Annotated in this window: 742 protein-coding genes, 4 pseudogenes, 4 riboswitches and 1 other annotated feature (1 of these 751 running past the window's edge); of the genes and pseudogenes, 577 read left to right on the top strand and 169 right to left on the bottom strand. The window is 45.5% G+C overall.

Features of this window, described 5'->3' with window-relative positions:
- Together BLS14_RS02690 and BLS14_RS02695 are read right to left on the bottom strand one after the other, a co-directional pair.
- Positions 1-417, bottom strand: partial view of a cache domain-containing sensor histidine kinase gene (locus BLS14_RS02690; protein ID WP_090949340.1) — the beginning only. Its footprint begins 1,401 nt before the window's first position; the window shows 417 of its 1,818 coding nt (coding positions 1-417); its start codon is at positions 415-417; its stop codon lies beyond the left edge, outside the window.
- Between the two features lie 108 nt (positions 418-525).
- Positions 526-1,815 (bottom strand): Gfo/Idh/MocA family oxidoreductase, encoded by a 1,290-nt coding sequence (locus BLS14_RS02695; protein WP_090949342.1) that lies wholly within the window; start codon positions 1,813-1,815, stop codon positions 526-528.
- A gap of 125 nt (positions 1,816-1,940) precedes the next feature.
- Between BLS14_RS02695 and BLS14_RS02700 the strand changes: the two genes are divergently transcribed.
- Positions 1,941-2,825, top strand: a complete 885-nt coding sequence (locus tag BLS14_RS02700) for an AraC family transcriptional regulator (protein ID WP_090949346.1) — start codon at positions 1,941-1,943, stop codon at positions 2,823-2,825.
- Between the two features lie 7 nt (positions 2,826-2,832).
- Here BLS14_RS02700 and BLS14_RS02705 read toward each other — a convergent pair whose 3' ends face one another.
- The gene (locus BLS14_RS02705) at positions 2,833-3,267 is read right to left on the bottom strand and encodes a hypothetical protein (RefSeq protein WP_090949349.1); all 435 of its coding nucleotides are present in this window, start codon (positions 3,265-3,267) and stop codon (positions 2,833-2,835) included.
- A 270-nt stretch (positions 3,268-3,537) separates the two neighbouring features.
- Here BLS14_RS02705 and BLS14_RS02710 point away from each other — a divergent pair, with 270 nt between their 5' ends.
- The 3 genes from BLS14_RS02710 (at position 3,538) to BLS14_RS02720 (ending at position 5,158) form a co-directional block, all read left to right on the top strand.
- The gene (locus BLS14_RS02710; protein WP_254790071.1) at positions 3,538-3,963 is read left to right on the top strand and encodes a GNAT family N-acetyltransferase; all 426 of its coding nucleotides are present in this window, start codon (positions 3,538-3,540) and stop codon (positions 3,961-3,963) included.
- 152 nt (positions 3,964-4,115) lie between these two features.
- Positions 4,116-4,562 (top strand): RidA family protein, encoded by a 447-nt coding sequence (locus tag BLS14_RS02715; protein ID WP_090949351.1) that lies wholly within the window; start codon positions 4,116-4,118, stop codon positions 4,560-4,562.
- Between the two features lie 5 nt (positions 4,563-4,567).
- The gene (locus BLS14_RS02720; RefSeq protein ID WP_176854284.1) at positions 4,568-5,158 is read left to right on the top strand and encodes a GNAT family N-acetyltransferase; all 591 of its coding nucleotides are present in this window, start codon (positions 4,568-4,570) and stop codon (positions 5,156-5,158) included.
- 177 nt (positions 5,159-5,335) lie between these two features.
- Here BLS14_RS02720 and BLS14_RS02725 read toward each other — a convergent pair whose 3' ends face one another.
- Together BLS14_RS02725 and BLS14_RS02730 are read right to left on the bottom strand one after the other, a co-directional pair.
- Positions 5,336-7,180, bottom strand: a complete 1,845-nt coding sequence (locus BLS14_RS02725; protein ID WP_090949353.1) for an IucA/IucC family protein — start codon at positions 7,178-7,180, stop codon at positions 5,336-5,338.
- 24 nt (positions 7,181-7,204) lie between these two features.
- Positions 7,205-8,494 (bottom strand): MFS transporter, encoded by a 1,290-nt coding sequence (locus BLS14_RS02730; RefSeq protein ID WP_176854286.1) that lies wholly within the window; start codon positions 8,492-8,494, stop codon positions 7,205-7,207.
- 244 nt (positions 8,495-8,738) lie between these two features.
- On the opposite strand from BLS14_RS02730, the gene sbnA reads away from it, so the two are divergent.
- From sbnA to BLS14_RS02810, 16 genes are all read left to right on the top strand, one after another.
- Positions 8,739-9,746 (top strand): 2,3-diaminopropionate biosynthesis protein SbnA, encoded by a 1,008-nt coding sequence (gene sbnA / locus BLS14_RS02735; protein ID WP_090949357.1) that lies wholly within the window; start codon positions 8,739-8,741, stop codon positions 9,744-9,746.
- 27 nt (positions 9,747-9,773) lie between these two features.
- Positions 9,774-10,793 carry a 2,3-diaminopropionate biosynthesis protein SbnB gene (gene sbnB, locus BLS14_RS02740; RefSeq protein ID WP_063563353.1) on the top strand — a complete coding sequence of 340 codons (1,020 nt, stop codon included), beginning with the start codon at positions 9,774-9,776 and terminating at the stop codon, positions 10,791-10,793.
- Positions 10,784-12,007, top strand: coding sequence for a type III PLP-dependent enzyme (locus BLS14_RS02745; protein WP_256336128.1), 1,224 nt, complete (start codon positions 10,784-10,786; stop codon positions 12,005-12,007). Before sbnB ends, BLS14_RS02745 begins: the two co-directional genes overlap by 10 nt.
- 42 nt (positions 12,008-12,049) lie before the next feature.
- Positions 12,050-13,924: an IucA/IucC family protein gene (locus tag BLS14_RS02750; protein WP_090949359.1), complete on the top strand. Its 1,875-nt coding sequence runs from the start codon at positions 12,050-12,052 to the stop codon at positions 13,922-13,924.
- Between the two features lie 23 nt (positions 13,925-13,947).
- Positions 13,948-16,020 carry an IucA/IucC family protein gene (locus BLS14_RS02755; RefSeq protein ID WP_176854288.1) on the top strand — a complete coding sequence of 691 codons (2,073 nt, stop codon included), beginning with the start codon at positions 13,948-13,950 and terminating at the stop codon, positions 16,018-16,020.
- A 134-nt stretch (positions 16,021-16,154) separates the two neighbouring features.
- Positions 16,155-17,126 carry an ABC transporter substrate-binding protein gene (locus tag BLS14_RS02760; protein WP_176854290.1) on the top strand — a complete coding sequence of 324 codons (972 nt, stop codon included), beginning with the start codon at positions 16,155-16,157 and terminating at the stop codon, positions 17,124-17,126.
- A gap of 290 nt (positions 17,127-17,416) precedes the next feature.
- Positions 17,417-18,418: a FecCD family ABC transporter permease gene (locus BLS14_RS02765; RefSeq protein ID WP_090805688.1), complete on the top strand. Its 1,002-nt coding sequence runs from the start codon at positions 17,417-17,419 to the stop codon at positions 18,416-18,418.
- A complete protein-coding gene (locus BLS14_RS02770; protein ID WP_090949367.1) occupies positions 18,415-19,422 on the top strand; it encodes a FecCD family ABC transporter permease in 1,008 nt (335 codons plus the stop codon). The genes BLS14_RS02765 and BLS14_RS02770 overlap by 4 nt, the downstream gene beginning before the upstream one ends.
- Positions 19,423-19,467: 45 nt before the next feature.
- The gene (locus BLS14_RS02775; protein ID WP_176854292.1) at positions 19,468-21,066 is read left to right on the top strand and encodes a helix-turn-helix domain-containing protein; all 1,599 of its coding nucleotides are present in this window, start codon (positions 19,468-19,470) and stop codon (positions 21,064-21,066) included.
- 76 nt (positions 21,067-21,142) lie between these two features.
- Positions 21,143-21,955, top strand: a complete 813-nt coding sequence (locus BLS14_RS02780; RefSeq protein WP_090949371.1) for a phosphotransferase family protein — start codon at positions 21,143-21,145, stop codon at positions 21,953-21,955.
- A gap of 43 nt (positions 21,956-21,998) precedes the next feature.
- A complete protein-coding gene (locus BLS14_RS02785) occupies positions 21,999-24,296 on the top strand; it encodes a class I SAM-dependent methyltransferase (RefSeq protein WP_090949374.1) in 2,298 nt (765 codons plus the stop codon).
- Positions 24,293-24,880 (top strand): histidine phosphatase family protein, encoded by a 588-nt coding sequence (locus tag BLS14_RS02790; RefSeq protein WP_090949377.1) that lies wholly within the window; start codon positions 24,293-24,295, stop codon positions 24,878-24,880. The genes BLS14_RS02785 and BLS14_RS02790 overlap by 4 nt, the downstream gene beginning before the upstream one ends.
- 44 nt (positions 24,881-24,924) lie before the next feature.
- Positions 24,925-25,617: a 3'-5' exonuclease gene (locus BLS14_RS02795; protein WP_176854295.1), complete on the top strand. Its 693-nt coding sequence runs from the start codon at positions 24,925-24,927 to the stop codon at positions 25,615-25,617.
- Positions 25,610-25,981 carry a hypothetical protein gene (locus tag BLS14_RS02800; RefSeq protein WP_090949382.1) on the top strand — a complete coding sequence of 124 codons (372 nt, stop codon included), beginning with the start codon at positions 25,610-25,612 and terminating at the stop codon, positions 25,979-25,981. The genes BLS14_RS02795 and BLS14_RS02800 overlap by 8 nt, the downstream gene beginning before the upstream one ends.
- Positions 25,982-26,161: 180 nt before the next feature.
- On the top strand, positions 26,162-27,163 hold the full coding sequence (locus BLS14_RS02805; RefSeq protein WP_090949385.1) for an ABC transporter substrate-binding protein: 1,002 nt from the start codon (positions 26,162-26,164) through the stop codon (positions 27,161-27,163).
- Positions 27,164-27,431: 268 nt separating this feature from the next.
- Positions 27,432-28,919, top strand: a complete 1,488-nt coding sequence (locus tag BLS14_RS02810) for an AraC family transcriptional regulator (protein WP_256336129.1) — start codon at positions 27,432-27,434, stop codon at positions 28,917-28,919.
- Between the two features lie 298 nt (positions 28,920-29,217).
- On the opposite strand, the gene BLS14_RS02815 is transcribed toward BLS14_RS02810, so the two are convergent.
- Positions 29,218-29,886 (bottom strand): SOS response-associated peptidase, encoded by a 669-nt coding sequence (locus BLS14_RS02815; RefSeq protein ID WP_090949387.1) that lies wholly within the window; start codon positions 29,884-29,886, stop codon positions 29,218-29,220.
- Between the two features lie 209 nt (positions 29,887-30,095).
- The gene (locus tag BLS14_RS02820; protein WP_053779906.1) at positions 30,096-30,473 is read right to left on the bottom strand and encodes a VOC family protein; all 378 of its coding nucleotides are present in this window, start codon (positions 30,471-30,473) and stop codon (positions 30,096-30,098) included.
- 251 nt (positions 30,474-30,724) lie between these two features.
- Between BLS14_RS02820 and BLS14_RS02825 the strand changes: the two genes are divergently transcribed.
- The 7 genes from BLS14_RS02825 to infC all read left to right on the top strand — a co-directional run bounded on the left by BLS14_RS02825 (position 30,725) and on the right by infC (position 40,280).
- Entirely contained in the window at positions 30,725-32,995 is a 2,271-nt protein-coding gene (locus tag BLS14_RS02825; protein ID WP_090949391.1) for a putative PEP-binding protein, read from the top strand.
- A gap of 221 nt (positions 32,996-33,216) precedes the next feature.
- Positions 33,217-34,302 carry an HAD-IIIA family hydrolase gene (locus BLS14_RS33515; RefSeq protein WP_176854297.1) on the top strand — a complete coding sequence of 362 codons (1,086 nt, stop codon included), beginning with the start codon at positions 33,217-33,219 and terminating at the stop codon, positions 34,300-34,302.
- Positions 34,303-34,452: 150 nt separating this feature from the next.
- Positions 34,453-36,390, top strand: a complete 1,938-nt coding sequence (locus tag BLS14_RS02835; RefSeq protein WP_090949393.1) for an LTA synthase family protein — start codon at positions 34,453-34,455, stop codon at positions 36,388-36,390.
- A gap of 181 nt (positions 36,391-36,571) precedes the next feature.
- Positions 36,572-37,579, top strand: a complete 1,008-nt coding sequence (locus BLS14_RS02840) for an LLM class flavin-dependent oxidoreductase (protein ID WP_090949395.1) — start codon at positions 36,572-36,574, stop codon at positions 37,577-37,579.
- A 113-nt stretch (positions 37,580-37,692) separates the two neighbouring features.
- Positions 37,693-38,424: a metallophosphoesterase family protein gene (locus tag BLS14_RS02845; RefSeq protein ID WP_371121412.1), complete on the top strand. Its 732-nt coding sequence runs from the start codon at positions 37,693-37,695 to the stop codon at positions 38,422-38,424.
- A 306-nt stretch (positions 38,425-38,730) separates the two neighbouring features.
- Positions 38,731-39,663, top strand: a complete 933-nt coding sequence (locus BLS14_RS02855) for a manganese-dependent inorganic pyrophosphatase (protein ID WP_063563370.1) — start codon at positions 38,731-38,733, stop codon at positions 39,661-39,663.
- 125 nt (positions 39,664-39,788) lie between these two features.
- Positions 39,789-40,280: a translation initiation factor IF-3 gene (gene infC, locus BLS14_RS02860; RefSeq protein WP_090949404.1), complete on the top strand. Its 492-nt coding sequence runs from the start codon at positions 39,789-39,791 to the stop codon at positions 40,278-40,280.
- A gap of 187 nt (positions 40,281-40,467) precedes the next feature.
- Here the strand turns inward: infC and BLS14_RS02865 are convergent, their stop codons facing one another.
- On the bottom strand, positions 40,468-41,295 hold the full coding sequence (locus BLS14_RS02865; RefSeq protein ID WP_090949406.1) for a protein-glutamine gamma-glutamyltransferase: 828 nt from the start codon (positions 41,293-41,295) through the stop codon (positions 40,468-40,470).
- Between the two features lie 274 nt (positions 41,296-41,569).
- Between BLS14_RS02865 and BLS14_RS02870 the strand changes: the two genes are divergently transcribed.
- Positions 41,570-44,317: a hybrid sensor histidine kinase/response regulator gene (locus BLS14_RS02870; RefSeq protein ID WP_176854306.1), complete on the top strand. Its 2,748-nt coding sequence runs from the start codon at positions 41,570-41,572 to the stop codon at positions 44,315-44,317.
- Positions 44,318-44,419: 102 nt separating this feature from the next.
- Here the strand turns inward: BLS14_RS02870 and BLS14_RS02875 are convergent, their stop codons facing one another.
- Together BLS14_RS02875 and BLS14_RS02880 are read right to left on the bottom strand one after the other, a co-directional pair.
- Positions 44,420-44,632: a cation:proton antiporter regulatory subunit gene (locus tag BLS14_RS02875; RefSeq protein WP_053779896.1), complete on the bottom strand. Its 213-nt coding sequence runs from the start codon at positions 44,630-44,632 to the stop codon at positions 44,420-44,422.
- 142 nt (positions 44,633-44,774) lie between these two features.
- Positions 44,775-45,515, bottom strand: a complete 741-nt coding sequence (locus tag BLS14_RS02880; RefSeq protein WP_090949412.1) for a hypothetical protein — start codon at positions 45,513-45,515, stop codon at positions 44,775-44,777.
- A gap of 688 nt (positions 45,516-46,203) precedes the next feature.
- Here BLS14_RS02880 and BLS14_RS02890 point away from each other — a divergent pair.
- From BLS14_RS02890 to BLS14_RS02955, 14 genes are all read left to right on the top strand, one after another.
- Positions 46,204-47,010: a glycoside hydrolase family 12 protein gene (locus BLS14_RS02890; RefSeq protein WP_231952556.1), complete on the top strand. Its 807-nt coding sequence runs from the start codon at positions 46,204-46,206 to the stop codon at positions 47,008-47,010.
- Between the two features lie 261 nt (positions 47,011-47,271).
- A complete protein-coding gene (locus BLS14_RS02895) occupies positions 47,272-48,966 on the top strand; it encodes a M3 family oligoendopeptidase (protein WP_090949414.1) in 1,695 nt (564 codons plus the stop codon).
- A gap of 131 nt (positions 48,967-49,097) precedes the next feature.
- Positions 49,098-49,955, top strand: coding sequence for a GNAT family N-acetyltransferase (locus BLS14_RS02900; protein WP_176854308.1), 858 nt, complete (start codon positions 49,098-49,100; stop codon positions 49,953-49,955).
- Between the two features lie 282 nt (positions 49,956-50,237).
- Complete coding sequence (locus BLS14_RS02905) at positions 50,238-51,389, top strand: iron-containing alcohol dehydrogenase (RefSeq protein ID WP_063563376.1); 1,152 nt, start codon at positions 50,238-50,240, stop codon at positions 51,387-51,389.
- 211 nt (positions 51,390-51,600) lie between these two features.
- Positions 51,601-53,220, top strand: coding sequence for an ABC transporter substrate-binding protein (locus BLS14_RS02910; protein WP_072732546.1), 1,620 nt, complete (start codon positions 51,601-51,603; stop codon positions 53,218-53,220).
- Positions 53,217-54,161, top strand: a complete 945-nt coding sequence (locus BLS14_RS02915) for an ABC transporter permease (RefSeq protein WP_256336130.1) — start codon at positions 53,217-53,219, stop codon at positions 54,159-54,161. The genes BLS14_RS02910 and BLS14_RS02915 overlap by 4 nt, the downstream gene beginning before the upstream one ends.
- Positions 54,158-55,024 carry an ABC transporter permease gene (locus BLS14_RS02920; protein ID WP_090805739.1) on the top strand — a complete coding sequence of 289 codons (867 nt, stop codon included), beginning with the start codon at positions 54,158-54,160 and terminating at the stop codon, positions 55,022-55,024. The genes BLS14_RS02915 and BLS14_RS02920 overlap by 4 nt, the downstream gene beginning before the upstream one ends.
- Positions 55,024-55,776, top strand: a complete 753-nt coding sequence (locus tag BLS14_RS02925) for an ATP-binding cassette domain-containing protein (RefSeq protein WP_090949422.1) — start codon at positions 55,024-55,026, stop codon at positions 55,774-55,776. Before BLS14_RS02920 ends, BLS14_RS02925 begins: the two co-directional genes overlap by 1 nt.
- 2 nt (positions 55,777-55,778) lie before the next feature.
- Positions 55,779-56,564: an ABC transporter ATP-binding protein gene (locus BLS14_RS02930; protein WP_063563380.1), complete on the top strand. Its 786-nt coding sequence runs from the start codon at positions 55,779-55,781 to the stop codon at positions 56,562-56,564.
- Complete coding sequence (locus BLS14_RS02935; protein ID WP_090949425.1) at positions 56,548-57,606, top strand: pyridoxal-phosphate-dependent aminotransferase family protein; 1,059 nt, start codon at positions 56,548-56,550, stop codon at positions 57,604-57,606. The genes BLS14_RS02930 and BLS14_RS02935 overlap by 17 nt, the downstream gene beginning before the upstream one ends.
- A gap of 2 nt (positions 57,607-57,608) precedes the next feature.
- Positions 57,609-58,751, top strand: a complete 1,143-nt coding sequence (locus BLS14_RS02940; RefSeq protein ID WP_090949427.1) for an amidohydrolase family protein — start codon at positions 57,609-57,611, stop codon at positions 58,749-58,751.
- A gap of 508 nt (positions 58,752-59,259) precedes the next feature.
- Positions 59,260-60,429: a glucose-1-phosphate adenylyltransferase gene (locus BLS14_RS02945; protein ID WP_090805747.1), complete on the top strand. Its 1,170-nt coding sequence runs from the start codon at positions 59,260-59,262 to the stop codon at positions 60,427-60,429.
- 27 nt (positions 60,430-60,456) lie between these two features.
- On the top strand, positions 60,457-61,560 hold the full coding sequence (gene glgD / locus BLS14_RS02950) for a glucose-1-phosphate adenylyltransferase subunit GlgD (protein ID WP_090949430.1): 1,104 nt from the start codon (positions 60,457-60,459) through the stop codon (positions 61,558-61,560).
- Between the two features lie 332 nt (positions 61,561-61,892).
- Positions 61,893-64,325, top strand: a complete 2,433-nt coding sequence (locus tag BLS14_RS02955; RefSeq protein WP_090949433.1) for a glycogen/starch/alpha-glucan phosphorylase — start codon at positions 61,893-61,895, stop codon at positions 64,323-64,325.
- Positions 64,326-64,436: 111 nt separating this feature from the next.
- Here BLS14_RS02955 and BLS14_RS02960 read toward each other — a convergent pair whose 3' ends face one another.
- On the bottom strand, positions 64,437-65,246 hold the full coding sequence (locus BLS14_RS02960; protein WP_090949435.1) for a CPBP family intramembrane glutamic endopeptidase: 810 nt from the start codon (positions 65,244-65,246) through the stop codon (positions 64,437-64,439).
- 311 nt (positions 65,247-65,557) lie between these two features.
- Here BLS14_RS02960 and BLS14_RS33000 point away from each other — a divergent pair, with 311 nt between their 5' ends.
- The 10 genes from BLS14_RS33000 to BLS14_RS03005 all read left to right on the top strand — a co-directional run bounded on the left by BLS14_RS33000 (position 65,558) and on the right by BLS14_RS03005 (position 76,158).
- On the top strand, positions 65,558-65,692 hold the full coding sequence (locus BLS14_RS33000) for a hypothetical protein (protein ID WP_256336131.1): 135 nt from the start codon (positions 65,558-65,560) through the stop codon (positions 65,690-65,692).
- Between the two features lie 43 nt (positions 65,693-65,735).
- Positions 65,736-66,194 (top strand): VanZ family protein, encoded by a 459-nt coding sequence (locus BLS14_RS02965; RefSeq protein WP_090949437.1) that lies wholly within the window; start codon positions 65,736-65,738, stop codon positions 66,192-66,194.
- Between the two features lie 120 nt (positions 66,195-66,314).
- Positions 66,315-68,006, top strand: coding sequence for a glycoside hydrolase family 13 protein (locus BLS14_RS02970; RefSeq protein ID WP_063563388.1), 1,692 nt, complete (start codon positions 66,315-66,317; stop codon positions 68,004-68,006).
- 89 nt (positions 68,007-68,095) lie between these two features.
- Complete coding sequence (locus BLS14_RS02975; protein WP_063563389.1) at positions 68,096-68,788, top strand: metal-dependent hydrolase; 693 nt, start codon at positions 68,096-68,098, stop codon at positions 68,786-68,788.
- Between the two features lie 239 nt (positions 68,789-69,027).
- Positions 69,028-70,380: a C4-dicarboxylate transporter DctA gene (gene dctA / locus BLS14_RS02980; RefSeq protein ID WP_072732559.1), complete on the top strand. Its 1,353-nt coding sequence runs from the start codon at positions 69,028-69,030 to the stop codon at positions 70,378-70,380.
- 312 nt (positions 70,381-70,692) lie between these two features.
- Entirely contained in the window at positions 70,693-72,414 is a 1,722-nt protein-coding gene (treC, locus tag BLS14_RS02985; RefSeq protein ID WP_090949440.1) for an alpha,alpha-phosphotrehalase, read from the top strand.
- Positions 72,415-72,443: 29 nt separating this feature from the next.
- Entirely contained in the window at positions 72,444-74,456 is a 2,013-nt protein-coding gene (gene treP, locus BLS14_RS02990) for a PTS system trehalose-specific EIIBC component (protein WP_090805761.1), read from the top strand.
- Between the two features lie 274 nt (positions 74,457-74,730).
- On the top strand, positions 74,731-75,585 hold the full coding sequence (locus tag BLS14_RS02995) for a chemotaxis protein (RefSeq protein ID WP_072732562.1): 855 nt from the start codon (positions 74,731-74,733) through the stop codon (positions 75,583-75,585).
- 29 nt (positions 75,586-75,614) lie between these two features.
- On the top strand, positions 75,615-75,878 hold the full coding sequence (locus tag BLS14_RS03000) for a YkgJ family cysteine cluster protein (RefSeq protein WP_090949443.1): 264 nt from the start codon (positions 75,615-75,617) through the stop codon (positions 75,876-75,878).
- Positions 75,879-75,954: 76 nt separating this feature from the next.
- Positions 75,955-76,158, top strand: a complete 204-nt coding sequence (locus tag BLS14_RS03005; protein ID WP_064638863.1) for a hypothetical protein — start codon at positions 75,955-75,957, stop codon at positions 76,156-76,158.
- Positions 76,159-76,232: 74 nt separating this feature from the next.
- Here the strand turns inward: BLS14_RS03005 and BLS14_RS03010 are convergent, their stop codons facing one another.
- From BLS14_RS03010 to BLS14_RS03020, 3 genes are all read right to left on the bottom strand, one after another.
- Positions 76,233-76,568 carry an AbrB family transcriptional regulator gene (locus tag BLS14_RS03010; protein ID WP_090949446.1) on the bottom strand — a complete coding sequence of 112 codons (336 nt, stop codon included), beginning with the start codon at positions 76,566-76,568 and terminating at the stop codon, positions 76,233-76,235.
- Between the two features lie 26 nt (positions 76,569-76,594).
- Positions 76,595-77,926, bottom strand: coding sequence for an MFS transporter (locus tag BLS14_RS03015; RefSeq protein ID WP_090949449.1), 1,332 nt, complete (start codon positions 77,924-77,926; stop codon positions 76,595-76,597).
- A gap of 77 nt (positions 77,927-78,003) precedes the next feature.
- Positions 78,004-78,708 carry an O-methyltransferase gene (locus BLS14_RS03020; protein WP_090949451.1) on the bottom strand — a complete coding sequence of 235 codons (705 nt, stop codon included), beginning with the start codon at positions 78,706-78,708 and terminating at the stop codon, positions 78,004-78,006.
- A gap of 138 nt (positions 78,709-78,846) precedes the next feature.
- Here BLS14_RS03020 and BLS14_RS03025 point away from each other — a divergent pair, with 138 nt between their 5' ends.
- Positions 78,847-79,743: a LysR family transcriptional regulator gene (locus tag BLS14_RS03025; protein WP_090949453.1), complete on the top strand. Its 897-nt coding sequence runs from the start codon at positions 78,847-78,849 to the stop codon at positions 79,741-79,743.
- 29 nt (positions 79,744-79,772) lie between these two features.
- Here the strand turns inward: BLS14_RS03025 and BLS14_RS03030 are convergent, their stop codons facing one another.
- Positions 79,773-80,498 carry a YoaK family protein gene (locus tag BLS14_RS03030; protein ID WP_072733459.1) on the bottom strand — a complete coding sequence of 242 codons (726 nt, stop codon included), beginning with the start codon at positions 80,496-80,498 and terminating at the stop codon, positions 79,773-79,775.
- Positions 80,499-80,631: 133 nt separating this feature from the next.
- The gene (locus BLS14_RS03035; protein WP_090949455.1) at positions 80,632-81,501 is read right to left on the bottom strand and encodes an alpha/beta hydrolase family protein; all 870 of its coding nucleotides are present in this window, start codon (positions 81,499-81,501) and stop codon (positions 80,632-80,634) included.
- Positions 81,502-81,744: 243 nt separating this feature from the next.
- Here BLS14_RS03035 and BLS14_RS03040 point away from each other — a divergent pair, with 243 nt between their 5' ends.
- Both BLS14_RS03040 and BLS14_RS03045 read left to right on the top strand, forming a co-directional pair.
- Positions 81,745-82,491 carry a GTP pyrophosphokinase gene (locus BLS14_RS03040; RefSeq protein ID WP_063563616.1) on the top strand — a complete coding sequence of 249 codons (747 nt, stop codon included), beginning with the start codon at positions 81,745-81,747 and terminating at the stop codon, positions 82,489-82,491.
- Positions 82,492-82,532: 41 nt separating this feature from the next.
- Entirely contained in the window at positions 82,533-83,768 is a 1,236-nt protein-coding gene (locus BLS14_RS03045; protein WP_090949457.1) for a multidrug effflux MFS transporter, read from the top strand.
- Between the two features lie 131 nt (positions 83,769-83,899).
- Here the strand turns inward: BLS14_RS03045 and BLS14_RS03050 are convergent, their stop codons facing one another.
- Positions 83,900-84,493, bottom strand: a complete 594-nt coding sequence (locus tag BLS14_RS03050; protein WP_063563402.1) for a hypothetical protein — start codon at positions 84,491-84,493, stop codon at positions 83,900-83,902.
- Between the two features lie 259 nt (positions 84,494-84,752).
- Between BLS14_RS03050 and BLS14_RS03055 the strand changes: the two genes are divergently transcribed.
- From BLS14_RS03055 to BLS14_RS03080, 6 genes are all read left to right on the top strand, one after another.
- Positions 84,753-85,748, top strand: coding sequence for an iron-hydroxamate ABC transporter substrate-binding protein (locus BLS14_RS03055; RefSeq protein WP_256336132.1), 996 nt, complete (start codon positions 84,753-84,755; stop codon positions 85,746-85,748).
- 151 nt (positions 85,749-85,899) lie between these two features.
- Positions 85,900-86,520, top strand: a complete 621-nt coding sequence (locus BLS14_RS03060; RefSeq protein ID WP_090949460.1) for a flavin reductase family protein — start codon at positions 85,900-85,902, stop codon at positions 86,518-86,520.
- A 212-nt stretch (positions 86,521-86,732) separates the two neighbouring features.
- Positions 86,733-87,887, top strand: coding sequence for a type III polyketide synthase (locus BLS14_RS03065; protein WP_090805783.1), 1,155 nt, complete (start codon positions 86,733-86,735; stop codon positions 87,885-87,887).
- Positions 87,888-87,928: 41 nt separating this feature from the next.
- Complete coding sequence (locus tag BLS14_RS03070; protein WP_090949461.1) at positions 87,929-90,190, top strand: MMPL family transporter; 2,262 nt, start codon at positions 87,929-87,931, stop codon at positions 90,188-90,190.
- Between the two features lie 210 nt (positions 90,191-90,400).
- Complete coding sequence (locus BLS14_RS03075; RefSeq protein ID WP_090949463.1) at positions 90,401-91,420, top strand: alpha/beta hydrolase family protein; 1,020 nt, start codon at positions 90,401-90,403, stop codon at positions 91,418-91,420.
- A 40-nt stretch (positions 91,421-91,460) separates the two neighbouring features.
- Positions 91,461-92,633, top strand: coding sequence for a rhamnogalacturonan acetylesterase (locus BLS14_RS03080; protein ID WP_090949465.1), 1,173 nt, complete (start codon positions 91,461-91,463; stop codon positions 92,631-92,633).
- 138 nt (positions 92,634-92,771) lie between these two features.
- On the opposite strand, the gene mnhG is transcribed toward BLS14_RS03080, so the two are convergent.
- Genes mnhG through BLS14_RS03110 form a run of 6 tightly spaced genes read right to left on the bottom strand, consistent with a single transcriptional unit; the run spans position 92,772 to position 98,680 of the window.
- Positions 92,772-93,164: a monovalent cation/H(+) antiporter subunit G gene (mnhG, locus tag BLS14_RS03085; RefSeq protein WP_062324636.1), complete on the bottom strand. Its 393-nt coding sequence runs from the start codon at positions 93,162-93,164 to the stop codon at positions 92,772-92,774.
- Positions 93,148-93,432, bottom strand: a complete 285-nt coding sequence (locus BLS14_RS03090; protein ID WP_063563408.1) for a Na(+)/H(+) antiporter subunit F1 — start codon at positions 93,430-93,432, stop codon at positions 93,148-93,150. Before BLS14_RS03090 ends, mnhG begins: the two co-directional genes overlap by 17 nt.
- Entirely contained in the window at positions 93,432-93,908 is a 477-nt protein-coding gene (locus BLS14_RS03095; protein WP_090949467.1) for a Na+/H+ antiporter subunit E, read from the bottom strand. The genes BLS14_RS03090 and BLS14_RS03095 overlap by 1 nt, the downstream gene beginning before the upstream one ends.
- 6 nt (positions 93,909-93,914) lie before the next feature.
- Complete coding sequence (locus BLS14_RS03100; protein WP_063563410.1) at positions 93,915-95,393, bottom strand: Na+/H+ antiporter subunit D; 1,479 nt, start codon at positions 95,391-95,393, stop codon at positions 93,915-93,917.
- Positions 95,386-95,724, bottom strand: a complete 339-nt coding sequence (locus BLS14_RS03105; RefSeq protein WP_024631879.1) for a Na(+)/H(+) antiporter subunit C — start codon at positions 95,722-95,724, stop codon at positions 95,386-95,388. Before BLS14_RS03105 ends, BLS14_RS03100 begins: the two co-directional genes overlap by 8 nt.
- Before the next feature lies 1 nt (position 95,725).
- Positions 95,726-98,680 (bottom strand): Na+/H+ antiporter subunit A, encoded by a 2,955-nt coding sequence (locus BLS14_RS03110; protein WP_090950186.1) that lies wholly within the window; start codon positions 98,678-98,680, stop codon positions 95,726-95,728.
- Positions 98,681-98,935: 255 nt separating this feature from the next.
- Between BLS14_RS03110 and BLS14_RS03115 the strand changes: the two genes are divergently transcribed.
- Both BLS14_RS03115 and BLS14_RS03120 read left to right on the top strand, forming a co-directional pair.
- The gene (locus BLS14_RS03115) at positions 98,936-100,630 is read left to right on the top strand and encodes a sensor domain-containing diguanylate cyclase (RefSeq protein WP_256336133.1); all 1,695 of its coding nucleotides are present in this window, start codon (positions 98,936-98,938) and stop codon (positions 100,628-100,630) included.
- 52 nt (positions 100,631-100,682) lie between these two features.
- Entirely contained in the window at positions 100,683-101,204 is a 522-nt protein-coding gene (locus tag BLS14_RS03120; RefSeq protein ID WP_090949470.1) for a hypothetical protein, read from the top strand.
- Between the two features lie 98 nt (positions 101,205-101,302).
- Here BLS14_RS03120 and BLS14_RS03125 read toward each other — a convergent pair whose 3' ends face one another.
- Positions 101,303-102,421: a GGDEF domain-containing protein gene (locus tag BLS14_RS03125; RefSeq protein ID WP_090949472.1), complete on the bottom strand. Its 1,119-nt coding sequence runs from the start codon at positions 102,419-102,421 to the stop codon at positions 101,303-101,305.
- Positions 102,422-102,692: 271 nt separating this feature from the next.
- On the opposite strand from BLS14_RS03125, the gene BLS14_RS03130 reads away from it, so the two are divergent.
- Positions 102,693-102,950, top strand: coding sequence for a YolD-like family protein (locus tag BLS14_RS03130; RefSeq protein ID WP_063563416.1), 258 nt, complete (start codon positions 102,693-102,695; stop codon positions 102,948-102,950).
- Between the two features lie 99 nt (positions 102,951-103,049).
- Positions 103,050-103,172, top strand: coding sequence for a dihydroorotate dehydrogenase (locus BLS14_RS03135; RefSeq protein ID WP_090805800.1), 123 nt, complete (start codon positions 103,050-103,052; stop codon positions 103,170-103,172).
- A gap of 55 nt (positions 103,173-103,227) precedes the next feature.
- Here BLS14_RS03135 and BLS14_RS03140 read toward each other — a convergent pair whose 3' ends face one another.
- On the bottom strand, positions 103,228-104,490 hold the full coding sequence (locus tag BLS14_RS03140; RefSeq protein ID WP_063563418.1) for an amino acid permease: 1,263 nt from the start codon (positions 104,488-104,490) through the stop codon (positions 103,228-103,230).
- Positions 104,491-104,664: 174 nt separating this feature from the next.
- Between BLS14_RS03140 and BLS14_RS03145 the strand changes: the two genes are divergently transcribed.
- From BLS14_RS03145 to BLS14_RS03155, 3 genes are all read left to right on the top strand, one after another.
- Positions 104,665-105,168, top strand: coding sequence for a ferritin (locus tag BLS14_RS03145; RefSeq protein ID WP_063563419.1), 504 nt, complete (start codon positions 104,665-104,667; stop codon positions 105,166-105,168).
- 395 nt (positions 105,169-105,563) lie between these two features.
- Complete coding sequence (locus BLS14_RS03150; RefSeq protein ID WP_063563420.1) at positions 105,564-106,304, top strand: polysaccharide deacetylase family protein; 741 nt, start codon at positions 105,564-105,566, stop codon at positions 106,302-106,304.
- Between the two features lie 60 nt (positions 106,305-106,364).
- The gene (locus BLS14_RS03155; RefSeq protein ID WP_090949474.1) at positions 106,365-107,273 is read left to right on the top strand and encodes a hypothetical protein; all 909 of its coding nucleotides are present in this window, start codon (positions 106,365-106,367) and stop codon (positions 107,271-107,273) included.
- A 147-nt stretch (positions 107,274-107,420) separates the two neighbouring features.
- On the opposite strand, the gene BLS14_RS03160 is transcribed toward BLS14_RS03155, so the two are convergent.
- The 3 genes from BLS14_RS03160 to BLS14_RS03170 all read right to left on the bottom strand — a co-directional run bounded on the left by BLS14_RS03160 (position 107,421) and on the right by BLS14_RS03170 (position 110,317).
- Positions 107,421-108,020 carry a response regulator transcription factor gene (locus BLS14_RS03160; protein WP_063563422.1) on the bottom strand — a complete coding sequence of 200 codons (600 nt, stop codon included), beginning with the start codon at positions 108,018-108,020 and terminating at the stop codon, positions 107,421-107,423.
- A complete protein-coding gene (locus tag BLS14_RS03165) occupies positions 108,017-109,165 on the bottom strand; it encodes a sensor histidine kinase (protein WP_063563423.1) in 1,149 nt (382 codons plus the stop codon). Before BLS14_RS03165 ends, BLS14_RS03160 begins: the two co-directional genes overlap by 4 nt.
- A gap of 93 nt (positions 109,166-109,258) precedes the next feature.
- A complete protein-coding gene (locus tag BLS14_RS03170) occupies positions 109,259-110,317 on the bottom strand; it encodes a Delta(5) desaturase DesA (RefSeq protein ID WP_079694478.1) in 1,059 nt (352 codons plus the stop codon).
- Between the two features lie 375 nt (positions 110,318-110,692).
- Between BLS14_RS03170 and BLS14_RS03175 the strand changes: the two genes are divergently transcribed.
- From BLS14_RS03175 to BLS14_RS03190, 4 genes are all read left to right on the top strand, one after another.
- Positions 110,693-111,532 carry a YitT family protein gene (locus BLS14_RS03175; protein ID WP_064640909.1) on the top strand — a complete coding sequence of 280 codons (840 nt, stop codon included), beginning with the start codon at positions 110,693-110,695 and terminating at the stop codon, positions 111,530-111,532.
- 224 nt (positions 111,533-111,756) lie between these two features.
- Positions 111,757-112,953, top strand: a complete 1,197-nt coding sequence (locus BLS14_RS03180) for an ROK family transcriptional regulator (RefSeq protein ID WP_090949476.1) — start codon at positions 111,757-111,759, stop codon at positions 112,951-112,953.
- Between the two features lie 108 nt (positions 112,954-113,061).
- Positions 113,062-114,027, top strand: coding sequence for a sugar phosphate isomerase/epimerase family protein (locus BLS14_RS03185; protein WP_090949478.1), 966 nt, complete (start codon positions 113,062-113,064; stop codon positions 114,025-114,027).
- Positions 114,028-114,337: 310 nt separating this feature from the next.
- Positions 114,338-116,500 carry a hypothetical protein gene (locus BLS14_RS03190; protein WP_090949480.1) on the top strand — a complete coding sequence of 721 codons (2,163 nt, stop codon included), beginning with the start codon at positions 114,338-114,340 and terminating at the stop codon, positions 116,498-116,500.
- Positions 116,501-116,676: 176 nt separating this feature from the next.
- Here BLS14_RS03190 and BLS14_RS03195 read toward each other — a convergent pair whose 3' ends face one another.
- Positions 116,677-117,261 (bottom strand): P-loop nucleotide/nucleoside kinase family protein, encoded by a 585-nt coding sequence (locus BLS14_RS03195; RefSeq protein WP_090949484.1) that lies wholly within the window; start codon positions 117,259-117,261, stop codon positions 116,677-116,679.
- Between the two features lie 299 nt (positions 117,262-117,560).
- On the opposite strand from BLS14_RS03195, the gene BLS14_RS03200 reads away from it, so the two are divergent.
- A complete protein-coding gene (locus BLS14_RS03200; RefSeq protein ID WP_024631897.1) occupies positions 117,561-117,896 on the top strand; it encodes a PadR family transcriptional regulator in 336 nt (111 codons plus the stop codon).
- Positions 117,893-119,242, top strand: a complete 1,350-nt coding sequence (locus tag BLS14_RS03205) for an FtsW/RodA/SpoVE family cell cycle protein (RefSeq protein WP_090949487.1) — start codon at positions 117,893-117,895, stop codon at positions 119,240-119,242. The genes BLS14_RS03200 and BLS14_RS03205 overlap by 4 nt, the downstream gene beginning before the upstream one ends.
- Before the next feature lie 61 nt (positions 119,243-119,303).
- Here BLS14_RS03205 and BLS14_RS03210 read toward each other — a convergent pair whose 3' ends face one another.
- Positions 119,304-121,082 (bottom strand): ABC transporter substrate-binding protein, encoded by a 1,779-nt coding sequence (locus tag BLS14_RS03210; protein ID WP_063563430.1) that lies wholly within the window; start codon positions 121,080-121,082, stop codon positions 119,304-119,306.
- A gap of 134 nt (positions 121,083-121,216) precedes the next feature.
- Here BLS14_RS03210 and BLS14_RS03215 point away from each other — a divergent pair, with 134 nt between their 5' ends.
- The 3 genes from BLS14_RS03215 (at position 121,217) to yidC (ending at position 124,109) form a co-directional block, all read left to right on the top strand.
- Complete coding sequence (locus BLS14_RS03215; RefSeq protein WP_176854313.1) at positions 121,217-122,863, top strand: DUF4153 domain-containing protein; 1,647 nt, start codon at positions 121,217-121,219, stop codon at positions 122,861-122,863.
- Between the two features lie 92 nt (positions 122,864-122,955).
- On the top strand, positions 122,956-123,306 hold the full coding sequence (locus BLS14_RS03220; RefSeq protein WP_176854315.1) for a hypothetical protein: 351 nt from the start codon (positions 122,956-122,958) through the stop codon (positions 123,304-123,306).
- On the top strand, positions 123,243-124,109 hold the full coding sequence (gene yidC / locus BLS14_RS03225) for a membrane protein insertase YidC (protein WP_063563432.1): 867 nt from the start codon (positions 123,243-123,245) through the stop codon (positions 124,107-124,109). Before BLS14_RS03220 ends, yidC begins: the two co-directional genes overlap by 64 nt.
- 145 nt (positions 124,110-124,254) lie before the next feature.
- On the opposite strand, the gene BLS14_RS03230 is transcribed toward yidC, so the two are convergent.
- On the bottom strand, positions 124,255-125,370 hold the full coding sequence (locus BLS14_RS03230) for a helix-turn-helix transcriptional regulator (RefSeq protein ID WP_090949492.1): 1,116 nt from the start codon (positions 125,368-125,370) through the stop codon (positions 124,255-124,257).
- Positions 125,371-125,499: 129 nt separating this feature from the next.
- On the opposite strand from BLS14_RS03230, the gene BLS14_RS03235 reads away from it, so the two are divergent.
- The 13 genes and pseudogenes from BLS14_RS03235 (at position 125,500) to BLS14_RS32445 (ending at position 139,167) form a co-directional block, all read left to right on the top strand.
- The gene (locus tag BLS14_RS03235) at positions 125,500-126,207 is read left to right on the top strand and encodes a class I SAM-dependent methyltransferase (protein WP_090949495.1); all 708 of its coding nucleotides are present in this window, start codon (positions 125,500-125,502) and stop codon (positions 126,205-126,207) included.
- The gene (locus tag BLS14_RS03240; protein ID WP_090949497.1) at positions 126,191-127,288 is read left to right on the top strand and encodes a saccharopine dehydrogenase family protein; all 1,098 of its coding nucleotides are present in this window, start codon (positions 126,191-126,193) and stop codon (positions 127,286-127,288) included. Before BLS14_RS03235 ends, BLS14_RS03240 begins: the two co-directional genes overlap by 17 nt.
- Before the next feature lie 88 nt (positions 127,289-127,376).
- On the top strand, positions 127,377-127,670 hold the full coding sequence (locus tag BLS14_RS03245) for a hypothetical protein (RefSeq protein ID WP_090949499.1): 294 nt from the start codon (positions 127,377-127,379) through the stop codon (positions 127,668-127,670).
- 80 nt (positions 127,671-127,750) lie between these two features.
- Entirely contained in the window at positions 127,751-129,043 is a 1,293-nt protein-coding gene (locus BLS14_RS03250; RefSeq protein WP_090949503.1) for an amidohydrolase, read from the top strand.
- Positions 129,044-129,246: 203 nt separating this feature from the next.
- Complete coding sequence (locus tag BLS14_RS03255) at positions 129,247-131,211, top strand: ABC transporter ATP-binding protein/permease (protein ID WP_090949504.1); 1,965 nt, start codon at positions 129,247-129,249, stop codon at positions 131,209-131,211.
- A gap of 45 nt (positions 131,212-131,256) precedes the next feature.
- Positions 131,257-131,925: a response regulator transcription factor gene (locus BLS14_RS03260; protein ID WP_063563439.1), complete on the top strand. Its 669-nt coding sequence runs from the start codon at positions 131,257-131,259 to the stop codon at positions 131,923-131,925.
- On the top strand, positions 131,922-133,259 hold the full coding sequence (locus tag BLS14_RS03265) for a sensor histidine kinase (RefSeq protein ID WP_090949506.1): 1,338 nt from the start codon (positions 131,922-131,924) through the stop codon (positions 133,257-133,259). Before BLS14_RS03260 ends, BLS14_RS03265 begins: the two co-directional genes overlap by 4 nt.
- A 277-nt stretch (positions 133,260-133,536) precedes the next feature.
- Positions 133,537-135,372 carry a UbiD family decarboxylase gene (locus tag BLS14_RS03270; protein ID WP_063563440.1) on the top strand — a complete coding sequence of 612 codons (1,836 nt, stop codon included), beginning with the start codon at positions 133,537-133,539 and terminating at the stop codon, positions 135,370-135,372.
- 277 nt (positions 135,373-135,649) lie between these two features.
- Positions 135,650-136,747, top strand: a complete 1,098-nt coding sequence (locus tag BLS14_RS03275) for an HD-GYP domain-containing protein (protein WP_090805833.1) — start codon at positions 135,650-135,652, stop codon at positions 136,745-136,747.
- Positions 136,748-137,077: 330 nt separating this feature from the next.
- Positions 137,078-137,237 (top strand): annotated as a pseudogene (locus tag BLS14_RS33005) (IS1595 family transposase); the annotation flags it as partial.
- 107 nt (positions 137,238-137,344) lie between these two features.
- Positions 137,345-138,259, top strand: coding sequence for a phosphotransferase (locus tag BLS14_RS03285; RefSeq protein WP_072732593.1), 915 nt, complete (start codon positions 137,345-137,347; stop codon positions 138,257-138,259).
- Positions 138,260-138,528: 269 nt separating this feature from the next.
- Positions 138,529-138,978 (top strand): SRPBCC family protein, encoded by a 450-nt coding sequence (locus BLS14_RS03290; protein WP_371121415.1) that lies wholly within the window; start codon positions 138,529-138,531, stop codon positions 138,976-138,978.
- A 27-nt stretch (positions 138,979-139,005) separates the two neighbouring features.
- Positions 139,006-139,167 carry a hypothetical protein gene (locus BLS14_RS32445; protein ID WP_176854261.1) on the top strand — a complete coding sequence of 54 codons (162 nt, stop codon included), beginning with the start codon at positions 139,006-139,008 and terminating at the stop codon, positions 139,165-139,167.
- A gap of 6 nt (positions 139,168-139,173) precedes the next feature.
- On the opposite strand, the gene BLS14_RS03295 is transcribed toward BLS14_RS32445, so the two are convergent.
- Positions 139,174-140,394, bottom strand: coding sequence for an MFS transporter (locus BLS14_RS03295; RefSeq protein ID WP_063563445.1), 1,221 nt, complete (start codon positions 140,392-140,394; stop codon positions 139,174-139,176).
- Positions 140,395-140,639: 245 nt separating this feature from the next.
- Here BLS14_RS03295 and BLS14_RS03300 point away from each other — a divergent pair, with 245 nt between their 5' ends.
- The 3 genes from BLS14_RS03300 to BLS14_RS03310 all read left to right on the top strand — a co-directional run bounded on the left by BLS14_RS03300 (position 140,640) and on the right by BLS14_RS03310 (position 142,674).
- Positions 140,640-141,224: a TetR/AcrR family transcriptional regulator gene (locus tag BLS14_RS03300; protein WP_090949510.1), complete on the top strand. Its 585-nt coding sequence runs from the start codon at positions 140,640-140,642 to the stop codon at positions 141,222-141,224.
- 33 nt (positions 141,225-141,257) lie between these two features.
- The gene (locus BLS14_RS03305; RefSeq protein ID WP_090949513.1) at positions 141,258-141,509 is read left to right on the top strand and encodes a hypothetical protein; all 252 of its coding nucleotides are present in this window, start codon (positions 141,258-141,260) and stop codon (positions 141,507-141,509) included.
- A gap of 190 nt (positions 141,510-141,699) precedes the next feature.
- Positions 141,700-142,674: a D-2-hydroxyacid dehydrogenase family protein gene (locus BLS14_RS03310; RefSeq protein ID WP_090949515.1), complete on the top strand. Its 975-nt coding sequence runs from the start codon at positions 141,700-141,702 to the stop codon at positions 142,672-142,674.
- 147 nt (positions 142,675-142,821) lie between these two features.
- Here BLS14_RS03310 and BLS14_RS03315 read toward each other — a convergent pair whose 3' ends face one another.
- Entirely contained in the window at positions 142,822-143,859 is a 1,038-nt protein-coding gene (locus BLS14_RS03315; protein ID WP_063563449.1) for a LacI family DNA-binding transcriptional regulator, read from the bottom strand.
- 418 nt (positions 143,860-144,277) lie between these two features.
- On the opposite strand from BLS14_RS03315, the gene BLS14_RS03320 reads away from it, so the two are divergent.
- From BLS14_RS03320 to BLS14_RS03380, 13 genes are all read left to right on the top strand, one after another.
- Positions 144,278-145,327, top strand: coding sequence for a 2,3-butanediol dehydrogenase (locus BLS14_RS03320; protein WP_063563450.1), 1,050 nt, complete (start codon positions 144,278-144,280; stop codon positions 145,325-145,327).
- Positions 145,328-145,609: 282 nt separating this feature from the next.
- On the top strand, positions 145,610-146,923 hold the full coding sequence (locus tag BLS14_RS03325; protein WP_090949517.1) for a hypothetical protein: 1,314 nt from the start codon (positions 145,610-145,612) through the stop codon (positions 146,921-146,923).
- A gap of 323 nt (positions 146,924-147,246) precedes the next feature.
- Positions 147,247-148,347, top strand: coding sequence for an NADH:flavin oxidoreductase (locus BLS14_RS03330; RefSeq protein ID WP_090949519.1), 1,101 nt, complete (start codon positions 147,247-147,249; stop codon positions 148,345-148,347).
- Between the two features lie 329 nt (positions 148,348-148,676).
- Complete coding sequence (gene nagZ / locus BLS14_RS03335; RefSeq protein ID WP_256336134.1) at positions 148,677-150,014, top strand: beta-N-acetylhexosaminidase; 1,338 nt, start codon at positions 148,677-148,679, stop codon at positions 150,012-150,014.
- A 73-nt stretch (positions 150,015-150,087) separates the two neighbouring features.
- Complete coding sequence (locus BLS14_RS03340) at positions 150,088-150,792, top strand: response regulator transcription factor (protein WP_072732600.1); 705 nt, start codon at positions 150,088-150,090, stop codon at positions 150,790-150,792.
- Entirely contained in the window at positions 150,789-151,775 is a 987-nt protein-coding gene (locus BLS14_RS03345; protein ID WP_090949522.1) for a sensor histidine kinase, read from the top strand. The genes BLS14_RS03340 and BLS14_RS03345 overlap by 4 nt, the downstream gene beginning before the upstream one ends.
- A 276-nt stretch (positions 151,776-152,051) precedes the next feature.
- Positions 152,052-152,822 (top strand): ABC transporter ATP-binding protein, encoded by a 771-nt coding sequence (locus tag BLS14_RS03350; RefSeq protein ID WP_072732602.1) that lies wholly within the window; start codon positions 152,052-152,054, stop codon positions 152,820-152,822.
- Complete coding sequence (locus BLS14_RS03355) at positions 152,797-154,749, top strand: ABC transporter permease (RefSeq protein ID WP_090949524.1); 1,953 nt, start codon at positions 152,797-152,799, stop codon at positions 154,747-154,749. The genes BLS14_RS03350 and BLS14_RS03355 overlap by 26 nt, the downstream gene beginning before the upstream one ends.
- Positions 154,750-154,943: 194 nt before the next feature.
- On the top strand, positions 154,944-156,371 hold the full coding sequence (locus tag BLS14_RS03360; protein WP_090949527.1) for a 4-hydroxyphenylacetate 3-hydroxylase family protein: 1,428 nt from the start codon (positions 154,944-154,946) through the stop codon (positions 156,369-156,371).
- Positions 156,372-156,591: 220 nt separating this feature from the next.
- The gene (locus BLS14_RS03365) at positions 156,592-157,299 is read left to right on the top strand and encodes a response regulator transcription factor (RefSeq protein WP_064638805.1); all 708 of its coding nucleotides are present in this window, start codon (positions 156,592-156,594) and stop codon (positions 157,297-157,299) included.
- Complete coding sequence (locus tag BLS14_RS03370; protein WP_090949530.1) at positions 157,277-158,728, top strand: sensor histidine kinase; 1,452 nt, start codon at positions 157,277-157,279, stop codon at positions 158,726-158,728. Before BLS14_RS03365 ends, BLS14_RS03370 begins: the two co-directional genes overlap by 23 nt.
- A 99-nt stretch (positions 158,729-158,827) precedes the next feature.
- Positions 158,828-159,907 (top strand): AI-2E family transporter, encoded by a 1,080-nt coding sequence (locus BLS14_RS03375; protein ID WP_063563459.1) that lies wholly within the window; start codon positions 158,828-158,830, stop codon positions 159,905-159,907.
- A 33-nt stretch (positions 159,908-159,940) separates the two neighbouring features.
- The gene (locus BLS14_RS03380; RefSeq protein WP_053782092.1) at positions 159,941-160,339 is read left to right on the top strand and encodes an Asp23/Gls24 family envelope stress response protein; all 399 of its coding nucleotides are present in this window, start codon (positions 159,941-159,943) and stop codon (positions 160,337-160,339) included.
- 86 nt (positions 160,340-160,425) lie between these two features.
- Here BLS14_RS03380 and BLS14_RS03385 read toward each other — a convergent pair whose 3' ends face one another.
- Positions 160,426-161,271, bottom strand: a complete 846-nt coding sequence (locus BLS14_RS03385) for an AraC family transcriptional regulator (protein WP_090949532.1) — start codon at positions 161,269-161,271, stop codon at positions 160,426-160,428.
- Between the two features lie 203 nt (positions 161,272-161,474).
- Between BLS14_RS03385 and BLS14_RS03390 the strand changes: the two genes are divergently transcribed.
- From BLS14_RS03390 to BLS14_RS03400, 3 genes are all read left to right on the top strand, one after another.
- Complete coding sequence (locus BLS14_RS03390) at positions 161,475-162,479, top strand: aldo/keto reductase (protein ID WP_090949534.1); 1,005 nt, start codon at positions 161,475-161,477, stop codon at positions 162,477-162,479.
- Between the two features lie 346 nt (positions 162,480-162,825).
- Entirely contained in the window at positions 162,826-164,367 is a 1,542-nt protein-coding gene (locus BLS14_RS03395; RefSeq protein ID WP_244552112.1) for an acetate--CoA ligase, read from the top strand.
- A gap of 50 nt (positions 164,368-164,417) precedes the next feature.
- Entirely contained in the window at positions 164,418-165,662 is a 1,245-nt protein-coding gene (locus BLS14_RS03400; protein ID WP_090949535.1) for an aminopeptidase, read from the top strand.
- Positions 165,663-165,753: 91 nt separating this feature from the next.
- Here BLS14_RS03400 and BLS14_RS03405 read toward each other — a convergent pair whose 3' ends face one another.
- A complete protein-coding gene (locus tag BLS14_RS03405; protein WP_072732608.1) occupies positions 165,754-166,218 on the bottom strand; it encodes an AraC family transcriptional regulator in 465 nt (154 codons plus the stop codon).
- Positions 166,219-166,429: 211 nt separating this feature from the next.
- Entirely contained in the window at positions 166,430-167,062 is a 633-nt protein-coding gene (locus tag BLS14_RS03410) for a nitroreductase family protein (RefSeq protein ID WP_063563466.1), read from the bottom strand.
- Positions 167,063-167,192: 130 nt separating this feature from the next.
- Here BLS14_RS03410 and BLS14_RS03415 point away from each other — a divergent pair, with 130 nt between their 5' ends.
- Entirely contained in the window at positions 167,193-167,468 is a 276-nt protein-coding gene (locus tag BLS14_RS03415; protein ID WP_072732609.1) for a hypothetical protein, read from the top strand.
- Between the two features lie 255 nt (positions 167,469-167,723).
- On the opposite strand, the gene BLS14_RS03420 is transcribed toward BLS14_RS03415, so the two are convergent.
- A complete protein-coding gene (locus BLS14_RS03420) occupies positions 167,724-168,338 on the bottom strand; it encodes a TetR/AcrR family transcriptional regulator (RefSeq protein ID WP_256336135.1) in 615 nt (204 codons plus the stop codon).
- Between the two features lie 154 nt (positions 168,339-168,492).
- Between BLS14_RS03420 and BLS14_RS03425 the strand changes: the two genes are divergently transcribed.
- Positions 168,493-169,263 (top strand): alpha/beta fold hydrolase, encoded by a 771-nt coding sequence (locus BLS14_RS03425; RefSeq protein WP_063563469.1) that lies wholly within the window; start codon positions 168,493-168,495, stop codon positions 169,261-169,263.
- 204 nt (positions 169,264-169,467) lie between these two features.
- Here BLS14_RS03425 and BLS14_RS03430 read toward each other — a convergent pair whose 3' ends face one another.
- Together BLS14_RS03430 and BLS14_RS03435 are read right to left on the bottom strand one after the other, a co-directional pair.
- Positions 169,468-170,244: a M15 family metallopeptidase gene (locus BLS14_RS03430; protein ID WP_064638795.1), complete on the bottom strand. Its 777-nt coding sequence runs from the start codon at positions 170,242-170,244 to the stop codon at positions 169,468-169,470.
- Between the two features lie 246 nt (positions 170,245-170,490).
- The gene (locus BLS14_RS03435) at positions 170,491-170,853 is read right to left on the bottom strand and encodes an iron-sulfur cluster biosynthesis family protein (RefSeq protein ID WP_072732612.1); all 363 of its coding nucleotides are present in this window, start codon (positions 170,851-170,853) and stop codon (positions 170,491-170,493) included.
- A 130-nt stretch (positions 170,854-170,983) separates the two neighbouring features.
- Here BLS14_RS03435 and BLS14_RS03440 point away from each other — a divergent pair, with 130 nt between their 5' ends.
- The 5 genes from BLS14_RS03440 (at position 170,984) to BLS14_RS03460 (ending at position 176,354) form a co-directional block, all read left to right on the top strand.
- Positions 170,984-171,583 carry an NmrA family NAD(P)-binding protein gene (locus BLS14_RS03440; protein ID WP_176854319.1) on the top strand — a complete coding sequence of 200 codons (600 nt, stop codon included), beginning with the start codon at positions 170,984-170,986 and terminating at the stop codon, positions 171,581-171,583.
- A 199-nt stretch (positions 171,584-171,782) separates the two neighbouring features.
- Positions 171,783-172,826 carry an ABC transporter ATP-binding protein gene (locus BLS14_RS03445; RefSeq protein ID WP_063563472.1) on the top strand — a complete coding sequence of 348 codons (1,044 nt, stop codon included), beginning with the start codon at positions 171,783-171,785 and terminating at the stop codon, positions 172,824-172,826.
- Positions 172,819-174,333: an osmoprotectant update ABC transporter permease/substrate-binding subunit OpuFB gene (gene opuFB / locus BLS14_RS03450; RefSeq protein WP_090949539.1), complete on the top strand. Its 1,515-nt coding sequence runs from the start codon at positions 172,819-172,821 to the stop codon at positions 174,331-174,333. Before BLS14_RS03445 ends, opuFB begins: the two co-directional genes overlap by 8 nt.
- A gap of 39 nt (positions 174,334-174,372) precedes the next feature.
- The gene (locus BLS14_RS03455) at positions 174,373-175,716 is read left to right on the top strand and encodes a dihydrolipoyl dehydrogenase family protein (protein ID WP_090949541.1); all 1,344 of its coding nucleotides are present in this window, start codon (positions 174,373-174,375) and stop codon (positions 175,714-175,716) included.
- Between the two features lie 29 nt (positions 175,717-175,745).
- Positions 175,746-176,354, top strand: coding sequence for a DUF1349 domain-containing protein (locus tag BLS14_RS03460; protein ID WP_064638788.1), 609 nt, complete (start codon positions 175,746-175,748; stop codon positions 176,352-176,354).
- A gap of 199 nt (positions 176,355-176,553) precedes the next feature.
- Here BLS14_RS03460 and BLS14_RS03465 read toward each other — a convergent pair whose 3' ends face one another.
- On the bottom strand, positions 176,554-177,027 hold the full coding sequence (locus BLS14_RS03465; protein WP_063563624.1) for an SET domain-containing protein: 474 nt from the start codon (positions 177,025-177,027) through the stop codon (positions 176,554-176,556).
- A 245-nt stretch (positions 177,028-177,272) separates the two neighbouring features.
- Here BLS14_RS03465 and BLS14_RS03470 point away from each other — a divergent pair, with 245 nt between their 5' ends.
- A complete protein-coding gene (locus BLS14_RS03470; protein WP_063563476.1) occupies positions 177,273-178,829 on the top strand; it encodes an ABC-F family ATP-binding cassette domain-containing protein in 1,557 nt (518 codons plus the stop codon).
- An 89-nt stretch (positions 178,830-178,918) separates the two neighbouring features.
- On the opposite strand, the gene BLS14_RS03475 is transcribed toward BLS14_RS03470, so the two are convergent.
- Complete coding sequence (locus tag BLS14_RS03475; RefSeq protein ID WP_090949543.1) at positions 178,919-179,479, bottom strand: NAD(P)H oxidoreductase; 561 nt, start codon at positions 179,477-179,479, stop codon at positions 178,919-178,921.
- Positions 179,480-179,655: 176 nt separating this feature from the next.
- Here BLS14_RS03475 and BLS14_RS03480 point away from each other — a divergent pair, with 176 nt between their 5' ends.
- The 4 genes from BLS14_RS03480 (at position 179,656) to BLS14_RS03500 (ending at position 184,800) form a co-directional block, all read left to right on the top strand.
- Complete coding sequence (locus BLS14_RS03480; RefSeq protein ID WP_090949545.1) at positions 179,656-180,045, top strand: winged helix-turn-helix transcriptional regulator; 390 nt, start codon at positions 179,656-179,658, stop codon at positions 180,043-180,045.
- Positions 180,046-180,256: 211 nt separating this feature from the next.
- The gene (locus BLS14_RS03490; RefSeq protein WP_090949547.1) at positions 180,257-182,098 is read left to right on the top strand and encodes an assimilatory sulfite reductase (NADPH) flavoprotein subunit; all 1,842 of its coding nucleotides are present in this window, start codon (positions 180,257-180,259) and stop codon (positions 182,096-182,098) included.
- 54 nt (positions 182,099-182,152) lie between these two features.
- The gene (gene cysI, locus BLS14_RS03495) at positions 182,153-183,874 is read left to right on the top strand and encodes an assimilatory sulfite reductase (NADPH) hemoprotein subunit (RefSeq protein ID WP_090949550.1); all 1,722 of its coding nucleotides are present in this window, start codon (positions 182,153-182,155) and stop codon (positions 183,872-183,874) included.
- Positions 183,875-184,083: 209 nt separating this feature from the next.
- Positions 184,084-184,800 (top strand): YebC/PmpR family DNA-binding transcriptional regulator, encoded by a 717-nt coding sequence (locus BLS14_RS03500; RefSeq protein ID WP_064640900.1) that lies wholly within the window; start codon positions 184,084-184,086, stop codon positions 184,798-184,800.
- Positions 184,801-184,885: 85 nt separating this feature from the next.
- Here the strand turns inward: BLS14_RS03500 and BLS14_RS03505 are convergent, their stop codons facing one another.
- From BLS14_RS03505 to BLS14_RS03520, 4 genes are all read right to left on the bottom strand, one after another.
- Positions 184,886-185,371, bottom strand: coding sequence for a DMT family transporter (locus BLS14_RS03505; RefSeq protein WP_063563626.1), 486 nt, complete (start codon positions 185,369-185,371; stop codon positions 184,886-184,888).
- Between the two features lie 18 nt (positions 185,372-185,389).
- Positions 185,390-186,088: a Crp/Fnr family transcriptional regulator gene (locus BLS14_RS03510; RefSeq protein WP_090805885.1), complete on the bottom strand. Its 699-nt coding sequence runs from the start codon at positions 186,086-186,088 to the stop codon at positions 185,390-185,392.
- 34 nt (positions 186,089-186,122) lie between these two features.
- A complete protein-coding gene (locus tag BLS14_RS03515; RefSeq protein ID WP_024633836.1) occupies positions 186,123-186,548 on the bottom strand; it encodes a DMT family transporter in 426 nt (141 codons plus the stop codon).
- A 168-nt stretch (positions 186,549-186,716) separates the two neighbouring features.
- The gene (locus tag BLS14_RS03520; protein ID WP_090949552.1) at positions 186,717-187,514 is read right to left on the bottom strand and encodes a Nif3-like dinuclear metal center hexameric protein; all 798 of its coding nucleotides are present in this window, start codon (positions 187,512-187,514) and stop codon (positions 186,717-186,719) included.
- A gap of 157 nt (positions 187,515-187,671) precedes the next feature.
- On the opposite strand from BLS14_RS03520, the gene BLS14_RS03525 reads away from it, so the two are divergent.
- The 17 genes from BLS14_RS03525 to BLS14_RS03605 all read left to right on the top strand — a co-directional run bounded on the left by BLS14_RS03525 (position 187,672) and on the right by BLS14_RS03605 (position 219,364).
- Positions 187,672-188,244 (top strand): TetR/AcrR family transcriptional regulator, encoded by a 573-nt coding sequence (locus tag BLS14_RS03525; protein WP_090949555.1) that lies wholly within the window; start codon positions 187,672-187,674, stop codon positions 188,242-188,244.
- 78 nt (positions 188,245-188,322) lie between these two features.
- Positions 188,323-191,442, top strand: a complete 3,120-nt coding sequence (locus BLS14_RS03530) for an MMPL family transporter (protein ID WP_090949557.1) — start codon at positions 188,323-188,325, stop codon at positions 191,440-191,442.
- Positions 191,443-191,737: 295 nt separating this feature from the next.
- Positions 191,738-192,343, top strand: a complete 606-nt coding sequence (locus tag BLS14_RS03535) for a biliverdin-producing heme oxygenase (protein WP_063563486.1) — start codon at positions 191,738-191,740, stop codon at positions 192,341-192,343.
- A gap of 45 nt (positions 192,344-192,388) precedes the next feature.
- Positions 192,389-194,929, top strand: a complete 2,541-nt coding sequence (locus BLS14_RS03540) for a diguanylate cyclase domain-containing protein (protein ID WP_079694437.1) — start codon at positions 192,389-192,391, stop codon at positions 194,927-194,929.
- 151 nt (positions 194,930-195,080) lie between these two features.
- Complete coding sequence (locus BLS14_RS03545; protein ID WP_072732622.1) at positions 195,081-196,724, top strand: TerB N-terminal domain-containing protein; 1,644 nt, start codon at positions 195,081-195,083, stop codon at positions 196,722-196,724.
- A gap of 7 nt (positions 196,725-196,731) precedes the next feature.
- Positions 196,732-198,075 carry an ATP-binding protein gene (locus tag BLS14_RS03550; protein ID WP_090949559.1) on the top strand — a complete coding sequence of 448 codons (1,344 nt, stop codon included), beginning with the start codon at positions 196,732-196,734 and terminating at the stop codon, positions 198,073-198,075.
- The gene (locus BLS14_RS03555; protein ID WP_072732624.1) at positions 198,072-200,285 is read left to right on the top strand and encodes a DEAD/DEAH box helicase; all 2,214 of its coding nucleotides are present in this window, start codon (positions 198,072-198,074) and stop codon (positions 200,283-200,285) included. Before BLS14_RS03550 ends, BLS14_RS03555 begins: the two co-directional genes overlap by 4 nt.
- Before the next feature lie 335 nt (positions 200,286-200,620).
- Positions 200,621-201,574, top strand: a complete 954-nt coding sequence (locus BLS14_RS03560) for an EamA family transporter (protein ID WP_064638771.1) — start codon at positions 200,621-200,623, stop codon at positions 201,572-201,574.
- 203 nt (positions 201,575-201,777) lie between these two features.
- Positions 201,778-202,203: a cupredoxin domain-containing protein gene (locus BLS14_RS03565; protein WP_063563492.1), complete on the top strand. Its 426-nt coding sequence runs from the start codon at positions 201,778-201,780 to the stop codon at positions 202,201-202,203.
- A gap of 97 nt (positions 202,204-202,300) precedes the next feature.
- Positions 202,301-203,323, top strand: coding sequence for an SDR family oxidoreductase (locus BLS14_RS03570; RefSeq protein WP_090949561.1), 1,023 nt, complete (start codon positions 202,301-202,303; stop codon positions 203,321-203,323).
- A 9-nt stretch (positions 203,324-203,332) separates the two neighbouring features.
- Positions 203,333-203,989: a carboxylesterase family protein gene (locus BLS14_RS03575; protein WP_063563494.1), complete on the top strand. Its 657-nt coding sequence runs from the start codon at positions 203,333-203,335 to the stop codon at positions 203,987-203,989.
- A gap of 174 nt (positions 203,990-204,163) precedes the next feature.
- Positions 204,164-211,708 (top strand): fibronectin type III domain-containing protein, encoded by a 7,545-nt coding sequence (locus tag BLS14_RS03580; protein WP_090949563.1) that lies wholly within the window; start codon positions 204,164-204,166, stop codon positions 211,706-211,708.
- A gap of 137 nt (positions 211,709-211,845) precedes the next feature.
- A complete protein-coding gene (gene treR / locus BLS14_RS03585) occupies positions 211,846-212,556 on the top strand; it encodes a trehalose operon repressor (protein ID WP_079694432.1) in 711 nt (236 codons plus the stop codon).
- Positions 212,557-212,986: 430 nt separating this feature from the next.
- Positions 212,987-213,919 carry a glycoside hydrolase family 5 protein gene (locus BLS14_RS03590; RefSeq protein WP_371121417.1) on the top strand — a complete coding sequence of 311 codons (933 nt, stop codon included), beginning with the start codon at positions 212,987-212,989 and terminating at the stop codon, positions 213,917-213,919.
- Positions 213,920-214,170: 251 nt separating this feature from the next.
- Entirely contained in the window at positions 214,171-216,240 is a 2,070-nt protein-coding gene (locus BLS14_RS03595; RefSeq protein WP_090949565.1) for a bifunctional aldolase/short-chain dehydrogenase, read from the top strand.
- Between the two features lie 18 nt (positions 216,241-216,258).
- On the top strand, positions 216,259-217,530 hold the full coding sequence (gene rhaA, locus BLS14_RS03600) for an L-rhamnose isomerase (protein WP_064638766.1): 1,272 nt from the start codon (positions 216,259-216,261) through the stop codon (positions 217,528-217,530).
- A 160-nt stretch (positions 217,531-217,690) separates the two neighbouring features.
- On the top strand, positions 217,691-219,364 hold the full coding sequence (locus BLS14_RS03605; RefSeq protein WP_090949566.1) for a ribonuclease J: 1,674 nt from the start codon (positions 217,691-217,693) through the stop codon (positions 219,362-219,364).
- 142 nt (positions 219,365-219,506) lie between these two features.
- Here the strand turns inward: BLS14_RS03605 and BLS14_RS03610 are convergent, their stop codons facing one another.
- The gene (locus BLS14_RS03610; RefSeq protein WP_371121271.1) at positions 219,507-220,577 is read right to left on the bottom strand and encodes a bifunctional 3-deoxy-7-phosphoheptulonate synthase/chorismate mutase; all 1,071 of its coding nucleotides are present in this window, start codon (positions 220,575-220,577) and stop codon (positions 219,507-219,509) included.
- Positions 220,578-221,168: 591 nt separating this feature from the next.
- On the opposite strand from BLS14_RS03610, the gene BLS14_RS03615 reads away from it, so the two are divergent.
- The 3 genes from BLS14_RS03615 (at position 221,169) to BLS14_RS03625 (ending at position 225,791) form a co-directional block, all read left to right on the top strand.
- Positions 221,169-222,152, top strand: coding sequence for a LacI family DNA-binding transcriptional regulator (locus BLS14_RS03615; protein WP_090949568.1), 984 nt, complete (start codon positions 221,169-221,171; stop codon positions 222,150-222,152).
- A gap of 169 nt (positions 222,153-222,321) precedes the next feature.
- The gene (locus tag BLS14_RS03620; RefSeq protein WP_090949570.1) at positions 222,322-223,797 is read left to right on the top strand and encodes a glycoside hydrolase family 32 protein; all 1,476 of its coding nucleotides are present in this window, start codon (positions 222,322-222,324) and stop codon (positions 223,795-223,797) included.
- 26 nt (positions 223,798-223,823) lie between these two features.
- The gene (locus BLS14_RS03625; RefSeq protein ID WP_072732632.1) at positions 223,824-225,791 is read left to right on the top strand and encodes a sucrose-specific PTS transporter subunit IIBC; all 1,968 of its coding nucleotides are present in this window, start codon (positions 223,824-223,826) and stop codon (positions 225,789-225,791) included.
- A gap of 105 nt (positions 225,792-225,896) precedes the next feature.
- On the opposite strand, the gene BLS14_RS03630 is transcribed toward BLS14_RS03625, so the two are convergent.
- The gene (locus tag BLS14_RS03630) at positions 225,897-226,343 is read right to left on the bottom strand and encodes a hypothetical protein (RefSeq protein ID WP_063563505.1); all 447 of its coding nucleotides are present in this window, start codon (positions 226,341-226,343) and stop codon (positions 225,897-225,899) included.
- Positions 226,344-226,722: 379 nt separating this feature from the next.
- Between BLS14_RS03630 and BLS14_RS03635 the strand changes: the two genes are divergently transcribed.
- A complete protein-coding gene (locus BLS14_RS03635; protein WP_090949571.1) occupies positions 226,723-227,160 on the top strand; it encodes a hypothetical protein in 438 nt (145 codons plus the stop codon).
- Positions 227,161-227,296: 136 nt separating this feature from the next.
- Here the strand turns inward: BLS14_RS03635 and BLS14_RS03640 are convergent, their stop codons facing one another.
- Positions 227,297-229,021, bottom strand: a complete 1,725-nt coding sequence (locus BLS14_RS03640) for a cellulase family glycosylhydrolase (RefSeq protein ID WP_079694422.1) — start codon at positions 229,019-229,021, stop codon at positions 227,297-227,299.
- 848 nt (positions 229,022-229,869) lie between these two features.
- On the opposite strand from BLS14_RS03640, the gene BLS14_RS03645 reads away from it, so the two are divergent.
- The 3 genes from BLS14_RS03645 to BLS14_RS03655 all read left to right on the top strand — a co-directional run bounded on the left by BLS14_RS03645 (position 229,870) and on the right by BLS14_RS03655 (position 234,534).
- A complete protein-coding gene (locus tag BLS14_RS03645; protein WP_090949573.1) occupies positions 229,870-231,312 on the top strand; it encodes a 6-phospho-beta-glucosidase in 1,443 nt (480 codons plus the stop codon).
- A 286-nt stretch (positions 231,313-231,598) separates the two neighbouring features.
- Complete coding sequence (gene licT / locus BLS14_RS03650; protein ID WP_090950194.1) at positions 231,599-232,429, top strand: BglG family transcription antiterminator LicT; 831 nt, start codon at positions 231,599-231,601, stop codon at positions 232,427-232,429.
- Between the two features lie 215 nt (positions 232,430-232,644).
- Positions 232,645-234,534, top strand: a complete 1,890-nt coding sequence (locus BLS14_RS03655) for a beta-glucoside-specific PTS transporter subunit IIABC (RefSeq protein WP_090949576.1) — start codon at positions 232,645-232,647, stop codon at positions 234,532-234,534.
- 103 nt (positions 234,535-234,637) lie between these two features.
- Here BLS14_RS03655 and BLS14_RS03660 read toward each other — a convergent pair whose 3' ends face one another.
- A complete protein-coding gene (locus BLS14_RS03660; RefSeq protein WP_090949578.1) occupies positions 234,638-235,228 on the bottom strand; it encodes a biotin transporter BioY in 591 nt (196 codons plus the stop codon).
- 130 nt (positions 235,229-235,358) lie between these two features.
- On the opposite strand from BLS14_RS03660, the gene BLS14_RS03665 reads away from it, so the two are divergent.
- The 7 genes from BLS14_RS03665 to BLS14_RS03695 all read left to right on the top strand — a co-directional run bounded on the left by BLS14_RS03665 (position 235,359) and on the right by BLS14_RS03695 (position 240,998).
- Complete coding sequence (locus BLS14_RS03665) at positions 235,359-236,204, top strand: ATP-binding cassette domain-containing protein (RefSeq protein WP_176854321.1); 846 nt, start codon at positions 235,359-235,361, stop codon at positions 236,202-236,204.
- Positions 236,189-237,940, top strand: a complete 1,752-nt coding sequence (locus BLS14_RS03670; RefSeq protein WP_090949583.1) for an ATP-binding cassette domain-containing protein — start codon at positions 236,189-236,191, stop codon at positions 237,938-237,940. Before BLS14_RS03665 ends, BLS14_RS03670 begins: the two co-directional genes overlap by 16 nt.
- Positions 237,941-238,037: 97 nt before the next feature.
- Positions 238,038-238,343 (top strand): hypothetical protein, encoded by a 306-nt coding sequence (locus tag BLS14_RS03675; protein WP_064638752.1) that lies wholly within the window; start codon positions 238,038-238,040, stop codon positions 238,341-238,343.
- 173 nt (positions 238,344-238,516) lie between these two features.
- Positions 238,517-239,092 (top strand): GNAT family N-acetyltransferase, encoded by a 576-nt coding sequence (locus BLS14_RS03680; protein WP_090949585.1) that lies wholly within the window; start codon positions 238,517-238,519, stop codon positions 239,090-239,092.
- An 82-nt stretch (positions 239,093-239,174) separates the two neighbouring features.
- Positions 239,175-239,723, top strand: a complete 549-nt coding sequence (locus BLS14_RS03685; RefSeq protein ID WP_090949587.1) for a hypothetical protein — start codon at positions 239,175-239,177, stop codon at positions 239,721-239,723.
- Between the two features lie 65 nt (positions 239,724-239,788).
- A complete protein-coding gene (locus tag BLS14_RS03690; RefSeq protein WP_090805941.1) occupies positions 239,789-240,364 on the top strand; it encodes a GNAT family N-acetyltransferase in 576 nt (191 codons plus the stop codon).
- A gap of 43 nt (positions 240,365-240,407) precedes the next feature.
- On the top strand, positions 240,408-240,998 hold the full coding sequence (locus BLS14_RS03695) for an HAD-IA family hydrolase (protein ID WP_090949589.1): 591 nt from the start codon (positions 240,408-240,410) through the stop codon (positions 240,996-240,998).
- A 150-nt stretch (positions 240,999-241,148) separates the two neighbouring features.
- On the opposite strand, the gene BLS14_RS03700 is transcribed toward BLS14_RS03695, so the two are convergent.
- Together BLS14_RS03700 and BLS14_RS03705 are read right to left on the bottom strand one after the other, a co-directional pair.
- Entirely contained in the window at positions 241,149-242,675 is a 1,527-nt protein-coding gene (locus BLS14_RS03700) for a sensor histidine kinase (RefSeq protein ID WP_090949591.1), read from the bottom strand.
- Complete coding sequence (locus BLS14_RS03705; RefSeq protein ID WP_063563521.1) at positions 242,675-243,358, bottom strand: response regulator transcription factor; 684 nt, start codon at positions 243,356-243,358, stop codon at positions 242,675-242,677. The genes BLS14_RS03700 and BLS14_RS03705 overlap by 1 nt, the downstream gene beginning before the upstream one ends.
- 203 nt (positions 243,359-243,561) lie before the next feature.
- Between BLS14_RS03705 and BLS14_RS03710 the strand changes: the two genes are divergently transcribed.
- The 12 genes from BLS14_RS03710 (at position 243,562) to BLS14_RS03765 (ending at position 256,350) form a co-directional block, all read left to right on the top strand.
- Complete coding sequence (locus tag BLS14_RS03710; RefSeq protein WP_090949594.1) at positions 243,562-245,811, top strand: glycosyltransferase family 39 protein; 2,250 nt, start codon at positions 243,562-243,564, stop codon at positions 245,809-245,811.
- Positions 245,812-245,844: 33 nt separating this feature from the next.
- A complete protein-coding gene (locus BLS14_RS03715) occupies positions 245,845-246,831 on the top strand; it encodes a glycosyltransferase family 2 protein (protein WP_090949597.1) in 987 nt (328 codons plus the stop codon).
- A complete protein-coding gene (locus tag BLS14_RS03720) occupies positions 246,824-247,261 on the top strand; it encodes a GtrA family protein (protein WP_079694407.1) in 438 nt (145 codons plus the stop codon). The genes BLS14_RS03715 and BLS14_RS03720 overlap by 8 nt, the downstream gene beginning before the upstream one ends.
- 1 nt (position 247,262) lies before the next feature.
- A complete protein-coding gene (gene galU / locus BLS14_RS03725; protein ID WP_072732648.1) occupies positions 247,263-248,135 on the top strand; it encodes a UTP--glucose-1-phosphate uridylyltransferase GalU in 873 nt (290 codons plus the stop codon).
- Positions 248,136-248,284: 149 nt separating this feature from the next.
- The gene (locus BLS14_RS03730; RefSeq protein ID WP_063563526.1) at positions 248,285-249,130 is read left to right on the top strand and encodes a class I SAM-dependent methyltransferase; all 846 of its coding nucleotides are present in this window, start codon (positions 248,285-248,287) and stop codon (positions 249,128-249,130) included.
- A 191-nt stretch (positions 249,131-249,321) separates the two neighbouring features.
- Positions 249,322-249,599 (top strand) — a binding site (T-box leader).
- A gap of 117 nt (positions 249,600-249,716) precedes the next feature.
- Positions 249,717-250,802, top strand: a complete 1,086-nt coding sequence (asd, locus tag BLS14_RS03735; protein ID WP_063563527.1) for an aspartate-semialdehyde dehydrogenase — start codon at positions 249,717-249,719, stop codon at positions 250,800-250,802.
- A 187-nt stretch (positions 250,803-250,989) separates the two neighbouring features.
- On the top strand, positions 250,990-252,090 hold the full coding sequence (locus tag BLS14_RS03740) for an amidohydrolase/deacetylase family metallohydrolase (RefSeq protein WP_090950197.1): 1,101 nt from the start codon (positions 250,990-250,992) through the stop codon (positions 252,088-252,090).
- The gene (locus tag BLS14_RS03745) at positions 252,068-253,180 is read left to right on the top strand and encodes a DgaE family pyridoxal phosphate-dependent ammonia lyase (RefSeq protein WP_090949599.1); all 1,113 of its coding nucleotides are present in this window, start codon (positions 252,068-252,070) and stop codon (positions 253,178-253,180) included. Before BLS14_RS03740 ends, BLS14_RS03745 begins: the two co-directional genes overlap by 23 nt.
- Entirely contained in the window at positions 253,173-253,925 is a 753-nt protein-coding gene (locus BLS14_RS03750; RefSeq protein WP_090949601.1) for a 2-dehydro-3-deoxy-phosphogluconate aldolase, read from the top strand. The genes BLS14_RS03745 and BLS14_RS03750 overlap by 8 nt, the downstream gene beginning before the upstream one ends.
- On the top strand, positions 253,918-254,934 hold the full coding sequence (locus BLS14_RS03755; RefSeq protein ID WP_090949603.1) for a sugar kinase: 1,017 nt from the start codon (positions 253,918-253,920) through the stop codon (positions 254,932-254,934). Before BLS14_RS03750 ends, BLS14_RS03755 begins: the two co-directional genes overlap by 8 nt.
- A 203-nt stretch (positions 254,935-255,137) precedes the next feature.
- Complete coding sequence (locus BLS14_RS03760; protein WP_063563530.1) at positions 255,138-255,809, top strand: SGNH/GDSL hydrolase family protein; 672 nt, start codon at positions 255,138-255,140, stop codon at positions 255,807-255,809.
- A 280-nt stretch (positions 255,810-256,089) separates the two neighbouring features.
- Complete coding sequence (locus BLS14_RS03765) at positions 256,090-256,350, top strand: hypothetical protein (RefSeq protein ID WP_256336136.1); 261 nt, start codon at positions 256,090-256,092, stop codon at positions 256,348-256,350.
- Positions 256,351-256,432: 82 nt separating this feature from the next.
- On the opposite strand, the gene BLS14_RS03770 is transcribed toward BLS14_RS03765, so the two are convergent.
- Positions 256,433-257,401, bottom strand: coding sequence for a bile acid:sodium symporter family protein (locus tag BLS14_RS03770; RefSeq protein ID WP_063563531.1), 969 nt, complete (start codon positions 257,399-257,401; stop codon positions 256,433-256,435).
- 141 nt (positions 257,402-257,542) lie between these two features.
- Here BLS14_RS03770 and BLS14_RS03775 point away from each other — a divergent pair, with 141 nt between their 5' ends.
- The gene (locus tag BLS14_RS03775; RefSeq protein ID WP_072732655.1) at positions 257,543-258,019 is read left to right on the top strand and encodes a DUF6376 family protein; all 477 of its coding nucleotides are present in this window, start codon (positions 257,543-257,545) and stop codon (positions 258,017-258,019) included.
- A gap of 144 nt (positions 258,020-258,163) precedes the next feature.
- Here BLS14_RS03775 and BLS14_RS03780 read toward each other — a convergent pair whose 3' ends face one another.
- Positions 258,164-258,601 (bottom strand): MarR family winged helix-turn-helix transcriptional regulator, encoded by a 438-nt coding sequence (locus tag BLS14_RS03780; protein WP_170867822.1) that lies wholly within the window; start codon positions 258,599-258,601, stop codon positions 258,164-258,166.
- Between the two features lie 221 nt (positions 258,602-258,822).
- Between BLS14_RS03780 and uvrA the strand changes: the two genes are divergently transcribed.
- From uvrA to BLS14_RS03810, 6 genes are all read left to right on the top strand, one after another.
- Entirely contained in the window at positions 258,823-261,315 is a 2,493-nt protein-coding gene (gene uvrA, locus BLS14_RS03785; protein WP_371121283.1) for an excinuclease ABC subunit UvrA, read from the top strand.
- Positions 261,316-261,342: 27 nt separating this feature from the next.
- On the top strand, positions 261,343-262,872 hold the full coding sequence (locus tag BLS14_RS03790) for an MDR family MFS transporter (RefSeq protein WP_063563535.1): 1,530 nt from the start codon (positions 261,343-261,345) through the stop codon (positions 262,870-262,872).
- A 66-nt stretch (positions 262,873-262,938) separates the two neighbouring features.
- Positions 262,939-263,694, top strand: coding sequence for an SDR family NAD(P)-dependent oxidoreductase (locus BLS14_RS03795; RefSeq protein ID WP_063563536.1), 756 nt, complete (start codon positions 262,939-262,941; stop codon positions 263,692-263,694).
- A 474-nt stretch (positions 263,695-264,168) separates the two neighbouring features.
- Positions 264,169-264,966, top strand: coding sequence for a sulfite exporter TauE/SafE family protein (locus BLS14_RS03800; RefSeq protein ID WP_072732657.1), 798 nt, complete (start codon positions 264,169-264,171; stop codon positions 264,964-264,966).
- A gap of 189 nt (positions 264,967-265,155) precedes the next feature.
- Complete coding sequence (locus tag BLS14_RS03805; protein ID WP_072732658.1) at positions 265,156-267,540, top strand: polyprenyl synthetase family protein; 2,385 nt, start codon at positions 265,156-265,158, stop codon at positions 267,538-267,540.
- A gap of 200 nt (positions 267,541-267,740) precedes the next feature.
- The gene (locus BLS14_RS03810) at positions 267,741-270,380 is read left to right on the top strand and encodes a PAS domain S-box protein (RefSeq protein WP_072732659.1); all 2,640 of its coding nucleotides are present in this window, start codon (positions 267,741-267,743) and stop codon (positions 270,378-270,380) included.
- 108 nt (positions 270,381-270,488) lie between these two features.
- Here the strand turns inward: BLS14_RS03810 and BLS14_RS03815 are convergent, their stop codons facing one another.
- Positions 270,489-272,255, bottom strand: a complete 1,767-nt coding sequence (locus BLS14_RS03815) for an ABC transporter substrate-binding protein (RefSeq protein ID WP_072732660.1) — start codon at positions 272,253-272,255, stop codon at positions 270,489-270,491.
- 147 nt (positions 272,256-272,402) lie between these two features.
- Here BLS14_RS03815 and BLS14_RS03820 point away from each other — a divergent pair, with 147 nt between their 5' ends.
- From BLS14_RS03820 to BLS14_RS03835, 4 genes are all read left to right on the top strand, one after another.
- A complete protein-coding gene (locus BLS14_RS03820) occupies positions 272,403-273,623 on the top strand; it encodes an MDR family MFS transporter (protein WP_063563541.1) in 1,221 nt (406 codons plus the stop codon).
- Between the two features lie 484 nt (positions 273,624-274,107).
- Positions 274,108-274,839: a Stf0 family sulfotransferase gene (locus tag BLS14_RS03825; RefSeq protein ID WP_090949609.1), complete on the top strand. Its 732-nt coding sequence runs from the start codon at positions 274,108-274,110 to the stop codon at positions 274,837-274,839.
- 136 nt (positions 274,840-274,975) lie between these two features.
- A complete protein-coding gene (locus tag BLS14_RS03830) occupies positions 274,976-276,721 on the top strand; it encodes an ABC transporter ATP-binding protein (RefSeq protein WP_090949612.1) in 1,746 nt (581 codons plus the stop codon).
- Positions 276,718-278,487 (top strand): ABC transporter ATP-binding protein, encoded by a 1,770-nt coding sequence (locus BLS14_RS03835; protein WP_063563544.1) that lies wholly within the window; start codon positions 276,718-276,720, stop codon positions 278,485-278,487. The genes BLS14_RS03830 and BLS14_RS03835 overlap by 4 nt, the downstream gene beginning before the upstream one ends.
- A gap of 102 nt (positions 278,488-278,589) precedes the next feature.
- On the opposite strand, the gene cyoE is transcribed toward BLS14_RS03835, so the two are convergent.
- On the bottom strand, positions 278,590-279,513 hold the full coding sequence (cyoE, locus tag BLS14_RS03840; protein WP_371121420.1) for a heme o synthase: 924 nt from the start codon (positions 279,511-279,513) through the stop codon (positions 278,590-278,592).
- A gap of 397 nt (positions 279,514-279,910) precedes the next feature.
- Here cyoE and BLS14_RS03845 point away from each other — a divergent pair, with 397 nt between their 5' ends.
- The 4 genes from BLS14_RS03845 to BLS14_RS03860 all read left to right on the top strand — a co-directional run bounded on the left by BLS14_RS03845 (position 279,911) and on the right by BLS14_RS03860 (position 286,336).
- Positions 279,911-280,840, top strand: coding sequence for an NAD(P)/FAD-dependent oxidoreductase (locus BLS14_RS03845; RefSeq protein ID WP_072732665.1), 930 nt, complete (start codon positions 279,911-279,913; stop codon positions 280,838-280,840).
- A gap of 263 nt (positions 280,841-281,103) precedes the next feature.
- On the top strand, positions 281,104-284,346 hold the full coding sequence (locus BLS14_RS03850) for a bifunctional cytochrome P450/NADPH--P450 reductase (RefSeq protein ID WP_090949614.1): 3,243 nt from the start codon (positions 281,104-281,106) through the stop codon (positions 284,344-284,346).
- 230 nt (positions 284,347-284,576) lie between these two features.
- Positions 284,577-284,891, top strand: coding sequence for a hypothetical protein (locus BLS14_RS03855; protein WP_063563548.1), 315 nt, complete (start codon positions 284,577-284,579; stop codon positions 284,889-284,891).
- Positions 284,892-285,118: 227 nt separating this feature from the next.
- Entirely contained in the window at positions 285,119-286,336 is a 1,218-nt protein-coding gene (locus BLS14_RS03860) for an MFS transporter (RefSeq protein WP_072732667.1), read from the top strand.
- A 106-nt stretch (positions 286,337-286,442) separates the two neighbouring features.
- Here the strand turns inward: BLS14_RS03860 and BLS14_RS03865 are convergent, their stop codons facing one another.
- Positions 286,443-287,945, bottom strand: a complete 1,503-nt coding sequence (locus BLS14_RS03865; protein ID WP_176854323.1) for a carboxypeptidase M32 — start codon at positions 287,943-287,945, stop codon at positions 286,443-286,445.
- 255 nt (positions 287,946-288,200) lie between these two features.
- Here BLS14_RS03865 and BLS14_RS03870 point away from each other — a divergent pair, with 255 nt between their 5' ends.
- The 8 genes from BLS14_RS03870 (at position 288,201) to BLS14_RS03905 (ending at position 297,542) form a co-directional block, all read left to right on the top strand.
- A complete protein-coding gene (locus BLS14_RS03870; RefSeq protein WP_072732669.1) occupies positions 288,201-289,808 on the top strand; it encodes an ABC transporter substrate-binding protein in 1,608 nt (535 codons plus the stop codon).
- Between the two features lie 91 nt (positions 289,809-289,899).
- A complete protein-coding gene (locus BLS14_RS03875) occupies positions 289,900-290,850 on the top strand; it encodes an ABC transporter permease (protein ID WP_072732670.1) in 951 nt (316 codons plus the stop codon).
- A gap of 16 nt (positions 290,851-290,866) precedes the next feature.
- Positions 290,867-291,790, top strand: coding sequence for an ABC transporter permease (locus tag BLS14_RS03880; RefSeq protein WP_371121291.1), 924 nt, complete (start codon positions 290,867-290,869; stop codon positions 291,788-291,790).
- Positions 291,768-292,784 (top strand): ABC transporter ATP-binding protein, encoded by a 1,017-nt coding sequence (locus BLS14_RS03885; protein ID WP_072732671.1) that lies wholly within the window; start codon positions 291,768-291,770, stop codon positions 292,782-292,784. The genes BLS14_RS03880 and BLS14_RS03885 overlap by 23 nt, the downstream gene beginning before the upstream one ends.
- The gene (locus BLS14_RS03890; RefSeq protein WP_063563553.1) at positions 292,762-293,751 is read left to right on the top strand and encodes an ABC transporter ATP-binding protein; all 990 of its coding nucleotides are present in this window, start codon (positions 292,762-292,764) and stop codon (positions 293,749-293,751) included. The genes BLS14_RS03885 and BLS14_RS03890 overlap by 23 nt, the downstream gene beginning before the upstream one ends.
- A 15-nt stretch (positions 293,752-293,766) precedes the next feature.
- Complete coding sequence (locus BLS14_RS03895; protein WP_090949619.1) at positions 293,767-295,020, top strand: M20 metallopeptidase family protein; 1,254 nt, start codon at positions 293,767-293,769, stop codon at positions 295,018-295,020.
- Positions 295,013-296,719, top strand: coding sequence for a M28 family peptidase (locus BLS14_RS03900; RefSeq protein ID WP_090949621.1), 1,707 nt, complete (start codon positions 295,013-295,015; stop codon positions 296,717-296,719). Before BLS14_RS03895 ends, BLS14_RS03900 begins: the two co-directional genes overlap by 8 nt.
- A 58-nt stretch (positions 296,720-296,777) precedes the next feature.
- Entirely contained in the window at positions 296,778-297,542 is a 765-nt protein-coding gene (locus tag BLS14_RS03905) for an SDR family NAD(P)-dependent oxidoreductase (protein ID WP_090949623.1), read from the top strand.
- A gap of 49 nt (positions 297,543-297,591) precedes the next feature.
- Here the strand turns inward: BLS14_RS03905 and BLS14_RS03910 are convergent, their stop codons facing one another.
- Entirely contained in the window at positions 297,592-298,542 is a 951-nt protein-coding gene (locus tag BLS14_RS03910) for a LysR family transcriptional regulator (protein ID WP_090949625.1), read from the bottom strand.
- Between the two features lie 219 nt (positions 298,543-298,761).
- Between BLS14_RS03910 and BLS14_RS03915 the strand changes: the two genes are divergently transcribed.
- The 3 genes from BLS14_RS03915 (at position 298,762) to BLS14_RS03925 (ending at position 301,825) form a co-directional block, all read left to right on the top strand.
- Positions 298,762-299,349: a TetR/AcrR family transcriptional regulator gene (locus BLS14_RS03915; protein ID WP_063563558.1), complete on the top strand. Its 588-nt coding sequence runs from the start codon at positions 298,762-298,764 to the stop codon at positions 299,347-299,349.
- Between the two features lie 63 nt (positions 299,350-299,412).
- Positions 299,413-300,894 carry a DHA2 family efflux MFS transporter permease subunit gene (locus BLS14_RS03920; RefSeq protein WP_090807450.1) on the top strand — a complete coding sequence of 494 codons (1,482 nt, stop codon included), beginning with the start codon at positions 299,413-299,415 and terminating at the stop codon, positions 300,892-300,894.
- A gap of 277 nt (positions 300,895-301,171) precedes the next feature.
- Positions 301,172-301,825 (top strand): protein kinase family protein, encoded by a 654-nt coding sequence (locus BLS14_RS03925; RefSeq protein WP_090949628.1) that lies wholly within the window; start codon positions 301,172-301,174, stop codon positions 301,823-301,825.
- A 97-nt stretch (positions 301,826-301,922) separates the two neighbouring features.
- On the opposite strand, the gene BLS14_RS03930 is transcribed toward BLS14_RS03925, so the two are convergent.
- Positions 301,923-302,903: an alpha/beta fold hydrolase gene (locus BLS14_RS03930; RefSeq protein WP_240321308.1), complete on the bottom strand. Its 981-nt coding sequence runs from the start codon at positions 302,901-302,903 to the stop codon at positions 301,923-301,925.
- 266 nt (positions 302,904-303,169) lie between these two features.
- Between BLS14_RS03930 and BLS14_RS03935 the strand changes: the two genes are divergently transcribed.
- On the top strand, positions 303,170-304,141 hold the full coding sequence (locus BLS14_RS03935) for an MBL fold metallo-hydrolase (RefSeq protein WP_090949630.1): 972 nt from the start codon (positions 303,170-303,172) through the stop codon (positions 304,139-304,141).
- A gap of 64 nt (positions 304,142-304,205) precedes the next feature.
- Here BLS14_RS03935 and BLS14_RS03940 read toward each other — a convergent pair whose 3' ends face one another.
- Positions 304,206-304,787 carry a LysE family transporter gene (locus BLS14_RS03940; RefSeq protein WP_063563562.1) on the bottom strand — a complete coding sequence of 194 codons (582 nt, stop codon included), beginning with the start codon at positions 304,785-304,787 and terminating at the stop codon, positions 304,206-304,208.
- 134 nt (positions 304,788-304,921) lie between these two features.
- On the opposite strand from BLS14_RS03940, the gene BLS14_RS03945 reads away from it, so the two are divergent.
- The 5 genes from BLS14_RS03945 to BLS14_RS03965 all read left to right on the top strand — a co-directional run bounded on the left by BLS14_RS03945 (position 304,922) and on the right by BLS14_RS03965 (position 309,443).
- Entirely contained in the window at positions 304,922-305,476 is a 555-nt protein-coding gene (locus tag BLS14_RS03945) for a helix-turn-helix domain-containing protein (RefSeq protein ID WP_063563563.1), read from the top strand.
- 90 nt (positions 305,477-305,566) lie between these two features.
- A complete protein-coding gene (locus BLS14_RS03950; protein WP_063563564.1) occupies positions 305,567-306,244 on the top strand; it encodes a response regulator transcription factor in 678 nt (225 codons plus the stop codon).
- On the top strand, positions 306,241-307,332 hold the full coding sequence (locus BLS14_RS03955; RefSeq protein ID WP_218133128.1) for a sensor histidine kinase: 1,092 nt from the start codon (positions 306,241-306,243) through the stop codon (positions 307,330-307,332). The genes BLS14_RS03950 and BLS14_RS03955 overlap by 4 nt, the downstream gene beginning before the upstream one ends.
- Before the next feature lie 230 nt (positions 307,333-307,562).
- Positions 307,563-308,720 (top strand): FAD-dependent oxidoreductase, encoded by a 1,158-nt coding sequence (locus tag BLS14_RS03960; protein WP_090949632.1) that lies wholly within the window; start codon positions 307,563-307,565, stop codon positions 308,718-308,720.
- A 15-nt stretch (positions 308,721-308,735) separates the two neighbouring features.
- Entirely contained in the window at positions 308,736-309,443 is a 708-nt protein-coding gene (locus tag BLS14_RS03965) for an MBL fold metallo-hydrolase (protein ID WP_256336137.1), read from the top strand.
- A 102-nt stretch (positions 309,444-309,545) separates the two neighbouring features.
- Here the strand turns inward: BLS14_RS03965 and BLS14_RS03970 are convergent, their stop codons facing one another.
- Positions 309,546-311,960, bottom strand: a complete 2,415-nt coding sequence (locus BLS14_RS03970; protein WP_090949634.1) for an arabinan endo-1,5-alpha-L-arabinosidase AbnB — start codon at positions 311,958-311,960, stop codon at positions 309,546-309,548.
- A 388-nt stretch (positions 311,961-312,348) separates the two neighbouring features.
- On the opposite strand from BLS14_RS03970, the gene BLS14_RS03975 reads away from it, so the two are divergent.
- The 6 genes from BLS14_RS03975 to BLS14_RS04000 all read left to right on the top strand — a co-directional run bounded on the left by BLS14_RS03975 (position 312,349) and on the right by BLS14_RS04000 (position 323,619).
- Positions 312,349-316,200 (top strand): alpha-L-arabinofuranosidase C-terminal domain-containing protein, encoded by a 3,852-nt coding sequence (locus tag BLS14_RS03975; protein ID WP_090949636.1) that lies wholly within the window; start codon positions 312,349-312,351, stop codon positions 316,198-316,200.
- 167 nt (positions 316,201-316,367) lie between these two features.
- Positions 316,368-317,273 (top strand): ABC transporter permease, encoded by a 906-nt coding sequence (locus BLS14_RS03980; RefSeq protein ID WP_063563569.1) that lies wholly within the window; start codon positions 316,368-316,370, stop codon positions 317,271-317,273.
- Positions 317,274-317,288: 15 nt separating this feature from the next.
- Complete coding sequence (locus BLS14_RS03985; RefSeq protein WP_090949638.1) at positions 317,289-318,179, top strand: carbohydrate ABC transporter permease; 891 nt, start codon at positions 317,289-317,291, stop codon at positions 318,177-318,179.
- A 75-nt stretch (positions 318,180-318,254) separates the two neighbouring features.
- A complete protein-coding gene (locus BLS14_RS03990) occupies positions 318,255-320,006 on the top strand; it encodes a sensor histidine kinase (protein ID WP_090949639.1) in 1,752 nt (583 codons plus the stop codon).
- Between the two features lie 4 nt (positions 320,007-320,010).
- Positions 320,011-321,669: a response regulator transcription factor gene (locus BLS14_RS03995; protein WP_090949641.1), complete on the top strand. Its 1,659-nt coding sequence runs from the start codon at positions 320,011-320,013 to the stop codon at positions 321,667-321,669.
- A gap of 306 nt (positions 321,670-321,975) precedes the next feature.
- Positions 321,976-323,619, top strand: a complete 1,644-nt coding sequence (locus BLS14_RS04000; protein WP_090949644.1) for an extracellular solute-binding protein — start codon at positions 321,976-321,978, stop codon at positions 323,617-323,619.
- Positions 323,620-323,690: 71 nt separating this feature from the next.
- Here the strand turns inward: BLS14_RS04000 and BLS14_RS04005 are convergent, their stop codons facing one another.
- A complete protein-coding gene (locus tag BLS14_RS04005) occupies positions 323,691-325,301 on the bottom strand; it encodes a response regulator (protein ID WP_090949646.1) in 1,611 nt (536 codons plus the stop codon).
- Positions 325,282-327,033: a sensor histidine kinase gene (locus BLS14_RS04010; RefSeq protein WP_064638688.1), complete on the bottom strand. Its 1,752-nt coding sequence runs from the start codon at positions 327,031-327,033 to the stop codon at positions 325,282-325,284. The genes BLS14_RS04005 and BLS14_RS04010 overlap by 20 nt, the downstream gene beginning before the upstream one ends.
- Before the next feature lie 335 nt (positions 327,034-327,368).
- Between BLS14_RS04010 and BLS14_RS04015 the strand changes: the two genes are divergently transcribed.
- From BLS14_RS04015 to BLS14_RS04025, 3 genes are read left to right on the top strand one after another with little or no spacing between them, the layout of a single operon-like run.
- On the top strand, positions 327,369-328,292 hold the full coding sequence (locus BLS14_RS04015) for an ABC transporter permease (protein ID WP_063563576.1): 924 nt from the start codon (positions 327,369-327,371) through the stop codon (positions 328,290-328,292).
- A 40-nt stretch (positions 328,293-328,332) separates the two neighbouring features.
- Complete coding sequence (locus tag BLS14_RS04020) at positions 328,333-329,229, top strand: carbohydrate ABC transporter permease (RefSeq protein WP_063563637.1); 897 nt, start codon at positions 328,333-328,335, stop codon at positions 329,227-329,229.
- A gap of 39 nt (positions 329,230-329,268) precedes the next feature.
- A complete protein-coding gene (locus BLS14_RS04025; protein WP_090949649.1) occupies positions 329,269-330,882 on the top strand; it encodes a type 2 periplasmic-binding domain-containing protein in 1,614 nt (537 codons plus the stop codon).
- A gap of 81 nt (positions 330,883-330,963) precedes the next feature.
- Here BLS14_RS04025 and BLS14_RS04030 read toward each other — a convergent pair whose 3' ends face one another.
- Positions 330,964-331,227 carry a hypothetical protein gene (locus tag BLS14_RS04030; protein WP_063563578.1) on the bottom strand — a complete coding sequence of 88 codons (264 nt, stop codon included), beginning with the start codon at positions 331,225-331,227 and terminating at the stop codon, positions 330,964-330,966.
- A 233-nt stretch (positions 331,228-331,460) separates the two neighbouring features.
- Between BLS14_RS04030 and BLS14_RS04035 the strand changes: the two genes are divergently transcribed.
- The 6 genes from BLS14_RS04035 to BLS14_RS04060 all read left to right on the top strand — a co-directional run bounded on the left by BLS14_RS04035 (position 331,461) and on the right by BLS14_RS04060 (position 338,176).
- Positions 331,461-333,497 carry a catalase gene (locus tag BLS14_RS04035; RefSeq protein WP_371121303.1) on the top strand — a complete coding sequence of 679 codons (2,037 nt, stop codon included), beginning with the start codon at positions 331,461-331,463 and terminating at the stop codon, positions 333,495-333,497.
- Positions 333,498-333,581: 84 nt separating this feature from the next.
- Positions 333,582-334,340 carry a TrmB family transcriptional regulator gene (locus tag BLS14_RS04040; protein ID WP_064638684.1) on the top strand — a complete coding sequence of 253 codons (759 nt, stop codon included), beginning with the start codon at positions 333,582-333,584 and terminating at the stop codon, positions 334,338-334,340.
- A gap of 105 nt (positions 334,341-334,445) precedes the next feature.
- Positions 334,446-335,609, top strand: coding sequence for an MFS transporter (locus tag BLS14_RS04045; RefSeq protein WP_090806041.1), 1,164 nt, complete (start codon positions 334,446-334,448; stop codon positions 335,607-335,609).
- A 240-nt stretch (positions 335,610-335,849) separates the two neighbouring features.
- Complete coding sequence (locus BLS14_RS04050) at positions 335,850-336,425, top strand: sugar O-acetyltransferase (RefSeq protein WP_176854325.1); 576 nt, start codon at positions 335,850-335,852, stop codon at positions 336,423-336,425.
- A 41-nt stretch (positions 336,426-336,466) separates the two neighbouring features.
- Positions 336,467-337,054, top strand: coding sequence for a sugar O-acetyltransferase (locus tag BLS14_RS04055; protein WP_072732690.1), 588 nt, complete (start codon positions 336,467-336,469; stop codon positions 337,052-337,054).
- Between the two features lie 117 nt (positions 337,055-337,171).
- Positions 337,172-338,176, top strand: coding sequence for an ROK family protein (locus BLS14_RS04060; RefSeq protein WP_090949651.1), 1,005 nt, complete (start codon positions 337,172-337,174; stop codon positions 338,174-338,176).
- 129 nt (positions 338,177-338,305) lie between these two features.
- On the opposite strand, the gene BLS14_RS04065 is transcribed toward BLS14_RS04060, so the two are convergent.
- A complete protein-coding gene (locus BLS14_RS04065; protein ID WP_063563583.1) occupies positions 338,306-339,739 on the bottom strand; it encodes a glycoside hydrolase family 1 protein in 1,434 nt (477 codons plus the stop codon).
- A gap of 166 nt (positions 339,740-339,905) precedes the next feature.
- Between BLS14_RS04065 and BLS14_RS04070 the strand changes: the two genes are divergently transcribed.
- From BLS14_RS04070 to BLS14_RS04080, 3 genes are all read left to right on the top strand, one after another.
- Complete coding sequence (locus BLS14_RS04070; protein ID WP_063563584.1) at positions 339,906-340,874, top strand: LacI family DNA-binding transcriptional regulator; 969 nt, start codon at positions 339,906-339,908, stop codon at positions 340,872-340,874.
- Between the two features lie 81 nt (positions 340,875-340,955).
- Positions 340,956-342,164, top strand: coding sequence for a macrolide family glycosyltransferase (locus tag BLS14_RS04075; RefSeq protein WP_090949654.1), 1,209 nt, complete (start codon positions 340,956-340,958; stop codon positions 342,162-342,164).
- Between the two features lie 176 nt (positions 342,165-342,340).
- Entirely contained in the window at positions 342,341-342,634 is a 294-nt protein-coding gene (locus BLS14_RS04080; RefSeq protein ID WP_090806051.1) for a DUF3817 domain-containing protein, read from the top strand.
- A gap of 113 nt (positions 342,635-342,747) precedes the next feature.
- On the opposite strand, the gene BLS14_RS32450 is transcribed toward BLS14_RS04080, so the two are convergent.
- Positions 342,748-342,891, bottom strand: a complete 144-nt coding sequence (locus BLS14_RS32450; RefSeq protein WP_176854328.1) for a hypothetical protein — start codon at positions 342,889-342,891, stop codon at positions 342,748-342,750.
- A 211-nt stretch (positions 342,892-343,102) separates the two neighbouring features.
- Between BLS14_RS32450 and BLS14_RS04085 the strand changes: the two genes are divergently transcribed.
- Positions 343,103-343,411 carry a thioredoxin family protein gene (locus BLS14_RS04085; RefSeq protein WP_306454171.1) on the top strand — a complete coding sequence of 103 codons (309 nt, stop codon included), beginning with the start codon at positions 343,103-343,105 and terminating at the stop codon, positions 343,409-343,411.
- Between the two features lie 121 nt (positions 343,412-343,532).
- Positions 343,533-344,381 carry a methyltransferase domain-containing protein gene (locus tag BLS14_RS04090; RefSeq protein WP_176854330.1) on the top strand — a complete coding sequence of 283 codons (849 nt, stop codon included), beginning with the start codon at positions 343,533-343,535 and terminating at the stop codon, positions 344,379-344,381.
- Between the two features lie 3 nt (positions 344,382-344,384).
- Here BLS14_RS04090 and BLS14_RS04095 read toward each other — a convergent pair whose 3' ends face one another.
- The gene (locus tag BLS14_RS04095) at positions 344,385-349,469 is read right to left on the bottom strand and encodes a DUF11 domain-containing protein (RefSeq protein WP_090949656.1); all 5,085 of its coding nucleotides are present in this window, start codon (positions 349,467-349,469) and stop codon (positions 344,385-344,387) included.
- Between the two features lie 181 nt (positions 349,470-349,650).
- Here BLS14_RS04095 and BLS14_RS04100 point away from each other — a divergent pair, with 181 nt between their 5' ends.
- The 5 genes from BLS14_RS04100 (at position 349,651) to BLS14_RS04120 (ending at position 355,775) form a co-directional block, all read left to right on the top strand.
- The gene (locus BLS14_RS04100) at positions 349,651-350,673 is read left to right on the top strand and encodes a LacI family DNA-binding transcriptional regulator (protein WP_063563590.1); all 1,023 of its coding nucleotides are present in this window, start codon (positions 349,651-349,653) and stop codon (positions 350,671-350,673) included.
- A 198-nt stretch (positions 350,674-350,871) separates the two neighbouring features.
- Positions 350,872-351,783 (top strand): ABC transporter permease, encoded by a 912-nt coding sequence (locus BLS14_RS04105; RefSeq protein WP_052016450.1) that lies wholly within the window; start codon positions 350,872-350,874, stop codon positions 351,781-351,783.
- Positions 351,784-351,798: 15 nt separating this feature from the next.
- Entirely contained in the window at positions 351,799-352,686 is an 888-nt protein-coding gene (locus BLS14_RS04110) for a carbohydrate ABC transporter permease (RefSeq protein WP_063563591.1), read from the top strand.
- A gap of 70 nt (positions 352,687-352,756) precedes the next feature.
- A complete protein-coding gene (locus tag BLS14_RS04115; RefSeq protein ID WP_072732697.1) occupies positions 352,757-354,400 on the top strand; it encodes a type 2 periplasmic-binding domain-containing protein in 1,644 nt (547 codons plus the stop codon).
- Positions 354,401-354,422: 22 nt separating this feature from the next.
- Entirely contained in the window at positions 354,423-355,775 is a 1,353-nt protein-coding gene (locus tag BLS14_RS04120; protein WP_090949658.1) for a glycoside hydrolase family 30 protein, read from the top strand.
- 106 nt (positions 355,776-355,881) lie between these two features.
- On the opposite strand, the gene BLS14_RS04125 is transcribed toward BLS14_RS04120, so the two are convergent.
- Positions 355,882-356,706, bottom strand: a complete 825-nt coding sequence (locus BLS14_RS04125) for an AraC family transcriptional regulator (RefSeq protein WP_090949661.1) — start codon at positions 356,704-356,706, stop codon at positions 355,882-355,884.
- Positions 356,707-356,836: 130 nt separating this feature from the next.
- Here BLS14_RS04125 and BLS14_RS04130 point away from each other — a divergent pair, with 130 nt between their 5' ends.
- Positions 356,837-358,297 carry an alpha-L-fucosidase gene (locus BLS14_RS04130; RefSeq protein ID WP_371121422.1) on the top strand — a complete coding sequence of 487 codons (1,461 nt, stop codon included), beginning with the start codon at positions 356,837-356,839 and terminating at the stop codon, positions 358,295-358,297.
- A gap of 78 nt (positions 358,298-358,375) precedes the next feature.
- Here BLS14_RS04130 and BLS14_RS04135 read toward each other — a convergent pair whose 3' ends face one another.
- On the bottom strand, positions 358,376-359,308 hold the full coding sequence (locus tag BLS14_RS04135; RefSeq protein ID WP_176854332.1) for a carbohydrate deacetylase: 933 nt from the start codon (positions 359,306-359,308) through the stop codon (positions 358,376-358,378).
- A gap of 258 nt (positions 359,309-359,566) precedes the next feature.
- On the opposite strand from BLS14_RS04135, the gene BLS14_RS04140 reads away from it, so the two are divergent.
- The 5 genes from BLS14_RS04140 to BLS14_RS04160 all read left to right on the top strand — a co-directional run bounded on the left by BLS14_RS04140 (position 359,567) and on the right by BLS14_RS04160 (position 365,607).
- Positions 359,567-360,805 carry an RICIN domain-containing protein gene (locus BLS14_RS04140; RefSeq protein WP_063563599.1) on the top strand — a complete coding sequence of 413 codons (1,239 nt, stop codon included), beginning with the start codon at positions 359,567-359,569 and terminating at the stop codon, positions 360,803-360,805.
- A 130-nt stretch (positions 360,806-360,935) separates the two neighbouring features.
- Complete coding sequence (locus BLS14_RS04145) at positions 360,936-362,660, top strand: exosporium glycoprotein BclB-related protein (RefSeq protein ID WP_090949664.1); 1,725 nt, start codon at positions 360,936-360,938, stop codon at positions 362,658-362,660.
- 329 nt (positions 362,661-362,989) lie between these two features.
- Complete coding sequence (locus BLS14_RS04150; RefSeq protein WP_256336139.1) at positions 362,990-363,736, top strand: helix-turn-helix transcriptional regulator; 747 nt, start codon at positions 362,990-362,992, stop codon at positions 363,734-363,736.
- Between the two features lie 76 nt (positions 363,737-363,812).
- Positions 363,813-365,042 (top strand): multidrug efflux MFS transporter, encoded by a 1,230-nt coding sequence (locus tag BLS14_RS04155; RefSeq protein WP_090949667.1) that lies wholly within the window; start codon positions 363,813-363,815, stop codon positions 365,040-365,042.
- Positions 365,014-365,607, top strand: coding sequence for a hydrolase (locus tag BLS14_RS04160; protein WP_063565215.1), 594 nt, complete (start codon positions 365,014-365,016; stop codon positions 365,605-365,607). The genes BLS14_RS04155 and BLS14_RS04160 overlap by 29 nt, the downstream gene beginning before the upstream one ends.
- A 120-nt stretch (positions 365,608-365,727) precedes the next feature.
- Here BLS14_RS04160 and ytaF read toward each other — a convergent pair whose 3' ends face one another.
- A complete protein-coding gene (gene ytaF, locus BLS14_RS04165) occupies positions 365,728-366,351 on the bottom strand; it encodes a sporulation membrane protein YtaF (RefSeq protein ID WP_079694350.1) in 624 nt (207 codons plus the stop codon).
- 165 nt (positions 366,352-366,516) lie between these two features.
- Here ytaF and BLS14_RS04170 point away from each other — a divergent pair, with 165 nt between their 5' ends.
- The 25 genes from BLS14_RS04170 (at position 366,517) to BLS14_RS04290 (ending at position 398,901) form a co-directional block, all read left to right on the top strand.
- Positions 366,517-367,176: a DUF1232 domain-containing protein gene (locus tag BLS14_RS04170; protein ID WP_090949669.1), complete on the top strand. Its 660-nt coding sequence runs from the start codon at positions 366,517-366,519 to the stop codon at positions 367,174-367,176.
- A gap of 653 nt (positions 367,177-367,829) precedes the next feature.
- Positions 367,830-373,028: a S8 family peptidase gene (locus BLS14_RS04175; protein ID WP_090949671.1), complete on the top strand. Its 5,199-nt coding sequence runs from the start codon at positions 367,830-367,832 to the stop codon at positions 373,026-373,028.
- Positions 373,029-373,254: 226 nt separating this feature from the next.
- Positions 373,255-374,013 (top strand): YheC/YheD family protein, encoded by a 759-nt coding sequence (locus tag BLS14_RS04180; RefSeq protein WP_063565212.1) that lies wholly within the window; start codon positions 373,255-373,257, stop codon positions 374,011-374,013.
- Between the two features lie 239 nt (positions 374,014-374,252).
- Positions 374,253-375,257 (top strand): Gfo/Idh/MocA family protein, encoded by a 1,005-nt coding sequence (locus BLS14_RS04185; RefSeq protein WP_231952525.1) that lies wholly within the window; start codon positions 374,253-374,255, stop codon positions 375,255-375,257.
- An 18-nt stretch (positions 375,258-375,275) separates the two neighbouring features.
- Positions 375,276-376,199 carry an AraC family transcriptional regulator gene (locus BLS14_RS04190; protein WP_024634223.1) on the top strand — a complete coding sequence of 308 codons (924 nt, stop codon included), beginning with the start codon at positions 375,276-375,278 and terminating at the stop codon, positions 376,197-376,199.
- A gap of 12 nt (positions 376,200-376,211) precedes the next feature.
- Positions 376,212-377,303, top strand: a complete 1,092-nt coding sequence (locus tag BLS14_RS04195; protein ID WP_090949673.1) for a Gfo/Idh/MocA family protein — start codon at positions 376,212-376,214, stop codon at positions 377,301-377,303.
- 290 nt (positions 377,304-377,593) lie between these two features.
- Positions 377,594-378,343 carry a FadR/GntR family transcriptional regulator gene (locus BLS14_RS04200; RefSeq protein WP_079694345.1) on the top strand — a complete coding sequence of 250 codons (750 nt, stop codon included), beginning with the start codon at positions 377,594-377,596 and terminating at the stop codon, positions 378,341-378,343.
- Entirely contained in the window at positions 378,343-379,536 is a 1,194-nt protein-coding gene (locus tag BLS14_RS04205) for a M20 metallopeptidase family protein (RefSeq protein ID WP_090949676.1), read from the top strand. Before BLS14_RS04200 ends, BLS14_RS04205 begins: the two co-directional genes overlap by 1 nt.
- A 14-nt stretch (positions 379,537-379,550) precedes the next feature.
- The gene (locus tag BLS14_RS04210) at positions 379,551-381,110 is read left to right on the top strand and encodes an ABC transporter substrate-binding protein (RefSeq protein WP_090949678.1); all 1,560 of its coding nucleotides are present in this window, start codon (positions 379,551-379,553) and stop codon (positions 381,108-381,110) included.
- A gap of 98 nt (positions 381,111-381,208) precedes the next feature.
- Complete coding sequence (locus tag BLS14_RS04215) at positions 381,209-382,126, top strand: ABC transporter permease (protein ID WP_063565206.1); 918 nt, start codon at positions 381,209-381,211, stop codon at positions 382,124-382,126.
- Positions 382,127-382,165: 39 nt separating this feature from the next.
- Positions 382,166-383,071, top strand: a complete 906-nt coding sequence (locus BLS14_RS04220; protein ID WP_371121424.1) for an ABC transporter permease — start codon at positions 382,166-382,168, stop codon at positions 383,069-383,071.
- A gap of 26 nt (positions 383,072-383,097) precedes the next feature.
- Positions 383,098-385,122: an alpha/beta hydrolase family protein gene (locus BLS14_RS04225; RefSeq protein ID WP_090950209.1), complete on the top strand. Its 2,025-nt coding sequence runs from the start codon at positions 383,098-383,100 to the stop codon at positions 385,120-385,122.
- A complete protein-coding gene (locus tag BLS14_RS04230) occupies positions 385,119-385,589 on the top strand; it encodes a hypothetical protein (RefSeq protein ID WP_090949680.1) in 471 nt (156 codons plus the stop codon). The genes BLS14_RS04225 and BLS14_RS04230 overlap by 4 nt, the downstream gene beginning before the upstream one ends.
- A 189-nt stretch (positions 385,590-385,778) precedes the next feature.
- Positions 385,779-386,384, top strand: coding sequence for a pentapeptide repeat-containing protein (locus BLS14_RS04235; protein ID WP_090949682.1), 606 nt, complete (start codon positions 385,779-385,781; stop codon positions 386,382-386,384).
- 194 nt (positions 386,385-386,578) lie between these two features.
- Complete coding sequence (locus BLS14_RS04240; protein WP_063565202.1) at positions 386,579-386,962, top strand: hypothetical protein; 384 nt, start codon at positions 386,579-386,581, stop codon at positions 386,960-386,962.
- A gap of 158 nt (positions 386,963-387,120) precedes the next feature.
- Complete coding sequence (locus BLS14_RS04245; protein ID WP_063565201.1) at positions 387,121-387,516, top strand: VOC family protein; 396 nt, start codon at positions 387,121-387,123, stop codon at positions 387,514-387,516.
- 281 nt (positions 387,517-387,797) lie between these two features.
- On the top strand, positions 387,798-389,498 hold the full coding sequence (locus BLS14_RS04250) for an NAD-dependent malic enzyme (protein ID WP_090949684.1): 1,701 nt from the start codon (positions 387,798-387,800) through the stop codon (positions 389,496-389,498).
- 541 nt (positions 389,499-390,039) lie between these two features.
- Positions 390,040-391,518: an Lsa family ABC-F type ribosomal protection protein gene (locus BLS14_RS04255; RefSeq protein WP_090949687.1), complete on the top strand. Its 1,479-nt coding sequence runs from the start codon at positions 390,040-390,042 to the stop codon at positions 391,516-391,518.
- A gap of 224 nt (positions 391,519-391,742) precedes the next feature.
- A complete protein-coding gene (locus tag BLS14_RS04260; RefSeq protein WP_090949689.1) occupies positions 391,743-392,309 on the top strand; it encodes a TetR/AcrR family transcriptional regulator in 567 nt (188 codons plus the stop codon).
- Between the two features lie 353 nt (positions 392,310-392,662).
- Positions 392,663-393,817: a glycosyltransferase family 2 protein gene (locus tag BLS14_RS04265; protein ID WP_090949691.1), complete on the top strand. Its 1,155-nt coding sequence runs from the start codon at positions 392,663-392,665 to the stop codon at positions 393,815-393,817.
- Positions 393,818-393,850: 33 nt separating this feature from the next.
- Positions 393,851-395,131: an aminotransferase class III-fold pyridoxal phosphate-dependent enzyme gene (locus tag BLS14_RS04270; RefSeq protein WP_072732716.1), complete on the top strand. Its 1,281-nt coding sequence runs from the start codon at positions 393,851-393,853 to the stop codon at positions 395,129-395,131.
- 60 nt (positions 395,132-395,191) lie between these two features.
- Entirely contained in the window at positions 395,192-396,223 is a 1,032-nt protein-coding gene (locus tag BLS14_RS04275; RefSeq protein ID WP_063565196.1) for a zinc-dependent alcohol dehydrogenase, read from the top strand.
- A gap of 85 nt (positions 396,224-396,308) precedes the next feature.
- Entirely contained in the window at positions 396,309-397,553 is a 1,245-nt protein-coding gene (locus BLS14_RS04280; protein WP_072732718.1) for an MFS transporter, read from the top strand.
- A 65-nt stretch (positions 397,554-397,618) separates the two neighbouring features.
- Positions 397,619-398,212 (top strand): DUF1349 domain-containing protein, encoded by a 594-nt coding sequence (locus BLS14_RS04285; protein WP_072732719.1) that lies wholly within the window; start codon positions 397,619-397,621, stop codon positions 398,210-398,212.
- 47 nt (positions 398,213-398,259) lie between these two features.
- A complete protein-coding gene (locus tag BLS14_RS04290; protein WP_063565193.1) occupies positions 398,260-398,901 on the top strand; it encodes an HAD family hydrolase in 642 nt (213 codons plus the stop codon).
- On the opposite strand, the gene BLS14_RS04295 is transcribed toward BLS14_RS04290, so the two are convergent.
- The gene (locus tag BLS14_RS04295; RefSeq protein ID WP_176854335.1) at positions 398,898-399,713 is read right to left on the bottom strand and encodes an AraC family transcriptional regulator; all 816 of its coding nucleotides are present in this window, start codon (positions 399,711-399,713) and stop codon (positions 398,898-398,900) included. The genes BLS14_RS04290 and BLS14_RS04295 overlap by 4 nt on opposite strands.
- A 242-nt stretch (positions 399,714-399,955) precedes the next feature.
- Between BLS14_RS04295 and BLS14_RS04300 the strand changes: the two genes are divergently transcribed.
- The 5 genes from BLS14_RS04300 to BLS14_RS04320 all read left to right on the top strand — a co-directional run bounded on the left by BLS14_RS04300 (position 399,956) and on the right by BLS14_RS04320 (position 403,846).
- The gene (locus BLS14_RS04300) at positions 399,956-401,086 is read left to right on the top strand and encodes an NAD(P)/FAD-dependent oxidoreductase (RefSeq protein ID WP_090949696.1); all 1,131 of its coding nucleotides are present in this window, start codon (positions 399,956-399,958) and stop codon (positions 401,084-401,086) included.
- A gap of 8 nt (positions 401,087-401,094) precedes the next feature.
- A complete protein-coding gene (locus BLS14_RS04305; protein ID WP_090949699.1) occupies positions 401,095-401,385 on the top strand; it encodes a hypothetical protein in 291 nt (96 codons plus the stop codon).
- A gap of 46 nt (positions 401,386-401,431) precedes the next feature.
- Positions 401,432-401,530: riboswitch (TPP riboswitch) on the top strand.
- 121 nt (positions 401,531-401,651) lie between these two features.
- On the top strand, positions 401,652-402,320 hold the full coding sequence (gene tenA, locus BLS14_RS04310; RefSeq protein WP_090949701.1) for a thiaminase II: 669 nt from the start codon (positions 401,652-401,654) through the stop codon (positions 402,318-402,320).
- 31 nt (positions 402,321-402,351) lie between these two features.
- Positions 402,352-402,897 carry a GNAT family N-acetyltransferase gene (locus BLS14_RS04315; protein WP_256336140.1) on the top strand — a complete coding sequence of 182 codons (546 nt, stop codon included), beginning with the start codon at positions 402,352-402,354 and terminating at the stop codon, positions 402,895-402,897.
- 49 nt (positions 402,898-402,946) lie between these two features.
- Positions 402,947-403,846: a TetR/AcrR family transcriptional regulator gene (locus BLS14_RS04320; protein WP_090949707.1), complete on the top strand. Its 900-nt coding sequence runs from the start codon at positions 402,947-402,949 to the stop codon at positions 403,844-403,846.
- A gap of 163 nt (positions 403,847-404,009) precedes the next feature.
- On the opposite strand, the gene BLS14_RS04325 is transcribed toward BLS14_RS04320, so the two are convergent.
- The gene (locus BLS14_RS04325; RefSeq protein ID WP_063565244.1) at positions 404,010-405,449 is read right to left on the bottom strand and encodes a DHA2 family efflux MFS transporter permease subunit; all 1,440 of its coding nucleotides are present in this window, start codon (positions 405,447-405,449) and stop codon (positions 404,010-404,012) included.
- A 281-nt stretch (positions 405,450-405,730) separates the two neighbouring features.
- Between BLS14_RS04325 and BLS14_RS04330 the strand changes: the two genes are divergently transcribed.
- Entirely contained in the window at positions 405,731-406,336 is a 606-nt protein-coding gene (locus BLS14_RS04330) for a TetR/AcrR family transcriptional regulator (protein ID WP_064638644.1), read from the top strand.
- Positions 406,337-406,404: 68 nt separating this feature from the next.
- Here BLS14_RS04330 and BLS14_RS04335 read toward each other — a convergent pair whose 3' ends face one another.
- Positions 406,405-407,064, bottom strand: a complete 660-nt coding sequence (locus BLS14_RS04335; protein ID WP_063565185.1) for a hypothetical protein — start codon at positions 407,062-407,064, stop codon at positions 406,405-406,407.
- Between the two features lie 450 nt (positions 407,065-407,514).
- Here BLS14_RS04335 and BLS14_RS04340 point away from each other — a divergent pair, with 450 nt between their 5' ends.
- Positions 407,515-408,747: a cytochrome P450 gene (locus tag BLS14_RS04340; RefSeq protein WP_090949710.1), complete on the top strand. Its 1,233-nt coding sequence runs from the start codon at positions 407,515-407,517 to the stop codon at positions 408,745-408,747.
- Between the two features lie 227 nt (positions 408,748-408,974).
- Here the strand turns inward: BLS14_RS04340 and BLS14_RS04345 are convergent, their stop codons facing one another.
- The gene (locus BLS14_RS04345; RefSeq protein ID WP_063565183.1) at positions 408,975-409,250 is read right to left on the bottom strand and encodes a hypothetical protein; all 276 of its coding nucleotides are present in this window, start codon (positions 409,248-409,250) and stop codon (positions 408,975-408,977) included.
- A gap of 188 nt (positions 409,251-409,438) precedes the next feature.
- On the opposite strand from BLS14_RS04345, the gene BLS14_RS04350 reads away from it, so the two are divergent.
- From BLS14_RS04350 to BLS14_RS04435, 19 genes and pseudogenes are all read left to right on the top strand, one after another.
- Complete coding sequence (locus tag BLS14_RS04350) at positions 409,439-410,398, top strand: ArsR/SmtB family transcription factor (RefSeq protein ID WP_063565182.1); 960 nt, start codon at positions 409,439-409,441, stop codon at positions 410,396-410,398.
- Positions 410,388-410,879 carry a helix-turn-helix transcriptional regulator gene (locus tag BLS14_RS04355; protein ID WP_143021513.1) on the top strand — a complete coding sequence of 164 codons (492 nt, stop codon included), beginning with the start codon at positions 410,388-410,390 and terminating at the stop codon, positions 410,877-410,879. Before BLS14_RS04350 ends, BLS14_RS04355 begins: the two co-directional genes overlap by 11 nt.
- Positions 410,880-411,043: 164 nt before the next feature.
- A complete protein-coding gene (locus BLS14_RS32455) occupies positions 411,044-411,244 on the top strand; it encodes a hypothetical protein (RefSeq protein WP_079694325.1) in 201 nt (66 codons plus the stop codon).
- Positions 411,245-411,560: 316 nt separating this feature from the next.
- Positions 411,561-411,665: pseudogene (locus tag BLS14_RS33010) on the top strand (carbohydrate ABC transporter permease); the annotation flags it as partial.
- A 16-nt stretch (positions 411,666-411,681) separates the two neighbouring features.
- On the top strand, positions 411,682-413,436 hold the full coding sequence (locus tag BLS14_RS04365; RefSeq protein ID WP_305367631.1) for a glycoside hydrolase family 2 protein: 1,755 nt from the start codon (positions 411,682-411,684) through the stop codon (positions 413,434-413,436).
- A 56-nt stretch (positions 413,437-413,492) separates the two neighbouring features.
- Positions 413,493-414,893, top strand: coding sequence for a family 43 glycosylhydrolase (locus BLS14_RS04370; protein WP_090949715.1), 1,401 nt, complete (start codon positions 413,493-413,495; stop codon positions 414,891-414,893).
- 160 nt (positions 414,894-415,053) lie between these two features.
- Positions 415,054-416,076, top strand: a complete 1,023-nt coding sequence (locus BLS14_RS04375) for an ATP-binding cassette domain-containing protein (RefSeq protein ID WP_090950213.1) — start codon at positions 415,054-415,056, stop codon at positions 416,074-416,076.
- On the top strand, positions 416,073-416,888 hold the full coding sequence (locus tag BLS14_RS04380; protein ID WP_063565177.1) for an ABC transporter permease: 816 nt from the start codon (positions 416,073-416,075) through the stop codon (positions 416,886-416,888). Before BLS14_RS04375 ends, BLS14_RS04380 begins: the two co-directional genes overlap by 4 nt.
- A 132-nt stretch (positions 416,889-417,020) precedes the next feature.
- Positions 417,021-417,695 (top strand): response regulator transcription factor, encoded by a 675-nt coding sequence (locus BLS14_RS04385; RefSeq protein WP_090806109.1) that lies wholly within the window; start codon positions 417,021-417,023, stop codon positions 417,693-417,695.
- Complete coding sequence (locus BLS14_RS04390; RefSeq protein ID WP_079694323.1) at positions 417,692-418,765, top strand: sensor histidine kinase; 1,074 nt, start codon at positions 417,692-417,694, stop codon at positions 418,763-418,765. Before BLS14_RS04385 ends, BLS14_RS04390 begins: the two co-directional genes overlap by 4 nt.
- A 277-nt stretch (positions 418,766-419,042) precedes the next feature.
- Entirely contained in the window at positions 419,043-419,657 is a 615-nt protein-coding gene (locus BLS14_RS04395) for a hypothetical protein (protein ID WP_090949717.1), read from the top strand.
- 82 nt (positions 419,658-419,739) lie between these two features.
- The gene (locus tag BLS14_RS04400) at positions 419,740-420,414 is read left to right on the top strand and encodes a response regulator transcription factor (protein ID WP_063565174.1); all 675 of its coding nucleotides are present in this window, start codon (positions 419,740-419,742) and stop codon (positions 420,412-420,414) included.
- Positions 420,411-421,778, top strand: a complete 1,368-nt coding sequence (locus tag BLS14_RS04405) for a sensor histidine kinase (RefSeq protein ID WP_063565173.1) — start codon at positions 420,411-420,413, stop codon at positions 421,776-421,778. Before BLS14_RS04400 ends, BLS14_RS04405 begins: the two co-directional genes overlap by 4 nt.
- A 226-nt stretch (positions 421,779-422,004) precedes the next feature.
- A complete protein-coding gene (locus tag BLS14_RS04410; protein WP_063565172.1) occupies positions 422,005-422,235 on the top strand; it encodes a hypothetical protein in 231 nt (76 codons plus the stop codon).
- Between the two features lie 130 nt (positions 422,236-422,365).
- Positions 422,366-423,346 carry an alpha/beta fold hydrolase gene (locus tag BLS14_RS04415; RefSeq protein WP_063565171.1) on the top strand — a complete coding sequence of 327 codons (981 nt, stop codon included), beginning with the start codon at positions 422,366-422,368 and terminating at the stop codon, positions 423,344-423,346.
- 130 nt (positions 423,347-423,476) lie between these two features.
- Positions 423,477-424,931, top strand: a complete 1,455-nt coding sequence (locus BLS14_RS04420; protein ID WP_090949720.1) for an alpha/beta hydrolase family protein — start codon at positions 423,477-423,479, stop codon at positions 424,929-424,931.
- A 34-nt stretch (positions 424,932-424,965) separates the two neighbouring features.
- Positions 424,966-427,056, top strand: a complete 2,091-nt coding sequence (locus tag BLS14_RS04425; RefSeq protein ID WP_090949722.1) for a serine hydrolase domain-containing protein — start codon at positions 424,966-424,968, stop codon at positions 427,054-427,056.
- 221 nt (positions 427,057-427,277) lie between these two features.
- A complete protein-coding gene (locus BLS14_RS04430; RefSeq protein WP_090949724.1) occupies positions 427,278-429,398 on the top strand; it encodes a serine hydrolase domain-containing protein in 2,121 nt (706 codons plus the stop codon).
- Between the two features lie 56 nt (positions 429,399-429,454).
- The gene (locus tag BLS14_RS04435) at positions 429,455-430,396 is read left to right on the top strand and encodes an alpha/beta hydrolase (RefSeq protein WP_090949726.1); all 942 of its coding nucleotides are present in this window, start codon (positions 429,455-429,457) and stop codon (positions 430,394-430,396) included.
- 103 nt (positions 430,397-430,499) lie between these two features.
- Here the strand turns inward: BLS14_RS04435 and BLS14_RS04440 are convergent, their stop codons facing one another.
- Complete coding sequence (locus BLS14_RS04440) at positions 430,500-432,599, bottom strand: serine hydrolase domain-containing protein (RefSeq protein WP_176854337.1); 2,100 nt, start codon at positions 432,597-432,599, stop codon at positions 430,500-430,502.
- 218 nt (positions 432,600-432,817) lie between these two features.
- Here BLS14_RS04440 and BLS14_RS04445 point away from each other — a divergent pair, with 218 nt between their 5' ends.
- The 4 genes from BLS14_RS04445 (at position 432,818) to BLS14_RS04460 (ending at position 436,576) form a co-directional block, all read left to right on the top strand.
- Positions 432,818-433,165 (top strand): hypothetical protein, encoded by a 348-nt coding sequence (locus tag BLS14_RS04445; protein ID WP_063565241.1) that lies wholly within the window; start codon positions 432,818-432,820, stop codon positions 433,163-433,165.
- Between the two features lie 2 nt (positions 433,166-433,167).
- The gene (locus BLS14_RS04450; protein WP_063565166.1) at positions 433,168-434,886 is read left to right on the top strand and encodes an ABC transporter ATP-binding protein; all 1,719 of its coding nucleotides are present in this window, start codon (positions 433,168-433,170) and stop codon (positions 434,884-434,886) included.
- A 200-nt stretch (positions 434,887-435,086) separates the two neighbouring features.
- Positions 435,087-435,521, top strand: a complete 435-nt coding sequence (locus BLS14_RS04455) for a MarR family winged helix-turn-helix transcriptional regulator (protein WP_231952523.1) — start codon at positions 435,087-435,089, stop codon at positions 435,519-435,521.
- A complete protein-coding gene (locus BLS14_RS04460) occupies positions 435,518-436,576 on the top strand; it encodes a threonine aldolase family protein (protein ID WP_072732737.1) in 1,059 nt (352 codons plus the stop codon). The genes BLS14_RS04455 and BLS14_RS04460 overlap by 4 nt, the downstream gene beginning before the upstream one ends.
- Positions 436,577-436,688: 112 nt before the next feature.
- Here the strand turns inward: BLS14_RS04460 and BLS14_RS04465 are convergent, their stop codons facing one another.
- Positions 436,689-438,665: an alpha-amylase family protein gene (locus tag BLS14_RS04465; protein WP_090949727.1), complete on the bottom strand. Its 1,977-nt coding sequence runs from the start codon at positions 438,663-438,665 to the stop codon at positions 436,689-436,691.
- Positions 438,666-438,800: 135 nt separating this feature from the next.
- Here BLS14_RS04465 and BLS14_RS04470 point away from each other — a divergent pair, with 135 nt between their 5' ends.
- Positions 438,801-439,679: a helix-turn-helix transcriptional regulator gene (locus tag BLS14_RS04470; protein WP_090949729.1), complete on the top strand. Its 879-nt coding sequence runs from the start codon at positions 438,801-438,803 to the stop codon at positions 439,677-439,679.
- Positions 439,680-439,752: 73 nt separating this feature from the next.
- Here the strand turns inward: BLS14_RS04470 and BLS14_RS04475 are convergent, their stop codons facing one another.
- On the bottom strand, positions 439,753-440,409 hold the full coding sequence (locus tag BLS14_RS04475) for an NADPH-dependent F420 reductase (protein WP_090949731.1): 657 nt from the start codon (positions 440,407-440,409) through the stop codon (positions 439,753-439,755).
- A 145-nt stretch (positions 440,410-440,554) separates the two neighbouring features.
- Here BLS14_RS04475 and BLS14_RS04480 point away from each other — a divergent pair, with 145 nt between their 5' ends.
- Positions 440,555-441,145, top strand: a complete 591-nt coding sequence (locus BLS14_RS04480; RefSeq protein ID WP_072732740.1) for a TetR/AcrR family transcriptional regulator — start codon at positions 440,555-440,557, stop codon at positions 441,143-441,145.
- A gap of 91 nt (positions 441,146-441,236) precedes the next feature.
- Entirely contained in the window at positions 441,237-442,406 is a 1,170-nt protein-coding gene (locus tag BLS14_RS04485) for an MFS transporter (protein ID WP_090806129.1), read from the top strand.
- Positions 442,407-442,575: 169 nt separating this feature from the next.
- On the opposite strand, the gene BLS14_RS04490 is transcribed toward BLS14_RS04485, so the two are convergent.
- From BLS14_RS04490 to BLS14_RS04500, 3 genes are all read right to left on the bottom strand, one after another.
- On the bottom strand, positions 442,576-443,757 hold the full coding sequence (locus BLS14_RS04490) for a multidrug effflux MFS transporter (RefSeq protein ID WP_090949735.1): 1,182 nt from the start codon (positions 443,755-443,757) through the stop codon (positions 442,576-442,578).
- Positions 443,758-443,981: 224 nt separating this feature from the next.
- Positions 443,982-444,467 carry a CcdC protein domain-containing protein gene (locus BLS14_RS04495; RefSeq protein ID WP_063565158.1) on the bottom strand — a complete coding sequence of 162 codons (486 nt, stop codon included), beginning with the start codon at positions 444,465-444,467 and terminating at the stop codon, positions 443,982-443,984.
- Between the two features lie 395 nt (positions 444,468-444,862).
- Positions 444,863-446,389 (bottom strand): multicopper oxidase family protein, encoded by a 1,527-nt coding sequence (locus tag BLS14_RS04500; protein ID WP_090949737.1) that lies wholly within the window; start codon positions 446,387-446,389, stop codon positions 444,863-444,865.
- A gap of 185 nt (positions 446,390-446,574) precedes the next feature.
- Here BLS14_RS04500 and BLS14_RS04505 point away from each other — a divergent pair, with 185 nt between their 5' ends.
- The 18 genes from BLS14_RS04505 (at position 446,575) to BLS14_RS04590 (ending at position 468,841) form a co-directional block, all read left to right on the top strand.
- Complete coding sequence (locus tag BLS14_RS04505) at positions 446,575-447,339, top strand: IclR family transcriptional regulator (protein WP_063565157.1); 765 nt, start codon at positions 446,575-446,577, stop codon at positions 447,337-447,339.
- Between the two features lie 298 nt (positions 447,340-447,637).
- The gene (locus tag BLS14_RS04510; protein WP_063565156.1) at positions 447,638-448,777 is read left to right on the top strand and encodes an ABC transporter ATP-binding protein; all 1,140 of its coding nucleotides are present in this window, start codon (positions 447,638-447,640) and stop codon (positions 448,775-448,777) included.
- Positions 448,774-449,424 carry an ABC transporter permease gene (locus tag BLS14_RS04515; RefSeq protein WP_063565155.1) on the top strand — a complete coding sequence of 217 codons (651 nt, stop codon included), beginning with the start codon at positions 448,774-448,776 and terminating at the stop codon, positions 449,422-449,424. Before BLS14_RS04510 ends, BLS14_RS04515 begins: the two co-directional genes overlap by 4 nt.
- 29 nt (positions 449,425-449,453) lie before the next feature.
- Complete coding sequence (locus tag BLS14_RS04520) at positions 449,454-450,392, top strand: ABC transporter substrate-binding protein (RefSeq protein WP_090949738.1); 939 nt, start codon at positions 449,454-449,456, stop codon at positions 450,390-450,392.
- 76 nt (positions 450,393-450,468) lie between these two features.
- Positions 450,469-451,830 carry an LLM class flavin-dependent oxidoreductase gene (locus BLS14_RS04525; protein WP_063565153.1) on the top strand — a complete coding sequence of 454 codons (1,362 nt, stop codon included), beginning with the start codon at positions 450,469-450,471 and terminating at the stop codon, positions 451,828-451,830.
- Between the two features lie 61 nt (positions 451,831-451,891).
- The gene (locus BLS14_RS04530; protein ID WP_090949741.1) at positions 451,892-453,568 is read left to right on the top strand and encodes a urocanate hydratase; all 1,677 of its coding nucleotides are present in this window, start codon (positions 451,892-451,894) and stop codon (positions 453,566-453,568) included.
- 45 nt (positions 453,569-453,613) lie between these two features.
- The gene (locus BLS14_RS04535; RefSeq protein ID WP_063565151.1) at positions 453,614-454,720 is read left to right on the top strand and encodes a DUF917 domain-containing protein; all 1,107 of its coding nucleotides are present in this window, start codon (positions 453,614-453,616) and stop codon (positions 454,718-454,720) included.
- The gene (gene hutH / locus BLS14_RS04540) at positions 454,713-456,257 is read left to right on the top strand and encodes an HAL/PAL/TAL family ammonia-lyase (RefSeq protein ID WP_090949744.1); all 1,545 of its coding nucleotides are present in this window, start codon (positions 454,713-454,715) and stop codon (positions 456,255-456,257) included. Before BLS14_RS04535 ends, hutH begins: the two co-directional genes overlap by 8 nt.
- 36 nt (positions 456,258-456,293) lie before the next feature.
- Positions 456,294-457,121: a DUF427 domain-containing protein gene (locus tag BLS14_RS04545; RefSeq protein ID WP_090949746.1), complete on the top strand. Its 828-nt coding sequence runs from the start codon at positions 456,294-456,296 to the stop codon at positions 457,119-457,121.
- 1 nt (position 457,122) lies between these two features.
- A complete protein-coding gene (locus BLS14_RS04550; protein WP_063565148.1) occupies positions 457,123-457,965 on the top strand; it encodes a DUF427 domain-containing protein in 843 nt (280 codons plus the stop codon).
- A 133-nt stretch (positions 457,966-458,098) separates the two neighbouring features.
- Positions 458,099-458,221 carry a sporulation protein YjcZ gene (locus BLS14_RS04555; protein ID WP_079697598.1) on the top strand — a complete coding sequence of 41 codons (123 nt, stop codon included), beginning with the start codon at positions 458,099-458,101 and terminating at the stop codon, positions 458,219-458,221.
- Positions 458,222-458,379: 158 nt separating this feature from the next.
- On the top strand, positions 458,380-460,092 hold the full coding sequence (locus BLS14_RS04560; RefSeq protein WP_063565147.1) for a sensor histidine kinase: 1,713 nt from the start codon (positions 458,380-458,382) through the stop codon (positions 460,090-460,092).
- Positions 460,089-461,495, top strand: coding sequence for a response regulator transcription factor (locus BLS14_RS04565; RefSeq protein WP_072732748.1), 1,407 nt, complete (start codon positions 460,089-460,091; stop codon positions 461,493-461,495). Before BLS14_RS04560 ends, BLS14_RS04565 begins: the two co-directional genes overlap by 4 nt.
- A gap of 48 nt (positions 461,496-461,543) precedes the next feature.
- Positions 461,544-463,202, top strand: a complete 1,659-nt coding sequence (locus tag BLS14_RS04570) for an extracellular solute-binding protein (RefSeq protein ID WP_256336142.1) — start codon at positions 461,544-461,546, stop codon at positions 463,200-463,202.
- 337 nt (positions 463,203-463,539) lie between these two features.
- Positions 463,540-465,276 (top strand): extracellular solute-binding protein, encoded by a 1,737-nt coding sequence (locus BLS14_RS04575; RefSeq protein WP_090949748.1) that lies wholly within the window; start codon positions 463,540-463,542, stop codon positions 465,274-465,276.
- 61 nt (positions 465,277-465,337) lie between these two features.
- Complete coding sequence (locus tag BLS14_RS04580; RefSeq protein WP_063565144.1) at positions 465,338-466,252, top strand: ABC transporter permease; 915 nt, start codon at positions 465,338-465,340, stop codon at positions 466,250-466,252.
- 13 nt (positions 466,253-466,265) lie between these two features.
- Positions 466,266-467,159, top strand: coding sequence for a carbohydrate ABC transporter permease (locus BLS14_RS04585; protein WP_079697595.1), 894 nt, complete (start codon positions 466,266-466,268; stop codon positions 467,157-467,159).
- Positions 467,160-467,218: 59 nt separating this feature from the next.
- On the top strand, positions 467,219-468,841 hold the full coding sequence (locus tag BLS14_RS04590) for a glycoside hydrolase family 13 protein (RefSeq protein ID WP_090949751.1): 1,623 nt from the start codon (positions 467,219-467,221) through the stop codon (positions 468,839-468,841).
- 30 nt (positions 468,842-468,871) lie between these two features.
- Here BLS14_RS04590 and BLS14_RS04595 read toward each other — a convergent pair whose 3' ends face one another.
- Complete coding sequence (locus tag BLS14_RS04595) at positions 468,872-469,765, bottom strand: LysR family transcriptional regulator (RefSeq protein ID WP_090949753.1); 894 nt, start codon at positions 469,763-469,765, stop codon at positions 468,872-468,874.
- A 182-nt stretch (positions 469,766-469,947) separates the two neighbouring features.
- Here BLS14_RS04595 and BLS14_RS04600 point away from each other — a divergent pair, with 182 nt between their 5' ends.
- Together BLS14_RS04600 and BLS14_RS04605 are read left to right on the top strand one after the other, a co-directional pair.
- Complete coding sequence (locus tag BLS14_RS04600) at positions 469,948-471,003, top strand: YeiH family protein (protein WP_090949757.1); 1,056 nt, start codon at positions 469,948-469,950, stop codon at positions 471,001-471,003.
- A gap of 579 nt (positions 471,004-471,582) precedes the next feature.
- The gene (locus tag BLS14_RS04605) at positions 471,583-474,966 is read left to right on the top strand and encodes a galactose-binding domain-containing protein (RefSeq protein WP_090949759.1); all 3,384 of its coding nucleotides are present in this window, start codon (positions 471,583-471,585) and stop codon (positions 474,964-474,966) included.
- Between the two features lie 126 nt (positions 474,967-475,092).
- Here BLS14_RS04605 and shc read toward each other — a convergent pair whose 3' ends face one another.
- Positions 475,093-476,988: a squalene--hopene cyclase gene (shc, locus tag BLS14_RS04610; protein WP_090949762.1), complete on the bottom strand. Its 1,896-nt coding sequence runs from the start codon at positions 476,986-476,988 to the stop codon at positions 475,093-475,095.
- Between the two features lie 354 nt (positions 476,989-477,342).
- On the opposite strand from shc, the gene BLS14_RS04615 reads away from it, so the two are divergent.
- Positions 477,343-478,854: a glycoside hydrolase family 30 protein gene (locus tag BLS14_RS04615; protein ID WP_079697589.1), complete on the top strand. Its 1,512-nt coding sequence runs from the start codon at positions 477,343-477,345 to the stop codon at positions 478,852-478,854.
- Positions 478,855-479,083: 229 nt separating this feature from the next.
- Positions 479,084-483,151, top strand: a complete 4,068-nt coding sequence (locus tag BLS14_RS04620) for an S-layer homology domain-containing protein (RefSeq protein WP_176854341.1) — start codon at positions 479,084-479,086, stop codon at positions 483,149-483,151.
- A gap of 120 nt (positions 483,152-483,271) precedes the next feature.
- Here the strand turns inward: BLS14_RS04620 and BLS14_RS04625 are convergent, their stop codons facing one another.
- Together BLS14_RS04625 and BLS14_RS04630 are read right to left on the bottom strand one after the other, a co-directional pair.
- Positions 483,272-483,730 carry an OsmC family protein gene (locus BLS14_RS04625; RefSeq protein ID WP_063565136.1) on the bottom strand — a complete coding sequence of 153 codons (459 nt, stop codon included), beginning with the start codon at positions 483,728-483,730 and terminating at the stop codon, positions 483,272-483,274.
- 181 nt (positions 483,731-483,911) lie between these two features.
- Positions 483,912-484,829 carry an AraC family transcriptional regulator gene (locus BLS14_RS04630; protein ID WP_063565135.1) on the bottom strand — a complete coding sequence of 306 codons (918 nt, stop codon included), beginning with the start codon at positions 484,827-484,829 and terminating at the stop codon, positions 483,912-483,914.
- Positions 484,830-485,073: 244 nt separating this feature from the next.
- Here BLS14_RS04630 and BLS14_RS04635 point away from each other — a divergent pair, with 244 nt between their 5' ends.
- The 8 genes from BLS14_RS04635 to BLS14_RS04670 all read left to right on the top strand — a co-directional run bounded on the left by BLS14_RS04635 (position 485,074) and on the right by BLS14_RS04670 (position 491,457).
- Complete coding sequence (locus BLS14_RS04635) at positions 485,074-485,661, top strand: NAD(P)H-binding protein (RefSeq protein WP_090949766.1); 588 nt, start codon at positions 485,074-485,076, stop codon at positions 485,659-485,661.
- An 85-nt stretch (positions 485,662-485,746) separates the two neighbouring features.
- Positions 485,747-486,733: an aldo/keto reductase gene (locus BLS14_RS04640; protein WP_176854343.1), complete on the top strand. Its 987-nt coding sequence runs from the start codon at positions 485,747-485,749 to the stop codon at positions 486,731-486,733.
- 178 nt (positions 486,734-486,911) lie between these two features.
- Positions 486,912-487,889 carry an aldo/keto reductase gene (locus BLS14_RS04645; protein ID WP_090806169.1) on the top strand — a complete coding sequence of 326 codons (978 nt, stop codon included), beginning with the start codon at positions 486,912-486,914 and terminating at the stop codon, positions 487,887-487,889.
- 76 nt (positions 487,890-487,965) lie between these two features.
- Positions 487,966-488,066: riboswitch (guanidine-I (ykkC/yxkD leader) on the top strand.
- Positions 488,067-488,162: 96 nt separating this feature from the next.
- Complete coding sequence (locus tag BLS14_RS04650; RefSeq protein WP_063565132.1) at positions 488,163-488,504, top strand: DMT family transporter; 342 nt, start codon at positions 488,163-488,165, stop codon at positions 488,502-488,504.
- On the top strand, positions 488,501-488,815 hold the full coding sequence (locus BLS14_RS04655; RefSeq protein ID WP_064638568.1) for a DMT family transporter: 315 nt from the start codon (positions 488,501-488,503) through the stop codon (positions 488,813-488,815). Before BLS14_RS04650 ends, BLS14_RS04655 begins: the two co-directional genes overlap by 4 nt.
- A gap of 177 nt (positions 488,816-488,992) precedes the next feature.
- Complete coding sequence (locus tag BLS14_RS04660) at positions 488,993-490,372, top strand: DEAD/DEAH box helicase (RefSeq protein WP_090949771.1); 1,380 nt, start codon at positions 488,993-488,995, stop codon at positions 490,370-490,372.
- A 174-nt stretch (positions 490,373-490,546) separates the two neighbouring features.
- Positions 490,547-490,876, top strand: a complete 330-nt coding sequence (locus tag BLS14_RS04665; RefSeq protein ID WP_090806173.1) for an antibiotic biosynthesis monooxygenase — start codon at positions 490,547-490,549, stop codon at positions 490,874-490,876.
- Between the two features lie 230 nt (positions 490,877-491,106).
- A complete protein-coding gene (locus tag BLS14_RS04670) occupies positions 491,107-491,457 on the top strand; it encodes an MmcQ/YjbR family DNA-binding protein (RefSeq protein ID WP_090949774.1) in 351 nt (116 codons plus the stop codon).
- A gap of 150 nt (positions 491,458-491,607) precedes the next feature.
- Here the strand turns inward: BLS14_RS04670 and BLS14_RS04675 are convergent, their stop codons facing one another.
- Entirely contained in the window at positions 491,608-492,156 is a 549-nt protein-coding gene (locus tag BLS14_RS04675) for a TetR/AcrR family transcriptional regulator (protein WP_063565127.1), read from the bottom strand.
- A gap of 202 nt (positions 492,157-492,358) precedes the next feature.
- Between BLS14_RS04675 and BLS14_RS04680 the strand changes: the two genes are divergently transcribed.
- Together BLS14_RS04680 and BLS14_RS04685 are read left to right on the top strand one after the other, a co-directional pair.
- Positions 492,359-493,534 (top strand): MFS transporter, encoded by a 1,176-nt coding sequence (locus BLS14_RS04680; protein WP_090949777.1) that lies wholly within the window; start codon positions 492,359-492,361, stop codon positions 493,532-493,534.
- Positions 493,535-493,620: 86 nt separating this feature from the next.
- Complete coding sequence (locus tag BLS14_RS04685) at positions 493,621-494,091, top strand: GNAT family N-acetyltransferase (protein ID WP_072732766.1); 471 nt, start codon at positions 493,621-493,623, stop codon at positions 494,089-494,091.
- A gap of 91 nt (positions 494,092-494,182) precedes the next feature.
- On the opposite strand, the gene BLS14_RS04690 is transcribed toward BLS14_RS04685, so the two are convergent.
- A complete protein-coding gene (locus BLS14_RS04690) occupies positions 494,183-494,779 on the bottom strand; it encodes a TetR/AcrR family transcriptional regulator (RefSeq protein WP_064638562.1) in 597 nt (198 codons plus the stop codon).
- A 129-nt stretch (positions 494,780-494,908) separates the two neighbouring features.
- Here BLS14_RS04690 and BLS14_RS04695 point away from each other — a divergent pair, with 129 nt between their 5' ends.
- Together BLS14_RS04695 and BLS14_RS04700 are read left to right on the top strand one after the other, a co-directional pair.
- On the top strand, positions 494,909-495,490 hold the full coding sequence (locus BLS14_RS04695; protein ID WP_090949779.1) for a cysteine hydrolase family protein: 582 nt from the start codon (positions 494,909-494,911) through the stop codon (positions 495,488-495,490).
- Between the two features lie 35 nt (positions 495,491-495,525).
- Positions 495,526-496,788 (top strand): cytochrome P450 family protein, encoded by a 1,263-nt coding sequence (locus BLS14_RS04700; protein ID WP_090949782.1) that lies wholly within the window; start codon positions 495,526-495,528, stop codon positions 496,786-496,788.
- A 138-nt stretch (positions 496,789-496,926) separates the two neighbouring features.
- On the opposite strand, the gene BLS14_RS04705 is transcribed toward BLS14_RS04700, so the two are convergent.
- Complete coding sequence (locus BLS14_RS04705) at positions 496,927-497,946, bottom strand: zinc-dependent alcohol dehydrogenase (RefSeq protein WP_244552067.1); 1,020 nt, start codon at positions 497,944-497,946, stop codon at positions 496,927-496,929.
- A 232-nt stretch (positions 497,947-498,178) separates the two neighbouring features.
- Here BLS14_RS04705 and BLS14_RS04710 point away from each other — a divergent pair, with 232 nt between their 5' ends.
- The 13 genes from BLS14_RS04710 (at position 498,179) to BLS14_RS04770 (ending at position 512,922) form a co-directional block, all read left to right on the top strand.
- Positions 498,179-498,850 carry a response regulator transcription factor gene (locus BLS14_RS04710; protein ID WP_090949785.1) on the top strand — a complete coding sequence of 224 codons (672 nt, stop codon included), beginning with the start codon at positions 498,179-498,181 and terminating at the stop codon, positions 498,848-498,850.
- Positions 498,847-499,914, top strand: a complete 1,068-nt coding sequence (locus BLS14_RS04715) for a HAMP domain-containing sensor histidine kinase (protein ID WP_072732771.1) — start codon at positions 498,847-498,849, stop codon at positions 499,912-499,914. Before BLS14_RS04710 ends, BLS14_RS04715 begins: the two co-directional genes overlap by 4 nt.
- A 164-nt stretch (positions 499,915-500,078) precedes the next feature.
- Positions 500,079-500,612 (top strand): hypothetical protein, encoded by a 534-nt coding sequence (locus tag BLS14_RS04720; RefSeq protein ID WP_090949788.1) that lies wholly within the window; start codon positions 500,079-500,081, stop codon positions 500,610-500,612.
- A gap of 5 nt (positions 500,613-500,617) precedes the next feature.
- Complete coding sequence (locus BLS14_RS04725; protein WP_090949790.1) at positions 500,618-501,292, top strand: hypothetical protein; 675 nt, start codon at positions 500,618-500,620, stop codon at positions 501,290-501,292.
- A gap of 96 nt (positions 501,293-501,388) precedes the next feature.
- Positions 501,389-502,849 carry a methyl-accepting chemotaxis protein gene (locus tag BLS14_RS04730; RefSeq protein WP_256336143.1) on the top strand — a complete coding sequence of 487 codons (1,461 nt, stop codon included), beginning with the start codon at positions 501,389-501,391 and terminating at the stop codon, positions 502,847-502,849.
- A gap of 52 nt (positions 502,850-502,901) precedes the next feature.
- A complete protein-coding gene (locus BLS14_RS04735; RefSeq protein WP_090949792.1) occupies positions 502,902-503,798 on the top strand; it encodes an alpha/beta hydrolase in 897 nt (298 codons plus the stop codon).
- 277 nt (positions 503,799-504,075) lie between these two features.
- On the top strand, positions 504,076-505,005 hold the full coding sequence (locus tag BLS14_RS04740) for an ArsR/SmtB family transcription factor (RefSeq protein WP_090949794.1): 930 nt from the start codon (positions 504,076-504,078) through the stop codon (positions 505,003-505,005).
- Positions 505,006-505,203: 198 nt separating this feature from the next.
- A complete protein-coding gene (locus tag BLS14_RS04745; RefSeq protein WP_090949796.1) occupies positions 505,204-506,496 on the top strand; it encodes an ABC transporter substrate-binding protein in 1,293 nt (430 codons plus the stop codon).
- Between the two features lie 87 nt (positions 506,497-506,583).
- A complete protein-coding gene (locus tag BLS14_RS04750; protein WP_076288454.1) occupies positions 506,584-507,474 on the top strand; it encodes a carbohydrate ABC transporter permease in 891 nt (296 codons plus the stop codon).
- Positions 507,474-508,280, top strand: a complete 807-nt coding sequence (locus BLS14_RS04755) for a carbohydrate ABC transporter permease (RefSeq protein WP_062318999.1) — start codon at positions 507,474-507,476, stop codon at positions 508,278-508,280. Before BLS14_RS04750 ends, BLS14_RS04755 begins: the two co-directional genes overlap by 1 nt.
- A 50-nt stretch (positions 508,281-508,330) precedes the next feature.
- Positions 508,331-510,097, top strand: a complete 1,767-nt coding sequence (locus BLS14_RS04760; protein ID WP_063565118.1) for a glycoside hydrolase family 2 protein — start codon at positions 508,331-508,333, stop codon at positions 510,095-510,097.
- A 17-nt stretch (positions 510,098-510,114) separates the two neighbouring features.
- Complete coding sequence (locus BLS14_RS04765; RefSeq protein WP_090949798.1) at positions 510,115-511,899, top strand: glycoside hydrolase family 2 protein; 1,785 nt, start codon at positions 510,115-510,117, stop codon at positions 511,897-511,899.
- A 12-nt stretch (positions 511,900-511,911) separates the two neighbouring features.
- Positions 511,912-512,922 (top strand): aldose 1-epimerase, encoded by a 1,011-nt coding sequence (locus BLS14_RS04770; protein WP_256336147.1) that lies wholly within the window; start codon positions 511,912-511,914, stop codon positions 512,920-512,922.
- 104 nt (positions 512,923-513,026) lie between these two features.
- On the opposite strand, the gene BLS14_RS04775 is transcribed toward BLS14_RS04770, so the two are convergent.
- From BLS14_RS04775 to BLS14_RS04785, 3 genes are read right to left on the bottom strand one after another with little or no spacing between them, the layout of a single operon-like run.
- Positions 513,027-513,557: a chromate transporter gene (locus tag BLS14_RS04775; protein WP_090949801.1), complete on the bottom strand. Its 531-nt coding sequence runs from the start codon at positions 513,555-513,557 to the stop codon at positions 513,027-513,029.
- 24 nt (positions 513,558-513,581) lie between these two features.
- Entirely contained in the window at positions 513,582-514,184 is a 603-nt protein-coding gene (locus BLS14_RS04780; protein WP_256336148.1) for a chromate transporter, read from the bottom strand.
- Positions 514,185-514,227: 43 nt separating this feature from the next.
- Positions 514,228-515,766 (bottom strand): sulfatase family protein, encoded by a 1,539-nt coding sequence (locus tag BLS14_RS04785; RefSeq protein WP_090949806.1) that lies wholly within the window; start codon positions 515,764-515,766, stop codon positions 514,228-514,230.
- A 123-nt stretch (positions 515,767-515,889) separates the two neighbouring features.
- Here BLS14_RS04785 and BLS14_RS04790 point away from each other — a divergent pair, with 123 nt between their 5' ends.
- From BLS14_RS04790 to BLS14_RS04820, 7 genes are all read left to right on the top strand, one after another.
- Positions 515,890-516,744 carry an AraC family transcriptional regulator gene (locus BLS14_RS04790; RefSeq protein WP_090949808.1) on the top strand — a complete coding sequence of 285 codons (855 nt, stop codon included), beginning with the start codon at positions 515,890-515,892 and terminating at the stop codon, positions 516,742-516,744.
- Positions 516,745-516,817: 73 nt separating this feature from the next.
- Complete coding sequence (locus tag BLS14_RS04795; protein ID WP_090949809.1) at positions 516,818-518,617, top strand: sensor histidine kinase; 1,800 nt, start codon at positions 516,818-516,820, stop codon at positions 518,615-518,617.
- Positions 518,618-518,620: 3 nt separating this feature from the next.
- On the top strand, positions 518,621-520,312 hold the full coding sequence (locus BLS14_RS04800) for a response regulator (protein WP_090949811.1): 1,692 nt from the start codon (positions 518,621-518,623) through the stop codon (positions 520,310-520,312).
- Positions 520,313-520,470: 158 nt separating this feature from the next.
- The gene (locus BLS14_RS04805) at positions 520,471-522,039 is read left to right on the top strand and encodes an extracellular solute-binding protein (protein WP_090949812.1); all 1,569 of its coding nucleotides are present in this window, start codon (positions 520,471-520,473) and stop codon (positions 522,037-522,039) included.
- 33 nt (positions 522,040-522,072) lie between these two features.
- Entirely contained in the window at positions 522,073-523,035 is a 963-nt protein-coding gene (locus BLS14_RS04810; protein ID WP_090949814.1) for an ABC transporter permease, read from the top strand.
- Positions 523,036-523,051: 16 nt separating this feature from the next.
- Positions 523,052-523,945, top strand: coding sequence for a carbohydrate ABC transporter permease (locus BLS14_RS04815; RefSeq protein WP_072732783.1), 894 nt, complete (start codon positions 523,052-523,054; stop codon positions 523,943-523,945).
- A 33-nt stretch (positions 523,946-523,978) separates the two neighbouring features.
- Positions 523,979-526,018, top strand: a complete 2,040-nt coding sequence (locus BLS14_RS04820) for an alpha-L-arabinofuranosidase C-terminal domain-containing protein (protein WP_090950228.1) — start codon at positions 523,979-523,981, stop codon at positions 526,016-526,018.
- 107 nt (positions 526,019-526,125) lie between these two features.
- Here BLS14_RS04820 and BLS14_RS04825 read toward each other — a convergent pair whose 3' ends face one another.
- Together BLS14_RS04825 and BLS14_RS04830 are read right to left on the bottom strand one after the other, a co-directional pair.
- Positions 526,126-527,361, bottom strand: coding sequence for an MFS transporter (locus tag BLS14_RS04825; protein ID WP_090949816.1), 1,236 nt, complete (start codon positions 527,359-527,361; stop codon positions 526,126-526,128).
- Positions 527,362-527,517: 156 nt separating this feature from the next.
- A complete protein-coding gene (locus BLS14_RS04830; RefSeq protein ID WP_063565106.1) occupies positions 527,518-527,991 on the bottom strand; it encodes a MarR family winged helix-turn-helix transcriptional regulator in 474 nt (157 codons plus the stop codon).
- Between the two features lie 205 nt (positions 527,992-528,196).
- Here BLS14_RS04830 and BLS14_RS04835 point away from each other — a divergent pair, with 205 nt between their 5' ends.
- The 3 genes from BLS14_RS04835 to BLS14_RS04845 are packed head-to-tail and all read left to right on the top strand — an operon-like array spanning position 528,197 to position 531,697.
- On the top strand, positions 528,197-529,543 hold the full coding sequence (locus BLS14_RS04835) for a spore germination protein (RefSeq protein WP_063565105.1): 1,347 nt from the start codon (positions 528,197-528,199) through the stop codon (positions 529,541-529,543).
- Positions 529,536-530,606, top strand: a complete 1,071-nt coding sequence (locus BLS14_RS04840; protein WP_063565104.1) for a GerAB/ArcD/ProY family transporter — start codon at positions 529,536-529,538, stop codon at positions 530,604-530,606. The genes BLS14_RS04835 and BLS14_RS04840 overlap by 8 nt, the downstream gene beginning before the upstream one ends.
- The gene (locus BLS14_RS04845) at positions 530,603-531,697 is read left to right on the top strand and encodes a Ger(x)C family spore germination protein (RefSeq protein WP_063565103.1); all 1,095 of its coding nucleotides are present in this window, start codon (positions 530,603-530,605) and stop codon (positions 531,695-531,697) included. The genes BLS14_RS04840 and BLS14_RS04845 overlap by 4 nt, the downstream gene beginning before the upstream one ends.
- Positions 531,698-531,806: 109 nt before the next feature.
- On the opposite strand, the gene BLS14_RS04850 is transcribed toward BLS14_RS04845, so the two are convergent.
- Complete coding sequence (locus BLS14_RS04850) at positions 531,807-532,355, bottom strand: TetR/AcrR family transcriptional regulator (RefSeq protein WP_063565102.1); 549 nt, start codon at positions 532,353-532,355, stop codon at positions 531,807-531,809.
- A 210-nt stretch (positions 532,356-532,565) separates the two neighbouring features.
- On the opposite strand from BLS14_RS04850, the gene BLS14_RS04855 reads away from it, so the two are divergent.
- The 7 genes from BLS14_RS04855 to BLS14_RS04885 all read left to right on the top strand — a co-directional run bounded on the left by BLS14_RS04855 (position 532,566) and on the right by BLS14_RS04885 (position 539,594).
- Complete coding sequence (locus BLS14_RS04855) at positions 532,566-533,738, top strand: MFS transporter (protein WP_090949819.1); 1,173 nt, start codon at positions 532,566-532,568, stop codon at positions 533,736-533,738.
- Positions 533,739-533,982: 244 nt separating this feature from the next.
- Positions 533,983-534,963, top strand: coding sequence for an aldo/keto reductase (locus tag BLS14_RS04860; protein WP_090949821.1), 981 nt, complete (start codon positions 533,983-533,985; stop codon positions 534,961-534,963).
- 279 nt (positions 534,964-535,242) lie between these two features.
- Positions 535,243-535,968, top strand: coding sequence for an SAM-dependent methyltransferase (locus BLS14_RS04865; RefSeq protein WP_063565099.1), 726 nt, complete (start codon positions 535,243-535,245; stop codon positions 535,966-535,968).
- 58 nt (positions 535,969-536,026) lie between these two features.
- The gene (locus BLS14_RS04870) at positions 536,027-537,181 is read left to right on the top strand and encodes an NAD(P)/FAD-dependent oxidoreductase (RefSeq protein WP_256336149.1); all 1,155 of its coding nucleotides are present in this window, start codon (positions 536,027-536,029) and stop codon (positions 537,179-537,181) included.
- A 191-nt stretch (positions 537,182-537,372) separates the two neighbouring features.
- Positions 537,373-538,557 (top strand): aminotransferase-like domain-containing protein, encoded by a 1,185-nt coding sequence (locus BLS14_RS04875; protein WP_063565097.1) that lies wholly within the window; start codon positions 537,373-537,375, stop codon positions 538,555-538,557.
- A 15-nt stretch (positions 538,558-538,572) separates the two neighbouring features.
- Entirely contained in the window at positions 538,573-538,881 is a 309-nt protein-coding gene (locus BLS14_RS04880; RefSeq protein WP_090949825.1) for a hypothetical protein, read from the top strand.
- A 212-nt stretch (positions 538,882-539,093) separates the two neighbouring features.
- The gene (locus tag BLS14_RS04885) at positions 539,094-539,594 is read left to right on the top strand and encodes a GNAT family N-acetyltransferase (RefSeq protein WP_090949827.1); all 501 of its coding nucleotides are present in this window, start codon (positions 539,094-539,096) and stop codon (positions 539,592-539,594) included.
- Between the two features lie 105 nt (positions 539,595-539,699).
- Here BLS14_RS04885 and BLS14_RS04890 read toward each other — a convergent pair whose 3' ends face one another.
- Together BLS14_RS04890 and BLS14_RS32460 are read right to left on the bottom strand one after the other, a co-directional pair.
- Positions 539,700-540,974, bottom strand: coding sequence for a stalk domain-containing protein (locus tag BLS14_RS04890; RefSeq protein ID WP_090949829.1), 1,275 nt, complete (start codon positions 540,972-540,974; stop codon positions 539,700-539,702).
- 232 nt (positions 540,975-541,206) lie between these two features.
- Positions 541,207-541,347 carry a hypothetical protein gene (locus tag BLS14_RS32460; protein WP_157258453.1) on the bottom strand — a complete coding sequence of 47 codons (141 nt, stop codon included), beginning with the start codon at positions 541,345-541,347 and terminating at the stop codon, positions 541,207-541,209.
- 305 nt (positions 541,348-541,652) lie between these two features.
- On the opposite strand from BLS14_RS32460, the gene BLS14_RS04900 reads away from it, so the two are divergent.
- From BLS14_RS04900 to BLS14_RS04965, 14 genes are all read left to right on the top strand, one after another.
- Positions 541,653-542,882, top strand: a complete 1,230-nt coding sequence (locus tag BLS14_RS04900) for an aminopeptidase (RefSeq protein WP_371121426.1) — start codon at positions 541,653-541,655, stop codon at positions 542,880-542,882.
- A gap of 50 nt (positions 542,883-542,932) precedes the next feature.
- Entirely contained in the window at positions 542,933-543,607 is a 675-nt protein-coding gene (locus tag BLS14_RS04905) for a TetR/AcrR family transcriptional regulator (RefSeq protein WP_064638507.1), read from the top strand.
- A 182-nt stretch (positions 543,608-543,789) separates the two neighbouring features.
- Positions 543,790-544,566 carry an ABC transporter ATP-binding protein gene (locus BLS14_RS04910; RefSeq protein WP_079696121.1) on the top strand — a complete coding sequence of 259 codons (777 nt, stop codon included), beginning with the start codon at positions 543,790-543,792 and terminating at the stop codon, positions 544,564-544,566.
- A 54-nt stretch (positions 544,567-544,620) separates the two neighbouring features.
- Complete coding sequence (locus BLS14_RS04915; RefSeq protein WP_090949835.1) at positions 544,621-545,631, top strand: aliphatic sulfonate ABC transporter substrate-binding protein; 1,011 nt, start codon at positions 544,621-544,623, stop codon at positions 545,629-545,631.
- Positions 545,632-545,672: 41 nt separating this feature from the next.
- Entirely contained in the window at positions 545,673-546,518 is an 846-nt protein-coding gene (locus BLS14_RS04920; RefSeq protein ID WP_072733481.1) for an ABC transporter permease, read from the top strand.
- Positions 546,515-547,327, top strand: a complete 813-nt coding sequence (locus tag BLS14_RS04925; protein WP_090949837.1) for an ABC transporter permease — start codon at positions 546,515-546,517, stop codon at positions 547,325-547,327. Before BLS14_RS04920 ends, BLS14_RS04925 begins: the two co-directional genes overlap by 4 nt.
- Positions 547,328-547,359: 32 nt before the next feature.
- Positions 547,360-548,721, top strand: coding sequence for an LLM class flavin-dependent oxidoreductase (locus tag BLS14_RS04930; RefSeq protein ID WP_090949839.1), 1,362 nt, complete (start codon positions 547,360-547,362; stop codon positions 548,719-548,721).
- Positions 548,722-548,957: 236 nt separating this feature from the next.
- Positions 548,958-549,482 (top strand): sigma-70 family RNA polymerase sigma factor, encoded by a 525-nt coding sequence (locus tag BLS14_RS04935; protein WP_090806217.1) that lies wholly within the window; start codon positions 548,958-548,960, stop codon positions 549,480-549,482.
- The gene (locus BLS14_RS04940) at positions 549,479-550,330 is read left to right on the top strand and encodes a hypothetical protein (protein ID WP_090949841.1); all 852 of its coding nucleotides are present in this window, start codon (positions 549,479-549,481) and stop codon (positions 550,328-550,330) included. The genes BLS14_RS04935 and BLS14_RS04940 overlap by 4 nt, the downstream gene beginning before the upstream one ends.
- 248 nt (positions 550,331-550,578) lie before the next feature.
- Positions 550,579-551,733 carry an alanine racemase gene (alr, locus tag BLS14_RS04945; protein ID WP_090949843.1) on the top strand — a complete coding sequence of 385 codons (1,155 nt, stop codon included), beginning with the start codon at positions 550,579-550,581 and terminating at the stop codon, positions 551,731-551,733.
- Positions 551,699-552,505 (top strand): D-alanyl-D-alanine carboxypeptidase family protein, encoded by an 807-nt coding sequence (locus BLS14_RS04950; protein WP_090949845.1) that lies wholly within the window; start codon positions 551,699-551,701, stop codon positions 552,503-552,505. The genes alr and BLS14_RS04950 overlap by 35 nt, the downstream gene beginning before the upstream one ends.
- A gap of 54 nt (positions 552,506-552,559) precedes the next feature.
- Positions 552,560-553,612, top strand: coding sequence for a D-alanine--D-serine ligase VanG (gene vanG / locus BLS14_RS04955; protein ID WP_090949847.1), 1,053 nt, complete (start codon positions 552,560-552,562; stop codon positions 553,610-553,612).
- A gap of 137 nt (positions 553,613-553,749) precedes the next feature.
- Entirely contained in the window at positions 553,750-554,364 is a 615-nt protein-coding gene (locus BLS14_RS04960) for a TetR/AcrR family transcriptional regulator (protein WP_090949850.1), read from the top strand.
- Between the two features lie 24 nt (positions 554,365-554,388).
- A complete protein-coding gene (locus BLS14_RS04965; protein ID WP_256336150.1) occupies positions 554,389-555,372 on the top strand; it encodes an alpha/beta hydrolase in 984 nt (327 codons plus the stop codon).
- 81 nt (positions 555,373-555,453) lie between these two features.
- On the opposite strand, the gene metE is transcribed toward BLS14_RS04965, so the two are convergent.
- A complete protein-coding gene (metE, locus tag BLS14_RS04970; RefSeq protein ID WP_072732800.1) occupies positions 555,454-557,745 on the bottom strand; it encodes a 5-methyltetrahydropteroyltriglutamate--homocysteine S-methyltransferase in 2,292 nt (763 codons plus the stop codon).
- A 199-nt stretch (positions 557,746-557,944) separates the two neighbouring features.
- Here metE and BLS14_RS04975 point away from each other — a divergent pair, with 199 nt between their 5' ends.
- The 11 genes from BLS14_RS04975 (at position 557,945) to BLS14_RS05025 (ending at position 570,993) form a co-directional block, all read left to right on the top strand.
- Positions 557,945-558,910 (top strand): MBL fold metallo-hydrolase, encoded by a 966-nt coding sequence (locus tag BLS14_RS04975; RefSeq protein WP_090949855.1) that lies wholly within the window; start codon positions 557,945-557,947, stop codon positions 558,908-558,910.
- A gap of 315 nt (positions 558,911-559,225) precedes the next feature.
- Positions 559,226-560,071 carry an AraC family transcriptional regulator gene (locus BLS14_RS04980; protein WP_161490583.1) on the top strand — a complete coding sequence of 282 codons (846 nt, stop codon included), beginning with the start codon at positions 559,226-559,228 and terminating at the stop codon, positions 560,069-560,071.
- An 85-nt stretch (positions 560,072-560,156) separates the two neighbouring features.
- Positions 560,157-561,431: an ABC transporter substrate-binding protein gene (locus BLS14_RS04985; RefSeq protein WP_256336151.1), complete on the top strand. Its 1,275-nt coding sequence runs from the start codon at positions 560,157-560,159 to the stop codon at positions 561,429-561,431.
- Between the two features lie 52 nt (positions 561,432-561,483).
- Entirely contained in the window at positions 561,484-562,374 is an 891-nt protein-coding gene (locus BLS14_RS04990; protein ID WP_090949857.1) for a carbohydrate ABC transporter permease, read from the top strand.
- Between the two features lie 15 nt (positions 562,375-562,389).
- Positions 562,390-563,271, top strand: a complete 882-nt coding sequence (locus tag BLS14_RS04995; protein ID WP_090949859.1) for a carbohydrate ABC transporter permease — start codon at positions 562,390-562,392, stop codon at positions 563,269-563,271.
- A 230-nt stretch (positions 563,272-563,501) separates the two neighbouring features.
- Positions 563,502-564,254 (top strand): response regulator transcription factor, encoded by a 753-nt coding sequence (locus BLS14_RS05000; RefSeq protein ID WP_064638482.1) that lies wholly within the window; start codon positions 563,502-563,504, stop codon positions 564,252-564,254.
- A complete protein-coding gene (locus BLS14_RS05005; RefSeq protein ID WP_090806237.1) occupies positions 564,223-565,875 on the top strand; it encodes a sensor histidine kinase in 1,653 nt (550 codons plus the stop codon). Before BLS14_RS05000 ends, BLS14_RS05005 begins: the two co-directional genes overlap by 32 nt.
- A gap of 218 nt (positions 565,876-566,093) precedes the next feature.
- Entirely contained in the window at positions 566,094-567,731 is a 1,638-nt protein-coding gene (locus BLS14_RS05010; RefSeq protein WP_090949861.1) for an extracellular solute-binding protein, read from the top strand.
- A gap of 112 nt (positions 567,732-567,843) precedes the next feature.
- The gene (locus tag BLS14_RS05015; RefSeq protein WP_082935277.1) at positions 567,844-568,785 is read left to right on the top strand and encodes an ABC transporter permease; all 942 of its coding nucleotides are present in this window, start codon (positions 567,844-567,846) and stop codon (positions 568,783-568,785) included.
- A gap of 10 nt (positions 568,786-568,795) precedes the next feature.
- Complete coding sequence (locus BLS14_RS05020; protein WP_063565073.1) at positions 568,796-569,683, top strand: carbohydrate ABC transporter permease; 888 nt, start codon at positions 568,796-568,798, stop codon at positions 569,681-569,683.
- Positions 569,684-569,844: 161 nt separating this feature from the next.
- Positions 569,845-570,993, top strand: a complete 1,149-nt coding sequence (locus tag BLS14_RS05025; protein ID WP_090949863.1) for a glycoside hydrolase family 76 protein — start codon at positions 569,845-569,847, stop codon at positions 570,991-570,993.
- Between the two features lie 216 nt (positions 570,994-571,209).
- Here the strand turns inward: BLS14_RS05025 and BLS14_RS05030 are convergent, their stop codons facing one another.
- Entirely contained in the window at positions 571,210-573,264 is a 2,055-nt protein-coding gene (locus tag BLS14_RS05030) for a GxGYxYP domain-containing protein (RefSeq protein ID WP_090949865.1), read from the bottom strand.
- Between the two features lie 304 nt (positions 573,265-573,568).
- Here BLS14_RS05030 and BLS14_RS05035 point away from each other — a divergent pair, with 304 nt between their 5' ends.
- The 10 genes from BLS14_RS05035 (at position 573,569) to BLS14_RS05080 (ending at position 591,766) form a co-directional block, all read left to right on the top strand.
- Positions 573,569-574,717 (top strand): GntR family transcriptional regulator, encoded by a 1,149-nt coding sequence (locus BLS14_RS05035; RefSeq protein ID WP_090949868.1) that lies wholly within the window; start codon positions 573,569-573,571, stop codon positions 574,715-574,717.
- 168 nt (positions 574,718-574,885) lie between these two features.
- Positions 574,886-577,090 carry a hypothetical protein gene (locus BLS14_RS05040; protein WP_090949870.1) on the top strand — a complete coding sequence of 735 codons (2,205 nt, stop codon included), beginning with the start codon at positions 574,886-574,888 and terminating at the stop codon, positions 577,088-577,090.
- Positions 577,091-577,136: 46 nt separating this feature from the next.
- A complete protein-coding gene (locus BLS14_RS05045; RefSeq protein ID WP_090949873.1) occupies positions 577,137-580,214 on the top strand; it encodes an alpha-mannosidase in 3,078 nt (1,025 codons plus the stop codon).
- Between the two features lie 50 nt (positions 580,215-580,264).
- Complete coding sequence (locus BLS14_RS05050) at positions 580,265-581,191, top strand: ABC transporter permease (RefSeq protein WP_082935088.1); 927 nt, start codon at positions 580,265-580,267, stop codon at positions 581,189-581,191.
- Positions 581,192-581,203: 12 nt separating this feature from the next.
- On the top strand, positions 581,204-582,100 hold the full coding sequence (locus BLS14_RS05055; RefSeq protein WP_063565068.1) for a carbohydrate ABC transporter permease: 897 nt from the start codon (positions 581,204-581,206) through the stop codon (positions 582,098-582,100).
- 62 nt (positions 582,101-582,162) lie between these two features.
- The gene (locus BLS14_RS05060) at positions 582,163-583,815 is read left to right on the top strand and encodes an extracellular solute-binding protein (RefSeq protein ID WP_079696098.1); all 1,653 of its coding nucleotides are present in this window, start codon (positions 582,163-582,165) and stop codon (positions 583,813-583,815) included.
- Positions 583,816-583,957: 142 nt separating this feature from the next.
- Positions 583,958-585,967 carry a glutaminase family protein gene (locus tag BLS14_RS05065; RefSeq protein WP_090949875.1) on the top strand — a complete coding sequence of 670 codons (2,010 nt, stop codon included), beginning with the start codon at positions 583,958-583,960 and terminating at the stop codon, positions 585,965-585,967.
- A complete protein-coding gene (locus BLS14_RS05070; RefSeq protein WP_090949877.1) occupies positions 585,964-589,212 on the top strand; it encodes a glycosyl hydrolase in 3,249 nt (1,082 codons plus the stop codon). The genes BLS14_RS05065 and BLS14_RS05070 overlap by 4 nt, the downstream gene beginning before the upstream one ends.
- A 302-nt stretch (positions 589,213-589,514) precedes the next feature.
- Positions 589,515-591,044, top strand: coding sequence for a maltose/glucose-specific PTS transporter subunit IIC (locus BLS14_RS05075; protein WP_371121428.1), 1,530 nt, complete (start codon positions 589,515-589,517; stop codon positions 591,042-591,044).
- 5 nt (positions 591,045-591,049) lie between these two features.
- Positions 591,050-591,766, top strand: a complete 717-nt coding sequence (locus BLS14_RS05080; RefSeq protein ID WP_090806253.1) for an N-acetylmannosamine-6-phosphate 2-epimerase — start codon at positions 591,050-591,052, stop codon at positions 591,764-591,766.
- A gap of 49 nt (positions 591,767-591,815) precedes the next feature.
- Here the strand turns inward: BLS14_RS05080 and BLS14_RS05085 are convergent, their stop codons facing one another.
- Complete coding sequence (locus BLS14_RS05085; protein ID WP_176854346.1) at positions 591,816-592,598, bottom strand: MurR/RpiR family transcriptional regulator; 783 nt, start codon at positions 592,596-592,598, stop codon at positions 591,816-591,818.
- A gap of 318 nt (positions 592,599-592,916) precedes the next feature.
- Here BLS14_RS05085 and BLS14_RS05090 point away from each other — a divergent pair, with 318 nt between their 5' ends.
- From BLS14_RS05090 to BLS14_RS05100, 3 genes are all read left to right on the top strand, one after another.
- Positions 592,917-596,981, top strand: a complete 4,065-nt coding sequence (locus BLS14_RS05090; RefSeq protein WP_090949882.1) for an S-layer homology domain-containing protein — start codon at positions 592,917-592,919, stop codon at positions 596,979-596,981.
- Positions 596,982-597,142: 161 nt separating this feature from the next.
- Positions 597,143-598,189: an AraC family transcriptional regulator gene (locus tag BLS14_RS05095; RefSeq protein WP_090949883.1), complete on the top strand. Its 1,047-nt coding sequence runs from the start codon at positions 597,143-597,145 to the stop codon at positions 598,187-598,189.
- A 168-nt stretch (positions 598,190-598,357) separates the two neighbouring features.
- Positions 598,358-599,152 carry an SDR family NAD(P)-dependent oxidoreductase gene (locus BLS14_RS05100; RefSeq protein WP_090949885.1) on the top strand — a complete coding sequence of 265 codons (795 nt, stop codon included), beginning with the start codon at positions 598,358-598,360 and terminating at the stop codon, positions 599,150-599,152.
- 83 nt (positions 599,153-599,235) lie between these two features.
- Here BLS14_RS05100 and BLS14_RS05105 read toward each other — a convergent pair whose 3' ends face one another.
- A complete protein-coding gene (locus BLS14_RS05105; protein WP_090949887.1) occupies positions 599,236-600,144 on the bottom strand; it encodes a LysR family transcriptional regulator in 909 nt (302 codons plus the stop codon).
- 134 nt (positions 600,145-600,278) lie between these two features.
- On the opposite strand from BLS14_RS05105, the gene BLS14_RS05110 reads away from it, so the two are divergent.
- On the top strand, positions 600,279-600,857 hold the full coding sequence (locus tag BLS14_RS05110; RefSeq protein ID WP_076288507.1) for a LysE family translocator: 579 nt from the start codon (positions 600,279-600,281) through the stop codon (positions 600,855-600,857).
- 25 nt (positions 600,858-600,882) lie between these two features.
- Positions 600,883-602,028 carry an epoxide hydrolase family protein gene (locus BLS14_RS05115; protein WP_218133129.1) on the top strand — a complete coding sequence of 382 codons (1,146 nt, stop codon included), beginning with the start codon at positions 600,883-600,885 and terminating at the stop codon, positions 602,026-602,028.
- A 102-nt stretch (positions 602,029-602,130) separates the two neighbouring features.
- On the opposite strand, the gene BLS14_RS05120 is transcribed toward BLS14_RS05115, so the two are convergent.
- A complete protein-coding gene (locus BLS14_RS05120) occupies positions 602,131-602,790 on the bottom strand; it encodes a helix-turn-helix transcriptional regulator (protein WP_090949891.1) in 660 nt (219 codons plus the stop codon).
- A 165-nt stretch (positions 602,791-602,955) separates the two neighbouring features.
- Between BLS14_RS05120 and BLS14_RS05125 the strand changes: the two genes are divergently transcribed.
- The 10 genes from BLS14_RS05125 to BLS14_RS05170 all read left to right on the top strand — a co-directional run bounded on the left by BLS14_RS05125 (position 602,956) and on the right by BLS14_RS05170 (position 611,293).
- The gene (locus tag BLS14_RS05125) at positions 602,956-604,359 is read left to right on the top strand and encodes an MFS transporter (protein ID WP_090949893.1); all 1,404 of its coding nucleotides are present in this window, start codon (positions 602,956-602,958) and stop codon (positions 604,357-604,359) included.
- Positions 604,360-604,392: 33 nt separating this feature from the next.
- Positions 604,393-604,698 carry a winged helix-turn-helix transcriptional regulator gene (locus BLS14_RS05130; protein ID WP_063565056.1) on the top strand — a complete coding sequence of 102 codons (306 nt, stop codon included), beginning with the start codon at positions 604,393-604,395 and terminating at the stop codon, positions 604,696-604,698.
- A 50-nt stretch (positions 604,699-604,748) separates the two neighbouring features.
- Entirely contained in the window at positions 604,749-605,090 is a 342-nt protein-coding gene (locus BLS14_RS05135; RefSeq protein WP_063565055.1) for a hypothetical protein, read from the top strand.
- A gap of 45 nt (positions 605,091-605,135) precedes the next feature.
- On the top strand, positions 605,136-605,492 hold the full coding sequence (locus BLS14_RS05140; protein ID WP_063565054.1) for a HesB/IscA family protein: 357 nt from the start codon (positions 605,136-605,138) through the stop codon (positions 605,490-605,492).
- A 113-nt stretch (positions 605,493-605,605) separates the two neighbouring features.
- A complete protein-coding gene (murB, locus tag BLS14_RS05145) occupies positions 605,606-606,496 on the top strand; it encodes a UDP-N-acetylmuramate dehydrogenase (protein WP_090949896.1) in 891 nt (296 codons plus the stop codon).
- 6 nt (positions 606,497-606,502) lie between these two features.
- Positions 606,503-606,931, top strand: coding sequence for an Rrf2 family transcriptional regulator (locus BLS14_RS05150; protein ID WP_090949899.1), 429 nt, complete (start codon positions 606,503-606,505; stop codon positions 606,929-606,931).
- Positions 606,932-606,968: 37 nt separating this feature from the next.
- On the top strand, positions 606,969-607,517 hold the full coding sequence (locus tag BLS14_RS05155; protein ID WP_063565051.1) for an NADPH-dependent FMN reductase: 549 nt from the start codon (positions 606,969-606,971) through the stop codon (positions 607,515-607,517).
- Positions 607,518-607,722: 205 nt separating this feature from the next.
- A complete protein-coding gene (locus tag BLS14_RS05160) occupies positions 607,723-608,946 on the top strand; it encodes an RNA polymerase sigma factor (RefSeq protein WP_090949901.1) in 1,224 nt (407 codons plus the stop codon).
- A 166-nt stretch (positions 608,947-609,112) separates the two neighbouring features.
- Complete coding sequence (locus BLS14_RS05165) at positions 609,113-610,093, top strand: SDR family NAD(P)-dependent oxidoreductase (protein WP_072732820.1); 981 nt, start codon at positions 609,113-609,115, stop codon at positions 610,091-610,093.
- 159 nt (positions 610,094-610,252) lie between these two features.
- Positions 610,253-611,293: a phosphotransferase enzyme family protein gene (locus BLS14_RS05170; protein ID WP_256336153.1), complete on the top strand. Its 1,041-nt coding sequence runs from the start codon at positions 610,253-610,255 to the stop codon at positions 611,291-611,293.
- Positions 611,294-611,444: 151 nt separating this feature from the next.
- Here BLS14_RS05170 and BLS14_RS05175 read toward each other — a convergent pair whose 3' ends face one another.
- Together BLS14_RS05175 and BLS14_RS05180 are read right to left on the bottom strand one after the other, a co-directional pair.
- Positions 611,445-612,089, bottom strand: a complete 645-nt coding sequence (locus BLS14_RS05175; protein ID WP_090949904.1) for an HXXEE domain-containing protein — start codon at positions 612,087-612,089, stop codon at positions 611,445-611,447.
- 24 nt (positions 612,090-612,113) lie between these two features.
- Positions 612,114-612,695, bottom strand: a complete 582-nt coding sequence (locus tag BLS14_RS05180; RefSeq protein ID WP_090949906.1) for a TetR/AcrR family transcriptional regulator — start codon at positions 612,693-612,695, stop codon at positions 612,114-612,116.
- Between the two features lie 281 nt (positions 612,696-612,976).
- On the opposite strand from BLS14_RS05180, the gene BLS14_RS05185 reads away from it, so the two are divergent.
- Complete coding sequence (locus BLS14_RS05185) at positions 612,977-613,891, top strand: poly(ethylene terephthalate) hydrolase family protein (protein ID WP_176854348.1); 915 nt, start codon at positions 612,977-612,979, stop codon at positions 613,889-613,891.
- 150 nt (positions 613,892-614,041) lie between these two features.
- On the opposite strand, the gene BLS14_RS05190 is transcribed toward BLS14_RS05185, so the two are convergent.
- Positions 614,042-615,136, bottom strand: a complete 1,095-nt coding sequence (locus BLS14_RS05190) for a GntR family transcriptional regulator (RefSeq protein ID WP_176854350.1) — start codon at positions 615,134-615,136, stop codon at positions 614,042-614,044.
- 429 nt (positions 615,137-615,565) lie between these two features.
- Between BLS14_RS05190 and BLS14_RS05195 the strand changes: the two genes are divergently transcribed.
- The 16 genes and pseudogenes from BLS14_RS05195 to BLS14_RS05265 all read left to right on the top strand — a co-directional run bounded on the left by BLS14_RS05195 (position 615,566) and on the right by BLS14_RS05265 (position 639,113).
- Positions 615,566-616,945: an ABC transporter substrate-binding protein gene (locus BLS14_RS05195; RefSeq protein ID WP_063565043.1), complete on the top strand. Its 1,380-nt coding sequence runs from the start codon at positions 615,566-615,568 to the stop codon at positions 616,943-616,945.
- A gap of 71 nt (positions 616,946-617,016) precedes the next feature.
- Complete coding sequence (locus tag BLS14_RS05200) at positions 617,017-617,910, top strand: carbohydrate ABC transporter permease (protein WP_024631712.1); 894 nt, start codon at positions 617,017-617,019, stop codon at positions 617,908-617,910.
- Positions 617,911-617,922: 12 nt separating this feature from the next.
- Positions 617,923-618,741, top strand: a complete 819-nt coding sequence (locus BLS14_RS05205; RefSeq protein ID WP_062319098.1) for a carbohydrate ABC transporter permease — start codon at positions 617,923-617,925, stop codon at positions 618,739-618,741.
- A 40-nt stretch (positions 618,742-618,781) separates the two neighbouring features.
- Positions 618,782-621,541 carry an alpha-mannosidase gene (locus BLS14_RS05210; protein WP_072732824.1) on the top strand — a complete coding sequence of 920 codons (2,760 nt, stop codon included), beginning with the start codon at positions 618,782-618,784 and terminating at the stop codon, positions 621,539-621,541.
- A gap of 123 nt (positions 621,542-621,664) precedes the next feature.
- Positions 621,665-627,220 carry a glycosyl hydrolase family 28-related protein gene (locus BLS14_RS05215; RefSeq protein ID WP_176854352.1) on the top strand — a complete coding sequence of 1,852 codons (5,556 nt, stop codon included), beginning with the start codon at positions 621,665-621,667 and terminating at the stop codon, positions 627,218-627,220.
- 45 nt (positions 627,221-627,265) lie between these two features.
- Complete coding sequence (locus BLS14_RS05220) at positions 627,266-628,489, top strand: enolase C-terminal domain-like protein (RefSeq protein WP_072732826.1); 1,224 nt, start codon at positions 627,266-627,268, stop codon at positions 628,487-628,489.
- 34 nt (positions 628,490-628,523) lie between these two features.
- The gene (locus BLS14_RS05225) at positions 628,524-629,366 is read left to right on the top strand and encodes an NAD-dependent epimerase/dehydratase family protein (protein WP_072732827.1); all 843 of its coding nucleotides are present in this window, start codon (positions 628,524-628,526) and stop codon (positions 629,364-629,366) included.
- 45 nt (positions 629,367-629,411) lie between these two features.
- Positions 629,412-631,091, top strand: coding sequence for a carbohydrate-binding protein (locus tag BLS14_RS05230; protein ID WP_256336154.1), 1,680 nt, complete (start codon positions 629,412-629,414; stop codon positions 631,089-631,091).
- Positions 631,092-631,194: 103 nt separating this feature from the next.
- A pseudogene (locus BLS14_RS33015) lies at positions 631,195-632,007 on the top strand (family 43 glycosylhydrolase); the annotation flags it as partial.
- A 156-nt stretch (positions 632,008-632,163) separates the two neighbouring features.
- Positions 632,164-632,472: a carbohydrate-binding domain-containing protein gene (locus tag BLS14_RS33020; RefSeq protein ID WP_256336198.1), complete on the top strand. Its 309-nt coding sequence runs from the start codon at positions 632,164-632,166 to the stop codon at positions 632,470-632,472.
- Positions 632,473-632,808: 336 nt separating this feature from the next.
- Positions 632,809-635,280 carry a family 43 glycosylhydrolase gene (locus BLS14_RS05240; protein ID WP_244552074.1) on the top strand — a complete coding sequence of 824 codons (2,472 nt, stop codon included), beginning with the start codon at positions 632,809-632,811 and terminating at the stop codon, positions 635,278-635,280.
- A gap of 217 nt (positions 635,281-635,497) precedes the next feature.
- Positions 635,498-636,418, top strand: coding sequence for a deoxyribonuclease IV (locus BLS14_RS05245; RefSeq protein WP_244552075.1), 921 nt, complete (start codon positions 635,498-635,500; stop codon positions 636,416-636,418).
- A 101-nt stretch (positions 636,419-636,519) separates the two neighbouring features.
- On the top strand, positions 636,520-636,864 hold the full coding sequence (locus BLS14_RS05250) for a YojF family protein (RefSeq protein WP_024631702.1): 345 nt from the start codon (positions 636,520-636,522) through the stop codon (positions 636,862-636,864).
- 23 nt (positions 636,865-636,887) lie between these two features.
- Positions 636,888-637,562, top strand: coding sequence for a bacillithiol biosynthesis deacetylase BshB2 (gene bshB2 / locus BLS14_RS05255; RefSeq protein ID WP_072733489.1), 675 nt, complete (start codon positions 636,888-636,890; stop codon positions 637,560-637,562).
- Positions 637,563-637,732: 170 nt separating this feature from the next.
- Entirely contained in the window at positions 637,733-638,374 is a 642-nt protein-coding gene (locus tag BLS14_RS05260) for a hypothetical protein (RefSeq protein ID WP_371121351.1), read from the top strand.
- Positions 638,375-638,399: 25 nt separating this feature from the next.
- Positions 638,400-639,113, top strand: a complete 714-nt coding sequence (locus BLS14_RS05265) for a hypothetical protein (RefSeq protein ID WP_083584587.1) — start codon at positions 638,400-638,402, stop codon at positions 639,111-639,113.
- 117 nt (positions 639,114-639,230) lie between these two features.
- On the opposite strand, the gene BLS14_RS05270 is transcribed toward BLS14_RS05265, so the two are convergent.
- From BLS14_RS05270 to BLS14_RS05285, 4 genes are all read right to left on the bottom strand, one after another.
- Positions 639,231-640,043 carry an undecaprenyl-diphosphate phosphatase gene (locus BLS14_RS05270; RefSeq protein WP_063565034.1) on the bottom strand — a complete coding sequence of 271 codons (813 nt, stop codon included), beginning with the start codon at positions 640,041-640,043 and terminating at the stop codon, positions 639,231-639,233.
- A gap of 16 nt (positions 640,044-640,059) precedes the next feature.
- Positions 640,060-640,824: a DUF817 domain-containing protein gene (locus tag BLS14_RS05275; protein ID WP_072732831.1), complete on the bottom strand. Its 765-nt coding sequence runs from the start codon at positions 640,822-640,824 to the stop codon at positions 640,060-640,062.
- 167 nt (positions 640,825-640,991) lie between these two features.
- The gene (locus BLS14_RS05280; RefSeq protein WP_072732832.1) at positions 640,992-641,843 is read right to left on the bottom strand and encodes a bifunctional 5,10-methylenetetrahydrofolate dehydrogenase/5,10-methenyltetrahydrofolate cyclohydrolase; all 852 of its coding nucleotides are present in this window, start codon (positions 641,841-641,843) and stop codon (positions 640,992-640,994) included.
- 51 nt (positions 641,844-641,894) lie between these two features.
- Positions 641,895-641,977, bottom strand: a riboswitch (ZMP/ZTP riboswitch).
- 81 nt (positions 641,978-642,058) lie between these two features.
- Complete coding sequence (locus BLS14_RS05285) at positions 642,059-642,871, bottom strand: stalk domain-containing protein (protein WP_072732833.1); 813 nt, start codon at positions 642,869-642,871, stop codon at positions 642,059-642,061.
- A gap of 267 nt (positions 642,872-643,138) precedes the next feature.
- On the opposite strand from BLS14_RS05285, the gene BLS14_RS05290 reads away from it, so the two are divergent.
- From BLS14_RS05290 to BLS14_RS05300, 3 genes are read left to right on the top strand one after another with little or no spacing between them, the layout of a single operon-like run.
- The gene (locus tag BLS14_RS05290) at positions 643,139-643,621 is read left to right on the top strand and encodes a MarR family transcriptional regulator (RefSeq protein ID WP_063565031.1); all 483 of its coding nucleotides are present in this window, start codon (positions 643,139-643,141) and stop codon (positions 643,619-643,621) included.
- Between the two features lie 11 nt (positions 643,622-643,632).
- Entirely contained in the window at positions 643,633-644,217 is a 585-nt protein-coding gene (locus tag BLS14_RS05295) for a nitroreductase family protein (RefSeq protein WP_256336156.1), read from the top strand.
- A 16-nt stretch (positions 644,218-644,233) separates the two neighbouring features.
- Positions 644,234-644,719, top strand: a complete 486-nt coding sequence (locus tag BLS14_RS05300) for a nitroreductase family protein (RefSeq protein ID WP_063565029.1) — start codon at positions 644,234-644,236, stop codon at positions 644,717-644,719.
- A 169-nt stretch (positions 644,720-644,888) separates the two neighbouring features.
- On the opposite strand, the gene BLS14_RS05305 is transcribed toward BLS14_RS05300, so the two are convergent.
- The 3 genes from BLS14_RS05305 to BLS14_RS05315 form a co-directional block, all read right to left on the bottom strand.
- Positions 644,889-646,151, bottom strand: coding sequence for an MFS transporter (locus BLS14_RS05305; protein ID WP_090949915.1), 1,263 nt, complete (start codon positions 646,149-646,151; stop codon positions 644,889-644,891).
- 39 nt (positions 646,152-646,190) lie between these two features.
- Positions 646,191-647,030, bottom strand: a complete 840-nt coding sequence (locus BLS14_RS05310; protein WP_176854354.1) for an ArsR/SmtB family transcription factor — start codon at positions 647,028-647,030, stop codon at positions 646,191-646,193.
- Positions 647,031-647,346: 316 nt separating this feature from the next.
- Positions 647,347-648,009, bottom strand: coding sequence for an MBL fold metallo-hydrolase (locus BLS14_RS05315; protein ID WP_072732837.1), 663 nt, complete (start codon positions 648,007-648,009; stop codon positions 647,347-647,349).
- Positions 648,010-648,327: 318 nt separating this feature from the next.
- Between BLS14_RS05315 and BLS14_RS05320 the strand changes: the two genes are divergently transcribed.
- The 4 genes from BLS14_RS05320 (at position 648,328) to BLS14_RS05335 (ending at position 652,995) form a co-directional block, all read left to right on the top strand.
- Positions 648,328-649,227 carry a hypothetical protein gene (locus BLS14_RS05320; RefSeq protein ID WP_176854356.1) on the top strand — a complete coding sequence of 300 codons (900 nt, stop codon included), beginning with the start codon at positions 648,328-648,330 and terminating at the stop codon, positions 649,225-649,227.
- A gap of 294 nt (positions 649,228-649,521) precedes the next feature.
- The gene (locus BLS14_RS05325) at positions 649,522-650,157 is read left to right on the top strand and encodes a glycoside hydrolase family 11 protein (protein ID WP_072732839.1); all 636 of its coding nucleotides are present in this window, start codon (positions 649,522-649,524) and stop codon (positions 650,155-650,157) included.
- A 209-nt stretch (positions 650,158-650,366) separates the two neighbouring features.
- On the top strand, positions 650,367-651,206 hold the full coding sequence (locus BLS14_RS05330) for a formylglycine-generating enzyme family protein (RefSeq protein ID WP_072732840.1): 840 nt from the start codon (positions 650,367-650,369) through the stop codon (positions 651,204-651,206).
- Positions 651,207-651,552: 346 nt separating this feature from the next.
- Positions 651,553-652,995 (top strand): hypothetical protein, encoded by a 1,443-nt coding sequence (locus BLS14_RS05335; RefSeq protein ID WP_072732841.1) that lies wholly within the window; start codon positions 651,553-651,555, stop codon positions 652,993-652,995.
- Between the two features lie 80 nt (positions 652,996-653,075).
- Here the strand turns inward: BLS14_RS05335 and BLS14_RS05340 are convergent, their stop codons facing one another.
- Together BLS14_RS05340 and BLS14_RS05345 are read right to left on the bottom strand one after the other, a co-directional pair.
- Positions 653,076-653,459, bottom strand: a complete 384-nt coding sequence (locus BLS14_RS05340; protein WP_063565020.1) for a winged helix-turn-helix transcriptional regulator — start codon at positions 653,457-653,459, stop codon at positions 653,076-653,078.
- Complete coding sequence (locus BLS14_RS05345; RefSeq protein WP_063565019.1) at positions 653,452-653,814, bottom strand: winged helix-turn-helix transcriptional regulator; 363 nt, start codon at positions 653,812-653,814, stop codon at positions 653,452-653,454. Before BLS14_RS05345 ends, BLS14_RS05340 begins: the two co-directional genes overlap by 8 nt.
- A gap of 105 nt (positions 653,815-653,919) precedes the next feature.
- Here BLS14_RS05345 and BLS14_RS05350 point away from each other — a divergent pair, with 105 nt between their 5' ends.
- The gene (locus BLS14_RS05350) at positions 653,920-654,834 is read left to right on the top strand and encodes an arginase family protein (RefSeq protein WP_072732842.1); all 915 of its coding nucleotides are present in this window, start codon (positions 653,920-653,922) and stop codon (positions 654,832-654,834) included.
- 265 nt (positions 654,835-655,099) lie between these two features.
- Entirely contained in the window at positions 655,100-655,555 is a 456-nt protein-coding gene (locus BLS14_RS05355; protein WP_329959852.1) for a hypothetical protein, read from the top strand.
- A 69-nt stretch (positions 655,556-655,624) separates the two neighbouring features.
- On the opposite strand, the gene BLS14_RS05360 is transcribed toward BLS14_RS05355, so the two are convergent.
- Entirely contained in the window at positions 655,625-656,476 is an 852-nt protein-coding gene (locus BLS14_RS05360; RefSeq protein WP_063565018.1) for an aldo/keto reductase, read from the bottom strand.
- 222 nt (positions 656,477-656,698) lie between these two features.
- Complete coding sequence (locus BLS14_RS05365; RefSeq protein ID WP_072732843.1) at positions 656,699-657,742, bottom strand: SIS domain-containing protein; 1,044 nt, start codon at positions 657,740-657,742, stop codon at positions 656,699-656,701.
- A gap of 284 nt (positions 657,743-658,026) precedes the next feature.
- Between BLS14_RS05365 and fba the strand changes: the two genes are divergently transcribed.
- From fba to BLS14_RS05430, 13 genes are all read left to right on the top strand, one after another.
- The gene (fba, locus tag BLS14_RS05370) at positions 658,027-658,893 is read left to right on the top strand and encodes a class II fructose-1,6-bisphosphate aldolase (RefSeq protein WP_072732844.1); all 867 of its coding nucleotides are present in this window, start codon (positions 658,027-658,029) and stop codon (positions 658,891-658,893) included.
- The gene (locus BLS14_RS05375; RefSeq protein WP_083584588.1) at positions 658,857-659,819 is read left to right on the top strand and encodes a 1-phosphofructokinase family hexose kinase; all 963 of its coding nucleotides are present in this window, start codon (positions 658,857-658,859) and stop codon (positions 659,817-659,819) included. Before fba ends, BLS14_RS05375 begins: the two co-directional genes overlap by 37 nt.
- 184 nt (positions 659,820-660,003) lie before the next feature.
- Positions 660,004-660,804, top strand: coding sequence for a DeoR/GlpR family DNA-binding transcription regulator (locus tag BLS14_RS05380; protein ID WP_072732846.1), 801 nt, complete (start codon positions 660,004-660,006; stop codon positions 660,802-660,804).
- A gap of 70 nt (positions 660,805-660,874) precedes the next feature.
- Positions 660,875-662,167, top strand: a complete 1,293-nt coding sequence (locus tag BLS14_RS05385; RefSeq protein WP_072732847.1) for an ABC transporter substrate-binding protein — start codon at positions 660,875-660,877, stop codon at positions 662,165-662,167.
- 15 nt (positions 662,168-662,182) lie between these two features.
- Positions 662,183-663,118 carry a carbohydrate ABC transporter permease gene (locus BLS14_RS05390; protein ID WP_063565013.1) on the top strand — a complete coding sequence of 312 codons (936 nt, stop codon included), beginning with the start codon at positions 662,183-662,185 and terminating at the stop codon, positions 663,116-663,118.
- A gap of 22 nt (positions 663,119-663,140) precedes the next feature.
- Positions 663,141-663,965, top strand: coding sequence for a carbohydrate ABC transporter permease (locus BLS14_RS05395; protein ID WP_063565012.1), 825 nt, complete (start codon positions 663,141-663,143; stop codon positions 663,963-663,965).
- Between the two features lie 18 nt (positions 663,966-663,983).
- Positions 663,984-665,285, top strand: coding sequence for an alpha-galactosidase (gene melA / locus BLS14_RS05400; RefSeq protein WP_072732848.1), 1,302 nt, complete (start codon positions 663,984-663,986; stop codon positions 665,283-665,285).
- The gene (locus BLS14_RS05405) at positions 665,285-666,238 is read left to right on the top strand and encodes a carbohydrate kinase family protein (RefSeq protein WP_170867791.1); all 954 of its coding nucleotides are present in this window, start codon (positions 665,285-665,287) and stop codon (positions 666,236-666,238) included. The genes melA and BLS14_RS05405 overlap by 1 nt, the downstream gene beginning before the upstream one ends.
- 50 nt (positions 666,239-666,288) lie before the next feature.
- A complete protein-coding gene (locus tag BLS14_RS05410; protein ID WP_072732850.1) occupies positions 666,289-667,836 on the top strand; it encodes a right-handed parallel beta-helix repeat-containing protein in 1,548 nt (515 codons plus the stop codon).
- A 254-nt stretch (positions 667,837-668,090) separates the two neighbouring features.
- Positions 668,091-669,752: an extracellular solute-binding protein gene (locus BLS14_RS05415; RefSeq protein ID WP_072732851.1), complete on the top strand. Its 1,662-nt coding sequence runs from the start codon at positions 668,091-668,093 to the stop codon at positions 669,750-669,752.
- 96 nt (positions 669,753-669,848) lie between these two features.
- Positions 669,849-671,663: a sensor histidine kinase gene (locus tag BLS14_RS05420; RefSeq protein ID WP_072732852.1), complete on the top strand. Its 1,815-nt coding sequence runs from the start codon at positions 669,849-669,851 to the stop codon at positions 671,661-671,663.
- Positions 671,664-671,665: 2 nt separating this feature from the next.
- Complete coding sequence (locus tag BLS14_RS05425; protein ID WP_072732853.1) at positions 671,666-673,237, top strand: response regulator; 1,572 nt, start codon at positions 671,666-671,668, stop codon at positions 673,235-673,237.
- Positions 673,238-673,395: 158 nt separating this feature from the next.
- The gene (locus tag BLS14_RS05430) at positions 673,396-675,444 is read left to right on the top strand and encodes a glycoside hydrolase family 16 protein (RefSeq protein WP_064638366.1); all 2,049 of its coding nucleotides are present in this window, start codon (positions 673,396-673,398) and stop codon (positions 675,442-675,444) included.
- Positions 675,445-675,711: 267 nt separating this feature from the next.
- On the opposite strand, the gene BLS14_RS05435 is transcribed toward BLS14_RS05430, so the two are convergent.
- On the bottom strand, positions 675,712-677,103 hold the full coding sequence (locus BLS14_RS05435) for a M56 family metallopeptidase (RefSeq protein WP_090949918.1): 1,392 nt from the start codon (positions 677,101-677,103) through the stop codon (positions 675,712-675,714).
- A gap of 9 nt (positions 677,104-677,112) precedes the next feature.
- Complete coding sequence (locus tag BLS14_RS05440) at positions 677,113-677,487, bottom strand: BlaI/MecI/CopY family transcriptional regulator (RefSeq protein WP_063565003.1); 375 nt, start codon at positions 677,485-677,487, stop codon at positions 677,113-677,115.
- Positions 677,488-677,915: 428 nt separating this feature from the next.
- On the opposite strand from BLS14_RS05440, the gene BLS14_RS05445 reads away from it, so the two are divergent.
- From BLS14_RS05445 to BLS14_RS05455, 3 genes are all read left to right on the top strand, one after another.
- Positions 677,916-678,542: a hypothetical protein gene (locus tag BLS14_RS05445; RefSeq protein ID WP_063565002.1), complete on the top strand. Its 627-nt coding sequence runs from the start codon at positions 677,916-677,918 to the stop codon at positions 678,540-678,542.
- Between the two features lie 237 nt (positions 678,543-678,779).
- Entirely contained in the window at positions 678,780-679,373 is a 594-nt protein-coding gene (locus BLS14_RS05450) for a YdeI/OmpD-associated family protein (protein ID WP_090949920.1), read from the top strand.
- Between the two features lie 184 nt (positions 679,374-679,557).
- Positions 679,558-680,586, top strand: a complete 1,029-nt coding sequence (locus BLS14_RS05455) for an ABC transporter substrate-binding protein (protein ID WP_090949922.1) — start codon at positions 679,558-679,560, stop codon at positions 680,584-680,586.
- Positions 680,587-680,640: 54 nt separating this feature from the next.
- Here BLS14_RS05455 and BLS14_RS05460 read toward each other — a convergent pair whose 3' ends face one another.
- Positions 680,641-681,687 (bottom strand): ketopantoate reductase family protein, encoded by a 1,047-nt coding sequence (locus BLS14_RS05460; protein ID WP_090949925.1) that lies wholly within the window; start codon positions 681,685-681,687, stop codon positions 680,641-680,643.
- Positions 681,688-681,880: 193 nt separating this feature from the next.
- Between BLS14_RS05460 and BLS14_RS05465 the strand changes: the two genes are divergently transcribed.
- Entirely contained in the window at positions 681,881-682,432 is a 552-nt protein-coding gene (locus tag BLS14_RS05465; RefSeq protein ID WP_090949927.1) for a TetR/AcrR family transcriptional regulator, read from the top strand.
- A gap of 75 nt (positions 682,433-682,507) precedes the next feature.
- Here BLS14_RS05465 and BLS14_RS05470 read toward each other — a convergent pair whose 3' ends face one another.
- The gene (locus BLS14_RS05470; RefSeq protein WP_090949929.1) at positions 682,508-683,884 is read right to left on the bottom strand and encodes an aminotransferase-like domain-containing protein; all 1,377 of its coding nucleotides are present in this window, start codon (positions 683,882-683,884) and stop codon (positions 682,508-682,510) included.
- Between the two features lie 185 nt (positions 683,885-684,069).
- Between BLS14_RS05470 and BLS14_RS05475 the strand changes: the two genes are divergently transcribed.
- Together BLS14_RS05475 and BLS14_RS05480 are read left to right on the top strand one after the other, a co-directional pair.
- Positions 684,070-684,930 carry a DMT family transporter gene (locus BLS14_RS05475; RefSeq protein ID WP_090949931.1) on the top strand — a complete coding sequence of 287 codons (861 nt, stop codon included), beginning with the start codon at positions 684,070-684,072 and terminating at the stop codon, positions 684,928-684,930.
- A 185-nt stretch (positions 684,931-685,115) separates the two neighbouring features.
- Positions 685,116-685,487: an iron chaperone gene (locus BLS14_RS05480; RefSeq protein ID WP_090949933.1), complete on the top strand. Its 372-nt coding sequence runs from the start codon at positions 685,116-685,118 to the stop codon at positions 685,485-685,487.
- 70 nt (positions 685,488-685,557) lie between these two features.
- On the opposite strand, the gene BLS14_RS05485 is transcribed toward BLS14_RS05480, so the two are convergent.
- Complete coding sequence (locus BLS14_RS05485; RefSeq protein WP_090949935.1) at positions 685,558-686,448, bottom strand: LysR family transcriptional regulator; 891 nt, start codon at positions 686,446-686,448, stop codon at positions 685,558-685,560.
- 111 nt (positions 686,449-686,559) lie between these two features.
- Between BLS14_RS05485 and BLS14_RS05490 the strand changes: the two genes are divergently transcribed.
- The 4 genes from BLS14_RS05490 (at position 686,560) to BLS14_RS05505 (ending at position 692,863) form a co-directional block, all read left to right on the top strand.
- Complete coding sequence (locus tag BLS14_RS05490) at positions 686,560-687,945, top strand: MFS transporter (protein ID WP_090949936.1); 1,386 nt, start codon at positions 686,560-686,562, stop codon at positions 687,943-687,945.
- Between the two features lie 264 nt (positions 687,946-688,209).
- Entirely contained in the window at positions 688,210-690,351 is a 2,142-nt protein-coding gene (locus BLS14_RS05495) for a M1 family metallopeptidase (RefSeq protein WP_090949938.1), read from the top strand.
- A gap of 345 nt (positions 690,352-690,696) precedes the next feature.
- Positions 690,697-692,142, top strand: a complete 1,446-nt coding sequence (locus BLS14_RS05500) for an amino acid ABC transporter substrate-binding protein/permease (protein ID WP_072732860.1) — start codon at positions 690,697-690,699, stop codon at positions 692,140-692,142.
- Positions 692,135-692,863 (top strand): amino acid ABC transporter ATP-binding protein, encoded by a 729-nt coding sequence (locus BLS14_RS05505; protein ID WP_072732861.1) that lies wholly within the window; start codon positions 692,135-692,137, stop codon positions 692,861-692,863. Before BLS14_RS05500 ends, BLS14_RS05505 begins: the two co-directional genes overlap by 8 nt.
- A gap of 87 nt (positions 692,864-692,950) precedes the next feature.
- Here BLS14_RS05505 and BLS14_RS05510 read toward each other — a convergent pair whose 3' ends face one another.
- Positions 692,951-693,802 (bottom strand): MurR/RpiR family transcriptional regulator, encoded by an 852-nt coding sequence (locus tag BLS14_RS05510; RefSeq protein ID WP_072732862.1) that lies wholly within the window; start codon positions 693,800-693,802, stop codon positions 692,951-692,953.
- Between the two features lie 180 nt (positions 693,803-693,982).
- On the opposite strand from BLS14_RS05510, the gene BLS14_RS05515 reads away from it, so the two are divergent.
- From BLS14_RS05515 to BLS14_RS05535, 5 genes are all read left to right on the top strand, one after another.
- Complete coding sequence (locus BLS14_RS05515; RefSeq protein WP_072732863.1) at positions 693,983-695,002, top strand: Gfo/Idh/MocA family oxidoreductase; 1,020 nt, start codon at positions 693,983-693,985, stop codon at positions 695,000-695,002.
- Position 695,003: 1 nt separating this feature from the next.
- Positions 695,004-695,990 carry a Gfo/Idh/MocA family protein gene (locus BLS14_RS05520; RefSeq protein WP_072732864.1) on the top strand — a complete coding sequence of 329 codons (987 nt, stop codon included), beginning with the start codon at positions 695,004-695,006 and terminating at the stop codon, positions 695,988-695,990.
- 134 nt (positions 695,991-696,124) lie between these two features.
- Positions 696,125-697,126, top strand: coding sequence for a LacI family DNA-binding transcriptional regulator (locus BLS14_RS05525; RefSeq protein WP_063564991.1), 1,002 nt, complete (start codon positions 696,125-696,127; stop codon positions 697,124-697,126).
- Between the two features lie 195 nt (positions 697,127-697,321).
- The gene (locus tag BLS14_RS05530; protein ID WP_090949939.1) at positions 697,322-698,230 is read left to right on the top strand and encodes a helix-turn-helix domain-containing protein; all 909 of its coding nucleotides are present in this window, start codon (positions 697,322-697,324) and stop codon (positions 698,228-698,230) included.
- 228 nt (positions 698,231-698,458) lie between these two features.
- On the top strand, positions 698,459-699,451 hold the full coding sequence (locus BLS14_RS05535) for an aldo/keto reductase (protein ID WP_090949941.1): 993 nt from the start codon (positions 698,459-698,461) through the stop codon (positions 699,449-699,451).
- A gap of 66 nt (positions 699,452-699,517) precedes the next feature.
- Here BLS14_RS05535 and BLS14_RS05540 read toward each other — a convergent pair whose 3' ends face one another.
- The gene (locus BLS14_RS05540) at positions 699,518-700,423 is read right to left on the bottom strand and encodes an AraC family transcriptional regulator (RefSeq protein ID WP_090949943.1); all 906 of its coding nucleotides are present in this window, start codon (positions 700,421-700,423) and stop codon (positions 699,518-699,520) included.
- A 161-nt stretch (positions 700,424-700,584) separates the two neighbouring features.
- Here BLS14_RS05540 and BLS14_RS05545 point away from each other — a divergent pair, with 161 nt between their 5' ends.
- The 4 genes from BLS14_RS05545 to BLS14_RS05560 all read left to right on the top strand — a co-directional run bounded on the left by BLS14_RS05545 (position 700,585) and on the right by BLS14_RS05560 (position 704,117).
- Positions 700,585-701,496, top strand: a complete 912-nt coding sequence (locus tag BLS14_RS05545; protein ID WP_090949945.1) for a DMT family transporter — start codon at positions 700,585-700,587, stop codon at positions 701,494-701,496.
- A 57-nt stretch (positions 701,497-701,553) separates the two neighbouring features.
- Positions 701,554-701,886 carry a chaperone CsaA gene (gene csaA, locus BLS14_RS05550; protein ID WP_063564985.1) on the top strand — a complete coding sequence of 111 codons (333 nt, stop codon included), beginning with the start codon at positions 701,554-701,556 and terminating at the stop codon, positions 701,884-701,886.
- Between the two features lie 192 nt (positions 701,887-702,078).
- Positions 702,079-703,269, top strand: coding sequence for a glycoside hydrolase family 5 protein (locus tag BLS14_RS05555; RefSeq protein ID WP_090949947.1), 1,191 nt, complete (start codon positions 702,079-702,081; stop codon positions 703,267-703,269).
- Positions 703,266-704,117: a metallophosphoesterase gene (locus BLS14_RS05560; RefSeq protein WP_090949949.1), complete on the top strand. Its 852-nt coding sequence runs from the start codon at positions 703,266-703,268 to the stop codon at positions 704,115-704,117. The genes BLS14_RS05555 and BLS14_RS05560 overlap by 4 nt, the downstream gene beginning before the upstream one ends.
- A 65-nt stretch (positions 704,118-704,182) precedes the next feature.
- On the opposite strand, the gene BLS14_RS05565 is transcribed toward BLS14_RS05560, so the two are convergent.
- Both BLS14_RS05565 and BLS14_RS05570 read right to left on the bottom strand, forming a co-directional pair.
- Positions 704,183-704,824 (bottom strand): DUF2306 domain-containing protein, encoded by a 642-nt coding sequence (locus BLS14_RS05565; RefSeq protein ID WP_063564982.1) that lies wholly within the window; start codon positions 704,822-704,824, stop codon positions 704,183-704,185.
- Positions 704,825-704,873: 49 nt separating this feature from the next.
- Positions 704,874-705,908 carry a DJ-1/PfpI family protein gene (locus BLS14_RS05570; protein ID WP_090949951.1) on the bottom strand — a complete coding sequence of 345 codons (1,035 nt, stop codon included), beginning with the start codon at positions 705,906-705,908 and terminating at the stop codon, positions 704,874-704,876.
- A gap of 177 nt (positions 705,909-706,085) precedes the next feature.
- On the opposite strand from BLS14_RS05570, the gene BLS14_RS05575 reads away from it, so the two are divergent.
- The 3 genes from BLS14_RS05575 (at position 706,086) to BLS14_RS05585 (ending at position 709,310) form a co-directional block, all read left to right on the top strand.
- Positions 706,086-706,772, top strand: a complete 687-nt coding sequence (locus BLS14_RS05575) for a response regulator transcription factor (protein ID WP_090949953.1) — start codon at positions 706,086-706,088, stop codon at positions 706,770-706,772.
- A 1-nt stretch (position 706,773) separates the two neighbouring features.
- On the top strand, positions 706,774-708,105 hold the full coding sequence (locus BLS14_RS05580) for a sensor histidine kinase (protein ID WP_090949956.1): 1,332 nt from the start codon (positions 706,774-706,776) through the stop codon (positions 708,103-708,105).
- 203 nt (positions 708,106-708,308) lie between these two features.
- Positions 708,309-709,310, top strand: a complete 1,002-nt coding sequence (locus BLS14_RS05585; protein ID WP_090949958.1) for an NADP-dependent oxidoreductase — start codon at positions 708,309-708,311, stop codon at positions 709,308-709,310.
- Between the two features lie 73 nt (positions 709,311-709,383).
- Here BLS14_RS05585 and BLS14_RS05590 read toward each other — a convergent pair whose 3' ends face one another.
- On the bottom strand, positions 709,384-710,229 hold the full coding sequence (locus BLS14_RS05590) for an AraC family transcriptional regulator (protein ID WP_090949959.1): 846 nt from the start codon (positions 710,227-710,229) through the stop codon (positions 709,384-709,386).
- A 331-nt stretch (positions 710,230-710,560) separates the two neighbouring features.
- Between BLS14_RS05590 and helD the strand changes: the two genes are divergently transcribed.
- From helD to BLS14_RS05605, 3 genes are all read left to right on the top strand, one after another.
- The gene (helD, locus tag BLS14_RS05595; RefSeq protein WP_090949961.1) at positions 710,561-712,990 is read left to right on the top strand and encodes an RNA polymerase recycling motor HelD; all 2,430 of its coding nucleotides are present in this window, start codon (positions 710,561-710,563) and stop codon (positions 712,988-712,990) included.
- Between the two features lie 261 nt (positions 712,991-713,251).
- Positions 713,252-716,101, top strand: a complete 2,850-nt coding sequence (locus tag BLS14_RS05600; RefSeq protein ID WP_090949963.1) for a glycoside hydrolase family 2 TIM barrel-domain containing protein — start codon at positions 713,252-713,254, stop codon at positions 716,099-716,101.
- A 124-nt stretch (positions 716,102-716,225) separates the two neighbouring features.
- Positions 716,226-717,572: an amino acid permease gene (locus tag BLS14_RS05605; RefSeq protein WP_090806358.1), complete on the top strand. Its 1,347-nt coding sequence runs from the start codon at positions 716,226-716,228 to the stop codon at positions 717,570-717,572.
- A 20-nt stretch (positions 717,573-717,592) separates the two neighbouring features.
- Here the strand turns inward: BLS14_RS05605 and BLS14_RS05610 are convergent, their stop codons facing one another.
- The 6 genes from BLS14_RS05610 to BLS14_RS05635 form a co-directional block, all read right to left on the bottom strand.
- On the bottom strand, positions 717,593-718,354 hold the full coding sequence (locus BLS14_RS05610; RefSeq protein ID WP_090949966.1) for a YqcI/YcgG family protein: 762 nt from the start codon (positions 718,352-718,354) through the stop codon (positions 717,593-717,595).
- A gap of 83 nt (positions 718,355-718,437) precedes the next feature.
- Positions 718,438-719,064, bottom strand: a complete 627-nt coding sequence (locus tag BLS14_RS05615) for a LysE family transporter (protein WP_063564972.1) — start codon at positions 719,062-719,064, stop codon at positions 718,438-718,440.
- A 112-nt stretch (positions 719,065-719,176) separates the two neighbouring features.
- Entirely contained in the window at positions 719,177-719,800 is a 624-nt protein-coding gene (locus tag BLS14_RS05620; RefSeq protein WP_256336163.1) for a DUF1989 domain-containing protein, read from the bottom strand.
- A gap of 112 nt (positions 719,801-719,912) precedes the next feature.
- Positions 719,913-721,418, bottom strand: a complete 1,506-nt coding sequence (locus BLS14_RS05625; RefSeq protein WP_090949969.1) for an amidase — start codon at positions 721,416-721,418, stop codon at positions 719,913-719,915.
- Positions 721,419-721,554: 136 nt separating this feature from the next.
- Positions 721,555-722,535, bottom strand: coding sequence for a DMT family transporter (locus tag BLS14_RS05630; protein WP_063564970.1), 981 nt, complete (start codon positions 722,533-722,535; stop codon positions 721,555-721,557).
- A gap of 144 nt (positions 722,536-722,679) precedes the next feature.
- Positions 722,680-722,831: riboswitch (FMN riboswitch) on the bottom strand.
- A gap of 83 nt (positions 722,832-722,914) precedes the next feature.
- Positions 722,915-723,412, bottom strand: a complete 498-nt coding sequence (locus tag BLS14_RS05635) for a DinB family protein (protein ID WP_090949972.1) — start codon at positions 723,410-723,412, stop codon at positions 722,915-722,917.
- 136 nt (positions 723,413-723,548) lie between these two features.
- On the opposite strand from BLS14_RS05635, the gene BLS14_RS05640 reads away from it, so the two are divergent.
- From BLS14_RS05640 to BLS14_RS05660, 5 genes are all read left to right on the top strand, one after another.
- Positions 723,549-724,109, top strand: a complete 561-nt coding sequence (locus BLS14_RS05640) for a CGNR zinc finger domain-containing protein (RefSeq protein ID WP_090949974.1) — start codon at positions 723,549-723,551, stop codon at positions 724,107-724,109.
- A 212-nt stretch (positions 724,110-724,321) separates the two neighbouring features.
- Complete coding sequence (locus BLS14_RS05645; RefSeq protein ID WP_090949976.1) at positions 724,322-725,698, top strand: amidohydrolase family protein; 1,377 nt, start codon at positions 724,322-724,324, stop codon at positions 725,696-725,698.
- 543 nt (positions 725,699-726,241) lie between these two features.
- Positions 726,242-727,681, top strand: a complete 1,440-nt coding sequence (locus BLS14_RS05650) for a branched-chain amino acid transporter BcaP (protein WP_090949978.1) — start codon at positions 726,242-726,244, stop codon at positions 727,679-727,681.
- A gap of 312 nt (positions 727,682-727,993) precedes the next feature.
- Positions 727,994-729,067 carry a hypothetical protein gene (locus tag BLS14_RS05655; protein ID WP_090949980.1) on the top strand — a complete coding sequence of 358 codons (1,074 nt, stop codon included), beginning with the start codon at positions 727,994-727,996 and terminating at the stop codon, positions 729,065-729,067.
- A gap of 27 nt (positions 729,068-729,094) precedes the next feature.
- Positions 729,095-730,027 (top strand): tyrosine-type recombinase/integrase, encoded by a 933-nt coding sequence (locus tag BLS14_RS05660; RefSeq protein ID WP_090949982.1) that lies wholly within the window; start codon positions 729,095-729,097, stop codon positions 730,025-730,027.
- Between the two features lie 415 nt (positions 730,028-730,442).
- Here the strand turns inward: BLS14_RS05660 and BLS14_RS05665 are convergent, their stop codons facing one another.
- Positions 730,443-731,372 (bottom strand): L-lactate dehydrogenase, encoded by a 930-nt coding sequence (locus BLS14_RS05665; RefSeq protein WP_063564963.1) that lies wholly within the window; start codon positions 731,370-731,372, stop codon positions 730,443-730,445.
- A 312-nt stretch (positions 731,373-731,684) separates the two neighbouring features.
- On the opposite strand from BLS14_RS05665, the gene BLS14_RS05670 reads away from it, so the two are divergent.
- The 9 genes from BLS14_RS05670 (at position 731,685) to BLS14_RS05710 (ending at position 741,141) form a co-directional block, all read left to right on the top strand.
- Positions 731,685-732,962 carry a VPS10 domain-containing protein gene (locus BLS14_RS05670; RefSeq protein WP_063564962.1) on the top strand — a complete coding sequence of 426 codons (1,278 nt, stop codon included), beginning with the start codon at positions 731,685-731,687 and terminating at the stop codon, positions 732,960-732,962.
- A gap of 135 nt (positions 732,963-733,097) precedes the next feature.
- Positions 733,098-733,307 carry a hypothetical protein gene (locus BLS14_RS05675; protein WP_090950246.1) on the top strand — a complete coding sequence of 70 codons (210 nt, stop codon included), beginning with the start codon at positions 733,098-733,100 and terminating at the stop codon, positions 733,305-733,307.
- Between the two features lie 447 nt (positions 733,308-733,754).
- Positions 733,755-734,831: a collagen-like domain-containing protein gene (locus tag BLS14_RS33450; RefSeq protein WP_305367632.1), complete on the top strand. Its 1,077-nt coding sequence runs from the start codon at positions 733,755-733,757 to the stop codon at positions 734,829-734,831.
- A 214-nt stretch (positions 734,832-735,045) separates the two neighbouring features.
- Positions 735,046-735,438 carry a DUF2500 domain-containing protein gene (locus tag BLS14_RS05685; RefSeq protein ID WP_062319566.1) on the top strand — a complete coding sequence of 131 codons (393 nt, stop codon included), beginning with the start codon at positions 735,046-735,048 and terminating at the stop codon, positions 735,436-735,438.
- A 183-nt stretch (positions 735,439-735,621) separates the two neighbouring features.
- Complete coding sequence (locus BLS14_RS05690; RefSeq protein ID WP_063563954.1) at positions 735,622-736,371, top strand: SDR family NAD(P)-dependent oxidoreductase; 750 nt, start codon at positions 735,622-735,624, stop codon at positions 736,369-736,371.
- A 204-nt stretch (positions 736,372-736,575) separates the two neighbouring features.
- On the top strand, positions 736,576-738,261 hold the full coding sequence (locus BLS14_RS05695; protein WP_256336166.1) for a hypothetical protein: 1,686 nt from the start codon (positions 736,576-736,578) through the stop codon (positions 738,259-738,261).
- Between the two features lie 160 nt (positions 738,262-738,421).
- Positions 738,422-738,844, top strand: coding sequence for a cell wall hydrolase (locus BLS14_RS05700; protein WP_063563952.1), 423 nt, complete (start codon positions 738,422-738,424; stop codon positions 738,842-738,844).
- Between the two features lie 18 nt (positions 738,845-738,862).
- Positions 738,863-739,354, top strand: a complete 492-nt coding sequence (gene gerQ / locus BLS14_RS05705; RefSeq protein ID WP_063563951.1) for a spore coat protein GerQ — start codon at positions 738,863-738,865, stop codon at positions 739,352-739,354.
- 215 nt (positions 739,355-739,569) lie between these two features.
- On the top strand, positions 739,570-741,141 hold the full coding sequence (locus BLS14_RS05710) for a sigma-70 family RNA polymerase sigma factor (RefSeq protein ID WP_090949988.1): 1,572 nt from the start codon (positions 739,570-739,572) through the stop codon (positions 741,139-741,141).
- Between the two features lie 164 nt (positions 741,142-741,305).
- Here the strand turns inward: BLS14_RS05710 and BLS14_RS05715 are convergent, their stop codons facing one another.
- Entirely contained in the window at positions 741,306-743,162 is a 1,857-nt protein-coding gene (locus BLS14_RS05715) for an alkaline phosphatase (RefSeq protein ID WP_205411994.1), read from the bottom strand.
- Positions 743,163-743,543: 381 nt separating this feature from the next.
- On the opposite strand from BLS14_RS05715, the gene BLS14_RS05720 reads away from it, so the two are divergent.
- From BLS14_RS05720 to BLS14_RS05755, 8 genes are all read left to right on the top strand, one after another.
- Positions 743,544-744,860, top strand: coding sequence for a hemolysin family protein (locus BLS14_RS05720; protein ID WP_063563949.1), 1,317 nt, complete (start codon positions 743,544-743,546; stop codon positions 744,858-744,860).
- Positions 744,861-745,018: 158 nt separating this feature from the next.
- Positions 745,019-745,927, top strand: coding sequence for an ArsR/SmtB family transcription factor (locus tag BLS14_RS05725; RefSeq protein ID WP_244552079.1), 909 nt, complete (start codon positions 745,019-745,021; stop codon positions 745,925-745,927).
- Positions 745,928-746,249: 322 nt separating this feature from the next.
- Positions 746,250-747,974, top strand: coding sequence for an ABC transporter substrate-binding protein (locus BLS14_RS05730; RefSeq protein ID WP_090949990.1), 1,725 nt, complete (start codon positions 746,250-746,252; stop codon positions 747,972-747,974).
- Positions 747,975-748,075: 101 nt separating this feature from the next.
- Positions 748,076-749,032 carry an ABC transporter permease gene (locus BLS14_RS05735; protein ID WP_063563946.1) on the top strand — a complete coding sequence of 319 codons (957 nt, stop codon included), beginning with the start codon at positions 748,076-748,078 and terminating at the stop codon, positions 749,030-749,032.
- Positions 749,033-749,044: 12 nt separating this feature from the next.
- Positions 749,045-749,986, top strand: coding sequence for an oligopeptide ABC transporter permease (opp4C, locus tag BLS14_RS05740; protein ID WP_063563945.1), 942 nt, complete (start codon positions 749,045-749,047; stop codon positions 749,984-749,986).
- 9 nt (positions 749,987-749,995) lie between these two features.
- Positions 749,996-750,979, top strand: a complete 984-nt coding sequence (locus tag BLS14_RS05745; protein WP_063563944.1) for an ABC transporter ATP-binding protein — start codon at positions 749,996-749,998, stop codon at positions 750,977-750,979.
- A complete protein-coding gene (locus tag BLS14_RS05750; protein ID WP_072732894.1) occupies positions 750,972-751,937 on the top strand; it encodes an ABC transporter ATP-binding protein in 966 nt (321 codons plus the stop codon). The genes BLS14_RS05745 and BLS14_RS05750 overlap by 8 nt, the downstream gene beginning before the upstream one ends.
- A gap of 248 nt (positions 751,938-752,185) precedes the next feature.
- The gene (locus tag BLS14_RS05755; RefSeq protein ID WP_176854359.1) at positions 752,186-752,653 is read left to right on the top strand and encodes a hypothetical protein; all 468 of its coding nucleotides are present in this window, start codon (positions 752,186-752,188) and stop codon (positions 752,651-752,653) included.
- 1 nt (position 752,654) lies between these two features.
- On the opposite strand, the gene BLS14_RS05760 is transcribed toward BLS14_RS05755, so the two are convergent.
- The 4 genes from BLS14_RS05760 to BLS14_RS05775 all read right to left on the bottom strand — a co-directional run bounded on the left by BLS14_RS05760 (position 752,655) and on the right by BLS14_RS05775 (position 756,952).
- On the bottom strand, positions 752,655-753,623 hold the full coding sequence (locus BLS14_RS05760; protein WP_090949993.1) for a hypothetical protein: 969 nt from the start codon (positions 753,621-753,623) through the stop codon (positions 752,655-752,657).
- On the bottom strand, positions 753,601-754,191 hold the full coding sequence (locus BLS14_RS05765) for an RNA polymerase sigma factor (protein ID WP_063563940.1): 591 nt from the start codon (positions 754,189-754,191) through the stop codon (positions 753,601-753,603). Before BLS14_RS05765 ends, BLS14_RS05760 begins: the two co-directional genes overlap by 23 nt.
- 213 nt (positions 754,192-754,404) lie before the next feature.
- On the bottom strand, positions 754,405-755,637 hold the full coding sequence (locus tag BLS14_RS05770; protein WP_090949995.1) for an aminopeptidase: 1,233 nt from the start codon (positions 755,635-755,637) through the stop codon (positions 754,405-754,407).
- Between the two features lie 82 nt (positions 755,638-755,719).
- Positions 755,720-756,952 (bottom strand): aminopeptidase, encoded by a 1,233-nt coding sequence (locus BLS14_RS05775; RefSeq protein WP_090949997.1) that lies wholly within the window; start codon positions 756,950-756,952, stop codon positions 755,720-755,722.
- Positions 756,953-757,166: 214 nt separating this feature from the next.
- Between BLS14_RS05775 and BLS14_RS05780 the strand changes: the two genes are divergently transcribed.
- The 19 genes from BLS14_RS05780 (at position 757,167) to BLS14_RS05870 (ending at position 781,309) form a co-directional block, all read left to right on the top strand.
- Complete coding sequence (locus tag BLS14_RS05780) at positions 757,167-757,433, top strand: hypothetical protein (protein ID WP_079696002.1); 267 nt, start codon at positions 757,167-757,169, stop codon at positions 757,431-757,433.
- A 184-nt stretch (positions 757,434-757,617) separates the two neighbouring features.
- Complete coding sequence (locus BLS14_RS05785) at positions 757,618-758,427, top strand: MBL fold metallo-hydrolase (RefSeq protein ID WP_090949999.1); 810 nt, start codon at positions 757,618-757,620, stop codon at positions 758,425-758,427.
- Between the two features lie 214 nt (positions 758,428-758,641).
- Positions 758,642-759,655 carry an aldose 1-epimerase gene (locus tag BLS14_RS05790; RefSeq protein WP_090950001.1) on the top strand — a complete coding sequence of 338 codons (1,014 nt, stop codon included), beginning with the start codon at positions 758,642-758,644 and terminating at the stop codon, positions 759,653-759,655.
- 224 nt (positions 759,656-759,879) lie between these two features.
- Positions 759,880-761,268, top strand: a complete 1,389-nt coding sequence (gene fumC, locus BLS14_RS05795) for a class II fumarate hydratase (RefSeq protein ID WP_079695999.1) — start codon at positions 759,880-759,882, stop codon at positions 761,266-761,268.
- A gap of 179 nt (positions 761,269-761,447) precedes the next feature.
- The gene (locus BLS14_RS05800; RefSeq protein ID WP_090950003.1) at positions 761,448-764,192 is read left to right on the top strand and encodes a CHASE3 domain-containing protein; all 2,745 of its coding nucleotides are present in this window, start codon (positions 761,448-761,450) and stop codon (positions 764,190-764,192) included.
- 255 nt (positions 764,193-764,447) lie between these two features.
- On the top strand, positions 764,448-766,070 hold the full coding sequence (locus tag BLS14_RS05805) for a PucR family transcriptional regulator (RefSeq protein ID WP_090950005.1): 1,623 nt from the start codon (positions 764,448-764,450) through the stop codon (positions 766,068-766,070).
- A gap of 253 nt (positions 766,071-766,323) precedes the next feature.
- Positions 766,324-767,868, top strand: coding sequence for a factor-independent urate hydroxylase (pucL, locus tag BLS14_RS05810; protein WP_256336167.1), 1,545 nt, complete (start codon positions 766,324-766,326; stop codon positions 767,866-767,868).
- Positions 767,865-768,245 carry a hydroxyisourate hydrolase gene (uraH, locus tag BLS14_RS05815; protein WP_348537060.1) on the top strand — a complete coding sequence of 127 codons (381 nt, stop codon included), beginning with the start codon at positions 767,865-767,867 and terminating at the stop codon, positions 768,243-768,245. The genes pucL and uraH overlap by 4 nt, the downstream gene beginning before the upstream one ends.
- A 40-nt stretch (positions 768,246-768,285) precedes the next feature.
- Entirely contained in the window at positions 768,286-769,695 is a 1,410-nt protein-coding gene (gene allB / locus BLS14_RS05820) for an allantoinase AllB (protein ID WP_090950008.1), read from the top strand.
- Positions 769,688-770,989: a Zn-dependent hydrolase gene (locus BLS14_RS05825; RefSeq protein ID WP_090950009.1), complete on the top strand. Its 1,302-nt coding sequence runs from the start codon at positions 769,688-769,690 to the stop codon at positions 770,987-770,989. Before allB ends, BLS14_RS05825 begins: the two co-directional genes overlap by 8 nt.
- Before the next feature lie 6 nt (positions 770,990-770,995).
- A complete protein-coding gene (locus tag BLS14_RS05830; RefSeq protein ID WP_072732905.1) occupies positions 770,996-772,237 on the top strand; it encodes a pyridoxal-phosphate-dependent aminotransferase family protein in 1,242 nt (413 codons plus the stop codon).
- Positions 772,231-773,829 (top strand): gamma-glutamyltransferase, encoded by a 1,599-nt coding sequence (gene ggt, locus BLS14_RS05835; protein WP_090950012.1) that lies wholly within the window; start codon positions 772,231-772,233, stop codon positions 773,827-773,829. Before BLS14_RS05830 ends, ggt begins: the two co-directional genes overlap by 7 nt.
- A gap of 107 nt (positions 773,830-773,936) precedes the next feature.
- Complete coding sequence (locus BLS14_RS05840; protein ID WP_090806403.1) at positions 773,937-775,259, top strand: 5'-deoxyadenosine deaminase; 1,323 nt, start codon at positions 773,937-773,939, stop codon at positions 775,257-775,259.
- 129 nt (positions 775,260-775,388) lie between these two features.
- Positions 775,389-776,051, top strand: coding sequence for an XdhC family protein (locus tag BLS14_RS05845; protein ID WP_090950014.1), 663 nt, complete (start codon positions 775,389-775,391; stop codon positions 776,049-776,051).
- Positions 776,033-776,548, top strand: coding sequence for an XdhC family protein (locus BLS14_RS05850; protein ID WP_090950016.1), 516 nt, complete (start codon positions 776,033-776,035; stop codon positions 776,546-776,548). The genes BLS14_RS05845 and BLS14_RS05850 overlap by 19 nt, the downstream gene beginning before the upstream one ends.
- Positions 776,514-777,158, top strand: a complete 645-nt coding sequence (locus tag BLS14_RS05855; RefSeq protein WP_176854361.1) for a nucleotidyltransferase family protein — start codon at positions 776,514-776,516, stop codon at positions 777,156-777,158. The genes BLS14_RS05850 and BLS14_RS05855 overlap by 35 nt, the downstream gene beginning before the upstream one ends.
- Before the next feature lie 308 nt (positions 777,159-777,466).
- Entirely contained in the window at positions 777,467-778,381 is a 915-nt protein-coding gene (locus BLS14_RS05860) for an FAD binding domain-containing protein (RefSeq protein ID WP_090950019.1), read from the top strand.
- A 67-nt stretch (positions 778,382-778,448) separates the two neighbouring features.
- Positions 778,449-780,782 carry a xanthine dehydrogenase subunit D gene (pucD, locus tag BLS14_RS05865; RefSeq protein ID WP_090950020.1) on the top strand — a complete coding sequence of 778 codons (2,334 nt, stop codon included), beginning with the start codon at positions 778,449-778,451 and terminating at the stop codon, positions 780,780-780,782.
- Positions 780,779-781,309 (top strand): (2Fe-2S)-binding protein, encoded by a 531-nt coding sequence (locus BLS14_RS05870; protein ID WP_090950022.1) that lies wholly within the window; start codon positions 780,779-780,781, stop codon positions 781,307-781,309. The genes pucD and BLS14_RS05870 overlap by 4 nt, the downstream gene beginning before the upstream one ends.
- A 74-nt stretch (positions 781,310-781,383) precedes the next feature.
- Here the strand turns inward: BLS14_RS05870 and BLS14_RS05875 are convergent, their stop codons facing one another.
- Positions 781,384-782,298 (bottom strand): hypothetical protein, encoded by a 915-nt coding sequence (locus tag BLS14_RS05875; protein ID WP_090950024.1) that lies wholly within the window; start codon positions 782,296-782,298, stop codon positions 781,384-781,386.
- 210 nt (positions 782,299-782,508) lie between these two features.
- Between BLS14_RS05875 and BLS14_RS05880 the strand changes: the two genes are divergently transcribed.
- The 10 genes from BLS14_RS05880 to BLS14_RS05925 all read left to right on the top strand — a co-directional run bounded on the left by BLS14_RS05880 (position 782,509) and on the right by BLS14_RS05925 (position 791,927).
- Positions 782,509-782,865: a hypothetical protein gene (locus tag BLS14_RS05880; RefSeq protein ID WP_072732914.1), complete on the top strand. Its 357-nt coding sequence runs from the start codon at positions 782,509-782,511 to the stop codon at positions 782,863-782,865.
- 124 nt (positions 782,866-782,989) lie between these two features.
- Positions 782,990-783,181, top strand: coding sequence for a 2Fe-2S iron-sulfur cluster-binding protein (locus BLS14_RS05885; RefSeq protein WP_072732915.1), 192 nt, complete (start codon positions 782,990-782,992; stop codon positions 783,179-783,181).
- Between the two features lie 238 nt (positions 783,182-783,419).
- Complete coding sequence (locus BLS14_RS05890; protein WP_090950026.1) at positions 783,420-784,367, top strand: helix-turn-helix transcriptional regulator; 948 nt, start codon at positions 783,420-783,422, stop codon at positions 784,365-784,367.
- 66 nt (positions 784,368-784,433) lie between these two features.
- Positions 784,434-785,000 (top strand): DinB family protein, encoded by a 567-nt coding sequence (locus BLS14_RS05895; protein ID WP_090950027.1) that lies wholly within the window; start codon positions 784,434-784,436, stop codon positions 784,998-785,000.
- The gene (locus BLS14_RS05900) at positions 784,997-785,548 is read left to right on the top strand and encodes an EVE domain-containing protein (protein WP_371121375.1); all 552 of its coding nucleotides are present in this window, start codon (positions 784,997-784,999) and stop codon (positions 785,546-785,548) included. Before BLS14_RS05895 ends, BLS14_RS05900 begins: the two co-directional genes overlap by 4 nt.
- A gap of 675 nt (positions 785,549-786,223) precedes the next feature.
- Positions 786,224-787,300, top strand: coding sequence for a class II fructose-bisphosphatase (gene glpX / locus BLS14_RS05905; RefSeq protein WP_090950029.1), 1,077 nt, complete (start codon positions 786,224-786,226; stop codon positions 787,298-787,300).
- A gap of 260 nt (positions 787,301-787,560) precedes the next feature.
- Entirely contained in the window at positions 787,561-788,607 is a 1,047-nt protein-coding gene (locus BLS14_RS05910; protein WP_176854364.1) for a LacI family DNA-binding transcriptional regulator, read from the top strand.
- 36 nt (positions 788,608-788,643) lie between these two features.
- The gene (locus tag BLS14_RS05915) at positions 788,644-789,816 is read left to right on the top strand and encodes a Gfo/Idh/MocA family protein (RefSeq protein ID WP_090950032.1); all 1,173 of its coding nucleotides are present in this window, start codon (positions 788,644-788,646) and stop codon (positions 789,814-789,816) included.
- Positions 789,817-789,978: 162 nt separating this feature from the next.
- Positions 789,979-790,707: a ThuA domain-containing protein gene (locus BLS14_RS05920; protein ID WP_063563915.1), complete on the top strand. Its 729-nt coding sequence runs from the start codon at positions 789,979-789,981 to the stop codon at positions 790,705-790,707.
- A 113-nt stretch (positions 790,708-790,820) separates the two neighbouring features.
- Positions 790,821-791,927 carry a Gfo/Idh/MocA family protein gene (locus BLS14_RS05925; protein WP_090950034.1) on the top strand — a complete coding sequence of 369 codons (1,107 nt, stop codon included), beginning with the start codon at positions 790,821-790,823 and terminating at the stop codon, positions 791,925-791,927.
- A 76-nt stretch (positions 791,928-792,003) separates the two neighbouring features.
- Here BLS14_RS05925 and BLS14_RS05930 read toward each other — a convergent pair whose 3' ends face one another.
- Together BLS14_RS05930 and BLS14_RS05935 are read right to left on the bottom strand one after the other, a co-directional pair.
- On the bottom strand, positions 792,004-792,822 hold the full coding sequence (locus BLS14_RS05930) for an SPL family radical SAM protein (protein WP_090950036.1): 819 nt from the start codon (positions 792,820-792,822) through the stop codon (positions 792,004-792,006).
- Entirely contained in the window at positions 792,819-793,415 is a 597-nt protein-coding gene (locus tag BLS14_RS05935) for a bifunctional transcriptional activator/DNA repair enzyme AdaA (protein WP_306291816.1), read from the bottom strand. The genes BLS14_RS05930 and BLS14_RS05935 overlap by 4 nt, the downstream gene beginning before the upstream one ends.
- Positions 793,416-793,589: 174 nt before the next feature.
- On the opposite strand from BLS14_RS05935, the gene BLS14_RS05940 reads away from it, so the two are divergent.
- The 3 genes from BLS14_RS05940 to BLS14_RS05950 all read left to right on the top strand — a co-directional run bounded on the left by BLS14_RS05940 (position 793,590) and on the right by BLS14_RS05950 (position 796,300).
- Complete coding sequence (locus BLS14_RS05940) at positions 793,590-794,570, top strand: Gfo/Idh/MocA family protein (protein WP_090950038.1); 981 nt, start codon at positions 793,590-793,592, stop codon at positions 794,568-794,570.
- 24 nt (positions 794,571-794,594) lie between these two features.
- Complete coding sequence (locus BLS14_RS05945; protein WP_090950040.1) at positions 794,595-795,311, top strand: class I SAM-dependent methyltransferase; 717 nt, start codon at positions 794,595-794,597, stop codon at positions 795,309-795,311.
- Between the two features lie 95 nt (positions 795,312-795,406).
- The gene (locus tag BLS14_RS05950) at positions 795,407-796,300 is read left to right on the top strand and encodes an NAD-dependent epimerase/dehydratase family protein (RefSeq protein WP_064638142.1); all 894 of its coding nucleotides are present in this window, start codon (positions 795,407-795,409) and stop codon (positions 796,298-796,300) included.
- Between the two features lie 137 nt (positions 796,301-796,437).
- Here BLS14_RS05950 and BLS14_RS05955 read toward each other — a convergent pair whose 3' ends face one another.
- Complete coding sequence (locus BLS14_RS05955; RefSeq protein ID WP_090950043.1) at positions 796,438-797,448, bottom strand: LacI family DNA-binding transcriptional regulator; 1,011 nt, start codon at positions 797,446-797,448, stop codon at positions 796,438-796,440.
- 409 nt (positions 797,449-797,857) lie between these two features.
- Between BLS14_RS05955 and BLS14_RS05960 the strand changes: the two genes are divergently transcribed.
- From BLS14_RS05960 to BLS14_RS06020, 13 genes are all read left to right on the top strand, one after another.
- Positions 797,858-799,648, top strand: a complete 1,791-nt coding sequence (locus BLS14_RS05960) for an L-fucose isomerase (RefSeq protein ID WP_090950046.1) — start codon at positions 797,858-797,860, stop codon at positions 799,646-799,648.
- Complete coding sequence (locus BLS14_RS05965) at positions 799,618-801,192, top strand: rhamnulokinase (protein WP_256336169.1); 1,575 nt, start codon at positions 799,618-799,620, stop codon at positions 801,190-801,192. The genes BLS14_RS05960 and BLS14_RS05965 overlap by 31 nt, the downstream gene beginning before the upstream one ends.
- A gap of 53 nt (positions 801,193-801,245) precedes the next feature.
- Positions 801,246-801,908, top strand: coding sequence for a class II aldolase/adducin family protein (locus BLS14_RS05970; protein WP_090806437.1), 663 nt, complete (start codon positions 801,246-801,248; stop codon positions 801,906-801,908).
- Between the two features lie 263 nt (positions 801,909-802,171).
- Complete coding sequence (locus BLS14_RS05975; protein ID WP_090950051.1) at positions 802,172-802,924, top strand: FadR/GntR family transcriptional regulator; 753 nt, start codon at positions 802,172-802,174, stop codon at positions 802,922-802,924.
- Positions 802,925-802,940: 16 nt separating this feature from the next.
- Entirely contained in the window at positions 802,941-804,986 is a 2,046-nt protein-coding gene (locus BLS14_RS05980) for a hydantoinase/oxoprolinase family protein (RefSeq protein ID WP_090950053.1), read from the top strand.
- A complete protein-coding gene (locus BLS14_RS05985) occupies positions 804,983-806,956 on the top strand; it encodes a hydantoinase B/oxoprolinase family protein (RefSeq protein ID WP_072732930.1) in 1,974 nt (657 codons plus the stop codon). The genes BLS14_RS05980 and BLS14_RS05985 overlap by 4 nt, the downstream gene beginning before the upstream one ends.
- A 75-nt stretch (positions 806,957-807,031) precedes the next feature.
- Positions 807,032-808,168: an ABC transporter substrate-binding protein gene (locus tag BLS14_RS05990; RefSeq protein ID WP_090950055.1), complete on the top strand. Its 1,137-nt coding sequence runs from the start codon at positions 807,032-807,034 to the stop codon at positions 808,166-808,168.
- A 71-nt stretch (positions 808,169-808,239) separates the two neighbouring features.
- Positions 808,240-809,373: an ABC transporter ATP-binding protein gene (locus tag BLS14_RS05995; protein ID WP_090950057.1), complete on the top strand. Its 1,134-nt coding sequence runs from the start codon at positions 808,240-808,242 to the stop codon at positions 809,371-809,373.
- On the top strand, positions 809,370-810,287 hold the full coding sequence (locus BLS14_RS06000) for an ABC transporter permease (RefSeq protein WP_090950060.1): 918 nt from the start codon (positions 809,370-809,372) through the stop codon (positions 810,285-810,287). The genes BLS14_RS05995 and BLS14_RS06000 overlap by 4 nt, the downstream gene beginning before the upstream one ends.
- Positions 810,280-811,119, top strand: coding sequence for an ABC transporter permease (locus BLS14_RS06005; RefSeq protein ID WP_090950062.1), 840 nt, complete (start codon positions 810,280-810,282; stop codon positions 811,117-811,119). The genes BLS14_RS06000 and BLS14_RS06005 overlap by 8 nt, the downstream gene beginning before the upstream one ends.
- Positions 811,116-812,333, top strand: a complete 1,218-nt coding sequence (locus BLS14_RS06010) for a M24 family metallopeptidase (RefSeq protein ID WP_063563898.1) — start codon at positions 811,116-811,118, stop codon at positions 812,331-812,333. The genes BLS14_RS06005 and BLS14_RS06010 overlap by 4 nt, the downstream gene beginning before the upstream one ends.
- A 78-nt stretch (positions 812,334-812,411) precedes the next feature.
- Complete coding sequence (locus BLS14_RS06015) at positions 812,412-813,605, top strand: MFS transporter (protein WP_063563982.1); 1,194 nt, start codon at positions 812,412-812,414, stop codon at positions 813,603-813,605.
- A gap of 162 nt (positions 813,606-813,767) precedes the next feature.
- Positions 813,768-814,118: a hypothetical protein gene (locus tag BLS14_RS06020; protein WP_063563897.1), complete on the top strand. Its 351-nt coding sequence runs from the start codon at positions 813,768-813,770 to the stop codon at positions 814,116-814,118.
- A gap of 113 nt (positions 814,119-814,231) precedes the next feature.
- Here BLS14_RS06020 and BLS14_RS06025 read toward each other — a convergent pair whose 3' ends face one another.
- Entirely contained in the window at positions 814,232-814,858 is a 627-nt protein-coding gene (locus tag BLS14_RS06025; RefSeq protein ID WP_063563896.1) for an FMN-dependent NADH-azoreductase, read from the bottom strand.
- Positions 814,859-815,042: 184 nt separating this feature from the next.
- On the opposite strand from BLS14_RS06025, the gene BLS14_RS06030 reads away from it, so the two are divergent.
- From BLS14_RS06030 to BLS14_RS06055, 6 genes are all read left to right on the top strand, one after another.
- Complete coding sequence (locus tag BLS14_RS06030) at positions 815,043-815,981, top strand: sugar-binding transcriptional regulator (RefSeq protein ID WP_063563981.1); 939 nt, start codon at positions 815,043-815,045, stop codon at positions 815,979-815,981.
- 253 nt (positions 815,982-816,234) lie between these two features.
- The gene (gene deoC / locus BLS14_RS06035) at positions 816,235-816,885 is read left to right on the top strand and encodes a deoxyribose-phosphate aldolase (protein WP_072733500.1); all 651 of its coding nucleotides are present in this window, start codon (positions 816,235-816,237) and stop codon (positions 816,883-816,885) included.
- Between the two features lie 273 nt (positions 816,886-817,158).
- Positions 817,159-818,349, top strand: coding sequence for a NupC/NupG family nucleoside CNT transporter (locus BLS14_RS06040; RefSeq protein WP_053780590.1), 1,191 nt, complete (start codon positions 817,159-817,161; stop codon positions 818,347-818,349).
- 31 nt (positions 818,350-818,380) lie between these two features.
- Positions 818,381-819,559, top strand: a complete 1,179-nt coding sequence (gene deoB / locus BLS14_RS06045; RefSeq protein ID WP_072732935.1) for a phosphopentomutase — start codon at positions 818,381-818,383, stop codon at positions 819,557-819,559.
- A 146-nt stretch (positions 819,560-819,705) separates the two neighbouring features.
- A complete protein-coding gene (gene deoD, locus BLS14_RS06050; protein WP_076288673.1) occupies positions 819,706-820,413 on the top strand; it encodes a purine-nucleoside phosphorylase in 708 nt (235 codons plus the stop codon).
- 242 nt (positions 820,414-820,655) lie between these two features.
- Positions 820,656-821,957, top strand: a complete 1,302-nt coding sequence (locus BLS14_RS06055) for a pyrimidine-nucleoside phosphorylase (protein ID WP_090950065.1) — start codon at positions 820,656-820,658, stop codon at positions 821,955-821,957.
- An 84-nt stretch (positions 821,958-822,041) separates the two neighbouring features.
- Here the strand turns inward: BLS14_RS06055 and BLS14_RS06060 are convergent, their stop codons facing one another.
- Together BLS14_RS06060 and BLS14_RS06065 are read right to left on the bottom strand one after the other, a co-directional pair.
- Entirely contained in the window at positions 822,042-823,025 is a 984-nt protein-coding gene (locus BLS14_RS06060; RefSeq protein WP_090950068.1) for a TIGR03943 family putative permease subunit, read from the bottom strand.
- 40 nt (positions 823,026-823,065) lie between these two features.
- Positions 823,066-824,100: a permease gene (locus BLS14_RS06065; protein WP_090950070.1), complete on the bottom strand. Its 1,035-nt coding sequence runs from the start codon at positions 824,098-824,100 to the stop codon at positions 823,066-823,068.
- 120 nt (positions 824,101-824,220) lie between these two features.
- On the opposite strand from BLS14_RS06065, the pseudogene BLS14_RS06070 reads away from it, so the two are divergent.
- Positions 824,221-825,120: pseudogene (locus BLS14_RS06070) on the top strand (GTP-binding protein); the annotation flags it as partial.
- A gap of 70 nt (positions 825,121-825,190) precedes the next feature.
- On the opposite strand, the gene BLS14_RS06075 reads toward BLS14_RS06070, so the two are convergent.
- Positions 825,191-826,039, bottom strand: coding sequence for a stalk domain-containing protein (locus BLS14_RS06075; protein WP_072732938.1), 849 nt, complete (start codon positions 826,037-826,039; stop codon positions 825,191-825,193).
- 173 nt (positions 826,040-826,212) lie between these two features.
- Here BLS14_RS06075 and rpmG point away from each other — a divergent pair, with 173 nt between their 5' ends.
- From rpmG to BLS14_RS06105, 6 genes are all read left to right on the top strand, one after another.
- Positions 826,213-826,362: a 50S ribosomal protein L33 gene (gene rpmG / locus BLS14_RS06080; protein WP_024631975.1), complete on the top strand. Its 150-nt coding sequence runs from the start codon at positions 826,213-826,215 to the stop codon at positions 826,360-826,362.
- Between the two features lie 49 nt (positions 826,363-826,411).
- On the top strand, positions 826,412-827,119 hold the full coding sequence (locus tag BLS14_RS06085; protein ID WP_063563890.1) for a metal ABC transporter ATP-binding protein: 708 nt from the start codon (positions 826,412-826,414) through the stop codon (positions 827,117-827,119).
- Entirely contained in the window at positions 827,065-827,958 is an 894-nt protein-coding gene (locus tag BLS14_RS06090; RefSeq protein WP_090950074.1) for a metal ABC transporter permease, read from the top strand. The genes BLS14_RS06085 and BLS14_RS06090 overlap by 55 nt, the downstream gene beginning before the upstream one ends.
- Positions 827,945-829,024 (top strand): metal ABC transporter substrate-binding protein, encoded by a 1,080-nt coding sequence (locus BLS14_RS06095; RefSeq protein WP_090950076.1) that lies wholly within the window; start codon positions 827,945-827,947, stop codon positions 829,022-829,024. The genes BLS14_RS06090 and BLS14_RS06095 overlap by 14 nt, the downstream gene beginning before the upstream one ends.
- A gap of 202 nt (positions 829,025-829,226) precedes the next feature.
- Positions 829,227-829,703, top strand: coding sequence for a hypothetical protein (locus BLS14_RS06100; protein ID WP_090950078.1), 477 nt, complete (start codon positions 829,227-829,229; stop codon positions 829,701-829,703).
- A gap of 47 nt (positions 829,704-829,750) precedes the next feature.
- Positions 829,751-830,458 carry a M50 family metallopeptidase gene (locus BLS14_RS06105; RefSeq protein WP_090950080.1) on the top strand — a complete coding sequence of 236 codons (708 nt, stop codon included), beginning with the start codon at positions 829,751-829,753 and terminating at the stop codon, positions 830,456-830,458.
- 60 nt (positions 830,459-830,518) lie between these two features.
- Here BLS14_RS06105 and BLS14_RS06110 read toward each other — a convergent pair whose 3' ends face one another.
- The 5 genes from BLS14_RS06110 to BLS14_RS06130 form a co-directional block, all read right to left on the bottom strand.
- A complete protein-coding gene (locus tag BLS14_RS06110; protein ID WP_090950082.1) occupies positions 830,519-830,890 on the bottom strand; it encodes a DUF4363 family protein in 372 nt (123 codons plus the stop codon).
- 23 nt (positions 830,891-830,913) lie between these two features.
- A complete protein-coding gene (locus BLS14_RS06115; protein WP_079695960.1) occupies positions 830,914-831,642 on the bottom strand; it encodes a DUF421 domain-containing protein in 729 nt (242 codons plus the stop codon).
- A gap of 232 nt (positions 831,643-831,874) precedes the next feature.
- Positions 831,875-832,738, bottom strand: coding sequence for an SDR family oxidoreductase (locus tag BLS14_RS06120; RefSeq protein WP_090950084.1), 864 nt, complete (start codon positions 832,736-832,738; stop codon positions 831,875-831,877).
- Positions 832,735-833,802 carry a mannonate dehydratase gene (gene uxuA, locus BLS14_RS06125; RefSeq protein WP_090950086.1) on the bottom strand — a complete coding sequence of 356 codons (1,068 nt, stop codon included), beginning with the start codon at positions 833,800-833,802 and terminating at the stop codon, positions 832,735-832,737. Before uxuA ends, BLS14_RS06120 begins: the two co-directional genes overlap by 4 nt.
- Before the next feature lie 47 nt (positions 833,803-833,849).
- A complete protein-coding gene (locus BLS14_RS06130; protein WP_082935071.1) occupies positions 833,850-834,581 on the bottom strand; it encodes a GntR family transcriptional regulator in 732 nt (243 codons plus the stop codon).
- 199 nt (positions 834,582-834,780) lie between these two features.
- On the opposite strand from BLS14_RS06130, the gene BLS14_RS06135 reads away from it, so the two are divergent.
- Positions 834,781-835,083, top strand: a complete 303-nt coding sequence (locus BLS14_RS06135) for an ArsR/SmtB family transcription factor (protein WP_063563882.1) — start codon at positions 834,781-834,783, stop codon at positions 835,081-835,083.
- A 97-nt stretch (positions 835,084-835,180) separates the two neighbouring features.
- Positions 835,181-836,572, top strand: a complete 1,392-nt coding sequence (locus BLS14_RS06140; protein WP_090950253.1) for an aldehyde dehydrogenase — start codon at positions 835,181-835,183, stop codon at positions 836,570-836,572.
- 64 nt (positions 836,573-836,636) lie between these two features.
- Here BLS14_RS06140 and BLS14_RS06145 read toward each other — a convergent pair whose 3' ends face one another.
- Positions 836,637-837,548 (bottom strand): helix-turn-helix domain-containing protein, encoded by a 912-nt coding sequence (locus BLS14_RS06145; protein WP_090950088.1) that lies wholly within the window; start codon positions 837,546-837,548, stop codon positions 836,637-836,639.
- A 179-nt stretch (positions 837,549-837,727) separates the two neighbouring features.
- Here BLS14_RS06145 and BLS14_RS06150 point away from each other — a divergent pair, with 179 nt between their 5' ends.
- The 9 genes from BLS14_RS06150 (at position 837,728) to BLS14_RS06190 (ending at position 848,572) form a co-directional block, all read left to right on the top strand.
- On the top strand, positions 837,728-839,953 hold the full coding sequence (locus tag BLS14_RS06150) for a glycoside hydrolase family 52 protein (protein WP_090950091.1): 2,226 nt from the start codon (positions 837,728-837,730) through the stop codon (positions 839,951-839,953).
- Entirely contained in the window at positions 839,950-842,100 is a 2,151-nt protein-coding gene (locus BLS14_RS06155; RefSeq protein ID WP_090950093.1) for an alpha-glucuronidase family glycosyl hydrolase, read from the top strand. The genes BLS14_RS06150 and BLS14_RS06155 overlap by 4 nt, the downstream gene beginning before the upstream one ends.
- Before the next feature lie 79 nt (positions 842,101-842,179).
- Entirely contained in the window at positions 842,180-843,247 is a 1,068-nt protein-coding gene (locus tag BLS14_RS06160; protein WP_090950096.1) for an NAD(P)-dependent alcohol dehydrogenase, read from the top strand.
- 167 nt (positions 843,248-843,414) lie between these two features.
- Positions 843,415-843,681: an HPr family phosphocarrier protein gene (locus tag BLS14_RS06165; protein ID WP_063563877.1), complete on the top strand. Its 267-nt coding sequence runs from the start codon at positions 843,415-843,417 to the stop codon at positions 843,679-843,681.
- Between the two features lie 144 nt (positions 843,682-843,825).
- A complete protein-coding gene (locus tag BLS14_RS06170) occupies positions 843,826-844,074 on the top strand; it encodes a type B 50S ribosomal protein L31 (protein WP_063563876.1) in 249 nt (82 codons plus the stop codon).
- Between the two features lie 216 nt (positions 844,075-844,290).
- Positions 844,291-844,596 carry a Dabb family protein gene (locus tag BLS14_RS06175; protein ID WP_063563875.1) on the top strand — a complete coding sequence of 102 codons (306 nt, stop codon included), beginning with the start codon at positions 844,291-844,293 and terminating at the stop codon, positions 844,594-844,596.
- Between the two features lie 167 nt (positions 844,597-844,763).
- The gene (locus BLS14_RS06180; protein ID WP_090950098.1) at positions 844,764-845,525 is read left to right on the top strand and encodes an SDR family NAD(P)-dependent oxidoreductase; all 762 of its coding nucleotides are present in this window, start codon (positions 844,764-844,766) and stop codon (positions 845,523-845,525) included.
- Positions 845,526-845,750: 225 nt separating this feature from the next.
- Positions 845,751-847,478, top strand: coding sequence for a ubiquinone-dependent pyruvate dehydrogenase (poxB, locus tag BLS14_RS06185; protein WP_090950100.1), 1,728 nt, complete (start codon positions 845,751-845,753; stop codon positions 847,476-847,478).
- 338 nt (positions 847,479-847,816) lie between these two features.
- Positions 847,817-848,572: an SDR family NAD(P)-dependent oxidoreductase gene (locus BLS14_RS06190; protein WP_063563872.1), complete on the top strand. Its 756-nt coding sequence runs from the start codon at positions 847,817-847,819 to the stop codon at positions 848,570-848,572.
- Positions 848,573-848,670: 98 nt separating this feature from the next.
- Here BLS14_RS06190 and BLS14_RS06195 read toward each other — a convergent pair whose 3' ends face one another.
- The 4 genes from BLS14_RS06195 to BLS14_RS06210 all read right to left on the bottom strand — a co-directional run bounded on the left by BLS14_RS06195 (position 848,671) and on the right by BLS14_RS06210 (position 852,130).
- On the bottom strand, positions 848,671-849,852 hold the full coding sequence (locus BLS14_RS06195; RefSeq protein ID WP_090950102.1) for an MFS transporter: 1,182 nt from the start codon (positions 849,850-849,852) through the stop codon (positions 848,671-848,673).
- 246 nt (positions 849,853-850,098) lie between these two features.
- Entirely contained in the window at positions 850,099-850,383 is a 285-nt protein-coding gene (locus BLS14_RS06200) for an ArsR/SmtB family transcription factor (protein ID WP_063563870.1), read from the bottom strand.
- 172 nt (positions 850,384-850,555) lie between these two features.
- Positions 850,556-850,900: a ribosomal L7/L12 family protein gene (locus BLS14_RS06205; RefSeq protein ID WP_063563869.1), complete on the bottom strand. Its 345-nt coding sequence runs from the start codon at positions 850,898-850,900 to the stop codon at positions 850,556-850,558.
- 39 nt (positions 850,901-850,939) lie between these two features.
- Complete coding sequence (locus tag BLS14_RS06210; protein ID WP_063563868.1) at positions 850,940-852,130, bottom strand: cytochrome P450 family protein; 1,191 nt, start codon at positions 852,128-852,130, stop codon at positions 850,940-850,942.
- A gap of 572 nt (positions 852,131-852,702) precedes the next feature.
- On the opposite strand from BLS14_RS06210, the gene BLS14_RS06215 reads away from it, so the two are divergent.
- From BLS14_RS06215 to BLS14_RS06305, 19 genes are all read left to right on the top strand, one after another.
- The gene (locus BLS14_RS06215; protein WP_090950104.1) at positions 852,703-853,803 is read left to right on the top strand and encodes an ATP-binding protein; all 1,101 of its coding nucleotides are present in this window, start codon (positions 852,703-852,705) and stop codon (positions 853,801-853,803) included.
- Positions 853,791-856,193 (top strand): DUF5682 family protein, encoded by a 2,403-nt coding sequence (locus BLS14_RS06220; RefSeq protein ID WP_090950106.1) that lies wholly within the window; start codon positions 853,791-853,793, stop codon positions 856,191-856,193. Before BLS14_RS06215 ends, BLS14_RS06220 begins: the two co-directional genes overlap by 13 nt.
- A 23-nt stretch (positions 856,194-856,216) precedes the next feature.
- Positions 856,217-857,368: a VWA domain-containing protein gene (locus tag BLS14_RS06225; protein WP_063563975.1), complete on the top strand. Its 1,152-nt coding sequence runs from the start codon at positions 856,217-856,219 to the stop codon at positions 857,366-857,368.
- Between the two features lie 48 nt (positions 857,369-857,416).
- Positions 857,417-860,932, top strand: coding sequence for a DUF4132 domain-containing protein (locus tag BLS14_RS06230; protein ID WP_090950110.1), 3,516 nt, complete (start codon positions 857,417-857,419; stop codon positions 860,930-860,932).
- A gap of 4 nt (positions 860,933-860,936) precedes the next feature.
- On the top strand, positions 860,937-862,664 hold the full coding sequence (locus BLS14_RS06235) for a hypothetical protein (RefSeq protein ID WP_090950112.1): 1,728 nt from the start codon (positions 860,937-860,939) through the stop codon (positions 862,662-862,664).
- The gene (locus tag BLS14_RS06240; protein ID WP_090950114.1) at positions 862,651-862,929 is read left to right on the top strand and encodes a hypothetical protein; all 279 of its coding nucleotides are present in this window, start codon (positions 862,651-862,653) and stop codon (positions 862,927-862,929) included. Before BLS14_RS06235 ends, BLS14_RS06240 begins: the two co-directional genes overlap by 14 nt.
- 180 nt (positions 862,930-863,109) lie before the next feature.
- A complete protein-coding gene (locus tag BLS14_RS06245; RefSeq protein ID WP_090950117.1) occupies positions 863,110-865,620 on the top strand; it encodes a WG repeat-containing protein in 2,511 nt (836 codons plus the stop codon).
- Positions 865,621-865,685: 65 nt separating this feature from the next.
- Positions 865,686-866,024, top strand: a complete 339-nt coding sequence (locus BLS14_RS06250) for a hypothetical protein (protein ID WP_090950118.1) — start codon at positions 865,686-865,688, stop codon at positions 866,022-866,024.
- 303 nt (positions 866,025-866,327) lie between these two features.
- Positions 866,328-868,127, top strand: coding sequence for an ABC transporter ATP-binding protein (locus BLS14_RS06255; protein ID WP_090950120.1), 1,800 nt, complete (start codon positions 866,328-866,330; stop codon positions 868,125-868,127).
- Positions 868,124-869,866, top strand: coding sequence for an ABC transporter ATP-binding protein (locus BLS14_RS06260; protein WP_090950122.1), 1,743 nt, complete (start codon positions 868,124-868,126; stop codon positions 869,864-869,866). The genes BLS14_RS06255 and BLS14_RS06260 overlap by 4 nt, the downstream gene beginning before the upstream one ends.
- A 59-nt stretch (positions 869,867-869,925) precedes the next feature.
- Complete coding sequence (locus BLS14_RS06265) at positions 869,926-870,888, top strand: ABC transporter substrate-binding protein (protein ID WP_256336173.1); 963 nt, start codon at positions 869,926-869,928, stop codon at positions 870,886-870,888.
- A 177-nt stretch (positions 870,889-871,065) separates the two neighbouring features.
- Positions 871,066-871,482, top strand: coding sequence for an RDD family protein (locus BLS14_RS06270; protein ID WP_090950124.1), 417 nt, complete (start codon positions 871,066-871,068; stop codon positions 871,480-871,482).
- A gap of 319 nt (positions 871,483-871,801) precedes the next feature.
- Positions 871,802-873,427 carry an extracellular solute-binding protein gene (locus tag BLS14_RS06275; protein WP_090950126.1) on the top strand — a complete coding sequence of 542 codons (1,626 nt, stop codon included), beginning with the start codon at positions 871,802-871,804 and terminating at the stop codon, positions 873,425-873,427.
- A gap of 56 nt (positions 873,428-873,483) precedes the next feature.
- Entirely contained in the window at positions 873,484-874,407 is a 924-nt protein-coding gene (locus BLS14_RS06280; protein WP_063563856.1) for an ABC transporter permease, read from the top strand.
- A 10-nt stretch (positions 874,408-874,417) separates the two neighbouring features.
- The gene (locus BLS14_RS06285; protein ID WP_063563855.1) at positions 874,418-875,299 is read left to right on the top strand and encodes a carbohydrate ABC transporter permease; all 882 of its coding nucleotides are present in this window, start codon (positions 874,418-874,420) and stop codon (positions 875,297-875,299) included.
- A gap of 102 nt (positions 875,300-875,401) precedes the next feature.
- Positions 875,402-876,460, top strand: a complete 1,059-nt coding sequence (locus tag BLS14_RS06290) for a glycoside hydrolase family 88 protein (RefSeq protein WP_371121431.1) — start codon at positions 875,402-875,404, stop codon at positions 876,458-876,460.
- 260 nt (positions 876,461-876,720) lie between these two features.
- On the top strand, positions 876,721-879,048 hold the full coding sequence (locus BLS14_RS06295) for a helix-turn-helix domain-containing protein (protein WP_256336174.1): 2,328 nt from the start codon (positions 876,721-876,723) through the stop codon (positions 879,046-879,048).
- Positions 879,049-879,071: 23 nt separating this feature from the next.
- A complete protein-coding gene (locus BLS14_RS06300) occupies positions 879,072-880,721 on the top strand; it encodes an extracellular solute-binding protein (protein WP_176854367.1) in 1,650 nt (549 codons plus the stop codon).
- A 195-nt stretch (positions 880,722-880,916) separates the two neighbouring features.
- Positions 880,917-883,559 carry a discoidin domain-containing protein gene (locus tag BLS14_RS06305; protein WP_256336175.1) on the top strand — a complete coding sequence of 881 codons (2,643 nt, stop codon included), beginning with the start codon at positions 880,917-880,919 and terminating at the stop codon, positions 883,557-883,559.
- A 725-nt stretch (positions 883,560-884,284) separates the two neighbouring features.
- Here BLS14_RS06305 and BLS14_RS06310 read toward each other — a convergent pair.
- From BLS14_RS06310 to BLS14_RS06330, 3 genes are all read right to left on the bottom strand, one after another.
- Positions 884,285-885,226, bottom strand: coding sequence for a tetratricopeptide repeat protein (locus BLS14_RS06310; RefSeq protein ID WP_063563818.1), 942 nt, complete (start codon positions 885,224-885,226; stop codon positions 884,285-884,287).
- Between the two features lie 82 nt (positions 885,227-885,308).
- Positions 885,309-889,901: a DNRLRE domain-containing protein gene (locus BLS14_RS06315; RefSeq protein ID WP_090950133.1), complete on the bottom strand. Its 4,593-nt coding sequence runs from the start codon at positions 889,899-889,901 to the stop codon at positions 885,309-885,311.
- A gap of 1,992 nt (positions 889,902-891,893) precedes the next feature.
- Positions 891,894-893,423, bottom strand: a complete 1,530-nt coding sequence (locus BLS14_RS06330) for an MFS transporter (RefSeq protein WP_090950135.1) — start codon at positions 893,421-893,423, stop codon at positions 891,894-891,896.
- 237 nt (positions 893,424-893,660) lie between these two features.
- Here BLS14_RS06330 and BLS14_RS06335 point away from each other — a divergent pair, with 237 nt between their 5' ends.
- Complete coding sequence (locus tag BLS14_RS06335) at positions 893,661-894,113, top strand: Lrp/AsnC family transcriptional regulator (RefSeq protein ID WP_063563815.1); 453 nt, start codon at positions 893,661-893,663, stop codon at positions 894,111-894,113.
- A 592-nt stretch (positions 894,114-894,705) separates the two neighbouring features.
- Here BLS14_RS06335 and BLS14_RS06340 read toward each other — a convergent pair.
- The 6 genes from BLS14_RS06340 to BLS14_RS06365 form a co-directional block, all read right to left on the bottom strand.
- Positions 894,706-895,458, bottom strand: a complete 753-nt coding sequence (locus BLS14_RS06340) for an SDR family NAD(P)-dependent oxidoreductase (RefSeq protein ID WP_072733506.1) — start codon at positions 895,456-895,458, stop codon at positions 894,706-894,708.
- A 395-nt stretch (positions 895,459-895,853) separates the two neighbouring features.
- Entirely contained in the window at positions 895,854-896,843 is a 990-nt protein-coding gene (locus tag BLS14_RS06345) for an alpha/beta hydrolase (RefSeq protein WP_090950137.1), read from the bottom strand.
- 46 nt (positions 896,844-896,889) lie between these two features.
- The gene (locus BLS14_RS06350) at positions 896,890-898,305 is read right to left on the bottom strand and encodes an MFS transporter (protein ID WP_090950139.1); all 1,416 of its coding nucleotides are present in this window, start codon (positions 898,303-898,305) and stop codon (positions 896,890-896,892) included.
- A gap of 221 nt (positions 898,306-898,526) precedes the next feature.
- Positions 898,527-899,753 (bottom strand): cytochrome P450 family protein, encoded by a 1,227-nt coding sequence (locus BLS14_RS06355; protein WP_063563813.1) that lies wholly within the window; start codon positions 899,751-899,753, stop codon positions 898,527-898,529.
- Positions 899,754-899,859: 106 nt separating this feature from the next.
- Positions 899,860-902,703 carry an alpha-L-rhamnosidase gene (locus BLS14_RS06360; protein WP_090950141.1) on the bottom strand — a complete coding sequence of 948 codons (2,844 nt, stop codon included), beginning with the start codon at positions 902,701-902,703 and terminating at the stop codon, positions 899,860-899,862.
- Between the two features lie 50 nt (positions 902,704-902,753).
- Positions 902,754-904,397, bottom strand: a complete 1,644-nt coding sequence (locus BLS14_RS06365) for a type 2 periplasmic-binding domain-containing protein (RefSeq protein WP_063563811.1) — start codon at positions 904,395-904,397, stop codon at positions 902,754-902,756.
- A gap of 190 nt (positions 904,398-904,587) precedes the next feature.
- Between BLS14_RS06365 and BLS14_RS06370 the strand changes: the two genes are divergently transcribed.
- Both BLS14_RS06370 and BLS14_RS06375 read left to right on the top strand, forming a co-directional pair.
- Positions 904,588-906,267, top strand: coding sequence for a sensor histidine kinase (locus BLS14_RS06370; protein WP_176854369.1), 1,680 nt, complete (start codon positions 904,588-904,590; stop codon positions 906,265-906,267).
- A gap of 176 nt (positions 906,268-906,443) precedes the next feature.
- Positions 906,444-907,049, top strand: coding sequence for a TetR/AcrR family transcriptional regulator (locus tag BLS14_RS06375; protein ID WP_063563809.1), 606 nt, complete (start codon positions 906,444-906,446; stop codon positions 907,047-907,049).
- Here the strand turns inward: BLS14_RS06375 and BLS14_RS06380 are convergent.
- The 5 genes from BLS14_RS06380 to BLS14_RS06400 all read right to left on the bottom strand — a co-directional run bounded on the left by BLS14_RS06380 (position 907,034) and on the right by BLS14_RS06400 (position 914,696).
- Positions 907,034-907,909 (bottom strand): DegV family protein, encoded by an 876-nt coding sequence (locus tag BLS14_RS06380; protein ID WP_079697500.1) that lies wholly within the window; start codon positions 907,907-907,909, stop codon positions 907,034-907,036. The two genes, BLS14_RS06375 and BLS14_RS06380, sit on opposite strands and share 16 nt — an antisense overlap.
- Positions 907,910-907,922: 13 nt before the next feature.
- Positions 907,923-910,163 carry an MMPL family transporter gene (locus BLS14_RS06385; protein WP_090950146.1) on the bottom strand — a complete coding sequence of 747 codons (2,241 nt, stop codon included), beginning with the start codon at positions 910,161-910,163 and terminating at the stop codon, positions 907,923-907,925.
- A gap of 203 nt (positions 910,164-910,366) precedes the next feature.
- Positions 910,367-911,017, bottom strand: a complete 651-nt coding sequence (locus tag BLS14_RS06390) for a response regulator (RefSeq protein ID WP_090950150.1) — start codon at positions 911,015-911,017, stop codon at positions 910,367-910,369.
- Complete coding sequence (locus tag BLS14_RS06395; RefSeq protein ID WP_090950153.1) at positions 911,007-912,236, bottom strand: sensor histidine kinase; 1,230 nt, start codon at positions 912,234-912,236, stop codon at positions 911,007-911,009. The genes BLS14_RS06390 and BLS14_RS06395 overlap by 11 nt, the downstream gene beginning before the upstream one ends.
- Positions 912,237-912,413: 177 nt before the next feature.
- Entirely contained in the window at positions 912,414-914,696 is a 2,283-nt protein-coding gene (locus tag BLS14_RS06400) for a beta-glucosidase family protein (RefSeq protein WP_090950156.1), read from the bottom strand.
- A gap of 286 nt (positions 914,697-914,982) precedes the next feature.
- Between BLS14_RS06400 and BLS14_RS06405 the strand changes: the two genes are divergently transcribed.
- A complete protein-coding gene (locus BLS14_RS06405; protein ID WP_063563803.1) occupies positions 914,983-916,584 on the top strand; it encodes a response regulator in 1,602 nt (533 codons plus the stop codon).
- Positions 916,585-916,620: 36 nt separating this feature from the next.
- Here the strand turns inward: BLS14_RS06405 and BLS14_RS06410 are convergent, their stop codons facing one another.
- Together BLS14_RS06410 and BLS14_RS06415 are read right to left on the bottom strand one after the other, a co-directional pair.
- Positions 916,621-916,938 carry a hypothetical protein gene (locus BLS14_RS06410; RefSeq protein WP_072732975.1) on the bottom strand — a complete coding sequence of 106 codons (318 nt, stop codon included), beginning with the start codon at positions 916,936-916,938 and terminating at the stop codon, positions 916,621-916,623.
- Between the two features lie 450 nt (positions 916,939-917,388).
- Entirely contained in the window at positions 917,389-917,625 is a 237-nt protein-coding gene (locus BLS14_RS06415) for a hypothetical protein (RefSeq protein WP_072732976.1), read from the bottom strand.
- Between the last annotated feature and the right edge of the window lie 581 nt (positions 917,626-918,206).

Here is a 918,206-nt window from a genome sequence, read left to right on the forward strand (position 1 = left end):
CAAGAAGAGAGGGTCGGTCGTTACTTGATTTTCACTGCCAATCCTCAGCCCGTTTCGTCGATAGATGGATACATCGGAGATACTGGTGTAGCTGTTCGTAGCCTGGGTCAGAAAACGGCTTATCGCCAGATTGACAAGCATCTTTTCCCCTTCAGGAAGGTTGGGGTCACTCATCGCGTTATCCCAGTTCTTGGCGGTATCGCTGTTGAAAACAAGAGAAGCTACATCATAGATCTGCATTTGAACCATATCGACATAGGAGCCGTATTCCTCCATCTTCTCAAGAGCAGAGGATTCAATGTAAGAGCGGATCACGGTACGTGATTCCTTAAAGAGTAGGAAGGAGAGTGTGCCAAAACAAAGAACGAAGAGCACAACGATAAAGGCGATCAGGCGGCTTTTTAATGAGAAAAACATGGGTTCCTCCTTAAGCGAATAGACTTCAAGACCGTCGTCAAAATGGGAAAAAGACTGCGTATCATACGCAGTCTTTGAATTAAATGTGGTTGGAGCTGCCTTGCGTTCCTAGAAACGAACCAGATTGTTGATGCGAACAGGTAAACCAGTTGCGATAGCGCGATTGGCTGCAATTCCGGTGAGGATGGATCTTGCTCCGTCGAATTGGTTGGCAGCGCGGTGGTAGGGATCTTCCGCTGGCTCTCCAAACAGATCATTCAGAAGTACAGGATCACCTCCGCCATGGCCGCCTTCTTTTTCCTCGACCTGAACCTCGTATGGGGCATCGAACATGGGAAGGACACGCAGTGTTTTGCCAATCAATGCACCTTCAAGATTTTTGTCACCCAGCGAGTTAACATAGGATTGTTCCACAATGTTCATTTCGATCCGGCCTTTGGTGCCGTTAATGGCGATGCGATAACCTTCCCACGGCTGGTATGCAACCAGTGAATAGGTCAATATGGCTTTATTCTGATACTGGACAAGAACGCCCATCGTATCCTCGATGTTGATGCCATCTCCGAATACGCTTTGATCCCGCTGGTAGCCGTCTTCCGGCTCAGCATCCAGATACATGGCTTTGAGATGTGCATCCGAATCCAGGTGCAGGGCAAAAGGATCTTCTTGCGCAAGCGGGTTGCCTGTTGCACGAGTGTAAAACTGGGTCACGCCTCGTTCCTCTGCGTTCTCTCTACCATAATACATGAGATCGCCGAATGCGAAGACGGTCTCAGGCTGCGAACCGATCCAAAAATTGACCAAGTCGAAGTGATGCGTGGATTTGTGTACGAGCAGTCCGCCACTATTACGCTTGTCCCGGTGCCAGCGGCGGAAGTAATCTGCGCCATGGCGCGTATTCAACAGCCATTCGAAGTGGACCGAAGTCACTTTTCCGATCGTGTCATTCTGAATCAATTCCCGTATCTTGGTATGGTGCGGCGCATAGCGGTAGTTAAAGGTGACGCGTATGTTTTGTCCAGTCCGTTTGACGGCATCAAGAATATCCTGACATTTATGCTCATCGATGGTCATGGGCTTCTCAGTCACAACATCACAGCCAAGCTCCATTGCTCGAATGATGTATTTGTGGTGGGTGCGGTCGATACTGGTTACAATGACGAAGTCCGGCTTCTCGTTCTCAATCATCTGATCGAACTGATCTGCAGTATAGGTTGGCACCTCATTGTATTTATATTTTTCCCTCAGCAGCTGATTGGCGTAATTCATGCGTGTCTGGTTAATATCGCAAAAAGCTGCAAGTTCGGATGTTTCCCTGAAATTTTGGGCTAATGCTCCATAGAAAAATTCAGCACGGCCGCCTGTTCCGACCAATACATAGCGTTTTTTGTTACTCATGTCTATCGCCTCCTTGAATATAGCTCTAGACTATAACAAGGAAGCACTTCTTTCGCCGCTTTTTGTGCGTAATCGCTTTCAAATGCCGCTTATTTTGCTATAATTCAACTAAAGGGGGCAGCTGCATGATACAGACATTTCGAGCGGATTACAATGATCCCACCGGATATTTGAATATCGAATATGATCGCCGCATTGGATATTTTTCCATGACGGATGACCATCTGCATGACCATTATGAGCTGTACTACCTGCTATCGGGTGAGCGCATATACTTCATCAAGGATCGAACTTACCGGGTCCAAGCCGGAGATTTCGTATTCATTAACCGGAATACCGTTCATAAAACGATGGAGAGTGGAAGGCCAGATCATGATCGAATTGTTCTGTATATCAAGCCAGAGCTGTTCACCGAATTAGCCATTGTACCTGAGCTGGTAGAGGGGCTTAAGGAGCCATTCGGCTGGAATATTCCCATTCTGAGGCTTCCTTCACAGGTAAGTGAAACAGCGGAACGAATGGTCAGTGAAATGATTGATGAGATGGTCCATAACAGAGCTGGAAGCAGCCTGCTGCTGCGTCACCGATCCGTTGAACTCCTGTTGTTTGCTTACCGCAATAAACATTTGGGCACCGTGCACTCGGCCGATAGTGAGCCGGTTCTGCATCCCAAGGCACAGGCAGTGGTGCGTTATCTCAACGATAACTATCATCAGGATTTAGCGCTGCCGGAGGTTGCTGAATTATTTCGAATTAGTCCCCATTACCTCAGCCGTCTGTTCAAACAGACCACAGGTTTCACGTTCAGCGATTACCTCAATCTGCTTCGGGTGAAGGAGGCACAGCGGTTGCTGCGTGAAAGCGAGGATTCCATAACGGAGATCGCTCTGCGATCGGGATTCAGCAATTTTTCACATTTCGGGAAGATGTTCAAGCGCACGGTTCAGGTGTCTCCGAGGACATATCGTCAGGAGTTTAGAGAAGTAGGTTCGACGAGAGTGCAGAGATAGGATGGGTTTATTTCAATCGTTGGAGTCCCTTAATAATGATGTTTGTTTTGTCACTTACCTTTTGTAATTCTTTCAAAGAAAGCTTCGCATAGTCTGGGGGAAACAAGTGCCAGTACTGATGGAAAAGATCACTTCGCTCAGTATATAACCTTTGGGCTGTTCCATCGACGATATTCGTAATGAGCCCATAATAATCGAAAGCGTTCTTCATATTGTTCGTATAGATGCTCAGGTTTGTTTCATCTGTTGTTTTGTTGCTTTTGATGTATCGATCCAGCTCTTTTTTATAATGTATACTTTCCAAAATAACACTGCGGTAAGCGGAGTCTGCAGAAGACTCGACACGATGTTTGAGTTCACGATACTTATGAAAAAAGATGGATGCAATAATCAGAATGATAGTGAATAAAATCAGAATAATATGTCGTGTTTTTGTACTCATAAATACGTCCTTGTTTATGTATTTAGTATGTTCCCATTTTGAAAATGGAGTTCTACATAATAACATGTAATGACACTTAAACCTATAGGTAAATACAGGAAGGGAATTCTTGCGACTCGCGATCCGAAGCTGAATATGTAAAAAACGAACCTGAGCTATCCTGCGTGCGCAGATAAAGCATGGGTGAATTTCTCCTTTTAGTGTAACGGAAATATGATAGAATGTGGAAAAATACTGCAAGTAATTCCTGATAAGATGGGAGTCGGAACGATGTATACATATAATGAAATGACAATTGATCATTATGATCAGGCCATTAAGTTGTGGGAACGAACGCCAGGAATGGGACTTAGTGAAGAAGTTGATTCAAGGAAAGCTATTTCGGCATATTTGCAGCGCAACCCGGGGCTAAGTTATGTATGTCTTGATGAGAATAAGAATCTTATTGGTACTGTATTATGTGGAAATGACGGCAGAAGAGGATTTATGTACCATGTAGCCGTAGATCCTGCTCATAGGGGGCGCTCCATTGCCAAAACGCTCATTCGGTTTAGTCTGGAGCAATTGAGACATGCCGGCATTATGAAATGTCATTTGATGGTGCTAGATGATAATGAAATCGGTAATCGTTTTTGGGCAAGCCAGGGGTGGCAGCGGAGAGACCATATTTTGTTGTACTCTTCGAGCACGCTGTAATTAATGACTTATATAGAAGGGAAATATCCATTCAGTCCATTTTCCATCTTGCGGTTCAAGAGCAACGGGAGTATATTGAGATTTAACTAAATTAGGAATAAATTGAAAGATTGATAGCTTGTAATGACATTTTGTACATAAAGGAGAAGCCGATGATACAGACCAGATTGGACGAATTGGGCATTGTATTGCCCAAAGCAAGTACGCCGGCAGCAAAGTATACCAATGCGGTGATTGTAAATGGAATCATGTATGTGTCCGGTAAAGGGCCGGATACGCAAGAGCGTGGCAAACTGGGGGAGCAGTTTACGACGGAGCAGGGATATGAATTTGCTCGAAATGCTGCCATCGAGGTGTTGGCTGTCGTTCAGGAAGTGCTTGGTTCGCTGGATCGGGTGAAACGGGTGGTTAAAGTGCAGGGGTTCATCAATGCCACTGCCTCCTACGAGGAGCACCATAAAGTGTTAAACGGGTTCTCGGATCTCATGCTGGATGTGTTCGGAGAACAGGGAGTACACGCCCGTTCCGTATTTGGTGCTGTATCCGTAAGGGATAACTTGCCGCTGATCATTGACTCGATATTCCAGGTGGAGGAGTAGAATTCATGACCAATCCAGCTTCGATTAATCCGTTAATGCTGTCTTTTCCCGAAAGTTTTGAAACACCGCGTTTGACTATTCGTGCCCCGAGGTGGGGAGATGGAGCGGCAGTAAATGAGGCAATTCGTGAAAGTGCGGAGCAATTACGTTTGTGGCTGCCTTTTGCCGAGAACATACCTTCATTGGAGGAATCGGAAGCGAATGCTCGCAAAGCCAGACTGCAATTTCTGGAGCGTACCGACATGATGCTTCATTTACGTGACCGATTTACGGATGAATTCGTGGGCAGCAGTGGACTGCATCGAATCGACTGGAATGCCCGTTGTTTCGAGATCGGTTACTGGATTAGAACTTCGCGTGCAGGTGAGGGTCTCATGACGGAAGCAGTCAGGGGTATAGAACAGTTCGCAATATCTTATCTGGAGGCGAATCGGCTGGAAATCCGCTGTGATGCCCGCAATGTGCGAAGTGCCAAAGTGGCTGAGCGCGCAGGTTATACGCTTGAAGGTGTACTGCGCAAGATGCGGCGTGACAGTACAGGTACGTTAGTAGATATGATGGTGTATGCCAAAGTAAGAGGCGATGAGTTCGAATAGAATGTTTGAATTGAGATAAGAAATGAATCGGAAAATGATTTGAAAGAAAGAAAGAAACGGCTCCTGGAAGAACATGTTGTGTTGTTCTCCAGGGCCGTTTTTTGGTGTGCAAATATTGGAGGCTGGGAGGTACTTAATAGACTGCTGAATGAATTGGAGCAGATAAAAGGAACCTCCTTACCTCATTGGATTGGGAATGTTGACGTATAGCGGCGTCTCACCACGCTGATGGAACCGGCTGAGCAGATTGGCTTTGGCCGGTAAGGTCTCGGTGGTCAACAGATCACGAATGACGTCGTTGATGTGCGAGGACTCGGCTGTCTTTTTCCGAAGCTCCTCTAACGTATTTCTCACCACCCTCCAGTATGGCTGCTCCTGTTGACCAGTATAGTATGCCAGACGCTGCACCACATGACTGAGGTGATTGACAAAGAAATAATATTTCAATCGATGCCGTGATTCTTCCTCCGTATACAGGACAGGACTGTTGGCGTTGACTACCTGATAGATCCAACCGTGCTGTTCCGCTAAAGCTCGATTGACACTGATGCCCTCCAGATCCCTAACCATAAATGTGGCAGGCATGCCGTCTTCAAGACGCAGCATGGAATTCTGTACATGAGCTTCCAGACTAATGCCTGTCTCGGCATACAGTTCCACAAGTGGAACCATGGACAACTCCAGATATTGACGAAGCCATTCATACCAGTCTGTCTGCACCCTCGTATCATTTACACGATCCGGCGACGAAGATGATTGGAGACTTTCCCGGACAGCCCGGAACAACAGCGGTTCAGTTTCTCCGGGAAGCACCTCCATGAGAGAGGCCACAACATAAGGCGCCCCTGAAGCAGAGCGGCAAGACTCTGGTGCTTCACGCAGGATCATGGAGAATCCCGAGATCAGCGCATCCTGAGTAGACGAAGGTATCTCTGGAACCTTCAAGCTACGGTAGCCTTTTTCCAGCAAAATTTGAAATTTCTCTGACGTCCAGCGATCCTGAATCTGCTGTACTATTCTGGATGCATCCAGTGTGCGCAGCAACTGCTCTTCATTGTTCTCGCGAATAAAGTTTGTAATTCGAATATGAAGAGACAGCTTGTAGAAACAACCTTCCTTCGGATTCCAGACCGTGCGCACCGATGAGGTAGGATACACCGAAGGCCCGGTAGTGCCTAGATCAATCAAAGTGCCTTGTCGTAATAAGGACTTTACAGGTTCAAGTGTCCGCAAATAGGCGGCCTGCCAAGGATGACAAGGGAGCAGGACATAATGTTTGCTTTCCAGAGAGAGGTGCTTCCAAGCGGCCTCGGCCATTTCCGTAGGAACCCAGGGTGCTTCACTGCCATAGTCCACGGTATCCAGCCAATCCTCGAACACAAGTTCAGGTGCTGCGGCAAAACAACTGAGAGGAAAGCTAACGCCAAATTCTGGCGAATAGGCATGTGAATCCGAAGAACTGAAGCCCTCCAGACTTTTCGGAGTTGGATGAAATGGATGACCACATAGCAGTGCCTGTTCCAGATAGCGAAAATCCAATGTTACAGGAGAGGTTGTGTTCAGCGCGTGCTCCAAATAGGAGGTCATATGCTCCAAACTGTTGTAAACCATCTGCTCCAGCTCTACTCTTTTCAACATTCGGGCTTCTAGATTGGGTTCTACAGATGATATTTCATCGAGCAACAGCGTCGTTATTTGTTCAAAAGAAACTTCTCTCCAACCATCGGGCTGTGCCCCGCCTGATTCTGCAATGTGAAACTTGTCGCCATAGACATGATGTCCAGCGGCGGAACGATGAAGCAGATTTCCATATATCCTCTGACCAGTACGCGGAAGCTCAATAACAAGCGAAAGGTCTGGCCGCGTGGCAATTCGAACATAAGGATCATGCTGCTCGGTTTCTCGAAGATAGGCGTTCAATATACGGCTTAGCATCTCCTGACGGGCAATTCCGCTCGGCGATACTAAAGAGGGATGAACTGTCTGCTGGAATGGATCGATGGTGACGTTATCCTTGGTCATGATTGATTATCATCCTTTCACATATTATTGGAGTGGCAGTTGTACGGGAGCTTTTGGCTCATGAACCGCTGGGCGGCGTACAGCAAGCGAAGCGGCGAGCATGACTGTCCCCATGACAAGAAATACAGCTGGAATTCCCCAGATACCTCCGATTAGAACCCCAATGGACGGACCGGCAATCTGACCAGCCATTAACATGCTGTTGGTAGCTCCGATGCGCACGCCCCGATCCTGATCGGTTGAGGATTTCAGCACGTTGAGCATGACCGTCTGCAATAGGGCACTGTAGAAGAATCCTTGCAGAAAACGTACAACCAGCAGCCAGGCCACCCCGAGTGGAAGTGTATGTGCAAGCAGGCACAAGCCGCATAACAAACTAGCCAGCCGGAGATTGCGTTCGGGTAAGTAACGATCATTTCGCTTACCCCACCACGATGCGCCAACCAATTCACCAACCGAAGACATCGCGAGCAGAACCCCGACGGTAAGCGCAGCTGCACCTGAGGAAGGGACGATTTCACGAATAAACGGAGTAAACATCGTAAATGTTGCAAAATCTGCGAGCTTGAAAATGATGCCTGCGATAACGAGTCTTCGGGCAATCGGATGTGTAATCAGCGAAACGAAGGCATGGATAATTCCGCTCTTGTTTTTGTTTTTGCTATGGTTGTTCAACATAGCGACCGAAGGCTGGTGCTGTTCCACAGGAGATACTTGAGTATTGTTCTTGGCTGGACGAGTCCGATGCGTCGTCGCCCCCGTTAATACGATTGCGGCAAGCACAGCAAAGCTCAATGTCAACGAGGCCGTAATGAACAATAGCGGACGACTTCCCCATGTGTTTACACATATGCTTCCTAGCAGTGGTCCCACGAGAAGACCTGCTGCCGATGCCCGCTCCAACTGTCCGAGCGCAGAACCCTGCTTTTGGCCAGGGGCATGGGTTCCCACAAACGCACTGCTCGCATCGGATATGCCACCGAAAGCCCCCTGGCAGAGACGGAACAAAAAGAATTGAAAGGGCGTCTGAGCAATGCCCATCAGAAACATGCTAAGGGCCAGTCCGACCAGCGCTCTGACAACCATCCATTTTCGACTCCAACGATCTCCGATCTTACCCCAAAAAGGGGTTAGCAGTGCGTAGGATAGAGCAGGTGCAGATATGGACAGACCTGTCCACATCAGCACTTCTTCCGGCGTTCCCGCGTTCAGATGCTCCATGTAGTACGGTATAAAAGGGCTGATTCCAGTCAGCCCGGCACTGGAAAGAAAGCGCCCACCCCACAAAATGCGGACGCTCTGTTTCCATGCCATTTGAGACATCATGTGTCCACTTCACCACCTTGATTTTGGCAATTTGAAACCAATTGCTGATCAGATTATCAAGAATGATTCTCAATGTCAATCTTATTTTTTTCAAAAACTTTCCAAAAATTTTAGTGTTGACAGGAAAAAAAAGGATATGCATAATAGGCCCTGTGTCCAAATTTGAAAATGATAATCATTATCAATAAAGCGATTTTGGACAACAATATGCCCAGAAAGCTGGTGTAAACACATGGAACAAAGTACCCTGCAAATCAAGGATCGCTCGCTTAAAGTTGCGGATTCCATTATCGATTGTATTGGTCAAACACCACTGGTTCGCTTGAATTCCCTGTTCGGATCTTCAGGAGCATCGGTGTATGCCAAGCTGGAAATGATGAACCCCGGCGGCAGCATGAAAGACCGACCTGCAAGATACATTATCGAGCAGGGTCTGCGAGACGGAACGATCAAACCGGATACGCATCTCATCGAGAGTACTTCAGGAAACTTGGGAATCGGTCTCGCATTAACCGCCAAACGATATGGCCTGAAATTCACCTGTGTGGTTGATCCAAAAATCACATCAACGAATCTGAGAATGATAACCTACCTCGGGGCACAGGTTGACATGGTGACTGAACCGGACGAACACGGAAGTTATTTGCAATCCCGTATTCGCAGGGTCAAGGAGTTAGCCAGTCAGGAACCGGCAGGTTACTGGATCAACCAGTATGCCAACCCTTTGAACTGGCAAGCTCACTATCATGGTGCAGGTCAGGAGATTGTGGAGCAGATGGATGGACAGATAGACGTACTAGTGTGTGCAGTGAGTACGACTGGAAGCATTCTGGGCATATCCCGCCGTGTGAAAGAGGCAAATCCGCATGCGCGGATCGTAGCCGTTGATGCAGTTGGCTCGATCATTTTTGGCACACCATCACGTCGGCGTGAATTGCCGGGTATCGGCGCCAACCGTGTCCCTGAGTTATTCAGCCCGAACGAGATTGACCAAGTTATTCATGTGGACGATCGGGAATCTGTGCTGGGCTGCCAGAAGCTGTTGGAACGGGAAGGCATTTTTGCAGGAGGTTCGTCCGGATCACTGGTTGCTGCACTGGAAAAACTGGTTCCAACCTTGCGGTCTTCAGCCAAGGTGGTTACTGTTTTCGCAGATCGTGGAGAACGTTATCTGGACAGTGTGTATGACGAGCAATGGGTTAATCAATTACCGCCAAGCCAAACGATCAAGAGTATATAAAAAATTATCTCGGAGGAGAGATCAGATATGAGTACCGTTCAGGATCATAGCCTTTTGTATATGAGTAAACAGGATATTATAGATCTGGGAGGGCTGTATTCAGAGCCATATGTCAAAGCAGTAACCCGTGCACTGGAGCTTCATGCCAAGCGGGATATCGTGCAACCGTTGAAGCCTTATCTGCGGGTTAACGAGGAGAGCGGTCATATTGCCGATCGCATTATTGCGATGCCTGCGTATGTGGGTGGCGATGTAGCGATCAGTGGTCTCAAGTGGATTGGGAGCAAACATGATAATCCGGCCAAGCGTCATAAGGAACGTGCAAGCGCTCTTATTATCCTCAATGATCCGGAAAGCAACTATCCGGTGGCGGTGATGGAAGGCAGCGTGATCAGCGGGATGCGTACGGCGGCAGTTACAGCTATCGGGGCAAGGTATTTAGCCAGAGAAGGTTTCCGCACAGTGAGCGTGATTGGCTGCGGGGTGATCGCCAGAATGCAGATCACCTCGCTGCTTGAACAATTTGACTCCATTCGGACCATCCATTTGTATGACCTGAATGCCGATACGGCCCGCCAGCTTGCCGATGAAATTGGTTCGCGTTTTGATCAGGTTGAAGTACGGGTGGAAGATTCGTCAGAACAAGCGGTACGACAAGCGGAAGTACTCGTAACAGCTACGGTAGCCTCATCGCCGCATATTCCGTATGAATGGATTGCCAAAGGTACATTTGTCAGCAACATCTCGATTATGGATTTGCACAAGGATGTATTTACGCAGGCAGACAAAGTAGTCGTGGACGATTGGGATCAATCCAACCGGGAGAAAAAGATTATTAATCAGCTGGTGCTGGAGGGCAAATTCTCCCGTGAGCAGCTTCACGCTGAACTCGGCGAGATCCTGATAGGGGAAAAGCCAGGACGCGAACATGAGGATGAGATTATTGTGCTGAACCCGATGGGGATGGCGATTGAGGATATTTCCAGTGCGGCAGAGATGTATGCAAGAGCCGTTGAACAAGGAAAGGGCACACGTTTATGGCTATAGAGCTGAATACAGGGCGTATGCCTCAGGTTGCAAGAGTCCGTGAGCATTTATTGGCACTGAAAGAACAACAGACCGAACCGGTATGTGCCTACATCCGGGATGTAACAGCACTCGTCGCTCATGTGCATCAGCGTGTACAATCCATGCCGGAATCTAGTCAGCTGTTCTATGCCATCAAAGCCAACTCGGAAGAAGAGGTGCTTCGAGCGCTGGCCCCTGTAGTTCATGGCTTTGAAGTGGCATCTTTGGGCGAGATCGTGAAGGTGAGACAAGTCTCAGCGGATATTCCGATTCTGTTTGGTGGACCAGGCAAGACAGAAGCAGAGCTTCGGGGAGCGATAGATCATAAAGTGCAGCTTATTCATGTGGAAAGTATGCATGAGATAAACAAGCTGAACGAGATTGCGAGTCAAAATGACGTTCGGGTATCCGTATTGCTGCGGATTAACCTGAAAGGTCCACTGCCTCAGGCGACACTGGCGATGGGCGGTCGTCCGACCCAGTTCGGAATCGACGAGGTCATGCTGCCACAAGTCATGAACCAGCTCCGACACTTGCCACATATTCAGGTGGAAGGGTTTCATTTTCACTCCCTTTCGAACAATCTAGATGCGGAGCAGCATGTGAAACTGATTGAGTATTACTGCACCATCGCGCGGGATTGGGCGAGGCAATATGGTTTCACGCTTCGGTATTTGAATGCCGGGGGTGGAATTGGTGTGAACTATGCGCATCTGGAGCAACAGTTCGACTGGAACACATTTGTGAATGGTATTGCACCGGTATTGCAAAAGGAACTGCCTTCGGAAACGACTTTGTTGTTCGAATGTGGGCGTTACCTTACGGCATCGAGTGGGTATTATGCAACCGAGGTGCTGGACGTTAAAGTCAACCACGGCAAAACATATGTCATCGTGCGTGGCGGTACACATCATTTTCGCCTACCCGTTTCTTGGCAGCACAGTCATCCGTTCGAGGTGATTGAGGTGGAGAACTGGACGCATCCGTATGACAGACCCGAGGTGAAGCAAAACGCTTTTACAGTGGCAGGCCAGCTATGTACTCCGAAAGATATTTTGGCAAGTGATATTACGTCAAGCGGGGTTCGGGCAGGAGATATTTTGCTGTTCCAATATGCGGGTGCTTATGGCTGGGCGATCTCGCATCATGACTTTTTGAGTCATCCACATCCGCAGCACATTTATTTGCATTAACACGTAAACGGTTTGAGGCAGTGCAATCATGGGAGGTGTCATATGAACGGTCTAACAGCAGCATTGGTCAGGTCCGATGAGTGGATAATGGTGCGGCGACGTATTTTCAGGCAATTGGTGGAGTCGTTTCTGTATGAGCAAATCTTGAATGAACCGGTGATCGGGCCTTATGCGGAGGCAGAGTATACACTGCGAGGGGAGACGGAGACAGGAGAGAAGGTGGAATACACCTTTTGGGCTGTACGAAAAGAGAGCTTTAACCGCATTCGGTTGTCAGATAAACCAATTATGCGGGTAACATCGAAAGATCGAGCGGAAGCAGATTCCATTCCTCGTTTTTTACTGGAGATGGCTGCGCATATTGCCACATCCGAAGCTCAGCTGGGGCAATTCATGGATGAGCTTCAGCAAACCCATCTGAAGGACACGCTGTCTGTGCGATGTCGTGCTGGTCAGCCCGAACCTCGGGTATCGGAATATGACGAGTGGGAATCTGCCCTGATTGAAGGGCATCCGTATCATCCTTGTTACAAATCCAGAGTTGGATTCACGCTCTCTGACAATGAAGCCTATGGACCGGAGTTCGGACCGGAATTCAAGCTGGTCTGGATTGCGATTAAACAGGATGCAGCCCAAATATCTATTTCGTCTTCACTGGACATGTATGCTGAGTTTATCCATAACGAGCTGGGGCAGGAGCTACAGACATTCAAGTTGATTTTGCAGGAAGTTATATCATCTGCGAACTTGAAATTGAACTCGGTTGCTGATGCCGAGGTGAAGTTGAATACGGATGGGGATGCAAGTGTGGACGAATATGTATTTGTTCCTGTGCATCCCTGGCAGTGGGAGCGAATCATATCGGTGGCGTGTGCGGAGCAACTTCGAACAGGGGAGATTGTGTATCTGGGTCAAGCAGGTGACACCTACCGTCCTCAACAATCCATTCGCACATTGACGAATGTGAGTCATCGTGATAAACCGTATGTCAAACTGCCACTGAATATGGTGAATACGTCATCCGGTCGAATTCTCGCACAGCACACAATTATGAATGCGGCCCGTATCTCTGATTGGCTTGGTCGTGTGGTGGCAGAAGATTCGTTTTTACAGGATGAGCTTGGTCTGATTGTGCTGAAGGAGATTGCGGGGGTATCGTACCATCACCAGAAACTGCCCAATATGCTGGAGCAAAAAATATACGGATCACTCGGGGCTATCTGGCGGGAAAGTCTGCATCCGCGCTTAATGGCAGGAGAAGAGGCTTTGCCATTCAATGCTCTGTGTCATCTCGATCAGCAGGGCACTCCGGTCATTAAACCGTGGATAAATGAATATGGCCTGGATCGCTGGACCCGGCAATTGCTAAATATTGCGGTGGTACCGCTGATACATCTGCTGTACGCACATGGGGCGGCGCTGGAATCACATGCGCAAAATATGATCATCGTGCTGAAAGAAGGATGGCCCAGCCGGATTGCGCTTAAGGATTTCCATGACGGTATCCGTTACTGCCCATCCATTCCTCACCCGTTTGGATACCCGGAAATTGAATATCCGCCTGCCAACCATCAGCGGGTGAATCGCAATTCGTTTGTGGAGAAAGAAGACCCTTCTGAGGTGAAGGACTTTATGTTGGACGCGTTGTTTTTTATTAATCTGACCGAAGTGGCATTTTTTCTGGAGAAGCACTTTGATCTGAGCGAAAAGCAATGGTGGCGCATGGCTACCGAAGTGATTTTGAATTACCAGGAGCGGTTCCCGGAGTTACAGGCGCGATTTGAACAGTTTGACGTTTTTGCATCCGAGATCGAAGTGGAACAGCTGACTAGACGGCGAATTCATGAAGGGCCGGGGGATTGTGTGCATCGGGTAAGTAATCCACTGCATGTCTACAGGCCAGTTCGGCAGAATTAATCAGGGGGGAGGAGAGCATGCGCATGGAAAGTACGAGAATATCTGAATATCAGAGCCATGATGAGGATCAGGAGAGGCAACCGTTTTGCAAAGAGGACTCCTTTAGCCATCCAGAAAATGTTGTTGCAAGTTCTAGACTTGGAGTGGAGAAGGAGCATTGGCAAAATCAACAAAGAAAACTGTACACCGCAGCGCTGTCTTCATACCACTATACCGATGCACGCAGACGCATATTCAGACAGTTGGTTGAATCCTTGATGTACGAAGGTGTTATGGAATATACCTCAAGGGAGGAGCAGGGGTTCAACGTTTGGGAAATGGAGGGTACAGGGCTGAATGGTGAACGGGTCATCTACGCATGCAAGGGAACAGGGCATCTTACCTTTGGTCGTTTGCGGTTGAACCATGAACCGATTACAAGACGTGTCTGTGTGGATGAGGCTCCGGCTTGGGTTTCGGAAAGTAACAGCATTCAAAAGGGAGAACCTATTCTGCCTGGAACTACAGCCGGCCAAGAAGCGGAGTCGATTTCTCTATTTTTGCTGGAAGTTGGACCAGCGATAGGCGCCGATGAAGGGAAGCTGCTGCATTTTGTTAAAGAACTGGAGCAGACGCTGATCAATGACACACTGGCGCGATATGTACGGGCTGAGCGGCAGACTGATCTACATGCTCTTCCCGATGAAGACTGGGAAAGTGGAATCATCGAGGGTCATCCATATCATCCAAGTTATAAATCCCGTATCGGCTTCCGAATTGAAGATCAGCTTGAATATGGACCCGAGTTCGGTGGATGCATTAAACCGATATGGGTGGGAATTCATAAGCAAAACGCACGGATAAGTCATGGCACGAATGAACATGGACCGGCTACAAGGGAATGGCTTCAGGATCAACTTGGCGAACAAGTGTTGGAACGCTTCCTCATGGCACTACAGGAAATGGGTGCTGATCCGGCAGAGTATGTGATGATGCCAGTCCATCCGTGGCAATGGCGAACAACGATCAGTTCTGTTCTTGCAGAAGACATTCGTAACGGGAGCATCGTACCGCTTGGCAGCAGCGAAGACCGATATACTGCTCAACAGTCGATCCGCACGCTAGCTAACCGATCACGTCCCCATTCACCGTACTTGAAGCTGTCGCTGAGTATGATCAACACATCAACTGGTAGGGTGATCGCCCCACATACGGTTGAGAATGGACCTCGCATTACCGACTGGCTGCAGGGAATTAGCAAGCAAGATCCCTACTTGAGGGATGAACTGCGTGTCATTCTTTTGGGAGAGATTGCTGGCGTTGCATACGACAATCATCAGATACCGGATGTTTTGAAGCCACTCTCGTATGGTGTACTGTCCTGCATTTGGAGGGAAAGTGTATATTCCCGGCTGGAACCAGGTGAATCAGCGATTCCGTTTAATGCATTGTCTACACTGGACTATGCAGGGCGCCCGGTGATTGATCCTTGGGTGAAAAAGTTGGGTGCTGATGAATGGTTGTCCGAGCTGTTACTGACTTCGGTACGACCGCTCATTCACTGGTTATTCGCTCATGGGATTGCGCTGGAGTCTCATGCACAGAATATGCTGCTAATTCACCGGGAAGGCAGACCCTCACGCGTTGCGCTGAAGGATTTTCACGATGGAATTCGATTTACAAGAGAGGCACTTGCCGATCCAAAGCTCTGTCCAGCGCTTGTCGAGGTGCCGGAATATCATCGTCGTGTGAACCGTAATTCATTCCTGGAGACGGAAGAACCGACAGAAGTTCGGGATTTCATACATGATGCCTTTTTCTTTATCAATCTTGGAGAGCTGGCTTTGTTCATGCAGGAGCATTACCAGATCAGAGAGCAGACCTTCTGGAACAGTGTTCGTAAGATCATTACCGACTATCAACAGCGTTTCCCTGAATTTCATGAACGGTACGAATTGTATTCCTTGTTTGATCCTGAGATCGGAGTAGAGCAATTGACGAAGCGGCGCTTGTTTCCAGATCATGAATTGCGTATTCATCAAGTTCCGAATCCACTGGAGCACACGATTATGGATAAATATGGGTCTAAGGAGGATGAATTAAAAAATAGTATATGAGATCAAAAGAATATTGCATGGACAGAAACTGGAATTGTGGGATATTGTTTTAATAATGATAATCATTATTGATTAGGTTATTAAATAGGATCAGGGGGTTGGATGGGATGCAAGTAGAGAGAAAGAGGATTGGAATGAAATCATGGGTACATTTTGCTATGCTGGCGGTACTGATGCTGGTGCTAGCGGGTTGTGGAAATTCGGGATCGGGTGCAGCCAATGGTTCAGCAGCGGAAACCGCTCCAACCGAACCAAAGCAAGAAGAAACCGTAGCCAATACTGGCGATACACGTACCGTCAAAGATGCATATGGTGAGGTACAGGTTCCAACCAATGCAAGTCGAATTGTGGTACTGGACATTGGGGCCTTGGATAATTTGCTCGAGTTGGGCATTAAACCTGTAGGCGCACCTTCCATCCTGGCAGCAGGCGATCCGTATCCGGCTTATCTAAAAGGCACAGAAGGCATTGAGAATATCGGATCGGTGAATGAACCAAGCCTGGAGGCTATCGATGCACTGAAGCCGGACTTGATCATTGGTAATAAAGATACACATGATGCTATCCATGATCAGTTAAAACAAATCGCGCCTACGGTGTTTGTAGAAACACTTGGGGTTACCTGGAAAGAAAATCTGCAGCTTCATGCCGATACTGTAAACAAGCTGGAAGATGGCAAGAAGCTGTTGGATACATATCAGCAGCGCATTGAGGAATTGAAATCTACGCTTGCAGGCAAAGATGCCAAGGAAGTATCGCTGTTCCGTCCCCGTGAAGACAAAATTCAGGTCTATCTGAAAGAAACATTTGCAGGTACGATTATAGAAGATTCCGGAATTGTTCGTCCCGCAGCACAGCAGGATGCAGGCTTCTCCAAGGATATTACGGAAGAACAGATTGCTGATCTCGATGGTGACGTAATCTTCTGGTTTAACCGTGAGCCGGATGCATTCGCCAAACTGGAGAAAAGTAAATTGTGGGCAACGTTGAAAGGAGTCCAAAACGAAGCTGTGCACCCGGTTGACTGGGAGTACTGGATGAGTGGCCTGGGCATTCAGGCTGTAAACAAGGTCGTGGATGACCTGAACACCTATGTAGCCAACTAAACGCAAAACATGCTGGACCTTTTCTAGCGGCAATGGATTGGGATTCAGCACTTATCAATTGCAATTATGCTTCCAAGTGGTCATAGCTTAACTGTAAAATTGGGTCGTCGAATGTGACGATCCAATTTTTCTGATTTTTCTGCATAGGGCTCGTTCCATGTTATATTCGTGCTCTATATTTGTTCTTATATAATAGAAGGATAAATTTTGACAGTTCGTTTTTTCAAGTGATTTATACAACATATTGAAGTACATAAATCAAGCAGCATGCAGGTTGGAGGCGTAGAAAAATGAACACAAACACCAGGTTTAAAATCACTGGTTTAGCAACGATCATCGTGTTGACACTTCTCGCGTTTCTATTCAGCATCATGTATGGCATTGTACAGATTCCATTGCGTTCTGTTGTGGATACGTTCTATGCCTTTGACGGATCGCGTGAACACCTAATCATTCAAACCGTTAGGCTGCCAAGAGCGGTTATTGCCGCAGTGGTTGGCAGCTCACTGGCTGTGGCCGGGTGCCTAATGCAGGCGATTAGCCGCAATGCTCTGGCAGGCCCTGAACTGTTCGGTATTAATTATGGCGCGGCACTTACCGCGGTGCTTGCTTCCTTTTGGCTGGGAACGACGTCTCTACAATTATTTGCATGGTCTGCGCTGTTGGGGGCCGCGGTTGCAGGCGTGATGGTTTTCCTTCTCAGTTCCACGGGCAGACAACCCTTATCTTCCGTAAAACTAGTTCTGGCAGGGGCTACATTAAATTTGTTATTTGCTTCATTGACACAAGGCATTCTTATCCTGAATGAGCAGTCCCTGGATACGATGCGTTTCTGGTTGGCGGGTTCATTAACAGGCAGAGATCTTGATCTGTTTATTCAAATTCTGCCTTATCTGATCATTGGCATCATCTGTGCGTTTGCATTAAGCAGTCAATTGAACATTTTTGGCTTAGGAGATGAAGTGGCTCAAGGATTAGGACAGCGAATGAAGATGATTAGGATCATCTGTATTATCGCCATTGTTCTGCTGGCTGGCAGTGCCGTCGCACTTGCCGGACCCATCGGGTTTATCGGGTTGGCCGTTCCGCATATTGCAAGATCGATAACAGGCAGTGATTATCGCTGGGTAGTTCCTTACTCTGCTGTTCTCGGGGCACTACTGCTGCTCACAGCAGATATTGGGGCGAGATTTGTGTTGCCGGGGCAGGAAATTCCTGTTGGGGTGGTTACAGCCTTCTTCGGTGCTCCTTTCCTCATCTATCTGGCCCAAAGAAAGGAGAGATCGATATGATTTCTTCTATTATAAAGAGACGTGCAATCACCCTTATTCTGATCCTGTTGTTATTGAATGTGGGAGCGCTTGTGCTTAATGTGATGTCGGGAGATCGCTCCATCCCTCCGGGAGAAGTATTGCGTAGCTTGATAGGCAGAGGAGATCAGGAATATCACTTCACCATTCATCAGTTAAGGCTGCCCAGGGTACTGACCGGTTTTCTGGTTGGATGCGGTCTGGCATTGGCGGGTACAATCCTACAGGTCATTACGAGGAATCCTCTGGCATCACCTGGCGTGATTGGGCTGAATTCGGGTGCGGCTGCGGCGGTGGTTGCCGTCATGGTGCTGGTTCCTACTTTTCCAATGCGTCATATGCCGTGGATTGCATTCATTGGAGCCTTTCTCGCGGCCGCGGTAATCTATGGATTGTCATGGAGAAAAGGAGAGGCGAGTTCCACGGTTCGCATGCTGCTGATTGGTGTGGGCATCTCTTCAATGGCAGGTGCGTTAATCACGTATTTGCTAACGGTAGGCAAAATATTCCGGGTCTCCCAGGCTTCCGTGTGGATGGCAGGTAGTCTATACGGACGAACGTGGGAACACTTTTGGCCTTTAATGCCGTGGCTGCTGATCCTGTTTCTTCTATTAATATGGATGTCCAGATGGCTGGATATGTTTCTGCTGGATGTCCAGTCGGCTGCTGGACTCGGTCTGCGGGTGGAGACGATGCGGGTGTTGTTCCTTCTGATGAGCGTAGGGCTCGCCGGGTCTGCGGTGTCGATGGCAGGAACGATTGGATTTGTCGGCTTAATGGCCCCTCACATGGCAAAACATCTGGCAGGCAGCCGGAGTCTGGTTCGCTTGCCGATTGCGGCGTTGCTTGGAGGACTGATCGTCATGCTCGCAGATCTCGCCGGACGGACATGGTTCGCTCCGTATGAGATTCCAGCCGGATTAATTACGGCGATTATTGGGGCTCCGTATATGATGTATTTGCTGTTACGACGCAGAGGGATATAATGAAGAAAAGGATTCAGAATGCAAGAAAGGCTGGTGCATTTTTTCATGCCATCATATGTGAACGAAGCCAATCTAATCTATCTTTTATCTTCAGTACGTAAACGAAAGTTTCCCATGACCCGACAAGCCAAACATGTTCGGGTTCCTGTATACATATTATGCTTTATTACAGAGGGCGAAGGGGTTGTTGTACTGGATGGTGCGCTACAGAAGGTTCGTCCTCTCCAGTTATATTTGCTTGTACCCGGCATGATTGTGGAATTCCCGGAACAAGGTAGTACGTTCGAATATTATGGTGTATGGTTTGAACCGATTCGGCTAACCAAGACCAGAGGTAGATATGAAACATTGCCTTCCCTATCCTTATCCGGTGCACTCTCACCAGGGCATATTCCCGTTCATCATCCACAACAGATCCTCCAACAGATCGTGCAGTTGTATCATCACAGTCGGCAAGAACGAAATCGGGATTCATTGAATTTGAGAATTCAGTTAGAGCAATTGATCCAGAATATTATGAAGAATGAACCGGAACAGCTGGATACCGTAGTGGATGAACGGGTTGAACGGAGCATCCTTTATATGGAGCAGCACTATACGGACAAAGTAAGCATTGAACAGCTGGCTGAAGCAGCAGGTGGCATGCCGCCGGTTGCTTTTTCACGTTTGTTCCGAAGTGAAACAGGTCTGCCACCAGTCGAGTACCTGAGCAATGTGCGCATGACCCATGCAAAACAGATGCTGAATACAAAGAACAGTCGAGTGAAGGAAGTGGCAGCTGCAGTCGGGTTTCGAAGTGAATTTTACTTTAGTCGCATGTTTCAGCGCATGGTGGGTGTATCCCCTACATTATATATGAAGCGAGGCAAGTTAAAGGTGGCTGTAGCATCCTCACTCGGATTCGGAGACCATCTGAAATCAGTTGGAATCGAGCCGGTCTGTGTGGTGGATTTATTCCAATATCCAGGACAGAGCAATGAACAGTATGCGGAACAATTGCACAGCCAACTGCTGGAATTGGAGCAGTCCAATCCGGATATGATCATCGCCGATCATTATCATACAGAGTTCAGAGAGCAGTTTAAACAAACGGCTGCGCCTGTATTTCTGGATTTCTCTGTGTGGGACTGGAAAGGAAACTTTGAGAAAATTGCCGAGTTGGTGAACCGGGAACGCGAGGCTGCGGAGATGCTGACTCGTCTGGATGTGCAGACTGAGACAACAGGCCAGACATTGCGCCGGATACTGGGCCAGGAACGGATCACTATCATGCAAGTGAGCCACCGGACGATTGGCATTCAGGGCAGGGTGAATCATCCGCTCAATGAATTGGTATACGGCGAGCTTGGTCTGCGCCCGGGTAATCAGGCTCCAGCAGAACTGTGGCGTATGGAGCTGCAACCGGAGGCCATGCCTGTATTGGAGACGGAACATTTGTTAATTCATCATCATCATATTCTCGCCGGTAGTGACAAAATGTATGACCAGTTGACCAGAACGGCAGCATGGCCCCAGATTCCGGCGGTGAAGGATGGAAAAGTTAAGCGCATTCCCAATTGGTTTGTGATGAGCTGGACTCCACTGGGGAGACAACGAATCATGAATGAATTGATGGCAGCCGTGGGTGAACATCAACAGCGATAAACAGCACTGAACTGGTAGCGTTACAACAGGGATCGTACTGCAATAGGTAGTCTACTCATGTTAGGGAGAGTGAAGAATGAGACGTATTGGGCAAGGACGAACGGCTGAGATCTATGAGTACCCATCAAATCAGATTATGAAATTATACCATGCGGATTTTCCTGCCGAAGCCGTCCAGAATGAGTTTCGAATTACCGAGGCAGTATTCCAAAAGGGCCTACCTGTGCCACAGGCAAGATTGTATATGGATGATGAATCGCGTAAAGGGATTATATTTGAACGGATTGAAGGCAACACGATGTTATCCCTCATGATTCAGGAGCCCGTGTTGATCGAAGAACTATCGCGTCAAATGGCAGTCTGTCATCATAGCCTTCACGCCCAACAGGATGATGAAGGAGCACTCCCCACACAAAAGCAGATTCTTACTGGGGCCATTCGCAATACCTCTCTATTGTCGGAAGAAGAAAAGGTGCAGGTTATTAATTATATGTCGTCGCTTCCAGAGCGAAAGCAAATTTGTCATGGCGACTTTCATCCCGATAATGTCATGTTAAATGAAATGAGAGATCAATATTGGGTTATAGACTGGATGACAGGCATGTCGGGTGATCCAGCGGGTGATGTGGCACGAAGCTGGGTAATATTAATGAGCGGTACGTTGCCGGAGGATACAGACCCGGCTGTTCATAAGGGATTTGAATTGGCTCGCAATGTAATGCTGGATCATTATATCCAACATTACATCCAGATTTCCGGGATATCTCGCCAGGAGCTGGATGCCTGGATTTTGCCTGTCGCGGCTGCACGTCTAGACGAGAGGTTACCTGCAGTGGAAGCGGATCAGTTAATTAAGCTTGTGCAGGATCGTATTCGTCTGCTGAAATGACATATTTAGTGTAACTAACAAGGATAACGAGGTGAAGAAATTCATGCTGAACGCATTAAAGGCCATACAATCTTACAAGTCAGGCCATCTCCCGGAGGGGGAGCAGCCACTGTGGCTGCAGCTGCTGGCAGCGGCAGAGCAGCCGAATATTAACCTGGAACGCATTCATTCTATAGCTGAGCTGGAAGGCACGAATCCGGTACTGGATTACGTAGAACGCACACTCCAGGTGCTGGAGCAGCTTCAAGTTTCTTTTTGGATGCGAGAAATTCTGGAGGATGTGCTGGTCTGGTCGGAAACGGCAAAGGCAGGATCACCGAAACAGCGGCGAAAATGGCAGAAACAGGGGGTTAACCTGTTCGTGCACAATGTGGGTTCAGCACAGGTATATGACATGTACGGAAGTATTGGACATTTGCATGGCAAGCAAGGCCATCGTGAGGAGGAAAATTCATCTCGATCGGAATCCCCGAGTGGATTATCAAATCATGATCCAAGTGTTAGTGCTCAAATTGCGCAAACTGCATATGGTTCACCCACACCACGGCATGAGATCATTCGTACCCTTATTGCCACACACGGACTTATTGGTCAGTACATAAGAGGAGAAATCCCATTTGCCGAAAATGCCCCACTGCACTCGATCATAACGCAAGGGTGGCTGACCGCAGATGAATTGCAGGCCATCCTGATCGCATTAAATGAATGTATCATTGCTGGCGTTGACCCAGCGTTGTGGAATCAAGTTCAGGCTGAAGTGCAGCGTATCGTAGGCTGGATCATTACAGAGCCGCATCATACGGACTGGAATGTGAAGGAGCGGCTGTCACGCTTACGGAGCTCGTCTATACGTCAGGGAGAAGCGATGGATGAAGCATATGCCACACTTCAAGCCCAGCTTGAGATAGAGAAACTTCTTGCTCCTCTGGCTCATCGGACCTTATGGTATGTGGAGTCAGCGATGCATGATTTTTCGTTGCAGGAGATGGTTAAGATCTTCCTTTTGACGCTGCACAGTGAAGCTATTTTGTTATCTGTAGATGATTTGATTATGAACAACACAGGCAGAGTAACCGAAGAAGCAGACTTGAATTCGACTTCGCAGGAGCAACAATGGGATGTGGTAAGGCATATCAGCTTCGAACCATTAATGAACACGATGTATTACGATTATAAAGGTGTCAAGAAACTGAATGTTTACAAGAAACGAATGATTGAAAAGTATTTGGAGCAATATTCGTGGGAGCAGATTGAAGCAGGTGAGACGATTACTTACCCCCATCTGACACATCGGATTGAGCGGCACCCGGATTTGAGGGATACGGTATTTGTGACATTTGAATTTTCCCCGGCGGCCGAGAAGCTAATTGCTTTTTGTATTGAAGCAGAAAAGTCTCCGTTATACGAAAAGGCTGTGCTGTTGTTATTTGACCTGTTTGGACTCCGTCGGGATGCGTATGATCGGTTCCATAATGAAGAGACGTATCTGGCCGACATGAACAGCTCAGGTGATTACAAGAAAGTACTGCTGGATTACATGGTTGGCAAACGTGTGCTCGATATCGGTCCCGGCGGTGGAATATTGCTCGATCTGATTGAGCAGGAACGACCTGAGATGGAACCAATCGGCATTGATATTTCAGCGAATGTCATTGAGGCGTTGGAGCGCAAAAAGCAGCGGGAGGCACATCGCTGGCAAGTATTGAAGGGAGATGCTCTTCAACTGGATCAATACGTACAGTCAGGCACGGTGGATACGGTTATTTTTTCATCCATTCTGCATGAACTGTATTCGTATATTGAACGTGACGGACGAAGCTTTAACAGCGATACGGTCGTTGCTGCGCTGAGAAGTTCATTTAACGTGTTGTCACCCGGGGGCCGGATTCTGATTAGGGATGGTATCATGACTGAACCCGAAGCGCAGAAGCGTCGAATTCGTTTCCTCGAACCGGATGGGATGCGATGGCTGGAGCGGTATGCGCAGGATTTCCAGGGACGCAGCATTGAATTTGAGCAGATGTCTGAGGACGAGGCGGTGCTGGATATTAACGATGCTATGGAATTTCTGTACACCTATACATGGGGCGAAGAAGCATATGTCCATGAGATTCAGGAGCAATTTGGCATATTTACCCCATCGGCATATGAGCACTGTATTCGCGAAGCGCTGGGTGAGCAAGCCGAGATTATTACATTCAGGCACTTTCTTCAGGAAGGATATACGGAAGCGCTTGGAGAACGAATTATATTTATGGATGAACAGGGTCAACCTGCACCTTTGCCAGACAGCACTTGCCTAATTGTGATTGAAAAGAAGAAAGGAATGGCGGACAGATGACGAATGAAGCCAACACGGCTTTATATTTTGTAAGGCACGCGCAGTCTGAATATATGGAAGGGCAGGAACGCGAGCGAGGTCTGACGGAACAAGGAAAAAGGGATGCGGCGACCGTCGCGGGTCTGCTCCACCGGGAGCAGATACAATCGTTTTATTCCAGCCCGTATAGACGGGCCGTGGATACGATTCAGGGGTTGGCTGAAGTGTCAGGTGGCATTGTGGTCACCGAAGAGGATTTGCGTGAGCGTGAGCTGTCAGGTCCTGAAGTGAAGCATGAACATTTTCGTGAAGCCAAACAAAGGCTCTATGATGATCCTGCATTTGCTTATTCAGGTGGAGAATCCGGCGAAGTCGCTGGGGCGCGGGCAATCGCTGTTATACAGCGTATCCTGGATAGGCATCCGGGACAAAAAATAGTGATTGGCACCCATGGGGACATCATGACCCTGATTTTCAATTATTATGATCCGTCCTATGGTTATGACTTCTGGGCAAACACAACGATGCCGGACATCTACAAACTGGAGTTTGATCGTGAAGGTAGGTTGGTTCAGGTAACACGATTGTGGGAAGAACAGGTTTAGTCCTTTGAAATATGCGTTCTATAGATGAAAAAGGGGAGAGCCAAATGAAGATTACATTTATGCCGGATACGTACACTGTTGAAGAGCTAAAAGTCCCTCACTTGCAAGATAGGATGTACTGCATATTTGATCTAGAGGGCACAGGGATTAATCCGGGAGAGGAGAGTGTGACCCAATTTGGTGCAATGAACTACAAAAAAGGAGAATCATTAGATTCATCGTTCACTTCACTTGCATGTGCCTTTAAACCGATTCCGGAAGCGGTCTCGAAGTTAACGGGTATTTCAAATGAGGATATGATCCAGGCTCCCTCATTTGCAGAAGCATACCAGGCTTTTCTGGAATTCATCGGGGATAAGGTGTTAGTAACGCAGGCGGGTTATGAGTATGATTTGCCCATATTGAAACGACATTGTGATATGAATGGGCTGCCGATGTTTACCAATCCGGTGTTGGATACAAAAGCGATGTTTACATATATTCATCCTGAAATCTCCGAGGTCATCTCTACCGATTTCCTGATCCAGTATTATGACCTGAATACAGACGGAATTCACAGGCACAATGCCTTAGCTGATTGTAGTGTGATTGCTCGTATTTTTGAGCATGTCCTGAATGAATATCAGGCTCTTGCATTGGATCATTTTACTGCGGATGGGGAACGTGAGATGAAGCGTTTTGTGATTCCCGAGATGTATTTAACAGCACCGAATGGAGGAGGGAAGCCGGATGAGTAGAGTGGATGTGGATAAATTGCTGGCTGATATGAATGAGGGGCGGCTTCTTAGTCAGCAGACATTCGAAGGACTGGATGTGGAAGCCTATCTGGATCAACGGGATGCTTCCGAATTTGCCGATGAGTGGATGCAGGCATTTGAACGGTTTGCTCAGTCTGACGTCGTGGAAGAAGAAGTGCTTCGTGCAAGCAGGGAACTGGCTTTCAAACGAACGATCGCTCTTGCGGGCGATCCTGAACTGGCCGGATATGTCAGTGATTATATTGGTTTGATTGGTGCTGCTCTATTACAGGATGAAATGCAGAATTTATTTGTTAAGCAATTACTTGAACGTTATCAACAAGGTACATTACCCCTGCGTTAAGCGGGGGTGACGGTTGTATATTCTTTTCGTTTGTATAAAAAAATAGCTTCGAATGTGTATTGTGAGTTTTGCACAGCATAAGGTACAATTCATCTAAGCATTGAGTGAGAATGATAATCATTATTTATAAAACATGTTCTCACCGATACAACAACAGATTACATAGGGGTGAAGGGTATCATGGTAAGGTTCAGTAAAGGCTTCAAAGGGTTGACGATCATACTGCTACTCATGGTTGTAGTTATATCGGGCTGTAGTGCAAATTCTGAGTCAAAAGCAGAACAGGCTCCTGCATCTGGGACCGCAGTATCAGATGGCAGTACATCTGAAACAACAGAAAAAGAAGCTGAGACACGTGTCGTTCAGGATGAATTCGGCGATGTGACGATTCCGGTGCATCCGCAGCGGATTGCTGGTATCTATGTGGAGGATTATCTGAAAGCACTAGATATTACACCTGTAGTTCAATGGTATCACCCGTTGTGGGGAGTGCAGGAATATCTGGATCTGGATGTGCCTCAATTTGATACTACAGGAAGCATTGAGGCTTTGTTGCAATATGATCCAGATCTCATCATTGTGGATGGCGGAGTGGACATGGAGAAATATGAGATGTATTCAAAGGTGGCACCGACGTATCGCCTGCCTGAAGATATTCTACAGGATTCCAATAAAATTTTAACGACCATTGCGGATGTTGTCGGTAAACCGGACAAGGGTAAAGAAGTTGTGGCGGCATTTGAAGCCAAGATTGCAGACGCTAAGGCGAAGCTTCAGGAAGCCGTTGGGGATGAGACCGTAGCGGTTGTCCGACTGAATATCAGCAATAATACATTGGCATTGTTCGGTGTGAAAAATCGATTTACCGGATTTATTTATTCGGAGCTTGGTCTAACACCTCATCCTCTGGTCGCCAAGATGGAAGAATATCAGGAAATTCTGTCCGAAGAGGCTTTTCCAGAGCTTGATGCGGATCATATTATTGTATTTCCATCCAATGGAGAGTGGTCATCTCCAGAGAACAAGGAAGCATTGAAGGTGCTGGATAGCAAGTTGTGGAAATCTCTCCCGGCAGTCAAAAACAACCATGTGTACATGATGGAAAGATCGTATTGGCAATCAGGTGCGATTACGGCAAACACAATGAAGATTGATGATCTCTTGCAAAAAATGACGCCATAAGCCTTCTCCATAAGAAAGTTCTTCCCTCAGGGTTGAAGAGCTTTCTTTTTTCGTTTACACTGTTGTAAATGATAACAATTCTCAATTAAGGAAGATGAATATGTGTCCCACGATTGTACAACTGATTCCCAAGCCCTGGTTATGCATGCTTCAACATATGAAATACATGGATTATAGCCAAGTCGATATCGCCAATAGGCAGACATATAACATGACATCATCACACGCCCTTTTCGTAGTGACGGGTGGGCATGGCTCAATAGATTCTTTGGATAATAGGGACACTCGCCTGGAAAAAGGGATGATTCTGTTTGTTCCGGCAGGACGTACCATTGTGATTGAAGGCTCCAGTGAGTTGCAATATTACAGACTTGAACTGATGGTAGCTGAGGTAAAAGAAGATACGTCCAGTAGGTTGAGTATAAGAGACGAAACGGCGCAACAAGGGCTTCCAGTCTTGATTTCAGATCCAGATCGGTTGCCTCTTATTGAGCTGAATTATAGTCCATGGAGTTCCTGTCTGAAATCGGTAGAACAGATATCGCGTGGGCAGACTGCTCATGATTGGCTGGATCAATGGGAGATGCAACTGCGTTTCCAGGAGTGGTTCCGAGTGCTGCTTCGGCAAAATGATCCCGAGATTGAATCGCCGGATGACCGTGCCCGGCTTCAAAGCTCGATTCGTTATATTCGCGAACACTACGATCAGCCCATAACAGTTGATGATCTGGCAGCAGAGATCCGGCTTACCAGATCCAGTTATACCCGACGATTCAAGGAGATCACAGGCAAGCTTCCGCTTGATTATGTAAATGCTGTACGATTGGAGCATTCCAAACTGCTGTTACAGATGACCGATGATCGCTTGCATGATATTGCACAGAATGTGGGATTTAATAACGAGTATTATTTCGGCCGCCGATTCAAGCAATATGCAGGTGTTTCACCAGGGGTATATCGGCGCCATTACCGTCAAGAAGTACGTGTGTTTGCACCGTATCTAGAGGATTTTGTACTGGCTCTTGGAATAAAACCCGTGTTGCAGTGCTCCCATCGCTCATGGGGCAGGCAGCATTATTTGGGAATGGAAGATATCCCTGAATTCGATGTTACTCGGATAGATGCAGGTTTTAATGAAACGAATGTGCCTGAATTTATTATGTTGAACGACGGGTATAAACGCTGGAATCTGGATCGGTTTGAGCAAGTAGCACCGACGTTTTATATGGAGCACGAGGGTGAGGACTGGCGTTCCATTTTGAAATCCACAGCGGATGTGCTGGGAAAGGTAAGTCGGGTGCAGGATGTAATAGGTGATTATGAGGAAAAGGCGCAGGAAGCCAAGAAACGTTTGACACGTCATATGCGTGGCCAAACCGTCGCTTTTTTGCGTATTTCTGCATCGGAAATTACACTCTATGGAAATCAATACGGTTATGTAGGACCTGTGCTGTATCATGATCTCGGATTAACCCCGCATGTTCGTGTTCAGCAATGGGCGAGTCAAAGTAGAAGAATCGGTATTGGGCTTGAGCAGCTATGTCAGCTTGAGGCAGATCATCTCTTTATCACATTTGATAATATGGATTCTGCCTACCCCGGAGAGGAACGGAAGCTCCTGGAGAGAGAGGAGTGGAAACGGCTGCCTGCCGTAAAAAGTGGTCACGTATATGAGGTGGATTTTATGACCTGGATGAATTATGGTGTTATATCCCATGGCAAGAAGATCGATGATATATTGCGATTTATGGCCTGAATTAGACTTGAGTGATGTAAAATCTCCTGAACCACTATACTTCCAAGGTAGTTGCATTCCCAATCCTTTTATTTCATTTTTTTCTTTTTCTTGCTCTTAACGGCATTTAGCGTATTGACGAAGGCAGTTGTCTTGTTTTCGATCGCACATAATCGCTGACATGGCTGAGAATAAATCAAAGGCGTGGTCGCCTGACAACCTGAATAAGATTATGGAAGCATTAGAGCTTAATGATATATCTCAATTAATTCATTATGAAAAGGAGCAGAGGGGATAATCTCGCTGCTTCTTTTTGTTCTTAACTGACCTCATTGATCAATTCCACGTTATTATTTCGCACATTACCTACTGCAGAATCCACCTTGTATGCTATCATTTCATCGGCATCATGCGGGCTGAGAAGCCTCAGAACGCTTTCCTTGTCTGATTCCTTGTTTAGCCAATCCGCTTCATCTTGCGGCCGGAGAATGACTGGCATACGATCGTGGATGTCCGCCATAAGACTGTTAGGTTCCGTAGTAATGATAGTGCAAGTTGAAAGCTTGTTACCTTCTGGATCAATCCAAGTATCGTATAGGCCAGCAAGCGAGAAGATGGAGTCATCTTTCATTAAAATTCGCATTGGTTGCTTTACGGATCCATCCTTTTTCCATTCATAAAATCCCGAGCATGGGATAATACAACGCTTGGAACTGATGAGGCGTTTAAAGGCTGGTTTCTCTGTGAGTGTCTCTGCACGGGCGTTAATCATCTTATTGCCTATTTTTTCATCCTTGGCCCAATTAGGAACTAGACCCCATCGGAGCGACCCCAATCGATTACCGTCTTTGCTACCGATAATTGTCGGGATGAATTGCATAGGCGCAGCGTTGTAATTAGGTTTGTACTCAAATCCTTCAGCAATAGAAGCATAGTACCTCTCCATAATTTCTTCAATTGGATCTGTAATCGTGAATCTTCCGCACATATCGAAGCCTCCTTTAAAACGCTATAGTATGTAATTTAACTCAAATCTTTAACGTTAGAAACGGGTAATATGTGGAGTTTATGCGAAACAACATGGGAAAACAGCAACGTATGCAGGCAGGTTTGCATATGAGCAAAATATATAGAAAAAAGCCTGTTCACTACTGAACGGGCTTTTTGGTGTGGTATTACTCAGGTGATCCAGGAGATTTAGTTTTTCTCCATAACAGCAAAGTAATTGTTTTCATCATCTGCAAAGTTGAATACTCTTCCACCAGGCATCGTTACAATCTCGCCAACCGTAACTTGTTTATTGGATAAGTGAGTGTAAAGTTGATCCAGGTTATCTGTGAAAAGCATAAGAGATGGTGTGCCAAGGTTTAATTCAGGGGACATTTTGGCAACGAATTCTTTGTCGTGCAGGATAATGGTGGTTTGAGCATCCTTCACAGGAGCAATCTCGATCCAGCGCATTCCATTCCCATTGACTTCGTTAACGATATGGAAACCTGCTTTTTCTGTCCAAAATTGAAGAGCCTTATCCTGATCATTTACATACAACATAATTTGTCCGACTTGAGTAAACATTGATTTACACTCCTTATATACGTAGTTGATCATGGTTGAAGCAGGTATGCCTTTGGATGTAGCTTTTTAGTTTGAGTCAAGCTTTATATTACCATATATGAGCACCTGTCATACAACTTCAATTCAAGCACAAAAAGAGGAAGCATATGTCCTTGACTGCCGCATTGCGACATACCATTAGATAAAGGACAATTCGAGCCACCGAATTGCCTTTTAAGCACAGCCATGTAATGGCAGATGGGAGCGCTGTAATGACGAAACGGGTAGTTCTATTGGAAGAAGGTACGGCAGAGATGAAAGGGCTAATGGGTATTAAAGGGGCTGAACTTGCGGCGTTGCTCCAGGCAAGTTGGCCCGTTCCGGCCGGATTCATTGTAACAAAGGAAGGCTGTCGCGCATTCTGTACCCGTCTTGCACATCTTTCAGCTGAAGGAACCCAAGAGATTGGCAGCGCAATTCAGCATCTTGAGCAGCAATCCGGCAAATTCTTCGGCGATTCCTTAACACCGCTGCTGCTTGCCGTCCGGTCAAGTGAATCGAGTTCCCGTAATACGGCATCCCATGCTTTGCTTCATGTAGGACTGAATGATGTGACGGTGGAGGGGCTCGCTAAGCAAACGAATGATCGTCAGTATGCCCTTAATTGTTATCGAATTTTATTACAAGATTATGGTCAACTGGTGTACGACATTCCGTATGATCTATTTGAAGAAAAATTGGAAGACATCTCGATACTCGATGAAGCGAATCTAGAATTCACCATCGCGGAATATAAACGTTTAATAGAAGAGAGAGGACGTCATCCGTTCCCTCAGGATGTGCAGTTACAGTTAAAACAAGTGATGCGTGCAGTTTCTGATTCACAACGTGTTATAAGGCCCAACTCCCAACAAGAACTTCTTCGTAATCCTTCTCATTTCTCCGATGAAACTCAAGGAGCAGCTGTTCTTATACAGGTGATGGTCAATGGCGAGCGTGGTGACCGCAGCGGGTTCGGAACGGTATATTCTCGTCATCCAGGTACCGGGGAACGAGGTATGACAGGGGATTACATTTCAACTGATGCTTCTCGGCGTTCGAATGAAGGACTGGATCAACTGCGGAATGAAGAGTCTGAACTGTATGGTCTTTTGCAGGATGCTTGCGGTTATCTGGAGTCCCACACGAGAGAAGTACAGGAGATTCAATTTGTTGTGGATTCTGGGACCTTGTATCTTGTGGAAATTAGTGAAGCAAGGTTAACCTCACAGGCGACGTTGAGGAGTACTGTAGATCTTGTGGATGAAGAGGTAATCACCAAAGAGGATGCCATATTACGTATCCAGCCTTGGCATGTGACGGAATTGCTGAAAGCATCTTCAAATTTATCATCCGAGTTACAGCTCCTACTTGAATGGGCAAATGAAATGAAGGGGCTTACAATACTTTCGAATGTGGATCATCCAAAGGACGCCGTGAAGGCCCGCTCGTTAGGGGCTGAGGGCATTGGATTGTGTCGGACAGAACAACTGTTGTTGTCTGCTTCGAGATTTCCTTTTGTACAGAAAATGATTCTGGCAGACAGCGAAGCAGAGCGCAAACGTGGACTGGAACGTCTGTTGCCGATGCAACAGGCTGATTTTGAACAACTCTTCGAAGCGATGGATGGTTATCCGGTAACCATTCGATTGCTTGATCCGCCGCTGCATGAGCTGCTGCCTGATATTGAAAGGTTAAAAGAACGACGTGAGCAGTTGGCTCTCAGGAAATTAGAGGAAAATAACACCGAAGTGCAGGAGCTTGAGCATGTCATTCGCAGGGTGCTGGAATTGCATGAACAATATCCGTTGCTAGGACAGCAGGACTGTCGACTGGGAACTGTGTTCCCGGAAATCTACGATATGCAGCTTGAAGCCATTTTTCGTGCAGCGGTGAAGGGCATCCGCCAAGGGTTATGGGTGCGGCCTGAGATTATGATTCCTTTGGTGGGCCATGCCAATGAACTTCAAGTCATGAGAGATCTGGTGGATCATGTAGCGGACCAGGTGCTTGGAGAGGAGAAGCGTCACTGTCTTTACAGAGTGGGAGCACGAATTGAAGTTCCTCGAGCGGCATTGACTGCAGCTCCTATCGCGCGTCATGCGGACTTCTTCTCGTTTGGCACCGATGAGCTGACACAGATGACGTTTGGTTACAGTCGTCATAATACGGAGAAGCCTTTCCTTCATTTTATTGAGTCACAACGCTCACTGCCCAGCAATCCATTTCAGGTATTGGATATTGACGGAGTGGGGCAGTTGGTGGAGATGGCTCTCGTTCAGGGCCGAATTCGGAAACCTCATCTAAAAGCAGGCATCTGTGGTGAGAATGCAGCTGATCCGGCATCCATTGCTTTTTGTCACCGGATTGGTCTGGATTATGTAAGCTGTCTGCCAGAACAGGTACCGCTTGCTCGTATTGCTGCCGCTCAGGCGGCACTCCTTGCTCAGAAGCAGGACCCAAACGAAAACAGGCAGGATGGCGATATATCGACGATTGCGTAATGTTTCTGGTAAGCGATTAATGAGGTAATTGGATCGGCAGATGGTATAATACGGAAATGATAGAGAGACAAAAGCTTTCGTGGACATAACTTGTTTATGTTGTTCACTTGTCTGCTGTCAACGTATGACTACTACCTCGCGGATTCGTTACCTCTTTTTAATTTGAAATAAAAAAACGGAATCCAGTTCGTCCACAATGAGTACAAGGAGAGACATCCAATATGACTACTTATGATTATCCCCCTATACAGGCTATCTTTATCGACCGGGATGGCACCATTGGAGGAACAGATGAAATACGATACCCTGGTGAACTGGAGCTATATCATGGAGTTGAAGAATCCATCCGGAAACTATCTGGACAGGGTATCCAATTGTTTGGATTCACGAATCAACCGGGCATTACAAACGGTAAGTCAACGATCAAAGCTTTTCAGCAGGAGATGAGGCTTTTTGGCATTGAGCACACTTATGTTTGTCCTCACCCTGCTGAGGCTCAGTGTGAATGCCGTAAACCACGACCAACGATGCTCAAACAGGCAGCACTAGAACATGATTTGAATCTTGAACGATGCATTGTTATTGGAGATCGGTGGTCTGACATGACTGCTGCGCGTGCAGCTGGCTGTTTATGCATATTGGTGTTGACCGGAGCAGGCATAGAGTCGCTTGAGGAGAACCGTACCCGATGGGAAGCGCTGGAAGCAGACTTTTTGGCTACTGATTTTAACGCTGCGGTACAGTGGATTTTACAAATTAGGGAGAAGCCAATCGAGGATATTATTATTCGCCAAGCCTGTGCCGAAGATGCGCCTCGTCTGCTGGAACTACATCGGGCACTGGATCGTGAAAGTACTTATATGCTCTATAATCCGGGAGAGCGCAAGACCACGTTGGGCGGGCAGGCTCGTTTTATAGATCAGTTGAAAGCTACTTCGAATAGTTCAATCTGGATCGCGGAGCATCGGGGCAAGATCATTGGCCATCTTACGGTCATTGGGGGCACAGCAGAACGTATCCGACATCGGGCGAGTATTGTTATTGGAATAAGACAGGCTCATACCGGCCAAGGCATTGGCAAAAATCTAATGTCAGCAATGGAAGAATGGAGATCTACTGCGGACATTACTCGCCTTGAGCTGACTGTTATGAGCCATGATTTTAATGCGATAGCTTTATATCATAAGGTTGGTTTTAAACAGGAAGGAATCAAGCCTAAGTCTTTATTGGTAAATGGTACATATGTGGATGAATTTATTATGGGTAAGCTTTATGAGGACAATAACAAGAGTAGCTTAACTCTTTAGAAAAGAGAGGTTTTCAAAAAAACGTAGTTTGTTTAAACTTTTTCTAGTCTGCTGCATCCCCTCATGGAATACCAACCCTAAAACTGTTATACTGAAATATGCGTTTTGTAAAAGGAACGTAAAAATTTCAGATAAGGGTTGAAAGCGACCATGTTTAATTCCAAAAATGAGCGGACCTCATCACGGACTTTATTTGCCGTGTTATTTATTCTTATGCTGCTGAAGCTGTCGCTTTTGCGGTATTTCTTTTTCCAGGGTCTGTCCGGCATCGGTTTCGTTACTGACGCATTGGGGGCCCTGACAGTGGTATGCATCCTCGATCTGATCGTGCCCAAAGGGTGGAAGCGTTCAGTGTACGCAGGTTTTAATGTGTTGTTCTCGCTGGTATTGTTCGCGGCGACACTTTATAACGTACATTTCAGTTCGGTTCCCACATATACGGCACTCAGCGAACTGGGCCAAGTCGCCCAAGTGAGGGGCAGTATCGGGCCTTTGGTGCGACCTGAGCACTTCCTGTTTTTTGTGGATATCGTACTCGCTCTGCCCGTATGGTTTATCTTGCGCAGTCGTCGTGCCTCAGCTCGTAACAGCAGCTATCGCGACAGTGGACTCCATTTCGGCAGAAGCCGGAGAAGGTATTGGGGCAAGTTGGGTGTAGCCCTTACTGCTGCATTTTGCATCGTGCTGTCCGGCAGCTTCATTGTCAAAGGGGAAACCATTGATAATGAATTGGTTCGTGCCGAAAATCTGGGCTTTCTGAATTACCAGGTGTCATCGGCGATTCTGACGAGCAAAGAGAATGAAGCCATTGCGAATGGCAACATTAACGAAACCATCGACAAGATTAATCAACTGGTTAGCAAGTATCCGTATCAGGATAAGTCTAGTCAAGGCACGGCTATTAAAACCAAATATTTTGGTCAGGCCAAAGGAAGCAACCTGATTGTCCTCCAACTGGAGTCATTTCAAAACTTCCCGATTAATGCTTCTCTCGACGGTCAAGTACTAACCCCGATTCTGAATGATTTGGCCAAAGAAAGCTATTATTTCTCTCATTTTTTCCAACAGATCGGACAGGGAAATACATCGGATGCAGAGTTCATGTCGAACACATCCATCTATCCAACCGGAGTTGTACCTATGTCAGCAGGGTATAGTGACCGTGATCTGCCAAGTCTTCCGAAACTGCTTGGGAAAGAAGGATATGAATCTGAAACGTTCCACGTTAATGACGTCACCTTCTGGAACCGGAACAAAATGTATCCGGCGCTTGGATTCAATCGGTACTTCGACAAACCCAGCTTCAAGAATGATAAGTTTAATGATTTTGGACCATCGGATGAGGAGCTATATCGTGTAGGTGTGGAAAAAATGGCTGCGCATCAGGCTGCTAATCAGCCGTTCTATGCTCAGTTCATTACAGCATCCAGCCACTCGCCGTTTACGGTTCCGGCGGACCGGGCGAGAATTACCATCCCGGCCACTATCACAAATACGTTACTGCGTGACTACCTGCAGGCGATCAATTATACGGATTATGCAGTAGGTCAGTTGATCGATGAACTCAAGGCAAATGGGTTGTGGGATAACACAACACTCGTTATATATGGCGACCATTTCGGTCTGCCGGCAAACGATGAGATTACTCAGCAGATCCAGACCAATCTGGGCGTGCCCTATGACGGTAAAGTTAGTCGTTTCAACATCCCGCTCTTGATCCACACGCCGAAACAGGCGAAAGGTCAAGTTATAGAACAGCCTGGTGGTCAATTGGATATATTGCCAACGGTGATGAACCTGATGGGTGTCTCTTTGAAGGAAGAGAAATTCACAGCCTTTGGACACGATCTGCTTAACATGGACCATAATGCGTTCGGTATCCGGTATTACTTGCCGACAGGTTCATTTGTGAACAATGACATTATGTTTATTCCGGGTGCGGGCTTTGATGATGGAACAGCCTACTCGTTAAAAACGTATGAACCCGTCACGGATCTCGAGCCGTATCGTTCTGACTATGAGCACGTGCTCAGCTTGATGAAGCTGTCTGACGAGTATGTGAAGCTGTTACCCAAACGTGCACCGTAATTGAATTTTTAAATGTATGAAATACTATAACGTCACTGGCTCACGAGCTGGTGGCGTTATTTGTTTATTCATCGTAAATCGAAACGTGTAATGAAAAGGAGATAACCTTTGAAACTGTAATCAATAATGTTACAATGGAAGATGCAGCCACTAACGCAGATGACGAAAGGAATGAATATAGATGAAACTTAGTGTACTTGAACATGGACATATTAATGAAGGACGGACGGTACAGGATACCCTTCGGGAGACGGTAACTCTTGCCAAACATGCGGATGAACTGGGCTTCTCCCGCTTCTGGATGTCGGAGCATCATGGCAGCGGGGCACTGTCATTTTCCAGTCCGGAAGTTATGATTGCACACGTTGCAGCACATACCGATCGAATTCGCGTAGGTTCAGGAGGCATTATGCTGCCCCATTACAGTGCATATAAAGTTGCCGAGAACTTTCGTTTGCTGGAAGCACTACACCCTGGCCGAATCGATCTTGGTATTGGTAGAGCCCCAGGAGGCATGCCGATTGCCAGCAGAGCTCTGAATGAAGGAAAGTCATCGAATGTGCAATTCTTCCCGCAGCAGATTTCCGATCTGGGTGGATATTTTCATGAACAGCTGCCGGAGGATCACCGTTTTGCTTCTCTAGTAGCTGGGCCATCTGTAACCACTGTTCCCGAAGTATGGTTGCTCGGCTCCAGTTCCGAAGGTGCACGAATTGCTGCAGCACAAGGGACCGCTTACGCGTTTGCCCAATTTTTCGGAACGCCGGGTGGAGAGGAAGCGATGAAGCATTATCGCAGACATTTCAAGCCTTCTATCCTGAATGACAAACCACATTCCATGATTGCGGTGTCGGCATTCTGTGCAGAGACTGAAGAAGCGGCCGCTGAACTGGCTCGCAGCAATGAATTATTCTTCCTGCGGCTTGGCCGGGGTCTGGAGCAGAACTCATTCCCATCCCTGGAAACGGTGAACAACTATCCATTTACGGCCATGGAGATGGAACAGATCCGTCAACGCCGTTCTTTTTCCATTGTAGGTACACCGGATCAGGTAAAAGACAAAATTACGGCAATGGCTGAACGTTATGAAGCGGATGAAGTTATTATTGCATCAGCGATTCACTCATTCGAGGATCGTTTGCGTTCATTCAGCCTGATAGCGGAAGCCTTTGGTATAAAGCAGGATTAATCGGTACTGAACGGGAATTAGTATTCTGAAATGGCTGGAGCCTTGCTTAGCAAGGTTCCGGTTATACTCTTGCGTGATCAGGGAGAGGAGAGATTCACATTCGCAGATGTGTCATTAGTGATATTCATGGCTGTTACGACGAATTCAATGCTCTGCTTGAGCAGGCAGCCTACGATCCGGAGCAGGACGAGCTGATTTTGTTAGGTGATTATGTCGACCGCGGACCGAAGAGTAAAGAGGTCGTGGAACAGATTATGCAGATGCACGAGCAGTACAACATTATTGCGATCAAAGGAAATCATGATGCGATGATGGTCAAGGCGCTGAACCATGATGTCGAGGACTATGACAAACACTGGATTCGTAATGGGGGCTTACAGACGCTGGCCAGCTATGTTGAGGTTTCTTTGGATGATGAGCAGTTGGACTGGGATGTTTATACTGAAGCCAAACAGTGGCTCCGTACACACTATGAGCATCATCTTCGTTTTTTGGAACAGCTTCCCCTTGTATACGAAATTCCTGGTTATATCTTTGTACATGCCGGGATTAATCCGGATGTGGAGGATTGGCGGACTCAGTCAGAGCGTGACTTCATTTGGATTCGGGAGCCGTTCTATTCAAGACCAACATCGCTCAAGGAGACGGTGGTATTCGGTCATACTCCAGTCAAAAATTTGCATAACGAGCCAGGTGTCTGGTTTGACCCCAGTGGAGACAAGATTGGCATTGATGGCGGATGTGCTTATGGTGCTCGATTGAACTTGCTGGAGATCAGCGAAGACGGGAGTCTACAGACTCTTTTTGTGAAAAGAGGAGAGACCCGTGAGGGTCCCGAGGTTTAATCCACGCGGCGAATTTCAAATAAATCTCTTTAAACAAAAGTATAAATTAAATCCCGTTGAAGCTCTAACCTTTTACTTTCTTGAGAATGTGGATTGGTATACATACCGACAATGGATCGAAGCTGGCGGAACGGCAGAGTTGTGCATTCGTTTACGGAGTATAAAGGCAAGACCCTGACATGATTTTGTAATTAATTCGCTGTAAAGGGATTGGAATTAAGCCTTATTAACGCTATAATCAGTAAGGGTATGCTTGAATTATTACATTTTATTAATCTAAATCAGAATTGACGGAGGGCTATTAATATGGAAAAAGCATTAATCTTCGGTCACAAAAATCCCGATACGGATACGATCTGCTCGGCCATTGCCTATGCAGACTTGAAAACAAAATTGGGTCAGGACGTTGAAGCTGTTCGTCTAGGCGAAGTAAACGGCGAAACTCAATTTGCATTGGACCAATTCAAAGTGGCAGCGCCACGTCTGATCAAAACAGCAGCTAACGAAGTGAACAAGGTCATCCTGGTTGACCACAATGAGCGTCAACAAAGTGTCAGCGATATTGAGGAAGTGACTGTTGTTGAAGTTATCGACCATCACCGGATCGCAAACTTTGAGACAAGCCAGCCTCTGTATTTCCGTGCAGAACCTGTAGGTTGTACAGCAACCATTTTGAATAAATTGTACAAAGAAAACGGCGTGGAAATCAGCGCACCGATTGCTGGTCTGATGCTGTCCGCGATCATTTCCGACTCCCTGTTGTTCAAATCCCCAACATGCACAGAGCAAGATGTAGCAGCAGCACGTGAACTGGCTGCCATTGCTGGTGTGGATGCAGACAGCTATGGTCTGGAGATGCTGAAAGCGGGCGCGGACCTGAGTCAGAAAACGATTGCTGAACTGATTTCCCTGGATGCGAAAGAATTCGCTATGGGCCAAGCAAAAGTGGAAATTGCACAAGTGAACGCGATTGACGTGAATGATGTGCTTGTGAAACAACCTGAGCTTGAAGCAGCGATTGAAGCGATTATTTCCAGCAAAGGTCTCGACCTGTTCGTATTTGTCGTAACCGACATCCTGAACAACGATTCCGTTGCATTGGCTTATGGTGCTTCCACCAAAGCTGTAGAAAAAGCGTACAATGTAACATTGTCGGATAGCAGAGCGCTGCTCAAAGGCGTAGTATCCCGCAAATCGCAAATCGTTCCAGTTCTGACCGAAGCGTTCAACTCGTTGTAAGATGCACAAAACCGACGTATAACCATTACGTCCAGATATATGATGAATATTCAGTTACAACATCCAAGCCTGCTCTTGATCTGTCATAGGTCAGGACAGGCTTTTGTTGTAGAGGAGGATGTACCATGATCAAAAATGAAAAAATTAAAGCGACTGAAGTCCAGCTGACCGGCCTGAACGGTGAAGATCTCGGCATCATGTCTACTCGTGATGCACTTGCACTTGCGAAGCAGCATAAGGTGGATCTGATTTGTATGTCTCTAATGACCAGCCCGCCGCCATGCAAACTGATGGGCGCTGGAGCAGCGAGACAGGAAAAGCAGCAAGAGAAGAAGAAGGCGGTAAAATCCCTGGATAAACGTAAAGTGAAGGAGATCCGACTGAACCTGCAGATGGAAGACCACGATCGGGAGACCAAGCAATCTCAGGCAGAGCGTATCCTGACGAAGGGGGACTCGGTGAAGCTCGTCATCCAGGTGCATGGAGCCAAGGAAGGAACAGCAGGCAAGGAATGGGCAGAACAGCTGTGCAAATCTCTGGCTGAGTATGGCAGTAAAACGACAGGTATTCAGGTGAGCGGCAAACAGGTCGTTGTACAGTTAGACCCCATTGGATAACAAAGATGAACGAATTCAGCTAAATAACAAGGAACTGTGGGACAATCCGGTTGTTATTAGGTTGGCTTTTCCTAATGTTCTAAAAACCCCGTAGAGCAACAGTTGACCTGCTGCTCTACGGGGTTTTCAGCATGAAATATCGTTATAGCAATTCTGTACTCCTAATGATAATTACGCTTCAAGTTGTTTAGACTCGCAAGTAACGGCTGCCGCCGATGCGTACATACAACTGTCCCGGCAAGACCGGAGTAGATGAGGCTGTTTGTGAATTCGAGTTACTGCTCTTGGCGTAGCGGGATAGATATAGAAAGTCCGGATAAATTACCGTATCCATCAAATAGGCTGACACTGTACTTCCAGGAATGCGGTTTTGATTCAGTGAACGAATGATTTCTTCCCCGCTTGCAATCCCGATTCCATGACCATAATATACGTCTTCACGAAGCATAATGGTATTCTCTCCCTGCCACTCTGGTGTTTCAGGGGAAACGTCCGGATTTTTGAAGTACAATACGTCTCCAGGAAGCGCAGAGTCGCTGCCGTTCTTCTCCGTTAATCGCAGATCGCTGTCATAGTGCCAGTCGTAGAGCAGCAGGTTGCGGAACAGTGAATTGAAATCATCTTCCCGAATGCTGTTCAATACTCCGCCATAAAGGACAATCACAGTCGCTGTTGCACATTCAAAGGCATACAAATGACCATTCTTCCATATGTCCCGGATTCCTTCCGCAGGCGTTACCTCAGATCTTAGTTCAAAGCCACCTTCAGCATTTCGGTTCCAATAGGCAGGATTACATCTGGATTTCTCGAACGAGGCAAAGCTGACCCCGCTTCGATCGAGCGCTTCTGCTGCATCCACCAGAGACTCGCGCAACGTCCATTCAAAATGAAGATGATCCATGGATTGATATGTGTATACTGTTGGACTGTTCTGTAGTTGCTGTAACCAATGCCATGCAAAAGCAGACCAATCCGAACGTACCAGCTCAATCGGTTGATTCGCAACAATGATCATAATCATAACCTCCAGTATCATTTGGATGTTCAGCCTTGTACAAACGGGTATGCACGCGTATTCTGTAGTATATGACGACACTTATGCGATTTTGTATGTCTACAAGTACAGACAGCATGAACACACGATAAGAATGTCGATTATTGCCTGGAATTTTTGTTGATCTCGTTTATAAATCATGATATTTGGGGTACTACTCTTATAGATGAAGTTATGTTCAGGTCGATCTGTTCATACGGAATATATTCAGATTCCCCATAAAGGAGGATATGTGGTGTCGAATCCAATTGCAGAGAATCGCTCTCTGTTCGAGCAGTTATATACACATGCACCGATCGGCATTGCTGTTGCTTCGCATGTGAACGGACGTTGGCTTCAGCTTAATCCGGCATTTTGTGAAATGCTGGGATACAGTGAAGATGAATTGATTGACTCACCAATTGTACATATGATCTATGAGGAAGACTTAGAGATGGAGGAGTTCAGATCCCATTTCTGGGATATGACCAATGGATTAAGTCTGATGTATGAAACTGAGTTACGGCTTAAGCGTAAGGATGATTCTCTTCTCTGGGCGACGGTAAGAGCCTGCATCGTCAGGGATGAAGTGAGCGGCGAGCCGCTTTATTTGCTTGTTCAGGCAGCGGATATTTCGAAGCAGAAGGACGCGGAGAATCGATTGATTATACAGCGCAAGCAGTTGGAGGAGAGCAGTCGAATCTCAAGATTGCTGGCCGAGTCCTCGCTTGACCTGATTGCCATACACCATGCCGATCCGGAGCGGACGTTCAAGTACGTATCTCCAGCCAGCAAAAGTATGTTGGGATATGATCCAGAAGAAGTTGTTGGTCAACCTGGCCTGTTCTGCATTCACCCCGACGATGTGCGTCTAGTTGAAGCTTTCGTGGCTGGTCAAATCCAGGGCCTTGCACCTGATCGAATTAGCTATCGGCTCCAACATAAGGATGGTTCTGTTATATGGGCGGATACCATCACTCATTATGTATATGACATACAGGGAAATCTGCAGGAAATGATCGGAGTGACCCGTGATATTACAGCGAGCAAGCAGCAGCAATTAAGTCTTCAGGAGTACCAATCATTGTTCGACAGTAACCCTCTTGGAGTAGCTTCATTGGATTTGGACGGAAACCTGCTTAAGGCCAATGCAGGTCAAGAGCAATTGACAGGCCATACCAAGGAGGAACTTCTTAGTTCATCCTTTGATCATCTCATTGACCCGGTGGACCTGGATAAGACGAGGTATCATTTTGAAGAGACTGTAAAAGGAATCGCACAGAGCTATGAAGTGGGGTTGATTCACAAAGACGGACAGCGCATTGAAACAAGTGTGATTAATGTTCCCATTTTGCTCGAGGATCGTGTCGTGGGCGTCTATGGAATAACTAGTGATATTACGGAGTCTAAAAGGTATGTAGAGGAAATTGAAAATCTCAGTTACGAAAGAGCATTGATTCTCAATGCCATGTCTGAGGGAGTCATTGGCCTCGATCAGAATGGTAACCTGATATTTGCCAATCCGATTGCAACGGAGATGATGGATTTCTGTCCGTCTGAGATGAATGGCAAGCCACTTGAAGAGATCATGTTACAAATGCAAAGTGAGGGTATACCTTATCCGTCCAATAGCACTCCTATTCTTCAAGCTGTACGTGAAGGGCGAAGCCTGCCGCGATCTGAGTCTGTATTTTGGAAGCAGGATGGCTCCAGCTTCCTGGCGGAGTTCCAACTGAAACCGATAATGGAGCAGGGGGAGAATCGTGGAGCTGTACTGGTTTTCCGCGATATGACATCGGTGAAGGACATCATTCGTGCCAAGGAAGTGGCAGAACATGCGGACCGAGCCAAGTCCGAGTTCCTGGCGATTATGAGTCATGAGCTTCGTACACCTCTGAATGGAATTATGGGCATGGCCCATCTGTTAAAAGAAACAGAGTTGGATGAGGAGCAGAACGGCTTCGCCGATATCATCATCGACAGTGGTGAATCACTGCTGCACATTCTGAATGAGATCTTGGATTTCAGTAAGATTGAAGCAGGGAAAATGGATCTTGAACGCCAGCCAGTGGATATTAAATCTGTTCTTGGCGGGGTCATGGAACTATTTGCGCTTAGAGCTTCCGAAAAGAATATTGAACTATACTGTGAAATGTCAGAGCAGATTCCCGAACGCGTACGAGGCGATGAAACTCGCATTCGTCAGATTCTGATTAATCTAGTAGGCAATGCCATCAAATTCACGGAGAAGGGAAGCATTCAGGTTCACGTGAACGTTAAGCCAGCGGAATTTTACAATGAGAATCATCTGATCTTGTCCGTTTCGGTCAAAGATACGGGGATTGGCATTCCGTTCAATAAGCAGCATCAACTGTTCCAGTCTTTCTCACAGCTCGATCCGGCTATCAATCGCAAATATGGAGGCACAGGTCTGGGGCTGGCCATCAGCAAGAAGCTGGTGGAACTGATGGGCGGCGCCATTGGTGTACAGAGTGAGACAGGTGAGGGGGCGGATTTCCACTTCACCCTGTTACTTGAACGATGGCAAGATGAGTCCACGGATCAGATTGAAGAGGTGGCTGATCACAACCTGAAGCTGGATCGAACAAGTCTGGCAGCGGGGATCAAAATTCTTATAGCTGAGGATCAGTCATTGAACAGCCATTTGCTGGAGGAAATGCTTCGTAAGCACGGCGGTCTATGTGATATCGTGGAGAACGGTGCAGAAGCGGTGAAAGCATTGGAAAGGGAAACATACGACCTTCTCTTTATGGATATCCAAATGCCTGTTATGGATGGGATTGAAGCGACCTGCCGGATTAGGCAAACCCACCCTGAAATTCCGGTCATTGCTGCCATCACGGCATTTGCAGGAGCGAACGACCGTGAAGCTTGTCTGAAATGCGGTATGCAGGACTTTATCAGCAAACCGTTCAGCTCTACGGAAATAAGTCGTGTGCTAAACACATGGGTTCCGTACATACGCTCCCAGCATGAGCGCTAATGGGCTGCTTGTGTCAAGTTATCGAAAAAAATAACCTGCCTCTGAAATTCAAGGGCAGGTTATTTTGGTCTTCCGGGGGTGTTGGTAGTAGCCTGACAGATGTCAGGACCATCCTCCAATTAATCCCGAAAGGGTTACACACTCGTCATCTTCCAGTTCTGCAATTAGGGTAAGTTCTTCGTTGTCATTGGGGTCCACCGAGAATAATTCACGGCGTCCGTCTTCGTGGACAATAATGACCAACTTATTACCGCTTTTTGTATCAAACTGGTACTTCACTCCGATACCAGGCAATGGGCATTCCCGGATATTCATGAAACCTGTCACCTCTTTAGCTTTTCCATAGTTAAGTTAACCGTTCACACAGTACGGATGTATTCTACTATCCATAACATCATTTGGCAAGTCAGAAATGAAATAGTAGTCATCTCCTCCAAGCTTATTGCGCTGTGGTTAGTTATACATTCCGACTCTGTCGGGTTCGTCTGCGACGGACCATGAACCAGATAAGTAATGCAATGATCAGCACCAAGGCAATGCCCCCCGTAATTATAATGTTCCGAATATTCGGGACCTGTACGGTCAAATCTAGCTTATTCGTATTCAGTGGTGAGACGTGCCAAATTAGGGTTTTTCCGTGATCTTCAACCAGATCTGCATTGGAATCCTGCGCTTTGATTGGCAGCGTCAGCTTGAAATCAAAATTAACATCTTTCAGCAGCAGGTTTTTGAGAAATCCGGGGACCTTATTAATTTGGTCTTTGACCTCACCATCGGGTATGGTCTGCATCAGGTCTGCTTCCGCAGCAATATGCAATTTGGAAGTGAAAAATCCAGGTGTAGTGGATTGCTCCATTTTGATTCCATCAGGCAGATCCGACGTGCTGAAGGTAGAGACGGTATTACTTTTCTCATAATGGGTCGTCGCTTTGAGTTGTGTCCGATCTCCCTGGTCCGAAACTTCGGCCTGGAAATTATTCTGCTTCAACGTATTTGCGAGCATTGTCATGAGATTGTCTTGTCCCATCATTCCCAGGGCTGAGTCGGTTACGCTGAGCTTCAGGGCCAGATCGGATGAACCGTCCATATTAACCGTGACATGAGCTTCACCATCAGCACAAGCGGATAGTATAAACAGCATAAGAGTTAGTAAAAAAGCGAGTAATAGCTGACGATAATAGGGTATGCGAGTCGACATTCAGTTCAAACCTTTCTGCGTATAATCCAATTCCAATTCATAGAAGTATAGTATACACCGTAAGGATGGCGGATGAAACTTTGTTCACTATAAGAGCAAGGTAAATCGTACGCTATGATATGATATATCTATAAAATTAGAGTGAAAAAGTAGGCTCCGAAGCATTAAAGGAGAGATTGGATAATGACAGCAAGTGAACATTTGGATGCAGATCCGGTGATGTGGAATAATCGAATGAATGACATACCGGTTGGAATTACAATGAAAAAGGACACGATATATGGAGTGGAAATGAAGATTTCGTATTTTTGTCAATGTTCAGTCAATTCAAAATGGGTTTCACCGTGTAAACTGATAGTAGTGTGAAGAAATACGGAGCAGGGGGGTTACATTCATGACATATATCATTATTATGGGTATCATTATGGTTGTGGGAATGGTCGGAATGGGCTGGTTCTACAAGATTATGGACAACGATCAACACTAGGGTATATTGAAAAGAAATGTGAAAAGACAAGCCTATAAGCTGGCTTCGCAATGGATGCGAGGCGGGCTTATTTGTATATAATGCCAAAAAGTCTAAATATAGCATGAAATAATGTCTGATTTAAGTGGTATGCTTGTACATGGAAATGTTTTACACTTACATCTGTAAGCGTTTACATAAAATTTACGGGAGGCTAACATTATGGGTTTGAAGATGAAAAAAAGATCAGGCAAGAAAGCATGGATGCTGCTGGTCATGTCATTACTGATTGCGGCCGTTCCAATTACAGCCAGCGCAGCATCGGATTCCACAGCGTATGCCAAACTTAATTTCAGCAACAACAAGTATTATATATTCAACAATAGCTGGGGTAGCTCAAGTGTCAGTGGCTGGTCCCAGTCCGTGTATGTGAACAGTAATACTGATCTGGGTTACGTTTGGAACTGGCCAACGACTGCCGGTGGAGTCAAAGCTTATCCTTCTCTTGTCAGCGGCTGGCACTGGACTGAGGGTTTCACGCCAGGCAGTGGGCTGCCAACGCGATTGTCTGCGAACAAAAGTATCAATACCGGAGTAAGTTATTCTAAGGCGTCCAACACTACAGGGGAATATAATAATGCGTATGATATCTGGCTGCATGACATCGGCAATGCGACCTGGTCAAGCACACCCACCGAGGAGATTATGATCTGGAACGATTGGACTTCCGGTGTAGGTCCTATTGGTTCCAAAGTGTTCTCGGATGTATCCATTGGTGGACAAACCTATGATCTGTATCGCGGCGAGATTACCGACAACGGAGTGCATCAATGGTGGGTATACTCGTTCCTGAAGAAGTCAAAATCCCCTAACAACTTTAGCATCAACGTCAAAAACTTCACTGATTATCTGATCTCCAAAAGTTACTTTACCAACAGCAAATATGTAAGCAGTGTTGAGTATGGAACCGAAATTACGAAAGGCAGCGGCCAGATCAATTACTCTAACTGGTATGTGAACGTGCAGTAACGGCTCTGTTTATACGCTTATTCCTGATTTAATGAGATGCTGCTCGGAGGAAAACCCATTTCCTGCTGACGCAGCATCTTTTACTTGTGTATTGGACCTAAAATTCATGCGTAACATATGTAACGAGTGATGTAGCTGCATTTGACCGATGGACAAATATTTTTCGTAAAGTTGGGATTTTTAGGCTGCTCTTTTGTATAATAGGGTTTAGTTCAACTCGGGGAATCCCGAAATATGCCTAACAGGAAAGGGTGTACATAAATGAAATTTAGTGAGTATACGTATACACGTCCCGATCTGGAACAAATCAAAACGTCATTCCGTGAGCTTCTGAGTGGTTTTGAAGCCGCGACTACGGTTGAAGAGCAGAGTGGATATATGGACAAGATTAACGCTTTGCGAAGTGACTTTGAGACTCAGGCACAATTGGTCTACATCCGTCATTCGATTGATACCAATGATACATTTTACAAAGAAGAAAATGAATTTCTGGATGAAAGCTCTCCAATCATTCAAGAATACATCACCGATTATTATCGGGCATTGGTAAACTCCAAATTTCGTGGTGAACTGGAACAAAAATGGGGTTCACAGCTGTTCCAGCTGGCGGATCAGTCTCTGAAAACATTTAGCCCGGAAATTATCGAGGACCTTCAGAAAGAGAACAAACTTTCCACGGAATACAACCAGCTGATTGCTTCGGCCAAAATTCCGTTTGAAGGTGAAGAACGCACATTGCCGCAGCTGCATCCGTTTGAGTTGTCCACGGATCGCTCCATGCGGGAACGTGCATCCGAAGCAAGATATACGTTTATGGCTGAACATGAGGCTGAATTCGATCGCATTTACGACGAATTGGTGAAAGTGCGTACACAGATCGCGAAGAAGCTAGGATACCCATCTTATGTTGAACTCGGCTATGACCGTATGAACCGTACGGATTACAACGCGGAGATGGTGTCCAATTTCAGAGCACAAGTCCGTGATTATATCGTGCCTGTAGCGACGAAGCTCAGAGAACGTCAGCGCAGCCGGATTGATGTGGATACCCTCTACTTTTATGATCAGGGCTTCAGCTTTAAGACAGGGAACCCGACACCTAAAGGCGATGCAGACTGGATCATTGACAATGGTAAGAAAATGTACGCTGAATTGTCACCGGAAACGGATACGTTTTTCCAGATGATGACCGACAATGAATTGATGGATTTGGTGAGCAAAAAAGGCAAGCAGGGCGGGGGCTATTGCACCTTCCTGAACGATTACAAAGTGCCGTTTATTTTCTCCAACTTTAACGGTACATCAGGCGATATCGACGTATTGACACACGAAGCGGGTCACGCGTTCCAGGTATATGAGAGTCGTCACTTCGAAGTACCTGAGTACAACTGGCCAACGTATGAATCGGCAGAGATCCATTCCATGAGCATGGAGTTCTTCACATGGCCGTGGATGGAATTGTTCTTCAAGGAAGATACGGACAAATACAAATTTGATCACCTGTCTTCCGGACTGCTCTTCATTCCTTACGGCGTAGCAGTCGATGAATTCCAGCATTTTGTATATGCAAATCCGGATGCAACACCAGCGGAGCGCAAGCAGGCTTGGCGCAATATTGAGAAGACCTATCTGCCGCACATCAATTACAAAGATAACGCCTATTTGGAACAAGGCGGATTCTGGCACAAACAGGGTCATATCTTCTCGTCGCCGTTCTATTACATTGACTACACACTGGCACAAATCTGTGCATTCCAGTTCTGGAAACGCAGTAACCAGGATATGAAGTCCGCATGGGCTGACTATCTGACATTATGTAAAGCCGGAGGAAGCCTGTCCTTCACAGGATTGGTAGAACTGGCAGGTTTGAATTCTCCGTTTGAAGACGGCTGCGTATCCTCCGTCATCGGCGATATCGAAGCCTGGTTGGATGCAGTAGACGATAAAGCGTTGTAAGCGAAAAATAAAAATAAAGGTCGAAGAGGTGAAAGGGAACGAGGAAAAAACCTGACGTTACAGCATTCTGAGGCAGGGCGGATTTAAATGTATTCATTTCCCTACCTATACAAAGAATGCGAGGTTATACCATGTTGGTTTTACTGGATCAACCGTCCCAAAGGAAGCAATTAGCGCCCTTCATCTCGGGAACGAACGGGCATGTGGTTATGGGTGGAGTGCTTACGAGACTTCAACGGGGGCGTGTCTATGCAGACCAGCTTCATGCGCCGAAAAGCGCCCTGATTTGGGCCGAAAACGAAATGTTTTACCTGATCGGAAGATCGGATAATGAACAATTCATTAGCCTTGTTAGGGAGGTACTTGTTCAGGAGCTATTACCTGAAGCGTTAGATGCTGGCGAAGACATGCTGAATCTTGAAGTTTACCCCGAGCCCGGCTCAGATTGGTCTCCCGTCCTGGATCACATGTTCAATGGGCGTTTGCGAGAAGGATTGCGAGTTCCTTTTCAATTCAATCTTGCGAAGTATGAACAGTGGCTGGAACGCAGTTCCAGCTCCTTGTTCGTTCCTCCGGGATATAAGCTTCAAATTATCGATCGAGCTGTAATGCTGGAGGACAAAAGCTGTATCATTGAACAGGAAATTTTGAAATTCTGGCATTCGCTGGAGGACTTCTTCCGATACGGAGAAGGCACATGCACGGTATATGAAGGGCAGGTTGTAGGTACATGTATCTCTGTGTTTGTCAGTGGAATTCACCATGAAACAGGCATCAACACCTACGATCCGATACACCGTGGCAAGGGCCTGGCTACGGCCATGGCAAGCGCTTATGTGCAATCCGTTCTGGAACGGAATTGTGTTCCACACTGGACGACAGAGGAATTCCGTCATGATTCCATCGCGATAGCGGGTAAGCTTGGTTTTGATCAAGGCAGAGCTTATCCCGTCTATTACATGCCGATTCAGGAGCTTCTAAATTACTGAATATCTGTAGGGGCTGTCCCGAAGTCATGAAAATGACCAGGGATAGCCCCTGTTTTTTGATTCGAGCGGTGAAACTTGTGAATCCAAGATCAAGTTACCCTTTTTAATTCAAGCACAGATAAGCAAGTTACTGAAGAGCATTCATGATTATTGGATAATTCTTAGATAATTCCGTGCAAATGAAACATTTATCAACTCGGTTGTGATTTATTTCACTATATCTGAAAACGGATTCAGTTACAATAAAGATAGTAAATCAGGGGTAACAGGAGGCTGGTTCAGATGGCAACACACGCTTATTATGTTCCGCCCGTGAACTTGATGGGCAGAGGATGTTTACACGAAGCAGGCAAGATGATTGAGAATATGGGTATTCGCAAAGCGCTTGTCGTAACTGATCGTCGATTGATTTCTTCCGGCGTTGCTGAACAAGTGCTGTCTATACTAAGAAAATCAGGGTTAGACTATGTGGTATATGATGAGGTTCAGCCCAATCCCACCTGTCAGAATGTACATGACGGACTTCAGGTATTTCAGGATCATGGCTGTGACGCCATTATATCGATAGGCGGAGGTTCACCTCAGGATGCTGCCAAAGGAATTGGCATTGTTGCAACCAACGGTGGACATATCCGTGATTATGAAGGTTTGCATCAATCGAAACACAAGTCCGTGCCGCTTGTTGCCATTAACACAACGGCTGGCACGTCGAGTGAGGTGACCATGAACTACGTGATTACAGATGAGGAACGTAAGGTGAAAATGGTGATGGTGGATCGAAACAGTCTCGTTGACTTGTCGGTGAATGACCCGGAACTGATGCTGAGCAAGCCAGCCAGTCTTACAGCGGCCACGGGCATGGATGCATTGACCCATGCGGTGGAAGCCATGGTGACGCCTGGCGGGTTCACGGTGACGAGTGCTACAGCGGCTGCTGCCGTTGAGCTGATCTTTGAATATTTGCCCAGAGCGGTCAGGGATGGTAGTGATCTGGAAGCAAGAGAGCATATGACGTATGCGTGTTTTCTTGGCGGGATTGCTTTTAACAATGCAGGCTTGGGCTATGTACATGCGATGGCCCATCAACTTGGTGGAGTCTATGACCTTCCGCATGGGGTATGTAACGCGATGTTGCTCCCTTATGTAGAGGAATTGAATGCAAAGCATGTGCCAGGTAAATTCCGTCATATTGCCAAAGCAATCGGTATGGATGTAAAAGGAAAACGGGATGAGGAGTGCTCGGAGTACGTGATCGAAGCCATTCGTCAGCTCTCCAAGGAGGTAGGCATTCCTGAGAAACTGTCAGAATTGGGTGTGAAAGATCCTGATGTTGAATTGCTGGCGGATAATGCCATGAAAGATGCCTGTGCACCGGGCAATCCGTATCAACCTTCCAGGGATGAAGTGATGGAGCTATTCCGCAAAATCATATAAAGTTAAGAACAAAGAGAGAGCCAGAATATATTCTGGCTTTTTTGGTGTGACACGTGCTTCTGAGCCTTATAAATACGGATTCATTTCCTTCATTGGATAAAATAGTTTTATCTCGCAATAGTCATTATTTTTTGTTTGACAGAGGGGGTGCTTTAATCCATAATCAATCCATACTAAACACATAAGCTTTATTGGAAGGGGAGAGTCAGTCATGTCACAGTTTAAATCATCAACGAGAAAGTCATTATGGGTAGGAGCGTTAGCCGTTCTATTATTGGTAATCGTTAGCGGTTGCTCCGGATCGACCAATGATCCTGCTCCCAATGCAGCAGCCCAGCCAGGCACGAGCCAAGGTACGGATGAAAATTCAAAGACGGACGAGACTGCAACGGGGGGGACTTTTGTATATGGTCGGCCGGCTTCCGTAACCTCGTTTGATTTGCATAATCAGATTACATCGAACAATGCTTTTGCCATTGATAAAGTATTTGAACCTTTGGTTGCTTTTGACAACAAAGGCGAGATTGTGGACTGGCTTGCCAAGTCGCATAACATCAGTGATGACGGTTTGACGTATACGTTTGTGTTGCGTGATGGCTTGAAGTTCTCCAACGGCACAGATGTTACGGCAGAGGATGCCGTATTCTCGCTGGAGCGGCACTTGAAGGTTGGTGGCCCATTGGCAATATCGGCCAAGGTAGACACTGTCAAAGCAACGGATAGCCATACATTGGTGATTACGCTTAAAGAGCCGTATACGCCATTTATCTCTGAGCTTTCCAACTTCTCGAACGGTATTATTCCGAACAATTTTGGCGGAGTTACCGAGGAAGAATTTTTCAAGAAGCCGGTAGGTACAGGACCGTTCGTGGTTGAACAGTGGGACCCTGCAGGCGATGTGACCTTTACGAAGAACACTCACTACTGGCAAGAAGGAAAGCCATCGGTTGATAAGCTGGTTTACAAGCTGATAGAAGATGACAGCCAAGCAATCAACCAGTTGAAGGCGGGAGAAGTAGATGCGATTGAGTCGCTGGCTCTGCAAAATGCTGATGAAATCAAAAATGGCGCGGATACAACCGTTGTAACCAACGGCAGCTGGGTGACAGAGCAATTGTTCTTTAATACGTTGGATAAGCATTTTTCCGATGTGCATGTTCGCCGGGCATTGGCTCTGGCACTTGATCGTGACGGTCTGACTAAGGCGCTTACCTTTGGTTACGCACAGACTGCTAATTCATTGCTGCCTACAACGATTCCTTACAATTCGAATGATACTCTCAAGGCATTAAATTTTGATGTAAATGCAGCCAAAGCGGAACTGGCCAAATCGGCCTTCCCTGATGGATTCACTACAAAACTGCTTGTAGCTTCCGGCAACAGCACCAGAGCGCAAGAAGCGCAAATCATTCAGGCAGCGGGAAAACAAATTGGCATTAATATCGAGATTGAATCGATTGAACTGGCTACCTTCCGTGAACGATTCTTTGCTTATGATTTCGCAGCGATGCTGAACAGTGGGCAAGCCGATTCTCCGGAAGCGAACTCAATCGTTGCGTTCCAGACTGACCCTGATGGCTTCAGCAAATCTTACTGGACGCATTACACCAATGATGAAGTAACCAAGCTTCTGTATAAAGGTCAACAAACACCGGACGGCGATGGCCGTGCCGAAATATACTCCAAATTGCTTCAAACGCTTGCCGATGAAGTGCCTTACATTCCGCTTTATTATCCGGATATTCTGATTGGCGTTCGTTCTTCAGTAGATGGCATTGTTGTTTTGCCTAATGGCAGTGTGCGTTTTGAAGACGTTCGTATTCAGAAATGAATAAGTTCTGGTTGATCAGTACTGTGGGAAGAGCGTTGGCAGTGATCCTTTGTGTGATGACAGCAGTCTTTTTTCTCATCAGAATGGTACCAGGAGATCCTGCTAAAATGATTCTTGGCGAGTACAGCACCCCCGAGGCCGTGGAGAGCATGCACCATGCTCTCGGGTTGGATCTGCCGCTGGGGGAACAATTTATACGGTTTGTGAAGACACTGTTCACTCAGGGGGATACCGGCAATTCCATTATTAACCGAACCTCGACTAGAGAGTTGATTGCTGATCGGGCACCCGTTACCTTGCTGCTCATTGGCATGGCATGTGCATTGTCAATTGTCATTGCACTCGTGCTTGCTACATTGGCCGCTACACACAAGGATAAGCTGCTGGATCATTTGATACGTATTTTTCCTACGGTAACGCTAGGTATGCCAATCTTCTGGGTTGGCATCCTTTTGATTCTGCTGCTGAGTGTTCATCTTCACTGGTTTCCCGTTGGTGGAGTTGGGGAAGGGTGGTGGGGCACCTTATACAGTTTGACACTTCCCGCCATAACCGTGGCTTTTTCACAGATTCCGACATTGGTCCGTTCATTGAGAGCCCAGATGCTTGAAGTACTGGAATCTGATTTTGTAGTTACATTGAAGGCTGCGAGATTACCGAGCCGGGTCATTCTATTCAAACATGTCCTGCGCAATGCGGCGCTTCCGACGCTGATTCTTCTTGGCGTTAATATCTCTTATCTCATTGGCGGCACATTGGTCGTTGAACAGGTATTTGGTATCAAAGGAATTGGCAGTCTTTTGTTTAGTTCCATTTCCAAACGGGATTTCCCGGTCATTCAAGGCATAGCCCTTTACTGTGCTGTATCTGTCGTGATCATCAGTCTCCTGATAGAGCTTCTTTCCAGGTGGCTTGATCCCAGAACGAAAGGAAAACCATGAAAACGATACAAATAGAACCTCAGTTATATGAAGACAGCCAAAACACCAGTCTCATGAATCGTATATTGAAAACTCCTTCCCTGCTTGTGGGAAGTGTGATGTTTGCCGTGCTGATCATCTTGACTGTAATCATACCGTGGATTAGTCCTTATGACCCTTCGGAGCAAAATTTGAGTGCCTTTTTGCAACCTCCGTCTGCTGAACATTGGTTGGGCACAGACCAACTGGGACGCGATTTGTTCACTAGACTGATCTATGCCGCGCGTACCGATTTGAGCATTATGGTGCTGGCGGAAATTGTTCCTTTTTGCATGGGCGTATTTCTAGGGATGCTCGCAGGGTATTACGGAAAATGGACTGATAAGATCATATCGTTGGTCACCGATACATTTATCGCTTTCCCTTTTTATCTCATCGTCATTATCGTGGCTTTTGCCAGTGGAGCAGGTGAGCGGGGGATTTATATTACGTTTATGCTCGTTGGCTGGATTGTCTTTGCCCGTGTCGTCAGGGGGCTGAGTGCATCGTACCGCAAGCAGGAATGGATCGCATCCGCACAGACGTTGGGCTTGCCGGGAATACGGATTATCCTTCGTCATCTCCTGCCCAATGTATTACCTCAGGCGATCGTTGTCCTCATGACGGATATGGTGGGGCTGCTGGTGGCGATTGTTACGCTTGGATACCTGGGCATTGGCATCGCACCACCGACCCCGGATTGGGGCACGATGATCTCGGATGGACAATCCTTTATCACGACAGCCTGGTGGCTCTCGGCAGTTCCGGGATTTGCAGTCGTTTACACAGGAATTGCTTTGTCGCTTGTCGGTGATGGATTGGCCGATGTATGGAGGAAAAAATAATGTCCACTGAACCGATTCTTGAAGTCAAGGCACTATCTCTGTCAACCAAGTCAAATCAAAAATTAGTTCAAGATGTACATTTCTCGCTTGGGCGAGGGGAGAGCCTGGGATTAGTAGGTGAATCCGGCTCCGGTAAATCATTAACTCTTCGTTCCATTCTGGGACTGTTACCAAGCGGTGTGGAGCAGACGGGTGGAACCATTCGGAGTGGTGTGAACAGCGCCATGGTGTTTCAAGACCCGAGAGGTGCGCTCGATCCGCTCTGTCCCGTTGTTAAACAGCTGGCGGAAGTTGTCTATTACAGGCAAAAGTTAAGCAGGAAGGCCTCCAGGGTAGCAGCGCTGGAATTACTTGAACTGTTGGGGCTTCCCGACTCATTGAGGCGTGAGGATCGATACCCTAGCCAGCTGTCAGGTGGGCAGTGTCAGCGGGTAGTCATTGCATTGGCTCTGGCGTGCAAGCCAGGCATTCTGCTCTGTGATGAGCCAACAACGGCACTGGACGTTACTGTGCAGCGTCAAATTATAGAAACGATCCAACGTTTGCAGCGTGAACTGGGATTCGCCATGGTGTTTGTAACACATAATCTGGCGATTGCAGCGACGCTGTGCTCGAAGCTGTGCGTGATGAAGCAAGGGCGGATCGTGGAGCACGGGGATTCGCTTGGCCTTTTGCAAAACCCGCAAGATCCTTACACCGAGATGCTTATTAACTCGGTGCTTCCTTTACCGAAGCTAGAAGGGAGCGAATAACTATGGAACTAGCTTTGCAGGTTCAGAATGTAACGGTTCAATATGGTGACTTTACTGCGCTGGATAACATCACACTAAATCTTCAGAGGCATACCACGCTTGGTCTTGTTGGTGAGTCCGGTTCGGGCAAATCTACCCTTGCGAGAGTCATTGCCGGATTAATTACGCCAGATGAGGGGCAGATTTTGCTGGGAGATCAGCAATTAAAGAAGAAGAGAAGTCGTGAGCAGTATAAAAGCATACAGATGATTTTCCAAAATCCGGATGCTTCACTGAATCCCAAACATTCCATTCGGCAGATTCTTGCTGAAGCGCTGTTGTTTCATCGCATTGTAGACCGTTCACAGGTGGAGAAAAGATCGAGAGATCTCTTGGCCCGTGTTCAGTTGGAAAGCAGGGCACTGGACAAGTATCCGCATGAATTCTCCGGCGGTCAGCGCCAACGTATCGCCATTGCACGCGCTTTAAGCGTAGAGCCGAGTCTGCTAATTGCGGATGAGCCGACAAGTGCACTGGATGTTTCTGTGCAGCGGAGTGTGCTCGATTTGTTCAATTCACTTAAGAGGGAACTTAATCTTACGTTTCTGTTCATTTCTCATGATCTTGGAGTTATCCATGCCATTAGCGATACGGTAGCAGTCATGCGGCAGGGTCAGCTGGTGGAGATTAGTCCCAAAGATCAATTCTTCACACGACCTGAAACGGCATACAGCCGAGAGCTGCTGTCCGCAGTTCCAAAGATGCCGAAATCAAGTTCTATAGGAGGTTTATATGAGCCAACAATATAAAGGAAACATACCCCTTACCCTGTCGGAATACGATAAACTTACGCAATTGCTCTCCAACCTTTTGAATACAAAGTATCCTCCGGTGATCATCCCGGGTGAGGCCATCTTGGGCATAGAGGCCGTGGCAGCTGGAATATCTGCACCGGGTCGTACGATAGTTAATGTCGTAACAGGGCCTTATGGCAGTTTGTTTGGTCAGTGGCTTGAACGTGGAGGGGCAACGGTTATTGAAGTCAAAGTTCCTTTTGATGAAGTTGTACCTGTGGAGAAGGTAGCTGCTGCGATTGAAAAGTATCAACCGTCCGCACTATCCTTTGTTCAAGCAGAGGTGGTTACAGGCGGGTCGAATCCCGCAGAAAAAATTATAAAGATTGCGCGTGCCCAAAACCTGATTACGGTGAGTGACTCTGTATCAGCGATTGGGGGAGAGCCTCTGCTGGTCGATGAATGGGGCGTTGATTTTGTAGCTGTGGGTGCACAAAAAGCCCTGGCCGGGCCTAACGGCATCAGCGCAGTAAGCATTTCGCCGCGTGGATGGGAATTTCTCGAATCCAATGCACATGCACCGCGCAACTCCATCCTGTCTTTGCTTGATCTGAAGCCACCCGGCGATGGGGCTGCACCCGTCCGCGTTCCTCCCAACATTCCAACGCTGGAAGCCAGAGCACTGATTTTGGCTTTGACAGCTATTGAGTCTGAAGGCTTGGAGCAGGTGATCAAGCGTCATGAACAGGCTGCGTTATCTGCTATAGCGGGAATTCAGGCCCTGGGTCTGGAGCCTTGGCAAAAAGATAACAGAACATATTCGACTCTCACAACCACGGTTCGAATTTCCGGGGAGGAGAAGTTGCATATCGATCAGCCGATCGGCATCGTTGCTCCGGGGGATGGAGAACTTTTTGGTCAGCTTCTGCGAATTAATCATTTTGGAGTTAATGCGTCCTTGGCAGGAGTGGAGGAAGCTGTTGCGACCATTGCGGCATTATTAAATGAGGACCATGAGCAAGCAGTCCAGGCTGTTCGCCTCGTTTGGGGGAAATGAATATGACCCAGGTAAAATCGGAAGAGCAAAGCTTCAAACATATCTTTATAGCAGGCATTGAAGGCAAACGGTTCGATATCTCGATTCAGAATGGCCGGTTTGCATCTGTTACAGAATCCGTGCCGCAGAATGATAACGCATCGCTTCCGGGTACAGATATATGGATAAGTCCCGGAGTTATTGATCTTCATACACATCTGGCCTGGACAGACTTTGACCATGCGGATCAATTAAAGCGTGACAGCCATGAGATCGAAGTGATGCAGGCGCAAGCTTTTGCAGCCACCCTCCGGACGGGAGTAACTACGGCTCGTGATGCAGGTGGAATGCTGCCAAGCACCGCTCGGCATCTCGCTCAGCACTATCAACACCCCTTAAGAGTTGAAACCAGCAGTGAAATGCTGGGAGCGGCAGATGCCCGTGGTGTGAAGCATCTGGAACAACGGCTGAACGGAATTTTTGATACAGGCGCAGGATGGGTTAAAATCATGGCGACAGGTGGACTGGGAGCCCCTACGGAACAAGTGCTCGATCCTGTATTTTCGGAGGAAGAGTTCGCGTTCATCGTTCGACATGCCCATGCCAACCATAAAAAGGTGCTGGTTCATACCTGGGGTGGAGTGACGATAGACTGGTCTATTCAGGCCGGGGTGGAATCGGTGGAACATGGAATGTTCTTATCAGAGGATCAGGCGGGCAGGCTTGCGCAGTCCCGAACGGCATTTGTGCCCACCACATCGATATATCGTATTGCCGCAGATCCAAAAGGCGTGCTGGCGTTGCCTACTGTTATCAGTGATCGTGCTGCGCGCGCTGCGGAAGCTCATTCTACAGCCATCGGATATGCCAAAAGAGCAGGAGTCCGTTTCGGTTTCGGTACCGATTACGCCACACCTTCACTGCATGGCTATAATCTGCAAGAGCTGGATACGCTGATCGATTATGGCCTGACCCGGGCAGAGGCGTGGCAATCTGCGACGTCAAACGCTGCTGATATTCTGGGTCGTGGCAACGAATTGGGACAGATTGCAGAAGGCTATATTGCGGATGCTATTATTTTCAATGCCGATCCGTATCAAACGAAAAATGCAGATCAGTTGCGAAAGAGCATCGTGTCCGTAATTATTGGAGCGCAGAAACCATAACTTGGTTTCTGCGTTTTTTTCTTTACATGTGAGTGCAATGAGCGCTATGTTGCTTTCGAAGGAGCAGGTTGTCGGGCGAATGTTAAGCGATAATTAAATCCCCAAAAGTTTTCCAAAAGGATTTTGCAGACCCATCAGCGAATACAATATTTAATAACAGCGGCATAAAGGAAGGAGTGATATCCACTTAAACTTTTGTCGAAGTTTTCCAGCAAGATTCCTCAGCCCGTTTCGTGTTTAATGTTATATAGGAGTAGTGTATTGCATTTTACACGGGGTACACCTTGATTTTTACATCCACCTATCACCTCTACACAACAAGTACAGGCAATTCTGCATGTATCATCTACTTTCAGACATTACAAAGAATAACGTTTGGCTGGAATTTCCGAGCAACATAGTCTGTACAGCATGCTCCTAATCATGACAAAAGTGTCCACACAACAGCATATCGGATTATGGGCTCTGAAATGATTTAGAACGAATGCACATGGAGGAGGCTGTAATGATGGCAAAAAAAGAAGTTGTAGCGATGCTGCTCGCTGGAGGGCAAGGCAAAAGATTAAAGGGACTGACCAAATCACTGGCCAAGCCTGCTGTTTATTTTGGCGGAACCTACCGCATCATTGATTTTCCTCTAAGTAATTGCTCCAATTCTGGCATCGACACGGTCGGTGTATTGACCCAATACGAACCACTGGTGCTGCACTCTTATATCGGCATTGGCAGTGATTGGGATCTGGACCGCAAAAATGGCGGGGTATATGTACTTCCTCCTCATGAACGTGAAGACGGCAGTAGCTGGTACCGCGGTACGGCGGATGCGATATACCGTAACCTGAATTTTATCGAACAATTCGATCCTGAGCATGTGCTCATCTTGTCAGGGGATCATATCTATAAAATGGATTACGAGAAAATGCTTCAATACCATAAAGAAAAGGATGCAGATTGCACCATATCGGTCATTGACGTTCCGTTGGAAGAAGCCAGCCGGTTTGGGTTGCTCAACACCCACGATGATTATCGCATCTATGAATTCGAAGAAAAACCTCCTGAACCAAAGAGCACGCTTGCTTCCATGGGTATCTATCTCTTCAAGTGGGATGTACTGAAACGCTTCCTGATCCAGGACGAACAGCAGGCATCCACCTCCTATGATTTTGGCAAAGATATCATTCCCTTGCTGCTTGAAAATGAAAAATCACTATACGCTTATCCATTTGAAGGGTATTGGAAGGACGTCGGTACAATCCACAGTCTGTGGGAATCCAATATGGACCTGCTGGATGAGGAAACGCCGTTTAACCTGAACGATCCGGATTGGCGTATCTATACTCGTAATCCGAATCAGCCTGCGCAATATATTTCACCATCGGCGAAGGTACGGAATTGCATCATCAGTGAAGGTAGTGTGGTACATGGTGAGGTTAAACACTCGGTATTGTTCTACGGTATTGAGGTGGGAGAGAACAGTTCCGTAACCGATTCAGTGATCATGCCAAAAGTGAAGATCGGTCAAAATGTACGCATTCACAAAGCTATTATTGCCGAAGGATTGGTGATCCCGGATGGAGTACATCTGTCACCCGCCCCTGAGGATGAGAGTGATATATTACTGGTCGATCAGGAAGAGCTGGAACGTCAGCTTCTCGAGGGAATGACAAGTAAAGCCTAATCTAAACCCCAAAGGACGGTGCATGCGATGAAACCATTGATCGGAGTTATTAACCTTGACCATGAGCTTGAGGAATTGAAGGAATTGACGTACTTTCGCTGCGGAGCCGCGGTGCCTTATGCCGGGCGTTACCGTCTGATTGATTTTGTATTATCCAATATGATGAATGCTGGCATTGAGAGTATCGGTGTATTTGTGCGTCGCAAGTACCGTTCACTCATGGATCATCTGGGAGACGGTAAGCCGTGGGATTTGGATCGCAAGCATGGCGGCATGTTTATTTTGCCACCGGACTGGAACGATCCGACCGATACGTCACAAGGGGATTTGCAGCATTTTCACAATAATCTCGATTTTTTCCGCCGGGGTTCAGGGCAATATGTTGTCCATGCAGGTAGTCGGCACGTAACCAAAGCAGATCTGCAGGATGTGTACAGGTACCATATGAGCAAGGGCGCGGATGTAACGCTGGTCTGCAAAAAAGTGGATAAACTGCTGCCTGAACATGACGCCTGTGTCAAAGTTGAAGATGACGGGAACGGTAATGTGGTGGACATTCACCAAAGCGCCGATCACCCGAATATATATACAGAAATTTTCATTATGGAAAAAGAACTGTTCCTGCGCCAGGTGCAGCGCTGCATCGCTCATGGCGAAAGCCATTTCTTCCGTGATGTGATTCAGAAAAATCCGGATGGCTTGAACATTGCTGCATATGCCTATGATGGCTATCACGCCGTGATCAATTCGATTGATAGCTATTACCGCAACAGTCTGGAATTGTTGAATAGCGGATTGTATGAGCAGCTGTTCAAGGAACAGCCTGTTCAAACCAAGATTAAATATGAGGCACCTGCCAAATACCTGGACTCTGCTGAGGTTAAACATTCCTTGCTCGCGAACGGCTGTATTGTGGGTGGGGAAGTGGAGGACAGCATCCTGTTCCGTGGGGTACATGTGGCGAAAGGTGCCAAAATTAAAGGCTCCATTATTATGCAAAAATGCTACATCGGAGAAGGTGCCGTTCTGGAGAACGTCATTCTCGACAAAGATGTGAAGCTAAGCGGCGGCCAGACGCTGATCGGCGATCCGTCGAACCCGTATATTCTGGCGAAGAGTACTATTATCTAATACCAACACTTAACCGATATCATCTATAAATATATATAAAATAAAAATCCTGTAGGATGGATTTAAGGTTCATGAGCGAAAGTTGAAATGCAACTTCGATTGTGCTTGCCAACGTGCAAACGTAGTGGAGGGAACGAAATCGATTCTGAAGAAGCGTAGCGTTCGCCTTTATCACTGTATTTTCACATCTGAATAATAGAATAAAGAAAATACAGGGATAACAGCGATCGAAAGAACGATTCGTACCCGTAACGGCCACTTTGCAGAACATTGAGCACTTGAGTGTATGAACCGCCACCACCCTACAGGATTTCACCGGGAGGAACCTTCTTTTGTTTGACAACAAGGAAACGTTCAAGAGTATTTTTAGACGCAATCTGGTCAGCAAATTGGGCAAACCATTAGCAGAAGCAACGCAGGAGGATGTCTATCACGTACTTGGAAGCATGATCCGCGAATATGCGGGTCAAGATTGGGCGGCGTCGAATCAGGGGTTTAAGCAGCGCCAGGATAAACAGGTCTATTACTTCTCGCTGGAATTCCTGATTGGACGTCTGCTCGGCAACAACCTGTTAAATGTAAATGAATTGGAACTCGTTCGTGACAGTCTGGCTGAATTGGGTTTCTCTTTGGAAGAAGTGGAAGAACAGGAAGCGGACGCAGGGCTCGGCAACGGAGGTCTGGGAAGACTCGCGGCCTGTTTTCTGGATTCACTGGCTTCCCTTGGCTATGCAGGACATGGATGCGGAATCCGATATAAATATGGCTTGTTTGAGCAAAAAATTATTAACGGCAATCAGGTGGAATTACCCGATAATTGGCTTGAGAAGGGCAATGAATGGGAAGTGCGCCGCCCGGACAAAAAGGTGGAAGTGCAGTTCTGGGGCCGTGTGGAGGCTTATGAACAGGATGGGCATTATCAATTTGTCACGAAGGATGCCGAATCAGTTGTAGCTGTACCATATGATGTGCCTGTGATTGGTTATGGCCAGCCCCATGTAAACACCTTGCGATTGTGGAGTGCGGAGCCCAAGCGGGAGACTTCGCTCGATACCCCTTCGAACTATTACGGATATCTGGATTATAGCCGTTCGGTAGAATCGATCTCGGAGTTCTTGTACCCGGATGATTCCCAATACGAGGGCAAGCTGCTCCGTCTGAAACAGCAATATTTCATGTGCTCGGCAGGCGTACAGAGTGCTTTGCGTACATTTAATAAGCTGGAGCTTTCGTATGATCGATTGCCGGATAAAGTGGCGTTCCATATCAACGATACGCATCCAACACTCGTGATTCCCGAACTGATGCGCATTCTGATCGATGTCAAAGGCTACGGATGGGATGAAGCATGGGATATTACGACCCGCACCGTATCATATACCAACCATACAACGCTAAGTGAGGCGCTTGAAAAGTGGCCTGTAGCCATGATCAGCAAGCTGCTGCCGCGCATTTACATGATTATTGAAGAGATAAACAAACGCTTCTGTGGCATGCTGCTCGAACGTTATCCCGGAGACCAGGATCGTATCCAGCATTTGGCGATTGTTGCGAATGATCAGGTGCGGATGGCTCATCTGGCGATTGTGGGCAGTCATAGCGTCAACGGTGTCGCGGCATTGCATACCGAAATATTGAAGGAACGGGAGATGGCTCCGTTCTATGCACTATATCCCGAGCGCTTCAATAACAAAACCAATGGCATTACCCATCGCCGCTGGCTGATGCATGCCAATCCGAAGCTGTCGAATCTGATCACAGATACGATTGGAAGTGAGTGGATTAGGGAGCCGGGCAGACTGAATGAGCTGGTAGGCGTTGCAGAGGATGCTTCATTCCAGCAGCAGTTCCATTCCATTAAACGTAACAATAAGGAGCGATTGGCCACGTACATCCTGGATCATACCGGAAAGGCGGTCAATCCGGATTCTATCTTTGACGTACAGGTGAAAAGGCTGCATGGGTACAAACGGCAGCTGCTGAACATTCTGCATGTTATGCATTTGTATAACCGTCTCAAGAGCGATGCTTCGTTTGATATCGTGCCACGTACGTTCATTTTTGGAGCAAAGGCAGCGCCGAGTTATTATTTTGCCAAAAAAATTATCAAATTGATTAACACGGTGGCAGATACGGTTAATCGCGATGCGGCCGTGAAAGATCGCCTGCAGGTATTTTTCCTGGAAAACTACTCGGTTTCTCTTGCCGAGAAAATCATTCCTGCCGCGGACGTCAGCGAACAGATTTCAACCGCAGGTAAGGAAGCCTCCGGTACGGGGAACATGAAGTTTATGATGAACGGTGCGTTAACTATTGGTACCATGGACGGCGCGAATGTCGAGATGGCAGAGCAGGTTGGTCAAGACAATATGTTTATCTTTGGTTTGAGTGCAGACGAGGTGCTTGAATATTACCGATCCGGCAGTTATCGGCCGAATGAGATTGTACAGCAGGATGAGCGAATTCGTGAGGTCGTGGAGCAGCTGGTACACCCGGGAGTGTTCTGTGAGCGTGATGGTGAATTCTGGGATATCTATGACTCCTTGCTGGCCCATGGTGACGAGTACTTTGTGTTACGTGACTTTGCTGCCTATGCCGATGCGCATGCTGCCATTGATTCGGCCTACCGCGATGTAACGGGTTGGACACGCAAGTCGGTCCTGAATACGGCTCAATCCGGCATTTTCTCCAGTGATCGGACCATTAGTGAATATGCGACTGATATCTGGGGCATTCATCCGGTGTCCGGACACTGGAAAGGGTAAATAAGTATTGATTAAAAATGAAAGCCCCTTGTACACTAGGTGGATATCTGTTGGGTTCATATACCTTGATCAGAGATCACTCCTTATTGCACAAGGGGATTTTTGTATGAATCAGCCGACTGGTCGTGACACACTTTGTGCGTTATCGCGCCGCTTTTCACGACGAAGGATGATCGGAACCATGATCACTGCAGCGATCACCAACAACGGAGCTAGTAAACCAGCGATGGGTAACGCCGATGCGCCATTCGCTGAGAAGACGCTCAAGTCCCAGAACCCGTGCAGGAATATGGAGGCCACGAGTGATCCGGTAGACCGCCGAGCAAGATAGAAGATCGAACCAAGGCCGAAAGCGATGACTACCTGGAACAAGGCACCCGCTCCGATGCCCCAGAACATGTTTGGCAGGTGGAAGACTGCGAACAACGCTGTTGAGAGCAGCCAGACCCCGGTTTCGCCGAATCGGCTGCGCAGAGCAACGACTAACTGACCTCGGTTGATCATCTCCTCATTGAAGCCAACCATGATACTGCCGAAAATGAGATACAGCCACATGAGGGGGGTGACACGGCTGAAATCGCCGGTCAGCATGTTCACGATCGCGATGACCATCATGATGATCGGCAGAGTCATTGTCCATCGAGAAAGACGCCGCCTTTCAACCAGGCTAGGACGCCACCAACCGTAGATCGTGACCATTGTGATGGTCAGCACCGCACCGCCGGACAGCGGTGCTATATACCAGAGAAGAAGGGTCCGCTCACTCTCACCCACTCGCGTGTAGTCGATGCCGTTGAGCAAAAAGATCGCGTAGAAAACTGCGCTGTAGAGGAAATATGTGAGAACTGCCCATCCAACGCGGGGACGAACCCGAAGGGCAGGGTCCAAAGTTTCTTGCAGCTTGTCCCTATTAATTGACATGATAAACACTCCCACTATACATTAATATTTTTTCATTTGCTCTTGTTTTTTTAAGATTTTAACTTCGATTGAGTCAAGATATAGTCCCGCTAAGTCTTTGGAAACAGTGCCGACAGCTGCCTCATTTACAATTCTAGTTGCCCAAGTTAAATAGAAGCTAACGAAATGGATAAAAACCAGCTAAATTTTCACTGCTGTAGTTTAGGTTCTGTTTAGGTAACGATGTGGTATAAAGGATGAGGCAGACAGTTGAAGAGCTTGCTCTAGTAAAAAACATATTATATTTCCTCTCTTGACGAACAGCATGGAAAATGACAAAAAATGTACTGAAGCCTAGCTATTTTCCCATTGAAATTCCTGGCGGTTTATATGCCGGGTTCACGGTGGATGTATGGAACTCCACGCCTGAGCAGCTGGACATGAAGATCTATATCCCTTTAAAATAGACCTTACCGCTCCGCGGGAAAAAAGGTCGGAGGAATTCAGACAATGAACGAACGTTCGTGGCTCCACTCCAGGTGGATGCTCACAATCGTCGCATGTATGGCATTGTTATATGTGTTGATTATGGGTAACTTGCTCTTTGTCAGCGGGAGAACGCCTGGCGTGAATTATCAATATAATCTGGTACCATTAGAGACAATCAAGCCTCTTCTTTTTCAGAAGAACAGATACCATACGGAAGCCTGGGTGAAGAATCTGTTCGGGAACATTGTTTTGTTCATCCCGCTTGGGATATGGATTCCCTGGTTATTCCGCAGGTGCCGAAAGTTTTTACCATTTACAGGTATTGTCGTCTTACTTTTGTTAGCTGTTGAGATTATGCAATTGATTACCCGTGTTGGTTCGTTTGATGTCGATGACATTATTTTGAATACAGTGGGTGCCTGGATTGGATACATAGGGTTTGCCTTATTCATCTTCTCACAGAGAAGGACTCGAAAATGAACTGCGAATAGCAGTTAATGATTGGGTCTTTTTGTGTTCATGGATCTTTTCTGTTTATAAGAGGGACATTTCGGATAAAACATACTAACGGGTTATATAGTAAAGAGTGATGAAAGCGAGGTGGTCTATATCGTTTGGTGGAAAGAGAGTGTGGTGTACCAGATCTATCCCAACAGCTTCAAAGATTCGGATGGGGACGGTCAGGGTGACTTGCAGGGGATATATGACAAGCTCGATTATTTGACTGATCTGGGCGTGGATGTAATTTGGATTTGTCCAATCTACGATTCACCTGGTCATGATAACGGATACGATATCCGTGATTATTACTCCATTTTACGTAAGTATGGCACGATGGAGGATTTTGACCGTTTGCTGGCTGAGGCGCACAAACGCGGTCTCAAGATCATGATGGATCTGGTGCTGAATCATACGTCGGATGAACATGCGTGGTTTGCCGAGTCACGTTCATCGAAAGTGAACCCGAAACGGGACTATTATATTTGGCGTTCAGGCAAAAATGGTCAGGTTCCAAACAACTGGGAGTCCTACTTTGGGGGTTCTGTGTGGAAGCTTGATCCGGAGACGAATGAATATTATTTGCATCTCTATACAGAACACCAGCCTGACCTGAATTGGAACAATCCACAGATGGCAGAAGAGATGTATGAGATGGTGCATTGGTGGTTGCAAAAGGGTGTGGATGGTTTCCGTTTCGATGCGGTGGCGCATATCGGCAAGGCGGAGGGGTTACCCAGCGCACATAATCCGGATAATCTGCCGGTCGTTCCTGCGTACCAGCTTTTTTCCAACCTCGAGCAGGTGCATTCGATTCTGAATAAACTTAATGACATGATCCTGAAGCCGTATGGTCCAATGACTGTTGGAGAGACTTCCGGGCTTGGACCGGAACAGGCGCTGGCCTATGTTGGGACAGATCGGAATGAGCTCAATATGGTGTTCCAGTTTGAGCATATGTTTGTGGACGCTCAATCATCTGGAATCGGCAAATGGAACTATCGAGAGTGGAAGCTGCCCGAGCTGAAAGAAATTATGAGCCGCTGGCAAACCGTGCTGCATGACAGAGGCTGGAATGCCAATTATATGGGCAATCATGACCAGCCGCGTCCGGTATCCCGTTTCGGTGATGATGGAAAGTACAGGGTGCGCTCTGCCCAGATGCTGGCTACTTGGATGCTCACCCTTGAGGGTACGCCTTACATTTATCAAGGGGAAGAAATCGGCATGACCAATGTTGCTTTCCCTAATATTGAGGATTATCGGGATATTGAAACGATGAATTATTATCGGCAGCATATTGGACAAGGGCGAGCGAAACATGAAGTCATGCAAGCGATCTGGCGCAAGAGTCGTGATAATGCCCGTACACCGATGCAGTGGGATGATACGAAACATGCCGGATTTACCGATGGTGAGCCATGGATTCAGGTGAATGCGAATTATCCTGAGATTAATGTGGAGGATGCCGAACGTGATCCCCAGTCCATTTTGCATTATTACCGTAAACTAATCGCTCTTCGCAAACAACATAAAGTACTTATCTATGGGGAATACGAGCTGCTTTTGCCCAATGATCCCGATATTTATGCCTATACCCGGACGCTGGATGATGAGCAGATGCTTGTTATTCTGAATTTCCGTGAACATGAGCCTGAGATGCAATGGCCTGAGGGTTGGAACGATGAAAATGCCAAGACGGTCATTAGCAATGTCAGCAGACGATATTCCACCGATAAGGGTGCGATACTTCTTCAGCCATATGAAGCACGGGTTTATCGAATGCAGAGATGAGACATCATTTTGCTTTGGCGAAGAGTTTTGAATTATAATATGGGTTGAAAATCAAACCAAACGAACGCATATGTCAGGAGGATACCAAGTTGTTGAATATTACTTACCACGGACACTCCAGTGTACAACTGGGCACAGAAGAGAAGTCGTTGATCATTGATCCTTTCCTGCGTGGCAATGAACTTGCTGTCACCAAACCGGAAGACATCAAGACCGATGCCGTTTTACTGACACATGCACATATGGATCACATTTTGGATGCTGAACCCATCGCCAAGGCTAACAATGCTAAGGTGGTTGCGATTGTGGAACTGGCTACATATATGTCATGGAAAGGCCTGGACACCCTTGGCATGAACATGGGTGGAACGGTGGATCTTGGCTTTGCGCAAGCCAAAATGATTCAGGCTTTCCATACGTCCGGTATCGTACTGGAAGAGGAACAACGGATTATGTACGCAGGATTGCCTGCAGGATATATTATTAACATTGGTGGCAAAACCATTTTGCATGCCGGAGATACTAGTCTGTTCGGTGATATGAAAATGATTGGTGACCGCCATGATATCGACGTAGCACTATTGCCTATTGGTGGACATTTCACCATGGGACCGGAAGATGCTCTGCAGGCCGCTGAATGGTTCAATGCCAAGCTGACAATTCCAGTGCATTATGATACGTTCCCGGTGATTCGTCAGGATGCCGAGAAGTTTGTGGAGCAGCTTGCTTCCAAAGGTCTGGAAGGCCGTGTGCTGGCACCGGGGCAATCCCTTACCCTGTAATGCTCTATTAATCACTGTTCAGTCATAAAAGGTATACAAAGCTAAAGACGAATATCACGTCAAGATAACTGACGTGATATTCGTCTTTTTCGGTTTCAAGTTCAATTTAGTACTCCATAGTTGGTCTGAATGACAAAAACCGTGAAATTCCATTGTTGAAGTTCATGCTCAAATGTTATAAAAAATTACACGGAAACCAAATGGAAATCCGAATTGACCTAAAAACAGGGGGAGCGTTCATGTCATTCGTGAAATCATTGTTTTTTCAAATTATTGTAGCGGTTATCATCGGGATTGGTGTAGGCATTCTGTGGCCTGATCTGGGTAGTCTGCTGCAGCCGCTCGGAACAGGTTTTATCAAGTTGATCAAAATGATCATTGCTCCATTAATCTTTATGGTTATCGTGACAGGCATTGCCAAAATCGGTGATCTGAAATCGGTTGGACGCATTGGATTCAAAGCCATTCTGTGGTTTGAAATCGCAACGACGGTTGCCCTCGTCCTTGGACTTGGCACAGCCAATCTGCTTCGTCCGGGTGCAAGCATGAATGTGGACCCCTCGACCCTTGATGCAAGTGGCATCGAAGCCAAAACCAATGGCTCTGAACTGCCGCATGTGGTCGACTTTATTATGAATATTATTCCAACAAGTGTTGTAGATGCTTTTGCACAAAATGCATTGTTGCAAGTGCTGCTCGTTGCCTGTTTGTTTGGGGTAGCCTTGGCAGCAACGGAAAGTAAGGCGAAGGAGAATGTGCTGACGTTGATTGAAAATGTATTGGGAATCTTGTTCCGCATTATTGGGTACATTATGAAACTGGCACCAATCGGAGCATTCGGCGCCATGGCGTACACGGTTGGAGCGTATGGGGCATCCACACTCTCCTCCTTCGGTTTGCTGATTATTGCCTGTTACGGAGCAGCGTTACTGTTTCTGGTGATGCTTGCACTGGCTGCCTGGTGGATCACAGGGCTGAACTTTCTGCAATTTGTAAAATATACACGTTCCGAAGTGATGCTTGCGATTGGTACAGGTTCCTCGGAAGTCGTTATGCCCCGCATGATGGACAAGTTGACCAAGGCAGGATGTGACCGTGCTGTCGTCGGTCTCGTTGTCCCGACAGGGTACTCGTTCAATCTGGACGGAGCCTCGATCTACCTATCGCTAGCGACGGTTTTTCTGGCTCAGGCGGTTGGCATTGATCTGACACTGGGACAAGAGATTACGATTTTACTGGTGTTAATGCTTAGCTCCAAAGGTATGGCGGGTGTACCTGGCTCCGCATTCCTTGCTCTGTCTGCTACAGCTGCAGCCCTGAATGCATTCCCAGTAGCGGCTGTTGCCTTACTGCTAGGTGCAGACCGCTTCATGGATACCATGAGAGTATTCACGAATTTGATGGGCAACTGTGTTGCGGCATTTGTCGTGGCGAAATGGGAAGGGCTGTTGGACCAAAAACGTATGCGGGCGGTGCTTTCCGGGGAGATTAGTGCAGAAGAGCTGGAGAGAGAAGAACAAGCATCCTTGTCCTCGGTGAAGTTGAACAAAAGGGAACAGGGAAAAGGAATGGTTTCAACGGACATACTGTAAGAAACAGGAATTAAACGAGATCCGTATGAATTTTTAACTCATCATATCTTTGAATATGAACCGTCTGTTTACCCGCATGAAATCATGGGATAACAGACGGTTTTTTCGTTTAAGATACAGATATCATGGAGTTCTCGAACGCAAGCTTCAAAATAATTGTTACAGAGGAATCATTAATGGGGAATGTGTAGAAGAGGAAAAAGATAGCATATTGAAGTTTCAACTTGTATATACATGTTTAGTTATGTAATATATAAATGGAGTTAGGCCAAGAGAACCACATAAGCAATACAATTTATTGGAGGCGTTAACATGAGTTCAACCAACACAACTTCATCATCGTGGTGGAAGACTTCCACGGTGTATCAGGTATATCCCAAGAGTTTCAACGATACAACTGGATCGGGTACCGGAGACATTCGGGGATTGACCGAAAAGCTGGATTACTTGCAACATCTCGGTATTGATATCGTGTGGCTGCAGCCCGTATATGTCTCTCCACAGCATGATAACGGTTATGACGTAGCGGACTATTATCGGATTAATCCTGATTTTGGTACGATGGAAGATTTTGACGAACTGCTTAAAGGTCTGAAGGCACGTGACATGAAGCTGATGATTGATATCGTGGTGAATCACTCTTCTACGGATCATGAGTGGTTCCAGCAATCACGTTCTTCCAAGGATAACCCATATCGCGATTATTATATTTGGAAAGACCCTGCTCCGGATGGTGGTGTGCCGAATAACTGGCAATCCAAGTTCGGCGGACCTGCATGGCAGTATGATGAGCAGACAGGACAATATTTCCTAACGTTGTTTGACAAAACACAGGCTGATTTGAATTGGGAGAACGAGCAGGTACGTAAGGCAGTACGGGACATGATCAAGTTCTGGGCGGAGAAGGGTGTAGATGGTTTCCGTATGGACGTCATCAATCTGATCTCCAAGGACCAGCGTTTCCCCGACGATGATGGTAGCGTTTCCCCAGGCGACGGACGTAAGTTCTACACCGACGGACCACGTGTGCATGAGTACATTACAGAGATGTATGAAGAGGTGTTTGGACCACACAATATGGTAACGGTTGGGGAGATGTCCTCCACTACGCTGGAGCATTGCATCAAATATTCGAACCCTGCTTCCCGGGAATTCTCCATGACGTTTAACTTCCACCATCTGAAAGTGGATTATCCGAATGGACAGAAGTGGGAACTGATGCCTTACGATTTTGAAGCGATGAAACAACTGTTTAGTGAGTGGCAGACAGGTATGCAGGCAGGTGGGGGATGGAATGCGTTGTTCTTGAACAACCATGATCAACCGCGGGCGTTGTCTCGTTTCGCTGATGATGGAAATTATCGTGCTGAGAGTGCCAAAATGCTCGCTACGACCATTCATGGCATGCAGGGAACACCTTACGTATACCAAGGTGAAGAGATCGGGATGCCGAATCCAGTCTGGAATGACGTTAGCGAGTTCCGTGATATTGAATCGACCAATATGTACCGACTGCTTCAGGAAGAACGGGGCAAATCCGCCGAGGAAGCATTCCAAATTGTGAAAGAGCGTTCACGGGATAATTCCCGTACACCGATGCAATGGGATGGAAGCGAAAATGCCGGATTTACAACGGGTACACCGTGGATCAAAGTGGACGAACGATATCCGTCGATTCATGTGGCCCAGCAGATGGCTGACCCGAATTCGATCTATTATCATTATCGCAAGCTGATTGCTCTGCGCAAACAGGTTGGTGTGCTGACCGACGGTCTGTATGAACGTTTGGACGATGCACACCCAGACGTATTCGCATATGCGCGGACCAATGGAAGCGAGACGCTGCTTGTGGTATCCAACTTCAGCAAGCGGGACGTAAAATTTGCTTTCTCTGAAGCCGTCTGGAATGACCACATTGCGGGTAAATCCGCAGAGCTGCTGATTGGCAATACGGAAGTATCGCCTGCACTTGAGCAAGAAATCTCCCTGAGCCCGTATTCATCCTATATGTGGCTTGTACCGCAACAGGACTAATTCACATTATATAAATGGGAAGTGACAATATGGCAATTGATAAAAAACAGGTTGAGGAGATCGTTCGCGCGGTCGGCGGCAAAGATAATATTGAAGCTGCAACGCATTGTGTCACACGCCTCCGGTTCGCCCTATACGACGAAAGTAAAGTAGATACGGAAAGTCTGGAACAGAACGATCTGGTCAAAGGCCAGTTCTCCTCACAAGGACAATTCCAGGTGGTCATCGGACCTGGGCTTGTGGATAAAGTGTATGATGAAATGATTCAGATTACCGGGGGCGAACGTGCTTCCAAGGATGACGTGAAGGCTGTTGCGGGTAAAAAGCAAAACCCGATTCAGCGTGCGATCAAAACGCTATCGGACATTTTCATCCCGATCCTGCCAGCCATCATCACGGCCGGTCTCTTGCTCGGTATTAATAACATTCTGACAGGACCAGGCATATTCTTTGATGGAAAATCACTGGTGGATGTATATCCGGCATGGAAGGATCTTGCATCTATTATTAATACCATTGCGAGCACAGCCTTTACCTTCCTGCCTGCGTTAATTGGTTGGTCCGCTGTAACAAGGTTCGGCGGCAGTCCGTTGCTCGGGATTGTACTTGGTCTGATCCTGGTTCATCCCGATCTGCTGAGTGCTTATGGCTACGCCAATGCAGTCAACGAAGGCACCGTGCCTACGTGGAATCTGTTCGGCTGGCATATTGAGAAGATCGGTTATCAGGGGCAGGTTCTGCCGGTATTGGTATCCGCATATCTGCTTGCTAAGCTGGAGATTTTCCTGAACAAAAGGGTGCATGATTCGATCAAACTGCTTGTAGTTGCACCTGTCACTTTATTGATTACCGGATTCCTAGCATTTACAATCATTGGTCCAGTTACATTTGCCATTGCGAATGGAATTACATCCGGCTTGATCTATATTTACGATTCATATGCGGCTCTGGGCGGTCTGATCTACGGTGGACTGTACGCATTGCTCGTTATTACAGGAATGCACCATACGTTCCTAGCGGTAGACGTACAGCTGATTGGTAGCCAAGGCGGAACGTTCCTGTGGCCGATGCTGGCACTGTCCAATATCGCGCAAGGTTCTGCCGCACTTGCTATGATGCTCGTGCTTCGTGAGAAGAAAATGAGAGGACTTGCGGCAACTTCATCCGTTTCAGCCTTCCTCGGGGTAACCGAGCCGGCGATCTTTGGGGTGAATATCCGTTATCGTTATCCGTTTATCTTCGGTATGGTCGGTTCTGCGATCGGCGGTGTACTGCTTACGATGAATAATGTTCAGGCAACCTCTATCGGTGTAGGTGGCGTACCTGGATTCTTGTCCATTTTCCCGAACAAATGGGGAGTATTCTTCATCGGTATGGCGATTGTACTGGTTGTTCCGTTCGTACTGACTGTTATTTTCGGAAGAGCGAAGTTGAGAAAAGAAGACCGCAACGCAGATCAAGCTACTGTAGCTGGTGGTCAAACAACTTCAGCGAAATCAGCTTCTAGCACAACTACAACAAATGCAGTTGCAGAGCCACGCACACGCAGTGCTGCTCAGGTGGCGGATGAGCCTGTGAATACACTGGAAATCATGGCACCATTAACAGGTAAAGCTGTTCCGCTTGAACAAGTACCTGACCCGGCGTTTGCAGAGAAGCAAATGGGTGAAGGGGTTGCCATTGAACCTTCTGGCAATCAGGTTGTTGCCCCGTTTGATGCTCAGGTTGCCCATGTCATCAAGAGCAAACATGCTGTCATTCTTGAGCACGCGAGTGGCTTGCAGATTCTGATTCATGTCGGGATTAATACGGTATCGCTCAAAGGCGAAGGTTTTAACATGCATGTTGAAACTGGAGAGAAGGTAAGAGCCGGGCAAACGTTGCTTGAATTCGACCGTAAAGTGATTGAAGCTGCGGGATATCCGCTCATAACGCCAATCATTATTCCAGATGGTCAGGACATGGTTGATCGGGTGGAGGTCACTACAGGTGATGTTACATCCAATCAGAACGGTGTGCTTAAGGTTCATTTGAAAGGTTAAGTTTACGAACAAATGGGGAGCTGCGATATTCGCAGCTTCTTTTTTCATCTTGATACCGAGATCAAGCTGAACGCATACCAATTTGTATGGGTTTACTCTTTATGGATTTCGTTTTTTTTATTGGTTACGTGGTAAACTGTATCTAGGATACATGTGGCAAAATCTCATGTTTGCAACGATCGGAAAGCTTGTTCATTAGGACTATGCATGTTCAGGTTGAAAAGTTCATATGGTTCAAAGAGAGTGGCTAGTCAATGGACGGAGGAGGAGAGCCATGACTCGTGTTGCGGTAATGGTCATTCATGGTCTGGGTATGCAAAAGGAAAATTATGCGGATACACTGATTTCGCGATTGCATAAGGAATTGGATCAGGTTATGGTGTTGCCGGGAGCAGCCAAACAGATGCTGGATATTGAGCCCGTATTTTGGGCTGACGTATTTGAGGATCGGGAAGAGGCGCTGTTTCAGCAGCTTGTCAGCTCTCAGGGATTGAACTATCAAGTGTTGCGTCGATTTGTTATACATTATCTGGCTGATGCCGTCGCGTATCAACCTGTGGAAAATCAAGGGCATAATTATGATGCGGTACATTATACGCTGAATCGGGCGATGCACGCACTTGCACAACGAAATGGGCCAGAAGCTCCACTCTGTATCATTGCACATAGTTTGGGAGCTGTGATTGCAAGTAATTTCTTCTATGATCTGCAATATCCGTCTAGTCGCACGCCCTCCATCGTGGATGTTACTTCCGCATTGGAACGGGGAGATACCTTAACGAGCTTTTATTCCTTTGGAACGACATTGCCATTATGGAGCTTACGGTATCATGATTTTAGCCGGCCGATTCAGGTACCTTCACCGTTGGCAGGGCAGTACTTTCCTGGGCTTGAAGGGGAATGGATTAACTTTTATGATCGGGATGATATTCTGGGTTACCCACTGCGACCTATTGATCCTGCCTATGAGGCAGCGGTCAACGAAGACGTGGAAATTAACTCTGGCGGTGTAATTGGGAGCTGGAATCCGTTGAGTCATGGTGGATATTTCTCGAATGGAACCATGAATCGGAGAATTGCACAGGGTTTGGCTCGAACCTGGACGTGGGTGAATCGTGGATCACGTTAAATGTCAGATATGGAGGGAGGATAATAATTATGGAATGCAGGACAGGCTGTGCCGCATGCTGTATCGCGATTTCTATCTCATCGCCGATACCCGGGATGGCTGACGGCAAGCCCGCAGGTGTGCGCTGTGTACAACTGACGAAGGACAATCGCTGCGGAATCTTTGGTCAGAAAGAGCGCCCCGATGTATGCAGCGGATTACAGGCTTCGGAAGAGATGTGTGGCAGCACAGATCAGGAGGCGTTTGAACGATTGAGCTGGCTGGAACAGGAAACTGCCCCGAGTTCAGCGTGACAGAGTTGTTTTGAGGGAAAAGGATAATTATACTTAATATGGAAGGGGTTTGAGAAAAGAAAGGGGTATGGGATGAATGGGACTTGCCAAACGGTTTGTAATGGTCGTTGTGAATATGATTGGAGAACTGTGGATGGGATTCTACAGGCGAAACTCAGACTTCTATGACAAGCAGACTTCAGAGTCAAAAAGCAAACTTGGCTATTATGCATTTATTATTGGGGCGGCCGCTGTAACTGTGGGCATTGTGAGTTGGATGTATAGTCGGGTTTATTCATAAAATGAGCAAACAAATAAAAGAGAGTATCCGCAGTCTGGAAATCAGTCGGATACTCTCTTTGGTGTGTCCACTTCCTATTTACTTGACCGAAGAATGGTTCTCGCCCCTTTTTTCCTCAACATATGCATGAGAATCATCTTAAGGAGCGAAGAGACGATAAAGAATATAAATAAGATGCGAAACAACTGATATCCGGACACCACCGATAGGTTGGCATTGACTTCATGGGCCATGATGCTCATCTGATCCATTCCGCCAGGTGCCATGCTCAACAATGACGTAGCGGCCGAGAGAGAGAACATCCTCATTAATATATAGCTCAAGCCAAGCGAACCTGCAATGAGGAGAACACTGCTTGATCCTTGGACGGGGATTGGCTCATTACGAAGCAGGACAGGGAGCTGATTCATCCACTGTCCTGTTGAATGGTTATCATTTATCTGTTCGCGGCAAGAACACGGGCAGATGTCTTCGGTTCTTTGAACATCATATAGTACATCAGCGATGAAATTACGTATAAACTGCCTGTAATGCTGAACGTGATCGCGTAACCCCAATACGTGCCATAAGTCGTCACGAGGTAGGATTGCACGGGTCCCATGGTGGCCCATCCAATCATAAAGGCGGTCTGCATCAGTGAATTGGCGATTCCACGGCGTTTGTCCGATACTCTGTCTACCAGAATGGCGGATTGAATCGGATTAGCTGCATTCATCAGCGCTTGTCTGAATAAGAAACTCACTGAAGCGATGAGCAGTAGATTCGTAAATCCAGTCAGCAGCAGGAAGGGCAGTGACATAACCTGGAAGATGACGACAGCTCGAACACTTCCCACCTTGGCCGCAAGTGTAGGTCCAATCAGCATCGATACAATGGTCATGATCTGACCCAATGAAATGAGCAGACTCATAGCACTTAAGGATACCGAAAAACGGTTGGTGAAATACAGATTCAAATAAGGCACAACCAGTCCAGAACCAAACCCGATTAATAATTGGGTTATGACAAATTGACCGATCAAACGGGAATCTTTCTTTTGGCTAAGAGTAACGTTCTTGCTGCCTTGTACTGCGGAATGAACGACATCCTGTTTGCCATCCGTTGCAGATGTTGCAGATTCAATGACAGGTTGCGCCGGAGTATCCGCTTGTGGTGCCTTCTTATCCTCGGATACAAACAACATCGGAATAAACGCAACCAGTGTAGCTGCCCCACCTACGAACAATACCGTTTGCAAACCAGTGACTTTGGCAAGGCCAGCCGTATGAAGCAGGTCTGCAAATATGCCACCACCCAAGCTGCCGAGTACCTGAGAAGCGAGTACGAGGCAGGAGTAATAGCTGAACATCTTCAGTCGTTGACTTTTTTTCACATTCTCAGCGAGGAAGGGAATGGCCAGTACCTGAAATACGCCAGCGAAAAGTCCTGAAAATACAGCAAACCAGATCAGTCCGCTGGCAGAATAATCGAAGGAACGGCCAATCAGAAATATTCCGCTGAACAAGGCGCCGGTAATCAGCAGCCGCTTACGGCTGAAGAAATCGCCGCATAGTCCGATGGGAACAAACATAATCGCTGTCGCAAGTGATTGAATACTTACAATCTGGCCGTTCATTGTATCATTGTAGCCGAGACCCTGAATGTACAGATTGTACAAGACAGAGAACATGCCATTTCCGATCTGATACAAGATGCTTGCCAGAAAAAACAATTGAATATTGCGGGACCAGCCCCGAATTTCAGCATGAATCTGTTGTAGAAGTCTCAAGTGGTTTCCCCCAGTCTGCCTGTGCAGTGATTTTAGTTTAACAGGAATGGGGGATTTGCGGAAGAATTGACCACTGTTTATTTTGCAGTAGGGGATTCCAGCACTCGGGCAATCACGAATCCATCGTAGCCTTTAGTGCCTACAGTCTGCAGTGCGGTAGCTTCAAGACGTGGATTATCTGCAATTAATTTCAGGAAAGACTGAACGCCCTGAACTCTGTTGTCCGTACTGTCTGCATTGATAACTTCACCGTCCCTGACGATGTTGTCACCAATAATCAGACTTCCCGGACGAGCCAGACGCAGCGCCCATCGCAAATAGTCGGGATTACTCGGTTTGTCAGCATCGATGAAGATGAAATCAAAGGGTTCTCTGTACTCTTCCTGAACGTCGGGAAGAGTAGTCAGGGCAGGACCTACTCGAAGATCAACCTTGTGCATAAGTCCTGCACGCGTGATGTTGGTTCGTGCCATCTCTGCATGGCGTGGATCTGCTTCCAGTGTGACGATACGTCCGTGTTCGGGAAGGGCTCTAGCCATCCAGATCGTACTGTATCCGCCAAGCGTCCCGATTTCCAACACACGAGTTGCGCCTTGTATTTGAAGCAGGAGCTGAAGCAATTTCCCTTGATTAGGTGCTACATCATGAGCGGGCAAGCCGGCTTCCGCATTGGTAAGTAGTGCCTGCTCCAGCAGGAGATCCGAGGGGATTAATAAGGTGTTCAAATAGTTGTCGACTTGACTCCAGGTTTGCTGTTGAGTAGAACCATTCACATTGTTCATCGTTACATGTTCCTTTCCGATTGCATGTATTGGATTTCATACTTCAACTATAAAGGGAACAAATACATAAATAAAATATATATTATGTATGTTAATATAACTTTAGATTATATACTTCAAGTGAAGAAGGTGTTGCGGTTGAATTTGCACGGATTACGATTGTTTCATGCCATCGTGAGATATGGAGGAGTCACGCGTGCGGCGGAAGAACTCAACATTAGCCAGCCAGCGGTATCCTCTCAGGTGAAGAAGTTTGAGCGGGAATTGGGCATTCAACTATTTGCTTCGGAGGGGAGAAGACTGGTTCTTACCGATGCTGGAATGCAATTAACAGGCTACGCGGAACGTCTGTTCATGCTGGAGCAGGATGTCGAGAACTTTGTGCAGGATTTTCGTGCAGGCAAGAAAGGGCTGATTCGCCTTACCGCAACCTATTTGCCCTCGAATTTTCTGCTGCCGGGCTGGATTGCCCGTTTCAAGCAAATGCACGAGGATGTGGAGCTGGTTGTGAGCACAACCAATACTCGGATGGCTTTTGACCAACTGCTGCGTTATGAGGCCGAGATTGCGGTTTATGGTGGAAGTGGCATTACACATTCAGGTGTTCATTGGGACGAATTGTTTGAAGATGAAATGTGGTTTGTGGTACATCCCGATCATCCCTATGCGGGAAAGGAAATTGAGCTTCGGGAGATGGTGGCAGAGCCTTTCATTATGCGTGAAGAAGGCAGCGCTACACGGGAGCGTCTGGTCTCTCTCTGCACAACAAATAACCTGGCCGCTCCCCGCATTGCGCTTCAGTTCAATGGGTTGAACGAAACGATTAGTGCGGTGAAGGCAGGTTATGGAGCCAACTTTATTTCTTCTCTGGTCGTAAAGGAAGATGTACAACAGGGCAGGTTGGCACGTGTATTCGTTCGAGGTGTACAGTTGAAAAACACCGTAGCCGTCTGTACACGAGCAGGGGAAGTGTTATCTCCTGCTGCACAGCATCTGGTTGAACTCATCAGACAGGAAGCATCATTAATGAAATGAATCGTTCAATAATGGCATGAGAGCTAACGTTAAATGTCATCCGTCGACGTTGCTTTGGTCGTTCCTCTGGAGTATAACCGTGCGTACAGGGTGACTCCTCCAACGATCAGAACAGGTATCCAGACTGCCATCATGGGTACGTGGTGGAACAACATCGCAGCTAGAATAACGCCGCCCAAATAGATCACAACGGCACCTGCGCGAAGGTATGCATCTGCTGATAGCGCTTTGACCAGCGAGCGGATATTGGCGTGTCGCAGTCGCTGAAGGATGCTTACCGCATCCTCAACCACGGCGGCCAGATTATTGGTAAGCACGGTCGTTGAGATACCGGCAATCCCAATGCGGCGTGCCGCAGTCGTTTGCATCCCCATGGCGGTGGCCAGCATAGCAATCAGCAAATAGGATACTTGTTCCGAATAAGGACTGATCATAGCGATGGCAAAGAGCAGAAGCAATATACTTTCTACAGTGAACACAGCTGTGACCCTGGAAGACCAGCCATTTTTCGTCTGCACATGTCCGATCATGTATGCCGCAATGGCATTACCAGCAATAAAACCAATGAGGGCAAGGAGTGCACGCAGCACAACCAATTCCTGAGCACGGGCAATCGCGATCCCCAGCAGCACAATATTACCCGTCATATTGGCTGTAAGCACATGCCCTAGTCCCAGGTATCCGATCACATCAACCATTCCAGCAGACATGCATAACAGCAGCATTGCGTACTTTTGGAGGGTATTTTGATTCATAATCATCCGTCCTTTCAAAAAAACGTAACCCCTCCAGTATACATCCACAACGCATGATCCTTCAAAATGAAGTTTATGATGAAGCCCAATTTCCCATAGCAGCAAACTTGTTTAAATCATGCCTACTCTGTAGCTAAGGTGCTGCAAGCCAGTCAAACATATTGTTCACTGCCGCCTCATGCATCCTCTCCTGAAAACGATGATCCTGTCCCCCATAAGCATGAAATGTAACGTTGGCACCTCTACGTTTCAGCCAATGATACATCCGGGTTCCATGACTGTAATTCACCTGCGTATCAGACGTGCCATGCATGATGAGCACAGGACAATGGAGTTTGTGTGCCTTCGACAAGGGAGAACGGGCGAGATAAGCTTCCGGAACTGAACGTGGCGAACCGCCAAGCACCCTTTTCAAAGTACGTCTCAAGTCGGTTCGTTCATGATAGGTGCGTTCCACATCGGCGACACCGCTCCAAAGCACCAGTTTATGTACCTGCTGAGGTCCTTCATTGTAGGTTGTTGCTGTATGTACGGCATTAATCGCTCCACGCGAAAATCCCATCATTGAAATTCGCTTCGTATCGGCAAAGGGCCACTCTTGCACAAGTCGGTAAGCGGCATGTACATCTTCGGCATCTCGTCCGCCATACTCGTCACGTCCTTCGCCACCTTCGTTACCACGATATGATGGAGCGAACACGATATAACCTTTATGGACAAATTGCTCCAGCCAAGCGGTATTTACCCCACCATAGTTGCCCAACCCACCGCGGCAATAGATCAGAACCGGCCAACGTGCATCAATACCGTCCATGGTGTGTTGTTCTACAGGAGGGTAGCGGCTTGCGAGCTGTTGCATTTGCATGGATTCTTGCGTTACGGTGAAGCCTTGGAAGGCAGGGCTGCTATGAGTGTTTTCTAACGGCGAGAAGGCGTGTAAGAAGCAGCCGTCAGGCAGGCATAAATAGCCTTTTACCCGAAGCGCATCGGACGAATACGTCACATGATAGAGCAGGGGGATCGACCTCTTTCATCGGAAATGGCGTGCCAATTGACCATGATTCTTCTTTAGGATGCGCCTAAACGAGGTTCCCATACCTTTCCTCCAGCAGCAGCCGTTCGGTGCGAGAAATTCGTTTATTGGCTCCATATGATTTATAATGGTTCAGGAGACATGTGAATTGACCTCTGTCCTCGTATTTATAAAACTAACTTTAGTGTGCACGAAGAAAGGAAGAAAACCATGATGAACGCTCCACATCCGATTGATCAATTCAAGAAATTTAAATATGAAATTACGAGATTTATGATGATTTATAAATTTGCTTTGGATCAAATGGAGACCAAAATCGAGGTGCTGAAGGAAGAATTTCAGTCCCTGCATGATTACAGCCCGATCGAACATACGAAATCCAGATTAAAGTCACCTGAGAGCATTATGAACAAGATGTTCCGCAAAAATCACGAGTTAACCTTTGAAAGCATCAAGGAAAATATTAAGGATATCGCGGGTGTGCGAATTACCTGCTCCTTTATCTCCGATATCTACCGGATTAAGGATATGCTGTGCAATCAAAGTGACCTGCGTGTGCTAGAAGTGAAAGATTATATCCAGAATCCGAAGCCAAACGGTTACCAGAGCCTTCATCTTCTGGTTGAAGTGCCTGTTTACATGTCTAATGGACAGGAGCGGGCGTGTGTGGAAATCCAGATTCGTACGATTGCGATGGATTTCTGGGCGAGCCTGGAGCATAAAATCTTTTATAAATACAATAAAGATGTTCCCGAGCGTTTAACGAAAGAACTGAAAAGTGCAGCAGACTCTGCCAACGCACTGGATCAACAAATGGAGAGACTGCACCGGGAGATTCAGGAGATCAAGGACGCCGAGAATGAGCGGGATGAAGAAGAACTACGCCGTATTATCATTAACAATCAACAGTTCACGCTACCTTCCAACCTGCTCAAGCTGTTAGGAAACGGGGAACAATAAGGAAACGTGAACTACCGCAGGGAAAGGAATATGTTATTCATATGAAAAGTACACCAGCTTCATTAAGCACCAATTCTACATCCCGTGTACGTATGGCATTGATTCTGGGGACACTGTCGGCCTTTGGGCCGCTGTCCCTGGATATGTATTTGCCAGCACTGCCTACACTGGCCGATGAATTCCAGTCATCCACTTCTTATGCCCAGCTCAGTCTAACGGCATGTATGGTCGGACTGGCCGCAGGGCAGCTGCTGGCTGGACCTCTAAGTGATGTACGTGGTCGTCGTGCGCCGCTTATTGCAGGTCTTATTCTCTATACGATCGCCTCCATACTCTGTCTGGTCAGCCCAACGATGGGCTCTTTTGTTGTGCTGCGTTTCATTCAGGGTGCAGCGGGAGCTGCGGGAATTGTCATCTCGCGTGCAGTGGTGAGGGATGTGTATTCCGGGCCGGAGCTAACACGTTTCTTCTCACTCTTAATGCTGATTAATGGGGTCGCACCCATTGCTGCACCAATTATCGGCGGGCAATTGCTTGCGTATACGTCGTGGCGTGGCGTATTTATTTTGCTGAGTATCATCGGGATTTTGACTTTAGTTGCTGTCGTGGTTGGTCTTGGAGAGACACTGCCTGCAGAGCGACGATCTAGCGGAGGACTGAAGCAGACGCTGATTACATTCCGCAAAATTGCAGGGGATCGCCTGTTCATGGGATATGCTTTAACCCAAGGGTTTGTATCTGCTGGTATGTTTGCCTACATATCGGGTTCGCCGTTCGTGCTTCAAAAAATATATGGCATTTCCCCGCAAATGTTCAGTATCTGCTTCGCCATTAACGGTCTGGGCATCATATTGGCAAGTCAGATTGCCGGAAGACTTGCAGGTAAAGTATCAGAAACTCGTCTGTTGATCGCAGGACTGATAACTGCTGCTCTGGGAGGAACATCGCTGCTCATCGCCATTCTAGCAGGAGGTAATCTGATTTCGGTCCTGATCCCGTTATTTCTCGTGGTATCCAGTGTGGGGCTGGTTAATACGGCTTCCTTCTCACTGGCGATGGCTAATCAAGAGAAATCAGCAGGCAGTGCATCAGCACTTATTGGGGTTATGACGTTCCTATTTGGTGGTATTGTCGCTCCGCTTGTAGGTCTTGGAGGAGAAGGCACAGCTGTGCCAATGGGCATTGTAATCGCTTGTGCGGATCTTGGTGCATTGATGATTTACTTTGTTATGGTAGGCAAGAACGGTAAACGTCAGGGTGAAAAACGCCTGGCGTGAAATGTATTGCATTGTTGCTATGATTAGATAAATGCTTGCTGATAATAAGAAATAATGTAGCCATAAAAAAGCGCTCCAATTGGAAGGTTTTGTCCTCCAACTGGGGCGCTTGTTCTATGTGTGAACGTGATCTAGCAGAGAGCAAACAAAATCTGTGTATTGAGCAGGATACCTGGAGTCAGGAACGGATAGAAGTAACCAATGACAAAACCGAACAGATTGGTGGATGGCCACATTAAGTAAACGTCATTGTATGTGAATACGAGAGACCAGCGGTTATAACAGAAATTTTGCAGTACACGTTGCTCAGGATCACGAGGTGTTGCTACTCCTGATTGAGCAAATTGCACAGCCTGGGTCAGATTCTGTGGTTGTTGCTGGATAAATAGCGGTAGAAGACCAGGGCTGCTTTTGATCAGGTTATACAGAAAAACCATCTCAGCCGGGGGCTGACCTACCGGGCGTGGATAAGCGCTTAGAAGGGTAGGCAGATTGCCTTGTGATAGCTGAGCGGGCACACCCGGTGCCGTACCGGGTACGCCTCCAGGAAAGTAAGGAGGTTGACCGCCACTACCTCCACCGGGAATGAATGGGGGATAGGAACCTGGTGATCCCGGAAAACCTGGCACAGGCTGACCTCCTGGAGCGCCTCCTGGGAATAGTGGGGGCAATTGAAACGAACGATCCTCATCATATCCTGAATAGGTGTTATAAACGTAATCCATGTACGAACATCCTTCCTGTCATCGTATTCTTGAATTAGCTTATGGCGGCATCAGCCTAAATGTGAATTGTTCGAATGAAGGGCTTTCGATCTTAAAAGGCAAAAGCTGCATTGACAACTTCGTTGATAACAATTATCATTGTCAATGGAATTGGACAAAAGTACATACCAGTATTATATGCATGAATAATGTATAAACGTCTAAGTCTGTCATAACAACTCATTCCATTGAGGTGTTCATATTGAAAGGGGATAGTCACTTGTTTAAGAAAAATAAAAAAATGGTCATGCTTCTGATCACTGTAATGGTCATGTCCATCTGGCTGGCAGCATGCGGATCGAAACCAGTAGACAACGGTACAGCAGCAGGAGAGAACAATACAGCAACGGAGACAGAGACACAGACAGAAGCTCCGACAGAACGTACATTGACAGATGCAATGGGTCACGAAGTGAAAATCCCTGCAAATCCGGAGCGTATCATCGCTTCGTATCTGGAAGATAATCTGGTTACACTTGGCGTTAAGCCAGTTGCCCAATGGTCCGTAGCCAACGGAATCCAGGAGTATCTGCAAAAAGATCTGGACGGCATTCCAACGATTGCCTTCGATCTTCCTTTCGAAGCGGTAACAAGCTTCAACCCGGATCTGATTATCATCGGTTCCGAAAGTGTGGTTGAAGGCGAGAAATACGCACAATACAGCAAGATCGCGCCTACTTATGTACTTGGCGACGAGGTCAACAGCGACTGGCGCAAAGCGCTGCTGAAAATCGGCGAAATTCTGAATAAAGGCGATGAAGCACAAAAAGCGCTGGATGATTACGAAGTGAAAGCCACAGAAATCAAGGAGAAAATCAATACCGTTACAGGTGGAACGAAATCGGCAGCGGCCATTTGGTTGGTTAGCGGCAAATTCTTCATCGTAAGTGACAATGTATCCAGTGGTGAAGTGATGTACAAGGAACTGGGTCTTGCTGAGCCTGAAGTTGTGAAAGAAATCTCTGCTAATGCGACAGGTAACTGGTCTTCCATCTCGCTGGAAAAATTGGCAGAAATGGATGTAGACTATTTGTTCTTTGTGAATAGTGATGAAGGTACTGGTTCAGAAGCACTGAAAGATCCGGTATGGCAAAGCATCCCAGCAGTGAAAAATGGTAACTTATTCGAATTTACCCGTTCGAGCAGCTGGTTGTATAGTGGAGTTCAAGCGAACCTTCAAATTATGGAAGACATTCAGAACAGTATTGTAAAATAATAGATATCAAATACGAATCCGAATGTGTATACTCCTTGGTGCGATGAGCACCAGGGAGTTTTTTGTGATTTCAACATTTTACGATATATAATAACTAATGAAGTGAAGCTCGTGAGTATCGTTTTACAATTACGGAAGGGGATAGCTAATGATGCATACTTTGGATCCGCGAGAATTGACGGGCAGAGATAACTATAAACTGATGAGTGGTTCGGTGGTACCGCGCCCAATCGCATTTGTGACAACACTTTCTCATGATGGTAGCGTCATTAATGCAGCGCCCTTTAGTTTTTTTAATATAGTCAGCTCTGACCCGCCGATATTATCCATATCCATCGGTCGCAAGGATGGCGTTATGAAAGATACGGCTCGCAATGTGCTTTCCTTGCAAGAACTGGTAGTACATATCTGTGATGAATCGATTGCTCTTGACATGAACGAGACTGCTGCCATGCTGGAGCCCCACGAAAGTGAGCTGGAACGGACAAATCTAACGACTGTACCAAGTACGGTGGTCTCCGTACCAGCAATACAGGAAGCACTCATTCGGATGGAGTGTAAGTTGTATCAGCATATACTGATATCGAACGATGAGGGAAAACCTGTGAGTGATTTGCTTCTGGTTCGCATTGTACAATACCATTTCAGTGAGAACGTGTATGATCCTGCCACCAAATATATATTGATGGATCAGCTGAAACCGATTAGCAGACTGGCTGGAAATGACTATGCCAAACTTGGCGAGAGATTTACGGTGGTAAGGCCGGAGTAGCAGCGGAGCAGGCTGAACGATCTATTGAAGCATGGGTCCGGATAAGATAATAATAATCGTCGTTTAATAAGGCGGACAACATGTGCGGAATTCGCATATGTTGTCCGCCTTTGCTTGTTTCGTGAACATAAAGGGGGCAAGCCCTGAATAGACTTGTACTATATCCTGCACATGTGACAAGAACCCATTTATATATAAGGAGGTTGGAGCCGATGAACCAACTTGATGGAACCGTAGCCGCAAGTATCATAGGAATTGGAACGGCATTGCCTATTCACCGCATTGAGCAAAAGGATGTGTCTGCTCGGCTCGCACAAGCGCTGGAGCATGAACCGGATTCCAGACGATGGGCCAAGCGAATATTCAACCAGTGCGGTGTCGAGACGCGTTATTCATGTGAGCCGAACCTGCTGGAGCCAGTAGAGTCTTGCCGTTATCTGCCCTTTACCCAGGCGGAGAACGTTCCGACCACAGCCGAACGTATGGCCAAATATAAGGAAGCAGCCGTTCCGCTTGGAATCCAGGCAGCGCGTCAGGCACTCGAGGATGCCATCGTTTCGACTTCAGAGATTACACATCTCATTACCGTCAGTTGCACAGGGCAATTCCTGCCCGGTCTCGATGTTCGGCTGATTCAGCAGCTTGAACTATCGCCGCGTATTAACCGGATTCCGCTTGTGTTCCAGGGATGCGCCGCTGGTCTGAAAGCTGTACAGTTAGCAAATTCAATTGTGACGAGTGAGAAAGACGCTACAGTTCTTATCGTATGTGTGGAGCTGTGCACCCTTCATTTTCAGCCTTCCGCTAAGCGGGATGACCTGTTCGCAGCCTCCTTCTTCGGTGATGGCGCATCTGCCTGTGTTGTGGGCCTGTCCGGAACAGGACGCAAAGAACTGTTCAGATTGGGTAGCGGGCATTCCGTGTTGCTGCCAGACTGTTCTGAAGAGATGATCTGGGAAGTGGGCAATACCGGCTTCGATCTGTATCTCTCGCCACAGATTCCGAAGCTGCTGGGTTTACATCTTGGTCCAGAGGTTGAACGATTACTAAACGGCAGCGATCTACCAGAAATCTGGGCGATCCACCCCGGAGGCAGAGGTATTGTGGATGCGGTGCAGAAGCTGTACCAGCTGTCAGATGAACAGGTCGCTTACAGCCGAAACATTTTACGGGATTATGGAAATCTATCCTCTGTGACGATTTTGTTTGTTTTACAAGCCATCCGCGATGATTATCGTAAAAATGAAGAAGCTTCCAGCGGAATTGCACTTGCATTTGGACCGGGTTTAACAGCCGAATTGCTTCCTTTTACTTATGTTCCTGCATCCGTTGAAGAAAGAGAAACAGTGAATCAAGGCGCAATTTAAAAGAATCGGAATTACCAATCTGATAGCAGAGGAGCTTGGGTATGGGTTATCGCAGCCTTGCTGTCCTCATTAGCCGATATCCGCGGTTCATCATTCTCTGCTGGGTGTTTGTCATCGGGATGTCAGCCATCTGGGCATGGAAATTGCCTGGTATTGTTCAGGATCATGGATTGAACTTGAACCAGGGAGATGCTCATGCTGTAGAGCTTATTCTGGAGAAAGAGTTCCATGTTCCTGCTGATCCGGTTATTCTTCTATTTGAAAAAAAGACAGGCACTACCCCCGTCGAATTCCGGGGCTGGATTAAAAATCGTCTGCAACAGGTGAGTACACTGTCAAGTGTAACGTCCATAATCTCTCCGCTTGAATCACGTGGAAGCCGGATGCTGCGGGGGGATGTGGCCTATGCTTTGCTGGCGTTTGATGTACCGCCTCACAAGATGGGTCCGCCGCTTGAACAGCTGCGTTCCGTGCTTACAACAGACGGTACGGGAACGATCCAAATAACAGGGAAATCCGTTGTACAGCAGGATGTAAATCGTCTCAGTTTTCGCGATTTGGAACGGGCAGAGATTGTGGGATTGCCGCTTGCCTTCGTCATTTTGTGTTTTGCATTCAGAGGTCTTTATGCAGCGCTAATTGCAGTCATTATGGGAGTGTCCGGCGTCATAACGGCAATGGGAGTTACATCCCTAATGGGTTACCATCTGGCGCTCTCCAACTTTGTGATCAATGTTATTCCGATGGTGGGAATGGCGCTCAGCATAGACTTTGCTCTGATAATTCTCAGCAGATACCGTGAGGAACTCCAGCGAGGTCAGAATAGCGAAGAAACAGGTTCGAGGGCCGAGGAAGTTCTCCAGAGAATGCTGCGAACAGCAGGCAGAGCCGTATTCTTTTCTGCTGCTTGTGTGCTGTTAGGGCTGCTCGGTCTGCTCTGGATTAGACTGCCGATGTTTCTGAGTGTATCCCTGGGAGCCATTGTCGTGCTCGTCATATCGGTCCTGCTGAATATAACACTGCTGCCAGCCATTCTATCCCTCTATTCTGTGCGAATCTTTAGACAACATTCCGGGCATTCCATCTCTTCAAAGCAGGGCCAGCATCAACAATCATTGCCTTTACGTTCGATCTGGTCATTCTGGTCAGGCATGATTATGAAACGGCCGGTTCGGATGGCCTTGCTTGGAACGGGTGCGCTGCTTCTCTTTGTTCTACCGGTTGCCCGGTTAGAGATCGCCATTCCGGATGCTTCTTCCTTGCCTGGCAGAATGGAGTCTCGTCAAGCGACTGAGCAGATCCAGAGTATTTTTGGACAAAAGAATGTATCTGCTGTAGAGATTGTAATTGGTGGAACGGGAGAGCCGTTGACCACATTTCATTGGCGAATGGCGTTGAGTAAAATGCAAGAGCTTCAGCAGGATTCGAATGTGGTGGCTGTTGAGTCCGCGTGGGGGATCATGCTGCCGGACAAGCTCTCAGGCCAATCTCAATCTTATATTCAATCTCAAATGAACATCTTATCATCATCTTTGCGTGAGGCACTGAAAGAAACCACATCTCAGCCGCCTGCATGGCTGCGTTCATATGTGTCCGACTACTCTATTCGTATTGTGGCTACCATTCACGGAGCACCGGGTTCCGATGAGGCTGCATCCTGGCTCGAACAGATGAGGGCCAAGGACAGCGCTAACTCCATTCCCTTCATACCTCTGCGTTATGGGGGAGAAGCAGTCATGCAACATGAAATCATGCAAGAAGTTTCAGGTCAACTGCCCAAAGTGCTGGTGTTTGTTGTGGTATCGAATTATCTCGTATTACTCGCAGCATTCCGGTCACTGCTCATTCCAATCAAAGCCATTCTGATGAATCTGCTCAGCTTGGCTGCTTCATTCGGCGTGCTCGTACTGGTCTTTAATCAGGGCCATTTTGGCATGGAGCCATCTGCCATTGCCATTATGATTCCCGTGTTCATTGCTGGGCTTGTCTTTGGTATTTCGATGGACTATGGCGTATTTATGCTGACCCGCATCCAGGAGGTATACAGACGAACAGGGGATAGTGATCTGGCCGTACAGCAAGGACTGGCTTCAACCGGACGTCTGATTACATCGGCGGCGGCGATTCTACTGGCAGTGACTGTGCCTTTTGCGTTTGCTGACGTGGCGGGTGTCAAACAGCTGGGAATCGGAATTACAGCGGCGGTGTTCATTGATGTAACCATTATCCGCCTGGTGCTGGTACCTGCACTTATGAAACTGATGGGCAGATGGAACTGGTGGCTACCAGGGCACAGGGAATAAAAGGCCGGATTAAGAAGGATGTTCTCGGAGCCTGAAGATCAGGTATGCGAGGATATCCTTTTTTTCATCAAAATAGTGTGAATTCAGCCCAAAACAGGCAATAATGTTCAATTCACCGACTGTACCGTGATTTATAATAGACTGGACAAGTCCAACATATACTTTCTTACATACGTCTATCATTTGAATCCACAGGAGGGATGAACGGTAATGTCGGATATTGAATCTTATCTGCAAAAACAAACACGCCCGCGTGGACGCTCTGCGTACCAGACGGGTCAATCTCTTGAGCAATGGCGCAGCCAGTTGCGAGCACGGATTATAGATCGGCTGGGCGGCTTCCCATCCGTGGTGTCGGAGCTGAATCCCGTATTGCTCGAACGCACCTCATGTGATGGCTACATTCGTGAGCGGGTTGAGATTACGACCTACGCAGGGTTGCGCATGCCTATCTATATGCTGATACCGAATTTAGTAAGCGTTACCAAAGAATCACGCCCCGCCATTATAGCCTGCCATGGACACGGGTATGGCAGCCGGGAGATCTCCGGCTTGGAACCCGACGGTTCACCGCGTAAAGGAGAGCCTGGCTTGCATAAAGACTTCGCCGTCGCCCTTGTACAGCGTGGATATGTGGTTGCCGCTCCTGAATTGCTTGGATTTGGTGACCGAAGGCTGGAGGAGGATCGGGATGCACCACCCGGCGCTAGCTCCTGTACCAAAATTGCCGCCCATCTGCTCATGACTGGGCAGACCCTGGCCGGGCACCGAATCTATGAAACGATGCGTGTGATGGATTACGTAACCACCCGCCCTGAAGCTGATCCAGTGCGGATCGGCAGCATGGGCATCTCGGGTGGTGGACTCGTGACAGCATTCACTGCTGCGTTGGATGAACGGTGCCGTGCGGCTGTGGTGAGCGGGTACGCTAGTACTTTCCAGGGCAGCATATTGGACAGAAATCATTGCCTCGACAATTATATTCCAGGAATTCTGCGGGAAGCAGAGCTGCCGGATATCATAGGTCTGATCGCACCCAGGCCGCTATTTATTGAAGCTGGAAGTGAAGATCAGGTATTTCCGCTGCCAACAGCAAAAGAAGCCTATGCACGTTTGACAGAGATCTATGAACAGGCGGGAGCACAGAAATGGCTCGATGCAGACTTTTTTACAGGAGGCCATGAGATCAGCGGAGCGAAAGCCTATGACTGGCTTGATAACGTTCTGTAAGGCAATCATACAAATGAACCTTTGAGAGGAGATTTTAGTTATGAAATGGTCAAAATCCGTGCGGTATTTGCTCTGTCTTACCCTGTTTACTAGTCTGATTGGAGGTGCTCTGGCAGCTAATGGCGGACAGGTCGCCCAAGCTGCGGCGAATGAGTACAAATTTGATTTTGGTGCTGGTTCAGTTGAGAACGGTTACACTGGTGTATCAGCAACGGAGGCCTACAATTCAGCAACAGGTTATGGATTCAATACACCTGCTAATATGCGTAATGTATCTGCATCTGGAACGGGCGTTGCAAGTGATGCCGTTCAGTTTGTCACCTTTGGCACGAAGAGTACGAATACGTTTAATGTGGATCTGTCCAATGGTCTCTATGAGGTCAAAGTGGTCCTGGGTAATACTGCAAGATCGAGTGTGGCGGCAGAAGGCGTATACCAGATCATTAATATGACGGGGAATGGGGCGACCGATCAATTTCAAATTCCGGTGACGGATGGACAGTTAAATCTACTGGTAACAGAAGGGAAGGAAGGCACGGCATTTACACTCAGCGCACTTGAAATCCGGAAAATATCGAATCAGACGGTGACGAACCGTACGATCTATATTGGTGGCGATTCGACGGTCTGCAATTACTATCCACTCAGCAGCAGTATACAGGGTGGCTGGGGACAGCTTTTTCCTTCCTACGTGAATACCAGTACATTTCAAGTTCGCAATATGGCCTCTAGTGGTCAATTTGCAAGAGGTTTCCGCGATGATGGACAGATGGAAGCAATTTTGAAGTATATTAAGCCAGGAGACTACTTTATTTTGCAATTAGGGATTAACGATACCAATGCCAAGAACAATACAACCGAAGCAGAGTTCAAGGAGATCATGCGTGACATGGTCCGTCAGGTCAAAAATAAAGGAGCCACCGTCATTCTATCGACACCTCAGGGTCGGGCAACTGATTTCAATTCAGCCAATGTGCATACTGCGGAGAATCGCTGGTACAATGCATCTACACGTGCACTGGCTCAGGAAGAGGGCGTGACGCTTGTAGAACTGAACAAACTCAGTTCGGCTTATTTCACTTCCATTGGACCGGCTGCAACACTGGCCTTGTATATGACAGGAGACACGCTGCATCCGAATCGTGATGGTGCTGCTCAGCTTGCACGAATCGTTGCTGCTGATCTGAGAAGACAGGGACTGAATGGATTTTGATCCGGTTAAAATATAGCTTCGTCCCGCTACTCCACGAACATAGATTGTACTAAGCTGTATCGTATAGCCAAAAATACCCCCGGGACGGCCACGTAATGTGAGGCATGTCCCGGGGGTATTTGCTTGTTAACCAAGTGACTATTCCATCATATCCTTGGCCTCGTGGTTGACCTTTTTACCTTTTAAAAGTGGCTCAAGTTCATCCTGTACACTTTGTTCCCATAGGGGTACGTCTGTGCGATAGGCAGCCCGTCCGTTCAGATGTCCGGCTACCGGTGCTGTGATAAATACAAACACAATGCCAAGCAATACCCGAGCACTGATATAGTTATCGAAATACCAGAAGAAGAGAAACGTTCCGCTCAGTACACAAAGTACGCCGAGTGTAGTACTTTTGGTGGCGGCATGTGCTCGTAAATATACATCTGGCAGTCGGATCAGTCCGAACGCGCTAAATGCGCTCAGTAGTGCTCCCAGCAAGACAATGAGCCCAATGACAATTCCGGCGGTTCCATCAACGATCTCCTTCATTTTTGAATACCGCCCCCCGTTCAATATATCGTGCAAATGCAACTGTGCTTAGAAAAGCGAGAATGCCGATCAACAGAATGATATCCAGATAAGCTTGGGTATGAAGCATCATGGACAGAACAGCAACGATGGCAATGACGTTAATACCAATCGTATCCAGTGCCGTAATCCGGTCGGCCATGGATGGTCCCCGTAGCACCCGGTACAGACAACCCAGGATTGCGAGGGAGAGAATAAGCAAGGATATGAACAACATTGAGGATAACATTATCGTGTCACCTCCATAATGGCTTTTTCGAACGTATTTTTGATATCATCACTCATTTTCTGTTCGTCTTTGATATCCAGCGCGTGTATAAATAATTTGCGTTGATTCCCTGAAATTTCAAGTGGGAGGGAGCCTGGCGTCAGTGAGATGAGCAGACACAGGAGTGTAACTTCCCAGTCAGAGGACAGCTGTGTCTGATAGGTAAATATGCCGGGCCGAATATCAAGCTTCGGCTTCACGATCTGGCGAATAACTTCAATACTGGCCCGTACCAGTTCCTTGAACAGCAGGGCATTCAGCTTGATGATCGCCCAGACACGAACAATATAGAAGCGTTGCGGAAAGAATCGCCGCATGCTCCCAATCAATAGCAGACCCAGCAGATAACCCGTGAGAAAGCCAACCCCATTCCACTCATTATTCAGAAACATCCATACAAAGGCAATGATCAGATTTAGTACAATCTGAAAGGCCATACGCATCTACTCCTTCAACACTGCATCAATATATACATTGGGATGCAGCAGAATGTCGCCTGCGCGGGAGGTCAGTTGGAACATACCCTCAGCCCCCACACCCATCGCGATGATGAACACAAACAGAATTCCGGCAGGGATGAGCAGGCCGTTCACGGCATAAGGTCTTCTCACTGCGCCTGCCGGCGGTTCACCCCAGAACGCCTGGATGAAGATGCGAAGAACCGAATACAACATCAGCAGGCTGGAAAGGACGGCAATGCCTGTCAGTCCGTACAGACCAGCCTGCAACCCGCCTTCGAACAGCAACAATTTCCCAGGAAATCCACTGAACGGTGGAATGCCTGCCAGGGCAAGTGCGCTGATAAAAAACATCCAGCCAAGCAGTGGGTAGCGGTGGATCAGCCCGCCCATATTGTCGAGTTTAGAGGTGCCTGCGACCGCGATCAGAGCGCCTCCGAGCAGGAATAGCAGTGTTTTGATGAGCATATCATGCAGCATGTAGAAGAGTAGACCTTCCAGTGCAGGACGGCTGGCAGCAGCCATCCCGAAGGCTACAAATCCCACCCCTGCGATCACGTTGTAGATCAGTATTTTATTGACGTCACGATAGGAAATTGCCCCGATTACTCCGAGTACCATGGTCGCTCCAGCCATCCAGCCGATAAGGGCATGGAAGAAATCCGGGTCATGATAGAAAATCAGTGTGAATGTTCGCACAATGGCGTACAGGCCAACTTTGGTCAGCAAACCGGCGAATAGGGCGGTGACCACTGCCGGAGGGGCTGCGTAAGAGCCGGATAACCAGAAGAACAGGAACAGTCCGGCTTTGATACTGAATACGATCAGGAACAAGACAGCGATCAGGGTGATGACTCCACTCTGTCCAACTTCGGCGATCCGATTGGACAAGTCGGCCATGTTTAATGTGCCTGTAATAGAGTAGAGAAAGCCGATAGAGGCAACAAATAGTGCAGAAGAGACAATGTTAATCAACACATACTTGATCGTTTCTCGTAATTGTCTTTCCGTACCTCCCAATACAATTAGTGCATAAGAAGAGATGAGCATCAGTTCAAAGCAGACAAACAGGTTAAACAGGTCTCCGGTAAGAAACGAACCGTTCACGCCCGCAATCAGGAAATGAAAGAACGGGTAAAAATGATGTTCTTCCCGTTCCTTATTTACACTGCGGAAGGCATAGAGCAGACACGCCAGTGCAATAATCGAAGCGGCCACGACAAGCAAGGCCGATACCATATCTGCAACAAGTACAATACCGTAGGGTGGTTCCCAGCCTCCCATATTGAGCGTCTGTATGCCGGACTGTGTCACTTGGGTAATCAGGACAGTTGAAGCGGCTGCGGTCAGCAAAAGGCCAATAACACTCACAACCCGCTGGATGTTTACCCGCCGGAAGAATAGAAGGGCTATAACCCCTGTAATCAGTGGCAGTAGAATGGGCAGAACAACGAGATTATTCATAAGGACGCCCCCTTACTTCTTCCATATCGTCTGTTTTCAGCTTCAGATAGGAACGATAGGAAAGTACAAAGAAAAAGGCGGTAAGTCCGAAATTAATAACAATGGATGTCAATATCAGCGCCTGGGGAAGTGGATCAACGTAGCGTTCAGCCTGCTCCCCAAGCAGCGGTGGTGCTCCAGTTTTGAGGCGGGACATCGTAATCAGCAGTAGATGCACCCCGTGAGTGAGTATGGACATGCCAAGCACGATCCGGAGCAGGCTCCGCGATAAGATTAAAAAGACGGCGACTGCAAACAAAATGCCAACGGCCACACACATCAATATTTCCATATCAGCGATCCTCCCCGATCTGTAGAATGATATTCATGGTGACTCCCAGGACGGCGAGATATACGCCGAGGTCAAACAGCATCGCGGTTGCAAGTTCTGTTTCTCCGAGTATTGGAAGATCGAAATAACCAAAGGTCTGACTCAGGAAGGGTACGCCAAACAAAAACGAGCCTGCTCCAGTCAATAAGGCAATGCCCAGCCCGATGGCTGTCAAGGTGCGAAAATCGATAGGTAACGCTTTACGTACAGTATCTGTACTGAACGCCAGCGCAATTAACACGAGACCAGCGGCGGTCACCAGACCGCCAATGAACCCGCCACCCGGGTTATGATGTCCTGCGAAGAACAGATGCAGCGCGAAGGTCAGAATGATAAAGACAACAACCTTGGTCGTTGTTTGCAACAACACATCGTTGCTTTGCAGTGGTACGGTATCCCAGGTTGATGAGCTACGTTCACGGTTGCCATACTTTTTCGTATTGTCCGCTTTGTCATCCGTATCTTCATCGGTTTCTTCAGTCTGTTCTTTCTTGCGGAATTTCAGTCTTGCGCCAAGGTCCCTCGCTTCAAGATTCAGATTAATCATGGAGTAGATGGACAACGAAGCTACCCCAAGTACCATAATCTCCAGTAAGGTATCAAAACCACGGAAGTCCACCAGCAACACGTTGACGACATTTTTGCCGCCAGCCAGATTGTAACTTTCCTGAATGAAAAAGTCCGAAATGCTCTCGAGTGACGCGGTTCCGCTCGCAGCTAATGCAACAAAGGTCATGACCACGCCTACGGCAATGGCAACAATCATATTTACACTAAGATAGCTGCGGCTTGATTTGCCTCGTTGCAGTTCAGGCAGATGATAGAAGCAGAGCAGAAACAGTGCAACGGATACCGTTTCGACAATCATCTGGGTCAATGCCAGATCCGGCGCTCGGAACAGCACGAACAGTAATGTGACGAGGTAACCCACTGCGCCTGTCATAATGACTGCGGATAGTCTGTTCTTGGCAAAAGGGATCGAAACCGCTGATGCAATCAGTGCGACGAGCAGTACTGCTTCATAGAAAGAAAAAGGGGCGTTGCCCTTGAAATTCCAGGTGATATTTTCCCCTGAGCGGAAAAAAGCATAAACCAGCAATGCAACGGTGAACGAGAAAATGTATACCAGGTAGTTACGAACCGAGCCATTCATATAGGCTTCCGTCCATTTGCGTGCATAATGCTGAAGGTTATCGAGTACGACATGGTACATATTGTTTATCGTTAACCCTTGTGGGTAATGCTCATAAATCGTTCTCCAGCGCGGCAGCAGTCTGTACAATGTAATACCGAGGGCGATTACACCAATGGTCATGATTAATTCTGGTGTGATGCCATGCCATAGAGAGAAGTGAACATCAAAGTGTTCATTTCCGTTCAACAGTGATGGAAGTACAGCAGCCATCGCCGGTTCAATTAATGATCCAGCCAGCAGATTCGGGAATAGACCGAATATGATCACGAGTATCCCGAGAATAACCGGAGGAATTAACATGCCAACGGGAGCTTCATGCAGCTTCTCGGCAGGAATCTCGCTGCGGGTGCGACCAAGGAACGTTTTGAACACAATAATAAGCGCATAGATCAGAGTGAACACACTTGCGAGCCAGGCGAACACAGGCAAGAGTATGCTCCATGATCCGAGTCCAAAGATGCGGAGGTGTGTTACTTCCACCATAGCCTGGAAGAACAGCTCCTTGCTCAGAAATCCGTTAAACGGCGGAATTCCGGCCATGGCGAGTGCTCCGACGAGCGCTACCGTAAAGGTCACAGGCATAAATGAAGCAAGTCCGCCGAGTTTCCTTATATCCCGCGTGCCTGTCTCATGATCCACAATGCCTACGACCATGAACAGTGCCGCCTTGAAGGTAGCGTGATTGAACAGATGAAGCAGTGCTGCCGTAATGGCAACCGTGTACATCGCGGAGGATTCGCCATATCCGAAATAGATGGCCGCCGAGCCAACGCCGAGCAGGGACATGATTAAACCAAGCTGTGAGATGGTAGAGTAGGCCAGGATCGCCTTAAGGTCATTTTTTTTCACGGCAAGGAATGATCCATAACACAGGGTGAGCAGTCCAACCCCGGTGACAAGCCAGAACCATAATCCCTGTCCACCAAAGATGGGTGTAAACCGGGCGACGACATACAGTCCCGCCTTGACCATGGTTGCCGAATGCAGATAGGCGCTAACCGGTGTTGGAGCTTCCATGGCGTCAGGCAGCCATATGTGGAACGGGAACTGCGCCGATTTCGTAAAAGCACCGATCAGAATCAGCACAAGAGCGGGCAAGAATAGTGCACTGTCCTGAATCTGTCCCCATTCCGTAATGGTTGCACGAATGCTGAACGTGCCTGTCATTAGATACATCAGCATGAATCCGGCAAGCATGGCGAATCCGCCAAATACAGTAATGAGGAACGATTTCTGTGCGCCTGAGGTGGATTCTTTACGTTTGTAGTGAAAAGCGATCAGGAGAAAGGACGTAATACTGGTCAACTCCCAGAATCCATACAACACAATCATATTGTCTGACAGCACCACGCCAAGCATGGCTCCCATAAACATCAGTAGATACAAATAAAAGCGGTTTAAGGCTTCTTTGGTATCCATGTAGAAAATGGAGTAGAGCACCACCAGTGTTCCTACACCGGTGATTAACAATGTCAGCAGCAAACTTAGACCATCAAGATATAGATTAAATCCAATGTCCAGTGACGGAATCCAGGGGATATACCCGGATACCGTATTGCGCTGAGACACGGCGGGTACGAGGCTCGCAAAATAAACAAATAATAGGGCCGGGACAAGTAAAACCAGCCATCCCATATGTATTTTACGGAAGAAACGATGCAGCATGGCAAGTACAATACCAGCGGCAAAAGGCAGAATCACAGCAACATGAAGCAGGCTCAACATTACACCCCCAATGACTGAATTTCTAATGCTCTTTGTTGTGGCAAACCGTGCTCATATGGCTCTGTGAGCATGCTTGCTCTCTATATTCATAACCCAAGTATGTATATACAGAATCGTGACTATTCTTTGAATGGAAGAAACACGGTGCGAATAGCGTTCCCATATTGTATGGAAATGTATAATGAAAAAAGACATTATTTCCGATAAAGATGAAAACGAATAGGTGACATCCCGTAGTTCTTAACAGCATGAATGATGTTGAAAAAAGCAAGCTGGTTTCACCGTTTATTGGAGGAAGTTATGTCATTCAAGCTTAAAACTGTTCTCACCATGACCTTTGCTGTGTTATCCCTGTTGGTTACACTCACGATTGGTTATATTCTAAGTCAAAAATCATCCATAGCTATCGAAACGGAGATTGGTCATGCCCTCATCAGCACGGCTTCTCAGACTTCAGACAAGCTGGATCGCTTCATGTGGTCGCGTTCAGGAGAATTGGATCTTCTGGGCCGAATGATTGCTCTAGAGGACCGCTTCGAGCCTGCCGAAATGCAGATGCTGCTGAATCAGCTTCAAGATAGCTTTCCCACATTCTCATGGGTTGGATTCATGAATCCCGAAGGAAAAGTGCTGGCTTCCACAGAAGGCATATTGCGTGGTGAAAATTTATCGGAACGACCTGTGTATCAGGAGGGAATCAAGGGTAAATTTATCGGAGATGTCCATGATGCAGTCCTTCTGGCGAAGCTGCTTCCGAACCCAACCGGCGAACCACTGCAATTTGTTGATATCAGCTTTCCGGTGAAATACAAGAACGGAGAGATTGCTGGCGTGCTTGCCGCACATTTGAGCTGGGCCTGGGCGAAGGAAATGGAGGAAAGTGTCCTGGAGCCGCTGAAACATGAGGAAAAGGACATCGAGATGTTTATTGTCAGTCAAAAGGAAAATACGGTGCTGCTTGGTCCAAAAGAATGGATTGGTCGTCCTTTAAAGCTATCGGGCATTGAAGGGGCAAGAATGAACAAAAGCAGCTGGTCCATAGAAGAATGGCCGGATGGAAAAGAATATGTAACAGGATTTGCTACTAGCCAAGGGCATTTGGACTACCCGGGTCTGGGGTGGACGGTGGTTATTCGTCAGCTCAAGTCAGCGGCGTTTGCTTCCGTGACCGACATGCTTTGGTTCAATGTGTGGGCAGGGCTCTCGGTTACGGTGCTATTTGCACTGATTGGCTGGCTGATCTCCCGCCAGATCTCGGCCCCGATTGCACGGCTAACTCAAGTGGCGAATCGGCTTGGTGCTGGAGAGCAAGTACAGATTCCAGAAAATCGAGGCTTTAGGGAAATCGAAGTACTGTCACGTTCACTGGGAGATATGTTGACTTCGCTAACGAATAAAGATTCGGAACTGATTGTTATGCAGAATCTGGCCCATTACGACCAATTGACCGGACTGCCAAACCGAACAGCACTCGAATTCTATCTGGAAGAATCCTTGGAGATGGAAAGTGAGAATCACACGTTAACGTTCCTTTACCTTGATCTGGATGGATTCAAAAGTGTGAATGATACGCTTGGGCATCAGACCGGAGATATTCTGCTGAAGAAAGTGGCTCAGCGTTTGACCAGTCTCAGTCATGAAAAGGGCATCACGGTAAGGCTTGGTGGAGATGAGTTCCTCATTGTGCTCCGCTCTGTGGGAAGCAATCCAAGAGAAGAAGCTCGTACCTATGCAGAAGATATCATCCAGAGCCTGAATAAGCCGTTTATTATTGAATATGAGCGAATTCATATTGGCTGCAGCATTGGAGGAGCTGAGTATCCTACGAACAGTGGCAATCCGAGTGAAATTATCCGCATGGCAGATGAGGCGTTGTATGAATCGAAACGTGCGGGCAAAAATAGAATGACATTCTATCCAGAATTGAAGAACACAGTTAGAGAATAATATAATATAAAGTAAGAGTTAACTGATCCGCATACAGGCAAGGAGCGATGAGATGTCTGGAAAATATACCAATGTACCCTATGGTTATGAACCGCCCCCGGCTACCCGGAAAGGCACGCTGATTTTCTATGATTCATTTGAACACGTAACGGATCAACAGCTTGAACGCGCCGCTGCTATTGCGGACACACGTTCTTTTGTGCAACTTGTGCTCTATCCGCTGCATGAGAATACAGTGAAGCGAATGAGCAAGGATGGTGTGCAGCCTTTTTACAAAAGGGAAGACCGTCTTCATGACTGGAGAAGGGAGTATGCATCCTCCCGCATACGGGTGGAAGGCTGGGAAGGCAAGAGAAAGAAGTATACGCCGATCGAAGCAGCCCTGCGTCATATGGCAGAAGAGTATCCCGCTCCCCATTTCCTATACCTCACGGTAGAGATGGCAAATCAGTTCGCATCATTTGATTCGTTCAAAGATTGGATTAAGGAAGTACGTCTGATTATTGATGGAGATGCCGTTAAGCTCCACCCGAAGCTGGAGCAAAATGCACATCGCTGGGAATGGGCAGAGTGAACCAATATATTCGGAGTGACGATTAGCGTTAAAAAAAGTAGTGCTGTACAGCCGGATTCCCGGTGAACAGCACTACTTTTTTGCGTTTTTTTGGAGGATTAAACCAGATCAAGGGACGTCATCGTTTTATTTTTCCCCGTTCGTTTGGCGGCATAGAGACATGCATCCACTTCCTCAAACAGCTTGTCCTTGGACAGATGAGCGCTGTAGCTTTTAAGTCCGACACTTACCGTAATATATTGCCCTTCAAGCTCCAGATGAACGAGACGAGCAATTTTCTTGCGGATCTGCTCCACTAAGGCATAAGCTTGCTCGAAGGGTTGCTCAAACATTAAGAGTGCAAATTCTTCTCCACCATAACGCGCCGCGATATCGCTTGATGTGATGTTCTCCTGAATGATCAGAGAGACTCTCTCCAGAATGGTATCTCCCACCCGATGCCCATATGTATCATTAATTGACTTGAAGTTGTCAATATCAATCAGAGCTAAATGTAGACTCATGCCATTATTGGCATACTCAAACGCTTTTTCATAGTAGTCCTTAAAGGAGCTTTGATTATACAGATTGGTTAACCCGTCTGTCTTGGACTGTTTGGTCATAATGGCGTTTCGCACAATCAGATCCTGCTTGGCAAGCATACTGGCCTGTAGATCATCCAGTACCTCCACACCGCTCGTAACAATTAACTGTGCAACATATGTACCTACAATGAGAAAAGCCGGAATGGAAACCATGTCAAACGAAGATAAGTACAGCCGATAGGCTGGGTCGCAGAGTACGATGACATAACCAATCATCTGCATGAGGCATACCGTCCATACTCTTTTTTTGCTGAAGAACAGAACCGAAGCAAAGATTGGCAACAGACAAATGGCCAGAATGATTCGAATATCGTAATTGACATGAATGATAGTCCAGGCAATGACTGTGCTGGCCATGGACATGGAATAGAAGGAAAATGAACTGAAACGGCGTTCTACCCAACTGGCGATCAGAATAGCGAAAGCGCTGGCTAACGTAGGCCAAAATAAAACGTAGATCATGAAATCTTCTGGAGTGCGATCATAATCGAGAAACAGAAAGCAGCCTATTTGAATGACAACATGCGTTAATACGACGACCCAGTAAGCGCGAAGCATTTTTTTGATCCATTTGGAATGCTTGAATTCGTACTCGGTTGGGATATGGTTGCTATGTAAGTTGGGACTCTTCAATATATCACCGCTGACTGCATCATAATGATACGACAGGCATTGCTCTCGTATGTTTTAATTATAAAACACATTGCACGAAACGCAAATCATTTAATTTTAATATGAAAACTTATCTAACATGTAATAACGTGTTATCAACGATGAATTCTTTGCTTGATTTCTGTGACATGGCATTACACGAAGGTGAATGAATGGTATACTAATTAAATATGACCTCGGCAAATAACCCGTGGATTCGGGTGTCGGATTAGCTATAGAGGAGGCCGCTACATTGGCAAAAGCAAAAGTTGCAAAAAGACCTACCCGGGATGAGTTTGAACTGGAAGAGCTGGGGAACCAACTGGTTGAGGCGTATCAAGAACGTTCGGAAGTGTTGCTGACCGTATGGGGCAAGGAAGATCAGGTTCATGGGGTGATTGTGAAGTTGGACTCACGTACCCGGCTAGTGCATGTGGAGTATACAGAGGAAGAATTTACGGCCAAAGTGCCGTTCCTGGATATTATGCGCATTGATTCTCCACGGTTTTGAAAAAGATGATAAACAGGATCTGAATCAGGGCATCCGCCCTGTCAAATCCATTCTCCCTGCATAAGATAACCCATACCTGTTGCAGAGGAGGTACGGTCAATGAGCGAAGTATTAGGTGGAGAAGCAAGAGGAGGCTACGGATACGGAGGTTTTACTTCTGTAGGTGCCATTCTGGTTTTGTTTATCCTGTTGGTTATCATCTCCAAAGCATTCCTGGTATAATTATTATTCCAGATGAATAAAGGAAGCTCTGCCATCGCGGCAGAGCTTTTTTTGTTTATATTTTGTGTTGTCGTTTGCGGCTGAGAAGTCCGTACAGAACGACGATCACCACAGGGTAGAGAACGGCCCACCCGGCAAAAGGGAACACAATGGCTGTCGCCACAAAGGAAATCCAACTGATGGTTACCCCAGTACGACTTCCCTTGAGTAAGCGTATTCCGGCTGCGCATCCACCAAGATAGGTGAGAATGAACGTTGCATTAGGCAACTGAATAAGTGTGGTGAGTGACACCAGACCTGATCCGTATATGCCTAACACGAGAGTGAAGCAGATGGCCAGGAAGCCGATTGCAGCAATTGGTGTATGGTACCGACTGGATAAGCGGGACATCCATTGCGGGGCGGATCCTTGTCTTGCCAGTGCATAGGCGACACGGGATGCGGCACCAGCATACGCAATGACCGTAGCGGTGCAAATGAATATGCCAGTTAGCCCAGCAAGTAATCCACCCCAGGAACCGAGAGCCTGACTAATGATCCATACGAGAGAGACATCAGCTCCGCCATGAAGATAGCTTTGGGTTCCGACTGTCGCCAGTGCAGTCAGGAAATAGAGCACACCTACAATGATGGCAGCAATGGTTACGCCTTTGATAGCTGCCTTGCGTGGATCAGTAAATTCTTCAGACAGGTGAGATACAGCTTCCCAACCGATAAAACACCAGAACAGAATGGCCCCAGCCTGACCCACGCTGACCCAACCACTTGGCATAAATGGTGTGAAATGTATGGATTGCATATTCGGAATAGCAAATACAAATGCCATGACTAGCACGATAATAATCGCTAGCACAACGCCAATCTGTACCTTTCCGGCAACCTGCATGCCCACGATGTTAATGATCAGTCCAGCCGCCAGCATGAGGGCGGCAATCGCTGTTCTATATCCTTCCCCGAGTCCCAGCGCAGCCGTCATGTAGCCTGCACCTGTAAGGGCAGCCACGGGAGCACCGATGGGAACGGACATTAGAAAGAACCAGCCAACCACGGCTCCTGCCCGTTGTCCGAAAGCGAGGGTGACGAAATGGGATACACCGCCTGCGTCCGGGTATCGGGCTGAGAGTAATCCCATGGATAGGGCGAGTGGGAGAATCAGCAGCACCATGCCTCCCCAGGCGAGAAGTGAAGCTGGTCCTGCCAGTTCGGCAGCAAGTCCGGGTACAATCAGGACACCTGAACCGAGAACTGCACTTATATAAAGCGCAACAGCTTGCGGCATACCTATCGTTTTTTTGAGCTGCGAAGAAGATGTGTTCATGAAATAAAATGGCCTGCCTTCCAGAAAGAAATGATTTTAGAGCGAGAACTATGTAATTATATAGGAAGAGAGGCAATCAGTCATTGGCGAATTTTGTAGAAATTTCGATATCGGTCGTGCGGACGTTATGATAAAATAAAACTATCCCTAGAGAAAGATTGAGGTGTATCCCTAATGAGTAAAGAGTTGACAGAAGCTTTGAACGAACAGATGAACTTCGAATTTTATTCGGCTCACGTATATCAGGCGATGGCCGCATACTGTTCCAGCGAAAGCTTGGACGGATTTGCCAACTTCTTCATCGTACAAGCAGAGGAAGAGCGGTTCCACGCCATGAAAATATACAAATTCCTGAATGACCGCGGACAACGCGCTACTCTTGCTGCATTGCCAGAGCCGAAGAATGAATATTCTTCAATGCTGGATGTGTTTGAACACGGATATGCACACGAGCAGCAAAACACGAAGAAATTCTACAATCTGGCTGACATTGCCCTGAATGAGCGTGAACATGCCACGATGTATTTCTTGAAGTGGTTCATCGATGAGCAAGTCGAAGAGGAAGCTCTGTTTGATAATATCATCCAGAAGTTGCGCCGTATCGAAAAAGATAGCAATGCTTTCTACATGCTGGACGCCGAATTTGGTAAACGTTCATTCACAGCTCCTGCGGAGTAAGAGGGGACTAAGCAAAGCAACAGGATTGATCCGAACGACAAGTAAATCGATCTACATATGAAAAGTCTGCTCTCGGGCAGGCTTTTTTGTTGTACCATTTTAAGCTTCTTTGTTCTCTTCATATAAATTCCAGAAATGAATCTATCAGAAACCACAATTTGGGTTAATAGAATATATGTCAACATTGATCTATCCCGACGGATGTTCTTTTTCGAGCAAATCTATCAAATTCGTTTTATTTTTTTGGGTAATCTGACAAAAGTGTAACTCGAACGTAGCATTTGAAGCGAGAATGGGACGCACTCTTTTTGATAGTATTAGGATTATCGCCAAGGGCTGCACTGAGAGAAACATAGACACCCGGGGAAATACAAGACATAAGGGAGACTTTTATTATGCTACATATTCGTAAAACATTCATCACCGCACTTGCTATTCTATTGATCATTCCATTGCTATTGCCGCAGTCGGCTTCAGCTACATCATCCGCATCCAAGAATGCTGGAAATAAAGCGAGCTCCAAGATCATATATCTAACTTTCGATGATGGGCCGACCGCCCACACGGGACAATTACTGGATATTCTGGATCAGTACAATGCCAAGGCGACATTCTTCATGCTTGGACCTCAGATGGAGAAGTTTCAGAAGGCCACCAAGCGTATTGTTGCAGATGGACATGGACTGGGCTTACACGGCGTAACGCATGTTCCCGGTAAATTTTATAAATCCGCATACAGCGGCTTGAAAGAAATGCAGCAAGCCAATGAAAGCTTGAATAAAGTGGCAGGTGTCAAAACCAGTCTCGTTCGTACTCCATACGGCAGCAAACCGTATCTCAAACCGGCATATCGCAATGTTCTACTGGGTCAGGGTGGATTCCATCTGTGGGATTGGAATGTTGACTCCGAAGATTGGAAATACAAGAAGGATCACCAGAAAGTCTACAACAGTGTGATGAAGCAGATTCATAATGTGCAAAAGAGCGGAACCACCCCTGTGGTCCTGATGCATGACCAGGAAGCGACATTGAAAGTACTTCCGCAAGTGTTAAAAACACTGAAAGCAGAAGGCTACCAGTTTGAAGTGCTGACCAAGAAAGTGCAGCCCGTGAATTTCTGGAATGACAAACGTTAAAATTCAGGCGAGACAACAATGTAAGCTGATTCCAATAACGGCTTCAAGGAGGACAACAACATGAGCAAACCTAAATTATGGATGACGATTCCTGTGACAACAGCAGTGCTGCTTGCTCTTGCGGGGTGTGGTGGTCAGGATACCAAACCATCATCAGTGGACAACACGTCCCCCGCGGCTGGTGAACAGGCTCAGTCAGGCAGTGGAGGAGCCGATTTCTCCAATGGAACGAAAGATAGCGGAACAGATACAACGGAAACAACGGGGACGGAAGGTTCTGCGGGAAGCGGGACATCAAATTCGGAAACGGGCAGTAACGATCAAACCCAGCAAAGTGCGAACGATGTCATTAAGGACATTCGCAGTCAGCTGAAGATGAAGAACGCTTCGTTACCTACTTCATTTCCCTTGGAAAAGGGAAAACATCTGACTGCAGCGATCACATCGAATACTTCAGATGCGTTCCACATTAACTTTTATTCCACTGACCAGTCTGTTGCGGTTAACGATGCTTCGTTGACGGCCTCTGGCAGCAAGGTACCTGTTCTGGCATCCTATGAAGTGAAGACGTATAAAGACCCGAACAGTACGGATATTTTCCCTGAGACAGATTTGAAAGACATTCCTGAGGACATGACGGTGGATCTGGGACATGACATCAAGGGTGTAGCTGAAGGCGCGGCGGGCAGTCAGTATCTGACATGGACAGAAGGTAGATGGACGCTTCAAATTCGATCCGTTTCCCAAGATAACATGAATAATCCGGGGATTGCGAAGAGAATGGTGGAATACTTGGAATCCCATACACTGCCTGCACCAAAGGATAAAGGATTCGTGAACGTGCAGTACCCAAGCGGTGGTAAAAGCGTTAATGTAACGATCTCCTGGCAAGATGGCAAGCAGATTCATCAGCTCCAGACCGAGCAGGTGCCACTGGAAGCTTTGGGCATGGTTGTTTCTGTGAAATAGTATAGTATGGAACTAAAATAGGTTCCAAAAGGAAATAGGCTGGACCGGAGTGAGTACTCCAGGCCAGCCTATCCTTGTATAAGCAATGTGCACCGATGGGAAGGTGTACCTTGCTTATTTATGTTTCATTGGGTTAAAGCGGTACTTTCATTTAAACCACCCTTTTTCTTTGGAACGGGTAATGGCTTCAATGCGGTTACTTGCATTTAACTTGTTGAGGATAATAGAGATGTAATTTCGCACCGTACCGGTAGTAATAAATAAATGTCCGGCTATTTCCTTTGTATTTTTACCGTCTGCCATCAGGCCGAGAACGGCATTTTCACGTTCGGTCAGCGGGTTCTCCTGTACATAAGCCTCGTCCACCAGATCGGGTGCAAAAATACGTCTCCCATTCATGACCTGACGGATTGATTCGGCCAGTTCCTCGATCGGGCTATCCTTTAACAGATAACCGCGTACACCGCCTTTCAAAGCACGTTCAAAATATCCGGTCCGGGCAAAGGTTGTCAAAATAATGACTTTACAGCTCATACCTTTCAGTTCCTCAGCGGCCTCCAGGCCACTTTTGACGGGCATTTCAATGTCCATCAGACAGATGTCTGGTGTAAGCTCCCTGACGAGAGAAAGAGCTTCCTGTCCATTGCTTGCACGACCTACCACTTCCATATCCTCTTCCAGATTGAGTAGGGAAGACAAGGCCCCCAGCATCATACGCTGGTCTTCGGCGATTACGATCCTGATCATTGTTCAACCTCCTTTATCGGTTTGCGGACCAGCTTGGGAACATGGATGACGATGCCTGTACCTTCCATGTTTGCTCCGGAACGAATATCCAGACAACCGTTCACAAATTCAAGTCGTTCTTTCATTCCCAAGATTCCGGTACCGCGCCGTTCTTGCTTGCGGGTACGTTCGATTCCAACTCCGTTATCCTGAACCGTTACTATATTATCGGACAGTGTTTCCTCGATTCGGATGGTGCATACCGTTGCCTGACTGTGTTTTACGACATTCGTAACGGCTTCTTTCAGACACATGCCGAGTACATTTTCATTTAGTTGTGACGTATCCTGCAACTTCGGATTGCCTTCCAGTACAAATTCAATGGAAGCGGCCTTCAAAATCTGTTCGGCACGGAACAGTTCATCCACCAGCTGTGTACCACGCATGGTCGTTACCATTTCCCGGACTTCCTTCAGGGCCGTACTTGCCGTCTGTCTCAGATCGTTCAGCTCAATCTCGGCTTGATCAGGATTCATGCGGAGCAGACGCTTCGCTAGATCGGTTTTCAGACCGATGAGAGAGAGCTTTTGTCCAAGTGTATCGTGCAGATCGCGTGCGATACGTTGCCGCTCTTCCATTTTCACCAGATCATCCAGCCGTTTGTTGGCATTCTCCAGCTGGCCTTCCAACTGTTCACGCTTATTTTTGTTATACGTACTGATCGGAAGCAGAATGGATGCCATGAGACTAATGAATACAAACGGAAACTGACTGAGCAGCAGGGTGCTCTGCTTGATGAAGCTATAATTAATGGTTAGAAAACTGGCTGCCAGGTTCACCGAATAGAGGGTGAAAAAGCCGGCTTTATTTTTAATATTCCCAATAAAAAAAGCAAGAAACAATGAGAAATAGGCATAATCATAAGCGATGGTCATCGTAATTGATATGGCGATCAGCAGCCCAATCCACATATACACCTGCCAGCCCTTTGTGATGAAGGCAAGCAGATAGCAAACAAAGAAGAACAGAATGATGAAGATTCCCGCAACCATGGGCCACAATTTGGAATATTGTGAAATATAATAGAAGGGCAGGATGAAAAAGACGAGCCATACATATGGATTTAAACCTGTATTTTTATAAAAGAGCTGCATCCACTTTTGAATGAAAATTCTCCTCCTCGGACTTGCATTGTACTCAAACTTAGCCTGACTGTAGCATGACTTTAGCCTGAATACAAGAAAACGAATCCGACAGAGTTAAGGCTTCTCTGTCAGACCCGCTTGGTTGTTTACTCGAATAGGCGGTTGAACGTAAGGCTTGCGGGATAACGTTTTGATCTCGCCGAAGCTAATAAAACGCTTGGATTCTTCGTCCCATAGACGGAAGCGCAAGGCAGCCAGACTGGAACGTAGCGTAATCGTTGTTGCATTCTGCAAAGGTGGTGTCGCATTATGTGCTTCTTCCAAGTAATAGTTAGGTACACGTGGGCTCAAGTGATGCACATGGTGGAACCCGATATTGCCGCTGATCCACTGCAACAGTTTAGGCAATTTGTAATATGAACTACCTTCTACAGCAGCCTTCACATAACTCCATTCATCTTCATTCTCAAAGTACGTATCTTCAAATTGATGCTGTACGTAGAACAGCCAGATGCCGAAGAAGCCAGAGAAGAAAAAGACGGGTGCCTGCACCAGGACAAAAGCCTGCCAGCCGATTAACCAGCACATGGAGGCATAAAGAGCTACGATCAACACTGTAGTCAGGTGAGTATTCATGCGTTCTTTGCGTCTTGCACCTTTACGGTTAAAACGGTAGGCGAACAGGAATACATAAATGGGTCCAATACCGAACATGACAAACGGATTACGATAAATACGGTAGAAGAGACGGCCCCAAGGGGAAGCGGCTTTATATTCCTCAACCGTCATCACCCAGATATCGCCAACTCCACGTTTATCCAGATTGCCGCTGGTGGCGTGATGAATGGAATGCTCATTTTTCCATTGCAGGTAAGGCGTCAGGGTTAATACACCTGTAATCGTACCGAGAATGTCGTTGGCACGTTTGCTTTTGAAGAATGAACCATGACAGCAGTCGTGGAAGATGATAAACGTTCTAAGTACAAACCCCGAGGCTACGAGGGCAATCGGAAATGTCAGCCAGTAGGACACGGACAGGCTATAGTACGCTGCGGCCCATAATAATAATAGTGGTAGTATGGAATTCACTAATTGTTGGATACTCAGGCGAAGATTATTTTTCTCATAAGGGGTCACTTCTTTTTTAAGGGCCATTTCTTTGGTTCTGCTCATAGACTTACGTCCTCCTTCAATGGTCAATAACTGTAATCAGTTCTAACCTAACGCTTCCTGGGAAGATGTCTCCAAGTGAGGCGTTTTTATCATTGTATAAGAATGCGTCCAGTGCAGTAAGTCATAAACGTCAGTACACTGTAATGATGAATATCAATGATGACCCATGACATTTGTCATGGGTGGATGAAGCAAACCTGCTTTGTAGAGCCTGAAAAACAGTATTTTAAGATTCCTTTGTACAATTTGCGCAACAATTTGTATTATGTATACAAATTTTGTGCCGGGCATGGTAGAATCTATCATTGAGTGGTTATGACAACTTATGAAATTGGTTGATAGGTTGATTTTCTGATGGATTGGATGGAGTGCATGATGAAGAAAAGAATAACGGATATTCTATTTATTATGGCGGGTGCATTTCTGTTTGCACTTGCAGTAAACCTGTTCGTCATCCCGAATGATCTGGCTGAAGGCGGCGTTACAGGGATTACAATTATTTTGTATTACCTCTTTGAATGGTCTCCTGGACTGATGAACTTGCTCCTGAATGGTATTTTGCTACTTGTGGGGTACAAATTTCTGGACAGAACGACAACGGTGTATACCATTATTGCGGTGGTATTTAACTCGCTGTTCCTGCACCTAACCGAGAGCTGGACGATCGCATCGGACGAGCTCTGGATCAATACTATTTTTGGTGGATTATTTGCCGGTCTGGGTATCGGCATGATTGTTAGAGTAGGTGGCACAACGGCGGGCACCGTTATTCTGGCCCGGCTTGCCAATAAATATCTGGATTGGAACATCAGTTATGGACTGTTATTCTTCGATCTAATCGTGGCGTTCTCGTCTTTCTTCATTATAGGGCCGCAAGGTTTGATGTGTACGATTGTCATGTTGTTCGTCGGAACCAAAACGATGGAGTTTATTATTGAAGGGCTCAATCCGAAAAAAGCAGTTACGATTATATCTACCAAACAGGATGCCATTGCTCAACAGGTCATTGAGAAGATGGATCGGGGAGTTACCGTCTTGTCTGGTCATGGCTACTATACGAAGAACCCGAAAGAGATCTTATATATTGTCATTAGCAAACAAGAAGTTCCGATGCTGAAGAAGATTGTGCGAGCGGAGGACGAAATTGCTTTCATAACGATCCATGATGTGCGTGACGTCTTTGGTGAAGGATTCATTGAATTGTCCAAATCGTAACGAAACGTATATATAACGAAGTAAGGAGCTGCGGTGTTTATCACTGCGGCTTTTTTTGATTTACATAATGTAAAGTCGAAATTGAATGATTACGATGAGATCAGGCCTTGATTTCGAAATCATATCATCCGATACAGACCAAAAGCTGTACACGTTTTAAAGCCGATGATATATTAAATTTAATTCGTTAAGAAACTTAACTAACTATAAAAGGAGGCGATAAAATGGCTGGCACACCGCAGTATATCCGCAATCTGAACGAGAATTTGATTATGGATGCGCTGATCGCAACTGGTGCGATGTCCAGGGCAGATATCAGTCGTCAGACCGGACTCAGCAAACCTACGGTGTCGTCGGCGATTGAACATCTGATTGAACGAAATCTGGTGCTGGAAACCGGCAGAGCCGACAATGCCCAGGGTCGCAAAGCAACACTCATTCGATTCAATGAAACAGCTTATTATGTCTGTGGCATCGATATTGGGGCAACCCGAATTCGGATTGCACTCTCTGATCTGAATGGTGAGATTATGGATTACAGAACGTATCCAACATTATCGGTCCAAAGCGGTGATCGAGCAGGGACGGCAATCCTTGATGTGCTTCGAAGCCATATGGATGAATTACTGACGGAAAATCAATTGAATTGGGATCAAATCCAATGTATTGGTTTTGGCATTCCAGGTGTTGTACTGCCGGACTCTGGTGATATTGATCGAATCGTTGCCCCGTTAGAGGGATTGGAAAAGTTGCTCTCGCTTGAATCATTGTCGGGAGCCTTCCCGTGTGAAGTGATCCTGGAGAACGATGTGAACCTGGCTGCACTGGGGGAGTACAGAGGTGGAGCAGCAGCAGATTCCAATCTATTTGTGTTTTTCTCCATCGGTACTGGAACGGGTGCAGGCATCATGGTGAACGGGCAATTGCTACGAGGCATGGGCGGTTTGACAGGCGAGCTCGCGGAGATGTTGTTGGAAGAGGGGCGTCGATTGGAGGATGTTTTGTCAGCGGAAGGTCTGATGGAACTGGCCAAGCGTCAGTTGGATGCCAGTCTTCTTGAGGGTCCTGATTCTGGTATAGAATACCTTCGTGAACACCTGACTCCTGAGAAACTGTTTGAAGCTACCCGAGGTGGAGAATCGCAGGCTGTGAAGATTCTGAAACAATACAGCCAAAAGATTGCTTCGGCTCTGCGGAATATCTGTGTCGTGCTTGCTCCCCATCTCATTGTACTTGGCGGAGGTATCGGGGGGAATGGGGATGTGTTATTGCCGTTTCTCAGACAGATCGTATCTGATCAATTCCCGGCGAAGCCTGAACTGATCTGTTCAGAGCTGGGCGAGCGGGCTGTAGTGACTGGAGCAGTGCAGGTAGCCTTGCAACAGACGATGTTGAATCTTCAGCATGAGGCATTGGAATAAAAGCGTCAAAATGAGATTTGAATTAAACATCAGCTAGGCTGATTTAAAAATAGAGAAGATTCATCAGACATTGAACGGGTTGAACATCGCATATAGGAGGACAAAGCTATGTTTACCGACAAAAAGGAATATTCATTTTCAACTTGCTGGAACATCAAACGTCACACTACGGGTCAGGGCATGATTGAGGAGATCAAATCCCTAGGCTTCAGACAGGTGGAGCTAAACTATAACGTGACGGACGAATTGCTTCAAACGATTGAACCAATGATTGAACGGGGAGAAATCGGCATATCCAGTGTGCACAATACATTTCCACATGTAGCTGATCCAGATTATGGAACCGACTCGGTTCTGCTCGGTTTCGACGATGAGCCTCGTCGAAAGCGCGCCATTGAACTGCTGCTCCGTTCAGCTGAATATGCACACCGGTATGGTGCGAAGGCAGTCGTCGTGCATCCAGGCGAGGTGCCGTTTGAATATAATATTGATGAAGCATTGAAAAAGATATATCACGATCAAGGGCCGGACTCCTCGGACTATCAATCGTTGTGGCAAGAAATGTTGGAGAAGCGTGAGGCGAGTAGCGCACATTACCTGATGCGGATTCAGGAGAGTCTGGAAGAAGTGTGTGATTTGTCAGAGCAGCGCGGATACGGGGTGAATTTCGGCATTGAGACTCGATCACGCTGTTACCAAATGCCGACGCTGCAGGAGGCGGGCGCACTTATCCGTGGAATGAAAGGGGCACCACTCGGCTTATGGTACGACATCGGTCACGGCATGATGATGGACCGAATGGGGCTTTATGATAATGTACGCGAAGCAAATGAATTGATCGACCATGTCGTCGGGGTCCATATTCATGAGACGGTAGGCTTATCGGATCATTGGTGTCCTTATATCCATAGTAAGGACATGGCATTTTTTGATTCATTCCTGGATATCATTGATCGTTCTCCGGTCAAAGTATATGAGTTGAAAGCAGCCTGCACACCGGAAGAGATTGATGAGAGTCACCAGTTAATTACAGCTCGTATCGCCGGACGTCAAGCGGCACGGCAGCACGGATAATCTGGCAAGAGAACAGCGGTGAAAAATAAACGTAAAGAGAGCGGTCAGAATAATCTTACCTTTTGGGTTAAGTGGTATTCTGCCGCTCTCTTTCCGATGTGATATTTTCTAATCTGTAATTATAAGATATAATATGCATTAATCAGGCTATGGTATCCCTTCCTTCTGAACTCTTACAATGGTATTAGGGGTGCCGCTTCCCTGATTTTTTTAGTTTTTTGGACTGTGTTATACATATGAAGAACCGCCACGAGCTAGGCCAAGTATACCAATGCTGAATATATTATCGTCATATGGGAGAGTACAAGTGATGGACTTATTCTCAATCTATTTCAGCAGGAATTTGAAAGTGATCATTGCAGAGCGCGAGGGCAAGCTGCCTGTGCGTATATTGGCGACTGCACTGAGAAATTTGGAATCGCTGGGATATACGTTTTCGACGAAACTGATAGATGTGCTGAATACCTGGGAACGTGACAGATTCGTTTTCTGGTTTGAGCAATTGATAGATGAGCTTCGAAAGATGAAAGGAATCAATTTAAAGGAAATCCTCGTGTATCCGAAATTTCCTAAGCGGAAAATGAATATTCAGGAAAGTAAATTTTATTTAAATGCTTTGATGCATTCCTGGAGACAGCAGCTTCTTGAAAAGGAGCAAGAACAGGAGCAGCGCATATTACTGCTGAACAAGCTGCGACTGCGTGTGATTCATCTCGGCAGTGAAGCAGATTTTTACCAAGTAGGAATGGACCTGCTTACAGCAAAATCTTCGTTAATGCCAGTTGCAAGAGAGCAGTTGACCTGGTTTGCAACAAAGTACGAAGGCTGGGCCACATTTGAACCAGAGGCAGGGCAAATACCTGTGAGGGAAAATGCAGCCGTTTATTGCGCGGCTTTATTAAAGGCGGGGCGTGCTTCGGTGAAGCAACTCCAGCGACATTTGCGCACGGCAACAGATATATTGCGGCTGGCGGTAGCGTGTTCCGATGGAGATGTCAGTCTGAAGGAGAACACCCGCTTCCGTTCATTTACTCGATCTGAACGTCGGGTAATACTTGCTTTATTGGAGGGTGCTTCGAACCCGCTGGAAGATTTGTTTCGATATAAAGGGCGCTGGCAGAGATTGGCCGAGCGACTGCATCCAGGTGAATATCGTCACCGTTATCCAGGGGCAATAGCGGCGCTGGACCAGTTGCGACGTGGGGAACGACCGCTTACCTTTCATGGCCGAGTGGAGCGGGCATTTGAACAGAAGGATAACCAGCTTATTCTGGAGACGCTTGCGGAACGTCCGGGAGAGATGGTCGGTCAGCTCGACCGAATGATACGTTCCGGTGTTCCGGTGCAGCAAGTGATCGGCAAAATGGAAACTGTGGAAGAGATGGTTTCGACAAGGGCGCTGCTTGGAGTGTTGGCCCACTTCAGCACACGGACGGAGTTTCAGGTCAGGAGGAGCTTTTTCCGCCAAGGCAACACGGCAAATCTGTATGTCTCCACTCAACCGCTACCGTCCCTCAACGTTGAGGATGTTCATGCGGTGATATCGGCGGTAGAGCATACACTGTTGAAACGGTTTGCCGTGCTTCCACCACTCGGTAATGTCTATATTGATGAAAGACTTCAAGAGTTTTCAGTTCCATGGGGAAAACGCCGGGCAAGCGAATCTCTTCGAGCTCTATCGCGTGCGTCATGGATATCGTTACCCACAGGAGATACCGTTCGTTTTTTTCTGTGGTGGAGAGAAGGCCTGAGTGGTGATGAGCGAATCGAACGTGTGGATACCGATCTGTCGGGTGTACTGTATGATGAGGATTGGCGTTATATGGACCAAACATCCCGGACCCCTCTGAAATCGAATGAATATATAGCTGCAAATAGTGGGTTTATGGTGACTGCACCGGATGGAGCGGCGAAGTATATGGATCTGCATTTGCCGTCCGTTTCTAGGTTAGGGGCACGTTATATTGTAATCATGGTTAACGCATTCAGGGATAATGCTATCAAGGATTTATCGGAGTGTTATGCTGGCTGGATGATGCGTCAGGCCCCACAGTCGGATGAGATGTTCGAACCCTCAACGGTGCAGGAGCGAATTGATCTGACGGCAGATTCCCATATTTGTATTCCGGCCATTATTGATATACAGGAGCGGCGCATTTTGTGGTGCGATCTTGGTTTAAAGAGACAGCCTAAAGTGTATCATCCGATGGGAGACAACATAGCCGAGTTGGCTTTGATCGCCCGGGCAATGACGGAGATGAAACGACCAGATTTATATACCTTATTCATGCTTCACGCTAAAGCGCGGGGAACATTGGTTGAGACATTAGGGATGGCCAATCTCGTATTTACAGCGGAATTGGAATCCAATCGTGTGGCTGAAGTGGCAGAGTATCTGACAGAAGGCCCACCCGTGGAGCGCACTGTGATTACACCTCTGAAGCAGGAGTATATTATGAAGCAGTTTTTGTAACGATGTAGGTTCGGATGTTTAGTCATAGATTATTGTAAAAGGGGTATTTGTCACGTTCGACCTGCGCGGGTCACCATGACAAATACCCCTTTTGGTGTGGATTATATATTTCTGAGCCTATAGGTAGCATGAAATTGAATGGAGAAAATGAAGGTCGTTCCATTCCATTACACATTTTATTCGTACATTCGTTGTTCGACTTCAGCAAAAGCGATATCAGGGCTCTCATTTGAATTATCAATGTAAGCCACGGCTGAGGCGGGCAAGGGCCAGGCTACTTGTTTACGGGCAAGTGAAGCTGTGAAGGCATCCCAGTTCGCCAGCTTCCACTCATCCAGCGGGGATTTTCTGGCTGTAATCCGCTCTCGATACAACGCTTCATTTGCAAGATAAATATAGGCCACACGTACATCTGTATCATCCAGGGAACGTCCAATCCGTGCGAGTTCCTGCTCGATCCAGTCCGGAGTTCCGATTTCTTTGGTAAAGGGTCCTACAACCACGGTATCGATACCCAATTGCACGTTGTCCAGTGCAGCATCCATCGTAATACGATATCCCAAATCACGGCACAGCCGTTTGTATTCCGGTGAATCCCGATCGGATGGATCGAGTCCTTGTAGGGTCATTATTGCTTCAGCAGCTGGACGCAGCAGGATATCCATATCCAAAAAAGCAGCTTTATGTTTACGCGAGAGGGCTTTGGCAAGGGTTGTTTTGCCGCTCCCGGCCCCGCCAAGAAAGAAAATCAGTTTGCTCATGGTTTGAATTGCCTCCTCATAATCGGTAGAAAGAATATGTAATGTCTAAGTAAGAATAAGAGATTCGTGATGACACCTCAGGTGTGAAATGACTTATTTATTTTATCACAAACGTCTTCAATTGATAGCTAGACAGAAAAGGAAGGATCAGGTAATATTATACCTAGTTTTACTATGCATAGATTTCCGATGTATGTAGCCAAGTGGATTTATTAGGTACATGTTGAAGTTTTAAGAAGTGTGGTAAAAGTGGATGTAGTTATTGGACGTGGAAGCATGAACCAAAGGGAGTGACAGCTTTGCAGGTAAACAAACAAATGATTAAAGGCAGCACGGAGACATTGATTCTTACGCTACTGAAGGAACAGCCGCTTTACGGTTATGAATTGATCAAGGAACTCCATCGTCAATCCGAAGGTGTGTTTAATTTGAAGGAAGGTACGTTATATCCCATTCTGCACGCGATGGAGCTTGAGGGATGGGTGGAGTCTTACTGGATGGAGGTTGAAGGTAGGAAACGTAAATATTATTCCATTTGTGACAAGGGTGTGGAGGCGTTACAGCATAAAAAAGCCGAGTGGCTTTTATTCCGCGGTGCCGTGGATCGGGTGCTTGGGGAAGGAGGCTTAACATGACGGATCGACATGAGAAGATTAAACATTATCTTGATCAACTGTGTAGTCAGGTTAAGGCACGTGAAGTACATACTGATCTGCGTGATGAGCTTGGCAACCACATGGAAGAAATGATGTTGGACAAGGAGCAAGAGGGACTGAGCCAGGAAGAGGCAGCTGCATACGCCATTGATCAGATGGGTGATCCCGCAGTGGTGGGCAAAAGTATGCACAGATTGCATCGTCATCGTATGCATTGGGGGCTGTTAGTTGGATTAATTGGTTTGTCTATAACTAGCCTGTTACTGATATGGATTTTTACGACGAATGTCGCAGATGAAAAGTATCAGTCCTTATATCGGGGGCATGTGGTGTATACCGTTATAGGTGTAATGATGATGTTGTTCTTTATTTACTTTGATTATCGTAAGTTGAAAAGAGCTGCCTGGTGGATCTATATTCTACTTAATGTCATGTTATGGATCAGTCCAATGATAACAACGGATATTCATGGTAATAGCAGGTACTGGGGCTTATTTGGATTAACGATAGACCTTACCACAGCTTCAGTGTGGATTTTGCCACTTGCTATAGGTGCCATTATGTTGGACAAGCTTCGTTCCAATTGTAATATGCAATCCATCTTGACCTACATTGCAATGATAATGTTCCCCGCAGTACTATTGTTTCAAACGTTGGACTGGGTTCGGTTGTTTCTGTTTGGCATAATGAGCATTATTATATTTGGCTGGCTCACGAAAAAATGGCTTTATACAGTCATAGGTGCTGTTATAACAGGAAGTATTTTTGTACTGCTATTGTTTTTTGCAGATCAATACGGACGCCTGGAGAGGTTCTCTGTCGTTTTGAATCTTCAGGATGACCCTTACGGGAGTGGCTATAGCAACAATTCCATTATTGAAGTTATTCAATCATCCGGCTGGTGGGGGAATGGGATTGATACAACGTTCGATAAGTTTAAAACGAGTTATTATAATTACCCAGGTGTTCTGCTCATTGATGTGTTTGGTTGGTCAGCCGGGATCCTGTTATTGGTGGGGATCATCTGGTTTGTTATCAGTATGATGAAGATGCTTCCTCGTATCCGGGATGATTTTGGTCGTATGATTATTGTCAGTATCACCGCCGTTTTTGCATTGCAAATCATCTATTCGTTGGCGATGACCACTGGGAAGGCTCCGATTCTTAGTATTTCTTTTCCTTTTATTGGATACGGTAATCATCTGATGTTTGATTATGCCATGCTCGGTTTACTCCTCGGTGTGTACCGTCGGAAGGATACCATTTCGAAGAGAAATGAAAAAATACGGCACAAGGTGGATGCCGACCCAATGACCAGTTTATAAGCATGCAACATCATTACCGCATCTAGAAACGAATGGATTGTTATGCTCATTTAACGAGCATTCATGGGAACCAGATATGTCTGAGGTTTACCCATCCCTGGCTGTTAAAGGAGAGGCCACGAACGGAAGGCAGGTAGGCAGTCTCCACATGTTTTTCAGTTAAATGGAATAATAAACTCTGCTGCACCAGAAATTGTTCGATCCGATCCAGTTCGGCAGTTCGGTCTGCTACTATTTGCGAAGCAACAACAGTTTGCAGCATCTCTTGAACACTCTTCTTGGAAGATTCCTCCAGATGTTCGGATAAAGTGAGATAGAGATCGTACCTGCGTAATTCTTCGTCCCGGTCCCGAATCAGGGAGAAGAGAATCAGATCGGATTCCAGTCTCAGGTTCCCTTTGAATTGCTCCATCGTGCCTATTCGGACAGTACATGTGAAGCCGTACATTTCCAATGACGATGCCAAACGTCTAGCATCCATCCGATACTGAGGAATGGTTGTGATGTGTAAGGGGATAGGTAGATCAAAAGTAGAGTGCTGAGACAAATAAGTCAATTCTTCTGCATTCATCAACACTTTATCAGCATCTCCTGGATCACCTTCATTACTTTCATTCATGCCATTCCCATACAATTTAGTAATACACGCCTGAACATGTGCTCTTACATCCGGATCGCTTAGGGGTCCGGTTTTTTGTGTATTACAAGTGAGTAATTTGCGTACCATCACGCCTGCACTAATCTGTGTCCAGTCTCTACCCTCAGACGAGGATGGATTATGAACAAGGTGGAAGAAAGGAGATTCGATATCTTGTTTTTCATCCAAATGTGCAGGATCACTCCACGGGATTTGTAGAATATCTACACGGTCCAGATGGGCTCTGCCTTGAAAATACATCGGAAAAGCTTCAAGTCTGCACAAGTGATCATCCCAGGTTGTAACCTTGAAAGGCCCGGTTCCTATAGGCTTTTGCATGGTATTCGATACATCTGTTTCCTTGTCTCCATCTTTATGTTGCCCGTAAGTGGCTTGTGAAACAATCGCTGCACGGCTCGTAGAAAGAAAGGGCAAAAACAATTCGTGAGAGGCTTTGAGCTTGAAACAAACGGTCAAGGGATCTGTTGCTTCAAGCGATAGAATTTGTTTGCTCACATCGCGGTATAATGTCCGCCGTTCTGTGGATTGCAGTCGTTCAAATGTATACACCACATCCGCGGCTGTCAGCAGGTGTCCATTGTGAAAAGTAATCCCTTTACGCAAATAAAAAAACCATGTTTTCCGATCTGAACTGACATCCCAGGTATGAGACAGACAGGGAATAATCTCTCCGTGTTCATTACGTTGAACCAGCCCATCGAACACATGACTAGTGACAAAAGATTCTGCCAGCAAATTGATAAAAAGGGGATCAAGGGCGTGCAGTTGTTGGCGGATCGGTAACCTGAGCGTATCAATTCGCTCATTATGGCTACCAGCTTCCGTATGGTGTCCAGAATAACCAAGCAGCCACTGGTTTAGGTGATCCTGCATTGTCGTAGAACTAGAGAAAGCACCAACCTGTTCGGCGGCTTGCTGCAACTCGCGGCGATTCATGGCCTGCATCATGTATTCTGCTGCAATTTGATCAGCCGGAACAAGTAGGGTCAGCGTAGAACGCCGTCCACGTCCGCGCTGGGACACCCACCGAATCCAGTCTTGGGCAACCATTTTTTTGACGATTGTTAATGTGTTACGGTGTGTACACTCGAGCAGTTCCGCAAGGTCAGAGAGCGTTACTTCATGTTCTAATAGTTGACCAAACCGGCTATGAAGCAGCAAATATTGCTGATGTAATTTCAAGGTTTTGATTCCTCCTGGAGGTTGTAGCTGATGCAATATAATAAAATAAGAAGTTTTATCGTTTTTAATTTCTATTTATATTCTTATTTTATCATCTAGAATTAAACCTAGAAAGTTTAATGGAGGTTTTTCCCATGATTGATAAAATAATGGCTTCACCCAACCGCGCTTTAATTACGCTACTATCCGCATTAATGTTAGCTATCATTCATCAGTATTTGTTCTATGGCAAGGATATTGGTGTTTCTTATCCCATCTTTGTTATCCTCTTTTATGGCTTTATGTTCTTGTTTGCCAGGGACCGCATGCGGCGATTGACCATGATTGATGCTTTTATGGCTGGGGTGGTGCTGATGCTGGCGCTAACGTTTCTGTTATACGACAATGAACCGCTGCGTATCCTTAATTTCCTGATCGTACCGGGGCTTATTATCTTACATATGACTTATCTGGTCGGCAGAAAACAGAGACAATGGTGGGACATTGGATTGATCGGTACCGCGATGGACCATTTGCTGCCACAATCCATCCGTCATTGGGGAACGGTCGCAAGCATTGTTGTGAAAACAGGAGGACGTAGGCTAGGTAAAACGCAGAAAACGGCTGCTTTCAAAGTATTCATTGGCCTTATAGCATCCGTTCCCATCGTCATCGTGGTTGTAGCACTGCTGACCTCAGCAGATGGGATTTTTAATGAGTATTTATCCGGTTTTCCGGAATGGTTAAATCAAATGACACTGACACCAGGATTTCCGAGAGTGATCTGGATTCTCATCGCGGGCGTTTTATTGTTCAGTTATGTATGGGGTTTCGTGCAGCCGATGCAATATGAAGCAGATAAGAGAGAAAATGCACATTGGAAAAATGGAAAAGCAATTACGGTTACTTCAGAAATCGAAAAGCGAGAAGATGTTTCCGTGAATTCCATACAGGAGAGTCCTTCCTTGAACTCAATCATAGAGGATCAGCCAGCAAATAAGCCCGCACCTGAGGCAATTTCTACTCAAGCTCATCGTGAACCTTTAAGATTGGACCCCATCATTGTGGGCACGATGCTGTTGGTCATCAACTGTGTGTATGTTCTGTTTGTGCTTGTACAATTTTCTTATCTTTTTGGGGCGGGTGAGGGACATCTTCCGTCAGAATTGTCCTACGCAGAGTATGCAAGAAGTGGATTTGTGGAGCTGATACTGGTAACAGGCTTTAATTTTTTCATCCTGATTATCGCTCTTCAGTTCACGCGTTCAAGCGGCAAAATAGGTTCTGTTGTGCATCAGGTGCTGCTCTTTGTCCTGGTGGGTTGTTCCGCAATCATGCTGTACTCGGCGTTTATACGCCTCAACCTGTATGAACAGGCTTATGGATATACCTACATTCGATTTCTCGTACATGCATTCATGATTTTTCTGGCGCTACTGCTGCTTATTGCAGCTCTTCGAATCCGTTATACCTCCATACCGTTGATCCGCTGGTATATTGTATTGTCCCTAGCAGCCTATGTGGCAGTCAACTATGTGGGCATGGATAATCGGATTGCAGAGCTTAATATTACACGATATCATCAGACAGGCATTATTGATGCATCCTACTTGACGAGTTTATCTGCAGATGCCGTTCCGATACTGCGAGAGTTTGCCCAGAGGGAGTACCCGGAATTGAAAGGGGAAATGCTGGAGCATCAAGCTAACTTTGACCTGGAAGAAACAGACAGTTCCTGGGCTTCTTTTAATATGGCAAGACATAGAGCTAAGCTAGAATTGTCCAAATTGAGAATGAAATGAATTCATCTACCTGTTTTCCAGCAATGAATTTATGCAAAATCCATATGTAAGTGTTATACTATAAAAACTAACCTATAAAGGGGGTGAATCCCTTGTTTGAACTTCAGGAATTGATACCGTATATATTTTCACTCGGACTCATTTTCACAGTCAGTTACGCTTATATTGCCCATCTGCATTGCGGCATTACAGAGTACTGGATGGAAGGTGGGGCCGGAGGTGGTCTGGAACCTGGATTGCCAACCTTGTCCTTGGACGGACAACACAGACCTGAAGCTTTAAGTCGAATCGTCAGACGAAGAGAATCCCCGGATGAAGATGAACCAGATTGCCATTCCTCGTTGTATGTACTTTCTACAAAACAACGAGGAGGATATATATGGAACATAAGACAAGCAAGGGGTTCACTTTTACATCTGGCAAGGGACGGATCTATGGCCTGATTGCAATTCTTTTTGCAGTGATGCTACTGGCTGGATGCAGTAACAACGTCTCAGAGATTAATTCATCAACACCGGGGTTCTTTAACCATTATGTTGTATTTCCACTGTCGTATCTCATTCAGCACATCGCAACGATATTTAATGGAAGTTATGGGGTAGCCATTATTGTGATCACCCTCGTTATCCGTCTTGCGTTGTTGCCATTGATGATGCGACAAGCAAAATCTCAGCAAGGTACCCGAGTGATCATGAATGCTATGAAGCCGGAGATGGATGCGCTCAAGAAAAAGTATGAGGGCAAAAACGACCCAGCCGATAAGCAGAAGCTTTCGCAGGAAACGATGGAGCTGTATAAGAAGCACAAGTTCAATCCGCTGAATATCGGATGCTTGCCACTGCTGATTCAGTTGCCCATTCTGTCAGGTATCTACACGGCTATTCGGCTTACGCCGGAGTTGTCATCTCACTCCTTTCTGTGGTTCAAATTAGGAGCGCCTGACTATGTGCTTGCAGTCGTTGTAGCTATTATTTATCTGATCCAAGCCAAGGTTTCGCAAGCCAATATGGCGCCAGAACAACGAAAACAATTCGCAATCATGGGATACATCTCTCCTTTGATGATGGCCTTTTTCTCGCTGTCGGCACCTGCAGCGATGCCGCTGTATTGGACGATCGGCGGTTCATTCCTGGTCTTGCAGACGTTATTGTTCCGCAAATTGTATCCGGTTGAACACCCGAAAGAGCCCGTGGCTGTGCAGGTAAAGAACAAAAACATCAAACCTGCGAAGCCCGCTAAGTCCTAAGTTTTCACTCATGAGATTGGTGCACTAGAATCATATAAATTTAACGTATGTGTTGATATAACGGATGTTCTGCACCATCATGTAGCGCAAAGATGCCTTGTCCCATGGGACAAGGCATCTTTTTTTGTATGTCCAGTTATAACATTCAAATAGCTGGTTCATCGGACAACTGGAAACGGGATACGAAATACCAAATTAACTCACGGCGGGAGGATACGTCTGTTTTGGCAAAAATGGATTTTAAATGATCCTGTACCGTGTAAGCTGATATATGCATCGCTTCCGCAATTTCTCTGGAAGAATAACTGCGCAGCACGTAACCCAATAGTTCTCGTTCCCGAATGGACAACCGATGACTCTCTGCAAGTAATGGCAGTAAGTCCTGCGGCATAGCCTGTTCAAGCCTGATCGCAATCTGATCCGGACCTGAAAACTGTTGCATGCGGCTGGCATGAAGCACAAGGTAACGGCCATCCAGGAGTTGAATGCAAACTTTGGAAGGCGAATGAAGGATAGGTTCTTGCGCAACCATCAAATCGGAATCTGTACGAATCTGACGCTGTAAATGCGAACTGACTGCACGGACTGGGCGCGGCAATACATCTGGTCCCACATGCTCTAGTAAACGTAATTGTGATAGCCAATATTGAGCGGGAGCGTTCACGGATAACAGCTCGAAAGAGTCCGATGTGATCATAATACCAGGGTCCGAGGGACTTCCGCTCTTAATCTCGTCCATAAGAGTCAGACTTGTGGATCGTAACATCAATGCAATAGAAGGTGTCCAGGCCTGAATGCTTAGTCGCTCCTCTTCCGTGAATACGGGTTGTTCCGTCTTGCGATATAGGGTTAGATACCCCCAACAGGCTCCGCCACTGACCAGTACAGCCCGAAGTTCATCACTGAAACCTGCGGGTTGAAGGATGTTATGATACCGAGCGCTTGCAATAGGGTTTTCGCTTATCGATGCATGAAGGATCGCTGTATAGTCGCCGCTGTGAATCAAATCAGCATACTTATGTATATCTTCTTCCATGTATTCATTAACGAACAGCCGGTCATGAATGGCTTCAATGCCGTCTTCCGTCACGGCACCTGTTGAGAGAAGAGTCTGTGGATCAACTGTTGTGAAGCAATACGCGTCATAGGGAACGATGTTCTGAATTTGTTTCAGGACAGCTTCCCGGTAGGTGCGCGAGGTCCAGGTTCCTTTTTCGAGAGAAGTAATGAGTCGCTGGTTCGGTTCCATGCGTGATGTCATAAAGCTTTCTCCTCTCCACATGCAGATATCCCATTGTTCTGGGATTGTACGCTCTGCGTATCATTCTATAATGAAATTAGACGAACGAAGAGTCAAGTCTAACTTGAATCCATGAGGAGTGTAGTATCGATGGACCACAATCAACCATCTTTGAACTGGGATACGGCGGATGAAAACCGTTACGAACAATCGATAGCCCTGAAAATTCCGGGTTATTCTCATATGCATGATCTGATGGAGCAACTGCTTGCCGCTTCTATCACGGATAACAACGAAGTTGAGATACTAATTGTCGGAGCAGGTGGAGGTAAGGAATTAGCTCTGCTTGGTTCTCGCCATGCGGGATGGACGTTTACTGGAGTAGATCCTTCCCAGCCGATGCTTCAGTTAGCAGAGAGAAGAGTCCGGGAGGCGGGGATCGAAGCCAGAGTGCAACTTAAATCCATGACGCTTGAAGCGTTACCGGAAGGTGAGGTCTACGACGGGGCAACAAGTATGCTAATGCTGCATTTTATTCAGGGGATCGAGTCCAAAAGACGGTTCCTGTCCAATCTAGCGGCCAGACTCAAGCCTGGGGCGCCACTCATTATTGCAGCAGTGAATGCCGATCTTCATTCGCCTGTATATCCAACCATGATGCAAGGCTGGCAGGATCACATGTTAAGTAATGGTATTCAGCAGGAAGAATGGGAGCGGTTTGCAGCTTCCCTTGGACGAGAATCGGATCCTATCTCATCTGAACAAATGATTGGGCTGATGAAAGAATGCGGATTTTCGCACATTACACGTTATTTCGGAGCATTCTGGGTGGAGGGGTATTATGCGAAACGAGACTAAAACAGATTCTGTGAAAGACCAGATTTGGATTGTTGGCGGATATGGTCAGGTGGGGCAAATGATATGTACGCAACTGGGACGATTGTTTCCCGGCAAGGTATGGGCGGCAGGTACGCGGATGAATCGGGCTGAGGAATTCAGCCGATCTACGGGTGGTATAGTCCAGCCGCTTCAATTGGATGTACGAAAAGCGATTGACCCTGTTGTGCTTCAATCGGTCAAGTTGGTGATCATGTGTGTGGACCAGGCGGATACCCAATTTGTCGAGGCTTGTGCGAAAGCAGGGACAGATTATATTGATATTTCAGCCAATTATGACTTTCTGGGTCAGGTCGAACAGCTGCATTCCAAAATGCAGCGTTCCAAAGCAACAGCCATGCTTAGTGTGGGACTGTCGCCTGGGGTGACCAATCTGCTTGTGCGTGAAGCAGGTGCCCATATGGAGCAAGTAGACGAAGCGGACATTACTGTCATGCTGGGGCTGGGTGAAAAACACGGAAAAGCCGCGGTGGAGTGGACTGTGGATCAGATGAATGCTACCTATCAGGTCATGAAAAAAGGTAAGCCAGCGGAAGTGCAAAGTTTTCACGATGGTAAATGGATTGATTTTGGCGCAGACTTGGGCCGCAGGAAAGCATATCGGTTTAACTTTTCGGATCAACACGTCGTTGCTCGTACACTTGATATTCCAACGGTTTCCACTCGGTTATGTCTCGATTCCCGTTGGATGACTAGATCCATGGCAATTTCGAAACGTATGGGGCTGTTCACACTACTGCGTATTCCCTCCCTTCGTAATGGTACGGTCAAGGCTTTTGGGGTTATTCCCGGAGGGGAGCCGATGTTTGCAGTCAAGGTAGATGCAGTGGGATGGAAAAAGGGCAAACAAGTCCATTTCGAGCAGCTGCTGGTTGGCGAGCGTGAAGCAGATGCAACAGCAGCAGTTGCGGCGGCGGTAGCGGAGAGAATGTATCGGACGGAACTACCGCATGGCGTTTTTCACATTGAACAATGCCTTTCCTTGCAGCATATTCAGGAAGCACTTCGTTTTCCATTGAAAGTAACAACGAAGATTACGTAAATCATATATGTTGTTGGATCATTTTTTTGCTCAGGCTCTCCGATCTGCTATGATGGAACAAATAATCATGGTAGAACGGAGGGAGATCATGAACTGCATTGCTGTATTGCCTTATTACAAAGTACAGAGAGAAGTGACGGGTCTCGCACAGGAAGTACTGTATAGTGATCGGTCCATGATCCTGTACTCGGACAAGATTGTAACGAAATACCGCGAGTTTAATATTACGGAAGTGTTCGACATGTCCTTTCGGAGAATGGGGAATGAAGGTGGTTTTTTCTATCTACATACCAGCACCGGAGTCTATCCTTATATGGTCAACATAGATCCCAAACCTTTTATCCAAACTTTCAGAACGATGACGACTCAAAAATTAACTTAGTCTTGACCTTGCCGTTACGTGAAGGCTTATCCTCGGATTTGGAAGTAAGGCAATCCAAACCTAGAGGAGTTGTGAAACGAATGAGTATATTAATCCAGCAAGCCACAATCTTAACGATGAAAGACACCGATTCCCCCTTTAAGGGGGATATTCGCATTGTAGGCGACCGTATCGCAGAGATTGCTCCCCACATTCAGGCTCAACCTGGTGATGACATTATGGATGGTCAATATAAACTGGCAATGCCAGGTCTGATCAATGCTCACCAGCATACACCGATGAGTCTGTTACGAGCATTCTCGGATGATCTGAAGCTGATGGACTGGCTTGACCGTAAGATGCTGCCTGCAGAAGCCCGGATGACACCCGAAGATATATACTGGGGAGCACGATTATCCATCGCCGAGATGATCCGTTCAGGAACTACAGCTTACGCTGATATGTACATTCACATGAATGAAATCGCAGAAGCGGTGACGGAAACCGGCATTCGGGCATCTCTCACACGCGGAATGGTATTTGTGGAGGATGACGGAGGGCGCAGATTACAGGAAGCGGTCGATTTGGTACAACGTTGGTCGGGTAAGGCTGAGGGTCGAATTACGACGATGTATGGCCCGCATTCTCCCTATACTTGCCCAGTAGAACCTTTGCGGGAAGTCATTGCGATGGCGGAACAGGAGAATGTGCCTATCCACATTCATCTGGCTGAGACGAAAGAGGAAGTTGTGAAAATTCGTGAACGCTATGGCATGACGCCAACGGAGTATTTGGAAGAGGCAGGTATGTTCGAAAAAGCACACGTACTGCTTGCCCATGGTGTACACCTGAATCGCAGAGATATTGGCAGACTGAAAGGCATGCGTGGTGGAGTAGCGCACAATCCGGTCAGCAATCTGAAGCTGGGCTGCGGAATTGCCCCAATTACCGAGATGATTGCACAGGGAATTAATGTGGGTCTTGGAACTGACGGGGCAGGCAGTGCGACAACCATCGATATGTTTGAAGAGATCAAGGCTGCGACCTGGCTGCAAAAGCTGGATTATGGTGATCCTACCCGGTTGTCGGCAAGAGAGGTACTACACATGTCTACACGGGGAAGTGCAGGTCTGTTGAACCTTCAGGATGAAGTAGGTGTGCTGGAAGTTGGGCGCAAGGCCGACCTGATTCTGATTGATCTGAAGAAACCGCATTTGCAGCCGGTTCACCAGTTGGAATCATTGCTTGCATACAGCGTGAATGGCGCCGATGTAGATACCACCATTGTGAATGGTCGTGTGCTCATGAGAGGCAGGCAGCTGCTAACGATAGATGAGGAAGAACTTTTCCGTCAAGTAGAGGTTCGTTCGAAGCATATTGTGGAAGGGATTTAATGTGCCAAGCGGAACTAAGCAAACGGAGTCCTAATGAAAGTAGGGCTCCGTTTGCTTTTCCTTACATATTGATTTTTGACAGCGACAATTCTTTTACCAGGCAGACGCGAATTGTCCAGTTCATTATCAGTTCACACAAATTTGTTAGAATGTGAAATGGCCAATATAGATAGGGTGTATGACTTGGAGAGGAAGAGATCAAGATGACTATATTAGAAGTAAAACATGTGAAGAAATCATACACGCTGTATGGTAAGGAAAAGGTTCCTGTGCTCCATGATGTGAATTTGAGCTTTGAGACAGGAGAATTCGTCTCGATCCTTGGTGAATCGGGTTGCGGAAAGTCAACCCTTATGAATATTATTGGTGGAATGGACTCCGATTTTGAAGGGGAGATCCTTGTTCGTGGAAAGAACTTAAGTGCTATGACTGAAAAGGAAATGGATGATTATCGGAAGAATAATATCGGCTTTGTGTTTCAAAATTTCAATCTGATCCCGCATCTGTCTGTGCTGGAGAACGTTACGATTGCCATGCAAATGACGGACACAAGTGAAAAGGAACGCAATAAGCGCGCTATAGATATTTTGACCGAGGTCGGGCTGAAGAATCATCTGAACAAACGGCCTAACCAGCTGTCGGGTGGACAGAAGCAAAGGGTTTCCATTGCTCGTGCACTATCGAACAATCCAGACATTATTTTGGCGGATGAACCAACAGGTGCTTTGGATAAGGAAAACGGGGATCAAATCTTGGCTCTGCTGGACAGTATTGCGCAAAAAGGGATGCTGGTCATTGCGGTAACTCACTCGCAGAAAGTAGCTGATTCCGGTACGCGTATTGTGAAGGTTGAGGAGGGACGGATTAAGGATGATATCCATCTAAAAGATCGTTCCTTGACCACTTATGAAGGCAGTCGTGGTGCTTCCAGAAACTTGGGCTTACTGGCTTCTTTCAAAATGGCTCTCAAAAATATGAAACTCAACGGCAAGCGTAATGTACTGGTTGCATTGGGTGGGTCGATCGGGATTTTAAGCGTACTCCTGATGCTCTCCTTGGGTAATGGAATAACGACATATATGAACGACGAAATCAATTCAAGTATGGACCCTTTGCTTGTGGATATAACGAAGCCCAGTGCAGATGCCAAAGATATGCAAGGCCCGCAAGCCTTGATGGCAGCAGGCGAACCTTTTACAACAGCCGACATTGAGACTATTCGCAAATTCCCTAATGTGGATCATGTAGAGACCATCACTACCATTACAGGCAAATCGACTATGGTTAATTCAAAGCAAAGTGTGGCACTTACGCAGTTAACGACGTTAACGGATGCTTTTGATCCAGCAACGCTAACAACGGGTAAGCTTCCGGTAGAAAATGAGATGTTGTTACCCCTCGATACGGCGAATAAATTAAGTGGAAATGACCAAGCTGAATCCATGATCGGCAAGTCTGTGTTTCTATATATCAATGAGATGGATGGCAATAATAAACCGGTAACTTTGGAGAAAGAAATAACCATATCGGGTATTTATGAAGCGTCAGATCAAAGATCACCAATGCAGCAATCACCGGGTTACATTTCATCACAGACGTTGGAGCAAATGTATGCGGACAAAGGAATAACGATTGGGCCAATTCAGGTTAACGCTTATGCAACCGATATGAAATATGTCAATGATATTAATGCAGCAGCTGTTGATGCGGGCTTCTCAGGCTCCCAGTCGGCAAAAATCATGGAAAATATCACGACATACGTGAACATGGCCACGATCGTTCTGTCTGGTATTGCAGGCATTTCGTTAATCGTATCCGGTATTATGATATTGGTTGTGCTTTACATTAGTGTCGTGGAACGAACGAAGGAAATCGGAATCCTTCGTGCGATTGGAGCAAGAAAGAAGGACATCAAGCGAATTTTCTTTTCTGAATCTGCTCTATTGGGGGTATTCAGTGGAATCATTGCGGTAGTATTTGCGATAATTATTAGTTATGTGTTGAATATTCTCTTGGACAACGCTTTTGGAGCTAAGCTAATAAATTTATCGGGATACTACATTGTGTTCGGAATCGTTGTAAGTACAGTGATTAGTATCATCGCTGGTTTGATGCCATCATCGAAGGCTGCCAAGCTGGACCCGATGGAATCCTTACGATACGAATAAATTTAAGTTGTGAATAATGAAAATTGCGGAAAGGATAATGGATACATGAACACGATTCTTGTGGTGGATGATGATTCCCATATCCGCAAATTAATCCGAATTTATCTCGAAAAAAATCAGTTTTCCGTCGTGGAAGCGCCGGATGGCCAAGAAGCACTGAACATCCTCTCTCATACCAAAATTGATTTAGCGATTGTAGATGTGATGATGCCAAGAGTAGATGGTATTGAACTGACCGAAGACATTCGATCTTATCTGGATATTCCGATTCTAATGGTGACTGCCAAAGGAGAATCCAAGGATAAAGTCAGAGGATTCAATGCAGGGTCAGACGATTATTTAGTAAAACCTTTTGATCCTGTGGAGTTAATTTTGCGTGTGAAATCTTTAATGAAGAGATACAACAAGATTTCATCGAATGTTATTCATATAGGCGGTGCAACGATTGATCTGAGCAATTTGACAGTGGAGGCAGGAGCTCAAACGGTTGAATTGAAAAAGAAGGAATGTGAATTGTTGTTTGCTCTGGCGAGTTTGCCAGGGCAAATATTCACACGTACACAGCTTATAGAAGATATATGGGGAATCGATTATGAAGGTGATGAGCGTACCGTTGATGTGCATATCAAAAGGTTACGAGAACGGCTTGAACCGATCCCTGAGTTGATCATTTCGACGATAAGAGGACTTGGATATCGTTTGGAGAGTGTATGAAAATCGTGAGGAAAAGCCTGCGTCTACGAATCGTAGTTACCTTTTTTGGTATTGTGATCGTCAGTTTAATTCTCTCCTTTATATTAAATATGCGGTCTCAGGAAAACACACCAAATCATTCTATGGTTACGATTGCCGAAGACATAGCTACGATGATAAATCTGATTGATGATCCGGAAAAAGTGAAAACAAGCTTGGATATCTTTGCACGATACGGCTTGGACATAAACTCCGTGAATGAACAAAGTGAAGTGCTTGCTTCACTACCAGATGATAAAGTTCATGAATTATTCGATGAAAATACCACGGAAGCGTTTATTCTATCCAATAAAGATGAGACAGCGATTGTTGGTGTTCCCAGGATGAATGAAGAAAAAGATGCGCTCCTGATCAAAATTAATTTTTCATCGATTTTTCATAATGTGAAACGTACATTATTTATATCGCTATTAACTGTCTTAGTCATAGGAAGCTTATTAATCATGTTCATGTCTGGGTACATTGTGAAACCGATCAAAAGGCTAACTGCTGCAGCTAAGAAAATGGCTTCAGGCGATCTGTCTGTCCGGTTGAAACATAATAATCCAGATGAGTTTGGTGAGCTGATGGAGAGCTTTAATCATATGGCCCGTGAGTTGCAAAAAATAGACTCGGTGCGTGATGATTTTGTCAGTAATGTCTCTCATGAAATGCAGTCCCCACTAACATCGATTAGAGGATTCACAAGAGCGCTGCAAGATGGTGTCATCCCTTTGGAAGAGCAGAAAGAGCATCTGGATATCATATACGAGGAAACATTACGCCTTTCCAGGCTTAGTGATAATTTACTTCGGTTAGCCTCGCTGGACTCGGAGCACCATCCGTTTAATCTCAGTACGTTCCAATTAGATGAACAATTAAGAAGAGCGATCGTATTAGCGGAGCCCCAGTGGGCGCACAAAAATATCAAAATTGAATTGGATTTATTGCCTTGCGAGATCACGGTCGATAAAGATTTGTTTGAGCAGGTCTGGCAGAATTTAATCAACAATGCGATAAAATATACGGGTACCGATGGGTCCATTCACATCGAAATCGAGATGTCCACGTCATTCGTGAAGGTATCGATTAGAGACTCAGGACAAGGAATACCCGAGGAGGCCCTTCCGTATATTTTCGATCGATTTTATATGGTGGACAAAGCACGGAGCAGTGCTCTTAGAGGTAATGGATTAGGGCTTTCCATCGTGATTAAAATTTTGAAATTGCATGATTGTACAATTGATGTGGAGAGCAGGGTTGAAGAAGGAACGCAGTTTACGGTTACGATCCCCAGACCTTCGACTACATCTTAAGTAAGCTCAATTAGCAATATTGAAGCAATCTTGGTCCTTAGAATACAAGACCCTGTTGCTTAAATATTGCTTTTTGGTGAGCACTGCGTGAAAGATCTGATATATTGTTTTGTTTAGTGGCAGATGATTTGATAAGATAGAAGAGATGTGAGTATCAATCCATTTATATGGTGACGAGAGTAAATTAGATTCAACGTTTTATTCTATCCGCTACCCCTGCACATCTATGTGAATATATGAACATAACAATTTATTATATACAGAATGGAGCCATCCAATGAAATATCGCAATATGGAAGATTGCATTAATGATCTGGAGCAGCATGGACATTTGATTCGAGTGAAGGAAGAAGTGGACCCTCATTTGGAGATGGCAGCGATACATATGAAAGTGCATGAGGCGAAAGGCCCAGCTCTGCTTTTCGAAAATGTGAAAGGCTCCAAGTTCCAGGCTGTTTCGAACCTGTTCGGTACACTGGAACGAAGCAAATTCATGTTCCGTGGAACGCTTGAAGGTGTACAACGTGTCATGGCTGTCCGGGATGATCCAATGAAGGCACTCAAGACGCCTTTTCAGCATATCAGCACCGGTCTTGCCGCGTGGCAGGCTCTACCTAAGCAGAAGTCCATCAGTTTGCCTGTAACCGCGCAAGAGATTCAAATCTCGGATCTGCCGTTGATCAAGCATTGGCCTATGGATGGTGGAGCATTCGTTACGCTGCCTCAAGTCTATTCGGAAGACCCAGACAAGCCAGGCATCATGAACTCCAATCTGGGCATGTATCGGGTACAGCTAAGTGGTAATGATTATGAACTGAATAAGGAAATTGGACTTCATTATCAGATCCATCGCGGAATTGGTATTCATCAGGCCAAAGCAGTCAAAAAGGGAGAACCCCTGAAAGTGAGTATATTCATTGGGGGTCCGCCGGCACATACACTTTCTGCAGTGATGCCTTTGCCTGAAGGACTCAGTGAGATGACTTTCGCGGGGCTACTTGCCGGCCGGCGTTTCCGTTACAGCTATAAGGATGGGTATTGCATCAGCAATGACGCCGATTTTGTCATCACGGGTGATATTTACCCGGACGAGACGAAGCCTGAAGGACCGTTTGGTGATCATCTTGGATATTACAGTCTGACCCATCCGTTCCCACTAATGAGAGTGCATAAAGTGTACGCCAAGCCGAATGCGATCTGGCCATTTACCGTGGTGGGTCGTCCTCCGCAAGAGGATACTGCATTTGGGGATCTGATTCACGAAATTACGGGTGATGCCATTAAACAGGAAGTTCCCGGTGTGAAAGAAGTCCATGCTGTCGATGCAGCAGGAGTGCATCCGCTTCTGTTCGCGATCGGAAGTGAGCGGTATACGCCCTATCAGACGGTAAAACAGCCAACAGAGCTGCTGACGATTGCGAGTCGTATTCTGGGTACAGGCCAGCTCAGTCTGGCGAAGTATTTGTTTATCACAGCAGAAGATCAGCAACCGCTGGATACGCACCGAGAAGTGGAGTTCCTGACGTATATCCTGGAACGAATGGATCTGCAACGGGACATTCATTTCCATACCAACACAACGATCGATACGCTGGATTACTCGGGAACCGGGTTGAACAGCGGCAGTAAGGTTGTATTTGCAGCCTATGGGGACAAGAAACGGGAATTGTGCCGTGAAGTACCGGAGACATTGAAGGATATCCGAGGTTATAGTAATCCGCAGCTGGTGATGCCAGGAATTGTAGCTATTCAGGGTGCGCCATTCAATAGTTATGCGGATACAGAACAAGAAATGAAGGCATTTACGGACATGCTGAAGGAAAAAGGAGACCTGTCTTCTTGTCCAATGATTGTATTATGTGACGATAGTTCTTTCCTGAGTGCGAATCTCAGCAACTTCTTGTGGGCGACATTTACCCGCAGTAATCCGTCCCATGATATGTACGGTGTGAACAGCAGTTACAACTATAAACATTGGGGCTGTGACCAGATCATTATCGATGCCAGAGTGAAGCCGCATCAGGCACCACCATTAATTCCAGACCCATCTGTTGAGAAAGGGATTGAACGCTTTTTCGTACAGGGAGCGAGCCTGAGTTCAATCAAAATTTAGTTGAATTCAATAAAAGCCCAAAGATTTTTTTGGGCTTTTTGGTTATATATGTGTAAAGCGATATGCCAGATATCTAAATACAAATTCAAACCGGGACTTTTTTGGAAATGGGACTGAGAATAAAGTCTTATACGTTCGTATTTCCTTTTACGATTAAGGTCGTTTGGACTATGGAGAAAAAGAATGTATTTATCGATATAAAGTAGTATAGGGATTTTTGGGACCCGATCTAACGGGTACTGTTGACTATAAATGATTGTTCAGGGGGAATACCGATTTGAGAATCCATATTATGAACCTGCAAGATGGAGACCGTCTAACTGCGGATACATTCAGCGAAGCGGGATTACACGTTCTGGGTCAGGGTACTGTGATCAAAAGTGAAGATATCACCTTGCTGATGCAGCACCGCGTAGACTATGTGGATATTGAACCACGCGAGGAAGAGATCACGGAAGCGGAATTCTTTGCTGCTGCAGCAAAATTTGCATCTGGAGCAAGCACAAGCACAAGCACCAAGGAAGAACCGCCTGAAGAAGAAATGAAATCCCAATTTATACAAACTGTACATAATTATCAATCCGCGTTTCTCGAAGCGCTGACTGTGGGCAAGTTCAACGCAACAATGGTGGACGATGCGCTTCAACCGATGGTGGAGGGATTGGACGAGCAAAAGGATGTCGTGCATCTCCTGATGATGCTGGAACGGGATGATGTCAATAACTACACACATTCCATTCAGGTTGGACTGTTGTCATTTTACCTAGCTAACTGGCTTGGTTATTCCCAAAAAGAAAGTTATCAGATCAGTCGTGGTGGCTATCTTCACGATATTGGCAAATGCAAGGTATCTCATCGGATACGCAACAAGGTGGAACCGTTAACCGCAGATGAACAGCTCGAATTGCAGCGTCACACGATCTATGGACATGATATTATCAAAAGTTCCATGACCGATGAGGCTACAGCGCTGGTAGCTCTTCAGCATCATGAACTGGAGGATGGTACCGGATATCCGATGCAACTGAAGAAAGACGAAATTCATCCATATACACAGATCGTATCAGTCGCTGACATATACATCGGGATGAGATCCGGCAGTCACGGAAGCAGCAATCCGAACCTGATCAATAACTTGCGCGATATTTATGCGATGGGATTCGGCAAACTGAATGAGAAGCCGGTTCAAGCCTTGATGCAGCATCTGCTTCCTAATTTTATTGGTAAACAAGTACTGCTGAGCAACGGCGAGCGGGGTGTTATTGTCATGAACAATACATCCGATATTTTTAAACCACTGATCAAGGTGGAATCGGAACAATATCGTGATCTGTCCAAAGAACGCACTCTTGCCATTAATGAATTAATTATCTAAGTTTGAATAACAAATGAATTCATACAGAAAACGGGCCTCCTATAAGATAACAGGGGACCCGTTTTTAATTTAGATCATGCACTGAATTGTTCTTCATGGTGACCAGGAGTATACTTTGCAAAGACCTTAATCTTCCTTTTTAGGCAAGAGTATGTTAAACTTTGTTGTTGATATTTGAAAAATACGAACAAGTGTTCTTTAATAAGGGCAATATAACTGTTCGGAGATGATTTGCCCATGGATTTAAACGAACTGAAAAAGCTTGCTGATACGTTGGACGATAATGGTAAGCGAGAACTTATCTACTTTTTGCAGTCCCGAACCAGCAGCTACCACAGCCGCTTGAAGGAATGGATGGATCGCATCAATGGTGTTGCAACAAAGTATTTGCAGAATTACTTGGCGTGGTTTCGTTACTTAGACAGCAAGTATGAGAATACCGCGTCGAATAAGAAAAATATGTTGGTCAAATTGTGTCTGTTTACTGTGACCGACTCGGCTTTCTACTTATTCTTGTTAAGCTAACGGGCAGTTATGCGTAAATTCCAGGGAATGTAAACATCTAAATAACGTAAGGAACGAGGAGGCAGACAATTCATGGGAGGAACGAATGTATGGGATGCGGAGTGGGAGGTTAACGAAGAGCAGGCGCGGACGCTGATCGGCAGACAATTCCCTCAGCTGTCATCGAAGCAAGTAAAGCGATTGGGCTGGGGCTGGGACAATACGGTTTTTCTCATCGGTGACGAGTATGTGTTCCGGTTTCCAAGAAGAAAGATTGCAGTTGGCTCTATTCGTATGGAAGGGAAGCTGCTGCCGAAGCTGGAGGCATATATGACCATCCCCTATCCGAAACCGTTGTTTTATGGCGAAGCAAGTGGCGAATACCCGGCACCATTTCTTGGCTATGCCTACGTGTCAGGAGATTTCCCAATCGGTTTGACGGAAGAACGCCGGGCTTTATCGGCAGAGACGTTGGCGAAATTTTTGCGGAAATTGCATGAGTTTCCGGTGCAGGCGGCGCTGAAGTGCGGAGTTCAGCAAGATCATCGAAACTTGACGGACATAGCATCGCGCAAAGTGAAATTGGAGGGCTTTCTATCGAAGGTGGTTGAACACTTGTCGCCGGAGGAGTCCGGTGTGATCGAAGCGTATATTAGCAGGCTGCAAAAGGACCGTGTCGAGGCGGTGAATGCACTGCTACATGGCGATCTTCATTTCAAAAATATGCTTGTAAATGAGAACGGGATCGTTTCCGGCATCATTGATTGGGGCGATCTGAGCGTAGGCCATCCGGCTTGCGATTTGAGCGTTGCTTATAGCTTTTTACCACCTTACGCTCGCGGCGTGTTTTTTGAAACGTACGGAGGAGCGGACGAGGAAACGAAGCTGCTGGCACGGCTGATCGCGGTATACATCCCCATACTGGTCTTAATGCAAGCGGTCGATGATGGGAATGAAGCGATTGCGGTAGAGGCGAAATCCAACATCATGCGGGCACTGTCGGATTAGACTCATTATTTCGTTTCGGCTGTGGGGCTAGGCTATCGGCACCATTTTGTCGTTTAAAGGCCGCGATAAGGTACGATCCGCCTTCTCTGATGCCGCTTTATGTTGAGGAACACGAAATTCAACAGAGTAAGTCCTTGCGCTAACGGGACACGATAGCAATAAACCGCCTTTTCAACGAATGCGGTTTTCTTATGGTCAAATATCAACATTAGAATTTAACATAGCCTTAGGCAAAGGAAGCGGAAAAGGAGTGATCGTCCTTGATTGAAGTGGTAACCGAGATTACAATACATGCGCCCATTGAGCGATGCTTTGACTATGCGCGGGACATTGATATTCATACCCGGACCGTCTGGGAACATACCCGTGAGCAGGCTGTAGCGGGTGTTACAACGGGCAGAATTGGTGAAGGCGATACGGTAACTTTCGAAGCGAGCCATTTCGGGATAAGACAGAAGCTGACTTCCCGGATCGCCGAGTACAATCCGCCGTATCTCTTTGTGGATCAGATGGAGAAAGGTGCTTTCAAGAGCATGAGACATGAACACAGCTTCAACAAGCTTGGAGAGCAGACCACTTCTATGAGGGACACACTGAGATTTGAAGCTCCCCTTGGTGTTCTGGGTTGGGTTGCAGAGCGGATTGTACTCAAGAGGTATATGCAGGCTTTCCTGGAGAGCCGTAATTTGAAGCTAAAGGCGTTACTAGAGAATAGATAGGGCCGATCTGTAAGGAGGAAATGATAGTTGATGGAAAACGAATATTTTGTAGGTTGGGGCACACTTGCCCTTATTAATGCCGGACTTGCTCAGGGAAAAAACAGAAGTGGCCGTAACTGGTTTCTGATTTCCCTGTTATTTGGTCCGTTAGCCACGCTGTTTATCGTGGTATGGAATAAGCTGGAATAAGTTCTTTTATTGATCCGAATTTCGATGGATATATCGATCAATGGTCCAGAACAGAAGCGCAGCGGCACTCACGCCTGCACCCAGCCAGCAAACGCCAGTCCAACCTGCCCATGCGTACACTTGAGTAGAAGCAATGGAGCCGGTAGCACTTCCTATTGAATAAAAGATCATGTAGGCGCCCGTCAAACGGCTCTGCGCCTCTGGTCGAACTTCATAGATCAGACTCTGGTTGGTGACATGTACGGCCTGCACGGCAAGGTCCAGCATAATTACCCCAGCTACAAGCAGCCATAAAGAGTGGTGAACATAGCCAATGGGCAGCCAGGATAGAAGCAATATGACCAGAGCGACGCCCGTCGTCTTTTGTCCCAATCCCCGATCAGCCAGTTTTCCAGCACGTGCAGCAGCCAGGGCACCAGCAGCTCCCGCGAGACCAAAGGCTCCAATAGCAGTATGTGACAGGGAAAGTGGCGGAGCACTAAGTGGCAACACCATGGAAGTCCATAACGTGCTAAAGGCTGTGAAAATTAACATGGCGAGAACGCCGCGTGTTCGCAGAATAGGCAACTCACGGTACAGTTGCATGACTGAAACAATTAATTGGGTGTAGCTGAGTTTCTCTCGCTTGGGTTCGTGTTTTGGGAGTACAAGAAACAGTGCGATAATCCCGAGTAATGTCAGACTGGCAGAGAAGAGATAGACTGATCTCCAGCCGATCCAATCGTTTAAGGTGCCTGCTATGGTTCGCGCCAGTAATATGCCTATGACGATTCCGCTTGTGACCAGACCGACGATACGCCCTCGTTCTGAAGGTACAGCCAGGGAGGCGGCAAAGGCAACGAGTGTTTGTGTAATCACGGCAAGCAGCCCGATGGCGGCCATTCCAATGAATAGAACCTGGCTGGATGATGAGGTACCGACAGTAACCAGGGCGATTACGGATAAAAGCATCTGGATCATGATCAGCTTGCGCCGGTTCAATAGATCACCAAGTGGGACCAGTAATAACAATCCGAGGGCGTAACAAATCTGGGTTACGGTAATAACGATTCCAATAGAGGAATGAGAGATTCTAAACTCGTCAGCAATGGAGTCGAGCAAAGGCTGGGCATAATAAATGTTGGCTACCGCCAGTCCGCTGCACAGGGCAAATAACAGCGCGACAAGTCGGGACATGCCTGGACGTCCTTCGCTGAAGGGATGTGCTTGATGAGATGGATTTTGCATGGATGATTCACCTTTCTGTATTCGAATGTGGTAAGTTAGGGGGAGCGGTAAGAACACGGTTGAATTTAAATATACCGATCAGTACATTATGATTCCGAATAAACATACTTCACGCTTTGACACGATGTCAAGAAATAAAATGGAATGGTTGATTTTTCTTTTATAAATAAAGATAGGTTTGACATGGAAATTGGATCTAGATTAAAATAGATGTATACTGATCGATACATAAAGAGGGTGAATACATGGTTAGACAACGGGAATTTGATACGGATCAGGCACTGGAAGCAGCGATGCAGATTTTTTGGGATAAGGGATTTGAGACGACGTCCCTAAGTGATTTGACAACAGCCATGGGAATTCAACGTCCCAGTCTTTATGCGGCTTTTGGTGACAAAAAGGAATTGTTTGAAACGGCACTTCGCAGATATACAACTTTGCATGCCGCGCAGGTCAGATTCAGGCTTCAACATACATGCTCTGTAAAAGAAGCCTTCCGTGCCTTATTTGAACATATTGGAGCAGAAGGGGATGTGACAGATACTCGTCACGGCTGTTTTTGCATCAATACGATGGTTGAACTGGCTCCGCATGACCCCAAATTCGCTGTTCTGACACGCGAGCACCAGATGTATCTGGTAGCGATTTTCAAGGAGACGATTGAACGGGGGCAGGAAACAGGGGAATTGTCTAATGATCTCGATGCAAGTGCGTTGTCCAAGTCTCTGGTTGTATCGATGATTGGATTGACCGTGATGATGAAATCGGAGCCGGATCGCTCATTTGTGCAGCAGAGTATTAAGGTTACGTTATCGTTGCTTGAGGAATGAGGGAAGGATTTCATTTTTAGAAAGGGTGTTCATATGGAGCGTTATTTTCATAGGATCTACCTTGTCGTTTTATACATTATAGGTGTGCTGCTGACAACATACGGCGGGATGGGGATCATCAAGTTCAGTTTGATTGTGATTGGCATACTTGCTTTTATTGCTATTGTGGGTTCGCTGACAGAGAATGATCAATCAAAATTAGATACGATTTTTCTAAAAATACGGTCCTTGCTTCAAGTGGCGATGGCCATACTGATCACGGCGCTGCTTTTCAAGGTGTTCTGAAGTGAGAGCGACAAGCGGGAATCTGTTCCTGCTCTTTTTGTGTCTGAGGACATTGGGCAGATGAGGGCTTGAGTTGATACAATACAGATAGGGTATAGATTAAATTAGGGTGTATACTATGATTTACATATTCGGGTAACATGTTCAAAGAATGTTTGATGATGCACATATATGAGGAGGAGATTCAACCATGCAGACGAAGTTGCGTTGTGCCATATTGGATGATTATCAGAATGTAGCCCTTTCTTCAGCGGATTGGACTCCTATCCTGGATCGGGTTGAGGTTCAGACGTTCAATAACTATTTGGGATCAGAAGAGAAGGTCGTTCAGGAACTGCAGGATTTTGAAATTATTGTCTTGATGCGTGAGCGTACACCATTTCCTGAATCCGTGATTACACAATTGCCCAAACTCAAGCTTCTGATTACAAGCGGCATGCGCAATGCCTCCATTGATCTCCGGGCCGCGGAAGAAAGTGGAGTAATCGTCTGTGGCACGGAAGGCAGCTCGAACCCGCCGACGGAACTGACATGGGCGCTGATACTGGGTCTGTCTAGACAGCTGGTAACTGAAAATAACGCACTGCGTTCCAATCGGAATTGGCAGAGTACAGTTGGCATGGATTTGTACGGAAAGACACTGGGACTGCTCGGTTTAGGCAAGATTGGCAACCGGATGGCAGAGATTGCACAAGCCTTTGGCATGAACGTGATCGCCTGGAGTAAGAATTTGACACAGACAAGAGCAGAGGAGCAGGGAGTCCAGTGGGCAGAGACGAAGGAACAGCTGCTGGAACAAAGCGATATTGTTTCCATTCATCTGGTGCTCAGTGATCGCACTCGTAATCTGATCGGACGAGCCGAGCTGCAACGGATGAAAAATACTGCTTTATTGATCAATACGTCCCGTGCAGGCATTGTGGATCAAGAGGCGATGGTCGAAGCTTTACAGAATGAGTGGATTGCCGGGGCCGGTCTAGACGTATATGAACAGGAACCTCTTCCTGTGAATCATATGTTGCGTACACTGCCCAATCTTCTGGCAACACCGCATCTGGGTTATGTGACTCAAGGAAACTATGCCATTTATTTTAACCATACCGTAGAGGATATTGAGATGTTTATGAAAGGAACACCGATTAGACAATTGCTTTCGAAGAAGTAATTGCTCGGAGGTGGGTTTGAGATAAAAGGGTGTGAATGAAGATAAAAAAAGGTGTTTCTCAGGACAAAATTCATTCCTGGTGAACACCTTTTTGTGTTTATCAAAGGTTTGGACAGTCCATTGAATCCGGTGTCTTCGCAATCATTCTTATGCGCGTGGTCCTTGTGAAGATGAGCGGATCATGGCAACGCTGGACTCGCGCACAATTAACCGTGGCTCAAATTGAATATGCTCGTAATCCGTGGTGCTCATCTCTCGAATCCGTTTTAACAGCAATTCCGTAGCAAGTCGGGCCACTTCTTCGCCCATAATCGAGACTGAACTGATCTGCGGAGACGTAACGGTAGTCCATTGGTTATTATCAACGCCCACAACTGCGATATCTTCAGGGACACGAACGCCTAGTTCTTTAAACCGATTTACCAGTCCGATGGCGACCATATCGTTAATCGCGTATACGGCATCTGGCATGTGAGTCAGTCCATAGAAATAATCCGCTGCATTAGCTCCTGTATTCAATGAAAAATCTTCTCCGAAGTAAACAAGCGAGATATCTACATGTCCGAGTGCTTGCTCATAAGCCCGATAACGCTCTTCAATAATGTCTTTGGGAGCACCGGCATATGCAATGCGGGTCCGTCCAATCTTAATCAGATGTTCCATCACCAATTTCCCTTCAGGCTGTGAAAGAGAAACGACATCAGCTTTCATACCAGGGTCCAGCTTTTTACCGTAATTGATCATGGAAATGGGAAGGGGAGCTTTATCAATTAAACCAGGCAATGTTTTGGGATATGCCAAAGGCATGAAAATAAGCCCGTCCACGTGCAATTTTTTGATCGTACGAATGGTTTCCAGTTCCGTTCGTGCATTACCCGCCGTATTGATTTGAACCACATGATACCCATGCTGCTTAGCCGTTTGTTCAACAGACCAAGAGATCTCGGGAATGATAGCATTGCGTATGTCGGGAACAACCAGTGCGATCTGATGTGTCTGGCGTATTTTCAAACTCTGGGCAGAGGTATTGGGGACAAATCCAAGCTCCTCAATGGCCTGCAAGACTTTATCCCGTGTTTTGTTGCTGATGCCATCGGAATTGTTAATGGCTCGGGAGACGGTAGCGATACCTACACCTGCAAGTTCTGCAACATCCTTGATCGTAATCTTCTGATCTTTACTCACGTTTAGTTAACCTCACTTCATCGGAAACGATTCCGAATTTTGAAAATATGTACGAATGGAAAGACAATCCTATACCTTGATTATAACATTTGAGCCAATAACTATCCCGTGAATACGATTGAAAGGACAGAGATGTCTGTTGGTTTTCCAAAAGAACCGAACGGATAAATAGAGATAAATCGCGCATTCTATATCCATTGAATTAAACATATACACGAGAACGGACAGAAAGCCACAGAGCAAAAAATGATCGATATATTAAAAACGCTGTTATTACACCAGGATTATCGACGTAAAATTCATAAGATAGACATATGTGTGACAAATTATGTTTGACAGCCTATTTAAAATGTGACATATTTAACTTACGGAAACGTTTCCGATTATATCAAAACTTATGATCTGGGAGATGAAACAAATGAAAGCATTGCGTTGGCATGGAGTAAAAGATTTGCGTCTCGAAAATATTGATGAACCCCGCCCTGAACAGGGAAAGGTTAAAATAAAAGTGGAGTGGTGTGGTATCTGTGGCAGTGACTTGCACGAGTACACTGCTGGCCCGATCTTCATTCCGGCTCAAGCACCGCATCCGCTAACAGGGGAACAAGCACCTGTTGTGATGGGGCATGAATTTTCAGGACAAGTTGTTGAAGTAGGAGAAGGCGTGACACGTTATAAGGCAGGTGACCGCGTTGTGGTGGAACCGATCTATGCATGTGGTCATTGTGAAGCCTGTAAACAAGGGAAATATAATTTGTGCGATCAGATGGGTTTCTTGGGTCTGGCTGGGGGAGGCGGAGGTTTCTCGGAGTATGTAACGGCTGAGGAATATATGGTTCATGCCATTCCTGATTCCATCTCGTACGAGCAAGGAGCGTTGGTGGAGCCTTCCGCAGTAGCTCTTCATGCTGTTCGTCAAAGCAAACTGAAAGTTGGCGACACTGCGGCTGTTTTTGGTGCAGGTCCAATCGGGTTGCTGGTTATTGAAGCGTTGAAAGCTTCTGGTGCATCGGATATTTATGTTGTGGAATTATCCGAAGAACGTAAAGCCAAAGCGGAAGAACTTGGCGCTATTGTTATTGATCCTACACAATACAAAGTAGTGGAAGAAATTCATGCACGCACCCAAGGTGGCGTAAATGTAGCTTATGAAGTAACCGGTGTTCCACGGGTGCTGCAACAAGCGATTGATTCAACACGTATTGGCGGTGAATTGATGATCGTCAGCATTTTTGAACAGGAAGCACCGATCCTGCCAAACTCCATTGTCATGAAGGAGCGTACGGTCAATGGCATTATCGGTTACCGTGACGTATTCCCGGCTGTGATTAGCTTGATGGCTAAAGGTTTCTTCCCGGCAGACAAGCTGGTAACCAAACGAATCAGCCTGGACGAAGTGGTAGAGCATGGATTTGAAGCACTGCTGAAAGAGAAAAACCAGGTTAAAATTCTGGTGAAAGCAGAGTAACTTTACCGAGCGAATCACAAGCCAAGTAATAGAGTGGAAGTCAGCGGATGGAAACAGGCACCCAGTTGGAGCTCAATTGGAACTGATCCGCAATCGGTAGGCAACCACCAATGAATTATGAAAAATAGACAACGCATCTTCGGATGCGATTGTCTATTTTTTTTGCACTAAACGGGCGGAATTTGTTGCAAGTAGGTTTCGTTTTACATAATATGAAAAGATACAATTTGTATCATTTTGATATAAAGGTGTTATTTCATAAAAATGAAGGAGGAAGCGGACATGCAGAGCAATACAAAATGGGCAGCCGTGATTTTGACGATTGTTGCAGGCATGGGCTGGCTGCTTATGGGTAATTCGAAACCCAAAAACAATGTTTCAACCAATCATCAGCCAACTGCCGAACGGGCACTTGCCAAGGTGTCCAGTGCGCCTATCACATCCGCTGATGTGACGTCCAAGATTGAGTTGCTTGGAAAACCTTTTAAGAAAGCACCGTATGCCAATAATGTTTGGGACTTGCAGCTGTACAGAGGGAAAATATATATGGGTCATGGGAACAGCAGTAATTTAGGTGTTTCACCTAATGCGGGTCCTATTCCAGTCATTTATTACGATACAGCCAATCCCAGATTTATAACGCAGTCCGTCACCAATAGCAATCCGAGCATCGTTCCTTCGACCAAATTATTCGTAGATGAGGAACAGATTGATATTTATAAAGTGCTGAACGACAAATTGTATATTCCCGGAAATGATTCGGATGGTGAACAGTGGGATATGGGAAACTTCTACCGGTTAGATGGAGATGTATGGACAAAGTATCGCAATCTGCCGCTAGGTGTACACGTATACGATTTGGCGTCCTATCAGGGCAAACTGTTTGCAGCGCTGGGTACCGAGCAGAAACCGACCGTATTAATCTCTCATGATCAAGGCGAAAGTTGGCAAAAATTCGCCACCATCAATACGTTTGGCTTCAGGGCATATACGTTATTTGAGATCAAGGGCAAATTATATGCATCAGGCATGATGTATCCTGCCAATAAAATTTGGGGCGATAAAACCAATGTATTAGAGATTAATGAGAAGCTTGAAAAGAAAGACGTGGTCATTTATGGTAGCAAAATGCTCCCAGGATTATCCTATCAAACGGGCACAGTTCCGTATAATAAAATAGGGAAAAATATTAATTTTAACAATAAGCTGCTTTATATTGCCGGAGGGGTATTCAATGATGGGCAACTGTTACCCAAATCCTTGAATGTGATGACCGACATTAATCAGGCAACACGCGTCATTTTGCCAGATACTCAAGCGCTTCCTACGGATATACTGCTTCGGGAAGGGAAAGTCTATGTGCTTACCTACACTCGCAAAAGTGCAAATCTCTATATAAACCGGGTATATCAATCCACAGATTTGAACACATGGAATGAAATTCTCCGTTTTAACCAGGACACGTACGCCAAGTCTTTTGAAGAACACGAAGGTGATTTCTACTTTGGACTGGGCACAGACCCCGATGTTCTATCAACTTCATCAGGAAAACTGCTGAGAGTTAATCGTAATGACATCCCTGTTAATTCTAATTAAACGAAAGGAAGATTATGGATTATATACTATGCTTCATCCACATTTTTGGTTACAGAGAGAGCCGTTTAGGTTAATTGTACAGAGCAGGACGAGATCGTAGAACTTCTTAGATGAAGCTACATCGAGCTTGCTCTATTTTTGTGTTCAAGAGAGTAGTAATCCTTTTAAATCGAAAATTTGAAAATAAAAATCAGAAACTATAAAATAGAAAGGTGATATATCTTAACCAACTCACGGATTAACATCTGTGGTAGTTATACAATAGCATGTGCAAGAAAGTGTACATCTTTTCTTCCAATCTAATCGTAAAGGAGCAATACACAATGAATGTACCGTCAGCTTTGTTTAAACCATTTACCTCGGACAAGCTTACCCTGTCCAACCGGATCGTCATGGCACCCATGACTCGTGGATTTTCACCCGAAGGAGTACCCGGACCAGAGGTCGTGGAATATTATCGTCGCAGAGCAGCCGGAGGTGTAGGGCTGATTGTTACGGAAGGAACGGGTATTAACCACCCTTCATCCATTAGTGGCGCGAGCATTCCGCTGTTCCATGGCGAAGAATCATTGCAGGGTTGGGCGAATGTAGTCAAAGCAGTCCATGAGGCAGGTGGCAAAATCATGCCACAATTGTGGCATGTGGGTACAGCCCGCCGTTCAGGGGACCTGCCTAATGCAGAAGCTGAGCCGGTAGGCCCATCGGGAATAAGCATGGCAGGTGAACCTGAGAGAGAACCATTGTCAGAGGACGAGATCAAGGGTCTTATCCAGGCGTTTGCCCAAGCAGCAGCAGATGCGCAGCGCATCGGTTTTGATGGTATTGAGCTTCACGGGGCTCATGGCTACCTGATTGATCAATTCTTCTGGGAGCAGACCAATCGTCGTACGGATAAATATGGAGGCGATCTGGCACAGCGCACGCGTTTTGCTGTTGAGGTTATTGAAGCATGTCGCGCTGCAGTAGGTCCTGACTTCCCGATCGTACTTCGTTTCTCCCAATGGAAAATGGGGAACTACGACGCACGGCTGGTGGAAACACCAGAACAACTGGAGCAATTCCTTGCACCCCTCACGGCTGCAGGTGTAGATATTTTCCACTGCTCTACCCGTCGATTCTGGCTGCCGGAATTTGATGGCTCAGAGCTGAATCTTGCAGGCTGGACACAGAAAATAAGTGGCAAGCCGGCGATCTCCGTTGGATCGGTAGGTCTCGAAGCGGAATTCGTGGACAGAGCGAACGAAAACCAGGGAACAGGTGACGCTCATCTGGATCAGTTGAACGAGAAAATGGAAAATAATGAATTTGACTTGATCGCGTTGGGACGTGTACTGCTGAGTGATCCGGAATGGCCAAACAAAGTTCGCGAAGGGCGCCTGTCCGAAATTGTTCCTTTTACAGCAGAAGCATTGAAAACACTCTAAACTGAAAACAAACCTGATGCCGCCGAAAGGCGGCTTTTTCACCTCCCTATAATAATAATTTCAACATATGAAAAATTCACAATAGAAAACCCTTTTTCGCACCGCTGACACCTTTTCTCATCCCCTCCAATCACACACGCCCTAAGGAACAACACCATGAAGTACCACACTTTAAGCCCAAAAAGGGAAATTTTTTTGCGTTTTTAGGCTGCATCATAAGAATATATACTGGAGCCGTCTAATTTTGAAAATGAACCACCTTATGATAAGGTTATGCCTGAACCGCATTCAGCCTGAATGACAACAACGTTTAAGGAGGATGACCATCCTTGCATATCCATAGTCGCAAGTTAAAAAACAAACACATAAACACGCTTCAAATGTTGTGCCTGCTATTCGGAATAATGCTGCTCTTATCCGCATGTGGGCAGTCACAGAAGCCTTCCTCGTCAGAGCAAAATAACAATAATGCCGGAACGGAGACCAATGCGAATTCAAACACAGGTGCAAACAATCAGAATGATCAGGATGATCAACAGAATACAGTGCCTCCACAGGAAGAGAAGGATCCGGTAGAAGAGCAGCTCGACCAATTGTCTTTGGATGAGAAGATCGGACAAATGATTCTGGCGGGTGTTCAGGGAACCACTTTGGATGCTCAAGCGAAACAGATGATCACGGATCAGAAGGTGGGAGGGATTATTTTCTATGCAAATAATGTCTCGACCGTGCCAGGAACAGCAAAGTTCGTACAATCCATTAAGGATGCCAATCGTTCCAATCCGGTTCCTATCTTCATGAGTGTGGATCAGGAGGGTGGCAAAGTTAGTCGAATGCCAGAAACGGTAGAGTCTATACCTTCCAATGGGAAAGTGGGCAAGACGAAGGATGCTGAATTGGCTCAAACGATGGGCAAATTGTTAGCAAGACAAATTCAGCTGTTAGGTTTTAACGTCGATTTTGCTCCAGTACTGGATGTAAACAGTAATCCGAATAACCCGGTAATTGGGGATCGTTCATTTGGGAGTTCAGCCAGTCTGGTCTCCCAAATGGGTATAGCCGAGATGAAGGGATTGCGCAACGAAGGGATTATTCCGGTGGTGAAGCATTTTCCCGGTCATGGAGACACGTCAGTGGACTCCCACTTGGATCTGCCTGTCGTGAACAAAACAGAAAAGCAACTTGCCCAGCTGGAGTGGATTCCGTTTGAGGCAGCGGTGAAGGAACAGGTGGAAGCGGTTATGGTAGCCCATATTTTGTTTCCAAAGCTTGATCCCGACCATCCCGCCTCTTTGTCGAACGTCATTATTGGTCAGCAGTTGCGTGGCAAATTCAAGTATGACGGTGTGGTCATCACAGATGATCTGAGCATGGGCGCGATCGCGAAAAATTATAAGCTGAACGATGCCGCCTTGGCGACGGTTCAGGCAGGGAGCGATATTCTGCTGGTAGCTCACAGTTATGAAAGTGCCAAGACTATTTTTGATACACTGAAAAGTGCCGTGAAGTCAGGGAAGATTTCAGAATCTCGAATTAATGAAAGTGTATATCGAATTCTGGCTTTGAAACAGAAGTATAACTTGTCCGATGAGCAGCAGCCGTCTGGCGATTTGAAGCAGCTGAACGCTGACATTGTGGATTGGCGCAAGCAGGTCGATGCCCGATAGTACCAACCTGTGTTATGATTTTGGAAAGAGAATTGCATATTCCATTACGACAGGTTAGAGGTGAGACCTTTTTATGTATACGATAATGATTATTGAAGATGATCCGAAGATTGCGGGTCTTCTTCAATCCCATATCGAGCGATATGGTGACAGGGCCGTTGCGGTTGAGGATTTTGAGCAAGTCGTTCAGCAGTTTGAACAAGTTAAGCCGCATGTCGTGCTGCTGGATATCAACTTGCCGAGTTACGATGGGTTCTATTGGTGTCGCCAAATTCGTTCCATTTCCACATGTCCGATTATTTTCATCTCGGCCCGAAGTGGCAAGATGGATCAGGTCATGGCGCTTGAGAACGGTGCGGACGATTATATTACGAAGCCGTTTGAGCATGAGATTGTCATGGCCAAAATTCGAAGTCAGCTGCGCCGGGTGTATGGCGATTACGCTACGCGTCATGAAGAGCGCAAGGTGGAACTGGATGGACTAACTGTTTATCTGGAAAGATTGGAGATGGAGCTCGGTGACCGCAAGATACAACTGACCAAGAAAGAAACCATTTTGCTGGAGACGTTGCTGCGTCGCAGTCCCAAACTGGTTAGTCGTGAAACCATCTTGGAAAAGCTGTGGGACGATTCGTTTGTGGATGATAATACACTTAGCGTGAATGTGACCCGCGTTCGTAAACGATTGACTGAGCTGGGAATTACAGATGCGCTGGAGACGGTAAGAGGTTCAGGTTATCGACTCAACAGTAATTGGAAGGCATCGTCGCCTTCATGAAGTTGTTTATCAAAGAACATATTGTACTGACTTGTTGGGTAATCGTTGTGCTGCTCACCGTGGTTGCGGTCTTCTGGTACGACGGCTATGACCACTGGTTAACGGCCACGTATGCGGTATCTCTGGGGTTAGTCCTATACGCAGCCTATCTCATTTATCGGTATCTGTCCCATCGCATGTTTTATTCCCGGATGTCCCATCGAATGAATGATCTAAAAGAATTTGTTCCATTGAATGAGCCTGCTCCCTTGCCACAGGCATTGTCAGAACTGCTGGACTCACAGTACGGTCATTATTATGCACATCTGCATCGTCTGGAACAGCGTCAACAGGAATATCTGACTTTTATGAATCAATGGGTTCATCAGATGAAGACACCTTTGTCCGTCATTGAACTGACGGTTGAGGATCAGGAGGATGAGGACCCCCGTTTCATCAGCATTCGAGAGGAAGCAGACCAGATGAGACGAGGACTGGAAACGGTGTTGTACATGGCGCGGCTGGAGACATTTGAACAGGATTTCAGTGTGGAGCCCGTATCCCTCAAGACGGCCGGAGAAGAAGCCATCCATGAACTGAAACGATTCTTCATTCGCAATCACGTATATCCCGAGATGAAAATTGATTCTGCGTTAGTGGTTCAGTCGGATGCAAAGTGGGTTCGGTTTGTCCTCGTACAGCTGTTATCCAATGCCATCAAGTACTCTTCCGGGGGGAACGGGCAAAAGGTAACCATCCAGGCTTATGAAGCCACACGGTCCATCATTCTTGAAGTGAAGGATCAAGGAGTGGGTATTCCCAAGTCGGATCTCAACCGAGTGTACCAGCCTTTTTTCACCGGAGAGAATGGGCGACATTTTAAAGAATCCACGGGGATGGGACTGTATATTGTTAAAGATGTCCTGACACGAATGAACCATCGGATTGATCTTACATCCATTCAGGGAGAAGGGACAACGGTAACCATTACATTTGAAATTTAAATATAAAGCGCATAATGTGGAACGAATTGAGAAGACGTCTGGTGCCCTGACAGGGATCGGCGTCTTTCTCATTTTCTACATAGAAGAAACACGCCAAAGGGCGACGAGACATATAACCTTACAATAATGTCATGAAGATGAAAGGTTAATCCATAGGAGAATGGTCGAAACTTCGATAGACTGAAGTCAGAAAGTAGAGAACGACCTCGAATTGCGATGAAGTTCAGTTCAACTTTGTTTAATTCAAATCCGAAATCTAAAAGGAGCCATTAACCTATGGAAATATGTTCAGTGAAACAGATTAGCAAAATTTATAAAGGGATCGTGTCATACGAAGCCTTGTCAGGAATTGATCTCAGTATTCAGGAGGGGGAATTCGTTGGCATCATGGGTCCATCAGGCAGCGGCAAAACAACGTTGCTGAACATGATTTCAACCATTGACCACCCTACTTCAGGGGAACTGAAGATTGCAGGTAAGAACCCGTTTGAACTGAATCACGATGAACTGGCTCTGTTCAGACGCCGAGAGCTGGGGTTCGTATTTCAGTCGTTTAACCTACTCAACACACTCACGGTAAAAGAAAATATTGTCCTGCCCCTTACGCTGGACGGAGTACCGGTTGAGGAGATGAATGAACGTGTTGATCGACTCGCAGAGAAGCTCGGCATCGCATCTCTTCTGAACAAACGCACGTATGAAATTTCCGGAGGTCAAGCCCAGCGGACAGCAATCGCACGAGCCCTGATTCATTCTCCCAAGCTGGTGCTGGCCGATGAGCCTACAGGAAATCTCGATTCGAAGGCAGCGCGTGATGTAATGGAGATGCTGGAACGTCGCAACCAGGAAGATCGAGCCACCATGCTGCTGGTCACGCATGACGCTGTTGCGGCAAGTTATTGCAGCCGGGTTGTATTTATTAAGGATGGACGACTGTACAACGAGATTCATTACGGAGATAACCGATCGACGTTCTATCAACGAATTATCAACGTATTATCCCTGATGGGAGGCTCCGGACATGAATTTTCGCCAGTTCGCCATTAATAATGTTGTTCGGAACAAACGAATTTACCTGGCCCATTTTCTGAGCAGTACGTTTTCCGTCATGATCTTTTTTACGTATGCACTTCTTTTGTTTCACCCGGATCTGAAGGATGGACTGAAGGGTTCAAGTGGGACAGTGACCATGCTTGCGAATCAGGGGTTTTTGATTGCTGAGATCATTATTTTCATCTTTTCGTTTCTGTTTCTGCTCTATTCCGTAGGTTCATTTCTCAAGACGCGTAAAAAAGAATTCGGCATATTTCAAATCATTGGCATGACACGTAAACAGATGAACCGACTGTTATTTATGGAAAACTTGTGCATTGGACTCGCCGCCATTGTGGCAGGCGTTGGATTAGGAATGATCTTTGCCAAGCTGATCCTGTTGATCTGCGGTTCGATGCTGGCGGTGGAAGAAAGTCTCCGATTCTATTTTCCATTAAAAGCAATCGCACTTACTGTCGGAGCATTTCTGCTGCTGTTTGTTGTGATTGCGCTGAGCTCATCGCTGCTGATGCGAAAAGGGTCATTGATTGATCTTGTAAAATCAGAGGAAAAACCAAAACCCGAGCCAAAGGCTTCTCGTCTTTTAGCACTTCTCTCCGTCATACTCATTGGGGGTGGATATGTGGGTGTATTTGCCTTTGTATGGATCACATACTCTTTCCCTTTGCTGCTTGGTAGTGTTGTTTTGGTTATTGCAGGCACGTATTTGTTATTCACCCAACTTAGTGTGTATGCCATTCGGGCGCTCAAAGGCAATAAGCGTTTGTTTTTCCGCAAAACGAATTTGCTATTTCTGTCCGAACTTACCTATCGAATGAAAGATAATGCGGTCATGTTTTTTATGGTGAGTGTGATCTCGGCTTCCGCCTTTACAGGCATTGGTACGATGCTGGCGATCGCTGATCCGGGATTGTCATCGATGTCAAATCCATATGCGTTTACCTACCAAAATTCATGGGATACACCTGGCGCAGAACGGCACATCAGGAAGATCGAAGAGACTTTAATTGATAATGAAGTTCCGTATCAGAAAGGAAGTTATATTCCGCTATTTGATGACGAGGGCAACTATATTATCAAACTCAGTGAATATAATCATCTTGCCAAGGCACTTGGTTACAAAGAGCGAACTTTGGAGAATGTCAACGATGCCTTTATGACTCCGGGCAATCTTACGAGTCGCAAGACATTACGAGCAGAAGCCGGGCAGGGTTCATCTCAGAAAAATATCAGTATGTGGGAAGTTCAGGAAAAGGTCAGATTAACAACACCTGCAACCGATATCGTCATCCCTGTTGAATTCAAAAGGGAAGTTTATGTGGTATCCAATGAGCTGTACGACAAGATGAATAAGGAATTTAATATTCAAATCGAGGCTGATGAAAATTATTATCCCGATAAAAAAACTCAATTTGTTGTGACAGATTGGATGGGAACGCGGAAGTTTGCTCCTGATCTGATTGAATCCATTCAAAATGACTCAGATGGTCAGGGATACTTCGAGATCAGCGCTCTCGTGCTGGATTGGCTTAATTCCAAACAAACTAATGGTATTATCCTAATTCTAAGTGGATTGATTGGCATTGTCTTTTTCACCTTTGCTGCAAGTTTTACCTACTTCCGGTTATATGCTGATCTGGAACGGGATGAAGAGCAGTACCGCATGATTGGTAAGATGGGACTGAGTCGCCCGGAGCTTCGCAACATCGTAACCAGACAACTGGTATTGATGTTTTTCCTGCCAATAGCCTTGGCCATTATCCACAGCTCTGTTGCATTTGTTGCATTACAGCAGTTGGTTGATTTCTCTGTTATGGGTTATACTTTGCGCATTTTCCTCGTATTTGCATCCATGCAGATTCTGTTCTTCCTTCTGGTACGCTGGCGCTATCTGCGTCATATGTATGCCAAATTGATCTAATATAAATCTAATAGAACAGACACCGGACCTTAGGTTTGGTGTCTGTTGACTTTTTCCTCCAAAGCAAAGTACTATTTCAATAGATACAATATGTATCATTTTAGTTAACTTGAGTCTCGAAATGATTAAAACATTATCACCATTGAGTTTCCTAGCCTTTCTAACTGAGAAGGAGGATTACATTGAGCATAACAATGTCCCGTGGACAAGCTTATCTGCAACGGTTGAACGATGAACGGAATGTATGGCTGGATGGAGAACGTATTCGCGTAACAGAGCATTCTGCCTTCCGGGGAACCTTACAAACGATTGAAAGTCTGTTCAATCTGGTGGATGATGCGGACACGAGAGAAACAGTGGCTTATTGGGATGAGCAGACGAACGGATATGTACACCAGGCTTTTCGAGTACCCTGCAATGCTCAGGAGATCAGCAGCAGGGCGGCAGCCTTTCGATTGTGGTCTGATCGTACCTACGGGGTAATGAGCCGTCTCTCGGATTACGCGCGATCTCGCCTGACTGGATGGTACGCCACACGGGATGCGATGGCTGCATATGACCCGGCATATGGAGGTAAAATCGCTACCTATTATGATGAGGCAAAACGGAAGGATGCCTTCCTGACCATTGTCCAGCGTGACCCGCAGATTAATCGTGCTCTGCCTGTAGGGGAAGATGAAGATGCGATGCTTCGAATCATTCGTACCAATACAGAAGGCGTCGTCCTCCGTGGGGCGAAGATGGTGGCGACTGCTGCTCCATATGCGGACGATATCATTGCATATCCGATTCAGCGCATTCCTGGACATCGCCCGGAATTGGCGCATATGGTTATTGTGGCAGCAGGAAGTCCAGGATTACATATGGTATGTAGAGAATCTTTTGCAACATTAGATTCAGATACTGCTCATCCGCTCAGTAGTCAGTATGATGAGATGGATGCTGTATTATTTTTTGACGATGTATTTGTACCTTGGGAGCGTGTACTGCTGCACAACAATCCGGAAGCGGTATGGCAGATTCGCTGCAACGTGGCATCCTCCAGTCTGGCTTATCATCAGAGCATTATTCGGCTGCATTCGAAGCTGGAATTCATTACAGCCATCACGTCTTCCATCGCCAAGGAGATTGGAGTGGATGCCTTCCTGAATGTACAGGAACAGCTTGGGGAGATGATCAGCCAGATGCATACGATTGAAGGACTCATCATCGCATCTGAGGCACAAGCTGCCCCGGATGTTCATGGGAACTGGCTACCATCATTCAAATATATCGAAACAGCCCGTAATCTGGGGAACCATTATTACCCGCGCGCTGTTGAGATTTTGAAGACTATAGCCGCAGGTGGCCTTATTCAGATCCCTTCCGGGAAGCTGGAGCTGGAAGGAAGTATCAGCCCTATGATGAACAAGTATCTTGGAGGCGTAACGATGCAGGCACCAGAGAAGATTCGGTTATTCCAGCTCGCCTGGGAGCTGACAGGAAGTCCGCTGGGAGCCAGACATGATCTGTATGAACGTTTCTATGCCGGTGACCCGGTACGCAATCGGGCGAGTCAGTATGTGCAATATGATAAGGACCGATTATATGCCCGGGTTGAACCCTGGTTACGTAGCAAGTGATGAATGGTACTGAAACTTTACTTATTTTAGCTTTATATTTGAAGCTCTGGCCTGATGCCTGGGCTTTTTATTTAGGTTATCTTTAGAAATGGTTTAGATTGATTTAAGAGACGTAGTATATAGTAGTAACGTATAGACATATGAACAATAACAAATGGAATGTACGGATACGAATTCGAATGAAAACTGAATTTATTGAAATAGGAATGAGAGGATTCGCATGAGATACACACTATTAATTGCAGATGACGAACCCGAAATTGTGGAACTGCTTCAGCTGTACCTCGAGAAGGACTACAACATTGTGACAGCCGTTAATGGAGTAGAGGCGCTAGAGTGTATCCGTTCAACTCAGATTGATCTGGTCATACTGGATATTATGATGCCTGTAATGGATGGACTCCAGCTGATCAAACAAATCAGGTCCACACATCATATGCCTGTTCTGTTCCTGTCGGCCAAAAGCCAGGACCATGACAAAATCCTTGGACTCGGATTGGGTGCTGACGACTACATCTCCAAACCTTTCAATCCTTTGGAGATTGTCGCCAGAGTGGAAGCTTTGCTCAGAAGAGTCAATCAATTTGATGCACCTGACGTGCCTGCTGCTAAGGAGTTAAATCTTGAGCTGGGTGAGCTTAGGCTTGATCGATCCCAATGTATCCTTTTTCGCTCGGGTAAACCTGTGACATTGACCTCAACAGAGTACAAAATCGTGGAGCTTCTGCTTGAGCAGCCAGGCCGTGTCTTCACCCGTAAAAAAATATACGAAGCCGTCTGGGGAGATTATTACGCTCACGAGGACAGCACGATAATGGTACATATCAGTAACATTCGGGAAAAGATCGAGCGCGACTCCAGGCAACCGGAATATTTAAAAACGATAAGGGGACTGGGATACAAAATTGAAGCGCCCATGGAAAGCTAGAGAAAAGAGACTATTGCAAACGTCCCTGACACTGGACTTTTTGCTGTTCAACTTCTTTTTGTTGTTACTGGTAGCCATCGTGTACATTATCATTAATCTGGATGTGGTTGATTTCCGCATTTCGGATCAGGTGGTGGATCCTGATCTGAGTGTGGAGGCACATGTGTACGTGACAGAACTGGAGAACGAATGGTTGTCCGGTAGTTCCGATGAGACCAATAATACCGAAATTCAGCGTCTCAAGGACAGTGGGGGATGGATTGAAGTGCTGGATGCGGATCGCAGGGTCATTCGTTATATCGGGGACAAGCAGGATACGTTCACTCAGTACAGTGAAGCTGAGCTATATGCAGGACTCGAAAACCGAAATGAACAGCCGTACTATTACTCCATTAGTCCGCTTTCAACAGAGGGAGCTGCAAAGTACGTTTTGCTGAAGATTCCGCGTGATTTGGTCAGTGTACGAATTAATGATAATCAACTGATTACCAATTTGAAGCATCCGTTATCGTTCTACATTATGATCGGGATCGGATTGGTCTTGCTGCTGATATTTGTATACAGCTACTGGGTCGCCCGTCGAATCAAAAAACCGCTGAGTATTCTCTCTCTAGGTCTTACCCAGATGATCCAGGGGAATTATAGTACGCGCATGTCCATCTCGGCAGAGAGGGAATTTGTCCAGATTGGAGAAACCTTCAATTATATGGCGGACGTCATTGAGAATACATCTGCGGAGAAACGTTATGCCGAAGAGAGCAAACAGCGATTAATTGTGGATCTGTCACATGATCTCAAGACTCCAATCACCAGTATTCAAGGATACGCTCAGGCTTTGGTGGAAGGGCGGGGGGAAGATAAGGACAGGCAGCAGCGATATCTGGGATATATATACAACAAGTCCGTTCAGGTCGCGCGCATGATTCAGAATATGCTGGAATTGCTCAAAGTGGATTCACCAGATTTCCGTATGCATATTCAACAGCGGGAAATCGGCGAATTTGTACGTGAAATTATGGCCGACACATATGGTGAGATTGAGCAGAACCATTTTGGCCTGCATGTGCTCGTTCCTGATGAAGAGATCTATGCAAGGTATGATCCGGAACTGTTGTCCAGAGTGATTCAGAACCTGATTACAAACGCCTTGTCCTACAACCCGCGGGGGACGGAGCTGCGTGTGGAGTTAATCCCACTGGACAACCATGTGGTTATCGAGGTTGCTGATACCGGTGTGGGTATCCCTCAAGAGTTGTGGGCAACCATCTTTGATCCATTTGTGCGAGGGGATGAGGCTCGTACGGGAACCGGGGGTACCGGGCTTGGACTAGCAATTGCGCGGCGGAACACCGAGAAAATGGGTGGACGATTAACACTTTCCCAGCGTGGACGAGAGACGACGGTGTTCACTATACAGATTCCGAAATAAAGAACCGACATAAAGGATAAGGTTGACATAAACATTTGTCATTCTGATCACCATTTGCAAAATGCTCATATAGAAAAGGTTAAGTGGAGGGGAAACTTTTTGTTCAAAGTAAATTCGTTTGTACGTTTCAGTATTGCACTGGCACTGATACTGATCAATATCTATCTGTTATCACGTGTCAGCTTTATTTTCCAACCGCTTGTTACCATGATTACGGTGATTACCGTGCCGATGATGTTGTCCGTATTCTTTTATTATCTGCTGCGGCCGCTCGTCAATTACATGGAAAAAAAGAAGCTGAATCGCACACTTAGCATTTTGTTGATCTATCTGGTGTTTGGTATACTGTTCGCCCTGTTTATTATAGGGTTATGGCCTTCACTACGCGAGCAGTTGATCAACCTGGTAGAAAACGCACCAAATTTAATCAATTCACTGAGTTTGCAGCTTAAAGAGCTCGAGCAGAACGGTGCCATTACGGCTTTGTTCCCGGAAGGGTCGACCCCGTTTTCGCAGATTACGGATTACATTAACAAAGGCTTCACCTTTGTAACGAACTATGTGAGTGGATTCTTCTCACTCATCTCAAGCTTTGCGATTGTTCTGTTTACCTTCCCGATCATCTTGTTCTACATGTTGAAGCAGGGAGAGAAATTCGGTCGTAAGCTGGTGCACATTGCACCTAAACGTTTCCAAAAAGACAGTCGTGATGTGGTACTTGAGATCGATCAGGCGTTAAGCGGCTTTATCGTGGGACGAGTTCTCGTGAATCTGGCTTTGGGCGTGCTGATGTATATCGGTTTCCTGATCATCGGTCTCCCGTATGCACTGCTGTTAACCGTGATTGCGGTCATTATGAACTTTGTTCCGTTTATCGGGGCGATCCTGTCTTCCGTTCCTATTGTTATTATGGGACTGGTGGTATCCCCTTCGGTTGCGATCTGGTCACTCATTATTATTCTGGTAGCGCAGCAAATTCAGGATAATCTGGTTGCACCGTATGTATTCGGCAAAAAACTCGATATTCACCCGCTTACCACCATTATATTGGTGCTGGGTGCAGGGGATCTGGGCGGCATTATTGCCATTCTGATTATCATCCCTGTCTACATGATCGTTAAGATTATTTTGGTTCGAATCTATCAGCTATTCTTCAAGGACAAATGGCAGAATGCTTAAACATTTATAAATGATATAGAAGGAGTGGAAATCATGTCTGAAATCATCCCACAACCATACACTGAACCTGAGTATATTGAGCCACAATCTGTTCAAATGGGCGCCATTCATATTTCCAACGATGTAGTATCCAAAATTGTTGGCATGGCCGCTCAGACTACAGAGGGAATATCCTCCATGTCTGTTGGTCTTACCGAAGGAATCGCCAAGAGTATCAGCGGAAAGAGCTTGCAGAAAGGGATTGACGTTGCGATCAAAGATGACCAGGCATCTATCCAACTGCGAATCAATGTTCAATTTGGCAAAAAGATGCATGAAGTCTGTCAGGAACTTCAACATAATGTGCAGCAAGCTGTCGAGCAATTAACAGGCATTATGGTGAATGAAATTAAAGTTCAAGTGGTAGGCGTGACCATGCAGGAGCAAGTTTAAAGCAGAACGATTAGAACGAACGAATGGAATTCAGTCATAAGCAGGTAGTGATATCCTGTGTAAAAATACAAAACAGCACTTTCCCATTAGCTGCATAAATGGGAAGGTGCTGTTTTGTGTTTGCGATAATACGTAGGGGCTTCGCCCATAACTTTTTTGAACATTTTCGAGAAAAGCAGCTGGTCGGCATATCCAACGGAACGGGAGATATCCCCAATGGTCAAAGCCGGATCCAGCGTCAGCTCAGCCGCCCTGCGCATGCGGTAATTGACCAGATAAGACTGAATGCTGGTGCCCATCTTGTCTTTGAAGAGAGAGCACAAGTAACTGCGCTGTAAGCCAACATGAGACGCAATGGACTGTACGGTTATGGTATTAGCATAATTAATCTCAATGAAATCCATCACCTGAGTGACATAAGTTTCTTTCGTATAGTCCTGGAGCGGAATAGGTCTGTCCTCACCGGCTCGATCAATCAAAATGGAGAAAAACTGAAAGAGCAATCCCGTCATGCTGATCTCCCATCCCTTATGGGTGTTGCGAGAGCTAATCATGCGGTGCATACAGGAGCGCATCTCGTCATCGTCATTACCCATCTCAAAGATCGGATGGTGCTCAGACAGGCAGGCCTGCTGTAATAACGAAGGGCAGGTGCTTCCTTGGAAAGCAACCCAGCTATACTCCCACGGATCATCCTGATCTGCTTCATAATGAACGACAGAATGGGGCACGATGAGGAACCCCTGACCTTTGCGCAGCGTAACCTTTTTGCCTCCAACTTCGAAGGTACCTTTGCCGTCCAATATGTAATGGATTTTGTAATAATCCCGCATGGCCGGGCCGAAGTGGTGACCGGGTGCGCAAGCTTCTGTGCCGTAATGAAGGAGCTGCAGCTCCTGAAAGTGATTGTTTTTGCACATATACGTAATCAAGGCTATTCACTCCTGTTATGAGGTCGTTATACCTTGCATTTTAACATATAAAAGGTGAAAAGGAATCGTTTTATAAATGTCATTTGATGAAGATACCAATCATTTTTCCATATCGTTGTAGTGAAATGCCATATCGTTTTACATGGAAAGTGTCTAAGATGAAAGGGTATTCAATAACTTTTACAGGAAAAGAGAGATTAACGATGCCTTATACTGCGAGTGAACAACGATACAGTGAAATGAAATATGCCCGCTCTGGCAAAACCGGAATTAAACTGCCGCAAATAGCACTAGGCTTATGGCAGAACTTCGGTGGAAACCGCACCCTGGATATTCAGGAAGAGATGATCCTGCGCGCATTCGATCTGGGGATTAACCATTTCGACTTGGCCAACAACTATGGACCACCTCCAGGATCAGCCGAAGAGAATTTTGGTGTCATTCTCAAAAAACATCTGCGTCCTTACCGCGACGAACTGCTCATTTCAACCAAGGCAGGTTATCATATGTGGAACGGTCCATACGGCGAATGGGGTTCTCGCAAAAACCTGATTGCCAGTCTGGATCAAAGTCTGAGCCGGATGGGACTGGATTACGTAGATATTTTCTATCATCACCGTCCAGATCCGGAGACACCGCTCGAAGAAACGATGACTGCGCTGGATCATATCGTTAGACAGGGTAAAGCTCTGCATGTAGGCTTGTCCAACTATGATGCCGAACAGACGAAAGAAGCAGTTACTATTTTGCGTCGTCTCGGAACACCTTGTCTGGTTCACCAGCCAAACTATTCGATGCTGAATCGCTGGATTGAGGATGGATTGCAGGATGTGCTAGATGAGTACGGCGTAGGATCGATCGCATTCTGTCCGCTTGGCCGGGGACAGTTGACGAATAAATATGTGGACAAGATCAAGGAAGAGCGCGCTAATCCAACAGGCAATCTGAGAAAAGAAGCCTATACGGACGAACGGATCGCCAAGTTCGAAGCACTTCAGGCGGTTGCTGAACGTAGAGGTCAAACGATCTCCCAGTTGGCGCTGAATTGGATTTTGCGTGGTAACCGAGTTACTTCCGCTCTGATTGGCGCAAGCCGTGTGTCCCAGATTGAAGAAAACGTAGCGGCCCTTCAGGCACCAGATCTGACGACAGAAGAGCTGAATGAAATCGAAAGCATCTTGGATGGCATCGGAAACTACGCTTGGTAAACTTGTAACGCAGAGATATGACTTTGGAGATTCAGAGTCATGTCTACAATGATTAATTTGATCCCCATGATATAGATATGTTGGGATAACTAAGGTGTCTTCCTGTAGTCGGGAGGACACTTTTTTTGTCTTACTTATCATCCTTTATATGTAGAGATAGACCTTTTAGAGCTTCGGCTTAATTGACCTATGTTTATTTTTTTCTTAAACTATTTCATATCATAGCACCAGGTCCTAGGATTTAGGGTATAATATATAGATGCTATACATTTGAAATATGAAGGAGAGGCTCCATTTGAATTTTCAACAGTGGATTTCGCCTGAAACCTATAACCTGACATCCGAGATGGAGAATCACCCGTCGGATCGGGTTGCACTTAGATGGCTGAGCGATCATAAAGAATTGGAAGAGATCACTTATGGTGAGTTATTGAAGCAGGCAAATCGTCTTGCTGGAGGCTTGCGTGATCTTGGTTTGGAGAAGGGCGACCGGGTGCTGGTCATGGTACCACGCCGAATTATTGCCTATGTTATATACATTGCCTGCCTGAAACTGGGGATTGCTGTTATTCCTTCTTCCGAGATGCTGCGTGCGAAAGATCTGGAGTATCGTCTTCGGCATTCCGAGGCCCGGGCTGTCATTGTCTGGTCCGAGACGACTGCTGAAGTTGAAAAAATAGATGCAGATCTGCCGGCATTGGCACACCGCATCGTTGCATCACCAAATGGTGATGATAGCGTACCTGGAGAAGGCTGGGTCAATGTACACCAGTTAATGCAAGGCCAATCCGATACGATGGCTGCGGTGGAAACACATCGTGACGATATGGCTATTCTCGCTTATACCTCCGGTACGACTGGTAATCCAAAAGGCGTAGTACATAGTCATGGTTGGGGGTATGCCCATTTACGGATCGCTTCATCGTTATGGCTGGATATTCAGCCTTCGGATACGGTATGGGCAACGGCAGCACCGGGATGGCAAAAATGGATCTGGAGTCCGTTCCTGTCTGTACTCGGAAGAGGGGCTACCGGACTGGTCTACAATGGATCATTCCAACCCAAACGTTATCTGGAACTGTTGCAGGAGCATCAGATCAACGTCTTGTGCTGTACGCCGACGGAATATCGGTTAATGGCCAAAGCAGACGATCTGGGTCACCATGATCTGTCCGCACTGCGCAGCGCCGTGTCTGCTGGTGAGCCGTTGAATCAGGAAGTAATTGAAATTTTCCAGCGTCACTTTGACCTGACGATCCGGGACGGATATGGACAAACCGAGAGCACGCTGCTGATCGGCAGCTTAAAAGATGCTCCCGTACGAATTGGTTCTATGGGGCAGTCCATTACACCAGGCCTTATTGAGATCGTCAATGAAGAGGGACAACTTGTACCTGCTGGTGAAGTAGGAGATATCGCAGTGCATAAGGATATGCCAGCCTTGTTCCGTGCCTATTACCAGGATGAGGGACGGAAGGAAGCGAATCAGCGTGGGGATTATTTTGTAACAGGTGACCGCGCACGCAAAGACGAAGAAGGCTACTTCTGGTTTGAAGGTCGAAGTGATGATATCATTATCAGTTCGGGATACACGATTGGACCGTTCGAGGTGGAAGAAGCGCTGATGAAACACGCCAGCGTGAAGGAATGTGCGGTCGTAGCGAGTCCTGATGAGATCCGTGGTAACGTAGTGAAAGCATTTGTAGTGCTGAGAGACGAGTCTCTCGCATCACCAGAACTGGCGCGTGAACTGCAAAACCATGTGAAGGAATGGACAGCACCCTACAAATATCCACGTAAAATCGAGTTTGTAGCCGATCTGCCGAAAACAAACTCAGGAAAAATCCGCCGGATAGAGCTGCGTGAGCAGGAGAAACGCAAGGCTTAAATGATTGTGCAGCAATAGTATTCAAATATGAAACAGGAGTGAACACAACCATGAGTAATTTTGAACAAACCTTTGAAAAATCGTTGGAACAATACGCAGAGCTGGTTGTCAAAGTTGGCGTAAATATTCAGAAAGGACAGGATCTGCTCGTAACGGCACCCATCGAAACATTGGAATTCACACGTCTTATCGTGCAAAAAGCGTATGCGGCTGGCGCCAAGTATGTACAGGTTGATTTTGATGATGACGATATTACACGCAGCCGTTTTGAACATGGCTCTGATGACAGCTTCGATTATTACCCGGCCTGGAAGGCGGAAATGATGGAGAAGTTTGCAGAAGCAGGCGGCGCTACGCTCACGATCAAAGTACCTAACCCTGAATTATACAAAGGCATCAATTCCGACAATGTTTCGCGTGCAACCAAAGCGGCGGCTCATGCACGTCGCGGATTTTCGAAATATACACGTAACCACGAAATTAGCTGGTGTCTGATCAAAGCGCCAACCAAGGCGTGGGCGAACAAAGTATTTGCCGACATTCCAGAGGAAGATCGCATTAACGTGATGTGGGAAACCATCTTCAAAATGAACCGTGTCGATGGCGGAGATGCTATTCAGAACTGGAAAAAACATCTGGACACCCTGAATGCTATGAGTGATTTGCTGAACAAGAAAAATTATAAAAGCCTGCACTACCGCGCACCCGGAACGGATTTGAAAATTGAGCTGGTGAACAACCATATCTGGGGTGGCGGCGGTAGCGAAAACAAGCAAGGTGTGTATACCGTTGCGAACATGCCGACAGAAGAAGTATTTACAATGCCGAAGCGCAGTGGAGTCAACGGATTCGTCAGCAGCACGATGCCGCTGAACCTGAATGGTCAACTAGTGGACCAGATGAGAATTACGTTTAAGGATGGACAGGTCGTTGCTTTTACAGCAGCTTCGGGTGAAGAGCATCTGAAAAACCTGTTTGCCACCGATGAAGGTGCACGTTATCTTGGCGAAGTTGCCCTCGTGCCGCATGATTCGCCAATCTCCAACTTGAATCGTATTTTCTATAATACCGGTATTGATGAGAATGCATCTTGCCATCTGGCTGTAGGAAGTGCATACCCGTTCAACATGAAAGATGGTACGACGATGTCTAACGAGGAATTGCTGAAACATGAATGCAACGTTAGTCTGACCCATGTGGACTTTATGATCGGCTCCGCAGAGCTCGACATTGATGGTGAGTTGCAGGATGGAACGGTGGAACCTGTATTCCGCAAAGGGAACTGGGCATTTTAATTGGTGAAAACAAGGCAATAAGTTAGAAACAAAGGCGACTTCAACGTTGAAGTCGCTTTTGTTGTTTTTGGCATCCACAACTTTAAATGATTTATAGCGGCTTAACGGGTACACATATTTCGCAAAAATCCAGAAGAAGCAGATCACCGGCATACCTTTCCAAAATGGGTTTGTTGTCCATAATACAACCATTGCTCTGCAAATACGGGAAAATCTCGGTCCAGGCTTGCTGCACATCTTCTGCTGTGTGTTTGACTTTGCAAACCAGATATTGCCCGCCAAGAAGTTCAGTTTCTTCAAGTTGGGGAGTCGACTCATCCGGGCAGTAACCCTCTGATATGACAATACATGCATCATACCTGCATTGAGAGGGGAGGGTGGTTTTCGGGTTATCCTGCGGAATGCCGAACAAGATGGTCGACCTTGTAAGCAGGCCTTTGGATCTTGCCCAGGTCTTTAATGTTTCCATCGCGTGGCTGTTAGCAGGACCATACGGACCCACTTGTCGTACATAAGCAATTCGGGAGGTTGGCAGGTTTTCGATGTGGAATTCCATTGGAGTTCATTCCTTTCGTTACGATTATGGGTTACATCTCGAATGCTATCATGGTATAAAAAAATATTCATATGTATTTTTGGGGAAAGAGAGATTGGTTTGACGTGCGAATTGTTTATTCTGGGGAAATAGGAAAGAGGCCGATGATCTGATCATCGACCTCTCTTTTGTAATGGAATCAGTGAAAAGTTACGGATGTCACATTCCCAAGTTATTCGGCATGCATTTTGTTGAAGCTTACATATTCGTTAATCGGTTTGCGGTATCCGCGCGGACGTTGTTTGGCTTCGGACTTTTTGCCGATTGTAATTAGCATGGCAGGTACATAATGGTCGGGAATATCCAAACTGCGTTGCAACTCTTCCGCGTCGAAGCCAATCATGGGGCAGGTGTCCCAACCACGATCCTGAGCGATAAGCATCAATTGCATCGCTGACAGGCTGGCATTACGAATTGCATCTTCCCTCTGGAAGAACCTTCCCCGCGTTTCGTAAAATTCGATGACACTCTGTGATTCTTGCTCGTATTGAAACGGAGTCATCGCACCAAGGTTCAGCAGGCCCTCATTGATTGTGCGGATGTGATGGTGTGCGTTGACATCGCCGAGGACAACAATGACCGCAGAGGCCGTTTTTACTTTATATTGCTGGGAAGCTTCATAGACTTTTTCTTTCTGAGCCGGGTCCGTCAGCACAAGATAGTGCGTATGCTGGAGGTTAAAGGCGGAAGGTGCGAATTTGTTCAAGGCAAACATCTCTTGCAATTCTGACTCTGGAATCTCAATTCCTTCTTCAAAAATAACGGCCGATCTACGGTTTTTGACCAGATTCTCCAATTCACTCATGGTAGTTTCCCTCGCTTATGTATGGTTTATAAACTGACTATAACACACTAAGTTACTTTATGTAAGTATTATTTTTGAATAAGACAAGATCTGCCTGCCATACGATAAAATAAAACAGAAGAGGTGATTCATGAAAACATTCATCACAAGGCACAAGGCTGGAAAGTCGCGAAATGAATTTCAGGTGTACGTCATCGAATCTTCCACGCTAAAACGTTTTTTGGTGGTGGAGATGGTACTGGGAACCATCGCGTATAATGTTGCACTTTTTTGGTTTCATAATGCACTTCTTGCAGGCGTTGGTTCCTGGGCCGGGACGGAGAGTGTGAAGAGGCTGCCAGTCGTTTTCAGAAAAATAGCAGGTCGGCAGGAAGGTTCAGGCATCATGAGCATGTTCTTTACTTAAGGAATAGACGGCTTATGGGCCCCTGGCTCTCTTTTTCAATTGCAAGGGACACCGGACACGTTATTTCCTAAAATGCTCCAAAAACGTTACATATGGCCTAAACCCCGTTATAACGTGTCTGAGGTTCCTTAGCATTTTGCAGGCGCTTCTTCAACCTCTCATACACGTCTCATCTTTTTTTTACACTCCATGTCTTATGCTCCAACCCCGAACGAGGAGAGAGGAACGCCATTTTTATATAAGTCTGGAGGCCAGTCATCTCACCATTGTACCTCGCAAAAAAATTCCGACAATCTCCTTACCTAAATTTAAAGTGGAATCATATTCTCTTAATGTATCTACCTTATTGCCGATGACCATCATTGTTGAGAAAGTTTGCGCGAGAAGCATGGAATTGTTGCTTCGAAGCAGGTTATTATCCATCGCATCTTTAAAATAATCAGCCAGCTCTACGTAAATTTTATTTTCCGCTGCTCTGATTTCCTCAATCTGTTTCTCACTCAAATATCTCTCCGCATCTTTGAGCAGAGTCTCAATCTCCGCATGAGGATTAGCTAACCTTGCTTCTGCCACATGGAGCAGTCCTGTTTCCAGATTGTCTGCTTCTCTTAATAATCGTGACGTAGCTTGGTGCACATGTTTAAACATGGTCGTAACCGCGATCTTAAAAAGTTCCGGTTTACTGGTGAAGTGATAATAAATGGATGGTTTAGACACATTGCAAGCTTTAGCGATTTGTTGGAGTGAAACAGGTTCGTACCCATGCTCCATAAAGAGTTTGGCGGCCGTTTGAAGAATTATTTCTTGTACGGGTAAATCATCTTCTGCTTGTTTGGGTCTTCCTGGTAAGCGTTGTGAATCTGTATTCATTTTCATCATTACCTCCGTGAATATTTTATGACAACTTATCCATTGAATAAGATTAGACTTGTAATTTTACTTACCGGTAAATATAATTTACTGGAACTGAAGCAGCAATTCAATGATAACCTAATCCAAAATAATATTGAAAGAGGTTTTAACTTTGGCAAAAACAGAGAAAAAAAACAAATGGACTAAAATATTGATATGGGGAGTTTCCCTCATTGTAATTGTAATCATTGGCTTATTGGTATACCTCAATTCGATAACCTACAGTCCTTCCAATCAAGCAGAACTCGCATTTCAGAATGATAATCAGGTCATAGTAACAGAGATCAAAGACGGTTATAAATTTGAGCCACAAACCGGGAAAGTAATTGAACCGAATATTATTTTTTATCCTGGAGGTTTAGTAGAACCGGAAAGCTACTCACCATTTGCCAGAGAACTGGCTCAACGGGGACATCGCGTATATATTGCGGAAATGCCACTGAATCTAGCCATTTTCGGTCAAAATAAAGCGGACTCCTTTCTTGAAGAACACCCAGACGAATCATTTGTTATTGGGGGTCACTCTTTAGGAGGTTCATTTGCAGCGAGATATGCTTCGGAACACAGTGAGAAGCTTAAGGGTGTATTTTTCTTGGCTTCTTATGCGGATGAGGGCGGATCCATAAAAGACACTGATTTATCTGTTTTGCAAATTACAGGTACAGCAGATGGAGTTCTCAATAAAGAAGCTTGGGAAAGTGCCAAAACCAATCTACCTGCTGACACTTTGTATGTCAGTGTAGAAGGAGGGAACCATGGCCAATTTGGCTCTTATGGGAAGCAAAAAGGGGACAATGATCCAGCGATTGAGGAAGAGCAGCAATTAAAACAGGTCGTTGATGCTGTAGAGGAATGGAGCACAGAACTGAATAGTAAACCTTAAATCTGCAATGAATCGAACTTAACATCAATGTGGTTGAGCTGATCCTTATCTTTTCGATTTGGAGAACGATTAAAATGTTGTAGATATAATGCAACAGGACGGCGCCCGAAATCGAGCCCCGTCCTGTTAGTTGTATCTGTAATTTACATACGATAGTCATATGAGAGTGGAATGAATACCTTTTGTCATCAGATTTCTACTGTTTTATTTGGCGCGCTCCAGGTACTGTTCAAGTGTAAGGTTCTGACTCGTAATTTCACCCGCAATATACACGCCAACATAACGCACATGCCATGGCTCATAAGAATAGCCTGTCAGTTTCTCCTGATCTTTGCCATAACGAATGATAAATCCGTATTTATGTGCATTGGCTTTCAGCCATTTGCCTTCCTTGGTGTTTCCAAAGCTTTGTTGCAAATCATATCCCGCTGATGCACTGGAGATATCCATCGCAAGACCCGTCTGATGTTCACTTTGTCCAGGACGAGCACTGGTTTTATTCGCAACGGCTTCGCCTTTGATACTTGCATTACGGTCAAAAATGGATTTTTGGGTAGCATAAGAGCGATAACCGGACACGGCTTTGATATCAATGCCGTCTTTTTTTGCTGCTGCGAACAAGTTCTCAATTGCTGTGGCAGCTACTTTACGCATTTGCTTTTTCGGACTGGAGCCGGAGAAGCTAAATGGGATGTTAGGAACAACCAGATCCTGAGGGGCATAGGTTGAAGGCAGGTTTCTCTTTTTATTCACTAGCACAACCGTGCTTGATAGATTTGTTACCGTTGCCAGGCCACTGCTGCTCGTTTTGATTGTGCGTCCAGGTGCATTATCGTGCAGGAATTGAGTGAAGCTGGAGCTGGCAGCAGATGCGACCGGATTCAGTTCCTTAGTGAAGGGCAGCGTTGTGAATGCTGAGCCTGCTACGACAGAACCTATAAGTATCGTGGATACGATGGATTTACGTGTAAAAGATTTCATGATGTGTGTTCCTCCTCGGGTTATATCAATCTCGTTCTTTGGTATATACCGAGTATACTAGAGGATTATATCCATAGGTTCTCCAATTGTTTCCGAGTTGTAAACAAAGTTTGCGAGATTCATAGCTTTTAATTGTCTGACGAGAAAAAGAGCACAAAAAAAGACTCTGCACCTTTTGTGCAAAGTCTTTCTGTATACATAGATAGGCGAATCAAATGCTCATTATTTCAGCCACAAACTTTTGAATTACAGCTCGCATGAAACAGAATTGCCGGAGCTTCCAGCAGCCACAGCGCGAGCATCCCGAACACGGACATTGCTGCTGAGTACACCGGAATCACTGCTTAGTTTGAAGGAAGGATAGTTAAGTTCCGTGTCCAGCTTCATGTGCTGCTCCAGGTTTAACTGTTGTTTCGGATCGACATAGAATGGCACCAGATTGGTTTCAATTTGTACATCTAGAGCTTCGGGTTCATCCACGATAAGTATGGCGATAATTCCGTTACAGCCACAACCTTCCATGTCATAGATCACTTTGAAATAACCGGGCTGATCATTCAGGCTTTCAGTTAATCGCGCAGCAGCCAAATCTGTAATTTGAATATGCATATCGCTACACTCCTTTATATGTTGGCACGATTGTAATGGTAAATGGATTAATTCAACTTCTACTGTCATTATACCACTTTGGCAAAAATCAAAGCATTTATTTTCTTGACTGATCAGTCTGGAAGCCATAATGATTCCGTTCATCAAGGAAGCGTTATGGAGCGGCGTTAAACGATTCGTCTTGCTTGGCAGTGCTTCCGTTGATGAAGACGGACCTATATTTGGCAAAGTACATCAAAGCTTGAAGGAGCTTGCTCCTGAGTGGACTGTACTACAGCCTTCCTATTTTATGGAGAACTTTACAGAGGGACCGCATCGGGAGACGATGAAGCAGTTGGGTAAAATCTACAGTGCTGCTGGTGATGGTAAAATTGGTTTTGTCAGCGCAGATGATATCGCAGCAGTTGCCTTCTTTGCTCTGACAGATGTTGTCCCCCATAATACAGCTCATATCATTACGGGGCCAGAGACATTGTCTTATGGGCAAGTTGCGGACATCATTAGTCGTTTATTGGATCAGCGTATTCAGCATGAATCATTGTCGGATGCAGAACTGAGAAATAGCCTGATTCAGGCGGGAATGTCAGAAGATTACGCCACGGCTCTGGCAGGGCTGGATGTATTCATCCGTGAGGAAGGAAGAGAAGATCAAACGACGGAGACGGTATTGAAAGTCACAGGGCAAAGCCCGGTTTCTCTGGAGCAATTTATTAGGCAGCATATGCATTAAGGGAAATGATATAAGAATTATTATAAAAATATTGGAAGCAAATTCTGCTGAATAACAAGAAGACGGTGCCGGAACGCCCGTCTTTTTTGCTGATTGTTCAACCTTTAACAATACCCCAATCCAGCATGGTGATTATACGTGTACGCTTTTGGGGAAATAGATGAGAATGAATGTTTGATAAAAGGAGAGAAGAGAACGGATGATTCAGTTCGAAAATGTATCCAAGCAATACCCTGATGGAACCCATGCTCTGCGTCAGGTTAATCTCAACATTAACAAGGGAGAGCTGTTCGTCATGATTGGTCCGAGCGGTTGCGGCAAAACCACAATGCTCAAAATGATCAATCGTCTGATCGAGCGGACAGATGGGACCGTACGAATTAATGAACGACCTATCGATGAATATAACATTCATGAATTGCGGTGGAATATCGGATATGTGCTACAACAGATTGCGTTGTTCCCACATATGACGATTGCCGAAAATATTGCGGTTGTTCCTGAACTCCGAAAGTGGAAGTCAGAGCAAATCAAGGATCGCGTACATACTTTGCTGGACATGGTCGGACTGAAAGGTACCACATACAGTGATCGCAAGCCTGCTGAGCTATCTGGTGGACAACAACAGAGAATCGGTGTATTGCGCGCACTTGCTGCCGATCCCGAAATTGTACTGATGGATGAACCGTTCAGTGCACTTGACCCGATGAGCCGCGAGAAATTGCAAGACGATATTCTGGATATTCAGCGTCAGATGAAGAAGACGATTGTATTTGTTACCCATGATATTCAGGAAGCGATGAAGCTGGGTGATCGTATCTGCATCATGAAGGATGGGCAAGTGTTACAGGTAGGCACCCCGGAAGAACTAATCCAGCAGCCAGCGAATGAATTTGTACGTGACTTTGTTGGCGGTTCTGGTTCGGATAGGAGTTCACAGCCTGTATCTGATGGAGACGACCCAATGTATGAATTAAGAGCGGGCTCCGGCGAACAAGAACGACTGACTTCAATATTTGATCTTGAATCGATCATGTCCCCGCTCTCACCCGGGCATGTGCCGAAGTCAGCCAAAACGGCTGTTCCCGTATCGATTACGCTGCCGGATTTTGTGGAAATCATGGCTTCTCATGATCATTTACTGGTCGAGAAAGACCACCAGATTATAGGACAGGTGAGTCGAGCCGATCTGATCCGGTACTGGTCCGGACAGTTGCAGGAACGGGGTGAAGCACATGAGTAGATTTACGGAAGTGTTCAGCGAGCGGAAAGGACAGTTGTTGTCTGCCCTCCTTGAGCATATTCAGATCTCATTTATCGCGTTGTTCTTTGCCGTTCTGATCGCTATTCCGCTTGGCATTTATCTGACACGCAAGCCAAGAGTGGCTGAGCCGATTATTGGGGTAACAGCCGTACTGCAAACGATCCCGTCTCTGGCTCTACTCGGATTGCTCATTCCGTTATTCGGCATCGGTACATTTCCTGCGATTATTGCGCTTGTAGTGTATGCCCTGCTTCCGGTACTCCGCAACACGTATACGGGCATATCGGAAGTTGATCCTTCCATGGTCGAGGCAGCGAATGCGATGGGCATGAACAGTCGTCAACGTCTCACCAAAGTGGAGCTGCCACTCGCGATGCCTGTCATTATGGCAGGCATTCGTACCGCAATGGTTCTGATTGTAGGTACAGCAACGCTTGCAGCCCTGATTGGCGCGGGAGGTCTGGGTGAACTCATTTTGCTAGGTATTGATCGAAATGATACGGCATTGATTATTCTGGGAGCCATCCCAGCCGCCTTGCTTGCCATTTTGTTTGATGTGCTGCTCCGCCAGTTCCAACGTTTATCATTCAAGAAAACGCTGGTCACTCTCGGAACACTCGCTCTGGTGGCCGTTCTGGTAATCACTATTCCTTGGCTCTCCCGTGGAGGGCAAAAAGATCTGGTTATTGCTGGAAAGCTGGGTGCCGAACCAGAGATTCTGATTAATATGTACAAATTGCTCATTGAAAAAGATACCGATCTGAAGGTTGAATTGAAACCAGGATTGGGGAAAACCACATTTCTGTTCAATGCACTGAAATCAGGTGATATTGATATTTATCCAGAATTTACGGGTACCGCCATATCTGAATTTATGAAGGAAACCGCCGTCAGCACAGATCGCACAGAAGTGTATGAGCAGGCAAGAGACGGGATGTTGAGCCAATTCAATATGGTTCTTCTGAACCCGATGGATTACAACAATACGTATACTTTGGCTGTGCCTCAGAAGGTTGCCGATCAGTATAATCTGAAGACGATATCGGATCTTAAATCAGTACAGCAGCAGATTAAGGCAGGATTCACACTGGAATTCTCTGATCGGGAAGACGGTTATGTTGGAATTCAGAAGAAGTATGGCATCAAATTCCCGAACGTAGCCACAATGGAACCGAAACTGCGTTATTCAGCCGTGCAGCGTGGAGACATTAATTTGCTAGATGCCTATTCCACAGACAGTGAACTGAGACAGTATAAACTCGTTGTGCTGGAGGATGATCAGGCATTGTTCCCGCCATATCAGGGGGCGCCGATGCTCCGCAAAGAAACGGCAGACCAATATCCGCAGCTGGTGGAGGTACTGAATCAACTTGCAGGCCGGATCACGGACGATGAGATGCGTCAAATGAATTACGAAGTGAACGTTAATGGAGCGAGTCCAGAACAAGTGGCAACGGATTATCTGCAAAAAGCAGGGTTAATATAGCTTGATATTTACGGTTATACATGAAGAGGAGGAACTAACATGACACAACCTTATGATCTGATCGCGATTGGAACCGGGAGCGCTGCAAGCTCTGTTATATCCCGCTGCGCCGAAGCCGGATGGAAAATTGCCGTGATTGATGAACGAGAGTTTGGCGGAACCTGTGCGTTACGGGGCTGTGATCCCAAGAAAGTACTTGCAGGAGCGGCTGAACTGATCGACTGGAATGAACGAATGAAGGGCAAAGGAGTGGAAGGTAACGCTTCTATTCAGTGGTCGGAACTTATGGCGTTCAAGCGAACATTTACGGAGAGTATTCCGAGAGCAAGTGAGGATAAGTTCAAGCAGGCCGGGATGCATACGTTCCATGGCAAGGCTTCTTTTGTCGACGAAGATCATATTCGTGTAGGGGACGAAGTACTGCGGGGGAAACATATTCTCATCGCAACAGGAGCGCGTCCAGCACCACTTTCTATTGATGGTGTAGAGCATCTGAAATACAGCGATGATTTTCTTGATCTGGAACAGCTGCCAGATAAATTGGTTCTGGTAGGTGGAGGTTACATTGCTTTTGAATTTGCACATATTGCGGCCAGAGCTGGTACGGAAGTCCATATTATTCATCGAGGTGAACAGCCGCTGGAACAGTTTGATTCGGAACTGGTGGACATGCTGCTGCAAAAATCCGAAGAAGTAGGCATTCATGTACACTTGAATGCGGAAGTGAAGGCAATTCGTCAGCAGGGAAACACATATGTGGTCAGTGGAACCCGCAATGGGGCTGATCATCAATGGCAATGTGGACTTGTCGTTCACGGAGCAGGGCGTATTCCGAATGTAGAGGGGCTTGAACTGGAGAAGGGAAATGTCAGCTATACGAAAAAAGGCATCTCCGTTAATGAGTACTTGCAGAGCGAAAGCAATCCAAGAGTCTACGCGGCAGGCGATGTTACCGCAACGGAAGGACTTCCGTTGACTCCGCTCGCAGGCCAGGAATCACGCGCAGTATCCTTGAATCTGCTTGAAGGCAATCATAACAAACCTAATTATAAAGTAATGCCCTCCATTGTATTTACCGTGCCATCCCTGGGTTCTGTTGGCCTTGATGTGGAGCAGGCCAAGAAAGAGGGCTATGAGGTGAAGGTAAATGACATGTCGAAATGGTATACTTATAAACGTACGAATGAAAAATATGCCATGGCCAAAGTTGTAATCGACAAGTCAACAGGACGTATCTTGGGTGCCCATGTATTGGGTGGCAAAACAGAAGAACTGATTAACCTGTTCGCCATGGCAATTCAGTTCGATTTGACGACCGATCAGCTAAACACCATGAATTTTGCATATCCTACAGCCGCATCGGATATAGGCTCTTTATTTTAATGTGATGGTGTGGAAGGAAGGGAAGAATTATGTCAGTTCATTTTCATCGGATTCATGAAGCCGAGTGGACAACCGAACCGGTTCAGGCGCGAACGGAAGGTGACCGTCTAATTGTGGAGGCACAGGAGGGCAGTGACTTTTGGGAGAAGACCTTCTATGGTTTCTGCCATCAGAATGGACATGCCATGCTTGCTCCATGGGATGGAACCAAGGCAATCGAAGTATCATTTGATCTGAGTTCATTCACGGAATTATATGATCAGGCAGGGTTAATGCTCTGGCATGGACAGGATCAATGGATCAAGGCGGGGGTTGAAGTAAATGACGGCGTGGCTCATGTAGGGGCGGTCGTAACGGATCGGTTTTCCGATTGGTCGCTTTCACCTGTACCGGAGTGGGGTGGACGCATCGTTACCATTCGGGCTTCATACCACGACGAAGCCGTAGTTATTCGGGCCCGCACAGACGAGCATCCCTGGCGTACCATTCGGGTCGCGAGGTTTGCTTATCCGACGAACAAGCAAGCAGGACCGTTTCTCTGTTCTCCTAAGCGTGCCGGGTTCGAGGTTGCGTTTACCAAATGGAAATTGACTGAACCGGATCAGGATCTGCACACAGACCCTCCCATTGCCGATTAAGATTGTGTGGTTGGGAAATGTGACTTTATCGCAACAAACGAAAACAAGCAAGTCTTCCTTGGTGGAGGACTTGCTTGTTTTCGTTTGAATTAGGCAGCACCATGAGGTTAATTTATCAAGCCTTCAACGATTATGGTGAGGCTTATTTGAATTTTTTTCACATGAAGTTGCAATACTGTTGTCGTTTATCCTCAAGGTCTTATTTGCTTGAGTCCGTATCCTTGGAGTCAGATTCGATGCCATCAGCATCCTCTGCACCATCACTTACTTCGTTCAACTCACGCATACGTTCTTCGTAATCATCCAGAAACCATAATGGGTCCATGTTATCTTCCTCGCCATTATAATTAATCAATACTTCTTCGCCGGCTTTGATATCTGTATAAGCATAGAAGTCAAAAGTGTGGTTTTCAAAGTTGATATCATAGGTGGCGTTAGGCTCGTAGGAATGGTTGATCAAACTGCCATAGCCCAGCAGGATAGCCGTATGATTGGCTCCGTATTCGAATACGTAATCTTCGAGAATTGTTTTCTCAACATGTTCGTGGTCTTCATTGGGATAAGGGACAACTGGAGCCTGATGGATCAGCTGGCCTTTTGGAATGTCTACGGTTGCAAATACGCCGCGGTTAAATTCGCCATTACCCAATTTGGATTGTTTCACTTCAATCATGATTTTCACCTGATGCTCTCCAAGAGAGCTCCATTCTTATAGTAGTAAGTCGTTTAAGGAAAAATTTTAACTCATCCATACCTATAAGGCAAATGTCATTGATATCAGTTTGAGTGGATCAGGGGTCAAAACGAAGGACATTTCATCGAAAAATGGTGCTAAATTTACAATAGGGCGTTGAGTTGTGCATGATATAACGCTTATAATATACAAAGAATTAAGTCTATATAGAAAAGGTGTCATGAATGAGCATATTAAATGTCGAAAAATTAAGTCACGGTTTTGGTGACCGTGCTATCTTTAACAACGTTTCTTTCCGCCTCCTGAAAGGCGAACATATTGGTCTGATCGGGGCCAATGGTGAGGGGAAATCTACCTTCATGAACATTATTACAGGTAAACTCCAGCCGGATGAAGGCAAAGTGGAGTGGTCCAAACGTATGCGTGTCGGATATTTGGATCAGCACGCTGTGCTCAGCAAGGGACAATCCATTCGTGATGTCCTTCGTGGAGCATTCCAGTATTTGTTTGACATGGAACAAGAAATGAATGATATGTATGGTAAGATGGGCGATGTAACTCCGGAGGAATTAGAACAGCTGCTGGAGGATGTAGGTACGATTCAGGATACGCTGACTAACCAGGATTTCTACATGATCGATGCCAAAGTCGACGAGACAGCACGCGGTCTGGGTCTAACCGATATCGGTCTGGATAAGGACGTTAACGACCTTAGTGGTGGACAACGTACGAAGGTATTGCTCGCCAAGCTGCTGCTTGAAAAACCGGATATTCTGCTCCTGGATGAGCCTACGAACTATCTGGATGAATTGCATATCGAATGGCTGAAACGCTATTTGCAGGAATATGAGAATGCTTTTATTCTGATCTCGCATGATATCCCGTTCCTGAACAGTGTAATTAACTTGATCTATCACATGGAAAATCAGGATCTCACCCGTTATGTGGGCGATTATAGTCATTTCCAGGAAGTCCATGAGATGAAAAAACAGCAACTGGAGTCGGCGTATAAGCGTCAACAACAGGAAATTGCTGATCTCAAGGATTTTGTGGCCCGTAATAAGGCAAGTGTGGCTACACGCAACATGGCGATGTCCAGACAGAAGAAATTGGACAAGATGGATGTCATCGAAATCGCCAAGGAAAAACCGAAACCACAGTTTAACTTCCGTGATGCAAGAACGTCCGGTAAGCTCATTTTCGAAACAAAAGGCCTTGTCATTGGATACAATGAGCCGTTGTCGAGACCACTGGACCTGCGTATGGAGCGTGGTCAGAAGATCGCTCTCGTTGGTGCGAATGGTATCGGTAAAACAACCCTGATGCGCAGCATTCTGGGTGAGATTCCAGCTTTGGAAGGAACCGTTCAGCGCGGTGAACATCTGGAGATTGGATATTTCCAACAAGAGATGAAGGATGCCAACTACAATACCTGTATTGAAGAGATCTGGCAGGAGTTCCCTTCCTATACCCAATTTGAAGTGCGTGCTGCACTCGCAAAATGCGGACTGACTACCAAGCATATTGAGAGCAAGGTTGCGGTACTGAGCGGTGGCGAGAAAGCCAAAGTTCGTCTCTGCAAACTGATCAATAACGAAACAAATCTGCTCGTACTCGATGAGCCGACGAACCATTTGGACGTTGATGCGAAGGAAGAGTTGAAACGCGCACTCAAAGCATACAAAGGCAGCATTTTGCTGATCTCTCACGAACCTGAATTCTATCGTGATGTGGTTACGGAGACATGGAATTGTGAGTCGTGGACAACGAAGGTATTTTAATTTTAGTGCCTGCACTAGAAGAAACATGAACAAGCATACAGAAGACAGCGCCAAGGTTAAATGGACGCTGTCTTTTTGCGTTGCATAGGTTACTTGTAATGTCTGCCGATTTGATAGGCTTGCTCCAGCAAGCCTTCAATATGCGTTTTGGAATCGGATATGGTTTCATAGAGAAACTCGACTCGGGATTCCTGCAATCCTGCGTAACCCGCGATCCCATTATTCAGATAATTCGAAATCATGTTGTAATAATCGTATTTATGGAATGAAGCTTCCGTTCCTCCAGCTAGTGCAATCCAGAGTGCCTTTTTGGAATTTGCTTTATTCAGCAGCCCCATGTTCCATACCTTGTCCAGATAAGCTTTGAGCATGGAAGGAACGTTGTACCACCATACCGGGAAAATAAAGACAATGGCATCAGCCGCGAGCACGCGATCCAGCTCTTTGCGAATCACAGGGGCATGTTGCTTATCGGGATTTTGCCAATCTCGCTCATCTTCTACGCTATATAACGGATCGAATCCATCATGATACAGATCAAGGATATCAATTTCATGGTGATTCCCCTTCAGACCTTCTATAAAACGATTCATCACGGCAAATGTTAGGGAGTCCTGTCTTGGGTGAGTAACGACCAGTTTGATTTTCATGTATGAGTAACCACCTTTTTCCTTCATTTTTTGGTTTAACGTTCTGACCAATGTTATTATAAGTTTCATGACATCTTATTGAGAAGTACGCACCTTCGAGTGCTGTAGATACCTTAAGGTTCTTCGGTTACTTATAATAATGGATATACATATATGTGATTTAAGGGGGATTCCCAGTGGAACAGGAACTGAAAAGATATGAGAGTGGTGTGCAGGCAATGCTGGAACTGGTCGGAGGGAAATGGAGGATTCTTATTCTGCATCAACTGATAACAGGTAAAAAACGAACAAGCGAACTTCGCAGAGCTATCCCTGGCATTACTCAGAAGGTCCTTACCCAGCAGCTGCGTGATCTTGAAAAGAATGAAATCATCCATCGAATTATTCATCCCCAGATTCCACCCAAAGTAGAGTATGAGCTGACCGAGTATGGCTTTACACTGCAGGCAATCATCGATCGCATCTGTATGTGGGGAGAGAATCATCTGGACAGAGTATATGGAGATAAAAACAAAGTGCTGGAGAATCATTTTAGCGAATATATTCCGCTTTCGACTTCGAACTAAACTTCTCCCAGATTAAAAAACAACAAAACCTTCCTGAATCGAGGAGGAGGGTATTTGTTGTTTTTTTGTCCTTTATCAGTGAAACTGATAAATACCATAAAATCATCGAAATTGACCCCTACCATTGGGTATGGTAGGTTCAAGAGAGTAGAAATTAATATGATCATTTTAGTAGGAATTAAAATTGACGTAATGCGCGAGGTGGCAAATGGTGGAACTTCAAGTGACAAACAGCCCTTTTAATCAGGAACAGGTTGAGCTGCTCAATCGCCTTATTCCTACATTGAACGATGGACAGAAAACGTGGCTTAGCGGATATCTGACAGCCATTCAGGGATTTGCGGCTGTAGCTGCACCTGCTGGTGTGGAACAACAGCCTGCATCTTCAGCAGGTATTACTCCTGAAAGTGCACCTGTTGTGGTGTCCAGGGAAGTTACGGTACTCTTTGGATCACAAACCGGGAACTCCAGCGGACTATCCAAGAAACTGGCGAAAAAGCTTGAAGAGCAGGGTCTTCAGGTGACCCTGTCGTCAATGGGAGATTTCAAACCGAACGGACTGAAAAAAGTAGAGAATCTTCTCATTATTGTCAGCACACATGGAGAAGGCGAACCGCCGGATAATGCGATTCCGTTGCATGAATTCCTACATAGCAAACGGGCTCCGAAGCTTGATGGATTGCGGTACTCCGTATTGGCTTTGGGAGATACTTCGTATGAGTACTTCTGTAAGACAGGAAAGGATTTTGACATTCGTTTGCAGGAGCTTGGCGGAACAGCGCTTGTACCACGTGTGGACTGTGATGTTGATTTTGATGAAGCGGCTGCAGAGTGGATGAATGTTGTGCTTGCTTCACTTAGCAGTACACCGGCTGCTGCGGGAGTGGTAACCAGTGAAGCGGTTGGAGCCGCAGTAAGTAGCGGTGAATCTGAGTTCAACCGGACGAATCCATACAAGGCGGAAGTGCTGGAAAATCTTAACCTGAACGGCAGAGGATCGGACCGTGAGACACGTCATATTGAATTGTCTCTGGAAGGTTCCAATCTGGACTACGAACCGGGTGACAGCCTGGGTGTGTTCCCTGAGAATCATCCACGCCTGGTCGATGAGCTGATTGCAGCCATGGAATGGAATGCAGATGAGCGCGTTACGGTTAATAAAAGTGGAGACCAGGTTTCTGTACGTGAAGCATTATTGCGTTACTTCGAAATTACTGCTGTCACAAGACCCGTTGTGGAGCAGCTGGCAAAGCTGAGCCCGGGTAGCGGGTTGCCCGCTCTGCTCGCAGATGATTCGGAATTCCGGAAAGCCATGAACAGTTGTGATTTGCTGGATCTGGTACAGGATTATGGGCTTAAAGGTATTCCGGCTGCATCGTGCGTAGCTGTGCTTCGTAAAATCCCAGCACGTTTATATTCGATCGCAAGCAGTTCGAAGTCTTTCCCGGATGAAGTTCATCTTACCGTTCGTACAGTACGTTATGAGTCACGGGGCAGAGAGCGCTATGGTGTGTGCTCTGTTCATCTGGCTGAACGAGTCGAATTAGGTGATACATTGCCTGTATTCATTCAACAAAATCCAAACTTCAAACTGCCGGATAACCCGGATGCTCCAATCATCATGATTGGACCAGGTACAGGTGTAGCTCCGTTCAGATCTTTCCTTGGAGAGCGTGAAGAGACGGGTGCAGAAGGCAAGACGTGGCTGTTCTACGGCGATCAGCATTTCTCCACCGATTTCCTCTATCAGACCGAATGGCAGCGCTGGCTCAAGGACGGCGTTCTTACGAAGATGGATGTTGCTTTTTCCCGTGATGCAGAAGAGAAAGTATATGTGCAGCATCGGATGCTGGAACATAGCAAAGAGCTGTATCAATGGTTACAGGAAGGTGCAGTTATATATATCTGTGGTGACGAGAAACGAATGGCACATGATGTTCATGCTGCACTCGCGACCATTCTTGAACAAGAGGGTGGCCTAACACCTGATCAGGCAGTGGAATATTTGACACGTTTGCAGCAGGAAAAACGTTATCAGCGGGATGTGTATTAATTACAGATTATATGCCGGATAAGGCATCCCGGAGATACGAGAGGAGATAGCAGCATGACTTATAATAACTTACTTAACCCGCAGCGCACGAACAGTGATGTGGAAGATATAAAGATCAAAAGTGACTACTTGCGTGGAAGTCTGACTGAAACGCTGGCGGATCGGATCAGTGGTGCGATTCCTGAGGACGATAACCGTCTGATGAAACATCACGGCAGTTATATGCAAGACGACCGTGACCTGCGTAATGAGCGGAATAAATCCAAGCTGGAGCCTGCCTATCAATTCATGTTGCGTGTGCGTGCTTCCGGAGGAATTGTTACACCCGAACAGTGGTTGATGATGGATCGTGTAGCGCATAAATATGCGAATGAGACCATTCGTCTGACGACGCGCCAATCATTTCAACTGCATGGTGTGCTCAAATGGGACCTCAAAAATACCATTCGTGAAGTAAACGATTCGTTGCTCAGTACCCTAGCTGCATGTGGCGACGTGAACCGGAACGTCATGTGTAATCCGAATCCAGACCAATCGGACATTCATGCTGAAGTATATGAATGGGCATGCCAGGTGAGTAATCACCTGGATCCACGGACTCGTGCGTATCATGAGTTGTGGCTGGATGGAGAGAAAATTATCGATTCACAAGACACAGATGAAGAGGTAGAACCGATTTATGGCAAAGTGTATTTGCCGCGTAAGTTCAAAATTGGGATTGCTGTTCCACCATCCAATGATGTAGATGTGTTTTCGCAGGATCTCGGATTTATCGCTATTGTAGAGAACGGCAAGCTGCAAGGCTTTAACGTTTCTGTCGGCGGTGGTATGGGCATGTCTCATGGTGATCCGAAGACTTATCCGCAGGTGTCCAAAGTCATTGGTTTCTGTACACCAGAGCAAATGATTGATGTTGCGGAGAAGACGGTTATGATTCAACGTGATTATGGGGATCGTGCAGTACGTAAACATGCCCGTTTCAAATATACAATCGATGACCGCGGCCTCGCCTGGTTTGTGGAAGAACTGACGAGTCGTCTCGGCTGGAAGCTGGATGCGGCGCGCGAGTTCCATTTTGAACATAATGGAGATCGTTACGGTTGGGTGAAAGGCAGCAACGGCAGATGGCACTACACCTTGTTCATTCAAAATGGACGTGTGAAGGATGTGGACGGTTATCCGCTCATGACAGGTCTGCGTGAAATTGCCAAAATCCATACTGGAGATTTCCGTCTCACAGCCAATCAGAATCTCATGATCGGGAACATCAGCAGCCAGAAGAAGAAAAAGATTGAGGCACTGATTGAGCAATACAATCTGACCGATGGTGCTCATTACTCGGCGCTTCGCAGAAATTCTATGGCTTGCGTGGCGCTTCCGACTTGTGGTCTTGCCATGGCGGAATCCGAACGGTATCTTCCATCACTGATCGACAAGCTGGAGCCTGTACTGGACGAAGCGGGGCTGAGAGACGAAGAGATTGTCATTCGTATGACGGGTTGTCCGAACGGCTGCGCGAGACCGATGCTGGCCGAGATCTCGTTTATCGGCAAAGCTCCGGGAAAATACAATATGTATCTGGGTGGAAGTTTTACCGGGCATCGTTTGAACAAATTGTACAAAGAAAATATTGGCGAAACCGAAATTTTGGATACATTGACTCCAATGGTGAATCAATATGCCAAAGAGCGCAATGATGGTGAGCATTTTGGAGATTTCGTCATTCGTGCCGGTTATGTGCCTGAAGTGCTGGACGGTCAACAGTTTCATGCCTAATTAGATGAATTCGTGAAGAGAAGCATTCCCTAGGGAATTGCTTCTTTGGCGTTTTTGGATCGTTTCTCTTTGGGATTTGGAACGTGGTAAGGTGAAATCAACTTGTCTTTTACCATTTTTTCGTGAGTCTAAACTTGTTGAAGTACGCCCAACAAGATATAATGACAAAGTAGAAAGCAGATTATATGTTGAAAGTGAGCGGAAACGATATGGGTCGTAAGTGGAATAATATTAAAGAAAAAAAAGCTTCAAAAGATGCAAATACTAGCCGGGTCTATGCTAAATTCGGCGTTGAGATTTATGTAGCTGCCAAGAAGGGCGAACCGGACCCGGAAGCGAACCGCGCACTGAAAGTCGTGCTGGAACGTGCCAAAACGTATAACGTACCCAAAGCAATTATTGACCGTGCCATGGAAAAGGCAAAAGGCAGCGGGGACGAAAATTATGAAGAACTGCGTTATGAAGGATTCGGGCCCAATGGTGCCATGGTTATCGTGGATGCCCTCACCAATAATGTGAACCGTACTGCACCGGAAGTGCGCTCGGCATTTAACAAAAACGCGGGCAATATGGGTGTGAGTGGTTCAGTTGCTTATATGTTTGATCCTACAGCGGTAATCGGGGTAGAAGGCAAAAACTCCGAGGAAGTACTGGAACTTCTGCTTGAAGCAGATGTGGATGTACGTGATATCGTGGACGAAGACGATGCTGTGATCGTATATGCAGAACCGGATCAATTCCACGCTGTACAGGAAGCATTTAAAGCTGCCGGTGTTACTGAGTTCACAGTAGCCGAGCTGACGATGCTTGCGCAAAACCATATTGAACTTCCAGAGGATGCACAAGCTCAGTTCGAGAAACTGATTGATGCGCTTGAAGACCTTGAAGATGTTCAGCAAGTGTATCACAACGTAGAGTTCGTTTAAGCGAACTAAACGATACGTGGTTTGATTGCCAAAAAGAGTGTCTAGCCAATCAACGGATTGGACAGACACTCTTTTTATTGTTCTCCTATGAATCGGATTGCAATGCACCAGGAGATTTTTTCGATTTTGCCGATTTGCTACCGCCAAACTTGAATAACACAATACCGCCCACGATGACAAGAACACCAAGAAGCTGGTTCCACGAGAATGGAATCTGCTCCAGTCCAAGCCATCCCATGGAATCAAACAGCAAGGCGAAACTTAACTGGGATGTAAGTACGATAGAGATCGCAAAGGTGGGACCGAGCAGCTTCATGCCCTGAACGAGACAGAAGACCACCCCAACACCGATAGCTCCGCTAAGCCAATACCAGGGCTGCATATGTTGGAAGCTGAACGTATTTTTGCCCTCCACCACTAGAGAAATCAGAAACGATGCAATAAACCCGGTGAAAAGCACCATCGTTGTCGTGGACCACGAGCCGGTACGTTCATTTACCTTACTATTAAAGATGGTCTGCAGACTGACAAGAGAACCTGCCAGTAACGCTAGTAAAATACCTGTAATGATCATAGGATAGAGATCTCCTTATTCATAGATGTTGTGACCCGCCACTTCTGCCAGACCTGCCCGATCTTTGACCATAATAAAGCCCTGATTCCGCATGATTAATCCATCTGCACACAGCTTCTGAATCACCCGATTCAAATGCCGATAACTCGTACCGATCAGATTCGCGATATCTGTCAAATTAAAGGCGTCCAGTTCTTCGTGGACAACAGTCCCCGCTTCTTCGGTAGAGATGGAGAGCAGATAGCTGGCTAATCGAACCTCGACCGGATACATCAGGTTGAAGTTGGAGAAGTTCGAATCAATGTAAAACTTGTGGGAAATAATTTTGAGTAAAAATTTCAACAGGGGTGCGTAATCGCTAGCGAGTTCAACTAACCATTGATAATGAATGCGTAGCATCACGACAGGTGAGACCGCTTGTACGGTGTTCACGATGTTACTCTCCCGAACGTACTCAATATCACCAACCACTTCAAGCGGTGTTTTAAAACAAAGAACGAGTGTTTTATCCTGTGGTGAGGTCGTGAAGATTTTGACTTTCCCCTCGACCAGCACATATAAATATTCGGATGTTTCGCCTTCACGGCAGATTAATTCACACTTCTCGAAGTGGCATAACGTCATATGCGGACGCAGGGGCTGGTGAAATACCGATTCGAGTTGATATTGTTTTAAATAGTGCAATAATTGATGCTCATTCTGAAACTCTTCCATAACGTCTTTCACCCCCGACTATATACTCGACCAGCTACAGCTTCATAATAATGACGCCCGTAACCATTAATGCTATACCCAGAAATTGCGGTAGTTTCATTTTCTGCTTCACAACACCAAACCATCCGTTACTGTCGACCAGAAAGGTCAGGAAAAGCTGTGCAATCAACAGGGCGGAGATCGTAAAAGTTACCCCAATTTGCTGGATTGCTGTGACTTCACTGAAAATAATCACTGCACCAAACGCGCCTCCCGCCAGGTACATGGGCTTCACTTGCTTCAATCCTTGCAGGTTGATGTCCCGCACGAATACAAGGATCAGAGCCGCCAGAATGAACCCGGTGAGTTGGGTAATGGTTGCGGCTTGCCAGGTGCCCATGTCCGTACTGATTCGGGTATTGGCAACCCCTTGCAGGGTAATGCATGCACCGCCTAATAGTGCAAAAATAATTCCTCTCATGGTTGTACTCTCCTTGTCGCGTCATTACTTCTTCGATTTCTATTAAATGATATATCCACTCGAAAAGCCAAGGACAAATGTCCTCAGCTCAGAAGTTATAGCATTTAGAGTACATTAAACCCTCTACAAAATCCAGACAGGACTCAGGATGGCTCGTCATTCTGAAGATCACAATACTTGAAACACCGGTTGCTCACCAATAAAATGAACAGGCAATTCCGCGAAAGCTGTAGCTAACCTTTCAGACAAAAGCTTCATCCCGGAAGCCTCACTCTCGGCATGGCCGATCATAAGAAGAGCCTTTTGTTTTCCTTGCTGCACAGCATCTCGTATGTACTCCGGTGTCTCCCATTCGAATCCTTCACCTGCGATAATCAGATCCAGCTCTTCCTGTTGAAGCAGGGGAATGGTCAGATTGCCGTTGCCTCGAAAACCTACAAGCACTGCTGCTTGTCTGCATACCAACCTTGGATCACCAGCCAGGCGTATATATTCGATTCCAAGCGAACGTTTAATATGTTCTGCAATAAGCTGAACTGTCATTCCTTCCGGAAAGGATAGAATGTCAGCTTCCGGTTTATGCTGTACCACATAAGGGGACCATCCTAATGCCTGAACCAATCCTTCCGTAATGCCATCCGGTTGAAAGCGGTGAATTGCATCATGGCAACGATAGATCGCAATTCCACCGTTGTCGATTAGCGTTCTTTTGGTTTCATAGACCGGATCATCAGCCAGCCAATCGGTATGGCTATGATGGTTATAGAAGGGAGGTTCATGCGCGATAATTAGATTAGCTCCACGCTTTATGGCGTGCTCAATCACATGTTGTGTAGGCATAAAAGTTACAAAAACGCCTGTGACCGTTTGGTGGGGTGAACCCGTAATCAGTTGATCCACGGTGTGTTCAGGTAACTCAACATTTTCCGTGAGATGTTGTATAATGTCTTGAATCGTTATGTTCATAAGTATAATTCCTCCAGTGACAGGATATAGGATTAGTTTACCATTTTGAAGCAAGAACGGCACTTTAGCTTAGACTTGCTAGATGGGGGAAAAGAGGTTATACTAACCAAAAGAAACGGAATGAACGTTCATTCCTGAAATAAGGAGGGATAGATTCATGGCTAAAGGCAGCAAAAAAGATGATATTTATGCAGCTGCTTTAACGCTTTTTGCCCAAAGGGGGTTCGATGCAACAACCATGCCGATGATTGCGGATTCGGCTCAGGTAGGAGCGGGAACTATATATCGATATTTTACGAACAAAGAAGTATTGTTGAATGAACTCTTTCAGAAAAGTATCAGGGAGTTCCTTGATGCCTTGAGGCAAGGCTTTCCGGATAAACCCATTTCCGTACGTGAGCAGTTTCATCATATATTCCGTGGATTGTTTAAGTTCGCTGAGTCCAACCCGAATCGGCTAAAGTTTATTAACTCTACTGGTAATGCACTGCATTTTCACGATGAAAGCAAGGAAAGCGTCAATGAATTTATGGGGTTTCTGAATGAATGCATCCATAAGGGGCAGCAGCAGGGAGCTATTCTTATGTTGCCGACAGAAGCGTTAATGAACATTGTCTACGGTTCTTCTATGCATTTGTTTGAACACTTTAACAAAGGTCTTTTGGAAGCAACGCCGGAGTTAATGAACCAGCTTGAGGAGTGCCTGTGGAATGCCATTAGAGTCCATTGATTCTATTGGCCTTTTTTACAACATAAACGGAATGAACGTTCATTCCTATACTAGACATAAGGTGTGTGAGGATAAAGTATGAGTAAACTTAGAAACCCCAGAACGCTTTCCTTGATTTTATGGATACTTATTACCGTAGTTTCTGTAATGACGATGCCTGATTTTGGTCAGCTGGTCAAAGAAAAAGGAGAAATTTCAATTCCTGAAACGGCTCAGAGCCAAATTGCAACTACGATGATGAAAGACATGGATAAGGATAGTGGGAATACCTATTCAATCATCGCTGTATTTAACAGTGGAGAAGGTGCACAGGCATTAACCAAGCAGCAGAAGACGGAAATCGAATCTGTTTTGTCCAACCTGAAAAATCAGGAAAAACAACTGAATATAGAGACGCTCACAACCCATCTGGATGGTGAAGAGCAAGCTGATCGACTTATATCCGAGGACGAAACCACGATTTTAACCCAAATCACAGTCACTAAGGATGAGGATATTCCCCTTTCGGAAGTGGTGAGTCAGTTAAATGAGGCGACAGCCATCTCAGATGTGAATACATATCTGACAGGAGCAGATCTGATTGGTGATGACTTTGGCAAATCGATTGAGGATGGGGTACAGAAAACAGAAATTATCGCGGTTATTTTTATCCTCGTTATTTTGATTATTATTTTCAGATCACCGATCATTCCCGTTATCTCACTGCTTACGGTGGGTATATCATATGTTGTTTCATTAGCGATTGTGGGTCATCTTGTAGACATGTTTAACTTTCCGTTCTCTAACTTTACCCAAGTGTTTATGGTTGTGATTTTGTTTGGGATCGGTACGGATTACAATATTTTGTTATACACCAGATTTAAGGAAGAGTTAAGCAGACAGGGCGGGGATGTACTTCTCGCAACCAAAACGACGTTTAGAACGGCAGGACGTACTGTGTTATATAGTGGTATTGCTGTATTCATCGGATTCCTTGCTCTGATGCTCGCCAAGTTTCAGTTGTACCAGGCAACCTCTTCAGTGGCATTTGCAGTAGCGGTTCTCATTGTCGTCCTCAATACGTTGAATCCATTCTTCATGGTTGTATTAGGCAAAAAGATGTTCTGGCCATCGAGGAAATTTGAAGGTCACGCAGATAGCCGCTTATGGGGATTCTTGTCTCGGAACGCGGCAAGTAGACCTGTTCTTGCAATCATTTTTGTTGCCGTAATCAGCATTCCGTTTTTGTTCAGCTACAGTAACCGGCTTAGTTATAATGATCTGTTTGAGGTCAATAACAATTATACATCCAAACAGGGAATTAATCTGATCATGGATCATTACCCACCAGGTTTCTCTGCCCCAACCACACTGGTTGTACAATCCAAGCAGTCGATGGATAACCAAACGTTTTTAAAAGCACTGGATGATCTGACGGATAAAGTATTCAAAATGGATGGTGTGTCCGTAGTTTATAGCGTTACCCGACCAACCGGAACAAAAATTAAGGAATTGTATATCAATGATCAGGCGGATGAGCTTAATCAAGGTATTGGGAAAGCGAACAATGGATTAGGCACCATCAACGAAGGATTATCTTCTGCTGCAGGCCAATTGCAATCTTCCAATGATCTGAGTGATGTGCAGCAGCTGATTGATGGTACAAGCCAGTTGCAAGAAGGAGTGGCAGCTCTGGGGAAAGCCATGAATCAGGTGACAGTCGGGTTGAACGATGGGAGGAAAGGCGCAGATACATTGAAAAATGGCCTGGCTACCCTCAGAGAAAAAGTAGATATACTATCTAAAGGTACAACTGAGTTGCATCAAGGATATGCTGATCTTGAACAGGGACTAGGTTCGTTCAGAGATACTTTTAATAGTATGAAAACAGCAATTCAGGGTGCACTAGATGCCTACGCTCAAATCGAAAGTAGTATGACAAGACTCATTACGAATCATCCTGAGTTACAGCAGGAAGAAGATACGGTACAAATCATCGGCATTACCCAGGCGGCTCAAAGTGATCTGAACAAGTTATACACACAGATGGACCCGCTGATGGTGCAGTACAATGGTGCTCTGGGTTCATTCAAGGAAGCGAACAAAGCCCTGGCTCAGGTTAACCAAGGTTTAACTCGGGTGACTTCGGGTGTGGGTCAACTTGAAGGTGGAGCCGGAGAGTTATCTGCAGGTCTGGTTAATGGTGCAAGTGGCAGCAAGCAGATCGCTGGGAAAACGTCTGAAGTTGGAAAAGGACTAGTACAAATTAATCAAGGACAAAATCAGTTATTGACCGGTCTGAACGATTTGCAAGCGAAGATGGGTGAATTGAAATCGGGACTCACCGCAAGTACAGAAGGGCTTACAGATGTTTCCAAAGGTCTTGGGGATGCAGAGGAGTATTTGGGCAGTCTGGGACAGTCCGATGCAGCCAAAAGTTTCTATATTCCTGAAGAGGTATTAACAGGAGAGGAGTTCCAAGCATCGTTAGATACTTATATGTCTGATGACCGGAAGACTGCGGAAATATCCATCATTTTAACAGACAATCCTTACTCTAAAGAGGCGATGGATGTTGTCCAAAATCTGAGCAACCAACTGAACACAGCCCTTGTTGGTACGGATTTGAGCGAAGCCAAAGTGGCGCTTGGTGGGGTGCCTTCACAAAATCTTGATCTACAAAAATTAGCTGGAGGTGACCTGAGCAGAACTTCCATGATTATGTTGATTGGGATTGGGCTCATTCTTCTGGTAATCATTCGTTCATTCTGGCAGTCCGTAATCATTGTTGGCTCGTTGTTCCTGACGTATTACGTTGCGCTTGGTCTGAATGAATTGTTAGTAGTGGGGCCGCTTAACGTGGATTATCTGAGTTGGAACGTTCCTTTCTTCAGTCTGATTATGATCGTTACACTTGGCGTGGACTACAGCATTTTCCTCATGATGAGATATCGCGAGATTGAAGGTGATCCGGTTCATAAAATCACGGAGGCTTCCCGCAATATCGGAGGAGTCGTCATCTCTGCCGCTGTTATTTTGGGAGGTACCTTTGCTGCCCTGATTCCTTCCGGTGTAGTTACATTGATTGAAGTTGCTATATCTGTCATCATTGGATTGGTATTACTCAGTTTTGTGATGCTCCCAATCTTGTTACCCGCTTTGATCAGTCTATTGCATAAGTTAGCGAAGTGGGGATCTAAATCAGATGAAAATAAATAATTAATATTAATCTATGCTTAGCTAACGACTCCTGATCAATATATGTCAGGGGTCGTCTTTACTATTTCCTATAAAATAGAATTAAAGAGTTCAAGCTGGTTAGTATAATCGAACAAACGTAATAAAGATGTAACGATGCTGGATTCATATAGTTTTCTCGTACAAGAAAAAGTATACTTACATAGAGTCTTTATCTAGATGAAATGGAGTATCCATTCTAACCTACACTGAACATTCAGTTAAGTATAAGTCTTAATTCTGATGAAGAGATCCGACTTAGAAGGGCGATGATTACATGACAGCCAGTACCATTATGGAACGTCTGAAGAGTGAGACAGCTCATTATCACAGACAAGTGGAACAGAACGAGTATGCCAAGGCTATTATGAATCAAACCGTTAGCTTGGGAGAGTATAAGAAATATCTGGAGAAATTTTACGGGTTCCTGAAACCATTGGAAGAACAAGCTGTACAGCAGCCTTTCTGGGAAAGCACGGGACTGGATATCGGGATTAGAGGAAAAGCAAATTTGCTTGAAAATGACCTGCGGAATCTGGGCGCCAGTGAAGAGGAAATCAGACAGGTTCCTTTATGTAAGGATCTTCCTGATATATCGACACCAGCAAGGTTGTTCGGTTATTTATATGTCATTGAAGGATCTACGAACGGAGGTCAGATCATGACCAAACGTTTGTCGCAGTTCCTGCCGATTGAAGCAGATCGGGGGTTGGAATATTTTAATGCCTACGGTACGGAAACCAGAACGAGATGGGCAGAGTTCACGGAACTACTGCGTCAATCCATCACGGGGGAAGAAGATCACGACATCATGGTGCACACGGCTTCGGAAACATTCCGATTACTTGATCAATGGATCAATACAAATACGGATAATCTGTAAGTTGAAAATAGAGTTATCACATCATGAGAGGGGATTTTTCAGGCTATGCCCGAATCGAAGTCCAAGAAAGAAAATAATTTGCTTAACCGTACATTGCTCAATCAAGGTACGTACACCAATGATCCAATTGATCTAAACAATTGCGACAAAGAACCCATTCATATCCCCGGCTTCATTCAACCTCATGGTGTGCTCTTGGCTGTGAGCACCAACAATATACCGACTATTGTACAATGCAGCCAAAATACGGAGGAACATCTCGGTCTTACTACGCAAGAGGTGCTGGGCCTTCCACTCGAACATCTGATTGGCAAGGATAATATAAGGCAGGTACTGGCACGCACCTTCAGTGCATCTGTAACATCAGACCTGCAATATATGGATCTCACGATTAACGTATCTGGAAATGAGCAGGTCTTCACTTCTGTCATTCATGAGAGTGAAGGCCTGTTAATTTTGGAAATGGAGCCTTCCTATGAAAAAGGAAATATGGAAGGGAATGATTTTGAGTGGATTTCCAGCTTCTTCAGCCGACTTAAAAGTACTGATAATCGGGTGGAAGCGAGTCAAGTAGCAGCCGAACAAGTGAAGGAAATGCTCGGGTATGACCGGGTTATGATCTATGAATTTGACGAACAATGGAATGGAAAGGTCGTCGCAGAAGCACGTGAGGAAGAGCTCGAACCGTTTCTCGGGCACCATTATCCAGCGTCAGATATTCCCAAACAGGCACGCGAGTTATACCTGCGTAATTGGTTGCGCACCATCGTGAACGTGAATTATACACCTGTGGAGATCGTTCCCCTGCTTCAACCTTTGACGGGCAAACCGCTTAATCTGAGCTTGTCGGTTCTGCGGAGTGTATCCCCGTTGCATATTGAGTATTTGCAGAACATGGGTGTCGGAGCAACCGTAACCATCTCTCTGATTCATGACAACCAACTATGGGGCCTGATTACATGTCATCATTATTCAGCCAGATATATACCCCATCGTGTTCGTAACTTGTGTAACTTCTTGGGTTCATTCTTCTCAAGTGAACTGTTTCAACGTCAGCAGCTGGATGAATATCAGGCTGAGATCAGGTCACGTGAAGCGGCTACCCAAATTTCCAATATTTTCATTGGGAATACAAGTCCAGTGAGGATTATTGAGGAATTGCAGGGCGAAGAGCAGACCTTATTGAGTTTGATGGATGCTTCGGGAGCTGCGATCTGTTATCAGGACAAGCTGCTGTTATATGGCGATACACCGGCACGAGAGCAAGTACGTGAATTGGCAGCATGGCTAGCGGGCAAGTCGGAAGATTACAGTTATCACACCTCCAAGCTGAGTTTGGAGTATGATCCTGCTAAAGCTTACAAGGAAAAAGCATCGGGTATTGTTTATGTGGCCATATCCCCTGGGCAGCATCATTATATCATCTGGTTCCGGCCTGAAGTGGTTCAGCTTGTGGATTGGGCAGGTGATCCAGCCAAAGCCGTGATCAAAACCGATGATGGCATGCGTCTGTCCCCCCGGAAATCCTTCGAGAAATGGAGAGAGATTGTCCAATCGACCTCCTACCTGTGGACAACGAAGGAGCTGAATGTGCTTCCATTGCTCAAAAGCATCGTACGCCGTCAAACGGAGAACCAGCTTGTTCAGGCAGAGGAGCAGGCGTTGCAGAATGCACGTATTTTGCGACAAAATGAGCAGCGCTACTTACAGTTGATGGAGTTTTCCCCGGTGGCGTTTTTTACGTTGACGGACGGGTTCGTTATTTATTGCAATAACAAGGCAGCTGAATTGCTTGGCTATGAAAACTCCAAACATCTCATCGGCAAGGATTTCAGGGAATTTGTGCCTGATAAGACGAAAACGATTTTGCAGCAAAACCTGGAGGAACTGAAGCTCAATAATACGCGTCTGTTTACTAACCAGGCGTACTTCACCACAGCAACGGGCACGTCCCTGCTGCTTGAGATTACACTGGCTTCTGTTACACATGCAGGCAAACCCTCAGTGATGGTCCTTCTGAACGGTGGCGCATCGAATCATGATCAGGATCATTATACGGAGACAACCAGTCAGCTCCAGAACTATCTCAATACAGATCCGTTAACAGACATGCCGCTTCAAACCATATTCCAATCTCAACTTCAGGATGATTGGAATGAATGTTTGCAGGAGAAATGCAGTTTGGGACTGTTTATTATAGATATCGATGATTTCCGTTCATATAATGCATCTTATGGACTTCAAGGTGGTGATCTGTGCCTGCAGTGGATTGGAGAAGTGCTGGCGGTGGTCAGTGAGCAGAATGATGCCATCATCTCCCGTCTTCGGGGAGGAACCTTCATGTTGAAACTGAAGAATGCAACATCAGAACGTTCAGCGGAGCTTGCCGAAGAAATCAGACAACATGTGCTTGCACTTCAAATTCAGAGAGATCTGTCCAGCCCGAGTGACGTGGTCACTGTTAGCGTTGGCGGTGCGGTAATGGTTCCTGAAGAAAAGCTGATGATGTCGAATCTGATTGAAAAAGCCAGTCAGGCCCTTGCTCAAGCCAAGAGTGACGGGAAAAATCGGGCTATCATGGTTTGATACGAGGTTTTACTAGCCTTACTGTAAAGGGTGCAGCAAAATGGTATAGAGGGAAGGCATTTAAACTGGATATCAGTTTGAATGTCTTTCTTTTTTCTGCTAATTAGGAAAGTATTATTTTCATCACCGCAGGCACAGGACAAGTGTTATAATGATGAATATGGATACACTTGTTCGTATTCACACGCAGAGGACGGTGAAACGGAATTCAATGAAAGAGGATTCAAGACAACTGGAATTTATGGAGATAGATCTGAGCGAAGAGCCTATCACAGCGGCAGTCCCGGTTCCTGATCGTTCAACGATTGTCCGTGCTGATTTTGATATAAGATTACCTGGCGACATATTGTCTTCTGAGAAAAGGTTTGTAGAGGAAGCAAGGCAACTCATTGAAGTGGAAGGGGAGCAGGCTCCCTTTGTTCCTTTTATGAGTTATTGGCCGACTTATGGTGTAATGAACGAACCCCAGCGCAAGTGGTATATGTATTGGAGGACGGAAGTCCGGCAAGGACGTTTCCCTGATACGGATCTGTCCTATCTGTTTGTTCATATTTATGAACTGATAAACGGAATTGGTTGGCAGGAACCTGAGGAAGGTTACGACCAATTAAAAGAACTATGGATCAACTATCGTGAACGGCTTCCGCAGTTGGATGTGTACATGCAGGATTGGATTATTGATTATGATCTAGTCCATGAGTTGAACATGTCATTATCCGAGATGGTGGAGCTTTCGAGTGGTTATCTTCCACCGGAGATTCTGGATATGGAATTGCAACGGCTATTGAGCAGCAATATATCGGATATCTCGCTGAAGTTGTTACAAAGATATTATGACTACGACATTACGCTCAGTAAATTTTACAGAGATGGCGGTATGAAGGTTCTGGAACAGTACATTCCCCGAGTTATGGTTTTGGTGGATTCTTATCTACTGCGTACACGCAAGGCAGGCATATTGGATCAGTTTGAGTTAAATCATGAAAGGACTATCGAACGTACGCTGTTTCGAAAAGCTGTATATGACGAATCCATTTATGGAAAATCGGTTCAAATGACATATGTTCCGATTGGAGAGCATGCAGATTTTGTCCAGTTTGTAACCCGAGTTTTTCGATGCACGGAAAATAAATGCCGTGAACTGCTCGGTTTCAGAGGGCGACTTCGTGGAAAGACGCTTGAACCTGAGCTTGCAAAAGTGATTGAACGTTACCTGGACAAGGCATTTGCAGTCGAGCAAATGCCAGTTGTAGAGCAACCGATAGTCCGGATTGATGCAGAGAAACTTGCTTCGCTGCAAAAGGAAAGCGAATATGTGCGCAGAGCACTCATGATCGAAGAAAATCATACCTCCGAAGATGAGGATGCAAACAATGTGAGCAGCCTACCCACTACCGTGATCCAGAATTCAACGGAAGAAGCTGAAAGTGCTAAGCAGTCTAACCAACAGGAGGTTGACGTTGAGGGAGCGCTTAATACTGATGGAGGACAAGAAAACGGGATTAACGAGCCATTATCATTACAATGGGAGGCGGATTTTTCTGCTGATCTGGATGAAGAGTGGATACAGTTTTCTGAAATGCTATCTCAGCAGCATGTACAGGCAATTCACGCCTTGCTTGGCGTCAACCCGGATACGGAGCTGATGCGGGTGGCTGAGCAATACGGCACGATGCCTACACTCCTGTTGGATGAAATTAATGATATGGCCATGGAAACGATTGGTGACCTTTTGATTGAAGGTGATCGGATGGTTTCGGATTATATAAATGTGTTTGAACATGTGAAGAGGTGATTGGGCAGTGGCAGAACTTAAAATACCGAAGCGGCTGACTACCGCACTAGTGAATTCGTTGACAGCGGGCGTTGTGCCACGAATCGGACTGGAGCAGATTGCTGTTGGTCGGAAGTCTGAAGTGGACGCGATCTTACGGGATATGGACAACATTGCGGAAGGCGGGGCAGCTTTTAAGCTGATTACAGGAAGGTATGGAAGCGGAAAAAGTTTTCTGTTACAGATGATTCGTAACTATGCGATGGATCGGGAATTTGTTGTGGCGGACGCCGACTTGTCACCTGAGCGCAGACTGGTGGGAACCAAAGGTCAGGGGCTTGCAACATACCGTGAGCTGATGACTCGTCTGTCTACTCGTACACGTCCGGATGGCGGGGCACTGGAACCGATTTTGCAAAAATGGATCGCTGGTCTTCAGCAGCAAGCGATGCAAAGTCAGGGCTTGCGCCCGGATGATCCTGCTCTTCCTGCTGAAGTCGAGAAGCAGATCTATGCGGTGACAAACGAAATGCAGAATTTGGTGCATGGATTCGATTTTGCCAAGGTGCTAGCTTCGTACTGGAACGGCTATAAATTGGCGGATGATGACCGCAAACAAGCGGCGCTGCGCTGGTTGAGAGGGGAATTTGCAACCAAGACGGAAGCCAAGAAAGAGCTGGCTGTCGGCGTCATCATTGATGATGATAACTGGTATGACTACTTCAAATTATGGTCCGAATTTACGGCACGGATCGGTTACAAAGGACTGCTGTTGTTCATAGATGAAGCGGTGAATCTGTACAAAATTACAAACAGCATATCCCGGCAAAGCAACTACGAGAAGCTGCTTACCATGTTCAATGATACGATGCAGGGTAAAGCAGAACACCTTGGTATCTTTGTAGGCGGCACACCACAATTTGTGGAAGATGAAAGACGCGGACTCTTCAGTTATGAAGCACTTCGTTCGAGACTCATTGATGGCCGCTATGCGGTAAGAGAATATGCGAATTACACCGGACCGATCCTGAAACTTTCGATGTTGTCCCATGAAGAGATTTTGATTCTGTTGCAGAAGCTACGTCAGATACATGCCCTGCATTTTGGATATAGTGCTAGTCTAACAGACGAGGATTTAGTTGATTTTATGCAAACAGCGGTCAACCGGCTCGGCGCGGATGAGTTACTGACCACACGTGAAGTGGTACGGGACTTCATGGATGTGCTGCACACGCTCCATCAGAATCCTGAAGTGGCCTATGTTCAATTACTTGGTGAGCGAGCAGTCAAACCGCAGGAAGCAGGAAAAGGAACGGATTCTTCATCATCTGCTGATGATTTGGATGATTTTCTGGCGGAGTTTGAATTATGAGTGAGAACCCTTTCTATCGACTGGCCCCTTTTGTACAGGAATTTATTTATAAAAAAAGATGGGAATCACTTCGGTCTGCCCAGATTGAAGCTTGTAATATTTGCTTTCATACCCCGCATCATATGCTGATTGCGGCAGGTACAGCCTCCGGCAAGACGGAGGCGGCTTTTTTTCCTGCACTGACGGAGCTGCATGAACGGCCCTCCAAATCCGTGGGCATCTTGTACATCGGGCCGCTTAAGGCACTGATTAATGACCAATTCGAGCGACTAAAGGACCTACTGTCCGAGGGTAATATTCCGGTATGGCACTGGCATGGAGATGTGCCTCAGGCAGAGAAAACACGTCTCATGCGAAGTCCATCCGGTGTGCTTCAGATTACGCCTGAATCGCTCGAAGGTTTGCTGATGAATCGTCCCAATGCCATTCCGGCGCTATTTCATGATCTGCGATATGTCATCATTGACGAGGTTCATGCATTCATGGGAGCGGATCGAGGCATTCAGGTACTGAGTGAGCTGGCGCGAATTGAACGTATGGCTGGATGTAAACCGAGAAGAGTGGGATTATCTGCGACACTAAGTGATTATGATGCTGCTACAGCCTGGCTCGCTGCTGGAACTAATCAGGGGGTGGATGTGGTTTCTTCCCCCGGTGGTCGCAAGCTGCGTTTGCGGGTGGAGCATTTTTCGTTTCCAGATGCACGGGATGAAGAACAGGCGGAACATCTGCATAACGCACGTAAAGTCTATTACGACTTCATATATGAGAGTACACATCGCAAAAAAGCTTTGATATTCACCAATAGTCGAACGGATGCCGAAGTCACTATACTTGAGATGCGGCGTGTCGCCGCACGGAGACAGGAGCGGGACGTATTCCATGTTCATCATGGGAGCATTTCCGCCATGTTGAGAGAAGAGACCGAAGCCGCCTTACGAACCGGATCAGGGCCAGCAGTAGCTGCGGCTACCGTAACGTTGGAACTGGGGATTGACCTGGGTGAACTGGAGCGAGTTGTGCAGCTTGGAGCACCTTATAGTGCATCGAGCTTTGTTCAGCGCCTTGGACGGTCAGGCAGGCGTGAGGATATGGCTTCCGAGATGCTATTTGTATGTCCGGAAGAAGAGGATGAGGAAGCTCAATTGCCTGCTCGGATGCCATGGACACTCATGCGGGCTATTGCTGTTATTGAATTGTATGTAAAGACCAAGTGGGTTGAACCACTTGAGGCCCGGAAGATGCCGATGGGTGTGCTCTATCATCAGACGATGAGCATACTGAAAAGCATGGGGGAGGCTGAACCCAAAGAATTGGCTGAGGCCATGCTTTCGCTCGCACCATTCAAGGAGATTCGTGCAGATCAATATCAGATTTTTCTAAATTATCTGATTGAGACTGATCATCTGCAATGGACAGAAGATCGGACTTTAATCATCGGGCTTACGGGTGAGAAAACCGTCAATAACTATCGCTTTTATGCGGTGTTCAAAGATGATGAAGAGCACAAAGTGCTGAACGGTTCCGAGGAGATCGGGTCGATTACAACCGTGCCGCCTCCTGGATACTGTTTCTCTCTTGCCGGGAAACTGTGGAAAGTGGAAGAGGTCGATCACAAGCATAAATCTGTGTATGTGAAGGCGGCCAAAGGCAAAGTGGATACGTTATGGCTGGGTGCGGGTGGGGACATTCATACGACGGTCGTCCAGAAAATGCGTGAAGTACTGTCCGACACGGTGATATATCCGTATCTGTCTCCGCAAGCGGTAAATCGATTGGAACGCGCCCGTCGACTTGCACGTGAAAGTGGGTTGCTGAAACAGGTTGTCATTCCAGCTGGAGGAGATTCCTTGTATGTATTACCTTGGGTGGGAAGCAAGTCTTTCCGCACACTGGAACGTTTAATGAAGCACAATTTGTCTGACAAACTTGCCTTGCGATCTGTTGTACCTATGGAGCCTTATTATTTTGTCGTGTCAGGCAAAGTGGATGGTCGCACACTTTTGGCCGAGATCATGAGTGAATGTCGAACAGCGGAAGATGCATCTACGTTACTTTCAGAAGATGAAGCACCGTATCTTGGTAAATACGATGAATTTGTGGCTCCTCCTTTGATCCGAGAGGCCTTTGCAGTGGATGGATTGGATTTAAATGGTCTCAAAGAAGGATTGCAGCAAACGTTAACATGGGATTCTTCATCTATAAAATGACGTAATAACGTATGTTTTTTGTTTTTAATTTGAATTTAAAAAATTTAAATTGTGAATCAGGGTTGACACCACCTCACCTGCCATGTAATATATGAAAAGTCGTCACACACGAATCGCAAACAACAAATGCATATTTCATTTCGTATAACCTCGCAGGCCGAAAGTGTACACAGGGCGAGGGTCTCTACGGGAAGCCTATACTTCCTAACTACGATGCCAGGAATCATTGTATTCCTTGCTCGTAGTTAGGATTTTTGCATTTGGATGGTGTCTGTGACCTTGGCATGGATCAAACATGCGGACGCATTTTTCGATCATCAGGAGGTTTATCTACAATGAAATATTATCTGTCCGTTCTCGCAGGAGCGATGAGCTATGGCATATTATCCACAATTGTGGTTCTGGCTTACGGCGAAGGGTACAAACTTGGAGAGGTCGTGGGCACACAGCTGATCACGGGCTTCATCCTGTCCTGGATGCTGGCATTATACTCGAAGTTTAGAATGAAACGGAAATCACAGGCAGATGGAAAAACATCAGCTGCCGTGGCAAAAGCATTTCAGAAATTAACGTGGAAGCAACGTTTGATATTGATGGCTGCAGGGACGCCGACGGTGATTACCGGTCTTGTCTATTATCAGTCTTTACGATACATTCCCGCGTCACTTGCCATTATTCTTTTGTTCCAATTTACGTGGATTAGCGTATTGATTCAGGCCGTGAGCAAACGTCAGCGTCCTGACAAAGTAACGTTCCTGACTTTGATTATCCTGTTTGGCGGAACATTGCTGGCAGCAGGTTTCCTGGAACAGGGACTCGGAGAGTTTAACGGCTTGGGCATAGCGCTTGGCTTAATGGCGGCTGTAAGTTACTCCCTGTTTGTAATGTTCAGTGGTAAAGCGGTTCCATCAGCACATCCGGCTTTTCGCAGTGCATGGATGGTGACCGGAGGTCTGGTCTTGCTGTGCATCCTGTTCCCGCCGACGTTCCTGTTTAACGGATTGATTTGGAGCCAGCTGCTTGTCTTCGGATTGTTGCTTGGCTTCTTCGGAGCTTTTATCCCACCAGTACTGTTCGCAGTAGGTGTGCCTCATATTGGGGGCGACATGGCCGGAATTCTTGGTGCAGTTGAGCTCCCAATCGCGGTGCTGCTCTCAGCCATTGTGCTTCACGAGCATGTGAGCCCATTGCAATGGATCGGGGTTATTGTGGTACTAATTGGTGTAGCGCTGCCAGAGATTTATAAGTTGCGGATGAGACGAAGTCGAAATACACCTCTATATTCCTGAGTGGGATTAGATAGAATGATAAAGACAATAGCTATAACTGAAAGAGCCTGAGTGATTCAGGCTCTTTTTTTGATGAATATATTTATTGGGCTAAGTGACGTCCCATCGATATGGCCCATTCGAGTCATTTTCAATTTTAACCGGATGGGGTATGCTGAAGAAGAGTTGCAATAGAATGGGAACATAGACAGAGGAGCGTTGAGATGAAAAGCTGGATTAGCAAAACCTGGCCTTGGCTTACGCTAGGAATTACTGTAGTTGTGCTGCTTGGATCTTTTATGGTGTATTTTATGGGCAAGGACATGTCCCCAGGTTCAGGAAGTGCCGTAACGGCCAAAGCCGAGACGCCGGAGGACTTGAAGGGATATGAAGTTGTTAATGTTAACGTAAGCAATGACGGTTTTGAACCTGATGTTATTGAAGTTAAATCCGGAGTCCCTACCAAAATCAACTTTATTCTTACTCGGCAGGTCACACACGTTAAATCGGTGGCATCAAGTAAGCTTGGCATGGATATGTACATGCAAAAGGGTGATAATTACTACACCTTGGACAAAGATCTCCAGCCTGGGGAATATGAAATTCACTGTGGCATGTACATGATTTACGGAACGGTTAAGGTCATATAGTGGACAGGAGCAAAGATTCTTCAATTGAATCTTTGCTCCTCTTTTGTGTGCGTGATATCATGGACTAGTGATCAATTTCATCTGGAGGTGGCCAAATATGAAAGCGCTATTTATTGGAGGAACAGGTACCATCAGTACAGCAATTACCGATCAGCTTGCGAAGCAAGGCTGTGAACTTTATTTGATCAACCGGGGTAATCAAAATGATAATTTGCCTGCGCAAATCAAAGTGCTGCAAGCCGATATTAACGATGAAGCGCGGGTTGCGGAGCTGATTGCCGACCTGGAGTTCGATGTTGTCGCAGACTTTATCGCGTTTGTACCTTCCCAGCTGGAGAGAGATTACCGTTTGTTCAAAGACAAAACGAAGCAATTTATATTTATCAGTTCGGCATCTGCCTACCAGACACCACTTGCTGATTATCGGATCACGGAAGGTACGCCTTTATCCAATCCGTATTGGGAATATTCGCGCAACAAAATTGCATGTGAAGACTATTTGATGAAACAGTATCGTGAAGAAGGATTTCCGGTAACCATTGTGCGTCCAAGCCATACGTATAGTGAACGTTCTGTACCTCTCGGTGTACACGGGGCAGAGGGAAGCTGGCAGGTCCTCAAGCGCATACGTGAAAATAAACCCGTACTCATTCATGGAGATGGTACATCTCTCTGGACCATAACGCATAACAGTGATTTTGCCAAAGGATTTATTGGCCTTATGGACAATATTCACGCCATTGGTGAATCGGTACATATTACCTCGGACGAGTCAGTAACCTGGAATCAGATCTATGAGATTATTGCAGGAGTGCTTGGTGTCAAGCTTCATGCGGTTCATGTATCTTCCGAGTTTTTGGCGGCGTGCAGTGATCAGGATCTTCGAGGCGGTCTGCTGGGAGACAAGGCGAATACGGTTGTATTTGATAACAGTAAGCTAAAAAGGCTTGTTCCAGAATTTGTGGCAACGATCAGGGCCGATCAAGGAATCCGGAGCACCATAGAATATATTCTTGCACATCCTGAATTGCAGACCGAAGATCCCGAATTTGATGCATGGTGTGACAAGGTGGTTGGAGTATTGGATGAAGCGTTGCTGAAAATTAGAGATGAGAAGTGAGGCGAGCATATGTCCCAAACCGGGCATCGACTGGTAAAGGAAATCACCAAAACCGTCACTTTGGACTATTTACTGCACATTCCCGAGACGGAGGAACCGCTTGCTGCGGACCAGAAATGGCCTGTCATTTTGTTTCTTCATGGTTCTGGAGAACGTGGAAATGATCTGGAAAAGCTTAAAGCACACGGGGTTCCGCTTATTGCCGATCAGGACAAAAGTTTCCCGTTTATCGTGATTTCACCGCAATGTCCTGTGGACGAATTTTGGGGTATGCATCGCGAAGCTGTTATGGCTCTTCTGGAACATGTTTTGGAAAACGAAGCTGCTGACCCGAACCGGGTGTATCTTACAGGTCTGAGTATGGGCGGGTATGGTGCTTGGGATCTGCCACTGTTTTACCCCAATACATTTGCTGCATTGGCTCCTGTATGTGGGGGAGCAGACCCTTCCAAAGCGGAAGAACTGCATAATATACCGATCTGGGCATTCCATGGTGCCAAGGATGACATCGTTTATGTTACGGAATCCGAGAAAATTGTTCATGCGCTTGAAGCGTTGAACGCGGATGTGAAGCTGACGATATATCCTGAAGGTAATCATGATGCTTGGACCGAAACGTATGACAACCCGGAATTGTACAAGTGGTTTCTCAGCCATACGTTATAATCAATCAATCGTTCGTAATTGACAATATTCAGCATTATTAAGTATTTACTTTCGTTATTCGAATCGTTATAATCAAGAAAAAATGACACTTGTTAGGGGAGGCACCCCAACAGAGGACTTTGTTCCTTTGTTGGGGTGCCTCCTTTTTTTGTGTGCAGAAAAGGAGAGCAGACGTTGAAGAAATCTGAGAAGCGTATTAAAAAACAGGCCGAGCAGCTTACCAAAGTGGTACTTGCATTTGCTCTGCTGTCACCCCAAGCCTTGCTGGTCGAATGGGGTTCAACGGCCATTATGGCTGAAGCTGTGGAAACCATCAGTATTGTATCCGATACTTCCAGCATGAAGGCTGTTCAATCCTCCAAGGTGAAAGTGGAGATGAATAGTGATGGCAAATATAGAATTGTGTTGCTTCCTAATACAAACGTATTCTACGGTGGCGATACCGGGAATGTATCCACCATTATTGATCATAACGGAACACCCGTTAATTTTAAGTCGCTGCCCCTTAATTATTATCGAATCAATAATAATGTAATCGAAATGTCCAGGCAGAAAGACAACGTAGAGTATATTTTGCGCGTGTCCATCGTTAATGCCACATCTCAGGGCGGTTATATGAAGGTGGAGCTGGAGGCTGTTAACCGCAGCGGCTCTACGCTGAATCTGGGAGGTACGTTCTATTGGGATACGATGGTGAATGGCAACGATGCTTCTCCGTTTGAAGTGATTGAGAACGGCTGGCGCAATTACAGTGGAGGTGTTCAGGTAACTGCTTTTTATGCCAACACGTATAACGTTGTGGACGCAGATCGCATTTTCATGGGGCAGTACAATAGCCCGGACAATGCGCAGCTGACAGGTGGTTCTTCTCCATCTTCCTTTACGCCAGGGCAGACCGTTACCGCAACGGATACTGCTGCGCAGTTTTGGTGGAACGGCAAAGCAACCGCGAACCAGGCTTCACGCAAATTTTCGACGATTGTGGGGATTGGTCCCAAAAATGCACCGCCTTCATTTGCACTATCGGCACCGTCTTCTGGCCAGACCTATTACAAAGGAGAACAGCTTCAAATATCCGGTACAACCCGGGATACGGATGTGGGAGATCTTCTGACTGTCAAATGGTCAATCGACGGAGGCTCCGAAAACATGTTGACACAGATGACGGCTACAGGTTCCAATCAGTCGTTTAACACGAATTACACATTGCCAGACACGCTAGCAGATGGCGCACATACGTTGCAGGTGTGGGTAATGGATGACAAGGGAGGGGTCTCCTCTGCGAGCACTGTCAACTTCACGGTGAAAAGTTTCGTTGTTCCGGGAACAACGTCATTTACATCTGTTAACAATAATAATCTGACGGTCAACTGGGACAAAAAGGCGAATGATGCTTCCGTGACGTATGAACTGAAAAATGTAACGACGAATCAAACCTTTGATACGGGGACAACAAATAGTCGGCAGGTGACCGGGCTTACACCGAATACTCAATATTCTTTTGCTGTGCGCGCTAAAAATACAGTGGGTTCGTATACGGGGTATTCAAGTCCAGCTAGCAAATTTACACTAGCCAATGCACCAAGCGATGCAGCTGTGAGCCAGTCAAGTAACTCCGTTACGGCTAGTTGGAACAACAATGGCAATCCTGCGGGAACGAGTTACAAAACGGAAATACGTAACTCCGTCGGACAAGTGCTTGCATCGGGTACAACTTCATCAACTCGGACTGAACTTGCGTTAACTGGACTTGCAGACGGATTATATAACGTATATGTAGCAGCACTGAATGGAGAAGGCATACAGACTGCATTTACCTCTGCAGGTCAGATCACAAAGGACACAACCGGTCCCACTGCTCCCTCGATAGCAGTAAATCCTTCTTCTTGGACCAAGGAAGATGTTCTGGTTACGATTACAGCAGGCTCGGATGCCTTAAGTGGTGTACAGAAGACTGAGTACAAGCTGGGGATTGGGGGAGAATGGAAGGAATACACTGCTCCCATTACGGTTGCTTCTGAAGGAAATACACTCATTATTGCACGCAGCATAGATGCATTTGGCAATACAGGACAGGAGGCTTCTGTTACAGCACGAGTGGACCGTACAGCTCCGACACCTCCCGTCATCTCGTTAAATCCGACGGAGTGGACCCATTCGGCAGTAACGGTGACGTTAACGGCAGGTACGGATGAAGCAAGTGGAGTGGGTCTTACGCAATATAGACTTGGAGTTGAAGGAACTTGGGTCGATTATCGAGAGCCATTTACCATCAATACGGAAGGAATCACCGAGATTCAGGCGCGAAGTGTGGATCGGGCCTCTAATGTCAGTGCGTCAACTTCAGCCAATGCCCGGATCGACAAGACAGGGCCTGATGAGCCAAAGATTACACTCAGTGCTGATGAATGGACGAATCAGGATGTATCCTTTGAAATAACCAGCGGTGAAGATACAGGCAGTGGACTTGCCAAAAGCCAATATCGTCTAAACGAACAAGGCCCCTGGATCGATTACACTGGAGAAGTGAAGGTTACCGAAGAAGGACAAACCACAGTATATGCGCGCTCGCTTGACAGGGTAGGGAATGTAAGTACTGTTACAAAAGCACTCATTCGATTGGATAAGACCGCTCCAACAGAACCGGTTATTACATTAAGTCAGTCCGGCTGGAGCAAGGAAGCTGTACAATTTACGATTGCTGGCAGCGTAGACGAAAATGCCATTTTGTATGAATATAGTTTGAATGGGGCCCCGTATATTGTAGGAAACTCAGGTACAGTGAGTTCAAACGGTCTTACCATAATTCGAGCCAGAGCCAGAGACACTGTCGGGAATGTTAGCAAGGAGATCAGTCGTACGGCTTATGTCGATCAGGTTGCTCCAACGATTACATTTACACCGAATGGACAAGGCTGGATTGACACTAATATATCTGCTACCGTTCAATATGAAGATCCTGATTCGGGTATCAATGAGAATTCGCAATTGTACAGTGTGACCAACAGTACCGCATCGCCAGACAACTGGAATGAAGCCCGCTCGAATGAGCCTGTAATTTCAATTGAATCCGAAGGCATTTGGTATATCCATGCCAAAACAATAGATATGGCAGGGAATACATATGAGACTGTATCAGCGCCTTATCAAGTCCAGCGTAAACCACAGCAACCGGGGAATGCGAGCATCACACAGATCAGTGAGACTTCGGCAGAACTTACGTGGGATCTGCCCACAGGAGAATGGTATACCGAAGGGTATCAGTATGAAATCATAAACCATACGACAGGCCAGTCCTGGACACTGGATTATCCTAAACATACGCTCATTGATCACTCCCTAAGTGGTGGGCAAGTCTATGATTACGAAGTGAGAGTTCGAAACCATACTGGTATAAGTGATGCAGTATCTGTCCGTGCACTCACAATCCCCGCGGCACCGGGATCATTACAAGTTCGAAAAGTCGATTCCCAGCCTGAGCTGGCAGAAGTACATTTCGATTCGGTTCAAGGTGCTACTGCGTACCGTATCACGGCTGCAACTTCGGATGGAAGTATTGTATTTGACCAGACGATCTCCGATTCTTCCAATATTCCGTACATGACCAATCTGGTCCCGGGGAGCATTCATACGATTTCGGTCACAGCACTGAATGAGAGTGGTACGGGAGAAAGCAGCAGGGTGGGATTCCTGACATTGCCTGCAGCACCTGGTGAATTTGCGGCAGTGCAGATTCGGGAGCATGAGATCTCTCTGGGATGGGAGACGGTAACTTCAGCTACGTATTACAGCCTTTCACGCAGTGGAGCTGGAGTCTACGAAGGATTGGAAACGGAGTATGTGGACGCAGGTCTGGATAGTGGAACAGAGTATAGCTATGAATTGCTGGCCGCAAACGAGACAGGAGAAGGTCCAGTAACAAGTTTGCAGAAGCTGCTGACATTGCCGGGGGCCATTGAAAGCTTGAGTATAGATAATGCTACAACAACGAGCATGCATCTCAGTTGGGATCCTGTAAGAGGCGCGGAGCGATACGAAGTCTTTGTGAATGGGGAGAAGCGGGAGACGCTGCTTGCTGGAACCCATGAATATCTGCTAACGGGATTGACTGCGGGAACGTTGGTTCAGGTGGACGTTCAGGCAGGCAATGGAAGTGGACAAGGTCAATCCAATCGAGTATCTGGAACGACGCTTCCCGAGAGTCCTTCAGGTCTTCACTTTGTTCAGCCGACTGAAACGGGAGCAATACTCAGATGGGATGCAGTCCCCGGCGCGACGAAGTACCGGGTCGTTCTTGAGGGTAAGAGTTATGAGATAACAGATACACAGCTTGAAGTCCATGAGTTATCAGGCAGCCGTCATTACACGTATCAGGTAGAGGCCGGAAATGCTGCTGGTTATGGTGCACCCACAAGCGGTGAACTGCTTACTTTGCCAACCAGACCTGAAGGACTCACAGTAACACGTACGGATGAAGCGAGTATTGGGGTGGAATGGGAATCTGTAAATACAGCCGAATCATATATTGTTAGTATCAATGGGACGGAAGTGGGTCGAACTTCGGGACTTGCCTATACGGCTGAAGAATTGTTGCCAGGTATGGAGTATTTAGTGGAAGTACAGGCCGTGAACACGTCTGGAGTCGGTCAGTCCGCCAGCTTGATTCGATTATCCAAACCGACCGCCCCTTCAGAAATCGTTGTTGAACCAGGAGTACATAAAGCCAACTTGTCATGGGCTTCGGTAGCAGGTGCCTCGGAGTATGTAATTCAGCAGGGGAACAAAGAGATTTACCGTGGAACAGAGCCGATGACCCTTATTTCAGGACTTGAGGATGGAACGATGCATCATTACATACTTGTTGCAGTGAACAGACAAGGGACCCCATCCGAAGCGACGGGTATATCCATACTTACATTGCCTGAGAAGCCAGTTGAGATTAAGGCAACGGAAGTGTCGGAAAACAGTCTTAGTCTGGATTTTACCAAAACAGGGGTAAAGGGTGCAGACGAATACATCATTGAACGCAATGGGCGAGAGATTGCTCGCATGGATGCGAGTGAAACCCGATTCGTAGATGAGGATTTGTCGCCCGGCACGAAATATACGTACAAGATCCGGGCGGTTAATGCAAGTGGTTCGGGTGCTTCCCTTGTCTATGGAATAACAACTCAAACTCTGCCACTATCACCAGATGGAATTACAGTGATCAAGGGAACGCACACGTTTGATCTGGCGTGGGAAGCAGTAAAGGGAGCAGCCGCATATGAAATTCGCAATCAGACAACGGGGGGAGTTCAGACTGTGTCCGAACCATTGGTCCATCTCGCCAGTTTATTGGATGGCACAACGTATACGTTTGAACTTACAGTTATGAATGAGGATGGTCACCGCTCTTCTCCTATTCAGGTTCTTTTGTTGACCAAACCCATATCCCCACAAACAGCAAGTATTGCTGCGGTAACCGATCAATCGGCAACGCTGGATCTGAGTGGCAGCGCCACACGAGGCACAGAACAATTGATCATTATGCGAGATGGTATTGAAATTGACCGTATTCCGGCTGACAGTATTTCTTATGAAGACAAGAATTTGACGCCGGGAGAGAGATACACTTATACGGTTAAGACTTCGAATGCTTCCGGCGATAGCGATACGGGATTTGATGTTCAATTGCGTACGCTGCCTGCAACAATTACGGAAACGCTGCATCCAGACGTGATTGAAGAGACGGAGGCAGTGATTAAGTGGACAAAGGTTCAAGGTGCAGAGGGTTACATTGTAATGATAGCGGCTGACGAATTCACAATCATTACAGAGAGTGATTTGACTGAGGTTACCCTTAAGGGGCTAGTCAGTGCAGCCCAATATGATCAAGTACAGATCGTTCCTTATAATACAGCGGGTAATGGAATTCCAATGGTCGTTGCTTCATTTTTCACGTTGCCTCATGTCGATTCTATTGAGATGAAGCTATATCCGGAGACGGATCATGCCAGACTGGAGTGGGATTTCCCTTATTTAAACGAAACGTTTGTCGTTCTATTGGACGGTATCGAGCTGTATAGAGGCAAACAAAAAGAGTATATCGTAAATGAGCTGCAGGGCGGAACGAACTACTACATCGAACTGTATACCGAGAACGGGCGGGGAGATACATCTCATAAGCTAGAATATACACTCTTGACCAAACCGGAAGCTCCCAAGGAAGTGGAATATCGTTCGACACAGGAGAGCATACAACTTCAGTTCGAAAAGAGCCATGTCAAGGGGGTTGAGCAATTCATCATTGAACGTGACGGTGCGGAGATCGGCCGAGTGTCTGTTGACGAGCCTTATTACAAAGACCATGGGCTTGAGCCAGGTGTAAATTATGTGTATACCATCAAAACCGTAAATGCTTCCGGTAAGAGCGAGAGCGGATTCAATCTAACAGCAGTAACGCTGCCAGGCAAAATTCCTTCTCCACCTCAAGTGAAAGAACGCGCTCAGCATGGTGCAGATATTATATGGGATATGATTCCTGGTGCAGCAGGCTATCGCATCTATCAGGAAGACGAGCTGATTGCAACAACAATGGAAACATCGATACATATAACTGAATTGAAAAGTGCCCAGGTCTATTCCGGCTTTTCTATTGTGCCTTTCAATGAGGCGGGAGACGGAAAGACAGTCGATGTACCCGAGTTCGAGACATTGCCTTCAGAAGAATTCACCGTTTCAGCGAACTCCCAGAGCACAAGCAGCATTGCATTGAGCTGGAAATTGGAATCTTTTAATGAAACGATCGTGCTTTCTAGTAGTGGGCGGGAGATCTATCGTGGAAAAGATCGAAGCTACATCTGGACAGGACTAACGGGCGGACAGCGCTATGATGTCATATTGTGGACTGAAAATTCAACCGGGGAAAAAAGTGAAAGCCAGCAGGCCACTGCCGTGACTCTGCCATATCCACTTCCAAGCGGAAGTGGAGCTGGTTCACCTACACCTTCCTCTAAACCGGAGGATGTTCAGTCGTCCGGAGTGTCTCAACCTGAGCAAAATGACAAAGCGGAAACAACAGCCAAGAAAGAGGTTAAGTTCATTGATATTGGTCAAACATTCAATAAAGATCAGATTATATGGCTGGCAGAGCAAAACATCATTCAAGGTGTGAGTGAAACCCGCTTCGAACCCCGTCGTCCCATTACAAGAGCTGAGTTCACAGCACTTATTGTGCGATTAATGGGTCTGGATACATCTGCCGATTATCAGCATGCTTTTCGGGATGTGAACGATCAGGATTGGTTTGCTCCTGAGATCGAAGCAGCCGTAAGTCTTGGTATGGTACATGGCATGGGTAATGGTAAATTTGCTCCATATGCGCTGGTAACCCGGGAACAGGCATCGAAGATCATTGCGAATGTTATTCGCAAAATTAAGCCGGAATCCGCAACTTCACGTCGTGCTTTTACGGATCAGATGGATGTGTCCGAATGGGCCAAAGAAGAGGTTGAAGAGCTTGCTGGAATGTACATGCTTACCGGGTACGAAGACGGCAGTTTCCGACCCATGCAGCATCTGAGCAGATCTGAAGCCGCAGCCCTGATCTTCCGACTGAACAAACTGATCCGTATTATAGAAGAAGGTCAAACTATGGAGGAAGAGAACCGAACTATGGATGATAAAGGAACGAGTATTGATATAGAAGGTAAGGCTAACATGTCAAAATTGGAGTAAAAAAACTAGGATTGAATCACATGGAAATTTATCATTTCATCATCCTCAGTAGCTACATTATCCGTTATTCGACTTTTAATGTTATAATAGGTTGCCAATATGATATAAAAAAGGGTAATGGACAGTGGTGATGAATGATGAATAATAAATTTATCCGAATCTATGAAGATATTGCAGCTCGTATTCGGACTGGAGAAATTGAAGCAGGTACGCTGCTTCCCTCGGAACTTGATTTATCGGAAAGTTATCAAACGTCTAGAGAGACAATTCGCAAAGCGCTTAAAATGCTGTCTGAAGAAGGTTATATTCAGAAAATTCAAGGTAAGGGCTCCATTGTATTGGATATACGTAAAATTGATTTTCCTATTTCGGGCCTCGTCAGCTTCAAGGAACTGGCTAAAAAAATGGGACATCGGGCCAAAACGTACGTTAAGGTTTTTGAAGAAAAAAAGGTTGATCAGGCCTTGTTCAAGAAAATCAATTTTGGCCTGAATGAAAAGGTCTGGGAGATCAGACGTGTACGGCAAGTGGATGGCGAACATGTCATTCTCGACAAGGACCATATAAGCCAGAGGCTTATTCCCGGTTTGAGCAAGGAAATATGTAATGACTCCATCTTCGAGTACATTGAGGAAGAGCTCGGGCTGACCATCTCTTTTGCCAAAAAGGAAATATTGGTGGAGGAGCCCACTGCTGAGGATAGGGAATTGCTTGATCTCGAAGGATTCCACAATGTAGTTGTGGTTAGAAGTCAGGTTTACCTGGAGGATGCAAGTCAATTCCAGTTCACAGAGGCAAGGCATCGCCCGGACAAGTTCAGATTTGTGGACTTTGCCCGGCGTAGATGATATCCATTGACCATGGATATGAAACAGAGAGTACCTATTCACTTCTTTTAGGGGTGAACGAGGTGCTCTCTTTGTTTTGAAAACGATTTGAAGTGTTTAGGGGGTCGATAGCCAAATAGGGAGTGTTGATGGGGGAGGTAGCGAGTACAAAATAAATTCCTTATCATGGTAAAAATAACTTGACCGGTAAGCGTTTTCATTTTATTATATGTCCATAACCTTAACGATTAAGTAAATAAAATTAAATTATGTATCTTACATAAAGTTATTTATTTATAAATAATAACTTTATAAAATTATGGGATACTCTTGATTTTAGTTAACTTATTGCCTTGAGCAGGGTTAATTGAAATAAATAAAAAAATGTAGGAGGTTCTAGCGAATGGTCAAGTTGCAAAAGTGTACAGTCTTTACCGTAATAGCTGCACTTATGTTGGTGATTCTGGGGAGTGCTGCACCCAAAGCGTCTGCTGCTACAGGATTTTATGTAAGCGGAGGCAAATTGTACGATTCCACTGGCAAGGCATTTGTCATGAGAGGTGTCAATCATGGACATTCATGGTTTAAGAACGACCTGAACACGGCTATTCCTGCAATTGCCAAAACAGGTGCCAACACCGTACGGATTGTGCTCTCCAATGGCGTGCAGTACACCAAAGACGATCTGAACTCCGTTAAAAACATCATTAATGTTGTGAGCGCAAACAAAATGATTGCGGTGCTTGAAGTACATGATGCAACAGGTAAGGATGACTATAATTCGTTGGATGCAGCAGTGAATTACTGGATTAGCATCAAGGAAGCACTCATTGGCAAAGAAGACAGAGTTATCGTAAATATCGCGAACGAATGGTATGGAACATGGAACGGTAGTGCTTGGGCTGATGGATACAAAAAAGCAATTCCGAAGCTGAGAAATGCCGGGATTAACAATACGTTGATCGTGGATGCAGCGGGCTGGGGGCAGTACCCGCAATCCATCGTGGATTATGGACAAAGTGTATTTGCAGCAGATACACAGAAAAATACTGTGTTTTCGATTCACATGTATGAATATGCCGGTAAAGACGCGGCAACCGTAAAAGCCAACATGGAAAGCGTATTAAACAAAGGTCTGGCCCTGATCATCGGTGAATTCGGTGGATATCACACGAACGGAGATGTCGATGAATATGCGATCATGAAATATGGTCAGGAAAAAGGGGTAGGCTGGCTCGCATGGTCCTGGTATGGCAACAGCTCTGATTTGAACTATTTGGACTTAGCTACGGGTCCTAACGGAAGTTTGACATCCTTTGGAAACACGGTCGTCAACGACACTTACGGAATCAAAAATACTTCAAAAAAAGCAGGGATCTACTAGGGTCTATAGGGTCTAGCTTTTCTAAAAAGATTCATCTACTCAACGAGAAGCATTGAGCATGTTCTGTGCAAGAAAATCTCTTCCAAACACTCTGACCAACACGTCAGGGTGTTTTTTATTGAAAAAAAAATCATCAAAACAGAAACTCTTTTGAATTTTTCCGTTTATATTTAAAATCTTTTGTTTTCAAAACAAAACAAAGATGATAAACTCTGATTAGGAATAAAACAAACATTATCGGAGGGGAACAAATGGTACAGAGTTTATGGAATTCATCACAGGCTTCGGAGAAAACAACCGGACTGGAGCAACTGGTCTACCGATCCAATCTGATTGGGTCAGATCGCCGTGTATGTAACATTTTCGGAGGCAATACGTCTACCAAAACGACGGTGAAAGATTTTCGCGGCCGTGATATAGAAGTGATGTATGTAAAAGGCAGCGGATCTGATCTGGCTTCTATGCAGGCGAAGCATTTTACAGGCCTTGGACTCGAAGATATTCGTCCATTAATTGAACGGGAATCCATGTCGGATGAAGAGATGGTCGAATACCTGGGTCATTGCATGATCGATTCCAAACACCCGCGTGCATCCATTGAGACGTTGCTGCATGCATTCCTTCCATATAAACATGTGGACCATACCCACCCGGATGCGATTATTAGTCTGTGTTGTGCAGATAACGGAAAAGAACTGGCGAAAGAGATTTACGGGGATCGATTTGTATGGGTTCCTTATGTGCGTCCCGGATTCACACTATCCAAGATGATTGCTGAAAGCGTATTCTCGAATCCCAATGCCGAACTGGTTCTGATGGAGAAGCATGGACTTGTGACTTGGGGAGAAACATCGGAAGAATGTTACGCCCAGACGATCAAAATTATTAATGAAGCGGAAGCCTTCATTGAAGCACGTGTTGACCAAGGAAGCCTGTTTGGCGGAGAGAAGTATCCTGCGTTTGAGGCAGAAGTGCGTCGCCAGATCGTATCCAAAGTAATGCCGACCATTCGCGGAGCGGTATCGGATAGCAAAAAAATGATTTTGTCCTTTGACGATCAGGAGGATGTGCTCGCCTTCGTTGGAGGAGTGGATTCGCCGAAGCTGTCACAGGTAGGCGCGGCGTGCCCGGATCATTTGGTGCACACCAAAGTGGTACCTCTATTCATCGATTGGACACCGGACGCGGAGGATATTGAAGGGCTGAAATCCAAACTGGTGGAAGGCGTAGCCGCCTACAAAGAACAATATCAACAATATTTTGAGAGCAACAAAAATGATGGTGACGTGATGTTCGAAGCTGCACCTCGCGTCATTCTTATCCCAGGTGTGGGCATGATCAACACAGGCAAGAGCTGGGCACTGTCCCAGGTGAGCGGGGCATTGTATCATAGAGCCATTGCGGTGATGCGCGGTGCGACAAGTCTAGGCCAATTCGTATCCCTCAGCGCCAATGAATCCTACAATGTGGAGTACTGGCCGCTTGAGCTTTACAAATTATCGCTGGCTCCGGCGGAGACTGAATTTTCCCGCAAAGTGGCGTTTATTACCGGGGGTGCCGGTGGAATTGGAAGTGAAACCGCACGCAGATTGGTATCTGAAGGGGCACATGTCGTTCTCGCGGACCTCAACCTTGAAGGAGCACAGAAGGTAGCTCAGGAAATTAACGACCAATATGGTGCCAATCGAGCATATGCATTGAAGATGGATGTAACGGATGAGGAAGCCGTGCAATCTGCGTATGCCGAAGTTGCTGTACAATATGGCGGCGTGGATATTATCGTAAACAATGCAGGCCTGGCCACCTCCAGTCCATTTGACGAAACATCGTTAAAAGAATGGAACTTGAACATGAATGTGCTGGGTACTGGGTACTTCCTCGTGGCACGTGAAGCTTTCAAGTTGATGAAACAACAGGGGATTGGCGGCAGTATGGTATTTATCGGGTCCAAAAACTCAGTCTATGCGGGTAAAAGCGCCTCAGCTTACAGCTCGGCCAAAGCACTTGAGGCTCATTTGGCCCGCTGCATCGCGGCGGAAGGTGGGGAATACGGTATTCGTGTAAATACGATTCTCCCGGATGCCATCCTGCAAGGTTCAGCGATCTGGAACGGTTCATGGAGAAATGAACGTGCAGCAGCCTATGGTATCGAACCGGATCAACTGGAAGAGTACTATCGCAAACGTACAACTTTGCTCGTCAATATTTATCCGAGAGATATTGCGGAAGGCATCGCCTTTTTTGCCTCTTCCAAATCAGAAAAAACAACCGGTTGCATGATGACGATTGATGGCGGTGTGCCAGCAGCATTTACACGATAATAAGGAGGGTTCTCGCACATGGAAAATCAGGTCAAGCAAGCATATGAAGCAGCCAAATCATTATATGCTCAGCATGGAATTGATACGGATGAAGTGCTGAAGAAGCTCGCGGAGATCAAAGTGTCTGTTCACTGTTGGCAAGGGGACGATGTAAAAGGTTTTCTGAATAAAGATGGGGAACTTACGGGTGGAATATCCGTTACAGGTCAATATCCGGGGGCTGCAACGACACCCGCAGAGCTTCGGGCAGACCTGGAGCAAGCCTTCTCCATGATTCCCGGTAAACATAAGGTCAATTTGCACGCGATCTATGCGGATACGGACGAACAAGTAGAGCTGGATCGGATTGAGCCGAAGCATTATGAGAACTGGGTGAAATGGGCCAAAGAACAAGGGCTCGGTCTGGATTTCAATCCAACCTGTTTTTCACATGAAAAATCAAGTGACGGTTTCACGCTAAGTCATTCCGATCCGGCGATTCGCAAGTTCTGGATTGATCACTGCAAAGCATCCCGCCGCATTGGCGCTTATTTTGGTGAGCAACTGGGCCAGACCTGTGTAACCAATGTGTGGGTACCGGACGGGTTCAAGGATAATCCGGTCGATCGCATGACACCGCGGAAGCGGCTGAAGGATTCACTAGATGAGGTATTTGCCGAGAAGCTTGATCCCAAGTATCATCTGGATGCGGTCGAGAGTAAGCTGTTTGGCCTCGGCTCCGAAGCGTATGTCGTTGGTTCTCATGAATTCTATATGGGCTATGGACTGCAAAATGATACGTTAATCTGCCTTGATGCCGGACATTTTCATCCAACGGAAGTTATTTCTAACAAACTATCTTCACTGGCCCTGTTTACCAACGGCATTCTGCTGCATGTCAGCCGTCCAATGCGTTGGGACAGTGACCATGTTGTCATTATGGATGATGAGCTGCTGGAAATTGCTCGCGAATTGGTACGTCATGATCTGCTTCCAACGACACATATCGGACTCGATTTCTTTGATGGAAGCATCAATCGAGTTGCAGCGTGGGTAGTTGGCACACGCAACACGATTAAAGCGTTGCTACGTGCGATGTTGGAACCTGTGGATGCTCTGAAATCAGCGGAGCTGGAAGGGGATTACACCCTTCGTCTTGCTTTGACAGAAGAGTTTAAGTCCTATCCTTTCGGCGCGATCTGGGATTATTATTGCGCCCAGCAGCAAGTACCTGTACGTGAACAGTGGATTGCTGAGATCAAAACCTATGAGCAGGAAGTTTTACTTCAACGAGATAAATCTTTCGTATAGGATGATGCAGGCCACGGTGGAGAAGTTTTCCACTGTGGCTTTTTTGCATGGAAACAGCTGCGAAATGCATAACTGCGGTCAGAATTTCCATACTAAAAATACATAGAAAAATGCAAAGCTTCAATGCTAGTACTGCAACGTAGAGGAGGATGCTTCCGATTTGAATCTCGCCCACAACAAATTGTATATCGCGGCACTTGGCGGCTTGAATGAAATAGGTAAGAACATGTATCTGATCCAATATAATCAGGACATCATTGTCATCGACTGTGGCTCCAAATTCCCGGATGAAACCCTACCGGGCATTGATCTCATCATTCCGGATGTGACGTATCTGCTGGAAAATCAGGACAAGGTAAGGGCGCTTGTGGTTACCCATGGACATGAAGACCACATTGGCGGCATTCCCTATTTGTTAAAACAAATCAATATCCCGGTGTATGCATCCAGACTGACACGAGGATTAATTGAACTGAAACTGAAAGAGCATGGGCTGCTGCGCAAAGCAGATCTGCATACGGTTGATTCCAAATCCAGCATTACACTGGGTGGAATTCAGATTTCTTTTTTTGCGACCAGTCACAGCATACCGGATTGCCTGGGTATTTTCTTTCAAACACCTGGAGGAAATGTCGTCCATACCGGGGATTTCAAGTTTGATATGTCACCTGTAAATGGGCCGTATCCCGATCTGCACCGTATGGCCGAGATTGGAAAACAAGGTGTACACGTGCTGTTGTCCGAGAGCACCAATGCAGAGAGACCGGGGTTCACCCCTTCCGAGCGTGTCGTAGGTGACCACATATTGGACGCGTTTATTCGTGCCAAACAAAAAGTGTTTATTTCTACCTTTGCGTCCAACGTAAGCAGGGTTCAACAGATTGTAAATGCAGCGTTCGAGACGGGGCGCAAGCTGGCTCTGCTGGGTAGAAGCATGCTTAATGTAGTGTCCGTAGCTAGTGAACTGGGATACCTGGATGTACCAGAGGGGCTGCTCATTGAGGCCATTGATTCGGACCAGTTTCCACCTGATGAGGTCGTTGTGCTCTGTACGGGAAGTCAGGGTGAAACGATGGCTGCTTTATCCCGTTTGGCGGCCTCCAAACATCCTCATGTGAAGATTGCACCTGGAGATACCGTCATTATTGCCGCTGGGGCGATCCCGGGGAACGAACGCAATCTTGCGCATGTCATTGATAATCTGTATGTGCTCGGAGCACGCGTCATTTACGGTTCAAGCGGAGCAGCAGGCATGCATGTATCAGGACACGGCAGCCAGGAAGAACTCAAACTGATGCTGACCCTGATGAAGCCTGATTATCTAATTCCAGTTCACGGTGAGTTCCGCATGCTGTATCAGCATAGACAACTGGCGGAGTCCGTGGGGATCGAACGGGATCATGTATTCATCGTGAACAATGGGGATATGATTCAGTACAAAGACAGCGTGGCATCTCCTGGTCCCAAAATTGCTTCAGGCAACAGTCTGGTCGACGGTCTGATCATGGGCGACGTCGGGAATATCGTGCTGCGTGATCGCCGGCAACTGTCATCCGATGGAATGCTGGTGATTGTGACTACGCTGAGCAAAACGGAGAAACATATGGTGACAGCGCCTGAGATTATTTCCAGAGGTTTTGTGTTTGTGAAGGATTCTGAGGAGTTCATGAAAGAGATTCATGAGCTGGTTCAGAACAAGATGGATGAGTTAACCGGAAGCGGAGCGAATCAGTGGAATGTGATCAAAAGAAAGCTGAAAGACGAGATCGGTCATTACATCTACGCCCAGACAAAACGAAGACCAATGATTCTGCCCATTATTATTGAGGTTTGAGAAAGTGGAGCAGAGCCGATGTATAGAGATTAAGATGTGGATTAAAATTAAGATTAAGATAGTCAAAAGCCTGAGAAATGTAGGATCATACCGTTTTTCGTATGAACCACACATTTCAGTCAGGCTTTTATTGTTAACTAACCTATTGATCCTTCAGCAATCCAGATTGTCTCACAGAGGAGAGGAATTGGTGGAACTGCTCGATATTTAATTGCTGTGCGCTATCCGAGAGGGCTACGGCCGGATTCGGATGAACCTCAACCATAACGCCATCTGCACCCGCAGCAAGTGCTGCCTTGGCACAAGGGGCAAGGATATCTTTGCGCCCTGTAGAGTGGGTGACGTCCACAAGCACAGGCAGATGGGTTTCCTGTTTCAGAATCGGCACGGCAGAGATGTCTAGTGTGTTTCGTGTTGCTTTTTCATAGGTGCGAATGCCGCGTTCAATCAGCATAACTTGTTTGTTCCCGCGGGAGACAACGTACTCCGCAGCATGAACGAATTCATCAATGGTTGCCGCCAAACCACGTTTCAGCAGAATAGGAATCTTAACATCCCCGGCAGCCTTGAGCAGTTCAAAGTTTTGCATGTTACGGGCACCGATCTGGATGACATCAATATACTGTCCAGCCAATTCAATATGACTTGGATGCACAATCTCACTAATGGTCTTCAGTCCGAACTCGTCGGCAACTTCCTTCAGAATTTTCAATCCTTCGATTCCGAGTCCCTGGAAGTCATATGGAGAAGTACGAGGTTTAAATGCACCTCCGCGCATTACGGTAATGCCGGCCGCTTTCAGCGCTGCTGCGACCTCGCGTACCTGCTCATAACTTTCAACCGAGCATGGGCCAGCGATCATAATGGGTTTGCCTGCGCCAACCTTGACGTTTCCGATGGAGACGACAGTATCTTCCTGCTGATTTTTGCGGCTAACGAGCAGTTGTTTCTTATGTTCGTCGACCTGAAGGTTCAGGGAAGCCTGGAAAATCTGTTTGAACAGAAGTTTGATGGCATCGTCTTGGAAAGGCCCAGGATTGGCAGCAGTCAGTTCCTCCAGCATTTCTTTTTCGCGAACCGGATCAAATTTGGGTACACCCTGTTTTTCCTTGATTTGACCAATTTCCTGTGTAATTTGGGCCCGTTCTGACAACAAGTGCAGGAGGTTATGATTAATCTCACTCAATCGGCCTCTTAATTGTTCCAAGTTCATGCTTTGATCCATGCTGATCCACTCCTTCAATTTAAATTTATGAAAAAACACAAAAAGGCCCTTCATCCGTAAGGGACGAAGAAGCCGTGGTACCACCCTAATTAGAAACGGTCCTGCTGATTGAATACAGCCGATCTGTTTCTCACTTTGACCTTTTAACGCAAGGAACGGATTGTCCTAGAAGCTATATCCATGAGGAGCAGCTCTTCAGCAATCGGCTCGGGAGTGAACTTCGGCGGCATGTTCCTTTCGGGTGCTCTCAGTCTTCGGCACCACGTCCCTGTAATGAACGATAACTCCGCGTACTCTTTCCGTCATAGCCTGTATGAATAATAATATTCGGTTCTGTATTTCATGATGCACGTTATGAATTGAAGTTATACTAGCATCTCATGTTCCTTGTCTGCAAGAAGCTGAATTAATGCCATGCATCAATAACGCTTTACCGTGACGCATTGCACATGCACTTTCAGAGTTCTGTGAGATTTACTAATATCTCCATGGGAATAGTATTCGCAAGGGTTTGCCATTCGAAGTATAATATAAGGTAATATAAGTGAATTCAAGCGAATGAGAATAAGAGGAGAAGTTATGAATAAAACGATTTCGGATATCGCCCAAATGGCAGGCGTGGCGAAGAGCACCGTCTCTCGTTTCCTGAATGGTGGTTCTGTTAGTGACGATACACGGCAGAAAATTGAGCGCATTATTAAACAATACAATTACGTACCCAATACGTTTGCACAGAGTCTCAAAGCAAAAAAAACCAGTATTATTGGAACGGTTGTTCCTCGTCTGGATTCCTTTGCAACCTCTCAGACATTGATCGGCATCGATGAAGAATTAAGAAATAATCAGTATCAGATGCTGATCGCGAATACGAGCCAGGATATGCAGCGCGAGATCGACGCCATATATGACTTTGCCAGACAGAAGGTATCCGGCATTATTCTGCTTGCCGCAGAAGTGACCGATGCACATCTGAAAGCTGTAGAAGACATCGGAATTCCGGTGCTATTGGTAGGGCAGCAGCATGAACAGCTGCACAGTCTGGTTCATAATGATGATCAGGCGGGGTATGAGATGGGTAAACATGTTGTGGAAAAGGGCCATCGGAAAATCGTCTATATTGGTGTTACCGAGAGAGATCAGGCGGTAGGTATCCATCGCAAACAGGGGTTCAAGCGTGCGATCGACGAATGCGGTGGATGTGATGTGACATATTACGAGACAAGCTTTAAAATGTCCGAGGCGATCATTACCGCAGAAGCGATTTTGAAAAAAAGCAAACCGACGATTATTGTGGGCGCAACAGATAACATCGCACTGGGTGTGATGAAGATTGCTTTTTCCAATAAGATACAAATCCCGCAGGATTTATCGGTTACCGGATTTGGTGGTTATGAAATTACCGAGATGATTCATCCTACACTATCGACAGTAAAATATCATTATTTTGAGGCAGGTCAAGTGGCGGCCCAGCACATTATTCGTCTGGTACAAGGCGATCCGGTGGAGCAGTGCACGATTCTTGATGTGGAGATTATTCCACGAGAAAGCGTTGACAAGATATAAATGAATCCTTTATGATAATTCCATCGAACCGGTTCCACTCCGAATATCCATTAAGGATATGGGAACACGGTGGCAGGCGAAAAAGCCATATGGAATTATTTTTTTGAGTGTGTTGGAACCGGTTCCTCTGATTTAGGTTTTACTTTTCGCTAGGATGGAGAACACTTTTATGAAAATGACTAGAGAGCAACGCTACAGACGAATCGAACAGGCAGAGCCTGGAGAAATAGGCAAGCTGGAAGCTTTGATCTCTGCTTGTCCGTGGAGACAGCATTACCATATCCAGCCGATAACCGGACTGCTTAACGATCCTAACGGATTCTCTTATTATCAGGGATATTATCATCTGTTCTATCAGTGGTTCCCGCTCGGGACCGAGCATGGAATGAAGTATTGGTACCATACCCGTTCAACGGATCTGGTGCACTGGGAAGAAGTCGGAATCGGAATCGAGCCGGGCGACACATATGACTCACACGGGGCATATTCGGGCAGTGCTATTGAAAAAGATGGCCAACTCAATCTGCTATACACAGGCAATACAAGAGATGAGGACTGGATCAGGCATCCGTATCAGTGTCTGGCGATTATGCATGAAAGCGGTTCAATAACCAAAGTGCATCAACCTGTGATCTCTGAAGTACCTTCTGGCTACACGGAACATTTCAGAGACCCCAAGGTTTGGCAGCAGGGTGACACTTATTATTGTGTAATTGGAGCCCAGCGTGTAGATGAAACGGGATGCACCGTATTATATCGCTCGTCAGATCTCAGAAACTGGACGTTTCTTGGAGAGATTCATACTGGGCTACCTAACTTTGGTTACATGTGGGAGTGCCCCGATTATATGGAGATGCAGGGTAAGGGTGTGCTGATCTTTTCGCCACAAGGAATAGAGAGTCAGGGAGATGAGTATCACAACATTTTTCAGTCGGGCTATCTGATTGGCGAACCACTGGATCTTCAGACAAGGCACTTCGAACATGGTCCGTTTCAGGAGCTGGATCGTGGATTTGACTTTTATGCCCCGCAGACGATGCAGGCGCCGGATGGAAGACGAATTTTGGTGGGGTGGATGGGACTTCCCGATTTGGAGTATCCGACAGATAAGAGTGGATGGGCACATTGCCTAACAATTCCGCGGCAGTTGTCACTCCGGGAGGGGAAATTAATTCAGCAGCCAGTCTCTGAAATGGTGAAGCTGCGTGGGGATTCTGAAGGGACTCACATGGAATTCACAATGGATCATGAGACTCGATCTTTCGCAGACTTTGCTGGAATGGCTTATGAATTGGAATGTGAAATCCGTGATTTTGACGCAGAGGTAGTAGGCATTGAATTGCGGGCGAGTGCAGAAGAGAAGACCTTGTTGCAATACGATCGGTTGACTCAGAAAGTAACCCTGAATCGTTCGCAGTCAGGCGCCACGCTCGCGGATCAGAACGGGAATATTCGGCGCTGCGCATTGAATGCAGACGTGCTGAAGTTCCATATCTTTGTGGATTCTTCTTCTGTTGAGATCTTTGTCAATGATGGAGAAGAGGTATTCACAAGCCGTATCTTCCCAAGCAAGGAAAGTGTGGAGATTCGCTTCTTTGCACATGAAGGCAAGGCAGGATTTCAGGCATCAAAATGGGATTATTAGATATAACGTGAGAGGAATGAAGAACCATGTCGGATAATCAGCAGATTGCCCAGGACGTTATTCGTGCCATCGGGGGCAAAGAAAATATCGCATCATTTGCACACTGTGCAACACGTCTTCGGATCATGGTGAATGACAAGGACAAGATTGATCAGAAGCAGGTCGAGAACATTGACAAAGTGAAAGGGGCCTTTTTCAACTCGGGCCAGTATCAGATCATTTTTGGAACAGGAACAGTGAACCGGATATTTGAAGAGGTTGAGAAGCTGGGCATCGAAGGGTCTTCCAAGGAAGACGTGAAGAGTCAGGGCAAAAAGGAAGGCAATGCTTTTCAACGGGCCATTCGCACGTTTGGTGACGTTTTTGTACCGATTATTCCTGTGCTGGTCGCAACGGGGCTCTTCATGGGTCTGCGCGGGCTGCTCACTCAAAATGAAATTCTATCGCTATTTGGTGCAACACCGGACGACATTTCGCCCAATTTCTTATTATTTACTCAAATCCTGACGGACACGGCATTTGCATTTCTGCCTGCACTGGTAGCCTGGTCTGCGTTCCGCGTGTTTGGCGGGAGTCCGGTTCTCGGCATCGTTTTGGGTCTGATGCTTGTGAATCCGGCGCTGCCGAACGCATACGCTGTGGCAGATGGATCAGCACAACCGCTGCATATGTTCGGATTCATACCGGTGGTCGGGTATCAGGGTTCCGTACTGCCTGCGTTCTTCGTCGGATTGATCGGAGCGAAGTTTGAGAAGGTTCTGAGAAGACGCGTGCCAGAGGCGCTTGATTTAATTCTTACCCCTTTTATTACACTGACGGTCATGATTACACTTGGTCTCTTCGCGATTGGTCCGGTTTTCCATTCCCTGGAGGAGTGGGTTCTGCATGGAACAACAGCCGTATTGGGACTGCCATTTGGTATTGCGGGCATTATTATTGGTTTTTTCCATCAAATTATTGTCGTTACCGGTGTACATCACATCTTTAACTTTCTGGAGATTCAATTGCTGGAGAAAACGGGCTTTAATCCGTTCAACGCGATTATTACATGCGCTATGGCTGCGCAAGGAGCAGCTTGTCTGGCGGTGGGGTTGAAGACCAAAAATACAAAGCTGAAAGCACTCGCACTGCCTTCGTCATTCTCTGCATTTCTAGGGATTACCGAACCTGCTATCTTCGGGGTTAACTTGCGGTATATGAAACCGTTTATCATGGGCCTTGTCGGAGGCGCTGTCGGTGGATTTATCGCGTCATTGTTCCATTTGCAAGGTACAGGTATGGCGGTGACGGTTATTCCGGGCACCCTGCTGTATTTGAATAGTCAATTGCCTTTGTACATTTTGTCCAACGTGGTGGCCATGGGAATTGCATTTGCACTTACCTGGTTCTTCGGATATAAGGATCAGCCGGTTGCGGAGGAAGTTCCGAGCAATGCTGGAGATGAGAGCAAGACGGAAGTTCTGTCGCAAAAGTCAAACTCCTCTGCCAGCCAGGCCGCTAACCATCGCACCAAGGTAGATTTGTTGGAAATTGCATCACCGATCACAGGCACAGCTGTTGCTTTGGAGCAGGTTCCTGATCCTGCATTCTCGGAAAAGCATATGGGAGAAGGGATCGCTATCGAGCCTTCTGAGGGCAAAGTATTTGCACCTTTTGACGGCGTCATCGCTCATGTGATGAATAAAAGCAAACATGCCGTAATCCTGGAACATGAAACCGGTGTTCAGATGCTTGTGCATATTGGAATTAATACCGTTGGACTGAAGGGTGAAGGTTTTACCGCATATGTGAATAGCGGAGACACCGTAACCGCAGGTCAACTGTTGATTGAATTTGACATGGAAGCGATCCAGGCTGCCGGGCTGCCATTGATTACACCTGTGCTCATCCCGAATGGGAACGAAAAGATCGAACAGGTGATGCCAACTACGACCGGCCCTGTTCAAGCTAATGGAGAAGCACTAATCGTTGTGAAATTTACTGAACCGCAATAAGCGTAAACTTTTGAAAAAGACAGGTCGAAAAATGCAAAAAGACCCGGTGTATATCACCAGGGTTTCTTTGCATTTTTATGTATCTTTTCTTCTAAACGGAAGGTGTCAAAAAGAATAATACGTCAGTGCGTATTGCATCATAAAGGCACGAATTTCTTCCCGGTTTAACATCACATCAGATGTGCTGGCTTGCTCCAGGTTAAGAAGCAAATTGCTGACGGCTTCATGCAGGAAAAGCATGCGTTCATTTCCCCATAGCTCTTGATGCTTCTGGATATAATGCATGACCTGTGACAGCTCCATACCTTTTAAGGCCCTGAACACCGAAGCCCATTTTACCAGATCAGAGGGATGGGAGCCCACAGGCAATTCAAATTCGGCAAAACCATGAACATTCCCGCATGAGATTTTGAACAATCCACAGTAGCAGGATGAACGTTCCTGCGCTATGAAAGGTAATTTTCGCATATCGTACCGAATAATCTCCATGGAACTAATTCGGGTATCAACACGAATCTCCGTTCGAATTTCCACATCACAATCTGCAATCACACGCTCCAACCTCCATAGGCAAAATCATCTTATTGTTTTCTATTGTTTTTGTTATCCTGCCGATTATATTACGACTGAATACAGCTCAAGTAAAATCAACCGGAATGGATATACGCCTGATTTTCCGATTTTTGGTATAAAATTCACACATGTAAGCGATTAACAAGAGATATATCTTCGTTTTGGACTCCATTATCTCGATTTTTTCTTCCCCTCATGACAGACCGAGCAACATGCCGCATGACTGCGAAAAGAGGAGATTAGGCAAGAATTGCTCACCAGAATTGCCTGGAATCGATCAGAACGGTGCAGAAATCGGATGCAGTTGAATTGCAGAGATGCAGACAGAGGACTATGATTCGCACATAACGTACTCCAGATGGCATTTGCAGGATCTGATGTGAAGGCGAGGTTGGCAGCAATGGATGAAGCAATGATGGTGGTTTCGACAGGACACGGTGCGGCGGGAATGAATTTTGTGGATGTATTACTGAAGAGGGGATTTGCAGTTGTCGTGCTTGTACACAGCGAAGAAGAGGGGGAACAACTTCAATCGCTTGGTGCAGTCACCGTGCGTTACATTCAGGAAATGGCATTCCGTAATCAGCTTCCGCCAGAATTTGTAGTGAAAAACGCCTTTGTATTCGAAAATAGCTTGCCGCAGTGCTGCCAGGACATTGAGCTGTGTCGCAGCTTGTGTCCGCAACAACTCTATGTCGTTTCCAGCAACAGGGCACCTGTTGGGCTTGTTTATAAAGGTCTGGGAGCAACATATGTCATTCACAGCCGGAGTGGAGATATTTCATTTTTATTGTAAAGGCACTGATAGTGGGTCCTCGTCGCCAGTCAGATTAACCAAGTATAATAATGATAACGTTCTGCCCAGAGCCTCTTGCCCTGGACAGAACGTTTCGTGAATTCCAATATGCTGTAGATTGAGTTGTGAAATCCAATTAGGAAGAGATTCCGACAACACTGGAACCATTCTTTGTAATTTTGTACGTAATTACGTCTCCGCTCCAGAAGTGGAACTTGAGAATGACTTCTCCATTATTCGTTTCGTTGAAGAAGTTTTGTTTCAGTTCAATGACGTTGCTACTATAATTCGGACTGAATGCGTAGGAAAATTCTTTGAATGAAGTCCAGTTTTGCGGACCCGCGTTTCCGCCACTTGTATAAGTTGCTTCCATGGTGGCCAGCTGATTGCCATTAAAGGTAGTCGGAATCGCAAACGAGCTCGTTGTGCCCGTTACATTGCTCAGTTTAGGCGTGTCATACTTGATGATATTCAGGTTCCAGTTTGCACCTTTGTTGAATTTGACGGTCAACTTGGCATTAACCCCAAGATTGCCTGAGGTGGTCAGTCTGGTTAACAGGCTTGATTTCAATGTCAGCACATCACCACTGATCGTGTAATCTGTACCTTGAACAAGGGTAGTGCTGCCATTAGCAAGAGAGCTAAATGTATTGCCATTGAGATTCAGTTTTACTGTTTTATCCTGAATTGCAGCCCCTTTTTTCAGATAAACCAGATCAGATTCAGCTGTGGAGGAACGACCTGTCCAGCTTGCTTTCATTGTGTTATACAGATCCTGGTCAGACCAGGTGAAGCTGGTACGGCCAAAATGCTGTCCATTATCCCATAACATGGTGGTCATCTGTTTCTGACGCAGGTATTGGCCGATAAATTCGAAGAATTTCAGTTTCTCACCTTGCTCGATGACACCTGTGTGCTGATCAAAGCCGAGTAAGCCATACTCACCGACGATAACCGGAATACCTTTGGCTGTGAATGCATTGTACACTCGGTCAAATGTAGTCGTAATATCCTGTTGCACTTCAGCATTATATTTGGTGTAACCTGCGATATTCACACTGAATGGCCAGAAACCATAGTAGTGAACGGTAGCGATAATGTTAGGGTCATTCAATTTCGCAATTGTTTGAGATAATGCATCGAGATCTGGTTGAGCGGAAGAAGTATGCATCGTTGGGAGGACCAATGGACGTGTTGCATTGTTGCCGCCGGATGCTCTCACGATGTTATGAAAAGATACATTCAACTCATCCAGCAAAGCATACGCTGTAGCGGTATTCGTTGTACCACCTTCGGTGAAGCGTGGTTCATTTACACTTTCGAACATCAGCTTAGTGGATGAGTTTTTGAATTTGTTTGCAATTTGAGTCCAGGCAGAGTTGTAACGTGCAAGGACATTGGCATGGTCATTCTCCATATAGCTGATCCACTGCCATGAATCGTGATGGATATTGATCATGACATACAGATTGGCATCAAGCGCCCAGTTTACAACCTGTTGTACACGGTTCATGTAAGCGGTATCAATAGTATAGTTAGGAGCTCCACCTATATGAGCTTGCCAGGTCACTGGAATACGAATGCTCTTATAGCCTTGATTGGCGATATTTTGAATCAGTTGCTGAGTAATCAGCGGGTTACCCCAGGCCGTCTCATCTGCACCAACAGCGTCCAGCGAGTTACCCAGATTCCAGCCCGGCTCCATCGCAGTAACATAGGACTGAATATTGGTTGGAGCAGCGGCTGAACTTGCCTGAATCGAGTCATCAGTAGCAGCAGAAGCGATGGCCGATGAGAAGAGGGACAGGATCATCGCAGTCACGAGCGTGAGTGAGAGAGCCGATTTGCGGTTGTTTTTCATTAACACATTCTCCTTTAATTTATAATCGTTGAACTAAAATAGGATGCTTGCAAAGATTGGCAATAAAGCTCAACAAAAAACAAGCCATAAGCTTGTTAAAAACGCGGATCACCTCCAAATCAAAATTACTGAAAGCGTTTTCTGAATTGAAATATATCATGCTTTAATAGAAGATAATACCAGTATAATTGGTTAATATTTCATGTAAAAATTAGTGGTTATGACAATTTTGGAATATTATATGTGGTGCAAGAAACAGGTTTTTTTGCATGAAAAACTTCCGTGGACAATAGCATGAACTCTACTTGAGATCGATTACCGATCTTTCTAGTCTTTGCTTAGTATTCGATGCGTCTTCGTATGTTGCAGGGACAACGTTCCATGCAGATGCAGGATATATATCACGCTTATTAAATTGACAATGGCCCTAATTCTTGCTAAAGTTTTATCCAATCCGCATAATTGTGATCTGGGAATGTTACCGATATGGGCATAACCTGAGCTGGCTTGTATACACTGCAACGTGTATCCGGGCTGGTTCGGGTTTTTTGTATTTAAGTTAAACGAACGATTTTACATTGGACACTGCGCTGCCAGAACAATCTTCCGATCGCTGTTATCCCCAGATTTTTTGATTCCTTTTTAAAGGGGAAATCCGGGGATAAAGGCGAAGCGTATGCTTCCGAAGCAGCTTTCTGTCAGAAAGCTTTTAGCTTCGCTTCTCCAGATTTTTTCTGTCCTCTCTGTTTATGATGTAAATGTGTAGTTCAACTTAAATATTTTGTCTTATTAATGTTTCTTGCGATTTGAGCGGATAACAGAATTACATATTTGGAAGGAGAATAAGGATGACTAATTTTAAGTTTCCCAAAGACTTTTTGTGGGGTGGAGCCATTGCTGCCAATCAGGCAGAGGGTGCTTATCTGGAAGATGGCAAAGGGCTGAGCATTGTTGACTTGCTGCCGACAGGAGAGAATCGCAGAAGCATCATGAAGGGTAATGTCCTTGCATTAACCCCGCTGGAAACCGAGTTTTATCCTTCGCATGAAGCGATTGATTTCTACCATCGTTATCCCGAGGATATCGCGCTGTTTGCCGAGATGGGCTTCAAAGCGCTGCGTGTATCCATTTCCTGGGCGCGGATTTTCCCAACCGGAGAAGATGCACAGCCGAATGAAGCGGGTTTGCAGTTTTATGATCGATTATTCGATGAACTGTTGATGCATGGTATCGAGCCTGTAGTAACACTTGCTCACTTCGATGTACCGGTTAATCTGATTGAGAAATATGGCAGCTGGAGAAGCCGTGAGTTGGTGACTCTGTTCGAAACCTACGCGAAAACCGTATTCAGCCGTTACAAGGACAAGGTGAAATACTGGATGACGTTCAATGAAATTAATATGCTGCTTCATCTGCCATTCCTTGGTGCGGGTCTGGTTTTCAAGGATGGCGATCATGTGAAAGAGATTCAGTATCAGGCAGCGCACCATCAATTGGTGGCCAGTGCACTGGCGGTTAAAGCCTGTCACGAGATCATCCCGGGCGCAATGATCGGCTGTATGCTTGCGGCAGGAAGCTTTTATCCTTATACCTGTAATCCGGATGATGTGTTCCAGGGCATGGAGAAAGACAGGGAGTCTTATTTCTTCATTGATGTTCAGTCGCGTGGAGAGTACCCGGGCTATGCCAAACGTTTCTTCAAGGATCATGGGTTGAATATTAACATGCAGCCTGGTGATGCGGTAATTCTGAAAAACCATACGGTTGATTATATCGGATTTAGTTATTATTCAAGTCGTACAACCTCCACAGACCCGGAAGTCGTCAAAAACATGACGAGCGGCAATGTATTTGGTTCTGTAGCGAATCCATATTTGGCAAAATCGGAATGGGGCTGGACGATTGATCCCAAAGGCATCCGTATTACAGCCAATCAACTGCACGACCGATATCAAAAACCGCTGTTTGTTGTAGAGAATGGATTTGGAGCCAATGACGTGGTTACCCCTGAAGGTGAGGTTGATGATGCGTACCGGATTGATTATCTGAAACGCCATGTTGCCGAGATGGGTGAAGCTATTCAGGATGGTGTAGAGATCATTGGTTATACAAGCTGGGGGCCAATTGATATTGTCAGCGCTTCTTCAGGAGAGATCAGAAAACGTTATGGTTACATCTATGTGGACCGTGACAATGAAGGTAAGGGTGACTTGAAGCGGATCAAGAAAAAGAGCTTCCATTGGTACAAAAATGTGATTGAATCAGATGGCAGCAATTTAGAACAGGAATAAGCAGGGAAAAAACAGGGACATTCTCCATGATCATATCGGAAGGACCACTTTTCATGGAACTTCCGATTGTCCCCTCGTTGAAAGCGTTGACATTTGTGTCTCTTCGCGCTATACTTGACGCAATTATATCGTTTTGGGATTGTTACTACTTGAAGTAGGCAAAACCTAAGCACCAAAAAAACAGACGTACATGTCTTGTTTATTTTGTGATGCTTCAGGTTTTTTTTGTATGCCCAAAAGGCGATGTATGACTGCCAAGAGAGTGGATCGTGACGGGGGGATTGAAGTGAAAATAGCAAAGGTTATCAACAATAACGTCATTAGCATCTATCAGGCGGATGGAGCAGAGCTTGTAGTGATGGGGCGTGGGATTGCCTTTAAGAAAAAGCCCGGGGATAAAGTAGACGAGACCCGCATCCAGAAAGTATTTGCGCTTAAAAACAAGCAGACATCCGACAATTTCAAAATGCTGCTGCGCGAAGTGCCAATGGAACTGATCGAAATTGTGGAAGAAATTATTACCTACGCCAAAGAGAATCTGGGCCGTAATCTGAATGAAAATATCTACGTTTCCCTAACAGATCATATTAACTTTGCGATTGAACGATATCGTGAAGGGATAGAAATCAAAAATGCACTGATGTGGGAAATCAAACAGCTGTACAAGGCTGAGTTTGGACTGGGTCTGAAAACGCTGGAGCAGATTAAGTCCAGACTTAATATCGAGCTTCCATCGGATGAAGCAGCGTATATAGCCCTGCATATTGTCAATGCGGAGATGAATGAAGAAGTCATTACAACGATGAACATCACGAAGTTTATTCAGCAAATTATTAATATAGCCAAATATCACTTCAAGATGGAATTCGATGAAGAGTCTCTCAGCTATTTTCGCTTCATTACCCATCTGAAGTTTTTCTCCCAGAGGGTATTAAGCGGCACGCATTATGACAATAATTATGATCACTTTTACGACATGATCAAAGAGAAGCACCCGGAAGCGGCGGCATGTACGAAGAAAATCGAAATGTTCATCAACAAGGAATATAACCATCAGCTCACCAACGAAGAGAAATTGTATCTGACCGTCCACATTGAACGAGTCGTTAATCGATAATAATTAAAATGTTGACAAATTTGGTTAAATAATAATAATATGAGATTAACAGGAATTGAATACGATTTAACTGGGATTGTTACTGGTTATGCAGGCAAAACCTAAGTCATGAGAAGGCAGGACCAATGTGTCCAAACCTTACTCAAGGCTTAGGTTTTTTGCGTGCAAAAAAAATCGGTAAGGTGCCTATTTTAGTAAATATGGGGGTGCACATCATGAGTCAGGAAAAACTCGCAAAAGAGATCGTCGAGCTGGTCGGCGGCGAAAAGAATGTGGTATCACTGGTACATTGCGCAACACGTTTGCGGTTTGTATTGAAGGATGACGCGAAGGCAGACAAAGCCAAGCTAGAAAAGACAGAAGGAATCATCGCAGTCAAGGAAAATGGGGGCCAGTTCCAGGTGGTCGTGGGCAATAAGGTGCCTGAGGTATATAGCGCCATTGGTCAGATCAGCAACATTTTGGATGATTCTTCCGAAAAGGAAAAGCCGAAGAAGTCCGCGAAAGGTTTAGGCGGCATTATCGATGTGATTTCCAGTATTTTTGCACCGCTGCTAGGCGTTATGGCGGGAGCCGGTATCTTGAAAGGGTTGCTGCTCATTGCAAGCAATGTCGGCTGGCTGGAAACAACGGAAACCACGTATAAGATCTTATTTGCAGCAGCAGACAGCCTGTTTTATTTCTTGCCTTTGCTGTTAGCGGTTACAACCGCTCGCAAATTCCAGGGTAACATGTTTGTAGCAATGACCATTGCTGGCGCATTAATCTATCCTTCTATCGTCACGCTCAAGGCGGAGGGAACGCCAACCGATTTCTTCGGTATCCCTGTGATTTTGATGAATTATTCATCTACCGTTATCCCTATTATTCTGGCAGTCATCGTTATGAGCAAATTGGAGAAATTCTTCAATAAAGTTCTTCACGAAAGTGTGAAAAATTTTGTCACTCCATTATTTTTGCTTGTTATTATGGTACCTCTTACCTTGCTCGTATTCGGTCCATTTGGAGTGTATGTAGGTAATGCCATTGCATCAGGACTTGTGGCTGCCTTTGGATTCAGTCCTCTATTAGCAGGAGCAGTTATGGGTGCAAGCTGGCAGCTGCTCGTTATTTTCGGAATTCACTGGGGACTCATTCCCGTATTTATTAACAACGTTGCTGTATATGGACGCGATGGTGTCAAACCGGCTGCGACGGCTTCCATCTTCGCACAGACCGGAGCTGCATTCGGCGTTATGTTGAAAACCAAAAATAAGAAGCTGAAAACGCTGGCGGGTTCATCGACATTGACGGCCTTGTTCGGGATTACCGAGCCTGCCATCTATGGTGTCACTCTGCCACTCAAACGTCCATTCATCGCAGGAGTGATCGGGGGTGCTGTTGGTGGGGCCATCATTGGTCAGGCAGGTACTCAGGCATTTGCTTCGGGCGCTCCAGGATTACTGACTTTGCCTATCTTCTATGGACCAGGTGGAGAGGGCTTCCCTGGACTGATTCTTGGGATCTGTATATCCTTTGTTGTTTCGGCTGCATTGACGTACATTATGGGATTCAAAGATCCGGTGGAAGAGGAAGAACAAGAAAAAAGCACGGAATCCACCAATGCATCAGTAAGAACAGCGGATTCCTTGGATCAAGAAGTTCTTAGCCCGATTGAGGGAACCATTGTTGAACTGACTGAGGTGCCAGATCCGGCATTTTCATCCGGCGCGATGGGCAAAGGCATTGCGATTGAGCCGGCAGTTGGCCGAGTCGTTGCTCCTTTTGACGGTACTATTACCGTGGCTTTCAAAAAGAAACATGCCCTGGCTGTCGTATCGGATACAGGTGCGGAGATTTTGGTTCATGTTGGGGTGGATACCGTCAAGCTCGATGGTCAGCACTTTACATCACATATTCAGGAAGGAGATCGGGTTAAAGCAGGAGATTTGCTGCTGGAATTCGATATCGCTGCTATCAAGGCCGCCGGTTATCATACGGTAACCCCTATTATTGTTACGAATTCTGCGAATTATGAGGAAGTGGTTCCTTTGACTACGGGATCAGTTCGGGTACAAGAGCCTTTACTTACCCTGTATGGAGGAAAGGGACAGGAACAAGAGTAAAAATAACAAAAGCCGTGTCCGACGTGGAACAGAATGTTTTCTGTTTACGCGGACGCGGCTTTATTAGTAATTTCAGCTCAAGCTTACGCTAACCAATTAGCGATCAGGAGTCAGCCTTTACCACTGTTGAGTTCATATTGCCTGTCAGTCGTTGCGGAGGGAAGACCATGCGCACAGGTGCGATGATGATCGCAGCGAACAAGGCTTTGATCAGATCACCGATGATGTAAGGATAGAATCCTTGAATCATCGCTTCGGGTAAAGACATTTTGTAAGCATAGGCCAACCAAGGAACGCCCGAGACATAGATCAACATTGAACCAAACACCTCAAATACGATAAAGGCCAGGAAATAACCAACGAATCCGTTCAGTTTGATTCTGCTGAGCAATAGTCCAATGAGCAATGCGGAGAAGGGCCACATCATAACATATCCCCCGGTAGGCCCAAGGAGTACTGCAAGTCCGCCTGCGCCATGCAGAAGCGGGAAGCCAATTGCAGTCAGGACCACGACCAAAGCGACACTTAGAAAACCATATAATGGGCCAAGCAGTCCGCCTGCCAGCATAACCGCAAGAGTTTGCAGCGTAATCGGCACAGGAGAGAAACCAATGGGAATACTTATGTAACCAAAAAGAACAAGTATGGCTGCCATCAGTGCGCTGAATACAATACCTCGCAAAGATAATTTCATGTTTGAACATTCCTTTCAATTTTGGTAATCTTATTGTTAACCGATCAAATGAATGTGGTTAACGATTTGGATCGTACCACAAAAGATTCAAAAGGGAAAGGACCAATTTGCGATGCAAGACGTTACACCTTTGATAAAACTAGAAAATGTCCGTGTTCATTATGCTTCCGAGTCAGGACGTGTTCGTAAGGCAGTGGATGGGGTTTCGTTGGAGTTAGCACCCGGTGAATGGATAAGTATTGTGGGAGCCAATGGTAGCGGCAAAAGTACGCTAGCTGGACTGCTGATTGGATTCACTCCGCTATCTGGCGGAGAAAGAAAGGCTGCTCCAGAACTGGTTGTGCGTGGAGTCCTCCAGCAGCCTGATGCCCAGGTACTTGGAGATACCATTGAGGAGGAATTTCATTTTGCCTTATCCTCACTGCTGGAATCTCCTGATGAACAATTACGTCGGAGAGAGCACGCATTACATACGGTAGGACTTGAACACCCGCCACAGGCGGCAATATCGATGCTGTCTGGAGGGCAGAAGCAGTTGCTTAATATCGCGGTAGCGCTGGCGGCCAAGCCGGATGTACTCATTCTGGACGAACCTACGGCCATGCTTGATCCGGGAGCCAGAGATCGAATGGAAGCGGTAGTTCAAACTATTGTCCAGCAGGGGACGGCGGTAATCTGGATTACGCATCATTTGGAGGAAGCGACTCTTTGCAATCGAATTATTGCCATGGAACAGGGACGCTGTGTTTATGATGGAGCGCCTGCGGCTTTCTTCTATGGAAAAGATAAGGAAGAGATAACGGCTGACGCTGGAAAAGGAGCACAACAACCATCACCCTGCGAACAGCTTGGGCTTGCTCCACCTTTTACAGTGCAGACGGCTCTACTCCTGAAACGGAAAGGTTTGCTGCATCATGCAACTCCTCTGCGACCAGAGCAGTTGGTTAAGGAGGTAGCCCTTTGGCAATCGAATTAGAACATGTAGGTATAGCTTCATCACAACCGGACAAAAAAGCGCTGCTTCAAGATATCACTGTCCGACTGAACCGTGGCGAAATCACTTTATTATTAGGCTGCACAGGATCAGGCAAAACCACACTGCTGCAAACGATCGCTGGCCTAAAACCTCCAGATGAGGGTAGCCTCAAGCTGGACGGAGAGCTTTTCTGGCAGAACGGGAAAGTGCCACAGTCCATTCTGTTGCAAATGGGATTGGTCTTCCAATTCCCAGAGCAGCAGCTATTTGCCCGAAGTATTGGGCGTGAATTTGCTTATTCTCTGCGTCCGTATCGGCTACCGGATGAACAAAAGAAAAAGCAGATTTCCGAAGCACTTGAGCGCTGGGACTCTCCAGCGGGTCAGGGAGAGGAAGAACGATTCCATTCGGACAGATCCCCCTTTGCACTAAGCGGGGGAGAACGGAGAAGATTGGGGCTTGCCCTGGGAACTGCTACGCAGCCTTCATGGCTATTGCTCGATGAACCCAGCGCCGGATTGGAAGCCCAAGGTGTGCTCATGCTGCTAGATGCTTTGAACCAGCATCGAACTGCAGGTGAGGGAGCCATTGTGGCTACACACGACCTGGACACATTTTTACCGCATGCGGATCGGGTTCTGTTGTTGAAGGATGGGCGTCTGGTTGCTGATCTCAAACCACGGGAGCTTCACACAAGACCAGATCTGCTGGAGCTTGCCGGAATTGGTCTGCCACCCTCTATGCAACTGGAACAACAATTTGCGGCTGCGGGCATTCATTTTCCTACTACTGCGTTGACCCCGGAGGAAATGGCTGAAGGTATTGTTCAGTCCGTCAATGAGCCTTTAGAGCAGAAGGTTGATGTTATTGGTAATGAGGATCAATTCACAGATGAAGCGAAGCTTGCCTTTTCAAGCTCCGACACTTTGGGAGGAGAAGGCACACAGGGGGTCATACACACCCACGCAGAATCAGGATCCAACAGAGGACTGTATGGTGCCATGGACCCGCGTCTGAAATGGGTTTTATACATTTTGCTCGTGACCGCTGCGATGCTTCAACACGACTGGTTAGGTCTATCTCTTACGTTGGTGCCAGTCATCTTGGCGCTCGTTATGCTGCCACGTCAGGCTCTGATGGGATGCTTGAAATTAATGAAACCGCTGGTACTGTTCTTTCTCGTATCAACTGCGTTGTCGGGCACAACTCTTTCTACAGAAGGTGGCGGCCTACAGTTCGGATTTTCCCTGATACAGGCGGAGGGGACGTTAATGAATGTCTACCGTTTGTTTATCGTTACGTTAGCAAGTCTTTGGTTTTCACTGACTACGCCTTATGGCCGTATGGTCGAGGGACTGAATTGGGTACTTGGTATCGGCGAAAAAATCAAGCTGCCCGTGTCGTCGTTTGCACTCGCTGTGTCTTTAATCTTTCGTTTTATCCCGATGATCTGGAGTGAATGGCAGCGATTCTCGCTGATCGTCCGGGCACGCGGCAAAGCTGCATTACGACCGAATACGGTACGGGTACGTGATCTTGGCCCAATGGTCATTCCCTTGCTCATGGCGTTGTTTCAGCGTGCAGAAGATATGACGATTGCGATGGAAATGCGGAAAGTTAGAGAGAATTCCCTGCTTGGATCACGTTGCTCCTTATTGGTATGGTCCAAACGAGATACATGGACTTGCATAATCGGACTTATTGTTTTTGTATTTTATATCTGGATCAGAGACTGAAACGCAGTGTTTGCCATTGATCATGCATAAATCCTTTCATTTCCGCTCAAAATAAACATGCTTTGATCACCACGAAGCAGATATGGAGGGACGAACGATGAAGGATAAATTTTTGCAAGAAGAAAGACAAGAATATACCGATGTGTCCACGGTGGAGTCGCAGCGAAATGATATCACACTCGAAGAGTTCCCTGAAGGTCCTTACGGCTCATCTCTAATGTCTGAATCTCTTGGCAAAAGCTCGCCGTGGCGAGTGGATCAAAGGACCGCGCATCGTTTCGATTATGAAAATCATGAGCTGCACGAAGGGGAAGTTCGGGATTATCCAGGTCAGGATGTCTACGATGAAACGGTTCCCGATAATGTAACCAAGCCTCAGTACCCGGAAGAAGAAGAATCGTAATGACGTATTATATAAAATAGATGATAGCCTTCGGCAGGATTTTCCTGTCCGTGGGCTATTTTTAGTTGTATCGTATATGAAAACAAATCTCCTCAAATTCCACAATTTGGGTTATCATAGGCGTAGTTCATATTAAAATGAAAACATTTCATGGCCAAGTGGGGGTTATCAGAATGAGAGAGATTAACTATAGCGATTATTTTTGGCAGGATGATAAGGTCAGATTACGTGCTTTGCGTGAGGAAGATTGGGAGGATCATTATTATAACCGGTTTGATTCACACGCTCGTCGTTTACTGGAATGTGCAGTAGAGCTGCCACCTACGAATGCTGAGGCGAAGAAATTTACGGAAGCCTTTTCCGATTTCTCTCTAGACAGAGGACGGATCATGTTCACGATTGAAAATATGGATGGTGAGAATGTTGGGGGCGTGAACCTGAACAGCATCGATGAGCGGAATGGAACCTTCAGTATTGGGATTCAAATTGACAGGGATCATCGCGGAAAAGGATACGGGACGAGAGCCATTCGAATATTGTTGAAATATGCCTTTTTCGAGCGCAGGCTTAATAAATTCAATGATTATGTTCTGGAAGGAAATGAACCTTCTGCAGCGATGATGAGAAAGCTTGGATGTGTGCAGGAGGGCGTGCGTCGTCAGGTGATTTATACCGATGGGAAATACCAGGATATGATCCTGTTCGGATTAAGCAAAGACGAGTTCATGAAAAAGGAGGAACTTGCGTGAGTCCCATTTTAAATCAAAGTGGTACGGTGTTTATGGTCTGCCAATGTTAGTTGGGTAACTGGCAATGTGCAAGGGGGGGAATATGAGGAAGCTGTTATGGATAAGTTCGTGCTTTGTTGTATGTGTACTGGTTAGTATTTGTGTATTCTTCTGGAATGATATTTTTGGATATAAAACGTTAGAGAAGGCTGTTCAGTCTACATGGAAATACCCCCTTCAAGTGGTTAATGTAGATCAACAAAATGAACTGGTTTTGTCACTGGACCAAACACAATATGTTTTCGCTGCTTATGAACTGAAGAATGGGAGATATCACTATGATACCGATAGTGAATCAGGTTGGACAGCGAGTTCAGATGTGGGGCCTGCCTTTTTGGTACAAGCGGAACCGAAGAACAACAAAGGGAATTTTATATGGGGCGCTTTATATTCGGATATGCCTGTACACAAGTTTAAGATTGAATATACAAACGGTGAAACTCAGGAGGTTGAGTCCAGCAATAATACATTTATCGTGAAGATGCCGGAAGCTTACCAGAGTGAAGACAAAATGATGTTAATGGCAACGTTCACGAATGTGTATGTTCTTGATGAAGAGAACAACGTAATACGAGCTTATAATTTGAATTGATTTTTGGTTATCGAGCTTTAAAGTGAGACGCAAAAGGGTAGATAAGATGTACACCAGGAGGCATTATGAAACAAACCAACCAAAGTGATGAATTAATCATTGAATGCAAAGATATTTATTTGCGCGAGTATCGACTTGAGGATTTGAAGAAATTGCAGGAAATCACCTGGCAACCTGAGGTTTACGAATTTTTGCCGGGATGGAATGCTGCGGTTGAAGATAGAGCACTTTGGCTCACTCAATACGAAATCCCTGAGAATCAGAATTTTAAACAAGCTGTTTTGGCGGAAGGGGACATTGGAGACCTCTGTTTACGTATGGCTATCGTGCTCAAAGAAAATGATGAGTTTATTGGATGGTGCTGCTCGGGGATCAAGGATGAACTGCCAGCGCCCAATCGGGAGATTATGTACGGCATTTCGAAACACTTCCGGAACCGTGGCTATACAACGCAGGCAGTACAAGGCATAACACAGTATTTATTTGAAAATACAAACGTTGAAGTATTGAATGCCATTGCTTTATTAACGAATCAGGCATCGAATAAGGTAATACAGAAATGCAATTTCGAATGGCTGAATTTGATCGAAATCGAGAATGAACCGTACAACCATTATCAACTGTTGAAGCACCAACGATAACCCTACTGTAATTGGCTCAAGATGACTGTACAGGAGTGATCCCATGGATTCCAAACCGCAGCTTGTTTTAGATCTGGCGGGTGTGTTGATCAACAATCTTTCCTCTTCATTCTGGCAGGAGCTTGCTAGGTATGCTGGTGCGCCTTTTCCTGTATTAATCGAGCAATTGAGTGGTATACGCAAGGACTTGTGGACAGGGAGGATGACAGAGGAACAGTTCTGGATCTGGATGCAAACCCAATATCCCAATATGGATAAGATGTATGCTTATGAATTGCTTGAACAAACAACAGAGTTGCTACCTGCCATGCATTGTCTTGAACGATGGAGCGAGCAGGCAGAGCTTCATCTCTTGAGCAATCATTGTCATGAATGGATTCAATCTATTTTGCCGTTGATCCAACCGTACTGCAAGAGCATAACCATTTCCAATCAGGTCGGATATTGCAAGCCCAATATAGAGATATATGAACTTGTACAATCTCATCTAGACAGGGATGTACGTATTATATACGTGGATGATCAGGCTAAAAATTTGAAGTCTGCTGCTGAGCTGGGATGGGAAACATTACTTGCGGATGAGCAGCATCAATGGATTGCTGAAATTGACGAATGGCTCGCAGACCAACGATAACTTCCGATACAGATTGACCTTGTACAAATAAACCAATTCGATACCAAACAAATAGCCCCCTTCATTTCTCCGCAGAAATGAAAGGGGCATTTGTCATGTGATAAGAGCCGCAATAAAACGAAAGGCTGCATCTTACAAGCCTCCTTCAGCTTAGGATTCACTCTTGACCAATGGCAGCAAAATCGTAAATTCCGTTCCTGCTCCTAGTTGGCTGCGCACTGTTATTTTCCCCCCATACGATTCCACAATCGAACGGGTAATGGCAAGGCCGAGACCCGCGCCTCCTTGTTTTCTGGAACGGGAAGAGCTTGTGCGATAGAAGCGTTCAAAGATATGAGGGAGATGCTCCGGTTCAATTCCTGAGCCGTTATCTTTGACGGTTAACTCGGCTTTATGCTGAGCGGCATACAACGAAATACTGATGGTTCCCCGATCTGAATCGGTGTGCTGTACTGCATTGTGGAACAGATTGAGTACAACCTGTTTCAGTTTGTGAGCATCGGCCATTACATGAACTTCAGCGGTCAGGTCGAGATGAACCTGTCTTTCCTGAGCCATCATGATCAGCTGTGGCTGCATTTCGAGCAGCAGACTGTCAAGTTGGATGACTTCCTGCTCCTGCTGAGGCGCCTGATCCAGCTTGGTCAGCATCAGCAGATCCTCTACAAGTTTGTTAATCCGCACCGATTCACCATACATGCTGTTCAAAGCGCTATATAATTGCTCGCTGTTGGAAGCTGCGCCGCGCTTGAGCACCTCAATAAATCCGTGAATGGAGGTAAGAGGGGTACGCAGTTCATGGGAAGCATCAGACAGAAAACGCTGCATCTGTTCTTTCGATTCCCGCTCTGCTTCAAACGAGTCTTCAAGCCTCTCGAGCATGCCGTTAAATGAAAGCGCCAGCTGATCTACTTCCTGTTGTCCCTGGACAGAAGGAAGGCGTTCGGCCAGGCTGCCTGCATCGATTCGTTGCACCGTATCTACCATACTGGACAAGGGAATCAGTGTCCGGCGAAGTGCTTTGGCGTATAGAACGAGTCCAGCCACCATAGCCAGCAGGGATAACATCAAGAAGATCAGAAGCTGTTTCACAATCAAATCTTTTAGCGGTTTCGTAGCAGTGCCCATCTGCACCATGGGTAAGCCGCGATTACGCGGTCCAGGCGAGGAGAAGACGATTAGCTGCTCATTGCCTTGGTTATCCGTTACAATCCGGTACGGAACATGTTGTTTATCGTTGATCCGATCTGTAATGTTCTGATATTCAACTGATGTCAAGCGAGGAGCGGTCAGACCGTCTTCACCAAAAATGTCCTCGAAGCCACTTTGATTATCAAATAAAGCCAGTGAACGGTCAGGAATGTATAAGAAACGATTGCCTGATCCTCTTGGATCTGATCCAGATTGCCCACCAAAAGGATTGTTCGTTGCACCATTTCGTGAAGACGATCCGAGCCACACAGGAGGCATGGACATGAGCTGTTCTTCCATAGTTTTTGCCTGGTTGCGATACAGAAAGCTTTCCATAATCCAGAATTGAAGAATGCCAATTAACAATAACAGAGCAGCCATAATAAAAAGGGATCGCGCGAGTAATTGAGAGCGGAGCGAATGTGGCGATATCCATTGATGAAGCCATGTCCAAAAATGTTTATCTTTCTTTAATAAAGAGGTCATTAGAGATCCACCCTGTATCCGACACCTCGAAGTGTACGAATGAGCTTATGTTCTTTATCCCCCAGTTTGTCACGCAAGGAGCGGACGTACACCTCCACAATATTCTCTTCTCCACCAAAATCGTATCCCCACACGCGGTTCAGAATGGTCGCTTTACTCAGGACAATGCCATGATTAAGCACGATGAATTTTAATAGTTCATATTCGGTTGGAGATAACTCCAGAATCTGATCGTGATAGGTAATCTCTTTGCGTTGATCATCAATTCGGAATGGACCATGAGTCACTGCCCCTATTAATAAAGGAAACTGATTACGCAGCCTTGCCTGAATCCGTGCAAGCAGTTCATCGAACGCAAAAGGCTTAATCATATAATCGTCAGCACCGAGCCATAGGCCTTTTACCCGATTCTCGACTTCATCTTTGGCTGTCAGCATGATCACCCCGACCTGAGCCCCGCTCTTGCGCAGACGCTCAACAACCTCAAACCCATCCATCTCGGGCATCATGACATCCAGAATGGCCATATGTGGACGAAAGTCTAGTGCCAATTCAAGCGCAGCGGCTCCATCCGGGGCCGTACGTACGTCAAATCCTTCGTTGCTTAGCCCAAGCTCCAGAAATTGCAAAATATGTGGTTCATCATCTGCCAATAGTATTTTAATGCCAGTACTTAGCTTCATAAGCAGGCGTTCCCTCCCGTTAAATCCATCGATTACATACCCTCAAATCTAGAGGTCTATATGCTGTATTATCGCTCGCCAAACTGAAAATTAGCTGAAAAGTTTGCAAGTTATCCTCAGGCAACATTCAGCGGGCACTCATCCCAGTTTTACTTTGGCATGTCACAATAGTAGACATGAAGAACTTGAAGGAGTGATTGAGATTGAATAACGCCAAACGAAGGATTGACCTTGTCCTTCTGCCGATTGTTTTACTGGCGGCATTTCTGAACGGGTATGGCATCTGGAACGACCAATATGCCAATTCCTATTATACGACCGCCGTCGGGAGCATGCTGAGAAATTTCCATAACTTTTTCTACGCATCGCTTGACTCGGCTGGTTCGGTAACCGTAGACAAACCACCGGTTGTCTTCTGGATTCAAACCGCTTTTGCTTACGTATTTGGATTGCATGGATGGAGTGTTATTTTACCGCAAGCGTTAGCGGGGATCGGTTCGGTGCTGCTGATATATTTCATGGTCAAGCCTACATTTGGTCTTGCCGCGGCGCGAATCTCGGCACTTGCGATGGCGACTGTTCCTGTTGTGGCAGCGGTCAGCCGTACCAACAATATTGACAGCATGTTGGTATTCACGTTGCTGCTGGGTTCATGGTTTTTGTTCAAGGGAAGCAAGCAAGGTAGTACGTGGCGCATCCTGGTTGCCTTTGCACTCATTGGACTTGCTTTTAATATGAAAATGCTGCAAGCCTACATGATTCTTCCGGCTTTCTACTTGTTCTATCTGCTTGCATTCAATGCAAAGTGGAGAAGAAAAATCATCCTGCTGATCGGAAGTACGGCAGTGCTGGCAGTTGTTTCCTTATCCTGGGCAGTTACCGTGGATTCTATACCGACAGATGAACGGCCTTATATCGGCAGCAGTGAAACCAATTCGGTGCTGGAGCTGGCTTTTGGATATAACGGCTTATCCCGTCTCACGGGACAACAGAACAGATCAGCGAATGCAGGCATGCCAAACGCCTCTGATGAAGGCAAGGTCCGTGGCAACGCAACTTCCCAGACATCAGCATCCGATCAGTCGGGCAGCGGCTCGGCTCCAACAGGCAATGCACCGGGAAATGGTGAAATGGGTGGCATGAACGGAATGACTTTCCCGGGCGGTCAGATGCCAAACGGTGGCGAGATGCCTAATGGAAGGAATTTCGGAGGCGGTAATGGCGGCGGTGGAGGCATGGGTGGCATGTTTGGTACAGGGGAAAAAGGTCCTCTGCGCTTATTCCAGACCGAACTGTCCGGCCAGGCCAGTTGGCTTTTGCCGATGGTATTACTTGGCTGCATCGCGATTTTTGCAGGATTAAGACGGAGAAATATAACAGATAAGCACAAGGAAGCTTTGTTCTGGCTGGTCTGGCTGCTTCCGGTAGCTGCTTTCTTTAGTGTAGCTGGTTTTTTCCATCAATATTATCTGATTATGCTCGCACCTCCTGTAGCGGCATTAACCGGAGCAGGATTTGCAGCCATGTGGACGGCGTATCGTGAACGCAATGGCTGGCAAGCCTGGCTGCTTCCGATATCCGTACTGCTTACGACCATCTTCGGCTGGTACATCATGCAGGTGTATAACGAAACGATCGGGGCAGCTTGGTCCATAAGTGAATTGATCGCAGGCATTCTGATCACGGTTATTCTGATTGTGATGCTTAATCGTTCACACCCATGGAAACAGGGTTTGATTATCGCAGGCTTCATGGTCATGCTGATCGGTCCAACCTATTGGGCATTCACCCCAATCACATATGGAGGCAACAGCATGATTCCGGCGGCTGGACCGACAGGTTCCAATGGGATGTTCGGTGGAATGGGCATGGCTATGGGAGATAGACAAGGTGGTCGCAATGGTGGCGATATGGTTCTGCCGAACGCATCAAATGACACCGACACCGATCAGGCTTTCCCATCATCCGATGAAACTGACCCGAACGATGCGGGCATGGGAACACCTCCGAATTCAGGCGGAAACATGAATGGCGGAGCAGGCATGCCTACGACAGGTGGGCGAGGTGGAGCGGGAAACCGCAACGAAGAAGTGGACACCACTACACTGAGTTATCTGAGAGAGCATAACACAGGTGAAACCTATCTCTTCGCAACGACGGACTATAACCAGGCAGCTCCATATATCATCGATGAGAATGAAGCAGTCATTACGCTTGGGGGGTTCTCGGGCTCAGATCCGGTGTATACCACGGAAAAACTGGAACAACTTGTGAAGAGTGGACAAGTGAAATACTTCATGGTAGGTGGCATGGGCGGCCGAGGTGGAAGTTCTGATATCGGTGACTGGATCAAGGAGCATGGTACCGAAATTCCAACTTCAGAGTGGAAGACAGGTACGGACAGCGGTTCCGGTTTCGGTGGTCAAACCACTTTATATGAAGTGAAATTATAAGCGTGATCGATTGGTATAAGGGAGGGAACGAACATGGCTCAAAAGTGCAGTTACAGCATTATCATTCCGATGTATAACGAAGAAGCGGTGATTGAGGAGACTTATCGGCGTCTGAAAAAAGTGATGGGCAGTACAGGAGAGAGCTACGAGCTGCTGTTTGTCAATGACGGTAGCGTGGACCAAAGTGCACAGATGATTCGTGACTACGCCCGTTGGGACGAGAGTGTGAAGCTGATTGATTTTGCACGCAACTTCGGTCACCAGATCGCGATTACAGCAGGGATGGATTATGCAGCAGGCGATGCGGTCGTCATTATTGATGCGGATCTTCAGGACCCTCCCGAGCTGATATTGGACATGATCGACAAGTGGAAAGAGGGCTATGAGGTTGTCTATGCCCGTCGGACCAGACGAAGCGGGGAGACCCGCTTCAAGAAATGGTCGGCAAGCCTGTTCTACCGCGTACTGCGTGCGTCGACGGATACGGATATTCCATTAGATACCGGGGATTTCCGTCTGATTGATCGCAAGGTATGTGATGAGATGAAACGCCTTCCGGAAAAAAATCGATTTGTTCGCGGACTGGTCAGTTGGGTGGGGTTCCGTCAGACGGCCATTGAGTACGAACGGGATGAACGTTTAGCAGGGGAGACAAAATACCCGCTGAAACGCATGTTGAAGCTGAGTCTGGACGGCATTACCTCATTCTCACACAAACCGCTCAAGCTGGCAGGTTACGTAGGAGCTGTTCTATCCATCGGCGGTTTCATTTATATGCTAAGTGTCATCGCTTCAGCGATATTTACAGATTCAACGATCAAAGGATGGCCTTCAATGGTCAGCATCATGCTGATCTTTAACGGCTTCATTCTGATCATGCTGGGCATTCTTGGCGAGTATGTTGGCCGAATCTATGATGAAACGAAGGCGCGCCCGCTATATATCGTAAGAGATGTGTATCAGGTGGAAAGTCAGTCGAGTCAGTCACGGTTAACGGGCAGAGTTGCTCATCATGACTAATCGTTTGGTCACTATATTTAAGTTTGGAATTGTGGGTGTCCTGAATACGGCGGTGGATGCAATGGTATTCACGTTGCTCGCTGCCGCAGGCGCACCTGCTCTAATTGCTCAGGTGATCTCGTATAGCTGTGGGGTAGTGAACAGTTACTGGTGGAACGGCAGGTGGACCTTCCAGGATGCGGGAAGACAGGGCAAAAAAAACGAAATCATGCGTTTTGTAATCACCAATCTGGTGGTACTGTCTTTATCCTCCCTGATTTTGTATATCTGCAATAGCACATTAGGTTGGAGTGTTGTAATGAGTAAAATACTGGCGACTCTCTCAGGCATGGTTATAAACTATATTGCCAGTCGGTATTGGGTGTTCCGGGCAGAGCCCGTTCAAGGATCTGATCCTTCATCTGATGCTAATGAAAGGAGTGTTTCATGATATGAGAATTAAAAAAGCAGTCATTCCGGCAGCGGGGCTTGGCACCCGATTTTTGCCGGCAACCAAGGCTCAACCTAAAGAAATGCTGCCGATAGTGGACAAACCAGCCATCCAATACATTGTGGAAGAAGCGGTACAATCGGGCATTGAAAATATCATTATCGTAACCGGACGCAATAAAAAATCGATCGAGGATCATTTTGACAAATCGGTTGAATTGGAGCATTCCCTGTATGCCAAAGGCAAGCAAGCTCTATTGGAAGAAGTGCAAGCGATCAGCGAAATGGCGAGTATTCATTTTATCCGTCAAAAAGAACCGCTTGGATTGGGCCATGCGATTGGGTGTGCTCGTCAGTTTGTGGGAGATGATCCGTTCGCCGTACTGCTTGGAGATGATATTATGGTGTCTGATCCTCCGGCGCTCGCACAGATGATTCATTTATATGAAAAGACAGGCAGCCAGATTGTCGGCGTACGGCAAGTGCAGGATGCTGACGTGAGTAAATACGGAATTATCGATTCACAGGGCGCAGAGGATCGGGTTCACCGAATTACCAATCTGGTAGAAAAACCTTCAATGGCAGAAGCACCCTCCCGAACAGCCGTGATGGGACGATACATTCTGAAACCTTCCATCTTTCCAATTCTCGATCAAATCGAGAGAGGGGCTGGAGGGGAATATCAGCTAACGGATGCGCTGAAAGAAGTAAGCCAGGTGGAAGAGCTGCTGGCCCTTGAGCTGGAGGGGCGTCGCTACGATATTGGTGATCAGTTTGGATATATTCAGGCGATCCTAGAGATTGGACTGATGCGTAAGGAACTACAGCCCATGCTGACACCATATCTTCAGAAGCTTGCAACGCAGTGGGGATAGGGATTGATATGTAGCAGAAGTTTATATCTGCTGTAGGACGGAGTCTCCTCTGTGTCATGGTTCTGGCATAGACTCCAGCATTGTACAATGGTGACTGTCACGATACAATGAGCAAGAAGTTCAAGTTGCTCTTTGAGGAGTGAGGAATCATGAGTGAGGCTATCATCAGTGACCTTATTAAGTATATGGACGTGGAGGACAATGCCGCCATTCAATACATTCAGACCGAGCATCGGATGAAACTGGGACTCTTTTGGGGGATCCGGGAAGGCAGCCGCGTTCTGGAAATCGGTTGTGGTCAGGGAGATACAACGGCCGTGCTTGCACATTTGGTGGGGGAGCACGGGTATGTTCATGGTGTAGACATTGCACCAGAGGATTATGGTGCACCACTGACCGTAGGTGAAGCGGCAGCCAAACTGCGGAAATCTCCGCTGGGTGACCGAATTCGAATGGATTATGATTTTGACATTCTAAGTGATCAGGCCCAATTCGGCGAAAATGAGTTTGATGTGATTGTACTTTCCCATTGTTCTTGGTACTTGAAATCATTTGACGAACTCGCCCAGATTCTTAGCAAGGTTAGGAAGTGGGGGCATCAGTTATGTTTCGCCGAATGGGATGCACGAGTTACAGATGTGAGCCAGCTCTCACATTGGTTATCCGTTCTGATTCAGTCCCAGGTCGAATGTTACAAGGAGAACAGCTTCTCCAATGTGCGCACGCTTTTTACACCGGAGGATATTCAAGAGCTTGTCTCTGCGGCGGGCTGGACGATTAAGGAAGAGATTTCGATCCATTCTCCCGAGCTGCAGGACGGTCGCTGGGAAACCGAAATGACACTGGCAGAAGCGCCTATGGAACTGCAGATGCTTCCGATTCCGAATAAGGTAAAAACACTTCTTCTTTCCGAACTGAAATTACTTAGGACACATCATGCCTCGGGGCCTGAGAGCCCACTGGGAACGTATGCGATTGTTGCCAAAAAGCAGTAAAGAAATAGCCATTTGCAGCAATTTATAAGAAAAACGTCTATCGACGTACTTTCACAGAAGACAGACCGCGTTTTGCTGAAGTTTTTCTTGCGATAATTGAATTGTTCAGCTCCGCTGAAAACGTATAAATTCCATTATCTAAAAAAATGTGTTTACTTCACGATGGTAATTTTGATATTATAATCGCAATATCAAATGCGACGAAGAGATGAGTAGATAAAAGGTTTCTTATACAGAGAGCTCCGGCAGCTGAAAAGGGGTAAAGAATTTTTTATTGAATAAAGACTCAGAGCAGCACATCGGAACTTGAAGGCTTGAGGGATGGTGTGACAGGAGCTCCTGTTACAGAGCGAGAGTATATGCGGATGCGGCATAATTGAATGCAGTTATCCTTAACTCGAAGAGGCTGGTATGGCGACATATTGGCGAATCTGGGTGGTACCACGAGTGTAACAATCTCGTCCCTGAGACTTTTGTCTTGGGGATGGGATTTTTTGGTTTTTCCGGGATGTTAGCTACACGCTTTGGAAATGCCTGAATAGTGTTTAATAAGGGGAAACTCACACCGAAAGGAAATGATGATTTTATGTCAGCAAAATTGAAAGTCGGTATCGTCGGAGGAACGGGGATGGTAGGTCAGCGTTTTGTGGATCTGCTCAATGAACACCCATGGTTTGAAGTAACGGCTATTTCAGCAAGTGCTAACTCGGCAGGCAAAACATACGAAGAATCCGTACAAGGCAGATGGAAGCTCGCTGCTGCGATCCCGGAAGCAGTGAAAAACATCGTTGTGCAGGATGCTTCCCAAGTGGAAGCTTTTGCAAGCCAGGTTGATTTTATATTCTGTGCTGTAGATATGAAAAAGAATGAAATTCAAGCGCTCGAAGAGGCTTATGCCAAAACGGGAACTCCGGTTGTTTCCAACAACTCGGCTCACCGCTGGACAGCGGATGTACCCATGGTTATTCCGGAAATTAACCCAGGACATCTGGACGTGATTGAAGCTCAACGCAAACGTCTCGGAACCAAAACCGGATTCATCGCAGTTAAACCAAACTGCTCGATTCAGAGCTATGTACCTGCACTTCACGCGTTGCGCGAGTTCAATCCAACTCAAGTGGTGGCTTCCACATACCAAGCGATCTCAGGCGCAGGTAAAAACTTTACCGACTGGCCGGAAATGCTGGATAACGTGATTCCATACATCGGTGGCGAGGAAGAGAAAAGTGAACAGGAGCCGCTGCGCATCTGGGGAAGCATTCAAAATAATGAGATTGTAAAAGCGTCCTCACCATTAATTACAACACAATGTATTCGTGTTCCGGTAACAGATGGTCACCTGGCGACAGTATTTGTATCCTTTGAGAAAAAACCATCCAAAGAAGAAATTCTGGACCGTTGGCTGCAATTCAAAGGTCGTCCGCAAGAACTGGGTCTGCCAAGCGCACCGAAACAGTTCATTACGTATTTTGAAGAAGAGAACAGACCACAAACGAAGCTGGATCGTGACATCGAGCGCGGTATGGGCGTTTCAACGGGCAGACTGCGCGAAGACTCCCTATATGATTACAAGTTTGTAGGACTGTCTCACAACACGCTGCGCGGAGCAGCAGGCGGTGCTGTTCTGATCGCTGAATTGCTCAAAGCTGAAGGATATATTCAGCCGAAATAAACAGGCATTGTGGAAATAGGAATAGAAGTAATAGAATATTACTGACAGGCTACCCCTTTTAGTAGACAAGAGTATGAGCATCTGGGAAGATGAATTTATTTTTGTTGAACAGAGGGGTATTTTCATATCAATACATATGAAGCAGGAACATGTGAATCCAATATTCCAGAACAGGAAGGGGATTGTGATGGACGGTCAGCTGGTATTGCGTCGAGTCCGTCTTACAAGCGGTGAAGAGGTGGATGTGGTTATCAATGAAGGCAGGATTGTGAAGGTCGCTCCTGGTGGAACGGAAAACGGAGATCGGATATGGGAATCGCCTGGAGCTTACATATCCAGCGGATGGATCGACATGCATGTGCATGCTTTTCCAGAGTTTGATCCTTATGGGGACGACATTGATGAAATCGGTGTAAAACAGGGCGTTACTACGATTGTGGACGCAGGCAGCTGCGGTGCTGATCGAATTGGCGATCTGGCGATAAGCACTCATAAGGCGGCTACCCGGGTGTTTGCCTTTTTGAACATATCTTGCCTCGGCTTACTGCGTACTGACGAATTGTCGAATCTGGACTGGATTGATCGGGACAAGTTGTTACAGGCTACCCGGGCATATTCTGAATTCATCGTGGGATTAAAAGCAAGAATCAGTGGGAGTGTGGTTGGCGAAAGCGGACTGCGCCCACTGTATTTGGCAAGAGAGTTTTCGCAGGAAACAGGCCTGCCGCTTATGGTTCACATTGGATCAGCCCCACCTGATATTCGTGAGGTCATGCCGCTCTTACAGGGTGGTGATGTGGTCACTCACTATTTGAATGGAAAAAACAATAATCTGTTCGATGATAGAGGCGCGCCGCTGGATGTATTGAACGATGCCATCAAGCGCGGTGTGCATTTGGATGTGGGACATGGGACTGCGAGTTTTTCATTTCAGGTTGCAGAAGCTGCCAAGAAGCATGGCATTGACCCGGATACGATCAGTACGGATATTTACAGGGGCAATCGTCTGAACGGTCCGGTCTACAGCATGGCTAATCTGTTAAGTAAGTTTCTGGCCATTGGCTACTCGTTGAGCGAGACGATAGATCGGGTGACCTTACGGGCAGCAGAGTGGCTGGGCAGACCGCAGCTGGGGAGGATTCAGGCAGGTGATGAAGCCAATTTGACACTTTTTAAAGTGGTAGACAAGCCTGTAACACTTGTGGACTCCGAGGGAGTAAATAAGGTAGGCAGCCGTCAAATTGAAGTAAAAGGAGTGATTGTGGGTGACCAATTCATTGAATGTTAAATATGGACTGAAACGTGTTATCAACGCCAGCGGCCGGATGAGTATCCTCGGCGTATCTGCACCGACGGACACAGTCATGGATGCCATGAAGCAAGGCGGGCAGAGTTATGTGGAGATCGCAGATCTTGTAGACAAATCAGGGGACTATGTATCCCGTCTAATCGGTGCCGAAGCGGCCGTTGTTGTCAATTCCGCTTCTAGTGGCATCGCGCTCGCCGTAGCTGCCATGGTAACAAAGGGCAACCGCCACGCAAGTTTGAAGCTACATCAGGAAGTCATTACGAACAATGAAATTGTTATGTTGAAAGGCCACAATGTACAATACGGAGCTCCCGTGGAGACGATGATTTACCTTGGTGGTGGGAAGCTGATCGAAGCCGGATATGCCAATGAAGGTCGGGCGGAGCATATCGCGGATGCGGTTTCCGACAAAACGGCTGCGATCCTATACGTCAAATCCCATCATGCGGTACAGAAAAACATGATTTCCGTAGAGGAAGCCTGGCAGGTTGCCCAGAAGTGTGAGATACCCCTCATTGTCGATGCGGCTGCGGAAGAGGACCTGCACAAATATGTGAAGTATTCGGATTTAGCCATATACAGCGGCTCCAAGGCCATTGAAGGCCCAACTTCCGGCATTGTGGCAGGTAAACGAACCTATATCGAATGGTTGAAGGTTCAGCTTCACGGGATCGGGCGCAGCATGAAAGTAGGTAAAGAAACTACGTTTGGCCTGCTTCAGGCTTTGGATGAATATGCAGTCAAAGCTGACCATAGTGAGCAGGAAAGGGCTTCCTTGCAGGAGTTAATGTCACTCAATCAGATAGCCGGGATTCAGGTATCGATTGTCCAGGACGAAGCGGGCCGAGCGATTTACAGGGGGCGCATCCAGGTCGACGAAGCGAAGGCGGGGATCAGTGCCAAACAGCTTAATGAGGAGCTAAGAGGCGGTCCTATCGCCATTTATACTCGTGATTATGGCGTAAGGCAAGGTTATTTCGATATCGACCCCCGTCCGTTGATGGGGGATGACATGCGGGTCATTGAAGATCGAATTCGACAATTGACAGGAGGAGAAGGAAATGTCTGAGATTGCAAAACGATTTTATAACAATCGGGTGGCTTTGAATGTGCTCGCCAAGGACATTACGAATGCAAAAGAGGTTTTTGATGCGGCTGAGGGCCATGTTCTTGTCGGCGTTCTTTCCAAGGATTATGCCACTGTGGCTGAAGCGGTGGAAGCGATGGAAGCCTATGGGCGGGAAATTGACAATGCCGTTTCAATTGGACTAGGTGCCGGAGACAATCGACAGGCTGCTGTCGTCGCCGAAATCGTAAAGTATTTTCCGGGCAGTCATATCAATCAGGTATTTCCGGCAGTTGGCGCTACCCGAGCGAATCTCGGGGACCGGGACAACTGGATTAACAGCCTCGTCTCCCCGACTGGTCAGCCGGGCTTTGTCAATATTTCGACGGGTCCAGTGAGCGCTGCCCAATCCAAGCTTGCCGTCGTGCCTGTACACGCGGCCATTGCATTGGTACGGGATATGGGTGGCAATGCACTGAAGTATTTCCCGATGCAGGGTCTGAAGCGGGAAGAGGAACTGCGAGTGGTAGCGAAAGCGTGTGCAGAAGCGGACTTTGCGTTGGAGCCTACCGGTGGCATCGATATGGATAATTTTGAAGCCATTCTCGAAATCGCACTGGAGGCGGGGGTTCCGCAGGTTATTCCACATGTGTATTCCTCCATTATTGATCAGGAGGGTCTGACCATTGTAAGTGATGTGCAGTCGTTATATGCATCAATGAAGTCGCTGGCGAAGAAGTATGGTTAAACGCGTAGGGGCTTTTGGCGAAGTCATGATGCGACTTGAAGTTCCGGGACATGATCTGTTGATTCAGAGTAATCGGCTGAAATACTCCTTTTCGGGCAGTGGGGTCAATGTAGTGTCGGCGATGACACGTTACGGATATGCAGGCCTGCTGGTGTCGAGGCTTCCGGTCAATCCGTTGGGTGATGCCGCCGAATCCTATTTGCGCGGACTGGGCCTGAGCACCGAATATGTGCGTCGCGGAGGGCAGTATATCGGGATGTACTTTCTGGAGAATGGTTATGGGGCCAGACCTGGACGGGTGACTTACTCTAACCGGCTGGAGAGCAGCTTTAATATTGCGCCTGAAGGCACGTATCCCTTTGCGGCAGTTGCATCAGGCATGGACGCTATTCATTTCTGCGGAATCACGCTGGCGATGAATGATTCGGTGAGACTGGCGATGAAACAATTGGCACAGGTGGTCAAAGAACAAGGCGGCACAGTTGTTTTTGATTGTAATTATCGTCCTGCTTTATGGGGGGATCAGGGTTATGCCATGGCGAAGCCGCATTATGAGGAAATGTTGCATTTGTCAGATATCGTCCTGATGAATGAGCGGGATGCTCTTCATATTCTGGGGTTAAATACGGACAAAGTACAAAGGGAAGAGCAACTGACTGAGCTCATTCCCCTGGTTGCCGAACGGTATGGCGTGCGTAGCCTTGCTGGAACGCATCGTACCATATACAGCGATAACCGACACTGCCTACAGGGCTATATGTTCAAGGAAGGGGTGTTCGCTTATTCCGAGCCGCTGACCTTTTCTGTTTATGACCGGATCGGCGCGGGCGATGCGTTTGCGAGCGGCATCATGTATGGTGAACTGGAGGGGTGGATGCCAGCGGAGACAATCTCTTTTGCTGCGACAGCCGGAATGCTGGCGCATACCGTAGCAGGTGATACACCAATGGCTTCCACTGGAGACATCATCCAGGCGAGGAACAGCACCGTGCGTGATGTAACAAGGTAATATTTTAGTGGAGAATGCCTGGAACGTAGAGCGATAGATGCTGATCTTCTTCTCTATTAAGATTGTCTCGGTATCGTGTGGCACGAAAACTTTTGTTACAATAGTGTAGCGAACGATGAAAGGCTGGAAAGGCCGTTTTGCTTCGGTATTTGGATGACATCGTTACTATACATATCTGTTACAAGGGAAGAAGGGATCTGCTCATGTCGTCACAATCATCATCCTATGAAGGGCAAAAGGCTGTTTTTCTGGGAGACAGCATAACTTTCGGATATGGACTTCAGGAAGGGGAACATCCGTATCCGGAGCTGGTTTGCAGCGCATTGGGATTTCAATCCCATGAGAATCATGGCATTTCCGGAAGCAGTGTGGCGGACGGAGGGTTTGAACCGATGTGTAATCGCATTGGGCAGATGCACGCGGAAGCGGATGTTATCTTTTTCATGGGCGGAAGAAATGACTTCTCCAGTGGTATGACGGCATTTGGCGATATCAGTACTTCGCCCAATTCGAAGGATACCTTTTATGGGGCGCTTAAACATATAGCAGAAGAGTTGATCCAGCGCTATCCAACCAAGCTGATCGTGTTTCTTACTCCGCCCCATGGATCAAGTGAAGCTGTCCCAGAAGACCTGCCCAATACGGTAACCAGACGGATATACAGTGACTATGTCGCTGCGATTAGAGAGGTCGCGTCGTTGTACTCCATCCCGGTCTGTGATCTGTGGAACATTGCTGGAATCCAGCCATTATTGCCAATCCACAAAGAATTATATTTTACAGGTGATAATGGTGTACCGGATGGGCTCCATCCCAACCAGGCCGGACATGAAAGAATTGCCTCCAGAATCGTGGGCTTTTTGAAATCGTTGTGATACCTTGTGAATTAGTGTGAGGAAAAGAGAAATAGAGTGAATGGGGATCTGCAGGGTAGGCACTTTAATCATAAGTGTCACTTATTGCAGGTCCTTTGTGTTATACAGAATCAGGATATATTATAAAAAATTTATGTCGAAACTAATATGGTAAATATTACATTGTAAATTCATGAGATTTCCGGTATTTTTATTAACGGCAAACTTTTATTTATAAAGTAGAAGTAGATTGTCTTAGCAGGTAGCAATTGAAATGAAGGAGAAAGGAGGAAGAAATATTATGTCAGAAGTGTCTAGTCAAAGAGTACATAAGCCAGGACCACAGCCAGTAAGTTTCGGTAGTTGGATGCTCACGTTGTTCCTTATGATGATTCCGCTTGTAAACATTATTATGTTGTTTGTATGGGCATTTGGAGATTCCAATCCTTCGAAAGCCAATTATGCCAAAGCAGCGTTGCTGTGGGCAGCGATCGGAATTGTTGTGTATATTCTAGTGTTCGTACTTATCATTGGAACTGGAATTTCGCTCTCGGATTACTAGGTTTATGAATACGTAGCTTGATAAAGTTTAATCAAAAAAACGCCGACAATACTGTCGGCGTTTTTGATTTGTTTATTTTGTACTAGGCTGCGGACGTCTTATCAGCATTGTGAAGAGTCTGCGAGCGGCGGCCAAGCAGATATCCTGCAAGCGAGGCCAACATCTGCTGGAATACCATGCCGAGTACAACCGGGACGGCAACCGGTGGAGGGAAATACGATACGGCAAGCACCGCTCCCGCACTAATATTGCGCATGCCTCCGTTGAATACAAGTGCGACCTGATCGGCTTCATTCCAACCGAGTAATCGGGCAACGAAGTAACTTAGAGCATAGCCAAATGAGGCCAGAAAAATAATGATGGCTGCTAGACCAGCGAGCTGCCAGTTAAAGTCAGCTAAATAGGGCGCAACAACAGAGCCATTAATCGCGACAACCGCTGCCATGAACAATTTGGAGAACGGATTCAGTCTAGGCCCCCAGACTGGAACAATGGCCCCTTTGGTCCATTCATTCAAAAGCATCCCGAGCAAGGAGGGAACAACGATCATCCAGAACAGACTGCTCATCATGGCTGCTATATCCAACGATACGCTAGTGCCAATCAGCAAGGATAATACGCCGGGTACCACGAAAGGAGCAAGCATGGTGTCAATCAGGATAATCGACAGCGTCAGAGCGATATTGCCCCGATAGATACTGACCCAGATAAAGCTGCTCACACCTGTCGGAATAACGGCAGCCAGAACAAGGCCCGTTATCGTGTAGGCATCCGTTGGGAAGACCAGGTGACCCATGCCAAGAGCAATCAGAGGCATCGCCAGGTGCAGAATAAACAGACAAACGAACAGTGGAAAAGGCTTCTTCAGCACGTTCACAAAATCCCGTATCCCGAGACTGATGCTTCCCGCAAACGTCATGAATGCAAAAAGCCATGGCGACAAAAAGGTATAAGAAGAAAGAAGACTCCCGCAAAGAACGCCAATAATAATGCTGATTGGAGTAATCAGTGGCATGATGCGGTTCAAGCGTACATTTAAGGCCTGAAGCATATTCATGACATCCCTTTACCGTATGATTCCTTTATTATACATGTTAATAACGCTGAATGTAGACCCATTTGCAATGAAGCATACGGAGCAGTTATCATAAATCTGGAAGAAACACTTCAAGTTGAAGAAGGGGAGATGGTCATGATTAAACGGAAAAGAAAGCATACATTAATGATGGCAGGCCTCATTGCGTCAAGTATTCTTGTGATATCGGCCTGTTCCGTTGTAGAACAAGCGAATCAAAGTTTGAATTACGTTAGTGGGGCTACTGATTATATAGAGCAAGTATCGAACGCCGGAGCCGATCTGCAAGAACTCGCATCAGGAGCGGTGAGTAACCCTGAAATAACAACTCAGGTCCAGGAGAAAATAGATCAAATTCAGGCAGAAGCCAGCGAATTCTCTCAGCTGACAGCACCAGCGATAGGGGAAAGCATTCATGAAAATCTGGTCAGTTACAACAATCAATTAACCGAAGTTGTGGGTCAATTTGAGAACACGCTTGCAGAGCAGGGTTTTACGGCAGAAAACTGGGAGAAGACAGGTATTCCTGAATTGATCACCAATATTAATGGTTTAAAAGATCCGTTAAGCGGTCTTGGAATCGAGGCCAATTAAGATTTAAACCAGGAAATGCCTTGAGTATAAAGCGGCTTCATCCCCAAAAAGGACGATATACCGGAGTGATTTTGATCACTTGCGGATATCGTCCTTTTTGTTTTTCTAATATAACTCACATTTTTTACAAAATATAAACATGGATCACGATGATGATTTGCCACGGATTTTGGAGCTTAGATCTTCAATCTGTCCATCCAGAACATTTCCTGCTTTACTTAGGAACCCTGTAATAAGCTCCAGCTCTTCCTCTGTGTATGTGGAAGCCAGATTAACCATAGCTGCATGAAGGGTGAGGTAGGTGCTGCTGACTTCTTCCTTGTTTTCGTACAAAGGCACAATGATGACTTTACGGCGGTCATTGGGGTCATTTTCTCGACGGACAAAGCCGTTCTTCTCAAGCCTGTCAATTAATGTCGTAACACTTCCGGTGGCCAGACCGGTAAGTTTTGACAGTTCACCTGCAGTGATTGGACCTTTCTCGCGCAGGATATCCACGGATATGAAATCGTTATTGTACAAGCCCAAAGAGGCAGCCACATGCTGCTGATATAAAACGGTTCGGGTACCCAGGCTCCGCATTCGCAACGTAAAATTCTCCTGTAATTCGGTAGGTTGTTGTTGATGTTCTCTTGACAAAAGATAACCCTCCTCTTAAGATGACATATATCTTGATTATCGAGATATTAGATTAACGAGATAATAAATTTTGGAGATACTAGATTGACGTATGATTAATTTAAACTTATTTTAACGAACTCTGTACTTATTTGCAAAGGGGACGATCGATTTTGAGAGAAACAATGATGATTAAAGGAGCACGGGAGAACAACCTAAAGAATATTTCACTTTCGATTCCGAAGTATAAGTTGGTGGTTCTAACGGGACCGTCCGGCTCCGGCAAATCCACGCTGGCAATGGATACCCTTCAGCGAGAATGCCAGAGACAATACATGGAATCGATGGGATTAACATCGGATTCGATCAGCAAACCGAAAGTGGAGTCCATCACAGGTCTTTCTCCATCCATCAGCGTAGGACAGCACATTACTAATCGGAATCCACGCTCAACAGTAGGAACAGTGACAGACATTTACACTTACGTTCGTTTCATTTTTTCCAGACTTGGGGAGCGTATATGTCCATCCTGTAATGGCACCATATCACCATCGTGGGAAGCGGCTGGTCATTTAACCGAGGAAGACGAATACATGGGTCATCAGACTATACATTGTCCACATTGCAATGCCGTGCTTGAGAAGTTGGGCATGTCACACTTTTCGTTCAACAAACCGGAGGGTGCTTGTGATGTATGTAGTGGGCTTGGTCATGTGGCATCAATCAACGAAGCGGCTGTATTCAATCCTGAGCTTAGTGTGCGGGATGGAGGTGTTGCTTCGTTAAATGGTGTGCATCGGGATATCCAGATCCGAATTCTGGTTGCAGCTGGACAGCATTTTGGATTCGGATTCGATCCGGATCGTCCATTGAAGGACCTTGGTGAAATCGAGCGCGATTTGCTGTACTACGGCGTCGAGAGCGAAGCGTTTAAGCAGCATTACCCTAATATCAAGCCCATTCAGGGAACCAAGTTCGAAGGTGTGATCCCCGGATTGTGGAGACGATATAAAGAAAAGGAAGGAGAAGGTGGCGGAACGGAAAAAGACGGACGTTTTTTTCATCAACAGCAGTGTCCTGAATGTCAGGGTGCTCGTTTGAAAAAAGAAATTCTTTTGGTAAGCGTAGCTGGCGCATCCATCTCCGACGTAACCAACTGGTCATTCAGTAAAGTGCTGGAATGGACGGTAGGCCTACAAGAAGTGATCTCACCCGAGGCACATCACCTGCTTGATCCAATCCTTCATGATCTGCCCACCAAGTTGAAACGCATTATGGATGTTGGACTTGGCTATCTCTCCATGGATCGTCAGACCGTAACTTTATCTGGTGGTGAAGCTCAGCGATTACGACTTGCATCGCTTCTAGGCTCTGGTTTAACGGGCGTATTGTATATTCTGGACGAACCGACGACAGGGCTTCATCCGAAAGATACCATTGGCCTGATTCGCGTACTTCAGGAGCTTCGTGATCTGGGCAATACGATCCTCGTCATTGAACACGATATTGAGATGATGCGTGCTGCTGATCATGTGATCGACATTGGACCTGGTGCTGGAGTCAATGGAGGGATGGTTGTTGGTGAAGGGAGCCTGGAGGATTTAATGGCAAGTGAGCTTTCGGTTACGGGAGCTTATCTGAGAAATGAATCTGTGGCTAGTCCTTCTTATAACCGAAGAACAGGTACGGGGCAGCATCTTGCCATTCGGGGAGCGCATTTGCGCAACATTGATATTCCGGTTGTATCTTTTCCATTAGGCACGCTGATCTCCGTAACGGGTGTTTCAGGGTCAGGCAAATCTACGCTTGTATTTGATATCCTCGCACAGGGAATGGAATCACTTCAGAAACCATCAGGTTGTGAAGAGATAACAGGGTTGGAGAACGTAGGTGATATCGTTATTTTTGACCAAACGCCAATGGGCAGAATGCAACGGTCGAATGTTGCCACCTACACAGATGTATTTACGCACCTGCGCCAACTGTTCGCTGGTTTGCCAGATGCCAAGGCACGAAAGCTTACTGCGAAGCATTTCTCGTTCAATACACCCGGAGGGCGCTGTGAAACCTGTCAAGGCCTGGGAGTGTTGTCTGTGGACATGAACTTCCTGCCTGATCTGGAGGTAACTTGTCATGACTGTAAGGGCAGACGATTCATGGATGAGGTGTTACAGGTTCAATACGAAGGATTCTCGATATCCGATGTACTGAATATGTCAGTAGCCGAAAGTCTGCCTGTCCTGAAAAGTCAGACCAAAATCGCCGATCTCGTCGAGATGTTGTGTGAAGTTGGACTTGGTTATCTCCAATGGGGGCAATCCGTCAAAACATTGTCAGGCGGTGAGGGTCAACGGATCAGGCTGGCAAAAGAGCTGAGTAAAAAGACCAAAAAACACACGCTCTATCTATTGGATGAGCCAACAACCGGCCTTCATCCGTCAGACATCAAGCAACTCCATATTTTGCTGGATAAGCTGGTTGAGTCGGGGAATACCGTTGTCGTTGTAGAGCACAGTCTGGAATTGATTCGGGAATCCGATTGGGTTATTGACATTGGCCCAGAAGGTGGCGCAGCGGGTGGTGAGCTAGTAGCCGAAGGCACGCCGGAGCAGGTGGCGGAGGTCAGAGCCTCCCATACAGGACAATTTTTGAAGCGTATATTAGCCGAGGGGCTTTAATCAGAATGGATAAGGGGAAAAATAATCATGGTAAAAAGCAATAAATTAGGCGTTATTCTTGCAGGCTTGCTGCTTGCCATTCTCATGGCTTCGATGGATAACACCATCGTAGCCACTGCAATTGGTACCATTGTGGGTGATCTTGGCGGATTTGATAAATTAATGTGGGTCACCTCTGCCTATATGGTTGCGGAGATGGCGGGTATGCCGATCTTCGGTAAACTATCGGATATGTATGGCCGCAAGCGATTTTTCATTTTTGGAATCATTGTATTTATGATTGGTTCTGCATTGTGCGGGACAGCGGATTCTATCATTCAGCTCAGCATTTATCGTGCGATTCAAGGAATCGGCGGCGGAGCGTTGATGCCGATCGCATTTACCATTATGTTCGATGTCGTTCCCGCAGACAAACGGGGTAAAGTGGGGGGACTATTTGGTGCAGTCTTTGGTTTATCCAGTATTTTCGGACCACTTCTCGGAGCCTATCTCACTGATTACATTCATTGGTCCTGGATTTTCTATATCAACCTGCCACTTGGTCTGATCGCCTTTGTCATGATTGCATTCTTCTATAAAGAATCCGTAGAGCATTCCAAACAGAAAATTGACTATTTTGGCGCATTCACACTGGTAGCTTCCATCGTGTGTCTCATGTTTGCACTTGAACTTGGAGGCAAGGAATATGCCTGGAATTCCAGTATGATCGTGGGTTTGTTTGCCTCGTTCGCCGTGCTGATAACTGCATTTGTGTTCATAGAGCGGCGTGTGGCAGAACCAATTATTACATTCAGCATGTTCAAAAACCGGCTGTATTCCACGAGTAATCTAATGGCTATATTTAGCGGTGCAGCCTTTATTACAGCTTCCATCTATATCCCCATTTATATTCAGGGCGTACTTGGTGGATCAGCTACCAACTCCGGTCTGGTTCTGCTGCCGATGATGCTTGGATCAGTTGTAACAGCTGCGGGTGGAGGAGCCATGCTTACCAAGCTCAGATACCGCTCCATCATGTTACCCACACTTGCGCTGCTGGTCATTGGTATCGCCTTGCTGACAACGTTAACGACGGATTCCTCCCGATTTATGGTGACCATTTTCATGATTCTGGTTGGTCTGGGCATTGGGTCTTCGTTCTCTGTATTGAGCAATGCAGCCATTCACGGTTTCTCAGCAAGACAGCGCGGTTCTGCCAGCTCAACCCTTAACTTCAATAGGGAACTCGGTATGACGTTGGGAATTACGGTATTTGGTATCGTACAGAGTCACGTATTTGCAAGTAAATTGGTTTCCTTCTTTGGAAATAGTAATGGTAGTGAGCAGGGTGGTGGCGTGAATCTGAGTGATCCTAGCTTAGTCCTAAAACCGGACACTCGTGCTGATATTCCTGCGCCAATGTTGGATAAGATTACAGAAGCATTGTCCTCATCCATCGTTCATACGTTTGCCTGGGCCATCATTCCGGCCGTTATTGCTCTATTGGCTGCTTGGTTTATGAGTAAGGAAAAATTTGACCCTGCATCCGAGTCAGATGAATATTTAGCTTCACACTAGCAAGACTATGTAATGGATTTGTGTGCACGATATGACAATATGTTCTTATCAAAGGAGACCTACGTTATGTCTGAACAAAATGGAAAAGTAATCATTATCACCGGCGGAGCGAGTGGTATTGGTAAAGAAACAGCGCTTCAGCTTTCGGATCTGGGTGCAACGATTGTTGTAGCAGACTATAACGAAGAGGGTGCCAAAAAGCTTGCATCTGAGATTGAAGCAGGTGGTGGCACAGCCGGAGCATACAAAGTGGACGTGTCTAAAGGAGACGAGATCAAAGCCCTGATCGACTGGACCGTAGAGAAATACGGAACATTGAGCGGTATTTTCAACAACGCGGGCATTGGACTTGTGAAGCCATTTCTGGAGATGGACCCGGAATCCTATCACAGAGTAATCGATGTTGACCAACACAGTGTGTATTACGGCATGTATTATGGCGCCAAAAAAATGGTTGAACTGAATGTACAAGGCACCATCGTAAATACAGCTTCGATCTATGGAAGTATTGCTGCGGTGGGAAGCTTTAACTACAATGCAGCCAAGGCAGCTGTCGTGATGATGTCCAAATCCGGTGCTTTGGAACTTGCCGAGCATGGCATTCGTGTGGTTGGTGTAGCGCCAGGCTTTATTGAGACACCGATTTTGGGTGATGACAGAGCGATGAAAGATGCGCTTGCCACCCAACATATGCGCGGAGAGCTCATTCAACCGGAGAAAGTTGCGAGTGTTGTAGCCTTCCTGTTCAGTGACGCTGCCAGTGCAGTGAATGGTACAACGGTTGCGGTAGATGATGGATTCCTCAGCTTCAAAACAAAATAAGATTTGAGCAGTAAGGTAGTGCAGTCCGTCTCTGAAAAATAAAAGAAAAAACGGTGCAGAACGAATAAATCGTTCTGCACCGTTTTTTTTGCAATCAATATAAGAAGAGTATTTATTATGAAAATAATTCTATATAGTCATCCCGGGAGTTCAGAGATCATGATACAATAAGCAGGCATGCGTCTTTTATCATTTTGTGGTGTCATAGACAATACGCACACCGAGAGAGCCATAGCTCTCTTCTTTGTAGTGACATTGGGAGCATGTTTTTGTAGCGCATAACGCATCACTGTGAACTTGTAATTTTTCGTTGCACTGCGGGCATTTATTTTCAAAAAGAGTCTTCAACACGTTAAACATGCTTAATCACTCATTTCGGATTAATTTACTTGGTTTTTATTATAGCCGATTATTTTAACTGCGTATACTGTTTTTTGCATCATTTTTTACACCGCAAGAAAGGAAGAAAAACCGATGGATACTCTGCTTTTTGTCATCATGTTTATACTGGGTCTGGTCGGTTCCTTCTTCTCCGGTTTGTTGGGTATAGGTGGAGCCATAATTAATTACCCGCTGTTGTTGTATGTACCTTCTCTCATGGGGCTGGAACCATTCTCGGCACATGAGGTGTCGTCGATCAGCATGTTTCAGGTGTTTTTTGCCTCGCTCGCTGGTGTGATTGCCTACATTAGAAGAACAGGGAACGGGAAAAAGAGCGAAGTTCTCATTCATAAAGGTCTGGTGGCTTACATGGGCTCCAGTATTCTGGTCGGCAGCCTGATTGGCGGCTTCATATCCGGTCACCTGAATGGAGAAGTCATCAATCTGATCTATGGCATTCTGGCCATTATCGCGATTGTACTTATGCTGATTCCGGGTAAGGGAACAGAAGGCTCGGCTGAACAGGTGACATTTAACACATATGTTGCGGCAGGAGCAGCTCTTGCCGTAGGGATCGTCTCGGGAATTGTTGGTGCGGGTGGTGCTTTTATATTGATTCCGATCATGCTCACCGTGCTTAAGATCCCTACCCGGACTACCATTGCTTCTTCGCTTGCGATTGTATTCATCTCCGCCATTGGTGGGGTGGTGGGAAAAATTCTGGGTGGGGACATTCCGTTGGAGCCCATCATTTATACGGTTATCGGGAGTCTGCTTGGTGCTTCACTTGGTTCCAAAGTGAGTTCAATGATTAATGTGAGACTTCTTAGGTACGGACTGATGGTTCTTATCGCCATTACAGCAGTGAAGGTATGGTCTTCGATTTTGTAAAACCACATAGGATTGAAGCGTCCATGACGATTTCGTAACCAAACGGATGGAATGCCGTATAAAGGTTATGAACATGAGCTGGCGAATTTGTTGTTGCATGAATTCACATCAGTTTTCGTCCATGGAGCACCCTCAAACTCCTTTCATGGATACATGTTTAACATTATGAGAAGTTGAGGTATCCATCCTATGAATAACGTACTCACAGATCAGGCTGATGCAGGATATCGGTTGGCTGAGCAGAAGGCAGCTCAGTATTTTACTTCTCTTCATGAACAACTTCTGAATAACACGTATACCACTGCACTTACGCAAGATATTCACTTGTGGCAAAAAAAACATATTCAACCTTTTTCCTGGTTATCTTTTTTATCACCAAGTCAAAGAAAACCGGATTCCCGGGATGCTCATAGATATATCCATTGGCTTAATGTTACAGGCAAACTGGATGATTACTTGGATCGCAGTATTTCTTACATTTATATGCGAGATCTGGGCAAAGCCCTGGACTCCTTGGATACCCAAGCACGCATTCAGCGTGTCGCTCAGGATACCAAAGCGTATTTTATGCGTTCAAATACAACCCACCGCAAGGGAAGCCCGGATTATATCAGTCTGGCCGCTTTGTATCGCTGGGCCCAGAAGGAGAACGTGGAAACAGCTGTTATCTGGGTCATCAGCAAATTGAAAAATGTTGCTTCCAATATTCCCAAAGAACTGGATGCAGAACAGGCACAGCGCAAGCTGCTCAAGATCATTCTTGGTGTTGTTCTGCATGTGAACGATGATATGAATGATGAGACTCCCCAGGTAGAACGTTCCGAGAGGCTGGACGCTGCGATTAGGCTCGGTTATTCTTACGGATTGACCTATCCATTTATTGATGACCTACTTGATTCGCAGGTGTTGACTGCGCAAGAGAAGGAACAGTATTCTCTCTTAATTCGCAATGCGCTTCTCACCGGGATTGTGCCGGATATCGGCGAATGGAAGGGAGACAATCTCAAAGTCATTCAATATGTTCATGCCGAGCTGCGTGATGCGTTCGAGTATATCAAGAACTACCAGCGCCCTGAGACGCAGCGCACATTCTTCGAGCAATCCTATGTATTCTTTCAATCTCAGGAAATAGACCGTGCCAAGAAACTATCGAACGCGAATTATTCTAATGAAGAACTTTATATTCCAATCATTATTAAATCCTCATCCTCCAGACTCATTGTTCGTTCCGTGCTCAGTGCATCTGCGGATGAAGGTTTTGATCTGCGGACATTCTACTATGGCATTTATAATCAGCTCGCGGACGATTTCGCTGATATGTTTGACGATATGGAGGAGGAGGCAGTAACTCCTTATACTTACTATCTGAAGTATCGTGACCTGCGGCCCGATCTGATCAATCCGTATGAACTATACTGGGCGGTTATCTCTTATCTGATTCATGAGGTGTACCATTCAGATGCGAAGACCCGGGAGGTCATACTGGATCGGGCTATTAATGGTCTTAAGCGTTGTAGAGAGCGTTTGGGTCAAGAACAATACAACGAAGTGATGAACATCTTTGCCTCCGGACAACCTGAATTCAATCGCCTCATTCAGCAAATGGTGCGAAAAGCCGATGATGTGGATTTCCTGGATAAATTGCTGCGGGATCAGGTCATCCTTCAATTGCAGAATGACAAGCAGGAAAAACAGGATTTTCTGGATACGATTCGCACGGTTCGTGAACAGATCAATATTGAATTGCAGATATCCAAGCCGGGTGGACTTCCGGAGATGAAAGGCACACTTATTGATGCAGCGAATTACAGTTTACAAGGAGATGGAAAACGGCTAAGGCCGATCCTGACCTGGGTGATGGGTGTGCGTGAATATGGTCTGCATGAATCATCTATCATTCCTCTTCTAAGATCACTGGAATACATGCATACGGCTTCACTGATCTTTGATGATCTGCCTACCCAGGATAATGCTTCGACCAGGCGGGGGCGCTCTACCTTACATCAGGTGCATAACAGCGCAACAGCAGAATTGACAGGTTTATTTCTCATTCAAAAAGCCATTGGCGAGCAATCTTCCCTCAATCAGTTTGATGCCGCAACCGTGCTTACCCTGATTCAATATTCCGCTGAAAAAGCAGAAGATATGTGTATGGGACAGGCGATGGATCTGAATGCCAAAGGCAAAGCATTGACCCTGGAACAATTGAACATGATCTGTTTCTACAAAACAGGTATTGCTTTCGAGGCTGCACTTGTGATGCCAGCCATTCTGGCTCAGGTGAAGGAAATGGAGATTGCCTCCTTAAAGAAGTTTGCGTATCATGCGGGTATCGCCTTTCAAATTAAGGATGACCTGCTGGACCTGGAAGGGGATCATCGGGTACTCGGTAAGCCGGCAGGTCAGGATGTACGGAACAACAGCTCAACCTTTGTATCCATTCTGGGTGAAGATGGCGCGAAGAAAGAGATGTGGGAGCACTATTGTCTCGCAACCGATGCGCTGAACGAAATGCCGAAGCCGATTTCTTTTCTAAGACATCTGTTGGATTACATCATTGGACGGGAGCGGTAAAATCGTTTCTGACTAAAACCCATTCCCATGTTCAACATGGTTTATATGAAATGAAACAAAGTTGCCTGGATTCCATGCGAATAGAATCCAGGTCTATTCTGCTTTAATGACACAAACGTTTAGAAAATGAGATGTTTCAACAATTAAAAATTCGGGTATTAAGCAAATATTGTGTTTATACACCAAAAGGAGAGCTTAAGATGCAGGTTCAAAAGGTCGATCATCACGAATTGTTTGAGCAGATTTATAATCAAGCACCTATTGGGATTGCACTTGTTGCTCCAACAGGACAGTGGATGAAAGTGAATCCTGCTTTTTGCAGTATGCTGGGTTATACAGCTCAAGAATTAATCCATCTTCATTACCAGGAGATCACCCATCCCGATGATTTAGCACAGGATCTGATGTACGAGCGCGAACTGTGTGAAGGTAAATTGAGTGAGTACAAATACGAAAAGCGTTATATTCAGAAAAATGGAGATATTTTATGGATATCGCTGCATATATCATTGGCTCGAAACGAGGTCAGCGGTGAACCGTTGTATTTTATTTGCCACGTTGTAGATATTACGGATCATAAAACAACCGAACTAAAACTGCTTCAAACGGAAGAAATGTTCAAACTTATTTCTGATAATGCACAAGAAATCATCTATATTGCGACCATTGACGGGATTTGTCGCTATTGTTCTCCTTCCATTTATAATCTGCTTGGTTATTCACCAGAAGAGGTGGTGGGCAAGAACAATACCGCTGTTTTCCACTCGCAGGACCTGGAACGTGTCTCGCAAATCGATTTGAGCACAGGTCATATGTTGAATCTGCAGGCTCGCCATAAAGATGGGCATTCTCTTTGGTTTGAGACCACCTATAAGGTTATCGGGGAGCCTGGACAAGAACAACAAATCCTTGCCATTGGTCGCGATATATCGGAGAGAAAGAAACATGAGGAAATTAGTGCAGAGGCTGAACGGATAGCCATGATCGGCAGTTGGGAGTGGAACATGCTGAGTGGCCATGTTTCCATGTCCGATCAGATATACGAGATGTTTGAAATTGATAACAACAAGCAGTATATGGCTAGCGATATCTTTGCATTCATGGAACAGGCGGAGGAGCAGCGGTTGAAGGACTGTATTGAATGGGTGAAAACAGGCCAACCGCTTGATTTTGAATATCGGCATTTGGGCTCGGCTGGTAAAGAAAAGTATATTCATCTGCGAGGGTTAGTTACTTTTAATGAGCATCAACAACCGATTCAGCTGAACGGAACTTTGCAGGATATTACGGAGCGTAAACTCGTCGAATTCAAACTTCAGGAATCGGTGGAACGTTATACTTCACTCAAAAAATATAATCATGATGCCATCATTTCTTTTGATATGGACGGCAATATCATAAATGCCAACCCGGTAGCTATGAAAATGACTGGATGCCCGGTTGTGGAGATGATTGGAACAAGTATCTGTCGGTTTATCGGACCTTACCATCTAGGGTTGATTCTCAATAGCCAGTATGAGATGGCTGAAAAAGAAATCAATGCCGTTCAGCACGTAAATGGTTCAGAGACAGAAGTTTTGGCAACGCTTGCGCCAATCATTATTAATGAGAAAAACGTAGGGTTCTACCTCATTGCCAAAGATATAACAGAACAGAAAAAGCTTCTTGTAGCCAAAGAGACTGCCGAACGAATGAATAAGGCCAAAAGTGAGTTTTTGGCGATGATGAGCCATGAGATCCGTACACCTATGAACGGCGTGATTGGGATGACGGATTTGCTTCTGGATACGCCTGGTCTTAGCGGAGAACAAAAGGAATACATTGAAATCATCCAAAAAAGTGGGGATTCGTTGCTTGCGATTATCAATGATATTCTGGACTTTTCCAAAATAGAGTCGGGTAAAACCGATCTGGTGGATGAGCCCTTTGATCTTAAGGAAATTGTGACAGAAACGGTTAATATCGTAACGCCAATGATTCGGGAGAAACAGTTGGATCTTCGTTTAAGCCTGGATGACGCCATTCCTGTTCCTTTGTTCGGAGATGCTTACCGTCTAAAACAGGTCCTAACCAACATTATTGGTAATGCAGTAAAGTTCACCCCGGAAGGCAGTATTGAGATCGAGGTGAAGGTTACCGGACAAGAATACAATGACGTTCAATTTCAGTTCAAGGTGAAGGATACAGGGATTGGAATTCCAGTGGAGAAAAGAAAGCATTTATTCGAAGCCTTCTACCAATTGGAGAATTTCATGACGCGCAAGCCTCAAGGTACTGGACTTGGACTGGCCATCAGCAAGAAGCTTGTAGAGCTTATGCACGGTGATATTTGGATTGAAGAGTCCGACGATCCGGGGACTACATTTATGTTTACGGTGTCGTTTAAAGCCAGCAACATGGAGGAATTCAACAGATACGATTTACAACAGAAAAAGAATAAAACAGATCAACTTCGAATTCTAATTGCCGAGGACAATGAGGTGAACCAGCTTGTTCTGCGTCGGATGATTGAGAAGAAGGGACATCTTGTCGATTATGTAGTGAATGGAATAGAGGCAGTGGAAGCTGTCAAAAGAAGTGCGTACGATATTGTGTTTATGGATGTGCACATGCCTCGACTGAATGGATTCGAAGCGACCAAAGCCATTAAGGAATTAATGCGGCCAGAGGCATGCCCTTATATTGTTGCGGTTACTGCGAACGCAGTTCGTGGGGATATGGACAAATGTCTGAAGGCTGGAATGGATGCGTATGTAAGCAAACCAATTAAAAGTGAATCCATTATGCAAGTGATGGAGGAATTCTACAAAATAAAGAAATATCCCACTACTTACAATTGAATTCAACATTCCGTAGGAACGGATTCTTGATTGGCAATGGAGCCGCTAACTTATCCATGGATAAGTTAACGGCCTTTTTGCTATTGTCCCATTCCGGGAATGACTAAATTACTGATTTTTGATCCATAGTTTGGAGATATCCATAAACCCAAACTCAGCGGTATGAAGGCCAAAGAGACTTTGATTAAGCAGGGCTTTTTTATTCATGTGGCAGCCGTACAATATCCAGCAGTTATCGCGAAGCAAATCCTCGGCTTCATTGAGCATCACAGACCTTTGCTCTTCATTCTGCTGAAGGAAATTCTCCATCTTTCGATAAAATATGGACTGTAAATCGGGTGATAAACAAATATGAAAATAGTTACGTTTGTTGATGAAAAAATTAATCATGCCAAATTGCCAGTCATCTTCCAAAACTTCTTCTGCGATAATCAAGTCGGCTTCGCTTGTTTCTCTCACATTGGGAAATTCAACGAAGGGTTGCAACTCAATACATAAACCGATGCTGGCTCCGCGTTGTTTAAGCCATTCTGCTTCTTTTTGATCTTTAGCTACAGTATAAGCAAGTATGATCTTTTCTCCCTGGTATCCGCTGCTGTACAGGAGCTCACGGGCATCCTCAAGTGAAGACTCGCGCCAAGCATGCTCTGCGCTTTTCCAGGGAAGAAAGCTGTTTGCCGGTGTAATTCGATTGCTGCCAAGTTCCCTCACCAAAGCGACTGGATCGAAAACAATGCGCATGGCTTGCCGAAATTCCAGTTGATGGTGAATACCGGCTTTACGAAAATTAATCAGCATATATCGGCATCCTGTTGCTGGATAATCAACACTGTTGCTCCCCGTATCGTCTGTAGCCAATTTAAGTCGGTCTGTTCCTGGTAACTCATAATGACGTTCATAAGGACCCAGATTGGGCACAAACCAGATATCTACTCGATCCAGATGAGGACGGATTCCATAATAGGCATCGAATGCGCTTATGATCAACACCGTTTCATTTATTTCATTGATCCGAAAAGGTCCGGTACCGATTAATTGTTGGGTTACATCGACATCATAGGGGAGAATCGTCATGGAGACACAACTAAGCAAGTGCAGAAAGAAGCGATTAGGCCGACTTAGATAAAAACGAATGCAGTAATCCCCGACAACTTCGGTACACTCAATATCCCGGTACAGCCAAATGAATGGACTGTCTACAGTACGCAAGCGCTCTAATGTAGCTTGCACATCCCGGGATGTCATTACCCGACCATGGTGGAATCGCACACCTTTGCGCAGATAGAAAATCCAAACTCTTTGATCCTCGTTGTACTCCCACATATGCGCCAGATCCGGCAGGAAGGTTCCTGTTTTGGCGTCATAGGTGATTAGCGTGCTGCATACCTGCCCAAGCAGATAGGTTTCAAAAGCAGTATACACAAAAGCAGGGTCCAGCTCTGCCAACCTTCGTGACCTCACCATGCGAAGCACGTCCTGACCGGAAGAGCTCTCGGCATGACTGTGGAATCCCATCTGCTTGTTCAACGAATTCAGCAGTCGCTCCCGGAGAGCATCATTCTTCTCTGTGCTGCCGATCAACTCGATCGCTTCCTTCATTTTGCCTCTGCCCATGAGCTCCAAAAAACTCTCCTCGAGCGCCTCATTCACACTGCGCAGCAATGTCATCTCAGAATGATGACCCCGGCCACGCCCGGGCTGCCAGTGTATAAAGCCTTGTTCCTCCAGCTTGCGCAGAATAAACTTCACGTTGCGTGGAGTACAGCATAGGGCAGCAGAAAGGCTCTCAATCGTTACCGGAACCGCTTCATGAAATTTAAGAGAAAGTTCTTTTGCTGTGGTAAGCCGCAGATAATGGGTTGTTGCTGTATCCATATGAAGTGCTCCTTCTTAAAGGGTGAAATGTGCTCACGTTTTCTTACACTTTTATTTCCCCCTTTTATCCATACAATTATACATAAAGGGATAGGACAAAGGTAGCCCATCTGAGACAAAAACATCTAGAACAGGAGAACCATACGCATGAAGCAACATTTACGTCAAATTCACCCTTTAGCTTGGACCATCATTGTTGGAACGATGTTTGGACGTCTTGTTACGTCCATGAGCATCCCGTTTTTATCCATTTATCTAACTCAGGTACTGGGAGCTACACCCACACAGACTGGAATTACCGTCGCGGTCAGTTCTCTGGCGGGGGTCATGGTCAGCTTTTATGGAGGTTATATTTCCGATCGAATCGGCCGCAAAGTGGTCATGATGGTCTCCGTATTTGGCTGGGCCTGTGTTTTCTTCATCTTTTCAGCAGCTGAGCATCTGTGGGTATTTTTTGTAGCCAATACGTTAAACGGTTTATGCCGCGCCGTGTTTGAGCCCACGTCACGTGCACTTCTCTCGGATATTACTCCACCGCAAAATAAACTGCTTGTCTTCAACCTCAGATATGCGGCCATTAATCTGGGGGTTGTGTTTGGACCAATTATTGGTCTTCAGCTTGGATCAGCGGAGTCTACGTTTCCGTTTATGATCTCCGGGTTGGTATATATCGTTTACGGCCTCGTTTTGTTCCTGCAATTTCGATTGCAACGCGCAAATCTGCCGGAACATGTTCAGGTCAGTGCACCTCGTTTACGAGATGCACTCGCTACTACGGGACGCGACCGTGTATTTTTGCCAGTACTTATCGGGACTACGTTTTGCGTGCTCGGGTATGGGCATTTTAGCTCAACCCTGGCTCAGTATGTGGCCCAGAATCCTCTTTTTGAACATGGAAGTCAAGTGTTTTCCTATATGCTTTCACTCAATGCGTTGACTGTGCTTGTAATCCAATTCCCGATTGTGCGGGTAGCCAGCAAATTCCCGCCGGTTGTGCCCCTCATTCTTGGAAACGTGCTGGTCGCAACAAGCTTGTTCCTGTTTGGCATAGCTGAAGGCGTTATGCTGCTGATGATTAGTGTCATTCTGTTCACCATTGGGGAAGTGCTCATGTTCACCATGATGGATGTGCTGATTGACCGTATTGCCAAACCTGAATGGAAAGGGACCTACTTTGGCACAATTGGATTCAACAACTTGGGAAGCGTCATGGCACCGATTCTTGGAGGGCTCCTATTAACTCAATATGGGACGGGGAATGGCCTGTTCGTTTTTGTACCGCTGGCACTGACCACTGCACTTGGACTGCCTTTTCTTATCGTAGCGCATAAACGCCTTGTCGTCAGGGAGAGGGAGGTTAATGTTTAATCTCAGAGAAATTCCCTATCTGGGTTATGATCGTTGAAATCACAGCATATGATGTTCAGTGATATGAAGAAAATAACAACTAAGTTAATATTATCTTGACGGATTACGGTGGAGCGAATACAATAAACAACAAATATGTGTGACGGGTGGTTAAGATGAACATGTTCCAGACAGGGCGAATTCTAAATCGATAACTGAATACGCATGAGCAAGTGACTTAACCAATGTTTTTTTGTGTTGGCGTTTAGACAGTCATGTTTGTGCACCCCTGTCGTGGACGCTCATCATTATTGCGTGCAGAGGAGAAATCCGGAAACGCTTCTTATTTCATATGGTTCTCTTATTGTTACAAGCTGTAGATGAACATTAGTTCATCTATGGCTTTTTTGCATGCATTCCACCCAATTTATTGCACATAGAAGGGAAATTTTGTAGTGCTTTTTGGTATGAAACTACCCCTAAGGGGAGAAAGAGAGGCAGCGATATGAAACAACCTACTCAAAGTTATACCATTTGGTTTTCCCAACGAACCGGCAGTACTTTGCTGGGTGAAGCCTTAAGTTCTACGGGTGTCGCAGGATATCCGAGGGAGTGGCTGCATTATCAGCATAAGAGCCCAGACACATTAAAGCGTGAAGATCTAGAGCAGATCTGGGATCAGGGAACAACGTCGAACGGAGTATTCGGAATCAAAATTAATTTTGAACAACGATGGATTGACGCATTCCGCAGTCTCTATAGTCTGCCAACAGCGTTATCGCGGGCTGAGGTATGGAGTACGGGTTTCCCTAATTGCACCAAGCATATTTACATGACGCGTCGCAACAAAGTCAGATTGGCTGTGTCATGGTGGAGAGCCATTGTCTCGGGTGAATGGCACCGCAAGCATGGAGACAGCCCTCAGTTACAAGATATTGCTGATCAATATAACTTTGATGCAATTAAACATCTGCTTGTGGAGAGTAACATGTGCGAAGCAGCAATTGAAGATTTCTTGTCCGAGTCAGGTATTTTGCCGCTGACGATTGTTTATGAGGATTTTATAGCAGATTACGAGGGGACCGTTATGAAAGTGCTAGAGTTTTTGGATGTTCAATCTGACGGTGTTGCCGTATCGCCCCCGTCCTTTGACCCGATCGCAGACGAGATTTCTGAACAATGGGTGCAAAGATTTCGGGAAGAATGCCAGAGGGATTGGGAGAATGTTAAATGGTAAACACACTTGGTAAGATTCATCCACGGGTTGGAAATGTTGCATTTATTGTTATTATGTATGATTCATCTTAGCGAGGAACTAAAATGCTTTGAATCACAAAATAAAATAGAAATGTTATACGAAGGGGTGAGGGGCTATGCCCAAAACAGAGAAACGCTCCATGTCCTGGCTGCTACAATATCTAAAACCCGTCAAAGGCCGATTGGCCTTGCTTATGGTGATGTTGCTGACGTCAACGGGACTGCAGCTCCTGAATCCACAAATTATCAAACGATTCATTGATACGGCCGCAAGTGGGGGAGTCCTTTCTAACCTGTTCCAGCTTGCCGGATTGTTTCTGGTTGTTGCCGTTGTAAATCAACTGATTACAGTAGCCGTAAGTTATCTGGGTAACGATGTGGCCTGGCGGGCAACGAACCGATTACGGGGAGATCTCCTGAAGCATTGTCTGCGTCTGGATATGCGGTTTCATAATGTGAAGACACCGGGAGAGATGATTGAACGGGTGGATGGTGATGTGACGAGTATCTCCAACTTCTTCGCGATGTTCATTGTGCAAGTGGTTGGGAGCTTTGTCTTGCTTGCCGGAATCCTCGGATTTATGTTCAGCGTAAACGTACCGATTGCGATCGTCATGACGGTGTTTACATTATTATCGATTCTGTTTATGGTGATCATTCGGAATCTGGGAGTAAATTCTTCCAAAAATGAGCGGGAAGCGAGTGCAACCTTGTTCGGATTAATTGAAGAGCGTATTGCGGGAATTGAAGATGTTCAAGCGAACGGGCATGTCCCGTATGTAATGAATCGTTTTTATCGCACGATGCGTGTTGTATTTAAAAAAGGAAGGAAAGCCTGGCTGCTTCGGGTTATTCCTTGGAATACGACGGTCATTCTGTTCGCCCTTGCAGTCACGGCAGTACTTCTGCTCGGTGTTCATTACTACATGCAAGGCATCATCAGCATCGGAACGCTGTTTCTGATATATCAATACACACAGATGCTTAATGATCCGATTGAGATGTTGGGCGATCAGGTTCAAGAGTTTCAGAAGGCGAAATCAGGTATGCTTCGGTCAAGAGAACTGTTGTCTTTGCGCAGTGAGATCGAAAACGGACAAGAGGATCAGCTGCCAGAAGGGCCGCTTGGTCTGGAATTCAAGCAGGTGAACTTCAGTTATAACGAGGATAAACCTGTATTGCAGAATATTAACTTTGCCATTAAACCTGGCGAACGGCTGGGCATCATCGGTCGTACAGGTAGCGGCAAGTCAAGTCTCAGTCGGGTACTTCTACGCTTGTACAATCTGGATAGCGGAACAATTCGTGCGGGTGGCAAAGATATTACAGAGCTTACCTTGCCTGCACTTTACCGTAGGGTTGGTATGGTTACGCAGGATGTACAGCTGTTCGACGGTACGTTGCGAGATAATTTAACGCTGTTCAACCAGGATGTCTCGGATCAAATTATTAAGGAGACAACGGATCGACTTGGATTAAGTCATTGGATTGAATCACAACCGGCAGGGTTGGATACACATCTGAAGGCAGGTGGTTCTTCATTGTCCGCTGGGGAAGCTCAATTGTTTGCCTTGACGCGAGTATTTCTGACTGAACCTAGCCTGGTTATTCTTGATGAGCCTTCCTCACGGCTGGATGCCGCTACAGAGAGCATGCTTCAGTCTGCCATCGATCAGTTGATGAAGCAATGTACGGGAATTATTATTGCGCATCGCCTGGCTACTTTAGAGAAGGTCGATCAGATTATGGTACTGGGTGATGGCAAGGTACTGGAATTCGGAGCCAGAGAAGCACTCGCCAGCGATCCGGCTTCACATTATGCCAGATTGCTGATTACAGGGCGAGAGGAGGAATTGGCGTGAATGTAACAGGATTTATAGGCCGTTTATTTCGATTCAGGCCTTTTCTATTTTTGATTAATGGATTGTCATGGTGCATCTTTCATTCTTTGCCGCTGGCAATAGGGATCGGGATGCAGTGGTTCTTTGACCGGGCAACGGCGGGTTCCAGTGATTATATGTGGCTGGCTGCTCCGCTGATCTTCATTGCTTTGATCAGAGCGGTAAGAGTAGGCACGTTTTTTGCCGCATTCTATGCATGGATCACGTATATCTACCATATTCAGGCCATTCTGCGTACCAACATGCTCGCTGGGATTATGCGCTGGCCAGGACGTAATCTGCCAGCTTCACCGGGGGAGGCGATGAGTCGCTTTCGGGATGATGTAGATGAAGTGGTTGAGTACGTAGAATCCTGGGTGGATTTTTGGGGAAGGCTTGTGTTCGCTATCGTATCCATCGTCATCATGGCGAACATTAACTGGAAAATCACTTTGGTAGCTGTTTTGCCACTGGTAGTCGTAACGTTGCTGAATAACTTGTCAGGTAATCGGGCTCGTCGATATGCTCAGGTCAATCGTGAGTCGACAGGACGAATTACCAGTTTTATTGCCGAAACCTTTGGAGCGGTGCAGGCACTGAAACTTGGGCAGGCAGAAGAGCATGTCTCTACTCGTTTTAACAAACTCAATGAAGAACGTCGTCAAGCCGCACTCCGGGATAATCTGTTCAAGCAGTGGATGAGATCACTTAATCAGCATGTGCTCAGTATCTGTACAGGTCTCATTCTCCTGATGTGTGCAGCTGAGATGAAATCTGGCAATTTCACCGTAGGTAATTTTGCCTTGTTCACCAGTTATCTAGCGAATATTGGCTTTAGTATCTCATTGTTTGGCTATATGGTATTTCAGCATAAACGGCTCAAAGTATCATTTGACCGGATGAGAACCCTGTTTCGTCCTGGTGAGGAAGACCGGATCATGGATTTCAGAGAGACTTATCTGAATGAAGATCCGCCTGAACTTCCTAATGAACAGAGAGATCCCAAAGAGAAGCTAAGAGAGCTGGAGATCAGCAATCTGGCGTACCAATATCCACATTCTGCAAATGGAATACAGGATATCAGCTTCCGTGTGAAGCGGGGACAATTTCTGGTCATCACTGGACGGATCGGTTCTGGCAAATCGACTCTGGTCCGCACACTTCTGGGACTGCTGCCCAAACAAGAGGGCACGATTCGCTGGAATGGTAAAGATGTAGATCCCGCTACCTTCCTGATGCCGCCCAGAGCAGCATATACGCCGCAAGTACCTCGACTGTTCAGTGATACGCTGAAAGAGAATATTGTTCAGGGCAAACAGGGCCGTACGGAAGTCGCACTTGCAAAAGCCATACGATTGGCTGTAATGGATAAGGATATTCAAAACCTGGATCAAGGACTCGAAACATCCGTAGGTCCAAGAGGTGTCATGTTGTCTGGTGGTCAGATCCAGCGCGCAGCAACTGGGCGCATGCTGATGACGGAAGCGGACTTGTTCATCTTCGATGATCTGTCCAGTGCACTGGATGTGGAAACCGAGCAACAGGTCTGGGAAGGTTTGTTCCAGGAGCCGGATGTTACATGTATTGCGGTGTCTCACCGCAGAGCAGCACTTGCGAAGGCAGATCATATCATCGTCATGAAGGATGGACGAATTGAGGCCGAGGGCAGCTTATCAGATTTGCTTGCTACAAATGAAGAGATGCAATTACTATGGCAAGGTGAGCAAACACCGGTTAAAGTGGGATAAGATAAGATATACGATATATAAAAATGAAAAAAGTCGTACAGACAACTCTTTTTGAAAGAGTTAAGATCTGTACGGCTTTATTATTCCTAATTGGGTCAATCTTTATTTGATCAGCTGTGCAATCAATGAATACGCAATGATAACCAGGAAGATAATCGTGATGTGGTTAATGGAGAAAATAAACATTTTATGTGACCATTTCTTGGTTTCTTTCTTATCGAAAGTTGCCACACTAAGAATAAGCCATGCCAAACTTACCAGAAACGCAACAATGGCAATGAACGGGCTCAGCGGCCAGAACAAGAAGCTGGAGAATAACAACAATACCAGATAAACATTTGTCTGGATGTATGTCCGTCTGATTCCTTTTACAACAGGAAGCATGGGAACGCCAGCCGCTTTGTATTCGTCAAATCTCCGGATGGCAATGCCATAGAAGTGAGGCATCTGCCACAACAGCATGGTAACAACCAAAGCCCAAATTTCATAATGACCCAGTTCTGGCGAAATGGCTGCCCAACCAATGAGTGGAGGAACAGCGCCTGAAAGACTTCCTACTTCCGTATTGTATACCGTTGTCCGCTTGGTCCACATCGTATAAGGGAACACGTACAACAACAGTCCCAATATGCCGAATACGGCAGCCGAAGGGGAAGCGATATACAACATGATGCCCCCGATAATCGTAATGGCAATACCGAGGATCAAACCTGTTTTGGTATCTACACGACCAGTTACCGTCGGACGTGTTTTGGTGCGTTCCATGATCGCATCGATATCCCGATCATACAAATTGTTAAACACCCCTGCCGCTCCGATAATCAGGGAAGACCCGATGACAGAGAGGATAATGGGTACAATATTAGCTAAAATGGATGCATCAAATACATACAAAGCCAAACTTAAACCGGCAAACATGGCGATCAGATTGGATTTGATAATTCCGATCTTGATCGTATCAAAGAATACTTTCGGAATCGAGCTAGTATACTCCAGGCTGATTTCGGGCCGTGACCCTTTATTCAATGTTTTCAAGAACTCACTTCCTATATCTATTCTTATATATCTCGTGGTCTTATTATAGCATCCAATACACTATGTGAATTAATTAACGATTTAGGTTTTAAAATAATGTCATTTGATTGTGAACAATTTAAAAACACGGTTTTTTTTAATTGTTAAAAATGATTTTCTGTGATACAGGTCATTGAAACCAAATAGCAGCGATAACAAGAAAAGAATATTTTCTTGCATGTTGAGTTTGTTTTGTTTATTGTAGACATAAGAGATCTTTAAAGGATTAGAGTGATCTCCTCTTACGTTTTTTGCTATTAGAGAATAGCTGCAAGCGACAAGGTATAATCAGTATAGGCTTTTTTTTGTAACAATAAAGGACATTGAATATCTGGAAAGGGTGTTAAATATGGATCAAAAGATGGATGTATTAATTATAGGCGGAGGACCAGCGGGTCTTAATGCTGCACTTGTACTAGGACGAGCTCGCAAACATGTTGTGGTCATAGATGATGAACGCCCGCGCAATTGGGTTACGCGTGAAACGCACGGTTTTCTGACGAGAGATGGAGCAAGTCCACGTGAATTTCGGAAGGTTGCGAAAGAACAGATTAGCGCTTACCCGTCTGTTCATTTTGTAGGGGACACAGCGACTTCAGTGACAGGAACAGATGGTGATTTTCAAGTTACAACGGCCCAAGGAGTCGTCTATCGCACGAAGAAAATTTTGTTTGCAGTGGGGAAAAAAGACCTCCCACTGGATATTAACGGGTTGAAAGAGGTATATGGCAAGAGTGCTTTTGTCTGCCCTTATTGCGATGGATGGGAATTAAGAGATCAACGGCTTGTCATCATTGTGAATGGAGCCAAGGCATTTCATATGGCCAAGACGATCTCGGGCTGGACAAGCGAGTTTACCATTTGCACGAATGGACCTGATGAATTAACGGATGAGCAGAGGGAGGAATTGAAGCAGCATGGTGTCCCGGTATGGGACTCTCCAATTCAATCTATTGAATCAAGCGATGGTATGGTGCAGCAAGTGGTGTTAGAAGATGGTACCGAAATCTCGTGCACAGGGATTTTCTTTGGACCGAAACTAACGGCTGGATCAGAACTTCCGCAGACGATAGGCTGTGAGGTTACGGATGCGGGTACGGTCGTTGTAGATGATTTCGGCAAAACGACCGTAACGGGTGTGTTCAGCGCTGGAGATGCAGCATCGGAGTTGTACCAGGCCATTACTGCGGCATCCCTTGGTGCATTAACCGCTGTAACGATTAACAGTGAGCTTAATATGGAAGCTTGGGATGAGCGCGGTAAACATTTAAACCCGTAGAATAACGATGTACGGTTTCTTGTCCAGTACTTTGCACAAACGATAAGTCAACAAAATAGATCAGATCAAAAAGGGGATTGCAAACGCGATTCCTTTTTTGTGTTTAGTAGATCTTTTACTAGGTCTTCTCTGTCACTAAGTTGGACTAGTTCCGTCCGTTATTGGCATAAGCCCAATATTTGATTTTCATCCGTTAACGGTTTATTATTGTATCAAATGATAGATAATACTATCATTTTAAACTCTGGGAGAGGGTGTTTAAAATGAGCATTGCAACTAACGTTCCACAGCCCAAAATGTACGGACCGCTCGGGAATCTGCCCTTGATTGATAAAGAGAAACCAACATTGTCCCTTGGACAGCTTGCTGAGGAATATGGACCGATATATCGACTGACCGTTCCTGGTTATTCCGGATTGATTGTATCTGGCCCAGATTTGGTGGCTGAGTTATGTGACGTGTCTCGTTTTGATAAATTTGTATACAATGAACTCGAAAATGTACGTGCCTTTGGAGGTGATGGTTTATTTACAAGCAGAACATCCGAGCCGAACTGGAAAAAGGCACATAATATTTTGCTTCCCACCTTTAGTAAACAGGCGATGAAGGGTTATCATCCGATGGTGGTCGACATAGCCGAACAATTGATAAACAAATGGGCACGTTTGAATTCCAACGACACCATTGATGTAGCAGACGACATGACACGACTTACGTTGGATACTATTGGACTATGCGGTTTCAATTATCGATTTAACAGCTTTTACAGACAGGACCACAGTCCTTTTATCGAAAGTATGGTCCGTGCATTAAATGAAGCTATGCAGAAAAGCTCGCGTTTGAAAATCCAAAATCTGCTGATGGTGAAAACCAAACGACAGTTCGAGGAAGACATCCAAACGATGTTCTCATTAGTTGATCAGATTATTGAGGAACGTAAAGCAAGTGCTGCTCCTGAAGAGGTTGACTTGCTCGCTCGTATGCTGAATGGCAAAGATCCGGCAACCGGAGAAGCGCTGGACGATGAGAACATTCGGTATCAGATTATTACGTTCCTCATTGCCGGACATGAAACGACGAGTGGTTTGTTATCATTTGCCCTTTATTTTTTGCTGAACAATCCAGAAGCACTTCAAAAGGCCTATGATGAGGTAGACCGGGTATTGGTGAGTGACTCACCACAGTACGAAGAAATCCTTCAGCTTCCTTATATCCGCATGATTCTTAGCGAATCGCTACGTCTATGGCCAACCGCCCCGGGATTTGACGTCTATGCCAAAGAAGACACCGTCATAGGTGGCAAATATCCACTGAAAAAAGGGGAGAGCTGCAGTATTCTTCTGCCTCAGCTTCACCGTGACAAAGGCGCCTGGGGAGAGGATGCAGAGCTATTCCGCCCGGAACGTTTTGAAGATACGACTCAAGTGCCTCACCATGCGTATAAACCGTTTGGCAATGGAGAGAGAGCGTGTATCGGCATGCAGTTTGCTTTATATGAAGCAACCCTTGTACTCGGTATGGTACTTAAACATTTTGAACTGGTAGACTATAGCAACTATCAGTTGGATGTGAAACAAACGTTAACGTTAAAACCAGGCGATTTTCGAATACAGGTGAGAGCACGGACCGTTTCACCGAAACTGAGTACATCTGTTGCTCGCTCGGATGAAAAGCCGAATCAGGATCAGGGTATGCATACAAATGTAGCTGGTCATAGTGCTATGAAGGAATCGATGACGACTTCCGTAAATGCCAATCCAACCATACTGGTTCTATACGGCTCCAACCTGGGGACGGCAGAAGGCATTGCCAGAGCTTTTGCAGATAAAGCTCGTTCCTATGGAATTCCAAGCGAAGCCGCAACATTGAATGAATGGATTGGCCGTCTGCCCAAAGAGGGGATAGTTCTCATCGTGACAGCTTCGTATAATGGTAAACCTCCGCAAAATGCAGCGGCATTTATCGAGTGGTTAAAGGAAGCCGAGTCAGAGAAGGTGCAAGGTGTGACCTATGCAGTTCTGGGCTGCGGGGATCGGAGCTGGTCCAGTACCTACCAGAGCATTCCTCGATTGGTCGATGAGAAGCTTGCGAGCTTGGGAGGCAACAGGCTGTTACCTCGGGGAGAAGCCGATGCAGGCGGGGATATGGAGAAACAAGTGGAAGAGTGGCAGCGGATGTTGTGGCCCCAAATGTTAAAAGCGTTGGGGATTAGCGAGGAATCTATGGAGCACTCCTCACGAAGTACAATTCAAATGGAATTTGTTCGCGAGAAAGCCGATCTGCCACTTGCACAAACCTACAATGCCAGCTATGCCACTATAGTGGTAAATGAAGAGCTTCAGGCCATGGATAGTGGGCGGAGTACACGTCATATTGAGATGCTGCTGCCTAAAGGCATGACCTATAAAGAAGGCGATCATCTTGGCGTATTGCCCCTAAATGCAGATGAAATCGTGAATCGCATCCTGCATCGTTTCGGATTAAAATGGGACGTTCAGATCCAATTAACTTCGAACGAGACACAGTTGACACATCTTCCTCTGAACCGTCCTGTCAAATTGAATGAATTGCTCCGTTCCTGCGTTGAGCTGCAAGCACCTGTTACAAGAACGCAGCTGCGGGAGTTAGCTAACAATACGGTGTGCCCACCTCATAAGCGTGAGCTGGAGGCGATGCTCGAAGAGAACAACTACAGGGAACATATACTTGAAAACAGAACTACCATGCTGGAACTGCTGGAAAAGTATGAGGCCTGTAAACTGCCGTTCGAAAGATTTCTTGAACTGCTGTCTCCACTCAAACCCAGGTATTACTCTATATCCAGCTCTCCACACTTTAATGCCAAGCAGGCGAGCATCACAGTGTCCGTTTTGAAAGAGCCTGCTTGGAGCGGCAACGGTGAATTCCGTGGTGTGGCTTCATCCTATCTGGCAGACTGCCAGACGGGAGAGAGTATTTCGATGTTTGTACGTACGCCAGAACCCGGATTTGAGCTGTCAGAAGAGCCGGATGTTCCAATTATTATGGTGGGTCCAGGGACGGGTGTTGCACCGTTCAGAGGTTTCCTCCAGGCCAGATCTGTGCTAAAAGAGAGAGGATTGCTACTGAGCGAAGCACATTTGTTCTTTGGTTGCAGGAATGATTCGGATTTCATATATCGTCAAGAACTTGAACAATACGAACAGGCAGGCATCGTCAAGCTGCACACAGCTTTTTCACGTGTGGAGGATAAGCCCAAAACGTATGTGCAGCATCTGATGAATCAGGAGTGGGGGCAGTTGCTCCATTTGCTTGATGAAAAAGGGAGAATCTACGTATGTGGTGACGGAAGCCAAATGGCTCCCGCCGTCGAAGAGACTTTGAGGCAAGCATACCAGAAGGCGAAAGGTGCAACCCTTCAGGAGGCAAAAGATTGGCTCAATCAGCTCCAGGCGGAGTGCCGTTACGTTCAGGACGTGTGGGCAGGTAAAAGACCCGTTGAATCGGCTAAAGCTCCTGTAATTTGAGACACGTTAAGATGGAGGCGGCGATAAGCCGCCTTTTTCTTATGTTGTAGGATGATGTGAGAAGAGAAAAGATCAGTATGTGTTCACATCAACTAAGTTATATACTTAAAAATCAAATAATAGTTCACACATTTTACATCAAATATTTTCACTATATGACAAATATTACATTTTAATAGAAGCCTGTCTTATATGATAGAACTGTACTCCAAAACGAAAGGATGATGAAGATGAAAAAGAAACTTATGGTCGGTCTTTTAACTGTCGTTGCATGTTTCACGCTAGGCTCTACATCTTTTGCAGCTAGTGTACCTTCAACTTCAACAAGTAGTTTACCAGAAAGTACACAAGTAGTTCCTTACGCACAAAAGTATATAACCTGGCAGACCATTCTACCCAAATCTCAATTCCCAACGCTTGGTGATATCCCGGTGACAGCAAGTTATAATGTTGATCCGTACAGGGGAATACTTACATTAAAATCAGTCGATGGTCAGACAGGCTATACGTGGACTGTTACCTATGAGGGCTATGTCACCTATTAATCAATTAATCATTGAATAATGCTACCTATCCGAAAAACAGCCGCTGATCTGGAGTTTCTCATCCAGATCGGCGGCTGTTTTAATTTGGCTGATACGATCTATTGACAAAGAAAAATTTTTGACGCAATATAATAAATGAACTTTATAAAGTATATAAATAAAGAAGTTTAATCAGCATTATTGTGTTTCATTTACTTTTAATTTATATGCAGGGAAGGGATCTACTTATGGCAACTTGGTTTCTTATCATTATCTACCTTGCGTTTATCAGTCTGGGGATTCCGGACTCCCTACTAGGTTCAGCCTGGCCCGTCATGTGGCCTGAACTTGGCGCTTCGTTTGGGTCAGCAGGAATTCTGTCAATGGTTGTTGCAGCGGGAACCATCGTTTCAAGCTTGGCCAGTGGCACGGTTATTCAAAAATGGGGAACAGGCAAGGTTACGTTAATTAGCTGTTGTCTGACTGCCGGAGCACTCCTTGGATTTTCCTTCGCACCTTCATTGGTATGGCTCGTCATTCTTGCCATTCCTCTGGGTCTTGGAGCTGGAGCCGTTGATGCTGCGCTGAATAATTATGTAGCAGAGCACTACAAGGCACACCATATGAACTGGCTGCACTGTTTCTGGGGTGTGGGCGCGACGACAGGGCCTATCATTATGTCGTATTACATTGCGGAACATCATTCCTGGAGAAGCGGGTATACAGCTGTAGCCGTCGTCCAGTGCTGTCTCGTCCTGATTTTGTTTGCCACGTTGCCGTTGTGGAAGCGTGTTGCTGCAAGTCGGGAGAGTGCAAGTATGAACAACGAATCAGATCTTGTGCAAGCGGACAACACGTTAGTACAGAGTGAGAACAGACCCGAACGGAATGTATTGAAGATTAAGGGAGTCAAAAACTCACTGATTGCATTTCTGTTTTATTGTGGCGTGGAGACGACGGTCGGTTTATGGGGAGCCAGCTATCTGGTAGGAGCAAGAAACATCTCGGCGGAAACGGCTGCAGGATGGATCTCCTTATACTACGGTGGTATTACGATAGGCAGATTGATAACAGGCTTTATCACGTTAAAAATAAAAAATCGAGTGTTAATTCTGGCGGGTCAAGTGACCGCCATTGTGGGTGGAATCATTTTATTGCTTCCATTATCGATTTCGTTTGCACTGGCTGGATTTATGCTAATTGGATTGGGGCTTGCACCCATCTATCCCGGACTTCTGCATGAAACTCCAACTCGATTCGGCAAAGCGAATTCTGCCCGATTGATGGGATACCAAATGGCACTGGCGTACACAGGAACGACTTTGCTTCCTCCGCTTTTTGGCGTTCTCGCTGCGAAAACCAATATCGGATTTTTCCCGATGGTTGTACTTGTTTTCCTTATCCTGATGCTGGCCAGCTCGGAGCAAGTGAATCGTATTTTGAAGAAAAGGATTTTGAATGGGTAGAGCTGGTAGGAGGTAACAATCCATACAACATTCCATTTAAAAAATGATACACAAAAAAAGCGAGGAACTTCTCTCGCTTTTTTTGTTGTGCAGAATCACACAATCATTACAGTTCATAGAGCTGCTCGTATTTATCTGTTAAGTAATGAATCAATGGAGCGGTATCAATTCTTTTACCGGTGATGGACTTGATTAGCTCGTCCGCCGATCTTGATTTACCAAATTGATGAATATGAGTAGTTAGCCATCCGGTAATCGTCTCAATATGATCTGATTCAATCAAATGATCATAATCGGGAAGTTCGCGGCGGATGACTTTGTGTATTTGTGCTGCATAGACAAACCCGAGTGTATAGGAAGGGAATAATCCAAATCCTGCGCTCCAGTGTCCATCCTGTAAAATGCCTTCCAGATGAGTCGGGGGACGAATCCCCAGATATTCCTCATATTTATCATTCCATGCTTCAGGCAATCCTTCGTAATCCACTTCTCCAGCAATAATGGCTTGCTCCAACTCATATCGAATAATGAGATGCAGGTTGTAGGTAAGTTCATCGGCCTCAAAACGGTTAAACGTTGGTTTTACTGCGTTTAAAGCAAAATAAAAGTCATCCAAACTCACATGGCCAAACGTTTCAGGTTTGATTTTTTGTAAAATAAAATAGTTGTTTTCCCAGAAGCCTTTATGTCTGCCAATGAATTTCTCGAAAAAGATCGATTGGGATTCATGAATGCCGTACGAAGTGAAGATCCCAAGTCCAGTATGTATCAGGTTGGGGTCAATATTCTGTGTATAGAGCGAGTGGCCTCCTTCATGTAAAGCACTCCACAAGGAAACGCGAACGTCATTTTCAACAAATTTGGCTGCGAGACGTGCATCGTAAGGATTGATGGCAGAACTGAACGGGTGCACGGTTGCACCGAATTGCCCGGCATCAAAGTCGTAGCGAATGGCTTGTAACAGCTCGATCCCAAGCTGCCGCTGCTGTTCAAGTGGGAAAGGATGGTTGAATATGGATGTGTCCGGTTGTTTAGCGGAAGAGGTGACACGACGGATCAGCGGTATTAGAGCGGATTTCAGCTCACTGAAAATGCGATCCAACGTTACCGTATCCAGGTCAGGATCAAACTGCTGCACGAGTGGGTCATATGCATGCTGCTCGTATCCCCAGTATCCGGCAAACTTCAAGCTTGCATTGAAGATCTGTTTCAAATGCGGAGCGAAAATGGAAAAATCATTGGCAGCTCTGGCTTCCAGCCAAGCGACGTTTGCAAGACCTTGCTGCTGTACAAATGCCTGATATTCCTCTATCGGAATGGCACTCCAGCGTTTATACGTTTTCCAATGCTCTGCAATAATTCGCTTGGATAGCTCATCAAGTTCCTCTTGTTGTGCTGCTTCCTCTAATCGCAAACCGAATTCAGCATCGGTCTGTAACTTGAATAGTTCTCCGGCCAATGTTGCTTTGGCTCGTGCGGCGTAGGATGCGCCCTTTCGAGGTGCCCCTGTGCGAGCATCCCAGGCAAGCAGGGTTTGTACCTGTTTATAATGTTCAACCTTCTCGATATGTGCCGCAAGTGCAGCATCCAAGCGTTGTATCGTTGTCATGTTCGTGACTCCTTCCAGATAAAGGATGAAATTTAAGTTGTATATTACCATCGGAATAGTTGGAAGTACAGAGAATCACGCTTTTTCGTAGATTACAAAAAATGAATCAACACATTACGATTGCTTATTTTACAAAAGTCATCTGTTCCCTTAGCCTGAAAATACCAATTTTCACTAATCCGACATGAACACTTGTATATCATTCAGGACAGTGAAATTGGATTTAACATTATGCATGAGAGCGAGAGGGGTTACATGATGAGAAAACATACCAAGCCTGCTTTAATGATGATTCTGGCATTCCTGCTTCTGGCAGGTTGCGCTTCAGGTGGAGAAGGCCAGCAGAATACACAGGCCTCTTCAACAACCGGTGAAACTCCGGTGCAGCAGACATCGGCTGAAGGAAAGACAGGCGGCACGCTGAACATTGGCTATCCAACACAACCGGTCACACTGGATGCACATGTGTCTTCCAATACAGCGGTTAAGGATATTTCACGCGAGATCTACGAGCAGCTGGTAACGTTGGATAAAGATGCACAGGTTATTCCGCTGCTGGCTGAATCCTATGAGATCAGCGACGACAAGTTATCCTATACATTTCATCTGCGCCAAGGTGTGAAGTTTCATAATGGCAAGGAACTGCAAGCGGAGGACGTTGTCGCTTCCCTGAATCGCTGGATCAAACTGTCGAGTCATGGTAAAGCGAACTTTGTGGGTGCCGAGGCCAAAGAAACGGACCCGTATACTGTCGTACTTCAATTGAAAACACCTTTTCTGCTAACACTGCAACTTCTAGCTGATCCGATTCCCGCAGCGGCGATCTATCCGAAAGAAGTGGTTGATGAAGCAGATGATAAAGGTATCAAATCATTCATCGGTACAGGTCCGTTTCAATTGGAGGAGTGGAAGCAGGATCAATATATTCATTTGAAAAAATATGACGATTACTCCGCCCGGACCGAGCCGAGTGATGGAGCAGGCGGCAAAAAGGAAGCGTTGGTCGATGACCTGTACTTCCGCTTCGTAACAGACGAGTCAACCCGCCTTGCCGGGATTACTTCCGGGGAATACGACATTGCGCTGAATATCTCTGTGGATAATGAACAGCAGATTGCGGACAATCCCGACTTGCAAACCTTTCTCAGTCCGGGAGGCATGATTGGATATTTCTATAACAGTAATGACGGCTTGTTCAAGAACGTCAAACTTCGGCAGGCTGTCAATGCCGTTCAGAATGTGGATGACATACTGACATCGGCATTCCGTGATCCACAATTTTATGTGAAGACATCCTCTCTGGTTCTACCCGAATATCCGAATTGGTATTCAGAAGCAGGTAAGGAATCGTACAGCCAGGCTAACGCGGATAAAGCAAAGCAATTGCTTCAAGAAGCAGGCTATAACGGCGAAGAAATCAAAATTTTCACGACGAGAGATTATGTGGATCAATATAACGTAGCCGTTGTTTTGCAGCAGGAGCTGGAGTCGATTGGCGTCAAGGTTAAGCTGGATGTCTATGATTGGCCTACGTTGCAAGAAAAACTCGGGACAGGCACAGGGTGGGATATCTACCCGATGAGTTATGCATTCCGGCCTACGTTCTACCAGTATGCGTTTTGGGGAGGCGGTGCAGGGCTGCTAAAAAGCGAGAAACTGAGCGAGCTACTTCAAGGAATCCGGACGTCCGATTCAGTAGAGGCCGCAAGGCCGCTCATTGACGAATTGCAGCAATTTGTATGGACCGAAGTTCCATTCTCTCAGATCGGGCATACCAAACAGGTTACAGCGCTATCGAAAAATATCAGTGGTTTCCAGAACATTTTGGGCCCGATCTTCTGGAATACAACCAATAACAAGTAGTTATAAGGAAGGCAACGGATGAAAAGGCGTAGAATCGCTTCCACAGGAATACGCCTTTCCGTTTGCCATTGGAAAGTGAGGTGGCCCTCATATGGGTGGATATATTGTTCGTCGGTTATTGTCCTTGATACCTGTCCTTTTTGTGGTGGCAATCGTTGTGTTCTCTATCATTCATGTCACACCTGGTGATCCCGCTGCGATTCTACTGGGTGAAGAGGCGAGCAAAGCCGATATCGATGAGCTAAGAAGCAAGCTGGGGTTGGACAGACCAATCTATGAGCAATTCGGCATTTGGTTGCTGGGGCTGTTATCCGGCAATTTGGGGGAGTCCATCTTTCTGGACAAGCCTGTGACAGAGGCTTTTTTTGAACGACTGGCGCCTACATTGTCCCTTGCGATCATTGCCCAGGTGATTGGTGTGTTTCTTGCCTTGTTCCTCGGCATTACAGCGGTCAAGCGAAGAGGGACCATCGTGGACCAATCGGTGATGGGTTTCTCCATGCTGGGCATCTCCATTCCGAGTTTTCTGTTGGGTTCACTGCTGGTCATGTTCTTTAGCGTGAAGCTGCGCTGGCTTCCCGTTGCAGGGTATCAACCGTTAAGTGAGGGGCTATGGCAGCATATCAAATACCTGTTGCTCCCTGGCATCGTGCTCGGCATCATTCAGGCAGCGCTCATTACCCGAATGACAAGATCCTCCGTCCTGGATGTGATGTCCGGCAATTTTATCAAAACCGCCAAAGCCAAGGGTGTCAGAGAAAAAACGATCGTATATACACATGCGTTACGCGTTGCATTCATCCCTATTCTCACAGTTATTGGTGAATCGTTCGGTGGGCTCGTTACTGGTGCTGCGGTTATAGAAACGCTATTCAATATCCCGGGAGTGGGGCAGCTCATCGTCAATTCGATTAGTCGAAGAGATTACTCGGTTATTCAGGGCTCTGTGCTGCTAGTCACGGTAGCTTATGTGTTTGTAAATCTAATCGTTGATTTGTTGTATGGTTTGGTCGATCCACGAGTTCGATTAAGCAAGAAATGAAGGGGGTGGAGACAACTTGATAACCAATCCGGATACCACCATCGCTACGTCAGGACTTCACAAAAGGAAGAACAGGCGCATCGTATTCAGACGCTTTATGCATAATCAGTTGTTAACCACAGGGGCGGGAATTCTGCTTGTTGTTGTGCTTCTGGTAATCATGGGGCCGATACTTACACCATACGGGCCGTTACAGATTGATCCGGTGAATCGACTCAAAGGCCCCAACGGGCAGCACATATTTGGCACAGATAACTTTGGACGTGATGTATTCACTCGCGCCGTATACGGTTTGCGTATTTCAGTTGCGGTTGGTTTTGCTGTTACGGTTGTATCTTCATTGATCGGCATGATTGTTGGGCTGTTATCTGCAAGTTATTCGGTACTGGATCATATCTTTATGCGCATCTGTGATGGTTTGTTTGCTTTTCCGTCCATTTTGCTTGCCATCTCCATTATGGCGGCTCTTGGCCCGAATCCAGGCAATGTCATTATCGCTCTAAGTATTATCTTCATTCCATCGATGGCCCGAATTATTCGTTCCAAGGCGCTGGTCATTCGGGAATTAACTTATATCGAAGCATTACATGCACAGGGAGCAGGCAGCTGGCGCATCATCTGGATTCATATGGCGCCCAATACGCTGTCTCCGCTCATAATCCAATCCAGCTTTATTTTTGCCGTATCGATCTTGACGGAAGCTTCTCTAAGTTTTCTTGGAGCAGGTATTCCTTCCCCGTCCCCAAGTCTCGGGAATATGCTTTTTGACGGGAAAACGGTGATTTACAACGCTTGGTGGATGACTGTTTTCCCGGGCATTTTCCTGGTGCTCGTTGTACTGGGTCTGAACCTGTTCGGCGATGGCCTTAGAGATCTGCTCGACCCACATGCGAATAAGGTGAAAAGGGGGAGACGTCGTGGGAAAACAACCGCTGCTTGAGGTGAAGGACCTGAAAGTGTCCATTTCAACCGAAAAAGGAACCATTCACCCGGTGGAAGGTGTTTCCTTCCACGTCCTTGCCGGGGAGACGTTGGGCATCGTAGGTGAGTCCGGCTGCGGGAAAAGCGTAACCGCCGAATCCATTCTTAGACTGTTTGATGAAGATTACGTGGATTACTCGGGTGAAGTCCTCTACGAAGGTACCGATCTCTTAAGCTTGTCCAAAAGACAAATGGAACGCATACGTGGCAATGAACTCTCCATGATCTTTCAAGACCCCATGTCTTCCCTGAATCCGGTTCAGACGATTGGCAAACAAATTGCCGAGAGCTTGAAGTTGCATCAAGGCATGAATGGCAGACAGGCGCGTTTGGCTGCCGTGGACCTGCTGCGTATGACAGGTATTCCCTCACCGGAGAAGAGGGTGGATGAACATCCGCATGAAATCTCCGGAGGGATGCGACAGAGGGTCATGATTGCCATGGCGCTTGCCTGTAATCCGAAACTGCTTATTGCAGATGAACCGACGACGGCACTGGATGTGACGATTCAGGCGCAAATCCTGGAGCTGATTGAAAGTCTGCAAGCGAAGACGGGACTTGGTGTCATCCTGATTACACATGACCTGGGTGTAGTCGCGGAGACGTGTACAAGAGTGGCTGTCATGTATCTTGGACAGGTCGTGGAGGAGGCAAGCGTGGACGATTTATTTTTCAATCCCCAGCATCCGTATACGTCAGGTTTAATGAAATCCATTCCTCGTATTGATGGCGAACAGCACAGCAAGCTTCACGTCATTGAGGGAACGGTACCCGCGCTGCATCAGGTTCCAACAGGCTGTCGATTTGCTCCAAGATGCGCTTATGCGGATGAACAATGCTTACGGGCAGCGCCTTCCTTGAAACAGGTGGACGAGAACCATTCGGTACGCTGCTGGTATCCCGGAATAGCAACGATTCAGGAGGAGACACATGAACTCGAAATCATTGGTTGAGTCGAAGCCGCTGCTACAGGTTAGCAATCTGAACAAACATTTCCCTGTGCGATCTTCTTTTGGCAGAACCAAGGGGCAAGTCAAGGCCGTCAACGGGGTATCCTTTGACATCCACACAGGACAAACCTTTGGCCTGGTGGGCGAATCCGGCTGCGGTAAAAGCACACTCGGTCGGTCGATTCTCAGACTTGTTGAGCCAACATCAGGGGAAGCATTTTATGAGGGCACGGATATTCTGGGGTTAAGCAAAAAAGAACTGCGAAGCTATAGGCAGCATATGCAGATGGTATTTCAGGATCCATACACCTCGCTGGACCCTCGTAAACGCATTGGCTACTCCATTGAAGAGCCGCTATTAATCCACAAGAAGGGCAACAAACGGGACAGAATGGAAACAGCCATGTCGTTGCTGCGCAAAGTTGGATTCAGTGAAGAACATTACGAGCGGTTCCCCCATGAATTCTCAGGTGGTCAGCGTCAAAGGCTGGGCATCGCCAAAGCGTTGGCCCTTGGACCGAAGCTCATTATATGTGATGAACCCGTATCAGCGCTGGACGTATCGATTCAATCCCAAGTCATTAATTTGCTGGAAGAGGTCCAAGAAGAGCTCGGCATTTCTTATTTATTCATTGCACATGACCTTAGCGTTGTACGCCATATTGCCGACCGTATTGGTGTGATGTATTTGGGCGAGATGGTGGAGCAGGGGCCCGCGGAAGCCTTGTTCGCCGATCCTCTGCATCCTTATACCAAATCATTATTGTCTGCGGTACCGATCCCGAATCCCCGTGCCAAAAGGGAAAGAGTTGTATTAAGCGGTGAGATTCCATCGCCACTTCATCCACCTGCGGGCTGTGTTTTTCATACCCGATGCCCATACGTTATGGAGACATGCCGACAGGTCGTTCCACAGAAAAGATTCGTCGCTCCAGACCGTGAAGTGCAGTGTCATTTATACGATGAATAGAGGAGGAATGAAACAATGAGTTTTCGTAGTTCAGCCGAAAAGTGGAAGGACGAGGCTATACGGCTTCGCCGCCATATTCACCAGAATCCTGAGCTTGGTCACCAGGAGTTTGAAACAGCCAAGCTGGTTGCTCAATTTTTGGAGGATGCTGGTCTCGAAGTAGAGACGGGTGTAGGCGGCACAGGGGTTGTTGGGCTTTTGAAAGGTGGACGCGAGGGAAGAACCATTGGAATTCGTGCCGATATGGATGCACTGCCTATCGTAGAGCAGACAGGATTGCCGTTTGCCAGCGTTCGCGAAGGGGTGATGCATGCTTGTGGGCACGATGTGCATACTGCCATTCTTCTTGGAACAGCAGCGGCATTAAGTGAGCACAGGGATGAGCTTCAGGGAACAGTGAAGTTTATATTCCAGCCTGCTGAGGAAGTTCAGGGAGGCGCAACGGATCTGATTGCTGCAGGTGTTTTGCAAAATCCGGAAGTGAATGCGATCATTGCGCTCCACGTGTGGCCGGATTTGCCTGCTGGCAAGATTGGTTTGAGAAAAGGGGCCATGCTGGCAGCGGCAGATGCTTTTGATATTCGAGTGACGGGAAAAGGTGGACATGCTGCCTATCCGCATCGAACCATCGATCCGGTCATCATTGCTGCCCAGATTATAACTGCGTTGCAAACGGTAGTATCCCGAAACCTGTCTCCACTTGATTCTTCCGTCATCTCGATTACGAAACTGCAAAGCAATAGCAATGCGTATAACGTTATCGCTGGGGAGGTTCAACTCAGAGGTACCATTCGTACGCACAATCCTGAGACGCGTGAAGCTGTGCCCGTATATATGAAGCGCCTCATTGAGGCCATTGCCGAAGGGTTCGGTGGTAAAGCGGAATTTGATTACTACCGCGGCGGTTCTCCTGTAATAAACGATGATCATATCGTCGATGTGATTGAACAGGCAGCGGAAGATACTATTGGCCGGGAGGCCGTGGTGTATCTGAAGGAGCCATCCATGGGCGCCGAAGATTTTGGTGCGTATCTCGAATTTGTGCCGGGTGCCATATTCCGACTCGGCACAATAACAGAAGAAGATGCCCGTTCAGAGCTTCCCCTTCACAGTGATTCCATTATTTTTGATGAGCAAGCGATTGTTACAGGAATATCGGTTCTTGGAGAAACAGCCATCCGTTATTTGAACCAGAGCAGTGATGATGAATCAAGGGTTGCCCTGGGTGTTGCAGCAGGCAATGAGGAGAGAGGGAATCGACATGACTGAGTTGAAGCAACAGTCGGAGGTGCACTCCATACTGCATGAGATCGACCGTGATCTCCTGCTTGAATATAACAGACAGATTGCGAAGGAGATTCGTTTGTCGGGTTCCGAAGAGGAACTACGGGCTTTCCATTATATTAAGGAACAGCTTGAGGATTTTGGGTTGACCACCGAGCTTACGTTTAACAAAGCCTACATCAGTATCCCTGTCAGAGCAGAACTTAAGGTCGGCGGCATTTCTTTTGCAGCTATTACGCACTCCATGTCAGCCCAGACGGAACAGTTGAGCACGCTTTTGAGATTCATAGAGCTAAAGGATTCAGACCAGACCGACTGCGCCAATCAAGTGACAGGTCATGCGGTGGTCGTTCACGGACTTGCGAATGGGCCCACGATTTATCGTTTGCAACAGTTGGGTGCAGTAGCTGTCATATTTATCAATAGTGGTGCGTATACGCATGAAATGATCGTTTCCACCGTGTGGGGAAATCCGACACCGGAGTATGATTGCTATCCGTCCATTCCTGTTCTGTCGGTCAACCATTCGGATGGGGAGCAGATCAAGTCGTTAATAGTCGCGAAAGAAAGAGAGACTCTAGAGATTACGTTGACCGCGGAAGTGCGCACAGACTGGGTGAACATTCCGACCTTGATTGCTGAGATAAAGGGGACGGAAGAACCTAAATCCTTTGTGCTGTTTAGCGGACATGTGGATTCATGGCATTATGGGGCGATGGATAACGGCTCCGCCAATGCCGTCATGGTGGAGACGGCACGGGTATTATCATTGCATCGTAACGCGCTGCGGCGCTCCGTTCGGTTCGCATTTTGGTCAGGCCATTCCCACGGCAGATATGCCGGCTCTGCATTATACAGCGATCTTCATTGGGAAGATTTGCACGAAAACGGGGTGCTTCATATCAATATTGATTCCGTGGGCGCCAAGGGAGCGAGTCACCTCGGTGCAGCCAATACAATGTCAGAGACACGGACACTATGTGCTGATGCCATACGCACCGTAACGGATGAACCTTTTCGCGGTTCTCCGTTTGGAAGGTCGGGAGATCAGTCTTTCTGGGGTGCTGGACTTCCGTCTGCTTTTATGGGGCTGTCCTATCAGCCTGAGGGCTGGTTTGGCTGGTGGTGGCATACGACAGAGGATACGCTGGATAAAATTGATGGAGATTATCTGGCCCGTGATTGCAAAGTGTACGTAGCTGCCGTCTATAATGCTGCCTCTGCTCCCATTATTCCAATTGATCAGAGACAGGCAATCCGAACCCTTTCCGAACGAATGGGCTATTATAGAGAGCTTATCGGAGACAAGCTTGATCTTTCGCGCTTAACAAGCAGGGTCCAGCAGCTACAGAAAGCCACGGATCATTTCTATAACCGGATAGGTTCCTCGTCCCTCCCGGATGCTTCTGTTACAGAAGCGAACCGAACGATATTGTCACTTAGCAGATGGCTGGTTCCCATTAATTATGTTCGAGGCAGCCGGTATGATCATGACGCCGCAGGCAGTCATTCACTTGTGCCTGCGCTGTCAGACATCGAGCTTCTGGCGGTAGCCGAAGAAGGAAGTGAAGCCTTTTTCAGACTCCAAACATCACTTATACGTCAGGTGAATCGAATTGGTTATGAGATAAAGCAGGCAGTGCGACTTGTCGTGGAGGCCGAAAAGAATCTCGTTTGGAATTAATCTAAGGTGAAGCAGCCTGTTTACAGCAAGAACATCATGGTATAGAGGAGCGACTGTCATGCCGGAACGAACATTTGCAGGGAAAAGGGTAGTCATTACCGGAGCGGCAGGTGTATTTGGCCAATGGATTGCACAAGCATACGCCGCCGAAGGCGCGAGCCTTTATCTGTCCGATATCCGGGAGGATGCCCTAAGGAATACAGTAGATAAGCTGAAGCAGGAGGGAGTGGATGTTCACTGGCATGTAACGAATCTTGTGGATGAAAAGTCCATTAATGAATTGGTTCAAGTGGTCGAACAGCAATGGAAAGCGCCGGATATCGTCATCAATAATGCGGGAATATATCCATACCGCACACTCATGAACATGACGCTTCAACATTGGAATGAGACGATGGATCTAAATCTGGCAGCACCATTTCTGCTTACTCAGCATTTTGCCAAACAGATGATTGCGAGCGAGGTCGAAGGTTCCTTCATTAATATAAGTTCTGGGGCAGCTTCCACCGCAGGTGTCGGCATGGGGAATTATTCGGTTTCGAAAGTAGGAATCGAGATGCTGACCAAAACCTTTGCCCTGGAGTTGTCCCCCTATCGCATTCGGGTAAATGCAGTTGTGCCGGGTTATGCACCCGGCAGTGAGGTTAGTGTGATGACGAAGGAGCATACGGAACATATGATTAAAATTACACCGCTAGGCCGAACATCAGGTCCAGATGACGCTCCCCAAGCGATATTGTATCTGACTTCTGACCAGGCTTCATTTATTACAGGCAGCATACTAACGGTAGATGGTGGACGCACGGCAGGCAGACTCAAGTAGTAGTTTGCGCCCTGAAAAAGAAAATAGAATGGCAGCTGGTGAGTCAATTCTATGGCATAGCCAGCTGGGAAGGGAGTTCAAATTCAGGAACATATAAATTGCTCTGAAGCAGCGCAGCTCGAATGTCTAGCATCAGCTTTTCGCTCGCGGAACCAAGCGGTATATTTCGCTTACGCAAAATGCCTGCAATGGGCCCAACCTTGAGATCGGCAATTTTTTGGATAACTGTACCGGGAATGGCTGGGCAGATTGTTGCAATCGGAGCGATGGTTATGCCTAATTTGGCTTGTACATAATATTTGTGAGATCGGATATTACTTATTTCGATTCCCTGATAATCGCTGTCGATTTTCTCGGCCAATAGCTGCTCAATACGGATGCGAATCGGGCAATTGGGGGGTGTGAACAGAAATTGTTGTCCTTTCAGATCTGCCAAATGGATTTCATCACCCTGAGCAAATGGATGTGAATCATACAACAGCAATGCCATCGGTTCAAAAAGCAGCGGTTGAAACTCGGTTTCCATACTCGTCTCAGGAGAAGGGCAGACGGCAAAGTCAAGCTGCTCATCAATTAGCAGTTCATTAAGCAGCTTACTGTCCCCGATGCGCACACTGAGCTTAATCTTGGGATTCTGTTTTACAAAAGAAGACAGAATAGCAGGAAGCCGATGGCTGGCTGTTGGCTCAGATACTCCGATTCGTACAAACCCCGCTTGTCCCTGTTGAATGTCGGTGATCGTATTTGTCAAATACTCGTATTCCTTCAGAAGTTGATCGGCTCTGGCGTAAAATATTTTCCCCGCTTCCGTCAATTTAATCTTTTTGCCTCTATCCAGTAATTTCATACCCAGATCAGCCTCAAGTTTCTGCATATGCAGCGTAATGGCGGGTTGTGAATACTGCAAAGCTTCTGCTGCCTGTTGAAAGCTCCCGAGCTTTACAATCGTTTGAAAGGTCTTGATCATTCGCATTTCCATGGCAAACACCTTTCTATTCATTATTGTAATGATCAGTATATCATGGTTAATGCATACTATCCCAATAGGATATTATGTTTTTAAAATGTTATCAAGGATAATTTGCTCCTGTTCTTTCCGTGCACTGAATTGATAGCGCTATCACGAAAATCGGCCGAAATATAAGGGTTGACAGTGTTTTTCGAAACGGTTTTAATTATATAGACCGATTGTTATAATTCATTTAAGGATGTGGCTTTATTGAGTGAAAAGTCTAATGCTAGAGAACTAATCGTCAGCACAGCAGCCAGACTGTTTTTTTCACAAGGATATCATGCGACCGGTCTAAATCAGATTATTAAGGAGAGCAGTACGCCAAAAGGCTCGTTATATCATTATTTCCCACATGGCAAAGAAGAGCTCGCTCATGAGTGCATTCAAAAGGCCAATGAAAACATTCTGCAGAAGTTTGAAGAAGTGTTTGCCGCTCATGACAATACGGGGGATGCTATTCAGCAATTTATTCATGACTTAGCCATTGAAACGGAGGCGGCAGGTTTTACGGGTTTTCTTCCATTTAGTTTCTGGGCAGCCGTGGAGACCTCGTGCATCAGTCAACAATTGCGAATTGCCTGTCAGGACGTGTTTGCAGGATGGCAGCAAATCATTACGAAACATCTGATTTTGGATGGCATAGGTGAAAAGAAAGCACAAGAGATGGGACTACTCGTCATTTCCTTAATGGAGGGCGCATTAATTATCAGCCTGACCAACCAGGACAAACAGCCTTTGCTGACGGCTGCTGATTATTTGTCCGTTGTGGCGAAGAATGCAAAAGAGAAGCAATAAGCTTCGTAAAGAGAAATAGAAATCGTCAGATTGTTTGAGGAGGATGGGATCGTGGAGGCTTCCATGAAGGCTGGTTCTGTACAGGATCAACAAGAAACAAAACAATATAAAGTATTTCCGATTTTATTCGCCATGTTACTTAGCGGCTTTATTGGTCTGTTCGGTGAAACGGCACTAAATGTGGCATTGACACCGCTTATGGGCTTGCTCGAAGTTGGACCTACTACCATTCAGTGGTTAACTACAGGTTATTTGCTCGTTTTGGGTATTTTGGTGCCGGTTTCCGGTATGCTGTTACAATGGTTTTCGACGAGACAGTTGTTCACGACTTCTCTGATTTTTTCGATTGCAGGAACGATAGTTGCTGCTATTGCACCGAGCTTTGAAATTCTGTTGGTGGCGCGGGTATTGCAAGCTATAGGTACAGCTCTGTTACTGCCACTAATGTTCAACACTATATTGGTTATCTTCCCGATTGAAAAGCGTGGCGCTGCCATGGGATTGATCGGTTTGGTTATCATGTTTGCACCAGCAAGTGGACCGAGTATCTCGGGTCTGATTCTGGCCAATCTGAGCTGGCACTGGATTTTCTGGATCTCCTTGCCGTTCTTCATTATTTCATTGGTATGCGGCTTGCTGTTCTTACCGAATATCTCGAAGCTGACCAAGCCCAAAATTGATGTTCTTTCCATTGTGCTCTCCACACTTGGTTTTGGTGGTATCGTGTACGGATTCAGTAGTGCAGGAGGACATGGGGAAAGTGGCGGTGGCTGGACCAGTCCTATCGTTGTAGCCACACTGGTTATTGGAGTATTATCTTTGCTGCTGTTCAGCATCCGTCAATTGAGAATGAAACAGCCGATGATGGATCTGCGGGCATTTAAATATCCAATGTTTACAGTCGGCTTGATTCTGATCTTCCTTTGTATGATGATGATGTTGTCATCCATGCTGATCCTGCCGATGTACCTGCAACAAGGTATGGCGGTTACGGCTCTGACTGCCGGTCTGGTTCTGCTGCCGGGCAGCTTGCTGAATGGATTCTTGTCCCCGGTTATGGGGCGTCTGTTTGACAAATTCGGTCCGAAGTGGCTTGTGATTATCGGTCTTGCGATCGTAACTGTTGTACTCTTCTTGTACACTGGAATCACTCCGACAACGACTCTGGGCAAGATTATTACGCTGCATATCTTCATGATGATCGGGATTTCAATGATCATGATGCCTGCACAAACCAACGGCTTGAATCAATTGCCACCTGATTTCTATCCTCACGGAACGGCGATTATGAATACATTGCAGCAGGTATCCGGAGCTATTGGTACAGCTGTTGCGGTAAGTATACTGAGCGCAGGTCAGACCCGCTTCTTGAGCGGTGTGACGGATCCTGAGAGCCCAGAGAATCAGTTGGCAGGTTTCACATCCGGTGTACAAAATGCATTTATTTTCGCACTGGTACTTGCTATCATTGGTCTGATCACTTCACTCTTCGTAAAACGAGTTAAGGTCGGTGCTCAGCAGGGCCAACAAGGTCCTATGCATTAATTGAAAGTCATATAAGAAATGAAACGATGCTCTCTCTTCAATAGAGGGCATCGTTTTTTTGTACCTTGACATGAAACGGGTTCCATCCATTAGAGTGAAAATAAACCTGCCAGTCGAAAAGAATAAATCTCGATGTTGGAAGCAAATAGTTCATGTTCTGGTGAAATTGTATATGTTCATATGGAATTTTAAAGATAATATAGAGAGTAGATTAATGAATGATAACGGATAGAGGAAAACGTTTTAGAGTGTATTTTATAATCAAGGAGACGTCTTTATGAGAATCGTTAAATCAATTCCTGCGAATATTGAACAATTGCTAGATCGTTATGAGAAAAATGGTCATCTGACCATGCAAGCTTCACTAATGGGAAAGCAGTCGGTTGTCTATTGTTTACAAGAGTACTGCCTTAAGGTATATACGCCTCGTGGAAAAGTGGATGGAGAATTGGAATGTGAGGCGCTCTTGTCATTGCAAAACAACCTCCATGTTCCCGAACTGTATGCATACGCTCCTGGGAATTTTGTGCTGACAGAATGGATCGAAGGATTCAATCTGAGACAGTATCGGGCAACGTATGGACACATACCGCACAATCTAATATATGATATGTTTTCAACAGAACTTCAGCAGATTCAGGCGGGTTACCACGATTGGGACGTCATACGATATGAGAATTTGTTATGGACTGCAACAGGGGAGGTCAAACGAACTGATTTTTGGCTATGTGAACCTGTTAGTTGCCTGCGGATTCGAGAGCGATTACAACAAGAGATTATTCGAAAGATTGAGCGGATATACAGCGGTGATGGAGCTGACCTGGGGGAGATCGTGCATTATTTTGATCGACACGGTCTCACGACCACGGAGGTCCAAGAGGCATTAGCACATTTCAGATCGCTAACACCGAGGATGGCACTGGCACAGTAACGGCACTAACGAAATAAAAACCCTGACGATTACCAGAATCGTTAGGGTTTTATTTTGAAACGAATTGTACTGCTTGTTTAGCGTTTGTTCAGGGAATCTACTTCTTGACCAGTTCCAATATTTCATTGGCAACAAGATCCGGGTGATATTGATGAATATAATGCTCGGTATCCTTAACAGTTACATGTTTGGAATGTTCCGACCAGGACGTAAATTCAGCTTGGGTTTTATCCCATATCGGCTCACTGGCTCCGAAGTAATCTGCTGTCAGTATGGTAAGTGGAAACGGGAAGGGCTTTTTGTTGTCGACGACAACCTTGGCATTGGCTGTCATTTCACGCAACTCATCCACGGTGTTGGCATTCCCATAGTTAAGCAATAGAGCCGTGGTATCTATTTTCTTCAGATCATCTGGTACAAACTTCAGGCCGTTGCGATTGGCATTGGAAGCTTCCACAACAGCGTCAGACTGTAAAGTCAACCGAAACAAACCCGTTTTGATCCGGAATTGGTTCATGAAGCCACCAATCACACTTGCTATATCGTCAGTGTCATTGGCGTAATATTCCGGACTTCCCCCATCCAACATGACAATACCTTGAACTTCATCCGGATATTTTTGCGCAAACCGGAGTGTTTCCAGCGAACCGAGGGAGTGGCCCACCAGAACGTATGGTGGCTTTTGCCCAGATACCTCTAATAACTCGTGCAATTCATCTGCCACGGTATCGACATCGCGTTTCTTATCGGTCATATCGCTATAACCATAACCAAAGCGATCGTAAACCGCGAATTTCGTATAGGGTGCAAGCTTTTCGTAGAGCGGATAAAAGTCTACATAAGGATCAGCTGTGCCCCACCCGGATGCAAGGACAACTGTTGCATCTCCTTGACCACCCGTATATAAATGCATATTGTCACCATGTATGCTGTAGAGCTTGCCAGGCGGAATAAATGTTTTCTGATCCTGACGGGTACTCACTTGTTGATAGATCAAGCCCGTAACCAGAAGGAGAAGTAAAGCCACTGCTCCGAATATAAACGTCTTAAATAATCTTCTGCGAAATTTTTTCATCATCTCTCACATACTCTCTCTGTATTTTCTCTATCATATATGCCCAATCTTATTGGAGAGAAAACAGAGTCTTAATTCCACCTTAATTTTCGAATTGGTCCATTGGCTCCATTGAAATGAAGTTAATTGAAATATTACATTCAGATAACCGAAGGCGAATTGATTATAAACGAGCAATGATTTAATATAAAGGCTAATATTGCTCCTGTTTTACTCAAGATTGAATGATCGCTCGAATGATTGATTATAGAGAACAGAAGGTATGAATAATGACAAAATACGAAAATCAGGTTCCGACATCCGCAGGTATGAGCTTCAGCTCCCTCGTGAGCATGTTGAAAGATTCCATGCGGAAAAGTATAGAGCGAAGACCTGCGGGTAACATTCCCGTAGAAAAATTTGAACCAGCGGAATCGTTAAATGTATCCGATCATCCGCAGGTAACATGGTTCGGTCATTCGGCTTTTTTGCTTGAGATCGAAGGACACCGATTGCTCTTTGATCCAATGCTGGGCAACCGTCCATCTCCTGTATCTTGGGCGGGTACGAAACGATACAGCACTAACCTGCCAATTCAACCCGAGGACTTTCCAGCTTTGGATGCGATCATTATATCGCATGACCATTATGATCATCTGGACTATTCCTCTATCCGCAGATTGAAAAATAAAACACAGCGGTTTATCGTCCCACTCGGCGTGCGTCGAAGACTAATTCAACTGGGTGTGCCCTCGGAACAGATTACCGAACATAACTGGTGGGATGAGCTATCCTTCAAAGGTCTGACATTAGCCTGCACGCCTGCGCGGCATTTCTCGGGCAGGGGGTTGTTGGACCGTAATTCTACACTATGGTGTTCGTGGGTCATTGCTGGACAAGAAACGAAGGTTTTCTTTAGCGGCGACAGCGGATACGGTCCTCATTTTAAGGAAATCGGCAGTAAGTATGGACCCTTTGACCTGACCCTGATGGAATGCGGACAATATGATGAGCGTTGGTCCAACATTCATATGATGCCGGAAGAAACGGTACAGGCTCATTTGGATGTAAGGGGAGGGCTGCTCATCCCGATTCATTGGGCAGCATTTACGTTGGCCTATCATGCCTGGAACGAGCCGATTGAACGAATCACCAAGGCTGCACATGCCCTGAATGTCACCATTGCAACACCCAAAATCGGTGAGAAGGTTGTGCTGCATACGGGAGCTTACCCAAGCCAACCGTGGTGGAGATCAAACTGAGGTAATTTGAAATAAACATAAAAGCGTCCAGCCATTCGATGGGAGGACGCTTTTTCTCTTGCATTTATTTTAAAATCGATAGGGCGCTATAGATGAGCAAAACACCCATTAGAATATTAAAAGGACGTTCATATTTCAGTAAAAAGCTCTGAAATAACATACCGCATAACCCCCAAGTCATATTGGCACTAATGCCAATGATGGTTAGAAGTAACGAAAATACGATCATATGAACATGAGAGTCTCCAAGAGGCATAACAAATACCGAGATGGCCGTAAGACCATACAGAATGACTTTAGGGTTGATGAATTGCAGGGTGAAGCCAAAGAGAAACGTAAAACGATTGACCTTTGGATCTTTGGCATTTGCAGGTTTACTTCGCATGATTTTGATCGCCAAATAGATCATGTATACACACCCCAATATGTTCAGGGCCGGTTTGATCCTAGGGATGTATTGATGCAGAATAAGGTTGAAATAACTAGACAGGAACATAATAAGCAAGCAGCCAGCTGCTACGCCGGCAATAAACGGAATAATTTTTTTGAATCCCTCGTTTCTTGCGTGAGTCATGGCGATGATGTTGTTGGGACCCGGTGTGAATGAAGCAACGATTGCGTAAGTCAGTAACGGAATGATATTCATAAGTCCTCCACATTTCATTCTTGTTGTATGTTATATTTAACTGAAACGTGCGATATAACGTACGATCTTTATAATTGTACAATATGTACGCTATATAGCACAATATAATCTTTTAAAACAGAGGTGACTGTATATTGAAAAACATTAATGTTGTTCTGGCTCAGAATTTGAAGCAGCTCAGGGAACAAAGAAAGCTTAGTCTGGACAAGGTTGCCGAAATGTCTGGAATTAGCAAGACGATGCTGGGTCAGATAGAACGTGGTGAATCCAACCCTACAATAGCGACGGTATGGAAAATTGCGAACGGCCTGAAAATTTCGTTCACTGCCTTAATCCACGAGCCAAAGTCGGACACTACAGTTGTAACGGGCAGTGATATTCAAGCATTGATGGAGGATGAGGGAAAGATTCGGATTTATCCCCATTTTCCCTTCGAAGAAGGACGCCGTTTTGAAATGTACATGATGGAAATGGATGAAGAGTCTTCTTTGAATGCTGAACCACATATAGAAGGGGCAGAGGAATTTATTACAGTTTTTGAAGGGGAAGTTACGATTCGGGTTGGTGCAGAGGATTATACGGTAAAACAAGGGGAGTCGATCCGTTTTCGCGCGGACAAACCCCATGGCTATAAAAATTCGGGTGCCTCTGCGAATAAATTAAGCATGGTCATCCATTATTCAAAATGAGATGGTCATACGAATAGATTCTACGCTATTTATATTTTGTTTAAATTCGTGTCGTACGATTTTCCTGAATGAGTGAAAGGGGGTCCGGTAATGAATCAAATTCTAATTGTCGATGATGATGTTTATATCCGCGAACTTGTAAGTACGATCCTGAAACAGGAGGGATTTCTTACAATTGAAGCGGTTGATGGACATGATGCGCTGCAAAAAGTAGCAGAAGTGAATCCAAGCCTTTGCATTATAGATATTATGATGCCAAATATGGACGGTTTTGAATTGTGTCGCGAGCTTCGGCGCTATCATGAGGATATTCCGATTTTAATGCTAACTGCGAAGGAGGATATCACTCAAAAAGTCAAAGGATTTGAAATGGGTACGGATGATTACCTCACCAAACCGTTTGAACCTGCTGAACTGATAGCCCGTACGAAGGCATTGCTGAAGCGTTATAAAATAAATGCTTCTCAATCGGTTACCGTTGGACGAATCACGCTAGACAGAAGCAGTTATGCCGTCATTATGGAGGGGAATACTCATACGATTCCTATGAAAGAGTTTGAATTGTTATTTAAGCTTGCGGGTAATGCCAATAAAACACTCTCCCGTAATCAGTTGATTGAGGATTTATGGGGGTACGATTTTGAAGGAAATGAACGCACACTGGATGTACATATCAATCGGTTGAGAGAACGTTATCAACCGGAGACGGCAGGTTTCAAGATTACAACCATTCGAGGATTGGGTTATCGATTGGAGGAGACACCTTGAAGAAAGAAGGGGCTTTCAATCGAGCGGAGATGAATATGTTTATAAGGCGAACGATTTTCTTCCTGGTGCTCTTCTGTGTATCTCTATGTGTTGGATATGTGCTAATGCAGTGGATCTATAAGGTGACTGGGAATCCCCCGGAACTGATTGCCCATCTTCTTACTGCGATTGTTGGCTTGGCTCTTATGCCGTTGGTAGGTTACGTGTGGGCATGGATTCGTGGCGAAGAACGGAAGGATCGCAGATTCATTTTCAATAAACAACGTACAGAATTGCTTGAAGCGATGAGCAGGATTGCCAAGGGAGATTTCAATGTATCTGTGAAGATGGAGGTCGAACAGGGCCCGTATCAGGAGGTGGTGGACAGCGTAAATACCATGGCTAGAGAACTTGGCTCGGTGGAAAAGATGCGCCAGGATTTTATATCCAATGTATCTCACGAGATCCAGTCACCGCTCGCTTCCATCAGTGGGTATGCCTCGTTGCTGAAAAATAAAAGTGTGAATCCGGAGCAAATCGTATTATATGCAGATATTATTGAAACGGAGAGTAAGCGATTATCCAAGCTGAGTGGTAATTTGTTGCGTCTTTCCGCATTGGAGTCTGATTACACTTCCATGGAGAGGAAAGCTTATCGTTTGGACAGACAACTTGAGAACATCCTTCTTATGCTGGAACCCCAATGGGCTGAAAAACAAATTCAATTGGATGTATCTCTGCCTGTGACCACGATTATAGGGAACGAGGATTTGCTAAGTCAGGTGTGGATCAATCTGCTGCAAAATGCAATCAAATTCACACCTGAAGAGGGGACCATTGGGGTAACGCTTGATTGTCATCAAGATGAGGTTGTATGTACGATTACGGACAATGGCGTGGGCATCTCACCAGAAGATCAGCTGCACATTTTTGAACGGTTTTTCAAGGCGGATAAAGCTCGAACCCGTTCCCTGGGAGGCAATGGACTTGGGCTGTCTCTTGTCCAAAAAATTGTGAAGATGCACGGCGGACAAGTTACTGCCCAAAGTGAGCTGGGACAGGGATCGGAATTTGTTGTGAGTTTACCCCTGACCACTGAAAAATCTTGAAATTAGATTGAATGTGTGGAATATGGAATTGGATTACCGGAGCATCAGTCGTTTAGCGACTGATGCTTTTTTGGTTTTTCGTCAGATCGTCAGATTTGAAACATCCTTACGATAATATGAATCTGCTGATTTCTTTATCCATTTAAATTCAGTTTAACTTCAAGCGCTAAGATGAGTTTGTGAACAGGAAAACAACATGAAATTAAATAATAAATCTAGGAGTGATTGCTATGAGTAATCAACATAAACGTATCGCTATTATTGGAGCGGGTCCTGGTGGACTCACGCTGGCAAGGATCTTGCAGCAGGCAGGGTACAGTCCTGTCGTGTATGAAAGTGATCCATATCCTGCATTTCGCGAACAAGGAGGTACACTTGATTTGGATCAGGAGAGCGGTCAAAAAGCATTACAGATGGCCGGACTACTCGATCAGTTCCATGCCATTTGCCGTTTTGAAGGACAGGCATTAAAACTTTCGAATAAAAGAGGAAACATTCTGCTTGATGCCCAGGGAGACCTTGATCCTACAGAACATGACCGTCCTGAAATTGACCGTTCCGTGCTGCGGACGATGCTGCTTGACTCGCTGCAGCCGAATTCCATTCAATGGGGGTATAAATTGTTGAAGGCTGTACCGCTTGATCAGGGAAAACATGAACTGCGGTTTGAAAATGGGTTTACCGAAACCGTTGATCTGGTCATTGCAGCAGATGGTGCTTTTTCCAAAGTTCGTCCATTGGTCAGTGATGCAACCGCAGAATATTCGGGTGTGAGCATGATTGAACTTAACATCCTGAATGCCGCAGCCCAGTTTCCCGAACTTGCAGCATTTAATGGGATGGGAAGTATGTATGCCTTGGGCGATCACAAAGGAATTATGGCACAGCTGAATGGTGATAAACGGATTCGGGTTTACCTGGGTTTCCAGGTGGAACGAGATTGGCTGGAACAGAGCAATATTCCTTTTGAGAACTTGGAAGAAGCGAAGAAAGAGATATTGCCGTTATTTGAAGATTGGGACGAACAACTGAAGAGTTATATCCGATGTGCTAACGGGGCAATCACACCCAGACGAATATATATGCTGCCTGTCCCTCACCAGTGGGAACATAAATCTGGCGTTACACTGATAGGCGATGCCGCTCACCTGATGTCTCCCTTTGCGGGAGCAGGGGCCAATCTGGCGATGCTGGATGCTGCCGAGCTTGCCAATTCCATTATAAATCATGCTGATCTTGACAAAGCCTTGCAGGAATATGAAACCAAGATGTTTGAGTACGCGGCGGAAACGGCAACCGTTACCCAGTCCAACATGGAATTGTTTTTCTCTGACAATGCCATTGAAGCATTATGTGAACTAATGAATGAACTCACAATCCAAGCGTAAAAGGAGATCATAAAAATGAAAAAATCAGGTGTAATTTCTCTCGAACTCGGTATTGAGCTTCCGCAAGGCATGTGGACATTCACGCCTTCGCTGTTATATTCGGAAGATGAATTAATTCTTGTGGACACAGGCGTGGCGGGAATGGTGCAAGAAGTATCCTCCAAGTTGAAGGAAGCTGGATATTCCATTGAACAGTTAACAGGTATTCTGCTCACGCATCAGGACCCGGATCATATTGGCAATCTAACCGAAATCATCAAGACCTATCCGGGTAAAAAGGTGTATGCACATGCTGCTGATCGTCCTTATATCGATGGAGAGCTTCCCCTTCTAAAACAAATGCCTCCAACAGTGCAGCTCAAAACGTCCCATTTCCCTTTAGTGTCTGGAGCTGTCGTTACAGATACTGTTGAAGATGGCGACGAATTGGCATTCGGTGGCGGAGTCATTGTTATTGAGACGCCAGGACATACACCTGGGCATATCAGTTTGTACCAACCTGCTTCCAAAACATTAATTGCTGGTGATGCCATGTTAATTCGCGGGGGACAACTGCAAGGACCTAACCCCGTGCAGACACCGGATTTGAAGCAAGCTTACGAATCGCTAAGCAAATTTGCTGCATATGACATCGAAAAAATCCTCTGTTATCACGGTGGTTGGTATGAAGGGAATGTAAACGAACGAATTGCGGAAATTGCAGCAGCCGGACCACAGGAATAAATACAGAAGATTTAAATGATAATACCAATAAAACAGCCTGAGAAATCGGCTGCTTTATTGGTATTTGTTTTATAGATCCAACACCTCCGGCAGGTATCCTGATTAAGGCTTTTCTTTTGCCTGACGCTGAATTTCTGTAGAGGTTAACGCTTTATCATATACTTTTACGTTATCCATTGAGCCTTTATAGAAAGGATCAGCTGTATAGCGGCTTTTGCCCAAATAAGCTTCCGTCACTTGCAGATCCTTCGGGTTAAACGTGATTTCCGTGCTGCTTGCTACAGCTTTTCCATTCACGTACAACGTGCCGGTATTTTCCTGAAGGGTAACAGCGACATGCACCCATTGATTGGAGGGCAGCGGTTCAGCAGCAATCAGGCTCTGATCCCGTCCCTGATCATGAATGGTGAATTGCATAGCTCCGTTATGCTGGGCGGGAGTAAGGAACATATGTCGGGTCAGGCCATTTCCAAAGTCGAAAATTCGCTGCCAGGCTCCGCCGCCACTCCAGTTGACCCATGCACTAAAGGTAAAATCATTCGTATCGGTAATGATTCCGGGCAGCTGGATGTAGCTGTCGGTTCCATTAAAAGCAGCAGCCTGATTCTTGCTGCTAATAGCAGAAGTCACCACATTAAAGGCTTGTCCATGATATTTATTTTTGCTGAAATCCTGTGCGATTTTGGCAAGTTTCTTTTGTGCAAAAGTATATTCTCCAAGCAAAGGACTAACCGCTTGCTGTGGAATGATAACGTTAAATGTTTTGGAGCTTACCGCACTACCTTTGCGAATCGTTGCCGTTAATGCCACCTTGGCATCTCCCTTACCCGTGCGAGGACGATTCACTACTCCGGTAGCGGACAGCGCAGAGGTGTTGGAAGATTTCCACGTAATCTCAGTATCACGAGTTCCCTTGATCGGGAGGGACAGGTTGAAGAATACGTTCCCTGTGTCGCCGATACTCAGATCCTTTTTCACCGCATTAACAATATCCTGATCCTTCATTGCAGCCATCTGACTTCCCCAGATTGCCACGCCAGACGAGGAGAGAGCGCTAAAGGTCAGAACCGTCTTTTGGGAATCTGGCTCCCATTCATGAGTGAAGACTCCTTTATACAGAACATTATTCGATGTGATTTGCACCTGATTGTCTTCTTTAAGACTCCAAGTTCCCGTCACCGCACCACTAATCTGCCCATCTGCTGTGAACTGAACGGTCTGTGAAGATTTGATCTCGGCCGTAATTTCCTTCCCGTGATTCACCCATTTGTATTGACCAGCAATATCCTGGGTTTTCAATGCGGCAGTATCCTCTTCTAAGCCCGCATAGCGATATGGAGAAACAACAGGCCATCCTTCCGAGTTCATATGCATCTCATGGACGCGGACTTCATACTCTTCGCCGCGTCCTGGAAAGCGGGAATGGAAGATCAGAAATTGTTTTCCCGTTTCAGCGTCAACATAAGCGGAGTTATGTCCTGGTGATACATAGCCGATACCTTGACCTGTGCCGGGGTCACCGATCTGTCTTTGAAACAGGAAGTTTCCTAGTAATTTGACGCCAAAAGGCTCGATCGAACGGTCGTCAAACAAGGGTTTATCCTTGTCCGCCTTGACGTTGATCATATCGTTTCCTTCAGCATCGAGGAAAGGGCCGTCCGGTGTTTTGGAGCGAGCTACGCGAATGTTATATCCCCCGTCAGCACCCAATCCGCCATAGGACAGATACAGATAATAATAGTCGGTTTCGGGATTATAGAGCATATAAGGTGCTTCAATTCGGCTGTGATTGCCTCCGGTCAGTTTTTTGCCATACCCCTGATTAGGGAGAGGTTTCCCCGTCGTTTCGTCCATCTCCAGAATGAAAATCCCCCCGGAATAGGAACCGTATACCATCCAGAGCTTGCCGTTTTTATCGAAAAATACATCAGGGTCGACCACATTCGGATGTATGGTTGCATCGTATATGGTGCCATCCTCACTAATCTCATCCCACATGCCGGATTTGAGCAGAATACCCTGATCCTTATAAGGGCCCTCAATGTTATCTGCCACAGCAACACCTAACGCAGAGCGGGGAGAGTCCCCTTTGCACGCATTGTAGTACATATAAAATTTGCCATCCGCCAACTGGATGACGTCTGCTGCCCATAATGTATCGGTCTGCGCCCATTGTAGGGCTTCAGCGAATTCCTTGGTTACATTAGGGACAACAGGGTTGTCATCCGTAACCCCGGAGGCGACCGAATCCCAATTCATCAAATCTTTGGACTTTGCCACTTGAAGATGTGAACCAAAAATATAAAAGGTATCACCCACCTTAATAACGGAAGGGTCATGAACGGAAACATTCCTGAATGCTGGAACCGCATTCTCAATGGATGTGGAAACTTGCGGGTTGGAACGGATTGCCCCCGGACTATCCGCGAATACGGAGACAGGAGCCAAAGCTGTTGTCGTAAGTAATGCAGAGCTCAGTAAAGAAATGTTAAGTACGCTTACCCAATAACGTTTCATACGTTTCCCCTTTCCCAATACCTGAAATGAAAAATAACCCTATTCATTGCCGCAAACGTTATTTGGTCTGACAGCCCTCCTTTTGGTTCTCATAAATTATCAAGCGCTTTCATTTGTTATATTATCAATCAATTTATATATTTGTAAACCATAAATATCAGGGTTAGGGTGACTTTAGGATGGAGAGGGAGATAAGCAAAAGGTCGATGTATTCGAAAGAATTCCTATGATATAACGGATTTTTTGTAATTTTGGGATTGAAATCTTTACTCGGAATAAGATACTATACGATTAGATCGTGTGTTTATATATTTATTAATTAATTTATATTTATACGAATTAAAGAAAGCTTATCTACGATAATTTACGCTACATAGGAGGAATGAACATGAATACATTTCATAATCAACTAATTGCACACTACAAGTTTGAAGATGCAGCCGACATTGGCAAGGATAGTTCAGGAAATGGGCACGTTGGAGGCGCCGCAGGAGAGAAAATACCCGACATTTCCGAAGTGAATGGCAGATGGGCGGTTACTTTTACTGGAGGATCGAACGGAACATCCTATTTGGAATTGCCTTCGAATTTGCTGCAAAATGTAAGCGACAACACTGGAGTAACTGTTGCATCATGGGTCCATTTAGGCAAGGGATCGAACGTGTGGGAGCGAATTTTCGACTTCGGCAAAGGAGAAAAGGGCCCCTATTTATTTCTGACTCGTCAGATGCGGGGCACGTTATATGCAGGTGATGATCTGGTTGTAGACCCGGGACGTGGATTTGCCAGTGGTGAATGGATGCATGTTGCTTTGTCAGTAGCAGGCAGTCAGGGCGGCACACGCAGCAGCGCGGGTCCGGTTGTATATGTGAATGGAGAGAAAGTAGCGGATGGCTCCATCAGTCAGACGTCTAGTGGCAACTATGCCAAGCTGCGCAGATGGTTTGATTCGTTCATGGATCCTGCGAATTATAGCCGCAATTATATTGGACGTTCTCAGTACGCGGCAGATGTGGATTTTGCAGGCTCACTGTCTGATTTTCGGATTTATCAGGCGGCTCTGTCCATGGATGAAGTGATCGAAGTCATGTGCGAGTCCCTGACGGATGAAGAGATTGTGAAGCTGGCAGGAGATAAATATTTGTCTGCTCCAGCCCGGATTATTACCAAAGACGTGTCATTGCCTGTAGATTTGCTGGGGGGCAAGGTAAACGTTCAATGGAAATCAAGTCAGCCAGAAGTTCTGTCAGCGAATGGACAAGTTCAACCCCTGAGCTCAGCACAGGAGATTCGTTTGAACGCACTTTTAACCAAAGGTGGAAATACGCTGAACAAAAGTTTTGATGTGTCCGTTGTGCCAGAACATCTTCCGCCTTATACCGTTACAATCCATGGGGACCAGCATGTGGCGGATATTAGTGAAGTGATGTACGGCCTGTTCTACGAGGATATCAACAATGCAGCAGATGGGGGAATCTATGCGGAGTTAGTTCAGAACCGTTCGTTCGAATCCTTTGCATTCGATACGTACTCGCATGACTCTGGCGAATGTGGTTGTTCGACAGGCCGTAACCGTGATCCTTTGTTTGCCTGGTCAGGGGATACCGAGAAAATGATCGTACAGCATACCGATGGAATAAACACTCATCTTAACGTAGAAGACCCGGAAGTGAACGCTTATTATGTAACGGTTCAGACGGGTGCAACCATTCGAAATCGCGGATTCTCGGATTCCAATGAGCATTGTGCCATGTCCATCAAGAAAGGAGAGGCATATGATTTTACCGTCTGGGCCAAGGCAGTATCCGCAGGAACGATTACGGTTCAATTGCAGGACGGGAACGGTGATGCCATCAGTGATTCAGTTACGCTGCAAGTTGAAGGCGGTAACACATGGAAGAAGTACGGGATCGCCTATTCCGATACCCGTGTCCTTGTTGCCAATGGCGAGATCAGCGGTCATGCAAGTGGTAGCCATGTATTGACTCACTCCAGCTCTCCCCATATCACCCATTCAAACGTGACCCTGACCGGAACGGAGACCGTGCTTGGGCAATTGGCACTTACCTTTGAAGGAGACATTTCCATCGACATGGTGTCGTTGACTCCGCAGGATGTATGGGGAGCCGATCCGAAAGAGCAGGGAGTATCCGCTTCAGCACATGCCAACTACACCGGGAATCCGAACTATCGGCTTAGGAAAGATCTGGTTCAAGCCCTTGTTGATCTGCATCCGAAGTTTCTGCGTTTTCCGGGGGGATGCATTTCCGAAGGTTCGTTTATTTGGGATAATGTGTATGACTGGAAGGATTCGGTGGGAGCGGTGGAGCTTCGCAAAGAGAACTATAACGTCTGGGGTTACATGATGACGATGGGTCTCGGCTATATGGAGTATTTCCAACTGGCAGAAGATTTGAATGCTGCTCCGGTGCCGGTCATGGCCTGTGGCGTTCTGTGTCAGGCTCGTTCGGATTACGCACACCCGGCGGGTGGCGCTTTGAGGGATTACTATATCCGAAACTTTACAGACCTGATCGATTTCGCGCTCAGCACGGATATTGAACATAATGAATGGGCTGCCATTCGAAGCAGCATGGGGCATCCTGAACCATTCGATCTGCGTTATCTTGGCGTAGGTAATGAGAACTGGGGAACCGAATTTTTTGCCAACTTTGAAGTATTCAAGACGTCAATTGATGAGTATATGAAACGTAATTATCCTGATCATGAGCTTCATATCATTTCGACAGTTGGGGCCCAGGCAGACGATGATGCGTACCAGCAGGGCTGGAAATTCCTGAGCGGCAATCTGACCGGATCAGCTCAGGTGGCTTTTGCAGATGGCAAAGAGGTCATCGAGGAGACGGTCACTTGGTATGAGAATCAGGACAACTATATGGATACCATTGCGGATGAGCACTACTATCGCTCCAATGACTATTTGCTGAACAACGTGGACCGGTACAACTATTATGAGCGGGCTTATCATGAAGACGGCAGTATGGATTGGACAGAGACATCCAAGGTATTTGTGGGAGAATATGCATCCACGGACAAAAATACACTGGCAGGTGCGATCGCAGAAGCGGCGGTCATGACCGGTTTTGAAAATAATGCGGACGTTGTTCGCCTGGCTGCCTATGCGCCATTGTTCAACAAAGTACTGACGGACGGCACCTATCGCTGGACGCCAGACTGCATCTGGTTTGATGATGAAACGGTGTGGTATACACCGAATTATTATGTGCAGCAGCTTTTTGCCAAGTATGTGGGTGAACAGGTGCTGGGCACTTCATTTACAACGTACAGCAAGGGGCAACCGATGGAACTCATTCCACGAGGCGGTATCGAGATTGCGACAGGCAATGCCGATATTGTGGTGAAACGGATTACGGTCACATCGAACCAGGATGGCAGCGTGCTGTTTACAGAAGATTTCAGGGAGCGGACAGCTCTGAATGAGGCATGGAATTCGATTCCGGGATCGGCAGGATACACGCTGGAGAAGGAAAAAGGACTGATTTTGAAAGCCCAGTCAAGCGGACTGAATGGATTATTCCTTCTGAACGATGAATGGTCGAATTATAAAGTGGAAGTCGAGGCTCAGCGTATAGCGGGTGAGGATGGCTTCACCATCGGTGTTGGATTGACGGATAGTTCACCTGAGAAAAAGGATGTCATCGAATACGCAATCGGATATGGCGGCAATGCAACGGGAGTCAAAGTATATAAACAAGGTGTAGAAGGCTACACTCTGGGTGATTATTCTTCCAGTTCAGCGGCGGGGAATCTCCGGGCAGCCAACTATGAACCGCTGGCGAACGATACGAATTATACGATTACTGTCAATTATGGTGGCGATACAGGGAAGAATCTGATCTGCTCTTATACCGATGGTCACACGACCAGCAGAATTCTGGATTACAAGCTGGAAGCGTACAACCGGGATGTATTCCATTCTGTTACGAGAGATGCGCAGCAAGTGTATGTGAAGCTGGTGAACGCAGATGGGGTGGACAAAGCAACCCAAATTCACCTTCAAAATCTAAACGTTACCTCTGTTGCGAAATGGATAACACTTGGCGGAGATGAAGAATTGCTACATGTTCCTAATGTGAACCAGAAAAATGATGAGAAAATTGTTCCACAAGAACAAGTGATTCATCTGCAGGAGGATTCGGTTGTTTTGCAGCTTCCTGCTCATTCGGTCAATGTATTGGTTATGGATGTCCAGAAATAATAAGTTTTAATATTTCAATAGTAACCTGATGCAGCCTTAGAACCGCGACACTCGCGGTTTTTTGGCGTTCAACGAAGAGGGTCAACAAAAGATACCTAAAGTAAATAGCCTACACTATTGCCGATTCCTGACGGATTCTATAATGAATTTGAAGGAGGAGACAGCTCATGCGTTCCAACTACAAACAATTTATACGAAACGTTCCGCTTCATCTCATGATATTGCCTGGACTGATCATCATTATTGTATTCGGTTACATTCCGATGGCGGGACTCTCCATTGCCTTTCAGAATTTCTCTCCCATTGCCGGATTCAAAAATATGAACTGGGTCGGCCTGGACAATTTCAGGTATCTGTTCGATCTGCCGGGGTTCGGTCAGGTCGTATGGAATACGGTATTTATTTCCGCGATGAAAATTGTGTCCGGTTTGGTCATTCCGGTACTTGTGGCCCTGCTGCTGAACGAGGTGCGCAAAACAGGTTTTAAACGAACGATTCAGACGGTCATCTATATGCCGCATTTCTTTTCCTGGGTCATTTTGGCCGGAATCATTGTGGATGTATTATCTCCCAGTACCGGGATCGTAAATATGCTGCTTAAAGCAGTAGGTGTAGAGCCGGTTCAATTCCTGGCCAGTAACGAATGGTTTCCTTACATACTCGTCATTACGGACCAATGGAAAGAATTCGGATTTGGCACGATTATATATTTGGCCGCACTGACAAACATTGATAAATCCCTGTACGAAGCATCTGTCATGGATGGAGCAGGAAGATGGAAGCAGACCTGGCATATTACGCTGCCTGGCATTCGCCCCATCGTGATTCTAATGGTTACACTGAGTCTGGGTAACGTGCTTAACGGTGGTTTTGACCAAGTGTTCAACCTCTACAATCCGCTGGTCTATGAATCCGGAGACATTCTGGATACGATGATCTATCGGATCGGTCTGCAAGATGCTCAGTATTCGGTATCAACCGCATTAGGTCTCATTAAGTCAGTCGTTTCGTTTATCTTTATCGGGCTTGGTTATTTCCTCGCCTACCGATTAGCCAATTATCGGATTTTCTAGAAAGGAGGCAAGAACATGCATCACGCTTCAAGAGCCTACCGTTGGTTTCTGGGAATCAATTATGTCATCCTGACCCTTCTTGCCTTGCTATGTCTGTTTCCTATTGTGAATATTCTGGCAATTTCGTTTAGTTCAAGTGATGCAGTCAAGGCGGGGAGTGTCACATTCTGGCCGGTGGACTTCACCTTCTCCTCGTATAAATACATTCTCGAAAATCAGCAGTTTCTAAATTCATTCGGTACAAGTCTTCTCCGTGTGGTACTCGGAGTTGCGACCAACCTGATTTTCACGATTCTTGTAGCCTATCCGCTCTCCAAAGAGGCAGCAAAGTTTCGTTCCAGAACGTTCTATGCGTGGGTTTTTGTCTTTACCATGCTATTCAGTGGAGGATTAATCCCGGGTTATCTGATCGTCAAGGAAGCAGGCCTTTTGGATTCCATCTGGGCTCTGATATTACCGGGAGCGATTCCGATCTTTAATGTATTGCTTATGCTGAATTTCTTCCGGGGTTTGCCGAAGGAGCTGGAAGAGGCGGCTTGGATGGATGGCGCAGGCCATTTCCGCACGCTATGGAGCATTTACCTTCCCATTTCATTGCCCAGTATCGCAACCATTACATTGTTTGCCATGGTGGGACACTGGAACGCCTGGTTTGATGGCATGATTTATATGAAAAGTCCGGAAGGTTATCCGCTAGCCACGTATTTGCAATCGATGCTTCAGCAAGTGACGATGATTCAAAGTGAGATGATGACCCTTGAAGATGCAACACTATTAAGTCAGGTGTCGGATAGAACGACCCAGGCATCTCAAATCTTTTTGTCTGTTATACCCATTCTGCTCGTGTATCCGTTCCTGCAAAGGTATTTCGTTCATGGACTTGTTGTCGGTAGTGTAAAGGGATAAGATCGATGGAGGAAAACCAATGGGAGGAGCCGATTTCCGGCTCCTTTTTGCCGTTGAGGAGAGGAGTGAAGTGAAATGAGATTCGCGGTGGGCACCTGGAAAAATGCATCCATCGTCGTCAAACTGATGATTGCTTTTGTGCTCGTCATCCTGCCCCTATATGGGATCAGCATTATGATCACGCATACCAGCTCCAAGCAAATGCAGACGGAAGTGGAGAAGGCGCATGAATCAAAGCTTTATTTTTACCACAATCATCTGCAATTCGAACTGGAGAGAATGAGTGGGCTTGTTACCGAATTTTCGTTCGATGAAACGATGTCCACCCTAAGTACACGAGCTGCGATTATGAGTAGATATGAGGTGACTTCCAGTCTCAATAATATCCACAACAAGCTGGGGCAGATCATGGTGACGAGTCCCTATATCAGCGATGTTGTGTATTACGTTCCGGCTCTGCATAAACGAGTAAGCGCGGTGGACGGAATTCGCAATGTAGAGGATACAGAATGGAAGGATCTGCTGGAAACTATGGGGAATCTGAATGGTGAGTTGTCTTATTCGGATAACAATCTTTATTTTCTCAAAAGCAATCCGTATAACATGAATCATGAAGAACCACCCAATTTTATATTAGGCATACGCTTGTCTGCAGAAGAACTGAAGCACAGATTACAGCAGCTCGAGGAAACAGGAGGCAGTGATATTACGCTGAGCTTCGGAGAGAAGCACAATGTCGCCATTTCCTCTTCAGACGAACCTACGTCGGCGGCATTATTGCAACGGGTATCACCGGTATCACCTGTATCCATGCAAGTGACGAGATTTCAATCCGATCCATATCTGTATTATTCGCTTTATGATCCCGATCACTCGTTCACGCTGACAGCCAGTATCCCTAATGATGTGCTCCAAGCTCCGCTGGAACAATACAACCTATGGCTGTGGACGTTGACGCTTATTTCAATTGTTATCATTATGATCTTCTCCTTTTCGATCTACAGGTCAATTCACAAGCCGTTATCTGTGCTCATTCGCGGGTTCAGAATGGCGGAGCAGGGCCAAACAAATATTCATATTCCGCAATCCAGACGCGATGAATTCGGTTATTTATACTCTCGCTTCAACCACATGATAGAGCGCTTACATATTTTGATTGATGAAAATTATGTTGCCCGGATTCGAACCAGCGAGGCAGAACTCAAACATTTGCAGTCCCAGATTCAGCCTCACTTTCTATATAACAGTCTGTTCAGCATCAAGCAAATGGCCGAGGTCGAGAATGTTGAATTAATTCAGGAATTCACCGACTATTTGGGTCAATATTTCAGGTATATGTCCAGGGATTCTCATTCCGAGGTATCGCTCGGTGAAGAGGTGGACCATGCCTTGGTCTATGCTTCTATTCAGAAAATTCGATTTGGCTCAAGAGTCCAACTGCAATTGGAGGAACTAAGTAGGGAGTATCGAGACATCGCCATTCCTCGAGTCATCATTCAGCCGATTGTGGAGAACGTTTTCGAGCATGCCCTTGCCAAGCGCAGTCAGGGAGGAATTCTGAAATTATCCTATCAAGTGGACCATCACAAATTGTCCATTCGGATAGAAGATGATGGTGATCAATTAAAGGATGAAATCCTGAGCAGCCTGCAAGCATCCTTTCAGGAATCTGCGAACCCGAGACATGGGGATGAAGAGATTACGGGACTAATGAATGTGAATCAACGTTTACGGATCAAGTTCGGGACGGGCTATGGTCTTTGTGCGCAGCGTAGTGAGTTGGGCGGTTTATGCATGATTTTAAATATTCCATGGAGACGGGAGTAATCGTATGCAGCGCATGTTAATTGTCGATGATGAACCGGTTATTTTGGATGGTCTTTATGCGTTCTTTCAAAAAGCGGATTTTCAGGATATGGAGATCATTAAGGCATACTCTGCCTTTGAAGCAATCGAGTGGTTGAATTCTGTCAAAATTGATATCGTGCTCAGCGACATCTGTATGCCAGGCATGGATGGTATGGAGCTGATCGAGAAGATAACGGATCGCTGGCCACGATGCAAAGTTCTATTGCTGACAGGTCATAACGAATTTGATTATGCACATCAAGCGATACGTAACCCTTGTGTCGTGGATTACCTGTTAAAGACAGAGGGCATGAGTCATATTCGCGCAGCGGTAGAGCGGGCGTTAACACAAATTTCGGAGGAAAATGATTTCCGTTACCAGCATGCCTGGTTTCGCAGCAAGCTGCCCAGAGCGCTGCCGCAGCTACAGAGACAGTTACTGCTGGATCTCCTAAAACGAACAGAAAGAAATGATACCGCCTCGCTTCAGGAAGAGTTGGATGCGGTCCAGTTACCTTTCATGTCCAACGAGCCTGTAATTCCGGTCATTATACGGGTTGAGGAGTGGAACAACTATCAATCCCAGGCGGACCGAAGTTTAATTCGCTATGCGGTTGCCAACGTTGCGGAGGAGCTGCTTCAGGATAAGGCCAAGGTCAAGGCTATTGATCTGGATTATCAGGTGATCGCCTGCTTTGTTCAGCCAAAGGTGGAGCCATTGAGCTTCCATACAGGACAGCAGGAGAAGTGGGAACAGACACTGCGTTTCGTCTATGGAACGCTGGAGTCTGTGCAGCAATCCTGTGCGGATTGTCTGAATCTGTCCGTCTCCATTATGGTGAGCGAACAGGCGGTGGAGTGGATGGAGTTAAGTCAGGCGATTGCACAGCTGCGCCTGTCGATCCATGAGGGCCCTGGACTTGGGATGGAGAAGCTTCTTCGGGTCAAGGTGCAGCATGATTCGCCATACACCCCCAATATTTTGAATCAGCAGAGTGTTGCAGCTCTTCATCTGGATCAGATCAGGCAGCGCGTTACAACAGGAGACAGGGAGTGGATGGAGTCGTTTCACAAATGGACAGAGGCTTCAAAAGAAGGACTTCAAGATCCATTCTTTCGAATGAAGATCTATTCATGCGCAGGTAATGCACTGATTGAGATTCTTCATGAGCTGGGCTTGTACGAATCAGCAATGGAGGAAATTGCGTTATCTCGTATGCTTCATTTTGACATCCATACGCCTTGGTCTGATCTGGTGGTTTTCTATCAATCGGCATATGAATGGATTATCTCCAAAAGAAGTGTTACACGTATCCATGATCAGTCGCAGATTCTCATCACCATTCACCATTATATCAAGCACCATCTGGAGGATGACCTATCGCTAACCCGAATTGCACAGGAGGTTTCCCTTAATCCGTCATATCTGTCCCGTTGGTACAAGCACATAACAGGCAAAGGCATATCCGACTATATCCATGACCGGCGCATTGAGCGAAGCAAGGAATTACTTCTCGGCTCCACCTGCAAAATGCATGAAATATCCGCCAAGGTCGGATTTAGTGATCAGCATTATTTTTATCGTTTCTTCAAAAAAGCCACCGGCTGCACGCCGCAGGAATATCGGGATCAAAAAAGTTAGATCAAGTCTGAAATGGTAAATCAAAGATACCAGATGTCAACGGGGTACACTCGAAGTGATAGCGCTTTCTTTATACAATAAAATTATATATAAGATGAAAGAAGATTAAACCATAACGGAGAGAGCAGAAGAGACCTGAAGAAGCGGAGCGTTCGCCTTTATCACCGGATTTCTCCCTTCAAAAAGGGATAAAGGAAATCTGGGGATAACAGCGATCAAAAGGTTGTTCTGCTATCGGAGTGCAACGTTTAACATTCATTAGTTCATCTTATATACCTCACGGGAGGAATAAAAAGGGGGATTCGCATGAACATGTCATTAAAGAAATTCTCATTGTTAACGTTAACCATGGTTCTGGCAACCACGCTTGCAGCCTGTTCATCGGGTACGGGTAGTGCTGAGAATGAAGCGCAACCGAACAAAAAGCAGGATGCGGGAGGCCCGCTTACGAAATATGATCCACCCATCAAATTAACATCAACTATGAATGAAACAGGGAAAGAAACGCTCGCCGAAGGCGATACACACGCCAATAACATATGGACCAGAGGATACAAGGACGAGCTTGGGATCGATGTCACCTATGACTGGATTGTCCCAGATGCCAATTACAACGACAAAATGAACGTCACCCTGGCGAGTGGCGATTTGCCAGATGTTTTGAAAGTAAGTGCTGTGCAGTTTGAGCAGCTGCATGAAGCTGGGATGCTGGAAGATTTGACTGAGGTCTATGATAAGTATGCATCCGATCTGGTCAAGGAATTTATGTCTGCTGAGGATGGAGCAGGCTTGAAACCGGTAACCAAGGATGGGAAAATTTACGCGATGGTGAGTTTCCCAGGCTCACTTGATTCCTCAGATATGGTCTGGATTCGTCAGGACTGGCTGAAGAAAGTGGGACTGGAAGCGCCAAAGTCTATGCAGGATATCATTAAGATTGCGGAAGCCTTTACCTTTGAAGATCCGGACGGGAATGGTAAAGATGATACCTACGGTATTGCATTAAACAAGGATTTGCCAATCAACAGCTTCCTGCTCGGTTATCATGGTTATCTTGAAACCTGGATCAAGGACGCATCGAGTCAGGTCGTGAATGGTACCGTTCAGCCTGAAGTGAAGGAAGGATTGCGAGAACTGCAAAATCTGTACCAGAAGGGCGTTATTGATCCTGAGTTTGGAGTGAAGGACTTTGCAAAAATGATGGAGGATGTCAACGGGGGTAAGTCAGGCATATTCTTCCTGCCACAATGGGCACCATTTCAAGTCAGCAGCATGATCAAAAAGGATAAGAACGTGGACTGGCTGCCTTATCCGGTTCAATCTATTGATGATCAGCCTGCCAAAACGCAGAACCACCTCAGCTTGGGCGGTATATTCGCCGTTCGTAAAGGCTATGAGCACCCGGAAGCCTTAATCAAGCTGCTGAATTTCCAAGCAGAGAAAATGTTCGGTGAGTCGGCCAAGGAAGAGCGTGCTGCGTATTTGAACGGGGTAACCGGACTCGGTTTTCAGAATGCGACCGTATCCAATCTGCCTGCTAACAAAAACGTAAAAGCACAAGATGAAGTCGAGCAGGCGCTCAAAACGGGAGATACTTCCGGATTAGAGCTCGAAGCAAAGCTGTTCTACGATGATATTATGGATTACCGCAATGGAAATCTGGATAAGTGGCATATGGAACGTATTTTTGGACCGGAAAGCTCGCAGGGCGTCATTAAATATTATCGGGATAACGATCTCATTGTCATGAATGAATTTATCTACGCCCCGACGAGAACCATGAACACCAAACAGGCAACCTTGGATAAACTGCGAGCTGAGACGTTTCTGAAAATCATCTACGGCAACCTGTCTATTGACGAGTTCGATAAATTTGTTGCAAATTGGAAAAAGCTTGGCGGAGACCAGATCACTCAGGAAGTGAATGAAGTCATTAATGCGAATAAATAAGGCATAGCAAAACAGCAAATGCCACTCTGCGTGCGATACGCAGGGTGGCATTTTGTATTACAGGAGAAAGGTCATCCTGTTTCATGAGAGTTTTCTTTCTGCTTTTTGCGATATTCATTGGGGCTGCAGCCCATCTCTTGCTTAAACAGTTTGGTGAAGTGAGAGTAGTTGGTATAACCGACATTTCCAGCAATGGTATGCACCGATTGTGCGGTGGTCTCCAGCAAATGTCGGGCCGCCACAAGACGAGTATGGATGACATAATGGCCCAGTGAAATGCCCATTTCTTTCTTGAACAGTCTTGCTAGATAATCTGGATTAAGATAGACCATCTCCCCCAGGTTATTCCTCGTTAGATCTTCTCCATAGTGAGTGCGTATATAATGGGTAATCTCATGTACAACCGACTTGGGCTGCTCGGCAACATTCAGATATTCCGCAGCCGTATTCACCAGGTAAGCGATATAGGATTGCATGTCTTCAATAGAATGCAGAGATTGCATGAACAACTGATCATTCGTTTTGCCCATATACAGCTTGTGCACTTCGATCTCCTTACTCTTCAATTGGGCATACACAAGTTGCACCAGATCAAGACGCAACAGACTTAGAACAGCGGTGCCTACCACCTCTTCACGGACAAGTTGATGCATATAACGCCCCGTTTCATCCAGAAACGCCTGGAAGCGATTTTCATTCAACAATTTCTCCAGCAATCCCAGATCAGGCGGTGTGTAATTCAATTCAGGTCTATTATAGTTTTCCAGTAAAAAGGTTTGGTTGCGGTGTTTGATTCGTTCTTCATTCATAAGCAACAACTCGTTGATGGTATGACGAATCTGACCCAGTGGCAGAGAGAACCCGATACTACAGCAGACATCCGACTTCAGGTAATTATTAACCTCCGGGATAAACGAACCGCACATGGATTCGATCAGCTGTGCATCCGGCGCTCTGTTCCATTTTAGAATAATCATCCAGTTATGATCCTTGATCTCGGTAATGGCTTCAATGGAGAAGAGAGTGTCCTGAAACCGTTCAACCATCACATTCAAACAAGCGTAATCGAACAGGTTCTTGTCGGTCTTGCCCAGCGTATGATCATACGGAAACAGGTTAACCAGGATAGGCAGAAACAGATCTGTTGTTTCATAAGGCAGGTTTTGTTCTGTCAAAAAGGCAGAGACGTCGGCAGGGCCGGAAGGAAAGGCTTTACCAGAGATCAGCCTGCGCCAGCTATCCTCAATCAGTTTGCTCCGATTTTTCTGCCACAGTTCACCCTCATGAATGGCTTTCTCAATGAACTGCTGGTCTCGGGCTTTGGCAACCGCCTTTTGAATAATAAGCGTTAACTTGTCAAACTCAATAGGCTTCAGAAAATAATCAAAGCTTTGCAGCTCAATTGCTTTCTGGGCATAATTGAAATCGGCATAGTTGGTCAGAAATATCGTCTGTACATTATGCGATTCGTCCCGGACCCATGCGAGTAATTCCAGCCCGCTGCCCTGGGGCATCTCAATATCACATATGAGAATTTGAACAGGATGATTTTGCAAAACCTCCTTGGCCTGCGCAATATTGTAGGCTGTGAATATCGTATGAATCCCCAAGGCCTTCCAATCGATTTTCTTTTCCAAAGCCATAACTACAAAATAATCATCATCAACCAGCAATGCATTCATGGTTTGTCACCTCTCCCGAAGTATCTGAATTCAGTATCATTTTAGGCAAGGAAAGCGTGATCAGGGCGCCACTTGCATCGTTTGCAAAGGTAATATTCGCTTCATCCCGATATAACAACTCCAAACGTTGTATGGTATTCATAATGCCAATCCGGTTACCACCGGTTTGTTCCAGCGCTTCTCCACGCATCAGTGCGTCAAGAACATCCGGGCTGAATCCTGGACCTGTATCCGAAATCCGGATCAGCACATGATCGCCATTTTCCTGTCGTTGTTCCGTTACGGATAAAGTAATGCATAATTCCCGATCTCGGGAGACCCCATATTTGACGGCATTCTCGATGAATGTCTGAATGACGAGTGGTGGCACAGCGATGCCCGTGATCACATCTGGATGTTCAATGCGGTAGGAAAAAGCATCGCGGTAACGCGACTTCTGGATATCCAGAAATGTCCTCACATGTTCAATCTCATCCTTCAGAAGAACGAAATTCTCCCCACTTTGAAAGATATATCGGAAATATCGGGACGTAGCCAGGGCCATACTCTCAATTTCCTCGTACATCTGCATCTGTGCCATACTGTACATGCTCGTCAGACAGTTCAGGAAGAAATGGGGCTTAATCTGCAATTTCATATAATCCAATCGTATTTTCTGTTTCTCTAATTCCTGCTCGTAGCGATCGATCTTGAACCGTTTAATCTGGGCTACCAGTTCTTTAAACTGTGCATTGACCTGCTCCAGTTCCATAATCCGACTGCTCTTGAAGTCTGTCGCTTCGTCCCCTTCGTTAATACGCGCCAAATTTTTGGAGAATCGCTGAATGGGAACAAGCAGATTTCTCCTGAAAAACATGATGATTGCACTTAATGTGGAGGTAACAATCAGAAAAAGCAGCATAATGAGTAGCTGAGCTACCATAATTTTCTCGAATGCACCAAACTTGATGGCCATGCGCACGCTGAATGCCGCATTGGAGAAGTCGCTGCTGACAATATTATGAGACTGGAACAGATCGAGAAATGAATGTCTCACTTCTGGTATGTGATCCCCGCCGGCAGGTCCAGAAAGTTGCACTCCATTCTCGTCTACCAGAGAGGCGTATCCGTTGGCCCCCAGATTAATCTGCTGGAGAGGGGCGATCAGTTCATCTGCGGATATCAAGGCAATAAGATAACGGTTGTAGTACGGCACAATATTGATAAGATAAGAAGTGCCGTTCACGTGAATTGGTGTCCAATGGGAATAGAACTTCTCATACACACCTTTATCACGGGTTAGCGTAATGATCTGCTTCTTCACTTCTGAATAATCCGAATAGGAGATGCTTATTGGAGCGCAGTTGAGGAAATATTCACTATTCTCCAAGTAATAAAAGAAATTGTACGACTGCCCGTAGTTTCGCTGTAGTTCGGCAAAGAGCAAATGTAATTTCTCGTTGGCCTTTAGGAACGGAATACTGTTCACGCCATATGTATTCATGTTGTCGAGATTCTCGTCATTGGCCAGTGTCCACCCCATGAAATGATTAATGTACGCAAAATCGTGATTAATGCGATTGATATACAGATCGGCTGCATCCTGCAAGTATTGGGTGGATTGCTGTTTGACCATGGATATGGAAGCAATGCTGATCACAAGATCCAAGATGAGCACGACAAAGGAAATGACGAACATCATGCGGATATAATGCCGAATGGGGTAGGGTTTGATGGTGTTCAGGTTTGCCATGGAACAATGCACCACTTTCTTGATTGCTTGGTTATGAATACGCTTTAATATCTCAGGAATAGTATAAAACCTTTATTTGAAAAAAACATAAAGATTTGCATCTTTTGATTCATAAGTCCGGATTACACACACGAAAGTCTGGATAACGATATGATTTTTGCTTGTAAGCATCTTGGTTACTTGTAAAGTTCATTGATGGAACCATAGAAGTCCGAATAACGTCCTTAGCGGTCCGGTAAACCCAATGTGAAGCAGTTTATACTGAAGCTATTCCAGAGATGACAGGTCCTACGGGAGAGCAGCATCAGTATATTTACAGGAGGGAAGGAAGAACCATGAGGACCAATCCACTTTATATTGGAAGAACGTTGGAGAGAATCAGGCGAAACTGGGGCCTTTACGTTTTGCTTTTTCCAGCGGTTCTGTTGACACTTTTATTTGCCTACAAGCCGATGTACGGCGTATTAATCGCTTTTAAGGACTACAGTCCGGCGTTGGGAATCGGAGACAGCCCTTGGGCTGGATTCAAATACTTTGAGAAATTCTTTCATTCCTATCAATTTACCAATACGATACGTAACACACTTGTGATCAGTCTGTACAGCTTGGCTACTTTTCCGATCCCAATTATGCTTGCACTACTGGTGAACCAGATGAGAGCAGGAAGATTCAAGAGGCTTTTTCAGACAGTCTCCTATATGCCTCACTTTATTTCAACGGTAGTTATGGTTGGGTTGATGCTGATCCTGTTCTCGCCAAGTACAGGGCTCGTTGGCAATATGTATCAGCTGTTTGGAGCACAAGCACCGGACTTAATGGGTTCATCAGCTCTGTTCAGCAGTGTGTATGTATGGTCTGACGTGTGGCAGCATGTCGGTTGGGATAGCATTATCTATATTGCCGCGCTGTCTGCCGTAGACCCAAGCCTCTATGAAGCGGCCACGGTTGATGGGGCAAGTCGATGGCACAAGGTTCGTTATATTGATATTCCGATGCTGCTGCCGACTGCCATCACGCTGCTTATTCTGCGGGTAGGCGGATTACTGGGCGTAGGATTTGAGAAGGTGTATCTGATGCAGAATGACCTGAACATTCTCTCAAGTGAGATTCTGTCTACTTATGTATACAAAATCGGGTTACTGAGCAGCCAATACAGCTTCTCCTCAGCGATAAACCTGTTTAATACCGTCATTAATTTCATTTTGCTTATTCTGGTCAACCAGTTGTCCAAGAAATACAGTGAAAACAGTCTATGGTAGGGGGGAGACAAACAAGATGAGCGTTATGGAACCGGCAGCAATGACCAGAACTCCCCGTACAAAACGTCGACCACGTGTTACGGTTGCAGAAGTTGTACTGTATGCCTTTGCTGTTCTTTTTCTGATTGCTATCATTTATCCGATCTATTTTATTGTCATCGCCTCGTTCAGTGATCCTTCATCTGTGGCTAACGGACAGGTGTGGGTTTTCCCCAAAGGTTTCACGCTTGAAGGGTATAGGGAACTGCTGCGACACGAAAATATCTGGATCGGATATCGAAATACCATTCTGTATACGGTGGTGGGAACACTCTTCGGGCTTGTCGTTAATATTTCGGCGGCTTACGCATTATCGAGAAAAGATCTGGTCGGGCGCAAATTTTTCTCGCTGTTCTTTATCTTTACGATGTTCTTCAGCGGCGGCTTGATTCCAACCTTCCTGACGATCCGCGACTTCCATCTCTATAACACGTTCCTGGTGATGGTGCTTCCGTTCTCCGTCGTGGTTTTCGACATGATCGTCGCCCGGACATTTTTCCAGACCAGTATTCCGGGAGATTTATGGGAAGCTGCCCAGATCGATGGCTGTGGTAACCTGCGGTATTTTGTACTCATCGTATTGCCGCTGTCCAAAGCAATCATCGCAGTCCTTGGACTATGGATTGCTGTAGGGTATTGGAATTCATATTTTAATGCCCTGATTTATCTAAAAGATCCGAATCTGTATCCGCTGCAACTAATTTTACGTAATATCCTCATCACGAATCAGATGCAGTCCGGCATGGGTACAGGAGAAGCAGCACAAGTTGCCCTGCGTCTTGCCAATTTGATGAGGTATTCCGTTATTATCATCGCTACAATTCCGATCATGTGTGTGTATCCGTTCATCCAAAAGTATTTCAATCAGGGGGTGATGATCGGCGCAGTGAAGGAATAAGGCGGGTTGAAATTCATTACGAATCAAGGGGGTTCCCAAATGGGGAAAAAGATAGGCAAGAAGTTATTCACCAAAATGAACAGCCTGCTTCTCGTGTCGGCCATGTTGGTCAGCGTTGTTGGTTGTAGTAGTGGAAATAGTAGTGAACCTGCGGAGACTACGATTTCAAGTGATTTTAACAAGGAAGGTCTTCCGATTGTCAATAAACCGGTCACACTCAAGGTACTGACGGTTCGTTGGGGGAATATGGGCGACACCTTTACACAGAACCAATGGCTCAAGGATTTGGAGAAGGATTCCAATGTGAAAATTGAGTGGCAGGTCATGTCCTCTAATGACTGGGGGGAGCAGAAATCCATTATGCTTGCCAGTGGTACACTCCCGGACATTATCTTGGGTGACCAGGTGTTCAGCGATTCGGACATTGTAAACAACCTGAGCTATTTCCGTCCACTGGATGAGTATATTGACTCGTATATGCCCAACTTGAAGGCTGCTATGCAAGAGACGCCAGACATGAAGAAAATCAGTACTTTTCCTGATGGCAAAATCTATTCCATGCCAACAAGACTGCCTGCCCGTCCGAAGAGCCGGAATCAGCCTGTAATTAATAAGGCTTGGCTTGATAAGCTGGGGCTGAAAGCACCAACGACAACAGAAGAACTGTATCAGGTGTTGAAAGCGTTTAAGGAAAAAGATCCGAATGGAAATGGAAAACAGGACGAAATTCCGTACACGGAAACGGGTCTGAATGTGGATTTCCTCAATCCATTCGGAATCACTGACATTAATGCCAGCAGTATGATTGTGCAGGACGGTAAACCGGTCTTCTTCCCAACGACTGACGCCTATAAAGAAGCTCTTATTTATACACACAAGCTGTATTCAGAAGGGTTGATTGATCAGGAACTGTTCACACAAGACAATACAATGACATCAGCCAAATGGCAAAATGCAGACATTCCAATCGTCGGCTTCAGCAACCAATGGACGCCCGATGCAGTATTTGGCAAGTGGAGCGACGAATATGAAGCGATTGCGCCTATTGCCGGACCTGATGGCAAACGTTATCAACCAGGTGATCCGGGCGGTATGAATCTGGCCCGTAATGAACTGCTCATTACAAGTTCATGTACTGTTCCAGAAGTAGCGGCACGCTGGGCTGATCAGTTCTATTCCAATGAAGCCAGCATTCAGAATTTCTGGGGTGCGATTGGAACTGTAATCAAGAAAAATGATGATGGCACATATACGCTGATGGACCCGCCAGCAGGCACTAGCGCCGATGCTTGGTACTGGGATCAATCCCTGCGTGATTTCGGACCCAAATATGTAAGCCCTTCCTTTGAAGAAAAAATTAAGCTTAATCCGAAGGCTGGTGACGGACTCAAGCTGCAAATTGATCAGTTGGGCAGTGCAGATGTAACGACACCTTATCCGAAGGTTATGTACAATGCTGAAGAGTTCCAGGAGCTGCCAACGCTGACAACGGATATTGACGGTTATGTAGCGACGATGCGAGCTCAGTGGGTAACCAAAGGCGGCATCGAAGACGGCTGGGATGCTTATATCAAAAAGTTGAATGATATGGGACTTGAACAGTTACTGACCATCCGTAATGATGCCTTCGAACGTTATATGAACGTCAAATAGAGTGGAGTTCAGTCACATCATTCATTGATTAAATAACAAACAGGTGCACTTCCTTATTGAAGGAGGCACCTGTTTGTTCGTTTAAGATCTGCGTTTCAACAATAAAACGCCACTGATGCTCGATGTTTTTTTGCTATACACCACTTTAAAACCAATATCATTGTCCAGCAAACAGTTTAAGGCATTAATCAGCAATGCACCACGCACCAGTGTGAAGGTACAAGGGGATGTGTTCCCGATCACACGTACACTTCTGATTCGGCGTGCAGAACCGGGAACGAGCGGATTTCTGGACCAGTAGATCAATACCAAATCCGGTTGTGGAACAGCTTTTACACTAGCCATCCTCATCATCTCTTTTCTATTAGATTCTTTATAGTAAATGAAAAGGGAATGAGGAAGGTGTTAGACAATGGACGCGATATTTCATAAATGGACAATCGCCAGCTATGCCTCATGGCAAAGCTCATGTTATCCGTATTTGTAATTCACACACATGATTCGGACCAAAGTATGGTGTATCAGTCAATCATAAGTGTACTTCCAGTCCCATACATATAATGCTGGAGGTGATTGGAATGAGCAAGGAACCCATGGATGAGAACAAAAAGATAGAACAGCGAAATGCCTTTCTTCGGGATAATAACGGAAAAGAGATGTCTTCCAACGAAGGGGTTAAAATATCGGATGATAGCAACTCGCTAAAAGCGGGGGATCGCGGACCCACGCTGCTTGAAGATTTTCTGATGCGTGAGAAATTGTCTCACTTTGACCAGGAACGCATTCCGGAGAGAGTTGTGCATGCCCGGGGATATGGAGCCTACGGTGAATTTGAGTTATATGAGTCACTTGAAGAGTTAACGATGGCACATTTTCTTCAGGATCCCGGTGTGAAGACACCGCTATTCGTTCGTTTTTCCGAGGTTGCAGGCTCCAAAGGAGTGAACGAAACGAATCGGGATGTGCGTGGGTTTTCAGTAAAGTTTTATACCGAAGAAGGCAACTTTGATCTGGTCGGCAATAATATTCCGATCTTCTTCATTCAGGATGGGATCAAGTTCCCGGATTTGATTCATGCACTGAAGCCGGAACCCAATAATGAAATTCCACAAGGCTCCACTGCGCACGATACCTTCTGGGACTTTATCGCGAATAATCAGGAGTCGGCAGCGATGGTCATGTGGATTATGTCTGATCGCACGATACCACGAAGCTTTCGAATGATGCAGGGATTTGGAGTACATACCTTCCGGCTGGTGAACAAAGAAGGCAAATCCAGATTCGTAAAATTTCATTGGAGGCCTGTACTTGGCATGCATTCTTTTGTGTGGGATGAGGCGCAGAAGCTGGGCGGGGCGGACCCGGATTTTCATCGCAGGGACCTGTGGGAGAATATCAATGCAGGTAACTTTGCTGAGCTCGAACTTGGAATACAGGTGCTGGAGGAAGCGGATGAATTCAAGTTTGATTTTGATATTTTGGATGCAACGAAATTATGGCCTGAAGAAGACATTCCGGTACGAATCATTGGCAAAATGACGATTAACCAAAATGTCGAGAATGTATTTGCGGAAACGGAACAGTCGGCTTTCCATCCTGGCAACATTGTACGTGGCATTGATTTCAGCAATGATCCACTGCTTCAAGGCCGGCTATTCTCGTATACGGATACACAATTGGCAAGGGTTGGCACGAATTATCAGGAATTGCCGATCAATCGTCCTGTATGCCCTATACATAACAACCAGAGAGACGGCGCTTCCCGATTTACTATTGATCGGGGGAGAGTCGCCTATCACGATAACTCTCTTGCCAATAATTCTCCCTATACTGTGCCCGGTACAAAAGGTGGGTTTGTAACCTATCCTTCCACGGTGCAAGGTCTCAAGGAACGGAAAACGGCACCTAGTTTCCTGGATCATTTCTCGCAGGCACGTTTATTCTGGAACAGCATGACAGGCGTGGAGAGGAGTCATATCATTCAGGCGCTCACGTTTGAACTTGGGAAAGTAAAGGACGTTTCAATTCGTCAACAGGTCGTTGATATGTTAGGGAATATCAGCACAGAGCTGGCGACCATTCTGGCCCACGAGCTTGGAGTCGCTGTACCGAACGTTCCCGAATCTTCAGTGACAAAATCCTCCCCTGCGTTAAGTATGGCCAATACTGTGTTTTCTCCCAAAACGCTGCGCGTCGGGGTGATTGTCGGTGAAGGATTTGATGGTCCCAGCACACAATACATTTTGGATGAGTTTAAGAGCGCGGGACTTCGTCCAGTCATTGTTCATGAAAGACAAGGTGTGGTCCATGGAACGAGCGGTGTGGAGTTGAAAGTGGACGACAGCTTTTTGACCGGATCACCTTTGGTATATGATGGGTTATTCATTGTTGGAGGACAGAAGGAAGATGATTATTTTCAGAAATACACCCGATCCTATGCCATTGAAACGTACAATCATTTTAAACCGATAGGAGCTACACCGACGGGGGCGGCCCTGATTCAGCCAGTCGGCATTATCGGCAAACCTGGTGTCATTGTGGAACAGCAACCTACAGCTTTTGCAGAACAATTCATTCAAGCCATGACCCAACAACGCTTTTGGGATCGAACGTAATTAGGTGGGATAAACTGGACATGGGAAGTTCAGGCGTCTAAACTGTATAGAACGATACAAACAAGAAGGAGCCCGAATCGAACCATGTTGCAGAAATTCGGTTTTACACAATATGAAAGTCAGGTATATGAGGCCATATTTGCGCAGGATGCACCGCTCGATGCCACATCCATTGTTAATTACTCTAATGTACCCAAGGCTAAGATATACGAAGTGCTTAATCGGCTTATTGATAAGGGAATCGTCCTAACAACTATGCATGGGAAGAAAAAATTGTACATGGCGGTTGATCTTCAGTCCATTATACTCAAAATTAGGGCTGACTTTGAGAAGGATATTGAGGAATTAAAGACATATAAAATCAAACGTACATTCACAGATGAACATATCTGGACATTGAAGGATGCATCATCCATTGCATCGAACATTGAACAGCTCATTGAGGAAGCGGATTCGTATATCCTTTTTCTGGCCTGGAACGAACAAATGGAGAAATACCGGGAGCTTCTGGAGAGAAAAGAGGCAGAAGGGGTACATGTAGAGGTCTTGGCTGTAGGAGGACTGCAAACGTCTCTAACCCATAAATATTCGTTAATTCCGATGCTTGAGGACAGTAATCTTGAGCCCTCGCAGCTAATCATTGTTGACCATGGCTATCTCTTGTTTGCAGGTATCGAGCATGATTCATGGAAGGCCATCAAGACAACATCCAAACCGATTGTTAAAGCAATGACGGATTATTTCTATCATGACGTCGCTCTTACTCAAATTACCAAAAAATATGGTGACCAGCTGCTTCAGGACGAAGAAATCGCACGTCTGCTGGCGCGATTAATTTATTAAAACGATGGTTCCAAAGCTATTCTTTCGGAGAATAGCTTTTTTGTATTGAAATCCTCTCTTAATTAAGTTACTATCGTAGTTGTAACTTTTGAGGAGGATTCAAAAATGAATAAAAAAGTATATGTCCTGGCAATCGCGGCATTTGTGGTTGGTACCGTTGAACTCATTTTAGGCGGGATTCTGGACTTGATTGCAACAGATCTTCATCTGACCTTGGCCAAAGCCGGGTATTTAATTTCCATCTTCTCCCTTGTCTATGCGTTATCTGCGCCTATTTTGTTAAATATGACGGCTAGATTCGAACGTAAAAAAGTATATATGTGCACTTTATTCGTTTTTCTAATCAGCAATCTCATCTCTGCGTTCAGTGCTAATTTCTATATTCTTTTGGCAGGCAGAGCATTGGGGGCTGCAACGGGCTCGCTGATTTTTGTCCTGTCTTTGACGCTCGCAGCTCGTATTGTGGAGCCCCAATATAAAGGGCGTGCTGTGGGAATAATCACGATGGGAGGAAGTGCATCACTGATTCTGGGGGTACCTCTCGGAATCTTTGTGGGTAATATCGCAGGATGGCGTGAAGTGTTTATGTTGATCGCGATTTTGACTGCAGTAGTCATGGTTGCCATTGGCATTGCCATGGATCGTGTGCAGCCGATTCCGGCAGTATCCCTGAAGAAGCAGCTTACTGCTCTATGGAATCCGAAAATGCTGGCAATCCATGTTACAACATTGCTTGTGCTCGCAGGACACTTAACGTTATATGCTTATTTCACACCATTTCTCCAGGAAGCGCTGGGAGCCAGCTCAACAATGGTCACCTTTATCTATATGATGTTTGGTATCGCTGCTGTGGCAGGGGGAGGAATCGGCGGCATATTATCAGATCGCTTGCACCCAGCCAAAGCCATTATTATCGTGCTGATACCCTTTATCATAAGCATGGCGGTTATTCCATTTAGTACCGGGTTGCCTTTAATTGCCTTCTTGATTCTGCTAAGTATCTGGAGTGCATTAAGCTGGACCGTTACACCGGTACAGAATAGTCTGATTATCAAAACCTCACCGGCAACGGCTGAAACGTTAATTAGCACCAATTCAGGAATTGCACATGCTGGTATTGCTCTGGGAACCTATATAGGTGGGATGGTTATCGATCATTCGTCCATTATGTATACAGGATGGGTGGGATCGGTTCTGATCCTGATGGGTCTGGTGTCGGCCGTTTACGCAATTAGTCGCAAGGAGCAAACTGTTCAGGCGGCTGGATAATGTGTTGATTTAAAAGTTGTCTTTGCAAACTGCTATATATTTTTTACTTCAGCAAACCTCTGCGATCCAATAATTATTGGATCGCAGAGGTTTTTTTAATAACATTAGGCATAATATCTCTATATTCAATTTGCAAAGGAACTTGATTTATTTAGGTTATCCCATATAATTATTATAGCTTTATAAAGTATCTTAATTTAACGGTTCAAAAATTAATATAGACGTAAAGGGGAAACAATCATGAGCAGTATTACAACAAAATCGGAAAAACAAAAAATGATCGATGGTGAGCTGTACTTGGCTTCCGATCCCCAATTGTCTCAAGACCGGGAATATGCAAGAAAAATGACACGCATGTACAATCAGACCACAGAAACAGATGGTGCGCTCCGTACAAAGCTATTAAAAGAGCTATTAGGATCAACGGGTGATCACCTGAGCATGGAACCGAATATTCATTTTGACTATGGTTACAACATTCATGTTGGAGAGCATTTCTATACCAACTTTAACTGTACGATACTTGACGTATGTGAAGTGCGCATTGGGGATAACTGTTTAATGGGACCTGATGTTCACATATATACCGCTACTCATCCCTTGAATCCATTTGAACGGATAACAGGTGCAGAATATGGCAAGCCAGTAACCATAGGGAATAATGTATGGATCGGAGGCAGGGCAGTCATTAATCCAGGGGTCACCATTGGTAACAATGTCGTTATTGCTTCCGGTGCGGTAGTCACAAAAGATGTCCCGGATAACATGATTGTTGGTGGAAATCCTGCTAGAATCATTAGAGAGATAGAGCTTTAATCTATTCATTTTGGACAGAAGAGTTGGAGGCATAAGAATTCATGACAGAAAAAGAGAAATCACAACTGGGACTACTGTATAATGCGAATTACGACAAAGAATTAATTGATGAGCGGTTGTACGCGAAGGGACTTTGTTACGAGTATAATCAACTTCACCCAGGTAAGATCACTGAGAGAGAAGTATTGATCAAAAAGTTGCTTGGAAAAACGACGGATCGTTTCCTCATCGAGCAGCCATTTGTATGTGATTACGGCTATAACATTGAAATTGGCGAGAACTTCTATAGCAATCATAATATAGTTATGCTGGATGGAGCTAAAATCCGGTTTGGTGACAACGTTTTTGTTGCTCCGAACTGTGGATTCTACACTGCTGGTCATCCTTATGATGTGGAACAACGTAACGAAGGGCTTGAAATTGTAGGTCCGATCACAGTGGGCAATAATGTATGGATTGGTGGCGGCGTGACTGTGCTTGCGGGTGTGACCATTGGAGATAACACAATCATCGGTGCAGGAAGTGTAGTTACCAGAGACATTCCTTCGGATGTAATTGCTGCGGGTAATCCATGCAGAGTGATTCGCAAAATAACGGAAGCAGACAAAACGAAGTATAGAAGAAGCTAACACAAATGTATACGAACCCTCAGAATGCCCGATGTTTTTTCATCGGGTGTTTTTAAACCCTTTGGAGATATTGTATAGTTACTACATTGGAGAAGAAACTATGGAGTAGGGGTGCTTATGAAAATAGCGAACGCGTATTTGATGAAAGAAATTAATATAAACCATGTACGCCAGGTCATGAAACGGGTAGAAACAGCAACGAAGCCACAACTGGCCTCCTTGACCAAGCTCAGTGTAGTAACCGTCAATTCACTGGTCAAAGAGTTGTGTGAACTGGGTGAACTGTTTGAGGACGAGACAGTACCTTCCAACGGGGGGAGACCTGCATTAACCTACAGATATAATTACGATTTTAGCTTGGCTTTGGTCATGTATATCAACGAAAAGCAGGGGCAGGATCTGATCACAGCCACTGTCATTAACTTAGAGGATAACATGGTGTTCAGAGAAGAATATACGATGCCCGCCTTTGACCAGACACACTTCTATGAAATCATTGGGAACGTACTGGCTCAACATGCTTCCATTAAAGTCATCGGTATCGGTATTCCGGGGCAAACCGTGAATGGAGAAATTACGGTGAGCAGTCACCGGCAGTTAGAAGGTGTCCGCATGATTGAAGATCTTGAAGCACAGTTCGGATTACCAGTCATGGTGGAAAATGATGTGAACGCTGCAATTAGCGGATATTGCGCAAAAAAAGAGTTAGACGAGGATCAGTGTGTCATCGGAATTTATTTTCCAACCAAATATCCTCCAGGCATGGGCATTTATGTGGACGGTAAAGTGATCAAAGGAAAACGTGGCATGGCCGGGGAAGTCAAATACCTTCCTATGAGAATTGATTGGTATGATACAGTGGAAAAGGAAGCGTTTATTGCAACGGTATGCAAAATGATTCAAATGGTAAATGCGATTCTTGCTCCAGACCAGGTTGTGATTTACCAGAAGATGGTTGAAGAAGATGCAGTGGTTCAAGCGTGGCAAATGTATCAAGGCGATCTGTCGATGCCATCTTATCCTGACATCATTCTGATCGATTCCTTCCAGGAAGACTTTGAAGCAGGGATGAGATGGTTAACGTTGAAATCGTTGGAACCGGACCTGGTCCAATTCAACTGAAGACGGGACTCCCATATTAATAAAAATCCCTCAGCAGAAAACAATACATCATCACATCGTATACCAATGCATGTCCTTGTTTTCTGCTGGGGGAGAGCAGGAATGTACCTGCTCCAGGTGTATCCATTCTTAGCGTTTCAGGCTTTTGCCATTACTGCCGATGACATCTTTGTACCAGTGGAACGACTTTTTGCGATACCGTTCGAGTGTACCTGAACCATCGTCATGGCGATCAACATAGATATAACCATAACGCTTTTTCAATTGTGCTGACGAAGCACTGACCACATCAATACATCCCCAGGACGTATATCCCATAACTTCAACGCCGTCTTCAATGGCTTCCCCGACCTGAACAAGATGATCATTCAAGTACTGAATGCGATAGTCATCTTCAACTGTCTTTTCACCATCAGATCCGGTAATAAGCTCGTCCACAGCGCCCAACCCATTTTCCACAATAAAGAGTGGTTTCTGATAACGGTCATAGAACATATTCAAAACATAACGCAGTCCTTGCGGATCGATCTGCCATCCCCATTCACTTGCAGGCAAGTAAGGGTTAGGTATACCTCCAAGCAGGTTACCTTCACCTGCAACTTGTTTATCCGGATCAGCCGTTTGGCAGATACTCATGTAATAGCTGAAAGAAATGAAGTCGACGGTATGGAGCAACATGTCTTCGTCACCATCTTCCATCTGAATCTGGATTCCATTTTCACGGAAGTAACGTTTCATGTATCCAGGATAGCGGCCTCTCACATGTACATCTCCGAAGAAATAATTGCTGTGTTCGAATTCCATCACTTTAATCATGTCATCGGGATTCGGTGTTAGTGGATAGGTCGGCATACTGAGCATCATACAACCAATCTGTGCAGTTGGAATGATCTCATGACAGAGTTTCACAGCAGAAGCACTGGCTACAAACTCATGGTGTATTGCCTGATAAAGATCCTGCTTGCTCAATTTCTCTTTTGGTGTGTAGATCCCACCGCTCATGAATGGTGCTTCCAAAATCGAATTGATTTCGTTGAACGTGAGCCAGTATTTCACTTTATTTTGATAACGTTTAAATACAGCAGTCACATAACGCTCGTAGAAGCCGACCATCTTCCGATTAACCCAGCCATCATATTCCTTGGAGAGATGGAGAGGTGTCTCGTAGTGGGAAAGGGTGACCAGTGGTTCGATTCCGTATTTAAGACACTCGTCAAAGAGATCATCATAGAATTGAAGGCCTTCTTCATTGGGTTCCAGCTCATCGCCTTTAGGGAAAATACGGGACCAGGCGATGGAAGTACGGAATACCTTGAATCCCATCTCAGCGAACAGCTTCACGTCTTCTTTATAACGGTGGTAGAGGTCAATCCCGATCAGTTTCATGTTATCTTCAGTCGGTTCTTCAGTAATGGGACCCATGATACCTTTGGGAGCCACATCCTGAGTGGACAAACCTTTGCCACCTAGATTATATGCACCTTCAGCCTGGTTGGCGGCAATCGCACCACCCCACATAAAGTTTTCAGGGAAATGAAATGATGGATGTTGAGAATGAGTCATGTGTATCGCTCCAATCGTTATGAATTCATTGTGAATATTACATACAGCAGCACTGCATAAAAAAAGCTTAATCGTTGGAACGGGTTACACGTCAAGTTTTACTTTTTATTTATTTTGAGGCAAACTGTAAATCATCATAGAAAGTCAGCAAGAAAGGAGACTTCATGTGTCCAAGTTCGATGAAATTATGAAGCTGTCCGGCTACTCGAAGGCCACGGTGTCCAGAGTAATTAATCATTCACCACATGTGAGTGACGAGGCCCGGCAGAAAATAACGCAAATCATGAAACAGCTCAACTATATCCCGAACCGAAATGCCGTTTCGTTATCTACCGGACAGACCAAGCAAATTGGAATTGTCACATCCGCAACCAACGAAATTATTATTACGTTCATGAATCAATTCATTGATACAGCGATGGATTATGGATTCCAGACCCTGATCTATACTTCGCGTGGAGATAAAGAGATTGAATTGCAGGCGTTCGAGGATCTGCGGAGTAAACGAGTAGATGGACTGGTGATTATGACCTGTGTCAATCATCCAGACAAACTGAAAGCCTACTGCGAGTATGGTCCGATTGTATCTTGGCAGCGGATGGGAGATGACGAAATTCCGTCAGTGGCTATGGACCAGGCGCAAGGCTACAGGCTAGCTCTTGAACATCTGGTGTCCAAAGGCTATACCCGCATTGCCAATGCCTTTGGCAGAGCAGAAAGCCTGAATACTCAGAGTCGGCGGGAAGCCTATGAATCATTTATGGCAGATAAGGGTCTGCCTGTATTGCGTGAAGCTTATCAATATTCCGTGTTCAGCTCATCTGACGGAGAAGAGGCGATGCGAAGAATGGCAAGTGGGCCAGAACTTCCTCAAGCGGTGTTATGTTCGAATGATTATGCAGCAATTGGAATCTGGTCCGAAGCACGCAAACAGAATATACAAGTTCCTGAACAACTTGCTATTGTTGGTTTCGATGACATTGAGTTGTCGCGTGTACTTGGAATAACAACCATACATAATCCAATTGCAGAACAAGCTACGCAGGCCTTTCATCGATTATGGGCCGTCCTTGGCAAGCAGGAGCTACAGCCTCAGCAATTGGAATTTCAACTGATAGAACGTGCAACCACCTAAATTTTTTTGGGGAAAAGCACATCATTGCATACGAATTCTTACACCTTTTAGAGAACGTAGCATAGCAAAGGAGGGATCGTTATGGCACGTGTTTTATTTATTAACGGTGGATCAGAGGGTCATGTCAATCCAACAATTGGCGTCGTGCAAGAGCTTATTTCACGCGGGGAAGAGGTCGTGTACTTCACTATAGAAGCTTATCGGGAACGTATGGAAAAGACGGGGGCTATAGTCCGAACCTTTGACGGTCAAAAATTCATTAAAGCCTTTGTCTCAGGTGGCAGAGATTATGTGCTCGAGCGAGTCAACGGTCTTTTACTTACGGCAGATATCGTCATTCCGAGCGTGCTTGAACAGATTAAGGGTGAACATTTTGACTACATCATCCATGATTCCATGTTTGGCTGCGGACGTTTACTTGCGCAAATTCTGAAGCTGCCTGCAATTAATTCATGCACTTCTTTTGCGCAGAATGAAGAATCTTTCGATCATTTGATGCAACACTTTTTCTTAAATGTTCCTACCGAAATCGCCCAACCTATAAACGATACATTCCATAGCCTGACGATCAGGTTACAGGAAAAATATGATGTGGAGATTGCTTCTCCCTACGAAGTGTTTTGCAATCCCGCGCCGCTTACCATCGTATATACAACAAGGGAATTTCAGCCTTATGGAGATGCATTCGACCACACGTATCATTTTGTAGGTCCGTCCATCTTCTCGCGATTAACGCATGAAGACTTCGACCTGACAGCAATTAAAGGGAAAAGACCTATTTACATTTCACTGGGTACAATTTTTAACCAAGCTCTTGATTTCTATAAGCTTTGCTTGGAAGCATTGGGGAATACCGATCATACAATCGTCATGTCTGTAGGGGATAGAACACAAATTACGGATCTGGGAGAAATTCCGGGGAATTTTATGGTTAAACGTTATGTTCCACAAATGGATGTATTGCAGTCCGCTAAATTATTTATTACACATGGCGGGATGAACAGTACCAATGAAGGTTTATATTATGGGGTTCCCCTCATTATACTCCCTCAAAGCGCCGATCAGCCGATCATCGCTGAGCAGGTTGTTAGTAGAGGAGCAGGTATCAGCTTACAAATGCAAACCTTGACTGCCAGTCAGCTGCGTGAAGCTGTGGATCATGTGTTGAGCGTTCCTTCTTTTGAGAAAGCTGCTGCGAATTTGAGGGAATCCTTTCGAAAATCAGGCGGATATCATTATGCTGTTGATGCGATTTTTGAATTTAAAACTCAACATTTCATTCACGGATAGTTCAGTCATTAATTATTCAAAATTGAAGCATTTCCGGACCTGAACCATGCGGTATACTGAACAAGACGTTTCAAGAGAAGCTGCATTATTATAGATGATGTGGCTTCAAGTTGAAACATGTTTTAACAAGTTACACATTTCACAAACTAGCCGCTGGAAAGGTGAGATTGAACAGGATGAAGACAGTGACGGGTCGATTTAGAATTGCAGGCATTTGGGAAGGTATATCATTGCTGCTGTTGATTTTTATAGCCATGCCGCTAAAATATTTAGCCGATATGTCTTCCCCAGTAATGATTATGGGTATGATTCACGGTATTCTTTTTCCGCTATATCTGATTACACTTGTGCATTTGGCAGTTGTGAAGAAGTGGAAAGCTTCACGCTGGTTCATGGGATTGGTAGCAGGCTTATTGCCTTTTGGAACATTTGTATTCGAATCCTATCTTCGCAAGAGGGATTGGAAGTAAAGATTGCTGAAAAGAACAATGACAATGACAGCAGGCGACCAACCCGGATGTTATCCGAACTGGCCGCCTGCTGATTTTCTGTACAAATTCTTTCTTGGAAAGAGTGCGAACGCTTATTTTACTGTGCCTGATTGACGATCGGATAGCAGGCTAACTCCAATATCACCAGAGGCATCAGATGCAGATGCAGGTGCATACGCGGAGAAGGAGATAACAGCAATCAGGGCAGTAAGCAGAAAAACAAATGATTTTTTCATACAATAACCTCTTTTCATATGGGATGATCTTCCAACTTCATTTTAATGCAGATAGGCTGTGTTTGAAAAGAAAATGTTTAGGTGAGTGCGAGATTTGTACAGTCAATCATTCGTGATAAACTATAGTTTAACTATAGTTGCCAACTGACCGAAAGGGATGACCCCTATGAAAGAGCTCCATACTTTAACATCCATAGAAATGATCGAAGAAATGATTAAGCAACATGAATTGGTTTTTTTGTACGTATCACGGCCAGAGTGCAGTGTATGTCACGCCTTACTCCCTAAGATTAGGGAGTTACTTGAACCGTATCCAATGGTGCACTTGGCCCACATCAATGCTAACCAAGTAGAAGAGGTGGCGTCCAGGTTTCTTATTTTCACAGTTCCCACGATGATTATGTTGGTGGAGCAGAAGGAGTATATTCGAGCCGATCGTTTTGTTCGCTTTGATCGATTGGAAGAGCAGGTACAACAAATTTATCGTATGTACACCCAGAACGGGGAATTAGAAGCATGATTATCGGCAGCTCATATATGAGCTGCTTTTTTTGCATAATATGCCATGAACATAGGGTGAACGCTTATACACGTAGTCCCACTTTGGAATAAAATACAGTATTAAATTGTATGAGGAAGAAGTGAGCGGATTGAGAATCGATTTGGGTAGCGGAAAAAATAAACACCAAAATTGTACGGGAATTGATCGAATAGCATATCCCACGACTAACATTGTTCACGATATCAATTCGCCCCTCCCGATTGATGATAACTGTGCCACATTTGTGATGTGTTCACACAGCTTGCAATATGTTGATCATTTGCAGCAGGTGATGGAGGAAATATACAGGATTAGTACACACAAAGCGATTGTCTGTATCGTAGCCCCCTATGCACATGTAACCTCACATATGGTTAATCCCCATTTCAAGCAGTTGTTTAATGAATACATGCCCCAATTCTGGACTTCTCAGGTCAATGAAATACATGATGACAAGTCACCTTTGTATAGTTCAGATCGCCTGCAGCTTCAGGAGGAGACAGTAGAATCCCCTATCGATTTCAGGTTGCTCAACATGGAGTTTTTCTATTTCCCTTCCTATCACGGTTTATACAATGAAACGGAACTGGAACTGTTACGACACTCCCAACTGAATGTAGCTTATCAGATTATGTATCATCTCCTTGTTGTAAAGCAGTCGATTTCAGATGCCGAAGTTGCTGGATACCAATCAAGCGAACTGCTGGAGGAGCCGGATTACATCAAAGAGCAAAGAATTCAATATCAGGATCAGGAAGGACTGGAGAAGCCCTTTTATCTGGAACACTTGTCTCCCACATTAGGGCAAGAGAAGCGTGAAATACCAGAGAAAAAACTCCCCTTACCGCAACGCAGTAAGAGGAGTGTAGGCACGACAGTTAACCGTCGTTTAAAGTCCGGACGCAAAAGCAATATGCGATCACCAAAGCGGAAAAAGAAAAGAGATTGAATTTTACTCTTCGGCCTCAACAACAGTGACGATAACCTTGTTGGAAGCCAGCGTAATGGGAATTAAACTGCCGTCTGGAAGAACAAAGGAAAGGGAGACTGTAGCCTGATTCATGACCTTTCCGTTGGATGGCTGATGTTTGATTATGGCTGTGTATCCAACCTCCACCGATGTTCCTGGCAGCAGATCACCCAAGGAGACTCCACTCGCCAAACTACAATTATGTTGAGCAATACCCTGTATTGTGACACTACCAGAAACCAAAGTAACGCCAGATTGCAGTTGATCCGTGAGAACCAGATTTTTGGCTGCAAATGCACTCGTATTCTGAATGAGGACCACATAATCAACGCTTTCTCCTACCTCAACAATGCTTTTGCTTGCCGTCTTCTGGACAGGAATCACAGGTGCTGAGATTGGTATGGAAGGAACGGATGGGGTGGACGGTTGTGAAGAACCAGGCGTTGTTGGTGTAGTCGGATTAACAGGTGGTAACGGCGGCGTTGGAGGCTCAGGAGGCCCGGGTGGTACTGGCGGTACTGGTGGAACTGGGAAAATCACCTGCATGAGAACGACATTGGACAGAACGTTAAATGAAACCTCGCCCAATGTATAGGAAACACTGGCCTGATTGGTGATCTGAGCCAATGTAATTCCTTGATTCACAATGACTTGGAAGGTGATAGGAATCGCGGATAAGGGTGCGATATTATCTACCTCAAATCCATTAATCGGATTGACTCCGGGTACACTCACATCTCTGATCGTAACACTGTTATTAACAAAAGTAGTTGCTTCAGGGATTCGATCCGTAAATATAATGGAACTAAACGGGACATTGTTACCATTCGTCAGCAGGAAGGAGAACGTAATCGTTTCTCCCGGGACGACCTGACTCGGCAAAGCAGATTTGACAATTTCCAGAAGAGGATCGCTGATAAAAGTAGTGACTGAATCGGACTCCACAGAATTGGAAATGACATTGCCATCAGGAAGAGTGAAATTATAATTGACTATCGCTGTGTTCACAACCTGATTATTCGATGGGAATGACAGAATATTTACCTGAAAGTTAATCGTGAATGTTTCACCTGGTGCCACTTCCCCCAATGGAATACCACTAACCGGATTATCGCTTATTTCCACTCCGTTTACGGTTAAAGATCCAGGGATAAAGAATGATTCAGGTGGAATTGGATCAATAACGGTTACATCGGCTGCAATATTGCCTGTATTTTGAACAACAAGCTGATAGAACACGGTATTTCCAAGATCTACGGCATCGGGGGTACCGGATTTAAGAAGGGTAATGACAGGATTATAGACAGGAATGGAAACGACATTGGACGGTGAACTTCCACTTACTCCGTTTATGGCAAAGGTAACGGTGCCCTGATTGGTTAACGTCTGGGTCACAGGCTGCGGTGTAAGTGCATTGACGTTGACCTGGAACGTCACTGTCGTAGAGCTGCCTGCACCTATAGTGCCGATACTTACACCTGTGGAGGGATTAACCCCAGGTTGAGCTACACCATTCAGGGTGAGGCTGTCAGGCACAAAACTTGACCCAGCCGGAATCGGGTCCGTAAGAAAGACGGATGTTGCCAGCAATTCTGTAGGATTCTGAACGAGCAGCGTATACGTAATAATATCTCCTGGGGCCGCGGCGGTAACATCAGCTGATTTGGCAAGGGACAGAACCCCCGGTTCGGACACGGGAACCGTCACCGTATTGGACAAGGATGAACCCGGAATGATCCGCCCGTCAGGAAGAGTATAGGTGTAATCTCCAGTAGCCTGATTGACAAGCTCGGGTGGAGTTGGCACGGATGTCACTGTGGCTAGAAAAGTAACCGTCACCGGAAAATTGGGCTGGATCGTTCCCAAGTTAATTCCGGTTATTGGGTTGGCACTGCTCCAACGGTTACCACTGATCAGCACACTATTCGGTACAAAAGCCTCTCCTGCCGGTAATGGGTCAACCAGGATAACGTCAGCGTTATAGTTACCGCCATTGGACACTAAAACGGTATACGCAATAATATCACCCACAACAGCAGTCGATGGGACAGCTGATTTTACCAGCGCAATGACGGGTTCAAACACCCGGACATTGACGATATTGGATAAGGCCGTTCCAGTGAATTCTCCGGTTGTAAACGTAACGGTGGCCTGGTCAACCAGGAACAGGGGAAAAGGAACCGGCGGAGCTGTTCCGACCACACTGACCTGGAACGTGACAGTTGCAGAGCCGTTGGCTGGAATTGTTCCGATAGGGACCCCTGTGCTAGGATCGACTCCTGGGAGAGATGCACCGTTCACCGTTACGCTGTCCGGAACCAGAACAGAAGCAACAGGAATAGGGTCTGTGAGACTGACATTGGTTGCGTCAACCGGATCATTATTCTGAACAACTAGCGTGTATGTGACAATATCCCCAATAACGGCTTGGAGCTCACTTGCTGTTTTGACTACGGTCAGATTGTCTGCCGAAATGGGAATAACGACTAGATTGGAACTGCTGCTGCCAGGAATAATGCGGCCGTCCGGTGGAGTGAAGGTGAAGCTGGCATTACCTTGGTTAACAATCTGAAACGAAGCCGGTAATGATGTAATTACGACTTGAAAACTGACCAGGGTCGAGCTACCTGTCGGTACGAGGCCTAGAGAAATGCCGGCATTCGGATCGGCAAGAGGGACCGGAAGGCTATTTACGAGTACACTTCCGGCAACAAAGGTGGCATCTGGCGGAATGATGTCCGTTAATGTGGTTGTTGCGCCAATATTTCCTGAATTGGTCACGGTAAACTGAAAGGTCACGGCTTCCCCGACTACAGCAAACGTAGGTGTAGCAGCCTTAGCAACGGCTATAATGGCCTGGAACACAGGAATGATGACCATATTGGAAAAGGAAACTCCGCTAAAGGTACCGCTGTCGAAGCTCACCTGGGCCTGATCTGTTAGTTGAGGTGGTGAGGGCAGGGTATTTACCTGAACACTGAAAGTGACTGTGGCTGATGCACCAGGCAAGAGAGTACCGACAGAGATACCAGAAACAGGATCTGCTGTAGGCTGGGGTACACCATTTAACGTGACACTTCCAGTTAGAAACGAGGAACCCGTTGGAATGTTATCGGTCAGTACAGCGTTGGTAATGCTGCTGGCATCCTGATTGGTAACTGTAAAGGAATAGGTAACGGTATCACCAACCACTGCATCTGTAGCAGCAGTTGATTTCACAACACTCAACATAGGTAGCGAGACAGGGATGACAACCGTGTTAGATGTAACAGATCCGGGAATTACACGGCCATCTGGTGGCTGAAAGGTATAGGAGGCTGTTCCCTGATTGACCAATTGCAATCCAGCTGGCTGACTAACAACACTTACCTGGAAAGTGACTGTAGAGGTTGCGTTGGGTGCAACCGGACCAATAGGTATTCCTGCAACAGGGTCAGAAGCTGGTTGAGAAACACCATTGACGGTTACGCTGCCCGGTACAAAGACGGAACCGTCTGGTATATTGTCTAGGACGGTTGTTGTGGCATCAATATTTCCCGTATTGGTTACGACCAACGTGTAGGTAACTGTATCTCCGACAAGAGCATTGGTTGTGTCTGCGCTTTTGACAATAGCCACATTGGGTTCATAGATGGGAACCACCACTGCATTGGAGGTAACCGCAGTATTAATAATCGGACCATCGGGTACGGTAGGGGCAGTATAACCGACTCTGGCTTGGTTAAACAACTGAGCCGGTACAGGTACGGATGTGACCAATACCTGGAAGGTCACGGTAGCGGAGGTTCCCGAGTTGAGATCTCCAATCGGAAATCCGGTTACCGGATCTGTACCCGGCAGTGAAACCCCATTGAGTGTGATGCTATTCGTTACGAAGGAGCTTCCTGCAGGAATGTTGTCAAAGAACATAACGTTCGTTGCATTAACCAATGAAGTATTAGAGATGATAATGGTATATGTTACCGTATCTCCGACGACAGCATCAGTTACGTTGGCACTTTTGACGGCATTAAGGGCAGGGAGGTTGATATCGATCTGTAATCCGTTGCCGTCAACAAGATAGCCGTCTCCATTCGTTGTAAGCTGGAAGGCAGCTTGAGTCTGTGTATTGAGCAATGTAAATCCGACGTCCACGTTCGTAATATCCCAGCCTTGACGACCACCAACGATGTTTGTACCAGGGGTTCCATTGATCTGATTCCTTGTCCCGAACGTACCAGAGGTATCAAGGTTTCCGGCATCATCATTGATCTGTGAAGCGAAGAAGTTGTCGGAGAAGTTGTTCGGACCTGACAGATTCGTCACAGTGGCAATGGTCGGTCCAAAACGAGCCTGATCCCCGGTCTTGTTCGCATCACCCTCCTGTGTACTGAATTGTGCCCGACCTGCCAGTGGACCCATGAATGGTGTGGCAAATCCATCAATAATCATGTTGACAGGACCCGAAGTGGAAAGAATGACATCGGCATTCACTCGAATGGACATGTTTCTCAAAGGCAAGGCAGCATTTTGGTACACTACCGCAAGTGTCCAGCCCGCATGGTTGGAGGTCGGATCGGGTATGGACAGTGTTCCAACTACTCCACTGGTCGTATAGGTTCCTGCTCCTCCAGCAGAGATTAGACTTGTAACGTTTGCAGAACGAACATAGGCATAGGTTGTGGGGAATCCAGAAGCGGTGGACAAGATGACTTCAAAACTGGTTGCCGGGTCCGGAAAAACACTGGTCTGACTTGCTGGAGTTGTAAACTGTACAGCATCATTGATAAAGGCGGAATTGTTCTCCGTATTGTCAATGTATGTACCCCCCCAGATTAATTCGGCATACAGGATGCTGCTGCCTGCGGGGATTTGTAGTACAGCAGAGGAGCTGTTGTTCTGAAAAAGATTCGTTGTTCCTGGTGGATATGTTCCAAACTGCTGTGTGGTATCCGTCGTAATATAAGCCCCGATGCTGTCAACTGTCCCGGGAACACCAACAGTTTCAGAGCGGCTAAGTCCAAGCGTATTGCCTGTGAAAGTCACTGCACCATTTTCATTTATCGCATACCTTTCAATAAAGGCCATTATCATCTTCCTTCCGCATAGTTAGTCTCTACACGTATACTTTCGTAGTATCTTGTACCATGCCAAAAATCGTAAATAAATGAGTAGCAAAAAAAATCAGTGAATAAGTGTTGTATTGAAAACGGTTTTATGCTAATTTAAAATATATAAAAACGTTTTTATAGCAAAGGACCAAAAAATTATGGGAAAGATTACAATTAAAGATGTTGCAAGGGAAGCCGGGGTATCCATTTCTACGGTTTCCAACGCCTTGAACGGCGTGGATGTCTTAAACCCAGAGACCAAATCACATGTCCTGAAGGTGGCAGAGCGTTTAAACTACGTTCCCAACTTGAACGGCAAGCTGCTAAAATCCGGGCAAACCAAAATGCTGGGTTTTTTCACCACAAGTGTGTCGGGTCCATACTTTTATAAGCTGGTTGAATCCATGTCTCGCGAATGCGATCGTCTGGGCTACGGGCTGAATGTGTTTGTGACCAAGGATAAGCAGGTCATTATGAGTAATATTCTGGGACGGCGTGTGGATGGCGTTATCATCTACGAAGAACTGCGGATTGATGAGCAGGATATTGTCGCTATGGAGAAAGACAAGATTAAGGCTGTGTTTCTGGATCGGGTCTATCAGAGCGATACTATGGGAAGCGTCATATTTGACTCTTATGTAGCGGGTTACGAAGCAACCAAGTATTTAATTGGACTGGGGCACAAGAAAATTGCTTACATATCCGGCGTGGACACCATGTTTGACAGTAATCAGCGTAGAGATGGATATTTGGCCGCTTTGCGTGAGTACCAGCTTCCGTTGGATGATGATTACATCTTACAGGGATATTTTGAGGAAGAGGGCACCTACAGTGCTGTAAAATCTTTTCTTCATCTGCATCCTGCCAAGCTGCCTGATGCTTTTCTTGCAGGAAATGATGTGAGTGCAATCGGCTGCATCCATGCGTTGAAGTCTCATGGCTTCGAGGTTCCTCAAGATGTAAGTGTAGTAGGCTTCGATGATATTGATATTGCCCAATATTTTTCCCCGCCATTAAGTACCGTACGAAACCAGATTGCAAGGCAGGGTATCCTGGCGATCAATCACCTGGTTCGCATGATCAAGAAGAAGGAACATGGGGTTTCACAAAAACTGGCGGGTGAACTTATCATACGGGGCTCAAGTCATGTGAAGATGGACCGGAGTGATTTTTTAACATAACTGATTCAATCATTTCCGGTCTTTTTTAATTATAGATTTGATAATAGGGGGTTTTTTTGTCATAAAATAAAAACGTTTTTATGAGGAAATGCTTAAGTTGGAGGGGAGAAAAAGAGCGTGAGTAAATTAGCCGTAGAGACGTCGTCAACCGGTAAAAAGCCTGTAAGACCGGGGGGAAGGAAGCCAATCGGACAAAGAATGAAAGAGTTCGTCATCGATTATCGAAGACAATGGGAAATTCAATCGATGATTATACCCGGCATCATTTTTATGATTATTTTTTGTTACATTCCGATATACGGATTGACGATTGCATTCAAAAATTACACCGTTATTGATACGCTGTCTAGCGCACCATGGGTCGGTTTGGAAAATTTCAGAATCATTATGTCAGACAAATACTTCTGGGATGCCGTAGTGAATACGCTGGGGATCAGCTTTTTGAAATTGGGTATCGGGTTTGTCATTCCCATTATCCTGGCGATCATGATCTATGAATTAAACAGCGGACGTTTCAAAAAGTTCGTGCAAACGATTTCATATCTACCTCACTTTCTGTCCTGGATTGTATTGGGCGGCATGCTGATTACCTGGTTTTCAACAACGGGATTGTTTAATCAGCTGCTACTCAGCTTGGGAGTGATCTCGCAACCGCAGAACATTTTGCTGGATGCAGGCAAGTATTGGTGGATTGCAGTTTTATCCGATATTTGGAAAGAGGCCGGCTGGGGAACGATTCTGTATTTGGCGATTATGTCCAAGATTGATCCTACGTATTACGAGGCAGCCAAAATTGATGGTGCAAGCCGTCTCAGACAAATTTGGAATATCACATTGCCTAACATGAAGTCAATCATTAGCCTTAATCTGATTCTTACTGTAAGCGGTTTACTTGGTTCCAATCTGGACCAGACGCTCGTTCTGATGAACTCGCAAAACCGTGACAAGGCAGAAGTTATCAATTCGTATGTATATCGTATGGGGATGTCACAGGGTGACTTTTCGTATGCTACCGCGGTTGGTCTGGGCGTCTCGATCGTGTCCGTTATTCTGTTGGTCACCGCGAACAAAATTACAAGCAAATTAAACGATAATCAATCTGTGCTGTAGAAGGAGGCATCCCGTGTGAATGGAAAGGTGGCTAAAGAAGATCTCGATAGTCGGATCTTTGATACCTTAAATATTATTTTACTCGCTATTTGTACTGTCGTTATTGTGGTTCCGCTCTGGAATGTCATTATCTCTTCTTTTAGCTCGGGCAAGGCTTTGGCGGAAGGCGGGTTCATCTTCTGGTCACCGGAGTTCTCGCTGGAGAATTATAGAGCCGTATTCAACGATTCGAACATCTGGCAAGCGTTCTTCATCTCCGTTTCCAAAACAACAATCGGAGTCGTTACACACGTATTCTTCTGTGCCATGGTCGGTTACGGTCTGAGCAAAAAGCACATACGTGGCCGTAAACTGTACGTAGCCATGGGAGTTATCACGATGTTCTTCTCTGGCGGAATGATCCCAACGTACTTATTGATCAAATCACTTGGCCTGCTCAACAGCTTCTGGGTGTACATTATTCCGGCATTGTTCAGCTTCTATGATGTCGTCATTCTGATGAATTTCTTCCGGAATGTACCGGATTCCCTGGAGGAGTCAGCCAAAATCGATGGTGCAGGAGACTGGCATATTTTCCTCAAAATCTTCATCCCGCTGTCCATGCCAGCGATGGCAACTATTGCATTGTTCAATGGAGTAGGGCAATGGAATGACTTTATGACAACTAAGTTGTACATTACCGATCAGTCACTGTATCCGCTGCAGATGATGCTGTACGAGATTATTGTTCAGTCCCAAACGCAATCCATGCAAAATGTGGGTGGCTCGGCAGTCATTGAAACAACGACTAAAGGGGTGCAACTGGCTACGATTGTTATTACTACTCTGCCGATCATACTGATCTATCCTATCCTTCAAAGATACTTTATCTCGGGTATGATGCTGGGAGCAGTCAAGGAGTAAGAGGAATCTAAGCTTGTTCGAAAGTTCGCTCTATTCAATATTTCTCACCTAACTTTAAGGAGGAAACAATATGTTCAAGATGAATAAGGCAGCAGGCAAAAAAGGAGTTAAACTGTGCGCGGCTTTGCTGACAGCGGTGATCATGATTACAGGCTGCAGTAGTGGATCAGGGGGTTCGAGCGAAGGGAACTGGGTTTCCATTGAAGATCGCTATACAGTCGATCCGGAAAAACCAGCTTGGCAGCTGGATAAAAAGGAAGAAGCTACAGACCTAACTTGGTACGTTAATGCCGACTGGTGGAACACGGATTTCGGCAAAGACATTGTAACCAAAAAGATCAAGGAAGATCTGAACATCAATATCAAATTCATTACAGGTGATGACACGAAGTTAAATACGTTCTTTGCCGGTGGAGATATGCCTGACCTGCTGACAGTATTTGACTCTAACTCTCCTGTGGTGCAAAAAGCCGCAACCTGGGCTATGCCGCTGAATGATCTTGCGGAGAAATATGATCCATACTTCAACAAAGTCGCAGCTGCCGATACCCTGAACTGGTTCCAGCAGGCTGATGGCAAGACGTATGGCTATCCAAACTACTCCAATACGCAAGCCGATTATGATAGCGGCAACATCCCAGCCAAAACGGCATTTATCATCCGTAAAGATGTATACGAAGCTTTGGGAAGTCCTGTCATGGGAACACCAGAGGAATTCGAAAGTGTGATGAAACAGATCAAGGAAAAGTTCCCAACGCTGATTCCATTTGGTTTTAACTCTATCGGTGAAGGAACAGGTTCACTCGGAGACGTGTTGCAAGACTTCATTGGCGTGCCGCTTGAAACTGCAAATGGAGAATTCTATGATCGCAATCAGGATGAAGATTATCTTACATGGCTGAAGACTTTAAATAAGGTATACAGAGACGGAAATATCAGTGATGACAGCTTTGCTGATGATGGTACGGCCTTTGAGGAAAAAGTGAAATCCGGAAAATATGCAACGATGCTGCTGGATGGTACACCTCAACAGGGAGGAAATCTGCAAATTTATCTGAGTGCCAATGAAGGCAAAGAGTATGTTGCCGTTGATGGACCACAAAGCACCAAAGGTAATGCACCGACACTTAATCAATCCGGTATTACAGGCTGGATGATCAACTTCATCTCCAAGGACGCCAAAGATCCAGCCAAAGCGATTCAAATCTTTACGTACCTGCTAAGTGAAGAAGGTCAGCTTCTGATGAACTATGGTATTGAAGGCGAGACGTATAAAAAGAATGCAGATGGTACGGTTGAGTTGATGCCAGCTGTGAAAGACCTGCAACTTCATAATGCGGACAAATTCAAGAAGGAATACCGGATGGGCGAATTCATGTTCTTTGGCCATGACCGTTACAAAGCACTGAGTGCAGATGCTTTCCCGGAAGCGATTAAACAAATGCAAGAGTGGGGCAAAGGCAAACTGAAACCACACTTCATTCTGGAGAATATTAGTCCGAATCAAGGAACACCTGAAGCACGTGCGTTGTCGGCGATCAACGCCAAGTGGAATTCAACCCTGGTAAGCATGGTACGTGCCAAAGATGATGCCTCTTTTGACAATGCGCTCGCCGCTTACAAGTCATTTTTAGGTGAAAACCGTTGGGATGATATCCTGAAGGTCCGTAGTGAGAAAATGAAACAGAATAAAGAGAAATTGGGTATCCAATAAGAGGAATGTGGAGGGAAAGCATATGACGAAATTCAAAATGTACAAATCCACGGGAGAAGATGCATTGTTTGTATCTGTGTCCCAGGATCAATTGAAATCGCAGGACTCCGCCAAGGAAACAACGACTATCCTTCTAGATGATCAGCAAACGTATCAGGAAATGGATGGTTTTGGGGCTTCTTTTACCGACTCATCTGCCTATCTGATTAACCAGGTATTAAGTGATGAGCAGAGAGCGGAAGTCATGACTCGGTTGTTCCATCCCGAGGAAGGCATTGGATTGTCGGTCATCCGCAATCCGATGGGAGCTTCAGACTATGCCAGAACGGTATACAGCTATAATGATCTGCCAGAAAATCAAACGGACCCGGAATTATCCGGGTTCAGCATTGCACATGATGAAGCGGATGTTATTCCTTTGACTCAAAAGGCTTTGGAGCTCAATCCTGAGCTGAAGCTATTCGCTTCACCTTGGAGCGCTCCGGGCTGGATGAAAACAAGCGGCTCGATGATTACAGGTCAACTGAAAAATGAGTGGTATCCGGCGTATGCAGAATACTTTGTGAAATATATCCAAGCCTACACATCACATGGATTGCCTATCCATGCAGTAACACCACAGAATGAAGCACTTTATGAACCAGGTCATTATCCAGGCATGTTGATGCCAGCTGAAGCGCAAGCAGACTTTATCAAAAATCATCTCAAGCCGGCTTTGGTCAGAAATGACATTCAGTCCAAAATCCTCTGTTATGATCACAACTGGGATCGTCCGGATTACCCGCTGACAGTACTTGATGAGGCGGCAGAAGAGGTAGATGGAGTCGCTTGGCACTGGTATGGGGGCGAAGCCTCGGCACAAACAAAGGTGTATGAAGCTGTTGCCGGTAAAGAGGTACACTTCACCGAAGGATCAGGAGGAGAATGGATCCCTCCATTCGAACAAGCTTTCTCCAATGTGATCAGAACGGGTATTGAGATTCTTCGCAATTACAGCAAATCTTTTGTGCTCTGGAATATGGCACTGGATGAGAACAACGGTCCTACCGTTCCTGGCTTCGGGAAAAGTACGTGCCGCGGCATTGTGAAGGTTAACCAGCAAACGAAAGAGCTTACCTATACACTGGACTATTATGCTCTGGCTCATTTCAGTGCATTGATTCGTCCTAAAGCCGTACGCATTGACTCGTCCTCCAATGAGGCATCCATTCGTTCCGTAGCCTTCAAAAATACGGATGGTTCGATTGCTCTCGTGCTTTTCAATGACGGAGAAGAGACAGGAAATGTGCAGGTTCAGCTAAGAGAAGAAGAATTGTTAAGTTTCCAACTCGAATCCAAAAGTGCTTTGTCCATTTTGATTAACCAAGGAAAATAATGTTGTAGTGAAAAAAGGCGATACTCAGAGAATTAACTCTGAGTATCGCCTTTTTATATTGCATCCAGTGAGTCTATACTCTTTGGATCGCTAGATTTGGTGTTCCTCATACCATGATTTGTTTGCGATACTCCGTTGGATTCAGACCTGTATGCTTTTTAAATTGCCTTGAGAAGTAATATAAGTCACTAAATCCAAGGTGCTCGGCAATTGCTGTGACTGTTTTTGGTGTACAGGTCAGAAGTTCTTTTGCCTTATCCATTTTTTTGCTGGCAATGTAGTGGATGGGGGGAACGCCGATGTGCTGTTTGAAGAAACGAATGAAATAATTTGGATGCATGTAGGCAATCTGAGCCAGATCCCGGACAGAAATATTTTCTTCAATGTTGGAATCAATATAGGCCAGTATTGCAGATATTTTCTCCATAACAGGTATATTTGTATAACAGATCTGTTCCAGATCCAGATGCATAATGTAGTGGGACAACAATTCTATTAATTTACTTTTTGCCATCATATGCGCATAGACTTCATCGGATCGGGCGTAATCAAGAATGCTGTTGAATATTTCCTGTATCAGCTCGGGCCGATCCGATGAACAGAAGTGGGGGAAATTCAGAATTTGAAATAGGTTGATGCCTCCAACCTTTGCGCTGAAATGACACCAGTATTTGAGAAAAGGACGATCACTGATGGCAGAATAAGACTGCGTGACCCCCTCTGGCATCAAAAAAAGCTGTCCCGGTGCAGGATAATACTCCTGATCGCCGATCTTGAGCCAGCCCTCGCCTTCACAGATCAAATAAAATTTGCTGTAATCGGGTGTGTAATCGAGGTCTCGCCAATCCGTATCGCAGCGATTGAAGTTGACCATGAACAAATCAACCTGCAGATTGGATAAGTGGTTTGTGAGCAACGTCTTATGGTTCATTATCCTCAACTCCCTACAAAGGTTATTATTGTCCATCCTAAAGTTAACGTTCTGCATGTCTATCTGCTCAACCAGCTACTACAATACAAGTGCAGCCGATAACGGAAGGGATGAGAATCGAATGAGAACAATGCTGGATAAAAATGAATATTTGCAACAGATCGAAAAGACCATTGCCGAAGGAAAGTATAAGGACAGCTGGAATTCACTTAGCGCATTCGAGGTTCCCGAGTGGTACAAGAACGCCAAGTTCGGTATTTTCATTCATTGGGGTCTGTACTCGATCCCGGCTTATGACAGTGAATGGTATTCACGAAATATGTATATTGAGGGCTCCAAAGCTTATGAACATCACCTTCGCGTTTATGGTCATCCGAAGGATTTTGGCTATAAAGATTTTATTCCGATGTTTCTTGCAGAGAAGTTTGACGCAGATGAGTGGGCCGTGCTTTTTAAAAAGGCAGGAGCCCGTTATGTGATGCCTGTAGCTGAGCACCATGATGGCTTTCAAATGTACAAAAGCTCCATCTCTCACTATAACACAGTTGAAATGGGACCCAAACGGGATCTGTTGGGTGAGATGAAGGTCGCGTATGAGAAGCAGGGACTTACTTTGTGTGTCTCGTCACACCGTGCTGAACATTGGTTTTTCATGTCCCATGGAAAAAGCTTCGATTCAGATGTCAAGGAGCCGCTCAGACGAGGTGATTTCTACTGGCCCGCCATGCCTGAACCGGATCATCAGGATTTATACGGCTCACCTCCAACGGATGAATATCTGGAAGATTGGATGCTTCGTTGCTGTGAACTGGTGGATCAATACCAGCCGAGCATTTTTTATTTTGACTGGTGGATCCAGACGGCAGCGTTCAAACCTTACTTGAAAAAGTTCAGCGCCTACTACTATAACAAAGGTCAAGAGTGGGGCATTCCCGTAGCGATTAACTACAAACATGATGCCTTTATGCTCGGTTGTGCCGTTCCGGATGTGGAGCGTGGGCAATTCGCCGATCTGAAACCGTATTTCTGGCAAACAGATACCGCTGTAGCAAAGAATTCATGGTGTTATACAGAAAACAACAACTATAAAACAGCGGATGAGATCATCAGGGACCTCGTCGATATTGTGAGTAAAAATGGCAGCCTGCTGCTGAATGTTGGACCAAAGGCAGATGGAAGTATCCCGAATGAAGACAGGGATATTTTGCTTGCCATAGGTCAATGGCTAGAAGTGAATGGCGAGGCGATTTATGACACGACATTCTGGCGGACGTATGGGGAAGGGCCGACCGAGGTGAAGGAAGGACAATTTACAGATGGAGAGACCAAGATCTTCACAAGTGAAGACATTCGTTTCACTGTAAAAGAAAGCTGCCTTTATGCCACGGTTATGGCTTACCCGGAGAACGGAATCGTTCATATTCGTTCGCTGAAGGAGAATTCTCATCATTTCCATGGACTGATCAGGGACATTCAGGTATTGGGCTTTGACGAAGAACCGGAATGGAGCAGGACGGAAGAGTCCTTGACGATAACGACAAGGAACGTGCATAGCTTCTCACCCGTCGTATTTAAATTAGAACTGGATTAAGAGATGAGATCGAAGGGCTATAACCAACAGTAATATGTACTGGTTATAGTCCTATTCTTTGTGCGATTCTGTAATGGATTACACTCGTTTACGGGTTGAAGAAGATCGACGGAGTGTTCTTCGTTTTTTGGACAAGCGATGTACTTTCGCCAAACGCTGCCGCTTCAACAAGCGCTGCCGCACATGACGAGGCCGTCTTTTTTCTACTGGTTTGAGAAGTGATGTCATTTGTATTGGTGGCAGTTCGCATGGTTCTTCCGTGGTATCCATCACGGCTCTGTAGTTTATTGGCATAATGCCCAGAGCCTGTATCGTTCGGGGAACATCCTGATTGACAAATACTGCAAGCTCATGCTCGCGGATGTCCAGCCAGTTGGAAATTTCACGCAGAGCACCATCGACATATCCGGGATGACATACAATCTCGGTAATGCCATCTGGGAGCTTAGATAAATGTTGTAGCAATCGCTGCAAACCCTCATGATCTCCGTAAGTATCCAGCAGAATCGTATCCGTCATCCGAGGGGCTGGCATAGGGCTTGCATGCCGGACCTGAGATCGCCGAAGCGGGATGTTTTCCCGGACAGCTTTCTCCGCCATGATTTGGAATATGATGGGATCGTTTTGATGAAGCAGCTGATGGGAATCGAGATGTGTAGGGGAAAGTGACGCTTGAGCCAAAACGTTCCATTGAGCATCGAGTTCTTTGGTAATATCAGTGAAATCTCGTATTAATCCACACTGGCCTTGATGAAAAGCACCGTCAGGATTCACCAAAGAAGGCACGATGGCCGGATCGGATACGGGTCTCCCGTAAGTCAGGTTAAAATGCAATCCGATTCCGAGGTCCGGCAGCGATCGGGCTAAACTCAGTGCATGATCAAAGCCCGGCATATTCACCATCATCGAAGTACTCGTAATTCCACCAGCCTGATATGCTTGAATAATCCCCTGATTAACGCCGGGCGACAGCCCGAAATCATCCGCATTAATGATTACTTGCCTGCTCATACCGCTTACTCCTTCCTCACGTTGAGAACAAACCATTTGCCATGTCCCTAATATATTAAAGGTCACAAGGTATGAACCGTTCATTCGCACAGGCCTGATAAAATACTTCAAATGCCGTCTTGTCCATGGAATATCCTGTTCGCTGTTAGAAATAATCCAGTTGCAGACAGAATACATTTAATGTAAACGTTGTTACGGATTGAGAAAAATGGGGTATCCCCGTTCAGAATCAGTCCGTTAATATGGGGAGGGAAAAGATTGTTGAGAAAAAGAAAAATCGTAAGTACGCTGGTGCTGTTCAGTTTCCTAATCGCTTTACTGCCTGGCACGACGACAAACGCAGCGACCAATTGGAATCTGGTGTGGAGTGACGAATTCAATGGAAGTTCTCTGAATACGTCGAATTGGTCTGCAGAGATTGGTACCGGCAGCGGCGGATGGGGAAATAATGAATTGCAGTATTATACGAATCGCACCGAGAACCTGCAAGTTACAGGTGGCAATCTGGTCATCACTGCACGCAAAGAAAATTACAATGGCAGCAGCTATACCTCCGCACGAATCAAAACCCAAGGCTTGAAGGATTTTACTTACGGGAAAGTTGAAGCACGCATCAAGCTGCCGTCCGGTCAGGGGCTGTGGCCTGCTTTTTGGATGTTGGGAAGCAACATTAATTCCGTCGGCTGGCCTAAGAGCGGAGAGATCGACATTATGGAGCGGGTCAACAACAATGCTTTTGTAAACGGTACCGTACACTGGGATGCTAACGGGCATGCCGATTATGGAAAGATATCGGAGAATCTTGATTTTTCCCAATTTCATGTATACAGCATTGAATGGGATTCCAAATATATAAGATGGTTTGTGGATGGCAAACAGTTCAATGAGTTTTACATCGAAAATGGAACAGGCAACACGGAGGAGTTCCAACGTCCGTTTTTCCTCCTCTTGAATATGGCTGTGGGTGGGAATTGGCCTGGCAGCCCTAATAATGCGACACCTTTCCCATCACAAATGCTGGTGGATTATGTGCGGGTATATCAAGCAGCGAGTACACCGAACATTGTCAGCGGGGGTCTCTATACGATCGGTTCCAAAGCAAGCGGTAAAGTGTTGGATATTGTGGATGTATCCACGGCAAGCGGAGCCAAAGTACAACAATGGACCAACTACAGTGCGAGCAACCAAACGTTCAGGGTCGACAGCACAGGGGATGGTTTCTATAAACTCACGGCGGTTCACAGCGGAAAAGTTCTGGATGTGCCTAACTCAACAGCATCACCCGGCGTACAGCTCCAGCAATGGGATGATAATGGCTCTAACGCCCAAAGGTGGAGCATCCAGGATGCGGGTAACGGTTTCTATAAAATCATTTCCAAGGTGAATGGATTGGCGGTAGATGTTTCGAGCTCTTCAACGGCGGATGGAGCTGCAATCCAGCAATGGAATGATAACGGTACGGATGCACAAAGATGGTCGTTTAACAAATTGAATTAATTAAATTGCAATAATTTTAGGTGAATTCATCACAAAATTTGATGTTGGTAATATATTGTTGACATCAAGCAAGTGATGTTCGCCCGACCTGCGGACATTAACAGGGCTCCCAAGGAGGAGATTATGGAAGATGAAGTACAAGAAACGCAGTGTGCACGGCGGAAGCGGCTTTAGAAAAGGTGGAGGAGAATCACACCTCACAGGTATTGGGGAAGAAGCCCATTTACTCCTCAAATTGATTGGCGAGTTGAAAGCTGCCATAGTACAGGTATTTGCTAATCCAACTCAGGTTAATGTTTCTGTTTTGATTGAAATTCTGCGCAAATTGCTGGCTTTGGTTCATCATTTGAAATTAAAGAAAGGAAACAAGGCCAGCTTGGAAGCTGCCTTGGAACTTTCCATTGCTTCAGCGGAGGTCATCCCATTCTCTCCAATAAGCGTAGGCACCAACTTGCAGCAATTGCTTGATACGCTGTTGTCTGTTGTTTTACAAGAATGCATCCATTCTGCGGACAAAGACCAATTGGTCATTGCCATCAGAGCAGTAGAGGTAGCTCTTGCCAACGCACTTAGAAACTCAGGAATTCCGGGTCCTGCTGGACCCGCTGGACCAGCAGGACCTGCCGGTCCGGCCGGATCTCAAGGTGTTGCTGGTCCTCAAGGAACGGTAGGTCCAGCGGGATCGCAGGGTAACCCTGGGCCTGCGGGACCCATTGGTCCGATCGGTCCGGCGGGTAGCCAAGGTCCAGCAGGTGCAGCTGGTCTGAACGGAGTTACGGGTGCAACCGGAGCCACGGGTGCAGCAGGTCCAGCAGGTGGTGCAACTGGAGCCACCGGAGTGACTGGAGCGACAGGAACTGCAGGAGCGGCAGGCGTAACGGGTGCGACCGGAGCTGTCGGTGCAGCGGGCGTTACGGGAGCCACAGGTGATCCAGGCGTAACCGGAGCTACGGGTGATCCTGGAGTGGCGGGTGCGACGGGAGTAACGGGTGCTACGGGAGCCGCAGGATTGGCTGGAGCCACTGGTGTGACTGGAGCGACAGGAACAGCCGGGGTTACTGGTGTTACCGGTGCTACGGGAGCCGCAGGATTGGCCGGAGCTACTGGTGTGACTGGAGCGACAGGAGTAGCTGGAGTCACCGGTGTGACTGGTGCTACGGGAGCCGCAGGATTGGCCGGAGCCACCGGTGTGACTGGAGCGACAGGAATAGCTGGAGTCACCGGTGTGACCGGTGATACAGGAGCGACAGGAATAGCTGGGGTTACTGGTATAACAGGAGCTACGGGATTGGCCGGAGTAACTGGTGTTACTGGCGTAACGGGAGCTACAGGTTCGGGAGCCATCATTCCGTTTGCTTCTGGTGGTCCAGCCATTTTGACAACACTCGTTGGTGGATTGGTTGGTACTACAAGCCTGATTGGTTTCGGTAGCTCGGCAACGGGAATAAGCTTGGTCGGGGGCACCATTGATTTAACAGGGTCAGTAGTTGGCCCACTCATTAACTTTGCATTTTCAGCTCCAAGGGATGGCGTTATAACTTCCATTGCTGCGTACTTTAGCACAACCGCAGCCTTGTCATTAGTCGGTTCAACGGTAACCATCACAGCACAACTGTTCAGCTCGCCTACGCCAGACAATGCATTTACGGCTGTTCCTGGAGCTGTCGTGACGCTGGCACCTCCACTTACAGGTATTATCGCATTGGGCACCATCTCCAATGGTATAACAACCGGATTGGCTATCCCGGTGACTGCACAGACACGTCTGTTGCTGGTGTTCTCGGCGACAGCTGCCGGACTCACACTTGTGAATACCGTTGTCGGCTATGCAAGTGGTGGCTTGAATATTACTTGATTTACTAACACGCAATGAGAATAAATAAGTCAGGAAACAAGCTGAGCTCCATTTGTATTGGAGACAGCTTGTTTTTTTGTTCTTTTAGGTTTATCTTCGTCACAAACAGGATTGAATGAATCAACTGAAAAACCATCCTCAGCAGAAATCCCTGTATACTAAACATGCCACTCTTTGGAAATCCTGAACAGGTGAACCGGAAGAGCGAATGAGACAGCAAGAACGATATGTGCGTGGAGGGAACCATGAATATAGAACAGCTTTTTTTTCATATTTTATACTGCAACTCAAGGAAGCCGAATGAACTTCGGACATTTTCCAATAAAGGGGTGCGAACGCTTCAGCATCATGAACTCATTTTTATTACAGGCGGCAAAGCGGAGATTACCATTGAGAGTAAAAGACATACCATTCAGGAAGGCGTCCTGATCTACCTTCAACCGGATGTGCCTCACTTGATAGAGATTGACTTTAAGAATCCCATAAGTTTTTTTTCGGTTCACTTCAGTTATGTCCGGATCGAGCAGAATGACAATACATGGACTGTAAACGAGGACGTCGAGATGTTTCCCTTACCAGCTGTCCAGCAATTACAGGATTATTATCAATTGGAAGAAGTATTTAAACATATGGTAGACACCTGGCATACGAAACTACCGGGTTATGAGTTTAGCACCAAGTCCTTACTACAGCAATTGCTTATCGCGATCGGCCAAAATATAAAAAAGCGGCATCGTAATTATGCGACATCCTTGAAAGTGGAAAAGATTATCAACTATATGAATCAACATTTGCATCGTAAAGTCACCTTGACCGAACTATCTGAGCTCGTGCAGTTATCAGCCCCGTATTTATCAAGAGCTTTCAAAGAGATTACAGGATACTCCATTATAGAATTTTTTAACAAACTGAAGATGGATAAAGCAAAAGAGATCATTTTGGAAGGAAACAACAAAGTTAAAGAGGTGGCGCAGGTACTCGGTTACACGGATGAATTCTATTTTAGTAGGCTATTTAAACAATTGGAAGGCATGAGTCCAACGGAATTTTACAGCAAAAATGTCCATGGAGTTTAACATAATGCATGGTGCATAGCCGTTCTGATCGCTAAGATGAGGATATGATTCTGAAGCGGGAGGAAGGCTTGTTGATATGCCGCTGTGGAAAAGAAATTTGATTGTATGCTGGTTCGGAATGTTTGTGACCGGAGTAGGCATGAGTCAGATCGCACCGATTTTGCCGCTGTACATCAAGCAGCTTGGTGTGAATGACTCAGCAGCGATTGCCCAATTCTCCGGAATTGCCTTTGGCATCACGTTTATACTTTCCGCCATTTTCTCCCCCATATGGGGAGCGGCTGCCGACCGATGGGGGAGAAAACCAATGCTACTTCGAGCCAGTTTGGGGATGGCTGTAGTGGTAGGTTGTATGGGGTTCTCAACAAATGTGTATATGCTCATTGGACTTCGGCTGCTACAGGGTGTCATCACAGGATATAGCACCGCCTGTACAACGCTGATAGCGACCCAAACCGATTCCAAACATGCGGGCTATGCTTTGGGAACACTTTCAACCGCCAACATCGCAGGTTCCTTGATCGGTCCGACAATTGGTGGATTCATAGGGGTAAATTGGGGGCTCCAAAATTCGTTTTTTATAACGGGTGGGCTGATGATGATTGCCTTTATTACGACCGCTTTGTTTGTGAAGGAATCGTTCACGCGAGAGGACAAGGTGGTGCTTGGTCTTAGGGAAGTATGGCGAAAAGTGCCCGAGAAAAGTCTGACGATTAACTTGTTTGTTACTTTTTTTGTACTCACTGTGGCCTTATATTCGGTGGAGCCTATCATTACCGTATATATTACGCAGCTTTCCGGTAACACTTCGCATGTTGCTCTATTGGCTGGAATCGTGTTCTCGGCATCAGGATTGGCTAATCTCATTGCTGCGCCAAGACTGGGTAAGCTTTCGGACCAAATAGGCGCACAGAAGGTCATTTTGGTTGCTCTTTTAGCTGCCGGAATTCTCTTCATAGCACAGGCGTTTGTAACGAGTCCGTGGCAGTTGATGGGCCTGCGTTTCTTATTGGGATTGGCGGCAGCTGGGCTAATTCCTTCGGTGAATACTCTGATCAAAAAAATTACACCAGCTTCCCTGACTGGTAGAATGTTCGGTTTTAACATGTCAGCAGGATATCTGGGAGTATTCGGCGGTGCTGTTTTAGGCGGACAAGTGGCTGCCTGGATGGGAATACGATATGTGTTCTTGATTACCAGTGCATTGATATTGATTAATGCTGGCTGGGTGTATTTTAAGGTATACAAAAAACTTGAAACGATTGGGAGAGAATATCATGGAAAACTTGAAAAAAGCAGAAGCTGAACAGCTTACAGCTGAAAAAACAGCGCTGGTCGTGATTGATTTGCAAAAGGGGATTGTAAATAGCCCGCTACAGTCTCCACATACAGGTGAGCAGGTGGTGCAGAATGCGGCCAAGTTAGCACAGGCTTTCACGGAAAAGGGAGCTTTTGTGGTGCTTGTAAAAGTCTCTTCAGTCGATGGAAAAGACATGTTGAAACCAAAGACGGATATGGAACGGGGAGCGATTCAGTTTAGCGCAGACTGGGATCAATTTGTGCCTGAAATGACTGCCCATACTCCTTATCATACGGTTGCCAAACGTCAATGGGGTGCTTTCTTCGGTACGGATCTCGACCTCCAGTTGCGACGTCGGGGAATAGATACCATTGTATTATGTGGCGTTTCTACGTCAATCGGTGTAGATACTACAGCCAGAGAAGCTTATCAGCACGGTTATCAACAGATTTTTGTAGAAGATGCAATGACAGCTGCAACCAAGGAAGAGCATGACTACGTTTGTAAAACCATTTTCCCTAGATTGGGTCGGATTCGCTCCAGTGAAGAAGTGGTTACGGCACTGAAATAAGATGAGCCGGGTAAATAACCCAGGATTCTGACAAGACAATAATCCATTAACAAAAGATTTAACATGCTCAAAAAGGAGACATCTGATCAGATGTCTCCTTTTTGGAATTTGCATACATGATCAGAACAAATTATTGGCTGCAATCAGCAATAAGAGAACCCCGCTGACAAGCGTTCCGAATTGTCCCAATGTGAATGAACCAATACGAACGTTTGCCGCTTTGGACCCCATCCACACGCCAAACCATACGGTAACAAAACTGCCGATAGCTGCGGTAAGGGAAATATACAAGGGGGATAAGCCCATCAGCCCTGCGCTTAAGCCATTCGTCAGTGCGTTTGTCGAAAGGGCAACACCCAGAATCAATGCTTCCAGAATTCCAATATGATTCGATTTGTCCAAATCTACCCGTTCCGGATTTTGCAAAATAGACCCGATCCCGAGGGTTTGGGATTCGTCCTCTTCGTGATCTTTCTTCTTGCGGGGAACGGATAACAAGATGATACGAAAACCGATAACGAGTAGGATAAATGTCCCCAGTAGTATAGGGAAAACGCCAGGTAGCACGATCGAAATCCATTTTCCGAACAAAATGCCTGAATAACTGAACAACAAACAAACAACGGCAATCAAAAAATTCGAAAATAGGCTGATTCTGATTTTTCTGATCCCGTACGATAGTCCGACACCCAGATTGTCAAGACTCGAAGAGACGGCCAAAGCAAGAATGAGCATCCACGCCATACAATCACCTCATGATCTGTATTCTGCTCTTAATGTATGTCGTGTTGAGATTCATGTGCCCGTCCTTGAGAAAAATGCAACAAAACGCTGCTGATGAAGAAAGAATAAAGTAAACTTTCACCACATTGTCCCATATACTAGACTATCGATCATATCTCTGGAGGGATGCTGGTGAGAGCAAATGATCAAACAAAGGATTGCCATATCGGAGATTTGATCAAGCCTCTGCTTGCCAGACGCTCTCTCTCGATGCGCAAATTCAGTACGTTGTGCGGAATGGACACGGCCACCATTTCTCGGATTCTGAACGGAAAGCAGCAACCGAAGCTCACGCATTTACAGATCTTTTCCGAACATTTGGATGTATCTCTGGATCATCTCATTGAGGCTGCAGGCTACAAAATCGATAACGCAAAAAGAGGGGCAGAGCGGGGGATTCTGGATTCGCTTGAATCGATCAAGACGGTCCTGCAACATACGAAATTATTTGACCTCGATGTGACAACAGAGCGGATAGAACAGGAAATGGTTAAGTACGAACAATATGCACGTACAGATGAAGGGCATCGAATAATATGTAAGGAGTTTGATCTAAAAATCAATCAGATAAACGGTGCAGGACCGTTCATTGAACATTTGAAGGAAATGCATATTCAATACTGTGATGAGATTACACCAGAGAACGATCGTTCTCTGATTGGAAGTGCATTGTTATACTTTATTTCGTCTGCGGATCTGATCCCGGACTATCTCTTTCCGATTGGTTATCTGGATGATGCCATCGTTGTGTATCTGGTGTTGGATCGTCTGAAACAACGCACATGACACGATTGGTTTGGGAGAACACCAAAAGAACGGCGCGAAGTTTCTCGCGTCGTTCTTTTTACTATCTGAGTGAATCAGTCATAGTTATAAAGAACTGTTTGGATCAATTAAAAAGCCGTGGTATTCACATTTGCGAAAAACATATGGTTAACGGAGAGTCATTAGACTTATGAAAGCATTAAAAAGGCTTACTTTCTATTATTTTCTATAAAAGTGCTTGTATATCTCTTTTTATGACTCTATAATATACCATAAATATACAATTAGATTCTAAATTTTATATTATATGTAATTTTAAGAGTGTTTGTACATATTCAAGAAATCTCCTGATCTATCCAGAGCAATCATACTCCCATGTAAAGTAAGCGTTCTTGCTAACGCCGGTGATTACCCTCCTTAATGAATGCGAATAAACTTCCACCCACAAGATTAATTGATCTGAAATTCACCTCTTCCATATATGCTAAATTTGGCTATCTATAATCTTTCACATGCGATGTAATTTAATAACCTGTCCTGTAAAGGAGGTGAGGCTTGATGTAAATGAACGCAACACGTCTGCCCATGTTGAGGCCGTTTCATCGTTTTCATTTTTAGAAATGGATACAGTAAATCACTGTATTACAAAAACCGGGTAAAAGGAGTGGAAAAGTTTGATAAAGATGAATCGTTTACGCAAGCCGCTGTCCATGGGCCTGTCGCTTCTCCTTGCATTATCTATCATACAACCGGTTTCAGCTGAAAACGCCGCATCGCAGAAGATTGACATGAAATCCAGTTCGGACAAAATCACTACTTCCAAAGTCAACGCCAAATTAAGCAAGGAATTTGAGAGTAATGATTATGTAACTTATCTGGTGAAAATGAAAGAACAGGTAGATACTGCCTCTGTCTCCAAACAAGCCATGCAAAAGGCAACAATCGAAAAGCAAACGGCTTCGGCAACGAAACTGTCGGTACGAAGCACCGTTGTCAGCTCTCTGCGGGAAACGGCCTCGCGATCTCAGTACACACTTGAAAGTTTTCTTGAAAAGGAACTTGACCTTGGCAAGGTCAAAGAATATAAAAGCTATTTTATCGTTAATGCACTCGCAGTAACGAGCACCAAAGAAGTCATGGAACAGATTGCACTTCTGCCTGAGGTAGATAAAATATTACCAAATGAGGAGCGTTTTCTGCAAAAAACCGAGGTCAGCAATGAAAAAGCAACCGCAGCCCCTGCGGCAGACACTACAACGATCCCGGCAAAAGAGTCGCCAGCGAAAGAAAGCGCAGCGGCTAACGATAAGAGCCTGCAGACAGAGAACGTAGAATGGAATATCGATTCTATCAACGCGCCAGCAGTCTGGGATAGAGGAATCGACGGTACAGGAATCGTTGTTGCCAACCTGGACAGCGGGGTTGATTATACCCATCCGGCTCTCCGCAGCAAATGGAGAGGGCTTGATGCTTCGGGAAATATCGTTGATCCCGAACTAAGCTGGTACGATCCCCATAGCAATGCTTCGCTTCCTGCGGATGGAGACGGTCATGGTACACATACCATGGGTACGATGGTAGGCTCCGAAGCGAACGGCACCAACAAGATTGGGGTTGCTCCAGGGGCAAAATGGATTGCCGTTCGGATTTTCAATCCGAGTACCACGGATGCCATTATACTGGATGGCGGTCAATGGCTGATTGCTCCAGTGGATGCTGAAGGAAACTTGCATCCTGAGCTTGCCCCGGATGTGGTTAACAATTCCTGGGGTGGTGGTCCAGGATTGGACGAGTGGTTCCGTCCAATGGTACAGGCTTGGCGTGATGCACAGATCTTTCCGGAATTTTCAGCCGGGAATGTGACACTAACGAATCCGGGAGGTCCAGGTTCGGTGGCGAACCCTGCGAATTATCCAGAGAGCTTCGCTACGGGAGCAACGGATATCAACGGGAATCTGGCTTCTTTTTCCCTTCTTGGTCCTTCCCCTTATGAGGAAATTAAGCCGGAAGTTTCGGCTCCAGGTGTTAACATCCGTTCCTCTGTTCCGGGCGGAGTATATGAGGGTGGCTGGAACGGCACGTCCATGGCAGGCCCGCATACCACTGCACTGGCCGCACTCCTGCTTCAAGCTAATCATTCCCTTACGGTTGATCAGTTAGAGCAGATCATTATGGATACAGCGACACCGAGAACAGACAGCCGGTATCCAAATTCGCCAAATAACGGTTACGGTCACGGCATTATCAATGCACTGGATGCTGTGGGCTCTGTCCTCGAAGGCATAGGCACGGTATCTGGCAGGGTTGTCACAGCAGGTGACGATCTGAAAGCGCCGGTCCTGGAACATACGCCTGTCAATTCTGCCTTTACGGGGCTTGATATTCCACTGACTGCACGTGTTACCGATAATGTCGGTGTAACCACAGTGGAGGCATTTGCCAAAACAACGGGCACGAGCCAATACGTATATCTGCCGATGAATCGAGTAGCTGGGGATGCCAAAGATGGAACTTATACAGCGACAATTCCGGCATTTCTAATCGAGTCACAGGGTTTGGAGTACTATATCCGGGTCAATGATTATGGCAACAACGGATTCGAGAGTGAAGTTTACAAGGTTGCTGTCTCCAATGGAGTCCAGCCTGGGTATCTGCAAGATTTTGAGGAAGACAATCTGGGCTTTACTTCGGGTGGAGTTGGCAACACTTGGGCATGGGGAGCACCAACAAGTGGACCGGGAAGTGCCTACTCTGGTGACAAAGTGATTGCAACTAATCTGACTGGGACTTATGCAGCCAACAGTAATGCTTACTTACTTGCACCACCAATTGATCTTACCCAGAGCCCTGAGGGAGCATTGTTATCCTTCAAGCACTGGTATGATTTGGAGAGCAATATCGATTTTGGCAAAGTGTACATTGCAACAGAGGATAGTGACTTCGTATTTGAAGAGGCATTGAGCTTTACAGGTGCCGGTGGAGGCTGGAAAACGCAATATATTGACTTGCGTGAATACGCCGGTCAACAGGTATTTATCAAGTTTAATCTGACCAGTGACAATTCCGTTCAGAAGGCTGGTTGGTATATCGATGACTTTTCAGTACAAGCTCCAGATGATATTGCTCCGGGAGCACCAAGCGGATTGTCCGCTTCTGCCGACATACTGGGGAATGTAAACTTGTCCTGGACGGGATCGGACGATGAGGATCTGAAATCCTACAACGTATATCGTTCAACGAATTCAGGCACAGGTTATGAATTGCTCGGAAATACATCTGCAACGACATTTACGGATACGGCTACAGTAACAGATTCGACTTATTTTTATACGGTAGCCGCTCTTGATTATAGTGGCAATGAGAGTGACAAGTCGAATGAGGTATCCGTGACCGTGGAGGTCCCTGAAGATATCTTCATCGATCACTTTGATGGCAACAGTGACAATGAGTGGACTCATTCCGGCACCAAGGACGAGTGGGAACGCGGAGTACCTGTCGTTGGACCTGCCAGTGCGGTTTCTCCGCCGAATGTTTGGGCAACCGATCTGGACAGTACCTATGAGAACGGTTCTAACTATTCTCTGGTATCGCCAGTCGTCGATCTAACTCAGGTGGATCAAGCTACGCTGACGTTCAATCATTGGTATGAAATCGAAAGTGGATACGATTACGGTTATGTTGAAGCCACGAAAGACGGTGGCAACACATGGTCGGAGCTAGGTAAATTCTCTCATTCTTCAAATGGAAAACAATGGACTCCGGTATTTTACGATCTGGCAGCTTTGAAGGGGAATGAAGTTCAATTCCGGTTCAGATTGACTTCAGACAGCAGTGTCGTCAAGCAAGGCTGGTACATCGATGACTTCCGCATTCTGGGTATCGCCGCTGAGACGGTTACAAAAGATACGGCAGTTGTTCTGAACAGCGATAAGCCTAAGCCGGAATATGATACTTCTTGGTACAAAATTTCAAGTACGGACAAGGCCGAATTTAATAAAACCAAACAGGAACAGCCCGAAGTACAGAAACCTGGAACAGGTTCTGTAACGCCGCAAAGTTTGCCTGCAAGTGCAACGGTCACTGTTCTGGAAACAGGACGTTCAGTGAAGACGGACCCGACGACAGGCAAATACAGTTTCACTCACGTGGCGGGTGATTACACGTTGAAGGCTGAGGCCTATGGCTATTATCCTCAAACGAAGGCGGTAACCATCACGGATGGAAGTGGAGCAACAGCCAACTTCAATCTGAAAACCATTCCTCAAGGAAAGATTGAAGGTATTGTGAGCGATGAACGGACAGGGAAACCTATCGCTGGAGCATCCGTCCTCGTGTTGGAAGATGCTCAAGTAGGTGCTGTACGCACAGGAGCAGACGGTAAATTTGCTCTGGATGTTCTGGAAGGAAGCTATACGTTATCGATCATCAAGACGGACTACTATAGCAAAACGGTAAATGTAACAGTACCTGGAAACGGTACAGTCGAAGCGAAAGTTTCCTTAAAACCATTTATCGGATTTCCTGGTGAAATCGCTTATGACGATGGAACGGCTGAAAATGCAAGAGCCTTTGTGGCCGCAGATAACGCATGGGCTGTACGTATGACGCCAGAACTAGAGACAGCACAGCTTACAGGTGCATCACTTCGATTCTGGAATACACAATGGCCTGTACCAGGTGGAACAGCATTCAAATATGCCGTCTATGATGCCTCCGGATCGGGTGGAGCGCCAGGCCGATTGCTGGCAGGACCTTTCGACGGTACGGCATTGCGCAATGATCAGTGGACAACAGTTGAATTTCCTGAGCCAGTAGTGGTACAAGGCGATTTCTATATCGTGTATGTACAGACTGCTGTTGGAACGAGCGCACCTGGACTCGCAACCGATGAAAACGGTGTGAATGCAGGGCGGAGCTGGCAGCGTGTAGGTGGCGTATGGAGTACTGCACCAGCAGAAGAGGGTAACTATATGATTCGTACAGTCGTGAAATATCCAGTGAATGCACCTGTACTCACACAACCGACGAGCACCTATACCAATCAGTCGACATTTGCTGTGTCTGGAACTTCTCCAGCTTCAGGAGCCCAGATCAAGGTATATAATGGAAAAGAAGTAGCGGGAACAACGACAGTGGAGAATGGAAAATTTAAGCTGAATGTTAAACTTCGTGCAGGGGTTAATGCCATTACTGCCGAGGCGGTAGTTAACGGGAAAACGACCGATCGCTCCCTTCCAGTTGTGATCATCTTGGATCAGACAGCACCTGTGTTAACTGTCCTTACACCTGAAGAAGGAAGTCGAACTAACACAGAAGTGGTTCATGTGACGGGCGATGTACAGGACCAATTCCTCGACAAAGTGACCATTAACGGACAGAAGGTGAAATTGGAGCAAGACAGAAGTTTTAATCACCGCGTACTTGTGAATGAGGGCAAGAACACGATTACAATCATTGCGACAGATATTGCAGGCAATAAAACAACCGTGACACGGACTGTTTATGTGGAAACGTCTTTGCCTGAACTGACCAATATCTCTCCGGCTGAGGATGTACGGATTGTGGCAGGAGAAACTGTAACGGTTTCGTTCGACAGTATCCCCAAATTACAGGCCTCTTTCCGGATTGAACTGCCATCCAATTTGAGCACACAGGCTGGCGCAGAGATTCCATTGTTGGAAACGGAACCTGGTCATTATACAGGGACCTATACCACTGCATCTTCGCTGGTGCTTGAGGGTGGAGTGATCGTGATCCGTGCTCAGGATGCAGCAGGAAATAAAGTCGAGGTGGAAGCGCCAGGACGGTTATTCGTATCTGCAGCAGAAGCTCCGGACACGAATGTGCCAGTTGACGAAAATCTGTTACCTTAATCGAAGCATCACGGAGATGCTTATAATCCAGCTTCAAATTGAAACAGAAACGATGATTTGAAAATGTAAAGTGAAAAGCCGACAAGCCCAAAGAAGAGGGGTTTGTCGGCTTTTTGTATGTAAATTCAAGAAGTATTGCCTAAGATTCGTTCAATGATATTGCATATGATGCATGAACTTAATGAAACAGCATATGTGTTCAATATGAAGACTGGAGGAACGATCTGTGGGTATTGAGAAATCACAACCGTTAAGAAGCAAATGGCTAAAAACAAAGCAGCTTATCAATAATGATTCAATAAAACCGTTCATACCTGATACACAAAAGTTTAACAAGGTGAATCTAAAATCCATGATAGCCAGATATGGAATGTTATATATCAAGCCTGAAATAGGAACTCATGGAGTGGGCGTCATTAAGGCTGAGATGGAAAATCAACATGATTTTGCGTATCAGATGAATCAAAAACGTCTGACGTTTAATAGCTTTGATTCGTTCTATAAAAGTCTTGCACACGTTGTGAAACAGCGAAGCTATCTCATTCAAAGAGGAATACATCTGCTAAAACACAACAACAGGCGCTTTGACATCCGGGTCATGGTACAGTTAAGCCCAGAACAGCAGTGGGAAGCAACGGGGGTTATCGGTCGACTTGGACATTCCAAAAAAATAGTAACCAATTATCATAACGGCGGTCAGCCAATGGATATTCATAAGCTTCTGGAATCTCATGTGTCCGCAAAGCGCAGAAATGAACTGATTCAGGAGATGAATAAGCTGGGTGTTGGGATAGCTCGTCATATGAACAAGAAATACAAGCGATTGAAGGGAATTGGCGTGGATATTGGACTGGATCAAAGTCTGACACCCTGGGTCATTGAAGTGAATGCCAAGCCGGACCCTTATATTTTTAAACAATTAAAAGACAAGACGATGTATCGCAAGGTAATTCGGTATTTCCGCCATACAGATCATAAGCCATAAAATATCTTCAGCTTAACTTTGGACATCCTTGATTCCGAATTGTTACATGCAGAGAAAGCTTCCTATTATCACGACTTGGTGAGCAGGAAGCTTTTTTGCTTGTTTTCTTAAGAAGGTCATTCTAATTCATGTCGTAATTTTATATAGTTATTGTCGTAAGTTCCTATTAAAATTAGATCAGGTCTGTGTTAATTTATAGTTAGATGTCAGAATATCATATAGTATGGAGGTTAATCATAGTGACCATTCGAATAGGTAAAATAAGCTTATGGCACGTACATGCCTGGGATTATATTAAACAGGCTCAGGAGCACGAAGATACGGTGATGGCTGCTGTATGGGATGAAGATGCCGAGCGCGGACAGGAAGCTGCTGAACGTCTGAACGTGCCATTCTATGCTTCGCTTGAAGATATGCTGGCACAGGATAACATCGATGCCGTCATTGTGGATGCACCGACACGTCTTCACGAAGATGTGATCACTGCTGCTGCGAAAGCGGGCAAACACATTTTCACAGAAAAAGTTATCGCTTCAACGATTAAAGAAGTAAATACGATCATTTCGGATGTACAGGATAACGGAGTGAAAATGACGGTATCTTTACCTCGTTTGAACGATGGATATACATTAACGATTCAAGATGTTCTGAACCAAGGACTACTTGGTAAGGTGACTTATGTTCGTGTGCGTTTATCGCATAACGGTGCGATTGGCAATTGGCTGCCTGAGCATTTTTATCATCTGGAAGATTGTCAGGGCGGGGCATTAATTGACCTCGGTTGTCATCCGATGTATCTGACGAATCTGTTCCTGGGTCAAGAAGTGACTGGGGTTAATGCTAATTTCGGATATGTTACTGGAAAAGAAGTGGAAGATAACGCGGTTGCTACGTTATTTACGGATTCCGGAGCAATCGGTGTAGTCGAGGCTGGGTTTGTGAACAGTCATTCGCCGTTTGCGATAGAGGTTCATGGTACGGAAGGCACACTTTTATACGGAACACCAGAGGATAAGCTGCTAATCCGTACGAATGTTGGTTCAGATCAACAGAAGGAATGGACAGAGATTCCTTTGCTGGACAGAAGAGAAAGCGCATTCAGCCAGTGGGTATCCCATATTCAGAATGATACGATTGCTACCGAGAATTTGCAGACGGCTACTCAATTGACTCGCCTGATGGAGGCTGCCAACCTTTCTGCGAAGGAAGGGCGCAAAATCTCCTTGAAAGAGTTACAGGGATAGGGTTTGGGAGGTGCCGCATTGAGCCGATATCCTTTTGAGAAGATGCTTGAACGACAGGATATCCTGGAAAGACTGGATGTCTCGATCCTGTGGGGACACTACGAGATACGAGTTCTGCGATTTCATCTGACTTCTTTTCCAGCAGGCAGAATCGTTGATTTTCATAACCATGCGGAATTCGAGTTACATTTCATCCCGAGAGGGAAAGGAAAAGTCATTCTGGGGGATGAGATGCATCCGCTCTCTGAAGGCATGCTGTATTTAACGGGTCCGGGTCTTGTTCATTATCAGGAGGCGGATTCCCAAGAGGCCATGGATGAATTATGCCTGCATGTGGATATCATTGAACATCCCAGAGAGGGTGTAGATCCGTGGGAGGCAGCAGAGTCAGAGGAAACGATCGAAAAGCTTAGAACACTTCCTCTTGCTCCGGTACATGATTATCATCGCGCCATGAACTGTTTCCTGGAAGCTTATGAGGCTTGTGACCGTAAACTAATTGGATATTACACGTCCATTAAGCAGCAGGTGATCAGTATTCTGCTGAAGACCGTCCGAGCCTACGATATCGGGGGGAATCGGGCGGAGGCTCCTGTGCGAGACATGTCTGTGTACAGGTACGATTATGCCATTCAGTATATGGAGGCAAATCATCCCTCAGCAGTAACGCTGGAGAATGTAGCGGAGAAGCTACATATTAGCAGCAGACAACTGCAACGAATCTTTTATCAGGTTCAGCCGGAAATGCCTTTCAGCCGTGTGTTGGAGGATATCCGCCTGCGCGCGGTGTGCCGCAATCTGGAAGAAAGTCATGTTTCCATCGAACAAATTGCCCTGGCTTCAGGGTTTACCAATGCTAATTATTTACATGCTGTTTTTCGAAAGCGTCTGGGGATGACCCCATCGGCTTTCCGTAAAATGAAACAACCAAACCAAAAGTGAGGGTGATTAGATATGAGTAAAACGTATCGTGTAGGGATTATTGGCTGTGGCGGGATTGCAAACGGCAAACATCTGCCAAGTTTGAGCAAGCTTGATAATGTAGAACTGGTTGCTTTCTGTGATATCGTTCAGGAACGTGCAGAAGAAGCCAAAGAAAAGTATGGTAGTTCCGAAGCACAGGTATACTCGGATTATCAAGAATTACTTCAGGATGAAACGATTGATATTGTTCATGTTCTTACGCCAAATATCTCTCACGCAGAGATTTCTATTGCTGCACTTGAAGCCGGAAAACACGTCATGTGTGAAAAACCAATGGCCAAGACATCTGCTGAAGCGCAAAAAATGCTTGAAGCAGCCGAGCGTACTGGTAAAAAACTGACCATCGGATACAATAACCGTTTCAGAGAAGACAGCTTGTACTTGAAGCAGCTGTGTGAAGCTGGCGAACTGGGTTCGATTTACTTTGCCAAAGCACATGCGATCAGAAGAAGAGCAGTACCTACTTGGGGTGTTTTCCTTGATGAGGAGAAACAAGGTGGCGGACCGTTGATTGACATCGGTACACATGCACTTGACCTGACGCTGTGGATGATGGATAACTATCAACCAAAGGTTGTTCTGGGCACAACTCATCACGAGCTTTCACAAAGAGAAAATGCAGCGAATGCATGGGGACCATGGGACCCGGAAAAATTCTCGGTTGAAGATTCTGCTTTCGGTATGATTGTAATGGAGAATGGCGCGACGATCATGTTGGAATCCAGCTGGGCGCTCAATTCACTGGACGTGGATGAAGCGAAATGCAGCTTGAGCGGAAGCGAAGCGGGCGCGGATATGAAGAATGGCCTGCGCATCAATGGAGAGAAATTCAGCCGTTTGTACACCAACGAAATTGAACTGAGTGCAGGCGGGGTCGCTTTCTACGATGGAAAAAGTGAAAGTGCACCGGATGTAGAGATGAGAAAATGGATTGAAGCGATCGATAAAGATCTGGAGCCGGTTGTAACTCCTAAACAGGCTTTGGTGGTTTCACAGATCCTGGAGGCACTCTATGAGTCCGCTCGTACAGGTAAAGCCGTTTACATGAACGAATCCAATTAAGCCTAAAATACATTCCAGAAACCTTTATCCTCATCAGGAGGATAAAGGTTTTTGTTCTTTTATACGCTATCCATTTGTCTATACCGTGCCTTACTTCTGTACGTATATAGAGAGAATAATCCAAATTAAAAAGATGTTTCTGTCTAATGCAGATGCATCTTTTTTTATTTGGAAAACGGGTCGATTTGAAAACTATTTTTAAATATATTCAAAAAAGTATTGCATATCTGTTTAGTCGGAATTATATTAATGGTATAAGGTCTAGACCATTTACAGATCGGAGTGTTTGCATGTCCAGTACGTTTTCATTTCGTTTTGAAAAAGTATCTACCAAAAAGGTCAGTGAATTTATTAGAGAACAACTGGAAGAAGCCATCATTCTCAAAGAATTAATGAGTGAAGAACAGCTTCCATCGGAACGAGAACTGGCCGAGATTTTTAATGCAAGTCGCATTACGGTACGTGAGGCGTTATCTACGTTGGAAGACAAAGGTCTGATAGAGAAGCGCGTGGGGGCTAAGGGTGGAACGTTTGTCTTGCCTCTGACAGCCAATTCTCATAAACGCACAAGAGAAGAAATTAAACGGGATTGGGAACAGATGCTGAAAGTGTTTGAATACCGGACCATTATTGAGCCGGAAGCGGCTTTTCTGGCTGCTGAGCGGATTACCGCAGGCGAGCTGGAGCTGCTGGAAGCTTATATGGAGCAAAGCATTGAACCTCATTGTACAAGGGAATGGTTCCGGGCTCTGGATGTGAAGTTCCATCTAACCATTGCCAAGGCATCCGGGAATCCATACTGCGAGGCGGCCGTGAGACAGATCCGAACAAAAATTAATCCGGCATTGGACCTAATGCCATATGATGACCGAATCCGCTCCGTCAATCATGGGATACATATGGAGATTCTTGAAGCACTGAAAGCACATGACAGCATCAAGTCCCGGGAGACCATGAAAAGACACATCGAATTCTCGGCTGATGCGATCTATGCCCGACTGGTATCAGAATCGGATGACAAAGAAGGGAATGAGAACTAATGGACCAATCACAACTATATCAACGTGCACAAGCATTGCAGCCCCAACTCATTGCCTGGCGGAGAGATTTCCATCGCCATCCGGAAATCGGCTATGAAGAATTCAGAACGTCAGAGATCGTAGCCAAACACTTGGAAAGTCTGGGTCTTGAAGTGACGCGTAATGTCGGAAAAACCGGAGTTGTAGGCTTGTTGAGAGGAGAGACAGAGGGCCCCACTTTTGCACTTCGGGCAGATATGGACGCATTGCCTATACAAGATCAGAAGTCGGCTGAGTACAGTTCGCAAGTAGAAGGTAAGGCGCATCTGTGCGGGCATGATGCACATACAACCATTCTGATGGGAGCGGCGGAGCTGCTAACGAGCCTCGGCCGACCGAAAGCGGGCAACATCAAATTTGTGTTCCAGCCTGCGGAGGAAGGATTGGCAGGTGCACGTGCCATGATTCAGGATGGAGTACTGGAGAATCCGAAAGTGGACGCGATTGCTGGACTGCATATGACTCCGGGACAAGATACGGGGACCGTCGGGGTTAGCAAAGGTGTGGCGTTTGCCTCGGCAGATCGTCTGGTGATTCGGGTACTTGGCAAGGGTGGACATGCTGCGAGGCCGCATGAAGGTATCGATGCCATTGCCGTATCTGCTCAGGTCATCACTGCACTACAGAACCTGACTAGTCGTATGGTAGACCCGCTGGAGCCGGTTGTGGTAACGATCGGTAAAATAACTGGAGGCTACATGGGAACCGCCATTGCACCGGAGGTTGAGATGATCGGCACGGTTCGAACACTCTCCCCTGCCATTCGTGAACGCATGCCAGCCTTGATTGAACAGGTCGTAAGTGGTGTGTGCAGTTCGTTCGGGGCGGGCCATGAAGTCATCTATGGCGATGGCTACCCGGTTGTGGTTAACGATCTGGGCATGGTGGACCTGCTTGCGGAGACCGTTGATGGACTCGAATGGGCGAAGGGATGGAGTAGTATTCCGCCATCTACGGGTGGCGAAGATTTCGCATTCTATTGTGAACAGATTCCGGGTGTTTTCTTCCGATTGGGTTCAGGGAACGAGGAAGAGCGAACCCGTTACCCGCTTCACCATCCGATGTTCGATCTGGATGAGACGGTCATGCCTTATGGTGTAGGCATGCTGTCCGCCGTAGCGCTTGAATATTTGGCAAGACACACAACTTCTTAGGGGGAGCATGGAAAATGAAAAAAAGACAATGGACTAGCATGTGGATCACATTATTGGCTGTAGTACTGGTACTGAGCGCTTGCGGTGGTAAGAGTACGGATAGCAATTCGGCATCCAGTGAATCTGGCAGCGGTGCTGCTGCCAGCACTACACTTACAATCGCAGCTGCTACGGATATTGAGAGCTTTGACCCGCACAACAACAATAATACATCCAGTGAAGCGGTACTGGTCAACGTATTTGATTATCTGATCAAAAATGATAGTGAACAGAAGAAGGTTCCAGGTCTCGCGACTTCATGGGAGCAAGTGAATGACACCACATGGCGCTTTAAGCTCCGTGAAGGCGTGACCTTCCATAACGGTGATCCATTCACATCAGCAGATGTGAAGTATACACTGGAGCGCGTAGCTAAAGACAGCACACTGAAACAAAACAGCTACTTCAAAAACATTGTTGAAGTGAAAGCGGTCGATGAACATACGGTAGATATTATTACAGACGGACCAGATCCATTGCTGCTTAACCGTCTGTCCAAAATGGGGGCAGGCATCTTGCCCGCAAAATATATTAAGGACAATGGGTTCGATAAATTCCTGAAACAACCGGTTGGCACAGGTCCATACAAATTCAGCAAATGGACAAAAGATGATCGCGTTGAACTGGTGAAAAATGAAAATTACTTCGATGGTGAACCGAAATGGAATGAGGTTGTATTCCGTGTCATCCCGGAAGCTTCCACACGTGTATCGGAACTGCTGGCTGGTGGTGTTGATATCGCAGCATCCATACCGTCGACAGATATTGCTCGCATTGAAGGCGAAGCAGACAAAAAGATCGTCAAAGCACCGATTCAGCGTGTACTTCAGTTGATTTTCCGCCAAACAGAGGGCAGCGTCACAGCTGATCCGAAGGTTCGGGAGGCCGTTGATCTGGCGATTGACAAGCAGGGCATTGTAGACAGCATTGCCGGAGGTGCAGGTATTGTGACTCGCACATCCGTAACGCCTGGCAACTTTGGGGCAGAGCCTTCGTTGTACAAAACATCGCTTTATGATCAAGAGAAGGCGAAGCAACTGTTGCAGGAAGCAGGTTATGCAGAAGGTGAAGCGGAGATGACCATCTCGGTATCCTTTCAATACAAAGAGCCTGCCGAAGTCGTGGCAGCGATGCTGGAGCAAGTGGGCTTCAAAATTAACCTGGACGTGCTGGAACCAAGTGCTTTCAGTGAACGTTACAGTTCCAAGTCATTCAAGGAAATCTTCATGATCGGAATTGGTAATTCCCTCTTTGATGCTTCAAATAACTACAATCGTTACATGTTGGAAGAGGCCAAAGGTGAGTCGGACTATAACAATCCGGAAGTGGAGAAATTGCTTCAGTCTGCGCTGATCAACATGGACCCGGCTTCTAGGGAGAAAGAGTACCAGCAAGTACAGCAAATTCTTGCTGAAGATCGCCCAGCTGTGTATTTGTACCAGATGGAAGGGGTTTATGGTACCGATAGCCGTGTGAACTTCAAGCCGCGTAGTGATGAAATGTTCTATGCTGACGAGATTACACCTGCACAGTAACTTCAGACAGAACAACCTGTTATGACAAGGATAAGCCGAGAACGGCAGGGACTGCACCACGTTCCTGTCGTTCTTTTTTAAAAGGAGGTGGACAGAGAATGGGCAAATATGTACTGAAGTCACTACTGCAGGTTATACCGGTTCTGTTCATTGTTTCATTAATCGTATTTATATTGGTCCGCGTCACGGGTGATCCGGTAGCTCTGATGCTGCCCGAAACAGCTACTGCGGAAGACCGCGCTGTATTAACGCAGGCACTCGGACTGGACCAGCCGTTATACACACAGTATATGAAATTCCTTGGCAGCGCCTTGCAGGGAGACTTTGGTCAATCCTTCCGTTATGGAGAACCGGCTTTACAGCTTGTACTGGAACGATTGCCGGCCAGCTTTGAACTGGCTGTTGCAGCGATGTTTTTTGCCATTGTTATGGCTGTACCGCTTGGAGTTGCCTCAGCAGTCAAACGTAATACGTTTACCGATCTGATCATCTCTGGGATATCGGTCATTGGTAAAGCTATGCCAAACTTTTGGATGGGTATCATGCTCATTTTATTATTTTCCGTGATGTGGGGAGTTTTACCTGTATCCGGCCGCGGCGGAGTATCACATCTGATATTGCCAGCCTTTACGCTAGGGGTAGGGCTTGCTGCACAAATGACTCGTCTGATTCGCTCCAGCATGCTGGAAATTCTGAGTCAGGATTACATCCGTACAGCACGGAGCAAAGGGCTTGGCCGGATGGTCGTGATTGGCAAACATGCGTTTCGCAACGGATTGATTCCGGTCGTGACGATTATGAGTTTGCAGTTCACAAGCTTAATTGGTGGAACATTGATTACGGAGACGGTATTCTCCTGGCCCGGGCTAGGTCAGTTGCTGGTTGTTGCAGTCAACACCCATGACATGGCGATTGTACAGGCCGCCGTTTTTGTCATTGCGTTTATCGTCGTTGTAACCAATATTTTGACAGATGTGGCCTACCGGCTGCTTGATCCACGCATTAAATACGATTAGAAGGAGGTGCAATCGATGACAGGCAGCAATGAAATGCCAATGCCGGGTGCAGAACAGGAACAAGAGAATGTACGTACACCAACAGGACTTCGCTATATCTGGAGACAACTGATCATCAGCAAGACCGGAATATTTGGCGCTGTGCTCGTATTGTTGGTTGTGTTAATCGCCATATGTGCACCTCTGTTAACGAGTCATGATCCTGGTGCAGTGAATCCTCTCAATCGTCTTAAACCGCCAGCTTGGCTTGATGGGGGAACGGCTGAATACTGGCTGGGTACGGATAATCTGGGCAGGGACATGTGGAGCCGAATCGTATATGGTGCGCGGGTTTCATTAATTGTAGGTATGGGAGCAGTCATCGTGTCCGGAATCATTGGTGCTATTCTTGGTCTCTTGTCCGGATTTTACGGAAAATGGCTGGATGCGGTTATTATGCGCGTGGGTGATGCATTCATGGCTATCCCTACGATTCTGTTTATGCTCGTTGTGATGGCTATTGTAGGGCCAGGGATTACGACGCTGATTTTGGTTATCGGTGTGACGAACTGGGTGCCTTTCACCCGTGTGGTCCGCAGTGAAGTGTTGAGTATCAAGGAACGGGACTTTGTTCACGCTGCCAGATCAATCGGTGCCAAGAATGGGAGATTGATTCTAAAACACATTCTGCCGAATATTTTATCTTCCTTTATCGTGATCTGCGGTATGAATGTTGGGACCACGATTATTATGGAAGCTTCGCTCAGTTTCCTGGGCCTGGGCATTAAACCACCTGACATTTCCTGGGGAGGCATGCTCAGTGATGGAAGACAATATGTTGCAACAAGCTGGTGGGTGGCAACTTTCCCTGGACTAGCAATTACGCTGACGGTTCTTGGTGTCATTTTCCTGGGAGATTGGCTGCGCGATGTACTTGATCCACGTACGGATACAAACAAGAAATAAGATGAACGGAGAAGGGAGCCATGCACATGAACAAAAGACCGATCTTGCCAGAGGACTTAGTTCAATACGGCTGGGTTAGCGAGCCTGTAATCAATCAAGATGGTCAGGTGGCATACGTTGAACAGACGATTGATCAGCAGAAAAATGAGTATATTACGCAAATTCGTGGCGTTTCACTTGATGGTAGTGGGGACAAGCCGCTTACAGACGGCGTAAAGGATTCATCTCCTTCTTGGTCACCAGATGGAACACAACTCGCTTTTTTACGATTGGAAAGTGGGGGTAAAGGGTTATGGGCCCTTGCGTCAGGTGATACAAAGGCTATAAATCTCATCTCCCCTGAGCGCAAGCTTTTACAATTTGTCTGGTCCCCGGATGGGCAATATATTGCGTTTACAAGCAAAGTTGAAGCGATAACTGACAAAACATCAAAGACAAACGAATCACCTAAAGTTAAAGTAACTCCCCTGAGAGGCAAGGTCTTTGAGCGCACGACACCCAAGGCAGAAGGCTCCGGCTGGTGGGATGGTCTGTATAGCCATCTGTTTGTATATGAGATCGGAAATGGAACCATTACACAGGTAACAACCGGATCATGGAATGTTGCTGCTCCGGTATGGTCGCCAGACGGTCAGGCTATTTCCTTTATTTCTAAGCAGGTACAGGATGAGGGGCTGGATGCCGATCTGTTGTACTTTGCGGATGTACATACCGTGAATCTGGCAAGCGGTGAGCAGCGCAGAGTAACGGATTCCAGTCTTCAGGTGAGCCAGTTCGCATATTCACCCGATGGAGAGCAACTGATTCTGATTGCCAGCGACCGAGAGTACGGAAGTGGCAGTCACAACAGACTATATGAAGTGCCGAGTAGTGGAGGTATTCCAAAGCAGCTGGCACCTGATGTTGATATGCAGTTGGGGAACGCAGCACTTGGGGATATGAAATCGGCAAGCCCATCTCCGTCGCCACTGATAGATGACCATCATGCGCAACGTACGACATATGTACTGGGCACCCAGGGTGGAAATGTGGACCTGTATCAAATCACCGAGGATGGGTATTGCCAAGCCGTGACGGGAAGCGGGGAGAAGGATGTATACCAATATACCCTGTCACCTGATGGTAAGACGCTGGTCATTGGCGCATTGACTGAGGATCACCCTGGAGAACTGTACCGTGTGGATATTAACAGTAGTGATATGTTCAGACTCACTCGGCGAAACGATGAATTTTTGGCAGGCTTGGAAGTCAATGTACCTGAGCGTGTCGAGTTTACATCGTCGGACGGATGGCCCATTCAAGGTTGGTTGATGAAGCCGGTTATGCAGAAATCGGACACGAAAGTGCCGATGATATTACAGATTCATGGTGGACCGCACGCCATGTATACAGGCATCTTCAGCCACGAAATGCAGACACTTGCTGCACAGGGATATGCCGTTCTATGGGTAAATCCCCGGGGAAGTATGGGATACGGGCAGGAATTCGCCAGAGCTTGCCGAGGAGATTTTGCCGGGGGAGACTGTCGTGATCTGCTTGAGGCGGTGGACTATGCACTGGCAACATATGATTTTCTGGATGAAACACGTCTTGGTATTGGTGGAGGCAGTTACGGAGGCGTCATGACTAACTGGATCGTAGCTCATACCCATCGATTTAAGGCGGCAGTAACGCAGCGTTGTATATCCAATTGGTTGTCCCTGTATGGAACCAGTGATATTGGAATCTCCTATGTGGAGGGGGTAATTGGCGGCAATCCGACAGAACATGCAGACATGTTATGGGCCCGTTCTCCCCTTGCTCATGCGCACAAGATTGAAACGCCACTTCTGATTATGCATGGAGAGCAGGATTATCGTACACCGATCGCACAGGCGGAGGAGTTATATACTACGTTAAAACGATATGGAAAAACGACCAAACTGATTCGATATCCAGGCTCCAATCACACGTTGATCAAAAGCGGAAAACCCTCGCTGCGCGTGGATAGCTTTGAACAGGTCAATGCCTGGTTTAATCAATATCTCAAAGATGGAGAGGGCGGAGCATGAGCCGTGTTCAGTTATCCATTCCTGTAGCTCTGCTAGTCGAAAATGTTCTGACGAGCGGTGAACCGAGCGAATTAATCATTGATCGTTTACAGAGAAAAGAGTTCTCTTCGTTGTTATCCAAGATCAAGGAACCAACGATGGATCTGGTGGAGAGACTGGACACAGCAGCTGAAGTGGGAGACAACTGGGAAGAGGCCATACGCAGCAGGGTTTATGAATTCAAATTTTTGCATATTAACGCCCTGAAAAGACTGCTCTATTTCCGGTTCGATCTCAAGGCAGATCAGGATTATATCCAGGAAGATCTGACACTGAAAGATATTCATTTGACCTTGCAAGAGACCGAGTTGCTGCAATTGTTAGTTGGCAGACAGTGGGTTGTGCAAGAAGAACAAGGTAAAGACCAGAGAGACAAGGACAGAGACACATCGTTAAGTATCCCTGTTCATATCCGATTAAAGTACTAGCTAAACACATTTATGGAGCCAAAAGCCGCGATTTTCGCGGTTTTTTTATTTGAAGCAGCTCCGTTTTCTATAAAAAAGTGACTTGACTTTTGCAGACGTTTAAGCAGGTACTTGACATCCGTATGGTATATTATAAAAAGCTCTTTTAATGGTGAACACATGATAATCATACAAGATGGGGTGTACGTGATGTATCAATATAAGGATCAGGAATATGAAGCTGTACATTTTGAGGGACGTGATTTGCGTTATGGAGAACTAATCAGCTGTGTTTTCAAACAGTGTACCTTTATGAACGCTTCGATGGAAGAAATCGAGACAAGCAACTGCCGTTTTATCGAATGTGACTTTAAAGGTGCTTCCATGAATGGCTCCATTCATAGAGAATCGGCGTTTGAAAACTGCTTATTTGGTGGTGCTAATCTATTTGCTTCCAAATTCACCTCCTGCAAGATGACGGGATCGGACTTTTCCGGTGCACAAATGGATGGTATTACACTAAGTCAGGGTGATTGGTCTTATACGAATCTGAGACATACCCGATTGGGCAAACAGGATTTGCGAGGAATTCGTTTCTTTGAAGCCGACTTTACGGACACGAATTTTACCAAAGCGGATCTGAGAGACTGTGATCTCACAAGAGCAGTTTTAAGCAGAGCCAAGCTGCAAGGGGCCGATCTTAGAGGCGCTAATCTGGAAGGAATCGATCTGAAATCATTGGATATTAAAGGCGTACGTTTGGATCGCGAACAAGCTGTTCTGTTTGTACGCTCTTATGGTGCGAAAGTAGATTAAGTTGAACATATACTGCTACAGTTTAGGCCAGTATTATAGAAACTTCAAAACTTTAAAAACGTCATAAACTGTATGAAGCCACCAAAAAGGTGGCTTTTTTGGCATGAATGATTTCCATTTAAAACAAATTTTGAAGGAATAAGAGATATAACCAAGGAATAGTAAACATAAGTTTCAAATAAAAGGAGGCCATTATGACGACTGCATTAATTACTATTGTTGCTGTTATTGGTTTTGGGATTATAACAGGCACAATCACTATGGTTATGATATTTAAACTGCTTCGTAACAATAAACACAAACAGCATTTTCAAAAAAGCATTTTAACGGAGGGAATTCCCGCAGAGGCGGTTATTCATGATATTACACAAACTTCATCCAGTATGGATGGAAGGCCTGGAGTGCGACTGGATTTGACCGTAACCCAAGTTGACGGCCGTACCTTTCCCACGATTGTAGAGACATATATCCCGGTTACACATATTCCCCAATTTCAGAAAGGAAATGTCATTCACGTAAGATACATTGTAAACGGAAATGAACGAAAGGTTGAGGTAGAGGATGCCTATGTTCCGTGAATTTGACTGTTGAACGCAGCGTTGGGATAAATACTTCCATTAAAATGATTCAGGGTCTACATTGACTAGAAGTATGAACTGGTTTAGAATTAATTTATCTTGATAATCTAGATACTTTATTTTCGAGATAAATTGATAGAAGAATCGAGGCAGTTCATATGAAAATTAATCACTTAAACTTAACGGTAACTGACGTTATTGAGGTTCAACATTTTCTCGAAACATATTTTGGATTAACCTGTTACGTCAATGCAGGTAAAGCATTTGCGGCTATGACCGACGACGATGGATTTTTATTAAACTTAATGTATGGCAAGGATATCAAATATCCAGAAACTTTCCATGTAGGGTTCCCACAAGACAGTAAGGAAGAGGTGGATAACTTGAACCAACGTCTCAAGAACGATGGAATTCAGGTAGAAAGCCCGGCTATTGTTCATGGTTCCTACACCTTTTATCTTCAGGCGCCAGGTGGAATCACACTTGAAGCATACTGTCTCATCGAAGGGGAAGATCCAACCAAAGGACCTCGTCCATCATTTGGAAAACTATAAATTAAATCCACTGAAGCCACGAAATTTCGTGGCTTTTTTTGTATTCTACGATAATCTGACTATAAAATGAATTTGTTGAAAAATGACAAAGTGATAAATTTTATTTATCGAAATGAAATTGAATTTCATTCATGAAAGTTTCATGAGTTCGTTTACATACCATAGAAAATATTTTATAATTGTCATCGGAAGAACCATAACTAACCAAAAGTTATTAAGTGTTAAAAATACATTAAAAAGACGTAACGTCAAGAGACATCATGAAAGAAGGCAATTAGTAAATGAACTCATTTTTTGTGGATTCCAATGGAAACTTAAAAACCTCTTTGAAAGGTAAGGATGTTCTGTCCAATCCCATGTTGAACAAGGGTACTGCCTTTAACGAAGAAGAAAGAAGAGAGCTCAACCTGAATGGCATCTTGCCACCGATGGTTTTAAATATTGAAGAACAAGTGAGTCGAGTATATCAGCAATTGCAGAATGAATCGGATAATTTGCGGAAAAGCATCATGCTTAGTGATTTGTTCAACCGAAATATTGTACTATTCTACCGTCTAATGAAGGATCACCTTAGTGAAATGCTGCCGATTGTGTATACACCTACGGTCGGACAAGCCATCCAGGAATACAGCCATCAGTACCACAGACCGGGTGGTTTATATTTATCCATTAATGATATGGATGGACTGGAAGAAGCTTTCCGCAACAGTGGATTACATGCTGGAGATGTGGATTTGATTGTGGTGACCGACTCGGAAAGTATTCTGGGCATCGGAGACTGGGGCGTTGGCGGCATTAAAATTGCCATTGGTAAACTTGCGGTATACACAGCAGCCGTAGGCGTTGACCCAAGCCGCGTATTGCCTGTTGTGCTGGATGTTGGAACCAATAATCCCAAATTACTGAATGATCCATTGTATGTGGGCAACCGTCATGAACGGATTCGCGGGGAAAAATATGAACAATTTATCGAAGCCTTTGTGAAAGAAACAACAAAGTGGTTCCCGGATATCTTGCTTCATTGGGAAGACCTGGGCAGCGTGAATGCCAGAAATATTATACAGAAATATGGGGAAGAACTGCTTACGTTTAATGATGATATTCAGGGAACGGGTGCGGTTACACTTGCGGCGATTATGTCCGGAGTTCAAGTGACGGGTGTGCCACTTCGTGAGCATCGTATCCTTGTATTTGGACCAGGGGCCGCTGGTATTGGTAACGCGGATCAGATTCTTGACGCCATGATGGAAGAAGGGCTTAAGAGGGAGGAAGCGGAGAACCGGTTCTGGGCTTTCGATTACCGTGGAATCCTTACCGATGAGACGGAAGGCCTATTTGAATTCCAGAAACCATATGTGCGTAAAGCTGCGGAAGTGGAAGATTGGGCATTGAATGAGCAAGGGCAGGTCAGCTTGCTGGAAGCTGTGAAACAGATCAAACCAACGATTCTGATCGGCACTTCTGGTGTGACAGGTGCCTTTAATGAACAAGTTATCAAAGAAATGGCGAAGCATGTGGAACGTCCAATCATTATGCCAATGTCCAACCCGACCTCACTTGCCGAAGCAGCACCAAGAAGTCTGATTGAATGGACGGATGGCAAAGCATTGATTGCAACAGGCAGTCCATTTGAATCTGTCATGTTTAATGACACTTTATATGAAATTGGTCAATCGAATAATGCTTTTGTGTTCCCTGGTTTGGGTCTGGGAGCGATTGTTGCAAAAGCATCTAAATTCACTAAAAACATGTTCACCGCAGCTGCAGTGGCCGTAGCTAATTCGGTAGATTCCTCTGCACCAGGTGCTCCACTTCTGCCAAGAGTGAAAGAACTACATGCTGTTTCGTACAAAGTTGCAGTGGCGGTCGCTAAGGCGGCAGTGGAAGATGGCGTTGCGCGTGTAGAGCTGAAAGACGTTGAAGAGGCGGTAAAAGCTGCCATGTGGCATCCGGTGTACAAACCGCTGTATGCGGCCGTTTAAAAATTGAAATAAATTGAATACAGCGCATGGTGACTATAAATCCATGAGGGTCGGGTGTAAGGTGGAGTTTAAAAGGATCGACATGATTTCTCGCCTTGACCCATGGCTGTATTCCATGTTAAGTTTCTGATATTAAATTGTGGAGCTTTTAAAGGGGGATAGAGCGATGACTGAATTAGAGGTTGTAGATGTTTATGTGAACCTGTCAACGAACATGAACACTGACATGGTTCACAACATAACTAATCAGAATCCGGCACTTTATCCTCCTATGCATAGATCATCTTGGCGTTAAATTTTTGGACGCCAGGTTTCTTTATCGTATAGTCAGGTTGATGTAACGCAAAAAAGCACCGGTGAATGGGGGCTTTTTTGCGTTTTTTCATTTGAGGATATTCTAATCACTATGACAGAAGGAATGTGTCATTCATTCAAGGGCGGACTGAAATTCTGATTATGTTCAAATATAAAGTGAGGGACCATGTCGTGGTAAATACCCCGTCGGTTAACTTTTATATTTCACATAAAAAGGATGATCTTTATGTCTTTAATCAACGTTACCAACCTAACCTTTGCCTATGATGGCAGTTACGATAATATATTTGAAAATGTGAGTTTTCAGCTGGACTCCGATTGGAAATTGGGCTTTACCGGAAGGAACGGCAGAGGTAAAACGACATTCCTCCAACTGCTGCTTGGTAAATATGAATACAGCGGAACTATTTCTGCGAATGTCAGCTTTGAGTACTTTCCTTTTCAGGTTGAGAATAAAGGAGCTATGACCCTCGATATCATTGAAGATGTCTATCCTGAATATTTACAATGGCAGCTTGTGCGTGAGCTTAACCTGTTAAAAGTTTCGGAAGATATCCTGTATCGGCCTTTCGATTCCTTGTCTAACGGAGAACAAACGAAGGTGATGCTGGCTGCCTTGTTTCTGAAGGATAATCGATTTTTGCTCATTGATGAACCTACCAATCATCTCGATATTCATGCCAGAAAACTCGTTAGTAATTATCTTCGCAGCAAAAGTGGATTTATTCTGGTGTCACATGATCGATCCTTTTTGGATAACAGCGTAGACCACATCCTGTCCATTAATAAAAATAACATCGAGATTCAGAAAGGGAACTTCTCCGCTTGGTGGGAAAATAAACAAAGGCAAGATCAGTTTGAACTTGCAAATAATGAAAAATTAATAAAGGACATCAAGCGTTTATCCGATTCTGCCAAACGGACGGGTGGATGGTCGCATGAAGTGGAAAGAACCAAAAATGGTACGAGAAATTCCGGTTCTAAGGTGGATAAAGGCTATATTGGACACAAGGCTGCCAAAATGATGAAACGTTCCAAAAATATCGAGCAGAGACAGCAATCCGCCATTCATGAGAAGTCCAAACTTCTGAAAAATATTGAGAGTGCAGAACGTCTACAGATTCATCAACTGGATTTTCACAAAAAAGAACTTGTCGAATTGGAACATGTGTCGATTGCATACGGCTCCAATATGGTATGTAAGGACGTGAGTTTCACAGTTGAACAAGGGGATCGTATTGCGCTTTATGGTAAAAACGGATCGGGGAAATCAAGCATCCTTAAACTGATTTGTCATGAGAATATCCCTTATACAGGTTATTTTCGAAAGGATCACCAGCTTAAAATCTCGTATGTGTCGCAGGACACGTCGAATCTCGGAGGCCATTTATCTGACTATGCTGTCACGCAGGGAATCGATGAAAGCCTGTTTAAATCCATCCTAAGAAAGCTGGATTTTTCTAGGTTGCAATTGGAGAAGAATATCTCAACGTATAGCGCTGGCCAAAAAAAGAAAGTGCTGATTGCTAAAAGTCTCAGTGAGCAAGCTCATTTGCACATTTGGGATGAACCTCTCAATTTTGTAGATGTCATCTCTCGCATGCAAATTGAAGACTTGCTGCTGGAGTACTCCCCAACCCTTCTGTTTGTAGAGCATGACAGTGATTTTTGCGCAAATATTGCAACAAGAATTATCGAGCTATAAGCAACAGGGAAAGAAAAAAGATATAAATTCTAAGAGCCGCCGCTTGGCGGCTTTTAATCATTACATCTATCTTTGCAATACATAACCAATCATAGGTGATGCTTGTTAGTGTTCAGACATCGGAATTATGAGGAATTATGCTATAATTTTAAAGTCACATTCCAATCAAATGATAAATCATTGAATCAATTTATAGAATAAACTCCCCAAGAGGTGTAAACCCGTTGAAAAAAGAAATGACATCGATGAAGCAAACGAGACTTAATTCCATCCTGGACGAAGCAACCAAACTGCTGATTGAAAAGCCCAACGCATCCATGAATGATATCGCAGACTCTGCAAAAATCGGCATTGCGACTCTTCATCGTTACGTGGAGAGTCGTGAACAATTAATGGTTTATCTGGGCTTGCGTGCGATTGAGGTGGTCAGTGAGGCCATGCAAAACATTCAGCTGGATGAGGAAAACTGTGAAACATATATTCCACAGCTGATTGAAGTGCTTATTCCGTTAGGAGATAAAATATTTTTCCTTACCCATAATGCAGCTATACACTATAATCCTGAGATTGAGGGAGCAGATTTGAAGCTGAGAGAGCCTATACTGCATGCGGTCAGCTTGTTGCAGCAAAAGAATTATTTTCGCCAGGATGTCAATAAAAACTGGATTGTAGATGTGCTGTATTCTATCCTGTTTCTGACGTGGCAGCAGGTTGTAAGTGGTGATATTGCGCGTAAATCAGCAGCTTCGCTGGTTGTGGATACGTTCTATCATGGCTTTAGGGCCAGATAAGTAGGCTCTACCTTATAACAACATACAATAATGCAATATAACACCCCATTGTGGAGTCAGTCGTGTCATTGGATACGAGACTCACTGTGGAGGTGTTTTTTTGCGTGGAGAGATAGCTATGGGCGCTAATTGAAAGGTGCATATTTTCTTTTCGGTACATATTCAAATTTTAACAGAGTTCAGAATTTAAGATTTCAAACTTACAAAAAATGATATAAATTTCTAGTAGATTCAAATTATTACCAAATTAAGACAGTGAATTTGCGACAAGGAGGTCGATAATCTGCACTGAACGCGATACCGTTTCAACTCGCTTTTGCACGCATTCCATCATATCCAACAGGAGGGATTCCATGCTTTACACCATTATTGTGCCAGTTAACCAGGACTATAACATTTTGAACCTTTTCACGGACTCATTGCTACGGACAGTAAGCCCGTCCACTCAAATCATTTTTATCAACGATGGTTCCGGTTCTGCTGTCTTACAGCATTTGGAGAAGCTGAAACAAGAGGTTAGAGAAGGTGTAACGATTGAAATTCTTCAGCATGATTTTCCACTCGGTTGTGCTGTATCAATCAATAGCGCACTTCGGCGAGCAGAGGGGGATTATATTTTCTTCCTGGATTCCGATACGATTCTTCAACCGAACTGGCAATCAATGATGAAAGAGACGATGGACAGCGACATTACGATCGGTATGATTGGCGGTGTTCTGCTCTATCCGCAAACGGGAGGTGTGCAGCATTGTGGTATTGCATTTGCCGATACAATTGGCCGCCACTTATTTCTGAACGCTTCGCCTGAAGACATTCCGAAGGAAACATTTTCAGTTCAGCTTGTTGTATTCGCCATGTTCGGCATGAAGAGGGAAGTGTATGAAACGGTAGGCGAGCTGGATGAGAAGTTCTTTAACGGATATGAGGATTTTGATTATCAGATGCGAGCACGGGCAGCCGGATATGATACGGTCATTAATCCGAATATTCTCGCCTATCACTGGGAACGGAGCAGTGGCATTCATCGCAACTTTAACCGGAAAAACAATCTTGCACGTTTCTGGAAAAAGTGGGGTGGAGAAATTGAGGCCGATGTTTGGCCATTCGTATTCGGTCATCTGAAAGAACAGCTGGATAGCCAGAGTGAATATCAACATCTGCCTATCGTTGGCATTGATCTTGCAGAAGTTCGCAGTGACGCGGATACGTTCTGGACCAAGCTGGAGGAAGCTGACATTGCACCTGTTGCTGAGGTACGTGACTATTCCAACCGCTTTAACTCTAATGGAGCGATCTGGCTGCCGCAGGTTCTGGGTAAGGAGCTGATTCATAGCGAGAACCGATTATTGTTTCTGGTGGACAATTTCGCCCGGTTGTTGGAAAACCGGTACTGGATCGAGATGAGACATGCTCATCGGGCTAAAGATCTGATTATTGATCTGTATGGCAATGTCATTACCATGGATCGCATATATGATGGCTGCTGGCCAGGCTCCAAAGTTCGCTAACTCACAAACCAAGTAAACAGGGAGGAACCAAAGGTGAAATCAAAAGAGAGCACGCTGGATCGTGCCGTAAGGTTTACACGGAATCTGGAGTGGTTGGAACATGTCGAAAAGGTTATTCCGAGCGGATGCAGTACGTTAGCCAAAGCACCAGAACGATTATTTCCGGGATATACACCCGTATGCTGCGCAGAGGCACGCAATTCCCGTTTTATAGATATCGATGGAAATGAATGGTTGGATTGTGAGATGGCCATGGGTACGGCGCCATGGGGACATGCACGGCATGAAGTTCAACTAACCGTCATCCATCAGCTGAAAAAAGGGACAAGTTATTCTATTCCTGCTGACATTGAACTTGAATGCGCTGAACTGATTTTGGAACGATTTGAAGGTCGCTACCCCTCATTACGTTTCACCAAAAGCGGCGCCGATGCAGTCAGTGGAGCCGTACGTCTGGCTCGTGCGGGAAGTGGAAAAAGCAGGGTCATCGCGACGGCCTATCATGGCTGGCATGACTGGTCTGCGTATGGATACTATGGCCGCGAAACGAAAGAACGAGGCATCCCCGTGGATATCGAGCGCACAACAATCTGGATAGATAAGCCCTCACCAGAGCGTATCGAGGCCCAAATCCAATCCTCTCCCGAGGATATCGCCTGCATTGTCCTTTGTCCAAATGAATGGAAACGTGAGCCGTTGGCGCAAGTTGTATCCCTATGTAGGTCCTTAGATATCATTGTCATATTTGATGAAGTCACCTCCGGCATTCGAATGGGCAAGCAAGCTACAGCTGGGGAGTATGACATCTGGCCGGATCTGCTTTGTATTTCCAAAGGCATGGCAAATGGACTGCCACTCGCAGCCGTAATGGGACCAGAACATCTGATGTCATTATCAGGACAGGTCAGATTCAGCAATGCGCATTCCAGCGAGACCACTGCGCTTGCGGCAGCGATTGCATGTGAGCGATTGATGAAAAGCGCTAAAGTATGGCCTAGCTGGCGCGAGGCCACCATTCGAATTATGGATCTGATTGAAGCTGAACTCGTACTTCTTGGATTAACCGATCAATTGGTGTTGAAGGGTACCTATGCTAGCTTCTCCATTAGCTCTATTTCGGAGGAAAACTTTCACACCGATCCGTTCCGTGAGTTTATGGTCAAAAGAATGGCCCACTTCGGAATTTTTACCAAAGGGTACTTTATTTTCTCAGATGCTCATACCCGGGATGAATTATTGTGGGTGGAGGAAGCTCTCTTGCAGACACTTTCCGACTGGAAAGAAATGCTGAAACAGGAACACCTTTCGAATTGAGATTTACGAAAACGTTTAAAATTTTATTCAAATAAGAACATCGACTAGGAGGAATATTCAATGAAAGCACTCGTATATCAGGATCTTAAACAGGTGACTTACCAGGATATTGATGAGCCAACCATACAAAAACCAAACCAGGTAAAAATTAAAATCTATGGTTCAGGCATCTGCGGTACAGACCTGAATATTGTCAAAGGCAAAGTGCCGGCGAATAAAGGAACGATTATTGGTCATGAAGGTGTAGGTACAGTGGTTGAGGTGGGCGACGAAGTTCGTGGCTTCAAGATAGGTGATCGGGTATTGGTTGATCCCACGCAATCTTGCGGTACCTGCTCCTATTGCCGTGAAGGTCTTTTCATCTATTGCGAGAATTTTGATGACTATCAAGTAGGGATGACGACGCACGGTACATTTGCAGAATATTACGTAGGGGATGAGAAGTATATCTATGCCATCCCGGATTCCATGAGCTGGGAAACCGCTATGATGATCGAACCACTGGGATGTGTACTTCAGACGTTCATGAAAGCAGGGACTAAGCCAAGTGACTCTGTACTGGTCCTCGGTTCTGGTGCAATCGGTTCTCTGTGTCAGCTTGTGAGCAAACGATTGGCAAGGCTTACTGTAGGAACGGAAGTTGATCCATTCCGCAAAGAGTTCGCTTCAGAGATCGCGGATCATGTGTTCTATCCTCAGGATCTGACACTGGATAAAGTATACGAGATCAATAATAACAAGAAGTTTGATATTGTAGTGGACGCGGTTGGTAACCAGCTTCATGTGGGATTTGAGATGATTGCCAAAGGCGGCAAGATCATTCCTATGGGTTATGACGACAGCTATGAGGTGACGTTCAAATCAACTGCCGTAATTAATGATGGTATTAGTATCATTGGTGCGGTAGCTAATCACTCGATGATCAGTACAGCATTGAAATTTGCACAAAGTATTCCGGAACTGGAGCAAATGGTTACCTCCAAGGAACTGCTGAGTGATTATGAACAGGCATTCAATGGGACAATTGGGTATCATCTGCGTAGCGGAGAGAAATTGCCCATGAATTCGGTTAAAACAGCTCTGATCTTGTAAGCATGTAGACATTGTCGGGTTTGCCGCTGCGAAAAGAAGGAGTTCGCAGCGGTGAAAACCACCGCAGAAAAGGGGGAGATATCGATTGAAGCTGCTACAGGATTTGCCGAGAAATCCGCGGTACTCCATCTTACTTGAACCGGTATGGGCCATTCCGGGCACGATTGTTCTTTTTTATGCTCCCTTATATATGAAGGAAGCCGGACTTTCGGATATTGAAATTGGTTTGATCAATTCGGTGAATCTTTATTTTGCCTTTATATTTCAGTTATTTGCGGGTTCAATCACGAATAAGCTTGGCCGCAAGCGAACAACACTGATTTTTGATCTGATTGCTTGGAGTGTTCCCATGTTCATCTGGGCTTTCTCCCAGAATTTTTGGTTGTTTCTGATCGCTTACCTGCTGAATGCAACCTCCAAATTTGTGACGGTTTCCTTCAACTGTCTAATTATTGAGGATGTTGAGGAACATAAACGATCCAAGGTATTCGCCATTCTCAACATGATCATTACTGGTGCTGGAGTACTGACACCGATCGCCGGGGTAGTGATTGCTGATGTTGGCATTGTGCCAACACTAGCCAGTATTTATTTTGTCGGTGGCATCCTCATGACCGTCATGTTCTTCATTCGCAACCGATATACGGATGAGACCGCAGTAGGGAAGGAACTTATGGGAATGCATAGCCAGACCCGGGTGATCCAGAGTCTGGCTTCCAGTATGCGACTTTTCGGCAAATCATTCTACAAACGGAGACTTTTACCGATTATTCTCATCACGGTGCTTTCCAATCTGATCCTGCAGCTGAACTTTTTTCAGGTGATTTTTTTCAAGGAACAATTAAAATTCAATGATCAGATTATTTCATTTATCCCGGTCGTCACCGCTGTAACCGTCATGCTCTTGTATTTGGTCATTATCCCGCGTCTGAAACGGCGTTCAGAAGAGAAGTATGTCAGTTTCTCGATCATTTTGAGTACAGTGGGGGCAATACTTTTTCTGTTGATCCCTGCGGGAAATATAGCCATGTTATTTCTGACTCTAATTGTACTGGCGGCAGGCAATTTCATCTTACAAACGTACCGGGACTCACTGCTTATGAACCGATTGGGTACACATGAAAAAGCGGATATGTTCTCGGCAGTGCAGACCGTCATGACGTTAACCGCGATTCCATCAGGTTACCTGACAGGGCTACTGTATCACTATAATCCTGTGCTGTTATTCAGTGTCATTCTTATATTTTACATCGTACTCATGGTCATTATGTTATTCCTCCCTGATCCCCAGAAACACTCCCAAGTGATCAGTTCTTACAAAAATATGTAGGAGAAGGGGTTTTCTGTATAACGAACGAATATATAATACAGAAAATGAACCTGGGAGGCATAGAAATGACAAACGTATTTGCAACAGAAACAAGAAACCAAATGAACTGGATTAATGAGCCGAAGACCTGGTCTTATACCGATCAAGGCGTTCTAATTGTAGAAGCTCAGGCTGATACAGACTTTTTCCAGGACCCAGCGGGTAAACACATCCGTGCAACCGCGCCATTTCTGTCGATGCCGGTGCCTAACGATTTTGAAATGACGACCCAGCTAACCGTGGACATGCAACATCAGTATGATTCCGGATGTTTGATGGTGATGGCGGATGAACGAAACTGGTGCAAGCTTTGTTTTGAGTATGATGGAAAAGCAGCTACCATTGTGTCGGTAGTAACGAAGGAAGGTTCATCCGACGATTGCAATTCGGTTGAAGTTCCCGTAACGAATCCTTATCTGCGCATACGCAAAGTGGAGGACTGCATTTCATTTTTTTATTCACCCGATGGGGTGGAGTGGAAATTAATTCGATATTTCGGCATGCCGATAGAGGGGGAGATCCGGGCTGGAATTGTTGGACAGTCACCAGCCGGAACGGGATGCACCTGTCACTTCTTATCGATGAATGTTACCCGTCCGGACGTGACTGCACGCTTCTAAGCCCATTTTCCCGCCAATCGGCTGATCATTGGAGGGAGAAAAGCGGAATGGTAAAAGCCTTTATTTTGGATTTTGATGGACTTATTGTGGACACGGAGACTCCCTGGTTCTATGCTTTTCGCGATATTTATAAAGAGCATGGACTTGAACTTGGGCTGGAGCTTTGGTCGAAAAACGTAGGAACATCGTTTGAAGAATTTCATCCTTTTCTATACCTGGAGCAAGCGCTGCAAAAACCGATCGATCACGATCATATCAAGTTGCTCTCTGAACAGAAATACGAAGCATACCTGGGACAGGCAGCAATTCTTCCAGGCGTGCATGAGTTGCTCCGGTCTGCCCGTAAAAAGGGAATTCAACTTGCCGTTGCTTCCAGCTCTACCCGGGATTGGGTTCATGGTTATTTGCGCACACTCGGCATTTTCGAACTATTCGATGTCATTCATACAGCCGAGGACGTCAAGAGGGTTAAACCGGACCCGGAATTGTATCTGCTCGCCCTGGAGAGTCTCGGGATCGGGGCATCCGAAGCGGTTGTGTTCGAAGACTCACCGAATGGACTGAAGGCAGCCAAAGCCGCGGGGATCCGCTGTGTCATTGTGCCTAACGAGGTAACGCGTAATCTGGAATTCTCGAAGTATGATCTGCGGTTAACCTCGCTGGCAGAGATCACGATGGAAATCCTTTAACTCTGGTATTGCTTGCGTAACTCGATAGGGGAGATTCCTTCATATTTTTTGAATACGGATCCAAAATAACTGGCGCTGTTGAAACCAACAGCCCGGGCAATCTCGTGGGCCGTTATTCCGGCGTCATGGACGAGCATTTCTTTGGCTTTCAATAACCGATACCGTGTCAGATAATCAAGCGGAGTCATTTGGAATTCCTTTTTGAATATCCGATTCAAATGCTGTTCGGTGACGTCCATTTGCTGAGCCAGCATGGAGAGCGAGATATCCTGATCATAATTTTGCTTGATAAAAGTAACCAGTCCACCCAGCTTTAATCGGGCATCCGAGCGTTCATAAGCACCATAACGATCTCCATCAATGTTTAACCTGACCAGTAGCATGTATAGCAATGCGGATACGTGCCAGATCTGATCCTTGTGCCGGGACTGTAGCGCCAACGTTATTTCATGCAACAGGATATGAAGCATCCCATCCGGCTTGAAGGCGCGCAGCTCCCCGATCTGCAAGGTATGCAGAAACCGGGGCAATAAATAGCCATTAAAGGACAAACAATCGAACAACAATGAATCACTCAGATTGTCGTAACGGTATGTGACCTCCGGGAACATAATAAGAGCTGTTCCTTTCCGAATCGAAAACTCATGATTTTGGGCTGCAATTTTCCCTGTTCCCCCGATACACTGCACAATACTGTAATCCCGTGAATGGCCGTTCCAATTCATTAATTCATCTACGGTCAGCTGGTTTTGACCTGTAATCATAAGCGGCATATCGGTATCCAGTGAATTCCCCGTACTAGGTTTCGGCATCGTTGTGTTATTCCTCATTTCGTTAAAGGTCGTGTGCGTAAATGGCGCGGATACAGAGTTAAAAGAAACCTGATTTGAATTATATTACATAAATAACATTAATTTAAACGAACTATTTACTTCGATGAACGACTTATCGAAAACCTTTTAGGATTATGTATCATCATGTCGATGCCTTGCCATTATCAGACCAAACAGTATACGCTATAATGGATACAGTGATTTAGGAAAGGGATGCAGTCATGAAGAAAGTCATCGTCGTAGGATCAGGAATTCTTGGGGCTTCCACAGCATATCAATTGGCAAAACGGGGTGCGGAAGTTCTTATTATAGACCGGAAAGATCGAGGGCAGGCTACGGATGCTGCTGCCGGGATCATCTGTCCCTGGTTATCTCAGCGCCGTAATCAGGATTGGTATCAGCTTGCCAAGGCTGGTGCACGTTTTTATCCCGGTTTGATTGAAGAACTCAAGAGTGAAGGGGAAACGGAAACGGGTTACGCTCAAGTGGGTGCTCTTAGTATTCATACGGAAGTAGAGAAAATCAACAAGATGCAGGAGCGAGCACACCTTCGTAAAGAAGATGCACCGGAGATTGCCGATATTACCCGTCTGGATGCAAAAGAAACCCATGAGCGTTTTCCTCTCATGGAGGAGAACTTTCAGTCCGTCTACATCAGTGGTGCTGCGCGTATCGATGGACGTGCACTGCGTGATGCCTTAATCCGATCGGCACAGCGAAATGAAGCGGTCCTGATTAATGGGGACGCGACACTTCAATATGAATCGGACCGAGTAACTGGAGTGGTTGTTGACGGTAAAGTCATATCGGCTGACGAGGTTATTGTGTGTGCCGGCGCTTGGGCTAGTGAACTGTTGAAGCCCTTGGGCATTGATTTTAAGGTTCATTATCAGAAGGCGCAAATTATGCATTTGCAGGTTCATGATCGAGAAGACACTGGGAACTGGCCTGTGGTCATGCCTCCTTCGGATCAATATCTGTTAGCCTTTGATCAACAGAAGATTGTGATCGGGGCGACTCACGAAAATGATATTGAAGGCTATGATATAAGAGTAACCGCAGGCGGAATGCAGGAAATTTTGAATAAAGGATTGGAACTGGCTCCAGGTTTAGCCGATAGCACGTTTCAGGAAGTAAGAGTAGGTTTCCGTCCGTTTACACCAGGTTTTCTTCCGGTAATGGGTGCTGTTCCTGGTTGGAATGGCTTAATCACAGCCAACGGGCTTGGTGCATCTGGGCTAACGATGGGGCCTTTTATTGGAAGTCAACTTGCCAAATTGGCTCTGGGTATGAAATTGGATATCGATATTCAGCCATATGACCTTGGAAAAGCAATGGATCATCAGAAATGAGGTGAACGATGACGTATTCACAGCGCTTAACTCACGGTAACTCATCAGACATTATTTATCTGGAGCACCAGATTGGCATCACCGAGGAGGAATTAGCAAAAGCCGAGGAAGAGCGGAGGGGTTACGAATCGGATTTAAACAAGTTAAAGACGTCTCCGGCGTATCATTCAAATTCAGCGACGAACGTCTCTAATGAGCAAAAATGGGTAGATGAGTTAAACAAATTGCAAAGTATGATTAAGGATATCCGCAACCGCCATAAGAAGTTGCAAGAAGATTTAGGGGAACTTGAAGATTAATAGGAATGGATTGACATTTGGAAAAACACATGTTGTAATAAGCCTGAGCTATTTGCAGGGGGACTGTTCGCAGTTGAGAAGGTTAAAACCTGACCCTTTGAACCTGTTAGTTAATACTGACGTAGGGAGCAAATGACATGTACTCATGTTATTTTGCCCTTGCCGAAAATAGGACAAGGGCTTTTTGGTCTGCATTTTGGATGACAGAACGCGATAGCTGGATGTGAAGCGGGGACATTATAATTTTAATACAAGGAGAAATGATCATGTCATTTTCAAGAACGTTAAAAGATAAGTCCAGAAACGTATGGGAAGATGGATACAACCATCCTTTTTTACATGAAATGGGGAAAGGCACACTGGATCAGGAAGCGTTTAAGTTTTATCTTCTTCAGGACTATACATATCTGATTGAATATGCGAAGATTTTTGCCATGGGTGCGGTGAAGGCGACAGATGAAAAACTGATGACGAACTTTACGGTGATTCAACACGCTATTCTGTACGAAGAAATGGATTTGCATCGAAATTATATGAATGAATTTGGGATTACGCTGGATGGAAATCATGCTGTCAAACCCTCTCTTTACAACAAGGCGTATACGTCGAATATGATGAGTGTTGCACAAACAGGTGGGGTTGCCGAAATCATCGCCGTCATTTTCCCTTGTGCGTGGACGTATTTCGACTATGCCACAAGATTAAAAGAACAATATCGAGATTCATTAGAGGGCAATTTCTATCAGACTTGGATCGAAAATTATGCAAGTGATGAATTCCGCGACTCATTCGAATGGTTCTATGATACACTGGATGCATTATGCGAACATAAAACCGAGCAGGAACTGGAGGCCATTGAAGACATATTCAGAAGAAGTGTTGAATTTGAATATCTGTTCTGGGATATGGCTTATAAACGGCAACTCTCGTACTGATGAATGCAATCTACTACAACCAGAGATAAGGATGAACATACAGATGAACAATCGTGGAGAACGCATCTATTTACGATTTTTGAACGTGGAAGACGCTGCTGGACTACTGGATTTGCAGTTCCGTAACCGTGCTGTTTTCGAAGAAATATCGGCAAGCGAACGATCGGATACATTCTATACATTGGAGGGCCAAGGAGCCCTTCTTGAAGGTTGGAACAAGGCGAGGGAAGAGGGGAAACGGTACTCTTTCGGGATCTTTCTGAACCATACGCATGAGCTTATTGGGGAGATCTCTCTGTTCGAGCTTGAACTGGATTCCACCACCAAATGGATTGTTGGTTATGTGCTCGATCAGGTGCAGAATGGCAAGGGATATATGAGTGAATCCCTTCAGCTAGCACTGGATTTTGCTATGAATGAAGCGGGCATAAAACGAGTGGAGGCAGGTGCGCTGCCCGACAATGCCGGATCGATTCGAGTGCTTCGCAAGGCGGGCTTTCAGGAGACGGACCGGCAGAATATTAAAATCAAGGGGATTTGGAAGGAACATGTGATGTTTGCAGTGGATTTGCAATAGGTTATTAGATATCGTAACGTGAACCACCTAAATCATCCAGGGGGAACTTATGAATAAGCGGAAACAAATATTATTGGACTCAGCGCTTGTACTCTTTGGGAAACATGGAGTGACCAACACCTCCATACAAATGATCCTAGACGAGTCAGGTGTGTCCAAAGGAACATTTTATAAATTCTTTGGCTCGAAGGATGATTGTATTCTTGCCATTCTGGAGCAACGTGTACAGGAAGATATGATGATTCGCAAAGATTTGGAGAGCCAAAGCTATGCTTCCGATTTTGATTTACTGGTGGATCAGATTATGGTGCCGATGATTTTGCCAGAAAAAAAGCTTGTTGTGGAGCTATTCTGGACAGGCTTCTACTCTGGGGAATGCGATCTGAAAAATTTGACTCGCATGCAGTTGAATTGGTTATCTGAACGACTGGTACAGGTATTTGGGAAAGAATTAAAACCTTTTGCTTATGAAGGGGCTATTTTTGGTTTTGGCATGATCCATCAAATCTCGAACATGTGGAGAAACTTCCATCTTGACCAACCGGATTGGAACCATCTTGTGCCCAAAATCCTGAACTACATTGAAATCTTGCTTCGTTCCATGCTGGAAAGACAAGAGCATATTATAGATTTTCCAAGTCTTTTGATGATCGCTCCTGATTCCAAAGAAATTGTGTTGGATAAAAATAACCTGATTGCAGGTCTTCAGAAATTCAGTCATTCTATTCTCCAATTGGAAGTACCTATTAAAGCGAAAGAACTGACCAAAGGGCTGCTTGTTTTAGTTGAGCAGAAAGAGATCAATATCTCCATGTTGGAAGTAACGCTACAGGCGTTTCAAACGGAATTTGAATCGTCTTCTCTTCAGTGTGAGGCAAACAGGATTGTCAAAGACTGCAGATCGTATCTCGAACAATTCAGGCAGATCCTCATGGAGAGAACGAGTTAACGCAGCTGTTCTTACTTACGTGTGCAGGCAAATTGTTCATTTATATTATGTAATACACCACAAAAAAGCGGCAGATTGGACGTAAAGCTTAGTGTCCTGATCTGCCGCTTTTTATATAAGATACAATAGGCTCTACATGATGTAATTCATGTAAATATTGCTCTTAATTTGTATTCATCGAGACTTTTTGTCTTACAGGCTGTTTGGAGTCTTCCTCCGTCGCTTGTTTGGTACGTTTGATGAAGAAGGAAAGGAGCAATCCAAGAACGGCAATGCCGATAATGACAACGTAAGCATCATTAATTCCCTGGATCATGGATTCCATTCCCAACTGCTGCTGGGTTAAGCCTTTGGCTGCACCCGTTGCCACCATATCTTGAACATGTGCTGTTGTGCGACTGGTCATTACACTTACGAGCAATGAAGTACCCACAGCGCCAGCTACCTGTCTGACAGTGTTGGATATTGCTGTACCGTGTGGTCCTAGTCTTGGTGGCAGTTGATTCAAACCTGCTGTTTGGATAGGCATCATAAGCAAGGCCATACCAATTCGGCGACCTGTTGACATCAATACTAGGTAAGTATAGCTAGTAGAATCCGTTAGATCGATGAACCCGATGGTGGTTACAATCGTAATGACCATCCCGATAATCGCCAGCCATTTTGCGCCAAACCGGTCAAACAATCTACCCGTTATCGGCATCAGGAAGCCCATGACAAGCGCCCCTGGAAGCAATAATAATCCGGACTCCAATGCAGTGTAACCCCGTGCATTTTGGAGGTATAAAGGAAGCAACATCATATCAGCATACATGATCATCGTGATCGCGATATTAATGATTGTGGTCAGTGAGAACATATTATACTTGAAAGCCCGCAGATCGAGCAGCGGATTTGCAGACGCGAGTTGTCTCCATGTGAACAGTCCAAGAGCAATGACTCCTGCTGCAATGCATATGATTACTTCTGCGCTTGACCATCCCAGAGTTCCTGCCCGGCTGAAGCCATACAGCAATGCGCCGAATCCAATCGTGGACAGCAACACGCTGAGTGTGTCGAACTTGAGATTGATTCGTTCCGATACATTTTTGAGATATACAAACGCAAAACCAATAACAATAACGGTTAGTGGGATCATCCCGTAAAACATCGTTTGCCATGTGTAGTTCTCAAGAATATATCCAGCAAGGGTTGGCCCAATCGCTGGAGCGAAAATGATGGCAAAGCCGACCATCCCCATCGCGGCGCCCCTTTTCTCAGGAGTGAACAAGGTAAGAATGACATGCATTAACAATGGCATGATAATACCAGCACCGGCTGCTTGAACCATACGTCCTGTCAACAGTGTACCAAAATTACTCGCAAGGGCAGATATAATCGTACCGATGAGGAAAATAAACATCGAAGCTTGAAATAATTGCCGTGTCGAAAAGCGTTGCATGAAATAGGCCGTGATAGGAATGAGTACACCATTCACCAGCATGTAGCCTGTTGTAAACCATTGGGCTGTTGCTGCTGAGATATTAAAATCCCCCATCAGCTCCGGAGTTGCCACGCTCATAACGGTTTGGTTCAATGTGGCAAGAAATGCACCCAAAATCATAACAAACAGTATGGGGCCCTTTTTTACGTCATCTCTTTCTTTTAATCTAGCCTGACTCAATCCATTCCATCCTTTCAATCCACACGTGACTAAATTTACAACATGTTGTATAGTTTACATTGTATTTATTGAATTATATACATATTCCCGTAGATTACAATTTACGATTTTGGGTATTTTCGTTGCTTATTTTACGAAATAATAAAATATGTCGTCTAATTCGGAAATAAACGACTGATCATTTAAAATTGTAATTTTTAAAATTTGAGGAGTGATATTGCATGAAAAATGAAAAGAAGTCTGCTACAGATCCTCGTATACTTCGTACAAGACAGTTGATTCGTGATGCTTTTGTAGATCTGTTGCAGGAAATGGACATCGAGAAACTATCCGTCAATCGAATTGCAGAACGTGCGACGATCAACCGCGTGACTTTCTATCTGCATTATCGTGACATCACAGACATGATGGAGAAAATGGCGGACGAGATGATCGAGCACATTGAACGAATTGTGGACGAATATGCTCCTCAATTTGAAGATGCTGCCAAAGACGATGGTTGGCCAGTGCTTGTAAAATTGCTTGAACACTTTGCTGATCATTCCAAATTCTATCGTGTCGTTCTCGCTTCCAGACGAACCCCCATTTTTACGGAGAGGCTCATGAAATTACTAACGACACTCGTTTCGGCCAAGATCGAAAGCTTGGAGCTGGGAAGCTCTCTTTCACAAGCGGGTATTCATAAGGAGATCGCAATCTGGTACAGTTCCTCAGCTCTGATTGGTACCATTGTATCCTGGCTTCGTAATGACATGCCCTATGCACCGCATTTCCTTGCCAAACAGTTCTCTTTAATTCGTGCTTATTCTTACAATGACTTGATATAACAAAAAAACATCCAGCTTTAGTTAGACTCAACTATACGCAGATGTCTTTTCAACAGATTATAAATGGGCTAATCTCCTGTCGGAGTTCGTAAAATCATATACAGCCCGATGAGTGCTGCCAGAGCACCAAAAATGATGCCGGACAGTCCATTGTAAAAGGTAGGATCTCCTTTGTAAGAAAATGACATGATCGCAGTTTGTGTTAATGAAAGTGAGATCAATGATGAAGAGAAGTTGGTCAGTTTGATGGCTTCAATGACCGGTTCATTATTCCGTCTCGCCATAATGGCGCCCCCAAGAGATACTGCGATTTCGGTAAAGGTAACGGCAGCAATGATGAAGGCGGCATAGTGAGGATAATGCGTTCTGCTGCCTGTAACAAATAATAACTTACTGCAATAAATGATGTACACCGCACTTGAAGCGAGCACAATATTGCCTATAAATCGGTATGCCGCGTATTGTTTTTTTAGGATTTCCTCCGGGCTGGAATCATCAAGATTCGAGTCCTCATGTGCTTTGGCTGCGTAATACTTAGCAACAGCGATGCCAATATTATAAAAGGCGTTAATACATAAAAAGAAGGAGAGCGTAAAGATTCCTAAAAGTATTTTCCCAACTGCGATAAGGGCATTAAGTGGAATAGATAATTTTGCAAAGTAGATAATTCGATTATTTTTAACTTTAAAAACAGATTCTCCTCTATTCACTGGACGTATCCAATTCACTGTATCCCTCCCGAACGATACCTCGATGTGCAAAAAATGAGTCTAGTGTTCAAGCATACCATAGTAAACCATATGGTCCACGTATGAGGTTTAGACATGTTCATCCCTACCTATCTGTAATCCCAGATTAATGATGTTTTCATTTCTTGAGCTTGTTTATTTTGCCCAAAAATACATAAACCTTAAGAACTTAATTCTCGTCATTAAATATACGAACGGTATAAAAATATGCCTTGAATTTTCCATAAAATGAATATAGTTCGAAAGTTTCATTCCAAATAATATACGATTAGTATAAAATTGGTTGTGCGCTGAACTGTCAATTCATGTGCAACAAAGGAGGAATCAAAGGGAGCCGAAGAACTGAAGTGGCGCTGGGGATGATTATCAGAGGCATGGAAGAAATTCCTCTTTCCATTGGATAAAAATAGTTCGAGAGGCGGTGTCAGGATGTACAAAGAAGTGATTAGAGTTCACGATATTACCAAATTCCAGTCAAGATCGGAAGAGTTTTTCCCCTTGAACTGGTTTCGGAAGATGTTGTCGGAGAAACCTGTCTACTATCATGAGGATACGGACACCTGGAATGTGTTCAGATATGACGATGTCAAGCAGGTACTAAGTAATCATGAATATTTTTCATCCGAAGGCTCAAGAACAACCATTTCAGTTGGAGCTAAAAACAAGGAAGGTACACCGCCGGACAGAATGAATATTTCGAGCATAGATCCTCCACGTCATCAAAAAAGCCGTTCGTTGCTCTCAGCTGCTTTTACACCCCGCAGTCTGAAAAACTGGGAGCCACGGATTCGGAACATTGCGAAGCAACTGGTGGAGGATATCGAGCTGAATACAACAATCGACATTGTGCAAGCACTGGCAGCACCATTGCCTTCCATGGTTATGTCTGATTTGTTGGGCATACCGCTGACGGACAGCCACCGCTTCAAAAGTTGGGTAGATATTCTGTTTCAACCCGCCAATAGAGAAAATGCAGAGGCAATGGAAAAGAAAAAGCAGGTCGCAGCGCAGGAGTATTACCAATTCCTGTACCCTATTGTCGTTCAGAAACGGACTCAGCCTGGCGATGATATCATTACAGATCTGTTGAAAGTGGATGTAGACGGCGAGAAGTTTTCCGATGATGAGATTGTTCGAACCACAATGCTTTTGCTCGGGGCCGGTATCGAAACAACCAGTCATATGGTATCTAATACATTTTATTCTTTTCTCTATGATGACCCCAACCTGTATGTGCAATTACGAGAGAACCCTGAGCTGATCCCATTTGCTGTGGAAGAGATGCTTCGTTATCGCTTCCATAACGCCAAGCGACACCGGACCGTTAAGAAGGGTAATGATCTGTTGGGTGTAGAATTGAAAAAAGGGGATGTCGTCATTTCCTGGATGAGTGCGGCGAATATGGATGAAACTATATTTGAAAATCCGTTCGACTTGAACATTCACCGTCCCAATAACAAAAAACACCTTACCTTTGGAAATGGTCCACATTTCTGTCTGGGTGCTCCGCTGGCGAGAATGGAGTTGATTGTTGCTTTGACAGCATTCGTAGAAAGGGTACCTTTCATCGAATCGGTTGAATCATTTGATTTGGAAAACAACCTTACCGTCTCGGCTCCAGGTCAGTCGCTGACGTACTTGCCTATGAAGGTTGTGCATTAGGATATAGATTAAAATCATACAGTCAAAATAACAAAAGCCGTAGATTGGATGTTTAACAACATCTGATCAACGGCTTTTATAACGTTCAAGGCTTTTTTCTGTCAGGAAAGAATGGAAAAATAAAACAAGACTGATCAGAACGATGTAGTCGACTCTTACGGTGAGTGAGTAAGCCTTTGATTTAAAAGAGGGGAAGGGTCATCTCACACATAAGACAAATGAGAAGATCACATTAGAGGAGGTTGCGATGAAGACTCGAAGTGGTCTTCTTTGTGCATCATGTCTCTGTTTCCGTTGGGAACGGAGAACTGCTGAGCTAGAAGCTGCTGTTCCTTGATGAGTAGATCGACTTTATGGTGCAAATGGTCCAATTGTTTGTTGTAATGTTTGTAGGTGTAGAATCCGATTACAGCCTTAATCGCGAAGAAAATAACAGCTGCCGTAATAATCAATATATAGTTAGAAGCAATATGCCTGATCCAGCTATTGAGTTCACTTATCACGTATAACTCTTCCTTTCACAAGAAATGCAGATTACTTCTATTCATTGCCTTCGTTATAGGAAAGATTACGTGGAAAATGTTCTCAGATGGATTCCTCCGAAAGCAGGATGGAGCATAGCAACATTGTGTTTATTCCTGTTATTCAGTAGAATTATTTTAATTAATATTTTCCAAAGGAGAGCAAATACGTGCTGGAACTCAGCTTTAACGACCCGGAAAAACTGGTAACTGTAACCCACGCCTTGTCGACTCGTTCCCGGATTGACATTCTCCAGCTTCTTAATGCCAACAAATTAAACATTATTGAAATTGCCGAAGCACTTAACCTGCCCGTGTCAACGGTAGCCAACCATATTAAAGTGCTGGAGGCAGCCCATTTAATACATACGGAGATGCTCCCAGCCTCTCGTGGGGCCATGAAGGTTTGCAGCCGCAATTATGATGATATTCATATCGCCCTGGATCGAGTGAGTTCCTTTCCCACACGGGATACGAATGTCTATGAAGTACAGATGCCGATAGGGCATTACAGCGACTGTGAAGTTGCGCCAACATGCGGCATGGCGAGCACGGAGGAGATGATTCTGAAGGAAGACGACCCGGCAAGCTTCTATCATCCTAAGCATATTGATGCTCAGATCATTTGGCTGGCAAAAGGTTATCTGGAATATTTGCTTCCAATGGATATTCCGCAAGGTGCAACGATTGAATCTTTGGAATTGTCCATGGAAATCTGTTCTGAAGTAGCAACTTATAACAATGATTGGCCCTCGGATATTTCCATTTGGGTGAATGGCACTGAGATCGGGATGTGGACTAGTCCCGGAGATTTGGGCGACCGCCGAGGTAAACTGAATCCGGCATGGTGGTCTGATGGTTCTACACAATACGGCATTCTCAAAAAATGGCGTGTGGACGACAACATGACCATGCTGGACAAGGAGAAAATTTCGGATGTGTCCCTGTCAGATCTTCATCTTGAGGATAAACACAAGTTAAGATTACGCATTGGAATTCATCCGGATGCTAGGCATCAGGGAGGCATGAACCTGTTTGGCAATGAGTTCGGAGATCATGAACAGAACATTATTATGCAGGTAAGGTATACGATGAATGCGGGTGATCAGGATGCGAGATATGCCAAATAACGGTACCTCATGTATCGTGAGTATCGAGCGTTTTAAACCGAACTTGTTTCATCTGGAGCAGGGTGAAGGTTTATTCAAATCCCATTCACATGCTGCACTGCTACTGTTTCAGCGGAATTGCTCAGTCGAAGCTCCTCATGCTGTCAACGATCCAACGGTTCAATGCATCGTTCAGGAAGTCCTGAAAGAGATCCATTCGTCTTACTACACGCCGATTACGGTTAGTGAATTGGCCTCTCGACATTTCCTGTCAGAAAGCAATCTGCGAAAGAAATTCACGGAATCGGTGGGGGTTTCTCCAAAGCAATACATTATCAATCTTCGTCTAATGGAAGCCAAACGGATGTTACAACAAACCAACAAGGCAGTCGAAATGATATCTTCGGAAGTAGGGTTTACTTCGTCCAGCCGATTTTATGATTATTTTGTCAGATCTGTCGGGGTTACCCCACTGGAATGGCGGATGCAAAGCATTCAGTAAAGCTTCAACAGGAAAAAACCGTCTCCAGGACGGTTTTTTTCGACCGACGAAATCGCTTGAAGGTTGTCTTTTTTTACAACTTAATAAAAGCGTTTTCGCAATTGTCTGCAAACAAATTCTTCTAGATAATAGAAAATAGCACGATATGAAGGGAGAGAAAAGAGATGACAACCAGTACATATTGTAATCCGGTGGCATTGCAATCCGCAGACCCTTGGGTCTACAGGCACTCCGATGGTTATTATTATTTTATGCGTTTACGGGCAACGCGCATTCAAAAATTTGAATGGAACAGGGATGGAACTCCTGATTTTGGTGTGCCTTTCAGCGATAATCATGCGCTCCAAGTTCCATCGGAAGCGTAAAACAGAAGACTTGAGAATAGGGGCTGGGTATGCGTATAGTTACAACTATTTTGTAATTAATGGCGGAGTAGATAAATGATTTGGTGAAAACGAATGCTCTCATTAGACGAAGAAAGTAATAATTATTTTGGCTTGAACTGGATTTTTCCGCATTGGAACAGTATTTTAATGGTGTTATTCGGTGGGAAATTAACTTTCCAATGCTGTTTGAAGGAAATCTAAGCAATAATACCAGACAAATTTTATTACAAGAAAATAAATTGAAAACGTTGACATCTAATTATTGTGTAATTATACTTTGATTCAAATACAGAACAAATATTGCCCCATTGTTGTGTCCACCGGTCCAATACTGATGGTATACCCTTTCCTGCAAAAGTACTTTGTAAAAGGATTATATATCGGTTCAATCAAAGGCTAATAGGAGTGATTTACGTATGAATAAAGACAAGATGACATTAACACCACGCCCGGAATACCCTCGCCCTCAGTGGGTGCGTAACCATTGGATCAATCTGAACGGAACTTGGCAGTTCGAAATGGATCATGGCAAAAGTGGAAAAGAACGAGGTTATGAACAGTCCGAACATCATCTCTCTGGGACAATCACTGTTCCGTTCTGTCCAGAGAGTAAACTGTCCGGGGTGGCCTATACCGATTTTATGGCAGCAGTATGGTACAAACGGGAATTCTCTATCCCGGATGCCTGGATGAATGGGCGCATTTTGCTTCATTTTGGCGCTGTTGATTACGAAGCCGAGATCTGGGTCAATGGAAAAGCGGTTGGCAAACATCGGGGAGGCTATTCGCCATTCCATTTTGATATCACATCTCATGTTTCGTCAGGAACGAATATAGTCACGGTTTATGCGGAAGATGATGTGCGTTCTGGACTTCAGCCGCGAGGCAAGCAGAGCGAACGATTCCACTCACATGGCTGCGATTACACGCGGACGACCGGCATTTGGCAAACGGTGTGGCTGGAGCAAGTGCCAGAGATGTATCTCTCCGACATGAAAGTCGCAGCTGATCCGGATAATGCATGTGTGCACCTTGAAGTGAAAATATGCGGTAACGCTGCTGGAGGAGAGCTGGCTGCAACTGCCCACTTTGACGGCAAGAATGTTGGATCGGCAATGGCGGTTGTTCATGGACCTGCTGTGAAGCTTACCGTCCCATTATCCGAAATCCATTTATGGGAGCTGGGGAATGCCAAATTGTATGATCTGGAGTTGAAGCTGCATGGGCAGGATCAGACCATCGATACGGTAGACTCGTATTTCGGACTGCGGACGGTAAGGCTGGATGGCATGGCATTTCGTATCAATGAGAAGTCCGTTTTTCAGCGGCTTGTACTAGATCAGGGCTTTTACCCGGATGGCATCTACACGGCACCTAGCGACGAAGATCTGCGCAAGGACATCGAGATCTCCATGGGGCTTGGCTTTAATGGAGCGAGATTGCACGAAAAGATGTTTGAGCCACGTTTCCTATATTGGGCTGACCAGCTTGGCTACCTGGTATGGGGAGAACATGCCAACTGGGGACAGGATATTACAACGACCGAAAGCCTTGCCCGGTTCCTACCGGAATGGATGGAAGGTATGGAACGTGACTTTAATCATCCCTCGCTTATCGGCTGGTGTCCGTTCAACGAAACGTGGGATCGCGATGGAACCCGGCAGGATAACGACGTGCTGCGCATTGTCTATGAGATGACTAAACGTATGGACCCGACACGGCCTGTCATTGATACCAGCGGTAACTTTCATGTGGTGACGGATATCTTCGATTTGCATGACTATGATCAGAACCCGGATACGTTCCGGGCCAGATATGAATCGATGAAAAGCGGTGGGGAAGTATTTAATACCTTTCCAGAGCGGCAGACGTATGAAGGGCAGCCATATTTTATCAGTGAGTATGGCGGTATCTGGTGGAATCCGGATCAGCAAGATGAGAAAGCTTGGGGTTACGGGGACAGACCACAATCCGAAGAAGCTTTCATTGCACGTTATGAGGGACTAACCAATGTCCTGCTGGACCATCCGAAGATGTTCGGGTTTTGTTATACCCAGCTATATGATGTGGAACAGGAAGTGAATGGACTGTACACGTATGACCGCCGTCCGAAATTCGACCCGGAAACGATTCGTCGCATTAATTCCCGCAAGGCTGCCATCGAAGATTGAACGTTGCAGGTCAGGTACGCGCATGATTCATAATCCTATAGGGAGCGTGACTGTAGATGAAAATAATGAATTACAGGAACAAATTGTTGCTGGCCTTATGTGCATTTCTTATTTTCCCGATGGGACAGACGACGCATGCAGCGACCGTTCAGAATAATTTCTATAATGTCGTAATGCAGGATGGAGCTGATCCATGGGTCTACAAACACACTGAAGGATTCTATTATTTCACCAAAACAACAGGTGGTAACGTTACCATCTGGAAGTCAGCTCAATTAACAACCATTGATGCGGCTCCAACCACTGTGGTGAATACCGGCTGCTGCGGCATCTGGGCTCCGGAGCTTCATTACATCAACGGTGCATGGTACATCTATTATGCGAAGGATGATGGAGACAACGTCAATCACCGCATGTATGTCATGGAAAATACGTCAGCTGACCCGACACAGGGAACCTGGCAATACAAAGGGCAGATTACGGATCCCACCAACAAGTGGGCTATCGACGGGACGGTATTACAGGTAAACGGACAGCTCTACTTCATCTGGTCGGGCTGGGAAGCAGATACGAATGTAAGGCAGAATCTGTACATTGCCCATATGAGTAATCCCTGGACGATCGATTCAAATCGCGTGGAAATTGCACGACCAACCTACGCCTGGGAAACCAATCATTCCCCGAATGTAAATGAGGGACCGCAGGTGATCGTTCGAAACGGAGTTATCAGTCTAGTCTACTCGGCAAGTGGTAGTTGGACCAACGACTATTGTCTGGGGCTTATTACCGCTAACGCCTCAAGCAACTTGCTGAATCCGGCATCCTGGAGCAAGCGCAGTCAGCCTATCTTCCAATCGGGGAACGGCTTGTACGGTCCGGGTCATCATTCTTTTACGAAATCGCCTGACGGGACTGAGGACTGGATCATGTACCACACAGCGAAATCCAATAATTCCGGATGGAATCGTGAGATTCGCTTACAGAAGTTCACCTGGAATGCCGACAATACCCCGAATTTAGGTACACCGGTGAATCCCAACGTACCTATTGCTCTACCTTCGGGAGAAAAGTCAATCGTTCGATATGAAGGAGAAGAGGGAACCTTTGGTGGGATCGCTTATGCTTCCCAGAGTCCTTCTGGTTCAGGTGGCATGAAAGCTGGTCATATCGATACGGTGGATAGCTATGTAGAATTTAACGTCAATGCAGCAACTGCGGGCACATATATTCTCCTGGCGAGGACAGCGAATGGCACAGCAGGCAGCAACTGGTCCAACCTGCTGCTGAGTGTGAATGGAGGCACAGCCAGTCCTTTCTACATTACGAACAAGGGATGGGAGAACTGGGGACTGTCCACAGCGAGAGTTCAGCTAAAGGCTGGTGTGAACAAAATTCGTTTCTCCAAAGGTGAAGGATATGGAGAACTGGACTTCTTTGATATCAAACCTGCAAATTAGAGTATTATAATCCCATCCGAACCCTGCCGGTGTCCATTTGGACCTTGGCGGGGTTTTGTGATTTGAAATGGAAAACTTTCCGATTCCATTCATATTCAGTTCATAAAAGTACGATATTCTTCCCCTATAAACGATATGGGAGGAACCACAATTGACAAACATACAGCAAAGAGCAACAGGTACTGAACTTGGAGATTGGGCCATTGAGGCTGAGGGGCTTGTGAAAATTTTTGGAGATAAACGTGCAGTGGATGGTGTGAATCTGAACGTGAAGGCAGGTACGATCTATGGCGTACTGGGCCCGAATGGAGCAGGGAAAACAACAACCATTCGGATGCTGGGCACGCTGCTTCGGCCCGATGGAGGATCAGCCAAAATATTTGGACATGATGTGGTGAAGGAGTCACATATCGTACGCCAGCTAATTGGACTTACAGGACAATACGCATCCGTTGACGAGTCACTGAGTGCCAACGAAAATTTGATGATATTTTCACGGCTGCTGGGTCTTGGCCGCGCAGAAGCGAAACGCAAAACAGCCGATTTGCTCGAAGAGTTCGGCTTGACGGAGGCGGCGAAACGTCCAATCAAAGGGTTCTCCGGAGGCATGCGCCGCCGTCTCGATCTCGCAGCAAGCCTTATTGCTCAGCCGCCGCTGATCTTTTTGGACGAACCGACAACTGGACTTGACCCACGGACACGTGCACAGATGTGGAATACGATTCGCCAGTTGGTCAAGACTGGTTCAACCGTGCTTCTTACAACACAATATCTTGATGAAGCGGATCAACTGGCCGACCGTGTTGCCGTAATTGATCAGGGCCATGTTGTGGCCGAAGGTACGGTGGATGATTTGAAAGCCTCCGTTGGCACTGCATCACTTCAACTGCGCATCCAGGAACCGACACGGATTGAACACGCCCGTCAGATTGTGGAGCAGATCCTTCGAACAGAAACCAGCGTATCAGCAGAAGCAGGAAAGATTACTGCACCGATGGCGAATGCGAATATTGCAGCAGATCTGCTGATTGCCTTTCGTTCCGCAGGCATTGATCTGGCAGAGATGAGTGTCCAGAAACCTACACTTGATGAAGTATTCCTCACCATTACGGGTCAAGATGCGAGTGGCAATGCGTCTCATACGTCTCAAGAATCAAAAGCAGTGGAGGAGTTGCAAGTATGAACAGTACAATAGCGAAACAAAATCCAAGCCGTAAGCTGAGAAAATACACAAGCTTTGGGCAAACCGTCCGGAATTCCTTAACGATGGCTTATCGCGGGATATTGAAGGTTAGACGAACACCAGAGCAATTATTCGATGTTACCCTACAGCCGATCATTTTCACATTGATGTTTACGTACATTTTTGGTGGTGCGATCTCGGGAAATATTCAAGCTTATTTGTTGGTCATTATTCCGGGTATACTTGTGCAGACGGTAATTACAAGCTCCGTCGTTACTGGTGTGCAATTGCGTGAGGATATGGATAAAGGGGTATTCGACCGATTCAAATCATTGCCTATAGCACGTATTGCGCCACTGGCCGGAGCATTGCTGGCAGACACGATACGCTATACCATTGCAACGTTCCTTACCTTTACGATTGGATATTTATTGGGATATAGCCCTGCAGGTGGATTGGGTCATGTTGCCTTGGCAGGATTGCTAGTTATTATTTGCGCTTGGGCCATCAGTTGGATTTTTGCTTTTCTTGGTGTTATTGCACGTACAGCATCCAGTGTACAAGGGATTTCCATGCTCGTATTGTTTCCGCTCACCTTTGCTTCAAACGCTTTCGTTCCGGTAGATACGATGCCGAATTGGCTTCAGTGGGTAGTTAATGTCAATCCGATATCCCATTTGGTTTCAGCTGTACGCGAATTGGCGAATCAAGGGACAATGGGCACAGATCTGGTGACCAGCCTTGCCGGAGCAGCGGTTATTGTAGCCATTTTTGCACCATTGACAGTGCGAGCATATATGCGCAGAACGTAATTGGAAATCATCAAATATTGTTAAACAAGTGTAGCGTGTCAGGAAAGAGATGTTATGCCTTCATGGTATAAGGTCTTTTTCTTGACAGAATGTGGAGTATAAGGCAAGGTTGAAAAAATGGAGGTGGTCACTTTGACAAGCGTATTGGTCGTTGATGACGACCCGCATATCCGAGAGCTGGTAGGACATTTTTTACAGCAGGAGGGTTTGCACGTAATCGAGGCTGTTGACGGTTTGGATGCACTGCGATTACTCGCTGACCATAAGGTAGATCTGGTTGTTCTCGATATTATGATGCCAGGCATGGACGGATGGGAACTATGCCGCCAGTTGCGGCAGCAGACGGATCTGCCGCTCCTGATGTTAACGGCCAAAGGGGAAACCTCGCAGATCATCAAAGGATTTACCCTGGGGACGGATGATTATCTGGTGAAGCCTTTTGATCCGCTGGTGCTGGTTGCTCGGGTGAAGGCTTTATTGAAGCGATATCGGATTATGACTTCACAAGTGATCCTGCTTGGTGAACTGGTCCTGCGGGGTGATACGTTTGAGTGCAAGAAAGGTGATCAGGATATTGTGTTGCCACGCAAGGAATTTGAACTGCTATTCACCCTTGCGAGTTACCCTGGCAAAACCTTTACCCGTGATCAGTTAATCGAAAAGATCTGGGGGTATGATTACGAAGGGGACGAGAGAACGATTGATGTGCATATCAAGCGACTTCGTGAACGGTTTCCGGAGGAAGAGCATGCTTTCGTCATTCGTACTATGCGGGGTTTGGGCTATCGCCTAGAGGTAAGGCAATGAAGCAGGAGGGTGGATTTCTTCATGTTTCCAGAAACGTCATTCTGGTATCTCTGGCCCTGTTTGCCTGCTGGACAGCAGCTTTCTACCTTACGAGATATGTGTATTCCTTTGTCCCATGGGAACCGCATGAATTGCTTGCTTTTCTGATTAATGCCATGCTGGGGTTCATTTTTTTTGGATTATGCATTACAATGATCGGTCCGCTGGTTAAAGGCAGGCAATATGAATTTTTTAATGAGATGATTCAGGCTTTGAAAAGCATTTCCCGGGGGGATTTTCGTGTGAATCTGGATGCGGAATTTGCCAATAGAAACGGGAGACAGAGAAATCCCCATCCGTTTGTGCAGTTGGTTGAAAGCATCAATGACATGGCGGCAAATCTCAAAGCGATGGAAGATTTGCGTCAGGAATTCATCTCCAATGTATCACATGAGATCGGATCGCCGCTCACGTCAATCAGCGGTTTCGCCAGGGCGCTGAAAAATAAAGATATGGATCAGGAAAAACGGGAAAAGTATCTGACGATCATTGAGACGGAATGTGTTCGTTTGTCCAGACTGAGTGATAATTTAATGAAGCTCGCCGTTCTGGATTCATCCGAGCATGCATCACATAAAACATCTTACCGCTTGGATCGGCAGCTGGTGACTCTGATTCTGGCCTGCGAACCCCAATGGGATGACAAAAAAATTGATATGAACGTAGAGCTGGAAGAAGTTGAAATCTTTGCTGATGAGGACTTGATGATTCAGTTGTGGATTAACCTTATTCATAATGCAATCAAGTTCACGCCAGAAGGCGGAAAAATTGATGTTTTCCTTACACAAAGTGATGGCAAGGTCAGTGTACGTATTTCTGACAGTGGACCCGGCATCACCAAGCAGGATCAGCTTCGCATATTCGAACGGTTTTACAAAGCGGATCAATCCCGCACACGTGCCTTGGGTGGCAGTGGACTGGGCCTCTCCATCGTGCATAAAATTGTGGAGATGCATGAGGGTACTGTCTCCGTGTTCAGTGAACCAGGAGCAGGTGCGACATTTATTGTACAGCTACCTGTCCATTTATAATAATAAAAAGGGTAATCGATGGATGTTGTCCGTCAATTACCCTTTTTATTTCAATTAATTCGGCTGTTATTGTATTGTACAAAATAAGGTATATAAGCGATAATTTGCAGGGTAGCTAATACATAAAGGCCGTAAGGAGTGAGCAATTCTGCTGATATCTCCCACTCAACAACAGCGTCTGATTGACGTGGTGAAATCATTCCCGATACAACCCAAGTACTCCAAAGCACAGCTGCTGATTAATGAGCTGAAATTAAGCTCTTCAGGAGAGGTGGAGATGTTCTATTCCCCACATAATGAATATATCAATGCAGCCGCAAAAGTCATGCTTGTGGGCATCACACCAGGTTGGCAGCAAATGGAGATTGCTTATAGAACGGCTATCCAAGCTTTGAAAGCACACAAATCATATGAGCAAGCCTGTAAAGAAGCCAAAATAGCGGCAAGAATGGCCGGCTCTATGCGTACCAATTTGATTTTAATGCTCCAGGAAATAGGCTTGCATGAATATATAAGAGTGCCCCATGTACAAAGGTTATTTGAAGCAGACTGTACATTGTTACATACAACTTCTCTGATTCGATATCCAGTCTTGGTGAATAAGCAAAATTACAATGGACATCAGCCTTCCATTCCTCAAAGTGAATTTTTGTATCAAGCTGTACTTGAGTCATTTCTGCCTGAATTGGAACAGTTAAAGCATCCTCTTATTATTCCATTAGGAAAGTCGGTGGAGGCTGTACTACATCAATTGCTTGATGAACATCGGGTAGATGAAGAGAAGATTTTATGGGGATTTCCTCATCCATCTGGTGCCAATGGCTCTCGTGTGAAACAGTTTCTTCATACCAAGTCGGGGATGCAGAACATTCTGAGGGAATGGCGAGATTAAACTTCTTACTTGCTTTTTACAAATTCAATAATAGTATAATGATTACGACTACATGACATGGAAACAGGAAAAGAGGAAACAAATGCCTACAATACTGGTTGCTGACGATGATCCGAATATTCGTGAACTCGTCTGTTTATTTTTGAGAAATGACGGATTTGAAACGGCTGAAGCTGCGGATGGCAAGGAGGCACTGACCGTTTACGGCTCAACACATGTCGATCTTGTTGTGCTTGATATCATGATGCCTGTCATGGATGGCTGGACGTTATGTAAGGAGCTGCGAAGAGCCAATCCTGATCTTCCGCTGCTCATGCTGACGGCGAGAGGTGAGACCTGGGAAAAGGTGAAAGGATTCGAACTGGGGACCGATGATTATCTAACGAAACCGTTTGATCCGTTGGAGCTCACGGCTCGCGTCCGAGCATTACTCAAACGATACAAAATCGGCTCCACACAGACGATCCATTTCGGCAACGTCATCCTGGATCGACAAACCTACAAGGTGACGAGCGGAACAGAGTCGCTTACGTTGCCGCTGAAGGAGTTCGAATTGCTCTATAAACTCGCTGGAACACCCGGACAAGTCTATACACGTGAGCAATTGATCGATCAAATCTGGGGTATTGATTACGCCGGTGATGATCGAACGATAGACGTACATATTAAACGCCTGCGTGAACGGTTCGCATCAACACCCGATTTTCGGATCGAAACGGTGCGAGGCCTGGGGTACCGGCTTGAGGTTTACGAATGATTAGATCGTTATATATTCGTGTGGTCCTGACATTTCTGGTTTCCGTCATCGCCGGCACGGTCATTTCTTTTTTCATGTCCACGATGATATTCGAAGATCAATTGAATGAAAATGCTCAAATTAACATACGTAACTTCGGCCAAGATGTCGTGCAGATTTACAAGACCCTTCCATTAAGTGAAGCAGAATCGTTTGTTAGTGAAATGAAGCTACTGAATTCATATCATATTCGAATTTACGATGCAACGGGTCAGTTCCAGTCGTATGGAAAGCTTAACGGACATAAATCGGCCGCGGTGACGAAAGAGCAACTAAAGAAAGTGTTAGATGGAGGCGTAGTCCAGGACAATCCGAACGGTATTGCTACAGTTCTTTTAGGGTTGCCGGTGAAAACGGAAGTGGGAACGAAAGCAATGTTTTTGGAGACGCTCGCTCCACCTTCTTCCTCGTTTGTCGTCAAATGGGCTTCGATCTTTGCAACCTGTTCATTGGTTGCAGGAAGTATTATCATTCTGATTGCTTCCATATTCTTGGTTAGACCGATTAAAAAACTGACAAAAGCAACGAAGCGGATCGCTGCTGGAGATTTTAACGTCAAGCTGAATATCAAGCAAACCGGAGAACTGGGCACACTGGCGCGCAGCTTCGAAGAAATGATGCATGATTTGCAGCAGTTGGAACAGATGCGCAGGGAATTTGTAACGAATGTGTCGCACGAGGTTCAATCTCCGCTGACTTCGATATCCGGTTATGCTCAAGCACTGAAACAAGTAAACCTCTCAGAGCAAGAACGAAGCCGATATCTTGAGATTATTATCGCCGAGGCGAAGCGGATGTCCAAAATGAGTGATAATCTGCTCAAGTTGAGTATGCTTGAATCACAGTCACAGCAACCGCGACTTAGCACACTCAGCCTGGATGAACAGATCAGGCGGGTTATTGTAACTCTCCAGCCACAATGGTCTGCTCGCAACATTCACTTTGAGCTTGATCTCCAAGGCGTTAAAGTCTTGGCTGATCACGATCAGTTGAACCAGGTATGGACGAATATTCTCAGCAACGGTATCAAATTTTCCAAGGATGGCGGCGTAATTCACGTCAGCACCAAGCAGGATATCAAGAACGTGACTATTCGAATCTCCGACACAGGTATCGGTATCCCTCTTGAAGACCAGAAGCGTATATTCGAACGATTTTTCAAGTCGGATCGTTCTCACAGTCGCAAGTATGACGGCAGTGGTATGGGGCTTGCTATTGTTAAACAGATTGTATCGCTTCATCAAGGGGATATTAGAGTAGAAAGTGAACCTGGTCAGGGAACAACCTTTATTGTCACGTTGCCAATCACTCCACCAACGGAGTAGTTAGGCTTACAGGATAAGGTGGATGTATAGAATATTCATCCGATTGTCTAAATCGTATGTTCAGGCCACGTTTCACATGCAAGCTTCTTTGCATGTGAAACGTGGCTTTTTTTGTTAGTTCATAATTCGTTCATATTGTCGTCATGATGAGGACATCTTGGTTGGTTAGGCTTGATTTAACGGCTTGTTACGGCCATTAAACAGATGAGAACAGGAGCAGATGAGTGTGACACATGAAACAGAGAAGAAACAGTGGGGCGTTCCCTGTGAATCTCCTCTTCTTTTCTTTATTCAAAAGAATCATCCGGCAACAGACAGGTGGATCCCTGAGCACGAGAAGTTAATAAAGGATTCTGTACATGGTGAAGTGGTACTGCTGGAGGCAAATCATTATTTGTATCGTTCCCATGCCAAAGAAATTGCTGAAAAATTCAGAGGATTTATGACGTCCCAGTAAATATTAATTTATTTAGTTGTTCATATTCAGTTCATATTGACGTCACGGGGAGTACATTTTCATTGGTTAAGATTACATCAGTAGCACAGAAGAAAGCCGAACAAACAGTTCAAGACAGGAGAAGATGAGAGTGACACAACCAGAGGAAAAGAAAGCGAAGAATGGCTCGAGGGCCAAAAAGGTAAGAAACAATATACTTAAAGTACTAGGAGCAATCGTAATCGTCATTGTTCTGTTTCTAGGTATTGTTTATATCACGAATGTGATCAGTACCAATTCAGAGGCGAAAAAGATAGAGACTTACGGCCAGCACGTATCTGTAGACGGGAAAAATATGAATGTGTTAATTCAAGGCGAAGGCAAGGAAACGATCGTGCTTCTGCCAGGTTATGGAACAGCTGCGCCAGCGCTTGATTTTAAGCTGCTCATCGATGAGCTATCTCCATATTACAAAGTTGTGGCGGTTGAACCTTTCGGTTATGGATTAAGTGATGGAACTGAAAAAGAACGAACCGCAGAAAATATCGTAACTGAAGTTCATGAAGCTTTACAACAGCTTAACATTAACCAGTATATCCTCATGGGCCACTCCATTGCAGGCATTTACGGCATTGAGTATGTGAACAAATATCCAAACGAGGTGACTGCATTTGTCGGAATCGACAGCAGTGTTTCAACACAACCGGGTATGGATGCCAAATTACCTACAAAAATGTTCGGATTCCTTAAAAAATCAGGTCTCCAAAGACTAGTAGTCAAATTTGGTGGTGACCCTTATGCTGGACTCGCATTTGATGAGCACACCGTAGAGCAGATGAAAATGCTGTCGAATAAAAACTCGAATAGTTCCACGATGTTAAATGAGATGGACCATATTGCTTCCAATTTTAAAGATGCTCAAGGTTTAACCTTCCCCAAAGACCTTCCACTTCTTCTCTTTATTCAAGCGAATAATGAAGGTGTAAAAGGTTGGATACCTTTGCATGAAGGTCAGATCAAAGATTCGGTACACGGAAAAGTAATCACAATGGATGGCGAACATTATTTACACCATACGTTATTTAAAGAAATAGCTGAGGACTTTAGAGCATTCATGAACGAAGCAAAGTAAATATCCTGTATAAGTCTACTCGAGATTTTACAGATGTGTATAAATGAATATGAAAAAACCGTCCTGTGGGGCGGTTTTTCCATAGTATATCCAATTCGGCCGATGTCCGTGATGAAAGAGAGGAATTCAAATGAGATTATTTGAAATACTTTTAGTTTTATCCTGTTTCGCTTTACTGGTAGATCTATTGTTTATTAAAAGAAGTGTAAAGAAAATAGGCTTGGGTTTGGGTATAGGAAGTAGCGTTATATTATTAGTTCAATTATTTGTTGAGGGATACAGATGGCAGCTGCTTTTGGTATATATCATGACGGCGCTATTCATACTCATCGTTTTATTCAGACATTCCGAAAAGATGGTGAATCTAAAAATAGGGAAGTTCTTGAAATATAGTTTATCTTCCCTAATCGTCATTCTGCTGGTTGTTTCTACTGCCTTGTCTGTATACCTACCTGTTTTTAATTTGCCGAAGCCGGATGGTCCAGAGAAAGTGGGTACTCAAACATTTCATCTTACAGACCAGAATAGAGCTGAAGTCTTAACTGAAGATCAAAGCGACAAGAGGGAGTTAATGGTCCAATTCTGGTATCCTACTGAGAACATGAATAACAACAAGCGTGACACGCTGTTTCCAAATGATAAAGAAATGTTCAAAACGTATATTCAGAGCTTCTCTGCTTCTTTAAAACTGCCCGAATTTTTGCTCGACTACTTGAAGTATAGTCAAACCAACTCTTATGAAAATGTAGAAATATTACCTTCCACAAGTCCTTATCCCGTGGTACTGCTATCTCATGGTATGGGAACCAGTAGAGTTCTACAAGCATCACAGGCCGAGAATCTTGCCAGTCATGGTTTTATCGTGGTCACAATCGATCATACGTACAGCACCTTTGCTACCCTTTTTCCGGATGGCCGTGTAACGGGCTATACAACAAAAATGACAACCATAGATGACCGCAGTGAAGTTGGGGATATATGGACAAAAGACGTTGAGTTTGTTATCGATCAAATCGAAAAGTTAAATTCAGGTGTAATTGAAAGTCAATTTAAAGGGAAGATCGATTTAAATAACATAGGCGCGATGGGACATTCTTTTGGGGGAGCAACGGCGTTTAATGCAACGTATTTAGATCAACGAATCAAGGCCGGGGTTAATATGGATGGGTCACTGAATGAAGTAGAAGATAGAGATGATATAAACAAGCCGTTTATGTTTATCAGATCGGGAAATTTTGAAGACTGGTTAGCCAATTTTGAAAGTGATAGAAATTCGGATGACGAAGTAACTAAGTTTCTTTCAGATGAGCTGCACATTATGAAAACGGTTATCAATCAGGGGGGGGATGTGATTTATATAGAAGGAACCCAGCACTTCAATTTCACGGATCTTCAATTCTATTCGGAGCTGATTAAACTGTCCGGAATTACAGGAGACATCAATGGTAAAAGAGGGTCAAACATCGTAAATCAATATGTACTTGATTTCTTTAATAAGCAATTGAAAGGATCGGGCGGAACTCTAATTCAGGGGCCGAGCGACTTGTATCCAGAGGTGAAATTTATAGATCCAAAAGAACTCTAATCAACCAAAACATTTAAATCAGGAGATGATGTGAATGGGACGACAAAAGGGAAAACGAACTTCAATCACCGCCTTAACTCTGGCGTTAATGATGTTATCTCCAATGTCAGTACTGGCCGCACCAGCTACGAGTAACAACAGCGATCTGACGTATGAACCAACCAAGAAAACAGTAGCGGAGAAAGCCAAGATCCTTACCGAGACGTACGGTACGACCAGTGTACAATATGCATTAATCGATGGTGGAGAGATTGTGGTGTCCGGTCAAACGGGCAAAAACGATATCAATAACAAGGTGCCTCTTACTTCGAACACGATCTATGGCATTGGTTCAACCAGTAAAATGGTACTTACCACTGCTGTAATGAAACTGGTTGACGATGGCAAGATGGATTTGGATGTGCCTGTTGTGAACTATATCCCTGACTTTAAAATGAAAGATAATCGCTACAAACAACTCACACCACGCATGCTATTAAATCATTCTTCCGGTCTGCTGGGCAGCACTGGCAGCAATGCTACATTGTACGGAGATAATGATACGAATTCACATGATACGTTTCTAGATCAATTGGCGAATCAAAACCTGAAAGCCGATCCAGGAGAATACTCCGTATATTGTAACGATGGTTTTACATTAGCGGAGATTCTAGTCGAAAGAGTTAGTGGCATGGGCTTTACTGCTTTTATACACAAGTATATTACAGAGCCTCTGGACATGAATCATACCAAAACACCACAGGATGTGGTTGGGCCAGCAGAAATGGCGGGAATCTATTCTCCTTTATATGAAGGCCAGCTTCCACAAGAGAATTATAATATCATCGCTACTGGAGGTATTTATTCTACCGCTGAAGATCTTGTGAAATTTTCACAAATCTTCACGGGAGAGGTCGAAGGTATTCTTTCCAGTAAGTCGGTAGAAGCCATGGCGCAAGAAGAATACAAAAGAGGCATGTGGCCAGAGGACAGCGATTCATCTATTTCGTACGGGTTAGGTTGGGATAGTGTGAACTTATACCCATTCAGTGAATACGGCATCAAGGCCGTTACGAAAGGTGGAGATACCATATCGTATCACTCATCATTAATCGTACTGCCGGAATACAATCTAGCTGCAGCCGTTACCTCATCCGGTGGGACGAGTGCCAAAGATCAGTTTATTGCAAGTGAATTATTACTCAGCGCACTTGAGGAAAAGGGTATTATTACAGAACGGAAGCCAGAAAAGTCATTTGGGGTGCCAGTAAAAGCAGATATACCTAAAGAAATATCCGCGTATGCAGGTATGTATGGCGCCAATAATTCGGTTAAGAAGATCGAAATGAATCATGCTGGACAAATGACTGTATCCACACTCGCAGCTCCGAGTGATTCGGCTCAAAAATACACATATACAGCTGATGGTACTTTTGTTAACGATAAAGGCACAGAAAAGTTGAAATTCGTTACGGAGAAGAATGGAAGTACTTATCTGTGGTCTCGATCTTATATATCCTTGCCAGGACTTGGGCAGTTGGCTTTCTCAGAATATACAGCGGAGAAGCTGGAAGCCAATGAATTATCCCAGGATGTTACCGCCTCGTGGGAAAAGCGTGAAGGTAAAAGATATTACGTGGTGAATCAGAAATATACATCAACGGTTTATCTCCATTCATCACCAATCATTCCTATTCATTCGAATAAAGAGACACCAGGGTATATGTCTAATAATAAGATTATTGGAGCAAACGAAGCAGTCACTGAGCTGCAAATCCCTGGCATGGCTGGACGTGATACAAAGGAAATTTATTTCTCCAAAAAGAACGGAGTGGAGTACATTACAGCTGTAGGTAGCGTATTCGCAAGTGAGGAAATTGTACAACCACTCTATTCCGGTAAACAATCCGCTACAACCATTCAAGCAGATGGATATGCAAAATGGTTTTCGGTACCCGCATCTGTGAAAGGAAAAGTTATGACGGTTAAGATGCCTGCAAATGGAGCCTTTGCCGTATATGACCAGACGGGTATTTGTATTAATCACACCGTGGTCAGCGGTAAGAATGAGGTTGTCTTACCCAAAAACGGCCGTATTGTATTTGCAGGTGAGGTCGGTTCCACATTTGAAATTTCATTGAAATAGACAAAGTCTTTATCCCCTTTAAGTGTCTACTTAAAGGGGATATTTTTATGACGTAAAAAGGAAGGATCAAGGATCGTGAATCATCATGTACTCAAATTATTTTGCCTATTCATACTCGGTTCATATAGACGTCACGAAGAGTACATTTCTATTGGTTAAGCTTATTTTAGTACCAAAGCTAGGATACTCTAATAAAGAGATACTGACAGGAGAAGATGCAAATGATACAACAAGAGAAAATGAAAGTGCTCAAGAGAACAGTCAAAAAACGAACTTCAATTGCAGCTTTAACGCTAGCGTTAACCATGTTAGCCCCATTATCTGCAATGGCCACACCGGCTGCCATGAACAACAGCAACCTTACGTATGGGGCAACGAAGAAAACCGTGATGGAAAAAGCCAAATTACTGACTGAGACGTATGGTACGACGAGTCTGCAATATGCGCTCATCGATGGTGGAGAGATTGTGGTGTCCGGTCAAACGGGCAAGAACGATATAAACGACAAGGTACGTCTTACTTCGAACACGATCTATGGTATTGGTTCAACCAGCAAAATGATGCTTGCAGCCGCTGTAATGAAGCTGGTTGACGAAGGCAAGATCGATTTGGATGTGCCGGTTGTGAACTATATGCCCGATTTTAAAATGAAAGATAACCGATACAAACAGATCACACCCCGTATGTTGCTGAATCATTCTTCCGGTCTACTGGGCAGCTCATTCAGCAATGCCACCTTGTACGGAGATAATGACACGTATTCACATGATACGTTTCTGGAGCAATTGGCAGGTCAAAACCTGAAAGCAGAACCCGGCGCATACTCAGTCTACAGCAACGATGGTTTTACGTTAGCCGAGATTCTGGTCGAAAGAGTTAGCGGCTTCGATTATACCGCATTCATACACAAGTTTTTCACGGAGCCTTTGGATATGAAACATACGAAAACACCACAGGATGTGGTTAACCCGGCAGAAATGGCGGCAATCTATTCCCCATTTTATGAGGGACAACTTCCAAAAGAGAATTATAATATCATTGCTACTGGAGGTCTGTATTCCACCGCTGAAGATCTGGTCAAATTTTCACAAATCTTCACGAGACAGGTCGAAGGCATTCTTTCCAGTAAGTCTGTAGAAGCTATGGCGCAAGAAGAGTATAAAAGAGGCATGTGGCCAGAGGATAGCGATACGCTTATGTCTTACGGGTTAGGTTGGGATAGTGTGAACTTGTTCCCATTCAACGAATACGGCATTAAGGCCGTTATGAAAGGTGGAGATACGTTATCTTATCAGTCCTCATTAGTGGTACTCCCGGAATACAACATGGCTGCAGCCGTTATCTCCTCAGGCGGGTCAAGCTTAACCAATCATTTCATTGCCAATGAATTATTACTCAGCGCACTTGAGGAAAAGGGCGTTATTAAAGAACGGAAGCCGGAAAAAACATTTGGCGTACCCGTGAAGGCCGATATGCCTAAGGAAATCTCCAAGTTTGCAGGTATGTATGGTGGCAATAATTCTGTTACGAAGATCAACATCAATACGGCTGGACAAATGACGGTATCTTCACTTACAGCTCTGAGTAATCCGGCTCAAGAATACACATATACAGCAGATGGTACTTTTGTTAACAACGAAGGTACAGATAAGTTGAAATTCGTTGTCGAGAAAAATGGGAATACCTACTTGTGGTCACGGTCTTATATAACCGTTCCAGGACTCGGACAGCTGGCTTTCTCAGAATATAATGCAGAGAAGCTGGAAGCCAATAAATTATCAAAGGAGATTAACGCCGCATGGGCAAAGCGCGATGGTAAAAAATATTATCTGGTGAATGAGAAATACACATCAATGGTCTATCTCAATGCTTCATCGATCCTGCCTATTCATATGAATAAAGAGAATCCAGGGTATATGTCCAATAATAAGATTATTGGAGCTAACGAAGCAGCCAATCCTTTGCAAATTCCGGGTACTGCCGGACGTGATACGATGGACATTCATTTCTCCCAAAAGAACGGAGGAGAGTATCTTACAGCTTCGGGTTATGTATACGCCAGTGAGGAACTTGTAAAACCCATCTATCCGGGTAAACAATCCGCAACAACCATTCAAGCAGATGGATATGCTAAATGGTTCTCTGTACCAGCGACTGCGAAAGGAAAAGTCATGACAGTCAAGTTGCCTTCAAATGGAGCCTTTGCTGTATATGACCAGACTGGAATTTGTATTAATCACACCGTGGTCAGCGGTAAGAATAAAGTTGTCTTACCAGAGAATGGCCGCATTGTATTTGTAGGTGAGGCTGGATCCAAATTTGAAATTTCAATAAAAAAGTAAATTAACGGATTTGCAAACGGCTGTACGACAAACAAACTCAACAGGAGAAAACCATCATGATGAAAAAAATATTAATCATTTTACTCAAAATATTCGGAGCCATAGTTATCGCTTTTGCATTATTTATTGCCACTGTCTATTTTGTAAATGTATTTAGCAACAAGTCGGAGGCAGGGAAAATAAAACCCTATGGTCAGTCCGTAGCGGTTGACGGGAAAAACATGAATGTGTTGATCCAAGGAAAAGGTGAAGAAACCGTGGTATTGCTTCCGGGATACGGAACACCTGCCCCAGCCCTCGATTTTAAACCGTTAATTGATGAGCTATCTCCGTTTTACAAAGTCGTCGTCATTGAACCTTTCGGTTATGGATTAAGTGACATAACTGAAAAAGAGCGTACCACGGAAAATATGGTCAGTGAAATTCATGAAGCTCTACAGCAGCTTAATATTACTCATTACACGCTGATGGGTCATTCCATTTCAGGAATCTACGGACTAGATTATGTAAACAAATATCCAAACGAAGTAAATGCTTTTGTTGGGATTGATAGCAGCGTTCCAACGCAGGGAGGCAACGATGATCCATTCCCAACAGATGTGTACAAACTGCTCAAAAAATCAGGGTTCTACCGATTGTTAATGAAACTGGCCCCTGATCAACTGATTGCACCAGCTGTTGATGATGAAACCAGAGAACAAATTAGAATGCTTTCACTCAAAAATACGTTTAATCCGAACAACTTAAGTGAAGGCGAAAATTTTGGTCCCAATTTCAAAGCTGCTGAAGGCTTGACCTTCCCCAAAGATCTGCCTGTCATTTTCTTTTTACAAGCGAATGATACCGAAACGGAAGGATGGATACCTTTGCATGAAGAGCAAGTTAAAAATTCAGTACATGGTAAAGTGATGACATTCGAAGGTGGACATTATTTACACCATACCCGATCCAAAGAAATAGCCGAAAACTTCAGGAAGTTTATGAATGAAGTAAAATAAACTTAGAACAAACGTAGTATCTTTCAGAATGGATTTCAGAAAGAATGAAACGCCCGTTCCCCAGTAGAACACAGGGGAACGGGCGTATTTTCCATACTCATTATTATTGATTTGTTAACGAAATTTCGAACCTTGAACCAGCTTCACCAGCAAATACAATCGTACCGTTTTCAGGCAATGTAACTTCATTTTCACCACTAACCACAGTATGATTCGTACTGATACCCGTCTGGTCATATACAGTGAAAGCACCTTTCGAAGGCATCTTCACTGTCATCACTTTACCTGCGGCTGCTGCCGGTACCGAATACCATGTCGCATAACCATTCGTTTGAATCGTTGTCTTCGATTGTTTCCCCGAATAGAGCGGTCTCACTAGTTCTTGACTGACGTAGACCTTTCCTCCTGCTGAAACGTATTCTACGCCGTTTTTCTCGAAGAACTTATACTCCATCGTATCCCGGCCAGCCAAGCCTGGAATTTGCAGTTGATTCACGGCCGAATTAGCATCAATAATTTTATTAGTATACACATAACCTGGTGCTTCATCGAACATATGAATGGGGATGATCGGCGTTGCACTGTCATATACCGTTGAGGTGTATTTTTCATTCACCAGGTAATAAATGTTGCCTTCACGCTTCTGCCAAGCGGCTGTTACATCTTCGGATAATGAATTGGTTTCGAGCTTTTCTGCCTTGTATTCCGAGGAGGCGATCTGTCCAAGCCCTGGCACCGACTGGTACGAACGGGACCACAAGTATGTATTCCCGTTATCCTCTTGAGTGAATTTCAACTTTTCTGTACCTTGCTCGTTCACGAAAGAGCCATCTTCAGTATACGTATACTTTTGTTCGGTACTGTTCGGCGACAATAGCTGGGACATCGTCAACTGTCCTTCATCATTCACTTCCAACTTCAATAACGAGCTGCCAACCGCCCCATAAATGCCAGCATACTGCGTTAGCTCTTTCGGCATGGTTGTTTTTACAGGGGCGCCAAATGATTTTTCCGGCTTCCGCTCTTTAATAATATCTTTTTCCTCAAGTGCGCTAAGCAACAGCTCGCTCGCAATCAATTGGTCGGTTGTGCTTGATCCACCTGAAGAGGTAACGGCTGCAGCCATGTTGTATTCCGGAAGCACAATTAATGACGAATGATAAGCAATCGTATTGCCGCCTTTGGTAACTGCCTTGATGCCGTATTCGCTGAATGGGAACAAGTCTACACTATCCCAACCTAACCCGTACGAAATCGATGAATCGCTGTCCTCTGGCCACACACCTTTTTTGTACTCTTCTTGCGTCATTGCTTTTGCCGACTCACTGGAAAGAATACCTTTGACCTCTCCCGTAAAGATTTGCGAAAATTTGACGAGGTCTTCGGCAGTAGAGTAAATGCCTCCAGAGCCAATCATGTTCGTGTTCTCTAGTGGAAGTTCTTCCTTATTCAGCTGCGAATAAGTTACTGCCATTTGGTCAGGGTCAACCAGATCCTGCGGCGTTTTGGTGTGGCTCATGCCCAAGGGTTCGGTGAAATTCTGTTGGATGAAATGGCTAAAGCTCGTGCCGCTTACCTTTTCGACCAGAATTTCAGCTAAAGTAAAGCTATCGTTACTATACACCGAGTAGGCTCCCGGATCTGCCTTCAAATTTTGCTCGGCCAATTGATCCAAAAATGTATCATGTGCATAGGTATCATTGTCCCCATATAGTATGGCACTACCGCTTGAGGTTCCAAGAATCCCGGATGAATGATTCAGCAACATACGAGGTGTGATCTGTTTGTAACGGTTATCTTTCATTTTAAAGTCAGGGATATAGTTCACAACCGGCACATCCAGATCGATCTTGTCTTCGTCAACCAGCTTCATCACAGCGGCTGTGAGCACCATTTTACTGGTTGAACCGATGCCATACATTGTATTAGAAGAAAGGGGGATACGGCCCTCCGGGTCGTTTTTGCCTACTTGTCCGGAGATCACGATCTCTCCCTCATCCATGAGTGCGTACTGCACACTTGTTGTACCGTATGTTTCGGTAAGCAGCTTGGCCTTCTCCATCACCGCTTTTTGGGTCATATTATACGTGAGGTTACTGGTGTTACTGTTTGCCGGTGCGGCGAGAGCATTCATTGGGGCTAACATGGTTAACACCAGGGTTACAGCGGCGAATGAAGTTCGTTTTTTCAGTGTCAATCTCATCTTCTCCTGTCTTATCTGTAGATTAGGTATCTCTGTGGTGGTACGTAAGTTAGTGTACTCTAGGACGGTGAACTAAATATGAATTGGGCCAGAATAAAATGGAAAAATACGGGTTGACAGAAAAATCCCTTACGTATACAATCGTATACATAAACAATTTGTATACAAATGTATACGAAGATGGAGGTGCTTCAAAAATGAGAGAAAGACATATAAATGTGAACGAACAACCTGATCGCCATGGAGAGCGGTCCAGACGGGGTCGTGGGGAAGAAGAGCGACAAGGTGAAGGTTCAAGACGTGGGAGAGGGCATGGAGAGCATCACGGAAAACGGGGTAATGGGGCACAAACGTTTCGCCGTGGAAGAATTTTAGTCTTTTTGGAACAAATGCAGAATCGAAGAGCTACGTTGGCCAGACAGCTTGGTCAGGAGGAGTTCCGGAATATTCATCAGATGATAAGTGGTGAACTGAAAGCCATTGATCAGGTCATTGATGAATACATCCAACTTTTTGAATTACAAAATGAAGAAGAAAGCCCTAATCAGGATCTGGAGAGTGAATAAGAATGGTTCGTCGTTTTTTCTCGTATTATCGTCCTTACAAAAAACTATTTTTAATTGATTTTGGTTGTGCAGTACTAGCTGGTTTACTAGAGCTGGCATTTCCACTTGCTGTAAGCAAGTTCATTAATGAGTTGCTGCCAGGTCAAGATTGGCCACTCATTATCCTCGCATGTATTGTCTTGCTGTCGATCTATGCGCTGAATACCGTCTTGAATTATGTCGTGACCTACTGGGGACATATGCTTGGCATTAACATTGAAACCAACATGCGTTCGAAGATGTTTGCTCATTTACAAAAGTTATCCTTCCGGTTTTTCGATAATCGCAAGACGGGTCATCTGATCGGTCACCTTACCAATGATCTCAACGATATTGGAGAGGTTGCTCACCATGGACCTGAGGATGTATTCATCGCGATTATGACTCTAATTGGATCTTTCTGGCTTATGGCGAACATTAATTTAGAGCTTGCACTGATCACCTTTGTCATTATTCCTATCATGGCCTGGGTCATTATTGTGTTTGGTGGGCGCATGACGAAGACCTATCGGCGCCTCTTCGGAGATGTGGGGAATTTCAATTCCCGTATCGAAGACAACGTAGGCGGAATTCGTGTCGTTCAATCGTTCGCTAACGAAGAGCATGAGAAAAAACTATTTTCCGTAGATAACGAGAACTTCCGTAAAACAAAGCTGCTTGCTTACAAAACGATGGCGAAGAGTATATCGGTCAGCTACATGATGATGCGTTTGGTTACTGTGTTCGTTATGATCAGCGGTGCTTGGTTCTTTATCGATGGCAGAATTGATATGGGTGATTTCATGGCATTCCTGCTGTTATCCAACATCTTCTTCCGTCCGATTGAGAAAATTAACGCCGTAATCGAAAGTTATCCTAAGGGTATTGCAGGATTCAAGCGTTATCTGGAAATCATTGATACCGAGCCGGAAATCGCTGATGCGAAAAATGCCGTGGAGCTAAAAAGCGTCCGTGGAGATATTCGCTTCGAAAATGTCTCATTCGGTTATGAGGAAAATCGACGTATTCTGAATAATATCAGTTTGTCCATCAATCCAGGGGAAACCGTTGCATTTGTGGGTCCTTCCGGTGCAGGTAAAACGACCATTTGCAGTCTGCTTCCACGGTTCTATGAAGTAGAGGAAGGTCGGATTACCGTTGATGGAGTTGATATTCGTGAGGTTCAGCTGGAATCTTTGCGCAAACATATCGGTATTGTTCAACAGGATGTATTTCTCTTCTCAGGCACAATTAAGGAAAATATCGCTTATGGCGATTTAACGGCAACAGACGAGCAAATCTGGGATGCAGCCCGTCGTGCATCTTTGGAAGAGTTGCTTCTTACTTTGCCAGAAGGGATCGATACGATCATTGGTGAGCGTGGTGTCAAACTTTCCGGAGGTCAGAAACAGCGCCTGTCCATTGCTCGGATGTTCCTGAAAAATCCACCGATTCTCATTCTGGACGAAGCAACGTCCGCTCTGGATACCGAAACCGAAGCATTAATCCAGAAGTCCTTGGCGGAACTGTCAGTGGGGAGAACAACCCTTGTTATTGCACACCGACTGACAACGATCAAGAATGCAGATCGCATCCTTGTAGTCAATGCGGATGGCATCGCAGAGCAGGGTAACCATGAGGAACTGGTCGCTGCCGGAGGCATATACAGCAGACTTCACCAGGTGCAATACAGCCATTCTTAATAGCCAAAAAACAAACCGTGCATTTGCGCGGTTTGTTTTTTTGTTTTTTTTGTTTTTCAATAAAGTGACATTCATTTGAACTATAAAGTTCATCAATATTATATATTGTTGACAACGTCCACTAAACTGATTATTATAATGTTGACAATGTCCACTAAAAGGGAGGGTTTCACATCGACTCTCAGCAAATAAATGCAGATATGTTGACTGAAATGCGGCGTTTTAACCGTTTTTATACCAATATACTCGGTGTACTCGATAAGCATATCCTGGGAACGGGATACTCCTTCGCTGAAGCAAGGGTCATTATTGAAATTGGCATTCAAGGGGAGAGCATTGCGAACAATCTGGTGGATACACTGACCATTGATCGCAGCTACATGAGCCGAATTGTAAGTAAACTGACCCGAGAAGGGCTGCTGATGAAAGTGGATTCAGCTGCTGACAGCCGCGTTAGTTTGATTCGCCTGACTGAAAAAGGGCAGGAGCTTTACGGTGAGTTGAATGAACGTTCAGATCAGCAGATTGTGAAGTTAATGCAAGGTTTGGATGAGGAAGAGATCAGAGAAGTTTACGCTTCAATGATGAATATTCAGGATAAGTTGAACAAAAGAGCAGGAGAGACAAGACGATGATACGATTCGAATGTGATTACAACGAAGGCGCGCATGAGCGCATTTTGCAAAGACTGATTTCAACGAACATGGAACAAACGAGCGGTTACGGTAAAGATGCCCATTGTGATCGGGCGAGAAGCCTTATTCGACAAGCTTGTGAAAATGAACAGGCGGATGTGCATTTTTTGGTTGGTGGTACACAGACCAATACAACGGTTATTGCCTCCATTTTGCGTCCATACCAAGGCGTGATTGCAGCGACTTCGGGCCACATCGCGGTTCATGAGACGGGAGCGATCGAAGCCACAGGTCACAAAGTGATCACGGTACCAAGCGAAGATGGGAAGATCACGTCAGATCAGGTCAAAGCGGTCTATGATGCCCATTGGAATGATGCAGCACCTGAACATTGTGTCCAGCCCGGAATGGTTTACATATCCCAGCCTACTGAGAACGGTACGATGTACAGCAAGGCAGAGCTGCAAGCATTATTTAATGTGAGCCAACAGTGTGGTCTCCCGTTCTTTATTGATGGGGCACGTCTTGGGTATGCTCTTGCTTCCCGGAATTGTGATACGACTCTCGCTGATCTCGCCCGCCTATGTGATGTATTCTATATTGGCGGAACCAAGATCGGAGCATTGATGGGAGAAGCGGTAGTCATCCTGAATGACAAGCTTAAGCCAGATTTTCGTTATATGATCAAACAAAAAGGCGGCCTGCTTGCCAAAGGCAGATTGCTGGGCATTCAGTTTGAAACGCTGTTTGAAGATGGTCTGTATCTTGAAATTTCCCAGCATGCGGTGGACATGGCCATGTTGATTCATGATTCGCTTGTGGAGCAAGGTATTACTTTCCTATATGATTCACCAACCAATCAGCAATTTCCGATTCTGCCAGATGATCTGCTTCAGGATTTACGCAGCCGTTACTCGTTCACATTCTGGGAAAAGGTGTCCGATACACACAGCGTCGTTCGTTTTTGTACCAGTTGGGCAACCCAGCGGGAAAATGTGGACTCACTGATTCGTGATATTTCCCATGCTCTGAACAAATTGAAAGCTTGTGTGTAATCATTAATCCCTAAAGATAGTACATCGGCGGAGTAAAACGCCAAAGAAGAAGTCGCCATGTTAATGGCGACTTCTTTTTTTGTTTACTGCTAAATGTTCCATGAATGTACTTCTAAAATTGAATCACGACCATTTGATGACAGGACCACTCCGGTATCGTGTAGGTCACAAGGCCGTTCACCTGACTGAATGGGAGACTAAGGTTCTGTGGCGCCAGATACACATCTTGTACTTGTTCGGCAGCCGCAACCGTCACCTCTGTATTGATAAGTGGAGGGATATCCTCGATAACTTCCACACCTTGTCCTCTACGTACTGGAGAGGCATACAGTAGATGATTCACCCAACGGTTCGAGTTCTTCTGAATCTGCAGCGTGGTAACCCCTTGGGCAGGCAGGTTGGTCATCAGCGACTTGTTGTTACTCAGTAAACGGTCCAGCGCGTAACAGATGATTTCCTTGACAGCCAAGCTCCCCTTCGTCGCATAATCTTCAAAAACATTCCACGCGATATAGATTCCATCCTGACCTTCAGCCATGCCAGTTCCCGATTCCTGCAGATCAGAAGGGGTATGCTGGTGAGAGCAGAACGTGAACAAGTCACGGTTAAAATATGAATTCTCCTTACTGCCAAGTACGATGCCGTCTGTCTTGGGCACTGTGTTCTGTCCTTCGGTATACATGACAAAAGAGGCTGTACGCAGGGAAGGAAGCTCGAAACTCGGACGGAAATAGGAGGGACGGAATGGGGAAACCTCCTGATATTCTACACCCCAATCGAATTCAAAGCCCGTTCCATCCGGTGAGAGTCCGGAACGGCCAGTGGCGAGAATTTTGCCGCCCCCGGCAAGAAAGGCTGTCAGTTTGGTTTTGATTGACTCTCTAATGCTAATGGCATCCGGCAAAATAACAACTTTATATTTGGACAGATCAGCCTGCAGATCTACTACATCGAAGAGATAGTGGCCTTCCAGCAAAACTCTTACAGCACCGGTATCGTGGTGTTTGTGCTGGTTATGAGGATCGCCTCCGGATTCCCATAAGGCTGCTTCCACTGACAGCAACGCGATATCGGCCATAGCGGTAGTATCGCGACACCATTCTTCCTTTGCTTCTACCTCACGGTAAGCTTCCCCGATCAACGAATACGTGGCAAGGTCCATCTGACCACCTGGATGCAGCTGATCTCCAATGGAGCAGCGAGCTCCATTCGCAAGGCTCAGCGCAGTTTCATAACGCAGCGCGTTGGGGTGCTTGTATCCACCGAATTCGCCCCAGGAAGTATGGAATTTTCCGGTCATGCCGAGGAAATCCATGCCTAGGGTTTGCGCATAACGTGCAGAGAGCGGGAAATGGTCGTACCCCCAGCCGCCCGTTGGTAGCGATTCCAACTCCAGATGGGTATTCACATGAGCGAGATCCCGCCGCCCTCGGTCGACGTGACTGCTGTTGTGGAACACTGGTAATCCGGGTTTCACTGCATGCACAGTCTCATTCATTCGATTAGCATAACGAGCATACGTCTGCTCCCACAGTTTTTTCATATCTTGAATGTTTCGTGGATCGGAGCCCTGTGAGCGAATCTCGGCAACACAATATTGACAAAAACATTCCCGAACACCAACGATATCGAGGAAGATGCCGTCCGCATCATAATTCTTTACGACTTCCTCGACCTGTAGGGTAAGCACGTCAAGATAAGGGGTATTCATGCAAAATTGATGATATCCCGGTGTCATGAAGTCGGCTGTCCAACTGATTTGCTCCTGCTGATTGCGGATGAGCCACTGAGGATGCTTGCGGGCGAGTCGCTCATCCAGGCCAGCAGAGAGATAGACCGGTGTCTTCACGCCTATCTCATGAGCAGCTTCAATCTGGGCACCCAGAAGATCGAAATTCAGATGTGGATGCATTTGATTGGCGGTTGTCGGGTGATAGGCCCAGCCATGATGGCACTTGGAGAAAATGGTGATGGAATCGACGTATCCAGTCTTAAGCATCTCCTGAAATTGCTGCTTCGAAAAATCACGGCCAATGCCTTCAATGGCTTCTGACGTATGAAAATCGAGATGAACTTGACGAAATTTCATGCTTGCATCCCCCTGGTCATTAAATGATAGAATCATATTATATCTACCACTCTAATCGATCATCAGCTCCGATACAGCTGACAATCACGACTATATATAGCACATTATCTACATTTTAAACAAAGGAGGGATCTCATGCTTGTACTTGAACTTCAAGTTCCGCCGTTTCCGCTATTAGCAGCCATTGGGCACACCGAATGGCAGCCGGGCATGCAGCATGCCCAGCGTAGCTTTGATGTGTTTGATCTTATTATTTGCGCCAAAGGAGCGCTGTACATGGAGGAAGATGGCCTCCGTTACGAGATTGCGGAAGGTATGATGCTGGTTCTTGAACCTGGCAAAGACCACCGTGGCTATAGACCAACGGATGTGCAGACGGAAGTATACTGGATTCATTTCCAGCTTCCCTCTGTGCAAAAGATGATTTTGAAAGAAAAGACGACTTGGGAGCAGCCTTTACTTCAACAAACAGACCAGGATATTGAGGCACCCCCAGGAGTCATTGAAATTCCCAAATTCGCCGGGGTGGATTTACGTAACCTGGAGCCGATAATGAAAGAAATGCTTGATCTGCACCATGTACTCACCCGTCAGCGCTCCTTCGAGCTGCATGTTCTGTTGGGCCAATTCCTGCTGCAGTTACAGAAGGGAATGAGACAGAACAGCCCGCAGGCTCGTTCCTATTTTCTAAGCGAGAAGGTGGCGACTTATCTTGGTCAACGTCTAGATCAGCCGTTTGATTCCGGACAGATGGAGCGTGATCTGCTTTATCATTTTGATTACCTGGCCCGCTGTCTGAAGCAGTATACGGGGATGAGCCCGCTGCAATACAGGCATCACCTGCAAATGGAGAAGGCCAAGCGGTTATTGGCACATTCGGAGCTTCCACTGAAGCGTATCGGTGAATTATGTGGACTGCAGGACCATAACTATTTTACACGGTTATTCAAGCGTCAAACTTCCCTCACGCCTGGAGAGTACCGCAAGAAGCATCAGTTGTATTTTATGGAATAGATATGATCAAACGAAAAACCGCCCGAAAGGGCGGTGGATGATGACGTATTCAATGTCCTGGAATTTCAAATGATCAAGCTTTAAAGTCCTCGCTTCGTACAGGACTAGCATTCGATAAGGCCTGCCGAAGACTATCCGCTCCATGCTCCTGGTAACTAGGAGTCCCCGGTTGTTGGCGCCACGATTCGTCCAAACCGCCAGCGTCTATGGCGTCAAATCCCAACTCTTCGACAAGTTGAAGTACAATTTTCTTTGTATCCGGATCATCACCAGCTACCGGGAGAGCAAGTCGATCAGGTGAGCCGGCAGGCAGTCCACGTTCAAGCAGATTAACAGCGGAAATACCATTAAAGGCTTTGTTGACAGGATGTTTCAAGAATTGCTCGACCCAGCGGCTTTCAGGTAAGCCACCCTCGATCTCGGCAATCAAGCCGTCACGCTGACGGGGGTAATAGTTCCCGGTGTCAATAATGGCAGCACCAGGTGCAGTTTGGTCTAAGATACCATCAGGGAGATCCGGAATATTCTTTTGTGGAATCGTTACAATGACCAGCTCGGCTCCATGGGCGACTTCCGTTACTTCAAGTGGTTTTGCGCCTGTCTCTTCAGCTAGATCCGTCAAGGTATGAGGACCGCGCGAGTTAGCAATCGAGACATCATGACCAAGTTTGGTGAGACGACGGGTGAGATTGCCACCGATATTTCCCGTTCCAATAATTGCGATTTTCATTTATTCCGACTTCCTTTCCCGATTTAATATGGTATGACATCTTCACTGTAACAGAGAACAATAGAGCTGTAAACAACTTCTTGACTGAACGTTACAAATTACCTATACTAAGATTTATTATTTCGTTGAGAAGGGAGGAAATGAAGTGACCAGAGGTGGAAGACCACGAGAATTTAAGGATACGGCTGTGATTGACGCAGCCATGGATGCCTTTTGGTTGAACGGATACGAAGGGTGCTCTACTGAGGATCTATGTAAACAGACCGGTCTCGGGAAGGGCAGTTTATATAATGCGTTTGGTAGCAAACATGATTTATATGAAAAGGTACTCCAGCGTTACCATGAGGAAGGAATACGGGAGCAAAGCGAGATTTTACAGAGCCCCTTACCGTTGAAAGAAAGATTACGCGGCCTGCTGGAGTGGGGTGTACAGGAAGATTTCTCGGAATCAGGGCGAAGAGGCTGTCTCCTAATTAATGCAGCAATGGAACGGGCACGGGTTGATCCTATGGTTGAAGAAGTGGTGACACGGCATATCGGATTGTTGGAGGATGCACTTTATAATCTGATGGAGCAGGGTGTCCAGACAGGAGAGATTACTTCAGGGAGACCAGCCAAAGAACTGGCAAGCCTGTTCCTAAGCAGCTATTACGGACTTCGCGTGCTTAACAGTTCTTCACAGAACCGTGATCTGGCAAAAAGTATTGTAGAAGGTACATTGGCAGCTATTTACTAGCCGGGTAATCCGGCACTTTTTTTTGCATTAGTTTTGTACCGATCATTACAATAGTGTGGTTTTATAACTCATATGAAAAGGGGAATTGAAGATGCCATTGGCAATCTATGTGCTTAGCTTGGCTATTTTTTGCATGACTACCTCAGAATTTATGGTAGCTGGAATGATGAATACACTTGCGGGGGAATTTGGAGTATCTGTCTCGCAAGTAGGATATTTGATTACAGCCTTTTCAGCGGGGATGGTCGTAGGAGGTCCCTTACTAACCGCTGCTCTGCTGAATATGCCTAGGAAAAAAGCATTTATTATGCTAACCGGTGTGTTTCTCGCTGGACAGTTGCTTGGCGCGATCGCAGGTAGCTATGAGGTTATGATGGCCTCACGCATCATAGCAGGTGTTGCTTCCTCGGCTGCTTTTGGCGTATCAATCTCGATCTCTGCTTCGCTGGTGGAAGAAAACCAGCGGGGACGGGCGGTGTCGATAATCTTCGGTGGTCTTATGATCGCCACGGTTCTGGGTACACCTGCTGCAACGTGGGTGGCCGATGCTTATGGCTGGCGTTTCAGTTTTTGGGCGGTCGCCATTCTTGTGCTACTGTCAGGAGTAACTGCATTGAGGTTGATCCCTGTATTATCTAGACCGGAGCCCACAAGTTTGCGTCATGAAATGAAATCTTTTCGCAATCGCAAGCTATGGGCGGCTTACCTGACAAGTTTTCTTATTATAGGAGCTACCTTTGCAGCATTCAGCTACTTTGCTCCAATTTTTACAGAGCTGACGGGCTTTTCAACGTCCGCGGTGCCACTATTGTTTGTTGTGTATGGAGCTGCTACGGTTGTTGGTAATCTGATTACTGGTCGACTGGCGGACCGATACACCATGCTGATTCTAACGATAGGGCTTGTTCTCTTGACGTTTGGTCTTCTGACATTCGCCATTGGCGTACATACAGCTGCCGTGGTTATTCCTGCTGTAGTCATCATCGGGTTGGTCGGGGTTCCAATGAATCCGCCTATGGTCGCGCGAGTGATACGCGCGGGAGGAAGTGGTCTGATGGTAAACACCGTTCATACCGCGATCGTCACCTTTGGTGTAGTGGTAGGGTCTTCTGTTGGTGGCTTGGCCATTAGTGCCGGTTACGGCCTGGTTGCGCCGATCTGGGTCGGGGTTGTGTTGGCTTTGGTAGGTGTAATTTCGCTGCTTCCGTATATGCGTGGAATCTTCAAAGTTAAGGTTGCAGATATGGATATAAAACATTAAAAAGCGTTTGATAAGCCGATTTGGCTTTCAGAATATGGTGTGGTGTTCAACAATATGAATAAGAGCAGCCCAGATACGATAAAAGTACTGGACTGCTTCTATTTTTTTGAAATGTGCCCCGGGACATTTCTTCGTATTATTTATAATACAAATGAATTACCCTAATAAATTATTCTTCTGAGATAAATCTTTTGCCAAGCCACAACATTCCGACGCTAATGATTAGAAAATATAAGGGCATTATCAGCAATGAACCGTTATGCAGAGCACCCATTACCCATGTCGTAAGGCTTACCAGCAAATAGTAGCCCAAGCTGAATATGGAACCTGCTGTGCCAATTACATCTTGAAAATGAACAAGCGCAAGACTTAGACAATTGGGCAAAGCAATACCTGCGCCAATCAACAGAACAAACATGGCAGTTAACATGCAGATGATTTGCAAAAGATTGGGCAGCATAGACAAGCTGCTTCCAAGGGTTAGGAGCAGAGCCCCGCTGGTCATGACCAGACAACCCAAACGAATAATCTTTTCCGGTGCGTAAACGGTCAATAACCTTTTGGAGATCATTGCACCGACCACCGATGCCAAGGCCACAATAATGCCCAGAAAACCATAAACGCCAGGCGACAGATCAAAGTGTTCAATGAAGATGAAGGGAGCTTCGGCATAATAACTGAATAAAACTCCGTTAATACCACCGATCAATACCCCAAACACCATTACGCGCGGCATGGCGAGCATCTTTTTAACAACCGGAAGTATAGCCACCTTGGATCGTAAAGAAACGTTCGTTGTCTCCGGCAGTTTAATAAAAGCATATATGAACAACAAAACGCTCATCAGTACTAACGCAAAGAATACCCATCTGAAGCCAAGGGCCTGATCAATCCAACCACCAATAAGGGGCCCAACTGCCGGCGTAAATGCAATGACAGCAGAGATTTGCGCAAACATCGCATGTCTTCGATCTCCCGATACACTTTCGCGAAGCATGGTTTGGGTGATAATCGAGCCAGTTGCGGCACCGAGAGCCTGTACGAAACGGCTGACGAGAAGCAACTGAATTGATTCCGAATAAAAGCACATCAAGCTTCCGATCCCATATACGATGAGACCGCCCAGCATTGCAGGTCTGCGACCAATCAAGTCGGACAGCCAGCCCCAGCAGAAAACGCCTAAGGCAAATCCTATAAAATAGATGCTTAACGTGAATTGTACGGAACTATTAGATACACCAAGTGCTGCTGCGATATCTGGCAGCGATGGAGTGTAGATGGTTTCGCTGATTTGTGGAAAAGCGATAAGAACAATCATTAAAAGCAAAGATGGTACAGCATATTTCTTCATTATATATTAGCCCTCCTACAAGCTTATACTCTTTTATGACAACAAGAATATGAGCCTAGCTAGGGAAAGGGGGGCATCATGATGGCGAGACGACTATAAATCATCATTTGTTGAATTACCTTTCATCATTATAAGAGTAGGAGGGTTTGACAATCATTGTTAATACTCGGCCTAGGTTAACATGCTTGAAATGGCAAGTCAACCAGCTCTAGCTAATCGTACGACTAAGCAGTTTTGTCCCAAGCTCTGAACGTACTAGACTTGGAATTATGAAATTTAATGAAGCTAGCTATACGCCAAATGGCAATATAGGACAGGGCAACTACATTATTCAGGAATCCAAGAGTCTTGGGATCAATGCCTGAGATGAACAAGAAGTCAAAGAATCGGATCGAGAAGATAACAATAATTAAAACATAAAGAGATACGTTTCTTTTATAATACATCTTGCCATCCGATTTCCGCTCGAATTGGGTCACCAGAATTAATGGGATCGACAGAATTGCACCTATAGCGATCGAACTGATCATTCTGCCTGATGTAAGCACCAATGTAGGGTCGAACAATTCAAACAAAGATGAAGAGATATAAAGGATCGGAATTAATAATTTCCGGCCTGATTCGTGCAATGGCTTCTTGCTGCCCTGGATAACGCCCCTTAAGATAAGCACGACAATTAATAATGAGATTGTTAAAGATATTGGATTCATGGTAAGCACCTCGTTTGTTTTTTGTGTAACCTAAGTATCGAGGATATTTAAAATTTATATCAGTGTACAAAGTAATTCGTTTAAGGTGACTTTTGTCATCTTCCCAAAACAAATAGGGCGACCTCTTCCCAATTGAATCCGGGAAAAAGTCGCCGCTTCAAAAATCTTTTTTTGTTGTCTATGTGACAGGGCTATGACCTCGGAAGGCACCTGTCGCTCAATTTGACGAAGTAGAACAACTTGACCGCAGCAATTTTTTACAGTTAGATCGTAACGGCCCTGATGGTGGCAACGGACAACTACTTGTTCGTTATAAGTTCCGTTAGCTGGTACATATCTCTTTTTTAGTGATTTTTTTGGATATGTCCACTCATTCATTGCAGTGCTGGAGTGAGCTAAAAAATATCAAACGGTCGCATCATTTCGTAGTCTTCATGCTCAAGCATGTGACAATGCCATACATAACGCCCGGTAAAAGGTCCGAAACGAGCAATAATCGTTGTAACGTAACCGAAGGGGGTTGCTACAGTATCTTTTAATCCCATTTCATACGGATTAGGAGGAGTGGGCGGACCTGTGTAAATAAGTTTTCCGGTTTTCTGAAAATGAGAAACATCAAAAGGTTGACGATCAAGAATTTGAAAATCAACCAAATGAATATGAATGGGATGAGGATCATCATCAATGATATTGATGATGCGCCAGGTTTCAACCGTATTTACTTCAATTCTTTCGGAAATTCGATTCATCCACATTTTTCCATCTAATAGATTTAAGGAGCGACCATATTGATCCTTCACTCTGACAAGTGTTAAATATCTTGTTCTCTTTGCCATACTTTTTGGGAGTCGTTCGAATGCTTCTAAATAAAATGGAAGTGAGCTGGTATCTATACTTTTTAATGGGACACTTATTCTGAATTGCATGATATCTATTGTTTCAGGGGACGCACTCTTGGTGACATTTTTGAGAATAATAGTTTGACCATAATATTGCGAAAAATCAATGATCACATCTATACGCTCGGCACTTAAAAGTACAAATTCGTTTATTCTTATTGTTGTCTCAAGAAAGCCGCTATCGGTTCCGAGTTGATAAAATGGTTGATTGGATTCCATTTTTAATGTAAGGATTCGACTATTGGATGCGTTTAAAATCCGAAAACGGTATTTTCTTGGTTCTACCTCCAAAAATGGATAAACCTTGCCGTTTATCAGAATGGTATCCGCATCAAAAGGAGGAACAAGGGAAGGATGAGGCAAGTTTGCATCGTTTTGATCCGGTTTGCTGGGGTAGTTTAGAGATCCGTCCGGATTGAAAGATCGGTCCACAATGAGTAGAGGGATTTCATATTTTCCTTTCGGAAGATTAAGGGATTGTTCATTTTGGTCTCGAATGAAATAAAATCCCGCGAGTCCTGCGTAGACGTTCAATCTTGTAATGCCTACTGTATGATCGTGGTACCATAACATTGTAGCTCGTTCAATATTTGGATACGTATAAACCTCTCGTTCAAACAAAGGTCCCGTTTGCTCAAAATTTCTCGTAAACCAAGCCTCGGGGTAGCCATCACTATGAGCTGGCGTTCTTCCTCCATGTAAATGCACAACGCTCCTACCCTCTGGAACAGTAATTTCCGAACCATGAATCGTAGTATCAACGGGAAGAAAGTGCTTATTGGGCAGGTCGTTCATCCATTTAACAAACACGGTTTCATTCTTCATCACTTCAAACGTAGGACCTGGAAATGTTCCGTCATAACCCCATAAACGGGTAGGCCCGAGGTCTCTATGTAGCTTCTGAGAAAACTCCTTCATAGTCACTTCGTAATAAGAACTATTACTGCTTCGCTTCCTAGGAGATAATGTGTTTGGAATAGGCAGTTCATCCACGAATTTTTGTAGTTTTATCTTTTCAGGCATAAGAATTTGGAGCCTCCCTAAGGTTAGAATTACTATGTAATTTTATGATCTTGAACTTGTTCATTATGTTAGTTGTATATAACTATTGGGTATGCATTCTATTTGTATGTCAGTTATACAAACGAGTAAAACGATAGTGATTTCCGCAATCTTTCACTATATGATAAAAGAAATGGATGATTTCAATGAAAGGGAGCGTCGCTTTGGATCGGAAAAGTGGAACAAACACTCTTGGAAGGGCTTTGGATATTTTATTTGCGTTATCTGAGGCGAATGGAACATTATCAGTTAGTGAGATCGCAGAAAAGGTCAGCATTCCAGAAAGCTCAACCTATCGTTTTTTGCAAACGCTTGAAAAGAACGGGATTGTGGAGCGTAGGGGCAAAAATCAGATCGGACTTGGTTTGCGTATTCTAGATTTAGCTCGTAGCTTGAATCAACAAATTCATCGTGAGTTGTTGTCACTTGCATTGCCTATTATGATCAATCTGATGGAGTCTACACAGGAAACTTCGTTATTGTTCGTTAGAACTGGAAATGATGCTGTTTGCATTCAACATGTGAAAGGTCGAGGTCTTATTCAATTTGTAATCGAAAACGGTAGACGTTTGCCTTTACATCAAGGCGCTTCTGGAAAAAGTATCCTGGCTTTTGAAAATGAGAAGACGATTGAGCAGGTTGTAGCGAATATTACAAACGATCGGAACCGATCGGAATTGATTGATAGTTTGAAAGCTGTCAAGGAACAGGGCTTCGCTTGTACTGAAGGAGAATATGATCCCGATGTATTTGCGATTGGAGCACCAGTATTGGATAGTCATGGTCTTGTCGTGGCAAGTCTATCTATTGCGGGTCCTTTATTTCGCGGGACGAAAGAGAGGATACCCGAAATGATTAATAGCGTTATGGAATCGTCCAAGCATCTCTCCAATCTACTTGGAGGGGAATAGAAGAAAATCACCGATCACAATTAATCCCGATAGAAATAGTGGAATTAATGATTGACAAAAGAATGTCCTTGGTAATATTATTGAAATAAGAAATTTAATTATCGCATGTTAATAATAAATGGCTGACCATAACAGTGGAGGTCTTGTTTTTCGCCCATTGGCGAGAAATAAGGCCTTCTTCTTTTTTAGCAAGAATTCGCAATAATAGTTAAATGATGACTGAAGGATGTAAAAAAATTTATTCGTTTATCCGAGTTAACAAATTTGTTTACTGTATTTTGGAGGGAGAGGAAGAACGATGACTGAAGCAGTGGCAGTTGAATTCCAGCATGTAAATAAAAATTATGGCTCTGGCAGTGTGCTGCATGATTTTAATCTTACGGTACCGAAAGGACAGATTGTAACAATTATAGGACCCTCGGGTTGCGGCAAAACTACACTGCTCAAAATGATCAATCGTCTTGAGGAACCGAGTCAGGGAAAGGTTCTTGTTGAAGGGCGAGACGTAGGAGCCGCAGATGCAGTCCAACTTCGACGCGATATCGGATATGTAATTCAACAGATTGGACTGTTTCCACATATGACTATTGAAGAGAATATTGGCATTGTTCCGAGGCTTAAGGGAGCGAGAAAGGAAGAACGAAAAGAGAGGGTTGATCTATTACTGAACCTGATCGGTCTCCCAGCTGAACAATATAGCAAACGTTATCCCCATGAGCTTAGTGGCGGGCAGCAGCAACGGATCGGAGTAGCCCGTGCATTGGCGTCAGACCCTTCCATTATTTTAATGGACGAACCCTTTAGCGCACTTGATCCCATCAGCCGAGTCCAGCTTCAAAAAGAACTGATCCAGCTGAATCAGCGGCTGCATAAAACGATAATTTTTGTCACCCACGACATTGAAGAAGCGCTGAAGATCGCTGATCGGATTATTCTACTGAAGGAGGGTGAGGTAATTCAGAACAGTACACCTGCGGAGCTGCTGGCCCATCCGGCAAACGACTTTGTGATCGAATTTATCGGCCAGGAGAGGTTTCGTCCTTCTTTTCCAAGTGGGATGGCACAGCATATTATGATTGACGGTATCTCGATAAGTAATATTTCAACAATCTCAGAGGCACTTGAACTCCTGCGCTTGAATCAGGCTGATGCTCTTGCTGTGACCGGGAATTGGGGAGAACTGCTGGGTATTGTAGGAATCGAAGAAATCAGCGAACATCTGCAGCATGACAGCAAAATGAAGGTCGGTGATATTGTGAAAAATGGGACCCGCGCCCTCTTTGAGAACACACCGATCTCTGATGTATTCGAACTGATGCAAAGTCAACGAATATTGCCTGTCGTGGATGATCAGAACCGTTTAATCGGTACGGTAACCCGTTCAGGTGTTATTGAAGCCATTGGTCGACACTTTCACCGAGAGGAGACCAGTGCATGAACCATATATGGGATACGTTAGCTGCTGACTGGCCGATGATCGTTGAGAAAATGGGAGAGCACATGTATCTGTCCCTCATTTCCGTCCTCATGGCGGGAATCATTGCAATACCCCTTGGTATTTATCTGACCAGCCGCAAGCGGATGGCGGATACAATCATTACTGTAGTCTCTGCCATCCAGACCATTCCAAGTCTGGCGTTGTTCGGATTCATGATTCCGCTGGTAGGCATCGGCACAACACCTGCCATTATTGCATTGACCTTATATGCCGTGCTTCCGATGCTCCAGAACACCTATGTCGGTATTAATGGAGTTCATCCTTCTCTGATTGAGGCAGGAACCGGGATGGGCATGACCAAATGGCAGATGATGAAGATGATTCAGCTTCCGATTGCGCGTAGTGTCATCATGGCCGGCGTAAGACTCGTCGCGGTGCAAACGATAAGTCTTACGACAATTGCGACCTATATTGCCGCAGGAGGACTGGGAGATATCATCACAAGAGGCATTGCCATGATCAATACGGTTACCATTATGGAAGGGGCCATCCCCGTCTCGCTGCTGGTAATCTCCGTTAACTTCATTTTGCTGCTTCTTAACAGGGCACTTACCCCAAAGGGGTTGCGGCATTTGAATAAATTTTAAGCTTTTACCTAGGGAGAGGGGCACCAATCATGACAACCACCAACAAAAAAAGATGGAATGTAACCAAAGGAGGCAGGCTACTTATCACCCTTGGGCTGGTGTTGACAACCGTGCTGACAGCAGTGGGGTGCTCGAATTCCAATGCGTCCGGGCGTAACGATACCATCGTACTGGCCACGAAAGGATTCGCAGAGTCTGATATTTTGGCCAACGCCTTCAAACTCTTGGTTGAGAATGACACGAAGCTGAAGACAGAGATTAAGAAGCTGGACAACACACTGCTCTGGAATGCCATTGACTCAGGGGATGTGGATGCCTATGTAGAGTACAGCGGGACGGCCTTGATTAATATTTTGAAGCAGGAACCAGAATTTGATGCAGATAAAGCATTTAAAACAGTCGTAACCCAACTCAAGGAAAAGAACAAATTGATTGCGCTAGACCCCCTAGGGTTCAACAATACCTATGTCTTTACAGTACGTAGAGAAACCGCTGAGAAGTATGGGCTAAAGACAGCTTCTCAACTTGCTGAGAAATCAGGTGAACTGGTTTTTGGAGCCAGTGAGGAGTTTCTGAATCGCCCAGATGCCTGGCCTTATGTAGAGAGCATACACAAACCAAAGTTCAAGGAGACAAAGTCCATTCAGGACCCTTCCTTGCAGTATCAGGCGATAAAGCAAAAGCTGATTGATGTGAAGCTCTCGTATTCAACGGACAGCCAAATCCTGGCCAATGACCTCGTAGCGTTGGAGGATGACAAGCATGTGTTTATTCCGTATGATGCATTTCCAGTGGTTCGTGAGCAGACGCTGGATGAACATCCCGAGTTGAAAGAAGTCCTCAACAAGTTGGCAGGAAAACTGGATGAGAAGGCAATGCAAAAGTTGAATGCAGAGGTGGAACAGGATCAGAAACCGGCACTTGATGTTGCGAGGGACTGGCTGAAAGCCCAAGGGCTAATCAAGTGAATTTCTACATGATGGATCAATAATTAATGGTAATTACGTTGTCTAACAACGAGTTAATAAGAGAGGGTGACGCATTGTGAGTAATGATAAACGGCAGCTTGCGCTGGGGGCAATGATGTTTTTTCCGGCGGGTGAGCATATTTCAAGTTGGAGACATCCCGGGTCTGAAACAGAGGGACTCCTTGATTTCAATTATTACAAAAGAATTGCGCAGACGGCGGAGCGTGGAAGATTCGACATGTTCTTCTACGCCGATGAACTGTACGTCTGGGATCGATTCGAATCCGGTATTAGCCATGCCAATAGCATTCGGCCGGAGCCGTTCACACTGCTTTCCGCTTTGGCGGCGGTAACGTCTCATATTGGTTTGGCGGCGACCATCTCGACGACCTATAACGATCCGTATCATATTGCCCGGAAGCTGGCGACGCTGGATCATTTCAGTGGCGGGCGAGCCGCGTGGAATATTGTGACGTCTCAGACGGACGAAGAGGCCCGGAACTTCGGTAAGGAACGCCATCTGCAGCATGAGCTGCGATATGAACGTGCGAAAGAATTTGTAGAGGCAACGCAAGGACTTTGGGACAGTTGGGAAGAGGATGCACTGCTGTTCGACAAGGAAAATGGGTACTTTGCAGACAAGAACAAGCTGCACAATCTGGATTACGAAGGTACTCATTTTAAAGTAAAAGGACCCCTTAATATCTCCCGTCCACCACAAGGGTATCCTGTTTTGATCCAAGCCGGAGCTTCGGAAGCCGGTAAAGAGGTAGCCGCGGCAACGGCCGAAATTGTATTTGCCCCTGGTGGCACATTCGCAGAAGGGAAAGCGCTGTATGAAGACATCAAGGGAAGGCTTTCCAAATATGGACGTTCCCCCGATGAGATCAAGATATTGCCTGCCTTGATGCCCATTATTGGTGCTACTGCGGAAGAGGCAGCAGAGCAGCTTGCTATTGTGGAGAATCTTACTCCAGACCGACTGGCTTTGGACTTGCTATCACATTACATCGGGGTAGACGTTTCCGGCTATCCGCTGCATGAACCGCTGCCTTTTCTACCTGAAGTAGAAGGCTTTAACCAGAGTAAAAGTGGTTTACAACGTATCCGACGTATCCTCAAGGAAGAAGATTTGACGCTGATTCAGCTTGCCAAACGGATTGTAAGCAAACGGGCTTTTGCCGGAACTCCCGAGCAGATTGCCGATCATATTGAGGAATGGTTCAACAATGGTGCTGCGGATGGATTCAATATTGCCTTTACTCACCTTCCTGGTGCTCTGGATGATTTTGTAGCAGAGGTAGTGCCCATTCTTCAGCGTAGAGGTTTGTTGCGCCTAGAATATGAAGGAACTACACTGAGGGACCATTTTGGACTCAGCAAACCAGAGAACCGCTATTCACAAGAAAAGATTACTTTAGGAACGGCAGAAAGATAACTCAACGAGGAAGTACAAATAGCTCTAATGTGATGATTTAGCAGGAGAAGGAAAGCGAGGAGTGACTGTGAAAAAGATTGTTGCCGAACGAGGCGGCGTGCTGCGATGCAAAGGCTGGCGTCAGGAAGCACTACTGCGCATGCTGGAGAACGTGCTCGAGAACGGTGAGAACCAGAAGGAGCTGATCGTCTATGCCTCCCTTGGAAAGGCCGCCCGTAACTGGCCTTCCTATCTGGCAATTGTCGATACCCTAAAGCAATTAGAGGAAGACGAAACACTGGTCATTCAGTCAGGCAAACCGATTGGTGTATTCAGAACCCATCGGCAAGCACCACTTGTCGTAATGGCTAACTGCAATCTGGTCGGCCGATGGGCAACCAGTGAGAATTTCTATGAGTTGCAAGATAAAGGACTGATCATTTGGGGCGGCCTTACTGCGGCTGCTTGGCAATACATCGGATCACAGGGTGTCATACAGGGAACCTATGAAATCTTCCAAAGTATCGCAAGGCTGCACTTCGGCGGCGATTTGCGAGGACGTTTCATTCTAACCGCTGGATTGGGCGGTATGGGGGGCGCGCAGCCTTTAGCAGGTTATATGGCTAATGCGGCAATCCTTTGTGTAGAGGTTGCGGAGGAGAGAATAGACAAACGAATTGCTGCCGGTTATTTACAGCGAAAGACAGATAGCCTGGATGAAGCATTACTATGGATTAATGAAGCTGTAAGCAGCGGCACAAGCCTGTCCGTTGGACTGCTCGGAAATGCTGCGGATGTTTATCCAGAACTGCTTCGGAGGGGTGTCCAGCCGGATATTGTGACTGACCAAACATCTGCACATGATTTGTTATACGGCTATATTCCAAGCGGATACTCACCTGCATCCGCTGGTGTGGCACGACGAGAACATCCGACGGAGCTTCAAGCCGCTGCCGGAGCTTCAATTGCGAATGAAGTAAAGGCGATGTTGGAATTCAAACAACGGGGCGCGGTTGTTTTTGACAATGGTAACAATATCCGTTCACAAGCAGTGCAATATGGAGTTACGAATGCTTTTGAGATCGATATATTTACGGAAGCTTTTCTTCGTCCCCTTTTTGCGCGGGCTATCGGTCCTTTCCGCTGGATCGCTCTTAGCGGAGAGGCAGAGGATATACGAATCATTGACGATTATATCCTGAAAGAATTTAGTGATAATGACATCGTATCGAATTGGATCAAACTCGCGAATACGTATGTGCCGTTTGAGGGATTGCCGGCCCGTATAGGCTGGTTTGGGCATAAAGACCGCAGCAAGCTGGCACTCGCGGTTAACCAATTGGTTCGAGAAGGAAAACTTGCAGGACCAGTCGCCTTCTCCCGAGATCATCTGGATGCAGCAGCTATGGCTCATCCCAACATTATGACCGAGCGAATGAAAGACGGAAGCGATGCGATTTCGGACTGGCCGTTGTTGAATGCCATGCTCAATTGTGCATCCATGGCTGATCTGGTGGCGATTCATTCCGGCGGAGGGGGCTACTCTGGTTATATGACAAGTGCGGGAGTCACCATTGTAGCCGACGGATCAGAGGCAAGTGATGCACGTCTTCGTACAGCGCTTGACAATGATACTGGTCTTGGCGTACTCCGTTATGCGGATGCCGGTTACGAGCAATCGTTGGCCGAAGTTCAAACCAAGGGGATTGCCCGAATTGTTACCCATCAATATGAAACCATTTCATCCACTGTAAAATAACATCGGGAAATGGTCCAACGAAATTTTCATCCAGGAGGAGATTTTATGCGGGAATTAACAAGAGATGATGTAAACGCTGCTGTCAAAGGCGGCTCTGTATTTGCCAGCGGCGGCGGAGGCTGGGTGGATCATGGACTGGAGATTGGGCACGCGGCACTGAGTATCGGACGACCGAAGCTCCTGTCGGTAGATGAACTGCCGGATGACGCCATTATATTGACATGTACCGCAATTGGGGCACCTGCCGGACGAGACTGGCAAATGCTTGGAAAGGACTACATTAAGGCTGTTCAGCTAATCATTGAAAACTATGATGGCAAAATAGCCGGGGTCATGACTCCGCAGAATGGCATGTCCAGCACGATTAACGGTTGGCTGCCGGCAGCAGCCCTTGGTCTTGCTGTTATTGATGCTACTGGAGATATCCGCGCACATCCGACAGGCAAGATGGGCTCACTTGGCCTCGCGTCTTCTATTGATTACGAGACGATACAAGCAGTGGCTGGCGGCAAACCAGAGATTGGCAGCTACATGGAACTTGTGGTTAAGGGAACTCCGGCACGGACCTCCAATATACTGCGTACTGCTTCGGACATGGCGGGTGGGTTTATTGCTGCCGCACGGCACCCGCTCCCGATCAAACATATTAAGAAGCACGCTGCGATCGGTGGCATCTCGATAGCGATTGAGTTGGGCCGTGTCATTATGGAGGCAGAGCCGGATGGTCCGGAAGCGGTGCTAGAGGCCGTGGTACACAAGACCAATGGAAGAATCCTCGGCAGAGGGACGGTGACGACAAAAAATGTTCATTATTCAGGTGCTTTCGATGTGGGTACGATCGAAGTATCCATCCCCAACCGTAGGCTTACACTTCATGTGATGAATGAATATATGGCTGTTGAGGACGATGAAGGTACACGCCTGACCACGTTCCCGGACGTAATTACTACGTTTGACCTGAAGAAGGGTCTGCCTGTGAGTGTAGGAGATGTTGAAGAGGGTATGGAAATAGCGGTCTTCGCCATTGATAAATCCAAGGTACCACTGAGTTCCAGTGTAAAGGACCCCACCGTATATCCCGAGGTGGAAGAAATGCTGGGCATCGATTTGCAGAGCTATGCTTTTGACAAGGAGAAAACAATCTATGCTTGAGGAGAGCATTCTCTTGCTCAGCTCTAACCAAATTGTATTGGACGGAAGCCGCATGACCATTGAGGATGTGGAGAGTGTGGCTCGTTCGCGGAGATCCGTAGTGATTGCAGATGAAGCCTGGGAACGACTAGTCTCTGCACGTAAAGTAATTTATGAACTAGCTGCAGAAGGCGTTCCTGTCTATGGACTGAATCGTGGAGTAGGCTGGAATAAGGACAAGGTCATCGGAGATGATTATTTTGAAGGTTATAACCGGAATTTATTGTTATCTCACAGTGCTGGGGTGAAGCCGGAGGCTACAGAAGATGTCGTTCGTGCTGTGATGCTTGCCCGGTTAAATAGCCTGCTTGCAGGAGCTACCGGTGCTCAGCCCGGTATTGCCAAACGTTATGCAGATTTTCTCAATATGGGTATTCACCCGGTTCTACCGCTTCGCGGATCTGTGGGTGCGGCGGATATTACCTCGATTTCGCATATCGGTCTGGCCATGATTGGTAAAGGTGAAGTGAACATGGCAGGCAATCGGATACCAGCGAGCGATGCGTTAATGGTAATGAGTTTGGAACCCCTGCGCCTTGGCCCCAAGGACGGTCTGGCTATCGTCAGTTCCAATGCTCTCTCAGCCGGAAACGGAGCACTGGCGCTCTTCGACATCCAAGAATTACTGGATACCGCAGACTCTGTATACGCGCTGTCTTTGGAAGCCATCCGGGGAAATATTAGTCCGTTGGATGAAGCGGTTCATCTCAAGCGTCCTTTTCCAGGGCAGTTAAAGAGCCTGGCCATGGTCCGGCGTAGTCTGCGAGGCAGCGGACTCTGGAATGGTTTTAATCCTGATTCGCTGCAAGACCCGCTGAGCTTCCGTGACGCTTGCCAGATTCATGGTGCGGCAAGAGATGCTTATGCCTATGCGCGCCAGCAGCTTGAAGTTCATCTCAATAGCTCGGACGATAACCCCTGTGTGCTGACAGAAGAGCGGAGAATCTTGTCCTGCGCCAATTATGATCCCATAACATGGACATTAGGCTTCGAGATGCTTGGAAGTGCGCTGCATCATGTATCCAAAAGTTCATGCTATCGCATGATCAAGCTGGGTGACCCGGACTTTACAGGGTTAAGCCGTTTCTTAACTGCTGATTCGAGCCGCTCCGTCGGTTTCTGCACGGTTCAGAAAACAGCAACCTCACTGGATGCAGAAATTCGTCATTTGAGTAATCCCGTTTCATCTGATTATTTCTCACTCGCGGGAGACATGGAGGATCATGCTGCCAATTCTCCTTACGTTGTAAGCAAGGTAAGAGAGATTGTTGATCGTGTTACTTATATTTTGGCGATTGAAGCGCTCCATGCTGCTCAAGCTATTGATCTGCGTATGGATATGACTCTGGGTGAGGGGACAAGAGCAGGTTATGAACTGTTGCGTTCCGAGGTTCCTTTTTTGTCAGAAGACCGTAATCAAACCATAGATATAGAGCGTGCTTACCTTCTGCTTAAGGAAGGGAAATGGCTGAAAGCAGTTCGTGGGAAGATGAACTAATTCTCTCAATAATGATGGAAAGAGGAGGAAGTTACAATGGCACATGTTGATCCCCAGTGGTCTTTACGGGACCATTCCCAAGAGGGCTGGCAAATTCGTGCGGAGGTCAGTCCAAAGTGGATTCGCGTAAAATTTGACCGGCAGTTTATCGCAGACAGCAAGGAAGTTCTCGTTGTTACCGAAACAGGCAGACTCCCCGTTTATTATTTTCCGAAGAAAGATGTGAACCTTGACGTATTCATACCTTCAGAAAAGCTGGTGAATGATCCGTATAAAGGAAATCAATTGTTTTGGCATATTAGCAGCGGTGGACGTACGGTAGAGAATGCGGTATGGAGCTATTCGGGTGTGCAACAGGAAGAGGTCTATTTGCAGGATCATTATTCTTTTTCATGGAACAAAGTAGATGCCTGGTATGAAGAAGAGGAAGAAGTATTCGTTCATGCGCGGGACCCGTATTCTAGGGTGGATGCGATTCCAGCCTCACGTCATGTTCAAATCGAGTTAGATGGAGTAATTGTTGCTGATAGCAAGCGACCTGTGATTCTCTATGAGACAGGATTGACCCCGCGTTATTATCTTCATCAGGAGGATGTGCGCCTTGATTTGTTGAAGCCCGTTGATTTAACCACAACTTGCCCTTATAAAGGGATTGCCAGCTATTGGACTGCTTCAGTTAATGGAAGAGAATACAATAATCTTGTTTGGAGCTATAAGGACCCATTACCAGAAGTTCATGAAGTTGAAGGACTGTTATGCTTTTATCATGAGTCAGTGGATGCGCTCTATGTGGATGGGGTAAAGTGGTCCCTATCTGCTGATGATCGCCTTCCTTACCGCAATTTAGGATGGGGGGTAAAGTGAAATGGTAAATCATCTGGATTCATCTATTGCCTGCTCTCTGCGTCAGGAAGATAAACTAATGTTGAAGGCAGATCTAAATCCGCGCCGGGTTCACATCACGTTTGCTGGTGAGACTATTGCGGACAGCACACGTGTTATTACACTTCATGAGCGCGGCAAGCTACCGGTTTATTATTTTCCACAAGTAGATGTGTCGCAACAATTTCTGGTGAAGACCGAGTTGCAGACCCACTGCCCTATTAAAGGGGATGCTTCTTACTGGACCATTCAAGTGGGTGAGCGTATTTCTGAAAATGCAGTCTGGGGTTATGAGAATCCACTTAAGGACATCGAGTCGATCAAAGGTTTTGTGGCTTTCTATTGGAACAAGGTGGACGCCTGGTATGAAGAAGAAGAGCAGATCTTCGTCCACCCGCGTGACCCATACAAGCGAGTTGATGCGATCCAAAGTTCCCGCCATGTTCAGATCGTTCTAGATGGCATCAAGCTTGCAGATAGCCGCCGCCCGATGATTGTATTTGAAACGGGCGTCCCCGTTCGCTATTATCTTCCGATTGAAGACGTGGATCAGAATGTGCTCACCGCAAATGACAAGCATACATCCTGCCCTTATAAAGGTGATGCATCCTACTGGACGGCTGTTCTCAATGGACAGACCTATGAGAATATCGTGTGGAGCTATCTAAATCCAATTCCTGAAATTCCAAAGATTGCTGGATTGATGTCGTTTTATAATGAGCAAGTCGATGTCTATGTGGATGGCGAGTTACAGCCCAAACCAAAATGGTACTATTCTGCACTTGAATTCTTTAATGAAACTGAAGTAACTGTCAGAAGACAATGATGAGTGTGTGATGGGGGACTCTGTCTGCTGCATAAGCGGATAGCGCCCTTTTTTTGATGATTGGCTCAAAAGCCTTGTCAATACACAACGATTTGAATACCTTATGACATAACACAAAAGAGGAGGAGATTACATGAGTGAAGTAGGATATGGAAATGTTGGAGGTCTTGGTGGATACGGTGGTTTCACATCCATCGGTGCAATCCTTGTTCTGTTCATCTTGTTGGTCATCATCTCTAAAGCGTTCCTGGTTTAATTCCTTTACCTTATGAACAACTCTGCTGGCATTCCGCTGGCAGAGTCTTTTTGTCATGATTACAATTTGAAAGCGTTTGACATATAGAATTATCAATCTATAATTATGGAGTTATGCATTCAACATAGAATGGATGAAGTTAAGGAGAATAGGTTGGAATGACACTTAAAAAAAGGATCTTTTTGCTGTTTTTTCTCAGTGCGTTTATTCCCTTCATTAGTATATTTGCAATTTCCTACTACACCATTGATTCCATTTTTGCGAACAAGATCGATGATGGCATTCGGAGCAATTTACAGCAGGTGACTTCCTCACTGGAGAATTCGATCACCAACCTGAATCATGTTACTCAGCAATTGTCTTACAGTGGTACATTAGGTAAAAAGTTGGATGAGGTGTTGAAACCATCCTCCAATATATTTGAATTGATTGAAACGCGGGATGAATTAAAGAGCGAATTAAATGTCGTAACGTTTACCAACCCGAATATAGGTTTGACATTGTATTATTTTCAGAAGGATGGCTCCACACAGTTCGGAAACTTTCCCATAAAGGACCGTTTTTCACCCGAATCTTTGCCTGTGCTCTCCAAAGCATATGGGATCACCTACTATGGTCCTCATGTCAGTATGAACCGGTTTGATGATCAACTCGTCTTATCCGCCATGCGGAAGGTAAAATTACCCCAGAGGGACGATGCTTATATTTACGTTGAATCCGGTTTTCACCTTGCGCAGGATATATTGGGTTACAATCAGTACAAAGGAGATTTATCCCACTTGATCCTCGATGGAGAGGGAAACATTGTGTATAGTGAGATTCCCGAAGCGATGAAAGTCGGTGAGAATTTTTCCAGCTTATCGAATGGTACAGCATCGGACGGAATAGCTCGCGGTCATCATTGGTTCAGACAGGACTCCACTCAGAACTGGAGCGTTGTGTCGGTGATCTCGCAGGCCAAGTATCAACAGGAGAAAAACCAATGGTTGCTTCAAATATTACTGGTCGCTTTATTTTTCCTTGGCTTTACGGTATTTCTGGCTTGGTTGCTGTGGAAGATGGTTTATAAACCCCTCGGTCTGTTCCATTCGCAAATCAACGGAATGTCTCAAAATCCACAAACGGCAGGCAGTCAGACCCGTACGCAAATTCCCGAATTTGATTTTCTGTTAGGCGAATTCTCGAATATGCAGCATCAAATCGGTGACCTCTTTAAAGAGGTGCAGCAGAAAGAGAAAATTCGTGCAGATCTTGAAGTGGAAAAGCTGCTGTACCAGATCAATCCTCATTTTTTGATGAATACGCTGGATACGGTCCACTGGCTGGCGGTAATGAATGGACAAGGGGAGATCGACAAGCTGGTGCAGTCCCTGAATAAGCTGTTGTATTACAATTTAGGTAAATTGGGACAGGTTTCCACAATGGAAGAAGAGATTGATGCGCTTAGACAGTACTTGACCCTGCAGCAAATCCGATATGATTTTGAATTTGATGTGCGTATTTCCGCAGATGAGCAAGTGCTTCAGATACCTGTACCTCGTTTTATACTACAACCGTTGGTTGAAAATTCACTTTATCACGGACTGAGCGACGAAGGTTTTATTCAAATTGAAGTCACACGCAAAGAAACGCTAAACATTATGATTCAGGATAACGGAGCAGGCATGACGGAGGAAGCGATTGAAAGACTTCTGAACAACCGTGTAGCTGAACATCAAAAAGTAGGGATGGGCATTGGGCTCAATTACGTTCACCGCATGTTAAAAGCACAATACGGTGATCAAGCTCAACTGGTGATTGAGAGTGAATTGGGAACAGGGACAAGCATATTGCTTATACTTCCGATCAAAGGAGAAGATATCTCGGCATGATTAAGGTATTGATTGTGGATGACGATAAATTGGTACGAAAAGGAATAAGCTCCGCGATGCCGTGGAACGAGTTCGGCATGGAGGTAGTTGGAGAAGCAAGTAACGGGGCTAAGGCATTGGATTTTCTGGAATCCAACTCGGTAGATCTGATGTTAACGGATCTGGCGATGCCGGTGATGTCTGGCATTGAACTGATGCGCGCTGCAAGGCAGCTCTACCCCGAGCTTCATATTGTCGTGCTTACCCTTCATCAGGATTTCGATTATATCCAAGAGGCGCTTAGGCTGGGAGCGATCGATTATATAGCCAAAGTTCAGCTCGAGAAGGAGCAGTTCGAACATGTGCTGAATCGAATACATACCCGGATTGGTGAGCTCGCGAATACAAGACGAAAGCTGCCGCAGCTTGGTGAAACCAATATCCATTACCGTAAAGTGTATGCTCTGGTTTCACTGGACCGAAAGTCCGGCCAGAATTGGCCCATTGGACTCGAATCCAATGTAGACGAGGTCCTATTTGAAGTGGAACGGAACAGCTGGATGTGGGCGGCATCCCTGGATGGAGAGGATCAGCTATTCGATAGATTGAAGGGATACTTGGATCAAATTCCCCAAGGAGCCCTACTGGTATTGTCTGATGTCCAAGAACGGACATGGTCGCAAATTCAAAACTGGATTATAAACTATACAGAAACGTCCTTATTTTATGCGTATGAACCCCAAGATCCGGTTATTGCCGTTTCCTTGAATGAACAAGACACTTCTCCAACAGAACCTCAGGATGAGGACATGGATCGAATTAAGCGAAGTTGGTTTCTATCTCCGTGGACGCATAACGACAATTTTTATAACCAGCTTGTTGAAGAGTTTAAATCCCTAAGGCTGCAAAAAGGGCAATTGATGGGATTACTGTATTCCCTGGTCATGGAGTGGAACCATCTTTTTGCCCAGACTACGCTGGGCAGAATCTCAATGATCCATTCTTTTCAATCCTGGTACGAAGTGGAACAGTGGATCAAGCAGACCTCTGAGAGTATTCGAAAGGCGGATGAACAGACTTCGTATTCTCAGGAAATGATAGATGGTGTGAAAAAAGCCGTGATGATTATGCAAAATGATTTGGATCAGGCTTTTACAGCTTCAGGGCTGTCCCAGCAACTCAACATTAGTCGAAGTTATTTCAGCCAATGCTTCAAGGACATCATGGGAAAAACCTTTAATGATTACTCCCGATATATCCGAATGGAGAAGTCGAAAGAGTATTTATTGAACACAAACAACACGATTTTCTGGATTGCAGAGCGGGTGGGTTATACGGATGAGAAATATTTCAGCCGAATCTTTCGCGAACTGACAGGCGTGCTGCCTAGTGAATATCGACAATTAGGCAGAGCGGACAAATAGTGTGCGCTCCACATAACCGACTGAAATCCGGTGAAAGAAGGGAAAGCAATGATCAAGAAGATGGCTGCGTGTGTTGTTGTCGTCAGCTTGATTGCAGGTATCGCATTTTTCAGTATTTCTTACTTTCGGGAATCGCCTATTGGACCAGCAACATCTATACCTGACACAGCCTCCACCGATCCATTTGGCAGATATGAACATCCCGTTTCCATCCGGTTGGGATATGTGGTCGACCCAACTGGTACGGATCTCTCTGAAGGAGAGACATTAGAAAAGAACATGTGGAAAACGGCGATTAAACAAAACCTTAACATTGATGTCGAAGTCATGTGGCAGGTATCCAAAGAGAATTTCGGTCAGAAAATTGATTTGGCTATCGCCAGCAATGATTTGCCAGATGCGATGATCGTTAATCAGGTTCAGTTGAATGAGATGGTCAAAGCGGGAGAAATTGAAGATCTAACCAAGGCATACGCAAGCAGCGCTTCACCCGAGATGAAGAAAATTATCGACAGCACTAATGGATTGGCACGGGAACAAGTGACCTTTGAAGGGAAAATGATGGCTGTTCCGTCTGTGACGGCGGAAGACTTCAGCATGCTCTGGATCAGGCAGGACTGGTTGGATCATCTTGGGTTGAAACCACCGAAAACGGTGGACGAATTGGAAGCAATAGCGAAGGCCTTTGTGGAGCAGGACCCGGATACGAACGGGAAACGGGATACGATCGGGCTTGCCTCAAGCACAAGTCTGTTTAACGATTTCAACAACAGTGCTTTTGCTTTTGATCTAACACCGATCTTCGCGGCTTATGGAGCTTTCCCCGGATATTGGCTCGAAAAAGATGGAAAACCTGTATACGGTTCGATTCTACCAGAGACAAAGAACGCTTTGGTCAGGCTTCGTGATATGTATGCCAAAGGTCTCCTTGATCCAGATCTGGGCATCCGAAAAGAACCAGAGGAAACCGTCATTAGCGGACAGGCGGGGATGTTCTTTCAAGGTTTCTTTGCAGGCTACTGGCCGCTCCCAAGCGCTTGGCTGAATGATCCCAAGGCGAACTGGCAGGCTTACGCGCTCCCACTGGATGCAAATGGAGCATTTCGTGTGAAGGTGGATAATCCCTCAAGTTCTTTCCTGGTGGTTCGCAAAGGGTATGCTCATCCGGAAGCGATCATTAAAATAAACAATCTATACCTCCGGGATGAGTTCAAGTATGGTACGAGTTTTATGCTCAGCCGCAATTTCTTTGCTCCAGCAGATGAAGCCCGATTTGAATCCAAAGCCGTGCAGGAGATTCTGGCTGGAACCAAATCCCCAGCTGATTTCAAGGACAAGTCCGAATATAAGCTGTTGGAAAATACGGTTTCGACGATAAAACAAACCAAGCTAAAGCCTTATGATCAACTTGGCATTTCGTATTGGGATCAGCACAGTGAGAACTTTATGCGTGGTTATTCATTACTCGTGGGTGGAAGAAACTTCTTTGATCCGAATATTCATAAAGTTCGAAGCCTTACCTACAAACGCACGCCAGCCATGGAGAGCTCGTGGGTTAAACTGTCCAAATTGGAACATGATACGTTTTTGAAAATTATTTTAGGCGCTGCACCGATCGATTCATTCGATCAATTTGTACAGGAGTGGAAGGAACAGGGCGGCGATCAAGTAACTGCTGAAGTGACTGCATCCCAGAATCAACGCTGAAGAGCTAACCTATACAACGCTGAATTCCACACGTTTTTGTACTCAATTCAATCATTCATAGCCGGTAGACTCCTGTTTGAGGAGTTTGCCGGTTTTTCTTTGTGCCACACTCGCTGTGCTACCTTCCCTTATTAACGAGGATAGACAAATGTAAGTCAGTAGGTAAGATAAATGTTCACAACCTCCATGTTGATCGTTGATCCGAGTGAAAACTGTATACATTTCTCTATCCAAACTAGCGTTTAATCCCTATCTCGATTAAGCTTCTCCAAGTTTTATAATGAAAGCGCAAACAACATGATAGAGAAATAATCAGAACGAAGGGGAGTTGAATTTGATGAGAAAAAATTGGTCAATAAAAAGCAAACTGTTGACGAAACGACTGGCTGTGCTGTCCATGTCCGCATTGATGGTTTCCGTCCTTGCAGCCTGTGGGGGATCCTCCAATCCACCGACTGCTGAGGATGCAGGCCAATATGAGGTAACACCTGGAGATCCGTTCAGTGCCTATAAAGACGAAGTGACGGTAACGATGGGGCGTGTTACGACGGCGAACCCGAAATTACCGGCTGGAGATACATATGAGAACAATGCGTATACCCGTCTGGTTAAAGAATCGTTTAACGCACAAATTAAGGACCAATTTGAGGCTAACGGTGAAGATTACAGTCGTCAAGTTTCTCTTGCAATCGCTTCCGGGGAACTGCCCGATATGATGCGTGTCGATTCCAAGGATGAACTTAAAGAACTGGTTGATAATGATCTGATTGAAGATCTGACGGAAGTATACAAACAATATGCCACCGATAACATCAAACAGGTTTACGACTCCTACGATGGCCGTGCACTGGACAATGCCACGATTGATGGCCGACTGATGGGCCTTCCAGCAACCTCTCTGGACTCCGCACCAACTATGGTTTGGGTTCGTCAGGATTGGCTGGATGTGCTGGGAATCAAACTAGATGTTGACGGAGACGGTGCCATCAAGCTCGAAGATGTAGAGAAAACAGCAGAAGAGTTCCTGAAAAAAGATCCTGGGCAAACCGGGAAACCGGTGGGCATTCCTTTTGTGAACACCCTGAATACGACGGACTATAATGGTTCTGCCTACACCATGCTGGGTGTTGCTTCAACCGAAGGGGCGTATCCTCAATACTGGATGAAGGGTGAAGACGGCAGCATCGTTTATGGTTCAACTACAGAGGAAACCAAGCAGATGCTGGGTGTTATGGCCGACTGGTTCAAGAGAGGTATCATTGACCCGCAATTTGGAACTCGTACTTTTGATGATATCAATGCACTATACACAAACGGTCAGAGCGGAATTGCTTTTGGACCGTGGCACATTCCAGACTGGGGACTGAGCAGTGTTAAACAGATGGATAAACATGCGAAATTCACGGCTTACACGTTGGAAGATGCAGACGGCAAGGTAAACGTGGCACACGCCAATCCATCCGGTCAGTTTATCGTAGTGAGAAAAGGATATGAACACCCGGAACTCGCGATTAAAATTATAAATCTGTTCTACGATAAACTGGCAAATGACAAAGATGTCGCAACTACCATGCCAGAGGCAGCCAAGTATTTGGAAAGCGGCGTAGACGGTTCAACCAGACCTTTTAATATCGAAGTCAACTCGGCAACCTCACTGCTGGATGATTACTCCGACGTCGTTCGTGGAATTAAAGGCGAGATCGGTTTGGATCAAGTTCGTACAACAGAATCGAAGAACAATATTGGCAGTATCCAAACGTACTTGAAAGACCAGGATACGGATGATGTAACAGCTTGGTCGAAATATCACTCACGTATGAACGGAGTGGGGCTAATTGATAAGTTGACCCAAGAAGGCAAATTTAACTGGATGACGCCAGCGTTCTCTGGAACTACACCAAGCATGAAACAGACGTGGGCTAACCTGACCAAGATGGAACAGGAATCTTTCATCAAAATCATAACGGGTGCAGAACCGCTGGATTACTTCGAAACATTCGTCACCAATTGGAAGAAACAAGGCGGCGATCAAGTGATCCAGGAGATCGAAGCCGAGACCACATCCCAAAAATAATTAAGCTAACACTGCTGACAGGCTGCGCTAAGCAGCCTTTCTTCAGGAAAGGGGTTCATCCATGAAGCAGGAAAAATATAAAGCAAGAAACCGCTTGGGCACGGGTGCCATGTATCATATGATGATGCTGCCAGGCATTTTATTTTTGCTGGTATTCAGCTACATTCCAATGGTTGGTGTCATTACGGCGTTTCAGGATTATGTACCAGCCAAAGGTATGTTTGGCTCCGAGTTTGTTGGACTCAAGCATTTTATTTATATGTTCAAACTGCCGGACATCGGCCAAGTGATCAGCAATACGTTGGTGATTGCCATCGCCAAGATTCTACTCGGGACACTGATGGCCATCATTTTTTCCATTTTATTAAATGAAATCCGTTTTAAATTCGTTAAAAAATCCGTGCAGACCATTGTATATCTGCCTCACTTTTTGTCTTGGGTCGTTCTGGCCTCCGTGGTCGTTAACATGTTCAGCCTGGATGGAAGTGTAAATCAGATTTTAGCCTTTTTCGGCTTGGAAAATATTAATTTTCTCGGAAGCAATACCTGGTTCCAACCGCTAATTATCGGGACGGACGTATGGAAGGAATTCGGTTATAGTTCCATCGTTTATTTGGCTGCAATTACCTCGATTGATCCCGGCCTATATGAAGCGTCAGGCATAGATGGAGCGAGCTGGTGGAGAAAAGTATGGCATATTACATTGCCGGGTATGCTGCCTATTATCCTGCTCATGGGGGTCATGAGTCTGACCAATATTTTGAGCGCAGGCTTCGATCAAATCTACAATCTGTATAACCCGGTTGTCTATGAGTCGGGCGATATTCTGGATACCTATGTATACCGGATTGGTCTCGTTGGCAGACAGTATAGTTTTGGTACGGCTGTTGGGTTGTTCAAGTCAGTGATCGGTATTGTTCTATTATTGTCCGCCAACGAATTGGCCAAAAAATACACCGACAGAAAAATATTCTAAGGAGGCGAAACTTGTGTCTTATTCCGCAAGCCTGAAAGACCGAATGGGCCGGTTTGTCATCTACGCCATCGTTATATTGCTGGCTTTGATCTGCCTCCTTCCATTATGGAATATCGTTGCGATTTCATTCAGCAGCAGTGAGGCCGTCTCGGCCAATGCCGTAGGTCTGTTACCCGTCAAGTTTACAACAGCCGCTTATTCGAAAATTATTGAGGATGCGCAGTTCTGGCGATCCTTTGGCATTTCCGTTCTACGTGTGGCTCTATCCCTTATACTCAACATGATTCTTATTGTTTTGATGGCTTACCCGCTCTCCAAATCGAAAAGGGAGTTTAAGGGCAGAAATATATATATGAATGTCATGATTTTTGCCATGCTGTTCAGTGGGGGCATGATCCCTAGTTATCTGTTGATCAAAAACCTGGATATGCTCAATACAATTTGGTCGCTTGTACTGCCAGGTGCTGTCCCGATATTCAGTGTCATCCTTGTGATGAACTTCTTCGCCGCAGTACCTAAAGCGCTTGAAGAAGCGGCTTTTATCGATGGAGCGAACGCATTGCAGGTTCTGTTCAAAGTGTATGTGCCCGTGTCTATTCCGGCGCTGGCGACTGTATCCCTATTCAGTATCGTGGGCACATGGAATGATTTCTTTAGTGGATTGATCTATATGACCAAAGTCAGCAATTATCCGTTAATGACCTACATACAGTCTCTTAACGTAAATATTGCTGAACTTCTGCAATCCGGCACAAACTCAGCTCAGCTCAGCAATCTGACTGAGATTTCGAACAAAAATCTAAATGCAGCCAAAATCGTAGTGGCTGTCATTCCGCTGCTGCTGATTTATCCGCTGCTGCAAAAATACTTTGTAACCGGAATTGTTGTGGGGTCGGTAAAAGAATAATAGTGAATGAAACGGAAATTGGATAAGCAGAATCTGGTTCAAGAGAAAGGTGGTGCGTTATGGGAAATAAAAGTTGGTGGAAAGAAATTGTCGTATATCAAATTTATCCCCGCAGCTTTCAAGATAGCAATGGTGACGGAATCGGGGATCTGAAAGGTGTATTATCCCGACTCGATTATCTGAAGGATCTTGGGATAGGTGCGATCTGGCTGTCACCAGTGTGCAAGTCCCCGCAAGATGACAACGGGTATGACATTTCCGATTATCAGGATATCGATCCGATGTTTGGTTCACTTGAAGATATGGAATTGCTGATTCAGGAAGCAGGCAAGCGGGACATCCGAATTATCATGGATCTGGTGCTTAACCACTCATCAGACGAGCACCCCTGGTTCAAGGAAGCCCGGAAAAGCAAGGATAATCCGTACCACGATTATTATGTGTGGAGAGATGGTGTGGAAGGAACACCTCCCAACGATTTAGGTTCAACGTTTGGTGGATCGGCTTGGGAATGGGTCCCCGAGTTGGGACAGTATTATCTGCATCTTTTCTCTGTTAAACAACCGGATCTCAACTGGGAGAACCCCAAGGTACGGCAAGAGATATATGATATGATTCAATGGTGGATGGATAAAGGCGTAGGTGGTTTCCGTCTTGATGTTATCGATCTGATTGGCAAGCAGCCTGACCTCAAAATTACAGGAAATGGGCCAAATCTGCATGAATATATGCGTGAACTCAGTAAAGAGACATTCCAGAAGGGTGATCTGCTAACCGTCGGAGAAACCTGGGGAGCAACGCCCGAGAGTGCCAAGCTTTATAGCAACCCGGACGGCAGTGAACTATCCATGGTCTTCCAATTTGAACACATTAGCTTGGATGAGCAGGAGGGGAAAGGCAAGTGGGATCTCCAGCCGCTGGATCTGCTTCAATTAAAGAAAGTGTTATCCAAATGGCAGACCGAGCTGAAAGGAGAAGCCTGGAACAGCTTGTTCTGGAACAACCATGACCTTCCGCGGATCGTGTCCCGTTGGGGAAATGACGGGGAATATCGTGTGCAGTCTGCCAAAATGCTGGCTACTCTTCTTCATGGCATGCAAGGTACGCCATATGTGTACCAGGGTGAAGAGTTAGGCATGACGAACGTACGTTACCCTATTGAAGAATACCGTGATATTGAGTTGCTGAATCTGTATAAGGAACGGGTCGAGAATGGGTATCCAGAGGAAGAAGTGATGGAATCCATTTATGCAAAAGGCCGTGATAACTCACGTACGCCGATGCAGTGGGATGCTTCCGAAAATGCGGGTTTTACGGAAGGCAAACCATGGATCTTGGTAAATCCGAATTACACGGAGATTAATGCGGAAGAATCTATACATGATCCGGATTCCATTTACCATTACTATAAAACACTGATTCAGCTGCGAAAAGAGCATGAAGTGATCATTTATGGGGATTATGAACTGTTGTATCCGGAAGACACCAACCTTTTTGCTTACACACGAACACTTGGTGATACCAAATTGCTAGTCCTGTGCAACTTCTATGGCAAAGTTGTTCCATTCCAGCTTCCAAGCGAATTTGCAGGGGATAAAAGATTATTAATTAGTAACTATTCGGACGTTGTTTCAGAGAACGCACTTCGTCCTTATGAAGCAAGGATGTATCTGCTTGTGTAATTTCAAAAGAGGGTTGAGGGCGAATAGCCTTCAACCCTTTTTTTTGACAAAAAGAAGCTTTTGCAAGAAAACATCAAGCGCCATGGAATGTGAATGTTCCTTGTGGCGAATGATGGAGAAGCTGCGTTCCAGATGCAGCTGTCTAATTCGCAGTTCTTCGACTTCCCCGGTTGCCAACTCCTTATGAACAATCCATCTGGATACCATTGCAATTCCGAGTCCCGCAGCAACAGCTTCCTTCACACCCTGACTGCTGGTGAAAACATAGGACCGCTTCGGACGGATTGCAGTCTGTTCCATAAAATGATCGCTAAACGCGCGTGTTCCCGAACCCAACTCACGAAGAACCCAGACCTGATCCTGAAGCAAGTTCTGCTCTACCACGACGGAACCGGAAAGGGGGTGACCGGAAGGAGCTACTACGATCATCTCATCTTTCATGTAAGGGATAACGTCAAGGTCAATCGAGGCTTGAGCTTCACCCTCCACAAATCCGATATCCAGTTGATTTCCCCTAACCGCAGACAGAATCTCTTGGGTATTGCCAATCGTAACCTGAATGTTGACCTGCGGATACTGTGATGCGAATTCTGCCAATTTCTTAGGCAAAATGTATTCACCGATGGTGAAGCTGGCTCCGATCTGAATGCTTCCGGTCACCTCATTCCGCAGCATCTGAATTTCCTGCCGAGCTTCATCGTAGCGGGCCTGAATGACTTTGGCATGTCTGTAGAGGATTGCCCCCGCTTCAGTCAGGGACACTTGTTTTGGAGAACGATGCAGCAGCTTGGCTCCCAGCTCATTCTCCAGATTTTTGATATGAAGGCTTACCCCAGGTTGGGACAGATTCAGCAGTTCTGCGGCCTTGGAGAAATGGCTTTGTTCCGCAACGGTAACGAAGACTTTTAACGCATCAGTTATCATTAGAATTCCTCATTTGAACAGTGTATTTTCTTGGTTATAAGCCTATTGAGCTCATTTTAGCATAAGATACCTAATCAATCATAAGTTTTTGTAATGATTAGGATCGCAGATTCATATTTCACTTCCTTCCTGTCTACTTCTATAGTAAGGATATACTTTATCCAATAAGGAAGTGTGGAGCTATGATTTTACAGACACAATTGAGATTCGTTAAAAACATAAAAGGTGTTAGGAACAGGGGATTTCTGCAGGGGATCGGACTGACTTTATTACTCTCGTTTATCGCCAAGCTGCTGGGTTATCTACCGCTTTTAAATATTATGGGTCAATTGGTTATTGCAATTCTGCTAGGTATCCTGTACCGGGCAGTGCGTGGCGTTCCGCTGACCGCTCAATCAGGGATCTCCTTTTCGGCAAAACGATTGCTGCGGTTTGGCATCATCCTGCTTGGTTTGAAGTTGAACCTTCTGGATATTGTCCATGCAGGCTACAAAGTCGTTGCGCTAGCGGCAATTAATGTTGTTGTTACGATTTTTGTTGTCTACGGACTGAGCAAATGGTTAAAGATCGACAAACGAATAGGGCTGCTGACTGCTTGTGGAACAGCCATCTGCGGTGCAGCGGCAGTGGTCGCGATTGCGCCACAGATCAAGGCCAAAGATGAAGAAACGGCAGTAGGTGCGGCCACGGTAGCTATATTGGGAACAATCTTCACCCTTGCATACACATTGTTATACCCGGTATTGGGTTTAAGTGCGAAAGGATATGGCTTATTCACAGGAGCTACACTGCATGAAGTGGCACACGTCATCGCTGGGGCTGCACCAGGAGGGCAAGCGGCAATAGATATGGCAGTTATCGTCAAGCTAACCCGGGTCGCTATGCTGGTCCCGATTGCACTGATCATCGGTTTGTGGAGTGCACGACAGGCGCGTGGTGGAGAGCAAAAATCATCTAAAGGTATCCGCTGGCGAGAATTGCCAGTGCCTTGGTTCATTTTCGGGTTTCTGGCTATGAGTGGATTAAACACGCTGGGCATTATTCCACAAGAGATGATCTCGGGACTTCTGGTTCTGTCCTATATGCTGCTGGCGATGGCGATGGCTGGATTGGGGTTGGGTGTGGATATTGCAACCTTCCGTCGTCTAGGCAAGAAACCTTTTTTGGCAGGATTACTGGGCTCTATTGTGTTGTCCATTCTCGGCTTCATGCTCGTTTGTGGCTTTGGCCTGAACTAAGGCGTGTGTTCAAACTTAGGTATTCCCCTAAATGACGTTAACAAAAAGCACGCATTGACCCTAAGTGGATCAATGCGTGCTTTTTGTTGTTTGAAAGATGCTGGTCATTAGATCCAGAATGAACACGAAAGGAATAGTATAAATCCATCGCTTGAAAAATTATAAATATTTCCCTCTTTTGGTTCAAACGTCCGAAATACACACAGGAAAGTCTGGATAACGATGTATTTTCTGCTCGCAAGCCTTAAGGCTGCTCGTTAACATCCAAAAAGGAACATCAGAAGTCCGAATACCGTCTCTAGGGGTCCGATAAGGAGAATTGGAAGCGGTTTATACTTAATCTATTCCAGAGATGACAAATCCAAGCAGAAAATCAAATCAGTTTATCCAAGAAACTCCTCAAGTTAAGTAGCGACCACGCAATACTGTCGTGAAACCATGTTGTTGTATGAGTTTTCTATTTTTTTGTTTTGTACTTTGATAAGGGGGTGATGATCGGCGCAGCGAAAAAATAAGGAAGATCAACCGTCCATTTTCATTGAAAAACCATTTTGCTAATAACCTGAGGAGGAATTGAATTTGCGCAACAAGTACATTATGTGTTCACTCGTATTAACGCTGCTGATCTCGAACGTATTCCTGACTGTCGGATTTCCATCTCCTGTATCAGCAGCCGAAAGTCCGGACCTGGCACAGGGCAAACAGGTTACCGCGAGCGGGTACAACCAAACATACAGCCCGACCAATGTGATTGACAGTAACCAAGCAACCTATTGGGAAAGTACGAATAGCGCGTTCCCCCAATGGATTCAAGTGGATCTTGGCACCAACACCAACATTGACCAAATCGTATTGAAGATTCCGACAGTGTGGGAAAAGAGAACCCAAACGATAACCGTGCAAGGCAGCACGAACAGTTCATCGTTCACGGATATCGTGGGTTCTGCGGATTATGTATTTAATCCAACCGTTGGGGAGAACTCGGTTACCATCGATTTTCCTGCTGTCGAGACAAGGTACGTTCGCTTAAGCGTAACGGGCAATTCCGAGTGGCCGGCGGCTCAACTGTCGACATTTGAAATTTACGGTCCAGCCAGTGAGGGACCAACGCTACCTGGCCCCGATCCTGTGGATCCCCCAATCATCCCTACAGAGGGAAGCAACATCGCCATCGGTAAGTCGATTACTGCATCGTCCAGTACCTTATCCTTCGTAGCTGCGAATGCAAACGATAACAATATCAATTCGTACTGGGAAGGGGGCAGCAATCCAAGCTCACTAACGTTGGATCTCGGCTCCAATCATAAGATTACATCCATTGTACTTAAACTAAACCCGGATCCGGTCTGGAGCACCCGAACACAGACCATTCAAGTGCTTGGACATAACCAGGATACAACCACCTTCAGTAATCTGGTTTCCGCCCAATCATATACATTCAACCCGGCTTCCGGTAACACGGTGACCATTCCCGTTACAGCCACGGTTAAACGTCTGCAACTGAACATTACCACGAACTCGGGCGCTCCTGCCGGGCAAATTGCTGAATTTCAGGTATTCGGCACACCTGCACCTAATCCTGATCTGACGATTACAGGCATGTCCTGGTCTCCATCTTCTCCAGTGGAGAACAATGCCATCACCCTAAATGCCATCGTCAAAAACATTGGTTCCGCTGCTTCTCCAGCTTCTAACGTCAACTTCTATCTGAACAACGAGCTAGCAGGTTCCTCATCAGTAGCTGCTTTGCAAGCAGGGGCTTCGACTACGGTCTCGCTTAATGCTGGCAATAAAGCAGCTGCATCATATACGCTCAGTGCCAAGGTGGATGAGAATAACCAGATCATTGAAGAGAATGAGGGAAACAATAATTACACACACGCTTCTTCTTTGGTGGTTGCACCGATTACAAGTTCTGATCTGGTAGGCACGGTCTCTTGGAGTCCAGGAACCCCTACAGCAAACAGCACAGTAACATTTACAGTTAATCTGAAAAATCAAGGCAACATGGCCTCCGCAGGTGGTGCACACGGAGTTACAGTGGTTCTCAAGAACGCTGCCGGAGCAACACTTCAGACGTATAGTGGTTCCTATACCGGTACATTGGCACCTGGAGCTTCGGTCAATGTCAATGTAGGTACCTGGACTGCTGTAACTGGTAACTACAATGTGACAACTACCGTAGCAGTGGACAACAATGAAGCTCCGGTCAAACAAACGAATAACGTCGTTACAACAGGTTTGAACGTATATTCAGCTCGTGGTGCAAGCATGCCTTATACCCGGTATGATACGGATGATGCTACGCGTGGTGGCAGTGCCACACTGAAATCCGCACCAACCTTTGATCAGGCTCTTACGGCTTCGGAAGCCTCTGGCCAGCGCTATATCGCACTTCCTTCCAACGGTTCTTATGCTCAATGGACGGTTAGACAAGGGGAGGGAGGCGCAGGTGTAACCATGCGATTCACGATGCCGGATTCCACAGATGGCATGGGTCTTAACGGCGCACTTGACGTTTATGTTAACGGGACCAAGGCCAAAACGGTTCCTTTGACCTCCTACTACAATTGGCAGTACTTCTCCAGTGATCATCCGGGGGATACGCCAAGTGCAGGACGTCCGTTGTTCCGTTTTGATGAAGTGCACTGGAAACTGGATACACCTCTAAAAGCTGGAGATACCATTCGTATTCAGAAAAACAATGGAGATAACCTGGAATACGGTGTGGATTTCCTCGAAATCGAACCCGTTCAGGCGGTGATCCCGCGCCCGGCTAACTCTGTCTCTGTAACCGATTTTGGTGCGATTGCAAATGATGGAAAAGATGACCTTGCCGCATTCGAAGCGGCGGTCCAATCCGCGGTATCTACAGGCAAGACTCTATATATCCCTGAGGGCACGTTCCATCTGGGCAATATGTGGAAAATTGGTACGCCGACGAATATGATTAACAATCTCACCATTGTAGGTGCAGGTATCTGGCATACGAACATTCAATTTACCAACCCTAATGCAGCCTCAGGCGGAATTTCTTTCCGTGTGCAGGGTAAGCTGGATTTCAGCAATATTTATATGAATTCCATGCTGCGTTCGCGCTATAACGAGAATGCAGTTTACAAAGGTTTTATGGACAATTTCGGTAAAAATTCAAAGGTTAGCAACGTATGGGTTGAGCACTTTGAATGTGGTTTCTGGGTAGGGGATTACGCCCACACACCTGCAATCATTGCCGATGGCCTAGTGATCGAGAACAGTCGTATTCGGAATAACCTTGCTGACGGTGTCAACTTTGCCCAAGGCACGAGCAATTCGACTGTACGCAACAGCAGTGTCCGCAACAATGGTGATGATGGTCTGGCCGTATGGACTAGCAACGTGAATGGTGCTCCTGCCGGTGTGAACAACACATTCTCCTTCAACACGATTGAGAATAACTGGCGCGCAGCAGGCATCGCGTTCTTTGGTGGCAGTGGACATAAGGCAACCAACAACCTGATTGTTGACACGGTTGGCGGTTCGGCGATCCGGATGAACACTGTTTTCCCTGGATACCATTTCCAAGATAACACAGGTATTCTGTTCTCCGATACAACGATTATTAACAGCGGCACGAGTAAAGATCTGTACAATGGTGAACGCGGAGCTATTGATCTTGAAGCTTCCAACGATTCCATCAAGAACGTTACGTTTACCAATATTGATATCCTCAATACGCAGCGCAGTGCTGTTCAATTCGGATACGGCGGCGGTTTCCAGAATATTGTGTTTAATAACATCAACATTAATGGTACCGGTCTGGACGGAATTGAGACATCTAGGTTCACAACCCCACATAAAGGTGCAGCAATATACACCTATACCGGTAATGGTTCTGCCACATTCAATAATCTGACAACAAGCAACATTGCCAACCCTAATGTGAATCAGATTCAAAATGGCTTTAATTTGATCATTCAATAAATTATTTCAAACAAAAACAGGGAGCTCTATGAGTTCCCTGTTTTTTAGCTTACTTTGATGAAGTAAGGTGAACATTGATTGATCCGGATTTGAAATATTGAAAAAATAGCCGCGCAAAGTAAATTTTTAAGATACCCCATATTTGCTTCTGTAGTGACTTAACGTGAGAAGAGGCCAAATATATGTATAGCTGTGATAATGGGAATAAAAGTTCCCGGGAAGACCTGCGCCTGTGGGATATGAGGTTCTCCAATCGTTCTCGTGCATTGATGCAATAAGCCGTAGAACGCCTTGATTCATCTCAGGTGTAGGCTTGGGTTGAACTGCAATGAGCGCGTCAAGTGCCCAAGCGGTCTGGGAAGGAGTACTTTCCCCTAATGGCACATAGTGCAAGAGTCGGTCACTTTGACAGGATTCTCCCCAGCCACCGTCGGAGTTCTGGATGCTTAAGAGCCACTGCGCTCCTTTTTGCAATGTAACATGGCTTGCTGGTAGTCCAACTGCCGTAAGACCGGTTAATGCAGCCCAGGTACCGTAGATATAACATACGCCCCATCTTCCGTACCATGAGCCTTCTTTCTCCTGGTTTCGAATGAGCCATTTTGTTCCACGTTTGATCCATTCAAGCCTGGTATCAAGCCCGGCAAAGTTTCCGAGGTACTCCAAGGTACGTCCCGTTAGGTCAGCCTCTGAAGGGTCTGTAGCCGCAGATTTGGCACCATCGATGGCGAGCCAGGTGAGCATCTCCTTGTTCGTATTTTTTTCGAATGCCGGCCAGCCGCCGTCTTTATTTTGCATGGACAGGACCCAATTCAGCCCACGATTCCAGGATTCCTGAAACGTTGGAAGAGTAGTGGACAAGCTTCGAATAGCCCGTAAAGCTGCTGTTGTATCATCCACGTCTGGATTGATTGTATTCGACTCCGAAAATCCCCATCCTCCAGGGACGGTATTCGGATTATGGATGCTCCAGTCGGCTCTTTTATCTTGCTGACGGGAGAGCAAATAGGAGGCCGCGAGTTGAATAGCCTTATGGTCATCGGTAAGAGAAGCCTCCTGCAATGCGTAGGTGATTAAGGCCGTATCCCATACGGTAGAGGGGGAGTTTTGAATCGTTGTTTGACCTCCAGAAGAACGGCACTGCATTGCCGTGAGTCCGGTTATGGCTTTTGTAATCAGGGGATGCTGCTTATCGTATTTTAGGGCCAATAGGGCAAAGATCATGAGAATTGTACTGCTGGCGTAGCTGTATAATGTGCCATCAGACTCAATCCGCTCTATTATGAACTGTTCTGCCTTTTTTCGTGCAGTGTCGTGGATGTGGCGAGGGTTACCGATCAGTCGGCTGCTCCCGCTTAGAATGTCGTCCTGCATTTCCTGATATCCCGGAGTCGTTAGCTCATCTCCAACATTTCGTGAGTCAGTCAGATCAGATAGATCGGGCGCATGGGGTGGTGTAAGGGCGAAGCGCAAGTCGGCCATAATGAGCATGGGAGTGAGGTGAACTCTGGAATAACCGGAAAATTCAAAATAGTTGATGGGAAAATAGGTAGGGAACATCAGTATTTCCAGGGGGATCATAGAGATGGATAAAGGCCATTTCATTTGTCCGGTAGCGGCAAGAATGGCTTTGGTCAAAATGCTGCTAACTTTTCCAATACCTCCTTTGGACTGAATATACTGTTTGGCCCGCTGGATTGGCTCGTCCGTACTCTGGCTGTACCCGGAGTATAGCAGGGCGTAGTACGCTTCAACCGATGCGGATAAATTTCCATCCTCTTCATCGGCGTACAATTTCCAGCATCCATCCTGTTGCTGTTCGTTAAGGATACGATCATGCAACTCCCGGATCAGCGCTTCATTCGGGACTTCCAATATCCGAAAGAGAATGATGACATAAGCATCAATTACCGTACCGTTCTCAAAACAGAAATGCCAGGAACCATCTTGTTGCTGCTGTTGAAGCAAGGAAGTCATGATCCGATTTATTTCCTCATCAATTGCGCTCAGTACATGGCTCATTCAAGGGATACCTCCAGAGGACGTCATTTTTGTATTATATGATGGCAATCAGGGGGAAATGAGGAGCAGAATGAGCGTGGAATCCAGTCCATTTCAGGATTTTCTACAATTTTATATAAAAAAATAAAATTTAGTGTTGAAATTTTTTCCAATAAAGTGTATAAATATCTTTGTTAACGCTTACAAAATTTTGATCTACATCTTTCTCCGATACCCTTCAAAAAGGAGGTGAAAGTACTACGACATGCAATAACTGAAAAAAGGACTTTATGATTTTTAAAATGAAATCGATTTCATTTTGTAGTATTTGATATTCGGCAGTCCAAATTATCATAAATCAAAGGAGATATGTTTATGAAGATATGGAAAAAGAGTGCGTTAGTGTTGCTGTCCACTTTTCTGGTAACGGCGGGTTCATATAGTTCATATATGCCCAAGACTGCGCATGCAGCGGGTGAACAGGTGGAGGTATGGATTTCAACTTCAGACCCTAATTCTGAACCGGCAGTGGGGCTTAGAACAGATGCGAGACTCACCAAGATTGCATCAAAAAACTTCAGCAGCAACTCAGGCAATGCGGATGTTACCATTACGGTCAACGAAAACCAGACGTATCAGCAGATGGATGGTTTTGGAGTGTCATTAACGGATGCGTCCGCATGGCTCATGAACTACAAGCTGGATAACAATAAGCGCGCGGAAGTCATGGAGAGGCTGTTTGGCAACACAGGCATTGGACTTAGCTTATTGAGACAGCCGATCGGCAGCTCCGATTTTGCTTGGGCCGCCTATACCTATGCCGATACGGCAAATGATACTTCACTCAGCCAATTCACGATCGACCGGGACAAGGCTTACATACTGCCCATGGTCAAAGCGGCAATCGCCAAGAATCCCAATATCAAAGTAATGGGTTCCCCATGGAGTGCGCCTGCCTGGATGAAATATTCCAACAATCTGAACGGCGGCAAACTGAAAGCAGAACACTACGGAACATATGCGAATTATTTCAAAAAGTACATTGAAGCCTACCAGGCTGAAGGGGTACCCATCTATGCTGTTACGTTGCAAAACGAGCCAATGTACGAGCCATCCCATTATCCTTCCATGGGTATGAATGTAGAGGATCAGACGGGCTTTATCGGCGATTATCTTGGACCAACACTCCGCAATGCCGGAATCAACACCAAGATTATTGCATTCGACCATAACTTTCTGAACTGGACCTTCCCGAACCAGGTCATTACGAATCTGAAGAACGCAGGCAAAGGCAGCTACGTATCCGGGAGCGCATTCCACCATTATGACAGTGGGGACGGATCAACAATGACCTCCATGCATAACAGTCACCCGGACAAGGAAGTTTGGTTCACGGAGGGTGGTTTCGGCAACTGGAATGATCCGCAGAATGGTACCTCATCTGGTTTCGATAATATGATGAATGAGTTCATTAATATTACGAGAAACTGGTCCAAATCGATCATTCTCTGGAATGCTGCCCTGGATCAAAAAGACGGTCCTGCATTGCTTTCACCGAACAACACGAACAAAGGCATGATTACAATCCGCAACTCGGACAACCGTAATGACGCACCTGAGAATAATGTCACATATCACAAACAATATTATTTGCTGGGTCACTTTAGTAAATTTGTAGTACCCAATGCATACCGCATTGACAGCAACACTGGATCTGAAGTCAAAAATGTGGCTTTCCGCAATCCGGACGGTTCCAAAGTGGTAGTTGCCTACAACTCTTCCAGCTCGTCGAAAAATGTGAAGATCCAATGGGGCAGCCAAAGCTTCGTTGTCACTATTCCAGGCAAGTCCGCTATGACGTATAAATGGAATGGAAATGTTTCTTGAGGGGTAGCAGGAATTCAGATTCCCGCATCCAATAAGCTAGGGGCCGCGAGCAGTCGCGGCTCTTTTCATTTGTTTTTATTTAAAGATCATCCATCGTATACATTTGTTGTGATTTTTACATATTCAAGGATTTTACAATTTTAATATTATGAATTTTTAGTTTAACTGTCCTCTTACATTGGGTTGATATACTAGCCTGAGCTTTTATATGGGAGAGGGGTTAGACAACTTGAAAGACATCAATCAACGCTGGGTAGCGACGATCCTTGTGGCAGTAATGGTTATCCAATCATTCTGGACATTTGCAGGAATCGGACATGCTGCAGCATCAGAAAACCTTAACACCAGCAATTTAGCGAAAAACGTGGTGATCAGCCATTTTTATGGAGGCAAAAAAGACGACGTACTCGACGTCTACGGCAACGACTTTGTAGAACTATATAATCCGACAGCAGAGCCTGTTTCGCTGAACGACTGGTCTATACAATTTGCGGATACCAAAAACAATAATTGGAAGGCAGCTCAGCTAGGGACAATGACTGCCCAGATTCCGGCATTTGGTTATTATCTGATTGCGCTTGGCAGCAACGGCAACGTGGGAGGGCAACTTCCACAGCCGGATGCCAGCGATGCTTCATTTAAACTAGATAACAAAAGTGGAAAGCTGGTCTTGTTGAATACGACAGAATTGTTGACGACCAGCGATCCGATGTCTGATTCTTTACAGGAACATGTGATTGATTTTGTTGGATATAATGCGGATGCTTATTGGGGAAGTCCGGCTCCAGAAGCGGGCAAACAAAACACCATGCAACGATTGGTGTTCGATCCGCTGAACCCGGAGAAATCCACTAAAGAAGCTGCGTTCCCGAATCACGGAAACAACTGGGACACTCGGAATAACGGAAATGACTTCGAGAAGGTCAAAGACGCGAAGGCTCGCAATTCAAGCACAACTTCCGCCTATGTCATTCTGGAAAGTAATCAAAGGTTAGAAATGCAATCGGCTTCGAGCGTAGATCCTGTACATAACAAGATTGTGTTGAATGCATTTGGAGGCTTGGTTAAGCAGGGACCATGGTCATCCGACGACTTCAGTGTGCTCGGCCTCCCGGCAGGATTCACTGCTGAAGCCAATGCGAACGGAGATCAGATCGAAGTGACCATAACTGGAGACGATACCGGGAATGTGGTTTCAGACAGCCTTCTGACATTTGAGATTCATCCTGGTGCGTGGGATCAAGTACACAGACCAACCTCATCCTTAACGGTGTATCAAGGAAGCAACACCGTAACTTTGGCTCAATTCACACCATCCAATAAGATTGTAGCAACATTGGACTCCTCATCGTCCAACATTCGTATGAACAGCGCGAAGGACTTAAATACCACGATCCAACTCAATCTTAGCGCCGGCGTTCCCGTGGATGGGGTATTGGACTCGAATGCTTACAGTGTGACGGGCCTTCCTGAGGGAGACTGGAGTATCCAGGCTGAGGGCCGAAGCAGTGATCGTACAATTACGCTATCCATTTCGGGTACATCCACTTCTGCTGTCATGAACTCCGTCATGTTGAATGTGACGTTAATGGCTGAGGCTGTGCAGGATCCGGACTGCCTGGCTTCGGAAGTGATCAGCGTCCCCCTGCTTCGGTACAGTCAACCACTTCTTGCTGATGAGAATCGCAAACATGTCGTTGAAAACAGCATCATAGCGGACAATACAGGTTTTAATGACCCTGCCACCAAAGAATATAAATATGGAAGTGACGCCATGGGAGCGAATGAATATACATTCCTGCGTGGTACACATTCCTTATTCAAGGCTGATCTGGCAGCGGGTCTTATTCCTTCACCGAATTCGGTCATTCCAGGCTGGAATGAGAAGGACATCCTTACGTACACGCAAGGCGATGCCCATATTCAGAATGTGGGAACTTTTAACGACAGTACTAATCAAATGGTGTTCAGCTTGAACGATGTGGATTCTTCCGGCATCGGCAGCTTTTATGATGATCTGATTCGCTTTGTTACAAGTATTTATGTAGTCAAATACGAAAAAGACAGCTCTGCGATTACCAATCTGCAGGACGCCGATTTCCGGGACGTATCTCGTACTTTTCTAGATACCTATAAGGATACTCTGATAAAGATTAATAGCGAGATAAGCCCCAAAAACACTAAGTTGACCAAAAGCAATGTAACTCCATATACGAAAGAGGTCATGGACAAAGTCTCCAAAGTGTCTTACGAGGAAGCATTGCAAAAGTTGCTCGGGAAGCGGGCACTTGATGGAAAATTAAACATTGCCGGCAACTCCGATAAGTTTGAAGCCGCTACAGATGCGGAGAAATCTTCCCTGCAAGACGCTTGGGAAGCATACAAATTGCAAGTCAGAAGCAATTTCCTCAATCTGAGCGATGATGAATTCGATGCCTATTTCAAAATAAAGGATATTGTACGCCGTATTCATCAGGGAATTGGCAGCATTGGGGTTGAACGCTACAATGTGTTAATCGAAGGAGCAAGTGAGGCCAATACGGATGATATTCTGCTCGACGTGAAAGAGCAGACCCGGGACGCCAATTTATCGAAAGATGCTTATCTTAAAACTTCAGTTGATCCCGATTCTTATCTGGGTGTACTCGAAGCAATGAATCGCTCGTATCTGATCAAGGAAGTCTCACCTTTTAAAGGGGATTACACGGATAAGCCGTTTAAGAACAAGCAAGAGCTGGAGCAGTATTTGGTCGATGCAGCCAAGGCTTACGCTTATGCAAGCTCGCGCTTGGACAAGGTATCCGATGAGTTGAACTACCGTTTTGAGGAACGTTTTGTAACAAATATCGTACCCATCTGGGATGATTTGCAGAACTTTATTCTTAATGCAGCGGAGGATTACTCCCACCAGGTCGCAGCTGATTTTGCGCTTGTGAAGGAAGATATGCGAACCGGGAAGCTGATTGACGTTTCCACATTGGATGATTTATCTGTTGATCAAGGCGCTTTGACTCCAGCATTCAATCCTGCAATCACGGCGTATACTCTGAATGTTGAACAAGCAACAGACTCCATCAGTATTACGGCGAAGGCTACGGATAGCCAAGCTACTTTGTCTGCTAAAGGTGAACCCTATGCAAACGGAATAAATCAATCTTTCGGGTTGTCTGTTGGAAAAAATGTAATTCCAATTACGGTGCAAGCACGTAATGGATCAAGCAAGACTTACAGTATAACTGTCGTCAGAGCCGGAGATTCCACCTCGGTTCCACCAACGTCTTCGACTCCTTCAACTCCAACTGGAGGAACGAATGGTGATCAAACGGGTACCAATGCCAACAGTGGAACGATTAGTGTGAATGGTGGATCGTTGAGCTTGGGCGGGGTCAAAATCAATGTGCCAGCCGGAGCGATGGAGAGCAGCATCGTCATTTCCGTAAATAAAGTAAGCCAAACGTTGAATCTGTTTACCGATTCCACATTGAAACTGCTCGGAGATGTCTATGAGATTACTGCAAGCAAGAGCGGGAATTTCAGCAAACCGGTAACTGTCACCTTGCCATTCGACAAGAACAAGGTGGACTTTGACAAATCAATAGTGGGATTGTATTGGTTCAACGAGCAGGCCCAAAAGTGGGTTTCACTCGATAATATGAAAGTGGATCAAATGAATGGAACGGTATCGGGAACCATTAATCATTTTACCAAGTTTGCTGTTCTGGTATCCGATAAGACCGTAACGCAAGCTCCGGAAGGAACCAAGAATTTCACGGATCTCGTAGGACATTGGGCTTCCGGCAGTATTATGGATTTGGTTGAACTCGGTGTGATCCAGGGTTATCCGGATAACAGTTTCAGACCGGATAAAAAAATTACCAGAGCCGAATTTGTTACTCTTATCATTAAGGCTTTACATCTGCAAGGCTTTGCTGACAAAGGATTTGCGGATACTACGACGCATTGGGCGCAAGACGCAATTTCCACAGCGGCAGGTCTGGGCATTGTGAATGGATATAGTGATGACACCTTTGGTCCAGATGAATTGGTGACCCGTGAGCAAATGGCGACAATGGTCGTTCGTGCAGCGCAGATCGCTGATTCAGACAGTAATATCAGCTTCTCCGACGTCGCTGAAATATCCGGTTGGGCACGTTCAGCACTTGCTGCCGCCATTACCAATGGGCTTGTTAACGGTTATCCAGACGGAACATTGAAGCCAAAAGGGAATACAACTCGCGCAGAAGCCGCTGCACTCATCGAAAGAACTATTCAATTGACAAAACAATTCACATTATAAATCCAAGATTTTAAAAAGGCTGCTCTCCAGCAAGTTTAACTTGCTGGGAAGCAGCCTTTCTGTATTGTTTGTATGTTTTTGTATTGCTTATATCTTTTTGTACCTGGTTCATTCGTTTTGTTACAATGATATCCCATTTTCGATAATGACGCGATTGAGCTTGGTATTCACCGGATTGGAAATCGTATCACCCACAGGACATTTACTTTCTAGAAATTGTACAAATGATTCAACTTTTTCTTCAGATGAGCTGGTTTTGATATAAAACGTGTATCGAATATCGGAATAACCGGGGCGTACATCAGATCGGTTAAAAAATCCGTCAAGATCCAGTTCACCTTCAACTTCAACTCTGAAATCATCAAGGACGACATCGAATTTGGAGGCATAGACCCGGGCCACAATGGATTGACATGCGCCAAGGGAGGCAAGTAAAGCTTCTACAGGATTCATTCCTGTATCCGTACCACCGAGGTTTGTTGGCTCATCGATGATCAGTTCGAATTGTCTTGCTTTGGTGATTACTTTAACCCCATCTTGTAGGTGTGCAGTAGCTTTGAAAGTCTGAACATTAGCCATCCGATACCTCTCCTTTATAAAACATTGTATGTAACTTGGTTTAGTAAGGATTATAGTTCCATGAATCACAAGTTGTCAATATAAGGATGGGAATAGAATTAGATATTCACTCTTTAAATTGAAAAATGGATAGCCTAATGCTATCCATTTCTCTAACATTTCAACTTCTCAGCCGGTGTACTTATTCACTCATAACATGATCATATTTTTCCTTCAAACGTTTGATATCTGCTCTCGGCGGCGCGCCGAACATGCGGGAGTACTCCCGGCTGAATTGCGACGCACTCTCGTAACCAACCCGGAATGCTACATCCGCAGCATCAGCTGACTCAGCCATAAGGAGACGACGTGCTTCCTGAAGCCTCAGCTGCTTCTGAAACTGAAGTGGGCTCATGGCGGTAATTTCTTTGAAATGTCGATGGAACGAGGACACACTCATATTGGCTGTCTCCGCAAGATCTTCGATTCGAAAAGGCTGCTCCCAATGTCGAACAATATGCTCAATGGCTTCCCGAATCCGGTAGCTACTGCTGCCTTCCACTGCAATCTGGGCCAGTTCAGCTCCATAAGGTCCCTGCAAAAGCCGGTACAGGATCTCCCGCGTATAGAGTGGGGCAAGGAACGGGATTTCTCCTGGTGTATCCAGCAGCCGAACCAATCGAAGTACAGCATCTTGAATGGAGGGCTCCATCTGTCCAACAAATAGGGCGCGTCTGGCGTTTTCTTTAGACGTGACCTTAATATTACATTCATTCAGTACTTCAAGAATCTGGTTCTGTGTAAACTCAAGCTTCAGACTCAGGTAAGGCATATCAGTGGATGCTTTTATAATCTGACCAATCACTGGAAGGTTCATGGAAGCAATCAGATAATTGGATGGTCCGTATTCGAATCTTTCCTGTGCCAGCAAGATTTCTTTCAAGCCTTGAACGATCACACAAAAGGAAGGCTTGTAAACCCTGTAAGCAGGCTCACTTATGCTGGAATGCTGATAGACATACAGGGAAGGGATTACCGTTTCCTTAGAGCTGTTATGAATGGAATGGCGCTTGATTAGTTCGGTGAGTTCCTGTTTCTGCTGCACTGCGTTATCGGACATACATATCCTCCTTGCAAGTTGTTCTTGCTTCATTATAAGACTTAACGACCTTAGACAAAAGTAGGCCTGAGAGGATCAGGCAATCAATTAAGACAAATGATATACCGCTTCGCTCCTTCAGTTCGGCATAATAATATTAGGCTCGCAGAATCAAGCAAGGGGACGCAAAAAGGCAATCAGCCAGCAAACCTGTAGTACTTCTACGAAAACAGAAAATTTATCCTGAACAAAAGGAGGTATGGGAATGAGTCATGTATTAGTTTTGGGTGCCAACGGTCAAATCGCCCGCGAAGCGATAGACTTGTTTCTCAAGGAAACCGATGTCAGGCTAACACTCTATTTGCAGAAATCCAGCAGGCTTGGAAATATCGATTCGAATCGTGCGCGTGTGATCGACGGTGACGTGATGGATCAAGTCAAATTGAAAGACGCCATGAATGGCGTGGACGTTGTCTATGTCAATCTTGCAGGTGATCTGGAACAGTACGCCAGAACCATCGTGGAAACGATGAAATCTGCAGGAGTGAAACGACTAATTTTTATCAGTTCTATGGGGATCTACGATGAAGTGCCTGGACAGAAGTACAGCAGCATATTGGACCCTTATCGTAAAGCAGCTTCCATTGTTGAAGCTTCAGATCTAGATTATACAATCTTACGACCAGCGTGGTTTACCAGATCAAACGAGATTGATTATGAAATAACCCAGAAAGGCGAGCCATTCAAAGGCAGCGAAGTATCCTGTAAAAGCGTGGCTGCTTTGGTGGTTAAGTTGGCAGAGTCACCAGAACTGGAAATACGACGCAGTCTTGGTGTGAGTAAACCCCATTAATTCAGTGTACTCCTAAATGGAGATAATAAATTCATGTACGTTAGTTCACATTCACATCATTTGAATGAAGAAAGGAAGTTTTATGATGCAAAAACGAACACTGGGAAATAGCGGATTGGAAGTTTCGGCAATTGGGCTTGGTTGTATGGGAATGAGTTACGGGTATGGTCCAGCTTCGGACAAAACGGAAATGATTGCGGTCATACGGGAAGCTGTTGAACACGGTGTAACTTTCTTTGATACCGCCGAAGTCTATGGTCCATATATCAATGAAGAACTCGTTGGCGAAGCACTTTCCCCTGTACGTGATCAGGTTGTCATAGCGACAAAGTTCGGATTTGACATTCAAGGTGGCAAACAGAGCGGGATGAATAGCCGTCCTGAGCAGATCAGGAAAGTTGCTGAAGAGTCTCTTAAACGACTTAAGATCGAGGAAATTGATTTGTTTTACCAGCACCGTGTTGATCCGGATGTACCGATTGAAGAGGTTGCCGGAGCCGTGCAGGATCTGATTCGAGAAGGTAAAGTGAAGCATTGGGGGTTATCGGAAGCTGGCGTGAACACGATTCGACGTGCACATGCCGTTCAGCCGGTCGCTGCTGTTCAGAGCGAATATTCCTTATGGTGGAGACGTCCGGAAGAAGAACTGATTCCAGCGCTTGAGGAGCTCGGTATTGGGTTTGTCCCTTTTAGTCCTTTGGGTAAAGGATATCTCACGGGAAGTTTTAATGCAAAAACAACGTTTGATCAGGGGGATTTGCGTAATATTCTGCCACGCTTCACGCCCGAGGCGCTCGAGGCCAATCAAGTGCTGGTTGATCTGTTGAAAGAGAAGGCGGAGAAGATGCAAGCTACCCCTGCACAAATCGCACTTGCTTGGCTGCTAGCCCAGAAACCTTGGATTGTACCCATCCCGGGAACGCGCAAGTCAAGTCGTCTCAAAGAAAATATGGGTGCGGCGGACATTGAACTTACACCCGAAGATGTACAGAGCATTAATGATGCAGCTTCAAAAATCACCCTGATGGGTTCTAGATATACGGAAGAATTGGAGAGAAGAACGGGTCTTTGATCCATTTTAGTATGCCAGAAAGATGGGTGGAAAGGTTGAGTAAACGCTTATCTAACCAAGTGAAACAAATTGTAATCGAGAGATTGGAGTCCCAGATCAAATGGGAAGAAAATCCGATTTTCAAAGAATTGTATCTCAGTTATTGGATAAAATTAACTTCATAAAGGAGTGTTTTAACATGGAATATGTAAAATTGGGTCGTACCGGACTGGACGTTTCGAGATTATGTCTTGGTTGCATGAGCTATGGAGTTCCTGAACGCGGAATCGCTCCATGGTCGTTGAATGAGGAAGAGAGTCGTCCTTTTATACAAAAAGCGCTGGACTTGGGTATTAACTTCTTTGATACAGCCAACGTCTATTCGGATGGTACAAGCGAAGAAATCGTGGGTCGTGCGTTGAAGGATTTTGCTCGTCGTGATGAGGTTGTTATTGCAACAAAGGTTTACTTCCGCATGAAGCCGGGGCCAAATGGTGCAGGTTTGTCGAGAAAAGCCATTATGAATGAGATTGATAACAGCTTGAAGCGCCTAGGCACCGATTATGTGGATCTGTATCAGATCCATCGATGGGACAGCAGTACTCCAATAGAAGAAACGATGGAGGCCCTTCATGATGTTGTTAAGGCGGGGAAAGTCCGTTATATAGGAGCTTCTTCAATGTACGCCTGGCAGTTTATGAAGGCTCAGCATACGGCGGAACGCAACGGCTGGACCCCATTTGTCTCCATGCAGAATCTATTGAATCTGATGTATCGGGAAGAAGAGCGGGAAATGCTGCCTCTCTGTCGTGAAGAGGGAGTGGGTGTAATTCCATGGAGTCCTCTTGCCAAAGGGCGTCTTACTCGGGATTGGGATGAGAAAACAGCCCGTTCATCGAACGACGAAGCAGGAGACCGACTTGCTGCGGGAATGGTTGATGCCGATCGTAAAATAGTGGAGACTGTCGCTGATATTGCGAACAAACGAGGTGTTTCCAGAGCAACCGTTGCACTGGCATGGTTATTGCAAAAAGAAGGTGTCACCGCACCAATTGTGGGTGCAACGAAAGAACATCATCTGGAGGATGCCGTAGCAGCCTTGTCCGTAAAGCTAGATGCGCAGGAGATTGCAAGCTTGGAGGAATACTACGTACCACACAAAATATATGGCATGTAAGTTCCCTCTAGCCCAGTAGCGAAAAAGGGTTGCCAATCAAAAAGAATTGTGTATAATTGGAGTCACATCAAAATACTCAAATGTTTTCTAGGGTTCCGCGACAGTTATGTCGGTCTGGTCCGAGAGAAAACTCACAACCTATTGGTTGTGTCACGGAGGGACAAAAGCCTGGGAGATGAACTGCTTAATGCAGTTTGTTTCCCGGGCTTTTTTATTTTGGCTTCATGTAACTAATAATACACGTAGCAAAATTTGATAAGGAGTGTGACAGAAATGAACAAAACATGGTTGTCCGTCGTTATTGCAGCTTTATTTGAGGTCGGTTGGGTCATTGGATTGAAACATGCCAGTGGTTTTCTGGAGTGGGGGGCTACACTGATCGCGATTATTGTCAGTTTCACCTTGATGATTGCGGCTTCCCGCTCACTTGATGTAGGGACTGTATATGCGGTATTCGTTGGACTGGGTACAGCAGGGACTGTACTGGCAGAGATTATATTGTTTGATGCGGCGATTCAATCCGGGAAAATGCTGCTCATTGGGGTTCTTTTACTGGGCGTAATCGGTCTTAAAATGCTTAGCAAAGGAAAAACAAAGGAGGTACATGAATCATGAATTGGGTATTTCTTATTTTGGCAGGTGTCTTTGAAATGATTGGCGTTTTGATGATTAATAAATTGCACAAAGATCGTAACCTGATGTCAATCATACTGTTGGTTGCAGGTTTTGGACTAAGCTTTCTGTTCCTATCGCTTGCGATGAAGACTCTTCCGATGGGAACGGCATACGCCGTATGGACGGGAATCGGCGCTTCCGGGGGAGCTATTCTCGGCATGATATTTTATGGGGAACCTCGAAATGCGTTAAGAATTCTGTTTATTGCCATGGTGCTTGGATCAGCAGTAGGGTTGAAACTGGTAAGTTAATGGATTGATGTTTCATCGTTTGTTCAGAGCTAATGTATGTTCAACCAAAATGGCATTCAGGGCTGAATTTTCAAAATATGATATACAGAAGTGCTTTTTAATGTTATCCTTATGTGTTACGTTTTGAAATGAGATATACGTCAAATGAATATTTGTTGCGTAAATTAAGGAGACCTAATGACATTTAAAGACTTGAATATTATACCCGCAATTTTGGAAGGCTTAAGCAAAGCAAACTATACTGCCCCTACACCTATACAGGAACAGGCGATTCCGGCCGTATTGGCAGGCAGAGATTTGCTTGGCTGTGCGCAAACAGGTACAGGCAAGACGGCAGCATTTTCTGTGCCTATCATTCAGTTATTAAGCGAAAAGTCGAACGGCCCCAAAGCCGCACGCCATATTCGCTCATTGATTTTAACACCAACAAGAGAACTTGCGATTCAGATTTCAGATAATATTAAGGCATATAGCCGTTTTACCGATATTCGTTGTGCCGCAATCGTTGGTGGCGTTTCACAGAAAGTCCAGGAGCGTGCGCTCAATCAAGGTGCAGATATTATTATTGCAACGCCCGGTAGACTGATTGACTTGGTCAATCAAAAGCGTATTGATCTGAAACATGTGCAAATACTGGTTCTTGATGAAGCAGACCGCATGTTGGATATGGGCTTCATTCATGATGTGAAGCGAATCATTGCGAAGATGCCGAGCAAGAAACAGACCTTATTCTTCTCAGCTACAATGCCTCCGGAAATTACAAAAATGGTAAAAACACTGCTCGTTGATCCGGTAAAAGTAGAAATTACACCCGTCTCCTCCACTGTGGATCGAATTGAACAGTCTGTGTATTTATTAGAAAATGGCAAAAAACAGAGTCTATTGAATCATATCTTGCAGGATAAATCTATTGTTTCGGCATTGGTATTCACTCGTACAAAGCGTGGAGCTGACCGTGTAACTCGCGATTTGTCCAAAGTGAATATTACGGCTCAGGCCATTCATGGCAACAAATCTCAAAATGAGCGTCAAAGAGCCTTGAATAATTTCAAAAGTGGAGTTACACGAGTACTGGTGGCGACGGATATAGCGGCAAGGGGCATTGATGTTGAAGAGCTGTCACATGTAATCAACTTCAACCTTCCTAATATTCCGGAAACGTATGTCCACCGAATTGGCCGTACAGGTAGAGCAGGGCATAGCGGAATGGCGATTTCCTTTTGTGAAAAGGAAGAGCTTCCGTTCCTGAAGGATATCGAGAAAGTAATCAAGAAGACCATTCCTGAAGTGAAAAATCATCCTTATCCGATGACAAGTGTGCCTGCTTTTGTAAAATCGAATCAAACATCGAAGTCTGCACCTCATAAATCTGCAGCCGATAAACCCGCGAAGTCAAAAGCGAATCCGGCTCGCAAACCTAAATCCGAGTGGTTTAAGAAGAGCGGTAAAGCTAATCACAGTAAGCCAAACGGTAGTAAGCCAAATAGCAGTAAACCAAACCACAATAGTACAAGTCACAGTAAACCAAAGAGCAGCAAAGTGAATAAAGCTCTCTAAAATAACGAGCAAATGCCTTCTCCATTTCGTGGAGGAGGTTTTTTTATGAACACAAAATCAATACGATATTGATAATCATTTTCAATAAGAATAGAATAATAGAGAGGAACTTAAAAAATGTCCCAAGGCCATTGTATCCAAGTAGTGACTTGAGGCAATCAGGAGGCGTAATTCATGTTCATTCAAACTCGCGTTATGGTAGTCGAAAAGGGCCATAGTCATAAACTGGTGGAACGTTTCAGTGCCCCTAGCCCTGTAGAAGAAATGCCGGGAATGATTGATTTCAGTGTAATGGTTAACAAAAAGAGTAAAGAACACGAAGAAGTGATGGTGCTGATTCGTTGGGAGTCGGAAGAAGACTGGAAGAATTGGGAGAAAAGCGATGTGCATATTAAAGGTCATAAGGAGAAAAGAGGACAGGAGAAACCCGAGTATCTGATTAGCACTACGGTAAATATGTACGAAGTACAGAAAGTGAAGACAGCTAGAGTATCGAATGCATAGTTCGAATGATGAAAAACCGATTTCATGAATTATTTATGGAGTCGGTTTTTTTGTTGTATGTCCATATAAGTTGCGTAGCGAACAAGGAAGCTGTCTGAGAAGATGATGCCTGTGATACAGGAAGAATAGTTGAAAATGAAATGCTTGATATTTACATGCAAACGTACATTCGGTATCATTAGATTGGGTAGGGAAAGTTGTTGTCTTCTGCGTAAAGGAGAGATACTGAATTGAATAATAAGATTATAGAGTACTGTTTGAAGAAAAAAGGTGCAACAAAGGATTATCCCTTCGGAGCCGATCCTGTTGCTATCAAAATTGCAGGGAAAATGTTTGCGCTTATTTTTGAGGACAAGGCGGAAAACGTTCGCTTGAACTTAAAATGTGATCCGATCATTGCGGAAAACCTGAGAGAGCAGCATGAAGCCGTTCAACCGGGGTATCATATGAACAAAAAGCATTGGAATACCATTATTCTAGATGGCTCCTTGTCGGAGCAGGATATCTTTGTCATGATTGATCATTCGTACGATTTGGTTGTCAAAACGCTGTCCAAGAGTCTTTTGGAATCCATATCTTAATTAGACCACATGCAATAACAATTTAGACAGCAGGTGGTCGGCGCCAATTGCAGAAAAATCAGCTTTTTTTGAAAAGTAATAGCGGTAGTCCCAGGGTGTTAACTTCGTATCCTGAGACTACCGCTATTTTAGTTACGTGCACATTGCAAGTTATCCCAAATTCATTTTGATTAATTCTCCTAATTGCTCAGACATGACTTCGGGTGGATGGGGCATTTCGTTCTTGATCCACCACTCAACGACCCCCACATAAGACATGACCACATATTGGAGAATGATATCCTCACTTAATCCGGATTTTCTGGCCTGAGATAAGTGTACTTCCTCCTTAAAATCCTCATTAAGAAATTCAACCAAGCGGTTGCGGAATTGTACCGCTCCCTTACTGGCCATCATCGTCGAGAAGAACAAGTAATTCTGTTCCAAATAGGTAAACCAGGGAACGATGGATTCTTTCCATTCCAAGTCGGAAACCGAATGACAAATTTCACTTAATTCTTGGATATGCCCGTCAATGAGCTTGTCCAACAGATCATACTTATCGACGTAGTGCAGATAAATGGTGCCTCTGCTAACGTCCGCTCTATCGGAAATATCCTGTAGAGTAATATCATCGAAATTTTTTTCTGACATCAATTCAATCACTGCTGCTTTGATAGCTTCTTGTGATTTTCGAATTCTTCGATCCACTTTGGTCATGTGATTCTCACCAAACTTTCTAAAGATAATAAACAAATTTATGTTTAATGTTCACTAATTAACGAAACGCGTTCAATTAACAATGGTAAGCTTTCTTATTCTGTCTATAATTATTAACAGATGTTCATTAATATATCAATATTTGTTTTTATACAAAAACAGGTCAAAACATAGATTTCATAACTAGAGTGGGGGATGAATGATGCAACGTTTATGGACAAAGTCATTTATTCTAATGACGCTGGGTTTGCTTTTTTTATTTACTGCATTTTATATGCTGTATCCCACACTGCCACTTTTCATTAAAGAGATGGGTGGCAATGAAAAACAGGTGGGCTTGGCTATGGGAGCTTTAATGTTATCTTCCGTCATCCTTCGTCCTTTTGTTGGTGGACTACTGGATCGATTCGGCAGACGTCCGTTTATGATCGGAGGGTTGATTTTATTTATATTGGCGATGTACATGTACAACTGGGTTGGTGGAATTATCATGCTGATTGGACTTCGTATCGTGCATGGAATGAGCTGGGCTGTATCCACAACTTCCATGATGACAGCTGTGACTGACATGATTCCATCGGCTCGGCGCGGGGAAGGTATGGGGTGTTTTAGCACCTCCATGACGCTGGCAATGGCGGTTGGCCCCATGATTGGTCTGGGGATTATGCAAGGCACATCATATCAGACGATGTTTCTCTTTGCTGTTGGTTTGTCCGTCGTGGCCCTGCTTTTGACGCTAGGAGCCAAAATGCCATTTCAACCACATACGGACAGAAAGAAAATCCAAATCTTCGAAAAATCAGTCCTGCCTGTGATGGCGCCAATCTTTTTTCTTTTCATTGCATATGGGGGAATTACTACATTTGTGCCCTTGTTTGCGGAGCAGATCAAAGTCAATTCCGGCACATTCTTTCTGGTCTATGCCGCGACACTTGCACTATCCCGGCCCATTGCGGGAAAGCTGTCCGATAAGAAAGGAGAGACAGCAGTCATTCTCCCGGCCCTTATCATTACGATCATTGCTTTGATTGTGCTTAGCTTTGCAACCAGTTTACTTGGCGTGCTCGCTTCAGCAGTTCTGTACGGGATCGGCTTTGGTTCCGCTCAGCCAGCTCTTCAGGCCATTACGCTCCGCCTTGCCCCCGAGGATCGGAAAGGGGCAGCCAATGCTTTCTTTTCAACGGCGACTGATCTCGGTATCGGACTGGGTGCGATGGTCTTGGGTCTGGTCTCTGAATACATGAGCTATCACATATTGTTTATGGTTAGTGCCTTGTCGGTCCTGGTTTCTTTTCTGCTTTTCATGATCTACGTAAGACGGTTGTTGAAAATCAAACAGACACTGCCTGCCAAAACGAGTGATTCCGTTTCATTGTAGTTGAATGGTAGTGTGTTAAATCAAATTTGTAGTATAATTTGTGCAGTTAAGAGCAGCAATTATTTCAGGATGCGGAGGCTTACTGCATGTTCATTAGAGAGATAGAAGAAAGAGATAATCAAGAAGTAGAGTCTCTGATTCGAAGTTGTTTGATCGAATTCGGGGCCAATAAATCTGGGACAGCGTGGGCTGATCCGAATCTGGGCGATTTTTATCATCTTTATCAACGCGAGGGCTCCAGGTATTGGGTGGTTGAGCATAACTCAACCGTTGTAGCTGGCTGCGGTATCGGACCCGTGGAGGGATTTTCACATATTTGTGAGTTGCAGAAGATGTATGCCTTAAAAGAAGCACGAGGCACCGGAATCTCATATGAATTGCTTCAGATTTCCCTTGATTTTGCCAAAGAACACTATGAACAATGTTATCTTGAGACGCTTAACAATATGGTTGCGGCCAACAAGTTCTATATCAAGAACGGTTTTATTCCTTTAGAAGAACCGTTAAATGCAACGGAGCATTTTGCTTGTGATGCATGGTATATCAAAACATTATAAATTCCACAACTCATGCTCAAAGAGCCTAGTTCAAGCGGCAGATTGCCGACGATGAATTAGGCTTTTTGAGCATTTTATATACCCATTTACGTTAAAGAAACGTCAAACAGAGCTGCTCTACAATGCGGTCAGGAGAGTTGCCGCGTACGTTTTTTTGAAACAGATACGAATCATTACTCATGGCAGTCAGAAGCATGTCCGTTTTGAACAAGCTGATGGCCTGCGATTCGTCGCTCTCTGTTGCCATCTCTTCGAATAATCCAAATAGCTGTTGATGCAATTGGTCATAAAGAGGACTTGAGGTTCTGGACTCTGATCCTTGATATACTGCATTCTCGATGCCCGAGAGCAGCTCCGCATTTTTCTCTCTAAACTGGATAAACAACGTCAGCAGACCCCGCAATCGCTCAGTTGGTGGATACTGTGCGTTTTCCTGCAAATATATCTCCACATCATCGAAGAACAGCGCTGCGTTATCTTTGATCAAGTCCATACATAACTCACTTTTATTGCGGTATCGGCGGTATAAGGTACCCGCTCCAATCTGCGCTTCGGAAGCGATCTGATTCATGCTGACCCGCTCCACGCCGTGCAGCTCGAATAATGTGCTAGCCACATCCAAGATACGTTGGCGATTCTCGGCAGCATCCCGTCGCTCCGAACGAGAGGTTGTATTGGTTTTATCCACTGTCTGTCACTTCCTATCCTTCAACGTCCAAAATTTGACAACGGGAGAACCCTCCGTTTAATATCAAGAAGAGGTTAAGCGGAGAGTTCTCCTTTTAATCTTAATCAAAACGAGAGGAATGTGCAACCCATGGAGAGTCATCATAACCAAGCTGCACTTCTGGTCATGGATATGCAGAACATCATTGTATCGCAATATGCGAAGCACGAGGATGCACTGTTCCCTTTTCAGAAAGCGATAGAAGCAGCTCGCAGACATAACGTACCTGTGATTTTTGTGAAGGTTGGTCATCGCCAGGATTCCCCTCCAATCAGTGAGCGCAACAAATTGTTTGGAAAAAAGTCGAGCCGTGGTGGAGAGAACGCAGCCAATCCGGCGATGAAAATGGCAATGGACATTCACGAATCGGTACAGCCGCTTCCAGGAGAGCACATTGTGGACAAGTTCCGCGGCAGTGGATTCTCAGGAAGCAACCTGGAAAACCTTCTTCAATCCCATGGCATTAATACACTTATTCTTAGCGGTATCGCAACAAGTGGAGTAGTGCTGTCTACCTTGTGTGAGGGGGCGGATAAGGATTACGCGCTGACTGTACTTTCTGATGCTTGTCTGGATAGGGACCCTGAAGTTCATCGAGTTCTCGTAGAGAGCGTATTCCCCAAACAAGCTGATGTGCTGACAGTAGATGATTGGATAAATTCATTAATGTAAACCAATAAAATGGTCGAAGCGAAGGGATGGTAATTATGAGTGAGTTAGATCTTAATGTTTCACAAAAAGCAGCACTGAGCCTGTTTAGTGGGGAAAGTGGTGAAAATCCGTTTTCACTGATCAAGCAATTGCGTGAAACAGGTCCTGTTATTCCAGTATCCTTGCCAATGGGTGGTACAAATCGCGGGCAGTGGTTGGTCACACGAATGGAAGAAGCGTCACAGGTACTCAAAGATCATGCCCACTTCACGGTAGACCCACTCTCCATCGACGGCAATGAGAATATTCTGAAAGCCTATGTGGAAAACGTAGATCCAGATGCTCCTCCAACGTTCTTTACCGGAAAATCAATGCTCTCTGTAGATGATCCTGATCATCGGAGATTACGTCGACTGGTCTCCAAAGCCTTTACCCCCAAATATATGGAAAGTCTTCGTCCACGTGTGCAGCAGATCGCTGATGAATTACTGGATCAGGTTCAATCCCAGGGTGAGATGGACTTGGTCAAGGACTACGCCTTTCCCTTACCGATTCATGTGATATCCGATATGCTGGGAGTACCTAAAGCAGATCGCCCGCAGATCCAGACCTGGTCCTCCGCGATTGCACACGGTCTGGGCCTCGGAGTGCGTGAACCGGGAGTGGAGGAACACCTCAAAGCCTTCGGTGACTATACCGCACAACTGGTAGCTGAGAAACGCAAACATCCTGCGGATGATTTGATCAGTCAATTGATTGCTATAGAAGAAGAGGGCGATCGACTCAGTGAACCAGAATTGCTATCCATGATTACGTTATTGATCTTTGCTGGCCATGAGACGACATCTAATCTGATTGCTACGGGTGCAATGATGTTATTAGATCATCCTGAACAATTGGAGAAGCTTAAGGCTGATCTTAGTCTGGCACCTTCTGCTGTTGAAGAATTGCTGCGTTTTAACGGGCCTGCAACCATTGCTGGACCTCGTTTTGCGACTCAGGATATAGAGCTGGCAGGGCAACAGATCAAAAAGGGAGATATGGTCATCCCCGTGCTGAAATCAGCCAATCGGGATGAACTTCAATTTGAACAGCCAGAGGATCTGGATGTTACACGTCATATTAATCGTCATCTGGCTTTTGGTCATGGCATTCATTCCTGCTTGGGAGCTCCACTTGCTCGTGTGGAGGGAGATATCGCCTTTACAACATTGTTAAGACGCATGCCTAATCTGCGACTTAATATTCCTCGGGAAAACATTGAGTGGCATTTGGCGCTAAGTTCGCAGAGCCTGGCTGCCTTACCTGTCGCATTTTAGCAGCAAGAGTTAGAGCTAGCTTCTATCGGCAAGAAAAAAATATATACCCAAAAAATCCGCCATGTTTGGCGGATTTCTTGGGTTAGGCTATAAGTTTTATGACGATAGGCAACACTCCAGGAATAAAGCTGTTTGATATTATGCTAGATCGATTACCACTTTAACGGTTTCTTTGGCTTCAATGGCCGTAGTAAAGGCTTCCTGAATATCATCCAGCTTATATACATGAGTGACCAGTGTGGACAGTTCTTCTTGGAAGCTGGTCAGATACTCCACCACCTTGCTAAAATCCTCGTGGGTGTAGCCACTGGAGCCTTTGATCTGAACTTCTTTGGACATGACCTGATGTAAACTGATCGGTACTTCGGATTTATACACGGCAATAATCGATATTTTGGCTTTAGGTTTGACGATCTTCATCATGTTCTCAAACAAAGCCGGAGCGCCTGCCGCATCAATAAATACATCGACATCCGGGACGTCAACACCGTATACATTCACAGAACCGTAATGTCCAATCAACCCTTCTTCAAGTGCAGTTTCACCTGTATTCACGGTTAGAGCCCCAAGTCCGGCAGCTTTAGCCAAGCGCCATTCGTCCATATCAACTACGCAGACATGTTTCATACCTTCAGCAATCAAACTGGCAGCGGCCAGCAAGCCGATCGGACCTGCACCCATCACGACAATGTGGTCTTCGGGCTCAGGGCTGGTACTGAAAGCGCCGTGTCGCCCAACACTCATTGGTTCAATCAGTGAAGCGACTTCTGCGGGTACCGTTTTACCCATTTTGTACAGGTTATAATCAAGCTCGGCGTCTTCTATTAATACATACTGGGAAAATCCGGAGCATTCCAGGGATTTGCGTCTTCCTGCTTTTTTGGCAGTGATGGGATTGATCCCGACGCGCATTCCGATTTCTATCATTGGAGAAACTTCTGAGCCAATTTCGACAATATCACCAACCATTTCATGTCCAAATTCTGAACCAAGGCTGATGCCCATGTCACCTTTGCCAGCCTTTACAATATTAATATCAGTGCCGCAGATGCCGGCCCGCACATTTCTGACCAGAACATCTCGGGGACCTACGACCGGGATTGATCTTTCTTCAACACGAATATCATTTTTACCATAATAGATGGCTGCTTTCATCATGACTTCACTCCTTATGACTGATTATCGTCCATTTGCTGATGCTGCCTATGAACGATTCGATAGGACAATCATGAAGTACGGATGTTTCCAAGTTGTTAGCAAGATGTTTGAGAGATATGAATTAAAATGATGAATTGAAAATAATAGAGCGGTGTGCACCGCCATAAACAATTTGTTAACAACTTTTTATTATAATGACCCCATTCAGTCAGCTGGAAAGGATGTTTTTTATATGATCCATATACTTGTTGTGGAAGACGATACCAAACTCAATCGAATTATTTGCACCTATCTATCGAATAATGGGTACGAGGCCAAAGGCTGCTTTAATCCACGTGAGGCATATGATTTGATGTATAACCAGATGTACGATCTTCTCATTTCCGATGTGATGATGCCAGAGATTGATGGCTTTGAATTTGCGGAGACCGTAAGAGGCATCAATAAGAACATTCCCATTCTTTTTATTACCGCCCGTGATGATATTTCCTCCAAACAAAGAGGTTTCCTTGCAGGCATCGACGATTACATGGTCAAACCGGTGGATCTGGACGAATTGGTTCTGCGTGTGGGTGCTCTCCTGCGGCGGGCCAATATCGCACATGAGAAGAAATTGATTGTAGGCAGTCTGCTGATGGACGCTAATGATATGACGACCACGGTGGATGCCAAAGAAATTCCTGTGACAGTCCGGGAATTCAACATTCTATATAAATTGTTATCTTATCCGAAACATACCTTCTCACGAGCTCAGCTTATGGATGAGTTCTGGGGTATCGAAAGTCAGACGAGCCTGCGTGCCGTGGACGTATATATTGTCAAACTTCGCGACAAGTTCTCCAGTTGTGAAGATTTCAAGATCATGACGGTACATGGTCTGGGTTATAAGGCCGTACTGCAATGAACAAGAAGCAGAAACCTGATGCACGAATCAAGTCCCATCTTTTTTCATGGAAAGAGTTCCTATTTACCTACCTTTTGCTGTCGATCCTGACGGCGGGTCAAGCGCTAATCTATGATGCGTATTTACCGGTGGAAGTTGTGCCGTGGCAATACATTTTCGGAATCTCGGGATATTGGAGCATTGTGAGTCTCATTTTTTGCCTGGTTACCGCACGACAAAGGTACAAAACGTTTGATAAGCCTATGCGAAAACTCAGTGAGGCTGCAAAGCAGGTGGCAGAAGGCGACTTCTCAGTATATCTCGAACCGATTCATAGAGCGGACAAGCTGAACTATGTGGATGTCATGTTTGAGGACTTTAACAAGATGGTGGAGGAATTGAACAGCATTGAGACGTTGAAAAACGACTTTATATCGAATGTATCCCATGAAATCAAGACACCGTTGTCGGTCATTCATGGCTACGCCACGGCCCTGCAGCAGGATGATTTGGAACCCGATCTTCGAAAGGAATATACGGATACTATTATTTCCTCTACCAATAAGCTGGCGACGCTCGTCGTCAACATCCTCAAGCTGAACAAGCTGGAGAACCAGGAGATTCTGCCTGCTGCCGAGCCGTATGATGTATGTAGGCAGCTAGTAGATTGCGCAATATATTTTGAAAATGCATGGGAAGAAAAAAATATTGAATTTGTGGTCGATATTGAGGATCGTGCGATGATTCATGCTGAAGAGAGTATGCTGGAAATCGTATGGCATAACCTGATTTCCAATGCGCTTAAATTCACACCCTCCGGTGGAACAATTACCTTGAAGCAGAGTTCGGATGAAGATACGATCACGGTTATGGTATCCGATACAGGCTGCGGGATGGATGAGGAAACGATGAGGCATATCTTTGATAAATTCTATCAGGGCGATGCTTCCCATCATGCGGAGGGGAACGGCTTGGGGCTTGCTCTTTCGCTCCGCGTTATTGAGCTGGTAGGAGGCGTTATATCCGTCAAAAGTGAACCTCACAAAGGCACGACATTTACAGTCCAATTACAAGTTAAACGTTGATATGCAATGCAGAAGGGCAGCCTGAATTCGATACAATCCGAATTCAGGCTGCCCTTATTAATATTTCGTTAACATTTCATAAGCAACTTATAAACAACTTACCGCTACGATAGGAACATCCAATACAGGATGAAGCAAAAAACTTGAAGGAGTGTTGAAAAACCATGAATGAACTAACTAAAAATGAACATAACTTTGTAGGCTATGAATACAAGGACATTACGGTAAAAAAGGACTCCGAGTCCGTTTATGCCGATGGCTATACCCATTTTGGCTGGAAGTTGGAAGGCACCTCGACGCCCTTTCAGAATGTGGGTTCCGTAACAATGAAATTCAAGCGTGATCGCAAAATCCGCAATAAGGCGGAGCTGACTCGTCTTCAGCGCCAGTTTGAAGCCTGTGTGACCGACATTGAAACGTTGGAACGTTCAAAGTTGACGAGTGCTTCTATCGTTGCCTATGGAATCGGTCTCGTAGGAACGGCATGTATGGCTGGCTCCGTATTTGCCTATCTTGACAACATGCTGCCACTGTCTGTCATTCTTGCCATTCCCGGTTTTGCGGGCTGGATCATTCCGTATTTTAGTTTCAGTGGTATTCGGCGTAAAAAGACAGATAAAGTAACCCCTTTTATTGACAAGAAGTATGACGAAATCTATGAAGTGTGCGAGAAGGCCAATGGTTTGCTGGCTAAGTAAGAAAAATGCATTCGGAAAGGAAGATAGATATTAAGGCAATCTTTGTTCAGTACCTCGAAAACAAGCAAGATCGAGCTGCCATGTCTAACGCTGCCTCTCTTGTCATCAACGCTTTGATCGGCATAGGCAAGTTAATCCTTGGTTTATATCTCCTTTCCGGATGGTTTATTACGAATGCGGTATATTATCTGATCCTTTGTGTTGCCAAAGCACAAGTGCTCCATCAATATAACGTAGCCAAAAGAATCGAATCCCCGCAGGAAAGGGTTGTATTGGAGATTCAAGTGTATAAACGCGGAGGAATTCTGCTGTGTATACTGGGCGTTTCCTATCTGTTGGTTTGTCTAAGAATGTATTTGCTTGGTGAAGCTTTTGTATTTAAAGGTTATATCGTGTACCTTGTAGCCGCCGTTGCTTTTACCAAGCTGGCTTTTGGTATTTCCGGAACAATCGCTAATCGGCATCTGAAAAATCCCTTGATCTCCACATTGAAATTGATTAACTTTACCGATGCCATGGTATCCATTGTTGTCACTCAAGCCACGTTGCTGACGATGGAAGGCTCACCTCATGCAATAAACACGAGTGCCTGCTTTGGCATGGGGTGCAGTGTGATGTTTTGTTTTATCGGGGTACGGATGATGCTCCATAAGAAAAAAGAGCCTGTAACGGAGGGATGAACATGGAACTATGGTATGTAATCCTGCTTAACATCTGTCTAATCCTGATAAAAATCATCAAAGAGAAGTTCACAAGTCGCTGAGGGGGAACAAACCATGACCATCATGGACAACAGCTTTTTTAGAAACAATACAACTAAAATAAACAACATTATCATCACGATTTTATGGTTAACACTGCTATCATTCTGTTTCTTCATTGCCAGCAATGAGGTTCAACTCGAAGTCGTGTGCTCCCTGTTAATTGAGCTGTCTATTGCCACCGTATTAATTATTCGCAAAAAACCAGTCTTGACGATGGTCGTTCTGATGATTGCCATACTGACCTGTACGACACCATATATTGAATCACCTGCTGCCGGCATGCTCATTATGGTTGTTCTCTGTGTGATTTCTCTTTATTTGAATAGAGTTCTGCTATACGGGTTTGGGGCAATGTACAACATTGCTTATATAGTGATGTATTATTCAGGCCATCAGCAATATGATTCGACTTTTTTCATGACGATTGGGTTCATCGAACTGACGATCGTTGCTCTATATTTTGTATGTAAACGCGGCAGAGATCTGATTCAGGTTGCTCTTAACAAGGAAGCGGAAGCAAGAGAGCTTGTGACGGCACTGGATACTATGGTAGGGGTCATTCGTGAGAACACATCCATGCTGAACACGGATATTGCGAGCTGCAATAATGATATTCGTATGTTGAAAAATATGAGCAATACGATAACCACGAATATTCAGGAAGTGACGGAAGGCATACGCGATCAATCCGGGAGCATTGGACATATTAGTGAAGAGGTAAACAAGGCTGATGGGAAAATGTCCGAAATCTATCAAATGTCACATCGGCTCGCCGACATCTCAGAACAAAATGGTCTGGTTGTTCGCCAAAGCTCGGATCGAATTATTCAAATGGGCAATCAGATGGCTATTATTAATGCCACAGTTACAGAGTCAATGACGACCGTTGAGGAATTGAACAAAAGCATGGATGAAGTGAATACCTTCCTAACAGCCATCAACCAAATCTCTGATCAGACCAACCTGCTGGCCTTAAACGCAAATATTGAAGCCTCCAGAGCAGGGGAAGCAGGAGCGGGGTTTGCCGTCGTAGCCAACGAGGTCAAAAAGCTCGCGCAGGAATGTTCCAACACGGTTAAACAAATCGACGAAATCATTCATAATATCAAGCGGAAGACACAGCTTGTGGTTGAAAAAGCGACGAACGGAAGTGAAGCAGTGCAAGAAGGTAAAGCCATCTCTATTCAGGTACTTGAAAGCTTTGACAATATCAAGTCTACATTTGAGCATATTGATCAATACATAGCGAAGGAATTGGATATGACGGATCAGATGAGCCTAATCTTTAATCGAGTTCGTCAACAAGTGGATCATATTTCTAATATCTCGCATAAGCATGCTGCAGCGACTGAAGACGTCCTGGTAACAACTCAGGAGCAGAAAAGCAATATGGACGTCATCTACGAATTCATGGGCAAAATCAACCATTCCAGTATCCGTTTGCAGGATCTGATTGCGAAAAACACGAAATAATCCCTCACAAGATATCGACGTATGAATAGTTAAAAACAATGGAGGTTATATGATGAATCATCATCAACAACTCAAAATGGTACAACAATTACGTGAAAATGTCGTAGGTACAGGCTCGGCACTTCAGCCAAGCTCGAGTTTTTCTGTAGGAACGGAAGAAGTGATCATTCCAACTAGGACAGGGGGTACTCGGGTACTGGTGTACAGACCTGACTCTGATCTGTCTACTCCACTATCTGTATATATCAATTTGCATGGTGGAGGTTTTATCTTCGGAAAAGCAGAGATGGATGATCCCTGGTGCCGCCTGATTGCCGATCAAGCGGGCTGTGTGGTCATAAATGTGGATTACCGTCTTGCTCCTGAGCATAAGTTTCCAACTGCTGTGTATGAGTGTTACGATGTATTAACATGGGTTCATGAACATCCGGAGCAGTTCTCCCCCCATGCCGACCTTATGGCCATCGGAGGGCATAGTGCGGGTGGAAACTTGGCGGCAGCAGTATGTTTACTCAATCAACAGCAGGGGACGGGAATTCCGATTGTACTGCAAATTCTTGATTATGCACCGCTGGATTTAGTTACTGATCCAGCGGAGAAGCAAAGCTTCGAAGAAGCGATTCCGGCGGAAATAGCCAAAACCTTTAACGCCATGTATGTTGAAACGGCAAAAGACGCTCACAATCCGCTCGCTTCGCCTGTAATGGCAGAATCACTTGAGGGTCTTCCAGAAGCGTTGATCATTACAGCAGAAAAAGATTCACTTGCAGCAGAAGGAAGAAGCTATGCAGAACGGTTAAAACAAGCCGGTGTGAAGGTTTTTCATAAGGAATACGAGGGTGCACCTCATGGGTTCACGCATTTTGGTGATCTGGCTGTTGCAGAAGAAGCCTGGCACCTGATGAGTGATAAATTGAAAGAGGCATTTTCAACTGCGAAAAAAGGTTAAATATAACGTTAAGTTTAAAATATAATGGATTACTATCATTCCCTTATCGCAGACAAGCGAAAAGAGGCATCGGATACGATGTTCTTTATCTTGCTGATATAAGGGATTTTCATATTGGTTTGCGCACATTACCCGGAAATTGTATGAAAAACGAAGAAGAATGATGAAGTAAAAAGCAATTTGATACAAAATAAATGATTTGTTACAATATTATCGACTGAATTAAACTTTACGTTTAAATTTCCTGTTTCATAAATACATAAGAGGTGGTGAACGAATGCTTGAGCTGAGTTTTGATAATCCGGATGAACTGGTCACGGTCACGCATGCGTTATCGACTCGATCCAGAGTGGATATTCTCCGACTATTGATCTCCCAAAACCTGAATATCGTTGAAATCGCGGAAGCTCTCAAACTTCCCGTATCCACAGTAGCCAGCAACATCAAGGTTTTGGAAGCAGCAAGGCTGATTAATACCGAACTGCTGCCTGCCTCTCGCGGGGCGATGAAGGTATGCAGCCGCAATTACGATGATATTCATATTGCTCTTAATCTGGAGAAAGCAATACCCAAAGGCGACATTCAGGTATACGAAGTGGATATGCCTATCGGTCATTATAGTGATTGTGAAGTGTCACCCACTTGCGGCATGGCGAATGGCGAGGGCATGATTATTCGTGAGGATGAACCCGCCAGCTTTTATCATCCGAAGCATGTCGGAGCGCAGATTATGTGGTTTCGTAAGGGATATGTCGAATATTTGATGCCACTGGAGATTCCGGCAGAAGCGGTAATCGAATCGCTGGAACTGTCCATGGAAATATGTTCTGAAGCGCCAAACTATGATCATAATTGGCCTTCCGATATCTCCGTATGGATTAACGGTGTGGAAATTGGTATGTGGACATGTCCTGGTGACTTTGGAGATCGGCGCGGAAAGCTCAACCCGGCGTGGTGGTTTGAATGGTCAACACAGTATGGTTTATTAAAGACATGGCGGGTGGACAAAAATAAGACGACGCTGGATATGGAGAGAATTTCAGCAGTGGATCTGGCTCAGCTTAACCTTCAAAACAGCCATAAGTTAAGGGTGCGGATCGGTATGAAGCCGGATGCGGTTCATCAAGGAGGTGTAAATCTCTTTGGGAGACAATTTGGAGATTATGACCAAAATATCAAGATGACTGTACATTATGCTGTTCATTAGAATGAGATGAGGAAGAAAGGCCTTGGTTGCAGATATTATGTAACTAAGGTCTTTTTTTATTTAATAATTACACTAAGTATGTTTGAAAGCGTTGACAAGTGATAATTACCCTTATATAATCCCCTATAGATACAGTAATAATGTAATAAAACAATTATATCGTTTGTATCTACAAATTAGAGTAAAGGGGATACTCGCATGAAAAAAAAGATCGGCAGGTTAGCACTGACATTATTACTCTCATTCTCAACCGTGTTAAGTGCATGTAGCGGAGGCAGTAATGAGGCGGGTGAGAATGGCTCTGGTGATGGAAAAGTGACATTGTCATTCTGGACATTGTTCGATGGTGGTGATGGCGCAAACATGCAGACATTAGTCGATGAATTCAACAAAACCCATCCGGACATTGAAGTGAAGAATACCAAATTGGCCTGGGGCGAGTATTATACGAAGCTCGTTACTGCTGTTGGTAACGGTAATGGACCGGACATTGGGATTTCCCATTCCTCCAGACTGCCCGATCTGATCAATCAGGGGGTTGTCACAGAGCTTGATACTCCGGCTACGGATGCAGGTGTAGATTGGAGCACCTATAACCAGAATCTCTTGGATGCGGTTACTGTAGAAGGTCAACATTATGCAGTCCCCATTGACACACATCCCTTTATCATGTTCTACAACAAAAAACTGCTAAAAGATGCAGGCTTGCTTGGTGAAGACGGAAAACCGATTCTGGAGCAATCGGCTGACGGGTTTTTGAGTTTCCTTCAAACTTTAAAGGAGAAGTTGCCTGCCAAAACGACCCCGTTTGCATTGTCCAATAATAATGATGACCCTTACCGCTTGTGGTGGTCGCTGTACTCCCAGTTGGGTGGTAACGACGTGGTGTCGGATGATCTGAAGTCCGCAGCCATTGATAAAGAGAAAGGCATCAAAGCCGCTGACTATATCCAGAAGCTTTATACCGAAGGCTATATCAAGAAGAATGATCCGGACTTCTATAAAAATTTTCAAAGTGGAACAGCCGCTATTATTATGACAGGGGTCTGGACGACAGGAACGTGGGAATCCACCAAAGGACTTGAGTTTGGTGCTATGCCAATTCCAAAATTCTACGACCAGGAAGCAACATGGGGAGATTCTCATACCATAGTTTTGCCACTGACTAAGGATGAGGATCCGGCTAAACGCAAAGCAGCGATGACTTTCGCCGACTGGGTTGCTGACAATGGTCAGGTGTGGGCGAAAGCCGGACATATTCCATCCAAGCCATCCGTGCTGGAAAAACAGGAATTCAAGGATCTGCCATACCGCAGTGATTATTCCGAAGTTGCGAGTGTAGTTAAATTCAGCAAACATTCCACCAAAAATGCACAAATCCGCGATGAAGCTGCCTTTAAATTTTTGAATGAAGTATGGATGAACAAAATGACTCCTGCGGATGCCATGAACAACATGGAGACAGCCATTCAGAAAATACTGAGCGAATAGAAGGAAGACGGGTCACGCAAGCCTGCGTAATCACCATCTCTAGACAAGAAATCGCCGGCTTGCGTGCCAATCAAAGGGGAGACGCATATGAAGATCAAAAAAATGAGAGCGGATATGCAAGCGCTGGTATTTCTGCTTCCATTCTTAATTATTTATGGTTTATTTACGATCTGGCCCATGATTAAAGGTGTGGAGATGACCTTCTACAAATGGACGTTGATCAAGAAAATGGATTTTGTTGGCCTGGATAACTTCCGAAAAGTTTTTCAGGACAGAGAGGTTTGGGAAGCGATCTGGCATTCAACCTTCTTTGTTTTCTTGAGTACACCGACCATGATTATACTCGCGATTCTGCTGGCTTTGATTGCCAACCGAAAATCGTCTTTACAAAAGTTCTACCGCATCATCTTCTTTATACCAAGCGTACTCTCCGTTGCCGTCGCAGCTTATCTGGGTTTATTCGTATTTCAGCCTTATACGGGATTCGTCAATTCCGTCCTTCATCTTGTCAGGTTATTGCCTCAAAATTCCGAAATATTCTGGCTGACGGAAACGGGGCTCGCCTGGGTCGTTATTACCGTAATTACCTTGTGGTGGACAGTCGGATTTAACTTTATTTTGTATCTTTCCGCCATGCAGGAAATACCGGATGAAATTTATGAAGCAGCAAGGCTGGATGGTGCGAGTGATACACAAATATTTTGGAGGATTACTCTTCCTTATCTGAAGCCACTGACCAAAACCATTACCATGTTGCAGATTATCGCTTCCTACAAGGTCTTTATGCAGATTTATGTCATTACAGGCGGGGGACCGCTGGATCAGACACGTCCGATTATTCAGTTAATCTATCAGACCGGATTCAAGAACAATAACCTGGGCTATGCCGCAACGATGTCCTATATTTTATTCGTGATCCTGCTGGTGCTGTCGGCGCTGCAATACTGGATGACTAACCGGAAAGGGGCGGAATACTGATGAAATGGTTATATCGCACAGGTTCTGCGTTGATGGCGGTTATGTTTGCGGCCCCACTTGTGTGGATGCTGATGGTCTCCATCAAAGAAGAAGGCATGAAGATTATTACGGTCCTGGACTGGTTTAAACCGCCATATTCACTTGCCGTCTATAACGAAATTCTGACAACGACAAAGCTGTCACAGTGGGTGGTTAACAGTCTGTTCGTCGCTGTAGTTGTAACAGTACTGACTGTGATTTTCGCTGCCATGGCTGGATTTGCCCTGTCCAAAGTACCGTTTCGTTTCCGTACATTTGTTTTCTTCTTCATTCTTGGCGGATTGCTGATTCCGGGTGAAGCAACCATTATTCCGCTCTATCAGGTAGCCAAGGATTTGCATTTGCTGAACTCATACAGTGGGTTGATTATTCCTGCTTTGGCTTCACCAGTAGCTGTCATAGTGCTCAAAAGCTTCTTCGACGGGGTTCCCAATGATCTGCTGGAGAGTGTGCAAATTGACGGGGGAGGCTTTTGGCGAATCTTTACCAGCATCATGCTGCCTTTGACACGTCCGGCCATGGCATCGATGGCGATTCTGACATTTATCGGTTCGTGGAACAATTTCTTATGGCCATTCCTTTCCATAACCGATGATAATCTGTTTACGCTGCCAATGGGTATCCCAACGCTAATGGGTCAGTATTCAGAAGATTACGTCAAACCGATGGTTATCAATGCAGTGGCCTCTGTTCCCATCATTATATTGTTTATCATTTTTGAGAAACAGATTGTTAAAGGCATCAGCATGTCCGGTATTAAGGGTTAACACTTTTTCAGGCCTATGAGCCAAATACAGAGGAGATCGGAGAGAACAAGATGACAACTAAATTTTATAACAAGGATTATCCAAGACCGCAATTTGTACGCAATGAGTGGTTGGATTTGAATGGAGAATGGGATTTTAGTTTTGATGATAATCAGGCGGGTGAAAGCGAGCAGTGGTACGACCAGAATCAGTTTCCGGAAGGGACAAAAATCAAGGTTCCCTTTACCTATGAGACCCAAGCGAGCGGTATCGGAATCGAGACATTTCATCCTCTGGTCTGGTACCGCAGAAGTGTTCAGATTCCCCAGGAAGCAAAAGGAAAACGGAGCATTCTGCATTTTCAGGGAGTGGATTATCACGCAAAATGTTGGGTGAACGGAACGGTTGTTGGTGAACATGAAGGAGGGTACGCAGCGTTTTCATTCGACATTACCCCTTATATCACTTACGGCTCGGAGAATAACATTGTGCTTGAAGTAGAAGACAGTCAGAGCGCGATGCAGCCTCGGGGGAAACAACGCTGGGTGGATGACAATTTTGAATGTTTTTATGTGCAAAGTACCGGGATATGGAAAAGTGTCTGGCTGGAGCATGTGAGTGAAGCAAGGGTTGAAGCAGTTAAGATGACACCGGATATCGATCGTCATATGATTCGTGTGGACTTTCAATTGAATGGGATTGAAGGCAAGAACAACTTGCGTTTGGAGACACGGATTGAGTTAAAGGGTCAGCATGTGCAAACTATTAGCCTATCTCCAGACAGACCCTGGATGACCGTGGAAGCCAGTGTCAAACATGAAGCAGGCGGTCCGTGGAAACAGTCGTTATGGTCACCGGGCTCACCGAACCTGTACGATATCGAGTTTGTGATGTACGAAGATGAGAAAGAAATCGATCGGGTTCATTCCTATTTTGGTATGCGAAAAATATCGATTGAAAATGGGCAGATTCTGCTGAACAATGCTCCGTTGTACCAAAGAATGATTCTGGATCAGGGCTATTGGACAGAGAGCCATTTGACCCCACCTTCAGTGGAAGCGCTGATTGAGGATATCGATAAAATTGCCGAGATGGGATATAACGGAATCCGTAAACATATGAAACTGGAAGATCCACGCTTTTTGTATTGGTGTGATGTAAAAGGCATGTTGGTCTGGTCAGAGATGGCAGCAACTTTCGAGTTTAATGATGAGGCAGTGAGCCGATTCACCAAAGAATGGCTTGAAATTGTTCCCCAGCAATACAATCATCCCAGCATCATTACCTGGGTGCCATTTAATGAATCGTGGGGAATACCGACGATTGGTCACGAGGTAAGGCAGCAGCAATTCACGCAATCCATTTACCATCTCACCAAAGCCATTGATCCGTATCGTCCGGTCATTACCAACGACGGATGGGAGCATACGGTATCGGATATTTTGACAATCCATGATTATGTGGAGACGGGAGAAGCTTTTCTGGAACGGTATCAGGATAAGGACTTGATCGTAAATAACAAGATTGCTTCCAATAGATGGAAGTTTGCATTTGCTGAAGGTTACCACTATAAAGGACAACCCATTATCATCAGTGAATTCGGCGGTATTGCTTTCCAATCGGATAAAGGCTGGGGTTATGGCAATCAGGTGGACTCAGTTGAAGCCTTTATTGAACGTTTCCGTTCCATCACCGAAGCGATCAAAGCCATTCCCTATATCTCGGGCTATTGTTATACACAGGTCACCGATGTGCAGCAGGAGATTAATGGTCTGTTGACGGAAGACCGTAAACCGAAAGTGCCACTGGAAGTGATCCGTAAAATCAATCTGGGGTGACAGGAGAGCTGAACATCATGCTGCGACAGGATTATCCAAGGCCTCAATTTGTACGTAAAGGTTGGCTGAGTTTGAATGGGGAATGGGAATTTGAATTCGATGATGATAACAAGGGACGTTCGGAAAAATGGAGTGAGGGCAAGCGAGCATTCAGCCGGCGAGTCCAAGTGCCATTTGCTTTTCAAAGTCAACTTAGTGGCATTGCAGATCCGGAATTCCACGATAATGTATGGTACAAACGAACCTTTGACATTCCGAAGAACTTCACTGGCAAACGGCTGCTGCTGCACTTCGGAGCCGTGGACTATGAAGCCTCTGTCTGGGTCAATGGACAGCTTGTGGTTCGGCATGAAGGGGGACACACCCCTTTTCATGCCGACATTACGGATGCTCTGCTGGAAGGAAACAATACGCTGACCGTACAAGCGATAGATTATAGCAGGGATGTAACATTACCACGCGGGAAGCAGTTTTGGCAGGAGCAATCTGCCCAAATTTTCTATACCCGAACTACTGGAATATGGCAATCGGTGTGGCTTGAAGCTGTCGCACCCGTTCATCTACAGAAGGTGCGTCTCACTCCCAATGTCGATCGCAACGAGATCGAAGTTACGGCTCATCTTCAAAGGGAGCAAACAGAACCAAGGGATTGGCACGCACAGGATGTCAGGCTCCGTGTACAAATTGCCTATCAAGGAGAGCAGCTGTCTGAGGATGAATATCGGATTAGCGGCAGGACAGAGACCCGTACCATCGGACTTCACACCTTTAACGAGCATGGCCTTGGCAGGCTGTGGTCACCAGAGCAGCCCAATCTGTATGACATTCATTTCACTGTATTGGTGGATGGTGTGCCTGTCGATGAGGTCGATAGCTATTTCGGCATGCGCAAAATCTCTATTGAACAAGGTAAGCTGTTTCTGAATAACCGTCCTTATTATATGAAGCTTGTTCTGGATCAAGGGTATTTCCCGGATGGAAATCTGACTCCACCGAGTGACGAGGCCATCCGGCGTGATGTGGAATTAACGAAGGAACTGGGGTTTAACGGCGCCAGAAAACACCAGAAGATTGAAGATCCGAGATATCTGTACTGGTGTGATCAACTGGGACTGCTGGTGTGGGGAGAGATGGCGAATGCGTACGATTTCTCGGATCAATACGTCGCCCAGATAACAAGGGAATGGCAGGAGGCGCTGGAAAGGGACTACAACCATCCATGTGTTGTGGTCTGGGTACCTCTTAATGAAAGCTGGGGTGTTCCGAACATCCTGACCAGCAAGGAGCAGCAGTATCATGCCTTGTCGATGTATTATTTGACCAAGTCACTGGATTCTACCCGTCCGGTCATTTCCAATGATGGCTGGGAGATGGTTCAGACCGACTTGTATAACATCCATGATTATGAATGGAGAAGAGAGGTTCTGGAGGAACGCTACCGCACTCGTGAAAATGCGGTAAAAGCCCTTCCGGGCAGTCGAAAGCTTAGCGTGGGTAACTATCGTTATGAAGGACAGCCCGTTTTAATTACCGAATTCGGTGGAATCGGGTATAAGAAAAGTGACTGGGAAGGCTGGGGTTACTCCGGAGCGGAAAATGACGAGGATTTTGCACAGCGATTGCATGCCGTAGTACAGCCACTATTGGATTCTCCAGTAGTAGAAGGATTTTGTTACACCCAGCTGACGGACGTGGAACAGGAAATTAACGGTCTGCTGACGTATGACCGACAGCCCAAGATGCCGATGGAACAGATTCGGGCGATTATTGAAGGACATTATCCATCGTCGGCCGGCGAATAAGGAGGGGAATACGTGTTGAATACAAAGGAGACAAGTAGATCCTGGGAAGGCGATTTTCAAGGGGAAAAGGCCATTTACCTTCGCTTTGGTTCCAGTGAGGCTGTTATGCTGCCGGAGATCGGTGGTAATCTGGTCGCTTATCGTGATCTTGAGCGGGGGCTTCGCTTCCTTCATGAACCGTCACCAGAAGAGATGGATTCATTCAAGGCAAGACCCATGATTCACGGGATCCCCGTTTTGTTTCCGCCAAATCGCTATGAGGACGGGCGGTTTGCCTGGAACGGGCAGACGCTTCAGTTTCCGGTCAATGAGGAAACCACAGGCAATCATTTGCATGGATTTTTGTATAATACGCCCTGGGTTGTGGATGAGTATGGACATACCGAGAATGAAAGCCATGTCTCGGTGTCCATAACTGTTGATGAAACTCATCCGATATACGTATGCTTTCCTTTTCAATTCAGTATTACATTACGTTACTCGCTGAGCAGTGATGGACTCATGCAACATGTCCGCATTCGCAATCATGGAAGCTCCAGCATGCCGTGCCTGATCGCTTTTCATACCTCAATTAACGCTCCCTTTAATCCGGGAGGATCGGCTCGTGATTACAAGCTCAAGCTGACCATTGGAGACAGATGGGAATTGGATCAACGTATGCTGCCAACGACACGTTTTCAGCCCCTGATTCAGGAGGAAGAGCTGATGCGTGACTCCGGGGTATATCCGTTCTTTGCAGAAATGGATAATCATTATACTGCTGTACCGCAAAATGGGAGAAACCGGATGGAGCTTCAGGATACGAGGGATGGAATGACACTGATCTACGATGTGGGAACTTCCTATAAACAATGGATGATTTGGAACAATCATGCGGAAGAAGGGTTTTTCTGCCCCGAACCGCAGATTAATCTTGTGAATGCACCAAATCTGGATATGCAGGCCGAGGAAGCTGGATTATTTAGTTTGCAGCCGGGAGAAATCTGGGAGGAAACGAGCAGATTATATCTGCGTCATTCGTAAAAATAAAGATGAAGGGGAGCAGCCAGGACAGCTAATGCTGTGATCGCTGCTCCTTTTAAAAACCATTGAAGGAAGTGAATTCAGCCTGTCGTCGCCACACTGAATTAAAATAAGATAATGCCTGCTGCTCCAGCAACACTGAGAATCAGAAGAGGATGAAGCTTGTACTTGAGCAGGAGAAACAAACAAACTCCGCTAATAAGCAGTGTCCCGAGCCATACCCAGCTTATGCTTGCGACTTCACTTGGATAACCAAAATGAATGGCAGCATAGATAATGAGTCCCGTTGTTACGGGGCGTAAGCCATATAAAGAGGACTTTACCCATAAATTGTCGTGCATCCGATAAAATAAGGCGGAGAGTAGCACAATTACGATGAGTGAAGGCAAAATCATACCTGCAGTAGAGACAGCGGCTCCGGTATAACCTGCCGTCCGATAACCAATCAACGTTGCGGCATTGGTTGCAATCGAGCCTGGCGCCATACCGGCCAGCGCTACGGTTTGTTGGAATTCAGTGCTTGTCAGCCATCCTTTTTCCGTTACCTCGTGTTGAATGATCGGGATAACGGCGTAACCGCCACCAAATGAAACGAGGCCTACACGTATAAACATCATGAACAGATCCCAGTACATCTCAATCGCTCCGATTCGACTTACTTAAATGTAATATTCCAGTTCCGGGTAGCTGCCTGTTACAGAGTTCTTCTCCATTTTCACTTGAAGGCCCAGCCGTTTTTTGATCCGAATCACGGCCATGCCGCATATCAATCCCGAAATAATAAGATAGAGAGGATGGATTCCTGCAAACAGAAGAACAGCTACGGTCACAATGGTAGCTATCGCTGTTGTTGTATCTAAGATAGAATACCTGGCCGTCCGATAAGCTGCCATGCTAATTAGTGCAATAATGCCACCGTTCATTCCTTTTAAAGCAGCTTCAACTTTGGGTTGGTTACGAAATAGGATGGCGAACACGCTGATCAGGATCACAATCAAAAACGTGGGACATGTCACGCCCATGACGGCAGACACAGCTCCCGTAATTCCTGCCTGGCGATGTCCGATCATCGCAGCGGCATTGACGCCAACTCCTCCGGGAGCAGAGCCGGCAAGCGATATAAGCTCACCGATCTCGTCCTCTTGTATCCATTTTTTCTTGTTCACCACTTCGCGTTCAATAATAGGCAGCATTGCATATCCGCCTCCAAATGTGGAAGGGCCGATGCAAAAGAAAGTCCAAAAAAGCTGTGTCAGTAACATAAATTGTTCTTTCAGGTTTTGGATGCTACCCTTATCCTTTCCATCACGCATGATGAATTCGAGGCATCGGCATGGACTCCTTGCCAAGCTCAGCCCAGATGTATTTGAGCAGAAGCTCAGACTTGAGCTGGGTGTACTCAGGTTCATTCCACAAGTTAAAACGTTCATCGGGATCCTGTTCAAGATCGAAAAGTTCACCATAGATTTGATTGTAATAGACGGTGATTTTATACCGCTGTTCGATATATGTTTTTTGATGAATCGTCGTGGGTTCGTGTCGAAATTCGCAGAGAGCATGATTACGAACGGCTTCCTTGGCGCCCATCCACACTTTCTTCTGATCGATGCCCGTCATGGCGTGCGGAATTGCAATGTTGCAAAGGGACAAGAAGGTAGGAGCCAGATCGACCAGCGATTGTATGGCATTTGATTTTTTCGCAGCAGGCACCTGACCAGGATATCTTACGATAAATGGGATTTTAATAAGATCTTCGTAATGGAATCCACCCTTGGCCTGAAGACCATGCTGTCCGAAGAAATGACCATGATCCGTTGTGAAAACGACGATTGTATCGTCTGCAATACCCAACTCATCCAGCTTATCGAGAATTTTGCCAATATATTTATCCATCATGCTGATCATTCCGTAATACACGCCGACCAGTTTTTTCTTGTCATACTTCGTTAGCCGGGATTTGTCGCCATATTCATAATAATGATGCGAACGGTAACCGTGAATGCCGAAGCCGGTTTCAACCAGATGCTCAAAATTCGGATTATCCTCCTGGGTCAGTTGAAAATGTGGTGGGTTACGATCATGCTCTCCAGGTGTTATAGAGGGAATCGTCAGATCATCGGGATCATACATGGAATCCCAAGGTTCCGGTACCAGATATTCCGGATGCGGGTCGAAAAAGCTGGCCCACAGAAAAAATGGATCATCATCATGGGTGTATTGCTCCAAAAGTGAATTGGTTCGTTCGGCGATCCAGGTGTTGTAGTGATATTGCTCAGGGATGGGCCACGTATACGTTACGGAAGGGTCCATCGTCCCAGTTGGGGGAAGGAAGTAATCCCTCCAGTTCGTACATCCCTGTTCTTCCAGCCATAGCGCGTAATGCTGACCGACATGCGCTTCATTCGTATGATTACGTGTTAACTCTACGTGGTCAAAGCCGTAAAATGGACCGTGGAAATGTCTCCAGTACTCCAAGTCCTGCAGGATGGGATACGCTTCTGCCGACGGGTATTCCTCTGTAGATTTTAAAGGCTGAAAATGTGCTTTACCTACTAGCGCAGTGCGGTAGCCTGCCTCCTGGAAACTGTCCCCGACGGTATGACGGTCTTCAAGCAGTTTTGTGCCTAACGTCCAGGCTCCATGCTGACTGGGATACATACCTGTAATAATAGAAGCACGGCTAGGGGTACAGGTAGGGTTTGGGCAATATGCGCGATCAAACGTTGTTCCTTGCCGGGCAAGACGGTCCAGATTGGGTGTGGAAATCTCAGACTGAAAAGCTCCGATTGTGTTCCAGTGCTGCTGGTCACTAGTGATTAGCAAAATGTTAGGTGTTCTCGACAAGTGTAATCGCCTCCTAGTAAGATGATATTGAAAAAAACGAGTTATAAAAATAGCCCGGTGTTATATTTTTATTGTCATTTTGTTATGATCAAACAAAATAGGAGAAGGAGGGAACTCCCTACGATGCAGGAATATGAGTATGAGCATGCAGAATTCATCTACTATAAGCCAGGTTATTTGGATAAAGAAGAACACATCTGGCCAGTCCGGGCAGGGCGAAGTATAGCCAAATCCAATTACCGAGTTGGCCCCAAACGTATCGAGTGTTACAGTCTTCATTTTGTGCATGAAGGTAGGGTCAGGCTTGAATTTGATGGCAAGCGAGTGGACCTGCAGAAGAATGATCTGTTTTGTCTGTTTCCCGGCAGAACCTATTACTATCACATGCTTCCCTCGGAATCTCCGCTGAAAATGAACTGGCTGGCATTGGATGGGCCTAAAGTCAAACCTTTATTGGAGCTGGCTGGTTTAACTCCGGAAAGTCCGTTTGGCAAACAGATGTTTTCTCCACAGGTCCAGGAAACGTCCGAACGACTGATTCATGCATTAGCATGTGTGGAACGGTGGAAGCCAGCAGTATCGCTGGAGTTGCATGGGTTGGTATATGGATTGTTAGCCAGCCTTGTTCCAGACACCAACTACGCACAGCCTACAGAACTAGCGGGCTGGATTCATGAATGCATGGATTACATGGAATTGCATGCAACAGAGGGTATTTCCGTGCAGCAGGTCGCCGACTTCGCAGGGGTACATCGTTCATACTTCTCCAACATGTTTACCACTCAGGTTGGACTGCCTCCGTTAAAATTCATGCAGAGAATACGAATGGATAAGGCCAAACAGCTTCTAAAGGATACGGATGCTACCGTTACGGAGATTGCTTTGTCTCTCGGTTATCCGAATTTATATTCATTTACCAGAGCATTCAAAATCTATTATAAAGTACCTCCAATCATGATGCGGAGAGCCTCAAGCTGATCCTGAAAAAACGCATGTCCAGTACGGAGAACGCTTACTTTTTTATTGGATCTTGAAAAAGGAGACTCCCACAATGAAGCTCTCTACATTGCAGAGATGGATTTCACCGAAACGCAGCATTCAAGGGAAAATTTTTATCGCTTTTATTGCCGTTACCCTAGTATCCATTATTTTAATTACGGTCATTGTTTATATGAGCATGCGTGAAACGATTACGCAAAATGCGATTACTTCGGTTTCGGACAGCATAAGGCAGGCAGATGAATCATTGAACATAATGCTGGAAGAGATCGACCGTCTGAATACGGTCGTGGTGACTAACAAAAACACGGTTATTGACACTTTGCTCAGTCCGAATGAGGAAATCAGTTACGAGTGGTTTCAGGAACAGAAGCGGATGGATGAATTTCTATCGTCCCTGATCGATTATAAGGCCTATATTTCACGGATAGCTGTGGTGGGCCTGAGCGGTAAGGTATTTTTCTCAGGTGGACCTTGGCTGGACAGGACCATCTTGGGTACGCCAATGATGAATTACATGCTGCAAAATGGATCAAAGCACGCATATTTCAAGCAGACAGGAGTATCAGATGCGGTTACCATTGGTCGGGAGATTCGTTATAACCGTGCGACCATAGGGTTTGTCATGGTGGATCTTAATTATGAGTTTATCCAGAAAACATATGACGTGAGACCAACTACAGATAGCATGATCTATGTGCTGGACAAGGGAAATCAATTCATCTATGAAACCCGAACTGACTCACCTCTTACTCCATCTTATCAGCAAATTAAGAAGATCAATCAGCAATTTACAACGAATGGTGAAGCGGTCAGGCGCTACATTGATGGAAAAGAATATATCGTTGTTCGCCGTCAATCCGACTATACTGGGTGGAGTACTATTTCTTTGGTTCCGATGGATTCTCTGCTGACCGAATCGGTGAAGCTGCGCAACCTGCTGGCAGAGGTGTCCATTATTGTGTTTGTCGTTGTACTGATCGTTTCACTTCAAGTCTCTTCCCGAATTACCCTGAATATCCGAAAACTAAAATCACTGATGATGTTGGTGAAGGACGGAAATCTGACACTTCCCCAAAATGAGATTAAAAGTGAAGATGAGACAGGACAACTGTACCATGTCTTTAACGGTATGGTGGAAGAATTGAAAGATCTGCTCGAAGGAATCCGCGTCAGCGAGAAAGAGAAGCGGGAAGCTGAGCTTACTGCGCTCCAAGCACAAATCCATCCTCATTTTTTATACAATTCGCTCAATACGATCAAGTATCTGGCCAGGCTAAACGGAGTTCCAAACATTGAAGCGGTCTCGGGATCGTTGATTGAACTCATGCGAAGTGTCCTTGGTAATTCAAGCGAATTTCTTACGGTACGTGAAGAATTGGCTTATGTTGAGCACTACATTTCCATCATGAAGTACAGATATATGAAGCCGATTCGGATGATTACCGAAATTGAGGATGACGCATTGCTGGAATGTCGGGTGTTGAAGCTGATGCTGCAGCCCCTGGTTGAAAATGCAATTATTCATGGAATCGGACCACTTGAACAGGATGGATTCGTGTTGATCCGGGTGTATGAAGAAGGAAACAATCTCAATATTGATGTGGTGGACAATGGAAAGGGGATCACGGAGGAGCAACGGGAGTATTTACTGAAAGGTACGGGTACAAACGGAGAAACATCACGTTTTAGTGGAATGGGTGTGCGTAATGTACACGAACGAATCGTTCGCACATACGGCGACTCATATGGTGTCCATTTGTGCAGTGAACCGGGGGTGTACACCAAAGCTGAAATTTGGCTCCCCAAACTGGAGAAAAGTATGGAAAATACCAAACGAGAGGTGATATAAGCCATGTTTCAGGTGCTACTCGTCGATGATGAACCCTTAGTATACCATAATCTATGGACATTATTGGACTGGGCTGACTATGGATTTGAATTATGCGGTCAGGCGCATAATGGGTTAATTGCTTTAACGATGATTGAGCAGTCGCCACCGCATATTGTCATTATTGATGTAGATATGCCTGAAATGAGCGGTGTAGAGCTCAATCGGACAATCAAGGAACGTTTTCCAGGGGTTAAGACGATTATGCTTAGCAGCTATGACGATTATGATTATGTGCGGGATTGCCTGAACAATGGCTCCATTGATTATTTGCTTAAGCATCGATTGGACGGGTCAACACTGCTCAACATCCTGAATAAAGCCGTATCGGAATTGCAGCAGGAGAATCGGTTGCGGGAGAAACAGGTCGCCGAGAGCATCATAGCCGAGAAAGTGAGTCCCGAGGATTTGCGCGATTATTTGTTGTATTTGCTCAAAAGACAGACGAAGACAACGTACGGGTTTGAAGACGTTTCCCAGAAAGACAATCTATATCCGCATGCGTCCAGATATACAACAGCAGCTTTACAGATTGTTCCGTTCCTGTTGCTGACAGAGTCTTACAGTGACGTGCAGACCAATGGCCTGGTTCAGCAGGTCGTCGATATGATGCAGCAGAGCCTGGGTGATATCCATGAGCGGACAGCGGTGTACGTTGAGGAAGGGCGATTTGTTATCGTGTTTTCTTTCAGGGAACGAAGCGAGCACATTATGCAGCGTGAGGTAGACGGACAACTGCGGAAGATTCAGCATGCATTGGAACTGTTCCTGAATTTACAAAGTGTAACTGCAGTAGGACCTATATGCACCAGTCTGTCACAACTGGCATCCAGTTACTGCTCCGCCGAATACGAACTCGATGGATCTTCGTCTGTGAAAACGTTCAGAAGTCATACCCTCCAAAATGAAACTCCATGTTTGGACAAGCATTCACATGAAAAAGATCAGAGTCAGCGAGTTTCACTGACTATTGAGGAGCAGAAGCAGCTTCTGTTATCGATAGAAAGGTTTGATAAGCAAGGCGTGCATCAATTGATTTCCTCCATTTTTGCTTCGATAGACTACCTGCCTATCCATTCACATACGGTTCAGATGGTTGTCAGCGAGCTCATGCAAACGGGTGATAAAGCATGGAGGACCTGCTTGCCTTCTACAGATCCAGCGGTAGCTAATCTGCCTTCAAGAAGCGAGCTTGGGCGCATGAAAACGATAAGAGAACTGGAGCAAGGCCTGCAGTCCTTTTTCTCCAGCCTGTTTCATTTGTTGAATCAACATCGTGTAATCGGGTCCTATTCTCGCCATGTCACGCAGACGATCCAATTCATTCTGGAGAGGTATTCCGGTTATGTCACATTGGAGCTTGCGGCAAGCGTAATCGGCCTGAATGCCTCCTATTTAAGCAGAATATTCAAGGAGGAGACGCAGCGGACTTTTTCAGAATATCTGAATCAGGTTCGGATTGACGCAGGGTGCAAGCTGCTGGACAGCGGCCGATACTCGATTAAAGAAATAAGCTTGCAAGTGGGATTTACGACACACAACTACTTTTTCAAAGTATTCAAAGAAATAACGGGTTTAACACCGCAAGCGTATTTGAGCAATCCAGGAAAAAGGAAGAACGAAACGAAACTCCCGCCTTTGCACTTGGGAAACTAGGCAGATAAGAGCAGAACTCTAAACTCGTAAAATATGTGGAGTAAAGGGTCATATTATTGTAATTACCTTCCATGCCCGGTGAATTATAATGAGCACACACCAACCGTGAACGCTTACAAATTACGTTGGTGATAAAGAATTGTGGGGGGCACAACTTTATGCGCAAACGCTGGGGAAGAAATATGATCATGATGATGATCGCTTCCAGTTTGATGCTGGCTGGATGCAATTCCGGTGGAAGCAATAACGAAGCTTCACCAGAGGTTTCGAAGAACGACGTTCATACGACTGGGTTTCCGATTGTGGACGAACCGGTGAATCTCAAGATGTTTACCCGCATTGCACCCGTAAATGGCCCTTTCAAGGAGATGCCGGTTTTCCAGGATTACGAGAAATTAAGCCATGTAAAGGTGGAATTCATTGAAGCGCAGACGGATGGTTTTCAGGAGAAAAAAAATCTGTTGTTTGCTTCGAATGAACTGCCGGATGCCCTGTTCCGTTCAGGTATTTCCCCGCTTGAAGCCATCCGCTATGGCTCTGCCGGCCAATTGATCCCACTGGAAGGTCTTATCGATGAATATGCTCCGAATTTGAAGAAATTAATGGAACAATATCCCGAAATTCGCTCGGGTATTACTACACCAGAGGGCCACATTTATACGATTCCGGGTATTGTTACGCTAAGTGCGGCGCGTACGGATAAGAAATGGATCAATCAGATGTGGCTGGACAAGCTGAATCTGAAAGTGCCGGAGACCACCGAAGAACTGTACAATGTGTTGCTTGCCTTCCGTGATGGTGATCCGAATGGAAACGGCAAACAGGATGAACTTCCGATGACAGCCCGTGTAGGATTGGCTGTGGTTAACGCGATGAGCGGATCATTCGGATTGGATTCACAGCTTGGCTATAACATCAATATTGAAAACGATAAAGTAAGTATCTGGATGGGCAGTGACCAGAATAAAGAAATGCTGATGTACTTAAACAAGTTGTATAAGGAAAAGCTGCTGGACCAGGAAATATTTTCACACACAGAAGCGCAATACCTGGCCAAGCAGGGATCGGGAAATACAGGTTTCTTCTTTGACCAGACGAACAATAACTTCTTGTCGATCAAAGACCAATATACCGGTATCGCCCCACTGGAAGGTCCGCAAGGTGACCGATTGCAAAATCAGGCTCTGCCAATCGCCAGAGATTTTGGAGCCTTTGCAATTACATCTGTCAATAAATATCCGGAAGTCACAATGCGTTGGATAGATTATTTCTACAGTGACGAGGGTTCTACCCTGCTCCGATTCGGAAGAGAAGGCGAGCATTACGAGATGAAGGATGGTATTCCTTACTATAAAGAGGACTTCTTGAAAGAAATCAGTAACCAGGCCAAAATTACGCCTTATGCCGGCGGAGGCGCGCCACATCTGATCAGTGAACAGGTGGCTTCCTTTATCAATCCACCTCAGGTGCAGGAGGCGCAGCATAAGCTCGATCCGTTTATGCCAAAAGTCCGCTATGCGGCTCCGATGTTTGATGAGCAAACTGCCCAGGAAGTCAACATTCTGCGAAATGATATTGATAAATATTACGAAGAACAGAGTACAAAATTTATTGTGGGTGCAATCGGTTTTGACAAGTGGGAGCAATTCCAGACCACGCTCAAAAAGATGAGAGTTGAGGAACTGGAGAAGTTGTATCAGGATGCTTTTGACAAGATGCAGAAATAATGCTGAAACATCATGGATGAGGAGCAATTGCCTATGAAAAGCGTCAAAACCGATACAACGATGACGATGCCACGAAGCCATCCAAAAAAGAGTTCAGGCGTGTTCAGGCAAATGGGTAAAAGATTGGACCTGTACCTTATGCTGCTTCTGCCAGTCACTTGGTATGTGGTATTCCATTATGCCCCGTTGTATGGACTGCAAATTGCGTTCAAAAACTTCAATCCGGCTAAAGGGATTCTGGGCAGCAGTTGGGAAGGCTTTGGCCACTTCGAACGATTCTTTGATTCCTATTATTTCTGGAGACTTCTATGGAATACATTGTCAATTAACTTGTTCTCCTTATTAATTGCTTTTCCGATTCCGATTCTGCTAGCACTAATTATTAACGAAATTCGCAATAAAACCTTCAGCAAGTGGCTGCAAAATATTACGTATATTCCCCACTTTATTTCAGTGGTCGTTATCGTTGGCATACTGAATGTGTTTCTCTCGCCTCATACGGGTCCAGTCAATCTGTTGATTGAGGCTTTCGGAGGTACACCGATCCGTTTTCTTGAGGAAGCAGGTTGGTTCAAAACCATTTTTATCAGTTCGAATATATGGCAGAACATGGGCTGGCAATCCATCATCTATATTGCAGCTTTGAGCGGAGTGAATCCGCATCTGTATGAAGCTGCCAAGATGGACGGAGCATCACGGCTGCGGCGCATTTGGCATATTTCGCTGCCCGGCATCGCTCCAGTCGTCATCATTTTGCTCATTCTGGACATCGGTCATTTCATGAACGTAGGGTTTGAGAAAATTTTGTTGATGCAAAACAATCTCAATCTGGAATCGAGCGACGTCATTTCCACGTTTGTCTATACGACAGGTATCCTCAAGGGAGAATACAGTTATACAGCTGCTATCGGGCTTTTTAATTCAATCATTAATCTGCTGTTACTTTTACTGGTCAATCGGATTGCGCGCAAGACGTCTGAGACGAGCTTATGGTAAAGGAGGGCAAGATCCCATGTCCAAGCAGGCGACAATACAAGCCAGTTCCAATGATCGGATTTTCGATGTAATCATCTACATCATAGCCTCAATCATTATCATCGCTGTGTTGTACCCACTGATTTTTATCGTGAGTGCTTCGTTCAGTGATCCCACAAAAGTATTAAACGGAGAAGTCTGGTTACTGCCCAAAGGACTGACGCTGGATGCTTACACGAATATTCTACACAACGAGAAGATTTGGCTGGGGTACCGTAATACGATATTTTATACGGTCGTGGGCACTGTGATTAACATTATCATGACCGTATTGGCCGCATATCCTCTTTCTAGACCTGACCTTCCTGGACGTAATGTAATCATGGTGTTCATCACGCTAACGATGTTCTTCAGTGGCGGATTAATTCCAACGTATCTATTGGTCAAAAATCTGGGCATGGTGGATACGATGTGGGCTCTGATCATTCCCGGCGCAATCGCCACGTACAATCTGATCGTGATGAGAACGTATTTTCAGTCGAGTATTCCCTGGGAGCTTCAAGAAGCTGCCCACATGGATGGGTGCTCCAATTGGCGGCTGCTTGTGAGCATTATCCTGCCCCTTTCCAAGCCGATCCTGGCCGTGATGGTGCTGTTCTATGCCGTAGGCCATTGGAATTCTTTTTTTAACGCGCTCATCTATATTCGTAACGAAAATCTGCATCCGCTTCAGTTGGTACTGCGCGAAATTCTGCTGATCAGCCAATCCGATGCCGTGGACGGCAGCCTTGGTTTGGAAGACAAAATCCTGCTCGCGGAGAGCATCAAGTATGCGGTGATTATCGTCTCCAGTTTGCCTGTACTGTTGATGTATCCTTTTGTGCAGCGCCATTTTGTTAAAGGGGTCATGATTGGATCGATTAAAGGTTAAATCCATATCAACCACAATGATGGAGGACTTATGTTGAAATCAAACGCCAGAATTAGTATAGATTGTAGTCGTGTAAGCGAACACACGGTCAACCCTTTTTTGTTTGGGCATTTTGTGGAAGACATCCGAGACCATATGGAAGCGATGCTTGCATTTCCATTGAAGGATATGGACTTTGAAAGCGAGGCTGAATCAAGCGCTTCTGTATCGGGAAGCTGGAGTACCTACACCAACGGAAGAAATACGCAATATGCAATGGAAGCCCCGGCTCCCAGACATTCGGGTCGCGCTCAGCGTATTCGTATCTTTAGTGATGATGAAGCGTACGCCGGGATTGCACAAAGCTGCGCATTGAAAGGGCCTATGGACTACACCGTTCGTATAGTTGCGCGAGCCTCCATCGAACTCCAGTATTTGATGGTGGAGGCGGTCGATAGACGTACGGAAGAAGTGCTCGGTCAGTTGAAAATCGAATTGCACAGCCATAACTGGCAGGATTATGAAGGACGGCTGACGATCCTACGTGCTTGTTCAGATGCAGAGATTCGGGTGTATGTTCCGACAGAGCATCCAAGATGGATCGATCATGTCTCCACGGGAATGCTCTGGCTGGACCATGTGTCTTTATTGCCTGTGGATCATATTGCTCTGGTAAAAAGCGAAATAATAGAGATGACCAGAGAACTAAACGCAGGCATGATGAGACTTGCAGGGAACTACATTAGCGCCTATCACTGGGAGCATGGCGTTGGGCCGATTCTGGAGAGGCCAGTCATGTACAACGAGGCATGGGGAGGATGGACCAGCAAATATTTCGGAACGGATGAATTTATCCGCTTTTGTTACGAGCTGCAGGTGGAACCTCTGATTTGTGTGAACGATGGATCGGGTACACCTCAAGAGGCCGCCCAATGGATTGAATATTGTAATGGAAGTGTAGATACCCCGATGGGGGCTCTTCGGGCGAAGAACGGATCTCCGGAACCATATCATGTGAAGTATTGGGAGATCGGCAACGAGGTGTGGGGGCAATGGCAAGTTGGAGCTTGCTCTGCGGAGCAATTTGCGGAGCGGACCGTACAGTTTGCCAAAACGATGAAGGAAGCAGATCCTTCCATTGTATTGCTGGCCTGTGGACATTACGAGCAGGATTGGAATAAAACTGTGCTTGCTCTGGCAGGGGAGTATATCGATTATTTAACATTACATTTATACCACGGCTACGGTCCCTTTGGCATGAATCGGGATACACCGGCTGAGGATCGGTATAAAGCAATGGCTAGTTATCCCGAGTGGACCCGGCACTATATACACCAAACAATGGAGGTCATTCATTCCGACATCAAACATCAGCATGTGAAGCTGGCCATCACCGAATATAACACGATGTACTATCCAAACACTGTGCGAAAAGGACTGCCAGACGAGCATACCCTTGGAGCAGCCGTGGCGAATGCCGCCAATCTGAATGAAATGATTCGTTGCAGCGATAGCGTGCAAATTGGCAGTTTCTCCGATCTGGTCAATGGTTGGCTTGGGGGATGTATCCGTGTCGGGGATTTCTATGCGGATCAATATCGGGGCAAGCATGCTGGATGGAGTGGACACCCACTCACGATCTATGGAACTCCAACCTATGAAGTATTAAAGCTTTACGCGAATCGGGATATTCATCATATCCTACCTGTAGAAGCTGAATGTGGAACATTCTCTATAACTTCAAACCAAAAAACGCCTGTAGAGCTGGATGCACTCCCCGATCTGGATGTTGTAGCCGGAACGAATGTTGATGGCAGCAGGGTCACCTTGTTTATTGTGAACCGAAGCTTGGAGGAAGTATCGGTTGAGCTGGATTTACAAGTTTTCGATGCGAGTGAAGAGGGGACCTTATATGAGATTACCAGCGATTCGTACAATAACATCAACTCCGTGTTTCAACCCAATCATATCAAGTGCACAGAACGGAGTGTTTTGACCGAGGATTGGCAGCGTGGTTACGCATTACGTCCTTCATCCATCTATGTACTGGAGTTTGGAAAGGTAGACCGATTGTCTCGACATCCCGGACTGTAGACAAATAGGGTTTCAGAACCTGTACCTAAGTTCTGAAACCCTATTCTCTGTTCTATGGTGTCTTGACTACCAATCAATCCGATATTTGCCTGATGAAAGCAGGCATTTTAAATAATTACTTGTTTTCGCTTATACAAAACGGGTATTGCCGCTGCTATAAGGATCACGCCCATAATGGCGGGAGCAGCATGACCAAATGATACATAGATTTGACCTCCAATGATAGGACCAATCATTCTAGCTAAAGCCTGAATAGATTGGCTACCCCCTTGAACCCTGCCTTGTTCACTAGAATCGACAGACTTGGAGAGCATGCCATTGAAGGAAGGCCCAAAGATCGAATCACCAAAACCAAATATAAACATACCCACGATAAACAGTGGATAGAATGAGAACAAAGTAGACAGTGCAATGAGACTGTAACCTATAATCTCTGAAATCATTCCAAGAATGGCTATCTGTTTATCGCTAAGCTTTTTCAAAAGCTTAGGCATGATGAGACCTTGTGAGATGATGTCCTGGACACCCATAATCGAGAACATTAATCCAATTATTGCAGGCTTCCAATTGAAAGTATCCATTGAAAATTGTGAGAAAACGGCCTGTAAAGATCCGTTGGGTATCCAAAGTAAGAAGGCTGAGATCAGTAGTCTGTTTAAGTTTTTCATGGAAAGCAGGTTTGCAAGCTGTATGAATGGATTAAGTCTCACCAAAGTAATTTCTTTTAGTCTATGTTTCTTGGCAAGACTCTCAGGCATAAAAAAGAATCCATATATAACATTCACCAAAGTTATGATGGCTCCAAAATACATGGGTGCAGAATAATCAATCTTGGCGAGTAATCCGCCTACAGTCGGGCCAATGACGGTGCCTACACCTACAACCGCACTCACCCATCCAAAGTATTTGGTTCTCTGTTCGGGTGGGATGATGTCCGCAAAATATGCGAAGATTGTACCTATGCTTCCTCCTGTTATACCCTCGATTATACGCCCCGCAAAGAGTATCCATAGGGCTCCACCTATGCCGAAAACCAAGTATCCGATTGCGGAACCCAAAAGGCATACCAGGAGCAATGGACGACGGCCATATTTATCGCTCAGAGCTCCAAGCACGGGGGACGCAAAAAATACGCAAAAGGCATAAACAGAGGTCAGCAGCGTAACAACGATAGCTTGTTCTCCTGGACTGCTTGTATAAGGCTGTACTAGAAATGGGACAACAGGCGCGATAATACTGAAGCCTATTCCGCAAAGAAACACAGAGATCAGACCGAATAATAAAGCGTGTTTGTCTATGGTTTGTTCTGTGTTCTGTGTATGATGTGATCGTGATTTAAACATTAATTTCTCCTCTCAAACGTCGTGATTTTATTTCCTTGGAAACATTAATATCGTACAACTGCTTTGTTTCCTTGTCAACAAAATAATAACAATAAAAAAACAGCCTGTTCTCAAATAGAGTCCGGCTGCCTTTAGTTTAACTTTCATTATTGAGATTTATTCCGACTTCAGATCTGTACCCAGCTTCTTTATTTCTGCATCCAGATGCCGATTATACTTGTCCACGAAGTTAAGCATACTGTCAAATTGTTCGTCGGTTACCTGTTCGAATACAACTTTATCTCGCTCTTGAAACTCGTTGTGCAGATCCTCATGGATTTGATAAATGACTTTCCCTTGCTCTGTAAGCCTAAAATAGATCTCTTTCTTGTTATCCGATTTCTGATAGCTTTCGATCAGGCCTTTTTCTATGAGCTTCTTCGTTAATTTACTTATCGCACCTCGAGTCATATAAAAGGACTCTGCAAGCTTTGTTACATTGGAATCTGCATTTTTTTCAATGTATTCGATGCAATGTACTTCAGAAGGTTTATACCCCTTAAGACTTTCTTCCATCTTATCTTTATTAAGCCAAACCAGCTTGTTATATAAGTCCCTGAAACCCACTAAGACCTGTTCCTCTTTATTCATGGCCTATCCTCCCACCCATTGGTGCATTACAATATTATATTCAATTTTGGTTTCCAGTTCAAAAATATTGAAAACAATTATTTAGGAAGGGATCTATACGTGATAAAAGAGAGACAAAAGCTTCTAAATTACAGTGTAAATCAAGGTTAATTTCTGAATAAACTTTTTTCTTAACGACATACTACTTCAGAAGAGGTGGTAAAATTTGCAGCGAATCCATGAACAGGATCTTCACGATATTGAAAAGCAACTCTATGACCGTTTCGAAAAGAGCACGGATTTCAGCAATAAAGACGTGCTTATCGCCAATCAGAAATTCAGAGCATACTTCGTGAAAACGCTAGTCGATCTTCCGACAACGTTGTCCACAATAAATCAAGCGGCAAGTGGTAATGAGAACGAATCTTTTCTGAAAATGTTCAGTCCTTTTGAAGAAGAAGCATCCATGTCATTGGACGAACTATGCAACAATCTTCTGCATGGAAAACTTGTGTTGTTCAGCACAAAAGGATTAGCAGCAGTCATTGAACCGGAACCTCCTGGAATTTCACGGTCCGTAAGCTCGCCAGAGAGCGAAAATCCCCTTCAATCTGCATTCGATGCTTTTACAGAAGATATTGATAAAAATATAGGTTTGTTGCGAAAAAAAATGATATCCGACCAGTTGGTGATCGAAAGCAGAGAGACAGGGGTTCAGTCTACCAAGAAAATTGCCATGGTGTACATTGAGGGAGTTGCCCAACCGAAAGTCATTGCGGCAATTCGGGATAAGCTGGAACAAAATAAAGATAAGGAACTGAATACGGTAAGGGACCTGCTTAGTATACTGGGGCATCCCAGATTCTCAATAACGCCAACGTATATCTCTTCGGAGCTACCGGGTGAGATGGTACAGAATATGATGAACGGAAAAGTGGTTATTTTGATTGACCAATATTCGTTTGCTTTTGCTTTCCCAGCGATCATAACGGATTTGTGGTCAACTACGTTGGACGTCAACTACCCGTATCTATTTCAGGTGTTTTTACGAACCATCCGGGCGATTGGTGCACTTTTGGCTATCACACTTCCAGGTCTGTATATTGTGCTTAATTCGGTAAACCCGGAACTGTTGCGAATCCAGTTAGCCATCACGGTAGCCAAGAGCAGGGAAGGGGTCCCTTATCCTTCGTTGATCGAAATGCTGCTGGTAATGTTGCTTCTGGAGATGATTATCGAAGCCACGATTCGACTACCAAAGAACATCGGACCCACCATAACCATGATTGGCGGTATTCTGTTGGGTCAAGCCATTGTCCAAGCTAAACTTGTCAGTAATCTATTAATTATTATTCTAGTTGCCTCTGCGATCGCTAATTTTGTGCTGGCGGGTTATATGAATACGACGGGTATACGAATGTATAAATATGTTGTCATGATCATCAGTTCCTTCTTTGGGATATGGGGTCTTGAGGCTGCGATGATTTGGATTATATTGTATTTTTCCTCGTTGAGTACTTGCTCCGTTCCCTACTTAAGTTTAAGTGTGAAAGGAAAGGCTCAGGATGAATAAAGCCCAGATTCTTACTATGTTTGTTCTGCTTCACCTCGCTTCGATCTTTGCCATCTTTCCTGAACGGATCATCTCTGCGACTTCAAAAGGACACTGGGAACCCATAACGATCCTCTTTTTGGCAGAGCTACTGGTTCTATGGATGTACTTAAAAGCGTTGTCGCAGTTTCCGGGGAAAACAGTGGTGGATATCTGTAATGAATCACTGGGCAAATGGCTAACGAGACTGATCGTTCTGCCGATGTTGATCTTCCTATATATCGAGCTGTTATTGCTTATGTACTTCCAGTCTGTCGAAATCAAAGCTGTATTACTACAGAGAACACCGCCAGTAGCAACATCAGCTCTCTTTATCGTTCTGTGTTTCTATGCTGTTTGGAAGGGACTCGAGGTCATGATTCGGGCGAGCATCGGATTGTGTATTCTCTTGATGCCATTCATTTTTTTCTCCATGATGATCAGCATCCAGAATTTCAGAATCAGCTACATTTTTCCGATTTGGGATAGTGGAATGTCGTTTTTCTCCAATTCGGATTTCTATGTATGTACGGTCATTTCAGCCGGGTTCCTATTCCTTGGCATGATTCCCTCCAAGCAACGGCTTAGTTTTGGTAAAGCAGCTGCTGCGGTTGGTATCATATTTGTGTTTGCTTTGGGATCTGTATATGTTCCGCTTCTCGTATTCGGTCAGGAAACGGTAATTCATTTGCAATATCCCATGCTTATGGCATCGGATACCATTGATCTAGAGTGGGTTGTATTTGACTGGCTTCCAAGCTTCTACGTGGTAGCCTCCAGTGCGCTGGGTGTTCTAAAGGTTTCCGTTTTACTCTGGATTCTGGTGTCCCTGCTGAATCAGTTATTTATGCCGAAAATCAATCGATTATGGGTTCTTTCCGTGGTGTGCTTCACCTTGTACGTGTTCAGTCTCATGATACCGGATGTCAACGCTTTGAATTCATACCTGTACCTGAATTCTTTCTTTTGCGTTTATAGCGTTATCGGTTTTCCAATCATTGTATTCCTCGCGGCGCAATGGCAGCGAAAGAGGGTGAGTACATGAACATGCGCATCATCAAGACTCTGATTGTAGGCTTATCTATGATGATGTTACTTCCAGGATGTTGGGATACCAAGGATATTAACAAACAATATCTGCCTGTTGTCATGGGAGTGGGAAAGGGAAACACGGAAAAATACAGGATCATTCTCCAAATACCCGATGCATCAGGCAAAACCCAAATTCTTGACAAAGAAGCGAAATCCATCAGTAAAGCCATTGATTTGATTCGCACGGATTCCGAAAAAAGCATCGAATTGGTACATTTGAGATTATTGCTAATCGACAGGAAAGTCGCAGAGCAGGGAATTGATAACATCATCAATTTTGCTGTGAGAGCGAATGATATCTCGATTAAAGGCTTGGTAGGGGTTATTGACGGTGATTTTGAGAAGACGATGTATCATCAAATTTCGCCAACACCTGAAATTTCTTCCTACGACTTTTTTAGTCAGGATGCCGGGTGGACGCCCAATCAATCCATCGTCCGAATATGGGAAGCTTATCAAAACCAAAATTCATATACGGAAGACATGGCCATCCCCATGCTCAAAAACGGCGATCGAACTTTGTTCACCTTTAAAGGCACGGCCGTGATGCGGGATGACCGCATGGTAGGAACGCTCAATCAGGAAGAGACACTTTTGTTTAATTTATTTAAAGGGAAATATTCAGGGGGAACCATTGAAGTGGCTCAGAACACGAGTGTTCTTATTCAAGACACCAAAATCAAACACAAGACCTCCTGGTCGGAGAACGGGCCATCCATCCTGACGGATATTCTTCTCAATGTAGTGATTACGGAAAGCCCTGAAAGTAAGGGTAACGCGGTGATTGAGAAAGAAATGAAAGAACAGATCAGCCAACAGTTTAATGAAACGGTAAGGAAGGTTCAATCTTTTAAATCGGATGTATTGGGTGTAGGCATGATATTTCGACCCCAACTGTCGGAGGGGAAATTAAAGGAATGGAAAACCAAGTGGTTTCCGAAGCTGGAGCAAAAGATCAACGTTCGTGTCAACGTTCTGAACGAAATTTATTTTAAAGAAAATGCCAATGATAATGATAGTCAGGGGCAAATGTTAAAAAAATAGCTTAGCATTGTTAACTCCGCTATAAGCGAGGAAAATGCTATACCGTTATGAAGTCGCCCTGGTGGCGACTTTTTTTATAATATCAGAAAGGTTCAGCGTGAGTTTTTATTTATGAAAGATTCAGCTCCAATAACGTATTCACTTGTTCTTCCATGACATGAGGTGGATAGGGCATTTGGTTTATAAACCACCATTCCACAATTCCCACATACGCTGGCGCAAAGAATTGAAGCAAAATATCTTCACTTATCCCGCGATTTTTTCCCTCTTTCATGTCCCATCCGTTCTTTATATCCTTGATAACAAATTGGAGAAAACGGCTGCGAAAGAAGGGTGCTCCTTTACTTGTTAACATAGCTGAAAAGAATAAATAGTTGCTCTCAAAGTATTCAAACCAGCTCATTCCCCCATCTGTAGCATTCGTTTCAGATTCGGATTCACACAATACCTGTAGTTCGTTCACATGTTCCTCGATGAGCTTATCCAGTAAATCATACTTATCCAGATAGTGAAGATAGATGGTTCTGCGGCTAACATTCGCTGTGTCGGAAATATCCTGAATCGTAATCTGGTCGAAATGCTTTTGAGACATAAGTTCAATCAACGCTTTTTTAATGGCATCTTGAGATTTGAGTATTCTTCGATCCACTTTGGGCATTTCGAGTCACCTGACTTTCCTCTGTTTGTATCCAAATTTCCACGATCTGTGCACTAATGCACAAATCATCATCTTTTAGTCATTGTAGATAAGACGTACTTTCTATAATAATACACATAAGCGCAAAAATACATTCTTGTGCATTTATTTTTTATCTGCGTCATTCGTAAGTTTAGAGAATGAATCAGAAATAGTGAAGGAGTTTTGCTTGTGGTCAAATCAAATCATGTACTCATGTATATATTAATTATCGGTGTTTTCGGCATCCTAACTACAGATATGGGAATCATTGGGATATTACCTCAAATAGCTGATTATTTTCATGTCAGTGTTTCCAAGGCTGGCTTACTCGTGAGTCTCTTTGCACTCGCTGTTGCGATTGCGGGTCCTACGATGCCTTTATTATTTTCCGGTATAAACCGTAAAACGGTGATGTTACTCGTGCTCGGTATTTTTGTTGCATGTAATATTATTTCCATCTTTGCACCAACGTTCACCGTTGCCCTCGTGGCTCGTATCATTCCGGGCTTTTTCCATCCCATTTATTGTTCATTGGCTTTGACCGTAGCAGCGACCTCTGTAAGCAGTGAAGAAGCTCCCAAAGCGGTATCTAAAGTAATGCTTGGAGTCACCGCAGGAATGGTACTTGGCGTACCAATCACAAACTATATCGCGAATGGAACATCGGTAGAAATGGCAATGGTATTCTTTGCGATCGTAAACGCGTTGGCATTTCTGGGTACATGGATATTTATCCCCTCTATGCCTGTTAAGGAAAAACTTGCGTATGGAACACAATTGGGAATCTTAAAAAGAGGTATCACTTGGCTAGCCATCGCTGCAGTGATCCTTATGGCTTCGGCAACAGCAAGTGTGAATAGTTACATCGCAGAGTACTTGGGATCTATCACTCATATTTCGGGAAAAACATTGAGTATCGTGTTATTTATATATGGTTTAGCCAGTCTAGTGGGAAACGTGGTGGGAGGCAGGCTGCTTTCTAAAAACACACGTAAAACCGTTATACTTTTTCCCGTAGTATTGGGCATCGTATATCTTTTATCCTTTTGGACGGGCACATCCACTGGACCTATGATTTTAACCGTGATTTTATGGGGAGTATGTTATGCAATAAGCAATCTAATTGGTCAGTATTGGATCACCTCTGCCGCGCCAGAAGCGCCCGATTTCTCCAATGGTTTGTTCCTTTCATGCGGTAATTTGGGAATAACCTTGGGAACTGCTGTAGGCGGGCTGTTCATCTCGGGGATTGGCACACAGTACATCGTGCTTGGAGGTGTATTGTTCCTGGTACTAAGTCTGTTATCCATTTTGCTGAGAATTCGATTATTTGACCCCGTAAAAAAACAACATGTAAGCTAAGCAACCTTAAGTGACATACACAAAAGGGAAATGTTCATTATTCATCATCTTGCTTACCAAATAATGAACATTTCCCATCGTGTTGTTTACTAATGCACGTTTTATAGCCATTTGGGAATTGCGAGATTTTTTCTCATGCTTAATACTATACTCAAGAATAGTTATTCTTCCGTGTGTATCTTATGCAGGCATCAGAGCTATCTGCAAAGGTAGCAAAAACCATCCGAAAGCGAGGAATACGCAAATGGATTATGTGAAGCTTGGCAATACAGGTCTGGATGTGTCCCGTCTGTGCTTGGGCTGTATGGGATTTGGTACAGCCGTTCCTGGAGGTCATCAATGGGTCATTAATGAAGAGAACAGTCGTCCCGTTATTAAAAAGGCGTTGGATTTAGGCATCAATTTTTTTGATACAGCAAATGTATATTCAGCTGGAACCAGCGAGGAAGTGATTGGGCGCACCTTACGTGACTATGCCAATCGAGATGAAATTGTACTTGCAACGAAAATTAATGGTCGTATGCACCAAGGCCCAAATGGTGCCGGACTTTCCCGTAAGGCCATTATGAGTGAGATAGATAAAAGCCTGAAGCGGCTGGAAACAGATTATGTGGATTTGTATCAGATCCATCGTTGGGATTACACTACACCCATTGAAGAGACGATGGAAGCCTTACATGATGTGGTCAAAGCAGGAAAGGTAAGATACATAGGCGCTTCTGCGATGTACGCGTGGCAGTTTTTGAAAGCGTTACATGTAGTTGAGCAAAATGGGTGGACCCGCTTTGTATCCATGCAGGATCACTACAATCTTATCTATCGTGAGGAAGAAAGAGAGATGCTTCCGCTCTGTAAAGCTGAGAAAATCGGTGTGATTCCGTATAGTCCGCTTGCGGGAGGCCGATTGACAAGAGACCCTCAGGAAAAAACACATCGTTCCGAAACCGATCAGATTGCAAAGCAAAAATATGATGCAACTGCAGATACCGACCGATTGATCATTGATCAGGTTGCCGCGATTGCTGAGAAGCATGGGGTTCCTCGTGTACAAATCGCACTTGCCTGGTTACTGCAAAAGGAACCAGTCACAGCTCCCATCATTGGTGCTACCAAAATATCGCATCTGGAGGATGGCGTAGCCGCTCTTTATATTAAGCTAACACCTGAAGAAATAGCATCGTTAGAAGAACCCTATGTGCCTCACCGAATTGTTGGTCATCAATAATCAAGATGATTGGATAAGGAAGATGGAAAAAACGTAAATTAACAGGTTCATCACATATACAAACAGAAGTCGCCTAATTGGCGGCTTCTTTATTTTTTATCTGGCAATGCAGCATCGAATATATTCGTTTTAGAGTGTAATGGAATTAAGCATTCTGAGATGGAGGAAGTCTTCGTAAAATAACATATCGCAGTGCTTACGATTATAAGGCTTGGTTAAGGGGATAATTGTTAATTGGAGAAAATCATTCACAATATACAGCTGTAAAGGAGCGGGATCATGTCCTTCTTTAGAACACTTTCCGTACGGGCAAAGGAAGACGAGTTGATGGACGATTTCTCCATGGGGGGAGAAGAATTGAGCGAAGCGCTCAAACATCTGAGAAGGCTGAACAAAATATTTGCTGCTCCCGCTCCAACCCGCGCAGGGGTGGAAAAGTTATGGAAAGCGATTGGCAGTCCAACTACGCTGACCCTTCTTGATGTGGGAGCAGGTTCAGGTGATGTGAACCAGAAGTTATTGCGCTGGGCGGACCAGAAGGGAGTTAAGCTTGAGATTACTCTGGTCGATCTGACAGAGGAGGCATGTGAGCAAGCGAGAAACCTTTTCCGGAATGAACCGAGAATCAAGGTTCGGCGTGCCGATGTCAAGGAATTGCCGGATGCCTCAGCAGACATCGTAACCGGCTCGCAATTTGTCCATCATTTTGAAGGAAAGCAACTCGTGGAGATGGTCTCGCATATGCTGCGTGCCTCCAAATATGGCGTTGTCATTAACGATATCCATCGGCATCCCATATCTTATGCGGCTGTCTGGGTAACCACTCGAATTATCTCACGCAATCGGTATATTCGTCATGATGGACCGCTGTCTGTTGCAAAAGGCTTCACGGGAAGGGATTGGCGAGAATTGAAACAGCAGTTGAACCATGACACGCTGACCTATGAATGGAAGCCGTTGTTCCGCTATTCTGTCGTGATACCCCATCAAGGGACGTTATCATAGCATCATTACATCAATAGGCAGTTATCATAAATGGACAATGAAAGGCGGGTGTTCTTACGTGTCTACACCATTGGATGCCATAGTCATCGGAGCGGGAATTGCCGGCAGTACCTGCGCGTTGCAGCTTGCCAGGCAAGGGCATCGGACACTGCTGCTGGATCGGCAGGAATTTCCACGTCACAAAACATGCGGTGAATTTATGTCACCTGAGACAACGGAGATGCTGGATTATTTGGGGATCAACCTTAGTGAACAAGAGATAAAGCCGAGTACGCTGGATCATGCCAAGATCATTATGCCTCAAGGCGGGGAGATCGTGGCGCCTTTGCCGGGATTGGCCTATGGGATTAGCAGATATGAGCTGGATCGGATTTTACACGAGCAGGCTACAGCCGCAGGCGTTGAGATCGTTACGAAGGCAACGATAACCAACATTCAGCAGTTAGATGATTGTAGCTATGAAATCGAAGCCAAACAAGGAAATGACCGAATTCAGTATCGAGCAAAAACCGTTATTGGAGCCCATGGCTCGAAGAAGCCGCGCGGGATGACCTCGCCAGCCGAGCTGCGGGATAAAACAGCATATGTTGGTGTCAAATCACACTATCGGGGGATCACCATTCCGCCACGGGTAGAGCTGTATTTTTGCAAGGGAGGATATGTCGGCATTTCTCCGATTGAGGATGGTATCGCAAATGTAGCTGCATTGCTGACCCTTGATATGGTGCGGGGAAGCGGCAAGTCTGTAGAGGATATTTTGCAGGCAGCATCCCTAACCAACGAAAGATTGGCCGCGAGGCTTGCTGAGGGAAGCCCAGTTCCAGGAACACAGGTCTCGATCGCACCACTCCATCTTTCCAATGTTCCTGAACCGTGGTCCCAATATCCTCATATTGGGGATGCGATGCTGATGATCCCTCCCCTGTGTGGTGACGGGATGTCCATTGCACTTCGTTCCTCACTGCTGTGTGCTGAATGGACTGACAGGTATCTTCAAAGGAAGATCAGCTTTACGCAATGGCAGCAAGAGTATTCGAAAGAAGCCAATCTTGAATTCTCCCGACTGCTCCGGCGTGCACGAAGAATTCAGAAGCTGGCTTTTGCCAAAACGAATAAATTCTATCCTGGTTTGGCCCGGATGGTCCCTGGTCTGGCGACTTATCTGGTTAAGGCAACACGGTTATCAGAAATCAATCTTGTCCATCGATCATAGATGGCAGTAAAGTGACATCCATAAAGTAAAATCCGTAGGAGTAGGGGGCGGCTTATGCCTGCCTCTTTTTGTTGTTTCTTTGCCAATTTTGACGAGACCGTTTAGAAATCTGCCAAATACTCGTATAATAGAATCTAATTGTAGCTATAGAGACAAGAGTCTGATTTGAATTCGGGAGGCATTATTTTAAGATGAACTATTCATTTTCCAACCGGATTGCTGCATTGCAGCCATCCATCATTCGTGAGATCCTGAAGGCTTCTTCGGGCCAAAATGTAATTCCGTTCTCTGCGGGGAATCCCGCTCCGGAGACGTTCCCTATTGAGGCGATTCGCACATTTACTCAATCGATTCTGGAACAGGACCCGGTAACAGCACTGCAATACGGAATTACCGAAGGCTATGCCCCGCTGAGGGATACATTGACTACACATCTGAAGACAGGCTTTGACACGGGCAAAGCATCGGATGAACTGTTCATTGTATCTGGAGCACAGCAAGGAATTGAACTTGCTTGTAAAGTATTCTGCAATGAAGGCGATACGATTATCTGTGAGAGCCCGAGCTTTATCGGTTCACTGAACTCTTTCCGGGCTTCAGGTGCAAACCTGGTCGGCGTTCCGATGGAGACGGACGGTATGGATATCGGGAAGCTGGAGCATGCCCTGCAAACTGAGCAGAATGTAAAGATGATCTATGTGATTCCGAGCTTCCAAAACCCTACAGGTTTTACCACCAGCCTGGAGAAGCGCAAGGCAATTTATGATCTTGCCAAGAAGTATGGAGTTATGATTCTAGAAGATAACCCATACGGAGAACTTCGGTTTCGTGGAGAAGATGTAGCGACAATTAAGTCGATGGATGATGAAGGTCTGGTTATTTACGTAGGTTCCTTCTCCAAGATTCTGTCCGCCGGCTTGCGTGTTGGTTATGTTCTGGCACCTTCCGAGGTTGTTCAGAAGATGGTTGTTGCCAAACAGGGAGAGGATGTACATACAGCCATGCTGCCGCAGATTCTGGCACACAAGTTCATGACTGAGTATAACTATGCAGAGCATATCAGCAGTATCCGTGCGATTTATCGCAGGAAGTCTGCCTTGATGATTGACAAGCTGCAGGAGCATATGGGTGAGTCCATTACCTTTACTCAACCGGATGGAGGGCTGTTCCTCTGGTGTGATCTGCCGGCTCATATCCCGATGCTGGATTATGCCAAAACAGCTGCTGCGGAAGGTGTAGCGGTTGTTCCGGGAACAGCTTTTCTCGTCGATGAGAACGAACCCTGCAATGCCATCAGACTTAATTTCTCAACACCTTCCGATGAGCAAATTGTGAAGGGCATCGAAATTCTGGGACAGGTTCTGCACAAATTCTAATTGGAGGCATATTTCATGAATCAACGTTTTCGGATCACTCGATCCATGCAAGAAAATAACGAGGAGCAATCCATATCCTTGGAAGAATGCAAACAGTATTTTGTATCCAAACCGGACTTCACGTACTCACCTGTTCTTACCGTCCAGGGACCGGAGAGCGTCATGTCCATCGATGGGGATTTCTTCATGTGGACGTATGAGAACCTGCAGATTCCATTTCGTCTGTATATGGGAGATCTGTATGTTGCCATTGTCAACGAAGCTGTCGTTCCGCAAATGATTGAAGTTGCAACGGATTTGCGAGCCGATGTGGTTGAAGGGTAAGCAGAGGCTTGGAATGAAGTCATCCGTCCAATTGTAACCATAAAAGTGTCGGGAGAGTCGCCAATCTGGCGACTTTTTTGCTCTGAATCTATTCGTCAGTTTGCTTATTGAAATATTCAATCGATGGGGAATTGACGCTTAGGACCTGTTCGTGATAATTTATATAAATCACAAAATCCAATAAATCCAATGAGGGAAAGGGGTTTTACGCAATGTCGTCGATCGTACTTGCTGCCGCCGAAGATATTCGAAGCGAGGATTCGGAACTTTTAATCAAGGAGCTAAGCGAAGAACTGGGATTGTTATATGGCGGCGATGGGACAGCGGGATTTCAGCCATCCGATGTGGAGACACCGCGAGCAGCCTTTATTGTCGCGCGTTTGGATGGATATCCGGTAGGCTGCGGAGCCATCAGGCCCCTTGATGATACATCTGTGGAGGTCAAGCGTATGTATACACGTTCGGATTTCCGTCGTAAAGGTGTGGCCCAGGCCATTCTGGCCGAAGCAGAACGTCTTGCGCTCGAATTCGGCTACACCAATCTGAAGCTGCAGACTGGCCCCAAGCAGCCTGAGGCGGCGGCCCTTTATGAAAGAGTTGGGTACTATCGGATACCGATTTTTCACGGGGATTGGGATCGAGTGCTTGCTTATCAGAAAGATCTGGCACTCAGTGCAACCCACAGAAACGAACACTCCTCATTGAACGCATAGATATCATCTATAACAAACGAACCGAAATCTCTTGTCAACAGCCAGAGATTTCGGTTCGTTTTTTTGGTGTGTGAAAAGTTATGGAATCAAGAATATCTAAATTATTTACTCTTTTATAACAGAGGCATTTACAGCGTCTTCCATCTGATTATTGTAGGTACGGAATAAGCCAAGGCGCCAAAAGGCTGCCCCTTTTAGATCATACCGCTTGGCAAGACCCAGTTTATCATCTATGGAAGATGAGGTTTCACTATTTAAGCTAATACCGAGCAAAAGCTTTTGTTTGGAAACGCCAGCATCTAACGCAAGCTGGATGGCCTGATCCACAAGACTGTTTGGCTCAGGAACCTGCGATTTGGTGCCGACCGGATTATATTGGTAAGCCATAATGATGATGTCGTCTGCCAACGAAGCGAGCGTTTTGTAATCATAGCCTTTATATGCACTATTTAATGGAGGTACAGCCAAAGATAAAGCGATGTCTTTAGGCAAGGAATCCTTCAATTGTTTGACATAATTGTTCAGCAGCTTCTGCTGCTCTACTGCGTCTAGCTTAAAACCTAGTCCTTCAAAATCAAGAACAACCCCTCCAAAACCATTCTCAGCTATGGCAGCAGTTATGCCCTCAATGGACTTCTGGCGCATGCTGCTGTCACTCAACACCTTGGTCAGTTCCCCGTTTCCATCCAAAGAATAAACCATAAGATACGGTTTAATACTCTGTTTCGCTGCATCAGCAACGATGGATTTAGGTGTAACGTCACCGGCAGCAGCAGGAATTTGATACTCATCACCCTGAAGCGTAAATTGACCTTCACGATCGATGCGACTCCAGCTAAAAGCGACGGAGTTCATGGATGGTACCAAATCGATTTCCTTATAGGATTGCAGCGCATAGAAGGCTCTCAAATGCATTTCACGTTGAGGTGAAACAAGAGAGACGGTACGAGTTGACTGGTTCCAGCCTACATTAACACCGAACTGACTACTGAACGAACTAAGTGGAATAAGCACACGACCTTCCCGCTGAACGGGTGGCGCTGCGAGCTTAACTTTTTCTCCATTGACGGTTGCTGTGGTGCTTCCCACTTGAAGAAGGACTTCTGTCGCTTGACCTTTTACCTTTCCAATCGCTTTCACGGTTTGCGCCTTACTGTTCCATGTAATGCTAATTCCCAGGGCTTCGCCAACCGTCCGGAAAGGGACATAGGTAACACCTTTATCAATCAGAGGGGCTGCATCGAATTTCAGAGGAACATCATCTAGCAAGACCGAAATGGCCGGTGCAGCATAGGCATCATTAAGGTTTGCAGTGGTTCCGAGTAAGGATATGGCAAGAATAGTGGCAGCAGCAGTCTTTCCTATTCGTGTATGTAACATGTTTTTTGCATTCCTCCAACTCATCAAATATAGTAGAATTGCATCTCATCTGAATCGTAATCTAGCATAAAATAGTATAGCAAAATTTTCATAGAGTTCCAATTACAAGATATGATGGGTTGAAGTAAATACGCAAAGAAACGGAAATTCGTACAATTTCGGTTTCTTTGCGCATAATCGCATTTCCATTTTTTTATTCTTAAAGGGAATGAAATCAGAGGAAGTTGAATGCTCATTTTACAGCTGTGGTATTACCCATTTTATTCGTATCGGCAGCCAGATTCGCTGCTTCTTCCTCCGCTTTGAGGATCGAGAAATAACCAAGTATATCCCCGATCACGTTTAACGTTAGTCCGATTTTAGCTAATTCCAAGGAAGTTAGCTCCTCATTCATCAGGTTATTTCTTTTGCCTTTGGCCACGACGTCACCCCGAGAATCAATTTTATTTCAACATATGTTAATCATGCTCTGTATACTTATGTATACGCCTAATTGTTGGATTAAATGGGCGGAGCAATAATTGTCCCTTCGGACAGAAACTTCTGATTTTCTATTTAGTTCGAAGGATTTATATTGGCAGGGTAGTAAATCATAGGCTGGAATATTAACGAATGATATTATGAAGAGTAATAATTAAACCAGCGATATTAATTTTAGTCAGGAGGAGGAGAATGCTATTGGACTTCCGTGAAAAATTAGAGCGTTACGCAGCACTCGTGGTCAACGTGGGTGTTCATGTTCAGAGGGGACAAACGCTTGTCATAACCGCGCCAATATCGGCTGCTCCGTTTGTTCGACTTGTTGTGAAACATGCTTATGAGGCCGGCGCTCATGATGTCTATATCGAGTGGAACGACGATGAGATTACGCGTTTAAAATATGAACTTGCTCCTGATTCGGTGTTCCACGAATATCCGGTGTTCCGTGCAGCCGGTTGGGAGACTTTTGCCGAAAATAATGCTGCTTTCTTGACGATCACGGCACCCAATTCCGATCTTCTGCATGGAATAGATCCACAGCGGATCATGAATCTGAATGCATCCAAAGGTAAGGCATTAGCCAAATTTCGCAGCTACGGCATGTCCAACAAGGTCAGTTGGTCTATAGTTACGGTTCCATCAATGGCTTGGGCTTCCAAGGTGTTTCCTCATGTTGTCGAGGAGCATTTGATTGATACGATGTGGGAAGCTATCTTTAACGTTACGCGGATTAATTCGGCTGATCCCGTTGAGGCATGGAAGACACATCTTGAGCTGCTTAGAAACAAGACGGATCAGCTTAATCGTAAAAAGTATCGAGCACTGCGATACCGTGGACCTGGTACGGATCTGCGGATAGAATTGTCGCCTAAACATATCTGGGTTAGTGATGCAGATAACATTAATGAAAAGGGTGTTTCATTTTTGGCAAACATTCCGTCAGAAGAAGTATGGACTGCCCCGTTAAAGCAGGGGGTGAACGGCACGGTTCGCAGTACTAAGCCCCTAAGTTATGAAGGATATCTAATTGATGATTTCTCCTTGACGTTTGAAAACGGGAAAATTATTAATATTCAAGCAACGCAAGGGCTTGAGGTGCTAAAAAGATTAATTAGCATCGACGAAGGTGCGGCCTATCTGGGCGAGATTGCGTTGGTGCCGCATCATTCCCCGATTTCAGAATCAGGGCTTGTTTTTTACAACTCTCTCTTTGACGAAAATGCATCCAACCATCTCGCGATCGGTAATGCTTATCCATTCTGTCTTGAGGGAGGGAACGAAATGACTGAAGTGGAAAAGGCGGCAAACGGTGTCAACTCAAGCCTCATTCATGTCGATTTTATGATTGGATCGGCTAATATGGACATTGACGGAGAACTTGCAAATGGTGGCTTGGAACCTGTGTTTCGTAACGGTAACTGGGCGTAGAATTAATAATCATAGATCAATAATTGGTAATAAAACGGAGGAGGATTCAAATGTCACCCAGAAACATTCTGAAGGACCAACAAATGAGAAAGGAACGCATTGAGCATATCCTAAATTCAGCCTTACAAACCATGGCGAAACGTGGGATTGATTCAACCAATATTAAAGATATTGCCAAGGAAGCAAAACTTAGCGTAGGCAATATCTATACCTACTTTACTTCGAAGGACGAAATTTTCAGTGAGGTTCTGCGTCGAGGACAAACGATGTATGGGAGGACTATTGCACAAATAGCAGACATGGATATAGATCCTCGTGAAAAACTATTCGAGATTAGCAAAGGGTGGTTATCAAACGAGAGTAACTGGGCCTTCACCATCATGCTCCAAAGTATACGAACAAATCATGCCGTCAGCACTGAAATAAAACAAGCTGCAACCCAGAGATTTACGGACAATCTGGAACCTTTGGCAGAGATTTTTCGCCAAGGACAGGAGGCGGGCGGCATCATACAAGGAGATATTCGACAACTTGCATTTTATTTTGTAAGTCTGATTCAAGGTCTGACCTTGCAGCTCGCTCCCGGTTATGAAATACAAGTAGATATTGACCCCCAAAAAATTGTTCGACTTTTTATGGAACCAGAAACAGTGGTATCAACCGCTGGTCTATTTGAAGGGAATAACGATTTAAGTTACATAAATAAAAAAATGTTTGACAGGTAAGAAATGGTATTGGTAATATATCGTATAACAAAACGAACCAAAATTCACTTTGTTGATTTGCAATCGTAGAGATTTACACTGCCCCGCTTCATTTGCAGTGGAAAGGGGTAAATCTCTTTTTTTTGCCTCAAAACCAAGTAAACATGTAAGTATTATTGATTAAATGTGAAAGGGTGTCTTTAATGTCTGGGGATATGCTTATGATCAGTGACCTGAACAAAACGTTTGTCGCCCCTGTAGGCGAAATCATTGCGTTAAACAACATTCAGCTCAAAGTTCGAAAAGGTGAATTAGTAACTATCATTGGTCCGAGCGGATGTGGAAAAAGTACTTTGCTTAAAATTGTGGCTGGCTTAGATACACAGTATACGGGAACCGTGTTGCTCAACGGCAAACCGATTGCAGGCCCCAGCATAGAGAAAGGATTCATTTTTCAAGAGCCACGGCTATTTCCATGGTTAACGGTGGAGAAAAACATTGCAGCCAATCTCTCTCTTAGAGATCCGAATGTCCGCCGAAAGGTGGAGGAACTAATTGAACTGGTCCGTTTAAAAGGGTTTGAAAAATCATATCCTCGTGAATTGTCAGGAGGTATGGCACAGCGCGTCGCCATTGCCAGAGCTTTGCTGCGTAACCCGGATGTATTGTTGCTGGATGAGCCTTTTGGAGCGCTCGACGCATTTACTCGGTCTCATTTGCAGGAAGTACTGCTTGATATTTGGCAACGCAATGGAACAACAATGTTGTTTGTAACCCACGATCTCGATGAAGCCGTCTTCCTAGGGGAACGAGTCGTCATTATGAATCCGCGTCCAGGTCATATTCGGAGTATTCTCTCGATTGATTTACCTTTTCCTCGAAAAAGATCAAGCAGTGCATTTCAGGAGATGCGGAGACTGGTATTAAATGAGTTCGAAAAAGTGGATGAGCCTTTATATGATGTAGGCGGCGGTATATAGCATTGTCCAAAGGATAAGAAGAATGTACAGCATATTAAAGGGAGAGTGGTTTATATGAAAAAATCTCATCTAGTTCTTGTTATGGTGCTCGCGTTGTCTTTATTGACTATGGCTTGTGCATTCAAAAGTTCAAATGAAAACGCAAGTGGTTCAGGCAAGAGACAAAATGTAACCGTCAAAATTGGGATTCAGGGAAGTGGGGGCTTATTCGGTAAAGCACGTGAAGAAAAATGGTTTGAACAAGAATTTGAAAAAACAGGGGCCAAAGTGGAGTGGATTGAGTTTCAGAGCGGACCGCCCATGACAGAGGCTATTGCTTCCAATAAGCTGGATATCGCCAGCCTTGGGAACATGCCAATTATCGCAGCACAAGCAGCGAATATTCCTTTCAAAATCGTATCGCAAGTTCTAGACGGAAAAAATAACGTTGCAATTATTGTACCTGCCGGTAGTACCGCCAAGTCACTTAGTGACTTGAAAGGCAAGAAGATTGCCGTGACAAAAGGAAGCAATGCATATAACTTTCTATACCGTGGCTTGGAGAAGTCCGGTTTAACAGATAAAGATTTTGAAATCATTCAGCTACAGCCCGACGAGACACAGTCTGCGTTTGAAACCGGCAGTGTGGATGCCTGGGCGACATGGGACCCTTACATTACACTTAATACCTTAACGGGAAAAGGAAAAGTGTTGTCTGACGGAGAGCAGCTTGGCGTATTGTCTCCTTCGTTTACGATCGCGGGATCTGATTTTGCAGAGGAGCATCCAGAGCTTGTTACTCTGTACTTGAAGGTAGTTAATAAAGCATTGAAGTGGGAAAGCGAGCATGAAACCGAAGCGATCGACAGATATGCAGCTGAACGTAATGTTCCTGCCAGTGTTATTAGTGGGACATTCGAACGTTCCCGGATGATTAACACGCCAGTTAATGAAGATATCGTAGATGAAATGCAGCAAACAGCGGATTTTCAATATAAAGTGAAGAACATTCGGAATCAGGTTGTGATCAAAACTATAACGGACAATCAATATATCGACGCAGCTCTCAAGGATCCACTGAAATAAACATAATGACCCTATAGAAGAGAGGCGTTCACTAGATGCAAATGCGTGCGGAAAAGGCGGTTATCCCGCCTTTAATTCAAAAGAAGAATTCGGTTAAGAGGAGAAAGCTTTACTTAAGAGCTAGCAATATGGTACTAGGGCTTATCGTTCCGGTGTCTTTGTTAATCGTGTGGGAGGTAGCCGGGGCTATGGGGTATTTGAACCCGGTGCTGCTTCCAACGCCAAGCAGCATATGGAAAGAGCTTGTCAGCATGACGGAGACGGGTGAACTTGTGAGGCATTTGGGCATATCGACGTGGAGAGCTCTACTTGGTTTTCTAATCGGAGGCGGTCTTGGTCTAAGCATGGGCTTGTGGGTCGGATTTTCTTACAAGACAGAGCGACTGTTGGACCCTTCTTTTCAAATGCTGCGGACGCTGCCGCACTTGGCCATTGCCCCCTTGTTCATTTTGTGGTTCGGTTTCGGTGAAACTTCAAAATTGCTGCTGATAGCCAAAGGCTCTTTCTTTCCACTGTATGTTAATACTTTTCTGGGTATCCGATCCGTTGACAGCAAGTTATTTGACGTAGGAAAGGTGCTGCAATTCAGCAAATGGCAGATGATCACGAAGTTAATTCTTCCAGCATCTCTGCCGAATATCTTTCTGGGGATACGTTTATCCGTCAGTGTCGCCTGGCTGGGTCTGGTCGTTGCCGAATTGATGGGTTCTAGTGCAGGCTTGGGATATCTGATCAATGATGCTAGATCGTTCTCACTCACCACTGTAGTGTTCGTGGGAATCATTGTTTTTGCTGTCGTCGGCAAACTGTCAGATTCCATCATTAAGCTTCTGGAGGCGAGAGCACTACGGTGGCAAGACGGTTTTAAAGGAGAAGAAGCAAAATGAGCAAGCTGGAGATTGGTAAACAAACCGAACGAGCAGGAGATTGGCTGAGCAGAATTCCGGGTCGTCTTCACGGGTGGATTATTCCGTTGGCTATTCTCCTCATCTGGGAATTGGCTTCTGCCCTTCAGCTGGTTTCAGCGACCATGCTACCTGCTCCTTCCAAGATTGCAGAGCAGTTCATCCGTCTAATCTTGAACGGCGAGTTGCTGGAACATCTCGGGATCAGCTCCTATCGAGCGGGCTTGGGTTTTCTGCTTGGAACAGCTACCGGGCTCATGCTTGGTCTATCTACAGGGCTTGGGAAATTAGCGGAGCGCACACTTGACCCCTCATTACAAATGCTGCGGATGATCCCGCTTCTTTCCCTCATTCCATTATTCATTTTATGGTTTGGTGTAGGAGAGTTTTCAAAAATTCTAATGATCTCGCTAGGTGCGTTTTTTCCTGTTTATGTGAATACATTTCTCGGTATACGAAACGTTGATATGAAGCTGATTGAAGTCTCCCGGATTTACCAGTATTCAAGATGGGAGCTACTTGGCAAGCTCATTATCCCTGCGGCACTTCCTAATATTCTGCTAGGAGTGAGACTGTCTTTGGGCGCGGCGTGGCTAGTCCTTGTTGTGGCTGAAATGATGGGAACCAGTGCAGGCGTCGGCTACATGATACAGGATGCTCGTGCTTACTCACAAACGGATATTGTATTTGTCGGTATTTTAGTCTTTGCGGTTGTAGGCAAGCTCTCGGATTCGGCTGTGCGACTGCTTGAAGACAGATCGCTAAGCTGGCGAGATACGTTCAAGGGATAATCCAAAAATGGAAACAAGAAGGGAAGATATATATGGGGACTAGACAAGAGCAGCTTCATCTAGGGGCATTCATTTATTATACAGGTCATCATCACTATGGCTGGCGCCGCTCGGATTCAGGAGCTGAACAGATTTTTGATTATAAATTTTACCGATCCATCGCACAGACAGCTGAACGAGGCAAGTTTGATATGATGTTTCTGGCTGATCTTCTCTATGTAATGGGTGCTGATCAATCGGCTGCAGGGATGCTGGACCCGCTAACGCTCCTGTCGGCATTGGCTACGGATACAGAAAAGCTGGGTTTGACCGCCACGGTATCGACTACCTATAACGAGCCGTATAACGTAGCTCGAAAATTTGCCACATTGGACCATATCAGTGAAGGACGCGCAGGATGGAACATCGTGACCTCCCAATTGGATGTTGAAGCAAATAACTATGGACGAACAGAGCATCCTGAGCATGGGCTTCGATATAAAATGGCGCGGGAATTTGTCGAAGTAGCCACTCTGCTCTGGGATAGTTGGGAAGATCACTCCTTAATTGTGGATCGGCAGGCTGGACTATTTGCGGACCCATCTAAATTAAAGGAAGTTTCATATAAAGGGCAGTGGTATTCCACCCAAGGTACGATCAATGTACCTCGTTCGCCGCAAGGATACCCTGTACTCATCCAAGCTGGATCATCCGGACCGGGACAGGATTTTGCTGCCAACTATGGTGAAGTGATTTTCACGGCCCAACAGTCTCTGAATGCTGCGAAAGAGTTCTATAATAACGTCAAATCCAAACTCGCTCTATATGGACGCGAACAAAGCAGTATGAAAATAATGCCTGGTTTATCACCGATTCTGGGTAAGACGGAGGAGGAAGCTCAGAGGAAATATCAAGAACTGCAGGAGTTGATCCCTCCGGCGGCTGCAGTTGGTATGTTATCCGGGATGCTTAAGTTTGACCTTTCGGAATATCCTGTCGAAGGCCAACTGCCTGACATTCCTGATCCCGTGGAAGCTTCCAATGGCATGAAAAGCCGGGTACAGCTGATTATGGACATGGCACGAAAAGATAAGTTGTCCATTGTTGAGCTGGGTCGGAGGCTGATAGGGGCAAGAGGGCACATGCAGTTTGTGGGGACCTATGAACAACTGGCTGATTTGATGCAACAATGGTTTGAAGAATATGGTTGCGACGGATTTAACATCATGCCACCTGTTCTGCCGGGAGATTTGAATGAATTTGTGGATCATGTGGTGCCGATTCTTCAAGCACGTGGACTCTTCCGCACGGATTATACGGGCAGCACGCTTCGTGATCATCTTGGGCTGGATCGCCCGGGTATAAGACATTTTCAAAAAGAGAAGACGTTAGATAAGACCTCCATAACAATATGAAAACACCTGTTTCAGTCTGATTTTCAATTGCTGGTCTTCCTAATGAAGAAAGAGGAAAGAAGTCGCCTATTGGCGGCTTTTTTTCGTTTGGGACGATATAAGTTCTTGTTCCCAAATAAAAAAATTCATTTCTTTAAAACTATTTTCGACTCTCAGCTGTCTAACATGCGAAACAACATACAAAGTAAGCTTTATTAAAAATGCGGCAATAATCAAAATATACAGTCGCAACGGGGGTGGACAAACTGAGTAAGGAAAGTACAGCACTAACTGAACAGCAGTTCAGTGATCGTCTGGAGGCATGTAAAGAAAAGCTTTATCGCTTCGCGTTCTCTTATGTGAAAAATGAACAGGAAGCCTTGGAAATTATATCTGAGGCATCTTATAAAGGTTTTCTATCTTATGAAAAAGTGAAAAGTCCTGATTATTTTGAAACCTGGATGACCCGGATCGTCATCAACTGTTCTCTGGATCACATCAGACGAAAGAAGAAATACACGTATATGGAAGACAGTACAATACCGTTTGCAGCCGAAGAGAGTCCCATGGGGCTTGAAGAGCAATGGGATTTATACGAAGCACTTGATCATCTGCATCCCGAAGATAGGGCATTTATCGTTTTGAAATTTTTCCAAGATCAGCGATTCAAGGATATGGCGGAGGTACTGTCCCTGCCGGAAAGCACGGTGAAGACTAGGTTCTATAAGATCTTAAACAAACTCAAAAAACATCTGACCAAGGAAGAGGTTGATTTTACATGACAGGAAAAGAACGATATGAACAGATCAATATCCCATCCGGCCTTTCCGGAGTTATTCAGCAAGCCCGGCAGCGCGCACGAAACCAAAAGCGTAGAAAAATGATGATCTGGCGTAGTTCATCCCTGGTTGCTGCCTGTGCTGCAGTGATGATAACAGCTAACGTTCCAGGTGTAGCCAAGGCATTATCCGATGTACCTGTTATAGGTTCTGTCGTCAAAATTTTGCAAGTTGGTGGTGGCGGGGAGCGCACAGATGGGGTTTCGGTTACAACGACCAAAGAATCGGATACACTAAACATTAATTTTCAGATCGATGGTGAACAGATCACCTCTGCTCCATCGTATACTGTGGATCACAAAGAAGGGCCGAATCGTCTGATCTTCACCTTCAATGGGGTACGTCATCTGGATTATGACAAGTTGGAGAAGGATATTAAAGCACTTAAGAATGTAAAAGATGTCTATCAAAATATCATTTTGGATGATTCCGCGATTGGCTTTGTGGTTGAACTTAAGGATGATGTCGATTATTCCGTGTCAGAGTATCAGCAGCCTGGATATATTCAATTGAAGCTTTCTTCCGACGGGAAGTCAACGCAGTCGCATAAACTTTTCTTCGTACGGAGCGAAGACATGGAGCAGGGTGAAGCATTGGCTATGTTGGCTGAACAGTATTCTGCCGATGGCAGCAGCGTTGTGCAGACCCAAAATGGAAAATTCACCGTCGTTATGGGTGCCTTCGATAACCGGGCAGATGCAGAGAAACACCTGAAAGAATTTACTGACCGAGAAGAATACAGTGAACCACTGCATGTCGACAGCTGGATGAGTAATGAAAATCCTCAATAATGGAAGAAGCCTGCCCAGCGCAGGCTTTTTTTGTAACTATGAGATGTGGAGATGTGTAATCTTACATCGTTGTCAGTATTGTGTAAGTTTGATCGATAGGAGCTGAAGTGGCCTTAATATACACTTAAAACAATTCAACGCACTACATTCACACCTTTAGGAGGCCAAACAATGAAAAGTGCATATGCGGATCTACTGAAAATATTAAGTAAAAACAAGCTATCTATTCGGTTGAGGAGATCATTCGGATGTACCGAGATACTTGGGCTGAAATAGATTTAACGCAAATTCGCAAAAATATCATAGAGATCCGCAAATTTCTACCACGTTCGACCAAACTAATGGCCGTTGTTAAAGCAAATGCATACGGCCATGGAGATATCGAGACGAGCAAAGAAGCAGTAGAGGCAGGCGCGGATTATTTAGCGTGTGCCTTCATTGAAGAAGCCATCCGCCTAAGGAATGCGGGCTTAAAACAACCGATTCTTATTTTGACTCCGATTCGTCCTGAACTTGTACCTTTGGCTCTGGAACATAATTTGATGCTTACCGTTACACAAGCGTCTTGGTTTCAGGAGATGAGAAAATACAAGCCTGTTCACACCATGCATAAGTTATCTGTGCATGTGAAAATGGATACTGGACTTGGGCGAATCGGTATACGCACAAAAGAAGAGTGGCTTGAAATGGTTCCGTGGCTCATAGCACCAGATGTAGTAGTCGACGGTTTCTATACTCATTTCGCGACAGCAGGCGAGGCAGACAACCGTTATCTACAGTTTCAGATTCAACGCTTCCTGGAAATGAAAGAGTGGAGCAGTATGTCACGGATTCCAATCAATCATTATCACTGTGCGGGAGGTGTGGCAGCACTTCGATTTCCGGAATTGTGCATGGATATGGCTCGAATAGGAGCTGCAATCTATGGCTTTTATCCGGAAAAATTAGTGCCTAACATCCAACTAAAGCCAGCATTCAGTTTACACAGTAGACTCTTGCAAACGAAAAGATTAAAAAAAGGCGAATATGTGGGCTACAACAATGCGTATCAAACAGACTCAGATCAATGGATCGGAACAGTGCCTATCGGCTATGCCGATGGATGGTCGCAGAGAATGCAAAATACGGAGGTGTTGGTGGAAGGGGTTCGTGCAGAAATTATAGGGAAAATCTCCATGGATCAATTGATGGTCAAGCTTCCCATGTATTTTCCGGAAGGATCAAAGGTGACCTTCATTGGCTATTCAGGTGAGCAGGAAATTCCGATTCAGGTACTGGCCAATCATATCGGTGGTGTCTCTCAAGAAATAACGAGTTCCATCACGGACAGAGTGTTACGAATTTATAAAGAAGGTGGGGAAGTTCATCATGAAATCACGGGAAGTCGTACAAAAACATATTGAAATCAGCGTAAGTAACGAAGAACGGTTTCAAGGACACTTAGTGTTAATAAATGATCAAAACCCAATCAGAAGGCAAGTACAAGTCCATCAACTAGAGTCACTGGATTCCTTGCCTTCAATAAAGAAGTTAAATAAGGAGATGCTTCTGGAGAAGCAGTGTTTCAATCAATTTCATGCTCTGCTTAAAGCTTGTGGGGGGACGGATGAAATTGTCGCCGTCAGCGCATATCGAACAAAAGAAGATCAAGTCCAGATCTATCAAGATTGTTTGATAGAACAGGGTTCGGAATATACTTCCAAATACGTTGCCTTGCCTGACCATATTGAACACCAAACGGGGTTGGCTATCGATGTGGGTAAATTGAAATCGAATATCGATTTTATTGCTCCTTCCTTTCCGGACACGGGCATTTACAAGTCCTTCAGACAACATGCCATACAATTCGGTTTTATCCTTCGATATAAACAAGAAAAAGAATCGATCACTCGTATTGCTTTTGAGCCCTGGCATTTTAGATATGTAGGATATCCCCATTCCAAAATCATGGAAGAAAACAAGCTATGTTTAGAGGAGTACATCGATTTTGTACAGCAATATCGGTACTCTGGAGAGCAGCTTACAATTAAAGAAAAGGACATGACAATCCAGATATATTATGTTTCCGCGGATAAAGGGACATCTAGCCATATCCCGATCTTGAGCTGTGATTCTTATCGCATATCAGGGACGAATCGTGAAGGATTCATTGTTACGACTTTCTCCAAAAATTAAGTTATAGCAATAAGGATGATTTAGATTCATATCACATTTTAGGAGGTTTTTACGATGCAGAAGAAGTCGATTGCGGTATTGTTTGGCGGATGTTCAGGGGAGTATAACGTATCTTTGAGCTCAGCCGCTTCAGTGATTGAAAATTTGGATACCGAAAAATACAATCTTGTGTTAATTGGAATTACACAGCAAGGTTCTTGGCTCAGATATAGTGGAACGGTTGAGGATATTCGCAATGATCGGTGGTATTTGCATCCGAGTTGTATCCCATCCTTTTTCTCGCCGAGTAGAGAAGTCAGAGGACTCATTGAGCTAGTTCATACGGAATATCATGTAACAACGATTGATGTTGTATTTCCAGTGCTTCACGGCAAATACGGTGAGGATGGAACCTTGCAAGGATTATTGGAACTGTCGGGCATACCGTTTGTTGGATGTGGCATGTTATCCTCTGCTTTGTGTATGGACAAGGAACTGGCTCATAAACTGGTGCAGGCAGCAGGCATAGATACACCGAGTTCCCTTACAATACATAGGAGTGAACGGATGGAAGAAGTGCTATCAGAAGCAGAAGCACTGGGTTTCCCACTCTTTGTTAAGCCGGCTAGATCAGGATCGTCATTAGGCATATCGAAGGTGAACAATAGGCAAGAGTTGACTACCGGAATAGAACACGCTTTCATACACGACAGCAAAGTTGTCATTGAGCAAAATATTAACGGTTTTGAAGTGGGGTGTGCTGTATTGGGCAATTCTGATCCCATTATTGGTGTGATTGATGAAATTGAGCTACAAGGGCACTTCTTTGACTTCTCGGAAAAGTACTCCTTGATCAGTTCGAAGATTCACTTGCCAGCCCGCATTAATGAGGATACTGCAATGAAGGTTAAAGAGAGTGCCTTGACTATTTATAAAACGCTTGGGTGCAGAGGGTTTGCGCGAGTAGATATGTTCCTGACCACTGACGGAAGAATGGTGTTCAATGAAGTTAACACGATACCTGGTTTCACGTCGAATTCCCGCTATCCTAACATGCTCCAAGCTAGCGGCATGACTTATGCAGATATTCTTAACCAGCTCATAGAGCTTACCATTGATGAGAACTGAGAGCGGCCAAGTGGAACATAAAACTGAAAAGAAATATTTGATTACCCATTGTGTAATAATACACAATGGGTAATAGTATTATCATGAAGGAATGAAGACTAAATCTACCCTAACAGAAGGGCGGGCATTATTTAGCGATGAATAAACCAAGTTTGCGTGATATCAAAAGAGAGGAAACCACCAAAGCGCTGGCCAGCGCAGCGTTTGAACTTGCGGTTGAGCGGGGATTGGATGGATTCATTATCGATGATCTCGTTCAAAGGGCTGGGTACTCCAGAAAAACGTTTGCCAACCATTTCTCTTGTAAAGAAGAAGCGGTAGCCATGGCGGCAATACTTACAACAGACCATTACGATGACGAGCCATTCAATGAAATTACACAACAAAACATACTGCCGTTGGATGCTCTATATGTATTGATAAAGAGATCACTAACCGCAGAGTATGTTTCTAAAATGCGTCAACTCGTATCGCTTTCCAAACAGTACCCGACGCTAGAACCCTATCTTCTCAGCGTGCTTTCTCGTTTGCAAGCTACGGCTCAGGAAACACTAACCGATTTATCCCAGGGACGGTATCCCCAAGGATACTCCCATCTTCTTTCGGGGGCTGTATACGGCGCTGTCCTTGCGATATTCGACGGAAGTATCAACGTGCTGCTTCCAGGGCAAGGGACAACAAATTCTCCTGGGGAGATGACGTTGGATCAATATTTGGATGACATGTTCAACTACTTGCGAACCGGATTTTAGAAAACTCCTGAAAGGATGGGGAACATGATGAGAGTTACAACTAAAATGATTGATAAACAATTAAGATTGAAAGGCAAACTGATTGATTTATTAATGAAATCTTCTCATGAAGAAAAGTGGCTTAACTCGATGAGGAAAATCAAAAAAAGATCGGATTCAACAGCGGGGAAAGACATCGATGGTTTACAGTGTAGTGAAGAATGGATACCACGTACAAGTAATGGCTCCAAGATACGTGTTCGAATTTATAAACCTCTACATGCCAAAGGTAATGCGCCAGGTGTTCTTTGGATACATGGAGGGGGATATGCCATGGGAAACCCGGAGCAATTCGGGGCAACCTACAAAAAATTAATTGATGCAGGGAACTGTGTAGTCGTTGCACCAGATTATCAATTATCGATTGATGCTCCCTATCCAGCAGCGTTAGATGATTGTTATGATACCCTTTTATGGATGAAAGGCCATGTGAAAGAACTTGGGATTAGAGAGGATCAAATCATGGTAGGCGGAGAAAGTGCTGGAGGGGGTCTAACCGCTGCACTTACTCTTTACGCCAGAGATAAGGGAGAAGTAAACATTGCATTTCAAATGCCGCTGTATCCCATGATCGATGATAGAATGATTACTGAATCCGCTAAGGACAATAATGCCCCCATTTGGAACTCTGATTATAATCAGTGGGCTTGGAAATTGTATCTTGGCGAATTGGTAGGGAAGGATGTACCTCCCTATGCGGCTGCTGCCCGAGCTACCGACTACAGCAATCTTCCTCCGACAGTCACTTTTGTTGGTGATTTAGAACCGTTTCGAGACGAAACGATTCAATATGTAGAAAACTTAAGAAAAGCAGGTGTACCTGTTGATTTTGAACTCTACAAAGGCTGCTATCATGGCTTTGATATCATTCAACCCAATGCAGAAGTGAGTAAAAAGGCAGTTTCAGTTTTTATTCAATCATTTAAATATGCAGTGGATCATTATTTTGCTGAGCAGACAGCGAAATAATGATATTAAAAGGCGGACATTCCATAGCATAGGAATGTCCGTCTTTTATAAATGAATTCTTGAATTATTTATCTATTCAACTTAAACCGTTGCTGCAACGTGCTTTTCACGAGCAATCTTGGTTGCATCAACCATGTTGCGCAAGGAAGCGACGGTTTCTTCGAGTCCACGAGTTTTGAGACCGCAATCCGGATTAATCCAGAACAATTTAGGGTCCAGCACACGCAAGGCGCGTTCGATCATGCTTGTCATTTCATCCACACTTGGAACACGTGGGCTATGGATATCGTATACGCCAAGTCCAATACCCAGTTTATAAGTGTTCAACTCAAAGCTGTGAATCAGTTCACCGTGACTGCGGGATGTCTCGATCGAAATAACATCGGCATCCATCGCTTCGATGGAATCAATCATGTCATGGAATTCGCAATAGCACATATGTGTGTGAATTTGAGTTGTGTCTTGAACCGTGCAAGTGGAGATACGGAAAGCTTTGACAGCCCAAGCCAGATAATCGGCTTGCTCGTTTTCCTTCAACGGCAGTCCTTCGCGAACTGCAGGCTCGTCGACCTGGATCATGCCAATACCTGCCTGCTCCAGTGCTTCGACTTCTTGTCTCAGTGCATACGCCAATTGATATGCGATATGCTCGCGCGGAATGTCTTCCCGTACAAATGACCAGTTCATGATGGTGATCGGTCCAGTCAGCATACCTTTTACAGGACGTTGTGTCTGGGACTGTGCATATTTGGTTTCTTCAACGGTCATTTCTCCGGTAAATGCAACGTCTCCGAAAATAATTGGTGGTTTTACGCAACGGGAACCGTATGATTGAACCCATCCGAATTGTGTAAAGGCAAACCCTGCAAGTTTTTCGCCAAAGAACTCTACCATGTCGGTACGCTCAAACTCACCATGTACGAGAACATCGATCTCGATCTCTTCCTGAATTTTGATCCAGATATCAATTTGATCCCGGATGAAGGCAGCATACTGCTCATTGTTCAACTCACCCTTACGCCACAATTGACGTGCTTTACGCACTTCTGCGGATTGTGGGAAGCTGCCGATAGTCGTTGTCGGGAAAAGTGGCAGTTTCCATTTGTCCTGCTGCGCGATATGACGCTCGGCAAACGGACGGGAACGTTCCGGCTGTTGAACGCTGAGTGTTGCCACGGCTTCTTGAACAGCAACACGATTGCGCTCTTCGGATTGTTGGAGAGCCTGGATCGTACGATCGGAATTTTCAATTTCAGCGATGATTTCAGCGTTTCTTGAAGACAATGCTTTTGTAAGAAGAACGATCTCGTCCAACTTTTCATCTGCAAACGCCAGAGCATTTTTCAGTTCGGATGTGAGTTTAGTTTCACGCTCTGTCGTTACCGGAACATGAAGCAAACTGCATGAGGATTGCACGATTAAACGTTCAGGTGTCACGAGTTCAGCCAGTTCATCCAACAGCTTCAGTTTTCCTGGCAAAGAGGCTTTCCAGATCCCACGGCCGTCAATAACCCCAGCACCCAAAACTTTATCCGCTGGGAAACCGGACGCTTGAATGGACTGAATGTTACCCGTAGCTCCATGTACAAAATCAAGTCCGATACCTTGAACCGGTAGGGCAACAATGTTGCTATAGTTCTCTACGGATTCAAAGTAGGTTTGCAGCATAATGTTCAGACCTGGTACAGCAGATGCAAACGTCTCATAAATTTTACTCAGCAGCTCTAGGTCAGCATCACTTGTTTTGGTAACGAGGATTGGCTCGTCAATCTGTACCCACTGAACTCCTTCATTTGCAAGCTCTTGAAGCACTTGTACATAGAGCGGAAGCAGGCGGTCCAGCCAAGCGTTCGTTTCGGATTTATCATATCCTTTGGACAGCTTCAGGAAGGTCAACGGTCCGACAAGAACCGGTTTTCCTTCAATACCGAGCTTCTCTTTAGCTTCGCGATAAGCAATAAGTGGTTTATTTTCCGTAAGGGCAGGGGAAGCACCGTCCAGTTCAGGCACGATATAGTGATAGTTCGTGTTAAACCATTTTGTCATTTCACTTGCTGCTGCATCTTTCGTTCCCCGTGCAATTCCGTAATAGACGGACAAAGGTACAGCGCCACCGTCATATGCAAACCGTTTTGGAACAATTCCGAACATAACGGCAGTATCCAGAATGTGATCATAGTAACTGAAATCATTGACAGGAATAAGATCGATACCTTTTTCTTGCTGCTTGCGCAGGTGATCTAACCGAATCTCCTGCAATTTTGCTTGAAAATCTGTTTCTTCGAGCTTACCTGACCAGAATGCCTCCAAGGCTTTCTTCCATTCCCGATCCGCACCAATTCGTGGATATCCCAATACACTGCTTTTTGCCATGACGTAAAACTCCTCTACAATATGTTACCAAAAAGTTATCACATATCCGGAGTTATAATGTAATTCCATTAAGTTATATCTAGCTATAGCCTATGGCTATACCAAAAAGAGGTTGAGAAAACCGCTGTCGATTCAGACTGGGTTAATCGATCGTTTTAGTATATAATGACGTTTGATTCAGAAAGGAGAGGTATCCATAATGCGCGGAATAGGGGCATTCACAGGTTCAAGGCATTTCCGATTGAATGAGGTTACTGAGGGTGTATTTGCTGCGATTGCAGTTCCCGGTACAGGTTCATTGGGCAATGCCACAATAGTTGACTTAGGCGATGAAACGCTAGTTGTGGACACATTCACGACGATACAGGCTGCAGAGGATTTGCAGGCAGCCGCTGAGTACCTCACGGGTAGAAAGGCTTCTTATGTAATCAACACGCATTGGCATAGTGACCACACATGTGGCAATCAAGTATTTGTCCCTGCAGCACAGATTATTTCCACATCGATTACTCGCGAAATTATGGATACTTTTGTTAGGAACAGGATAACGCAGCAGTTGGCAAAACCTGAAGCGATATATGATGCTATAGACGAACTCGATGAACAAATACAACCAGAGACAAACGAAAAGTTAAGACAGGAAATGCAATGGGATAATGCCAGTGACCGTGAATATATGAAGATGCTCCCCGATCTGGTATATTCATTACCGAACTTAACGTTTGATCAGCACATGACTATTCATGGCAGTAAGCGCAGTGTTGAACTTATTACTTTTGGCGGAGGTCATACTCAAAGCGATGCCCTGGTGTTTATTCCGAAAGACAGAATTGCGATAATGGGGGATCTGGTCTTATCTAAACATCATCCGGTTCTCATGTATGCTAATCCTCAGCAATGGCTGGATATTTTGAACAAAGTCGAACAGCTGGATATAGAAATCATCGTACCGGGGCATGGAGAAGTATGTTCATTGAACGCACTACATGAAGTCAAAGACTACATAACGGATCTATTGGAAATTGTGACCGATGCTGCTCAAAGAAACCAAAGCTTGGACGAAATTACTGTACCATCAGCCTATCAGGAATGGTTCTTCACTACGTATTTCAAGTCCAATTTGCAAAGCATGCATGAGTGGATCAAGAAAAGTGGTAAAAGTTGAACCTGACTCGATCCGTTATTGTCCTCACATCATACTTATAGTTTTTAAGAAGTCGCCCTATAAGGCGACTTTTTTGTTTTGATCCTTCTCAGCAGGTACTATTCAGGATCATGGTTGTTAAGAAGATAGACTCATAATAGAGACTCCTTAACAAATGTTGGGGAGCTTTTTTTTCGTTTTTTCAATCGTTTTTTATCTCGATTAGAAGGGACAGCTATACTTGATGCATAATAATGATAACTAGATCATTGTTGAACTGGAAAATGTGGAAAGGGTGATTTGATGGGTGTACCTACTTTTCTTGAAACAGGTCATATGACTGAAGGTTTTCCAATCAAGGTAATTCATACCGAGGAACAGTTTAATTTTGCCGCACACTGGCATGAAGAGGTTGAATTGGTTGTAGTCAATGGGAAAAGCGCGAGAATTGGCATCAATAACCATGTATTTGACCTTGAACGCGGAGATGTGCTGCTTATTAAACCGGGAGACATTCACTGTTTCTTGCCAGGTACAGATCATTTAACTATTATCCTGTTTCGGCTGGAGTTATTAACGGGAAGCTTCACAACCGAAAAAGAAACCCATGACCTGGGTGAGCTTTTCAACAAAACGACGGTCATCCCGTCCAACCTTTGTAATGAGAAAAATCTTGGGAAATATATAGATGCTTTAGCGAATGAAGAGAAAGATCAACAGGCGGGGTATCGCTGGTTAATGGTTGCCAGATTATATGATCTCATCGTTCATATGCTGCGCACAAAGGCACCGATTACAGATGAATTAACTTCAGGATGCCTTTGTACGCCTTCCAAAAAGTTTGAATTTCTTGAATCGGTCTGTGAATACCTGGAGGAGCACTACGCTGAACCCGTCAAACTGGATCAAGTCGCAGAGCACATTAAATTCAGCAAGTTTCACGTATGTAAATTGTTTAAAGAGATCAAAGGAATCACACTGATGGAATACCTGAATCATTTTCGAATAATCAAATCAGAATGGGCGTTATTGTTTCGCGACGAATCTATTCTGGATATTGCCATTGGTCATGGGTTCAACAATGTGAACTCATACAACCGTCTGTTCAAAAAATATAATGATTGTACCCCGTCCGAATTTCGCAAGAAGCATCGTACAAATATCACAACATATGAAGGATGATTCACAATATTTGGGGAGAAAGCCTTCTCCAAAATCCATATACTCTAATAAATTGTAAGCGTTTCCTTTTTGAAGGAGGGGGCCCATGAAGAAGTTTAAGCTTAAATATATCTCCATGATTGCACTCGTAAGCGCAGTGTTAATGGTGTCCGGCTGCCAACCAAGTGGAGCCAACCAGTCCAAGCAGGAGGAAATCACCGTCTGGAGTTTTACGGATGAAGCAGGTTATGCTATTGAAAAATTCGAGGAGAAATATCCTAACATTAAGGTGAATTTTGTCAATATTCCGGGCAATTTCTACATCACCAAGCTTAAGTCTGCACTACAGACAACGTCTAAGGCTCCGGATGTGTTTATGATCGAGAATGCAAATATAAGAGAGCTAATTGATGTGCCTTATCTGGAGAATTTATCGGCAGCACCGTATAACGCCAATGAATTAATTCCAGAGCAATATGCTTTTGTGCAGGCTAATGAGAAGGATAGCGAAGGAAATATTAGAGCGATCGGTTATCAGGGAACGCCTGGAGGTATTTATTATCGGAGAGATCTGGCCAAAGAATATTTGGGTACGGACGACCCGGAGAAGGTAGCGCCGCAAATTGATACATGGGAGAAGATATTCGAGATTGGAGAGAGAGTTGAGCAGGAGAGTGGAAATAAAGTTCATGCCCTTGCCAACTGGAATGCGATATCCAATTCATATGATGGTATCCCTTGGGTTAAGGATGGGAAGTTAGTCATCGATCCTACTTATATGAAGGTGCTTGACCTTGTTCGTGAAGCCCGTCAGCGGCATGTGCTTGCAGAGTTGGATGATGGTAGTGCCGGATATGCGGCTTCGATGCAAAAAGGCCAAGTGATGTTCTATCCGGGAGCAACCTGGGCGTTGCAATACACCTTTAAGGCGAACGCTCCGGATACCGAAGGATTTTGGGGTCTCGCGCCGGGGCCATCCGCTTTTAGTGCCGGTGGAACTTATATTGCGATGTACAGCAAAAGTGACAAAAAGGATCTGGCCTGGAAGTTTATTGAGTTTTATAACTTTGATCATGAATTTCTCTCTGGGCTGGCGAAGGAACAGGACTATTTCACAAGTAACATGGTCGTGAATGATCAGCTTGCGAGATCTGTATCTTCAGCGTATTTGGGAGGGCAGAAGCATTTTGAGTTTTTCTCGGAAGCAGCCAAGCAGGTTCCTGTATATGAGCGAACCAAATATGATTCAACCATTAACAATGACATCTTCAAAAATGTTCTCCAGTTGTATCTCAATAATGACATTCAGACCAAAGAAGAAGCCGTAAAACGAATCAATCGTGATGTCAAATTGAGATTTCCGGAGCTGGAAGTGGATTAGCTTAGAAGTAAGCGAATGCCTTTTAATCATCCGATGACTGGGGGTACAAATCATGTTTGCCAAGTCAATCCGCAAAGATCATTACGGATACTATTTCATTGCTCCGTTTTTCATTCTTTTCGCCATTTTTGGGCTATACCCCATTCTGTATTCTCTCTATATCAGCTTCACCAACTTTGATGGGATTACTACGCCAGACTTCGTCGGAATGGGTAACTATATTGCTGTTCTGCAAGATCCTTTGTTCTACAAGACATTATTTAATACTCTTTTTATCTGGGGTGTCTCTGTGGTCCCACAACTTACTGTTTCGCTTGTACTCGCCTTTATCCTCAACGACAAGTTACTTAAGGGAAGAGACTTTTTCAGAGCGGTTTATTTCTTTCCCAACATCGTTACCGCTGCATCATTGGGTCTGCTTGTGAGTCTGATCTTTGATTGGCAATCCGGCGGTTTAAATCATTTTCTGGTTCAAGTTGGACTTATCGATGATCCAATTAACTGGAAAAATGATCCTTGGTTTATGCGACTGATTGTTTCATCCATTCTGTTCTTTCAATACTTTGGTTACTCCATGGTCATCTATCTGGCAGGGCTGCAGGGTATTGATCCGGCACTGCAGGAAGCCGCTCAAATGGATGGGGCGAAAAAGAAACATATTTTCATTCATATCATCGTTCCATTGCTCCGCCCAATCATTCTATTTCAGATGATCACGTCCATTATTGGGGGTATTCAGATTTTCGATCAGCCGTTTACATTGACGAATGGAACGGGTGGTCCGGATCGTGCAGCCATGACGAGTATTATGTATCTGTATAATGTGGCATTCCAAAGTACACGTTTTGGTTATGGGGCGGCCATTGCATTCTGTCTGTTCATCATCATTATCCTGCTATCGGTCGTATCCTTCATGATGACGAAGCGCAAGAGCCGTGCATAGGGAGGGGGAAATGAAATGCCAACCGTCAAACCAGTCGAACAACAAAAAGTTATGCTACAGCAATACGATACTGTGAGGCGTCTGACACTGGGCAAAGTCATTATTTATCTGTGTTTGATTGGCCTAGCCGTGCTCTGTATCATTCCATTTTATCTCATGCTCATCTATTCCACGCATAATAATGCGACGATTGCATCGACATTTACCTTTCTGCCCGGCCCCTTCTTGCTGGATAATTATACGAACATGGCTTCCAAAATCAATATCTGGCGCGGGTTTGCCAACAGCTTTTTCATTGCCGGAACGTCTACGGTGCTATCTTTGTATATCGGTTCACTAACGGCTTATGGCTTCGCCAAGTTCAAGTTCAAAGGTCGCAACTGGCTATTCCTGTTCTTGCTTGCCACCATGATGGTGCCTGGGCAGCTCGCGCTGATCGGGATGTATCGCCTGTTCAGTACGTTAGGTTTGCTGGACAGCTATGCAGCGATCATTTTGCCTGCAGCGGCGAATGCCTTTAATGTGTTTTTTATCAAACAATTTATGGAGAGCAGCATTCCAGACGAGATTATTGAATCTGCACGTGTAGATGGTGCAGGAGAGTTCCGCACGTTCAATCAGATTGTCTTGCCCATTCTGGGCCCGGCCATATCGGCCCTTGGTATATTCACCTTTATCGGTTCGTGGAATAATTTTCTCACGCCGCTGGTCCTGTTTTTCTCCCTGGATAAATATCCGCTTCCGGTACTCGTTGCGCTGGTACAAGGATATTATGGAATGGATTACGGACTGTTGTATTTGGGTGTTGCGATCTCGATCTTGCCTATTATCATTGTCTTTGCGATATTCTCCAGACAAATTATAGGCAGCGTTGCATTAGGTGCGGTTAAGGGATAGCACGTGTACGGAAATAGTCGCCTTTTTGGCGGCTTTTTTTGTTGTTTTACATGATATTTCTATGTCGCTGGGCACTTAAATTACAACATCGATGCCTGAAAATTGGTGGATTACCTTTTTGAAAGCCCTTTCCTAAATCTATGATATACTACGATATGACTGAATACTATGTACACCAAGATAGTCCCCTTATAGTTTGCCTTCACTTTACTTGCAAAGGAGATGTCATGATGTTTAATGTTCTTGTTGTTGACGATGAGTGCGTGCAAAGAGAAGGCATTAAGGATTTGATCTCTCACTACGGCTTTCCCTTTCAAGTATTGGAAGCCGAGAACGGAAAGAGCGCAGAGCGAATTCTGGTAGAGAACGCGATTGATATCCTCATCACCGACGTCAAAATGCCTCTTATGGACGGACTAGAGCTTAGCAAACAAGCCAGGAAAACGCAGCAGAATATAAAGATTGTGATCTGCAGCGGTTATGATGAATTTGAATATGCCCGCAGTGCCATTCGACTGGGTGTGGTTAATTATTTGCTCAAGCCACTGGTTAGGGAAGAGTTTCTACAGGTGATGGAGGATATCACGCAGATCCGTGCTTATGGCGGAGGTCCCGAACCGGAATCGGTGGAATCGAAGGTCATTCGACAGGTGAAGGATTATGTGAAGGATAACCATCAGAGAGATATTTCATTATCCGAGGCAGCCCACGATGTTTATCTATCGCCAGGGTATTTGAGCATTTTGTTTAAAAAAGAGACCGGGGAGAACTTCTCGAAATATTTGACCGATTATCGTTTGCGGCGTGCAAGCCATCTGCTGGCTCATTCGAATATGAAAATCAATGATATTGCAGGGGCCGTTGGCATCGACAATCATTCTTATTTTGCCAAGCTGTTCAGAAACAGGTTTGGCGTCAGTCCGTTACAGTTCAGAGAGTGCGGGGTGCTTCATGATCGGATGGATCAAGAGCAAATTCAATGATATCAGGTTCCGAAACAAGCTGCTGTTATCCCATTTGGTGATTGCACTCATTCCGATCCTTCTGCTTGGACTGCTCTCCTTCATACAGTCTTACCGTATTCAAATGAAGGAGTTGCGGAGCGAAGCTGAAGCGAGTCTGGAGCAGGTGGCTAACATTATGGATTATAAGATTAATCGCTACAATACGCTAAGTGAGTTCATGGTGCTTAATCGGGACTTATCGCAAATATTTACGAAAGACTACGAAGATAATTATTATAATATGTACCTGGATTTCCGGGACATTCTGGAGCCATTGATCTCGAACATCCGGCTGATGGATGATGATATTGAAGGCATTACCTTTTATACATCCGGGGAGTTATTGGGGATCCGCAATAATATTTTGCCAATTGGGGATCTCAAGAGTAAGGCTTGGTATGACGGATTTCGAGGCAGGCGTTGGATTGTGGATGGGGAGAAGCTTTATCTCGTTCAGGAACTGATCAGCAATCCGAAAGACAGCAATTTTATGGTGATCTCCATTCAGCATGATAGCATCTTTGCAGATCTGGACAATCTGTCGGAACATGTAGCTGTTCATATTGAGGACGCGAAGCAGCATGTGATATTTCAGGAAAACCACAAGCGTGTTGCTGTGCCCGCAGGTTCGAAAGTTGGGGAGTCTGGCGATCTAAGTCTTAGCCGCTCACTCGCCAACAACGGCTGGACCATTCACTATAATCTGCTGAATACCAATGCGTACGCCAATGCAATGAGTATTTTTCAAATTACGCTGTTTGTCATCATCCTCAGCCTGGTCATTACCTTCCTGCTCATTTATGTCATCTCTAATAACTTTACGCAAAGAATTATCCATATCAAGAACAAGGTGGACAAGGTAGAGCGGAACAATCTGGATGTGATTATCCGGAGTTCATCCAGGGATGAATTTGGTGAGCTGACTAACGGTATCGGTAAAATGCTGACAAGGATCAACAGCCTGATCTCTCAGGTGTATCACGCCGAAATTGCCAAGAAGGAAAGTGAATATAACAAGTTGATTAGTCAGATCAACCCTCACTTCCTGTACAATACCCTTTCATTTATACGCTGGAGGGCCGAGAAAAAGGCGGATATAGAAACGAGTTATATGGTATCTGCATTAGCCCGTTTCTATAGAACAACACTAAACCAGGGGAAGAATATGGCCACCATTGAGGCTGAGGTGCAGCATATTAAAGCGTATCTGGATTTGCAGCTCATCATGAACGATGGCCGATTTGATGTGGATTACCATATCAATGACGAGGTATTACATACCGAGGTGATTCATTTTATTTTACAGCCAATTGTGGAAAATGCCATCAAGCATGGTTTTGTGGAGGCAGATGCGATAGATTATCGCATTCACATTACAGTTAACCGGGTGGGAGAAGGGATTAAACTAACCGTTTGTGATAACGGTGTTGGCATGACGCCTATGCAGACGGCAGGGTTGTTAACAGGAGAGAACGGCGGATGTGGTGTTCGGAACGTTAATGACCGAATCAAGCTGTATTATGGTCGGGATTACGGGCTCGTTATTCATAGTGAGCCAGGCAGCGGAACGGAAGTGTCAATCGTCCTTCCTGCCACATAATTGCGTGTAGTTACATTAAAAACATAGCGTTAGTACGGAAGCGGTTGCTGTTGCGACCGCTTATTTGTTACTGTTATAAACTTTTAATACAGAGAAATAAAGTAAATTGGAGGTCATAAAAAAAGTGTTACATATCCGAAAAATGTGGCATATACGCCAATTGTGAAAACGCATACAATTTGGTTATCAAAAGCAAATCAGATAAAGGGGATGACAGAATGAAGAAGCGCAGTAAGATGGCTACGCTGCTGATCGGAAGCATGATGATAGCTGTAATCAGTGGGTGTACCGGGGGCAATAACGAGAGTGCACAACCGCAAATTTCACAACAGGACTATGAACCTTATGGTAAATATGAGACACCCGTGGAATTTACGATTGGCCGAAATACCAACCATGTGAACAATCTGCCTGCCGGCGATACCATTGAAAACAATTTGGCTACACGCTATGTAGAAGACCGGGTGAACGTCAAAGCCAAGGTGGCTTGGGAAACAGATGATATGGATCAGAAGCTGTCACTCTCGATGACGACAGGTGACCTCCCGGATGTAATGCTTGTCAGCCGCGAAATATTTAATCAACTGGTGGATAACGATCTCATTGCCGACATGACAGAGGTTTATGAGAAGACAGCATCCGAGGGTGTTAAAAATATTTATGGTTCCTACGGAGATTTGCTGCTGAATCAGGTAAAGGTGGATGGTAAAATCATGGGTCTGCCCATGACGAATATCGGAAACCAGCACCAATTGCTGTGGGTCCGGAAGGATTGGGTGGATAAAGTAGGCGCGAAGCTCCCGGAATCCGTCGAGGATGTATGGAATCTCGCGAGAATGTTTGTGGAGAAGGACGTTTCGGGAACAGGCAAGACGGTAGGCATGGTCATGGATTCCAATGCGATGAACTTTACGCCGATCTTTGCTGCACACGGTGCCTTTCCGATGAACTGGATTCAGAAGAACGGTCAGGTTGAATATGGATCTGTTCAGCCTGAAGTGAAGCAAGCGCTGACAGAGTTGAGTGCCATGTATAAAGAAGGTTTGATTGATAAACAGTTTGCTGTCCGGTCGAGTGAAGAGAAGGAAGCTCTCGTCATCAACGGACAGGCCGGAATGGTGTTTAATCCATGGTGGATCGGTTACACCAACTACAAGGATTCCATCAAACAAGATCCTGAAGCAGTCTGGGTTGCCGTATCTGCACCAGTGGATGAAAATGGCAAGTTCAAGACGATCCGGCAAGATCCGGTGGGCGGTGGTATCGTCGTTGTGAAGAAGGATTTTGCTCATCCTGAAGCGATTATGAAATCAGTCAATTTAACAACGGATTTCCTGTACTCCTTAACGGAGGACGCAATCAATTACAAGAAAGAGCATGCTGACGAGTTGCTCACCGATGCAAGCCGCTGGAACAATGATCCTACCCAGATTCCGATGCAAGTGGATTATAACGATGTGCTGAAGCGGTATTACGATGATCTGATCAAGGCGGATGAGGCCGGAGATGCTTCCGCTGTTCAGGAAGATCGAATGGTTTCTTTCAAGGCCTATCAGGAATTCAAAGAGAAAGGTAATGCGATCGATGCAAACACTTATGGTGAATATCTCTCCCGGATCGAGGGACAGCGTGAGGCGAATAATCCGAATTTGGAAGTGATTCCCGCAGGCTTCTATGGAACAACCGAGACGATGAAGCTGAAGTGGGCGAATCTGCAGAAGCTCGAAGAGGAAACCATGCTCAAGATCATTATGGGGGAAGCCCCTGTAGATGAATTCGATAAGTTTGTCGACACTTGGAAACGTACGGGTGGTGACGAGATTACAGAAGAAGTCAACGAGATGAGCAACAGATAAGGATCGCGTGAGCTTAGGTGTGGAAGCCTGATGGTGGACTTCCGCACGGGCTTTCGCCGATAAAACCTGTCCAATTAGGCACATGATGGAGGTGGAAAGGACAATGCCGCAAATGGAAACAACCGTTAATCAAGAGCGGGAAGTGCGTTACGGGAGGAAAAAGAAACGTAAAACTTTTGATGAAATGACTTATCATTTTATGCTGCTTCCTGGCATGATCATGCTGTTCATTTTCTCAATTGTACCGATGTTCGGGGTCGTGATGGCATTCCAAAAGTTCATTCCCGCCAAAGGAATATTCGGGTCAAAGTGGGCAGGGCTTTCCAATTTCACATATATGTTTCAACTGCCGGACGCGAAGCAGATTTTCATTAATACATTGGTTATCGCGGTTGGAAAGATTGCTCTAGGGTTGATTGTACCCATCGTATTCGCTTTGCTGTTAAATGAGGTGCGTCTGAAAGTATTCAAGAGTACAATTCAAACCATCGTCTATTTGCCGCATTTTATGTCCTGGGTGGTTCTGGGCACCATGCTGACCATGATCTTTTCCTTCGATGGCATGGTGAATAACTTCCTTGAGTTTCTCGGACTGGAGCGGATTATGTTTCTGGCGAGTAATGACTGGTTTAGGCCGCTGCTCATTGTGACGGATACGTGGAAGGAATTTGGCTACGGGACGATTGTCTATCTGGCTGCATTAACGGCAATCAACCCTGCATTGTACGAATCTGCCGCAATGGACGGCGCAAGTCGCTGGAAACAGACGCTGAATATCACGCTGCCGGGTATGTTCCCAACGATTATCCTGCTGGGTACGCTGAGTCTTGGTAATGTACTGAATGCGGGTTTTGATCAGGTGTTTAACCTGTATAATCCGCTGGTATATGAAACGGGCGATATTATCGATACTTTTGTATACCGTATGGGTCTGATCAACATGCAATATTCATTTGCAACAGCGATTGGACTGATGAAATCGGTGATCAGCTTTGTTCTGATCGTGATTTCCTACAGACTTGCTTCGAGGTATGCGGGGTACAGAATTTTCTAGGAGGGTTAGCATGATTCAATCCAAATCGCTCGGCTCCAGGCTATCCCGCCTGTTGATTATGTTTGCGTTAATTCTGATTACGTTCATGTCCTTGGCGCCGATTGTCAATACCATTATGGTGTCCGTCAGCAGCAGTACAGCTGTTAATGCAGGTCGGGTTTATTTTTTTCCAGTGGAGCTGAATTTCTCATCGTATGGCCAGATTCTGAATGATACGAAGTTTTGGAAGGCTTTTTTCATCTCGGTCGAGCGGGTGGTGCTGGGGGGAGCAATCAACATGTTTTTGACCATTCTCATGGCCTATCCGTTGTCACGAAGCGTCACACAATTCAGATCGAGAAACACATATATGTGGATTATTGTGTTTACTATGCTTTTCAGCGGGGGAATCGTTCCATGGTATATGGTCATCAGCAAGTTGGGGTTGATCAACAGCATTTGGGCGCTGGTTCTGCCGGGGGCAGTTCCTGTCTTTAATGTGATTCTCCTCATGAACTTCTTCAAGGGAATTCCAAAGGAACTGGAAGAGGCCGCATTTATTGACGGTGCCAGTCCGCTTAAAATTCTGCTCAAAATCTTCATCCCCATTTCTATGCCGAGTCTGGCAACGATCATGCTGTTTGTTATTGTGGGGCACTGGAACAATTTCTTCGACGGCATCATTCTGATTAACGACAGCTCCAAAATCCCGCTCCAGACCTATCTGCAGCAGCTCAGTCTCACACGGGATCAGATGCAGAATCTTTCAGTCGAACAGCTGCAGCAGTTCAATAAAATCTCCAATACAACGTTGAATTCTGCCAAAATTCTGGTATCCATGATTCCCATTCTGATGATATATCCTTTTCTGCAACGTTATCTAATCCACGGAATCGTACTTGGAGCCGTAAAAGAATAGTTCTGGTTATCAGCCTCATCTGCAGTTCTGCCTGAGAAATATGGAAGGGGGTGAAGGAACACCGTCAGGGACAGGCGTGAACAGAGCTGGAGCAAGGGATTGACACTGCTTTACGGGTAAAACTGTTAGTTATACGTCGATTGGAGAAGGGAAGGGATCTGATGAGCAAAAGGAAAATGGTGAGCCTCACGCTGGTACTCAGCATTATTTTGGTCACCACCATGGGGGCAACAAGCGGTGGCAAGAATCGCTATGCAGATCAGGCGCAGTGGTCGCAAGAGAAGCTGAATGAATACTACTGGAACGATGCATCAAAAATGATGAATAATGCTTACCCATCAACACCAGAAGGTGAACAGGCCTTAAATTACTGGTGGAAGGCTCATGCGGTCGATGCATTGGTGGACGGATACGAACGTACAGGAGACAATGCCTACACTGAGCGTGCGGAAGAACTCGTTCGCAGTATCATTGCACGAAATGGTTCACTTCACAATGAATTCTACGATGATATGGAATGGCTCGCGCTCGCCGGGCTTCGTCTGTATGATGCAACAGGCAGTGAAGAGATGAAGGGATACGTAATGGAGTTGTGGGATGACATCAAGACCGCCTGGTGGGAAGATGAGCTTGGCGGTATGGCTTGGAAAAAGGATCAGCGTTATAACCGAAATGCATGCTCCAATGGACCTGCCGCTATCTTGGCTGCAAGGTTGTATGAACGTTTTGGCGATGAGCGGGATCTGGAATGGGCCAAAAAAATATATGATTGGGAGAAACAACATCTGGTTAATCCGAAAACGGGCCTGGTAGCGGATGGTTTGGTACTGAAGGAGGATGGCACACTGGATGTGAATGAAGCATGGATCTTTACGTACAATCAAGGCACGTTTATCGGAGCGGGTGTTGAACTCTACCGGATAACAGGGAAGAAGACGTATTTGAAAGATGCCGAGAAAACCGCAGCTGGTTCTTTGAAGACCTTAACGGATGAGAAGACGGGCATATTTAAAGAGGACGGCGACGGGGACGGTGCGTTGTTCAAAGGCATCTTGATCCGCTACATGGTTGAGTTGTATGAAGTCGGGCATAACAAGAGCCTGAAAAAGGCAGTCTATCGCAATGCCGATGCCTTACTGAAAGGTAGCCGGGACACTGGATTATTCGGTCAAGCTTGGGGGAAAGCAGCCCAGAACCCACTCGACCTTACGGCTCAGCTCAGCGGCGTATTTCTGCTGGAAGGAGCTGCTAAGCTGGAAGACGGCAAAGCGGATAAGCCAGGTAAACCGGATAGACCAGTGAAGAAGTAGCCATTTGAGTGGAAGATAGGTTGATAGGATAGTAATTATTAGAGGTCAGCGCCTGCATGAGTCTTTTCAAGAGAAAGATCATGCGGTGCTGTTATGTTCCGGTGTCACTGTTAAACGGTAGATCAGCGGTGAAGTTTCATTCGAAAAAAGCATCGTACCCAATTACTCAGGGTACGATGCTTTTATGCGTCTGCAGATTCAATGTAAGTATGGTTATTACTTGCTAGGGGGTAAGTGGTAGCTTTCTCGGATTAAGGAGAAATAGTCATCAGCACGGACAACCTTGAATTCTGTTCCGAGTTCTTCGGTGATCGCCAGTGCATCGGATGGAGTCGTACTCCATGCAAGCAATCCAAGGGAAACGAACAAAGGCGATTTACCATCCCAATTCGCTTTCGCTTCATTCAGCACCTGTAATCCATCCTGCACGGTACTTATCCCACGAATTGTGGATACGGGCAGGCTATCATCAACGATTTCCACACCATAGTTGTCTTCATAGCTGATGAATAAGCCGGGTGCATGATAATCCTGTGCATAAGCCTTGGCTTTAAATGGCGTGAGAGGTACATTCTCGCTGTCTATACGGTTCAACACATAAGGAATGGTCATGCCAGTCTTTTTCATATATTTTTCAGTTTGCTGCAAAAATTGCCGGAAGCTTGAGTCGGGCCATGCCTCTGGATAGAAGTATCCTGCACCGGACGGTCCTGCGATCAGCAGATCATTCGGGGTTGCAGTGTTCACATAATAATTCAATATTGCTGGTGCACCTTCGTAGAGAAGCGGGCTTGAAGTCCAGTTAATCGGAACCTTACCTCTGGCCGGATCATCCCACATCACACGCATGCGATGCTGGTTATACTGAAAATTATCACCCTCCGTAAAGGTATACGTTACATAGATTTTGTTCTCCAGCGCAGGTCGCGGAGATTTTTTCACCGGGGTGAGATTCGGTTTTGTCCCCGAGAAAACAGTCAGGTTGCTGAACCAATCGGCTGCAAGAACATAGACGCCATATCGAGATGCAATCTCAACGGAGCTGAACTCACCTTCGACATCATTGCTAAACCAGCCAAGGTAGGGAGTTCCGGGTTTTACATCAGACATGATCTTCTCGAAGAGTGCTTTTTGCTCAGGTATATTGGAATCCAACCAGAATACCATCGCTTTATTAGCGACTGCATAATCCCTTAAATATGCATAAGGCTCCCGTTGCTCAGCGGAGAGAGGGCGGATAGTACCCGCGGATACTTTATACTGATTCCACATGTCCACTTCAGCCGTCAGGTTCTGAGTACCCGCAGGAGGAGTGAATTCATACACAAAATAATTGCCATTATCGGCGAAACGGTGGCCTCCTTCTCCTTCAGCAACCTTGGAATTCTGTCTGTCATAGAGGAATTGTTCTTCTTCCGGTGTTCCTGCGATAAAGTTAGCGATCTCTTTTCCATCCGCCTTGACCGTAATCTCATGTACAGCCGGTCCCCAGCCATCCTGAGTGAAAGCGTCATCAAATCGGAGATATACTGAAGATTTTCCCAAGAGTGAAGAAAGGTCCAGGGAATACGTGTCACGGTTGCTTGCATCTCGAATCTGTTGTTTTTCCTCCGTTATCGTAACAAAGGATTCAGGCATGCCGGATGGAATGCGAATCGCCGTATCCGGATCAAGTCCAATTAACATCTGGTGGTTCGTTTTCTTCCACAGATTCTCATACTGCCAGGTATAGGCATCTATCCGACTATTGAATTTACCCCGCAGGTCATCTACAATCTTCAATTTGTAAGGGGCTTTGGACAATTTGACTGCTAACTCGGGACTGGCAACCACAGCATTCTTCAGTCCTGCGAGCGTGGTTGCTACGTTAATCGTATCAGGTACTTTGGGATCATATACAACCATGCCTTTGACTTCGTTGCGATAAGCAGAGAACACTTCCCAATAATCCTGATGAAGCGTGTAAGGCACCTTGATGTCCTTAAGCCAGGTCAATTTTCCTTCTTCCTGGGACTCAATCAGATAGATTCGGGGTTGTTCTCTGTTAACGATACCCTGTAATGTTCCCAGCAACAATTTGATGTCACCTGACGCATCATAGATGTCGGCTGCATCCAAATGTTTCGGCTTTTTGAAACTTGGCAGTTCACGGTGTTTGGACCCATCAGGTTTGGCTGTCTGTACATTCGTTTCCGTAGCTGAAGCAGCGCCGGCGGTTAATGAAAAAGCGCATATGAGAGCTAAACAGAGCATCGTGAATCTACGAGCCATGGCGAATTCACTCCTTGTTATAGTCAAGAATTAGAGTATGTGCCCGTAATACCCACCCTCCTCTTGTGGCCAAAAGCCAATCCACACATCTCTATCCAACACATATTAAATATATTCATATATAATTTTACAAGGGGTTCGACAAAACTTCCCATTATTCCTGGAAATCAGGCATATTAAATGCGATGATATCAAGGAGATAATCTTTGCAACTGCAGATAAGCTCAGCTTGTTTATTGCACTTGCAGGTGAAAGGATATATTATATATCTCAAATATTATGAATGAATTGGTGATGTGATCAAATGAGTACAAATGATCGAATTCCACTGTATCAACAAATCCAGGACTATATCAGACATGTCATAACTCAAGAAAATATGAAACCCGGTGATCGCATACCGACAGAGAAGGAACTGATGGATCAGTTTCAGGTCAGTAAAATTACAGTTGCCAATGCCTTGACCGGATTAGCAAATGAAAAGTTAATTGCGCGTGTGCCGGGGAAAGGTAGTTTTGTAGCTGAAGAAGCGGATAGTGCTTCTATGACCTCATCGCAAGCGAACACAATGAAAGGTAGAGAGGGGACACTGTCTACAGGAATGATTGGCATCATTGTGCCCTCCATCCATGATTATTTTGCCATCAGGCTCGTTGAGGGAATTGAGCAAGCCTTGCGTGACGAAGGATATCGCAGCATGATCATGTTTACACATGGCAAGGTGGATAAAGAGAAGGATGTCATCAAGGAAATGAAGGCGCTTGGGGCAGAAGGTCTATTAATCTTTCCTGTTGATGAAGAGAACTACAACGAGGAGATCCTTGGCATGAAGCTCTCGGGTTTTCCTTTTGTACTGATGGACCGTTATTTGCCAGGGGTCGAGACACATTATATTGCGGCAGATGGCAGACGGGGCACAAGGCTAGCTGTGGAGCATCTTTGGGAGCTGGGACACCGGGATATCGCTATTTGCTCGGATTCTCCCCTTCAGACAGTTACGGTTCAGGAGCGGATCGAAGGTTATATTGAGGCTTTAAAAGGCAAAGGTGCGTTAATTAATCCTGCTCATATGATCACAGATTTCCAACCGCTAACTGAACTTAAGGAAGCAGAGGCCCACCCTTTGTATCGATATATCCAAAATCGAATGGTCACAGCCTATGTTTCGCTTAACGGCAGGTTAGGTGTGCAAATCTATCAAATGGCCAAACAAGCAGGGCTTCGAGTGCCTGAAGATGTATCGATAGTAAGCTTCGATGATCCCACCTCAATCGTGGAGGAATTCAGTATATTTACCCATGTTAAGCAATTTGAGCGGGATATGGGGTATCGGGCGGCTGCTAAATTACTTGAAGTATTACGTGGTCATGGGGAAGCGAAAAGTTATAGCAAAATGCTGATTGAACCCGAACTGGTCGTACGTCAAACCACCGGAACGGTTCCTCAAGCTTAATTTTCACAAAAAAAGAAAACCTTTTCCGGAGAGAAGCGGAAAAGGTTTTTTTTATGTTTGTATAAAAAACATATTGAATATATTCATATCATATATTATAGTCTAGAAAATGATGGATAGTCATACATTGCAACCCAAATCAAATACGAGCTTGGGGAGGTTAAGAAAATGGCACGAGATCGAAAGGAAGAGCGTACGGGATTTCAAGAATCTGCAGCTTACCATCCGGATTATGATCTACAGACTGACTTTGTGATGGTTTACGGGATTGATGAGTCGATGCAGGAACGCATTCTGAAGTGGAAAGAAAAAGGATATGTGGTTCATTTGATGACAGGAGTTGCTTGGGGGACCTACAACAGCTATTTGGATGGTGAGGTCGATGGAGCAACACATTGGGATGAAGCTCAAATGGACCGGGAAGGCAACATGATTCTTCATGGGAGCGAGCCAGTCATTCCATACATGGTGCCTACCATTTCCTTTGGTCATTACATAGCGGATCGAATACGTATTGCCGTTGACGCCGGTGTGGAAGCCATCCATCTGGAGGAACCTGAATTCTGGGTAAACGGAGGCTATTCAGAAGCTTTTAAACGGGAATGGCAGTTGTATTACAAAGAGCCTTGGATTCCGCCACACGCTTCACCTGATGCCCAATTTCGAGCTTCCAAATTAAAAGCGTATTTATATACACGTGTCCTGGACCGATTATGTGCCGAGATGAAGGACTACGCGTTAAAACGTTATGGTCGTGTCCTTCGCTTTTATGTTCCGACTCATAGTCTGATTAATTACACACAGTGGCGTATTGTCAGTCCACAATCTCAGCTTCTAGAGCTACCCTCCATCGATGGGTATATTGCACAGATCTGGACCGGGACATCCCGAACCCCCAATGTGTATGAAGGGTTGCGTAAGGAACGTACGTTTGAAACCGCTTACCTTGAATATGGCGTCATGCAGGAACTGGTTCGTGGGACCGACAGACGAATGTGGTTCCTGCATGATCCGATCGAAGATAACCCGAATTATACCTGGGCTGATTACCGCCAGAACTATTTAAAAACGGTGGTTGCCTCACTGCTGCATCCCGGGGTCGCCCATTATGAAGTCGCACCTTGGCCTCGACGAATCTTTCAAGGCACTTATCCATCCGAGGATGGCTCTGGCAAGGAGCAAATTCCGTCAGACTATGCCACAACTTTGCTTCAGGTCATGCACACGCTTGGTAACATGAATCAGGATGTGATTGAAACAGCAGAGGAGACATTACAAGTTGGCGTTTTTATTGCAGACTCAGCAATGTTTCAACGAATGAAGTCAGATCCCAATGCAGCTCATGCCGGTAAATACGATGGAACAGATCCTGAAGGATTCCAGGAGGATGGCGATACAGAACTGCTCGATTTTTCTCCTTTTTACGGTCTGACACTGCCGTTATTGAAACATGGTATTCCTGTCCGTCCACTTCAACTGGATAATGTAAGGCGGTATCCGGGTTACTTGGCAACTTATCGTGTGCTCATACTGAGCTATGAATTTATCAAACCGGAATATCCGGACATTCATTATGCTCTTGCACAGTGGGTACAGGATGGTGGAGCGTTAATCTATGTAGGCGATGACAGCGACCCGTATCACGATATTCGTGCATGGTGGAACCATGAACGCAAGCAAGAGCAGTCAGATCAGACGTATAAATCCCCTCGAGCACATTTGTTTGAACAGCTAGGTCTAAAAGATAAGAGGCAAGGTGTCAATAAGGTAGGAAAAGGGGTAGTTTGCTGGCTGGATGAACATCCGGCTGACTTCACTTTATCCAAGGCAGGGGCTGATCGGCTGCGCCAATCTGTGAAAGAAACGATGGAAGCTGTCCACGGACCAGAACTACAGTGGGAATCGAAACCATATTTCAAAATTAGACGAGGTCCCTATCTAATCGTATCGGTTCTCGATGAATCGGTCAGCGAAGAGGCAGTAGTCATTCCAGGTCCGATTGTGGATTTGTTTGATTCAAAGCTCTCAGTGCTGAACCAGGTGATCCTAAATCCGGGAGAGCAAGCCTTGCTCTATGATATTGAAGCGGGTCGTCCAACGGATGGAGAAGTATCCGTCATTGCTGCTTCTTCCCGAATAGAAGGTCTGTCTCAGTCGGCCACAGGTTTTCGATTCATTGCAAGAGGACCTTCCAACATGAAGGCAACAGCAAGGTTGTATTGCAAGGCCAGACCATTATCTGCCCAGTATGTCATTCAAGAGCAGATGGTCCCCGTGGTATGGGAATGGGACCCGGATTCAAAGACAGTGCTTCTTCAGTACGAACATGGCAACGAGAACAATGCAGAGGTTCATGTCCGCTGGACTTCCTGAATTCACAATACAACCTGATTGATGTAACAGAGAGGAGTATACTAGTATGCCCTACGAACCGATAAGGCCAGAACGGTTAAAACAGATGTTAAACAAACTTCGGGAAGCCATATATGAGCCGATTGCCGAATTAGAAGTGACGGCTTGGATTACACCAGAGCCCGTACCTTACGAGGAACGGATGACCGGCACGAAAGTGACACTCAAGCAAGGAGAACAATGGGGAGAATTATGGGATTGTGCCTGGTTCCGTTTTGCAGGTAATCTTCCGGCAGTCACAGGTAACCAAACCACGGTCCTCTTGCTGGATGTCAACGGTGAGCTGTGTCTGGTTGACCATGAAGGGTCACCTATCCAAGGGTTGACGACGATTAACTCCGAATTTGATTTTTCATTAGGTCTGCCTGGGAAACGAGTCGTGCAGCTCCATGAGACATCTGTAAATGGACAGGAAGTTGAAGTGTGGGCAGATGCAGGCAATAACGATCTGTTCGGCAAGTATCGGGGAGGGACGTTGAAAGAAGCACTCATCGCCTTCTGCAGGGAAGATATTCGGGATCTCTATTACGATACCGAGGTGCTCTTGGAGACTGCAGAGCAGCTCCATGACGGTTCCGCTCGGAAGGAGAGAATCTATCAGACGTTCTATGATATTTCAGTACAGTTGATCGATTTCTCGAAAGAGAGTGTCGAGCAAGCGAAGAATCGACTACATGAACAGCTAACCCTGCAGGGGGGCGATCCGGTCTTAACCCTAAGCGCTGTGGGTCATGCTCATATAGATTTGGCCTGGTTATGGCCGATCCGTGAAACGATCCGTAAAGGAGCTAGAACGTTCTCAACTGTGCTTCGCATGATGGAGCGTTATCCTGATTATGTGTTCGGAGCGAGCCAACCGCAGCTGTACGATTGGATGAAGCAGCATTATCCCAAGCTGTATGAGCAGATCAAGGAACGTGTACGTGAAGGCAGATGGGAACCGCAAGGCGCCATGTGGGTAGAATCGGATACCAATGTGCCTGGGGGTGAATCACTCGTACGCCAGATTTTGTATGGCAAGCGTTATTTCCAGCAGGAATTTGGTCTGGAAATGAAATCGCTCTGGATGCCTGATGTATTCGGCTACTCGGCAAGTTTGCCCCAGTTATTAAAGAAATCCGGTGTGGATTACATGATGACCCAGAAGCTCTCCTGGAGTGAGTATAACCGACATCCTCATCATTCCTTTCTATGGGAGGGAATTGATGGTTCAGCTGTATTAACACATATGCCACCAGAGGATACTTACAACAGTCCTGCAGCTCCACGTTCGATCATCAGTGCTGAACAGGGGTATCTGGATAAAAATGTATCAAACCATGCGCTAATGCTTTTTGGTATAGGAGACGGAGGCGGAGGACCTGGCGAAGAGCATTTGGAGCGGCTGACACGGGAGAAAAACCTGCTTGGCTTGTCCCCTGTTATACAGGAACCTTCTTGGAAATTTTTCGAACGACTTAATGAAGAACGTGAACGGTTCCAGACATGGCGCGGTGAGCTTTACCTGGAGAAACATCAAGGAACCCTGACCAGTCAGGCGCGAAGTAAGTGGTATAACCGGAAAATGGAGAAAGCACTGCGCGAATTGGAGTTCGCCTCAGTACTTGTAGCTTCACAGCTAGGCAAGTCTTATCCGTCCGAGTCACTGGAAACGATATGGAAGGAAGTCCTCTTGTATCAGTTCCATGATATCCTTCCGGGGTCTTCCATCAAGCGTGTGTACGATGAGTCACTCATACGATATGAAGAACTTTTAGATCAGACAGAAAATATGATCAACGAAACCTACAGCCATATGGCAGACCAGATCTCTTCAAATATCGAATCCTCATCCAGCTGCTCCGTGGTGATATTCAATTCATTGCCTTGGGAGCGTCAGGAATGGATTCACACAAATGGAAACTGGCGCAAGGTTCAGGTTCCATCCATGGGATACACAATGGTATCAGATCATGTGGACCAGGGTGCTATAGATGAAATCGCATCATGCGCCCAGTTAGTTCCGGGAATACAAGAGTCGGAATTTCACGTTTCCGCTGAAGAACGCTGTGTGGAGAACGACACATTCATCGTGAAGTTTGATCGGAATGGAGCCATTATCTCCATCCAGGACAAGGCTGAAGTGCGGGAAGTCATTCCGCAAGGTCATCCGGGAAATGCACTTCGTGTGTATCACGACGAAGGAGATGCTTGGGATTTCAGTCATGACTATTCCGCACATACAGGTATGCCATTAACGCTTCATGACATTCGCGAGCTTCGTGAGGGTCCAAAAGTCGGGCTGGTCTTCGAATATAACTATGGAGAATCCACTCTGATCCAGACGGTGGTTCTGACAGAAGGCAGCAGACGAATTGATTTCGAGACGACCGTGGATTGGAGAGAGAATAGTAAAATGCTTCGTACTTCATTCCCGGTGAATATCCGTACAGATCAGGTTCACTGTGAGATCCAATTTGGCAGTTTGACTAGACCCACTCATCGGAATACCATGTGGGACTTCGCCAAGGATGAGATATGTGCTCATCAGTGGATTGACTTATCGGAGCCGGATTATGGAGTCGCATTGCTTAATGATTGTAAATATGGTCATAGAGCCATCGATAATGTGCTTGGTCTGAATTTGCTGCGCAGCAGCTCGTATCCTGATCCGGAAGCGGATCGTGCGGAGCATACGTTCACCTATTCGTTATATCCGCATCAAGGCAACCATGTTCAGGCTGAGATCTATCGAAGAGGTAATGAACTGAACATCCCGCTTCGCACCGTTTCCTTATCATCTGTATCTGGTAAGCAGAAAGGTAAGCTCCCATATTCGAAAACATTTCTTCAGCCGGATCATCCGTACATCATGGTGGAATCCGTCAAAAAAGCCGAGGATGGAGACGACATCATCGTCCGTCTATATGAAACTTCGGGAACACATGCCACCACGGTATTACATCTTGGATTCCATATAGCAGAAGCCTGGACGACTGATCTTATGGAAAATATCATTTCACCCGTTTCATTTGCAGGAGCATCCGAGATGGCTTTATCCTTCACGCCATTTGAAATCATCACGTTACGATTGAAGTTAGGATAGCTATAGCTGGGATGGATGACCGTCCATTATGAGAAAGGAGAGGTTGGAATGTGATCAAGACACGAGTGAGCAACAATCGATTGATGAAGCGAATCTGGCAGCATAAACTCTTTTATTTGTTTATGCTGCCCGGAATCGTCTGGTTTTTCCTGTTCTCCTATGTACCGCTATATGGAATTCAGGTTGCTTTTAGGGATTACAATTTCGTTGGCGGATTCACCGGAAGTCCATGGGCAGGCCTTAAGTACTTTCAACAGTTCTTCAATTACTATCAATCCGGTGACATCATCCGTAACACGATCATCATCAGTCTCATGAAACTGCTAATTGGCTTTCCGATGCCAATCATTCTTGCACTCCTCTTAAATGAAGTACGAATGATCAAATTCAAAAAGACGGTTCAGACCCTTTCTTACTTGCCTTATTTCGTATCCTGGATCGTCGTGGTTACGCTGATGCAACGGCTCCTAACGCCGTATGGGGGGCCAGTCAATGACTTATTGGGGTCATTTGGAGCGGAGTCGATCCAGTTCCTGAATAATCCAACATGGTTCTATCAGATGATCGTCGGTTCAGACATCTGGAAGAATATCGGTTGGAATTCCATCATCTTTATGGCCGCCATTGCGGGTATTGATCAGCAGCTTTACGAAGCTGCCAAAATGGATGGTGCGGGACGCTTCAGACAGATGTGGCATGTATCGCTTCCAGGTATCCGCAATGTAGCTATCATATTATTCATACTCGCTGTGGGCAGTCTGATGAGCGCAGGTTATGAACAACTGCTTCTCCTGAATGGACCGGCAACCGCAAGTCTTGGCAGTGTACTGGACGTGCATGCCATTAACTCCGGGATTCGAGAAGGACGTCTCAGTTACGCTGCAGCTGTAGGACTATTCCAAAGTGTTATCGCACTCATTCTGGTTGTAACCGTTAATCGCATCGCCCGCAAAGTCAGTGATGTATCCCTGTTCTAAGGAGGTGACCTTATGGAACGAAAATGGTCCTTATTCTCGGTACTTAACTATATTTTTCTTGCTTTGGTTGGATTCTCGATGATTTACCCGTTTATATATATCTTGGCTTATTCACTGAACGACGGTAAGGATTCGATGCAAGGCGCGATTTATTTTCTTCCCCGCCAATTCACGTTGGATAACTATGCTCAGGTATTCGATAACGCAAGGATCTGGAAGGCATATCAAATTACGATTATGCGCACCGTGCTGGGTACTTTTCTCCACGTTGTATTGTGTACACTCATGGCCTATGCACTTTCCAAAAAAACATTGCCAGGTCGCTCCTTTTTCACCTTTTACATCTTTTTGCCTACGATTTTCAGTGCGGGATTCATCCCGTTCTTCATTACACTTCAAAAACTGCATCTGATTAATAGTTTCTGGGTGTACGTTTTGCCCTTGTTGTTCAACTTCATGCACATCATCATTATTCGGACATTCCTGCAAGGCATACCTGAGGAACTGGAGGAATCGGCGCGTATTGACGGGTATGGAGATTTTCAAATCTTCGTACGAATCATTCTGCCTCTTTCCGGGCCGGTACTTGCAACGATCTCGCTGTTCATTGGGGTAGCCCACTGGAATGACTGGTTCTCTGGCGCCTACTACGTATCTAACAAAGATTTGATACCGGTACAGACCCTACTGCAAGAAATGCTGACAGAAGCAGAGGCATTATCCAATTCGATGCAGCGTGCAGCACAGCAGGGTGGTCAGACGGTTGGTGGAGTCGGTGGAGCAGGAGCAACACCTGAATCACTTCGAATGGCATTGCTTGTTATTACGGTTTTCCCGATCTTATGTATATATCCGTTTCTACAACGATATTTCGTGAAGGGGGTTATGATTGGTTCGGTTAAAGGGTAGATCATCCTGACCTGAATTTGCTAGAGCTTTACCGAGATCATTTATTCAAGGAGGCGATTGGTTTGAACAGGATTTGGTCGAAAGGCGTATCCATCTTGCTCGTGTCCATCATGGTTGGAGGTTTGCTGAGCGGTTGCACGAATTCATCAGGAAACGGGGAAGGCGCAGAAGGAGAGAACGGAAATAAACTCAAAATCTTGCACAATTGGAATGGCTCAGGCGGATCGGATAATGGGATAACCCCTGTCGAGGAAGTCATCAAAGAGAAAACTGGCGTCACATTAGAGTGGGAATATACGAAAGGCAGCGAGACGGAGAAAGTAAACCAGATTTTCGCCACACAGGATTTGCCGGATATCTACACCGGACCTGCATGGGGCGGCGAGCTGGACGGGATCATCAAGGCTGCCAAAGAAGGACAGCTGGTAGATATATCCGATAAATTGGGGGATTACCCAAACCTGGCGAAATCCATCGCGAAAGAGAATGTTCCGCCAGCATTGTATGAAAAAGCGATAGATGCGTATGACGGCAAGAAATATTTACTTTTACAAAATCAGCCCGCAACGAACGAAGATGGCATGGATTGGCTATATGGCTTCTATGTTCGCAAAGACATAGCCGAGAAAGTCGGCGTGGATCCTCAGTCTGTCGTGACGAAGGAAGACTTCTATAACTTCCTCCAAAAAATCAAAGATGCCAACCTGAAGGAGAGCGGTCAGCCCGTGTTTCCACTGGGCGGATTTAGTAACGGATGGTCCGTAGGCATCGGAAACACGATGTTCTATTCCGGAGCAGGCTATGTAGACAAAGGTGACGGAACGGTAGAACATAACTTTTTCACCAAAGGATACGAAGAATACACGCTGTTCTATCGTAAACTGGTTGAGGAAGGGCTGATGGACCCCGAAGCCTTTACTCAGACGGATCCTATTGCCAAAGAAAAAATTAATCAAGGACGCATTGCTATCCTTGCCGCACATTATCCGGCCATTTTGGACGCCTCCAAAGAATATGTTACTTCACATCCTGGAAGCGATTACATCCCGATCGGACCATTGGAGCGGGCAGATGTTGACCCGAGCCGGCCTGTTGATCTTGGCATTCAAGGAAACAACGTAACGGCTATCACCAGTAGCTGCAAGGGCGAGTGTGTAGATGCAGCGCTCAAGTTTCTCGATTACATGGCTTCTGACGAAGGTTTCATGCTGGCCCGGTACGGAGTTCAAGGGGTTCACTGGGATATGAAGGATGGTAAACCTGTACCGAATCAAGAATGGTTCGATAAGTTTACAGCAGATCAATCGGGTAAAGTCCGCAAAAACGAGGGCATTTCCATTGGGCTGGAATCGATCACGGGGCTTGACCGGATCAATTCGGCAGCAGGCGGCGACATCTGGGCAGACCAGGAAAGACTCGATGCCATGGAAAATGCCCGGAAAATCTTACGTCCAAACGGTATTCATGTAATCACAGCCTATAACCCGGGCGATGTGATCACCAAATCACCGGAATGGGAAATGTTGAAGCCTTCCATGGACCGGATGGGAGATGCCTGGAAGGAAGCTATTTTCGCAAAATCGGATGAAGCAGCCCTTAGCATTATCAACGACCTCAGGGAACAGCTTCGGAAGACCGGATACGACCAAGCGATGCAGTTCACCAATGAGAACCTGAAAGGAAAAGATATCGTAACTGTTCAAATGCCGAACTGATGCTGAAGAGTTAGGTTAACGATTATCACGGAAATCAAATAGGCTTTGCAGCGCCTTGGTCAACAAGGCGAGCGAAGCCTTTCCCTTTTGAATCAGGATGTACCGTTTTCGTTGAAAAAATGAATTGAAGGAGATGAAATAAATGACGACATTTAGACCACCATCCGTACCTTTGGTCACGGTAGACCCTTATTTCAGCGTATGGTCTGCTGCTGACCATCTCTATGATGATCACACTAGGCACTGGACGAATAAAACTCAAGGTATGGTTGGCATGATTGTCATTGACGGCAAAATCAGAAGGTTTATGGGGAAAGTAGGCGTTCACGAAAATTCAACCATTGAGGAGCCTGATGTGCTCAATCAGACGAATCTAACCGTTGAGCCTGTAACTACCCGTTACACCTTTGAAGGAGAAGGCATCGAACTTGAGGTTCATTTTACCACACCGCTATTGCTCGATGATCTTGAACTGTTATCCAGACCAGTGACGTATGTTACGTTCCATGTTCGAGCGATAGATGGTCAAGGCCATCAAGTGAAAATCTATTTTGATGTGACAGGTGAATGGTGTGTACATACTCCTGATCAGCAAGTCACCTGGGAGTCTCATATAATTAATGAACAGTTACACGCCATGTCTATAGGAACGGTGGAACAACCTATATTAAAACGTGCCGGAGATGATACGAGAATAGACTGGGGTTATATGTATCTGGTGGTTCAGCGATCTCATCAATCTCAAGCGGTCATCCATGCGGTATCCAAGCGTGAGGAGTATGCCCGGTCAGGTCTTTTTAAGACAGGAGATGATTCTATCCAGCCAAAATCCATATCTGGCGATATGGCTATTATGGCAACTGAACTGGATTTGGGTCTTATCCATGAAGAGTCGGCATCCCGCTACCTGATGCTCGCCTATGATGATATTCATGCAATTGAATATTTTCACCAACCACTGAATGCGTATTGGAAGAAAGATGGTGTGACATTTGAGGAAATGCTGGTAAAAGCAGCGGATCAATATGAAGAGGTAGTACAACGATGCGACCGCTTTAATCGGGAACTCTTAACGGAGAGTCAGGCTACAGGCGGGAACCAATATAGAGACATTCTGGCATTGACCTATCGGCAAGCGATTGCTGCACATAAATTGGTTGCTGATGAAGCAGGAGAAGTATTATTTTTCTCCAAAGAGAATTTTAGTAACGGCTGTATCGCGACGGTGGATGTGAGCTACCCCTCGATTCCGTTGTTTCTGAGGTATAACCCCGAATTGGTCAAAGGTATGATGCGTCCAATCTATAAGTATGCCGAAAGCACGGATTGGACGTTTGATTTTGCTCCACATGACGTGGGGACTTACCCCCAAGCTAACGGCCAGGTTTACGGAGAGAACAAACTCGAATACCAGATGCCCATCGAGGAATGTGGCAATATGCTCCTGATGGCAGCAACGGTATGCAAATATGAGAAGCATGCGGAATTTGCCCGTGAGCACTGGGGACTTCTCACAACTTGGGCTTCATATTTGTTGCAACATGGTCTGGACCCTGACAATCAACTGTGCACGGACGACTTCGCCGGACATCTAGCGCACAATGCGAACTTATCGATTAAAGCGATATTAGGCATTGCCGCCTATGCGTATATGTGTGATGAACTTGGTTTGCCGGATGGTGCCGTTTATCGTGAAGCGGCTGCAAAAATGGCAGAGGAGTGGTCATCCATGGCGACAGCAGGTGATCACTACAAGCTGACTTTTGACAGCTCGGATGAGTCATGGAGCATGAAATACAATCTGGTGTGGGATCGTCTGTTGGACTTCAACCTTTTCTCAAAAGAAGTGGCTGCTAAAGAGTTGGCTTATTATCAGCTAAAACAGAATCGATATGGCATACCGCTGGATAGCCGTGAGACATACACCAAGTCCGATTGGCTCGTATGGTGTGCCTCCATGAGCGAAACGCAGCCTCAGTTCGAACAGATGATTTCACCTCTGTGGGACTTTATGAATGAAACATCGAGCCGTGTACCTGTAACAGATTGGTATGACACCATCACCGGAAAGCAGTTGAATTTTCAAAATCGGTCGGTTGTCGGTGGATTTTTCATTCCTTTGCTGAGAAAGACATCTGTATCAAAATCATGATGAGATCAGGTGATGAATTGGAGTTGAAAATCACGGATATTCATAAATTACAACAGCAGTTCAAGAATCCTGAGGCGACGTATCGTCCACAGCCCTTTTGGTTTCTGAACCACAGTTTTAGCAAGCCAGAGTTAGAAAACCAAATTCAATCCATGGTTGAAGCGGGGGTTGGCGGCGTTGTATTACATGCGCGTCACGGGATGCAGGCCTCATACCTGTCAGAGGAGTTCATGGATACGGTGGATTTCTGCACAAAAGAGTGCCAGAAGCGTGATATGGTGGTCTGGCTGTATGATGAGGACAATTGGCCGAGCGGAACACTGGGAGGTAAGCTAACGAGGCAATATCCCGAGTATCGGATGAGATACTTGAGGGTTGAGGAACGAAGATATTTACACGATGCGCAGCAGGAAATGTTATCTCTCGATTTTGCCACCTACGCTAACAATGAACTCATCGCAATTCTCGCTTATCGTGCCATCCAGCAAGAAGGGGAATGGCTGATCTATGATCAACCTGAGGATATTACAGAGTTATGCGGACAGGAATGGAAGCCTGATAACGACGAGGATTATATTATACTTGCCTGCTGGTCCTGTGAAATTGCTGAAGGGATCACGTTTGCAAAAGGGTATTATCTGGACACGTTGAACCCGGAAGCCGTGCAGGCTTTCATTCAGTCGGCATATGAGCCGTTTCAGCAATTTCAGCCTCATTTCGGAGTGACCATTCAAGGTGTATTCACGGATGAACCTGGGCTCATGATCCACGACGGTTTTTTTGGAGTCGAAGCCATCCGAACGTCGGTTCAGGATGTGAATGCAACTCTGCCCGGAATCGTATTCGCTTGGACACATGGGATGGTGGAGCGGTATGAGCAGGAGAACGGATATGATCTGATTCCAAGATTAGGCGCGTTGTTATATGGTATGGCCGATGGCAGCAGGTCTGCGAGGCAGGACTATTATGATACGATTACCCGTTGGTATGTGGAAGGTTATCATGAAGCTATTCGTTCGTGGTGTGAATCACACAGCTTGCTGTACATCGGCCATACGCTGGAAGAACCCGTCTGGGGGCAGGCTCGGTCGCAGGGTAATCAAACCCGTGTATTGCAGCAGTTCCATTATGCAGGTGTGGACTACCTGACACATGGAATCGGTACAAAGGAGAATCCACATCGTATCGTATCCGTAAAGACGGCCGCGTCTGTCGCACAGTTGGACGGGAAAAAAAGAGTTATTTGTGAGTCATTTGGTGCAAGCGGTCATGCCTATGCCATGCGACAAAGGCGGCTTGATGCCAATTTTATGGCATTTTTGGGTGTTAATTTGTTTATCCCGCATGCATTTTACTATTCGTTTGCAGGGTATCGGAAAACAGACTTTCCACCTACGGAATTCAAGCATGCACCGCATTGGCCACATTATCGGGCTTTTGCCGATTATCTTGGTCGGTTGAGTGTACTTGGTTCTTTCACGAAGCGTACACCTGAAGTACTTCTGTTGTCACCTATCCACACGGTATATGAGCATATGTTCTTATCCGGTGAATCGAACCAGCATCCAGCTGCGGATCAACTGTTTTCGTTATTGTCAGACCGCATGCTGCGCAGCTCTATTGATTACGAATATGTGGATGAGTGTCAGCTCAGGGAGGCGAAGATTACTCATGCTGGAGGATATCAGTTTAACGGAGAACGAAACGAATATTCGATTTTGATTTTGCCAGAAATTACGGTCATGTCTGTAGATATCGCAAAACAGCTTGTTACCTTTGTAAACTGTGGTGGAAGGCTTATTGCGGTTGGGGCAATTCCTTGTGACAGTGAGCGACAGCGCCAAGATCCGGAATTACGGAAGTATATGAACGAACTATATGGTTCCAATCCTCAAGACGGGAAATTACAAGCGGTTGGCAAAGGGTACAGCCTATTCTATTCCATGAAAAACACAGCTCATAACGACACACTTATGAACTTTTGTGTTCAGTTAAGAGAGTTAACGACATCATCACCAGCGATTGCCTGGAAACAGATCGAGGGGCAAGCTGAGGATCTCATTAGCGTTGAACGCAAAATTGAAGATCATGTGCACACATGGCTGATGAACTGGTCGGAGCAGCCCGTGACCATTCAACTCCATCAGAAACCTGTGAAAGAACACATAGAAGAACAGATGGAAGAATGGAACTTGGAAAACGGGAATATAAACTCGTTGAGTCAAGATGCTGTTCTAACATTTGTACCGGGAGAGCTTCGGGTTCTATCCGTTAGACCGGATCATGTACTTGATCCGCTTCACACTGAAGATTCGACGCATCCCAAACCGCAAGAGCCTATAAATCATAAAGTGCAACATACCACCGATGTGTTGGTACTAGGTGATCCTTGGCAGTTTCAAACCGTCGAACCCAATGTGCTTGTATTGGATCAGTGGCAGGTCACATTGAATGACCGTCAGTCTAGAATGAATGCAACGATGCCAGGCCAAGTCAACACGTACCGGACAACATTTGTCGTAACGGAAGAATGGATCGAGCTTATGAAATCACAGCAAGATGCAGTCCATTTAAACGAACCTGGAAATGAGCAGATCTTCACGATTGAGCTAATTCTTGACGATATCGAGCAAAAAATTCCATCCCATATTGGTTTCCTCCAACGCAGACGTAATGTTGAAATCTTTGTTAATGGAGTACGGATGGAAGCACTCCACCCTTCACTGTGGCAAGATATTCATTACGCTGGTGTGGACATTACCAAACAGCTTGTTAAAGGCGAGAATGAGCTTGAAGTTCTCACGGTTTCACTGCTGGAACCGATGCCAGCCATTTCCTTTCCTGCTTATCTGATTGGTTCATTTGCTGTAGAAAATCAGACTACATTAACCGTTGAACCTGAACAAATGACTGGGGTTTGGAATGTTGAAGGTTACCCTTTCTATTCGGGAGCAGGAGTGTACTCGCAGCAACTGGATTTGTCTGATGTCAGCTTGAATTCGGCAAATGAAATTTGGCTGGAAGCGGAAGATATTAGAGAGACGGCTTGCCTGTATGTGAATGGGGAGCAGGTTGGCATCCGGTTATGGCCACCCTATCATTGGAACGTCACGTCTTACATGCTGCCAGGTAATAATGTAATCGACATTCATGTGGCTAATACACTGGAGAATCTATACGGAAAGTCTTCACTACCTTCGGGCATGAATGGGCAGGTAAAACTTGTAACTAAAATATTAAAATAATGCACGATTCAGGTTTAGGTTTTGGATTCGTCGGGGAAGAATATGAACACATTAAAGTCGCCATATTGGCGGCTTTTTTTTGCATTGGAACAAAAAGACTGAGCTTTACTTCGCTGGAAATAATTATATTTGAACCGGGTTATTCATCAAATGATTAGACCTCACACGTAATGAAAGCGATTTAAAAATGTATTGACGAAAACCATTTTCATAATTATTATGTAAATGAAAATAGTTTTAGAGAGGTGGATATCACTGTGAAGCAATATTTTGAGAAGGCTCAGAAGTTTGGTAAATCGTTTATGCTTCCTATTGCTGTTTTACCAGCGGCGGGTCTATTACTAGGGATCGGAGGGGCCTTGTCCAACGCCAATACGATTAACTCGTATCCATTTTTGCAGATCACATGGTTGCAGCAAGTGTTTACGGTGATGAGCAGTGCAGGAAGTATTGTGTTTGATAATCTGGCATTAATCTTTGCCATTGGGGTGGCTGTTGGACTCGCCAGAGCGGACAAAGGTACAGCAGGATTGGCAGCAGGACTGGCTTATCTGGTCATGAATGCATCGATCAATGCGATGCTGGTCAATTCGGGGAAACTTGCCGCAGATCATTTGGCTAGTGCCGGTCAAGGTATGGTACTTGGAATCCAAACCCTGCAAACCGGTGTACTCGGAGGGATCGTCGTCGGATTGGTTACCGCATGGCTTCATAATCGGTACAACAAAATAGAACTTCCTCAATTCTTAGGATTCTTTGGAGGTTCACGTTTCATTCCTATCGTTTCATCTTTTGCGGCCATCTTTATTGGTATTGCTTTGTTCTTGATCTGGCCAACCATCCAGCTCGGCATAACGCAGCTTGGAGGTTTGGTCGATAGAACTGGGTATATCGGAACACTGTTATATGGATTTATTTTACGGATGCTGGGTCCACTTGGGTTGCACCACATCTTTTATCTGCCTTTCTGGCAGACGGGAGTCGGAGGAACAATGGACGTTGCGGGAAAAGTTTACGAAGGAACACAGAATATTTTCTTTGCTCAACTGGGAGACCCTGCAACCGAGAAGTTCTTCTCGGGTACATCCCGATTTATGTCAGGACGTTTTATCACGATGATGTTTGGTTTGCTCGGTGCGGCACTCGCTATTTATCATACGGCCAAGCCTGAACGTAAAAAAGTAGTTGGCGGATTGATGTTGTCTGCGGCACTCACTTCGTTCTTGACAGGAATTACGGAGCCTCTGGAATTCTCATTCCTGTTTGTTGCTCCAATCCTGTATGTCATTCACGCCGTATTTGATGGATTGGCATTTATGCTTTCACATATTTTTGAGATTACAATCGGTCAGACTTTTTCAGGTGGATTAATCGACTTTATCTTATTCGGGGTACTTCAGGGTAATGCCAAAACGAACTGGATTATCGTTCCCATCATCGGAGTGGTCTGGTTCTTCCTTTATTACTTCACCTTCCGAATCTTGATTGTGAAGCTCAATTTAAAAACTTCTGGACGTGAGGAAGAAGTAACATCAGAGGCAGACGCCAAAACGCAAAGTCAGCAGTCTAATACACCCGCATCAACGAAAGGTGAAGAACGCTCCATCGCTATCCTGAATGGACTTGGCGGTGCAGACAATATTAACGAATTGGATTGCTGTGCAACACGGCTTCGCGTATCTGTGAAGGATATCGAGAAGGTTCAAAAGGATGCGCTTACAGCTACTGGAGCCAAAGGGGTAGTACTTGTCGGTAACGGAGTGCAGGTTATTTATGGCCCTCAGGTTACCGTGATCAAAAATGAAATCGAAGAAATTATGGAAACGGAGTAATTGCAATGAATTTAGATAAATTAGGTTTACAAGGTGGTCTCGTTGTATCATGTCAGGCTTTGGAGCACGAGCCACTTCATAGTTCGCTGATTATGGGACGCATGGCAGTCGCAGCAAAAGAGGGAGGAGCGATCGGTATTCGTGCGAATACTGCTGTAGATGTGAAAGAGATCAAAGAACAGGTTGATCTGCCCGTCATAGGTATAGTGAAAAGAAACTACGGAACCAATCCCGTATTTATTACACCAACGATCTTGGAAGTAGATGAACTTGCCGAGGTCCAAGCAGAGATTGTTGCGGTTGATGCCACTTTACGTGCACGGCCGGACGGTAAATCACTGGATGAATTCGTACATGAAATTCGCACCAAACATCCTCAACTTCTATTAATGGGGGATATTTCAACCAAAGAGGAAGCCATCAATGCAGAACGACTTGGTTTTGACCTGATCTCCTCTACATTGGTCGGATATACAGAGGAGACAGCAGGGATTAAACTGTATGATAATCAATTTGCAGCCTTGAAAGAAATTCTAACTAGCGTACAAACGCCTGTTGTTGCGGAAGGGAATATCATGACCCCGGAGATGGCAGCAACGTGTCTGGAAGCTGGAGTCTATTGTGTTGTTGTTGGTGGAGCCATTACGCGTCCTCAACAAATTACGGAACGTTTTGTCTCAGAAATTGCTAAAGTGAAAAAGCCTTCTCCTTCTGTCCAATAAAAAAAGAAGAAATCAACAAAACAGCCAACGAAATAGGTTGGCTGTTTATTTATTCAGCAGAATAAAGAGCTTTTAACGTTTGCTGCCGCGCATGGAGTAAATGTTCATCCTCAAGTAATAGAAGAGAAATCACATCCAGGATGTAAATAATGGCTAATTGGCTGTTGATGAAGCTCACATCTCCGGTTCGCCCGATATCCGGTGTGAAAATGCACAAATCCGAGACTTCAGACAGGGGTGTATGATCAAAATTAGTAATTCCAACAACTTTGCTTCCTCTTTTTTTGGCTGCGTTTAATGCGTCACTGACTTCTAAGGTTCGTCCTGAATTGGATAAACCTACGACCAGATCATCTTCGCCCAAAAGAGAAGCACTCATGATCATCATGTGTGAATCCGTCACCGCATCAATGACGATATCCATCCGCATTAGTCTGTATTTGAACTCCAGAGCAGATAAACCTGAACTTCCCAAACCATAAACATAGATTCTGCGAGCTTTTTTTATGTACTGGACCACTTGTTTGATTCTGTCGGTATCCAGCATTTCTGCGGTAGCGTTGATGATATCATTGTGGATCTGCTGTGTTCTGATAAAGAAATCTGTTTGATTGCGGGGTTGATCCACTTCACGGTTAAGTCGAATTTTAAAATCTACAAAGGTAGAACAACCTACTTTTTTACAAAATCGAGTTATGGTTGACATGGAAGCATTGGTGTAAGCAGCCAAATCCCTAATATTAATATTATTAATGGATGATTTATTACGCATCACATAATCAGCGATTTCCTTTTCTTTCGCTGAAAAACGTTGATATTCAAGCTGCAGCATGTCGATGACACTAGATGACATTATGATTCCCCTTTCCCAGAACATGTTAACTTTTGTATAGTCTATCCTCATTAGTCTACTTCCTAAAAGCCAATTCATCAAACCTTTAAAAATAGTCTGTATATTTTGATCCAAATAGGAGGAAAACCATATTAATTATTATGTTAACTAAAAACATTGTCCATATTATAAGTCAAATAAATGTAAGAGTTTACATAAGTTTTACTTCCCGCTAACTGAATGCTGATCTTCTCTTGTTATGCTAGGCCTGTTTGGATTTACATAAGCCAACCAATCATACATACAAAGGAGAGAATTATGATCAGTCACCTCTACAAAAAAGTGTTATCCATCCTGTTATCGATTGCTTTGGTATTCGGATGGCTTGCGGGATTTGGGGGAGTTAATTCAGCCCAAGCCGCATCATTGTCTGAGCCTGATATGCTGTTAGAGCGTAATGCCAATTGGCATTATTTCGATCAGGGTCAGGATCTACAAGCGGAATGGCGCGCTTCATACGATGATTCGTCCTGGAATTCGGGACAGGCTCCATTTGGTTACAAAGACAACGGTAATGGCGTAAGCACTTCCTATTTTGGATCACTCAAAACGGAAGTCAGCTACGGTCTGGACAAAAAAAATAAACCCCGCACAACCTATTTCCGGACAAACATTAACGTTAACCAGGATCAGATTGACGGTTACGGGCAAATTCTCGGCACATTCGGTATTGATGACGGTGCAGTGATCTATGTGAATGGTGTGGAAGTCATTCGTTTTGGCATGCCGGATGGAGAGATTGTGTACTCCACCCAAGCAACCTCAAATAAGGACTTGCCGGTAATGTATGAGAATATCGACCTAACTGAGCCAATGAAAGCCAATTTGCATGAAGGCTCAAACGAAATTGCGGTCGAAGTGCATCAACAGAGCGACAGCAGCTCGGACCTGTATTTTGACATGGAGCTTAAAGCCTTGGCTAATGCGCCATCGCTGGATATCAGCAAAATAACGGTTACCTTCTATGGAGATGCAACAAGTAGCAAAGGCTTCACTTGGTATACGCCTCTTGCATCTGCACAGAGCACTGTTCAAGTGGTGCCGAAACAAGGGGGAGGCGTTGCCGACTTCAGTCAGGCCCAAATTTTCAATGGGCGTGCAACCGTCGCTTCCAACTCCCCGGGAGAAATGGTGCATAAGGCGGAAGCGACAGGCCTTTCCCCTGACACTTCTTATTCTTTCCGTGTTGGTGATCAGGATCTGGGTATATGGAGTGAGGTTGGAACGTTTAAAACGGCTCCGGTTGACGGAGCATTTACCTTTATTGACCTGACGGATACACAAGCGAAGGAAGAGGATGAGGCGATCCTGTCCGGATCTACTCTGTCCAAAGCACTCGCGACTGTTCCGAATGCTGAATTTGTCGTCCATAACGGAGACGTTGTGGAGAATGGCACATCAGAGCAAGAATGGAATTGGTTGCTTGGTCATTCGCAAGCCAGTCTTATGAACACGACCATTGCACCGTCTGCTGGCAATCATGAGAATAAAAATTATGCGTTCTACGAGCATTTTAATGTGAAGCAGCCAGACGGTGCTACAACGGTAACAGGCGCATATTATTCGTATAATTATAGCAAAGCTCATTTTATCGTATTGAACTCCAACGAGGATTCATCGGATTACGCCAACTTCTCGAATGAGCAAGTCGCATGGATGAAGCAGGATGTAGCGGAAGCAAAAGCCGCAGGAGCCAAGTGGATTATCGTGAACATCCATAAAGGTCCGTACACGACATCCAATCACGCCACGGATAGCGACATTATTGGTGCGAACGGTGAACGAAAAAAAATCGCTCCACTCATGAACGAACTGGGGATTGATCTAGTCCTTCAGGGACATGACCATATCTATGCACGGACGAAACCAATCAAGAGCGATGGTACTGCTGAAGATGTGTCCAAAATAACGGAGACCTTCAATGGACAGCGTATCGAATACGCGGTCAAACCGGATGGAACCATTTATATGATTCCTGCTACCGCCGGGGCTAAAGTATATTTCAAAAACCAGAAAACTGAATTAGGAGATGCATATTTTAATTTGTTCGAGCGTGCGGAGGAAAACCACGCTCGGCAATATGGCGACACCACGAGCGCAGCCAGAGGGCAGGTTCAGAACTTCGTTTCATTGACTATTGACGGAGACAAGCTGTCCGCCGTAACGTATGAGATTGACCAAAATAAGAATGCAGAACCATTTGTCGTGGATACTTTCGGGATTATCAAGGAATCGGATACAGTTCCTGTTCCAGAACAGGTAAACAAGGTAACGGTAACGTTCCATGGAGATCCTACCAAGAGCAAGGGGTTCACGTGGTACACTTCCGATCAAGTAACGAATAGCGACCTTCAGGTTGTGGAGAAAACAGCTGCAACACCTGATTTCACGCAAGCCAAATCGGTTCAAGGGCGCTCTGCACAACCTGCGAATGCTCCTACAGAACTGATGCACAAAGCAGAAGTGACAGATCTGAAAGCTAATACAACCTATTATTTCCGTGTAGGGGATGCTTCCCAGCAAGTATGGAGCGAGACTGGTACCTTCCGTACAGCACCGGAGAAAGGCAAATTCACTTTCATTGATCTGGCGGATACACAAGCGAAGGAAGAGGATGAGGCAATTCTGTCCTCTGAGACATTGGCCAAAGCATTGGCTACAGTACCGGATGCACAATTTGTTGTTCATAACGGGGATATCGTTGATAATGGTGTGAAAGAGGAACAGTGGAACTGGCTGCTCGGGCATTCGCAGGAAAGCCTCTTAAATACAACCATCGTTCCATCCGCAGGGAACCACGAGGACGAAAATTATGCGTTTATCGATCATTTCAACATCCAGTCACCGGTAAATTCCGCTACGGAGACGGGAGCTTACTATTCGTATGATTACAGCAATGCGCATTTTGTTGTGTTGAACTCCAATGAGGATTCGGATGAGTATGACAACTTCTCATTAGAGCAAGTCGAGTGGCTGAAGAAAGATGTTCAGGCTGCCAAGAAGAGTGGATCCCAGTGGATAATCGTCAACATTCACAAGGGACCGTACACGACGTCAAATCACGCAACGGATTCCGACATCATGGGAGCAAACGGGGTACGTACCAAGATTGCACCGATCATGGCGGAGCTTGGCATTGATTTTGTACTCCAGGGACATGATCACATCTATGCGCGCACAAAACCGATTGATCAGAAGGGGAAAGCGCGTCAGCCAGAAATGATCACGGAGATGCAAAACGGACAGAAAATCGAGTACTCTGTGAATCCGGATGGCACGATCTATCTGATTCCGGCAACAGCGGGTCCAAAAGTGTATTACAAAAATCCGAGCACAAGTCTCGGTGATGCTTATTACAATCTTTTTGAACTGGCAGAGGAGAATCATGCAGCCAAATATGGCCCTGATCCGAATGACAACCGTCGTCCAATGCGCAGTCAGGTACAAAATTTTGTGGGCATTACGATTGACGGCAGCAAATTGACAGCTATAACGTATGAAATTGACCAAAATCAAAATGGAGCAGCCCCGTTCATTGTTGATCGGTTCGGTATCGTGAAGAAGACAGAACCATCGAATCCAGGACCAGGAACTTCCAATCCGGGAACATCGAATCCCGGCTCGGGTTCAGGTTCAGGTAATGGATCTGGCAGCGGTAATGGCTCCTCAGGAAGCGGTGGCGATACAACTACCGGTAACGGTTCGAACAGCGGTAGTGGTAGCGGAACTGATTCCGGCAACAAACCGGATACTGGATCAGGCAATAACGGAAACGGAGGGACTGCGCCAGCGTTGAAAGATACAGCCGGACACTGGGCAAAATCTGCAATTGATAAAGCCCTGGCGGCTGGATTCGTCAATGGCTATGGCGATCAGACCTTCCGTCCAAATCAGAAAGTCACACGTGCCGAGTTCATTACGATGCTGGGCCGTGCCTTGAATCTGAATACCGTAAGCGAGAGTATTCACTATACGGATGATAACAAGATTCCTTCATGGGCGAAGCCTTATACTACAGCAGCTGCATCCGCTGGCATTGTCAATGGTTACGAGAATGGCTCGTTCGGCCCTAGCAAGACGCTGAGCCGGGCGGAGATGGTAACTATGATTGCACGCGCTGGCGGAATCCAAACGGATTCCAATGCGAAACTGGATTTCAAAGATGCAAAAGATGTCCCAGCATGGGCAGTATCCTATGTAGCTTCTGCTGTGGAAGCAGGTCTGGTGGGCGGTGTAGGTGGCAATCGATTTGCTCCGATGCAGACAGCTACCCGTGCTGAAGCAGTTACACTTATTGTTGGGCTTCTTGAACAATCGAAATAACGCTAAACCTAATTTCCAAGAAACCAATGCGGGACGTTCCCGCATTGGTTTCTTGTTTTATTCTAGAGACCGGGAAATATTAGAGACATTGCAAAAGAATCAGAGTCCCTGTACAGTGGATGAATCATTAAGCAACAATGACTCCAAGAAGGAGAGTATCTATGAAGTCCCACACCTCTGAGCGTATTAAATTCCCGGCAGGGTTTTGGACAGGCTTGCATCAATTAGGGATTGCGGCCCACGATGTAGCTCGCAAAGCACAACTGCCGCTCACGATTATAACTGAATCAGCTGTTACGACCACTCAATATTTTGCGATCTGGCAGGCATATTCCGATCTCGTCGGTGACACTGCCGAAGGAATCATCAAGCTTGCGACCGTCTTTGAAACGGGGAAATACCCGCCGAGTGTCTTAGCAACCTACCATGCGCGTGACTACCGTGATGCATTACACCGAATGGCTCGGTACAAACAACTTTGTCCCCCTGAAAGCTTACGTATTACTGAGGAGGGCGATGATTGTTCAATTGAACTGAAATGGTCTAACGAACAACCAGGTCCGTCATTGCTGGTTGGAGTCACACTGGCATTTCTCCTCGAACTTGGGCGCCGGGGAACAGGTCAACCTTTGACTGCGCGGCTTGTCGAATTTTCGCGCACCATGGGCGATGTTCGAACCCTTGAGACTTATTTTGGCTGCCCAATTCGGATGGGTGCAACTTGTAACCGGCTTACCTTACATCGTAAAGATTTGGACCGTCCGTTTCTTTCATACAACGAAGAGTTACTGGAGATCCTTACTCCCGCCCTGGACCGATCGCTGGATGAACAGCAGGGCAGTCGTTCTATTACAGACATGGTCAAATGGATTATGAAACGCAGTCTCACAGGAGGTCGCCCCGACATTCAAGTCGTTGCCAAGGAATTGGGTATGAGCGATCGGACCTTGCAGCGCCGGCTTACAGAAGAGAATACAAGTTTCAAGCATCTATTGACGCAAGCCAGACATGAGCAGGCACGAGCCTACTTGGCAGACCCTACACTGGATATTAAAGAAGTAGCTTTCTTAATTGGATATGAAGACCAGAACTCGTTCTACCGTGCCTTCCGCTCATGGGAAGGGGATACGCCAACGAATTGGCGTACGGAATATTTAGGAACGAATTCGCTATCCGAAGGACCGCCAGAATCATCAAGGCTTCATTAACTGAATGCTTTATACCATTTGGCGTGTTATGCAAGAACTTTGGCGCAACACGCTAGTTACTGGACAATGTAGACAAGGTAATATAAATCCTATCCGGAGCACAAGACTGTTTTTAACATGATAACAATTCAGCTTGCCGCTACAAGAAAATAAAAGGAGTAGTGTGATATGGATATGGGTTTATACGGTAAAACATCTTTGGTTACAGGATCGACGAAGGGGATAGGGAAAGCCATTGCCATTGAACTTGCCAAAGAAGGGGTTAATGTGCTCATCAATGGACGAAATGATGCAGAGGTTGAGCGCGCGGTTCATGAAATAAAGTCCGAGTTTCCCGCTACCTCACCTCAAAAAGCTACAGCTGATCTGGTGGACATTGGTCAAAGAGAAGCCTTATTTGAAAAACACCCCCAAATTGATATCCTAGTGAACAATATGGGGATTTATGAAATGATGCAATATGAAGATATCAGCGATGAGGTTTGGGAGAAATACTTCCGTACGAATGTGCTCGCTGCAAATGCATTGTCCAAATTTTATATGCCAAAAATGTTGCAAAATGATTATGGCCGCATGATCTTTATTGCGAGTGAAGAAGCCATTATGCCTTCAGGACAAATGCCTCAGTATTGCATGACCAAATCCATGTTATTATCGTTGTCCAAAAGTTTATCGAAATTAACGGTAGGAACAGAAGTTACCGTCAATACAATCATGCCAGGACCAACCCTCTCTGAAAATGTGCAACAAATCATTGAGAGCATCTACCCTGATGAATCGATGACTTTTTTAGAAAAAGAGAAGGATTTTATGCGCAAAAACCTGCCTCAATCCGAAATCCAACGATTTATCAAGCCTGTTGAGATTGGCAGATTGGCCACATTTGTATGCAGTCCGTATGCATCGGCATTCAAAGGTTCTCCAATCCGTATGGATGGGGGAATGGTGCCAACCATCTTCTAAACTTGTTTTTCACTATACAAGTGAACGTAAAGAACCTTGAGGGAAGCCCAAGGTTCTTTTTTCGTTTCCATATATCTATAAGCTTAATGGATCAAATCCGATTCGTTTTCTGATACACTGATTGATTTTATAACAAGCTCACTGAAAGCTTTAACGGCTGGAGATAGCCATTTATTCTTTTTAATCAGCATATGGGAGTAAATGGGGTCAAACTGTTCGGAATGACTCACAATCTTAAGTTTTCCTCGTTCCACGTCTTCTTTAACTGTCATGTAAGGTAAAAAAGAAAAGCCGAGTCCACTCATAACGGTTTGTTTGATGGCCTCAATGCTCCATAACTCCATCGTTTGAAACGGAGGAATATCATGTTTTACAAGATATTTTTCAAACATGGTTCGATAACTGCATCCTTCTTCGTTGGTGATAAAAAAGGTGGGGTTGTTGTTCTCCAGTTTATACGCATCAAAATGTTCCGGGCCGTCATTGCTGGAAACCAGTACTATTTTTTCCTCGATTAGCTGGTAATGAATACATTTTTCCGGATGCAGCTCCGGGTACACCATCAAAGCTACATCTACACGCCCACTTATCAAATCAACCTGGTTTTGCTCACATGTACCGTTGGTAAGGATGAATTGAACTTGAGGATATTTCGATGAATACTCCTTGATGATCGGACTTAATCTGGAAATTGTTAAAGACTCTGGTGCAGCTACCCTTAATATACCTTTAACTTCCTGTTCGCTTCTTATGCTTTTAATCTGATCATGAGTTGCCAGCAAATCTTCTGCTAGCGGTATTAATTCCCTCCCCAGATGCGTAAGCTTCAATTGTCTTTTTTCGTATGTGAAAAGCTCCCCGCCAATCTCTTCTTCGAGGGACTGTATATGAGCCGTGATCGTGGATTGTGTGTAGCCCAATTGGGATGCGGCACCGGTATAGCTTCCAACCTCGACAATCGTCTGAAATGTGACAAGATGTCTAATTTCCATCCAAGTTCTCCTTAGCTTGAGACATGTATCGATAAAAACGATAATGCTTTTAATAATTTCGATTTTATTAAGGGTTTAATTCATCATACAATAAAGTCCTTCAGATCGTAAATGATTTCATTGGGGGGTACAGCTTGAATATTGTAGCATTTCTAACGTATGTGATCGTGACCTCCATAACACCTGGACCAAGCAACATCTTGATGATGAATGAGGCACGGAAATTTGGCTTTATTGGATCATGGAGATTTAATGGTGGTATTTTAGCGGGGTTTGGCTTATTGGGGATCATAAGCGGCGTATTTACAACAAGCCTATATCACTGGTTGCCAGTTGTAGGGCCGTATTTTAAATGGGCTGGTGCAGCATATATGCTTTATCTGGTGTGGCTTATGATGGGGAATAAAAGCTCGGAAAAGGATTCGAGGGATGTGCAATCGTCATTTTTATCCGGTGTTATGCTCCAACTTATCAATGTCAAAAGCATATTGTTTTTTCTAACGGTGATGAGTGCTTTCATTTTGCCTTCTTCACCTTCTGGCGGGAGTCTTGTTATTTATTTGAGTTTATCGATCCTTCTGGGATGGTTGTCGTTACTTGTATGGTCGGGGTTTGGCTCCATGTTCAAAACCTTTCTAACTGTCCATGACAGGTCATTTCGATTGCTGATGTGTCTGTTGTTGACATACTCAGCGATACGTATTTTTATTTAACTCAAAACGTAGGAGGATAATTGAAATGAAACCGTTCAAGATCGCTATTCCAGAGCAACAATTACATGATTTATCTAACAGATTGAAAAAGGTTCGATGGCCCTCTCGATTCTCTGAAGAACCATGGGCTTTGGGGACAGATCATTCCTTTTTGAAGCGATTAGTGGATTACTGGAGTTCGGAGTATAACTGGCGCGATCAAGAAGCAAGACTGAATCGTTTCCCGCAATATATTGAGAACATGGATGGTTTTGATATACATTTTGTTCATGTTCGAGGTGAAGGATTTTCATCACGGCCGCTGCTACTGACTCATGGTTGGCCAGGATCATTCGTAGAAATGTTAGAACTGATTCCTTATCTAACAACCCCATCATTATATGGTGGACAGGCTGAAGACGCATTTGATGTGATTATTCCTTCTTTGCCGGGATTCGCATTTTCGAGTAAACCCACTCAGCCTGGGGTAGGTTCCAAATATGTAGCTACACTTTGGGCGAAACTGATGGATCGTCTGGGTTATGAAAGGTATTTTGTACAGGGAGGGGATATTGGAGCAGGAGTCTCAACGTGGTTAGCCTTCATCTACCCTGAGCGGGTGAGAGGACTTCATCTTAATTATATTCCTGGAAGCTACAGGCCACCACTTACTCAGAATACACCTTCGATGAGCAAAGAAGAGCGCACATACCTTGACTCCGTAGCGGAATGGTCGGAACGAGAAGGCGCTTATAGCGCCCTTCATAGAACCAAGCCGGAAACTTTGGCTTTTGCACTGAGTGATTCCCCGGCAGGTCTTGCCAGCTGGATGCTAGAAAAATTTCGGGGGTGGAGTGACTGTAAAGGAAATATTGAGAGTTCCTTTTCACTTGATCATATCCTCACGAATATCTCGATATACTGGTTTACCAATACGATTGCATCTTCCATGCGAATCTATACTGAAGGTGGCAAAATGCCACTGCATTTCACGGAAGGCCAGCGCATTACTGTTCCAACAGGGGTTTCCGTATTTCCCAAGGAGTTGCCGATGCCTCCACAAAGCTGGGTAGAGCGTGTGTATCATGTTACGTACTGGGAGGAAGCGGATAAAGGGGGGCATTTCGCTGCGATGGAACAGCCAAAGTTATTAGCTGAACATCTTCATCGTTTTATTCATTCCATTAATTAATTTCTCATACAATCCTTTTCTGGACTTTAACGGGAACAAAACGTAACCATTCAGAAAGTCGCCTGTTGGCGGCTTTTTATATAGTTATGCAAGTTTGTTTAGTTACGAATGATGTTCTCTAACCGTATATATACAGTTTCTTCCTCCTGCCATAATATACTCTCCCCGTTCTATATGAACTTGATCTCCAAGAACCGTTTTGAATAAATGTAATTCATTCTTACATAACCCGGTACAAACCGCCGCAGCTTCACAGATGGGACAATGCTTCTCTATAAATAAGAGGCTACCATCGCCTTGATCCTTAACCTCGGCCATATAGCCTTCATTTGTTCGAATTTCAGCCAGTTTCTCCAGCCTTTCCTTCACGCCGGATGTATCGCCAATGTACTGTAGATATTGCTCTTGCATGTTCTTATTCCGAACATTGAGGAGCTTGTCCAGCCCTTCATTTCCGAAAGCTTCTTTCATGGAATTGATCAGACTGACGGATAACTCCGAATATCCACTAGGGAAAAAACGATCAGCAGCGGGGGTTAATCTCCATAGCTTGGTTGGTCGACCCATGGGACGAGCTTCTTCTTCGAAAGTAACCAATCCTTCTTCTTTCAGTGCATTTAAATGCTGCCTGATAGCCATTCCAGATAACGCAAATTGGGAGGAGAGTGCCACAACATCCATTCCACCTTGCTGTTTAAGCAGGTTAATGATTGCTTTTCGGGTACTGGTTGAGGCATCCTTTTTCGTTTGATCCCGGCTCATGGTGAACCTCCTTTTTAAGCAACTGAATCTTCATTATTTCATACATTTTAAACAAATACATTGACAAAGTCAAAGGCGAACTGTAGTTTAAACTTTGTAAAGTAAAATGTTTACTAAGTATCCGGATACGGTGTATACATAAAATTCTCTTGGAGGTCCTATATCATGTCGTCCCATTCTCGAAGTATTTTCAGTCCGCGTTATTTTGCATTATCCATAGGAATTATATTGTCAGTGATGGCTGTTGGATTTGAAGGTTTGTCGGTAACGACAATTGCTCCTTCCATTGCTGGAGACCTGAACGGTCTTAACCTGTTTGGCTGGATATTCAGTACATATCTGCTTGCACAGATTATAGGCACCTTGGTTGTTGGTCGGATTATTGATAGAAGGGGACCCGCAGTACCATTTACGCTCGCACTTCTATTGTTTATTGTCGGACTGGTCGCAGCCGCAACTGCAGGAGATATGTATACCATGATCGCGTCACGGGCCATGCAGGGTTTGGGTGCCGGAGCTATGATGACTTGCGTGTACACGGCCATTTCCTTAAGTTATCCTGACGAATTACGTGCCAAAATACTGGGAGCATTCGGTACAGCTTATGTTCTTCCGTCCATGCTTGGTCCATACGTTGCAGGCCTTATTGCAGATCAGTGGTCATGGCGCTTTGTGTTCTGGGGGATTCTACCGATCCTGTTGGTTTCAGCGCTCCTTAGCTTACCTGCCTTTACGAAATTAAAATCACAGCCTTCACAAGGGGAGCAAGGATCTGCCGCTACTTGGATGGCGCTGCTATTAACGATAGGTACGGGAACTTTATTAGTGGGACTTGGAAAGCTTCCGTCAATTATTGGATTTGTTATCGTCTTTATTGGGGGAGTTCTGATGGTATACCCACTGCGCAAACTGCTGCCGGAGGGAACCCTTGCTTTGCGAAGAGGTATGCCCGCTATACTCGCTACGCGTGGATTGTTCTTCGCTGCTTATACCAGTACACAAAATTTCTTGGTATTGGCTTTAATTGAGGTGAAAGGAATTACACCTTCTCAGGCTGGTTTAATTGTAGCAAGCGCTGCACTGAGCTGGTGTGTCATTGCTTATATGCAAGGGCGTTGGGACTCGGCAGATCAGGGTCGTGGACGTCATACACGAATTATTATTGGTGTACTCCTGCTTGCCATCGGAATTACCATCGTATTTTGGGTTCCTGTTGTGACCGTTACCGTAGCGGTTATAGGCCAAATCATAGCTGGAATAGGAATTGGATTGGCACATCCGATTAGTGGTGTTGTTGCGTTTTCCCAAACAGGAGAGGAAGGCGTTGGCAAAACCTCGGCAAATCTGCAATTTGCAGATTCATTTACACCGGGCGTAGTCATCGGGATCGGTGGTTCTATCCTGGTGGTGTGTCAAGCTGGCGGGATGTCATTGCAATCAGGATTAATCGTAACGATGGGCTTTCATCTGGTGTTAATCGTCTTGAGCTTGATTGCCAGTACTCGAATTGCACCAGTAACAGACCAAATAAGAACGGGACTGCAATCGTTAGGCTTGAAAAACAAATAAACGGGGGTAAGCCAAGGAAGGTGTGTTCATGCGATGTTGACTTCGGATACCGAGAAACTTTTCACAGCCTATCGTATTATCGGAACGAAATGGACGATCCATATCCTATGTACTCTTTCGCAAGGTCCTAAGAAATTCAGCGAAATTTACGAAAATGTGCCTTCCATCTCAGAAGCGATCCTCTCCAAACGATTAAAAGATCTTCAGAATGATCAGTTGGTGAAGAGAAAAGCCCTAACACATCCCATACAGATCATGTATGAACTTACACCCAAAGGGGTCGCTCTAGCTGCTTTCATACCTTGCTTGATGGAATGGTTTACTACAAACATGAATTAACGCAAAGGAATATCCTGCGATTGCCATCATTTTATCCGGAGGTTTTCTGAATGAACCATGTGTTAATCCTATCCGATACGCATCACATTGTTAAAAGTTTAAGTTTGTTGATTCAAACCGAGGCGTCGTTACATGTACTGGACGCTACTCGTGATGTGATCGGTAGTAACATGGATCAACTTCCGGATAATTCTGTGATCATCGTAGATATGAATGTGGACAATATTGAGCTGCTTATAGAACAATTTCCCGAGAAATATCGAGTGATATTGTATAGCGGGTCGCTGGAACTTATGGATATTCCTATCCATCTGCAATCAACAGGTTGTCGTTATTTTAATGCATATACGAGTCCTGAAGAAATCATTAAGATTTTAATGGGCTGCGTTTGAAAAACAACCGGCTAGCCAAAAAATACGCTTCAAGGAGGTATAACAATGATTCAGGTCAGTGAAGCAGCAGCAGAAAAAATCGTTGAAATCCTGGCAAGTACGGATACCCAGAATTCTTTCCTTCGGGTCGGGGTCGATGAGGGGGGATGCAGTGGTTTATCCTATAGCCTTATCGTAGATGAACAGCAAGCAGAAGGGGATATCTTATTAGATAAAGGTGTATTTCGTATATTGGTTCACACCAATACGGTTCCATATATTGAAGGACTTGAGATTGATTACGAAGAAAGTGGAATGTTAGGGGGATTCACCATGAATAACCCTAATGCAAAAGTTTCATGTGGATGCGGGGCCAGTTTCCGAATGGCGAATTACCGTGGTGAGGTCAAAAAATGTGATTAATTGTCAGGATGACGGAATATTTTCAACCAATATCTCATATTAAACATACAATGAAGGAGCTTTCTATTTGCCGATCGTGCAATCATGTCTTTTCAACTCAGGGAGAGAATGTCATGAATATTTTTGAGAATCACATACCTTTGGAAAAATTGAAATGGAATGAGCCATTAAAAGACCACACGTATATAAAGCTGGGTGGTAAAGCAGACATACTTATCCATCCCACAACGAAAGAAGAAATTATTAACGTGGTTAACATTGCAAAAACACATCAAATACCTCTAACGATTATTGGAAAAGGATCAAATGTCATTATCAAAGATCAGGGCGTGCGTGGAATAACGCTCTCTCTGAGCGAATTTGATCAGATTAAAGTCTATGGTGACAAGATTGTCGCGCAGAGCGGTTCCAACATTATTGATGTGTCACGTACTGCTTTGCATAACAGCTTAACAGGTCTGGAGTTTGCATGTGGAATACCCGGAAGTACAGGTGGCGCCTTATATATGAATGCGGGAGCTTACGGTGGTCAGATGGATGAGGTCGTTGAGCGAGCGCTAGTGGTTACTAAAAACGGAGAGCTGATAAACATGGTCCGAGATGACATGCAGCTTGGTTATCGAAACAGTATCTTTCGAACGGATCAATACATCATACTTGAAGTGGAATTTAAGCTTAAACCAGGGAACAAGGATGTCATCTCCAGTACCATGCAGGATTTAACGTTTAAACGGGAATCCAAACAACCGCTTGAATTTCCCTCTTGCGGAAGTGTATTCAAACGTCCAGAGGGACATTATGTCGGAAAACTCATTCAAGAATGTAATTTACAAGGTACTCGCATTGGGGGAGCGGAAATTTCCAAGAAGCATGCTGGTTTTATCATTAATGCAGATGACGCCACTGCTGAGGATTATTTAGAATTAATCAAATTAATTAAAAAAACAGTACGTGATCAATTTAATATTGAATTGGAGACGGAAGTCATTATTTTGGGAGAGTAGGCTGCTATGAACAGTGAGCTAAGTGTTGTCATCTATATTCTGGTTCTCCTTAGTTCACATGAAAATGAGAAGTTAACCAGTACTCAGATCTCTGAAAGGATTCGGGTGAACCCGGCGAGGATACGCCGAGTCCTTAGCTCGATCAAAAAAGTGGGATACGTTAAGGCAAAAGAAGGTATTGACGGTGGTTATGTTTTGTCTAAAGACCCGTATGAGATAACCTTGAAGGATGTGTACACCCTGGTGTCTTCCAAACCGCTTCAGATTCCCAAACCATCCATTATGAAAAAAGGGAATTTAACTGCAGAGGTAGATATTCAGCTCGCAAACATTTTCATAGAAAGTGAACAACAGTTAATGCAGCAGTTAGAAAAAATCACCCTAGGCAGTATGCTTCATGTGATAAAGGAATGTGCATTGGAAACCATGGAATAGTTTGATGATGAAGAAGAAATCATAGGAGGTTAATGTTGTGAAATTAATCGGATTATCCGGGTCACTGATTGGATCAAAGACACCAGTGGGTGTGGATGCTGTACTCCAATTCGTAAAAAATAATCATCCAGAAATTGAAGTGGAACTCATAGATTTAAGAGATTATAAAGGGATCGAATTTTGCGATGGTCGCAAGTTGGAGGAATACAATGAAGACACCCAGTTGGTGGTCCAAAAATTGATTGATGCTGACTTTTACGTTATCGGCACACCAATATATCAATCCTCTCTGACAGGCGTACTGAAGAATGTATTCGACCTTCTGCCCGTGCAGAGCATTTACAATAAAGTGATGGGTTTTATAGCAACCGGGGGCACCTATCAGCATTATTTGGTAGTGGAAAATCAATTAAAACCGATTGCCGGCTTTTTCCGCTCTTATGTCGCCCCAAGCTATGTATATCTGAATAGTGATCATTTTGATGCTGAGAATAACATTAAAGATACTGAAGCCTTAAGTCGGCTGGAAAAGTTGGCTGAGGAACTGGTCTTCATGCAGACTCAATTAAAAGCTTCATCGAGCTGAAATAAGCAAGGATTAAAATATATGTTTCATTAAAGAACAAAGGTAGCCGATCAGTACGATCGGCTGCCTTTGTTTATTTTCAACTTCAAAAGTTAGCAGAATTCATATCAAAGAGGTGGGTAGTCAAAAGTTATTTTTCTCATGCGTGGCTTTTTTGCTTCCTCCGGTGTCTAATTATATGTAAATCAAGAGGAGGTTCCCCACCATGTCAGGAGCTCATGACACAAAACCTGTTTATCCGGATGAACAGGAAAGCATCACCATCTTTGAGAACACGTATGAGCAATATCGTCAACGAATCAGCAAATACTTCTCACTGAAATTGAACCCGTTGGTTGCAGACGATTTGACCCAACAGGTATTTTTGAAAGCAGTCGAAAATATTCACAGCTTTAAAGGAAGCTCAAATTTATTCACCTGGATCTTTAAGATTGCTCAGAATACGGTGAAGAACGAATATCGCAGGTTATCACGACAAAAAGAATCTCCTTATGATTTTACAGATTATGAATCGCAATCGATCTCTCTTGAATTTACGAAACATGTTGATATTCGAATTGATATTGGCTCTGCGTTACAGAATCTGGAAGAGATTGATCAGGAGATTATTGCATTACGCTTTTTCGTTGACTGCACTTTGCCTGAAATATCCAAGATAGTTGGACGACGGGAAAGCGCAGTAAAGAACAGACTGTACCGGGCATTGGAGAAATTAAGAAAAGAACTGAAAGAGTGGGGGGATATTGCCATCATGTCTATTCATGAACTGATTTCCATTGTAAATAAAGGTGAAAACCAAGATACGAATGATCGTACGAAGAAAGTGCATCAAGATTTGTTCGATGAGCTCAACAATAGTGTTGAGCGAGTGTCGACCAAATATAAACATCATCCATCACAAAAGGTAGTTATTGAAATTTATCCTGATCTGCCAACGTTTCATCAAGCTGTCGGAGAAACAGATGCCCCCAATTGGTTTATGGGCACATATGAAGGGCGTACTCTGAAAATTGTCTCTCCATTGAACCCGGGACCGGAGCATACGTATCAATCCATTCTGAAAAGCACAGTTCACTTGTTCGCCATGTGGCTAATCAGCGACATTAATCCTGCAGCTCCCAAATGGATTAGACAGGGCATTGGTGGATATGAAGCTAAACAGATGTCCCAAGATTTCATTAAAGGATCAACGGAAGATAGCATACGCAATCAGTCGATTCCATCTTTTGATGAATTAAATAACGATACGTGGGATTTTGAAACGATGAAAGGTTTTCAGTTCTCTTATATGATGGTGGAATTTGTGGTTGAGCGATATGGAGTAGATGCATTAAACAAACTAATCCGCAGTCCTCAAAATTTCGAAGGGATCTTTCAATGCAGTGAGACTGAACTGCATGAGCAATGGGTGAAGTATATAGAAATATAATAGAAATACAACCTTATACTTTTGTTTATAGGCTCGGTGATGAACCGGGCTTTTTTGTATTAGCAAAGGTTTGGAGCATTGATGTAGGTGAATTCGTTATATTTGACTTAGAGGGCACTCTAAGCTGTAAACTTGAAGAAGACACATCTGGAAGGAGATTATTTTGATGAACCAGGATAATAAGCCAAAAACCTCACAACATAAAATCGGTTCCGGATTCAACCATCGGACGACAGCTGAGGAAGTATTGAATAACACGGATTTATCCGGAAAACTTGCCATCGTCACGGGTGGATATTCCGGATTGGGACTGGAAACTACACGTGCACTCGTTCGTGCTGGAGCCAAGGTTGTTGTGACCGCACGTCGGCCAGCTATCGCCAAAGAGGCTCTTGCAGGGCTCGCTAATGTAGAGATTGATGAACTGGACCTCGCAGATCTCACTAGCGTCCGTGCTTTTGCCGAGCGTTTTCTGGCAAGCCACCGGAGTATCGACATGTTGATCCTGAATGCGGGAATTATGGCTTGTCCAGAGACTCGCGTAGGCCCGGGTTGGGAAGCTCAATTTGCTACGAACCATCTTGGACACTTCACCCTGACGAACTTATTATGGCCGGCACTCGTCAGCCATGGAGGAGCACGGGTTGTATCCGTTGCCTCAACAGGGCATCATTTCTCACCAATTCGCTGGGACGATATGCAATTTGAAAATGGCTATGAAAAGTTCCCTGCTTATGGGCAGTCCAAAACAGCAACCATTCTGTTTAGCGTCGAACTGGATAGACGCGGTGCAGATCAGGGAGTGCGTGCGTTCTCTGTACATCCGGGTGGAATTCTGACGCCGTTGCAACGACATATGCCGAAGGAAGAAATGATTGCATTGGGCTGGATTGATGAGTCTGGTCAAGTTGCCAATCCAAACTTTAAAACACCTGAGCAAGGGGCAGCAACGCAAGTATGGGCAGCGACTTCTCCTCAACTTGAGGGAAAAGGTGGCGTGTACTGCGAGGATTGTGACATCAGTGAGCCAGCTCCTGCGGACGGAGCCTTCTTTGGAGTCAAGGACTATGCCATCGACCCTGAGCAAGCCCGTCGTCTATGGGAAGTTTCAGCCCAGTTGACTCAAACGGATTTACCAACCTCTTAAGATCTTTTTTTCTGTTCACGAGGAAAGTCGCCTGAAATGGCGGCTTTTTTTGTGTTGGAAATGCCCTTCGTTATGTAGAAGATGTTTTATAATCGTTTGTTATATACGCCCCCAATGGTCTGTTCTGTATAATTCGTTGACATCTGGATTCACTTGCGGATGATGATGAGGAGGATAATGATGACTTTTTTTCAAAATGGGACACATGAAGAACTTGAATGTTTGCTCGTTCAGGCAAGAAGCGTTTGTCTAAGGGCATTAGATCAGTATGAATTAGCATGGGATTGTATACATTTCATTCAGTTGTCAGACACCATCACGTACAAAGTCGATACAGCTCCATCGAAAAGCTATTTGCTTCGCATTCATTCCAATCGGCTAAGTAAAGAGGCTATCCGTTCAGAACTTACTTTGCTTCAATCATTGGGCACATCTGATGATCTCCACGTACCTCAGGGTGTGGCGAGTCGCGATGGCTCGTATGTTTTGTTCATAGAGGCAGAAGAAGAGGGGATGTACTTTTATGTCACGATGATGAATTGGGTGGACGGAGAGCATATGGATGGAAATGAGGTTAATGAACGTTGTGCATACCGTATGGGCTCTATGGCCGCAAAACTCCATGAAGCAATTACCCGTTTTGTACCATCTGTTGATTTTTCTCGTCCCATATGGGGAGAAGAGAGTTTTAAAGTGGATATGACCAAACTGAGACGTTATTATACAAGGTTTTTATCCGATCAGGCATGGAAGACGTATCAGAGAGCATCCCATAAAATATTATCCCAACTTGCAGACTTGGATCAGAATCCACAGCATTACGGAATCATCCACGGAGATTTACATATTGGTAACATCGTATTCAACGATGAACAACCTAATCCAATTGATTTTGGACGATGTGGCTACGGATATTATCTTTACGATATAGCAAACACAATATTAGGGCTTTTTCCCGCACAACGTTTGGAGTTCATCAGAGGTTATGAAAGTGTAAGGACACTGCCAACAGATTATGTTGAGGTTCTGGAAAGTTTCTTTATCATGTGCATAATTGAGAATTACAGCCACCACTCTTCCGATCCTAGAGAAGCATCACGATTAATTGATGAGCAGCCGTACGCACAAGCGTGTATCAGAGAATATTTAATGAATGCTCCATTTCTTTTCAATGGGATAGAAGTACAGGAAGTTACTTAAATGAATGTCTTGGAATCAGCTCTACTGCTTTTTATCTTGCTCGCATGGCATCACGTCTTCAGGAAGTTTCAGAAAAGTTCAAGTTTGAAATATAATCATTTCAAAAGAGAAACGTAAAACGCATCGAATCCATAGACGCGATGCGTTTATTTTATATTGAAGTCAAAGGTTTATTTTTAGTATAAGATCCTAATTGTTTTTGTGAAAAAGGATGAACGGAGTTTTTGTTTCTTAGCCACATATTGCCTTTAACAATTAAAACATAGACAGCTACGACAAAGTAAATCGTGCTCCAAAGCCAGTCTGTTGGTGTTAACATATTCTGTTCATAGGCACTTTTAATGTACCAGATTCCAATTGGCAAATGCAGAAATATCGCTGAAAATAATCCGGGATTATATATGCTTTTTGCTTTTATATTAGCGAAGATGCCATGCCAGATAATCTGGAAAAATCCCATTAATATAGGTGCCAGACCCAGCCATACAACGGAAGGGAAGAATACAGGCGGTAAATAAAACACATAGGCGATAATCAGATTAATAATCATCGCTGACTGCTGATTTAACGGATATCTCTCAGGTGTTTTACTTTGGAACAAAACTTTATTAAACAAACCTGCAAAGTAACCCGGCCATCGATATTCTTCAAATTGATGCAGGAGTATGGCAATAAAGCTTAACCATAAAATGCTGTTAATGCGCGGAAGTGTTCCCCAATCCAAGATGAGATAAATACATACAAGGAATGCAATGATCGATCCCAAGTCTTGCCAATGTTTTCTTAACATGTTCAACTGAATCGCCTCCATCAATGTTGTTTAATGAAAGTATCTTTCAAAGAGCAAGTCAATTTGTGCTTCTATCGGAGCAATCTTCACAGAAGCTCCTTTTTCCAGAATAGGACTCATAAGTGCCGGGAGAAAAAGCGCCCCGAAAACTTGCGTCATCATTGTGGTCAGTCGTTCCGGTTGTTGCTCTCCGGTTATCTCTTTTAACGTATTTTGAACTTTGGGGAACCCCAATAAATTTAAGAATGAACCGTATTCCTGTTGAGATGAGAAATCTGCTGAACCCATAAGAATAATTCTGGATAACAATTCGGGATATTCACGGATGACTTGTAAATAATCCATTAAGAATTGCTTTAATCGATCTCGGGCGGGAATGGATAATTCATCGAGTATAACAAAGGTATGCTGAAAGCTACTCAGAATCAATTTAATAGATTCACTGATCAAATTTTCTTTGGAGCCGAAGTAATAATTAACCAGGGATACATTTGTGCCAGAGGCTTCGGCAATTTTTCGAATGGTGATGCCTTCAAATCCACTTTGTTTGGTGAACTCCAGTGTGGCTTGCATAATCTTTTCTTTTGTTTCACTTTTCTTGTCTGGTTCCATATGTAAAACCTCCAATAAAGTTATTTAAACAATGTTTTAAACAGTGTTTGAATTTATATTAGCACGTTTTCCTAATTTTGCAAGTCATACATTTGGAGTATTGACCATTAACTAAGAAACATCATATCGAAGGCTTTTCATGAAGACATGTTCAGTTTTTCGTGGGTGTTTTATTATGAAATGCGAAAAGGTTGATGTAACAAAAATATCTCTAAACAAAAAGCGCTATACCTGTGGTATGTTTTACGTACGAATACCGCTTTAATGTGAGAGGAGATTGTATGCCACAAGTGAAAAGAGTAATTCGGAGCAAGTGGTTTTTATGGATAACGGGTGTTGTCGGTATTTTGATCGCTGCATTTTGCGTATTATCCTTCTTCCTGGTAAATTCGGTATCGGCTACTTTTGAAGCCGGAAGTGTTGAAGAAAAATATGCTCTACCCGGCACGTACGAGGTAGATAAGCTGGAGATCAAGGACGAGCAAGGCGAGAAGCTGTACAGGATTTATTCTCCGCAATCAAAGGATGTTTTGCACCCACTCATCGCTTGGGGCAACGGAACCGGGGCATTACCTGACAATTATGATCAGTTGTTAAGACACCTGGCCAGTTGGGGATTTATTGTCATTGATACATACAGTCAAACCACGGGTACAGGAAAAGAAATTATGGCTGCAATTCAATATATGCTCAGTGAAAATGAAGCGACGGTCAGCCCGTTCTATCACAGGATTCAAAAAGATCAGGTCGGTGCGGCAGGGCATTCGCAGGGATCAACGGGTGTGATTAACGCTCACACGAATTTTGAGAACGGGGATCTCATCAAAACGGTTGTATCGATTGCTCTGCCTGAGCTGAAATATTGTGATCCAGAGGACGTGTATGACACATCAGCGCTGAAGGTTCCATTTTTTGTTATAGGAGGAACCCGAGATTTCATCGTCTCCCCGTCAGACTCCAACAAATTGGCCTTGAACAATACCAGTCCGGATCTTCCGGTCTTGATGGCCATGGCTAAGGGCGCTGCACATACAGTGATAGAGCAGGATGGCGGGCAGCATAGAGGTTATTTGACAGCTTGGATGAGATATCAATTGATGAATGATTCGGAGGCAAGCATGGCCTTTGTTGGAAAGCATGCTGAAATAGGAACGAATAATCATTGGAAGGATGTTACTTCCGCAAATTTACAATAGTCATGGTTCACATAAATCGAAGGACCCTTCTGAAATGGAAGGGTCCTTCGATTTATGTGGAAAACAATTTGAGGCATTGAAATGGCTTTATCTAATGCCACTATAAACGTTTTCAGAAAATTCATCCTGTTGAACACCATGTAACGGTAGCTATGATTTCGCCTTTGCTGTTGATTGTCTGGGAATAAGCATCGTAGGTAATTTAACTTGAAGGTACTCACTGTTTGGATTCTCCACTTGTTTCAGGATGACTCTGCCCGCTTCTCGTCCGAGTTCAAGTTCCTGCTGTACAACAGCCGTGGGCGGAATGATACAGAACTCCGGAAATTCGACATCATCGAAGAACACGACAGATAAATCTTCTGGTACAGAGATTCCCATCTGCATCGCCGCTTGAATAACATGAGGGCTGAAATTGGAGGATAGAAGGGCCGTCATCTGCGGATTTGCCTGTAAAAACTTCTGAATCATCATGATAACCTCTTCATCGCTAGCACTCATGGCCAGACGTGTCATCTGTATACTGCGATCAATCAGAATATGACGGTCCTCCAAGGCTTTCTCATACCCATGCAATCTGTCCTCAATACTTGATGTCCCCTCAGCAAGAGTGGAAATAAAGCCAATTCGATTGTGCCCAAGCTCATGAAGATGCTTAACCGCCTGAATAGCTGCCTCATGGTTGTCCGAGCTGATGGAGTTGGTCTCCACCCCTTTTAGATTGCGGTCCAGAAGGACAAGGGGAAAGCGATTTAGCGTAAGCGCAAGAATCTCATTGTTATAGTGCTCACCCTCAACGGGATAGATAATTAGTCCTCTGACGCCTGCCTGTTTCATTTCCTGAATTTTGAGAATCTCTGTCTCTTGTGAATCATTCGTCTTGGCAAATAACAATTGATAGCCATTCTCTGAAAGGGTGTCCTCAATTCCGCTCAGCAGATTGGCGGTGAACCTATTGTCAAGACGGGGGAGAAGGAACCCGATTGTTGGTACTGTGAGCTGCTCTTTTACCGCTGAAGTGATGTTATGAATTTCCTCTGGACTGTGATCGTTAACAAAGGTGCCTTTGCCTTGAAGTCGGTAGACCACTCCTTTATCAACTAGAGCAGTAAGGGCATTTTTCACCGTGATACGGCTCACACTGAATTGTTCAGCCAGTTCATTTTCGGAAGGAATTCGGCTGCCCGGTTTCCAATTTCTGCTTCGAATCTGGTCAATGATATAAGTCTCGATTTTCTTGTACATTGGCTTGAAGGTTCTCACCATCGCATTTTATCTCCATTCACTATTAGTTCGTTCTAAATATATTATAATAATACAACATATACAAGTGCTAAAAATCAATAACAAGTGAGTAAGACAAGAAGATTGAAATTACGAACAAATATGATAAAAAAACCTTATGAATAAACAATTTATTAGAAATACATTCTGTTAAGTTGTATCTAAAAATAAACATTTACAAGTAAAAGTATGTTGTTTATATTGTTTTTAAAGTTTGTTGGATAAAGCGTTTCCAATGAGCCTTCACATTCTTATCTATGCCACAAATTTTTTCTCAAGTGTTCCTTAATTCGAAAAAGGGGGTGCAGCGGTTCTTAACACCAATTGGTTGCCGTGGATTATTCATTAAGCTAGGAACGATCAAAAATTAAAGATAAGGGTGGTTAAAGGATGAAAAAAAGAGCAGGCATGATCGTTACTTTGATAACTGTTTTCTCACTCATTGTAAGCGCTTGCGGTGATGCGCAGTCCGGGGGGACGGAACCCAAAGCGAGTAAAGAGCTGACGATGTGGACGTGGAAGGTTGCTTACACGCCAGGGATTGAAGCAGCTGCGAAATTGTATGAAGAGAAGACAGGAATCAAAGTCAAACTCGAGACCTTTACACCAGATGATACGTATCGCCAAAAATTCCAGGCGGCAGCCAACTCCAAAAATTTGCCGGATATTGTGAACTGGTGGGCAACGGCAGGCGATTCCATCGAGAACTCAGTGCTCGAACTGTCAGGTGAAGTCGACGATGATTTGTTGAACAGCTACTACAGTGCTGCAATGGACCCGATCATTGTCACACAGAGCCAGGTTGATTCCTGGAAAGAAGACAAGAACGCCACCACAATTCAAAAGTCACTGAAGACTGGCCAGTTCTACGGACTGCCGCTTGATATCGGAGGATTCTTTACCTTCTATGGTAACAAGAAGCTGATCGAAGAAGCAGGGCTGACAGCCGAAGCGCCCAAAACGTGGGAAGAGTTTGTCACCATGATGGAGACTGTCAAAGAGAAAACAGGTACTCCTGGGCTTGTGTTTGGTGCAAAGCTGCCTGATCTGTGGGAGAACTGGGCCGGTTCGGCACTGTCCATCATGCTGAACGAACCTCAAGGTTATATTGATCTGCTCGAAAGAAAGTCTAAACTAAGCGACCCTTCAAATCTGCCGGTAGTGAAAGCGATGGAGACACTGGCAAACAAAGATCTGCTTATGCCGGGAATTTTGTCAACGGATATTGATGGAGCAGACCAGGCGTTTGCTGCTGGCAAAGCCGCTTTCGATCTCGGTGGTTCCTTCACGATGTCTACGTTACTGGCTATGGGAATGAGTCCTGACGATATATTCACCTTCCCGGTACCTCCGCTTGAAGGATCTAAAATTAACAGCTGGACGACTGATCCATTCACGTTAACGATGTTGTCAGTAAATAAAGATTCGCAGAACAAGGCTGAAGCGCTCGATTTCATTAAATTCCTGACAGGGGATCCGGATGCTGCTGTTGCTTTTGCTAATGCGGCGTATACAGTACCTGCGCTGAATCTGGGCGATCGTGCAAATGATTTGGATCCGAACTTGAAATCAATTTCAGATGCATTCGCTGCTGAGCCTGGTCCATACAGTCAAGCTTCACCAGCGATCAATACGTACCGTGGCAAGCACAAAGAGTGGGAAGTGTATGCCCAGTCCATGCAATCCATGATCGAGAAAAAGATGACTGCTGAACAAGTCGCCAAGAAATTCGACGATACCATGGAAAGTCTGAAAGCGAGCGGGAACTAGAACACCAAAGCAATCGGCAAGCCCCGTAAGGGGCTGTCGATTGCCAAATTGAGAGCAAAAGGTGATTGATCATGATAAAAAGTCGAAATAAGTGGATGCCGTATCTCTTTTTACTGCCTGGCGTGCTTTTGTTTCTAGCCATCGGCGTGTATTCGGTCGGATTCTCGATCATGCTCAGCTTTTATAACTGGTCCGGGATTGATTTTTCCACCGCAAGGTTTGAAGGTCTGGCGAATTTTCGTCAGTTCCTGCTCGGTGATGATCCGATTGTAACCCGGAATTTCTATAATGCCGTTCTGCACAATCTGATTATTGCCGTTTCACAGGTTGTGGTCGTCGTTCCAATCGCACTTGTGCTGGCTTTTGTGCTGCAAAATACGAAGGCAGCAACGTGGTACCGGACGATTTATTTTCTGCCGATGATCGCATCTGGCGTAGCTATCTTTTATGTATGGAAAGGCTTGTTTGAACCTAGTGGAGCATTCAACTCACTCTTCCTATGGATGGGCTTGGATTTCCTTGCTGTACCTGGTGGAATGTTAGGGAGTTCGTCTACTTCTTTACTCGGTATTATTTTGACATCAATCTGGGGCGGTCTGCCTGGAACACTGATTCTGTACTACGCTGGTCTGACTTCCATTGATCCGACACTGTATGAAGCAGCAAGTGTGGATGGTGCCAAGAAAACAACCATGATATTGAAAATTACCTGGCCGTTACTGAAGCCAATCACGCTTATTGCCGTCATTCAGATGGTGAACGGAGCCTTTCAGGCCTTTGAGAATGTGTTCATCATGACAGGCGGCGGACCAGCTGGCAGTTCGGAGGTTATTGGTACGCTCGTGTACCGTACAGCTTTTCTAAACAATGATTATGGTCTGGCCAGCGCTATCGGATGGGTATCATTTCTGATTACAGGTGCCATTGCCATATTCAGTATTCGCTCATTCAAGGCAGACATCTAAAAGGAGGAGCACATGGTCAAATATATTAAGCATATCATTCTAATCTTGTACGGATTGACCTGCCTGTATCCTTTTGTCTGGATGATCGGCACTTCGCTGAAGACATCACAGGATGCACTAGCCAATCCACAGAGTCCGTTTCCACAAGCTGCACCATTGTGGTCCACATTTGGTGACGTATGGAACAAATTGAACTTCTATCAGTTTTTCATCAACAGCGTGATCGTAAGTGCAGTCGTGATTATAGGCGTTATTCTCATCTATACCATGATGGCCTATTCGTTTGCCAAATTTGTTTATCGGGGCAAAAAATTCATCTATTACACGTTTATTGCCTTGCTGCTCGTTCCAGGTGTAACCACATTGATTCCGCTATATATCAATATGACCAATCTGGGGCTGCAAAACACGTATATTGGCATGATTCTGCCCATGATTAATGGTGCTGCACCCTTCGCCATTTTCCTCTTCACCAGTTACTTCCGCACAATCTCACATGAGTTATACGAGAGCGCCGTCCTGGATGGATGCAACAATTTCAAAATCTACTACAGAATCTATCTGCCATTAGCGTTGCCAGCTATCGGAACCATTGCGATTCTGAACTTTATCGGAAGCTGGAACAATATTTTGTGGCCGATGATCATCGTGGATAGCCGGGATATGTTTACGTTACCAATGGGACTCATGTATTTGGATTCATCTTCATTTAAGAAATGGAATGAACTCATGGCAGGGGCTTTGATTACGGTCATTCCAATCCTGCTTGCCTTCCCGTTCATGCAGAAGATGTATGTCAAGGGCATGACGGTAGGTTCAGTGAAAATGTAAATACACAACAACTAAATCATACAAGATTGGAATGAAATGAATGACTACAAAAACCGCACATATTGTCGCACATTCTCACTGGGACAGGGAGTGGTATCTATCCTTCGAGAAGCACCGAATGTTGCTCGTTCAGCTCATGGAGGATTTAATAGAGACGTTTGAAAATGACCCGGAATTTACGAATTTCCATCTGGATGGGCAGTTTATTGTGCTGGAGGATTACCTGGAAATCATGCCGCACAGGTCGAATCAGGTTCGCAAGTTAATTGAAGAGGGCAAGCTGATTGTCGGTCCATGGTACATCCTTCAAGATGAATTCCTCGTCAGCAGTGAAGCCAATGCACGCAATCTGTTAATTGGTATTCAAGCCTCAGAACAAATGGGAGGATATGCGAAAATCGGATATTTCCCGGATTCCTTCGGCAATATGGGTCAGGCACCACAACTCATTAGCCAAGCAGGCATTGAGGTAGCTGTATATGGACGTGGAGTGAAGCCAGTTGGATTCAATAACGAAATTCAGTCTGGCAATGAACATACCTCCAAATACTCGGAGATGTATTGGGAATCACCCGATGGTACTCGTGTACTGGCGATCCTGTTCGCCAATTGGTACAACAATGGCATGGAAATTCCGGTGGAACCAGAGAAGGCGAAAGTTTACTGGGCCGAAAAACTGGCTGCAGCAGAAGAGTTTGCTTCAAGTCCGGAACTCCTGTTCATGAACGGATGCGATCATCAGCCGCTCCAGAAGGATCTGACACAAGCGTTAAAAACAGCCACCGAGATTATGCCAGACGTGACGTTTCGTCATTCCAGCTTTCCCGAGTACATTCAGGCTTTGCAAAAAGCGAAACTCCAATCATTGGACGTCATTCGTGGTGAACTTCGAAGCCAATGGACCGACGGCTGGATCACACTTGTAAATACTGCTTCAGCAAGGGTGTATATTAAACAGCAAAATGTAAAAAGCCAGACGTTACTGGAGAAAGTGGCTGAGCCATTGGCAGTCATGGCCTCTCTGTCTACAGGCCTTTATCCACGGCATGAGCTGTTATATGCCTGGAAGACATTGCTGAAGAATCATCCTCATGACAGCATCTGCGGGTGCAGTGTTGACGAGGTCCATAGGGAAATGATGACCCGATTTGCCAAATCGCAAGAAGTGGCTGAAACCATATCGGTTCAGAGTGCTCGTATAATAGCTGAATCCGTGGATACATCTGGCTTTGACGCAGATTCTGCGTTGCCTTTTGTAGTGTTTAACACTTCGGGACATCGTCGATCCAATGTGATTGTAACTAGGATGGACGTTGAGCGACGTTACTTTGACCACCAGCCTCCGCATGAAAAGTATCAGGAATTTAAGCGCGAATATGAAGCCTTTGACCCGAACGATTGGGTTGTATTGAACGCGGAAGGCATGCAAGTGGAAGCCGTGATCACACCCGTTGGACCGACATTTGGATATGATTTGCCGGATAATCGATTCCGTCAACCTTACTGGGCATATCAAGTGGATGTAGAGCTTCATGTCCAGAACATCCCTGGTTTTGGATATCATAGTTTTGCTCTTGTGCCTAAGAGTTTTTCTGGAGAGAATGCGCTTAGCGAACTGACTACCACTGAACTTGTTACAGAAGAGCAAGTGATGGAGAACGATTATGTGCGGATCGAGATTGCGGGGGATGGATCGTTTACCATGTTGGATAAAGTGAACGGTCGTAATTATACAGGGCTTGGTATTTATGAGGATACGGGGGATATCGGAAATGAGTATATGTACAGACAACCGGATCAGGAAGCTCCGTTAACTACGCAGGGACTTCCTGCCCAGATTAAGCTGGTACATCATACACCCCTGAAAGCCGTTTATGAGATCGTGCATAACTGGAAGCTCCCGGTAGGCGCTGATGAACTGCTGGATGAAGAGATCCGCTCCATGGTTCCATTTCGTTACCGGAAATCCCGCCGGTTAGACGAAACTAGAGAAGTGAGCATTCGTACAGAGCTAAGCCTTGAAAAAACGGGACGTTCGGTTGGCATTAAAAGCTATATCGATAACACGGTTCAGGATCATCGAATTCGCATGTTGTTCCAAACGGGACTCGAAGCAAGTCATGTTACCGTTGACTCTATTTACGAACTGGCCCAACGCCCGATACAGCCGGAAGCGGAATGGAGAAATCCCAGCAATGCGCAGCATCAAAATGCATTTGTCAGTATCAGTAATGGTCGTGAAGGGCTGACGATTGCGAATAAAGGTCTTAATGAGTACGAAGTATTGGCTAATCAAAATACCATTGCTGTGACACTGCTGCGTGGGGTACGCGAGCTTGGGGATTGGGGAGTATTTGCAACGCCGGAGGCCCAATGTCTCGGACAGCACATTATGGAAATGGAGCTCATCTCACATGATCTGGATGTTATTGAGTCCGAGGCTTATGAGCAGGCGTACCAGTTCCCGGTTCCCTGGACCGTTCAACAGACAGGGGTACATGGTGGTACGTTACCCGTTACCCACGAGTTTTTGCAATGGGAAGGTGATCATCTCGCTTTTAGTGCGCTTAAACGGGGCGAGGCAAATGATGACATGCTGTTCAGGGTGTTCAATGTATCATCGGAGACGACTTCACTGAAGGTAACGCCTTCGTTTGAGGCTAAGGAAGTGTACGAAAGTACAATTGTTGAAGATCAAGGTGAAGCCATGAAGGTAGCGGATGAGGGAAGTTATGCTTTGACTGTGGGACCAGCAAAAATTCAGACGATCGGCATTCAACCCACAACACGTTTAAAATAAACAATTCAGTCTTGGAGTTCTCTCCACTGCTGCGGATTGAAAACGGATGCATCATGTTCCACATACGACAACCCTGTTTTCGTGCAGCTTGATTACATGATCAAGTTAATGGGAGGTACGATTGTGAACAAACGATTATGGTTAGGTGCCAGGTGTACCATTTCAGTGCTGTTGACTATTGTCATGTTATGTTCAGGGCTATACATCACACCAGCAACCACACACGCGGCAGCAGAGGGGGAAGATGTTACTGAACAGGGAGACGTCCATCTAAATGATGTGTCACCTGACTCGGTAAGTATTACGTTGGGGGAAACTCCTGTGCAGCAGGGCATAACGGCTCGTCCCGGCGATGGACCTCCAGCAGGTCTTCAAGTGGGGACGTTTGACGGCAAGGATTATTGGAAAACCAATCAGACGGTGAATCCAACAAATCCGGCCGATAACATCCTGTATTTTTACTTTAATGTTGCGGATGAATATTTGTTTGAAAATACCGATCAGGACGTGTTCGTCACTGTTGAATATTACGATAGCGATAGTGGAGCGTTGTCTCTGCAATACGATTCGAAGCAATCCAATTTCAAGGATGCTCCTTTGTTCCGGTATGAAAATACGGGAACCTGGAAGACACATACCTTCAAGCTCAGCGATGCCAATTTCGGTAACCGCACTCATGATGCGGATTTCCGAATCGGGGTTAGCGGCGCAGGGGCACCAGCCAACAATCCGGAACTTCATCTGGCGAAAGTAACCGTCCATAAGCAACCTCAGCAGCAGTCGGGTATTCAGACCAAGGTCTATGATACGGAATTCCCTACATCAGATATCGTCATTGCAGATCGAAGCGTAACCGATTATGGAGCAATAGGGGACGGGGTCTCAGACGATACTCAAGCATTCAAAGAATCGCTGGCAGTAGCCGGAAATCAAGGTGGGGGAGTTGTGTTCGTACCATCTGGAACCTATAAATTAACCGGAGAGCTGGTTATTCCAACAGGCGTTACGCTTCGCGGCGATTGGGGGAATCCCGACGAGCATGGCGGGTTAGTCAAAGGTACGATCCTTGCTGTATACGGCGGCAAAGGTCAAGCTAACGGGAACAGCTTCATAAAGATGGAACCTTCTAGTGGGGTAACACATGTGTCGATCTGGTATCCCGAACAGAATATGAATAACCCGGTGGCCTATCCATGGACGATGGAACAGCTTCCAGGTGACAGTGCCACGGTGAAAAATGTAACACTCGTCAATGCGTACCAGGGGATTAAGATTGGCCCGGAATGGAACGAACTTCATTATGTGAAGGATGTATACGGCACCACACTGAAAACCGGTATCTTTCTGGATTTCACAACAGACATTGGGAGACTGGAAGAGCTTCACCTTTCCCCGAATGTATGGGCGAACTCTGGTTTACCAGGAGCACCTGAGCAATCTCAATTGCGTGAATATATGATACAGCAATCAGAAGGTATCGTAATGGGGCGCTCGGATTGGGAGTATATGTCGAATATTCATATCTCGGGTTATAAGACAGGGATACGAATCACGACAAGAACAGGAAGCCTTGAAACAGCCAATGCGCAGCTGTATAAAATTCAGATCGACGACTGCAACGTAGCGCTGAAGATTGAAGGCGTCAATGATTATGGATTGCTGGTGACAGATAGCCAATTCGAAGCGAGTGCTGGTCCGAATCCTGTTGCCATTTATGCAACGGAAGGCTTTCACTCCATTGCCCAGTTTAACAGCGTAACGGTGGGCGGGGAGCCCAAACATGCGGTGGTGAATAAAGGGCGTGGAACGTTGTCCTTTGAGAGCAGTTCTTTCGAGAATTGGGGTGAAGGAAGCGGAGATTACGCCATAGTTGCCAAAAGTGGTTCGCTTATACTGGGTAGTTCTACCTTCGCGAAGCCGGATCGGCACCTGCTTCTTCAGGGAGATGTGGCAACAATCAATGCCATACATTCCGGACACGAAGGCAACCTTGCAGTGAACGATGAAAGTACCTCGGCGGAACTGAACATCCATCAGGAAGAAAATTTGGTGTTGGAAACGATCCCTAATGTTCCTTCAGTAGATATTGCTGTGCAGCCCAAGCCGGGTACTCGCGAATTGTTTAACGTAGTGAGCCAGCCCTATTTGGCTGATAACACAGGGAATACGGATTCATCGCAAGCCATTCAACAGGCATTGAATGATGCCGAAGCAGCAGGTGGAGGAACGGTCTATATGCCGGCTGGCATATACCGCGTCGAACAGGCTTTGGTGGTCCCGACTGCCGTAGAACTGCGGGGCAATTATGATGTACCTCATCATACGATCGGGAATGGAACCGTTATTTTTACGAACTATGGAGAAAACGACCCGGATGCCGATGCCTTCATTCAGCTGAAGCAAGCAGCTGGATTACGCGGATTATCCATCTATTACGATCAACAAACATGGTCTGATGCCAATCCGGTGAAGCCTTATGCCTGGACTGTGCAAGGTCAAGGGAAAAACGTATACCTGATCGATACAACCTTAGTTAATCCCTATCAGGCTGTCGACTTCGGCACCTATGATACAAGTGGTCATTATATCGATTATGTAGCGGGATCACCGCTCAAGGAAGGCATATATCTTGGTGGCGGGTCAGACGGAGGATACATGCGGAATGTGCAGTTCAATCCGCATTATTATGGTCGGAACAATTATCCGAATCATCCATCGAATGATGAAGAATTTAATCAAATTTGGAATTATCAAAAAGAGAATCTGGACGCCTTCCGTATTGGGGATGTTACCAATCAGGTTATTTTCAATACATTTGTATACGGATCAAAGTACGGTATTCATTTTGAAGAACAGAATGGAAGAGGGCCCGAAGCTGTCGTTATTGGTCATGGCACGGATGGCAGTAAAAAGGGAGCCGTATTACAACATGCGGGAACAGCTGGTCTTTCGTTTATCAATACAGAGCTTGTTTCCATGAGTACAACAGACAAGGTATACGTGGAGGTTGGGCCAGACTTTGGTTCCAAAGCGGTGTTCTTCAATACGTCCATGTGGGGAGACACAACAAGATCTTTTGATATTCACGGAGGAGATATCCGCATACAGCAGGGAAACTTCACAAACGTTGGTGAAATCGGCATTAATGCAATCGGTGGTGATATTACCCTCTACAATTCCTATTTTCAACAGCCACGTACGAATCATGTGGTTGCAGGTCCAAACGTAGAGAAGATGGTGATATCCAACAACCTGTTTAATGGCGGTTTTCAGATTGAGAATGAAGCCCCTCCTGGAAAAGTGACGGGTACCAATCTGTTTCCTTTGGCACTCAAACTGAACCAGCTTGGGTATGATCCATCCAGACCAGGTGATCCCGGAAGCACGCTGACTTTGACTAATGTTGCAGGTGAGGCTTTGCTTAAAGGGCAGATCGAACTGATTGAACCGAGTGTGTATCAGGCGATGTTTAAGCCAGTACGATTTGAGGGGCTGGGCATTGGGAAAAGCAAGGATGTGGCGCTTCCCTATATATCAAGTGACTTGCTCAAATTCAGAGTAACGCTTGAAAACGGATTCCGTTATGAGACTTCAGTCAAACTGTCACAATCCTTTGCGGCACAAAAAGATGCTGTTGGAACGCTGCCATTCATTGAGGTTTCCAGTCCGGAGCATTACAACAGTGTCGGTGGAAGCTGGAGAGGTCCGAATGACCTCAGCATTCAAGCTAAAGCAAGTTGGGATGCGGAAAATTTGGTTCTCAAGGTGGACGTCAAAGACGATATTCACCATCAATCCAATACCAATGGCGATATATGGCAAGGAGACAGTTTACAGCTCGGTATTGACCTTGGTAAAGAGGATGGTGCGGCCAGCAAACAGGTGAATGAGCTTGGTTTTGCACTGAATCAGGAAGGTGTCATCACGAAATGGAGATGGCGAGCTCCGGAAGGGGTTTCACCAGGATTACTGGAATCCGCATCAGCAAACATTACCCGGGACGAGACGACTCATATTACTCATTATCAAATTACGCTGCCTTTTGCAGCACTTCATCAGGAAGGATATTCATTCCAACCTGACAAACCTATCGGTTTTGCATTGCTTGTCAACGAAAACGATGGCGAAGGACGATCAGGATTTATGGAGTTTAATGGAGGGATCGGTACAAGTAAAGATGCACGATTATTCGGAAACTTGTATCTGCTTACGGGTGATTATGTGACATTGTTGGAGCAATCGGCCGAGGCGAGTGTTCGTACTGCGGAGCAAAAGAAAGATGTTACCTCTATAGATACAGCAGCCAACTTTGTCACTCTGCTACCAGCCGGCACGTTAAAGTCCTCATTACTCGTGAGACTCGCTGTTCTTACATCAGGTTCCAATCCGAATCCCGGGGGAACCAATCCACAGCCAGGCTCGGGTTCTGGTTCGCAGCCAGGTGCTGGAGGGGGCCCTACGACTGGAGGGAAGAATGAACTAACACCCGCCGCTCCTGGTGCTACAATGCAGCTTCAGCCCAAGCTGAATAGGGCTGCTGCATTGGCAACAGCCGAGCTCACCAACAAGATGATGGAGGATGCATTCAACCGCATCACCCCTGATCAGGACAGGAAAAAGAAGCTGATTGTAGATATCGAATCCGTAGATGGTGCTGAAGGGTATGCTCTGACACTTCCATCCAGCTTTTTGCAGGAAGTACCATCTACCCATTGGTTGGAGATTCGAACAGCATGGGGAGTGCTGCTGGTTCCGAGCAATTTGCTGGCCAATACCAAAGGAACGATTGGAGAGCGTATTAACTTGGTATTAAGTAAGGCTGATCGAAGCACTTGGAGTGCCAAGATGAAATCAGACTTAGGAGAGCGGCCGGCGATTTCATTATCTGTGATATCGGATGGAAAATCCGTTGCATGGCAAAATTCCAATACGCCAATCACAGTAAGTTTACCCTATCAGCCTAATGTAACTGAACTGCTAGATCCGGAAAAACTCGCTGTACAACGTATCGCGGATGACGGGCAAATGATCTCCATTCCAAATGGGAAGTTCAATAAAAAATCGGAACAAATGATTTTCAAGACACGGCAAAACGGAGTTTATGCAATCACTCAGGATAATCGAACATTCCAGGATATACAGGAGCTATCATGGGCCCGCCATGCCATCGAAGTTCTAGTGTCCAAAGGGGTTATTCGTGGAATGACAAAGGCAGAATATCAGCCTCAATCCATGATCCGCCGAGCGGATTTCGTAACTCTGCTTATCAATGCCTTAGAATTACAACCAGATCAGGGAACCAAGGTGGAACGCTTCGCGGATGTACCTGAGCATGTTTATTACGAACAGTCCGTGAATACCGCAAGAACGCTGGGCATCATTCAAGGGGCAGGCGCGGATCGATTCTCGCCAGCGTCTCCAATTACCCGGGAAGAAGCAGCTGTTATGATCTACCGAGCTATGCAAGTTATCGGGATGCAGCCTCCTCCTGAAGGTGAATCCGGTCTGAATGACTATAAAGATACTCATTTGATTAAGGCATATGCCCGCGATGCCATTGATTCATTAACCAAATCAACAATAATGGAAGGAAGCAATGGCAGCTTCCATCCGGAAGATACAATGACACGTGCTGAGACCGCAGTGCTGCTGTATCGTTTATACAACCGTTTGCCTTAAATCTTCCGATAGGATTGAAATGGAGCAGATGAGGAGAGTGAACACATGGCTAAAATTACACGGATAGAATGCATACGTACAAGGCACGACGGAAGCTGGACCATTGTGAAGATTTCGACGGATCAGGATGGTCTTTACGGATTGGGTTCTGCTTCCGATCTTTATAATCCCGAAGCGGTGGTACAGGTCATCGAGCAACTGCTGGGACCATTACTCATAGGGAGGGATGCATCCCAGATTGAAGATTTGTGGCATCTCATGCATATGAGCGGATATTGGAGAAATGGGGCAATACTTCATACGGCCATTGGTGGAATTGACATGGCCCTATGGGATATCAAGGGCAAGGAAGCGAATCTACCGGTATATCAATTGTTAGGAGGGGCCTGCCGTTCGGCAGTTCCCTGTTACGGCCATGCCGGTGGTGCTGATATCAGCGAGCTGAAAGAGGATGTATCTCGTTTTATGGAAGAAGGATACACGGTCATTCGAGTGCAGATGGGAGGTTACGGTGGCGGGGGATTTGTCAGCGGCAAGGACGCGAATTTGCCGCGCGAGCCCTGGAGCAGCGGTCCTGTATTCGATGAACATGCGTATCTGCATGCGATCCCTGACATGTTCGAGAAGTTGCGCCTGGAATTTGGTAATGGGATTCAGTTTACCCATGATGTGCATGAGCATTTGTCCCCCATTCATGCCATTCAGCTGTCGAAGCGGCTGGAACCTTATCATCTTTTCTTTCTGGAAGATGCACTTGCTCCGGAACAGATCGGTTGGTATCGACAGCTGCGTCAACAGAGTGCTACGCCGCAGGCCGTGGGAGAATTATTTGTTAATCCTCAGGAGTGGACTGGTCTGATTCAAGAGAAGTTGATCGATTTTATCAGAGTTCGGGTATCGAAAGCAGGCGGAATCAGCGCTTGTCGCAAGATCGCTGCGCTTGGCGAAGCCTACGGAGTACGAACAGCCTGGCAGGAGGGTGGGGAGAATGATCCTGTTAACCAGGCAGCTGCTGTCCATCTGGATATGGCCCTGTGGAACTTTGGTATCCAGGAAATCAATCATTTTAAACCTCATGAGTTGCAGGCATTCCCGGGACATATCGTCAGAGAGGGCGGATATCTATATCCTTCCAACAAACCGGGACTGGGCATTGAACTGGATGAAGTGAAGGCCAGATCATTACTAAGTGACTCATGGGATCACAACAAATATCATCGGCCGTATCCTCTAGACCGCAAAGCGGATGGGACATTGGTGCGACCCTAACGAAGTGACAAGAACAGACAGGAGAGATATAGGAATGAAGACGATTGCAGTTACAGGCGGAGGCGGAAAGCTGGGTTCACAGGTCATTGAGAAGCTGCAATTACAAGGTCATGATGTCGTATCGCTGGATAAACACCTGTCTGACCGGGTGCGTTGCAGACAGATTATTGTCGATCTGAACGATTATGGTCAAGTCGTGGGAGCACTTGCCGGAGTGGATGCGATCATCCATCTGGCCGCAATTCCTGCGCCGCTTCACTACCCTCACAGCTACATTTTCGCTAATAATACACTTTCCGGATACCATGTGCTGGAAGCAGCCTCTTTGCTTGGTATAAAAAAGGTGATCATGGGCTCCAGTGAATCATCCTACGGATTTGCCTGGGCCAACAAACCCTTCGCTCCCGATTATTTCCCGGTGGATGAACAGCATCCGCAACAGCCACAGGAATGTTACGGCCTGTCTAAGATCGTTAATGAGGTCACTGCAGAGATGTTTCATCGTAGAAGCGGGATGCAGGTAATTTCCCTCCGTTTTTCAATGATTGTGGGACCGGGAGAGTACAGACATCTGGCTATTGCGAAGGCGGAAACGTTCAAGCACATATGTTGGAGCTACATTGATATCAGGGATGCCGTGGATGCTTGTTTGGCTGCTCTGCACGCCGATTATGATGGGGCTGTTCACGTTAATGTTACCGCTAATGATACGTTAAGTGATCGGCAAACGACAGAATTGCTCGCCACCTTTTATCCTAATGTAAAAGATCTACGGAGACCTTTCTCTAGTCGAGAAGCCATTGTTAGTAATGGAATGGTGAAAGAGCTTCTGTCCTGGGGCCCGAAGCATTCGTGGGCGGATGAAGAACAGGAGTAGCTTATACGCAACTAAAATGAATAGGGGGATAATATGCTAAATTTCATGCAAAAAAACAAGAAGGTTTTGGCTTTTGCAAGTGCGGCATTATTGATTCTTACGTTGTGTTTGTCTATTTCACCTTCCATCGTATCGGCAGCTTCCGCGTTTAATCAAACGCAGGCTTCCAGTTATAACAGTCAATCCGGAGTCCAACTGGAAAGTTCCAGCGAGGGAGGGCAAAATGTCGCATTTATCGACAACGGCGATTACATTGTATTCAACAATGTGGATTTTGGCAGCGGTGCCAATTCAATCGACGTGAGAGTAGCCAGTAATAACAGTGGCGGTACAATTGAGGTCCGTCTGGATAGCCTAAACGGGACACTCGCGGGAACTGTTGCTGTTCCATCTACGGGCGGATGGCAATCCTGGCAAACGAAGTCCGGGTCAATCAGTGGTGCCACTGGTGTACACACAGTCTATCTTAAATTCACGGGCGGAACCGGCAATTTATTCAATCTACTCTGGTTCAAGTATAGTGCTTCCGCCGCAGGCAGCGGAGGCGATGTCGTAGGCAAGCTGTATGCCGGGTATCAAGGCTGGTTCAACGCAGCCGGAGACGGTTCACCGAACGGGGGCTGGGTGCACTGGTCCAAAAATAGCAGTGCGCCATCAGCAAATGGCAACGTGAATTTCGAGTTGTATCCAGACCTTCGCGAATATTCCAAGCTGTATCAGACAAGTTTGGCGAACCTCGGTAATGGTTCTCCTGCCAAATTGTTCTCCTCTTACGATCAGGAGACGGTCAACAAACATTTTGAGTGGATGCAAACCTACAATATCGATGGTGCAGCATTGCAACGGTTCGGCGCAGATGAGAGTGACACACCTAACAACTGGAAAAGCAACCGGGACAGCGTAGCCGTCAAGGTTAAAAATGCCGCGGAATCTTATAATCGCAAGTTCTATGTCATGTATGACATTACGGGCATGAATGCGAGCAATTGGGTACAGGCAGTTAAGCATGACTGGACGACCAATGTTGTGAACAACATGCACCTGCCATCATCTTCGGCCTATGCGAAGCAGAATGGCAAAATGGTTGTCTGCATCTGGGGTATTGGCTTCACGGATCGGCCGGGTACTGCAGCAGAGGCGGCCGATTTGATCGGTTGGTTCAAAAACCAGGGGATCTATGTCATCGGTGGCGTGCCTACGTATTGGAGAACGGGAAATAACGACTCTCGATCTGATTTTATGAACGTCTACAAATCGTTGGATATGATCTCGCCTTGGTCCGTTGCCCGCTTCGGCAATATTCAGCAAGCGGACAGCTTCAAAACCAATCAGCTTCAACCTGATCTGGCTTTCACACAGCAAAATGGAATTGACTATCAGCCAGTGATCTGGCCGGGTTCGGCTTGGTCGAACATGACTGGTGGCCCAAGAATTGAGAATCCGCGTCTGCATGGAGACTTCATGTGGAGGCAGGCCTACAATCTGAAGAGCATCGGTATCAATACCGGATATATCGCGATGTTTGACGAGTACGATGAAGGTACGGCTATTGCCAAGATGGCAGAGAACAGCTCCATGATTCCAACCAATCAATATTTTCTAACGCTGGATGCCGACGGTGTTGCCGTATCTTCAGACTTTTATCTCCGACTTGCAGGGGATATCAATCGCATGTTCAAAAACCAGATTCCAGTGACGGCAAACCATCCAACAAGTCATCAATAGAGCCCAAAGGGCATGATTTTAACAAGTTCGTATACGTTCAGGAGGATTAAAAATGACTACTAATGATATTGGCTTCGAAACCACACGCCAAAAGACTACATCCATGAATCCAGCAATCACATCTATATATACAGCAGATCCTTCGGCCCATGTATGGAACAACGGTAAAATTTACATTTACGCATCTCATGATATGGACCCAGCCAGAGGTTGCGATCTCATGGACAGATATCATGTTTTCTCCTCGGAGGATATGGTTCACTGGTTGGACGAAGGGGAAATACTCCGTTCAGACGACGTTTCCTGGGGCAGACCGGAGGGCGGGTTCATGTGGGCGCCTGACTGTGCATACAAGAATGGGACCTTTTACTTCTATTATCCGCATCCAAGTGATTCGAACTGGAATGATTCCTGGAAGATCGGGGTTGCCACCAGTAGCTATCCAGCGCATGGCTTTACGGATCAAGGGTATATCGAGGGGCTTGGCGGGTTTGCACTGATTGACCCGTGTGTAATTGTAGACGATGACAATAGCGCCTAAATCTACTATGGTGGCGGCAGTGTCTGTCTGGGAGGCAAGCTCAATGAAGATATGATGTCACTGGAGAACGGTATGACAGAAATGCAAGGACTTGAGGATTTTCATGAAGCGGCCTGGGTGTTCAAAAGAAACAATCTTTATTATCTTAGCTATGCGGACAATCTGGAAGACAACAACCGTATGAGATACGCAACAAGCGAGAATCCGCTTGGCCCATGGACGTACCGAGGCATTTTTCTGGAGCCGACAGGCTGTTCCACGACCCATGGCTCTGTAGTAGAATTCAAAGGGCAATGGTATCTTTTTTATCACAATCAAGCGATCTCTGGAGAAGGTACGCTGCGTAGCGTATGTATCGACTATCTGGAGTTCGATGAAGATGGTTCCATCAGACCTGTGGTTCAGACAAGGGAAGGTGTATCGTCCGTTGGTCCAGCCCCGGTTCCTGCACGGCAACAGAAAGTTTATGCAGGTGCAGCTTGTCATGTTTTTGGTGGAGCTGAAATCAGGATATTGCAATCCGGTCAAACCGTGGTCGGGAATCTTCAATCCTCAGAAGCGTACGCCTTGTTTAAGAATATAGATGGAGGCGAAGGCGGCAGAGCATCGATTGAGCTTCATTATGCGACAGGTGAACGACTGGCCAAATTGCATCTGACGATTAATGACCAGGACTATTCCTTGCTGAATGCGCTATCCACTGGCGGTTTGCAGGAGTTCGACGGAATCACCAATATCACCGTTCATTTGGAGCCAGGTAATGTTAACACAATCCAAATTTCAGGTGGACATGGCGAGATCAATCTTTTAAGTCTCACCGTTACCCCGTTGTTGGATTAATACGTAAGAAACGGGATAGACGTTTAAACCTCAGGAGAGTTTTCCTGAGGTTTTTTCTGGTTTATATGAACGAGTGAGTTCTAAAAAAAGATAAGCACTTTTTTTCAACAAAATGCCAAATAAATGACAACGAAATGTTATTTCTATTTATAACTTCTTACTTTATGCTAGATTTCAACACCCGATGAAGAGACTCGATTATGTCTGTACATACGGTTGTGACGGTTAGCCGTTGTGCAGAAGAAAACAAGTTCTTCGGATGTAAGACAGAAGCGCACGTAGAGAACCTTGATGTATTTGTAAGCGGTAACAAAAAACAGACTAGGAGGAAATCATGTGAGGAAGAGTCGTCGATTCATGTTCACGCTGTTGGTCATTTTATTAATGGTTTCGTCAGTGCCACTCCCTGCCACAGCCTATCAAAATCCGCAAACGTTACCGGATGAATGGGGACAATATGGACTCGGGGACCCCTATGTATTGAAATTTAATGGATACTATTACCTGTATGTAAGCACAAGAGATACGGACGACGGTGTCAAAGTCTGGAGCTCCAAAGACCTGGTGAATTGGTCGTACCGTGGATTAGCTGCAACAGATCCCATTACGCACGGAGCTTATGCTCCTGAAGTTGTTTACTGGAATGGCATGTTCTACATGTATACATCACCTGCCGGAAAAGGACATTACGTGCTGAATAGCACAAGTCCTACCGGACCCTTCAATGTAGTAACGGGCAACCTTGGAAAGTCGATTGACGGTAATGTGTTCATTGACGATGATGGCTCGTTCAGCTTCTATCACGCAGCACAGGGCCGCATAGATGCAGCACCGATGAGCAGTCCGACTGAGATCGGAGTGAGTGCGTCTACAGGCGTGGGGATGGGAGGCTGGACTGAGGGTTCAACCGTCTTCAAACGAAATGGAAAATACTATATGACCTATACAGGTAACCACGTATTTAGCAAAGGATATCGGGTGGATGTGGCAGTTAGCACGACAGGTCCGAGGTCCGGATATGTTACTGATAGCACAAACCCGGTATTAATTCGTACAGAGGGTCCAACCGTGGGATTAGGACACAACACTGTAGTAACAGGACCTAATCTGGACACTCACTATATGATGTATCACAATTTGGAAGGTAACGGAATCATTGGACCGCTGCGGCATCTGAACATGGACCGAATTGTATGGAATAACGACAAGATGATCGTGCAAGGTCCGACTTCAACGGATCAACCCAATCCAGAAATGCCTGTTTTCTATGACTACTTCGATCGTTCTGCAATCGGAAGTAATTGGTCCAACGTGAACGGTGGTAATTGGGGCATCTACAATCAGGAACTCATGTGGCAAAATTCAATGGGCAGCTCAACTTGGTATAAACAAGTGACGGCTTCGAGCAGCGCATCGGATTATACGGCTGAATTTAACATGAAGGAAATGAATCGGGGAACGTCCACCAATCCGAGATACGGCGCTACATTCTCCTATACGAATGAGAACAATTACGGTGTTGCGCTGATCAGTTCGAAAAACAAAAGACTTGAGACATTTTTCCGAATTAACGGAGTGGATCAGGCTTGGCAAACATTCGATCTGCCTGCCGACTTCAATTATTCGAAATGGCATAACATAAGGATAGAAAAATCGGGATCAACGTTTAAATACTACGTAGATGGTATGTTCAAAGCAACGCGTACTGCCAATGTAGGAGCAGGCAAAATTGGTGTTCTGACAGAGGATACACATGCGGACTTCGGCTATACTGCTTTTAACAATGATGTGAACGGAAGCAGTGCATGGAATGCCTCCAAGCCGATTCCAGGAACAATCGAGGCCGTTCATTATATGAAAGGAGGCGAAGGTGTCGCTTATCACGATACAACGGCTGGGAACCTGGGCGGGGCTTATCGTACCGATGCCGGGGATATTCGCCTGAATAACGAAGGACTGTTCAACTTAGGCTGGAATCAGACGGGAGAATGGTATAAATACAAAGTAAACGTGGAGTCAAGTGGATATTACGATATTGATTTTCGCATGGCTACCTCGTTGGACGGGGCTCAGATCCGAGTGTGGGATGGTTCGACCGACTTAACGGGTATCGTCAATGTACCTAATACGGGCGGATGGGATAATTGGAAAAACATATCGAAGAAAAAGGTCTACTTAAATGCTGGACAACGGGAATTAAAGGTTGAATTCGTAACAGGCGAGGCTGATTTCTCAAGAATGACGTTTCAGAAGAATGTTGATGTGACAAGTGTAAGTGATAATTTTAACGACGGCGACGATAATGGATGGACACGGTTTGAAGGAACGTGGGCTGTAGAGAATGGTGAATACAGTGCAGCGAGCACCGGACCTGCCAAATCTACATTTGGAGATTCAGGATGGGCAGATTATACGGTCGAGGCGGATATTAAGATGATTGACTCAGGGGGAGATGGGGGGTTACTTGTCAGAGTGTCCAATCCATCCCACGGCACAGAACGAGGTCAGAACAATTATGATGCTTTACAAGGATATTACGCCTATCTGACCACAAGCGGAGTTAGTCTGGGCAAGATGAATTATAATTGGGCGCTCCTCAAGAGCAACGCGCAATCATATTCCACCAATACCTGGTATCATATGAAAGTTGCCGTTAATGGTACAAACATCAAAGTTTATGTGGATGATATGGTCACTCCGAAGATCGATTATACGGACAACAGCTTGAATCCGTTCACGCATGGCAAAATCGGTGTTAGAACGGCAAACAAGCATACACACTTCGATAACGTATTTGTTACTCCCTGAACCGGAAGCCAAGCGTTGAGAATGAAAATGGTTGTAACGAGAACTGAAATGCATATCAAGCCGCCAATTGGCGGCTTTTTTGCCTTAAACATGTAAGTTATTGCGACCAAATGATGCCTTCCTCTGATCTCCTTCACCACCGTCATTTCCCATTAGCCAATCCAACCCATTTCATTGATAATTGAATGATGGTTTCAACAGGAGAGGGTGGTTGGTAATGATGAAAAGTAGTGATCTGCTGATTGGATCGCATGTATCCTTTGGAGGAAAAGAGATGCTTCTTCAGGCTAGTAAAGAAGCCGCTTCTTACGGTGCATCTACTTTTCTGATGTACACTGGCGCACCGCAGAATTCGAAACGAAAATCTATTTCGCAATATAATATAGAAGCAGGTCATTTGCACATGAAGCAGCATGGCATTTCCAATATTGTCGTGCATGCTCCATTCCTGATTAATCTGGCGAATAGTTGCAAACGAGAGGTGTTTGATTTTAGCGTACAATTCCTGCGAGACGAGATCGAACGAACGGCAGCGCTGGGATCAAATCAGCTTGTTCTTCACCCCGGGGCCCACGTAAATGCTGGATTGGACATCGGTATTCGACAAATAATCCGGGGATTAAATGAAGTATTACAAGACGATAATCACCCGGAGGTACAGATTTCGTTGGAGACGATGGCGGGAAAAGGAACAGAGTGCGGAACAAGCTTTGAAGAACTGGCACAGATTGTCGATGGCGTGCAGCGGAATGAACGGATTTCCATATGTCTGGACACTTGTCATGTTCATGATGCCGGATACGATATTGTTGATAATTTTGATGTGGTACTTGAGCAGTTTGATAAGGTGCTTGGCCTTGATCGATTAAAAGTACTGCATATCAATGACTCCAAGAATGTGCGGGGATCGAGGAAAGATCGCCATGAAAACATTGGGCACGGACATATCGGACTTCAGACTTTGGATAATATCGTACATCATCCCCAGCTCGTGTCAATTCCGAAACTGCTTGAGACGCCGTCGATTGGCAAAATAAAATATAAAAGTGCACCTTATCGACATGAAATTGCCCTGTTAAGAAGAGAGTGCTCCGAACCCGTGCAGAAGGAAGAGGATTCTTTAGAAAACAGTAAATAGAGAGTATTCCAAACATTCGCTCACTCATTCCATGTTTATTCTCACGGGACATATGTTAAAATGGATGTAGAACGTTACTTTTTATTAAAAAGGAGGCCGCCATGCAGCCAATAGAGCCTCAAGACATCCAACACCGGATCAATCAACTTCTCGATCAGGACCTATATTTACACCTCGAACTCACGTCAGGTGCTTACGCCAGTCACTTCGATAGCACAAGGCATCCGGGGTCGGCATTCATTTCCAATGCGGTCATACGATATACGCAAGGATCTATCTCGGGCACAGGCCCATACCGAGTTGGTTTAAAAACCACTCACGGCTGGATATACGCTGAAGGACTTACACACATTGACGAGCTGGAACAAGAACGACTCATTCTGGCTGGTCACGATAGTCAAGGAAAGCTGGTTGTAGCTTTACAACTTAGTCGGGAATTGTTCTGATGAAAGCGGAGGATCAAATAAGCATGAATAACAAACAGATTGAACATCAGCGCATTTTAGTTGTGTTTCCCCATCCCGATGATGAAGCATTCACTGCTTCGGGAACGTTGGCGAAGTACATAGAAGGCGGTGCTCAAGTCACTTATGCTTGCCTGACTCTAGGGGAGATGGGACGTAATATGGGCATCCCTCCATTTGCCAACCGGGTCACCTTGCCAATAATCCGTAAGGATGAACTCATAGAGTCCTCCAATGCGATTGGTATTCAAGACTTAAGGATGCTCGGTTTTCATGATAAAATGATCGAGTTTGAAGACCCTGAGCTGCTAGATGGCCACATCTTAGCCCTGATCAAGGAGCTTAACCCTTCACTGGTCATTACTTTCTATCCGGGGTATAGTGTGCATCCCGATCATGATGCAACCGGAGCCGCGGTTACGCGAACGATTGGTCGATTGCCCGCAGAGGAGAGACCTATTGTGTACTGCTGCGCATTCTCGAACAATCACGAAGAGAGTATCGGGAAAGCGGATGTGATTGAAGACGTGAGCGGATTCCTTGCCAAGAAAATGGCGTCGATTCGAGCTCACCGTTCACAATTCCAAGCGCCGGAACTTGTCGGCAAGGGGAATTTGGACGATGAACAAATCCGAAATCGGTTTGGAAGAGAAGCATTTTGGACCTATAAGTTCAATTAATTTTACAATCTGTACAATCTAAATTACGTAAAAAGTCGCCATTATGGCGACTTTTTTTCGTTTTAAACATAACATATTGTTCAGGTGGAGAATGGAGTGAGTAGGGGCAATCGTATGGTTTCCATGCGCTTCCATGGGTAATAACATATTGACCATTAAACTTGTAAGGAGTGATACAATTGAAAGAACTTCGTTCTGTTTTTATTAAAATCCCGATACTCGTTATGTTTGTTGCACTTACAGCTTGCTCTGGAGAAACAGAGCTGCCTGCAACCTCTGAACCATCAGCACCAACAAATGAGTCGGTTACAGCTCCAACCACAGAAAATGAGGAAACATCTGAAACGACACGACCGCAAACAGAAAGTTTTGATTTGATGACAGGGGAGGGGAATTCATCACAAACGGCCACCTTGCATCAAGGGGAAGGTTTTACATTGTACGTGTTCGAGAAGTTTTCTTTTGATGCTGCCAAAGGCCGCTTGTCGCTGACAAGCAATCCCGACTACTATGTGGATATTGAACCACTGCCCTCAGATTATGATCTGGAAAAGCTTAAGACAACTGGTCAAGAGAACTTGGAAAAATTCGGTGCGGTGACTGATTATAGTGGCGAGTTGATTGAGCACCCGCTTGGTTTCGCCGAGCTTTATCTTCAAGCTTCAGGTGAAAAAGGGATAAACGATTATATGGTCTGGAAATCAGAAAAAGGTGACGCTTTTTTATTCCGTCTTCACAATCCCAAAGGGGAAGAAGCTTCCGATTTCGCTAGTCCGGTCCTTGTTTCCTTATCTACGGTTCAGGGCGAATAGTCGTCATCGTCATCTTAAGGAGTGAATGGACATCGTAATGCCAAAAATGCGAAGAAAACGAATCATTCGAATTACTGCGATAGTCATTTTACTTTTGCTCATAACGTGCATCGCATTTGTTTATGTTAATGACAGACCTGGCGGACTAGCCGATCGGCGCATGTCCAAAGCAATGGGAATGAGTGAAACCATGCATATTCCTATAGGAAAAACTGCTGAAGAAGCGATCCGAAAGTTTAGAAATAATGATGATTCATTACAAATCATTCATCAAGAACCGGTAGACGGCGGCATAATTTTGTTCAAACAAAAAACGGGTCAGGAAAATAACAGCAATCTTCAGATGGAGTATGCTCGGAAAATAATATTCGGATGGAAGTGGGCATGGGGTGGCGGATATTCCATTGGTGAATCATCTCAATTCACGTCTGCACTGGATTACATGAGCATACCTGAATTGAGTCACATATCGACACCTTTCCCTATGCTGTTTGGACATATATTAGACCCGGCTATTCAGCGTGTAACAGTCGAGTTTGAGGGAAATGAGAAACCAGTAGTTGCCGAAGCCAAGTTGGTTGAGGTGGGGCCGGAAAGCATAATCTGGTTTGTATCACTGCCCTCGTCTGCAACAATTCCGTATGAAATGAAGGGATTCAACGATAAAGGAGAAATCGTAACCCATAAACAAATGGATGATCCGAATGGCATGGGCGCCATGGTTCTTGGAGAACGTTAAAGAGTGTTCGTACGGAACCTGCGAGTAGGGCGAGATCGTCAAGTCTGGAAGACAATAAAAAGGGAACAACCCACTGTTTAGGGTTGTTCCCTTATACGTTACAAGGAAAATTCGGGTTTACAAAAAAATAAGTAAAAGAATTCCGACTACGAAGCAATAGTATGAAAAGTAAATCAAGTTCCCTCTTGCCATAATTCCCATGAACCATCTCATTGAAAAGTAGGTTACGATAAGGGTCGTAATGAACGCTAAAATGTAAGGTATAGCTAACTGCGCTCGGTGCGGATCGGTTACAATGTCAGAAGCCCCTAATATTACCCCGCCAATGCTGATCGGAATGTAGAGCATAAAAGAAAATTTCAACGCCGTTTCTTGTTTCATCCCGACAGCAATAGATGCAATCACTGTTGCACCAGAGCGGCTTATTCCCGGAATAAGAGCCACCGCTTGAGCCAGACCCACCAGTACTGCGTCTTTCGCAGACAAATCCCCATCTCTTTTGCGCCCGCGAAGGTTTCGAATAAGCCACAGCGCAACCCCTGTGATCAGTAAACTAATCGCAACCGTATAGACAGAAGTGAATATTTCTTCAATTTTATCCTTGAATAGCACAGCCCCGATCGCAGCAGGCAGGGTACCAATGATTATGTATAGACAAAACATAAAATCTGCTCTGTACTCCGCATTGCGAGAGACTAGAAATCGCCAGCCTCCTACAATAAGTTTTTTGATATCTTCCCGAAAAATAAACATAATGGCAATCAGTGAGGCTGTGTTTGTCAAAATTTCAAAGGATAATCCGTTCTGCTGCATGCCAAGCAGTCGTTGAACGATAATCAAATGTCCGCTTGAAGAAACCGGAATAGGCTCTGTAGCCCCTTGTACGATACCTAATAACACATATTTCAACCACAAAATAAAGTCTTCCATTGTATCCTCCTACTCATTATTTTCGATTAGCTTTGACATATTTCAGTTGGGCCACAATGATGACACTAATAATCACCAAAAGGAACCACGAACTGATCTTGCTAAAACTGACCAGTTGCCAGGAGTCATGCTGGTCAGGGTATTTCCAGCCGTTAAAAAATGTAGCTATATTTTCAGCAGTCCAGATGAAAAAACCTACGATGACAAAAGCGAGCGTTAACGGCATTCGATAGGTAGTTAATCGTACCCGATAGATAATCCATGTTTTACGAAAAACAATAAATACCAGAGCGGTCAACCACCAACGAAAATCGGGAATAAAATGATGTGTGAAAAAGTTGATATAGATGGCTCCTCCTAACAGAACCGAAGATGCAAACCCAGGCCAGCCTGTCATGTCCATACGCAATCTGCGCCATATTTGGCACATAAAGCTTGCTACACTTGCATACATAAATCCGCTATAAAGGGGAACGCCAAAGAGCTTGGTATAACCAGGCTCAGGGTATGACCAGGATCCCATCCACACCTTATACATCTCCAGTACCAATCCAATCACGTGAAATATACATATGACTTTGATTTCATCACGTGTTTCCAATCCGCTCCGGTACATAAGGTATTGTACTGCTAATAAAACAAGCAGAATGGCATCATAGCGATAAAGAAAGGGTATCTGAATTACGCTAGAAAGGGCCAACGTTCCAAAGATCGCCACAGGAAAAATGCAACTCATCGCCTGATGATAACCAAAATGCAGGAGCTGTACTAAAGGTTTCAAGTTATGTTTATCTCCTTCCTAAGCCTTGTTCATAATAATATAGATATGGTCCGTTTGTAAAAAGAGAAAAAAAGATCTATATATTTTCTTATTTTCAATTCGAGCTTATTCAAAGACAAAACAGGCCCCTCGTCAACTGGAGGGACCTTGTTTTTTGGCTAATTCAATTATGCATTTTCAGACAGCTTGTAGGCAGATTTAATCGTATGTTCAATGAGCGTCGCAATCGTTACAGGACCAACACCGCCCGGTACAGGTGTAATTGCTGAAGAAGGAACAAAGCAAGCTTCGTAGTCCACATCTCCGACGTTGCCTTTGTTATAACCTGCATCAATAACGACAGCACCTGGTTTAATCCAGTCTCCTTTAACAAAGAGCGGTTTGCCCACGGCTGCAATTATGATATCGCCAAGCTTCACGATTTCTTCCAGATTCACGGTTTTGGAGTGGCAAATCGTCACCGTTGCATTCCGGTTGAGCAGCATGGCTGAGACAGGTTTGCCCAGAATTGGACTTCTTCCGATGACAACTGCATGTTTGCCCTCGATCTGAATATTGTAGAAATCCAAAATGCGCATAATAGCCTGTGGTGTACAGGAAGGGAATTCTGCGTCTCCAAAAGCATTAAGTGCAAAACCGAGAGTCGTAACACCGTCAACGTCTTTCTCGATACTAATGGCATCAAAAGCTGCTCTTTCATCGATATGATTCGGGACAGGGTGCTGAAGCAAAATACCGTGTACGGAAGGGTCATCATTTAGCTTGTTTATTTCTTGAATTAATTCATCCGTGGTGGTATCCGCAGAAAGAACGACCTTAATGGATTGCACGCCTAAGCGAGCACAAGCATTTCCTTTCATACGCACATAAGTCGCTGAAGAAGGATCATCTCCGACGAGAATTGTAGCGAGACAAGGCTGAATGCCTTTTTCCTTAAGAATGGCAACCTTCGAGGCCATGTCTTCCTTCATAAAATCCGCTACCGTTTGTCCATTCAAGATCAGTTTGTCAGTACTCATTTTCACATCGCCCTTTCAACATAAAAAAGAGGCAAGGAAATAAATATTCCTTACCTCTGCCCAGGCGTACGGCTTATTAACAAAACCATATGCTCCCTCACGGTTCACCGTGTTCGCCAGTTACATATGATCGATTAAATTGTTTAGATTGATAGTACTTGAAAAAGCAAAATTGTTCAATAGTTAATGGATTTCTCTTATCAAGAGAGATGATCTTAAGGATTAAGTATCTCGTCTATTAATGAAAATTCAACACGATCTACTTTCCAGCCCTTATTTGTATAGACGAGTGTGGCACTTCGGTAGAGTGTTTCCTTGTTACCGTAAACGGAACTAGAACCCGAGTATTGACTTAATCTAGCTGTATTGCTGTCACGGTAAGTCAGACCGGATTGGCTGATGACTTTGAATTTAAAGTTGTATTCCAGCCCTTTATCCCGAATAATTTCGTTGATAAAACGATCTGTAAAATAGGCGCTAAAGTATGTCCGAATTTGCTTAATGGAAGACAGGTTTGTCGCTTCATTTAATTTATCAACGAAGATTTGCTGTTGTTTGGCCGTTATTCTCTTTGTATTGGGCACTTGCACTTTGGGTTTTGCCATCGTCACCTGTATTTGCGTGCCATCCAGAGTGATTGTTGCTTGGCTGGTTTGTTGATTCCATTGCACGTCAGCGCCTAAAGTTTGACTGATAAACCGCGCCGGGACATAGGTGGTGTTATCGTTTAATTCCGCAGGAACATCCAGAGAAACTTCCTCTTGGTTAACCAGTATCTTTTTAGAGTTAATGGTCAAAAGTATTGTCGTTTCACCTTTGGTCATGGTGATATTTTTTAGTTCTTTGTTCCAGTTAACTTCCGCTCCCAAGTTTTCGGACACTGCCCGTAACGGAATTAGAACACGATTATTTTGTAGCATGCCAGTATCCATTGTGATGTACTGGTTTGCAGCTTCCCCGGTAGCCGCAAAGCTCGGCAGGATGAGCAGAGTCGTTGTCAGCAAGGAAATAGTGATTTTTTTAAACATAGGCTCCTCCACTAAGGATTAATTATTTGAATATGTAGACGTTATCAAAATAGAAAATGTTTCTGTATGTAAGATGCCATTTCCCAAGCAGTAAGGTAGCCTAGGGCTTAATTCTAATTTTTTTCTTTTACCAGAGGAAATAGTTGATAACTGTTCTCACTCGTGATATATTGTTAACAAGTAAACTATTTCAGATTAATTTCCTGAATTAGTTTAATCATTCAAGGTTTTTTTATTGTTTATAAGTAAATAAGGAGCGATTGAAGAATGGATTCAAACGATCGAACAAAACAGTTACTGTATGACCAATTTATCCGGTTTTTACATGTATATGAGAATCACAAGGATACGGAAATTGAACATTTTCTAAGTATCGCCCAGCGGGAAAGCATGGACAAAATCCCTCAGCATTTGACCGCGGTTCATATGATAGATTGCATTGGCAAGCATGAGCCTATAAACAACACAGGTATTGCTGAGGCGATGAATTTGTCCAAAGCGAGTATTACCAAGATCGGCAACAAACTGCTGGAGGAAGGATTCGTCAAACGTACGAAAATGAATGACAACAAAAAGGAGAGCTACTTCCGGTTGTCACCACAAGGCAAAAAGATCTTTGAACTGCATGAACGTTTACATGTACTTGAGGCTGAACGGTTCTATCGTTCTTTGGACAAATATTCGGAACCGGAGCTGAAAATAATACTTCAATTTCTTCAAGACAGCAGCATGGATATGGAATCCAGATAAACTGAAGGAGAGTGAAACACTTGAGTCTGGCAGAATTGATCAGGGAACGCAGAAGTATTCGTAAATGTAATTCTACACCGGTGGAACAGGAGTTGGTTGTTGAATTGCTGCACAAGGCTACACGGCTTCAAACATCTGTTGAATCTGGCTCATGGCGTGTTGTTTATGCCGGAACTCCCGAAGCACGCAAACGGTTGGTTGACTGCATGCTGGAACAGATGTCGCAGAGCAAGCTCGGCAAGTTGATTCCGGGAAAACTGCTGGATGTGTTTAAAAAGAGGTTTACCGATATTCCTGCTCATGTCATTGTTATGTCGACTGTAGGACCGGATCGTCTGACCAATGACCGCAATTATGCGGCTGCCTGCGGGATGATGCAGAGCTTCCAACTGCTGGGATGGGAAAAAGGGTTAGGAATGCTGTGGGATACAGAGTCCATGATTCAGAATGAAGGCTTTTTCAAAGGAATTGGACTGCGTGAGGATGAAAGATTTGTTGGCATTCTTCATATGGGATATTACGACAAAGCGCCAAGAAGCCGGAAAAGAACACCAGCTGAGCAAAAGTGGACTGTATTTCAGGGTCAGACTACGTAGAAGGGAGGATGTAAATATGGAATTGTCCGATCTGCAAGGGGGCATACACAGTCCGAAATATTTTTTGGATCGACCGGTATCACAGGAGCTAATCCTTGAATTGCTCAATCACGCCGTGTGGGCGCCAAATGATGGACTTCGTGAGCCGTGGCGATTTATTTTTGCCGATAATCGTAATGGGAAACTCATGCAGGGAATGCAGGAGCACGCTCCAGCGTATCTTCTGGTTCTGGTGAAGGAAGAGGCGGATCATCATAAGCGGGAAGAGGACTTTGCAGCTGTCTGCTGTCTGATCCAAAATTTTCGTTTGCTTGCCCATGAACAGGGCCTGGGTGTGCGCAGTACGTTGCATGACTGGATGTACGACCGGAGTCGTGCTGAAAAGTTTGGCGTGTTAGGCAACGAGCGAATTGCTGCGGTTCTGGAATTGGGATATGGCGCTGTACAGCTGGAAGGGAAAACTGAGATAACAGAACCTCAGCTTCAGTTCGAACTGCTGTAGCGGAGAAGATATAGGAAAGAAAATTTAAATGAATGAGGAACGACAAAACCTTGATCGGGATTGTCGTTCTTTTTTGTGCGGTGTGTATCCGATTTGTAGATTACAAGTCAGCTATAGCGGATACACACAACTAATCCAGAGATTCACCTATTTTAAAAAAATGACATTCCTATAATGTGTTAATTACCTTGTTATGAGAATTGAATTGTGTTCTATTCTGTAAAGTAGATAAATCACCATTTAAATTCTTCAGGTTGGGAAGGAAAGCTGCGGCGACCGAACAAAGCAAGGGGAGCAGACCCAAAGACAAGAATAAGAAAGGCAGACCATAGAGTTCTGCAACCGCTGCACCTGCAAAAGCACCTACAGGCTGTAGTCCGCCACCAATGAGGAACCGTATTGAGTTGACTCGGCCTTGAAGAGGTCCGGGGACAAGTGTACCATGCAAAGCTGAACTGAGAGAACCAAAGAAAGGTCCTGCTGCACCAGCGGCACATAAGGCAACGAGCGCAAACGGATAACTCGGGAATAGGCCCAGTAAGGCGTTAAAAAGCCCGATGGCGGCTAGGCTGCACAACATAACTGTCCGTCGTCTTTTGATTTCACCCATCCACGAGATGACCAAAAGTCCTATTAATGTGCCACATGCTGAAGCAGTGGTGAGTGTACCCATAGCAGCGGCATCCCGATTTAACACTTCACGAACAAAAGGAATCATCATCGTCCAGATCGCTACAGAAGACATGTTGCTGATCGAAACCATTCCCATAATCGAAAGCATGGCCGGGAAACTACGATAAAAGGAGAAACCTTCATGGATATCTCTGAAATAAGCCTTAATTGAAAATGAGGACTTAGCTGCTACTGGCTTCTGCATTGTGGGCAGATAGAGCAACGTGGCAATGGCGGCGGTGTAACAAACGGCGTTGATGCCGAGCGTTGGCAACGCCCCAGCTACGGCAGTAAGAGCTCCGGCTAAGGCTGGGCCCAACAAAGCAGCTGCATTACGGCAGCCGTCGATTACCGCGAATGCACGCACCAATTTGTGTTTATCTGATACTCCGGGAATAATTGCCATTGCGGTGGGCATGAATAGGGCAGAACATGCCCCGCTTAGTCCTGCGGCCAGGAAAAGATGCCATAATTGCAAGTGGCCTGCGAGTCCCAGACTCAGCGGTAATAAGAGAGCAAGCAACCTAACAGAAGCAAGCACTGCCATGAACCGCCCTCGGTGTAACCGATCGGCTAACGGCGAGCCGAGCAACCGAATGGCCACTTCTGGAATGCTAAAGCTTAGTGCCATCGCACCCATGGCCATCTTAGATGCAGTTATTTCATAGACAAGCCATTCCATAGCCAGAAGACCAAATACGTCACCAAATGAACTCAGAGTGACAGTCGCTAGTAAACCATAATAACTGCGCTTAAGCATGAGTGTTCCTCCGTGTGCGTAGGTTAAAGGGCATGATCATCATTCTTCAATATAAGCTGAAATCTGTTCCGAAAGCTTGTTGAGAGCTTCTAAACGCAAGCTGTAAGAGGTCGTTTTCTGGTTATAATGCACGATGACAAGCCCCGCTGCCCTTAATGAAATCAGGTGGTAGTGAACCGTACTTTTAGAAAGTTTAACCTCGCTAACGATCTCAGTGAATGTTAACTGCCTTCCAGCCAACAGGCGGAGGATATATAATCTGGTCTCGTCGGACAAAGCTCGCGTTAGACGCAACAACCGATGTTCAGGCCGACCCGTTGCTGGTGGGAGAATATCGGCAGAGTAACTTGTGAAAATCACTTCATCAAAGATGGCTGAGGTGACAAAGGGACGAGCATGATATTGAGGGATTAGAATCACTTGTTTGAGCAGAGGGGTGGGGTATAGACGCATACCTTCTGTTGCCTCCTCATAGACCTCTAAGTCATTGGTTCCGTTTAAACTGGACTGTCTGGTTTCAGCTTCTAAGGCGAGACCTTCGATAATCGCCGAATCAATTTGGCTGAAATAGTGGGTATCCCATTCACGCAGCGCTTCGGATGTCCGGCTGCGCAGTTCCGGGAGATTGGAGGGAACGGACAACTTCACATTAGCAGCGATGTCATATAGCTGGCCCGTGGTTAGGTCTTCAAGCCAATCCAAAAAACCACTCACTGAGCGTTCACCGGGACAACTCCAAATATAAGGTGCAAGGCTAAAATCATCTACAAGTTTCATCGTCTCCCGCATTTGTTGTAGTTTGGCAGGTGCGAACCGATCTTGTACTTCTCTGACCCATAGTTTTCCAGCATCCAGAGCATTATGATTCTGTTTACTCATGAAAACCGTCAGGCTGCTTACACATTCATAAATGGGCGCGAAATCAACTTCCACTTTGTAGTTCATAGCTCGAATTTCCCCCTGTTCTTTCTTGTTCTATATTTATAGAACAACTAATTTGTTTTATTGTATACGAACAATTATGGGTTTGCAACAAAAATGTCCAATGATTTGCTTATTCTCTTCAACGAAAAAAGACGTTCCCACGGGTGGCGAGCACCTGAAGAAGCGTCTTTATGATTTATAATGACAGCAAAATGAGCAGTCTGGTTTTAAAATAACTGAATAATACTCACCGATAGTGTATATTGAAAATTTAATTTTGGTTGAGTGCTGCTATCTGATCTTTCACATTTACATTACTTAATCCCCCGTGGTAACAAATGACAGATGTAATATCGAAATCTGCATATTTTCTCAACGAGAGCTTTGCTGCGTTCATATCCGGTGTAGTCGGGGCGTGAATTCCACCAAGTATACCTTCTACACTGTACATGGAATCCCCGGCAATGAGCGTTTTACTTTCCTTCAAATAAAGACTGATATGACCGGGTGTGTGTCCAGGCGTGTGAATAACGCGAATCCCGCCACAAAACGGCAGTTCCTGACCATCTATTAAAGTATGGTTTACTGTGCCCTTTGGCGGATTATCCAGGTGACCATCTTTTATCAGAGGCAGTTCCCCTTGGATGTACGGCTTATCCAATTCGTGTGCATATACATAAACAGCGTTGCCACGCGTCTGTAAAATCTCCGGTAGATTCCCTATATGATCGACATCCTGATGGGTCAAAATAACTGCATTTAATTGGTCTATTGAAACGCCAGCCTTCTCCATTGCCACACGTAAATCCTTAAATTGATCTGGAAAACCAGTGTCTATTAGAATAGTCATTTCTTGATCCTTTAAAAGAATAGGGTGTATCACATTCCCATGATAGTCCAGATGGAGCATTTCGACTCCCTTTGAAATTTCCATAATATTAATCCTCCGTAGAAAGAAATAGTATCTCTTTGTAAACGAATCAAGTCATTAAAAAGATACGGGGTAGAAACGGGGAAGGGGAGGATATAACTTCTTAAAAAAAGTGTTAAGATGACATTTTGAGATATAGATAGTTCCTTCAAAAATAAAATTAATGGTAAAATAAAAAAAAGGAGGGGAGATCATTTAGCTTACACAGCTACAATATTTGAGCAAAAAACTGAATTCAAAATGGTAAACTTTTATTATTGAGTAAATACACAGATGGTATAGAAATGTTGGGGGTGCAAGGTCATATTGAAGAAATTAATCTTGGCAACACTATTATTCTTAACGAGTTACGTATTATTCTCATCAAATTCAACGGAAGCTTCAACAACAGTTAAAACCGCTGTACATACCTATAAAGGTCAACCGTATGTTCAAATTAGTGGTGGAAATGCAATAGTTATAAAAAAAATAAATGATACTTTAAAGGAACATACAGTAGAAGTAGCTAATGGCAATAAGGCACTCCAACAGAATAATAGTGTAGCTTGGTACAAAACGAGCGTGAAAACTACTTACAATAATAATAAAATATTATCTGTAGCTTACACAGATGGACTCAATTACAGCGATGATAATATAGGAACATATGTATCCATTATTTATAATTTTGATCTTGCAACAGGTGACCGAATTACATTATACGATGTAGTAGATTCTGATCAAAAAAAGGCCAATCTTGTGTCTATTTTATCTCATAACCTTCAGCTCAAGTATAATAAGGGAATTACAATTTATGAAAAGAGTATATATGATATTCCAATAAACTCTTCCACACCATTTTATTACTACGATAATGGTATAATTGTTCGATTTTATCCCTCTCAAGTTGCAGAATTGTCAGAGGGATTCATAGATATAAAGGTTCCATTCTCACAGCTAAATGAAGAAATAAATAGATTGGACCCTCTTATTACTTATTTAGATTATCTCCAAAACAATGTGACTGATTATGTTGATACTGAGATCGAATATTTTAATGGATACAGTATAAGGAATAGTTATCAACTCTTAAATGGTGAAGTATGGAAGCAAGTTGAGCCAAATTTTTTTAGCCTTCAATCCTATTCGTTGTATCCGAAAGTACGCATATATAAAGATAAAACACGCTATTATATGTGGGTTGAGGGTACAGATGACGCAGTAGAGGTTGAAAGGTATTAGATAATTTCTAAGCATAGCATTTACTTTCACAGCCGCCCTTCTGGGCGGCTTTTTGCATATTTGTTTTCTTATAGGTACAAGTCGATTTTTAGAAGGAAAGCAGATATAGATCTAAACATATTAGAGATTAATCTTTAATTTGTCAGGTTTTTATGTAACCGCTATCATTCTATAATTTAGTCAGAAAGGAGGTAAAAGTAAAAAGAATTGCATCAAATGGTAATTGAGAACTTCAACCGAGAATCAGACGAAAGCAGTCGATAAGGCAAATATAATCATATTGGGAGGTAGAGTATGTTTAAATTTAGCAAAAAAATGTTGACGGTCATTCTTGCGGCTTCCATGAGTTTTGGCGTGTTTGCAGCAACCTCAAGTGCAGCGACAGATTATTGGCAGAATTGGACCGATGGCGGCGGTACGGTTAATGCTGTGAATGGGTCGGGCGGAAATTACAGTGTGACATGGCAAAATACGGGGAACTTTGTTGTTGGTAAAGGCTGGAATGTTGGATCTCCAAACCGGACAATTAACTATAATGCTGGGGTTTGGTCTCCATCCGGCAATGGCTATTTGACACTCTACGGGTGGACAAGAAATGCACTTATTGAATATTACGTTGTAGATAGCTGGGGCACTTACCGACCAACAGGAACGTTTAAAGGTACTGTCACCAGTGACGGAGGAACATATGACATCTATACAACGATGCGATACAATGCACCTTCCATTGACGGTACACAAACCTTTGCCCAGTACTGGAGCGTAAGACAATCGAAGAGAGCGACCGGAGTTAACTCCGCTATTACATTCAGCAACCATGTGAACGCATGGGCAAGTAAAGGAATGAATCTGGGTAGCAGTTGGTCATACCAGGTGTTAGCGACAGAAGGATATCAAAGCAGTGGAAGTTCCAACGTAACGGTGTGGTAAGTAATCCACGGTAAGCAACCCCATTTAACGTAAGTAAAACAGATTTTTATGCATTAAGGACAGGCTCAATGCCTTTTCCTCAGTTCTACTTTCAGTCCGGATATGTTGAAGGCCGTTTCAGCCAGACAAATGGCCTTCGACGTTGCCGGATACGAAATGATAGGTATCATAGCCAATTATTTTCCCATTAGTTTAAAGGAGATTGTTCAATGAGAAAGCTATTAATGTTCTTTTTAATAGCAATAATGGTAGTGATGAGTGCTTGTTCGCAGGATAAACCCGAACCGGAGGATAACCTTGTATTCGTGCAAGGTGGAACGTTTAAGAACAACAAGTCCAATTTTGCTGGAAGAAATGCGACTCTTTCGAACTTTTATATCGGAAAATATGAGGTAACTCAAAAAGAGTGGGAAGAGGTCATGGGAAACAACCCCTCTGGATTCAAAGGAGATCAATTACCAGTAGAAATGGTGAGTTGGTATGATGCGATAGAGTATTGCAATCAAAGAAGTATACAAGAGGGCTTGAAGCCGCATTACAACATTGATAAGGATACCCAAGACCTGAATAATAAGAATGATAACGATAATATAAAATGGACAGTAACGATTAATGAGGGAACTAACGGTTACCGACTGCCTACAGAAGCGGAATGGGAATATGCCGCAAGCGGAGGTCAGGAGAGCAAGAATTACACATACAGCGGCAGCAACAACGCCGACAAAGTCGCATGGTATTGGAAGAACGCCGGGGACAAAATCTTAACTGGAGACTGGAACTGGCCTGCCATAGAGAGCAACAAAACCAAAACCAAATCGATTGGTACCCAACAGCCCAACGAGCTTGGAATCTACGATATGTCTGGCAATGTAAGAGAATGGTGCTGGGACTGGTACAGCGATGCTGAGAGCCAAATGGCTTCATTTCGGGTAATAAAAGGCGGGGGCTGGATCGGTGGTGTCAACAATAACGAGATCGCTTTTCGAGGCAAATTCGATGCAAATGGTTTTGGTCCGGATCAGGGGTTTCGTGTTGTTCGCGGAGAATAGTCGAAACGTTGTAAAGTACCCAAATAGTTTAAGACGGCCCTATATGCTGCAAAGTAGGTCGTTGAACTTAAAGAGATGCCAAGGCTATAGCAGATTAGCCGGGGCATCTCTTTTTGAAATGCTTGTATTTCATTCTAATGCACAGGATCAGAAAGGTGATGCATTGTTTGTCGTACAAATCGACCCTTTATTTTGCAGGATCAAAAAGTATCCTACGACACAAAAATGATCGGATCATACAAAAAAGTGCGTACTATTCAACGATCAGGGCACCTGATAATCTAACATTCGAAGGGCAAATTGAATTGTCGTTCAATATAAAAATCGTACTGAAGGAGTGGGAAAAATGCCAGCGTATCAACTTCACTTGAAAGATAAACGGATCGTATGGGGAAACGCAATAGATGTGGAGTCTCTCATTGGCACATATCCACAGGATTCAATTAGACCAGGAGAGAACGCGGCTTTGGATTGGAAATTGCCTAATGGCATATATAGAGCAAAAGAGGTCGTCATAGAGCTGGATAAACTGCTTGAGGCGATACTGGTTCAGCTGGGCGAACCGATAGACGGTAATCCTTCGGTGTTATTGGACAGCCTTCAGGCCAATTTGGCGATCTCCGGTGATCTTTCATCACTACCGCTTGGACCTTTGGCTTTGAAGGATAAGGCAGGTGTTGAAATTACGGCACAGGCGGCACGTATCGGTGAACAATTGGTTCTCTGGGCACGAGAGATTAATTCTGAAAAGAGGGCACTGGCACAATATGGACCGGAAACTCTAGGAGAGCTGGAATTTAGAAGTCATTGCTATGGTCATACCCTGATACCGGAAGCTATTGCTCAGGTTTGGGGTCCCGCTGGGGGACCAAGAGTTATGCAGTTATATAATGAATACTTGCACCAATTTGTATTGCTGCGGGATGCATTACTTCCCTTTGCCAATTGGGAACAAGTACCGTTTGAAGTCATGGAACACACGCAATTCAAAGGATTACGTTTTCTGGAGCCTGCCCGTAAGGTCTTTTTAACTCAATTGCTCGGGAAGGAATTAACTCACAAGGCGATTGTTCAATATGCACAGAGTGTGCTTAGCTCGAGTTTGACCTCTGCTGGTTACGGCTTTCAATATCCTTTGGGAACTGTGTTGCCCGCTGGATTGGGAGAGTCGGCTGGTACGGCTGCACGTTATCTTCTGAAGTGGCATCCGGTACAAACCATTGAGACTGAAGATACAAAAGATTTAGTTGCCATCTCTTTCGAATATGAATATGACGATTATTATGCTGCACCACGCGACGAAGCAGGAACGGGTATACCTGGCAGCAAGGATCACTTTCACATTTCAGAGAATCATAGTGATCTTCCATCCATCGCACGGCTGCTTCCGAATACAGATTCAGATCGAACGACCTTGCGTTTCAGACTGGAGAGGGAAGGTCATGCATCATCTAGTGTAGAATCTAGTGTGGATCTTGGTCAGCTTTTCAGGGGACATCGATTTTCATATCGGCCTGAAGAGAACAACCATTCCAAGGCAGCTACTGTGAAGCGAACATCAACGAGCATTCATCAGGTAGCAGACATTTTGTCGCATTCCGGATTGGTGACAAATACGGATAATGGAGTCCATATCATACCAACAGGCGGAAATGAACTTGTACAGTGGGCTTTGTTAGGCAAGCTGTATCCCGAAAATGTGGTGTTAGTGGACAAAGGAGATCAAGAGGAGCTGGAAGCAGCTTTGGTTTCTGGGAAGGGGTATGGAACGCAATTTTTGGTGTTGTAATGCTATAAACCATTCGTGACAGATGATATGACGACGGCAGCGTACTCGTACAGAGCTGCTGCCGTCTAATTACGACTACTTTAATTTACATTAGCGATGTCGCGGCGAGAGTCATCATTGTCGCAGGATACTTCGTCGGGGAATTTCTCGATATAAGTCGTACCAAACTTGCACAACATCTGTAGCATGGGGGCCAGTTCCTCGCCCAGATCGGACAAATAATATTCTACTTTTGGCGGTGCAACCGGATAGACCTTGCGAATAATCAGGCCGTCGCTTTCAAGCATTCTGAGCTGCATTGTAATCATGCGTTGAGTTGCGTCCGGAAGAAGTCGCTGAAGTTCATTAAACCGAATGGGACCTTTAGTTAAGTGATTGAGTATAGAAATTTTCCATTTACCGCTAAGTAAGCTCATGACAATTTCCGAGGTACAGCGATAGGTTTTATTTCTAAAGTTAATCATCCTCCAACACATCTCTTTCACTTTGATTTTGTACTCCCCACTCACATAAACCTTCCAGAACAGGCAATAACGTTTCCGCTTTATCGGTCAGTCTGTACTCGACTTTAGGCGGGACTTGTGGATACTCTTTCCGTTCGACCATACCATCCGCTTCCAATTCTTTTAGTTGTGAACTCAGTGTTTTAAACGTAATCGCTCCAATTTGTCTTTTCAGTTCATTGAAGCGTACCGGTTGGTTTTCTGCTAAAAGATAAATGATGACCATCTTCCATTTGCCGCCAATGACAGACAATGTGTAGCCAAAAGGCGTATCTTGAATATGTTTAACCTTACCTTGATATTCAGCCATGCTCATATTTATGCTATCCTTTCGGGTAGTACCTGTCATAATTGTGCGTACTACTTTTTGATTTGCGTTCAGTTTATACTAACCTTACTTTGAAGTAAAGGAGAGAAAAACATGAATCAAAAAACAATACGTCTGTTAATGCCACAATGGCAAGGGGGAAATAATCCTAACTACTCTTTTGGGGCGGAACTGCTTGCCTGGCTGGCTCCTGATAATGATCAACCCCTGATTCAAGTTCCTGTACAAGCATATGATGGAACCCCACTGAAAAACGAGGATGGTGTAAATGGGAGAAAACAGCTCATTGAACAATTGGAAGCAGCCCAGCATATTATTCATGCTCACAAGCCTGACCGTATCGTCATGTTTGGTGGAGACTGCTTGGTCGAACAAGCTCCGTTTGCCTATTTAAACGAACGGTATAATGGAGAATTAGGCTTAATCTGGATCGACGCGCACAGTGATTTGGTTGGTTACGCGGGTTATGATAACGGACATACGTTACCTCTGGGTAATCTTTTGGGAGAAGGGGATGAAGAGTTTGCAAAACATGTAAAAATCCCTCTAAAACCTGAAAATGTCTTTATCGCGGGGTTGGCAACACCTACAGAACAGGAAGACGAAGTGATCTCAGAAGCGTTTGAACGATTAGGTATAACGACTGCAGAATCAGATACTGAAATGATTCAAAGACTTGGCATTAAAACTGCCGGAGTCGAAGAATTAACGAAAAGTACAGCATCCATCAAACAGTGGATCAAAGAAAGCGGCATTAAACATCTGGCTATTCACCTGGATCTAGATGTGCTTGATCCTAAGGCTTTTCGCTCGTTATTATTCGCTAATCCTGAAGGCCCTTATACGTACTCTCCTGCGGGAAGCTTGCAAATTCCTCAGCTCCTTCATCTGCTCAAAGAATTGTCGGAAGAAACAGATGTTGTGGGATTGGGTATTACCGAGCATATGCCATGGGATTCAATCAACTTGAAGAACCTGCTAGGGGAAATACCTATTCTAAATAAATAATATCATTCAATATACTCACCAACGGATTTATAATACTAGAATAATAGGTTGACCATAAAAAATACACTCAGACACTTTATCATTGTGTGAAGTGTATTTTTTTGTGACTGTACGTGAGATAAAAGCTTAATAACATTTGAGTCCTGATGATTTGAAGCTATGGCTGGTGATCTGGGGTGCATTGTAAGACACCATTGGTCATTCACCTACATACATTATCTCAGGACAAATGACTATTGAAGTCAGTCATGGAGGTTTTAATCTTATGTCAATTAATCATCATTCGAATACATCACATCCTTATTGGATCGAGAACGTGGGCGGGAGAGAAAGGGAAGCTATGACTCCTCATCCTGTAGTTGTGGAGGTTAGGCAAGTCGCATCCAATCAGATTGTAGTGACGTACGATCAGCCAGCGGATTTAGCATCAGCAACAAACATATCGAATTATTGGATAAGAAGTAATATGTCTAGTCCATCAGATATAGCCAGTGTAGGAATGGGAGAAGCCATCACGAAAGAAAACACGATTCGTGCTGATCGGGGGATGATAGCTCCTATTAATAATTCCAAAACGAGATTTGTTATAACCTTCAATGTTAACGCGACTATGGGTGTTCTTTATATTTTGCTTCCATGCTTTGTCAATTTGGAGGGGAGATCCGGATTCACTGGTGGAAATTGGGGACCGTTCAGTAGAAATATGTTTATTGGGTTGTAGTAAACAGTTCAATAGGGCATGAACACAAAAAGTCGCCAGAAATGGCGACTTTTTTATCGATAGAAAGGGTCAGATTTCAAGTTTACGTGTACCGAGCCACTTCACCATTTCTGGGTCGTTATGAGAAAAGAACAGACTTTGCTTCGTATCTAATGCAGTAATTGATTCCATATCATTTTGGCTTAATTCAAAGTCAAAGATATTGAAGTTCTCAACAATTCTCTCTTTACGAACAGACTTCGGAATGACAACGACTTCTCTTTGTGTCAACCAGCGTAAAACGACCTGTGCAACAGATTTATTCACCTTTTTCGCAATGGATAGCAATACATCATTCTGGAACAGATCATTTCTTCCTTCAGCAAAAGGCGCCCAGGATTGAATCTGAACATTATTTTCTTTCATAAAAGCAGCACTTTCGATTTGTTGATTGAAAGGGTGTGTTTCAACCTGGTTTACCGCAGGAACTACCTCATTATGAATGATTAAATCGATCAGACGATCCATCTGGAAGTTGCTAACTCCAATAGCACGGACCTTTCCTTCACGATACAATTCCTCCATAGCGCGCCAAGAGCCGTACACATCGCCAAAAGGCTGATGAATTAAATACAGATCCAACACATCCAATTGCAATCGATCCAGAGATTTTTGGAATGCTTTTTTAGTGTTTTCATATCCAGTATCCTGAACCCAAAGCTTTGTAGTAATAAATAATTCTTCTCTTGGGACACCACTTCGTTTAATGGCTCGACCAACGGCTTCTTCGTTCAGATATGAGGCAGCTGTATCAATCAGGCGATATCCTGCCATAATGGCATCGTAAACGCTTTGTTCGCATTCATTTTGATCTGCAATTTGATAAACACCAAAACCCATAATGGGCATCTCCACACCATTGTTAAGTATTACTTTTTCCATGTTAAAGCCCTCCTTCTTATAGGTTTATTATGTACCAAATCATCATTCTAGCGTTATATCATTCATATCAAATGTTTGCCTAATTATCTCACAGGACGTATAAAATTGATTTTTGACATTCAAGTAAAAGACTTCTATTCCGCTGAATAGAAGTCTTTGGATCTCCCTCTGAAATTCCCCTTTTCCAACCTTCCAAGCCAATTGAAAGAACTAAGCTATCTTTTATAGCTTGACCCAGGCCACCAGCCCATCGGGTTGATCCGGGTTAATACCATGGCGTTCGGCATTAGCCAAAGCAGCGATTTGCGAGATGAAAATGAAAGGAATACCCCGTACCGCTGTATTAAGCGGATGACTAGTTGTGATCTCAAGGTCGATGAACTTCTGCGGGATACCCATTGTTCGATCGGCAAACGTGATAATGGTGGCTCCACGCTCCTTAATATCCCTCAACAGATTGCGTTGATGCTCAATACCGCTGTCCGACAAGGCAGCAATCACTAAAGTATCCGAACCCACGGTGACCATCGGCCCGTGCCGAACGTCAAGAAGATGGTATGCGTGGGCTTGTGTCTTGGCAATTTCGGTCAGAGCGATGGCACCCTCGGCTGCGAGGCCTTGTAGTTCACCGTCTGCAAGCAGGACTGCATTCGTCCAATTGAAGTCGGAGACACGGCGGATGCTGTCCTCTACACGTGCCATGTAGGCTTCACCTTGATGAATCGCTTCCTGCATATCGATAATCAGCTCCTCATCACCAGCAAGAAAAGCGGCAAGCAGCAGATTGGCTGCATACAGATTGGTTACTGTGCGGGTCTGGCAAACGCTATGGTCGAAAGCCCAGGGCAGTTCCAGAGGGAACTCAGCGTTTTTGGATAACGGCGAGCCCGTTACACAAGAAATCGTTAATAATGGAATACGTTGATCGGACTGAAGTAAACGCAATGCTTCAACGACCTCACTCGTACTGCCAGATCGTGACGGCGCTATGATCAGGCTACCCTCCAGCATGGGACGATAGCGGTCTGCATGGAGCATGAGATCACCAGCGGCAAGTGACATTGCAGGCAGGCCAGCACGCAAACGGAAGGAAAAAGCGGCCGCTTCGCTCAAGCAATAGCTGGACCCGGCGCCAACAAAGGTTACGGAGGTAATCGCTTGAGCTTGGACAAAGGCAGTAAATTCCGTGCGCTTGGCCAGTAAATAGTTGTAGGTCTGCTGTAGGGCCTTATATTGTTCTTTTACTTCACGATACGTCAAACTCATAAAAATACCTCCTTGGAATGATTTAGATTGATAGCTTCAGTTTGTGATCTTTTCGATCAAATATATAGTTAAATGATTGTGATAATCATAATTATGCCTTTATATCCCTGTAAATTGCAATAGTTTTCCAAAATAATGATTGATTTAATCAAATAAAAAGATTATTATGATCACAAGCTAGAAATCATCAAATGTTTCCCATACTCATCTGACCCGTGAAGGGAGGTGCAGGATCGTTCAAATCGTCGCTATGTAACGACGAAACCTTAAAAGGGGGAATGGATATGCCACTGATCTCGTCCACTGAAATGCTGCAAACAGCTCGCAGGGATCAATACGCCATCGCTGCATTTAACGTTCATACCCTGGAAATGCTTCAGGCTGTCGTTGAAGCGGCTGTAGAAACCGAATCACCGCTCATTATTCAAACCACGGTGGGCACAGTCAACCACTTGGGACCAGATTACATTGCTCATGCGGCTAAAACCGCAGCGGACTTGACGGATATCCCCATCGCACTTCATTTGGATCACTGCACTGATTTTTCAACGATTATCCGATGCATACGAGCAGGTTATACCTCCGTTATGATCGATGCATCCATGTATCCTTTTGAAGAAAATGTGAACCTAACCCGTAAAGTGATGGAGGTTGCTCAGGCATCTGGCGTAAACGTGGAGGCTGAGCTTGGTAAGGTTGGCGGCGTTGAGGACGATATTGTCGTCGAGGAACAGCATGCTTCTCTAGCAGATCCGGAAGATTGCGTGCAGTTTGTTGAACGTACTGGTGTAACTACACTGGCTCCAGCAATCGGTACCGCACACGGTATTTATAAGGGACAGCCGAACATAGATTTTGAACGAATTGAAACCATTGCGAATCGAGTATCTGTTCCTTTGGTGCTGCACGGTGGTTCGGGCATACCAGCTGAACAGATTCATCGGGCGGTTGCACTTGGGATGTCCAAGGTAAATATAGCCACAGAGCTGCGTATTGCTTTTTCCGAAGCTATCAAAGATGTATTTTTAATCCATCCAGAAGAGAATGATCCACGTAAATACATGGCTCCGGCGAAGGGAGCAGTTAAACGGCTTGCCATGGAGAAAATACGGTTATGTGGAAGCACTGGCAAAGCCGGCGTAGTCCGATGATTACCACGGTCACACTCCATGCGGCCATCGACCGGACATTATACGTTGACAAGTTTGGCGTAGGTCAAATGCATCGGGTGACAAGACAGGTTAATGAGCCGGGCGGCAAAGGCAATAACGTAGCCAAGGTGATCCGGCAGCTCGGCGGTGAAGTCACAGCTACAGGCATTATTGCCGGCAATAACGGTGTATTTATTGAGAGAAATCTGACTGAACGAGGGATACGGACTGCTTTTATCCAATCAGCGGGAGACTCACGAGTCTGCCTCAACATTGTGGATGATTCCAGTGGTAGCTCTACCGAGCTGCTTGGGCAGGGTCCAAATATGTCAGAAGCTGAAGTTGAAGCGATCAAGAAAAAAGTACAGGAGCTCGCCATCCAGTCTAGTGCAGTTATTATGTCTGGAAGCTTGCCCCCAGGTGCACCGGACACATTGTACGCAGAACTGATTTTTATTGTTCGTTCAGCAGGCGCGCGAGCCTTTCTGGATACAGGTGGAACAAGTTTCACCATTGGGCTGAGTGCAACACCCCATTTCGTGAAGCCGAATGAGCAGGAGCTGGCCGAATGGCTGGGGCAGAAGCCAAGAAACGTGAGCGAATGGGCCCGTGCAGCGCACAGGTTGGCGGATCAAGACATTGATGAGGTGTGCATAACACTCGGCAGTGACGGTGCTCTGGCTATTTTAAACGGAAAAGCATATATGGTGAAGCCGCCAACCATTCAGCCTGTGAATACGGTAGGTTGCGGAGACGCCTTTGTTGCCGGCATGGCATATGCAGGAGAGCGCGGCGATTCGGATGAGTCCAGACTGCGTACGGCTGTCGCGGCTGCTGCTACGAATGCAATGTCTTCTAAAGCAGGTGACATCGACTATGTTCTGTTTGAGGAGTACGAACATCAGGTGCAAATTATACCTTTATGATGGTTGAAGGTTTTGAAAATCAGCTTCATATCCCTCATGAATAACCGTTAGAGAGATACTTTTCTTATGGGATGCAGTTCACGTCGACATATTGCAATCCATCCTTTCATCCTACACAATAGAGCTAGCACGGGCTGAAGTTAACGGATATCATGCAGGCCCAGACATATTAAAGGAGAGACTTATGCAATATTCAAAGGGTGAACTGCGCAGAGCACAAACATTGGAACTGATTAAATCGCATGGAAAAATATCGCTGCAAGAGATTGTCCAGACGGTTGGCTGCTCGGAAGCAACCGCAAGACGTGACTTGGACGCACTTGAAAAAGCGGGCGAGATTATTCGAACAAATGGGGGAGCCATATATGAAGGGGGCCTGACGTCGGCGGTATCGGAGCTACCTTTTGCAGCAAAACGCGATTTCCGACGGATGGATAAGGAACGGATCGCTGCCACGGCCGCTGCCCTTGTTAAAGAGGGAGACATTATCTGCCTGACGGGCGGTACAACGACGTTCTTTATTGCGAAAGCACTCAAAAAGCATCGTAATATTACAATTGTCACCAACGCGGTGAATATTGCTTATGAATTGGCTGATACCGAAGATATTCAGGTTGTGGTCATTGGCGGCGTTATGCGGTCTAAAAGCTACGAGTTATGCGGTCCGCTGGCAGAAAGTGTGATCGACAAAATTAACATTACGAAAATGTTTCTCGGGGTGGACGGAGTAACGCAGAATTTCGGCTTTACGATGCATTCCGAGCTTGAAGCTCGTATTGCCCAATTAACAATGGAACGTTCCAGCGAGGTTTATGCTGTATTCGATCAAAGCAAGATTGAGAAAAGTGCTTTGTTTACGATTGCTCCCTTAACTCAGGTGACAGGGGTAATTACGAATAAACAGCCGGAGGGATGGTTTGAGCAGGCGTGCCAGGAGCATCAGATTGCGATACATACAACTACAGACCACATTGCTTCTATTTAAATACGCGTAATACTCAAACGCCCTTCCCTTCATATGCTGGCTAATTTGCAGGACAAGGGAGGATATGCGAATGCATTTTTCCAAGTTTATGCTGATCATTGCGATGGTTTGTGTTGTATTCGCTGAAGCGGGCTGTTCCAGCTCCTCCTCTTCAGGCGGCGATACATCCGCAGACCCGCAAGGTAAGGTGAATCTGGTCTTTTGGAGTCATCAGGAAGACGCCATTGTGGGCGCATACAAGAAATTAATATCCAAATACCAGACCTTACACCCCGATATAACGATCGAGTATCAGACCTTTCCATATGATGTATACAGCCAGAAGCTGAAAGCCTCATTCTCCGCGAAGAAACCACCCGATATTGCCGAATTTTTCGGCACGTGGGTGCCCGAATATTCCAAGAACGATCTGCTTGTCGAAATCCCTGATAGTGAAAATGTAAAAAAAGAGTACTATGATGCTCCCCTTGGGGGATATTTGCGAGACAACAAGTTATACGGGCTGCCACTTGAATACAACATTGAGAACGGCGGCATGTTGATTCACCCGCAAATGCTCAAAGACCAAGGCTTCGATCACGCACCGTCCAACTGGACAGAGCTTGTGGATTACGCCAAAAAATTGACTGTCCGTGAGAACAATGTCATCAAAGTCAAAGGTTTCGATTTTGTATCAGCAGACAATATTACGTTTACTTTCTTATCCCTTATTTTGCAGCAAGGTGCAAGTTTTATGGGTGAAGACGAACATGTTAATTTCCACTCACCGGAGGCGGAGAAAGCGATGTCCACCTTGGTCTCGCTCGTGGCCGATGACAAAGTTGCGGATTTAACCACGTTCGGCGGTGAGCTGGATACCTCTGACTATTTTTTTCAGGGGAAATCAGCCATGACCTATCGCGGTCCCTGGACGATTGCTGCGGGACAGAACAACTATAAGGTTGATGATTTTGAATACGTTTCCGTGCCTTCCTTTACGGAAAATCCACCCGTTTTTGCTGCCGAATCCGGTTGGGGTCTTGCGGTATCCAAGAAAAGCAAACAGCAGGAGGCTGCGCTTGATTTCATCCAATTCATCTCGGAGAAGGACAACCTCTCGACATGGAATACGGATACTTTTACCGTACCAGCCAAAAAAGAAATTGCCGAAAACCCGGAATTCCTGAAGAACAATCCTCATCTAAAGCCTTCGCTGGACATATTGGCGTTAGGTCAATGGATCGGCCCTATAGCAGACCGGGATTTCTTCTTCAAGCAGGTTAACGACAATTTCCAGCTGATGGCTAGTGGACAGCAGAGTGTCCAGGACGGGTTAGCGAACATTGAACAGACGATCAATGATAATCAGGATCAACATAAGTGATAGGGGTGCTGGGGCATGAGTACTGCTATATCTACCAACAAGGCGGACAAGGTTAACCCAGCGGTAAAGTCAACAGCTTACAGGGCAAAACGAAGGTTCATCATCATCTCACTCGTACCGATCTTGCTTCTGTTCGGGGTGTTTGCTTTCCTTCCCATCGCATGGAGCCTGGGCTTATCCGCATTCAAGTATGACCCACTCAGCTCAAACGCGATATTCGTGGGGGCGGAAAACTATATTCGCATGTTCCAGGACTCCATCTTTCTGAAGTCACTGTGGGTAACCTTCAAATTTGTATTTATCGCCGTATTGATCAACATTGTCATTACGCTTTTGATTGCTTCAGCGATTCAGCGAGTCCGCATCCCGTGGCTTAAAAATGGCTTTCGGACTATATTCTTTCTTCCCACGATCGCTCCGCTGGCGGGAACGGCCATCGTCTGGAATACCATGTTCAATTACAATGACGGCTTGTTCAACATGATTCTCGCCAAGATGAATATGGCGCCGATCCAGTGGCTCAGTGATCCGCATTATGCGCTCTACTCCGTCATTATGATGACCTTGTGGGCTGATATTGGCTATAATATCGTTCTTTTCATTGCTGGACTGGATTCTATCCCGGATATGTACTATGAAGCAGCGACGCTGGAGGGGGCGGGCCGCTGGCATGTCTTTCTTCACATCACACTGCCATTGCTGCGTAGAACGTTGCTGTTTGTTTCCATCACGACAGTTGTTTCCTATTTTCAGGCCTTCCCACAATTTCAGATTATGACCAAGGGCGGACCCTTCAACGAAACACGAGTGCTGTCACTGCAAATCTATGAACAGGCCTTCTCCAGCTCCAATATGGGGTACGCATCTGCTATGGCAACCGTATTTCTAATGATCATCCTGCTTGTGACGCTGCTGCAACTTCGATGGGGACGCACGCAATGGGAACATTGAGAGGAGAGGGGAGAAGAAGCCGATGCCGCGTAAATTCAGCCTGTGGGAAGGGTTTACTATCGCAGTTCTTGCAGTTATAGCTTGTGTTATGCTTTTGCCTTATGTCTGGATGGTACTTTCATCTCTGAAAAGTAACATGGACATCGTCTCAGGTTCCGCCGGTTTTTTACCAAGTAAGCCGAGTCTGGACGGATACCGAACGGTTTTTAGCGAGGCGCCGTTTGTCACGTGGCTGCTGAACAGTCTGATGACTTCCGTCATCATAACGGTGGTGACCTTGTTTACAAGCGCTCTAGCCGGATATGTCTTTGCCAAGCATCAGTTTAGAGGTAAGAAACTGCTGTTCATTCTGATCCTGGCAACCATGATGATTCCCTTTCAGGTTATTATGATTCCCACGTATCTGATCACGGCTGAGCTTGGACTGGTTAACCATTTGCTGGCGATTATTTTGCCCAATCTGGTTAGCTCCTACGGCGTATTTCTGGCTAAACAATTCATAGAAGAGATTCCACAGGAGCTGCTGGAGGCAGCAAGGATGGACGGTTCTGGCGAATTCAGGCTGATGCTTCGCATCGTTATGCCGCTTATTCTGCCGATGCTGTCAGCGTTGGGAATATTCACGTTTATGAACTCCTGGAATAACTATCTGTGGCCACTGATTGTATTAAATGATGAGAGCAAGATGACCGTTCCGCTGGCATTGGTCTATTTTAACGGAACGCACCAGGTCAATTACAACGTGGTCATGTCAGCTGCGGTATTGATTACAATACCGGTTATTATAATGTTCCTGATCTTCCAGAAGCAATTTATTAAAGGCCTAGCTATGACGGGCATGAAATAACGGGTGAGGAGAAGAGTTATGACTAAAATCTCAATTATCGGAGCAGGCAGTGCATTTACACGAGAGATCGCTATGGATATCCTGCTGATTGAAGGCTTGGAGGGTGGCACTATTGCCCTGGTTGATATTGACGAGCGGCGGCTTGAGTTGGCACGCAGGCTGGTGCTTCAGATCGTGGAACAGACAGGGAAGACGTGGGAGGTGATTGCCTCTACAAATCGCAGAGAGGTCATCGGCGGTTCACAGTTCGTGATTAATCAAATTGAAGTAGGCGGGCTGGAGACGGTTCGTTATGAATATGAAATTCCGCTGAAATATGGGGTAAAGCAGTGCATTGGCGATACGCTGGGACCAGGGGGACTGTTCAAGACACTCCGTACCCTTCCCAGCTGGATGGAGATTGTGCGGGATATCGAAGCGCTCTGCCCAGACTGCATCATTCTAAACTATACCAACCCGATGTCGGCGGTTACACTCCTGACTTCCCGCATTACGGATATTCCGGTGGTGGGACTATGCCACTCTATCCAGAACACGTCGGCTCAACTGGCTGAATATGCAGGAGTTCCATATGAAGAGATGTCATGGAAAGCCGGAGGTATTAACCACATGTCCTGGTTCGTGGAGCTGTCCCACGCCGGGAGAGATCTGTATCCAGTATTACTGGAGAAAATACAAACTCCTGAACTGCTGCGGCAGGACCCGGTCCGCTTTGATGCGATGAAATACCTGGGTGCATTCGTTTCGGAATCCAGCGGCCATTTCTCGGAATATATCCCGTATTACCGTAAACGCCAATCACTTATCGACCAGCACTGCAACTCAGGTTATAACGGAGCTACGGGATTCTACGCTGACAACTGGCCGATCTGGCGGAGAGAGAATGATGAGCAGATCGTTTCACAGCTTGAGGGAACGGCACCGCTTGAGCTGAAATCCAGTAATGAATATGCAGCCATTATTATCGAAGCAGTATTGAAGAATGAGCCGAAGGTCATTTATGGTAACGTTCCTAACCGGGGGCTGATTGAAAATCTGCAGGCTGATGGTGTGGTGGAAGTGGCCTGTCTCGTTGATGGGAAAGGCGTTCAGCCTTGTCGCTTTGGAAGACTGCCCGAGCATTTGGCCGCATTGTGCCGCTCGAACATGGCTTTTTTTGACCTGGCAGTGGAAGCTGTGCGGAGGAGTGACAGGGAGATGGCTCGCCATGCACTGATGTTGGATCCGCTAACTGCTGCCGTATGCTCCCTGGAGGAGATCGGAAGTATGTTCGATGAACTGTATGAGGCGGAACAGGGATTTGTTCCGGTATTGAAATGATGCAGAGACAACAAACAAGTCCCGTTGTTGTCATTGCTGGCGAGCTAAATGTCGACGTCATTGTATCGGGAACGGATGTCATGCCGGAATGGAATCGGGAAAAAATGGTTGATGGTTTCGAGATTGTACTTGGTTCCTCTTCAGCAATAACGGCCTGTGCGCTGGCAAGCCTGGGAGCGGATGTGAGATTCGTTAGCGTAGTGGGAGATGACGATTTCGGAAAATTCTGTATAGCTGAGCTGCAGCGTATGGGCGTAAATACAGAGCATGTAACCCGATTGTCTGGCATCAAGACAGGTGTAACTCTGTCGCTTTCCACACCCGATGACCGCGGGTTGTTAACTTACGCTGGCAGTATCCCATTGTTAACACCGGATTATATCCCGGAGTCCCTGTTGCAGCAGGCCGCACATCTTCATTTTGGTTCCTATTATTTGCAGGATGGAATGAGACCTCATTGGCGAGAGCTCTTTACAAGATTGCGGGCAGATGGGATCAGCACGTCTTTTGATACCGGCTGGGATGTATCCAATCAATGGGACCGCGAGGGCATAAGTGCACTACTGACGGTAACTGATTTGTTTATTCCCAGCGAGGATGAACTGCTGCACATTTTCCCTGCCGCTGGGGTAAGCCATGTACTTGATTCCATGCTTCCTGGTGTGGCAGGAATTGTAGCGGTCAAACAAGGGTCAAAAGGTGCTACACTACGTCAACTGGACGAAAGTAGAATATCGGCCGGATCTTACACTTTGACACCCGTCGATACGACAGGGGCAGGAGACTGTTTCAACGCAGGAATCATATATGGATACTTGCTTGGGATGCGAAGTGATGAACTGCTGCGATTTGCCAATGCATGTGGAGCATTGTCCACACTTGGCATTGGTGGCACAGGGAGTTTGCCGACAATGGAGGCTGTTCTTCTTTTGCAGGCTGAGCATGAACAATAAATCCTGATTTTAATCTAACACAACCAAATTGATCAAAGGGAGTTGAGAATATGTTGAAATTCGGTAAAACATTGCTGGTGGGATTAAGTATGGCGGTAGGGATAGGACTGGTTTCAGGCATTGAATGGTCCTCATCTGCTGCCGCAGCAGGCACAGATTACTACGTAGCGACAAACGGAAATGACTCCAGTGCGGGAACGAGCAGCGCGCCATGGAAGACGCTTCAGCACGCAGCGGATGCTGTTCCTGCAGGCAGTACGGTGCATGTTCGTGGCGGTGTGTACAACCAGAAGCTGAAGATCACCCGCTCAGGCTCCGCTTCACAGGGGCCGATTGTATTCACTAACGATGGCACGGAGACTCCGATTATTGACGGTACAGGACTTTCGGTTAGTGGGATTGAAGGGTTGATTGACCTGACCGATGTGAATTACGTTACCCTTCAGGGATTTGAAATTCGCAATTATACTACAGCTACTAAGGACGTCATGCCCGTAGGCATTTATGTTCACGGATCAGGCAGCTTCATCAATTTGTCTGGTAACAAAGTCCATGATATCAAAAACACGGCCACCCCAACCGGCAGTGATCTCCTTGGCCGTGACGCACATGGGATCGCCGTATATGGAACAAAGGCACCGGAATCCATTCACGATATTACGATTAATGGTAATGAACTGTATAATCTTGTGCTCGGCTCCAGCGAATCCCTGGTTCTCAACGGTAACGTGGACACCTTCTCGGTGACGAATAATGTCATCCACGATAACGACAACATCGGCATTGATCTCATCGGATATGAGGGTAAAGCGCCGAATACGACTTACGATCAGGTACGGAACGGACTCGTGAAGGGCAACAGAGTCTACAATATCACTTCCAACAATAATCCTTCGTATGGGAAGTCACTTCCGAATAACAGTAATGCGGCCGATGGCATTTATGTCGATGGTGGCAAGGATAGTATTATTGAACAGAACTACAGCTACAACAATGATATCGGTATCGAGATTGCGTCCGAGCATGCCGGTAAATCTACCAGCAATATTACTGTTCGCAGCAACGCAGTCTACAACAACCGACTCACTGGCATCGCCATGGGCGGGTATGATACCAAACGCGGCTCCACCGTAAACTGTAAGATCGTTAACAATACCGTATACAAAAATGACACGCTTGGCGATGGCAGCGGCCAGCTTTACGTTCAATACGACACACAAAATAACGTAATTAAGAACAACATCTTCGTAGCCAGCTCTACAGATGTATTGATTTACAATGAATACACCAAAAATTCCGGAAACGTTGTGGATTATAATCTTTATTTCGCCCCTGCCGGAAGCAATGGAGCCAACTGGACTTGGAAAAATAAAGATTACACAGGATTCTCTGCTTATAAAACGGGAACTGGCAATGACGCGCATTCCTTGTTCATTGATCCCAAATTTGTGAATGTTACAGGATACGATTTCCATCTTCAATCTACATCTCCAGCGATTGATGCCGGGAACACGGACAATGCAATTATCGGAACACTGGATATTGAGGGGAAACCGAGAGTCCAGGGAGCTGCTGTGAATATCGGCGCTTACGAGTGAGATTTATAATCTAACGGGAAGATTCTCCCGAAGGCAATAAAACAAAGGTAGCTGAGTAATCAGCTACCTTTGTTTTATTTTATTTAAAGAGTAATAATCCTCTTTAAATAGCCGTGCCTGAGTTAGAACTTATCTAAACCAATATTTAGGTAGCAAGCGGCATTTCCATTTCGATCCAAGGATAGTAAAATCGGTTATATGATGATTAATGCAAAGGTTAATTCACAACCGTAGTCAAGAAAGGAGGATATGGAATGAAACCCGGTTCCATTAAGCACAGCATGGTCATCTATGGGACCATAATCTTAATGCTGGTTTTGGCCGCGTGTTCCCAATCAGAGCAAAGTGAAAATCCATCACTCCCACAGCCCGTTCATCCTAAACAACAGCCGATTGAATACAAGTCGAACCCCGATGAACCCGCATGGAAGCTTGATACCACGCCTGTGGATTTGACCTGGTTTGTAGGTGCGAACTGGTATGGGCACACATGGGGTGAGAGCATGACCTCCAAAATTGTAACAGAGAAAACAGGTGTTAACATCAAATTCGAAGTGCCATCGGGTGAAGCAAGCGAACAAATTGCGCTCATGATGACTTCCGGTAAGCTGCCTGATTTGATGACAATAGGCTCGTGGGAAAGTGCGATTAATAAGTTGTGGGAAGGGGATCAGGTGTATGCCTTAAATGAACTGGCGGAGCAATATGATCCCTACTTTTTCAAGGTCGCGGGGGACGGTACACTGAAGTGGTATCGTCAGGAAAACGGCAATACATATGGCATTCCAAATGATTCATACAGTCCCAGCCTAATGCAGACAACCGGTTTGACGGCTGCGAACCAAACCTTTTTGGTAAGAAAGGATCTCTATGAGGCTATGGGTAGACCCGATTTGAGCACTCCGGAAGGCTTTCTGAACGCATTGCAATTGTTAAAAGATCAGTATTCTGTGTATAAAGGTCAGCTCATTAGTCCCTTCTTTGCTCAGGGGAATGTCTCTTATGGGATGACCGAGTACCTGCAAAACCTGCTGGCTATTCCCCATGAAAAGGAAGGAAAATTTAACGACCGTATGACCGACCCAGACTATATCACCTGGTTGAAAACCTTCCGTACAGCTTATGAGCGTGGCCTGATTAATGTGGATTTTCTGGTGGATTCGAATGCTCAGGTAGAGGAAAAAACCAGTAATTCCCGTTATTTTATGATGATTCGCGAGTGGACTGGCATGGCGGCTATCAATCCGATATTGGCGGCAGGTGCATATCCAAACTCATACTACATCGCTGTGGATGGCCCGCAAAACAGTCACGGTGATTCCGCCAGATTGTTCCCTGGTAACATGGACGGTTGGATGGTTACGATGATTAGCAAATCCACCAAGAGTCCTGAACGAGCCATCCGATTTTTGAGCTATTTAGCGAGTGAAGAAGGCCAAAGGGATGTATTTCTGGGTAAAGAAGGCGAAACATGGGCGATGAGGGATGGCAAACCGCAGTTGACGGCGGAAATGGTCCAATTGCTTGACACAGATAGGGAGCGTCTGGAAAAGGAATACGGTATCATGGATACCTACTGGATGCTGCGCAACCCTGCCTTCGTTAACCAGTGGAGACCAGAAAAGGCGCCATCCGTTAAGCAAATGGAGGAGTTCGCGAACAAACAGGCGGATATGGACAGCGGCATCTATAAGGGAATAGATCCTATAGGAGATTCCGATATAGCCTTATCCTGGTCGCGTATTTCTCAGAATTGGGAAGAAGTTCTGCCTGAACTGATTACTGCCAAAGATGAAGCTGCTTTTGATAAAATTTTCGAAAATTTCTTGGCCCGTCGTGTGAATTACGGTTTTAATCAGGTAATGGAATACCGTCAGACCGAGCTGGAAGCGAGAAAAGCCAAGATGGCTGAATAATCATTCCCTAACAACCTCGCTCTCTATCGACTAACTTGTAATATATGGTATAACAAAGGTGGTGCGGATTTCAGAGTGAATTACCTACTGACTAGATTGAGGAAACTTTACCGCAATGCCCGTATATCCCAAAAGCTGTTTCTGGCGTTTAGCGTGATGATTGCCATACCCGTTATTTTAGTATCCTTTTTATATATTCGCATGCAGGAAACCCAGCTATACAAGGACGCTATGTCAGCGGGCAACAGCCACGTTTCATGGCTAAATGAACAATTGCGCAGCAGAATGGATATCATTGAGAACGCTTCCAACACGGCACTCACTCAAAAGTCATTTGTGGATTTTATTCATTCCAATATGCTTGTGGATGGACTACGACTGGTGAAATTTAAGCAAAACCAATTTGAGCAAATGCAAAATATCATTCAGAGTAATGCGATGATCAGTGAGCTCAGCTTTTACGTGGATAACCCGAACTTATATGAAATCTGGCCTGAAATCTATCATTATCAGAAATTTTGGCCGCAGGATTACTGGGCAAAGCTTCGGGATGAAGGTGGTGCGGCTTACCGCTTATTTTCTTTTAAGGATGGTGAACATACGCTATCCTATTACCGGCTGGTTCGCCTTCAGGGTCAGGAGAAAAAACGACCTAGTATTATGGAAATTCGCGTTCCGCACAGTATGTTTTTCAGCGATCTTCTCCAGGAGAGCAAGGGAGACTTCTTTTCTGTTTTGATGAACGAAAGCGATCCTCCCCAATATGTTTATAATCCCCAGCATGAGTTTTCTCGAAAAGCCGGAGAAGGACTGGACGAAATCCTTGGCGGTATTCATCGCCAGCTGGATGTACTGCCACAGGAAAGTCCCGTTAAGATTAAGGTAGGTGATCAGAGCTACTATGCACTGTACCGCTATATCGCTCCGCTAAACACTTATGTGGTCGATATCGCCTCCCATCAGGCATTGATGAAGGGGCCACGCAGCTGGTATGCATTTGTGGTAACGATTACATTATGTGTTCTGCTGCTCATCATGCTGCTCGTATCACATACAACTCGGCGCATTTTCCGACGACTGGACAGCGTACTGGCTTCAATGCGTCAGGTACGAAAAGGAGAACTGGATGCAACGATTGATACCGGCCTAGATGAGAACGAAAGAGGGGATGAGATCGATGAGGTGGCTGTGAGTTACAACAAAATGTTACATGAGGTTAAACGTCTGATGACACAGGTCGTGGATAAACAATTAATCGCCAAAAACGCACAGCTGCATTCACTGCATTCGCAGATCAACTCTCATTTTTTGTATAACGCACTGGAATCTATTCGAATGCTCGCGGAGGTTCAACGACAACCTGCTATTGCGAATTCATTGGTATCATTAGGTTCGCAACTTCGCTACAGCATGCAGTGGCGCAGCGATACGGTTGCACTTCGCGAGGAACTTGCCAACATTCAAAGTTATATTCAATTTATTAATTTAATGGAAGGCGGCAGCATCATGTTGACGGCAGATCTCCCGCAGGAGGTGCTCCGCTATGCAATTCCTAAAATGTGCATGCAGCCTATCGTTGAAAATGCAGTGCATCACGCTGCACCATCAGGCGGGAGTGTGTGTATTCAGATCACCGTTTCAGTGGAGAATGAACGCTTGCTTATTAACATACAAGATGATGGAGAGGGGTTAGACCCGGAGATGTTAGTTCGACTGCAAGCGGCACTGCGGGGAGACTCGGATTCGCCGATTGTTACCAGCAAGAACGGACTTGGTTTGGAAAATGTGAATAAACGTCTGCAGCTTCATTATGGAGAGAATTGCGGTCTTTGGATTGATAGTGTTCAGGGCGCTTATACCTGTGTAACGATACATTTGCCTTGGGAAAATGTAAATCTTGGAGGGTGGTAGGAGTGATCAATATTCTGGTTGTGGACGATCAAAAGCACATACGTGACGGTCTGCAGGCGATGCTGCATCAATTTCCTCTGGAGCTGAACAACATATACTCTGCCGCAAGTGGGATGGAGGCGCTAATCCTTTTGCGCCAGCATAACATTCACATCGTTATTACTGATATTATGATGCCGGACATGGACGGACTCGCACTGATGGCAAAGACCAAAGAGGAGCGCATCGAGGTGGAATACCTCATTATTAGCGGTTATAGTGATTTTACATATGCTCAAAAAGCCATCGAACTTGGGGCAAAGGGATACTTGTTAAAACCTCTGAAGCGAGAGGATCTGCAAACTTCACTAGAGCATGTATGGCAAGAAATCCAGACACGGCAGACGCTTACGTACAACATGCAGCATGTCTCCCGTCTCGCCCGAGAGACAGATCGTAAAGAATTACGAATGTTTATGCAGGGAGCGTTAAACGATGAGGCCTGGATCCTCCAAATCCAGGAACAAAATCCTTCGCTTTGGCACAATTATCGCTTATGTTTGCTGCGAGAGAAATGTTGGATCAACCAGCCGGGTTCCAGCAGCGTCCATAGCATGGAAGCTATTGCTTATAGTGTGTTCGGTAGACAAGGTTGCGTTTGCCTGCAACACAGCCCGTATCTGATCCTTGCAGTGGATGCAGCGATAGATCCGGATGCTTTGCCAGCGGCACTCAAGGAAGGAATGATCGATGCCATAACCGTTATGACTGACCCGCAGCAAGGATTAAAGATGTTGCCCGGCAGCTATACACAAGTACATGAGCTATTCCACCATAGTTATCTGTTTCCAGATCAATATATCATCCTGCCAGCAGCTATTGAGCATATGGAGCAGCAGTGGCAACTTCCCTATGAAGAACTGTATGAACTGTTCCAGTCTGTTGGGACCGACGATAGTGGTAAAATTGCTCAGGGCATTTCCGCAATATTTCATAAAAATGTGCTTCAACGCTATCATATTGGCTATACCCAACAGCTCTGTGGTGCCACAGTGCAGATGATGGAGGAATACGAACGAGTAATTCGCCCCTACATGGGTGAAGAAGCGCTGGATCTTGAATCTTTGCGTAATCTCTTTGATTATCCGGGGATGCGCGATTATATTCAAGCGCTGCAACAGCAGCTGCTTCGACTGAATCAGTTCTATTTTGAATATAAGCACAGTTATCGCAATTCTCAGGATTTAAATGAAGCCATCCGTTTTATACACGAGAGCTATCATAAGCCGCTGGACCTCGCGATGGTATCCAATCATGTGTCGCTTAATTACGCCTATTTCTCAAATCTATTCAAGAAGAACATTGGCAAAGGTTTTGCCGAATATCTGAGAGATGTACGTATGGATAAAGCACGGCGTCTCCTAGCCGAAACCGATCATAAGATTGTTGAAGTTGCTGCTATGGTAGGCTATGAAAGCTACAAAAGCTTTACGCGAGCGTTCCGCCTTGTGATGGAAATTCAACCCACAGAGTATCGACAAATGATGCGCCAAAAGGTAGAACGTGAAGTGCACTATCACAGTACAAATATATAAATTGAATCAAAACCCAAAAAAATGGGATATAACAAAAATAATTGTACCTTTTCAGCAGATTATCCTATTCGATAGAATAAAGATATTCCCCGATGTAAGCGATTACCTTTATACGCATAGATTGGGTGAAACTATGATCCTATCAAAGGAGGGCAATTATGAAACCATCTCATTTTACGGAGAAACGGTTTATGAAAAAGGTACTTGGTTTGTTCTTAGTGGTTGTGATGCTGGCTAGTGTTGGCGTGCTGCCAACTTCAAAAGTTCAAGCAGCTGGAACGACAGTTACCTCAATGGAGTACTTCTCACCAGCAGATGGACCTGTTATTTCAAAATCAGGGGTTGGCAAAGCCAGCTACGGATTTGTTATGCCTAAGTTCAATGGAGGCTCCGCTACGTGGAATGATGTCTACAGTGATGTGGGGGTCAATGTGAAAGTCGGTAACAACTGGGTTGATATTGATCAAGCCGGAGGTTATATCTATAACCAAAACTGGGGGCACTGGAGCGATGGTGGTTTCAATGGCTATTGGTTCACCCTTTCCGCAACAACCGAAATTCAACTGTACTCCAAAGCAAATGGTGTTAAGCTTGAATATCAACTTGTATTCCAAAACATTAACAAAACAACCATCACAGCCATGAATCCAACACAAGGGCCGCAAATTACAGCAAGTTTCACAGGCGGTGCAGGCTTTACATATCCAACGTTCAACAATGATTCTGCGGTAACCTATGAAGCCGTAGCGGATGATTTGAAGGTGTATGTAAAACCTGTAAACAGCAGCACATGGATTGATATTGACAATAATGCAGCTAGCGGCTGGATTTATGATCATAACTTCGGCCAATTCACCGACGGTGGTGGAGGGTACTGGTTTAACGTAACGGAGTCGATCAACGTCAAATTGGAATCAAAGACTTCTTCAGCTAACCTTGTTTATACCATTACGTTTAATGAACCTACAAGAAATTCATATGTCATTACGCCATACGAAGGAACAACCTTCACAGCAGATGCGAATGGTTCCATTGGAATTCCACTTCCCAAAATTGATGGGGGTGCGCCAATCGCCAAGGAACTGGGCAACTTTGTATACCAGATTAACATCAATGGGCAATGGGTGGAGTTGAGTAACTCCAGTCAGAGCAAGTTTGCATACTCCGCTAATGGCTACAACAATATGTCTGATGCCAACCAGTGGGGATACTGGGCCGATTATATCTATGGTCTTTGGTTCCAGCCAATCCAGGAAAATATGCAAATCCGTATCGGATATCCGCTGAACGGACAGGCGGGTGGAAATATTGGCAACAACTTTGTCAACTATACCTTCATCGGTAATCCAAATGCTCCGCGTCCGGATGTATCCGATCAAGAGGATATCTCCATCGGAACACCAACTGACCCAGCTATCGCGGGCATGAATCTCATCTGGCAGGATGAATTCAACGGAACTACGCTGGATACAAGTAAATGGAACTATGAAACAGGATATTATCTCAATAACGATCCGGCTACTTGGGGATGGGGTAATGCAGAGCTGCAACACTACACGAACAGCACCCAAAATGTTTATGTACAGGACGGGAAGCTGAATATCAAAGCCATGAATGATAGCAAATCTTTCCCGCAGGATCCGAATCGGTATGCACAGTATTCTTCAGGTAAGATTAACACCAAGGATAAACTTTCCTTGAAGTACGGCAGAGTAGATTTTCGTGCCAAGCTTCCTACAGGTGATGGCGTTTGGCCAGCACTGTGGATGCTTCCAAAAGATTCTGTATACGGCACATGGGCTGCATCAGGTGAAATCGATGTTATGGAAGCAAGAGGACGTCTACCTGGGTCTGTAAGCGGTACCGTACATTTTGGCGGACAATGGCCGGTGAACCAGTCTTCGGGTGGCGATTATCACTTCCCAGAAGGGCAAACTTTTGCCAATGATTATCATGTATACTCGGTTGTCTGGGAAGAGGACAACATTAAATGGTATGTCGACGGCAAGTTTTTCTATAAAGTCACTAACCAGCAGTGGTATTCCACAGCTGCACCGAACAATCCGAACGCACCTTTCGATGAGCCGTTCTATCTCATTATGAACTTGGCAGTCGGCGGAAACTTCGACGGTGGCCGTACTCCGAACGCGTCCGATATCCCGGCAACTATGCAAGTGGATTATGTACGTGTGTATAAAGAACAGTAATAAAACAGCCGTTTCCGCGATTGGGGTCGTGTCGAGGCCATTCACCATAGTTATGGGTGATAAGGCAAGCTGAACGGAGAAGAAAAGACAGGCAAGACCAACAACAAAATGTTGTTGGTCTTTGTCGTTTGAGAAGGTAGCCGGTTAGTCTCAAGCGAAACTAATCTTTTCTACAATAATGAAGCAGCCTTCGTTCAACAATTGAACGAAGGCTACTTGGAGTCTTTATATCAAGCCTATTTATTTTGTAATTTCATGAAAATGGTTTTAACGACGGGAAGATTCTTGAGCGGGTACTACAGAAGCCTCTTCACGAACTGCCGCTTGAGCCGATGGACGAGCTACTACAGCTGCTTCATCACGAACTGTGGGTTGTGCTGCTGAACGTGCTACCACAGGAGATTCTTCAGGCACAACCGCCTGTGCTGATGGACGCGTTACTACAGGAGCTTCTTGACGGGCTACCACTTGGTCATCCGAATGTGGTACCACAGAAACTTCCTCGCGAGCTGCCGCTTGAGCTGATGGGTGTGTTACTACTGGAACTTCCTCACGAGCTGTCGCTTGAGCTGATGGAAGTGTTACTGCAGGAGCTTCTTCTCGGACAGCCGCTTGCTGCGATGGATGCGTTACCGCGGAAGCTTCCTCACTCGCAACCACCCTCGGAGTATTGCTGGAAGCCCAAGCTGTTGTCACTGTACTAATTGCAGCAACGACGAATAGCGTCGATATCGCTACAACAAAGGTTTTCTTTTTCACATTCTTTACGTTAAGCATAAAAGTTAATCTCCTTTTTAGTTGTTTGCCATCCCCGGATAAAGAGGAGCAGAATTGTATAGGTAGATTCCTTGATCCTGCCACTACGTTCAGGATGGTTTCCCCATATCGTTTACGATCCGCAAGGGACATTCCCTTTACAACTTCTTCATCGCAGGACAGTTCACTCCACGTATGAATATCTTTCGAAAGCATATGAACCAATGGATTGAACCAATGCAATGCACGGGCTACTAATATGAGCGTTTTGATCCATAGATCTTTCCTTTTCAGGTGGATCAGTTCATGATGGAACACCATACCGATATCCACACTTTCAGAATTCTTCAGAGGCAGATAAATAGTAGGTTTCCTCAATCCAATTAGAAAAGGACTGCGAATTAGAGTGCTGTAAGCAAGCCGAACCTCTCTCTTGAGACCCAGATTCTCCTTGATTACAGGGAGCAGCATCGCAACTTCACTGTTCTTCGGAACGATAGTTCGCGTAAGTTTTAATGTCTTGAGAAACCTGTGATAACAATATGTTTGCCATGCTGCAAAAGCTATGACCCCGATTACCCATAAGCATATTAAAGCGAGAGCTACATTTGCTGAAATGGTCTGTACCTGGATGGCAGGAGTCGGATTGAATGCTCCAGGTAACACTTGTTGAACATTTAAGGGTAACTCGTTTACTGTAGTACTGGATGTGAACAACGAAAAAATCCAATTAAAGACCAGAAAGATGGGCAATAGATACAAAACTAAAGCCATTTTCCCAATTCCAAAACGCCATTTTGCAGGAATGACTTGAAAGGGAGCAAGGCGCAAAGACAGAATGAAAGCGACAACGACACTTCCGGCAACAGTCAGCGTAGACAGTAATACAAGAATGCTATTCATTGACTACACCTACTTTTCTGAAAACCATTGTCTCAGCTCTGCAATGTCTTGATCAGAAAGCTTGTCGCCATCATACAAAGCTGAAATCAAATTTTTTACAGAGCCTTGATATAATCCATCCAGGACTTGTTGTGCCTCCAATAGCTTGTAGTCTTCGGGCGAAATACAGGGAACATACTTGTTGGTACGTCCATCCCTTGTAGCTGTAAGGGCCCCTTTGTCTACTAGCCTAGAGAGAAAGGTGGAGATCGTTTGCGCTTTCCAAGCTTTACCCCTTTGGGAAAACATGTTCAGCAGTTCGGTGGAGGTGACAGGTGGCTCACACTCCCAGATCACTTCCATCAGCTCCATTTCAGTATCCGATAATTTTTGAAGATGGTTCACGGTGAACACTCCTTAACTTCGTTATGCGTCCATATCGAAGGTTATTACTACACTACGTAGTAGATACAATTTACTACAACGTGTAGTAGGTAGTCAAGTATTGAATGGATGCTGCGGAACCAGAGTCAGGTTTGTACTAGCTATATAAGTTCAACTAATGAATATTTACACTGACACTCCGATGACAGAACAACCTTCCGATCGCTGTTATCTCCAGATTTTTTTGATTCCTTTTTTAAAAGGGGAAATCCGGGGATAAAGGCGAACGCTTCGCTTCTTCAGGTTATTTCTTTCCTCTCCGTTCTCGTGTAAATGTTTAGTTGAACATATATAGTAAGTTCAATCTTTGATTGATTTTAATGCAGAGACGAATGTCTGGAGTATATACTTAGTCTTAAATCCTGAAATCACTATAGAGGAGAAATCATATGAATCTGTTTCATATACAATCTACATTGCAAGAGGTCGACTGGACCGCGTCGTTCCTGGAGAATAACTTTATCGGCATTGGTTGGCCGGCGACAGGAGATTTGGAGCACGAGTCTACAGAAGAATGGAAAGCGCAACTAGTTCAACGCTACAGGATAGGAAAGGCGGAACTTCGTGATGTCCTGGACACGCTCCATACTTTTGTCTACGTCATGCAGGATGGGGATTATGTCTTGATAAATGATGATCAATGGGCATATGTTGGGGATTTGGGCGATTATTTTTACGATGATTCCAACGGAACCGGAGAGGAATACATATGTCATCGACGAGGTGTTACCTGGCTGGGACGTATTCCCTTAGCAGAGTTAAGTGACAAAGTACTTGCACTTGTAAGTCATTATTCAATCATTGCGAAATTCGAACATCCAATTTCTCAGGCTCAACTGGAACCTTGGGTTTCGATCACCTCTGAAACCACTGAAGGAGATAATGATTCTTCAGTTAGAGTAGATGAAGGTACTATTCAAGAAGCGCTCAATGTTCTAAAAAAGGCATTGCATAGCGAAGAAGAGGACCTACGAATCCGTGCAGCGGCGGCAATTTTACAATACGCCAAATCCTAGGGGCTTTCTCACTTTGATTTCTTTATTATCGGCTTTCTAAGAGGTGGGACAAAGGACATATGTATATGAGTTAAATAATAGTTAGTGTTGACCAGACGCCAAATGGTGTCATAATATTTAAGCGACACTACATGGTTTCGAATGAAATTAACAGCTTTCTCTTGGCAATCATATGTAAGAGAAGAATTATTTTAGAAAACACAATAATATGACTAGCATGATGAAGGATGGTCCCTGATGACAATTAATAAAACAAATCCCAAGGTGGATGAATATTTAAACAAAGCAAAGAAGTGGAAAGAAGAATCGGAGAAGCTAAGAGAGATCGTTCTTTCCTGCAACCTGACAGAAGACTATAAATGGATGCATCCTTGTTACACGTTGGAGAATAAAAACATCGTTATCATACATGGATTTAAGGAGTATTGTGCGCTTCTTTTCCATAAAGGAGCTTTGTTGAAAGATAAGCAAGGTATTCTAATCCAACAAACAGAAAATGTACAAGCTGCTCGCCAGATCCGGTTCACCAATCTTCAACAAATCGTTGACATGGAAACTATCCTGAAAGAGTACATTCTTGAAGCCATTGAGGTTGAAAAGGCCGGATTGAAAGTGGAACTCAAAAAAAATACAGAATATGATGTTCCAGAAGAGTTTCAAACTAAACTGGATGAAAATCCTGCTTTGAAAACGGCATTTGAAGCATTGACGCCTGGACGTCAACGGGCATACCTTTTTTATTTTTCGCAACCAAAGCAATCCAAAACACGCGTGTCCAGGGTTGAGAAATCTACGCAGCAGATTATGGATGGAAAAGGGTTAAATGATTAAACCGTTAATGTAATTTGGGAAGCAGCCTGTTTTAAAAATTAATTTATATGCGTCGAAGCACCTGCCTTTGTAGGTGTTTTTTTGTTTTGTCTTTTGTCGAATATGAAAGCATCTTGTCAAATGTACTATTGCATGGTATCGTTGATAACGATTATCAATATCATTTGAAGAAGGTGGGTTTATTTTGCTGAAACGAAGAAACTCGATATGGCTTTTGTCTGCTCTCATTATATTGCTTGTACTGAGTGCATGCGGTCAGGCCGCAACGACAAGCAATACAACGGAGACAACAACAACCGGTGCTGCAGACACTGAATCATCAACCGATTCAACTTCTGCGTCTGGTGCCGCTACCACAACAGGTGCCGAGGGAGAGACCGTTACATATCAGTCAGATGCAGGTGAAGTGGAAGTACCTGTGGATCCGAAGCGGATTATCGATCTGACCGCATTTTCAACAGGGTACTTTGTTGCACTTGATGCTCCAGTCGTCGGTGCAACGTCAGGCGCCATAAACAACAAGTACATTAAGGATCAGCTCAAAAGTGAGGGGGCAACAGATCTGGGAGAGCAGCCAACAGCTGAGCAACTGATCAGCCTAAAGCCTGATCTGATCATCGCATACACCAGTATGGAGGGTCTCGACAAGTTGTCGCAAATTGCACCAGTGGTACAGTTACAATATGGTAAGCGAAATTTCAAGGATCTCATGTTGGAGATGGGTAAACTAACCAATAGAGAAGCCCAGGCAAAAGGCTGGATTTCGCAATGGGAAGCGAAGATCAATGAGCTCAAGCCAAAAGTACTTGCCGCTGTGGGAGATCGTACAGTCTCCATTTTGAATCCATACGCCAAAGGATTATTTGTATTTGGGCATAATTACGGTCGTGGTGGTGAAATACTCTATGACGAATTTGGCCTCAAGGCACCAAAAAGGGCTCAGACAGAGGCAATTGACAGTGGCACAGGCTGGGCATCAATCTCGATGGAAGTGTTACCGGAATATGCAGGCGACATCATTTTCACCAGCCCGTGGTCAGGAGATACAACTGATCCGAAGATTGTTTATGATAATACGGTGTGGAAAAACCTAACTGCGGTCAAAGAGGGCCATGTGTTCCAGCTTGATCCGACCTCCGATACATACAACGACCCTGTATCGCTTGAAGGTCAGCTGAAGTTTATTTCGGACAGACTGCTTTCAGTGAAGTAGTCCTTAGTTAAATGTTTGAAGAGGTCCGTGTATTCTAGCACGGACCTCTTTATTTTACATGTTTTGATTTGCTGACTCGTGTTCGATCACTCGTTGCAGTAATTCCTTCAAAGCCTTCATTGGGCGACCTTGACGTTGCCCTTCTACAATTGAATTTCGTATAGATTCTATATCTTGAGTCCGCACTTTACCCCCATGATGGAAACGATTGAATGCTTGATAATCTAAAGGTAGCATATCCCGTTCCATTTTTAGATGGATGTTTCCCGTCATGCGTGATCCCATCACTACACCCATAATCTTACCGACTAAGCCGTGTTGGGGCAGTGTTGCTATTTCACCTTGGGCACGACAAGCGAGGTGCCAAAGTTCTTTATTGGCTATAACTGTGGAGAAGTTAGGCCAACCTAAAATATCACAAGCGGCATATACGGGGAAGCCGATACTTGAGTAAATATTGAACATCGCTGGGCTTACTTGACCACATCGTGAGACTTTGGAGCGATTATATATTGCGATAAATTGCTTTGCAGCCGTTTTATTATTCGTTTCGATCTGGAAGCCGACACTGTTTGAGGGGTGTTTGTAACAAACAATAGATTGGGCAATCTGTTTGGGATCTGTTGGTTCATGTACAGGCAAATTAGCAGTGGATTGATGACTCAACGTGCCCAATATTCCTCTTAGCAGTTGATTTTCCCGAATTTGCATAACCTCAAGATAATGCTCACGAATCCCACTTCCAAACCCACACATGATCACAGTCGTTGTAGAATCACGTACAATATCACCTAGCTTAGATAAGAGATCTATGCCTTCTGAAGTACGACTGGCATTACCATCTAGTGTAATAATGATAAATTGATATTGTTGAGGTTGTATATCTTTTACATCTTCAATGACATTATAGTCATTAAAGTTTTTCAATGTCGCATCGTCATAACAATATAGTTTTTGCGGAGAATCAAAGGTGGCTTTTCGACCTTGACGAACAAGAAAGGTAATGTCAGTACCGGATAAGTGAAGATGGTATCCAACAGAAAAGCCAACTGCCCCAGCGCCTACAATTAGAATTTTGGGTTGGTTTGAGATGGTTGTCATTTTATTTACACTCCTTAAAAAATGGAATTCAATTTCTTGATCATTTCATTCAATGAACATCTGTTGATTTAATGTCGCTGTGTAAGTATAATCTACTCATCTTTACAATCTCAATAATCAATGCATGAGGTAGTGTTATGAATTCAACAGTTCGGCTTGAGTTTGTTGATTAGATGAAAAAAGAGGTGCGCATATGGTTGGAATCAAAAATAATAGAAGAACTAGATATACGATCGATCTCATTAAAGAGACTTTTCTGGGTCTATTAGAAACAAAAAAATTGTCACATATCACCGTCACTGAAATATGTAAACAGGCAGAGATCAACCGTGGCACTTTCTATCTGCACTATAAAGATCCCTATGAATTGTTTGAAGTAATGCAGGATGAATTTAATCAAGAAATTATGGAAACGTTACGCCAGGGAGAAAGTCTCTGTACAACAGAAGAATCCATGATTAACTTGCTGAAGATCATTCAAGACAAGAAAACCATATATCAAATCCTAATGTCGGACAGAGGAGAAAATAGTTTTTTATCACAGATTTTGCTTGAAGATTATCTGCAAAGGCATGGTGAAGAATTAAACAGGAAGGACCTTTTTACGATGGATTATTCTTTTACTTACATGGTTTATGGTTCGATGGGAGTTATTAACCAGTGGCTTGAGTCCAATAGTAAGGAGAGTCCGCAAACGATTGCACGTGTCATTGCTTCTTTAGGCCATCAAAAGTCGCTCTCATAGCGGCTTTTTTTTGATTCAAGGTATCAAGTTATTGCTCTCCAATTGGGACAACAACTCGACACCTTGTCTTGAATTTTACAACCGGAAAAATGGCTTGGGAGTATTGCTGGTAAAACGCATATGATTCAGTTCCTCAGCAATGATGGCGACTCCCTCTTCAATCGCTTTTTCGTCGGTACGAATGATACTAAGACGCAGCAAGTTCAGCTTGCCAAACGATGACAGAAACTGATTTTCGGTGGCAAGAACGTCAACGCCACGATTCTCCAACCGTTTGATTAAATCTTCTATGTTAATGGAGTCGGATAGACGTATCGTTGCGAAGAGGCCTCCACAAGATTGAACAGTATATAAGCATTCTCTTGGAAGTAAACGCTGTGAAGCTTCCTTTAGATACCTAATGCGTTCATGGTACAAGGCTTTCATCTGTTTAGCATGATGATCATACATACCCGATTTCATATAAATTTCGAGAAAACCTTGGGACAAAACTGAGGTACTTAAATCTGCTGCATGTTTATGCCATTGCATTAATGGAATTAGCGAATCGGGCACAACGGCAGCAGCGATCCTTAATCCAGGCAACAGCACTTTGGAGAAACTTCTGAGGTAAATGACATGGCTGGCACCGTGATATGCATGAATTGGATCAGCTTTGCTGTTGGTTTCAAGATCTGCTAGATAATCGTCTTCAACGATGTAAACATCATAGGCCTTGGCAAGTTCGGCCAGCCGCTGCTTATCTTTCGCCGTATATGAAGTTCCTAACGGATTGTGGAAACGGGGGATTGTATAAAAAAATTTAATCATATTACTTTGAAAATGCCGCTCCAAAGCTACCCAGTCCATTCCTTCTTGAGTTCTCTCAATACCAATGACGGTTTGGTTTTGTGTCTTAAGTGCTGCAAGCATGCCCCAATATGTCGGCTGTTCAACCAGAATGTTAGATTTGCCGTTGGGGAAAGGCATGCCAGCGAGCAGATGTAATGCCTGTTGAGCACCTGAATAGATAAACACCTGCTCCGGCGAAGGGAACACCTGTTGTTTTTGGAAAAGTTTTATGAGCTCTTGCCTAAGAGACAGCAGCCCCTGCGGGTCTGCATAGGTGAATATAGATGCTTCAAATAGTTCCAGAGCTTTATTCATACATTGACGAAATTCAGCTTGAGGGATCGAAGATGAATCCGGAGCAGCAGATGCGAAATCGATTCGTTTTGTTTCCAATAACGGTAGAAGGGCTTCCTTGGCTACGACAAAATAACCGCTCTTTGGGCGTGAATAAATAAGATATTGATCTTCAAGCTCTTGATATACTCCAATAATGGTATTAAGACTACAACCAAATCGTTCACTTTGCTTGCGGATGGAAGGCAGCTTTTCACCGGGTCCAATCAAACCATCAACAATCTCAGAACGGATGATTTCGACAATAGATTCTTTTTTATTGCTCATTCCTATGCTCCTAACTTTATTAATGACTGTTCTAATCTGTACCCATACAGATCAATAAATTTTCGATGTACGAGATGATTTGTATCTAATATAATACAAATCAATCATAAAAGTGTACTTATAAATTGATTTTTTGCATGATTTCTAAATTGTACAGTTAATTAGGATAATTTGGAGTTGATTTGATGAACCAAAAGAGAAACGGTTGGATCAATGGTTTTCTGGGCGTACTTATTTTCAGTGGGTCACTTCCTGCAACACGATTAGCAGTAATAGACTTCGATCCGGTATTCCTCACTGTATGTCGAGCTGCTATTGCTGGGGTGTTCGCTGGAATTCTGTTGCTGCTTTTCCGACAACAGCGTCCAGTTCGAGGTGATATCTTTCCTTTATTCGTAGTAGCACTATGTGTAGTAGTTGGTTTTCCGCTGCTTACAGCTATAGCTCTTCAGTATGTTACATCTGCACATGCAATTCTCTATCTCGGCCTGTTACCACTTTCAACAGCGATATTTGGGGTGCTGCGGGGCGGTGAGCGTCCAAGACCTGCTTTTTGGATCTTGTCAGTTCTGGGCAGCAGTCTTGTTGTGGGCTTTGCGCTGACAGAAGGAGCAACATCGTCGCCTATTGGTGATACGCTTATGATTGCCTCGATCATCGTATGTGGTTACGGTTATGCGGAAGGGGCACGACTATCACGGAGATTAGGAGGCTGGCAAGTAATCTCTTGGGCACTTGTGCTATCTCTTCCCTTTATGGTGTTGCTCTCAGTTTATTACATGCCTGCTTCATGGTCGGATATTCATGGTTCTTCATGGTTAAGTCTTGGTTACGTTTCCCTCTTCAGTATGCTTATTGGTTTTGTGTTCTGGTACCGTGGCCTGGCTCAGGGAGGGATAGCTGCGGTAGGACAACTACAACTGCTTCAACCGTTCTTTGGATTAGTGCTTTCGGCGCTCGTACTTCACGAGTCTATTGGTTGGTCCATGTTTGCAGTAAATATCGGTGTCGTGTTATGTGTGGCAATTGCCAAACGTTTTGCATAAGTCAAAGCCTATTCATATTCTGATATGTTATGATAAATATCGTTACCTCTGAGACTTATATAGAGTCATAAACCGTAAATTTTTTCAACCCTTTGGCGAATCTGGCCCAAAGGGTTTTTCAATTTCATTTTCATGATAATATGAGATGAAGTATGCGAAATAAATCTGGGTTAGGAGAAGATAATATGGACGTTTTTGCAGAATATCTAGCACGAATTGATAACCTGGGACATCGGGATCGTACGGAAGAAGTTTTAGAATGGATTATCAAGAAATACCCCAATTTAGTACCTAAAATAGCGTGGAATCAGCCCATGTTTACCGATCATGGCACATTTATTATTGGATTTAGTGTATCCAAACATCATTTGGCTATGGCGCCTGAAAAGGCAGGGATTAATCATTTTTCCGATGAAATTGTGAAGGCCGGTTATGAGCACACCAAGGAGTTGGTGCGTATCCGGTGGGATGGGCCGGTTGATTTTTCATTACTGGAACGAATGATTGATTTCAACATTACGGAAAAAGCAGATTGTTCAACCTTTTGGCGGAAATAGGCATGATCGATAGCCTACAACAAAAGACCTCGCTCTCACTTACGTCGGTGAGCGGGGTCTTTGTAATGGGTCATTCAGCAATTGATTTGCACATTGCACTAAAATAATCTATGACTACGCTGCGAAACGCGATAGCTGCTTTCGAGATATATCTGTTTTTATGCGACAATAAAGCAATTTCCCGCACAAGGTTCTGATCCTCGATTCGGAGATATACAATGCGTTCCTGCGGGTTTCTTGCTGTATTGGGTATAAAGGCAATCCCAATCTCCGCCTCCACAAGTGCAGTTAATCTTGCAGGCTCATCTCCTTCATAAACATACTTCGGTACGAATCCGACGGATTGGCATTTGGAGTCCACCAGATCACGAATACCATATCCTTTTGTCACCCCCACAAACCACTCATCCTTAAGCTCCTCTAATGTGATGCTGCTTCGATCCGCATATCGATGACCGAGAGGCACAGCTATTACAATCGGGTCCTGGAACAGCATCTGACATTCGATATCATCTCCCTGGATTGGAGGGGAAGACAGGCAAAAATCAATTTCGCCTCGGTGGAGAAGGATGGACATGTCTTCCAACGTAACCATTTGTACATGAAACTGAACATTCGGCTTATTTTTTCGGAATTCCCGCAAGATTCCTGGTAATGTGCTTGCTGTAGTGACTGCCAATTGAAGTGTACCGTGATCCGGGTTGGAGAGATCAGCAATTTCCTGTTTTCCCTGTTCCAATTCGAATAGGGCTTTTTCGGTCCGTCGGAGGAATGTTCTTCCGAATTCGTTTAACCGCAGCTTTCTGCCCAATCGATCAAATAACGGTGCACCCAAGTCATCCTCCAAACGTTGTATTGTCTTGCTCAGTGAGGATTGAGTGACATGCAGCTTACCCGCAGCTTCCGTAACATGTTCACATCGGGCTAACGTTAGAAAATAGCGTAGCTGAAGAAGTTCCATTTTGCACCACTCTCTTATTCCTTTTAGTTCATCAAATCATAACATAAAATGCGTTGGAATAAATAAAGGGATTCCATTAAGATGACAACAGAAGAAGGAGGGGTATACATAATGAACGCTCGAAATATATGGTTAATGATATCTGTAGGCTTGGGAATCATGCTGAATCCGCTCAATTCCTCCATGATATCTATAGCGATTGCAAGACTACAACAGGAGTTTATACTTGATGTTACGACCGTGTCATGGATTATTTTTTCCTTTTACATTGCAAGTGCTGTGGCTCAACCGGTCATGGGCAAGTGCAGTGATCTGTTCGGCCGCAGAAAGATATTCCTTATCGGTCTGGTTGTTGTCTTTGGTTCCTCCATGTTAGCTCCGTTATCTCCGGACTTTTCTTGGCTTATCGTATTTCGGATCATTCAATCTGTTGGCACAAGCATGATGGTAGCCGTCGGAATGGCGATTGTAAGAATCCACGTTACTGAGAAGCAGGCTGCTGCCCTGTCTATCCTTGCGATGTTCCTGTCCGGTGCAGCCGCGATAGGCCCTTTTATTGGCGGTGTATTGATCCATTGGTGGGATTGGCAAAGTATTTTTCTAGTGAATATTCCATTGGTGATCGCAAGCTTTATATTCGCCTGGAAAACCATTCCCAAAGAAACGACCCTCAAAACCAACCATGGTGACATGTCCATGAAGAAATGGTTCCTGCTGATTGATCCGCCAGGCATACTCTTGTTCACAGTCGCATTGGTGACTCTGCTAATGAGCGTGCTTTCCGTTAAATCAACCGGACATCTTTTAACTTGGCACCTTATGGCAGGGGGGATCGGTTTGCTTGCATTAGCAAGTTTTATACGACATGAATTGAAAACAGCCTCCCCTTTTATTCCGCTGAAAGTATTTGCCAAATATCCTGAAATGACCTGGGTTAATGTACAATTTATGCTGGTTAACACTCTGTTTTACGCTCTGTTTTTTGGTGTGCCATCTTATTTACAGCAGGTACGCCATCTGAACGAAGTTCATACAGGACTAATGATGCTAACCCTCGGTTTATGTTCACTCATCAGTTCTCCTTTTGCCGGACGCTGGATTGACAAATCAGGTACACGGCCAGCTTTGATCGTTTCAGCGGTGTTAATGACGTTCGGGTCCATCTTGATTGTGGCATTGGATAAGACTTCACCAGTGGTGAATGTCATCTTGCCCTTATCTGTATTTGGTATAAGTAATGGGCTCAACAGTGTTGGTATGCAGGCGGCTTTGTTTAAGAGCACACCCAAAGATATGATCGGTGTCGCTTCAGGTATTTTTAATACATCGAGATATCTGGGGACCATTTTGTCATCGTTGTTGATTGGAATTGTCATGGGAGACACATTCAGTTTTATAGGATTTCAAATGCTCGGAATCATCCTGACGGTATTAGCTGCATCTTTAATCATGATGACCTTACGACGCCAGAAATCATCGGCAACGCAGACGTTATAGTGTCGAATCTCACAATTCACATCATTACGTAGTCATATATTGCTTTCGAAATTGAAGCGGAGACAATCCGATATAGCGTGCTCATTTAATACAAACAGCTTCTTTTTTTAAACGAAATTTAAGATACGCATTAATCCAGTGTAAGGTTGATCTTCTATACTTGCCTCTGAGCTTCAAAAATCATTCGAGGGAGAGATTTATATCAATCATTCACGTTCATACACATCAAATCGAATCAGAATAACAGCCATCAGCGCACTCGCTATGATTCTGACCACATGCCCGATCATAAGTACGGGTAGTGCTGCCGCTAATGCAGCTCCTGTATCTGCTATTTCACAGGCCACAAAAGATATTCAGGCTCAAGCGCCTATCCAATATCGAATTCAAGCCCGGCTGGATGAGAAGAAGATGACCATAGAGGGGAGTGAATCCATTACTTACAGAAATACGAGCAAAGATACATTGAAGCAACTGGTTTTTCATACTTATGCTGATGCCAATCTTTCGGAATCGACACAGACGACCATGTTTAAACATTCCAATGAAGAGATTAGCAAAAATAACCCTGATAAGAAACCGGAAGACTTTCTTGGAGGAATTGATATTGAGAAGGTGACGACCGGTGGGCAAGCCCTTGATTTCAGTAATAAAGACCAAGCTATGTCGGTGAAATTGGAGCAACCCCTTCAGCCTGGTGAATCCGTGACGGTTCAAGTCCATTTTAATCTGAAGATTCCCTATGGCTCACAGCGGTTATCGTATTACAAAGATATTATCAATGGGGCTCATTGGTTCCCTGTAATGTCAGTCTATGACGAGGCCAAGCATGAATGGGATAGCAAACCTTACAGTAAAACATTTGAAACGGATTATTATACTTCCGCGGATTATGAAGTTCAGTTCAATGTTCCCGATCAATATCAGGTAGTTATGCCTGGTACGATAACCACACGGGAGGATGCAGAGACTGGACGCAAACTGGTATCCACCGTAGCCAAGAATACGAGGGAGTTTGCTTTCTTTGCCAGCCCGAACTTCAAAGTGGACAGCGTAACCCGGAATGGCCTCACCGTAGAGTATTATTATTTTGACAACCAGCCAGGTAAGAAAAAGATCGTTGATGGGTATGTTGATCAAGCATTCAAAGCCATTGATTTTTTCAGTGATAAATACGGTAAATACCCTTATCCTGAATTCCGGATTGTTGAATCATATGTAGAAGGTGTAGCTATCGAATATTCAAGGCTTATCCAAATGGGGCAAATCGGAATAAATTCTGCTCCAGAACAGGACACCGTATTTGTGCATGAAATCGCGCACCAGTGGTTTCATGCGTTAATCGGGAATAACTCGGAGACAGAGTCTTTCCTGGACGAAGGATTTGCAGATTTCTCCAAAGTGTATTTTTCTGAGAAGCAGGGGGATACGATGAATGGGTTCAAGTCCATCCAATTTGACGATTCCACTGTGGATAAGGCCATTGCTTCAACTAATGACGAGGTGGGAGATTGGGCAAGCCCAGTTTATTACGATAAAGGCCGCCAAGCGATATACCAATTGTACCGTTCCGTCGGGGAAGAGAAATTCGATGCCTTTATGAAAGAGTATTTTAAACGTTATGTATACCAAAACGCTACGATTGACGGACTTCTGCAAACGATAGAAGATGTACTGGGGAAAGAGGCGCGAGATGATATGAAGACGGCTTTATATGTGCCTAATTTTGCGCTGAAGCCCGAATATCAACTGTCGAACGAGGAGAAAACGGCATATCTGCATGATCAGTTTCAATCGTTGTATGAATCAGCATTAACTCAGGTTCCGAATTTACCTTTTGAAACGATGAGCCGTGTGATGGATAAAGCCCTTCAAGGTGAGCCATTAGCCATTGTGCTCAGTGATCAGGAGAGCAAGGCAGCGAACAAACAACAGGAAGCTATGGTAAACCAACTGACAACTCTGCTGGATTTAACCGGAGTGAAGTATGACCTGATCCAGGACCGGCAGGAATTGAAGCAAAAAATGAAAAAAGAACTAGCTACCAGCAACCTGATTGTACTTGGTAACGCCAAATCAAATGGTTTTGTACAAGCATTAAAATCCAGCATTATAGACCGTGCTACCCATATCGGGTTTAAATGGAAAACGACTATGAACCAACCGTCTGCTGCTGGAGCCTATGTGATCAAACACCCTTATAATCAAAATCGTTTGATGCTGCACTACTTCTGGAATGAAGATCATCTGAGCAGTGGGAGTCTTGAACCATTTATGATGAAGATGCAGCAATCCATTGGATTCAGCAGCGCTTATTATCAGTACTATATGTTGGACAAGACGGGCAAGGTAACCCTGGATAAAAAAGTGGAAAATCCACTTTCAAAATTATTCGCTGAGGAATAACCCGAAGTGTTCATTCTTATAAAGAAAGATTAAATACCTTGGCAATTGTCATCGGAAGATCATCATATTGTTTGTTATAGAGTCGCCTATATGGCGACTTTTTTTATTTAAGTTCAATTTAGGTTTTTAAAAGTAGTCCTGAAGGGTAAATATAACGTGGATCTTTAAATGGATGTCAAATAAAACGTTGCGGAGGAAAGTGAAGAATGTTAGGGAAAGCATTGATTGTTAATATACTGCAAATAATAACAATATAATGTGCAAAGACACCTAAAAATGTACGACAGTAACATCAATGACAAGAAAATGATTAGGATTCGGAGAACACCGAGATGAGGAGGACATATGAAAACAACCAAGGTCTCATTTTTTGTACTATCACTAATTCTGCTCCTAGTGGCGGGGTTATCCGGATGGTCGGGGGATGCCAATGCAAACTCCAATTCAGGTAAAACCTATGTGATCGGTACGGACATCACATTTGCACCGTTTGAATATCAAGATGAAAACGGGGATTATGTAGGCATCGATATGGATTTGCTGGATGCGATCGCCAAAGACCAGAACTTTAATTATCAAATCAAAGCCCTGGGATTTAATGCGGCTGTGCAAGCTCTTGAGTCCAATCAGGTGGATGGCGTTATTGCCGGGATGAGTATTACAGATGAACGGAAACAAAAGTTTGATTTCTCAGAGCATTACTATGAATCAGGCGTTGTTATGGGGATTAGTGCCAATAATGATACTGTAAAAAGCTACGAAGATCTTCGCGGAAAAAAGGTCGCCGTGAAAACGGGCACAGAAGGATACAGCTTTGCTGAATCCATCGCCTCAAAATATGGTTTTACCATTGTTCCATTCGACGATTCTTCGCAAATGTATGATGATGTGAAAACTGGAAACTCGATTGCATGTTTTGAAGATGAACCAGTTCTAAGATTTGGGACAAATCAGAATAACGGTTTGAAAATCGTGACCAAGAAAGAAGACGGGGCTTCCTACGGATTTGCAGTAAGTAAAGGGCGAAACCAGGAACTTCTAAAAATGTTTAATGAAGGATTAGTGAATATCAAGGCTAACGGTGAATTTAAGCGCATTACCGAGAAATATCTTGGTGAAAATGCCGTTGTCGCAAACCAAGGTCGTTGGGAATTAGTCCAAAAATCTCTGCCGGCACTGTTCAAAGGTTTGGGAAATACCCTCTTATATACGATAATTTCGCTGTTTTTCGCTTTTATCATCGGCTTGATCTTTGGCTTTATGAAAGTGGGTCAAAATAAGTTCCTTCGTGGGGTCGCTACTGTATTTGTGGATATTTTCCGCGGGATACCGTTGATCGTCTTGGCATTCTTTATTTATTTCGGAATTCCTCAGGCCATGGGCTTCACCATGCCACTGTTCCTGGCCGCCATTCTCACGTTGAGTCTGAATGCAGGGGCGTACGTAACGGAAATTATACGCGGGGGTATTCAATCGATTGATCGTGGACAGATGGAAGCTGCCCGTTCATTGGGACTTCCTTATCGCAAAGCGATGATAAAGATTGTAATCCCTCAGGCCATACGGGTTATGATTCCTTCATTTATTAATCAGATGGTTATTACATTGAAAGATACGTCGATCTTGTCCGTCATTGGTCTGGTGGAGTTGACGCAATCCGGTAAGATTGTCATCGCAAGAACTTTCGCCTCTTTCGACATTTGGTTGACTGTTGCGATTATGTACCTGATTGTTATCATCACATTGACTAAAATTGCTGACTACCTGGAGGTGAGGGTTCGTCGTGGGTAAAATTAACGTTGAAGGATTAAAGAAAAGTTTTGGCACGAACCATGTGTTGAAGGGCATCGATATATCGGTCAACGAAGGTGAAGTTGTCTGTGTCATTGGACCTTCAGGTTCAGGTAAAAGTACGTTTTTGCGCTGCATTAACCAGTTAGATGAGATCACAGCTGGACGGGTTATCGTAGATGATCGGGATCTAAATGATCCCAAAACGAACATTAACAAAGCTCGCGAGAACATAGGTATGGTATTTCAGCATTTTAACCTGTTTCCTCATTTCAGCGTGCTCAAAAATATCATGTTTGCACCCAGAGAACTTGGGATTTTAAAAGAACAGGAAGCACGCGATACGGCACTTCGTTTGCTGGATCGGGTTGGTTTGTCGGATAAAGCTGACAGCTATCCCAACCAACTTTCGGGCGGACAAAAACAGCGCGTAGCAATCGCTCGTGCGCTTGCCATGAATCCGGACGTTATGTTATTCGATGAACCAACTTCGGCGCTCGACCCCGAGATGGTAGGCGAAGTCCTTGGTGTAATGAAGGATCTTGCGAGCGAAGGTATGACGATGATTATCGTGACCCATGAAATGGGGTTTGCCCGTGAAGTTGCGGATCGGGTTGTCTTCATGGACGGTGGATATGTTGTAGAACAGGGCACTCCTGATGAAATATTCGGAAATCCAAAAAATGAACGGACGATCAGCTTCCTGGAGAAAGTACTCTAAAACCATACCAAAAAGCCTTCAAGGCTTCGTTCTTGAAGGTTTTTTGGTATGTTGTAATTACCTGGTTCTACACCCGGACCTCTCATATCACTCATCCAAATTGAAATTCTTCAACGAATAAGTAGTCATTTGCATGTTATTGGCGTAGTCAATTTGAAAAATACAGGAATAAATCACGTTTAATACGTAGTCAAAGGCAATTTGTGATGAAAATGTACCGATCTTTGCATGTTTTGTTTCGTCATTCGGCACCTGGATACAGATCGTGCTCATTTTGGCCAACTCACTTTGATGATTCGCGGTAATCGTAATAAATGGAATTTTTTCACGCGAGAAATGTTGGGCTGCCTTTAGGAAAATGGGCGATTTTTCATGATAGGTCAAAAAAATGGCGCAATCCTGTGGGGTAAGATTTATGGTGTGGTAGGCCCATTCAGATAGCTCTGTTGTGATCACGACGTATTTATTGATTTTAATCAATTTATTCTGAAAGCTCTTCGCGCGAATCTGAGAATCCCCCAACGCATAGATGAAGATTCGTTTCGCCTGATCGAGCAAATGGGCTGCTTCTGTTAGAGAGGCTTCATCCATAAAAGCAAAGTTTTTCTCAATCGTTTCTTTCATTAGTTCAGCTATATCTTTTGCCACCTGGAGTGAAGATTCACCGAGAGCGAACGGATAATTGGGATCGATATTGGAGATGTTCTGAGCATCTTGTTGAAACTCTCGAGCAAGCTTAATGCTGAACTCCTTAAACCCCGAAAGTCCAAGCTTATGAGTCAATCGATTGATGGCAGAATGTGACGTGTATGTAGCTTTGGCAAGCTCTTGAATATTCAAGTGAAGCATTAGCTCCTTATGAGTCAGAATATAAGAAGCAATGCTTTTTTCATTTGGTGTAAAGTTGTTCATGTCTGTTAATTGGGTCAATATTTTCAACAGGTTCACCCCGGATTCATTGAAATAACGTTGATGTAGAGCGTCCAGTAAACATTTTGTTTAAAGAGAGGGCATCCGAAATACGAATTATTGGTCAAATGTACCGTAATTTCTTCAAAGCTCCTCCGGAGGATTTTCTTCTTCTATAATAAATGAAAAAGAGCCTAAGGGGGAATTCATATGTTAACCATCGGTTATATTGGCAATGGCAAAAGTACAAATCGTTATCATCTTCCTTTTTCATTGAATCGGGATCATTTGAAAGTAAAAACGATATACGCCCGTCATCCGGAGAAAACAGAGTGGGAGAAGGCTCCTGGTGTTCTGTATACAGATGATCTTGCAGCTTTAATGAATGACGATGACATTCAGTTGGTCGTGGTCTGTACACATACCGAATCCCATTATGAGTATGCAAAGAGGGCACTTGATCACGGAAAACATGTACTTGTTGAAAAACCTTTTATGCTGACCAAAGAAGAAGCCGAATCCATTTTCCAATACGCCAAAGAAAAAAATCTCTTGATTCAATGTTATCAGAACCGACGATATGACTCGGATTTTCTGACGACCAAGAAAGTGATTGAATCAGGAAAGCTTGGCGATTTGCTGGAAGTGGAGATGCATTACGATTATTATCGACCGGAGATTCCGAATGCTACCACCCATTTTTCCAAATACAAAAGTTATTTATACGGGCACGGTGTTCACACCATTGATCAGGTATTATCCTATTTCGGGCAACCGGACAAGATACATTACGATGTTCGTCAATTACTGGGTCCTGGCAGAATGAATGATTATTTCGATCTAGACTTTTATTATTCTTCGCTGAAAGTATCAGTCAAATCCAGCTTTTTCCGCTTAAAGCCACGCCCGAGTTTTGTAGTATACGGCAAAAAGGGGGTATTCGTAAAACAAACTGAGGATCGTCAAGAGGAACATCTGAAGTTATTTTACCTTCCCAAAGGACATCCCGATTTTGGTAAGGATATGCCTCAGCACTATGGCGTACTGACGTATCTGGATGAAGAAGGAATCTATCATGAAGAAAAAGTAACTTCTGAACAAGGCGATTATGCAATAGTGTACGACGATATCTATGAAGCCATCAACCATGGCAAAGAAAAAGTGATTCAAGACCAAGAAACGATCGCGGTTATGGAAATATTAGAAAAAGGTATGGAGGAGTGTAACTAATATGAAACTCGGAATTGTCGGAGCTGGAATGATTGTAAAGGATCTATTGAGCTTTATTCATGAAATTCCAGCGATTACCTTGGAGGCCATATGTTCCAGACCTAGTCATCTGGATAAATTGCTGACTCTGCAAGAGCAGTATGGAATTGCTCGAATACATTTAGAATATAGCGAAATGATTACGAATGATGAAGTGGATACGATCTATATCGGGCTTCCGAATCATCTTCATTATGCATATGCCAAAGAAGCGTTATTGGGCGGCAAACATGTTATCTGTGAGAAGCCGTTCACTTCCAACCTGCAAGAATTTCTTGAACTTAAAGAGACTGCACGGCAAAAACAGCTAGTGTTGGTCGAAGCCATCACAAACCAATATTTGAAGAACTATTTGTCTATGAAGGAGAATCTGCGCAAACTGGGTGACATCAAAATTGTGGAGTGTAACTATTCCCAATATTCATCCCGCTATGAGGCTTTTCAGGCTGGAGAAGTGCTGCCAGCATTTAATCCGGAAATGTCTGGTGGAGCCTTGATGGATATTAATTTGTATAATATTCATCTGGTCGTAGGGCTTTTCGGAAGCCCGAAGAAGGTGGAATACTGGGCCAACGTGGAACGCGGAATTGACACTTCAGGCATGTTGCTTTTGGACTACGGTGAGTTCAAGTGTGTTTGCATAGGCTCCAAAGACAGCACAGCCCCCAATGCAATGAACATCCAAGGGAATAAAGGATATATCCATATGACGAGCTCGGCCAACAAATGTGAATCCTTTGATCTTGCGCTTCATAAGGAAACGCCGATTCGGGTAGATATTAAGGATCATCCTCATCGCATGTATGACGAGTTTGTTGAATTCGAGCGTATGATTCGTGAACAAGATCTGGAGAAAGTCACAGCTATGCTTGAGCATAGCGAGAAGGTGATGGAGGTTATTGAACAAGCCAAACAATCTGCCAATCTTGTATTTGGACCTGATCGATAATATATTTTGAAATTTCAGAATGATTGTATTGTAACTTTTTGTGCACTTCCCAAGATGACTGTGTTAAAATGCGGTGAAAGATATAAGAATTCATGTGTCAGTGAACCAATAACAGTCTTCTTGGGGAGTATTTAATGATAACGATTAAAGACGTAGCAAAGTTAGCGGGTGTCGCGAGTTCAACCGTGTCCTATGTACTCAACGGCAAAAAACATGTAAGTGAGCACACAAGACAGAAAGTACTTGCAGCAGCAAGTGAGCTTAATTACATCAAGCATGGAGCCGCATCCGAATTAAAGCGAAAAAACACACAAACGATTGGTGTTATTGTTCATGATATGTCCGTCCCCTATTTTTCCGACTTGGTGAGTGGGATTGAATCCAGCGCCATAAGTCAGGGATACGACTTGATCGTATGCAGCTCTTTAGGCGGAGAGCGATCGACAGCTGCACGCTTTATCAGGGAGAGAAGGCTGGACGGCGTGATTGTAATCGCTGAAAATATTGAAGATGAGTTGTTGTTGCAGGCTGCCGAAACGGGATTTCCTATTGTAGTGATGGACCGGGAACTCCATAGTGAGCATATTGTAAATGTTCTGATGGATGATGAGCAAGGTGGTTATATGGCAACCCGTTTTCTTCTGGATAAAGGTCACCGCGCAATAGCCTATATTAGCGGGCCTTTAAGTTCGGATTGTAATCTGATGCGATATCAGGGTTATCTGAGAGCTATGCATGAAGCAGGGGTGGAAGAGAATGAGAATTGGAGACTTGGCGGCCAATTTCTGAAAACAGGTGGCTACAACGCAGCCAAGTTGCTAATGGAGGGAGAGCTTCCAACGGCAGTCTTTTTTGCGAATGATGAAATGGCCATTGGAGGCTTAGAGGCTTTTAAAGAACATCAGGTCTCCATACCCGAAGATCTATCCATTATTGGATTTGACAACATACATGTATCCGAATACTTAAATCCACCTCTTACGACTTTTCGACAACCCAAAACAGACGCAGGCTCCTTTGCTGGACATGTACTCATTCAAATGTTAAAAGGAGAGGCTGTTGAGTCTACTTACAGGATCAATATACAGTGTGTCGAACGTGACTCTGTTTCGCAGATGATCCTTTCTGAACGATGAGTGCACATACATTTTCAATGAACAGCCTTAAGCCCTAATCACGGGCTGTTTTTCTTTTCATAAGAAATTATCCTCTTAGATCTTCTGAGACTGTAAAAAAGGTATATCGTCTCATTCAAATGGACATCATTCCAAAAACATTGATTTCCGTTTCCTGTTATCCTATTATTAAAAGCTAAAAAGGCGGGACTATCCATGTCCATGAGAAACGGAAAGATAATCAAGGCACCACAAGAGATGGAACGTGCACCAGACAAGCAAGGAAGCTTAAAACAGAATGGGTTATCCGTTATTCAATTCTGTTTGCATACACAGGGGACAACAGGTTCATTTTTTCTGAAAGATCACATGTTGTTGTTCGTTATATCGGGTGTGTATACGGTCCGATTCAAGGATCAGGAGTACACTGTGCGCAGTGATGAAATGGTGTTTCTTCACAAATTGATTCGTATTGATTACATAAAGTCGGGTGAACCCGGCTCTGAATTTATGCTGGATTATATGATGTTTTTCCTGAATGAAAGTATGCTCGAAGAGTTTGTTCAGTTTTCTGGCTTCAAACAGACAAATAGCGTGAATCAAATCACTCCAGTGTCCATTATTCCGGTCAATGAACTCACTCGCTCTTATATAGCGTCATTGAAACCCTATTTCGAACATCCAGACAAGGTACAAGATGGACTTGTCCGGCTTAAATTTATGGAACTTCTGTTTCATCTGGCGCAAGCCAATGAACAATTCTTACATCAACTACTGCAACCGAATCATAATCAAAACAGTAACTTTGGCAAAATAATGGAGGAGAATATAACGAATCCCATCTCCATAAGAGATTTGGCTTATTTGTCCGGCAGAAGCCTGTCTACCTTCAAGAGGGATTTTCAGACGCTATACCACACTTCACCCTTGAAGTGGATTCGTAATCAGAGGCTGGACAAAGCCAAGAAACTGTTGGCCGAGACGTCTCTGTCCGTCACCGACGTCTGTTTCTCAACAGGTTTCGAAAACGTTGCCCATTTTTCCAAAGTGTTTAAGCTACAGTTCGGGCTTCCGCCCTCGGAGTTTAGACAGCAATGCAAACGAAGCGAGGAAAAGATTAAATAGGGCCAGCATATTCTGTCCATACTCTAATAACAAGTGACTATGTGCAACTTTTGTGTAAAGCGCTTCGCGATAAAATATCGTGAAACGCTTTTTCCTTATTCGAGACAAATGAGCTAAATAAACAAATCTAATGAGCTTAGCAGCAAAGAAATGCATCTGTTTCCTTGTTATTCTTGACACATGCGTTACAACGTTGTCTCAACCTAAATGTCTGAGGAGGATTAACCAATGGAATATGTGAAATTAGGAAATACAGGCATGGAAGTATCTCGACTTTGTCTTGGCTGCATGGGATTTGGTGAACCAGGGCATGGATTTCATCAATGGGTGCTGGATGAAGAGAATAGTCGTCCCGTCATTCAGAAAGCGTTGGAGCTAGGCATTAATTTCTTTGATACAGCAAATGTATATGCAGGCGGAACAAGTGAGGAAATCCTCGGTCGGGCTCTCAAGGACTACGCTAATCGAGATGAAATTGTCCTTGCAACAAAAGTCTTTTCCCGCATGCATGATGGTCCGAATGGCGCCGGACTTTCTCGAAAGGCAATTATGAGTGAGATCGACAAGAGCCTCAAGAGGCTGGGAACGGACTATGTGGATTTGTATCAAATTCACCGCTGGGACAACCATACCCCTATTGAAGAGACCATGGAAGCATTACATGATGTGGTGAAGGCAGGGAAGGCAAGATATATTGGTGCTTCTGCCATGTCAGCATGGCAATTCCAAAAGGCTTTGTATGTCGCCGAGAGAAATGGATGGACTCGCTTTGTATCGATGCAGAACCACTATAACCTGATATACCGTGAAGAGGAAAGGGAAATGATGCCTCTTTGTCAGGAAGAGAAAATCGGAGTAATTCCTTACAGCCCACTTGCTTCTGGTCGGTTGACCAGGGATTGGCAGGAAACAACACAACGTTCCGAGACGGATCAGGTTCAAAAGGCCAAATACGATGCGACAGCCGGCACCGATCAATTGGTGGTAGAGCGGGTTGCAGAAATCGCCGAAAAACGCGGCGTTCCCCGTGTACAAATCGCTCTTGCCTGGTTGCTGCACAAGAATCCGGTTACGGCTCCGATAATTGGCGCTACGAAGACATCCCATCTCGAAAATGCAGCTGAAGCTCTGTCGATTGCATTAACATCAGAAGAAATGGCGCGCTTGGAAGAGCCGTATGTACCTCATCCGGTATATGGACTTAATGTTGGATTTAAGTAATGTAAGAAGAAGAACCAATCCGGAAAGCGGATTGGTTTTTTTGAGCAGAACAACAGAGAAAACAGACTAATTCTTTCTTTGTTGTTTGATCTCATTACTCGAATTCCGAAAACCCTTAGGTGTCTGGTTTTGATGTTTTTTGAAAGACTGAATGAAGTTATTTACATGATTAAAACCAACTCTATGAGCTATTTCGGTTACTGTATAATCGGTTGAAATTAATAACTCCATGCTCTTTTTGATCCGGTACTTAATTAAGTAATCATACGGTGTCATATGAATGGTCTTCTTAAAACTCCGTGTGCACTCCGAGATGCTCAGATGTGCTGTTTCAGCAATTTCTTGCAGTGTGATATTCGTTGAATATTGTTGATGGATAAAGCTGAGCATGAGTTGAAGGCGCTCTTGCTGAAGTTTTACATATTTGGGCGCCTCATCGGAGGAAAGCGTAATATTATGAATCAATATTAGCCACAATTGTACGGTTTTAATGGAAACCTCATATTCCCATCCCCACTTTTTTTTCATATCAAATCTCTTTTTCATATCCCATAACATATCTAGCACAATCTGTTGCCATTCTACATCGCCCTTGATTACCAGCGACACCAGGGCAGAGTCCGTATAAGGTAATACATAATTTTTCTCCATGGCACTATCCGCGTAGAAGGCTAATAGCTTTTCAGGGAAATTAAAGCTCACATATTGTCCGTTGTGGGTCAGATGCGTCGTAACATGCAGAACTCCCTTATTAATTAGGATAGCTTGACCAGCCAATAGCTCATGATCCATACCGTTTACCTGTATAACTAACCTTCCTTGAGTAACCAATGTAATCTGTAGTTCTTCATGCCAATGCAGGTCATTAAATCCCCTACCTTCAGGAATAATTTTCTCGGAATTAGCCGTGTACATAATATATGGAAATGAAGCATCAGGAAAAAGAATCGTCTCGTGAAGCTGCTTTGACATTTAAATGTGTCCTTTCGAATGATGATATTTATATATAATATAGCGATATTATTACACAATTAAAAGATTAACGATGATATTATTATATCCAATCTTTGTTTTATCACTATAATCCTGTGCACAGAATTTGGATAGAACATGTTGAAGGAGCAAGTTTAGAAATGAATAAATCGTTGTATCCGCCTCATCCGTACCTGTTGCTTTTTATCAGCATTCTGTCCATCTCAATCTCTTCCATATTGATAAAGTCCTCAGAGACGCCAACCTCTGTAGCTGGGATGTACAGATTGTTCATAACTGTAATACTAATGCTTCCTTTTGTACCTTGGAAAAGTCTTCGAAACCTTAAGATGAACAAAAAAGATTGGAGTGTTGTGTTGTTAGCCGGACTCTTTCTCGGGTTACATTTCTTATTTTGGATGGAGTCATTGGTGCATACCTCTGTTGCAAGTTCCATGGTCATTTTATCGTTGCAGCCCTTATTTGTAATGGTCGGGTCATACTTCATCTTCAAGGAACGAGCAAACATGGTTACCATTCTATGCATGGTCACTGCTCTTGCAGGATCAGTCATTATCGCATGGGGCGACATCGGGGTGTCAAGAGAGGCACTGATCGGAGATGGATTATCTTTATTAGGTACAATCGCGGTTTCGGCATATATGCTTGCTGGACAAAAAGTAAGTCATAAAATCAATGCAAATGTGTACAGCGTTATTGTTTTCTTCCTTGCGGGAAGTGTCTTGCTTATCTACAGTCTATTCAATCATATCTCCCTGACCGGATATAACACTTCAGATTGGATGTATTTCTTGTTGCTTGCCATAATTCCAACCATCTTTGGACAATTACTAATTAATCTATTATTGAAATCTTTAGGCGCAACGACTTTATCTGTGGGTATTATTGGAGAGCCTGTTCTTGCCATCATACTCGCCTTTGTATTTCTGGGAGAAACCATCTCTCTGTTTCAGTTTATAGGCGGGATGATGACCGTACTCGGCATGGGGGTTTATTTTTGGGCAAAATCATTGCCTTATACCATTTCTAACGTTTCTGAGTATCGAACTTGACATGAATTTACAGGAATTATTCTAACCATTAGACAAGTAGAAGAGGAGAATATATATATGGCTACCATTGATGATTTTTTGAAACTGGATATTCGCGTCGGAACCGTTACAAAAGCTGAGTTTTTTGCAGAAGCGAAAGTGCCTGCGATCAAACTTGAGATTGATTTTGGACAAGACATTGGAATAAAAAATTCTAGTGCACAAATTACTAAAAGATATGCCGCCGAGGAACTGATCGGGAAACAAATCATAGGAGTAGTCAACTTTCCACCGCGCCGGATAGCTGGGTTTAAATCAGAAGTATTGGTTCTGGGAGGAATACCCGAAAAAGGGGATGTCGTTCTGTTAAAACCAGATATCAAACTGCCCGATGGAACTCCGATTGGATAATAGCTCGTTTTGTCATATTGGCGTAACAGACAACGGGTAAGATGGCTATCGAGGTGATTGACTTTGAAGAAAATATCAACCAAATCGAGTTGGCCTATCGGAAAAAATGTTTTACTCTCAGCGGCCATTTTGATTGCACTAGCTGGATGCAGTTCTAATTCAGCTTCTCCAAAGCCATTGGAGATTTCAGGGATGAACAGCAGTCAGGAGGAGAAGGAGGCCGTTCCTTCGGAGAAAATGAGCTATTGGAATGAACAGCGAAAAGGGACTAATTTTATGAACTCCACATCCCTCCCTGACAATTATGAAGCAGCCAAGGAACAGGGCATAGAGTTTGTACGGCTTGCGCCCGATAAGTGGAGTAAGGATCGAGATTTTTTGTTTAACGACAAGCCAGATGCCAATATCAACGCAGATTTTTTGATAGGCAGCTCGGATAAGTACGAAGGTATCGTGGAAGAAGATTTTGCCCGACTCAAAGCGGATCTGGACGCCGCGGAAGCTAAAGGGATGAAAGTGATTATTACGGTGCTTAGCTTACCAGGAGATCGTTGGCGGCAGTTCAACGGGGCCAAAAATGATGATCGGATCTGGAATGATACTGAATATCACAAGCAGGCCGCTCAGTTTTGGAAGGATCTTGCACAACGATTGAAGAATCATCCTGCCGTCATCGGCTATAACCTGATTAATGAGCCTCATCCGGAAACGGGTACGGGTTTTCATGACTTCTGGACGCAGGATTATTCAGAGTGGTATGCCAAAGTGGAACATACCGCAGCTGATCTGAATTCACTCTATGACACGATAACCAAAGAGATCAGGACGGTAGACCAGACAACTCCCATCATTTTGGATTCGGGGCTCTACGCAACGCCTTGGGCCTTTACGTATCTGAAACCGATTGATGATCCTAACGTGCTGTATGCTTTTCATATGTATGAGCCTTATGAGATGACAAGCCAGAACAAGAAAAAAGGATTTACGTATTCTTATCCGGGGAGCGTAAAGGTTGGAGATGATGAGACGGAAAAAGAGTTTAACCGTCAGACTCTGAAACAATTTGTCGAGCCTGTCGCCAAGTGGGCTTCTGATCATAACATACCTGCGAACCGGATTATAGCTTCGGAATTCGGAACGAACCGAATGGTTCAAGGTGCAGATCGATACATGGCGGATCTGATATCTATCTTTAATGAATACGGATGGCATTGGGCTTTCTATGCATTTCGTGAAGATACATGGGATGGGATGGACTATGAATTAGGCAGTGAGAAGCCCAACTGGAAGTATTGGGATGCCATTGAAAAAGGAGAGCAGCCAGTACGTGGTACGGCAGACAATCCGATTTGGAATGAGATCAAGGAAAGCCTGACGAAGTGAAATGGAGAAAGATCACCATTGCATTGTTGCTTGTTCTATTAGGAATCGGCTGTTATGCAAGGGAGATTGAACCCAAAGCTCTGGCAGTAACTCGCCTGGATATCGTCAATGAATTTGTGCCAATATCAATGAATGGAATTCAAATCGTGCAATTCTCTGACACCCACTTGGGTCCTGATTATTCGGTGGATCAGCTTCAATCTTTAGTTGATCGTATGAATCGTCTGAAGCCAGATATCGTGGTGTTCACTGGAGATTTAATGGATCATTACACACGCTTTGGCTCGGAAAATAGAAAGAAAGCACAGCGAATGTTAGCGAAAATAAACGCCCCTCTCGGAAAATATGCGGTTTACGGAAATCACGACAGGGGAGGCGGCGGCAGCCAAAAGTATAAGCAATATATGGAGGACGCGGGATTTACCGTACTGGTCAATGAGGTGCATACGATCCGTACCGCAACAGGGGATAAAATAAACATAGCGGGACTCGATGATTTTTTGCTTGGAAAGCCGCAAGTTAAGCGTACGCTGCAATCGCTCCGTAAAGAGGATTTCAACCTGCTACTCGTTCATGAACCTGATGTTGCGGATCAATTGAGCGCATATCCGATTGACCTGCAGCTGTCCGGCCATAGCCATGGAGGGCAAGTCAGAATTCCTTTGATCAAACCGCTTATCACAACTGCATTAGCTCACAAATATGTCGCAGGACTATACTCCTTGCAAGGCCAAAGCAAGCCGCTAAAGCTATATGTCAACCGAGGAATTGGAACCACCAGAATGCCTCTGCGCTTCTTCGCAAAACCGGAGTTAACCGTGATCCGTTTGACTGCCGCAGTAAGCTGATGTTAACTAAGTAAAGCTCCACTCAGGGCAGATGCAACCTAGAATGCAGAACAGCCTCCGAAAAATTATTCGGGGGCTGTTCTTGATTTGAAGTTCATTCTGATGATGAATTCTGGAATAACTAGCAGCAAAGCAATAGAGCCATAAATACTTACAGTGTAGCTTGTAACATAAGCCAACCCGAATCCCAGATGAAAAAGGGAAGTGATGAGGTGAATCAACATGTTCGTGAAGCAAAAGGCATAACTTCGAATCATCCAGTTCCGGTGTTGAACCATTCGTTTCTGTTTAATTTGAATGAGAGCGGTAATCGTAATGAATAGCCAGATGATATTAAGCGCATTGAAACCGATACTGCTTATTTTCCCTCCAGTAGCGTAAGGGGCCATATAACCGGAAGTCAGTACAACAAGCGCTACGGACACAATGTAAACATAACCATTTATACGGTGGAACCTGCGGCTCTTTTCAAAAATCCGATTAGAGAAGTTGAGTAATCCAGACGCCATGGCCAAACATGCAAACGCAACATGAACGTACATGACATTCAGCCAGATCGGAAGATGAAGCTCACGCTTCGAACCGGTCTTATGGCTTAAAAAGCTTGAAGCTTCAGGGTCTATCCAATAGTTCTTCACTAGAGCATACACAATAAAGAAAATACTGACGCAGGCCAGCCATCCGTATAACGTTCCTCGTTTCTTCATATCAAACTACAACCCCCGAAACTCTTTTTTGTGCACATAGCTAACCAGGCTAGTTTATTCGTTTTCCTGTTAATTTGGAAGCAGGAAGAAGGCCAGCCTTAGCGATTCCATTCATTTGATCTCCATCCACGGCAACTTCGAATTTCAGATTCAAACGCATAGGTTTGGTAATTGACAGGCTCCAGGTTAACTTGTTGTCGCAGAGTACAGGGTTCAAAAATGGGATTGTTTCGTTACCTTGTGTTGCTGTGCCCTGGATCACATCGGAAATTGTCTTTATGTAGAGTTTGACCTCCAGTTTACCGACAGGTGTAGCGATTGTTGTGTCCCAATTCCCATCAAAGACGATTGTCTGAGTTTTCTCATTAAGCAATATGCCAGAGGTCACTACCGTTTGATTCATTACAATGTTCGGTTCGTTGTTCGTCAACGACTTGTGAGTGCTGGGTGCAATGCCTTTTGCTCTCCAAACGGTTCCTCTTCGCTCATACTCAAACAGCTGCTCTATCTCGTGTGCGATACGTGGCCCCAGTTCACGTTCGACCAGATACAACGCAACATCAAGCCCCGAGGTCACACCGCCGCCAGTAACCAGATTACCATCATCCACTACGCGTGCCGGGACAGGAATTGCCCCAGTCGCACCAAGTAAATCCATACCCAAACGATGTGTTACAGCAGATCTTCCTTCCAGGAGTCCTCCCATAGCTAACAAGAGGGAACCACCGCAGACTGTAGCGACTAAGATGTCTTTGTGGTCGAGAGCTGTCTTGATCATTGTAGTCAATTCCGTATTCATGGCTTTACCAAGAATGGCAGGAATCGAGTCTGGACCATCTCCTTCAACATTACCGGCTGCCCCAGGCACAAGGATGATACCCCCACGTTCCGGGTCAAGAGTGTTGTTCGCTTCAATTGTCAAACCATTCATACCACTAGTCACTGGTCTTGGACCTTCAGCCGTGACCATCTCTACTCTTACGGCGTTGTTGGTATGCATAGAAGCGGCGCAAAATACTTCGTAAGGTGCAACGGCATCCAATAAGTCGAAGCCATCAAATAACACGATCTGAACAGTTAACATTTCATCCATCCCCTTATCTTTAAGTCGTCCGTACTCACAGTTAGAATCGTAACAAACGAATATCTCAAAGGAAGTCCTAAAAAGGTCACAAAACGATAAACAAATCATCACAGAATTTAGTCTCGACTTGGTAAAGGAAGAAAAAATGATAAACTAGATGGCAGAGGTGGGATAAGCATGAGTATGTATCATACGATACTTGTTGTAGATGATGATCAGAGCATCGTCGAGCTATTAAGGGACTTTCTAGAGAACGACCAATTTCACGTAAAGACTGCTTGCGATACGGAACAAGCTTGGGCCATACTGCAACAGCATTCCATAGATTGCATTGTACTGGACATTATGATGCCGGGACAAAACGGGTTTGAGCTATGCCGTCGAATTCGAGGGGACAGCAATGTTCCAATCCTTTTCTTGAGTGCTCGCAGTGATGATGTGGACAAGATCCGTGGCCTTACGCTCGGAGGAGATGATTATATCGTTAAAACGGCTTCGCCTGGGGAAATTGTTGCCAGAGTGAAAGCCGTTTTGCGTCGCACTACTTCCAGGCAACCCATGAAAGGGAAGATCTTGGATTATGGACGCATCCAGTTAAATCTGACTGCAAGAGAAGTCCTGGTCGAAGGGGGAAAAGTCGAGCTTACACCTAAAGAATATGAGTTGTTGCGATTATTTGCGGAGCACCCGAGGCAGGTTTTCTCCTACGAACAACTGCTTGCAAAGTTTTGGGAAGGTGTAGGCGACAGGCATACCATTCGGGTTCATCTTAGCCGGCTTCGCGAAAAAATTGAATCCGATCCAAACCACCCACAATTCCTCATCAACGTGTGGGGAGTAGGATACCGTTTTGAGGGAGTGTAACATGAGAAAACTCCGTATTCGTACATTTACTATGCTTTGTTTATTCTTCTTGCTTACATTGCCTTGGATCTTTTTTGTCACGGCTCACTTTATGGACACTCAGTCGTTTAGCATCTCTACAAGCCAACAGCAAAATGAAACGCTGCAAAGACATCTCAGTGAGATGATCCACATGATTGAAGTTGGTACGGATAAATGGACGGATACCGGTTGGCAAAACGAACTTCATACTGAGTTGAGCAAAGCAAAGATGGATGTGGAGATTGAATCTGCGTCCAATTCGGAAATATATCGTTCCAGCCCGAAGCGTCACAGTCGATTCTCGTCGACCGAACAGTTCTCTGTCATAAAGGATGGGGAATTGCTGGGGAGGGTTGTTCTTTATCTGCCTAAATCCAACGGAGTTCCAATGATTGCTGCATTTTTCGGACTGCTGCTTTCTTTCTTTGTGGTTGGAGTTGAAATGAGAAGATTCCTTCTTAAACCTCTTGAGAAAATGAGCAAGGCGGCCAGACAAATTGCAGCAGGACATTGGGAAGTCCAATTACCTAAATCCAGAATCACGGAAATTGCCGAAGTCCGTGATGGATTCGAAGTTATGGTGAAGGGGCTTGAACAATCCCACCGTAAACAAGTGGAGCTTGAGGAAGAACGCAGATTTGTCACCGCAGCCGTTGCACATGATTTACGCACACCGTTGTTTGCCTTGCGGGGGTATTTGGATGGATTGGAACAAGGAATAGCTCAGTCACCGGAGAAGGTCACCCGATATATTGCCGTATGCAAAGAGAAATCCGCTCAATTGGATCGATTGGTTGAGGACCTCTTCACTTTTACAAAAATGGAGTACTTGGAAAGTGAACTTAACACAAGAACGCTAGATTTAACACAGATCCTCCGAAGGTCGATAGAGAGTGTGAGTCCACAAGCTGAGCAGAAACATATTTCTATCTTAAACCAATTAACTGACGGTTGTTGTATTAACGGAGATTCGTATGTATTGGAGCGTGCGATGAACAATATATTGGAGAATGCCGTTAGATATACGCCATCAGGTGGCGCAATAACAGTCCAATGCTTTAAAGACGGCAATAAAATCAGGTTTATTATCCGTGATACCGGACTTGGCTTCTCTTTCGAAGAATTAGAGCGCGTTTTTGAACCTCTGTATCGTGGGGAAACGTCTCGAAGTCGTGCAACTGGAGGCAGTGGATTAGGATTAACGATCTCACAACGAATGATGAAGCAACATGGAGGCGAACTTATGGTAAGTAACCACCCTGACGGTGGAGCAGTTCTGACAGGATGTATACCGCTAACTGACCCGAATTAAAAAGATTGGTGCGGTCCTTGTTTCCTAAGATTATGGTATATTATTTAACGCGTATTATGATGGATTTTGACTTCAGACTGGAAGAGAGGTAAGCCTTATCCCAGCTTCCAGTCTGGATATCACGATATTATGCTTGATTTGTTAACGTGTTAGATATAATATGTTCATATGTTTAAACTCTTAAACGTAATGGAGTGATTTAAATGCAATCCATGGTAATTGAGAAATACGGGAAGAATGTTCCCTTGATACAGAAAGAAATACCTATTCCTCAAATCGGAAATCATGATGTATTGGTGGAAATCCATGCAGCAAGCTTAAATCCGATTGATTTTAAAATAAAGGAGGGGAAGGTAAAGCTCCTGCTGAATTACAAGATGCCATTGATCCTTGGAAATGATTTTTCCGGTGTTGTGGTCAAGGTGGGTAAACAGGTAAACGCTTATAAACCTGGAGATGAGGTATATGGAAGACCTCGTAAAGACAGAATTGGAACTTTGGCTGAATACATTGCTGTCCATGAAGAAGACATCGCTCTGAAGCCCCAAAACTTAAACTTTGAAGAAGCAGCATCCATACCACTGGTCGGTCTTACGACATATCAAGCCTTTTACGAAATTTTGAACCTTCAGAAAGGCCAAAAAATTTTGATTCACGCAGGATCAGGAGGGGTTGGCACGTTCGCCATCCAGTTGGCCAAATTAATGGGAGCTTATGTTGCCACTACTGCCAGTGATAGAGGTTACGAATTGGTCCAATCCCTTGGTGCCGATCGTATTATCAATTATCGTAAAGAAAATTTTGAAGAAATGCTGTCGGGATATGACGCGGTGTATGACACGATAGGAGGCGAGGTGCTGGAAAAATCCTTCCAAGTACTTAAGCCGAATGGGAAAATAGTATCTATTTCCGGTTTGCCGAACGCGAGATTCGGGCGAGAAGCCAACTTAGGCTGGTTAAAGACCACACTGCTATCGATTGTGAGCCATAAGATAACAACTCTTGAGAAGAAAAACCAAGCAAAATATCATTTTCTGTTTATGAAACCAAGCGGGTTGCAATTAGAGCGAATAAAGGGTTACTTGGAGGAAGGTCTCATTAAACCAGTGATTGATAAGGTTTATGATTTCAAGGATATCGGGCAAGCATTTCAGTATCTTGAAGGTGGAAGTGCTAAAGGAAAGGTCATCGTTAAAATGAAGTAAAGTGTTCAATGGAGATGAATACCGTTCTTGTCCGAATGGAGGGCAAGAACGGATACTATAATTCACATTCTCTTTATTTTATCGGTATCCAGATTTGTGGCGGCTGGTGAGGTCCTGGATATACTTCAAGTTCAGGTATACCCGCATGCTTGTAAGGGTTGGAAGGGAACCATTCAGAAATAATCTGCTTCCATAAACGCTGCATACTCTCCGGCATTGGACCTTCGACTTCAAAGACACTCCATTTGGAAGCTGGAATTGTAAAGGATGATAATCCTTCAGGTACTTCACCATCATACGACGTAGCAATCCAGTATTCCATCTGCTTCTCCTGAATCTCGTTCTGATCCACACAGACACCTAATAATCCTTGAATTACACCATTATTCAATTCAAATAAACGATCTTCTGTACCACTCGTATACGCATCCTGCCACATCTTGGCTATGCCTCGTAAGTTTTCCCCATCAATATAAGAGAAAGCCTGCTTTATCCCTACTAATGTAAACGCAGCTTGTTCAACAATTCTGTGATTCATCGGTTCTGCTCCTTTTAGACTTAAATGAATAACCAAACGATTATATGATTTGATAGAAGTACTGTTCTTACGCGCTTCACTGGGGGCAATTCCGTGCTGCCTCCGAAAAGCTTTGGAGAAAGATTCAGGAGTGTCATAGCCATACTTGAGCGCCAGATCAATGATTTTGTGATCACTCTGTATAAGTTCATTTGCTGCCAATGTTAATCGTCTTCGTCTGATATATTCGGCTACGGTAACATCAGTTAATAAGGCAAACGTACGTTGAAAATGAAAGGGAGAAATATGAGCTTGTGCTGCAATTTGCTCCATTGTCATATTTTCGAGTAAATGTTCTTCCATATATGCAATAGCTAGCTGTAATGATTCGATCCAGTTCATACGGTTAACCACTCCTTGATTCTTATAATAGATGAAGACTGATTCAAGAACCTGTCATTATGTGCTTTCATTTGTCCGGTTAGGGAAAGAGGGAGAGGGAAACCCAATACACACGAAAAAAGATGACCCCCTGATAAATTCAAAGGCCATCTTTTGGCAAACGAAAAAAAGAATTGAACGAAAAATAACGCTATGATATAATCGTTAGCGCCATTGACAAACAAAATTAAAGTATGTACTTATTTTTATCCCTACTTTAATTTTACATCTGGAATTTTGATTTGTCAATGCTCTTTTTCATCCAAAAATAGGAAAAGGAGTGGTTAGAGAGATGCAAACAAAAGATTGGCAGCTGGAACAGGAACGGCTGGAGTCTGTAAGGAACAAACTGCAGGCCAAAATCGCAGAATTGGAGCCAAAGGTTGCCGGAATGCATGACCAGGCTACGGAAATTCGCAAGCGCTTTTGGGAAGAAGTTACGATCAACACTAGCACCCACGAAGATTTCGAAGAGACCTTCTACACCATTAACCAGCAGTCCGCGGTATTGGCCGAGCGGGAACGTGGTCACATGCGGTTGACGCAGCAATGGAATAACATGAAACATTTGCTCCCGTCCCCTTATTTTGGCCGCATCGACTTTCAGGAGAAAGGTCTGGCCCACACCGATCAGATCTATATCGGCGTATCTTCTTTTGTCGACCAAGATGGATTGAGCTTTCTGATCTATGATTGGCGTACACCGATCGCGAGCATGTACTACGATTCTTCCCCCGGCGTAGCGTCCTATGTGACGCCGATCGGAAGAATCGATGGCACAATAGAGCTCAAACGGCAATTTCAGATCCATAACGGAGAAATCCGCAACATGTTTGATGCAAACGAAACGATTGGAGACCAATTGTTGCAGCAAGTGCTCGGCAAAGGTGCGGATTCACAAATGAAAAGCATCGTGGCAACCATTCAGAAGGAACAAAACGCCATTATCCGTAACGACACAAGCCGAATGCTTATCGTACAAGGAGCAGCCGGTAGCGGTAAAACTTCCGCAGCCTTGCAGCGGGTGGCGTACTTATTGTACAAACACCGCCAGACGATCAGTGCTGATCAGATCGTCCTGTTCTCACCGAATCCGATGTTTGGCAGTTATATTTCCACTGTCCTTCCGGAGCTCGGTGAAGATAATATGCAGCAGACCACTTTTCAACAATTTCTCGACTATTGGCTCGGCTCTTCGTTGCGTCCGGAGGACATCTTTGATCAGATTGAATATGTACTGACCGCGCATGAAGCTCCAGGCTATGAGGCGCGGCTTCAGGGGATCGAATATAAAGCTTCAGATGCTTTTTTGCAGGCCTTGCAGAACTATGGAAACTGGTTGGGGCAGGAAGGTATGCGATTCAACAGCATTCGGTTTCGGAACCGGGATTTGATTACTGCGGAGCAAATGAGAGACAAATTTTACGGTTATGATCGTTCCCTGCCCTTGCTAAATCGTGTTGTACTCTTACAGGAATGGCTGCTGAAAGAGCTGGCTTCCCTGGAACGCAAGGAACGTGAAGAATCGTGGGTACAGGAAGAATTGAATTATCTCGACAACGATCAGTATGCGGATATCTTCGAAGTACTGCATAAAGATAAGGAAGTATTCGATATCGCGGAACAGTACGCCCAAATTCGCGAGAAGATAAGCAAGAAGCGTCGAGAAGATGAAGGTGACTTTGACTTTGCCCAGAAGGAAGAGGAACTGCTCGGCCGCAAGATCGTGAAAGAACGTTTTAGCCCACTAAGAAAAGGTATCAAGAAATTCTCGTTTGTTGATATCAAAGGCATATATGGCGAATTGTTTGTTGACGAAGACATTTATCGGGAGAAAACGAATGCTACGGTTATCCCCTCGCTATGGCCTGAGATATGCAGTCAAACCAAGGAAAGCCTGCTCCAAAACGCGTTGTTCCATGAGGATGCGACTCCCTATTTGTATGTAAAAGAAATGATTGAAGGTGTCCGGACAAACACGGAAATTAAGTATGTCTTCGTTGATGAAGGTCAGGATTATTCAACATTTCAATATGAATATCTCAAAAAGCTGTTTCCTCGAGCCCGCATGACCGTGCTCGGCGATTTCGGGCAAGCGATCTTCACGCAGGCTACCAATTTGGCCGCAGCTGATTCACCACTAGTCCGTCTCTACGGTGAAGCCGAAACAAGTCTTTTCTCCCTAGTACGCAGTTATCGCTCTACGAAGGAGATCGTTGAATTCACAAGAGCGATGCTTCCAGACGGAGATGAAATTGTACCCTTTGAAAGAAAAGGCCTAAAGCCCCTGCTGACGAGAAGCAACGACAGAGAGCAGCTGGATGCACAAATGGTCGCAGATATCGCGTCACTAAGAGCTGAGGGCTTTGATTCCATCGCTATTATTACGAAGACCGCTGCCGAAAGCCACAAGGCCTATGAATCGTTACAGATTCAAGGAGGCGAAGCTTTACAGCTCGTTACAAAGGAAACGTTCAACTTCGAAAAAGGTGTAATGGTCATTCCTGTGTACCTTGCCAAAGGTGTTGAGTTCGATGCAGTCTTGGTCTATGATGCTTCGTCTGGAGCTTATAGCCGCGACAATGAACGCAAACTTCTTTATACGGCTTGTACGCGCGCTATGCATCGCCTTCATCTGTACATGGCGGGCGATTGGTCGCCTTTCATACAGGCCTTGCCAGCGGATTTGTATGAGGAATCAGAGGCCTATACAACCAAGTAAACATGCCGGGACTGTCAGATCTAACAGCGTATGAGAATTGACTACTCAAATAAGTAGCACTAGTCGCCTTTTAGGCGACTTTTTTTGAATTTCTAAGTCATTATAGAGACGAACTTGTCAGCGATAACCTTTGGATTATTTCCATATTGTTATACTCAGCATAAATTTTATTATATGGGTGGACTAAGATTACAGTTATATAATAGAAATACGTAAACAGAAGAATAGATTGTATACATAAAGTATAGAGGAGCTAAGATCATGTTAACCAAAATGAACTTGCAGGGAAGCTGGGAGCTTCAACTGGATGAACATAAACAAGGCGCTCAAGGCCCATTTGACGATACCATAACGCTGCCGAACACGACTTCTCATGCACGCAAAGGAAGAAAGAATGATGTGGCTCACATCGGGTCTTTGACTGATGAATATGCATATGAAGGATGGGTGTGGCTGAGAAGGGAGATTGATATACCTTCAACGCTTGCTGGCAAGAAATGCAGTTTGTATCTGGAACGCACGCGCATAACCAAGTTATGGGTCGATGGTGAAGAAGTTGGAGCGCAGGATAGTCTTAACACCCCCCATGTGTTTATCTTGCCGGAAGGGCTATCGGAGGGGATACACACCCTCACCATCCGGGTCGATAATACCGACTATCCGACGAAAGGCGGGCATCTTACATCTGTCGATACTCAGACCAACTGGAACGGAATTACGGGGAAGCTGGAGATTCAATTTTACCACGAGGTGCATATGGGTGAGGTACAGATCTATCCCAATGCTAAAGAGCGAACATTCAGAATCACAAGTACATTGTCCAAATCGATATCAGGTACTGTATTGTCCGTTACTGCGCAAACCTTCAAGCCCCTTTTAAAAGAGAATCATGGATATGTGGCATCAGACAGAAATCATGTGGTGAATGAGCAAACCTATCCATGTAGCCAGGACGAAGTTCATGTGCTCTACAACATGGGAGACGACGCATTGCTCTGGAGTGATTCTGACCCACATCTGTATGTGCTGACCCTTACTCTGATGGGTGAACATGGCGATGTGCTGGATACAACTGAAATCATAACAGGACTGCGAGATTTTGAAGCTAATGGAGATGCTTTTACCATCAACGGTCGAAAGACCTTTCCTCGTGGAAAACATGATGGTCTAATCTTCCCACTTACAGGTTACGCGCCAACCGATGTGGATGAATGGCTGCAAATCCTGAGTATTTCCAAATCATATGGTATAAATCATTATCGTTTCCATACCTGTTGTCCACCTGAAGCAGCGTTCACCGCTGCAGATATGCTTGGTATCTATATGGAGCCTGAGTTGCCATTCTGGGGAACAATCACGGATGAACTTGACCCACAGCATAATCAGGCTGAACAGGACTATCTTATTCGTGAAGGCTTTGCCATGCTCAAGGCGTTTGGGAATCATCCTTCTTTTGTAATGATGTCACTCGGTAATGAACTTTGGGGCAGTAAAGAAAGACTGAATGCCATTATCAAAGCGTATAGAGCATTTGATCCACGCCCTCTGTACACCCAGGGTTCAAACAATTTTCAGTTCACTCCGCTGATTCTAGAGGAAGAAGATTTTTACTGTGGCGTACGTTTTTCCAAAGATAGACTTTTCCGCGGCTCTTATGCCATGTGTGATGCCCCGTTGGGTCATGTTCAAACCGACGTGCCTGGTACTCTGAAGGACTACGACGACATGATTTTGCCCGTTGGAACAGTTTCAGAGAATGAGAGAATTCAAGCAGAAGAATCTGAAATTCAAATTCAATATGGCACGGAGGCCAAGATCGTGAAAGCCGCTTCTGTTGAACAACAGCTCATTCCACATCTACCCGTCATCTCCCATGAGATTGGACAATATGCCATGTATCCCAATTATGAAGAGATCGAGAAGTATACCGGATCGCTGAAGGCAAAAAACTTCGAGGTGTTTCGGGAACGATTGCAATCCAAAGGAATGGGACATCTGGCTGAACCCTTTTTCAAAAGCTCTGGCAAACTTGCAGTAGCCTGCTATAAGGAAGAGCTTGAGGCGGCATTTCGATCCAATCATCTGGCAGGATTTCAATTGCTCGATCTTCAGGACTTTAGTGGACAGGGGACCGCACTGGTAGGTATTTTGGATGCCTTCATGGATCCGAAAGGGCTGGTTACTCCTGAGGAGTGGAGGACGTATTGCTCCGATGCAGTCCTTCTGGCCCGATTCGAGAAATTTAACTACAATTCGGGTGAAGATTTCAATGCCCATATTCAATTAAGGTACTACCGGGCAGATTCATTGAGTGGTCAGACTGTGGAGTGGGAAATGCGTGATTCGGATCAGCGGATTGCACAAGGAAAAGACGAGATTTCTTTTGTCTCTGGAGAAACTTGGTTTGAAATAAGTCAAATAAAGTTCAAGCTGCCTGATGTGAAAAAGATGACGCCAATCACTCTATCCCTGCATATTCCAGGTACCGATATTCGGAAACAATATGACCAATGGGTATACCCTGATCATGATGTGACAGCTATTGAACAAGACTATATTTATAAGGAATTGTCCGATGAAGTCATTGCCTTACTTGAAAAAGGTGAGAGCGTGCTGCTGCTCCCAACACTCGAAGATAACGACAGTTCAGTCGAAGGCACATATTGTACCGATTTCTGGTGTTATCCGATGTTCCGATCCATTTCGGAAAGCATGAACAAGCAAGTTCCCGTCGGCACACTAGGCCTTCTAATCAATAACTCACACCCGGCATTGAAGCACTTTCCAAGTGAGAACCATTCCACTTATCCTTGGTGGCATATCGTTATGAATTCACGGTCTATTATTTTGGATAAAGTCGCAGAGAATGTTCAACCTTTCGTTCAAACCATCGATAATTTTGAACGTAATCATAAGCTGGGGCTGCTGTTTGAATGCCAAGTTGGAAAAGGCAAGCTGCTGGTTGGAGCACTACATTATGAAAAATTGATTAAACAGACAGAAGGGCGCCAGTTACTTTACAGCCTTGCACAATATGTAAAAAGTGAGGACTTCCAACCGGAAGCGAAGATAGAACTGGATGAGCTTCAACAGTTGTTAGGAAAGAAATAGATATAGTTAACGTAAACATTATTATGTAAACTTATTTAAGTCAGTTTTATTTCTTTTTACCTTAATGACATAAAACCTCCATCATATGTAAACCGTAATGGGGTACGCATGAAGGAGGATACATATGAAAAGTCATGTGCATCAAAAAGAAGAAGAGAAACTGAGCTGGATTAGTCTTTCCTTATTTGGAGCGGGGTGTACGCTGGGAACCGGATTTTTCCTCGGAACAAGTCTGGCTATTCATTGGTCCGGTTTATCCGTGCTTGTACTTTTGGTGCTGGCTGCTGCGGGGACCTATTTTGTATTTGGAGCATTAGCTCAGATGACGGCAGAAGATCCGAAAGAAGGGGCTTTTCGAACATATGCCGGTGAAGCGTTCGGCCCATGGGCCGGTTTCGGAAGCGGATGGATGTATTGGTCTTCCGAAATGCTGATCATGGGCAGTTCATTAACTGCTCTCGGATTATTCTCTCAATTTTGGTTTCCCAAGTTTCCTTTGTGGGTGTTTGTGGCAGTATACGCATGTATTGGATTGTTCATCGCCGCATTGGGAGCCAAAGGGTTAACTCAAACAGAAAATGTACTCGCAGTAATCAAGTTAGCTGCAACGGTTGCTTTTATCGCGATTGCAGCAGCGGCTTGTCTGGGCTGGTTAGATGTGAAGATTACGCCGCAGAAAATAACGAATGAATGGTTCCCTCACAAAATAAAAGGCGTGTGGACCGGGTTTATTTATGCCTTTTTTGCCTTTGCCGGGATTGAGGTCATGGGTTTAATGGCAGCCAAGCTGAAAGAACCTAAGGATGCAGTGAAATCAGGCAGAGTGATGTTATTAACCGTCAGTACGCTGTATGTTGTGGCAATTGCCTTAATCCTTCTTCTGGTTCCTGCTGCTAAATTAACACCAGACGAGAGTCCTCTCGTCAAAGCGATGTCATCGATTGGATTTACGGTCGTGGTTCATATTCTCAATGGAATTTTGATAATCGCCGGGTTCTCCACGATGGTCGCTTCAATCTATGCGATTACGTCCATGTTGGTTAAACTGGGTGAAGACGGAGATGCACCGAAGATGTTTACGAAGACTTGGGGAAAAAAGAACATGCCCCTATATGCATTAGGATGCACTGCGGCTGGATTAATCATTTCTACTCTCCTGGCATTATGGATGCCTAAGAGCCTATTCGAATATGTAACAACCGCAGGTAGCTTGGTATTAATGTATACCTGGCTTCTGATTTGCATCACGTATATCAAGAAAATGAAGCCAACAAGTTGGAATCGCATCAAAGTATGGATCGCCATGGTCCTTATACTTGCAGCAGTAGCTGGCACGGCTATGGAAAAAGCCAGCAGAAGAGGTCTGCTGGCAAGTATAGGTCTTGTTGTATTGATCGCCTTGATTACTTACATTGTAAACAAAGTACGAAAACCGCAACCTTCGCCATCTACTGAACCATCAAAGCCCTGAATGGGTGACTCTGGTATCAGCTATTTCGTCAATTTGCTAATGGCTTGCTTCATGCGCAAAAAAGGACATTTGGAAGGGGTCTGCTCGTCATCGGGCAGGAAATATTGTTTCCATTCCAGATTATCCTGCTCCCCATACCACATGAGCGAAGGATGAGCCGGAACGGCATCATAAGCTGCCAAACGCTTACGAATCAAGGTTTTCATTTTCCGGCCAAGAGGTGTGTTGTCATTAATCGATTCAAACACCCACCGTGGTTGAAAAGCAAACATAAGATAAGGGAAGTGCCTACTGGCTCTAAGTTCGTGCGCGGGAGTGGCACAGAAACAAAAGTAAGGCTCCCCGCCAAAGCAAAATTCCCATGTGGCTTCATGCGGATCAGTCGAAATATGTTCAGGCCAGGAGGCAGTATCCAGTGAACTTACCCGGTTAAGCATCTCCCAGAACAAGGACTGATACTGCTCAACTGTTGTGTTGTTTCTCAAATCATCCGGTGTCTCGCAAATGACAACCAAAGAAGCATAATGTCCCGTATCCCGGGATACGGGTCCATATTGACTAAGTAATTCCGCCATGTCTTCAGCAGAAGCTTGGGTTCGCGGATCCCTGGTGAATCCGTATCTCAAATGTCCGGAGAGAAAACCCATCCGTCCGGGTACACAAGGATACGTATTATCCTCATCTGCAATCATATTGGAAAATTTTGAATAAGCGTCCTGCTGCCATTCGGGCAGACCTTTGAATGATGCATTTATTTCATCGGCACTGTACAGCTCTGCCATGGATTCCCCAACTCCATTCCACATGATACCGTTAACGTATTAATGCGGATGGCGTTGGGTGACTGTCCAGTGTAGTTTTTATGTCAGAAAAAGATAGATCGTACAGCTTCAAAACCGAAGTACAGGCCAAATCCGATCAGACAGATCCCTGAGATAATGGAGATCCAGCGCAAAACGGTTTCGTTGCTGCGTTTATGAAATCGACTAGCCATGCCAGCCATGATGACATCCCAGACAAGGATTCCTATGAAAATACCAGAACTGTATAGTAGCAGATGAGCGGTGTCGGTATGCTTCACGGTTGTAGCAAGGATAGAGCCGTAAATGCCGAGCCAGAATAAAATATTCAGGGGATTGGACAGGGCCATGAGAAAGCCAGAGACAAAAGATTTCCCAACCCTCGCTTCTGCTGTAGAAGAGGTTTGGATACCGTCTTTTAACTTGGAAAGTGTTTCCACACCGGTATACACGAGAATAAAACTGCCAAAAGACCAAAGAAACGAGCGCATGAAAGGCGTGTCCAGAAAATGGGCAACTCCAAAGTAGATCAGAAGCATGTACACCAAATCGGCAAACATGGCTCCCAGTCCCAGAATCCAGGCATGCATAAATCCGTGGCGGGCTCCGCGATCCAACTGAGCGGCATTAATCGGACCAATTGGAGCGGATAGTGAGATTCCCAGAATAATATAACTAAACAGTACAGACATATACGCGTTCACTCCTTAACGGGTTCGACGAATTGTACCGGTAAGTCACACACATATGGGTACAAGTCATCGTATTCCCGTCTGGAGCAAATTAGAACAAGCTGTGTGTCGCTTAATCTGATAAGGACTCTACATCCAGCTGAATGTCTGTACAATGATATCCGTTGCATGAGCTTTCTTCACAAGGACAAGCTGACAGACCGATAACCAAATCAATCAATGCCTCCATCTCCACATAATCACCGGCGCGCGAATCTGGAGCTACGACATCAATCTTGCCCAGATCATCTACGACCGATTTCATAAACAAATTAAATGGATAATGCTGATCCGGCGGCAAGATCCCGAACGGTTCAAGAGCCTGATTTAGGTTATGATAGCAGCTTGCATGATCCTTTTTGTCATATAATACTTCATACATTTCCGGACGACAGGCAGAATTGAAGAAATCATGAACACCAACCGTGTCACGAACGATCTTAAGCAATGGTTGATATTGATTGGAATACACGGATTGTCCTGGTTTGATCCGATAGGACCGCAGTACGTCCATCGTTACACCTGGGTCTAATCGATTATTGGCATTTTGAGCATCATATGCAACAAAATCAACGACCTGCTGACCCTCCAAATCGGTCACCCGAATTAATGAACCTTTATTTACCTTGACGGCATAACCCGTTTTGGCCGGGATACGAACAGACTGTTTATGGCGTTCCGTTGTATTCATATTCATTCGTCACATTCCTCCGCAGTTTTTGCTTTCAGTATGCGGAGCTGACATGGCTTTCATGCACATTGGCAAACATAAGGCTCACAATGAAAATGATACAGGTTGTATTCAGCGTTTATGCTGGAAACAGTGGATTACCCTTCATGCCGACCCATAGTTCGGATGTTTCCAGCTGACCAGCCAGATGAAGCAACCAGTCTTCACGGCCTTTGGTTGCCATAATCTGTACACCCATGGGCAGGCCTTCAGGAGTCAGATGCACAGGAACACTCATGGCGGGTTGACCCGTCAGATTCGCGAGCTGAGTGAACGGAGTGTAGGTAAGACTTGGTTCAAACATCTCATAAATCAACTGCTGCTGCTGGATCTTGTCCAAATCGCTAATACGCATCAGATGCTGAATTTGTTCATCATGAGGTGTCAATTCGCCGATTTTGGGTGCCGGAAAAGCATTGACAGGTGTGACATAAAAATCATAGCGTTCAAACAATGTGGACATCTGAGCTGCGGCAACATCCCATTCGGCCAGACTATGTACGAATTCGGCAGCGGATACTTTTTTGCCAGCTTCAGCCAGAACCCAGGACTCGATCTCCATATCATCAGAGGTTAATACTCTGCCCATAGAACGTTCCATCGAAGAGATCATCGCCGCCATTTCGCCGCTGTTCATCATGTAATAGTTCTCCATCAATTTGACACCATTAACCGGACTCAGCTTTTCTTCAACCACATGGCTTTGTTCTTCCAGCCAGCGAACCGTCTTATAAACTGCTTCTATGGCTTCATCACTCACAGGTGTACCTACAGGCGAAGCTGTTGTATAAGCGACTTTCAGTTTGCGTTGATGAGGATAGTGCATATCAGCCAAGTAGCTTCCCGGAAAGAGGGGAGCATGAAACGCAGCTTCGGGTTGAATCACTTGCAGGGTATCCAGCAAAGCAGCACTGTCGCGAACGGAGCGGGACAAGGCAAAATCAATCGAAGCACCCTGCCACTGACGACCAACTCCTGGTCCAACAGGTGTCCGTCCACGTGTAGGTTTTAGTCCGAACAAGCCGCTGAATGAAGCAGGGATTCGGATGGAACCGCCACCGTCACTGGCTCCCGCAAGAGGTACAATTCCCGAGGCTACTGCTGCTGCGGCACCTCCACTTGAACCGCCTGGCGAGTGATTCGTATTCCATGGATTTCGACTTGGACCGTGAAGACGGGGTTCAGTAATATTTTTCAGGCCAAATTCCGGTGTATTGGTATGTCCGATGATAATGAAGCCTGCATCGCGCAAACGGGTAACGAAATTAGAATTCCGCTGTGCCCGATGCTCACTGAGAAGACGAGAACCCGAGGTGAGAATTTCACCTTCCAGGGATTGAGAGATATCTTTCAATAACAAGGGCACGCCGGCAAAGGGCTGCTCTCCCGGGCGAACTATACTCGCTTCCTGACGTGCACGTGTTTCATATGTACGAATGACTGCATTGAGCTGCGGGTTCACTTCTTCCAGGCGTGCATACGCCGCTTCCAGCAATTCGACAGGCGATATCTCCCGTGCGCGAACCAATTCAGCCAAACCTATAGCATCGTAAGATGTATACGAAAATGATGAAGACGAAGACATGATGATCGTTCCTCTCTAAATTGACTTAATCTACTATTCCATAAGTCATCGTACCACCGGAATAGTGAAAAGACAAAAGGCACTGAACATCTCAAAGGATGTCCAGTGCCTTGATTGATTTGCTTTTATATAAAATTCAATCCGTACGGAGCTTTGGTGCACCGTCAGCCGGAGTCGCTGATCGTTCTTGCTGTTTGGAGATGGCGAATAGGGCAATCCAGATGAGGATGAAGCCCACCAGTTGCTCCCATGTTATTAATGTGCGGAATGCAATCCAGTTTACCAGTACACCGGCCATCGGGAAGCTCAGTTCTGCGAGCGTTGCGACTGAGGCCTTGGTGGAGGAGAGCCCTTTGTAATATAACAGAAGACTCAGTAACCCTGGCAGTAATGCCTGACCCAGAATATTAAGTGCTACAGCCGCCTGTTCACCTGTAGCGGAAGGGAATGTCCAGGCAGCACCTTCGTTCCACGTCATAAAGATCAGCAGTGGCAAGGCTACGACAAAGCGCAGAGAGGTGACCGTTTCATAACGGGTTTGCCCCAGCATCAGCCGCCCCATAACTGTTGAACCGCCCCACAATGCAGCTGCACCCAGTGATAACAGGCTACCTGCATGAACCCAATTGTCCCAGTTGCCAAGGGGAAGGGTAAATCCAAACGTGAGCAGGTATGTTCCTGCAAGTGCAATGATAAACAGTCCACCGAAGCGGCGAGGCAATGTTTCTTTCAGCAGCAGCTTAGCCAGAACAATCGCAAATAGCGGCTGCATCTTTTGCAATAACAAAACGGTGTTGGGATCGTTATGCGTAAGTGCCAGGGTGAACAATACCGTGGCGAGAGCAGATCCTCCCCAGGAGATAAATATCACGGCAATCCAGTGGCGAGCACGCAGGTTTTTCAGATCGGCCCGGAACTTCCATAACACGGGAATCGCCACAAGGCTGACAATAATATGTTCCACCAGTACAATCTGCGTGGAGGTCATCGTTTTGAGCAAAATAATACGGAACAGTGGATCTACACCCCAAAGGGCGGCGCCGAGCACGACGAGCCAGAATCCGGTATTACTTCGTTCCTTGCGGTAAACTGTTGATGCAGGTTGTGTCTTTTCCATATTCAGGACTCCTTCGTCAGAACACGGAATCTTCAGTTGGCAAAATCGACAAAAGCCCCCGTTTTGGTATACACCAAATAAACGGGGGCTCAATCATTGACATGTCGTACGAAAATAAGCCTTTCCGTAACGGCATGTCAATGTGTTGATCTTCTCTCATCCGGACTTTACCGTCGGCCTTGGAGTCACACCAAGTCAGTCGCTGAATCCCTACATCGGGTCAAACAGCGAGTCGCGGGCTGGTTCCGAAGAACATCACCGCCGGTTGGGAATTGCACCCTACCCCGAAGATCCTATTCAATTATATTGTGTATTGAACAAGCTGTAACATTAATAAGTCCATCTTATTCCTGTAAGCGCTAGCAGTTCAAGTGTTTTTTTAGAATATGATATTCCAGCTTCCTTGTTGTCTGCGTAGTAATACAATCTGACCTGCATGATACGCATCGTGGAGTACCCAGCGGGCAAGCTCATGTGCCCATTTTTCATCTGTATCCATATACGGGGCTTCAAGATCGGATTCTTCTAATGAAGCGAGCTGATCACGAAGCTGTCCGGCTAATTGCGTTGTATTTTGCATAAGTACACTCCAGCCAGCAGTATCAGAAGGGTCGCCCGGATCTCCGAAGGTGGATTCATTGTTTTCGGCAGGTGCACCAGAGGGTGTTGTGCCCTGAATACGACTCAACAAACGATGATTATAGTAATACATATGGTTAACCAACTGCCAGATGCTTGATCCACCGGATGATGGAACCCAGGCTGCCTGTTCAGCAGTCAGTCCTTCGAGTGCCTTGGATAAAGGCACAATCCAGTTACATTGATCCCAGGTATCATCTTTCTGAATGAGCAATAGTTCTGTTGCTGTTGTAGTCATTGATTTTTCCTCCCTAAAATGAATTCATGGTAACTAGCTAAAGTGCTTAAATGTGGTTACAATTAATATAACCCAAACATGAATAATTGTAACTATCTTTTTAAATTTAGGTAGTTACATTTTATCGGAGGTGCGTATGGATAGACTATGGACTGATTTTGTGAACAGTGATTACCATGACTGGCGTGGTGGGGATCGTTCAGAGGACAGGCTTGGCAAAACCGAATGGCAGCAAGGATTTCTCAAACAATGGCAACTGAATGCATCTGTACCTGCTTCTTCTGAAGAGGAGGGAGCATTGAGGAACTTCAGAAATGAATTGCAGGCTCTTGCAACTCGTTTATCTGGCGGAAATGCATTATCGAACCAAGACCTGGAATGGCTAAACGCCATGATGAAGGAAGGTCAGGTCATAAGAAGACTGAACGCTGGAGATGAGGGACTGAATCTTTCACTTATCCCTGTAGGAAATCAATGGCAGCAGATCATAGCGGAGGTTGCAGCCGATTTTGCCATCACTGTAGTTGAAGGGGAAGGTGGAAGGATTCGTATCTGTGACAATGCGGATTGTCGCTGGATGTTCTATGACGATACGCGCAGCAGAACCCAGAAGTATTGTGATGACAAGATGTGTGGTAATCTGATGAAGGTTAGAAGATTTAGGGCAAAACAGAAGAAGGATCAGCAGCAAGAGTAAAGTGTATGAGAGCAAGGAGTATGCACAGAGTGATTTGCGGTATTTTTCGACAACCGGGAAATGTTCAATAGGTTTTTTTTTATCAAAATTGAATGTTTCCATCCTCTTCTATATAATGGTTATATACTTAAAATATTTCAGCTAGTCATTTCATCATCAGAGATTAACATCCGGGATTCAAGCGTATATCCAACAAAAAACAATGATTGGAGATGTGTCTTGTGGGGACAAGTTATCTACTGAAAAATGGTTGTGTATTGTCTATGGATTCGTCGGTAGGTCAGTATAAACGGGCGGACGTTCTTATTGAGGATTCTCTTATAACTGCTATCCGGCCCGACCTGAGTTGTATTGAAGCGGAAGTAATAGATGCATCGGAGATGATCATACTCCCTGGACTTGTAGATACGCACCGGCATGTATGGGAGTCACTTGTAAAAACAGCGGGAACCAACTGGTCACTGCCGGTCTATCTGCAGAATCTCTACTATGGAGCGATGGGAAGTAAACTCCGGCCACAAGACAGCTATATCGCCAATTTGCTCGGTTCTTTGGAAGCGCTTAATGCAGGAGTGACCACGGTGCTTGACTGGAGTATGCCGTATTCACCGGAGCATACGGATGAACTGATTCGCGGACTTCAGGATGCGGGTATTCGGTCGGTTTTCGCTTATGGTCTACCGGGTGAGACGCCCTACTGGAACAGAGAGAGCAAGCTGACGTATTCGAATGATGTGAGAAGAGTCAAGGAACAGTATTTTTCTTCACGGGATCAGCTTCTCACGTTCGGCCTTGCAATTCGTGGTCCGGAGTTCAGCCATTGGGATACCACAGTGAAGGAAATTCAGCTTGCCCAAGAGCTTGATGCGATATGTTCAATGCATGTTGGCTTTGGAAGCTGGGGATCCGTAGATCGTTCGATAAGTAAAATGTATGAGTCTGGTTTACTGAGCCCAGGTCTGAACGTCGTACACGGAAATACGATGGATACGGATGAGTATAAAATGTTGGCCGATAGCGGCGCCTCACTGTCCGTCACACCAGAAGTAGAGATGATGATGGGGCATGGGTATCCGGCTACGGGGTACTTCCTTGAAAACGGAGGAACTCCAACGCTCGGAGTCGATGTTGTAACATCGACGGGTGGGGATATGTTCTCCCAGATGAAATTTGCACTTCAAGCTGAACGTTCCCGTGAAAATGAACAACTTTTGCTGCAGGGTGAAATGCCTGGCGAGCTTAATCTGCAATCCAGTCAAGTTCTAAGATTTGCAACTTCTGCTGGGGCGAAGGCTCTGGGACTTGAGCGGAAGATCGGTACACTTACGCCAGGTAAAGAAGCAGATCTGATTATGATCCGAACCACCGATCTTAACTTGTTCCCGGTGCATGATCCGGTTGGAGCCGTCGTTCAATTTGCCAATCCATCCAATGTGGATACCGTGTTTGTAGCAGGTCGGCCGGTGAAGCGCGAAGGCAAGCTGCTGCATGTCGATCTGAACGAGGTTCGGCGGAAGGCTTTGGACAGCAAGGAATATCTGCTATCTCAATATCAGATGTCGGATGCAGAGCGAATTGTATTTTCATAAGTTAGATGATCCGTGTGAGTGAAAGAGTGATTCTCTTCCGGAATGAATAGAGTGGATGTTCTTATCTCGTTTATAGATCTAATAGCGTTACAAGTGATGGGCCGCATACGGATATGCGGCTCTTTGGCGTAGTGTTTATCGTGCAACAGGACAGGGGGAGTAAGGAATAAACCGCAAAAAGAGGCGAAAAGGCACTGTATTTGCATAGTTGCATGTAACAACGAGCTTATGATGTTTTGGTTAAGAAAAAAGCTATTAAAAAACTGCGCATAATATAAATTATACGCAGTTTTCTTTTAAATCGATTTTCATATTCTCCCCTGTCCAACAGATCATGATAAATTTCGTCTAGAACGCACAAAATATACCTTCATCCGAAAAATAAATTTAACAAAGCAACGCGACAAAGTGTAGAAATCGATAGATTTTTGTAGTTGATCGGTAAGATAGAACAAAGGACTTTTTCATAGAACAGATGACCCAAACAAAATATTTGAAGTAAAGAGACACATTCATCATTTTCAATACGAGAGGAAACTGTGTATGAACCAAAACCAGAATCGATCTTCCCTGTTTAGAAAAAAACCGATTGCCACCGGAGATAACGAAAGCAACATGTTGAATAGGGTTCTGGGTCCGCTTGATCTGATGACCCTCGGGGTAGGTGCGATCATCGGTACGGGTATCTTTGTATTAACTGGTGTTGCTGCCGCAAAATATGCAGGTCCCGGTTTGGTACTTTCTTTTCTGCTGGCAGGTATTATCTGCGCCTTCGCTGCATTGTGTTACTCGGAGTTTGCATCCAGTGTGCCTGCTTCAGGAAGTGCGTATACATATAGCTATACCGCTTTTGGCGAAGTCATTGCCTGGATTCTCGGATGGGATCTTATTCTGGAGTATGGATTTGCGAGTGCGGCTGTTGCCAGCGGTTGGTCTGGATATTTTCAAACGTTATTGTCCGGATTCGGGTTGCAATTACCCCATGCGCTCACAAGTGCATTTAGTCCTGAAAAGGGAACCTATTTTGATATCACCGCAGCGGTGATTACGTTAATCATTACATTCCTGCTCACCCGAGGGGTGAAAGAGGCTGCTCGTGCCAACGGAATCATGGTAGCGATTAAAATTATCGTGGTGCTGATCTTTATCGGAGTGGGTGTGTTCTATGTGCAGCCGGATAACTGGCAACCATTCCTTCCGTTTGGCATCTCAGGGGTAACCGCAGGGGCGGCAACGGTATTTTTTGCTTACATTGGTTTCGATGCGGTATCTACGGCTGCGGAAGAAGTGAAACGTCCTCAACGGGACTTGCCAATCGGTATTATTGCATCTCTTGCGATCTGTACCGTGCTTTACATCGTTGTATCGTTGATCCTGACAGGGATTGTACCTTATCACATGCTGAATGTGAGTGATCCGGTTGCCTTTGCCTTTGAATTTGTACAGTTGAAAGGATTGTCCTGGATTGTTTCGCTTGGAGCGATTACGGGAATTACCACTGTATTACTTGTAATGATGTATGGTCAGACACGTTTGCTTTATTCTATGTCAAGAGACGGACTATTGTCTCCGGTGTTCTCCAAAGTCAGTGGCAAAAGCCAAACACCTGCTACAGGTACTTGGGTTGCTGGGATCATCGTCGCTTTATTCTCGGGTTTCATCTCACTTGGCCATCTGGCGGAGTTGACCAACATCGGAACACTGTTTGCTTTCGCGGTGGTAAGTCTGGGGATTATCGTATTGCGGAAAAACAACCCGGAGCTGAAAAGGGGATTCCGCGTACCTTTCGTTCCACTGATTCCTATTCTGAGTGCTGTTGGCTGTATGTATCTCATGACACGTCTAGCAGCTCTGACCTGGATTACGTTCTTCGGATGGTTAATTATTGGTTTAATCATCTACTTTGCCTACGGTCGTCATCACAGTCATTTGAATCCGGTACGGCGTATAACGGACACGTTCAAAACAACAAAGGGGAAATAGTTGTCATAGCTGATTCCTACATTGTAGAGATATCTTGAAAGGTTAGTAAATTAATTTGTCACACTGAAACTATACGTTAGTAGAGTCAACTGCATTGTCTCAAACTGCATCGCCAAAGCGGCGCGGTATGGGGCTTTTTTTTGTGAGAGCAGTTCGTGTAATATAAAAAAATGGTGATTTATGAGGCTATATTTGGGTATCTAATAAGTAATAAATCTATCCTTGTGAGCGGAACCGGGGTTGCGGTCAGGGCAAATATGACATATATTTGGGGGTGTGACATGCCATCAGACATAGGAGAGGGGATGTACCATGAACACACCATTACATACCAATCAACATCACCAAAATTCGAATTTCGGTTTTGCATTGGCTGACTCAGCCGTACTTGCCGAGACGAAGCTAATCATTTCACATTCAGAGGACACAAACGAATATCAATTGGATATTGATCCGCAGCGCCGTTTGAAGGATGGACGCAAGGTATCGGTTATTGCGCAGTATATGGATACACCGCCGGATCGACAAGATACCATTATCATATATGGGGAGGAGCTGGGATTTGCACAATATGCAGTTACCCTGCGACCAGACAGTACATGCTCACTCACTCCCATTGAAGGAATAGATCATCCGATCGTATTGAATTTGGGTGACTTTGCAGAAGGGGAGTACGAGCTGCGAATTTCACTGCATGTCAAAACACCCCGTATCGCAGAGGGACCACTGGAGCCCGAGCAGCATGCCATGGTGAAATATGCTCAGGTGGTAACTGTAGCGATATGTCTGTTTCCAGCCGAAGCTTCGCAAATGAATACAGCGCTTGAAACGGTGTGGACACGGGATAATCATGTATTTGACTCCTACGGCAGTGGTGGCTTTATTCTCGCAGATCTGCCTCGTATGGCGAAACGTGTAGAAGATCTGATCGGTTCTGGAAGCCATAATCTGATAGAACAATTCAGTGAGGGTGACCTTTCGGACACCTTGCTTGAGGAAGGTCTCATGGCGATTGCCTGGGGAGTAACACCATGGTGTTATTCGATATATTCAGCTCCGGATGAACATTCGAGAACTATACTTTCGGTAGACAAGCTGGGTGATGAACCTCAGACTACGGGAATATACCGTGTGCATCCTGAAATTAAACAATTAAGTATCGTGCCGGTAAACGAATTGGCATACTGGCCATCCTGTGCAGAGAAAGCATGGCCTGTAATTGATGTTGCGGGTGAAGGCGAGACGCTGCGTATGGACTTGTATGTTCAGATCTGTGAATCAGTGAATGGACTGCACGAAAATCCACTCCCTTCATTTATACTCACCCGCAGTGAGGGACAAGCCGAAGCGATCATTCCACTAATCGATGTCGTAATTGTAGATTAATAAATAGAAGTGTGGTGACGAACACAGATGATGACCGAAGAGATTCAGGAGCAATACGCCGATGAGCTTGAAGCTTTTCATATATGGATGAAAGATGCGGGCTACACGGGACATACGGTAAAATCATACACAGGTGACGTTGCTGAATTTCTCGTCTCTATTCATGGAAAGTCACTGGAGCAGGTCAAAAAACTTCATGTGTTATCCTTCTTGTCCCGGGCGCGGGAAAGAGGGGTCAGTGACTCGACGCGTAATCGGAAACACGCTGCGGTGAACTGTTTTTATAAGTCATTGATTGAGCTTGAATTGGTGACCAATAACCCTGCTTTTGGAATCAAGAAATCCAAAACCGAGCAAAATCGTGCCCCCGTCTTCCTTGATGAAAGCGGTTTGGAACGATTTTTGCAATCGGTCGAGGGTAAGTATCGTACACGAAACCTGGCTATTTTTCTGCTCATGGGATACATGGGATTGCGGGTTGGAGAGGTTTATGCCTTGAACTGCAAAGACTATAATGCGGAACGGCGCACGCTGGACGTATTCGGTAAGGGCCGGAAATGGCGTACACTGCCTGTGCCTGAGACCGTTGCCGAACTGTTATCCCAGGCTCTTCAGGAGCGGCTGGATCCATGGCGGGCGAAGGAAGAGGCATTATTCGTCTCGCAAAAGGGGAAACGATTGTCGATTCGTAGTATTCAGCTTATATCGACCGAAACCTTTGAACGCTTTCAGCAGGAAATAGCCTCCAATCAGCGTGTGAACTACTCCAGTCATAAACTGCGTCACTCATTCGCGACCATGATGCTTAGACGTGGAGCAGATCTGCGAACGGTTCAGGAGCTGTTGGGTCACTCCTCCATTCAAACCACCACGGTATACACCCACGTAACCAGCCGCGAGAAGGAGGAAGCGATGGCCTTGCTGGATGTCAAACTTCCAGCGTTTGTGGCTGATATGTAAAAGATAAGCTTCGCTTATATAATAGAAGAAAGTAATGATAGAAAAGCCTGTCCAAAACGACAGGTTTTTTTTGCATTTTGATGGAGTGGATTATTAATACATTTAATGGAAAATGAGAGGCGGTCTGAAATTATAAAATAATTTCGTTTTTTATTATTACAGAATAATTATTATGTAAACTTAAATTATGAAATCAATGTTTACTTTTCTTGCCCATATGTAATAGGGTGATAAACTAGCCAGAGAATGACCTTCAATTGAAACTTAACGATATACAACAGTGTAAGCTATTAATAAGACGAAAGGACCACTCGCATCTTGGCAATGAAGATACAGGTGGTCCTTTAGTTATACAACCTTAACGCTATTTAATCATTATAAAATAACGTGATTAGTCAAACGCCTGGATTTGGATTTACTCCAGTCCGGCAATCTGTTCCTTCAATTTGTTGGCAGAGGCTTGGAAAGCAACTTTCTCCGTCTCATTCAAAGGAAGTGGCAGAATCTCACGTACACCGTTGCGATCAACTACACATGGAACACCCAGATATACATCGGATACGCCATTGTAATCTTCCAGCAATGTGGAAACGTTCAGTACGGAGCCTTCATTGCCCAGAATGGCAGCTACAATACGGTCCAAAGCGAGCGCAATTGCATAGGAAGTGGCACCTTTGGCATTAATAATCTCATAAGCTGCATTTTTGGTCCGGTCGAAGATATCTTGTTGTGTTTCTTCATCCAGATCCAGATTCGTTCCTGCAACGTTGGCGAGACTCCATACCGGTACTTCGGAATCGCCATGCTCCCCGATAATATGAGCGTGAATACTGCGTGGATCAATTCCTTTGTTTTTACCAATAAGGTAACGGAAACGTGCGCTGTCCAGCAAAGTACCAGAACCAATTACGCGTGAAGCGGGCCAACCGCTCTGTTTCCAAGAAGTATAGGACAAAATATCTACAGGATTGGTTGCAATCAAAAGAATACCATGGGAATTAACCTCAGTAATACGTTCAATGATCTCTTTGAAAATGCTTGCATTTTTCTTCAGTAGATCAATGCGAGTCTCTCCTGGTTTTTGGGAAGCACCTGCAGTAATAATAATGATGTCTGCGTCTTTGCAGTCGGAGTAATCGCCTGCCCATACTTTAACGCCTCCGGTAAATGGGAGACCGTGGTTCATATCCAGCATTTCGCCGGTAGCCTTATCATGATTCACATCCACAAATACCAACTCGGACGAACGCTGTCTTAACATCAGCGTGTATCCCGTTGTTGTTCCCACCGCACCCATGCCTACAATAACGACACGACTTGGTTTGAGCGCTGCACTGTTTACCATTTTCATATCCTCTCCTTTTTGGGGTATACTTCCATCCATATTAAGGGATAAGCGTGCGAAAAGCGAGCCATGTCTATAAACTTTTTCACATTTCATGTCTTTTTACGGAGGATTTCGTCGAAAACCTGGTTTATGTTTTATACAAGAAACAGATGCAGTAAAATGATCGCTGTCTGCTTCCAGAGAGTGGAGATGAACCTTTTCGACATCGTTTGTGGTAGAATAGGAGCAGTGGATTCAAATGAATCGTAAAAACAACATGAATGGACAGGCATGCGCGCCTGCTTATTGGATGAGAGAGGTGGAAACCACTTGCGTTCGCAATGGATCAAAATCGCGCAGACAGCATTGCTGTCTATCGGTATAGCTGCTCTGCTGGCGGCTTGCACCGATTCGGGAGAGACCCCGGTGGCAGAGCCGCCGCAGGAGCAAGAAGATAACGGGAATATGGGCCAGACCTTAACTGTTGTTCCCCCCGCAAACAGTACACAAGCTTCGGATACAGCCAAATATCAAATTCAGACCCGTTTAACCGATTTCCAGTTGCTTAATGGTAACGGTGGATTAGCGTGGGGAGTGACGCGGAACGCCCTGCGTCTGTATTATACTCAGGATCAGGGAAGTACCTGGACCAACATCTCACCTTCGGAAAATGTTCAGTTTCCGGCTAATCCGCAATATGGACAAAGCATTTATTTTGTAGATAGTACACATGGATGGATTGTTCGTGAAGGAATGGGTGGAACAGATACGATGGTGCTGCGCACGAATAATGGTGGAGCGAGTTGGAGTCTGTCCTCCTTATCGAAGACGGATAAAGTGACGGCCATTACATTTGTTTCTCCTGAGAAAGGCTGGATACTGACAACAGTGGATACTTCCATTGGCAAGCAAGACAAGAAATTGTATCTTACCGAAGATGGCGGTATTACCTGGAATCAGATGACTTCGAGTGACGAAGATGGTAAACCAGCATCTGCAGAGATCCCTACACGGGGTTATTCAACTGGGATGACGTTCTCGGACTCGGATCACGGGTTCTTGACCGCTCTAGAGTTCGGAACGCCGAAATTGTACGTTACAGCGGACGGTGGCCAACATTGGAAGTCGGGCCCGTCATTCTTTGACCGAAACAAATTTAACGGATGTGGTAATTTTAACATCAGCTCACCACAGTTTTTTGGACGGGAAGCTCAAACTGCCTGGATGTCAATATCCTGTTCTCAAGGGGAAAGCACCAAATTCAACGGGTTTTTCACAACAAATGGCGGAGAGAGCTGGCAGTTATCAACGTTCAGTCTGAATAAACAAACCGGAATCAATCGCGGTCTGACTCCTACATTTCTAAATCCCTTGGAAGGCTGGGTCATGCAGAAAGGCAAGACTTATTACACGAAAGATGCCGGCAAGACTTGGAAAGCACTTCCTACAAGTGAAGTACTGGAAAACATTCTTAAAGAGTACCCTGAGATCGTCAAGCTCCAAATGGTTTCTTCGAAACTAGGCTGGATTTTGGTCGAAAATACGGATGCAAAAAGATCATTGTTGCTGCAAACCATAGACGGCGGTGTGCGTTGGAAAGTACTATAATTGAGTTCGAATAAAACGTCTTAAGAAAGGGAACCTACGGGTTTCTTTTCATTTTAATTACTTTGTGAATTAAATCACAATAAATCCCTTCAAATGATGTTATATTGAATTCAAGAAGAGATGGGAGTGATGAACATGAGAACGAATGAACAAGCTCAATTCACGCAGGCGGACGAGTTAACCAGATACATGCTCCAATTATGCTACACATGTGATGATGCCAACCGTTGTACCACTGAGGAAGAAGTCAAAGCCTGCATGGAGAAGCACGCACAGGCAGATGAACCGGAGCAAGCGGATGGTGAAGAAGTCACTCGCGGATTCATGGATCTGATGTACGCTTAGACTCATAGAAAAAGTGTCAAATGTTCTGAATATGACAGTCAGATTGTTAGGAAACATCTCCAAGCGGGGATGTTTCTTTTTTGTGCGGATTGACTCTTGATTATGGAATCAAATCACAAAAGAAATTTATAAGAGAAAGATACATAATTGGTTAAAACATAATAAATCAAAACTATATACTATCACGATCAGAGCCTTTTTTTTGCTTTACTCCTCTTAAAAAGGGCCAATCTACCACGTTAATAGCCTTTTTTTCCTAAATATAGGTTGTAGTTTAGTTGAATATGGTTTTTCGTCCATACACCAAACTAACCACATACGTACGTTAAACTATGTCTATAGGGAGGTGTCCACACGATGAGCAGTTCAGAAGAGAAGAAGCGATCTAAGAGGAAAAAGGTAACGGTATATCCCTGCAAATCTAAAAGAAAAAATTGCAAAGTGAAGGTGACTAAAAAATTAGTTCAGGTAAAATGTCCGCCGCCTAAAGTGAAAATTATTACGCCTACGGTCACTGGTCCAACAGGACCACAAGGTACTCAGGGCGCACAGGGAATTCAAGGACAGCAAGGGGTGCAAGGGGTGCAAGGACCACCTGGAGCTCAGGGTCCGGCCGGAGGCCCTCCAGGTCCACAAGGTCCTCAAGGTCAACCTGGACCAGCGGGAGCCATGGGTCCACAGGGGCTGGCTGGTCCAGCCGGACCGATGGGCGTGCAGGGTATTCCTGGGGAACAAGGACTTGTGGGTCCACAAGGACCTCAGGGTGTGCCTGGCCCAGCTGGCGCTATTGGACCGCAAGGCTTTCCCGGTGCGACTGGGGCCACGGGCGCAGCTGGTGTTGCAGGTCCAGCAGGTGCCACGGGAGCCACGGGTGTTACAGGAGTGGCGGGTCCAGCGGGGCCTACCGGAGTGACAGGCGCAGCTGGAGTGGCAGGTGCCACGGGAGCCACGGGAGCCACGGGTACTGCAGGATTGGCAGGTCCAGCGGGGCCTACCGGAGCGACAGGCGCAGCTGGTGTAGCAGGTCCAACGGGCGTCACCGGAACCACGGGAGTAGCTGGACCAACGGGTGTTACTGGCGCTACAGGAGTAGCCGGAGGGGTTCTTGGATTTGCCGATTTTTTTGCGCTGATGCCTCCAGACAATGCAGCAACGGTTGCTCCGGGCGCGGATGTAAGTTTTCCGCAAGATGGACCTACAAGTGGGACTACAATTACTCGTACAGGACCGAGTACATTTAATTTGGCTGCGATCGGTACGTATCTGGTTTTGTTTCAGGGGAGTATGAATGAAGCTGGGCAACTTATGTTAACACTTAATGGCGCTGACCTCTCCAATTCAGTTGTGGGGCGGGCAACAGGTACAAGTCAGATGCCAGGAATGGCTATCGTGCAAACAACAGTAATTAATACAATACTCACTGTACGCAATCCAGCTGGAGAATCAACGGCATTAACCATGACTCCGCTCGCAGGAGGAACAAGGCCAGTTTCGGCACATCTGGTTATTACTCAATTAGCATAGAGAGGGGGTAGGGTACCTCAACTGGGATAACGTTCATTCATCAAGGCGCTATCCCAGTTGGTGCCAAGGATTTGATTAGGACGAGGCGCATTGATATGTTAATACATATTGGATTTGAATACGAATAACAAGTTCCCTGTTAACGTGCATATATATTACAGAAGACGGGTCAAGACTCCGGCTGTCCTAGGTTTGATGAACGGAGGGGAGAGACATGGGCATTGAATCATCCTGGATGTTTGATTTTTTTGGAACCGTCTTTCCGGTAGTATTTGTCCTGATTATAGGTATCGTTCTTCTGTCGGTAGGGAAAGAAGTATGGAGATGGGGTCGTAATAACTCAGAGCCTCTGCTTACCGTACCTTCACGGATTACCAGCAGGAGAATGCAGATGAGTCAGTCGCACTCCGAACCAGGAAGTACAGCCCGTACGCTTTATTACATCACATTTGAAGTGGAGAGCGGGGATCGTCTCGAATTCAAAGTGAATGGTGATGAGTACGGCTTGTGCGCCGAGGGAGATGAAGGTCGACTCTCTTTCAAGGGAACGCGTTATGTAGGCTTTGAACGCTACAATCGTTTGTATTCAGAGCGTGTACGCGGATAAACCGGCTGGCTTGCGCCATAGTGGCGTAAGCTTTTTTTAATTTCTTTTATGGACAAGCGTTTCTTAATGGGGCTAACGTGTTTTTATATAAGAAGAGACTTTATTCAATTTATGGTCCATATTCGGTGAGTTGATGTAGGCTTATGTAATGAATGGACCATCCCAATAGAGGAGGAAATGATGATGTCATTTACAGATCAAGTCGTGGTTGTAACGGGAGCAGCCCAAGGAATCGGACGAAGTGTAGCTGAGGCCTATGCGGTTGCAGGGGCTAAAGTCGTACTTGCCGACTATCAGGAAGCGGAAGGGGCTGCTGCGGCAGCTTCGATTCGCAATGAAGGCGGAGAAGCCATCTTTGTCCAGTGTGATGTACGTCAAGAGAAGGATATAACAAACCTCATTCAAACGACAATGGATGAATTCAAACAGATTGATGTGCTCATAAACAATGCGGGTGTCTCCAGATGGAAGTCTCCCTATGACCTAACGCTGGAAGAGTGGGACGATATACTCAATACCAATGTGCGAAGTTGCTTTCTCGCAAGCCGTGAAGCGGCCAAACATATGAAGCACAACGAAAATGGTGGAGCAATTGTGAACATGGCCTCAACACGTGCGTTGATGTCAGAGCCGGAAACAGAGGCCTATGCTGCGTCCAAGGGAGCTATCGTGGCGTTGACACATGCGATGGCTGTATCCTTGGGTAAAGACAAAATTCGGGTCAATTGTATCAGTCCGGGATGGATTGAGACAGGAAATGTGGAGAAATTGAAGCCAGAGGACCATGAACAGCACCCGGCAGGACGTGTAGGTGTTCCTTCGGATATCTCCCGCGCTTGTTTATATTTGTCCGATCCGAGCAATACCTTTGTCACAGGGACCAACCTGATTATTGACGGGGGCATGACCCGAAAAATGATATATGAGGACTAGTACCGGGATTTCTCCGGTCAATTGTAAACTTTTGAAAACATAGCAGAAATAAGCCCAAGTTAAGCACTTGGGCTTATTTGTTTTTGGTAACTCGGTTGCTATAATAAATGTGATTTTACCACAGTACAGGAATGGAGGGAGAATATGTTCGGGAACTCATCCCGGAAAGTGTTTTGGCTATTACTGCTGATTGGAGGGATTATAATGACAGGCTTTGAATCTACTGCTGAGGCTGACGCAGATATAAGAGCAGCCTGGGTATGGCAGGCCAAATCTGTCAGTGATGGAGGAAACGAGCTGCTGGACAATGCAGCTAAACATAAGATTAACAGACTGTATGTGAATGTGGATATGAATCTGTCAGAGGATGTCTATCATACGTTTATATCCAAAGCCAGCAAGGCTGGAATTGCGGTTGAAGCTCTGGGTGGAGATCCGTCATGGGCAGTGAGTGGTCGTGAAGGTCCAATGCTCAAGCTGGCATCCTGGGTAAGTAATTATAACCTCGCTGCAAAGCCGGAAGAGCGATTTGACGCCCTTCACCTGGATATCAAACCTTATGTATTGCCACAGTGGAAAGAAGATGCTAAGCCGCTGGTCCAATCCTGGGTTGTCAATATGAAGCTCTTGCTGGAACAGGTGAAGCAGGCTGGGGCGGTTGAAGTGAATGTCGACTTGCCTTTTTGGCTCGATTCTTATACTGTAACGGGCAGCAGAACTACTGACGATGCGGATAACGAGTCGTTGTCACACTGGTTTATCGGACAATTTGATCATATTACGCTGCTCGCTTACCGTGACAGCGCGCAAGGAAACAATGGAATTATACTTTTGGTAGAACAGGAAATGATGTGGGCGGACGCCAGAAATGGTTCTATTACCGTTGGGGTAAATACCAAGCCTATGCCTGGGGAAGAGTTCACGACGTTTGCCGGAAAAGGCGCTGCGCAATTGGAGAGTGTCATAAAGGAAGTGGCGTCTGCATTCACAGATCATGCTTCCTACGCAGGATCAGCTGTGCATGACATCGTGTACTGGGGGCAGCTGGAGCCAGAGGAAGTACCATTACCGGAGAATCCATCCAATCAACCGGAAATCCGGGGAACCTATATCTGGCAGGCTTCTCAAGTTACGAATGACGGTGGAGATCACATTCTGGAGTTCGCCAAAGAACAAAACATCAATTGGTTATACGTCCGGCTTGATTTGGATCAACCGTACTCCAGTTATCGCAGTTTTGTGAAACGCGCACAGGCTCAAGGTATTGAGGTTCATGCCATGGGCGGCCATCCAATCTGGGGTAAAAAGGAAAATCGGCCACGGATACAGCGCTTGATCGATTATGTGAAAAATTATAACGCCGAATCTGAACCGGATGAACGTTTTAAGGGAATCCATCTCGATATTGAACCATACACCTTACCTGAATGGGAAAATGATCGGGATACGCTGCTGACCGAATGGGCTGCCAATATTGCTTATTTCCATGAAGAGACGAAAAAGGACAGCGATCTCGAAACGAGTGCCGATCTGGCCGTTTGGCTAGATACGTTCCCGTTACCAGGAAGAGACATGTCTGTCAGTGAATACATGATCACAACGCTGGATCACATATCTCTGATGGCATTCCGTAACATCGCTGAAGGCTCCAATGGAATTGCCGACGTCGTCAGTCAGGAAATGAAAATTGCGGATCGTTTGGGTAAACCACTGTTGATCTCGGTGGAGATGAAAGAGAATTTTGAAGGTAGACATATTTCATTTTATGATAAGGGAGCAGCGGAAATGGAACGCCAGCTGGCACTGCTTCCCGATCTGTTAAGCGAGTATAAAGCCTACAAAGGCAATATCGTACATGCTTACGATTACTGGATTCAAGCCAAGCCCTGAGTAGGCAGGTTATATAGGAAATGTTATGTCTCGGGACTTCACATAGGGTGAGGTTCCGGGCTTTTTTTTATGAGAAAAAGATAAAATCGTGTCACCGAATGGGCATCTGCACAATACGATATACGGTGATGAAGAGGTTCAACAAGGGAGGAAACAGGATATGGCTGTTATTAAAGCCAACTCGGAAGACGTCAAGCTGCTCGCTAGACTGATGAGAGCGGAGGCTGAAGGTGACGGCGAACAAGGCATGCTGCTTGTAGGCAATGTGGGTGTAAACCGGGTGCTCGGCGATTGCTTGGATTTCGGTGATATTCGGGACATTAATCGAATGGTGTTTCAGAACCCGGGTGGCTTCGAATCTACGCAAAAAGGATATTTCTACCAACGGGCAAGACAATCGGAAATACGCTTGGCACAGCGTGTCATTAATGGTGAACGCTTCTGGCCAGCCAGCAACTCCCTGTGGTTTTTCCGTCCGGTGGGAGAATGTCCGCCAACGTGGTATGACCAGCAAAATACAGGCCGCTTCAAGGCGCATTGTTTCTTCAGTCCGACAGGCGAAGACTGTCCAACCGTATATTAAATTTTGGGAGGAATCATTATGATTAACCAGCCTTATCAACCAACACAGGTTATGGGCCAACAGGCCAATTCGCAAGTTCAAGGAACATCATATAAAATCGGTAACGGGATGCCGATGATGTCCCCAACACCAGGCATGGTTTCACCTAGCTCCACAGGCGTACCACCGCTTGTATCAAGCGGTGCTCCAATGACACCTACGGGTGGAGTTGTAACCACAACTGCGCCACAGTTTGAACAATCCTACATCGAAAATATTTTACGGCTTAACCTGGGTAAATGTGGAACATTCTACATGACATACGAAGGTAACAAAGAGTGGAATGCCCGCATTTTCCAAGGCATTCTGGAAGCCGCTGGTCGTGACCATATCATCATCAGTGACCCGAACAGCGGAAAACGGATCATGCTTCTGATGGTCAATTTCGACTACGCTACATTCGATGAGCCGTTGTTGTATCAATATCCAGGTGTGATCGGAAACTATCCGCAACAACCGAGCAGACGTTAATCTGTAGGAAAAAAAGAACATAATATAATACGGCCATACAGAGGCTGTCTCGATTGCGGATGTTATTCCGCAAACGGGGCAGCTTTTCCTATATGATGATAAAGAGCATAATCAAATAGAAAATTAAACATAAGCAGAAGTAACCTTTTTCTCAAATCAGGGCACTTAAAGATAAATACATCAAGCAGCAAGCGTACAGGAAGGAGCGAAACATATTGAAGATATGGATCGATGGAGCAATCAAGGGCGAAGCCGAGGCATATGAACAGCTGGTGACGCAATTTCGGGGGATGGCACTGGCTGTCGCCTATCAAAAATTAGGGGATACGTTCCTGGCCGAAGATGTAGTACAAGAGGCATTCACGGAGGCCTTTGCGAATTTGTCCAAACTGGACAACCCTGATGCTTTTCCCGGGTGGTTCAAAGTCATCGTGGAGAGACAGTGTTACCGTCTAATGAGGCGTAAGCAGCATGGCACCGTCCCGGTCCTGGAGATTCAGGATGTAATTCAAGAAGAGGATCAGACTCATAACCCTGAAGAACAGGCTTTGAAAGGAGAGGTGCATCGTATCCTGCGAGATTCGATTTCCATTTTGCCAACTTCCATGCAGCTTGCTGTTGAACTGTTTTATTTTCAGGGCTACTCGCTCAAGGAAATGTCGGAATTCCTCGGGGTTAATGTTCCGGCTCTAAAGAAACGGTTGTATGATGCCAGATCCAGGCTCAGACGTTCATTGCCTGTGGCCGATGTGATTTCAGTATTTAGTGATCTATACGAAGGAGGAAAAGGGATGCTTCACATTATGAATGGTGACCATGCGGCAGATCGATTAAGACAAAGCGGGATTCAAGGTGAAGTTCTGGTCTGGCGAGAGCTCTATACATTTGGACCGATAACAAGAAATTTGAGGAATGAGAAAGATCGAAGTGGACGTGCACAATATTTGGAGCAGCACTTGGGTATCCCACAGACTGAATATTTGAAAATTAAGGAACTTGAGCAGACGCTTAAGTCATTCCATCAGCACGAAGAGATCGTCCTGTGGTTTGAGTATGACCTCTATGATCAGGCGATGTTATCGTATTTGCTGCACTATTTCAAGGAACAGGACCTGAAAAATACAAAGCTGAATCTGTTATGCATCGATGCCTATCCAGATATTGAACATTTTCGGGGACTTGGGCAACTTACACCCTCACAGATCGGACGTTTATCAGGTACCTGGCATGTGATGGGGGCAGAGGAAATCAAGGCTGGCAGCGATTTTTGGGGTGCGTATGCATCCTCTGACATTCAGGATCACAAGGACTACTTGCTGAAAAATACATCGGTGCTTCCTTTTGCAGATGCTGCATTCAAGGCACACTTGTCCCGTCTTCCTTCTGTATCGAACGGACTGGGCATAATTGAGCAATCCACACTGGAGGCCGTAAGAGAGGGCGTGGATAGCCCTTATCCATTATTCAAGCATGTTGGAGATCAATTGCATATCTTGGGAATGGGTGATCTGGAGTACTGGGCTCATTTGAAGAGAATGACGGAGGAACCTCATGCTTTACTTCAATTAAGCGGTGTACAAGCTTTTCCTAACTTCCAGCAGCATCATGATGAATTCCGTCACGGTGTCTTGTCTTTGACCGAACTCGGTATTCAAGTGCTGAATGGAGAAGCAGATTGGGCACTATTAAGACATGATACATCTTGGATTGGCGGTCTTCAGATCGGCAAAGGGGAAGACACGCCGTGGCGCTGGGACACCGTTAATGGGAACGTAGTGATCCTATAGAGAATGAGTTGGCATCAGAAAGAGAATAAATCAGTAGAAGCAGTAGAGCAAAGCGTTAAGTAAACGTGCTAGCTAATCCTCATTATCCATAAAATCATGAAAAAAGAGTATCCCGCCATGCCTGAGCATGAGCTAGGATACTCTTTTGTTAGTTCACCGTTGTGCTACTTGGACGCATCCAACTTCAATGCAGTTACCATCTTACGGAACACATCCGTATTATCGAGATAGCCGGAGAACAGACGGGACCCTGGTCCCGAGGCATTGATTGGCACATCGTCGAATGTGTGGACTTCCTGGCCTTCATCATGAGGCAAGTTACCCGTGTAGTGAACACCGTCCGGATCTTTGTCCGGGTTAGCGATATACCATGTTTTGTCTTTGACGTTAGGGTCCTGAATGGTAGGGCTGATTGGTACCGGATTAGCAAGATAGTCCTCGTTGTTATCCGGCATATTGCCCCAGCCGACAGCAATCTTCCACTCGGAATCCGGATTATCCGGGAAGCCATCTCCGTTTGCATCCACATACGTCGGGAACTTGGAATCAGCATATGTGCCGATCAATTCACGGAGTTCGTCGCCCGATTTACCTTTGGCGGCTTCCGTGTTATACGTTCCGTTGAGGGTAAGGGAATGACCATGGTCGGATGTGACGATAACGAGCGTATCCGGGTGTTTCTTCGCATATTCCTTAACCCGACCAACCGTTTGATCGAATTCAATTGCATCCCATACGGAACGTTCAAAATCCATCGTGTGAGCCTGTTTATCAATTGATGCACCTTCGACCATCAGGAAAAATCCGTTCTTGTTCTGTTCCAGCACCTGAAGGGCTGTGTCGGTCATTTCCATCAACGTTGGCTGATCGGTATCCTTGCCCACAATTTCTGCATTGTTAGGTTGAGTATACTCCCGGTCATAATATACGTTCATGTTGCCTTTGCGGAATAATCCAAGCAATGATTTGGTAGAGGCAGACTTGTCCAGATTCGTTGCATCTGTAACATAGGTATATCCTTCTTTTTTGAACTCCTCCACAATATTGCGTCCATCTTTGCGTTTTCCGCCGTCAGCTGCTGGAAGGAACCACTCCAGTCCACCGCCCAGAATTACATCCGGTCGATTGGCTTCATTCAGATACATGCCGGCGATCGCTTCTTGCTCTCCGCGCTTACGTGTATGTACAGCCATCGCAGCAGGTGTCGCATCTGTCACATCCGCAGTCGTTACAAGGCCGGTAGCCATGCCACGTGTCCGTTTCACCAGCTCAACGATGTTTTCCACCTTCGGATCGTCAAAAGGGTCTGGTGTATTGTCTGGGTAGACACCCTCGGCATTTACAGCTGTTTTGTGACCGGTTGCATAAGCGGAAGCACTATTGGCGGAATCGGTGACGATGGAATCCATGCCAGACGTGGTGACCATGCCCATGGCATCCATTTGTTCCATCTCCAGCCAACCCTTGAATTTGCCTTCGTTAATACCCTTGGATACAACACGTGCGGCGGTACGAATATTGGCACTCATGCCATCGCCGATCATCAGAACGACATTTTTGGCTTGCTCACCGTTTGTCAATGTGGCTGTGTCTTTGGAAGGATCGAACACTTGGTATACGACCCGTGAATATGTACGCTTGCCTGTAGCAGTCGTTTCGGCGGTTACCACGATGGAATCGCTCTCTTTGAAGGCAACATCCCGTATGGTGTATTCTGTACTCAGGTCGGTGCTGGTTGTCCATGTTCCGGACTTGCCGAAGTATTTGTCCGGTGACAAACCATTAACCTGGATTTTAATGTCTTTCGAATTCAGCTTGGCACCGTTCAGCTCAACCCGGAAATCCAGCTTTTGGCCTGCGAGAATCTGAGCACGGTCGATAGGTAAAATGGTAAATGCGGCCGGGGCCGTCTGTAGCTGGGCAGATACGGGTTCAGCATGGACCTGCCAGGGCACTGCTGTGATCGCAACAGCCGCGCTGAGTAGTAGAGCATTCCATTTCATAGCATGATGGCTTTTCAATGTACATACCTCCGGAATCAAAAATTGTTGTTCTATTTGGAAGTATATCGCTGAAAGATTAACTGAGCGTAAGAGAAAAGTTAAACCGTACGCAAGAAGATGCATATATTTGTTAGTAAAACGTAAAAAAAACTGCGCATTCGGTACATTTGTTAACGAAATAGCCTGTATGCATCATTTCGTTGTCATAGGACACGGATTGACTGTGTAGTGTAGAATTATATAATAAAAGAAGCATATCCTTGTTAATCGACAGAAGAAGGTGGAGGTGAACGCATTGGGAAGTTGAAACTGCATATGAGCAGCAGAATGGCAAATATCCTACATTTTCGAAGGAGGTGGACCTATTTGCCGAAGAATGACGGCGAATAGGATGATAATTTGAGTGACCCCTTACCGAGTATATTAAATTTATTTTTAATTGCTTTGCTTGTATTGATGAATGGTTTCTTTGTCTCGGCAGAATTCGCGATGGTCAAAGTTCGTGGTAGCCGGATTGAAGCTTTGGTGGAAACAGGTAATAAAAATGCGATTTATGCTTCCAATATTGTACGCAACATGGATGCTTATCTATCCGCGTGTCAATTGGGCATAACGCTTGCTTCACTTGGACTCGGTTGGCTGGGAGAGCCAGCGATTGCTCACCTGTTAGAGCCCATGTTTACTGCATTTGGAATGGGTCCGGTATACGTACACGGTATTTCCATTGCGATTGCTTTTGTTATTATTACGATTTTGCATATTGTACTCGGGGAACTTGCTCCCAAGACGATGGCCATCCGCAAATCAGAGACGATCACGTTATGGTCTGCGGCGTTGCTTACGTTCTTTTACAAATTAATGTATCCCTTTATATGGGCATTGAATGGTATGGCGAACAGCCTGCTGAGAGTGTTTCGCATGGCACCGGCCTCGGAGCATGACTCAGCGCATAGTGAAGATGAAATACGCATTCTGATGAAAGAAAGCAATAAGAGCGGTTTAATTGACAATACTGAATTGGCACTTGTTGATAATATATTTGATTTTACGGCAACAACCGCCCGTGAAATTATGATTCCGCGGACGGAAATGATCTGCCTGAATGCCAATCAGTCCATGCTGGAAAATCTGGAAATTGCCAGTGAAAGCATGCGTACCCGTTATCCGGTTTATAACGGTGACAAAGACCATATTATCGGTTTTATTCACATTAAAGACCTGATGCGATCTCAGCTTACAGATACCATCTCGGTGATTCGGCCGATTCTCGCAGTACCCGATTCCACTCCCATCAGTGACCTGCTCAAGCGGATGCAACGTAGCAAGACACAGATTGCCATCCTGATTGATGAGTACGGAGGAACCTCCGGCCTTGTAACGCTTGAAGACATCATGGAAGAGATTGTGGGCGAGATTCAGGACGAATTTGACCAAGAGCGTCCATCAATTGAGAAAGTGGATGAGATGGAATATTCCATTGACGGCCTCATGCTGATTGAAGAGGTTAGTGAACGCTTTGGGCTGGATATGGACCGGGCGGATTATGATACGATTGGCGGCTGGTTATACTCCAGAGTAGAGGCCATCCCACCAGAAGTGGGGCAATCGGTAGAGTATGGTGGATATGTCTTTGTTATTCAAGAGACCGAACATAAGCGGATTTCACGTGTGAATGTGATTAAGCTGGAACTGATGGTTGAAGGCGAAGGAGCCTGATTCAAGGTATTATTTTTGGAGACAGGAGATCCGGTCTATTGAGAAGCCGTACGGTGGAATATTTCACTGTGCGGCTTTTTGTTTACCCTATAATCGTAGCATGCACGGCTGCAAACAGGGTATAATGGAACGACTTTGCAAGATAGGAGAGGTTGAGATTGAGCTATCGCATTGAGGTTGGATTTACGTCTGTATTTGAATTCATGGCTAGTTTGCATACATATATTTGCCGAAAATCGCATAAAAAGATTGATTTATCCATAGCCTGGGCGCTAGAAACAGAAGGACAGCTAACTCCTGAGCTTGCTGCTGTCTTGCAAAATATGAACGTGGATGATGATTGGAAATGGATGTATCTGCTTGTCTGTTTGCAAGTGGAAGCCGAGGAGCCGGAGGATTTTATTGAATGGTTCAGCCAACGAACAGTGCTTGAACTCCATGACATTTTTAGTCGGTACAGCTTCCCGTATACAGATGATATCGCTGCTTTCCAGACTAAGATGACCTATGTCTTAACCGGGTGGAATGAGCAATATTTTCGCTTGCTTGATCCCGTAATCTTACAACATCTGCGCCAGGAGGTTCTGAACCGCAAGGAACAGTTAAGTCAATCTCCCCAGGAAAAAGTACTCGACGATGCGACCAACGGTTTGATGTTCCGGGACATAAAGGGGCTGGAGAGACTGCTGCTTGTACCACAATTTCATTTTCAGCCGCTAAATGTCATCCTGCATTTTGGGGATACTCTGCTGTGCCATTATTCCTCCAGATTGTATATGGGAGACCATGAGTATATTCCGACCCATCATTTGCGTGTGATTCGCAGCTTGGGAGAGAAGAACCGACTGAAAATCATGCGTTTTCTGCATCAGGGACCGCGTTCGTTCATAGAAATTGTTCGTCACTTGAAGCTCTCCAAAGGAATTACTCATGACCATCTTTCCAAGCTTCGTGGAGCAGGGTTGGTCTATGCTCATTTTGAAGGAGAGAGCCTGGTTGAGTATTCACTTCGTCTTCATGCACTGGAGCAAATTTTACCGAATGTGATGAATTATTTGGAACAATAACGTTTATCAAAATGTGGTTTTTAGAAAAAAAGTATTCCTCTGATACAGCCGTATGTTTGTTGTGGCCGAACTGAAATTTATTCAGGAAATCCGCGCAAAACATACGGCTATTTTATCGCTTTAAAGTGGATATTAATGGGTTTAATATAAATATTTTTTTGTGGTTCTCTATTTACAGAACCGAATGCGGTTCTTATAATAGGGCTTATCGAACTTATACCTTACTAATTTCATAGGAATTATATATATTCTGGATTATTTCGGGAATTAGGAACGGCTGAGCGAGAAAAATATGGATCATTTATGAATTGGGGAGGATTTTATGAGAGTGAAAGGTTTATCCGTGGCATCGTTAATTATCAGTAGTGCAATTGTGTTATCGGCATGTGCTGGAGGTGGGGGAGCAGAGACCACTACTGCTGGAAGCGGGACAACGAATCCGGGGACACAAGCCACTCCGGTTTCAGCAGCACTGGATGTACCATTTCAGGCGACGGACCTGAATCAATTACCTGAGACGGCAAAAAAACGGACGGATACGGTGATTGTGGGACTTACGGATCCCAGCGGGGCTTTCACACCGTACTTCCATCAAAGCGGATATGATGGCAACGTTGCTTCATTGCTATTTGCTTCACTTGTGACCGTAGATGAGAAGGGATTGCCTGTTCCTGATCTCGCTGAAAGCTGGGATGTGTCCGACGATCAGCGTACATACACGTTTCATCTGAGAAAAGATTCCAAGTTCAGTGACGGCTCCACGCTCACCGCAGATGATATTGCTTTTACATGGACCATTCTGCATGACAAGTCGTATGACGGTGGATTCGATATTTTCTCCACCAAGGTGAAAGGCGGCAAAGCGTATACCGAAGGAAAGGCAGATCACATTGAGGGTATTAAGGTCATTGATCCGTTAACGATCTCGGTCACGCTGGAACAACCCAACGCAACTGCTCTGCTTACATTGGGCTCTGAAGTGTTGTCCAAAGCCTACTACGGCAAAGACTATCAATTCGGAAAGCTCGAATACATTAAAAATCTTCATGCAACACCTGTAGGCAATGGTCCTTATAAACTCGAAAAGTTCATTCCGGGTCAGGAAGTCCGATTCGTTGCCAATGAATTCTACTACAAGGGCAAACCGAAAACCGAGCATTTCATATATAAAACATCGGAAGGAGACACCTGGCAGTTTATTGAGACCGGAGAGATCGACTTCACTTCGTTCACGGCTACCCAGGAGAATATTGATAAGCTGAAAAATATCCCATACCTCAACCTTCTGCCTTACACACCAAGTACATACGGATATTTACAGCTCAATCTGGAACATGAACAGCTTCAGGAAAAAGAAGTACGGCAAGCCATTACCTATGGCCTGGATCGTCAGTCCATCTATGTAGATGCCAACCAAGGGGCAGGGGCTGTTGCCAACATCCCGACTTCACCTATTTCCTGGTCTTATACGGAAGAAGGTATTAATCCATACGCCTATGATCCGGACAAAGCCAATCAATTGCTGGACGACGCAGGCTGGGTGTCTGGAGCGGATGGCATCCGTGAGAAAAACGGGAAGAAGTTATCTCTTCATTTCCTCGGAACGAAAAGTCCGGCCACGGATATCTTCATTGCTGTAGCCAAAGAAAACTTCGAGGCGATTGGCGTGCAGTTCCAGCCTGAAGTCTTCGCGGATTTCAACTCACTTGTCTCCAAAGTGGAGGGCGGCGATTACGACGTGGCTTCCTTCTCCACACCGATGCTAACGGATCCTTCAGACGGGGTACTGCAATTTGTGGATGGTGAGCTGAAAGGGTACGACAATCCCAAAGTGAAAGAGCTTTACAACAAAGGTTTGGCTACGACAGACATTGAGGAGCGCAAGGCAGTATACAAAGAGTTGTACCAGTTGCTCAACGATGAGCTGCCTGTCATTTTCACCAGTTACAAAAAAACAGTCTACGCCTATAATGGTCGGATCGATGGGCTCTCTGTCAGTCCATACCGCGGGATTGCAACCAGCTTGCCGGAATGGTCTCTGAAATAAGCAGTGGTATGAATCAAGAAACATCCATACCGAAATAAACAAAACGTCCCTTGTGTTTGCGATGTCGCAGATGCAGGGGACGCATTGATAAGGAGCCTGATATGAGCACTTACATTGTGAAACGGATGACATACATGGTTCTTATTTTGCTGGCCGCTTCCGTTCTGATTTTCAGCCTGTATGCACTTACTCCTGGAGATTATATCTCCAGCAACATTAAGCTGAGTCCTGAGCGTAAGGCCGAACTGCGCGAATTATACGGACTGGACAAGCCCGTTATCGAACGATATCTCATCTGGATGAAAAATGCTGTACACGGGGACTTCGGATATTCATTGGCACAACAAAAGCCAGTGCTCTCGCTGTTCAACGAATATATCTGGAATTCATTTCTGTTAGCTGCGGTGACTACGTTCCTGACCTGGTTTATCGCGGTTATTATCGGTGTGATCGCTGCCTATAAGCAGTACTCGTGGTTCGATACCTTCGTGATGATAGGCATATTTGCAGCCATGTCCGTGCCATCCTTCTTTATCGGATTGTTTTTGATTAAACTGCTGGCGGTTGACCTAAAATGGTTGCCTCCAGGCGGCATGATGACTACAGGAAGTAATGCTACCGGTCTGGCCTATGTCAAAGAGGTGATTCAGCACATGACCTTGCCTGTAATTGTTATGACTCTTCTTGGGGTAGGCTCACTTACCCGTTACTTCCGCAGCAACATGATTGATGTGATCAAGCAGGATTATATTCGAACAGCGCGAGCCAAGGGTTTAAAAGAAAGCAAAGTGTTGTATACCCATGCCTTGCGCAATGCTCTTTTACCTGCAATTACACTGATTGGATTCGAGCTGCCGTCCTTATTCGGCGGTTCACTGATTATTGAGAAAATATTCAGCTGGCCCGGTATCGGCCAGTTATATATGCAGTCCTTCTCACTGCGTGATTATCCGCTGCTGATGGGCTTTACCATGTTTATCGCCATCCTGACCGTCATTGGAACGCTACTGTCTGATGTGCTCTATCACATCGCAGATCCGCGTGTCCGTTTGCAATAGGGGGCTATGAAAATGACAATTTCTTCATCGTCTGTAACGAGAAATGCCGCAGAAGCTGCCTTACCTTTAAAGGTTCCTACCAAGTCTTCTTTATGGAAATTGTCGCTCCGAAGACTGCTCAAGAACAAGCTTGCCGTTGGCGGATTCATCGTGGTTTTGTTGATGTTTGTGGCTTGTTTCATTGGACCGCTGTTCTCACCTTATACCGATAACAAGATCAATATGGCGGCGATGAAACAAGGTCCAGGCATTCATCATTGGCTTGGTACAGATGCGCTTGGTAGGGATGTGCTTACCCGTGTGCTGATGGCTGGTCGTATCTCGCTCACTGTTGGTTTGGCTTCCATGGTTCTATCCGTATTTATCGGCTCCTTGCTTGGAGCCATCGCCGGATATTATCGTGGCATTGTTGATCAGGTCATTATGCGGATTGCCGACTTGCTGCTTACGATTCCGGGATTGCCGCTGCTGTTCATTTTCGGCGCGTTGTTATCGGATTGGAAAGTTCCACCGGATTCCAGAATGTATATCGTCATGCTGATGCTCAGCTTTGTCAACTGGCCCGGTATGGCCCGAATGGTACGGGGACAGATGTTAAGCTTGCGGGAGCGTGAATTCATGCAGGCTGCTGTTGTTCTTGGCTTGCGTGACCGTCGCAAACTGTTTCACCATCTTCTGCCCAATATTGTCCCGCTGCTCATCGTCATGGCGACTCTGAATATCGGTGGGTCCATTCTAAGCGAGTCAGTACTCAGCTTTTTTGGACTCGGTGTCATGCCGCCAACGCCTACATGGGGCAATATGATCGATGCGGCCAACAACATGATTGATTTTCAACAGCATCCGTGGTTATGGATTCCACCAGGGCTGTCCATTTTCGTGACCGTTATTGCGATTAACATTTTTGGTGATGGTCTTCGAGATGTATTAGATCCCAAACAGAAGAGAAGGTGAGCACGCCTCATGCAAAATATGATAGAAATTGAACAACTTGAAACTCATTTTTACTCAGAAGAAGGCAATGTCAAAGCCGTGGACGGCGTAAGCCTGAATGTACGTGAAGGGGAGACGGTGTGCATCGTTGGTGAATCAGGTTGCGGCAAAAGTGTAACCGCCATGTCGATTATGGGATTGATTGAAGAACCGGCTGGCAAGGTAGTAGGAGGTGTGATCCGTTTTGATGGACGGGATCTGCTCCGTGAAAGTAAATCTTCGCTGCGTGCCATCCGGGGCAATGACATCTCCATGATTTTTCAGGAACCGATGTCCTCGTTGAATCCCGTGCTGAAGATCGGTGAGCAATTAATGGAGCCGCTGATTGTACACTTGAAAATGAGTAAAAAGCAGGCTCGTGCCAGAGCGGTTGAGCTGATTGCCGAAGTTGGTATTTCACGACCGGAACAGATTGCAAACAGCTATCCGCACGAACTGAGTGGAGGTATGCTGCAGCGCATTATGATTGCCATTGCCATCTCATGTAACCCGAAACTGTTAATCGCGGATGAACCAACCACCGCACTGGATGTGACCATTCAAGCGCAGATATTGGATATGTTACAACATATCAAGTCCCAGTCAGGAACCTCCATTCTGATGATCACGCATGACCTTGGCGTTGTAGCCGAAATGGCGGATTATGTCGTTGTAATGTATGCAGGCAAAGTGGTGGAAGAGGGGGAAGTTGTGCAATTGTTCGAGTCTCCCAAACATCCATATACCCAGGGATTACTACGCTCCAAGCCGATTATCAATCAACGACAGGACGAATTGTATTCGATACCCGGACATGTACCTGATCCACTATCCTTAAAAGATTCCTGTCATTTTGCTGATCGTTGTGAGCACTGTATGTCGATATGCACCACGCAAATGCCTACGCTGAAGCAGCTTGGGCCCGGACAGAAGGCTGCATGCTGGCTGTATGAGGAGGCATTGAGTCATGTCTGAACCTCTATTGGAAATCGAACATCTCAAAACCTATTTTCCTGTGCGCAAAGGTTTATTGAATCGTACAGTAGCCCATGTGAAAGCAGTCGATGATATCAGCATCACAATCCATGAAGGCGAGACGTTTGGATTAGTGGGTGAATCCGGAAGTGGCAAGAGCACCGTTGGAAGAACGATCGTGCGCTTAACGGAAAAAACGGAAGGACAGATTCGTTTTCAAGGTGTTGACTTGCATCAGTTATCTATGCAGGAAGTGCGGAAGATCCGTCCGCAGCTTCAACTTATTTTCCAGGACCCCTACAGTTCACTGAATCCGCGCATTCGCATTGGTGATGCGATCGGGGAGGCTGTATTGGATCACGGATTGGCTACCGCAAGCGAGGTTCGTGATCTCGTCAAGGAGGTACTCGGAGCCTGCGGATTGTCATCTTATCATATTGATCGTTTTCCCCATGAGTTCTCTGGTGGTCAGCGACAGCGGATTGGGATTGCGCGAGCTTTGATCTTAAATCCGAAACTGATTATCGCAGATGAACCGGTATCAGCACTGGACGTGTCTATTCAGGCTCAGATTATCAACCTGTTCAGACGACTTCAGCAAGAGCGTGGCCTTGCTTACTTGTTTATTTCGCATGATCTGAGTGTGGTGGAACATCTGTGTGACCGCATTGGAGTGATGTATCTGGGCTCCATGGTCGAGACGGCCTCCAGAGATGAGTTATTCGGCAATCCACTGCATCCGTATACGAAAGCGCTGCTATCAGCTGTACCTGTGCCGATTCCCAAATTGAAACGGGAACGAATTGTGCTTAAAGGGGATATCCCCAGTCCGGTGAATCCGCCAACTGGATGCAAGTTCCATACACGTTGTCCATGGGCAGAAGATATCTGCAAGCAGCAAATTCCAGCGTATCGGAACTTTGGAGCGGATCATTTTGTAGCCTGTCATTTGGTCTGAGGCATGTGAGAATAATTTCATATCAACTTTATCTTATGGATACGGAATGGAATTATTTAGGTTTCATCCATTCAGTATGTATTTACCCGATGATGCATCAGAGAACCAAAAGACGCTGCCGACATGTAAGTCGGAGCGTCTTTTATTTTTTTGAAACCTTCTAACCACTACATCCGTTTAATACTTACACAAAATCAAATTTGGAAAATGAAGGGTGGATACATATGCGGAAAATAAGAATAACGTCCATGTTGAAAGTCATGATTGTTGCAGCACTATCGGCACCCATAATTCTTGCTATACCAACCGCCGGGGTAGCTGTCGCCAGTCCAAGTATCCAGCCTCACGCGCTTACTCCACCACCACCGCCCTTGGAACCAAGTGTTAATATGTTGTCTTCCCCAAATTATATTTATCAGGCAGAGGGGACGGTTACACCTGGAGGGGGGCTGACTGCGGTTGTAAATACAACAACAACGACCTTCTCGGAAATGAAATCGCTGCAAGTCGATTATCGACTTGAGCGCTGGACGGGATCGGCCTGGATACTCTATCAATCCGGTTCCAAGAAGAAATCGCAAACGCAGACCCTGAATGCCCAATCGAACTGGACCGTTATAACCGGATATTACTATCGGGTTGTCAGTCTTCATACGGCCAACGATGGGGTCAAACCTGAGACGACAACACATATTTCAAACAACGTATTATTTTAATTTATTTTTGAGTACTACCTGGAAATTTTTGTTCCTGCAGGTCATTGGCAATGGCAATCATCTCTTCTTCCGAGACGGTTCCGAATAAGCTCATGTTGACAGAACCCATCATCCATTGAAAGGTATTATAGGGGGGACCGAGGTACATAAATGCATCGCTGCCATCAGCCAATTTGACGATACTTGTTTCGCGAAGCATGGGCCCCTCAATGACCTGACCAGGCGAAACATAGGCATAATCAAACTGAATGACTTCTTCTTCACCATTTTTGCCTTCGCCGCTATAACGAACCCTCATTCGTTGAGATTCGTAATAATCTTCCGGATTGACGGGATTAAGGGTATCCAGCATGAGCTCAAATTTGATCTTTGTAAACCGCTCGGGAATCGCTTTTGATAACAAAAAATCACCCATAAATCCCGAGCGTGCTATTTCCTTGGTTACAACAATAGGTTCAAGTAAATGTGATGTCTCATAGAAGGGGAGAACAATATCTTCATCCTCTTCTGGATCGTCTCCAGAATTGAATTTGGGAGCTTCATTAACTCCTCGTTCAGGAGGTGGAGGTGTCTTGGCTGTCGAAGGATCAGCACCCAAATGAGTAGTACGATCCTCAATAACAATGGATTTCATGCCATTGCCCCAGTCCTTGATTGATTGTACAAAAGGGGAGACGGCTTGCGTCCCGGTTGGCATACTGAAGATGACGGCGCCGATGGTCACGGACGCAGCAACAATGACGGACAAACGTATGGTGCGCATTCTTTTCTTGCGTACGCCAACCCGGTCAATCTCCTTTTGAACTTGGAGCCAGGATTGGCGCATGGATTCGGTGTTGGAAGCAGGGGTGGCAGATACAGCCTGATGGAAGGCTTCGTCAAAAGCCATATCAAACGCGGCATCGAAAAAATCGTCTTCCAGCTCTGAATCGAATGAATCAATATGCTTATCGGACTTGCCTTTGCTCAATGCTTCCACCCCATTCCTTATGTAATTTCTTCTTGATACTTCCGCGGGCTCTGAACAAACGTTGCTTCACAATTTCTTCGGATGTATCAAGCAGATCGGCCATTTCCCGATAGGAAAGACCCTCTTTCCAGCGCAGCTCCACGAGTACACGGTATTCCGGCTTAAGCTGTTCCAGATAGAACTCGATGGATTCCTGCATCATTTGAGTCTCCACCGTGCTCTCCACGGAAGCTGCCGTCTGATTAATTGTCTCCATATCTATAAAAACACTATCCGTATCCAGTTGGTTACGGTTATTTTTATTTTTTCTCAGATAATTAATGGCGGTATTCCGTGTGACAACCTTCAGCCAGGCTTTCAGCTTGACTTCGTTGTCAAAGAGAGGTTTGTTTTTAATGATTTTGATAAAAGCTTCCTGAATGATATCTTCTGCTGCAGCACGTTCTTTAATGATGTAAACGATGAGACCATGTACCATATTATAGTATTCGTAGTACACTTCTTCTTGAAGCTGAGGGCCCAAATTATGGAAATCTGAGGCTAAGAGTAATTGGAGCCGATTGGCCATGATGTTCTCCTTTCTGGTGAACAATCCACAAACATTGGTATCATTTCATTTTACAACATTATATGGAAGCGATACAATGGGAGGTTAGTCCGACAGAAGCAGAAAAAGTATAGCCGAAATAGAGAGAGGCCGCCTCACTAACCAGTAAATTATGGTTAGTAGGGCAGCCTCTATGTGTTATTTAATAATCGTAGAATAACAGATACAAATGGCTTAGAAAGCCCAATTGCCGTTCAGGAAGATGGCTTCACGCTCGCCATTCGCTGTAACACCGTAAATGTTCGTTTCCGGCGATCCCATCATGAAGTCCACATGTGTAATACTGGAGTTCATGCCGCGAGCTGCAAGCTCTTCGGTTGACATGGTTTTGCCACCATCGATATTGAAAGCATATGAACTGCCGATAGCGAGGTGACATGATGCATTCTCATCATATAGCGTTGTGTAATAGAGTATACCGCTTTCCGAGATTGGAGAATGGAAGGGCACCAAAGCGACTTCGCCGAGATAATGCGAACCTTCATCCATTTTAATGAGTCTTTCAAGGGTATCTTGACCTTCTTCGGCGTGGAAATCAATGATGCGTCCGTTCTCAAATGTAAGGGAGAAGCGATCAATGATACTTCCGCCATAACTGAGTGGTTTGGTACTGGACACTTTGCCGTTTACCCCATATTTAGCCGGCGCGGTGAATACTTCCTCTGTCGGAATGTTGGCGACAAAACGTGTACCTTGTTCGTTAATGCTGCCAGCCTGCGCCCAAATGTGCCCTTCAGGAAGATCAACGGTAAGGTCGGTTCCCTGAGAAACAAAATGCAGAGTTTTATATTTTTTGCTGTTCAGGGCAACTGCTTTGTGCTCCAAACGCTCAATATGCTGCTCCCAAGCCGCTACAGGATCTTCGAGATCAGCTCTTACAGCAGCAAAAATGGCTTCCCAGAGCTGTTTCATCTGCTCGGCAGGGGGAAGGTCAGGGAAGACTTTGGCGGCCCAATCCGGCGAAGGACAGGCTACTCCTGTCCAACTCATTTTGTCTGCCTGCTGATACTGACGGTATTTGGACATCGCCTGACCGTATGTACGCTGATGAGTGGAAATGCGTTCTGGATCGATGCCTTTTAGCAGGTCTGGGCTGGATGACAATATGGTCAAGAACGCAGCATTGTTCGCTGCCAGCTCCTCAAGTTCAGCGGCATGCCATTTCGGTGCATCTTGGAAAGAGTCCTCAGGCGCCATTTCAAAGCGCAGCCGATTGACAGTTTCGTCTCCATATTTGACGATGACTTTCTTTGCTCCGGCCTCGTAGCCTTTACGCACCAACAAACGCACGAATTCAGCTGTATCAATCATCGCGCTGATAACGAAGATTTGTCCGGGCTGAACGTTGGCTCCAACTTTTACAGCCAGTTCAGCATAACGATCCAGTTTTTGTTCAAAACTCAACATATCAAGTTCCTCCATATCATGAATGCCCCGCATACACAGGAAAAGAGAGGAGTGACCCTCTCTCTCATTTACATCGTCTAAATTAGAAAGCCCAGTTGCCTTGCAGGAAGATTGGCTCTTCGCTGCCTTCGGAAGTGACACCGTGAATGTTCATTTCTCCTGATCCAATCATGAAATCCACATGAGTGAGACTGGAGTTCATGCCATGGCTGATCAATTCATCCTTGGACATCGTTTTGCCGCCTTCCAGACAGAAGGCATAGGCGTTACCGATAGCCAGATGGTTGGATGCATTTTCATCAAAGAGGGTGTTGTAGAACAAAATATTCGTATCCGAAATTGGTGATTGATGTGGAACGAGAGCTACCTCGCCCAGATAATGTGCGCCTTCATCCATTTCAATCAAGCTTTTCAGTGAATCAAGTCCTTGTTCAGCAGTATAATCGACAATTCGACCATTTTCGAAAGTGATGGAGAAGCCGTCGATCAGATTGCCACCATAACTCAGTGGCTTAGTGCTGCGAACTGTACCGTTAACTCCGGTTTTCAGTGGAGCGGTGAACACTTCCTCTGTAGGCATATTGGCAACGAAGACGTGTCCCTGCTCATTAATGCTTCCACCGGATACCCACAGATGACCTTCAGGAAGCTCGATCGTCAAGTCTGTGCCAGGGGCAGTATAGTGAAGTTTTTTGTATTTCTTCTCGTTAAGCAGATCAGCACGGGAGTCGAGATTCAGCAAATGTGTTTTCCATTCAGCGACAGCATCCTGCTCACCAATGCGAACGGTTTTGAAGATGACATCCCACAACTTATCAATTTGCTGCTCAGCCGGAAGATCAGGGAATACTTTGGCTGCCCACTCAGGGGAAGGAACTGCCACAATGGACCAGCTGAATTTGTCTGCCATCTGATAGGAACGATATTTCTCCATCGCTTTACCGCGAACTTTCTGACTAGTCACGATGCGTTCTTGAGGAACACCGGCAAGCAGGTCCGGATTTTCTGCAATAACATGCAGAATGGCGGCACCTTCTTCTACGAGTTCAGTCATTTCCCCTGCAAACCATTTTGGTTCAATGGAGAAGGATTCCTCTGGTGCGAGATCATAGTGAAGACGTGTAATAACCTCATCACTCCAGTTTACTTTGACCAACTTGGCACCTGTGCCATAAGCGGCTTTGACGATCAGGCGCACAAAATGTGCTGCGGAGATGGGTGCGTTTACGACGAGCGTCTGCCCAGGATGGACATTGACACCCACTTTGACTGCCAGTTCGGCATATTGTTGTAAATTCGTTTCAAAATTGCTCATGCTATTTGTTCCTCCTGTTTGGTATAATGTCGTAGCTGTTTGTTATTATAGTCCTCATTACAGGTATGTAAGGAGTCAGTAAGGTTCCCTCATTGAATAAGGTATACGTTGCTACGATATATATTGTACAATTAACCAATAATAATTACCAAACTAGGTTTACCATAAATTGTGGAGACCTGCAACTGAAGAGAGATTAAAGGAGAGAACGATTGTGAATATTGAGATTATTCGTGCAGAGATGCGTCGTGAAGATGAGAAGAATTATGTAGGAAATACGGTTTTTCGTGCAGAAGGCGAAAAGTCAGTTTATGAGATTACGTTTATGAGCAAGAACGGCAAGGATTGGGACTATAGTCTGCATTTCACTGAACAATCCGGTGATGAAGATGAATTGCTGCGTATGGACGAGCTGCTTGAAAACGATGATGATATGTACAATCAACTGCTTGATGCGGCACTGGATGCTTACCCGGCATAATAGGACCGAGAGGTTCTTGTTCTAATATGGAATGTAGCTGATTATACTAGACGGTGTATGCCTGAAACAGGGCGTCCACCGTCTATTTTATTGGGAATAAGGAATAGTTACTCCAGAAAAGGGAAGTCTATGACAGATGAATGGAACCAGAGAGACAATCCGCCTGAATGGGAGGTAACCGTGAATGGCATCTGACAATCTGATTACAGCAGGAATGACGGGACTTGAAGAAGTCGCGCACGATATCCTCAGTCTGCGTACACTGTTCGTTAATGTTGTGTTCATCGGGGAGCCTGGAAGCAGGAACTGGGTGCTCGTGGACACTGGAATGGCCAGTTTCACTGATCAGATTCTTCATGTTGCAACTGAACGCTTTCCTGGTCCACCGTCTGCGATTATTTTGACACATGGTCATTTTGATCATGTAGGGACCGTCATCGAACTCGAACAATTCTGGGGTGTCCCGGTGTATGCACACCCACTGGAACTGCCTTATTTGACAGGTGTGAAAGATTACCCTCCGGCGGACCCTACTGTAGGTGGCGGTTTGATGGCACGGCTGTCATTTGCTTATCCTAATGAAGCTATTAATCTCGATGATCGGATATTCAGTCTGCCGGATGATCATTCAATCCCAGGTGTTTCTGGATGGGAATGGCTGCATACTCCCGGTCACACACCGGGCCATGTATCGCTATTTCGAAAAGAAGACCGTATCCTGATTGCGGGAGACGCGATCGTCACTGTAAAACAGGAATCGCTCTGGAGTGTGCTGCTTCAGGACAAACAGTTGCACGGTCCACCCGCCTATTTCACGACGGATTGGCAAGCGGCTCATCGATCAGTTCAGCTTATTCGACGACTGGAGCCCATAGTTGCTGTTACCGGGCACGGTCATTCCTTAACCGGAGAAATGCTGAGAGATTCGCTGGAGCGACTCGATCTTGATTTTGAACAGACCGCCGTTCCGGATCACGGCAAATATGTGGATTAATAGAGCCGATGCCATACATGGGTATTCCATTGAAATCAGGAATGATTTCAGTACGGCAACATAAGGGGATAGAGACAGCCACGGAGCATCGTAGCTGTCTTTTTTGTCGTTCTATCATGAATTTGTTCTCTATCATAGATTGGTATTTTGTGCGCGGTCATGATATAGTCGAGCCGTATAATATAACCTTAGTATGCAGGAGGTACATATAACGATGACACAGCAAAATGCAGCTTTCGAAGAACAATTTGGAGGTAGTATACCAGCCGTCTGGCTTCGTTTTAATCAATTCGAAGCAGCTGTTATTCCGAGCGTGGGTGCCAACCTTGTTGCTTTCCGTGATACAGAGCAGGAATTCCGTTATTTGCGTGAGCCAGACCAGGAACATATGGACGAGTTTATGGCTGCACCTGCCGTTTACGGTATACCGATTCTTTCTCCACCAAATCGCTATGAGGATGGTCGATTCCCTTGGAACGGCGAAGTCTATCAACTACCTATAAACGAACCAGCTACAGGCAACCATCTGCATGGATTTCTGCATGATGCCGAGTGGAAGGTTGAGGGCTACGGATCTAACGAGCTAGAGAGTTATGTTTTGCTTAGTCAGGAAGTGAAAGAAGGACATGTGTTCTACAAATACCTGCCATTCACCTTTACAGTGACACTCCGTTATTCGCTGAGTAGTCTGGGACTTCAGCAGCAATTGAATGTCCGCAATAACGGGAAGGAACGTATGCCGAATTTGTTCGCATTCCATACAGCCATTAGCGTACCTTTTGCACCTGAAAGCCATGCATCCGATTACACGGCCAAAATAACGATTGGTCAGCGTCGTGAATTAAATGAACGTTCTTTGCCTACGGGACAATTTCAACCGCTTACACCAGAGGAAGAGCAATTAAAGGGTGAGGGTGTTAGTCCGTTTTTTGCAGCCATGGACAACCATTACACTGCAGAACCGCAGAATGGGCGAAACTATATGGAGCTTACCGATCATCGTACCGGTGACAAGTTGGTATACGATGTAGGCACGTCATACAAGCACTGGATGATCTGGAATAACAATATGACTGGCGGATTCTTCTGTCCTGAGCCACAGATGAACCTGGTTAATGCCCCGAATGTACAAGGCATTCCTGCTGAAGAGATCGGTCTGATTGGTCTTGAGCCGGGCGAATTATTTGAGCAAACCAGCCGTCTTTATCCGATTAAACCGCAAAAATAAATACTCGGACATTTTGCGTCACGCTTACATTTTTGTCGAAAAGGTGAAAACCGGTCAGGCAATCATGTATAATATGACAAGATACACAAGCTTTGCTCATAAAAGCATTTTGCATAAAGCCCAAAGTTAATTTTGGAATCAACAGATGCAAGATGCTGTGAAGAAAAGAATGTATACGTATTTTTGTAGAGACCCAAACCATCTTTTTGGAGGAGGAAAAGCAAGTGGAATACCGCATTGAGAGAGATACGTTAGGTGAAATGAAAGTACCAGCCGACAGGCTGTGGGGAGCTCAAACGCAGCGCAGCAAGGAGAACTTTCCGATTGGTCGCGAGCATATGCCGATGGAAGTTGTACGTGCTCTTGCCATATTGAAAAAAAGCGCTGCTGCCAGTAACCATAAATTAGGTAAATTGTCCGCTGCCAAATCGGATGCAATCGCTTATGCCGCTGATGAAATTATTGCAGGCCGAATTGATGATCATTTCCCGCTCGTGGTATGGCAGACGGGTAGCGGAACACAGTCCAACATGAACGTAAACGAGGTCATTGCCAATCTGGGTAACCAGCTGCTGGAACAAAAGGGCAAGGAAGAACGTCTGCATCCGAATGATGATGTGAACATGTCCCAGAGCTCCAATGATACATTCCCAACGGCTCTGCATGTTGCAGGTGTACTTGCTGTTGAAGATCAGCTCTTGCCGGCAATCGCGGTGCTGAAAGCCACTTTTGCAGACAAATCGGAACAATTCAAAGATATTATCAAAATTGGACGTACTCATCTTCAGGATGCAACGCCAATTACACTCGGTCAGGAGATCAGCGGCTGGGAAGCGATGCTCGATAAGAGTGAACGCATGATCCGGGATAGTGTTAATTATATGAAAGAACTCGCAATTGGTGGTACAGCTGTGGGAACCGGAATTAATGCACATCCTGACTTTGGTGATTATACAGCCAAAGAAATTGGCAAGCATACCGGCAAGGATTTTGTATCCGCTCCAAACAAATTCCATGCGCTTACAAGTCATGATGAAGTGGTCTACGCTCACGGTGCAGTTAAAGCGCTTGCAGCTGACTTAATGAAAATTGCCAATGATGTTCGCTGGCTGGCTAGTGGCCCACGAAGTGGTCTGGGAGAGATTCGTATTCCAGAGAACGAACCGGGCAGTTCCATTATGCCGGGTAAAGTGAATCCAACCCAGAGCGAAGCGATGACCATGGTGGTTACGCAAGTGATGGGGAACGATGCGGCGATTGGCTTCGCGGCAAGTCAGGGTAACTTCGAGTTGAATGTGTTCAAACCGGTTATTATCTATAACTTCCTGCAATCTGTTCAGCTTCTCGCTGATTCCATCGTTGCATTCAATGATAAGTGTGCGGTGGGTATTGAGCCTAACCTCAGTCAGATAGAACATAATCTGAATAATTCGCTTATGCTGGTTACTGCTCTTAATCCGCACATCGGTTATGAGAATGCAGCCAAAATTGCCAAGCTTGCGCATAAGGAAGGACTGTCTCTGAAAGAAGCCACTTTGCAGACAGGTCTGCTTACGGAAGAGCAATTCGATCAGTATGTTGATCCAGCGAAAATGATTGCCCCGAAAGCCTAATCAATCATTATCATGCGAACTTCATTCTAATAAACAAGCGACCTGCATCCGCAGGTCGTTTTTTAGCTCGTGAGGTTTCGTGAACTAATACTTGTCAGTCTATACGTATACATATAAACTACATATGCGACTGTTTTTTTAATCGATCGGAATTGTTTATTTCATTGGAGGTTTCTGCGTTGTCGAAAAAGAGAAGATTCACGATACGCTCCAAAATTCTATTGGGCTATCTAGTGGTTGTGTTGTTATTTGGTGCTGTGTTGCTGGTGTTATCTGCCCAAATTGATGCATCGCAGAAGGAAATCGATTTTATCAGCCACCACGACCTGGAAGTGCATAACCTGACCAACGCAATTGAGAAAAATGTTCTGAATATGGAAACAGGACAGCGGGGATTCATGATTACCGGGGAAGAAAGTTATTTGGAGCCATACACCCAAGCAATGACCCAATGGAACTCCAATTATGCCCAACTGTATGAGCTGGTTAGCGATAACCCATCCCAGCAGAAGAGCCTGGAGAACATCAAATCACATATTGTCCGCTGGATTGATGTTGCCGGAACAGCCTCGGTAGCCCTAAAAAGACAAGGGGATCAGGAGAAAGTTATTGATTTTTTCCATTCCGATCCGGGGAAAAGCGAAATTGATCTGTTACGGTCCCAGTTTGAAACCTTCCGCAACACAGAGATGGGCCTTACGGAGAGTCGGGTGACTGAGCTCGCCGAACGAAGCTCCACACTGCTTACGATTATGTACACCTTATGGGCTGTCGTTGCTGGACTATCTGTTGCCGCAGCGCTTGTCATTTCGGGTAATATCGTCAAAACCCTGCGTGAAGTCAAACAAACCATCACTGACATATCCCAAGGCGGCAATCTTACACAGCGTATTGTTGTCCGAACACATGATGAAGTCGGTGATTTGGGCCAAGAGACCAATATATTGCTGGACACGGTACAGGAACAGAATCGACTTAAGGATCAGGTCGCCAACATCGCCACGCTCCTACAGAACCCTACGAGCCTGGAGGGACTGTCACGCTTGTTCCTAAACCAGGTCGCGATCCTGTTAGAAGCCCCGTATGGCGTGTTATATGCGATGAAAGAGAATCGTCTCATTCGTGTAGCTGCGTATGCAGCAGATGGCGAGAAAGAGCGTTCCCTTGGTAAAGTGTCCGTTGCACCGGGTGAGGGATTAGTTGGTCAGAGTGCAATTGAGAAGCGGGTTCTGCAAATGAACGACTTGCCTCAAAATTATATTCGTATCTCATCGGGTCTTGGTGATGCGTCAGCTGCATCACTCACGGTAGCCCCTGTGGTATTTGAAGGTAAAACGATAGCTGTAATCGAACTGGCTTCCATGAAGCCAATCGAATCTAAGGAAACAAAGCTGCTAACCGAACTGATCGAAATCTTCGGGGTGTCGCTTCATTCCACCGTCACACGCATGGAATTACAGCATTTGTATGATGAATCCCAGGTACTGAATGAAGAATTGCAGACACAATCAGAGAAATTGCAGGCACAGACCGAAGAGATGGTGTCTCAGACGGAAGAGTTACATATGCAGACAGAAGAACTGCACATGTTGAACGAGCGTCTGGAACTGCAGAAAAATGCGGCTGAGACCTCTGCCAGTGAACTTGCAGAAGTAGCGGATCAGTTACGGACAAGCTCTGGTTACAAATCTGAGTTCCTGGCGAATATGTCGCATGAACTGCGTACTCCGCTGAACAGTATGCTGATTCTGTCCGAGATTTTGGCTGAGAACAAGCATCAGCACTTAAACAGTGAAGAACAGAAATATGCTTCGGTGATCCATGCATCAGGCAAGGACCTGTTGAATCTGATTAACGATATTCTCGATCTTTCCAAAGTGGAGGCCGGGGAGATGGAAGTGGACTTGGATGATGTCTATCTTGGAAGCCTGCCCGAAGCGATGAATCAATATTTCCTGAAAACGGCTGAGCAAAAAGGAATTGATTTCCGTATTCAGCTTCAAAGCCCTCTGCCGGAAACGATTTTTTCCGACGAGATGCGGTTACATCAGATTCTGAGAAATTTGCTTTCCAACGCATTCAAATTCACCAATGAAGGAGAAGTGGCCTTAACTATTTCCAGAGTGAGTCTGTCCAATCCTGAAGGGAACGGAGCAGAGACGGATGTTATAGCTTTCTCGGTTAGTGATACCGGAATTGGTATTTCGGAGAACAAACTGCTGCAGATCTTTGATGCGTTCAAACAGGCCGATGGAGCCACAGCTCGAAAATACGGTGGAACCGGACTGGGACTGTCGATCTCTCAATCCCTTGCCAATCTGTTGGGAGGATCAATCTCGGCAACGAGCCGCGAAGGACAAGGAAGTGTCTTCACCCTATTCCTCCCGCTTAGAAGGGAAGAGCCTGAGGTTATGCAGAACTCCAGATTGTTCTTGAATGAGGTTGCTGTGACTGCTCCTGAAATAAACAGTGCTTCAGGAATGAATTCAACCAAAATCGAGATGTTGCTGACTCCACTTGAAGAATCATTATTGAATGGTCGTCAGGTTCTCGTTGTCGATGATGATATTCGAAATGTTTATGCCTTGGCAAATGCCCTTGAGCAGTATGACATGAAAGTGATAACAGCTCAGAATGGCTACGAGTGTCTGGAGATGTTAGAGAGCGGAGAAGCGAATCCGGATATTATCTTGATGGATATCATGATGCCAGAGTTGGATGGGTATGAGACCACTCGCCAGATCCGTGATAGATTGAATCTCAAGAAGCTCCCTATTATTGCTTTGACTGCCAAAGCCATGAAAGAAGATCGTGATAAATGTATCGCGGCAGGAGCTTCGGATTATATTAGCAAACCGCTCAATATGAAAGAGGTACTCTCCCGCATGAAATTATGGCTGAGTCATGAAACATTGGGAATCTGATCTTTTCCGTTTGAAATTCAACAGTATTAACTCAAAAATAAAACCTATGCCAGTTGCGCAACGATTGCTGCAATTGTGTCATGGGTTTTATTTTTTTCTCATGTAAGCTATTAAAATAAAAATGATGTTATAATACTTAACAACAATAAAGGTTTATTTCAATAAAATGGTTGAAACCAAGTGCTCAATCTTTGTTCAGTTCCAAATCAAGGATATATACGGCTTTATGCGTTATATATATGGGAGGTAATGTCCATGCAGCTCACGGTTAAAGAGGCTTTACAGGTATACCCGTTGTCTGAGGCCAGACTGGTTGCAGGTGGGGAAGGGACTTCGCGGATGATGAAATCCGTTAACGTCATGGACGCTCCAGATATAGCGGATTGGATCAAATCCGGAGAACTGCTGTTCACAACCGCGTTTATTATGAAAGACAATGAGACGGATGCACGTCGTTTGATGCGCCGCCTGAACGAACGTGGTTGTGCTGGGCTTGGCATTAAATTGGGCCGCTTCTGGCAGGCCATTCCGCAAGGGATTATCGAGGAAGCAGATCGACTGCGGTTACCGCTACTGGAACTGCCGTTTCAGTTTACATTTTCAGACCAGATGAATGCGTTATTCAAGGCTGAACATGAACGCAGCAATCGTTTACTGCACGAGGTGGTGCAAAAACAGAAAAAATTGATGCAGTTTGCATTGCAGCAGCAACAGCATCGGAATGTATTTGCCGAACTAGCTACCGTGTTGAATTATCCACTTGCGGTTATTGGCTCCCGCGGACATGTGCTCTATGGTAGCGAAGGTATTGCGGGAGATGCTGTAGTACAAGGTTGGCCTTGGAAATCCGTCATGCACCGAGTGAAATGGAATCAGGGAAGCTGCCACCGGGTACCCATCAAGCAGAATGATGAAGAATACGGATTTTTGCTTGTCTTCACAGACTCGGCGCTGTCACTTAGAGCGGAGGAAGAATTGTTTCAGCAGGCTGCGGATGTCTTGGCATTCTATATGGATATGACCTATCGAGAACACATTAACCCCACCGTTCAGGATGAGATGCGTACGCTGTTAACCCAATATCTAGATAACAAAATGACGGTAGATGAACTCACCAAGCTCAGCGAGAATAAAGGCGTTCATCTGTTCCAGGGGACCTATCAATGTGTTTTGATCACGCTGGAACCGTCTGTTTTTGCAGAGGGGAAGCTGCTGAAGCAGATCCACCGTGAGTTACAGTACAATCCGCTTATGCAATTCACGTCCTCACAGCATTTTCAGATCGAAGATGGCATACTATCCATCTATACCTGTCCAACGGGGCGGGATTATGGAGAGGAATTATCAGCCTTCCTGCTGAATCGGTTCGGGGATGTTCTTGCAGCACAGGAAGCTAAGGGAGCATCTGCACCACGGTTCTGGATCAGCAAAATGAAGCATGAGCCGAAGTCGCTACGCGAAGCCTATCAGGAATGTCTGGATACTCGCCAACTGGCTCGCCGATTCGGTATGAAGGATCGGGCTCTCCAGTTTGAGATGCTGGAATTCGCCTATGTATTCCAACATGTTCCGGATAACATCATGGAGAATTACTGCAATAAAGTACTTGAGCCTTTACTGGCCAGGGACGGCGATCCCAATCAGGTACTGATGAATACGTTGGAATCTTTTATCGAAAATGATGGACTCATTAACGAAGCTGCGAAGCAACTATTTGTGCATCGGAATACCGTTACCTATCGGATGGAGAAAGTCGGAAGTTTGCTGCAAATGGACTTTAAGAAGACTAATGATTTGCTGAAATTAAAGCTCGTGTTCACCTTCCGTAAGTTTGTGCGGGACAAAACTACGGCAAGGCCGTATTCGCAGCATCATTAATTCTGAAGAGTAGACCCCTTTAATACAATTTTTATATCATAATCATTATCCAGAACAAGTGTTGTGCAGCATGACAATGAAGCAGCTATGTCAGATAAAACCGTATTTCCCTTGAGGAAGTGCGGTTTTTTTAGCTTTTCATTACATTTGAACAACCAAATCCCGTGCATTGCTAACAAATCACATAACTGATGTTATGTTATATTACAAAATTACGTAAATATTGTTGTCGCAGTATCGAGAGACACTTAAAATGAAAAACAACAATCCACAGAAGACCGGAGGTTCTAACATGGGCGACTTCATTAAACTCGTTAACAACTGGTCTATCACACAGTTCGTGCATACGTTTGGCGGACTATTCGAAGAATCGCCTTGGGTGGCGGAGCGTTCCTGGCCTTCACGGCCATTCGATTCTTTTGAACACATGATGAATGTGATGAAAAACGTAGTGCAGACCTCCGATGAAAAGGTCCAGTTGCAGTTGCTTTGCAATCACCCGGATCTCGGTGCGCGGATCAGCATGAGCAGCAATTCTGTTCAAGAACAGGCTGGTGCAGGGCTTAATTCACTTTCGCCGGAGCAATATCACGAACTTAGTAAACTAAACAAAGAATATACAAGTCAATTCGGCTTTCCTTTTATATTGGCCGTGAAAGGTCACACAGCTCAGTCCATCCTGGAGTCCATGCGGAAGCGCAATCGGAGAGGAAGAGAGGAGGAATTCCAGACCGCTCTGAAGGAAGTGTTCAAGATTGCTTCCATTCGATTGGAACAGTGGCTGGTGCAGATTGGTCATGAACATGAGTTTGAATTTAAGCCATCCGAAGTAAAGCAACGGACCATGTATTACGGCAAAGGAGATGTATGGATGTACCGCTCATACGCCAAAGCGTTGACGGGTATTCAGCCCATCCCGGAATCTCCATTCACCGGACGGAATAATATCCTGTTCGGATTAAACATTAAAGTAGCCGTGCAAGGCGACGAATTTCTGCCTTCTTTTATCGAAGGAGATAACTCTCGCGTCGTTGCAACGGATTCAATGAAGAATTTCATCCTGAAACATGCTGCGGATTACTACGGAGCTACGGTGGAGGGTTTTCTCGCTTACGTTAGCCGACGTTTTCTGGAGACATATCCGCAGATGACCAAAGTGCAAATGACGGCAGATCAGATTCCTTTTGAAGATGTGCCTGTTCGCAGAGAAGGAAGCCTTCGTGCAAGCGAGCTGGTATTCCGTTATTCCCAGAATGATCGCGCGACGGCTGCAATTGAAGCGCAGCGAAAAGGAAATCAGGTTGAACTGAGCAATCATTTCAGTGGTGTCGCAGATATCAGGCTGATTAAGGTCAAAGGCAGTGAATTTGCCGGTTTCGTCAAGGATGAGCACACCACCTTACCCGAGACATGGGACCGTCCACTGTTCATTTTCCTGAATATCAATTGGCGTTACGAAGACCCGAGAGATGGCATGGACGATCAGCGCGGACGTTATGTAGCGGCGGAGCAGGTAAGAGATGTAGCTGCAGCCGTGTTCCATGCGTGTCGTTCGGCATCCATTCAGCATCTAATTTATCAGATTGGACTAAGGCTATTGCGACGATTTGGACAGCTCAGTGAGGTTTCATTTGAATCCAACAATCGGACATGGGAAACGGTGCTGGAGGAAGTAAAAGAAGGAGAAGGCAAAGTATTCACCGAGGCCAGGCCTCCTTATGGGTTTCAGGGTTTCTCAATGACAAGGGATGATCTAGAGGCTGACCAGAGGGGCTCGAAGAGAGAAGGTGAGGCATGATGTCGGTAGCTGGAGGACGGATTACTACGCATGTGCTGGATACTTCCAAGGGCGTTCCGGCCGCAGGCGTGCGGGTTGAACTTTTTGTATTACACAGAGATGGCGAGAAGGAAAGCAAAATGAAAGTTGCTGAATCGTTGACCAATGCCGATGGGCGTCTGGATGCACCTTTGCTTGAAGGCGGGAAGCTTGAGCAAGCGGTCTACGAGCTTCATTTCAACGTTGAGGGATATTACGCACAGCGATCTCTTGAAGAATTAGGGCAGGTATTATGGACGGTTGTGCCGATCCGGTTTGCCGTATCCGATGCTTCAAGTCACTACCACATTCCTCTGTTGATTGCGCCTGGAGGTTACAGTACATACCGGGGAAGCTGAAATATACGAATCCAGTTCTGATCAGAGGAGGGTCATCCATATGACAAGATTAGATACGATCATCCGGGGGGCCCGGGTTGTGTTGAGAGATAGCGTGGAAGAACTGGATATTGGGATTACTGGTGAACAAATATCAGCTTTGTCCTCACACCTGGTGGGTGATGAAGATACTGAAATAATAGAAGCAATTGGCCTCACAGTGATGCCGGGGGCTGTGGACATTCATGTTCACTTTAATGAACCTGGACTCGCGAGCTGGGAGGGTTTCAAATCGGGATCCGCATCACTAGCTGCTGGTGGAATTACGACGTACGTTGATATGCCGCTTAATGGTGTCCCGCCAACGATAAGACCGGAGGCTTGGGAGTCGAAAATGAAAGCAGCCGACGGTCAATCCTATGTTGATTATGCGTTCTGGGGAGGACTTGTTCCCGGCAATCGGGGTGAGCTTGCGCCTTTGGCTGATATGGGGGCGGCGGGATTCAAGGCATTTATGTCCGAACCTGGCGGAGAAGGGGAAGACATCTTCGCCAGAGCGGATGACGATACACTTTTGAATGGCATGTACGAGATCGCAAAACTAAACCGTGTGCTGGCGCTTCATGCCGAAGACGAGACGATGGTTGCTGAACTGAGAGCCAGAAGTATTGCAGATGGACGAATTGGCCCGATGGATTACGTGCAATCTCGCCCAGCAGAAGCAGAGGTTCAGGCGGTGTCACGAGCACTGCGATATGGGGAGCAAACCGGATGTGCACTGCATTTTGTTCATATCAGTACACGGGAAGCGCTTGATCTGATTGCAGAGGCAAAACGGCGCGGGTTGGATGTAACTTCTGAAACATGTCCCCATTACCTGACTCTGACAGAGGAGGATGTTGTCCGGTTGGGAGCTGTAGCGAAGTGTGCGCCACCTTTGCGGAGTATGGCTGAGCAAAATCGGTTATGGGATGCGCTGGGAGCAGGTCTGATTGATGTTATCGCATCCGACCACTCACCCTGTCCGCCATCGATGAAACAATCTGATAATTTCTTTGAAATCTGGGGTGGCATCTCGGGTGCGCAAAGTACGCTGCTGCTCATGTTGGAGGAAGGACATCTTCAGCGAAATGTAGCCCTTCCGCTGCTCGGAAAAGTTCTGTCTCTGCAACCTGCCAGAAGACTTGGGTTGGAGAGAAAAGGTGAGATAGCCATCGGCAAGGATGCGGATCTGGTACTAATTGATTGGGAGAAGAGTACCACCTTAAATACGGATGATCTGCACTACACACATAAACAGAGTCCTTATGTGGGACGCACGTTTTCCTCTAGCATTGCAGAGGTGTTCTGCCGGGGCACACGAGTATACAGTTCAAAAACAGGATTGTCGGATGAACCTGTGGGACGATTTATCCGTGCTAACTCATCTGTTCCGGTTGGTGTTGAAGGAACGGAGGGGTATTATGACTGACTTTGAAGTACACACGCCTTCCGGTACGGAACGTCCCACCCAGGCTTTGCCGCAATTGGAGCAGGTGCAGCTGCAAGGCATGCTTGACTGGTTGTCTACATATGGCGCTGATCCCCAGGGAGGTGTGACACGTCTTTTGTACGACCAAGCATGGTGTAAGGCACAGCATGCGCTAGCGGCAAAAATGCAGGAGAACGGGTTGGCTCCTGAATTTGATCAATCGGGCAACCTGTATGGAACTCTGCACGGTACGGGTTCAGGAACAGGAATGGAAGAGGCGCCGATTGTTACGGGTTCCCATATCGATACCGTGGTACAAGGTGGGAAGTATGACGGTGCATATGGCGTAGTTGCAGGAGTGCTCGCGCTAGAGTATCTACAGAAAAATTTTGGGGCACCCAAACGAACGCTTCAAGTCGTGTCCCTATGCGAGGAAGAAGGTAGTCGATTCCCCTTCGCTTATTGGGGATCACGAAGTATAACGGGGGTAAGCGTGCTGGAAGAAGTTCAGCATTTGAAGGATCAAGAAGGCATTACCTTTGCACAGGCAATACATGATGCAGGCTTTGGACCAGATAGTAGCTATAGAATGGCTTCACACACATACGGTGCATTTATCGAACTTCATATCGAGCAAGGTCAGGTCCTTGAACGATTGGGCCATTCAATTGGTATTGTATCGGATATTGTAGGCCAGAAACGCTTTAGCATTACAGTAGGTGGCGAAGCCAATCATGCCGGAACTACACCGATGGCCTGGCGCAAGGATGCACTTGCAGGTGCAGCCGAGATGATTACAGCCGTAAGACGCATTGCGCTTGAAGCGGGAGAACCACTTGTAGCCACTGTGGGTCGAATAACAGCTGATCCGGGTGTGGGTAACGTCGTTGCATCCCGGGCCGTATTCTCGCTCGATATCCGGCATATCAGGCAAGAGAGCATTGATCGATGCTGGCACAATATGCTACAGGAATTTAGCAGAATCGCAGCCGAGCAACAGCTCGGACTGAACTGGGAGGAGCACTTGTCTGTCACACCTATTCCGATGAACGAACAGATTACGTCAGACATTCGTGATATTTGTGAAGTGGAGCAATTATCCTATATGCACTTGCCAAGCGGCGCAGGACATGATTCGCAGATCTTTCAGCCGGCTTGCCCTACAGCGATGATCTTTGTACCTAGCCAAGATGGCATTAGCCATAATCCCCTTGAATATACAGCTGAAGAGGACCTGATGAAAGGTTTCCGGGTTCTCGTTCAGCTACTCTATAAATACGGTTACGGGAGTTGAGTGAAGATGTCCAACTATAAAGAATTGTCCCCTTCCTTGCGGACGATCATGACACCGGGGCCAGTTGAAGTTGACCCAAGAGTTCTGAGGGCATTATCCTTCCCAATTTTGGGGCAGTTTGATCCGGAGTTCACTTCCCTGATGAATGAGACGATGGCTATGCTGCGTGAACTATACATGACAGATAATGAGTGGTGTTATCCGGTGGATGGCACATCCCGCTCAGGGATTGAAGCCGTGTTGGTCAGTCTGATTCAACCGGGGGACAAGGTGTTGGTCCCCATCTATGGACGCTTCGGACATCTGTTGGTTGAAATTTCGGAACGCTGTGGTGCTGAGGTTATCTTTTTTGAAACAGAATGGGGAACGGTATTTGATCCCGAAGAGGTAATCAAGGCGATCCATGCACATAAGCCGAGTTTGGTTGCGATGGTTCACGGCGAGACATCAACCGGGCAAATGCAGCCCCTCGCCGAGATTGGCAAAGCCTGTCGTGAACTCGATATTTTACTTGTCGTCGATGCAGTTGCCACAATCGGCGGTACACCTGTCGAGACGGATGCCTGGTATCTGGATGCGGTGATGGGTGGAACGCAGAAGTGTTTGTCCGTTCCATCCGGGATGGCGCCAATAACGTATAACAGCCGTGTGGAGAAGAAACTGATGAGCCGCAAAACCGTCGAACGAGGGCTCCGGGATGCAACAAGTGCTCGGGCTGAAGGGCGCACGATTGCCAGTAATTATTTTGACCTGAGCCAATTGCAGGACTACTGGAGCTCGGCACGGTTGAACCATCATACGGAGGCCACTTCGATGCTCTACGGTCTTCACGAAGGACTGCGAATTTTGCTTCAGGAAGGTCTGGATGCCCGTTTTCAGAGACATCGGATTAATGAACGAGCGTTGGTTGCGGGGATTCAGGGCATGGGGCTGAAACTGTATGGAGAGATGTCCAGTAAACTTCCAGTGGTCACCTGTATCGAAATACCCGATGGTATGGATGGTGAGTCGGTACGCAACATGCTTCTGAACGATTTCAGTATTGAGATTGCCAGCTCATTTGGACCACTGAAAGGCAAGATTTGGCGTATTGGTACGATGGGATTCAGCTGCCAGCGCAAAAATGTACTTCATGTGCTGGGCGCACTGGAAGCTGTACTGTTGCGTCATCGTCACGCCTTGCCAGCAGGCGAGGCCGTGCAGGCAGCGCTGGATGTGTATGCCGGAAAGGAGGGCGTCTTATGTTGAACCAGATGCCGATATCCAGGGAGGTGATGGTTACCTCCCCACATTATTTAGCGAGTGCGGTTGGCAGCGCAATCCTCCAGCAAGGTGGTAACGCTTATGATGCTGCTGTCGCTGTAAGTGCCGCACTGGGTGTAGTCTACCCACACATGACAGGACTTGGCGGAGATGCTTTCTTTCTAATTCACGATGGAGCAAGTGGTGACATAACGGCCTACAACGGTAGCGGTCGTTCAGCAGCAGGCATTCATGCCGACACGTTCAAAGCGATGGGGATGAGCACCATTCCTCAGCGAGGTGTGCTTAGTGCGATTACCGTTCCTGGAATGGTAGATGCATGGTGGGAAGTCTGGTCCCGCTATGGGAAGTTAAAGTGGGAACAGTTGCTTGAACCAGCTGCGCTATATGCGGAAAAGGGATGCCCTGTATCCCGAAATCTGCGCCTGTGGCTGGAACGTGATGAGGATTTCATTATGGGGCATTCACCGCTGCGAGCGGTATTTGCCCCTTTTGGTACACTTTTGCAGGAAGGCGATCTACTCTTGCAGCCTGATCTTGCCTCTTCCATTCGCCTGATTCAGGCAGGTGGACGTGATGTTTTTTATACCGGGGAACTGGCGGAGCAGCTAACTTCGGCTATTCGTGAGGATGGCGGCATGCTCGCTCCAGCGGACTTCGCGGCTCACAAGGGAGAGTGGGTGAAGCCGATCACTACCGATTACCGTGGCTATCAAGTTCACCAGATGCCGCCGAATTCACAGGGCTTCTCGATGCTGATGATGTTGAATATGCTGGAACATATTGATCTTTCTTCCATTGCGCGGACGTCCCCCGAGTTCTATCATCTGATGGCTGAAGTGGTCAAAAAGGCTTTTCGTGACCGTGATCGTTATCTCACAGACCCGGAGTTCAGGGATATTCCGCTGGAAAATCTGTTATCCAAGGTTTATGGAAATGAGTTATGGAACGAGATTCAGTCCGCTCCACCTGCTGTGGCACAGCCTTTTCTGTCCAAAATGATGGGTCAGGATACGGCTTACGCAGCGGTTGTGGACAATGAAGGCAATGCCGTCTCGTTTATTCAGAGCCTGTACTTTGATTTTGGCGCTGCTTATGTGCCTGGGGATACGGGTGTGATCATGCAGAACCGCGGTTCCTTTTTCTCACTTGATCCGAAGGACGCCAACGTATTGGAACCGAATAAACGCTCATTCCACACCCTAATGCCGGGTCTTATCACTCGTAACGGGAAACCTTATATGCTCGTAGGCACGCAAGGTGGTGAGGGCCAACCCCAGACACAGTTATCGATTCTTACGGGTGTGCTGGACTATGGTCTGAACATTCAGGAAGCCATTAGGCTACCGCGTTGGGTGTATGGGCGTACCTGGGGTGAAGAAGGTGACACGCTGAGAGTAGAGAACCGCTATCATGACGACGTATGTGACACGCTTGCCCGATGGGGACATAACGTCGAAACAAGAGCGCCGTGGGACGGAATTATGGGGCAGTCACAAGGGATTGTCATCCGTGAAGATGGCATGATTAGCGGGGCAGCAGATCCCAGGGGAGATGGCATGGCTATCGGGTGGTAGCGTGATTTATGTAAAGCATCATGCATGGATCCAAAGAAGATCATCTTTAAAATGCAGGATCAGAATAAGTAAATTTACGCAGATAGATACGGATAGGGGAGATTATCATGGGAACGATCCTGCTAAAAGGTGCACAACTCGTCACAATGAATGCAGAAGAGGATGTATTTACGGGAGATTTGCTGATCGAGGACAATAAAATCAAAGAAATTGCAGAGCATATCGATGTTCAGGCAGATCAGGTCATTGATGCTCGAGGCAAAGTGCTGCTTCCAGGTTTTATCCAAACGCATATTCATCTGTGTCAGACCTTGTTCCGCGGACGTGCGGACGATCTGGAGCTGATGGATTGGCTTCGTCAACGCATCTGGCCGCTTGAGGCAGCGCATGATGAAGAGTCTGTCTATTACTCGGCGATGCTCGGCTTGGGCGAATTGATTTCCAGCGGGACAACAACCATTTTGGATATGGAGACCGTGCATCATACCGATTCGGCTTTTCAGGCGATGGCACAGAGCGGCATTCGGGTGATTTCCGGTAAAGTGATGATGGATCACGGGGATGAAGTTCCTGAACCGCTGCGTGAAAATACGGCTACCTCGCTGCAACAAAGTGTCGATTTGCTGGAGAAATGGAATGGATTCGGGGGTGGCCGCATTCAGTATGCATTTTGTCCACGCTTCGTCGTCTCGTGCACCGAAGAATTATTGGTTGAGGTACGTGACCTGTCGAATAAGTACCATGTGAAAGTGCACACCCATGCCTCCGAAAATCGTGGCGAGATCGAACTGGTAGAACACGAACGTGGCATGCGCAACATCGTCTATCTGGATCATATCGGTCTAGCTACCCCAAGACTGGTGCTTGCCCACTGTGTGTGGCTGAGTGAGGAAGAGAAGGAGATTATTCGCAAACGCGGGGTAAAAGTCACCCACTGCCCTGGATCGAATATGAAACTGTCCTCAGGTATAGCGGATATTCCTGATCTGCTGAATCGCCAGATTGCGGTAGGGATTGGTGCCGATGGTGCGCCGTGCAACAACAATCTAGATATGTTCCAGGAAATGCGCCTGACCGCGCTCATTCAAAAGGTGCCTCACGGTCCAACAGTGATGGACGCCCGTACGGTGCTGCGTATGGCGACGATGGGTGGAGCAGAAGTGCTCGGAATGTCCAAGGAAATCGGCAGTCTGGAAGTGGGTAAAAAAGCAGATATGTTGCTGCTGGATCTGGATGATTTTCATACGTACCCTTCCTATGAGACTGATGTGTATTCCCGTGTAGTCTATTCCGCAACTCGCAGCTGTGTAGACACCGTTATTATTGATGGAAGCATCGTGCTCCAAAACCGGAAGATTCAAACGATTGATCGTGGCATTGTGCTTCGTGAATCGGATAAAAGTATTGCAAGATTGATGAAACGCATCTAATCGAACGCAGCCGTATGAAACTCACCCAATGAACTGTCTGAGCAGAAGTTGGACTTTCAATCTTCGCTAAAAAGGTCAAGATTCACTTCTTCGGATTCGGATTCAAATCCCTGAAAGGATGGAGACGCGATGGAAATGCATGATCTGTGTGCAATTGCAGCGCGGGAACCGCGCTGTGTTCTCGCAACAGCGGTTAAGGTAGAAGGTCATGCTTACCGTAAGCAGGGAGTCTCTATGCTTTTGACCGAAGAAGGTGTGATGTATGGCAGTATCAGTCCAGGTTGTCTGGAGAGTGATCTGCAGGCTAGGGTGGACCGTGTGCTGGATACACAACAGTTGGAATTCGTGGAGTATGATATGCGTCCCGAAGATGATTTGTCCTGGGGAGAAACGATTGGCTGCGGCGGGTTAATTATAGTGCTGCTAGAGCCGGTATGTGCTGAACTCAGGTCGATCTTGTCTCACATGCATACGTATTTTCAATCTGGATCAGCTGTGGAGCTAACCCGTTCATTCTACGATCAATACACGCGAATTCATTATGTGATTCAGCTCGCTGAGGATGCGGAAAGCCAGACATCGTTATCCCCTTCTCCAGTTGCCAAGGGAGCTTCTCTAGGTCCAATAAACACATTGATTACAGAGGATACACCGCGACTATCGTTAGTTGTTATTCATTCGTCTGAAGCTGACGCTGTCGCATCTAATTCTGGAGAGAATGATCTTCAGAGGCATGGATTGACTGATATCCCTTTACAGATCTCGCAAAATATGTGCCCAAACCCCGTCTGATTATCATTGGAGCCGGAAATGATGTAATCCCGGTCGCCCGTTTGGGCAAATCAGCAGGATTTCGTGTGGTTGTAGCGGATTGGCGAGAAACCTTTTGCACCACTGAACGCTTTCCGGGTGTTGAGTTTGTTCGCGGTTTCCCAAGTGAGATCATGCCTGTACTGGATATCCAAAGCGGGGATTATATCGTATTGATGAGTCATCAGTTTCCTAGAGAACGGGAGTTTCTTGAATTACTTGAGGATCGGAATTATGCGTACCTTGGTATTATGGGCTCCAGAACGCGAACAGCACGTTTGCTGAACGATCTCCCTCCACTAAAACAGTTGCATTCACCCGTCGGCTTGACCATTGGTGCCGATGGACCGGAAGAGATCGCAATCAGCATCGCAGCAGAACTTATTGCCTGTAAAAGAGCAGCTGTTGCCGCAGAGCGGCGCAACGTACAGAGGGGGATTGCACATGCGACTGACGGGCATCGTGCTAGCGGCAGGTAAGAGCAGCCGAATGGGGCGGGATAAACTGTCTATCGTCATGCCTGATGGAAGATGTTTGGCCGCATGGACATTGGAAGCTGCCTTGAAATCCGATTTGGAGAAAGTTATCTGTGTGGTCAAACCCGAGGATTCATTAGCGTGGATCCCCTCCATGTGGCTCAATGCAGCATCATATGGTTGTACTCCAGATACGAGGACGAGGCTTCAGATTGCAATCTGTACCGACTATGCATACGGTATCGCCATGTCCCTTCACTGTGGCATTCTGTCTGCTATAGCATACAAGCCAGAAGGTGTGATGATAATTTTGGCAGATCAGCCGCTATTGCAGGCACAAGATATTAACAGGGTTGCTGAGGCGTTAGCCGTCAACAAACTGTGTGATTATGCAGCAGCTACGGATGGCGGTGGAGGCAAGCCTCCGGTCGCCTTTCGTGAACATATGCTGGGGCCTCTTTTGTCGCTTAGCGGAGATGAGGGAGCGCGAAAAATCATGCTCAATCCCAAATATGCAGGCAAGCATGTATCTTTGTCTGAATTTAGCTTTTGGGATGCGGATACCGAACCAGAGCTGGAACGTATTTTGGATTATGTGAATGGCATAAGATGAATGAAAATCAAGGCAGAAGGAGCGATTCCTTGTGTATTATTTCTCGCAGTAATGAGGTCAGCCAGACCATCTGGTTGGCCTCTTTATTGTTTTGATCTAATTGGTTATGAAATGGCTTGTGTTAGCTTATCACAGTAAACAATGCATCAGGCACAAATCAAAGAGTCTATTTATACATTTATCCAAAATGATGTGAAGATAATTGACCTTATTGTTGCAGTCCCATATGATTTGAAGAATTATTTGGATCATTCGTTCATATCCAACGTCCCGCAGACAGATTCCAGGTAGAGAAGGGAGATGGAAGGATGGTCATGTCGGCATATGGGTCTGGAGCACAACCAACGGTTTGGCAGCCCGTTAATCTAGATGAGCTTCAAGCTTTAAAGAGTGAACTGTCCGGGAAGTATTGTTTTGCAGCAGGGACCACATTATTACGTACTCAGTGGGAGGGCGGTCTTGTACCTGTACCTGAGCATATGATCAGCCTTGCTCGTATTCCAGATGCAAGCGGCGTATATGTGGATGGAGATGATTTGGTCATTGGAGCACTGACGCGATTAAGTCATTGTGCCACAGACGTTCTTCTACAACAGCTGCCCATTTTACAATCTGCAATGAACGCTATCGCCGCTCCTTCTATTCGAAATATGGCGACAATTGGCGGAAACATTGTATCGGGAGTAGGAGACTCCATTCCCGCACTCCTTGTCTACGATGCACAGCTGTACTGGTTGACGGACAACGGCATGGAGATGCGCAGTCTTTCGTCCTGGCTGAACGGTGGTCGTGACGGCAGTCGCAACCAGAATGATGTATTAATGAGAATTCATATTCCATTGGAAAATACGCCTTTCCCTGATGTCACCAGCGAGCGGGCATCTGCGACGCGTGAAATTTCATTTTACCGCAAGCTGGGTCGGCGGGAGACCTTTACAGCATCGCTGGTGACGATTGCATTTCACGGAGAAGTGGATGCAGATGGCCGCTGGAATAAAATAGCGATCGCTGCAGGTGGAGGTTCAGGCATGGCCATGCGACTTACGGAGTCGGAAAAACTGCTTCTTGGCGGGGAGACTTCAGTTATGCAAGCTTCATCTTTAGCTGCCTCGGTTATGACGGAATTCGTGACTTATAGCGATGCATTCGCTACAGAAGAGTACCGCAAACAAACGGCAGGTAATATGCTCGGTGCCGGACTCTGGGAAGCACTTCGCTCATAAAAGAAAACCATTTTGGAGAAGCAAAGTGTGAGACCAACAGCTTCTGAAGGGAGAAAGGAGAGAGAACATGCTGTTAAATCGGGATAGTAGTGGGAAACGTTGGCATCTGCGGCCAGATGGTATAGGCAAAGTAACAGGACAGCTTCAATATCTGACAGACATGACGCTGCCCAATATGATCCACGGAAGGGTCCTTCGAAGCTCTTACCCTTATGCCCGCATATTGTCTATCGATACTACCAAAGCGGAAGCTATGAAAGGTGTATTTGCTGTACTCACCGCCAAAGATGTACCCGGTTTGAACCTGTTTGGCATCGCAACTCCGGATCAGCCTGTATTTTGCGAGCATGTCGTTCGTTATGTCGGTGATGTCATAGCCGCAGTTGCTGCGGACTCCCCGGAACGTGCAGCGCTCGCTCTGGATTCCATCCGGGTTGAGTATGAAGAATGGACTCCACTGGACAGCCCAGAGGCTGCACTGGCGCCCGGTGCACCTGAACTCCATGAACATGGTCCCGGCAATGTTCTGCACCGTACCGAAATCAAACGAGGCAATGTAGATGAGGGCTTTGCTGCATGCGAACATATTGTGAGTGAGACTTATTATACCCCTCGCCAGATGCATGCTTATATGGAGACGGAAGGCGGGTTATTTGTTCCTGATGAAAGTGGGAGACTCCATGTCTACGCGGCGACACAGCATGGTTACAAGGACAGGATGCAGCTTGCCCGAATCATTGGCTGTTCCGAAGAAGATATTCGGGTGGTCTCGTCTCCGATAGGCGGTTCTTTTGGCGGGAAAGATGAGCTGAATGTACAGCCTTATGGGGCACTGCTTGCATTAAGATCCGGACGTCCTGTAAAAATGCACAATTCACGCAAAGAATCCGTACGTGCAGGCTTGAAGCGTCATCCGATGAAAATTGAAATGCAGACAGGGATCAGCCGTGAAGGCATGATCCAGGCTCACCGAGTCCGCATTACCGCAGACACCGGAGCATATGCGACGCTAGGGGCACCTGTCCTGAATTTTTGCACAGAACACTGTCTCGGGCCATATTCTATTCCCCACGTAGATGTGGAGGGCGTCTCGGTGTATACGAATAATGGGGTGTCGGGAGAGTTTCGTGGATTTGGCGGGAATCAGGCAATCTTTGCAATGGAGGGTCAGATGGATCGACTCGCCGAGATTATGGATATGGACCCCTGGGAGTTTCGGAGACGCAACATGAGGGGAAAGACCGATCCTGGGCCATTGAATCAACAGATTTTGGTCACGGATGGACTGTCGCAAGTATGGGAGGCGATGGATCGTTCGGAGTTATGGCAAAAGCATCAGTATCCCCCGGCAGATCTTGCTCTACCTCCCTGGATTAAACGTGGAGTAGGTGCAGCCATCGCGATGCACGGAGCAGGGCTTGGTTATGGCATTCCCGATCCGGCGGGCGGGCGTCTATCTCTGAATGCCGAAGGTAAGATTGAAGTGGCATTCAGCTACGAAGAATTCGGTCAGGGACTTATTGCTACGCTGGAAATGATGCTCTGCGATCTGTTCTACTGCTCAACATCCGATCTAAGCATAATCATTGGGGATACGGATCGAGTGCCACACAGTGGTTCAAGCACCGCTTCGCGTTCAACGACGATGGCCTGGATGGCTCTTCAGCGATTACAGACACCCTTCCGCTCCAAAATCTTGTCAGTAGCCTCTGCTTTGTCAGGAATTCCGGCTGCCGAACTGATTACTGGAATTGAGGGAGTATGGCACAAGGGACAGCTTTCTCCAGAAGTTACAGCGAATGAACCGGCGATGAATTCCAGAGTTGTTGTTTCTTACGTTGATCTGGCGAAGCATGGAAAAGAGGAAGAATGGATTTTTGATACTCAATTTGAATATCCGACCACGCCGGACAATGTTGTGGGTGGGCATTATCTATATACGTATGCGGCAGTAGCGGCAGAAGTGGAGGTAAACACGCTAACCGGAGAAGCCAAATTGCTGGATACGAGGCATGTGGTTGCTGCTGGCCCTGTCATCAATCCAATGGGATTCATCGGGCAGATCGAAGGCGGAAGTGTAATGGCTCTGGGTTTTACATTGACCGAGGATGCCGTGATGCAAGACAGTCGCTATATGACAACCAATTTGGACACCTACCTGATTCCGACGATTCGCGACATTCACACCAACCTGGAGGTGGAGGCAATTGAAGATCTGCCAGAGGGCGATCCGTTTGGACCACGGGGGATTGGCGAGATTGGTTCGGTGGCGCTTGCTCCGGCCATCACCGCTGCGATTCATCAGGCTACAGGGGTGTGGGTTAATCGTTTGCCGGTTCCGCGCAATCAACTGATCAAACCAATTGGCGTCTTGCTTCAGGAAGGAGTGAGCTCATCATGACTGAACCTTTGGGCAATTCCTGGACAGCCGTTGTGAATGGCGAGGAGAAACAATTGCACATCGCCCAGACAACCCGTCTTGTGGATGTACTACGGACGCAACTGAATCTGACCGGAACGAAAGTTTCCTGCGAGGTTGGTCGTTGCGGTGCATGTATGGTACTGATGGATGGAGAGCCGGTCAATTCCTGTCTCATTATGGCTTATCAATGTGTTGGAAGCGAGATAACAACAATAGAAGGGTTGTATGGTGAAGAGGAAGGGAAGTTGCACCCAATTCAGCAGGCTTTTGTGGAAGAAGGCGGCTTCCAATGCGGGTATTGTACACCCGGGATGGTGATTTCCACCAAGGCATTGCTAGATCGCTATCCGCAGCCTAGCCAAGAACAGATCGAAACGGGATTATGCGGTAATCTGTGCCGCTGCACTGGATATGGAGGGATTCTTCGTGCAGTTCGTACCGCAGGAGAAACCTGTTTATCATCATCCATTTTAACAACGGAAGAGAAGAAAGTAATTGACCTGTGATTGAACTACGGAATTAAAGAAGACCGGGCGCTGGAGGGCATATCTCCGCTTCGCTCGGTCTTTATTTCTAACGATTAATATTTGATAATGTACCATCCGCCCCAAGTCGAATAATTCAGACCATTTCCATAATTACGATCAGCTGTTTGTGGATTACGAATCGAATTACCACTGGCATCTCTAAAATCAATAGCAGTTAGCCCACGCTTATGTGACCACCCACCATCAGCATCCTGTCTGTACCAATGATAATCATAATTTGGTGCAATAACAAGTGCTACCTTGTACTCTCTGTATCCAGGAACTTCACTATATGTAGAAGTTCGTAGGGATTTATTTAAATATGGCATGTCAAGCTTAGAGGCACTAATGATGCTCGAAGAAGTTAAACTTGTAAAAACTTTTCCGGCCAGTTCACCTGGTTGTAATTTATGTCCAGAATATGTGGATGTATTCAACATGTATGCATAGCAATTAGCTTTATCCGTCAAATTTTCCCATGCACTTGAAGAATAAGGGTGTTTATATCCACCAGTAGGCATTGTTTCAAGAGCTTGAAGAGTTAATTGATCATTTGAGTTTGTTTTAGAATCAATAGTCTGGTTGTTGTATTGGGTTTCATGAACAGTGACTTCTGTTTTATTCAATAAGGCGAATTCAGCAGGTCGATAATTCACCTGTAATTGTTCTTCTTCTGTTAAACTGTTAAACCAGTTCAACCATTCTTTAGTATCTGGAGCGAAAGAAGCTAATGGGTCTACATTAGGTAACGATAGGAGGGCATTCTCGTTAAAAGATATTAATTCAGCTGGTTTGTAACTTACTTTTAATTGATCTTCTTTAGTGAGTTTGTCAAACCAATTCAACCATGTTTGAGTTTCAGCTGCGGGAGAAGTATCCTTTTTGGAACTGTTTGATTCAGCTAATACAGGTAACGCTAGTGTGAATAACAAGATCATTGCAAATAAAGATGAAACTAATTTTTTCATTGTTACGTCCCCTCCTGAAATTTATTAAATATTTTGATTCCAAATGCGATGTGAAATGTGTTTAACTCAACTGTGCTTATGAATAGAGAACCCCCTCTCGAATAAATTCTAAAAAATGTAATATAAGGTAATTATGTTATGGTACAATAGTGATAAAAGCAAGATATTTATTACAAATTATTCCACATAAAGATTTAAGGAGGAAGAATAATGACAAAACTTATTCCTAGAAAACTCAGTTTAGTATTGTTGCTTTTGGTTGCATTTTGTTCAGGATGTCAGGCAAATAATGATCAGGGGGGGGCGAGTACATCCATTCCCTTAAAAAAACTAAATACTCTCGCAGAGAAAGGAGACAGCCTGACATGGAATGATTTTGCAGCGTACCCTTATGAAGATGAAGGATCGGGATTATATATTCGAAAATACAACATAGAAGGCGGGCACCAATTGATGATTAGCGGTAAAAGTTTGGACAAAAAACCAGACCATATTTATGTGGTGAATAAAGATGGGGAGAAAATCGACCTTTTAAAAGAAAACATCAAAAAAATGAACTTAAAATAACGTAACAATTATTATGTAAGCTTATTATTTTGGATTAACTCATAAGCTGTATCTATATTGCTTGCTAACTATCTCTAACGGACGATAGATAAGGATGATTATTACGAAGGTTTCCTGTCTCGTTATGTCTTATCAATGTGTTGGCAGTGAAATAACAACAATTGAAGGGTTACATGGTGAAGAGGAAGGGAAGTTGCATCCAATTCAGCAGGCTTTTGTGGAAGAAGGCGGCTTCCAATACGGATATTGTGGAGGAATACTACGAGCGGTAAACAAGGTGATTGATGAGCACGATAGGAGGGGTTCTACCCAATGATCCTGGAAGTAGTGAGGTCCGAGCTTTCTCTGAATTTCAATATCATAAAAGTTTTTATAGACCAACCTATACTCTGCGGGTTGGTCTTTGTTGTTTAATGAAAACATACGATCATGGGTCAACTTGAGCACAAGGAGGGCTTGTTAATCAGTATGCTTTTCAATTGTCCATATGTTACTTATAATAGATGTCCAATGAAGATGAGTGTAATTAGTATTACACACAAGGAGGTGTGTTCTTGAACAAATCGGATCGTATGCTCGCGATCGTACTTGAACTGCAACGAGGGAAGGTTCAACGTGCGGAAGATTTAGCCCTCTTGTTTGAAACAAGTGTCCGAACCATATACAGAGATATTCAGGCGTTATGTGAGGCAGGAGTTCCTGTGGTGGGAGAACCCGGAGTAGGATATTCACTTATGGAAGGATACTTTTTGCCTCCGATCAGCTTCACAGCTGAAGAAGCGGTTACACTTCTAATCGGACTTGATTTTGTTGAACAGCGCTTCGATAACTACTACAAAAGTACATCCTTTACGTCCCGTTCGAAAATTGAAGCAATCCTGCCTGTGCCTCTTCGGGAAGAGGTGGGACAGATACAACAGGGTATCCGTTTACTTCGTTCACCGGACAGTGATACACACGAGCGAGAGATCGAACATATGGGAATCATCCGAAAGGCAATGCAGCATAAACTCAAAATCCGGTTTCATTACCATAAGCCTGGAACGGTTAATGAAACCGTACAAAAGACCGTTCGTATGTCGTCCCCTTACGGGATGCTTTGGATGCAAGGCTCATGGATGCTGATTGCCCGATGTGATTTGCGACAGGAGATTCGTCATTTTCGTATATCCCGCATGAGTGATCTGGAGATTAGCACAGACCCATTCGATCTTCCTCCAGGTTTTAATATTCACAGCTACTCACCACCTGACAACCGTGATGTGCATGTCCGTGTTTGGTTTCATGGTCGAATTGCAGATAGAGTGATTGAAGCGAATAATTACTACATGGAGAAAGCAGAACTGCAAACAGATGGATTATACGCAGATTTTCGTGTAAGGCATCCAGAAGACGTACTGCATTGGATACTTGGATGGGGAGCCTCGGCTCTGGTCTTGGAGCCCGAATCATTAAGAATTCGAATTCGCGAGGAAGCAAGCAATCTCCTTAAACACTACTGACATAACGCTGTCAGTAGTGTTTGTGTATGATCGGTTTATAACCGATTGAAGGAGCTGTGTATTTGTATGGAAACGATAATAACAAGGAACAACGATGAGATTCGACGTGATTTTGAACTGACGCTGGAACGTTATTTGCAGGAACTGGAGCTGATGAGCGATGCTCAGTTAAGCTACAAACCCAGTGAGACTGAGTGGTCGATGGGCCAGATGTACCAGCATTTAATTCAGTCTGCGATGAAAATGCATTTAGCCAATGTTCAACTTTGTATAAGCGCAGACGAGGACTCGGGCAAGAAGAGAAACCAGGGCAAAACAGAAACAGGTGAAGCTGTTTTTGCGCAAGCAAGTTTTCCTCCGATACGTATCCACGTTCCTGCTTCTCCTGAGTATACTCCACTACAACCGGATGGAAGAGAATCAATAATTCAAGGATTTAATGAGGTAAGGGATGAAATGCGGAGAATGGAAGTGCTGTTGGAAGAAACAACACAGGAATGTACGTTGGCACATCCAAGCTTCGGTGGTTTGAATGCAGAGGAATGGTTTGCATTGGTCGAGATGCATTATCGTCATCATTTCTTGCAGCTTGAGCGTCTGAAGAAGGCATGGGAAGAACAGGTGCAGAGATGAATGAACAGGAAAAGGAAAAGCATGATTTGATGGCTACCAGCAAAGGAATTATGCAGATTCATACGAGTGAACTCCTGGCTTCTCAGTTAGAAGTTGAGGCTGAATCTGAAAAAGGAAACCGATACTGGATCGGCGTTGTGTCTGCATCACATGTGGGAAAAGGGGTGGAAGGGGGCTTCGCCCAGCTCTGTCACGGCAAGGTAGCTTCTCTGCGCAAAATGAATGCAGGAGACTGGCTGATCTATTATTCGCCGCGAACAAGCATGCAAGGAGGCAAGGTACTTCAAGCATTCACCGCCATAGGGCGCATAATAGACGATCAGGTATACACGTACCATGTGTCAGATTCCTTTGTACCGTATCGGAGGAATGTTCAGTATTATCCTTGTCAGCAGGTGAAGATCGCTGATCTGCTGGACCAACTGATCCTTACTCGGGGACAGACACGTTGGGGATATCATTTTAGATATGGTCATTTGCAGATTCAAAAAGAGGATTTTCTGAAAATTGCACTTGCCATGTTGGGGGCTGAGGCAGAAACCTGCTAACCTACATAGTTTGAGCAAAGAGTCAGATCTTATTTATGTGACACAAAGCTGAGGAAAAAATAGACCTTTTGAGGGGAAATAAAAATAATCGAATTTTAAACAACGTAATAATTATTATGTAAACTTATTATTTTCGATGACCTCCATAAGCTGTATCTATATTGCTAACCATGTTTAAGGGGCGGGTACAGCTGGATTTAGGTCAATTTCCAGTTCAAATCTTTGAATAAAAAACCTCATTTAAATGGTCTTCAATATTGTTCCTTTAAGAGTACAGGACGGTTGTAGGGGTCTTATTATAAATCGTTTTCGAAGAACTTGAGAACGGAAGAGATTCCTCTCTATAATTGCAACTTATATGTTCATAAACCGTTGTTATACGAAATTTTAACTCTGATTTATTCTGAGAAACACTCAACGCAATGAATATAGAATATCGAAAAATATAAGATGAAATATACTGCTTCAAACCAGATATAATCCGGTGGATAAGACTCGTAAAATGGCATGTTCGAAGCTGTGTAAATGTGTTCGTTTATCGATGAGGGACAGAATGGGGTGATTTCTCAAAATTGGGTTATTACTCCCGTTTTAGATCAATTTCATATGGATTTGCGATGGATTTAGTACCGCTTTCAATGTATGCTTTTGGAAACTGGAAAGGAAGTGGGAAAAATGGAACGCGAACTGGCGTTGGAAATTGTCCGAGTAACAGAATTGGCTGCGTTAGCTTCAGCACCCTGGATGGGGCGGGGCGACAAGAATAGTGCAGATGAGGCGGCTACTTTGGCTATGCGCGCCATGTTCGATTCCGTGTCTATTCGCGGCACGGTGGTAATCGGTGAAGGAGAAATGGATGAAGCACCCATGTTGTATATCGGCGAGGAAGTCGGCAACGCTGAGGGCCCCGAGGTTGATGTGGCTGTAGATCCTTTGGAAGGTACAGAGATCGTAGCCAAGGGCCTGAACAACGCTTTATCGGTTATTGCAGTGGCGGGAAAAGGCAACCTGCTCCACGCACCGGATATGTACATGGAGAAGCTGGCTGTAGGGCCTGCTCTGGTGGGCAAGGTCAGTATCGAAGATCCGGTTGAGGTGACATTGGAGAAAGCCGCTGAAGCATTGAACAAAAACATCTCAGATCTGACAGTCATGATTCTGGACCGTGTACGACATGAAAGTACGATCAAGACATTGCGCAAGGTTGGTGTGCGGATCAAGTTCCTCAGCGATGGTGATGTTGCAGGCGCGATGGCACCTGCGTTCCCAGAGGCGGGTATTGATCTGTATGTCGGATCAGGCGGGGCACCAGAAGGTGTGCTTGCTGCAGCTGCCTTGTCCTGCCTGGGAGGCGAGATTCAAGGTCGCCTGATGCCTGCGAACGCAGACGAATTCCAGCGCTGCTTGCAAATGGGGATCGATAATCCCTACAAAGTATTAACGATGCAGGATATGATCGGTACGGAAGATGTTATTTTTGCAGCAACAGGTGTTACTCCGGGTGAGATTCTTGGTGGTGTGCGTTACCTCGCGGATGATCGGGCAGAGACCGATTCCATCGTCATGCGTGCCAAAACCAAAACGATTCGTTTCATCCGTTCTCAGCATTTCCTTCCTAATAAGGAAGTGTTGCACAAAGTGCGGCAGCTTCAATCTACACCTGAGCCTTCAGATCGCATTCAAAGTCATGTTACTATTATGGAACAGGCTGAGTTCAGTCAATCATCTGTTGGTAACGGTGTGACGACCTGATATAGGTCTGCACTGTAGTTGGTCTGCCCCATCATGAATCCATGTGAAAGCGTGTGAAGAAGAAGGTTATATAGGACAAGTTACAAGAGAATATAGTAAGCAAGAGGTGGGGAATTTGTTTACACAAATCCTCATCTTTTTTTGTGTTAAAAGCATTGACAACGGTTACAACACATGAGAAGATGTACGCGCGTACATAAATATTTGATACACTGCATCGGTTTGGCAGGTGTTCAGGAAACATGAAGGAGGTGAGATCCATGGCATCCCGTAAAGAAGTGGCTGATCTTGCCGGTGTTTCGGAAGCTACAGTATCCCGAGTTCTTAATGGCGTTGGTCCTATTAAAGAGGAAACCCGCCGTAAGGTTATTGAAGCTTCCGAGCAGTTGGGTTACGTCCCCAGCGCACTGGCCCGCAGCTTTGCGAGAAGTAAAAGCGGTAACCTTGGCGTGGTGTTGCCCTACGTCCCGAAAGCACACTTGTTCTCGGCGTATTTCTTCTCGGAAATGCTGAGTGGCATTGGGAGCAAAGCCAGGGACAACGGCATGGACCTGCTGGTCATGTTCAGGACACCGGGTGAAGTGATGAATTATACGGATCTGTTCCGCCGTCAGAAAGTGGATGCTTGCATTATTCTCGGCGCACGAGATGATCATGGGGAACTGGCAGCCATGCAGAGGCTTCAGCAGGAAGGACATCCCTTTTGCATTATGAGCCAGCACTTTGCAGGTGAATCATTCATGGAAGTGGATGCCGATCATGTGGAGGGCAGCAGGCTGGCAATCCGTCACCTTACCGATCAGGGCTACCGGAATATCGCCTTTCTTAATGGTCCGGATAGTTATTCCAACAGTCAGGAGCGGCTTCAGGGCGTTCATATCGGACTGAATGAGGCCGGAATGAATATGGATTCCAGTCTGTTGCTGGAGGGGAACTATGGCAGACGAAGCGGGGTGGAGGCAGCTGCCACCATTGCAGCCCGGCTTAACGAGATTGACGCTGTATTTGCTGCGAATGACCGGATGGCAATCGGTGTTATGCATGGTTTGCGTGAGCGTGGGATCAAGGTTCAGGATTTCCCTGCGTTTGTAGGTTATGATGACTCCGATGCGGCCGAGATGGCGGTTCCGCCGCTGAGCAGCGTCAGGGTTCCCTTTTATGAAATGGGAGAACTGGCCGCATCCAAACTTATTCATGGATCACTGGGAGCAACAGCTTCAACAGTGAATTCCGAAGTTCCCTCAGAAACAGCAAGGCAGTTGTTGCCTACAGAGCTGATCATCCGTGCCTCTTCAATCCGTAATTAATACATTGCTAGTTATATTCCAAAGGAGGAAGTGACCATGTCAAAGCGTCTTCGTGTCGGAATGGTTGGATACAAATTTATGGGGAAAGCCCACAGCAACGCTTATCGCAGTCTGCCGATGTTTTTCCCGTCTGCCCCGCTGCAGCCGGAGATGTCTGTAGTCTGTGGACGGAACGAGCAGGGAGTTCAGGAGGCTGCCAGTCAGTTCGGCTGGTCTGAAAGTATAACGGACTGGCGCGAGCTGGTGCGGCGTGATGATATCGATCTGATCGATATTAACGCTCCAAGTGATGCCCATAAGGAAATCGCACTGGAAGCCGCTCGTCAGGGTAAACATCTGTTCTGTGAAAAGCCGCTGGCTTTGTCGCTAGCTGATTCGCGTGAAATGCTCCAGGCTGCTGAAGAAGCAGGAGTTGCGCACATGGTCGGATTCAACTACCGTTTCTCTCCAGCGGTGCAGCTGGCTAAAGAGTTGGTGCAAAGCGGACGCCTAGGCAAAATCTATCATTTCCGTGCGTTTTTCCTTCAGGATTGGATCATGGACCCTTCGTTCCCGCTGGTATGGCGTCTGCAAAAGGAAGTAGCCGGTTCCGGCTCACATGGCGATCTCGGCGCACACCTAATTGATCTTGCACGTTTCCTGGTGGGTGAATTCAAGGAAGTAATCGGGATGAGCGAAACGTTCATTAAAGAGCGGCCGCTGGCTTCGGAAATGACCGGACTTAGTGCCAAAGGCAGTTCGAACGCAGATGCTCCGAAGGGCGAAGTAACGGTAGATGATGCCACGTTGTTCCTCGCACGGTTTGCAGATGGTGCACTAGGAAGCTTCGAGGCTACGCGCTTTGCAGCAGGTCATCGCAGTACCAACTCGTTTGAAATCAATGGCAGTCTCGGTAGCGTCCGGTTTGATTTTGAACGGATGAATGAACTGGAAGTGTATTTTACGAAGGACGATGAAGATGTGCAGGGCTTCCGCCGTGTTCTGGCGACTGATCCGGCACACAAATATGCTGAGGCGTGGTGGCCTGCGGGACATACGATTGGATTCGAGCACACGTTCACACATGAAATGCTGGAACTGGTGACCGCGATCTCCGAAGGACGGCAGCCTGAACCAAGTTTCCACGATGGGGTTGCCTGTCAAGCGGTATTAGAAGCTGTTGAACGTTCCGTTACAGAGCGTCGCTGGGTGTCGCTAGAAGAAATGTAAGCATTAAACCACTGAATTGTGAAGTGGACATCATGTTGGCACTCATTTGAAATAAATAAGCTAGATTTAAGCTAGGATGTTGACCTCGGAGAGGTCTTGAGTTTGCATAAGGTCCGATAGAGAATGACAATAACTTAACTTCCGGAAAGCGAGTGATGGGTGATGAGCAAAGCACTAATCGTATGGGGCGGCTGGGATGGACATGAACCAGAGCAGGTAGCAGCGATTTTTGAACGCATTTTGAAGGAAGAACAATTCGAGGTTGAAGTCTCAGATACACTGGAAGCTTATGCGGATGCAGAGAAACTGCTGGGCCTGGATCTGATCGTTCCGTTGTGGACAATGGGACAGATTGAACAGGAACTGGTCAATAACGTATCTGCGGCTGTTCAGAGCGGCGTGGGTCTTGCGGGTCTTCACGGCGGGATGTGTGATGCGTTCCGTAACAACGTCGACTGGCAGTTCATGACGGGTGGGCAGTGGGTTGCGCATCCAGGGAACGACGGCGTGGAGTACACGGTAAACATGAAACGTGGTTCCAGTCCGCTCTTGGATCATATTGAAGATTTCCAGGTGAAAAGTGAACAGTATTACCTGCACGTGGATCCTGCAGTAGAAGTGCTGGCAACGACACGCTTCCCAATTGTTAACGGTCCGCATGCAGCGAATGGCCCAGTAGATATGCCAGTCGTTTGGACCAAACGCTGGGGTGCAGGCCGCGTGTTCTACAACTCGCTCGGACACCATGCAGATATCGTGGAGATGAAACAAGTTACTGAAATGATGCGTAGTGGTTTCAAATGGACTGCCGCAGGCAAAGCACTTGCGCAAAGCCGCAAGGACGCAGTGGCTGAAGTTTACACAGGAATGGCTGATAACCAAAATCACTAATTTAATTTAAACCTAATTCATATCCGTTGAGATAAATATATTGACCCACATAAAGCGGTGTTGAGTTGTTTTGGAAGCGCTATATCAATTAGGAACACGAAGGGAGTCCACGCATGAAAACAATGAAAGTAGGCATTATTGGCTGCGGTAAAATCAGTGGTATTTATATGGAGAACTGTCACCGATTTGAGGTGCTTGATCTTGTAGCGGTTGCAGATCTAGATCGGAACAGGGCAGAGGAGCAGGCGGCTGCTTATCATGTCCCTAACGTATACACGGTAGATGAAATTTTGGCAGACCCTGAGATCGACTTGATTATCAATCTGACAATCCCTGCCGTTCATGCGGATGTATGCTTGCGAGCGCTCGAAGCAGGCAAACATGTCTACGTGGAAAAACCACTCGCAGTCACACGTGAAGAGGGTCAGGCGGTCCTGGAAACGGCTAAGCGCAAAGGGCTGCTGGTAGGCTGTGCGCCAGAGACGTTCTTTGGTTCAGGCATTCAGACGGCACTCAAAGTGGTAGAGGATGGTGTCATTGGCAAACCTGTGGCCGCTACCGCATTCATGATGAGCCGTGGGCATGAGCATTGGCATCCAGATCCGGAGTTCTACTATGCAGCCGGTGGCGGGCCGATGTTTGATATGGGGCCCTATTACCTGACTGCGCTCGTACAATTGCTGGGACCAATCAGGTCCATTGCTGGCATGACGGGCAAAGCGATGGAACAGCGGACGATCACGAGTGAGAAAAAGCGGGGTCAGAGCATCCCTGTTGAAATTCCGACGCATGTAGCCGGATTGTTGCAATTTGAGCAGGGAGCTATCGGCACGCTGATTACGAGTTTTGACGTATTTGGCGGAAGTGTGTTGCCACCGATTGAAGTATACGGCACGCATGGAACACTACAGGTTCCTGATCCAAACACATTCGGTGGTCCAGTTCGTTACCGCTTGCTAGGTGATGAGGAATGGACTGAGGTACCGCTTCTGCCAGGATATCAGGAAAATACACGTGGCATCGGTGTTGCAGATATGGCTTATGCCGTGGGCAGCGGACGTGCTCATAGAGCAAGTGGAGAGCTGGCCTACCATGTGCTTGAAGCGATGTGGGCGTTCCATGATTCTTCGGATGAGCAGACTTTTTATAAAATGGATAGCACATGTCAGCGCCCAGCTGCACTGCCGGCAGATCTTCCATTATACACACTTGATCAATAATCGATTAAGTTAGAAGTATAGCCCTGACTCCCGATACGTGGGAAGCAGGGCTATTTTCAATTTATATCAAGCATGATTAGGGTTCGAATCCTGCCTGGCTAATCCATATTTCATGTTCCTCAAAATGCGCCTTCATTCGCTCGACTACCATTTTGTATGCCTCAGGACTGAACCAATCTTCCTTGCCCACTTGTTCGTAAAGTGGCTTCATGCCAAGTCTCCGGGTTCGCTTGCCCTCACTGCCATCTCCCATAAAGTAATCATCAATGCATATACGATCAACAAGCGGCCTCAGAATGGCTGCAAAGCTTTCGCTGCTGGGCAATACTGGCGCAATAGCAGCTTGTGTGGGGATACCGGCATCTTGCAGTTGTTCCAGGGCACGCAATCTGCCCGCGATTGGCGGAGCTGAAGGACTGAACTGCTTGCGGATATCATCCAGATCCGTTTCCACGGTCATGCTAACCCGGACCCGGTCACCCAACTTTTGCAGCAGATCGATATCTCGGGTCACCAATGGGCTTCGGGTTTGAACCAATATAAAATCGGGTGGATGCTCAGCCATGACTTCTAGCAAAGACCGCGTGATTTGCTCCTTATATTCAACGGGCTGATACGGGTCTGTACTAGATGACATAAAAATAGTGACTTTACCTTTCGATCTCGCACGCTTCAGCTCCTTGGCAAACACATTGGCGGCTTCCTGTTTCACATCAACCCAGCTGCCCCATGGCTCTTTGCGAAATAAAGATACGGGCATTTGCCTGACATAACAGTAGGAACAGCCAAAAGCGCAGCCTGTGTAGGGATTCAGCGTATGCGTATAACCATTAAGGAACCCGGTTCCTTTGTTCAGCAACGTTTTGGGTACTTTGTATACTAAGCTGGTCTTCATAATTGATCACGCCTTTGTTCACGATAATTGGCAGGTGTGCATCCTGTATGTTTTCGAAATACAGTAATAAAATACGCCGGATTGGCTATGCCAACCTGTCGACCGATATCTGTGACGGTAAGCCGGGTGCTTTCAAGCAATTTCCGGGCTTCGGTGACTCGTTTTTCCTGAATATACTCCACCGGAGTTAGGCCGGTAATCCGTTTGAACACCCGATGCAGATGATACGGACTACCGTGACTCACATTTGCTAGAATATCAAGTGTAAGGGGCTCGGCATAATGATGTTCAATATAGTCTGTTACAACGGAAATCCATTCCTGATCGGGAACTCGCTCGCCCGTTGGTTTGCACCGTTTGCATGGACGGAAATGTCGCGCCAAAGCTTCTTCAGGATTGTTAAATATAGAGACATTCTCATATTTGGGTGCTTTCGACTTGCAGGAAGGTCGGCAAAAGATGCCTGTTGTTTTGACACCGTAATAGAATTTTCCATCAAAGCTGCTATCGTTGTGGATAATGGCATTCCACTGTTTGTCATCTATAGGAACTGAATCTGATTGATAGGAATTGTGACTTTCCAAAAGAATCACCTCAAGTCTCATTATACCCTTGATTTATGGAGATCGACGAAGTTTCAAACAAAAAAGCAAGATATCAATATGTTGGAAATGGACATCCCTTCAATCTGGTTGAAATATAGGCTACAATGTACAGGATGGCAAGCTGTTTAAGCGTGAAATTTATTTACGAAAGAGGTAGATTGAATGGTTCGTTTTGGAGTGGTAGGTACCAACTGGATTACAGAGAGACTTCTTGAGGCCGCTGCACAAGTCGAAGGATTCGAATTGACCGCCGTGTACTCAAGAACTGAAGATAAAGCTAATGCATTTGCAGATCAATATCACGCTGCACTTCGATTCACCAACCTGGAAGAGATGGCTGCGAGTGACGGGCTCGATGCCGTGTACATTGCTACACCGAATACCTTTCATGCGGAGCAGGCAGAGTTGTTTTTGAGAAACGGCAAACATGTACTGTGCGAGAAGCCTTTGGCCGCCAATGGAGCAGAGGTCCGTCGTATGATTGATACAGCGAAAGAACATGGAGTTCTGCTCATGGAGGCCATGAAATCGACCCTTGTTCCCTCGTTCAAATTGGTTCAATCTCACCTACATAAAATTGGCCCGGTACGTAAATATGTGGCGAGCTATTGCCAGTACTCTTCCCGGTACGACAAGTATAAGGAAGGAATCGTCCTGAATGCGTTCAAACCCGATCTTGCTAATGGAGCGTTAATGGATCTTGGTGTGTATTGTCTCTATCCATTGATTACGTTGTTTGGCGAGCCTAAACAAGTTCAGTCCCAGGCATTGATGCTGGAATCAGGGGTAGATGGACAAGGCAGTGTTATTCTGAATTATGATGAGATGGAAGCGGTAGTGACGTACTCCAAAATCTCCAATTCTCACGTTCCAAGTGAAATTATGGGCGAACGCGGCAGCATCCTCATTGACAAAATTGGTTCACCGGAACATGCGGAGATACGCTACAATGATGGTACGGTGGAAAAACTCACTGCCGAGCAAATTCATCCGTCGATGTATTATGAGGTGGAGGAGTTTGTCAATCTGATTCAGCAGGGCAAAAAGGAATCGGATATGAACACGTATGAACGTTCCTACGTTACCATGCAGGTGATGGATCAGATCCGGCAGCAGATTGGTCTTGTTTTTCCTAATGATTAATTCTGGAAAGTGAGCTGAGACGAGATGAGCAGAGATGAGCAGAAGAGCAGAGTAGCCGGCCTGGAGCTGGCACAGATTATTTTTATCGGGCGAACCTTCGAGGAATATATGAAGATGTTCAACCTGACCGTGGAAGAAATTAAAGGTAAGTCCATTCTCGATTGTCCGGGTGGGGCTTGTTCATTCAGTAGCCATGCGCGAGAGTGGGGTGCAGATCCCATGGCAGCGGATATCGCCTATGAACATGAGATCAGCCAACTGGAAGTGAAGGGACTTCAGGATATTGAACATACGATGAAACAAATGGAACACGTACAAGACAAATATAGATGGGATGATTTCGGTTCTATTCAAGGCTTGAAAGAAGAACGTAGACGTGCAATCACATACTGTGTAGCGGATATGAAACGTTTCCCTGACCGTTATGTGGCTTCTGTACTGCCGGAGTTACCTTTTGCCGATGAACAATTCGACCTAACATTGTCAGCACATTTCCTGTTTACGTATGCAGATCGCCTGAATGCCGAATTCCATCTACAGACGATCCTTGAGCTGTTGCGAGTAACCAAGCGGGAGCTGCGTATCTTCCCTACAGTAGACTTGTCTGGCAAACGTTATGAGCACATGGATGAACTAAAGGCTATACTGGAAGAACGCGGATATATTACTTCTGAAGAGAAAACTTCATACGAATTCCAGCGGGGAGCACATACGATGCTCCATATTGTGAAATCCCGGTAAACATACCTGAATTGCAACAGCACAGACAGCACTTCATTCATATGGAGGTTTTAATAAGATACGCATGACCAGAAGAGGTTAGGAGGTTTTATCGGATGAAAAAAGTACTTATACTTGGTGGGACACGGTTCTTCGGCAAACGTCTGGTTGATCATTTGCTGTGGGAAGGAAAGTCTCAGATCACAGTCGCAACTCGCGGCAAAACGGATGTAGACTTTGGGCCTGAGGTCAACCGGATTAAAATGGATCGTGAAGACCCGAAATCTCTTGCCGAGGTTGCCCAGACCGACATGTGGGATATTGTCTATGACAACATCTGCTACTCGCCAGATGCCGCGAAGTCGGCTTGTGAAGCTTTTGCGGGACGTACCCAAAGATACATTTTGACATCAACGCTCTCGGTATATGGAGAGCCCAAACCTGGATTTACCGAAGCCGATTTCGATCCATACACCTACCCGGTGCAATACGGAAGCCACGAAGATTTCTCCTATGGCGAGGGTAAACGTCTAGCGGAAGCTGTATTTTTCCAGGAAGCGGATTTCCCGGTTGCAGCGATGCGCATACCAATTGTACTCGGGATTGATGATTACACGCGAAGACTTCATTTTCATATTGAACATGTGCAAAAAGGAAAACCTATCGGCATGCCCAATCCGAACGCCGAGATTGGATTTATCAATTCCACCGAAGCCGCGAGATTTCTCGCTTGGCTTGGACATTCATCCATTACTGGACCTGTGAATGCAGCGTCCAAAGGGGCGATAACACTTTCCGCCATGATGCATTTGATCGAAACGGTAACAGGCATGCAATCTCAGGTACTGACCGAAACGATCAAAGAGGACATGTCACCCTTTGGAATTTCGGAATCCTGGACAATGGATACATCCAAAGCAGAGCAGGCGGGATATACGTTCGAAGCATTAATGGATTGGTTCCCGGGTCTGGTTCGGGAAGTCGCTCTGGCCCTTCAATCTGAGGGATAGATTCCATATATAAGAGGTACATTTCATAAAAAAACAGGACGCAGTCAGAGAGATATTCTCCGATGCGTCCTGTTTGTATTTGCTTCAACAAAACAGTTTCTCTCAAGTCAGGGTTGGTCTACGATTGAATTTCCTCTTTATTCGCAAGGTACAGAGGCCGAAGCGCGAATACGCAGCTCCGATGGCATAATGACGGTCTGTGGTTCCTCAGGAGCCTTGCCTTCAATTCGGTCAATCAGCATTTGCATGCCGATGGCACCAAAATCATAGGCAGGCTGTGCAGCAACCGTGAGAAAGGGATCAAAGGCAGAAGCCAAATCCAGGTCATCAAAACAGACGACCGAGATGTCTTCAGGCACACGCAGCCCCCGTTTACGTAAAAGTCGAATGACGCCTATGGCGAGCATGTTGTTTGCTGCAAATATGGCTGTAGGTTTTTGCTGATGTGCAAGCAAACTGTCGATACCCACTTCATCGCTGAAATCCCGGTAGCCTGTTCGAAGGATTAATCCTTCATCAAAGGGCAGCTGGGCTTCCAAGAGTCCCTCCATGTATCCTTCTTCTCGCAGCCGCGCAGTCGAAACCTCGGAAGAACCATTAACCAGAGCAATGCAGCGGTGTCCCAGATTCGTCAGATATCGAATCAATTGAAGCGCACCGTCTCGGCTGTCCCCAGCGATAACGTCAGATGTGATTCCCGGAACAGTTCGGTCCAAAATAACAAATGGAATGCTGCGTTCCTGCAGCTGCTTCAAGTGACTCAGCGATCGGTCCCCTGCAGGTGCAAACAGCACACCATCGACGCGAGTCGACAGAATGGTTTCCACATAATTTTTCTCCTTGTCGTAATCCTCGTCGCTATTGCTGAACAAGAGGCGATAACCACGCAGATTTGCAGCGTCCTCAGCCCCCCGGGCCAGCGTTGTATAGAAGGGGTTCGTAATATCCGTAATCAGCAGTGACAGCATATGAGTCCGTTGCAGCACAAGACTGCGCGCATTCGAGTTGGGTATGTAACCAAGTTCTTCGATGACCTGTTGTACACGCTCGCGTGTCGCCGGGCTAATACGACCTGTTTGATTAATGACTTTGGAGACGGTCATGGCGGAGACGTTGGCTTTTTTGGCAATATCATAAATGGTAATCAATAGGATCTAACCTTTCCGCAACATAGTCTTTCCATTCTATAGGATAATGCCGATTGACAGCAAGATAGGCTCATGCTATCTTAGGGTTACCGATAACCCTAAGCATAAAAAAAGTTGATTTATTTCAGTCTCACCGCTCTTCATTTTGCTCACATCGCTTCCTTCACACTCCATAATAGGACAGCATAACGGAGTCAATAATATAGAGCGGTTTATTAAACTAATTATTTGTAAACGCATTCATAATGAGAAAAAGAACTGACCGTTGGCATGCAATGCTATTGTGTTACCTCGGGTATCGGTGAAGAGAAGGAACAGAATCCATAATTTGCCCCAACAAAATACACACGGACAAGTCACAAGTAATTCGTACCTATTCTATGAAACCATTGAAGGAGGACGTTTTAGTATGACACATCAGGATTATCGTTATAAACAGGCATTTCCCAAGATTGGTATTCGTCCCACGATTGACGGAAGACGCAAGGGTGTTCGTGAATCATTGGAAGAGCAGACGATGCGCATGGCGACGTCCGTTGCCGAGCTGCTCGCAACAGAACTTCGGTATCCCGATGGTTCGCCGGTAGAATGCGTCGTTGCCGAGTCCTGTATTGGCGGTGTGAACGAGGCAGCGGCAGCAGCGGAACTATTCAGTCGCTCCAACGTGGGCGTGACCATTACCGTTACACCATGCTGGTGTTATGGAACAGAAACGATGGATATGTCTCCTTCTATTCCTAAAGCTATCTGGGGCTTTAATGGAACCGAACGTCCGGGTGCAGTATATCTGGCAGCAGTGCTCTCTGCCCATGCACAGAAGGGGATTCCGGCTTTTGGTATCTATGGCGAGGATGTGCAGGATGGAGGAGATACGACGATTCCTGATGACGTTCGTGAGAAATTGCTTCGCTTCAGCCGTGCGGGTCTTGCCGCTGCAACCTTGAAGGGACGTGCTTATCTGTCTATCGGCTCGGTATCCATGGGTATTGCCGGCTCCATCGTGAACGATTCTTTTTTCCAGGAGTATCTGGGCATGCGGAACGAATATGTGGATATGAGTGAACTGACTCGTCGTATAGAAGAAGAAATCTACGATCCTGAGGAGTATAAGCTGGCGCTAGCATGGGTGAAGGAGAACTGTAGTGAAGGACCGGACAACAATCCTGCCCATCTGCAGACAGACCGCAAACGCAAAGAGTATGAATGGGAAACGGTTGTGAAAATGACGCAGATCGTACGTGACCTGATGGCTGGCAATCCGAAGCTTGCGGAGCTGGGATTCACTGAAGAATCTATGGGCCACCACGCGATTGTCTCCGGATTTCAGGGACAACGACAGTGGACGGATCATTCACCCAACGGAGATTTTCTGGAATCCATCCTGAATTCTTCCTTTGACTGGAATGGCAAACGCTCGCCTTATCTGGTGGCAACAGAGAACGACAGCCTGAATGGTGTGTCGATGTTATTTGGTTCCCTGCTTACACATACCGCGCAGATCTTCGCAGATGTACGCACCTATTGGAGCCCGGATTCGGTAAAACGCGTGACAGGGCACCAGCTGGAAGGAAACGCAAAGGACGGTATTTTGCATCTGATCAACTCCGGTTCTGCGGCATTGGATGGTACAGGGCAACAATCAAGAGCGGGTGAGCCTGTGCTCAAGCCTTTCTGGGAAATTACAGACGAAGAGGTTCAGGACTGCCTGAAAGCCACCTCATGGCGGCCGGCATCCGTGGAATATTTCCGGGGCGGCGGCTATTCGGCTGATTTCCTGACCAAGGGCGGCATGCCTGTTACGATGACGCGTCTCAATTTGGTTAAAGGACTAGGGCCAGTACTGCAAGTGGCTCAAGGTTACACCGTCGACCTGCCTGAGGATGTGCACGATACGCTGGATCAGCGGACAGATCCGACTTGGCCTTCCACCTGGTTTGCACCTGTTCTGACGGGCTCAGGGGCTTTTACTTCGGTCTATGAAGTAATGAATCAATGGGGCGCGAACCATGGCTCCATCTCTTATGGACATATCGGAGGGGATTTGCTAACACTGGCCTCCATGCTTCGTATCCCAGTGAGTATGCATAATGTACCGGAATCCGAGATTTTCCGTCCACGTGCCTGGGGACTGTTCGGCACAAGTGAACCGGAAAGTGCCGATTACCGGGCATGCAGCGTCTTTGGACCGTTGTATCGTTAACATCCAAACGGCTTGTCGCGGAAGCGAAGGAGGCATTAGAGATGGGAACTCAGGCAACACATGTGCTTGCTGCCGATTACGGCGCCGGAAGCGGCCGGGTGGTCCGTGGGTCCTTTGATGGGAGTAAGCTCTCGTTAGAGGAAGTGCATCGATTCAGTAACGATCCTGTACACCTGGGAGATGGATTGTACTGGGATTTCCTGCGACTTTTCCACGAACTGAAACAAGGGATTGTAAAGGGCATACAAGGCATCTCCCAACCGGTCCGTTCCATCGCTGTGGATACGTGGGGAGTCGACTATGGATTAGTGGACGGGGAGGGAAGATTATGCTTCAACCCCCGCCATTACCGGGAATCGCGTAATGCAAAGTGGATGGAAGAAGCCCTGCGCATGGTGAATGAAGAAGAGCTTTATTCCATGTCCGGTGTCCTGCCACAACAGATAAATACCGTATTTCAACTGCTTGGAAGTGTGCGCGAGCACTCGGAAGGTCTGCTGCCAGATGTGCGCATGTTATTAATGCCGGATTTATTTAACTATTATCTATCTGGTCAGCAGGCCTGCGAGTACACAATTGCCAGTACAAGCGGACTATTGCATGCCGGAGATGCTCGATGGAATGAACAATTGATTGGCCGACTGGGTATCCCTGAGACGTTATTCCCACCACTCGTACAGCCAGGCACGGTGCTGGGGCAGTTAACGGATGACTTGTGTGCAGAGTTGAAGATTGAACCGATGCAAGTGATATCTGTAGGTTCACATGATACAGCATCTGCATTAGCAGCCATTCCTGCGACAGATTCGGAATTTGCCTTTATTAGCTGTGGCACCTGGTCTCTCATGGGCGTGGAACGTGACATTCCTGTATTGGATAATCGTAGTCGTCAACTAGGGTTCACCAATGAGGGCACGGTAAATGGCAAAGTGCGAACCTTGAAGAATCGCTCAGGCCTGTGGTTATTGCAGGAGTGCAAACGGCAGTGGGAACGGGAGAATCAACGTTTTACCCATGAGGAACTGGTCCAGCTCGCTGCTTCGGCAACCGCTCACCAATGTTATGTATCGCCCGGAGACGGGGTGTATTTGGCACCAGGCGATATGCCAGAGCGAATCCGGCAACAGTGCAGTGTTAGCGAGCAAGCAATACCTGAAACGACCGGAGCCATTGTACGTTGTATTCTCGAAAGTTTGGCACTGGAGTTCAGACAGACTCTGGATGAACTGGAGCTAATTACAGGCACTCGGCCACGGGTGATTCATATGGTCGGTGGCGGTGTGCATAATCGCTTATTGTGTCAATTTACGGCGAATGCAGCAGGGATTCCGGTGATAGCGGGTCCTGCCGAGGCAACTTCAGCCGGAAATTGCATGCTGCAATTTCTGGCACATGGCGAAGTGAGCAGCTTGTCCGAGGTGCGAGAAGTTATGGCTTCTTCCTTTTCTCCCGAAACCTATGAGCCAGAAGACACCGCAAGATGGCAGGAAGCCTACGTAAGATACCAAAACCTGAATCAAACATTGGCGAGCAAATCCAATTAGATGAGCATTTTGTAAAATGCTTAAAAAGAAAAATCAAAGGAGTGGAGCAGAACATGTCTGAACAACAGGTAAGGGAAGAATTGACCAAATATGCCCGCAGAGCGGTTGCTCAGGGACTGGTGGTAGGACCTGGGGGAAATCTGAGCGCCCGTTTCGAAGGAACGATGCTTCTTTCGCCGAGTGGTTACGCACTAGAGGATCTGGAACCTGACGAATGGATCGCGATTGATATTGCGACAGGAGAGACACGTGCGGGATCAACACGCCCTTCCTCCGAGGTGTTGATGCATCTGTATAGCTATCGGGTCAACCCTGACATTCAAGCCATTGTGCATACACATCCGGCATACACCATCGCCCTGAGTCTCGTTTTCGATGAATTGCCTCATTTGTTCCCTGATCAGTCGGCACTGGTAGGCGATATTGGCTTTGTCCCTTATGTTCTGCCCACAACCAAACTTCTTGCTGATGCGGTGGCTGCCAAGGTTGAAGAGCACACAGCGCTTATTCTGGTTAACCACGGATTGGTCACGACAGGTAAAAACCTGCGCGAAGCCTACTACCGCACCCAGGTGGTGGAGGAAAGCGCCAAGGTGTACATGATCGCCAAGGCAGCAGGGGAGCCTAAAGTGCTTACTGCGGAAGAATACAAGGAGATCCAATCTCTTGAAAGTGAAACCTACCGCGTACAGCTGCTGCAACAACTCAAGTCGTAAATGAATATTTATAATTAAACGAAATTTAAAGGTTATCTCAACAAAGAGCAGATTACGTCCTCCAGAAAAAAATCTGGAATACAGGATGTGAATTGCTCTTTTTTTATTTTGGATCAAACGGGGAGTACATGGTGGAAAAAATAATACATAGTAATTGGGTAAGAATTATTGAAATTATTGTCGATTGAAGGTATACTGTCGTTAATCATCAGTGAGTAACAACAAAAAGAACTACAATTATTTAAATATGAGGAGTGAATTTAGTGGGTCCTGAGCTAAACGAATTGGAGTTGGAATACGAACTGCTGAAGCAGCTTCGGGACGCGAGCGCTCCCATCGGGGCCAGCACGTTGGTTCATACCCTGGGCAAAACGTACGGTCTAAGTCAGGCTACAATCGGAAGAAGACTTATGGAGATGGACGTTGAAGGTTTCACGATACTGGAGGGCCGGAGGGGAAGGGTTCTGACCGAACAGGGGCTGGAACGAATCAAGATTCTGGAGAAGGATTTACAGCAAAAAAGTGTAAATTCCCAGCTCATTCAGATGCTGAACCATTCCGGTGAAAAGGCTCTGCTTGATGTCCTTGTAGCCAGAAGGGCTCTGGAACGGGAAATTGCTTCCCTGGCAGCACAACGAGCCTCCAAAGAATACATAGTGCTACTGGAAGCCTCTATTGCTACACAGCATCAATTGCTTTCCCAGAATATTATTCCTTACGAGGAGGACCGGGAATTTCACAGGCTGCTGGCTTATGCGGCTCAAAACCAGATTCTGCTGCATGCGGTTGAACTCGTCTGGGAGACAAGCCGTGATTTCCTGGAAACAGCTTATATTAGGCAAAGAGTAGGTAGTGAACTGGTCGTGGACCACCAGCGGATTCTTGAGGCAGTAGCAGCAGGCTCCCCGGAACAGGCTGAAGCTGCAATGGTGAATCATATTAACCAGATGATTGAGGATGTCAAACGATATTTTGCCATGCAGAACCTTAATATAACTTCGGATGAGACCCGGTGATAAAGGAGTTGAACTTGTGAAAACAATTTATCGATTAGGTATAGATATCGGAGGCACATTCACGGATGCCCTGGTTATGGACAATCATGGCAGGGTGATTGCGGCACTGAAAACGCCATCGATTGCAGCAGCTCCGGAACAGGCGATTTTTAATGCACTTGATCAGCTCAAGGAAAGCGGAGTCGATCTTCATGAGATCGATCTGTTTGTGCACGGAACAACACTTGGGGTTAACACCCTAATTGAGCGTAACGGCGCAGTTACAGGTCTGTTGGTCACCAAAGGGTTCCGGGATATTCTCGAGATTCGGAGGCTACGACTCGAGGATACAACCAATCTGTATGGTGACAAGACCGATGCGCTTGTTCCGAGACATCTCGTTAAGGAAGTGGATGAGCGAGCACTTGCGAGCGGTAGCATACTTCAACCACTGGATCAGAAGCAACTGCTTCAAGCGGTAGACGAGCTGGTGGAAGAGGGGGTTACTGCCTTGGCGATCAGTTTTTTGCACGCTTATGTCAATCCTGCTCATGAGCAGCTTGCGGAAGAGTTAATCAGGGAACGTCATCCGCACCTGTTTCTCTGCAGAAGCAGTGCCATTTGGCCGCAGCAGCGTGAATTCGAACGTACACTCGCCACAGCCATGAATGCATATGTTGGGGAACGCATGGGATCATACTTTCTTCGTCTGCAAGAAGGAATTGGCGCTTACGGTCTGAAAGCCAATCTGCTGTCCACAATGTCCAATGGTGGAATCATGACGGCGGCCAGAGCGGCCAAAGAGCCTGTACGTACTCTTCTGTCCGGTCCTGCTTCCGGCGTAATCGCAGCAACCCATATTGCCGAGCAGGCCGGTATTCATCAAGTGATCACGTTTGACATGGGCGGGACAAGCGTTGATGTTGCCCTCATCGATAAAGAGCCTGCCTATTCTACCGAGAATAAGATTGGGGATTTTCCAGTCATCATTCCCGCTGTGGATGTAACCGCGATTGGAGCGGGTGGGGGCTCAATTGCCTGGCTCGATTCCGTAGGGGTACTCAAGGTGGGACCACGAAGCGCAGGAGCCAATCCAGGTCCAGTCTCCTATCATCGTGGGGGAGAAGAGCCAACAACAACGGATGCTTATCTGCAACTGGGCATTTTGCAGGCTGATCGATTCCTTGGCGGACAGATGAATCTTTACCCCGAGCTTGCAGAACGTGCTCTGGGCAATCTTGGCGAACGGCTTGGACTAAGTCCCACGCAAACTGCACAGGCCATTCTTGATGTGGCCACCGCCAATATGTATGCCCAGTTCTCTCCGCTCATGGCACGCAAGGGGGTTGATCCCCGGGACTTTACGCTGCTCGCCTATGGTGGAGCTGGGCCGATGCATGCTTTTCTCATGGCGCGTGAAGTGGGCATCCGCCGAGTGCTGATCCCGCCATCTCCAGGAACACTTTGTGCCATGGGCTGCACGGTTGCCAACCTTCGCAATGATTTCGTTCATACCTTGCACAAAAGCAGTCAGACGCTTGAGCCTGGTGAGTTATCGACTCTTTACACCAGACTGGAGAATCAAGGTCGTAGTTGGGTTGAAGAGGAAGCCCGCGGCGGAGTGAAACTGGAACATATCTATTGCTTATATAGCGCCGACATGCGTTACGAAGGTCAAGCCTTTGATTTGGAGGTTACGCTCACATCCGAAGAAATCGCCGATCCTGAGAAAGCAAGGATCAAATTCCATATGTACTACCAAAATGTGTTTGGCATCAGCCAGCCGGAAGCTGAAGTGATGTTCGTTAGTCTGAGAGCGACCATTGTTGGCATCCTGCCCACCCAAAGCACGGCGTCTCCGGTAGAGTTGCCATTCGATGAAAGTGAAGCAGAAGAACGAATCATCACTTTTGACCACGAGCAGCGAACAGCAAAAGTTCTTACGAGGGGACAGATCCCACTGGATATGCCCATTCTTGGGCCCATTATTGTGGAGGAATATGATACAACCATTTTCATCCCGCCTGGATTTACGGTATACCGGGATGGTAACGGTAATGTGATTGGGGAGGTGGAGCAATGATTGGCGACAAGGTTTTTCTTGAAATTTTCAACAACCGGATTCAGGCTGCGGTGGAGGAAATGGCCAATGTCGTGCTGCGCACGGGATTCACCGCTTTTGTTAAAGAAACGGGCGATTTTGGAACCTACCTCTTGTCACCATCCGGGGAAACGTTTGGGTCGCCATTGGAGACGGGTTACAATCTGTCCCTTGGCATCCCTGCTGCGGCGACCATAAACAGCATTACAGACTGGAAGGAAGGCGATCTGGTCATCTGCAATGATCCTTATTCCACCAAAGGCATGGTGACACATCTACCGGATGTTCATCTGATCAAGCCCTATTTTCACAAAGGGGAAATCATCGCATACGGCATGTGCTTCGTTCATTCTTCCGATGTAGGTGGTAAGGTACCGGGGAGCGTATCTCCAAGCGCCTACGATATTCATATGGAAGGCATTCGAATTGCGCCAGTCAAGCTGTATGAAGCAGGCGTTCTTAATGAGCAGATACTGCGCATGTTTCTGGACAATAGCCGCATTCCGGAGCAAAACCTCGGTGATCTCAAGGCACTGATGGCAGCCTTGAATCGGGGGGAGCAGCGACTAGAGGAGCTTATCGGCCGCTACGGTGTAGAGAGGATTCAACAGGGTATTAAGCAATTGCTGGAATACGCTGAGTTGAAGGCCCGCGCCATCGTACAGGAGATCCCGGATGGTTCGTATGAGTTCTGGGACTATCTGGAGAAAGGTCCTGGCGGTTATCCCATCCGATTGCGCTGCAAAATGACAATCGCGGGCAGTGATATTCATCTGGACTTTAGCGGCACCGACCCTCAGGTCAGAGCTTCGTTCAATATTCCTACCCACAATCAACAGGGGCATTACATGTTGGTTCCCGCACTCATTCGTTATTTCCGTACGCTCGATCCAACAATTCCATGGAATTCGGGCATGATTCGCATGGTTCGAAATTATGCACCACCGGCTTCAGTTCTCAACCCGGAGCCGATGGCAGCGGTTGGCGCACGAGCAGCTACCTTTATTCGGCTAATGGATGTCATCACAGGTGCTCTTGGAAAAGCTCAGGCAAGTAAGGTTCCCGCCGCAGGAGCCGGACAGGCATGCATCGTTATGATGGCGATGACAGATGCGTCAGATGGCAAAAAAAAGGTTGGCGTGATCCAGCCGATATGTGGCGGTTCAGGAGCAAGACCGATGAAGGACGGAATTGATGGCATGGATTTTGCCGTGGGTCATCTTCGAAACATTCCTGCGGAAACAGTAGAATCCGAAATGCCTGTGCTCATAGAGCATTATGGCCTTCGTGCTGATTCTGCTGGTGCTGGAACCTTCCGTGGTGGAAGCGGAATCGACCTGTGTGTCAAAATTCTTACACCAGATACCGTAATGACCGCCAGAAATATGGAGCGTATGGAGTTTCATCCGTGGGGCAGGCTTGGCGGAGGTGTTGGTACCCATGGGGAAGCGATTCTCAATGCTGGACGTGCAAGTGAACACCATCTGGGAAGAATTGATGAGTTGCTGCTCCAACCCGGAGAGACGGTGACGTTCCTGTCACAGGGCGGAGGTGGATATGGCGATCCATTTGATCGGGATCCAATGCTGGTTCTGGAGGATGTTAGAAGAGGACTGGTATCGACGGAAAAAGCTCTTGAACTGTATGGTGTCGTCATAGAAGGCCGGAACCTGAACGTGAGTGAGACCAGACAGTTGCGGGCCAAGCGGGAACGGCAGCAGGAAGAATTCGATTATGGCTGGACAAGGAAACAGTTCGAGGCCATATGGACTGACGAGATGCAAGTATCGCTGAATCAGGCGCTGCTGAATGTTCCGCTGGCACTCAGAGACTACCTGAAGCGTCAGACCATGGGAGCCGTGGAGGAGAAGCAAACTGCGACCGTATCCGTATCTCCACATGAGATATCAGGCATTATGGAAGGATTGCGTCAGAAAATAGGATTGCATTGATAAGGTACATGAAGGAAAAACGAATTAATTTTTGTCAAATTCATAAAACCAACTAAATCGATGGGGGAAATTCTCATGTTTAAATCAAACAAGAAACGCTTTCTCAGTCTCGCCTCACTGACACTGGCCGGTACACTGGTTCTCTCTGCATGCGGTGGAGCAAGTAGCTCCAGCAATACAGCAGGAGGATCCGATTCTTCTGGAGGAAGCGGAGACAAGGTTAAACTGACCATGTTTATCTGGGCTGGTTCCAATCAGGATGTCGTTCCAAAAGAAGTGGTTGCAAATTACGTCAAAGAGCATCCAAATGTTGAAGTTACTTTTGAAGAATCATCCAATGCAGTCATGTATCCGAAAATGGTCGCTGGCAAGCAGGCTGATCCCAACAATCCAGTTGTCAACTTTGGTTACTTCAACGCAGATGCGACGGCAAAAGGCTTGAACGATGATATGTGGGAGCCACTGGATACAAGCATCGTGACCAATATCAAGGATATCCCGGAGCAATTCCACAATCCTGACAACAAGGGTGTCGTGTGGGGAGTTTCGAGCTTCGCGCTTGTCTATAACAAAGACCTTGTAAAAACACCGCCAACAAGCTGGAATGATCTGTGGGATAACGAGGAATTCAAAGGGAAAACGGCACTTTGGGACTACATGTTCTATTCCTATATCTCTCCACTTCTTGCAGTCAAAGGACAGGAGCTTGGCGCATCGTATGAGAATCCGGAGCCAGCATTCCAGTTCTGGGCAGATCACAGTGACCAGATCGGCACATTGGTTACATCCAATGACCAGTTGAAGGCTCTTCTGGAGTCGGGAGATGCTCTGATTGCTCCTTTCAGTGCACAGGTTGCACAGACATGGATTGACGGCGGTTCTCCACTCGCTGTAGCGTATCCGAGCGAAGGAGCCATTTCCTTCCCGTACACACTTCAGGTTGTGAAGGGGTCAACACCTGAGCAGACACGTGTAGCCAACGAAATTATCAACGAGCTGCTGAGCGCAGATGCGCTGTCACAATATGCAGAAGCAACAGGTACACCGGTAACCAGCACGACTGCTGCCGTTCCGGACAAATACAAGGACGATCCTTCCTTCTCCGTGGAAACACAGAGCAACGGGATTAGTCCTGACTGGGATGTTCTTGCTCAAAACAGCTCTTCCTGGAAGGATCTATGGGACCGACTCGTCAAAACCAAACTTCAATAAATGATGGTTTTCAGACAAACCACGATAACGGGTTCTATTTCGAACCCGTTATGGACGGGAGGGAAACAGAGATGAGCAGTGAACAAGAACTCATTTCCATTGAAACAAGAGAAGTCACAAAGACCTACGGAGAGCGAGCAGCGGTTAACCATGTGTCACTACAGGTGAAGAAGGGAGAATTCGTTTCCCTGTTAGGTCCGAGTGGCTGTGGCAAAACAACACTGCTGCGGATGCTTGGCGGACTTGAGCAGCCGGATCAGGGGTGCATTATGCTAGGAGGTCGGGATGTAACCGGCATCCCGGCCTACGGACGCAACAGCAACATGATTTTTCAGCAGCTTGCGCTATTCCCACATATGGACGTATTCAACAACATCGCCTATGGGCTAAAGGTGAAGAAGTTACCGAAAGCCGATATCAGGAAGCAGGTACACGAAATGCTTGAGCTGGTACAGCTCGGAGATTATGGCAGACGAGCTGTTTCCCAGTTATCCGGGGGGCAGGCTCAACGCGTAGCCATTGCTCGCGCGTTAATCAACAGACCCGAAGTTTTGCTGCTCGATGAGCCACTTTCCGCACTGGATATGCAGCTGCGTCTGGATATGCAGCGCGAACTGAAACGCATACAACGAGAGTTCGGCGGTACGTTCATCTTTGTAACGCATGATCAGAATGAAGCCATGAACATGTCAGATCGGATCGGCGTCATGCGCGCTGGCAAGCTGCTGCAATATGCTACGCCTGATGAAATCTATGAAAGACCGGCAGACAGCTTCGTGGCCAAGTTCATCGGCGATACCAATCTTCTGGCAACAACGGTGCTTGGACAGGATACGAATGTAATCCGGGTTGAATGCTTCGGGTATTCGCTGCTGGTGAAGACAAATGAGAACACCCCGTTTGCCCTAATAGGTGACCGGCACTCGTTGTCCATTCGCAACGAATATATTCGACTTGGAGAGGATGCGAACCCTTGCCTGAACAAACTGGATGGACGTGTCATAGAAGCAGTGTATGGCGGGGCAAATATTCGTTACACGATCCAGATTGCTGAGGGGTTTCTGGTTCAGGCCAGTGTACTGCATCAGCGAGGAGCCTCACGTTTTAGCCCGGGGGAGCCAATCCAGATTGGCTTTGATCCGGAGGACGCGCTCTTGTTATCCGAACCTTTGCTGCTTAATCCGGTACAGGAGGAAGGGATATGAATCGGGTTACGGATCGGATCGTGAATCTGTATTCATCCAAAAACCGCCGGTGGATTACCCAGTTGCTTCTTCTGCTACCCGCTCTGACCCTGATGGGCATCGTGTATCTGGGTGGTCTGCTCATCTTTGGCAGGTACAGCTTTGATATCTATGAAAATGGCAAGCTCATCCGGGGCTGGGAGTGGGATGCTTATCGTGCTTTTCTGTCCGATCCGTACTATTGGAAGCTGATAGGCACCACATTTCGCGTTGCCTTCAAGGTCACGCTATGGAGCCTGCTGCTTGCATACCCGCTAGCTTATTGTATTGCCGGCCTGAAGAAACCGGGCATGAAGCAATTGTTGCTGCTGCTTACGTTTCTTCCGCTGCTGGTCAGCGCGGTTGTTCGATCCTATGGCTGGCAGCTGCTGCTATCCAAACAGGGGTTCATGAACTGGCTGTTTATACGGCTTGGAATCACGGATGAAGGCTTCAGTATGATATATAACGAGACTGGTGTTGTTGTCGCTCTTGTTCATATTTTTCTGCCGTTCATGGTTTTTCCGATCCTGAATGTATTGTCGCAAAGTGACGCTTCGCTAAAAGCGGCTGCACAGGATCTGGGAGCAGGAAGCTGGCGGACATTCCTCACGATTACCCTGCCTTTATCAGCGAGAGGTATTGCTAGCGGGGTACAGATTGTATTCACGCTATGCCTCACGGCCTTTACAACGCCCCAACTGATTGGCGGAGGCAGAGTCATGACACTGCCGGTATTTATTTACCAGCGAACACTGGATACCAACTGGCCGATGGCTGCGGTAGCAAGTATATTCTTGCTCGTTTCTTCCATCATCGTTTCACTTTTGGTCAATAAAGGAGCCGAAACGCTGATGTTCCGTCGTTCCCGGAAGGGAGAGCAGGCTTATGGTTAAGTCGAAAAGCTTCACTAAATTGCTGCTCTATATATTTGCAGGGGCTGTAGCAGTTTATTTACTGTTGCCACTGCTCATGATCCTATTGACATCAGTAGGTTCCGGATCGGCCAGTAAATTCCCGCCGGAAGGTCTTACCCTGAAGTGGTATGCGAATCTGGGAGAGCAGACTCAATTTCTCGTTGCATTCAAGAACAGTCTGATTGCCTCCACTGGAGCGGTATTGCTGGCGCTGATTACCGGAACACTTGCGGCGCTGGCTATCGTACATTACCCTTTCCCGGGTGCTGGCATCTTAAGAGCCTTTTTTGTATCCCCAATGGTTATGCCGAAAATTACGCTTGGTATTGCGTATCTAATTTTGTTCTCCAAAATGCATATTGCAGGCGGATTGTTCGCTCTTATTTTGGGTGAAGCGGTCATCGTGCTTCCATTCGTGCTAACGCTTGTAGGCAGTGCATTGGCCAACCTGCAGCCCGCACACCGAGAGGCGGCAGCAGACCTTGGAGCAGGGCCACTGCGTATCTTTTTTACAATCACATTGCCACAGCTTAGACTATCTCTGCTCCTTTCAGGGTCAATCGCATTTGTCTTCACTTTTGATCAGGTAGAGGCTGCACTACTGCTGCTTCGTCAGGACAGCTACACCCTGCCAATACAACTGTTTCTTTATATGGAAAAGTGGCAGGACCCGACGATCGCTGTTGTATCTGTCGTACTTATCGCTTTTGCACTGGCCTTGTTCATGATCATCAAGCTGGTACTGCGCTCAGTACCTGGACTTGAGAGTTTGTTTGGGGGCAGGAAAAACAAAAGGAGGTCTGAATCATGAACAATTCAAATCATATATCCCACAGCTCGGGTCTCAACCGGGACCGGGCGGAGGACGTAATGAAAACTCAGGGACTTCGTGCCTTGATCGCAACAACTCCGGAAAATATTCACTATGTCATCGGCTCCCAGCTACGCGCAAGCAACTGGACAATGCAGATTTACGCCATTCTACCTGCCGACCGATCCGCTCGGCCATGTATCGTCATTCCGACGAATCGTTTGGGCGTTGTGGCCCAATTCGGTATCACTGGAGTAGATATATTTGCCTACAGTGACTTCTTCGTGGAAGGCTCGATCGAAGGCAAACCTTCTACGGATGACATTGATCTGTTCTACTCTCTGCTACAAACGACAGTCATTCATCCAGGGCCGATAGAAGCGCTTAAAGCTGCACTGAAACAACTCGACATCGAGAATCAACCGATTGGAATCGATGAGATGCGAATCGCTCCTGAACTTTTGGCACGGATCACGGAGGATGCGCCTCAAGGAGCAGTTGTTCACGCGTACAAGCTATTTCGCCAAATCCGCTTGGTTAAGACGCCTTTCGAAATCGAGCAGCTCCGACAGGCTGCCCAAGTCAATGAACGGATTGAGCAAGAGCTGATTGATCTGATCGCAGCCGGTGTTCATGAGAAGCAGCTTGCCGACCATTATCGGCTATCTGTGATGAAAGCAGGTGGGACTCCTGCAATGACTGCGGTAGGAGCGGGTCCGCGCAGTGCGCTGCCGCTCATCGAAAATTATTTTCATACCATCGAGTCAGGCGATCAGATCCGCTTTGATCTGTGCTTGCAACTGGAAGGATACTGGGGAGATACAGGGCGTACCGTTGTGGCAGGAGAGCCAACTCCCTGGATGAAAAAACATTTTAATGCAGTAAAAAGTGGATGGGAGACGGCACTTGAAACCGTACGCCCTGGCGTCAAGGCTTCCGACGTCTTTCATGCGGCTGTGTCTCGCGTGCAACGTGAGGGAATTCCGCATTACCGACGTCAGCATGTTGGTCATGCCATTGGCTTGGAACTGTATGACGACATGACCCTCTCTTCCGGCGACCAGCGCATACTGGAGCCCGGCATGGTGCTGTGTGTAGAGGTACCTTATTATGAGCTCGGCGCTGGTGGCTTCCAAATCGAGGACACGGTTGTTGTAACTCCAGATGGATATGAGTTTTTGACTCATATGGAGCGTAAACTGTTCATCAAATAACGATTAATGGAAGGCTTCAGCCAAGCGATCAGTCAGCAGCCGATCATGGAGCTTTCCTACCGAGAAAGTTGGAATATCATGATTCAGCAGGGAACTAAGACGTTTCGTAACATTAGCCTTGCGCTGTTTGCCGGAGGTTTTGTAACTTTTGCGTTACTTTACAGCCTCCAGCCCCTGATGCCCGAGATTAGCGAGGCATTTGCGATCTCGCCTGCACATTCCAGTCTTACCCTCTCAGTTACGACGATTGCCATGGCACTGACCATGTTGTTTATCGGTTCCTTATCTGATTCATTGGGAAGACGATTTATTATGACAGCAGCTTTAGTTGTTTCATCTATTATTGCTATGATTAGCGCGTTTAGCCCTGGATTTACCGAGTTGCTTCTACTTCGAATTCTCCAGGGAGTTGCACTTGCCGGGCTGCCCGCGACAGCCATGACATATCTGTCTGAAGAGATTGAGCCTACCAGTCTAGGGTATGCCATGGGCCTCTATATCAGCGGAAATTCGATCGGGGGTATGGCTGGTCGTTTTATCAGCGGCGTGATCACAGACTGGTTCAGTTGGCGTGCTGCAATTGGTTTTATCGGTATTCTTGGCCTATGTGCGGCTGTTATTTTCTGGCTTGTCATCCCGCCATCCCGCCATTTTGTCAAAGCGACTCCTGGATTCAAAAAGATCATTCCGCTTTTGTGGTCACAGTGTCGGAATCCACGTCTACTTTGCCTATATGGATTGGGATTTCTTCTGATGGGGGGCTTCGTGACGTTATTCAACTACATTGGATTTGAATTGACAGGAGAACCTTATCATCTTAGCCAGTCCATCGTCGGTAGCCTTTTTGTCGTGTACCTTATGGGTACGTTGAGCAGTACCTGGATGGGCAGGCTTGCAGATCGGTATGGAAGATCGAATGTCCTTGGAATCGCGCTAGGTATTATACTGGCCGGTGCAGTCTGTACCATTCACCCCGAACTTTGGGTCAAAATAATTGGACTTGCCCTGTTTGCCTTTGGTTTCTTTGGCGGACATTCCATCGCCAGCAGCTGGGTTGGACTCGTGGCGGATCAGCATAAATCCCAGGCCAATGCCTTGTATTTGTTTTTCTACTACGTGGGATCAAGTGTCAGCGGAACTGGAGGGGGACTACTTTACAGCCATCTGGGTTGGATTGGCATTGTGAGCATGATTGGTCTGTATGTGGTAATCGGCTTTATATTGTGTCGGTTGCTTATAGAAAGGGTACAAGAACATAAGCTTACTTTTTAGCTAAACATAGATCGAAAGTTCGGTAATAAGAAGCACTCATTTTGACCCATAATCACCCAATAGTCCCTAATACAATAACTAACTTTTTTCGACAAGTATTGCATATCCCGAAATACCGAGTATAATACTGGGTAAATAGATGCAAAGGGGATGCAATAAACGATGAAAACACATGCTGAACTGAACTCACTTCTTGTTGACGATTATCTGGATCTCCTGAACATAGCGAAACAGCTAGGTGATGAGGAGTGGAAAGAGGCCATTCTGCAAGCATTGAAAGAAGAAGTGGATGCTAATCATCATCTGGATTCAACCGAGGTTAGACAGGATCTTTGGAGTCAATTTGAAGGTATTAACGAACAGATGCATGATCTGTTAATGCAACTAAAAAATGCCGAGGGTCCCGAAGAGAAAGAACAGATTATTGAAGCCATTTGGGGACTGAAAGTGGACCGCCATGCCATTACTCGCAAACTTGAAACCATGAGCCGTGCCAGCGCTGGACATCAATAAAGCTCTAACGTTTATTATAAAATAATAAAAACCCGCATGCCGCCCTATGGAATTAATAATTCATGGGTTGGCATGCGGGTTTTGTGTTTGTTGCTGTATTTGTTTAGTAAGGGTTAAAACTGTTTAGCGAGTGTACGTGCCTCTTCAATGGCTTGCTGTTTGATCTCATCTGCCCGTTCCTTATATTGGTTATGTCCTTCCACAAAAATGCCTTCAAGCTTCGGAACACCCAGGAAAGACATGATAATGCTCAGGTAACGATGACCAGATTCCATCTGAGCCGCAGGCCCTTCGGAATAAATGCCGCCACGAGCCTGAATATGCAGTGCCTTTTTGTTGGAAAGCAATCCAACCGGGCCTTGTTCCGTATAACGGAACGTTTTACCAGCCACGCAGATGGAGTCGATATAAGCCTTCATAATTGGAGGAAAAGAGAAGTTCCACATCGGTGTCACAAAAACATATTTGTCAGCAGAGGCGAATTGATCCGATAATTCATTCAAACGTTGAACCTTAGCCTTTTCTTCAGAAGTCAATTCGCTGCCGGATTGAAGTTTCCCCCAACCACTGAATACATCTGCATCAATATGAGGAATATCCGAGCGATACAAATCCAGATGAATAACCTCATCCGAGGAATGGCTTTCACGATATGCATCCACAAACGCTTTACCTGCAGCCATGCTGAAGGAAGTTTCATGATCATGAGGATGGGCAGTAATATACAATAATGTAGACATACGGTTCTTCCTCTCTATGATGTTTTTTGCCAAAAAGGGCCCACATTAATAAGCGACCGATGTAGTATGCATCGTTTATAACGTTTTATACCTGGATAGTGACCTGGTACTCAATCATGTATAATACAATGGTGTAAGGTGAATCGAACGATAATAGGAATGAGTGAGATGAGCGCATATGGGAATGGATCTGGAGAAGCAACGATTAAGCATTGAAGCAGCGAAATTGTATTATCAGTCGGATTACAGCCAGCAGGATATTGCGGTCAGGCTGGGCGTGTCACGTCCAACGGTATCTCGGTTACTTCAGTATGCGAAAGATCGCGGTTACGTTCGCATTGAAATTATGGACCCGCTGGAGGATATCGACATTATCGCCGGGGAACTCAAGGCCAAGTATAATCTGGATACTGCGCTTGTATGTTTTGCCCCGTTGAAGAGTGATGAAGAAATTTTGAAACATATTAGCAAAAGAGCAGCAGATTACTTACAAGATACGGTGCAAGATGCGGACATTATTGGGGTAACCTGGGGGACAACCATGAACGCCGTAGCCCGTCAGCTTCGTCCCAAGCAAGTCAAAGGCGTGGAAGTGGTTCAACTTAAGGGAGGCGTAAGTCATTCCCACGTGAATACGTATGCGGCAGAAATTGTTCATTTATTTGCGGAAGCTTTCCATACGGTTCCCCGATATTTGCCTTTGCCCGTGATCTTCGATAACATTGAAGTCAAAAAAATGGTAGAAGCAGACCGACATATTGGCAGGATCGTGGAGCTTGGCCGACAGGCGAATATTGCCATGTTTACCGTAGGTACAGTGAAGGAAGATGCACTTTTGTTCAGACTGGGGTACTTTAATGATGAAGAACAGCAATTGCTGATGCATTCAGGTGCAGGTGACATTTGTTCACGTTTTTTTGACGCCGAGGGCCGCTTGATCAGTGATGAGATTAACAACAGAACCGTCGGAATTGACCTGGCCGAGCTGCGAAATAAGGAAAAATCGATTCTCGTGGCCGGGGGAAAACGTAAAATAGAAGCCATTCATGCTGCGCTCAAAGGTCATTACGCCAACATTTTGGTAACAGATCAATACACAGCTCAGGCTTTGCTCCGATTATAATTCAATGGATGACAACATCTGCCACGCGACATGGGCGGATGTTTTGCTTTCTTAGACAGAAGCTATACTGTACGATTTCATCTTGGTGAGGGAAGCCTTTAGTTTAATGAAGTTTCCATGGAATGTGTTTAAATTTCAAGGTTGAACAAAAGTTCATATTGATTTTTACATATGTTCATGTTAGGGTAGGGATATAGAAAATAACTAGTTCAGATAAGGGGAGATTGAATTGACTACACCACAATTAGCCAAAATGATAGATCATACCTTGCTTCGTGCAGATGCAACACAAAGTGAAATGGCCAAATTGACCGAAGAAGCGAAACAATATCAATTTGCTTCTGTATGTGTTAACCCAGGCTGGGTTGCTTATGCTGCTGAACAACTTCAAGGTACTGGCGTAGATATTTGTACCGTTATTGGTTTTCCTCTGGGAGCTTCCACTTCCGAGACCAAAGCATTCGAAACTAAAGACGCGATTGCTAAAGGTGCTACTGAAGTGGACATGGTCATCAACATTAGTGCTTTGAAAGACGGCAAAGATGAGTTTGTGGAACAGGATATTCGTGCAGTTGTTGAAGCAGCAGCGGGTAAAGCTTTGGTGAAAGTCATTATTGAAACTTGTCTGTTGACGGATGAAGAGAAAGTACGTGCATGTCAGGCAGCAGTAAAAGCTGGAGCTGATTTTGTCAAAACGTCCACAGGTTTCTCTACGGGTGGAGCAACACCAGAAGACATCGCTTTGATGCGTCGTACCGTAGGTCCAGATGTAGGCGTTAAAGCTTCCGGCGGCGTGCGTAGTCTGGAAGACATGCAAAAAATGATCGATGCAGGAGCAACTCGGATTGGCGCAAGTTCCGGTGTGAAAATCATGCAAGGCGAACAATCTACATCTAATTATTAAATCGTGAGTAACTTAGCTCGATAAATTCAACTAGATGGAATGCTTGGATGCTTTAAAAGGGTTTAACTTGTTCTTCATATCTATAAATGGATGTGGAGAACAAGTTTTAAAGCTGATCCAAATTTTCTATATTTTTAATTAAAACAGAATCATAAAAAACCGAATTTATTGTAAGCGCTTCAACCGTTTTCTGAAAGGTTAATTCATCACATATATGGGAAACCTTTGAGCTGAATGATCATCCGGCTTAACTACCTTCAAAGGAGAGATAGAATGAAATTCCTAATTGCCCTTCTTGGTATACTTGTTGTCTTTGGACTAGCTTATCTGGTCAGCAACGGTAAGAAGAAGATCCGATATCGTCCACTAATTATCATGATTGTTTTGCAAGTTATATTGGGATACGCATTGTTGAACACAGAAATCGGGACGTTTTTGATTGGCGGTTTCGCGACTGTATTTGAAAGTTTGCTTGGCTATGCAAATGACGGTATCTCATTTGTATTCGGTGGCTTGACTACCGTTGGTGCAGACAGTGGGGGCGCGCCGTTTTTCCTCAGTGTATTGATGCCGATCGTCGTCATCTCAGCGCTCATTGGGATATTGCAGTATATCCGAATCTTACCTTTTGTTATAAAATATATTGGTCTGGTATTAAGCAAAGTCAACGGAATGGGCAAACTGGAATCATATAACGCGGTTGCTTCGGCTGTATTGGGGCAATCTGAAGTGTTCATTTCTGTGAAAAAACAAATTGGGTTGCTGCCGAAACATCGGCTGTACACCTTGTGTGCCTCGGCGATGTCCACGGTATCGATGTCGATTGTCGGTGCCTATATGTCCATGATTGATCCGAAATATGTGGTTACGGCACTTGTGCTGAATCTGTTTGGCGGTTTTATCATTGCTTCCATCGTGAATCCTTATGAGGTTTCCGAGGAAGAAGATATATTGGAAGTACAGGAAGAGGAAAAACAATCCTTCTTCGAAATGTTGGGCGAGTACATTTTGGATGGTTTCAAAGTTGCCATCGTCGTAGCAGCAATGTTAATCGGTTTTGTTGCTTTGATCGCACTGGTTAACGGGATCTTCAGTGCAGTGCTCGGCATTTCGTTCCAGGAACTGCTTGGTTATGTGTTTGCACCATTTGCTTTCATTATGGGTGTTCCGTGGAAAGAAGCGATTCAAGCGGGAAGTATTATGGCTACCAAAATGGTATCCAACGAATTCGTTGCCATGCTTGATCTGACCAAACAGACTACATTGTCTGCCAGAACAACAGGTATCGTATCCGTCTTCCTCGTATCGTTCGCCAACTTCTCCTCGATCGGTATTATTGCCGGTGCGGTGAAGGGACTTCATGAGAAACAAGGTAATGTGGTGGCCCGCTTCGGTCTGAAACTGCTTTACGGTGCATCGCTTGTCAGCGTGCTGTCTGCGATCATCGCCGGACTGTTCTTGTAAAAGCCGGATTATTGGAAGGAGTGCTTAAGTTATGTCAACATTCAAAAGAGTACATCTGATCGTTATGGATTCAGTGGGAATTGGTGAAGCGCCGGATGCAGCGGAATTCGATGATTTCGATGTCGACACCTTTGGTCACATTGCACGTGAACGCGGAGGATTGAAGATGCCGCATATGGCCAGTCTTGGACTGTCCAATATTAAGGAAATTGAAGGTGTGCCTGTAGCGGATGCACCAAAAGCCTTTTACACCAAGATGCAGGAAGCATCCAGAGGAAAAGACACCATGACGGGTCACTGGGAACTGATGGGTCTTTACATTGATACCCCATTCCGCGTGTTCGCAGACGGATTCCCGGATGAGTTGATTCAACGCATTGAGGAAAAAACAGGCCGTAAAGTGATCGGTAACAAACCGGCCAGCGGCACGGAAATTCTGGATGAGCTGGGTGCAGAGCATGTTGAAACTGGCGCACTCATCGTATACACATCCGCGGATTCGGTTTTGCAAATTGCAGCCCATGAGGATGTTGTTCCACTGAAAGAACTGTATGAAATCTGTGAGTTCTGCCGTGAAATTACACTTGAAGATCCGTATATGCTGGGCCGCATTATTGCACGTCCATTTGTAGGTGAAGCGGGTGACTGGAAGCGTACAGCTAACCGTCATGATTACGCGCTCAAACCTTTTGGCCGTACCGTGATGAATGAACTTAAAGATGGTGGATTTGACGTGATTGCTTTGGGTAAAATCGCAGATATCTACGATGGCGAAGGTGTAACCAAGTCTGTACGTACCGTCTCCAACATGGATGGCATGGACAAACTGTCCGAAACGATGGATGAGGCGTTCACTGGACTCAGCTTCCTGAACCTGGTTGACTTCGATGCCCTGTTCGGTCACCGTCGTGATCCACAAGGTTATGCTCAAGCACTTGAAGAGTATGATGCTCGTCTGCCAGAGATCTTCAGCAAAATGACAGACGATGATCTGCTGCTCATTACAGCTGACCATGGTAATGACCCAACTTACCGCGGAACGGACCATACACGTGAGTATGTGCCACTGCTTGTGTATTCTCCACGCTTCAGTGGGGGCAAAAAGCTTGAACTGCGCAGTACGTTTGCGGATGTTGGAGCAACAGTAGCTGAGAACTTCGGAGTGAAACTGCCTGAATATGGCACAAGCTTCCTGAAGGATTTGAAATAGTCAACATTTTTATCTTTAACTGAACTTGGGGAAAGCTGTTATTTTCTTGAAGCATAAAGTTGGACAGGATAACCACGGGGACAGCTTCGGCTGTTCCGGTTCCTGGCCTTCATTCAATCATATGGATAACTGGAGGAGATTTAATCATGAGTACACATATTGGAGCTAAACCCGGAGATATCGCAGAAACAATCCTTTTGCCAGGAGATCCATTGCGTGCAAAATTTATTGCAGATACGTACCTTGAAGATGTCGTTTGTTACAATGAAGTTCGAGGAATGCTCGGATTCACGGGTACATATCAAGGACACCGTATCTCAGTGCAAGGCTCGGGCATGGGGATTCCATCGTTCAGCATCTATGCCAACGAACTGATCAGCGAATACGGTGTAAAAAACCTGATTCGTGTTGGAACTTGCGGAGGTATGCAAGAACATGTACGTGTTCGTGATGTTATCCTTGCTCAAGCTTCATGTACCGATTCCAGCATGAACAAGCTCGTATTTGGTGGATATGACTTCTCCCCGATCGCGTCGTTCTCCCTGCTGAAAGAAGCCTATGACCGCGCAACTGCCAAAGGCATGAAAATTCACGTCGGTAACGTATTCAGCTCGGATTCCTTCTATCGTGACGATCGTTCCGTGACTGAGAAATTGATGCAGCACGGCGTACTGGGCGTTGAGATGGAAACAACTGCACTGTACACACTCGCAGCCAAATTTGGCGTAAATGCACTCACGATCCTGACTGTAAGTGACCACTTGCTGACAGGTGAAGAGACTTCCGCCGAAGAGCGCCAAAAAACGTTCAACGACATGATGGTCGTAGCACTGGAAACAGCAATTACGCTGTAAAAATCACTTAATTTATCAGTATCAATTGATTTTAATCGAAACTTTTGTTCCACGAGCGTAGTGGAGGAACCGGAATCGATTCTGTAGAAGCGAAGCGTTCGCCTTTGTCTCCAGGTTTTCTCCATTACAAAATGGATAAAAAAAACTTGGAGACAACAGCGATCGAAAGAACGATCCGGGTCCGTAACGGACTAACAACAAAGTGTTCTATACAAATCACCCACAACGAAGGAGAGATCATCATGAGAATGGTAGACATTATTGCTAAGAAACGCGACGGAAAAGAACTGACAACAGCTGAGATTGATTTTGTTGTTCAAGGATACACACAAGGCGAAATCCCGGATTATCAAGTCAGCGCTTGGGCGATGGCTGTATTCTTCAAGGATATGACTGATAAGGAACGCGCAGATTTGACCATGTCCATGGTGAACTCGGGCGAGACCATTGATCTGTCCGCAATCGAAGGTATCAAGGTAGACAAGCACTCCACAGGAGGCGTTGGCGATACTACAACGCTGGTACTGGCACCGCTTGTTGCTGCTCTGGATGTTCCAGTTGCCAAAATGTCCGGACGTGGATTGGGTCACACTGGTGGTACAACGGACAAACTGGAATCTGTTGCAGGTTTCCACGTCGAGTTGGAGAAAGAAGAGTTCATCCGCCTCGTTAACGAACATAAAGTTGCCGTTATCGGTCAAAGTGGCAACCTCACGCCGGCAGACAAAAAGCTCTATGCATTGCGTGACGTTACAGCTACCGTTAACTCCATCCCACTGATCGCAAGCTCCATCATGAGTAAGAAAATTGCAGCAGGTGCCGATGCGATCGTATTAGATGTCAAAACGGGTGCTGGTGCATTCATGAAGACAACAGAAGATGCGAAAGAACTGGCACATGCCATGGTAAGCATCGGTAACAATGTAGGACGTAAAACAATGGCTGTCATTTCCGATATGTCCCAACCACTGGGCCTCGCTATCGGTAACGCGCTTGAAGTGAAAGAAGCCATTCTTACGCTGCAAGGTAAAGGACCGAAGGATCTGGAAGAACTCTGTCTGGCGCTTGGACGTCAAATGGTATTCCTTGCTGGTAAAGCAGACTCCCTGGAGCATGCTGAGGAGAAATTGAAAGAAGTGATCCAGAACGGTAAAGCGCTGGAGAAATTCAAGGACTTCCTGGCAAATCAAGGCGGAGACGCTTCAGTTGTAGATCACCCAGATCGCTTGCCACAAGCGAAATATCTGGTTGAAGTACCAGCGGATAAAGACGGATATGTAGCTGGTATCGTCGCTGACGAAATCGGTACTGCAGCAATGCTGCTCGGCGCAGGCCGTGCAACAAAAGAGTCCGAGATCGATCTTGCTGTGGGCTTGATGCTCAACAAAAAAGTGGGTGACGAAGTTAAAGCTGGTGAATCACTCGTAACCATCCATGCGAATCGTGAAGACGTAGCAGACGTAATCGCGAAGATCAAAGAGAACATTACTATTGCAGATCATGCAGATGCTCCTGTATTGGTGCATGATATCGTAACTGAATAATATATCAGGTAAACAAGGTTAACCTGATGCCGGAATAAAATTTAAAGCCCCGAAGTTATGCATTCCATAGCTTCGGGGCTTTTCTTATTTATTTTGCAATTCACCATACGTCACAACTGAATCTGCACTGGTATAAATGTATGGGGTAGATGGCTGATCGACCGGAGTTACCTTCGTCGCCCGAATCTCAATGGTGTCCTCACCATTCACTTGAGCAGAACCAATGGTGCCATCGATTTGTACCCAGCTGTCTGTAGGATAGCTGTCTGCATTCGGGACATGAATCATTACGCCAAAGGGTGCCGCGTCTGCTGGGCAGCACATCACGAGAAATCGCCCTAATGCAAAATGAGATTCATGCTCCATACTTTTGTCTCGATATACAAACCCGGTAAGGCTGATAGCCTTGCCTGCAAATTGTCGTTGGAACATATCGATCGAACCTAATGTCTCGGAGAAAATTTCAGGATATACCTTTATGACTGATTCCGCATATAACTTCTCTGCCAGTTCGGCAAATTCACGACTGTACTCATCCGGGGGAACGAATTGTACTTTCGTGGCAGGCACAGATGATTCAGCATTTGCAGTTTTTTTGGATAGATCTTTAATGTCCAGTTCTACTGTATCAGGTAAGGGTTCTTTTCGACGAATTTCCGGAGGTCCATAGGTTAGGGACATGCCTTTTTGACTGGCCATAGAACTGCCTAGTGCCTGATCCGGCAAAAGAAAACCAAGTACTAATGGAATGGCAATCAATCCATACATCAGCGAGCTGCGTCCCCATCCTGAAGGAGGCGGATGCTCACAGTCGCAATGGAGCTGGCTATTACCGAATAGTCCGTGCCAGGCCATGATGGCGGCAATGAACAAAAAGGGAACAGGGCAGCAGAGTAGCAATCGCTGCATCGTCGGCGCCAAGTAATAATGAAGAGAATCCGTTGTATTCAAATGAATGATGTATACGGCGAGCCCGCCGATCCACAGCGCACGAATCAGGTTATGCCACTGGATAGGGTGAGATTTGGTAACCGGAGCTTTGGTCACTGTATAACCAGGATGGTTCATGTAATCACCTCTTTTGATCAGATAATACATTCATACATGCTCATGCCAAAAGTTTAATCAACCACGATCCCGCGAAAACCAACGCAATAATCACCAGGCTCAAGCCAATAACAAACCGGGTGCGGAAGGTGGAAAGCAGCATCAATGTGCTTTTGAAATCAAGCATTGGACCGAGAACGAGAAAGGATAATAGCGGCCCTAACGCAAACGTGTGAGAGAAGGCTGAGGCTACGAACGCATCGGATGTCGAACAGAGAGACAATACATACGCAAAACCCATCATGAAAGCATAGGAGGCAACAGGCCCGTTACCCAGAGAAATGAGATCACTGCGGCTGATAAAGGTTTGAATGCAGGCTGTTATTAGAGCACCAATCACCAAATATTTGCTCATATCAACAAATTCGTCACCCGCATGGATGAAAAAGCTGCGCCAGTTTTTATCGTGCACGTGATCATGATCGGTAGAATGGGAATGAGGCTGTGCCATTTTAAATCCGGGATGTGTCTTGACCTCCGTCACTGTAGCCTTCGGTTTACGCAATGGATTCTGGCGGACGAACATATACACCAGACCACCGATCGCAGCTGCTACAGCAAAGGCCAGTCCCATACGGGCGATCGTAATTTCGGGATGGGAAGGAAAAGCGAGCAGGGTCGCGGTAAAGACAATTGGATTTACTACAGGGCCGCTAAGAATAAAGGTCACCGCGATATAGGGGGGCATGCCTTTATGCATCAACCGTCGAACGACCGGAATCATGCCACATTCGCAGATGGGGAAAACGATTCCCAGCAGACCCGCTACCAGCACGCCTCCGACGGGGTTCTTAGGCGTTAGTTTGCGAATCATTTCCTCAGATACAAACCATTGCATTAGCGAAGATAACAGCACCCCTATGAGCAGAAATGGAGCGGCTTCGAGGAAAATGCTGATGAATACTGTTTTCATATTTTGTAAGGCTTCACTGTTCCATGCTCCTTTCAGATTGGGAGCCATCGTAATCAACACGGGAACAAGAAATGCACAGGGAATCAGGAATGACAGGAGCTTAAGATTGGCTGCCATTTTCATGGGATAAACCTCCAGAACCGGGACTTTGGTAAAATATATGCTTGTACCGTCCCCATCATACTCGTTCGCAGTAATTAATCAACATTTTTACGATTTACATATCTGGACCTTAAAAACTTGTTATTGATTGAATCGACAGGTATTGGAGAGCCAGTCCCCGTTGCCCAAACATTTACGTATATCGATGAAGAGCTGGGGATCGATTTAACGAAATTTACGCGGCTCGATACGATGGTGACGGTAGTGGATGCTGCCCAGTTCTGGCGTGACTTCAATTCCAAAGAAACGTTGAAGGATCGGGGGCAAGAAGCCGGGGATGATGATGTACGGGGAATCGTTCATCTGCTGACGGATCAGGTTGAATTCTGTGATGTGCTGATTTTGAACAAGTGTGATCTGGTATCGGAAGATGAATTACTCAAACTTGAGAAAGCACTACACGCGATGCAGCCGGAAGCCCGACTTATTCGCACCACACATGGACAGATTGACCCAAGGGAGATATTGAATACCGGACGGTTTGATTTTGAAAAAGCAAGCCAGTCTGCGGGCTGGATCCGCGAATTAATGAAGGAAGAGCACACACCTGAGACAGAGGAGTATGGCATTCACTCATTTGTGTACCACCGGAAACGTCCGTTTCATCCGGAGCGTTTGCTGCGTTGGATTGCGAAATGGCCTGATAGTATTGTGCGTTCCAAAGGTTTAATGTGGCTGGCTACACGTAACCATATGGCGATATCGTTCAGTCATGCGGGAACATCCAAGCAGTTGGGACCAGCCGGGTTGTGGGTAGGCGCGATGAGTGACAAAGAGCGACAAATGCATTTTGGTGATACTCTTCCGCCTATTCCGGATTGGGATGAGCAGTGGGGCGATCGGGTTACGAAACTGGTGTTTATCGGGATAGACATGGACCGAGCGGAGATCGAACGGACGTTAGATGAGACACTCCTTACCAACGAAGAGATGCAACTGAACTGGCGAGAACTGAAAGATCCATTTCCAGCGTGGAGTTGAAGTGAAAAGAAAAAGATCTTCAAGTTCAATGGTGCACCTGAAGATCAATGATTGTATTGGATTAAGGATTTTAGCTAAAGTACAAATCGCCAAGATAAAAATCGCCGTTGCCGCTTTTTTGCGGACTAAACACAAAGGAAAGATATACTCCAAAAGAACCCGTCCACCCTTGTGGATAATAAATGGCTTTGTAACTTTGACTTATTTTGGTTTTGTCATTCATTGAAATCACTTTAAAATCAGCTGATTTGATGTTAATCAATTGATCTGCATATTTGGTCAGTGTTTTTTTATCATTTGCTTCAATGAGACCTTTAACTTTAGTCTTGAATTTATCTTTTTGATACTGCTTGCCTCGATCAAAAAAGTCAATCTCGGCATTTTCAATGACTTTGTCATCTATGTATTTATCAAACTCACTAGTACTGCCCGTTTTAAGTGCTTTACCATACATTTTAATCAGTGTTAGAGATTCTTTTTGCAATTTGGCTATCATCTGAGCATCAGTTCCAGTCATCTTGATTGAGCCTGAAGTGCTCGAACTACTTGTTTTACTTGAATCTTCAGAACCTTTAGTACCTGTACTGCTGTTATTATTACTTGAACTACTAGACTTACCGCTACCTGAATTAGTAATACTTACAACTTTGTTGCTAACATTCAGAGATACGTTGGCTCCCAATGCTTCTGCTGTGGTACTTACAGGCAAGTAAACATCACCGTCATAAACTAATGCATTCAGTTTGTCTCCAGCTTCATTCTTGGGTGTCCAAGACAAACCGTTTACTTTAAAGCTAATGTTGCTGTCGAGTGCTGCTTCAATATCCTGAATTCCGTTTGAAGCTGCCACACCCAGGGCACCGAAAGCCAAACTGCATGCTACCAATGACCCAATAAAAGTTGATTTTTTGATCTTCATCTAGTTCCTCCGTAGGTAAATTATAATGATACCAAAGCAGTATATCATATGAAATTGTAATGTGCATACAAAATTTTACTTTAGTAGGTGAGGGGTTGACAAACATAAAAGCATGGGCTAAACTCATTAAATAGTAATTATTACGATTAAATAGATCAAAGGAGGCCATATCCATGAGAGTCATTGTAACCTTAGCCTGCACCGAGTGCGGAGATCGCAACTATACAACAACCAAGAACAAGCGTAACCATCCGGAACGGATCGAATTGAAGAAGTATTCACCACGATTAAAGAAAATGACCATTCACCGGGAAACAAGATAATTTTTTTTGTCATTTTTAAATCGTAATATTTACGAAAAGAGGAAAAGCCATGATTCTATCTTCCATGCGTGATGTGGTATTCGGATACGGCAAAGAGCCAGTCATTGACCAACTGTCGCTGGATATCCATGTAGGGGAGTTTGTCGGCATTACAGGACCGAATGGTTCTGCGAAGACAACCATGCTGAAATTGCTGCTGGGGCTGTTACAGCCCTGGAGCGGCACGGTACATATGAATGTGCAGTCCGTACGTGGCAGTAAGCTGAACATCGGATATGTACCTCAACAGGTAGCATCATTCAACAGTGGATTTCCCAGTACGGTGATCGAACTGGTGCGATCCGGATGTTACCGCAAACTCGGCTTGTTCCGCAGATTCACATCCGAGCAGGAAGCCATTGTGGAACGCAGCTTGCGGGAAGTCGGCATGTGGGAATATCGCAACGCCCGGGTTGGAGAACTATCTGGTGGACAAAAGCAGCGAATCTGCATTGCCAGAGCCTTGGCAGGCCAGCCGCAGGTACTCGTGCTGGATGAGCCGACTACAGGCATGGACCGGCGCAGCCGTGAAGGATTCTATGATCTGATGCGCCATTATGCAGACGTTCATGCACTGACCATTATTATGGTCACCCACGGATTAGAAGAGATGGGCAACCGGTTGGACCGGACGATTACCCTGGAGCGGCAAGAAAGTGAGGAATGGCAGTGTTTGAATACGAATTCATGCAGCGTGCTTTCTGGGCAGGCGGACTGATCGGAGTCATTGCTCCAGTTTTAGGAGTCTATCTGATGCTGCGACGGCAGGTGCTAATGGCGGATACGTTGTCCCATGTTTCATTGGCAGGGGTTGCCCTTGGTTCTGTGATGAACCTAGATCCGGTGATCAGTGGATTTGCGATTGCGATTATCGGCGCATTGCTGGTGGAACAACTCCGGCGAAATTACCTGACATATAGCGAGGTGCCTGTAGCGATCATTATGACGTCGGGTCTGGCCCTTGCTGTGGTGCTCATGAGTCTGAAAACCAATCTGTCCAAGACATTCAGCTCTTACCTGTTCGGTTCCATCGTTGCCGTTAGTGATATGCAGTTATGGATTATGGCGGCTGTGTGCGTCATCGGACTGATTTTTTTCATCGTACTCAGAAGGCCACTGTACAATTTAACGTTTGATGAAGAGACAGCTTCCATTGGAGGCATTCAGGTAAAAGGATTATCCTTTGCATTTGCCATTCTGACAGGAATGACTGTTGCTTCAGCCATGCCGATTGTCGGCGTATTGCTTGTGTCTGCTTTAATTGTACTGCCCGCTGCCCTGGCACTGAGATTGTCACGCAGCTTTGCAGCAGCGATCTTTATTGCTGTCGTCACCGGATTAATTGGTATTTTTAGCGGACTGACAACCTCTTACCATCTAAACACACCACCGGGAGGAACGATTGCTCTCATCCTGTTGGTCTTTCTATTGATTGGCATATCAGCACAAAAGCTGATTGGACGATATAACCGTAAACGTCATCGTAAAGAGAGAAAACAACAACGTGCAACTCTATTCATACATTCAAGGGAGAATACGCCACATGAAATTCAATAAAAAATCAGCTCTTGCACTATTATTCAGTCTTACACTTATCGTAGCCGGTTGTGGACAAAATCAGTCCGCTTCCGATTCCAGTACCAGCTCGGCTAACACGCCAGCACCTGCAGAGACCGAAGAGGCCAAACTGAACGTTGAAGTCAGCTTTTATCCAATGTATGAATTCACCAAAAATGTAGCGGGTGATCTGGCTAATGTTCATACACTCGTTCCTGCGGGTATGGAGCCACATGATTGGGAGCCGACACCACAGGATATTGCGAGCATCGAAAAAGCGGATGTGCTTGTCTATAATGGGGCGGGAATGGAATCCTGGATCGATCAAGTTACGGGTAGTCTGAGCAATGCCAAACTCATTCAAGTGGAAGCGAGTCATGGGATCGATCTGCTGGAAGGATCGGAAGAAGAGGAGCATGATCACGAACATGCCGATACAACCGACACGCATGACCATGCGGATGAAGCCACAACTGAGGAGCATGACCACGATCATGACGCTGAAGCAGAAGAAGGACATACACATGATCATGATCACGGTGGACTTGATCCCCATGTTTGGCTGTCACCTGCACTTGCCGTGAAGGAAGTACGAAATATCGAGGCTGGACTCGCACAGGCTGCACCTGAACATGCGGAGCAATTCAAGCAAAATGCCGACGCCTATGTTGCCAAACTGGAGGCACTGGATCAGGATTTCAAGGCAGCTGTAGCAGACAGCAAACGTAAAGATTTCATCACACAGCATGCTGCGTTCGGTTATCTTGCAAAGGAATACGGTCTGCAGCAAGTACCGATTGCCGGTCTGTCTCCTGAACAAGAGCCTTCCGCAGCGCAAATGGCATCCGTTATTGATTTTGCCAAGGAGCATCAGGTGAAGACGATTTTCTTCGAAACGTTGGTTTCATCCAAAGTATCAGAGACTATCGCCAACGAAGTAGGAGCCAAAACAGCTGTATTGAACCCGATTGAAGGGTTGACGGAAGAGGAGATCGCTACAGGAATGGATTACATCGGCGTAATGCGGCAGAATTTGGAGGCACTGAAACTGGCACTGAATGAATAGCGGTTTTGCTACTTTAACAAGTTGAATTTACGAAAAAAGAGAACCCATTTGATGCCCGTCATCGAAAAAGGTACAATAATACAACATGCTGAGGAATGGCACAGCCATTCCTTTGCCTTTGGCCACGCAGAGAGCACAGGGATGTGCTCTTTTCGTTGTTCAAGGTGACGGAGATCATGCGGGGAACGGGAGGAAATGCCTTATGGATTCAGATGAAGAACAGGAAGTACTATTAAGCCAGCAGCCTGCCCATCTATGGAGAAGACGCAAGCTGGAGTTAATGCAGTGGACGGAACGCGAGAAGCAGACCGTGGCAGCGAAGAGAACGGAGATTTGGAACGATGTCGAAGTGGATGCTGAGTTAGTTGATGCCTTGACTTTGCTTCACAGAGCGGGCGTACGTACCGAGTTTTCTTGTGCTGGTGTGAGCCCGCTCGATGAGCCGATAGATCATTCCCTTTATGCCTATGTTACACTTATACAAAATGAGGCAGCCGATCGATTTGTGACTTATGCGCTGTCGCAGATGCGCAATAGATTGCTTGCCACACTGGAGACAGGAACGGGTCGATATGATCTGTCTTCTTTTTTCATAGGTCATAACCGGAGTTTCTGCTGGTGGATGCAATATTGCGCCGCGCATTTCATGGATCGAAACGATTTCAGTGTAGCCACGTAGTATAGTGATAGGGATTTTTACTCGGAGGCAAGGGAGGTAGGACCGAATTGAATAAATGGCTCAAAACCATACTGTTTCTGGTGGGTTCAGCGCTACTGACCCGCTTTATACCATTTTCTTCATTGTTCCGTAACCTGGATACGATGATACACGAATTTGGCCATGCACTGGTAACACTGTTGTTATCCGGCAAAGTATTGCGCATTGAGTTATACGCTGATCACAGTGGCGTTACATATTCATCCATGCTGACACCAGGCAGATCTATATTGGTTTCCTTAGCGGGGTATGTCACGGCGTCTCTCTTTGCCTGGCTGTTATTCTATCTTTACCGGAAAGGACGGCACATGTGGGGGCTCGGCATTATGACGGGTGTAGCTCTTGTGTCGCTTCTCTTCTATGTAAGGGGAGAATTCGGCATGCTCTGGCTTACAGGCTTTAGTGCGCTGAATGTTGTGATTATGATCTTTGGTGCCAAAATCGCGAAATTCTATTATTTGTTGCTGGCTTTCCTCACACTGGAAGAGTCCGTAGTTAGTGCCATGTATGTTGGGCTAATATCCTGGACACAGCCTTCCCGGGCAGGGGATGCAGCCAATCTGGCTCAGCAGACATTTCTCCCGGCACTGTTCTGGGGAACGTTATTTGCACTGTTTGCACTGTGGTGTGCGAAGGGAGCACTGACGCTCTTTTTCCGAAAAGAAAGCACGGTCCGCACGTCAAAATCCCGTGGATTACGCGGGCGTAATGTTTAGAAAACAGAGAAGGCACTTCCTTTTTTATTAAAGGAGAGTGCCTTTTTGCGTGTCTTCGTGTCAATCTCCAAGATTGCCCCATAACACATAAAAGTAATAAATTTCTTCCATGATCGCCTTATCATCCTCTGCGGCAATACCGCCCTTCATCCGTGCAAGGGTACCCAGAATATCGTAAATCGTCTCACGCTCCACACTGAACTGTATGCGATTGACGATCTTGTCCCAGGCTTTCATCGCGTAATCGATTTGGGACTTGGCTTCAGTCCATTTTTTGCCCTCAACCTGTTTCTGCAATGTTTGTACAGATTCAAGCAAGCGATCATCAGAGCCAAAGGGCTTTTTGAGAAGGGCTCCGCTTGCCATTATCGCAACGAACACAAGAATGAGGCAGATCGGAAGCACATACAGCAACCAGAAACGCGATTTCATTCAATCGCCTCCTTCATGTAAATTTAGAAAGGCCCCTCATAATCGCCCATATCGATTTTTTCGGTGATCTTATCTTTAAATAGATCAATATACAATTTATCGTTAGGCAATATGGCGGCAAAAGCAATATCCTGTATCGTCACTTTTTGCTTCTTAAGCTGCTCGCTGAGCCAGTTCGTATCTTTGTTTCGTTCCTCCAGATTTTGCTTAATCAGCACGCCATCAATGATAATCTCGGTCATCAACTTGCTCTTGGCAGGATGCATATGCATGTCCTTCGCGGTTACCGGTTGATTCTCTGGTTTCAACACAACAGAGAGACTGCCGTCCGGTTCAAGAATGGCATAATCCAGCGTAGTGATGTCAAATACATCCTTTTGCCGCAGCATCATGGTCAATTCGTCAAATTTCACACGCATTTTACTCAGGTTTTGTTCGAGAATTTTACCATTCTGGATGATCAGTGTGGGGTCAGAGTCCATCAGTTTGGAGATGGTACGATTTTTCAGCGTAATATACTGAAAAATAATCGTGATAATGGTGAAAATGGTCAAGGCCACAAAATGAATCCACGCCTTGGAAGATAGATCGGTCGCAAATGTACCTGCGATGGAACCGATCGTAATACCGTTAATGTAATCAAAATACGTCAAATTGCCCATTTGTTGTTTGCCCAGCACCCGGGTATAGATGATCAGGGTCAGAAAGGCGATAATCGATCGCACAGCAACAACCCATGTTTCTTCCATCATGTATGTATCACCTTCCTTCGCTTCATCTTACAGATTGAAAATGTGAATGCTTGAAGCCATTCTTTAATTCCACCCAGCATATTTGTCGGCTATAACAAGCTTTTCCTAGGCTGGATAATCTTATTCTTGAACGCAAAAAACCGAAACCTGGCTAAGTGCTCCAGGTTTCGGCTAATCATTCGTTACATATCTTTAATTCGGTAAATCCATGGAATAGTAAATAGAATAGAGGTCATACACCCGAGTAAGCCATAAACCCACCATCTACAGGAATAACCGTACCTGTAACAAAACCGGACTGACGTTCATCTGCCAGCCACATCAGCGTGCCTAGAAGATCTTCCGGTTTGCCGAAGCGGCGCATTGGCGTGTGCGCAATGATTTTACTTGAACGTTCGGTCGGCGAGCCATCCGGCTTAAGCAGCAGATTACGGTTTTGTTCAGTCAGGAAGAATCCTGGTGCAATGGCGTTTACTCGGATTCCCGATTCGGCCAGATGTACCGCAAGCCATTGCGTGAAATTGTTAATCGCCGCTTTGGCTGCACTGTACGCAGGAACTTTGGTCATGGGCGAAGGGGCACTCATGGACGAAATATTAATGACGGTAGCTGGAACATCACGTTCTAACATTTGTCTTGCGAAGATTTGGGTAGGGATGAGGGACCCAACAAAGTTCAGATCCATCACCTGACGGAATCCCTCGACACTTACATCAAAAAAAGTAGTGATATCCGGCTGCTCCAAATCTTCCTGTCTGAAAATTTCATTCGTGGTATTGGCGCTGGCATGGTTGCCACCCGCTCCGTTAATAAGGATATCGCAAGGTCCAAGCTTCTCCTGAACAACAGCTGCTGCCGCTATTACACTATCGGTCTGGGTCACATCACAAGCTACAGCGATCGCTTTTCCACCCGCAGACTCAATTGCTGCAACAACTTCTTCCCCTTTGGATACGGTACGGTTCAGAATGGCTACACTTGCGCCATGTCGCGCGAGCTCTTCAGCCATAGAACGACATAGAACACCTGCCCCGCCAGTAATTACAGCTGTTCTGCCTTCCAGACGAGTTGATCTTTCTTTGGTAAATTCACTCATGCTTTTGACCTCCTTTGCAGGGAGTCCCAAACGCCCCACAGATACATAATTCCCAGAGCCCGATCATAGAGTCCATATCCCGGTCTACATTGTTCTCCCCAGAGATGACGTCCATGATCCGGTCGTGCATAACCTTCAAATCCAATATCGTGATAGGCTTCCACAACACCGGCAATATCGACATTTCCATCCTGACTGCGGTGGGATGTCTCGATAAAGTCTCCATTATCATAGATTTTTACATTACGGATATGAGCAAAAGGAATACGGTCCTTGAACTCGTGGATCATACCGATAATATCATTGTTTGGATTAGCTCCAAGAGAGCCACTGCACAACGTTACACTATTGTAAGGGCTATCATACAAGTTCAGATATTTGCGAACATTGTCTTGACTCGTAATAATTTTCGGCAGACCAAAGATCGGCCAAGGCGGATCATCCGGATGAATGGCCATTCGAATACCTAACCGTTCAGCAGTAGGAATGATCTCCTGCAGGAAATAACGAGCGTGTTCCCACATATCTTCCTCTGTTACATCCTTATAGGCTTCGAACAGACCTGTTAAATACTGCAATCGTTCCGGTTCCCAGCCGGGCATCGTCAATGCGGAATTTTCGGTAATGCGTCGAACCAATTCCAGCGGTTCAATATCGGCAATTTTGCTATTCTCGTAGAAGAGGGCGGTAGATCCATCTTCCATCTCCTTATGCAAATCGGTACGCAGCCAATCAAAGATCGGCATGAAGTTGTAACAGATCACTTTAACGCCTACCTGGGCGAGTTTTTCCATCGTTTTTTTGTAATTCTCAATATATTGATCACGTGTAGGCAGACCGAGCTTGATGTCTTCATGAATGTTAACACTCTCAACGACATCCAGATATAACCCGGCCTGATCTGCAGCAGCTTTGACTGCCAGAATTTTGTCCATGGGCCATTCCTCACCTGCCGGAACATCATGCAGCGCCCATACAATGCCTTCGACTCCCGGAATCTGCCGGATGTGGTCAAGTGTTACGGTATCATTGCCTTCTCCAAACCAGCGAAAAACCATTCTCATCACATTCACCTCATCAAGATTAGTTTAAAGAACAGGTAGATCCATCATCATTGAAAATAGGAAGGGTATGTATCCCGCAGGACAGCCAGATCCGTTACGGTCAAATGCAGATGTTCCTGCATAATGTGCTCTGCCGTTTGGGCATCGTGCTGTTGTATCGCCTGAACCATGGATCGATGCTGTTCGAGCAAATGATCCCAATGATGATCCGAAGACAGACGGAGCATTCGGCTCCGGTTCAGATGCACGTTCATATGCTGGATCACGGACCAGGTGTTTTTTTTGTTACAGCCTGCAAAGAGAGTACTATGGAATTCCTCATCCAATCCGAACATTCGCTCATCATCCGGTTCAAGTATGCATTCCTGCTGCTGCGCAAGGTTCTGCTCCAATATTTTCATATGTTCATCTGGAAATTGGACACACGCGAGCCGTATGACGGCACGCTCAAGCTGCTCACGCATGAAACGTGCTTCCTCCACGAGATCAACCTGAATCAGAGATACATAGGTACCTCGCTGCGGATAGACTTCCAGCAGACCTTCCTGCGCTAATCGGACAAAGCTTTCTCGAACAGGGGTCCGACTTACATTGAACTCAAGCGAGATCTCTTTCTCCGAGATGGCGGTACCGGGAGGCAGCTTCAAACTCAGAATCAACTGCTTCAACGTCGTATAGACCGCCTCACGAGAAGAGAATGCCTGTTTGTTCAGAGAAGACGGGTTAATTAAGGATGATAATAATTCGGCTTTGGACGAAGACCTAGGGGGATATTCCATAATCTCAACTCCTTCAAGAACATACTACCATACAAGTATGGTAGTATGGAAGCGCTTTATATAAGTTAGTCTTAAAATTTATCGCACATGGCTTGCTGTTAGCGGGATGCTGGAGTAAACTATAGTCATTAGGTTCAAATGTTTAAACCAACAGACATGACAATTGTGATATCTGTAGACATATAATAGAGGTGAAACCATGGGACAAAAAGCGATATCTATTTTTCAAACCTGCATCCCCTTATTCCAGGTACTTAGCGACAATCATCGTCAGGCGATATTACTTGCTCTTAGTGAGAAGGGCAGCATGACAGTGAATGAAATTACAGAGCAGTTCAGCCTATCCCGGCCTGCTATATCTCATCATCTCAAGTTATTGCTTGAAAAAGGGCTCATCTCCGTAGAACAGAAGGGCACACAACGATATTATTCCGCTTCATTAAGGTCCTCGGTAGAGCTGTTGAAGGAACTGGTTGGCGCGTTGGAAGAAGAGTGCTTATAAGCAAGAGTTGTTAACATGCCTAGGCATGTGGGCTAAATGTTCGTATGTTTAAACGAATCATCATTAACTCGAAGAGGAGTTGTATTATATGAGTGTCATGCAGGAATTAAGCGCACATGAAGTCGAAGAAATTTTACAGCAGCAACGGCAGTTTTTTCGCTCAGGGGCTACTCGTTCGGCCGAGTCACGTATTACACATTTAACCCGGTTGAAACAGGCGATTCAGAAGTATGAGTCCCGTCTTACTGAGGCGCTCTATCAGGATTTGGGCAAGAGTGAGTTCGAATCGTATACTACAGAGATTGGATTCATGCTGGATAGTATCACGCACACCATTCGGCAAGTGAAGAAATGGGTCAAGCCGGTCAAAGTCAAAACCCAATTTGCGCTGATCGGTTCCAAAAGTTATATCATTCCTGAGCCGTATGGTGCAGTATTGATTATTGGACCTTTTAACTATCCATTCCAGCTGTTAATAGAACCTCTGGTTGGAGCATTGGCAGCAGGCAATACGGCAGTCCTCAAGGCATCTGAGAACACACCAGCCGTATCAGCTATTATTCGCGAGATGATTAGCTCGGTATTCGAACCAGCATACGTTCACGTGGTCGAAGGAGCCAAAGATACAACCACGGCGCTTATTCATGCGCCTTTTGACTATATCTTTTTTACAGGAAGTGTACCGGTTGGCAAAATCGTCATGGAGGCCGCTGCCAAAAATCTTGTTCCGGTTACGCTGGAGCTTGGCGGTAAAAGTCCGGTTATCGTGGATCAGCACGCAGATCTCAAAGTGGCTGCACAGCGTATTATATGGGGGAAGCTGCTCAATACGGGCCAGACCTGCATCGCTCCGGATTATCTGCTTGTGCATGAACAGGTGAAAGATTCGTTGATCAGCGAAATGAAAGCAGCAGTGGAAACGTTCTTCGGGACAGATATCCAGCACAATAAAGACTATGGGAGAATCGTCAACAAGGCGCATTTCAAACGTCTCACGACCCTTATTGAACGCGATCAAGCCCACGTCATCTATGGTGGTCAATCCGATGAGGAAGACAACTTTATTGAACCGACATTTATTGATGCTGAATCGTGGGAAGCAGCTACAATGGAAGACGAAATTTTTGGTCCAATTCTGCCGATTATCAGTTATACCCATATTGATGAGGCGATTGCAGGTATTGTGAAGCGGCCAAAACCGCTGGCGCTCTATCTCTTTACATCGGATACACAATTACAGGATAAAGTGATGCGTGAGGTTTCTTTTGGGGGAGGATGCATTAACGATACGATTACCCATGTAGCCAACCCACGTCTGCCGTTTGGAGGGGTAGGACATTCTGGTCTTGGTTCATATCACGGGCGTTATAGCCTGGAGACCTTCTCTCATATGAAAAGTGTGCTGAAAAAGAGTACCAGATTGAACTTGTCGATTTTATATCCGCCATACGATAACAAGCTGAAGACGATTAAACGTCTTTTGAAATAAAAGAACGGGCGTTTAATCGTACACAATTAAATGCCATACTGGAATGATGTTCAATGGATGAAGCTCATTCGGGAGCAGGCTGTTCCTGTCTATAGCGTGTGGGTGAAATCCCTGACCAGCGCTTGAATTGACGACTGAAATGGGCAATATCCTTGTAACCTAGCATGGCAGCGATGTTCTGCACCGACAGCTTGGGGTTACCCAGCAGAACTTTTGCTTCATGCAGAACCATTTCAGATAAATATACACGCGGAGACTGACCATATACCTGCCGAAATATTCGGTTACAATGGGAGGAACTGATGCCCAGCTCTGCAGCAATATCATCAATGCCATAATGGCTGTCGGACTCACGTCCCTGCTTGAACTGCTGACTCACCAGTCCTTGCAGCCGATTACGAATCTGATGGGCCAGTTCGATTTTCTCATATCCGTCCGTGAACAATTGAGCAGCTTCCTGAGAGACAGCCTCCCATAAATGGCCGAACAACTCAAATACCGCCGATTGCAGCTGCATGCGCTGCACCATCGTACTCGCCGCCCGGTTGTCCGCAGAAGACATTAATTTGCGAAGGACAGGCTCGATCTGGCGGGTAACCGGATTATCTGCATCGAACAAAACCTGCTTGATTCGTGCAAGCAACGAGAGAAATAACTGATCATCGATATCAAAATGCATGCAAAAATACGTAAACCCCTTGCCGTCATGGCTCAGGCTGGAATGAATGCTTCCTGGAGGAATCAGGAGCAATTCTCCAGCCTTTTGAATATACAGCTTGCCGTCCACGGTCATGTATTGTTCGCCTTCCGTTACATAATTCAGCTCATATTGTGGATGTTCATGGGCTGGATAATCCCAATCGGCCCCTACACTTCGCAAATGTATAGCGAACAAATTCACCGTTGTTTGAACGTCCGGGTAAAATACCTCATGTACACTCTCTCCCAAAGCGGGAGGCAAATAGGTGGAAGACATGGGAGACCCCCTTGATAAAAAGTATAGAAACAGATGTAACCGCTTTATTTATATTATAGTCTATTAGCTTGATTTGGGTAAATATCCGATTGATTTGACCATGGTCTACGGAGGAATGCCCATGGTAGGATGGGGCTAATGAAAACGTATGCAAACCATTTTGAGAGGGGTCATCGTTCATGAGCACATCCAAATCTATCTTTTATAATGCCCATCACTCCCCGATCGGGGCTTTTGCCAGCTTTACGCTTGGATACAAAGGAGCCAAAGGCGGACTAGGCCTGGAGCTTGGCAAGCCAGCAGATCAGAATATATATATCGGTTTACAATCTCGCGACAGTGAGAACTACGAAGCTTTACCATTTTTCGAAGCCGTTGAAGATGCAAGCGTTCGATATGATGTAGAGAAAGTGGACAATTCGGATTCAGATCAGGTGTCTTCGGCCTCGACAGAAAATGGATTGAGCACACCAGCGGCAGCACAGGGAACACGCCCGCTAATTTCAGCTTTCCGCGATGAAGAGATTACGCGCGAGTTTACTTCGGGAACAGATACGTGGACGGCGGGTGATCTGACTTTCCGTATTTACTCACCTGTGCGTCCTGTACCCGATCCGCAGAGTGGCGATCGTGAAGCATTAATGGATGCGCTTTTGCCTGCGGTGCTGGTGGAGATGACAATTGATAACACGCAAGGACGGAAGCCACGTAAAGCATATTTTGGCTACCAGGGAAATGATCCTTACTCAGCCATGCGGATCATCGGGGGGCCTGAGGGTGGGACATTAACCGGAGTTGGACAAGGTCGCCTAACCGCCATTTTATCTGCGGATGAGGGTCTATGGCCTGCACGTGGATTTACACTGGAGAAGATCTTGCAGGAGAAGCACCGTGAGAATCTGGCCTTCGGCCTAGGTGAAACAGCTGCGTTGTTGATGGACGTTCCTGCAGGAGAGAAGCGTACGTACCAATTTGCCGTCTGTTTTTATCGTGGTGGGATCGTTACTTCCGGTATGGACACGACCTATTGGTATACTCGTTATTTTGCAGATATCCTGGGTGCCGGGAAATATGCGCTTGACCGGTTCAACGAGCTGACTGCTTCCTGTAAGGAAATTGAGCAACGTCTCGGTGTAGCTGCTTTGAGTGAAGATCAGTCATTTATGCTTGCCCATTCCATTCACAGCTATTATGCAAGTACACAACTGCTGGATGCGGATGGAGAGCCGTTCTGGATCGTAAATGAAGGCGAATACCGGATGATGAACACACTCGATCTGACCGCAGATCAGTTGTATTTTGAACTTGCCTTGAATCCTTGGACTGTACGTAATGAGTTAGAGTGGTTTGTGAAACGCTACAGTTATACAGATCAAGTGCGGTTCCCGGGCGAAGAGAAGGAATATCCGGGCGGCATTACGTTCACGCATGATATCGGCGTAGCCAATGTATTCTCACGTCCGGGACACTCGGCATATGAACTGGTGGGTATTGATGACTGCTTCTCGCAAATGAGTCACGAGGAACTGGTCAACTGGCTCTGCTGTGCAACGGTATATATTGAACAGACGCAGGACCGGGAATTTGTTAAAGAGATGCTGCCCGTCATTCGGGATTGCTTCGAAAGCATGTTGAACCGGGATCATCCGGATGAACACCAACGCAACGGCCTGATGGGGCTGGATAGCAGTCGTACCAAGGGCGGAGCCGAAATTACCACTTACGACAGCCTGGATGTGTCGCTTGGACAATCCCGCAACAACATCTATCTGGCAGGCAAATGCTGGGCCGTCTATGTTGCACTGGAGAAGCTGTTCGCTGCAGAGAAGCTGGCTGATCTGTCTCACCATGCAGGACGTCAGGCGGATCGCTGTGCAGCCAGTATCGCAGCCCAGTTAACCGACGGTGGCTACATTCCGGCAGTGATCGCCGAAAATAATGATTCCCGCATCATTCCGGCCATTGAAGGCTTGGTATTCCCATACTTCACCGGCTGTGAGGGCGCGCTGGATGTGAATGGCCGTTTCGGTCCTTACCTGCAAGCGCTTCGAACCCATTATAAAACAGTTCTTGTCCCTGGTACTTGTCTGTTTGAAGATGGAGGCTGGAAGCTATCCTCTACGAGCAATAACTCATGGCTCAGCAAGATATATCTGTCCCAGTTCATCGCACGAGAACTGCTGGGCGTGGAATGGGATGAAACAGGCAAGGCTTCTGACGCTGCCCATGTAAACTGGCTGTTGCATCCAGAGGAATCCTACTGGTGCTGGAGTGACCAGATCCTGGCCGGTGTGGCAGTCGGAAGCAAGTATTACCCGCGCGGTGTAACATCGATTCTATGGCTGCTCGAAGGCAAAGGTAATCGTCTGGAGCAGATCTATGCCAGCAAGGAGGCTGTACAATGAGCAATACAACCGTTCAATCCAATATCTCCGGCCCGCAATATGATGCGTGGCTTGGATATCTTCAAAGTCCATCCGCAGTGAAAGGGGCCGCCAAAAAGACAGCCCCCGTCTGGAGCCATACCGTGACTGTGGCGGAAGATCAGGAAATCATATCAACAGCAATAGCAGAACTGACTCAGGGACTGGATAAGCTGTTTGGAATCCAACCGAAAGTTAAACACGAAACTGCAAGTCAAGTGAGTGAGTCGGATTCAGCACAGCAGAAGGCAAAAGGGGTCTGGCTTGGCACATGGACGGGCTCAGAAGCCGTGGCTCAGGCCTTCAGCGACACGGAACGCTCTACCGTGCAGGGAGAAGGTTATATTATCCGCGAAGATAAAGAGCAGGGTAGGCTGTTTATTGGTTCTGAAACCCCTCAAGGTGTTCTATATGGTACTTTTCATCTATTAAGGGAGCTTGTTCTGGAGCAAGAAAACTCAAACGAAGTGCATCCTGCTGAGGTAAGATTAAGCTACATTTCAGAGCAGCCTGTTAATGCATTACGCATGATCAATCAGTGGGATAATGTGGACGGAAGCATTGAGCGTGGTTATGCTGGAAAATCCATTTTCTATGACAATGGAGAATTCACTCGTGACCTCGGGCGTATTCGAGATTATGCCAGATTGCTCGCTTCTACAGGCCTTAACGCCATTTCAATCAATAACGTTAACGTTCATCAGGTTGAGAGCCTGTTCCTGACAGAACGTTTCGTCGGCGATGTTGCGAAGGTTGCTGCCCAATTCAGAGCGTACGGTATCCGATTGTTCCTTAGCGCCAACTACGCTAGTCCGATCGAGATTGGTGGATTGCTTACGGCAGATCCGCTGGATGAACAGGTCCGTGAATGGTGGAACATTCAGACAGCCAAGGTGTATGCGGCAATCCCGGATTTTGGCGGCTATCTGATCAAAGCGGATTCCGAAAATCGGCCAGGACCCTTCACATATAACCGTGATCATGCCGATGGAGCGAACATGCTGGCCGAGGCACTTCGCCCGTTTGGTGGACTGGTAATATGGCGCTGCTTCGTCTATAACTGTAAACAAGACTGGCGTGACCGCTCCACGGATCGTGCACGGGCGGCATATGACCACTTCAAACCACTGGATGGCCGATTTGCGGATAACGTCATTTTGCAGATCAAGAATGGGCCAATGGACTTTCAGGTTCGCGAGGCCGTATCTCCACTGTTCGGAGCAATGGAGAACACAAATCAGGTATTGGAGTTCCAGATTACGCAAGAGTATACGGGTCAGCAGCGGCATCTGTGTTATCTGATTCCACAGTGGAAAGAAGTATTGGATTTTGATACGTTCGCCAAGGGGCCGGGTTCTGAAATCAAACGCATTTCTGACGGTTCTCTGTACAATAGACACTACAGCGGCTTTGCTGCAGTATCCAATATCGGTGCAGATGCTTGCTGGACAGGACATCCGCTCGCTCAGGCGAATCTATATGGATATGGAAGACTTGCTTGGAATCCAGAGCTGTCATCGGAAGAGATTGCGGAGGAGTGGGTCAGACTTACATTCGGACATGACGAAGAGGTCGTTCGTCTAATCTCTGGCATGCTTTTGAATTCACTCCATATCTACGAAAGTTATACGGCACCGCTCGGTGTAGGCTGGATGGTTAATCCGGAGCACCATTATGGGCCTAATGTGGATGGCTATGAATATTCCAAGTGGGGCACGTATCATTTTGCCGATTGTGATGGCATTGGTGTGGACCGGACAGTGAGCAGTGGAACAGGATACACTTCCCAATACCACCGCGAAAATGCCGAAAGATATGAATCCGTAGACTCCTGTCCGGACGAGCTGCTATTATTTTTCCACCATGTCCCGTATACGCATTTACTGAATTCTGGCAAAACGGTCATTCAGCACATTTATGATACACATTTTGATGGAGCAGAGCAGGCGGAAGCATTAGCACAGACCTGGAGACAGCTGGAAGGCAAGATTGATCCAACTGTATTTGATATGGTGTCTGCGTTACAGGCAGGGCAGGCGGAGCACGCCAAGGAATGGCGAGATATGATCAATACGTACTTCTATCGCAAAAGTGGTATTGCCGATGAACAAGGAAGAACGATATATTAATCTGGATACGAAAACTAGAACAGTCGAATCTTCTTCAGAGGAAAGAACAACGTTGACATACACGAGAAGGAGGGAACATATGGGAGATCATAAATTACCCGTAACCATGAAGGCTGCTGTCATGACAGAGCCGGGGCACATCATCATTGAAGAACAGGCTGTACCACAGCCGGCTGAAGACGAAGTGCTCATTCAGGTGATGGCCGTTGGCGTCTGCGGATCGGATGTGCATTATTTTGAACATGGTAGAATTGGCCGATTTGTAGTTGAGAAACCGATTATACTTGGACATGAATGTGCAGGTATCGTAGCGGCTGTAGGCTCAAAAGTATCACGGCTGAAAGAAGGAGATCGGGTAGCTATTGAGCCTGGGGTAACCTGCGGACGATGCACGGCATGCAAAGAAGGTCGTTATAATCTGTGTCCCGATGTGCAATTTCTGGCGACGCCTCCGGTGGATGGGGCATTTGTACAGTACATGACCATTCGGGAGGATATGGTTTTCCCGATCCCGGATCATCTGTCTTTTGAAGAAGCAGCCATGAATGAACCTTTCTCGGTTGGCATTCATGCTGCAAGACGCAGTAAACTGGCTCCGGGCACTACACTTGCCATTATGGGCATGGGGCCTGTTGGATTGATGGCCGTTGCAGCTGCCAAATCGTTTGGCGTAGAACGCATCATCGTCACCGATCTGGAGGAAGTGCGGTTAGAGGCTGCTCGTCGTATGGGCGCAACCCATACCATTAATGTACGAAACGAGGATGCACAGGCGGTGATCCGTGATTTAACGAACGGCGTCGGAGTAGATACGGCTTGGGAAACTGCGGGGAATCCGAAGGCGCTTCAGTCGGCATTATATTCGCTCCGGCGAGGAGGCAAGCTTGCTATTGTAGGACTGCCTGCACAGGACGAAATTGCCTTGAATGTTCCTTTTATCGCGGACAACGAGGTGGATATATACGGAATCTTCCGTTACGCCAATACGTATCCGGCGGGAATTGAATTTCTGAGTTCAGGCCAGCATGATGTAATGTCCCTGATTACTGACCGTTATTCGCTTGAGGAGACGCAGCAGGCCATGGAACGGGCATTGCACAACAAAAGTGGCAGTCTGAAAGTAATGGTGTATCCGAACGGCAAATGAATCTAGTTCAAAGGAGCCCTGATATTTAGGGCTTCTTTTTTTGTATTTTTCGCCATAAAAGGATTAAACAAGCTTCCATAACGTGGTATAATGCTTGAAGATTTTAATATATAAAATGATACACACCAAATGGGTTAATCAGCATCTAGCGAAAGGAACTGAAGGTTGTGAGAACACATGAATTTATGATTCACTCTGATTTCCACCGAGATGATCTGATGTCTGTATCTTCGCAAGCGTCGCGTTTTGCCTCGGATATTTCATTGTCATTTATGGATGCGAATCATGAGCATCGTGTAGATGTCAAAAGCCTGCTCGGAATGGCGCTTCTCCCCATTCGACATGGCAGTGTGGTGAGATTGCAGACACGGGGAAGAGATGAACTTGAAGCTTTGGAATATATGCTAAATGTGCTGGAGAAGGGCTTAACTTGAACTCTGAAACCTGTGCAAATCATAGTGAATTATAAAATATTTATCGTTTCTTCAATTCCGACTGGTACTTCGTCCAAAAAAAGAGTATAATAAAATTTAGTTCTATTCTAAGAAGTACCCATATTAAAGGAGTGTAAATAGATTATGCCAAAAGCTGATATCCATCCAAAGACACAAACAGTAATTTTCTTCGATGCAAGTGCTGATTACAAATTCCTGAGTTCTTCGACTAAATTCTCGAACGAAACAATGGAATGGGAAGATGGTAACTCTTACCCAGTAATCCGTGTGGACACTAGCTCCGCATCCCACCCATTCTTCACTGGTAAACAAAGAAACGTGGACATCGGTGGTCGTGTTGATAAATTTAACCGTAAATACAACATCAAATAGGTTGTCCAAACCATTACAAGAAAACCTCGGGATTAATCCTGAGGTTTTTTTGTATACATGCCGATAGGTAAACCCATGTAATTCCGACTTAAAAGTAATTCTAATACCCATATATATTCAATTCCTCTAAAATTAATTCAACCAATTATTGCGCTTACAATAGTTTCGGATGTACACTAGGAAACAGAGTCAGACATATTGGAGGAGGAAATAGAGATGAGCAACATCAATCATATGGTAACGTTTACACTTTACGCAGGTAAAGATACACCAGAAGCAGAGGCATTTTTGAAAGAAAGTGCGGATGCACTGGCGAATATTCCCGGTGTAGAGCAATTCCAGGTCCTGCGTCAGGTGAGCGAAAAGAACGAGTTTGATTACAGTTTTTCGATGGTATTCGCCAATCAGGCTGCATATGATGCATATAATGATCACCCGGTTCACCGCAAATATGTGGAAGAACGGTGGGAAAAAGAAGTTAGTCGCTTCCAGGAAATCGATCTCATTCAGCACGGAAATTAATAAAATGATGAGTCTCATTGAACCAAACCGAAAATAGCATGAATTTCGAAAGCGTTTTCCAGTTTGATTAATGAAAATTAATGAGGGTTAAATCATTATTAAATCCTTCTTTTTTCATCACTAAATTTCGTGATTACACATGTGGCTCAAAGGAGGGGACTGTCCTTATGAAATTGGATCTTACAGGTAAAACGGCACTGGTGACAGGCGCAACCGGTCAATTGGGAAGGGTCATCGCTCGTACGTTGGCAGACTGTGGTGCTGATCTCGCGCTGCATTACATAAATAATGATACGAAGGCTAGAGAACTTCAGGTTGAGATTGAAGCCATCGGTCGGAAAACGGTCATTGTTCAGGGCGATATCACGAAGCAGGATACGGCATTTCGGATGCGGGATGAAATTCAGTCCAGCCTTGGCGATGTGGATATCGTGGTTGCCAATGCAGTCATCCAATATGCCTGGACAACGGTGCTGGAACAATCACCGGATGATTATATAAGTCAGTTCGAATCATGTGTGATGCAGAGTGTGTATCTTGCCAAAGCATTCATCCCTTATATGAAAGAAGCCAGAACTGGTCGATTCATTGGTATCAATACGGAATGTGCGATGCAAAATTTTGCTACCCAGTCTGCATATACGGCTGGAAAACGCGGCATGGATGGTTTGTACCGTGTGCTGGCGAAAGAGGTAGGCGAATATCAGATTACGGTCAACCAGGTTGCGCCTGGATGGACGATCAGTGAGCGCGACCGCAACAGTGAGTCGGGGCATGATGAGGGTTATATTCAAACTGTACCGTTGAAACGCAGGGGAGAAGATCAGGAAATTGCCAATGCGGTAGCATTTCTGGCTTCCGATCTGTCCTCGTTTATTACAGGAGCTTATATCCCGGTCAGTGGTGGCAATGTGATGCCTGCCATTTAATATTGATTTATGGATGTGAATGAATTACTAAACATGCAATGAACCGCTTTTTAAACCATAACAACCCAAGATCCGTTTGTCAGTCCATGACAAGCGGATTTTTGTATATATCCATAAATACATATGATTTTGTTTCTAATTTCAAAAGATTGGGGTAAAAGAATAGGTAGTTTAACGCGGTGGAAACATAACTCAAAATAAGCGAATAAAGGAGACCGACCTGTCATGAAAAAAACAATTGCAGACGTTCTGGTCGAAGCACTATTGAACGCAGGCGTCAAACGCATCTATGGTATCGTTGGAGACTCCTTGAATGCGGTACTCGATTCCATCCGTCGTTCGGGTAAAATTGAATGGATTCATGTCCGCCATGAGGAAGTTGCTGCTTTTGCGGCCGGGGCAGATGCCCAAGTGAGCGGAAGTATCGCCGTATGTGCAGGCAGTAGCGGACCGGGAAACATGCACTTGATTAACGGTCTGTACGACTGTCATCGGAACCGTGTACCGGTACTTGCCATCGCTGCTCATATTCCGAGTGATGAGATCGGGAGTGAGTATTTTCAGGCGACTCATCCAGAGTATTTGTTTCAGGAATGCAGTCATTATTGTGAAGTCATCACAACAGCCAAACAGATGCCACGTTCCTTTACGATGGCAATGCAGACCGCAGTAGCGCGTTCAGGCGTTTCCGTCATTATACTGCCGGGGGATGTAGCGGCTTTAGAAGCGGCTGACCTGCCTGTGCCGGAGCATGTATATCATGCGACACAGCCTGTTGTACACCCTTCCGAACCTGAACTGCGGAAACTGGCGGAATTCCTGAATCAAGGCAAAAAAATTACGTTGCTGTGTGGTGCAGGCTGCGCCGGTGCGCGTGAACCTCTGATGCAGCTCTGTGATCGCTTGAAATCCCCTATGGTGATTGCTTTGCGAGGCAAGGAATACCTGGAATACGATAACCCGTATTCGGTGGGCCTCACAGGATTAATCGGATATTCCTCCGGTTATCATGCCATGATGGACTGTGATGTGCTCCTGATGCTGGGAACAGATTTTCCGTACCGTCAATTCTTCCCGGAAGATGCGATTGTACTTCAAGTGGATATTCAGTCTTCACACCTTGGCCGCCGTACAAAACTCGATTATGGAGTGTGCGGAGACATAAAGGCCACCATTGAAACATTATTACCTTATCTGACGGAAGAGCATAGCGACAAACATTTGCATAAAAGTGTGGAACGTTACGAGAAAGTTCGTAAAGAATTGGATGAGCTTGCCGTAGGTAAACCCGGAAAAACGCCAATTCATCCACAGTATCTAACCAAGGTTATCAGCGATGCTGCAGCGGAAAATGCGATCTTCACCTGCGATGTAGGTACACCTACGGTATGGGCGGCTCGCTACATTGAAATGAGTCGCAATCGTCGATTGTTAGGTTCATTCAGTCATGGCACCATGGCGAATGCTCTTCCACAGGCAATTGGAGCACAGGTATCTGATCCGGGAAGACAAGTGATTTCCTTGTCCGGTGATGGCGGCATTGCCATGCTGATGGGTGACCTTCTGACGCTTAAACAACATAATCTCCCGATTAAAGTTGTGGTGTTTAACAACGGTGCACTCAGTTTTGTTGAACTGGAAATGAAAGCTGCCGGATTGCTTGAATCCGGAACCGAGCTCGTAAATCCCAACTTTGCCATGGTAGCTCAAGCGATGGGCCTGGAGGGGATACGGGTTGAAGATCCGGCTGATCTGGAAGGGGCTGTAGAGCGTGCATTGCAGCATGATGGCCCTGTGCTGATTGATGTTGTGGTGAACCGTCAGGAGCTGTCCCTGCCTCCGAAGATTAATATAAAACAGGCCGAAGGCTTCACCTTATGGATGATGAAGGCGGTGCTGAATGGGCGTGGCGATGAGCTGATCGAGCTGGCCAAAACCAATTTGCTAAGATAAGTATTAGGTTTTCCTTAGCATTATCGCACTGTGTTCAAGTGTCGATCTGACAAGATAAATACATGAAATTAAACTGTACATCTCACCAAAAAGAAGGGGAATTTTACACGCTTTTATTAAGGAGTTCTCCTTCTTGAGATGTGTGGAATGTGATGAATATTATAGTATGTATTCATATTATATGGTTTGTTTTTAAATTGTAACTCCTTTAAAATAGGTAAAGTCAGGCAGGATTCAAGGCTTTTCACCCTACATATGTTGCATTCCGATGCAAGACCGCTTCATATCGAATTAACCGATCCGATGACAGATGACGAACACACATGGAGGAGATCAAAATGAGTCACAAAGGAAAAGTAGCAATTATCACTGGAGCAGGAAGTGGATTGGGCCAAGCGACTGCACTGAAGCTGGCAGAGAAGGGCGCGTCTATTGTGGTCGTTGATCTCGTGGCAGAGACGGGTCAGGAAACTGTAAAACAGATTGAGAAGCTGGGCGGTAAAGCCATTTTTGTACAAACGGATGTAAGCAAGGCGAACGAGGTAGAGAATTATGTTAACAAAACGATCGAGGAATTCGGCCGAATCGACATGTTCTTCAATAATGCCGGGATCGCTGGTCCTGGTATTAAACTAATTGAGCATACTATCGAGCAGTTTGACCAAATCATTGATATTAACCTGAGAAGTGTATTTTACGGATTGAAGTATGTGATTACCGAAATGCTCAAAACTGGTGGTGGTTCCATCGTCAATACGGCATCTACAGCAGGTATTGTGGGTGTTCAAGCAGTTGCACCATATGCAGCGACGAAGCATGGCGTAGTTGGACTAACACGTACAGCGGCCATTGAGTATGGTAAAGAAAACATTCGCGTGAATGCCATTGCCCCAGGTACGATTGAAACTCCAATGGTGGTTCAGTTCGGGAAGGATAATCCTGAAGTATTCAAAGCGACCCTTGACAGCATTCCGTCCGGTCGTCTCGGTAAGCCTGAAGAGATTGCCAATCTGGTATCCTTCCTGCTAGGAGACGAAGCTCCGTATATTAATGGCGCTGTTTATCCGATTGATGGTGCTGTAACTGCACAATAAGGCACCAATCAGACTGGAATAAGAAAGAGAGGCTACTGTAATGTCACAGTGCCTCTCTTTTTGCGTTTTATCATTTTTATTCTTAAACTTAAGCTCAATCATGCCACATTGGAAGATTTGCTCTGTGCTGTTGTGGCCATTGCCGGACGATAGGCAAGAATGATGATGATCATTGCAATTAACACCCCTACAGCTCCAATCCAGGTGATGGATGACAATGATACTGTGCTGACGGCGATTCCCCCAATACCGGCACCAGCAGCCATGGCCAATTGCATAACCGAGCTGTTCAAACTTAACATAATCCCGGACGATTCTGGAGCCATTGTAACCAGATTATATTGCTGTGTTGGGCCGGAAGACCAGGCGGAGAAGGACCATAGAATCAACACAATGAAGATGGCCACACCTGAATGAGCCGTGATGTTCAGCATCAGCATACTTACGACATGCAAGGCCATTCCCAGGATAAGTGTTCGCTTTACTCCCATACGATCGGCGCTGTATCCTCCAGATTTGGAACCAATCAGACTTGCGATTCCAAAAGCCAGCAAAGCGGAACTTAACAACGTTTCGCTCATGCCTGCAACAGATACCAAGTAGGGTGAAATGTAGGTATACGCAATAGAATAGCCTCCTAACCAGAAAAAGCTGACAAGTAGCGCAAATCCAATACGAGGTTGTTTTAGGAGCGCTAATTGTTTTTTCAAAGGAACGGGTGCTTCGCCTTCAGATGGCGGGATCGTAGATGCAATAACAATCATGGCAATCACACCCAAAATCGCGATACCTGCAAAAATAAGTTTCCAATCCCAAGCTGCAGCAACCATTCTTCCCAGTGGAACTCCCACAATCAGGGATGCGGTAAACCCCGTAATGACCGTTGCGATAGAGCTGGCCTGTTTGCCTGCAGGCGCTATTTTGGCAGCGACTGTCAAGGCTGTTACAACGACGACTCCGGCTCCCAGCGCCATGAGGACACGTGCAGCGATAAAGAGTCCATAACCAGGTAACAGGTAGGCCAAGACATTACCAACGACAAAAAGTCCCAGAAAGTAGAGCAGCAGCTTTCGTCGATCCATGCGGGATGTTAAAGCGATAATGATGGGCGTACCGAGTGCATAAATGAGCGAAAAGATTGTGATCAGCTGTCCCGCAGCAATCAACGATATATTCATGGTGTCCGAGATCCGATCTAGAATGCCTGCAATGACATATTCGGAGGTCCCTACAAGAAAGCTGACCAAGGCTAGGACATAGATTTTCCATGTGTTAGACATGAGTATATAACCTCTTTCTGATTATAATTATTATATTTTTAGAAATATAGAAATAAAGACGAGAGAACAGGATTAAGAAAAAACTAATCTACCAATGAGGCAAAGCGAGTACTTAATCTATCAAATGTACCGGGTGTTAAGGCAAAAGGGTATTTATACGACTACGATGAGGCTCAGCGGACCAGGTAGCATTACCAATATAATGATTTTATATTTCTAGTATTATGGAAATATAAAACAAAAATTTTACTTCTCCAACAGATATGGAACGAATCTCTGTACAGTGTCCGTATTCAGACTGTAGTAAATATACGTACCTTTCTTTTGTGAGGTCAACAAACCACAATCGGAAAGTTGTTTCAGGTGATGAGATAAAGTGGAGAGCGCCACGGTTACAAGCCGATTCTCTAAATCAGCTGGGCAGAGATTGCTTTCACCCGAAAGGATCTGAATGATTTTATATCGCGTTTGTTCTCCAAGAGCTTTGTGAATTTTCACAGCCTGTTCAGTATCAATCGGATTGGATTGCATCAAAATCGGTCCTTTCGTCTTTATTTCTTATTTCTATAAATATTGAAATAACTTTATCATGTCTTTTGAAAAAAGTAAACTCCCCGCAAAGATCGTTGTTTCCAGTTGAACATGAATCAACTGAAAGCAAAAACCTTTGCGGGGAGTTGGGAAGCCCATCTAAACTCACTTATTACAGGCGTTCAAGAGACTCAACATAATCTTTGGCATCTTTCAATGACAGGTTTCTCGCCTCACGAGCCTTTTTGATTGCAATTATTTTCTTGCCCTGTTGTGCAAGTGCCTGCAATTCTTTATCAAGTTCAGTCAGGTCAGCCTGTGCCGGTGGAAGTGGAGATACGTTCATTGCAGAATCGTTATAACTGAGAGGGGAGTGTGCGGTACTGCCTGAACCATTTTCCAGACGTTCAACATCCCTTTTCAATTCATTCAACTGGGTCTGCAAGCTGATGACGCGAACTAATAAGATAAGAATAAGAAATAAAAAAACGACTAAAACAATGGTGTTTATTTCCATGCAGTCAGGTGCCTCGCTTTCCTTGCTTCAAATACATAACTATTTAAGCTGTACCGGGATCTCCTTAACACCTCGAACAATCATGCCGGGTCTCCATTCAAGTTCATTAACATCCGTCTGCAGCTGCATATCAGGAAAGCGGCGAAGCAGCGTATTAATGGCAATCTCGCCTTCCAGTCGCGCGAGAGGGGCTCCCAGACAGAGGTGAATGCCTTTGCCAAAGGCCAAATGTGCGCTCTTCTCGCGAGTGATATCAAAAACATCGGCATCCTTAAATTTCGCTTCATCCCGATTGGCTGAATCCAGCGCTACAATAACAATTTCGCCTTCAGCGATGTGATGTCCATGAAATTCAATGTCCTCGGATGCCCAGCGGGATGTGCTGAACTCAACCGGTCCGTTATAACGCAGCATTTCTTCTACAGCATTATGGATTAACTCAGGCTGCTTGATCAGCAGGTCGCGTTGTTCCGGATGCTCCAAAAGGGCAAGTACACCATTACCGATCAGATTGACAGTTGTTTCGTGCCCGGCGATGATCAGCAGAGCGACAACACCAAGCAGTTCCTTTTCAGTGAGTTGTTCTCCTGATTCTTCTGCTACAACGAGCTGACTGATCAGATCGTCACCCGGCTGCTCACGTACTTTGGCAAACCAATTATTCAGGTAATCAATGAACTCCTGGGCATGCTTCTCAAACACTTCGGAATGCTCCGCACTTGTCGCATCGATAATGGAATTGGACCATAAACGGAATTTGTCCTGATCTTCAAGAGGTACGCCCAGGATCTCGCTGATCACAATGATCGGTAATGGAAAAGCAAACTCATCAATCAGATTCATCTTATCCTGAGAATTGAGATTATCCAGAAGATCGTCAGCAATATCTTGAATATGGCTTCTCATGCCCTCAATCAATCTGGGAGTAAAAGCCTTCTGTACGAGTCCACGTAACCGGCGATGATCAGGTGGATCGGAAAAAAGCATGTTATGCACGAATATATTTTGTTGATCGGGTCCATAACGTTTGACTACATCCTTACTGAAACGGTTGTCTTTTAATACTTCGACTGCATCCTCATATCGGCTAATAATCCAACCGAAATCACCATGAGGGAACAGGATTCTGTAAATGGGATCATTCTGTCTCAACTTTTCATATACGGGGTAAGGGTTCTGTGTAAATTCTCGGGTGAAGAACTCAGGCTGTGAAGTTTCATTAGTACTCAAATGGTTAATCTCCTCTCATCAAAAGCTCGTAATGTTACGCATCTTATCTAAGGGATCATATGTTAATTTCGGTGGCTTCATACGAAAAGCCTGCACCATCTATATATTCAATATTGGAGCGATTGAAACCTTGTTTTTGACTAACAATTGTGGTATGGGAGGCCTACTTATTTTAGATAGAATATCACATGGAATAAGGAATAAAATCAAAAAGAAATGAAGTAAAGACACAGATTACTTGGCTGTGTTTTTTTTTGTGCGATTGGACTTAAGATGCTTGAACCATATTACGAGGTGTTTAATGAACTTTAGGGTCGTATGGCCTATAATATGAAGTTTTCTACTACAACAACGTGGATTCAACTTAGTTTTGAATGCAGTCGCCATAATGCAGCGATATAAGTAATTCACAATTATGCTACGAACTATGTCCATTGGCTCAGGAAGAATGCCGATAAGAAGGACGTTTCAACCATTTTTGGCGTTTTCTACGTTCGTTCAAAGGCTGCTGTGATAAGATAAAGCTTAATAAGAACATACGATCTGTTTATGCGAGAGGAGAAACCTTGACGATGGAGATACTTAAGCCGCCCGCCGAGACACTATATGAGACAGAATTAAGGGCACTGCGAGAAGAAGATACGGGAAAACGCCCTCCAAACTGGCTGCTGTCCCCTACATATGTGCGTGATTTTATTATTGGCAGGGATAAGCCAGCCATATTGGATGGAGAAGAGATTACGATTACGAGAAAATTTTATGGCAACGATGTGCTCATTGAACGTGCAGTAGTGACACTGGCAGGCAATCGTGGCTTGATGCTGGTAGGGGAGCCTGGGACAGCCAAGACTATGCTCAGTGAATTGCTAACCGCAGCCATTTCAGGTACCAGCCTAAACACAATTCAGGGTACGGCAGGTACAACCGAAGACATGATTAAATATTCCTGGAATTATGCCATGCTGCTGGATAAGGGCCCGTCCGAAGCCGCACTTGTGCCCTCACCTTTGTATAAAGGAATGAAGAAAGGAATTATTACTCGTTTTGAGGAGATTACACGTTGCCCCGCTGAAGCACAGGACAGCCTGATCAGTATTCTGAGTGACAAGGTAATGAGTATACCTGAGCTGGATGGTGGTGTGCTGTTTGCCAAACCAGGGTTTAACGTGATTGCTACGGCGAACATTCGTGATAAAGGTGTCAATGAAATGAGTGGTGCGCTGAAGCGCCGTTTCAATTTTGAGACGATCAAACCGATCAGCAGTGTGAAAATGGAAGCCAAGATTATTGAATCCCAGGCGCGAAGCCTATTATTACATAGCGGAATAGACACCGAGATTAATTCGGATGTGGTTGAATTGCTGGCCACGACATTTATGGAGCTTCGCACAGGAATGACGCGGGAAGGTTACAAGTTGGATACGCCCCAAGCGTCCATGAGTACGGCTGAAGCCGTATCTGTTTATGTACAGAGTGCAATGACTTCCTATTATTACGAAGACAAGGGAATCGCATTGGATCGGCTGGTGCAAAACATGTTGGGGACGATAGCGAAAGAAAGTGACAAGGATCTGTCCATCCTCAAAACCTACTTCTCTAAGGTCGTGAAGGAGCGGTCCAGAGAAGAGGGAATTTGGAAGGATTACTACGAGGAAAAGAAATGGATCGGTTAAGAGGAAAAGCGGATCTGGATGTTGCCCAGTTAAAGACGCTATTTGAGTCCCAGGTGTATAACCTGAACAACGGAACGCTTTATTTTCCCATACGCCATCATAGTCCAGCCTGTTCCTATCATTTGCTGCGATTGATTGAAGAATACAAGCCGAGCATCATTCTTATCGAAGGACCTGAGAGCGGCAATCCATTACTTCAAGTTCTGGCTGATGAGGCGACCATACCTCCTGTTAGTCTTTACTACACCTATGAGAGTAAAGAGGAGAGAGCGGCCTGTTATTATCCGATGCTTCGTTACTCTCCTGAATATGTAGCGCTCAAAGAAGCAGCTCGGCTGAGCATCCCTGCAACTTTTATTGACCTGGATTATCATCATTTCTCTAAGCCCAACAAGGCAGAACAGCGGGAGATATCCATTCAAGACGAGACTTTGCTCGCAGGGTCTGAGTTTATCCACCGTTTATGTCAGAAAACAAACTGCCGAAGTTTCGATGAATTGTGGGAGAACGTATTTGAGATTGGTGGTCTGGAGAAGTCAACACAGGCATTTGTACAGGATGTATTCACGTACTGTACCTTATCCCGGATGTGTTATTCAGCGGAGCGCTTGCACAGTACAGGTGATTTGGCAAGAGAAGCTCATATGAGAAGTCGTATTAAACAGGCTGGGCAAGAGCATGAACGTGTGCTTGTTATCACTGGCGGATTTCATACGTATGGACTGCTGATACCCGAGAATCATGGGACGGACTCAGAAGAGATGACGTTGCAAAAGCATGCGAAGGCTCAGAATTCGGTGCATCAGCAGATGTATCCCATGGTCTACACGTTTGCCGAAGCGGATCGGCTGAATGGGTATGCAAGCGGTATGCCTTACGTGAATTATTACGAACAGATCTGGACCCAGCTGCTCCGGCAAAAGAGCTCCGTGTATAATTTGACCGCTTTGGATTTGTTATCACGACTAACCCGCAAGCTGAGGGAAGGACATGAACATGTATCAACCAGCGATGCTATTGAGGCGTACAGTATGGTTCAGGGCCTCGCAGGACTGAGAGGAAAAAGGGAAGGCGGAGTCTATGAGCTGATGGATGCAACACTTTCTTCCTTTGTTAAGGGTGAACTTACGTTAGCTTCAGACAAACCTCTGCAAGAACTACACAGATTGCTAACCGGAGATGTCATCGGAAAAGTGGCTCCCAACCCATTCAGTATTCCGATCGTTGAGGATTTCAAAGAACGTTGTACAGAATCAAAACTTCAAATTCGCACTACTGGCCAACATAAGAAAATACTTGATTTATATGCCAAACCAGATCATCGTCGGCAAAGTCAATTGTTTCAATGTATGGTCTATCTCGTTCCGGATTTCGCGAAGCGACAATCGGGCCCGGATTGGATTGCACAGCGCGACATGAATCTTGTTCGGGAGACGTGGGTTTATACCTATTCATCCAGAATTGAGGCTCGATTAATCGAAAACTCGCTCTATGGAGGCACAATTCGGGAAGCCGCTACGCGCAAGATGGAAGAGGAAATGCAGGGAATACCGGATCATCACAGCGGTGACCTCACCAAATCCATGCTTCAGGCTCTGCTCATGGGCCTGCAGGATAGCGCAATGAAGCTGTATGACCAAGTGAAGTCAGCACTCCGGAAGGATGGGAATTTCTTGTCACTGTGCGGAAGTCTGCATATTTTGAATCGAATTCAGCAGCATCGCAGACTTCTTGGGTTGTCTGAGGAACAGCAGCTTCTCAACCTCGTGTCCGAAGCCTATAACAATGCCGTGGACAAACTGATGCAGCTCTCAAGAACGAATCCGGATGAACATGAGGCGATTGTCCAGGGACTGAAGCTGCTTGCCATGCTGGCAGAATCGTCCGAAGAGCATTTTCGGGATGACCCATTCAGAGCACACCTGGATGAACTTCTGTCAGACAGCCAGCTTCCGGCACAGCTGGAGGGGGTGTGTATTGCCATATCTTCAGGACTTGGCGACAGGCATAGAGAAGAGATCGTGGATCGAGCACGTGCATATATCCGGGGATCGCAGGAACAGACTCGCCAGACTGCACTTTATCTACAGGGTGTGTTCTCTGTAGCACGGGACGCTTTTTTGTATGAAGATCAGCTTTTATCGGAGTTGAACTATATGATTGAGCAACTTGATTATGAAGAGTTTATTCGCATGATCCCTGAACTTCGTTTGGCGTTTACATACTTTACTCCCATGGAGACAGGCCTGATTGCGGATCGGGTTGCGAACTTGCATCAGGTAGAGAACGAAGAGATGTCATGGCCTTCCGTTGACGAGCGATTGCTGATCCAGACGAAAACATGGGATGAAGCCCTTCGGAAGGAGTTTGACGCATGGAAGCTGATCTGAATGAGCTCAATACAACCAAGGAAATGGTGAAAGACAATGCAGAGCTGAACCGGGCAGAAACCTTAAACCGTTGGCGCCTTATTCTAGGTGAATCCTCCGAAGAAGGACTGTCCAATGCAGATGACTACTCCCCTGATGATTTTAAATATACCGAAGTCGATGAGATTCTCGGATATCTGTATAATCGCGAATACGGTGAAGAGCAGGGTTACAGAAAAGGAGGAGGAAGGGGCCCCTCGGATCTAACCGTTCCCAAATGGTTGCATAAGGTCAGGGAACTGTTCCCGAAATCAACGATAGAAATTCTGGAGAAACAGGCGCTTGACCGTTATGGCCTAACGGAATTGTTAACGGACAAAAAGCTGCTGGAATCCCTCGAACCCAATATGAACCTACTCAAGAACATTATGCAATTTAAAGGACGAATGAAAGGCGACGTATTAAAGAGCGCCAAGGAAATCGTACGAGTCGTGGTTGAAGATCTGCGACGCAAACTGGAATCTCAGACCAGAGCAAGCATTATGGGGAAACGCAGCCGTTATGCATCCAGTTCGGTGCGTTCCTTGCGCAATTTGAATTTCAAGCAGACGATTACCAAGAACTTGAAGAACTATGATAAAAACAATCGAAGATTTGTAATTGATCGTCTATATTTTGACGGGAATATCCAGTCTCACAACAAGTGGGACATCATCATTGGTGTGGATGAGAGCGGAAGCATGTTGGATTCAGTGATATACAGTTCGGTGATGGCCAGCATTTTCTATCGCCTGAATGCACTGCGAACGAAATTGTTCATTTTTGACACACAGGTTGTCGATTTGAGTGACAGGCTGGAAGATCCGGTAGATGTGCTTATGAATGTGCAGCTTGGCGGGGGAACGCATATTACCAAGGCACTCCGTTATGGTGAAACGTTAATCGAAAATCCTGGGAAAACGATATACATTCTCGTTAGTGATTTAGAGGAAGGTTACCCGATCCAGCACATGTATAAAGCATGTAAGGATATTCTGGATACGGGCTGCAAATTGCTTGTGCTGACCGCACTCGATTTTAACGGAGATACCGTGTACAACAAACATGCTGCGCAGACGTTATCCAATATGGGTGCACATGTAGCTGCGATTACGCCCAATGAATTGGCAGACTGGATTGGCGAAATTATTACTTAATGGTTATATACAAGATCATTTATAAACTTATTCAAGGAGGAATGTGTAATGTTAACCGCAGACCGTGCAGTAGAAGCTTTGGTGGAGAAGTTTGCAGAGGTGTGTTCCAATGAATATTCGTTGAAAACGGACCGGAGTTCGGAAATCATTGATTATGTGATGGGAACGACGGATAAGTTTCCTGATATGATGGGAGGTTCCAGCCATTATGCGTACCAGACGATAGAAGTACTCATGAAAATTGCCAAAAAAGATGACGGAGACATCTTTTTTCGAGCGGGAGCCATTGTAATTCATATGGAATCCAATTATTCCAGAAGAAATTCGTGGAGAACCGATGGTTTTACGCTCTGCCTTGGAAACGACTCGGAAGCTTATGGACTGAGTGGAAAGAGCAAAACCAATGATCGGATGGGCGGTTTGCTGTCCCGTTTGGAGAAAATCAATCGCTATGCTGGAGAGAAGGAAATTTTGGATGAATTAAAGAGCAGGCTGAAGGGGAATTTCCATGATGTAATCAATGGAATGATACTCCTTCGACTCTATTCAGATCTCAATGATAGCCCTTCTCATCTTGCCCAGGTACAACAGTTCACTCAATCTCTGCCTGCATTATTTCAACACGTGATGACCCATGATACAAGTAAGCTGCGGAACGAATTGCGTACATTGATTGAGCCACTGGTGGTTTGCAATTTTCAAACAAAACATAACAAATCTGCATATGAATTAAATGATGAATTTCTCCGGGAGAAGCATAATCGGGTTATAGCTGAGAACTATTCGAGTACTTCTCTTTCCAAAAAGGAGCAACTGTCTTACAGTGAGTTCGACAAGACGATGATCCTTTTGAGCAATGCTTTGTTATATTTGGTTAACATCAGTGGCGGCAAACAACGTTTCCTTGAAGACAAAAGTGAGACCGGTCTTATTTTGCTCGAAGCCATAAACCAATTACATGAGATCTATCCACTTGAAGTTCGGCGCTATTTGTTAAGTATGGATACAAGAACGAAAAATGTCAACGAATTGCTGTCAGGGCTGGTGCCCCTGGACGAGCCATATCAGCTCATCGAAATGTTGCGTAATGAACTCGAATCGTACACCATACCATGGCAATTTCTGCAATCAACGATTGTTAATGATCCGCAACAAGCAATTCGTGCATACCACATATTAAAACCCCCATTCCTCAAATTGTGTATTCAAAAAGTGCTGGAGGACCATGGAATCGCAGTGCCAGATGTGGATGAAACGGTTGAACAAGCCGTGTTTAGTGCGCTTCGACATCCATTAGATGGAGGCAGACAGGGACTTGCGATTGCACGATATTTGAACAGTGAAAGCTCCTTTGAAGAATACTGGGAAGATCCGAATAGTCGAGGACTGTTTAATAACCTGAATCGTGACAAAAGGCGTGTTCATAACTTGATCAGCATTAGTTTCCTGCCTTTGGATTCGGAGGCGATGCGTCGGTTCGTGATTCTGACCACGTATCCCGAGTGGACACTGGATATCGTTTCTGATATGTATCAATCTTACGCGTTTAGCGGTGAGAAGCTGTTGGAACTTTACGGCCAAGATCCAGAGGTAAAACAAGAGAAATTGCTGTCCAGTCTGATTTCTCTCAACGGTATGACAGATTATAAGTACAAATCGATGCCTCAGGATGAATATCGCCGGATCATTCAGCAAAATCTGGACTTTGCTCTCGGACAGTACAAGAAACTACCCACGGACACGCGCATCTTAATTTTGGAAATCACCTTTGAACAACGTCAAGAGCTATCAACTAAACAGGTAGCCGAAGCGATTCGTGCCGGATTGCAGGATTCATCCAAAAAGGCAAATGGCGTGGCATTATCTGAATTCAATCGGATTCCTGACCAGGAGTTATATACGGCAATATACCGTTCGGAGAAAAAAACGGGTGTGAAAGAAATGGCTCTGAGCGCTATCCGCAGTTTGGATCATAGCAAGGATATATACCTTGAGCTACTGAAGGGTGAGAAGTCTGCCGAATGGAAGAACCTGATTCAAATTCTGCTGGATACCGCGGATCAAAGCCCAGAGTATGCTCATGCGGCACTTGCAGATCAGGCAGATGCCAAAAAGCTGACCAGACTAAGCTGGTTGTCCTTGAACGATCTTCCTTCTCTGATACGTTCAGAGGACAATCAACCATTAGATGATCGAATCAAGCAATATATCTTGGTCCAATCAATAGATCATACATCTGCACCGAACGAAAGACTGAATGAACTACGTGAGTATGTAAGCGAGGAATCGCTCGCACGGTTTGCTAGCGAGCTGCTGCAGTTGTGGATTCAGGAGAGCGCTTCTGCGAAGGAGAAGTGGGTAATGTACCTCTCGGCACTCTTTGGCGATACTCAAATTGTGAATATATTGGCTCCCCAAATTAAGGAATGGACAGAAAACAGCCGAGGCGCCATTGCGGCTGATGCTGTAAAAGTACTGGCCTATCTTAAGGAACCTTCTGCTCTCATGGCGATTGACAAGATTAAACGCACTGTGAAGAACCGCCAGGTTAAGGGTGCGGCTGAAGAAGCGTTGCAGCTGGCAGCGGAAAATTTGGGACTCACCTCGGAACAACTGGAAGATCGACTCGTCACCACACTTGGTTTTGATAAGAATGGAACGATGCAGCTGAGCTACGGGGAGCGTTCATTCCTGATTAAAGTGAATGGAGATATGCAGGTCGTTGTTGTAAATGAAGAAACGGGTAAATCTGTGAAGAGTCTACCTGCTCCTGCACAGAAAGATGATGCTGAACTTGCAGCACAATCTAAGGCGCGTTTCACACAATTGAAGAAGGATCTCAAAACAATGGTTAACATCCAGGCGCAACGTCTGGAAGAATCTTTGTCAAAACAACGGCTGTGGTCGGCTGAGGAGTGGACAGCATTGTTTTTACAGAATGTAATCATGCAGAAATTTGCTGTAGGTCTGATATGGGGCACATATGAAGATGGCCAGTTGGTCACCACATTCCGTTATATGGAGGATGGCACGTTTAATACCGTCGATGAGGATGAATATGAGCTGCCTTCGGGATCGCTGGTGGGATTGATTCATCCACTCGAACTTGACCAATCTACGCTCGAAGGATGGAAAACGCAGCTGGAGGATTATGAGATCAAGCAGCCGTTTGAGCAGCTGAATCGTCAAATTCATGTGCCTGAGGATGAAGACAAAAACAAGGTTGAATATGACCGCTTGCCGGAGTCTGATTTCTCTCCCACCGCATTCCCCAAAGCATTGGAGAAATACGGATGGATCAAAGGTCCAGCACAGGATGGCGGCTGGTATCATGAATTTTACAAAGAGTATGGAGATCTTATCGCAGAACTGCGCTTCAGTGGTACCAGCATTTCATATTATGAAGGATTGGAAGATATCACGCTGGAATCTCTGCACTTCTTTAAACCTGGCAGTCAGAAAAGCTATTATTATAGTGATCACAAGTCCATTGCTTTGGGTGAAATCGCAGGTCGTGTGTTCAGTGAGACAATCTATGATATTTTAAGAGCGTCAGGACGTTGATCACGTGAGTGGATTTGAACAGAAATTCCGGATATTTTCGAAGCTATGTACAGAGGATTATTTGATTCGACATGCCAACAAAGGGTTGTACAAACGGTCTCTGAAAGAGTTGGATAATGGTTTGACTGTGCAATACACTTGGAACGAAGCCTCTGTGGGTTGTCAGTTGAGTGATGGTACACATTGTACGCTTGAAAATACGCTGGATCATTGGCAGTGCTCCTGTCCGGCAGACAACATTTGCAAACATATACTGATTTCAATTTTATATTATCAACAGGAACATCAGACAGAAGATATATTAAATCAGGGTGAAGCGTCATCAGCAGAATTGGAACCTGAGTCTGGTCTGGTAACGGAGTCCCGCTTCCGCTGGATGGTGGAATCGGATCTTGCTCCTTTGATTAAATCGTATAGCTCTTCCTTGATTGAGGAGGTTCTGTTCCGATTAAGATATCCGGAGCAGATTGAAGTATTGGAAGATACTCTTCTAACGGTGCGTCTAGTGAAACAAGAAATAGAGGTTTCGTTTACAGAAGAAGCTAGTCTGGCTAAGGCCCTGTGCAAAGTAAAACAAACTGCCGGCAATATGGCCAAGCTTGAAGCATTATTACGGTATCGGATGCAACAAGGTTTGAATGATACGGAAGCCATAAGTGGAAGAGTCCATGATGCCACGTTTTCACTTCAAACGGTGCGGGAATGTCGTTCCATGCTGGCAGGCCTGCTAAAGACGGGACTTGCTCGTCTACCACAATCGTATATGGCTCAATTGGAGACACTGGCGATTGCGGCCCATAGTGGTCATCTTCCTGACGTTGAGCGGAGTTTACGCGGGATTCAGGGGGAACTGCAATTGTTTTTTAACCGACACGTACGGTTTTCCATGCAATCGATGCTTGATCGGGTAAGCAAGTTGTATCTTGCATTACAGGTGCTTGAACAAGAGAAGGTATCTGCATTCAAACAAAGTCAGCTCATTGGCAGTTTCCGAAGTAAATACTATACGGTTCCAGAGCTGCATCTGTATGGATTGGGTGCTGATGCATGGGAGACACGCTCCGGTTACCGTGGAATCACTTATTATTTCTATTGCTTTGATGATGCGGAGATCTATACGTACAGCGATGTGCGGGCCGTATACTATGAAGATAATCAGTTCTCATATACAGAGCATTATGGTTCCTTCACTCCATGGCTGCCCAATCTGACTTTTCGTCAATTTGCCGGGGAAGAGGTGCAGTTTCGCTCGGTCAAAGCAAATGAAGAGCATAGACTCTCCTCCGGGGAAGGTGCAAAACTTACGTTACTGCCCCGAACAGGAGTTGAAGAGGTGAATCTGGGCAAGTACATGCAAGATATACCCTCCGTACTCGCTGAGGATGCACGCTCATTTGAGTTGTTTTCCGTTCCGAAAGAACGACTGGCGATGCTCAAGGTTGCCCGGGTTGTAGAGCATCGCTTCGATAAGCAATCACAGGACTTTATTCTAACGATGGCGAGTGACCATGGGGAGACGTTGGATCTGACTCTTCCTTATTCAACGGAATGGGAGACCATGATCAAAAGGTTGGAGTCGGGTTATGGAACAGGAACACTCGAAAACTTTTATGCTTTCGTACGTATAGAGCAACAACGGATATACCCGATCAGCTTCCTGAAGGGTCCAACAGTGATCAGTCTGAAACTGGATACGGGTTATGGAAGGACGGGGAGAATTGGAAGACTATAGTCAGTTGATGCAGAAGATCAGCAGCTGGTCAGAAGAGCTGTTGCTTCGCGGAATATCCCAATTCACACTGAAAGATATTGAAGTATTGGAACAGCTAATCGTGAAGACCTTGAGGTTCCAAATGACTTTCCTTCGTGAAATATTGGAACACATGATCGAAGAGGGACGAAAAACCGCTTTGGGGAGCGGCGATGAGGAGCTTATGTTGCTTCATTATTGCCGCCTCACACAGTATGTACAGCTCAGCACTCAGGAATCATCCTGAACGGATTTACACATAAAGAATTGCAGAAGCATGAGCCTCTGCAATTCTTTTTATTTCATTTGAGTAAATTAGGTTTTTGAACCTCCAAAGTTAACGGTTATATTCGCTCAGATGTCATATCCCCGCTTATGATGCATACCCATACCATTAGGCGAATGCTGTCTTAAGGAGGAAACAGGCATGTCCATGAGCGAACCTCTGTTAACGCAAATTGTCAATCAACATATCCCGGCTGACGCGACTGTCGTCACCATTGATAAACCGGTCAAACATCCGGCCATTTATGCTTCAGATTTAACCGGAGACGGAATGCCGGAAATTGCTGCTGTATATGAGCAGGGCGGAGAATTGATGCTGCTAGTTCTGAAATTTTACCAAGGCCACTGGATCAAGATGTCTTTGACCAAAGGCCTGGGTTATGGTGTTACCTTGCTGACAGCGGCATCGGTGACATCCACGGCGAGGAACAATCTCATTGTCGGCTGGCAGATCGGTGCGATCTGGTCGAAGCTTGCTGTATACGATTGGACGGAATCAGGACTGACAGATCAGGCGCCAGAAGATTTGTATTATAGCCATGCGGAAATCATCGATATGCCAGGTCACCACGGCAGAGATGGCAAAGTAGAAATTGCACTCTGGATTCATGATACAGGTGAAGCTTATCGGGTCGAAATCATCCGCTGGCAGAATGGTAAATGGGTTCCCGCAACAGATGTATATCCGTATTACTTCCCTAAGGTAGTAAAGTATTACGAACAATTGGCAGAACAACATCCAGATTATATTTTCTATTGGTATTATCTTGCGGACGCTCAGTATAAAGCCGGATTATTTCCTGCTGCACTCGTTTCGGTCCAAAAAGCGCTAAGTTTCAGTGACCCCTACCCTTCACGGGAAGTTCTGCTTGAGCTGGAAAAGAAGATTAGGCAAGCCATAGGCACAGAGGTTCCGCGTGAAACGACGTGGTTATTTCCGATATCGGTCAGAACAACAACTGGAACCCGGTGGGGTTATATGGACGCCCAAGGTCGTATTCGTCTTGAACCGATACTTGACGATGCCCAAGACTTTCAACGAAATGGCCTGGCTGTCGTCGTAAAAGACGGGAAGACTGGCATCATCAATCTTAACGGGCAATTTGTCGTTCAACCTGTATACGATTCCATTAATTCTTTCACAGAAGGTCGGGCCATAGTCATTGATTCCCAAGGGTTCAAGATGATTGATGAACAAGGCGCAGTATTGACCAAACGGGCATATCCGTTTATTGCCGATGTGAAGGACGGCCGAGCGCTATTTTACCTTTCAGACAGCAGTCAGGCAGGCGGGGAAGTCAGTCGTTACGGTTATTTGGATACCTCTGGAAATGAGGTCATTCGGGCGCAGTTCGCTTCAGCGAACGATTTTCAGGATGGCAAGGCCGTTGTGCAGATCAAAGAAAATGAATATGCGTTAATTAACCGAAATGGTCAGCGGCTGGCGACGTATCCATATGCCTATGTAGGAACTCTGGGTGACGGATTACTTCCTTTTCAGAAAGAGGCATCGGGTAAATACGGTTATATCGACGAAAGTGGTCATGTCCGAATTCAGCCGAGCTTTACCTCGGCATTTCCGTTCAGTGGTGGGTACGCTATTGTGAATACAGCGGAGGATTACAACTCCATCTATGGCGTTATTAATACTCAGGGCACATTTACCATCCAACCCGCCTACAATGACATTCGAGATCTGGGAGAACATCGGCTGGCCTTGGGGCAAGCGATTGATCCCAAACAGTCTTTTATCGGTTCGGTCTATGCAATTGCAGATGTTAATGGTAGGAAACTTTCGGATTTTGTATATACGGATGTATCAAATTACAAGGGAGGGCTGGCTTCAGCCACAAATGGAACACAAACGTTCTTTCTGGATCTAAATGGGCAACCTGCATCAGGATACCCCCGTGTTGAAGGCTCGGGCACACTCGAATTGGTAGCTCCCGATCTGATTAAGGCGTATGTGGACCAGCGCGTATCCTATGTAAACCGAACCGGGCAGATCATCTGGCGCCAAAATACAATCGTTCCACTTCACCCGCCTTATCGTGTACGGGAAGAGAAATATAAGCCAAACCCCGATTACCTCGTGTATTATCCGCAGGTGGAAGGGTTAACCGATCAAGCCGTTCAGCTTGCAGTAAACGCCAAGTTAAAGGCACTTTCCCAAGTGAAGCCAATCCCTGCGGATCAAAAGCTGGATTACACGTATACAGGGGATTTTGATATTACGTTCTACCAACAGCAATTGCTTCAACTCAAGCTAACGGGTTATAACTACCCGGCTGGTGCAGCACACGGCATGCCAACGATGATCTATGCGATCATTAATCTGAGCAGTGGTCAGATGTATGAACTCAAAGATTTGTTTAAACCGAACAGTGATTATGTGAAGGTGCTTAGCAAAATCGTAGGAGATCAGATCAAGAATGATCCGCAGTACTCTTATGTTTTTCCGGACACGTATGAAGGAATCAGCCCGGATCAGCCCTTTTTTGTCACAGCGGATGCACTGCACCTATATTTTAGCCCTTATGAAATCGCTCCTTATGTCGCGGGATTTCCGACATTTACAATTCCTTTTACGCAGATCAAGGATATCATTAATACAGAGGGTCCATTCTGGAAAGCTTTTCACGAGCAGCCGTAACCAATCCATGTCACCCCGTAACCTAATGCCTACGAATGGTGTTTAGATAGGGGAGGGGATTTGGATTGTTGCTGAATGCGGGTCACATATTTTTTCTACTGATTTTTATCACCTTTAGTCCATATGTATTCGCATTTTATACTGTAGTTGTAAGTCCAATTTCATGGCTTCTGCGTAAATATGTTCCTTTTGTTATTGCCAGGGTGTTTGTATATAGTGCTGGTTGCGGGTTATTAGGTTCATGGGTATTTGAGCAGATGTTCAGTGACTACATGATCGAGTCGTATTATCTGAACCGAGCGACTTCCATCTGGCTATTTGCTCTTGCGGGGGTGATTTACGCAATAGTAGAAAATAGGGTTTTGCAAAGGAATAAGGTGCGAGCAGAGAACATTGAAATTTAGAATAAAGTATGAGAATTATAAGGGTGGTTAGGATCTCTCAAAAAGATCAATTTTCTGCCACGGATTATTCCTCACGCAGTTAGCCATTCTTCATCGGTAAGAGGCCATATGTTCCATATGGTCTTTTTATGTTTGCCTGAATTTTCATTTGAAATAATTCAGAATGATGCCATTTATTATCCGTATAGAGGTATTTTCACTCCGTTTTGAGGTAGTAGATGATCGCTGTGCTGTGAGATATTAATTGGGCGTATATAACACTGCGCGATATTGAGAATGATTATTAATGTCAGGAGGAGCGGGATGAACACCACATCTGAAGTATCCGGTTTAATGGAAGTAACCAAGGAGCGGAAAGGTTTGCTGATTACAGCAAGTATCTTCTCGATTTTATCGAGTCTGCTGCAAATAGTTCCATTTATCGGAGTGTATAAAATCGTCGAAGAACTGTTAATCCATGCTAAGGAGCCATCTGGCCTGGACAGGGATTTGCTGATGTATTGGGGATTCGTCTCTTTTGGAGCGCTAATCGCGGGTCTTATTGCGCTCTATATCGGAGGCATGTGCTCGCATATCGCTGCGTTCAACATCCTGTACCAGCTCAGAGTAAAGCTTGCCGACCATGTGGCAAAAGTGCCGATGGGGTATCACACTCGAACTGCGACAGGTGAGCTGAAAAAAATCATTGAAGTTAGCGTTGAGAAAATAGAGAAGTTTATCGCGCATCAGCTTCCCGATCTCGTAAGTGCGATTGTCATTCCACTGGTGCTGCTTTGCTATTTGTTCTGGCTAGATTACCGTATGGCACTGGTCTTGCTAGTTCCCATGATTATCGGGTTCTGGCTGCAAAGTAGCATCTTCCGAAATGAGCGGGGGCGTCAGGCATATCGTGATTTCCAGCATGCGATTGAAGAAATGAACTCAACAGGGGTTGAATACGTAAGAGGAATGCCGGCGGTAAAAGTATTCGGTATTACAGCGGACTCGTTTCTCACCTTTAAACAGGCGGTGACACGTTATCGCGATATCTCGTTGAGAATAACCGATTTATGTAAAACGTCGTATGGCATGTTTTTCATCATCATAATTTCGCTGGTTACCTTTATTGTTCCGATCGGCATTTTACTTTCCAGCGGAAACGCAGGCAATCAGTCTTTTGCGATCACCTTTATTCTATTTCTGATCATTACACCAAGTTTGTCCGCACCACTCTTGAAACTGATGTATCTGGGTAGTGGCATGCGTGAGATCGTAGAAGGTCAGAATCGGATCAAGGCTGTATTTGCCGAGTCGGTTGTAGAGGAACCTCTCACTCCGCTAGTGCCCGATACATATGAAGTGGCTTTTCGGCAGGTATCCTTTGCGTATGAACAAAAGGATAGCAAAGCGTTCAAACCTGTACTTCAAGAAGTTGATTTTGTAGCTAAAGCAGGAGAAATGACCGCATTGGTTGGACCTTCGGGTGGCGGAAAATCTACCATTGCCAATCTGCTTCTGCGTTTCTGGGACGTGCAGCAAGGCGAAATTACAATTGGCGGGGTTCCCATTCAGGAAATGGGGACAGAGAAGTTAATGGAGACGGTATCGTTTGTATTCCAGGACGTACATCTGTTCTACGATACGATTGAGGAAAACATCCGTATGGGCAATACAACTGCATCACGGGATGACGTCATCGCCGTGGCTCGAACAGCTTGTTGTCATGAGTTTATTGAGAAGTTGGATGAGGGATATGACACCAAAATTGGAGAAGGTGGTACGTACCTGTCTGGCGGTGAAGCTCAACGGATTGCCATCGCGAGAGCTTTACTCAAGGATGCTCCCATTCTCGTAATGGATGAAGCGACAGCATATGCGGATGCAGAAAATGAACATAAGATCCAGCAAGGACTGGCCCAACTGGTTCAAGGTAAAACGGTTCTTATTATTGCTCATCGTCTAACAACGATTCGGGCAGCTGAACAGATCCTGGTCATTCGCCAGGGTACCATTGTTGAGCGAGGTACACATGATCAATTACGCGAGGCAAACGGTTTGTATGAGAAGATGTGGCAGGCTCATATTCATGCAGCTTCGTGGAAGCTTGGAGGTGCGAAGCAATGAGGAACTATTTATACAATATATCGGGTGGTAACCCCCGCAGTCTGCTTCCCTCAATTATTGTCGCCATTCTGGACGGGATTGCCAAGATCATTCCGGCTGCGCTGCTCGTTGATATTTTCAATACGATATACAAATCCTTCGCTGAACCGGATAAAGGACTGGACATCCAGCGAATGTGGGTGGTGTGCTGCATTCTGTTTGCATGGCTGTTGGTGGAATATGCGGCTTACTCTTCTCTCTATGATAAAACCTATCGGGCAGCATACAGCCTCGCCGCAACGGGACGCTTGAAACTGGCTGAACATATTCGTCATCTGTCATTGGGTTTCTTCGGCAAAAGGGACCCGGGAGATCTAACCAATCTGATTCTGAGTGATTATGGACAGGTAGAGCATACGATCTCTCACAATCTGTCACAGCTCATCAGCGCAATTGTGCTGCCGGTGTTGGCTTTTGCTGGACTGCTGTTTGTAGATTGGCGAATGGCAGTGGCGATGTTCATCGCTGTTCCACTGGGGGTGGCCTTGTTATGGATGACAGACTCCATTCAGGCTCGCTTAAGCGAGAATCATGTGAGAGCCAAGAACGAAGCGGCCAGTCGGCTGCAAGAGTATTTAACGGGTATTCGTGAGATCAAAGCCCACAATATGGGCGGAGAACGATTTGAACGACTGCGTCGTTCTTTTGACGAGTTGAAGTCGGCATCCATTCGGTTGGAAGGCATTATGGGTCCGATGATTATGGGAGCGATGCTGCTTGCGCGGTCCGGCATGACGTGGATGATTTTGGCGGGGAGTTATTTGCTTGCTGGCGGGGAATTGACATTGCCGATATTTCTGCTGTTTTTGCTAGTAGGTACCAAAGTGTTTGAACCTCTGACCGTTGCACTGATGAGTTATGGCGAGATGCGATACTCCGCATATAGTGCACGGCGCATTATGGAAGTGCAGCAGGAGACGCCGATGACAGGAACAGGAAGCGTACAACCTAATCAGGCGATTTCGTTTGACCGCGTAACCTTTGGTTATGATGATGAGCTGCCTGTGCTGAAGAATTTGTCGTTTACCATCCCTCCGCATACGATTACTGCACTTGTAGGGCCTTCCGGCAGTGGTAAAAGTACGGTTACCCGTCTCATTGCGCGTTTCTGGGATGTGCAGTCAGGTTCCATTACGATTGGCGGTCAGCCAATTAACCGTATGGACCCGGAGAAACTGTTGGAGGATATCTCTGTTGTCTTCCAGGACGTGTATCTGTTCCAAGATACGATTGGTAACAACATACGTGTAGGGAAGAAAGAGGCTACCCAGGCAGAGATCGAAGAAGCAGCACGCCGGGCTTGCTGTCATGAGTTTATCGCAAGTCTGCCTCAAGGATATGACACGTTAGTGGGAGAAGGAGGCTCGACGTTATCTGGTGGGGAAAAACAGCGTATATCGATTGCACGTGCCTTGTTGAAAAATGCATCCATCGTATTGCTGGACGAAGCTACGGCGTCACTTGATCCAGAAAATGAAGCCGCAGTTCAGCAAGCGATTAACGAGCTGGTCACGAACAAAACGGTAATTCTAATCGCCCATCGTTTGAAAACGATCAAAAATGCGGATCAGATCCTTGTTCTGGATCAGGGCCAGCTTGTCGAACAAGGAACGCATGAGCAATTATTGCTAACATCAGGTATCTATTCGCGTCTGTGGCAATTACAGCATGATGCCGAGGGATGGCAGGTAAAGGTATAGCGATGAACGGAGTCCTCCAAACCAGATAGATGAATTGACTCAAAAGGAGAATAATTTAAATGTTAAAACGAATTCATATATGGATTGCATTATGCTCCATGCTGATGCTTGCGGCTTGCGGAACTGAACAGACAAGCAGTCAGGAGGTTCGTTCGTCAGAGGGAACGACGCAAGCGACAACGAAAGTCATCACCAATCCAAATGGAGAAGAAGTCACGATCCCCCTTAATCCGCAGCGGATTGTGGATCTGTCCGGCTCAACAGAGGAATTACTGATCGTTGGCAAAACGCCTGTCGCTACGACCAGCGCCGATTATGGGCAGCAGGATCAGATCACTCCACCCCTTAAAGACAAGTTGGATGCAAATACTGTGGTTCTGGGGTGGTTGGGCAGCAAATTCAGTATAGAAGCGGTGACTGCATCGAACCCGGATCTGATCATTCTGGGAAAGGATTTTAATACAGATCAGTATGAAACCTTATCCTTGATTGCACCGACAATTGTTTTACCATACTCCTATTATGATTGGAGAGAACGTCTGACGTTCCTAGCAGATACGTTCGGAGAAGAAACGAAAAAGGATGAGTTCCTAGCTAAATATGATGCAAAGTCGGCTGAGTGGAAGCAAAAACTCGAATCGGCTGTGAACGGTGAATCTTTCGCGGTCATTGAAACCTATCCTAACAATCTGGTGATCTATTCGAATAAAGGTGCGGCAGAGATGTTGTACGGCGAGTGGGGCCTAAAACGTACAGAAGGTATTCCTGAGCCCGAAGGCTGGGGAGGCAAACAGATTAGTATAGAGGCGCTAATCTCCGTCAATCCGGACCAGCTGGTGCTGATGGAGAATAGCGAGAACAAAATGGAAGACAGCAAGGTTTGGAATAACATGAATGCCGTCAAGGATGGGAAGATTTATAAAATCTCCAGCGTAGATAACTACAATTATTCTTATACGGCTATGGGACGGATGGAGCTTATGGATCGTTTGGGTAACATGATTTTGGAAGGACAAAAGTAATTCTGAACAGAAATATAACGAAAGATTAAAAAGTTAAACGGTTCGCCATGGATAGGCTTCTCAACAAAAGTTGAGGGGCCTATCTTCATTCCTTGAAAAGGATGATTAAGAACTTAATGGAATATTTTTCTGTTATACTACATGGATATGTGTCTACATACATTCAAGTAAATCCATATGAAAGGAGGCATTCATTTGAGAGAAGCAGGTTTTTGGGTTAGATTAGGAGCAAGCTTGTTGGATGGAATTATCGTTTCAATCCCTTTAGCCATTATTGTAGGTGTACTGACTGGAAATTTTGATAATGACGAGCCTTTAGCTAAACTACTGAGTGGATTATATTCCATTTTATTACCTGTATTATGGAGTGGCCGAACGATAGGAAAACGTATTTGCGGAATTCGAATTCGAAAATACGATACACATGAGTCCCCTGGAATTGGAACCATGCTCATGCGAGTTGTTGTTGCAGGACTGATATATGGAATCACATTTGGCATTGGTTTCATTGCGAGTGTCATCATGGTTGCTGTACGAGAAGACAAACGTGCAATACATGATTTTATCGCAGGTACCGAAGTTGTTTGGGACTAAAAATGCGAAGGTAACCCCCGACACAAATATTGTTTATGTTCCAATCCACTTATATTCACCCACGTTACAGACGATGAACCTTGTTCATGGTCTGTTTTTTTGTGCTGCCATAAGTACAGTCACAAACCCGCGCCAACACTGCAAAATCAAGGCATTGCAGATGATTATATAGAGAATTTGTCTATCGTTTTGGCTAAATGATCATTTGGTTCTGACGAAATCAACATGTCATTTCATCTTTTGCGAATATCGTTACAATGCGCGCTCCCTTACTCTGAGGTAGAGCACAGACATTCCCAAAAGGTGGAGGATAAGGTCCATGAGAAGAAAAGTGTTATCTACGAGTTTGATGATCCTGTTATTAGGTACAACGATCCTGGGGTGTTCGTCCGGAGACAGTAAAACGGGCGATGCTGAAAAAGGCACACCAAGCGGATCAACGGAAGCAACAACCTATCCGATTCAAACGGATAAGACGCTTACGTACTGGGGTGAAATTAACGGAAACTTGATCGGGGTCAAAAATTCGCACAGCGAAATTCCATTCTTTCAAAAATGGCAGGAAAAAACCGGTGTGCCACTCAAATTCACGGCACCACCGACAGGTCAGGTCAGAGAATCCTTTAACGTGATGCTGGCATCCGGGGATTTGCCAGACATGCTGGAGTACAATTTCATCGGAGATTTCCCCGGTGGACCGGAGAAAGCCATCAATGATGGTTACATCCTCAAGTTGAACGATCTGATTGACCAGTATGCTCCGAATCTGAAGAAATACCTGCAGGACAATCCGGACATCGACAAGATGGTCAAAACGGACAGTGGCAGCTACTATGTATTTCCTTTCGTTCGGGGAGATGAGTATCTTCGTGTCTTCCAGGGACCCATCATTCGTCAGGATTGGCTGGATGAGTTGGGACTGCCTGTTCCGGAAACGATTGATGAGTGGACAACAACTCTAAGAGCCTTCAAAGAGAAAAAAGGCGCAGCCGCTCCGTTCTCTGTAGTAAGTAAGCCACGATTCTTTAACGATTCCGGTAATGGTGCTTTCCTTGGCGCCTTCGGTGTAAACCGCGGATTCTATCAGGAAGACGGACAGGTCAAATTTGGTCCTGCGGAAGAAGGTTTCAAAGAATACCTGACGTTATTCCAGGAATGGTACAAAGAAGGTTTGATTGATAAAAACATCTCCACAGCAGATACCAAATCCGTTGACGGTAACCTCGCTTCGGGTGCTACTGGCGCTAGTGTTGGTAACGCAGGCGGAGGTATCGGCAAATGGCAGCCGCTCGTAGAAGCAAATGATCCGGATGCCGTTCTGGTCGCTGCACCATATCCGGTACTTAACAAAGGTGATATTCCTAAATTCGGCCAGCTTAATCAAGGTTATGCCTCGGAAGGTACAGTTGCCATCACGACGGCAGCCAAGGACCCGGAACTTGCTGTTCGCATGTTGGATTACGGTTACAGTGAGGAAGGGCACATGTTCTTCAACTTTGGTGAGGAGGGTGTCAGCTATAACATGGAAGGCGATTATCCGAAATTCACGGATTTGCTGCTGAAGAATCCGGATAAACTCGCTCCTGCACAAGCGATTTCACTATATGCCCGCAGCAGCTATAACGGTCCGTTCGTTCAAGACAAACGTTATGCCGAGCAGTTCTTTGCATTACAGACTCAGCGCGATGCCATTGATGTATGGAAGAATACACAGGCCGCCAAATATAATCTGCCTTCAATCACACCTACACCTGAAGAAAGCTCCGAATACGCGACCATCATGAATGATATCAACACGCTCGTCGATGAGATGACCATCAAGATCATTCTGGGTAACGAACCAGTGGATCAATTCGAGAGCTATGTCGCAAAAATGAAATCGTTACATCTGGATCGAGCTATTGAAATCCAAACAGCAGCACTCGAACGCTACAACAACCGGTAATTGTAAAAGGGGAGGGCACTAGCCCTCCCGATTGAAAAGAGGTGAAAAGGTACATCATGAGCAATCGTCAATCCTTTAGAAGCCGGTTCGTGCGGGACTTCATGATGAACAAGTATTTATATATCATGATGATTCCCGTTATTGGATATTATTTAATATTTCATTACGGTCCGATGTACGGCGCAATTATTGCCTTTAAAGATTATTCTCCGATGAAGGGTATTTTGGGGAGTGATTGGGTTGGGCTGAAGCACTTTGAAGAGTTTTTCAACAGTTATTATTTCTTGCGTGTTCTGAAGAACACCCTTCTTATCAGTTTATATACGCTGGTCTTTGAATTCCCCGCACCGATTATTTTGGCGCTGCTCATCAATGAAGTACGCAAGCGCGCGTTCAAGCGGGTCGTTCAGACGATAACGTATATGCCTTATTTCATCTCTCTCGTCGTCATATGTGGTATTATTACGGACTTCACGAACGCGGATGGTTTAATCAACCGCCTTATCATGATGCTTGGATATGACGGTCAGGCGATGCTGCAAAAGCCGGAGCTGTTCCGTCCGATCTATGTTCTGTCTGAAATATGGCAGCGGATCGGTTGGGAATCCATTATCTATATCGCTGCGTTGATGAGCATCGACCTGGAGCAGTATGAAGCGGCGAAGATAGACGGAGCGAGCCGTCTCAAGCAAATGTTTCACATTACGCTACCCGGATTGCTGCCTATTATTACGATCATGTTCATTCTCCGGATGGGTAATATGCTGAATGTCGGGTTCGAGAAAATCATTCTCCTTTATAATCCGGTGACCTATGAAACGGCTGACGTAATCTCTTCCTTCGTATATCGAAAGGGATTGTTGGAGTTCGGATGGAGTTACAGCTCGGCAGTCGGTCTATTTAACTCGGTGATCAATCTCGTTCTTCTGATTTCGGCGAACTATATCAGCCGCAGAGTGAGTCAAAACAGCTTATGGTGAGGTGGTAACATTGATTAAGGAAAGCGGTTGGTTTGACCGAATCTTTACGATCTTCAATTATACGTTTCTAATCCTGCTCGTCATCGTCACATTGTATCCGCTGCTCTACGTGTTATTTGCGTCCTTAAGTGATTCGGCGCAGCTGTTAGCAAACAAAGGTCTCCTGTGGAAGCCGGTCGGCTTTAGTCTGGAAGCTTACAAGAGCGTGCTTGCCAATCCAGGTATAGCCACAGGTTTCCGCAATACATTGTTTATTCTTGTGTTCGGCGTTATCGTCAACCTGTTCATGACTGCGCTTGGTGCATATGTGCTATCCCGTAAAAACGTAATGTGGAACAAGGTGTTCATGTTCTTTATCGTGTTCACGATGTTCTTTGGCGGCGGGTTGATTCCACTGTACCTGGTCGTAAAAGGTGTTGGCCTGTTAGATACATTGTGGTCAACCATTCTGCCTTTTGCCATCAGCACATTTAACCTGATCATCATGCGAACGTCATTTATGGGCATACCAGACAGCCTGGAAGAATCGGCCAAGATTGATGGAGCGAATCACTTCACCATTTTGTTCCGGATCATTATTCCGTTGTCCATGCCAGTCATTGCCGTGATGATTCTGTATTACGCAGTCGATAAGTGGAACGGATGGTTCTATGCGTCTGTATTTATCAAAAGTCGAGAACTGTTCCCATTGCAATTGGTGCTGCGTGAGATTCTGATCGCCAATTCCACGGAGAGTATGTCGGCCGGTGCTTCGGCTGGGGATCGCTTCCAGATCGGGGAAACCATCAAGTATGCGACGATTATGGTAGCGACGATACCCATCCTTTGCATCTATCCGTTTTTGCAGCGCTTTTTCGTGAAAGGTGTCATGGTTGGTTCATTGAAAGGTTAATCCAGAGAATTTAATAACGGTAAGGAGGTATGAGGTTACATGAGCGTATTAAATGAAGTGAACAAAGACGTGTGGGATCAGATTAAAAGTAAAGCCGATCAGATGCTTGCAGCCATAGGTGAAAAGTCTCCGCATGTCGCTGGAGCAAATGGCATCTATGACGACATGAGAATCGATTGGTGGACCTCGGGATTCTGGCCGGGTATGTTATGGATTGTGTACGATATGACGGGTGATGAGAAATATAAAGAGGCTGCATGGAACTGGGATGAACGGCTATCGGAACAGTTTCTCGAAAATAACTACTTTGATCACGACGTGGGCTTTCATTTCCTGCCTACGGCTGTCATCAAATACAAGCTCACCGGAGATACCGATGCCGCAAGGCGTGCCTTATTTGCCGCCAACTTTCTGGCTGGCCGCTTCAATACCAAAGGCGGCTTCATCCGGGCTTGGAATGGAGACATGCTGGGCTGGTCGATCATCGACACCATGATGAACCTGTCATTGCTCTTCTGGGCGTCTGAGGAAAGTGGAGATCCTCGTTTCAGCCATATCGCCAAAGCTCATGCGGATATGGTCATGAAGCAATTTGTGCGGGATGATGGTTCTGTGCATCACATCATTCGATTTGATCCCGAGACAGGTGAACGGGCAGAAGCGATAGGTGGACAGGGAGCGGCGCCGGATTCGGCATGGAGTCGGGGAGCGGCGTGGGCTTTATATGGATTAACGAATACGTATCGTTATACAGAGGACCCGTCATATCTGGATGCTGCACAGCGTGTGGCGAACTTCTTCATTTCCAGTCTGCCCGAGGATAGCGTTCCGCATTGGGATTTCCGTGCTGAGCCCGAAGAAGGGGTGGAGATCCCACGAGACAGCTCGGCTGGTGCCATTGCTGCTTCCGGATTGCTTGAGCTTGCAGATGTTCTTCCTGATCCAGAAGGCAGACTCTATGCCACCGTTGCCAAACGTATCCTGAGTTCCCTGCGGGATCATTATGGAACCTGGGATCTTCCTGAGCACGAAGGTATGCTTCTCGAGGGAACCGGTCATAAACCGGCAGGTCAGAATGTAAACGTCTCGCTCATTTACGGTGACTATTTCTACGTCGAGGCGAGTGCCAAATTAAACGGTTGGAAGCACCGCATTTTCTAAAAAATTTATAAAGAATATTTAAAAAAATTCTCAATTTGATACCGAATTGATACCAAATGCCCGATAGACGAAATTAGTCTATTCGGGCTATTTGTGCTTGATTTGACGGGGAAAATCAGTGGTGGCTACCCTTTTTGTCAATCGAATTGAACTTTTTATCTATATCCCAATCGCGCTCTTACCGTTATAATAAATTCCTGATCCAAACATAGATAATCTACGAAGAGTTGGGTGATGAGTTGTTGCTAAACATTCGATATTTGTGGCAAAAACGAGAAAGCATAATTGTAACCTGGCTTGTCTCTTACAGTGCTGTTTTGATTGTGCCGATTCTAATCAGTTTGGTTATTTACATGCAAGCAAATGAGACTTTGAAGAGTGAAATACATCGGGCCAACGATTCTTTATTGAAGCAGATGCGATATACAATCGATACACAAGTTGATCTGATGAAGCGGTTAAACATGGAGATGACGTGGAGCCCAAATCTGCAAACGTTGATGTATTCCAATCAGCCGGCCAAAGAGGCGCCGTATACGGCATACCAACTGGTAAAGGAACTCCGTCTCTATAAAACATCCTACGCATCCATCGATGAATTCTACGTCGTGTGGAAAAAAGATCAATCCATTCTCCGTTCAGGTAATATTCGGGATATGCGAACGGCATTTCATACCATACATAACACAGGTGCAATGTCTTTCGAGGCGTGGCGGGATCAGATTCTGGGTACAGAGACGAATCAGTTCGTCATACTGCCACATCAGAATGCCGCTCCGGCGGAGTCTTCCATTGCGTACATTACACGTCTGCCTGATGATTTGAATGGTCAGGAGACGGGTACGGTTGTCGTCATGGCGGATACGCGAAGATTCCAGGAAGCGATTGAGAGCATTTCGGGTTTTAGTGATGCCACGCTGCTGATTCTGAACCAGAATAACGAGATTCTGATGAGCAATCATCCGGGGTCAGAGGAATTGAAGCCATTCATGAATGGCAATCAGGTTCAATTGGATAACGCCAAGGTAGGCAAGTCGGAGATGTTCTACATGGACTCTGCGGTGTCCGATCTCAAGTACGCATTGATTATTCCCAGCAGCCTATATTGGGAAAAGGCAGTGTATGTCCGCAATTTTACCTATATCAGCATCGTGGTGAGTCTCATTAGTGCGGGTGTACTGACCTGGTTCTTCATGCGCCGGAATTACTCCCCAATCCAACAGCTCGTGGAATCACTAAAAGACAAAAATAGTCAGAACGAACCTGCTGATCGGAACGAACTTCGGTTTATTCAGAAGGTCATCATGAACACACGTTCAGAAAAGAATGAGATTGCCCAGCAGTTGCAGAAACATCAGCAGGTGCTGCGCTCCAATATGATTAATCGGCTTCTCAAAGGCAAACAGGATACGCTTGTGCCTTATGAAGATGCATTCCGTTCCTTCCATATGCCGCTGTATTCAAGTGAATTTGCTGTTATCCTATTTGTTATCGAGAATGAAGAGAATCTCTATGGAAAGCTGCCAGGTATTGATATCAACGAACGAAACAAGCTAATCCATCTCATTATTTCCAATGTGGTTGAAGAACTGGCTTCAGAGCGTCAGCACGTCGGATATGTGGCAGAAGTGGATGATATGATGGTCTGCCTTGTAAATATGAAAGCGGATTCTTCGGATTGGAACCAGGATCTTCATCACATTGCGGCAGAAGCGCAGCGATTCCTGGAACGTTATGATATGGAATTGACAATCTCCATCAGTGGACGCCATACGTCGTGGATTGGTATCGCCGAAGCATACCAGGAAGCAGTAGACGCAATGGAATACAAAATGGTGCTTGGCAAAAAAGGTATCATTACCTATGGCGATGTCCGCAGCGATGCGATGGCGGATGACCCGTTTGGCTACTACTATCCGCTTCAGGTGGAACAGCAGCTTCTTAATTTCATCAAAGCGGGAGATACCGACCAAGCCAGCGCTTATATGAACGAGATTACAGAGCGGAATTTTGATAAACCGATTATGTCGCTCACACTTGCACGTTGCCTGATTTTTAACCTGGTAGGTACAATGATCAAGGCTATCAATGATCTAGGGGACAGGGATAACCATACGCTAACCCAATACCCGCATCGGATTGAGGACATTATTGCCGGGGATACCATTCAGGAGATGCAGGAGGCATTGCAGAACTTGCTTGAGGAGGTATGTTCCTATGCCGCTGACAAGCGCGCAACGAATGTATCACAAGAACGTGAGGATTCCCTGCGTCATCTCAGTACCCAAGTCACACAGTATATTGAGAGTAACTATACAGACGCGAATTTGAACGTCAACGCCATTGGTGAGCATTTTGAGCTGAAGGGCAGTTACTTGTCCAAACTCTTCAAGAATCAGACAGGTGAGGGTCTGCTGGACTGCATTCATAAGTGCCGTATCCGACAGGCTAAAGAAATGATTGAGCATAAACAGGAATCCATTACAGAAATATCCCGAATGGTCGGGTATAACGATGCAGCAACTTTCATCCGGGTATTCAAGAAATACGAAGGCATTACGCCAGGTAAATATAAAGAAATCAGTTGATTGATTTGAAAGGAGACCGGAACATGAACGTAAAGAGAAAGTTGGCATTCATAACAAAGTTGACAGGATTCATCCTACTGCTTGGCATGCTGACTGCTTGCGATCAGAACGGGACAGATTCGGATGCCAAGCTGGATGAACGTTCCGGCTCATCAGAGTACCAGACCGTCTCAATTTCTTCACCCAATGACGATGGAAAATTAACCTACTGGGCAGAATTGAATGGCAATGCAGCAAGCATTAAGTCCAGCTTCAATGAAGTTCCTTTTTTTCAGGAGTGGCAGCGGAGAACCGGAGTCAACCTTCAATTCATCCGGCCTCCCGCCAATCAGGCTAAAGAAGCGATTAATGTGCTGCTTACGTCCGGAGAACTGCCGGATATGATTGAATACGAGTGGAGCAATTATCCCGGTGGGCCGGAGAAAGCGATCAAAGACGGATATATTCTGAGATTAAACGATGTTATTGATCAATACGCACCTCATCTGAAGCAGTACCTGACGGAGCATCCAGACATTGATATGCAGATTCGCACAGCGAACGGAAGTTATTACGCGTTTCCTTTTATTCAGGGAGATGATAAGCTGCGAACCTATCAAGGGCCGATTATCCGAAAGGACTGGCTGGATGAACTTGGACTTGATGTGCCAACAACGATTGACGAATGGCATACGATGCTTCAGGCATTTAAGAACAAAAAGGGAGCTGACGCCCCGCTTACTTTCCTAGGTGTTCCGAATCCGTTGTTTGGTATCGAAGGCGGCGGTTTTATTGGCGCTTTTGGCATTAAAAAGGGGTTCTACGTGGAAGATGGCCACATTAAGTTTGGGGCACAAGAACCTGAATATAAAGCGTTTCTCTCCTTATTTCGTGAATGGTATGCGGAGGGACTCATTGACAAGAATCTGGCTGCCGTTGATTCGGAGACTCAGGATACAAACATGACCACAGGACGCAGCGGCGCGAGTATCTGGAATGCAGGGGCGGGAATTGGTACATGGCTACCCATCTTGCAAGAGACAGATCCCCATGCAAAGCTTGTGCCAGCGCCATATCCTGTCATGAACAAAGGAGATCGCCCGAAATTTGGTCAACTTGCTCCCGCGATCGGTTCCAGTGGAGTCGCCATATCCAGCAACAGTCATCATGTAGAAGAAGCAGCACGAATGTTGGACTACGGGTATGGGCCTGAGGGACATTTACTGTTCAACTTTGGCATTGAAGGTGTTAGTTTTAAGATGAAAGACGGGTACCCGACGTATACGGAAACGATTTTGAAAAACCCTGATAAGTGGTCGCCGGCGCAAGCGCTTGCGATGTACACGAGAGCGAGTTATTTCGGTCCATTTGTACAGGATACGCGATATATGGAACAATATTATATTTTGCCGGAACAGAAAGAGGCGGTGCAGTTATGGTCCAGTACGGATGCTGTGCTCCACCAGGTACCGACACTTCCCAAAACCGAGAAAGAAAGCACGGAGATGTCTGTCATCATGCAGGAAGTGAATAAAGTGGTGGACGAGATGTCGCTGAAAATCATTTTTGGCATTGAGCCGGTGGATGCTTTTGATACGTATGTCGAGCAAATCAAGTCCTTACAGATCGATCGTGCGATTGAGATTCAGCAGCAAGCGTTAGAACGATATAATCGCGCTGTATCCTCTAAATAAATCCTTATATTGTATAAAATGGGCATTAAAATGTCGTTTTTGTTGATGTAATTTCGTTCCCTCGTGCTCTACAATCGATTATGACATGCTGAGTTGGCATGCACATGACTCTTGCTTGAGCAGGATCGGAGGTGACTATAGGGTTTCTTGAAACCGCTCACATACTCTGAAATCCAAAAGGAGGAGAACGAAAGCATGCGTAGAAAGTGGCCTTTTTTATTGTTGGCATTTACGTTGACTGTTGGATTATCTGTACCTGGAGTCCATGAGGTTCGAGCGTCAGAAGGTGACTCACAGCTATCTATTGATCGTGCGGGTGAGAATCTGTCTCTGGGTACGGATGGCAGAAGCAGACTCTATCCAAACGATTGGTATCCTGGATTTAAAGATGAACAGGGAAGGTTTCTGCATGACTTTTCGTATGCCGGTTATCGGCGTGGGGAAACAGAACTACCTAAAACGCCTAAAAACAAACGTATCGACGTTACCAAATCACCTTATTTTGCCGATCCTTCAGGGAATCGAGATGCAACACAGGCTATTCAAAAGGCAATTGATGCTGCTGTTGCGTTAGGTGGGGGTGTCGTGTATCTTCCCAAGGGTACATATCAGGTTAACCCTCAGGACGGCAAGGATTATTCACTAAACATTCCTGCAAGTCGTGTGGTCCTGAAAGGTGACGGGATGAACAAGACTCATATCTATAATGCACAGCAAAATATGAAAAACAAGGACATTATCCGGATCGGTAACGGAGATTGGAAGAAAACCGGAATTTCTACGAAACTTCGCAAGTCGGTTACTGATCCAACCGTCCTGCTACCCGTTGAGGACACAAGCGGGTTTGCGGTGAATGATTACGTGGTCATTTCATTCGAAACGACGCCGGGTTTCTTACGGGAACTTGGCATGCAAAACAAGTGGTCGTCACGTCTTGGTAAAGTAGAACCGTTATTCTATCGCCAAATCGTGGGCGTAGATCCGGAGAATAAAACGATCACGTTAGACATTCCGACACGTTATCCTATGAAGCTGCGCGATGATATCACAATTAGTCAGACCGCAGATCCGATTGTCGAAGTAGGGTTGGAGGATTTCTCGATTGCAAACATTCAAAATGCGAAGTCGGGGCTTGGTGAAGATGACTTCAAAGTCGTTGGGACTGCTGGTTATGAGGCCGATAATGCTAAAGCGGTCAATGTGATTGCAGTGGCCAACAGCTGGATTCGAAATATTAACACCTATAAACCAGCTGGCAATACAGATTATCATCTGTTATCCAAGGGTATTATTCTGGATCGTACAAAGAACGTCACTGTGGATCATGTAACTATGCAGTACCCGCAGTATCGTGGAGCGAATGGAAATGGTTATTTATATCAATTTATTGGCAATGATAACCTTATCAAGAACAGCAAAGCGATAGGAGCTAGGCATAGCTTCACATACGCCAACTTCTCTGCGAACGGGAATGTGCTGCAAGGTTCGTATTCTGAGAAACCTTCATTATTAACTGATTTTCATATGTATTTAAGCATGGCAAACCTGATCGACAACCTGGTAGTTAACGGGGACGGGATCTCTGCCATTACACGGGATTATGGATCATCCGAAACGAATCGTCATGGAGTGGTAACTACGGAAAGTGTGTTCTGGAATACGACCGGTCAGGCGGCACACCCTAGTAAATCCGGCGTTATTGTAGAATCAGAACAATTCGGGAATGGATATGTCATTGGAACCAAAGGAAAGGACACCGGCGTGAACGTCAACATTGTCGGTTCCATTCCGGATGCGAATACGCAGCCATTTGATATGGCGGAAGGCATTGGTGAGGGCGATCGTTTATCCCCGCAAAGTTTATATCAGGATCAGAGCAAGAAACGAATCAAAGATATTCATCTGGGGCTTCAATCCCTGTTGGTGAATGGCGAAGCTATAGGGGGTATGCAGTTCTTAAGAACGGATTACGTTCATACTTTGCCTTATGGCACAACCGAAACGCCGATTATTTCGGCAAAAGCTTATGCCAAGGATGCAAAGGTTAAAATTAAGCAACCGCAAGGGACTAATGGAACAGGAGAGATCACTGTATCCTATCGGGGTCACATCCAGAACGTGCGAGTGAAGTTTAAGGTAGCTGATACACCTGTACTTCCAGAGAATATCTCCATAAGTCCTAATAAAACAGTACCCGGCTGGAGAGTCGCAGGGAATGCGATCAGCGCAGGCGGAAGCGGAGAATTATCCTCGTTTCTAACATTAGATAATGGTGAGATCGTAAACATTGCAGAATTGGATGTTCCTGTAACGTACACATCAAGTGATGATACGATTGGATATACGGAAGGAACTACATTCCATGCGTTAAAAGCGGGAAAGGTCGACATCGTCGTGAGCTGCGTCTTTAATGGCGTAACGGTCGAGGCACGGGAGAAATTTGAAGTCAAAGAGCCTATGGCCGAACCGGAAGGGCCGTTCGCTGTCGTAACCAAGGTGACGGCAAGTGCAGATGATGGAAATCTGCCGATTCATACGATCGATCGTGATCCAGACTCCAGATGGTCTGCAGATGGAAAGGGACACTACCTGCAGTTGGAGCTTGAGCAACAGACTCAAGTAGGGCAGGTAAGCATTCAATTCTATAATGGACATACGCGATCCAATTATTTCGATTTGGAGATATCAGCTGATGGTATTAATTACCAAAAAGCATTAAGTAATGTGGCCAGTCAAAAACAGGCGGCTTATGAAACATTTGAATTTGAACCGGTTCAGGCCAAATTCATTCGATTTGTCGGGCAAGGAAATGATTCGATTTGTCGGGCAAGGAAATGAATCTAATACCTGGAACAGCATAATTGAATTTTGGGTACACGAGAATTAAAAATGACGTAGGATAAAACTCAAAAGAAATTCAGAATCAAATATAATATGCGCTTTTATAAAGCTGTAATGGGCGCATATTATATTTGGATAGCATATTTATCCATACGAATTTAAAAATATCTCGGGGGTTATAAAAAGAAAAAGCCACATTTATCCATGGGATGTAAGTGTAAGTTGAGTTGATTATGGAATCATCAGTTAACTGAAGATAAGATAATTGATTGGGTGCAATGTAATGATTTGATAATGATGAGGTTCGTTTGAATTATAACAACTGTTTCACAAAACTCGTATTTTGTACATATGTATAGACGTCAGTATCCGTAGTAGTTTAATGTTGTCCTTCGACAGTTGTGTTGTGTTTTGGTGTCAGTATACCGTTATCCCATACTTAATTGAAGAGAAAGATGTTGAACAAGAATTGAGCTGCTTTTAGCCTAGCAGCCCCGATCTCAATCATAGAATGTGTTGAAGTTACATACCTAATCGGCATTGAAACAAAGTTGTTTCAATACCTTGCATACTTCGTGACCTTTAAATTTTGCGGTTTTTGACGTCGATTCACAGAATACGCATTGCCCTTTGTCTTTAATTAACGGAGCAAATTTGGATATTGGTAGGTAACTTTATGATGTCATTCGTACTCATTCAGTTTCTTTCATTGTTTCAATACTTTATGCCAATTTATTTTTTGCAATTATATTTTCAGGGTCAATTTTTAAGATGCGGATGTAACAAGCTCTTTCTTTTTCTATTAAATGGATCAAACTATAAATTTGAGCTAATAGTAACAAAATATCTATATCAATCGGGTCTAATGATGAGGCATGTTCTAATAGTTTAATTGAGGTCTCATAATTGCCTTGCCTCTCAAGCAACTTACCTTTGAAATAAAGCGCAACAGTATTATTTGGATCAAAACTTAATATTGAATCTAAATAATATGCTGTTAATTCAAATTGATTTTCTTCAAGATAAATTTTTGCGATTTGTAACCTTACATCGTAATCTTCAGGTTCTGATATTAGGATCTTTTTAAAATAGATAATAGCTTCCTCTTTTTTTCCCATATGCTTTAACACTAATGCTTTGTTATACATTGCATTAGTTGATGATGGATCTATCTGTAAAGCCCAATGAAATTCTTCGAGCGCTTCTTGATTATTGCCCAATTCATGAAAAATTAATCCTAGGTTAATATGGGCCTCTTCTTGATTAGTATTAAGTGCTAATGATTTTTGATAGTATTCTATTGCTTTCTTAAATTCCTCCTTTTTTTGATAACAAAGGGCAAGATAATACAGAGCATCTTCAGAATTTGAGTTTATCATTACTGCACGTTTACAAAAAATTAATGCATCTTCAATATTGCCTAATTGTAAATAGACATAACCTTTATTAAAGTATAATCTTTCCCATGTAGGGAATAGTCTAATTGCCCTGTCGTAAACTTCAATTGCGGCATTATATTCTTTTAACTCTGTAAGACATCTTCCCATGTAATTCAGTGTATCTTGGGTATCTATATTATCATTGAGAGCTTTTTTAAAGTAAACTAATGCTGCATCATAATTACCTTCTGCATAGTACTCTTCCCCTTGTTCAAAAAAAGTCATTTTTTTGCATCTCCTTTTTATAATATTGACCCCAACAAATAAGTTGTTGAGGTCAAAAATACTAAGATCAATTGATAATTAATTATCTATACATGTCCAAATCATTCCAACTTCTATTGTTATCATTTCTTTGATCTCTTTTATCTCGGTGTAATTCTTTTGTACTTTTTTCCCTTTGAGACCTTGAACCAAATTTATCATTTATTTGTTTCTTTTCTCTTTTTTTCGCCTCGCTCCCTCTCATTCTATCGTTCTTAGCCATTTTGTCTCTATTTGCGAAATACTGATATCCTTTTTTAATTCCATATCCTGCCGCTATACCAAGTCCTACTGCTGCAGTTACGCCCAAAGCGACTTCACCCACACCTGGTATCGCATACACACCAAGTGCCCATGCAAAATCTCCATTAGGATCAACACTGTTAATTGGATCATTGGCAGCATAAATGTACAAATTTGAATCGATTGGCTCAACATTATCTTGGCTAATAAAACGACCATCTTGTGGGTCGTAATATCGGTTGAATAGGTAAAACATATCCGTTTCTTCATCGAAGTAATAACCACTATAAGTGAATGGATTATATAAAGTTCCTGTCTTACTAGTTAAATTACCCCAAGGGTCATATGAATAGCTGGAAACGATATTACCATTAATATCGGTTAATCCTACTACATTTCCGTGTCCATCATAATTATAATAATACGTTTTTCCATTCTGTGTTTGACTTACCCGCTTACCCAAAACATCATACGAATATAATACATTTAATCCTGTTGTAATATTGTTTTCTACAATAAGATTTCCTGTACTATCTTCATACTGGTATTTGTAGTCATTAAGGATAGAACCAGTACTGCTTTTTACTATTTTCTCAGTCCGTTGCCCCTTAGCATTATAGCGGAACTCAACGGAGCTACCGTCTGGTTGTGTTTCTTTGGACAGCTTGTCATCCGTATTCCATTCAATATGAATACTACCTTGTTCAGTGAGTTGGCCTTTTTCGTTATACGAGTAGTTCAGAGTACCATTGGGTCCATTTACATTCGTTAATTGGTTCAAATTATTATACGTGTATTTGGTAACTCCAGTAGCATTTGTCATCGTTAAACGATTACTGGTGTTGTCATAAGAATAACTCGTTGTCCCTGTATTATCCGTATAATTTTTCAAACGACCAGTCTCATCAAATTCGTAACTAGATGAGGATGATAGGTTATTTGTTACGGTTTTGATTCGTCCATTCGAATCAAGATCATAAGAGTATCCCCATAATAATGTTGTCCCTTTTTTGTAATCAACATTCTTGAGTCTATTCGTATTATCATACGTTAGAGATTGGACTACACCATCGGCATCTGTCCGTTGGACTGAAGTGACATTGCCATTCGGATCATAACTAAGATCTTCTATAGTTTTTTGGTTAGAATCCTTGACTTGTTTAAGTTGATTTGCTTTATCATAAGAGAAAGACATTCCTTGCCCCCATCCATTCTGTGGGTTCCAGGCAATCAAATTTTGATTGTTGTCATATTGATAAGCAACTTGAGGTGAACTTTGTACTACCTGACTTTTAACATCATTTGTCGCTGTATGATCGTAGTTGGTTGTTTGGCTAGCACCTAGTACTGTGTCTTTTATCGATATAATATTTCCATTCGAATCATACGTAGGATCATAAACCATTTCGGGCGTGGAAGCACTGGCTGAAATTCTTTCATCTAGATTCTCGAGTTCATCAAGCCAATTATACTGATAATTTGAGACATGTCCATTTGGCTCCGTTACTTTTACCAATTGGTCTGCACCGTTATATTCCATCGTGGTGAATTGATTCGCTGCATCTTCACTAATAACTTGATTGATCCCTTGTGAATCATATTTGTAGACTGTTTTATTATCATCAGCATCCGTTGAAGACGTTCTATTTCCATACGAGTCATAGGTATAACTCGTGCTTTGCAATAATGGATTTGTAACTTTAAGAAAATCACCAAATATATTGAATTCATAGGTCGTCTTTTGATTTATGGCATCCGTATAACTCGTGCGGTTACTATAACTATCATATGTCGAGATTTCCTTATGTTGTTCTGGATCCATTGTACTTGTAATGTTACCATTGAGGTCATACGTGTTAATGGTATCATTACCTTTCGGATCAGTAATTACCAGCTTGTTATAATTATCATCCAAAGCAAAGCGGGTGACCCTTGATAACGAGTCGGTTATTTGGGTTACCACATAATTCGAATTCGAATTATATGTCGTTGTATTTCCATTCCGATCCGTAGCTGTTGACACAAAATTCGGTAAATCATATGAATATGTGGTTCCAGGTCGACTTGCTAAATCAGCATTTGCTCCCTCACCAAAAGGTTCTTGTACCTTCTGCAATAATTCATTATTGTACGTAAATGACGTTTTCCGTCCACTTGGATCTGTGACTGTCGTTAAGTGATGGCTCGAATCGTAGGAAAACTTGGTTATTCGATAATTGGTTGCATCTAAATAAGCATCAACATTTGCCAGATTGCCAGCGGTATCATACCCGTAGTTAATTTTACGACCAACGAAATCTGTGATATTAGAAATTTTCCCTGATACATTGTAATTCATCGTAGTGACCCGATTGCTAGGATCTGTTATAGAAGTAAGTTGGTTTGAGCTGTTATATCCATATGATATTTTATTTCCATGGAGATCTTGTTCATACAACAACTTTCCGGTATACACTTCTGTATAACTATCACCATTTGCATCAAAATGCAATTTTGTACCATCTTTATAAGTTAAGTCATAACCATTAACGGCTCCGTATGATTCGGTGGTTCGTGTGATTTTTAAATAAGTTCCCGGCGGAGATTGGTAACTATCGGAAGTTGAATTATAGGTGAATTCATGATAGGTACCGTCAGAATCTTTATAGACCAATTTACTCCGGTCATAACGCTCCATAATAGCTTCGCTGCCCGAATAAGACCAACCATATCCGAGTGGGGAATCTTCTAATGCTTTCGAATTATAGGTTCTTGTAAAGTCAACTCCCATACCACCACGGCCTTTTAGGCTTAGGTCATTATATTGGATAACATTGTTACCTGTAGTCATATTCGTATAGCTTCGACCACCGACCAAGTCATGGCTATCGTATGTCCAATACTTTTCAAGCCCAAGACGACTCCCGTTAAAATACGTAACAGACAGCATTGGGCGATTTGTTGCATTCAATGTAGAATCGCTCGAAATAAACTTTTTATACGAGTTTGTAGATTCAGATAAACTTTTCAACAAAATTCCGTAGTTTGCACTTCTCCATTTATCAATTTGATTTGTGACATCCCATTTATAATTAACCCCAAGATCAGTTAGATAACTAACTTGATTTGAATCTAATAAAGTGCTTTTGTAGTCGCCCCCCTTATTAGTCCAAGCTGTTGTTCCATTTGTGGTGTTCCAATTTGTGCTTTCCTCTAACCAGGACTTGCTTAGTTCGTATGCACCAATTTCAACATTAGTGTCATTAGCCACGCTGGAAAGCCATAAATTCACATCGGCGCTTAAGATATTTGCACCCACTGGAATCGATGAAACATTAAACTTTAATAAAGATCGAATGACATTGTTTTGCGTGGAGTCTTTGTATAATCCAACGCCTAATGAGGTTTCGGTTCCACCGGTTTGTGTTGGGAAATAACTGCGGATGTTGGTGTCATTCCCGTCGGCTGCATTTGGCTGAAACCGGATAATTGTAGGATCAATCGTTACGGGATAGACCCTCTTAGGATTTTCAAGCCAGGCTCGGTCAGGAATGATGTCAACAAAATATGTAGAGCCTCGTTTAACCAATTTCATATTCACGTCATAGGAACGTGCTTCCTCAGGAATATCATCAGATTGTTCTATCTTCTTGTACCCTTCTGGAATATAGGAATCATACATAAACGGTTGTTCAATATAAAAGACTTTTAAGTGGCTTTTCTTATCAACAAAATAGATTTTCCCAGTACTATCTTGTTCCATACCCAAACCTTTTATTTTGAAATTATATGTGAACTTTACTGGCGAGGAAGCGGAAGGTGCCTTATCCAGAACAATATCTTCCTTTAATTTGCGGTCCTCAACTGTGTAATTTATATTGGTGTTGTCATACAAGTTATTGAAACTTAACTTATTATTCTTGTAAGAAGCAGCACCTTCATGGGAATTTTTAACAAATCCAGAGTCTAGATTGTCAGATTGTGATGCGGGGTCCATCACAATGGATAAACCATCCATACCAATGGTAACTAGATTTTTGTCTAAATTGCGCTTTTGAAACTTTACTTCAAAATCGTTTGATTTATTTTTTATGACGTTATTGTTAGTATCCACAATCAAATTATTATCAAATCTACTCCATTTATTGTTGTTACTTTTATAATGAATGGGCTCTTGATATATTTGTGTTGTCAATGTTCCGTTTGAATTCAGAAATGTCTCCGAATCCTGGGTCCGACGATCCTCCAGTTCAACTCTAGATGTGGTGATTTTTTTTGATAGAGTAGCTGGAACAGAACTTGCTGCATTTGCCTTTAGCGCTTCCGTTGGAATTGTTTGAACGGCAATTGTGATTGCCAGAAAAAGCGATAATCCTCGGTAATACTTTTTTTTCTTTCCTTCAAATAAACTCATGTGATATTCCCCTCGCGTTTTTTCTAAGATGCATGACTAAATTTATTCTCTAATTTTTCCTCCTTAACACAAAAATACACAGCTAAATAAATATATACTAATTTACGTAAAAAACTAGTTGTAAATTATTACTGGGTTCCCAGTAATATGAGGGATCAATTAGAAGAAAAATTGAGCACTATGAATAAGAATCGAGGACTAAAAATTCAATAGAGATGGACTTATCAAAAAAAATGATCCTCAAGAGTAAAGCAACAAGGGGGATTTAGGGGAGTAAACTAATAACACAAAAAAAGGATCTAGTTGGCTCCTTTATTGTGACTTAGATATTTCAAGTTGATATTTTGTGAAGAATTGCGACGTTGTCTGATGGATACGCCATCTAGAAAACACTAACATTTCTTTTGCGTAATTTCTTAAATACGAGTACTCCTTATTGGACTTAATAAAACTTAATATCTTTTCGGCAAATACTGTTGGATTCATCTCTTTTGTATTTATTTCGAGGTCATATTCATCAAAATTTCTTCTTGTGTGAATGGCCCGCTCCAGATCCGTGAGTGATATCGTTCAACAATTGACCGGGGTCGTCCAAAAGTCAGAATAATTTCATTAGAACTCACATAACCTATACCTTTATGATAGCAGTCGCATCTCCAGAGACGCTTTTAACAGAATCTGACCTGATACTAATGGAAGAGGGTAGCCCTGTTCATGACTTCACACTGAGCCTATGTGATGCTCTTCTTCAGTGGTCCGGTCACCATTAAGCTACGTATATCCATGAAGCAAAACTCCACCCATATAGGGCGGTGGTTACAAGGTGGATAACTATTTTAAGTCATTAAGGAGGATGCTTCATACATCAAAATTTGAATATAATCCATTTTAGTCCCGAGCATTTCAATATATTCAGCAACTTATATCTTGCTTTACAAACTTGAGTTCCCTTTCCTCTTCAACAAGCGATGCTTTCGAGCCATTGCGGAAGAGGAACGCTAACTTGCTCTTATCCATTACGGTAATCGGTACAAGTTCTTGTCCCTAACAATTACAAAATCAGCACTAAGTACGATATCTGCATATGTTTCCCCTCCTTTGATCCAAAATCACATCCAGTTTCCTCCCCCTTTTCTTTGCTAAAGTGCTTTTACAAGTTTGTTTTATCTAATTCAAATGAGATCACAGTTTTAATTGAAGTACTTCCGAGCATTAAAGCTGGTTTCTTTGACTAAAAACAGCATTCAGTGTTTCAGTCACCCAAAAGGACACAACACTTCTACTCAGATCTTCATTTAATTGAAATGCGAAATCTGTCCTGCATAATGCTACTTATTGAGGTTTTAATTACATGGCTTTTCATTTATACATCCATCTAATCGGTAATCGGACTATGTTCTTGTCCATTCCGGCAATCGGTACAAGTTCTTGTCCTTGGCTCGGGACACGAATTTGTACCGATAATATAAAAAAGCCGCTAACATAGCGACTTCAATGGGAACATGTTCTTGCCTCTCGACAGTATTGCTGTATTCTCTGACCAGATTGGTCTTTCACTTCAACTAATTGATTCAGTGCATCATAAATATACGTTTGTTTGCCATCGTCCTTTTCCATTGACAGATGTCAACTGATTGGCGTTATTATGCGTATATGTTGTTATTTGCTCTTGCCCACTGCTGACGTCTACCTTCTACGTACGATTACCCTCCTTGTTAGACCCTGTAACTCCTTTTTCGAGCTCTAATAAGTATTCTGTCCATCATTAGGTAATTAGCTAACTCGTTTTCATGAAGGCTAAAATGAAGTTCATTACAAATATCACATTCATCATAATTAAAAAAGATTCGATTGCCTAAAACTGCTGGAATAACATCTGCCTCCTTTTTAAAAGGCACATAGGAGGCCCTTTGACCGCAAAAAGGCAAATTCTATCTTGGTAATTCCCTATTTGTACATACGAGAGGTAACCACTTGTGGGAGCGATGCCCTTCACACTTTACCTGTTTTCTTGGATCTGAAAATCATGAAACTAATCGCAGCCAAAACCCACACACCAATGCCACCATATAGCATTACCAAGCCAAAGCCGTGCACAAGAGCTTTATGGACCAAGGCTCCTGACGTATCTAGAGAGGACAGTTCTGGAAAACTCTGCTTGAGAGATGTAAAATTTCCGGCCGCTATTTTCTCAGCTAAAGTCCGCAATTTCGTTGTATCGAAAATCCCATGAAGTGCTCCCTTCAAATAAGACAAAATACCATTCTGCAAAATGAATCCCATAACAGCGATGTTAATAGCTAGACTGATCAATCTGGCACTCATGTCTATACCCGAAGCCATGCCTGCACGTGTAATCGAAACCGAGCCAGTCGTCGTGTTGGTTACAGGCGTGTTCGTCAATCCCAGCCCGATACCAGCCAGCAGAGAACCTGGAAGCATGGTTAGCCAGTTGGCGTTATCTCCTCCACTACCATATTTCATTAAAATGAAGCCCGTACCGATGATGAACAAGCCCAATGGAATAACTATACGCGGCTGATAACGGAGCGAAAGGCGCTCTGCCAAGGGAGGGATCACCAAGGTTGGCAGAGCATAAGCCAAGAGAGACAGACCAGCAGCTACAATGCCATAACCAAGACCGCTCTGAAAATAAATCGGCAGATAGATCATGAACGGCCAGAAACTGAAATTCATGCCGATAGAGCCAAGAAGAGCACCGGAAAAATTACGTATCTTGAATACGGAAAAGTCGAACATCGGATGGGCGCTAAGCGTTTCCGCAAAAAGAAAAATAATGAAGCTTATTGATGCTGCAACAAGAACGCCTATGGATACTACGCTAGTAAAGCCATGTTCGGTTCCTTGAGTGATAAAGTATGCCAGACCAAAAACCGTCAACGAAAGCGTGACGATGCCAATAATATCTAGTTTTTCCGCATGAGGATCGCTTGATTCATCCACACCGCCAAAAACAAGGATCAATGTGAGGATAGTCAGTGGGACGTGGATCAGGAAAACCCAATGCCAGTTTAATACGGCCACAATCATCCCCCCAAAAATGGGTCCAAAACCAAGGCCGATACCAAATACGATCCCCCATACTGCAAAGGCTTTGCTACGCTCCCGCTCCTCCTGAAACCGATGCGAAAGAATTGCAATCTGGCAAATCTGCATTGCACCCGCACCCACACCTTGAAGAAATCGACTGATGATTAGAACCGATGTGTTTTGTGCCAAGCCACAAATCAAAGATGTAATACCAAACAAGACGAGGCTAATAATAAAAATACGTCTCCTTCCATAACGGTCAGCCAGCGTTCCCACTGCCATCAGAACCGTCGCACAGGCAATGGTGTAGGCGTTCATAATCCATTGCATATCCTTGAGGTTTCCATGCAGCACCTTTTCCAAGGTAGGCAGAATTACTGGCACACTGGAAATTTCGAGGCCAAACATTAGTGCGGACAAACATATCGCAGCCAATGCGATTATATTTTTGCTAGAATGGGAAATAGTCATTGAAAGTACCCTCCAATATAAACACGTACATATAACTCTTCTGTAATTACTTTATTTATTTCATATCTACTCATTGCTTGCCATCCTCTCTGACTTCTCATGTATAATTTACGTGTGTCTTATTATATAATTTATATCTTCCATTTTACATATCATATAAAATCAAATATTATAATTATGCTAAGTAATAAAAGCTATTTTCTTAAAAACACCTTAAATTTAAAGGAGCTTATTCAAATGGATCATGTAGATAAACAAGTACTCTTCTATCTTCAAAAACAGGCGAGGATTTCAATGACTGAGCTAGGCAAAAGCGTTGGGTTATCCCAACCTGCCGTAACGGAACGAGTTAAGAGAATGGAAGAGAAGGGAATCATCGAAGAATATCACACCGTTATTTCTCCTGAAAAAATTGGGAAACATGCGACTGCCTATATGCTTTTTCAAACTAGAGACTGCTTGGCATTTCTTGATTATGTCCATGCATCTCCCCATGTTGCTGAGTGCCACCGCATAAGCGGAGAACATAGTTATTTATTAAAAGTTGTAACAGAATCCACACGCACGCTCGAGGAGTTCAGCAATCAGTGCGATAAATATGGAACCTACACCATCTTGATTGTCATGTCTTCACCGATCGATCATAGTCTTCTCATTCGTTCTCTCGAAGAAGCCAATAGAGCGGACTAATTCCAAGCTGAACTTCCAAAATCATAATCAAGTTCTATATCAACGGACGTTTACAGATATAATAAGGGCCTTAGTCCGAAGAAACTCAGGACCAAGGCCACTTATCTCATTTTTTTACTGTGGAGAATTTCATTTTAATCAATTCCTACGGTCCGATGTCATACAGATCAGAGGTTTTAACTACATATGCTTAATTTTAGATAATCATCTAATCGGTAATCGGACTATGTTCTTGTCCATTTCGGCAATCGGTACAGGTTCTTGTCCTTGGCTCGGGACAAGAACCTGTACCGATAAAATAAAAAAGCCGCTAAAATAGCGACTTTGAATGGAACAATGTTCTTGTCCCGTGACATCTCTCTGTGAGATCCCTAATACCTTACCTATCATAGCCTTTTCGTTTTAAATTAAACCTATGCTATCAACACTCAACTTGCTCCGTCAATTAACATTTATGTTAAATTCTTAAAAGGGCAGAAATTAGTTAATCTGCCCTTTTCTTTGAAAGTTATTGTTTGTTAATGAGATAGGATTCATTCGTTCATTGTATATCCCCTTCATCATTTCTAATTTAGTGTCCATGTAGAAATTCTTAAAGGGTAAGACCACCATCGGCTACGATAATGGAACCTGTCATATAACTTGATCCATCCGAAGCCAGGAATGCAACGACTTGAGCGAGTTCCTCTGGTTCAGCAAACCGTCCAATTCTCATATTAGGGAATTCTTCTGGCATATATTCATTGTCTTGCAGCATTTGTGGAACAGCCGCTGTCAATGGTGTAGCTACACCACCAGGACAGATCGCGTTAACACGGATACCTTTTCTGACGTATTCAAGCGCAGCTGCCTTGGTTAAACCGGCAACGCCGTGTTTGCTGGCTGTATAAGCGGCCAAGCTGTGTTCAGCGCGAATGGCTGTTGTAGATGCAGTATTAATGACATGACCGTATCCTTGTTCGTCCATCACTCGAAGTGCATGTTTCATTCCGAGGAATATGCCCTTCAGATTGACATCGATGATTCGATTGAAGTCTTCCAGGCTCATGCTATGGAAACTTTGGAACTGTTGGATGATTCCGGCGTTATTAAAAGCTACATCAATTTTTCCGTACGTATTAACAGCTTGCTGGATATAATTTTGAACATCATCTTCTTTGGAAACATCGGCTTGTACAAAAATGGCTTCGCCATCTTGCTCCTTTACCAGCTCCAGTGTCTCTTGTCCTGTTGCAGTATTATAATCGACCAGAACCAGCTTGGCTCCTCTGGCTGCCATCAGAATGGCGCTTGCTCTTCCTATTCCACTGCCTGCTCCTGTGATTGTAATGACTTTACCTGCCAGGGAATCAGATTGTTTGTTTGCAGCAACCGCAGGTTTGGTTTTCGGAGTTTCTCCTGACACAATTGAAATACCAGCCAAATCATTCTTTAAAGCTAGCAATGTAACTTCAGGAATATCCACTTGAGGAACCGCTACCAACTGATTTAGTGTGAAATTGGAAGCCATCTTAAATGTAGGAGCGTTAATAAACTCGGGTAGATGTTTAGTTAGAATTGCTAACGCCTCTTCATTATTCAGTAAATCCCCGATTTCAATATTTTCATTGTAGGCCATTATTCTTCATCCTCCGATACATGATGTGTGTAAAATATTAAATGATAGTATGACTATCATTTTGATTATTAAGATATCATTTATTGTCTACATTTGCAATTATCATTTGAATACTTGGTAAATTATCGAGGTGGAACGGGAACAAGCCGCAATTGATGATCCAACTGGATTGCTGCTGCTTCTGATAAGAGATCACCCCCAAAGTCAAGAATAGCTCGGAGAGGAACTTCCATTGCTTCTTGATTCAACGATTCCCCAAGAACAGGTATTGCGGCTAAAATGACCTGTTTACAGACTTCATTTTTCCACAAAACACCCAGTTGTACATCCAAACTGTATTGATCAACAGAATCAACCTGAATGCTCTCTCGCTCCGAGGCGAATTCACCAAATATGCCTCGGAGCCAGCTTATACAAAGACGAAACCACTGCGCAACAGCCGGTTCGACCATGCTGCGTAACCCTCCTGAAGTATGAGGTCTTGCGAGCGATAAGCCATGTACGCCTTTGGTAAAGATATGCATCTCAAACGGGACATTTGCATGGTTAAGAGCTTCTGCAAAAGTCAAAGCGTTACTAACTGGAACCAATCGATCCTCGTACGTGTGAAATATGAACGTTGGCGGTGTTAACGCATCTACAGACTTATCGACGCCTGGTACCAGTACAGGGAAAATACGGCTCATCGATTCCACAATGCATGGATAACCAAGAATCATGGCATTGGGCCTAATCTTTCCCATAGTTCCTAACGCTGCCGCTAAGTGTCCACCAGCCGAGAAGCCACATACAGCTATTTTGTCTGGATCAATCCCCCACTTCGAACTATTCTCCTGAATCAATTCCAGTGCTTCTTCTGCATCATTCAAAGGTTTCGGAAATACAGCGTTCTGATTAATCGAATATTGTAACGTAAAAGCCTGGTACCCCTCCGCTAGAAAAGCCATCGCTATCGGTTCTGCCTCCCGCTCTGAACATGCTCTGTATGCCCCACCAGGTAAAATGAGAACAGCAGGTCGATTGCCCATGTTAGACATTCCTTGTGAAGAATCCAATACATAAGCCGTTAGACTAACGTTCGTATTGGTGAGTTCAACCGTTGTTAACTTCATATATCCTCCTATATTTTCATTTATAGTATATTGAAGCGTTCTCAATTTAAATTTTAGCGGTTCTTCTTTCTTCGAGATCTTTAAGGACTTTAGGGAATTCTTTATCCAGTTTGTAGAAGAACAGACAGATTGCAATCACGACCATTACAACAATAGGTACATATATGTTTAAAGCAATAATAGCTTGTTTAGCTGCATCACCTTGCTCGCTCGCCTGCTCCACGTAACCACCTAAGGCTAGAAACCATCCAATCATGGCTGCTCCCAAAGCAGTACCCACCTTGTTGCCAAAGGCATTAACACTATTCGTTAACCCAACCATTCTTTTACGGAACTTCCATTCTCCATATTCAATCGTATCCGTGGTGAGTGCTCCTCCAACTGCCATGAGAGGAATCGTACCCAGGGTTTGGAATACCGAACACACAAGTCCTAGCATAATACTCTCGGGTGCAATCAATCTAGCCGTTGCTCCAATCAAACCAATGATAACACCACCAAGAGCTGTGTTACGTTTGCCAAACTTTTTGATAAAGGGTCCCGACAAGCTAAAACCGATCACGACCGGAATAAGACCTATCCCTCCCATAATGGCAACCAGATTCACATCTCCCCAGATGTACTTGGCGTAATAGGTTCCTGCAGCGACACCTAATGCGAACAAAATATGAGAAAAGGTACCAACAGTGAACATCAAAAGCCAGTATTTATTGGAGATCAACATTTTCAAACCTTGGACTAGTGAAATTTTCTCCTGAAAAACGCCAAGCTCGTCCAATTGTACATTGTTATATTTCTCTCTGTTGGAGAAAAAGGCGATGAGTATTCCTGCCGCGGCCATGAATGCGAAAATCCCGGCTAATATAGTCCATTCCCTTCTGCCACCACCCATAGCGTTGACAATAGGAAGAAAAGCAATCGCCACAACCATTCCTGCTAAATAACCGCTACTTGATCTGATAATACCCATTAAAGATCTTTCATAGGTGTTGCGTGTAGTCAGGGCCATCAAACTTGAGTAGGGTATGAATGTAGGTGTATACACCATAATGTAAAATACCAGATTTGTTATAATGGCATATACAATTTTACCAGTGACGCTGATATCCGGAACTGAAAATAACAGTAACAACGATACAAACATCGGAATGCTCATCCAGAGTAGCCACGGACGTGCTTGCCCATACTTGGATTTAGTCCGGTCTACGAGCACGCCCATGCCCACATCTGCAACTGCATCAAGTAGTTTGGTAACCAATAGAACAGTTCCTACAATTGCTGCCGATACACCTACAACATCCGTGTAATAATACGTAATTAGTCCCAGCAATCCGCTTGAAATGTTCAGCCCAAACATTCCCATGGAATCTCCGATCAGTCTTTTAGTCGGAATTTCACGTTGAGGTTGATGAGGTGTGTCTGTGTGAGATGTGATGTGTTGGTCATTTACTGCAACTCCCATAGCTTTTCCCCTCCGATATACTCTTGATGGATACGTAATGAATCCGCTTTCATACTTATATTGTAAGATCCATACAGGAATACGGATATAACGCGTTGTTAAGATGAAATAACGTAATCCAAATACAATATCGGAGGTGAGTACCTTATAAAAAAGAAGCCACGATAATTGTGGCTTCTCTTCATTCAATATGAATAAGTACGTTTATCATTTAATGTAAATCAGAACGAAACCGGGAAGTCTTTTAATCCGCGAATAATCATGCCTTGGCGCCATTCCAATGATTCCTCTGTTGTGTTCAGACGAATATCAGGCATTTTACGCAGTAACGCATGAATAGCAATCTCCCCTTCTAGTCTCGCTAAGGGTGCTCCAAGACAGAAATGTATGCCCTTTCCAAAGGCAATATGATTATTCACCTTACGTGTAATATCAAACGTATCCGGCTCGGGGAACTGCTGTGGATCACGATTTGCAGACGAAAACGAAACAAAGAGCATATCCCCTTGTCGAATATGTTTTCCGCCATACTCTACATCTTCAGTAGCCCAGCGTATGTTGCTCACTTCTGCCGGTCCGTTATACCGAAGGATCTCCTCCAGGGCTGGATGAATCAATTCAGGATCATTCAAGAGCAATTGCTTCTGCTCCGGGTTATCAAGCAACGCCAGCATACCGTTCCCGATCAGATTCACGGTTGTTTCATGGCCTGCAATGATTAGAACGAAGACAAGGGCATATAGTTCCTGCTCCGAAAGAACATCTCCCTCCTCCTCCACGCTGATGAGGTCGCTAATCAGGTCTTCCTGAAGATGTTGGCGTCTTTCTGTGATCAACACATGCAGATAGTCTACGAATGCCTTCATGACCTCATCGCTCTTCTCGTTCATATGTGGATTGTTGAATCCCTCCATGATGGTATTGGACCACTCCTGGAATTTGTCCTGATCCTCTAGAGGAACCCCCAACATTTCACATATAACCATGATCGGAAGGGGAAAAGCATAATCTTCGATCAGATCCAGTTCCCTTTTTCCACTCGCCAGTACCTTGTCAAGCAATTCATCGCTTATTTCTACAATTCTACCGCGCAGGCGCTCAATCATACGGGGTGTAAAAGCTTTCTGTATCAATCTCCGTAGACGGCGGTGATCCTCCGGATTCACACTAAGCAAATTACGAGAAATGATCTCTTGATGTGGCGGAGCTGCCCCCTCAACATTTCCCATGAACGGAGGATTCGTCACAAAGCGTTTATCCTGAAAAATCTCAACGGCGTCTTCGTAGCGAGTAATCATCCATGCAAAGTGACCACTGGGCAAAGGAAACCGATGCACTGGATCTTCGTTTCGCAGCTCCTTGTAGACCGGAAAGGGATTATTTATAAACGATTGATCAAGAAAATCAACTCCCGACTTCGAATGTCCCTTGTTGCCATTGGTAAACATTACAACGCCTCCCGAATATATGATAGTTTGTATATCAATACAATATCAATTCTATCATTACCGAATACGACTTTCAAATTTTGTAATCTTACGTACCCTGCTACACTCACTGGTCAAGCTGAACCATCGCCAACTTGCGATCAAGTTCATCCAACTGTTCTTCAGGTGCGCTGAAGGATGGATAACTGGCCAATTCACGTATACTCGCTTCTCCCATTGGTCCAATGGTTTCTGGATTCAACGTAGCAAAAACTGGTGAAAATCCGCTTAAAGCTTCGCGGCCTCCCTCATTACGAAGCAAGTCATTGAGTGGAGTGTGTGTGCTAAGAATTTTCTTGTATACTTTGGATGGAGCATAGCTTACTTCATACGTACCACTACTCACTTCAATTATGGTATTCTCTTCTTCCTGTGTGACAGGTAATCCGGAATCGGTAAGGATAACACCGTTCAGGGTCACATTCTCCATTTGAGCATGTGGTAGTTTTATCGTAGCTGTTGCATTGAACGGTATGGAGAAGCTGAAGAACAGATTCCCTTGCTCGTTGAATTTCCATTCGCTCTTATACCGTCCTGCTGCCGTATCTACATGAGCTTTAACCCATTGGATTCTGAAATCAGGTAGAGGTGCCAGTAAAGCATGACGGAATCCTGGATTATCCTCGACGGGATTGATTCCTGCCATATTCCGATACATCCATTCTGCAACCGCTCCATAAGCATAATGATTGAGCGAGTTCATGCCATCTCCGCTGATTTTCCCATCCGGAAGAATAGAGTTCCAGCGTTCCCAGATCGTTGTCGCCCCCATATTGACCGCATACAGCCAGCTTGGATAATCATCATTCAGCAGCAGTGTGTATGCAATGTCGTTGCTTCCATGCTCTGACAGAACCCGGTTCAGATAGGGTGTTCCGACAAAGCCTGTTTGCAAATGGTTCTGGTCTTTGCGCAGACGCATGCGGATGTCTTCCTCAATCCGCGGAGTGTGTTGTTCTGGCACCAGATTCATAAACAAGGCAACCGCATATGCCGTCTGCGTATCTACAGCGAGACGTCCATTGCTGGTAAAGAATTCATCCTTTATCGCTGCTCTAACCTCTAGTGCCAGTTGCGCATAGGTCTCCACGAGGTCTCCATGTCCCAGAACTTTGGCTGCCTTCGCTACAATATCTGCTGAATAAGCGTAATACGCTGAAGCCACAAAATGATTATCCGTTCCCCCCATTGGAGAATCGGGATTACCCCCATCCAGTGCAAGCCAGTCACCAAAATGGAAACCTACTGTCCATAACCGTTTGCCGCCTGATTCATCATCGGTACGTTTGATGAAGTCCACCCATGCCTTCATGCTGTCAAATTGTTGCTCAAGAATACCCTTATCTCCAGAGTGAACGTAACTGTTCCATGGAATAATGGTGGCTGCATCGCCCCAAGCACTAGACCCACCGCCTTGCACTCGGCCAACGGGGATCACCATGGGTACCATACCTTCCCGATCTTCCTGTTCCATCCATAGATCATAACCATACTTACTGAAGAAAGCATAGGTATCCATGTTGAAATTAGCAGTACCAGAGAAGACCTGTGCATCACCTGTCCAGCCCATTCGTTCATCCCGTTGCGGACAATCTGTAGGTGTATCCAGGAAATTTCCTTTTTGACCCCATAGTGCATTCTCATATAGACGGTTGATTCCTGAATGGCTTGTCTCCAAATATCCGATGCGGTCCATATCCGAGTAAACAACACATCCTGTAAAATCGTCCAAGTCCAACTTACCAATCCAACCCTCTACTTTGATATATCTGAAGCCGTAGAAGGTAAAGTAGGGTCGAATGATGGCTTCATTGCCATCTGATGTATACGTATATTCCGCCTTGGCCGATCTAAGATTCTCCCGATAGAAATTACCATCCTGAAGTACTTCGCCATATTGTAAATGAATGACTGATCCACGCGGTGCCTGAGTGCGAAATTGTAGCCAGCCGACCATGTTTTGTCCCATATCAATGACGGTCTCCCCAGCTGGGGTGGTGAGGACCTCGATCGGTTTTAATGTTTCCTTGATCACAACGGGGAGACTCTTTCTAGCCATCAGACGCTCGTAGCCTAGATTCGTTTCTTTGACTGGATATTCCTCAGAAACATCCAGAGTAGCATCATAAATTTCTCCATCATAGATGTTACTATCCAACACCGGGGAGCGGGTAGCTCGCCAGGACGTATCTGTTTTAAACACGACTTCGGTACCATCTGTATAGGTAATAATGATTTCGGAAATCAGTGCAAAATGGTCTCCATACAGCTCCCCTGTTGTATCGCCTTCAAAGCCAAAGCGACCTTTGTACCAACCGTTCCCGAGGCCTACATCAACCGTGTTTGTACCAAGCTGTAGCATATCTGTAATATCGTAGGTCTGATACTGCAACCATTTGTGATAGGCATTATAATGGGGAGCCAAATATTCATCTCCAACCTTGGCGCCATTAAGCGTCATCTCGTAAACACCCAGACCACATACGTAGGCACGGGCTTGTACCACTGAACCCGCAATTTCGAAACTTCTTTTCAAGACAGGATGGACTGAACTGTCCAGTTCAGGGGTGATCCACTGAGCTGTCCACGCCTCTTCCTGCTTTGCGGTTTCAAACCAAGCTGTCTCACTGATGGCATCTTCACCACGTTCGTTCCAAACCCGTACTCTCCAGTAATATCGGGTCCTTGGAGCTAACGTCAGAGACGGTATATATGCGAGTGAATCAATGTCCTCTTTTTTACCACTGTCAAAAACGATGTTAATGAAGGCTTCATCCAGCGCTATTTCTATTTGTGCAGCAATCTGTTTAGTTGCAGTAGTCTCCGTAACAACATAAGACAAGCTTGGATATTCTATTGCGAATCCTAACGGATTGGATACATGATTTGTTTTTAAATTTGTGATTTTCATGACTTTACCCTCCATTATCGTTGAATACGTTCTCACAACTTTGTTCTGCATTATTGAGATTGGATTGACCTGTACCACTCGTTCACTTCGTCCGTCATTTGTTTTCCGCCAGATTTGAGCCATTTCTTAACAAAATCATCAAAAGCCTCTATAGGCTGCTCGCCATAAATAATAGAATTAAAGGTATCCAACTCCATCTTTTGCAGATAGGTGTTCCTTGATCGCATTATTTTCGTCGCCGGTCCTTGAAACAGGTTTCGTTGGTCTATTTTTTCCTGAGTCGCCTCAACAACGTCTGCCTGTGTAACCGGCAACTCATCCGGGTTGTTCGGGTCTACCCCCATGCTGAAAAAGACGGCTCGATCATAAGCATTCAGTTGTTCACCCTTGCCTAGTTTTAAAATGGCGTCTTTAAATCGTGAGGGGTAGCTTGCATATTGGCTAAACAATGTATATTTGGAGGTATTTACTTTTCCTCCTGGAATTGTACTGCTCTCACTGTTAATAGATCCATCCTGTTTCAGAACATAGTCATACCCGTTTTGATAGGCGCTAAGAAAGAACGGATCATCGGTTACAGTTGCTTCATATAAATAGTTCTGGTATTTAAAAAATGCCTGTAACGCTTCTTCAGAAATGTCTTTGCTAATAAGGAGAGCAGCACTGTAAGAATTGCCCGCCAGTCTCCCTGCTGTTCCATCAGGACCCGTTGGTATCGGATTAGGAATAAATTCTGCTTGAGAATCTCTAGCTATGAGCTGCTTCACCGGATAGTCAGCAAACCATCGTGGTCCTGCAACAATTCCGACCTTGCCGGCAATTACGTTTTCGTTAACTTGACTGAAATCTTGTAATGCAACGTTGTTTCCCATATATCCTTTGCTTTGCCATGATCTCAGTCTCAACAGTGCTTTTTTGATCTCCGGTTGAATGCTGCCGTACATCAACTGTCCCTTTCCATCTTCACCCCATATTTCAGGAAGGGCTCCATAAGCCCCGAATACCCATGAGATATCTCCTGTTGGGGAAGCCAGATACTGATCCTTGATGGCAAAATCAATGCCGTAGGTATCTTTTAACCCATTCCCATCCGGATCATCATAAGTAAAGGCTTTCATGATTTGTTCGAGTTCATCCAGATTACGCGGGGCTTCAAGTCCCAGTTTATCCAGCCAATCTTTACGGATCCATAGTACAGCTTGTGAAGCTTGTTCAGTAATAATGGGGATCGCCATTCTTTTACCATTTTCAATGAACGGTTGCCAGGCTTCAGGAACTTCTGCCATAGCCGCTTTCCAGGTGGGAGAGGCGTATTGATCAAAGGCTTCTCCCGCATCCAATACCTTTCCTGAAGTCAGGAACTGATTCGTCGTATCCATGACTTTAGATGAAAATACATCAGGAAGTGGGTCATCGGAAGACAAAATTAATCTAAGCTTCATATCGTAATCCTCCACCGGAGCACTCCATTGTGTGCGAATATCCACCCCCAATGTCTTCTTGGCCCAACGTATATGTACGTTATCGGACGCCGTTTCGCTGTTTTTGTATACGGTGGTTGGTTCATCCATCTTCACGGTGGTTAGGACGACTTCATGTTTAACAGATTCCTGTTGAGGAGTTGTTTCATCACATGCCGTCAATAGAGCCAAACAAAGGACGGACAGAAGCAGGGATTTTTTCCTCCAGCTCATATTCAAAATTCTCCTTCATCTATTTCATCTTAATCATATCGTGACAACTATGGGATCGAAATAACGCTATTTCAACATTCCATAATTCAATCTTAACTTACGCTTCTATTACTCTTTGTTTCACTTGTGTTTCTCCTTTGGTCGCCCTACAATGAGATATATTTACATCATTGGCAGGGGGAATAGCGGTGTGAAGCAGAAGTACAGAACATTCCTGAACATGGTGGCAATTACTTTGATTATGCTTGCAGCAGTATTAATCATGTACACCTTCTCTGTCCAGTCCAGCTTGGATACAGTCAAAAAAGATATTGAGGCCATCAACCTTAATCGGGTTCAATTTGTAGTAAATACACTCGACCAGAACATAGATCGGTTAAATATGCTTGCCATTACACTGGAAACGGATAATACAATTGCTCTCCTTCAATCGATCGACGTCATGAGTGCATTTGAGCAAGTTCAGCTCATTCAGAATGTTGAGGCCAGAGTGAAACTTCAAAGTCTTTCGGAAGGATGGAGTAACAAAATATCCATCTACTCCATCCTCCTCAATCAATGGATTGTATCTTCGGAAAATCAGATGCAGTCTCCTGAGAATGATTCACCACAGTCAGGGTGGAAAATCGATCCTGTTTCAGGGGCATTTTATAAATACAAGACGAATTCCGAGCTAATTATGCGAATGGAGTTCCCTCGGGGCAATCTGGAGGAACTTGTAGAAAACTCACATCAGGGAGAGAATGAGGCCGTATTCTATCATCCGAATCAGGGATCCATTACTCGCAAAAACGCAAATCCCTTGACCTCCCTTATTTTAGACCAAGTCGTCACTAATCTTAAGCCTGCTTCCGGTACCGAGACAGTCTCCGTTAACGGTTCTGACTATATCGTCAACTATGTTTATTCGCAACAACTTGAATGGTATCTTATTGACTTTATGCCTCTGGATAAGGTGTTGCAACCCATTAAAACCAGCCAAATCTGGTTCTACTCCGCCTGTGTAATGCTATTTATGGCAGGGTTGACAATTATCATTGTTCTCTTTCGGAAAGTTCAGATTCCTATACTGGTTCTTCTGAAGGGAGTTCGACTGCTGAAGCATGCTGAATTCTCTTATCGGATTAAGAGGCAGAGCGGCAATGAATTTGATTATTTGTATGGACAGTTCAATGACATGGCCGAACAGATCGAAGACTTGATCGAGAAAGTATATAAAGAAAAAATCATAGCACGAGAAGCTGTGCTCAAGCAGTTGCAGGCTCAAATCAATCCGCATTTCCTTTATAATTGCCTGTTTTTCATCAATAACATGACGCGACTTGGCAACGAGGAAGCCGTTACGGCCATGACCCAGAATCTTGCGGAGTATTTCAGATATACGACCCGCCTGAATGAACCAATGACCCGTTTGGAAAAAGAACTGGGTATCGTCCGGAATTATCTTGAAATTCAATGTCTGCGTATGGAACGACTCTCCTATCATATCGAACTGCCCGATGATCTCAGTTCTATTCCAATTCCAAAGCTGCTTGTCCAGCCTCTGGTGGAAAACAGTATTATCCACGGAATTGAAATGAAGCGTGATTCAGGTTATATACAGGTTAAGGTAGAACGGACCGAACGAGGTATCCTTCTTACTGTTGAAGATGATGGAACAGGGATGACACTTGACGAGATCAACTCCCTTATGGTTAGACTCGCCGAACCTCCTGTAGATACCATAGGTTGTGCCCTGTGGAACATCACTGAACGTCTGCGTATTCATGATCCTGTTCATTCAGGTATCCAACTGGATCAAAGTCCACTCGGCGGAATGCGGGTGAGAATTCACTGGTCCCTTCCCACAAATGATCGAGAACTTGAATAATAAAGTCTATACAAAATGCCTCATACATCACTTGAATTTTGATGTATGAGGCATTATTGATTTTTAATTGACAGAAAAGTGTCATGTTTGTTAGCATAGTCTGAGTTAAATCGAACAAGGAGGTTTTTCCAATAGAACCCCGGCAAAGGCTTGAAAACGAGCGCAGCGATCTAAAATTGAAGCGGCGCACAAGTATTATTGAAGCAGCTCAAATCGTTTTTTTTAATAAAGGTTTCGAACAAGCAACGATGCAGGAGATCGCCGCTGAGGCGAGCTTGGGCGTCGCTACCATATTCCGTTATTTCCCCAAAAAAGAACAGTTAATTGTTGCGGTCGCTTCCGAAATTGTTCAATCCGAGATTGAAGTGTTCGAGGGCATTCTACACGATCAAGGAACCTGTTATGACAAGCTGGAAAGAATCTTTGATACACTTATTTTCTTCCAACAGGCGGAACATCAACGGAACTCGAAATTAATTGAGGCATTCGAATGTTACGTCTCCATGTCGAAGCTTCCTCTGGACGATATGGAAATCTATCAGGCCAATTATAATAAACTGATTACCCTGTTTACCGAGCTTGCGGAACTTGGTGAACAGGACGGGTCCTTGCGGACGGATGGCAATACTCGTGAAACCATTAATACCATGATTAATGTGTTTGGAAACTTTTCCAAAAAGATGGCGATGTTGAACGGTATTGATGCATTCCAGACCCAAGTAAATGAAGTGCAGCAGTTCAATATCCTAAAAAAACTGTTCCTTGATCATTTGAGAGCCTGAACAAGAGGCTCCGACTTCAGGATAAAACTGATTGCCAGACTATGAGGACCACTGTGAGAGCATATGGAGCAGCCGCCTTCGATGATGTGTACATTGCGAACAGAGGTCTCTTCTAGAATCATGTTGCGTATCCACTCCGCAGTTTCCTCTTCCAGTGTCTGGGCAATAATAATCTGGTCGTGATCAATGCGATGGATATGGCTCAAAATATCCTGTAAAAGTTTCTTAACAATTCTCTCCTTGCTTCCCCTGTATTTCACTCCGGAAAGCACCTTTCCATGTCTAACATATAAAATGGGACGAATTCGAAGCATACTTCCTAGCATATGTTGAATGCTGCTAACCCTGCCTCCCTTGTGAAGATAATCGAGATTATCAACGAGCACATTTAACTGGATTTCATGCCGCGCTGTCTCAAGCCATTCGGCGATCGCAAGGGCACTTTTTCCTTCTGAAGCCATTTCCGCTGCTAAAAGTACATTCATGGCTGTCCCGGCGGATACATTCAGTGAATCTACAACCGTTACCCGTCCTGCGGGGAACTCTCTTGCCGCCACCATGGCGTTCTGATACGTCGATGATAGATGAGAGGACATACTGATAAACAGTATATCCTCTCCGTTCTCGATGACCGGACGGAACACTTGAATGAAATCTGCAGGCGGAGGTGCAGCTGTCTTCGGCAATTGGTCGTATATCTCAACCAAATTGTACATGTCTTTTGCATTGATTTCTTTTCGATCAACATAGGACGTGTCCTGAAAAACAATATATAAAGGTACAATTCCGATATTATATTGGTCCATCCAATCCTGTGGGACATCCGAGATACTATCTGCAAAAATGCGTACTTTCGACATGCTACGCCTCCCCCTAACCTGATTTCTCTTTACTCATCAAAGTTGAACTTTCCGATTCTTCATCTTTTTTCGATGAAATGGAGGTATCGATAGAATGAGTATCCTTCATCACGGATTCTCCCTCCACATCAATATTAGGAAGAATTCGATCCAGCCACTTCGGCAAATACCAGGCGCTTCGCCCTAACAGGGTCATCACCGCCGGGACAAGCGTCATCCGAACGATGAATGCATCTACCAAAATACCAAAGGCAAGTGCGAGTCCCATGGATTTGATCATGGCATCTCCGGCAAAGATAAAGCTCGCAAAGACGGCGATCATAATCAAACCTGCGGCACTTACAACAGGACCACTGTGAGTAATACCACTTCGTATTGATTTCACTGCATCTCCCGTATGGTTATAATCCTCTCTCATGCGGCTTACCAAAAATACTTCGTAGTCCATAGCAAGTCCGAAGAGAATACCTGTAACCAGAATTGGCAGGAAGCTCAGTACCGGCCCTGGTTCGGGAATGCCAAAGAAATTTGCCAGATAGCCATCTTGAATGACCAAAACGATGACGCCCAGGGTTGATCCAAGGGTGAACAGGAATCCAAGTACGGCTTTGATTGGAACCAAAATGGATCGGAAAACCAGCATGAGCAACACGAAGGCGAGACCCACAATCAGTATTGCAAATTTCGGCAATGCTTCATCGAGTTTCTCGGAGATATCAATATTGACTGCCGTTCCCCCGGTAACCATAATTTCGACGTTATTATCTTTCATCACCTGTTCCGCTTCTTCACGAATAGATTGAACCAATTCAGTCGTTTTGATATCATGAGGACCCGTCTCGGGTAAGACCGTAATGATTGCGGCCTTCCCGGAAGGACTCGGAATTAAAGGATAGACACTTGCCACATCAGGCAGATTTTTGATATATGAAGTTGCTTTGGCAATATCCGCTTGTGGATCTTCCGTTTTTGCTGTTCTAGCAACTACAACCAGTTGACCATTAAATCCTTCTCCAAAGCCTTCTGCAAGCAGGTCATACCCTCTACGCTCGGTTGTCTCCGTGGATTTTAATCCGCTATCCGGTAAGCCGAGTTGCATATGCAGGAACGGAATAGTACAAACCGTCAATAAAACGATACACAGAATGGCAGTGAGCCAAGGTTTGCGCGTTACAATCTTGCCCCAACGATTCTCTGTTCCCTCTGCTTTTTTGGGACCAGACCATTTCCGCAGCCATTTGTTCTCCCGTGCCGGACTAATTCGATCTCCTGCAACTGCCAATACGGCAGGAACAAAAATGACAGCAATTAATACTGCTACGAATACACTTACAGCTGCAGCCAATCCCATCATGGTTATAAATGGAATCTGTACGACTGACAGACCAACCAGGGCGATAATAACGGTTATTCCTGCAAAGACAACGGAGCTACCTGCTGTTGCATTGGCTTGAGCAATCGCTGTATTTCGCTCAAATCCTGCTGCCAGTTGTTGACGATACCTGGACATGATGAACAGAGCATAGTCGATCCCTACAGCCAAGGCCAGCATAACAGCCAGTGTAATGGAGAATGAAGCCATAGAAACTACATTTGAGCCAATGACGATAATCATCATTCCTATACCGAGTCCTACAACTGCGGTTAGGATCGGTAATCCTGCTGCGAGAAACGATGTGAATGTGAAAGCCAGGATCATGAACGCAATCAGAACCCCGATGACTTCAGAAGTACCTCCTATCTCAAGCTCAGAAAAAGCTACACTCCCTGCAAGTTCCGTTTGAATTCCACGATCCTGCAGTCTCTCTACAACACCAAGAACATGTTCTTTGGAATTCTCTGTTACTTCATTGGCTGGCTGACTGTATGTAACATCAGCATAACCAATCTTCTTGTCTGCACTTAACGTACCGGCGTCATACGGACTGACGATAGATGTTACCGATGAATCCGATTGAACCACTTTTAATGCTTCTGTAATCCATTTTTTGTTCGATTCCGATTCCAGTGTTGCCTTTTCAGACTTGAACACTAACCTGATCTGTCCACCATCACCGGAGGATGGAAATTCTTCATTCAATATGATTCCAGCCTGTTCCGATTTGGTTCCCGGAATGGTCATCTCTCCTGTAAAGGACGTTCCCAAGCCAAGACCCAAGGCGGCCACAAGCAGTAAAAGCATCAAACCTCCTGCGATTACCATTTTCCTTTTTCTTACCGACCACTCACCGAGTCGAAATAATAATTTTGCCATACTCTTTTGACGTCTCCCTTCTTTGCTACAAATCTGGGCTATCTTGATGTTGGACAACCTCGTGAATTCATCATATCTAAAACTGAACAAGAAAAAACGTACATAAGGGCATGCCCTTGATGTACGTTTGGGAAGCACCAATGGGCGCTTTTAGTATTCGCTGACCATTGATATGGAAAATAATATATCAATTTAAAATGTATTTACAAATGTAAGATGCCCTTTTCCACGGATACAGCGACAGCTTCCGAACGTGAATCTACGCCCAGTTTGTTATAGATATTGGTCAACTGTGCCTTAACGGTTCGTTCCGCCATACCCATATCAAAAGCAATGTCTTTGCTGCGAAGGCCCCGGGCCACTGCCTGAAGAATGATTAATTCCTTCTCAGTCAACGATAGTGCGTTTTTCGGTTTCTCTTCTACCGCGGACTTGTGCCGATATGCAAATACTCTGGCAGTTATTTCAGGCTGCAGCAGTGTCTCCCCACGTAGAGCAGACTCGAGTGTGCGGAACAAATTCTCTCTGCTTGTATCCTTAAGTAAGTAACCTTTCGCTCCCAGTCCCAGCCCATTAATCATAAGCTCGTCTTCATTGTATGTGGTCAAAATAATAACAGGAATCTGAATCTGTTTTTCGTTCATGATTTTCAATGTATCCAGTCCACTCAGCCCCCCGGGCATATTCAGATCCATCAGAATGACGTCTGGCTTCAGTGCCTCCATCTGTTCTAAGGCTGCGTTTCCTTCCTCGGCTTCTCCGACAACATCGTAGTTGTCATCGGTTCCCAGAATCAATTTCATCCCTTCACGTACCACCCAATGATCATCTACAATCAGAACTTTATGCTTCATTATTTTTCCTCCCATACAATACAGGTACAGATAGCTCTATTGTAGTACCTTCATTGTTGCTCTCAATATGAATTTGCCCGCCTATAAGCCTAGCTCGTTCATGTATGCCGATCAGACCGTAATGTCCTGTCTCTTTACCGATTTTGCCAATGTTAAAACCTCTTCCATTATCCTTAATAACCATGTGAAATTGTTGCTGATTGTCCCCAATATTTATGGATACATCGCTCGCCTGCGCATGACGTGCCACGTTGGTCAGTGTTTCACTCAACATATGCAATACATGCTCCATTTTGGCGCCGGATAGAACAGATTTTATTGTAGCTTCCAACTTGACATTAACTCCTGTCGCTAGTCTGAAGCGTTGCAGTTGATCATGAATCGCCTCGTTAAAGTTAACAGCAGGTGTAGCTCTAGTTCTTAGATCGTCAATCGCTTTTCTCGCATCGCCCAGTGTCTGTCTAGCCTGTCCCATGGATGACAAAACAATCTCATGAGCTCGGTCGATGTTCCCTCGGCTAAGATATGCGTCTATCGCTTCCAGTTGCATAATCAGTCCGGCTTGCCCCTGAGCCAACGTATCATGCAGATCCCTTGCCATTCGTTGACGCTCGTTGGCCAGCGTCAGCTCTTCCACCTTCTGGTGGGTCAGTTCCAGATCACGCAGAAATGTCTGCGTACGAACCCTTGCATTAACCTGCCGATAGTAGAGGAGCGCATAAGCCATAACAACGACAATCATAAGCATAAGTAATGGAATAAACAATGCAAGATCCTGTACCTCCTTGACCCACAAGGTAATCAGGCAAAAGAAAAGATACAGCACAAAAGCTACAAAAACCACCTTTTTGGTTTCAAAAAAAATGGCCACGCTTTGTCCTATTAATACTGGAATCAAGCCAATAAGTATGACGGGAAGCCCATCGGGCATTATGAATGAGCTCCCAAATATAAGGCCACCCTGGATAAACAGATATAGTGCTTTGGAACGGTTGATAATATCGCTCACACGCCAGTACAGATACATGTGAATGACCATAATCATTATAAAAAACAAGGTGGGCACCAGGAGGGGAACAGACATAGTTTGTAACGCGACAGTGACGATGGTCACCAGTACGGTCCATATGATAATGGGAAGACGGGAGGACGTAATCTTGTCATAATCCTCATCCATACTTGATTGAAGGAAGCCGGGGTGGTTGGACATATTTTTCATGGAATCACCTCTCATCCAGTCATTATATTACGGATTGTCTATGGGTTATATGTACTTTAGTGCATGCCCTTTCGTACATCATTAACTTGCTATGTAATAATAGTATAAGAAAATCGCCCATAAGTCATTCTTATGGACGATTCCACTTTGTCTACTGCTTTTTAGTTCATCTACTCTTTACTGGCGCACGGCTGCATTCAAGCCTGCAAGAAGCTGTGAGAGTAACTCTTCTGTAAGTGCTCCCCCCGTAAAAGGAATAAGAGCTCGCAGTGGCATATAACGCATGGATGCTTGAATCATCTCTGAAGAGACTGCATCTGAGTGGGCATTTTCAGCACCTTGTGGAGCAAATCCCTGCAATTGTCCCAGTACAGCCATGGTTTTCGGATTAGAGAGTAATTCTCCCAGGGCTGTGTTACGGTCGTAGACTGGAATGATTTCAGGTGAAGTCGATTCTACATGAACGGTCTTTTGCAGGATGATTTGACGAGATGAAGAACCGATCAGGAGATCATACTCACCACTCTCAACATGCCAATCCTTCAAGTCAATATTGTAATACGCAAAGCTTCGTTTATCTAAAGTAAAAGTAACAGTCTTCTCTTCATCCGGCTCAAGAGAAACCTTGGCGAAACCTTTCAGTTCTTTTTCAGGACGGCTAACGGTTGTCTGCCGATCATGAACATATAGTTGTACCACTTCTTGACCATACCGTTGCCCTATGTTTTTCACGTTAACCGTAACAGTGATTATATCTGTATCCTTGAATTCCGTTTGGCTTGCGTTCAGCTGTGAATACTCAAATTGAGTATAGCTCAAACCATAACCGAAGGGGAATAAAGGTTCAATATCTTTGCCGTCATAATAGCGATAACCCACATAAATGCCTTCTCTATATTCGACCCGATCCCCATCACCAGGGAAGAACAGCGAAGATGGATTATGCTTTAAGGATTGCGGGAAAGTCTCTGCGAGCTTCCCACTGGGATTAACTTCTCCGAATAACAGATCAGCGATTGCTCCTCCTGCAGCCTGTCCACCCAGGTACGCTTCAAGTACAGCTTTTGCATTGTTAAGCCAAGGCATAACAATCGGTGAGCCATTGCTGAGCACAACCACCACGTTAGGCTGGACAGCAGCAACGGCTGTTATAAGTTCCTGCTGGTTCACCGGAATATCCAGATGTTCTCGATCATATCCCTCAGACTCATAGCGGTCTGGCAGACCAATGAACAACACGGCGACATCAGCTGCTCTTGCGGATTCAACTGCTTCGGCTACCAAAGTCGGAGCACTCTCATCAGAGTTGAGGTTGTAACCCGACTTATATGTTATTGTTGCGTCAGATCCAGCTAGCTGGACCATCTGTTCAAAGGCACTATCCAGCTTGGTTGGTTTGATATGGGAACTGCCCCCGCCTTGATATCTAACTTTGTCCGCTAACTCTCCGATGACAGCAATGTTGCCTTGTTTTTTTAGCGGGAGAATTTGATGTTCATTTTTTAATAAAACCATCGTTTCACTTGCTGCTTTTCTGGCAATCTGATGATGTTGTTCCTGGTCGTAAGTGGTATCGGGACGGCTGTTATCAACCGTTTTGAAAATGACACCTAAAAGTCTCTCCACGGCACGGTCCAATTGCTCTTCAGTCAGCTCCCCGCGGTTTACCGCTTCTACAATCTGTTTTGGTCCTTCTCCGTTGGATGATGGCATCTCAAGCCCCAGACCTGCTGCAATACTTGGTGCAATTTCACTCACCGCAGACCAATCCGTGACAACAAAACCTTCATGACCCCATTCTTCCTTCAGGATAGTAGTGAGTAAGTACTCATGCTGGGAAGCATACGTTCCATTGACCTTATTATATGAAGACATAACCGTCCATGGCTGTGATTGTTTGACTGCTTTCTCGAATCCGGTCAAATAGATTTCTCTTAATGTCCGTTCATCCAAAATGGCATCTGTCGTCATGCGGCGATGCTCCTGGTTGTTTACCGCAAAGTGCTTCAGAGACGTTCCGACTCCCTGACTCTGAACACCTGTGATATGAGCAGCGGCCAGTTCTCCAGTCAGATAGGGGTCTTCGGAGAAATATTCGAAGTTGCGTCCGCAAAGTGGGGAACGCTTGATATTTGCCCCTGGGCCGAGCAGAATGGCTACATTTTCTGCCTGTGCTTCTTTTCCGATCGTCGCTCCTACAAGTTGAACAAGGTCACGATTCCATGAACTGGCCAGGCCAACGGCTGAAGGAAAACAGGTTGAAGGAACACTCTCGTTCAAACCCAGATGATCTGACTCGCCTGCTTGCTTACGCAATCCATGAGGACCATCTGTCATCATGATCGAAGGAATTCCTAACCTTTCTACAGCTTGTGTAGTCCAGAACGTACTTCCTGAGCATAGCTCGGCTTTTTCAGTCAAGGTTAATTGCTTTACCAGTTGTTTGATGTCACGATTCATCTTCTATACACTCCTTCATCTCCCGGCAGGTCTCCTCATGAACAGCAGATCCTTGTATGTCCCACCGCGCGTTTAAGCTTTCATGTCTATACTACGGGAAAGAAAAAATGATTGAAATATCTCTTTCTTAATGTTGCATAACGCAATCTGAATGATAAGGATATCTAAAGATGAGTATCGTTATCTTAAGATCGGAGGTGATTGGAGTGCTCATCCATTGAAATGAGTCCACCTCCACTCTACAATAAGTGGTACAGTCAACTTTGTTGTGAGAGGGGGAAAAACTATGTACGATTTATTAATTGTGGATGACGAGAAATCAGTAGTTGATAGCCTGGCATTGACCATCCCCTGGGAAGAACACAGCATCCAGGAAGTACACAGAGCATATTCTGCCGCTGAAGCTTTGGACATTGCGTCCAAACACGCGATTGATATTATGATTACGGATATTCGTATGCCTGAGATGGATGGTCTTGAACTGATTTTGGAGATTAGAAAGTTTTCTCATAAAATACGTTGTATTATTTTATCGGGTCACGATGAATTTGAATATGCCCAAAAAGCAGTCCAGTATCAGGCAACGAACTATCTTCTCAAGCCGATTGATACCGATGAATTGATTCATTCCGTAACGGCTGCGATACAAGATATCGAGCACGAATGGGAAGAAATCAGCTCTTTTCAACAAATACAGCATGCCCTTCACGCCAATTCGCCATTGCTTCGGAACCAGCTTCTCAATGATCTTCTTCAGAACAAAGCCATGAGCGATCACATTCTTGCAGAGCGGCTGGGTATGCTGAATCTCCCGTTTAGATCGGCCGATCCGTTCAAGATGATGGTCATTCGAATGGAGGAAGAATTCTCCGGCTATGATCTCCGATCTTTATCGCTGTTAGAGTACGCCGTCTCCAATATAACGGAAGAGGTATTTCAGAATCCCTTTAAATTATGGCACTGCATTACGGATCAGGGTTACCTTGTGTTCCTAATAAAAAATAATGACCGTAACGTACTCGACTCGGTAGATTCCTATGCGATCAGACTGCAAAATAATGTACAAAAGTTCCTGAAGGGTGCAGTATCGATATGTTTGAGTAAAGAGCATGCCTTTCCTGAATCTGTATCAGAGCTGTACATGGCTTCCGTGTCTGCCATCAACCGCAATGTTGGCGAAAACAAAAGTTATTTCATTACTTTAGACAAAAAAGACACCGAATCTCATGAACAACAAAATTTGATTAATCTGCACGAGCCCCCTTTGTTGCCCAATCTGCTGGAATCGGGGAACTGGGACGAGGCGGTCAGCAAAATTGCCAGAATATTATTTTTGAATGATGCCAGAAGAGAGCTTTCGCATGATCAATTATTTATGGTTCTGCTCTATCTGTCTTCTACGTTTTCCATATCCTTTAAGTCACAGGAAGCAACGGTTGAGGAGCTTCTTGGCGAAGAGTTTGATGTTCTAATCAGAAAGAAAAGCCAATTATCCAGCCAACGAATATATATATGGGCAGAGAAAATGATTGATCTGCGTCGGAAAAAGACCTCTCATCAATTGAAGAATGCCCATGAGCAAATTACTTCAAATGTCAGGACGTATATTCAGGAGCACCTTGCTGAGGGCATCTCACTGCAGATGATCGCAGAACATGTTGGTCTTCATCCAGTGTATCTTTCCAAGGTATATAAAACAGTTACCGGAGAAACCATAGGAGATTATTTGTATCATTTACGTATGAAGCGCGCTTCATATTTCCTGTTAAACACCGACTTGAAAATTGCAGATGTCAGCAAGGAGCTCGGATTTTTGGCTCCTCCGCATTTCATTAAAATCTTTAAAAAGCACTATGGTTGTACTCCACAGGAATTCCGCACCAGATAAACGTAATGACAGAATACAAATCAGTATAACGCTACCCTAAATACCTGAAAGGCCAGCCATAAGGCCGGCCTCAGAACGACAAATGGATGAATGCCCCTTTTGTTTATTACTCTCCATGAATTCCTTGTTAATCCATAACGATCTCATGAAATTTCTCGCCTGAACAAGGGAATTTCGATCATGCGAACAATCTCCTTTCGATAAGCTTTTCCGGCCTTTGCTAAACAACAGCTTCATGGCTAATAAGGTTTCATTATTCCCCATTGGGCTAAACATCCCTGCTTCGGTTGAGCTTAATGATAGCGCAATAACATTAAGCAAAGGCACAACACAGACAAGCGCCAGCAGAACCATCAGAACGATGCTTCAACCCGCAATAGGACTTGTCCTTCCTGTGGTACTGGAATAGGAATTACCACCAATTGCATAGGTTCCCCTTTTGCAAATACCTGTAAGGCTTTCATTGTGTTCATCTATGTTCCTCCTTAATTGTCTGTAATACTGCAACGGTCTGTTACAGTATCGCAAATAATACAAATAAGGACTTGCTTATTTCTACGAAAAAATTGCACGATCCTTTCACATAAGTAACTAAACTAACCTGCCCGTTAGTTTAATGGATTGACGGGCAAAATAACGATATTTTACATACCTAATCGGTATGGGAACATGTTCTTGTCCATTTCGGCAATCGGTACAAGTTCTTGTCCTTGCTTCGGGACAAAAACTTGTACCGATAAAACAAAAAAAGGCGCTGAAAAAATAGCGATTCTCAACGGAATATGTTATTTCCCTAGAGAATTATCAAAATATACTAGTCACGATAATATGGTTCCATAACTCCTTTATTGTTTTGCCCTCAATTTTGGATTTTGATATTAACTGTTCTACAGAGTCATATCTAAGTTTAAATTCTTCATTTTGTTTAACGCAATACCATCCATCTTCATTATAACTGATTAAAAAGTGGAAATCGTTTAAGTCAAACTCGACTTCATGTCCAAGATTTAAATCCTCAATAAACTCTTCATAACTGTACATTCACTGTCTCTCCTTTCATTATCTCCAAGGACTTCTAGGTTTCTGTTTATTCCAATCGCAATTCTTGAAATTAAGTACTTTATCTCTAGCGTGACATTTTTATTATGTATTTTGATACTAAGAAAATCTACATGTGTCTAATACTTAGATATGCATCTAATCGTTAATCGGACTTTGTTCTTGTCCATTCCGGCAATCGGTACAAGTTCATGTCCTTGGCTCGGGACAAGAACTTGTACCGATAAACTAAAAAAGCCGCTAAATTAGCGACTTCAATGGGAATATGTTCTTGTCCCTCGACATGGTTCGTTCGTTGCGATCAATCCTAGAATAAAGCTGACTTAAATGAGTGTTCTCCTTCTTTTGATGAATAAAAAAAGAGAAACTAAGTATACAGGTTCCGCATACCTAGTTTCTCTTAAATTTTATTCAGTGTCTTGCAGTCGCAGTCCCCTTCACCGACAAGGTGAGGGGCTTTTTTCTTTAGCCAGATACAAAGGGATAATCTGCCCTACTTGAGTCTTGGTTAGATTCATACGATTTTTATGGTCTTAATAAGATTTTCCCCGTGCTTTTGCGGC

The organism is Paenibacillus sp. OK060 (assembly GCF_900101205.1).
Lineage (GTDB): Bacteria > Bacillota > Bacilli > Paenibacillales > Paenibacillaceae > Paenibacillus > Paenibacillus marchantiae.

Excerpts from the sequence above, each read along its gene's own strand:
- BLS14_RS06015 (WP_063563982.1), top strand. The coding sequence starts at position 812,412 with ATGATTCAGCAGGGAACTAAGACGTTTCGTAACATTAGCCTTGCGCTG.
- BLS14_RS05785 (WP_090949999.1), top strand. The coding sequence starts at position 757,618 with ATGGCATCTGACAATCTGATTACAGCAGGAATGACGGGACTTGAAGAA.
- BLS14_RS03405 (WP_072732608.1), bottom strand. The coding sequence starts at position 166,218 with ATGGAATTCCACATCGAAAACCTGCCAACCTCCCGAATTGCTTATGTA.
- BLS14_RS03325 (WP_090949517.1), top strand. The coding sequence starts at position 145,610 with ATGCAGAGCAATACAAAATGGGCAGCCGTGATTTTGACGATTGTTGCA.
- BLS14_RS04625 (WP_063565136.1), bottom strand. The coding sequence starts at position 483,730 with ATGGCTAATGTTCAGACTTTCAAAGCTACTGCACACCTACAAGATGGG.
- BLS14_RS06005 (WP_090950062.1), top strand. The coding sequence starts at position 810,280 with ATGGTTAAGTCGAAAAGCTTCACTAAATTGCTGCTCTATATATTTGCA.
- BLS14_RS06355 (WP_063563813.1), bottom strand. The coding sequence starts at position 899,753 with ATGTTTACCAATGGCAACAAGGGACATTCGAAGTCGGGAGTTGATTTT.
- BLS14_RS04875 (WP_063565097.1), top strand. The coding sequence starts at position 537,373 with ATGAACTATTCATTTTCCAACCGGATTGCTGCATTGCAGCCATCCATC.
- BLS14_RS03000 (WP_090949443.1), top strand. The coding sequence starts at position 75,615 with ATGGAATGCAGGACAGGCTGTGCCGCATGCTGTATCGCGATTTCTATC.
- sbnB (WP_063563353.1), top strand. The coding sequence starts at position 9,774 with ATGAGTACCGTTCAGGATCATAGCCTTTTGTATATGAGTAAACAGGAT.
- deoD (WP_076288673.1), top strand. The coding sequence starts at position 819,706 with ATGAGTACACATATTGGAGCTAAACCCGGAGATATCGCAGAAACAATC.
- BLS14_RS05460 (WP_090949925.1), bottom strand. The coding sequence starts at position 681,687 with ATGACAACCATCTCAAACCAACCCAAAATTCTAATTGTAGGCGCTGGG.
- BLS14_RS03310 (WP_090949515.1), top strand. The coding sequence starts at position 141,700 with ATGCAGACGAAGTTGCGTTGTGCCATATTGGATGATTATCAGAATGTA.
- BLS14_RS04660 (WP_090949771.1), top strand. The coding sequence starts at position 488,993 with ATGACATTTAAAGACTTGAATATTATACCCGCAATTTTGGAAGGCTTA.
- BLS14_RS04520 (WP_090949738.1), top strand. The coding sequence starts at position 449,454 with ATGACAACCACCAACAAAAAAAGATGGAATGTAACCAAAGGAGGCAGG.
- BLS14_RS04630 (WP_063565135.1), bottom strand. The coding sequence starts at position 484,829 with ATGTCCGATAACGCAGTGCAGCAGAAACAGGAACTCACCGAACTAATC.
- BLS14_RS05405 (WP_170867791.1), top strand. The coding sequence starts at position 665,285 with ATGCAGAGACAACAAACAAGTCCCGTTGTTGTCATTGCTGGCGAGCTA.
- BLS14_RS03365 (WP_064638805.1), top strand. The coding sequence starts at position 156,592 with ATGAGATACACACTATTAATTGCAGATGACGAACCCGAAATTGTGGAA.
- BLS14_RS06000 (WP_090950060.1), top strand. The coding sequence starts at position 809,370 with ATGAATCGGGTTACGGATCGGATCGTGAATCTGTATTCATCCAAAAAC.
- BLS14_RS05030 (WP_090949865.1), bottom strand. The coding sequence starts at position 573,264 with ATGGCTCGTAGATTCACGATGCTCTGTTTAGCTCTCATATGCGCTTTT.
- BLS14_RS05880 (WP_072732914.1), top strand. The coding sequence starts at position 782,509 with ATGACAAAACTTATTCCTAGAAAACTCAGTTTAGTATTGTTGCTTTTG.
- BLS14_RS06300 (WP_176854367.1), top strand. The coding sequence starts at position 879,072 with ATGAACGTAAAGAGAAAGTTGGCATTCATAACAAAGTTGACAGGATTC.
- BLS14_RS04255 (WP_090949687.1), top strand. The coding sequence starts at position 390,040 with ATGTCTTTAATCAACGTTACCAACCTAACCTTTGCCTATGATGGCAGT.
- BLS14_RS05010 (WP_090949861.1), top strand. The coding sequence starts at position 566,094 with ATGAAGAAGCGCAGTAAGATGGCTACGCTGCTGATCGGAAGCATGATG.
- BLS14_RS05545 (WP_090949945.1), top strand. The coding sequence starts at position 700,585 with ATGAATAAATCGTTGTATCCGCCTCATCCGTACCTGTTGCTTTTTATC.
- BLS14_RS03995 (WP_090949641.1), top strand. The coding sequence starts at position 320,011 with ATGCAGCGCATGTTAATTGTCGATGATGAACCGGTTATTTTGGATGGT.
- BLS14_RS04055 (WP_072732690.1), top strand. The coding sequence starts at position 336,467 with ATGACAGAAAAAGAGAAATCACAACTGGGACTACTGTATAATGCGAAT.
- BLS14_RS05485 (WP_090949935.1), bottom strand. The coding sequence starts at position 686,448 with ATGGAACTTCTTCAGCTACGCTATTTTCTAACGTTAGCCCGATGTGAA.
- BLS14_RS02785 (WP_090949374.1), top strand. The coding sequence starts at position 21,999 with ATGCTGAACGCATTAAAGGCCATACAATCTTACAAGTCAGGCCATCTC.
- BLS14_RS04850 (WP_063565102.1), bottom strand. The coding sequence starts at position 532,355 with ATGCCCAAAGTGGATCGAAGAATACTCAAATCTCAAGATGCCATTAAA.
- BLS14_RS06115 (WP_079695960.1), bottom strand. The coding sequence starts at position 831,642 with ATGATGGAAGAAACATGGGTTGTTGCTGTGCGATCGATTATCGCCTTT.
- BLS14_RS02945 (WP_090805747.1), top strand. The coding sequence starts at position 59,260 with ATGGCAAAAAAAGAAGTTGTAGCGATGCTGCTCGCTGGAGGGCAAGGC.
- BLS14_RS06055 (WP_090950065.1), top strand. The coding sequence starts at position 820,656 with ATGAGAATGGTAGACATTATTGCTAAGAAACGCGACGGAAAAGAACTG.
- BLS14_RS03465 (WP_063563624.1), bottom strand. The coding sequence starts at position 177,027 with ATGATTGAAGTGAAACAATCCAAATTGGGTAATGGCGAATTTAACCGC.
- deoB (WP_072732935.1), top strand. The coding sequence starts at position 818,381 with ATGTCAACATTCAAAAGAGTACATCTGATCGTTATGGATTCAGTGGGA.
- BLS14_RS05015 (WP_082935277.1), top strand. The coding sequence starts at position 567,844 with ATGGAAACAACCGTTAATCAAGAGCGGGAAGTGCGTTACGGGAGGAAA.
- BLS14_RS03515 (WP_024633836.1), bottom strand. The coding sequence starts at position 186,548 with ATGAGAGGAATTATTTTTGCACTATTAGGCGGTGCATGCATTACCCTG.
- BLS14_RS06225 (WP_063563975.1), top strand. The coding sequence starts at position 856,217 with ATGGTGAAAGACAATGCAGAGCTGAACCGGGCAGAAACCTTAAACCGT.
- BLS14_RS05205 (WP_062319098.1), top strand. The coding sequence starts at position 617,923 with ATGGTCAAATATATTAAGCATATCATTCTAATCTTGTACGGATTGACC.
- fba (WP_072732844.1), top strand. The coding sequence starts at position 658,027 with ATGCCACTGATCTCGTCCACTGAAATGCTGCAAACAGCTCGCAGGGAT.
- BLS14_RS04085 (WP_306454171.1), top strand. The coding sequence starts at position 343,103 with ATGATTAAGCAACATGAATTGGTTTTTTTGTACGTATCACGGCCAGAG.
- BLS14_RS04720 (WP_090949788.1), top strand. The coding sequence starts at position 500,079 with ATGAATGAACTAACTAAAAATGAACATAACTTTGTAGGCTATGAATAC.
- BLS14_RS05245 (WP_244552075.1), top strand. The coding sequence starts at position 635,498 with ATGATGAAAAGTAGTGATCTGCTGATTGGATCGCATGTATCCTTTGGA.
- BLS14_RS04920 (WP_072733481.1), top strand. The coding sequence starts at position 545,673 with ATGCGTGCGGAAAAGGCGGTTATCCCGCCTTTAATTCAAAAGAAGAAT.
- BLS14_RS04780 (WP_256336148.1), bottom strand. The coding sequence starts at position 514,184 with ATGTTACTGACACAGCTTTTTTGGACTTTCTTTTGCATCGGCCCTTCC.
- BLS14_RS04235 (WP_090949682.1), top strand. The coding sequence starts at position 385,779 with ATGTATCAATATAAGGATCAGGAATATGAAGCTGTACATTTTGAGGGA.
- BLS14_RS04030 (WP_063563578.1), bottom strand. The coding sequence starts at position 331,227 with ATGGCTAGTGTAAAAGCTGTTCCACAACCGGATTTGGTATTGATCTAC.
- tenA (WP_090949701.1), top strand. The coding sequence starts at position 401,652 with ATGTCATTTTCAAGAACGTTAAAAGATAAGTCCAGAAACGTATGGGAA.
- BLS14_RS05115 (WP_218133129.1), top strand. The coding sequence starts at position 600,883 with ATGAAACCGTTCAAGATCGCTATTCCAGAGCAACAATTACATGATTTA.
- BLS14_RS05580 (WP_090949956.1), top strand. The coding sequence starts at position 706,774 with ATGAGAAAACTCCGTATTCGTACATTTACTATGCTTTGTTTATTCTTC.
- BLS14_RS05095 (WP_090949883.1), top strand. The coding sequence starts at position 597,143 with ATGAAGTCCCACACCTCTGAGCGTATTAAATTCCCGGCAGGGTTTTGG.
- BLS14_RS03360 (WP_090949527.1), top strand. The coding sequence starts at position 154,944 with ATGTCCCGTGGACAAGCTTATCTGCAACGGTTGAACGATGAACGGAAT.
- BLS14_RS03895 (WP_090949619.1), top strand. The coding sequence starts at position 293,767 with ATGAGTTTTCGTAGTTCAGCCGAAAAGTGGAAGGACGAGGCTATACGG.
- BLS14_RS05695 (WP_256336166.1), top strand. The coding sequence starts at position 736,576 with ATGACAGGCTTTGAATCTACTGCTGAGGCTGACGCAGATATAAGAGCA.
- BLS14_RS05745 (WP_063563944.1), top strand. The coding sequence starts at position 749,996 with ATGCAAAATATGATAGAAATTGAACAACTTGAAACTCATTTTTACTCA.
- BLS14_RS04765 (WP_090949798.1), top strand. The coding sequence starts at position 510,115 with ATGCTGCGACAGGATTATCCAAGGCCTCAATTTGTACGTAAAGGTTGG.
- BLS14_RS06140 (WP_090950253.1), top strand. The coding sequence starts at position 835,181 with ATGCAGGAATTAAGCGCACATGAAGTCGAAGAAATTTTACAGCAGCAA.
- BLS14_RS05885 (WP_072732915.1), top strand. The coding sequence starts at position 782,990 with ATGTCTTATCAATGTGTTGGCAGTGAAATAACAACAATTGAAGGGTTA.
- BLS14_RS05280 (WP_072732832.1), bottom strand. The coding sequence starts at position 641,843 with ATGAGTACTGACAAACTGATCTTGAATGGACAAACGGTAGCGGATTTT.
- allB (WP_090950008.1), top strand. The coding sequence starts at position 768,286 with ATGACAAGATTAGATACGATCATCCGGGGGGCCCGGGTTGTGTTGAGA.
- BLS14_RS05995 (WP_090950057.1), top strand. The coding sequence starts at position 808,240 with ATGAGCAGTGAACAAGAACTCATTTCCATTGAAACAAGAGAAGTCACA.
- BLS14_RS03520 (WP_090949552.1), bottom strand. The coding sequence starts at position 187,514 with ATGAACATAACGATTCAAGACATTATACAACATCTCACGGAAAATGTT.
- BLS14_RS04570 (WP_256336142.1), top strand. The coding sequence starts at position 461,544 with ATGATCAAGAAGATGGCTGCGTGTGTTGTTGTCGTCAGCTTGATTGCA.
- BLS14_RS06135 (WP_063563882.1), top strand. The coding sequence starts at position 834,781 with ATGGGACAAAAAGCGATATCTATTTTTCAAACCTGCATCCCCTTATTC.
- BLS14_RS05270 (WP_063565034.1), bottom strand. The coding sequence starts at position 640,043 with ATGGAAGACTTTATTTTGTGGTTGAAATATGTGTTATTAGGTATCGTA.
- BLS14_RS03740 (WP_090950197.1), top strand. The coding sequence starts at position 250,990 with ATGGACGGTCAGCTGGTATTGCGTCGAGTCCGTCTTACAAGCGGTGAA.
- yidC (WP_063563432.1), top strand. The coding sequence starts at position 123,243 with ATGGAACATAAGACAAGCAAGGGGTTCACTTTTACATCTGGCAAGGGA.
- BLS14_RS03760 (WP_063563530.1), top strand. The coding sequence starts at position 255,138 with ATGTCGTCACAATCATCATCCTATGAAGGGCAAAAGGCTGTTTTTCTG.
- BLS14_RS04740 (WP_090949794.1), top strand. The coding sequence starts at position 504,076 with ATGCTTGAGCTGAGTTTTGATAATCCGGATGAACTGGTCACGGTCACG.
- BLS14_RS05435 (WP_090949918.1), bottom strand. The coding sequence starts at position 677,103 with ATGAATAGCATTCTTGTATTACTGTCTACGCTGACTGTTGCCGGAAGT.
- BLS14_RS05870 (WP_090950022.1), top strand. The coding sequence starts at position 780,779 with ATGACTGAACCTTTGGGCAATTCCTGGACAGCCGTTGTGAATGGCGAG.
- BLS14_RS03860 (WP_072732667.1), top strand. The coding sequence starts at position 285,119 with ATGGCAACTTGGTTTCTTATCATTATCTACCTTGCGTTTATCAGTCTG.
- BLS14_RS05035 (WP_090949868.1), top strand. The coding sequence starts at position 573,569 with ATGAGTACAAATGATCGAATTCCACTGTATCAACAAATCCAGGACTAT.
- BLS14_RS05735 (WP_063563946.1), top strand. The coding sequence starts at position 748,076 with ATGAGCACTTACATTGTGAAACGGATGACATACATGGTTCTTATTTTG.
- BLS14_RS05045 (WP_090949873.1), top strand. The coding sequence starts at position 577,137 with ATGCCCTACGAACCGATAAGGCCAGAACGGTTAAAACAGATGTTAAAC.
- BLS14_RS05450 (WP_090949920.1), top strand. The coding sequence starts at position 678,780 with ATGACAATTAATAAAACAAATCCCAAGGTGGATGAATATTTAAACAAA.
- BLS14_RS05080 (WP_090806253.1), top strand. The coding sequence starts at position 591,050 with ATGAATTTAGATAAATTAGGTTTACAAGGTGGTCTCGTTGTATCATGT.
- BLS14_RS05040 (WP_090949870.1), top strand. The coding sequence starts at position 574,886 with ATGGCACGAGATCGAAAGGAAGAGCGTACGGGATTTCAAGAATCTGCA.
- BLS14_RS02820 (WP_053779906.1), bottom strand. The coding sequence starts at position 30,473 with ATGTTTACTCAAGTCGGACAAATTATGTTGTATGTAAATGATCAGGAT.
- BLS14_RS04930 (WP_090949839.1), top strand. The coding sequence starts at position 547,360 with ATGGGGACTAGACAAGAGCAGCTTCATCTAGGGGCATTCATTTATTAT.
- BLS14_RS03470 (WP_063563476.1), top strand. The coding sequence starts at position 177,273 with ATGAGCATATTAAATGTCGAAAAATTAAGTCACGGTTTTGGTGACCGT.
- BLS14_RS05700 (WP_063563952.1), top strand. The coding sequence starts at position 738,422 with ATGGCTGTTATTAAAGCCAACTCGGAAGACGTCAAGCTGCTCGCTAGA.
- BLS14_RS04725 (WP_090949790.1), top strand. The coding sequence starts at position 500,618 with ATGCATTCGGAAAGGAAGATAGATATTAAGGCAATCTTTGTTCAGTAC.
- BLS14_RS02725 (WP_090949353.1), bottom strand. The coding sequence starts at position 7,180 with ATGACCAAGGATAACGTCACCATCGATCCATTCCAGCAGACAGTTCAT.
- BLS14_RS06145 (WP_090950088.1), bottom strand. The coding sequence starts at position 837,548 with ATGTCTTCCACCTATTTGCCTCCCGCTTTGGGAGAGAGTGTACATGAG.
- BLS14_RS04230 (WP_090949680.1), top strand. The coding sequence starts at position 385,119 with ATGAGCCGTGTTCAGTTATCCATTCCTGTAGCTCTGCTAGTCGAAAAT.
- helD (WP_090949961.1), top strand. The coding sequence starts at position 710,561 with ATGCAAACAAAAGATTGGCAGCTGGAACAGGAACGGCTGGAGTCTGTA.
- BLS14_RS04795 (WP_090949809.1), top strand. The coding sequence starts at position 516,818 with ATGAAGCTCTCTACATTGCAGAGATGGATTTCACCGAAACGCAGCATT.
- BLS14_RS04365 (WP_305367631.1), top strand. The coding sequence starts at position 411,682 with ATGAATAAAGACAAGATGACATTAACACCACGCCCGGAATACCCTCGC.
- BLS14_RS05430 (WP_064638366.1), top strand. The coding sequence starts at position 673,396 with ATGAAACCATCTCATTTTACGGAGAAACGGTTTATGAAAAAGGTACTT.
- galU (WP_072732648.1), top strand. The coding sequence starts at position 247,263 with ATGAGAATTAAAAAAGCAGTCATTCCGGCAGCGGGGCTTGGCACCCGA.
- BLS14_RS03685 (WP_090949587.1), top strand. The coding sequence starts at position 239,175 with ATGAGGAAGCTGTTATGGATAAGTTCGTGCTTTGTTGTATGTGTACTG.
- BLS14_RS04560 (WP_063565147.1), top strand. The coding sequence starts at position 458,380 with ATGACACTTAAAAAAAGGATCTTTTTGCTGTTTTTTCTCAGTGCGTTT.
- BLS14_RS03970 (WP_090949634.1), bottom strand. The coding sequence starts at position 311,960 with ATGAAACGTTATTGGGTAAGCGTACTTAACATTTCTTTACTGAGCTCT.
- BLS14_RS04095 (WP_090949656.1), bottom strand. The coding sequence starts at position 349,469 with ATGGCCTTTATTGAAAGGTATGCGATAAATGAAAATGGTGCAGTGACT.
- BLS14_RS03095 (WP_090949467.1), bottom strand. The coding sequence starts at position 93,908 with ATGGCCTTTCAGATTGTACTAAATCTGATCATTGCCTTTGTATGGATG.
- BLS14_RS04275 (WP_063565196.1), top strand. The coding sequence starts at position 395,192 with ATGAAAGCACTCGTATATCAGGATCTTAAACAGGTGACTTACCAGGAT.
- BLS14_RS03285 (WP_072732593.1), top strand. The coding sequence starts at position 137,345 with ATGGGAGGAACGAATGTATGGGATGCGGAGTGGGAGGTTAACGAAGAG.
- BLS14_RS03150 (WP_063563420.1), top strand. The coding sequence starts at position 105,564 with ATGCTACATATTCGTAAAACATTCATCACCGCACTTGCTATTCTATTG.
- BLS14_RS04250 (WP_090949684.1), top strand. The coding sequence starts at position 387,798 with ATGAACTCATTTTTTGTGGATTCCAATGGAAACTTAAAAACCTCTTTG.
- metE (WP_072732800.1), bottom strand. The coding sequence starts at position 557,745 with ATGGCAAAAAGCAGTGTATTGGGATATCCACGAATTGGTGCGGATCGG.
- BLS14_RS04120 (WP_090949658.1), top strand. The coding sequence starts at position 354,423 with ATGACGAAATTCAAAATGTACAAATCCACGGGAGAAGATGCATTGTTT.
- BLS14_RS05665 (WP_063564963.1), bottom strand. The coding sequence starts at position 731,372 with ATGGTAAACAGTGCAGCGCTCAAACCAAGTCGTGTCGTTATTGTAGGC.
- BLS14_RS04555 (WP_079697598.1), top strand. The coding sequence starts at position 458,099 with ATGAGTGAAGTAGGATATGGAAATGTTGGAGGTCTTGGTGGATACGGT.
- BLS14_RS04885 (WP_090949827.1), top strand. The coding sequence starts at position 539,094 with ATGTCGTCGATCGTACTTGCTGCCGCCGAAGATATTCGAAGCGAGGAT.
- BLS14_RS05100 (WP_090949885.1), top strand. The coding sequence starts at position 598,358 with ATGGATATGGGTTTATACGGTAAAACATCTTTGGTTACAGGATCGACG.
- BLS14_RS03100 (WP_063563410.1), bottom strand. The coding sequence starts at position 95,393 with ATGAATAATCTCGTTGTTCTGCCCATTCTACTGCCACTGATTACAGGG.
- glpX (WP_090950029.1), top strand. The coding sequence starts at position 786,224 with ATGGAACGCGAACTGGCGTTGGAAATTGTCCGAGTAACAGAATTGGCT.
- BLS14_RS04890 (WP_090949829.1), bottom strand. The coding sequence starts at position 540,974 with ATGTTACATACACGAATAGGAAAGACTGCTGCTGCCACTATTCTTGCC.
- BLS14_RS03875 (WP_072732670.1), top strand. The coding sequence starts at position 289,900 with ATGGGTGGATATATTGTTCGTCGGTTATTGTCCTTGATACCTGTCCTT.
- BLS14_RS03240 (WP_090949497.1), top strand. The coding sequence starts at position 126,191 with ATGCGAAACGAGACTAAAACAGATTCTGTGAAAGACCAGATTTGGATT.
- BLS14_RS03140 (WP_063563418.1), bottom strand. The coding sequence starts at position 104,490 with ATGAACACATCTTCTTCGCAGCTCAAAAAAACGATAGGTATGCCGCAA.
- BLS14_RS06200 (WP_063563870.1), bottom strand. The coding sequence starts at position 850,383 with ATGCAATCCAATCCGATTGATACTGAACAGGCTGTGAAAATTCACAAA.
- BLS14_RS02815 (WP_090949387.1), bottom strand. The coding sequence starts at position 29,886 with ATGTGCGGAAGATTCACGATTACAGATCCAATTGAAGAAATTATGGAG.
- BLS14_RS02770 (WP_090949367.1), top strand. The coding sequence starts at position 18,415 with ATGATTTCTTCTATTATAAAGAGACGTGCAATCACCCTTATTCTGATC.
- BLS14_RS05840 (WP_090806403.1), top strand. The coding sequence starts at position 773,937 with ATGGGAACGATCCTGCTAAAAGGTGCACAACTCGTCACAATGAATGCA.
- BLS14_RS04880 (WP_090949825.1), top strand. The coding sequence starts at position 538,573 with ATGAATCAACGTTTTCGGATCACTCGATCCATGCAAGAAAATAACGAG.
- BLS14_RS06120 (WP_090950084.1), bottom strand. The coding sequence starts at position 832,738 with ATGAGTGAATTTACCAAAGAAAGATCAACTCGTCTGGAAGGCAGAACA.
- rpmG (WP_024631975.1), top strand. The coding sequence starts at position 826,213 with ATGAGAGTCATTGTAACCTTAGCCTGCACCGAGTGCGGAGATCGCAAC.
- BLS14_RS04810 (WP_090949814.1), top strand. The coding sequence starts at position 522,073 with ATGAAAAGCGTCAAAACCGATACAACGATGACGATGCCACGAAGCCAT.
- BLS14_RS03060 (WP_090949460.1), top strand. The coding sequence starts at position 85,900 with ATGCATACTTTGGATCCGCGAGAATTGACGGGCAGAGATAACTATAAA.
- BLS14_RS03080 (WP_090949465.1), top strand. The coding sequence starts at position 91,461 with ATGAAATGGTCAAAATCCGTGCGGTATTTGCTCTGTCTTACCCTGTTT.
- BLS14_RS04225 (WP_090950209.1), top strand. The coding sequence starts at position 383,098 with ATGAACAAAAGACCGATCTTGCCAGAGGACTTAGTTCAATACGGCTGG.
- BLS14_RS05055 (WP_063565068.1), top strand. The coding sequence starts at position 581,204 with ATGGAACGAAAATGGTCCTTATTCTCGGTACTTAACTATATTTTTCTT.
- BLS14_RS04100 (WP_063563590.1), top strand. The coding sequence starts at position 349,651 with ATGGGAAAGATTACAATTAAAGATGTTGCAAGGGAAGCCGGGGTATCC.
- BLS14_RS04135 (WP_176854332.1), bottom strand. The coding sequence starts at position 359,308 with ATGAGCAGGCAAGTAATCATTAATGCGGATGATTTCGGGCTGTCGCCC.
- BLS14_RS04265 (WP_090949691.1), top strand. The coding sequence starts at position 392,663 with ATGCTTTACACCATTATTGTGCCAGTTAACCAGGACTATAACATTTTG.
- BLS14_RS02760 (WP_176854290.1), top strand. The coding sequence starts at position 16,155 with ATGAAATCATGGGTACATTTTGCTATGCTGGCGGTACTGATGCTGGTG.
- BLS14_RS05915 (WP_090950032.1), top strand. The coding sequence starts at position 788,644 with ATGTCAAAGCGTCTTCGTGTCGGAATGGTTGGATACAAATTTATGGGG.
- BLS14_RS04475 (WP_090949731.1), bottom strand. The coding sequence starts at position 440,409 with ATGAAAATCGCAATTATTGGAACGGGAAATATCGGTGGCAATCTCACC.
- BLS14_RS05135 (WP_063565055.1), top strand. The coding sequence starts at position 604,749 with ATGAACCATGTGTTAATCCTATCCGATACGCATCACATTGTTAAAAGT.
- BLS14_RS04715 (WP_072732771.1), top strand. The coding sequence starts at position 498,847 with ATGAACAAGAAGCAGAAACCTGATGCACGAATCAAGTCCCATCTTTTT.
- BLS14_RS05515 (WP_072732863.1), top strand. The coding sequence starts at position 693,983 with ATGTTAACCATCGGTTATATTGGCAATGGCAAAAGTACAAATCGTTAT.
- BLS14_RS03645 (WP_090949573.1), top strand. The coding sequence starts at position 229,870 with ATGACTAATTTTAAGTTTCCCAAAGACTTTTTGTGGGGTGGAGCCATT.
- BLS14_RS06255 (WP_090950120.1), top strand. The coding sequence starts at position 866,328 with ATGAACACCACATCTGAAGTATCCGGTTTAATGGAAGTAACCAAGGAG.
- BLS14_RS05090 (WP_090949882.1), top strand. The coding sequence starts at position 592,917 with ATGATCAGTCACCTCTACAAAAAAGTGTTATCCATCCTGTTATCGATT.
- BLS14_RS03395 (WP_244552112.1), top strand. The coding sequence starts at position 162,826 with ATGGAGAATCACCCGTCGGATCGGGTTGCACTTAGATGGCTGAGCGAT.
- BLS14_RS03575 (WP_063563494.1), top strand. The coding sequence starts at position 203,333 with ATGTCCCAAACCGGGCATCGACTGGTAAAGGAAATCACCAAAACCGTC.
- BLS14_RS02755 (WP_176854288.1), top strand. The coding sequence starts at position 13,948 with ATGGAAAGTACGAGAATATCTGAATATCAGAGCCATGATGAGGATCAG.
- BLS14_RS03690 (WP_090805941.1), top strand. The coding sequence starts at position 239,789 with ATGAAACAAACCAACCAAAGTGATGAATTAATCATTGAATGCAAAGAT.
- BLS14_RS06345 (WP_090950137.1), bottom strand. The coding sequence starts at position 896,843 with ATGAAGTTAACAACGGTTGAACTCACCAATACGAACGTTAGTCTAACG.
- BLS14_RS06290 (WP_371121431.1), top strand. The coding sequence starts at position 875,402 with ATGCTTGCAGCCATAGGTGAAAAGTCTCCGCATGTCGCTGGAGCAAAT.
- ggt (WP_090950012.1), top strand. The coding sequence starts at position 772,231 with ATGTTGAACCAGATGCCGATATCCAGGGAGGTGATGGTTACCTCCCCA.
- BLS14_RS06350 (WP_090950139.1), bottom strand. The coding sequence starts at position 898,305 with ATGGGAGTTGCAGTAAATGACCAACACATCACATCTCACACAGACACA.
- BLS14_RS04080 (WP_090806051.1), top strand. The coding sequence starts at position 342,341 with ATGAAGACAGTGACGGGTCGATTTAGAATTGCAGGCATTTGGGAAGGT.
- BLS14_RS05445 (WP_063565002.1), top strand. The coding sequence starts at position 677,916 with ATGAATCTGTTTCATATACAATCTACATTGCAAGAGGTCGACTGGACC.
- BLS14_RS04915 (WP_090949835.1), top strand. The coding sequence starts at position 544,621 with ATGAAAAAATCTCATCTAGTTCTTGTTATGGTGCTCGCGTTGTCTTTA.
- BLS14_RS02700 (WP_090949346.1), top strand. The coding sequence starts at position 1,941 with ATGATACAGACATTTCGAGCGGATTACAATGATCCCACCGGATATTTG.
- BLS14_RS03980 (WP_063563569.1), top strand. The coding sequence starts at position 316,368 with ATGCGTTCCAACTACAAACAATTTATACGAAACGTTCCGCTTCATCTC.
- BLS14_RS04865 (WP_063565099.1), top strand. The coding sequence starts at position 535,243 with ATGTCCTTCTTTAGAACACTTTCCGTACGGGCAAAGGAAGACGAGTTG.
- BLS14_RS05070 (WP_090949877.1), top strand. The coding sequence starts at position 585,964 with ATGATGAGATCAGGTGATGAATTGGAGTTGAAAATCACGGATATTCAT.
- murB (WP_090949896.1), top strand. The coding sequence starts at position 605,606 with ATGAATATTTTTGAGAATCACATACCTTTGGAAAAATTGAAATGGAAT.
- BLS14_RS05685 (WP_062319566.1), top strand. The coding sequence starts at position 735,046 with ATGGGCATTGAATCATCCTGGATGTTTGATTTTTTTGGAACCGTCTTT.
- BLS14_RS05075 (WP_371121428.1), top strand. The coding sequence starts at position 589,515 with ATGCTTCCTATTGCTGTTTTACCAGCGGCGGGTCTATTACTAGGGATC.
- BLS14_RS06180 (WP_090950098.1), top strand. The coding sequence starts at position 844,764 with ATGAAATTGGATCTTACAGGTAAAACGGCACTGGTGACAGGCGCAACC.
- BLS14_RS03160 (WP_063563422.1), bottom strand. The coding sequence starts at position 108,020 with ATGATCAGGATCGTAATCGCCGAAGACCAGCGTATGATGCTGGGGGCC.
- BLS14_RS03890 (WP_063563553.1), top strand. The coding sequence starts at position 292,762 with ATGAACTCGAAATCATTGGTTGAGTCGAAGCCGCTGCTACAGGTTAGC.
- BLS14_RS03925 (WP_090949628.1), top strand. The coding sequence starts at position 301,172 with ATGAGAATCGTTAAATCAATTCCTGCGAATATTGAACAATTGCTAGAT.
- BLS14_RS04635 (WP_090949766.1), top strand. The coding sequence starts at position 485,074 with ATGAGTCATGTATTAGTTTTGGGTGCCAACGGTCAAATCGCCCGCGAA.
- BLS14_RS04470 (WP_090949729.1), top strand. The coding sequence starts at position 438,801 with ATGCTTGTACTTGAACTTCAAGTTCCGCCGTTTCCGCTATTAGCAGCC.
- BLS14_RS03295 (WP_063563445.1), bottom strand. The coding sequence starts at position 140,394 with ATGCAAAATCCATCTCATCAAGCACATCCCTTCAGCGAAGGACGTCCA.
- BLS14_RS04290 (WP_063565193.1), top strand. The coding sequence starts at position 398,260 with ATGGTAAAAGCCTTTATTTTGGATTTTGATGGACTTATTGTGGACACG.
- BLS14_RS03500 (WP_064640900.1), top strand. The coding sequence starts at position 184,084 with ATGGGTCGTAAGTGGAATAATATTAAAGAAAAAAAAGCTTCAAAAGAT.
- BLS14_RS05825 (WP_090950009.1), top strand. The coding sequence starts at position 769,688 with ATGACTGACTTTGAAGTACACACGCCTTCCGGTACGGAACGTCCCACC.
- BLS14_RS05625 (WP_090949969.1), bottom strand. The coding sequence starts at position 721,418 with ATGTCTTCGTCTTCATCATTTTCGTATACATCTTACGATGCTATAGGT.
- BLS14_RS05860 (WP_090950019.1), top strand. The coding sequence starts at position 777,467 with ATGGTCATGTCGGCATATGGGTCTGGAGCACAACCAACGGTTTGGCAG.
- BLS14_RS05150 (WP_090949899.1), top strand. The coding sequence starts at position 606,503 with ATGAACAGTGAGCTAAGTGTTGTCATCTATATTCTGGTTCTCCTTAGT.
- BLS14_RS05930 (WP_090950036.1), bottom strand. The coding sequence starts at position 792,822 with ATGAAGACCAGCTTAGTATACAAAGTACCCAAAACGTTGCTGAACAAA.
- BLS14_RS03535 (WP_063563486.1), top strand. The coding sequence starts at position 191,738 with ATGACAGCCAGTACCATTATGGAACGTCTGAAGAGTGAGACAGCTCAT.
- BLS14_RS03705 (WP_063563521.1), bottom strand. The coding sequence starts at position 243,358 with ATGAAGCTAAGTACTGGCATTAAAATACTATTGGCAGATGATGAACCA.
- BLS14_RS02710 (WP_254790071.1), top strand. The coding sequence starts at position 3,538 with ATGTATACATATAATGAAATGACAATTGATCATTATGATCAGGCCATT.
- BLS14_RS04370 (WP_090949715.1), top strand. The coding sequence starts at position 413,493 with ATGAAAATAATGAATTACAGGAACAAATTGTTGCTGGCCTTATGTGCA.
- BLS14_RS05605 (WP_090806358.1), top strand. The coding sequence starts at position 716,226 with ATGAAAAGTCATGTGCATCAAAAAGAAGAAGAGAAACTGAGCTGGATT.
- BLS14_RS04510 (WP_063565156.1), top strand. The coding sequence starts at position 447,638 with ATGACTGAAGCAGTGGCAGTTGAATTCCAGCATGTAAATAAAAATTAT.
- BLS14_RS05655 (WP_090949980.1), top strand. The coding sequence starts at position 727,994 with ATGAACACACCATTACATACCAATCAACATCACCAAAATTCGAATTTC.
- BLS14_RS02705 (WP_090949349.1), bottom strand. The coding sequence starts at position 3,267 with ATGAGTACAAAAACACGACATATTATTCTGATTTTATTCACTATCATT.
- BLS14_RS06365 (WP_063563811.1), bottom strand. The coding sequence starts at position 904,397 with ATGAGCTGGAGGAAAAAATCCCTGCTTCTGTCCGTCCTTTGTTTGGCT.
- BLS14_RS05355 (WP_329959852.1), top strand. The coding sequence starts at position 655,100 with ATGTCAATTAATCATCATTCGAATACATCACATCCTTATTGGATCGAG.
- BLS14_RS04075 (WP_090949654.1), top strand. The coding sequence starts at position 340,956 with ATGGCACGTGTTTTATTTATTAACGGTGGATCAGAGGGTCATGTCAAT.
- BLS14_RS03040 (WP_063563616.1), top strand. The coding sequence starts at position 81,745 with ATGAACGCTCCACATCCGATTGATCAATTCAAGAAATTTAAATATGAA.
- BLS14_RS03345 (WP_090949522.1), top strand. The coding sequence starts at position 150,789 with ATGAAGTTGTTTATCAAAGAACATATTGTACTGACTTGTTGGGTAATC.
- BLS14_RS04315 (WP_256336140.1), top strand. The coding sequence starts at position 402,352 with ATGAACATACAGATGAACAATCGTGGAGAACGCATCTATTTACGATTT.
- BLS14_RS02765 (WP_090805688.1), top strand. The coding sequence starts at position 17,417 with ATGAACACAAACACCAGGTTTAAAATCACTGGTTTAGCAACGATCATC.
- BLS14_RS05805 (WP_090950005.1), top strand. The coding sequence starts at position 764,448 with ATGCAGCTCACGGTTAAAGAGGCTTTACAGGTATACCCGTTGTCTGAG.
- BLS14_RS03180 (WP_090949476.1), top strand. The coding sequence starts at position 111,757 with ATGGCTGGCACACCGCAGTATATCCGCAATCTGAACGAGAATTTGATT.
- BLS14_RS03430 (WP_064638795.1), bottom strand. The coding sequence starts at position 170,244 with ATGAAATCTTTTACACGTAAATCCATCGTATCCACGATACTTATAGGT.
- BLS14_RS03720 (WP_079694407.1), top strand. The coding sequence starts at position 246,824 with ATGACTAATCGTTTGGTCACTATATTTAAGTTTGGAATTGTGGGTGTC.
- BLS14_RS05225 (WP_072732827.1), top strand. The coding sequence starts at position 628,524 with ATGAAGACGATTGCAGTTACAGGCGGAGGCGGAAAGCTGGGTTCACAG.
- BLS14_RS05480 (WP_090949933.1), top strand. The coding sequence starts at position 685,116 with ATGGACGTTTTTGCAGAATATCTAGCACGAATTGATAACCTGGGACAT.
- BLS14_RS02960 (WP_090949435.1), bottom strand. The coding sequence starts at position 65,246 with ATGTCAATTAATAGGGACAAGCTGCAAGAAACTTTGGACCCTGCCCTT.
- treR (WP_079694432.1), top strand. The coding sequence starts at position 211,846 with ATGAATAATAAATTTATCCGAATCTATGAAGATATTGCAGCTCGTATT.
- BLS14_RS05185 (WP_176854348.1), top strand. The coding sequence starts at position 612,977 with ATGCCACAAGTGAAAAGAGTAATTCGGAGCAAGTGGTTTTTATGGATA.
- BLS14_RS05300 (WP_063565029.1), top strand. The coding sequence starts at position 644,234 with ATGGAATTGTCCGATCTGCAAGGGGGCATACACAGTCCGAAATATTTT.
- BLS14_RS04840 (WP_063565104.1), top strand. The coding sequence starts at position 529,536 with ATGAATAAAGCCCAGATTCTTACTATGTTTGTTCTGCTTCACCTCGCT.
- BLS14_RS06265 (WP_256336173.1), top strand. The coding sequence starts at position 869,926 with ATGTTAAAACGAATTCATATATGGATTGCATTATGCTCCATGCTGATG.
- BLS14_RS03105 (WP_024631879.1), bottom strand. The coding sequence starts at position 95,724 with ATGGAAATATTGATGTGTGTGGCCGTTGGCATTTTGTTTGCAGTCGCC.
- BLS14_RS04285 (WP_072732719.1), top strand. The coding sequence starts at position 397,619 with ATGACAAACGTATTTGCAACAGAAACAAGAAACCAAATGAACTGGATT.
- BLS14_RS05575 (WP_090949953.1), top strand. The coding sequence starts at position 706,086 with ATGAGTATGTATCATACGATACTTGTTGTAGATGATGATCAGAGCATC.
- BLS14_RS06330 (WP_090950135.1), bottom strand. The coding sequence starts at position 893,423 with ATGACTATTTCCCATTCTAGCAAAAATATAATCGCATTGGCTGCGATA.
- BLS14_RS06305 (WP_256336175.1), top strand. The coding sequence starts at position 880,917 with ATGCGTAGAAAGTGGCCTTTTTTATTGTTGGCATTTACGTTGACTGTT.
- BLS14_RS06390 (WP_090950150.1), bottom strand. The coding sequence starts at position 911,017 with ATGAAGCATAAAGTTCTGATTGTAGATGATCATTGGGTGGTACGTGAA.
- BLS14_RS03820 (WP_063563541.1), top strand. The coding sequence starts at position 272,403 with ATGAAGCAACATTTACGTCAAATTCACCCTTTAGCTTGGACCATCATT.
- BLS14_RS05380 (WP_072732846.1), top strand. The coding sequence starts at position 660,004 with ATGCAATATTCAAAGGGTGAACTGCGCAGAGCACAAACATTGGAACTG.
- opuFB (WP_090949539.1), top strand. The coding sequence starts at position 172,819 with ATGAGTAGATTTACGGAAGTGTTCAGCGAGCGGAAAGGACAGTTGTTG.
- BLS14_RS04400 (WP_063565174.1), top strand. The coding sequence starts at position 419,740 with ATGCCTACAATACTGGTTGCTGACGATGATCCGAATATTCGTGAACTC.
- BLS14_RS03415 (WP_072732609.1), top strand. The coding sequence starts at position 167,193 with ATGAAAACATTCATCACAAGGCACAAGGCTGGAAAGTCGCGAAATGAA.
- BLS14_RS04575 (WP_090949748.1), top strand. The coding sequence starts at position 463,540 with ATGAGAAAAAATTGGTCAATAAAAAGCAAACTGTTGACGAAACGACTG.
- BLS14_RS05360 (WP_063565018.1), bottom strand. The coding sequence starts at position 656,476 with ATGGAAAAAGTAATACTTAACAATGGTGTGGAGATGCCCATTATGGGT.
- BLS14_RS03590 (WP_371121417.1), top strand. The coding sequence starts at position 212,987 with ATGTTGGTGATTCTGGGGAGTGCTGCACCCAAAGCGTCTGCTGCTACA.
- BLS14_RS05250 (WP_024631702.1), top strand. The coding sequence starts at position 636,520 with ATGCAGCCAATAGAGCCTCAAGACATCCAACACCGGATCAATCAACTT.
- BLS14_RS03900 (WP_090949621.1), top strand. The coding sequence starts at position 295,013 with ATGACTGAGTTGAAGCAACAGTCGGAGGTGCACTCCATACTGCATGAG.
- BLS14_RS05530 (WP_090949939.1), top strand. The coding sequence starts at position 697,322 with ATGTCCATGAGAAACGGAAAGATAATCAAGGCACCACAAGAGATGGAA.
- BLS14_RS06245 (WP_090950117.1), top strand. The coding sequence starts at position 863,110 with ATGTCCATGAGCGAACCTCTGTTAACGCAAATTGTCAATCAACATATC.
- BLS14_RS06060 (WP_090950068.1), bottom strand. The coding sequence starts at position 823,025 with ATGAACCATCCTGGTTATACAGTGACCAAAGCTCCGGTTACCAAATCT.
- BLS14_RS03615 (WP_090949568.1), top strand. The coding sequence starts at position 221,169 with ATGAATAAAACGATTTCGGATATCGCCCAAATGGCAGGCGTGGCGAAG.
- BLS14_RS04405 (WP_063565173.1), top strand. The coding sequence starts at position 420,411 with ATGATTAGATCGTTATATATTCGTGTGGTCCTGACATTTCTGGTTTCC.
- BLS14_RS04340 (WP_090949710.1), top strand. The coding sequence starts at position 407,515 with ATGTACAAAGAAGTGATTAGAGTTCACGATATTACCAAATTCCAGTCA.
- BLS14_RS05770 (WP_090949995.1), bottom strand. The coding sequence starts at position 755,637 with ATGTTGAGTTTTGAACAAAAACTGGATCGTTATGCTGAACTGGCTGTA.
- BLS14_RS06315 (WP_090950133.1), bottom strand. The coding sequence starts at position 889,901 with ATGAGTTTATTTGAAGGAAAGAAAAAAAAGTATTACCGAGGATTATCG.
- BLS14_RS03070 (WP_090949461.1), top strand. The coding sequence starts at position 87,929 with ATGGGTTATCGCAGCCTTGCTGTCCTCATTAGCCGATATCCGCGGTTC.
- BLS14_RS04815 (WP_072732783.1), top strand. The coding sequence starts at position 523,052 with ATGTCCAAGCAGGCGACAATACAAGCCAGTTCCAATGATCGGATTTTC.
- BLS14_RS05615 (WP_063564972.1), bottom strand. The coding sequence starts at position 719,064 with ATGTCTGTACTGTTTAGTTATATTATTCTGGGAATCTCACTATCCGCT.
- BLS14_RS02805 (WP_090949385.1), top strand. The coding sequence starts at position 26,162 with ATGGTAAGGTTCAGTAAAGGCTTCAAAGGGTTGACGATCATACTGCTA.
- BLS14_RS03475 (WP_090949543.1), bottom strand. The coding sequence starts at position 179,479 with ATGAAAATCAAACTGGTCGTTACTCACCCAAGACAGGACTCCCTAACA.
- BLS14_RS05600 (WP_090949963.1), top strand. The coding sequence starts at position 713,252 with ATGTTAACCAAAATGAACTTGCAGGGAAGCTGGGAGCTTCAACTGGAT.
- BLS14_RS04730 (WP_256336143.1), top strand. The coding sequence starts at position 501,389 with ATGACCATCATGGACAACAGCTTTTTTAGAAACAATACAACTAAAATA.
- BLS14_RS02745 (WP_256336128.1), top strand. The coding sequence starts at position 10,784 with ATGGCTATAGAGCTGAATACAGGGCGTATGCCTCAGGTTGCAAGAGTC.
- BLS14_RS32450 (WP_176854328.1), bottom strand. The coding sequence starts at position 342,891 with ATGAAAAAATCATTTGTTTTTCTGCTTACTGCCCTGATTGCTGTTATC.
- BLS14_RS04145 (WP_090949664.1), top strand. The coding sequence starts at position 360,936 with ATGAAGTACAAGAAACGCAGTGTGCACGGCGGAAGCGGCTTTAGAAAA.
- BLS14_RS03050 (WP_063563402.1), bottom strand. The coding sequence starts at position 84,493 with ATGGATTACGTTTATAACACCTATTCAGGATATGATGAGGATCGTTCG.
- BLS14_RS03170 (WP_079694478.1), bottom strand. The coding sequence starts at position 110,317 with ATGAGCAGAACCAAAGAAATGGCCCTTAAAAAAGAAGTGACCCCTTAT.
- BLS14_RS03960 (WP_090949632.1), top strand. The coding sequence starts at position 307,563 with ATGAGTAATCAACATAAACGTATCGCTATTATTGGAGCGGGTCCTGGT.
- BLS14_RS04755 (WP_062318999.1), top strand. The coding sequence starts at position 507,474 with ATGAAATGGTTATATCGCACAGGTTCTGCGTTGATGGCGGTTATGTTT.
- BLS14_RS05755 (WP_176854359.1), top strand. The coding sequence starts at position 752,186 with ATGTTGAAAGTCATGATTGTTGCAGCACTATCGGCACCCATAATTCTT.
- BLS14_RS05305 (WP_090949915.1), bottom strand. The coding sequence starts at position 646,151 with ATGCTTAAGCGCAGTTATTATGGTTTACTAGCGACTGTCACTCTGAGT.
- BLS14_RS04060 (WP_090949651.1), top strand. The coding sequence starts at position 337,172 with ATGAAAATAGCGAACGCGTATTTGATGAAAGAAATTAATATAAACCAT.
- BLS14_RS05220 (WP_072732826.1), top strand. The coding sequence starts at position 627,266 with ATGGCTAAAATTACACGGATAGAATGCATACGTACAAGGCACGACGGA.
- BLS14_RS03540 (WP_079694437.1), top strand. The coding sequence starts at position 192,389 with ATGCCCGAATCGAAGTCCAAGAAAGAAAATAATTTGCTTAACCGTACA.
- BLS14_RS06360 (WP_090950141.1), bottom strand. The coding sequence starts at position 902,703 with ATGAAAATCACAAATTTAAAAACAAATCATGTATCCAATCCGTTAGGA.
- shc (WP_090949762.1), bottom strand. The coding sequence starts at position 476,988 with ATGAGCCATGTACTGAGCGCAATTGATGAGGAAATAAATCGGATCATG.
- BLS14_RS03750 (WP_090949601.1), top strand. The coding sequence starts at position 253,173 with ATGTCTGAGATTGCAAAACGATTTTATAACAATCGGGTGGCTTTGAAT.
- uvrA (WP_371121283.1), top strand. The coding sequence starts at position 258,823 with ATGATGATTAAAGGAGCACGGGAGAACAACCTAAAGAATATTTCACTT.
- BLS14_RS05125 (WP_090949893.1), top strand. The coding sequence starts at position 602,956 with ATGTCGTCCCATTCTCGAAGTATTTTCAGTCCGCGTTATTTTGCATTA.
- BLS14_RS03155 (WP_090949474.1), top strand. The coding sequence starts at position 106,365 with ATGAGCAAACCTAAATTATGGATGACGATTCCTGTGACAACAGCAGTG.
- BLS14_RS04710 (WP_090949785.1), top strand. The coding sequence starts at position 498,179 with ATGATCCATATACTTGTTGTGGAAGACGATACCAAACTCAATCGAATT.
- BLS14_RS06220 (WP_090950106.1), top strand. The coding sequence starts at position 853,791 with ATGGATCGGTTAAGAGGAAAAGCGGATCTGGATGTTGCCCAGTTAAAG.
- BLS14_RS03440 (WP_176854319.1), top strand. The coding sequence starts at position 170,984 with ATGATTCCGTTCATCAAGGAAGCGTTATGGAGCGGCGTTAAACGATTC.
- BLS14_RS04435 (WP_090949726.1), top strand. The coding sequence starts at position 429,455 with ATGATGAAAAAAATATTAATCATTTTACTCAAAATATTCGGAGCCATA.
- poxB (WP_090950100.1), top strand. The coding sequence starts at position 845,751 with ATGAAAAAAACAATTGCAGACGTTCTGGTCGAAGCACTATTGAACGCA.
- BLS14_RS03855 (WP_063563548.1), top strand. The coding sequence starts at position 284,577 with ATGAAAAAGAAACTTATGGTCGGTCTTTTAACTGTCGTTGCATGTTTC.
- BLS14_RS03330 (WP_090949519.1), top strand. The coding sequence starts at position 147,247 with ATGAATGTACCGTCAGCTTTGTTTAAACCATTTACCTCGGACAAGCTT.
- BLS14_RS04155 (WP_090949667.1), top strand. The coding sequence starts at position 363,813 with ATGCCGCTGTGGAAAAGAAATTTGATTGTATGCTGGTTCGGAATGTTT.
- csaA (WP_063564985.1), top strand. The coding sequence starts at position 701,554 with ATGGCTACCATTGATGATTTTTTGAAACTGGATATTCGCGTCGGAACC.
- BLS14_RS03445 (WP_063563472.1), top strand. The coding sequence starts at position 171,783 with ATGATTCAGTTCGAAAATGTATCCAAGCAATACCCTGATGGAACCCAT.
- BLS14_RS02935 (WP_090949425.1), top strand. The coding sequence starts at position 56,548 with ATGAGCCAACAATATAAAGGAAACATACCCCTTACCCTGTCGGAATAC.
- BLS14_RS02825 (WP_090949391.1), top strand. The coding sequence starts at position 30,725 with ATGACGAAACGGGTAGTTCTATTGGAAGAAGGTACGGCAGAGATGAAA.
- BLS14_RS04305 (WP_090949699.1), top strand. The coding sequence starts at position 401,095 with ATGACGTATTCACAGCGCTTAACTCACGGTAACTCATCAGACATTATT.
- BLS14_RS04665 (WP_090806173.1), top strand. The coding sequence starts at position 490,547 with ATGTTCATTCAAACTCGCGTTATGGTAGTCGAAAAGGGCCATAGTCAT.
- BLS14_RS05365 (WP_072732843.1), bottom strand. The coding sequence starts at position 657,742 with ATGAGTTTGACGTATCGTGAAGTAAAAGAACAATATAAGGCCCTACAG.
- BLS14_RS03410 (WP_063563466.1), bottom strand. The coding sequence starts at position 167,062 with ATGAGTGAATTGGAGAATCTGGTCAAAAACCGTAGATCGGCCGTTATT.
- BLS14_RS05895 (WP_090950027.1), top strand. The coding sequence starts at position 784,434 with ATGGAAACGATAATAACAAGGAACAACGATGAGATTCGACGTGATTTT.
- BLS14_RS04065 (WP_063563583.1), bottom strand. The coding sequence starts at position 339,739 with ATGACTCATTCTCAACATCCATCATTTCATTTCCCTGAAAACTTTATG.
- ytaF (WP_079694350.1), bottom strand. The coding sequence starts at position 366,351 with ATGGCGTGGATGCTCATTCTTGCTTTGGCCGTCTCTTCGAGTCTTGAC.
- BLS14_RS03190 (WP_090949480.1), top strand. The coding sequence starts at position 114,338 with ATGGACTTATTCTCAATCTATTTCAGCAGGAATTTGAAAGTGATCATT.
- BLS14_RS05340 (WP_063565020.1), bottom strand. The coding sequence starts at position 653,459 with ATGATTAACTTTAGAAATAAAACCTATCGCTGTACCTCGGAAATTGTC.
- BLS14_RS05160 (WP_090949901.1), top strand. The coding sequence starts at position 607,723 with ATGTCAGGAGCTCATGACACAAAACCTGTTTATCCGGATGAACAGGAA.
- infC (WP_090949404.1), top strand. The coding sequence starts at position 39,789 with ATGATCAAAAATGAAAAAATTAAAGCGACTGAAGTCCAGCTGACCGGC.
- BLS14_RS03930 (WP_240321308.1), bottom strand. The coding sequence starts at position 302,903 with ATGATGAAAAAATTTCGCAGAAGATTATTTAAGACGTTTATATTCGGA.
- BLS14_RS04735 (WP_090949792.1), top strand. The coding sequence starts at position 502,902 with ATGAATCATCATCAACAACTCAAAATGGTACAACAATTACGTGAAAAT.
- BLS14_RS03800 (WP_072732657.1), top strand. The coding sequence starts at position 264,169 with ATGGATACTCTGCTTTTTGTCATCATGTTTATACTGGGTCTGGTCGGT.
- BLS14_RS05230 (WP_256336154.1), top strand. The coding sequence starts at position 629,412 with ATGCAAAAAAACAAGAAGGTTTTGGCTTTTGCAAGTGCGGCATTATTG.
- BLS14_RS05585 (WP_090949958.1), top strand. The coding sequence starts at position 708,309 with ATGCAATCCATGGTAATTGAGAAATACGGGAAGAATGTTCCCTTGATA.
- melA (WP_072732848.1), top strand. The coding sequence starts at position 663,984 with ATGACTAAAATCTCAATTATCGGAGCAGGCAGTGCATTTACACGAGAG.
- hutH (WP_090949744.1), top strand. The coding sequence starts at position 454,713 with ATGCTTGAGGAGAGCATTCTCTTGCTCAGCTCTAACCAAATTGTATTG.
- BLS14_RS05570 (WP_090949951.1), bottom strand. The coding sequence starts at position 705,908 with ATGTTAACTGTTCAGATCGTGTTATTTGATGGCTTCGACTTATTGGAT.
- BLS14_RS03390 (WP_090949534.1), top strand. The coding sequence starts at position 161,475 with ATGCCTTATACTGCGAGTGAACAACGATACAGTGAAATGAAATATGCC.
- BLS14_RS05170 (WP_256336153.1), top strand. The coding sequence starts at position 610,253 with ATGATGATGAGGAGGATAATGATGACTTTTTTTCAAAATGGGACACAT.
- BLS14_RS04695 (WP_090949779.1), top strand. The coding sequence starts at position 494,909 with ATGGAGAGTCATCATAACCAAGCTGCACTTCTGGTCATGGATATGCAG.
- BLS14_RS03245 (WP_090949499.1), top strand. The coding sequence starts at position 127,377 with ATGAACTGCATTGCTGTATTGCCTTATTACAAAGTACAGAGAGAAGTG.
- BLS14_RS05470 (WP_090949929.1), bottom strand. The coding sequence starts at position 683,884 with ATGAGCAATAAAAAAGAATCTATTGTCGAAATCATCCGTTCTGAGATT.
- BLS14_RS03525 (WP_090949555.1), top strand. The coding sequence starts at position 187,672 with ATGGCTAAAGGCAGCAAAAAAGATGATATTTATGCAGCTGCTTTAACG.
- BLS14_RS04035 (WP_371121303.1), top strand. The coding sequence starts at position 331,461 with ATGAGCAAGGAACCCATGGATGAGAACAAAAAGATAGAACAGCGAAAT.
- BLS14_RS04465 (WP_090949727.1), bottom strand. The coding sequence starts at position 438,665 with ATGAAATTTCGTCAAGTTCATCTCGATTTTCATACGTCAGAAGCCATT.
- BLS14_RS03350 (WP_072732602.1), top strand. The coding sequence starts at position 152,052 with ATGGAAATATGTTCAGTGAAACAGATTAGCAAAATTTATAAAGGGATC.
- BLS14_RS06395 (WP_090950153.1), bottom strand. The coding sequence starts at position 912,236 with ATGAAAAATATGTCCAACCACCCCGGCTTCCTTCAATCAAGTATGGAT.
- BLS14_RS04485 (WP_090806129.1), top strand. The coding sequence starts at position 441,237 with ATGCCATTGGCAATCTATGTGCTTAGCTTGGCTATTTTTTGCATGACT.
- BLS14_RS05180 (WP_090949906.1), bottom strand. The coding sequence starts at position 612,695 with ATGGAACCAGACAAGAAAAGTGAAACAAAAGAAAAGATTATGCAAGCC.
- BLS14_RS05345 (WP_063565019.1), bottom strand. The coding sequence starts at position 653,814 with ATGAGCATGGCTGAATATCAAGGTAAGGTTAAACATATTCAAGATACG.
- BLS14_RS03595 (WP_090949565.1), top strand. The coding sequence starts at position 214,171 with ATGGTACAGAGTTTATGGAATTCATCACAGGCTTCGGAGAAAACAACC.
- BLS14_RS06040 (WP_053780590.1), top strand. The coding sequence starts at position 817,159 with ATGAAATTCCTAATTGCCCTTCTTGGTATACTTGTTGTCTTTGGACTA.
- BLS14_RS05845 (WP_090950014.1), top strand. The coding sequence starts at position 775,389 with ATGGAAATGCATGATCTGTGTGCAATTGCAGCGCGGGAACCGCGCTGT.
- BLS14_RS04240 (WP_063565202.1), top strand. The coding sequence starts at position 386,579 with ATGACGACTGCATTAATTACTATTGTTGCTGTTATTGGTTTTGGGATT.
- BLS14_RS05410 (WP_072732850.1), top strand. The coding sequence starts at position 666,289 with ATGTTGAAATTCGGTAAAACATTGCTGGTGGGATTAAGTATGGCGGTA.
- BLS14_RS04200 (WP_079694345.1), top strand. The coding sequence starts at position 377,594 with ATGTCCAGTACGTTTTCATTTCGTTTTGAAAAAGTATCTACCAAAAAG.
- opp4C (WP_063563945.1), top strand. The coding sequence starts at position 749,045 with ATGACAATTTCTTCATCGTCTGTAACGAGAAATGCCGCAGAAGCTGCC.
- BLS14_RS06130 (WP_082935071.1), bottom strand. The coding sequence starts at position 834,581 with ATGGAATATCCCCCTAGGTCTTCGTCCAAAGCCGAATTATTATCATCC.
- BLS14_RS03700 (WP_090949591.1), bottom strand. The coding sequence starts at position 242,675 with ATGACCTCTTTATTAAAGAAAGATAAACATTTTTGGACATGGCTTCAT.
- BLS14_RS03755 (WP_090949603.1), top strand. The coding sequence starts at position 253,918 with ATGGTTAAACGCGTAGGGGCTTTTGGCGAAGTCATGATGCGACTTGAA.
- treP (WP_090805761.1), top strand. The coding sequence starts at position 72,444 with ATGGCAATTGATAAAAAACAGGTTGAGGAGATCGTTCGCGCGGTCGGC.
- BLS14_RS03790 (WP_063563535.1), top strand. The coding sequence starts at position 261,343 with ATGGTAAAAAGCAATAAATTAGGCGTTATTCTTGCAGGCTTGCTGCTT.
- BLS14_RS05675 (WP_090950246.1), top strand. The coding sequence starts at position 733,098 with ATGAGAACGAATGAACAAGCTCAATTCACGCAGGCGGACGAGTTAACC.
- BLS14_RS06025 (WP_063563896.1), bottom strand. The coding sequence starts at position 814,858 with ATGTCTACATTATTGTATATTACTGCCCATCCTCATGATCATGAAACT.
- BLS14_RS02780 (WP_090949371.1), top strand. The coding sequence starts at position 21,143 with ATGAGACGTATTGGGCAAGGACGAACGGCTGAGATCTATGAGTACCCA.
- BLS14_RS04805 (WP_090949812.1), top strand. The coding sequence starts at position 520,471 with ATGCGCAAACGCTGGGGAAGAAATATGATCATGATGATGATCGCTTCC.
- BLS14_RS05285 (WP_072732833.1), bottom strand. The coding sequence starts at position 642,871 with ATGTTTAAAAAAATCACTATTTCCTTGCTGACAACGACTCTGCTCATC.
- BLS14_RS04960 (WP_090949850.1), top strand. The coding sequence starts at position 553,750 with ATGAATAAACCAAGTTTGCGTGATATCAAAAGAGAGGAAACCACCAAA.
- BLS14_RS05325 (WP_072732839.1), top strand. The coding sequence starts at position 649,522 with ATGTTTAAATTTAGCAAAAAAATGTTGACGGTCATTCTTGCGGCTTCC.
- BLS14_RS03230 (WP_090949492.1), bottom strand. The coding sequence starts at position 125,370 with ATGACATCACGCATGGAACCGAACCAGCGACTCATTACTTCTCTCGAA.
- BLS14_RS03640 (WP_079694422.1), bottom strand. The coding sequence starts at position 229,021 with ATGAAAAACAACCGCAAATCGGCTCTCTCACTCACGCTCGTGACTGCG.
- BLS14_RS02715 (WP_090949351.1), top strand. The coding sequence starts at position 4,116 with ATGATACAGACCAGATTGGACGAATTGGGCATTGTATTGCCCAAAGCA.
- BLS14_RS06175 (WP_063563875.1), top strand. The coding sequence starts at position 844,291 with ATGAGCAACATCAATCATATGGTAACGTTTACACTTTACGCAGGTAAA.
- BLS14_RS03810 (WP_072732659.1), top strand. The coding sequence starts at position 267,741 with ATGCAGGTTCAAAAGGTCGATCATCACGAATTGTTTGAGCAGATTTAT.
- BLS14_RS04830 (WP_063565106.1), bottom strand. The coding sequence starts at position 527,991 with ATGAATAAAGAGGAACAGGTCTTAGTGGGTTTCAGGGACTTATATAAC.
- BLS14_RS05120 (WP_090949891.1), bottom strand. The coding sequence starts at position 602,790 with ATGAGCCGGGATCAAACGAAAAAGGATGCCTCAACCAGTACCCGAAAA.
- BLS14_RS03795 (WP_063563536.1), top strand. The coding sequence starts at position 262,939 with ATGTCTGAACAAAATGGAAAAGTAATCATTATCACCGGCGGAGCGAGT.
- BLS14_RS04615 (WP_079697589.1), top strand. The coding sequence starts at position 477,343 with ATGAAGATATGGAAAAAGAGTGCGTTAGTGTTGCTGTCCACTTTTCTG.
- BLS14_RS04450 (WP_063565166.1), top strand. The coding sequence starts at position 433,168 with ATGGTTCGTCGTTTTTTCTCGTATTATCGTCCTTACAAAAAACTATTT.
- BLS14_RS03830 (WP_090949612.1), top strand. The coding sequence starts at position 274,976 with ATGCCCAAAACAGAGAAACGCTCCATGTCCTGGCTGCTACAATATCTA.
- BLS14_RS04380 (WP_063565177.1), top strand. The coding sequence starts at position 416,073 with ATGAACAGTACAATAGCGAAACAAAATCCAAGCCGTAAGCTGAGAAAA.
- BLS14_RS03815 (WP_072732660.1), bottom strand. The coding sequence starts at position 272,255 with ATGGATACAGCAACAACCCATTATCTGCGGCTTACCACAGCAAAAGAA.
- BLS14_RS03680 (WP_090949585.1), top strand. The coding sequence starts at position 238,517 with ATGAGAGAGATTAACTATAGCGATTATTTTTGGCAGGATGATAAGGTC.
- BLS14_RS05775 (WP_090949997.1), bottom strand. The coding sequence starts at position 756,952 with ATGAGCAATTTTGAAACGAATTTACAACAATATGCCGAACTGGCAGTC.
- BLS14_RS03185 (WP_090949478.1), top strand. The coding sequence starts at position 113,062 with ATGTTTACCGACAAAAAGGAATATTCATTTTCAACTTGCTGGAACATC.
- BLS14_RS04550 (WP_063565148.1), top strand. The coding sequence starts at position 457,123 with ATGGTAAATCATCTGGATTCATCTATTGCCTGCTCTCTGCGTCAGGAA.
- BLS14_RS04205 (WP_090949676.1), top strand. The coding sequence starts at position 378,343 with ATGGACCAATCACAACTATATCAACGTGCACAAGCATTGCAGCCCCAA.
- BLS14_RS05855 (WP_176854361.1), top strand. The coding sequence starts at position 776,514 with ATGCGACTGACGGGCATCGTGCTAGCGGCAGGTAAGAGCAGCCGAATG.
- BLS14_RS06030 (WP_063563981.1), top strand. The coding sequence starts at position 815,043 with ATGGATCTGGAGAAGCAACGATTAAGCATTGAAGCAGCGAAATTGTAT.
- BLS14_RS05765 (WP_063563940.1), bottom strand. The coding sequence starts at position 754,191 with ATGGCCAATCGGCTCCAATTACTCTTAGCCTCAGATTTCCATAATTTG.
- BLS14_RS05640 (WP_090949974.1), top strand. The coding sequence starts at position 723,549 with ATGGATAGACTATGGACTGATTTTGTGAACAGTGATTACCATGACTGG.
- BLS14_RS05310 (WP_176854354.1), bottom strand. The coding sequence starts at position 647,030 with ATGAGTAAACAGAATCATAATGCTCTGGATGCTGGAAAACTATGGGTC.
- BLS14_RS04395 (WP_090949717.1), top strand. The coding sequence starts at position 419,043 with ATGTTCTATTCCCCACATAATGAATATATCAATGCAGCCGCAAAAGTC.
- BLS14_RS03845 (WP_072732665.1), top strand. The coding sequence starts at position 279,911 with ATGGATCAAAAGATGGATGTATTAATTATAGGCGGAGGACCAGCGGGT.
- BLS14_RS06270 (WP_090950124.1), top strand. The coding sequence starts at position 871,066 with ATGAAAGGAGGCATTCATTTGAGAGAAGCAGGTTTTTGGGTTAGATTA.
- BLS14_RS05630 (WP_063564970.1), bottom strand. The coding sequence starts at position 722,535 with ATGGAAAAGACACAACCTGCATCAACAGTTTACCGCAAGGAACGAAGT.
- BLS14_RS05195 (WP_063565043.1), top strand. The coding sequence starts at position 615,566 with ATGAAAAAAAGAGCAGGCATGATCGTTACTTTGATAACTGTTTTCTCA.
- BLS14_RS05730 (WP_090949990.1), top strand. The coding sequence starts at position 746,250 with ATGAGAGTGAAAGGTTTATCCGTGGCATCGTTAATTATCAGTAGTGCA.
- BLS14_RS03435 (WP_072732612.1), bottom strand. The coding sequence starts at position 170,853 with ATGCATATTCAAATTACAGATTTGGCTGCTGCGCGATTAACTGAAAGC.
- BLS14_RS04490 (WP_090949735.1), bottom strand. The coding sequence starts at position 443,757 with ATGAAGAAATATGCTGTACCATCTTTGCTTTTAATGATTGTTCTTATC.
- BLS14_RS02880 (WP_090949412.1), bottom strand. The coding sequence starts at position 45,515 with ATGTCGACTCGCATACCCTATTATCGTCAGCTATTACTCGCTTTTTTA.
- BLS14_RS03695 (WP_090949589.1), top strand. The coding sequence starts at position 240,408 with ATGGATTCCAAACCGCAGCTTGTTTTAGATCTGGCGGGTGTGTTGATC.
- BLS14_RS02835 (WP_090949393.1), top strand. The coding sequence starts at position 34,453 with ATGTTTAATTCCAAAAATGAGCGGACCTCATCACGGACTTTATTTGCC.
- BLS14_RS03120 (WP_090949470.1), top strand. The coding sequence starts at position 100,683 with ATGTCTGGAAAATATACCAATGTACCCTATGGTTATGAACCGCCCCCG.
- BLS14_RS05650 (WP_090949978.1), top strand. The coding sequence starts at position 726,242 with ATGAACCAAAACCAGAATCGATCTTCCCTGTTTAGAAAAAAACCGATT.
- BLS14_RS04940 (WP_090949841.1), top strand. The coding sequence starts at position 549,479 with ATGACAGGAAAAGAACGATATGAACAGATCAATATCCCATCCGGCCTT.
- BLS14_RS03715 (WP_090949597.1), top strand. The coding sequence starts at position 245,845 with ATGGCTCAAAAGTGCAGTTACAGCATTATCATTCCGATGTATAACGAA.
- BLS14_RS05140 (WP_063565054.1), top strand. The coding sequence starts at position 605,136 with ATGATTCAGGTCAGTGAAGCAGCAGCAGAAAAAATCGTTGAAATCCTG.
- BLS14_RS04325 (WP_063565244.1), bottom strand. The coding sequence starts at position 405,449 with ATGATTTTGGGTGCATTTCTTGCCACATTGAACCAAACCGTTATGAGC.
- uraH (WP_348537060.1), top strand. The coding sequence starts at position 767,865 with ATGATGTCGGTAGCTGGAGGACGGATTACTACGCATGTGCTGGATACT.
- BLS14_RS03305 (WP_090949513.1), top strand. The coding sequence starts at position 141,258 with ATGGAGCGTTATTTTCATAGGATCTACCTTGTCGTTTTATACATTATA.
- BLS14_RS03340 (WP_072732600.1), top strand. The coding sequence starts at position 150,088 with ATGTATACGATAATGATTATTGAAGATGATCCGAAGATTGCGGGTCTT.
- BLS14_RS03635 (WP_090949571.1), top strand. The coding sequence starts at position 226,723 with ATGGCATTTGCAGGATCTGATGTGAAGGCGAGGTTGGCAGCAATGGAT.
- BLS14_RS06085 (WP_063563890.1), top strand. The coding sequence starts at position 826,412 with ATGATTCTATCTTCCATGCGTGATGTGGTATTCGGATACGGCAAAGAG.
- BLS14_RS06155 (WP_090950093.1), top strand. The coding sequence starts at position 839,950 with ATGAGCAATACAACCGTTCAATCCAATATCTCCGGCCCGCAATATGAT.
- BLS14_RS04775 (WP_090949801.1), bottom strand. The coding sequence starts at position 513,557 with ATGTACTGGGATCTGTTCATGATGTTTATACGTGTAGGCCTCGTTTCA.
- BLS14_RS05190 (WP_176854350.1), bottom strand. The coding sequence starts at position 615,136 with ATGTACAAGAAAATCGAGACTTATATCATTGACCAGATTCGAAGCAGA.
- BLS14_RS05495 (WP_090949938.1), top strand. The coding sequence starts at position 688,210 with ATGATTCTGACCACATGCCCGATCATAAGTACGGGTAGTGCTGCCGCT.
- BLS14_RS04845 (WP_063565103.1), top strand. The coding sequence starts at position 530,603 with ATGAACATGCGCATCATCAAGACTCTGATTGTAGGCTTATCTATGATG.
- BLS14_RS05965 (WP_256336169.1), top strand. The coding sequence starts at position 799,618 with ATGCAGCGTCTTTGGACCGTTGTATCGTTAACATCCAAACGGCTTGTC.
- BLS14_RS03920 (WP_090807450.1), top strand. The coding sequence starts at position 299,413 with ATGAAGGCTGGTTCTGTACAGGATCAACAAGAAACAAAACAATATAAA.
- BLS14_RS03265 (WP_090949506.1), top strand. The coding sequence starts at position 131,922 with ATGAAAATCGTGAGGAAAAGCCTGCGTCTACGAATCGTAGTTACCTTT.
- BLS14_RS03460 (WP_064638788.1), top strand. The coding sequence starts at position 175,746 with ATGTCAGTTCATTTTCATCGGATTCATGAAGCCGAGTGGACAACCGAA.
- BLS14_RS03250 (WP_090949503.1), top strand. The coding sequence starts at position 127,751 with ATGAGTATATTAATCCAGCAAGCCACAATCTTAACGATGAAAGACACC.
- BLS14_RS05520 (WP_072732864.1), top strand. The coding sequence starts at position 695,004 with ATGAAACTCGGAATTGTCGGAGCTGGAATGATTGTAAAGGATCTATTG.
- BLS14_RS04105 (WP_052016450.1), top strand. The coding sequence starts at position 350,872 with ATGAAAGAGTTCGTCATCGATTATCGAAGACAATGGGAAATTCAATCG.
- BLS14_RS03260 (WP_063563439.1), top strand. The coding sequence starts at position 131,257 with ATGAACACGATTCTTGTGGTGGATGATGATTCCCATATCCGCAAATTA.
- BLS14_RS03870 (WP_072732669.1), top strand. The coding sequence starts at position 288,201 with ATGATGAGAAAACATACCAAGCCTGCTTTAATGATGATTCTGGCATTC.
- gerQ (WP_063563951.1), top strand. The coding sequence starts at position 738,863 with ATGATTAACCAGCCTTATCAACCAACACAGGTTATGGGCCAACAGGCC.
- BLS14_RS02865 (WP_090949406.1), bottom strand. The coding sequence starts at position 41,295 with ATGATCATTGTTGCGAATCAACCGATTGAGCTGGTACGTTCGGATTGG.
- BLS14_RS02875 (WP_053779896.1), bottom strand. The coding sequence starts at position 44,632 with ATGAATATCCGGGAATGCCCATTGCCTGGTATCGGAGTGAAGTACCAG.
- BLS14_RS06020 (WP_063563897.1), top strand. The coding sequence starts at position 813,768 with ATGAAAACACATGCTGAACTGAACTCACTTCTTGTTGACGATTATCTG.
- BLS14_RS05265 (WP_083584587.1), top strand. The coding sequence starts at position 638,400 with ATGGACATCGTAATGCCAAAAATGCGAAGAAAACGAATCATTCGAATT.
- BLS14_RS02895 (WP_090949414.1), top strand. The coding sequence starts at position 47,272 with ATGAAATTTAGTGAGTATACGTATACACGTCCCGATCTGGAACAAATC.
- BLS14_RS02900 (WP_176854308.1), top strand. The coding sequence starts at position 49,098 with ATGTTGGTTTTACTGGATCAACCGTCCCAAAGGAAGCAATTAGCGCCC.
- BLS14_RS04210 (WP_090949678.1), top strand. The coding sequence starts at position 379,551 with ATGAAAAAAAGACAATGGACTAGCATGTGGATCACATTATTGGCTGTA.
- pucD (WP_090950020.1), top strand. The coding sequence starts at position 778,449 with ATGCTGTTAAATCGGGATAGTAGTGGGAAACGTTGGCATCTGCGGCCA.
- BLS14_RS05645 (WP_090949976.1), top strand. The coding sequence starts at position 724,322 with ATGTGTCTTGTGGGGACAAGTTATCTACTGAAAAATGGTTGTGTATTG.
- BLS14_RS03985 (WP_090949638.1), top strand. The coding sequence starts at position 317,289 with ATGCATCACGCTTCAAGAGCCTACCGTTGGTTTCTGGGAATCAATTAT.
- BLS14_RS02890 (WP_231952556.1), top strand. The coding sequence starts at position 46,204 with ATGGGTTTGAAGATGAAAAAAAGATCAGGCAAGAAAGCATGGATGCTG.
- BLS14_RS04580 (WP_063565144.1), top strand. The coding sequence starts at position 465,338 with ATGAAGCAGGAAAAATATAAAGCAAGAAACCGCTTGGGCACGGGTGCC.
- BLS14_RS05415 (WP_072732851.1), top strand. The coding sequence starts at position 668,091 with ATGAAACCCGGTTCCATTAAGCACAGCATGGTCATCTATGGGACCATA.
- BLS14_RS04320 (WP_090949707.1), top strand. The coding sequence starts at position 402,947 with ATGAATAAGCGGAAACAAATATTATTGGACTCAGCGCTTGTACTCTTT.
- BLS14_RS04500 (WP_090949737.1), bottom strand. The coding sequence starts at position 446,389 with ATGCCTGAAAAGATAAAACTACAAAAATTCGTGGATGAACTGCCTATT.
- BLS14_RS03625 (WP_072732632.1), top strand. The coding sequence starts at position 223,824 with ATGTCGGATAATCAGCAGATTGCCCAGGACGTTATTCGTGCCATCGGG.
- BLS14_RS05085 (WP_176854346.1), bottom strand. The coding sequence starts at position 592,598 with ATGCTGCAGCTTGAATATCAACGTTTTTCAGCGAAAGAAAAGGAAATC.
- BLS14_RS03620 (WP_090949570.1), top strand. The coding sequence starts at position 222,322 with ATGAAAATGACTAGAGAGCAACGCTACAGACGAATCGAACAGGCAGAG.
- BLS14_RS02730 (WP_176854286.1), bottom strand. The coding sequence starts at position 8,494 with ATGGCATGGAAACAGAGCGTCCGCATTTTGTGGGGTGGGCGCTTTCTT.
- BLS14_RS04220 (WP_371121424.1), top strand. The coding sequence starts at position 382,166 with ATGCCGGGTGCAGAACAGGAACAAGAGAATGTACGTACACCAACAGGA.
- BLS14_RS02775 (WP_176854292.1), top strand. The coding sequence starts at position 19,468 with ATGCCATCATATGTGAACGAAGCCAATCTAATCTATCTTTTATCTTCA.
- deoC (WP_072733500.1), top strand. The coding sequence starts at position 816,235 with ATGATAGATCATACCTTGCTTCGTGCAGATGCAACACAAAGTGAAATG.
- BLS14_RS04215 (WP_063565206.1), top strand. The coding sequence starts at position 381,209 with ATGGGCAAATATGTACTGAAGTCACTACTGCAGGTTATACCGGTTCTG.
- BLS14_RS02910 (WP_072732546.1), top strand. The coding sequence starts at position 51,601 with ATGTCACAGTTTAAATCATCAACGAGAAAGTCATTATGGGTAGGAGCG.
- BLS14_RS03005 (WP_064638863.1), top strand. The coding sequence starts at position 75,955 with ATGGGACTTGCCAAACGGTTTGTAATGGTCGTTGTGAATATGATTGGA.
- BLS14_RS04015 (WP_063563576.1), top strand. The coding sequence starts at position 327,369 with ATGAGGACCAATCCACTTTATATTGGAAGAACGTTGGAGAGAATCAGG.
- BLS14_RS04040 (WP_064638684.1), top strand. The coding sequence starts at position 333,582 with ATGTTGCAGAAATTCGGTTTTACACAATATGAAAGTCAGGTATATGAG.
- BLS14_RS03205 (WP_090949487.1), top strand. The coding sequence starts at position 117,893 with ATGACGGATCGACATGAGAAGATTAAACATTATCTTGATCAACTGTGT.
- asd (WP_063563527.1), top strand. The coding sequence starts at position 249,717 with ATGTCAGCAAAATTGAAAGTCGGTATCGTCGGAGGAACGGGGATGGTA.
- BLS14_RS06095 (WP_090950076.1), top strand. The coding sequence starts at position 827,945 with ATGAAATTCAATAAAAAATCAGCTCTTGCACTATTATTCAGTCTTACA.
- BLS14_RS06275 (WP_090950126.1), top strand. The coding sequence starts at position 871,802 with ATGAGAAGAAAAGTGTTATCTACGAGTTTGATGATCCTGTTATTAGGT.
- BLS14_RS04645 (WP_090806169.1), top strand. The coding sequence starts at position 486,912 with ATGGAATATGTAAAATTGGGTCGTACCGGACTGGACGTTTCGAGATTA.
- BLS14_RS03770 (WP_063563531.1), bottom strand. The coding sequence starts at position 257,401 with ATGCTTCAGGCCTTAAATGTACGCTTGAACCGCATCATGCCACTGATT.
- BLS14_RS04025 (WP_090949649.1), top strand. The coding sequence starts at position 329,269 with ATGGGGAAAAAGATAGGCAAGAAGTTATTCACCAAAATGAACAGCCTG.
- BLS14_RS06110 (WP_090950082.1), bottom strand. The coding sequence starts at position 830,890 with ATGAAATCGCGTTTCTGGTTGCTGTATGTGCTTCCGATCTGCCTCATT.
- BLS14_RS03730 (WP_063563526.1), top strand. The coding sequence starts at position 248,285 with ATGAGTGAGGCTATCATCAGTGACCTTATTAAGTATATGGACGTGGAG.
- BLS14_RS06280 (WP_063563856.1), top strand. The coding sequence starts at position 873,484 with ATGAGCAATCGTCAATCCTTTAGAAGCCGGTTCGTGCGGGACTTCATG.
- BLS14_RS05910 (WP_176854364.1), top strand. The coding sequence starts at position 787,561 with ATGGCATCCCGTAAAGAAGTGGCTGATCTTGCCGGTGTTTCGGAAGCT.
- BLS14_RS05875 (WP_090950024.1), bottom strand. The coding sequence starts at position 782,298 with ATGAAAAAATTAGTTTCATCTTTATTTGCAATGATCTTGTTATTCACA.
- BLS14_RS03975 (WP_090949636.1), top strand. The coding sequence starts at position 312,349 with ATGAATACATTTCATAATCAACTAATTGCACACTACAAGTTTGAAGAT.
- BLS14_RS04995 (WP_090949859.1), top strand. The coding sequence starts at position 562,390 with ATGCCAACCGTCAAACCAGTCGAACAACAAAAAGTTATGCTACAGCAA.
- BLS14_RS06405 (WP_063563803.1), top strand. The coding sequence starts at position 914,983 with ATGTACGATTTATTAATTGTGGATGACGAGAAATCAGTAGTTGATAGC.
- BLS14_RS03990 (WP_090949639.1), top strand. The coding sequence starts at position 318,255 with ATGAGATTCGCGGTGGGCACCTGGAAAAATGCATCCATCGTCGTCAAA.
- BLS14_RS06010 (WP_063563898.1), top strand. The coding sequence starts at position 811,116 with ATGAACAATTCAAATCATATATCCCACAGCTCGGGTCTCAACCGGGAC.
- BLS14_RS06380 (WP_079697500.1), bottom strand. The coding sequence starts at position 907,909 with ATGTCGAAAGTACGCATTTTTGCAGATAGTATCTCGGATGTCCCACAG.
- BLS14_RS03090 (WP_063563408.1), bottom strand. The coding sequence starts at position 93,432 with ATGTTATCCTCAATGTTGTTCATATCCTTGCTTATTCTCTCCCTCGCA.
- BLS14_RS04790 (WP_090949808.1), top strand. The coding sequence starts at position 515,890 with ATGCAGGAATATGAGTATGAGCATGCAGAATTCATCTACTATAAGCCA.
- vanG (WP_090949847.1), top strand. The coding sequence starts at position 552,560 with ATGCAGAAGAAGTCGATTGCGGTATTGTTTGGCGGATGTTCAGGGGAG.
- BLS14_RS06150 (WP_090950091.1), top strand. The coding sequence starts at position 837,728 with ATGAGCACATCCAAATCTATCTTTTATAATGCCCATCACTCCCCGATC.
- BLS14_RS06170 (WP_063563876.1), top strand. The coding sequence starts at position 843,826 with ATGCCAAAAGCTGATATCCATCCAAAGACACAAACAGTAATTTTCTTC.
- BLS14_RS05540 (WP_090949943.1), bottom strand. The coding sequence starts at position 700,423 with ATGTCAAAGCAGCTTCACGAGACGATTCTTTTTCCTGATGCTTCATTT.
- BLS14_RS05945 (WP_090950040.1), top strand. The coding sequence starts at position 794,595 with ATGAGCAGAGATGAGCAGAAGAGCAGAGTAGCCGGCCTGGAGCTGGCA.
- BLS14_RS03660 (WP_090949578.1), bottom strand. The coding sequence starts at position 235,228 with ATGAAATTATCTTTGCGAGGTATTGTATTCAGCGCACTGATGGCAGCC.
- BLS14_RS05330 (WP_072732840.1), top strand. The coding sequence starts at position 650,367 with ATGAGAAAGCTATTAATGTTCTTTTTAATAGCAATAATGGTAGTGATG.
- BLS14_RS04505 (WP_063565157.1), top strand. The coding sequence starts at position 446,575 with ATGAAAGGGAGCGTCGCTTTGGATCGGAAAAGTGGAACAAACACTCTT.
- BLS14_RS04600 (WP_090949757.1), top strand. The coding sequence starts at position 469,948 with ATGATTTTACAGACACAATTGAGATTCGTTAAAAACATAAAAGGTGTT.
- BLS14_RS03145 (WP_063563419.1), top strand. The coding sequence starts at position 104,665 with ATGAGTAAAGAGTTGACAGAAGCTTTGAACGAACAGATGAACTTCGAA.
- BLS14_RS03940 (WP_063563562.1), bottom strand. The coding sequence starts at position 304,787 with ATGAATATCATTCCGTTACTGACTTACGCAATCGTTGCTTCATTCACA.
- BLS14_RS05500 (WP_072732860.1), top strand. The coding sequence starts at position 690,697 with ATGAAAACAACCAAGGTCTCATTTTTTGTACTATCACTAATTCTGCTC.
- BLS14_RS03555 (WP_072732624.1), top strand. The coding sequence starts at position 198,072 with ATGAGTGAGAACCCTTTCTATCGACTGGCCCCTTTTGTACAGGAATTT.
- BLS14_RS04910 (WP_079696121.1), top strand. The coding sequence starts at position 543,790 with ATGTCTGGGGATATGCTTATGATCAGTGACCTGAACAAAACGTTTGTC.
- BLS14_RS04440 (WP_176854337.1), bottom strand. The coding sequence starts at position 432,599 with ATGAGATTGACACTGAAAAAACGAACTTCATTCGCCGCTGTAACCCTG.
- BLS14_RS03805 (WP_072732658.1), top strand. The coding sequence starts at position 265,156 with ATGAATAACGTACTCACAGATCAGGCTGATGCAGGATATCGGTTGGCT.
- BLS14_RS05990 (WP_090950055.1), top strand. The coding sequence starts at position 807,032 with ATGTTTAAATCAAACAAGAAACGCTTTCTCAGTCTCGCCTCACTGACA.
- alr (WP_090949843.1), top strand. The coding sequence starts at position 550,579 with ATGTACCGAGATACTTGGGCTGAAATAGATTTAACGCAAATTCGCAAA.
- BLS14_RS05635 (WP_090949972.1), bottom strand. The coding sequence starts at position 723,412 with ATGACTACAACAGCAACAGAACTATTGCTCATTCAGAAAGATGATACC.
- BLS14_RS03175 (WP_064640909.1), top strand. The coding sequence starts at position 110,693 with ATGAAGAAAAGAATAACGGATATTCTATTTATTATGGCGGGTGCATTT.
- BLS14_RS02795 (WP_176854295.1), top strand. The coding sequence starts at position 24,925 with ATGAAGATTACATTTATGCCGGATACGTACACTGTTGAAGAGCTAAAA.
- BLS14_RS05475 (WP_090949931.1), top strand. The coding sequence starts at position 684,070 with ATGAACCAAAAGAGAAACGGTTGGATCAATGGTTTTCTGGGCGTACTT.
- BLS14_RS03030 (WP_072733459.1), bottom strand. The coding sequence starts at position 80,498 with ATGAATCAAAATACCCTCCAAAAGTACGCAATGCTGCTGTTATGCATG.
- BLS14_RS06075 (WP_072732938.1), bottom strand. The coding sequence starts at position 826,039 with ATGAAGATCAAAAAATCAACTTTTATTGGGTCATTGGTAGCATGCAGT.
- BLS14_RS03455 (WP_090949541.1), top strand. The coding sequence starts at position 174,373 with ATGACACAACCTTATGATCTGATCGCGATTGGAACCGGGAGCGCTGCA.
- BLS14_RS02790 (WP_090949377.1), top strand. The coding sequence starts at position 24,293 with ATGACGAATGAAGCCAACACGGCTTTATATTTTGTAAGGCACGCGCAG.
- BLS14_RS03560 (WP_064638771.1), top strand. The coding sequence starts at position 200,621 with ATGAAATATTATCTGTCCGTTCTCGCAGGAGCGATGAGCTATGGCATA.
- BLS14_RS05375 (WP_083584588.1), top strand. The coding sequence starts at position 658,857 with ATGTGGAAGCACTGGCAAAGCCGGCGTAGTCCGATGATTACCACGGTC.
- BLS14_RS05920 (WP_063563915.1), top strand. The coding sequence starts at position 789,979 with ATGAGCAAAGCACTAATCGTATGGGGCGGCTGGGATGGACATGAACCA.
- BLS14_RS05065 (WP_090949875.1), top strand. The coding sequence starts at position 583,958 with ATGACGACATTTAGACCACCATCCGTACCTTTGGTCACGGTAGACCCT.
- BLS14_RS04130 (WP_371121422.1), top strand. The coding sequence starts at position 356,837 with ATGCTGGATAAAAATGAATATTTGCAACAGATCGAAAAGACCATTGCC.
- BLS14_RS05620 (WP_256336163.1), bottom strand. The coding sequence starts at position 719,800 with ATGAATATGAATACAACGGAACGCCATAAACAGTCTGTTCGTATCCCG.
- BLS14_RS05985 (WP_072732930.1), top strand. The coding sequence starts at position 804,983 with ATGATTGGCGACAAGGTTTTTCTTGAAATTTTCAACAACCGGATTCAG.
- BLS14_RS03300 (WP_090949510.1), top strand. The coding sequence starts at position 140,640 with ATGGTTAGACAACGGGAATTTGATACGGATCAGGCACTGGAAGCAGCG.
- BLS14_RS04515 (WP_063565155.1), top strand. The coding sequence starts at position 448,774 with ATGAACCATATATGGGATACGTTAGCTGCTGACTGGCCGATGATCGTT.
- BLS14_RS06260 (WP_090950122.1), top strand. The coding sequence starts at position 868,124 with ATGAGGAACTATTTATACAATATATCGGGTGGTAACCCCCGCAGTCTG.
- BLS14_RS04705 (WP_244552067.1), bottom strand. The coding sequence starts at position 497,946 with ATGATGAAAGCAGCCATCTATTATGGTAAAAATGATATTCGTGTTGAA.
- BLS14_RS04170 (WP_090949669.1), top strand. The coding sequence starts at position 366,517 with ATGCTGGTGAGAGCAAATGATCAAACAAAGGATTGCCATATCGGAGAT.
- BLS14_RS04020 (WP_063563637.1), top strand. The coding sequence starts at position 328,333 with ATGACCAGAACTCCCCGTACAAAACGTCGACCACGTGTTACGGTTGCA.
- BLS14_RS06415 (WP_072732976.1), bottom strand. The coding sequence starts at position 917,625 with ATGTACAGTTATGAAGAGTTTATTGAGGATTTAAATCTTGGACATGAA.
- BLS14_RS02750 (WP_090949359.1), top strand. The coding sequence starts at position 12,050 with ATGAACGGTCTAACAGCAGCATTGGTCAGGTCCGATGAGTGGATAATG.
- sbnA (WP_090949357.1), top strand. The coding sequence starts at position 8,739 with ATGGAACAAAGTACCCTGCAAATCAAGGATCGCTCGCTTAAAGTTGCG.
- BLS14_RS02995 (WP_072732562.1), top strand. The coding sequence starts at position 74,731 with ATGACTCGTGTTGCGGTAATGGTCATTCATGGTCTGGGTATGCAAAAG.
- BLS14_RS04160 (WP_063565215.1), top strand. The coding sequence starts at position 365,014 with ATGGAAAACTTGAAAAAAGCAGAAGCTGAACAGCTTACAGCTGAAAAA.
- BLS14_RS03775 (WP_072732655.1), top strand. The coding sequence starts at position 257,543 with ATGATTAAACGGAAAAGAAAGCATACATTAATGATGGCAGGCCTCATT.
- BLS14_RS03570 (WP_090949561.1), top strand. The coding sequence starts at position 202,301 with ATGAAAGCGCTATTTATTGGAGGAACAGGTACCATCAGTACAGCAATT.
- BLS14_RS05025 (WP_090949863.1), top strand. The coding sequence starts at position 569,845 with ATGAGCAAAAGGAAAATGGTGAGCCTCACGCTGGTACTCAGCATTATT.
- BLS14_RS04010 (WP_064638688.1), bottom strand. The coding sequence starts at position 327,033 with ATGGCAAACCTGAACACCATCAAACCCTACCCCATTCGGCATTATATC.
- BLS14_RS06065 (WP_090950070.1), bottom strand. The coding sequence starts at position 824,100 with ATGAAAATGGCAGCCAATCTTAAGCTCCTGTCATTCCTGATTCCCTGT.
- BLS14_RS04640 (WP_176854343.1), top strand. The coding sequence starts at position 485,747 with ATGCAAAAACGAACACTGGGAAATAGCGGATTGGAAGTTTCGGCAATT.
- BLS14_RS06310 (WP_063563818.1), bottom strand. The coding sequence starts at position 885,226 with ATGACTTTTTTTGAACAAGGGGAAGAGTACTATGCAGAAGGTAATTAT.
- treC (WP_090949440.1), top strand. The coding sequence starts at position 70,693 with ATGAGTTCAACCAACACAACTTCATCATCGTGGTGGAAGACTTCCACG.
- BLS14_RS03320 (WP_063563450.1), top strand. The coding sequence starts at position 144,278 with ATGAAAGCATTGCGTTGGCATGGAGTAAAAGATTTGCGTCTCGAAAAT.
- BLS14_RS04595 (WP_090949753.1), bottom strand. The coding sequence starts at position 469,765 with ATGATAACTGATGCGTTAAAAGTCTTCGTTACCGTTGCGGAACAAAGC.
- BLS14_RS05335 (WP_072732841.1), top strand. The coding sequence starts at position 651,553 with ATGCCAGCGTATCAACTTCACTTGAAAGATAAACGGATCGTATGGGGA.
- BLS14_RS05490 (WP_090949936.1), top strand. The coding sequence starts at position 686,560 with ATGAACGCTCGAAATATATGGTTAATGATATCTGTAGGCTTGGGAATC.
- BLS14_RS02915 (WP_256336130.1), top strand. The coding sequence starts at position 53,217 with ATGAATAAGTTCTGGTTGATCAGTACTGTGGGAAGAGCGTTGGCAGTG.
- BLS14_RS03235 (WP_090949495.1), top strand. The coding sequence starts at position 125,500 with ATGGACCACAATCAACCATCTTTGAACTGGGATACGGCGGATGAAAAC.
- BLS14_RS03380 (WP_053782092.1), top strand. The coding sequence starts at position 159,941 with ATGTCTGAAATCATCCCACAACCATACACTGAACCTGAGTATATTGAG.
- BLS14_RS04650 (WP_063565132.1), top strand. The coding sequence starts at position 488,163 with ATGAACAAAACATGGTTGTCCGTCGTTATTGCAGCTTTATTTGAGGTC.
- BLS14_RS04760 (WP_063565118.1), top strand. The coding sequence starts at position 508,331 with ATGACAACTAAATTTTATAACAAGGATTATCCAAGACCGCAATTTGTA.
- BLS14_RS05465 (WP_090949927.1), top strand. The coding sequence starts at position 681,881 with ATGGTTGGAATCAAAAATAATAGAAGAACTAGATATACGATCGATCTC.
- BLS14_RS04045 (WP_090806041.1), top strand. The coding sequence starts at position 334,446 with ATGAATAAAAAAGTATATGTCCTGGCAATCGCGGCATTTGTGGTTGGT.
- BLS14_RS04050 (WP_176854325.1), top strand. The coding sequence starts at position 335,850 with ATGAGCAGTATTACAACAAAATCGGAAAAACAAAAAATGATCGATGGT.
- BLS14_RS04825 (WP_090949816.1), bottom strand. The coding sequence starts at position 527,361 with ATGTTTAAATCACGATCACATCATACACAGAACACAGAACAAACCATA.
- BLS14_RS03780 (WP_170867822.1), bottom strand. The coding sequence starts at position 258,601 with ATGCGGAGCCTGGGTACCCGAACCGTTTTATATCAGCAGCATGTGGCT.
- BLS14_RS05130 (WP_063565056.1), top strand. The coding sequence starts at position 604,393 with ATGTTGACTTCGGATACCGAGAAACTTTTCACAGCCTATCGTATTATC.
- BLS14_RS03420 (WP_256336135.1), bottom strand. The coding sequence starts at position 168,338 with ATGAATACAGATTCACAACGCTTACCAGGAAGACCCAAACAAGCAGAA.
- BLS14_RS05390 (WP_063565013.1), top strand. The coding sequence starts at position 662,183 with ATGAGTACTGCTATATCTACCAACAAGGCGGACAAGGTTAACCCAGCG.
- BLS14_RS03400 (WP_090949535.1), top strand. The coding sequence starts at position 164,418 with ATGAGTAATTTTGAACAAACCTTTGAAAAATCGTTGGAACAATACGCA.
- BLS14_RS03530 (WP_090949557.1), top strand. The coding sequence starts at position 188,323 with ATGAGTAAACTTAGAAACCCCAGAACGCTTTCCTTGATTTTATGGATA.
- BLS14_RS06410 (WP_072732975.1), bottom strand. The coding sequence starts at position 916,938 with ATGGTTCTGCTGGCGCTTGTCTGTGTTGTGCCTTTGCTTAATGTTATT.
- BLS14_RS03910 (WP_090949625.1), bottom strand. The coding sequence starts at position 298,542 with ATGAATAGAAAGGTGTTTGCCATGGAAATGCGAATGATCAAGACCTTT.
- BLS14_RS03355 (WP_090949524.1), top strand. The coding sequence starts at position 152,797 with ATGAATTTTCGCCAGTTCGCCATTAATAATGTTGTTCGGAACAAACGA.
- BLS14_RS02940 (WP_090949427.1), top strand. The coding sequence starts at position 57,609 with ATGACCCAGGTAAAATCGGAAGAGCAAAGCTTCAAACATATCTTTATA.
- BLS14_RS06400 (WP_090950156.1), bottom strand. The coding sequence starts at position 914,696 with ATGAATCGTGACATCAAACAACTGGTAAAGCAATTAACCTTGACTGAA.
- BLS14_RS05970 (WP_090806437.1), top strand. The coding sequence starts at position 801,246 with ATGTCTGAACAACAGGTAAGGGAAGAATTGACCAAATATGCCCGCAGA.
- BLS14_RS05005 (WP_090806237.1), top strand. The coding sequence starts at position 564,223 with ATGATCGGATGGATCAAGAGCAAATTCAATGATATCAGGTTCCGAAAC.
- BLS14_RS03020 (WP_090949451.1), bottom strand. The coding sequence starts at position 78,708 with ATGAACAATGTGAATGGTTCTACTCAACAGCAAACCTGGAGTCAAGTC.
- BLS14_RS05750 (WP_072732894.1), top strand. The coding sequence starts at position 750,972 with ATGTCTGAACCTCTATTGGAAATCGAACATCTCAAAACCTATTTTCCT.
- BLS14_RS06205 (WP_063563869.1), bottom strand. The coding sequence starts at position 850,900 with ATGGAAATAAACACCATTGTTTTAGTCGTTTTTTTATTTCTTATTCTT.
- BLS14_RS05315 (WP_072732837.1), bottom strand. The coding sequence starts at position 648,009 with ATGGAAATTTCAAAGGGAGTCGAAATGCTCCATCTGGACTATCATGGG.
- BLS14_RS05105 (WP_090949887.1), bottom strand. The coding sequence starts at position 600,144 with ATGGAAATTAGACATCTTGTCACATTTCAGACGATTGTCGAGGTTGGA.
- BLS14_RS04115 (WP_072732697.1), top strand. The coding sequence starts at position 352,757 with ATGTTCAAGATGAATAAGGCAGCAGGCAAAAAAGGAGTTAAACTGTGC.
- BLS14_RS05925 (WP_090950034.1), top strand. The coding sequence starts at position 790,821 with ATGAAAACAATGAAAGTAGGCATTATTGGCTGCGGTAAAATCAGTGGT.
- BLS14_RS06215 (WP_090950104.1), top strand. The coding sequence starts at position 852,703 with ATGGAGATACTTAAGCCGCCCGCCGAGACACTATATGAGACAGAATTA.
- BLS14_RS04925 (WP_090949837.1), top strand. The coding sequence starts at position 546,515 with ATGAGCAAGCTGGAGATTGGTAAACAAACCGAACGAGCAGGAGATTGG.
- BLS14_RS03010 (WP_090949446.1), bottom strand. The coding sequence starts at position 76,568 with ATGAATCAGCTCCCTGTCCTGCTTCGTAATGAGCCAATCCCCGTCCAA.
- BLS14_RS02855 (WP_063563370.1), top strand. The coding sequence starts at position 38,731 with ATGGAAAAAGCATTAATCTTCGGTCACAAAAATCCCGATACGGATACG.
- BLS14_RS06160 (WP_090950096.1), top strand. The coding sequence starts at position 842,180 with ATGGGAGATCATAAATTACCCGTAACCATGAAGGCTGCTGTCATGACA.
- BLS14_RS03655 (WP_090949576.1), top strand. The coding sequence starts at position 232,645 with ATGAGTCAGGAAAAACTCGCAAAAGAGATCGTCGAGCTGGTCGGCGGC.
- BLS14_RS02800 (WP_090949382.1), top strand. The coding sequence starts at position 25,610 with ATGAGTAGAGTGGATGTGGATAAATTGCTGGCTGATATGAATGAGGGG.
- BLS14_RS05590 (WP_090949959.1), bottom strand. The coding sequence starts at position 710,229 with ATGAACTGGATCGAATCATTACAGCTAGCTATTGCATATATGGAAGAA.
- BLS14_RS04300 (WP_090949696.1), top strand. The coding sequence starts at position 399,956 with ATGAAGAAAGTCATCGTCGTAGGATCAGGAATTCTTGGGGCTTCCACA.
- BLS14_RS02925 (WP_090949422.1), top strand. The coding sequence starts at position 55,024 with ATGTCCACTGAACCGATTCTTGAAGTCAAGGCACTATCTCTGTCAACC.
- bshB2 (WP_072733489.1), top strand. The coding sequence starts at position 636,888 with ATGAATAACAAACAGATTGAACATCAGCGCATTTTAGTTGTGTTTCCC.
- BLS14_RS04905 (WP_064638507.1), top strand. The coding sequence starts at position 542,933 with ATGTCACCCAGAAACATTCTGAAGGACCAACAAATGAGAAAGGAACGC.
- BLS14_RS04460 (WP_072732737.1), top strand. The coding sequence starts at position 435,518 with ATGATACGATTCGAATGTGATTACAACGAAGGCGCGCATGAGCGCATT.
- BLS14_RS04295 (WP_176854335.1), bottom strand. The coding sequence starts at position 399,713 with ATGCCGAAACCTAGTACGGGGAATTCACTGGATACCGATATGCCGCTT.
- BLS14_RS03135 (WP_090805800.1), top strand. The coding sequence starts at position 103,050 with ATGAGCGAAGTATTAGGTGGAGAAGCAAGAGGAGGCTACGGATACGGA.
- BLS14_RS04685 (WP_072732766.1), top strand. The coding sequence starts at position 493,621 with ATGTTCATTAGAGAGATAGAAGAAAGAGATAATCAAGAAGTAGAGTCT.
- BLS14_RS05350 (WP_072732842.1), top strand. The coding sequence starts at position 653,920 with ATGAATCAAAAAACAATACGTCTGTTAATGCCACAATGGCAAGGGGGA.
- BLS14_RS05165 (WP_072732820.1), top strand. The coding sequence starts at position 609,113 with ATGAACCAGGATAATAAGCCAAAAACCTCACAACATAAAATCGGTTCC.
- BLS14_RS05940 (WP_090950038.1), top strand. The coding sequence starts at position 793,590 with ATGGTTCGTTTTGGAGTGGTAGGTACCAACTGGATTACAGAGAGACTT.
- BLS14_RS05830 (WP_072732905.1), top strand. The coding sequence starts at position 770,996 with ATGTCCAACTATAAAGAATTGTCCCCTTCCTTGCGGACGATCATGACA.
- BLS14_RS04330 (WP_064638644.1), top strand. The coding sequence starts at position 405,731 with ATGAAAAATGAAAAGAAGTCTGCTACAGATCCTCGTATACTTCGTACA.
- BLS14_RS05900 (WP_371121375.1), top strand. The coding sequence starts at position 784,997 with ATGAATGAACAGGAAAAGGAAAAGCATGATTTGATGGCTACCAGCAAA.
- BLS14_RS05000 (WP_064638482.1), top strand. The coding sequence starts at position 563,502 with ATGTTTAATGTTCTTGTTGTTGACGATGAGTGCGTGCAAAGAGAAGGC.
- BLS14_RS04535 (WP_063565151.1), top strand. The coding sequence starts at position 453,614 with ATGCGGGAATTAACAAGAGATGATGTAAACGCTGCTGTCAAAGGCGGC.
- BLS14_RS03675 (WP_064638752.1), top strand. The coding sequence starts at position 238,038 with ATGAAGGATAAATTTTTGCAAGAAGAAAGACAAGAATATACCGATGTG.
- BLS14_RS03065 (WP_090805783.1), top strand. The coding sequence starts at position 86,733 with ATGAACCAACTTGATGGAACCGTAGCCGCAAGTATCATAGGAATTGGA.
- BLS14_RS03905 (WP_090949623.1), top strand. The coding sequence starts at position 296,778 with ATGCCGGAACGAACATTTGCAGGGAAAAGGGTAGTCATTACCGGAGCG.
- BLS14_RS05610 (WP_090949966.1), bottom strand. The coding sequence starts at position 718,354 with ATGGCAGAGCTGTACAGTGCCGATGAAATAAATGCATCATTCAAAGGT.
- BLS14_RS03510 (WP_090805885.1), bottom strand. The coding sequence starts at position 186,088 with ATGGAAGAGTTTCAGAATGAGCATCAATTATTGCACTATTTAAAACAA.
- BLS14_RS03195 (WP_090949484.1), bottom strand. The coding sequence starts at position 117,261 with ATGAGCAAACTGATTTTCTTTCTTGGCGGGGCCGGGAGCGGCAAAACA.
- uxuA (WP_090950086.1), bottom strand. The coding sequence starts at position 833,802 with ATGAGAATGGTTTTTCGCTGGTTTGGAGAAGGCAATGATACCGTAACA.
- BLS14_RS05960 (WP_090950046.1), top strand. The coding sequence starts at position 797,858 with ATGACACATCAGGATTATCGTTATAAACAGGCATTTCCCAAGATTGGT.
- dctA (WP_072732559.1), top strand. The coding sequence starts at position 69,028 with ATGTCATTCGTGAAATCATTGTTTTTTCAAATTATTGTAGCGGTTATC.
- BLS14_RS04675 (WP_063565127.1), bottom strand. The coding sequence starts at position 492,156 with ATGACCAAAGTGGATCGAAGAATTCGAAAATCACAAGAAGCTATCAAA.
- BLS14_RS04565 (WP_072732748.1), top strand. The coding sequence starts at position 460,089 with ATGATTAAGGTATTGATTGTGGATGACGATAAATTGGTACGAAAAGGA.
- BLS14_RS05565 (WP_063564982.1), bottom strand. The coding sequence starts at position 704,824 with ATGAAGAAACGAGGAACGTTATACGGATGGCTGGCCTGCGTCAGTATT.
- BLS14_RS04245 (WP_063565201.1), top strand. The coding sequence starts at position 387,121 with ATGAAAATTAATCACTTAAACTTAACGGTAACTGACGTTATTGAGGTT.
- BLS14_RS03565 (WP_063563492.1), top strand. The coding sequence starts at position 201,778 with ATGAAAAGCTGGATTAGCAAAACCTGGCCTTGGCTTACGCTAGGAATT.
- BLS14_RS04700 (WP_090949782.1), top strand. The coding sequence starts at position 495,526 with ATGAGTGAGTTAGATCTTAATGTTTCACAAAAAGCAGCACTGAGCCTG.
- BLS14_RS32455 (WP_079694325.1), top strand. The coding sequence starts at position 411,044 with ATGACAACCAGTACATATTGTAATCCGGTGGCATTGCAATCCGCAGAC.
- BLS14_RS03950 (WP_063563564.1), top strand. The coding sequence starts at position 305,567 with ATGAATCAAATTCTAATTGTCGATGATGATGTTTATATCCGCGAACTT.
- BLS14_RS04005 (WP_090949646.1), bottom strand. The coding sequence starts at position 325,301 with ATGAATGCATTGCTGGTTGATGATGATTATTTTGTAGTTATGGCTTTG.
- BLS14_RS05290 (WP_063565031.1), top strand. The coding sequence starts at position 643,139 with ATGGATTCAAACGATCGAACAAAACAGTTACTGTATGACCAATTTATC.
- BLS14_RS02920 (WP_090805739.1), top strand. The coding sequence starts at position 54,158 with ATGAAAACGATACAAATAGAACCTCAGTTATATGAAGACAGCCAAAAC.
- BLS14_RS04800 (WP_090949811.1), top strand. The coding sequence starts at position 518,621 with ATGTTTCAGGTGCTACTCGTCGATGATGAACCCTTAGTATACCATAAT.
- BLS14_RS05555 (WP_090949947.1), top strand. The coding sequence starts at position 702,079 with ATGAACAGCAGTCAGGAGGAGAAGGAGGCCGTTCCTTCGGAGAAAATG.
- BLS14_RS06335 (WP_063563815.1), top strand. The coding sequence starts at position 893,661 with ATGGATCATGTAGATAAACAAGTACTCTTCTATCTTCAAAAACAGGCG.
- BLS14_RS04420 (WP_090949720.1), top strand. The coding sequence starts at position 423,477 with ATGAGATTATTTGAAATACTTTTAGTTTTATCCTGTTTCGCTTTACTG.
- BLS14_RS04985 (WP_256336151.1), top strand. The coding sequence starts at position 560,157 with ATGAAGAAGTTTAAGCTTAAATATATCTCCATGATTGCACTCGTAAGC.
- BLS14_RS02720 (WP_176854284.1), top strand. The coding sequence starts at position 4,568 with ATGACCAATCCAGCTTCGATTAATCCGTTAATGCTGTCTTTTCCCGAA.
- BLS14_RS04390 (WP_079694323.1), top strand. The coding sequence starts at position 417,692 with ATGAAGCAGGAGGGTGGATTTCTTCATGTTTCCAGAAACGTCATTCTG.
- BLS14_RS05660 (WP_090949982.1), top strand. The coding sequence starts at position 729,095 with ATGATGACCGAAGAGATTCAGGAGCAATACGCCGATGAGCTTGAAGCT.
- BLS14_RS03270 (WP_063563440.1), top strand. The coding sequence starts at position 133,537 with ATGAAATATCGCAATATGGAAGATTGCATTAATGATCTGGAGCAGCAT.
- BLS14_RS06190 (WP_063563872.1), top strand. The coding sequence starts at position 847,817 with ATGAGTCACAAAGGAAAAGTAGCAATTATCACTGGAGCAGGAAGTGGA.
- BLS14_RS03935 (WP_090949630.1), top strand. The coding sequence starts at position 303,170 with ATGACAAAATACGAAAATCAGGTTCCGACATCCGCAGGTATGAGCTTC.
- BLS14_RS04125 (WP_090949661.1), bottom strand. The coding sequence starts at position 356,706 with ATGAACCATAAGACGTTGCTCACAAACCACTTATCCAATCTGCAGGTT.
- BLS14_RS04980 (WP_161490583.1), top strand. The coding sequence starts at position 559,226 with ATGACTGAAGGTTTTCCAATCAAGGTAATTCATACCGAGGAACAGTTT.
- BLS14_RS03045 (WP_090949457.1), top strand. The coding sequence starts at position 82,533 with ATGAAAAGTACACCAGCTTCATTAAGCACCAATTCTACATCCCGTGTA.
- BLS14_RS03075 (WP_090949463.1), top strand. The coding sequence starts at position 90,401 with ATGTCGGATATTGAATCTTATCTGCAAAAACAAACACGCCCGCGTGGA.
- BLS14_RS05210 (WP_072732824.1), top strand. The coding sequence starts at position 618,782 with ATGACTACAAAAACCGCACATATTGTCGCACATTCTCACTGGGACAGG.
- BLS14_RS06100 (WP_090950078.1), top strand. The coding sequence starts at position 829,227 with ATGGATTCAGATGAAGAACAGGAAGTACTATTAAGCCAGCAGCCTGCC.
- BLS14_RS04355 (WP_143021513.1), top strand. The coding sequence starts at position 410,388 with ATGCCAAATAACGGTACCTCATGTATCGTGAGTATCGAGCGTTTTAAA.
- BLS14_RS04495 (WP_063565158.1), bottom strand. The coding sequence starts at position 444,467 with ATGAATCCAATATCTTTAACAATCTCATTATTAATTGTCGTGCTTATC.
- BLS14_RS03215 (WP_176854313.1), top strand. The coding sequence starts at position 121,217 with ATGATTGATAAAATAATGGCTTCACCCAACCGCGCTTTAATTACGCTA.
- BLS14_RS05950 (WP_064638142.1), top strand. The coding sequence starts at position 795,407 with ATGAAAAAAGTACTTATACTTGGTGGGACACGGTTCTTCGGCAAACGT.
- BLS14_RS33000 (WP_256336131.1), top strand. The coding sequence starts at position 65,558 with ATGACAAAAAATGTACTGAAGCCTAGCTATTTTCCCATTGAAATTCCT.
- BLS14_RS04000 (WP_090949644.1), top strand. The coding sequence starts at position 321,976 with ATGAACATGTCATTAAAGAAATTCTCATTGTTAACGTTAACCATGGTT.
- BLS14_RS05790 (WP_090950001.1), top strand. The coding sequence starts at position 758,642 with ATGACACAGCAAAATGCAGCTTTCGAAGAACAATTTGGAGGTAGTATA.
- BLS14_RS05535 (WP_090949941.1), top strand. The coding sequence starts at position 698,459 with ATGGAATATGTGAAATTAGGAAATACAGGCATGGAAGTATCTCGACTT.
- BLS14_RS04680 (WP_090949777.1), top strand. The coding sequence starts at position 492,359 with ATGCAACGTTTATGGACAAAGTCATTTATTCTAATGACGCTGGGTTTG.
- BLS14_RS06230 (WP_090950110.1), top strand. The coding sequence starts at position 857,417 with ATGTTAACCGCAGACCGTGCAGTAGAAGCTTTGGTGGAGAAGTTTGCA.
- BLS14_RS05525 (WP_063564991.1), top strand. The coding sequence starts at position 696,125 with ATGATAACGATTAAAGACGTAGCAAAGTTAGCGGGTGTCGCGAGTTCA.
- BLS14_RS02840 (WP_090949395.1), top strand. The coding sequence starts at position 36,572 with ATGAAACTTAGTGTACTTGAACATGGACATATTAATGAAGGACGGACG.
- BLS14_RS02695 (WP_090949342.1), bottom strand. The coding sequence starts at position 1,815 with ATGAGTAACAAAAAACGCTATGTATTGGTCGGAACAGGCGGCCGTGCT.
- BLS14_RS03610 (WP_371121271.1), bottom strand. The coding sequence starts at position 220,577 with ATGAACTTGGAACAATTAAGAGGCCGATTGAGTGAGATTAATCATAAC.
- rhaA (WP_064638766.1), top strand. The coding sequence starts at position 216,259 with ATGGAAAATCAGGTCAAGCAAGCATATGAAGCAGCCAAATCATTATAT.
- BLS14_RS05395 (WP_063565012.1), top strand. The coding sequence starts at position 663,141 with ATGCCGCGTAAATTCAGCCTGTGGGAAGGGTTTACTATCGCAGTTCTT.
- BLS14_RS04455 (WP_231952523.1), top strand. The coding sequence starts at position 435,087 with ATGTTGACTGAAATGCGGCGTTTTAACCGTTTTTATACCAATATACTC.
- BLS14_RS02905 (WP_063563376.1), top strand. The coding sequence starts at position 50,238 with ATGGCAACACACGCTTATTATGTTCCGCCCGTGAACTTGATGGGCAGA.
- BLS14_RS03765 (WP_256336136.1), top strand. The coding sequence starts at position 256,090 with ATGTCAGAAGTGTCTAGTCAAAGAGTACATAAGCCAGGACCACAGCCA.
- mnhG (WP_062324636.1), bottom strand. The coding sequence starts at position 93,164 with ATGAAGGAGATCGTTGATGGAACCGCCGGAATTGTCATTGGGCTCATT.
- BLS14_RS04990 (WP_090949857.1), top strand. The coding sequence starts at position 561,484 with ATGTTTGCCAAGTCAATCCGCAAAGATCATTACGGATACTATTTCATT.
- BLS14_RS04745 (WP_090949796.1), top strand. The coding sequence starts at position 505,204 with ATGAAAAAAAAGATCGGCAGGTTAGCACTGACATTATTACTCTCATTC.
- BLS14_RS03965 (WP_256336137.1), top strand. The coding sequence starts at position 308,736 with ATGAAAAAATCAGGTGTAATTTCTCTCGAACTCGGTATTGAGCTTCCG.
- BLS14_RS04750 (WP_076288454.1), top strand. The coding sequence starts at position 506,584 with ATGAAGATCAAAAAAATGAGAGCGGATATGCAAGCGCTGGTATTTCTG.
- BLS14_RS04965 (WP_256336150.1), top strand. The coding sequence starts at position 554,389 with ATGATGAGAGTTACAACTAAAATGATTGATAAACAATTAAGATTGAAA.
- BLS14_RS06195 (WP_090950102.1), bottom strand. The coding sequence starts at position 849,852 with ATGTCTAACACATGGAAAATCTATGTCCTAGCCTTGGTCAGCTTTCTT.
- cysI (WP_090949550.1), top strand. The coding sequence starts at position 182,153 with ATGACTTATAATAACTTACTTAACCCGCAGCGCACGAACAGTGATGTG.
- BLS14_RS05200 (WP_024631712.1), top strand. The coding sequence starts at position 617,017 with ATGATAAAAAGTCGAAATAAGTGGATGCCGTATCTCTTTTTACTGCCT.
- BLS14_RS03865 (WP_176854323.1), bottom strand. The coding sequence starts at position 287,945 with ATGACAACGATACAACGCTTGGATGCTGCACTTGCGGCACATATCGAG.
- BLS14_RS03850 (WP_090949614.1), top strand. The coding sequence starts at position 281,104 with ATGAGCATTGCAACTAACGTTCCACAGCCCAAAATGTACGGACCGCTC.
- BLS14_RS04950 (WP_090949845.1), top strand. The coding sequence starts at position 551,699 with ATGAAATCACGGGAAGTCGTACAAAAACATATTGAAATCAGCGTAAGT.
- BLS14_RS04860 (WP_090949821.1), top strand. The coding sequence starts at position 533,983 with ATGGATTATGTGAAGCTTGGCAATACAGGTCTGGATGTGTCCCGTCTG.
- BLS14_RS04975 (WP_090949855.1), top strand. The coding sequence starts at position 557,945 with ATGCGCGGAATAGGGGCATTCACAGGTTCAAGGCATTTCCGATTGAAT.
- BLS14_RS02965 (WP_090949437.1), top strand. The coding sequence starts at position 65,736 with ATGAACGAACGTTCGTGGCTCCACTCCAGGTGGATGCTCACAATCGTC.
- BLS14_RS05020 (WP_063565073.1), top strand. The coding sequence starts at position 568,796 with ATGATTCAATCCAAATCGCTCGGCTCCAGGCTATCCCGCCTGTTGATT.
- BLS14_RS06090 (WP_090950074.1), top strand. The coding sequence starts at position 827,065 with ATGGCAGTGTTTGAATACGAATTCATGCAGCGTGCTTTCTGGGCAGGC.
- BLS14_RS03825 (WP_090949609.1), top strand. The coding sequence starts at position 274,108 with ATGAAACAACCTACTCAAAGTTATACCATTTGGTTTTCCCAACGAACC.
- BLS14_RS04545 (WP_090949746.1), top strand. The coding sequence starts at position 456,294 with ATGGCACATGTTGATCCCCAGTGGTCTTTACGGGACCATTCCCAAGAG.
- BLS14_RS06385 (WP_090950146.1), bottom strand. The coding sequence starts at position 910,163 with ATGGCAAAATTATTATTTCGACTCGGTGAGTGGTCGGTAAGAAAAAGG.
- BLS14_RS05385 (WP_072732847.1), top strand. The coding sequence starts at position 660,875 with ATGCATTTTTCCAAGTTTATGCTGATCATTGCGATGGTTTGTGTTGTA.
- BLS14_RS04590 (WP_090949751.1), top strand. The coding sequence starts at position 467,219 with ATGGGAAATAAAAGTTGGTGGAAAGAAATTGTCGTATATCAAATTTAT.
- BLS14_RS05690 (WP_063563954.1), top strand. The coding sequence starts at position 735,622 with ATGTCATTTACAGATCAAGTCGTGGTTGTAACGGGAGCAGCCCAAGGA.
- BLS14_RS03255 (WP_090949504.1), top strand. The coding sequence starts at position 129,247 with ATGACTATATTAGAAGTAAAACATGTGAAGAAATCATACACGCTGTAT.
- BLS14_RS33515 (WP_176854297.1), top strand. The coding sequence starts at position 33,217 with ATGACTACTTATGATTATCCCCCTATACAGGCTATCTTTATCGACCGG.
- glgD (WP_090949430.1), top strand. The coding sequence starts at position 60,457 with ATGAAACCATTGATCGGAGTTATTAACCTTGACCATGAGCTTGAGGAA.
- BLS14_RS04425 (WP_090949722.1), top strand. The coding sequence starts at position 424,966 with ATGGGACGACAAAAGGGAAAACGAACTTCAATCACCGCCTTAACTCTG.
- BLS14_RS03115 (WP_256336133.1), top strand. The coding sequence starts at position 98,936 with ATGATGTTGAAAAAAGCAAGCTGGTTTCACCGTTTATTGGAGGAAGTT.
- BLS14_RS03545 (WP_072732622.1), top strand. The coding sequence starts at position 195,081 with ATGATGAATATGGATACACTTGTTCGTATTCACACGCAGAGGACGGTG.
- pucL (WP_256336167.1), top strand. The coding sequence starts at position 766,324 with ATGAAAAACAACAATCCACAGAAGACCGGAGGTTCTAACATGGGCGAC.
- BLS14_RS04655 (WP_064638568.1), top strand. The coding sequence starts at position 488,501 with ATGAATTGGGTATTTCTTATTTTGGCAGGTGTCTTTGAAATGATTGGC.
- BLS14_RS04430 (WP_090949724.1), top strand. The coding sequence starts at position 427,278 with ATGATACAACAAGAGAAAATGAAAGTGCTCAAGAGAACAGTCAAAAAA.
- BLS14_RS02930 (WP_063563380.1), top strand. The coding sequence starts at position 55,779 with ATGGAACTAGCTTTGCAGGTTCAGAATGTAACGGTTCAATATGGTGAC.
- BLS14_RS04195 (WP_090949673.1), top strand. The coding sequence starts at position 376,212 with ATGAGTAAAACGTATCGTGTAGGGATTATTGGCTGTGGCGGGATTGCA.